Genomic DNA, 922,746 nt, shown 5'->3' with positions numbered 1-922,746 from the left:
ATTATGCTAGAGAAATAGAAGTGGACGGGCGTACGCTCCTTATGGAAGGCCCGATTTCCGGAACCAAAATTCATGATTATGATTTTCATGAAGGATTGGTCGCCTTCCGTACTCCTGAAGAACAAAAGAAAGCTTTAATTGGTATTGCTGATCTCCCTGAAGGACGAATCAATGCTGTAATTGATGAAGAAACGATTGTCGGTTATGTTACTTTCGTTTATCCTGATCCATTAGAACGTTGGTCCGAAGCAAACATGGACAAGCTTCTAGAGCTTGGTGCTATCGAAATTGCAGAAGAATACCGAAGCGCTAAAATTGGGACGCGTCTTCTCGAGTTTTCGATGCTTGATGATGCTATGGAAGATTATATCATCATAACAACAGAATATTACTGGCATTGGGATTTAAAAGGAAGTAATTTATCGATTTGGGATTACAGGAAGGTTATGGAAAAAATGATGAATGCAGGAGGGCTAGAATGGATGGCAACCGACGACCCTGAGATTTGTTCTCACCCAGCTAACTGTTTAATGGTTCGAATCGGCAGTCGTATAGGTAACGATGCTGTCCAACAATTTGACACTGTACGGTTCTCTAATCGATTTATGTATTAAGAAAAGTACCAACGCCTTATTAATGATAAAAGAGGTGACGTTAATGCTTGTAGAAGAAATTATGCAATCCAACCCCATTCACATTTCTGATGGTACCACCATCGAAACGGCAATGGACTTGATTCACCAGCATAAAATACGACACATTCCCGTCGTTGATTCCAGTCACATTCTTAAAGGAATTGTATCAGACCGTGATATTCGAGATGCCAGTCCTTCTATCTTTCATGTGAACGAATTCAAAGAAGATATGAAAAGACCGGTTTCCACTATTATGAAATATCCTGTTATAACAGCACACCCGCTTGATTTTATTGAAGAGGCCGCCGTTATATTATATGAAAATGACATTAGCGCTCTACCTGTAGTTGAAGACGATGATAAACTTAAAGGAATATTAACAGAAACAGAGGTCCTTCATACCCTTGTCCGCTTAACCGGTGCGCACCAGCCTTCTTCCCGTATCGAGGTGAAGGTGTCGAATGTCCCCGGTCAATTAGCCGCCATTTCTTCTATTTTTAAAGAAGCCCAAGTCAACGTCACAAGTGTTTTGGTTTATCCCGGCACAATACCCAATACAAAATTTCTTACATTCCGAGTACAAACGATGGACCCAAGGCAGCTTATTCACAACATTGAAAAGTTAGGCTATGAAACAAAATGGCCGCGTGTTCCGGGGTTGAACGAATGAAACATCACGCCTCCTTCGTCTACTCGGAAGAACAATTATCTTATAAATTCAGTGAAGATCATCCATTTAACCATTTACGGTTAACATTAACCTACGATTTATTGAAGCGTTTAGGAACGATTGATACCAGTGACATTCATCCTCCACGAATGGCTACAGATGAAGAGATTGCCCTCTTTCACGATAAGCCGTACATAGATGCTATTAAAGCAGCAGGAGAAGGTAATTTGAGCCGGGGAATTGCTAATAATTACGGTATCGGGACAGAGGACACTCCAATATTTTCAAACATGCATGAGGCCGCGGCTCTTTTAGTTGGCGGGACATTAACAGCTGTTGACCTTGTCATGGAAGGAAAAAGTAAACATGCTCTTAACATGGGAGGGGGTCTGCATCACGGCTTTCGAGGAAAAGCTTCAGGATTCTGTATATACAACGACAGTTCGATAGCGATTGAATATATTCGGCGTCACTACGGAGCAAAAGTATTGTATGTTGATACAGATGCCCACCACGGAGATGGAGTTCAATGGGCTTTTTATGATGATCCAGATGTATGTACGTTGTCTATTCACGAAACAGGCCGATACCTTTTCCCAGGTACCGGAGATGTTACCGAGAAAGGAAGCGGACAAGGATATGGCTTTTCCATTAACATTCCAGTTGATGCTTTCACAGAAGATGAATCATTCCTTGAAAATTATGAAAAGTCTTTTCGGGAAATAATTGATTTTTTTAAACCAGATGTTCTCATCACCCAAAACGGAGCCGATGCCCATTACTATGACCCTCTCACCCATTTATCAACATCTATCAATGTGTATCACCATATTCCAAGACTTGCTCATAAACTGGCACATGAATATTGTGATGGTAAATGGATAGCTGTCGGAGGGGGCGGTTATGATATGTGGAGAGTTGTGCCTAGGGCCTGGGCGATGATATGGCTCGAGATGACAGAACAAACTCATTTACTAGAACAGCCTCTTCCGCAAAGCTGGCATAGCGCTTGGGAATTAAAAGCTCCCGTGCACTTACCGCAAACATGGCTTGATCCAGAAAATATGTATCCGGCTATACCACGGCGTTCTGAAATAACAGACAAAAACCGCAAAACTCTGGAAAAAGCGTTATATCACATACGTAATGAACAAAGAAAGAAACCAAATTAATACAGAGTTCTGCTTTTACGTAGCGTTGACACTTTCAGCAGAACCGCTCTTGAAAAAGGCTTTGACTCATACTATTCCCATAGAAAACGCGTCCTCTGCTCCTGCTGAAGATTAGCCATACCGTACATTTATTCCTATCTGATGAAAAAACGGAGGTCGATTTATTTCGACACTCCGTTTTTTATGTAGTATTCCTTTTATAATTCCCCGGCTGACTCTTTCAGTTCTTCTTCATACTCTGGATCAGAAATGACAATGACAACACGACGGTTTTCCCGCAAGTTTTCTTCTGTATCATTTGGAGCAACGGGTCTTGTTTCACCATATCCAGTTGCCAAAAATCGATTAGGAACAAGAGAATGATTATCTGTTAAGTATCGTATTACACTGCTTGCACGTGCAGTTGAAAGTTCCCAGTTGGAAGGATATCTAAAAGTAGTAATAGGACGATTGTCTGTATGTCCTTCTACCTTCACTACATTCGGCAACGTTTGAAGAAGGGATCCCACTTTATTTAGAAACGGTTCAGCGTCGCTAAGAATTTGGGCTTCTGCCGTCTCAAATAACAGTTGCTCCTGCAAAACTAGAACAACGCCACGATCATCTCTCGTCGCTGAAATCTGATCGTTCAACTCATTTTCATCCAAATATTCTTCCACTTCTTGAAGTAGTCTATCCAATTCCGCATCTTCAGCCGATTGTTCCTGCTCTTGTTCATCTTCTTCCATTTCGGAAGCTTCACTATCCTCATTCGAAGTTTGACTTCCGGTCTCCATTTCGATCATGGACGGAAGCTCTTCTAAAATCTGTCTTTCATTGAATGATTCAGCAATGGCTTCAAATTTCTTAGCATCAATGACAGACATAGAAAACAACATAACAAAAAACACTAAAACGAGCAAAACGATGTCAGAAAACGTAGTCATCCATTTCGGCGATCCTTTTTCCGGATCTTTCCCTCTACGCTTCATTGGCTAGTTCCTCCTGTTCCTCCGCTTCTTTCTCTTTACCGTTTTCCTGCACAAATGCACTCAATTTCTCCTGCAGAATCTTCGGATTTTGTCCGGATTGAACACCAATGACACCTTCTATCACGATTTGTCTAACGAATACTTCATCATCCGTTTTCTGTTCTAACTTACTGGCCATCGGGATAAATAGCATATTTGCAAGGACTGTTCCATAAAGTGTAGTAATAAGAGCCAAAGCCATGTTTGGACCTAGCGTGGCAGGGTCGTCGAGTTCTTGTAACATTAGTACAAGTCCGACCAGTGTACCGACCATTCCCCAAGCTGGAGAATAGTCGCCTGCTTTTTCAAAGATGCGGCGTCCTTTCTTATGCCGTTCTTCCATTGCAACTACTTCAGCCATCATAATATCTTTAATAATATCCGGTTCTATACCATCGACAGCTAGCAGCACCCCTTTTTTTATAAAAGGATCATCTACTTCATCCAGACTCGCTTCTAAAGCAAGCAGACCTTCACGTCTAGCTTTCGTTGAAAGATCCGAGAACGTGTCAATTAATTCATTAAGGTCATGATCTTGTTCTTTAAACGCTTCCCGTGTAATTTTTGGGATTAACTTCAACTCTTGTTTAGAGAAGCCTATTAGTAAAGCAGCTATTAATCCACCAACTACGATGGATAAGGAAGCAACTTGTATAAAAAAAACGACAGAACCTAAGCCCGCATTGGTAAATACTGCAAACAGCAAGGTTATAATTCCTAGTACCAATCCAATAGGCGTCATAATATCAAATTTCTTCATAATTATCCCCTGACTCCCTATAACCTAATTTTGCCGGGTGCACAAGCGGGCACGAGTCAACAGTACAAACTACTAAAATGTTGTGGAATCCCGGTATTCCATAAGATGTGGTAGTGCAACTACCTCATCTTCCACATCTTCTTTGTTCATGTACTTTGTCAACAGCCTCATAGATACAGCTCCAATGTCATACATCGGTTGGACAACTGTAGTTAACGTAGGCCGTACCATTTGTGCAAGACGCGTGTTATCAAAACCGATAACTTGTACATCTTCTGGAACTTTTAACCCAATATCTTGTAAACCATGAATTACTCCAAGAGCCATTTCATCTGTTGCTGCAAAAATAGCCGTTGGAGAATCATCCAAACCAACCAGTTTTTGTGCTCCCTCTAAACCTGAGTGATATGTGTAGTCACCAACAGCAACAAGGTTTTCATCAAAACCCTGTCCTTTTTCTTCGCACGCTTTTTTATAGCCGCTGAATTTTTGATATCCGTTTACCGGATCTTCCAGTGGGCCAGTTACCATCCCCACCCGTTTCACACCAGCATTAATTAAATCAGATACAGCATCAAAAGCAGCTTGTTGATAATTAATATTCACTGACGGCATTTCTTTATCTGCATCAAGTGTTGCTGCCAATACAATTGGTACAGGAGAGCGTTTAAAAGTCTCCGCATGCTCTTCTGTAATTTCTCCTCCCATGAATAAGATACCATCCACCTGTTTTTCTAGCATGGTATTAATGAGATGAATTTCTTTTTCCTTATTCTGATCAGAGTTACACAGAATAATATTGTACTTATACATTGTAGCTATATCTTCAATTCCACGCGCCAATTCAGCGAAAAAGATGCTCGAAATGTCTGGAATAATAACTCCAACGGTTGTTGTTTTTTTGCTGGCAAGTCCTCGTGCCACTGCGTTTGGTCTATATCCTAAACCTTCAATGGCATCTAATACTTTCTTTCTTGTAGCTGGTTTTACATTTGGGTTGCCGTTTACTACTCGTGAAACAGTAGCCATAGAAACGCCTGCTTCTCGTGCCACGTCATAAATTGTTGTATTCACTGGAATGCCTCCTCTTTTTTCCTTTCATTCTACTTTCATACGTACTGTAATCATATTATAACTTAAGGAGGTTCCGCAATTCCTTTCCCTAGTTATATCGGTATAATCGCCAAAATTTACACTATTTTATACAAAAATCCGCGGATTTTCATTGAAAAGTAGATAAAAGTTGTCGTGTTGCACTTTCTAAAAACACGTTTCCATAGAAACACGATATAAGAAACGTGTATAATAAAAAGCGTCTTCCTCATAACAGGAAGACGCTCTAAACATTATTTAAAGTTTGTACAACCCAGATTCGCGCAGTGATTCAAGAAACGCTTGGAATTGCGGAATATCCATTTGTTGTGCGGAATCTGACAGCGCAACTGCAGGATCTGGATGTACTTCTGCCATCACTCCGTCTGCACCAATGGCAAGAGCCGCTTTCGCTGTTGGTTCTAGGAGGTCACGACGTCCAGTTGAATGCGTAACATCTACAAGAATCGGCAGGTGGGTTTCTTGTTTCAAAATGGGAACGGCAGAAATATCAAGTGTATTTCTTGTTGCTTTTTCGTACGTACGAATACCACGCTCACAAAGAATAATATTTTCATTGCCGTTAGCTATAATATATTCAGCCGCTTTAACAAACTCATCAATCGTTGCAGAAAGACCACGTTTGAGAAGAACCGGTGTATTGTGAGAACCGACTTCCTTCAGCAAATCGAAGTTCTGCATGTTTCTAGCTCCGATCTGAATGACGTCCACGTATTTCGTTGCCATTTCAACATCTTGTGGGTTCATCACTTCACTGATTACGGTCATATCAAGTTCATCTGCCACGCGTTTTAAGATTTCCAGACCTTCTTTACCAAGTCCTTGGAAATCATATGGAGAAGAACGAGGCTTGAACGCACCTCCGCGAAGCAATGTTAATCCTTCTTTTTTCATAGCTGAAGCCACTTCATATACCTGTTCATAACTTTCAACTGAGCAAGGCCCCATGATTAAGCGCTGCTGACCATCACCGACTTTTTCACCTTTCAAGTCTACAACCGTATTTTCTGCTTTCTTCTTTCTTGAAACGAGTAATGCTTTACGATTGTCATCCTCTTGTAATTCTAGGCTTGCCTGAAAAATTTGTTTGAATAAATGCTGTAATGTGCTTGTTTCAAACGGCCCTTTATTGTTTTCAGCAATCATATCGAGCATATTTCTTTCGCGGACAGGGTCAAAACGTTTTTGACCTGCTGTACTTTTCACCTGTCCTATTTCTTGAGCTATACGCGCACGCTCATTAATTAAATCCAATAATTGCATATTTACGTCATCTAATTGTTCTCTTAGTGCATCCAATTGTTCATTGCTCATTCTCTTCTCCACTCCTTATATGAATTTCCATTTTCGTTTAATCTGTGTTACATTTTTTAATGATTAAGGACTATTATATAAGATGATTCAGTAATTGTCACCCTCTTTTTCTTTATTAATTAAACGCTTTTAAGTGCTAAAGTTAATAATGCTTTGATAACGGTGTTTACGGAAATTTGCATCAGAATATTTTTTTGAGGTGTTATGAATCTATGAAAGATAATGAGGAAACTTTATTCGCTTTAGATATAGGTACCCGTTCCGTTACAGGATTAATACTAAAGCGTACAAATGATGAATTTGAACTAATGGATGTGGAAACAAGAGAACATAAGGAACGCTCGATGATGGATGGACAAATTCATAATATTGTAGCAGTAGCTGAACTGCTTGAAGAAATTAAGATGACCTTAGAAGAAAGACATGGCAAACTTGAAAAAGTCTGCGTCGCTGCTGCCGGTCGTTCTTTAAAAACGGAACGAGGGGCGATGGAACTTGATATTTCTTCCCAGTCGTCTGTATACCAACAAGACGTGACGCCATTAGAACTTGGGGCTGTCCAATCAGCACAACACAAACTGGCTTTTGAAACGGAAGAAAAAGAAGATAAAAGCTTTCGATACCATTGTGTTGGTTATTCTGTAATAGCTTATTACTTGGATGGAGAAGAGATGGGAAGTTTAATTGATCAATCCGGACAGACGGCTTCGGTTGAAGTAATTGCTACATTTCTTCCAAAAGTCGTTGTTGAATCATTAATCAGCGCCTTACAAAGAGCCAATCTAGTTCTTGAAGCATTGACTCTCGAACCCATTGCTGCCATTAACGTATTAATCCCACCATCGATGAGGCGATTAAACGTAGCATTAGTTGACATCGGTGCAGGTACATCCGATATTGCAATTACTGATCTAAGTACTGTTACTGCTTATGGTATGGTACCAATAGCAGGCGATGAAGTCACAGAGGCACTAAGCGATCAATTTTTGCTCGACTTTCCAGATGCAGAACGAGTGAAACGGCAGTTAGCGTCAAAGGAAGACGTGTCGATCACGGATATTCTCGGAATCGAAACGATGTATCCTCCTGAAGAAGTTCTTCAGCCGATTCGCCCTGTTATCCAACAGTTAGCAGCAGAAATCAGCTCCGAAATCATGACATTAAACCGAAAAGTTCCAAAAGCGGTCATGTTGGTAGGTGGCGGAAGTATGACGCCAGAAATCGGAATACAGCTTAGTGAAGCTCTTGGTCTCCCTGAAAACAGAGTAGCTATCCGTGATATTGACGCAATCAAAAACCTTTCTTATTCTGATATCCAGCCAGGACCTGAATTGGTTACTCCAGTTGGTATCGCTATAGCAGCTAAAGAACATCCCGTAGAATACATGCCTGTCACGGTAAATGGTGACTCACTACGCTTATTCGATGTTAAAAGCTTGACCGTAGGCGATGCCGTTTTGGCTTCCGGATTATCAATACCTAAACTATATGGGAAGCCGGGAGCAGCTATTGTCGTTACTTTAAATGAACGAGTTGTGTCGATTCCAGGCTCAAGAGGAGATGCTCCAAGCATCCAAAAAAATGGAGAACCTTCCGATTTAAAAGACACAATAGCAGCTAAAGACAATATAACCATTACCGAAGGCAGGCATGGGGAACCAGCTGAGGCAACATTTCAAGACTTATTAGACAAACCACCAGAACTTCAGATAACAGTAAATGATAAACATATTGTAGTACCTCCGCTATATGTGAAAAACGGAGAACCAACAACACAACACGTAGAGCTGCAGGATAGGGATCGTTTAGAATGCCGGCTTCCTTCTAGTATTTCAGAAATCTGGGCTGCTATGAATTGGGAAAAACCACAATCTAACGAAGCAATTATTTATCTTGATAATAAAGCTGTCAGTCCCGCCAACTTAAAAAATGAATGCACAATTAACGGGAAACCAGCTAATATGAACCACACTGTTAAATCAGGAGATTCTATTAGGTTCAAACAATCTTCTACAACGAACATTACTATTCGGGAATTGCTCGAGCAAGAAGGAATACATCCAGACATAACGAAGCACATACGGTTCAATCAAGAGGAAATAACAATGAAAAAAAACATGCTCGACATTGAAAAAAACAATACGGAAGCATCTTTAGAAGATAGTGTCAGCCACGAGGATTACGTGAAAACAACAAAAAATGTTTCCGGTTCTACTTTTATCGTACAAGATGTCTTTCACTATGTAACTGTTGATTTAAGCGGATCGGCTAACAAAAAATGGGACCTTACTCAAAATGGTATGCCTGCTGCATTTACTGATGAAATAAAAGAAGGCGATCACATCGAACTCATTCTCACTGACAAAAATCAGGCAGATACAGAAAAACGCTCCGCAGATTGATAAGCTGCGAAGCGTTTTTTCGTTATTACTATTTATCCGATTCTTCTGACGCTGATGCGTGTAAGTCTCTCACATCGTCATTGACTCTTTCTTCTTCGGATTCCAAATCCTCTGAGAGCTCATTTGCCAATTCATCTGCAGTTTTTTCCGCATTTGAATTCGATGCAGAACCGGCAACACCTTTTACCCGATCATAAATTTGATAGGATTGGTCCGTTACATTTTTAGCAAGTTCTGACGATTTGTCTTTTGCGCGGTTGGCCCACTCTGAACCTTTTTCATAAGCTTCATTTGTAAATTCACTCGTTTTAATTTTTGCTGATTGAGCACCTTCCGACAAATCTTCTCGTAGTTCTTTACCGGCTTTTGGAGCTAATAAAAGAGCTGAGCAGGCTCCTACAATACTTCCTATTAATGTACCAATAACAAAATCTTTCGTGTTCATTTGTGACATTGCGCATCATCCCCCTGTAGTATAAGATTGTTCTGTTTGATTTACTTCTGTTTTCTTTTTTCTTTCCTGCCATTTGGCATACATGTCAATCGCCGCATTTCCCCACTGTACAGCTTGTGCTACTTGATTTGACTGTTGTTTTGAATGGCGGCTGATCGAATCAGACATGTTTTGAAAAGAACTGTTCACTGTTTCTAAGGAATCTCCTACATTTCTCAGAGATGCAAATAAACCGTTCAATGATTCGGTTTTATGTTGTACATCATCCGCAATGAGGTTCGTTTTTTGAACCAATTGCTCAGATTCTTTGGATATTCCCTCCATTTGCTTTTCAAAACGTTCAACTGTGTTAGATACCCGTTCCATCGTACTCGTTGCTGCTTTTAATGTTTTAACAATATAGATAACTAATGCCGCAATAGAAAGTGCTACAATGAGTGCACTTATGTAAACTAATTCCATTGAACGATTACACCTCCCTATTGTTCAGTTTACCACGAATAGATCTTCTTAAAACATGAATATGTTATGATTTTTAACCAATTTTAGTCTATAGTATATTATTCGCTGTGTTGGCACCTTACACCTTCTTTATAAAATTTTAACATTTAGATAAATAAAAAGTCTTCTTTCGTTTATTAGAAAGAAGACTTTTTATTTATCCATTTAAAGAGTTTTCATAAGCCTGCTGAAATTTTTGAATATCTCCTGCTCCCATGAATAACAAGATACCTTCTTCATGTGATTTTAACTGGTCAACTTCTTCTTCTGTAATTATCTTAGAATCAGGAATCCTTTCTTGTAAATCTTCAATAGAAAGGGCTCCGTCTTCTTCTCTTGCTGAACCAAAAATATCACAAAGGTAAACGCGGTCAGCTGCTCTTAAACTGTCAGCGAAGTCCTCCAAGAAAGCTTTTGTTCTTGAGAACGTATGCGGTTGAAAAACGGCAATAACATCGCGGCCCGGATATTTCTGCTGAGCCGATTCTAGAGTGGCTCTTATTTCGGTAGGATGGTGTGCATAATCATCAATCAGTACTTGGTTGTCGACTTCTTTTTCAGTAAATCTCCGTTTCACTCCTGGGAAAGAAGCAAGCTGTTCTTTCATGACGCTGGCGGGAACTTCCTCATAATGACAAATTGCTATAACACCAAGCGCATTTAATACATTATGTCTTCCGTAGCTTGGGATAATAAACGTGCCATATCGGTCTCCACGTATTTTCACATCAAATGTTGTTCCTTGTTCATCCGTCTGAATATTGTCAGCATTAAAATCGTATTTCCCATCTATCCCATAGTACATTATAGGAACAGGTGCATTTAAAGTTTGTAAATATTCGTCATCTCCACATGCAACAATGCCTTTTTTTACATTTTTCGCCATTTCATCAAAAGCAGAAACAACATCGTCTACATCTTTAAAATAATCTGGATGATCAAAATCAATGTTTGTCATGATTGCATAATCCGGTTTGTATTGAAGAAAATGCCGTCTGTATTCACACGCTTCGAAGACAAAAAAATTACTATCTTCTTCCCCTTTGCCAGAGCCATCTCCAATTAAAAAAGAAGTCGGTTTGTATTCACCAATAACATGGGCCAATAAACCAGTTGTCGATGTTTTCCCATGAGAACCTGTCACAGCAATGGAAGTGAATTGTTCGAGAAATTCTCCCAGAAATGTTGGATAGCGATGTACTGGTATGTCTAATTCTTTCGCTTCTTTAATTTCCTGATTATCTTCTCCATAAGCAGGAGAAGCAATCAGTGTCTGTCCTTTTTTTATATTTTCCTTTTGAAAAGGGAGAATCGGAATTCCTTTTGTTTCCAAAGGTTTTTGTGTAAAAAAACGTTTTTCCACATCTGATCCTTGCACGTTACATTTCATATCATGAAGAATTTGAGCTAGTGCGCTCATTCCTGATCCTTTAATACCTATAAAATGATAGGTCGTCATAATTATGGCCCTCCATCTTATCCTACTGCCCGTCTGTTAAACATTCGGGTTAGAAACACTTGTTGTTTCATTCTAGGTTTGTTAAGTAATTGTTTAAACACCTACATAATTATATCAGAAACGGGTTCCCCCTCCAATAAAAGAAAAGATATGGCAATAAGACATTAAAATGATGATCGAGTTGCAGCAAAAGTTAGCCAACTTGCTCCATGTTCTTTCATAAAACGGAGCCGCTGATTTTCAGCCTCTTTTTCTTTTGACACAGACTTCCACTTGTCAATGATATCATGTTGTTCGGGTAAAACAAGTGGAACCATCGGACTAAATGCTCTGTCTTCAAATCCGCAGTGAACGGTCCGCGCCAAAATGTGAGAAGTCTCGGAACTTGTCGCATCTAACTCATAAACCGAGGTTAATCTCTTTTCATCATCTCCTAGTAGTGGAGTTGCCAGTATTGTATTGTTGTTTCGGTCGATAATCTGAAAAGGTTCAAGTACTGCCGTCAAAATAAGACCGCTTAGCTGTATTTTCGAAGGAGACAGATTTTTAGCGTTTTCTTTTACAAACATGTCAAATAAACGTGTCCCTATGATGGTGATGTAGTCAAAGGCAAACCAATCTTCAAAGTATTGTTTCCATGGCTGTTCTTCTAAATCTTCCACTGTTTGATCTGCCAATTCTGCGAATAAATGTTTCGCTCTAACTTTCTCACGTAAATTCGTGTTACGTTTTAACCAGCTGTTGTAGCACTCTAATAACTCTATAAAATCTTGATCTGCTTGTTGTTGTTTTTCTTGACGATATTTTTTTAAATCCGGCACATTTGAAGCCATCTATGGCCAGACCCCTTTCTCATTTTCATTGCCTTATGCTTTTTCCAGACGTGGATTCGGACGGTAGTAGCGCCCTGCTTTCGCTTCATCTTTATTGTTGATTTTTACATTATCCCCTGTAAAACCAATATGAATGTTTAATAAACTACTGCCGACGCCATAAATATCAACAGGTACTCCCATCGATTCATATTCACTTATTTTTTCTGCAGTAAACCCGCCGCTGGCAAGAATTTTCACATGGTGGTATCCTTCAGCATCTAAAGCGTTTCTTAATGCAAAAACGAGTTCTGAGTTAACGCCGCGGGGATCAAATGCTCCCATAACCTCTGGATGTCTGCAGAAATGTTGGTCCACCATGTTATTGGAAGTATCAATTCGAACCCCTTTCAAGTCTTCTCCAAATTCTCGAGCCACTTTCAATGAATCCGTAATGACATCATTATTATAATCAACCAACGTCATTAAATCATCTTCTGGATACGTTTCTTGATAGGCTTTCGATGCAGCTACAACGTCTCCTTCAAATAGTTGAATTAACGCGTGCGGCATTGTACCCATACCTTTTTTTCCCCACCATTCACTCATAGCATGGGTTGCTTGGGCTTTAGAGCCGCCGATATATGCAGAATAGCCATCTCCCGCCTGTTGAGTAAAGTGGTCGTCACGATCCCCCATAAATATTACCGGTTTTTGGGTTCCAGATATTCTCGCAGCTTTTACAACATTATATACATTCGTTGCAACAGATGTGCGGCGAGCGAATATCCCATCAATTAATCCTTCTAAATGTCCGAAATATTGATAAGGACCAGTAATCATTAATACTGTTTCATAAGGCTCTATTTTATCTCCGTCTTCCAACGAATATATTTCTAATTCTTCAGGGTTTTTAGCGAAGGTTTTGATTAAAGCAATGACTTCATCTGTGCCACATAAAACACTATGTTTTTTTTGAAAAAATTGCATAGTTACGATATCGTTAGATTTATATTTTTCAGCAATTTCTCTCGTCTTTAAGAAATAAACAGCGGAAAACCAACCTTCGCCTACTCTTTCGTCAAATTTAAACGTTTTGTTCGTAAGCCGTTTAATATCACCTTGCATTTTAAGTTCGATTTCTTTCATTGATTTACTCCTTGCTTTCTCTAGTAATCTTCTAGAAAAATATTAGAAAAAGCTGTTCCAAAGGGAAAAAGCTGAGCAGGCAATAAATCTGTTGGAAGATTTACCGTTGTTCACACCTTTATACCTTTTGAAACAGCCTTATTCAAGCAACCTCTTTTCTGCTTGAAGTTCATTCCCTTCAAACAACATCCATTAATGAACAATAGAATCTTGTCCGCGTTCCATAATCACAGCCTCCATAATCTCTTGCACATCCGCTTCGCTTACATCACGCAAACCATCCTGCAGTACAATCGGCACCGTCTTTTCCTCTGTTTTCAACAGGTCAAGTGCTTGCGGATAAAGGAATTCTAACAATACATCCAGCTGAATCTGTTCCATAAGAGGTCCTCCTTTGTTTGAAGAAGTCTGCTTACGTTACATTCAGCCTAAGCTGTTTTCTTTGCTGCGTCTTGATTGCAATGATTTGAATTGACCTCAGGCTGTATATTGGTGCTATAGTTCTAGCTTACTCTCTATCATATATAACCTTGCAGTGAAAGACAAGGTATGAAACCTATAATCATTACGTATTTTTGATAAAACTACATCAATTGTTGTTCTTCTATTTCATTTTGGCTCATCAGAACCTGTCTTGGTTTACTTCCTCTTGGCCCTGAAATGATTCCTTTTTTCTCCATCATGTCGATTAATTTTGCAGCTCGATTATACCCTATAGAGAAATGGCGCTGCAACAAGGAGGACGAAGCACTACCTTGTTCTGTTACAAAATGACAAGCTTCAGGAAATAATGCATCACCACTTTCCTGTTGATCTACTTTTTTAGCAAGCTCTTCACGTTGAAACATATAGGCAGGTGCTTTTTGACTTTTTACAAACTCAGTGACAGCATCAATTTCTTCATCGCTTACAAAGGTTCCTTGCACTCTTAACGGCTTCGGCGAGGTATTTTCATGAAAAAGCATGTCGCCTTTACCAATTAGTCTTTCTGCTCCGCCCATATCAAGAATAGTACGTGAATCAACTTGTGATGACACAGCAAAAGCAGTCCGACTTGGAATATTTGCTTTAATTAAACCAGTAATAACATCCACCGACGGACGCTGTGTTGCGAGTAACAGATGAATACCGCATGCTCTTGCTTTTTGAGCAATTCTGCACACCGCATCTTCCACGTCCTGTGGAGACACCATCATTAAATCAGCCAGCTCATCAATAATAATGACAATATATGGCATTTTCTTTTCCGGAGTGCCTTTTTGCTGTACACGCTCATTGTATTTTGTTATATCGCGCACTCCCTCGTGGGCCAACCTTTCATACCGCTCTTCCATTTCAGCAACAGCCCATTTCAAGCCGGCCGTCGCTTCTTTAGCGTCATTTATAACCGGTGTGACAAGATGGGGAATTTCCTTGTAAGATGCAAGTTCAACCATTTTGGGATCTATAAGCATCAGTTTTACTTCTTCAGGATTCGACTTATAAAGAATACTCAACAAAATGGAATTAATACATACACTTTTCCCTGAACCTGTGGCTCCAGCAATGAGACCATGAGGCATTTTTTGAAGGTCTGCAACAATAGGGCTTCCTGAAATATCAAGCCCCATCGCCACTGTTAAAGGAGAATCACTCCGAGTAAATACATCTCGTCGTAAAATTTCTCGTAAAAAAACTGGTTTGCTGACGGGGTTCGGGACTTCAATACCAATCGCATTTTTACCAGGAATAGGCGCTTCCATTCTAAGATCTTTTGCGGCAAGAGCCAGCTTCATATCATCAGTTAAATTAGTGATTTTATTCACTTTAACGCCTGCAGCCGGCTGTACTTCATACCTTGTGACAGAAGGTCCTTTTGTCACATCGATAACTTTTGCATCAACGTTAAAGTTGTGAAGCGTATTTTCAAGCTGTTGTTTTTGTTGTTGCAGTTCTTCCGAATCATTTTCTTCTGCTTTAGGCGGTACATTTAATAAGTGTATTCCCGGAAATTCATATGTAGTAGATGCACTCTTTTTGCCTCTTTTTGTTTGTGAATGATGTGCATTTTCATACATTAACACGTTAAAAGGGACAGTTGACTGGGAACTTTTCTGAGAGGACTCTTGAGTCTTCTCTTCGTTCTTCTCGCGTGATTCTCTTCGCTGTCTGCGGCGTTCTTGACGTGAAAGACGTTGCGACTCTGCTTTTGCTTCAGTATCAACTGACTCTGTTTCTTTGTTCACTGTTTCTACTTGTGTTTGGTCAACAACTTCCGAATTTGAGGAATACGGCTGACTAGTATCCCCTGCTGCAGAAGGAATTGATATATCGACTGTCTGTTCACTATAAAAGGTCGACTCCATCCTGTCGTCTATTTCATTTTCCGTAGACTGAGGTGGTTCTTGCTTTTCTAACTCTGACTCCAATCTTATTTCTTCTGACGCAGTGCTTTCTTCCTCTTCGGACTCCATTTCCCGACTTTCTGTGACAGGTAATACCGTATGATTCCTTTTCTTTAAGAAATCTGGGTGGAGTGGTACTCTTTCAAACCCGAAAACAGGCGAAGGAATTTCCTCAGATGAAAAATCATTTCCCTGGAAATAATTTTGTCTTTCTACTGAAGAAACCGAATTTTGTTCTTTTCTTTCTGTTGTACTTTGTCGTTCTGTCTTCTTATCTGCTTGTTCGTTATTAGTAAACGAGGAGTCATAAAACGTGGTTTCTCTCGGTTTCTCTTCCGTTTTCTGCACTGGTTGATGCGCCGGTTCTTTAGATTCCCCTACATCAAGCGGAAATCTGAAATTTCCTTTTTTTGGATAATAATGGACGACTTTGGCATTTGATTCTGTGTCCTTATAAATTTGTGCATGCTGCCGAGACTTTTTTTGATGTTGAGGAGAAGGAGCAGCAGTTGAATTGCTTTCTTTATCTGTTTCTTCTCCTCCTAACAATAAGTCCTGCATTTTTTGTTTTAATCGCTGAAAGGAACCGCCCATGGTACCATCCCCTTTTTATGGTTGCTGTAAACTGATTGCATCACTAGTGGATTTACAAAAAACCACTAGCCCTTCCCAGTGGTTTTTTCGGTAGAAAGTGTACCTACATCGTCACCCTATTAGTATGATGATGGTTCTCTTAGTTATGGTATTGAGAAAGAAATTCACGGCCTGTCTCGTACGAATCGTTTAGCACAAGAATTCCCTTTTCATTTGGAGCATCCGCTAATACTAGTTCTTTAGCTGAACAAATCATTCCGTTTGATGACACTCCGCGCAGTTTTGATTTTTTGATTTTCATTCCGCCGGGCATGAAAGCTCCTGGCATTGCAATAACTACTTTTTGACCTTTATCTACATTAGGTGCTCCACACACAATCTGGTATGTTTCTTCTCCGACATCCACTTGGCAGACACTTAGTTTGTCAGCATCCGGGTGTTTCTTTCTTTCCTTCACAAAACCGACAACAAACGACGGAGTTTCTGGAAATGTGATCTTTTCGGTCCAGCCATTTTGGTTCAAGGCGCTTTCGATAAGATTCTTCACATCTGTTGAGAGTGAAATCATTCCCGTTTGATCAATATTTCCATAGTTCGACGCATGAAAAATTGTATAGCCTGTCGTCTCGCCAGTATTTTCGTGATACAACCGTGCTACGTCACCTTTTCGTTCAACAGCACGTTTTTGTTTTTCAATTTCTTTAAGGGACACAATCAATGTGTCTCCCATTCCATTATTGTTATAAAAGACATTCATTATTATAGTAACTCCTTCATTCGAACATTTCCTCATTCATTGTATCATAAAAATAACAGTGCTCCCCGTTATTTTTGTGGTTTTTTACGAGCTAGAATAAAAATCGGTTCCAGTGACCCATTTTCATATAAAAATGGTAAGGCGGTGATTGGTATTCTTCCATTATTAAAGAACCGGAAAGTCATTTGTCCTAACACATCATAACCTTGGTCATTGTGAATATCTGCAATAATCAACACATCTTGGTGCGGGACCGCAACAGCCATGTCACCTTCGATAAAATGACTTATTTCTTCTGTGAATGCTTCGTTCAACAGACGGCTTGCATCATATCCATCGTTTGTATTGATGAAATAAAAAGTGTTACCAGCCACTTCATCTGTCTTATACGTATTTTCAAGTGAACGTACATTAAATAAAGCTAATTCTTTCAACTGTTCTGCAGTGAAACCTTCCTTATCAGCTGTCTCTTGCTCGAGCATAGTATATGCTTCCCCTAAATCAAGAGCGTAATAAATACGAGTTTCTGCCGTGTGTTCAGAGAAAATTAATGTTTTCCCATCCCTTGTTTCGGTTGGAAAAGAAGTCGAACGTAATACAGGATAAATGTTTTTTTCTTTTCCTTTTAACGTCACATTTCGTTCCATTGCCTCAAACGAAGCATTAATAAAATCGGCAGCTTCTTTTAACGCCTGTTCATGGTCCTTATCGTTTTTTGCCAACAATTTGTTTAAATCTAAATCGACGCCTTTATTTAAACCAGTATGATCCACTCTTAATGAACTATGCTCTTCATCGAACACAAAACGACGATTGTCTTTTTCCAATCGTTTCTCTAATTTTTGTTTAAATTCTAATATATCCATACAGGAATCTCTCCTTTTTTCTTACAACTCACGTATTGTGCTATTGCTTCACTTAGTTTAACACGATTAATACATAGCATAAATGAGTTTGCCTTTTCATTTTAGTTCTAAAGTTTTATTTTTTATGTTTTAATTTATTATCCATTTCTCTCTTGAATAACTACAAAAAACTTTTCTGGAGAAGAAACAATAGCATCTTCCACCAACACTTTACAAACAAAGGTTTCTTCGATATCAAAATCAGCTTAAACGAGGAATTTTTTCAAGTAAACAAAAAAGCAGCTGTGATGAATAACTCATTACAGCTGCTTTTTTATACTACACGAAGACAAAGATGGGGTAGACAATCCACCTCTGCTTATTCTAGACATCCTTCGTCGTTAATGTTTCTCTACTATCAAGAACTGATTTTTTGATTCGCTTCATCTAAAAAGGCTTGTACTTGTTCTGGCGTTTTTCTATCTTTATCTACATAACGATGGATTTCTTCACCATTTTCAAACACTAGAAAACTTGGGATGCCGAAAATGTCATAATCCTGACAAACATCTATTAATTGATCGCGATCTGCGTGATAAAAGGAAAAGCTTTTATTCTCCTCCTCTAATTCGGGAAGCGCCGGTTCAATCACTCGACAATCCGGGCACCAATCCGCCGAAAACATAACTACAGCCTTTTCATTAGAAATAACCTTATCAAATTGAGCTCTTTCTGTAATATCCTGCATATTCCATACCTCCTAGTTTATCCTTGGTCTATCTCCATATCTCCAAGTTTAATCCATTCTTTCTTTCTCATCCACTCAGACAAACTGAGACTTACAATAGCAGGCCCTGCAACGTGAATCAAAAGCATAATGAATAATAGTGGAAGATGAAACCCCATTACTGAAAACGTCATTATTTGACCGACAAATCCACTGGTCCCCATCCCTGCTCCAGATGGATTATTTTCCATAAAAAATACCATGGTAGACAGGGGGGCAAACACAGCACCTGCTATCGTTGGCGGTAAAAGTATAAGTGGATTTTTTACCACATTTGGAACTTGGAGCATCGATGTGCCAATTCCTAGTGCAGCAAGACCCGATATACCGTTTTCCCGGTAACTGCTCACCGCAAAACCTACCATTTGCGCCGCACATCCAACCGTTGCAGCTCCTGCGGCAATCCCCTCAAGTTCAATCATAATTGCAATTGCTGCACTCGATATAGGAGCCGTCAAAGCAAGTCCCATTAACACAGCGACAATTATTCCCATTATGAAAGGTTGCTGTTCCGTTGCCCACATGATAGTATTTCCTATATTTATTAAAGCAACATCAATAATCGGTCCTAGAAAATAAGCGACAGTATAACCAACAGCAATCGTCACAAAAGGAGTAACGATAATATCCAGTTTCGTTTCTTTTGAAACAAGCTTTCCTATTTCCACCGATAAGAGTGCTGCTGCAAATGCTCCTGCCGGTCCACCTAAATCCGCCCCTGCAGCACCAGTTATGACCGCAGAAAAAACAATAAGAGGTGGTGCTTTTAAACCATACGCAACTGCCGCTCCTATCGCAGGACCCATTAAATCCATCGCCAACTGTCCCATGTCGACAAAAAAGCCCCATTCTAGTTGTTCTCCTATCGTACGAATAATGAGTCCAATAATTAATGATGCAAATAAACCGAGAGCCATATAACTCAATGACGTTATCGCATATGTCTTTACAGATAAGTTTACACCCTTACGCAAAAAAAATTGCTTCATTTCTCTCCCCCATTATCGACAATCTATGATTTCTTTCAGTTGTTATCATCTTACCTTCATTTCTTATGAATTGACAAGAAAAAGAATACATTTGATGATATTTATAGAGAAACAATACAAGGAAAGGGGATTTATGATGGAGTTACACGTATACTTAGCAGGACAAATTCACGACAATTGGCGGGATGACATTCGCGAGCAAGCCCAATCTATGAATTTACCAATTGAATTTTCAGGACCTATGGAAAACCATGACCGTTCTGATAATATCGGGGAAGAAATCTTAGGCAAACAACCAGATCCCGTTTTTAAGGACGAAGCAGCTTCAAGCTTAAACAATTTGCGTACAGAAGTTCTCATGCAAAAAGCAGACGTTGTGATTGCTTTATTCGGCGAAAAGTACAAGCAATGGAATTCGGCAATGGATGCAGGCGCGGCCATTGCTATGGGAAAACCTTTCATTTTAATTCGCCCTCGTGAACTTCACCATCCGACAAAAGAACTGGCCAACAAGGCTCAAGTGGTTGTCGAAACAAAACAACAAGCATTACAAGCCTTATCCTACATTTTTGAAAAGAATTAAAGCAAAAAAACGGAGCAGGTTTTTCCTGCTCCGTTTTTCTTATCTTCATGATAAATAAAAGCACCGTTGTCCATAAAGTAATCGAACCGTATGAATAAACATGTCAGTTCTTGAAATCACTCCGTTTGTGAAAATACCAACAGCTCCCTCTTCGTGGCTTATTCCATGACGATTTGTATACAAATCCATCACCGTCTTCAATTCTTCTCCGCGATGAAGGCCGCTGGCTATTTCTTCGGGAAGTAGAATTTTCGCTCCCGCTGCCGTGAATACATGATTCTGCTTATCAGCAATAGCGCCCCAATTGCAAAGGTACAATCCATCGTTCATTTGCATGACACCACCTTCAAGCCCAATCCCGATTTCCACGTCTTTTTCTAGAACCGCTTTTGCTCTACTTATAGCCCCTGCTTTTGTTTCTTCATCGGAAAACGGCTGTGCCGAAACCGTACTATCGACATCAAAACCTTGCACGTCATAGTCAACTTCAGCGAAAACAGAAGCTACAGCCTGGAGTTTCGCTTGATTTTTTGACCCTACTCCACATCGTTTCATTTTCCTTATACACCTTTTCGAATGTATTCTACCGCATTATTGTCTGTTGTTTCTACCAATTTTGTAATGAGCTCTTTGGCGGCAGCGTAGTCATCTACGTGAAGCATCGAAGCGGCCGTATGAATATAACGGGAACAGACGCCAACGACTGCGGACGGCACCCCTTCATTTGACATGTGTACACGTCCTGCATCTGTTCCCCCTTGGGAAACAAAATATTGATATGGAATGTCATTACTTTCCGCTGTATCCAACACAAAATCACGTATGCCTCGATGAGTCACCATTGTCTGATCAAAAATGCGCAAAAGCGCCCCTTTACCAAGATGACCAAACGCATCATCGCCACCAGTGGCATCATTAGCAGGACTTGCATCTAAAGCATAAAATACATCTGGTTGAATCATCTGAGAAGATGTCGCTGCACCTCGTAAGCCTACCTCTTCCTGTACGGTAGCCCCGGAATAAACAATGTTAGGGTGATTTTTATGCTGTAGCTCTTTCAACAGTTCTATTGCTAATCCTACGCCATAACGGTTATCCCATGATTTAGCGAGTATCTTTTTTTCATTTGCCATAGGAGTGAATGGGCAAATCGGCAAAATCGGCTGCCCTGGTTTGATACCAATTGTTTCGGCATCTTCCTTATCATCGGCTCCTACATCTATGTACATCTTATTCATCGGCATCGGCTTTTGGCGTTGAGATTCTTCGAGCAAATGAGGGGGTGTTGAACCAATGACACCAGTAATCGGCCCGTTATCTGTGATAACCTGCACACGTTGGGCGAGCAAAACTTGACTCCACCACCCACCAAGAGGTTCAAACTGAATCATCCCCTTTTTGTTAATAGCTTTTACCATAAACCCAACTTCATCCATATGACCTGCTACCATAACCCTTGGTCCATTCTGGCTGCTGGATTTCACCCCAAACACACTACCTAACTTGTCTTGTACAATGTTTTCGCTGTATTTTTCAAGTTCATTTTTAACGTAAGCTCTAACGTCATGTTCAAAGCCAGGAGCTCCCGGCAATTCTGTTAATGTCTTAAACATATCCATCGTTTCTTGCTTCATAGTATACTTCCTTTCGTCACTTTATCTCCTTTACATTTTACCGAAAGCGCTTATTTTTTTCTACCTACAGCTTGATTATATTTGGAATCTCGTTTATTTTAGGCTATACTTGTAGAAAATCCATTAGAGAAAGGCAGGGTAAATATGAAAGCAAGAGATATACTTATTGGAGCTGGCATCGGTTTTTTAGCAGGGTATGTGTTGAAGGAATACGCAGGAGGGGAACATATTACTCCTGAAAAAGCACTTAAAACGGTGAAAGAGAACATTCAGGATCATATTCCTGTCAATGGCTCTTGGATTCATATGACTGCGGAGAATTATAAAAAAGACGATCTTGAATACAAAGTATACAGAGGCGGCATTTCAAGTACGAAAGAAGGCGAAACGACGCAAATGGATTTCATTGTCGACGCCAAAACCGGAACAATCCTTGAACTTAGTTCTTAATGAAAACCTTTTAAAAGATAGAACAGAAACCTTATTCTCAACGTCTGCTCCTTTCTAGAGACGTTGAGAATAGGTTTCTTTGTTTTTATACCTTCCTCCGTTTCCCATAGACCTATGCAGATTATGTATTATGAAAGATTTTGTTCATCAGAATAACTCGGATGCAGCTTCAAATAAGTATGCGCATAAAGGTCCTAGTACCGTAAATCCTATAAACAATGCAATAATTTTCACGGGAGTAGACAAACCTTGGTTTTTATTACTCATTTCATCGAGTTTGGCATTTAATTCATGTAATATCTGTTTTTCCTGTTCATCAGACATTATTATCTCCCTCCTTTTTGCGATAAACGAAATCCATGGACTTAAAATGAGTACAAATCAACGTCCCTGCTACAGTAACAACCGACCACTTATTTTAACATGTATATCCAAATGTTGTAATAATCTTGTGTATCGATGCTTCTTTTCGTATCCGCTGCAAACGGGACAAGGGCATGGTCTCTTCGAAGGCGGTTCGTCCCTTTCTTACCTTTTTAAAGAGGGGCTGTATCAAAAGTCTACTACTAGCCAAAAAATGCTTCACTAACATTTAGGGCATGCGCTGCAGGCGGACGCTTTCCGCGGGCAGCGCCTCAGCTTCTGCCCATGGTTGAATTCTCTTTGTTATAGAAAGGAGCTGTACCTTTTGATACAGCTCCTCTCATCCATTTTTTCTATATTATTTTACGGGACGTTTCAACAATCCGACGAGAATCGCTGTCACGGCCGTTCCGATTAAAATCGCAAGGACATAAAGTAGAGGGGCTCCTTGTACTGTTGGAATAACAAAGGCTCCTCCGTGTGGTGCAGGAAGGCCGATTCCAAATAACATCGCAAACGCACCAGCTGTTGCCGAACCAGCTATGAACGCTGGAATGATACGAGCGGGATCCGCTGCTGCAAAAGGTATTGCACCTTCTGTAATAAAGAACGCTCCAAGGAAATAACTGGATAGTCCAGCATCTCGTTCTTCCTTTGTAAATTTATTTCTAAATATCGTTGTCGCAACCGCAATACCGAGCGGTGGCACCATACCACCTGCCATAATCGCTGCGTGTGGTGCAAAATTACCTGCGTCAATCATTGCAATACCGAATGTGAAGGCCGCCTTATTGACAGGACCTCCCATATCAACCGCCATCATTCCACCGAGAACAATTCCGAGAATGACAATATTACCCGTTCCCATGCCATTAAGCCAATTTTCTAGAATCGTATTAAATTGACTTACAGGCGGAGTAATAACAAAATGCATTAAAATACCGACAATAAAAATACTTAATACAGGATAAAAAAGAATCGTTTTAATGCCGTCTAATACCTTAGGCAGGCCTGCTAATGCTTTTTTCAATAGAATGACAATATAACCTGCGAGAAAGCCGGCGATTAAACCGCCAAGAAAACCAGCGCCACCTGTCGTCGCCATGAGACCGCCAATCATACCGGGAGCAAAGCCAGGGCGGTCAGCGATACTCATCGCAATAAACCCGGCAAGAACAGCTACCATCAAATGAAAAGCATGGTCCCCACCAATAGAATAGAGAGCTGCTGCAAATTCATTATAACTTTCATGATCGGGGTCAGCTGAATTAATACCGAAGAAAAAGGAGACAGCCATTAGTACCCCGCCTCCGACAACAAACGGAAGCATGTTGGATACACCATTCATTAAATGTTTATAAAAGCCGGAACGTCCTTTACTGTCACTCGATGCTCCACTGCTTCCTTCCGCAGCCTTATACAAAGGAGCTTCTCCATTTTGCACTTGATCAATGAGCTCTTTTGGACGTTTCATACCGTCCGTAACTCCTTTAATAAGAACGGGCTTACCATCGAAACGATCCATCTCCACTTTTGTATCTGAAGCTAAGATGATTCCTTCCGCGTTTGCAATTTCATCAGCTGTTAGACGATTACCAATTCCATCAGAACCATTGGTTTCCACTTTAATGGAAATTCCCATTTCTTTCGCTTGTTCTTTTAATGCATCTGCTGCCATAAACGTATGTGCAATTCCTGTTGGACAACCCGTTACAGCAAGAATTTGCGGACCAGATGATTCCTCTGCCTGCGCAGCATTATCGTCTTCTTCTGTTCCAAGCTTTTCTTTTTCTTTGTCGTCAATAAGTTTCATTACTTCATTTTCTGTGTCTGCGCTTAATAAGTCTGAGCGAAATCCTTCATCCATCAAGAGTGTCGATAATCTCGATAACGTCTGTAAGTGATCTTGGTTTGCCCCTTCACTAGCAGCAATCATAAAAATTAAATGTGCCGGCTGACCATCCAACGATTCATAGTCAGTGCCTTCTGTCGAACGACCAAAGGCGATAGCTGGTGTTTTCACCGCATCGGTTTTGGCATGTGGAATCGCTATCCCTTCGCCAATGCCGGTTGAACTTTCACCTTCTCGGGTATGAATTGCTTCTTTAAATTTTGCCGGATTTTGAAGTCTTCCTGCTTTGTCCAGCTTCTGAACCAGCTCATCAATGACGCCATTTTTCGAATCTGCTTGAAGATCGAGAATCACGGTGTCCGTTTTCAACAAATCAGTAATTTTCACTTCCCTCACCCCTTCTTTAAAATTCCCTTTGGCTTTTGTTTTTCTCTTTCAATGGCTTTGTCTCCACTTGTCTGTAAACGGCTTCTACTTCTTCCAACGTGCAAAACGTTTCGGAAAAAGCAGTCGCACTTCCTGTTGCAACAGCATAAGTTAATACTTCTTGTGAATTGTCTGAGGCAAGATGTTTAGCTATAAACCCTGCAACTAGAGAGTCTCCTGCACCTACTGAATTAACAGCCGGACGTTCTGGGGGTACTGCTTGGTACGCACCTTGTTCATTCAAATAAATAGCACCTTCACCAGCCATCGATATAACAGCATGATCAATTTCGTATTCTTCCATCATTTTTTCTCCATACTCGATTGCATCCTCCACCGAAGAAATCGTTGTTTGATACAAATCTGCTAACTCATGATGATTTGGTTTAACGAAATATGGTTTGGCCTGCAATGCAGCCTTCAACGGCTTTCCACTAGTATCAAGGTAGACGTTAACCTTTTTTTCTTTTAATCCTGACATTAACGTTTGATACAAATCTTCGGGTAGCATAGACGGAAGACTTCCTGCGATAACGAGATGATCATTTTCTTCCAATTTGTCTAGTTTGGTAAGCAATTCGTCAATGTTTTCTTTAGAAATATCTGGAGAAGTTCCGTTGATTTCTGTTTCTTCTTCTCCTCTTATTTTCACATTGATTCTCGTATCCCCGTCGACATCAATAAATTCCGTTGTGATATTCTCTTGATTTAATACTTGTTTAATATAGTCACCGGTGAATCCTCCTGAAAACCCAAGTGCTGTACTGGAGACACCGAGTCTATCGAGGACGCGGGATACGTTAATACCTTTACCACCTGGGTACTTTAAGTCTTCTTTTGAACGGTTAATGGTCCCTGTTTGAAAATCGGGCGTCTCGATGACATAATCAAGAGCCGGATTTAGGGTTAATGTGTAAATCATTTTTTCACGACCTTTACTTCTGTTCGTTGTCTCAACTTTTCTAATTGCTCTAATTCTATTTGTTCGGAAGTAATAATAATTGCCTCTTCCAGCGAAGCAACACTGGCAAAAGCGACTTCTGCTGTTTTCGAATGATCTGCAAGTACATATGGTCTTGTCGATAGAGTAAGTGCTGTTTTCTTAACATGAGCTTCTTCTGGGTCTGGTGTTGTAAAGCCACTTTCGACATCCATTCCGTTGATACCGAGAAAACATGCATCAAATCGAAACTCTTTTAGGGAAGATGCAGCTTTTTCCCCTGTCAATGCAGATGTTCCTGGTTTTGCTTTCCCTCCTGTAACATACGTTTGAATACCGTGTTCTAACAAAAGCGGCACATGTGGAATCCCGTTCGTTACAACGACTACTTCTTTTTGAGCTAAAAAAGGTATCATTTCTACTGTGGTTGTTCCAGCATCCATAAACAAACAATCTTTATCATTCACTAGAGAAGCCGCCCACTCAGCAATACCGCGTTTCTCTGTTTGATGAATACTTTGTTTTTCAGCAACAGAAGGTTCTTCTAATTTCCTTTTAGAAAGGGACGCCCCTCCATGTAAACGCTTTATAAACTGTTCTGACTCCAATTCGGTCAAATCTCGTCTGATGGTGGATTCGGACGCTCCTGTAGCCGTAACAAGATCTTGAACAGATGCCACTTCTTGAGATTTCAAAACGTTTAAGATAGCTTCTCTTCTTTCAACGTGAAGCATGGGTACCTCCTCTCTTATCAGCAAGGAAACGCTTACTTACAAATTCTGATTACAGTATATAATCATTTTCATTCAAAATCAAGCATTAACAATCATATTTTGCATTAATTTTTGATTGTATTCAATCAATACGCATACAAAAACTGCCTCATTGAGAGATTCACTCATGAGACAGCTTCAAATCAGACTATATTTCATTTTTTTTAGCAAGGGACGATTGGATTAATCCAGCACTATCCAACTGTATCGCCCGATATTTGTAATCATGATAAAACGTGAACCAGGCTTCATTGTTACAACCAATATCCATAAACTTTTGTTTCATTGCGATAGAATCAATCGGATAATCATCATACGCCATCACCCACAATACAGGTTGATGAGCATGTGTTCCCATATTATCAGCCATATGAATAAGCATGTCATCATTTTGTTCTATTGTTATGATACACATGCCTTTACTATGGCCTCCTGTTTTTTGTTGAACAATTCCTGGAGCTGCTGTCCGCTCTTCCTGAAAAGTTTTGACCATATGTTCAACCGGCTTCCAATTCTGCTTCCAATATGTATTTGCGGAGCGGATGTTAGGGTTTTTCGTTTCTTCCCATTCTGTTTCTGACAAGTAAATCACCGCATTTTCAAAGGCGGGCACTTCTTTACTATCCTCCCACTTAACTAAACCTGCGGCATGATCATAATGCATATGAGTCATCAGCACTTCATCTATGTCAGCTGATGTCAGTCCTAGAGCATGAAGATCTTCATCGACAAAAGACTCTTCGGTAATGCCGAAATTCCGCTTTTGTTTTTCAGTAAATCTATCAATGCCAAGACCTGCTTCTATCAATATATTTTTACCGTTTCCTTGAATAAGAATCGGATCAGAGCGAAGTTCAATTTGATTTTTATCATTCACAGGATATTTTTTTGACCAAAGCGGCTTTGGTACTACTCCGAACATGGCACCGCCGTCTAAATGAGTGACACCTCCGCGAAGCCACGTCAAAGTATAGTTTCCTATCGTTAATTGTTCCATAAAAGACCTCCTGTGCATGCGTTTTCACAACCTTAGTATACATATTATATATTAAAAAAACTACCCGAATTTGATTTTCGAGTAGGTTATGAAGGGTAGGGAGAGGAAAAATAAGACTCGAGTCGAAAAATACGTTGACCTTTTTGAGAAAATTTCTCCTCATATTCTGTCATAATATTATCTTCCTTTTCACTGTTATGAAGATCGAGTGAAATATTTTTTAACGTCATGCCATAACGAGACATGCTCTCCAGCGAGTATTCAAACAGCCCTTGGTTGTCCGTTTTCATATGAATTTCAGCGTTGTCGCTCATAATTTGCTCATAAAGCGATAAAAAAGATTTATACGTCAGTCTTCTTTTCTCATGTCTTTTTTTCGGCCATGGATCGGTAAAATTAATAAACAGCCGATCTACTTCTCCCGGTTGAAAAAAATCAAGCAAATCAAGAACATCTCCATTAATAAAGCGGACATTGCTTTTATGATCTTTTAATAAACGTTGTAATCCCATCACTAAAACACTTTCGGACTTCTCTATCCCAATAAAGTTAATATTCGGATATTCTTGGCTCATGTTATCGAGAAATTTTCCTTTTCCAGTACCCACTTCCACATAAATAGGATTATCATTTCCAAACAGCTCTTTCCAACTTGTCTTGGTTTTTGAAGAAGAGGTCATCACGTATTCCGGATGTTCTTCAATGAATTGTTTCGCCCACGGTTTATGACGGAGTCTCATACCGCCCCTCCTTTTTCTGTTTTCCTACCAGTTAAAAAGGTCCGGCTTTCACACCGGGCCTTGCTTCTATCGACTATTCTATCTTTCCATCATACAATAATTGGTGGAGATATTCTGTCCAGCTTAACGTTTGTTTCTCGTTTCCTTTGTGGATGTAGTAAAGGGCATGATCCAAAGCATGAGAAACAACGTACCAATGCATACGGTGTTTTAAATTAGTCGTCAATGGAAACCCGTAATGATGGAGCCAGGCTTCCCACTTGTCAGTTGGTATATATTCATATAACAGCAAACCAAGATCAAAGGCTGGATCGGCAACCGTTGCCCCGTCCCAATCAATCAAGTAAAGCTCGTTATGGGAATTAATCATCCAATTGTTATGATTAATATCACAATGACAGACGACCATACTCGGTGCCTTCACTTCTTGATAATTTGAAACCAAATATTGAATAGCTTCATGAAATAAAGAATATGACGTTCCCGTTGCAAGCATCCGGGTATTCAAATTCTCAATCATTGTCGAGGGCGTCAGCGGTTCGTTGCCTATCCGTTTGAACATATCAAGCAATTCACTCGATGAATGTATCTTGCTTAATAAACGAGCAACATCAGAGCGTTCCATGTCTGAAGCACTTAGCTCTCGACCATGAACCCATCTCTGAGCTGTAATCACGTCTCCATTTTCCAATCGCTTGGTCCATAATAACTTAGGAACAATTCCTTCGGCAGAAAGTACTGCTAAAAATGGAGAAGAATTGCGCTTTAAGAACAGCTTTTGCTCTCCTGTCCAGGCAATATATGCTTCACCAGTAGTTCCTCCAGCGGGTTCAACTGTCCAGTCTTCTCCTAATAGAAGTTCCAATACCTTCACCCTCGTTTTCACTCATTTTTATCTTGATTAGTCATTGCTTTTCTAAAGCTACTGCTTTTGCAGTCATGCAGCACTCTTTTCCATTTTATATTAAACATAAATAGCATAAGGAAGCAGAGTCTAAAGACAGTGACTCTGCTTTATCAAATACGAAATTATGGTATGGATTGAACATTCACTAATATAAGAGTGAATCGTTTTTAATAGTATCAAAGAAATGGATTCAACGTCAACGACAATATATTACTCTCGTCGTCTAAAATACGGATATGTTGCACTTTAACATCGGTTCTGTTTACAAACGTCCCCCTTGAACAACAACATTCAAGTCTTGATGTCTTATCGATCTTCTTTTTTTTCAGTAAAAGGAGTGATATAGTAAACTCGAAGTGAATCACAAAAAATAAATTAATGTAGCAAATGGAGGAAAATCTCGATGCACCAATCAAACACATCGAATCGGGCACGCCTGCTCATATCCTGTTCAGACCAACCTGGAATTGTGGCGTCCGTTTCTAAATACTTACACGATAATAAAGCAAATATAGTGCAATCCGACCAATACAGTACTGATCCAGAAGGCGGCATGTTTTTTATGAGAATTGAATTCGACCTTCCTTCTTTCCAAGAAACGTATGACACTATTCTTGCGCAATTCCCAGCGATAGCGGAACAATTTAATATGAGTTGGCGGCTTGAGCAGGAACGTAAGACGAAAAAGATGGCTATTTTCGTTTCAAAGGAAGACCATTGTTTGCTTGAATTGTTATGGAAATGGAGATCAGGAGAATTAGAGGTTGACATTCCCGTAGTTATAAGCAATCATGCTGACTTAAAAGATATCGTTGAAAGTTATGGAATTACATTTCACCATATTCCAGTGACAAAAGAAACAAAGCCCGAAGCTGAACATGAAGCAAAGCAAGTGCTTAATTATTATAACGTTGATTTCATTGTGCTTGCTCGTTATATGCAGATTCTATCTTCTAATTTTGTTCAAGCGTATCGACATAAGGTGATTAACATTCACCATTCTTTTCTACCAGCCTTTATTGGTGCTAATCCATATAAAAAAGCATTCGAACGAGGTGTTAAATTAATCGGGGCAACGGCTCATTATATTACAGATGATTTAGATGAAGGACCGATTATCGAGCAAGAGATTCTTCGTGTTAACCACCGCTATTCCGCAGAAGATTTAAAAATCGCGGGACGTAATGTGGAAAAAATAGCGCTAGCAAGAGCTGTGGAGTGGCACATCAACGATAAAATACTTGTGCACGAAAATAAGACATTAGTATTTAATTAATAATACGAGGAGAAAAGGCAGGGACAAAACATTATAAAAACAAAAAATCCGAACGATTCATATCAAATGAATCGTTCGGATTTTTGAATTGTTTTATCGCTACGTCAAAATAGGTCGTTTTTTATCCAGCGGTATCTTCGGCTCGTGCTGTTCGAGGCCGCTGAAAAAGTACGCATGTCAAATATTTTATTCATAATAAAACGATTCCCTTTATATCAGAACAGAAAGCAAGACAGCACAGAGATTAACTTCCTTTTTATTCAAAAATAAGTATAAATAGACAGTGCCTCCACCTCTTTTAGCAGACTACTTTGTTTTGTCCCTGGCTCTTTTTTCATCAGATTAATGGGAGCACCTGTGATTTATAAATACTCTTCATTCTCTTTGACATCATAGTTTTCGACCAAATCCCGACGCCTGAATGAATTCGTTAATGCATGTTGTAATAACACGTCAACCGCATATAGTTGATTCTTTTTTATAGGCGAAGGATTTCTTTTTCTTTTTTCAAACCATTCATCTATATTTCTCTTATCTACGATTTCTATTTTCGTGCCAGCTGACCTATTATCAATAATAGATTCAGGGGATAATACGATACGACGCAGTTGCATATCAAGAGAAGTGTCTTGTAAAAATGAGCGCAACACACTGCTCATGCGATTCAACGAAATAACAGGGTTCACCCGCCGTCTTCTTTCTTTATGAACATACTCGTTCCAATATCGCCCTGACGATGACTCAAAAACACTATTCACATCACCATTCAAAACAGACACACAATATATCGAGGTGGGACTTAATAAAATAATATCCATTTCAAGCGGAGTTTTCCCAATGGAAAAGACGGGATAATAAAACACCATATAATTATCAGGAAGTTGTCTTAAAAAATAACGAAGAGTTTGGTCGTACCTATATTTAGGATTGAGACTTGACTCATCGAGCAAAGAAGCACTGGCCCAACGTAACTGCGCTTGAAATAAGTTTTCATAAAAAGTTTCTTTCACTTCTTCTAAAGATTTTCCTTTATAAAACTCTTCTTCCTTCTCTTCCTCTGTCTCTTCGTTTACGTCCCGGTTTCTACCAGATAAACTTTTTAACCGGTTAAGGGTCGCTGTAAAAAAACCTCTATCTGCTCCTTCAAGCCAATCATCAAGGGTTTCTTCATCGGTTTCTTCTGCAGCGGAGCGATTTGCCTTTATCCATTCCCGCTTCATACTTTCCCAGCGTTCTTTTTTTAAACGGGAAAACTGGCCAAGATAGCGTTGAATATCATGTTGATATCTAGACGTATAATCTTCTATTTTTATTAAATGAGCCACTTGTGTACCTCCATTACTCTTTAAAATAATATTATAACTAATGAGGGAACAATGACAGATACTAGCAATGCACTTAAAGTCATTGCTACCGAACTTGCCGCTCCTTCTCTTTCACTATTTCCCAACGCTTTTGCCGTGCCTATTGCATGAGAAGCTGTTCCAGAAGCAATTCCACGGGCCAAATCATTAGCTATCCCGCACCATTTAAATAGATACGGTGCCGTCACTACTCCTCCAATGCCAGCTACCATAACAAAAATTGCTGCCAGAGACGGATTTCCCCCTATGGAATCAGACACATCCATCGCTACTGGAGTCGTCACAGATTTAGGAAGAACAGAAGCGATGAGCATGTCATCTATTTGCAGCCAACGGACCGGAAAATATCCAGAAAGCAATCCAACTGATGATCCAACGGCAACAGCAGTAGTCAACGGAAAAAAGTACTTTTTTAACATATCTCGTTGTTTATATAAAGGCATGGCTAGAGCAACAACAGCAGGTCCCAGCAAATGCTCAATCCATTGTCCCCCTATCATATATGTAGGGTATGATACATTCGTAAACACTAAAAAAAGAACAATAACTAACGTCCCCGTCACAATAGGTAGAGTAAACGGTTGCGGATAACGACTGTAAAAATAACGTCCTGACACATATACAAGGATTGTTCCTGCAACGGCCATAATTGCAATCAGCCAATCATTCATTGGATCCCCTCCTATTCACAATAAATTGAGCAGTCCAGCCTGACACAATCATTACTATAAGGGTGCTGACAAAAGCAATGAATACCAACCATAATCCTGAACCTGTGAATATATGAAAATAAGTAATTACTCCTGCTGTTACAGGTAAAAATAATAAAGGCATGTGCGACAATAAAAGGTTTACTCCCTTTTCCACATATTTTGTTCGGAAGATTTTTAAGTAAAAACAGCAAAGCAGCAACAACATTCCTATAATACTTCCGGGAATCATCATATTAAATGTGTTCTCAATCCATACTCCTGCATAATAAAAAAGATAAAGAACCCCTATATGAACAACCACTCGAATATGTTCCAACGTTATTTCTCCTCTAACCACAGCCAAGTCAGGCTATCGTTCCACTTAGTAATTCTTTAACATATCTTGAACGGTCGATGAACACCCGTTATCCCCCAAGTGAAAAACGTTCCAACACCTCATACTTTGGTTCTTGATTTAAATGAGTTTTATACAAGACAAAATGATCAATTTCCCAGTCAAAATCGTATAGTTCAGGAACGTTTTCCACTTGTTTTTGAAAAGAGTTATCTCCCGTCCATTTTCGAGCTATCGTAATATGAGGACGATATTGCCGTTTCTCTTCGTTAAAACCAAGTTCTACGCATTTCGCTGATATCTTTGCTTGAATCTCCGCTAACCTTGAATTAAGTCGGGAACCCACCCAACAAACTTTAGGGGTATCAGGAGGACCAAAATATCCTATTCCTCCTCCGGAAATAATAAAAGGAGATGCTACCGCAGCCATATCCGACATCGCGTCAGATATCTTTTTTACTTGATGAGAATTCATCGAGCCTAAGAAAAAAAGAGTAATGTGGTAATCCTTTTCGTGAACCCATTTCTTAAAGGAAAGATACGGTTTCGCCTCCTCTTTCCAACGTGTAATCCGCCGTTTTTCTTCTACAGGAAGAGGAAGGGCTAGGAAATAATGAGAATCCACAACATTTCTCCTTTCATCGGTTACCTATATTAACCCCATTATACCGAATACAAAAACATTTGGCCAAGAAAAGTAAAACCTTATGAAACAGACTTGTCAAGTAGATTGACTGATCTCACATAGCTTTAGACTAGATCAATTAATGTCATCATACACGGGAGAAGAATCACGTAATGGGAATAAAGAAACAGGTTATGTTAAGATATATGCTAAAGATTTTTTCGTAAGAAATGAAAAAATGCACAAAATACGCCGAGAAACTTGGTTTCTATCGTAAAGATTTTCGAAACTCGAGTAGGATGCGCTACATTTTATATTTAAAAAAAGGAAGTGACTAGTCTCATGCGTGTGGTCGACAATATGAGTAATCTAGTGGGACAAACCCCATTAGTAAAATTAAATAATCTACCAGATGCCGATGGAGCTCAAGTTTATTTGAAATTAGAGTTCCAAAACCCGAGTGGAAGCGTCAAAGACCGGGCTGCTAAAAATATGATTGTTCAAGCAGAAAATAAAGGCCTTCTCCACTCTGATTCGGTTATTATTGAGCCAACATCAGGAAATACCGGTATCGGACTTGCTATGAATGCTTCAGCTAGAGGATACCGCTCCATTTTAGTTATGCCGGATACGATGTCACAAGAACGAATTAATTTACTAAAAGCATATGGGGCAGAAGTTGAGCTCACTACCGGTAGTAAAAAAATGCCGGGAGCGATAGAAAGAGCACATGAATTAACAGAAGAAATCCCTAACAGCTTCATGCCGATGCAATTTGAAAACGAAGACAACCCATCAGCCCACAGAACAGGTACAGCAGAGGAAATAAAAGAAGCAATGGATGAAATCGGAAAACCTTTAGGGGCATTTGTAGCAGCATCTGGAACCGGCGGTACTATAACAGGCACAGGAGAAACATTAAAACAGTATTATCCAGGACTTACCATCCATGTTGTTGAACCTTATGGATCCCCTGTATTATCAGGCGGAAAACCTGGTCCGCATAAACTTGTTGGAACGAGTCCAGGATTTATCCCGCCTGTATTAAACCAAGACATTTATAGTCACATTTATAAAATTTCAGATGAAGACGCTTATCGGGTGACACGTGGTCTTGCAGAAAAAGAAGGCATCCTCGTCGGTCCTTCTTCTGGTGCAGCTTGTTTTGCCGGTATGGAAACAGCTAAGCAGTTGGACCCTGACGAAATTGTCATTGTGATTGCTTGTGACACTGGAGAACGCTACCTCTCCACAGACCTTTTTGATTTTGAAAACGCAACAGACGCTTAAATATAATAAACTTTCTAGTCTTACAACGTTTAACATGCTTAGATGGGGCTGTATCAAAAGGTACAGCTCCTTTTCTGTGATAAAGAAAATTTAACCATGGGCAGGAGCGGAAGGCGGCGACTTCAGCGGGAAGAGCAGCAGCCGAAGATCCCTTCATACGGACAATAGTCCGTATGAAGAAGCTGAGGCGCTGCCCGCGGCAAAGAAGACACGGTGATCCGCAGGGAGCCGATGTCGCTCTTGTGCTATGGAGTGAAAGCGTCCGCCTGCAGCGCATGCCCAAAATGCTAGCAAAGTACTTTTTGGCTATTAGTAGACTTTTGATACAACCCCCTTTTGTATAATAAGAATACTAAACGACTGGTAACGGGATACATTCTCCGCTAACAGCTCTCTTTTGGATAGTAACAAATCTTATCGTTTAAAAAATATTACTTTTCTATATTTTTTATTAAGTCTTGCAAACACGCCTTTTATATGCTTTGCGCATGAATATAATTTATTGTATAATAAAAGTACAAAATAAGGGGCCGTTGATAGGATTAATTAATTAAATTATTATACTTGCTTTTACTTTGGTTAACACTTACAAACACGACGAACTATATCATCTCTCTTACTAATGAATGGAATGTTGCATCATTTTCCTGTCAATGCGGAACATACACCATGAAATGATAACGCCCCTGAAGTTCAGACCAATCTGTACTTCGCTATCCATTAAAGTTAAGGAGTGGTTTTTTGAGGCCATCAACCGATCGTATGATTACCCGCGTAAAGTCGATTTATCTTTATATTAAAGAGAAAGGAACAGTGACAACGAGGGAACTGGTTGACGAATTCGGAATCACCCAGCGAACGATTCAGAGGGATCTGAATGTGCTGGAATATAATCATTTGGTGCATAGTCCGTCAAGAGGAAAGTGGGCAGCCACTAGTAAGAAGGTAAAAGTATCATAATGAATGAAAACAAATAAAGACGGAGCCGCTTTATGAAGGAGCGGTTCCGTCTTTTGTGTGTCTGTAAGCTTCTTCAAGCAATTGCGTGACTTCCTCTTCCTCCATATCTCTATACTCTCCGCTTCCAAGCGTCTCATCAAGTGGAATGCTTCCAATCTGGATGCGCTTCAAATCAAGGACACGCTTTCCTACTGATTCAAACATTCTTTTAACTTGATGGTATTTTCCTTCGCGGATCGTTATCGTTACGGTTTCTGGATATTCCTCGTTAAGATACAATTCTGCCGGTTTCGTTTCATACCCATCATCAAGGGTCACTCCTTTTGAAAATGCCGTGGCATCTTCTGTTGTCACCGCTTGATCAATCGTTGCTGTATATGTTTTAGGCACACCTTTTTTAGGGGAAGTCAACGCATGAGAAAACTTTCCGTCATTCGTTAAAAGTAGCAGCCCATCTGTATCTTTATCTAATCGCCCGATCGGAAAAGGTTTTCGTACTATGTCTTCAAACTCTAAAATATCTATTACTGTTTCGTGCAAATCGTCTTCCGTTGCACAAATGACATCTTTCGGTTTATTCATCATCAAATATATATACTCCCGATATACAAGCGGTTCACCTTTTACTTCTACGTCTTGTGTATCTGGGTCTATTTGTTCGGAAGCTTGTGTCACTTTTTGTCCGTCTACAGTGACAGCACCTTGTTTCAAGAGTTTTTTCACCTCTTTACGTGTCCCAAATCCAGTATTCGCCAGTAGCTTATCTGCTCTCATTATCCTTTATCTCCTTTATTCATCTCGAGCTGTTTCAATACTTTTTTCGCAAATGCCCCGTGCGTCCCTTCCAAGTGAGCACGTATGACGCCAGCGGGGATTTGCGCTAACACAACATCTTGTACAGCAGGAGACACTTTTGCGTCACTTAACCGATTTTCTAGCGCAACAATTAGTTTCATCGTTTCTTCCACCGCTACTCGGTTCGCCGTTTCTACCATTTCTTCCGTTCCGTCTACCACGTTAAAAACTGGTCCAAGCCACTTCTTTAACATATCTCGTTCCTCTTCAAATGATGTTGGAACGACAAACATACCCGGTTGTTTATCTCTTTTCGCCTGTTGGGCATGTCCAGCAAATTTTGAAGGTACGATATGGTGATCCGGAGCTTCCCTTTTTAATTCATCCGTGGACAGGCTTGTTGCGGGAAGAAAAAATACAGAACCTTTTGGAAACAATGATGCATATTGTTTTATAAAAGAAACACATGCCTCTGACGGTAACGCAAGAAACACGTAACGGAACTTTGAAAAAGATTCTGGATTGCAATATTGAATGCGTTTATCAAAAGAAGCTGCTTTTTTTACTTTATCTGCTGTTCGATTATAAATATAGAACGTTTTTTGCTCTTGGTTTAGAGAAAGAATCATCTGTGCCAATTTTCCGTATCCAACAAGCAGCAACAAACACACTCCTTTCCGTGGTTCCAACCATCTAAGCGGCTTGTGTTGCCTCTTTTTCTCGTTTCGACCTTTTCCCATCTTTAGAAATGCTCGCCAGTATGCCAATCCCTATTAATGATACGAGTAATGACGAACCGCCGTAACTTAAAAACGGAAACGGCAGACCGGTAATCGGCAAAAGACCAGTTGCTGCCCCTGCATTAATGACAGCTTGACTAACAAGCTGAAAAACCAGTCCAAACGCAAGTAACGTTCCAAACGTATTATCGCAACGAATTCCAGCTAATATACCACGCCAGGCAATCGTAAGAAGACAAATCAAAACAAAACCAATCCCAAAAATACCAAGCTCTTCTGCAATGACAGCTAAAATGAAGTCCGTGTGCGGGTCCGGTAAAAAATGCATCTTTTGTACACTTTTCCCCAGTCCAGCACCGGTCAAACCACCGTGAGCCATTGCAATATACGCTTGAATTAATTGATAAGCACCGCCACTGGCTCGTTCTGCTGTTTCAAAAGGGTCTTGAAAGGCAGCCAAGCGTTCAATTCTATACGATTCGCTCAGTGCAAAATAAGTAACGACTCCCCCAGATAGAATACCAAGTACCGTCAAATGGCGTATTTTTGCTCCTGACAAAAATACAATAATACCAGCTGTCATCAGAATAGCAGCTGCTGTACCCAGATCAGGCTGTAGCATAATTAACAAAAAGATAAATACGACAACGACAAGCGGTGGGATAACACCGCTTATAAATTTATTAATATACGCTTGTTTCTGCGAATAAACCTGTGCCAAATAAATAATAATTGCAAGCTTCACAAATTCTGCAGGTTGAACACTAAACGGCCCAATCGATATCCAACTTACCGCACCTCTTGTATTTGTACCTAAAATTAAAACGGCAACCAAAGACAAGATAGATACTATAATCAATAACGGCGATAAATTTTTTAATACAGCATAACGAAAATGCATAAAGAAAAACAACAGTATCGAACCAATAGCTAACCAAATGAGCTGTCTGTTAAAAAAATAAGAAGGATCGTCATATATGTCGATTGCAAGCGGAAAGCTTGCACTGTATATCATGATGGCCCCGAAAACGCTAATCAATAACGTCGCTATAATTAACCACCAATCATAATCTTTATAACGTTTTAATTTCATTGTTCCTCCAAGGATGTAAGAATGGAATCTCTTCTGTATGAAACAAAGTCTGTTTCAATGAATTTTCGAGTGTTGTTATATTATACCACTGGGCTATCCCGGAAAAAAGGGACATTCGCCTGTATTTCATACGGGGATGACCTACACTCACTACGTATTATTATTTTTTTTCAATATCGAAAAACGATCTCCAAGAACGATACCGGCTAGTCCCGTTTTTACAGTTAAAATAAAATATAGCCCTGCTCCAGTAATGACACTAAACAATTCAATTAAAAGTGCATTCATCCATGAATCGAGCGGAAACAACGCTGTTGCTCCTTCTTTAACAATAATGACAGCGACTGCCATACCGAGTGTAAGCATGACTATTAAAATCGTTCGTTTTATAATTATTGCGTAGTCAAATGCTGCAAACTTACCAATTGCCCAAATATTGATAATAAGCGCTGTGCTATAACCTGCAAGTGTACTGAAGCTTCCTCCAATCGGCCCCATCATATATAAAAAACCATAAGCTGATGTTGCTTTTACGATAAGACCTGCCAGCAAGGACATAACGGCAATTTTTTGACAATTAATACCTTGCAAAACTGCTGCTGTCACAGAAAATAACGAAAACATAATCGCAGCTGGTGCATAATATCGTAAAATCGTGCCGCCTAATTCCACGTCTCCAAGGCCAAATAGAATCGCAAACGTCGGATAAGATAAAACCATCAACCCAGCCGCTGCCGGAATCGCAAGAAATAATATGACTTGATAAGTTTGTGTGATTTGTCGCTGCAGCAACGCCCTATCACCATTAGTAAAAGAATTCGTAATGGTTGGAATAAGTGTCACGGACATTGCTGTTGCAATAGCTACAGGAATTAATATGAGTTTATGAGCAGAACCAGAAAAAACGCCATACGCTGTTTCTGCCTCCCCTTGAGTAAATGCCTCCGTCGCTGTTAACGCATTATTAAATGTAAATAAGTCAATTAGTTGAAATAGCGGAATAGCTAGTCCGACAAACGATAGCGGCAAAGCATAAGCAATAAGTTCCTTATACATTGACTTTAACGGAACTTGATAATCCACCGGGCTTTGGTCAACTTCTGTTTGCATATCATGCTTTCGTTTTTTCCAATAATACAACAATACACCAAGTGCACCTAAACCACCGACAAAAGCGCCAAATGTTGCGAAACCGATGGCTGTAGCTCGTTCTCCATTAAAGATGTTTAAGATGGCGAACGTCATCGCCAATATAAATCCTATTCGGATAATTTGTTCAATAATTTGAGAAACAGCCGTCGGCCCCATCGATTGATGTCCTTGAAAGTAGCCGCGAAACACAGACATCGCCGGAATTAATAGAAGGGCCACACTTACCATCCGTATCGTAAAGACGACAGAAGATAAATCGTTCCCACCTATTTCATCGGGGTTTTGTATAATCCAATCCGCAATCGTCGGGGCCATCAAAAATAACAGCACAAACGCAACAAAGCCGGTTAATGTCATCACTATTAATCCAGATTGAAACAACCTTTGTCCTGTCCTGTAGTCACCGAGTGCATTATATTTTGATACAAACTTTGACACAGCCATTGGCACGCCAAGTGTTGCCAGACTCAATAGAATCGTATAAGGCTGATAGCCATATTGATAAAGTGCCATCCCCTGCTGTTCTACCATAGCGACAAAAGGGAACACATAAATCATTCCAAGAAACTTTGAAAGAAACTGGGATAAAGATAAAATCATTGTACCCCGTAAAAATTTATTTGAATCGGACATTCCTTCCACTCCAATAACGCTCAAGCTAAAGTGATACATCACTCCTTTGAAATTTTACCATACTCGACGTATATATTCCCCTATCGATTATTTCGAATCTGTCATTCCTTTCAAATACATGGTGCGCTTGCGTGGTCCATCGAACTCACAAAAATAAATGCCTTGCCACGTGCCAAGAATCAAACTTCCATGATCAACAATAATAGATTGCTGCGTTCCGACAGTACTTGCCTTTAGATGAGAGGCAGAATTCCCTTCCCCGTGTCTGTACTTTGAATGATTCCACGGATACACTTCATCAAGTCTCATCAACATATCTCGTTGTACATCCGGATCCGCATTTTCGTTCACTGTGATGCCAGCTGTTGTATGCGGACAATAAACAATGACTATACCGTTTTCCATTCCTTGTCTACTAATAAAACGTTTGACCTCGTTTGTCATATCTACCATTTCATCGTGGTCATTTGTTTCCACCGTTAATTTTTCCAACATGCTGTGTGTCCTCCTTTTTTGACAACTTGTTTATGTTTGTAATAATGGATTATGATAGTTATAGCTTATCACATCACCGAGAAATTAAATAAGGTAGGGAAGTATATGAAATATAATGTCGTTATTATCGGCGGGGGGCCAGCCGGCTTAATGGCTGCTGTATCAGCCGCCACCCATGGAGCAAGTGTCGTCATCGTCGACAAAGGTAAAAAGTTAGGTAGAAAACTAGCCATTTCCGGCGGGGGACGCTGTAATGTCACCAACAGAATGGAACAAAAAGAACTGATTGATCATATTCCAGGGAACGGGAAATTCATGCATAGTCCTTTTTCTGTTTTTAACAACGAAGATATTATCGCTTTTTTCGAAAACCTTGGCATCGAATTGAAAGAAGAGGATATGGGACGAATGTTTCCCGTAAACGATAAAGCGATGACAGTCGTTCAAACATTGCTGGACAAAATCGCAAAATTGGGTGTTGATACTCGATTGCAAACGAAAGTGGACTCTCTCCTACTAGAAGAAGAAAAGACAACTGGTGTTATGTTAGAAGGGGGAGAGCAGCTGCACGCAGATGCTGTTATTATTGCAACCGGCGGTAAATCCGTCCCTAATACTGGAAGTACAGGAGACGGATATCCATGGGCAAAAGCCGCCGGACATACCATCACAGAACTATACCCAACCGAAGTACCAATCACATCTGATGAATCCTTTATCAAAGACAAGACACTACAAGGCATTTCGCTCTCAAATGCCGCCTTAACGGTGTACAATCCGAAAGGAAAAAAAATCAAAACCCACCGCGGAGATATGATTTTTACCCATTTTGGAATATCGGGCCCGATTGTGCTTCGTTGCAGTCAATTTGTCGTGAAAGCTCTGAAAAAACATCAAACAAAAACGATTCCAATGGGAATTTCCATCTATCCTGATACAAATACAGAAGACATGTTTCAAAAGCTTCTGGAACGAAAGAAGCAAGAAGGAGCCAAAGCTTCGAAAAACGCGTTAAAAAATATCGCTGCCGAACGATTGTTATCCTTTTTTCTAAAAAAAGCCGACATTGTAGAAACGAAAGCATTGCAAGATATCCCTAATGATTCCTTGCGAACGCTTGCCGGTTTATTAACCGATTTTCGCTTTGAGGTAAATGGCACCTTGTCGATTGAAGATGCCTTTGTGACAGGAGGTGGAGTTTCCATTAAAGAAATATACCCGAAACGAATGGAATCTAAATACAAAAGCGGCTTATACTTCTGCGGTGAAATTCTCGATATTCATGCCTACACAGGCGGCTTCAATATTACATGCGCTTTTTCCACTGGTTATACAGCAGGGAAAGCAGCCGCTGAATCCATTGCAGAAGCCAACACGTTTTCCCCATAATGTGGACAAATGTATGTTGATAAACTGTGGAAAATTAACACCCGTCACGACACCTTTTTTCTAATAATGAATCGGTTACAGTCACTATTCATCCATCCATTTATTCATAGTTATCCACAAAAACAAAAGTTATCCACAAATTTATACACAAGGGCTTTCGCTCCCTATCTAATAACTAAAAATGCTGATGGAAAAGTCCACCAGCATTTTTTCATTCATTAGGTTGCCACAATGTTCACAAGTTTGCCTGGGACAGCAATGACTTTGCGTATTGTTTTGCCTTCGATTTCTTCTTTTATTTTTTCGTCTTCTTTTGCCAACTCTTCTAATTGATCTTTATCGGCATCTTTTGGAACGATTGCCTTAGAGCGAACTTTGCCATTGATTTGCAAGACGATTTCTACTTCATCTTCTATCAACATGTTCTCATCATACGTTGGCCACGGTTCATAAGCGATAGTGCCTCCATGACCTAAAAGCTCCCAGATTTCTTCTGAAATGTGTGGAGCAACAGGAGACAACAGCTTCATAAAGCCTTCTGCGAATTCGCGCGGCAACGTATCTTGCTTATAAGCTTCATTTACAAACACCATTAACTGACTAATGCCTGTGTTAAAACGTAGATGTTCGAATTCTTCGGTTACCTTTTGCACCGTTTTATGATACGTCCGCGTGAATTCTTCGTCTTCCACATTATCTGTGATGGCTTCAGTCAGCCCTTGTTTATCATTAGTGAATAAGCGCCAAACGCGATCTAGAAAACGACGTGCTCCATCCAGACCATTTTCAGACCATGCGACAGAAGCATCAAGCGGTCCCATAAACATTTCGTATAAACGCAATGTATCCGCACCATGCGTTTTAATGATATCATCAGGGTTCACAACATTTCCTTTGGACTTACTCATCTTTTCATTATTTTCACCGAGAATCATGCCTTGGTTATAAAGTCGTTGAAACGGTTCTTTCGTTGGTACAATTCCTATATCATATAAGACTTTATGCCAAAAGCGTGCATATAACAGGTGAAGCACCGCATGTTCAGCACCGCCTACATAAATATCAACCGGCAGCCAACGCTTTAATTTTTCCTCATCGGCGAGCTTTTCATCGTTATCCGGATCAATGAAACGTAAATAATACCAGCAGCTTCCTGCCCATTGTGGCATTGTATTCGTTTCACGACGGCCTTTCATTCCCGTTTCTGGATCAATGACCTCAAGCCATTCCGTCGCGTTAGCAAGTGGGGATTCACCATTACCCGACGGCTTAAACTCTCCTAATTGCGGCAGTTCAAGCGGCAATTCATTTTCAGAAACGGGGGATAAAGACCCATCTTCCCAGTGAATCATCGGAATCGGTTCGCCCCAATAACGCTGACGGCTAAATAACCAATCGCGCAAACGATACGTTACTTGCTTCTTACCTTTGCCGTCTGTTTCCAAGCGTTCTATCATTTTTGGAATTGCCTCAGAAGTATGAAGACCATTCAAAAACTCTGAATTCACGTGTGCGCCATCTCCATCATACGCTTCTTCATTCAGATTGCCGCCTTCTACCACTTCTACAATCGGAAGTTCGAATTTCTGAGCAAATTCATAGTCACGCTGATCGTGGCCTGGCACAGCCATAATCGCACCACTTCCATAGCTGACAAGAACATAGTCTGCAATCCAAATTGGAAGCTTTTCCCCGCTTACTGGATTCAATGCGTAAGCCCCTGTAAAAACGCCGGTTTTATCTTTTTGAAGTTCGGTCCGTTCCAAATCACTTTTCGTACCTACTTCTTTTTTGTACGCTTCTACAGCTTGTTTTTGCTCTTCTGTCGTTATTTTATCAATTAACTCATGTTCTGGCGCGAACACGCAGTAGGTAGCCCCAAACAATGTATCAGGGCGGGTGGTAAACGCAGTAAAGTTTTCATCTAGACCATCAACATTAAAATAAACTTCCGCCCCTTCCGAGCGGCCAATCCAGTTACGTTGCATATCTTTGACACTTTCCGGCCAATCGAGTTCATCCAAATCTTCAAGCAAGCGGTCAGCGTAATCTGTGATTTTCAACATCCATTGCTTCATTGGACGACGTTCAACCGGGTGATCGCCTCTTTCACTCTTGCCATCAATCACTTCTTCATTCGCAAGAACCGTACCAAGAGCCGGACACCAGTTCACTGCAACTTCATCGATGTAAGCAAGACCTTTTTTATACAGCTGAATAAAAATCCATTGTGTCCACTTATAGTAATTCGGATCCGTCGTATTGATTTCACGGTCCCAATCATAAGAAAATCCTAGTGCTTTGATTTGGCGTTTAAACGTTTCGATATTCGCTTGTGTGAATTCACGCGGATTTTTGCCGGTATCCAGCGCAAATTGCTCAGCCGGAAGTCCAAATGCGTCCCATCCCATTGGGTGCAGAACATTATATCCTTGCATCCGTCTCATTCGTGAAAGGATGTCCGTTGCTGTATAGCCTTCCGGATGACCAACGTGAAGTCCGGAACCAGATGGATACGGAAACATGTCCAACGCATAAAAGTCCGGCCCTTCTCCCGGTTGATCCGACGTTTTAAATACTTTATTATTTTCCCAATACTGCTGCCATTTTTTCTCTATGTCTTGATGGGAAAAAGCCATCGTATGTCACCCTCCTTTGCTTTCTTCAAACATGCTCATATACGTATGTTTTTTACCATATAGAAAAAACCTCCCGCCCCCTAACACGTCATAGGGACGAGAGGTTGTCGTGCTTATAACCATTCCCGCGGTACCACCCTGGTTGACATGGCAAATGCATGCCCGCTCTTGTTATCCATAACGCGGATGAACGGCAGAAAATACTTCAGCCTTCTTCCCTGCAACTCAAAGGGGAGTTCACAGCTGCCTTCGTCCAACTTTCACCACCCGTCGACTCTCTGTAACCAGGCCAAACTATTACTATTCCTTATCAACGTATTCTTCTTATATTGCCTGCACGCATGCGCATAAAAATAGACCATACGCAACCTCTTAATACTTGACATTTTATGAATTCATTATGCATCTGTCAAGAATTGGCGGGGTTTGCTCGTTATTATAAAACAAATATGTACATATCTAAAATCTATACTACCATATTAACTAACGTTATTGAAGCAAAAGAACGGTCTCTTCATTTGGGATTATCACAATAAACATGCTAAAATACAGAAGAATAGCGTTTTTTGAAGGAGAGATTAAATAATGACTGCAGCAAGTCGAGATCCCGTTCCTCTAAAATGGGGAGAAAAACGGTATCATACATGGAATTATCATTTACGTGATCATTTTGGCGAAAAAATCTTTAAGATTCCATTGGACGCAGGTTTTACGTGCCCCAACCGTGATGGACAAGCCGCTTCAGGCGGATGTACCTTTTGTTCTGCTCGTGGGTCGGGAGATTTTGCTGGAGACCGCAAAGACGACTTAGTCACCCAATTTCACGAAATCAAAGATAAAATGCACAAAAAATGGAAAAACGGAAAATATATCGGTTATTTTCAAGCTTTTAGTAATACGTATGCACCTGTCGAAGAACTTAGAGAACTATTTGAAGTCATTTTAGAACAAGATGGCGTTGTCGGTCTTGCGATTGCTACAAGACCAGACTGTCTTCCAGATGACGTAGTTGAATACTTGGCTGAGCTTAATGAACGAACGTATCTATGGGTAGAACTTGGCTTACAAACGGTTCATGAGAGTACAGCTGACATCATCAATCGTGCGCATGATTACGAATGTTACAAGGAAGGCGTCAACAAGCTTCGTAAGCATGGCATCCGCGTTTGTTCCCATATTATAGACGGTCTTCCACTTGAAACGCATGATATGATGAAAGAAACAGCAGCCGAAGTGGCGAAATTAGATGTGCAAGGCATCAAAATTCATCTACTACACCTTTTGAAACACACACCGATGGTAAGGCAATATGAAAAAGGTATGCTCGAGTTTATGGAGATGGACGAGTATGTAAATCTCGTCGTCGATCAGATAGAATTGCTGCCTCCGGACATGGTGATTCATCGCTTAACAGGGGACGGACCTCCTGACATCATGATCGGCCCGATGTGGAGTTTGAACAAATGGGAAGTGTTAAACGCCATCGACAGCGAACTAGAACGGCGGGACAGCTGGCAGGGAAAGTTTTACGAACCTGAACCAGCGCTTTCAACATGACGCTTCCTACCGTACTGGAATTTTCAAAAGAACTATTGAACCGTTCCATTCACGCAGGGGATATAGCCATTGATGCAACCGCAGGTAAGGGGAACGACACCCTTTTCCTTGCCAATTGCGTTGGAGAAGCGGGGAAAGTATATAGTTTCGATGTTCAAAAGCAAGCTATAGATCAAACAAAACAGTTGCTTTGCGATCATCAATTGGATCACCGGGTTACGTTGCTCCAGCAAGGACATGAACAAGCAAACAACCTTATTCCTAGTGACGAGCGGGGGCGCTTAAAGGCGGTTGTATTTAATCTCGGCTACCTTCCCGGTGGAAACAAAGACATCACTACCCAAACAAATACGACTATTCAAGCTATTACCGATTTTCTGGATATGCTTCCAAACGGCGGGCTTGTTGCTGTTATCGTCTATCACGGTCATGAAGAAGGAAAAAAAGAAAAAGACGCACTTGAAATGTTTGCAAATACGCTTCCTCAACAAAACGTGCAAGTACTGCGATACGAATTCGTCAATCAAGTCAATCGTCCTCCGTTTTTATTAACTTTCGAAAAAAGATAGGGAGAGATTTCTAATGTCAGTAATGGATTCCATTCTTTCTTTTAATGAAAAATTTGTAGAAAATAAACAGTATGAAGCCTTTGAAACATCGAAATTCCCAGATAAGAAAATCGTTATTTTAACGTGCATGGATACTCGTTTAATTGAATTGCTGCCTCAAGCCATGAACTTAAAAAATGGGGATGCCAAAATTTTAAAAAATGCCGGTGCCATGATTTCTCATCCGTATGGAAGTATCATGCGAAGTATTATTGTAGCACTATATGAACTTCAAGCAGATGAGGTGGCTGTTGTTGGTCACTATGGCTGTGGCATGACCGGTTTACAGTCAGATTCTATTTTGGAAAAGGCAAAGGAAAACGGCGTTGACTTGTCCCGCATTGATGATGCCGCTTATGCCGGTATAGATGTAGAAGGCTGGTTGAAAGGATTTAATGATGTGGAAGAAAACGTTAGCAATAGCGTAGATATTATCCGTCGTCATCCGCTTCTACCAAAGAATACTCCGGTTCACGGACTTGCTATTTCGCCAGAAACCGGAAAACTTCACGTTATCGAGAAACCATAGTATTAATATCTAATAAGAACGCAGCTTCCTAATAAAAGGAGCTGCATTCTTATTATTCAGCTGACCCTAATATTTCTTTTGATTTCCTCCGATAAATCCATGTATTTAAATAAAAAAAGGCAGTTGGCAGGCCGCCAAAACGAATAAATTGGTTGGCTGTTTTCTTCATCGCAGGATTAGTTTGAACTTTTTCATCTGCCAGATAAATCGCGATAAGTCCTTTAATGATCATCGAATGGAATTTAGCGTCTGGAAGAACGCTGACACTTTTCTCTGCCTGCTGTTTAAAGTAGCGAATCCGTTCTGCCATTTTTTCCTCATCTGGATATTGCGCACAAAAGTTCAATTCATCGTCTTCGATATCTTCCTCTCGATCAATAAAATAGTCCAATAAGATATGAATCCCCTGTACGTAAGGAAAATAAGCCGATTTAATCGAGTCTGCCTGTATTTTGGCCAGATGACTTCTTGCAGCATGACCGGCCATAGCAAAAATACCAAGCGTTGAACCCGTACAGGCATTAAATTCGTACCACGTCATCTCAGGCAGATGTGCCCGGTTTCGCTCAAACCAAGTTGTTAAACGAGGTTCCCGGTCTTTTTTCACGACATGTTTATGTACTTGCAGTCCTCTATAGTAAGCGGAAAGCTCCTCCATATTCTCCTGCACATTGGAAAAACCGGGAAAAGTGACTAAACTAGACTGACATGTCTCTACTAGTTCTTTTAAGTACCCGTTATCGTCCTGATCTTTTCTATATTTATAATAATTGTCGGTTGGGGTTCCTGGCGCTAGTGCGTGTTTCAGTGATTCATGCAGCATCTCGAAATCATCAGGGTCTTGTGAATCACTCCAATCACAAAGATTGTCTAAGTAATCACAAATGGTTTGATATGCAATAATAAACCGCAGCAAATCTTTCCGTTTATTTTTCGCCAATAGGCTGTATGCCGCGCCGCCCTCACAGTGAAAAGCTTTCGTTTCCATACTTACTAACGCTTGCCGGCGCAACTCGTCATTTGGAATTTGTGCAGCGCGCGCTCTCCATTCTCCCATGATACGGTGAACATCCGGGACGGTTTCCTTATAAATGGTATACATTAACGTCCAGGGTTTTGTCGGTGTATTCAAGCATAATCCTCCTTTGACATTTACAAACGTTGGTGAATGAAGTTCATCATAAAACGAAATACTTCTTCTTTTTCTGGTTCATTTAAAAGTTCATGATAAAGGCCATCCCATTCTTTTAACGCACGATCTCCTATTTCTAAACGGTTAAACCAGCGGTGCGTCACGTGTTGATCCACGACATAATCTTCGCCCGCCTGCATCACAAGCGTTGGAACATTAGGATAACGTTCCGTATGCAGCATACTGGTCTTCATTGCTTTTAACATTTCTTGATACCAGCGGGCCGTCACGGTTGTAATGTTAAGTTCATCTTGTTGATAAGCTGCCCGCACTTCTGGGTCTCTTGTAATATATTCAGCTTTTAATCCTGATTGTGAGCTGAGTGTTGGAGTCAGCCGGTGCATCATTCGCGTCGCCATTTCCTGCATACGGCTTGGATATTCATATAATCCTAAACAAGGAGAGGACAAAATGACCCCGTGAACAGGCATATATTTTTCCATCAGAGCCCGAATCGCTATCAGCCCTCCCATGCTGTGACCATAAAGAAAAACAGGCACCTCATAAGAAGCAGCTTCTTTATACCATGCATAAATTGTGTCTATATATTGATCAAACCGATCGATATGTCCACGTTTTCCTCTCGTTCTGCCGTGACCAGGTAAATCTCCACTTACGACATGGAATCCCTGGTGGTTCAATCGATCGATAATCCATTCATATCGGCCATGATGTTCCCCCGCTCCATGAACAATAATAACGGTTCCACGGGCGCGTTCACTTATCCAGTTTTTCATCATCTTGTTTACCCGCCTTTCCTCACACATCGCCTTGTCTGTCTTTCACGTCTGAATTTTATACTATTCATTTTACTACTTTTTTTGCTAAACTTACATTAGTTAGGAAAATTTATTGAGCCGTGGGAGGTTTTGCAATGATTTATTCCTATAAAGGAAAGTATCCGGAAATAGCTGATTCTGTTTATATCGCTGATTATGTAACGATAACCGGTGATGTGAAAATCGGTGAGGAATCCAGTGTGTGGTTTAATACAGTTATTCGCGGCGATGTCGCTCCAACTGTCATTGGCAGCCGCGTCAACATTCAGGACAATTCCGTTTTGCATCAAAGTCCAAAGAATCCGCTCATTCTTGAAGATGATGTCACAATCGGCCACATGGTAATTTTACATAGTGCCATCGTTCGTAAAAATGCTCTTATCGGAATGGGGTCAAAAATACTGGACGGAGCAGAAATTGGAGAAGAAGCCTTTATCGGTGCGGGAAGCCTTGTTCCCCCAGGAAAAGTCATCCCACCGCGTACTCTTGCTTTGGGAAGCCCGGCGAAAGTCGTCCGTGATTTGACCGAAGACGATATAGCCGAAATGCAACGCATTCAACAATCTTACGTAGAAAAGGCAAAATATTATAAAGAAAACTAGGCGACTGACAAGCCGAAGGCGCTGACAGAGCCTTCGGCGTTTTTGGAGATGGATGCGGAGGACTTGACCCCAACGGAACCTTAAACACTACAAAAAAAGTGAGGTTTTTCTGCAATAAAACTACTACTAAAACCTTCTGAAGAAATTATTCTCCTGATACTATATCAAAAGATTTCGACTCCCCATTTTTCATACTTTTAATCACATCATACTCCTTATCCCTATAAATCTTGTACAATCGTTGCTGTTTCTGCGCTTCGTTTTCATCTGACGTATCAAGTTTTTCCTCATCATAGTCAATTGTCACAATATCTCCATCCGATTTCACATCAAAATCATTAAACCAGACAGCTTCTTCACCTTCTGGAGGGTTTTTCCCATTTAGAAACACATAGAAAGCTGTGTCCGCTTGATATAGATATAATCCCTTATCCTGTTCCACACTTTCTAAAAAAGACTGAACCTCTTTTTTTACTTTCCCCGCTTTCATTTCAGAAAAAGACAGCTCCGAGTGACAGCCTGTTACCAAAAAAACGAGAACACAAACAAATAACAGTTTTTTCATCTTTTACACCTCTATGAATCATATATCATCTAATAACAAGACGTCTCCATTTCCCGCATGTACTCCGTATGACGAGTCGATTTTTCCACATAAAATATATTTCTGTTGTTCGACGTCATACACATAAACCGGGGAAATTATAATTTCAGTTTTTATTTTCTCAAAAGCTTCCTCTTTATCAATGGTCCGTGTATCCGGTTTAGCAAAATTCTGATACATTTCTATTAAAAAGGCATTATCCATATAATTCAATACAATCCATTGCTCCCTATCAAGAACAACTTTCAGTTTTCGCTGAAACACCAGATGACTTGGACTATTATGTTTTATTGTAGCTATAATATATGAATGATCCCGATGTAATGTCTTGAGAATCCAATTCCCTGTTTCATCTGGGAACTCCTGACGCATAAACGTTTCGACTGCTGTTATGCATTGTGATTGCTCCCTAGTTGTAATTGGAAATGAATCTGGATGCGGTTCACCCGACAAAGCCTCCTCTTCTGTCACTTCCTCATTGAAATCAAGTTTTGACCTTTCAAATGGGTTTTCCATCGACGTGTCCCAATTCATTATTTTATTGATTGATACATGAGAGATTTCTTCTAAAAGAGTTCCAAACGGAATCGTAAACAGGCCATCATTGCTGACATAGATTTCTTCGATTCCATATACGGGAATAAGTCGTTCTAGTTCATGCGAAGGAAATTCAATAAGTTTCAACTGCTGTTTTGCCAACGACTTTACGGCATCAAATGTTAACAAAAAAGGTTCTTCCTCGACTTCCTCTTTCGTTGGAAAGTAGCCATCAACAGAATAGAAAGTCAAATTCCCTTCATCATCAAAACGAATTTCAATAAATCCATCAGGAGCCACTTCTATCCCATGAATCGACGCTGCAAACCGATACCCCCGTTCTTCCTCTTTAACAAGATGAAACTGTTCTTCGTACGTAATCCCGATTTCCTTTTCCAACCACTGTATCACGTCTTGATTATTCCTTTGCGCAAACCGAATTCCATTTTTTGCAAATGACTGACCACCAACAAAAACGATACTCTTAAACTGACCGTTGCTTATATCTATGTCAATTGCTGCGGTACCTTTCGGGTTCAGACCATCTTCCTCCCGCCCAGTAACATGTGTTGGAAACCATTCCATGCTTAAGATATACACCGTTTCATTAATAAGATTCACAGACTTGTGAAGGTGGTAAGTATATAAATAATAATTCCCTAGTCCAATAGAGGAATGCGTGAAATCAATCCATTCTCTTAATCTTTTATTCAAAAAACCACTCCTATGTATTGAAAACATCTAACAATTCAGGCAAACTTAAACAATATATCACTGAGTATTATAACATTTCTGGAGTGAATTTTAATGATAGCCTCTATGTACGAGCGTAGAATGAAAGCTGCCAATCGTATTGCTGTGGTAATTTTTCTCATCGGAATCGTTGTTCTTCTTATCGATTGGCCCGACTCTTCCGATGATTGGTTTAATCTTATTTCTATTGGCATCTTAGGTTTGTTGATGATAAGTATCGCATCTAGCAGTCGAAAAAAATACTTAGACGTGAAAGATATTCATATTCCAGACTCCAACGTTCCTTTAAATGAATTAGACCATCTCGTTTTAAAAAAAGAAGTTAGTCTATTCCCACGGTTACTTTTATTTGAAAAAAGTGGTTTTTTTGTAGGAGTAGTAAAGCCGATTCGGGTTATCTCACTGCTTTATCCTCTCAGCCTGCTGCTTCGAGATTCTCTCATTTTGATGATCCCTATCTCCTACGGTGTCTTTAACAATGAAAACAACTTATTGTTCACCTTCAAAAAATCAGGTATTAAACAATCAACAGTTATTATAAAAAATGAAAAGGGAAAACATATCGGTACATATGAACAGGACAATTTTAAAAAAATAATGAATATAACAGGGCGTCTTAAAAACGCGGAGGGTGATATTATTCTACCTGTGGAAACGCAAGGACTTGCGGGTGATTTCACGTTATTCGACAAGCAAGGGAGACAATGGGCACATTTTTATCATGGTTATTTTCCCTATGAATATACAGACTTGTTTAGTGATACGGAGAATAACATTGTATATTTATCAGACGACCTCGACAAACCTTCAAAAAGATTATTGATAGGATTAATTAGTTATATGTTCCTCACACGAAACAGCAGGTAAACCCCTGCTGTTTCTCCTCTTTTCTAGAACCATAAAATTAATCAAATCGAAGTCCAATGACGACAACTCGATTTTCCTGTTCGATAATTTTCGACAGCTCTTCTTTTTCAAACCAATGACTAGACAACGAATTCCCTGAATGCATTAAAATGAGTGGGGACATTTCATTTGATTTAGGTTTAATCTGTTGAACCTGTGTACTTGCCTTCTGGTCAAAGGAAAACGGCAACTCTATCGGTACAGTCATTGTTTGAGAATTTATAGTATCTGCTTGTTCTGGTTCAGATGTTGTCCCAGTAAAAAAATCGATTTGATCCTCATCATCTGAACGTAACCCATATACAATGTCATCTGTTTCTGCGAAGTCACCCTCTTGAAGTCCATTTGGGCCTGATTTTTCTTCTATTTTTTCACCTTTTTCATAAAAATTAACCACGAAGCTAAACGTGTCAAATTCATCGTCAAATGATTCCACATCTAAAATACCAGCTTGATCTAGGCCAAAACCGAGATAATATTGTTCTTCGTCCGTTAATTCTTTCGATTGAATCATATTACCGTCATCAGCTTGACTACATGCAGATAAGAAAAGGGTGAAAACGCCTATTGGTAATAAACGTTTCATACATAAACCTCCATGCTTCTATCTCTGTTGATAATTATTCTGAACTAGGTGGTTCCGTGATTTCAATTTTTTGATAAATTGTTTTAGTAACTCCATCATTTACCAGGTCTCCTTCAAGGTGTTCTCCTTCTTCTCCGTATACGTCTTGGATATGCTCTATTTCTCCCGCCGGTCTCATTTTCACTCTCACAAATGGATCAGCATCATAATCAATAGAGTCCTCACTCGGAAGCGGTACCCTTAATTGAAACGATCCGTCTGGATGAACATCATCATCATTGTTATATCCTGAAATTATGTATTGATCGGCATCCACTGTCCCGAGTATTCTTGAACCTTCCAATATATTACTTTCTCCTTCTATGTACATAAAGCCATTTTCTACCTTCGATTCGATATCCATCCATACGTTCGTGTCTCCATAGTCTTCAGGCCTTTGATAATTAGGAGCTTCAATCTTTTGCGTTTCTCTTTCTTCATCTACATCAAAGGTGTAATCCAAATAGCCCATGTAAACGGGATCACCGTTTTCCTGCACTTCATCAGGATCAACTCTTATGAATGGTCCTTCCAACTTTTCACCATATTCACCATAGACTTCTTGCACATCTTCTTCTTGATCATTTGGTGCAAACGTAAACATCAATTCAACTGGCTCATCATAATTCGGAAAATCAATCTCGTCCGAAAAAGATCCATCTTCTTCTACGCGCAATGTAGTACCATATCCTATTAACATCTTATTAACAACGTCAAAATGAACAGAAATAGTTGAACCTGGTACCAAATTCGTTGTTCCTTCTACGCGAATCTTATCATCATCATCAATAAAAGAGATGTCACCATCGATATCTATGTTGGTATCACCTTGATTTTCCTTGGGTTCTTCTGATTTTTTCTCTTCAGACGCGGATTTATTTGTTTCCTCAGATTGCGCATCATCCGAAGTTTTTTCTGCAGAGGATTCTGAAGGTTCGGTTTCATCTACAGAACATCCTGCTCCCACAGCTAGCAAAGTAAACAGACCTATCAAAAACAGTTTTCTTTTAAACATTACTTATTTTCCTTTCTTTCCCCATTGCAGACGGTGTAACTTCGTTTTAAAATCCTATCATTCCTCGAGTTCCTCAGACTGAATAATAATTTCTACACGACGATTCTTTTCACGATTTTCTTCTGAATCATTAGATACGATTGGTTCGCTCTCTCCAAATCCCTCCGTCGTGTAGTCAAAACTACTAATATTGTCTTGCTCTAGAAAATAGTCCTTTACTGCTTCCGCACGTTCTTCTGACAAGGTTTGATTATAAGAAGCATCCCCTTGATCGTCTGTATGTCCGTTAACAGCAACATCTGCATCTTCGTACTCTTCTAGTTCTCCACTTATTTCTTCCAATAAACTTTCGGCATCATCCCGAAGAGTGGATTCATCAAAATCAAATAATAAGTGATCCGGTACTTCCATTTTCACTTCTTCCTTTTCATTATTCCAATTTACCGTTACATCTGGCACACTTATTTCTGGCACTGTTATATCATATGAAAAATCGTAGTTAGAAAAAGAAAAATCATAGTTAGAAAAGGAAAAGTCATAACCTGAACTACCTTCTTCCTCATTTTCTTCTTCTTTCTCCTCTTCTTCCTCATCGTTTTCTTCATCATCTTGATTTTCTTCCTGTGACGACTCATCTTGGTCATTCGTAGCTTCTGTTTCTGATTCTTCTGCTGCATTGGATTCAGATTCCATTTCTTCTGGATCAGACGATTCATTCTGATTCGAACAAGCAACCAACCCAATTAATATAAAAATCCATAGAAACCCGTGTTTTATAGACATAATAATTCCTCCTCGTTTTATCCAAACCATGTACTTAATAACGGCCAACCATCTTTCCAGTCAAAAAATAAAAAACCTAACACGTTAAGTACAAAAGCCTTCTTCACATGGTCTAGTTTTAATTCTTTATCCTTATATTTCAAACGCATCACGTTAGACATTATCCCTAAACTTAATATTGCTACAAGTATATTAGACGTAACAAAGATCCATGTTATTCCAAATACTTTTTCAAACGGCGATGAATCAATCGATACCCACACCATTAATGAAGTTCCTAATACAAAAAATGAAATTGAAATTATATTTAAGAGTTTGACTAACATACTTTATCCCTTTCTTGCTCCAAACAATTAAACGGCTAGGGGGCTCTCTATCCTTAAATAGATTTCATTCTCTTTTATCCAAACCACACGCTAATTACCGGCCATCCGTTCTTCCAATCAACAAACAGAAAACCAAATACGTTAATTATAACAGCATTCTTTACATGTATTAGTTTTATTTCTTTATCCTTACTATGTATACGTAGAAGGTTAGACACCATTCCCGTGCCCAATACCCAGGTAAGTACCTGTAATGTAACAGAAATCCATGTTACTTCAGATATTTTTTCAAACAGCGATATATCAATTCCTGCCCATATGAACAATGTAAAAGTTATTACTGGAAAAAATACTGAAATTATATTTAGGAGCTTCACTAATATACTATTACTCCTTCCTATCCTTAATTATTAAAGGTTAGGGAAAGGAATCTCCATCATCCTTAATTGGCTTTCCTCCTCGTTTTATCCAAACCACACACTAGTTACCGGCCATCCATTTTTCCATTCGAAAAGCAGTAAACCAAATACGTTAATTATGACAGCATTCTTCACATGTATTAGTTTTATTTCTTTATCCTTACTATACATACGCAAAAGGTTAGACATCATCCCATAAACAATACCCCGAAAAGTACGAATAATAAAGTCGTTTAAAACGCAACATCGTCGGTATGTTCATCTAATAATTCGTCCATTACTCCCACTCCTTTATGTGTCGCATTTTCCGTCATGCTAATGATCGTCGATGTAAGTATCAATCACTATTTCGGAGATAAGTTTTCTACATTTGGATGGTTGCTTAACGGCTCCGTATATAGCAACATGTTGATTCCCATACCCACTGTAAATTCTACATAAGCCCCACTACTAGCGTCTTTCCCGTAGTACCTATCGCAATCCCCACCACTTCTATAAACTCCGTCAGTTCCAGGCGCAGGTGTTACAAGATTTCCATCAACATCTTCATATATTCTATAATCAGGGGTTAGAGATGTACACATAGAAACCGGAGGACCGTCTAATGCATAATAACCAATCATTTTTCCGTCAGAGTTTTGCAAGTACACATACGCTAATTGCCCTTCTTTGTCCCATGTCTCTGTCCAAAAATTAATTGTTTCTCTAGTTTTTGGATTATTCATTTCTTTTGCCGGTTCTAACTCTGTTAATCTATCATAGGTGTCTTGTTGTGCTTCAGTTTCTTTGTCCTGTGATGTTTCTTCCCCTTGGCACGCTGTTAAAAATACCGCCGTCATCGTTACTAAAAACATTAAAATTGTTGTTTTACCTATTGCACCGTGCATACCGTTTCCTCCTTGTTTTTATTAATTTCATACGGAAGGTCTGACGCTCTAAATTTTCCTCTTGTAGATTCCTTCCGAGCATCTGCATTGTACGAGTCTATTAATTCCACTCTTTTATTCTCAGAGGCTGTTATTGACGTATTTAAAACTGTTTTCCGTTGCTGGCTATCCGTTGTCTCCAATTCGTCTTCCATGTTCTCAATTTTGCTTTCTAAAGATTGAATACCAGCGCAAGTATCGTAAAAACGGTCATATGAAGCTATCCGATAGTCACTATCAGCCTCTGTTTGTTCAATCTGACCTGTTTCTCCACGGAAATCTGCCGTACTTCTTTGTAAAAATCCAAACCCATAAACGGCTACCAGAAACAATACTGCAACCGCTAATAGTGAACCAATCAATATTATAATAATTTTTTTCATGTTTCCTCTCCCTTTCTTTCGTTAAGTTTTAAGCGCATATTCCGTCTAGTATTTATTGTTCTAATTTTTTTATAGCGCCATTCAGAGCTAAACCGAGTGATTTTCCATGGCCTATCTGTGATGTAACAGAAATCCATGTCATTCCAAATATTTTTTCAAACGGCGATATTTGTTTTGGACGAAACAATAGGATTTAGTAATAATGACTACCTTTTCAAAATGGACCTACCTTGTTTAATAAAAAAAGCAAAAACCAACACTGATCAGCTTCAAAGGGATATTGAGGACAAAAACAAAAGCAAATCCCCTTCCCCTTAATGTTTATATAGAGGGAAGGGATAAAGTATGCTAGTGAAACTCCTAAATATAATTTCAGTGTTTACACCGGTAATAGCAGTTACACTGTTCATATGGGCAGGAATTGATAAGCATTGTCATCATCCTATTCTAAAAATTTATCTATTAATATCTATCATGTGTATTTAGATACACTATTTTTATCATAGGGAATACTTTCCATCAAATTCTTTCAGAGGAAAATACTGTTCTTATTGTTTAGCAAAGGACCTTTGGCTTAAATAGAATGGACTAGTGGTATTAAAAATGAATTGGGACTTAATAATCTAGTGTTTTACAAAAAACCTTCTTTTTCTCTTTTGATAACTTATTTTATACTATAAATGAACACGTATATATCTGAATATTATGTAATCTCAACGCATTATTTTGTTATATTAGGACGATTGATTTATTTTATAATCGAGACTATTGCACTTCCTGATTTTAGACAAGAAAACCAAAAATCGTAAATATTTTTGGTTTTCTCTTTAACTGGGGGAAGAGTGTACTTGGCTAGTATATTAGAGGTTGTTTTTTCGGCTTGATACTTTTTGATACATATATGATATGCCTAGTAATACTAAACCAAAGCAGAAATATGCGATGATTTTGCTTCCTTCTGTTAAGAAAGCTAGATCAACGAAACATAGCTTTGCCGTTGAAAACAACGATAATCCTAGTCCAATACGGCGGACAGCAACGTAATTCTTTTTAAATCCATATAAGATATAGGCGACCGCTGTAACCAAGAAAATCAAGCTAATCACAAATCCGACATCGCTCAGCTGAAACTGAACGTTTAGAAATGCTGCTAACACAGCAATAAAATAAACAGAAAGAATGGTCGGATACAGCTCCATGTTTTTATATTGCCCGCGTATATAAGCCACTAACAAATCACGGCCTGTCGCATAAATCAATATGTTAAATCCAATCAAAACCACAAGTGCTGTATAATCAGTGAACGCATTCTGCTCTCCACTTAGTGCAGGCATCGTTGCCGTTACAATCCACCCAACGAAACTTCCAATTCCGTATAGAAACAGACAAAAATACTTGACGGTTCGATCATACAATAGCGGTATTTTTTTCAATCCGTATCCTAATCCAACGGATAAGAAAGAAAATACTAGGAACTGATAAAACCAATAGTGTTCAAAATCACTTGCAACATTTTGACTGAACAAATATGCCCCTTCATAAACGACATAGATCCACACATTCACAAGTGTGAAGTACTTTAATCCAAGGATAAATCCAGCAAATCCTCCAAATAGATTGGTCCGAGTTGTCCTTGTCTGATCATATACGTAATACAGCATGACTAACACTAATCCAGCGATAATCGCAAAATATTTAAAATGAAAGAAATCCGGATTGAAACCATTGATGTATCGATAAACGTCTAACGAAAATGTCGCGACAGTTAATCCAAATATGCTCCAACCAGCTTTTTCTAGCAAGGATAGTTTGTAACGATTCGCATATAGCATAATGACAACACTTTCAACTAGCCAGCCAAGAGCGAGCCATTCTACCCCGAATTGGAAAGGAATAATCAACACAGCAAACGCAATCGACGTTCCGTAAAAAAGAACCATTGTTTGCTTTTCGAGAGGCATTCTTCTCTCAACAAACCGTCCTAATGCAAAATAAACAAGACCGAATGTAACAGCCAGTAATCCTCTATAGTCATTCCAATCCAACGTATGGAAAAGGAAATAAATAACAGAACAGCTAATGCCAGTATTAAATGCTAACAGAACGATATCAGCCCACTTCATCGATACTTTATACGTTAGTGGATATCCGATTGTCAGCATTAAATAAAGCAGGAACGTTACTATTGTATACGTCAGACTAACTCCACTGCTTGGCGATAGAAAAACGAGAATAAAGAAAGATGGAATGTTCAAGAAATAACTAATGTAGTGAATGATAATCCACTGTTTTTGAAACGTTATCCACAAAATAGAGCCGCTCAAAATAAGTAAGTACGCCATCGCGGCATATACCGCGTTATCCTCAAGACCAAATGAAAACAAATACGAGTAAAACGGAATGTATCCCCCTACTAAACCAAACGTGCACACAGTTTTCGATTGATAGCGTAAAGACAGTACCACTGCAGTGACGGTAACCAATACAGACAGAAGCAAAGCAGCATTTAGTCCTATAATTTCTAATAAAAAATAACTGAAGAAAATCGATCCATATAACACAGCAATTCCGCCGCCAATTAACCCAAGTGCAAATGTTTGTCTGCCTTTCCGATACAGCCATTCACCACCAAAAAGCATAAGGATACCAAACAGCGAAAACATGCCGCCTTTCAGGTAATCATTAAACCAAGATGTGTAAGAATACCGAAACGCAGCCGCCACACCTAAAATGATTAAAAGCATTCCTAATTTATTAATCCAATGCAAACCGATTTTCATTTCAATCTGATTTTGTTTGGCACGCTTTTGAATAACGTCTTCGGTCACTTCTTCTTGACCTAACTGTTCATATTGACTAGAAAATGAATGTAATAAATCCTGCTCTTCCTTTGCTAGAAGATTACGTTCTTTTCTGATTGTTTCATCAACTTCTGCCGCTAAATCCTCTAATTTCGTTGTGATTTCCTGTTTATCCTCGCGAATCGAGTGGTTCACACGTTCTTTCAGCTTCAAAATTTCTGCTTTAGAAGATGTCTCAAGTTCAGTTAATTGGTCTCTTTTTGTTTCCAATTCCGTGCTAAAATATGTATTCAATTTCTGCTTGGATAATTTAAGAATATTAGTTTTTTCATCTATAATCTGCTCATGAAGGGCATAGCGCAATTTTTGATTTTCATGCTCCATCTGACTGTATTTCTCCCCTAAATCATGAAGCCTTTCGAGATAATCCTGATTAGTTTTCCTAAGAGTTTCATTCTCCTGCAGAACATTACTTGATTCGTATTCCATAACAACAGCATTAAATTCTTCCATAAGCCTTTTCTGCTCATATTTCATTTGAGTTAATTTTTCTTTCATTCTATCCACTTTATCCCTCCTCTTCTTTGTTTTCCTCAACCAATATCTCCCATTTTACTAAAAAGACATACAAATAAAAGCGTTTTTTACCATTTCACACCATATTCCATAATTTCGAGACATTACGGATGAATAATAGAATACGGGTAGACACACAATACACTAAAAAGGAGACTCAATATGGACACGAAACGAGCAAAAGATATTCTAGCATCGGAACATTTGATTAACGTTACTTATCAAGGAGATCCCATCTACATTCAAGACGTTGATGAGCAAAATAATGCGGCAAAAGTGTATGAGCTTGAAAATCCTCAGCAAAAACATCACGTCTCTGTTCATGAGTTACAAGAAAAATAAGGCATATTAAAACGACCCGATTTTCTTCTAAAGCAAAACAGGTCGTTTTTATATGTAATTGTCGGAAGACGTCGCATCTTCTACTTCGTGCGCTTGCAATTTTTGTTAGATTTACAGTTGTTTTGAAAACATCTGTAGAATCTGCAAATTTTCACCAAAAATGCTTCACTTTTCTTTATAATTATTCTAAAATATTCTTTGTGCGTTTTTAGATTACTATTCTCATCCTTCAGGAGGTACGTGATGAAAATCCAAAAAGTAGAAGTAAATAAACTGGAAGATAAAATAAAAGGACTACGTATTCGCATGGTTTACAATGGACAATCCAAAGGACTGACCCACCCCGATACCATTAAATACAGCCAAGAACTTGATGTATACTTAAATAAAATTCAATCATTATAAGCACCGCGAGCCTGTATACAAGGAGACAATATGATATTCTTTGATATCGATGGTACGCTACTAGATCACAATAGGGCGGAAGAGGAGGGTTTTCTAGAGTTTTTACGGGCTCATCGTCACAATTTTCCTTTTTCTGAAAACGAATCTATTCATTTATGGAAAAAGCTATCAAAAACCTATTTTGAAACATTTTTGTCGAATCAATTAACATTCCATGAGCAGAAAATATTACGAATGATCTCTTTTTTTCACGCCGCTAACATTGATATAAGTAACCAAGCCGCTGAACAAAAATTTAATTTATATCTTTCATTTTATAAGAAAAATTGGAGACCTTTTCAAGATGTTACTCCAACGTTGCATCGGCTAAAAGCAAAGGGACATACTTTGGGAATAATTAGTAATGGTGATTATGACCAACAAGTCGAAAAATTGCAAGATATGAAGATAATCCAATATTTCGATTCTATTACCACATCTGGTGAATGCGGTATATCTAAACCAGATAAGACTATTTTTAAAAAAGCTTGCGCTAACACTGATACACCATGTCGTGATTGTTACTATGTAGGGGACAGGTTAGATACCGATGCACTTGGGAGTATAAATGCTGGTATGAAGGGAATTTGGCTTAATCGTGGTACCTTCAATATAACGCATCAAGATGTCATCGTTATCCATAGCCTCAACGAGCTAAGTGACATACGTGTATAAACTTCTAATAGCAAGTAAATAGGATAAAGTTGACAGTAACACTACCATTTTGGCTAGTAAATAGTTAGTTTTGGACAGTAAATGTAAGTTTAGCTAATAAATATACTGATTTGGGCAAGTAATCATGGTTCTTTGGCTATATTTTATCTTTTTAAAAAAAACGGAATCTGGTAACCAGAGATTCCATCCTTTGTGCAGCCTCAATTTTTTAAGAGTGTGCTTCTTTCCACATCCGCTGCAGACGGACCTTCTTTGAAGGAGGATAAGCTATGGGCTGCATGTCCTGCGCCAACGCCATAGATAGAGGAGGTTCGGTTAAAAGCCACCTCATGACGGACATTTTCGGACGTTTTCAACATTGATTTGTCCTGAGAAAAATGCAAGCGCGCCTGCTTCCCGAAGTCACTTTCACAAGAGGTGATGACTTCAACGTCCGAGAACAGGACGTTCGACGAAGAACGTCCTGTCCGGAGGCAACACCGAACGAACCTGCATCCTACAGGTCCTCGTGTCGGCCTCCGAACGGCTGGGCGCTGAAGCTGGATTCCAAAAACGCCAATATTTTCTTATCCTTTTAAAAAGAGCGAATCCTTATATAACATAAGAATTCGCTCTTTTTTTTACTTCGTTTGGGCTGCTGCTTCTTTCAACGTATCGGCTTTGTCTGTTTTTTCCCACGGCAGTTCCACATCTGTTCGGCCAAAGTGACCGTATGCAGCCGTTTGACTGTAGATCGGACGTCGTAAATCCAGCATTTTAATAATCCCGGCCGGACGCAAGTCGAAATTTTCTCTTACCAGTTCAGCCAACGTATCCTCAGATACATGAGCTGTTCCAAATGTTTCGACCGAAACCGATACAGGCTGTGCTACACCGATAGCATAGGCGAGCTGCACTTCACATTTTTTGGCAAGACCTGCAGCAACGATATTTTTAGCTGCATAGCGGGCTGCGTATGAAGCGGAACGATCGACTTTAGTCGCATCTTTTCCAGAAAACGCACCTCCCCCATGACGGGCGAATCCACCATATGTGTCCACAATGATTTTTCTGCCTGTCAATCCAGCATCGCCTTGAGGGCCGCCTATAACAAAACGTCCTGTCGGATTGATGAAATACTTCGTTTCTTCGGTTAATAAGTGTTCCGGCACAACAGGTTTAATAACGTGCTCTTTCAAATCTTTTTCAATTTGTTCTAATGTTATGTCCGCATGATGTTGTGTAGAAATGACAATCGTTTCTGCCCGAAGCGGCGTGCCATCTTCTCCGTATTCCACCGTTACCTGCGTTTTCCCATCTGGACGCAAATAAGGAATAGTACCGTCTTTACGTACCGTTGCTAATCGACGGGCCAATTTATGAGACAAGGAAATCGGCAGTGGCATAAGTTCAGGAGTTTCGTTATCCGCATACCCAAACATTAAGCCTTGATCCCCCGCCCCAATCGCTTCTAATTCGTCTTCCGTCATTTGTCCTTCTCTTGACTCGAGAGCCTCATCTACCCCTTGAGCTATATCAGCAGATTGTTCATCGATGGAAGTAAGTACCGAACACGTTTCATAGTCAAACCCATACTTCGCACGTGTGTAACCTATATTTTTCAGCGTATCTCTTGCTATTTTTGGAATATCTACATACGTAGATGTCGTAATTTCTCCTGCAACGAGAACAAGCCCTGTATTCACAATCGTCTCACAAGCAACACGTGCGTTCGGGTCTTTCGATATAATTTCATCTAAAATGGCATCGGATATTTGATCACAAATTTTGTCGGGATGCCCCTCAGTAACTGATTCTGATGTAAATAATCTTCGTCCAACCGTTGACATATATACTGCCTCCCTAACTAAGATTCTTGTGGATGCTCCACGCAATGGTGGATTCCTCAAAACGTTTTTTACTAAAAGACGAGAAGGAAAAACAGTTTATTTAAGTATAAAAAAACATAAATACCCCTTTTCCATGGCGAGGAAAAGGGGTTTGTCCGTTCACCTTTTTCGCCTCTTATCTTCCAAGACGATATCCGTCTCTCCAGGTTAGCACCTTTGCCTCTTTTTCTAAATGAGGATGGTTGCTGGGCTTCAAAGGGCCTGTCCCTCCACCAACTCGGGATAAGAGTATCCGTTCGGAAATATAATAACGCAGTTAAACACTCCTGTCAACTAATTACTCTCCTATATTGCAGGCTCCTGTTTCACAGCGGTGACGTATAAACTTGTGTCTATTTCTCGCTACCAATTTGTACATCTTGTCTCCCGCCCAGTCGGCTCCAGGTAAATAAAGCAGCGGCGCCACCCATTTTCCGGCTGGGATGAGTTGTATGATTCGTTTCACCGCTGCATATCCAGTGTATAGATACGTGTTTTTTTCTAAAAGGTGCATCGCCTGCTGTACATTTCTTTCTTTTAAAAAAGGATACTCGTTTAAAATGTCAGGATCTTGAATGGAACGCCAAGTTATTAATTGGTGGTGGTCCCATTTTTCGATTTCATGCTTTGACTGCTGACATAACCCGCATGATTCATCATAAAAAACAACAAGTGTCTTTGTCTTGTCTTCCATTCATGATCCCTTCTTTCATCATTAATATCTATCATTATTTTAACACGTTCTTCCAATTAATAATATAATATCAAAATCACCAATTTAGTATAGACTATTTAAATAAATGTGTTATACTAATTCGTAATAAAAATATTAATGTAACTCAGAAAGGATGTACCGAGATGATGACAACCCGTTTTTCAAACAAACTATCTAATCTTCTTCATGGAGAAAATGTTGAGATGAACCTTTCCATCTCCACTCTTATTGAAAAATCATTATTTCGCGGGGAAGGGCAATTGACATCAAATGGCGCATTAAGTGTATCAACCGGAAAATACACAGGAAGGTCTCCAAAAGACAAATATATTGTCGAAGAGGATTCGGTGAAAGACAAAGTAGATTGGGGAAACGTGAATCAGCCTATTACTCGTGAACGTTTTTCTTCGCTATATGAAAAGGTTTTGAAACACTTAACTCATAAAGATGAATTATTTGTTACTCAAGGGTATGCGGGTGCGGATCCGGCCTATCAACTTCCGATTCAAGTCATCAATGAATATGCTTGGCATAATGTATTTGCTCGTCAGCTTTTCATTCGTTCGGATAACGCCTGCCGACAAACAGACGATACCACTTTCACAATCATTAGTGCGCCTCATTTCAAAGCGGATCCAGAGCGGGATGGGACAAAATCTGAAACGTTTATTATCATTTCGTTTGAAGAACGGGTCGTATTAATCGGCGGAACAGAATATGCCGGAGAAATAAAAAAATCTATCTTTTCGGTTATGAATTTTCTTTTACCAGAACAAGACGTCCTTTCTATGCATTGCTCAGCTAATGTGGGAGAAGAAGGAGATGCCGCTTTATTTTTCGGTCTATCGGGCACAGGAAAAACGACGCTTTCTGCTGATCCGAATCGGTATTTAATCGGGGACGATGAACACGGCTGGTCCGATAATGGCGTTTTTAATATCGAAGGGGGTTGTTATGCGAAATGCGTTCATTTATCTTACAAAAAAGAACCAGAAATTTGGAATGCCATCCGGTTTGGGAGCGTGCTTGAAAATGTAGCCGTGGACCCACAGTCAGGTGTTCCGGACTATGACGATACAGCTGTAACCGAAAACACGCGGGCCGCTTACCCATTAGATAATATTCCAAATGCTTTAGAGAACAGCATGGCAGGTCATCCTTCCACTATTATATTTTTGACAGCGGATGCCTTTGGCGTACTGCCTCCCATCAGTAAATTAACAAAAGAACAAGCTATGTATCATTTTTTAAGTGGGTACACTAGTAAATTAGGAGGAACAGAACGAGGTATCACCGAACCTCAAGCAACGTTTTCTACTTGTTTCGGCTCTCCTTTTCTGCCACTAGAAGCGTCGCACTATGCCGAAATGCTGGGAGAAAAAATTCAGCAGCATGATGTTGATGTTTTTCTCGTTAATACAGGCTGGTCGGGAGGTCCTTATGGCGTTGGTAAACGAATGGATTTGTCGTACACGAGAGCTATGATTCAAGCCGCATTAGAGGGCGAATTGCAGACATCAGAAACAAGTCAAGATTCTATTTTCGGACTCCATGTTCCACTGCAGTGCCCTGGGGTTCCAGATAAACTTTTACAACCGGCTCACACTTGGGATAACAAAGAAGCTTACATCGAGAAAGCGAACGAACTCGCCCGTCAATTCCAAAATAATTTCGAGAAATTCTCAAATATGCCAGAACACGTGAAAGCAGCTGGACCAAAAGCAAACATTCCAGCCACAGCGAAATATTAACGAAGTCTAAACGAAGGGATAAACCTCCCTTCGTTTTTTTGTGAAAAAGGGGAAGATAGTAGATTCCGCCGTCCGATTCAGACATATCTTTTTCCTTGCAGGGAATTTTTGTCCCGTATTCCACCCTTTCCAGACTTCCTCCCCTTTTCTCCTTCCATCTGTCCTGTACTCCATCTTTGCCAAACTCTTCTCTACATAAATTTTAATACGGACACGGGGGCCATGCCTTCTTCATATCATGTATTACAAGCTGATATGGAGAGGGGAAGATAAAATGAAAAAGCTAGTGGTATCTGCGTTGTGTAGTATTGTCCTATTAACGGGGGCTTTAGCTGGATGCAATGCATTTCAAAAAGAGGAAAACACAACCGTTGAGCTTGCTGAAGTTACACGATCTATATTCTATGCGCCTCTCTATGTTGCTATGGAGCAAGGTTTCTTTGAAGAAGAAAATCTCAACATAGAACTAACAACAACCTGGGGTGGAGATAAAACAATGACGTCCCTTTTATCCGATGGAGCTGACGTCGCCCTCGTTGGTGCAGAAACATCGATCTATGTAAATGCTCAAGAACCGGCAGAACCGATTATTAATTTTGCCATGCTTACTCAAACAGACGGTACGTTTCTAATGGCTAAAGAAGAAACAGATTCTTTTTCCTGGGAGGACTTAGAAGGAACTACTTTCTTAGGACAGCGTAAAGGCGGCATGCCCCAAATGACAGGAGAGTATGTATTAAAACAACATGATATTGATCCCGCTGCAGACCTTAATTTAATTCAAAATATCGATTTTGCCAACATAGCAAATGCCTACGCTTCGGGCACAGGAGAGTATGTACAATTATTTGAGCCGCAGGCTACCTTGTTTGAGCAGGAAGGACTGGGGCAAATCGTCGCTTCATTCGGTGAAGAATCAGGTGCACTGCCATATACAGTATTTATGGCAAAAGAAGGATTTATTAATGGAGATGAAGACACGGCCCTACGATTTACCCGTGCGATTTATAAAGCACAGCAATGGATCTATGACGCATCACCTGAAGATATCGCATCAACCATTTCACCTTATTTTGATGACACACCGGAAGAAGTCATCGCTGACTCCGCCGTACGCTACCGCGATCAAGAGTCGTACGCACAAACCCCTGTTTTACCGGAAGAAGCGTGGGATAACCTGCAGAACATCATGGAAGAAGCTGGTGAACTGCCTGAACCTTCCGACTATGATGAATTCGTTAATACAGAGTTAGCAGAGAAAGTGATGGAGGATTAAAGGAGGAGCGTTCGATGCTTTCTTTACACAATGTTGAAAAGGTGTACTTCACGGAGGAAAACGCAGTGCAAGCTGTCACCGGGATTGATTTGAACGTATCCGATGGAGAATTCATCTCCTTTATCGGTCCCAGCGGCTGTGGAAAAACTACCGTATTATCCATGATTGCCGGTTTATTTCCACCAACATCAGGCCGAATTATCATGCGTGACAAAGAAATGAAAGGATATTCCAAAGAAACTGGATACATGCTGCAAGAAGATTACTTGTTCCCATGGCTAACGATACGCAAGAATATCGAACTAGGGTTAATCATTACTGGAATGCATAACAAAAATACAATCAACGAAACCCTTTCTCTTTTAAAACAGCTTGGTCTGGAAGATAAAGCGGATGCGTTTCCTTCAGAATTATCCGGGGGGATGAGACAGCGGGCTGCCTTAGTCCGTATGCTTGCCCCGCATCCATCCTTGTTATTACTTGACGAACCGTTTTCTGCCCTGGACTATCAAACCAAATTAAAGCTTGAAGATCTCGTATACACCACTTTAAAAGAACAACAGAAAACCGCTATTCTCGTTACGCATGATCTTAGCGAAGCAATCGCCATGTCAGATCGAATCTATTTATTCCAGTCTAATCCTGGTCGGATCCACAACGTATTTGACGTTCCGGAAACTTTTAAATATAAACGACCGCTCGAGGCAAGAAATAATCCGGATTTTCATCCGTTCTTCCAAAGAGTATGGAAGGAGTTGGAGAATGTTGAAGTACCAAATACAAACACTTCATAAACATTATCTTCACAAAATAAAAAAAGAAAAACGCCGCATCATTGGCACACAGCTTCTGCTTTTATGCGTTTTCTTTCTAACTTGGGAAGTATTAAGCAGATTACAATGGATCGACCCGCTTATTTTCAGTATGCCAAGCCGGGTTTGGGAGCTTGCTATCGAAAATATAGCGGATGGCTCGTTGCTTATCCATTCATCCGTCACCTTAACAGAAACCATTATCGGTTTTACACTAGGAACGATAGGCGGCACATGTATTGCCCTTATTTTATGGTGGTCTCCCTTTCTTTCCAAAGTTCTTGATCCCTATCTCGTTGTACTGAATTCGATGCCAAAAGTAGCTCTTGGGCCTATTATTATTGTCGCATTCGGACCAGGTATTCCTTCTGTTATAGCCATGGCTTGTCTGCTCTCCATTGTCATCACAACCCTTGTCGTTTATAATGCCTTCCAGCAGGTTGATGAAAATTATAAAAAAGTTTTACTCACATTCGGCGCAACCAAAAAACAGCTGTTTCGCCATGCGGTTTTGCCAGCTTGTTATCCAACTATTATTTCAACAATGAAAGTAAATGTGGGATTATCATGGGTCGGGGTCATTGTCGGAGAATTCCTTGTCGCAAAACAAGGATTGGGATATTTGATTATATATGGCTTTCAAGTCTTTCAATTTCAACAAGTGATGATGAGTTTACTTGTTATTGCCATACTAGCCTCTCTTATGTATAAAAGCATTGAAGGGTTAGAAAAATATCTCATGAAGCGAAAAAAACGAATGTAATAAATATCATTCCCTCGCCTACTTTTTCTTAGAGCGAGGGTTAGTTATGATGCAACATCTTTTTTGTCCGCAAGTGTTGTAACGTCCGCGGCAAAACCTCATCTCTCATAATAAAACTATACGAGTCATTCAAATGTTCCGGCAGTCGATCAAACAAAACCGGTCCTTTCGTTTCCATATAATTATCTTTTTCCACTAATTGATTAATATCAGCAAAGTAAACATTTTTCACAACCGTTTCTGCTTTTCCTTGAACCATATACTGACCAACTTGGACAATATGATTCACTTCCCCTCCGGTTTCTTCCCATATCTCTCTTATTGCCGCTTCTTTCGGAGTTTCAGCTCGTTCAATCTTACCACCTGGAAATTCAAATCCTCTCCGCGGATGGTGTGTTAACAGCCATTTTTGCTGAAATCGACAAACAATCCACACATGGCCCGGATTGTTGGAAAATGGACTGTCTTCAAAAGCAAGTTGTACTTCATTTTGGTAATAGTCGAGAAAAGTAAATTTTTTCATTCATGATCGTCCTCTTTAACAATAGTTGCTGCTTATTTTCTTATTCTTTCGTGTATTTAAACGGTTGACTCCTGATAAATTCGTTCTGCCAGCTTTTTTGACCAGCGTACTTGATCTTCTTTTCGTTCCGAGAACTCTTTTAATAAGGCATCTCCTGTGTATCCATCTTCGATCAAGCCCTCTAATATAAGATTTGATATATCGTCTTTATTAGCCGCCATCTTTGCATCAATCATAACACTAACGGATTCATTTAACATAACTACATTTCGTATGGTCCCTGTCATTAACGCTGGATCATTATGCCTATCCGTAATAATCACTTCTAGTACAAGCATTTGCTCACGTTGTTGTTTGTCTTGAAAAAAAGTCTCTTGATTTTTAGGGACGACTGCTTCTATTAACCAAGACTTATCATTCTCTTCCCGATTAATAATTAATCCCTGCTCTAATGGCACATCATGAGTAATAATTTGCTCGTCCTGCATTAACAGTAATTGAACGGTCACTAATCGGAACGTTTTCATACGTATCCTCCTTTTGAGCCATACCAGTTCCTAATTGTAAAAAAGCTGTCCTCAAAAAGGTACAACTTTTGTGACAGCTTTTTTAGTATAATGGAACTGTTTATTCATTAACTTTCTGCTTCGAGTACCTCCGACTGTGCGTCTTCATCCTTCGCCTGACGCTCAGCTATCCATTGAATAAGTGCTCTTTCATCTGCGGTTAACAAGCGACCAAGCTTTTTTTCAAAATCCCTCTGAAGCTCTTCCGCAAAATGTTTCTGCTTCATAAAAACTAGGCTCCTTTTCGTACGTACAGAATGTTAAATAAACCGACAAGTTCTTCAGGGAATTCCCTGAACACATCTTGTACTATACTAAGGATTCTATTCGATACTTGGATAAATCATTCCTGCCAAAACAAAAAAGTTATCAAAAACTATGCATTTTCATAGGCCTTTTTCAGTCTTTTTAACCCTTCTTCCAGAGTAGTCTTTGGGCAGGCTGCATTAATGCGAACAAAACCAGAACCTTCCTCACCAAATATATGCCCTTCACTGAGAGCAAGTTTCGCATTCTTTCGAAGCCAATGTTCCAATTCTTTGTCACTCTTATTCAAGCCGCGCATATCAATCCAAATAAGGTATGTTCCTTCTGGTTCAATCACTTTCATTCCCGGTATATTCGTTTCAATGTATTCTTTAACATAACGTACATTGTTCCGTACATATTCTAATAAACTTTCCAGCCATTCTTCCCCGTGACGGTACGCAGCTTCTGCCGCAACGGTAGCAAATGGGTTGTCAATTCCTACAAATTCGCGCTGCAAATGAGCTTCATATGCTTTTTGTGAACGACTGTTTTCAAATACAACATAAGACAACTGCAAGGAGGCCAAGTTAAACGTCTTACTTGGAGCAAGACATGTCATGGTTTCTACTTCTCTGTCAGCAGCAACTTTTGCAAACGGAGTATGTTTGCCTTCTAAAATGAGATCGGCATGAATTTCATCAGAAACAACGAACACATTGTACGTTTCTGCGAGCTTTGCTATTTCAGTCAGCTCTTGTTCACTCCATACTCTTCCAATCGGATTGTGCGGGCTGCAAAGTAATAGCATTTTCGCACCAGCCTGCATTTTTTTCTCCAAGTCTTCCAAATCTACCGTAAATCCTTCTTCCGCTTCTTTTAACGGGTTGCGCACAAGCGTCCGTTTATTATTTTGGACGAGAGCATAAAAAGGATAATACACAGGCGGTTGAATGATAACACCGTCGCCTTCTTCCGTGAACGTTTGAATGAGATGACTAATTGCTGGAACAACACCGGGTGTAAACACAATTTGGTTGTTGTCTACATCCCAGTCAAACCGTTTTTTTAACCATTCTGTCGTTGCGTCAAACAGTGAAGATGGTCGTCTATGATATCCAAAGATTCCGTGATTCACGACTTCCTGCATAGCATCCAATACAGGTTGCGGGGTTTGAAAATCCATATCTGCGACCCACATTGGCCATAAATCGTCGGCACCATAACGGTCCGGATAAAAATCCCATTTCATCGAATTCGTTTTATTTCTATCAATTACTTTTTCAAAATCCATTATGATTTCCTCCTTATCGGACTATTCAGCGTCCTTAATTACAAGAAAAGCGCAAGGCAACAAAGCTGCAATACGTTTTGGACCGGCCGTTGCGGCTATCTCCGGGCAACTTGACGCTTCCACTAAACATGGAAGACCCAAAAGTATGTAGTTTCCTGTCTTATTTAAATAATAGAATACAAATATTAGTGTGCCTCTTTTTACTACATTTTTCAAGACTTCCACAAGATGTGGTGACTTCAATGCCCACGAACAGGACGTCGCGGTCTTCGCCTGCCAATAAAAAACGACTCCTAGAAGAGAAGTCGTTTTTCACCGTTTATGCGGCTGCATTTGCCGTTCTTTTTTGCTTACGTTTCGGTTTCATTTTTTGTTGTACATAAGGCTGCAAGTAATAGTCTCCCCCGAATCTTCCAGCATTATGTCCAGCGGCTAGCACGAAAAATCCGAGCAATAACATGAGTGGGTTCGTCGACACCGTGCCTGCAAATAGAAACGCAAAGTTCATCGATAATCCAAAGAACGAAGCGTACACGGTTAGAATTCCAAAAATGAGACCCAATCCGACGAATACCTCCCCATATGCGACCATAAAACTGAATATATTACCGAGTGGCAGAGCTACAGCCTCTAGAAACGCTACATACCACGGAAACGCAGCATCACCCGCTTGATTGGTAACAGGATTAGCAATCGCGCCTTGGATAAACCCGCTGGCATCAAACTCACTAGTTACTTTCCCCCATCCTGAAGTCAACCAGTTCCAGCCAAGATATACTCTTATTACTAATAACAAAGCTGCCATAACAACACTGTTTCTTAATGCATTCATCATCATACCATCCACTCCCTTTTTAAGGAACATAACATTGTGAAATATTTCACAATTAAATTATAACCTATTTTACTCCGACACACCACATTTGTCACTGTTTCGTAAACTGTTTTTGATTAAAAAGTATATTGATTATTTTTTATTTTATAAGCAAACTGATTCTTTTTACGATATACTGAATATAGCGAAAAACAGCCATAACAAGGGCTGAAATGGAATTTATAGCGAGGTTATGAAAATGTTAACAAATTGGATCACCAATATAGAAGATGGTCAATATTTAGACATGATTTTTAATAATATTTCTGACATGGTATTTTTGCTGTCCATGAATGACGACGGTTCCTTTCAATATGTCACGGCGAATCAAACAGCGGTAGAAACCCTTCATTTCCCTAAAAATTTTAGAGGAAAACAGGTAAGTAGTCTTATGCCTCCTGCGTCAGCCCAAGTAATTACAGAAAAATACCGAGAAGCAATCACCAAACAGACGACGATAACGTATCAGACAAAAATTGAATTTCCTACGAGTCGCGGTGCTGAATCAACACGCTTCAACTATGTAGAATCAAAAGTAACACCTATTCTTAATAATCAAGGAAAATACGAACATATTATAGCCGTAACTCGGGATGTCACCGATTGGGTTGAACAAGAAAGACAATTAAAACAAGTAAATAAACAAGTAGAACTGATGTTTAACCATGCCGCAGATGCCGTATTTATGTTTGATCATAAGGCAGATTATACGAAAGTTAATCAAGGATTCACTAATCTGTTCGGGTGGACAGAAAAGGAGTTAGTACGTGGCAAAAACATTAGTATCCTACCTCCCACAGACAACGATTTCCCAAACATTTTCGAGCAATTACAAACAGGAAATGTAATTCAAAATCACCATTCCAAACGAGTGACAAAAGAAGGACAGACTGTTGATGTATTAGCATCCTACTCTCCAATCATCGAAGAAGACAGATTGGTTGGCGGCGTTGCGCTGTATAAGGATATTACGGATATGAAGCGTATGCAGGATCGTGTTAGGGAAAGTGAAGAGCGTTACCGCGCGATAGCAAATCACACGAATGATTTAATTCGCACGTTGGATAGAGACGGCATTATTCAATATGCCTCCCCTTCCCATGAGCGTGTGTTAGGCATGCCAGCGGATTTTTACGTTGGCAAGTCGGTCTTATCATTCGCTCACCCAGACGACATGGGAGTACTTCAAAACATGGTCGAACACATCGTTCAAACGGGAGAATCTGCGGAGACGGAATATCGACGCTTCCACAAAAATAGAGACATTATATGGGTAGAGGCAAAGGGAACGCCAGTAATGGACTCAAAAGAATACGTCGAGCAAATTATTATCGTGGCAAGAGACATTTCCAAACGCAAAGACTGGGAAGAAGAGTTAATGACATTAGCTTTACATGACGAATTAACACAACTTCCTAACCGTAGATTGTTCCAACAAGAACTAAAACATTCGATAGAAGATGTGAAACGTAATAACAGCGAACTCGCAATATTAACGATGGATTGTGACGATTTTAAATCTATTAATGATCAGTATGGGCACGATGTTGGTGATGAAGTTATTAAAGGACTCGCCCAGAGAATCAACCAAAGTTTGCGCAGTACTGATATGGTTAGTCGAATGGGAGGCGATGAATTTCACGCTTTACTGACAGACATTTATACAAGCAAAGAAGGAGAACTTGTTGCAGAACGGATTCTGCACGAAATGGCAAAACCTTTTCACATTTGGAATCATACTTTGTATTTGACGATAAGTATTGGTATTACATTTTATCATGGCCATCAAACGGTAGAACAATTATTTAAAGAATCCGATAAAGCTTTATATAACGCTAAAATGACAGGAAAAAATATGTATTGTATTTACGATTCCTAGCCTGGACAGATACTCCCGGATGAAAAAGAAATTTCATTCGGGAGTATACTTATATGCTATTCCTCTTCTTTTGCTTCATCTATATATTCCATTAAATCTCCAGGCTGACAATCAAGGGCTTCGCACAACGCATCAAGTGTTGTGAAGCGAATCGCTTTTCCTTTTTCATTTTTTAGTATCGATAAATTGGCTGGTGTGATGTCGACTAGTTCAGATAATTTATTTAACGACATTTTACGCTCTGCCATCATCACATCTAATTTTATTCGTATCATTTGTCCCTCGCCTACTTCATCCTTTAAATTGTTTTTTTATTTTCTTCCACAGCATTCACTGCTATCTTCAAGGCTGATGCAATAATCATAAGTATCCCCCCGCCGATAACTGTATCGACATAAGAAATATTTGAAAATGTGACCTCCCCATTAGAAACATCTAATGCCGTTAACGCTTTTGATAAAAGAAGACCATCCGTATAAGTGAAGGCAGAACCTAAAACCATAATTGATATCCCTAATTTTAGTATAATAGATACGTTTTCATACATAAAAAGGCTATCTTTATAGATATTTTTTAACAATTTACGCATGTACCATAAAAACAAGAGCATAAGTAACAACGCCGTTATCGAGGAAATAAATGAAATAACAACGATGGACTGTTCAGTATATATATCCGGTTGTTGATCAAAAATGATATCAATATACGCAATGGTTGGGGCAAACGAACCAAATGATTCAGCAAGCGCGCTACCAGGCATCCATAATCTCGAACCATATTCTAATAATATAAAGACAGCCAGTAAAAGAATGAGGTAAAAAAGGACAGAACAAATGATTGATCCTATTTTAAAGAAAATCTTCGGTTTCATGATAAACTCCTTTATATTTTCCGATTGTACATTCTTCTCCTATATGCAAGTGTGGACAGGAGATGCAGTGGCTTTATTGGCCCGCTACATCTCTTTTCGAAAAGAAACTCCAGCTTAACAAAAGGAAAATAACATAATAAACAGCAAGGACCGTGATTGAAAACCCTAAAGTCATATTTTCTACTAAAGGTGTTCCGTTTCCATATTGCTGCAAGTCGGTATTAGCAAACAATATGTATTTGGACCAACTATACTTGCTTAGGAAAGCAATAATCCCATTCCCTGCAAACATAAGAAAAATTGATACCCCAATGGCTAGAGAACTTTGCCTGAAAATCGTTGAAATGGCAAAGGCAAGCGTCGCCATCATAAGAAGAGTAACAAGCTGGAATCCATACCCTTCAATAATCTTATCCATAACCGAAACATATTCCAAATTCCCCATCGTAGAAATAACTATATGACTATCTATCGGGTTCACACCAAAAAGTAAAGCGCCAACGATCCATGAAAAAGCTAACACATATAAAAGGGTAAATAGCGCAAACAGAAGGACAGATACGTATTTAGATAGAAGAATTTTTAACCTTGAAATCGGACGTATCAGCAGCAACTTAATCGTCCCCCATCGAAACTCGTTAGCTACTATTCCTGCTGCCACAATAATAGTGAATAAACTGACCAAAGACAGCGTAAATTCGTTATCCATTACAAGTTGCCACGCATCATAAGAAGCAGGCTGAATGTCATTTTCAAGATAGTAATTATTTCTCTCTATATTACTAGTATAAGCCCCTTCGAATACTTCTTCATTTTCCATTTCCGCTGTCATCTCAGCATTTTCATCCTGCAGCGTTTGCTTCCACTCATCATTCTGATATTGTTCATTCGTAATATCGGAAAAACTAAACATCAACGCCATACCGATAATGATTAAAGATGCTATGATATACATTGCCCATGTCGATTTACGTACATATATTTTGTATTGTTCATTTTTTACTAACTGAAAAAAATTAGCCAATTGTATTCTCTCCAATCAAATCAAAGAATTTATCTTCTAAGGTTGTTTTTGTGATTTCAACTTGATAAACAAGCACATCATGTTGAACCAACGTTTGAATGATTGTTGGAATGTTATTCCGCTCTGTGCGAATCATTAACTTGTTATCTCCTACTTCAGCTTCTATATTGTGATTGGACTGAAGAACAGCCTGTGCATTTTCTAGCGGACTTACTTCCATTTGTACTTGCATGACATTTTCTTGATTCGTCAACGCATCTCCTACTTCTTGTACAGCAACTAGTTCCCCGTTTTTAATAAGTCCGATACGATCACACATCTGTTCAATTTCCAATAGCAAATGACTGGAAATAATGACAGCTACATTTTCTTCGGTCGCTATGGATCGTATGTATTGACGAATTTCTCGAATGCCTGCGGGATCCAGACCATTAGTCGGCTCGTCAAAAATGAGAACAGACGGCTTATGTAGTAATGCTTGCGCAATCCCTAACCGTTGTCTCATCCCCAACGAATATTTTTTCACTTTTTCCTTTATCGGCTTCTCAAGCCCAACTAGTTGAACAACTTCATGGACTCGCTCTTTCGTTACTCCTGGTATCATGCGCGCATAGTGTAATAGATTTTGCCATCCGCTCATAAATGGGTACATCTCAGGATTCTCTACAATCGCTCCAACCTCACGAACAGCATCTTTAAAATCTGTTTTGACACTATTCCCTAAAATACGTATATCTCCCTCACTAATGTTCATCAATCCGACCATCATCCGGATAGTGGTAGTCTTTCCTGCCCCATTCGGCCCGATAAAGCCAAAAACTTCTCCTTTATCAATCGTAAAAGACAGACCTTTAATTACCTCTTTTCTGCCGATTGTTTTTTTAACATCGGTTAACTCCATAGCTGGTTCCGTCATAAGTTCGGTACCTCCGTTTGCTATTAAAATTTTTTAAATCATTGGCACAATAACTTCCTTTTTCTTCAAGTAATACATTACCATAGTTTATTAAATAAAGATATAGTTTTATCGAAAAACAATAAAAACAGGTTGAATTAATAAATAGCAAGTGCTATATTATGGTAGCAAGAAATAACTGGATGCGGAGGAATAATCATGGTGAATCATAAACATAGATTGGATTTTATTGATGCTTTAAGGGGGTGGGCATTATTTGGAATCCTTATTGCTAATTTGTTAATTTTCCAATATGGAATTTGGGGAAAAGACAATATTTCGTATTTTCCTCTTTCTTCCAATGATATGTACTCTTATTATTTTGTGAAAATATTTGTAGAATTCTCGTTTATGCCTATTTTCACATTTATCTTCGGTTATGGATTAATTTTAATGAAGAACAGTCTACAACGTAACGAGTTAAGAGTAAAATCGCATATGTTTCGGCGATTCATCGTCCTCATTGTGTTTGGTCTTTTACACAGCATCTTTTTGTGGGAAGGAGATATTTTATTTGTTTATGGATGTATGGGACTTTTTCTATTAATATTTGTTCATCGTAAACCTAAAACACTACTTATATGGGGATTATCATTATTTATAATTTTTGCGGCAGTGAGTGTCTTTGGGGCCGGTGATGATAGTAATGTAATAAGTGAATCTGAAACGACGAGTTATCTTGATGAGACATTGAAAGTATATAGCACAGGGACTTATAGTGATATTAAATATCACCGAAATAACGTAGATCCCCTTGATCTTCATCCAGGAGAAGCTGTTTTTACGTTATTACTTACACCATTTTTTATAAGCCCGATGTTTTTATTTGGAATGTATGCCGCACATAAAAAGTGGCTGCATCACCCATTTTATATGAAAAAACAATTCAAAGCCGGAGTTCTAACACTTATTCCAATTGGATTGTTATTAAAGTCGTTACCCTATTTATTTCATTCTATGAATTCCATAGATACGAGCATGGTGGGAGGAAACGTTCTATCTTTTGGTTACATATGTCTATTTGCTTTAATGTATATTACGTTTCATGCCAATTACTGGTTTCATCCTTTTAAGAATATCGGAAAACTATCATTAACCAATTATATTGCGCAAACGATTATTTGCACGTCTATTTTTTATGGTTATGGATTAGGGATGTTCGGACAAATCAGCGTAACTGCCTCCATATTGTTAGGAATGATCATTTTCTCTTTACAGGCTGTTGGAAGTACAATCTATTTGAAGTACTTTAACCAAGGTCCACTTGAAAAACTAACGAAGATTTGTGTATATATGAAACGCCATTCATTTAGAAAAAAGAATACTATGAAAGCAAGTTGAAAGATGGGGAGTGATTGTAGTGCCTGAACAACGACTATCAAAAGAAGCGGTCAAAATATGGATAATGAAAGGTGCAATAATGGAATTACTCGGTTTTTCCACACTTGGCATACTATTTTACTTGGATTACCTATTTGGATGGAAAGACTGGATTGGCTGGATTTTAATTGGTATAACTTTCATATCTGTTGTGATGGCGGTGTGGGCGCTTTTCATTGAACCTTTTTTGCTTTATAAAAACTGGCGTTATGAAGTGAGTGAACAGTTCTTACAATTGAAATTCGGAGCAATAAACGAAGCACACCATCTTGTTCCAATGACTAAGATACAATCGGTTGCCACCAATCAAGGACCATTCCTGCGAAAATACGGCCTTTCTTCCTTAACAATACAAACGATGGGTTCTTCCCACTCCATTCCTGCACTACCGGAAGAAACAGCGCAACAGCTTAGAAACAATATTGCTCAGTTTGCCCAAATAAAGGAGGTGGACGAATGAATGAAGCAAAAAGGTATCATCCGCTTATTATTGTTTATCGTATATTCAAATTACTAAGAAACTCCTTTGTCTTTGCCTTTTATTTATTCGTAATTAAATGGGGAGCAGAATCAACGTTTCTTACATACGGGAGACTTCTGTTCATTCTCCTCTTTGGATTTTCCATTGTATCTATCGTTTATAACTGGTTCACCAATACGTATAAACTAGATAATGCTTCCTTTCATATCTATAAAGGACTTTTTACAAAGACGAAGCGTACGATTCCTTTTTCAAAAATTCAAAACGTCAGCCGCCATAGTTCTACTTTTCATCTAACTTTTAATGTAACATCAATAACATTCGAAACCAGTATGGCAGATAAAGATGCTTCGGTCTCCTTCCCGGTTATTTCTCGAGAAGAAGCAGATCGAATCGATGACCATATAGCAAACCCAAAATCGTTCGATTCAAACGACGTCAATACAGCACAAACGGACCATTCAAGAACGATTCATTTTACACCAACGAAAAAAGATATAATAAGAGCTTCCTTTACATCGTTAAGTTTTCTAGCTGTTATCCCTATCATGATATCCTTGTATTCCAAAATCAATCGGATGATGGATGCAGATCGTACATCAGAAGTACTTATATCCAGTATGAAGGATTCTTGGTTGGTCGTTTCCATCCTTACTGTAGTTACTATCGCTGCTTTTGTCTTGTTTGGGATTGTTAGAACAATAGTGAAATACGGCAAATATGAAATTTCATCAGATGGTGAACGTATTCACATCGTCAAAGGGCTTATAAATAAAACTTCCTTTTCCATTTTAAAAAGTAAAGTCCAGGCGATTGAAATCAAACAGTCACCAATAAAACGGTTGGCCGGCACTGCCGAGGTGAAATTGACTAGCGCTGGCAGTTTGGATATCGACGAAGATACACTTGAGGTGAACTCCCTTTATCCATTTCTACCCGTTCAACGTGCTTATGATATGATTTCAGAGATTTTGCCGTCTTATGAAGTGACCTCAGACATGAATCGTCTTCCGAAAAAGTCCTTTTGGGTACGGATGTTAAAACCGAGCTGGTTGTGGATCATATCAACAACCGTTCTATTTTATTTTAAACCGTCTGTTTTAAATGTAGAACAAGCTTGGTGGATTATCTCTATTTCCTTATGTATAATCATCGGCGCGGCGAGATGGCTTGATTATTTCCATACACAGTACACGTTGAATAACCAGTTTATACAACTGAAAACAGGTAGTCTAACGACAACATTATTCGTCTCTAAAAGAGACAAAATTATTGAAGTAGCAACCACCCAAAACGTATATCAAAAACGGATAGGTCTTTCGTCTGTTAAAACAATCAACCGTGCTAAACCAGTGAAACATAAAGGTGTACATGATGTTCCCATCGAACTGGCGGACTCTTTTTATTCATGGTACATGAGACGTTATCAAGAGACTAAAGTAGAGTAACGATTATTCTAAAATTCCTTGAACTTTTTTCTTATGGTATTAGATTCTTTAACAATATCTGCAATGATGTCTCTAGCTGATTTGGTTTGACTTAAACGGGGAGCCTGCCCTGCCCACAACGACATAAATTCTGGGCGATTTTGCAGAGCTGCTTCTTTTCGTATATCTTTGGTCAGATTATTTAGAATGGGATAGCCAGGCAGTGTATCGGCATGTTCTTGCATGTCACGGATAAATTGATTTTGAATGCCGCGTGCCGGTTTTCCGCTAAAGACAGAGGTCAATATGGAATCCGCTTCGCTGCTGTTGCTGATTGCTCGTTTGTGCTGAACTTTAGCACCACTTTCTTCACTTGTCACAAAGGCTGTTCCCATTTGAACGCCCTCTGCACCTAGTGCTAAAGCAGCCGTCATCCCTCTGCCATCCATAATACCTCCCGCCGCAATGACAGGAATTCGGATATTATCGACGATTTGCGGAACGAGCGCCATTGTTCCAACCATGGCGTTCTCATAGGAGGCTGAAAACGTTCCTCTATGACCTCCTGCTTCACTGCCTTGTGCTACGACAATATCGATTCCCTGTTCTTCATTTATCATTGCTTCCTCCACTGTCGTAGCTGTTCCTATCGTGACAATACCTGCTTTTTGTAAGTCCTGTATCAATTCTTGAGACGGCACTCCAAATGTAAAACTGCACACCGGAACTCTTTTATCAAAAATAACGTTCACCTGTTCTTCAAATAAGGTCTTCGAATAGTCAGGGGATGGTGTAGGTCTTATTTGTAATTTCTCTCTGTAGGGTTCCAGAAATTGGTTTGCCTCTTCTATTTCGTCCCTTTTTATCAAAGGATATTCTGGAATAAAAAGATTCACTCCGAAGGATTGAGTTGTGCGTTTTTGAATCTGATTAATACTATCTTCCATTGCTTCGGCACTCATATACCCCGCTCCAAGGGTACCTAATGCGCCGGCATTAGAAACAGCTGCCACTAAATGGGGCGTGGTCACTCCACCTGCCATACCTGCTTGTATAAGTGGAAGGTCAACGTGTAATATATCCGTCATCCGATTACGACTCACGGGCTCATCTCTCCTTTGTCTTTACATCGAAATCCATTAGTCCTTTCATTCTGACATACTACTTCCTTATTTCAAGTACTACTGTTCACTTATATGAAAAAAGCTCCTGCATATATAGATGCAAGAGCTTCTATCATTATTCGGCTTCGTTCTCTACAGGTTCATTTGACTCAGAATTATTTTCCGTTTCATTTTCTATGTCAAACTGTTCTACTCCACCAAACTCATCTTCAATCGTAACGTTTGTATAGTCGATTACGTTTAATACATTCTCCTCTGTATCAACCACATCAGCTTCGATTTCATCTCCTTCACGTAGAAAGACTACGTCTGATATATTGGTCACATCGAATTCAAGTACCCTACTCTCTCCAGAAATTAGAACTTGAATCACCTGATCATTTATATTACTAACACGATACACCGTGCCTTCCACCGTTTCTTCTTCCAAAATATCAGTAGGAGTATAATCGTCTGTGTCCAGCTCATTTGCAAGGGTTTGTCGATAACTGCTAAAGGCCTCTTCCCGAGTAGAACCATGTGCGATTGTCCCAGTATCTGCGTGAACCATCGCAATCTCTCTCATTAACCCGTTCTGGTCAACGACAGGCACTACCCACGTATAACTGTCATAAACAGAATACAACACAGGCTGGGTTCCACTCCATTGCTCACGTTGGAACGATTTATTAACGACTTCCCGTGCACCGCCAGCATTCAACAAACCAGATGAACCAGTATAATAAGTCGCTTCACCTGTTTGTGCGTTCACCATCGTAAATCCGACCATCGTGTTTGAATCTTGGTTGGGACGCATATGGTCTATCATCCAGTACATATCGTTATCAGGGCCGAGGACACCGATCATTTCTTCGTCACTTGTCGGTTCATGCACCCCTTCTTTTGCAAAAATTGAATTCAACAACCCGTTGCTGTATTTTCCGAACCAACTCGCATAATCTAGAGCCATTCGATAATCTATTGCATTATCAACAAATTCGGGCTGTTCCCCTAAATCATACTTTTCCATTTCACCGGTTTCGGCATCTACAAGAATTACACCATCAGCGTCAGGTCCGGCGCGGTAATGATCATAGTATGCATAAGAATAAGCGTAATAAGGCTTACCATCATCATTTGGTTCAAATGATGCTCCCATCAAAATAACGTCTTCGTACTTCTGTCTTACATGTCGTTCTAAATTTTCATTCAAAAACGCACTAGGAACGTATTTCATTTCATAATCATCAACAAGCTGTGCTTCTGCATTTGGATTTTCTGCACTCACCTTGATGTATCCTGGCACACTGTCTGCCCGCCACCATCTCCAAACACTAGCATATTCAATTGGAGTAACCCAGAACAATTCATCATCGATTTTCTGAATACTTGATTCTCCTAATTCATAGAAGGAGTAATTATCGATATTTCCAAATACTATTTCTGATTTATACCGTGCATACGTATGAGGCACCGAACGAACGGCTTCTTCTGTCACGGATTCAATTGGTTCTGTACTCGTTTCTATCTCACCCATTTCTGCTAAATCTTTTGTTACCGTAAATGGATAGACAAGATTTAAAAACAGCAGCACGATTAGAAATAAAAATCCAATTCCACTCTGAAGCGGAACTCTTTTCGTCTTTTTCTTTTTCTTTAACTGCTCTTCTTTTGAATCTGTTCGATTGGCAGGATGAAATAAGCCCGATATCATAAGGTTTATTGCAATAATAAATCCAAACGTATTCATCAATCCTGTAATCGAAATATCAATCAACAGAAAATAAATAATTATAAAACTCAACAGTAGCCCGATGACGTACCGCCCCAACTGGACGATAAAAAATCTCCGTCCCCGCTTCATCCCCTTTACCCACACTTGGGGATTTAATTCTATACAACTCAACGCCATAATAAAAATCCAACTAAACATAATCCTGTCTCCCCTTGTTGTTATCAACTAATATCTATAATATATGTACGAAGCAGCTAGAATAATGTTTCAAAACGGCCACTCTTTATTTCAAGCTGAAAATAGAAAAAACCATCCTTACAGAGTTCAACTCAAGATAGGATGGCTTTAACTATATAGGATAAGGGATATAAACCTTTCCCTTCATTTTTGCTATTCCAACGCTTCTTCTGCTTCTCCTTTTCGAATAATTTCCCGGTGATAAGGGAAGTCATCCTCTGGTTCATCCAAAAAAGGATAATTATTATATTCAATGCAAATACTGCGCTCGTATTCATTAATCACACTGCATGCTTTTCCTTTGTAAGAAATCTGCTGACCAATTGTAAACAATTTCTTACCTACATCCAGCTCCTCTTTCTTTTCTTCTTCCTCGTCCTTCTCTTCTTCATCTTTCTCTTCTTCCTCTTCTGGTTCGAGCTCTTCTTCGTTTTCTTCTTCATTTTCTTCTTCTAGTTTTGAGTATTCTTGATTTTCATTACGTTCCTGCTCTGCCACATTGATCACCTCTCTACAATACTACCATCGCTATTTTAGTACGAAAGCGACAACTTCTTCATCACATAAGATTGTATATCTATTTAAGTTTACTTTCCCCATTATGTCTGGATTGTACTCGTTATTTCAATCTCTTTTAACGCTTGAGATGCTAGTTTGTCCGCTTCCTGATTCCCTTTACGTGAAACAAGTTCAAAATTTGGATAAATTCCTGATTGTCTTAGTCGTCGTTCAATCCAGTCTATCCATTTTGCTAATTCTTCTTCTAAACACGGCCATTCACCTTTTAACTGATTGATGACAACCTGGGAATCACCGATAAATGTAACAGGTAAATCGCGAACATGCAACTGTTCTAATTCTTGTATGGCTAAATAAAGGGCAGCATATTCTGCTTCATTGTTCGTTTGAAGCTCCTTCAATAAAGCATTTTTTCGAACCCGAAAAGATTTATTATTTTGTTTATAATAAATCGTACAACCTAACCCCGATGTTTTTGTTTTTCTGTCAAAACCTCCATCAAAATATACCACTATATGATGGGGTTCCGTTTGAATTTCAGCCCTATATTTTTTTAATTCCTTCAGCGTCCAGCTTGTTTCAAAGCTATCGATAAACCTAATATTCTTTACACGACCTGTGCGTTCAAAATCTTCAACAAGACTCATCGCCTCATCAGCAGACATTTCACTTGAATAGAAATCACTTTCTATTCCTTTTGGAGTTTTGTATGTTAACTCAATCCGGACATTCACTATTTAGGACCTCCTTTCCCGAAGGTATACAATAATTCATTCATTTTTTAGCATATCCACTGCCCGTGTTTTTAACTGAATCATTTTAAAGATCGAGCAAAACACATCGGCGACGTCTTTTACTTTTTGTGATTTAACTTTGTAATCAATCCTTTATATAACCATATTCCCGCAAATTTCTTTCTAAAACACCATCTATAACGACAATACGCAGTCTTTTATTTTTCCCGATTGCATAAATTATATTTAAGGTCTTTTTTAAACCTTAGAATACCACATATTATAAAATCCCTTATCATATAGTACACACAGGAAAACAAGCATTTTTTTTAACCAAGGAGGGGAGGGAAGGCGAAATGTCTTTCCTGCATGGGCATGGGTGGGCGTTATTTATTCTTTCTGAGGGATTAACGTGGGTGGCTGCACTGATGTTTTTAGTCAGCCGTTATGGTTTCCAGTTAAAACGCCTAAGTCAGTGGTTCTTAACTTGTATCATCTTATTCACTATATTTCAGGGAGCTTTAGCCGGAATTGATTACTATATCACTGGAAAAGTATCTGCCTTTCAAGTTTTTATTATCCTTTTTATTGTTTATACAAGTACATTAGGAAGCTCTGATTTTGAACGTATCGATTTATATATAAAACAAAAAATAGACAAGCACCACAGAACATATAACAATGACCGATCCCCTGTTCAAACAGATTCGTATGTAAAACATAAGCAATTATTATTTATTGTACACACCATAAGTTTTTTCGGGGTACACCTTTTCTTGTATGTCATCGATTCAAACGCCATTGTGTTTTTTTATGTAAACGAGTGGCTTCACCATCCTCATAAAGGGCTGTTCCATCATCCCTTCATCAACATCATTAGCTATGGATGGAGTATTATCTATCTGATTGATCTTTATTTTTACTTGATAAATAAAATACTTTGGTGGCTAAAAAACGTATATGGACGTTTTTGAAAAAGATCTAGGATTAACTAGCGAGAATCAATTATCAAGTAATACTGACATTCTTTGTCACTAAGATTAAGAAACCGGTGATTCTTGTCTGCTTCAAAATACATGGAATCCCCTTGTTCTAAAATATAGTCCTTCTTCCCGTTTTCTAACTCAACCTGCAATGACCCTTCTGCCACAAAGATGTATTCATCGACTCCTTGTTTATGAGATGGAAAAACCCCAGATTCCTGATGAGGCGGAACAATATTCAATATAAATTCTAACCCCTTTACGGAAACAGACGGGGATAAAAGATGTCTTTCAAAACCAGAATCCGGATCTTTATACATCAGCCTCTGATGTTTACGAATGATTACCACTTCTTCTTGTTTTTGCTCCCCTAATAATTGCGAAATCGTAACGCCCATCCCTTCAGCGATTTGAGCTGCTATTTGTATCGTTGGATTTTTTTCTTCGCGTTCTATCTTAGATAGCATCGAGCGGCTGACCTGCGTTCGTTCGGACAATTCTTCCAGCGTTATTCCCATTCGTTTTCGCTCCGACTTAACTTTTTCTCCAAACTCCATTTTTATCCCCCTATCCTATCTACTATAGTAGAAATGTTTCTTGACTTTTCATACCCAGACACTTACTATACATTATAGAATTAATTCTACTATAGTACACAAAAAGACACAATGAAGTCACTTTTCATTCATTTTACTGGAGGAATAAAAGCATGAATTTTGTTGCTGCATTACTTCCCATCATCGGAATCTTCTTTTTGCTATTTGTATGGAAACAATCATCACTCAAAGCTGGTTTAGCGGCTTATGCTGTAACTGTTGTTATTACCCTGTCCCATTCATCGTTTGCGCTGGAAATCCAAGAAATAGTAAACGCTTCTATTAAAGGATTGTTAACTTCCTTTATCGTTGCATATGTCTTACTATTCGGGATTTTTCTTTTTCATTTAATGAATAAAGCTGGTGCCATAGACGATATAGCTGCTTTCATCTCGCAATCAACAGACGATCAAATCACACAAACGATTATTCTGGTTACTGGATTTTCCCCATTGATTGAGTCAACAAGTGGATTTGGTACAGCTTTTTTTATCGTAACACCGATTTTTATTGCCTTAGGGTTCCATCGTTTTAAAGCAGTATTGCTCGGCCTTATCAGCCTGCTTGCTGTGCCTTGGGGAGCTTTAGCTACCGGTACAATGATAGGATCTGACTTGGGAAATATCCCCATTTCAAACTTGGGGATTGGCAGCGCTATAATAAGTATTCCCATTTTTGTTTACTTTGTCACCATCGTCGTTTATGTAGCAGGAGGATGGCGTGCTCTTCGAGAAAAGCGGAGAGCTATATTGTTGTATTCTCTCACTTTCGGGATATCCCTGTTATTTTTTAATACATACATCAGTGTAGAACTATCTGGAGTCTTAGCATCTTTTGTTACAGTAGGGATAGGGCTAACTGTAATAAAAAAACAAAGAAAACGTCGAAACACAACAACAAAAGAAACCATTCCAAAACGTCTTTCGATTATTAAACTAGCCAGCCCTTATCTATTGCTAACGATTTGCATCTTTATATCCCGGCTCGTTCCACCTATAAAACATTTTTTCCACTCTCATATCGTAATTGATTTACCAGCCTACTCATTCTCCTTGGCATTATTGTATTCTCCTGGTTTTTGGTTATGTGTAACGTGTCTTTTTACAATCATCATCTTTCAAATACAGCGTGATGTTATATGGAATGCTTGGAAAGCTTCGTTAAAACAATGGATTCCCTTTGTTATAGCCACTACCGGGTTTGTATCAATGTCTGAAGTCATGGCTGATGCTGGAATGATTGCACAGATTGCAACGACTACAACTACCGTATTTGGTTCAAGTTTTATTTTTCTTTCTCCTTTCATTGGGGGTTTAGGTGGCTTTCTTACAGGAAGCAATACAGGGGCAAACGCAATGTTCATGAAGTTGCAAGTTCAGACAGCCCATCAACTTGACATCCCTCCCGATATACTTGCTTTCAGCCAGAATACAAGTGCCTCGCATGTGACTATGGCCTCCCCTTCCCGAGTGATGGTTGGTGCAGCGCTATGTGATATGAAGTCACAAGAGAACCGTTTGTTAAAAAGCATCTCCCTCATAGCAGGTGGAGCATTACTACTCATCGTATCGATAACGTTTGGCTGGATTTGGTTTGTTTCTTAAACAATACTACCTTCCTCTGTTCAAAGTAATAAAAAACAGAAATAGACCGCTTATTGCGATCTATTTCTGTTCTATTGTCAAACAAAAAGTAAGTGGACTACGATTTATTTTCATCCTTCGAATCTTCTTCCGTCTCTTCTTGAATAACGTCTTCTTGTATTTTTTTCTCACTTTGTAAATCTTCTAAAGCAGCATAGATACGTTGCCTTTCAACCGGCAATGATCCATCACGCAACTCATTATATAATGCCCGAAGCAAGCAGTATACCATTAACAGCATAATTATCATGAACGGAAAACCGCCGACAAATGAAGCGGTCTGGAGTGCTTCTAATCCTCCAACTAATAGCAGTACAATCGCAAATAACCCTTCAATCGTCCCCCATGTTATACGTACTCCAAGTGGAGGGTTAGGATTCCCTTTAGAAGTTAACATACCGATAACATACGTACCGGAATCCGATGAGGTAACAAAGAATACCGCGACAGAAACCATCGCTACCGCAATTAGTAAGCCTGATAAAGGAAATTGGGATAACAAAGCAAAGAAACCTTGTGCTTCATCTTCCAATACCGGAGTAAGCAAATCAACATCCGTGAAATGCTGGCTGTAAAGGGCTGCACCACCAAACACAGCAAACCAAACCATACTGACCGCTGTTGGAACAAGTAGCACCCCGATAGCGAAGCTACGAATTGTCCGTCCTCTTGAAACACGAGCAATAAAGGAACCTACAAATGGTGCCCAAGCAATCCACCAAGCCCAATAGAAGATAGTCCATGCATCATACCAGCCTTCTGGACCTTCTCCGGCAGCATCAAGGCCAAACGACATTTGTAGAAGGTTTTGTAGATAACCACCTGTTGTATGAGTGAACGCTTCTAATATAAACAGTGTCGGTCCAATTATTAACACAATCAGCATAAGAAGACCAGCAACACTCAGATTAATTTGACTTAACCACTTAATCCCTTTGTCAATACCAGTTGTAGTAGAAATGATTGCCAGAACAGTGACAACTGCTACAATAGCAACCCACAATGCTTGGTTGTTAGGTATACCAAATAAAGTCTCCAAACCACCGCCGATCTGCATCACACCAAGACCAAGGGATGTCGAGATACCAAGCAATGTTGCCAGCACCCCTATAATATTAACAACGTTTCCCCAAGCTCCATGTATATTGTCTCGACCTAAAATCGGCTCTAGCGTCGAACTAAGCAGCATAGGAAGGCCCTTGCGATAAGAAAAATATGCAAGAGCGCAAGCTACGACTGCATAGATTGCCCACGGGTGAAATCCCCAGTGGAAAAACGTATATTGCAAAGCAGTATGTATCGTTGATTCCGTACCTGCCTCACCTAGTGGTGGCCAATCATAGTGGTTAATTGGTTCTGACACACCCCAGAATAGAAGTCCAATCCCCATACCAGCACTAAATAACATAGAAAACCATGCTGGTGTAGAATATTCTGGTTTTTCATCGTCTCTCCCCAATTTAATTTCACCGAGCGGGCTGAAAATAAGATAAATAGTTATTACCAAAAATACACTGGCTCCAATAATAAAAGCCCAACCGAGGTGAGTTGTTACCCAGTCGAATGTAGCCGTCGTATAATTACCAAATCCCGGTAAAAACATACCGCAAAGGACAAAGACAGCAGCTAAAATAAATGAAATAATAAATACGGGAGTTTTTAATGTCTCTTTAAAAGAGTGTAGACCCCTGTTTCCACTTTCCATAATTCGCCTCCTTGTTTTAATGAGTCACGCTATACAGGTTAGGAAAAAAGATAATAGTAAACAAACACTGAAAATAGCCAAAAAGCCAACTTTTTTGACTAAAATTCGCATTTATCGACAAATATCTCATAGTATTGCACGAATACGATACATTAGAATATTATCTCCAAAACACCAATTTTTATTACTATGTTATACGTGACTTGATACCGGGTAAAATACGTTGAGTTCAAACAGCCTCACTAAAGAAGGGAAAAATAATATATGCCTCCATTAACGAAACAAGTCGTTTTAATCACAGGTGCCAATCGAGGACAGGGAAAGGTTATTGCTGAACATCTTGCATCCATAGGTGCTATAGTGGTCATCGCTGCCCGAAAATATGATAATGCTCAAGATGTGGCAGCATCTATCGGAAGAGAACACGCCTATCCAGTGCAATTGGATGTCACAAAAGAATCCGAGTGGAAAACAGCCGTCGATGAAGTTGTCGATACATTCGGTAAAATCGATGTACTGGTGAACAACGCTGGTTCCCTAATACGAAAACCATTTAAAGACATTACCATAGACGATTACCAAGAACTCATCAATGTAAACCAGCTCGGTGTATTTATGGGAATGCAGACAGTCACACCGCATATGGAACACCAAAAGAAAGGTTCCATCATAAACAATGTGTCCATCTCTGCATTTGCTCCAATCGGTCATGCTTCCGCTTATGCTGCGACCAAAGCATCTGTTGTTGCAATGTCTAAAGCGACAGCGATTGAACTAGGTCCAAAAGGCATTCGAGTAAACATGATACATCCTGGCGGTATAGAAACAGAAATGGCTGCCAAAGACAACGGAACACCAGATTCTTATAATTCTGTTCCTCTTGGACGTATTGGACAACCAATCGACATTGCCCATGCAGTAGCCTTTCTTGCTTCCGATGAAAGTTCGTATTGCACAGGTACAGAAATCGTTGTTGACGGTGGACTGACGTTAGGAACCTAACGGAATATTTTGCTTGCTTTGGACAGTAAGACCTACTTTTTGTCTAGTAAATGTTTGCGCATTAACTTTTTTGTGATCCTTACCAAAAAGGAGTATGTAATATGACCGATAAAAAAGTAATTGCTTTTGACGTGTACGGAACCTTATTTGATGTACATTCCATTACAACGACATGTGAAAAATATTTTCCGGGCTACGGAGATGCGATCAGTAAATTATGGCGGGAAAAACAGATTCAATACACCTTTTTACGCCAAGCGATGGGAAAATATGAACCTTTTTCCACTATTACAAAAGATGCGCTCCAATTTGCTGCTGCTTCTTTTGACATTTCATTAACGCCTTCTATTGAAGACAATTTGTTTGAGGCTTATAAAGCTCTTGATCTTTATCCCGAAAGTAAGGAAGTTTTACAAACGTTAAAGGATAATCAATACACTCTTATTGTATTCAGCAATGGGTCAAAGGACATGCTTGAACCTCTATTAAAGCAAGCTGGAATAGATGAATACATCGACCATGCACTAAGTGTGGACGACGTCAAACAATATAAACCATCCCCTGCTTCTTACCATTTTATTCTAGATAAAATCGAATGTCGGCGCGAAGACGTGACTTTTTTATCAAGTAATGGGTGGGATATTAGCGGTGCCAAAGCATTTGGATTTACAACAGCTTGGATTAATCGGAGCATGCAGCCCGAAGAACGGCTTCAGCTAACACCGGATTATACTTACAAATCTTTATCGCCCATCATAAATTGGTAACCAACTCACATTATTTTAGCGTGTTTACACAGGCATTTGACCATTTCTGCAACCTATGAGAAATAGTTCACACTTTCTTGGACAATTCGATATATGATGTAAGGAAAACGATATGAAGGAGTGTAAAACATGGGTAACAGAAATCGTAGAATGCAAGAAGACGTTTCTTCTGAAGATAATACGGAGCATCACGATACTAGAAGGCGCTGTGCAGTCGGAAGCTGCGTATGTGACACCGTTGCTGCTATTAAAAGAGCGCAAGACGAAGCAGAAGACAACGATAGTCGTAATTGTAGAAATCGCTGTTTTGACAGCTTATTAAGTCCAACCAGCAACAACAACGGTTTGGATACGATTCCATTTATTCTTCAAGACAAAAAAGGAAACTATTTTTCCGCCACGGGTGGTATTGGCACAAACGACTGTTTTCAAACTATCTTCTTCCGTGTACAAAGTATAGATAAAGATAGCTGTTGCGCTACATTGTCTATGCTTCTCCCAGATTGTGACTTGGATTTTGACAAATGCTGTGTTGATCCAACTTCATTGTGCGACATTGAGGAACTTGAACGTACAAGACATTGCATCGAGGTAGATCTTGATTGCTTCTGCTCTATTCAGTGTCTAGATCCGAACCTTGTCGGCGATATTAATAATCACCATCGTCATCATTAAAACAAAAGGACTGTTCTATCGTGAATCTTCACGTTTAGAACAGTCCTTTTTGTAAGTTATTGGTCTTCTTCAGGTCTTTGCTTTACAGATTCCCCGTTTTTCCCTTCAAAACGTAACCCCCAGCTAGTAAGAGCTGCGATTAACATAATAATAGTTAGGAACCACCCTTGGAATACGAATGGAAATACTTCTGTTGGGCCAACTGAAGGGAGCCAGGAATACGTATCCTGCATCGTCTGGATAGTGGACCACCCTAGCAATACGGGAGCCCCCCACGGAAAGATATAGCCTAAAGCTGATGTTACGGCATCAAGCATATTGGCTCTTCTATACCGATGAATCCGGTACTTTTCACCAATCGCCCTCACAAATGGAGCGGCAGCAATTTCAGCAGCAGTGTTTATCGTTATCGCACTATTTAAAAGGGCAACAATCGTCCACATTGCTGTTTCTGCCCGGCGCATCGACGAACGAATCCATTTCATTGCGGCGTTTGTAATAGTTTCCATCGTTCCACCAAGACGCAAAAGATGCGCAGCGGCTACAATCAATATAATAAGGATAGCCATATTGACATAACCCGTAATGCCGTCAATTAACGCTCCTTGTATGACAGCATCCGTCGAAGCATCAAAATGAATAATATCACTAAAGCTTCCTAAGTTTAAAAGAATAATTAAAGGAATGGATGAAATAATGCCCCATGTTAAAGATGTTAATAAGTGATGACCCATTAAAGCCAAAATCAATACTAATACAAAAGGAATCAACATCACTAATCCAATCGGATCTGTAGAGCTTGCAATGTTTGTAAGTGCTTCTTGATTCCCGTTTGAAGCATCTCCACCACCAAAAATGGCAAATAAAATAACAGAAGGAATCGCAGCTGCAATGGAATATTTGAAACGACTGCGCACAACACCAGGCACGTCTGCGTCCTGGGTTGTAGCTGATACGATAGTAGTATCAGAAACCGGCGCCAAGTTATCTCCAAACACAGCACCTGCCAAAATGGCAGCAAATAGCATAACCGGATCGGCACCTGTCACAATACCTGCCGGAAACATTAATGTACAAAAAGCTACTGTCGTGCCATAACCAGTGCCGACAGCCGTTGAAAAAACTGCCGCTAAAATAAACGTAAGTGCAACAAAAAGACCACCTGTCACTCCTGTAGCCAGTCCAATCCAAACAAGACCTTCCACTAATCCGCCTAACTGCAGGACTTGTGAGAACATTCCTGCGTAAAACCAGGCTACGATTGCTATAACACCGATGGGTTGAGCCAAGCCATCGAATAATCCTTGTGCGTAGTTTTCCCATTTGCTTTTACAAAGCAGTAGACCAAGGGTTAACCCGATAATAGCCCCCATTACTAAATTAATTTCCGATGAAATCTGCAGCACACTTGTTGTTACCGCCCATGCCACAAAAAATATAAGCGGAATGGCAGCACCAAATGCTCCAAAACGAAAATTCAAAGATGTTACTTTATTGTTTTCTTCCATCTGTTCCGAATCATCTGTCATATGTTTTCACCTTCTCTTCTAAATAGTTTGAAAAACTAGACTATTTCTTATAGTATAGTTTTCTAGCATCATATCATGACGGTTATTACAATAAAATTAGCAAAATACAACTATATATTATGAATGACAATCCTTCGCAAAATCAATAGATAATTTCTACCTGAGTGATGACATATTTATATACAGGTTACTCCCACGTATTGTAATAAGAGCCTTCGGCATTGTGAACATGTTTAAAATCGTGTTGTTCCGCTAACTTCCTGCTTTCTTCCTTCTCCTTAAAAGAAACAGTAAACACCTCAGTTCCGTAATCATCACGTACTTGTTTCAAGCTTTCCATTCTGTCCTCCGACCAAGCATCATTGTTTACCGTAGAGTACGAAAAATCTTCCCACATTATAAAATCTACATAAGGAGCAGTATGTTCCACAAGAGTGTCTATCCCCCAATTCTGCGAAATGGATAATCGTGGAAATTTTTCTTCGATCCGCTGCATAAATGTCGCCATCGCTTCACGCTGTTCTTTTAAAACAACAGGATCACCTTCAAATTGTGAATCAATATTACCAACGGTATCTAAAAACACACCATCTAAACCTTTATCCGCTACTTCCGCTTCCACTTCATCCAACAACACATCTTGATAATGCTTAGATGTCATGTCCATTAAATAAGAATCCCACTCTGAGAAATACACTTTCTTTCCATTTTCTACAAAAAAATCATCTTCATTAAATTGCTCGTAAAGGTCTTCTTTCCACTTGTCAGCTTCCATCGAGTTAATATAACCATAAACTAAAGTCCCGCTATTTTGCGCTGCTTGAATGTACGCTTCATCCATAACAACTGGTTCTACAATGACGACATCTTGTTTTTTCATTTTATCTTCAATAGAAGAATTACCTTCATCTAAATAATATTTAAAAGAAGATACATTGTTCAGTTCACCTTCCTCTACTCTATCTTGAGTGCTGGAATCTTGGTTTAACAGTAACGGAAGTCCAAATACAATGGTAAAAGTCAGTATTGTTATAGTATATTGTTTTTTCACAACCGCCTTCCTCCTCCACTTGCTTATGCTTCTATTGATAGGTGACGAAGAAAAAAGTTTTCTCGGATCCCTGTCATTAAAAGGCTTTGTTTACTTAAACCATCCTTTTTCTTCAACCCGGGAAATTGCTTCAATGCGATTACTCACTTCGAGCTTATCCAGTATAACAGACACATAATTACGAACAGTGCCCGTTTTAATATAGAGCTGGTTAGATATTTCCTTCGTCGTTTTGCCATCGGCGATTAACCTAATAATTTGGCTTTCCCGCTCCGTTAATGGATTGTTATTCTCATAGGCCATATCGACAAGTTCTGGCGCATACACTCTTCTCCCATCCATAATCGTACGAATTGAGCTTGCCAAGTCTTCACTCGGACTATCTTTCAGCAAATACCCATTCACATCCGCTTTACGCGCCCTTTCAAAATAACCTGTCCGTGCAAAAGTAGTCAGAACAATGACTTTACAAGAATGATCCTTCAATTCTAAAGCTGCCTCTAACCCACTTTTATTCGGCATTTCAATATCCATAATACAAATATCAGGCTCGTATTTCGTTACTAACGTCACCGCTTCTTCTCCATTTTTTGCCTTTCCTATAACTTCCATATCTTTTTCTAAATCAAGTAAAGAAGCAAGTGCTCCAAGGAGCATTTGCTGGTCTTCTGCAATCACAATTCGAATCACACGGAACCCCTCCTGCTTCGATTATTGAACTATGTGCGGTACTTGTATCGTTAGTTTCAAGCCATTCAATGATTCATAACGTAGATTCCCATTAACAAATTCCAAACGTTCTTTCATTCCTTGAAGTCCACTTTCTTTGAAAAAAGTACCGTCTAAAGAAGAGATTCCAATTCCATCATCATGTACCGTCATCACCAATTCAGATGACGCTTGCCTAAAAGAAACTTGGCAAACAGAAGCCTGACTATGCTTCACCACGTTCGTTACCGCTTCTTTTAAACACATACTCAGGACATTTTCACTTAATAAAGGAAGCGTGAGATTTTCAGGAGAATCCCCTTTGAGTCGAAACTCTATATCGGACGTTCTTAAAATTTCCTCCACGTGGGTAACTTCATCTTTTACTTTTATCCTTTTCATATCAGAAACGATCTCACGTACTTCTTTTAAAGCAGTTCTTGCTGTTTGATGAATATCATCAATTTCTAATTTTGCTGAATCAGAATCAACATCCATTAACTTTTTAGCTAAATCACTTTTAAATCCAATAAGAGACAACTTTTGGCCCAATGTATCATGTAAGTCGCGCGCAATACGCTGGCGTTCCTCCACCACCATAAGTTGTGAAATTCTTTCATTTGCGTCTTCAAGTTCATTTTCTAATTGTTCTCGTTTGTTTCGATTATAAATACTAATCGGCAACAATATAACACCAATAACACTAATAACAATAAACGGAATCTGCATCATAAACACTTGATTTTGTATAAAAAAGCCGATACTAATCGCGGAAATAGTCGTGGTCAAATGAACTACATACAATGTGATAAAACCGGCTTTCTGTTGTATATTCCCGATGAAAAAGGCAAGAAACAGGGCAAAATATACATAACCAAAATACATTGTCATTCCGACGTTTATAACCATTTCGATGCCAATAGAGACGTAAACCGTCCATCCCTTTTTTATAAAAGACAACCGATATGTTGTAAAAAAAAGGATAATAACTACAATACCAATAAAAATTTCAATAGGACCAGAAGAGCTGATTACAAAATAAAAAGGAAGAAGACAAAATATAATCCAAGCATACAAGCTTAGCCCTGTGTTTTTTGGGAAAATGTGAAACCAGTTCTGCACACCGCACCTCTTTTCTACTATCGTTTTCAATTAAGTATAACAAAAACAGAAGAAGGAGCCTCCTGTGGAAAGGCTCCCTCCATTTTACACTTTTATTTTCAACAATTATTGATACACACGGTTTTCTTTTTTCAATAGAGCTTTCATTTCTTTAAAGTTTACAAAGGATTTATTTTTTTCATCATACAAACGAAATCGTATCGATTGCAAACTTGATGCAAGCGTGATTGTAGTCGCTTGTTGGAGCGGCGTTACATTTTCGTGTGTTTTTTCCAAGTTGTAATTGGGGACTCTCGGGCTGAGATGATGCACGTGATGGAAGCCAATGTTTCCTGTCATCCATTGCATCACTTTAGGAAGCTTATAATAGGAACTACCATCAACAGCGGCTTTTACAAAGCTCCAGTCTTCTTCATTTTCAAAATAAGAGTCTTCAAACTGATGTTGAACATAAAACAGCCAAATGCCAAGGGATCCTGATACAAATAGAATTGGAACTTGTACTATCAGAAATGCCTGCCAGCCTATAGCCCAAATCAATAACGCATATATAGTGACAATAGAAGCATTGATGATATACGTGTTCAGCTTTTCTTTTCGTTTTGCCTGCTTTTTATTAAATCGATTTTCAATAAGAAACAAGAAAAACGGTCCTAGCCCAAACATAACAATTGGATTACGGTACAAACGATATTGCAGCCTCTTTCCAAAGGAAGCATTTCTGTATTCATCCACTGTCATCATCCATATATCGCCTGTACCTCGTTTATCTAAATTACTACTTGTCGCATGATGTATCGCGTGACTGTGTTTCCATTTCATGAAAGCAAAGTGGGTCATAATTCCGGTTAATGTTCCTACTATCCTATTCGCTTTTTTGCTTTTGAAAAAAGAATCATGGGCACAATCATGGAGTATAATAAAGGTTCGGACCGCAAAACCGGCTGCCACCACTGTTAGTGGAAGTGTTAACCAAATAGAGATAGATAAACTTTGGTACGCAAGAAACCAAACGATGAAGAATGGAAAAATTGTATTTATTATTTGAGAAATACTTGATTTTGTATTTGGTGCTGCAAAGGGTGCGACACTTTTCTTTAGCTCTGCTTGTTGTTGTTTACTCATCATTTCCCCCTACAATTATTTATATTATATCCAAAGATTAACGAAATATAATCTATACTTTATTGTAAAGGAAACGGTTGAATAAAATAAGACATAGATGTCAGGAGTGAAGTATGACAAGTGTCATATGGACAGGTTCCTGTCCCCATTGCTGTGCTTAATAATGAAACAACATGGCGATCGGTTTATACCCCTAAGAAAAAATCAAAAGTCGTATTCTGCTTCTTTTTCTTCCCTTATCTTTGTAAATGTTTCTGTTAATATCACTGTATCTTCTACCAAACGATCAATTCGGAATAAAACATCGTCATTCGTAATTTCTTTTCGATAAAAGCTTTCCTCTTCAATAAACACATACGTCTGAACAATTTGTGTTTTCATGTATCCTAAAATAGGTTTCAACTGTTGTTCCGGGATTAAATAATGCTTGGGTGAACCTGCTGTAACAAGCATACTGACTACTTTATCCCGCAAGGCATCTACCGGAAGCAGATCAAAGATATTCTTTAATGTAGCTGGTATCGATGCTTGAAAAATAGGAGTTCCTATTATAATAGCATCAGCTTCCATTATTGTCTGTGCAACATACCCCGTATCACCGTCATAGTCCAAATAATGACGTCCATCACTAAATTGAACATCATAATCAGCTAAATCCAATAAGGTTATTTCGGCATCCGGATAGTTTTTGGTAAGAGATTGAACCGTATAATCCATCGCTGTTTTTGTTTTAGACCCTACTTTTGAACCAGATAAACCGATAATTTTCATCGTTCTCTCCCCCTACTTTTGTGCCGTATATTTTTTTATCGCTGGTAAAATTTCTGTACCAATTATTTCGATGTTTTTCATTAATTTATCAAATGGCATGCCGCCAAAATCAATTTGAGCAATATAACGTTGGTGCCCAAACACTTCGTGCTGATAGAGAATTTTTTCAATGATTTCCTGTGGACTGCCAATATTCATGACACTTTCTTTATGTGCACCTTGCGCAAAAAGTTGTTTAGAGAATCCGCCACCGTTCGTGCGTTTCATCCCCTCGTTGATATGGGGATACATCTCTTTCAGCGCCTGCTGTGATGTTTTTGCGGTATAGAAAAATCCAGCCGTTGCAACAGGCAGTGCCGCTGGATCAAATCCACTGCTTTGCGCAGCTTCTCGGTATGCATCAACAGTTTTTTTAAAAGCTGTCGTTGGCCCACCCAAATGAGCCATAAACATTGGAACACCAGCATAACCTGCCTTCATCGCACTTTGCGGTGTTCCACCGACGGCGCGCCAAATCGGCATTTTCCCTTGCTGTGGACGCGGCAGAACTTTGGCATTATTTAGAGGCGCACGAAATTCTCCATTCCAGTTCACAACCTCTTCTTCGTTAATTTTTAACAGCAGATCAAACTTTTCTTCATATAATTCTTCATAATCACGAACATCGTACCCTAGTAAATCAAAAAGTCCTATTCGTGAAGCACGGCCTGCTACAATCTCCGCACGTCCTTTCGAAATCAAATCAATGGTTGCAAAATTTTCATAGACACGCACCGGATCTGATGTACTGATAATAGTTGAGGAGCTGGCAAGTTTAATATTCTCTGTAGCCTGTGCAATGCTTGAGAGCACTACAGCGTGCGCTTGAGTAGCAAAATAGTCTTGATGACTTTCCCCCACGCTGAAAAAATCAATGCCAGCTTGATCCGCAAGCTTCGCGTATTCAATAATTTCATGAATCCGGTCTTCTGCCGAGATTCTCTCTCCACTATGTGGATCAGGCAAATGATCGCCCAATGTATAAATCCCAAACTCTAATCCTTTGCTTTCATCGATACGATATTGTTCCATTTCATGTTCACCATTCTTTCTTTAAATAACAACAATGATGTTTTACCTTTTCAATGTTATTATAGATTATAATGCAATTTCGCATAAGTACGCACTTAAAAGTGGTATAGTATCATAAATGATACTGAGGAGGGATTAAGGTGGAGAAAATACCGGAACAATGCCGTGTTGAAGATGCTTTAAGCATTTTAGTTGGAAAATGGAAACCTATTATTTTATTACACTTGTTACAAGAAGGGACTAAACGTTTTAATGAATTGAAACGAAAAATGCCTGGTATTACGCAAAAAATGTTAACAAAACAATTGAGAGAGTTAGAAGAAGAGGACATTATCGAACGTACCGTATATCCACAAGTTCCACCCAAAGTGGAATACTCCATCACTGAATACGGCAGGGGATTAGAACCGATTTTGGAAGCCATGCATGAATGGGGTACGAAACACACTCTGCATAAAATGAATAAGCAAACAGAAAACAGTTCATAAAGCAGTAATATAGATTTCCTCCACTATCCAAATTTACCACAACACCCACCACAGTAGCAGAAGAAGGAGCTGCCTCTATGACAGCTCCTTCTTCTTCATTATTTGTCACCTACTATTTCTTTTAAAATCTCATATGAACGTTTTTGTTTATCGCGGTCATAAATGTAAGATACAGCCATAATTTCATCTACATCATACTTTTCTTGAAAACGTGTCAATTGTTCTCGTATCGAGTCTTTACTTCCTAGTAAGGTCATGCTGGACATAGATGTCGACATTTCTTTCTCGCGCGTACTCCAAAGCTCATCCATGTTTTCGACTGGAGGACTTAATGGCTGTCTGGAACCTCGGACCACATTTAAGAAAAATTGCTGCATCGTCGTTTGTTCCAACTTAGCCTCTTCATCACTTTCCGCCGCAATGACATTTAAACATACCATCATATAAGGAGAATCCAGATATTCCGATGGCTGGAACTGCTGGCGGTAAATCGAAATCGCTTCTTCCATATGCGTTGGTGCAAAATGAGAAGCAAATACATACGGCAAACCTAATTTCGCTGCCAAAACAGCCGAGTCCGTTGATGAACCAAGGATATAAAGCGGAATATTAGAATCAATACCTAAATCTGCTTTTACGTAACCTTGTTCTTCTTCTGACCCAAAGTAAGTAAGAAGAGATTTCACATCTTCTGGAAAAGAATAAACTGCCTGGTCACTCTGAGACCGCCTTAATGCACTGGCAGTCAACATATCTGTACCTGGAGCCCGGCCAAGACCCAAATCCAATCGATCTGGATAAAGGGTTGCCATCGTTCCAAATTGTTCCGCTACTACCAAAGGCGAATGGTTTGGCAGCATAATACCGCCTGACCCCACACGAATGTGTTCTGTGTGTTCTAACGTGTGCTTTATGAGGATAGAAGTCGCAGAGCTTACCAACGTTGATGTATTATGGTGCTCGGCAATCCAATATCTGCTGTACCCCATTTTTTCCGTCGCCTGCGCCAAATCAACCATGGAATCAATTGCATCTTTGGCGCTCTCTCCCTGTCGAATAGGAGCTAAATTTAAGACAGAAACGGGTATTTGTATTGTTGACATGTGAAATTTCTCCTTTGCTTGTTTAACTTTCGAATTCACGTATCATTATAACATCGAGCCCTGTGTTTTATTGTATTTTTGCTCAGTGGCCGGTTTATCATTCCATCTATTTCTATAGTAAATTCAATTGTTTGAAAAAGTATTCAGCAAGGTATATCATACATTACCACCGGAGATAACCGGTAACAAAAGAAAGGGTGAGACACATGCACACTGATTTTACAAAGCAATATATAAATGGATCATGGGTAACAGGATCCTCTAAAAAAACGATAGAAAATACAAACCCTTATAATGGAGAGTCTCTCGGGGTTATCGTTTCTGCCAATCAGGACGACTTAGATCTCGCTTACCAATCCGCAAACGATTATCAAAAAACATGGGATGCGCACTCCCCTGGAGAAAAACAATACTATCTCCGCCGTTTATACGAAGTCATGCAACAGAATAAAGACACCATTATCAATTGGCTTATTCAAGAGTCTGGTAGTAGTAAATTAAAAGCAGAAACCGAATTTAACACAGCGTCCAACATTGTCTTTGAATCTGCTTCATTCCCTAATCGGATTCACGGTTCTACCGCTCCGTCCAATACACCTGGGAAGGAAAATTATACGTATCGTTCCGCGAAAGGAGTCATAGGTATGATTGGCCCGTGGAATTTCCCATTCCACTTAGCTATGAGATCCATTGCGCCAGCCATTGCTACCGGAAACACCGTCGTCGTTAAACCGGCGTCAGATACACCTGTTACATCAGGATTTCTTATCGCAGCTCTGTTTGAAGAAGCTGGCTTTCCCGCCGGTGTACTTCACGTAACAGCCGGACGCGGTTCCGAAATCGGGGACGCTTTCGTTACGCATCCTGTACCGGCTTTATTATCATTCACCGGCTCGACAGAAGTAGGAACACACATTGCAGAACTTGCTGCGAAACATTTAAAAGAGACAGCATTAGAACTCGGCGGTAATAATGCAATGGTTGTTCTTCAAGATGCCGACGTGAAAAAAGCAGCAAAAGCAGCTGTGTTTGGATCATATCTCCACCAGGGACAAATATGCCTTGCCTTGAATCGGGTCATTATTCATGAAGACATTTACGATGAATTCGTTAAAGAATTTACAAACGTAGCGAAAACAATAAAATCCGGTAATCCAGAAGATGAAGAAGTAATGGTTGGTCCTATCATTAATCAAGAACAAGTCGATAATATTCACCAACTTGTTCAAGGTACAGTCGACGCTGGCGCTACCCTACAAACCGAATTTTCAATCAACGGCAACGTTATTCCCCCAGTTGTTTTATCTGACGTGACAAACGACATGCCAGCCGCAAAAAATGAAGTTTTTGGGCCCGTATCGACACTAATTAAAGTTTCGAGCGAAGAAGAAGCGATACGTACTGCTAATGATTCGCCATATGGCTTAAGCGGTTCTGTCTTTACTCAAGACCGTTACCACGGCATGCAGGTTGCTCGTCAATTGAACTCCGGCATGGTTCACGTTAACGATCAATCCGTTAATGACGAAGCTCATCTTCCGTTCGGAGGCGAAAAACAATCCGGTATCGGACGTTTTAATGGGGAATGGATACTAGAAGAATTCACTACTGTTCAATGGGTCAGTGTACAAGCAGAAGATCGTCCTTTTCCTTTGTAAAAAAATAAATAGAGTGTAGATCCCTCATTTCATTCGAGTGGATTTCTGACTAATAACCAAAAAAGATTCCGATTATCCAAAAACGATAACCGGAATCTTTTTTACTATTTCGGATGTTCCTTATCTGTATGGTCCAGATAAAAAATTATAGGTTGTTCGTAATGTCCGCATCCTCACGAAGGTCTTCGACAAGCGTTTGAGATGCTTCCGATTCTTTTTGAGTCTTTACTTGCTCTTTAAGATCTGGTTTCATTTCTTCAAACGATGGAATTTCTACTTCTTCTCCATCTTCACCACTCATCTGTTCTTGTTGGGCTGTTACCTGATCATAAGCTTCTTGTAATTCCTCTTCTGTTGGCTCGATATCACCAGCTTCTTCTGAAATAAGCTTTTCCATTTTTACCTGCAGTTCAACTTGGGACATGACATCTTCTTCACTCATCCCTTGCTGTTCCTCTAGAGTGGATAAAAACGCGTCTTTTGATTCAAGATTGTTTTGTTCTACCAAATCACTTACTGTATTGTCTATCTCTTCTTGTGATGCTTCAATATCTCGATTATTTGCTTCCTGTGTAAGAAGTTCCGTACTAATCAAGCTTTCTGCCACTTGTTGTTTTAATTGGTCTTGATCAAGTTCTTGTCCAGTCATTTGAGATTGCATCGCTGCTTGTTGAAATTGCCCTTCATAAGATGTTTCAAACTCATCTTTTGTTATTTCTTCTCCATTTACTTCAGCAACAACGTCAGGAGTACCTTCTAAATCAGGCTCTGGAGTTTCAGTACTTCCTCCGTCTTCAGAAGCTGCTTCGCCATCTTCAGATGTACCCTCACTTTCTCCATCTGTCTCTTCCTCTTGTGTATCTGATCCTTCACTGTTTTCTCCCTCTGATTCGTCTCCATTACCACATGCCGCTATAACCGATACAAATACGGCAAGAAACAAACTTAATAACCATTTTTTATTCAATGTTATTCTCCTTTCTAATCATCAATAGATGCAGGTGGAACGATATCATACCATTTCGTTTAATGAAACCCTATTTTCTATTTTCGATGTAAGATGTATTTAATCATCCATTCATCATGCCCCCATATAAATCTCAAATTGTAAGTCATCCTCCCTATCCATTTTCAACTTTATCAACCCCATATGTCAGCTATGTGTCAATGAGCTTCCGGTCTACTTTTTGACAAAGCAAAGCACTAATTTTATCATGCACATTTTTGCTAAATTTATTAATAAGTGGCAAACCTGGTTTCTATTTTAATGTTTTCTTAGGGAGGTCGTGGTATAATTTCCGAACCCATCCCTCAAAAAGGAAGTGCCTCTCATGCAACGATTTGAACAAGCTTTTAATGACTGGATTCAACAAAATATTTCTGAAGAAAAAAATCATAGAAGACGTGAAATACTGCTGAAAGGACTCGGACATGGAACGATTGAATTCCTGCGGCTGATTTGGTTTCCTACCGTTGGCCATTTCAATGATTTATACCCGGAGTGGGAAGTACGTGATTTTAACAACGGTTATCGTTACTTGGATTTGGCCTACATGCCCGGCAGTGCGAAAGGAGGCATAGAGATTCAAGAATACGGTCCTCATGCCAGAGATCTTGATGTTAGACGTTTCAAAGATTTGTGCTGGCGTCATTCCCTACTAGCCTTAGACGGCTGGACTTTCCTACCCATAGCTTATTTATCCATAAAGACGAGCCGAAACGATGTCAACAACTTATCCTTGCTTTTATTGGAAAATTCATTTCGGAAAAAGCGCCTTCTTCTTTAACATGGGTTGAAGCTGAAATTGTACGCTATTCCCGACGTTTGCTCCGTCCATTCACCCCACTTGAAGCGTTAGTTTAAGATAACGCTTCTGGTTTATTTGGATTGTTCTTTTTGCCTGCAAAATAATTCCAACTATAATAGACAACCCAAAAGACAATTATTACCAAAAATGAAAAGTACCTGTAATTATTAGGGAGAAAGGTAAATAGTAATAGTGCAATAATTAAAAATGGTGGCATAAGTATCCAATAACGCTTGTTTTTAAAATCTTTAAACACAATATCTCCCCCCATATTTTGAAGATTATTCTATTAAATTATATTTTTAACATAACTACTGCTAATGCTAGAAGATAGGGAGCAAATCCTTATTGATGATAAGCACCCGTTAGCTTAACAAATTTCCAAAAAATATAACGAAAGTTAAAAACACTGATAATCCCAATGTAAGAATGATAGTAGTTACACTTCTCGCCATCCCTTTCCAATCTTGAATGCCTGAAAAACTTAATACCCCTAAAACAAAAGTAATCAATGTAATATATAGGACCAGATTTAAAGGGTGAATACCCATTAGGGAATAATCAATTGGACCTGAAAAAGAAACAATAAAAAATAATAAAATACAAATTATTGATAAGATAAATGACCAAATGTTAATCTTTTTCATCATTTGAGACCTCATTTTAGTTTATCTTGAACTAAACTGCCTCGTTAGACATGGGAGGGAAAGCCTCCAGGGGCGGCGTGGAAAATGTGTGAAGTATATTGGAAATAAATGGAGTTATTATTACCTCCTCTATTCTCGCATGCCTTCATGTAGCCTTTATTAGCAATACTCATTCCGTTCATCCGTTATTGTTCTTACAAGTGGTTTGAAATCCTGCGAATAGGCGAGCGTTTAAGGGTAAATCGAATCTATCTGAGGGAGTTTAAGTATATTTCTTCACAATCTGGCCCGATTCTTGAATAGAGGAGGAGTTTTAAACAACTATTTTATCTTTTAAATGACTTTATTATTCGTGTTCAAGTGGCACATCATCTCCATATTAGTGATCGTCATGCGCGCTTCTAAATAGCGGAATAAATATCCACACAACCATTCGCCCCCACCAAATAAAAATAACGCCGGGCCGAGGGATATCCTCAAACCGGCGTATGTATGGCGCACCCTGATGCTTCAGCAACGATAGCCCCTTGCCAGCCAAACTGTTGTCATCTCTCTGTTCACCAAATTTATGAATGTTCTCTAATGATTTGTTGCATTAAAGGTTTTATTTTCTTTAAGTCAGTTGTTATAATCTCCCATACAATCTGCTCATCAATACCAAAGTATTCGTGTATTAGGATGTTTCTCAACCCTATTATATTTTTCCAAGGTATTAACGAATACTTTTGACGAATCTCTTGTGGAACATGTTTGGCCGCCTCCCCTATAACTTCGAGATTGCGAACCACTGCATCTATTAAAAGCTGGTTTTGGTCAAATTCTTCACTACTTATCCCTAAAGTGTATTTTTCAATTTTATTAATACAAGCTAGCATATCTTCTAGATATAAGGTCGGCTTGCGGGTCATTGGTAAATGACCTCTTTCAATACGGCTTCCTTCAGTTGTGGTTTCAATGCTTTTACGGTGACGAGATCCACTTTTAGATTCAGTTCTTGTTCTAGATACTCCTTAAGGGAAATAAATTCAAGCCCAATCGGTTTTGAAAACTCAACCAATATATCGATATCGCTTTCCTTTGTCTGTTCCTCCCGTGCATAGGATCCAAAATAGCCAATTTTACTAACATGGTATTTTTCCTGCAGAACAGGTTTAATGAGTTTCAGACGCTGATCAATGTTTTCTTGCATAGCCATATAATCATCACGCCTTTCATATAAATTTCGACTTCTTACTACTATTGTACATTATCAATCAGAAAAAATCATATTATGCACATCGAACCAAGATATCTTCCACATTTTGTATATTGCATCCTGATGTTCGTCTGCGCTGATGTTTCATCATACAACCACCTATTGGTAGAGAATCAAATTATTTAGGGCAACGGACATTTAGTCCGTTATTGACTGAAAATACATTGATTGTTATATGAATCTTTCTAAATGGCGGAATAAATATCCGATTGAACCCTCATTTCAGGCATTCAGGAAGAAATAAAAGAATAAATGCCCACACAACCATTTGTCCCCACCAAATAAAAATAACGCCGGGCCGAGGGATATCCTCAAACCGGCGTCATTGGCCTAATTATGTATGGTGCACCAAAGGCGCTTCCAGAGAAGGCGCTCATTGTTTATATGGTGGAGCATATCGGGCTCGAACCGATGACCTCTTGGCTGCCAGCCAAGCGCTCTCCCAGCTGAGCTAATGCCCCATATGAAACGACAATTACGATTATAATGAGATTTACTCAAACTGTCAACACTAAAATAGAAGTTCAATTACTGTCCATCCGATAGCGCCACAGACTCCGGCAAGAAATGATTCAACGACCTTCTCTTTTCTCCACTTCTTTTCTCGAGAGTAGTCAAATAAAATCCAACCAATAAATACAGCTAAGCCAAAACTTACCGCTTCTAAAATTACCAAGTCAAGCCCTCCCCACCCTATTCTACTCATTACACAATATCAAATGACGAATGAAACGACAATGGTCTGGCTATATTGGTAAAAGAGGAATTGCGTCAATCTGGTTTTCACTTTTGTGCGCCGTAACAAATAGATAAAAGGAGAGGGTGCCTGTTGATTCATTATACGATTCGTTTGTATGATCGCATTCCAGTTTTAGTTCGGTTATCTTTTATTATTACCTTGATTCTTTTTTTCTTTGCTTTTTTGCTTCATCATCTAGAGCCCGAGACGTTCCCTACTTTTTTTGAAGCGGTGTGGTGGGCGATTGTGACGTCTACTACAGTCGGTTATGGAGACTTTGTTCCGACATCTACATTGGGCCGATTGGCGGGGATGGTGTTAATTTTATTTGGCATTGGATTTGTTCTGTTTTTTGTACAAAATCTTGCTTCTGCTACTGTAGATGAGAAACGGCACTGGCAGAAAGGGACTATTTCTTCTAGTTTTAACAACCACTATATTATTGTGAACTGGAATGAGCGGTCACGCCAGTTTATTGAACAAATACAACGTGCTTATCCTGAACGCTCAACTGTCTTGATTGATAATACATTATCTGACAGTCCTTTTTACAATAGCAATTCCTTACAATTCATAAAAGGGAATCCTAGTTTTCAAGATACATTGAAGAAAGCAAATATTAGAAAGGCGCGGGCACTTATTATTACAGCGGGGTTAGAGGAAACAGAACAAAGTGCAGATGCACAATCAATTCTGACGCTGTTAACAGCAAAACATTATTGCGATGACATTTACATAACCGTTGAAATTTTGACGTCAGAGCAGCTTCCGAACGCTCGTCATGCAGGTGCCGATGAGATTATTGCATCGAACATCATTTCAAGTCTTCTTATGACCGAAAGTTTAGAACAACAGGGAATTGCCGAGACAATCGCATTATTGTTGGATGTCGAAGCCACCCCCTTTTTACGTTCGATTCCTTGTCCGGAGGAATGGATAGGAAATACGTTTCAAGAAATCAGCACGCAAGCACAAGAGGATGCGAAGCTGCTACTTGGCATCAGCAAAAATGGGCAGACGACATTAAATCCGGAAGGATCTACCGTCATTCATGAAGATGATTCTATCTTTTTACTCGATTCTTCACGTTAACAATACATCCTCCAATTCTTTTTTCAATCGTTCTCCTTGTTCAATAAAAGCCGTTGGAACGTCCGCATCTTGATTCGTCGGCTCCTGGAATTGATTTAGGACAGAATTATAAGGTTCCTCTACATTATGGTCGATACCTTCTTGATATTGGTGCGTCAATACAAACGGTCTGCCAAGTTCAACTTTCACCCCTTTTTGATCTAATTCGCCGTCCACTGACTGAAATGGCAGACGAAAAAATTGGTATCCCCCTTCATCTGACATTTTATAATCAAAATAGCCGTGGTCGTATTCCCAACCTCCACCAATGTCATAGCCAAGTGGTTTTATCTTTTTTTCAAGGTCATTTAATACAAACTGATGTCCTTCTAATTTAGATTGTATTTCTAGCATTTGCAGCCGCCTCCTTCCTTTCTACTGTCCCCCTATTGTTTTTTGTTCATGCAAAAATCCCAGGAGAGTTCCTGGGATTCGTTCCTTTAATTATTTAATCTTTTTTGTAAAAGGGCTTGTTGTTCTTCAAATCCTGGTTTACCAAGGAGAGCAAACATATTTTTCTTGTAAGCTTCAACGCCTGGTTGATCGAATGGATTGACACCAAGCAAATATCCACTCATCGCGCATGCTTTTTCAAAGAAATAAACGAGATACCCGAAGTAATACTCATTCAGTTCCGGGACACGTACAATCAAGTTTGGTACATCACCGTCTGTGTGAGCAAGCAACGTTCCTTGAAACGCTTTTTCATTAACAAAATCCATCGACTTCCCAGCAAGATAATTAAGACCGTCTAAATCATCATCTGTTTTTTCAATCGTTATGTCTTTACCTGCATGTTCGACTTGCACAACCGTTTCAAACAAGTGACGACGGCCTTCTTGTACATATTGACCCATGGAGTGAAGGTCAGTGGAAAAATTAACCGAAGCTGGAAATAATCCTTTATTATCCTTTCCTTCACTTTCTCCGAATAATTGCTTCCACCATTCAGAAACATATTGAAGACTTGGCTCATAATTCACCAACAATTCAATCGCTTTTCCTTTTTGATAAAGGGCGTGACGCATCGCAGCGTATTGATAAGCTTCGTTGTTTTCTAAATGCGGATCTGCGTATGTTTTTCTTGCTTGGTTTGCTCCATCCATCATACTTGTAATATCAAGTCCAGCGGCAGCAATTGGTAAAAGCCCGACAGCAGTAAGGACAGAGTAACGTCCGCCTACGTCATCAGGAACGACGAATGTTTCGTAACCCTGCTCTGATGCCAATGTTTTCAAAGCACCTTTTTCTTTGTCCGTTGTGGCGTAAATACGGCGGGCAGCTTCTTCTTTTCCATATTTGTTTTCCAAATACTCACGGAAAATTCGAAACGCAATCGCTGGTTCTGTCGTTGTCCCCGATTTTGAAATCACGTTAATAGAAATATCTTTTCCTTCTATGACATCCATCAAGTCTCTGATATAGGATTGGCTGATATGGTGACCAGCAAAATAAATTTCTGTATTATTACCGATCTGGTTTCGGAACGCATGAGTTAAGCTTTCAATTGCAGCTTTTGCTCCTAAATAGGAGCCGCCAATACCTAAAACAAGCAGTACGTCCGAATCACTTTTTATTTTCTCTGCCGCTTTTTGAATACGGGAAAATTCTTCTTTGTCGTAATTCTCAGGGAGATCCACCCATCCTAAAAAGTCATGTCCTGCTCCCGTCTGCTCATGAATTGCTGTGTGCGCCTGTGTCACTTGGTCACTTAGTTGCTTAAGTTCGTTTTCGTTTACAAAAGATAATGCATTACTGTAATCAAAGTGGATTTCTTTTTTCATTATTTTTTCCTCCATTCTCTTTCTCTACCTCAAATGTATACAAGCTTTCAGATGAATTCAAGTCATTCTAATTATGTAATCGTATTCATTTTATATTCATTTGAAAACGATGTATAAACTTGCTACCTTTCATTCATCATAGAGAGTAAGCGTAGAAATTGGTGAAGGGGGGTGAACAGCTATGAGCGGATTACAACGTACTGCTCTTGTTCTTACCATAATTGGTGCTATTAACTGGGGATTGATTGGTTTTTTTGGATTTGATTTAATCGCCGCTATATTCGGAAGCCAGGCACAAGCAATGTCTCGAGTTATATATGCGCTCGTCGGGATTGCTGGACTTTATAGTATTTCCATTCTAATGAAGCCGGACGAAGAATTAGAAAGAAGCCCCGAGCCACAGCGTTAATACTAAAGTATATAAAAAAAGAAGGGGACATGTTCCTTCTCTTATCCCCTTCTTTCTTTTTTCATTTACTTACGAATGCGTTTATTCAAGTCTGCTTGAATCTCATTGGATTGCTTCAACCAATCCTTTAGCTTATCTTCTAGTGTATTGAAACCTTGGTTTTGGTTCTTTTGATTGTTAGTGTTATTATTGCGCGGGCCTGATTTAGAACCTCCACCACCACTATAACTGCTTTTCTTTTCTTCTCTTTCCGGTGCAGCCTGTGTGTCACGGATAGAAAGAGAAATCTTTCCTGAACTTTCATCAATGGACTTAACTTTCACTTGCACTTCGTCTCCAACTGTTAATGCTTCATTTATGTCTTTTACGTATCCGTGAGCCACTTCGGAAATGTGAACCAAGCCTTGTTTGTTTTCATCAAGCGCAACAAACGCACCAAATGGTTTAATTCCCGTAATTTTTCCTTCAACGATACTTCCAACCTCATATTGCTCTACCGACATTCGAACATCTCCTAACTATTTATTAGCCTATAAATTGTAACATAAAATCGGTATGTTCGGCAATTTTATCTTCACCGAAATATTGAATATTCATGAAAGATGATTGACAATAAACAGCAATATTCGATAATGTGTAGAGATGTTTGCATTTTTTAATGGAAGGAGAATTTTATGAGTGACGGAAGAGATCAATGGAAATCTAAAATTGGTTTTATCTTGGCCGCTGCCGGATCTGCGATTGGGTTAGGAGCAGTCTGGAAACTCCCCTATGTTGCCGGAACAAGTGGCGGAGGAGCCTTTTTTCTTATATTTCTCGTATTTACCTTATTATTAGGAACTTCCTTGCTTTTAGCAGAATTTATTGTCGGTCGAAAAACACAAAAGCCGCCGATACAAGCTTATAAGGAATTGGCGCCCGGCAGTGTTTGGCATTGGCTCGGGGTTCTTGGAATTATTTCATCGTGTTTGATTCTTTCTTTTTATTCTGTGGTCGGCGGGTGGATCATCACTTATTTTGTTCGCAGCTTGACAGGATCACTAACAGATCCGGCCACTGGAGATTATGGATCTTTGTTTGATTCCATCATTTCAAATCATTGGGAAGTCGGAATAGCCCACCTTATATTTATCATCATTACAATCTTGATTGTTCAAGGCGGCATTCAAAAAGGTATCGAACGCGCAAGCAGCATTATGATGCCAGCACTGTTCATTATTTTTATTGTTCTCGTGATTCGTTCCTTAACGCTCGATGGCGCTATGGAGGGCGTAACCTTTTTCTTACAACCCGATTTGAGTAATGTTGACGGCGAAACGATACTTTTTGCCCTCGGGCAGGCCTTCTTTTCTTTGAGTCTGGGTGTTTCGATTATGGTCACATACAGCTCTTATCTTGGAAAACAAGAAAACCTAATTCGTTCCGCTTCTTCCATTGTCAGTTTAAGTATTTTGATCGCTCTATTATCCGGACTAGCTATATTTCCAGGTGTTTTTGCCTTCGGACTTGAGCCAAATGATGGTCCTAGTTTAATTTTCACCGTATTACCAGCAGTATTTAGTGAAATGGCATTTGGATCTATCTTTTTGTCCTTATTCCTTTTATTATTATTGTTTGCAACGTTAACCTCTGCGTTTTCTTTGCTTGAAATCGTTGTGTCCTCGACCGCTAAAAATAACCCTAAACGGCGTCGAATAGCGGCTTGGATTGGCGGACTTAGCATTTTCATCATTGGAATACCATCAAATTTGTCCTACGGTTTATTATCGGAGTGGCACCTTTTTGGTGATATCTTTTTCAACCAAATAGACTTTTTGGTCAGTAATATTTTGCTTCCGGTTGGAGCATTTTTCATTTCTGTATTCGTTCCAATGAAAATCAGCCGTCAGGATTTGAAAGAAGAATTATTGCGTGGTTCTAAGCTTGGAACAGGTTTTTTTGAGACGTGGCTTGTAGTCATCCGTTATATCACCCCCCTTGCTATCCTCGCAGCTTTCTTAAATGTATTAGGGGTATGGTAAAAGGCTTCGGCTTTTGCTTTTTTTGATAAAATAACGTGAACGAAAAAAGGAGCTGTATCAAAAGGTACAGCTCCTTTCTATAACAAAGATAATTTAACCATGGGCAGAAGCGGAAGGCGGCGACTCCTGCGGGAAGAAGCTGAGGCGCTGCCCGCGGCAAAGGAGACACGGTGATCCGCAGGGAGCCGATGTCGCTCTTGTGCTCTGGAGTGAAAGCGTCCGCCTGCAGCGCATGCCCTAAATGTTAGTGAAGCATTTTTTGGCTAGTAGTAGACTTTTGATACAGCCCCTTTTTCATATTAAACCTTTTAAGATGAATGTTTTTTTATAAAACGGCCAATACGTTCAATTGCTGTTTCTAATGATTCCATTGATGTTGCATACGAACAGCGGATATGTCCTTCTCCACCTTCTCCAAAAACATTCCCTGGTACTACGGCTACACGTTCTTCATGTAGTAACCCTTCAGCAAATGCATTCGAATCCATACCGGTTTCTTCAATCGAGGGAAACGCATAAAAAGCTCCACCCGGAACATGGCAGGATAAACCAATTTCCGCAAACGACTTCACCATATAATTACGGCGTTGTTTATAGCTTGTTACCATCCGTTCTACATCGTCTTGGCCACTCCGCAACGCTTCTAACGCCCCATATTGTGCTGGAGTTGACGCACACATCATCGCATATTGATGTATTTTCAACATTGCTGCTGTGATATCTGCTGGAGCGCATACAAATCCGAGACGCCAACCTGTCATCGCAAATGCTTTAGAAAATCCGGAAATGAGAATAGTTCGCTCCTTCATTCCTGGAAGACGTGCAAAACTGTAATGTTTTTGATCATAACTCAACTCAGCATAAATTTCATCAGAAAGTACCAGCAGATCATTTTTCTCAATGATTTCCACAAGAGGATCAAGGTCCTCTTTTGTCATCACAGCGCCTGTGGGATTATTCGGAAAACAGAGCATAATTGCTTTTGTGTTCGAAGTAATCGCTGCTTCCAACTCTTCTTTTGTTACCTTGAACTCATTTTCTTTTTTTGTTCCTATCGATACTGGTTTTCCTCCTGCAAGAGATACAATCGGAGCATAGGAAACAAACCCCGGTTCAATAATAACAACTTCTTCACCCGGATTAACCGTGGAGCGGATAGCAATATCAATCGCTTCACTTGCCCCTACGGTGACAATGATTTCATTCTCTGGGTCATAAGGAGTAGAGAACTGGCGTGATAAGTACGAGGATATTTCTTCCCTTAATTCGATAATACCGGGGTTGGCCGTATATGCCGTATATCCTCTCTCCATCGAGTCAATACTCGCTTCTCTTACCTTCCAAGGGGTTACAAAGTCAGGTTCTCCGACACCTAGTGAAATGACGTTGTCCATCGTAGACGCCATATCAAAAAAACGGCGGATTCCTGATGGTTGGATGTTTTGAACGGCTTCAGACAATCTTCCTTTTTTTCTTACAGGTGTTGTCATGGTGACACCACAATTCTTTTATCATCATCTTCTCCGTCACCAAACATAATACCATCGTGTTTATATGTCTTTAGCCGGAAGTGCGTCGTTGTTGAAATAACCGAGTCCAACGCTGAAAGTTTTTCAGACACAAATCTCGCAATTTCAGACATCGTGTCTCCATCAATAACAACTAACAAATCATAAGCACCGGAAACTAAATACAAAGCCTCCACTTCGGGAAAACGGTAAATCCGCTCCGCTACTTCATCGAATCCTACGCCACGTTGAGGTGTAACTTTAACATCAATCATCGCTGTTACCCCTTCGCGTTCATTTACTTTGCTCCAATCGACTACTGCCGCGTAACTTAATATAATATTCTCTTTTTCTAATTTATTTAAAACCGTCTGGACTTCCTCTTCTGTTCGATCAACCATTTTCGCAATCGTTGCAATATCCAGACGTCCATTTTCTTCCACTAAACGTAAAATTTCAAGTTCATGCTCTTCCATCCTTACGTCTCCTTTCGCTTGCACTTGTCGGCATCTATCTTCATTACCGTCTATCTTATCATACTAACAAGCTGCAGCGTAATTGTATTTTTATATTTAGATGTTGGAACCAACAGTCGCTTTTGCGATAATAAACGTCGCATTAATGATATTTAAAATGATGGAATGACGGGAATGGTAAACGAGATAAGAAAAACGGAGGGATCAGTATGGCAGAGGAAAATCTCCCACACGTAGAAGAAAAAGCAACGACGGCTCTTATTATATTGGATATGGTCAATGACATGGAATTTGAAGATAGGGATTACCTTTTTCCGCATGCGCTAAAAGCAGCTAAGCAGATTGCTCGCCTAAAAGCAACAGTAAAAGATTATGGAATTCCGGTCATTTATGTGAATGATAATTATGGACGATGGCAAAGTGATTTTCAAGAATTAGTCGCCCACTGCAAGCGTGATGACGTTAAAGGAAAGCCGATTACCGAGAAAATTGAACCGGAAAGCGATGATTATTTTGTATTGAAACCCCAATTTTCCGGTTTTTTTGCTACACCGTTGGATTTACTACTTGAATACTTGGACGTGAAAACACTTATTATAACGGGAGTCGCTGGCAATATGTGCGTTCATTTTACAGCTAATGATGCCTATATGCGGCATTATCAATTATTTGTCCCTGCCGACTGTACCGCGTCCAATGACGAACACGATAATCAACTGGCTTTAGACTTAATGAGTCATGTATTAAACGCAGATATTACAAAGTCTTCTGATTATCAATTGGAACATATTATCACACAGGCAAAACAACACTATGACAAAAATATATAAGCAACGCTACCTTAACACTGTAAAAATAGGCGCAGTCAAATGGGCACCAAAGATAAAAAGAACGTTCAAGCGATATACTTGAGCGTTCTTTTTAGTCATCCTTAAAATACTTTTTGCAAATCCTGCTTATCTTGTCTGAGCCAGTACCTCATCCACTCTTTTGCATTTTCCAAATGATGAAGTTTAGCCTGCCCGCATTGCTCTTCATTCGCTGCTGGAACTTCGTCCAAGCCTAAAGAATACTCCATTGTCTTTTCAAGAATATCAATAAGTTCAGCAATTTCAGGTTCTCCGTTCATAATCAAATAAAACCCAGTCTGGCAACCCATCGGCGAAAGATCGATGACTTCAAAATGAGAGTAATCATCGGCGAAGCGACGAATATTTAAAGCCAGTAAATGTTCTAACGTATGAATAACGGGCGGAGTCATATTTTGCTTATTCGGTTGAGCAAAGCGGATATCGAATTTGTTCACAATACCGTCTGTTCCTACCCGCTGCACACCTGCATGTCGAACGTACGGGGCTTTTACTATCGTATGATCTAATTCAAAGCTTTCTACGCGTGCCATTCCATAACACTCCTTTATTTATCCATTGTCTCTATGATACAACGATAGTCTTCTATGAAGCAAACAAACAATTCTTTACTTTCTATGCATTAAGGCGATGCTTATGTTATCTGTAAAAATACCATCCACACCAAGTCTTACAAATTTTTTCATTTTCTCAGGGTGATTAACCGTCCACACATAGATGTCATAACCTTTTTTCTGCAGACGTTGAATAAATAATTTATTTGCAAGCCGGTAATGCGGACACACGATATCGGCTTTAGCTTTTCTCAATCTGTTTTCTGGAAAATAGTCACGCCAATGGGCTAATGTTTTCTGTTGTCCAGCAAATATGGATGTTCCAACAATCAGTCCTGTGCGAATATTGGAATCTATCTCTTTCACATTTGCTATCACAGATTCTTCAAAAGAGGTAATAATAACTCTCTCTTTAGAAAAAGAAGAAGGTATTGTCTCTAGTACTTGCCTTTCCAATCCCCTTTCTTTTATTTCAATGTTAAATTGGATTCCGTTATCAAGTAATGCAAATACTTCCGATAAAAGCGGTGGATACCATCCCTCTTGGGCGGTAATTTTAGTCTTTAACTCTTCATACGTCATTTCATTTATTTTTTTGTTTTTCCATTCCGCATTATGAGAACATATTAGTTTTCTGTCTTTTGTTGACCGTATGTCTGTCTCTATCATATCAGCTCCCTCTATTAAGGAGAGTCCAAAAGCTTCTATCGTATTTTCTTTAATAGATGGCGCCGTGGTGCCACGATGGGCAATGATCATTAAATGTGAATCCACTGAATAACTCATTTCAATCATTACCTCCAACATTTGATATATGATGCATCGTATTTTTCTACAAAGTAAATATAAAGTTATTTAATATTGTTTCCTTATCGTAAACCTTAAATTAAATTAAGTTGACACAAATTCTTAAATCCTTTAGTATTAGTTAAAACCGACTAGTTACACATCTTTAAACATGGTACATACAAACACGAAAGGAGAATAAATGTATGACATTTAAACCGATTGACATTGTTTCTGTTGCTTTATTTGCCGCCTTAATGGGAATAGGGGCGAATATTACTGCATTTCTTGTTATCGGGGGAGTACCCATCACCTTACAACCGATTATTGCCATTTTAGCAGGAGCGATTCTTGGCAGCCGTTTAGGAGCTTTCTCGATGATTATTTACATGTTCATCGGTCTCATCGGTATGCCGGTCTTCTCTGAATTTTCCGGAGGCATTCGTGCTTTAGTCAGCCCGACTTTTGGTTTTATCTTATCCTTCATTGTGATGGCATTCGTTACTGGTAAAATGATTGAACGTAAAAAAAGCCCGCAATTACGTCATTTTCTCATCGCTGCTTTTACAGGTCTTTTTATTAATTATATCATGGGAACGAATTATATGTATTATGCCTATCAGTGGATTGCTGACGCGCCGGAAGGATTCAGTTATGCTATGGTATGGGGGTGGATGGCCCTTCCACTAGTGAAAGATATCATCTTTACTATTTTAGCAGTTGCTGCGATCCCAAAAATCTATTATTTATTACAAAGACAAACGTCCTTAAACCCGTCCAAACGCGCAGCTTAATTATTCTTAGCATACACCTTTGTTTCATTCAAAAGGTGTATTTTTTTTGAACATATTCGTAAACAGTTTCTTGATTTCGACTGTCTACCGTTTTTTGCCCAAGCTCTGAGCTTTTTTGGTCAACTGTTTTCCTACATATAGGATTCTGTTTTATTAGCACGCTTTCAGCACGGCTACTATCAATTTCCTCTATCTCTGCTTCCGAAACGGGCTTCACTACATGGTTTTCCCGCAATTTTATAATTTTTTATCTCATAACAAAAGGGCTGTACCCACAAGTCATTTATCACTTGTGAGACAGCCCCTTTTTTCTCAAAAATTATTCGCCGGTAATCTCTTCAATTTCTGTTTCGAGTTTGTCTAAAATAGCTCCAGCTTCATCTCCAGCATTGTCTCGATAGAAATCACGCATTGGTGTAGCCAATTCACGGAATTCTTCACGCTGCTCCGAAGATAATTCTGTTACTTCTGTTGGAGTATCTTCATTGTCTTCAATATCTGACAATAAGCTACTGTTCAACTCATCTTGCATATCAAATCCTACATCACGCATTTCATCTACTGTTTCATCAATAAGACTTTGAACATTTTCTGGTAATCCATTATAAAAATCAGGATTCACCGTTGTCATAGCAACATAAGAATTGTGGTTAGAAATCGTCATGTAATCCTGAACTTCGTGATAGGAAGAATCTGCGATAAAGAAGATTGGATTCTCTTGACCATCAACTGTTCCATTCTGAAGTGCTGTGTAAAGATCTCCGGCACTCATAACAGACGGATCTGCACCATATTCTTCATATGTCTGCTGAATTAATGGGGAGTCCTGTGTTCTCATTGTAAAGCCATCAAAATCAGCAGGTTCGGTGATTTCACTGCTTCCCGTCCACTGCATGAACCCTTCTGTAAAGAAAGACAGCGGTAATATATCTTCTTCTTCATATAACGCAGCAAGATCTTCATTCAATGCTTCACTTGTGTTTAACAGTTCATGGACTTGTTCCTGGTCTTCTGGGAGTAAGAACTGCAAAGCAAATACTTGCCCTTCTTCTACCATCGTACCAGTAAAACCTGGAGATACGATTGCAAACTCAACCGCTCCACTTTGAAGTTGTTCTACTTGGTCAACTTCTGTACCTAGTTGACCAAATTCAAATACATCCATCGTAATTTGACCACCTGATTTTTCATTCAAACGATCAGCTAATTCTTGTGCATATTCATATTGCATTTGACCTTCATTTTCTTCAGTTACGAAAGTCCAATTGTAAGATTCTTCAATTTCCGCAGTGTCTTCTGCTGTATCTTCGTCTTCTGATTCCTCTGCATTATCACCTTCACTGCCGCCTTCATCTTCACTGTCGCCACCACCTTCTTCTGTTTCCCCGCCGCCACAAGCAGCCAATACTAAAGAAGACATGAGTGCTGTACTTATTAGCCAACTAAATTTGTTTTTTCTCATATTTCTTTCCCCCTAAAATTGTTTTTAATTTATCTCGACTTCCGCATTAAAGCAGGAAGAGAGAAATCTCTGGAAATAAAATCAATAAGACACAAACAATAAGCATCATCACAATAAAAGGTGGTGTTCCTCTTATCGTATCAAGATAAGATCGATTAAAGACTGCACTCGCTGTAAATATATCGACACCAAACGGCGGTGTTGCAGATCCTAATGCAGCCTGGAAGGTGATGATAACCCCTAAATGTACAGGATCTATCCCTGCCTGCATCGCTGCCGGTTGCAGGATTGGTGTTAAAATCAAAATAACAACAATTGGATCAACAAACATGCAACCTACGAAAAAGAAAATAGATACAATAATTAATACTTCTATCGGTCCTGGATTTCCAGATAGAAACGTATCAGCAATCATCCCAGGAATACCAGCCATACCTAGTGTAAACGCAAAAGCTTGCCCCCCGGCAACTAATATAAACACCGCTGACGTTATCAATCCAGTTGAAAGTGCGACGCTCGGCACTTTTTTAATACTAAACGAACGATAAATCACTAGTTCGAGCAACAGAGCATATAGTACGGAAATACCGGCTGCCTCTGTCGGAGTAAAAAAACCACTGTAAATACCGCCAATGATAATGACTGGAAACATTAATGGAAATATTGCTTTCCACGTGAATTGAAATCGTTCTGTCCAGGTAGCTTTATCAGCGAGCGGTATTTTGTACAAATAAGCATGTATGTAAGCGTACAAAGCAAAAAATGAAAAAATAAGGAGTCCCGGACCGATACCAGCTATAAATAAATCCCCAACGGACGTACGGGAAATTAATCCATAAATAATCATACCGATACTAGGTGGAACTAATAAAGCAACATCACTAGCATTAATAATAAGAGCAATCGCAGTTGAATCTTTGTATCCCACTTTTAACAATCTTTGCCTCATTGGTGTTCCAATCGCGACAACCGTTCCTTGCGTAGAACCTGAAATAGAGCCGAACAATGTGCAAGCTGCTGCTGTCGTAATGGCGTAGCCACCACGAAGGTGACCAACAAATGAACCAACAAAATCAAGCAGACGATTTGAAGTCTTTCCCATAGACATAATATCTGCTGCAAAAATAAATAAAGGTACGGCAAGTAATATAGGTTCCGAAATCCCACTCAGCATCTGTTGAACCATTAAGAATGGTTCGACTTGCGGCATGAAAAACAATACAATGACGAGCGGCGCAAGAATGAGTGGTATCATCATTGGAAAACCTAGCATTAAGAAGACAAATAATATAATTAACAGTGTCGTTACCATCTGCTATTCCCCGCTATTCTGTATAGGTTTACGTTGAACTCTGGTTTTCTACCTCTTCTTCGGTCTTATAATCTTTACGCTCTTCTGCTAAATAAACTTCTTTATTTCTGACATTCACATAGAAATTACGTAAAAACTGTAGACCTCCTAACACAAATCCTATCGGCGCCCAAATATTCATCCAATAATAAGGAATACGCAAGGCAGATGTTACTCGCCCTGAGGTAGATTGTACATATTCATACGAAAAGTATGCTAATGTGAACAGGATAATTGCTGTAATCAAAGGGATAATAGTAGCTAACGTCTTTCTAAATGCAAACGGTACATTATCTATAACGGCAGACATTGTAATATGCCGACCTTTCCTTGCTACGTAACCAATTCCCATAAATGTCGCGACATATAAAGATAATTCACTCAATTCTTCCGCAAAAGCCCAGCTGTTATTAAAGAAATTACGGCTTAATGCATTACCTGCTACCATTACCGTAATCATCAGAATGGACGCACTTAAAATAAATTCCTCTAATTTGCTTAATCCGTAATCTAATGTTTTTAAAAGTTTCATAACAATACCAACATCCAATCTATCGTTCCATTCAATGCAGTAAGTAATGACTTATTTACAGCAATATGTTATTCATACTACTGACAGCATCCAATTTATTCAAACCCGATTTAAATTCATATTTGTTTAAAAATAGGGAATATTCTTGATAAGCATTAACTAAACCTTTATATCTGTAACATACCTGTAATGCATCACTTCCTTCTTTTTCTCATTTTACTATTTTTTCTTTTAAAATTGTGAAAGGTTGTCAGATAATAAAACAAAGAAACGCTTTGTCCCTATCCTATGATACAATTAGTGATGTAGAATATAGATAAACTTAATTCCTTCTTCCATACTATAAAGGAATTTTCTAAAATGTCTAAAAAATTATATTTATATAAGTGTAACAGTACTTCTTCCATTATAAAAGAATTACTTATATATCCTGGTACACTATTGGGAGCAGTTACATGTACAAATTATCGAAAGGACGTTCTTAGACTATGGAACTACTGGGTAACTTCCCCTTATGGATTGCGCTTTTTTCCATCTTATTCGCACAAGGTATTAAAATTCCACTATCTTATATCGCAACAAAAAAATGGGATTTTACATTAGTAACCAGTACAGGAGGGATGCCAAGCTCACACTCAGCTGCCGTAACTGCTGTCTCGGTTGCTATTGGTTTGGAAAACGGGTTCGATTCTAATTTATTTGCAATTTGTATTATTTTCGGAGTGATTGTAATGTTTGACGCAACAGGAGTACGTCGTCACGCAGGTTATCATGCTACCGTGTTAAATCAACTTCTCGTCGATTTTAATAAGTTTGTCACAGAAGCCAAGTCTTGGCAGAAAAAAGAAGACACAGAAAAAAGAGAAGAATTAAAAGAACTTCTTGGCCATCAACCGATTGAAGTTTTTTTCGGAGTGGTTGTCGGATTGCTTATTGCTCTGGCCGGGCATTATTATGTTGCCATTTAAAACAGACTCGATACGACAAGGGGCATGACTTTCATTCTGTTACACAAAAAATAAAACTTTTAAGTCCATCGCCAATTGAACTCAAAAGTTTGTGTGGCTGTTACTAGTTATAAAGAAGAAGGAGCTGGATTCCATACCGGTAAAGCCCCTTCTTTATTTATATCTTCCATTTCCTCTTCACTTAACGTTCCGTCACCTTTTTTCAACACATGAACTCTTATATCGCGCTTTCCCCATTCTTCATACACATCTTCGACTGAATGATAAAACAAATCCAGCTTCTTACCTTTAATTGCCGAGCCAGTATCGGCTACGATTCCATAACCGTAATCCGGAATATATAAAATGGTGCCTATTGGAAATAGTTCTGGATCAGCTGCTACAGTAGAAACTAAGTCCCTTCTTACTTTAACTCCAGAATACGTAATTCCATACGCAGGATCGTTTTTCGTTTTTCCAGTCGATTCATACCCTGCCGTATAACCGGTTGCCGTCACCATTTCTGTAAGACCCTCTTCCATTTCAAACAGTAACTCAGCTTCCGGGATATCTCCCTGTTTTTCTATCCAATCTGTCTTCTCTTCACTTGAAGGATGTCGTTTATAATGGTCTGAATCAGCTTTCATAGGTTGTGGTAAACTTGCTTTTTCGTCTGATTGATTTTGTTGAATGTAATCATAAAAATACCCCGGCAATTCAGCAGCTTTCACGTTTGTTACATAAGACACTGTCGTTATAACTGCTATGACAAAAAGTGCTGACATTAGTAATCTCCGGTATACAGTGCTGTTTAGCATAGTGAACACTCCTCTCACCAAAACAGCATCTCCAGAAATAACTAATATTATTCCAAATAGATAACACGTAAAGGTTATGTTGGAAACAGATTGCAGTAAAAAAACTGCTCTCACAGATACAACCAGCCTTCAAGACTGTACTGTAACTGCAACGAGCAGTTTGTTAGAACATTTGATATCCCCTGTTACGCAACATTCGAATAGCTATTCCCGCTAAAATCGACCCTATTAATCCGCTTATTAAAATGAGCGCATCGATAATTTGTAATCCTGCAATATCTCCGCCTAATGAACGGAAGGAGGAAACAGGTGAAAGTACATAATCAAAGAAACCAACGTTATCGATAATCAATATAACGATCACAGGATAACATATTGTCATAATCCATGTAGATCGCAATATCATATTAAGCAAAAATCCAATACCGAAAAACAAGAGCAAAAACAGCATAATTGATATAATCAGCTGTGGAACACTTCCAATACCAGTCAACGGCAGATTCACCTCCAAATACACATCAGTCTATAAAAGAAATACCTGTTAATGGTTCATGCTACATCATATATTTGACAAAGTCGTGAAATCAATAAAAAACATTGAAACATATCTAATTAAAATACCCCGCGAGATTTACATTCCCGCAGGGCTACCTTGCTTCTAAAATGGATTTTTCCCTCTTTTTAGAACAAGACCGGCTCCGCCTAAAATCCACAAATAGCGATTATCAATCATCTTCTTCATAAAGTTAGCGGATGTGCCGTATAATTTCTTATTGCCAACAATACCAATCGCTTCTTTACCGCCAAGAGAAGCAACGGTACCTTTAATATCCGGCTTGAATTCTTGCAGCGACTCGCCTTTGATAAGTGCTTTTAGGTTTACCGCTACCGTTTCAGCTTGCTGCATAGCAATTTGAGCTGTTGGCGGGAAAGGACGTTCCGTTTCTTCATTAATCATAAGAGAACAGTCTCCGATAACAAAAATGTTATCTTCACCTGGTGCGCGTAGATCTTTTTCAACTTTCACACGACCACGCATATTTTCAAATCCAGATTGTTCAATAACTGGATTGCCTCGCACGCCAGTCGCCCAAACAACGGTTTTTGATTTGATTTCTTCTCCGTCTTTCAGGATAACACCGTCAGCTGTTACTTCGCTGATTGGCTGATTAATTTTAAATTCAACCCCTCGATTTTCGAGCAAATTCATCGCATATTCCACTAGCTCCGGATCAAAACCAGGAAGTGCTGTTGGAGCAGCTTCAATAACATACATCTTTACTTTATTTTTTGGAATGTCGTATTCTTCACAGAGATGCGGAATACGTTCACTCAGTTCACCAATAAATTCCATACCAGTAAACCCTGCACCAGCGACGACAAACGTTAAATAGTCATCTCTTGGTTCTGGTTCATTATTATACTTAGCAAATAAATACTCGATATGGTCTTTCATTTCACGGGCACCATTCACTGTCCATTTACTGAAAGCATGTTCAAATACGCCGTCAACACCAAATGTTTCTGGAACAGACCCTAAAGCAGTAACTAGATAGTCATAATCAACTTGTCCTTTTTCTTTCAATGTTACTTTGTTTTCTTCCCTATGGATTTCCTGAACTTCATCTTGAATAAAATTAATTTTGCTTTCGTTAATAACGCTAGAAATCGGCATCCGCGTACGATCTGCGTGCATAGTACCTGCAGCCGGTTCATGCAGCCAAGTTGTTTGGTAATGATAATTGTGTTTACTTACAAGCGTCACGTTTGCATCGTTTTGACCTAGTTGTTTTGCAATCTTAGTGGCTGTCACCATACCGCCGTAACCGCCGCCTAAGATAAGAATAGTTGGTTTTGTAGCCAATGTTATCACTTCCATTTTCTTAAAATATTAAGTCTTCCTATGTTACCCAATTCAAACAATAAAACCAGCATGTGATTTATTTCACGTATGCAGGTTTAGAAAAAACGTCCTTCTTTTAAAAGACGATGGTCATGAAAAAGAGAGCTTTGTTTTCCGTAAAATAATAAATAAATAATAGCAATCGAAAATTTGTCACAAATCACATCCTTTATGATATTTCTTTTTTTTACGTTTTTCAACCATTTTCTTAAAAACTCTTGACATGTGATGTCATGCTTTTGTCAAATTCCTAATTTGGCAGACCTTTTCCCTTTCAAAATTATTATCAATATGATTATAATAAAAGAAGTATTTTACGAGAAAAATTAGGAGGTGGAGGTTTTGATTCCAGAACAGGATCTATATGATATTACTATTATCGGCGGCGGTCCGACCGGACTTTTTACCGCTTTTTACGGCGGTATGAGGCAAGCTAAAGTGAAATTAATTGAAAGTATGCCTCAGCTTGGTGGGCAGCTGTCTGCACTATATCCGGAAAAATACATTTATGATGTGGCTGGTTTTCCAAAAGTAAGAGCACAGGACTTAATAGATAATCTTGTGGAACAAATGCAAACATTCGAAAATGACGTCGTATTAGAACAATCCGTACAAAATGTCATCAAAAACGATGACGGTGTTTTCGAACTTCACACAGAGAAAGAGATTCATTATTCCAAAACCATTATTATTACAGCTGGAATCGGTGCATTTCAACCACGCAGGCTCAATATTGAGGGGGCAGAGCCATACGAAAACAAAAACCTTCATTACTTCGTCGATGACTTACAAAAATTTGCTGGTCAGCGCGTGTTCATTTGCGGGGGTGGGGATTCTGCTGTCGATTGGGCCAATATGCTTGACTCGATTGCCTCTGATGTGACACTTATGCACCGTCGCGACAAGTTTCGTGCGCATGAGCACAGTGTAGAGCAGCTTGAACAATCCGGTGTCAACATCATTACTCCGTATCAAGTAAAAGATATTATCGGTGAAAATGATTATATAAACCAAGTTGTCATCGAAGAAGTAAAAGGAGAAAACGTGAAAACGATAAATGTAGATGCGGTAATTGTGAATTACGGCTTTATCTCGTCATTGGGCCCTATTAAGGAATGGGGAATAAATATTGAAAAAAATTCAATCCCTGTCAATTCCAAAATGGAAACAAATATTGAAGGAATTTACGCAGCAGGTGATATTTCCACTTATGAAGGAAAAGTTAAGCTTATAGCCACAGGATTCGGTGAAGCACCAACTGCGGTCAACAATGCTAAGTCCTATATCGATCCAAAAGCTCGACTTCAACCAGGACACAGTTCTCACATGTTTTAAAGCAACCGATAAAATCAACGCCCCTTCCTCCATTTTATTATACGAGGAAGGGATTGTTTTATGTCATCCATATGCACAGGCATTTCACGAAAAAATCCCCTGCAACGAATTCGCCGCAAGGGATTTTTTTACTTTTACTTTAACAATCTTCCGGTGTACCAGCTCTTGTTGCTGTTTTAAATGAGCTTCCACAGCCGCAATTTGCGATAGCGTTCGGATTATCGATGGTGAAGCCTCCGCCCATCATATTTTGCTTATAATCAATGACAACACCTTCAAGTACATCAGCACTTTCTTTATCAACAAGAACACTCAAACCGTTTTGTTCAATAACATTATCGGTCTCTTCCACTTCTGTATCAAAGCCCATACCGTAGGATAAGCCGGAACAACCTCCACCTTTGACCCCTACGCGAAGCTTAAGGTTCTCATCCTCTTCTTCTTTCATCATCTCCTGCACTTGCGCTGCAGCAGCATCTGTGATTGTAATCATGGAAAAACCTCCTCTTCCAATAGTAATAGTCGGCACCACAATGCTAATAAAAGTATATCGTTTTTATTAACACGTATCAAACAATCTGCCAATTTTTCCGAGTTGGATATATTTTTGAAGGGAAAAGATCCTTTGGAGCATGTAAACCAAGCATTCTATTGTGTTCCTGATCAATTCGCTGACTGTAGTGATGGACTAAAGGATGATGAAATCCGTGAATTTCCGCTTCTTCCATCATCTTTTTACGGAGTAATTCTATGTGCTCTTTCTGAAAATAACGATGAACATTATCCTCCACTTTCTCTCCCCTCCCTCTTTGATTCAAGCAACACAAACACTGACTATTATTTCTATTCTACCTTTTTTTCCATAAAAAAACAATTATTGTGTACGGTAAAATTTTCCACAGAAAGACGTTTCTTATTATTAAATACCAACCGTCACTCTTTTATTCCCTAAAATCTAGTAGTATAATATTCATTGAACAAATAGTGTTAAAAGGAGGCGCTTTTATAAAAACCACGTCTACACAAATGTCGGACATTATTGAAAAAATTCATGGTGCAGAAAGACTTTCTTTTGAAGATGGCGCTTTTTTAATGAAATCCAATAACTTACTACAACTTGGTTTATTGGCTGACCAAGTAAAAGAACGACTTCATGGAAATAATGTTTATTTTATTCAAAACACTCACCTTAATTACACCAATGTCTGTTATCTTCAATGCAAACTTTGTGCATTTGGGGTAAAACCAAATCATCCTAGTTCTTATTCCCTTTCCTTGGACGATTTAAAACAAAAGTTCATTGAAATGAAAGGAAAAGGTTACAAAGAATTGCATATTGTTGGCGGGGTTAATCCAAAGCTGCCTTTTAGCTACTACGAAGATATGATGACCATATCTAAACAACATAATCCAGACATCCACATCCAAGCTTTCACGGCTGTAGAAATAGATTATCTCGCCAAGGTTGCTAAAATACCCGTCGAAAAAGCACTGGAAAGATTGCGTAAAGCAGGACTTGATTCCATACTTGGAGGAGGAGCTGAAATATTCGATCCTGTCATTCGGAAGACTATTTCAGGTCATAAAACCAATGCTAGCCGCTGGTTTGACATTCACCGTAAAACCCATGAAATAGGAATGAAATCCAACGCATCTATTCTCTACGGCCATATTGAAAAACCGGAGCATGTCATTGACCACTTGATACGCTTACGTGATTTACAAGATGAAACACATGGATTTAATGCTTTCTTTGGTTTTGCTTTCCAGCCAGAAAACACAGACCTGGCGAAGGAATTCCAGATTGAAAACGAAACGACAGGCTGGTATGACTTAAAAATACTAGCTGTGGCGAGACTGATGCTTGATAATTTCCCCCACATTCGTGCGTTTTGGATGTTGATTGGAAAAAAACTGGCTCAGGTCGCTCTTCAGTTCGGAGCAGATGACTTGGATGGAACCGTGATGGAGGAGCAAATTGTACATGCCGCCGGGAACAGTGCAGCCCAAATGATACCTAAACAGTGGTTCATTGACATGATAAAAGAAACTGGAAAAAAGCCGGTAGAGCGTGATACGCTGTACAATGTTATCCAAACATATCATTGAACCGCTCCAGGAAAGGAAGGATACAATGGCAGTTACGTTAATGAAAGATACCAAAATGGAGGAAATTGCCGACAAAGTACAAAAAGGAGTTCGTCTATCGATAGAAGACGGTCTTTATTTGTACGAAACGAGCGACCTATTGACCATTGCACAACTGGCAGATCAAGTAAATCGCAACAAAAACGGAGACAATGTATATTTTATAGAAAATATGTACATCAATCCTACAAATGTGTGTGAAGCAAGCTGCAGTTTCTGCGGTTTCAAACGTAAACCGGGAGAAGAAGGCGCGTACACTATGCATGAAGAAGAACTACTGGATTACGTCGAAAAACGTTGGAATGACAACATTAAAGAATTCCATATCGTCGGCGGTCATAACGTAGATGTTGGTTTTGACTATTACTTAAATACAGTCCGAACGCTTAAAAAGCATTATCCTCAAGCTTCAATTAAAGCATACACTGCAGCTGAAATTGAATTTTTCGCGAGGATTTCCGGTCTTTCTATGAAAGAAGTATTAGAGGAATTGATGAAAGCTGGTTTGGATACTCTTCCTGGCGGCGGTGCTGAAATACTCACAGAGCGCTACCGGGCAAAAATGAGCCCCGACAAAGCTTCCACTTACGAGTGGCTCGAAGCACACGAGACAGCACACAACCTTGGGATGAAAACCCATGCAACAATGCTATACGGTTCCATTGATACGTTTGAAGAACGGCTTATTCATATGGACCGCTTACGCCAACTGCAAGACAAGACCAGTGGATTTATGGTTTTTATTCCGCTTGCTATGCAGCCCCGCAAAGTAAACGCCGGCTGGCATCAACGTACATCTCCGTATGATGATATGCGTACGGTTGCGATTTCTCGTTTAATGCTCGATAATTTTGATCACATTAAAGCGTATTGGATTAATATCGGTGCACAATTAACACAAATGGCGCTTACATTCGGTTCTGATGACATACATGGCACTTTAATTGAAGAGCGGATTTCTCATTCTGTTGGAGCTCTTACCACTCAAGGTCTCACAAGAAAAGAACTGATTCACCTCATTAAAGGCGCCAATAAACAACCAATTGAACGAGATACTTTCTACAATACGATAAAAGCATATTAAAAAAGCATGGAGAGTAGGGGGTTTCCCCCTACTTCCATGCTTTTATTTTCTGTTATATATGCCTGTACAGATTGTTTCTGCCGGTCCGTTCATCCATACCGTTCCATTCATATCCCATGTCACGCACAAGTCTCCGCCAAGCAAATGAACGATTATTTCTTTCCCTTTACTGGCACGTCCCGTCAGTACTGCTGCAACAACCGCTGCACATGCCCCTGTTCCACATGCCTGTGTAATTCCAGAACCTCTTTCCCATACACGAAAATGCATTTCTTGTTCAGACACCATTTCTACAAATTCTATATTCGCCCATTCCGGAAACATCTTGTGTTTTTCCAAATAGGGACCAATCAATGAAACCGGAGCATATTGAATATCCTTTTCAAAAAAAACGGCATGGGGATTTCCCATCGATACTGCAGTCATTCGTAACGTTTCCCCGTTTACTTGAATCGGTTCTTCAATCGTTTGTTGTTCTGGTTCACCATTGGTGAGTGGTAGTTGTTGTTTCTGCAGTCTTGGCTTTCCCATATCCACTGTTACACGTTCCACCTCATCCGATGAAGAATCAATTTCAAGTATTGCTTTCACTCTTCCTCCAAGGGTTTCGACCGTTATTTCTGTATTTGGGATTATGCCCTTCTCATAAGCAAGTTTAACTGCACAACGTATCCCATTTCCGCAGTTTCTTGCTTCCGAACCATCAGCATTAAATACTCTCATTCGTATATCTTCTGTTTCGGACGGTCCAATCAAAATCAATCCATCCGAACCAATCCCCGTATTTTTGTCAGCAACAGCCTCTGCTAAAGAGGAAAGTTCTTGTTCTTCGAGTGACTCTTCAAATAAGTCCACATAAATATAACTATTACCTAATCCATGCATTTTTGTGAAATTCATTATTTCTTCCCTTCTATCGTAACCGCTCCGTTGTCCAAAAGTAATCATCATCCGCATCTGCAACAATCATAGTTGCATGACAGCATGGCATAACAACGCGAGTTTTAATGCCGTCTTTCGCTTGTTGTAAATGTTCTTCTTTCATATAGGTTAAGACATTCGTTTCTTTGCAATAAGGACATTCTTCAATGTAAATATCTTCTCCCATTTTTTCATAAGGCCATGTATTCTCAAACGGAATTAATTTCATTTTGACACCGACCCTTCATTTATTGTTATGTATAAAAGAGACTGCTTTCAGAACAGACGACCTGTCTTAAAAAAGCAGCCTCCTTCTATTAAAACATTGGATTTTCCTCCAAATGTTGATAAATGTTGGAAACCAAATCTTCCGGGTCATCCCCATCTACGACTTCACCATTTACTAATGCATACATGCTTATCGCACATTGAGCACAGTTTCCTAAACAGCCGTATTCGATGATATCAAGGTTAGGATCTTTTTCTAATTCTTCCATTGCCTCTTGCGACCCGCTTGCCAAATTACTTAGGCAAAATTCTATAATAGGCCTCATTTGTTTCACCTTCTTTACGAGTCTCTCAATAATCCTATCGTTGCTTAAATAATTAGTCAACACGTCTGCTTATATCCATTGTCATAGAATGGTGATGGATTGTTGTAAATCTGTCATAAAATCGTTATAATCTAAAGTGACCGAGGTCATTTTTTGCAATACAGTTGTTCTTTTTGTTTCTCCGCACTATCTTACGTGAGCATCATAAGACGGAGTCAAACAGCGTAACATCCGGAGTTGATAAAAAATATGAATCGTTCTGAAAAAAAACAGCAAACACAAGAAAGAATATTACATGCAGCGGTTGAACTTTTTCGCCACAAAGGATTTGAAGCGACAACCGTGCAAGAAATTACAGAAACAGCCGAAGTTGCAAAAGGAACTTTTTTTAATTATTTCCCGACAAAAGAATCCCTCATGCATACGTTAGCTAAAGATAGGCTGTATAAAGTCGATCACTATATAAAAACATATGGCTTGAAACGTTTACCTTTTCTTTCAAAATTACGTGCTCACTTCAGCTACTTTCTTGGAGAATTTCATTTAAATCAAGATTTAACCCGCCTCACCTGGCAGCACTTGATTGAAAAGGATTCCCTGCTTTTAAAAAAATGGGAGGAAGTTCTTTCAGCAGGAAAAAATGAAGAGGAAATAGAAAGTAACGCTAATCTCTCCTTATGGGCAAACATTATAAACAGTCACTTTTATTACATGCTATCCACTTGTACTGAGGAAACGAGAGATGGTTTTCTTGATCAATTAATGTTACTTCTACATACGAGCCTTAATGGTATTTTAACAAAAAGGGGACATCGCGCTATGAAAAAATTAGTTGTTTTAGGCGGGGGCTACGGTGGTATGAGAATTTTGCAGAAAATGCTTCCAAATGACCTTCCGGATGACGTTGAACTTATACTTGTAGATAAATTGCCTTATCACTGTTTAAAAACAGAATATTATGCTCTTGCTGCCGGAACAGAGTCTGATCAGGACGTCAGAGTTCCATTTCCAAAAGAAGAAAGACTTACACTTCATTTTGGCACTGTAGACCGTATTGATAAAGATGAGAACCTCATTCATTTACGGGGAGAAGATCCGATTTCCTACGATTATTTAATTATCGGTCTTGGCTGTGAAGACAAATATCATGGTGTACCGGGAGCAGATAAACATACGTACAGTATTCAAAGCATGGAAAAAACACGGAGGACCTATGAAACGCTTAATAACCTTCCTGCTAACTCTACTGTTTCCGTTGTAGGAGCTGGTTTAAGCGGGGTTGAGCTTTCCAGTGAACTTCGTGAAAGTCGAGATGACCTTCATATTCAACTATTTGATCGCGGCGAAACGATTCTGCCGATGTTCCCTAAAAGGCTTAGTAACTACGTACAAAATTGGTTTGAAAAACATCAAGTTGACGTTATAAGTAATTCAGATATTACGCAGGTCGATGAAAACGGGCTGTATAATCACGATGAATTCATTGAATCGAAAGCAATTATTTGGACAGCTGGCATTCAACCTAACAAAGTCGTTCGAGATTTGGATGTGGAAAAAGATGAAAAGGGGCGTATCATTCTCACTAATCATCACCATCTTCCTGACAATGAAAATATTTTCGTCGTTGGCGACTGTGCCAGTCTTCCTCATGCTCCTAGTGCTCAACTGGCGGAAGGTCAAGCGGAACAAATTGCGATGGTTCTAAAAAAGCGTTGGAAAGGGGAAGAAATACCGAAACGGTTACCTGCTATAAAATTAAAAGGTGTTCTTGGATCTCTCGGTAAAAAACATGGATTTGGTGTTATGGGAGACACTGCTTTAACTGGACGTGTGGCCCGCTTACTAAAAAGTGGTGTGCTTTGGATGTATAAACACCATTCCGGCGTATAACACCTAATCCATATATTGATTATACTCATTTATAGAAGTGCTTCGGTTGTCATCTACGTGCGTTTCATAGTAGAATATGGATTAAGCCCTTATGATTGTGGAATTTCTCCAAAATGGGTAGTATAATGAAAGAAAAGAAAGGAGAGATCAAATCATGCCACAAACGACGGATATGCACGCTCAAGTTACAGAAGTTCTTGAAAAATTGCGCCCCTTCTTGCTTCGTGATGGTGGGGACGTTGAATTGGTTGATGTGGAAGACGGTATTGTAAAAGTTCGTCTTATGGGAGCTTGCGGCTCTTGCCCATCTTCAACCATTACATTAAAAGCCGGAATCGAGCGCGCTCTGCTAGAAGAGGTTCCTGGCGTAGTAGAACTTGAACAAGTATTTTAAAATATACTCACATGTTTAAAGATGCCCTTATGAAAAATAAGGGTATCTTTTTTGTATTGTTGAAAAGAGAAGAAATAAGGACAAGTTTAGTCAAAAGATTCTTATCTTACGAAAAAAACGTCCTCTTTAAAAAGGAGGACGCTTCCCTATTACATAGACATGCCGCTATTTTCTTTCATCTTCATATATTGGACCACAGCACCGAATGCTGCTGGCTCCGCTGTTTGTACATGAAAATCAGGATAATCAGCTTGAAGCTTGTTTCTAACATATTCTCCACTTCCACGTGGTGCTAAACACATGACAGTAGGACCAGCTCCACTCAACGCAGCCCCATATGCACCATAATCTTGAATGTTATCCATTATACTTAGTAGGCCTGGCACTAGTTTTGCTCGGTATGGGTGATGAAACACATCGCGTCCCATCATTTTACCTGCCAGTTCCCAGTCTTCTTTCAAGAGTGCTGCCACTAAAACATTGCTGACAGAACTACCACGAATCGAATGATGGTACTCCAACTGCTCAGGCAAAATACCACGCGCTTTTTTTGTCATTAACTCGGAATCCGGAACGGCCATTACTAAATCAACGTCTGGCACACCACAATGAACCATGTTTGTATCTTCATCTGTATGCGTCCCGACAATTAATCCTCCGTAAAGACAAGGTCCGACGTTATCCGGGTGTCCTTCCCACAAACTCGCAAACCTCATTTTTTCTTCTTTTGTTAAAGAGGCACCTGTCAGCTGATCTGTTAGTTCAATCGCAGCTATAATCGCTGCTGCACTGCTGCCTAATCCGCGCGCAAGTGGAATATCACTGGTCATCTTGACTTCACATGGTGGAAGATCCATTCCAAGCTGTCTAGCCAGTTCTTCTGCCACTTGATAAACAAGATTATCTTTTCCTTCAGCAATTCCATCTAATTCGGAAGAAGTGGAAGAAAAACTCCATTCTGCTGCTTTTTCTGCCTCTAAAGTCAAAAATCGGTTAACCGCCAGACCGATAGAATCAAAGCCTGGCCCTAGATTAGCAGAACTAGCCGGAACAGTGATGACCATTTTTTCACCTTCCACCTGCAACACCACCTTTTAATTTTTCAAGAAAGGCTTCCTCACTATTCGGCAGAACTGTTGGTTTTACCGTTACTGTATCAATCGCAGTACTTGGATCTTTTAATCCATTTCCAGTTAAAACACAAACGACTTTTGACCCTTTAGCAATAGTACCGTTTTCTAATTGTTTCTTTAGTCCAGCCATGGATGCACACGAGGCAGGTTCAGCAAACACTCCTTCTTTTTGGGCAAGAAGTTGATAAGCTTCCAAAATTTCATCATCAGTCACGTAGCTGATTTCGCCGTTCGATTCGGTTGCCGCATCAACAGCTTTACTCCAGCTTGCAGGGTTTCCGATACGAATTGCTGTAGCAACCGTTTCTGGTTCTTCAATGACTTTATCTTGTACTATCGCAGCAGCACCTTCCGCTTCAAAACCGCGCATTTGTGGAAGACCGGTATTTTTTTGCTCGTGATACTCTTTGAATCCTTTCCAATACGCGGTGATATTCCCGGCGTTTCCAACTGGTATCGCTAAAATATCAGGGGCTTCTCCCAATGCGTCACATACTTCAAACGCCGATGTTTTTTGCCCTTCAATGCGGTAAGGGTTAACGGAGTTGACAAGCGTTATATTTTCTTTCTCACTGATTGAACGTACAATCTCGAGAGCGTTATCGAAGTTACCTTGAATTTCAAATACTTCCGCTCCGTACATAACAGCTTGGGCTAGTTTTCCAAGTGCTATTTTCCCTTCAGGTATTACAACGATGCAACGAAGACCAGCTCTTGCAGCATAAGCAGCAGCGGAGGCAGAAGTATTACCTGTAGATGCACAAATAATCGCCTTACTGCCTTCCTCTTTCGCTTTGGCAACAGCCATCACCATTCCCCGATCTTTAAAAGAACCAGTGGGGTTAATCCCTTCGGTTTTTACGTAAATGTCTGCCCCCCACTCGTCCGATAATTGTTCCAAACGTACCAATGGGGTGTTTCCTTCGTTTAATGTAAGTGATGGTGTTTCTTCATTCACCGGTAAATAATCTTTATAGGCATCAATTAAGCCATTCCAGCTGCTCATGATACTTGTCCTCCCTCTACGCGATAACTGCTTTTAACATCCAGTACAACGTCCATATTTTCAAGTTCTTGATAAATTCTCTCATAAGCGGCTCGATTCGTCATATGAGTAATAATAACCACTTCAGACATAGTATTGTCTTCTTCTTCTAAAGGCCATTGTAATAGCTTATCAAAACCAACATCCTCTTTTGCAAACAAAGAAGTTAAGTCATCAAACGTTCCTGTCTCGTCTTTCACTTGCAAGCGTAAAAAGTATTTAGAAAGGACTTCTTCATTTGCTTGAATAGCTTTCGTGTGAAGTGGTCTGGAAGCAAAACCACTGCCAGCACCTAATTTTAAATTTTTAATAGTTGCTACAAGATCTGATACTATTGCCGTCGCCGTTGGCAAAGATCCCGCTCCCGGTCCATAAAACATCGTTTCTCCTACTGCTTCGCCATGAACATATACAGCATTGTACTCGTTTTGGACAGAAGCGAGCGGGTGATCATTAGGGAGTAACATTGGCTGCACGGTCAACTCTACTCGTTCTTCGGTCCGCTTTGCCAAACCGATTAATTTCAATGTGTATCCTAATTGGTTACAATAATCCATATCATCGGTCGTTACTGTCGTAATACCTTTCAATTCTACGTCATCCAACTCGACATTCATAGAAAAGCCAAGTCGCGCCAATATGGCTATTTTTCGTGCTGCGTCTAATCCTTCAACGTCCGAAGTAGGATCGCTTTCAGCAAATCCTAATTCTTGGGCTTCCGCTAACACTTCTTCATAATCTCTTTCTTCTTGCGCCATTTTTGTTAAGATATAGTTCGTTGTACCATTAACAATTCCCATCATTTGAGTAATTCTGTCAGACGCCAATCCTTCAGTGATACCTCTAATAACAGGTATACCACCTGCAACGCTTGCTTCATAAAACAAGCAGCACTCATTTTCCTCAGCCTTTGTCAGTAATTCTGTGCCGTGCAGTGCCATTAAGTCTTTATTAGCAGTTACCACATGTTTTTTGTTTTGTATTGCTTGAAGGATGTAATCACGGGCCTCTGTTATTCCACCCATAACTTCAATTACAACGTCTATTTCCGGATCCTCTATTACATCAGCCGCTTTTTCGGTTAAAATCAAATGGCTTGTGTCCAGATTACGTTCTTTTGTTTTGTTATTTACGAGAACTTTGCTCACTGACACCGCACTTCCCGTTTGGTGTTGCAATTCCTGTTGGTGTTCATCAATAATCTGAATGACTCCACTTCCCACTGTTCCCAGACCTAATAGACCGATATTTATTTGTTCCATTCTCTCTCACCTCTCGCTGACTGCTGCATTTCTTTTTATATTATGATTTATTTCATCTTGTGTTTGCTAGGGAAACAAATGTCTTTATATAATGGACATTATATAAGGTTATTCATTATTTTACAAGGGAAACGATAAGAATTATAAGAAAGATACATCTCTGCCTAAAAGCCAATCCGGCAATTTTTGAAAATGATATGGAAAGATTTCTTTCAGTGAGGAAATATGTTCCAGCCGAGTTCCTTCTTTTTCCCATGATTGTTCTAAATGATACAAAGTTTCTTCCATTGCTCCTATGTTCTCTCGTAAATACGTTTGTTCCATTTGTTCGAGATAATAATAAGGAAATAACAAACGACCTATTATTAAATCCCAACCAAACGATGTTACTTGGTTATACCGTTCATAATTTTGTACAAAGCTTTCGATTTGTGTGTGTGAATAGCCTTGTTCCATCGCATGCCTCATCCATTCTGCTATATCCCGGGTCGGGTGATCATACAACCAATCTGATGGTAATTTAATTGGTCGTGTATTTGGGGCTATCGTCACCCATGCTGCAGGAGTGTAACAAAAGTGACTAATACAACCAGCTTCTTCTGTTCTTTCATGAACCGGAATTGCTTTTAACCACTGTATTGCATTTTCTGTCATCCCTAAATAATAAGGGAATGTTTTGATAAACCAACGGTCCATGAGCGAAAATGCGGGTTTTGTTTTTACGCTTTGATACCAGTTTTCCAACTGGTCCAGCCTTTTCTCCCACCACTCACTCCAACGCTGCACAAACAACTCGGAAGAGACAGGTGGAAACATGACCATTCCTCGATTGTGAAATTTCGCCAATTCTCTGCCATTATATTCTTCTGTACCGTCGTCTCTTGTTTTTTCGACATACAGTTGGAATAATAGTTGTTTTTCTCCATCTAGTGTTATCGAACGGTTTTTTTGTATGGAAGGAATAAACAGCGCAACCGTTTCATCCCCCTGCCTCATCATTTGGGCCCATTGTAACTTTTCTTCCCACACTGACGTGTTTTCTTGGCTTTCAGGTACGAAAAGATAATTAGCATCTTTTGTAGCAAATCCAGTATAACGACCGACCTGAAACTGTTCCTCCATATACAAACCGTAATAATCGTACACCATTCTCTGCATCATAAATATTCCCTCCTGTCATACTGTTATTTGATTGTATGACAGAGAGAAGTTTGATACCCCTGTAGCTGCTTTGAAAAATGATAAAAAGTAATAATGGATGACAAGCCTGTTGATTAACCAAATATATACAACGTTTTCGTTTGGCTCCGCCCTTTCCTGCTCGCTTTCCGCGGGCGTCGCCTCAGCTACCGGGAAAACCACCCGATTATCTTCGGCTGACGCTTCTCCCGCTGGAGTCGAGCAGACGGCACTGCCAAACGAAAAACAGGGATTAAGAGCGCTTTGATCGCTGTTTTTGAGGACAATAAAGCCTTTTTATAGGGCGGAAAATGGTAAATCAACAGGCGTAAATGGATGGACGAATTACATATCCCATTCACACAGAGAAGAAATTGCATAAGTCGGCGCAGTTGGCTTTTCGTCAAGCTCTTCAGTTAAAGTAACGCCTGTCCCAACATGAATCGTGTCTAAACCGGCATTAATTCCTGCTTTTATATCTGTATCGTAATTATCGCCAACGACAACTGTTTCTTCCGGTTTCAGCCCTAGTATTTCCACTGCTTGTTCAATCATAATTGTCTCAGGTTTACCTATAAATACAGGTTCTGTGCCAGTAGATATGGAAATAACGGACGTCAACGCTCCATTTCCAGGCAAAAACCCTCTTTCAGAAGGCAGAGCAACGTCTGCATTCGTACTGACAAAGTGAGCCCCATTTCTAACAGCGAGACAAGCATTTGCTAATTTTTGATATGTTACGCTGCGGTCCATGCCAATTACGACAAAACCCGGATTTTCTTCTTCTTCCACGATACCAACCTCTTCTATCGCTTTTCTTAGACCATTTTCTCCAATCACATAAGCACTTTGTTTGACTGCACGATTGGACAAATAAGTAGCTGCCGATAAACTGGTTGTCAGCACATGAGATTCTTCACACGGAACGTCCATGCTTTGCAGTTTTTTGGCCACATCCGCCGGTGTTGCAGAAGAATTATTAGTTACAAATAAATAAGGTATCCCTTTTGATTCGAGTTTTCTGACAAACGAACCCGCTTCAGGAATCGGTTCTGTCCCACGGTACATCGTACCATCTAAATCAATTAAGTAGCCTTTATATGATTTCAACCTTTTAGTCCTCCTCTGACGTTTTGTTGTCATTCGGCAAAAAAGCAGATACAGGGCCCAATTCGTTTTCTAAATAATAACGAACGTGCGCCGGAAACTGCTCAACAGACTTACTGTGTGTCGTTAAAACATCCTGAAGCACTCCATAATCAATATTATAATACTCTTGCACTAATTTTTTACGAAGTCTTATGACCTGTTTTAAACCTTCTACGTCTTGTTCAGGTACCACTTTTTCATCATGAAGGATATCTATAATATCTTCATATCCTCCAGGGTCTCTCATAATGAAGCCATCAATCACTTGATTGCCTGTATCTGTTATAGCTTCAATCCAGCCTTGCGTGATTCGTTCTAGTGCCAATTGTTCCTTCTTTGTTTTGGCCTCCGTTACTTCCGGAAATACGGAAGCAAGTTCTTCTATATATGTAAGAATATGTTCAATTTTTTTTCGATCGACAAAATACAAATGTAAAGCCCCCTATTCGCTAAAATATCCTGTCCTCTAGTATATCATATGAATGGAACATACTCTTTTTTAAAAGTTGTTATCCAAAATATCTTTTCTTATGGTAGGATAAATGACGGAATTGTTTTTTCATTTTTACGGATTTTATTTTCTTTTAGGAGGATATAACGTTGGATAGAGAATTAGCTCTAGAAATTGTACGCGTAACAGAAGCTGCTGCTATCGCTTCTGCCCAATGGCTTGGCCGGGGAGAAAAAATCGAAGCCGATGATGCTGCCACTACCGCCATGAGAACGATGTTTGACTCCGTAAGTTGTCAAGGAACGGTTGTAATAGGTGAAGGAGAAAAAGATGAAGCACCGATGCTCTACATTGGCGAAGAAGTCGGCAGTGATAACGGACCAGAAGTGGATATTGCCGTCGATCCATTAGAAGGCACAAATATTGTTGCAAGTGGGCGTTCTAATGCAATGGCTGTTATTGCAGTAGCAGACCGAGGAACCTTACTACATGCGCCAGACATGTACATGGAAAAACTTGTCGTTGGCCCAAAAGCCGCTGGTCTTGTTCGAATTGATGATCCAATCGAAAAAACAATAGATATTGTCGCAAAGATGACTAATAAACGAGTACGTGATTTAACGATTATTATTCAAGACCGAGACCGTCATCAAGATATTGTCGATCGCGTACGTGCAAAAGGCGCAAGAGTTAAATTATTTGGGGATGGAGATGTTGGAGCTTCCATAGCAACAGCCCTTCCACACACTGGGATTGACTTATTTGTAGGTATCGGTGGAGCGCCTGAAGGAGTTATTTCAGCAGCTGCCATCAAAGCATTAGGTGGTGACATGCAGGGCCGCCTTGCCCCACGCAATGAACATGAAGAAGAGCGCTGCCGGGAAATGGGATTGGAAAATACATCTAATGTCTTAACCCTAGATGACCTTGTCAAAGGCGACGATGCCATTTTTGCCGCTTCGGGAGTTTCGTCAGGAGAACTGCTCGAAGGTGTTCGTTTTCTTGGAGGAGACTTGACAGAAACAGATTCGATTGTCATGCGTGCGAAAACTCGAACTGTCCGCTACATTAAAGCACACCATCACCTTGATCACAAGCCGCATCTTGTCATGGAAGAAGACGATTAACGATGTTTTGGAAAATGATACATGCTATATATTTAAAAAAGAAGTGGGGAATATAGAACAGAGGAGGGATAAGGGTGAAAGGGAGATATAAAAAATATCGTGAAGCCCATGAATCAGCCACTTATGAAGACTTTGCCAACGTAGAAGTGAGTCGTGAATATGTGCTGCCGGAAACGTTTCCAGAAGGTCCCTATGGTTCTCCCATTGAAAGAGAACCCGGCAAAAGCACACCCTGGAAAGAAGGACAGCGATCTTACAGTGCCTTTAATTACGAAAACAAAGACCTTCATAATGATAACCCGAGACATTATCCAAATGCTCATCCTGTTCATTCCTATGCTCAAAAAAAATAAACTAATTATAAAAACTCTCCCATCTGCCAAAAGCAGCGGGAGAGTTTTTATTCTTCTTCTCTTATTTTTCTCAAAACAAAATAAGCGCATCCAAAATTGCAGTATTCCAATAAATAATCCTGCAGTGTACTGATTTTTGAATCAAACGATACTTTCTTACGGGAATCATCAAAAAAACCACGTAGCCTTAGTTGACTATGACCCCAATCGCCAACAATATAATCATATTTATTAAGTACTTCACTATAACGTTCTGTAAAAACATCCTCATCCCAACCGTCACGGTTTTCTTCCACTAATTCAAATTGTTGATCTTGAATTTCAATCACGGTAAACACCTCACCTTATCTATCCCATTGTAGCATATGACGTTTTTTTCATCGATATTTCCGCGAATTCCCACCTTAATTTACTACAGAATGAGACATACTACGACTAGTACGAAAGAAGAAAAGGAGGCAAATATCTTGAAGAATACTGCTTTTATTTTAGTCTTCATTCTCTTGCTCCAAGGATGTGCAGGCATTACAAATACAGAAAAAGAAGATTTAAGTGCGGAATACGGACCGGAAAATGCTCTTGATTATATCTCTAATGATAAAGACGGAGAAATAAAGCCGGAGGATGGAAATCGGTTTGGGTACGGCCGAAGTGTTTTTAATGATAATGATTTAGACGAAGACATGTCGATGCATGATTTAATTGATCGTCAACGTATTGCCGAAGGTCTCAGTAACATAATTGCTCGGTCCCCAGAAGTGGAAGAAGCCGGGGTTTTAGTAACTAACGAATATGCCCTTGCCGCATTTAAAACCGATAGAGATGACACGCAAGAAGTCGCAAAACACGTTAAAATGATGGTAGAAGCGGCCGTTCCTTATTTTTTCATTACTGTTGTAACAGACAATGAAAACATGATTGAAGATATTGAATCCTACAAAGGGATGCGTGCTCGTTCCGTCGAAGGACGCCAGTCTATAGAAAAAGTCGTTGAAAGCATGCGCAATATGACGGAGCAGCCTGTCACACCAAAGGAAAAGGCCGAATCCTACACGATGTAGGAAAATCGGCCTTTTTTCTACTGGGAGATTGGGGTGTCTTGCTAAGTCACTCCAGGCTGCAGGCAACCCCTACATCCTTTCAGGGCGCTTGTGCTTTTCTTATTAAGCGTACTTATTAGCTTCTTCATGTACTTGTGCTTCATTCACCTGCTCATCAGCGTGATACGAAGAACGGACAAGTGGACCAGATTCACAATGACTGAATCCTTTTTGCATCGCAATTTCTTTTAATTCAGCAAACTCATCTGGGGTATAATACTTTTGTACTTTTAGATGTTTTTTGGTTGGCTGAAGATATTGGCCAATAGTCATTATATTAACATTGTGGGCACGCAAATCATCCATCGTTTCTATAATTTCTTCCTTGGTCTCTCCCAATCCTACCATTAGGCTGGACTTCGTTGGAATGTCAGGATGCAATTCCTTTGACTGTTTAAGGAAATTCAATGTTCTTTCGTATGTAGCTCTGGCTCGTACTTTAGGTGTTAATCGACGCACCGTTTCGATGTTGTGATTTAATATATTCGGGCGTGCTTCCATTAATATTTCAAGGTTTTCATCCCGTCCCATCATATCCGATGGAAGTACTTCAATCGTGCACATAGGGTTGCGGCGTCTGATAGCACGCACGGTTTCGGCAAATACTGCTGAACCACCATCTTTCAGGTCGTCTCTTGCAACAGCTGTAATAACGACGTGTTTAAGACCCATTTGCTCTACAGACTCGGCAACACGCTCTGGCTCTCCCCAATCCAATTCGTTTGGTAACCCTGTTTTCACAGCACAAAAGCGGCAACCTCTTGTACATATATCACCTAGAATCATAAAAGTCGCCGTTTTTCGTTCTCCCCAACATTCGTGGATGTTTGGGCACCTCGCTTCTTCACAAACGGTATGCAGGTTTTTTTCCCGCATCATTTTTTTCAACCCTTTATATGACTCATTCGTGTTTAATTTAATTTTTAACCAATCCGGCTTACGGAGATATTCTTCTGTTTTGGCCAACCTTTATCACTCCTATTTTTCTAATCTATAAGGGGAATTCCCTGTAGGTAACTATTTCTATATTCCTCTATACTTTAACATGTCTTGTACCGGACCGCCAACTGTCTAGTTTATTTCCAGTGATTGTCATAGTAAAAAAACAAGAGGAAGACATACTACAATTAGAATATAAAAAAGGACCGGTTGTACATGAAAAAACAATTAATAATAATGCTTCTATTACTATTATTTATCGCTCTCCCCCATGCTTCTGCCGCCGCTGATAAATCGGCAGAAGACATATACGCAGAACGAATGTCATTGTATAAAAAAATGGAAACCATGACGCAAATTCCTTGGTATTGGCTTGCTGGTGTCGATGCGTATGAAAAAGGGCTTCGTCGTGCCAGAAACGATCGAGAAGAAGCAAAAGGAGTCATAAATATTTACTATTCCCCTAAGGAATGGTCTGGCCCGCTGAACCCTAATATGGAGGAAGATAACCCGACTGCTATTTCTATGTTTGACGGTGTTGGTCTCGACGGGAATGAGAATGGGAAAGCTTCTCTAAAAGAGGATGCAGACGTATTATATACATTTGCCAATTATCTTGCGGAATACGGTTTTGACGATAACAATATCCAACTTGGCCTGTGGGAATATTACAAACGAGACCAAGCGATAAACATTATTACAGGACATGCCCGGATTTATCGAAAATACGGTACACTGGATTTGGACGATCATGCTTTTCCTGTGCCATTGAATTATAATTACAGTTACCGCAGTACGTGGGGAGATACAAGAGGATGGGGTGGACGTCGCATTCATGAAGGAACCGATATTTTTGCAGGGTATCGTACACCTGCGCGGGCGACATCTTATGGAGTAGTCGAATTAAAAGGTTGGAACAAATACGGAGGCTGGCGTCTCGGCATTCGGGATCTTACAAATACGTATCATTACTATGGTCATTTAACTAGTTACGAAGAAGGTTTAGAAAAAGGTGATATTGTAGCCCCCGGTGATACGATAGGCTACGTCGGAAGTACCGGTTACGGAAAACCCGGTACTGAAGGGAAATTCCCACCCCACTTGCACTACGGGATGTATCGAGATAATGGTTACAGTGAGTGGTCGTTTGATCCTTATCCTTCCTTAAAATCGTGGGAAAAGGGAGAACGTAACAACGAATAGATTCTGTTCCAGGATTGGATAACGACAAATGAGTGAAAAAGGAGCTGTATCAAAAGGTACAGCTCCTTTCTATAACAAAGAGAATTTAACCATGGGCAGAAGCGGAAGGCGGCTCTGCCCGCGGCAAAGGAGACACGGTGATCCGCAGGGAGCCGATGTCGCTCTTATGCTCTGGAGTGAAAGCGTCCACCTGCAGCGCATGCCCTAAATGTTAAAAGCATTTTTTGGCTAGTAGTAGACTTTTGATACAGCCCCTTCCTTTAGTGGTCTGCGCTTCATACAAGACGCTTTCCACTGACATGGTCTTAGCCTTACTTCCACAAAACTCCACATTTTATAAAAAAGGAGACATCTCATTTTTGAGACATCTCCTTTTCATACATTATTTTTTTTGCTTGGCCACCTTGCGCGCATAAACAACGCTTGCGGTGAGGCCACCCCAAATAATGAGCATACCGAGTATCATCATAAAAATTGCACTACCTGTCATAATTAACTCGCCTCCTCATCGGTTTCGGGCTTATTCTTCCAACGGATAAACATGAAGATAACACCTATAATCAAGGCTAACGCTGCCACAAGCCATCCGTTTAACAAGATAAACATATCCGGATAACCTTCATAGTTTCCATTGTCCGTCTCAAATAGCTTCAGTAAGTTTTGACGGAATAGATCAAACATCATATAACCGAGTACTAGTGGTGTGATGATGCCAAGACATATTTTCCACCAAACACCCACACGAATATCCGAAACAGAGTTTGCGTGCTGTTGAAAATCGTTAAGTTTACGCATGAACCAAGCAATAGTTACAACTTCCACAAGACCGAGTAATGCTACACCAAATTGATTGATAAAATAATCGGCCGCATCTAAGAAGTTAATACCACCTCTTGTTGCATAAACTAGAGAAATCACAGCAGCCAGTCCACCGCCGAAAGTAACAGCTTTTGCCCTTGATATGCCTAGTTTTTCTGAAATACCTTTTACATACGTTTCTGTAATAGAAATAAGCGAAGACAATCCGGCTAACACGAGCGAAGCGAAGAATAAGAAACCGAACAGACCGCTTAGTGCTGGAAATTCATTAATGATTTGCGGCAGTACAATAAACGCAAGACCAATACCGCCATCTACAACTTCATCAACAGACGTTCCTGCTTGAGTTGCCATAAATCCAAGGGCACCAAAAATACCAATTCCGGCAAGCAACTCAAAACTAGAGTTACTGAACCCTGTGATAAAGGCATTATTTGTAATATCCGATTTTTTCGGAAGATAACTCGAATACGTAATCATAATTGCAAACGCAATCGATAAACTGAAGAAAATTTGACCATATGCAGCTACCCACACGCCTCCTGAAGTGATCGCATTAAAATCAGGTTCGAAAAAGGCTTGAAGACCTGCTGCAGCCCCAGGTAAAGTAACGGCGCGAATAACAATAATGATAAATATAACAACAAGTGTCGGAATAAAAATCCGATTCGCCATTTCAATACCCTTTTTCACACCTCGGAAAAGTACGCCAAGTGTAACCAGCCATACGATAATAAGCGGGATAAGTACGCCCGGTACGAGGCCTCCAAATTGACCAGGATCTGTTGCCTGTAAATAATCCCCTGTTAAAAATCCTGCCGTATCTGAGCCCCATTCCAAGTTAAAGGAAAAGATACTGTAGGACATAGCCCACGCAATAATAACGGAATAATAGGTGGATATGATAAACGAAACGACCACCATCCACCAGCCAATCCATTCTGATTTCTTACCCATTTTTGCATAACTTAACGGCGCTGATCCGCGGTATTTATGACCTATCGTAAATTCCAAAATCAAAAGCGGAATCCCAGCCGTAAGCAATGCAAATAGGTACGGGATAAAAAACGCGCCGCCGCCGTTTTCAAATGCTGTCGCCGGAAAACGCCATATATTACCCAATCCGACAGCGGAACCAACGGCTGCTAGTATAAAACCGGCACGTGTTCCCCATTGCTCTCTCATACTCATGGGTCACTGAACTCCTTTCTTGTGTACGACATATCCAATATTGAATATTCAGAATAATGCCCTCTAATTATTTATACTTCACGAAAAACGTAAAGAAAAGCCCTGTCCCTCCTCTCTTGCAACTTTTGTCTGATAATTCATTGTTTTATTGTAATTTTTAAACTTACATTTGTCAAAAAATATATGTCACTCATTTTCATTTTCTTGTAAAATATTTTCTTCCGGATTTTCTTCTTGCTGAGGGGCTTCCGGATCTTCCACTTCCGCATCCGCTTCCTCGTCTAGCACGTTGTCAAAATCTTCTTCTTGAATCACCGCTGGAGATGGCATATCACCGTCCCCCGAGTTATAAAACTCCGGCACTTCGCCAGATATAAATACCATACCTACAGGAATGGAAGTCGAAACCACTTGCGTATCTGTCGCAAATGGAATGACAACCCGGACATCCACTTCAATATCAACAGAAACACGCATATAAGTGTTATTAATTCCTGATTCGTATATCGACTCGCTTAAATTTGCTTTTACATCCCCAATCGCAGTAAAACGGACAGGGACTCTAGGTCCCAGTTGAGCTAATAACGCATTATTTGTAGCCTGACCGAGTGGAATAACATGAATAATCCCTTCTTCTGTAAAATTTTCCGTTTCTAATTCCTGCTCTATTTCTTTAGGCATACCCAATTCTTCTATATTTCCTTGTTCCACCATGTGTAAATATCTTTGCACTCGCAAGACGGCTTCGGACTGGACTAAATTATACATTTCCGAATTAAAGTTCACCGACGTCACGTTTCCTTCGCTATCCGTTTCCATATCAATCATGTCTTCAATATCAATGTACTCGACAATTTTATTAGAAACCGCATCATTAATAGCCTGTGTCGCAATTTTTTGGGTTTCTGTATGCGCAATAGCCATCAAGGTTGGGCGTATGCCTTTCTCAACCAGAACGAGTCCTTGAACGGTAAATAAAATAAATATTAGAAAGGATATAAAAAAAACATACCGGAAAGGGAGCGGTCCTCTTGCCCGTCGTGGAGTATTAAATAATCGTTTTTGTTTCATAAGAACCCCGTCCTCCTTTGCCTGTTTCATTTATATGCAAAGAAGTACGGGTTCAATCATTATTTATGCTTTTCTTTCCAACGTTAGAAATGTGTGGGGATGGTTATTTTTTTCGTCCATCGTCCCTTCGACTTCCTCTAGTTTTTTCCACTCCTCCTCATTCCAAGCTGGAAAATAGGTGTCTCCTGAAAACGTGTCATGAATAATGGTTAAATACATTTTAGAAGCAAGAGCAAACGTTTGTTCAAATATAGTGGCCCCGCCTATTACAAAAATTTCTTCTTCCGAGGGCTCCGTCTGCAGCGATTGAATGTCTTCCACAGAATGCAATACCTCACAACCCTGTGCCTTATAATCTACGTCACTCGTTATAATAATATTGCGCCGGCCGGGAAGCGGTTTTCCAATCGACTCAAAAGTTTTTCTTCCCATAACAATAGGATTGCCGTGAGTTACTTTTTTAAAATGTTTGAGATCATTCGGCAGATACCACGGCATTTTATTGTCAGCACCTATGACTCTTTTCTCGTCCATAGCAGCAACAAAGCTGATAATCATACCGACACCTCTCCTTTAATATGAGGATGTGGGTCATATCCATCGAGCTCAAAATCGTCTATCGTGAATTCAAAAATAGATTCGACATCAGGATTTATCCACATCGTTGGTAGCGGACGTGGGTCTCTTGTTAACTGCTTTTTCACTTGCTCTACGTGATTCAGATAAATATGCGCATCTCCAAATGTATGTATAAATTCAGATGCTTTCAAGCCGCACACCTGTGCAATCATTTTAGTCAAAAGAGCGTAGGAGGCGATATTAAACGGTACTCCTAGGAACATATCCGCACTTCGTTGATAGAGCTGACAGGAAAGCTTACCGTCGTGTACATAAAATTGAAAGAGGCAATGACAGGGGGCAAGAGCCATATCTTCTATTTCAGCCACATTCCATGCGCTTACAATCATTCGGCGGGAATCCGGATTATTTTTTATTTGATCAATCACTTGAGAAATCTGGTCTACTATCTTTCCGTCCGCCCCTTCCCAAGAACGCCACTGCTTGCCGTAAATAGGACCTAAATCACCGTTTTCATCCGCCCACTCGTTCCATATCTTTACGTTTCTTTCTTGTAAATATTTGTTGTTCGTATCACCTTTCAAAAACCATAATAGTTCGTGGATGATAGCACGGAGTGGCAGTTTTTTCGTCGTAATAACAGGAAATCCTTCTTCTAAATTAAAACGCATCTGCCAGCCAAACGTACTAATTGTTCCGGTGCCTGTCCTATCTTTTTTTTCGATTCCGTTATCAAGTATATGTTTACACAAGTGTAAGTATTGTTCCATACTATCGCTGCCTTTCTTCCGATATGGTTATTCTATATCTTCGTATGTTTCACTACCGGTAATCGTAATATTTGTTTTGAGTAATAAATCAATGTCATAAGGTTCGGATACAGTCTCCCCATTTTCCTCCATCACTCTGACAACCGGCCGATGTGGCAAGTTTTTATTTTGTTTCACAACAACTCCCTTAGAACCATCACTAAGATCGATTTTCATGCCAGACGGATATAAGGCTACCACTTTCTGAAATGCTGCAACCTTTTCATAATCGAATAATGTTCCCGCTCCGCTGTATAAAATCTCTAACCCTTGTGAAGGTAACATAGCGCTTCTATACACTCGATGAGAAGTGACAGCGTCAAATACATCCGCAACCGATATCACTTTCGCGTAGTCGTGCATTTCTTTGTCGGTTAGTCCAGACGGGTAGCCGCTTCCATCCAAACGTTCATGGTGTTGCAACGCACAATGAGCTGCCAGAAGCGGAACATTCGGCATATCTTTCAAAATGTAATAACCATTTTCAGGATGTTTTTTTATCTCCTTAAACTCATCTTCTGTAAGTTTTCCACGTTTATTCAATATTTCTTCCGGCAATTTCATTTTGCCGACATCGTGTAAAATCGCTCCGAGTCCAATTTCTCTTAACTGTTTATCAGAGTAACCAAGCTCCATGGCAAGTCGAAGAGAGTAGATGGTCACCTGTAGAGAATGAGAAAAGACGTAAGAATCAAATAGCATGACATCAGATAACAAAGAGACAGCTTCACTATGACCTTTGACATCATTCAAAACCATATCGACAACATTAGTGAAGTTCTCACTAACTTTTTCTGCCCTCAAGGATGTAGCTAACTTTTCATCTTTTCCAATAACAGTAAATTCCTCTTTCATTGTTTGTAAAGCCTTAACCCTAGTTTCATCACTTAGGGGCTGTTCGACGACTATATCATCAGTCTCACTGTCCTCAATGTATACATATTTAATATGATTTTCATTTAACCGTTTAATCAACCGCGGCGACAGCCCTACCCCTTTATTAAGTAATACTTTCCCATCGTCATTTAATAATGCTTTACCAAGTTTATCGTTCGATTCTAAAGCATCGACTCTTTTCAGTTTCATCTCTCTCCACTCCCTTACTGGCACCTATCAACAATGTTATACGTTCTATTGCCATACATAACTAATTCATCACTGAAAATCTTTTTTTAATTTATCAGCCAATACATCTCGCATCATTTCCGGCATGAAGTATTTTTTAGAGGTACTATGAGAAAGTCCAGGATATAATGGACCAAATGTGAACATATCGGCTGTGCCTAACTTATATATTCCATCAGGATCTAAAGGCATGCCGCGCACGGTAATGTCTTTTACGTGCAACTCTTCTTCTATTTCTTCTACTTCGACTTCCATCCCTGAAAACGCCATACGTCCTAATATTTCACCGCGAAATCCGAGACCCTTCAGGGGAAGGTGTATCATTTTATTCGTAAAAGCTGCAGCTATGGTTTCTTTTAATACAGCTCCCTTCACTTCTATTAAACAAGGATTAATTGGATGGGGACATAAACGATGAAGGTCTTTCAACGTTACACTGCCGGGCTGAAGAGACTCCAGTAACAACCCTGAATTCAGCATCGCAATATCAGCTTCACACCAGTCTCGAATAGCTTCCGCCAACAAATCAGCAAATAACGACGGCTCGGTCCACGAAACAGGAATATGATAAGGAAGATCTACGATTGGTGAATTTAACACTTTAGCTGCCTCATCATTTAATTGTTTCAGCAAAGCTTTTGTTTGCGGATGATAGTCTTCCTTACTCACATCCACAGCAGCCCCTTCTTTCTTCATCACTCGCTTCGTTTCTCGGTCTATCAATAGCTTAATCTGTCCAACGTAATAGCTGTTCTTCCCACATTGGGCAATAAGTGTGTTATTTAACAGTACCGACGTTTTTAATAAGTGGTGAGTATGCGCACCAATAATGACATCTATATCAAACTGACGCGCAATTTCTTCATCCTGTGGATAGCCAAGGTGAGAGAGCAGTACCACAACATCAGATTGTGCTCTAACTTCTTCAAGTAATGCTGGCAACATTTCGACCGGATCTCTTATATCCCAGCCTAGTTCACTGTAGAACGGGTAAAAAGGTATCGTTAGCCCGATTAAGCCTACTCTGATTCCTTCCTTTGTCTCTAAAACATCAAAAGGTATTGCCCATCTAGGTCGTTCTCCTTTTTCATTAAAAAGATTGGCAAGCAATACCTTAAATTCAGCATTATCATAAAGACTTTCCAATTCTTCTTTAGAAAGGGTAATTCCTTCATTATTGCCAATTGTGGCATGATGAATGCCGGCTTGATTTATAAGTGTAACGTTACCTTTTCCTCGCGTCGCTTCTGTCATGGGATGTGCACGATCCGCGTGATCACCAATATCCAAAAAAAAGGCGGATTCTTTTTTCTGTTCATGAAAATGGCGGCGTTTTTCCATGAAGGATACAGCAGCCGGCCATTGTTCTAAATGACTATGTAAATCGTTGGTATGGTAAAAATGTAAAGGTATGATTGAAGACAATGCTTGCACCGCCTTTTCCTGCGTGTCATATATGATTATAAACTAGTGAATCCTTGCCACATTAATCTGATTCCAATAATAATAAGAAACACTCGTAGTATCATTACTAAAGTATTACTCTTCAACCGACGATTAATTTCTGCTCCGAGTTTAGCGCCAAACCAAGCTCCCGGGATTAAAGCGAGGGCAAATAACCATTCTACGTTTCCAAGAGCGATATGGGACACAGAGCTGATCAAAGCAGAAAGTAAAACCATAAACATAGATGTGGCTACAGCCAAGTGAGGTGGAAATCCAAACAATAATATCATAACCGGAACCATTAATGAACCTCCGCCAATACCGAATAAACCCGAAAGCATCCCTACCACAAAAGCAATTACAATCGCTACGACAGGTTGAAATCCGTACTCGACTTCTTGCCCGTCTGTGTTAATATATGTTCGTCTGACTCCCTTTCCTTTTATTTTAAGTGGGCTTAATTTATGCCGGACTAACAGAATAAAAGATACGACCACCATAAATAGTCCAAAGAAAATAAGAAAAGGAGCAGCTTCAATATCTTTATTTAACCAAACTCCAAATAATGCGCCTGGGCCACCGCCTATTATGAATACCGCTCCAGCTATGTAATCAACTTTTTTTTGTTTCATATAAGCCAAGGTGGAAGACAAACCTGTAAATATCATAATCAAAAGAGACGTTCCCACCGCAGTCTGTGGCGTAATATCAGCAAAAAAAGCGCTAAATCCACTAAGAATCATTAAAGCAGGCACAACAATGATTCCTCCGCCAAGACCCATCAAACTTCCAAGCGTTCCGGCGAGTAGTCCAGTTGCAACTAACACTACCCATTCCATAGTTTCCCTCTTTTCGTTTTACCAAAGCTATTTTAATAATTTTTACCGTTTATGTTTTGCTTATCCTATTATTTTACTATGATTCCATGTCATCAAACAATGAAATTTGTTGAGGAGCAAGTCCTTCATATGAAATATCGGCAATATCCAGAAAAGTTTTTGCATTCGCAGCAGCGTGTCTGCCCGAATTATTGTTAAAAATAAAATAAATGTGGTTCGTTTGCTGTTCTAATTTTTGCAGGTCTTTGTACCATTCTTCCAACTCATTTCTTGAATAATTATATAAGTACCGTACACTACGCCATCTTTCTCCTTGAACGGGGCTCTTCCAAGCCTCTTTATTTCTGCCGTGTAAACGTACTAACGTTTTATCCTCATGTGTCGGACGTAAAATGGTGGGGACAGAACCAGTCCCTGCTTGTGGTTCGTCGCATATACTATGAATCCATTCCTCTTCTTTCATGAATTCTAATGTTTTCTCTTTATAATCAGAAGAAAACCAAGATTGATGCCGGAATTCTAAGGCACAAGAAAAATCTCCTAATTTTTCTCTAACATAACGTAAATAGGCAACGTTTTCTTTATTGCACTCAAACCACGGGGGAAACTGACATAAAACCATGTCCAATTTCCCTGCTTCCTGTAACGGTTTTAAAGACTCCGTGTAAGCCAAAAACATTTCTTTTTTCGTATCAAACGGAATATCCCCACGCTCATGGCCCGTAATACCTTGATACGCCTTCACAATAAAGGAAAAACGATCTGGAGTTTCCCGAATCCATTTGTTATAGTTTTTTGCTGGTTGAACAGCATAAAATGCCGTATCTAATTCTACAACCGGAAAATGAGAACTATAGGCTTGTAATTTCTCTGTTTGCTTCGTTCCAGGCGGATATATTAGATCATGATCGCCCCATCCCGTTAAACCAACATGAATCATATACCGTTCCTCCTTTTTACAGTGCGTCAAAGAAAAAGCGAACCCTCTACTGGGTTCGCTTTTATCGTGCTTAAACGTAGTATCAAAAATTAACCGATAGAGCCTTCCATTTCGAAACGGATTAAACGGTTCATTTCTACCGCATATTCCATCGGTAATTCTTTAGTAAATGGCTCAATAAAGCCCATTACAATCATCTCTACTGCTTCTTCTTCTGAAACACCGCGACTCATCAAGTAGAAGAGTTGTTCTTCTGACACTTTTGAAACTGTTGCTTCGTGTTCCAGCGCGATATTGTTATTCAAAATCTCATTGTAAGGAATAGTATCGGAAGTTGATTCATTGTCCATAATCAACGTGTCACACTCTACTTTAGACTTAGAGCCTTCCGCTTTGCGTCCAAAGTGTGCGATACCGCGATACGTAACTTTTCCACCATGTTTGGAAATGGATTTAGAAACAATCGTAGAAGAGCAGTTTGGTGCCAAGTGCATCACCTTAGCGCCTGCATCTTGGTGTTGATTCTTCCCTGCGATAGCAATGGAAAGAATAGTACCTTTTGCTCCTTCGCCACGCATCAAAACAGATGGGTATTTCATCGTAAGTTTTGAACCAATATTACCATCTACCCACTCCATTGTTGCGCCTTCGTCAGCAACCGCACGTTTTGTCACAAGGTTATAAACGTTAGGAGCCCAGTTTTGGATTGTCGTGTAACGGCAATATGCATTCTTCTTCACGATAATTTCAACGACTGCGCTGTGCAGAGAGTCTGTGGAGTAAACAGGTGCTGTGCAACCTTCCACATAGTGAACGGAACTATCTTCGTCTGCAATAATTAGCGTACGTTCAAATTGTCCCATATTTTCGGAGTTAATACGGAAATAAGCCTGAAGCGGCGTTTCCGTTTTTACGCCTTTTGGAACATAGATGAATGATCCACCGGACCAAACAGCTGAGTTCAACGCCGAGAATTTATTATCTGATGCCGGGATAACCGTAGCAAAGTGTTGTCTGAACAACTCTTCATTTTCTTTCAGTGCAGTATCTGTATCTTTAAACACAATACCTTGTTCTTCTAGGTCTTCCTGCAAGTTATGATAAACAACTTCAGACTCATATTGAGCTGATACACCAGCTAAATATTTTTGTTCTGCTTCCGGAATACCAAGTTTATCAAATGTGTTTTTAATTTCTTCCGGCACTTCATCCCATGAATTCTCAGAGCGCTCGGAAGGTTTTACATAATAAGTGATGTCATCAAAATGTAAACCTGACAAGTCACCACCCCATTGAGGAGTAGGCATTTTATAAAATTGTTCAAGAGATTTCAAACGGAAATTAAGCATCCATTCCGGTTCCTCTTTGATACTTGAAATTTCACGGACAATATCTTCAGTCAATCCTCGTTCAGACCTGAAAATAGAGACGTCTTTATCATGGAAGCCGTACTGATATTCTTCCATTTCTGGCATTTGCTTAGCCATATTGAATGACCTCCTTTTAGGAAATATTGTTCCTTTGACCTTTGCAACTATTTGAGAAACAACTTCCTTCTTTCATTATAGGGGCTATCCCTTGAAAAAAGAAAGGTATATAATCATTTTTCTTACAATTTACTTGTCTTCTTCTTCATTGAGCCCTTTTTCCATTGCTTTCCATGCAAGTGTAGCACATTTTATTCGTGCCGGAAATTTTGTCACTCCTTGAAGAGCTTCAATATCGCCAAGCTCAAACTTTTCATCATCATAATCCTGACCTTGCATCATTTTTGAGAATATATCGGACATTTCAAGCGCATCTTCTAACGTCTGACCTTTTACTGCTTCCGTCATCATAGATGCAGAAGATAAGCTGATTGAACATCCTTCCCCTACAAACTTAGCGTCGGATATTTTATTGTCATCCACTTTCAGCTGTAGTTGAATACGATCCCCGCAAGTAGGGTTGTTCATATTGATATGAAGAGCGTCGCCTTCTATATCCCCACGGTTTCTCGGGTTCTTATAATGATCCATAATTACTTGGCGGTAAAGAGTATCGAGATTACTATGCAAAGACATCACCAAAATACTCCTTTGTTTTTATTAAACCTTCTTTAAGGGTATCAATATCTTCTTTTGTATTGTACACATAGAAACTAGCGCGGGCCGTTGCGACCACATCAAGCCATTTCATTAAAGGCTGTGCACAATGGTGACCTGCCCGTACCGCAATTCCTTCTGAGTCAAGTACCGTCGCAGCATCATGGGGGTGCACACTGTCTATATTAAACGTAACCAACGCCGCACGTTTATCAGGACCATAGATATGAAGTCCATCTACGTCTTTTAATTGATCCAGTGCATATTGTGCCAGTTCCGTTTCATGGGCTTCGATATTATCCATTCCTATATCTTCAAGAAAATCGATAGCTGCACCTAAACCAATAGCACCAGCAATAATCGGAGTACCACCTTCAAATTTCCACGGTAGCTCTTTCCATGTCGAATCATATAAGTCGACGAAATCAATCATTTCCCCGCCAAACTCTACTGGTTCCATGTTCTCAAGCAGCCGTTTCTTTCCGTACAATACCCCAATACCTGTAGGACCACCCATTTTGTGCCCCGAAAAAGCAAAAAAGTCACAATCAAGTTCCTGTACGTTCACTTTCATATGAGGGACACTTTGGGCACCGTCCACTAGAATAACCGCACCATTGTCATGAGCTATCTGTGCAATTTCCCGAATTGGATTTAACGTACCGAGGACATTAGATACGTGTGTTACAGCCACAATTTTCGTGTTGGATGTAATGGTTGCTTTTACATCCTCAAGCGATAGCGTACCATCAGCCTGCATCGGTATATACTTTAACGTCGCTCCAGTCGCCTTAGCTGTTTGCTGCCATGGAATGATATTACTGTGGTGTTCCATCGGCGTCAGAACGATTTCATCTCCTTCTTGAAGGTTCGTACGTCCATAGCTATAGGCAACGGTATTAATAGCTGTCGTCGTGCCACGTGTGAAAACAATCTCTTGCGTGCTGGCAGCATGAATAAAGGAGCGGACTTTTTCACGTGCACCCTCATAACCGTCTGTCGCGAGACTCCCCAATGTGTGAACGCCTCGGTGAACGTTAGAGTTATAACGTCTATAATAATCTTCCACCGCTTCAATCACCTTATACGGCTTCTGGGAAGTAGCCGCGCTGTCTAAATAGACGAGCGGGCTGTCGTTTACTTCTTGATGCAAAATAGGAAACTGTTTTCTGATTTCCTTTACATCCATTAATACACTTTCCTTTCGATAACTTCAGTCAAGCGATCTTTAACCGCTTGAATTGGAAGTTCGTTTACCACTGGAGCAAGGAATCCGTGGATAATCAAGCGTTCTGCTTCCGTTCTGGAAACACCTCTGCTCATCATATAGAACATTTGCATTGGGTCGACACGTCCAACAGATGCCGCGTGACCAGCTGTTACATCATCCTCATCAATAAGCAAAATAGGGTTAGCATCTCCGCGTGCTTTTTCACTAAGCATTAATACGCGTTCTGTCTGCTGTCCATCTGCTTTTGTACCACCTTTTTCAATCTTTGTGACACCATTAAAGATAGAAGAAGCTTTATCTTTCATAACACCGTGAGTGAGGATGTGCCCGGTTGAGTGTTTTCCGTAATGCACAATATTGGTCCAGAAGTTTTGGCTTTGGTCATCACGTCCAATTGATACAGCTTTTGTATCGGCATGAGACCCGTCACCTAGAAGGTAGGTAGTGTTGTCTGAAACCGTGTTTCCTTCGTTCATTTGACCTAATGCCCACTCCAAGTAGCCATCTTTATCAACATGACCGCGACGATTCACATATGTCGTAACCCCTTTTTCAAAGTGATCGACACCGCCGTAAGAAACGCTTGAACCTGCGCCGGCATAAACTTCTGCAATAATATTAGCTACAGCGTTCTGTTCTTTATTAAAGGAAACATAGTTCTCAAGATAAGTCACTTCACTATTATCTTCTGCCACTACAACAACATGGTTGAAAAGCCCGACTTCCGGGTCTTCCTGCCAATAAATTGTTTGAAGAGGAGCCTCTACTTTTACATTTTTAGGAACATAAATAAATGTACCACCGTTTAGTAGAGCTACATGGAGTGCGGTAAGACGATGTTCATCAACATCAACTGCTTTACCCATGAAGTATTTCTTGAGAAGGTCGCTGTGGTCTTTCGCCGCTGTCTCTATATCTAGAAACAGTACACCCTGTTCTTTTAAATGATCGCTTGCTTTCTTGTAAATCGGCTTTCCATCGCGAAAGACAATGAGATTCTGTTCTTCACTGCTGCGATCAATAAGCTTCTGTACATCATCGTGAAGATCATCGACAGAATCAACTGTTGCTACTTCACCCGAATCGTGCTTGAATTCTGTGAAATTCCATGTTTTTATATTCGTTTTTTCTGGCTTAGGAAGCTCCAGCTCATCCACAAGACGGATAGCAGCAAGGCGCTCTTCTGTAAGCCATTCTGGTTCACCACGATTTTGAGAATACTCTCTTACGTAATTTTCATCAAACGTCCATTTTGTATCCACTGACATCATATAACCTCCCTGCTATTACGCCTCTTCGCCGACTTTTTCGTCTTCTATTCCAAGTTCTGCTTTAATCCAGTCGTACCCTTCATTCTCTAATCGTTCAGCCAACTCAGCACCGCCAGATTTCACAACACGTCCTTGCATCATAACGTGAACTTTATCTGGTGTGATGTAGTTCAACAGACGCTGATAGTGTGTAATAATTAAGCAGCCAAACTCAGGCCCTTTCACGCTGTTTATCCCCTTAGAAACAACTTTAAGGGCATCGATATCAAGACCGGAGTCAATTTCGTCAAGAATAGCCAATCTTGGTTCAAGCATTAGAAGTTGAAGAATTTCGTTACGTTTCTTCTCCCCGCCAGAGAACCCTTCGTTTAAGTAACGCTGAGCGAAAGATTGATCTATTTCCAGTTCATCCATCTTGTTATCCATTTTTCTAATGAACTTCATCAATGAAATCTCGTCGCCTTCCTCACGATTAGCATTAATTGCAGAACGCATGAAGTCTGAGTTTGTCACTCCGCTGATTTCACTTGGATATTGCATGGCAAGGAACATTCCTGCATGCGCACGCTCGTCCACTTCCATTTCAAGGACGTCTTTACCATCAAGATAAACGCTACCTTTAGTAATGTCATATCTTGGGTGACCCATGATTGCGGAAGCAAGTGTAGACTTACCCGTTCCGTTAGGTCCCATAATTGCGTGAATTTCTCCACCGTTAATTTCTAAATCCAACCCTTTAATAATTTCTGAACCGTCAATCTCGACATGAAGATTTTCGATTTTAAGTGTTGATCCTGCCATATGAAATACCTCCATCGTATCAATTTTAAAGGAATTTTTACGCTTCCTTATAATTCTCAATTTATTCTCATTATTATTTTATAACAAATCCAAATAGACTTCAAGAAAAGAGAAACTCCCCCGATCTCTTGTCTTTCTGTCATTTAAAAAGGGAGCCGCCATGATTAGGCTCAGCCCCCCCTTCTTCATTGAATTCACTTTTTATAGTATAACAAAGATACTTTCTCCGAGAAAGTAAAATACTTACTTAAAGCTTATGAAACTCTGCTGCAAGTTGGCAACTTGCTTTATAATCCCGTTCTCTCGACGCTTCTACTTTCAATCGTTTTTCTAAACTTCGATTGTACTCTGCGTAACCGAAACCGTGTGATTGATGCATAGCTTTTTCCATTTCATTCGTAATTGTATGGATAATAAATCCATCCTTTCTTTTGTTATAACACGGTTTTAACTATATCATTCAGGTTTTATCACAACAAAACGGAATAATTGTTAAATTATCTTACAATTCAATCTTAGAAAGGATGGTTCTGAATATTTTTAAATATAGTTACAATTGCGCTGAGTTTCTTCCCTATACTACTGTGTTAGTGAACGTTATTGCCCGTTTGTAACTCGTCTATTGATTCTTGAACCAGTGTCACTGCTTGGCTCATTGCGGCTCCCCCTCCGAATGCTGCGGTGACTCCTATCGTTTCAAGAATTTCTTTTTCAGAGCAACCTTCATCTAAACAACCTTTCGTGTGATAAATGATACAATATTCATCTTGTGCAAAAACACTAATTCCTAATGCAATTCTTTGTTTTTCTTTTTGAGATAACGCTCCTTTGGCAAAGCAAGCTTCTGTGAAGGCATTATATCTTCTTGCTATATGTGGTATCTTTTCATTAAATTGACTCAATCCCTCTTTGTACTCTTGCAACGCTTGTTGAACCATTGATTGTTGTTGGTTTTCTTGTTCCGGCATCTGGAATCCCCCTATTTTTTCCTTTAGCCTTAGTATGCTTCAAACGCTTACTCTCATTCTTATGTTTCAACATTTGCAATTTTTCCTGTAACGGGGCCTGTAAATCGATGTTCATATCTCCATTGCATGATCTCCTTACCAATGAAAAAAGCCCGGGAATACCGGGCTTTTTGTACGATTATATTATTCATTTGCTGGAACAACGGCTCCACCGTATTCATCATTAATGAACTCCGTCACCTCATCAGATTGAAGAACTTCAACTAATGTTTGAATGTCCTCATTGTCTTCATCTTCACTCCGAGCTGCGATTATATTTACGTATGGATTCTCGTCCGTATTTTCAAATGCAATCGCATCTTCCGCTGGATCTAAATCAGCATCAAGTGCATAGTTCGAGTTAATAAGGACAGCGTCTCCTTCTCCATTTTTATAAGCCTGAGGAAGTGTAGCCGGTTCTATATCAGCACGAAACTCAAAATTGTTCGGATTCTCTTCAATATCCTCAATTGTTGCATCCACACCTGCGTCATCCGGTAATGTAATGAGACCTTCCTTTTGTAACATTAACAAAATGCGGCCGTGATCGGTAACTGAACTACCCATAATGATTTCAGCATTTTCCGGCAAGTCCTCTAATGAATCATATTCCTGGGAGTAAAGACCAATTGGCTCAATATGAATGCCTCCCATGTTAATGAAGTCAAAGTTTTCATTTTCTTCGAGTTGATTTTCAAAATAAGGAACGTGTTGAAAATAGTTCGCATCAATTTCTTCTTGAGCAAGAGCCTTATTCGGAAGAACATAATCATTGAACGTTTCAATTTCAAGATCAATGCCCTCTTCTGCTAATTGATCAGACGCAAATTCTAAAATTTCAGCGTGAGGTACATTTGACGCTCCTACTGTTAACGTTGTGTTTTCTTCTGATGCTTGGTCTTCCCCATCGCCTGATTCTTGTTCCTCATTTTCTCCTGTGCCGCAAGCAGCTAGTAGTAATACAAGCGCAAACACGGCAAACAATTGCCATACATTTTTCATAATAAAATCCCCCTCTTATCTTTTATCTGTTTTGTACGTTATCCAATCGCCTATCGTTTGAAAGATAAACACGATGATAAGAACGATAACCGTTGCCGCAAACGTAACATCCGGTTGAGTCCGCTGGAATCCTTCTCTGTAAGCAAGATCTCCTAGACCACCTGCTCCAATTGCTCCTGCCATCGCCGTATAACTCACAAGAGTGATACCGGTAACGGTGATTCCAGAAATGAGTGCAGGCATTGATTCTGGCAACAGCACTTTCATAATAATGCTCCATTGACCAGCACCCATAGACTGTGCTGCTTCAATTACACCTTTATCCACTTCCCGGAGTCCAATTTCAACAAGTCTAGCATAAAATGGAGCAGCACCTACAATCAAGGCCGGTAATGCAGCACTTGGTCCGAGCATCGTTCCAATCAATAGGTTTGTAAATGGGATAAGCAATATTAGTAATATAATAAACGGAACCGAACGGAATATATTCACAACTGTCGCGGTAATGGCATGAATCGTTTTGTTTTCCCAAAAGTTTCCTTTATCTGTTAAATATAAAAGCAATCCTAAGATAATTCCCAATACAAAGGTGATTGCCACCGCAACAATACTCATATATACCGTTTCGAGCGACGCTTCCCACATACTTTCCCAATTCACATTCGGCAACAAATTATTAATCATTCTTTAACACCTCCGCTTCTACACGGTGGTCTTCAAGGAACTGTAACGCTTTATCCAAGTTTTCTTGTTCTCCCTGAAGTTCGACAAACAACGTTCCATAACTACCTTCTCTTGTTTTAGACACCTTGCCTTGCAATATGTTCACAGCAACACCGCAGTGGCGTATCAACTCGGTCATTACAGGCTGCTCGGCGTCTTCTCCTAAAAACATAAGCTTGATAATAGGACCTTGATTTTTGTCATGGAGCCAGTCAGAGATAGATTCCATCGTTTCCTCCGGCTCTGTCACTTGTTTCACAAATTCTTTTGTCATTTCTTCTTTAGGCTGACGGAATACATCAAGTACCGGACCTTGCTCGACAATACGTCCTTCTTCCATAACAGCAACACGATGACAGATTTTACGAATGACATGCATTTCATGAGTAATCAGAACAATCGTTAGACCAAGTTTTTTATTTATATCAGTCAGTAAATCTAAAATCGAATCTGTCGTTTTGGGATCAAGCGCTGATGTAGCCTCATCACACAACAACACTTTAGGGTTATTAGCTAAAGCTCTTGCAATACCGACCCGTTGTTTTTGTCCACCACTTAGCTGGGAAGGATATGCGTCTTCACGGCCTTTTAACCCAACCAAATCGATTAACTCATGGACTCGGCTGTTCCTGTCTTCTTTAGCAACACCGGCAATTTCTAATGGAAAAGCTATGTTTTCTTTCACCGTTCTCGACCAAAGTAGGTTAAAATGTTGAAAAATCATACTGATTTCTTGTCTGGCCTCACGCAGCGAACGGCCGCTTAACGATGACATATCCTTATCCGCTACCGTTACATTTCCACTAGTCGGGCGTTCGAGCATATTAAGGATACGAATTAATGTACTCTTTCCCGCACCGCTATAACCGATGATTCCAAAAATTTCTCCCTCGTCAACCGATAAATCAACGGAATCAACAGCTGTAATCGTAGAGGCGGATGTCTTAAATATTTTGGATAATTGTTTTAATGATATCATGATTCATCCCTCGTCTACTTAATCCTGATTAATCTTATCAGAAAACTTATTAAAAAACCTTAGAAAAATCCGGCTTTTCAGCTCGGAGTGTAGGAACAACGTTGTTCCTTTCTATATTATGCATGTCATTTCTTCGTATTGTCTATCAAATTGCACACTAGAGAAGTGTTTCAGCCTTTCAGACAAAATGAATACTAGCATGACTATCCTTTCATGTCAACACGGAAAGCATGATGTGATATTCGCTAGTAAAAGAGTCTGTTTCGCTAGAAAATGCTCTAAAATAAAAATGCGGGCATTTTACTGAGGTATCCTTCTCCATAAAATGCCCGCTTGTTCATCCTGCTTCCAATACATTAAATTGTGCGCATACTAAACGGTAATATTCTCCGTTATGACGCATAAGTTCATCATGATTGCCTTGTTCTAACACACGCCCTTGTTCTAGCACCATGATTTTATCGGCCTCTCTAATAGTTGAGAGTCTATGTGCAATCATAATAGCTGTTCTTCCCTTTAATAAGGTTTTCAAAGCGTGTTGAATAATTTGTTCGGTTTCGGTATCAATGGATGCTGTTGCTTCATCAAGAATTAAAATACGCGGATCCGCAAGCAAAGCTCTCGCAAACGAAATAAGCTGCCGTTCACCGACTGACAACACATTTCCCCGTTCTTCCACTTCCGTATCGTAGCCATTTTTTAATTCACGAATAAATTGATCAGCACCTACTTGGTAAGCAGCCTCCATCACTTCTTCGTCTGTAGCATTCGGTTCTCCAAAGCGGATATTTTCCATTATTGTGCCTGAAAAAATAAAGGTATCCTGCAATACGACACTGACTTGAGAACGGATACTGTCAATAGTGACATCTCGCAAGTCTTTCCCATCAATCATGACTCTTCCTTTCGTCGGATCATAAAATCGGCTGATAAGATTAACAATCGTTGTCTTCCCAGAACCTGTATGACCAACAAGTGCAAAAGTTTCTCCTGGTTTCATGTGAATATCCATTTCATGTAATGCAACGCGTGTTTCGTCATAGCTGAACTCCACTTTGTCAAAACGAACATCACCTTCTATATCTCCAAGTGACGTTGCATTCTTTTTTTCCGGTACAGATGGTCTTTCGTCCATATATTCAAATATGCGCTCGGAAGAAGCCATTGCCATAAGTAATTGATTGTAAATTTGACCAAGACGAGATATAGGCTCCCAAAACATTCCTAAGAACGTCGCAAAGGTTACAAAATTACCGATTGAAAAAGCCGTTGTATCAATCAAGTAAATACCATACCAAATTAGTATAGCTGTGCCTACCGCATTGGATAATTCCACAAGCGGCCGGAATTTAGCACTTTTTCTCGTCGCTTGATCCCACGCATCAAACGTATCTTTATTAAGATCTGAAAAGTAATCCATATTTTCGTACTCTTGGGTATAGGCTTGCGTCACGCGAATACCTTGAATGCTTTCATTTAAATGAGAGTTCATCGTCGATTGCTTCAATCTAACAACTTGCCAGGAGCGACGAATCTTTTTTCGTAAATTCGTAGAAATGTAAAACATAATCGGCAGTACAACCATGATCGCAATCGTCAGCTCTGGACTAATTACAAACAGAATCGTGATGATCCCCAAAAGCATAACCGTATCCATCATCAAATTAATGACACCATTCGTGAACAACTCTTGCAAAGAATGAACGTCATTCGTTACCCTGACCAGAATAGAACCCGCCGAACGCTGATCAAAAAAACGATGGGATAATCGTTGAATATGATTGAATAAGTCACGCCGCAAATCAAAAATCACATATTGCCCGACTTGATTAATCCATTTTATACGAAAAAAGTTGGCAATCCATTGAATAGCATACATGCCTGCTAAAATTATTGTAATCCACATGAGCAACGTCCAGTTTCCGGGACGGATTGCTTCATCTATCGTATTACCAATTAGAACAGGGGCAATTAACCGTATGATTGTACCTATCAGCATTGCGGCCACTGCAAGCGGCAGCAGCCGTTTTGAATAAGGTTTCATATAACGCAATAAACGTTTTAATTGATCCCAGTTGAACGCCTTATCAATCACATTATCCTGCGAGTAATGAAAACGTCCTTGTGACGCTCTATCTTGAACAGTGATTTTACCCTTTTTCAACCTTTTCCCTCCTTGTTCTTAAGCGTGGCGTTTCAAAACGGCATCCCGATCTTGAAATTGAATGTCATAAATTTTTCTATACACGCTCTTATTTTCTAACAATTCCTCATGCACACCGTGTTCAATAACTTTTCCGTGTTCTAATACCATAATTTGATCTGCATGTTTTAATGAAGAAATTCTGTGAGCAATAATAAACGTCGTCCTTCCTTTCATTACTTCCTGAAAAGCTGCTTGAATCCGCTGTTCCGTTTCCATATCAACAGCGCTCGTTGCGTCATCCAGAACGAGGATAGCAGGATTGACTAATATAGCCCGGGCAATAGCAATTCGCTGCTTCTGGCCACCGGACAATCCCATGCCTCTTTCACCGAGCACCGTGTCATATCCGTGTTCCATATCTATAATAAAATCATGCGCCTGTGCCCTTTTCGCGGCATCTACTATATCGTTCATATTTGCGTATGGGTTTCCATAAGAGATATTGTCCCGAATAGTGGAAGAAAACAAAAACGATTCCTGCAGTACAAAACCAATATTTTTACGCAAGTCAGCTAATCTATAATGAGACATTGGTTTTCCATCAATGAAAATGTCTCCCTTTTTCGGTTCATAAAATCCGGAAATTAATTGCGTTATCGTCGTTTTCCCGGCTCCTGTTGCACCAATTAAACCTATCGTTTCACCTGGAGAGGCATGAAAAGAAATATTATTTAAGGCTTGTTGATCTTCACCTTCATACGTATGACTAATATTTGCAAAGGTTACATCTCCTTGCAGCTGATCAACGGCCACTGCATTTGTCCTATGATCTACCTCTCCTTCATCTAACACCTCAAGCAGTCTCTCCCCGGATGCTTTCGATTGAGAAAAGGTATTAATGATAAAACCAAGATTCATCAAAGGTCCAATAATGTACCAAATTAAGCTAAAAGAAGCGGCAAGCTGACCAATTTGGAGTTGTCCTTGCATGACAAGAAAACCACCGTATCCAAGTAATACAACAACACAAATGTTCCCTATAAGCTCCATCACCGGAAAGAATTTAGCCCATAAACCAGCGGTATATAACGATTTATTTTTATAATCATCATTTCTGTGTTCGAACCGTCCGATTTCAAAATCTTCTTTGGACAATGATTTCACCGTGCTCATTCCACTCACATTTTCCTGGACTTTAGTCGTAAGTGAGGCAAACGATTCTCTAATTCGCTTAAATCCAGGGTGCACTTTACGATCGAAACGATACACAACAATAGCTAAAAACGGCATCGAAACTAGTGTCATTAGTGCTAACTGCGGGCTGTAAAACATCATGACTCCAAAGCTGAAAGAAACGATTAATACTAAATTAATGACTTGGGCAAAACCAAACGAAAGAAAAAAACGAAAGGCTTCCACGTCAGCGGTCAACCTCGACATGAGATCGCCCGTTTTTGCATTATCATAAAAGGTAAAGGGAAGGAACTGTAATTTTTTATATAAGCGATCACGCAGCCGATACACAGAACGAATTCCAAACATATCCCCACAGTATTGATGAATATATGTCGCAATCGCTTTCAACACAGTAATAAGTACAAACCCCACCGCCAGATACGGCAGCAATCCCCAATTCGACCCTATGACCACTTCATCAATTGCATACTGAAGTACAATTGGATAAGCCATCGTTAAACTTGTCATTACGATTAAAAAACATATGGATATAACGAAAAGTCGCTTATCCGGCCAATAAAAGTCTTTTAATCTTTTAAAGATGTACATCGTATCCCTCCTAATTGGAACCCTTTTTACAGCAGTATTATTACTATATCGACTTTCGAAATAGTTATCGAGAAGCAGGACGACCCGTGAAGTGTAAAGAATTTAAGAAAAGTGAAGAAAAAAGGGTTTAATTCATGACTATCGTTTGATTTGAAAAATTTTGAAAGTTAAAGGAGGAACCGCTTTCATTTTTGTTTGTAAATATAAATTATTTTAATAAATTCCGGAACACCAGCTTCGATTATGGTAGCCATTGTTTTTAGAATTTACTTGCTCTTCTGGCGTGAAATTTATATTTTAAGTTGCGCGTTTACATTTATGTATTCCCTGTGGATATAAATCTTTATTTCATTTTCACAAGTCATTCTTAATGTTTATACTATGCCATAAAAAAACACCCCAAGAAGAAAGATCTTTTGGGGTGAATGTTTTTGTTTATTCTTCTAACACTGGTTCCTCTTTTGTAATACCAATTTCATTCAAATATACTTCGGTCCCGTCACCAATGGATATATTGGTGACTCTCTTATTGGCTGCAGACATAACTGACCGATATAAAGTCGGAAAAACTGGTACTTCTTCTGTCATCAATTGCTGCCATTCATTGTAAACCTCTGAACGATAATCTAAATCAAAAGCTTCGTCGGAGAGACCGTCATTAATTAATTCATCATTTTTTTCACTCGTATACCGTGAATAATTAGATGGGCTTGTGCGTCCATACAATGAACCAGGATCCACATCAATACCAACACCCCATGCAGCTTGAAACACATCAATATCCTCATCATCATTTTCAACTCGATCATAAAAGGCATTAAACTCTTGCAAACGCCCATCTAATAGTTCAACATTCAAACCAACTTGTTCCCATGCCTGTATATAATACTTAGCAATTGGCTCAGCCGTGTCGCCGCCTTCCATTGAAGCAAATTGAATGGTAATCTCCTCTCCATCAGGGTCCTCACGAAAACCATCATCATTAACGTCCATATACCCTGCCTCATCCAAGATATCGTTCGCCATTTCTTGATCATATTGTAATCCTTCATTATTTTCATCATGATAATTCGGGTGCGAAGGCGGAATTAACGTTGTTCCTGCCCAACGAAGACCGTCATAAAAGTTATCAGCTACGGCTTGATTGTCAACAGCGTGAGCCATTGCTTTTCTCAAGTTAACATCTGCCATCTTAGCATCGGGATTCATTACATTTTCACCAGCAGCTGCATCCCATTCTCCAAGTTTAAATCCGATATAGGTGTAGGCTCTATCCGTCGTTGCTATATAATCTAGATTCGAAACATCTTTGTTATCTGTATACTGGTCTGTCGGAAATTCAGGAGCATAATCTATCTCACCGCTTCGCAAAGCTTCAGCAACAACGTTTGGTCCAACCACTTGTAATACGACTTCGTCTAAATTCGGTTCACCACGCCAATAGTCTTTGTTTTTTTCTAGTGTTACCGACTCACCTGGAACAATATTTTCTACTTTAAAAGGCCCAAAACCAATAGGATTTTCTCTTACCGCACCAGAAGACTCCATCTCCTCTATTGGAATATCTTCGAAAATGTGTTTTGCCAACGGATAATTCCACAGCCCGCCAGTTACTATAGATGGGGTTGCTTCAGTAAATGTAACTTCTATTGTTTTTTCATCGATAATCTCTATTCCGGAAATACTATCAGCTTCTCCCTCGTGATACTCGGGCATTCCTTCCACGTTTGCAATATCTTCACCATAGCGCATCCCTGTATAATCCGGATGTCCAATCACTTCATAAGCATAAGCAAGATCTTCCGCCTTTACCGGCTCACCATCATGCCAGTTAACATCATCACGAATTTCGATGGTATATGTCCGATTATCATCAGAGACCTCATAGGTTGCCGCTCCATTATTATTATAAACATAATCCTCACCCCACTCCAGCAGCGCTTCATCAAACCATTGTAAAATCTGGGCATCGTGTGTCCCGAAATAAAAACTCCAGTTCAACGTTCCTTCAAAAGCAGAATCGCTTGTCAACGCTACGTTCATGGATCCACCATCGATTATGTCGTCGCTGCCGCTGTTTTTCAGATTGCTAAAATCATCTATTGACACCAGATCCTTGCTTTCAGGTGATTCTCCGTCCGACTTTTCATCGTTTAATTCCTCTTCCACGTCTATTTTTGTTTCATCATTTGAACAGGCTGTTATCCCGACCAGTAAAACAAGTATTACAAGGTACCAACATCTACTTGACTTTACCTTTTTCATATTTTCTTTCCCCTTTCTTATACCCTTCTTTGTCTAGCATCTGTTGCCCGTTTAATCGCTTGACCTACATTGTTCACACACAACATCAAAATCAGTATTAAAAGGGAGGCGGGTAGCCAAATCCACCACCGACTTTCTAAAGTTGCTGGATTGGTAGCATAGCTGACTAATGTTCCAAGAGAGGGTGTACTTTCCGGAAGGCCGAACCCTAAAAAAGATAGTCCGGATTCAATACCAATATTCATTGCAAGCTGCAAAGTCATTGTGACAATAATAATCGAGCTTAGATTAGGCATCACCTCCCGAAACATCACACGCAAATTTGAAGATCCTAGCGTCTTTGAAGCTTCAACATACTGGAGTTCTCTTTGCTGCAGGGCCTTTGAACGTAACATTCTTGCAATTGGCATCCATTGAAAAATCGTCATAATGAGGGCAAATGTTATCACCGAATAATCAGGAACAATAGCTACAAATACAATAATGATTAATAGATTTGGTAAAAACATAAAAAAATCTACAATTCTCATTAGTACGTTATCAACAAATCCACCATAATACCCGGAAGCTAAACCAAATATTATTCCAACTACTCCACTTAATAGTGTTACTAATATACCTATTGACAAGGAGTTTCTCGTACCAATGATTAGTTGCCCGAATATATCTCTTCCTCCATAGTCGGTACCCAGCCAAAATTCAGAAGAAGGAGGTGCGTGAATGGAAAATAAATCTACCCTAACAATTTCATCCTGCTCAAGCACAATAGTCCCCCCATACACAACAATCATTATACAAACAACGAGTATAAGGGAAATTAATGAAACTTTATCGTAGAGAATTTCTCTCCATACCACTTTCCAACCAGGAGTACTTTCACTCGTAATTGCTTGATCGTCTAAATTTTTGTGTTGGACATTCACCACCAGTCCCTCCCTATTTACTTTATTCGAATTCTTGGATCTACTATGCTCATTATTACGTCTGACAATAAAGCACCAAGTATTGTTGCTGCCCCAAAGAGCAAGACTAATGCAGTGACCACACTAAAGTCTCTCAGCTGAATAGAATCTAAAAATAGTTGTCCCATTCCTGGATAACTAAAAATAGTCTCTACAAAAATGGAGCCGACGATTAAACCAGTAATTTCATATCCGAAAAACGCTGCAATAGGTAACAATGAATTACGAAGTATATGACGGGAATAAACGTTGGATTCACCAATCCCCTTAGAACGAGCTGTCAAAATAAATTCTTTATGCTTTGTATCTATAATTTCACTTCTTAAATATTGTACTGTTGATACAGTAGCTATAAGTGCCATAGACAGCGCCGGCAGTATTAAGTGATAAATCTTACTCAGAACATATTCAAAAAAGTTTCCCGTGTTAGGTGCAACACTTCCCCCCCGTCGGAAACCACCCTAATTGAAATCCGAAAATAAACAGCATAATTAGTGCAAAAATAAAGAGCGGCGCGGCAAAGCCGATGTATGTATAACCTGTAATCATTCGGTCAACTAAAGAATCGTTCCAACGCCCACTAATGATTCCTAAAGGAATAGAAATAATATAAACAAACACCACAGCAGTAAGGGACAACCAAAATGTATTTACCAGACGTTGTGCAACGATTTCCGAAACCGGTATTTTATGGGTATACGAAACCCCGAAATCACCAGTAAGTGCATGACCCGCCCATTCCATATATTGGACATACCACGGGTTATTGAGGCCCATTTCCTCTCTCATTTCTGCTATTGTCTCTCGGTCTATCCCCGGATCATTAATCGCGCCTGTTAATGCATCTCCCGGCATTGCTTTTGCCAATAAGAAAACAATCAAACTTAACAAAAAAAGCTGGGGAATCATTAAAAGAATTCTTCTTGTAATAAACTTCCACACCGAGCTTCACCCCTTCCGTTGCAATGCCGCTGAATGGGTTTTTGAAATGGATATCATATCCATCACTTCCCCCTCGTCATCAAAATAATCTTTATACGTTTGCTCATACTCTTCTCGTATTTTCTTACGGTGTTTCGAGTGTTTTTCTCTGTTTTCTGGATTAATGTCCGGTACGGCAGCAATGAGTCGTTTAGTATAGATGTGTTGAGGGTTATGATAAATATCATTACTCGATCCTTCCTCAACCAATCGACCTTTGTACATAACCCCAATTCTGTCGCACATATGTCTTACCACGCCTATATCATGACTGATAAACAAAAGGGTTAAATGCAGATTGGTTTGAATCTCCTTTAAAAAATTCAATACTTGTGCCTGCACGGACACATCTAATGCAGATACTGGTTCATCGGCTATTATTAATTTGGGATGAAGGGCAAGTGCGCGGGCAACTCCGATTCTTTGACGCTGTCCACCTGAAAATTCGTGCGGATACTTATAGATACTTTCTGGGGTCAGTCCTATTTGATCCATTAATACTTCGACTTTATGTTTCTCCGTCCATTTCGTATTTTTTTCATAGTTTCTAAGTGGTTCGGCGACTATATCTAACACCCTTTTTTTAGGGTTTAGAGAGGAGTAAGGGTCTTGGAAGATCATTTGAATATCACGCAAGTCTTTTTTTGATCTCTTTCTCTTATTTTTTAGTTCCACCCCTTTAAATAAAATGCTCCCGGACGTTTTATCCGTAAGTCCTATAATCGATCGTCCCATTGTCGTTTTACCAGACCCCGACTCTCCTACTAACCCATATGTTTGACCTTCTTTAATATCGATACTTATCCCATCCACCGCTTTCATCGTATCAACGGTTCGCCTGAGTAGTCCTCCTTTGACAGGAAAATGAACTTTCAGATTACGTACTTGAAGTATAGACATTTGGTTTTTCCTCCCGTGGTGTTACATTTTGAAAATAAAAATCTTTATAACATGTACATCTCACGTAGTGATTTCTCGCTACTTCATGAAGTTCAGGATGGGATTCGTGTGCTTCATCTCTTATCCAAGGAATTCTTTCTTTAAAACGGCATCCTTTTCTTGGCAAATGTTGAATGGGTGGAACTTTTCCTTGAATAACGTGGAGTTGAGATTGTAAATCTGAAACGGAAGGAACAGAATTTAATAAGGATCGGGTATATGGGTGTTGAGGGGTCTTGAAGAGAGTTTTAACATCTGCTATTTCTACGAGTTCACCTGCATACATAACAGCTACTCTGTCAGCAATTTCTGCAACCACTCCTAAATCATGTGTAATAAGCAGCACTCCCGCATCTTTGGATAATTTTAAATTCTCTAGTAGTTCAATAATTTGACCTTGAATAGTAGCGTCAAGGGCTGTTGTCGGTTCATCTGCAATTAATAAAGAAGGAGCACATGCGATCGCAATAGCAATAATTACCCTTTGCCTCATTCCACCAGAGAGTTCATGCGGATATTGTTGGTAAACCGTATCAGGTGATGGAATTCCAACTTCATCTAATAGAGAAATTACTTTTTTATATCTCTGATTTTTTGTCATATTCGTATGAAGGATTAGCACTTCTTCAATTTGATGCCCTGCCTTCATTAAGGGATTAAGAGCAGCTAAAGGATCTTGAAAAATCATGCCTATCTCTTTTCCTCGAATTTTATTTAAACTCGATTCCGTTAAATCATTAATATTTTGCCCTTTAAATAGAAGATCCCCTTCTACCATTGTTTTTGATCGTTCGTGTAAACCCATAATCGAGTAGGCTAAAGCACTTTTGCCACACCCCGATTCTCCTACTATCGCTAACACTTCATTTTCATAAACATTTATACTCACCCCGTCCACCGCTTCATAAAAACCACCTTCTATTTTAAAAGATGTCTTTATATTGTTAATTTTCAAAATAATTTTGTTGTTAGTCATTTATTAACAACTCGCTTTTGATTTTATAATTATATTTTATTATAAAAAAACCACCTTCCAATTGCAACAATAATTTGAAAATTTTATCATTTTTATGTGTTATTTTCTTACAACTCTTTATTCCACTGCTAGAGATAGGTTTAGGCAAAATAAGAACATCAACTCTTTGGAAAAGCACCCATGAGTTTAGCGCCTGTACATTTATTAGAATATTACTGTTAGATAGTGTTGCTTTGGCGTTCGAAATCAGAAACATATTAAAAAGAGCCCACTCTGTCGGGAGCGGACTCTTATGTATTAATCTTCGCCAATCATTTCTTCATATTCCTCTGCGGACATTAATTTTTCTACTTCCTTTGGATCCGTTGGTTCAACGACAATCATCCATGCTTTATCATACGGCGATTCGTTAACATATTCAGGAGCATCCTCAAGTTCTTCATTAATTTCTACAACTTTTCCGCTAACGGGGGCGTATAGTTCCGACACCGTCTTCACCGATTCTACACTGCCAAACGGCTCATCCGTTTTCACTTCGTCTCCCACTTCCGGAAGCTCGGCAAACACAATATCTCCTAATTCAGATTGAGCAAAATCCGTAATACCAACACGAATTTTCCCATCTTCTTCTTTCACCCATTCATGTTCTTGTGAATACTTTAGTTCCTTTGGTACACTCATATCTCATTACCTCCATTTCAAAGTTTACTGCTTCCATACTTCCTCGAATTGGTCTTCTTTAAACCCAACAGTTACCTGTTTCCCATCGGTAACGATTGGGCGTTTCATCAACATACCATCGGAAGCAAGAAGATCAAGCAGCTCGCTTTCATCTGCTGTCTTCATTTTATCTTTTATTCCTAATTCACGATACTTTTTTCCACTTGTATTAAAAAATTTCTTCAACGGCATTCCGCTTTTACGATAAAAGTCCTCGATTTCTTCCCGAGTTGGAGGCGCTTGTACAATATCATGCTCCTCGTATGCTAGACCGTTATCATCCAACCATTTTTTCGCATTTCGGCATGTTCCACATTTAGAATAACCGTAATAAGTAAGTGCCATTAATATCCTTCTCCTTTTCCTAGGTCGATTCCTTCTCTATTATATACAAATCGTCCGCTTTTCTCATCTCATAAGAAAAAGTCCCATTCATACGGGACTTTTTCATAAGAGAGGAGATCACCTTTCCAACGAAAGGGGATATATTATTTTAGGACGAACGAAACGCCCTAAATTGAATAACAGTTATACAACAAAACGCTCTTCCTTCAGCACTACCGCAGCTGCTTCGCGTTTAAGTGCCACCACATTTACAGGGGTATGTCGAGTTAGCTTCCGGAGCATCGAGAGCATGGTACGAAGAGTATCTCCTTCTTCCATGTGTATAAGCGATTCTCTCGCATTCGCTTCTAATCGATTTACCGCCTCCTGACAGAAAATTTGTGTCAATCGCAGCTTTCGTTCTTCTTTATCTGCTCCATTGGCTTGAATGGCTTTTTCCGTTCGCAAAATCGCAGATTCCATCGAATAAATGTCGCTTATAATGTCTGCCGTATTTATTAATAACTCTTGTTCTCTTTCTAGACCTTCACCATATTTCTGTGCCCCATTACCAGATACCATCAACAACACTTTTTTCATATTCTTTAAAAGATACTTTTCCTGATCAAGCGGGGCTTCTCCTGGTTCTTCTGGAATCATTGCCATGAGCTCTTCCTGCAATTTCTCAGCCTTCGACAAAAGCGGAAGTTCCCCTTTCACCGCCTTTCTCATAATTGTTCCGGGAACGAGCAGGCGGTTTATTTCGTTTGTTCCTTCAAAAATTCGGTTAATGCGGGAATCCCGGTAAATCGTTTCTACTTCGTATTCTGACATAAAACCATAACCACCGTGGATTTGTACTGCCTCATCAGCGACAAAATCCAGTGTTTCGGAGGCGGCAAATTTGTTCAGTGAGCATTCAACCGCATACTCTGCAATAGATGACGCTACTTTACTTCCATCTTCTTGTTCTTCCTCCGTCAATTTTCCAAGCTTTTCTTCAAACAGCCCGCCGGTACGATAAATCGCACTTTCTGCTGCATACGTTTCAGATACCATCGTACCGAGCTTTTCTTGAATGGAAGTAAATTGGGAGATCGGTGTGCCAAATTGTTTTCGTTCATTCGCATAAGCGGCTGACAATTGAATCGCCCGTTTCGATGCACCAATACAACCTACTCCCAGTTTGTAACGACCTACGTTTAAAATATTAAAAGCAATCACATGACCGCGCCCAGCCTCTCCGAGTAGATTTTCTTTTGGCACCTTCACATCATCTAAAATCAACGTTCGTGTCGATGATCCTTTTATTCCCATTTTCTTTTCTTCCGGACCTGTCGACACACCTTCATATTCACGTTCAATAATAAATGCCGAAAACTGTTTACCATTTATCTTTGCATAAACGACAAAAATGTCAGCAAACGCAGAATTCGTAATCCACTGTTTTTCCCCATTCAAAACGTAATGGGTTCCTTCGTCGTTTAACACAGCAGTTGTTTTTGCACTAAGGGCGTCTGACCCTGAACTAGGCTCTGTCAACGCATATGCCGCCACCTTTTCCCCGGTTGCCAGTCCTGGAAGGTAATTTTTCTTTTGTGTTTCGTTTCCAAAAAACACGATTGGTAAAGTACCAATACCCACGTGAGCACCGTGACTTAAGGAAAAAGCACCGGCGCGGGAAAATTTCTCGGTTATTAAGGTAGAACTGATTTTATCCAACCCAAGTCCTCCGTATTTTTCTGACACATCCGCACCTAACAAACCGAGATCACCAGCTTTTTCAAGGAGACGCCGTGAGATATCAAACTGATGGTTTTCTATTTTTTCTACTTCTGGCACAACCTCACCCACCACAAAATCTTCAGTCGTTTTTGCAATCATTTTGTGCTCTTCGGTGAAATCTTCCGGTGTAAAAATTTGATCAGGCCTCGCATCATCTACTAAAAAACCCGCACCTTTGACAGCTATTTCAATCGTACTACTCATTTGTTTATACCTCCCTGTTTATCATCCGTTTTAAAGTAGTTCAAATACACCTGCGGCCCCCATCCCGCCACCTATGCACATCGTGACAACACCGAATTGTTTATGAGTACGTTTCATTTCATTCATTAAGGTTAAGGTTAACTTCGTACCTGTGCAGCCTAATGGATGACCTAGCGCTATAGCCCCGCCATTCACATTAACTTTGTCATGATTAAGATTAAGTTCACGTATAACTTGCAAGGCTTGAGAAGCAAAAGCTTCATTTAATTCAAACAAATCAATATCGGAAAGTTCGAGCCCTGCCATTTTCACCGCTTTTGGAATTGCTTCCACCGGACCAATTCCCATAATGTCAGGTCTAACTCCGGCAACTGCAAAAGCATGGTACTTCACTATAGGAGTTAAGCCTTCTGCTTGTGCTTCCTCTCGTTCCATTAACAATACAGAAGCTGCACCATCACTCATTTGTGAAGCATTACCAGCTGTAACAGAGCCTTGAGAATGAAAAGCAGGCCTTAATGAAGCAAGTGTTTCTAACGACGTATCCGCCCGGATCCCTTCATCTTGGCGAAGTGTCACTTGTTGCTCTTTTCTCTTATTATCTTCACCGACTGAACGCAAGGTGATATCAACGGGGACTATTTCCTCGTCAAACTTCCCGGCTTCCACTGCTGAAGCAGCTCTCCGATGACTTTCCACAGCAAAAGCATCTTGGTCTTCTCTAGAAACTCCGAACTCATTTGCCACCTGTTCTGCCGTATAACCCATTCCCATATAATATTCCGGTGCTTCATCTACTAGAGTTGGGTTCGGTGCAATCACATGTCCTCCCATCGGTATAAGACTCATCGATTCCGCGCCACCTGCAATAATCGAACGAGACTGCCCGAGCATTATCCGTTCCGCTCCATAAGCGATACTCTGCAGCCCTGAAGAACAATACCGGTTAACCGTGATTGCAGGTACAGTATGCGGGAGACCGGCAAGTACAGAAATATTTCGAGCCATATTCATTCCTTGCTCTGCTTCCGGCATGGCACATCCGATAATAACGTCTTCTATACGGGCAGGATTAAAGTCATTCGCGCGTTTCAATGTTTCTTTCACCGTCAATGCTCCATAATCATCAGGGCGGGTACTCGCCAGCGTCCCTTTATTTGCTTTTCCTACCGGTGTTCTTGCACCGGACACAATAACCGCTTCTTTCAACTGCTTTCCCTCCTAATCTTTGAAAAAATTAATTGCGCAACGGTTTTCCTTTTGAAAGCATATATTGCATGCGCTGCTGTGTTTTCGGTTCACCGACTAAACTGAGAAAAGCTTCACGTTCCAGGTCCAATAAATAACTTTCGTCCACTAGTGTTCCTTTAGGGATGTTTCCACCAGCGAGAACAAAAGCAAGTTTTTCCGCTATTTTGACATCATGATTAGATGCTTTTCCTCCCATTTGTAGCGTTTTAGCCCCTAGTTTCATCGCTGCATAGCCTGTTTCTCCTACGACCGGAATTTTAGTCGGACGTGGTGGCACGTACCCTTTGTCAAATAAATGAAGCACTTGCTGTTTTGCTTTATAAATAATGTGATCTGCATTAAAAGTGACATGATCCCGTTCACTTAAAAACCCATGCTCACGGGCTTCATCGGCCGACATTGATACGGTGGCTAATGCTATTTTTTCAAAGATATTGTTTGCAATCGGAAGCAAGTCAACGTTACTGCCTTGTGGAAGATTTTCAATATGGCGCAAGTACAATTCTTTGTTTCCGCCGCCACCAGGGATGAGTCCAACCCCTGTTTCAACAAGCCCCATATATGTTTCCGATGACGCCTGAATGCTCGCAGAAGGCAGACATATTTCCGTACCACCACCCAGTGTCATTTGATGAGGTGCTGTAACTACGGGCCGCTTGGCATAACGAATTTTTGTTGTCATTGCTTGAAATTTACGCACCACCATATCGATTTCAAAGAAATTATCATCTTGTGCTTCCATTAAAATCATCATCAAGTTAGCGCCAACACAGAAATTTTTCCCTTGATTGCCGATAACAAGACCTTTATAATTTTTTTCCACTTCGTCAATTGACTGACTAATCATCTGCAGTACATCGAGACCGATAGAGTTATTTGGAGAATGAAACTCTAGACCAGCTACCCCCTCCCCAAGATCAATTAAGCTTGCACCAGCATTTTTCATAATGACTTTGTTGTCACCTTTTAACGATTTCAAGTTTATTTCTTTTTCATTCAATGCTTTTTTTTCATAGTTTCCACGCTGATAATACAAATTCTCCGATTTATAAAACGTGGTATCCCCTTGGCCCAGCATCTCCTTCACCCATGCCGGAACGGTTTCACCTTCTGCTTCCATCCGCTGAACCGATTTTTCTACGCCTATCGCATCCCACGTCTCAAATGGGCCTAGCTGCCAACCGAATCCCCATTTAATAGCATCATCAATCGCTGTAATATTATTTGCTATTTCCCCGCACTTTTCGGCGGAATACAACAATACTGGTTTCAACACGTTCCATACGAACGTTCCAGCTTCATCTTCAGCATATACAAGCGCTTTCATTTTATCGGATATGTTTTTGGCCTGTTTTGCTTCGTCTGTGGATGACGTTTTTACTTTTTTTGTTGGCTGATAATCAAACGTTTCCGGATTCAATTCAAGGATTTCGCTTCCATTTTCATTTTTTATTTTCTTATAAAATCCTTGACCTGCTTTGCTGCCAATCCAGCCTTTTGCAGCCATATCTTTCATAAAATCCGGAGGATCAAATAACTCTTTTTCTTCTCCTTCCACTTGGTCATACACATTTTTTGCCACGTGAAGAAACGTATCCAGTCCGACCACATCAAGCGTCCGAAATGTTGCACTCTTAGGACGTCCAATCGCAGGTCCTGTCACAGAATCAATTTCTCCAACAGACCATCCACCCTTCACCATTTCTTGCACTGTCACTAATAGACCGTATGTCCCAATTCGGTTGCCAATGAAATTAGGTGTATCTTTCGCTTCTACTACCCCTTTTCCGAGCGTATTTTCAGCAAAATTTTTCATAAATGTTAGAACATTTTCATCGGTTTTTTCGTTTGGAATGATTTCAAGCAATTTTAAATAACGAGGTGGATTAAAAAAGTGAGTGCCCAGAAAATGCGATTGAAACTCTTCAGATCGTCCTTCTGCCATCGCAGTGATCGATATTCCCGATGTATTAGAGCTTACAATTGATCCCTCTCTACGATGCGCTTCAACTTTTTCGAATACTTGCTTTTTTGCGTCCAGGTTCTCTACGACAACTTCAATAATCCAATCTGCTTCCCTTATACGAGACATGTCATCTTCAAAATTACCAACTTCAATGAGAGACAAATTTTTTTTTGTCGTTAGCGGAGCAGGCTTTTGCTTTTGTAATTGTTTAAGCGCCCCTTCACTCAAACGATTACGAACAGCCTTATTTTCTAACGTTAGTCCTTTAGCTTTTTCATTTTCCGTTAGCTTGTTTGGCACCATATCAAGTAAAAGAACAGGAATTCCAACATTAGCAAGATGAGCTGCAATGCCAGACCCCATTACACCAGATCCGAGAACAACCGCCTTTTCCACGCTGTCCTTCATCGTCTACCTCCTTCATATTTTTTGAATGAATAATCATTCATTTTTTACCCAAAAAATAAAAACCTATTTCGTTATTCTTCTTTAACTATAAACGATGAAAGTTGGAATGACAATAGAAGTGACAGAAAATTTTCATGTCTTTTTTGAATAAATACCTTCTCCTACCCACATACTACGCAGGAAAAAATAATCGAGAATAAGAAAGGAGAATTTCTATGGATCCACAACAACAGGCGCCAGATCAGCAAAACGTTATGCCTCAACCCCCACAGACGATTACCGTAAAAGATCATTTATATTTGTCAGATATGCTTAGCTGGAATTTGAATGCCGCGAAAAAATCAGCCTTTTTTGCGAAACAATGCACAGATATGGATGTAAAAACAGAGCTCGAAAAAACAGCACATATGCATGAACGTCACTATCAACAGCTGCTTCCCCATCTTCAATCAGGGACACAGCCTATTCAACCAAATGCAAACTAGGAGGTCTTTCTATTGTCTGATTCAACAAAAATTCAAAATCCAGAAACACAGGTTCCAAAAACTCCGGAAATGAATGATCGTGATTTTCTTAATGATATGGTCACGACGGAGAAATACATGACGGATGCATATAGTACGGCCATGAATGAAGCAAGTCACGAAGATTTATACGATGAAGTATCCATGATCTGCAGCGAATCTCAAAACATGCAGCGCAATTTATTTAACTTAATGTTTGAAAAAGGCTGGTACAGCTTTGAAGGTGCCTCCTCTTCGACACTTGATCAAACGTATCAACAATTCACAGAATATACTAACCAGCTTCCCTCCTCTGGAATGATTCAATAAATCATTGTACACCGTCTTACCCTTGGACTCCTGTAAGGCGGTGTATTTCATTACACTCAATATTGATTTTTGTATAACATCCGCTTTTCTTAATATCCACAGCTATGGTTACTTTCTTTATACCTTCCTTTTTTACACTTCAAACCAAAAATTTTATAAATTTTTTTAAATCGTGAAACTGTTGTCTTATCTGGTTTACAGAAGTGCCTATTATTTTTTCGCACGTTTTTTTCCATTTGTGGTGTTTATTTAAAAATTTACTTGGGTATCAGTCTCAACGACTCGCCATTTTCAATAAAATTTGAATGTGGAAAAGGAGTGATGGTGTAATGGCAGTCGATAAATATCCTTCTAGAAACGGGCAACAAGCTCAGATTATGGAACGGAAAGACCCAGTAGTTCACCGTAATCCTGCATTTTCGGAAGGACCTTTGCGAAAGGATGAGGTTGACTCTTTCGAAAAGAATGGGTATCTAATGTTTGAAAAACTGTTTAATGACGATGAGGTTTCCATTATGAAAAACGAGTTGCAACGTACGATGGACCGAAATCGTGAACGAGAAGCAGACGATGTCATTAAGGAACCAGGAAGCAATGAAATGCGCTCTGTTTTTGAAATTCATAAAGACAGCGGTTTCTTTCAAGCGTTAGCTAAAAATGAACGGATCGTCAAAGCGGCAGAGCAATTATTAGGAAGCCAGGTCTACATCACGCAGTCCCGAATAAATTTCAAACCAGGCTTTAAAGGTAAGGAGTTCTACTGGCATTCGGACTTTGAAACGTGGCACACCGAAGACGGCATGCCTGATATGCGCGCTCTTAGTTGCTCTATTGTACTTACCGACAACTACGAATACAATGGTCCGCTTATGCTCATTCCTGGATCTCAGAAATGGTATGTCTCTTGCCCTGGTGTAACACCGGATGCTAATTACAAATCATCTTTGAAAAAACAGGAAACCGGCATTCCCGATAACGACAGCATGAGCTGGCTCGTTGACCAAGCAGGTGGACGAATTGATCGTGCAACCGGCCCTGCTGGATCTGTGTTATTCTTTGATTGCAATACTATGCACGGATCGGCCGGTAACATTTCTCCATACCCACGCAGTAATGTTTTCTTTGTTTTCAATTCAATTGAAAACAAACTACAAGATCCATTTTCCGGTCAAACACCGCGTCCCGAATTTCTTGCCAATCGTGAAAACATCGAGCCTATCACACCAAACAAAGATCGTCTGCAAAACTTTTCAAATCGTATAAAAAGACAATAAGCAAAAAAGGGACTGCTCCAATAACTATAGAAGAGCAGTCCCTTTTTATGTTATGTGATATTTCTTATATTGATACTAGTTTTCTTGCTTGTTTCGTTCTCCATCACCAGCGTTTTCTGTTGTCAATAAACCGTACAACAACGAAAAGATCATACCCGAGAAACCAATAATCTGAAACAATGAGCTTTTCATCCCTTGAAAAGAAACAGCCGCTACAAAGAACATAATGACAAAAACAGATAACATAAGAAACACCCATACCATTGGCAGTTTCATCCATGCAGCCTCCTTTATCCCTATGTTTCAATGTATGCAACCCGTTATTTCTTATTAATAACGATTGATTTACGTTTGCATCACCGGATATTTATATCTCCACTTACCGTTTCAATGATTAAATCATCCGAACCTGAACCTTTCACTCCGCTTAAATGACGTTGCGTCTGTTCCACAGAGTCTAGAGTCAATTCGTTACTTATATCGCCACTGACTACCGAACAATCCAACCGGATATCTGCATCCCCTACTGAAACATCGACATCGCCTGACGTCACCTCAATCGTTGATTCTTCAAATTTTTCAAACGTAACATCTATCCCGCCTGACGTTAATGTCGCTGTTAGCGGTCCTTTAAACTGATCGATTTCCATGTCTCCAGAAATTGTTTCAACGGAAGATTGATTCGAAGAAACATTGGTAATCGAAAAATCCCCTGATTTTGCCGATAACTCTAAATCATCTACTGCCATATGGCGGATATCAACGTCACCAGATGCCACAGTCATTTGCAGTGAACGTATCGTTTCATTTCCATTATCTACATTAATATCACTTGATCCACCATTTGCTTTCAAATCACCGGAAAAGGAAGCGGGAATTTTCACTTCCCACTCTGAGCCCGTTTCAAAAAACAAAAGCGACAGCCAACTAGTCTTATCCTGACGTATCACTACGTTGTCGTTAGTAGTAGAAACATCGATATTATCCTGTCCGCTCGATTGTATATCTACTGTATCTTTGTCGTGCCTTGTTATCGTTATATCTTGAGAGTTTACATCGAATTCAATCGTTTCCGCTTCTTCATATGCGATCGATTGTTGCTGAGCTTTGCTCTCTATAGGATTGATCCAGCCTAAAACGTTAAACCCCGCAGAAACAGCAAAAACAAAAATCCCCATCATAACAAGGAATAAACCAGCTAATTTTTTCATTACATTCCCCCTCTTCCCTTTTATATTAAGGGCAATCAGCCATTATCCTTATCTTTATATAATTTCAACAGAGAGTAACCAGTTCCTATAATAATAATGATGGCAAGAAACGTTGGAAGCCACCCTGTCAAGACGAGAGACCCAAGAACAAGCATCGCAATTCCTGTTACAATCATGAAGGAAGACGATTGTTTTTGCAGCAGCTTAGCTCCAGTGTAAAAAAGCAAAACAGCCATTAATATAGTAAAAACTCTAAACAGATTATTACCAAGCAACGCTATCAGTCCTATGACAGCAAGGATACCTACTATTAATTTATACCATTTCCCATTTATCATGATGAACAACGAACCCCATTTCTCACATATATGTCATCTATTTATTTTACGAGAAAACATAACAATTTTCACCATGGTACAGGAGGATTTTCTCTCCTCCTTCAGATGGAGTAAAAATATTTTGTCTAGTTCGAATAATGTATTTGATAGTCCAGCTATCTCCTAGTATCATATAGTTAGGTTTATTATATTAACTCACCCTGCAATTAATCCTAGAGAGGGATGAAGAAAATGACAGAGAACAAAAAAGATTTACGCATTAGAAGTAAGGTTATTAGCGAAAGTGCTAATCGTGTTCCAAACCGTGCTATGTTGCGCGCTGTCGGTTTTGAGGATGAAGATTTTAAAAAACCGATGATTGGAGTAGCCAGCACATGGAGTGAAGTTACACCATGTAACATACATATTGACCGTCTGGCTCGAGAAGCCAAAACCGGCGCGTCTGAAAACGGCGGCGCTCCGATGATTTTTAATACAATCACTGTTTCTGATGGGATTGCAATGGGGCATGAAGGAATGAATTATTCTCTCCCAAGCCGTGAAATTATTGCTGACTCCATCGAGACCGTAACAGGCGCGGAACGTTTTGATGGATATGTTGCCATCGGCGGCTGTGATAAGACGACACCTGGCTGTTTAATCTCTATGGGACGATTGAACCTCCCTTCCGTTTACATTTATGGCGGAACCATTCAACCTGGAAAGTTAAATGGACAAGATGTCGATATTGTGTCTGCTTTTGAAGCAGTAGGTCAACATCAGCAAGGTATGATAAACGATGAAGACCTCCACAAAGTCGAATGTAGCGTATGTCCAGGAGCCGGTGCGTGCGGTGGCATGTATACAGCTAACACAATGGCTGCTGCCGTTGAAGCGCTGGGCATGAGTATTCCAGGATCTTCGTCTACTCCAGCTATTTACGACTATAAAGAACAAGAATGTAAACAGGCTGGTGCCATGGTCGTTGATTTATTGGAAAAAGAAATCTATCCTCGCGACATTATGACAAAGGCCGCTTTCGAAAATGCGATTACGGTTGTTATGGCCCTGGGCGGATCAACAAATGCCTTTTTACATTTGTTAGCTATCGCTCAATCAGCAGGGGTTGACCTAACGTACGATGATTTTGAAAGAGTGCGTAAAAATGTTCCTCATATTGCTGATTTAAAACCGAGTGGAAAATACGTGATGCAGGATCTGTTCGCTATCGGCGGAGTTCCCGGCGTCATGAAACTGCTTCTTGACAAAGGACTTCTTCACGGAGATTGCATAACTGTGACCGGAAAAACATTAGCGGAAAATCTGGCAGAAGCTCCGGATTTAGAAGAAGGACAAGACATCATCAAACCAATTGATGAGCCGATTAAACCAAATGGTCCGCTTGTTGTATTGAAAGGTAACCTTGCTCCAGAAGGTGCTGTTGCAAAAATGTCCGGTCAAAAAATCAGTCGATTCGAAGGACCGGCTAAAGTTTATGACAGTGAAGCAACAGCCACAAAGGCGATTGAAGCTGGGGAAATCAAGGAAGGCGATGTTCTCGTCATCCGTAATGTCGGTCCAAAAGGCGGACCAGGCATGCCGGAAATGCTTTCTGTTACAGCCATGATTGTCGGACAAGGTCTGGGCGGAAAAGTGGCTCTATTAACAGATGGCAGATTTTCGGGCGGATCACACGGCTTTGTTATCGGTCATTTGGCCCCTGAAGCTGCTGCCGGTGGACCGATCTCCTTATTACAAGAAGGAGACACCGTTACCATTGACAGCGACACACAAGAAATTAACTTTGAAGTGTCCGATGAAGAGCTAGACAAACGCGCTCGCGAGCACAAACCATTTGAACCAAGATACAAGACCGGCGCACTCGCAAAATACGCAAAACTCGTTTCATCCAGCGCAAAGGGCGCCATTACCGACGCCAACCTTTACTAGAAAATAATTTAAAGAGAGCTGCCCACACGGTGACATTTTCACCAAAGGGGCAGCTCTTTTTTATGTATCCATGCTGGTGTGGCACTATATTTTTCGGAAAACTCGTTATTATAGCTGAAACAGGCATGAAGCCATTCAACTTTCCTTGAACCTTTTAATCTGTTCAAAATACTAGGGATAACACTTCTGAAGTGATAGAATGGATGTGCTAATAAAAACAGTTAGTATTTCATGTAATGAAGGTGGAAAAAACGTGACCAATATTCTCCCAATGATCAGTACATTATGTATAATTATCAGTGCCATTTTCGTTGCTCTCGGCTTGTATTTTATTAAACAAGGGAAGCGTTTATCCCATCAAAGAACGATGATAATGGGAGCCGTTTTTGCCATACTATTTCTGGCTATCTATATTTCCAGAACTATCCTTATTGGAAATACCTCTTTTGGCGGTCCGACTGCTGTAGAACCTTACTATACAGCATTTCTCGTCTTTCATATTTGTCTCGCTGTAACGGGACTTGTGTTCGGCGGGATAACGATGAGATTGGCTTTTAAAGGAAGATTTATGAAACATAAAAAAGCAGGTCCTTGGGCAGCTATTATCTGGTTTTTTTCGGCGGCAACCGGCGTTGTCGTATATCTAACCCTTTATATCTTTTGGGAACCCGGTCCCACTACTAACTTGTTGCGGGCTATTTTTGGATAAAACATTGATAGAAATTAGATGAAACGTAACTCACAGTGTATATTCGACTTCACCCCATCCATAGCTTGTGAGCTCCCGCATCCATTATTGACGTGGGGCAAACAACATTACGGTAACGCCAATCACACAGATGCCCGCTCCTATGAAATCATAAAAATCAGGCCACACCGTCATTTCGTTATGTGGCGTCTAATCCATAGTATCGCAAGTATCGTGCTTACGATGGTTAACAGGAGAGACGGTTTAAAAAACGGAGGAGTGTATGTTAATTGAATAGTATTGATACCTTCTGTAATTGGAAACCCTAGAAATGCATAATTCACTTTCTTCAACGGCTGTCTGACATTATTGACATGAACTTCCCAACCTCTTTCATACGGAATCGGCAGCATCATATAGCGGTCCTTTTTCTCGTTGTTGTGAGTTATTGTTAATTTGTCACCGCCCCATTTGATATACTCTGTATTCGAAGGTTCTTCCTTCACTGTTTCTAGGGTTTGATAATTTTCTCTAAACAAGCCTAAATCTTTTAAAATGTAATTTCCTTTTGGGATACGAATTGATATTTTATCTGCTTTTGGTACTCGAATGATAAGGTCATCGACATAAGTTTTGTAGACCGATTGATTGTGCTTTCGTTTTGTTTTGTAGTCATTTACTTTTAACGTAAAGCCTTGACTTTCTGCTTGATTTTCAAGATGAAAACGTACAAAATAATCCTCCGTATTCACATCGGGATTATCGATAAGAAGATCAATGCCTCCTTTTTTTTCAGTCACAGAAAGCTTATCGTTTTCAAAGGAGGCACCGACCGTTTCGATAGATGTTTGATTGATCATATTCGGCACAGGACGTATTTCTGTCGTTGTCGTAGGTCCATCTGCCACAATCGCCCCTTCTAACATAGCATGTTCCCTTTCGAGGACATTCGCTTTTTCCATGCTTTCTTCCGAAAAAATTTGATCCGTTGTCCGCACAAATGGGAGGATATTTGTATTTTCATAGACGTTATAATGTTTAGAGCTTAGCATTTTCTCGAAACCATACGGAATATTAGCGGTATTGCTCTTTTTTCTTATCATATATTTCCCTTGAAATAAGCTATAGAGATTCGTGCGATGACCAAGTGTTGCATAACGACTCACGCTTTCCCGGCCCATATCAACGTTTAGGTCATATAAATAAAAATAGAGCAGGTGCTGATTAAGAATGCTTGAATAGGCACTTATGCCGTTAAAATCTTGAACAATGGGAGTATTGTTTAAGGAACGAACTTTCCAGTCGATTCGATAAAACGATCCAGATTCTCGCTCCTTTATTTTCTCTAGCAGTTCGCGTTGTTCCTCTCCATTGTATTCATCACTATTCAAATAACGATCAGACACTTGATTCACTCCGCCGTATTCTGATATGGCATATTGGGCAATGTTGACAATTCCAATGCAAATGAATAAGGTTCCAGCATGCAAGCAAACATACCACGCCATATTTCGCTTCCAAGTGAAACCCATGGCTAACGTCAAGATAAGCAGCATAAACAGAAACATACCTATACTAGGAAACGAATAAAAGGAAAGATCCTGATCTTTGTAAAAAAAGAGAAGATATATAGCAAGCACCATAAGACATGCTGTAAGAATGTTCTTTTTTCCTACTATGGTTATATACTGCAAGCCTGTGGATACCGCTCCTCCCATAACAAAGGACAACAAGTATTCAAACCGGTATTTAGGGGCAGAAAAACCGTTAAAGACACTTGCGACAACCGGACTGAAATGAAATATGATAAACAAAATACTTAGCAAAACAAATAATCGGAATGTCATTATTTTATACAGTGAAAAAGTAAAAACGAAAAGTACATAAAGGACAGGTAAGATAACAACTCGGCTGGTGAATAAAATATTATCCGAGAAATCGAAGGTTTCTATGGGGAGAGAATAAGACGGCCGGTGATTATGTAAAAAACCGTAGACAGCTGGAATGAACGAGACCGCACTAATACCCAATCCGACCAGCCCACTAATGACAAATAACGGAACACGTTTGCCCCCGGATATTTCATTAGCATCCAGACGGACAACAAAGCGGAATATAACATAAATCACAATAAAAAGAAGATTAATATAGGCAAAATAGAAATTATCAAATAACGTTAGGGCAAAAGCAACAATGAACCATCCACATCGCCCTTCCCGTATCATCTTTTCTGCTCCCAATACGAGCAGCGGCAGCCAAATCATCGCATCCGCAAAAAATTCCCAATATATTACGTGACGGTAATACATAATCGACAATCCATACACAGCAGCCCCTGTAAATGCAGGCATCCAATTCAATTTCATGTATCGAAATACGTACGTTGTTATAAATAAAATAAGCGTTAGTCGGCATATGCTAATGAAAACCGCAGCCTTTGCCCAAAAGATGACATCCGTCGTTTCAATAAAATGAACGAATTCTAACACAAAAACAACAACGGTCGTGATCAGGAAAACGAGCGATGTCGAAAAGTAAAAGGCTAACTGGCTGTATGTTCCTCCGCCCAAGCCAAATTGATAAGAATAAAAAAAATTTCCGTCTGTATATTGCTCATAAAGGAGTTTCTTAAATGTCACCATTTGCTGCAATCCATCATTAGATCCAAGCATGTACTGCCCTTCCGTCCATTCTTTTAAAAAGAATAGATGCGCCAGAACGGCAAGAACAAAGCTACACACAAATAGAATAAAAAGGGTTCGCTTTCTTTTCATTTAAAATCCCCGTTACTTTGTTAGAATTTTTCCTGTTACGATAAACGTGAGCGGAACCGTAATGAAAACTGATAAAATCGGCGCCACCGTACTATCGATATGAAAATGTTCCACAAGGATATACACAAATATAGAAGAAACGGTAATATTAAAAACTTGAGTTAACGGAAATTGCAAAAACTTGGCTAACGTAGGTTTTACCCGAAACGTAATATAAACATTTAAAAAAAAGGAAAGGAATAAGCTCAGCAAAAACCCAATGACATGGGCTGTCATATAATGAATCTCCAGCATTTCGTGTAATATCAAATAACTGATGTAATAGTGAGTGGTATTAATCACCCCCACTACGATAAACCTTATGAATTCCTGACTCGTTCTCTTCATCATTTTCTCCACTATTTATATTCGTTTCTTGTATTAGATAATGGGGGCGTTTTTTTGTTTCGTAATAAATTCTCCCGATATATTCACCTATAACACCTAGACTGAGCAATTGAATGCCTCCTAACAACAGAATAGCAGAAATAGTCGTGAAATACCCATGTTCTACAATCCCATAGTTCATAATCATAAGTAAGTGAACGATGATATAGACAAGCGACAATAACAAAATAAAACTTCCCGTATAAAAACATATTCGAAGGGGCCGATTATTAAAAGAAATCGCACCGTCAATACCATAATTCAGTAACTTGGAAAACTTCCATTTGGAGGATCCATTTTTTCGTTCAACATTATCATAATCTATAATTTTTTGGCTGAGTCCAATCCAGGAAAACAGTCCTTTTGAAAAACGGCTTCCTTCATTCAACTTTAATAGCCCATCCACTGCTTTACGGCTTAAAAGTCTAAAGTCACCTACACCATCTCTTAATTCTACATCAACGAACTTGTTGATCAGGCAGTAATAAAAAGAAGACAGGCATGACCGCACCCACCCATCTCCTTTTCGATTACGACGGCCAACCACTTGATGGTACCCTTCTTCATACCCTTCAATAAAAGGTTTAATTAGGGAACAAGGATGTTGTAAATCGGCATCCATCACAATAACGGCTTCCCCTTTCACGTGTTGAAACCCCGCCAGGAGCGCTACTTCTTTTCCAAAATTTCTAGTGAACGAAATATATTTCACTTTGTTATTCGTTAATACCAGCTTTTTTATACGAGCCAACGTATCATCCGTGCTTCCATCATTAATAAAAAGAATTTCATAATCATAAGTAAGATCTTCAAATTCCTTATCTAACGCTTTATAAATATGTTCGATATTACTAGCTTCATTAAAAGAAGGTATAATAAACGAAAGGAGACGAGCTGTCATGATAAGCACCTCCTTTTATGTGGATAAAGCAATGAAAGGTTCCTTTTCTTATGCTCCCCGAAAGAGCAAATATTATGCAATGTAAAAACAGACCGTCTACTCTATAAAAAAGACACTTTCCTTTATGAAAGTGCCCTCAAATATTAAGCATTGCTATCCTTTATATGTTTATATTTCTTGGTTCATTCGATCCACCCAACGTTTTAGGAGGCGATAATATTTTTCTATATTAGCTTGAATTTTCTCAGCGATTTCCTCATTATACGTGTGAACGGTAAGATTACGATCGTTCACCATGTTTAAAGCTGTAACAGTCTCTTCCTCATTGAATAGATTCACTTCTCGGCTGCTTCGAATAACACCTTTCGGAGACCCGATATCCAGGCCTTCGATATCATATAAATACTGTTTAGCTAATTTCCAACAAGCCTCAAAGGAAAACTCAAACCGTTGAATAGCAGCATCACGTTCAACATCAGACAGATTTTCGAGCATGGCAAGCTGTCGCAATGAAACTAACGCTTTCTCGGCAGATTCTAATCGGTGACGCAATCTTTCCATACTATTCCCTCCTCTTTGACTTTTCGTACAAGATTGGAACTTGCCTTTCGTAAATCTACGACATCTACGTTATACGGAATGGTGGACTCTTCTATTTTCTCTACAAGATCGTTCCATGTTAATGGATCCAACGGGCGCTCGGTTTCAATAGCAATGTCAATATCTGAGCTTTGCTTTTCTTCTTGCGTTGCCCAAGATCCAAACAAATAGATACGAACCTTCTCAGAGGATAATTGACCAATAACCAGCTCCTTTAGTTCCTGAAGGATCTTGTCTCGAATAGCTGCATGATCCTGCATGAAATATCTCCCTTTTTGATTTTTATTCATTGTATCATAGGCACGATAGTAAGGAATTGGTTTCATTTAAAACCGCTCTATTAACCAAGGGAAGCCTCCTTAATTTTGAAACAGACGGATTAGAAATCCATCTTCCTCTACATTGGGAATAAAATACTCTGTCCCATAAACGGAAGCAACAGTAATAATCACTGTCCATAGTAATAAGCTGACAAGCATCCAAATGACTACCATACTTCTCCCCGACCCAAAACTCATTCCCATAAAAGCAGAAACGTGGGAGCCGACAAAGAAGGGACCAATGATTGCTAAACCAGGTAAACCGTATTTATCAAACAGAAATCTGGCTCGTTTTCCCTTTTTTGAGTGTTCCGCTTCTTCATTATTCGATGACGTCTTCTCCGTATCATCTTGTTGTCTATCCTTCCTTTTCTTTAACCATTTCTTCACCTTATCAACAAAAACAACTAACAAAAAGACGGTCAGCGCATTTCCTAGAAAAGCCAGAATAGCTGCCGGTACTGGATGTAACCCGCCAATAACAGCAAGTGGAATAACAGCAGCAAGTTCGACTAACGGAATAGAAGCTAATACAAATACCAGTACATAAGATAAAAACATAGGATGGATGCCTCTCTCTCCCTGACGATTAATCATGTAATTTTTTATTTCTCACAAAAAAATCAAATCGATATAGCTTATCATTGATTGATTCATTTGCCATCACTTTTTTAAAGGCAGTCTATAAGATGAATCCTAATTAGATGCCTCTGAGCGAATAACATACAATTTTGAAACAAAATGTATGATGTGGTATAGTTACCATATAATAAAAAAGGTAGGGACTATCCCCTACCAAAAAACGAAGCAATCGAATACCCTGTTAAGGGAACAGCTAATGTTGAGGTTTTGAATAAAAACCATCCTTTTAGAGCCGGTCACTCTTTAAGGATGGTTTTTATCGTTCACTGCCAGACATAACCAGCACCATGATAATCGTTAATACGATCATTAGCAGCTCATAGTCTGACATAAGCATCACCCCCTTTCTTCGGGGGATCAGCTGTTCATCCTTAAAGAGTTATTCGATTACAACGTCTTTCTATTATAACATAACATTTTCGTTCTTTTGTTCATCACTTCCCTTCGTTAGTACTTTTCCTTTCGTAAATATGATAATCAATTGTTAAAAATGGCAGGTGAAACATCGTCATGCGGTGATATGCCTGTAATGTTCCTTTTCCCCCTTCTTTGACATGAAAACGTTCATCGATTGGCAATTTAAACAAATGATTTTTCACAGCTAAATAAATACCCGGACCCGATATTCTTTGTTGGCTCTCACTGGTTAGAATTAATTCGTTTCCCGATTGGTTAAGTTCTAAAATCCCCGTCATTGCAGAAAAAGGAAGCGGCAGGGAAATATTCATATATGTTCGGCCTTCTTCTTGATGAGAAGAATATAAAGCGACAAATGTCACGTCTTCCTTTATTTTACGAACCCATGCTCTTGTATGGTACCTTCCATCTAACGCATCCTTCACGGAGAATATATCGCCAGTCATTTCTACCTGCTTTCGTGACAGGGGGAGATTTATTTGTTTGACATACCGACTAATCAAACGATACACGCCAGCAAAAGGTTTAAACCATGTGTGCCACTTCACTTCAGCAAATAACTTGTAATCATTTGTATTTTCATAGAAATCGATAATCATAGAAGACAGTGTTTGGGTATCAATACTTGGCTCAAAATGTCTCATATCATCTACTAATCCATTATAAAGAATTCCATCCATTTTTCCCGTTAACACTTTCTCACCAACGGCTCCACTTCCTCTTATTTTGCTCATAGGAAACGAAGGAATCTTTGAATTAGCAGATGGTACGTTCATGGACCAGCCTACCAGTCCCATTAATGCGAATAATATGGTATTCATCACACCATGAGAATACAGCATAAAATCTATTGTCACCTCAAACGCCTGGGCCCAGTGACTTACCGTATATAACAAAGAGAATAGAATGGTTAATCCTAGAGAACAAAACGACGCCCGAATGAGAAACTTTTGCATGATATGTTGAAAAGTTATTTTAAATGATAAAACGATGAAACCGTAAATCCCAATAATATATACCAACACAGACAGTAATTCAAGCACAGGCGAATAAGAAATGCCTGCTGCTACTAAGATCGGTGCAATAATTACCATCCAACTGATGAATATATAGAATGATGATTTATGTAACCTTCCCAGAAGACCTACAAATAGTAAGAGTAAAAAAGAAGCGTAGTGAAAATGAATACTAGTTAACCAAGTTAGGGTAGTGGAAAACCCCGTGTCTATGTTAGCTTCATAAGCTAAAAACCATGCCCCGCCGACCACGATGTAAAAAAACCCCGCATCTATGACAAACTCTTCAAAGTTGACAAAGCCTCTCTTTAAGAAACGAATTATCCCATAAAGAGCAATAAGAATAGTAAACATAAAATAGAGTGTTGCAAGCAGTGTATCCCAAGCCGTTTGATCTGTTATGTGTAAAAATAGAACTGCCAAAAATGCAGGAACGGAAAGAGACGGCAAATATGTTGCAACCCAGCCCTTATCCTTTTTCATGATGACATGCAGCATAAAGGGAACATATAGAAGCTGGGCTGCTGTTAACATCAAGAAATACGGAGGATGAGCAGAAAATATGATGATAACAAGAAATAATAATACATTAAGGCATCCAACTGTGCGGAATGTCATCACTTGTAAACTCTCCTTCATATGAAAAAAGCCTGCCAATTAAAAGGTTTTTAACGACGACTTTTATTTCAAACACTTGATGTTCTTCATTAAATGTCTCAGATACGGTGGCTAAGCCTTGAAAAAGTTTTGGAATAGGAATTTCCATTTTTCCGAGTATCAACCGCTGCTTCTCTGATGTAATATGTAGACCACCATCTCGTGAGGTAGAAAAGGATAAATCGGAATAGACAATCGGGGGATCTCCCAAGTAATCCTTTATCCTATTTCTTTGCTTATCAAGGCTCATGATAGCATTAAAGAATCTTTTCTTTTTTCCAAAATAAAAGATTCTTTCCCAATAGATTTCCTCCTGTCCGTCCTCTCTTGTTCTACGGGTATTCCTCATCGTAAAAGGAATATTTTCACCGCGTTCGGGAAACAAAAATTTCCATCTGGCTCCCAGTGCAAACAAGGGAAGTAACAACTTTGGACCTCCCTCCACTGTTCTCATCACGCCTTCCCCTTCAAAGCGGCTTCCGTCTATTAACTCATATCTTCTCTGCAGCGCTGGATGTAATCGATGAAATTCGTCTCCTAGTACCTGTTTGTAAATCGTCATCAAAATCTCCTTATTTCTTTCTTTTACAGTTCGTTGCTGTTGGCAGACCTGTACTGATGAAATACCCAATTATCGATAGAACAAATAACGCCAGATTAAAGGTTAAAGGGTTAAAAGGATCAACGAGATAACGTGGGTCAGCTAGCACCGCAGAAAGGGTGAGCAAAGGTAAAAGAATCATTTGGAGAAAAAATAAATGCCGTTTCTTTCTATAACACAGCCACATCAATCCAAACAAGGCTTCACCTATTCCTATGATCAGCACCACCCATAATGCTGCCGTATTCGAAAGCGGAATGGAAGCCTGCACCATCCCGATTTCATCCGGGTGTCTATAAATCAGCTTAGGAATAAGACCATGATACATCCATATAAAAAAGAAAAAGAATGTCAGGATCCAGTGACTAAAAAACCTTACATATTGAGAAACCGGCGTCTCTCCTTTTTCCAACCACTTTTTTAAAACATCAAAACTAAGGGCGGTTCCCCACCCCATCAATGGTCGAAAAATAAAATGATCTACCCAATTACCAATTTGGCCAAATCGAGGAGTATAATCATATTGTGTTAAAAAAGTAATCGTATCATCATGTTTCGGTTGGTACTTCCAATATCCTCTTCCTTCACGAATCGGGGAAATCGTTTGATCCGTTCCAAAATGCAAAGACGATGTGCGTGAGCCGTCTTCCCCATGAAAGCTTCCGACACTTTTCCCCCATCCTTCTACTTCTATACCAAAACCAATCCTTGTTTTATATGAAAATAACTGAGGTTCCGATTCATTTTTTGGTAAATAAGTAATAGAGGAAAATCTAAGATCCCATTGCGTATGCAAATCTGGATTTTGACTGGCCTCCCATAACGCATCCATGTTCGTATGTATAGGTATCTCAACATAAATAGGGTTGTTCTTCATGTCCTTTTCACATCCAATACGGTAACCTAGCTTAATTTTAGCACACGTTTTAGCCTGTCCGTTGATTGTTTGAAGATATAAACAAAGAGTTTCAAGTCCTTATTAAACAATCTTGCTCCATTGATTACTACTAAATTATTTCAAAGTGGGAAGTGTAAATCCATACTTATTTGCGCCCATTTACTTTAATTCGAATAAAGTATGCATTGATGACATCCCTTGAATTTATTTATCCTCTTTTCTTAATTTCCGAAAAACGTATAAGCTGCATTGCATTATTAACCCTATCGATCCAATAACTAGCCCAATGAATAAAATAACTTGATACATAAATACAGTGGAAGAGGTCGTTACATTAATGATATGAATGACAACGATAATGAGTAAACCGATTTTCATTATAATTTCACTTACTTTTTCCATTTGCGTTCCCCTCTCCCTTGTTTATTAATTCCAATTATTTCAAAAAGAAAAGGGTAACTCAATACTTATTACGTAAAAAAATGCTGGTTCATCCTACGGATCGCCTTTGAAATATTCGAGGGTGGTAGAAGTTGACAGAAAGAACTAGGACGAGGACTCATTTTCCTGAATAATCAATAAAGCCAGGGCATCTGCCCTGGCTTTATTTCCTATTACTCCGCGATGACGGATTCTGCTTCATTTGCCATTTCCGAAACGGATTGGAGACCACCGCCGGAAAGGTACCAATAGTTTGGATTGAGGTAAACTATATTATCATTTTCGTAAGCTGTCGTTGTTTCTGTGAGTTCATTCTCGATAACTTCTTGCGCAGAAGAATCCCCACCTACAACGGCACCGCGATCAATCACAAATAAGTAATCAGGATCTTCTTCCGTGACATATTCAAAAGAAACGCTTTGACCGTGCGTCGATGCTTCAATCTCTTCATCCGCTTCAGCAAAACCAAATTCATCGTGAATAATGCCAAACCGTGAACCTGATCCATAGGCACTCAACTGACCGTCATTTGCTAGTACAATCAGTGCTTCCTTATCGAGAGAAGATGCTTCTTCACTCAACGCTTCCACATCTTCTTTAATAGATGCTAGTTCTTCTTCTGCTTGATCTTCTTTATCAAAAATACTGGCTAACGTATTTACATTATCCTCAAAAGAGTTCCAGTAATCTTCGTTGTCTACTGCTGTATAAATTGTCGGTGCAATCTCACTGAACTCTTCATATGCATCAGATTGTCTTCCAGAAATAATAATTAAACCAGGTTCCATCGCAGCTATTTTTTCGAAATCTGGTTCTTTTAAACCACCGACATTTTCATAATCAGAACTTTCATATTGTTCAAGATAAGTCGGGATATTAGCTTGCGGAACCCCACCAACATCAACACCTAGTGTATCTAGTGTATCAAGGCTGCCGAAATCAAATACTACTACATTTTCCGGATTTTTTTCTACCGTTGTTTCTCCAAGTTCATGATCAATGGTCACTTCTTCTGTTTCTTCGTCATTGCTTTCTTCTTCTGTTTCCTCACCGGAAGTGTTTTCTTCGGTGGATTCGTCTGCCTCTTCTCCGGAAGCTTCCTCTGAATCATCCGATCCGCAAGCAGCAATCACCAAAATAACTAATAATAATGCAGACAACATACTAAGTTTTTTCATTTTTATGTTTCCTCCTTAAGTAGAATAAAAAATTTCAGATTGGTGCTTTTTTCTGCCCCCCTTTTGTATTTAAAAGTAAACACAGATTTTTTGTTGATTAATATGCTGGATCGTCATATCCAGTTCATAGATATCCCGTAATACCTCGCGATTAATAATTTCTTCGGTTGGACCTTCTTTTACAATCTTTCCATGTTTCATCGCGACGATATAATCGGAATAACAGGAAGCAAAATTAATATCATGAATCACAAGTACGACCGTTTTCCCAAGATCGTCAACCAGTTGACGCAACACTTTCATAATTTGCACCGAATGTTTCATATCAAGGTTGTTCAATGGTTCATCAAGCAATATATAATCTGTATCTTGTGCGATAACCATGGCAATAAATGCTCTTTGTTTTTGACCGCCACTCAACTCATCGATAAATTTTTCCTGCATGGTTTCTAGTTCCATATATTCAATAGCATCATTAACATGGTTCCAATCTTCTTTATTCAATCTTCCTTGAGAATAGGGAAAGCGGCCGAAACAAACTAATTCCTTTACCGTAAGTCTCACATTCATATAATTAGATTGTTTTAATATAGAAATCTTTTTTGCTAGTTCCTGGCTTGATGTTTTCGATACATCTTGATTGTCAACGAGAACTTCCCCACTGTCTCTTGCTATAAGACGACTCACCATCGACATAAGCGTACTTTTTCCGGCTCCATTTGGTCCGATAAATGTCGTAATTTTCCCAGGCTCAATCTCTGCCGATACATCTTTTACTACGTTTTGATTACCATACTTTTTAAACACATTTTTCACATTTACCATGATTTATTCTCCTTTAATAAAAGATATATGAAGTAAACACCGCCTACAAAATTGACAATGACGCTGAGCGTTGTCGAAAACGTGAAGACTCGTTCCACGATGAGCTGCCCGCCTACGAGCGCAATAATACTAATTAAAATAGAACCTGTGATAAGAGGCTTATGGCGGAATGTTTTCATAAATTCGTGCGCCACGTTGGCCACCAACAACCCTAAAAATGTAATTGGACCAACCAGTGCCGTTGAAATCGAAATTAACACAACCACGACAAGAAGCAGTCTTTTCACAACATAATTGTAAGAAACACCTAGATTGACCGCGTGTTCTTTACCCAGTGCTAAGACATCTAGATACTTCGCAAAACGTAGAAAGTAGAGAACCGTTACTCCCATTCCTATCATAGATATCGTCAGCAAATCGGTCTGAATGTTATTAAAACTAGCGAACATCCGGTCCTGTACAATCAAGAATTCGTTGGGATCAATTAACATTTGCATAAAAGATGAGATGCTTCCAAAAAATGTCCCAAAAACCAAACCGATTAACAATAGGAAGTAAATGTTTCGTCCTTCACCGCGAAATAGAAACTGGTATAACAAAATTGCAAATAACATCATGATGCTGACCGATAACATAAAGTTCACATTTTTATTAGTGATAGATAACGTATCAGATCCGTAAAGAAAAATAATAAGCGTCTGGGTTAACATGTACAACGAATCAAGCCCGATAATACTGGGTGTTAAAATCCTGTTATTGGTCAAGGTCTGAAAAATGATGGTTGCAAATGCAATGGCCCCTCCGGTTACCACAATAGCTAATATTTTTTTGCCCCGGCTTGGCAGAACATAACCCCAATTCCCTTCGACACCTTGAAACATGAATATAGCAGTACATACGAGTGCGATGGCTGTTAGAATAAGTAGTTTCATCTTATGACTCATAGGATTTTCTCCTCAACAACAAGTAAATAAAAATGCCGCTTCCAATTACACCGACTGTTAACCCAATTGATATTTCATACGGAAATATAATCAGCCGTCCGAGAATATCGCAAAAGAGAACAAACACAGCGCCGAGCAATGCTGTTTGAGGTAAACTTTTTTTCAAGTTATCCCCGCGGAATATGGTGACGATGTTGGGAACGACTAGACCTAAAAACGGAATCATCCCTGCTGTCAGGACAACAACTGACGTTACCATCGCTACAATAATCAGTCCAATATTCACTACTTTTCGATAATTCAACCCAAGATTTACCGAGAAATCTTCTCCCATCCCGGCAACCGTAAACTTGTTGGCAAATAAATAAGCAAGAACAAGTACCGGGAGACTTATGTACATCAACTCGTATTGGCCTCTTATAATCATTGAAAAGTCTCCGTGTAGCCAAGAAGACATGTTTTGAATTAAATCGTTTTTGTAAGCAAAGAACGTTGTAATAGAGCTAACAATGCTTCCAAACATAAGACCGACGAGCGGTATAAATACGGTATCTTTGAATTTAATTTTCTCTAATATTTTCATAAATATAAAAGTTCCGAGTAAGGCAAAAGCAAAGGAAATAGCTGCCTTCACTAACGGAGGCGCGCTTGTAAAAATCATAAGAGAAACGAGAATACCAAGCCTTGCCGAATCCATTGTTCCTGCTGTTGTCGGTGACACAAATTTGTTTCGAGTTAATTGCTGCATAATCATTCCACAAATACTCATACTTATTCCAGCAATTAAGATACTGATAAGTCTTGGCACTCTGCTTGCTGCGAGTGTATGGGCCTGCTCTTCCGTCAAATCGAATATATCGAAAGGAGAAATCGGCGTAACCCCAATGAAAATGGAAGCAATCGATAGAATAATCAACGCTGTTACTAAGTATCTCTTTTTCATAAGGCCTCTTACTTTCTACTTCTATTTGATTCTTTACTTTCTTCTCTACATTGAATAACACGCGTGCAATCTCTAATAATGAAAATCATTATCAATTGATTGATAACAATTCTCATTCTAACACTGAAATATGAATTGTCAATATATTCTTTTAAGGTTGTTTTCACATTCCTAGTTGTTACAACCATAGTTAAAACACACCCCGCTTTCCCATGGCAAAACGTTTGACAGCACATAAGACACGGAGTAATATAAAAGAAAAGTTTACCTTAGGCAACAAAATGTTATATAGTCAAAATAGGAGATGTAACTATGGAAAGTTTTATAAGTTTACACCCTGTCATGCAGGCGTTTCTGTGGACAATGTTTACATGGGGAATGACAGCTTTCGGGGCATCGGCAGTCTTTTTTGCTAAAGGGACGAATCATAAGCTCATGGATGGAATGCTTGCTTTTGCAGGTGGAGTGATGATTGCAGCCAGTTTTTGGTCCTTGCTTTCCCCTGCGATAGATATGGCCGAAGACAGTAATGTCCCTGGTTATATACCAGCGGTTGTTGGATTTTTATTAGGTGGTGCGTTACTATTACTTGTGGATAAATTGCTGCCTATTTTCAACCAGGATCGTTATTTCACTGAAATAAAAGACGTTAAAGCTAAACACCGCACAGCTTTACTCGTATTTTCTGTCACCCTTCATAATATTCCGGAAGGGCTGGCGATTGGGGTTGCATTTGGTGCTTTAGCTGCGGAACTTTCGAGTGCCTCTTTAGGAGGAGCCATAGCGTTAGCTCTCGGTATTGGTATTCAGAATTTTCCCGAGGGCATGGCGGTCTCTATGCCATTAAGACGTGAAGGCATGTCGAAAATGAAAAGTTTTATGTATGGTCAATTTTCAGGAATGGTTGAGCCTATTGCTGCTGTAATAGGCGCTTTTGCCATTATTTTAATTGATCCTCTGCTCCCTTATGCATTAAGCTTTGCTGCGGGTGCGATGATATTTGTCGTTGCTAAAGAAATTATTCCCGGTTCCCAAGAAAGAGGATACGTTCAATTGTCTTCCATTTGTTTAATGATTGGTTTTGCTGTCATGATGGTCCTCGATGTCGCCCTCGGGTAAGATCAAGGATTCTGTGTCCACTTATCCTAGTCATTATTCACTCGCCATAGTATCCGTTCTTTCCCTATCATTTCGGGCATTATGAAGCTTTTATAAAACTCGAAGATAAAGTTCTATAAAAAAAGAGGGAAATCCCGGAGAAGGATTTCCCTCTTTTTTTATCAATAAGGGTCTGATACGTGGCCCCATTTTTCTGCGTCTTTCACACCTTCTTCACTATCATCTGTTCCGATAGGGCCGTGGCTTCCTGTTCCCATTTCCATTTTCAAACCATCGGCAACGCGCGCACCATAATCTTTGTCACATTCTGATAGCAGGGAAACCATTTGCTCCTGAATGTCCTTATGACAGGTTTTCAGTGTATCGACCAAATTAGATATTAAATCGCTGCGTTCCCACTTGCTAAGACGGCGGTACGTTTCACCAGCCTGCCCAAAGTTATTCGTCCGCTCAATCGACTCCCGTTTTAAATGTCCTGATACATACGGTTCATGCTCCACACCTGGATTTTTCTGTTCTTTTAATCCCTCAATAAGAGACGGTTCGTAATTAACATGTTTATTCCGATGTTCCGAATAATCGGTTCTATAATCCATCTGTCCTTTTTGCTGGTTCGTTACTGTTTCTTTTTTCGGTTTATTGATGGGAAGCTGCAAGTAATTGCTGCCAACCCGGTAACGCTGTGTATCCGAATAAGAAAACGTTCGTCCTTGCAACAATTTATCATCTGAAAAGTCGAGCCCATCAACCAATACCCCCGTTCCAAAGGATGCTTGTTCCACTTCGGCAAAATAATTATCAGGGTTTTTGTTCAACACCATTTTTCCAACCGGAAGCCACGGATATTCATCCTTATACCATAGTTTCGTTGGGTCCAAAGGGTCAAAATCCAGTTCTGGATGTTCTCCATCTTCCATGATTTGAACATACAGTTCCCATTCTGGATAATTTCCATCTTCTATGGCCTCAAATAAATCCTGTGTCGCATGGTTGAAGTTTTTTCCTTGAATCTCATCTGCTTCCCCTTGACTTAAGTTTTTAATTCCTTCCAACGGTTCCCAATGATATTTCACAAGCACAGATTTTCCATCTTTATTTACCCACTTGTACGTATTTACGCCAGACCCTTGCATGTGGCGGTAATTCGCTGGAATCCCCCACGGTGAAAACAAAAACGTAATCATGTGCAGTGCTTCCGGAGATTGGGACACAAAATCAAAAATACGCTCACCGTCTTGAATATTTGTAACTGGATCTGGTTGAAATGCGTGAACAAAATCAGGAAATTTAATCGGATCACGGATAAAGAATATTTTTAAATTGTTACCAACTAAATCCCAATTTCCATCTTCTGTGTAAAATTTAACGGCAAAACCTCGCGGATCCCGCAATGTCTCAGGAGAATGTTTCCCATGATTGACGGTTGAAAATCGCGTAAATACAGGAGTTCGTTTTCCTTTTTCCTGAAAAACTTTCGCCCTTGTGTACTTAGATATTGGTTCATTTCCAACCATTCCATACGACTCAAAATAACCGTGTGCTCCCGCCCCGCGAGCATGTACAATCCGCTCTGGAATTTTCTCGCGGTCAAAGTGACTGATTTTTTCTAAAAAATCATAGTTCTCTAGCAGCGCTGGGCCACGATTCCCGATGGTTCTCGTGTTTTGATTGTCTGTGACCGGATGACCTTGACGATTAGTGAGCATTTCATCATTTTCATGTTGGTGCTTTTTCTTATTATTCATAACTAAACCGTCTCCTTTCCTCTTATCATTGTTTCCAAGAAAACTTTATTTATAAAAAGTTTTTCTTTTTCATTCTTGCTTTTTTTACTTGTCATATTCCTGTTATATTTTTTTAATTTGACATAATTCTGACACGTAGGACGTTTATAGTCATTCTTGTATCTCATCCAAATGATAAATTCTACCAGAAAGGAAAGGATAATATGAACAACAAGCTGAAGTATCGTCATGAAGTGAAATATTATGTGCCTTATCCACAATATTTCGTAATCAAGCAGCGCTTAAAAAATGTGATGACACCCGATTTTCATGCTGGTCCAAACGGAGATTATCAGGTGCGGAGCCTTTATTTTGACGACGTTAATAATAAGGCACTGTTTGACAAACAGGCAGGGATTAAAGATCGAGTCAAATATCGAATTAGACTCTATAACATGAGAGATGACGTGATTCATTTTGAAAAGAAAATAAAGACCAATGATTACATCGCAAAAGTGAAAGAGAGTATTGACCGAGAAACGGCTGAAGGTTTTTCAAACGGGAATTACCATCACATCGATTCGGCGGATATGAAAAAAAATCTAATCGCCGAAGTATTCCATGAAATGAAAAATAAACTGTTGCGGCCTAAAGTAATTGTCGACTATACAAGAGAAGCATATACCGCTGACACTGGTAATGTCCGCATCACCTTTGATAAAAATTTGCAAACAGGGTTGGAGCAAGTCAATCTATTTGGTGAAGATGTGCAAACAATCAATGCTATCGACGAAAATTTCATCATCATGGAAGTAAAATACGATGAGTTTATTCCGGACTACATTAAGACGGCTCTACAAACGAGAGGAATACAACGACAAGCGGCTTCAAAATATGTCATTTGCCGCAAATTTATAAAATCAAATGCTTGGGAGGATCAATAATGACAAACAACATAAGCAATTTTTCCGATTTATTTAATCAAAACTTTTTAGAAAATTTTCAGTCCGATATTTCATTGACACAAACACTGCTATCACTAAGTATTTCTTTTTGCTTAGGGTTATTCATTTATTTTCTTTATAAACGAATTTTCAGCGGTGTCCTTTATTCGAAAAGCTTTAATACAGCTCTTGTAGGAATGGCTCTTATTACTTCTCTAATTATTATTGCGATTAATTCAAACTTAGTGTTGTCTTTAGGGATGGTAGGTGCTTTAAGTATTGTACGTTTTCGTACCCCTATTAAAGATGCAACTGATCTCGTTTTCTTATTCTGGTCTGTTGCTGTCGGCATTGTAACTGGCGCTGGTTTTTATTCTCTTGCGATTATGGGTTCTGTTGTCATCGGTCTTGTTTTATTTTTCTTCATGAAAAAAACGACGATGGATACACCTTACTTGTTTGTCGTTCATTGCGATGGAGCAGAAAGTGAACAGGCGGTATACACAGAAATGAACAAATTTGTGAAGCGTTTTAATGTAAAGCAGAAAAACGTCACGTCGGATGAAACGGAACTTACGTTAGAACTTCGTTTGAAAAAAGATGAACCAACGTTTGTTCACAACATTACTAATATTGCCGGGGTTAAAAATTCTGTATTGCTCAGTTACGACGGCGACTACACCTCGTAAGGTTAGGACGTGTATACAATGATAAAAAAAATATTTCCAATTGCTTTAATTATGTTTTGCTTCGCCACTATTCAAGCTGAAGCAGCTTCTTCAGACGAACAAGAGCAGCTCGAAGAAGAGATTTTCCCAGAAAACGAAGTAATTGATGTGGAAATTGAGATTGAAGAATCTGAATGGGAAGACATTCTAGAAAATCCAATGGAAGAAGAATATCACCCTGCCAGTGTGAACTATAATGGTTATCAATTAGACAATATCGGACTGCGCACAAAAGGAAATTCGAGTTTGTCGAGCGTGGCGAATCAGGATTCTGATCGATATAGTTTAAAGTTGAGCTTGGATGAATACATTAACGTACAAGATATTGCCGGCTTAAACAAAATCAACTTAAATAATAATTTTCAAGACCCGAGCTATATGAGAGAATATTTAACTTATGATTTAATGGAAGAAATGGGATTACCCACTCCTAACATTTCCTTTGTTAATGTGTATATTAACGGAGAACTTTGGGGGTTATATACGGCAGTTGAACAAATTGATGAATCGTTTCTTGAGCGTAATTTTGATAATAACTACGGGGCCTTATACAAGCCTGACGGAGAAGGAAGCGATCTTATTTGGCAAGATGATGATATAGACAGTTATAGTGGATTAAATCTAAAATCGGAGTCTTCCAATGATAATATTATTCTCGACATGATGGATGAGTTGAATAATGGCAGTAATTATGAAGACTATCTTAATGTTGATGAAATTCTTAAGTTTTTTGCTGTAAATACAGCGCTTGTCAATTTGGACAGCTATCAAGGAAGTACGGCACACAATTACTATTTGTATGAAAAAAATGGTATTTTCAATGTCGTTCCTTGGGATTACAATATGTCTTTTGGCGGGTTTGGAATGGGAATGGAAAGCAGTGATCAAACCGACCTTCTAATAGATGAACCGACACAAACTAGTTTAGAAGAAAGACCGTTACTCGCCAATTTACTTGAAAATGAGGAATACAAAGAAACCTATCATGAATATATAGATGAAATTGTCACAGGATATTTAGACGAAGATAGTTTTCAAAGCACCGTCCAGGAGGTTTCTAATCTCATTTCTGATGAGGTAGAAAATGACCCTACTGCTTTTTACAGCTATGACGAACACATTCAGTCCCTCGAGGAAGATGTTGACCAAGTACCGGGGCTCACATCATTTGTGAATGATCGCGTAGAAAATGTGACACAACAGCTTGATGGCACGATTCCTTCTTATGATGATGGAGAAGGAAGTGGTGGCAATCAAGGGGGCCCTGAAGGAGCAGGAGAAAATGGAAACGTTCAGAACGGAGAAATGCCAGAAGGCTTCGAAGACAGGGAACAAGGCGGTCCTCCAAATATGAACGGTGGAAATGAAGAAGAAATCAATGTGGATTACACTTCTGAAATGATCAATACTGGCATTTCTTTAGGAATACTTACTCTTTCCCTTCTATTTGTTGCACTCTTCCGAAGAAAAAGGATTTAAAAATATGGATTGTTTTTTCTACATGTGAAAACAGCCAAAAATTAATGAAAGCATCTCTGATGGACAATTCCAAACAGGGGTGCTTCTTTTCTATTCCGCTACCCCTTCTTTTTTTTAAAGATAAATGAGAAAATACAAAGGGAAATAATGTAATAAAAGGTTGTGAATTGGTATGGAGGAGGAAAAGAAAGAATATTATTTTTACTTTACTCTCGGTTATATCGGAATACTATTAATCCTCTTAGCCGCGTTAAGAGTTACTATCATTCTTGATGATGACTTAGGCGGAATCCTCGTCTTTTTAGGAATTGGTTTATTGATTAATTATGTTAATTATTTAGAAAGACAAACAGGGACAGACAAAAAAGCAAGATCTTATGCGAGAACTATTTCAGCCGTCATCCTTACTGGTATTAGTATTTTTGCTTTTTTCTAATTTTTCATTAGAAAATCTAGCTCTTCACCTTTTATGATATGATAAGCATAAGAGATTTGTACGACAAAGGAGGGGAGATTTTGAAGAGAAAACCAGAGAAAATTTTAATTATTTGCGGTATTGGCTTGTTTATAATCGGTGCTTTTTTTGTATTTGTATTTGGTAATGTTATAACAAATACGGATTTTGAAACCTTTATTAACGAGTCCGTTGAACAGGAATCCGAACAAGACATTCCTGTTGAAGAGTTTGAAGGCTTTTTTGAGCAGGTTCAATCGATTAATTATAATCTTCATGGTGTATTAATGGTGCTTATCGCCGCTATCGGTGCGGTAGCATTATTTACAAAACATAGTCGTTTGCTTTCTGGTATTTTTTCATTGATTGGAGCAGGTATGACAGTCATCATATTCTGGTGGATGATTCTTCCATTGGTTCCTGCCATATTGTACTTCATTGCCGGGTTTATGTTTCTTCTGAGAAAACCTCAGTCGAAATAAAGACACGCTTTGGCAAGTAAATCGTACCGTTTACCAGTAAAGGGTATAGTTTTGCCAGTAACCAGGCTATTTTGGATAGTACTACTGTTGAATTACAAATAAGTTTAATTTGCAATAAGGTGTTTAAAAACTTTTCTATTCAAAGCGCCCGTTTGTGGAAAATCATAAGACAGTATCGTTTAACACACGCTTTATCCAATTATTCATAGTTTCACGGAGCTGGCAACCTTCTAAACTTTCAGTTGCATTATTCTTAAGTTCTTGGTTGCAAAATACACGTTATTCAAATCAATTTCAAACAACTATATTGGAGCAAACCGCCTGATCAACGAGCAGTTAGAAGGAAAGACTTTTAAATAATCTCAAACAGCCGCCGAAGGATTCTGCTTCGACGGCTGTTTTCTCATCTCGAGCTGGGAATGGATTCAGTCTCCGCATTCAATGGCTCTATTGTCCGAAAACAGTAAATTGTGGTGCAGTTTGATCATAAGTCTTTTGAGATTATAATATATTTTTTAATTTAATTCCAAAAGTTAATACACCCAATATTCCGGCTGTAGCTAATATAGTCCAAACTATATATTCTGTAGATGACGAAGCATTTATAATGCCCGTGATGAAACCAAATGTAACTATACATAAAAGAATTATTTTCAACATCCTACTAACACCCTCTTATTAGTTTATTTCACAGTTATTTTCTTCACAGTGGCCTGTGGTACAATTAAGTCTTTATTTTTAGTAATTAATCTAGGATAGATTGGCTGCATATAAGGCGCTCTACCATTTAAAGAATGATATCCCCAAGATATTCTTTGATTTGCTATTTGATAACTAGTAGCTGGATTAGCAATAGACGCATCTTTATATTCAGGAACAATTTCATCTCCGGGTCGGTTGAAAATACTACACGATTATTTCGCCAGTAAAAATGACGAAGAGTATAGTCTTATTGTATCACAACACGAAGGAAAACATGAAAAAAATAGTAAATTATGTTTTAATTGTAATCGTTCAAAAAACGTGGTACATTACATCAAGCATACCATATACTCTTACCATTCAACCAATAATTCGTCATAATATTATGAATTTTAATTGAAGTGAATCTCAGGAGGCGGTGGAAATACTTTGAATAAAATTTTATTAAGAATCGAGGGGCTGGTGGTTCTAGGATTAAGTATTTATTTTTACTTCTACCTTCAATTTAGCTGGCTGATTTTTATCATTTTATTGCTTACGCCAGATTTGTCAGCACTCGGGTACTTAAGAAATAACAAAGTTGGATCGATATTGTATAATTTATTTCATACATACAGCATTCCAGCAGTAATATTAATGAGTGGTTTATTGGTACATAACAGTATTTCTTTAATGATTAGCTTAATTTGGGTTGCCCATATCGGGATGGATAGAATGATGGGCTATGGATTAAAATATCCGTCAAAATTTCAAGACACTCATTTTGATCGTATCTGATACAGCTAGTAAATCATAAATACATCGTGACTGTATAAAAAAAGAGAGTTGGCATCATTCCTTGTCGCCAACTCTCTTTCTTATTATTCGGTAGGTTCGCTTACTTTCACCAGTTGTTTTCCTAGATTTTCACCAGAAAACAGTCCTAGAAATGCTTTAGGTATATTCTCAAAACCTTCCACAATAGTTTCTTCATACTTTAGTTTCCCCTCAGAAAGCCAAGTTGCAAGTTTTTCGCTTCCCTCTTGGAATCTAGGGGCATAATCGCCGACGATAAATCCTTGTATAAGAGCGCGGCTTTTCACTAACGTAGGTTGTACGCGCTGCCCTACATCTTCCTCGGTTTTATTGTAGGAAGATATCGCACCGCAGACCGGAATTCGCGCAAAGTCATTTAATTGTGTCATAACCGCATCTGAAACGGGACCTCCCACGTTGTCAAAGTATACATCGACACCTTCCGGGCACGCTTGTTTGACGGATTTTACCAAATCATCTGTCGTGTTATAATTAATCGTTTCATTAAAACGAAGCTCTGATTTCAAATACTCCGTTTTTTTATCGGTTCCAGCAATTCCAACCACGCGTGCCCCTCTTAATTTGGCAATTTGTCCGGCTACCATACCAACTGCTCCGGCTGCACCAGACACAACGACGGTTTCACCTTCCGCTGGACGTCCAATATCTAATAACCCGAAATAAGCAGTGAGCCCTGTTAAGCCAAGAATACCTAAGTAAGTAGACAGCGGTGCAGCAGAGCCATCTATTTTTCGCACTGATGCATCTCCTACTGTATTGTAACGGCGCCAGCCCAACATTCCAATCACTTTGTCCCCTGTTTCAAACAGGCTTGACTTCGACTGTACAACTTCACCAACGACGTTTCCGTGAATTACTTCATTCACTTCAAACGGAGCAACATACGACTTAGCGCTGCTCATTCTTCCTCTCATATATGGATCTACAGAAAGATAAATCGTTTTAACGAGTATTTCTCCATCTTGTGGTTCGACTATGGATGTTTCTTGGTATTCAAAATTCTCATTACCCGGCATACCTTCCGGGCGGCTTGCAAGTACGATCTGTTGATTTTTTTCAGTCATATTATCACTTCTCCTTATCAGTGAATCAACTACTTCCATATCATCTCTCATATTACTCTTCTTGTAAAATAGTTTGATTTCCTGTTTTTCACTTTATCTTATTACGACAAGCCTCTCGCAACCCAGGACCATGGGATAGGTAATTGCGCTAAATATGAAAAACGCATGGTGGGTTATCTTTTGAACTTCCATGCGTTTTGTTATTGAAAAGTGTGTGTAGCTTACACCTTTCGGACATCTATTAATTTCCCTTTATTCATCGTGTTGAAACCAAAACTTTTAATAAATCTTCGTACGTGTTACATGTCAGCATTTGTTGCACAATCGATATATCATCGACTATATTTCCTAAACTTTTATATAGCATTTGCAAATCGGCACTGCTATTTTTTTCGACACTTAACAGACAAACAAATTGCACCCGTTTATCATCCCACATAATAGGCTTTTGCAGCGTGCAGATTGATAAAAATGTGTCTTCCGTTTGTGGTGTGATCGGGTGAGGAATAGCAACTAAATTGCCAAAGCTCGTCGGTGCCGCTTCCTCTCTTTCCTCCATTTTTCTTAAAAAATCATCCCCGACATAATTTTGTTGAAGCAGCTCCTGATGGAAAAATCGAAGCACCTCATCTTTTGAAGAAAGGTCTTTCTGTAAAAAAACAATGTCTTCGTTTATATACTCAAACATATTTTCCCTTTGCTCATCTGCCACAAAGCTTTCTACTTTTTGTAAGTCTCCTTCCCCCAATATCGTATTTACTTGAATAACAGGAACCGGCAACTCATCCGATATGGGGATAGTACTTACAATGAAATCGAGTCTATCAAACGATATTTGATTCAGCTTGTAATACTCTGTCGTCCCCGTGACTTCCAGTTTCGAACCAAATTGTGATTGAAGCTTGTAATATATTAATTGGGCACTGCCCGCCCCAGAAGCACAAATAACCATACACCGTTTGGGGCCTGTTGCTAATTTTTTTCGTTCCATGGCCGCTCCAATGTGTAACGCAATGTATCCAATTTCGCTTTCTTCTATCTTGACTTCTGTTTCTTCTTCCAACACCATTCCAGCAACAATAGCCGCTTCAAATGCAACCGGATAATTGGCTTTAATATCATGAAGAAGAGGATTCCTTATATTCATTCCATATCGATACCTGTTAACAGCAGGCTTCAAATGCAAACTTAAACCTACAATCAATTCGCGGTCGTGCCGGATTCCTAAATCAAGCTTATTTTCTATTCTTTCCAATATAGTAGATGTTAGGTGATAGACTTTCTCGTCCAAGACTTGTTCGATCCGTTCTTCAGTTAAATTCGTCTGAGAAATCATCTTTGTACCTAATAAGTGAATAGCTATATAAGCAATTTCGACTTCAGGAAAGGTTACATCAAGCGCGGTCTCCACTTTTTTTACGATAGTCTCAGCCACTTTATATTCTTTTTTGTCCATAATTTCGTTAAATTCTTTTGGATATAAAGAAACGTGATGACCAGATTGAACACGCTTATACGTAATCGCGATATGAATAAATAAATTATTAATAGCTATATCCGAAAGTGTTATGTCATGCGTTCTGATTTGATCTATAATAATATCCCATATGTCATTAAGATTTTCTTTAATAAGCCAAGGAAGCTGACTATTAAAAATGTCAATGTCACTTTTTTCACTGCGATCAAAAATATATTCCGACATACAAAAACGCAACTTCAGTTCGCTTCCGGTTATTTTCAAACCATAATTAGGTCGTTTTTCCAATGTAATATCATACGTTTGTAAAATGTCTTTTACCGTTCGAATATCGTTTTGAATCGTTGATCTACTGATTAGTAACTCGTCTGCCAGATCATCTAATTTAACATATCCGTTTGCGAGCAGCAGCCGTTTAATTAAATATGGAGTCCGCTCCTCTGGTAAATCTGGTATGTTATTATGTTTTGTTGGTTTTGTTGAACCACCTTGAAAAATCTCTTCCAAAAACGTTCGAAACAACTGGTCATCTTTTATTTCAAACTCATATCCTTTAGCACGAAGAGACGTAATCACCGCCCCGTTTTTAGAAAGAATAGTGTTGAGGTGTTTTATATCATTTCTCGTCGTCCGCGTCGTCACTTGATTGACATGTGCCAGATGCTGGCTCGTTAACGGTGCATCTGCTGCCATTAACTCTCGAAGCAGCGCAACAAGTCTTGTATTCATGGCTTCCCTCCTTTCTATTCCTTTACAAAAAGGCTCTGATTCATCATTCAGAGCCTTTCCTCCATTAACTTAAAAACCATTATTCTCTGATACTTCTTTTATCCACTCCGCACTTTTTTTAGCTGTTCTTTCTTTGGTTTCCACATCCACGGAGAAGAAACCGTATCTATTTTTATAAGCATTCATCCAGGACCAATTGTCCATAAACGACCATAAATGGTATCCTTTAGCATTACATCCTTCTTCTATTGCTTTATGCAGCCATTTCAAATGCTCTCTTATAAAGTCTATGCGATAGTCATCCTGAATTTGCCCATTTTCTATAAAACGTTCTTCATTTTGTACACCCATGCCATTCTCAGAAATGAACGATTCTATATTACCATAGTTTTCTTTCAGGTTCACCATAATGTCATAGACACCTTTTTCGTAAATTTCCCATCCACGATATGGATTCATTTTTCGACCTGGCATCTCGTAATTATCAAAAAACCAGTCCATCATAAACGGTCCGTACGGGTTAGGAAGGTGTTCTTTGGCCTTTACACGCCTTGGTTGATAGTAATTAACACCTAAAATATCCGCAGTATTTTGTTTCATCAATTCGAAATCGCCTTCTTCTGTTTTAGGAAGCTGACCATGCTCTTTTAATATGTCCACTAACTCTTTTGGAAACTCGCCTTTAACAGAAGGATCCAAAAAACTTCGATTGAAAAATAAATCTGCTATTCTCGAAGCCCGCAAATCTGCTGGGTTCTCACTTCTCGGATAAGATGGAGTGAGATTAAGAATAATACCAATCTGCTCATCTTGTACAGAAAATGTACGAAATGCTTCTACAGCCTTCGCATGCGCAATGATGGTGTTGTAGGAAACCTGGACCGCCCGCTTAAAATCTACGACATTTGGATAATGAAAATCATATAAGTATCCACCTTCTACCGGAACAATCGGCTCATTAAATGTAAACCACTTGGAGACACGATCACCGAAATGCTTAAAGCACTCTTTCGCAAATGCTGTGTACGCATCTACTACTCTCCTGCTCTCCCATCCCCCGATATTTTGCATTTCAAGAGGCATATCAAAGTGAAAGAGATTGACAAATGGTTCGATATTTTGGGCTAGCAGTTCATCTATAACATTGTTGTAAAAAGTGACCGCTTCTTCGTTAACGTCCCCTTCTCCGCCAGGAATTAGCCTGGACCAGGAGATCGATAAACGAAATGTATTATGTCCGATATCTTTCATCCGCTGAATATCCTCTTTATATCTATGATAAAAATCAGATGTTGTTTCTGGCCCTACTCCTTCAAAAAAACGATTAGGCTCTTTTGTATACCAATAGTCCCATATGTTCCAGCCTTTGCCGCCTTCAAAAGCGGCTCCTTCTATTTGCGTCGCCGACGTTGCACTGCCCCACCAAAACCCTTCCGGAAACTTATACTCGACAGCCATCATTAAAACCTCCTGCTACTTATTTCTGTAGATTTCGATAATTTCCACTGCTAGATCTCGTACAGTCATTGATGTCATCAAGTGGTCCTGTGAATGGATTAACATCACATTCACAGGAGCTTCCTCACCACTTGCTTCTTGTTGCAACAGTTTCGTTTGGTACTCGTGTGCTTTCCCTAATTCCTCTCCTGCTTCTACAATCATTTCATCTGCTTTTTCAAAGTTAGAACTTTTTGCTTCTTGAATGGCTTCCATAGCACTTGATTTACCATTTCCAGCATATAAAATAATTTGAAACGCTATTTCCGTTATTTTTTCCATGATTGCCATCACCTCTTGAAGTACATCTTATTTTTAATCTTTTGCAGCTGCAGCTTCTTCTTGTTTTTCTGTTTCATAGTATTGTTTATCCATAATTTTCAAGAATGGCCACCATATTAAAAATACAATGAACATACTAACCAACTGGACGGCTGCTCCTTGCCAGGCACTACCCGTTGCCAGGAAGCCACTCAAGAGAGGCGGTGTCGTCCATGGAACGATAATACCTGCAGGTTTTGGAACCATTCCCGTTAACATAGAGAAGTATACGACAACAGCAACAACAACAGGAGCAAGCAGCCATGGTACAAGCACTAGCGGATTCAATATTATTGGCAGACCGAAAATAATAGGTTCGTTTACATTAAAAATACCCGCTGGAGCCGATACTCGCCCAACTTCTTTCATTTGACGACTTCGTCCGATAAGAAAAATACCTACGATGACAGCAAGCGTCATACCAGAACCGCCAATCCCAACAATAAATGTATCAATAAATTGCTTTGTTACGATGTTAGGAAGTTCTTCCCCAGCTTGAAAGGCATCGAGGTTTTGGTTATTTAATGTGTACCAGATTGGATCAAGCACCGAGTTTACTAGAATTTGTCCATGCAGTCCGAAGAACCAGAATAATTGGATGAGCAATACCGCAACTATTGTTGCTGGCAATCCACCACCTAAAGCCGTTAACGGTTCTTGTAACACGGTATAAATGAAATTTTGAACCGTATCAAATGGTGTGAAACTAAATAGAATACGAATAATTAGGAAAACGGCAAGCGACATAGTAACCGGGATGAGTGCACTGAAAGACCTTGATACAGCCCCTGGTACGCCAGCAGGCATTTTTATCGTCCAGTCTTTTTTCACAAAATATCGATATAGTTCTGCTGCAAGAAAAGCAGTTAAAATACCGACAAATAACCCTTCCGCCCCGATAGCTGCAACAGGAATACCTCCTGAAACATCTTCAACAACTTGCGGCGTGAGAATGAGAAAAGCTGCAAGTGCCACAACACCGCCATAAACGCCTTCTCCTCCGGATTGCTCTACTAATTTATACCCTATTCCGATAATGACAAACAAACCCATGATACTTAACGTTGCGGCGGATGCCGGATTTAACGCTTCTTGGTAAGCAGCGTATGCTTCTTCGCTTATCATTTGGTCTAAGAATGGAAAATTGGCAATAACTACAAAGATAGATCCAAAAATAATCAATGGCAACGCTACCAAAAAACCATCTCTTAACGCAGTTAAATAACGGTTGTTATTTAACTTTTCTGCGATTGGCATTAAGATTCGTTCTAACAAATCCATAAATTTACTGTTATTCATTTGTTCTTCCCCCTCCGTGCGTGATTTCTATTTCTTTTCTCCCATTAACTCAAGTGCTTTATTTAATACAGCTTCACCATCCACCCTTCCGTAAGCGACAGGATCAATAACGTCTAATGGAATTCCTACTGTTTCTGCTGTTTTAGAATATTTTTTCTTCATAAACCGCATTTGTGGTCCTATAAGAAGAACGTCGGCATTTTCCATTTCAGATTCCGCTTTATCTTGAGCAACTGCCCATATTTTCACGTCTAATCCTTTGGCTTTTGCTGCTTCCTCCATTTTCGTAACCAACATGCTTGTCGACATTCCGGCAGAACAAGCTAATAAAATATTTTTCATGATGATGAGTCCTCCTTTTGTTTTCTTTTGAATAGGTTATCTTAAGTATAAAAGCGCCGTCCGTATATGAAAACGCATACTTTTTCCGTTAAGAAGCGGAAATCTATTATTTGAGATATAGATGAGGTACATCATGCAGCTACTTGCTTGCAATATTAGAGGGAGTGGCCGATTTACTAGCCAACGAGAGGGAAATACTAGCCAAACTCTATGATTTACTTGCCATAATCAGATATTACTTGCTAAATTATAGTTTACTGTCCGAGCTCACACTTTTACTTGTCGAACAACAAGATTTACTGTCCAAACTCGTCATTTTACTATCCTAATTTTTATCTAGATCAGATAAATGAAGAGAATACACACGATTTTTATAGGATCCAGTAGAAGGAAGTTGAGAACGTTTCAACAACTTGGAGGCGACAGACACAGAGGAAAGGTGAAGAAAATCACGGAGTTTTGCGTTCGTGATTGTATCGTCGATGAGCAAAAGATAATCGATGAGAGACGGAAATGGACGTTTCTGTAACTTTTACAACAGTGGTTGCAAAACCAGTCGCCACGTTTTCGTATAATGGGTAGGGTAAAACAAGTGGGACAATGCACCCCTGTATGGATATCACTAGATTTTACGTGATATGAGAAGTCTGGTATGAGTGGTATATCTTGTTTTATCAAAGGTTCGTGATATTTTATTTATATTCTTTTTTGGCATGATAACACTGGAATACTTTTGTTGAAGGGAAGCTATTTTGGAAGGCAGAACGGGAGGTCGAATCACTGTAGACGATAAGTTTTTATAAGAAGGAGAAGCTTTAATAACAGTTGAGGAGTTGCTGATGATGACTACGCCTTCTACAGGAGCCAGCGGAAATTTAAATTTTTGCAGCCATATTTCTAATTGGCATTGTTGTCGATTTAATTGTACGACAGGGTCAGAAAATGCTTCTTCCTTTTCATGTATCGTTCGCAGCAACTGATTAAATTCCTGGTCAAAATACAATGTCCCAGCAATATTCTTCACTTCAAGAATGAGAAAGAAATGAGGAGTTAGCAGCAGAGTGTCTATTTGGAAAAACGTATTCTATTCTCCGGGGAGTCTAAGGTCATGCAAAATATAATAGTCATCATCAGGCAGAAAAGACAAATGATAATTCATCGACTCTTCGCCCCGGTATCCAGCATAACTCATTGCAAGTTGTTCCTGGATTTTGGGACGTTCTGGATGCGTTGGAGAAGTCCGTCTTAACAATGCTTCCAGTTTCCTTATTTTCAGCGGGACTTTTCGTGCTTTTTTTATCAGATTCATCACCTCTATCAAATGTAGTAAAAGAATACTTCTCTTTTCACTAGGGAAAGTCCCCTTTTTCTATGAAAATATCTGTACGCATTAGATTTACTAGCCAAACTTCACAGTTTACTTGCCAAAACCAGCGCTTTACTTGCCTAGTTCTAGTTTTCTGTCCAAAGGAACATGTTTACTAGCCCAATCCTAGACCTTACTGTCCATGTAACTTCATTTACTGGCTAAACCCTTTGCCAAGATAAGTCGACGCTTATTAACAGATTATTTAGCGTTTTTACCTCCTTCCCCTTGAAGATAATTAACATTTGGAGTCATATCATATACATGGTAGTCATTGACCTTCAAGGATTTTATTTGATTTACGTTATCTTTCTTAAAATGATCGATGAAGTCAAACGGGAAATCATGCTTTCTTTTTAAAGCAATGGTGGTATAATAACAAGTAAAGGAAAATGGAAGTGTAGATGGTTTTACATAGCAGACCGTTGCTTTGCGGTCTATTTTATTTGCGCAGGATGTTTAGAAAAAATAAAATAACAAAAATATTTAAAATAATTCTCACTACAGATTTGACAGTTAAGTTAAGATAACTAAAAACTTGAGAATGGAGGATTTTATGGAACAACCGTCTGCTGAATCAAAAATTAACCATGCCGAAAAAGAAGTCATTAGTGCTATTGCCGAAACGATGGATCTGTACGGTATAACCCCGTCCATTGGCAGACTATATGCTACAATGTATTTTAAACAACATCCGATGACCCTAGATGAAATGACAGACGATCTTGCCATGACTAAAGCTAGTATGAGTACAGCGGTCCGCAACTTACAGGAAATCCACATTGTCCGAAAAACATGGCAAAAAGGTTCCAGGAAGGACCATTTCATGGCTGAAAAAGACTTTTTTAATTATTTCGGTCGATTTTTCGGAGGTAAATGGAAAAGAGAAGCCGAGTTAAACCTTTCCGCCATTAAACAAGCGGAATATCAACTTCAAGAAGTCATTGAAGATGAAACTATTGAAGAAAATTTAATGGAAAGAGCCAAACAGGACCTTGAACAATTACAAGAATATAAGAAATACTGTCACTGGCTTCAAAAACTTGTGCGTTCCATTGACTCCGGTGAAATTTTTGACTTTTTACCTGTAGATGATTCAAATTCAAATACATGATTTTGAAAATAGTGTTTGTAAAAGGTCTGTTGAACTACCTTCATTAATAAAGCTTTATAACCAGTAATAATCTTCAGGCTTTGAATGGTCTGAAGGTTATTGCGTTATACATATGGCTCTTAATTTGGATTTTCCATGGCAGTGTACAACCTTAGGGTAACTCGAAGTAAAGAATTTGACTCGAAAAAAATGGGGAAACCCAGGATTTGGTAATCCCTTTCAAACAGTAAATGTAGATTTATGCTTACAGAGGGATTCATATAAGAGTGTACATTTTACTCCTATGAAGGATTTTATTGAAATTCTAGTTGGAGAAACTTTCACCACCTAGCCGCTGGTGTGTACTGACAATAAAGTTGTTTAATTATGCCGATAATACACATTACACCGTCCTCAAATCAGGACAGTGTAAAAAAATAAAGTTGTTTAATTTTTGGTGCAATTAACGAATAACACTTCATAGATGTAACAATAAAGTCGTTCAAATTGATGGTTGTTCAACAATCGGACCATTATATAAGCGCCCGATTGCAGAAGATTTATAAGCACCATTCCTTTAAACTAACGCACCCATTAGTTATACGTAAAGACCTACACAATTATTGCATATTATATAAATGAAGTGACAATAAGTAATTATTTCTTACCTTTTAGTTCTAAAAGTATAGGTGCTATATTTAGTGAGATAGAAACAATTGTCAAAAACCATAATGCCCTTTCCATACCAGGTACTACATCCGATAAAGCTGCCCAATCTTCCACTTTTACCCACCGAGATACAAGACTGTATTCTGCACAAAGTGTTAATGCTGTAAATGATAATCCCATCGCCATAGCAAGCTTATAATCCTTTCCTGCTTTATACATATAAAGATTTATAAAAGTTGCTACTATAGCAATAACCCCTAATATTACCCACATAACTATACCTCCATATATTTTTATTTATGTCGTGTAATAATACTAATGTGCTTCATCTCAATTTTTTGCATTATTTTTTATTAGACATTAATACGTCAAATCTTATTTTATAGTAAATGCTCTTCCTTTTGTGATTTCTTATTGAACAAACCTGCTGCGTTAGTTTAAGTATATCCATTCACAAAATTCCATTCATTTTAACATCTAAGTACAGAGTTACCTATAAAGAGTTATTCCAGAATCCGGCCCCATTCTGGAATAGAGGAGGAAGTTTTTTTAATAACTTTATTATATTTTAAACAACTTTATTATTCGTTCTCAGCTGGGATCGCTAAAAACTACTTTCATGCGTTTGAAAGTAACGTTACATTTGTTATATTTAAGTATAATTTTGCGTAACACGCAACGTTATGGTTTAATTCACAAATTTACTAGCCAATACGAAGCGAATACTAGCCAAACATTGTGATTTACTTGCCAAAGCCTAGACTTTACTTGCCAAGTTCTAGTTTACTGTCCAAACTCGACCGTTTACTTGCCAACCAACGACATTTACTGTCCAAGCAGCTTCCTTTACTATCCAAGCCATCCACTCCCAACGTACAGCACCTCCTTCGAGCGAGAAGGAGAAACCCTCATAAAAAAAGACCAACCTTATAAAGGTTAGCCGCAACTCTTCCACGCATACATATGTATTGGTGGAGACGGTGGGAATCGAACCCACGTCCAGAGATATCGTTGCCTAAGCTTCTACGAGCGTAGTCACTATTTTAGAATTCGCCGTTGCTTTGGCCTAGTGACGGGCCGCTGCAAGGCTAGTCTGATTAGTCTCTTCTGTCGACCTCAGACGGTGGCCGAACAGCGTAGCCCACTATTAGTGAGACCCCAAATCACTCCACATGGGCGATGGAGAGCGGGATCCGCAGAAGACTACTTACGCAGCTACTGCGAGGTTTTCGTTTGATTTGCCAGTTATTATTGGCGTAGGCCTTTTACGAGACTGCCTAGCTCGACTCGCCACTTAGGCTCGACCTATCCCTGTCGAAGCCATGTCGTCCCCAATTGTAAAAAGGGGATAGCTATATCCCCTATGGACAATTCATTATAACACACTCACACACATACGCAAGGTCTGACTATTCACCTTTCATTTGCCGACGCACCGCGCGATCCATTTCTCGTTTGGCATCTTTTTCTTTTAATGCCTGGCGTTTATCATACTTTTTCTTCCCTCGCGCAAGACCGATGAGAACTTTTGCCACCCCGCGTTTAATGTACACCTTTAACGGTATAATAGAATATCCGGCTTGCTGGCTTTTTCCAATCAATTGATTAATTTCGCGGCGGTGCAACAGTAATTTACGCGTTCGCAAAGGATCATGGTTAAATTGATTGCCCTGTTCATAATGGCTGATGTGCGCATTATGTAATTGCATTTCCCCGTTATCCACTTTGGCAAAGCTGTCTTTAATATTAATTTTCCCTGCCCGAATCGCTTTTATTTCGGTTCCTTTTAAAACAAGGCCCGCTTCAAACGTTTCTTCAATAAGAAAATCATGGCGGGCTTTTCTATTTTGCGCTAAGACTCTTCCCTCAGTTTTCGTCGCCATCTCCCGTACACCTTTCTTTCCTCTTTCATTGCTTTTATACTAGCAAAACAGGTAAAAAAGCGTCAACTCAATAAAAGCTTCCAATAGGAAGAATAGACACTGTCACAGTTGTCCCAGTGTCATTTCTTCCAGCTTACTTTTTCTTTTTTTTGCCTTGCTTTTTTGGTGCATTTTGATAAAACGTTTTGTTTCCATTACCACCATTTTTTCCTTTTTGACGGCCTTTTTTCGCTTTTGGATTTCCATTTTCCTTATTATTATTTGTACGGTTTCCGCCTTCAATGACTGTCGGGCTGTCTTTACGTTTCCGCTTTTTCGGTGGCTTCATCCCGACAATTTCAAAATCAATATCAGATTCCTCCAGATTGACCTGCAGCACCCGGACTTCAACCTCGTCCCCGATGCGGAAGACATTACCGGTTCGTTCGCCAATCAAGGCGTATTGTTTTTCATCATAATGGTAATAGTCGTCGGTTAAATAACTGATGTGGACCATACCTTCAATCGTGTTCTCTAACTCGACAAACAAACCAAAGTTCGCAGCTCCGCTAATAAAGCCGGTAAATTCTTCGCCTACTTTGTCTTTCATATACTGCGCTTTTTTCAAGTCATCCACTTCACGTTCGGCATCAACAGCGCGTCTTTCCATATCGGAAGAATGCTGAGCGATTTCTGGTAACTTGTCATTCCATTCACTACGTGTTTGTCCATCAAGATTTTTGTTAATCAAATACTCGCGAATCAGGCGGTGAACAATTAAGTCAGGATAACGACGAATTGGTGATGTGAAATGGGTATAGAAATCAGACGCAAGTCCGAAGTGACCGACATTTTCTGAGTCATATTTTGCCTGTTGCATCGAGCGCAGCAACACCGTATTAATGACTGCCTCTTCCGGTTCTCCCTTCACTTCATCGAGTACTTTCTGCATTGCACTTGGGTGAATCGTATTTGCCGTTCCTTTTACGACATATCCGAAATTCGTCACAAACTCGAGAAACCTCTCTAGTTTTTCCGAATCTGGATCATCGTGAATCCGGTAAATAAACGGCATCTTCATCCAATGAAAATGTTCTGCTACCGTTTCGTTTGCTGCCAGCATAAATTCTTCGATTAACCGCTCTGCAACCGAGCGTTCCACCAACACAACATCTTCTGGATTACCTTCTTCGTCCACTTTCACTTCTGCTTCTTTAAAATCAAAATCAATCGCACCACGCGCAAACCGTTTGCGGCGTAAAGTAGCGGCCAATTCTTCCATATCTTCGAAAAACGGTACGAGTCCGCTGAATTTTTCACGCGTTTCTTCGTCTTTTTCTTGTAAAATTAAACGAACATCACTGTATGTCATTCGTTCATTTGTGCGAATGACACTTTCAAAAATGTCATGATCCACGACTTCGCCTTTTTCATTAATTTCCATTTCACAAGATAAGGTGAGCCTGTCTACTTTTGGATTCAGACTACATATTCCATTGGAAAGACGGTGTGGAATCATAGGAATAACACGGTCTACTAGATATGCACTCGTTCCTCGTTCATAAGCCTCTTCATCAATAGGAGAACCTTCTTGTACGTAATAACTGACATCAGCAATATGAACACCCAGCATATAGTTACCGTTTTCCAATTTTTTCACTTGGACCGCATCATCTAAGTCTTTGGCGTCCGCCCCGTCAATTGTTACAATCGTTTCTTCGCGAAGGTCACGGCGCTGTGCGATTTCGTCTTCCTTTATCTCATCAGGCACATTATTTGCCTGTTCAAAGGATGCTTCCGGGAATTCACCAGGAAGTCCGTGCTTATGGATAATCGTTAAAATATCCACACCCGGGTCGTTTTTGTGTCCAATAATATTAACGACTTTTCCTTCTGCACTAAAGCGGCCTTCTGGGTATTTCGTTATTTCAACTACCACTTTGTGGCCGTCTACCGCTCCGTTTTCCGCGTCTTGCGGAATAAATATATCGTTGTTGATGTGCTTGTCATCCACTTCGACAAAACCATAATTGCGGTTGTCAATATACGTACCAACCACTTTCGTCGTGCCTCTTTCTAAAATGCGGACAATCGCACCCTCGGGCTTTGAACCTGAGGATTTATGCTGTACCCTCACGAGCACAGTATCTTTATTCATCGCGCCATTCAGTTCATTTGCCGGTACAAATACATCGTCTTCCTCTTTGTTTTCCGGCAGTATGAATGCAAAACCACGTTGATGACTTTGGACTCGTCCTTTTAATAAATTCATTTTCTCTGGAATACCGTAGCGATTGCTGCGAGTTCGAACAACATCGCCAGCATCTTCCATTTCATTCAAAGCCTTCATTAGCTCTTTCGTTTGTTCCGCATCTCCCATGTCAAAAGCTTCTTGAATTTCTTCAACAGACATAGGTTTCACGGCTTCATTTTTCATATATTGCAGTAATTCCTGCTTTTCTTCTTGATCCAACTATTTCATCTCCTTTCGTAATAATTTCTTCGTCAGATCATAACTCTATTTCTATTTGTCTGTTTCCCAGTCAAGCTGTTCTAAAAACTGGTAAATATCTTCGTGGAGTTGTTCTTTTTCTGGTCCATGAGTAATAACGTGTGGCGAATCTTTATACCATTTTAATGTTTTATCGGTAGTAGCAATTTCATCATGAATGATTTGAGCACTTTTGGTTTCTACCATTTCATCGTTTACCGCTTGGACGATAAAGGTCGGTGCATATATCATATCCAATGAATCCTTTACGTCTTTTATCGTTTCATTCACCGATTGAAGCGTGTCTAAAGGCAGTTCTTTAAATGCTTCCATTTCTTTTTCAATTTGGGCTTCCTCTTTTTTCTCCAACTGCTTGAATTCTTTTGTATAGCGCAGGACACCTTGATATAATCTCTCTTTATTTTCGGATATTGTCATTGGTGCACACATAGGTATAATTCCCTTCACATTAAACATGTATGCTGCTTTTAATGTCATTAAACCGCCAAGGGAAAGACCGGCTACGGCAATTTCATCATATCCTTCATTTTTAAGGTGCTGCCACGCTTTTTCTACGTCCTGCCACCAATCAAACGCATTTGATTCCATCAATTCTTCCGGGGGAACTCCATGACCCGACAAAATCGGTGCGTGACACGTATATCCTTTTTTCTGTAAAAATCTCCCCAACATCCGGACATCTGCTGAATTGCCGGTAAAAGCATGCAGCAATAAGACAGCCCGATTGCCTCCTTCAAACGTAAATGGTTTTGGTGGTACTACTTTCATGATGAATTCCCCTTTCTCTCTTTATTCTGCCTATCCATTTCATCTCTATCATATACATTTATTCCAATTCTTCCAGTTACTTCTTCTGTTTATTATATAAAAAAAGCAGCCAGGTGATGGTCCCGCTGCTTTCACTTATTCCCGTTTCTATTCTGTCTAATCATTACGCAAGATATTACAGAAAATAACCGAGCAATAATGTAAGTACAAAAAATAGCACCGCTAATACAACAGTAGCTCGAGTGAGGAAAGCTTCAATTCCACGCGCTTTTTGCTTTCCAATCATCTGCTCGGCGCCACCCGATATAGCTCCTGACAATCCAGCACTCCGGCCTGCTTGAAGAAGTACTACGGTTATTAAAGCTAACGAAACAATAATTAAAAGTACGTATAGCAACGTTTCCAATCATGACACCTCCACGTCCAAATCACACTATTCATAATGTAACACAACGACTTGTACTTGGCAATCATACCATTTATTTAAAAACGCCGCAGTTTGCCAGCGAGAAGCAAACTGCGGCGTTACGTATTATTTATTCAAGTTATAAAACGCGTTTTTCCCAGGATAAATGGACGTGCTACCAAGTTCATCTGTAATACGGATGAGCTGGTTGTATTTTGCAACACGATCGGTACGTGATGGTGCACCGGTCTTAATTTGTCCTGCGTTTACTGCTACGGCAATGTCAGCAATCGTTGCGTCTTCTGTTTCACCGGAACGATGGGATACAACAGCTGTGTAACCAGCACGTTTAGCCATTTCCATCGCGTCAAACGTTTCTGTAAGTGTTCCAATTTGGTTAACTTTGACAAGAATAGAGTTTCCAACTCCTTCTTCAATACCGCGGGATAACTTATTGGTGTTAGTCACAAACAAATCGTCCCCAACGAGCTGTACTTTATCGCCAATCGCTTCGGTTAGCTTCTTCCAGCCGTCCCAATCGTTTTCATCAAGACCATCTTCAATCGAAACAATTGGATATTTCTCTGTAAGGTCTTTATAGAAAGCAATCATTTCGTCCGCTGTTTTTACAACGCCTTCGCCTTTAAGGTTATATTTGCCGTCTTCATAAATTTCAGAAGAAGCAGCGTCCATAGCTAATTGCACTTGTTCACCTGGCTTATAGCCTGCTTTTTCAATCGCTTCAACAATGGTTTGCAACGCTTCTTCGTTCGATCCTAAGTTAGGAGCAAATCCACCTTCATCGCCAACAGCTGTGTTGTAGCCTTTATCTTTTAAAACCTTTTTCAAGTTATGAAAGATTTCAGCGCCCATGCGGATCGCTTGTGGAAAATCTTCCGCCCCTACTGGCATAATCATAAATTCTTGAATATCTACATTGTTATCTGCATGCTCTCCTCCGTTCAAGATGTTCATCATTGGAACCGGAAGGGTTTTCGCATTGAAACCACCCAAGTATTCATATAGTGGAATACCAAGGTCATGCGCAGATGCATGAGCAATCGCCATAGAAACACCTAGAATCGCATTAGCACCTAGTTTTTCTTTGTTATCTGTTCCATCTAATTCAAGCATAAGTTGATCAATACCTGTTTGATCGGTTACTTCCATTCCAATCACTTCTGGTGCGATATCTTCGTTCACGTGATCGACCGCTTGAATAACACCTTTACCCATAAAGCGATCGCCGCCATCACGCAATTCTACAGCTTCATATTCGCCTGTAGATGCACCACTAGGTACGAGCGCACGGCCAAATCCGCCTGTTTCTGTAAATACTTCAACTTCTACTGTTGGATTTCCGCGGGAGTCAAGGACTTCGCGACCATAAACATCTGTAATCATACTCATTGTTTCATTTCTCCTTTATTATCTAATTAACGATTGACCTGTCATTTCTTCTGGTTTTTCTATTTTCAAAAGATCTACTGCCGTTGGACAAAGGTCAGCTAATACACCATTCTCCTTCAAATCGATGCCATTCTTTGTCACGATAACAGGAACTTGGTTTGTCGTGTGAGCTGTCATCGGCTCATCTTCCAAAGTAACAACTTCATCTGCATTACCGTGATCGGCTGTAATGATCGCATTACCGCCTTTTTCTGTAATAAGGTCAACAATTTTACCAAGACATTCATCTACCGTCTCCACCGCTTTAATGGTAGCATCTAATTTCCCAGAATGACCAACCATATCTGGATTAGCAAAATTCAATACGATAAAATCATGATTTTCCGCCTTGATTTCGTCTAATAATGCGTCGGTTACTTTATATGCGCTCATTTCCGGCTGCAAATCATAAGTAGCCACTTTCGGAGAATCGATTAATATACGCTTTTCCCCATCAAACTCTTTTTCCTGTCCTCCGCTGAAAAAGAATGTGACGTGCGGATATTTCTCTGTTTCGGCAATTCGCAATTGCTTTTTCCCAGCTTTTGCGACCGTTTCACCCATAGTGTTTTCCAAGTTTTGCGGTGGATAAGCAACTTCTGCCTGAATCGCATCACTATAGGAAGTCATCGTAACGTAATGAAGGTTTTTAGGTGCCTTATCTCCTTTATCAAATCCACTAAAATCATCATTCGTAAACACTTCAGAAAGCTGAATCGCACGATCAGGACGGAAGTTAAAGAACACAACAGCATCATTATCCTGAATTGTTGCTACAGGTTGTCCGTCTTGTTCTGTCAGTATAGAAGGAACAAAAAACTCATCCCATACTTCTTCATCGTATGAAGTCTCAATCGCTTCTTCTGGTGAGTTATACGCTTGACCTTCCCCATATACTAAAGCTCGATAAGATTTTTCTAAACGTTCCCAACGCTTATCACGGTCCATTGAATAATAACGGCCGTGTAAGCTGGCAAGTTGACCAACACCAATTTCTTTCATTTTTGTTTCTAATTCTTCCACATACGTCTTTGCCGTTGTCTGTCCAACATCACGTCCGTCTAAAAAGGCATGAACATACACGTTTTTAATCCCTTTATCTTTCGCCATTTCAAGCAATCCAAAAAGATGCTTTATGTGGCTATGAACGCCGCCGTCAGACAATAGGCCATACAGATGAAGGCTGCTTCCGTGTTTTCTTACATGTTCCGTTGCACCAACTAACGCTTGGTTCTTTTGAAACGATCCTTCTTCAATCGCTTTGTTAATTCTTGTGAGACTTTGATAGACAACTCTTCCGGCGCCAATGTTCAAATGACCAACTTCAGAGTTTCCCATCTGTCCGTCCGGCAATCCAACAGCTGTACCGCATGCTTCTAAGTTTGTATGGGGATACGTTTCCCAGTACCGATCAAAATTAGGGGTGTTAGCTTGCGCAACAGCATTTCCTTTTTCTTCATCTCGAAGGGCGTAGCCGTCGAGAATAATAAGTGCTACAGGAGACTTACTCATGTTTGCCAGCCTCCACCAACTGTAGGAATGCATCAGACTTCAAGCTAGCACCGCCAACAAGAGCTCCATCAATATGTTCTTTTTCCATGTAACCTGCTATATTTTCAGGTTTCACACTTCCGCCGTATTGAATACGTACAGCTTCTGCGGTGTCTTGGTCATACAATTCAGCAATAACCTTACGAACAGTACCGCATGTTTCATTGGCATCTTCAGCGGTTGATGATTTGCCGGTTCCGATAGCCCAAATAGGTTCGTATGCTACAACAACCTGTTTTACTTGTTCTGCGCTTAGACCTTCGAATCCTTTTTCTACCTGTTCTTTCACAACTGCTTCTGTTTTGTTACTGTCACGTTCTTCCAACGTTTCTCCGCAGCACATAATCGGAGTAATTCCATGTTGGAAAGCGGCATGAAGTTTTTGATTAACGCTCTCGTCTGTTTCATTGAACATTTCACGGCGCTCGGAGTGGCCGATAATGGAGTAGTTAATACCCAAATCTTTCAATGCTGCCGGACTGATTTCTCCCGTGAACGCACCGTTTTCTTCAAAGTGCATCGTTTGTGCGCCAATTTCAACATCACTACCTGCTGCTTTATCGTTCATTTCTTTTAAAAATAAGGCTGGTGCACAAACTACCGTTTCAACCTCATTTGCAGAAGGGACATTGCCCTTGATTTCTTCAATAAACGTAACAGCTTCTCCATGAGTCTTGTTCATTTTCCAGTTTCCAGCAAGAATTGGTTTTCTCATATTAGAATGCTCCCTTCTTTCTAATTATTTCTATCGTTTGAGTTATTGTTTATTTATCACTTAGTGCTGCGACACCTGGAAGTACTTTTCCTTCCATGAATTCAAGGGAAGCGCCGCCTCCGGTTGATATGTGACTCATTTTGTCTGCCATACCAAATTTCTCTACGGCAGCTGCAGAATCGCCCCCGCCAATGACGGAATACGTTTCGGATGCTTCTGCTAGTGCTTCACCGATAGCTCTTGTGCCTTTTGAAAATGGTTTAAATTCAAATACACCCATTGGTCCGTTCCACAACACCAGCTTGGAATCTTGAATGACATCTTTATAAGCTTCCATCGTTTTAGGGCCAATGTCAAGTGCTTCCCAGTCAGATGGGATATTTTCGATATTTACCACTTTTGTATTAGCGTCTTCACTTAGATCATCAGCAACGGTTACATCAAGCGGCATGTAGAAGTTTACACCATTATCTTTTGCTTTTTGCATATATTCGTTCGCCAAGTCAATCTTTTCTTCATCTAAGAGGGATTTTCCGATTTCGTAGCCTTTTGCTTTAACGAATGTGTAAGCAAGTCCTCCACCGATGATTAAATTGTCTACTTTATCGAGCAGGTAATCAATCACACCGATTTTGTCTTTCACCTTTGCACCGCCGACGATAGCTGTGAATGGGCGTTCTGGTGTTGTTAATGCTTGTCCGAGTACTTCTAGTTCTTTTTCCATCAACAAGCCAGATACTGCCGGAATGTGACGTGCAACGCCTTCCGTTGAAGCATGAGCACGGTGTGCGGCACCAAACGCGTCATTTACATAAACATCCGCTAAGGAAGCAAGGTTTTTAGACAACGTTTCATCATTTTTCTCTTCGCCTGGTTCAAAACGAAGGTTTTCAAGCAACAATACTTCGCCTTCTACTAAGTTTTCAGCTGCCTGCTTCGCTTCATCTCCATAAACCTCATCCACTTTTTTTACATCTTTATGAAGAAGATTTCCAAGACGAACGGCAACCGGACCTAAACGAAGTTCATCAGAAGCCTCTCCTTTTGGACGGCCAAGATGGCTTCCAAGAATAATTTTCGCTCCTTGATCAATCAGATGTTGAATCGTTGGCAATGCTGCACGGATACGAGTATCATCCGTCACTTCGTCTTTATTCATCGGTACGTTAAAATCGACCCGGCAAAAGACAGTTTGTCCTTTTAAATCTATATCGCGTATTGATTTTTTGTTCATGAAAGAACCTCCTCGATTGTTAATCACATTTCCCTATCATTGTACCCATTAATAACACTTCATTCATAAGAAAAGGGAGTAAGAAATATTACTTCCTTCTCCCTTCTGTATCATTCCCAGGTTGCCTTGTTTCTTATTGTTGTTTTGCCATATATGCTACAAGATCAACCACACGGCTGGAATAGCCAAATTCGTTGTCGTACCAAGAAATAACTTTAACCATATTATCTTCCATTACCATTGTAGAAAGAGCGTCGATAGTGGAGGAGCTTGATTTACTGTTGTAGTCACTGGAAACAAGTGGTTCTTCACTGTAACCAAGAACACCTTTCAATTCTCCTTCGGAAGCTTCTTTCAATGCGTTATTTACATCTTCTGCGGAAACATTTTCATCAAGTTCAGCTACAAGATCGACAAGGGAAACGTTTGGAGTAGGTACACGCATTGCGCCACCATTCAATTTTCCTTCAAGTTCAGGAAGAACAAGAGCAACTGCTTTTGCTGCACCAGTAGAAGTTGGAATGATGTTTTGGCCGGCAGCACGTGCACGACGATAGTCTTTATGCGGAAGGTCAAGAATTTGCTGATCGTTTGTGTAAGAGTGAACAGTTGTCATAAGACCGCGCTTAAGACCAAACTTATCATTTAGTACTTTTGCAACGGGAGCGAGGCAGTTAGTAGTACAAGATGCGTTAGAAACAACGTCATGCTTAGCAGGATCATACGTGTCTTCATTAACGCCCATTACGAATGTAGCATCTGTCTCTTTACCTGGTGCAGAAATGATAACTTTCTTCGCGCCTGCTTCAAGGTGCTTCGCTGCATCGTCACGATTTACAAACAATCCAGTAGATTCTACAACGAGCTCAACGCCAGCTGCGCTCCAGTTGATTTCCGCTGGATTTTTTTGTGCAGTAACGCGAATTTCTTTGCCACCAACAACAAGGTTGTCACCATTAACGGATACCTCTTGATCTAGGCTTCCATGAACAGAGTCATACTTCAATAGATGAGCCAGCATGTCAGCGTCTGTAAGGTCATTGATTGCTACAACTTCCACGTCATCATTACTCAATGCTGCGCGAAATACAACGCGTCCAATTCTTCCAAAACCGTTAATACCAATTTTTGTTGCCATAAATAAATCCTCCTTAAGATTAGTGAAACTTTTTATATTAACCCAGAAAGCAGTGTAGTCAAAGCTTTCTGCGGGTTGATCCATCCGGGACTTTCTATATTAATCCTAAAATAGCTTGGGATGCCCCTTCATCTGTAATCAGTACATCACTTGGGCGGTATTTCATATATGCTGTAATAGCTTCTGCTTTAGAAGCACCGCCAGCCACTGTAACGACAGTCTGATTTTCTTGTAAATCATCAAGCTGGAGTCCAATCGTTTTTTCCTTATGAACAATGTGGCCGGATTTGTCAAAGTAATAACCAAACGCTTCCGCCACCGCTTGTTTTTGCTCCAAGGTGTCCAGTGTCTCTTCTTTTGTTTCGCGCCTTTCAGCCATAGTAGAAGCGGCACCGACACCATGAACAACCATTTTAGCCTGACGGATAGAGCGAAGTAACTCTTTAATGCCGGGTTCAAGCACTAATGATTCTCTCGTTTCTTTACTCAATTGGTCCGGCACGTGAAGCAACCTGTACTTACCATTAGCTTTTGTTGCCATCGTGGAACTGATTGTATTTGCTTGAATTTCTACTTTTTCTCCCAAACCACCGCGAGCTGGAACAAAGGTGACATTATTAAAATTAGAGTCAGGACTCATCATTTCCGCAACATCAGCCAAGGTTGTTCCGCCTGCTACAGCAACAATGTCATCGGGTACAAGCATTTCTTTCATTTGCTGTACACACGCTCTACCCAATTCTTTTTTCACCCATGAATAACGGTCGCTATTCTCAGGAACAATAATGACTCTTTGCACCTGCAATGTATCAGCTACTCGCTTCTCCATGTCTGCAAGTCCTGTCACAGACTTCATTGTTTCTTCCAGACCAGCAAGAAGATTTTCTCCTTCATCGGTCAAAGTCATACCGGATGCTCCAATATAGACAAGACCTTGGTCTTTTAAAAACAGGACTTCACCCCGCAACACGCGCTCTGATACTTCTAAACTTCCCGCAAGCGTTCGCCTGCCAACAGGTTGCATTAATCTGAGGTATTGCAAAATTCTATAACGTTTTTCCATCACATCCAGTACATCTGGCTGTAATTTTTTCTGAAATTCTATGAAATTTCTCATATGTACCCATCACCAGACTCTCACGGGACGTGAATGGTCCCGCTAAGACATTTTTAGTCCCGCTTACGGCATAAAAAAGGTTTTCTTCTTTATGCATGTTTATTTTATCAAGAATCAACGCCACAAGCAACTACAAGTTTCGCCATAGTAAAAATGGAGAAGAAAACTTTTCAATACTTATCTTCCCCATTTTATTCTTTTTCAAACGTAACGTTTTCGTTTCGAAGAGGAAGGAATATTTAATTCATCTCTGTACTTAGCAACCGCTCGTCTTGATATAGATATACCTTTGTCGGATTCTATCTGGGTCGAAATTTTTTGATCGGACAAAGGGGCTTGTTTTTCCTCTTGATTTACTAAATCATGAATCATTTTCTTAATAGCTAACGTTGATGTTTGTTCACCATCCAAACTGTTCACACCAGTTGAGAAAAAGTGTTTCAATTCAAATAATCCGTGGGGCGTTTGGACATATTTATTGGTTGTTGTACGTGAGACCGTTGATTCATGTACGTCTGCCTTGTCTGCTACGTCTTTTAAAGTTAAAGGCTTCATTTCGTTAGAACCATCTTTAAAAAAGTCATACTGAAATTCAACAATCGCCTCCGTTACATTTTTAATCGTTTGTTGACGCTGATTGATGCTGTTCAATATCCATGTCAGTTGCTTATATTTTTTCTGCGCATATTCGGTTGCTTCTCCTTCTTCTTTGCTCTCCAACAGATGACGATATTGGTCGTTCAACCTTATTTTTGGAAGGCTGTCATCATGCAGGCGGACACAAAACTCGGAGCCATCTTTTTCAATATAAACGTCTGGTACTAACCATGCCGGTTCCTCACTATCAAACGGAGACCCAGGATACGGATTTAACTGTTGAATATCATCGTGTACTCTCTGAATATCTTTCAATGAGACGTTTAACTCTGTTGCGAGCTTCTTCCAATTATAGGTCCCTAATTCCTCCAAACCAGCCGCTGCTACTTTTTCGGCAAGCTCATTTCTTGGAGACATACGCTTAAGTTGAAGCATTAAACATTCCTGCAGAGAACGTGCGGCTACACCAGCCGGCTCTAAGGTTTGTAAGGTAACTACAAGCTCTTCATATTGCTTAGGCGAAATGGAAAATACTTTCGCTGCTTCTTTATAGCTCCCTTCCAAATAACCATTGTCTCCAACATTTCCGGCTAAATACATCAATTGTTTCATTTCTAGTTCATTTAAAGGCATCAGACGTATTTGTTCAATTAAGTAATCCGAGATTCCTATATTATCGTCTCTTACCTGATCAAACATTGAAAAATCACGATGGTCTTCTTTTTCTTGCATTTCAGGAGGTTCATCATGCCACATCACCGGCATCTTGTACGCTTCATGTATAGTATGCATCGTAAGTTCTTGACGTTCTATTTCCATTAACGGATTCTCTAATGCTGCTTCTTCAATATAATTAGTCAGCTCATGCGTAGATAATTGTAATAAGGAAATGGCCTGGCGTAGCTCTTGTGTCATAACGAGCTTCATAGACTGTTGTTGATATAACCCTATGTCCAGGTTCATGTTGTTCCCTCCTTCTCCCTTGTAAACGTTTTCCTTATTTATTATATCATATGAATCGGCGCTCGTACTTTATCCCGTCTTAATATGTTTTTCTAATAGAAGTTTGAATCAGCAAAGAAACGGTTATTATACAGAAAGATTCTCTTGTTTCAGAAAACAGAAAATTGTTAGCACCCATTTTCATTAAAACGTTAGAGTTAACGGTGTTTTTATTGTACAATGGTCTATGGTTAAGCGGATTTTTATTTTATCCGCCTTTTTATTTGACCATCATTGACCATAAGAGTATGATGGAATCAACAGCTAAACACAGGGCTGAAAGCATGAAATGAAGAGGAGGATGTATAAACATGAATTTAATTCCAACAGTTATTGAACAAACAAATCGCGGGGAACGTGCGTATGACATTTATTCCCGCCTACTGAAAGACCGCATTATTATGCTTGGATCTGGGATTGATGACAATATCGCTAATTCGGTTGTGGCTCAACTACTTTTCTTAGCCGCAGATGATCCGGAGAAAGATATTTCGCTATACATTAATAGTCCAGGTGGCTCGATTACAGCAGGAATGGCCATCTATGACACCATGCAGCATATTAAACCGGAAGTTTCCACTATTTGTGTCGGAATGGCTGCTTCTATGGGATCTTTCCTTTTGACTGCAGGACAAGAAGGAAAGCGTTATGCTCTTCCAAATAGTGAAGTCATGATTCACCAACCGCTCGGTGGGACACAAGGTCAGGCCACTGATATTGATATTCACGCTCGCCGTATCTTGGACATCCGGGAAAAGCTGAACAACATTCTATCCGAGCGTACAGGTCAACCACTTGAAGTTATTCAACGTGACACAGATCGTGATAACTTCATGACCGCAGAAGACGCAAAACAATATGGATTGATTGACGACGTTCTTTATAAGTAAACATTGTCTCTTCCATCGAGGCTGCCGAAACAGTGATATTCACTGCGCAGGCAGCCTTTTTCTACAGCAGAACCCTTAGGCTCCTAAGTAAAAAACAGCGCTTTCCTCTCTTTTCAGGAAAAAGCGCTGTTTTTCTTTATCATTCTTCTTTTTCTACAAATTGAACAAGTGCATTGATGGCTTCATCCTCGTCATTACCATCTACGGTTACCTTTATAACTTCTCCTGTTCTTGCTGCCAAACTCATAATGCCCATTATACTTTTGGCGTTGACCTTTTTACTATCTTTTTCAATAAACACATCTGATTGAAAACGGTTCGCTTCTTGCACAAATAAGGCGGCAGGGCGTGCTTGCAAACCTGTTTTCAATTTAACCTCTGTGGTTTTTTCGACCAATCGTATCTACCTCCCTCCATTAATCTACATGTACGTTGTTTTCGAGCTGAACATTCTCTCCATTTCGAATTTTTTCGGCCAATTGATTAATTTTTCGGAGACGGTGATTCACTCCTGATTTACTAACGGGACCACTTGGAACCATTTCACCAAGCTCTTTTAATGTGACATCTTGATGTTTCACCCGAAGTTCTGCCATTTCCCGAACTTTATCAGGCAGCTGTTCCAGTCCTATCTCATTATCAACTATTTGAATGTTTTCGACCTGTCGTAAAGCGGCTCCCACCGTTTTATTTAAATTAGCCGTTTCGCAATTAACTAGACGATTCACAGAATTTCTCATATCTTTCATAATACGAACGTCTTCGAAATAGAGGAGAGCCTGATGGGCCCCGATAACGTTTAGAAATTCTGTTATTTTCTCACTTTCTTTAATATATAGGATAAATCCTTTTTTTCGTTCCAAACTTTTTGAAGAAAGGTCAAATTCATGAAGAAGCTCACGAAGGGCTTTATTATGTTCCTCATATAAGGAGAATATTTCAAGGTGATACGAGGATGTTTCGGGATGGTTTACCGAGCCGCCAGCTAAAAAAGCCCCACGGAGATAAGCCCGTTTGCAACAATTGTCTTCTAAAATATCTGTGGAAATCGAACGAATGAAACGAAATCCATCTTTCATAATACTTAAGTCACTTAACAGCTCACGAGCTTCTTGTGTGATGCGTACGATGTATACGTTATTTTTTTTCAAACGCATTTTTTTTCGAACCATGAGTTCTACAACAATATCTTTATATACCCGTTTTATTAACTTATAAATTCTTCGTGCAATGGCTGCATTTTCTGTCGATACATCTAAAAGTAGTTGACCATTGCTGAAAGAAATTGATCCATTCATACGTATTAATGCGGCAAGTTCTGCCTTTGCGCAACATTCATCCGATTCGAATTGAGTTAATTCCTTTTTTGTCATAGCCGCAAAGGACGACATATTTCGTTCACCGCCTTTTTACATTGTAGAGCTTGATAGAAATGTCTTCCGCTCTACTAAAGTTCTTTTAATAAAGATTGGGATACTTTAACCGCATCATGTCGAAAAAGGTCACCATGATAATGCATAAATGCATCCTTTACGACAGAGTATCCTAAGTCCTCCAATCGTTGTTCATCAAAGTGTACCGGAAATGCGGACTCTTTCGCATATTTATCTAATACTTCAGCCGGAATCTCACTATTGTTCACAAGTACCGTATCTATCACATTGCAGCCAGTGTGAGAACGTATCGCTTCTACATGATCGGCTACTGAAAAATGATCCGTTTCCCCAGATTGTGTCATTCCATTGCATATATACACTTTACGTGCGGAAGCTTCTTGTATAGCCTTAGCAATTCCAGGAACGAGTAAATTGGGGATAACACTTGTGTACAAACTCCCCGGGCCAAGTACAATAAGATCAGCCTGTTTTATAGCTTCAAGGCTTTCCGGCAGCGGCTGAACGCCCTTCGGTGATAAACGGACCTTTTTAATCTGTTTACCTGAATGAGGAATATTTGATTCTCCTGTAACAATAGAACCATCCGTCATTTCAGCTTTTAATTCAATACTTTGATTAGCAGCCGGAAACACATTTCCCCTTACATTAAGGACCGTACTTAATTCACTAATTCCTCTTGAAAAATCTCCAGTAATTGAAGTCATACCTGCCAACAGCAAGTTTCCTAACGAGTGACCGGACAGACCATTTCCATTTTCAAACCGATGTTGAAACATCTGTTCAATCATCGGTTCTACTTCCGCAAGTGCTACGAGAACATTACGGACATCCCCTGGAGGTGGAATATTTAATTCTTTTCGAAGTATTCCTGAGCTGCCGCCGTCATCAGCAACGGTTACAATCGCCGTGATATCTACAGGAAAAGTTTTCAATCCCCGTAACAGTACAGACAATCCCGTTCCACCGCCGATGACGACGATTTTTGGTTTATTCACGATGACTATACCTTCCCTTTCTCTATATCCCGATGGCTCTTATGCGTGGCATATTCTCCTGCAAAATAATCAGCCACATACTCCGCCAGCGTGACAGAGCGGTGTTCCCCCCCGGTACAGCCAATCGCGATAATAAGCTGACTCTTACCTTCCCGTTTGTACTGAGGAAGCATATATTTCAACATATCTAGTAATTTTTCAACGAACTCCTTCGTTTCTGCCCACTTCAACACATAGGACGAAACTTCTTCTTCCAGACCCGTTTTAGGTTTAAGTGACTCGATATAATGAGGATTTGGCAGAAACCGAACATCAAACACTAAATCGGCATCAATGGGGAGACCATATTTATACCCAAACGACATAATATTGACAGAAAACGCATCCTTTTCCGGTCCAGAAAAAAATTGGATGATCCTCTCGCGCAGCTGTTTCGGCTGTAACTCACTTGTATCAATAATTTGACGTGCTCTTCCTTTTAAATCTTCTAAAATTTCTCTCTCCTGATTAATGCCTTCAAGCGGTGTTTCTTCTGCGGCAAGCGGATGCGACCGACGTGTTTCTTTATACCGCTGCACAAGCACATCATCTTTGGCATCCAAAAATAATATGTGAGTACTTAAATTTGATTTTAAACGTAGGTGATCAACCGCTTCAAACAAATGATCGAAGAATTCACGACCTCTTAAATCAATAACGAGAGCAACTTTGTTCATTTTTCCACCTGAGTTTTCGATTAACTCAATAAATGTCGGAATGAGTGCTGGTGGTAAGTTATCGACACAATAAAACCCTAAGTCTTCGAAACTCTGCACCGCTACCGTTTTACCGGCTCCGGACATTCCTGTAATGATAACTACATGAATGTCTTCTGTCAGTTCTCCCATCACTTGACCCTTCCCTTCTTCATTCCATCCTTTTGCTTTTAATGATGGAATACGTTCAGCTCCGCTGTAATGGATGACATATCTAACAGCTCGATTCTCTCTTTTCAGTATACTATGTAAAAGGGGTTTTGCTCAATTTTTTCCGTTTATTATACCCGGACCATTTTATCCCAGCTCTTTAAAATAAAAATCCGCTGCGGACGGGACGCTTTTCGCAAGCATGTATCTTCAAAAAAAAAAGAACACAGGCATCTTTTTGCCTGTGTTTCTCTAGCTTATATATAAAAAGGGGGTCAATTACTGATTTCATCATAACACGTTTATTGTTTCACCTTTGTTACAAACGAGTTAAAATCGATTTAAAATTGTTTAGGTTTTTTGTAGCATCCCTTTTTCATTTATGCGTTTACTGTGTTGTTTAGTTCTTCTACATACTGCTGTGCCGTTTGAGCGGCAACAGATCCATCCCCGGTTGCCGTTACAATTTGACGAAGAGATTTTTCACGCAAGTCTCCAGCGGCAAATATTCCAGGAATCTTTGTTTCCATTTCTTCATTTGTTTCTACATATCCCTCTTCGTTGATGATGCCCAATCCTTTCACAGCATCATTCAAAGGAAGCATACCGATGTAAATAAACGCTCCTTGTGTTTCAAATTCATAATCTTCGCCGGATTTTAAGTCGGTCAACGTAACGCTACCTACTTTTCCGTCTTTACCGTTAATCTCTTTAACAACGTGACTCCACTTAAATTCAATTTTTTCATTTTCAAAAGCACGTTGCTGCAATATTTTTTGTGCTCTAAGTTCATCGCGGCGGTGAATGACGGTTACTTTTGATGCAAAACGAGTAAGATATACCGCTTCTTCAACTGCAGAATCCCCGCCTCCAACAACGACGATTTCTTTATCACGGAAAAAGGCTCCGTCACAAACAGCACAGTAAGAAACCCCGCGACCGCCGAGTTCTTGTTCTCCCGGAACACCAATCTGCTTATAAACAGCGCCGGTGGATACAATAATCGAGCGTGTTTTATATTCTTTATTGCCGGCTCTTACTGTTTTATATTCTTTGCCATCTTCAATTTCTTTCACATCGCCATATGCATATTCTGCGCCAAATTTTTTCGCATGAGTAAACATTTTATTTGAAAGATCTGGACCTAAAATATGGTCAAACCCTGGATAGTTTTCTACATCTTCCGTATTTGCCACTTGGCCCCCTGGAATACCGCGTTCCAACATAAGCGTGGACATTTCTGCACGAGACGTGTACACAGCTGCAGTCATTCCGGCAGGACCGGCTCCTGCAATAATAACATCATAAATCTTTTCTTCTGACATGTTCATTCACTCCTCATTCATCCATAATATCCCCTTGATAATCATAGCCGATGCGTCAATCATTCCCTTTTTTCTTTGCAAGCCTATCGTAAGAAATTCTATAGAATAAGTCCAATAATGTGCTTGACATCTTTACATTAGTTCCATGACAAATACCTGAACCTTTTAAAAGAGCTTTTATTACATTCGATGATACATCCATGATTCATAACTCACATCGCTCGAGAATAACAGATTATGCTCCAGTTTTTCTAGTAAAACACTTGCTCCGTTATGTTGCATACTTCTAGCACGCTGCCATTGACTTTTTGCCTCCTGAATTCTTCCGGTTTCATAAGCTGCCACACCATACTGAAAGAAAAAATTTCCCTCTTCTGGTCGGAACCGAGCTTTAAATATTTTAAAAAACCGATAGGCATCCTCATATTCTTCTAACAGGCACAATGTAGAAGCTAATTGAAAAAGATGATCTTTATTCATCGGAACAACTTGTTTTAAAACGTCCGCTGTATCTTGCGCTTCTGCTTCACGATTTGCTTCTTTATAAAAAACAGCTAGCTGACAAACAGCAGGTAAATAATGATTTTCTCGTAACAAATCTTTCGTATAAGCTAGGGCTTCTTCTGTATGCCCTTTTAAATAAAGCACCCGGGAAAGCTGGGTTTGTGCCGGCCAATACATAGGATAGTCTGTCACGATATTTTCAAGAAGCATTTCTGCTTCATAATAATTTTCTTCCTTTATCATACGAAGTGCTTTTTCATACGTTATAATGAGTTCATCTTCTGTATCTGATGTTTCAGAGTCCGCTTGTTCTTCTTGATCCATTTCCAGCATTTCTAACAAGTCCTTCGTATCTTTTGCAAAGTCACCTTCTGGATCCATTTGCAAATACAATGTAGCTGTTTCGGCTGCTTTATCAAACAACCCTTGATAGGCATAATTGTTGGCCAAGAAAAAATAGCACTCATACATCGTTTCATCCACGTCATCGAGCACATGCAAAAGCATATCTATCGATTGATTATATTCGCCCATATCTGAATAAATAGCGGCTAACTGGCATTGGAACACACCTTGATTAGGGTTCAGTTCTACCGCGCGGCGCAAATATTTAACGGCGCGTTGCAGCTCTTTTTTCTGATAAGCATGGACGCCCCGTTTAAAAAAGTATTCGCCATTTTGTATAAAAGGGATTACTTGTCCCTGTGAGTGTTCCGTTTTCATCATATCCCCTCCATCGGAGAACTCATACATTTTTCATTATATCACCCGAAAGATGTGAAAAAAAGCTGTTTATAAAATCAGAGAATAGTCTGACTTGACAAAACTATTTTAGAAGTACAGTAGATAAGAAAACCATCAAGCTCCGTCCTTTATCGAGCCGCCATTTCGTTACGTCCTGAGCGAGCCTTTTATGTTTGGATAGTAAAAGTGGTCTTTTGGACAATATTTCAGTCTTTTTGGACAGTAATCCATTACCTTTAGACAGTAACGAATGGTTTGGCTAGAAAACATAGATATTTGGCCAGTAAATCTCCCAACTTGGCTAGTATTTCTTCCTCTTCCGCTAGTAAAACTTCTCCTATAAATTAAAGTCCACATAATGGTGTGAAAACAATCGGTCATCCATCTTTATTTGTTCTCCGGACCTTCGTCCTGCAGGCCCGCAACAGATTATGCGACGTACAGGAGGTGCTAGTGCCGCGTATAAAAAGGGGCTGGGACTAAACCTTTATAAGAATGAAAAATGCCGAACGATTTTACAAAATCGTTCGGCATTTTTCGTTCCTAAGACAAATCGCTGCGCCAAAATACTTCGCTTTCCGCGGGCACGGCTCGAAAAGAGAAAGATCGGCTAAAAGCAGCACGTCCTGTGCCAACGCCGATCTGACCCGCATCCTGCGGGCCCTCGGCAGAAAACCCCTGCCTGCGGGGTCTCACTTCCGCAGGATGCGGTGGCTTCTACGTTGCGCACAGGACGTGCGCGACTTTAGTAGAAGATCCTTCGTGCTTTTCCCGCAGGAGACGAAGCATTTTGGCTCCGCTAATATGCAGATCTTGACCAGCGCCACAAGACATTCGTGTTTACTACCACATATTTTTCTTTTGTCCCAGCCTCACTTTCCGTGCCGTTCTTCCAACACGTTTAACACGTCATCCAACGATAATTTTTGCTCTTGCAGCAGCACAAACAAGTGATATAGCAAGTCAGCAGTTTCCATACTCAATTCTTTTGGATCACGATTTTTAGAAGCGATAATGACTTCACTTGATTCTTCTCCGACTTTTTTCAAAATTTTATCGACGCCTTCTGAGAATAAGTACGTCGTATAAGCACCTTCTGGCATTTCTTTTTCACGTGCTGCGATTGTTTCTTCAAGTTCATTCAGTATGGCAAAACGATCTGCTTTCGCTTCTTTCTTATCACCTAATAAAGACTGGGTAAAACAACTGTATGTTCCTTCGTGACAGGCAGGTCCATTCGGGATAACGAGTACAACGATAGCGTCTTGATCGCAGTCATAACGTATATCTGTTACGTTTTGCGTGTTACCCGATGTTTCTCCTTTATGCCAAAGCTCTTGCCGGGAACGGCTATAAAACCAAGTTTCTTTCGTATCTATCGTTTTTTGCAGTGACTCTTTGTTCATATAAGCAAGAGTCAACACCTCTTTACTAATGGCATCCTGCACAATCGCTGGTATCAAACCTTGATCGTCAAATGTAAGATCGTTACTATTCATCGCACCCGCACTCCTTTTTCCCGTAAATACTTTTTCACTTCTTCAACCGATGTTTCTTTATAATGAAAAATAGAAGCTGCCAGTGCAGCATCCGCTCTCGTTTTTTCAAATACATCGACAAAATCTTCTTTCGCTCCGGCCCCGCCTGACGCGATAACTGGAACAGAAACAGCGTTATTAACGGTTTCGGTAAGCCCCATATCAAATCCATTTTTCGCACCGTCTTGGTCCATGCTTGTTAATAAAATTTCGCCAGCTCCACGACGGACAACTTCTTTTGCCCAGTCCGTTACTTCCCAATCTGTCGGCGTTCGTCCCCCGTGTGTATAAATCCGCCAGGAACCAAGCTCCTCATCGTATTTAGCATCTATCGCAACAACCATGCACTGTACACCGAAATAATCGGCACCTTCCCGAATAAGTTCCGGACGTTTAACTGCCGCTGTATTAAGCGAAACTTTATCTGCACCCGCGCGAAGAATCGTCCTCATATCGTCCACAGAATGAATACCGCCCCCGACCGTGAACGGAATCGCAAGGGTCCCTGCTACTTCTTTTACTACTTCAACCATTGTTTTCCGGCCTTCATGAGATGCAGAAATATCAAGGAATACAAGCTCATCTGCACCTTGCTCATCATAAAATGTAGACAATTCCACTGGATCACCAGCGTCACGTAACCCAACGAATTGTACGCCTTTGACGACACGTCCTTCTTTTACATCAAGACAAGGGATAATTCTTTTTGTAATCATGAGTTTTTCACCTCTTGCAACGCGGCTTCGAGATTAAGTTTCCCTGTATAAACCGCTTTTCCTGTAATTGCTCCGGCTACCCCTTTATCGTAATACTGCACCAGTTCCTTCACATCGTCCATTTTACTAACGCCACCTGACGCGATAACATCTACACCCGTTTGTTCAGCCAAATTGGCAATAGCTTCTACATTTGGGCCTTCCATCATGCCGTCTTTAGCGATATCCGTGAAAATGAATGTTTTCGCACCATATTCTACCATTTTCTTCCCTAATGCAACCGCCGTTACTTTTGATGTTTCAAGCCAGCCGTTGACCGCAACGTAGCCATCACGGGCATCAAGTCCTATCGCTATTTTCTCTTTATATTTAGCAAGCATTTCTTTCGCAAAATCGGGATGCTGCACGGCAACACTTCCTAATATGACACGGTCCACTCCTTGATCTAAGTAATACGCAACATCTTCTGCGGTTCGGATACCGCCACCGACTTGAACCTTCACATCAAGCGAACGCGCTGTTTTTACAATCGCTGCATCATTAATTGGTTTCTTTTCTTTCGCTCCATCTAAGTCAACCATATGTATCCAGGTTGCGCCCGCATCCTTAAAACGAGCCGCCATATCATAGGGAGAATCACCATAGACGGTTTCTTTATCATAATCGCCTTGCAATAAGCGCACGCATTTTCCCCCGCGAATATCAATCGCCGGGTACAAATCAAATTTACTCATTGATGTTTCTCCCTTCTGCTACCATTTTTCCGAAGTTCTCTAAAAGCTGCATTCCAATTCTACTGCTTTTTTCCGGATGAAATTGTGTACCAATCACGTTCTTTTTACCAACTATAGCTGGTACTTCCCCGAAGTAATCAGCAGTTGCAAGCAAAATATCTTTTGCATCTGTTCTCATCACGTATGAATGAACAAAATAAACATGACCTTCTTCTATGTTTGTCAGCATAGCATGGTCCGGCTGCTTAAATTGAAGCTTATTCCATCCCATATGAGGCACTTTATAAGAAACATCCTTTTCACTTTTTCCTGGAAAAAGACGAGCATACCCCGGTAAAAAACCGAGACCTTCTGTGTCCCCGTTTTCTTCACTGCCGTCAAAAAGAAGCTGCATGCCAAGACAAATACCAAGAAGCGGCTTTCCGTCTGCGACCCATTGTTTAATGAAGTCCACCTGTTTTTTTTCCTTCAATATATTCATCGCATCATGAAAAGATCCAACCCCCGGCAAAATCAATCCGTCCGCTTTTGCCAATTCCTCCGTATCTTCTGTTAAAACATATGATAAGTCAAGGCGCTCTAATGCTTTACTGACACTGTGCAAGTTTCCCATGCCATAATCAATAATGCCAATCATCCGCTATCCAACCCTTCTTCAAAACTTGGCTTGTACCTATCACGTGAACGTTATAACATTCCTTTGGTCGATGGTATGCCTTTCACCCGCGCGTCCTGTTGCGTTGCTTCATCAAGCGCACGTGCCATTGCTTTAAAAATCGCTTCAATAATGTGATGCGTATTATGTCCGTAATGTACAATGACGTGAAGATTGATTCTTGCTTCTACTGCAAATTTCCACAAAAATTCATGAACCAATTCAGTATCAAATGTCCCTACCTTATCGTTTGGAATGTCAGCACGATATTCTAAGTGAGGACGATTGCTTAAGTCCACGACAACTTGTGCTAGCGCGTCGTCCATTGGAATCGTTACATTCCCATAACGGTGAATCCCTTTTTTATCGCCAACCGCTTCATTAAAAACCTGCCCAAGGCAAATACCAATATCTTCGGTAGTATGATGATCATCTACCTCCGTATCCCCATTAGCATTAATTGTTACATCAAAGTGACCATGTTTAGTAAACAGATCAAGCATATGGCTCATGAAAGGAACACCGGTTGAGATATTACTGTTTCCTTCCCCATCAATGTCCATTTCCAGTAGTATTTGCGTTTCCTTTGTGTGACGCTCGATTGAACTTGATCGTTTTGCCATTATTTTTCTCCTTTCCCGCGAATTTCAACAGCTCGTGCGTGTGCTTCTAGTCCTTCCATTCTAGCAATTGCGGCAATATCGTCCGCCTCTTGAAGAAAAGCTTGCTCGCTGTATGAAATGATACTTGATTTTTTCGTAAAATCGTCCACACTCAAAGGACTTGAAAAACGGGCTGTTCCGTTGGTAGGAAGTACATGGTTCGGTCCGGCCATATAATCACCAACAGGTTCGGAACTGTTTGAACCGAGAAAAATAGCACCAGCGTGGCGGATTTTCCCTAGCAATGCATGCGGGTCCTGTATTAATAATTCCAAATGTTCCGGGGCTAGTTCATTAACAGCTTCTACCGCCTCATCTAAAGAGTCTGCCACATAAATCGCACCATAATTTTTGATGGAAGCCTCTGCTATTTCTTTGCGGGGAAGATCGGCCAGCTGTTTTTCTACTTCCGCTTTAGTTTTTTCGGCTATGGTACGAGATGTCGTTACCATCACCGCAGACGACATCTCATCGTGTTCAGCTTGAGAAAGAAGATCTGCTGCTGCATAGTCCGGGCGTGTAGAGTCATCGGCCAGCACAACGATTTCGCTAGGGCCGGCAATCATATCAATATCCACCTGCCCAAACACCGCTCGTTTAGCAAGAGCGACATAAATGTTGCCGGGGCCGGTGATTTTATCGACACGCGGTACAGATTCCGTTCCATAAGCTAGTGCTGCAACAGCTTGCGCACCACCTGCCTTCAAAATATGAGTGACACCTAGTTCCGCTGCTGTCACTAAAACCGCTGGTGTCAATTTGCCGTCTTGATTCGGCGGAGATGTCATAATAATATTTCTCACCCCTGCCGTCTGGGCAGGAATGACATTCATCATAATCGTTGAAGGATAGGCCGCTTTTCCACCGGGAACATAGACGCCTGCATAATCAAGAGGGGTAATTTTCTGGCCAAGCATTGTCCCATCTTCCTCCGTTGTCATCCATGACTGACGAATTTGTTTTTTATGAAAAGAACGAATATTTTCAATCGCCCTTTGTAATGCGGCTAAAGAGCGGTCATCAAAATCTTTATAAGCTTCTTCATATTCTTCTTCGCTGACAAATAATTCATCAAGTTGGACCCCATCATACATTTCCGTAAGATCTTTCAGCCCTTGATCTCCTTTTTCCCGCACTTTACGGATAATAGCCTGGACCGAGTCCTGCTGTTTTTCCGTGCCGGACTCCAAATCACGGGTGAGACTGACATTTTCATCAAGTTGAATGATGTTCATGCGTCATCCTCCTCTACCACACGGGCAAGACGTTCAACCATGTCATCAATACGGGTGTCCTTCATCCGGTAACTGACCGGGTTAACTATCAAACGGGACGTAATAGACACCATTTTTTCTAATTCGACGAGACCGTTCTCTTTCAACGTTTGACCGCTCGATACAATATCGACAATCCGATCCGCCAAACCAACGAGCGGAGCAATTTCAATCGAACCATTTAATTTAATAATTTCTACTTGTTCCCCTTGCTCTTTAAAATATTGAGTCGCTAAATTAGGATATTTCGAAGCAACTTTTGGGTTTATGTCTGTTTTTTCATAGCCAGGAAGACCAGCAACTGCCATGTAACACTCACTTATGTTTAAATCCAACACTTCATAAACGTCACGTTCTTCTTCAATCATCGTGTCTTTACCAGCAACACCAATATCGGCAACCCCGTGTTCCACGTAAGTCGGCACATCCATCGGTTTTGCTAGAATAAATCGCATATTCGCATCTGGTGCCTCTATGATTAACTTTCGGGAGTCGTCAAACTCAGACGGAAGCGCAAAGTCCGCTTGACGTAAAAGTTCTATAGCTTCTTCGAAAATTCGTCCTTTTGGCATGGCCACCTTTAATGGTTCGCTCATTCGTTGCTGTCCCCTTTCTTGTTATCGATAAATGAAATCACTTCGGAAAACGCTTCGCTCCATTCATCGACATTTCCTACTCCTTGTAAATCCTGAAGCACAACCCTTTTTCCTTGCTCACGCTGTTGTTTCGCTTCTTCTATCGCTTCTTTTCTTCGTTCCTTACTAAAAAGAATACACGTTTGTTGGGGCTGTTGTTTTGTTTGTCCGAGAGCTTCGACAAGCAAATCAAGACGGATTCCAAATCCAGTTGCCTGAGCTGGTCGATTAAATTTTTGTAAAAGTTCGTCATAACGACCACCGCTCGATAATGGGAAACCAAGCCGACTCCCATATCCTTCAAAAACAACGCCGGTATAATAACTCATATGCATGACTAAGTTAAAGTCAAGCTTAATATGGTCTGTTACACCATACCCTTCCAGTACATCCCACAACTGACGTAGATTGTCCAATGCTTTCGCAGCGTCGCCATTATATACTAACTCTTCTGCTTCATTGAGTTTTTCTGAGCCACCGCGTAATTTTAGAAGTCCAAGCAAACGTTTTTCATCAATGGAAGAAAGATTCAAGCTTTCTACATGGTGTTTAAATCCGACATAGTTTTTTTCGTATAAAAAGCGGCGCAATGTACCTGCTCGTTCTTCATTTCCTACAACATCAAGCAGGAGGGCGTTCACATAACCGATATGTCCGACCGCAATTTGAAAATCTTTTAGTCCTGCTGCTTTCAATGCATCAATCATAAGTGCAATCATTTCTCCGTCTGCACTTGCGGTGTCATCTCCGACCAATTCTACACCCATTTGCTCGAATTCGGCTGGTCTTCCACCTTCACGCTGCTGTGCACGAAATACATTCGTGTGATAGGAGAGACGAAGCGGAAACGTGTGATCTTTCAGACTCGATGCTGCCACTCTGGCAATCGGTGCTGTCATATCTGGACGCAAGACGAGCGTATTTCCTTGTTGATCTAATAATTTAAACAACTGCTGATCCAATATTGCAGATGCATGACCAACCGTATCGTAATATTCCAAAGCTGGAGTTTCGATTGGCAAGTAACCCCAGCTTCCTATTTCTTCTTCCATTTGGTCCCGGACACTGCGCTTGGTTTGATAATAAGCGGGCAGCGTATCACGCATACCTATAGGTTTTTCAAACATAAAAGGCTGACTCATAACGATAATCCTACCTTTCTTTTTTATGTATAATTGTATGTACTTTAGTTTGCTAATGTAATAGAGAGATAAAGTGTATACCGTGTAGTTTACACTCGATTCTAAAAAGCGTCAATCTAAAAAAATCCCTTCCTAGAGGGACGCTCTATTCAGGGAGTGAATCATCTTTATTTTCATTCGAACGAATCCGTTGCAATGGATTGCCACCTACGATGGAACCTGCTTCTACATCTTTATGAACAACCGAACCAGCTGCAACCACCGCACCATCTCCAATATGCACCCCTGGAAGAATAGTAGTGTTTGCACCAATCATCACATGATCACCGATGTCCACCTTTCCTAAACGGTACTCTTTAATTAAGTATTCATGTGCCAAAATCGTTGTGTTGTAACCAATAACGCTATTGGAGCCAATACTTATCTTTTCCGGAAACATGACATCCGGCATCATCATCAATGCAAATGCCGTCTTTTCCCCCACTTTCATTCGTAAAAAGGTTCGATACATCCAATTTTTCAGAGGTAAGAAAGGGATAATACGTGCTACTTGAATGACGACGAAATTTTTAACGACTTTCCAAAAGGGGACTGTTTTGTATATATGCCAGAGGGAATTGGCAGATTCCACAGGATATCGTTCGGTCCTTCTCATGTTCGTTTCACGCCAAGGTAATTCAGCAAGTCCGGCATTTTTTGGAGCATGACATCCGGCTCAAACGAGGCAAGATAATCCTCCCCTTTTATCGTCCAAGCCACACCGGCTGTCTTCACCCCGGCATTCTTCCCTCCGAGAATATCATACTGACTGTCACCAACCATCATGGTCTCTTCCGGCTTTGCTCCTAATTCTTTCATTGCCTTATCAAGCGGTTCTGAGTGAGGCTTCACTTCTTCTACATCATCAAGTGTAATAACAGAAGAAAAATGAGGAAGCAGTCCCATCAATTCCAAACCTTTGTAAGCGGTTTGTTTACGTTTTGTCGTAACGATAGCTAGTTTATACCCTTGTTGGTCTAAAGCTGCTATTGTCTCTGCTACCCCTTCATATTCTTCAATTAATTCATCATGGTGCTCCAAATTGTGTTGTTGATATAGCTTAATCATTTCTTCTGCCCGGTCTGGGTCCATTTCTCGGAAATTTTCAGGAAGAGACAAGCCAATAAAGCCGATAATATCTTCTCTTCCATATTTTTCGGGAAAATATGTATCTAACACACGTTCATAAGACTTAATAATGAGTTCATTTGTATTAACAAGTGTTCCATCAAAATCGAACAAAATGTTATGAATAGTCATAGGTGGCCTCCTTGCGGATATATTCTTTCTTTTCGACCTTTTTCCATACATAGGCAACGATGACTGTTAAAATAACAGCCGTAACAAAACGAATAAGCAGTAATGGCAATACAGGAATGCCAAGCGGTATAAAAATCAGGGTATCTTCGATAACAGCATGGCAAGCGACAAGAAATATCAATACAAGATATACATCTTTTTTCTTTACATTGTCGTCTTTTATGGCCTGAATCATAACCCCAGCACCAAAAGCAAGCCCAAAAAATATTCCAGATGCCAGCGTGGTCGATGTATTTTTATTAATCCCTAGCATCTTCGTAAAAGGAGACATCCATGTTGAAAACTTTTGCAGCCAATTCAAATCTTTCATCATTTGAATAAAAATCATAATCGGAATGACGACGGCGGCTAACTGAACGACACCGAAAAAAGCACTAGATATCCCTTCCCAAATAATTCCTTCCCAGCCACTAACAGTACTTTGGCTATCATTAGAAACAAAACCATAGCTTGCCATCTCAGACCCACCTCTCCAAAAAACATGGATAAGAAAGGCGGACAAGACAGCAAGCCCTAGTCGAACTGCCAGCACGACCGACATCCGGACGCCTGCTTTGACTGCTACTGCTGATTCAATGAATAAATTATGAGAAAAAGAAAGCATGACTGCTAATATGAACACTTCTTTTACAGCCAAGTCCATTGATAAAATAGCTCCAATGGCAGCATATAAATTTAGGACATTACCGAGTACGAGTGGAATCGCAGCTTCACCAGGAAGACCAATCCAACCCATTAACGGCGCCAGTAAACCAGCAATCCAGGTGAGAACCGGCGTATATCCAAGCATCGTAATAATGAGAGTTATAGGAAATATGATTTTCCCAAGCGTCCACGTTGTTTGAAGTCCGGCGATGCAACCTTGTTTTAATGTTTTCATAGGTTTCACCTTTTTCACTTTTTATTCTTTTTTGAGCCACCAGATTTACGTTTAGATTTAGGTTTAGGAATACCAGATCCATCATCATCGAGATAATGGGCAGCGGAAAGCCCCGTTCTTCTTCGGTACACCCACAACGCTATGGCGCCAATAATCAGCATCACCGAAATAACTTGTGCTGCACGCAATACGTCTCCTATCATAAGACTATCTGTACGCATTCCCTCAATGAAAAATCGTCCAAACGAATACCAAATAACATAGCTTAAGAATATTTCACCGCGCCGCAAATTCACTCGGCGAAGTAATAATAACAGCGCAAAACCAAGCAGACTCCAAAGCGATTCATACAAAAATGTCGGGTGATAGTATGTACCATCAATAAACATTTGATTAACAATAAACTCTGGCAGTTGCAGGCTTTCTAAATAATCACGTGTAACAGGGCCGCCGTGTGCTTCTTGGTTCATAAAATTTCCCCAGCGTCCAATCGCCTGCGCTAAAATAATGCTTGGTGCTGCTATATCTGCGATTTTCCAAAACGATATTTTTCGCTTTCTCGTAAAAACAATCGCTGTTAATACGGCACCGATAAGGCCGCCGTGAATCGCTAAACCACCTTCCCAAACAGCTAATATATGTCCTGGGTTCTGTGAATAATAGCCCCATCGAAACGCAACATAATATAATCTCGCACACAATATCGCAATTGGAATCGCAAAAATAAGCAAATCTGCAAAAACATCTTTTGGCAAACCACGCTTTTTTGATTCTTTATTTGCTATAACATATCCGATAAGAGCACCTAACCCAATAATGATTCCATACCAATATACCGTTAGTTGCCCCAGTTCAAAGGCTACACGGCCAATTGGTTCAATCGAATACAACATCTGACTTCTCTCCTATCCATAAAAATCATCACGGTCGCCTTCTTCAATCACATCTGTAAGACGATCGGAAAACTGCTTCGCTGTATTGATCCCCATCCGTTTTAAACGGAAGTTCATCGCAGCGACTTCCACGATAACAGCAAGATTTCGTCCCGGGCGCACCGGAATCGTATATTTTGGAATTTCTGTATCGATAATCTGCAATTTCGCTTCTTCCAAACCTAAACGGTCATATGCCTTATTTTCATCCCAAAGTTCAAGGTGAATCGTCAAGCCTATCCGTTTAAACGGACGGACTGCGCCGGCGCCAAATAATGTCATGACATCAATGATGCCAAGACCTCTTATTTCTAAAAGGTGTCGTATGAGTTCCGGCGAACTACCAACTAATGTATCCCCATGCTGCTGAAAGATTTCAACAGAATCATCAGCTACTAAACGATGTCCACGACGAACAAGATCAAGTGCAGTTTCACTTTTACCAACACCGCTTGCTCCTGTTAATAGTACACCAATGCCGTAAATATCCACAAGTACACCGTGCACAGCGGTTGATTTTGCCAAACGCGCTTCTAAAAAGTTCGTTAATTGACTGCTAAGCCGAGTCGTTGTGACATCTGCCCGCATGACCGGAACAGCCATATTTTCCGCACTTTCTACCAATTCCGGCGGCGCAATCAATCCTCGTGAAATGATAATGCCAGGGGTGTCATATGTACAAAGCTTTGACATTCGTTCCTTTTTTTCGTCCGGGGACAACTGTTGAAAAAACGAAAGTTCAGTGCGTCCGATAAGTTGCAATCGTTTCGCCGGATAATACGTGAAAAAACCAGCCATTTCAATTCCCGGCCGTGAAATATCACTTGTTGTAATTGCACGGTAAACGCCTTCCTCCCCGGCCAACACTTCTAAATTAAATTGACTCGCTAAATCATTCGCGGTTACTTTTGGCATCTATATCCCTCTAATCTTCACAAATTCAATCGGAAAGCTCGTTTAAAATCATCAGAATTTTTCCACTTACACTCTTTTCATTGTAGCATGATTCCTAATGATTGTGGAAATAGCAAATCACTATTTACGCTGTTTATACATTCTTATACCTTACGAAAAAAGCTGCCCATCGTAGGACAGCTTGACACTTATTTCTTTTTCCGCAAAGGATCAACGATGAAATGGTTAATAAGCACATTCAAGATGGCAATAATAATAGCTGCTAGTAACGCCATACCAAAGTTCGATATAGTGAAGGCATCACCCATTAAACCAGCAGTCAACATTAATAAAGCTGCGTTAATAATAAAAATGAACAACCCAAGAGAGAGAACAGTGATAGGAAGCGTAAACAGAACGAGGAGCGGCCGAATAAAAAGATTGATAACCGATAAAATAATGCTCGCGATAACAGCAGCAGCAATCCCATCAAGTTCAAAACCGTTGAAAAAACCAGCCACGACCATGAGCGTAACTGTATTAACAAGGAACGGTACAAGACAACCCATTATTCTACAGAATCTCCCTCATTCGGCATAATAACAGCTAAGATAATATAGGCGACCGGGATGGGGAATACAGCTGTAACAAAAAATAGGATGACGGTAATGATACGAACCAGCGTAGCATCTACATTAAAATAGTGAGCAATGCCCCCGCATACTCCAGCAAGCATTCGATTATGCCGGCTTCGTTCTAGTTTTTTCATGGTGCTTCCCTCCTCAAGCATGTTCTGGTTTTACAGAAATGGAACCAGTTTTCGTACTGGCATTCAATCGCAATCGCGGGGATCCCGTATGATTGGATGTGAACTGTAATGACTTTTGAATAAAATCCTTCTTTTCTTCATGAATCTCCATGTCATCCAAAGAATAATTATAATTTCCCACATTTGTTCGCAACTGTCCTTCTGTCCGGATATTGTCCGGCAACGTGACAAAAATACTCCCCGTAGTCGCAGATAAATTCGCTCGTGCGTCTTGGTTGATTTTCATCAAACTATCAATCGTTCCATTCACAGATTCCGCTTCAACATCTCTTATTTCAGAATGAAGTTCAATCGTTCCATTCATGGTTTTAATATCCCCAATATCTAAATTTCCACCCGAAACTTTTATCGGGCCATTCACAGTCTCTGCGTGAAATTTCATCGCATCCGGGTTTTGAACGGCTAAACTCCCATTAACCGCTTTAGCGGAAAAACTATTTACTTTTACATCTTCCCCCTTCAAATGCCCATTAAACGTATATAGCTGCACACGTTCATATGTCTTGCGGGGGACATACATTACCGCATTAACTTTCATTGCTTTCGTACGAGTGTAAAACAACAGATGCGTGCCGTCCACTTCAAATACCGTTTCCTTTAAAAACTCACGACGGGCGTCATCCAACGTTTTTCCTTTATAAACTTTCACATCGCATTCAATCTTTACATCAGGTTCATCCCACGGCTTCCATTCTAAGGAACCGTTCTCCAATGAAATGTCAATGACAGATTGGTCCATTCCCTTATGTTGAAAGATATGATGAACCTCTTGATAAGGACCAAAGTTAAAATCTAAATCCAACTCTTTAATTTTTTGGATAGCACTGTCAATAAAATCAGTGAATCCTGTGGCGGGATCCGTTTTTTTCTGCTGTTCTGTTTCTTCTTCCGTGCGCCCTCTTCTATCATGTTCCCAATTTACTTTTGTTGACAAGTCTGTGCCTGTCGTTGCTTCTGACACATCTTCCGCCTTTTCTTTCGAAGACGCTTTTGCTGAATAAGAATGGTGTGAATCCTTTGGACCACTAACCGAAGATGCAGATTCCTCTGTCTCTGACTCTTCCGGCTTGTCTTCCTTGTCCGAATGAAGCGCTTTTAATAACTTCGTTCCATCTTCTGCTGTTATTTTTCCATCGTCTATCATTTTTAAGATAATCTTGCGTTCTTCTTCCATGATTGATCCCTTCCTTTTTTAAATAATCGGAGACCAGACACACTTTTTTCGTTCACACCGTTTCCTATTTTCTCATCTACGTTTAAGATACCGTATTCGTTTCAGCATTTCTTCGGTCTGAAGTCGGAATGCCTCTCCCCCTGCTGTCCGTTTTTGCATGTGGGGTGCAAAAAAATAGCGTCCCACCTGCACATACAATGGTTTTGAATTCGATGACTAATAGGTCTATCATCCATTTTCTGCAGACGGGACGGCTATACATTACGAAGTTGAATGTTCTGCTACTTTTTCAGCGGCAGCCATTCGTTCTTCCATTCTTTTTCGTTCTCTTTCTAAAATCGGCTTAAGATAATAACCGGTATACGATTCTTTATTTTCGGCCACTTTTTCCGGTGTTCCGGTGGCAACGATTTTGCCTCCTTTGTCACCGCCTTCTGGACCAAGATCAATAATGTGATCAGCTGATTTAATAACATCTAAGTTATGCTCGATAATAAGAACACTGTCGCCATTTTCTACTAAACGCTGAAGTACGGTTAAAAGTCGGTCGATATCGTCAATATGAAGTCCTGTCGTAGGTTCGTCCAGTATATAGAGGGACTTGCCATTGGAGCGTCGTTGCAGCTGACTAGCTAATTTCACACGTTGTGCTTCACCACCCGATAATGTCGTAGCTTGCTGGCCGAGTGTAATATACCCCAAACCTACGTCATAAAGCGTTTGGATTTTGCGCTTTATTTTCGGGATATTTTCAAAGAAATCTAACGCTTCTTCTACTGTCATCGCTAGAACATCTGCAATACTTTTCCCTTTGTATCGTATGTCGAGCGTATCACGGTTATACCTTGAGCCTCCACATTCTTCACAAGGAACATACACATCGGGGAGAAAATGCATCTCAATCTTTATAATCCCGTCCCCTTTACAAGCCTCACAACGTCCGCCTTTAACGTTGAAACTGAACCTTCCTTTGTTGTAGCCGCGTATTTTGGCTTCATTTGTCATAGCAAATACATCCCGGATATTATCAAACACACCCGTGTACGTAGCCGGATTGGAACGAGGGGTCCGTCCGATCGGCGATTGATCGATATCGACGACTTTTTCTAATTGGTCGATTCCTTCTACTTTTTTATGTGCTCCCGGTTTTCCTTTGCCTCGGTGGAGCTTTTGCGACAATGACTTGTACAAAATATCATTAATCAACGTACTTTTTCCGGAACCGGATACACCTGTAACTGCTGTTAGCAAGCCTAACGGGATATCAACATTTGTAGTCTGAAGGTTATTTTCTTTCGCTCCTTTTATTTTTAATTGACGCTTCTCTGGTTTTCTTCTCGACATCGGAAGTGGGATGAATTTCTTACCTGACAAGTATTGTCCCGTCATTGAACGATCGTCTTCTTTAACTTCTTCCGGAGTTCCTTCGGAGACAACGTAGCCCCCATGTACCCCTGCACCTGGACCAATATCGACAATATGGTCAGCCGCAAGCATAGTATCTTCATCGTGTTCAACGACAATCAACGTATTACCTAGGTCTCTCATCCGTTCGAGTGTCTTAATAAGGCGGTTATTATCACGTTGATGTAACCCAATCGATGGTTCATCTAAAATATAGAGAACCCCCATTAATGAAGAACCGATTTGGGTTGCAAGCCGGATCCGCTGCGCTTCTCCGCCAGATAAAGTGCCGGCTGAACGACTCATCGTTAAATAATCAAGGCCGACATTAATTAAAAATCCAAGTCTTTCATCAATCTCTCTTAAAATAAGGCGGGCAATCATTAAATCTTTTTCAGAGAGTTCCAGACGTTCAAAAAAGTCTTTCGCATCTTTAATAGATAATGTCGTTATTTCTCCAATATGATTGCCGGCTATTTTGACCGCGAGACTTTCTTTACGAAGTCTGTTCCCTTTACATGTTTGGCAAGCATTGTTCGCCATATATTGTTCCATTTGTTCTCGAATAAAATCTGACGCTGTTTCATGATAACGACGGGACACATTATTTAATACACCTTCAAAGTAAATGTCGCGCTCGGTGATACTACCACGGTCATTTTCATAGCGAAATGTCATTTTTTCTTTCCGGTTGCCATGCAAAAGAATATCGAGCTTTTCCTTCGGCAGTTCTTTGACTGCAACATCCATATCAATATTAAAATGACGGCACACCGACTGAAGCAGCTGCGGATAATATTGTGAACTCGTAGGTTCCCACGCTGCGATTGCGTTATCATTTAATGTGCGGTCCCAATCTGGAATAACTAGCTCTTCATCTACTTCTAGTTTACTTCCCAACCCGTCACATGTCGGGCAGGCGCCAAAGGGACTGTTAAATGAAAACAACCGCGGTTCTAATTCGCCGATAGAAAAACCGCAATGAGGGCAGGCGTGATGTTGGTTAAAAAGAAGTTCTTCTCCATCAATAACATCAGCCATCGCCTTACCACCGCTTAAATCAAGCGCTGTTTCTAAAGAGTCGGCAAGCCGTGTTTCCACCCCTTCTTTTATAACAATTCGGTCTACAACAACTTCGATATCATGTTTTTTATTCTTTTCGAGATTAAATTCTTCACTCACTTCACGCATTTCACCATCGACACGAACGCGGACAAACCCTTTTTTCTGCAAATCTTCTAATACTTTGACGTGCTCGCCTTTACGACCTGAAATAAGTGGCGCAAGAATCTGCATTTTTGTCCTTTCGGGATATTCCATCATCAAATCAACCATTTGCTGCACAGTTTGCGAAGAAATTTCGACGTTATGAACAGGACATATCGGACGCCCCACTCTTGCAAAAAGTAGTCTCAGGTAGTCATATATTTCTGTCACGGTTCCTACAGTAGAACGAGGATTGCGGCTTGTCGTTTTTTGATCAATGGAAATAGCAGGCGAAAGTCCTTCAATTGAATCAACATCAGGTTTATCCATCTGTCCTAAAAACTGACGAGCATAAGCAGATAATGATTCTACATAACGGCGCTGTCCTTCTGCATAGATCGTATCAAACGCCAAAGAAGACTTCCCTGAACCGGATAAGCCTGTAAAAACAATCAGTTTGTCACGGGGAATCGTCACATCGATATCTTTGAGATTGTGAGAACGAGCCCCTTTAATTTGTAAATTTTCGATTGACATAACGGTCACCCTTCCGCTTTTAGTTCAAGTAGCATATCACGCAGTTCTGCCGCTCGCTCAAATTGGAGGTCTTTGGCAGCTGTTTTCATTTCTGATTCCATCTGTTCGATGACTTTTTCACGCTCTTTTTTACTCATTTTGTCCAAGGCAGGCTTATCAAGGTCGCTACTGTCATCTGAGGTGATAGTTGCCTGAATGAGCTCTGGAATTTCTTTTTGAATGGTCGTTGGGGTTATATCATGCTTTTCATTAAATTCTTTTTGAATGGTACGACGTCGATTCGTTTCTTCTATAGCAACATTCATAGAATTCGTGATCTTGTCAGCATACATGATAACGTGTCCATTCGCATTTCTTGCAGCACGTCCCATCGTTTGAATGAGAGAGCGTTCTGCCCGTAAGAATCCTTCTTTGTCTGCATCAAGAATCGTGACAAGAGATACTTCTGGTATATCCAGACCTTCACGCAATAAGTTTATTCCAACTAGTACATCGAATTCCCCGAGACGAAGTTGACGGATAATATCAATACGCTCTAACGTTTTCACTTCTGAGTGCAAATATTTCACTTTAATACCAACCTCTTTTAAATAAGAGGTTAAATCCTCTGCCATTTTCTTTGTTAGGGTCGTGACGAGGACTCTTTCTTTTCGTTGTTTCCGTTCGTTAATTTGTCCTATTAAATCATCAATTTGACCTTCAATCGGTTTGATATCAATGGTTGGGTCTAACAAACCGGTAGGGCGAATGATTTGTTCAATCACTCCAGGAGACTTTTCTAGTTCATAAGGTCCCGGTGTCGCTGAAATATAGACCACTTGTTTAAAGCGTTGTTCCAATTCTTCGAATTGCAACGGTCTGTTATCCATCGCAGACGGTAGCCGAAAGCCATGTTCCACCAAGACTCCTTTTCGTGCCCGGTCTCCTTTATACATTCCACGAGCCTGCGGTAGGGTAACATGAGACTCATCTACAATTAACAAGAAGTCATCCGGAAAAAAGTCCATCAAAGTGTATGGAGATTCTCCGGGTTTTCGAAAGGTAAGATGGCGGGAATAGTTTTCAATCCCCGAACAAAAGCCCATTTCTTTCATCATTTCTAAATCATAGTTCGTACGTTGCTCCAGCCGTTGTGCCTCAAGCTCTCTACCATTATCACGAAAAGTCTGAAGCTGCTCTTCCAGTTCTTTTTCGATATTTTCAATCGCACGAGTCATCTTCTCTTCTCTTGTCACAAAGTGAGAAGCAGGGAAGATGGCAACGTGGCCACGCTCCCCTAGTATTTCACCAGTTAAAGCATCTACTTCTGTAATACGGTCAATCTCATCACCGAAAAATTCTACACGTATACAATGCTCGTCTCTCGATGCAGGAAAAATCTCTACTACATCTCCACGTACTCGAAATGTTCCGCGTACAAAATTAATATCATTTCTTTCATATTGAATATCGACTAACTCACGCAATAACGCATTTCTCTCTTTTTCCATATCTTTTCTAAGGGATAAAACGAGATCTCGATACTCTTCTGGAGAACCAAGTCCATAAATACAAGAAACACTGGCTACAATAATGACATCGTTTCGTTCAAATAAAGCACTTGTAGCTGAGTGCCGTAACTTATCAATCTCATCATTAATACTTGCATCTTTTTCTATAAACATATCGGTTGAAGGAACATAGGCTTCTGGCTGATAGTAATCATAATAGCTGACAAAATACTCTACAGCATTATTTGGAAACAGTTCTTTAAATTCATTATAAAGTTGGCCAGCTAATGTTTTGTTATGTGCCATCACTAAGGTGGGCTTATTCACTTCTTGAATGACGTTTGAGACGGTAAATGTCTTTCCAGTTCCCGTAGCGCCAAGCAATGTTTGATGTTTTTCCCCATTATTTATGCCCTCAGTAAGAGCTTGGATAGCTGCCGGTTGATCTCCTTGAGGGTCATATTTAGAAACCAACTCAAACGTTTCGTTCATGACTGAATCCCCCACTTTATATATTAAAACTTTCATTCTTCATTTATATATCCGCTTATACATTATACCACAGATATTAGCAATTTAAACGACTTTTTCGAATATATGTTCGTTTTATGACATTTTCAATTTAAAAAAATCTGTACCTTTTAAACGTTCCGTCAAACAAATCATACAAAAAAGCAGCCGTAATGATTTAGTCATCACAACTGCTTTTACTTTTGTTGGAATATGGAATAATTCCTTTGCTTTATGTTATGCCTCTTTTGCGGACGGATCGAATGTGTTTTTTTCTTTTACTAATAAGACACCTATTTCATGATGTTCGTTGTCATACACCGCTGATTGGACGTGCCTCAATTCTCCTTGTAAATCAGTGACCTCTATTTTACAGTAAGCGGAATTCTTTTGTAACGCATAATAAAATTCCTTTTCTGAATTCACTTGCTGTCCATTCACTTTCATAATCGTCTCGCCCGGCGCCAACCCCATTTTAGCAGCCGGTGAACTTGGCAGAATACCTAGAACTCCTACCCCTCGTGATCTTGGCATAAAAAAGGCGGGTCTTGTCCGTTCTTCTCTGTTCAACCAAACCGTTAATGCTTCTCGAATCAGTATTGCAGCGGCAGCTGTATATAATGCGGCCTCTGGGAAATAAAAGACCGTGGCAGCCCCTCCTCCAGTCAACAAGCTTAATAGAATAATCCGCTGTCCCGCCCTTTTTACAGCAGGAGCTGGAAGCGTATGAAATATCGTATAGTTTGTCCCCATTGCAAATGGGATCAGAAATAAAGCAAAATCATTTCCTCCGACTGGCAACAACGGCCACCAAGAGATTGATTCAATCATCCCATCTGGAACAAGCATAATAGAGGGTATAAACCAAATTCGTTGCAGCCGGTGAGCCCCCATCCTTTTCCCGCGTGTACTTTTCACAACGACAGGAGACGTGTGTTTGTTTCCGTTTTTCCATATTAATATACCTTCTATCATGATTAAAACGGCAAGCCATATGATTACGAGTCTAAAATCGGTGCCTGCCAATGCTTGCAACCAATTATCTATAAACGCATTGCCACTGTTCCATTCGGGTAGAAACAAAGCCAAAATTACTGCTGTACTAACGGTAAAAGCAGGTGATAACCAATTTGTCCGCCCTGTCATTAAAACAAGCAGCAAAATAATCGACACTAAACCGATAAATGCAAAAGGAACAGCAATACCGCTTACAATCACGATAATTGACAACACTAAACCTGCCAGAAAGCCAGGGAGTAAAGGTGCCGTCAAATCAAAGGCCATTTGAAAGATACGAGTATGAAACGTCAAACGTTCCCGTTTCACTCGAAAATATCCGAGCAGCAACATCGCAATCGGAATGACATAAGTAAGCGGATGAGCAAAAAATCGTCCAATAGCTTGTACGAATTCCCAGCCTATTTCTTCCATGACAACACCTCCATCCATTATGAGAAAAGCGCAGCATCATAAACTGCGCTTTAAGCATGTTCTCTATTTTCTTTATTATTTAGAAGTTTTTTCACCAATCAGTTCAAGCGCTCTATTTAACTGGTTATCATTTGCGGGATCTTGAATGAGTTCGAGCAAATCCTGATTCATCCTGGTCGTCGTTTTCTCATTAATCACACCAGTTACCTGAAGGTCATCCACAGATTCTTGGTACGAACGAACCGCGTTTGCTGTGTCCTCATCAAAGTAGCCATCCATTCGTTCTGGGTCATATCCGAGACCTTTTAACATTTGCTGAGCGATTTCGACTTGCTCTCCACTGGCTTCCTGTTCAAGATCTTCTTCCGGTGAAAGGACGGCGGAATAAAAATATTCGGGTTGTTCTACTTCTACCGTCGGCTCGACACCCTCTTCATTAATCCAATTGCCATCGGAGGTAAGCCATTTGTACATCGATAGCTTAAGTTGACTGCCATCTCCTAAACTCGTGGACTGCTGTACAGTTCCTTTCCCATAGGTTGTTTGACCGACTAAATCGTACTCACCTGCTTCTTTTAACGCACCGGCCAGTATTTCTGAAGCAGACACACTTCCTTCATCAATCAGACCAACAATTGGATACTCTTTCTTTTCATCAAGGGACGAAATCGAACGGGTTGTGTTACCGTTTGGCGGTTCAATTTGAACAATCGGTTCATCTCCCGGAATAATCAAGTCTCCAATATCTTCAACGCTTTCTAAATATCCGCCGGGATTTCCTCGAACATCAATTACCAACCCATCAATACCCTCTTCTTCCAAGTTGGTTAAATGCTCTTCAAATTCCTCAGCAGTATTTTCTGAAAACGAGGTCAATTCTATTATACCAATGGATTGACCGTTTTGATCTTTCACTTCAGAATTTACCGTTTCAACGGGGATTTCATCTCGTTCTACATCTACTTCAAAAGGATCCGATGAACCTTGACGTTGCACGGTTAACGTTACGGTGGATCCTTTTTCACCGCGAATTTTTAAGACCGTCTCATTCAACGTATCCCCTTCTGTACTTTCCCCATCCACTTCTAAAATCTGGTCATTGGGCTGCAATCCTGCTTCTTCGGCAGGGGAGCCTCCAAAGGGGGAAACAATGGTAACAGTGTCATCAACCATACTAACTTCTGCACCGATTCCTTCAAACGAAGAGTCCAATGATTGACTAAATTGAGAAGCCGTATCTTCATCCATATAGGCAGAATGAGGATCATCGAGTTCATCGACCATTCCATTCAATGCGCCTTCAAACAATTTTTCCGTATCTACATCACCCACGTAATCCTCATCAATCGTTTTATAAACACGTTCTAATTTTTTCAGTTCCTCTTCCACCGAATCCGACGTATCATCTTCGGTTTCTGATTGTAACTGTTGGGCCATATTCGAAACGGATTGAGTCGTATCGTCCTTTTCTTCACCATTTATGTTCATTCCGGCATACACTCCGCCGGCTCCAGAAATTAATACCGCTCCCGTTATCGCTGAAGCTAATTTTGTTTTCCATTCCATTATGCTTTCCACCCCAGCTCTTCTATATAATAACCTTGTCATCGAGTATCATCATCTTATTATATTCTAGCATGAAAATGGGATTCAAAAAATATTATTTAACAAACATTAAGAAAAACTTGGGATTTGTTGCAACGTTTGATTATAGCGCATAGCTTCCTTTATTTTATCAACCAATAAATATACCACAGACGATTCCAATAATAACCACTTGCCAAGCAGAAATTTTCCAGAAATACAGCAATGCAAACAGCCCAACTGCAAGTGCAAAATCTACCTGACTGCCTATTGCACTTGTAAATATCGGATCATAAAATGCAGCAGCCAAAATTCCTACGACGGCGGCATTCACGCCATACAACGCTGCATTAATTTTAGCGTGTTGGCGTAGTTTATCCCAAAACGGAATACTTCCTATAATGAGTAAAAAAGCAGGTAAGAATATGGCAATCGTTGCTAGCAATGCTGTGGACCAACCACCCATCACAGCTCCAAGATAAGAAGCGAACGTAAAAAGAGGTCCAGGCACAGCTTGAGCTGCTCCGTATCCTGCCAAGAATTCTTCTGCATTTACCCAACCATGTGAAACAACTTCTTGTTCTAACAACGGAAGTACGACATGTCCGCCTCCAAATACTAATGCTCCCGCTCGATAAAAACTATCAAACACATCCAATGCTTCAATGGAAAACACAGAGCGCGCTATCGGAAGCAGCACTAGTAAACTAAGAAATATTCCTAAACATATGGCGCCCGTTTTGGCGTGAATCGGAACAGCCATCGATTGAGATTTTGGATCTTTCTTTTCTTTATATATGTAAAGACCGACAAAGCCAGCTGCTATAATAAGCAGCACTTGACTATAAACAGTCTGCCAAAGCAATAGTAGAATCATAGTCACAACTGCGATAGAAGTACGCTCACGGTCCGGAGTTAATTTTTTTCCCATTCCTAATATGGCATGTGCAACGACTGCGACCGCCACTACTTTCAGTCCATTTATCCAACTAGCATCTGCTAAATCATAGTTTTGCAACAATACTGCAAAAATGACTAATACCATAACAGACGGTAGTGTAAATCCTAGAAAAGAAACAAAAGCTCCAGGAATGCCCGCTCGTACCATTCCGATTCCCATCCCAACTTGACTGCTGGCAGGACCAGGCAAAAATTGCGCTAATGCTACCAAGTCGGCATAATTTTTTTCATCCAACCATTGACGGCGGCGAACGTACTCTTCATGAAAATATCCAAGATGGGCAACCGGTCCCCCGAATGAAGTAAGTCCAAGCCGTAAAGATATTAGTAACAGTTCTAATAAACTTCCACCGTTTCTCATATACACCTTCCTCCAATAAATTCATAACTTGTCTCATCATACCGAAACTTTGCAACATAAGGTAGATATTTTCTCTTGTCTTTACAAAATTTTTACCTTACAGTTTTCAGTATCAACAAGATATAGATTGGAGGTCCAGGATGAAACGAATTTATATGGATTACAATGCCAGCACACCGATTGCGCCTGAAGTCCAACAAATAATCATCGAAACGCTCGAAGGAGCATACGGAAATCCTTCCGCTTCTCATTGGGCTGGCATACCTGCCAAAAAAGCTGTAGAAAAGGCCCGTGCACAAATTGCATCCCTAATTGGAGCTGCTCCAGAGGAAATTATTTTCACCAGCGGAGGAACCGAAGCAAACAATCACGTATTAAAAGGGACAATCGATGCCTGTCCACATAAAGGTCATATTATTACAACAAAGGTTGAACACCCTGCCGTACTAGAACCTTGTCGTCATCTTGAAAAATATGGTACAGAGGTGACATATTTAGAAACCGATACATATGGGCAAGTCCATCCAGCGGATATTAAAGCAGCCATTAAAGAAAACACCGTGCTTATTTCTGTAATGCATGCGAATAATGAAGTCGGTACGGTGAACCCGATTCATCAAATAGCAGACATCGCTCGTCGTCATCATATTCCATTGCACTCCGATGCTGCGCAGTCACTTGGAAAAATTCCTGTAGATGTGAATGAACTGGGAGTGGATTATCTTTCAATTGCCGGACACAAATTATATGCTCCAAAAGGTATCGGTGCCTTGTATATTCGAAAAGGACAAACTCCTGAGTCTTTTATGCACGGAGCGGGACATGAACAAGGAAGACGAGCCGGAACGGAAAACGTAGTACTTGCCGCCGGTTTAGGAAAGGCTTGCGAATTGATTGAATACGATAACCACCAGACAGATATACAAGAGCTTCGGGATGACTTTTGGCAGCAACTACAAAACGAATTTGGCAGCCGAATTATTCTGAACGGCCACCCGGTAGAACGACTGCCAAACACCTTACATGTCAGCTTTAAAGGATATATAGGACAAGATATTCTCAACGACATTCCCGACGTATGTGCATCCACCGGTGCCGCCTGCCATTCTGGATCCGTGAATCTCTCCCCCGTATTAAAAGCAATCGGAAAAGATACCGAATCCGGGAAAGGGGCCATTCGTTTTAGTCTAGGTCGATACACGAAAAAAAGCGATATCCAGATAGTGGTGGAAAGTCTCAAGAAAATCATTTCCAAATAAAAAGCTAACCACCTACCGCAGATCCTTATCGTTAGAGAGCGGATGTCCATTATTTTCTATTTCAGTAAAAATAGTGGACTCCGCCTGTTTTTGTTGTTGGGGCGAAATCATTCCCGCCATCATTTCTTTAAACTGGCCTACCGTTATCGGTTTCGCATCCTCTTTCAACTCGTATCCCAATTGTCCGTTCGGTTCAAGAGTCGCTTTTTTCACATCCGTTATGTTGGAAACACCTTGTTGACGAAGCCTCATTTCCAGTGTATCAATCGTAAACCTCATCTTCTTCAGGGTCTCGTATTGCGGTACTCCTTCATTGATAACAAGTTTCGACTTACCTGTAATAATTTTTTCCAGTGCATTAAACTTTAACTGTAAATACTCAATCAATACAAGCATTCCAATAAAAATGGCAGATGCTACGATCGTTTTCCATAGACTATTTTCGATAATTGGTTGTATAATAATCGATCCAATGGAAATCATAACAACCGTTTGCGCAAGCGACATTTGCGAAATCGATTTACGTCCCGCTATGCGAAGCAATAAAATACCAGCAAGCACTAAAACGGCTGATTCCCAGATGAAATGTAAGTCCATAATCGACCCTCCGTGTATGTCCATTGTGCATGTCCCTTAGTGTGAGATAATAGAAACTGTTTATACTACGAACACGTAAAAAATCTCTGTATTTTCATATAACGGAGTATCGTTCTAGCATGTCGGCCTTCTAGAGTGTTGGGATTTTGAAGTAACATTAATTGTTTGATGAACGCTTGATCACAACCGCAATAGTTTCCAAATTTCCGGTAACATTCGTCATGTGCTTTACATGCAGCATCGACTGCATTGATTGGCGGTCTCGGACCACTACATCCCGGACCACACCAATTATATCCAGGAAATATACAAAGTCTCGGACGGTTCAGCCTTCGATTGTTATAGTTGTAGGCCATCGTTCCTCCCTCTCAAAACATTTTTCGTTATGATATGAAACATATAAATTTTTTGCTTGGACGACAGCCTTGTTTCACAGCCTATTTTCATAGAATTGGTGCTGATTGGAGACTAGGCTGTTGTCCATGGAGACCGGTTGTTCTTTAAAAGTGGAGAAGAGGTGGATTGTCCGATCGGCGCTCTTTTGTTTGTAACGACTGTTTTTTAAATCTATCGGTTTAAATTAATTAATACGTCTAAAGATAGCAAAAAATTGGCGCAGAAACATAAAGAAAGAACCCTACATAGAAAAAAACGCCTTATCTCTAAGACGCCCCTACCCTTAAACGACAACATTTCTAGTATCCTATTTCATAATGTCCCAACCCATCTAAATCTCAGTGAGGCTATCCTGAGCAGTCCTGTATGTTGGAATGCCAGTATGTATACTCACTCTCAGATACGGCACATAAAAAATTATTGTCGATAAGTGTTCCCTTCTATTTTGTCGACTACTTTAACTAAATTACTAAGAAATGTAGTCATTGATTTTCTATTTATGTTAGAATTTTACATTAATATAAACATACAGTTGTTTTACTTTCAAACTATTCAAAACAACTTATGTTAATATTCAAAATTTAAAAAGAGGTGAATTTACAAATGAGAAAATTCATGCTGTCGTAATAAATAATGACAGACCAGATAGATCTACACATTATCCTGACTATTCCAGAGGTGGACTACAGTGAGTAACATTGAAAGAAAGCAGCTTTTTGTTGAACATGAAACAAAAAGGTTCACACAAGATGAAGATAATTTAAAAACTGTGTTACAAGGTTTATTTTACTCTGAAAGAATTTATGAGAATGACCAAATTTTTATTCAACAGGTTATTACTTTAGAGTGGGATTCTCAAGGCAGGTCTAGTAAACATCTCATTATTCTAAATTTAGAAAGAGACTTAGACAATCCAGGGGATGAATTTATTCCTTGATAATTTAACAGTTACCAAAAGGCAACCAAATTGGTTCATATACCATTTGGTTGCCTTTATTAGAGTTCTGTAATTAGCAACGATAATTTTATAATCAAACGCGGTAGATGTTGATGGTACATTTCTTTTATCTTACGCCATGGTCAATTCGTCCATCCACATGCCGGTACTGAGCAGGACATACAGCATCGTATAAATAAAACGGTCCTTCTTTTGAAAAATGATCCTACAGAAATTGGACTCCTCGTCGCGAAAGTCCCGGTTCACTAGTTCCTTTTTCGGCGTGGCGAACCTCCCATCTGTTTCTTTCAGAAGAACGGGTAAAAGAATAGATACAATAGGCAAGGATTTGCAATAGTATTTGGTCGCGGGTCCTTGCCTGTTTTTGAGATACCGTTTCGTTTTTTGTCTCACATACCTTCATGTACTTCAAAATGAAGACGTGCCCCTCGTTTTCCAAATGGAATCACCATCGGCGTCCCGTGCAATGGGTCAGGCGTGATGTGACAGTTTAATTCAAAGACATGATTCACCGTATCAACTGTCATAATATCTGCCGGACGTCCTTGGGCATAAACGGTTTTATCCTTTATCGCCACAAGATTATGAGCATAACGACAGGCCATATTCATGTCATGAAGTACCATAACAATCGTCCTGCCTTCTGTTTCATTTAATTCATATAATAAATCGAGCACTTCTACTTGATGAGCCATATCCAAGTATGTTGTCGGTTCATCTAAAAGCAGCGTTTCTGTTCCTTGTGCAAGACTCATTGCAATCCACGCACGCTGACGCTGGCCGCCGGAGAGCATGTCAACTGATTGATGAGCCCAGTCTTCCATATTGGTTGCTGCCAGCGCTTGATGCACCATATTCTCATCTTCGGTTGACCACTGTTTTAACCAGCTTTGATGAGGATATCTGCCTTGTTGAACGAGTTGTTCGACGGTTAATCCTTCCGGAGCTGTCGGGCCTTGCGGAAGAATGGACATTTTTTTTGCTACTTCTTTCGTTTTAAGACGAGAAATATTTTCCCCGTCAAGCAATACTGTTCCTGTTTCCGGCTGGAGTAAACGAGCGATGGTTCGCAGCAATGTTGACTTTCCGCATCCGTTCCCACCGATAAAAACCGTTATTTCTCCTTCTGGAATACTAATAGACAAGTCTTTCAAAATCGGCTCCTTATCATAAGAAAAGCTCAGATCTGTCACTTGCAAATTTTTCATGAATGGAAGCCTCCCTTGTTAAAGTTGATTTCGATTTCTATACAATAGATAAAGAAAAAATGGAGCCCCTACACCTGCTGTAAACACCCCTGCCGGTACATCGATAGGGTAAAATATCGTACGGGCGGTTACGTCTGCCGCAAATAATAATAGAGCACCTACGAGTGCTGATGCCGTAATCAATCCACCAAATGTACGTCCGACCAGAACGCGGGCGATATGTGGAGCAATTAAACCGACAAACCCGATAGCTCCAACTACTGCTACTGCAGTCCCCGCTAAAACAACACTAATAAATAATAAAGTAAAGCGGTCTCTCTGCATCCGGACACCTAGACCTTCTGCTGTATCGTCTCCGAACTGCTGAGCATTCAAACTTTTTGAAAAAACGAGAGCAAAAGGCGTAAGTAAAAAAACAACAGGGAACATGATATATATATCTTCCCACGAAGCCCCGTAAATACTTCCCGTCAACCATAAATATGCTTGCCCTGCAGCGACTGATGAACTAGCTACAATCATAAAGGTTGTTCCCGCACTCATAATAGCAGCAATACCAATTCCGATTAAAACAAGCCTGATGGGCGTTACTCCTTTTTTCCAAGCCAATACATATAGGAGTATTGACATGAGTAGCGCTCCTGTAATGGCTGCAACAGGAAGCCATTTAATCCCAACACTGCTTCCAGCGGCATACGTTAAAAACGCTATAGCTGCGACAGAAGCTCCCCCAGTTATACCAATAATATCTGGTGCAGCCAGAGGATTTCTAACCACTCCCTGCAATATCACACCGGAAACACCGAGAGCCGCACCAACTAGAAGAGAAACCAGTGTACGAGGAAGACGGGAATTATTAATGATGAAATAGTCCCCGCCTGTCCCCGTGCCAAACATTATTTGGATGACTTCGATGGGATGAATTATTTTGTTCCCCAAAGAAGGCCCGAGAACGCAGGCACACAATACAGCTGCCAGAAGCAGCGCCAGTCTCCAAACCATTCGTTTTTCCATTTTAAATGAAGCCGTCTTCCCGCGAAATGTTAAAACTGGTTTCATCTGCTGGACACTCCTTTCCTAGCAATATACACGAAAAAAGGACCGCCAACGATTGCTGTCATTACACCAATTGGAACTTCCTGGGGCATGATGATGAGACGAGCCAGCACGTCTGCTGAAACGAGCAGAACAGCCCCAATCAAAGCTGAAAATGGAAGAAGCAAGCGGTAGTCACTGCCTGCAAAAAAACGAGCAATATGTGGAACAACCAGTCCAATGAACCCGACAGCCCCAACAACCGCTACCGCACTTCCAGCAAGGATTACGACTATTATTCCCATCGTTCCTTTCAATTCGGCTACATGCTGTCCCATTCCTTTTGCAACGTCATCCCCTGTCACCAGTAGATTTATAGCTTTTCCCATACACAACGCTATAATGATAGCTGCACCCATAAATGGAAGAACCGGAAGTAGCATCTCAAATGTACGCCCGCTAACAGAACCAGCAAGCCAGAACAGAACGTCCTGCAACCCCGCTTCATCCAAGACTAGAATTCCCTGCGTATAGGATTGAAATAAAGCACTAATGGCTGCACCAGCCAACACCATTTTGACCGGTGTCAGTCCATCTCTTCCGATAGACCCAAGAAAATATACAACCATAGCGGCAACAGCAGCGCCCAAAAATGCGAGCCCCATTAAGGAAACCAAAGACGAAACCGAAAGAAAGACAACACCAATGACGACAAAAAATATTGCTCCCTGATTAATGCCGAATATGCTTGGAGAAGCCAATGGATTTCTTGTTAAAGCTTGCATAAACGCTCCCGCCACTGCCAAACTGGCTCCTACAATCGTAGCGATAACCGCACGTGGCAGACGGTTGGATTGGATGACGATGTGCTCTGTCGACGTCTCATCATAAGAATGAAAAGAAGACAAAGCCTGTTCCAGCGTTATAGATGTTTGTCCGAAAACGATGCTTGCTGCAAAAGACAGCAAAAAGAGTATAAAAATCAGACAAAAACGAATCCTTTTTTTCATTAAAACTGCTTTCATCTATCTCCCTCTTCCTTATTCACCCTTTCTATGATCTGATTATTCTTCTACGCCAAACATATCGTACAAATCGTCTACCATAAGATTAGCAGCCAATACACCACCGCCAGCATTCCATGTTTCCTCTTCCACCATGTAGACTTCATCGTTTTGTACAGCTTCGAGTTCTTGCCAGAGCGGATGAGACGTCCACTCTTCATATGTCTCTTCAATCTGCTCGGTTTCCGTTCCCGAATTAAAATTAAAAATAACTTCTGCATCAGCTTCAGGAATGCTTTCTTTTGATGATAGTTTAATACCCCATTCATCCGGATTATCGTGCCCTTCTGGTCTTTCAAATCCGGCATCTTTTAAAATTTGACCTGCAAATCCCATATAAAAAATCCGAGCGTGGTCGGCACGAAAATTCGTTATTGCCGCTTCGATTGGAAGGTCATCCCCCATTTTTTCTTTAAAAGTATCGACGCGATTTTCATAATCTTCCAATAACTGATTGGCTTCTTCTTCTTTATTCAGGGCTTCCCCGGTAATTCTGAGAGTATCTTTCCATTTGTACACTTCTTCTCCTACGACGGTTGGTGCAATGGCAGACAAGTCATCATATATCTCCTCATGTCGTGTTTTAGAAGCAATAATGACATCAGGATCCATTTCTGCAATCGCCTCAAGATTAGGTTGTGTTTCTTGTCCGATAATTTCTGTCCCTTCAAGATCATCACGTAAGTATTCATAAATCGGCTGTTGGGTCCATGACTCCACCATTCCGATTGGTTCTATGTCAAGCGCCGCTGCCGTATCATTCGCTCCTTGATACAGTGTCACTACTTTATCAGGGGTTCCCTCTATTTCTGTCTCTCCCATCGCATGTTCTACTATTCTAGTTTCACTGCTCTCTCCTGATTCGTTATCTGAATCTGCACTACTACTGTTTCCAGACCCTTCTTCTGTACCGCAAGCAGCTAAAAGAGCAATAATGAATAAAAAAGGTATAAGTTTTCTTGTGTCGAACATAGTAATTCTCCTCCTATTAATAATTGATAATGATTTTCATTGTTAACTATAGAGTTATTTTATACTATCGTCAACACTTTTCAAAAAAAAGTATTATTTGTCGAATAGAAGGGAGATTCTCCAAATGTATTTTGATCCGGAAACGAGCCAAATAACGAATTAAATATCCGCCAGCTTCTCTACTCTTCGTATCTGCTAACGAATCGTCGTGCGCCATTCAAACCACTGCTCTGTTTCACTTCCTCCACTTCATGTGTTTCCCTTGATCACTTATCAATAGGTGTTACCTCAGGATTTCTCAATGGACCCCCGCACATTTACTAGTAGAACCAAAAAAAGGCCCACAACATTAACTAGTTGTGAGCCTTTCTTCCAGTATATTTTCACTACTATGGCAAATAGTTTCTTGGATTCACAGAGTTCGATTTAGCTCCGTTCCACGGGCCTTCGTGTACTTCAAAATGGAGGTGTGCTCCTTGAGAAGCACCGGTATTTCCCATCACTCCAATTTGTTGTCCTCTCGATACGCTGTCACCAGATGAGACTTGGGTAGAGGACATATGTGCATAAAGAGTTGTCACTTGTTGCCCATCAATCCGGTGCGAAAGCATAACGGTATTACCGTATCCATTCATGTAACCTGCTTTTACAACCGTACCACTCTCCGCCGCAACAATAGGAACATTCGAACGACCTCCGGATCCTATATCAATACCAGCGTGCAATCTGCCCCAACGCTGGCCATACTCCGAAGTGTATGTACCAGTAGCAGGTTTCATCATAGAACCGCCATTGTCTGCGGGGGCACTGCCCGAAGGTCCACTGCCAGAACCGCCAGTAGATTCTTCCTGAGCCTGTTGACGCTGACGTTCCTCATAAGCTTCAAGTTCTTGTTCCGCCGCTTTCTCTTGTTTTTCGAGAAGTTCTTCTTCATCTTGAAGAGATAATAACGCATCTTCCAATACATTTTCTTCTTCTTCTAAGTTACCTAGAATATCACGTTTTTCTTCACGCTGGGATTCTTGTTCTTCCTTCAAATCCTCTAAGTCCGCCATTTCCTCCTCTAGGGATTGGCGTTCCTTTTCTACTTCTTCTTTCGCATCCTCAAGTTCTTTCTGGTCCTTAATGTGGTCCTCCAAGATTTTTTTATCCTGATCTGCAATTGTATTTAGAGCAGATACCCGGTCCAGAAAATCGCCAAAGCTTTTCGCACCCATTAACACGTCAAGATAATCAACCGAACCGCCGTTTTGATACATAGCTTTCGCTCTATCTTTTAAAAGCTCGTCCCGTTCTGCGATTCTTTCTTCCAATTCCTTGATGCGTCCATCCAATTCTTCAATACGCTCTTCTGTATCAGCAATCTCTTCTTTTTTTTCCGTTATCTTTTCATTGGTTTCGGTCATCTTTTGATCAAGATTTTTTATTTCTTCATTTACCTCTTGAATATCATCTTCAAGTGCTTGCATTTCTTCCTTTGTTTCTTCAGATTCTGACTCTTTATTCTCTTGTTTTTCCTGCAAATCATTTAATTTTTGGCGAAGTTCTTCATTAGCTTCAGCGGTGTTTTCAGAAAAACCGTATGTAAAACCGGATGATACAACAAATACCGCAGCCATGACTTTGATTAATCCTTTTCTCATCCCCATGGTTCCTCCTCTAGTCTAAACTTTCAAGAACTTACGAACGGACGTAATACTTCCCCATATTCCAACCAGTATGCCTATCCCAAGTAAAACAAGGGATACTTGCAGGGTTAGCGGGAAAACCGGCAGCATTTCGGCAAAATTTAGGCTGAGCCTGTCCGCATAGGCATCATATAAGTAATGATATCCTCCTGTCATGACGGCAATCGGTATGACAGATCCTGCCACTCCGAGCAACAACCCTTCTATGAAGAAAGGCCAACGTATAAATCCATTTGCCGCGCCGACAAGCTTCATGATTTGAATTTCTTTTTGCCGTGCTACAATCGTCAATTTAATAGTGTTAGAAATTAAGAACATAGCGGTAAACATGAGTCCTAATACAAGAACAACCCCAATAATCCGCAAAATATTCGTTACATTAAAGAGTTGTTCTACTACTTGCTCTCCAAAGTCAACTCTTTCAATATTAGGAAGTTCCTGTGCTTGTTCTGCCACATTTTCGGTCAATTGCGGCGATGTCGCTTGAAGAATAAACGCATCATTCAAAGGATTTTCATCCCGCAGTGACTCAAATGCTTCACTGTTATCTCCTAAACTATTAATCAGTTGATCGAGTCCTTCATCTTTACTCAAATATGTAACACTATCTACATTTTCTAATTGTTTTAATTCCTCTTCCAGTTCTTCTTGTTCCTGGTCAGATGCAGTCACATCAATATAAACCCTAACTTCTACATCCTCTTCGACCGATGACATGAAATGGTTCATATTCATAATCAAGAGAAGAAACACACCAACAACTAGGAGCATAATCGTAACGGCACTAATAGAAGCAAAACTCATCCAACCGTTACGACCAATATTTTTCATGCCTTCTTTTCCGTGACGCACTAAGGTTCTACTTTTCATAGCCGTAGGTCCCCCTTGTTTCATCACGAACAATTCGACCTGCTTCAATCGCAATAACGCGTTTCTTTATCGCGTTTACAATCTCTCGATTATGGGTAGCCATAAGAATAGTCGTGCCATTTCTATTGATGTTTTCTAGTATCTCCATAATCTCCCATGATGTATCTGGATCTAGATTTCCGGTAGGCTCGTCCGCAATCACAACACGCGGGTAGTTGACTATGGCACGAGCAATAGATACGCGTTGTTGTTCTCCACCTGATAGTTCATCCGGGAGGAAGCGCGCCTTATTTTTTAATTTAACAATATCAAGAACTTCCATTACACGTTTGCGAATGACATCACGTGATTCTTCAATCACTTCGAGTGCAAATGCCACATTTTCAAAAACAGACAATCTCGGAAGAAGTTTAAAGTCTTGAAAGACGACGCCGATTTTTCTGCGTAAATGCGGTACGTGTTTTTCTTTCAATGTTGTAAGGTCTGTTCCGTGTATGGTGATTGATCCATCCGATGGCTTTTCTTCTCTATAAATCATTTTGATAAACGTTGATTTACCAGCGCCGCTTGGTCCAACCACATAGACAAACTCACCTTTTTCAATCAAAATATCGATGTTATTAAGGGCATTAACCCCGTTTTTATAGGTCTTTGTTACATTGTTCATTTCTATCATACAAATCACTTCCTGAAGCAAACATATTCTGTGTTGTTCTTCTTGTTCGTTGCCCGCTCAAGCACCTTTACATGAAAAGATACTTGGACGTACCCAAGCACATTCAATCTTTTTTCTAGATGTCATTGTTTAGCTTCTTTTGTTGAAAAAACGAAAGAATGCAATATTTCTGTCGTTGTCCATTACATATTGTATCATTTTTTTATCATGAAAAATGCTAAAAAAGTATTACATTTTTATTTCAATCATTGTAAAAATTTAACCAAATACATATGTTACATTGATTCACCAGTTATTTCCGGGCTTTTCGTATTAATAAACATAGGTATATATACCTATGTTTATTTTGTTTTACATGTTTTCTGCAAAAGAAACGCAAGACGTCCGTAAAGCTGCGATACAGACGGGCGCTTTCAGAAGTTACTCTCGAAGCGGCTCTGCATCATCCTCCCTGGATTCGCCCGCCTATCGTTTCTGCCCAGAACCTTATAAAAACAAAAAGACCCTGTTGGAAAGCATTGTTTCCTAACAGAGTCTTTCTATTTCTTATTGATCAGCAATCCAGGCTGCTACATTTTCTGCTTCTTCACCTTCAATGATGTTAGCCTGCATACCGTTACCACCATTTTGGATCATCGATAGTACTTCGTCTTTTGACAAGTCATTGCCGGATAATTCCGGTCCTACTTGACCCTCAAGGTTTTCACCATGACATTGCAGACAGTTACTGTCATAGCTTTCTTGTGCGGCTTCGGCGTCGTATGACTTCCCGCCGCCATTTCCACCGCCGTTGTCAGCGCCAGAATCTCCAGCTTCATCTTCTCCGCCGCCACCACAGGCGCCAAGGATTAACATAGCACTTCCAGCAAATGCCAACATCGCTTTCTTCATGTTGATACCCTCCCTTTGTAAAAAAAACTGCAAAATATTACATATTTTATTGTAACCCACATTTTACATTTTAAAACCCTTTCCTAATACTTCCGTAGCGTTCGTAACAATGACAAATGCTTCTTCATCAGTGGTTTGTACGAGTTGTTTCAATTTAGTGACTTCGTTTTGCTGAACGACACACATAAGAACAGGTCGCGGATCTTGTGTGTAGCCGCCTTCCCCGGATAACCTTGTCACACCGCGGTCCACCTGGTGCAATATAGCATCCTGTACATCTTTTTCTTGGCGTGTAATAATCAGCGCAACTTTAGCATATCCCACACCGGTTTGAACAACATCTATAGTCTTCCCCGTAACAAACAAAGCTATTAATGCATATAACGCATATTCCAAACTAAATACAAAAGCAGATGTCAAAACGATTAAACCATCCATTATAAAGACGCACGCTCCAAGCGAAACGCCCGTATATTTATGTATAATTTGTGCGATTAAATCGGTGCCACCTGTTGATGCATAAGCCCGAAAGACAAGCCCTAATCCTATGCCTACCCCGATTCCTCCAAATAAAGAAGCAAGCAGCGGATCACTCACAGCCGGATCGATATTTCTCGTAAGGTAAATAACTAAAGGGACAAACAGGGTTCCCGCTAATGTTTTCCCCCCATATTTCCATCCACCTAACAACAGAATGCCGGCGATAAATACTGGAATATTCAAACTCCATAACGTAATAGCTGGTTCGATTCCCGTCACTTCATAGACAATCGTCGCAAAGCCGCTTAGACCACCGGAAGCAATTCGATTCGGAAGTAAAAAAAGATTATAAGAGACAGCTAAAATGCTTGATCCCGCCAAGATTAGAATGGTGTTTAGCGTACGTTCCAGATTTTTCGGCATTGGTTCTCGTCGTTTCTTCCAATTCATATCAATATCCTCCTTTCCTTCAAGGTTTCTAAAAGATCTCCAAGAAAAAAAGGCCTGGCCACCGATAGAGCCAGACCTCCATTACGATTACGTTTCCATACTATGACGCAAATATTCGTCAATAAATGGGTCAATATTGCCATCCATCACAGAAGATGTATTGCCAATTTCTCGATTCGTGCGGTGATCTTTGACCATATTGTATGGATGAAACACATACGAACGAATTTGGCTTCCCCAGCCGATTTCTTTTTGTTCCCCGCGAATATCATCCAATTCTTTTTGTTGTTCTTCAATTTTTAGTTGATACAGTTTCGCGCGCAGCATTTTCATGGCTGTTTCTCTGTTTTTCAGCTGAGATCTCTCATTTTGACAAGTAACAATGGTATTTGTCGGGTGGTGCGTAATTCGGACCGCTGAATCCGTCGTGTTGACGTGCTGACCACCAGCCCCGCTGGAACGATACGTATCAATTCTTAAATCTTCATTATTTACTTCAACTTCTACATCATCTTCCATCTCCGGCATCACATCACAAGAGGCAAAAGACGTATGCCGCCGTCCAGATGAATCAAAAGGAGAAATTCGAACCAACCGATGAACTCCTTTCTCCGCCTTCAAAAATCCATAGGCGTTGTGGCCTTTAATGTAGATGGTTGCACTTTTTAGACCTGCTTCGTCTCCAGCAAGATAGTCCAATGTTTCGACAGAGAATCCTTTACTTTCTGCCCAACGCACGTACATGCGTAAAAGCATCGAAGCCCAGTCCTGCGATTCTGTGCCACCAGCCCCTGGGTGCAATTCAAGGATAGCGTTATTTTTATCATACGGTTCATTTAATAACATGTACAATTCAAAGTCATTTAATCTTTTGTTCAATGATTGTACGCCTTTTTCTAGTTCTTCCTTTAAATCCTCATCGTCTTCTTCTTTCACGAGTTCATAGGAAAGTTCCAAATCATCGTAAGCGTCGGCAAGCTCTTTATACCCATTCACTTTTTCTTTTAACGCATTGGATTCATCGATTACTTTTTTGGATTCTTCTGGGCGGTCCCAAAAGCCTGGTTCTGTCATTTTTTGCTCTAATTCCGTTATTCGCTCCTCTTTTTCAGAGAGGTCAAAGAGACCCCCTAAAGTCCGCTAAACGCTTAGCCATATTCGTAAGTTCATGATTTATTTCGGCCATATCCATATCGAATCACCTCTACTGAAATATTTTCTAGCTGGTTCGGGGTGTCGGTCCGATGCTTCTCTTTTCGAGACAGTCCTTCCCCCGAAATGTCTCGTATGATAAAGATTCAAGACATTTCACACCGATTTTCGTTACGTTTTGTCCTGGATTTGTCGTATTAGGGACAAAACGTTCTTCATCCATCTTTCATTTGTCCTCCAAATTTTCAACATTGATTTGTCTAGAAAAATGGAATCTGGTAACTAGAGATTCCACCCTTTGTGGGGGCTAACTTTTTTTAAAATGTGCTTATTTGTGCAGCCGCTCCAGACAGGACGGTTTCCGCGGGTATGGCCCGATTCGGTTCAAACCTCCTCGTTCTGAGACAACACCGAACTGACGCGTTGAAGCTGGTTCCCACACTCCTATCTACCAAGAAAAGAGGAGAAGGACACCGCCTCCCCCTCTCACCTCCTATTGCGCTTGTTCTTCACGGCCGTGGCAGTGCTTGTACTTTTTCCCGCTTCCACAAGGACACGGGTCATTACGACGCGTTGTCTCTGTTTTGCGGACGGGACGGCGTTTTTGGTTATCGCGTTCAGTGTTATCACCATGAACTGCTTTTCCTTCTGCCACTTCTTCGCGTTCAAGATTGCTGCGAACTTGCGCTTTAATGACGTAAGTTGCGACTTCTTCTTCAATAGAATGAACCATGTCTTCAAACATATTAAAGCCTTCGAATTTATATTCTCGCAACGGATCATTTTGACCATAGGCCCGCAAATGTATGCCTTGGCGGAGCTGATCCATCTGATCAATATGGTTCATCCACTTGCGGTCAACAGCGCGCAACATGACTACACGTTCAAATTCGCGCATCGTTTCTTCTGTTAGTTGATCTTCTTTTTCCTCATAATGAGCATTCACTTTTTCCATAACAAGCTCAGTGATTTCTTCCGGTTCCATGCCGCTGACTTCTTTTTCTGTTAAATCTCCTTCAAACAAGACGGTGCCTTGTAGATAGTTGACAAGCGCTTCGAGATCCCATTCTTCCGGAACCATATTTTCTGGTGTGTACACAGCAACAGCCCGTTCGACAACAGACTTTATCATGTTTTTCACGATGCTGCTAAGGTCTTCTGACTCAAGTACTTCCATCCGCTGGGCATAAATGATATCACGTTGCTCGCGCATCACATCATCATATTGAAGGACTTGCTTACGAGCGTCAAAGTTATGACCTTCCACCCGTTTTTGTGCTTGTTCGACCGCACGGCTAACGAGTCTGCTTTCAATCGGCTGATCATCTTCCATGCCCAATTTTTCCATCATATTGCGCATATTATCTGTACCAAACCGGCGCATTAATTCATCTTCCATGGAAAGATAAAATTGAGAAGCACCCGGATCTCCCTGACGTCCTGAACGTCCACGTAGCTGGTTATCTATACGACGGCTTTCGTGGCGTTCGGTTCCCAAGACAAACAAACCACCGCGTTCGGTGACACCGTCTCCTAGTTTAATATCAGTTCCACGTCCAGCCATGTTGGTTGCTATCGTGACAGCCCCTTTTTGGCCTGCGTTTTCAATAATACTTGCTTCGTTTTCGTGGTGTTTCGCGTTCAATACGTTATGAGGGACTTTTTTCTTTTTGAGCATGTTCGAAACGAGCTCCGATATCTCCACACTGACTGTACCGACAAGAACCGGCTGTTCGTTTTGATAAAGCTCTTCAATCTTATCCGCAATCGCACGAAACTTACCTTCTCGTGATTTATAAATCATATCTGGTTTATCATCGCGAACAATCGGCTTATTCGTTGGTATGGATGTCACGTTCATGCCATATATATTACGGAACTCTTCTTCTTCTGTCTTGGCAGTCCCTGTCATTCCGGCAAGTTTTTTATACATCCGGAAATAGTTTTGAAATGTGATAGAGGCAAGTGTCATGCTTTCTTTCTGTACTTCGAGTCCTTCTTTTGCCTCAATTGCCTGGTGCAACCCATCACTATAACGACGTCCAGCCATGAGCCGGCCTGTAAACTGATCGACAATGACAACTTGTCCGTCTTCCACGACATAATCTGTATCTTTATACATCGTGATGTGTGCTTTTAAGGCTTGGTTAATATGATGTATTAATTGAACATGTTTTTGGTCAAAAAGGTTATCAATACCAAATGCTTGCTCTGCTTTGTTAACCCCTTCTTCCGTCAATTGAACGTTCTTCGTTTTTTCGTCAAAAGTGTAGTCTTCTTCTGCTTTTAATCGACGAACAAATGCGTCTCCTGCCATATACATTTTCGTCGACTGCTGGACCGAACCTGAGATGATAAGCGGCGTCCGAGCTTCGTCCACTAAAATCGAGTCCACTTCATCGACAACAGCAAAATGAAGCGGGCGCTGCACCATTTTTTCCTTATAAAGAACCATGTTGTCACGCAAGTAGTCAAAGCCGAATTCGTTATTCGTTCCGTACGTTATATCTGCAAGATACGCTTCTCTTTTTTCTTCTTTTGACATCCCTTTTTGATTTAACCCGACCGTTAATCCAAGAAAGCGGTACAATTCACCCATGTCTTCACTGTCTCGTCCGGCTAAATAATCGTTTACTGTTACAACATGAACGCCTTTGCCTGCAATAGCATTAAGGTATACAGGCATGGTTGCAACTAAGGTTTTCCCTTCCCCTGTCTTCATTTCAGCAATATCACCTTGATGAAGGACAATTGCCCCCATCAATTGCACGCGGAAAGGGGTTAAACCGAGCACTCTTGTGGCTGCTTCCCGGCTGACAGCAAATGCTTCTGGGAGAAGTTGCTCCAACGTTTCTCCGTTCTCATATCGTTCTTTAAATTCTGATGTTTTTTCTCTCAAACCATCATTAGAAAGCTTCTTCATTTCGTCTGCGTAGCTTTCGATTTCATCGGTTGTTTTTTCCAGTTTTTTGACACTTCGCTGGTTTGTGTCGCCTATTACTTTTTTTAATAAGCCGATCATGACGCAATCATCGTCCTCTCTTTTTATATCAAGGAAACTTTTCCATTACACAGTTATTACTATTTTATCAGTTTGCTGCCAGGCTTACAACGTGAACCCATTATTACCTCTATTGGCAGGGAGTATGTGCCAGGCATATCGATTTATGGGACATGATGTGATCGTTTCGGGACACTTTTTGCATTTTTCGAGACACCTAGACGTGGTTCCGGACACTTTTCGCTTTTTTCGGGACAACTGTTTAATTACAACAAAGTTGTTTCATTTACAATAAAGTCATTTAAAAAACTTAAATTAAGATAATAATTTATAGGATAGTTAGTCCATTATGGAGACTGATTATCCTTTTTTATCTCCATATTATACTCAAGATATAAATATTGAAAATATGGATATGTTTTAGAAAGTATAATATGTAAATATAGAAAAGAACAATTGTTTGAGTTTAGGGGGGCGTAGCCTCGATTCGAGATAGCACTCCGCAGAACGAAGTTCGAGGACCATAGAACCATTAGTAGCAAAACACTTCGCAATTAGAAGTCCTATTGTGAATAACAAACTGATTGGAGGTGTGCTCATGAGGATAGAACAAATTTTTGTTTGTAGCAGAAAGGTATATCTCCTCATTGATAAAGATGGTTTACCCGTTGAGCCCGTTGCAAAGTATATGAAATACCTACACAACAGAGAGCTTAGCAGCAACACTTTGCAGACTTATTGTACGGCTTTGAAATTCTATTTTATGTATTTAGAGCAAATAGAAACTGATTATCAGCAAGTAAGCTTTGAAAAGTTATCCAACTTCGTCGCATGGCTTAGAAATCCATATGAAAGTGATAAAGTTGTCGCTCATTAAAAAAAGGTAGTATGATTTTCTTATTCAAGTAACGGCCCTTTAGTTGAATAAGGTAATAAAATTGGATCAAACATATTATATATGTCTAATATGTTTGGTTCTTTAAACGTCAACGGTTTCACTTTCCTAACCTAAATATAAAAAAACAATAAAGTTGTTAAAAAACTTCTTCTTCTATTCCAGAATAGGGGCCAGATTATTGTGTAAGAAATTTTCTCTTCTAATTGGATATTTATGTTAACATTGAAGGGGATTGTGAAGAAATATACTTAAATTAACGGAGCATTTAGTGCAAGAGCAATGATTAAACTGATATTCAACAAATGGTCCAAATTGCTTAATAAGCATAATTTATAGAAAGGGGGTAGTGTAATGGGGTTTTGGTACTTACTATTGCTTTTGATAGGTATTGTCTTTATTATTGTCGGTCTTACGAAAAAGGGTGTGCCTGCGGCTGTTAAAGTTGTTATATTGCTATTTGTTTTTGGAGTTCTATTTATCGTTATTTCAGTGTTTATGTTTCTTCCTGGTAGTGATGAGATTGTTGCAGAACTGCTGAAATTAGATTGGTGATTTCTTATTAAATATGCCTATTTAAAGCAATCGGACGCTTATTTAATGGTCCGATTGTTGAACAACCATCAATTTAAACGACTTTATTGTTACATCTATGAAGTGTTATTCGTTAATTGCACCAAAAATTAAACAACTTTATTTTACACCGTCCTCATTTGAGGACGGTGTAATGCGTATTATCGGTTTCATAATTAAACAACTTTATTGTCAGTACACAACAACGCGACATCACACACATCACGCAAAAAAGCTGCCTCTTAACAGAGACAGCCTTTGCAACATGTATATTATTCTGGTTCAATCAATCCATATTTTCCATCTCTTCGACGGTACACGACATTGGTATCGCCATTTACCGCATTCGAAAATACGAAAAACGCGTGTCCGAGCATGTCCATCTGTAAAATAGCTTCTTCTGTATCCATCGGTTTTAAATTAAACCGCTTTTTACGTACAATTTCATATTCATCTACTTCTTCTTCAGGGAATTCCTCATTGCCGAGCTCCCCCGTTGCAATCTCTTCATTTAAATCTTCAATATTATCTTTAAACATGTACTTTACGCTGCCCTCTTGGCGAAACTTGCGGTTCACTTTTGTCTTATGTTTTCTAATCTGCCGTTCAAGTTTCTCCACTACTAAATCAATGGCTGCGTACATGTCTGCGTGTTTTTCTTCGGCACGCAGTACTAGTTGAGGCATCGGAATCGTTACCTCTATACTACTTTCACTATTGTGGACCTGCATCTTGACGTGAACGTCCGCAACGGGCGTTGTATCAAAATATCTTTCCATTTTACTTACTTTCTTTTCCACATAACTCTTAAGTGCCGGAGTCACCTCTAGGTTTTCACCGCGAATATTATAATTCATCAAGTAAACTCCTCCTTTCGATACTACTACTATTCTATATTCACTTTACAAATACCTTCTAAAACTAAAAATTCGTCAAAATTTTTAACAATTTCTTTAACTTATCGACCTCTCTCCTTTTTTAGACTTAAAGTCCCATCGAAATATATTTTGTTTCTAAGAAAGGTTCGATTCCCTGATGACCGCCTTCACGTCCCATTCCACTCTGTTTCCAACCGCCAAATGGCGCCTGAGCCGCAGACGGCGATCCGTCATTCCAGCCAACAATGCCAAATTCCAGCCCTTCCGCTACTTTCATACCACGGCTCATGTTTTCTGTGAAAAAGTAAGCCGCCAATCCAAACGGAGAATCGTTAGCTAGACGAATTCCTTCTTCCAGACTTGAAATTTTTTGGACAGGGGCGATGGGGCCAAATGTCTCTTCTTCCATAATGACCATGTCACTGTCTATATTTTTTAAGATAGTCGGCTGATAAAAATATGCGCCATTTTCTTCATAGCCTTCTCCACCAGCAACTAGTTCCGCCCCTTTATCTATAGCATCCTTCACGTGACGATCCACTTTTTCAAATCCCTGTTCATTAATGAGCGGACCGACTGTTACACCTGCTTGAAAACCATCTCCCACTTTTAACCTGTCCACTTTTTCTTTTAATTTCTCGATAAATGTGTCGTACACGCTGTCATGGACATATATCCGATTACCGCAGACGCACGTTTGGCCTGCATTTCTAAATTTAGAGGCGACGGTTCCGTTAACCGCTTTTTCAATATCGGCATCATCGAGCACAAGAATAGGAGCGTGTCCGCCTAATTCCAGCGACAACTTTTTAATGTGGTCCGCTCCTTGTTCCATCAGTATTCTTCCTACTTCCGTCGAACCGGTGAATGTCACTTTACGTACGGTTTTGTTCTTCATAATCTCGCCGCCGATTTCTGAAGCTGATTTCCCGGTAACAAGGTTAAACACACCTTCCGGCAGCCCCGCTTCTTCACATATTTCCGCAAATTTAACCGCGGACAACGGTGTATCTTCCGCCGGTTTTAATACGACTGGACATCCTGCCGCTAAAGCAGGAGCCACTTTTCTTGTCACCATCGCCTGCGGAAAATTCCAAGGAGTAATCGCACCAACGACACCAATGGGCTGACGAATAACCATCAACCGTTTGTCCGAAGAATTCCCTGGAATTGTTTCGCCATAGACCCGTTTGGCTTCTTCGGCATACCATTCTAGAAATGAGGCTGCATAAGCTACTTCTCCTTTCGCTTCATGATATGGCTTTCCCATTTCAAAAGTAATCATTTCCGCCAGTTCTGTCTGCTTATCCATCATCAAGCGGTGGATTTCTTTCAAATAAGCTGATCGTTCAGGTGCTGGCAACCCTGCCCAGGTAGGAAAAGCACTCTCAGCAGCTTTTATCGCTTCTTGCGTTTCCTTTTCTCCACCATCAGCTGCCGTTCCGATAGAATCGTTATTTGCCGGATTATATACAACAAATGGTTCTTTTCCTGCCGTTTTCCATTCTCCATTTATATATAATTGACCATCCATGTTAAAACGCTCCTTCTAAACTATTTGTGATTTTATTCATTTATACCCGAAATTGAAGTTTACTAAGCTCGTATTTCACATACTGTGCTCCGTATTTGCGATACTGACGAACATAAGGGATTTTAGATACATTGCGTACACATTTTTTCCGTGTAAAATGACTAGCATAACGAACAGGACACATGACACCTTAGAAGACATCCCCAAGTCAAACTCCTCCATACTTAGCTTACAGGTAGAATGCCCCCCCCCGCTTTTCTACCACAACAACAAGCAAGAATCTGTCCCTATTCCCCGACAGAACTTGCTTTTTTCTTTTTTCTAAATTTTTACTTACTCTATCCAATTCGATGTTCATGTGATACTATTTTAATGATAACCCTCAGCCAGGAGGAGGAAACAACATGGAGAAATTCCGTGTAGGCATGCTCATCCTACTATTAACAACATTTTCCACGGGATGCATGTCAGAAGCAGAAACAGAGAACGAAGAAAATGGGGAAACAGAAGTCCCATCTGAAACCGAAGAAGAGCCGGATGAATCGGAAGAAAACGATGAAGAAGAAAAAACGGTGCAGGCTGACGACGTGTTGCAACAGTCTATTAACGAAATGGAAGACATCAAGAGTTACACGATAGATACGAATATGAATCAACACATACAATTGAATAAAGAGGCGTCCCTTGAGAATATATACCGTTCCAGTACGGAGGTGAATTTGGACCCTGTCCGTTACCACGAATCGTCCACTATCGAAAAGACAGAGACTGATCCAATGGAGACGAATTCTAGTTTAGTAGGGTTGGAACGTTATTTCACAGATGAAGGCTTTTATATTTTTGATTCTACGGAAGGTCATTGGACACAATTCCCTAATCAATTTACGCAGGATTTCCAGTCTTACGATAATTCGTTTGAAAATCCAGAACACATATTAGAAATGATAGAAACATATAATAACGAGATTGAGGTTAAAGAAGGGAATCGCCATTATCAATTAATTTTCCATGGTGACAATGACCAGAGCCAACAGATTGCCCTGCAAATGATAGGGATGGTCAACACAGATTTTTCTGAAACGATGGAAGATATGATGTACATGACAGAAATTGCCGACCTAGAATATGAATTACAGATTGATAAAGAAACCTTTTACGCGAAAAAACTCAAAATGAATTTAACGATGAACATGAATAGCGATGATGGGGAAAGCTATGAATCGAATCACGTTATCGTTTCCCATTACTCCGATGTTGCAGAAACCGATGAAGTCACAGTGCCATCCCATATTCTCGACCAAGCAGAAGAAATGGAGCTCGATGAATTCAGTGGGTTTGATGATATGGAAGAATTCGATTCGATTGAAGGAATAGAAATGGATGAACTTTATGACGATAGCGAGAGCGAATCAAGGGAAGACTCTATTTTAGATTTTGATTTGAACGAATATTTGAATGGGGAGAGCGAAGACGAATTAGAGGAAGACGACTCGTCGTCTGATTCGACCAATGCCGAGGACCCAAAATAAACAGAGGACAACCAGATCCTTTCTTGGATTCAGGTTGTCCTTATTTATTAGACAGGAAAATTATCGGGAGCGTAGTTCAGCAACCTTCTAGAATCACCTTTTTATTCTGCCACATTGTCAACCAGTATTTTCCACCGTTGAAAGGCTGGCATAAATTCTGAGGTCAGTTGCTCCATTTTTTCTTCAATCGATGAGAGCTCCTCTACTTTTTTGGCTTTTTCTACTTTTTCATGAAAGACTTGCATTTCTGATCCAAGCTCTTTCTTTTGAGAAAACAAATACAACATCGTCATATTGTCCGACGAGATTGGATCAAACCCTTCCATCATTTGTGTAAACAAACGATCACCGTTTCCCTCAAATCCTTCTCTGTAAAAATAAGCAACCGAACCTATTCCTTCTTCTACTGTTTGCAAAAATTCTTTATAGTTCTGCAAAAACTGTTGTTCTGCTTTTTCTAACCGCTCCGCCACGCCTACACTCCCTTTATCAAATGCTGATATGTCGAGGATAACATAAAAACAAGTATTATCCGTAAACCAGGCGGCTCACACGAAGAATCGGCTGTTTTGCATGCGATATCGGCGATATCGGCAGAAGAATCGGCGGAAATTGCTAAACAATCGGCGATAATGCTGAAAGCAAAAAAAGCAGCCGCGCCAGGCTGCTTTTTTCAGGTCTTTTTTATCGAACACCGTCGGACCGCTGGCTCGATTGCTTCTTGTTCTTTAGTTCCTGCATCCCAAGCCGCAGTTCTCCGCGGGATATTTCCAAATAACGCTGAATTTCTTCATTCATTTTCAATATTTCCTCGCCCATTGATTTTTCCGAGTCACTATAATTCATCGTTGTTTCCAACTGGGAGAGCAAGGAAGCGCGTTTACTTAAATACTCTTCTAATGTCTCGACATACTGCGCACGGGCATCCGTGTTTTTTGGTATCTGTTGAGAAACATGCTCGTACAATGCTTTGGTAACCGTCAACAGGTCTTCTACCAAAGCCATTTACGCTTGTCCTCCTTCACCAAACCGTTCCTGGCGATCTAACTTAATGATTTCCTTCCACGTGTCCCGAAATTCTACAACAAAGCGACGTGCTTCATGTAACGCTTCTTTGTCGTTTTTAATGTTTGCATCGACCAAGCGGCTGTGAATGAAATCATATAAGCTGTACATATCCTGCCCGACATCTGAATCCGTTTTAAGTGTTACCATCAATTCACGGATGATATCCTGCGCTCGTTTTAGAAAGTTATTTCTTTCCGCTATCTTCTTATCATCCATGGCATATTCTGCCTTATCGATGAACTTAATGCACCCATTATATAATAGTAATGTAAGTTCACCACTCGACGCTGTTTCCATTGCTGTCTGCTGATACGGGTTTGTGTTTTTCGATTGCGCCTGCGGATGAATGCTTCCTATATTTGTCCCACCTTCCGACGGTGGGGCCGAAGCTGTCGGAAATGTTTGTTTTCCTGTTTTCCCTGTATTCTTTTTATACGTCTCTGCTTGTTTCATTGTTTGTTGATAGGCTGATTGTGCGTTTTGAAAGGACATATTGTCGTTCCCCCAGTTTTTCTCTTAAATCTATATGATTATTTGCTTAATATTCTGCTATAACTTATATCGGTACGAATGAGGGAATATGAAGGGACAAAATAAGTTTTTTGAAGGCTGTTTTCGTATAGATTGTTGTTATCCTCTATTGGTTTAACTTTCTTCAACAGAGCAAGAAAATGGCGATCAAAGAACGAGTAAACCAAATGCTTTTAAGTGCGTGTCAGAAATCCAATTTGATTACGGTCAAATTTTTGGGTGAGGTCTAAAAAAACAGCCACTCCCAAAAGGAAGCGACTGTACTCATTATTCAACTAACGCACCCGTTAGTTGAAAACGGATTCATTAGTCAGAAATAATGATTACATTTTCTGCAACTTGCCTCTGGTCAGTAGAACTTGGGTTTTCAACCAATTCAAAGGATACTTTTTGACCTTGCTTTAGAAACCTGAACCCATCAGAAAACCTTGAAGTATCAGGTAAAATCGAACTAAAATGAACAAAAACGTGGTTTTCATCCTCACCGTCAAGCATAATACGACCATAACCCTTATCTTCTTTATACCATTTAACGATTCCTTGTCTTTTCATATTTACTCGACCACCCATTCATCGTTTCTTAACAAAACTGCGTCGTTACTTCAATAATTGAAGGAGCTGCCGCAATGACAACTCCTTGTTATGCTAGTTTTCCGATTTTTCAATCAGGTAATCTTGATGTTTTGTATCACAACCTTTTAAAAGTATTAATATTAGTTATTTTTAAACTTTTTAGTTGTATAATCAATAAACTGAATCAATGCACCTACAATAACAATTCCTGTTATTACCCATAAAAAGTTGGGAGAAAAATCATCAGGTGTGCCTTGAGCCAAAAAAATTATTTGATGAATGATTAACAAAACTAAGCCGGTTTTTACTATGATAGTACCTAATAATCCCATATCAAACCATCCAATCTAGTAACTGACCGTTAGTTAAAAAGAATAAGCATTACCGTTTTTCCAGTAATGCCCCCCCCTTTACTTGAAGACTCGATATCGAGGTAGTTAAACATTTTTTAATAAAGACCATACATTTTTCGCTTAGTATAGCAAAATGCATGATCATAACCTATGACAATGATTTCAAAAGAAACCACTATTTGAAGACCAAATCTTTACGCCAAACATTCCCCAATTAGGTATCCAACAAAGCGGTGAGGTCGGTGTTTTTCTAATTAAAGGAAATCCTCCTAGGCGTAGTTTTTCAATTAAGAGTTCAAAGTCAAGGAGGGAATTTACTTCAAAATTCCCGTTAAATGAATTGAAAATTGATTTTTGAGCTTGTATTAAATATTTGATTTTATTCAGTATAGACTTCTTACAAAAGCAAATGATAAAAGAAAATAAAAAGGGGAAAAGGATAAATGCAGGAATTTATAGAAAGTTTAGACCTGGGAGCAAAGGGGTTATGGTTTCCTGTTACTGTATGTGCTTTATTTGCTTTAACAGTCATTATTATTCCTAAAAAAAATATATCATGGCGGGAAATATATATTACATTTGGGGTTGTAGCGTTCTCTACTTGGTTTAGCGACAGTATACTCGCCAGAGGATTCGACCTTTTTGATTTAGGGGACGCCAAAAAATCTGGGTTAGGGGACATTCTTAGTTATACCTTTATACCTTCGTCACTTGCAATCCTTTATTTAAATTACCTTACCCAAAACAATAAATGGAAATTGACAACCATTTTTACTTTAATATCACTTATTATAACTTTTGGAATGGTCTATTTTGGGTATATGAAGTGGAAAGAATGGAATTGGTTTATTTCAATTATCGTTTTTCTTTTTGCTTTCGGATTTGCATTACCCACTCATATTAAGTTCATTAGAAATAAGTAACTATTGTCTCAAAGCCACGTGAGTATTTTTTATGATCGAGAGGAGCCAAACTCTCTTCTCTCCTAAACCCTAAGTATCGAGCCCCTACCACATGATTGTTTTCAATATCTCCACACCTACCATTAGTGTTTGGGAAGTTTATTATTCCACTTATATAACCTCATATTATAAGATAACTTTCCCTTTTACTGTCTCAAGACAATTTCATGTTACCAATAGGACTACTATAATATAACGGGAAAACTTGTTTCTCACATTTAAGCTTTAAGCACATTATATAAGGATTATTGAGATAGAATTTCTTTATTAGCATACCAATTTAAATTATAGACATCGGAAAAAACATTCAACTTTGAATGGAGGCAGAGAAACAGAGCCTTAAGTATAGATAAACTCTTTCCTTTTTTCCAAATTATTCAAATTACTCTTTCCACCAAATTAATATATCTCGAAATCAAGTCTTCAAGAATCCTGCTCCGTTAGCCCAATAAGCAATAGGAGCTACGACATCAACAGTTCCTTGTTCCACTAAAGCACCCGTTACTTTAAGTACAATCTTTCACAAAGATTGATTCTATTTATACCACTTCGGTTTTAATCTGCTGAAGTAATCATGATCTTCTAAATACATATACACTTTATCTAACATCTCATTAATGTCGTTTGGAATAGTTTTTAAAGTCCATACTACAGTAGAGAAAACGCACATTGCCAGGTAAAGTGAATATAACCTCCAAAAATCTTCATCAGGTCCTTTATTATTAAAATAACCTTTGATTTGTCCTATTGAAAAAGGAATGCTAATTCCTCGGCTAAAAATTCCTATCTTTAGAAACTCATGAAATGGATCTCCCCAATCATACCTGTTAAAATCTATAGCACCAGCGAACTTTTTATTATTCACAATGATGTTTCCAAGGTGAAAATCATCATGTTGAAATAAGTTCGGACGGTGTTTCATGAATTGTATATTCTCATCAATAAAATTCATTATTTTGTGATCATTATTAACCTTTACCTCACATTCTAAGTAAGCATCAATATATTTCCTATGCTTTTCAATTTTCCTTGAATACCATGAAGAGATATGGTTTGGAGCAGTTAATTGATGCATTTTTCTTAATTCTTTTCCTGCCTCAATACCAACATTAAATTGTTCTTCCTCTGAGTATTTTGAGATTTCATCCCCAGCATCCTTACCCTCTATGTATGATGTGATCATATACCCCCGATTTCCTACTTCACCAATTAAGATCGGTTGTGAACAAGTAACTTGATAATCCTGCATCCTTTCTAAAATAGAGTATTCTGCCTTCTTTAATTCCAACTCTTCTAAATTAAACATCCGAAGTAGTAGCTTATTGTTACCATCTTGCATATGTATTAAATATTTTTCATCTGAGGAAACCCCCTTTTTAATTTCAATAACTTCTTTACAATTACTTATTAAAGGTATCTGTTTTATTAGTTTTTTACTCACACCTTCACCCCTGTTTTTAAATTTTGAGGATTAATTCAATAATCGCAAACTCGTTTATTTCTATGAAAAAACTATATTTCCTTCTTTCACTAAACTGCTTCATTAGTGAAACATGGTTGCATTCGCCTTATTATAAGTACCCGTTAGTTATACATAAGACCTACACAATAATTGCATATTATATAAATGAAGTGACAATAAGTAATTATTTCTTACTTTTTAGTTCTAAAAGTATAGGTGCTATATTTAGTAAGATAGAAACCATTGTCAAAAACCATAATGCCCTTTCCATACCAGGTACTACATCCGATAAAGCTGCCCAATCTTCCACTGTTACCCACCGAGATACAAGACTGTATTCTGCACAAAGTGTTAATGCTGTAAATGATAATCCCATCGCCATAGCAAGCTTATAATCCTTTCCTGCTTTATACATATAAAGATTTATAAAAGTTGCTACTATAGCAATAACCCCTAATATTACCCACATAACTATACCTCCATATATTTTTATTTATGTCCTGTAATAATACTAATGTGCTTCATCTCAATTTTTTGCATTATTTTTTTATTAGACGTTAATACGTCTAATCTTATTTCACAGTAAATGCTCATTCCTTTTGTGATTTCTTATTGAACAAATCTGCCTCGATAGTAAATAAGCGTTTCTCCTTGTTCTAGAAACGCACCCTAGTTAGTTAAACATCCAACTGCTGATAACTTGAAAAATGATGAGAACAACCGCAATTGAAGGACCTACAATAAAAACTCCTATTAACAACGACTTTATAATATCCCATATAATAATAGGTGGTTTACCATCACTATCAATATCGTTGATTTTTTTGTCCATATTATGTAATGATTTATTTATATTCTTTAATTCATCCAAGATTTTACTTTCCGTATCTTTTTCCATAATTATAGCCCCCATTGTTTTAATAATACAGTTCTTATTTAAGTATCCTGCGTTAGCTTAATAACACATAAATACTTTAACATTAAGTTCCATCTATTTAATTGGATTATCCGAATTATTCAAAAAATTATTTTATTCCGTCATTTGGAAATGCTTTATTATATACCTAATTTGGGAGTGACTTTGAATGTTATTGTCCGAAGCTGCAAAATCTTATGAAGCAAATAAGAGAATTGAGGGCTTTTCACCACAAACTTTAAACGCTTATAGACTTCAAGCAAAATTATTGGTTAACTATTTTGGTAACACCAAAATAAATGACTTTACGCTTCATCAACTAAAGCAATATTTGGCTGAATCAAGCAATGATATATGAAACCTTCCAGCTTGTCTCATCGAATAAGGTTTATCCAATCATTATTCCGCTGGTCGCACGAAGAAGGAATCATTGATAGTAATCCTGCAAGCAAAATAAAAAAACCAAAGGTTGGCAAACGCATCCCAAAATTCTTGACCGAAAGGGAGATTGAGCATTTACGAGATGCTTGTTTTACTCCAATAGAAAGCTTTATTTGAATTTATGTTTTCAACAGGGTGTCGCATTGGAGAAATTGTTACACTTGACCGAAATAGTATTAATTGGGGAAGTCAATCCGTAATTGTCCGAGGAAAGGGTGATAAGGAAAGGGGGGTATATTTCAATATTCGTTGTGATATCTGGCTAAAGAAGTATCTTAATTGCAGGGACGATAAGGATCCAGCAATATTTGTTACCGAGCGTAGTCCGCATAGAATGAGTAAGCTCAAATGAGATACATAATAAAACGTATTTCAAATCGGGCTGGAATAACTAAAACAATCCATCCTCATCAATTTAGACACAGTTATGCTACTCATCTATTGAATAATGGTGCTCCACTTGAAGTTATACAAAGTTTACTGGGACACGAAAAAAGCGAAACAACACGAATTTATGCTCAGTTGAGCGGGAGATTGCAGCAGGAATTTTATAGGAAATATTTTTAAAATCTAAAGAGCAGCGTAATAATTTTCACGCTGCTCTTTTCAACTTTTGCTGTCCCGTTAGCACAATAGTGTTGTTCGTTTTTGAGTCTCACACTATAAAACCTCATCGCTTTTGGAACACCTTCTATTTCAAATATGCCATTCACAATTAAATGTCTTACTCTATACTCGAAAAACTGGTCGCCAATATATTGGTCTAAATATCCCATTACTTCGCCGATAAGACGAGCAGATTTTATAAATTCCATATTCTTTCTCTCTATATGTATTTTTCTTAATGTGTCGATTAGATAATCATCGTAATGAAATTCATTGACACTATGTATCATCTTATTTTTCCATATCCTTAAAACTTCTTTTTTTGTAGATAACTGTTCCCATTCATTCTCAAAATTCTTCCGTTCTTTTTGCGTTAATGTGTTATTTTTTCTATTTTTTTTATAGATTACCCTTAATTTATCAGGAGAAATTTCCCCAGTATGTAATGGAAAAATTTCAGTTTCAGGAACATCGAATTGATTTTTATAGTTTGCCGTTGTCTCCATTATCAAAATGTCGTTTGTTTTTTCTTTTAATATATATAGAACATATCTTAAAGCAGTTTGCTCATGAGCATTTTCTCCAAACCAAATGATTATTGGGGTATCATTTGGAATTTCGTTAATCTCTGATATTGTATTATTGAATTCGTCTTGATAGTTGTCTAAAATTTCATCATCCATATTTATATGATTTTTTAACCATTCATATCTGTTGCTAAGTCCCACCTTTTCATGTAATTGCCAAATTGGCCCAACAGAAAATATATCTGAAAAAGAAATAATCTTTTCTTCATCTTGCAATTCCATTTCTTTTAATGCACTTTTTAAACAACCCGATGCTGAATCACCAAAGATAATATGGACAACCTTATAGTTATTATTATTTTTTATATCAGTTTGTTTTCTTTTATAGTTCAGAAAATTATTATATGTTTTTTTTAAGTCAGCTACAAACTGTTCCTCTTTATATTGGTCAGTTTCTTCAAGCATATTGATTCGCAAAAGAATTTGAAATAAAAGTGATTTCACTTCATCTTCAGCAGAATTTTTAAGGATTCTTTTTAATTCATAAATCAATTTATTGCCCCCTTTACAGATAATATTACCAGCACATCTTATTAAACATAACTGCTTCGTTACTTCAATAAGCAATAGGAGCTGCCAAATCGACAACTCCTTGTTTCACTCTAGATCCCGTTAGTTGAATAACAAACACCTTATATTCTAATTTGTTTGAGTTGAGTTTTTACTCTGTCCATTCGTTTTTTTAATTCGTTTCTGTTATCAGGAATTAGTTGTATATCAGACAAAGAAGCAATCCTTTCTACTACAGATTCAATCGTCATAGTGGTGGTATCTATGTGTTGGTGAAATATATTATCCTGCAACCCTTGCATACATCTATCAATTTGTCTTACTGCCCATGAATTTTTTCGTTCTCCCCTTCTTCGTAATCTCTTTTCTAATGTCTCTTTTGAAGCCCATAAGACGAAGTGCTTAACTGTGATATTGTCTTCTCTCAATTGACCCACAATCTCTTTAAAATAATCACGATTTACAATAGTCATTGGAACAATGATTACTCCACCGTATTCAGAATTTATGTGTTTTAACATTGAGTAATTTGTTTCACGCCAATTTGGATAATCTTGAAAGTCGGCTTTCTTAATTTCTTTAGGAATATTTTTTTGTATAAAAAAACCAACGTTTTCTGGGTCATATACAAAAGAATTAGGAATTCTTCTATGTAATTCATATGATGTTTGTGTCTTCCCTGAACCAAATGCCCCATTAACTCAAATAATCAATATGAACACCTACCTCTTAAATTTAATTATTATCATCAACTCTTCTGCTCCGTTAGTAAATTGAATCTAACTGAGGGAGTTTAATAAGAAATCTACATCTAATGATACCATAAAATAGTAAATAAATTCCTTTTATCGGTGATTAGCAACAATCCTTACGAAAACAGCCTTTTTAAAAGAAAAAATCGGTTTCTACTGTTTCTCCATCTGCTGTTCTGCCAGCAGCGGTAGTACATTATCAAAGATATGTGTGTCATGGTCGTAAATCGAATAACCACCAAAATATTTGCTGTACCGGCGGGTTACAAGAAATTGTTTCATTTGTGTTCGAATGTCTTCTGCTAATGAAACATCTCCTATTTCAAGGCAATACATGATAAGGAGGGCATAAATAGCAGGAGACTCATATTCAACAAGCGGCTGCTTCGTCTTTCGGTCATATATTCCATGCACGAGGCCGCGCTGCTCCATTTCAGAACGAATAAATTGTAAAAAGTCTTTTGATCCTATTCCAATCTCAGATTGATGGAGAGCAACAAGAGCTTGATCGACCATATTTATTTTTTCATCATATACGTAATGATTCTCTTCTACATTGTACGTTTTTGGATAAAATCCTTGCTTCATCGGCGCTTGTTTCAACACTTCAATGGTCGATTCGGATACTTGCGGGGCTAAAGTTCCTTTGCTCCCTAAATATTGGAGCGTTTGCCCATCAATATAGGATAACGTAATAAATTCACTCGCATAGTTATCCTCTCGTTCATAAAAATCCGTAAGAATTTCTTGATTTTCATTATTTTGTGCAACATAAGCAGTTATTCTACTGGCAGTCTCGATATACTTCCGTTTGTTCCAGCTTTCTCCTGCTTTATACAACGCTCCGGCAATACGAATATCATCAATGAGAGCATTGGCGGATACATCCGTTTCTCCGCTTTCTTTCAATTTCCAAAACACAAACCCACTATCATCTAGAAAATAGCGGCGCAGCAACTGATAGCTTTTTTCAAACAGGGCTTTATCCTGCTTTTTGAGCGCATATGTCATCCACAACCCAAGCGTTTCTGACAACGCTTCTCTGCCTTTCACCTCATCTTCATCTTCTACGTCTCCATCCAGAATGTATGTTGCTAATGTACCATTATCATTTGTCAGCCATCGTTGGATAAATGCTTCCGTCATTTCGTCCGTTTCTTTATTTTCCACAAAAAACCAATAAAAACCTGCTCCAACTAGTACCACAACAATGATTAACATCTTCTTCACCCCTTATTGCACCACTCCTAACGATATATAACTTCGTCCGTTTTCCTTTGATAAATCACACGTGTCTCTTCTAACAAAGATTGGATAGTATGAACGATTTGTTTAGCGGAATAACCGTCTCCAAATGGATTAGGAGCATTAGCCATTTCATTATAAGCTGCTTCATCACGAAGAAGTTGCTCACACAGTGCGACGATTTTTTCCTCAGATGTTCCTACTACCTTCAAGGTTCCCGCTTCTATTCCTTCCGGGCGTTCTGTCGTGTCCCGCGCGACTAACACAGGTTTACCGAGGGCCGGTGCTTCTTCTTGAATGCCACCGGAATCTGTAATCACCATATAACAATGCTTCAAAACGTGCAGGAACTCTTCATAATCCAGAGGTTCAATTAAATGAATCTGTTTCATATTTGCAAATTCACGCATCACCTTCTGACGAATAAGCGGATTTTTATGAACAGGAAAAACAACTTGCACATCTTCATGTTGCTTGACAACGCGCTGTATTGCCCGGTACACATGTTTTAATTCATCTATGTTTTCTCTTCGATGCGTCGTCATTAAAATAGTTTTTTTCGTTGAATGAATAATCGATGCCAGCTCTCCTTCAAACTGATAATGTCTGCTCGTGATTTCAAGCAGCGCATCAATCACCGTGTTTCCGACGACCGCAATATTTTTTTCTGCTACATTTTCTTTTAATAGATTTTTTTTATTCGCTTCTGTCACAGCAAAATGATACGTTGCCAACCTCCCGACTAACTGACGATTAAGCTCTTCTGGAAAGGGAGAATACATGTGATTGGTTCGCAGTCCTGATTCTATGTGACCTACCGGGATCTGTTGTAAAAACGCAGCATACGCCCCAACAAAAGTTGTCGTTGTATCTCCGTGAACAAGCACCATATCAGGTTTCTCTTTTTCTAAAATCGGTGTAATTCCTTGAAATAAACGCATCGTTAATTCTTCTAAACGCTGTTTTGGCCTCATCACATTTAAATCATATTCAGGAACAAGCTGAAATAAATCAAGGACTTGGTCAAGCATTTCCCGATGCTGCGCCGTATTGACAAAAACACTGATCAGATTGTCCGTTCTCTCTATCTCTTTTACGACAGGAGCCATTTTAATCCCTTCTGGCCTCGTCCCCAACAATGTCATTATTTTCGCCGTCATAACGTATCCCCTTCTTTTTCACTATGATTTCTGATCAAACCGCTGTGTTTTATACCATTTCACTTCTTGCTTTAACAGGACGCGTTTCAATTCTAAGAACGTCGCGTTCATGACAAGCGCAATCCATAACTGCGAGTACGTGAAATACATAAACACGGCAGCGAACACATTTTTGACTGTCAATTGCCGTTTTTCGAGACTAAGCGCAAGCATCACTTCTATCACAAATAAAAGAAATCCAGTAATAAGCAACACGTAAGAGACCATGCCGATTGTTAAATCTAAATTGACAAACAGATTTATGACGAAAATAGCGTGTGACAACAGAATACCTGTAAAAAATAATAGATACGTGAACAAAAAGTAAAATAAGTCGAGAACAATTTTTTTATTTTTCAATTTGGCAAATCCGAATAAATATTTTGCGATTACATATTCATTTCCACGCGCCCATCTCATTCGCTGCTTCCACCATACTTTAAGGGTTTCCGGTTCCTGTTCCCACGTTATGGCAGCCGGGAAAAAGCGGATATAGTAACCAAGATTGTAAACCCGGAAGCTGAGCTCGGTATCTTCGGATAATGCTTTTTCGTCCCAACCCCCAAGCTCCTCCAATATCGAACGTCTAATCGCAAAGTTCGTGCCGGGAATCGTCGTCATTTTAAACCAGTACCATCGCCCTGCTTGCGCGAGCCACTGAAAGGTCAACGTTTCGAGATTAATGAGTCGAGTGAGAATATTTTTGTTAGCGTTTATGACGCGAAACTTCCCAATGACTGCACCCGCTTTCTCATCTTTATTTAAACTAAGGGCTAAGTAGTAAATCGCATCGGGCTCTGGTGTATTATCCGCATCATACACCGCCACCACACTTCCGCTCGAATGTTTCAGCCCTAGATTTAACGCTCCGGATTTCCCTTTTCCAGCATGCGGGGGTTTCGTATGAACCGCTTTGATAAAGGAATAACGATCTGCGTATTCGTCTATGATGGCACCTGTTCGATCTTTGGAATAATCGTTAACCACTATAATTTCGAGCTTTTCTTTCGGATAACGAAGATTTATCATCGCTTTCAGCGTATTTTCTATAACCATTTCCTCATTATGTGCGGGGATTAATATACTGAACGTCGGCATCTCTCCCGGATTCTGTTCCCACAACCGCTTTGTTTTTATATGCTTGGAGTAATGAAAATAACCGCCCTGCATGAGAAATATGTGATAAAACAACATAAGCCAAATGATGAACAAGGAAAGGTATAACACAAGGTCAGCCACCAGAGACTTCCCCCTCCAACCGTTTGCGACGGACCCGCTGAGTAATCACGTAACCTATAAAAAAGGAGACGGACAATAGCCCAATACCGGCTACACCCCACATCATTTTTTGGATAAATACTTTCACGTGATAGATTGGAAAATCGATGGATGACAGCATCAAGCCAGTTCGATCAATATCTGTAAAAATCGTGCCGCTGCCGCTTGTAATCACAACATTATCCGTCTCTACTTTATTGTCGTAGTCTTTTAAATCAATCCAATCAATATTTGGTACTTTTTCCATCTCACCAATGATTTCTTTCAACCCATCGACGCCTAAATACGGATGATAAAATCCTCCTACTATCCCTCCATCCATCACTTCATAGTTGTTCGCTTTTTTCATCATTCTATCAACAGCCTTACTATCCTCGGGCCGGATGTATCCAATGGTTTCAGGAAGTACTTCCATCCCGTTCAGGAAACTCGGTGTAGAGGCAGCTGGCGTTGTCTCCATCGTTTTCCAATCCTTATCGCTTAATTGAATTTGACCGACATACGTGGAGAAATAATTGCTAACAACATCATATCCATTTTGGGACATGGTATAGTGCGGTGCTTCAAACGCAAGCGGGTGCAGACCAAAGTTAGTCAGTTCTTCTATTCCTCTCGTTAACCGTTTTTCAATATATTCTCGTTCATATGCTTTATTTTCTTCCACATACGCCGCGTATTCTTCTTCCGAATCAAAATCTCTTTCTGTCTTTTTCACGACTTCCTCGTCCTGCCCATGATAAATCGGCATTTCATGTTCAACATCCCAAAATTCAAAACCTTCCCCTGTTTCACTGTCTCTGAACTGGTGAGTATATCCATGCAGGACGACACTGCCCCCATTTTCCTGCATATACCTCACTGCTTTTAATACTTCAGGGGAATCATTAAAGTGATATTCTTCTCCCGTCTCTGGATGGGTATAAACTGGGATAACAGCCATCAAATAAGGAATCTCTTTTTCTTTTAAAAATTCCGCCACTTCCATCAATTGATCCGGATCTGCTAACGGGTGAATATCTTCAAGACGAATATAACCGGGCGTTTTTTCTGACGGGTCTGTATCAAAGACGTCATGCAGCGCCTGACTGAAATAGACCGAATACGGAGGAACAAGCGAATCCAAAGCGGAATAATAGGTGTTATCTTGTTTTACAAACACTGGAATATCTTTTGATTTATGTTCTCCCGCTACTAAAACATCTGTCTCTTCTTCTGTGATCACACCTGTTACAGATTGTGATTGTATATTCGTTTTTTTCGTTTCATCTCCTACCATCTTTAATGTTGTTATCGTCTCGCATTCATCAAGAGAAACATAATCATATTTTTCGTCCAGCTGCTCTATATTTTTTCCTATCACGACCGTCGTTCCTGAAAAAGAAGTTATTTGTTTAACCGTATTAGAAGGAAGCGTTTCTGATTTATTTCCATAGTAAAATAGATGAGTGATGTCTTCTGTGTCTTCTGCTTCGACTTCTGCCGCATGTTTAAATGTGATATCGTTACTGAACGCACCGATTGCCATATCAAGTAAACGTTGATCAGAGTCAACGTTTCCATGCTTAGATGAATAGAGAACCAGTACTTTGGCTTCCTTTTCTATTTCCGTCGCTGCACTTGCCGCACCGACAGGAAGAAAAAAACTAAGCAACATCAATCCAATGACTTTCCATACCACAATTGTTTGCAGCGACTTTTTCAAGACTGTCACTCCTCCCCCTTATCTTCTCTTTTGTTCTTAATAAAGAACATAACACCCTTATATAAAGAATTCAATTAGTGTTTATCTTGAAAAATGCATGTTATACGTGTATAAGAACATAATTTATTCTTATTTCTCCCTTAAGCTTTCCATTACACTTTTTTCCTATTTTCCTTTTATTATTATGTTCTTAATAAAGAATAATTAGGTGGACAAATAGATTATAGGGCTACTCACCTATGCCTGCGTTGCGAGGGGAGGATTATTCATTAAAAAAATCTTCTGGTTGTCATAACCAGAAGACGGAGGATATTATTTACCGCTTGATACGAAGGAAGACAAGCAGTGCTGTTATGATTATAAATGCTGCAAAGGCGAGAAATGGAATCGTTATAAATCCTAACGCATTCACGTATTGTACCTGACATGGCACACCATCTGCGCATGGCTCGATTGGTGCAAATCCAGGAACTTTCTGCATAAGATAGTGATAAATAGATACGAGACCGCCTATAATAGAAAGGGGTAAAACATAGCCTACTATTTTCGTATCGTTATAAAATGCCGCGATTCCTAACAAAATCACAAGCGGATACATCGCAATCCGCTGATACCAGCAAAATTCACATGGAACATATCCAAGCACTTCGCTGAAGTATAGACTCCCAAACGTAGCCACAACTGAAACGAGCCAGGCGGCATAGAGAGCATAAGGTCGTAGAGAAGCCGTCATTATGAATCTTCCTCCAATGCTTCTTCGATTTCGGCGCTTAATTCCTCCCAGTCAAACGGATCTTCGAGTAATGTACCATTCACCATGATGCTGGGCGTCAATTCTATGTCATACTCCTGCACCAAATTCTGATCCGTCTCTACTTCTTCGGCAAAAGTCCCGTTTTCGACATCTTCCACAACCTGTTCTGCATCCGGACCATTTTCCAAACTACCCGCCATGTCACCCAATGATTCCGACGTTATCCAACGCTCATCATGGTTTTGTTGATCGGGCTGATTGTCGAAAATAGTCTTGTGAAAAGTCCAGAACGAATCCGGATTCTCTTCCCATACCGATTCACTCGCAAGCGCGGCAAGTTCCGATTCTTCCCCGTGAAACAACGTATTGATATACGTAAATGACACATCATCACTAGAGTTGAGGTAAGTCTCTTCTAGTAACGGAAACACCGTCTCTCCCCAAGACTTACACGCAGGACATTTATAATCGCCAAACTCAACTACAGAAACCGGCGCGGTCTCGTCCCCTAGTGTCGGCTGGTCTTCAATAGACGGACGGTCATCAAATGTTGTGCTCGTATCATTTCCCCAAATCACAAACACACCCATTCCTATAAAAACAACCGCCGTAACCAATACAAGTATTTTAGACTTCATCCTATACGCCTCCAAAACAATCCCTTTATCTATTATTTTACATGATTTGAAAGAAAAATGCTCGTGGGGGACTGACCCCCAGTGCGGTGCAGTGTTAAAGTGTTTCTGAATAAATTAAAATAAATGGCAAAAAAAGAAGGGGATTGTCACAGGATGGCGAATCTATTAAAAACCTCTTTAGAAAGGAATGAATACGTTTGGCACGAAAACCTCGTATTTGGTTTCCTGGGGCGACGTTTCATATTACAAGCCGTGGGAACCGGCGTGCGTCCATTTTTTACGATGACGACGATTGCTTTATGTATTTAACTCTCCTTGAAGAAACCCGCATGCATTTCCCCTTCCTCCTACATGCCTACTGTTTAATGAGTAACCATATCCATCTCCTCCTTGAAACGCAAGATCACTCCATTTCCATCATTATGAAAGATCTACACGCAAAGTACGTGATTTATTTTAATAAACGACATCAATTTTCTGGACACTTATTCCAAGGACGGTATGGAGGTCACTTAATTAACGACAACGATTATTTTCTTCAAGTCAGCCGTTATATTCATTTGAATCCTGTGAAAGCTGGACTCGTTCGCGATCCTATTCGCTACCCCTGGAGCAGTTACCACGCTTTCATTACCCCATCATCAAACATCCATATTACTTCAGCACGAACGCTTTCTTCCTTTTCTCCCCCATCAACTTTTCATTATCAACAATTTATCAAACAAAAGATAAAGGACATTCTTTGAAGGACAACAGTAGCAACTAGTATAGGGATACAAGGAAAGCCTGAACCATAGCTGAACTTACAAGCCAGTTCTCTTATTCGCGCGGAACACTTAAACGAAGCTTTAACGCATCATGCAAAAAAACGACCATCACATCGGGAATCCCTAACCAGATAACACCTATTCACACAAAAAGCCCCGCCAAACCGGCGAGGCTTTTTCTTTCCTTCTATCCTTTACCACTTGTACCGCGATGGGGGGCAGGAACTTTAACCCATCATACCTCCGCCCATGCCGCCCATGGCAGATTGCATTTGCTGCATTTGAGAATTATTACGTTGAATAGCTGTTTCCATTCTAGTAAATTCAGCATAATATCTTTGTTCCTTATCAGCAAGGCGCTCTTCAAAGGACTCGATACGATCACTGATACGTTCAATTTCTTTCCCCATTGTGTGCGATTGGTCTGTAATACTATTTTCGTTTCCTGCACGTCTTGACATACTGTCGACGGCATCACCAACCGTATCACGCAGACGTCTCGCTATTCCTTGTTCCGCATGTGTTCCTCCATCAGCGTTAAACATTTCATAAACAGCATCAGCATCCTTCTCCAGTGCTTTATCAAGTTTAGCCTCATCTACTTCAATTAATCCTTGTGTTCGCCAATCTCCCGTTTCTAGACCAATATCCGTCATATCCGTCATATCGCTATCCTGATTAGTGCTGTCTACATTTTCGGAAAAATCTTGACGCATCTGCGTTAAAGCGTTGCTGACACTTCTTTCATTTCTTAATGTTCCGCTTCTAGCCATTTCTTCCCACTGCTCTATTTCTTTCTCGCTCATTTCATCTTTTTGTGTATCGGTTAATGGTTCATAATCTCGGTTTCTTGTCTCCATTGTTTTCTCGTTGGCATCAGCAATTAGTTCATTATAGTCGTCGACAAAATTCATAATAGCTTCTTTCGCTGTTGCTTTATCCTGACCTACTTCGATATTTACTGGATTAGCAGACGTACTTTTCAAGTTAATATCTAAACCATTGACTTCAAACGAATTAGACGCTTTTTCCATTGCCATTCCATTTAGTTCAAATTGAGCATTTTGAACATCCTCAGCACCTAGATTTAATGATCCAATGAATCCAGCATTATCCGTTTCGATGCTTATTTCATCTGAACCATCATTTCTAAGTTCTCCTGTTTCTGAACGCATCATTGAAAACTGTCGTGTTTCTTCATCATAAAAAGCATTTAAACCAAGTTCAGAATTATTTACTTTATCAACCACATCTTGCATAGAATCTGAACTATTCATTGTAAATTCCTTCGAACCATCAGCCGTTGAAATTTCAAAAGTAAAATCAGTATTTTCTGCTATATCAAAGTCCCTAATATTATGCAATTCAGCATCACTAGCTAAATCATCAGCAATATCTCCTGTACTACCTTTTGAAGCAGCTGTAGCTAACTGGGAAATATTAGATATAGTATAGGTCCCTTCATTCGCATCACTACTGGCACTTGCTGTTGCGACATCTTCATTATCACTCGTCGCCACACTACCAGTAAATGTGGATTTACTGAAAATAGCGTCTGTTGAACTAGGTCTAAAACTTTGAAATTGTGAATTCATTGAACGCAAATCTTCTCGTTGCCATTCTACCCAAGTTTTATCTTGTTCCATGCGATCTACTTTAATACGTTCCGCATTCATCATTTGCGTTACCATAGAATCAATATCCATGCCTGAAGCTAGCCCGGTCATGCGCATACCACTATCCATATTATCATCCTTTCTCGTTTACCTTTTATTTCCGTATAAGACTTCTATTCTTATATCGTCAATCAGCAAAAAAGATTGATAAGAAAAAGGTACTATCATTTTTTCTTATCAAAAAAAACCCCATCTAATGTCCGTCTTTCATAGGGCATTTCATATTTACGGCCATGTTGTCTTTTTTTTCGGGTATCTGTCATTTGTTTTTTTAAGTCAACGAGTGAACCTTCGAGCCGCTGTTGAATAACTTGATTCATTGTCATCATTTCTTCAAATAATTTTTTTCCGCTTCATTGCGTGGTGGAGTGATTTGTTCAATCAAATCTTTCCTTTGTTCCAGCAATTCTTCTACTTTTTCTAAAAACGATTCGCGTTCATCATCTTTAGGGGGGACATCGGTATAATCATATAAATGTTTCGTCACAACAAAAAGATCCTTTAAGACAGCCATATCATTTGCCCACCTGCACGTATTATTTGTATCACCATCTGTCCCCCTATACTTTCATTACATAATATACATCTGCTTGGACTTAAACTTCTTCGTCTACAATAACACCGCTTATTTTTAATAGCGCAGCTTTCATGTCAAGCAATTTTTCAGGTGGAATTTCTCGGATGACTTCATCTGTATCTCGATTCAACACCTGAACGAAAATCTGATCTAACGTGTCGTGAACATTAAATTTCAACTTATGAAAATCAACATCTAACGCTTTATTCGTTTCTTCTCCCTGTTGTTGTAATGCTTCACGCTTGCCTTGAGCTTCTCGGCCTTTTTCTGTATGCTTTTGAGCAGATTCTGTAACCGTCCGTTCAGAATTATGTGAAGTCTTGGATGTCTGGAATTCCTGAATGGCACCTCGTTGTACAGGCCATTGCCCCTCAGTAGACGTTTGTATCACGTCGAGTCCCTCCCCTTGTATTCCAGCTAATCTCTTCATTATATCGGCAATAGTGAAAAAATGTTAAATAAAAAAAGACCCGGCAAAAACCGAGTCTTTAAGAATAGCATGATTTACAGCTTGGTATCAATATTTCCACCCAAATGAGGTTGTGCCGCACGCTGCGCTTCCCCAGCTTCATTCATCATTTTTGAAACAAAATCACCTTGCTGCTGCGCAACATCCTTCGCTTTACTCATCAATTCCACACTGGCTTCACTCTTCGCTGTATTCGTACTAAGGGCAATCGAAGTCGCACCAACATCCATAAAGTTCACCTCCTGACAATTCTATTATTTATATCGACAATTGTTCTGTCGATTTCAATTTGAAAAATGACGTTGCAGATTCTGATCGTAAAAGTCCGCGTACTCCTGGAATTCTGGTAATACGTATTCTCTTAAAAATCCTATGTATTTAGTTTCAATAATTTTTTTCAAACACGAGGGAGTTTCACATCGAAAAAATCTTCTCTGGGTTTAGACATGCCGAGCAATCGATACATCTCATCAACCTGTTCAGCCGCGGCATATTCAACAAATCTACGATGAACCCATTTTCCACTATTGCCATAATTACTTACGATTTGGTTCTTTTCTTGCATGTTAGTGTAGTCTTTGGAATCACACAATGTATTTAATAACACGCTCGATATCTTATTAGTTTTTGAAAGTAAAAAAGTCCTTTTCAAATCCAGAGAAGTATTAATAGCGTGATTTATGGTCACTTCAGGATGTGGTACTTGAAACCTTTCCGCAATCGCACCCCAAAAGAGGGACTCATCTGTCTTTAAAAGTTCATAAGGAATAATCAGTACATTATTAAAATACCTTTTATAGCAATGTACGATATGTTCAGGATCCAACAAATGCCTAAGAAATCCATATTGATTCTTTATAAACTCCTGAGCACTTCCACTTGATCCTTGTTTAATAGATTGAATATAAATAAATTTTATCCATAAAATCGGATCTCTTATTACCAGTAATACATTTGGCGTTGAGCCGGATAATCTACCAAACTACGACTTGCATAATCGATAAACTGATGCATCCTTTGTTGAAAGGCAGCATCATTTAAATAAGCTGTTGAAAAACCTTCGTTGCTTATAACAAGCTTTTGTCCTTCTTGGTAAGGGATATCTACATTTATAGTATTTAAGCTGGGCTCTTCCTGCAAACTATCCTTTTTCACAGAGTCTCTCAATGTATGAAGAAAAGGAATGTTCCCTTTCCAGGATAAACAGTAAGAATTATCGTTCAACCATATTTTGCATATATGTAGTAGCAGTCTTCATCATACCTATATGGATAAAAGCTATGTCCATTTCATTCCACTCCTGACGTTATTTATACTTCATTTAAAACTTTGGTTACTGCCAGGACTACATCATGAACATCATTATCGGTCATTTTAGGAAATAAAGGCAAAGTAAGCACTTCTTCATACCATTTTTCAGCTATCGGACATTCTCCTTTTTCATAACCAAGCTCTTGATAATATGGATGATAATACACCGGAATATAATGTACATGAACTCCAATATTTTCTGCTCGCAACGCATCAAAAATAAAACGTCTATCTTTTTTAAGGTTATTGAGATTCAACCTTAAAATGTAAAGGTGCCAGCCAGATTTCGTACTCTTTAATTGATATGGAATCTTTACGTTTTTTAGTCTCGAGAAAGCTTCATTATATGCTTGAGCTATCTTTTGTCTACGTTCTATAAAATCCGGCAATTTTTTCAACTGGCTCGTTCCAAGAGCTGCTTGAATATCTGTCATTCGATAATTCATACCAAGGTCTTTCATTTCGTAATACCAAGGCTCTTTAGTTGAAATGTTCTCTTTTGTTATCCCGTGAGATCGAAACAAGCGTAATCGTTCAGCATAAACAGAATTATTCGTGACTATGACCCCTCCTTCCCCGGTTGTGACTGGTTTGACCGGGTGAAAACTAAACATTGTCATATCTGCCTGCGATCCGACAGGTTCATCTTTATAGGAAGCACCAAGAGAATGGGCACCATCGCTTATATAAACAAGGTTATGGTTATCAGCAAGCTCACGGAACCCATCATAATCAGCCGGTTGTCCAGTAAAATCAACAGAAACAATAGCTTTTGTGGATTTCGTTATTTTATGTGACACCTCTGAAACATCTAAATTATAAGTTCTATCATCAATATCAGCAAATATAGGAGTAGCTCCAACATATAATCCAGCATTAGCTGTTGCCGCAAAAGTTATTGGAGTTGTTATAAAGTCATCTCCAGCACTGAGCTCAGCTGCATAAAAGGCAGCATGCAACGCTGCCGTCCCACTAGAGAACGCCACAGCATGAGCGGTTTTCGTAAGATCCGCTATGTGTTCTTCAAATTTAGGAACTTGATTCCCCTGAGTAATCATAGAACTATTTAATATGTTCCAAACCTCGGTTTTATCCTCATCATTTAACCACTGCTTTCCATATGGAAGCAAGTTTTGTCGCACCGGTGTTCCATTATGCAAAGCCAACATAGGGTAACCCCCGTAATAATTTATTAAATTTCTTTGTCACTGAATTCAGCCTATAAATCACCAATTTATTTTACATTTTTTTGTGTTATATGAGCGTTAATATTAGCTACTTCACTATTTTCTATTAAATAATTTACGACATTTTTTGAGGAGACAAATATATCTTGATAAAAATGCTTAGCTAAGTTTGTACATAATACATAATCTTCTTCTGTATCAAGTGTTATTCTTAAACTCGGCTCTTCTAATTCGCTTGGCACTCTATAAAAATCGATATCAAATTCACTAGGATATTCCTTAGAGTAATATGTTACATGTTCCTTTTGGTGTGATTCAGTCCCGTATCGATACATGTATTCCAAACTTTCAAAGGAGAATATTTCAACTGTCAATCCTCTTGGTAGTTCTCCCGTCATTCTCAAAATGTCTGTTTTTTCTATTTTCATCTTGCTAATACACTCATCGGCTAACTCATAATCTACAAAAGGGCAATCAGCTGTCACCCTTACAACGATATCTGCATCAAAATATTTAGCACACTGATAATAGCGGGCAAGAACATCTAACTCTGAACCTCGAAAATACTCTACATTGTTACGACTACACCACTCCACAATTGCATAATCTCTGTCATGAGTAGAAGTTGCAACAACAACCTTAGCAGCATTAGTTATTCTATTGCATCTTTTAACTACATAATCTAAAACTACGCTATCACCTAAGGGTTTTAACACTTTGCCGGGCAAACGAGAAGAACCCATCCTCGCTTGTACGATAATAACTGTGTTCACAGTTCATCTCTCCTTACCGTTTCCTCACTCACAACATAATCCCACGTTAACGGGGTGCCTAAGGTTGCGCTTTTAGTAATCTTCTTCCCTAACAATATATCGTAATATTTAGGAGGAAGTCCTAGTCCAGGACGAATTGATCTCATATTAAATTCCGACAATACATCACCTTTCTTCATGTCTTTTGATATGTATAAAGATCTTCTTCGAGTCTGTGCTTTCTTTTCTTTTGATACAGGACCATATTGTATTTGCCCTAAAGCGCTATTTGCTCGATCCACTTCTTTCACTAATTGTCTCATTTCTTCTGGCTCCATAGAAAAAGCAGCATCCACACCACCATCTTCCCGTGAAATAGTAAAATGCTTTTCAATAACCGATGCCCCTAATGCAACGCTAGCCACCGATACTCCAACACCTAGTGTGTGATCTGACAAACCGACTTTACATTTAAAAAGTTCTTTCATATGCGGTATTGTAATCAAGTTACTATCTTCTGGTGATGCAGGATATGTACTTGTACATTTCAATAATGTTAAATCCTTACATCCCGCTTGACGCACTGTCTCTACCGCTTCTTCTATTTCTGATAATGAAGCCATGCCTGTCGACATAATAACTGGTTTCCCTGTTTCCCCAACTTTTTTTATAAGCGGAATGTCGACAATTTCAAATGAAGCTATTTTGTAAGCCGGGACTTCCAATGATTCTAAAAAATCTACCGCTGATTCATCAAAAGGAGAGCTAAATGCCGTAAGTCCCAATTCCATGCACCTATCAAAAATGGGTTTATGCCATTCCCATGGCGTGTACGCTTCCCCAAATAAATCGTATAAATTTCTTCCATACCAAATACTGTCTTTATTATCAATCATAAATTCACTCTTATTTACATCAAGAGTCATTGTATCTGGAGTGTAAGTTTGAAGCTTAACTGCATCTACTCCAGCATTGGCTGCTTCATCCACTAATTGAAGAGCCCGTTGTAAAGACTGGTTATGGTTTCCTGATAACTCAGCAATTAATTTCATCTGTTCACCTCGCTTGATTTATCCACTACGAAGGAGATTTTATTTTGACTTTCTTTATTGCCCTCTATTACTTGATTTATATTGTCACCTGCTGTAATTACATAAAAAAAACGGTCCGAAGCAGTATTTAAAGGACGAATTTCTAATCCCTCGTTAGGATTCACGAAATAATTAGCTTCTATAACATTTGGAATATTTCTTGCTTCTTCTATCCCTTCTGCCTTCAAAACTTTTCCAGTATCTAAAATCCCTGGTTTTGCTGTTAAAAAATCTATAAATACAGATTTGTAAACTTTGAATTGATTTATCTTTTCTAAATCAATTTCTTCATTTAGGGATAATTTTAGCTGAAGTTCAACCAAATCATACCCAGTTGCAAGTTTAAACACTTCCTTCATTTTTCCACCAGGAATTCTTTCTCCTACTTCAATTACGTATAAACAATTATCTTTTAATAAAATTTGAGGATATACAATACCATTAGAGATATTTAATGACTTTATTATTTTTTCACATAAACTACGTATTTCATGATAAAGAGTATCAGAATAATATTTTGAGGGAAATCTATGGCTTAATGCTACTCCAAATGATTTTGTTGGATGACGTTCTCTATCAGAAATAGTTAGCAACTCTATTCTGTTATTTTGCACAAAAATAACTATGTTCAATTCCTGTCCTTCTAAGTACTCTTCAATCACTACTTCTTTCTTTGAGGAATGTTTAAAGGCTTTTTCCATTGCTATTGACAGTTGACTTGGCTCGTAAACTCTATTTAATCCTATTTGTCCTGCCTTATCAGAAGGTTTTATAACAAGAGGGAAAGTCAATTTATCATAATCAATAGAATCTTGTTCACTAATTAATTGAAAATTGGGTCCTGGCACTTCAGATATTTCAAACATTCTTCTCATCTCATTCTTATTCTGACTGGCTTTTACACTTTCTTCAGACGGACCAGGTAAATTTAGACTCTTTGATATATATAAAACACTTTCCATGGGTGTTTCTGTTATCATGTAAGATACAGCATCAATTTGCTTTTCTGATGCCAACTTTAATAATTCTTCTTTATTTGTAGTACTAATGATATGGCTTTCACTTGCATACTCAAAACCCGGAGCCAGCGGATCAGCATCTGCTACTATTACGTAGTGCCCCATATCAAAGGCTTTAGAAATCATATCAATTTGTTCATATCCGGCTCCTACTATTAATATTTTTTTCATTTTCTACTCCTTTTTTGTATGTCCATAAAACTTATATCACTGTTTAAAGTGTCTGACCTTAACCCCATTCTCAAAGTAACTAAGGGAATTAAGTCGTTAAACGCTATATTCGACAGATTCACTTCATTATTTATTGAAGTTATAAAATAGGTTTGTAAATTCTTATTTGGAGCTTCAAAAATCAAGTTATTTATTTCAATATTTGATTCTATCAACGTTTGAACAGTGTCCTTTTTAACTTCTCCATTATCACTACAAATCCCACTGTTTCCACTTTCTCTAGCTTCAACAATCACTTTAGAAGCCCCCATGTCAAAATCTTGATTAATGTACTCCAACCATTTATTATTCGAAAGAGAATCAGATTTCCATGAGTCTTTATATCCCACTTCACTATAAACTATGAATTCACTGCTGAAATCTTTTATATATTTCCCTTTTTCTTCATTTGATAGGTTTATAGTTCCATTCGAAATTTCAACAATTGGGCATTCATTATCTTCACACAACTTGTGGAAATCGCTAACTTTATCGTCTATTACTGCTTTTTCAAATAGTGTTCCTCCAAAAAAAAATGCAATATTATACTCTATAAGTGTTGAAATTTTAATTTGCAAATCATTAGTTACTACCGCAGTTCCCCAGCCAAACTTCACATTATCAATATAATTATAATGGCTTTCCACATAATCAATAAATAGCCTAGTAGGTAAGCCATTATCTAGTAATATATTCATATTATTATTCATATCAATGTTAACTGTCATATAAATTTATCCTTTCAATAAAAGGAACATTTGCAGAAATATTTACCAACATGACAAATTCTTCACCATTTATTTCATTTGTGCAAATCTCCAAATCTTTGTAGTCAAATTGTTCTTTCGAAGTATCAAGAAATTTTTGCGCTGCATCTGATTTTAAAATCCTTTGCACTACTTGCACAGCATTGATTTTATTTTCATTCATTAACGCAGATTTTATATATTCCGCTACAGCATAGTCCTCATCACTAGAGGGGTGAGAAGCTATAATATTAACTTTAGCATTTTCATTGTAGCTTATTAAGTGATTTTTTATATACTTAATTGTGTTTGAAACATTAGTAAGACCTGTTGTAATAACCTTATCTGCATTTAATGAGTTTAGTGCTGCATTTACTCCATTTGTTGTTTTCTGGACCAGGATTTTATTTTGAAAGTTTTCATTTATAATGGAGGCTGGAGAGTTTCCGTAATCAAAACCTTTTATTCTTATACCTTGTTCTTCGCCTGCAAGAACCAAATTTTTATACTTTTTTCTAATTACAAAACAATCACTTTTATTTGACGACAATATGATTTTTTTTGCGTTTCTCAAGAATGCAATATGAGCAAATGTAAATGCTCTGATTACATCTATAACAACATTTATATCAGATTGCGGCAATTTAAGTTTATTGCCTTGATATATTTTTATATCCATATGTTTATAATCCTCTACACGTTTAAATTCTAACAATGTCTCTGAATTCACGATATTTTATTAGTTTCATTCCATTATCACTCATTAATCTTCTAGCTTCTCTATTTTTGAGTAGTTTTGATGTATAATTACTCAAAATGTAATGTGACATATTTGATATTTCACCTACGTACCATGTGGCATTATATACTTCATCATAAAGAGGTAGGGCTCTTTGGTTGGGTGCTGTTTTAATTGATATACTAGGGACACCCATAAACAATAATTCATTCATAGTAGTACCGCCTGCCGTTATTGCCATATCCGCCCAATTCATTACTACTGACACATCTTTTTGATCTTTAATAATCTCTATTTCGTGGTGACTACACACTGATTTTTGCTTAACAGTATTTAAATGAGGATTATCACTACCTATTAATATTTTGATGTTTAACCGTAATTCTTTAATCACATTCAAAGAATCAACAACTAAGGAAGTTGCATTTTGTGGATCAGCTCCTCCAAATGTCACCATAATGTTTCGGGGATTTTCACTTATTTTTTTCTTTAAATCAGAGTATTTTTTAAATTCTCTTCTTAAAAAAGTATATTCTGGTCCTAACAACAATTGAGTTTTCGGCAACTTGTTGGAATAATCATAATCTAATGCCTTCAAACTTCTGTTTATTACGATATCAGCATAATAGAATGACGAATGAACAAAGTCATCTAACACTATAAATGTAGACTCTAGCTTTGTAAGTTCTTTCTGAAACTCCTCACCAAAGTGATAACCATCTATTATAACAGTATCAGCATTCAATTCTTCAGATAGTAATCTCAAACACTTACCATCTTGAACTGATCCTATCTCGATATCTGACTCTGACATCATATAAACGTTGAAACCTTCTGTTATTAATCTTTTTCTTAATTTTTGAGAAATTACTTTGAAGCAAAAGGTTACTTCCCCTCCGGTGAATATCCAAGATTGTGCAATAGCTATACATCTCATAATATGTCCTGAGCCAATTACTTCAGAAGAATCAGCTCTAATTAATAACCTGTTTTTTTTCAAAATTTTTAACTACCTCTCCCTACATTAATAAAAGAAAAAACCAGTTATATTTCTTCCTATTCCCATTTCAGACAGAGTTTCATATATTTTATTTAAACCATCTGAATCGATAGAATGTAATAAATTTTCAATTTCAACCCTAGTGTGATGGCACTCCTTCCCTACTGTCTCTTCTTCAATATAATTTGTTTTTGAATTGAATAAATTTAAATCTATGGGAAAATCAGATATAATATTTTTTGTTTGAAAGCCATAGTGTTCCATTAAATTTTTTAAACCTTCTTTGTTAAAATAGGATAAATGATCAGGAACTTTTATCCAGTAGGGAGAAGAAATATAGTTGTTTTCTAATAAATGTTCTTGAATTACAGAAAAATCATTTGGTACTTCAATTACAACCACTCCGTTTGGGTTGAGACAATTCTTTAATAAGTAAATTAGATAATCCGGCTTCAAAACATGCTCTAATACATTATCAGCCCACACAATGTCAAATTTCATATTTTCATTATTAAGTTGACTGATGCACTCAAATAAATCACCTTGAATCACTCTGTCAACCAAATGTGGATTATGCCTGTTGATTCCATCAATACTATAATCAATACCGGTTACACTAAAACCTTTATTATTAAAATAATCTAGTGCCCAACCCTCCCCACATCCAATATCTATAAACGATTTATAATTAGTATTATATTTTTTTATAATAGAATGTTTTCTTTCCAATGTATTCTTTTTATTTATAATCTCATTCTTCAAATAGTGTTTTTCGTAGTTAGCTTGATTATTTTGATAGTACATCCTATTATAGTAGTCTTTTAAATAACCTTCAGAGAAAGTTTCTTCTAGTTGATAAAAACCAAATTTATTTTCCGTTACTTTCATGTAATCCCCCCCTTATTAATCGATAATATTTAATAATTCCTGTTTTTCAATCCACTTATTGTTTACGTCACTACTATAATGGAAATTGTCAGGGACACGTTCGCCTTCACTTTCCTCCTTTTTCTTCCACCAAAAATGGTCAGGTTCTATAGCATAATAATCATTGTATTCAAAAGTATTTCTTGCATCATCTTGAGTAATCATTACCTCATGAAGTTTTTCACCCGGACGAATTCCTGTAAACTCCTTCTCACACTCTGGAGCAATAGCTTCAGCTAAGTCCACTATCTTCATGCTAGGTATTTTAGGGATAAATATTTCTCCTCCATGCATCCTTTGTAAGTTATCTAAAACAAACTGTACACCTTGATCCAAAGTGATCCAAAATCTTGTCATTCTTTCATCTGTAATAGGTATGACCCCTGTCTCTCTTCTTTTTTTGAAAAAGGGGATAACACTTCCTCTACTACCAACAACATTTCCATATCTTACTACTGAGAACCTAGTGTCCTTTTCCCCTACATATGAATTAGCCGCTACAAATAACTTATCAGAACATAACTTCGTTGCACCGTATAAATTAATTGGATTTGCTGCTTTATCCGTACTTAAGGCTATTATTCGCTGGACTCCTTTATCAATCGCCGCATCAATTATGTTTTGAGCTCCAATAATGTTTGTTTGCACCGCTTCAAAAGGATTGTACTCACATGCTGGCACATGCTTTAACGCCGCAGCGTGTACCACTACATCTACGCCATCAAACGCTCTATATAATCGATTCCGATCTCTTACATCACCTATAAAAAAACGTACTCTTTCATCTCTAAATTCCTGTGCCATTTCATATTGTTTAAGTTCGTCTCTACTTAGTATAATAATCTTTTTCACTTGTTCTTCTAAAATTTTTTCAATGAATTTTTTACCAAATGACCCTGTTCCACCAGTTATTAATACAGTTTTATTTTTTAAATCCATAAAATTATTACACCTGCTTTGTTTCTTGTTGTATTTGGTCTTCCATTTCATCAATATAAGGAGACAAAATTTCGTCTGTCTCCAAACACCTTTCAATAAAAGGTTTGATTGTGTCAGTTAACGCATCTGCTTTTTTTTGATAATCTTGTTCTTCTGTCAATTTGTATTCATTTCTTAAAACATTTTGAAACTCTACTCTTAAATAGGGCTTAATAAAGTAAAGATAATAATCATTTTGTTGAAGCTTTTTCATGTATTTATCGAATTTCCCAAAACCTTTGTACATCTTTTGATAAAGTCGATGTTCTTTATTAGTAGAAATTTGAGTAATTGTTTTAATAATCTCTAGTAAAAGGGAATAACATTCTTCTTTCTTGCGCAGTAGTCTTCTTCTTTTATCTTCCACTAATTCAATGCTATATTTGTTCTCATAGTCAGGTATGTCAATCCACTCTTTGTCTACTACAGGTTCTTTTAGCCCATTTGTCATAACACTGTTCAAATCTTGAAAAACAGTGTAACTAATATTTGCTCCACCCTTGGTAGTATTTATAACTGTTCTACCTTGTTCCTGAAAGTGAAACAACATTTGTTCTATAGCATGTCGCATACGATCAAAGGAATCGTTTGTTTGAATCATTTCTCCTTCTACACTTTCTACTAGAATTTCATCCCGTTTATCACGTTCTTGTACTTCGCTCCCTCTTTTCTCATACTTAACACCACTAGAATAGAATTCATTATTTCTAAAAGCCAAGTTTTGTCCTACAAGAATCACAGGATCACACTGAAGATAGTACAAAACTTGAAGTGTAATAAGAGCAATAGTAGGAGAATCATTTACTATACCATACTCTTTTGTTTGATTTTTCATAAAGTAAGCTGATACAGTATCGGCACTTGTTATCATGTGTAATTTTTGACCTGGAAACTTTTGAACTGTTTCATGGCCAACACTAGACCCAAAAATCAAGGGTACTTCCTTTATGTTTTCAGTAATAATTTCTTCGTAAACCTTGTGATTATGTGCTTGGGGGTCATAGCTTAAGACAGCGTCCGGTAAAATGTTATGTTTAATCAAAGTTCGATTGGCTGACCCTACAGCAAAGATGTAAGCTGTTTCATCTTTTTTTATTTTTATTAATTGATCTAATTCATCATTCAATGAAGGTCCAGCCGCAACTAAAATTACTGGTTTATCTTTAAACTTTTGTTTATATTTATTTGTTAAAATATTCGGGGTTTTCAGGAGTTCACAATAGTTTTTTATACTATTTATAAGCCATCTATTTTCAAATTTTTTATTTGTAATAAATTCATTCTTAACATTTCTCAATGCCTTTTTAAAAGACTGAGAGAATAATTCAACAGATTCTGGTAGTGCTTGTTTATACGAAGGTAAGATAATTAGCAAAGTTTTTTTACTTGATTCTTTTAAAAATCTATTCAACCATAATTGTAGTGAATTATTGTCTGTATCAATAACTAATCTGTCTAAAGATAAATAGGTTAAAGACCTTGCTTCCATATGAGAAATAAAGACTTTCATGTCAGGCTCATAAGTCGAGTAAGACAGCGAAGGGTGCTCTTTCAAAAACTTTTCGACGTGATACCCTAAACCAAGTCCGTAAAAAAAGATTTGATCATATTCTTTAATTTGATCAGCAAATTCATTATAAAGAGCTTCGGCCTCTCTTATTGGATCATATTTACTATGTATTAATAGATTTTTATCACCAGCAGGAACTTTGATAGTCTTATAACCATTTTTTGTTTCGATACTCTTATAAGGTTCTAGACCGTTTTCTACTGCAGTTATGTATTTTTTATATAAGATTTCGTTTTGCCTTTTTAACAACTCTTCATTATTCATATATCAGCACCTCTATTTAATGCTCTCTGTTGTTTTTTATCACTGTGAGCCATTCTTCGAATACAGCTGCTATTTCATATTCTAGTAAGTCTGCTATCATAATATGGTCTTGGTTTTCCAAAGCCTCTTCCAGTTCCCCTAATGGTTCTGTTATAGCTGCAAGGGGAATTCCTGTCAGTGAATTATTTTTTTGCAAGCCTTCTATTGCACTTAAACACCATTGTATCGCCTCTAGTAACTTAGAAAGAACAGAAGTATCTAGCGATTCACCTTTCCTCAAGTTTTCTGCAAGATTTCTTGAGGCTGAAATTACATTTGGAATGAATTCATCTAGAGTCTGTATCGTCTCTTCAATAATTGTCATCTTTCTCACATCCTTATTCATTTATTATATCGGAATATATTAATACTTTTAAATAGAAAATAAAAAAAGCCTTGGCATTTGCCAAGACTTTTTCAATGAACCTATTATTGAAGCAACTGAAGTACAGATTGTGGTTGTTGGTTTGCTTGCGCCAACATCGATTGAGAAGCCTGAGAAAGAATATTGTTCTTCGTAAAGTCCATCATTTCTTCCGCCATATCTGTATCACGGATTCTAGATTCAGCAGCTTGCAAGTTTTCTGCTGCGTTATCAACATTACTAATTGTGTGCTCTAAACGATTCTGATAAGCACCAAGCTTAGATCTTTCATTAGATACATCTTGTATAGCGTTATCTATTGTCGTAATAGCAGATTCTGCTCCCGAAACGCTTGTGATGCCGCTACCAGCTAAGCCGCTAATGCCTACTCCAGAAGCGCTCATGCTATTAATCTCAAGATCGATACTTTCGCCTTCATTTGCACCAATCTGGAAGTTCAAAGCACCGCTTCCTGTTGCATCACCGTTAATCAGGTTTTTCCCGTTAAATTGAGTGTCATCAGAGATTCTATCTACTTCTTCAATTAACTGGTCCATTTCATTTTGAAGAGCTTCGCGGTCTTCTGTGCTGTTTGTATCGTTGGCAGACTGTACAGAAATTTCTCTCATCCGTTGTAGAATGGAATGCGTTTCACTCATAGCACCTTCAGCTGTTTGAATAAGAGAAACGTCATCTTGTGCGTTACGGCTTGCTTGATCCAAACCGTTGATTTGTCCGCGCATTTTCTCGGAAATGGAAAGACCTGCTGCGTCATCCCCAGCTTTGTTGATTCTCATACCAGAAGATAGTTTTTCCATGTTGCTTTGTTGCGCGTTTTGGTTGATTCCCATTTGGCGATTTGCGTTCATCGCCGTGATATTATTGTTAATAATCACGATAAATTCCTCCTTGAATGTGTGTTGGCACGTCCTTGTGCCATATTTTTTTGAAGCCTATGTACATATGTCGTACGCCATATGATGGTTCAGCCTCTTTCACACATAATATCGGCATAGGTTGATTTATGTTTAGTTCTTTTTTCTATTTTCATTAGATTTTTTTATACATTTGTTTGATTTTATAGTGAACTGACCATCCTAATCGCACACGATTGGTAAAAGCAAGGAAAGTGCTGGTTATTTTTCCCTAGTTGTGCTTATATAATATATAGATGTGGATTGCCGATTCGACAGCATATGGGTAATTATGAGGAGGAACGTTGTCGTGAATAGAAATTTATTAGAAGATATTCGGGATCGGTATGAGGTGATAAACAAAACGTTGGCATTACTTCCTGTGTTTGATTTAGACATTAAATCGATGATATACGAAACCAATCGGAAAATCATTTTCTCGCGGCAAACACCACTTGAGATTATGGAAGAAGCGTGTCTTGAAGGAGGCTCTTCCATTAGTGGTAGAGTTGCATTTGTACGTGAGGTTGTTGGAATTCATCGACGCCGACCTGTTCCTGTTAACGTTGCAGAGGACATTTATGCTTTTCCTACGTTTTCTCACAGAAACCCAAATAATTGTTGGATTTTTTATTCCCACGTCCGTAAAGGAATTGCTGATGAAAACACTGGAGAAGGGATAGTTATCTTTTTTGACGGGCAGCAGTTACCCGTCCATGTGTCATACCCTCGACTAGACAAGCAAATTCTTCGGACAAGTCGTTGTAAATCAATATGTGACCATTACCGGCACTACTAATCTCCTATACTTATGTATTATCATGAAGGCGCTTCCTTGTTTAACTCATAATATGTGAACCCAGCCTTCTTCAATCGCCCGTTTTATCGTATGGGTGCGGTCATTTGCTCCCATCTTTCTCGTTAAATGGCTGACATGGTTGTTGACCGTTGCTACAGCTAGAAAGCATTCTTCGGCAATTTTTCGGTTGCTTTTTCCTTCTAGAATTTTTTCAAAAACACGTACTTCTGCATCCGATAATGTTAGTCGTGCTTTTTCTTCATTTAATTTTAATTCCTGCTCCGGATCATCTTCGGAATCGTCATGAATCGATTGATACCTTTCAATCAAGCGCGGTTGAAACCATGGGTCCACGTAAACGAGAAACTCCTGCGAACGCTGGAAATGGCTGCACCATTCAGACTCTACTCGATCAGACGCTAGAATGATGGACACTTCCCGTCGAAATAACTGTTCGAGTAGTTCTGACTCATACGAAGGTAGATTTATACCCAATCGGAAATACGTTTGCATCGATTGGAGTTGATTTATTTTTTCGTAAATGGTTTCACTATCGCAGGCCGAATAGTAAATTGTATCTTTCTTTAGCCCTTTTTCAAAAAGAGTCAGCAATTGACTGTTCTCTTCTTCCACTACTTTTTTGCCAATGGATTCACCAGCATCCTTTACTCGATTGGTTCCATCCAAATCCAAGAACAAGGTTGGTAATCGGCTTCCTTGGTCATTATTATGGTGATAGATTGCGGGCATTATGTATCCCTCCTGGAGAGAAAGTGTCAGTATGTTCTTCCCACACTCCCTGTTCTATGTACCGTTCAGAATGCTCTAGTTATTTTTCTTCTTTCGTAAATCATATCTGCCAAACTACATCGACACAAGGAACGAGAGTACCTATATTACTCATTTTATCTATTTGTCACACTACATTTCTCCAACTTCTGTACCGGTACCGTTTTAACTAGAAGACTATACCAAAGGAGATAGTATCCATTTAGTTTTTTTTGATTTGTTGCGCTAGGGCTTCTAGAATGGAAAGGTTATCTTTTCCAACCGCTTGGTTATTTTCTTCTTGTATATCTAAGTAAATTTCTTTTCTATGAATATCAATATGTTGCGGAGCATCGATTCCTATTTTCACTTGATCGCCATCTACTGCTACAATCTTCACTTCAATATCATCGCCAATTTGAATCGATTGGTTGGTTTTGCGCGTCAATACTAACATTAGCGCGCCCCCTTTTGCTGTGCATCATCGCTGTTATTCTGCGGGAAGATATGGTGTTTTGTTTGATAAGGTGAATCACTTAACACCACTTGTTTGCCAGCTTTTTCTGCCATATTAATAATAATTGGTGCTTGTAGATTAGCTGTCGTGCTGGAAAAAGGATCTTGAAGTGTTAATATCGTGTATAATGCGACATCTTCTTGGGTTTCAATGTTCAGCTGTTCGATCACGCTATCGGACACTTCCACCTGGTAGTCCTCGAAAAATTGGAAAGGGTCCGTCATAACAAACGCAAGCTCAGGAGTGTGAACGGACTGTAAAATAAAAAATACCTCATCGCTGCTGAAAGGAAGTAACACAAAGGCTGTTTCCTCTTCAAAAGCGGGGAGGCCGTATTCGAAGGTTAATATTTGTTCCTTTTCTATTTCCATGACGCCAAGGTGTTTCGTTTGTAATTCCACAGTTGTTGCCCACCTTTATATAAATTATAATGCGCGGTCCACTTGACCTCCAACGACGTTGAATTCAATACTTGGTTTTTGTCTCATGTAGTGTTGTACTTCCCAGCGCGGTACTTGAAACTCTGGTTCATGTGGTTGAACATCCATATTGAACTGCGCTTTCTCAACATCAAATGTTATGCTTCCAGGATCAACATCAAACTTTACTTTATCTGCGCTTTCCGGGATGGTTGTCATTTCTGTTTCTAATTCAATCAGACGTGTGTTTTCTTTCGCAATCGAAGCAATGACTTTTCCTCCGCCTCCATTTTCGTCAATCGATTTCATTTGTTCGCCTTCTCGCGCTGTTTTAGCTACAAATTCGGAGGCTGTCTGTTCTGCTTTGCTTGCAAACTGTTTGGTGCGTTCTAAAGGCGGTATTAATCCGGCATCCGCAAACGCTTCGGATTGGTCAATATTCACCTCAACTGCTTCTGTGGAGATATTGACTGTATCCATGAATTTTTGTTCCATGCTAATGTCGGCTTCGCGTTGATTAATCTGTATGGGCGGGCGGGAACTAGTCATTCCCAGTTTTGCTTTTGTCGTATTCACTTCAACCATGGGGAAATCCATAGAACCGCCTCCCTTCTATCATGTCATATTTAGCGCAAGAAATCCATTAGTGTTGGCTGGATAATACGAGCGCCTGATGATAAAGCTGCCTGGTGAACATTTTCTTGGCTCATCAATTCCGTAATGACTTTCTCCATATCCGCATCTTCATTGTCAGACATAATCCGTTCTGCGGTAACCTCTTGTTGGTTGAGACGACTTTCAATCATCTCGACCCGATTCAACCGGGCCCCTACTTCCGCTCTTTCATTAACAATACTGTCAATATGCCCATCGATTGTTTCAATTTCAGCACTTAACTCTTCCCCTGTAGTATCAGGATCTCTTAAATCCTCTTCCAAACCTTCTAAGTCATCAAATAGGTCTTGACTAAATGTTTCTGTAGGGTTTGAGTTGACCGGAATATTTACCCCGTCTAAAAGTTCAATGGCTACTTCTCCCTCATTATCTGAAGCATCTATATTTGTTTTGTCATCAATTGGCGCATTGGTTGTATCAGTGCCATTAAAGATATATTTCCCGTTCATTTTTGTATTTGCCATATCCGCAATGTGATCTTTTAATTCCGCTACTTCTTCAGCAATATTTTCCCGCTGCCCTTCTTCATAGGTATCATTGGCAGCCTGCGTTGTTAATTCTCTGATACGCTGCATTGCGTCTGTCGTCTTACCAAGTGCTGAGTCTGTGGAATCCATCCAGTTATAAACTTCACCGGAGTTCCGCTGAAATTGTTCTACTTGCCCTGCTTCCGTACGATATCGAATTCCACTCATCGCAACAACAGGGTCTTGCGAGGCGCGGGTGATTTTCTTTCCCGTCGATAATTGGTCTTGAAGATTCCCCATTTTTTCGAAGCTTTGATTCAAATGACGAAGCGAATTTTGTGACAGCATCGATTGTGTGACGCGCATAAGGTTCACCTTCCTATCTGTTTATTTTTACCTTCCAACGAGACCCATATTATTTATAATCCGGTCTAGCATTTCATCCACATTTGTAATGTTTCTTGCTGCAGCATTATACGCATGCTGGAATTGAATCATGTTCGTCATTTCTTCGTCTAAAGATACACTGCTTACTTCTTGGCGTCTGCTATTTACATTATCACGGATTGTGGCGGTATTATCCATCTGTTGTTGTACTTCTGACGTTTCCACGGCTAGATCACCAATCATAGATTGATAGTCCCCGTCAAAATGATCGTCTTTCACATTCGATAAGTCGATGGCGTTTGAACCATCACCAGCATCGCCGTTTTGCGATGCAGCAATGTTGCCTGGATCGTTGCTGATGACGCTATCAACTTGAATACTTCCAGCAGCGTTGTCCCCATCAAAATCAAAGAAATTATTATTGTCATTCGTACCGTTTTCTATTTCATTTAACCCCTGTCCAGCTTGATGGACACTATTAAATTCATCAGCAAAGTTACTCACTAGGTCATTTAATTGCTGCATAACTTCTGGATACGTGCCTTCTTGACTATCACTTCTTCCATAGTCTTCTATCATCGCACTGAAAGAGCCTGGTGAATTTTTTAAATCAACGTTGACGGGGTCTCCACCACTTGCCAAGTTAAATGTTGACTGTGGATTATTGCTGAATTCATCGTTATTATCAAATGCGATATCAAGCTGTCTATAGTCTAATTCTTCCCCGTTTATCAGTTTTATATCGTCTCCACCGCTTGTCATGCGGTTTCCTTCTTCATTAAGCAAATAGACATTCACTTTTCCTTCGGCTGCATCTTCAGCCAGGCCTTCAGGTTCCAGATTTTCCACTTCTATATTCACTTTTTCAGACAGGTCATCCAGTAATCGGTCTCGCTCATCGTAATGGTCATTCGGCATTTGCCCGTTCGGTTCGACCCTTCCGATTTGCTCGTTCACATTATTAATATTTTTCAAAATCGAATTGATTTCTTCTTCGTTCGTTGTGATTTGGTTTTGTAAGTCTTGGCGATTCGCTTTCAACGTATCATCCATATAATTGAACGTATCTGCTAATGACACCCCTTGTTCTTTGACAACAGAGCGTGCGCCTGAATCTTCCGGGTTTGCCGATAAATCTTGGAGAGCATTATAAAATTCGTCCATTTGGCTTGATAGTCCTTCATCAGACGGTTCATTCATAAGGTCTTCAATTCTTTCTAAACTAGAATGTCTTGTTTCGTAGTAGCTCGCTTGGGAACTTTCCCCGCGATACTGCTGATCAAGATAACCGGAGCGAATACGTTGAACAAAATCCGCTTCCACACCAGTACCAATTTGCCCTGGCATTTGCGGAGCATTTCTTGCTGCTCCATTTGGGTAAGGCTCTGTTTGTGCAAAATTTACTCGTTGGCGCGAGTATCCATCTGTATTTGCGTTGGAAATGTTATGCCCGGTCGTATGTAAGGCCGCTTGTTGGGTGGCCATGCCGCGCCGTGCCGTTTCTAATCCATGAAAGGTTGAAGTCATCTTCTTTCCTCCTGATTTATCAAATAGTCTTATGCCTTTGAGTCAAAAATAGAATACCCTTCGCGTTTGTCCGTACCATCTGCTTCTGGGTGAGTATAATGAATGGCTTCTGGATCAGGTTGAATCATATCCAGTGTCATCTGTACGAATTGCAGAGAATCCTCCACTAACGTTCGATTCAATGCTTCTTTTTTCCGCAAGCTTGTCATTTCCTGCAATAAAGCATCTTGAAGTTTCAACAGCGGGTCATGATAGTCTTCGGGAATATGCTTAAGCAGTACACTTACTGTCCCGTCTGATTGTGTCTCTTCTTTATCATGTAAATAAGCAGTTGTTGCTTCCTGTCTTTTTTTTTCTGTCTGTTCCATCCTGCGGATATGTTTACTTTCATCCTTCAGCAGTGCAGATAGTTCTTTCGTCTGATTCTGTTTAATCAGTTCTGTTTTCTGGGCAGAGATGGTATTCAATTCTTTATGCTGCTGAACGAGCAGGGCCATGGACTCGAATATGGCTTTTATCGACATAAATTTCCCCGCTTTCTGTTCTTATCTTCCGCAGAATTAGGCTGTTTCCTTTGTGAACGTTAGAAACAGCCTTATATCTGGATTATTTGCCCATCCAAAAATCAGTGAATTTCTGTGCTGTTTCCTGAGCATCCATTTTATATTCGCCGGATTCGACTTTGGCTTTTAACGCATCAATCTTTTCCTGGCGGGATTGCTCAATATCATTATCCTGCTGCATTTGTTTGGCTTGGTTGGATATTTCTACTTTGTCTTGTTCTTGTTGGGGTGTTTCAGACTTTGCGTGACGTTGTGATTCAGCCTGCTTTTGGTACGGATTATTGACCTGTCCGATTGGGTTGATATTCACAGCGTTCACCTCCTATTTTAAAAACTTTTATCTATTATTGTGTATTTTCATTAGCTGTAACACCCATTATATCGGATAAACTCAATGATGTTTAACCGGTACAAATGTCTCATTTCAAGCGATTGTTCATGGAATGGTACGTTTGATAACGGCTTTTTTCTTCTTCTTTTACACGTTCCGCCCGTTCTTGTTCCCGTGCTTCCGATTGAAGTCCGCCTTCGATATTATCTTTACAATTTCCGCAAATGCGTCCTTCTCGTATTCCTTTTCCGCATGATTCACACGGGTATTCTAGATTCGGGAATTGGCGCAGATGAATGCGCCCTTCTTTAATAAAATGGGTGATATCCTCGTAAGACACACCGGTTCCTTCTATGACTTCCGACATAGTCGCTTGACGATTTTCTCTTTTTTTAATAAATGAATAGACTGTTTGGAATTTATCTTCTACCTCTTTATGGCATTTATTACAAACAGCGCGTAATGATTTTACAAATAAGTCTCCGCAACGTGGGCAATTTTCTAAGTTTTGCATGATGATTCCAACTACCTTTCTTTACCCTCTTATTAGAGTGATTGAACATATTTTCTTAGCACCGTGTTTTTTTAGTATGTCGGCCGCTTTTCTTAACGTCGTTCCCGTAGTGTAAATATCGTCTAATAATACAATATTTTTACCTTTTATTGAAGATTTTTTATTGAATTGAAATGGTTGAATGACGGAATGTATTCGTTCTTGCCGGGACTTTTTGCTTTGTTTATCTTCATGTATCGACCTGATAAGAGCATGTTCTATCGAAGGGGACGGCGGTCTTGCTCGTTGAAGAAACGACGCCAGCATTTCTGATTGATTAAATCCACGTTCTTCGGCGCGTTCTTTGCTGAGCGGAATCGGCACCGGAACATACCCGTTAAAATACTTGTTATAAACGGAAACAACTGGTTGATGAAAGCCATATCCTATTACCGCATCGCCGCGATATTTCCAACGAGCTATAACGTCTTTCATTTTTTCATTATACATATACAAAGAATAATTTTGTTCAAGTAAGCCGCTCCACTGACTGCTATTTTCCCAGCGCAAGCAGTCTTCGCAAACGGTTGCGGACGTTTGAGGACGACTACATGTCGGGCAAACATTTCCTGTAATACGTTCTAGTGACGCAACACATTCAGAACAAAGAGACGGGGAGGATGGTAAAAATAAAGACGTCCAGCTCGTCAAAGGGGTTGTATTTTCTCCACAATATAGACAGTAAGACATACGTCTGCTCATCCTTTTTGATTAGATTCTCTGTTCATTGTTGTAATATGGCGCTTGGCGGCTACCATTCCATTCGTTTTTCCAAAATGAAAGTAAACGACATCTGCCCCTGGTTGTTCCTTACTGCGCCCAGCTCTGCCTGCTATTTGGACTAACGCGCTTTCCGTAAAAATAGCCGATTCTGCTCCGAGTACAGCGACATCCACTCCTGGGATTGTCACTCCGCGTTCTAATATCGTCGTCGTTACAAGCAGCGGTATACTGCCTTTTCGGAACTGATTTACTTTTTGCAGCCGCTCCTGATCTCCACTATGGACCCCTTCTACTGCAGGCCATTGTTCTTTCAACAGATCTGTTACTTTTTCTAAAACGGCAACAGACGGCACGAACAAAAAGGCTGGTATGTTCTGTTCGATATGTTCCTGACTCCACTTGTTACAACTTGCAGGCAAGCTTCTGTTTTCTATTCGTGTTTGCCATGACCCTATCCATTGAAATCGCGGAACAGGTAAGGGGAAACCGTGGTAACGCTGGGGGATTCGAACACAGGGAAGTCTATTTGCATTGACACGTTTTTTTAGAAGTGGAGTAGGAGTGGCGGTAAGGTGGATGGTTGCCGCTTGTTGCTTCTTGGCTTTTGTCACGGCTTGCGTGAGAGAATGATCAGCTGTATAAGGAAAGGCGTCTACTTCATCGATAATGACCGTATCAAAAGTGGAGGTGAAACGCATCGTTTGGTGGGTTGTAGCAATAATTAGTTGAGCGGGGTTGTGTTTTTCTTCGCTATCACCGTATAAACCGGCAATGCTTGTAGTTGGCAGTACTTTTCTCAAACGGGGCAGTAATTCGAGAACAACATCGGTTCGAGGGGTCGTTATTAAGACTCGTTGACCGATTCGGAGCGCTTGTTCGAGTCCAGAAAAAAGTATTTCTGTTTTTCCCGCCCCGCAAACCGCCCAGACTAAAATATCAGCTTGTTCAAGTATCGTTTCTATGATTTTTGAGGCTGCCTTTTGTTGGCCGTTCGAAAATGTTCCATCCCATTTCAGGAGGATATCGTTGTAATGATACTTCGGCGCTGGCCCATTCCACCGTAATAGCACAGAGCACGTACTAATTCGCCCCATCATAATGCAATGACGACAGTACACGCACTTTTTGTGGCAGCGAAAACAGTCGAAACAACCGAAACTCTTCTTTGATGTTGTATGACAACGTTGACAACAGAATCCTTTTTTGTAAGGAAGCAACCCTGATTTTAATGTAATGAGACCTGTTTCAAGAAAAGGCTTTAATATTCCCCAAGAATATTCCATTTCTTCATATAACAATTCTTTACCGAATAGTGTTGCTTGTACATCATCGTAAAAAGGGATAGATACGGAGGGGATAACGTGAGAAGGAGTAGGTAATGCGGGCAATCGACTAATGACATCTGGTCCAGCCAGTATGTCTGCATCGTTTTCGACAAGCGCTTCTGGAAGACATCGTACGTCAGACTTTAATCGGACATGACAGTAATTCACTCCATCGCTCCTCATTATGTTGTTTTCTGTTTATTTATACTGATTTTATTTTCGAATAAATAGGACACGGTGGTCCCTGCGCGGGCTCGCTTTCCGCAGGCATGGCCTCAGCCTCCTCGAAAGCGCCTATCGGCTCTTTCTCCGGGGTCTTCAACTCATGCTTTCCCGCAGGAGTCTCGCCAGCTCCGGTCTCACCTCCCGTCATGATATAGGAAGAACCGTCTTATTATGCATGAAACAATTGAAATTCAGACTTTTTCATTAGCCCTAATAGCGCGAGATTAGATTCCACAGGATGTGGGTCAGATCGACGTTGATACAGGGTGCCGCTCTTCGTTGATCTGATCCGCTAACAAGAGTGATATTTTGACGGAGTCCGGATAACAATCAAAAATCAAAAAATCCAAATGGATTCAAGAGAATCGTTCGAAATTTCCTTATGAATAAAACACTTTTGTCCCAGCCTAAAACTTGCACCAGCCAATACCAAGGCCTCCTTCACCTAAATGTGTCCCGATGACCGGTCCAAAATAACCGATATCAATGTCGGCATTGGGATATGTATCAGCCAGCTTATTTCTTATATTCTCCGCCTGTTCGGGGCGATTCGCATGAATGACGGTAGCTCGAATCGAAGCACCTGTTCCGGCATCTTCTTCAAATAATTCAAATACGCGATTCCATGCTTTCTTACTCGTCCGGACTTTCTCAAATGGGACAATTAATTTGTCTTCAAAGTGAAGAATCGGCTTTATTTGCAAAAGACTCCCGACAAGAGCCTGTGCCCCATTCAAACGCCCGCCACGATGCAGATGATTAAGATCATCTACAATAAAGTAGGCGCGAGTATGACGTTTCATCTCTTCTAGCCGATTTAAAATAGTGTCGACCGTTTCGCCTTCATGAGCCATTTTGGCGGCTTCTAACGCATAGTATCCTTGCGGGGCACAGCTTATTTCTGAATCAAACGCATACACTTGAACGCCATCCACTTCTTTCCCTGCAGTTATTGCTGTTTGGTATGTTCCGCTTATACCGCTTGAAAGATGGATAGTAATAATCGATTCATATTTTTGACTAAGTTCTTCAAACACTTCCATAAAACGTCCGATAGATGGCTGAGAGGTCGTAGGAAAATCATTTACCTCTTTCAGCTTTTCATAAAAAGAAGCGGTAGACATATCAATTTCTTCTTGATAGGACGTATCACCGAAACTAACAGTTAGCGGCACAACGGTAATACCAGACTGCTCTATTTGATCAGACGGCAAATAGGCTGTACTGTCGGTAACAATCGCAATATTCGACATAGACGTAACCTCTTTTCAACACCATTTGTCGTTTGACTCTATTTTACGAACTTGTCTATATTACCGCAAGGAAAAGATGAGATGTTTCATCTCACTTTAACCCAGCCTTTTTTGATTGATTCGACAACAGCTTGAGTGCGGTCATTTACATTCATTTTTTGCAAAATATTGCTGACGTGGTTTTTTACCGTCTTTTCACTAATATACAAATATTCCCCAATCATGCGGTTACTGTAGCCATCCGTCATCAATTGCAGGACTTCGCACTCACGGCGTGTCAGGATATGAAGCGGCTTTCTGTATTCTACTTCTTTATAGCCAATCTCTCCATCAGATGAATCAACCATGCCTTCATCTCCATCCGCTAACCGGCGGTATTCATTAATTAAATTGTGAGTGACTTTCGGGTGAATATAAGCCCCACCTCGCCCTACTACTTTCACAGCTTCGATTAGCGCATCCGCATCCATTTCTTTTAATAAATATCCTGCAGCTCCCGTTTTCAAAACGTGCGTGACATAGGATTCATCGTCGTGGATAGAAAGAATAAGCACTTTCACATCCGGATGTTTTGCTATTAAATCTCTTGTCGCCTCTACCCCATTAGTCCCAGGCATATTAACATCCATTAATACGACATCAGGATCATTTTCTTCGACAAGCGTAATCGCTTCATCCCCGTCGTCTCCTTCTGCCACTACTTCAAAATTCGCTTCCATATCAAGAATACGTTTGACACCTTCTCTAAACAGCTGATGATCATCTATGAGAAGTAGGCTTATCGTTTCGTTCATTTGTTCTTGCATGTCGTTCATCCTTTCGATTACGTTTTCTTATAAATTTTTCACTCATACGTTCATCATTGAATCATTTTTTATTCGGCGGGTTCATCGATAGCTACTTGAATCATGACCACTGTTCCTTTTTGTGGAGCAGAGTCAATCGTTAACTCTCCTTCTAATGCGTTGATCCTTTCTCTCATTCCCATTAAACCAAAGGAATCTTCCTTGGTTTCTGTTGTATCGAACCCTTTTCCATCATCCTTTATGACGATAGAAACATGAGAACGTTTCATCTCGATTTTCACTTGAACCTCGGTAGGATCCGCGTGTTTATAAGCATTTTGTACTGCTTCTTGAACAAGTCGAAAAAGTCCGACCTCTAAGTTCGCCGGTAAACGAAGATCTTTTCCCATATGAGTGAATCTAATCACCATATTTGTCTGTTCTTCGACGTTTTTCAAATACTTGTTCAAGGTTGGAATGAGACCGAGATCATCGAGTGCCATTGGTCTTAAATCATAAATAATACGTCTGACTTCCGCTAAACTATCACGGATCATCGTTCGTAAGTCTTGAATTTCTTCGAGGGCCTTGTCCATTCCTTTTTCGTTGTGAACTCGTTCTACAAGTTCTGAACGAAGCATCACATTCGCTATCATTTGTGCGGGTCCGTCATGAATTTCACGCGCCACCCGTTTTCTTTCTTTTTCTTGTGCTTCTATTATTTTTAAGCCAAATTGTTGTTTTTCTCTGGCTTCTTCCATCATTTCTCCAACTTGTTTTAAATCGCCGGCTAAGAAATTGTACACGACCGATACTTGGCTGACAAGTGCTTCAGCCCGTTCAATCGTTCCTTCTAACTGTAGCAGTCGCCTTTCCACATTATCTCTGCGTTCGCGGAGCTGTTTCTCTTCTTGTTGGAGAACTGCAAGCTCTACTTGTAATTCATTCGCGTGTTCATATGCCTTTTTCACTTCTTCATCACTGTAATTGTGAAAATGACGGCTTACTTCTGCAAGACGATTTCTAGCAAACCTTGCCTGCATATCCATATTTTCTGATTTATCAATGATTGTCGCTACTTTTTCACGAATATCTTCTAATTCTTGTTGTAAGGATTCATATTCTCGCCTTGATCGTTCGCTGATGTCAAAAATTTGTTCTTTGCTATCTCCTACGGTACTCAACATTGTGTTAATTATTTCGTCTAAGGAGTGCTTTGTTGACAAGTGTGTCACCACGCTTTTTCTGAATCGTTTATTTGACAGACTGCCTCGATTCGTTATGATTATTTTAGCACACTCTTAAGGACCTATTGATAAAACCATTAAAAAATCAAACAATTACATATTTCACGAAAATATGTAGGTTTTAAACTTCCTACTACAGGATATCATGTCTAGCCCTTTTCAAGTTTTACAATATTATTATACTATAATTACATCATCAGGAGGAGTTACATCGTCATGCTTTCTTCATATTACACCGTAAAATCCACTGGAACAAACGAAATAACCATCAATAAGTCCCGTTTCATTGCACATGTCAAACGTGTTACAACCGAGAATGAAGCACAAGAATTTATTCAAGCTGTAAAAAAAGAGCATTCGAGCGCGACTCACAATTGTTCAGCTTACATGATTGGTGAACAAGATAACATCCAAAAAGCGAACGATGACGGGGAACCTTCAAGAACAGCCGGCGTACCTATGCTCGAAGTGTTAAAAAAAAGGCATTTAAAAGATACTTGTGTTGTAGTCACCCGTTATTTCGGAGGTATAAAACTCGGAGCCGGTGGATTAATTCGCGCTTACGGATCTTCTGTGACAGAAGGAATCAACGCGGTAGGTGTCGTAAACCGTCAGCTCATGAATGTCATTGGCATCACTTTAGATTATACGTGGCTTGGTAAAATGGAAAATGAAATTAGACAGTCGTCCTATTTATTAAAGGATGTCCTGTACGAAGAGTCCGTTTGTTTTTTAGTATATGTTCCGATTGATAACGTGACGTCTTTTACCGATTGGGTAACTAATATTACAAATGGTCAAGGAATCATAGAAGAAAAAGAAGAAGTATATCTTGAAGAAGACGTCACAGAAAAATAATCCCTCTCGCAAAAATTGTAGAACTAGACGGGTTTTATACAATATTTCCGGGGAAATATTTATTTCTTCGGGAATGTTGTATTTTTTTGTAACGTTCTGAAAGCTATGCACGTCTAAGAGAATGGGACAATAATGTCACAGCTTTGTTAGGTTTCTATGATAAAATACATTTACGTATGCCTTCTGCTTATGTAAAATGATTGAGAATGAATAAGCAGCTTAATTTTATGAAACAAGGAGAATATTATGGCTGATAATGCACCTCGCACAAGAATACGACGCCGAAAAACGAGAACTCGTCGTGTCTTAAAGATATTTATGATATTAGGATTGATTTCCTTTGTCGTTTTAGGCACATTGGTCGGGTATTTTTTCTGGAAATTCACAACAGTAGCAGCTGATACACAAGATTCTCTCGATCGCGGCGAAAAATCAGAAAAACGAGAAGCCGCCGTTGATCCACAGCAAGACAATATTTCTGTTTTATTTTTGGGAGTCGATGATCGCGATGGCGAACTCGAAGGTCGTACGGATGCTATGATTCTCGCCACTTTTAATAAAGAAGATTCATCGGTGAAAATGACGAGTATTCCAAGGGACTCTTTAGTTAGCATCCCTGGTCACGGTGAAGACAAAATCACACACGCTCACGCATTTGGCGGAACGGATTTAGCAGTTCAAACGGTAGAAAATATGCTGGATGTTCCGGTGGATTATTACGTGAAATTGAATTTTGAAGCCTTTATTGAAATTATAAACGCTCTTAACGGCATTGAAGTCGAGGTTCCTTTCTCCTTCACCGAACAAGACAGCGAAGGAAATGACAATGCAATTGCTCTTGAAGAGGGAACACAAATGCTCGACGGGGAAGAAGCTTTGGCTTATGCTAGAATGAGAAAACAGGATCCTCGCGGCGATATCGGCCGCGGTGACCGTCAGGAAGAGATTGTTTCTGCTCTTATTGAACGCGGAGCTTCGATTTCTTCGGTTCATAATTATGATGATGTGTTAGACAGTGTCGGTGATCATATGTCCATGAATTTAACGGTCGGTAATCTTGTTTCATTCCATAACTATATCGGCTCCGTTGACAACATTGATCAATTACAGTTACAAGGATCTGATGTCTATTATGATGATATTTATTATTACCAACTTGATCCTGCTGTAACCGATGAGGTGTCACAAGAGTTACGTAATCACTTAGAATTAGACGATAATGAAACTGCAGAATCTCCGTAAAAGGGGGTTCTGCTTTTTTTGAATGGGCGTGTGCTGGTTTCGGGACAGTGGGTGTGGTTTTCGGGACCGTTTGATTAAGTTTCGCTCCCATTTTGTCTAATTACGGGACACACCACCCCGTTTCGATCCCTATTTCCTCTCAATCGGGACAATCGCTAACAACGATGACAAATCATAAGTTCTGCCCTTATGCTTGTGATTATGCTTAAGTTGGAGAGATCGCAAAATCCTTGTCCCTGTCTTTCTCGAAGGAAGGCCGAGAAAATGGCAGCTTTGTTCATTGGTTATTGTAGTTTGAAATAATAGCGCACAATCAATAAGTGCTTTAATGTGGGTATTTTTGGAGCGATGACCGCAGACAGCACACTTCCACCCGGTGCTATACTTCATTGGGATTTCATCACATGCCTCACATTGAACACCACTTTTGATTGCTCCGGGATCTATTTCAAAATGTTGCACCATATTCGTATCGAGCGGACGGTGATGGCGTTTTAAACGGGAAGCAATCTGCTCCATCGATTTTGGCGATATAGTGAGGTTAGGGTGTTGCATTTCTAATTCGAGGATGTCATAAGGAAGTTGGGCGGCATGAATAACTTTTTCGAGGGAAGAAGACGGGGCTTCAATGATTGTAGTGGGAAAGCTGATGACTACGACTTTATAAATGGGAGGGATTGGTATTTGTTGCTGTTCCAGCCATTTTTCAAACTGTAGATGATGACGTTTGACTTGAAGTCTCGGATCAGAAAAGCCTTCCACTGTTCCATTAACCTTGCGGACCATCTGATAACGATGCGGATCAAACGACAGCGTTCCTGCTATATTTTTCACTTCAATGATAAGAAAAAAAGATGAAGTTAGAATCAGGGTGTCGATTTGAAAATAACCTAATGAATTGCGAAGACGGAGATCATGAAAAATCATGTGAGCGGGGTTTAGAAAGGTTAAATGATAATCGATGGATTGTTCCCCGCGATATCCCGCAGCATAATTGGATAGTGCTTTCTCGATTTGCTGTTGCTTCGGGTGTGATGCGTGGAGTCTTTTGTATAAAGATTCAAGTTGTCTTAATTTTAGAGGTTTGTTGCGTTGTTTTTTGATCATGGCATCGTCTCCTTGATTCTTTATTCGACTAAAAAGTGATATTTCCTTTTTGATGGGGAAGCTTTTTCTCATTTTTGGGACAATGTTCTCTCATTTCGGGACACTCTCGCTAATTATCGGGACAACATAGCGCCTTTCCGGACAATTTTCTCCACTTTCGGGACAACGAGACAACGACACCAAGTAAAAAAGCTCCCCACCTAAGTGGAGAGCTTAATTTATGGTCGTTTTGGAGAATTAAATTTGTTCATTAGTCGCTTCATCGGGCGGTAACTTTGATGGACCAGACCTACTTGTTCTGCCATCAGTTCAATACCGATAAGAAGAATCATCATAATCACCAGAGACACCCACAACGTTGAAATCGTAAAAACAACGGCGGATAGTCCAAAAAAGAGACTAAGCGCATAAATGATCAACACCGTTTGTTTATGGGAATACCCGAGACGCAGCAAACAGTGATGCAAGTGAGATTTGTCAGGCGCAGACAATGGCTGCTTGTTGACAACACGGCGTATAATCGCGAAAAACGTGTCCGAAATCGGTACCGCGAGTATAATGACCGGCACGACGAGAGAAAATATCGTTACGTTTTTAAAACCGAGTAGCGATATAACCCCTATCATAAACCCAAGGAACAGAGCACCACTGTCTCCCATGAAAATTTTTGCCGGATTGAAATTGTGAACGAGAAATCCAAGTGTACCACCTAAAAGGGCAATGCCAAGCGCTACAATGAATATATCTCCTTGAATAATCGACAGCACCGAAACGGTTGCAAGTACAATTGAAGACACCCCTGAAGCTAAACCGTCGAGTCCATCAATTAAGTTGATTGCGTTCGTTATTCCAATAATCCATATTAATGTTAGTGGAATGCTCAACAACCCTAAATGAAGACGACCGTCAAAGGGGAGGTTAATAAATTCAATTTGCACTCCGCCCATAATGACAATAACAGCGGCCGCTATTTGACCGAGAAGCTTCCATTTTGCCGACAATTCAATTAAATCGTCCAGAAAGCCGGTCATAAAAACAATCGTTCCTGCTGCTAAAATATATGGTAAATAACTGTTTTCAGGCTGTAATATTAATAACCCGACTAAAAATGAGACGTATATGGAAAGACCACCAAGTCTTGCCATGGCTCCTTTATGAACTTTTCGAGAATTTGGCTGGTCTGTTGCTCCGATTCGAAAGGCAAGCTTCTTCACAAGCGGAGTCAAGAACAGAGACAGTAAAAAACATGTGGTCAGTGCCAGTCCAGTGATCATTTTGAACCTCCTCCATTACCGTTACCCAATCTTTGTTATTTTATTACTTTTTATTTTCTAGTATTCTACTGGTTTTTAACCGCATTCCATCGAATTATATCATAATTTGCACAACGCAGTACCCTTTCATAGAAATTTTATGATATTTTTCTTCGTTAGACGTCCTTGACACTAGAACGTTACAATCTTTTTACGTTTATAAGAAATCTTTCCCTCTATGAAAATAGCTGATATAATGCATCTAGTCATAGATTTTTCGTTTCATACATTTTCACCTTTCTCTATGAAAGGATTAATAAAAAAGGAGGCATATTTTATTATGAAAAGATGGTTTTTTGCCGGAGCAGCAAGTTCAATTTTGGCTGTAGGTGTTCTCGTTACAACGCCTGCTATTGCTAAATCTGAACCAGTGCTTGCAAGTGTTGATTGGGTCGTCTCTCAAATTGAACCTTTAGAGGAGCGCATCAATGAATTGGAAGAAAGAGTGGATGAACTCGAAGGCGATGTAGAAGATTTGCAGGAAGAACAAAACAATTAATCCCTCCAATATATATACATAGAAAGAAGGATTCTGTATTATGTATAAAAAATTAACAGCAGCACTTCTGTCGGTTCCTCTGCTCGCCTTTGCTGCTTCTCAAGCACATGCAGAAGAACCGGAGGATTTATATCAAGACCCGATGACTATTAAACTAGTTCCGTCATCTAATTTTACCGTTTCGATTCACGGGTCCTATGAACTCATTGATCTTGAGAACGGAGAAACTGTTGAGATAGAGGATGAGATTAAGTTTCGACACGGTGAAGAAGATGTAACTCTAAGAATTCCTGGTGGTGAGGAAGAGGAAGAATACACTTCTTCTGAAGGGTACACATTGAAAGAAGACGGCGTATCAAGCGATAACTATGTTTCCATTACTTCTGTATTACGGGCCGGCACTTCTTTTCAAACGACCGATTACCGCGGTTCTCTTGTTATTGAACCCGAAGAAGACCGTAATCCAGATGGGGCTGATGATGTAGAAGAACAAGATCCAGAAAGTGATCCGGAAGAGGAAACGGTAGGTCGTCTTCAATTGTTCAACGTGCTTGATATGGAAGATTATTTAAAAGGTGTTGTTCCACGTGAGATGTCAGCTTCGTGGCCAATCGAGGCACTAAAAGCACAGGCAGTTGCTGCACGGAACTATGCTCAAATGAACATGGCATCGAATGAATTTTTGTATGACACTACCTCCCATCAAGTATATCACGGTCTTTCTGGAGAAGGAGCTCGAAGTAATCAAGCCGTGGAGGATACAAGAGGAGTAATTGCGACTCATAATGGCTCTCCGATATACGCTTATTTCCACGCGAGCTCAGGCGGCCACACGGATAACAGCGAAAATGTGTGGGCAAATGAAGTACCTTATATTCGTGGCGTGGAAGATTCCTATGATACACACGGTTCAAACCCTAATAACAATTGGACGACAACCCTGTCACAAGATGACGCGACAGAAGCGATTTTTCCGGATGGCAATCACGAACTGGTTGATTTAGAGATTATGGAAAAAAGTGACGCAGGCAGAGTTTTAGAAATGAAAGCTACTGGTATTAATGAAGATACTGGAGAAACAGAAGAAAAAGTACTACCCGATGGTTCATCCCCCGATTCTCTCCGTTGGAATCTAGGAACGACATTGAAGAGCACTATGTTTGACCTTTCTTCAGAAAGTAGCGGCAATGATGGCGTTACTATCAAAACGGCCGATGGCTCTGAAGAATCTTTTGATTCCGCAATAGGTATGGAAATGCGCCAGGAGGACGGATCAGATGAAGCTATTACTTATGAAAACCTGGCTGTACGAACAACCAGCGGTGTAGAATATGTAGACAATATTTCTGCTTCTTCGTTTGAATTTGAAGGCAGTGGCTGGGGACACGGTTTAGGCATGAGTCAATGGGGTGCTTATAACATGGCACAACAAGGCATGGATTATCGCGATATTCTCAACCACTATTACACAAATATCGACATTGTAGAACAATAAATAGACAAGCAAGCAGTTATAGCTGCTTGCTTTTTTATCGAAAAAAACAAATTAGGGTTCTCCCAATCAAATCTCGTTCATAAATAAAAATACCCCAAAGTTAGTTTTTTACTCTAACGTTGGGGTGCAATGCCAAATCGGACGTTTTTCATATTATTCTTCGTTGATAAAATAACTATCCATTGCGCGTGCCATAAATAAGGAGAACTGGGCACGGCTTGTCGTTTCATTCGGGCGGAACGCTTCACCTGCTTCTGATGTAATGTTTTGATCGGCAATCACATTAATTTGTTCAAAGTTCGGATAATCTTCTCCGATATCGGTGAAAGAATAAGTCGTGTCGGCTTCTGGTAAATCATAGGCTGCCACTAATAGGCTTGCCATTTGCGAACGTTTCAATCCTGCTCCTGGCATCATTCTACCATCGTTTCCTGTCATAATACCATGATATTCCAATGCCGCTAACTCATCATACGCATGATAATCAGCACTTACGTCTGTTGCTTTTATTTCATAATCTTCCGGTGCTTCTAAATCAAGTGCGGATGTCAGCATTTTCGCTGTTTGAGAGCGGGTAATTGTATCTCCTGGTTCAAAATTCCCACTAGGATAACCGTTAATAACACTTTGGTCAGCAAGATACTGGATTTCACCAAACGCATGGTAATCCGTACTTACATCTGCGAACATAGGATCTTCCGGAATCGAAGGCTCCCCTGCCCCCATTTCTCGGATATCACTTTCGAGTTCGTCCACTCGCTCTTCGGTTTCTTCTATGTTGTTCTCTGTCTCGGCCGTCTGTTCTTCTGTCCAATCAACACTTGCCGCTTCTTCTGACTCATCGGCTCCAGCTTCTGATGAACAACCTGCTAGCACCAAAGCACCAAGTATTCCTCCGCTAAGTACTGTGTTCTTCCATATGTTTCCCATACGTTCCTCTCCCTTCGAAAAAACAGTATTATTTACGCCCGATGCCGTGATAAATAATTCCATCTGCTTTCAATGATTTTACATCCAATGCATTTCTTCCATCAATGACGACTGGGCGTTTCAAATGATCTTTGAACTGGGTTGATGTCAGAGCTTTGCATTCATCCCATTCTGTCACCAGAAAAGCAGCATCTGCTCCATTTATAGCATCTACAGCAGTTTCTGTATAGGTAATATCAGCAGTTATCATTTGTTTTGCGTTTTCTGTAGCGACAGGATCAAATGCTCGGATATGAACACCACGATCAGCTAGTTCCTGTATAATTTTCAATGCCGGTGCTTCTCTTATGTCATCCGTGTTCGGTTTAAAGGCAAGGCCGAGAATCGCAACCGTCAACCCTTGCACCTCTTCGTCAAAAATCCGCAAAAGATGATCGACCATTTTACGGTTTTGCTGTTCATTCACATCATTCACAGCTTGTAACAGATTTGGATGATATTCTTTTTCTTCGGCTAAATACTTCAATGCTTTGACGTCTTTTGGAAAACAAGATCCTCCGTAACCAATGCCCGCATTCAAAAATTTCGGGCCAATTCGATGGTCAAGTCCCATTCCTTCAGCTACTGCATTCACGTCTGCATCATAAATATCACAAATATTGGCGATTTCGTTGATAAAGGATATTTTTGTAGCCAAAAACGCATTCGATGCATATTTTGTCATTTCTGAACTTCGCGTATCCGTCACAACTAGTTTATCGGTCAATGGTTGGTGAAGCTTTGTAAGAATTTCCGTCGCTTTTTGGGAAGAACCTCCGATGACGACACGATCTGGATGGAATGTATCTTTAACCGCAGATCCTTCGCGTAGAAACTCCGGCACGGAACAAACGTCAACACTTGCTGACGGCTGTCGTTTTTGAATAATACGTTCCACAGCTTCTGCTGTACCGACTGGAACTGTAGATTTATTGACTATGACTTTATATGTTTCGTCAAGCTCTGCGCCAATTTCTTCGGCGACCGCATAAACATAAGACAAATCGGCCGCACCCGTTTCAGTTTCCGGTGTCCCGACCGCAATCAAAATAACATCCGATTGGCGTACAGCTTGACCAATATCTGTCGTAAAACAGAGGTGACCAGCTTCCTTATTTTTTCTTACCAACTCTTTTAAACCTGGTTCATAAATTGGAATCTCACTACGATTCAGCCGTTCCACTTTTTCTTCGAGATTATCAACACAAACGACTTGATTACCCATTTCCGCAAAACAAGTTCCAGATACAAGTCCCACATATCCTGTTCCCACTACAGCTAAGTTCATCTTGATCTCACTACTTTCTTTTTAACATAGTTCATCATGTCATCTATTTCCCTGAATCGTAATACTTTCATTAAAAATACTAATAAAACTCCAGCGATGATGGCACCTGTTATTAGTGATATATATGGTCCATCCATTTGGAACAACCTATTCCAACCATACAACAAAGCGCCAAATGCAAGCAGCAATGTGACAAGTTTCAACACATCTGCTCCCCATTTCACTTCAGACTTCTTCTGCAATTTTAACACATATTTACTACCAATTAAGAGAAGACCAAAGTTACAAATCGACGCAATCGAAGTCCCCCATGCCAATCCGGCTGCCCCCATTGTGTCTATTAGTAAAAAATTAATACCGACATTGATTCCAAGTACCGACAATAAACTTACAACGACTGGGTAAATCGAATGTTCATAAGCATAAAAAAACCGTGTGACGTAAAGGTTAGCCGCATGAAAAAACATACCAATCACTAAAATTTTCAAAAGCGGTGCTGACATCGCTGTCGATTGCCCTGAAAAGTTACCGTATTGAAAAATCGCTTGAACGATATCTTCAGCATAAAATACGACAAATACCGCCACTGGTAAAATCGTCATTCCCATTAAGCGCAACCCTTTTAGATATAAATCGCTTATGCCGTCCTTTTCCGCAGCTGCCACTTTTCTTGACAACAACGGATAGACAACTGTCGTTACAGCCATCATGAGAACACTTTGTGGCAACTGTACTATTTTTGACATGTAATTTAAAGCGGCGATGTAACCTTCATCAAGGTACGAACCAAACATTCGGTGAATCAGGAAATAAAGTTGCAAAGTAGCACCGCCGAGCAATATCGGAATAGCTAATTTCATCGTCCGCCATGTTTCCGGGCTTCGGTTAAAACGAAACCCAAAGTGAAAGAACTTTCCACGCCGGATCAAAATGACGAGAAACACGCACATAAGTACCGCACTCACAACCGCACCCCAAGCATGAGCATATGCTCCTAACCATGGGAAAAACACAACCGCAATCCCGAGGAAAGAACCATTTAACAGTAATGTAGCCGTTGCTGCCCAGGAAAATCGGTCATTTACGTTCAAAATCCCAGTTAACCACATCGAAATCATTAAGAAAAAAGTTGCCGGTGCCATAATCCGAAACAAATCGGCCGTCAAACGAAAGTTTTCTTCGGACAGACCTGAAAAAAGAATGCCGATAATTTGTTCTGAAAAAAACATTAAGCCTGCACTGAAAACAATCAGGGCCATCGTCATCCACGCAAATACTCTTTCTAAGTACTCCCGCTGTCCAAGGGGACCTTCTATTTTTGTATAGACCGAAATGAAAGCTGTTGTAATAGCACCACCAACAACTACATAGAAAAAGTTCGGAAGTGTATAGGCAAGAGCAACACTATCTGCTTCATAACTTGTCCCAAACTGATAGCCGACGACAATTTCCCGGAATATACCTAAAAAACGCGATAATAAATTAATAATCGCGACAATTCCGATGGCTTGTAATAATCTTTTGCCTTTCATTTCACATACGATCCTTTCGGAGCGCCCTGACCTTCTTTACACTCGATCAATAAAATCTTCCAGCATGCCTATGATCTGTTCTTTACCGCTCACAAATGGAACAGGTTCAAAGCCGGCTGCCTTATGGAGCGCCTCTTTCAACTCCGCCGGCTGTTCTATACCGATAATGTGGCCGGCCGAGTCGAATTGTTCTACAATTTCTGTCTGATGATCATCATTATGCTCTCCATGTTCTGCAAGCCGTGGCACCGCAATGACAGGTTTACTTTTCTTTACGCCAGTAATGATCGACCCTGTTCCGCCGTGCGCCACAATGACACGAGCTTCGTCATATTTTTGATTCATCTCTTCAAAGCTTATAAATGGAAGGAGCGTCATTTGCTCCGATTCATATTTTGTATGGCCGGATTGAACAATAACTTCTTCTGTAATCGTTCCGTCATCTATTAAGTTTTCCGTTTCTTGCAATAGTCTGTGGAAGGGGAGCTCATGTGTGCCAAGTACGACTAAAATCAATAGATTGACCCCCCATGGACTGCTTTAGGATAATGCTCTAACATCGTTTCCCATTGTACGACAAACAAATCTGCAATCGGATAAACCAATTTACCGGATAATGTTGGTGATGATGTTTTTGCAAAACTTTCTATGAAAACAACTTTTTTTCTAAATAGCTTCGCAATGTAACACATCGGTACTGATGTATGTACCCCCGTTGTCACGACGACATCCGGTCTTTTTTTCAAAAAAATCCCCAACGATTTCAAGACGTTATAGGAAAATTTAAATAGATAACTTAACGGATAATTGCGAGCACCGTAAACAAGAAAGGACATCGGGTGCTCTTTTGCCATATCTTTCGTGACAATCGTTTTCTCCGTTACAAGATAATAATCATATTTTTCAAAGAGCGGCTTCAATTGCATTAACTGTGTAAGATGGCCGCCTACTGAGGATATAAATAACACTTTTTTCTGTTTATCTGCCATGCTATTTCCCATTCCTTTATTGTGCGTCTTCATAAATAGCAAGCACTTTGTCTGTCATTTTATCAGCGTCGTTCTCATCGACTTTTTCTTGCGCTTTTTCAACCAGTTGCTTGCGTTCATCGTCGTGGTTAAGTACATATACAATGTTGTCGGCAAGCGAGTCTGGCTGCTGCGGCTCCGTTAAAACTCCAGCGCCGTCATCCAATAAGTGGGCCAAACCACCTGTTTTCGTTCCAACAACTGCAGTGTGACAAGCCATCGCTTCCAAAGCAACAAGTCCGAATCCTTCTATGTGTGACGGTAAAATAAACACATCCGCTGCCGCCATCCATTCTGCTACTTCGTTTTGGGATTTTGGACCATGAAAATCAACTTGTTCTGAAAGACCTAATGTTTGAAGTCGTTCTTTCAACGTTTCAAGGTATGATTCTTGTTTTGCCGGACCTACCACATGCAAACGCATCGTCGGAAAGCGTTGCTTTACTTTCGGCAACGCTTCGATGAGATCTCCAATCCCTTTTTCTTCAATTATATTACCAACAAACAACAAATGCTTCTCGTAAGGGGATATGTCCCATTTTTTATGTATATCGGTCATCGGTCTTGGATAAAACACCTTCCGATCAACTCCCATACTGAAAACGGACACCTTATCGGACGGAATTTGAAAATCATCCATAACCTGCTTTTCCAAATCATGACCGACTACAATAACGTGTGCGGCGTCTTTAAGAATTTTTTTCGTTTGGTTATGAAAAAACCGTCCTTTTTTCGCCATTTTATTCAAGTCACCGCCATGGCAAGTAACAATATAGGGCGTACCAAATCGCTTGTGAAACCAGCGTGCTAACAATCCAGATGGAAAGGCATAATGCGCATGAACAACGTCATAGGATTTACCTGCAGAAACAAGGCGCCGAAATGTACTATAAATCCAGGAACTATACTTCTTGGCGACATTTTTCTTTCCCATGTTTGGATTGGTAATCGCGGCAACGTCCACCTGGTTTCCCTTATTCATCAGCGCCTCCACTTGATTTTTCACAAAAATACCAAACGTAGGTGCTTGATTGGAAGGATACATGTTACTAATCACTAGAATACGCATTGTCTATTCCTCCGTCGTTTTATCACGTTTATACCAATTAACGGCAATTCCAAGAAAGAGCCAGAAAAACAAAGCAATCTGATGGTTTTCCCAAGCGGTCGAAAGAGTTCCCATCAATAACCATGCCACCGTAAATGTAATAATAAACAAGCCGACCCAACGCCGTTTGGGATCATTGAATGAGATTAGTTTTGCCATTGTTTTAAAAATCGCAACGAAAATGAAGGCGAGCAGTATAACGCCAACCACACCGTACTCTACTAAAACATACAGCGCATTGTTATCCACCGTCTGCATCGTTGTTGGCAAGTCTTCATGCATGAACTGATGCATTTTCGAGTCAAAGAAAAACGCCGCATTGCTTCCAAACATACCCGGTCCGACACCAAATACCGGACTAAACGTAAACACAAGCAATCCACTTAAGACGATTAAATAACGATAGTTACTCGATAAATCAAACGTATTCGCATTGCGTTGGGCAAACCCTTCTAACGTCAATAAAGCAATTCCATATCCCACGATAAATACAACAAGTAAGCCGATTGCTCCGTAAAGCATTATTCGGAACGCTTTAGTTTTTCTAAAGATTAAACCTACTAATCCAAAACAACCTATCATTGCAAGAAATGCCTGACGTGAGAACGTTAACCCAAGTCCCGTTAATAGAACCAGTCCGATAAGTCCATAGATTAGCATCTGTTTTTTGCTTAATTGGGAACGATAAACAAATATATAAATCGCAAGCAACAATAAGATAGCTACTAAGTAGCCGCCAAGTGTATTACTTGAGTCCATCAGACCAAACGCCCGTATTTCTTCACCGATAGCAAGACTTCTACGCTCTTCTGCGTCACGAAGCGGGAGCGGTACCTTGAATAGAACTTCGAACATACCGACGACCACCTGTAACACACCAAGTCCTAAAATGATGTGAAAAAGCCGTTTCACCCACTGTTCGGGTATCTCAATCGTTAATAATATGAAAAACAAAATGAGGAATTGAAACAACGCACGGACACCGAAAACTCCTTGCGCAAACGGAACGTTATTCACAAATAAACTGAATAAAGCAAACACGAAAAAAACAAGCAAGCTCGTATTCAATGGATTTTTTAAACGTTTGAATAATTTTTCACGACCGATTTCGGGATGGAAAATCACCACCGCTGTCATTAAAATTAATAAGCCTTCACTGGCATACCCTAGTAAAGTGGGAACGATAGGCATCCAATTCGACCAAATCCTCGTAAATAATAATTCAAATGACGTCCATACTACCAATAGAGCAGTTGCCATTAATAATAAGTTGTTCGTTCTATCTACTGGCAGATACCGATTAAACATGTCTTTCACACCATTCATCCTAGTATTGTCCTTTCAGCTAAAAGCAGATTCATTCCTTCTGCAGCGCTTTGCTTTAATGAAACTGACACCGATTCTGTTTCTTCCTGAAGATTTCCCCATTCTTCCACTGCCTTTTCAAAGACAGCCGGGATATCGGTTACGTTATCAATCGCTACAGAATAGGATTCTTTATTTATTTCACTCATAAAGTCTTTCACTTTTTGATGGTACTCTACCCCTATCACTGGCGTCTGGGCATTAACAGACAAAATAAGCGAGTGAAGCCGTGTGCCAATCACCAAATCCTGCGCCGCAGCCACTTCTATAATGTCCTCCGGAGCTAGATTCTCTTCTAAAATATGGAGGCGCTCGTGATACTTCATCGAAGTCGCGATATCCTTTGTTACTTGCACGTCTTCTGGATATTTTGTCGAAAAAAAAGTGACATTCACATTATGTGTCTCGATAAGTTCGTCAAGAGATTGCGCCATTCCCTGAAGATACGCTTCATATTTGGCAGGGTTCGGCTCCGGCCAATAGTAATTACTGAAATACGGAACCGCCGTTACTCCAACGTTACGAATTTGCTCACTCCGTTGATGAGGTTGTTGAACCGGCACAGAGAACGCTGGATCATATATGACATTGATGTCCTTTTGGACGCCAATGCTTTGCAAAAGTTTCTTTGATTTTTCATCTCGCACCGCAACAGAGGACGAAGCACGAATTAACTGTTTAATAAAAAACGTGCCTGTTTTTGTTGTAATAGGGCCTGCTCCAACGCCATGTACTGCAACGCGGCAGCCGCTAAACTTCCCTGTTAAACCGAGAACACTATAGAGCGGAGCATCCCGTTTATACATATCCATCAAAAGACCGCCTCCGCCCACGATGAGGACATCAAGATGTTTCATTATTTTGCGGCTCTCTCGGATGGTTTTCCAACCTGATTTTAGAACAGTTCCCTCTTTATAAAGGAGTGGATAGGAAGATACTCCATGACGATCCTTTGTATTGGAGGGATTGTTGCTGAATACTACAATATTTTCCTTCTCCACCTTACCAACTGTTATCAATTGATGAATCAAACCGGCAAGGATGGCTTCATCCCCATTATTATTATGTCCATAATTACCTATAATGCCAACCTTCATATATGTAAGTACCTGACCTTTTCTTTATGTTTAGCAAGACAATGCTGCGCGCTAAACGATAAAGCCACGCAGCATTCTTCTATTATTACCATACCTCTTATTATACACCCGATTCACGTGAAAGCCTAGTTTCGATTTTTTTACAGTTCATAAGAAAAACGGAGCCTCACTTTTTAGAATGTGCTTCTTTCCCCATCCACTCCAGACGGGACACTTTCCACGGATATGCCCTCCTTAAAGGGTAAAAAACGTAAAGGTTCTGTTTTTTATAGAGGTCATTGAATAAAAGGACGGTGATCCCTGCGCGGGTTCGCTTTCCGTGGGCATGGCCTCAGCCTCCTCGAAAGCGCCTGGCGGCTCTTTCTCCGGGGTCTTCAACTCATGCTTTCCCCACAGGAGTCTCACCTGCTCCGGTCTCACCTCCCATCTTGATATAAAGGAAACCGTTTTATTATGCATAGAACATGTAACATGTAGACTTCTTCAGCAAAATATAAATTGAGCAGATTCTATTCTTTCTCGCCAATAGCTCCACATTTTATATACATTTTTATCTATTAAGAAAAACGGAATCTGGTAACCAGAAATTCCATCCTTTTTTAGACCTCACTTTTTTAAGTGATATGCTTCTTTCCGCATCCACTCCAGACGGCGTTTTCCACGGGCGTGGAAATACACTTATTTCAAAAAAATTGCAACATTAATAAATCCGCGGTCTTTTGTACATGAAACGACCGCGGATAAAAATTATTTAGGAGTATAGAAGTTTTGTGTATAGTACGGTTGTTTGCGAATTTCATCGAAAGCAACACCGACACCAAGACGATGATAATCACCCAGTAGAGCTTCGCGATGTCCGGTAGTGGAATTCATCCAGCTTTGGTGCACATACAACGGACTCACTTGACCATAAGCAATATTTTCGGCGGCATCACTATAATGAATACCATCATCCAACATTCGATCAAACGGGTCTTCTCCATCTAAATTTTGGTGTTCAAAGAAATGATTTCTCGCCATATCTACACTATGAGAAAATGCCGTTTCAGAAATGGCATCATCCCATTCTAAAATACGCTTTCCATACCTTTTTCGTTGTGCGTTAGCTAAATGAAACACTTGGCTCTCAAAGCTTTCTTTCAACGTTTCGTCCGGTTCCGCGTAATATTGGCGGAAATCTTCTTCTATCTCATCGTCAATAATGAAGACTGCTGTTATAAGATTGCTACGATGTGTATCATAGAAAAATGTTGTATATTGACCGTTTGATTTAAAGACGCTGCTAGAATCTTCTGTTTCAACACTAAATTGGGAACCACCCTTTTGAATATATTTAAGTGGTTCTCCATAAGCATCGAGAACATCGGACTTTCTATCGTTTAAGTCTAAATCATGTTCTCCCTGCCATGTGTTTTGATTCGAATAAGCCGCAACGACTTCCCCATCTTCTACACCAATCTGAACATAATCATTATAATTGTTATGGTATAAATACCATTCGAATCCATAACGACTTTGTTCCGTTTCTTTCGGTTCGCCTAGGGCAGCTTTCAAAGAAGTTTCTGAATCTCCAAGACCCACCCCACGAAAATGCCATGCTTTTTCATCGCTTCCTACATCAGAGGGAGGGGTATTGACACTTTCCACTCGAAAATCGTCTTCCATTGCTCTTGCTAGAAACACAGAGAATTGAGCTCTAGTGGTATTTTCTCCCGGTCCAAAACTTCCATCGGCATGTCCACTCGTTATTCTGTTCGCCGCCAAACGTTGAATCGCATCCAGTGCCCAATAGTCTTCCGGCACATCAGTGAATGAACCATCGTCTGATTTGTCAAAACCAAAAGCATTCGATAACACAACAGACATTTGCGCGCGCGACAGCTCTTCACTCATATCAAACGTTTCTCCGTCTCCCGTCATAATTCCCTCATTAGCTACCGCTGCGATATAAGGGTAGTAGTGGGAATCTTTGTCGACATCACTAAACTCGGGATCAGTTGGGTTATCAATATTTAAATCCAGTGCGTTCGCAAGCATTTTTGCTGTTTGTGCACGGCTCACATTTTCCTTCGGCCGAAACGTATCATCCTCATAACCGCTCACAATATCCTGCTCTGTTATATACTGAATTTCATCTACTGCCCAATGATCACCTCCTACATCAGGAAATACAGTTTCCGCTTCTGTCATCAAAGGAGTAATAACAAGCACTCCCGTTAACAATAACAGCAAGGTTCGTTTTTTAGGCATAATGGTGACCTCCGTTTGTTGTGTAACTTGCGTTAACAAACTTCTTTAATATGTAACTTTGACTCTATTTTATCACGAATTGCTTTTTAATGGTTGTTAATTCCAAATACTTCTTATATTTTCTTATTGATGTTGACAATTTATATAATTTGTTTAAAATAAATTATATAAATTAAAAATATTATTATATAATTACATAGGTGGTGAATCTTTAATGAGTACCGAATGGGATAAATTAGAAGAAGCCCGAGATGTCATGGAAAGCGCAATCGCCCAATCTATGGTTATCTATGGAGTCACACCTTCTGTTGGAAGAATTTACGGGATTCTTTATTTCGCAAACGAACCATTATCCATTGATGACATTACCGTTCAGGTAGCAATGAGCAAAGCAAGTGTCAGCAACGGACTCCGTGAATTAATTGAAACAGAGATGGTCACAAAAGTGTGGAAAAAGGGTGAACGTAAAGATCATTTCATTGCTGAAAAGGATTTTTTGCGTAACTTCCTTCATTATTTCGTAAAAAAAATACGACAAGAAAGAAATCTACTGATGAAAGCTGCTGAACAAACAAAACCTACTATCCAAGAAATTGCTCAACACACTACAGATGAACATATCGAAAATACAGCAAAACAAGATTTAGCTTTGATTAAAGAAGCCCAGAACTACTTAGACTGGACCACCCGCTTAGCTAACGCACTCGAATCAAAAGAAATACTAGATTACGTTCCTCCTAAGAATGAGGAGTAAAGGAGAAACTGCAATGAATATCAAACAATCCGCTTTAGTACTAATTGACCTTCAAAAAGAAAGTAACTTTGGTCTTCTTCAAATGGAAGATACTGTTTCTAACTGTAAACAACTAATTAAAGCTTGCCGTAACGCTGGTATCCCTATCATTTATACAAGGCAAATAAATAGAAAAGACGGAATCGCTTTATCTAAAGGAGAACCATTGAATGAAGATGGATCCCCTTTTTTCTACGCAGCCCACACAGAAAGTATTGAAATTCTTGACGGTATCCAACCTCATGAAAATGATATCGTCATTGACAAATACCGCTGGAGTGCCTTTTTTGAAACAAACCTTGACCTCACTTTAAAAAGTCTGGGTGTTAAAGATCTTATTATAGGAGGTGTTGTCACAGATGGATGTTTAATGACCTCCGTTTTTGACGCTTATTTTCGAGATTATGATATCCATCTCATTCAAGACATCTGTTCGTCCTCCAATGAAGGGTCTCATATGGCATCTTTACTGATTATGGCTAATTGGATTTACACGTTACAAATGTATGATACCCCTAATTTCATTCAGCGTTTAAACGGTAAATCTTTCAATCACTGGGAATCTCCTAAACCAGATTCCCTGCCTTTTTCACCAGAAACGATGCGCGAAACGTATCATCAATTACATCCAAGTAAGGAAGATTGAAAACGAAAAGTGGCAGCATCTGATAAACGCTTAGACATATTCGTAAGTTCATGATTTATTCGGCCATATCCATATTGAATCACTTCTGCTAGCTGGTTTGGGGTTGTAGGTCCGGTGCTTCCCTTTTCGAGATAGTTTTTCCCATGAAATGTTTCGCATTGTAAAGATTCGGGACATTTCACACCGATTTTCGTTACGTTTTATCCTGGATTGGTCGTATTAGGGACAAAACGTTTTTCATCTACTTTTTATTTGTCTCCAAAACTCCATTACGAGATTTTCAACATTGATTTGTCCTAAAAAGAGATGGACCCACATTCATTCAGAGTCCATCTCTTTCTATTTAGAATTTCCTTGCGGTGAAGAAGGACTTCTTTCCTTTGTTCAATCTTTCTCCTGTTTATACAAAAAAAATCCCACTTGGAGGTTTTATGACCATTCCAAGCGGGAAACGTATACTATTACCATTCATAATAGTCTTTTATTCCATTTACAACAGCTTGAGCTGCTTTACTTTCATAACCTGATTGTTTCATACGATTCGCATCTCCTGAATTTGTGACAAAACCTAGTTCAATTAGTGTGCTTGGCATTGTCGTATTGCGAATCACATAGAAACCAGTATCTGCAACGCGGCGATAGTTCATTCCTGTTTCACTGACTAACCGATCTTGAATGGATTCAGCTAATTCGCGGCTTTCTCTTGCTTTGTGGCCACTGTCATAAAAAGTCTCCGCACCTTCAGCAGCAGCGGAAGCCGCATTGGCATGAATACTTACAAAAGAATCTGCGTCCACGCGTTCAGCAATGTTGACTCTTCCACTCAAGGAAACAAATGTGTCATCGTCTCTTGTCATGACTACATTAACGCCTTCTTCTTCTAGTAACGACTCTACTCGAAGTCCTACAGAAAGAACGATATTTTTCTCTATCAATCCATTACCTTGTGCACCTGGATCGTGATCACCATGACCTGGATCGATAACAATTGTTTTGCCGCTGAGCGCGCTTTCTCCAGCAGGCTTCACATCCATATAACCGCTGTGAGTATAAGCCCATTCGCCATTAAACTTAATGAGAACCCAACTGCCATTCGTTTCTTCATAAATCTTAACCGTATCCCCTTCGCTTAAACGTCCTACCGTATCGTGGCTTGCACTAGGACCAGAACGGACATTTAAATTCGAAGCAGTCACTTTTCCATCAGAAATAGGGTCAGCCGGCTTGTCGTTGTTATCTTCTTGATCAGAACCGACGTCATCAGCTTTTTTTACGTAATTCTGGTGAACGTATCCGTCATTCCCATTAACCTGAACCTTCAGCCAATTCCCTTCCATGTCGTATACATCAACAGTTTCACCATCATTTAACGTCTGAATGACACTGTTTTCTACACCTGGGCCAGTCCGAACGTTAAGCGGTGTACTTGCATCGACAATTCCTTCGTACAGAATCTCACTGCCGACACCTTGATCAGGTTGTTCATCATTCTCATCTTCAGATTCGCCCAAGTCTTGATCCATGGCTCGTGCGACATAAACGGAAAACTCCGCTCGTGTGGCCGCGCTGTTTGGATCAAAATTGCCACCATCTTCTATTATATCGTTGTCAACAAGAGTAGTTATGTACCCTTCTGCCCAAAAGTCGTCTGAAATATCGTCAAAATCCACAGAATTGTTGTTACTCTCAGATTCTTCTCCAAAAAACGAACGTGCTACTACCGCTGCTATTTGTGCTTTTTTTATAGAATTTCCTGGTCTGAATTCCCCTTCATCCCCTTGGAAAATCCCCATTTGTGCGGCTCTTTCAATACGATTATACGACCAATAGTCTTTATCTACATCGTCAAATGTTGGTGCCGCCCGATCTAAACCATCCTCACCAAGAGCATTTGTAATTATTACAGAAGCTTGTGCCCTTGTTAGAGATTCATTCGGCCTGAAATTACCAGATTCGTCCCCTGTCGCAACGCCTTGTTCCGCCAAGTAATCAATTTCTTCCGATGCCCAGAAACTATCGCTGACATCAGAATACCTATCACTCGCTTCTGCTGTGTCCTTTCCTACGTTCGGAACGATGGAAAGCAGCAAGACAACAGCCATTAGCACATATGAAATTTTTATTTTCAAAGACTTGTTCCTCCTCTCTGTTGTTTTCCCTTTTTCTTGTCTCTTTAGGGAGAGTGTCTTTGGCACTTGGAAGTCATCGTATGTATGGCAGACAAAGGTGAAGTCTGTCAACATTCGCCATTCCTTCCTTCTGTTCTTAAGAATATCATGTGATAGAAAGATAAACTAGTTTTTTATGAGAAAAGATAGAAAATGGTAAAATATTATCAAAATAGGTTACATGTATGTTACATATGATATTTTTCTGTAATTATTAACAATGAGCACTTCTTTCTTTTCTTCCTTATTTCATATAAAATGAATAGGGTTCCCTTATATACAACGCATATTAAAGAATAGGTGATGAATAGATGAATAAAAGCATGGTCATTGGGCTTGTTACTATTTTACTTACAACATCAGGATGTTCCACCATTGGCATGAATCGCCACTTGGAACAAGAACAGACAGTCAATACGGATAAATATGCTTATGACGACGAAAATTTCGTGTACAACAATGAAACACTCCAGGAACTCGCCGACCGTTTTCGACTCGAGGACCTCTCCACTACTAATATTAACAGCATCATGGAAGAAGAAATAGAAAACGGTCGTTATAATGAAATTATTATTTATTTAAGAGAATTACGAGCAGAAGAACCGGAAGAGGCTGCTTCCTTTTCCAATCGCTATACGGAAGCCCTTCAAGCTCATGTTGAAAACACGGATGAACCTGCTCAGCCACTCGTTCAAGACGCAGCTGATATTTTACAAGACCAATATGAGAGTCAGCCGGACAATGAGGAAAATATTATTAACTACGCTACACTGCTAATGGAGTCTGAACATGATGTGGACAAAGGTACTTCTTTATTGTTTGATTTGGAAGAAGAGCTGCAAGAGAATGGAGAAGAGCCGGGACGAGATTTGCTGTTGGCATTAGCTCAAGCTTACTCTAGTACCGGTAACTATGAACAAAGTTTGGAACGTTTTGACACGCTTACCACCTTGGATGCTGAAGACCCTACCCATTTTTACCGGATGAGTGAGGTTTATGCAAAAATGGATGACCAACAAGGGGAAAGAGAAGCATTGACGCAGGCTTTTGAACCAACGTCCGATTTTCTCGAAAACTACGGAGATGACTCTTATACTTTGTATAAAGATTATTTGCGTGATTCCATTGAAAATGAATAATAATAAAAAGGCTGCCCGCAAATGTCGTGCTTGATTACTTTTGCGGGCAGCCTTATTTTATTTCGTCATGGCACGTTCTAAAAATCTAGCAAACTGAGAACGTGTTACATCGCCTCCAGGACGAAATGGATCTTCTGTCGTCAATTCGTGCTGATACAACTTATCAATGGCCTCATAATTCCAGAAATCTTGAGTCACATCTTCAAACTTATGCGGTTCCTCTGTAGCCGGCAGTTTTTCATCGTAGGCCGCTACTAAAACAGATGCCATTTGAGCTCTTGTCATCGTTTCATTTGGTCGAATGTTTTGATCGCTTCCTGTCATCAACCCGTGATATTCCACTGCTTTCATATCGGAGTAATAAGGACTGTCTTCTTCTACATCCGTTGCTTGTAATTCATAATCATCTGGGACATCAAGATCGAGCGCTTCTACAAGCATCGATGCCGCATGCTTTCTTGGAATCGATTTATTAGGAGCAAAGGTGCCATCAGGGTAACCGTTGATAATATCACGAGCCTCCAGATAACCAATCACTTCTGTTAATTTTTGATTACGCACATCTGAGAAGTTCGTAATTTCCCCTTCTCTTACATAAGCACTAGCCATGTAACCGTGAATATCCGCATAGTAAAAAGGATAGTAACCAAAATGATGGTCTCGATTATCGTCATGCTCTAAAGATCCTTCTACTTCAAGGGGCATATACAAAGGGACTTCTGATAATAATCGAGAAGTATTTGCCGATTCTTCCCGAAAATTAATGGTTGTTTCCGATTCACTTCGAAAAGTGTAGACATCTTCTCCATTTTCAAACATTTGAGTCGATAGTGTTTGTCTATCTGTCGTTACATTCTCTCCCTCTTCAAAACGAATCCGATTCTCACCGTCCTTGTACATTCCTTCCCATTCAGGTGTATCTATAGAAACGTCTTCTAAGAAACTCTTGTCCTCGATGGTACTATATATATCACTCTGATAGGTATCTCCATTATTGGTTGGATCGTTCCGTTGATCCAAACCATTATACGCCAGTATTGCGTAATACCAGTTTTCAAGAATATGTCTATTCCCATCGTTCACACTCGGAATAATATCTCCTGACCATTCCCACTTTTCATTCAACAATTCTGCACCTATTTCAATGTTGTACGCTGTATCATTTTCTAGTCTATCTTGATCGACATTTCTGTTTTCAAAATCATCTTCGTTTAGCGTTACTTGCATGATTCCAATCCCGCCGTCTTCGTTTTCATTTAAAACAGGATCCCCATTTTCATCAAACTGACGCATCCCTGTCTCTTCAAAAGCAATAGCTTTCAATATTTCAGGCGGAATATCTTTCTCAAGCGCTTCTTCTGTCAATAAATCCTTTTTTTGCTTATATGACAGCTCTTCATTACTTGGGGTGCCTATATCTTCGTCCGCCCCTAAAGCAGCATTTCCAAACATGCTAACTCCTACAACTAGCGTTGATACCGCTAACCATTTCTTCATTCTATTCCTCCTCTATGAATCTAATACTTATTATAGTAGCAAATCTGATATCTTCCAATCTTTTTTCAAATATACTTAAGTAATGAAACAAACAGGGAAAAAATGATATACTAGTTTAGTGAGTCTATAAGAATACAGGAACGGATAAGGAGAGAGCGTTGCATGATTGCTTCCTTAAAGAAAATCATTGGCGACGAACAACAACGTCGGTTAAAAAAATATAATAAAACGGTTGATAGAATCAATAAGTTAGAAGCGGAAATGGAAAGTCTTTCAGACGAAGAGTTACAGGCTAAAACACCAGCCTTTAAAGAACGCCTACAAAATGGCGAAAACTTATCTTCCGTCCGGGATGAAGCGTTTGCTGTTATCCGCGAAGCATCCAAACGCGTGATAGGTTTGCGTCACTTTGATGTGCAACTTCTCGGGGGATTAGCATTGAACGACGGGGATATTGCTGAAATGCCTACCGGTGAGGGAAAAACGATTGTTGCTTCTCTACCTAGTTACTTAAAAGCTTTAGAAGGTAAAGGAGTCCATGTCATCACGGTGAACGAATACCTCGCTCGACGCGACCGTGACTTTATCGGACAAGTTCATGAGTTTCTCGGACTAACGGTTGGACTTAACGTCCCAAAAATTGCAAAAGATGAAAAACGCAAAGCATACCAGGCCGACATAACATATGGGGTTAGTAATGAATTTGGATTTGACTTTTTAAGAGACAATATGGTTCAAAACAACATGGAAAAGGTTCAACGGCCTTTTCATTTTGCTATTATTGATGAAATTGACAGTGTTCTTGTCGATGAAGCTAAAACACCACTTATCATTGCAGGGAAAACGGAAGTGAACCCGAGTCTTTATCAAATTTGCGCAAAAATGGCACGTAGTTTTGACGCAGAAAAGGATTATTTATTCGACCCTATTACAAGGTCTGTCAGTTTGACAGAAGCAGGAATTACTAAGGTGGAACGCGCCTTTGGAATCGATAACCTATATGACTTGGAGCACCATACTCTTTATCATTTCGTCCTTCAAGGATTGCGGGCAAGAGTTATGTTCAAGCGCGATGTTGATTACATTGTCAAAGATGGTGAGGTCAAACTTATCGATATGTACACCGGTCGCATCATGGATGGCAGAACCTTCAGTGACGGGCTTCATCAAGCGTTAGAAGCGAAAGAAGGTCTAGAAATAACGGAAGAAAACAAAACGCAAGCTCAAATTACCATTCAAAACTATTTCAGAATGTATCCTAATCTGAGTGGTATGACAGGAACAGCCAAGACGGAGGAACAAGAATTCCGCAACTTATACGGGATGGACGTCATTCAAATTCCGACAAACAAACCGAGAATTCGTGAAGATCGAAAGGACATCATTTTTGCCACCGCCGAGGATAAATACCGGGCTGTTGCAAATGAAGTTTCCCAGCGTTATGAGAAAGGACAGCCTGTTTTGATTGGAACGACATCTATCATTCAATCAGAAACAATGGCGCGTTATTTAGATGAACAAAAAGTACCGTATGAACTGTTGAACGCCAAAAGCGTTGACAAAGAAGTACAACTTATTTCTCTTGCCGGCCAAAAGGGACAGATCACGATTGCAACAAACATGGCAGGGCGCGGAACAGATATTATGCTTGGAGAAGGTGTCGCTGAAACAGGCGGTTTATTTGTGCTGGGTACCGAACGCCACGAAAACCGCCGTATTGACAATCAATTAAAAGGCCGTTCCGGACGTCAAGGAGACCCCGGCGAAACGCAAATGTTTGTTTCACTTGAAGATGAAATGCTGCTTCGATTTGGAGAAGAAGATATCGAAAAGCTAAAAGAGAACCTAAAAACCGATGAGAACGGTATCGTCTTAAACGATGGAGCGCAAACGATAGTAGATCGCGCCCAAGAAATGTGCGAAAACGCGAATGCTTCGTTCCGTGAATACACTCTTAAACTCGATGACATCGCAAACGAGCAGCGCAACGTCATTTACACATTGCGCAATCAAATTCTTGACAGTGAAGATCCACTTCAAATATGGATGGACATGGTTCAATCGAGTACGAGTAAACTTGTTGAAACGTACTGTGGCGATGAATATGTTCCAGAAGAATGGAATATTACCGATCTGGAGACACGTTTGAACCAAATCATTCTTGAGCCGCAAGTACGTCTCCCTAAAAAGGTCGAGAATAAAAAGGAAATCTCTGAACTCACAGAAGAGCGGACGAAAGAATTCTTAGCAAAAGTCGAACCTTACCACGGAAAAAGCGGTGTCCAGAATCAAGCACGCAAAGTTCTGTTAACTAATATTGACCGTCATTGGCTCAGTCACTTAGAAGAAATGGCACGCTTGAAAGAAGGTATTGGCCTTCGGAGCTATGGACAAGAAGATCCAATGAGAGTATTTACAAGGGAAGGTTTCGAACTATTTTCACGGATGTATGACTCCATCGAACATGATGCTTCGATGCATTTGTCCAAACTACTCCGCTCCTTACTCCAACCAGAAGAGGTGAAAAAATAATGATCCCATTTTTCCGTAAGAAAGGAAATGGCAAGCCAAAAATGGAAGGGAATGAGTCGACCGTTTCTTCCGAAGATTTGTTGAATGAATCGGCTGATACAGCGTCTTCAGAAAAACAAATAGATACCGATCTTTCGGTCCATCCGGAATGGACAATATCAAAAGAAGATCAGTATTCCTTTCAATTTTTGAACATGGAATGCCCGCCGTTAAAGCCAAACCAAATTTCATTGTCAGGTATCAGTCTTCAACATGAAGAAGCCGGACAATATCAAATTACTGCCTTTATCCGCAGTAGTTTAAACAAAACGATTAAACTCCATGAAACGACACTTGTCCTGCTCGACAGCTCAGACAACGTCATTGGAAGAAAAACAATGGATCTTGAAGAAGCCGGCGACATTCCACCGCGGAGCAGTCGTCCCTGGAACTTCCATTTTACAGATCAAGATTTGTTTACAAAGGATATACCGGAAGAAGGATGGAAACTTGCCTTCCAACTCAAGCCATCTTCTCGTAAACACAGTTTAGATCTTCAAAACAGTTGGGAACAATCACTTGCTGAAAAAGACAAAAATCAACTTCAAGAAATGGTAGAAAAATTAGACCCGCCAAAGTCTGGCGAAGTGAACTTCATGGGATTAAAAGCTGTTCATAAAGAAGAAGGCGACCTTCACGTAACACTACTTGTACGAAATGGCAGTGCGAAAAGCATTAACCTTGAACAAATTCCACTTCAAGTGGAAGATGCGAATGGTGAAGTAATTGCTAAAGGCGGCTTCACATTAAAAGACTTCGGAGTCAAAGCCAATACAAGTAAGCCGTGGACGTTTATATTCCCTAAAGAGATGGTAACAGACGGAGACCTAGATTTGAGCAGCTGGAAAGCATATCCCGTTCAAAAAAATGCGGCACATTAAATAATAGAAGCTTCCCCCCTATTACGTTGGTGGGAAGCTTCTATTTTGTGAGCTTGCTTTTTTCGATGGTGTTTGGCAGTTTGGCTAGTAACTTTGGCGATTTGGATAGTATATAGACTTCGTTGGACAGTATTAGTATTTTATGCCTTCGATAGTAAATGTAGCGTTTTGGACAGTATATTAACTCCCTTGGCTAGTAAACTCGCAAATGACTACGGGTCTCGTCGTCATTTTCTTTATTTGCGCACAAGCATCAAACATAAAACCGCCTGCTGACACTCAATTTCCAGCAGGCGGTTTGTTTTTCATACATCTTTGTTACAAATCTTCTAACGCTCGTTCCATAAAGGTTGCAAATTGAGCTCTTGTCACTGGGTCTCCAGGATTAAATTCTCCATCGCTCCCCCGTCCAATATCATTGGCTGCTAGGGTCTCGATTGCTTCATATGCCCAAAAATCTGACTCTACATCTTCAAAAGTATTCCCAGTATTGACTTCTTCTAAATCAAATGCGCGTACAAGAATGACAGCCATTTGAGCGCGAGTTAAATCGTCGTTCGGACGGAAGCTTGAACCATCTCCATTGATTATATCTTCATCTGCTACCGTCGCTATCTCATCATAAGCATGAAATTCATTGTCGACATCCTGAAACCCTGGATTTGGCCGATTATCATTCGGTAAGTCAAAAGCTCTCACCATCATACTCGCCGCTTGCGAACGTTTCAGTTGCACACTAGGACGATAGGTGCCATCGTCATAGCCATTAATAATATCTTTCTCTGCTAAATATTCAATCGCATCAGACGCCCAATAATCATTCGACACATCACTAAACGTAGCTGGAGTATTTACTTGAACAGGAATTTCTGTCTCGTTCCCGGCAAGTTCAGCTGTAATCGTGCCCGTTCCTTTTTCACTAGCAGCACTGAAATTACCATCATTGTCGATAGTACCAATATCTCCACTAACACTCCAATTGATGCTGGAGGAGTTATATAATAAATTTTCCCCATTTGCAAGTTCTGGGTTCGCAGAAAGTTTGATACTTTCTCCTGTGCCGATATTCACTTCTGAATGAGATAAGTTCCATGAATCAAACGTATTTGTCACTTTAACGGAAGTAGAACCTACCTGATTACCATTAAAGTTCGCTTGAATACGTCCTTCACCGGTTTCTTCCGCTGTAAATGTCGATCCGTTCATCGAACCTACAGTGTTACTTACATCCCAAGCTAATTGATTTTCATCAACATCAACTGGATTATAATACTGATCCATCCCAAGACCTGTCGACATGTCTAAAGTACTTCCAACCAATACCGTTCCGTCTTCACGGGACAAAATCAATCGGGCAAGATCAGAAACTGGTGCTGTACTTACAGCCTGAAGCGTGGAGGAAACCGCACGTTCACTGCCGGCAGAAAGATTGTTCATAATACTCGCATACTCATCTCCATGTTTACGTGCAACGAGTGTGGTCGATCCGCCTCCATCAAAATTCAACGCACGATCGGCACCAATATCTCGCATGTATTTGGCCACATCCCGGATATTAGCGTTGTCCATCGTCACCATATAGACATTGTCTCCGGATTCATCTACCCCAACTGCTGTACGGGACGTCTTGGACGTATAACGCCAGCTGTTTGAATCCATCGAAATGGCAACTTCTCCATTACGAACTAACTGTGGACCACTTCCTAGTATGAAAGAAGCGTTTTTCCATTTATCATTAATCGAAGCATTCACCGTCACATTATCTCCGACCTTGACATTTTTGAACTGCTCATATTTATCACCAATAGCAGATATGACAAATCCATCATCCGGAATTGGCCCATTACCTGCTTCATTGTAAGAGCGGACAGCGGTCACTTGGCCACTGATTTCATCTCCAAAGGAGAAACTTCCTGGACTTCCACTTGCACCCTCTACAATAATTTCTACCCCATATTCGTTTGTTCCGGTACGTTCACTTATGTATGAAGGAGTAAATAATACCGCTTCATCATTTCGGCGTGTATTATTTATGTTATCAACAGCAATTGTATTCCCGTTAACATTTGCTGTTGCATTAGCATCGTATTGGCCAATGGCAGCTTTTCCATTGCTTGTTTCTCCAAAAACAATCGGTTCACTTCGATAATGTTCTCTTCCTTCAGAAACTCTGCCAAAGCTAATAATTTCGTTATCTTTTGTAATAATACTGAATGGAAGCTGTGTAGAACCCGATCCCATATCAAAAAAAGATGCGTTTACTGCGCCAACCACATGATGTTCATCTCTAGTCGCATTGATAGCCTGCTGAGAAGTTGTACGTAGTTGATTTAACGGATCTGGTACACCAATATCTAATTGGCTATATTCTTCCGTTAAATCGACTTGAAGTATGTTAGCTCCTGCACTCGAATCACTTTCATATGTAACACCCGGACCGACTTGAAAAGATGCTGCTCCAACCCCTTGAGCCACTGTGAAAAACAATGACAACGATAAGGCAGAGGCGATTCCCCGACGCATAACTTTTTTTACTTTCATTGTTAAGTATCCTCTCCTACTCATTCTATGAAACTTTGAAAAATATAGTCTCTATTTAACATTATTCCAATTGTCGGAAGCTGTCAATTGAAATTGAAAAAGTTAGGAGGAAAGTTAGAGCACAAGCAAAATATACAAATTTATATCAACAAATCGTCGCAATTCATTTAAGAACCAACACTGCAGCCAGATGTTTTCAGCAAGGGCGTTCTTAAGAGGGTTCGTTTCTCGCTAAAATCACACCTCTCGCTTTCCAATAAGAAAAACGGAGCTTGGAAAACCACTAGGGAGGCTATTTTTGTATAAACCTCATTTTGTTTTATTAACGGACTAAATGTCCGCGCGGCTTCTCTGCTAACGAACATCCGTGCGCTATTCAAACCACTGCCCTGTTTCACCTCATGCGTTTCCTTTGTTCGCGTCCCTCCAAATCCTGAGGAGACGAAACAGGAGGTGGTAGTGCCACGCAAAAACTAAAGAAGACCGGAGCTTATACTCCGATCTTCCCTTTTATTATTCTTGCAATACTTCAAAACTATCGATATGAACACGGTTGTTGTTTGATTTCTCTTGTTTTTCTCCTGTTACTGTGATTGTCATGGTATGCTGTCCCTCTTCTAAACCGTCAACAGAGAATAGTTCTCTATTAAACGAAGACTCTTCAGCAAAGGTATCGACTTCTTCCACCGCTTCTCCGTCTATCTCTATATCAGCTATCCCCTGGGTAGGACCTTTAAATCCAAACCAGCGAATTCCAGTACCTTCAAACGTAATCTCTATTTGATCTCCTGCAGTTTCACTGAATACAGCACTTCCTTTGTGATGGGAATCATTCTCGCTTTCTCCCCACATTCCTTCATATTGCGCAGCAGGATGTCCTTCATTATACACACGTGCTTCTTCGGCAGGATCGACAATTTGTATACGGGTCATTGCGATTACTTTATCGTCCTCATTATGAACGGTTAACAGTTCATCACCGGCAGCTTCTGCGGTAAATGTGTCATTCTTCACTGCACCAAGTCCAGCGTTGTTTATTGACGCATACGCACCATCTGTTTCTAATTCCTCCTGCCAGTTCCACTCTTCACCGACTTCTAACGTAATGTTCTCTTTTTCCACTTTTTCACCTGTTATTTGGATAACCCCTGCGGATTCTCCATTACTATCGGTTATCTCCACTTCTGTGTCAGCAGCCACCGATGGAATGATTCTCCCCTGTTCATCTATTTCTACGGCATCATCATTTGTCGACAACTCCGCCGGTTCTCCGTCCACCGTGATTTCCAGCGGTGTATCTGCTGCGTAGGTTCCCGACCATTCTCCATTCTCCAATGGAACCTCTTCGCCATAGACTTCTACAGCATGATTGCCTTCCATATGAAACGTAAGATCCGCATAACCGTCTAAGTCAAAATAATCGATTAAATGAGCATAGGAATAATCTGCCCGAACTTGCCCAAACTCCCTCATCACATCAACATTGTCGCGCCATTGTTCCATGCTGTCTGGTTCGCCCCAACGTTCTATATTTTTCTCCATTTCCGGCTCATACATCGCTTCAAATTCATCCAATTTGCTTACCACTTTTTCTTCATTAAACGTCGTATTTAAATAATGAGAAAAGGTTCCAATAAATTGAGATTGAAACTCTTTATTCTCCAGAAGCGTGCGAAGCATCATTGTCGACCAATCTGTGTTCGGCCAACTGTCATTGCCTGCTTCTGTTGCAAAATCAAGCGTGTGATGAGTATAAGACGATTCACCGCCTATGGCGCCGAAACCAAAGTCCGTATCAAAAACAGTCCATCTCCATTTTCCATTAGGTTTCTCTCGCCAATATCGATTGTTATTGGAAGGCCAGTCTGTATTTCTTGCATAAATTTCTGCAATATTATAATCAATGAAATTATTAACATCCAACTGCTCCGTTATCCGTTGATACACATTTGGATCTCTCACATCATTATCTTCCATATAAGAAATCATGTTTTTATAATGAGTATTCTCCCCTATTCTTACTTCCCCGTCACCTTCCAAGTAATCTATATTGTCTTCTAAAATTCCATACTTAAATTCAAAGTAATCATCATCAATCCGTTCACGCAAATTATAAATACCCCAATACTCCCCATTAACATACAGTAAGGCCGGTTCATACGCTTGTTTTTCCACATCAAAACCTTCTATCAATTCTTGAATAAAAGCATCTCGAAAACTTGTTTTATCCCAATCATTTCCTGAATTTCTCAACATCAGACGGTTATATTCCTGATCGTCTTCGCTTTCGAAAAGTGGATATCCAAACGTATTTTCTGAACTATAATCCGACCGCGCATAGAGACGAAATGATTTTTTCGGATAATACCGGCTTTTATTACCATGAAGTCTTACACCTGCTTGTTGGTGAATCATTTCAGTTCCATCCGAATCATATATTTCTACCGTACCTTCTCTTTCCCATAAATCTCCACTTTGAGAGTAATTTGCTGTTTCTTCCGGGACCGGGGCGTCCTCATCAAAATTCGCCCCTTCTGCATAAATTCCAGTTGCTTCACCGAAGAAGTTCTCGGGATTGCTAGAAATAGAAACAATCGGAAACTCACTCTCTTCTCCTATCACGTATGTGTTAGAAACCATTTCTCCTTCGTTACCGTATTGGTCGTAAAATTTCGCCTTCACCACTGTTGTTTCGTCTATTTCAAGTGGGGCTGTATACTCCTTCACTTCTTCATTTTCTACAGTCGGTTCACTCCCATCTAACGTGTAGCGGATTGTTCCTTCCTCTCCCATTAACTGGCTTAACTCAATCATTTGAGAATCCTTATAAGACCCACCGTTCTTGTTAAAAACAAGGGCTCTTTCCGGTTCATCGATGTCCATATTTTCTACTTGATCATATAAAGAAACAAAATCTTTCATCTTCAATCCCGGATTTCCCGATACAAATAAGCGTTTTGTCAAACGAGGCAGTTCAAATACCGGTGAAAAATCTTCAATTCTGTTATTACGCAGATTAATGTCTTCTAAATAAGTCAGTTCCGTCAGTACAGTTATATCTTTAATATGGTTATTACGAACATTTAATTGACGAAGTTCTGCCATATTTTTTATAGGTTCTAATGACGTAATATCATTTCCGCGAACATTTAAATCTGTTAATGCTGTCATCGTTGAAATGGGACTTAAATCCTCTATACCTGTGTCCCGCACATCAAGGGTTACCATTCTTTCCATTCCTTCAAGTGCGGAAAGATCTTCAATATGATTCCCCCGTAAATTAAGATCTTCCAGATAAATCAATTCTTCCAAAGCTTGTATATTTTCAATACGATTCCCCTGTAAATCTAGATCGCGTACAGTGATTACATTTTCTAATCCTTCTATTGATTCGATACCACTATTACTTAAATCAAGCGTATCCACACTTTCTAAATCTTCTTGCTTTATTGGTCCTTCGGGTTTACGTAATTCTTCCCTTATTGCTGTCTCCAAGTTCTCATCTTCAAAATCGACATCCGAACTTCCGGCAAACACAAACACCGCTGCTCCGGTTAATAGAGCAAGAGGAAGTAACAATAGTGCGATTCCTTTTATCTTTTTATTATTCAAGGTCGTCCCTGCCTTTCATGTACCATCCACACTTTTTCCATTAAACCGTATCTATTATAGCAAACTAGATTCACTCGCCATAGAGGACTTTTACACAACCTTACAAGTAATTTGTTCGTTTATACGTAAAAAAAATACGTAACAAGTATCATGACAACTTGGAACCAAAAATGTATAATTCAATATTGTAAAGCTTTTGTTAACATATTGTAAATATAACATGAAGGTATATAGCAACGAGGAACTTAGGTGGTGAAAAAAATGCTTTCCCAAGAAATATTTCAACGATACGAGCTCAAGTACCTCTTACCCTATAACAAATATCAGCAATTAGTGAATGTTCTTTCGTCTAATCATAAAATGCGGTACGATAAATACGGTGATGACGTTGGTCGTTACAATATCGTCAGCTTATACTTTGATTCCGATGACGACAAAATTTATTATGAAACTCGAAACAAACTGAATTTTAGGCAAAAGCTTCGTCTTCGTATTTATGATCAAGTAACAATAGACAGCCCTGCTTTTTTTGAAATCAAACAGAAGTTTAATAATGTCGTCAACAAACGGCGAACATCATTACAGTTGAGTAGCGCTTATGATTATTTGAAAAACGTTCCTAGCGAAGATATCAAAAACTACCATACTTCCAATCCACAAACCATGTCAGAAGTTGAATCTTTTCGCTCTCTGTATGGTTTAAAGCCGCGGGTTATTGTCAGCTATGACCGCCAAGCTTTTCATGGTATCGAAGATTCAGATTTACGTATAACATTTGATTACAATTTAATGGCAAGAGACCATAACCTTCGGATTGAAGATGGACCAGAGGGTACTCATTTTGTTGATTCTGATTTAGTCGTGATGGAAGTTAAAGTATCTCAAAGCGTACCATTTTGGCTTGCTAGACTGTTAAGCGATTTTGAATGTTCACGAGGAAGTCTTTCCAAATTTTGCACAAGCATAGACCTTATGGAAGATATGAAAAGAAATCCCAGAACACGCACACCTTCGATGATTATTTAAAGCTTTTGTTGCGAAACATCTTGTTATTAATATAGTTACCTGTGATTGAGGAGAAATTGTTAATGAGTCAATTTATGGATGAAATACGGAATTTTTCAGATTTAACGACACGGGCAGCGGTACTAGAAGGGATAGCAGCAATTGTCCTTAGTTTCCTGCTCAGTTTAATCATTACTTTTTTATACAAAAAAACACATAAAAGTGGAAGATATTCGCAATCGTTTGTGCATACGATTATTATCATGTCTTCGGTTGTTTCGATTATTATGATTGTCATTGGCAATAACATTGCGACTGCTTTTGGATTGGTCGGGGCTTTTTCCATCATTCGTTTTCGAAGTGCTATGAGTGATCCTAAAGATATTGCTTTTATCTTTTTTGGAATGGCAGCAGGAATTTCATGCGGTCTTGGATTTTACGCGTTGGCTGTCATGTTCACCATTATTTTATCGATCTTGATTTACCTTTTATTCGCGTTTGACTACGGCGGTATCAAAGGTTCTTACAAATCATTAAAAGTAACCATTCCAGAAAACATGCATTACGAAAATGTGTTTGATGATATTTTCGACGAATATTTGGAGTACCATCAGCTGAATATGGTGGAAACCACAAATCTCGGTACCATGTATCAGCTAACCTACTTAATCGCAAAAAAAGAAGACGTCAGCGATAAAGACGTCATGGATGCTATCCGTGAGCGAAATTCGAACTTGAAAGTTGCCATCGGTATGGTGGATTAACTATTATTTGACTAACCCGTCATGATTTTCTTTCATGACGGGTTTTTTATATGTTGTTTCACCGGTTCCTTAGGTTTACTGTTACTTCCTCTCGTCACCCCAACGCGTAAAAAAAGAGAGGCTCCACACCTCTCTTTTTCCTACTTATCTCCGCGTTCTGCTAACGTTTGTTGCAAATAGGCTTCGAGCGGTTCTTTTAAATCTTCCCGGCCCAAAGCAAAATCAAGTGTTGCTTTCACAAAACCGAATTTATCTCCAACATCATAGCGAACACCACCGAACTGATACGCAAGCACGGACTGAGATTGATTCAATTGCCTAATCGCATCCGTCAATTGAATTTCATTTCCAGACCCAGGTGCTAATCCATGTAAAATATCAAAGATTTCAGGACGCAACACGTAACGCCCCATGATCGCGTAATTAGAAGGGGCCTCTTCCAGCGACGGCTTTTCCTTCAGATCATTCAAATGTAAAACGCCAGACTCCATTTCTTCTCCTTTTGGAGAAACAATGCCGTATTTTGAAACATCGTTATCAGGAACCTGCTGTACACCAATGACAGAAGATTCATAGGTGTCATAGGTCTCAATTAACTGCTTCAAACAAGGCTTTTCTGACTTTACAATGTCATCGCCAAGCAGTACAGCAAATGGTTCATCTCCGACAAATCGGCTCGCACAGGCAATCGCATGACCAAGTCCTTTTGGTTCCTTTTGACGGATATAATGAATATTTGCCATGTTGGAGATTGTTTGGACTTCTTCTAATTGTGACCATTTTTCCTTTTGGGCTAAGGTTTCTTCTAATTCATACGATTTATCAAAATGATCCTCAATCGCCCGTTTCCCACGGCCACTGACGATAATGATATCTTCAATGCCAGACTCAATCGCTTCTTCGACGATATATTGAATGGTCGGCTTATCCACGATAGGAAGCATTTCTTTAGGTTGTGCTTTGGTCGCCGGCAAAAACCTTGTCCCAAGGCCAGCTGCCGGAATAATTGCCTTTCTTACTTTCACACGCGTCACTCTCCGTTCTATTTACTATTCCTGTTCGTCCCATAAAATAAATATATCACTAAGACGAGGAGTCACTTCCGTTGTTCCTAATACTTGTTCCTCCCCTGTTTCATCAGCAGTTATTAAGGCGTCCAATATTTCATCTGAGCTGTGCGGAGCACCAAGATTATGTGCTGCATCTGCCGCAAGTTCAAAGTTATCTTTAGACGTACGAGATATTACAAATTCTCTGCGTTCACCTTGATACGCCTGAAATAAATGATAATATTCTTGGTTCGCTGTTGCAAAACTATTACTGTCTTGCGCATACAATGTAACACCCGCTTCTTCATATAAAGAACGGACAGCTTCGGTATGTTCGTTCGAGCCTTCTGGTGTCATATCTAATAACGTGCTTGCCTCCCAGACCGATAATCCGTTATCATGCAGCCGTTTAAAGAACACCGCCGCTTGGGCTCGTGTCAACTTTCCATTTACATCATAGCGTTCCGTTTGTGTCTCTCCTTCTTGCCGTCCTGTAGTTAGACCTTCCTCAAACATCCAGGCAACAGATGGTTCTAAATCTGATTCCTGCGCTTGTGAATGAGCAAGAGCTCGTCCAATCACTGCCCGCGTAACAGAGCGATTTTTTACGCTGTTTTCACGCAATCCCGGCATGCGCAAGCTGTTATCTGACAAGGCAATGTAAGCAGGTTGAGACCAATGCTGGTTCTCCCTTTGTTCTGATGTTTCCATATTAAAATATCTCGTTAGCATCGTTACAAATTGAGCTTCGGTCATTTCATTTCCCGGGTCAAATGTTCCATCCTCATATCCTGTAATAATGCCTTCTTGATTGGCCCAATCAATTTCTTCAGAGGCCCAATAATCGTCGTCCACATCGGTGAAATCAGCCGCATCTGCTTCTGCGATAGAACTTATGTACAGAAAGAAAAATACACCTATCATAGCCGCGACAATTTTCCAATGAGATGTTACATAGAATTCTAGTTTTTTATCATTCATGATATGAAAGATCTAAGGGGAAGATCTTTATCCCACCTCCCGATTTCTAATTGTGCATCTCCCGTTATTATATCGTTTCTTCCAACACTCAAGCAAGAAGCTAAAGCATCAGGACCTCCAAATCAACTACTTACGATTTAGACATTTTTGCTTTTAGTACATACAAAGCAGGAATAACGACAAGCGTTAATATCGTAGAGAAGACCAATCCAGATACAATCGCAATTCCAAGAGGTTGAAATAAAGGATTATTTCCAAGGGCAATCGGAAGCAGTCCTGCAATAGAGGTCAAGCTCGTTAAAATAATTGGACGGAATCTTTCTTGACCAACCATCCTAACCGCTTCTTCCAACACCATCCCTTCCTTACGCCGTTGTTCCATAAATTCAATCATAACAATCCCGTTCCGAACGACGATTCCTGCTAAACTAACCGCACCCATCATCGACATAAATCCAAGTCCCGTTTGTGTAATAAATAGCCCGAGCACTGCGCCCGCTACAGCTAAATATACGGCACTTAGAATCAAAAACGGCATAATTAAAGAATAAAATTGAATAGCAATGACGATTAGAATAAGAAACACAACAACGATAAAAATCTGTCCAATATCAATGAAGACATCTGTCCGTTCGGATGTTTCTCCACCTACCGTGATAGTATAATCCGAAGATTCTTCGCTAATTGCATCCAGTTCTTCTTCCGTTTCTGCCAATATACTGTCTGCATCTTGATCTCCAGGAAACGCGCGCACAGTCACCGTTCTTTCTGTATTTTTATGCGGAATAGCTTGCACAGACGATGTTTCATTTCTCGTGACAAGGTCTGCAAGGGATACTCTTTGTGCCCCATTCGTTTGTTGCGTCAGTTCCACTCGCTCTATATCATCTTCTGTTACTGTTCCCTCTGTATCATAAACCATGCGCATGTCTATTATCTCATTGTTCACTTGCCATTCGCCTACCGGAACACCTTCTCCAAGCAATCGTAATTCTTGAGTAATTGCTTCACTTGTTACCCCTGTGTCTTCCAATGTTTCACGGTCTGGACTAAATTGATAAGCTGATAAATCATTGCCGGCGTTCACATCTGTGCTGGTCACACCTTCCGCTCCGGCAAATAATGATTCAATGTCATCTGTCACTTCCAGTATACCTTCCATGTCATCTCCGCTCACTTCGACTGCTATCGGTGCTCCAACAGGTGGTCCTGATTCAACAATCGAACCTCTGGCGTCTACCTCTGAAAATTGATCGTGCAGCGTTACATTCCATTCATTCATCGCATCTCGTGCTGTTGTTTTTTCATTATCAATATAGACGAGAAAGTTCACGTCATTACTATCCGGAGTTCCACCCCCGTCGTTTGAACCAAAAATCTTTGGAATCGTCGTCCCAACGTAAGTTGAAACGGATTCTACTTCTTCCTTGTCATAAAACCATTCTTCTATATTTCGAGCCTTTTCTTCTGTATCTTCAAGTTGCGTGCCTTCAGGCAAAGACGCTTCTATAAATACTTCTTCCCGATCCGTATCAGGGAAAAATTCCAACGGAGTAAATGGAATGAATCCATAAGCCGCTGTTCCTAACATTAACCCACTTAAGGAAATGAGTAGCGGGCGCTTCACAACTTTACCCAAAATACGGCGGCTGTAGAATGATGCCGTTTTATCAATCGTGTGCCCGAACCAGCCTGGCGATGTCGTTTTGGACGTTTTTGATTCTCTCGGCGGAAAAGACGATTTCGTTGAAAATGAAAGGGAATCAGATCGATTGGTTTTCTTTCGTTCTTCCCTCATCGTCCTATATATCGGAATAAGGACAAGAGCTACGACTGTAGACGCAATAATAGCTGCGATGAGCACTGCTGGAAGAGGTCGTATGAACGCACCTGCCGAACCTGGCAGCAGTAATAACGGTAAAAAGGTGAAAACAACCGTAAGTGTTGACGTGATAACAGATGCAGCTACCTGCCGGACTCCTTTTACCGAAGCATGATACGGTGATTCTCCCAATCTCAGTCTGCGATCAATATTTTCATTCACGACAATTCCGTCATCGACCAAAATGCCAAGGGAAATGATAAAAGCAATCAGAGATATTTGATTCTGCCCTACGCCAGCAAAAGGCAAAACAATCATAGCAATAGCAAGGGAAACAGGTATAGCTGTCGCAACCGATAAGGCAGTCGAAAAACGCAGTCCTATCGAACAAACAAGAAGCACGGACAAAAAGGCAATCACAAACGCCAGAAATAATTCGGAAAATAACTCTGACACAAGATCCGCTTGGGTGTACAGCTGTTCCAGTTCCGCTCCCTCAGGCAACTCTTTTTCAAAATCCGTAATAACTGGATCTAGCGCCTCTTGTATAGCCGGAACACTTGCTTCATCACTTAAAAAAAACGTCAGAGACAGCGCCGGCTCTCCTTCAAAAGCTACCGTGTTTTCAACCGATTGATATGTACGTTCAACACCGGCCACCTCTCCAAGACGAATCACATCTCCCTCTTCTGCGCTTCCAACCGGAAGGGTCTCCCATTTGGAAACTTCATCAAAAGAGTCATACGTTACCCTTTGTTTTTCGTCTGTCTCCCATTCACCCGGAGGCGTCGTATTATTTTCTCCGTTCAGTGCAGCGATTATTTGGTTCGAGGAGATATTGTTCTCACTCATCGCATCTGCATCCATCACAAAACGAAGTTCAGGTTCAAGAGCCCCTTGTACACCAATATCAGAAATCCCCGAAAGGCTGACAAATTCACTACGCCACTGCGTTAGCAACTCGTCAACTTGCGGCACCAGCTCTTCATTTTCAAGAGTGATCTGGTAAATCGAAAGCCCCTGCACACTGAGATCATTATCCAGAACAGGACTTTCTGCATTATCAGGAAACGAATTGGAAGTATTAGTGATTATTTGTGAAATATCATTCCAAACGGCCTCCGTATCAGGAAGATCTTCTTCCAATTCTACCGTCACTGAAGAAAATCCCGGACTCGACACAGACGATAATGTGTTACTATTTTCCACTTCAAGCAATGATTCTTCCAACGGGTCTGTTATCGCCGCTTCGACTTGTTCAGAAGATGCCCCTGGGTAAACTGTTGTTATTTGTCCAACTGGTGGATCAATGGCCGGCACTTCTTTTTGTGGCAGTTGAAGAAAAGACAAACCTCCTACTAATACAACCATCACAAAAAACAAAAGTGTAATTTTACGTTTTTTCACAAACCAATCTATCATTTTCTGATCCCCTTTTTGTCAGCTGTTGGTGTGCTTTCATATTTTTGAACCATACAACGCTATTTTAAGAAAATGACGGCAGTTTAAAAAAATTGTCGAAAAATTTATGTAGATAAATTTCAATAATCTGGTATATTAAAATTAACGCTCTACAGAAAGGAGGACCGTGTCGAAAAATGTTTCATCACCAAATGTAAGCCTCCCCTTGCTTACACGTTTCACCACTATTATTTTTCTACTCCCGTATTACCCCACTTTACTTCCGAAATAAAGGAGGTGATATTCCGTCCATGGCCTGCCAACCCAAAACTTCCACTTACCATATCATGATACGCGGTGCTAGACATTCTAACCTGTTTTACAGCCGAACAGACTATTCCCACTTTTTACACCTTCTAACCACATTGAAGTACCATTTTTCGATTGATGTACATGCTTATTCATTCGTTCCAAACCAAATCCATTTACTAATTGAAACCTTTCAACCTAAGATTTCTACTATCATATGTCAGATACAAACAAAATACGCCGCTTATTTTAACCAATCATATCGATTGAATGGGCTCATTTTTCAAGGTCAGTGTATTTCTCAGCGGATGAAAGATGACACTCATTTTTATCAGACGAGTCGATTCATTCACCTTCTCCCTCTTATGCAAAAGGTGACGTCGAATATATACCACTACCGGTGGTCGAGTGCTAGAGACTTTCTCGCCCCGCAGGCAGAAGATGCAACTATGCACCCCCTCCTCACCATAAATAGAACCTTGGAAATATTCCCCCATCCTAGGCATGAATCCTTTCATGACTTTCTCTATTCATCTATACAAATGAAAATGAATCTATAAACAAAAAAGGAGCTGCTCTATGTTTAATCAAGTCACGCTTGTCGGTCGTTTCACACGTGACCCTGAATTGATGCATACAAAAGACGGTACTGCTGTGTGTAATTTTACGTTAGCAGTACAACGGTCCTTTCGTAACATACAAGGTGATTTTGACGCCGACTTCGTTCCTATTACAGTATGGAGAAAACAAGCCGAGAATACTGCCTTATATTGTCATAAAGGAGCATTGGTTGGCGTGAATGGAAGAGTAAATACTCGAATATATGAAAACAAAGACCAAAAGAAAGTACAAGTTGTAGAAGTCAACGCTGATCAAATTCGATTTCTAAAGATCAACAATAATAACATAGCTGCTCCTCCAACAAAAACAGAAGAAAAACCGCTGCAACCCATCCAACCGAATCAGGTTGCAACAATAAACGAACCGAATAACGCATAATTATCCCCTCTGAAAACAAGGACTCCTTCGATTAGATCCCCCTCTATTAACCTCCTCTATATTGTTTCTTCCAATTATAAAACCCTTCCGCAACATTACCGCCGATTTCCCTTGTGATCGGCGGTATTTTGCTGGTATATCATCCTAAACATTTACTGTTGTGGAGTTTGTAACCGTTCCTATGACTATTAGTGTATTATATCATATGAACAGTAAAAATATGGTTCCTTTTATGGTTAGTTTATTCAGGATTTCCTACTAATTCTTTCTTATGAGCCTATATTCCATGATAGGAACAGTTATTCCCAGACTATGTTCTCTAATTATTCATGAGTCTTTTGTGGCATATGACATCACGTTTTACTCTATAATCTACTTTCATTAAAATTAATATTGTTTAAAATAAATTTAATATTTTTACATTATTAAATGACAGAGGAGGTTTAGTAAGTACTTCATTTCCAAAATAAGTGTATAACAAGGGGGAAAAATAATGACAAAGCATTGGGTGAAAGGAATTAGTGTACTTATTCTTTTCGTATTTCTAATCGCATGTAGCAATGATGAAACATCTGACGTGACAGAAGACAACGATGAAAATAGTGGGGACGAGACCGTTTCAGAAGATAACACTAATGATGAAAATTCTGAACAAACGGAATCATCCGACATCCAGGAGCAAGATGTGATGAATATTGCTCACCGGGGGGCAAGCGGCAATGCACCAGAAGCAACAACGTTTGCATTTGACCAAGCAGCACAAACAGATCATGCCTGGCTTGAAATGGATATTCAAAAAACCAAAGACGATGAATTGGTCGTTATTCACGATGATGATATCAAGCGGACAACCAATGGTGAAGGGGAAGTTGGAGATTTCACGCTCGAAGAATTGAAAGAACTAGATGCAGGTACTTGGTTTAACGAAGCAAACCCTGATAAAGCCGATGAATCCTATGAAAATGCTGAATTGTTAACGCTAGAAGAAGTTTTTGAACGTTATGGAAAAGACGAAAACTATTACATAGAAACCAAATCTCCACAGTTAAATGAAGATATGGAAGAGCCTTTGGTGGATATGATAGAAGAACATGATCTTGTTGATAATGTCATTATTCAATCGTTTGAACCAAGCAGTTTACACGCCGTTCATGAGTTGAATGAAGATATCCCGCTTATCCAACTGCTTTGGTGGGAAGAAAATGAAGAAACTGGAGAACTTGAAGAGTGGCTCGATGTTACATCTGCTCCCGAAGCTATGGATGAAGAAGATTTTGCTGAGATTCGAGAGTATGCCGTTGGAATCGCTCCTCACTTGGAAGACTATGACGGAAATGAAGTGATAGATGAAGCTTTCGTCCAAAAAACGTTAGAGAATGATTTACTCATTCACGTTTATACAGTGGATACGAAAGAGAACATGGAACGATTGATAGACTGGGGCGTTACCGGTATTTTCACGAACTATACCGAACGTCTTAATGAAGTATTAAATGAAAAAGAGGATTCATAAAAGAATTGAACAAACCCTACTATAAAAACAGCATAAGATTCTAGTGTTTTAGAGCTGTCCCAAGAAAATCAACTCACGTGCTTATGGGACAGCTCCCTTCTCTTTTTACACCCATACTAACCAAGTAATGCTTATCGTCATAACCATCACAATAAGGCTGACCGGAATACCAACCTTCATAAAATCGACAAATCGATATCCACCTTGTCCGTAAACAAATAGATTAGTTTGATACCCGATAGGCGTCATAAAACTTGCTGATGCCGCAATAGCTACAATAATAGCAAACGGGGTGATACTTACACCCAGCAAGCTCGCCGTCTCAATCGACACAGGCAGCATGATAATAGCAGCGGCATTATTAGTAATCATCTCGGTAAAAATATTCGTCAATATATACATTAATATAAGCATACCTATTAATCCAAACGGCTCCATCCAATAGATCAATGTCTCTGCAATGTAGGTCGCTGCTCCTGTCTTCAACATCGCTTCTCCAATACCTAAAGCAGCAGCAATAACAATTAATACTTGAAAAGGAATATAATTTTTTGCTTCACGAAGCGGCATAATGTTCAAACCCAATACAAACACAACTGCCAGCAAAGCAGCGGTGAAAATCGAAATGATTTCAGCAGCAGCTAAAAACACCATGACCACCAGCAGCAAAATTGGCAGAAATCCTTTCCAAGACGGCAATGCTTGAAAAGGATTATCTCTTCCGTGTAATACCGTAAATTCATTACGGGAACTCGTTCGTTTTTCAAAATCAGGACCAGCCAACAGTAATAACGTATCCCCCGGTTTAATGGTAATATCTTTCATTCTTTCTTCTAAAGGTTCCTGATAACGATGAACCCCAAGTATGGCCGCATCAAATTGTTGCGGAAACAAAATATCTTTTATCTTTTTAAATAAAATCGAAGAATAGTGGGTCACCACCACTTCCAACAGACGATTTTCCCCTTCCCTTAATCCTTCCACCTGGTAAGAAGCGCCTGTTACTAAATGCAATCCTTTTTTTCTTTCCATCGCCGCAATGTCTTGCAGTCGACCCCTTAAAAGCAACCGATCTCCTTCTTGCAAAACATAATAAGGAGAACATTCGGTTTGGACCTTTTTATTTCGTATTACACCAATCAAACGAAGTCCGTTTTCCTGATGAAGTCCTACTTGCTTTAGCGTTTGGCCTTCAAAACCTCCATCTTTTTTCACAACCATCTCGGCTGAAAACTGTTTCTGCTCAGTTTCCCCGCTATAATAAGGCATAACCGGCTTCCGATTGGGTAACATTTTCATCCCTATGAATAACATAAACACAATTAATACAATCGTGATTGGTAGACCGATAATAGCCAGTTGAAAAAAAGAAAATCCTTCATAGCCACGTTCCACAAGCATTCCATGAACTACTAGATTTGTAGAGGTTCCAATCAGCGTCATCGTTCCTCCGACAATCGTAGCGTACGATATGGGCAGTAAAAATTTCGACGGAGCCACATCATGCTTTTCACACCACTGCCGGACAATCGGAGTGAAAGCTGCAACAATCGGAGTGTTATTCAATACCCCAGAAAAAACCGACGATGGCACTAAAATGCGCAATAAAGATTCACGTGGTGTTTTCCCTTTATTAAGAACGTAGTCAATGAACCGTTCTGTCATACCGCTTCGTTGTACGGCACCAGCTATAATACACAACAATCCAATCGTCAGCATACCTTGATTGAAAAACCCTTTCACCGCCTCTTGCGGTTGAAGAATGCCAGTCACCAACAACGCCATTAGTGCACCAAGTAAGACATATTCCGGTCTTGTTACTTCTTTCATTAACGTTACCATCATTGCAATGATGACAAAAACGGTCACTATCATTTCCCACGTCACAGCTTTCACCCCCTTTCTTCAGTATATGTTTTTAATCCTAAGTAATTTCATAGGTTTTATCAACTTATAATAACATTATATCTTTCATGTCGGAATTGTAAAGATTATTTGTTAGAATAGAGAAGAGAGATTAAATTTATTTGAACATTTATGGGAATTTAATCTCCCTGATCATAGGATCCCGCCCTGTGAAAAAGACTTCTTTGTTATAAATGACGGTTTGAAGTAAAATCGATTAGGTTATATAATGGCAAAAATAGAGATACTATTTTGCATGCCTACTGGCAATTATCCTGAAGTCTTTAACACATGGGCCACTTAATAAGGAGGTGGAACGTATGGCTTTTGTTATCACATCACCTTGTATGGACGAGAAAGCTGGCGACTGCGTCGACGTTTGTCCGGTAGACTGTATTGAAGAAGGAAAAGATCAATACTACATCGATCCTGACGTATGCATTGACTGCGGTGCTTGTATCGTTGTATGTCCGGTGGAAGCCATTGTGGAAGATACAGAACTCACGCCCGAGACAGAACCATTTCTCGAAAAGGCAAAAGAGTTTTATGGCACCACATAAAATACAATATTCAAAAAAGGAGTGTCCTAACGTGCTTTAGGACACTCCTTTTTTATAGAATAGAACATTTTAAACGTTGACCTTTTTGTGCTGCATCACTACTCCCTAGCCTTGAACTATTTTCTTCCCTAAGATTCGTTTCACTTATATTCCCTCGATTTTTGTTATATTTTCTTACATCATTTTTCGACTTTCTGTGCTTTCCATCACTTCTTCCTTTCTCCAGACATGTTAAAATGGTTAAAACACAAATGAGAATCACTTTTACTATTTTCCCTTTGAGGAGAGATATAGCATGAAACAAGTAAAGGACACATTCTATCGACCGTTAAGGGATCTGCGTATATCAGTCATTGACCGTTGTAATTTTCGATGCACATACTGTATGCCAGCTGAGATATTTGGTGATGACTATCCATTTATGCCAGAAAGTGAGCTTTTGTCCTTTGATGAGATTTTCTCTTTAGCTGAATCATTTACGGCACTCGGTGTGGAAAAAATTCGTATCACGGGCGGAGAACCGTTATTACGTAAAAACCTTTCCCATCTCATTAGTAGACTATCGTCACTAGATGGTATTCATGATATTGGGCTTACGACAAATGGTGTTTTCCTTGTGAAGCAAGCAAACGAGTTAAAAAGGTCCGGCCTGCACAGAGTTAATGTCAGTTTGGATGCCATAAATGAAGATATTTTTAAACAAATGAATGGACGGAATATGCAACCAAACGCCGTATTAAACGGTATTGATGCCGCCATAGACGCAGGCTTACAAGTGAAAGTGAATATGGTAGTGAAACGCGGTGTGAATGATTGCGAAATCCGTCCAATGGCAGAATACTGTAAGAATAAAGGAGTCACCTTGCGTTTTATTGAATATATGGACGTTGGACAGACGAATGGCTGGAATTTTTCCGAAGTGGTAACAAAAAAAGAGATTTATGACCAATTAACCGAAATTGCACCGTTAATCCCTGTTGAAAAAGCTTACTTCGGTGAAGTTGCCAACCGCTATAGATACAGTGGTTCCGACGTAGAAACCGGTTTTATTTCTTCCGTGTCGGATACATTTTGTTCGAGCTGTACACGCGCTAGAATATCCGCCGACGGCAAATTATACACTTGTCTTTTTGCCGAAAAAGGACATGATCTGCGCTCTCTTCTTCGTGATGGCTACTCTAAAGGCAGTGTGGAGAAATATCTTACATCGATATGGAAACAGCGCAGCGATAGATATTCAGAGGAACGAACCGAAGAAACCGTACGAAACCGTAAAAAAATCGAAATGTCTTATATAGGTGGTTAGGGGGATAATAGATGGAAAATCGTTATGCAAAACAAGAACTATTCTCTCCTATCGGAAGAGAAGGCCAGAATCTTCTCCAAACCAAACACATCCTTATTATGGGGGCAGGGGCTCTTGGCAGTGCAAATGCGGAGATGCTAGTGCGAGCTGGTATCGGAAAAGTGACAATCATCGATCGCGATATTGTAGAATCAAGCAACCTCCACCGGCAGCAGCTGTATACGGAAAAAGAGGCAGAGAAGCACACACCAAAAGCAATTGCCGCTAAAGAACGGTTACAGCAAATAAACCAAGACACAAAAATTGATGCATTTGTACTGGATGCCGATGCTGCTAACTTGGAGAAGCTAATTAGAAACGTCAACCTTATTATCGACGGAACGGATAACTTTGATATCCGATTTATTTTGAATGACCTTTCTCAAAAACATCAGATTCCGTGGATATTTGGCGCTAGTGCCGGCAGTTTCGGGATGACTTACACGTTTATCCCGGGAAAAACCCCGTGTCTCCATTGCCTTTTTCCGAGCATTCCAGGAATAGGGATGAGTTGTGACTCTTCTGGCATCATTGGCCCCGCTATCCAAATGACTGCTTCTTATCAAACGACGGAGGCAATGAAATGGCTGACGGAAAATGAAGAAGCACTTCGGACATCATTATTATTTTTTGATATATGGCACGGACAGCAACAAACGATCGGAATGAATAAAGGTAAAAACAAGGAATGTCTATCTTGTGGAAATAATCGCGCGTATCCCTATCTGAATCAATCAGAAACGGCTCATATCGACGTTTTATGTGGACGGGATACGGTTCAAATTCGCCCATCATCTAAAAAAAAGTATGACTTTTCTCACATTGCCAAACACCTCCAATCACATGGGAACGTCAAAAGCAACAACTATGTTTTAACTTGCTTGTACCGTGACTATCGGATCGCCGTCTTTCACGATGGCCGCGTCCTCATACATGGTACAAAGAAAAAAGACGAAGCGAAATCTATTTATCATGAGTTTTTTGCTGAAACAAACCTAAATCTTGTCACAAAGGAGTAGAAGATTATGGTGGAAAAAAGAACCCCAGTACCGGTTGCCGAAGCAGTAAACAGAGTAATGGAGCACCGCACCTCTAAAGATATAGAATGGGTGCCAATTGAAGAAGCAGGCGAGCGTTTTTTAGGAGAAGATATTGTAGCAGATCATGATGTGCCGCCGTTTGATAAGTCTCCATACGACGGGTTTGCTATTATCGCTGATGACACAATGAAAGCCAGCCGAGAATCCCCCGTTACATTAGAGGTAATCAGCGAAATCGGTGCTGGCTCTGTTTTTAATGAAAAGGTCTATAACGGCCAGGCCGTACGGATTATGACCGGAGCAAAGATTCCCAATGATTGTGACGCTGTTGTGATGCTTGAACTTGCTCAAACATACACGGAGAATGGGCTGGATTTTATCGACATTAAACGGCCGTTTTATCCGCATGATAATATTTCTTTTCAAGGAGAAGACACTCAAAAAGGAACCTCCCTTGTTTCTAAAGGTACTTACATCCATCCTGGTATTACTGCTCTACTTGCGACTTTTGGATATGCGCAAGTTCCCGTTGCAAAAAAGCCAGTTGTCGGAGTGATCGCCACTGGCAGTGAACTGCTTGATATAAAAGAACCGCTGCAGCCCGGAAAGATCCGTAACAGTAACACCTATATGATTCTCGCACAAGTTCAAAAAGCAGGAGGAGAAGCCAAATATTTCGGCACTCTCGCTGATGATTTCGAGAAATGTTTGAAAGCTGTCAAAGATGCTCTCTCAGAAGTTGACATCCTCCTTACAACCGGCGGGGTATCCGTTGGTGACTACGACTACATACCAGCTATATTAGAAAAGCTTGAAGCAAAAGTTCTGTTTAATAAAGTTGCCATGCGGCCCGGCAGTGTTACAACCGTTGCTTCCCTCGGCGATCAAATGATTTATGGGCTTTCCGGGAACCCGTCTGCTTGTTACGTCGGGTTTGAATTATTTGTCCGCCCTATCATTCGAAATGCGTTGTTTACAATTGCTCCTCACCTGCGTAAATCCAAAGCAAGGTTAGGTGCTGATTTCCCCAAACCGAATCCATTTATGCGGTTTGTACGAGCAAAACTCGTTGATGATGACGGCCATTATACCGCTGTGCCGGCAGGACTTGATAAGTCAGGGTCTGTCACTTCTTTATCAGAAGCTAATGCCTTTATCGTATTACCGGGTGGCACCAGAGGATATCAAACAGACATGACGGTAGATGTGCTTTTATTGAACGAGGAAGAAGGTAGTGAATGGCCATGGGAAAACATTGTCCCGTCTTACAAATAGTCGGCTATAAAGGGAGCGGGAAAACCACGTTAATGGAAAAATTAATCCACGCTGCTTCACAAAAAGGATTACGAGTTGCTTCGATTAAACACCATGGTCACGGAGGGCCGCCAGAACCATTTCATACAGACAGCGATCGACATGCCCATGCCGGTTCAGTCGTTGCAGCAGTTGAGGGGAATGGAGTGTTGCAATTACAAGCAAAACAGACAGAGAATTGGAACCTCGTTGATTTGATAGACTTCTATCAGTTTTTTCAACCGGATATCATTTTTGTCGAAGGATACAAACATACCAATTATCCGAAGGTTGTCTTGTTACGGACAGAAGAAGACAAAACTCTTTTCCAAATGTGTAAAACTATCATTTGTTCTATTTCCGAAAATAATTTGGAAACCGTCACCCAGAATGTTCCTCATTTTTCAAAAGCACAAGAACCCGAATACTTAACTTATTTGCTTAAAAAGGTAGGAGAATATTATGACCAGCAACTATTTTGAATTAACCGATCAACCAATCGTAACAGAAGCTGTCATCGAAAAGGTAAAACGTAGAGAAGCTGGTGCTGTCACTACTTTTATCGGCACTGTCCGAGAGTTTACAAACGACAAGCGCACGTTAAAATTAGAATACCAAGCCTACCAAAGCATGGCTGAAAAGAAGCTGGCTGACATTGGTGACGAAGTGTATGAAATATGGCCGGATGCAGTTGCTGCTATTACTCATCGTATCGGCATGTTGGACATTTCTGATGCAGCTGTTGTTATCGCTGTTTCCTCCCCTCATCGTAAAACGGCTTATGAAGCGAATGAATATATTATTAATAGAATCAAAGAAGTGGTTCCCATTTGGAAAAAAGAATTCTGGGAAGACGGAACCAGTTGGGTTGGGGACCAATTAGAGAAAACACATTATCCAACGGGAGAACCGTGGAAAGGAGAAGGTCATGATTAAAGTATTATTCTTTGCGCGTCTGCAAGAGGAGCTTGGAAAAGATAATATGGAACTGGATACAGCTGGATGGACGATTGATGAGTTGAAAAACTGGTTGGAAGCGGAATATAACCTCGATGGGGTTACACAGACAATGACAGCGGTAAATGAGGAGTTCACAGATGGCAGTCATATTCTAGCAAGCGGTGATACCGTTGCTTTCATTCCACCCGTGAGTGGAGGGTAGTTTTAGTTTACCCTGTCATTGTTATCGGGACACTTCTCTTTGGTTTCGGGACAGTATCGTTCAGTTTCGGGACAATTAATGTTTGATTCGGGACATCATCCCCTAGTTCGGGACAATTAATATTCGTTGCGGGACAGAAATCACAAAAAAGGACCATCCTAATGGACGGTCCTTTTTTCTATAACGTATTATTCAGCAGGCTGAAGATCTTCAATGGAATCAACATCCATATATTCAGGAACAACTAGACCAATTTTAGCGCCTTCTAGGTTCGCTCCAAGATCTACAACATCATCTTTGTATTCTTCATACAAATCTTCGTGAGTTGCTGGCAACCAAGCAGCTACCATACCATCAGCATCGCCACCGGCTACAGATTCCCACATAACAGCGTTATCGATAGGCGTTGGCGTAACATCAAAGCCTAAGTTAGATAGAACTTCTGAAACAACGTGTGTGGAAGCAACTTCTGTAGCCCACTCTACGTATACAAGTTCAATCTCTTTACCGTCTACTTCTTCTGCACCTTCTGTCCAAGAATCAACCAAGTCTTGATTCTCTTCTACAAAGTCTGCAGCAGCTTCATCTGGAGAAGCTCCTTCATTAATATCTAACATTACACTGTTCATTTGTGATTCATCCCACTCAAACTGGTCAAGAACAGTATATGCATTTGGCATGTCTTCTTCTAGGCCTTGACGAACCATTGTTTTAATTTCTTCTGCTTCGCCAAAAGAACCATTTGGATCTTCAAGATATTTCAAGTCATACGCTTCGAACTTCCAGTGTGGACTCCAACCAGTAACAACAATAGGTTCTTCATTTTCAATAGCTTCGCCTAGTGCCGTTGCCATCGCACCACCTGAAGAAGTTTCTACAGTCCAGCCATTAAGACTATCATATTCTTCTACAGCTGTTTCTGCTGATCCAACTACCCCAGCACCTGGTTCGATACCAGTGATTGTGTAGTCCATTTCTTCACTATAGTTAGCAGATCCTTCATCTTCACTGCCTTCTTCATCTGAACCTTCTTCTGTTGTTTCTTCACCGCTGTCGCCTTCTGTATCGTCTGAGCCTTCCTCGTCAGCGCCACAACCAGCAGCAACAAGTGTTAGTGAAAGTCCAGCAGTAATCCCTAGACGTTTCCAATTAAATTTCAACATAACTGATGTTTCCCCCTTAAAATATTTTATATATGGTAACTTTTCTATTTAAGAAAAGTATCCACCTTTGTCATGGATTCTAAGCTTTTGATTTGTTGAGGCTTTGTGTAAAACGATCAATGATAATCGCTAAGATAACAATACCAATACCTGCAACAAAACCAGTGCCTGCTTCAGCACGTTGTAAGGCTGATAGCACATCTCTTCCAAGACCTGGTGCACCAATCATCGATGCGATAACAACCATTGAAAGGGACAGCATTACAGTCTGGTTAATTCCAGCCATAATGGTGCTTTTAGCCATTGGAATTTCTACTTTCCATAGCTTTTGAGAACCTGTACTTCCAAATGCCTCAGATGCTTCAATAAGTTCTGTTGAAACTTGTCTAATACCCAAGTTTGTGAAACGCACGGTTGGCGGTGTCGCAAATACTAATGAAGCGAAAACACCTGGAACCATTCCGATACTAAAAAAGGCAACCGCCGGAATCAAGTACACAAATGCCGGCATCGTCTGCATGAAGTCCAGTATCGGTGTAATGATAGCCTCTGCGATTCTGCTCTTGGACATTAATATCCCAACAGGTACGCCTATTATCACAGATAAAATACTAGCTATAAGTACAAGTGTTAAGGTAAACATAAGTTGTTCCCATAACCCTTGATTATAAATAAGAAGCAGTCCTATAATACTGAATGCAACCAGTCCAAATTTTTTACCACTGGCGAAAAACGCCAAAATAGCAATAATTAGTATGACAATAACCGGAGGAATCGAAGCTAATTGATCCGCCGTATTATCCATAAAGTCGCCAAATTGGTTTTGAATGGGCTCGAATATAAAAGAAAAGGTCTCCGTAATCCTATCTATTAACCAATTGGTCCCTTCTGCTAAAGGAATCTCAGGGACATTTTCCATAAAATTAAGCATCGTTTGTCGTCACCTCGCTGTCTCCCGCAAGCGCGCCTATAACAGCACCACGTACAATAACCCCTAATAACTTTTCATCTTCGACAACTGCTATTGGAACAGGAGAATCATAAATTTGATTAAAAATTTCATTTAACGGTGTTTCTTTGGAAACAGTTGGAACATCCGTATTTAAAATAGCATTAATATCACGAGTATCTTCCTGTCTCGCTGTTGACGCGTCATCAGCTGTGACATACCCCTTCAAATTACGTTTACGGTCGGTTACATAAATACTTGAAAGTCCTTCTTCTCTCATTCTTTCAAGGGCAACTCTTGGACCGTGTTTTTCAACGTCAATCGTTTCTGGTCTCTTCATAATATTTTCCGCTGTGAGAACCTTAGAGCGGTCCACGTCTTCCACGAATTTCTCCACGTAATCGTTAGCAGGGTTTACCAAAATATCTTCTGGTGTGCCAATTTGTACGATAGAACCATCTTTCATAAGAGCGATTCTGTCCCCAATACGCAAAGCTTCGTCGAGATCGTGTGTAATAAATATAATCGTCTTCTTCATTGTTTCCTGCAAATCAAGAAGCTCGTCCTGCATTTCTTTTCTAATCAATGGGTCAAGCGCAGAAAACGCTTCGTCCATCAAAAGAACTTGCGGATCATTTGTAAGAGCGCGAGCAAGTCCAACACGTTGTTGCATACCACCAGACAATTGTCCAGGAGCTTGATTCATATAACCGCCCAACCCTACTAGTTCAAGCGATTTTTCAGCTTTTTCCTTACGTTCTGCTTTATCGACTCCTTGAATTTCGAGACCAAATTCAGCATTCGACAGAACAGTTCGGTGAGGGAATAAGGCAAAACGTTGAAACACCATGCTCATTTTTTCACGTCTAATTTTGCGTAGAGCCTCTTTATTCATCGTAGCAAGGTTATCATCATCGATATAGACATTGCCTTCTGTTGGTTCAATCAATCTGTTCAATAAACGAACTAATGTTGATTTCCCACTCCCGGATAATCCCATAATAACAAATACTTCGCCTTCTTCGACTTCAAAGGAAGCGCGGTTAACACCCACGGTATTACCCGTTTGTTCTAAGATTTCTTCTTTAGACTTATGCTCATCTAATAGCTTCAGTGCTCGTTCTGGATTACGTCCGAACACTTTCGATAAGTCTTCCACTTTAATGACCGGCACTTGTTTCCACCTCTTTACTTTTTAACCTAGTTTAGTAGCACTTGTTTCTCTATTAAATTCCACTATCATCGTGATTACCAGCATAGTGAAAATAATGTACAAGTTTCATTTCGTTACCGAAATCACTTTTCTAACTATACGCTAGTGTGAAAAAAGTAGCAAATAGCGTTTGTCGTTAATACAGTTTGTTTAAATCGTAAAGTACAAACTGTACGGAATTTATTTGCGCATATCTACAAATGTCTCTTTATATCGACAAGTTTCCTCTTCGTTTCTACATTTTGCCTTTTCTCTAAGGTCTGTTAAGATTTTCTGTAACGTCTTTTCATGATAATAGTTACCTATGCCTCGAGATATATCTTTATATCTCTTTTAGGAAGTATAGATGTAATAAACGGTACATAGGTTTTTGTTTACCATCAGAAAGGAGAACCATAATGGAAAAACAGCAAGGCAGGATATCAAAAGACTGGTCAGATCTCCACGATACGAGACACCGCTTTATATCCGTCATGGCTCAGAACATGGGTTTATATGATATTTCTGAAACAAATGGAAGGTTATACGGAACCGTCTTGTTCTCCGACGAACCTATGACATTAGATAGCATGAGTAAGGCACTTGAAATGAGCAAGACCAGTATGAGTACTGGGGTTCGTTTGCTCACGGAAGCGTCTATGCTTACAAGAGTCTGGGAAAAAGGAGTAAGAAAAGACTTATATGAGGTAGAAGAAGATTGGTATAAATCTTTCACTTCTGTGTTTGTTAACCGCTGGCGTGAAGCAACGGACAATAATCATAAAGCTGCGCTGACAGCCAATGAACAACTCGAAGATTTATACGAAAAAACGACGGACCCTGCGTTGAAACAGCAAGTTGAAAAAGATTTTGAAAAACTAGATTACGCTCTTCGTTATTACAGCTGGGTTGACGAAGTTATTTCAATGTTTGAAAACGGGGAAATTTTTGAAATCGTACCCAAAAAGTAAGTTCATTGCATTCTGTCTTATCTATAGAACAGTTTCGTACTCTGCTTAATTATGTATGTTAAATGCATAATATGGTAGAATATTGTTACCGATGATTTCCTATTAGAAAGGGCGGAATAAAATGAATGTAAAAACCATTATTCAAAACCGAAGAGAAATAACATCATATGAAGACAAAGCAATACCTGATGATGTTATAGGTGAATTAGTGGACGCAGCTACCTTAGCCCCATCCGGAAACAACCTGCCCTCCCGTGAATTTATTGTCATCCGGAATAAAGAAACGTTGAACCAATTAGCTGATACGCCCGCGACTGTATCTTGGTTAAAAGGAGTGAGCGCAGCTATAGTTATTACCGGCAGGCCTGACGTGAGTAAATACTGGTTGCAAGACTCTTCCATAGCGGCCGGATTTATTTGGTTAACCGCAGTTGATCAAGGGTTAGGCGCCGCTTTCGGTGCGATTTATCATGCCCAGGACCCGGAAGAATCAGAAAAACGAGAACATTACGTGAGAGAATCATTATCTATCCCAAATGACCGGCGCATTACTGCTATCCTTGGACTTGGATATCCTGCTGAACATCCTGGAGCAAAAACTCCTCCGGAAAATAGTGATCTCGTTCACTATGAAACGTTCAATGATTAACAAAGACTAGTGCTTGTAGTGATGGATTGGCAAGTAAATGATGTAATTTGGACAGTAATTATCGCTATTTAGCTAGTAAACTACCTTTTTTCGCTAGTAAAGACGACCATTGTAAAAAAAACCGGCTCTGATACATACCAGAACCGGTTTTTTTCATCTATTCATCTAACCTTTCACTGAACCTGCCAACAGGCCGCGCACAAAATATTTCCCTAAAATAATATAGACAAGAAGTGTCGGTAGGGCCGCAAGCAGAGCTCCTGCCATTTGCACATTCCATTGCACAATCTGACTTCCCGATAAATTTTGCAAAGCTACCATGACAGGCTGACTATCAGAGTTTGTAATCGTCACCGCAAACAAGAACTCATTCCATATATTTGTGAATTGCCAAATCGCTACAACGACAAAGCCTGTAATGGAGAGTGGAATCATAATTCTCCGAAAAATACCGAGAAAACTCGCTCCATCTATTTTCGCCGCCTCAATCATTGTATCTGGAATATTCGCATAAAAATTCCGGAACATCAGTGTCGTAATCGGCAGCCCATAAACAACGTGAGTTAAAATTAACCCCGCTATCGAATTATATAAATCAATACTGCGCAAAAACTGAATGAGTGGAATAAGGATACTTTGATACGGGATAAACATACCAAACAGCATCACTGTGAACAAAATTTCTGAACCTCGGAATTTCCACTTCGATAGCACATACCCATTCATAGCACCTAACAAGGCGGATAAGAAGGTGGCTGGAATAACGAGATAAAAACTGTTCATGACATTAGGTCCAAGTTCCTCAAAAGCTTGACTGTAACTGCTGAAGTCAATAGACGTCGGCAGTGCCCACATTGTACTTAACGATACTTCATCCAACGGCTTCAAACTAGTAACGAATATGACATACACAGGGGATAGAAAAATAATAGCCAGCGTAATTAATAGGATATATTTTAAGAATGTACTTATTTTGTTAGCTGCCATTAGTTATCCCCCTTTCGGTTGTACCATAAATACGGAACGATAAAGATAGCGACCAACAGCAGCATAATAATAGCAATCGCTGCCCCTTGGGCGTAGTAATTTCCACGGAATGTCGTTTCAAACATGTAAACACCAGGAACATCTGTCACAAAATTAGCACCAGAGCCAGTCATCGCATAAACGAGATCAAAGATTTTCAAGGAAATATGGGCCATAATAATGACAACACTCACGGTAATGGGCATCATCATGGGGATGACAACTTTTCGATAAACCTGCCGTTCCGATGCTCCATCCACTCGAGCTGCTTCCCTCAATTCATCCGGAATCCCCCGCAAACCAGCGAGATACATAGCAAGCGAAAATCCCGTCATTTGCCAGACAGCAGCTATAACTACTGCGATGATCGCAACAGGAACCCCGAATTCAATCGCGCCCCATTGGAAGCCGGCGAGAATATTCGTATCGGTGTACCACAGCGGCTGGATCCCAAACCATTTTAAAAAGTGATTAAATCCGGTTGATGGATTTAGCAGCCATTGCCAAACAACACCGGTAACGACAAAAGATAACGCCATCGGAAACAAAAAGATATTACGAAACAACGATTCTCCTTTTAGATTTTTCTCTATTAAAATTGCAATACCCAACCCTAGAATAATGACGGCCCCGATAAAAAACAGGGTAAAAAATAGCGTATTCCGTAAGTCAGCCTGAAATCTGAAATCACTGAACAAATAGAGATAATTGGATAATCCGGCAAATGAGAAATCCGGGGTCAACGTGTTCCAATTACTAAAAGACACGTATCCTGTCCATCCAATAAATCCATAAACAAAAACCGCAATTAACAAAATCGATGGCGCTAGAAAAGCAAGCGCTACCCATTGATCACTTGAAATTCGTTTTTTTCTTTTTATATTTTCTGCCATAAGGATCCTCTCCTACATCATACAAAGCAATCACTTTCAATTTACTGAGAAAAATAGGTCTGGCCCGAACAAGAAGGAACCAGACCTAGTCGTTTCTCTATTCTTCTGCCATTGCCGTTTCCAATGATTCGAGCAAGCGCTCCACATCTCCTTGAGTGACAAAAATATTTACTGCCTGATTTGCTTTTGTCAAATAGCCCTCGGAAGCCGCAGAACCATGTGCCAGACTTGGGGCGAGGGTTGCTTCACGAAAATCTTCAATCGTATCCACCCCATATTCATCGTACTTGCTTTCATCTGCATCCACTCGTGCAGGGATAGATCCTTTTAAGGGGTTAAATGTATCTTGCCCTTCCACCGATCCTAGCACCGACAAAAATTCTTTTACTTCTTCTTCATTTTCCACACCACTTGGAAGACCGAATGTATCAGAAATAACCATGAATTCGTCCGTTGTTTCAGGGAAGGCAAAATAGCCAAAGTCTTCATTAACTTCCATGTCAAGATCATTGCTAAAATATCCTTTTGCCCAATCTCCCATATTTATCATGGCGGCTTCTCCTTCACTGACTAGCTGTGCGGAATCTTGCCAGTTTCGTGACGCATGATCTTCGTTCACATATCCCAACATTTGTTTAAATGTTTCAGCTGCCTCTACAACCCGTTCATCATCAAAACTTATATCGCCATTCCACAACGCTTGATAATCTTCAGGTCCAAGGGAACCAAGTAAAACGTTTTCAAAAATTTGCGTCGCAGTCCACGCCTCTTTATCTCCAAGAGCAAGCGGTGTAACCCCTGCTTCATCAAGCTTTTCTGCTACATCCAAAAACTCATCAAACGTTGTCGGAGGTTCTAGGCCGTTCTCTTCAAACACACTCATGTTATAAAAAATGACGTTACCGCGATGAATGTTAACCGGTACAGAATAGATATCACCGTCTTGGCTGACCATATCTATTAACTCTTCCGGGAATTTATCCATTAGCTCTTCTTCTTCGTAAAAATCATTTAACGGCTCCATTTTATCTGCTGCCACCCAGCTCTGATTCAGTTCTTCCCCCGCATGGACTTGAAAAGTAGAAGGCGGGTCATTCCCTTGCATTCTTGTGGCAAGAACAGCTTTCGCGTTTGTACCAGCACCGCCTGCAACCGCTGCATTCTCAACAGCTATATCAGGGTGCTGTTCTTCAAACAGTTCAATTAAGGCATTCAACCCATCTTCTTCCCCAGCTCCTGTCCACCAACTGAAAATTTCAAGGTCTCCTCCTTCTCCCCCTTCAGCAGCAGCCTCTTCGGTTTCTTGTGAGTCATCTGTTTCTTCGCCACTGTCATTCCCATCAAACTGTTCTTCATCTGAATCATCCGCTCCACAAGCAACCATAGCCAAAACGAAAATCAGCATAACAATAAATCCAAAAAACTTCCTCATTAATATCCCCCTTTATTATTTATTGATAACGCTTTCAATAACTATTATAGCTATCGGACTAGCTATACAAGAAGAGAAATCATCTGTATTCTTTTATGAATTTCTTCATTTTTTTAATGTTGCTTTTTGGAACTGTTTCGGTGACAGATTATAATACTTTTTAAATACTCTGCTGAAATAATTAGGATCTTTGTACCCAATGAAAGAACTAATTTCTTTCAAACTATATTTTTGCTCTTTCAATAACACCACTGCCTTTTGCAGCCGATGCCTCGTAATATAATCAGTAACGTTCTCGCCTGTTGTCGCTTTAAATAAGTTAGAAAAATAGGCCGGACTGAGACTTGCTTTCTCCGCGATATCTTCTAACGAAAATGATTCATGGATGTGCTTATCGATCCATTGCTTGGCTCGTTCGATACTATTAAGAGACTGGTAATGTTGAATGACTCTTTGACAACTACTTTGAATAAACTCATACCATTGTTGGTCCGTGTTTATGTGGTGGACTGTCATCTCCGGTCGATGCACCTGTTGTTTGTCCAACACCTGTTTAACTAGATAAAATAATTCCTCTTTCAGCGCTTGATTGGCAGGGCGTTCCATTAGCAATAACGTGTTCGTTAAGGCTATTTGCACCTCTCCTTCTTGTACCGCATCTCTAATTCGCACTAGTATGTTCTGGTCGTTCCGCTCCGTTTCGACCGTTCCTCTTTTTTGTTTTTGCACATCTAACAGAGCTTCATAATACGAGCGCGATAACATTTCTACGGTATGTACGAGATTTCCGCTGCCTATGATCCACGATGTTCCGCATTCAAGTCTGATTCTTTTTTTTAATCGCGCCACCTCCTGCACGTCACGATGCCTTTCACTCATGCATTGCACAATCACTTGTTTTCCCCGCTCCTGATTGACAATGACATCGTCTCGCGTCCATTGTTTTATTTGTTGCGCTGTTATCGATACGACCGTGTTGTCCTGCCCTTCAAGAATAAGAAAAAATCCAGATGTCATGAAAGGATACAACTCTTGCTGTAATTCTTCTAATCCTTCTTCCTCATGAATAATTTTTGATAAAAATAATTGTTTCGCTAATTCTACCGTGTGATCATATTCCTTTTTACCTTTATTCACCTGCTCTATTTGCTTTTTTACACGTTCAATCGCTTCAATGGTTTCGTTTTTTTTGCCCGGTTTTAAAATATATTCTTTCACCCCAAGCTTTATCGCTTGTTTTGCGTAGTCAAAAGAATCATAAGCCGTCACCATAATAAATTGTACATCCGGTAAATATGCTTGAATGGTTTCGATTGCTTTCATCCCATTTATCCCAGGCATTTTAATATCCATTAAAATAATGTCCGGATTGGTGTCGAGTGCCAATTCAATCGCTGTCCGTCCATTAACCGCTTCTCCCACAATCGTTATATCTTTAAAATGGAATTCGAGAAATTTACGCATAGCTTTACGTTCTAAAATTTCATCCTCTGCTATAATTATATTCATTTTAAATCCCCCTTTCCGAATGTGAACATTCCGGTAAAAACAGCCGTATAACGGTTCCGCCATCTGGTTCTGATTCGATTTCTACAACATCCTCCAATTGATAAAATAATTGTAAACGCCGAATAACATTGGTTAATCCTAATCCCGTCGAGTGTCCAACATGTCCATCTGAAGCAATAATGTTCGGCGACAGAACGCTCTGTAATTGCTCCCTTTCCATCCCGATTCCATTATCTTCAACTTCCGCAATCGTATATTTTTCTTGTTGATAGACGCGCAATGAAATGGTCCCGCCTTCTTCTAAGCACTCCACTCCATGTATAAAGGCATTTTCGACTAATGGCTGTAGTATGAGACGGGGAACTCGTCTATTTAATTCGGTTTCCTCAAGCTCCACAGAGAAATGAATCCGCCCTTGGAAACGAGTCTGTTGAATATGAAAGTAACTTTGCACCACTTCTATTTCATCTTTTAAAGTGACCGATTTTTCAAGATCGCCAAGATTATATCGTAGTAAAGCGGACACCGAATCTATTAAATGAGAGGTGTCATCAGCGTCTTCCAAATAAGCCATTTTCGATACGGTGTTCAACGTATTAAAGAGAAAATGAGGATTTATTTGATTTTGTAAATGTTTTAACTCTAATTCTTTCATTAGACGATCCATTTCTGCCTTACCCTTCATTTCTTCTACGTATTCCGTTATATCTGTCCGCATTTGATCAAACGTATCTCCTAACAATTTCATCTCATCGTTTGACTGAATACTTACGGGCTCCCCTTTAAAATCCCCTCTAGACACTTCTTTTGCAGCGGCTGATAAAGACTGGAGGGGGCGATTAATTCCCGCTGAAAACCAAAATGCGAAAAAAACAGCAATCATAACAGTTGTTATAAATAAAAATATAATAAAAACCCGGAATGCTTCATTTCTATTTTGCAAATCAGCATATAGTTTTTGATATTCTGTCAATTCCAAGTCAATTAAACTCAATGTGTTCTCTTGAATGTAGGAAGCACTATTTTGTGTCTCTTGTAAGTAAGACGTGTAACGCTCAATGTCGTCCCGAAGTACAAATCCTACCGTTACTTCGCTATTACGAATGAGAGACTCTATTAAATTTAAATAATTGGATAATTCTATATTTTCAGATTCCTTCATGTTAGCTTCCAAACGGTTCTCCTCGTCTCTTAATTGAAGACGACTTCTATAGTAAGACGTTAAATTTTCTTCAGACGGATCTCGCACATACGCGTTTGTATCTTCATATAAATCATTTGCTTGTTGGGAAATAGAATTGAAAATTAAAAACCGTTCAAAACTCGTATTATATTCATTCGTTAGACGACTAGAACTAAAATATATAGAAACAGAGACAATATTAAATAACAAAATAAAGACAAAAAAACAAAACAATAATTTACCACGGATGGAGGAAAGCAGCTTCATAACGAATCCCCCAATTGGTCTGGTTCTCGAATAACTTCTGTTTTGGTATGTTGCAAAGGTTCCACATAGTCTTTATGTTGTAAATCGATCATTGTTTGAACGGCTTTCGTCCCCATTTTGTCCGGATATTGTGCAATAACAGCGTCAAGTTTCCCTTCTTCTAACAAATGTATTGTTTCTGGAAGAATGTCAAAGGCAATCATGTACGGACGCTCCCATACTGTAATTTCCTCTACTCCTTGGACCATACCAACGCCATCAAGCGCACTGGTCCCAAACAATGCATTAATGTCAGAATGCTGTTTCATCATGGAGTACGTCACCTGTGCGGCTCCCACTTCTGTAATGTTGGATTCTCTAATATCTACCACTTGTATTCGGTCCACATTTTTTATCGCCTCTTCAAACCCTTCCATTCGCTGTTGTTGATTAAGCGATTCCACATTTCCTGTTATAATGCCGACGACCTGTTCCCCCGTTGTCTCACGAATTAATTCTTCTCCTGCAAGATAGCCTGAATCAAAATTATCAGTCCCTATATAAGCGGTTCGTTCACTTTCCGGCATATCACTGTCCACTGTAACAACTGGAATATTATGTTCGTTTGCTTTATGGACAAGATCAAGAAAACGCGGTCCCGGAAGCCCTTGTGTGATAATTCCGTCGACTTTTGCTGCAATCATTTGATCCATCGTCCGCAGCACTTCATCCGGATTGGCTTTTCTCGGTCCTGTACTTTCTAAATAAATATTATGCTCTGCGGCCGTTGCTTTCGCACTTTGTTCAATTTCCTGCCAATAGGCATTTCCTGTTTCTTCTGTAATCAAAGCAAAATGATAGTCATACGTTTTTGCCGTCGATTCTGTCCCCTCTACATAAAACGTTTCTTTCCCAAAATAAAGCATGAACAAAAAAGAAATGCCGAACAATAACCCAGCTCCTGTATATAAAACGACTTTCTTTTTATGTTCCATCCTTATCCCTCCTTCCATCACATGTAAGAAACGATTCGACAAATGCTGTATACTTTCCTGCCTTCTTTAACCAATGGAAAGATTGCACTAATTTATATTAGTTAATGTATATAATTAATAGGAATTTAATTCCAACTACAAATTATATGTTACACTTAATACTACATATAGATTGTTCGCTTGGAGGGAGTATTACTCGATACAGAATAATGCTAGTCTATCCAGAAGATTGTTTGGTCTGGTTATGTAATTGGAAAACGTATCTGTCAGATTAAAATGAAAAGGATGATGATAATGAGGTTAAACTTTCAAACACTTTTTTAAGGAAAGTGGTGGTTTTCAAATAATCGGTTTCCTCACTTTTATATGATTGCGTTTAGAGATGGAATTCTTGATGTTGAAATACACAACAATGAACGTTAATAGAAACACGGAAGAGGAGTAGGATAAAATGTCAGCTCCATTTTTAATAAATGGATTACACGGAGATTCAGCACACGTAGACCCTGTTCACGTTTTTGAAGGGTTGGATTGGAGAAAGGCTGGGGAACAAATAAACGGGTGCCCTCACACTGTGTGGGAGATTCTTTTTCATATGACGTATTGGCAAGAGCATTTAATTCAGCTACTGTCTAAAGAATACCCAGAATATCCTAAACACAATCATTACACCTTTCCAAAAACGTCAGTTCCTAACAACGAACAAGAATGGCACGATACCTTACAACAATTTCGAAAAGGTATTAAGATAGCTGAAGCGGAAACAACAAAAGATTTAACAGAACAAGGGTTTGATGATAAAAATGCAACAAGAGGCGATTTACTTATCGACCTCATCACACATAATAGTTATCATGCTGCTCAATCGGCACAAATCCGTCGCATGACCGGATCATGGCCCCCTCCATCCGGCGGGCAAACTTGGTAATTGACGTCAAAAAGGATCTGGATAATGTATTGTCCAGATCCTTTTTAATGATTTAGCTTGTATGGTGTTGTTGTACCACTTCTTTATTCGGTTTCCAAATAGTTTCGATTTCTTCTAACGATTTATTTTTCGTTTCCGGCACAATCGTCATCACGAATGTAAAGCAAATGACGTTAATAACAGCGAACATCCAGAACGTAAACGTCCCTCCCATACCGTTAATTAACATTGGTGTGAATTGACCGATTGCCCAGTTCGCTCCCCACAAAAAGATGGTAGCTATACCTACTGCGCGGGCCCGTAAATGGTTCGGAAAAATTTCTGGAATCATCACCCAAGGAATCGGTCCCATCGAAATACAAAACGCCGCCGTAAACCCAGCAATAAAGATAAGCATCCATATCGCACTCGGAACATCAAGATAGAAAGCGCTCCCAATGAGGACCATAAAAAATGCCATTAAAATGGAACCAACTGCCATCAAGTTTTTACGACCTGCTTTATCAATCAATATAATCGCTAATATAGTGAATAAAACTTGAACACTACCGATTATACTTGTCGCTAAAAATTCCGTATTATTTTCAAATCCGGCCAACCTAAAAATTTCAGGACCATAATAAGTAACCGCATTCATACCTATTACTTGATTAAAGAGAGCAAGGAAAATTCCTACTGCCATCGCTTTTCGCCAACCTGGTTTCAGTAATTCCCTCATCGATGTATTGGTCTCCATTTCAATCGACGCCTGAATAGCTTCTTTTTCTTTCGTTGCAGTCTCTGTATCATTAATACGCTGCAGTACACGAAATGCTTCTTTCTCTCTTCCTTTTTGCAATAAGTATCTTGGACTTTCTGGTATGAATATTAAAAGGATAAAAAAGACAACACCTGGAATAACTCCGTACCCAAGCATCCAGCGCCAGCCCAGCTCTATCCCCCAACTGTGCGAGCCGGAATTCGCCACACCCCAATTAATATAAAACGTAGCTGAAATCCCTATAATTGTAAATAGTTGATACAACGAGCCTAATCTACCACGTATTGCCGGAGGGGCACATTCTGCAATGTAAGTAACTGATAAGGCTGAGGCAAAACCAATTCCTAGTCCACCAAGCACTCTAGCTAGAATTAAAATAGTAACATTTGTCGCGAGCGCGGAAGCAAGTGCTGATATAGCAAAAAAGATAGCCGCTACCATTAAGATTTTTCTTCTCCCATAACGATCACTTAAAAATCCTGATAGCGCAACACCGACTACACCACCAATCATAACACTTGAAATGACGAAGCCTTCCATTGCCGGGCTTAAGTCATATAGTTCTTGAAGAAATCCAATTGCCCCTGATATGACAGCGGTATCAAATCCGTATAAAAAACCTGCCATACCTGCAGCTGATGCAATAATAATGACGTACCAAACAGAATGGTTACTTTTCATCGTATTCACTCTCCACTCTTCTTGTTGTGTGTAAACCTTTTTCTACGTACAACTAGTTTTACAGTTAATGACATGCTTTTTTTCTGTCTTAATGACAGATGATGTATGCACAAGTTGAGCTAAAAAATGACATGCCATCTGCCTGTTTTGCCTTTTCTAAAAATTTAAGTATCTCCAGACTTCTATGATAACGTTCACATAAAACTATAAAACACGTACGTATAAATGTCAATTAAATATATTATAATTTAATAATGTACGTACAAGTTTAAAGAAATAATCACTCAACCCTTTATTGCTGAATTAGATCTAAAAAAAAGCACGGGCAAATTACCCGCGCCGTTCTACATTTTTTTATTTTTTGCCACTCCTGCAAGCACATACAACACGATGTTTGATGCCAAATGAGCAGAGAACTGATTTACATCCGTCTCAGGATACACTTCTACAAAATCCATTCCAACTAAGCCCTTTTTCCCAAACTCATGAATTAACGTCAACAACTCATAAGATGACAATCCATTTGCATCAGGCGGGCCACCTGGATTAAAAGCAAAATCAAGAATGTCGCTGCAAATAGAAAGATAGACAACATCTACATCTTGGCTTGCTTTTTCATAAATGTCATCCGCCATTTTATAAATATTACCGCATTCGCGAATGTCTCTCGATGTAATGGTCACCGCTCCTGCATCATTGGCGAATTTGCCGCTTTCCGGTTTATTCCGCGGACCATGAATTCCTGTATGAATCAAGCTCTCATTTCGAACTCCTTCTAGTTCATAGAGCCGCGCAAACGGAGTATTCCTTGCGTATTGGTCATTACCGTGAGACGGCATGTTATCGTAATGTGCATCCAAGTGGATAATTCCGACTTTCTTACCTTGTTGTTCAACTAGTCCTTTAATAATCGGATACGTAATACTATGATCACCGCCTAGACCAATAGGAAAAACATCGTTGCTCCAAAGATGATTTTTTGTAAAATCAGTAATCCGTTCCATTGTTTCCTCCGGATCATTCCAATTAATCGTCACATCACCTAAATCACCGAGCGTGAGATGTTCAAATACGTCTATTGCATCCAACTCTGGTAAAAAACCTGAATAACGCCCAGAGGCAAGACGCATCGATTTCGGCCCAAGTTCACAACTTGTATAATCTCCCCACGTCACGCCTCCTTCCCACGGAACACCATACACGACAGCATCCACATGCTCATGATTAGTATCATTGATTTTTTTACTATGTAAGAAACAAGGTGTATTGCCATACACATATTCTGTCATTGTCTCATGCACCCTTCCCTTCTAAGGTTTTGCCGACAATTATAACATTATCAACGGTAATTTTCTCTGACGACTGCATTATCTCGTCATTTACTACTTTTCCGCAAAACAAGTGTCGTGGCAATATCAACTCTTTTACTTACTTTTCGGTCTTCATTCACTTGTTCCATCAATAAATCGACGGCCGTTTCTCCCATCACTTCGGTATACACCTTCACCGTGCTAAGGGCAGGATACATATATTTTGAAATACTAATATCATTTACACTTATTAAGCTGATTTCATCCGGTACTTGAATCCCGTATTCATGCAAGGCCCTTAAGCAGCCGACAGCCATTGTATCATTTGCAACAAACACAGCCGTGGGGAGCTTATCACGGTATGCTTCAATCAACTCTTCCATCAAACGCTGTCCAGCTTGAACCGTGAAGGAGCCTGTAAATACAAGATTTCCATCATAATATCCATGTTTTGTCATAAAAGACTGAAATGTTCGCTCTCTAGGGTCATCTATTTCTTGCGAATCAAGCCGATACCTTTCTCTTCCCCCTATATAAGCAATCTGTTGATGTCCGCCTTCTATAAAATGCCGTAACACTTTTTCAGCAGCTCGTTCAAAATTTGCAACAACCGCATCAAATTGCTCACTATCAGGGGATGAATCAACAAACACGACATGGGGAGAAAATTCTACGATAGATGCTGCCTGTTCATAGCTGAATTTCCCGACGGCTATAATCCCATCAACATTACCCGGTTCAAGCTGGATAAAATCATCATAGACATACTTCACAAACTTGATAGCTTTAGACTGACAGCGTTGTTCTACCCCAAGTCGTATCGACATATAATAAAGATCTTCTAACTCCTCTTTTTCTGTATACCAGTGCACAATGGCTATAGAAGAAGCAACGGTGTTTTTTCGTTTACCTTTTTTATAGGCAAGCGCTTCTGCTGCTTCAAATACTCTCTTTTTCGTTGCTTCTGTCGCGGACAAAGACTCGTCATAGTTTAACACTCTAGAAACGGTTGCAAGCGAAACACCTGCTTTCTCCGCTATATCTTTAATTGTAGCCATTTTAGAGCTCCTTTATTTTTTTGTGCCAAATGTAAAGGTTGTTGCTGCTTTATATGGTTTGCCTGCTTCCAAGTGACAAGTCGGGCGGTCCAATTCGCGAAAATCTTCAGGCAGGCGTTCTGTTTCCACACATATTCCAGCAAAAACGTGGCCATTTCCTTCTTTAAAAGTTAAACTATCTTTCACTTTATTACCCGTATAGATAACAGCCCCGGGTTCTGTCGTTGCTGCTTCTAACGTGCGCCCGTTTTTTTCCTCATAAACGCTGATTTTTTTTTCTGCTTCTTTTTCAAATACGAAAAAATGATCAAATCCACCATTAGCTACAGATAATTGTGGATGACTCTCAGAAAAAACATCTTTTAATTTTCGCCCTTCTCTTATATCAAATGGAGTTCCGTCTATTTTAACAAGGTCTCCTGTCGGTATTAAATAATCATCAAGCTCGAATATGCATTCGGCAGGAGCCTGTACGACGTGATTGCCAATATCTCGTTTTTGATTACCACTTAGATTAAAATACGTGTGATTTGTTAAGCTTACCCAGGTCGTTTTATCTGACATTGCTTCATACTCTATCGAAAATTTTCCATTTTCCTCAAGAACATAAATCACCTTTATATCAACCGTTCCAGGATAACCTTCCTCTCCATCTACACTTTGCAGAGAAAAAACAATACGGTCTTCACCATCAGCTTCTTCCATGTCATAATACCAAAACCGGTGGCTGAATCCTGTCGTTCCTCCATGCAAATGATGAGAACCTTCATTTAAAGACAAATGATGTACGTCATTTGTTAACTCTAAACGGCCATATGGTATACGACCAGCTACTCGGCCAACCACTGCTCCAAGATAAATACTGTCGGTCTTGTAGTCTTTCACATCTTTATAAGCAAGTACTATATTTTCTACATTCCCTTTTTCATCTGGAACGTATAGACCATTAATACGGCAGCCAAAATTGAGCGCTTCCACTTTCATGCCTTGATTATTTTCCATTGTAAATTGAACAACCGGTTCTCCGTCCCAATGATCGATGATTTCTTTTTTTATCATATCTATTTCCTCCTATTATGATCCTTCATTTAAGGTTTTTATAAACGCTTCTAATCCTTTTTGACCATTCACATCACGTTTGAACACACCAGCATCTTCTAGCACTCGTAAAAACTTTTTCCCCACTTCCATTTTAACAATGGCATCAGCCCGTTCTTCATCTGTTTGTTCTCCGTATTTCTTCTTTAACTCTTTCGCCCACGGTAGATGAGCAGGCTCTACCTTCTGATTGTCTTTGAGTAAATAACGTTCGACTTCTTTAAGTTCTTCTGCTAAACGTTTTGGTAAAACCGCCAGTCCCATCACTTCAATTAAGCCAATATTCTCTTTTTTTATATGATGAACGTCAGCATGAGGATGAAATATACCTTCGGGGTGCTCATCATTTGTTCGATTATTGCGCAATACTAGGTCTAGTTCATATTCATCACCACGACAGCGCGCTATCGGAGTAATCGTGTTATGAGCAGTACCTTTTGTGTAAGCTTGAATGTCACGAGCAGGATCATTGTAATCTTTCCACTTTTTTAAAATCATGTCCGCTGCATTCACAAGATTCTCCTGATTTCCCGAACGAAGACGGAGTACAGTCATCGGCCATTTCACGATTGATCCCTGTACATCCGGATAAGCGGTCAATGAAAAGGAATAATCAGCAGGAGCTTTAGCCAGTGTAAATTCATAGCGTCCCCCTTGATAATGATCATGACTTAAAATAGAACCGCCTACAATCGGAATATCAGCGTTTGATCCCATAAAATAGTGTGGGTATTTTTCTACAAAGACAAGCAGCCGTTTAAAAGTGGATGCTTGAATTTTCATGTCGCGGTGCTCTTCTGCCAGCAAGATGCAATGTTCGTTGTAATAAACGTACGGCGAATATTGCAAGTACCAGCGTTCCCCTTCGAGCGGAACACGAATTAAGCGGTGGTTCGATCGTGCCGGATGACCAATTCTCCCGCCGTATCCTTCGTTTTCCATGCACAATAAACACAGCGGGTACGACGCATCCATTTTCCTCTGTTTTTCTTTTTCAATTTCTTTAGGATCCTTTTCCGGCTTCGATAAATTAATAGTAATATCAAGGCTTCCATATTCAGATTCCACTTGATAGTAAATATTTTTAGCAATGCGTTTCGTTTGAATATAATTGGAATTTTGACTTAGCTCATAAAAATAATTGGTTGCTTCCACTGGGTCTTTTTCGTATTTTTCATAGAATCGATGATTTACAACAGATGGCTGTGGGATAAACACATTCATCAAGGAGGAGGTCAACTGCTCTCTTTCTTCCAGCAAATTCTCTATTTGTTTTTGTTCCACAGCGTAGTCTGCAAGTTTCTCAAGAATATCCGGGATGCTAGCAGGAACTTTCTCTGCCCTATCTGGAACAAAATCGTGAATACCTAGCTGTTTTAACACTTGATTTCGACTGTAGACCTTATCTTCAGACGCCATCATACCAAGATTCCCAGCCTGCTGGACAAGTTCTTCTACTACCGTACATACATATTCTACTCTCATATCGAACGTCCTCCATAACCTTGAGGATTTTTTTGATGCCAGTTCCATGCATCTTTTACAATCGTCTGAACATCCGTACGTTTCGGTTCCCAATTCAGCACCTGTCTAGCTTTATCTGATGATGCTATTAATCTTGCAGGGTCCCCCGCTCTGCGTGCTCCCATTTGCTGAGGAATATCTTTTCCGGTTACTTGACGAGCTGCCTCTACCATTTCTTTGACGGAAAACCCTTCACTGCTGCCAAGGTTGAAAATGTTACTGTCGCCACCTTCTTTCAAATAGTGGAGCGCTTTTATATGTGCCGCTATTAAATCTTCAACATGAACGTAATCACGAATGCATGTGCCGTCTGGCGTAGAATAATCAGAGCCAAAAATGGTGATGGCATCTCTTTTTCCAAGTGCCACTTCAAGGATAATTGGTACAAGATGTGTCTCGGGCCGGTGATCTTCTCCAACCTTTCCTCCTGCGCGTGCTCCCGCTACATTAAAATAACGCAAGGATACATAACGGAGACCGTGAGCTTTTTCACACCACTTCATCATTTTTTCCATCGCCAGCTTTGTTTCACCATATGGATTCTCTGGTTTTGTCGGCGCTTCTTCTGTAATCGGTACTTTTTCCGGTTCTCCGTAAACGGCTGCTGTTGATGAAAAGACGATTTCACGTACGCCCGCTTCTATCATCGTTTCTAGTAAAACTTGTGTTCCATACACATTGTTATCAAAATACTCCAATGGTTTTTCCATCGATTCTCCAACAAGCGAGTGGGCCGCAAACATCATAACTTGTGTAATTCTTTTTCGCTTAAATACATTTCTCATAAACTCGCGGTCCCGTATGTCCCCTTCGTAGAATACCGCGCCACGCGGAATCGCTTCTTTATGGCCTGTTTGTAAATTATCGACGATGACTGGTTGTTTACCTTTATCCAGCAGTTGGTGAACAGCATGTGAACCTATATATCCGGCACCGCCCACGATTAAAACGCTCATTGTATCACTTCCTCTTCTGTTAATTCTTTCGCACCATCGCCCACGTTCGCTTCATAAATCGACGGTTTGTACCCAATAACAGATTGATAGTGTGCTTTTACTTTTGTTAGAAACATTTCTGTCTTCTCTTTTTCAACAATAGCAATAGCACACCCGCCAAAGCCTGCCCCAGTCATCCGTGCTCCAATCACACCATCTTGATCCCATGCCGCCTCCACTAACGTGTCCAATTCTTTTCCAGTCACTTCATAATCATCTCGGAGGGATACGTGAGATTCATTCATCAGCTCCCCGAATCCTTGTAAATTTCCTTCTTTTAATTTTTTCAGGGACGTTTTTGTTCTTTGATTTTCATAAACGGCATGTTTTGCCCGATACACAGCGGTCGGATTATTAATATAGGGCTTTAATTCTTCAAATTCTTTCGGCGACAATTCTCCAAGTGCGTGAATGTCTTCGTACAGTTGTAAATCGTTTAATGCCGATTCGCATTCTTCACGCCGTTCGTTGTATTTCGATGATGCCAACGTCCGCTCTTTGTTCGTATTCATTATGAGTAGTGTGTAATTTTCTAAATGCAAAGGCGCATATTCATAAAGTAACGTCTGACAATCCAGCAGTATACCGTAATCCTTTTTCCCCATACCAATCGCAAATTGATCCATAATGCCGCTGTTTACACCAATAAATTCATTCTCCACCTTTTGACCGGTTTTCACTAAATCCATTCGTTCCACCGATAATTGAAACAATGATTCTACTAAAACACCTGTAACTAGTTCAATAGAAGCCGAAGAAGAAAGACCTGCACCATTCGGTATGTTTCCATAAAAAAGAACATCCACCCCATAAGGGATATCAAAACCCGCCTCCATTAGTTTTAATATCATTCCTTTCGGATAATTTGCCCAATTATGGTCTTCCTGAAAAGACATATCATCCAAGTAAAATGTCATAACACCTTTATCGCTAAAATTTTCCGAATACATGCGGATTTTCCGGTCTTCCCGTTTTGCCGCTACCGCGTATGTTCCTTTTGTTATCGCACATGGAAATACATAACCGCCGTTATAATCTGTGTGTTCTCCTATTAAATTAATTCTCCCGGGAGCAAAAAATACTCGAAAATCACGCTCGCCATATAGTTCCATAAACTTGTTTTTTAAATCGCTTACAACCATTTCATTCCCGTCCTTCCTGCCTTTTATGTCTGTATCTTTATCATACGAAACAACAAGGTAAAATTTCAAGTAAAATTTACATTTATTTTTACTAAAAAGCATGTGAAGCAGTTTTTTTGCTATTTTAATGACATGCGATTCATAATATTACATAAGAGAACGTCGGATTATATTGAAAGGAGATGCCCGTTTTGAAATTAAGTATTCTCGATCAATCCCCTATTTCTAAGGGATCAACCCCTCAACAGGCACTAAAACAAACAAAAGAACTGGCACAATATGCCGAGTCTTTTGGTTACACCCGTTTTTGGGTTGCAGAACATCACAGTACGAGCGGTCTTGCTTCTAGTTCACCGGAAGTTTTGATTTCACATGTAGCATCCAACACAGAACAGATTCGAATTGGCTCTGGCGGCGTATTATTACCACAATACAGTCCCTACAAGGTAGCGGAAAATTTCAAACTGCTAGAAGCTTTGTTTCCCGGACGAATTGATCTCGGCGTCGGTCGTTCCCCAGGCGGTGGACAGACGATTCGACTTGCGCTTACAGATGGAGTGAAAAAGAACTTAATCGAGTTTCCGCGTCAACTTTCTGACTTACAAGGATTTTTAGACGGAACGTTGCCAAAAGATCATCCATACTCGTCAATCAAAACCGCTCCTCTCATTCATTCCCTGCCGCAAACATGGGTGCTCGGTTTATCCGCCCGAGGCGCAAAACATGCAGCTACAAACAGTGCAGGTTTTACTTACGGGCATTTTATTAATCCAAATCATGGAGAAGAGGCTGTAGAAAAATACGTATCTCATTTTCAACCGTCTGAACGAATGCCCTATCCTCATATAACGGCTTGTGTTTTTGTCGTTTGTGCTGAAATCGAGGAAGAAGCAGAAGAGCTCGCACTGAGCCAAGATTTATGGTTACTTGCTGTAGAAAAAGGCCGCAGCACAAAAATCCCCTCTGTCGAAGAAGCGAAACAGACGGTATTGTCAGAGGAAGAAAAACAACGCGTCAGAGAAAATCGCAAACGCGCAATTATTGGTACCCCGAATCAAGTGAAACAAGAACTTCAGCGATTAAGCGAGCGTTATCAAACAGATGAAATCATGGTCATTACTAATATTTATGACTTTAAGAAAAAAGTAGATTCCTACAAACTGCTAGCATCTGCGTTTGAACTTATTTAAGTAATATGTATGCATGTCCCCTTTTTGAGACACATTTTCTCGGTTACGGGACAGGTTTGCTGCTTTACGGGACAGCACTCCCTTTTTCGGGACATCCAACACCAAATAAAAAGAACCATTTTCCCAAAAAAAGAAGAAAATGGTTCAATGAATTCTTACACTAATCGAGCTCTTATTTTACCAGAGATAGCATCAATCAAAGTGACCATCACGATAATACCAAGTAAAATTATACCTACTCGACCCCAGTCCCTGACACTTAAGGCAAAAATCAGTGGAGTTCCGATACCTCCAGCTCCAATCACTCCTAAAATGGTTGCCGCTCTTAAATTAACTTCGAACCGATACAAGACAAAGGAAAAAAAGTTCGGCAATACTTGAGGAACAATCGCAAACATAAATGTTTTTACTGGATTACCTCCTGTGGCAATTAAAGCTTCTCTTGCGCTTAAATCAATACCTTCTACACTTTCAGAAATAAGTTTTCCCAGCATACCGACCGCACCGATGCCGAGTGCTAAGACACCTGCAAAGGCACCAGGTCCTACCGCTTTAATAAACAATAAAGCTAGAACGATATCGGGAAAAACACGAATAAAGCTTAAAACAAACTTGCTGGACCCTACCATCGTTTTTGTTTTTGCAATGTTTTTGGATGCCATAAACGAAAAAGGAATACACAGGACAGAAGCAATGAAGGTTCCTAGTAATGCAATAGCCAATGTGTCCAAAAGTCCTCGTAGTAAGTCTTCTCCTCCAGGATCGTAAACATAACCCCAATCCGGCTGAAAGAGTCCTGAAAAAATGGCGGAGACAATTTCTCCTGATGTTTCCTTCAATTCTAACAGCGGTAACCCTGCAAAGGCCCATATGTAAACCAATAACACTGCTGCAACAACAATGATTCGCCGTGTATAAATAAATGTTTTTCCATGTTGTTTCATTGTAATTTCTCCCTTACCTTCGTACTAAGGTTGTCTATAAGCAGCACCACGATTAATGTATAGACGATAATCGATGATACTTTTCCATATTCAAAAAAGCCGAGGTTTTGTTCATAATACAGCCCAATACCCCCAGCTCCAACTAACCCTAAAACAGCGGCTGCTCTTATATTAATTTCAAATGCATAAAGGAAAAAAGACATAAACGAAGCGGTGACTTGTGGGACTACTCCAAAAATAATCCACTTTATTTTATTGGCACCTACTGCTGTCATAGCTTCCATTGGACCAGAATCAATAGCTTCTACAGATTCATAGAATAATTTTGCTATAATCCCTAAGGAGAACAACATTAAAGCAAGTACACCTGGAATAGGACCGATCCCAAAAATTGCCACAAACAATGCGGCGAGTAAAAGCTCTGGTAACGTTCGGATTAAATTTAAAAGATATCTTGCTGGAACCGTAATCCAGGACGTATGAAAAACATTCCTGGCAGCCAACATCGACAGTGGAAATGCCAGTAATCCCCCAAAAGTCGTGCCAACCACAGCCATACGTATGGTTTCCAATATCGGAGAAGTAATCTCAGAGAAATACGCCCAATCAGGCGGAACTAGTTGAACCACTAAATCCCACATATTAGGCAATCCTTCGGTCAATTCAGATATGGAAAAACCTATCTGCCAGCCACTCCCTGCTACCAGTAAGAGTACGATTAATATGGTCAGAAAAGGCTTCATTTTTGAAGGAGGGACAGGAACATTAGAATGCTGTTGCGTTACCTCTGTTTCTTTTTTCATCATGCTTCCCCCATCAATTCATCTTCATTTACTGGTCTACCATAGATTTCACTGAACACATCATCTGTTGCTTCTTCTACAGGACCATCAAACACTACTTCTCCTTCTTTTAAACCAATAATCCTAGTGGCATATTTTCTAGCGACATCAATAAAGTGTAAATTGACAATCATCGTCATGTTCAATTCCTTATTAATTCGAGCTAAGTCATCCATGACTTGTTTTGTCGTCATAGGATCTAGAGAAGCGACGGGTTCATCCGCCAAAATTTGTGTTGCTTCTTGAGCTAAGGCACGCGCAATCGACACGCGCTGCTGTTGTCCACCGGATAGCTCATCGGCCCTCATGTATGCTTTTTCCGGCATATTCACCCGTTCTAAAGCTCGCATTGCGAGTTCTTTATCTTCTTTTGGAAATAAACCAAAAATCATCCGTAATGTAGAGTGATAGCCAACCCGTCCGGACAACACATTTCTCATTACCGAAGAACGTCGAACAAGATTAAAATTTTGGAAGATCATACCTATATCGCGACGAATGCGATACAATTCACTCCCGCCTGCTTTCGTGATCGATTCTCCATTAATTAAAATTTCCCCTTCTGTTATTTCATGAAGACGGTTAATCGATCGTAAAAATGTAGATTTTCCTGCGCCAGATAATCCGACAACTACGACAAATTCCCCATCATCCACACGTAAATCGACATTATTTAAGCCACGAGTTCCATTCGGATATACTTTTGAAACGTTTTTGAATTCTATCACGACATACCCTACTTTCATCTTGGTAGTAAAAGAAGGCCGACCGGAATATACCTCCGGCAGCCCGTGTTTAATCGTTTTACTTTATACATTCGTTTTACTTATTGAACTTCTTGACTTACGGTTTCTTCATATTCTCTTACAGTATCAAAATTGCTGTCTTCTGATTCTACATAACCTTCATGAGAATAAATGTCTTGAATAATTTCACGACCCTCATCATCTTTTCCAATAGCAATGAAAGCATCCGTTACCTCATCTTTCATTCCTTCACTCACTTCTGGACGAATGGTAACTGTGTCATTTGGAATATCTTCTGTAAATTCAATTATTCGTGTTTCCTCAAATACATCTTCATAGTCACCTACAACCGTGTTACGTGCGTCTTGGAACGTAACTGCTGCATCCACATCTCCATTTAATAGTGAAATAACTGCCTGATCGTGTCCTTTTAACGTTACAGGCTCTACATCTTCCAACGGATCAAGTCCCGCATCCATCAACGTTGCTGCAGGCCAAACAAAACCAGCTGAAGATGTTACGTTTTGATAACCAATAGATTTACCTTCTAAATCTTCAATAGATTCAATATCAGAATCGTCTCTGACAATGAAGATAGATTTATAGAAATCAACCAGCTCTTCGGTTGGTGATCCATCATCATTCACACCATAACGCTGTGATTGCAGTATAACTTCAGCTGCTCCTTGTTCTTCCGCCAATACGTATGCTGTTGGAGGTAAAAATCCAACATCTACTTGGTCGGAATCCATTGCTTCTACAATTGTATTGTAATCAGTTGATACACTAACTGTTACCGGAATCCCTAATTCGTCACTGAGTAAATCTTCTAGTGGTTTAGCTTTTGCTTCCAGAGTGTCAGCGTTTTGAGAAGGAACAAATTGTACAGATAGCTCATCCAATTCTTCCCCCTCTGCTTCTTCGGAGCTGTCTGTTTCTTCTGTTGTTTCTTCGTCAGTATCACCGTTATCCCCTGACGTATCCTCGGTATTTTCATCTCCCTCACCACAAGCAGCAAGGATACCTAACGACAGAAGAAGTGTAAGTCCCATGTGTGTAAATTTTTTCATTTTTTTACCCCCTATAGATTATTTTTATATGTCTATTACAATCTATCATTGCATTGTAAAAGATATATTTTTCTACATTATTTTTACTATTAAGTTTATTAATTTTCTGTTAATTTTTTAGGGTATGTCCAATATGAAAGGTATTCCTCTTCTACTTTTTTCCCCGACTGAGCTTCTAGTTGATGTAAAAGAGCATTCCATTTCCCACTCCTCGAAGGCTCATTTTTTGCCTTCTGAACATTTTCTGCTTTCTTCACCAACCTATCGACAACTTTCTCATCATGAATATATCCATTTTCTTCACCCAATTCGACTAGTTCATCCAATTGATTAATTCCCAGTACTCCTTCTATCTCAAAAGATCGTTCTGTTGTATGACCAGCTTCATCTTTAGCACGAACAGTAACTGCATACGTTCCAGGCTTGAACTGAAGAGGAGAAATATTTATCGTTTCATCCCAAGTTTCACCATTCATCTCTGCTGTAATAGTTGTGACGTCACTATCTTCATCCTTAACGATTAGTGGAACATCGTATTTTTTTGTAATCTCAAATTCCGACATAGAAATGTCTTGAATAACAGGAGGGGATGTATTTAACTCAACATCTTCAAGATCAAGCAGCATCAATTGATGGTTTCCTTGATATATAGAAGCTATTCCTGAGACAGATACTGAATCTCCTTCGTTAAATGAAGAATTGAAGTCTTCTAATGATATATTTGTTCGGTGATCAACTCGTACTTTAGTCGTTTGGCTATTTTTACGGATGTCAAACTCAAACGCATTATAGAAACTCTCCATATTTTCAATTGTTCCACCTGTAATGGTTACCCGCTCTCCTTGATTTTCCCCGTCCAAAAATTCTACTGTTTTATAGGGAGGAAGATTGCTCGTTCTCTGGATTTCTATAGATTTAATATTAACAAGTTCTTTTTCACTATTATAAGTGTCAAGAGAACCTGTAATTCTCACTTTGTCTCCCTTTTGAATCGAGTTGTCATCTTGAAAAATATAAATACCTGCTGATTCGTCTTGTATATAAAATCCTTGAGCCCCAAACATTCCAGGTGTTGAGGTAATCACACCTTCCACTTCAACTTCCGTTCCCTCCGTCTGTGTACGCGCTTCTTGTATACTCATGAATTCCGGCTCCCTTTCACCGTCATCAGGGGCTTCTGGATCTCCAGTACCCTCACCGATGGATACGGAAGTGGTATATAAGTTACTTCCACCTTGTCTGAGCCGCAGATTAGCTTCTCCTTGAGTTCCTTCTTGCACTCGAACGGTTAACTCTTTCACGGCAGTCCCATCTTCATCAGCAGTCACAGAAAAGTCTTCGCTATATCCATATTGAGAAGGCCAACTTCCATCGTCGTTTTGCACTTGGGCCACTTGTTGTCCTCCTTCAAGATACATTCCTATATTATAACTTGATATCGTTTGATTAGGATTCAAACCATCTATAACAAGCTCCAATGTAAATGATCCATCATTGGGAAGGGTGTCTTGGTGGTTAAATTTAAATGTCGGATTTTCCACCGGATCTTCACTGGACCCATAAGATCCATCAGCAAAGGTAGATGGATCATACCAATCATAACCAGTAGATGGCTGGGACCAAGGCTCCGGTTCTGGTTGACTGGTGTTTTCCGGTATTTCTTTGTTTAATAGTGGAGAAGTATCATCAAGCGGTATGTCTGTTTCCGAAAAGCTATCATACTCTTCCTCTTCGGCGAGCCAATCTATCATATTCAACAATAGTTCAGCATCATCTGCTTCTTGAAAACCGTCATATGTTGTTTTTGTTTGACCAGATTGTTCATTACGATATTTCGGTGTAGCATCTTCTACAGGAGAAGAGTCTCCGATAAAAGCCGCTTTTCCGTCTTTATGTTTGGCAATCGCTGCATAAGGTCCTTCGTCTTCTCCCCCTCCGTGATAGATTCCTTCATCTACAGCAGGATCCCATTTGTCGCTTTGATCGAGGTTATCCGGTAAGTATACAATTCCCTTTGCAACATCCGGATCTGTAATAGCCAGTGTAGATCCAGCGTGCATCGCCACCTCATTTACTCCTTCTGTAATACCAAATGAGTGAGCCGGATCTACAATTTGATCCGCTGTTACTGTACCAGGTGCATTAAATCGAAAACGAATACCGAAGTTATCAGACAACCAGTCAGAACTCTCTACATTTTGCATAGCCTCCGAATCTATTTCATCTTGATCCATCCCTTTCACAGGATCATCATACGCACCGCGCCGGTACCCATTCATTATTTCCGACGAATCCCAACGATTTAAGTTACGGTCCGCATTATAATGATCAGAAATGAAAAAGATACTTCCGCCGTTTTCTGTGTATTCAATCATTGCTTCTTGTTCTTCTTTCTTAAACGGAATATTCGCTTCCGGTATAACAAAGACATCATAAGGTTCTAAATCATCTACATCAATCGGGGTTGTTTGGCGAAGTTCATTAACGTGATATCCATTATCAGCAATCCCTTCTGCAAAATCAGAAAACGCTCCATCAATCACCCAATCGGCTTGTCCGGCGGTTTGTGCATGTGTATTATCAAACAATACACTTTTCCCATTGGAATCATCAGGAATGATTTCAGGGGCTGGATCATCCGGTCCTTCTGCTTGAATGAACCCTGGAACACCTATTATTCCTACACCTAATAACAAAGCAACTACTTTTTTCGCTCCTATTTTCATTCAACTCCCACCCTTTCATGTCATCTTATACCCCCATTGTAAAAATCTTTTATATAGCTAGTATTAATTTGAAATAAAGATTAATCGTAAATGCTAGATTTGAACACTAGGATGAGGTAAAGTAATACAAACAGAAAAAAAGTATATATTTACAAACTTGTTATTCTATGCTCTTTTAATTATATCACTTTTTTGAAAATTAGTAACATTAAATGTTACATTTTTTTACTAATTTCTGATTTCTTTAGGAGGCGATATACATTGACTATACCGTGGAACAAGATAGATGCAGCTATTTTTGACTTGGACGGCACTCTTTATGAAGATACTCATCATTTCGATTATTACGCGAAACAATTGGAAGAAAAATTACCGGAACATAAACGCTCTTCCTTTCGGAAAGACTATAATAAGATGATGAGGGGCGAACATCCCGTTGTGATTGGGCGGATATATGACACAACACGGGATCGAATTTTGGAAGTTCATCCTGAAACATATCAAGTGATGAAAACGTGGAACTGGGAGGGAGATGTTGTTTCAGAGGGAGAAGATTATAAAGTGCCGGTCAAATTTGATTTTGACACGATGATTGCTATTGGTGACGGCTGGTGGCCTCCCGTTGCTGCAGCCAAACATTACGGTGTCGGCAGTACATTTGACGCATACAAAGCGACAAAATTATATATGCAAACAGAAGCTTTTCAATTTGCCAAGCATCCCGAACGACGAGAATCTCTTCTACGGCTGCAACAATATATGACACTAGTACTACTTACTAATTCACAAGCAGATGATGTCGAACAGTTATTAACAACATTAGATTTACAGGGAGTATTTCATGATGTTATTCCTAATGCCAAAAAACCTGCTCAAACGGGCAACCAATTTACCACTGTAATGAAAAAATATAATCTGTCTCCAGACCAAGTTGTATCTATTGGTGATAATTACTTAAATGACATTATTCCAGCTGAAAACCTAGGGATGTATTCTGTGCTTATTGATCCACAAGGACGCACCCAAACACGTTCGAATACCGTACGTATCCGTTCTTTATCCGATTTATTCCCGTTAATAAATTTGTAATAGACAAACGAAATCCCGATGGATGTACCTTCAACTCCACCGGGATTCTTATATTTCTCTTGACAGGTAACTTATTTCTTTAAAATGTCGTGATCGACATAACGTTCTCCATTCATTTCTGATAAAACATTTACCGCCACTTTGGCGCCATCTCCAGCTGTTATGATAGTGTGTACACTTACTCCTGCCACGGTTCCAGCTGCCCACACGCCTTCGAGATTCGTCTTACCAGCCTCGTCTATGTCTATTATAGTCTTAATACGCGGCTCCTTGCCTTCCGTGGTTTTTATTCCTGAAGATTCAGCGAGTTTCGTACTGCCGCCGACTGTTATAATTACATGTTCTGCTTCGTACTCTCCATTATCCGTCTCTACTTTCACTCGCTGATTATCTGTTTTTGAAACAGATTCCACTTGTTTAGTAACAAATTCTGCTCCAAATTTCCCAGCTTGTTCTCGGCCCGTTTTCAAAAGTTCTGGTCCTTCTATTTCCGGTGCCCCGTAATGATTTTCTACCCAGGCCGCTTTTGTCATACTTTGATCGTTATCAAGGACGAGTGTCTTTTCACCAGCCTTAGCCGTAAATAAAGCAGCACTTGCGCCAGCAGGCCCTGCTCCTACAATAATAACATCATACATCGTATCTCCTCCTATTCAAAACTATCAAATTTTTCTAACAATACTAGTTTATGTTTCCCTTTTCAAGGAAGTCAACGATGAAGCTTTTTCCTTTGCTGCATCTCTTTTCGCTTTTGGACATGCTTTCTTAAGTGAAAATCGTGAATGAGGCGTATTGTCGGACGAATCAAAAGCTGTAAACTCCCCAATACGAAGAGCCATGTCCCAATATCTTGTAGTGCTTTAGAGAAAAAGAAAAAACTCCCTATAAAAAACCACACACCGATAAGAAAATCATTTACTGTATTTAATACTGTATACTTCTTTTGAAAGAAAAACTCATATCTTCCTAAAGAAATATCGACATAATCGTCTTGATTGCTTTTTGTTGCCACCAGCTCCATCTCCTCTTCCTTCATTCTATTTTTACTTTTCCACGAGAGAAAATGAAGTAAACACAAGCTAGTTAGTTCTCTGCCAAATAAAATATAGTGGAGACATGCTTTTTTAAGCATAAATAAATCCCCGATCGCTGCTATCGGGGATTCAAAATAAATAAGAAGACGTACATTTTGCTTCATGGCGAAAACATCAGCTGACCTCTGCCTAATCAGCCTATTTAAAAGGAGGAATTATCATGTTCACCGCCAGAAGAAGGGTTTTTGTACACAATGCGTCTCCTTATATGAAGGGGGACAGGATAGTGTTTTTATTATGTTTGCTATCCTTACATTTCATATAGTACACCGTTAATATGTCAGCGCGATGTCAGCCTCAATATTTTTCACTTTTTATACGACTTCATGATAGACTCCTATGTAGGAGGGATATAATGATTTCAGCTGAAAATATCTATGAAAAATTAGGACAGGGCATAAGTCAACGCGACTTTCTCGAAAGTATGAACCATCGTTACCGGGCAACCTTAAATCAATGGTATGAATTATTCACCTGGGAGGATCATCACCGAGAAGCTCTCCTACCATTAAAAGAACGCGATGATCTTCGTTGTGCGATTCTTGCCGGAGATTGGTGTGGAGACGTTCATCGGAACCTCGGTCCAGCAATAGAGGTAATGAATGAAGCCAACATACCCGTTGAAATTTTTATTATGGAAAAGCATGACGATCTCATGGATCAATTTCTAACAATGGGCGGGCGTTCTGTTCCTAAAGTTATTGTTACAAATCTTAATGGTGATGTGTTATTCAGCTGGGGCCCTCGACCAGCTTATATTCAAGAGCCAATGGCTGCCTTTAAACGAAAAAATCTTCATCCGGAAGATGCGTCAATCGATGAAGAGAAAAAGGCTGCTTATGCAGGAATCAAAGCAAGATACGGGGAAAATGGAGACTACCAAAAACTCGTCGTCTATGAATTAACCAACCAATTGCTGCAACTTTAATACATGACAATAACACGAGGCCGGATGCTGATTATGTGACAGTTTTCCGGCCCTTGCCATAAAAATCTAAAAGGAGAACTTCATTATGGATAAAAAGACAGCTCCGATTCCTGTTTTTGATACCTCTGCGGCAGAAAAAGCACGTGCTTATATCGATACCCTCACAAAACCACCAGGCAGCCTCGGGCGTTTGGAAGAAATCGCAATAGAACTTGCCGGCATGACAGGTCATCCTTTTCCTGACGTGAGTCCTCCCGGTATATTAGTCTTCGCAGCAGACCACGGCATCGTTGAAGAAGGAGTTTCCGCTTTCCCACAAGATATTACTGGTCAAATGGCTCAGAATTTTCTTCACGGGGGCGCTGCTATCAATGTGTTTGCTCAAGAAATCAAAGCACCGTTCCAACTCATTGATATTGGGATGGTTCAAGATATACAAGATTCCTCCCTTGTTTCTCGGAAAATAAAAAAAGGAACGGCTAATTTTCTCACTCAAGATGCGATGACACGTGAAGAAACGATAGAAGCTATCCATGCTGGATTTGAGGAAGCTTCTGCTTTTATTAAAGAAAACAAAATAAAAAGTTTAATTCTCGGTGAAATGGGGATTGGCAACACTACCGCAAGTAGTGCGGTCATAGCTGCACTAGCAAACATAGACATTGAATCAGTAACAGGAATAGGTACTGGATTGACCGATCATCAAATACAACATAAGCAGGACATTCTTAATCAAGCCCTTAAAAACCGTGACTTGACCACTGAGGACCCCATCGATGTTTTATCAAAAGTTGGTGGGTTAGAAATCGCCGGTATGACAGGAGCGATGCTTTCAGCTGCAAGCAGGCGCATTCCAATAATCATCGATGGATTTATTAGTTCAACAGCTGCCGTTGTAGCAGCAAAGATGAAGCCAGCCATTACTGATTTTATGATTGTCGGACATCTATCAGCAGAACCCGGGCACCACGTTTCCACGAAATTGCTCCAGAAAAAGCCTATACTAGACTTAGATATGAGACTGGGCGAAGGAAGCGGTGCCTCTCTTGCTTATCCGATTTTGCAATCAGCTTGTGCCATTGTTCATAAAATGGCGACTTTCACTGATCTTGAAAAATATTAATCTTACTTCTTCACTCTTCGATCTTGAGAATAGGCAATTCGAGAGTGAAGATTGTTTTTCCTGGACGACTTTCTTTTAATACCAAGTCTCCATCCATACTGCGTGCAATCATTTTGCTGAACGGCAGTCCCAAACCAAGACCATGAGTATCATACTTTTTATTTTCCCCTCTAAAGAAACGTTCAAATATCAATGTTTTTTCCTCTTCTGCTATGCCATCGCCATTGTCTTCTACATCTATCCCTAATATATAGCTATCTTTTTTATATAAAGAAACCGTAATCGTACCGTTTCCTTTCAGAGCCTGCTTCGCATTGTTTAATAGGTTGACCAACACCTGCTGCATCCTCATCGCATCAACTTCTGCGTCTACCTCTTCCTCAAGCAGATATGATTCTAATATTAATTCTTCTTCATCATTGGCAACTTCCCATTGATGAATAATTTCTTTTAAAAGCGTGTTCATATTATGATGGTCTTTAGAAACAGGAATCGAATAAGCTACAAATGAATTAAACTCTAATAGGTCCGCTACCATCGTCTTCATCCGATTCGCTTCACTTAATGACACATCAAGGAATTCCTTTGCTTCCTCTCCGCTTACAACATCATCCCTCACTGCTTGAATCAATCCAGTCATTGAGGTCACTGGTGTTTTCAACTCATGCGTCACTCCCGCTAAAAGCTCAGACCGAAGTCTCTCTAGTTCTTGAAGACGTCCAGACATCTCTTTAAACGAATGGACCAGTTCATGCACTTCTTTCTCCTTTATATTGGCAGGGAGAGAAAAATCATAGTCCTGTTCTTGCACATGCCTTGCTGCTGTTGCCACGTCTTGAATGGGTCTTGACAACCTCCGTGTCAGTACATAAATCGTCGCCCATCCAATAAGAGCCAGAGACACTAATAACGTCGCAAGCAGTCTGAATTCCTGATTCATCTGCGTAAGTTGATTAGCCGATTGAATGACAACTACCCAACCTGCTGTAACCCCTTCAGTTTGGATCGGTGTTTTTACTATATATGATTCTTCTCCCGTTTCAAGCTTAACTCGCTGAACATCATTTTCATTTTCAAGAATACCGACCGGAAAAACCCCTGACGTAAAAGGGTCTCTTTCAAAAGGATTCGACAGCACTCTTCCGTTACTATCCACGATATAAATAATTGGATCAAGTTCTGTGTCTAAAATATTCTGCCGTTCCCTTATATATTCTAAAACTCCTTCACGAGGAACCGTTTCCCCTGATTGTTCTTCCACAAAACGGTCAGCTATTTCTTGCGCCAAATATTTTGTTACATTTAAACGGTTTTCTAAATTTGTCTGTCTAATCCATAATACAGATATAACAGCAACAACGACCAAACCTATAACGAGTGTAATAAGATAACGCGTCGTCCAATAGCGCAGTAGCGAGACTTTTTTATCCTTTTTATTCATGAACACAAAACTGATACCCCAATCCTCGAAGTGTTTTTATCTCTCCCTCTGACTCCGGCCAATTTTGAAGCGACTTTCTAATACGTTTAATGGACAAATCTACCGCTCTGTCGCTTCCCTCGTAATCAATTCCCCACACCCGTTCAATTAACTGTTCGCGGTCAAAGGTTTGATTCGGATGGCGGGCTAAAAAAAGGAGCAGCGATAAATCTCTTGGAGTTAATGGAACATCCACCCCATTCAATTTCACAGTATGGGCTTTTTGGTTCACCGTTAAGCTTCCGTAATGATTCACCTCTTCTTCCTGCAAAATTGTCCCCGATCTTCGCAATACTGCTTTGGCACGAGCCACTACTTCACTCGAATCAAACGGCTTACTTATATAATCATCTGCTCCGCCGTTCAATCCTTTCAACCTATAATCGACATCGCCAAGCGCTGTCAGCATAATCACAGGTACAGCTGATTCTTCCCGAATACCACCTAATATCTCCCAACCATCCTGGCCCGGGAGCATAACATCAACAATAGCAAGGTCCGGGTGCATATCTCGAAATACAGGCATCGCTTCATCGCCGTGAAATACTGCTTTCACTTCAAATCCTTCTTTGTGAAAATATGCTTGAAGTACTTTACTAATCGCAACTTCATCTTCAATAATAAGTATTTTCTGCATCAAATGTCACTCCTTCCTCTCATTATATAAGAAAACTGTATTCACGAAAAATATTACTACGAATTATTAGCTTATTTTGCTTATAGATTGTTCAAAAAGTCCGGGAGAAATTGCTGTGAATTTCTTCGCCCGCTTGCTTTTCCATTTATATCACTTCAAATTTTTAACGAGCACACGACATGGATGCGACGTTTGAATTCTTTTTAAACATGCACTTATACAAAAGGAAATCCCCGATATAGCATCAGGGATTTCCATATATTAAAAAGGGGGGTAATGAAAAAAAGTTAGCTGTTATTCGCTGTGTTTTGTTCTACTGCTTGTGGCAACTAGATGGTGAGGCAAAATGCATGGTGAGGGGGGACACCTGCATTTTAATTTTTCTATTTTTATTCTCTATATCCATGCATGTAGGGGTCGACATCATGGTTTGGTGATGGGAAGAAATCCATGTCTTTCACTTCTTCCGCATGCTCATTGACAATTTCATTCGTTATTTCACGTGTGCTTTTTCCAGCGGTTTCAATTCCTAATTGTTCTGCTGTTAAAAAGGTTTGTTCCTCTTTTACTTCCATCATCAATTGGGCAATATCTTTTCCATCAGGGTCGATACCTAAATCAACGGCTTCAGCTTTTAATTCTGCTTCACTTATTGCTTTCACTAATTCATTGGTATCTTTATTCTCTATCTCGATGCCAAGCTCAGAAGCTCTCTCTTCCAAAACAGCTTCTCTCACCTCTTCCGTTAACGTACGAAGGTTTTTACCCTCTGTTGTTATACCGAGTTCGGAAGCTCTCTGCTTTGTTGCTACTTCTTTCACTTCTTGAGAGATTTCATAAATGTTTTTGTTTTCTGTCTCAATCCCTAGTTCTTCTGCGTAATTTTCCACGTCATCTGTTTTCATCGCTCGACCGTTATTAACATCGATTTGTTGATTAGCCCTGTTTTGAGAAAAGGTCGTATCGTCAGACGGAGCTTCCTCTTGAGCAGCAGTGTCGGTTGCATTGCTATTTGCAAACGCTACTCCTGGTACAGCTCCTATCACTCCAATCGACAAGACGGATGCAAGTAAATAGTTACCTTTACGATTCCATAGCACCTCGCTTCCCTCCTGAACGTTGTCATAGGATTGTGGATCAGCCTGTGCCGATCACATTTCTTACTTTAAAGAGATTGTATGTCAGCATGATGTCAACTTGAAATTTCTTTTAAAAAATTTTTTAGACGATATTATCTAAAGTTACTGCTGCGCTATTTGAATAAGATTGCCACATGTGTCATCGAAGACAGCCACTGTGACTTCGCCCATTTCTGTTGGCTCCATCATAAAGCTCACACCGCGTTCCATTAATCGTTTGTACTCTTTGCGAACATCCTCAACACCAAACATTGTTGCTGGGATGCCATCAGCAAATATCTTCTCTTGATACTCTTTGGCGGCCGGATGGTTATTCGGTTCGAGTAACAGCTCAGTACCGTCTGAATCATCGGGAGAAACAAACGTTAGCCACCTAAATTCTCCAGCGGGAACATCATGCTTTTTCACAAAACCTAGTTTTTCTGTATAAAACTCCAGTGCCCGGTTTTGATCTTGTACGAAAACACTGGTAACAATGATTTTCATATTATTTTCACCTTCCTTTGCTATGAGTTATGGTCATTTGCTAACCATACTCGTTTTATAAAAAGGGACATAACGCAACACTCTTATATATTCTTGACCATCCTTCCTTTCTTAAATATTACGATCTGCTCATCAAAGGGTTGTTTTATTTTAGGTTATCTTGACTCTCATTTATAAAGTAACCTTTTATAAAAAAATGACCCACCGTGGTCCGCATCGTTGAGAGGCGTGATGGGTTCTGTTAAGAATTAATACCTTAACGCAATCAGTAATTCAAAAGCACAATTAATGATAGCAACCTGACAACGTGTAACGTATTGGTTAGATAAAAGAGACCGATGCTATGAAATCGGCCTCTTTATTTCTAATATTATTGAAACTGTGATGGAATACTTTGGAGATCAATTCCCCATATAGCTGGCAAGTAAAGATTTACCGCCAACACTATTACAATAATGGCTAAAATATTGAGCCAGAAACCGTTTTTAACCATTTGAATGATTTTCAACTTCCCTGTTCCAAAAATAATCGCGTTCGGCGGAGTTCCCACCGGAAGCATGAACGCACAGTTGGCTGCCATTGCACAAGGTACCATCAAGGCGTATGGATGGATATTTAGTGCAATTGCCAAAGACGCAACAACCGGCAATATCATCGTTCCTGTCGCTGTGTTTGAAGTAATTTCGGTTAAGAACAGAACCAACGCCGTTGCAATCGCAACAATTAAGACAAAATTCATTCCTTCTAAGACAGTCAACTGCTCTGCCATCCAGTTAGATAATCCCGTACTTTCAAAACCAGACGCAATCGCAAGACCTCCACCAAACAATAGGAGAATCCCCCATGGAATTTCTTGCGAGTCCTTCCATTCCAAAATTTTCGTTTCTCCCTTTTGAGAAGCAGGGATGAGAAATAGCAAGAGTGTCGCTGCGATCGCAATCATTCCATCATTGATTTCTGGGAGCTCGACTATATCTTCCCAAATAAAGGTTCTTGTTATCCACATCACAGCAGCAAAAAGAAAGACGACAAGGACGGCTACTTCTTCTTGGCCAATTTTACCAAGAGCTGTTTTTTCTTGTTTAATCAATTCACGTCCGCCTGGAAGTTGTTTCATACCAATAGGATAAACGATTTTTGTAAGATAAATCCAAGCACAAGTGAGCAGAATTGCAACTAATGGAACCGCAAAAGTCATCCAGCCTGCGAATGAAATTTCTACATTGTATAACTCCTCCACTGTTCCTGCCAGCAAACTGTTAGGAGGAGTCCCGATTAACGTTCCAAGACCACCTATTGTACCTGCATATCCAATCCCAAAAATAATTGCTTTTTCAAATTTTCTTAGATCAGTCTCCTTGCCTTCGCCTTTAATAGCTTCTGACACTTGAGAGACAATGGCCAAACCAATTGGAATCATCATCATTGTAGATGCCGTATTGGATACCCACATAGACAAAAAACTAGTAGCAATCATAAAACCTAATATAATTTTATTAGTGCTTGTTCCTATTAAATCAATAATGTTCAATGCAATTCGTTTGTGTAAATTCCACTTTTCCATTGCGGTTGCGATGAAAAAGCCGCCTAAGAATAAGAATATAATATCATTACCATAAGAAGATACGACAGTGTCTCCATCTACCGCTCCAAATAACGGCAGTAACACAATAGGAAGTAACGATGTCGCTGGAATAGGAATGGCTTCTGTAATCCACCAGGTCGCTATCCACAATGTTGCAGCAAGTACTGTTCGGGCTTCGTGGCTTAAATCCTCAGGATTAAAAAATAACATCGCAAGTAAGAATAAAACCGGACCTAAAATAAGCCCGACAAGCTGCGCTCTTGTATAGGAAGGTTTGTCTTCTCCGTCTCCAGATCCTCCACCAGATCTATTGTTGCCTCCAGGGCCTCCGGGACCACTGCCGACAGCGGAATTCTCTTTCTTACTTTGAGACGAAGCACTTGCCGCTTCTCTAATTTGCGAAAAAGTCAATAATTTTTTGGTTTTAGAGTGAGAAGACCAGAGGCTTTTCCATATGGATGAAATCGCTTCTTTTGCCAACGTAAGTTCCTCCTTCCATGGTGTAAACGCTTTCTATATTGTATTATTAAATATATAATTTTCTGACAAGAATGTACACCTTTGATAACTAAGGTAACACTTTTTTAATTAAAAAAAGCAAACGTGGTTATTGTTCTTCAGCCACTTGTAAAGATTGAATAAATTCTGCTTTTTCAGGGTTCAATCTGTATTGGTGCAACGGTCTTCCTGTTGACTGGTAGATAACATCCGTTTCAAGTACATCACTATCGACAAGATAATGAAGATATTTTCGTACTGACACTTGTGAAATCCCTGTCTTATCTGCAATATCAGCCGCTGAAAACGCTTCTTGCTTCTTCTTTAAAATCTGCTTTGCAATATGAGAAAACGTTAAGGTCGTTAACCCTTTTGGCAATTCAACGCTTGATGATACTCTTTGGCTCTGCAATAAAAAAGGATCTAGGTCTGCCTGTGTAACAGACTCCCCTTTTTCGATTATTTCTTGTTTGTGACGGTAACGCAGCAAGGACTCTTTAAACCGGTCAAAATGAAACGGTTTGATAAGATAATCAACAGCCCCGTATCGAAGGGCTGTCTGTATTGATTGGTTGTCATTGGCTGCTGTGATAACAATAGCATCCACCGGACTTCCTGTTTTACGCATCTCCATCAACATTTCAAGACCGGTTGTGTTCTTCATATAAACATCCAGCAAAATAAGATCTACTGTATTCTCCTTTAAAAAATCCCATGCCTGCTTCACATCCGTAATTGTGCCGACCGGTTCAAATCCTTCCACCTTTTCTACATACACCCGATTAAACTTTGCGACCATCGGATCATCTTCTACTATTAACGTCTTTATCATGTGTCTTCACCTACATATGGAATTGTTATCTCAACCACTGTGCCTTCCCCTTTCTGGGAGGAAACTTTTATTGTTCCGTCCAATTCTTTCAGCGCTTTTTTTGTAAGCCACATACCATATCCTCTATTTTCTCCTTTTGTTGACAAACCATAGTCCAGCATATTTTCTTTTTCTACCTCACTCATACCGGGACCGTTATCATGCACTGAGAAATATAACACTTGGTCTTTATGGTTAATCGTCATTTGTATATATTTATATTCTTGATATTGAATCGCTTCCCACGCATTATCCGTTACATTACCTATAATGGTGATTATACCGTCTATACGTTCTGTGTCCTTTAATAATGGAAGAGGATAGTCACCTTTCAGTTCAACAACAACACCATTTTCTTTTAAATTATTAAATTTTCGCAGGAGATATCCGGCTAACACAGGGTCTTTCACGACACGTGATACCGTCCCTATGTCCCGGTGATAATTTGTAGAGATTTGTTCTATATAATCGTTTAATTCCTCATATGATTCGGTGTGTACCATCGCTGACATCACATGTAATTTATTCATGAATTCATGAGTCTGCGCCCGCAGCTTTTCCGCATAATGTCTCGCTCCCGTTAATTGTTCGACAAGGGAGGTTAGTTCTGTTTTTTCTCGAAATGTTGCAATGGCTCCAACCACTTCACCTTGCGTAATGACCGGGATTCGATTCACGACAAGGTCCAAACCATTCAGTGACTGCTCTTGGTCATATTCTGCTTCTTGATGGTAAAGAATTTCTTTTAATCTCGAACTGTTAAAAAAAGAATCAACGGAGTAGCCTATCGGTTTTTTCATGCATCCTGCCCGTTCAAAAATATTGGCGGCTGCATTATTAACTACAACAATAGTACCCTCATCATTTATGGCGATAATGCCTTCTCGAACAGATGCAAGCATCGCCTCTCGTTCTTGTAAATGCTGTGAAATCTCACGGGGTTCCAAGCCATGAAGCGTTTTTTTCACGCGCCGGGCTAAAAACAGAGCTCCAATTGCTCCAACCAACATACCCGCTACTGATCCTAAAAACACCATTTGCTGCCTATCCAGCATAACACTTTCCACATTATCCAATAAAATCCCTACAGAAACGACGCCGATTTGATTGCCATCCGCATCTTCAATCGGTGCAAATGATCGTAACGATTCGCCTAATGTGCCCTCTGCTACAGACGTGTATGTATTTCCACGAAAAGCTCTATTTTCGTCATCTCCAACAAAATATTGTCCTATTCTCTCTTCGACCGGATGGGACTGGCGAATATGATTCATATTCATCACAACAATATAAGCGACGTTAGTCTCTGTTTGAATACGCCGTGTATAATCCTGAATGTCTTCTGATTGTTCCTCTTCTATTAAACCGCTCTTAACAATTTCAGAATAACGAACAGTATTGGCAATATCCATTGTTTTCTCCGCCTGATTTTCTCTCGCATTCATAGCTGCATCTCGTCCAATTAAAAAACCAGTAACCGATAATGCCACCACAAGAACAAAGCATACTAATAATGTTATCCACGTAAGAAGACGGATTGGTTTTCTTTTCTGGTTAAAAATCTTCATGACATTCTCCCTGTTTAAAATACTTCACATATAATGTGCTACGCCATCCTACCGAAAATACGAAAGAAAAAACACCTTCATATGTGTGTTAGAACACAAGGTGTTTTCGATATTTTGTATAAAGTTTTAATCCATTTCTTTTCTTATTCTATTTTTTTCTTTTTGTTTTAACTCCAAATACTCCTTGAACTCCTCTTTTGTCGTGTTGGAAGACATCGCCTTTTGAACGACCTCCATCCACTCCTCATCTAAATCAGAAGCTTTTTCTTCACTCGATCGGGGTCCTAAAAGGTTTTGAACTGGGATATCCAACGCCTTGGCTATTCGTTCCACATACTGAACGGAAGGATACATCCAAATATTCTGCTCCATATCATTTAAATATTTTACAGAGATGCTTGTTCTTGCGGCTAGCTCATGAATAGACATATTTTCCTGCATACGATAATGGACAATCCGCTCCCCAATCATACGGAAACCCCCTTTAATACTACTCTAGCATGAAAACGAAAAACCTAACATAATCTATATATTATTGACTTTATCCGTCGAAATAAGTAGATAAAATGGTATAATAAAAGTTTTTATTACAATAATCACAACTTTTCTATTATTTATTACAACTATGTTACATGATAATATGTAAATCAAATGGAGATTTGAACCATAACATGGTCAGATCTGGTACTAAAAGGAGGAGTCATATTGAACGAAGACAAACCATACGTAGAACTGCTCATGTCATCCCCCAACCCACATTCTAGCTTTTTATCGTTATCGCAAACGATATTAAATCAAGACGATGTAAACACTCATTCGAAAAAGAATGCGTTACAAAAAGTCGTCGATGCCTATGAAGAAATCTGCTATCATCAACACCTCTGACAAAAAAATATCTTATAAACGAAATTATTCAATATATTACATTAAAAATAAAAATGGCAAAGTGTTTGCTGAAAAGCTTTCTGTCATAAACATGGCTTAAGCGAGCTCCATTCGTATCTTTTCAACAAAACCCAACCTTTTTCTAAGGTTGGGTTTATTATAGCACAATTAATCGTTATTTCGAACGAATATTTTATTTTTTATATTGATTTAATTTGGATGCACCGATAAAGCTTGGCCTATATGATTCTTTTTTTCTAGTTTCACAATACTTCACCATTACGTCCTAAGCAAGTTGTTTCGGGCAGCGTCCAACAGTTATTTATATTGTCTGGCATCGGAAAACACTTGTCATTAATCAACATATCCAAACAAATGGGGTTCCTTTAGATACACTGTACAAAATTATAAAGATACTGCCACCGGTTTCTTATTGCGGAAGAAATACCATTCGCGATAACCTAGTGATTTTAAAAACGCGCCCACCTCGTCAAAGTCGTCCCCCATCCGTTCCGGAACGTGGCTGTCTGAACCTAACGTAATCGGTATATTATAAAACTTTGCTCGTTCTAAAATGTCATCAGACGGATACCAGCCGCCGCAGTCTTTATTTTTACCGGATGTATTCACTTCAATCGCTACCCCACTTTCAGCGATCACTTTTAACGTCTGGTCTACAGCGTTGGTTGGAACATCAGATATGGAAGGAAAATAACCTTTTATTGCATCAATATGGCCCAACACTTGAAACATCCCGCTTTTCGCAGATTCTGCGATTAAGCGATAATACTCCTCTTTCACATCAAGTATCTGTTTTTCCCCAAGACCATCCCAACGACGTTTATCAAAAATATTAACACCATGTACAAAGTGAACGGAACCTATAATATAATCCATCGGATAGTTATCATAGACCTGCTTATAGGCTTTGGCAGCGTTCGGGAAAAAATCCGATTCTACTCCAAGTAAAACTTCTATTTTATCTTGATAGATTTCTTTTAGACGGCGCACTTCTCGAACATAGTTACTAAACTCACTTTTCGCCATCGTAAGTCCAGGATACGGATGATCTGCGTCCTCTCCAAAGTAAGGAGAGTGATCCGAAATACCAATGACGTGTAATCCTTTATCAATCGCAGACTGAATATAATCCTCGATTTCTCCGGTTGCGTGACCACAGCGCTTATGATGAGTATGTAAATCAAACTTCATGGCAAACCAGCTCCTTTTCCTACTCTTTTCTATTTGAATACCGATATAAAAAATCGGGGGACTGCAGCCGAAAAAAGTACGGCTGCGTCCCCCATAAGTGTCACGTATCTAAAACGAAATATTCACCGTTTGTTGTTCCCTTAAGGACTGATACGCACGTTCCACAAGTAGATTCACATCTTCCGAGTCGGCCATCGTATATTTCAGAGATCTATTATCTCGAATAGACGCTTGAATGTGTTCTATTTCATTCACATACGCATCATCTTTAATATCTGCAGCAGAAATGATGGTTCCGCCTTGATTCTTAACAGTAATTTTTCCACAGCCATTAGCTGATGCATCTGGTCTGTAAGCATGTTCTAGTAAAATAGAGCCTTTTTCGCAAATAATTTCATACTGATTGACCGGCGGCAGGTCAAAACTAGCCACAATCTCAGCAAACCTTCCTTTCTCATCTTCAAAAAGGGAGGTGGAAAGAACATCCACTTCATCATGGAGTTTGCCCCGGGTTGTCACTTTTTCTGGTTTCCATTCTAACAATTGATTCATTGTATGGATTCCGTAACAACCAACGTCATACAAAGCCCCGCCGCCTAATTGCTTGTTCAACCGAATATTCTTTTGGTTCGTTAGTTGAAAAGAAAACTGTGCTTTGAAGTATTTCCATTCACCTAATTTATTAGTTTGTAGAAGCTTTTTCACCACATCATGCTGTTTGTGAAACTGATGCATAAATGCTTCCATCACTACTACTTGATTTTTCTCCGCTGCTTTTTTCATGTCGGTAACTTCCTGAACAGAGACTCCGGCTGGTTTTTCAAGAAGCACATGTTTTCCTTTTTCCATAGCTTTTAACGCCCATTCAGCATGCAAAGCATTCGGGAGAGCGATATAAACTACATCAATCGAACGGTCTTCCAACAGTTCTTCATAAGACGAATAAAAGATAGGGATATCCTGATATTCGTCAGCACTTCGGGTTTTACTAGCTATCGCTCTCATTTCGCCTTTTTCTGACTTATGTAGCGCAGGCAAGAATTCCTCTTGTGCTATTCGTGCTCCACCTATAATGCCCCAGTTCAATGTTTCTTCCATGAAAACAGCTCCTTTGTATTTTTATACGTTTACCGTTTTGCTAGAAACCAAGGATTTTTTAGATTTTCTTTATTATACGATAAAAATTCATCTGAATCTGCAACTGTCACTGTTCCACCAGATGCCTCGACAATGGCTTGACCGGCGCCTGTATCCCATTCCATTGTTGGGGCATAGCGGGGATAATAATCTGCTGCCCCTTCGGCAACCAAACATAGTTTCAAAGAACTTCCTGTCGATAAGGTTTGCACTGTTTTGTATTCTTTCTCTATTTGTTGAATAAAAGCTTTCGTTTCCTCTGACATATGGGATCGGCTTGCTACAATATTCGCTGTATCATTATCTGATGTAACATTAGGCAAGGATACTCCTTGCTTAAACCAACCTTTGTCATCCGAAATACCTTCAAAATGAAGAGCTTGTTCCACTTTCACAGCTCCGAGTGCCGTATCTCCGATGTACAAAATATCCAATGCCGGCGCATAAATCACACCGAAACATGGTGCACCATGACTTACAAGCGCAATATTTACTGTGAACTCTCCATTTTTCTTGATAAACTCTTTTGTGCCATCAAGTGGATCAACGAGAAAAAATTCGTCCCACGATGACCTTTCTTTATACGACCACTGATTTCCTTCTTCACTTAACACAGGAGTATCCGGAAATGCTTTATGCAGAGCATTTGTAATAACTTCATTCGCCGTTTGATCCGCAATCGTAAGCGGTGACTCATCTTCTTTGTACTCTACATCAAAATCTTTTTCATAAATCTCCATGATTTTTTTTCCGGCATCCAGCGCCGCCTCAATTACTTTTAACATGGTATATACCCCTATTCTTGTCTCTAAAAATAAATATCCGGTAAGTCTACATTATATTCTTCCTGCAAATTCCGGTTACTTTCTATATATTGCGCTTTTAAATAGTTCGAGAGTTCCTTCGGTAAATGGTAACGCTTATAGTGAACCTTAAAGCTCCATTTACTTTGTAAAACTTTCCTAGGAGAAAATTTCCCTTTTATCGGAGAGGGGTTTACCGGTATAAGACCTTTGGGATGTAAACGTGTTTTAAACAGATAGTTTACTCTTCTCCCAATCATCATCTGCATGGTTCCATAGCTTCTATTCACTTGTTCATTCTCATACTCTGGAATTTTATTTTCTCCCATAAAGCTTAATAAATTAAACAATTGCTGTTCTGTCTGTTGTTTAAACAACTCATAGATAATTAAATAATAGTGATTCTTTCCGAATAATTCTTCTACTTTGTGCAGGTAATGATCATAGTGATAATGATCAAGAATACCTTGTTCTTCTAAGTTAGCCAGGTGTTCTTCTGCTTTTTTTACACCACCCTGGTGCACGTATTGAACATACAGGGAAGTGAGCAAATTCACCTGTTCCCTGATACCGACGATAATATGGACATCAAACTCTTCCTCCGGGAATACTCGACGTATATCCTCTAGGACTTTAATATTTGATTTAGATCGCTTTTGGGAAAAAGGACTTCCAGACAATCCTTCGTACGATATCAGAATCGGCTTTTTCTTGTAGAATGTTAGAATTTTTTCACGGATTTGTTGAATCTCTTCGTCTTCGAGTGTTTTCAAACGAAGATTATACAGTTGCTTTTTCAGAGCGCCATATTTAATATAGCGAACACTTTTCATCTTCGGGTAAATACATCTTTGCAAAAAAGAAGTGGCTGTCTTATGAAAACCAATATGTACATAAACTTTTTTCTTCATCACTTAACTCCAATTATTTATTCTTTCCTTTATCATACAATATTCTACCCTCCCTTCGCTACATTATGAAAAAAGTAAACCTTCATTAACAAGTATATATCCTATACAAGCGGCAACACTAGATTCAAAGATTACGGAACATCAGGGAGGCTATAATGAAATACCCGATTTATCAACACATTTTATTTGAGGAAAAAAGGGAAACATACGCCCGTAAATTTCACGCTTTAGCTGAAGTGTTAAAAAAGCACGACGTCGATGTTTCTTTACTACACGATGTTATTGATGCGTCTCATGATGTCGAAGATTTGGCTGCAGATATTGCATTTATGACAGGATACAAAAAAGGCTGGCATAACGGACAAGCCAATCGTCATTATGAAACGTTCCGCGAACATTTGAACAAGGAGAAACGAGTTGTTCAATAACAAAAAATTTACCTTATAAAGAAATTGGGGCACCACTCGAACAAGAAAAGCGCAAACAGCGTTCTATTTCTCGCTTCGTATTATCGACTAGGAGCTGAATGTTTATTGTGTTAACACTTTGCATGACAATCAGGGAAAAACTCGATAAGATGGAGTCAAACGTGAAATAGGGGTGGAAGAATGAAAAAATATATCGCATTTGATGTCGGTGGTTCCTTTATAAAAAATGGAATTATTAAAGAGGATTCTACGATTGTTAATCATGATAAAATAAAAACACCAAAAAGTTTAGAAGAAATGCTAACTATCATTTCTGACATCGCTATAGCTAACGACGATTGCGAAGGGATTGCTATCAGTGCTCCGGGTGCTGTTTCTGATGAAGGCATTATCTATGGAACAAGCGCCCTCCCCTATCTTCACGGACCTAATATCAAACAGCTTGTCTCTGAAAAAACGAAAATGCCGGTATACATGGAAAATGACGCGAATTGTGCCGGCTACGCTGAAGTCTGGAATGGGGCTGCCAAAGGAAAACAAGATGTGCTCGCTGTTGTTATCGGTACCGGTATCGGCGGTGCCATTATTAAAAACGGACAATTACATAAAGGAACTAACTTGCACGGCGGTGAGTTCGGTTATATGTTGTTGAACAGTGGGGATATTGGTAATCACGGAGTGTGGAGCAGTCTTGCTTCAACCCAAGCCTTAGTACAAAAAACAGCCGAAAAAAAAGGCATAGATAAAAACAGTCTCACAGGAGAAAAAGTTTTTGAATGGGCCGACGCCGGTGATGAAGCATGCATCGAGACAATAGAAGAATTTTATCACTTATTAGCGGTAGGGATTTATAATTTGCAGTATATCTATGATCCTGACATCATTCTTATTGGCGGCGGTATAAGCGCACGCGAAGATTTGATTGACAAAATCAATGAAAAAATAGATAACATTATCTCCTCGGTCCATATTGCTAAAATGACACCAAAGATTACCGCGTGCCAATTCCGCCAAAATGCAAATTTATTAGGGGCCGTATATGGATTCAAACAACATGTATAGAAAGCAAATAAAGCAGTATAAGAAGGGGCTGTATCAAAAGTCTGTTAACAGTCAAAAGGGGCTTGGTGAACAAGGATAAATAAAAATGTAATCGTTCAACCCTCTTTAACTTTGCTATAATAAGCGCACGACAAATTACACAATGATTCAATAACACAACAATAATACTAAAATGTGGGTAAGGGGGCATTCTGCATGAATGAAAACGATAAAAAGTTAGATGAAAAATATGAAAACATGACTGAAATAGAAAGAGAAGAACGAATGGAAGAGTTACTAAAGATTAACGCAAAACAACAAGAGATAATGAAGAAGCAAAAACAGGGGTATCCTAAACTTGAAATGAAAGATGGAAAAATCGTGGTTGATATAAATGATCCCAAGCAGCGTAAAATATGGGACGAATAATACTTTATATGACGAAAAAAACGGTTTAGAAACAAGAGATATTATATTAGTTGATGTAGGCACATTTTGTTCTGCTATCGTCTCTTTTGATTGAATGGCATTCTCAGAAAGTATAGAATCATCGTTTTCTATAATATGACCTTTGTTTAAAGCTACCACTGCATCCCCTAAATAAATAGGTAGAGTTGCATATTTGCTTCTCGTACCATAATCAAGTTCATCTATTTTACCTTTCTTTACAACTAGAAAAGTGTAATCATCCCCTTTGGTTGTTGTAAATTCACCATAACCTGCAATTGTATTATGAAGGGACAACGTAGCTGTAGGTTTCACAACCAAGAAACCTTCGTTTGCATGATTCATTTCATATACACTGTACTGGTGATTTCCTGAGCGTACAACAATTATTTCGTCATCGTCGGTCGTTTCAATGTTTCCACATCGCTTCTAGGATTTTCATTAAGGAAGTTGTTTATGGCTTCTTCTTTGGTAGGAAAGGTTTTATCTGTGACAGAATTAGTAGGTTCATCCTTACTGCATCCAGTTAATATTGCGATAAACAAAAAATTTATAAGTATAAGATACTTCCAATTCAATTTACCATCCCCTTTTAAGTCAAGCCAACCCTTCTTCCACTCTTCTGCTGCGTTAGTTTAAGCATTTTATTGCATTATTGTACTTTTACTATTTCTTCAAACTTTTTATACAAATATATTGCCAAAATAATTTATCGCTTCAAGGTATTGCTACCTGACAGTTTTGAAAAACTGGAATAAACTACTACCACCAATAAGTACACCTAATATTAGATACATTGTTGCTCTCTCCATCTCTCCGTATCCTGAGATTGAAGATATAATAATCCCTAATGCAAATAGAGTTATAAAGATATGAAATCCCATTTTAAATTTTTTTGTATCCTTTTGTTCACTCATGAATACTACCCTCCCATTCAAATAGTACTGTTTAATTTTACCATATAACCAATTTAGGAGTACAGTCCCGAAAATGCGAATTTACAACGTTAAAGAATTTCTTTCACAAAAATCCGAACGATTCATTAAGGAATCGTTCGGATTTTTTGTCTTTGGTATTGTTTTGTCCCAGACTCTAACTCACTTTAAAAATCAGAACAAAGGAATGGATACGATCCTTTGATATTTGGCTACCTTGTTGCTTTCTGTTCCGTGTTTGTCGTTTCAGGCGTACCATATCGTTCGTCTTGAATCTCTTCAAGGGACTTTCCACGTGTCTCCGGAGCAAGTGTCAAGCCTACCGCCATGTGAATCACAAGGAAACCAATCATGACAGCTCCTGCTGTTTGAAACCCTAATGTTGTAATCATAGCCGGAATAATAAGAGAAATTAAACCAACTAATACTCGTGCCGTACAAAAAAGAAATCCTTGTGCCGCTGCACGATATTTCGTATGGAACAACTCTGCCGACCAAAGACCGTAAAAGGCCTGTGCACCGAAACCAGCAGCCAGCCCCCACAATATAACAAAAGCCAGCAGTTCCACTGTTCCCATTCCACCAAATGATAAAATCACCCATGCGACGATTCCCATCACCGCACTAACACAAAAAATCAGTTTGCGATTCACTCTGTCTCCAAACTTGATGAAAACAAAATAGGTTGAAATAACGGTCAAAACCCATAAAAACGCTTGCAAAAGATTGGCATGAGCAGACGAGAGATTACCAACGGTTTCATAAATGTAAGGCATAAAATAACCCATAACACCTGCAACCATATTCCAAAAGGCATAAACACCTACAAGCAACGTAATAGCATGCAGATTAGCCTTATTTGTAAACAACTCTTTCAAATTCTCTTTATTAAAGATTCCACCTTGATTGGTAGTTTTTTCTTGTTTCTTTTGCTCTTCCCAAATGGATGACTCATCAATTTTACGTTGGAACAACCAAGTAAAGAAAGCGATTAAAAATAGCTGGAAAAAAATAATTCTACTACCTAACAAGCCTAAAGGAGCTAATGCAACAGAGAGCAATAATACGACAGCCGGCCCCATCGACCAGGCAAATTGTCCCCATCCTACACGAGCAGCCCGTTCCTTTTCCGGAGCTTCTTCGGCAATATATGTCCAAGAAGGAGGAATACCGGCTCCAACTGAAACACCAGTAATAACATAACCAATTAACAGCATTGGAAAGCTAAAGGAAAACACAATAAGTAATATTCCCAACATATAAACGAGTAGATTATATTTGTAAATAAATTTTCGGCCATACCGATCAACAAGAAATCCACTAATTAGTGCCCCAACGGCAGCCCCAAATCCATTAGCGCTTAGTGCACCTAGAAGTCCAACAGTTGTGTCAGTCAATCCAAGATACTCCACCCATAAAGTTAAACCGGCAGCACCGGCTACAATAGAACCCGCTTCTAAATAATTCGACATAGATACAGATAATGTAGCAGCTAAACTTCCCTTTTCTACTTTTTTCATCCGTTTTTCACCCTTTCCATAAAGTATTTAGAAATATTTGCTTTCCTTCTTTCATCACATTATTTTATTTTTATTTACTTTTGTTTATTTTGTATTTATTTTATTGTAAAGGCTTACAAAATAAAAATCAATACAAATATAAAAAATATAAAACACCTTAAAACGTGCTGGGAACATTATATGTTTTTCATTCACAAAAAATGGCTCCATCTCTATTTTTTATACACCTGTCTCTAGCTAATGGTATGAGACACGCTTCCCCCTTCTGAATTCTTTTGTGATAAGATGGAGTAAAAGAAAGCCGAGTGGAGTGATTCAAATGAAAGCATTGACACATGAAAATAAAGAAGGGATGGATGGGCTTTCCTATCGTGATGTAGAACCAGCGACTCCGCAATCCGGAGAAGTTCGGGTTCGCATCAAAGCAGCGGGATTAAACCACCGGGATTTATCGGTGTTGAAACGGCATCAGCCGACGGATCCCCCTTTTATTGTAGGTTCTGATGGCGCAGGAGTAGTGGAAGCCATTGGTGCTGATGTAAATACTGTTTCTGTAGGTGATGAAGTCATTGTTAACCCAGGGCTTGGCTGGCAGAAAAATAGTGATGCTCCGCCGAATGGTTTTGAAATTCTTGGTTTTCCTGATGATGGCACGTTTGCCGAGAACATTGTCATTGCTGCAGAAAATGTGGAACCAAAACCGGCCCATCTGACGTGGGAAGAATCCGGTGTACTAGCACTGCCCGCCCTCACAGCTTATCGCGTATTGTTCACAAGAGCCCGCATCGAACCTAATATGAAAATACTCATTCCCGGTATCGGAGGCGGAGTCGCAACGTTCCTACTGCAATTCGCCAAGGCGATAGGAGCAACCGTTTATGTAACGTCCCGTTCTGAGGAAAAACGAAACAAAGCGTTGGAACTTGGAGCCGATGCTGCGATCGACAGCCACGAAGATTGGGCTGATGCCCTCCATGGTGAAAAAATGGATGTCGTGATTGAATCCATAGGTGCAACCACCTTTAATGAGTCCCTTGATCAATTGCGTCGCGGCGGTACGATGGTTACATTTGGTTCTTCTACAGATGATCAGGTTCAACTTAATATACGTAAATTTTTCTACGGTCAATTCAATTTGCTTGGTTCAACGATGGGGAGTCAAGAAGAACTTCAAGCCATGCTTGATTTTATTAAAAAACATAATATCAAACCTATTATGGATCAAACCTTTCCGCTAAAAGATTACGAAAAAGGTTTCCAACGAATGGCTGAGGCTGCTCAGTTAGGGAAGATTGGATTCACTCTATAGCATTTAGATCGGGAGTGAAGACTGACGATTGGTCATTCTTTCAATAAGAAGAAGGGATTGGGAATGTAATGAAAAAAGTGAATAGTTATATCGATTCCGTGTTCAACAGCCAAGATGCTCTTTTGGAGGAGGTCATTTCTGCCATAAAAGAAAACGGGATGCCCTCCATATCTGTGTCCCCCTCGTCTGGAAAACTTCTCACCATGCTCATAACCATTTCAGGAGCTAAAAATATCTTAGAAATCGGGGCTCTTGGAGGATATAGTGGAATTTGCCTAGCTAGGGGATTCGGTGCAAAAGGCACATTAACCTCCTTGGAGCTAGAAGAGAACTACGCCCAGTTAGCCCATAGCCATTTAACAAAAGCTGGATTTGGAAATCAAGTATCTTACATGACTGGTGAAGCTTTGCAAAACCTTGAAACGTTGGTGAAGGATAAAAAACGATTTGATTTTTTCTTTATCGATGCTGACAAGCAAAATTATGAAAACTACTTAGAATATTGCGTTAAACTAGCAGAACCGGGTGCCATAATCGTTACTGACAATGTGCTTGCGGGAGGTAGTTTAATAGATCCTGAGGTTAAACCTAAAGGTTACACAGAATTAATGAGAAAATTTAATAAAACGGTAGCGAATCATCCTCAATTAGAATCTCTGCTCATGCCCATAGGGGATGGGATGACTGTTTCAAAAATAAAAGAATAAAAGGTTTGCCAAATGTAAAGAGGCCGTTCCCAAACAGGGACAGCCTCTTCTCTCTTTTTCATCATTTTATATAAGGGAGCAATGAGCACATAAGTTTTTAACAGATTTTTTCTGCAACACCTTTCAATGATTCAGGACTTTCACCAAGAATCATTTTACAAATGTTTTCATATCCAATACTTTTATACATCGAGAATAACTGCTCTACTTCTTGCTTCTCAGTGGGATGTTTCAGATTTTGCACTTCTTTTTGATATAAATCGAGAAGAGATGTTCGGATATGTTGATTGACAAACCGGGTTGAATCTTCTTCCATTATTAAACTTCCCAAATACTCATATCTTAGTTGCATTTGCTTTGTTAAGGTCACTACATGTACTAGTTTATCAAATAGATTTGGTGCAGACAGGTTCAACTGCTCTATTTTATTTTTAGCAGCTTGTAATTCTTCTATACTCGATAATGCTATCATCATTTGGCCGCCTTTCTATCAATCATTTTCCCATGGTTTGCTCAAACTGATAGAACCCGCGAGATCTTTACTTTTTTTCCGCTTCATTTTCCGAATTTCTTCCCGCTCCGGTCCTGTTTCGTATAACTTGATTTCCTCTTCTGTCACTGGTTCTACTTCTGGAACTTGGATTGGATTTTTATTCTCATCCAATGCTACAAACGTTAAAAACGCAGTCGTTGCGATTCGGCGTTCTCCGCTCATCATATCCTCCGCTATCACTTTACAAAAAATTTCCATGGAGCTCGATCCTGTATAAGATACAAAGGATTCCACACATACCGAATCCGTTTGATAAATCGGACTGAGAAAATCAATCGAGTCGGTTGAAGCTGTCACACATTCTTTCGCTCTCGAATGACGTCGCGCTGACAATACGGCACATCCATCTAACCGTTTCATCAACGCCCCGCCAAATAACGTATTATAATTATTTAAATCACTGCAAAGTACTTGATCAGTGTTTACAATCTTACTGTCTTTCGGCTGTTTTTTTTCCATTTTATATGCACCTTCCATGACTCTTTAATCACTCTGTTTATGATAACCATGAAAATACGATGCGTAAAATGGAATTAGTTCATACAATCTAATAACTTTTGTCTATGATATCGGATACAAAATAGTTGTTTTCTTAACAGCAGCTTTCTTTAGTAGCTGATATTCAAATTTTCTTTTGCAAAGCGAAGCCATTCGTTTGCAGCATGAGACAAATAGCTATCTTTTCGCCAAATAACAGCCAGCTTCCAATACATTTCAGGGTGGTCAATAGAAAGGATTTTCAAATCCCCTTTCAGCTCCTTGCATATACTTTCCGGCAGAAGTGTCACACCTAATTTCGAGGCTGCCATTTTTCCGAGTAAATCCCACTGTGAACTCTCAAATACGATAAACGGCTCGAATCCCTCATGATTGCACGCTGACATAATTCGGTTCCGTAAGGCAAAATCACTGTTCAATACCATAAAGTGTTCTTCTTTCAAGTCCTCTAGCGTGATACGCTTTTTTTCTAGCAAAGAATGATCCGCATGAACGACCAATTTGATATCTTCTGTGACGAAAGAAAAATAATCAAACATTTCTTCATTTGTCGGTAATACGACAACACCAATATCCAGCGTTCCGTCTTCCACATCTTCTGCGATTTTGTTGGAGCCGTTTTCCATTAATTCAATCGTAATTGCTGGATATTGTTCGCGAAAATGACCAATAATCATCGGAAAAAAACTTGATCCAACCATGGGAGGCAGACCTATTCGGATATGTCCTTGATTTAATTCAGATAAATCCTCTAACTGTAATTCTAAATCTTTAAACGCTTTATGGATAATTTGGGCTTGTTCCAAAATAATTTTACCCGCATCGGTTAATACGACTTGCTTTTTGGAGCGGTCAAATAAGCTTACATTGAACTCCTTTTCCATATTTTTAATCATCTTACTGATGGTTGGCTGGGTTATAAATAAATGCTCAGCAGCTCGGCTGAAACTTTTTAACCGATTAATTTCAATAAAATATTGAAGTTGCTTTATATCCACGATTTCCACCTGCTCTTATGTTTTGGTCGCTTCATTTCTTGACTTTTGTAGACTGATGAAGCCGCCTTTCAGTAGTCTTATGTCTGTTCTTCTTCTACAACACGCTTCACGCGTTCTACAAAGGCGATAACTGCTTTATCACTAGCAAACAGTAAAAACGGTTTCACTCGCCACTTCAACGGCTTATTCGTAGTAGAATAAATAAATCTTGTTTTATTATCATTCAGTTTCAATAACTCATAAGCTGTCGTAATCTCAAATAACTCGGACATGGTAAATACAATTTTTAACCGCTTCTTGTCATCGGTATCCACATACTCTAACGTTTCTACATCATATTCTGCTGTTTGGCTACCTTCTTGATACGTCTGCCGATACACACTTCCTACCACTTCTTCTGTCGTTTTAACTGGTTCATGCCCAATTACTTTCGGCATGATTTTTTGCATATTTTCAAGGGATTGATCAAATAAGCACCAGACTTCATCAATGGGTGCATCAATATCTATTTCTTTTTTCCATCGTTTCAACTACAACAACACCTTCTTTTGGATAAGAATAAGAATTCTCTGTCACGGTTATTATAAGCATTACTTTCATTATAAAGGAGAATCAAAGTATGGACGAGAAGAAAGAACCTCATAAAACGATGACGGATAAAAGCAATGGACTCAGCAGCACCCAGGAAGTCATATATAATGATGAATTCGTGGAAGCGGATGAAGCGTTTAAAGAGGAAAAATCAGAGAAAAACAAAGATCGTTCTTAAGAAAATCGGGATCTGGTAACCACAGATCCCGTCCTTTTGGACCCGGAAGCGAGTCAAATAACGGACTAAATGTCCGCGCATCTTCTTTACTCTTCGTTTCTGCTAGCGAAAATCGTCGTTAACCACTCCCTGCTTCATTTCCTCCACCTCATGCGTTTTCTTTGTTCGCTTATACCTCCAGATTTCTCAACGGACCCCCTCCCATTTACTACTCGCAAAATTCCCCCATCTTATAATGATTTCTCTGGCTTATTCTGCTTTAAAAGCTTCTTCCACAACTTTCACCCATTCTTTCGCGGCATGAGACTGATAACTTTGCTTTCGCCAAATCAGTGCCAGATTCCAATGAATCAGAGGCTCGGTTATGGATAAAACAGACACGTCAGAAAGATCTGCTTTCTCCAACACCGTTTCTGGTAAAAAGGCAATACCCATATTTTCTTTCGCCATTGTTAGAAGAAAATCCCATTGCGTGCTTTCGTTTCCAACGTGCGGTTCAAATCCTGCCTGAATGCAAGCTTCCCGCACCCTGTCATATAAGGAAAATCCCTGCCGGAACATGAGAAACGTTTCACCATGCAGCTCCTTCATTTTCACAGAATCATTATACGCCAGCGGATGCCGGGCTGAAACGACCAGAAGTAGTTCTTTTTCTATAATCGGCCGCACTTCAAAAGCATCATCATCCACTGGCAAAATTGCAACTCCCACATCAATGTTTCCTTCCAATAAAGACTCTTCCATAATTTTAGCGCCTTCTTCGACAATCTGCATATCCGTATCAGGATAATGTTTTCGAAAGAAAGCAATAATACTCGGAAAAAAACTGGACCCTATTACAGGTGGTAAACCGAACTTAAAACTTCCCTTTTTCCGTACTCTGATTTCATCTGCAGCTTTTTCCAAATCCTCTATATCCCGTAGCACTTTTTGAGCGTGGACACGCAATATTTCGCCTTCTTCCGATATTTTCAAATGTCGCGTGGACCGGTCAAACAGACGCATATCTAACTCCTCTTCCAACTGATGAATCACCTTACTAAGGGCCGGCTGTGAAGTATGCAACTTCTCACTTGCTTTTGAAAAACTCCCTTCCCGATGCACCTCTAAAAAATAACGTAACTGTTTTATTTCCATCGCTGTCTCCTTTTATTCTTTTAATGAATAAATATATAATATTTATCTATTTTACTTATGTAAGCGCTTTTAGTAAAGTGAAAGGTACATTAAAGATTTTATAAAAAGGAGTCTGAAAGCATGACAAAAATTTCAACATCCTTTAACGATATTGTCCGTATTATTCAAGACGGAGATACCGTCATTGTAGGGGGATTTGGATTATCAGGTATTCCTGAAAAAGCAATAATGGCGTTGGCCGAACAAGGAACCAAAGACCTTACGATTGTCAGCAACAATTGCGGTGTCGATGACTGGGGGCTTGGGCTTTTACTTCAAAACAAGCAAATCAAAAAAATCCTCGCTTCCTACGTTGGAGAAAATAAAGTATTTGAAGAGCAATATTTAAATGGCGAACTTGACGTAGAGTTAGTACCACAGGGAACACTTGCCGAGCGAATTCGCGCAGGCGGTGCCGGAATAAGCGGGTTCTACACTCCTACCGGTGTCGGCACACCAATTGCAGAAGGCAAAGAACACAAAAAATTTAACGGAAGAACGTGTATTTTGGAAACAGGAATTGTCGGGGACATTGCGCTCGTTAAAGCGTGGAAAGGTGATTCTTACGGCAATCTGCTTTACCGCAAAACATCCCGTAATTTCAACCCACTAGCGGCTGCAGCTGGAAATAAAACAATAGCTGAAGTTGAGGAACTTGTGGAAATTGGAGACTTAGATCCAAATTTCATTCACACACCTGGCCTTTACGTCCAGCACATCCTTAAGGGGGAGAATTATGAAAAACGAATCGAAAAACGCACGGTCCGCGCTTAAAACCCAACAAGGAGGTCACATATCATGAGTACTTCTCGCGAAAAAATTATCAACCGGGCTGTCCACGAAATACAAGATGGAATGACAGTAAATCTCGGAATTGGTATGCCGACGATGTTAGCAAATTTTATCCCAGCATCAATGAATGTCTATTTACACTCTGAAAATGGTTTGCTCGGGATTGGCCCCTATCCCCATGAAAATGTGGTCGATCCGGATTTGATAAATGCCGGTAAAGAAACGGTAACCGTGAAGGAAGGTGGATCTTTTTTTGACAACGCCGAGTCGTTTGCAATGATTCGCGGAGGACACATTGACCTCGCTGTTCTTGGCGGCATGGAAGTGTCTGAGAAAGGAGACCTTGCCAACTGGATGATTCCCGGGAAAATGGTCAAAGGGATGGGCGGTGCAATGGATATCGTCCAGGGCGCACGTAAGGTGGTTATTATAATGAATCACGTCAATAAATACGGAGAATCCAAAATCCGCGCCTCTTGTGAACTCCCTCTGACCGGGTCTCAAGTGGTCAGCCGTCTCATTACAGACATAGCCGTCTTTGATTTCACCGATAAAGGCATGGTTTTAAAAGAGATTTTAGAAGGAGCGAATCTTGATATGATCCGTAACAAGACAGAAGCTGACTTTAGTGTAGATAAAAATATCACACAGAAAGAGGGATCTTCGTGAGCAATAAAGATGTCGTTCTCGTCGGGGCAGTGCGAACTCCCATTGGTGGGTTTCGCGGTGCCTTAAAAGACGTCAAGGCAGTTGATCTCGGGGGTATTGTTCTTAAACGAGCGCTCGAACGCTCCGGTATCGAAGCTAACCAGGTTGATGAAGTTATAATGGGAAACGTTCTACAGGCGGGACTTGGCCAAAATCCCGCACGAATTGCCGCCATGAACGCCGAACTGCCAGAGTTCATTCCGGCTATGACCATTAATAAAGTGTGCGGATCCGGCCTTAAAGCTATTCATCTCGCTACACAGGCCATCCAAACAGGCGATGCTGAAATTATAGTTGCCGGCGGCATGGAAAATATGAGCCAGGCGCCTTATGTAAGCATGAATGCCAGAGATGGTTTTGGTATCGGCAATCAAACATTTATCGACAGCATCATTCATGATGGTCTCACTTGTGCGATGGAGAACTACCACATGGGTGTTACCGCTGAAAATATTAATGACCAGTACGGTTTCTCCCGGGAAGAGCAGGATGAATTCGCAGCCTGGAGCCAGCAAAAAGCAGCTGTGGCGCGGGATAATGGACGTTTCGATGAAGAAATCGTTCCTGTTAACGTTCCGCAGCGTAAAGGCGAGCCTATCGAAGTTCGAGAAGACGAACACATTCGCGAAGGGACCACCGCTGATAAACTGAGTAAACTGCGTCCTGCGTTTAAAAAAGAGGGAAGCGTCACCGCCGGCAATGCGTCCGGTATTAACGACGGGGCTTCCGCTATGGTTGTCATGAGCGAATCCCGAGCTAAAGAACTCAACATTATACCACTCGCCCGTATCCGCAGTAACGCAAGTGCAGCCGTCGATCCCAGAATCATGGGAACCGGCCCCGTTCCTGCAACCCAACGTGCGTTAAAAAAAGCTGACATGACCGTTTGCGACCTCGATTTGATTGAAGCAAATGAAGCTTTTTCCGCTCAGTCCCTCGCCGTTCAGCGTGATCTACAACTTCCCTCTGATCGTTTAAATGTTAACGGAGGCGCCATTGCACTTGGCCACCCTATCGGCGCAAGCGGCGCACGTATCCTTGTCACGCTGCTTTATGAAATGAAACGCCGCGACAGTATGTCTGGTCTTGCCACCTTATGTATCGGAGGAGGTCAAGGCGTTGCTACTATCGTCGAACGATGGCGCCAGTAAAAAGTTCTATTTGCCAGTAAAGACTCGAGTTCGGCAAGTATAAATGTTAATCTAGTCAGTATTCAACTAACTTCGGACAGTAAACTTCCAAGTTCAGCTAGTAAAATTCCATTTATTAAACCTGCTTTACACAGTCACATAAGTAGAAATCCCATTATCGAGTTGCTTCATTTCTTTTGCGACAAGTTGAGCAATCGTATATGCTCCTTTTTCCGTAAAATGGGTACAATCGGTACCGTTCATAGAAATCATAAATAGTTCCGCCGTCTTTTCATAGCCGATTGAAGAATAATAGGCAATGCTTTTCGCCATTAGATCGATTAACTCCACCTTTTCTTCTTCGGCTACTTCTTTCATGGCGTTACAGTAATCACCAAAATCAGCAAGGAACTCCTTTCTCACATAGTGAAGCCTTCCCACCGGTGTTATCAAAATCGGGGTCGCTTTATTACGACGCGCCTGTTCAATATACTGCCTGATGTACTGTTTGTAATCCGTATAAGGATCCGTATATCGTTCCGGTTTATTTTTCGTCGAATCGTTATGCCCCATTTGAATAAGCAAGTAATCCGTTTCTTTCATTTCACTTGATATAGTTTCCAGGCGACCTTCTGTAATAAACGTTTTTGAACTTCTACCTCCAATCGCGTGATTCGAAATTGATACAGCCTCATCAACATGACGATCTAAATACTGCCCCCATCCTGCCTGAGGCTTTTCGTTTGTACCATATGTCTGTACCGTTGAATCTCCTGCCAGATAAATAGTAATAGAGCTGTTCATATAGGTTATCTCCTTTTCTATGCATGCTCTGTATAAAAGAATCGCTGCCGGTCTTCAATTTTCACAAAGGTTCGATATGTTATCCACATTAAAATAAAACCAGTTAAGCTTGCTCCGAAAAATAATAGTAATATAGGTAAGGTATAAAACAAATGGTAGAGTGTAAAACAGGCTGCTATGAGATAAACAGTACGGAGTGGTTGAAAAACGGCAATTAACACCGCATTCTTGAAATAGCGAAAAAAGTTCGTTTCATAATGAGCCATTACCGGAAAAATATACAAAAGCATTGCGCCGTACAAAAGAGCGACACCTATAATGACATAGCGAAAGATGAGATGCAGCCATTCGCTTGGTAAAGTGAAATAGTTTAAATTCGTATATATCATCAGTCCAAAAACGAATAAAAGCCAGGCTAACACATTGGCCTTTACAAAATCTGCTCGAAACGCTTGCCAAAATGTAGTAAAAACGCGGACATCCGACGCTCCCATCGCCCATCTCCTAAATACCGTGAACATAGCTAAAGTACTGGGACCTAAACCAAAAATAATCAATCCGAGAAATGAAAACAATATCCATAATACGTTTACATAGACTAAAAATAAAACCGTTTCTCCGGCCCTGTAAAACCCTCCTACAACACCACTATTATCAAACACTTGACGACCTCCCCTCGGCTTCCTTTATAGAAACAGCCCGGTGGACTGTAAAATTAGAATACGCCGCTTCCATCGGAGCCATCTGCCTTATTCCTATTTTTCCACCTTTATATACGGGGCCGAATGTTTGACCGTCATCTTCCCACTCTAAAATCGGCAACTCATTTATAGAAAACTGAACGATTTCATCGTATTTTACTACTTTCATATGGTAGGGCTCTATGACATCCGTTACCGGAGGGAGTGGATCAGCGCCGTGTGCCACAAGATGAAAACCAAAACTTTTGCGTAAGTTACAAGTCCGAAAAGCCCTCTCTTCTGCTTGCTTGTGACGAAAATAAGAAAGGTGCAATGCATTTATAGCACCGGAGTGATATTGAGGATATACCCCCGTCCTATTCGGTAAAGATTGGTCAAAAATATCCTCCCCCTTACGGCCAGTCGCAGCGAAAAACATCATACACAACCCTGGTTCAGCAATTGGACAAAACTCCCATTGAATCATGACGTTATCCGGAAAATCAACCGGACACCAGAACACCCAATGCGACTTATCACCGTGGATATCAGGGTCTAATTTATTTTTCAAAAAAAGCGTATTTTTTTTAAAACGAGCAAACATTTCTCCTTCTACCTTCCAATCATCTATATCTTCTGGGGTTGATAGATTGTTTTTGTACAGCAGCTCTCCTTCAGCAAACTGGTGATATCCCACAGCTATTGTTCTTCCTTTCTATTAAAATCGACTAAAGAGTTTACTTTCACTGCCTGCCCCGTTTGTAAAGACTTGTTTCCAGCTATACCTGTTAAAATAGACATCGCTCCATCAATATGGGAGGCGGCCCGGTTCCATTCATCGTGAATGTCAGGATTGAAAAGGTTATTTAATAAAGCAGGGTCTCCTCCGCCATGACCACCTTCAACCTCGTCTACCTCGACCTGGTAAGACGTCCCAAACATCGGTAATATAGTGATAGACTTTTCTTCAATACGGCCCTCTTCCTGTTTTTCGCCGCCTGCGTTAACATACGATTGTTCTCGAACACGCACTTCCATTCTCCCTTTACTACCATTAAACGTAACGATATAACCTTCCCACGGTAAATACGCATGTAAAGAATAATTTAAAAGAGCTTTATTTTTGTAGGTGACTAAAACCCCAAGCGTATCTTCAATGCTGATTCCATCTCCGAACACACTTTGGTCACGTTGATACCCATCTTCTTTTTCCGCATCGAGATACATGGATTTTAAATGGGGGTTGTCTTCCAAATGAAGGGCAAAAGGATCCTCTTTCGCATACTCACTTCCATACGCCCGTTGATAAAATGAAGTAATTCCTCTGGATTCTGCATTTTCTTTCCCATAAAACCGCAATCCTCCCGCAGCATAAACAGTGTCTGGATGGGTTCCAAGCCAAAAGTTGACTAAATCAAAATGATGGGTCGATTTATGGACAAGCAATCCTCCACTATTTCTTTTATCTCTATGCCACCTGCGAAAATAGTCCGCGCCATGCTGCGTATCGAGCGCCCATTCAAAATTTACAGAGTACACTTTACCGAGCACTCCATTTGCAATTAGTTCTCTTATTTTTGTGTTATGTGGAGCATAACGATAATTAAATGCAACGCGTACCTTATTTCCTGTTTTGTCAATCGTATCTAAAATATCTTGGCATTTCTCTTCATCTATCGTCATCGGTTTTTCGGTAATAACGTCACACCCCAGCTCCAAAGCCCGTATAATGTAGAGATGATGTGTGCGATCTATCGAGGTGACAATAATAACATCTGGTTTTTCTGTATCAACCATCTCCTCAAACGCATTAGCCATATATGTCCTCACCGGAAAATGGTCATACGTTTCTTCTAAAAGATGATTGGCGTAATCCATTCTAGTTTGGTTCGTATCACAAAAAGCTACAAGCTCGCACATATCTTTGAATTCCTTTGCTATTGCTCCGTAAAAAAACTCAGCCCGTCCGCCTGTGCCGACCAATGCATATGCCTTTTTCATATATCTCACTCCTATGAACTAGATTTTAATTTTCTGTACTGTCCCGGTGTTACACCGACATGTTTTTTAAAGATACGATTAAAATAACTGTGACGGTATCCAACCTTTTCCGATACTTCATTGACTTTCATATTCGTATTTAACAGTAACTCTTTTGCTTTATCCATTCGTACTGTTGTAACGTAATCGATAAAGTTTACGCCCAGCACTCTTTTAAACGCCTTGCTTAACGTATAAGGATTGGTTCCAACGATATCAGCGTAACTTTCTAACGAGATATCCTTCATATAATCACTTTGAATTTCTTCTACCACTTGTTCTACTATGCGTTTCGTTTCAAAATCCATTCTTCCTTGCAATATATTCACATATGGAGAAATAACTTCTTCTACAATCCACTCCACCATCCACTCTGATTCACGAATTTGTGTTAACTCTGCAAACATATTTCTTCCTTTAAACAAGTCATTTGGCTGAATACCTGAATGAAGAATCTCTTTTTGAATCGTCCCAAACAACTGCATCATGCCCGATTGAATGTTAATCTCCTTCATCCCTAAAAACGTTAATTCCTCTAAAAATTCCCGGGTTAACTGTTTCGCTTCGTTTATTTGACCACGGCGGACAGCTTGAACAATTTCTTTTTCGATTTCAAAAGGATAATATACGTTTACATGATTTGATTCTTTCTTGTGTTCCTGTAAGTCTATGAGTTGATTTTGATTTTCAAAATTCCTGTATCGCTTGCCTTGACTCACTTCTTCAAACAAATAAGGAATTCGTTTCACTTGATCAGCTGATTGACTTAATGTCACGGTTACTTGTAATTTGAGAATATCGTTTACTGCGTTCGTTATATTTTCAGCACATAGATAAAGGTCGTCTTTTACATTGTTCGATGAAGGAGTTATGATCAACATACCTACTGACAGATCGTGATAATTAATTGTCGTGAACTGTTCAAAATAATTCCTCGCTGATTCTTCCATTATATTTGCCATTGCGAACGTCACTAGACTTTCATCGTTTTCTAATATAATTTCTGATTCATAGATCCCTGTTAGCTGAATATCCATGATTAGAAACTTATGGTCCTCTATATTCCAATCATAATTTTCCATACGACTTCTCAATTCAGCTTCGGAGTATTCATATAAGTAACCTTTTGTCAATTGCAACAAAAAACTTTGTTTCAACTGAGGAATCTGAGCTGACAACTTCTGTTGCAATGATTCACTTTCATTAGAAAGCTTTATCCACTTTTCTTTTATCATTTCAAACTCATCTTGTTTATGTTTAGAGTCTCCCTCTTCACCTCCCAACACTTGCAGTAATTTCCTTACCGGACTATAAATTCTATTGGAGGCAAACCAAGCCATAATAAATGCGATGACTAATAAACTGAGACTAATAATTATTATTAAATTAGAAATAAAAACAATCGGAGATGTTATGGAAGAAATCGGGGCTGCCGATACATACAGCCATTCTGAATCAATTCTGTCCATATGTCCTGATGAAACAGAGTAAGTTTCTCCTTCCCACTCCATCGTAAAGGACTCGTTTGCACCCGCCTTTTGTTCTTGCACCTTCTCTTTTAAAGCGTTTTCAAAATTGGAGTGATTTGTACTGTTCGAGGATACCAACGTTTGCTCGTTTTCGTTCATCATAAGCGTAACCCCCGCATCATACGGGGTTAATGTTTTCAATAGCTGCGTCATCTTATACTCATCCATCGTGACAATAATTGTTCCGAATGGAGTCCTGCTATTTCCGGGAATATTATGCGTAAGTGCTACCGATGAACCTCCGAAATCATACAACGAAGTCCAATGAACATGTTGTCTTTCTGTTAATACAGAATGGTATTTATCATATTTCTCCTGCTCGTTTATAACTCCATAATGCGGACTAAACAAAATAGGATCTTCTGCATCCACAAACAGTCTTACCTGTTTTATTAACGGATGACTCCCTTTTAGAATCAAAAGTTTTTGGACGATATCACGTGTTTCCTGAAAATTTTCCACGTAATCAAGTTCCAGCAATGTTTCATTAAACCTCGGTTCAAATGCCCAGTGCGACAAAGACACTTCTAAATAATCAAATTGATCGTCAATATTGGCAGCACGTTGATTAATTTGATTTTCATGAATGTCTCTAAGTTCTTCTTCTACTTGTACGACACCAAACCCATAAAATCCAACACCAAATACAATTCCCGGAATAGAAGTAATGAACAAAATTAAAATAAAACTCTTGCGGAAATATCGACTTTTCCAGTCCAATCTCATTTCTTCTTTTGCTGTTTTACCTAGTTTAAACAACGTTATCCCCATCCTAACGTTACATCGAAGCTCATCCCTTTCTTTATTCTATATTATATTTTCATAATATTCATCCTATTTCTAAAATTATCCTTTTACCGAACCTAACATGACACCCTTGGCAAAATGCTTTTGTAAAAATGGGTAAAATACGAGTATTGGTAAGGTAGCTACTACAATGACGGCTAATTTAAGTGATTCTTCAGGAGGTTCAGCTAAAAGTGCATCCATGTCACCAAAATCAACATTAGCCACCATCATCAGTTGTTGCAGTAATAATTGGACAGGCCATTTGGAGCTATCACTAATATATAGTAGCGCATTAAAAAAGTCGTTCCAGTAAAACACCGCATAGAATAATGTAAATGTTGCAATCACCGGCTTAGACAATGGCAAAACAATTCTCCAAAAAACACCTATTTCCGTACAACCATCGATTTTCGCCGCTTCTTCCAATTCTACAGGAAGATTTTGAAAAAACGTTTTTACAATGATTAAATAAAAGGGATTAATAGCCATCGGTAAAATTAAAGCCCACAAGGAATCAAGCAATCCTAAGCTCCTCACAACGATATATGTCGGAACCATCCCTCCGCTAAATACCATCGAAAAAATAATAAGATTCAGAAGCAAGTTTCTCCCTACTAAATTTTTTCTTGATAAAGGGTAAGCCATCGTCATCGTTAAAGCTAAACTAACTAGTGTTCCAACCACGGTAACAAACACAGACACACCGATACTTCGTACAAATGTTGATGTTGAAAAAATATACCGGTACGCTTCCAAACTAAACGTTTCCGGGAAAATAAAAAAGGATCTTCTCGCTATTTCTGCTTCTGTTGCAAACGACCCCGCCATTACATAAACAAATGGCAAAAAGGTCACCAGCCCCAAAACGATTAATAATAAATGGTTACATACATCAAATATTCTGCCGGGCGTTGTATTATGCATTTTATTTATATTACTCATGAGCTTTTGCCTCCTGTATTAAAATAACCCTTCCTGACCCATTTTTTTAGCAAACCAGTTGGCTCCATAAATTAAGATAATCCCAACGACAGCCTTAAATAAACCAACTGCTGTGCTATAACTGAATGCCCCTTGCGTAATACCCATAAAGTAGACATACGTATCAAAGACATCAGCAACTTCCCGGTTCAAGGAGTTTGTCATCAGATAGATTTGTTGGAACCCTTGATCTAGAAAATTTCCTAATCGAAGAATAAGTAAGATAACGATCGTGCTTCGTAATGCTGGCAGCGTTACGTGCCAAACTCTTCGAAATCTGCCGGCCCCGTCCACAATCGCAGCTTCATATTGTTCTGAACTTACATTTGCAAGTGCAGCTAGAAAGATAACCGTACCCCAGCCGACTTCTTTCCAAATCACCTGTCCAATAATCATTGGCCGAAACCAGTCAGGATGGGACAAAAAAGAAACCGTTTCGCCTGTAAAGTGTGCGATAATGTCATTTATAATACCGCCACTTGTCGTTAGAAAGACGTAAGAAATACTGGCAATAATAACCCAAGACATAAAATGCGGTATATATACCAACGTTTGCACCGTCCGTTTAAACAGAGCCATCCGTACTTCATTAATTAATAGAGATAGAATAATAGGGACGGGAAAAAAGAAAATAATATCGTAGACAGCTAAAATTAAGGTATTTCTTAACAGCCTGAAAAAGTCAGGATTGCTGAAAAAGTTTTGAAAATGGGTGAACCCCACCCAATCACTTGCCCAAAATCCTAAAAAAGGAGAATAATCCTGAAAAGCCATCAAAATGCCCCACATAGGTAAATACTTAAAAAGGGCAAAATAAATAATCCCCGGAATTAAGAGCAAGTACAACCATTTATCTCTGCGTAATTTTTGTTTAAATGTTAATTTCTTCTTTTCTACTGGAAACGTAAGTTCTTGCTCAAACTCAATATTTGCCATGCAGATTCCTCACTTTCCTGTAAACACCAGCTTGTTTTAAAAGATAGGTGGGTTTAACGCCACCTATCTTTTATGCTGAATTTTCTAGTTTTGATTCTCTTCATACAACGTATTGATTTCTTCTATATAGTCATCACCACCAGATTGTTTCCATAGCGCTTCTGCTTCATCTAAACCTTCTTCATCAATTTGACCGACAATATACTTAATTCGAGCATCGTTCACAATATCATCAAGTTGCTGGCCGTGTTGGGCATACACTTCTGAGACAAGTGGTTCAGCCGGATTAGAGACGACGATATCCTCATTTTTAATTTTTAGCTCATTCCATTGCTCTGTCAGCTCTGATTCTTCCTCAACATGATAGCGTTCTGTAGGAAGTGCCGGCAGTATTTGATTCAGATCCTCATATTCATATACCAAGTTTTGGTCTGACTCTGGTACATATTCTCCATCTTCGATTTCGTAATGACGCCCTTCCACACCATTAAAAACAAGATTCTGACCTTCTTCTGTATTGATTTTATCTAAAAATTCTAATACTTCATGAAGCTCTTCTTCCGTTTTCACCGATGTTTTTGAAATAGCCAACATACTTGAATAGCCCAATGTAGGAAGATTATACAGGCCATCTGGACCTTCTACTGCACCGAAAAGACCGACAGACCCTTCTAAAGATGAATCGTCTTTAACCATATCTTTATGATTTCTATTAGCCGCATCCCCTACATCGACGATGACGCCGGCTTCCCCGTTCACAAAGGCATCATGCCATTTGGCGGGATCCATAACAGCAAAGTCTTCATTTACTAATCCTTCTTCATAGATTTTGTTGAAAAAATCCAAAGCTTCTCGGTACTCATCAGTCATAAAGTCCGGCACCAGCTCTCCATTCTCATCTTCTCCCCATTCATTCGGAACCCCAAACCATGTCTGCATAATGTCCCATGGACCTTCGTATTCCGACACCACCATACCTGTCGTATTATCTTCTCCATCACCATCAGGGTCTTCTTCTGTGAAAGCCTTTAGTACTTCATAAAATTCATCAATCGTTTCTGGTTTATCCAACCCTACATTTTCTAACCAATCTTCTCTAATTGTTACCGCATTTCTACCTAGCGGCCGAGAACGTGGAATAGAATATATTTCCCCTTCGATAGAAATATTATTTTTTACGATATCGTTCATTTGGCTGAGGTTCTCATATTCATCCAAATGATCTGTCAGATTCCAAAACGCTCCATCCTGTACCGCATTAATAAAACTTGGTGTTTTATCTGCTAACATGATGGAAGGAAGATCACCAGAAGCTAACGTGACATTAAACCGTTCGTCCCAATTGCTACTTGGAACATAGGTAATGTCTAAATTCGTGTTTGTATATTCCTCTAGTGCCTGCCAGGCTGGACTGCTTTCATCCGGTGGTTCTGGTGTATATGCTGTAGTTAAAATGGAAATATCGGTTGTTTCCCCGTCTGTGTTATCTTCATCAGAGGTATCTGCTTCCTCATTGCTGCAACCAAATAAAAGCACGAAGCATAATGAAAAGAACAATGGGTACGTTATGATGCTTTTTCTAAAAAAAATCTTCACTATATATATTCCTCCTTAAAAAAATGTGCAGCCTGCCTATTTTTTCTCATATATAAAAATGACTGCCACTCATAATATAAAGCGCTTACATTTTTCCGGCAATTATCCTTTTTTGTCTCTCTTCGATAACATCCTTCCAAAAAGCCATCTCAGATAGGAACAAGCGATTATTTGGTAGTACTTTTTTGATGAATAATACTTTTTTGCAAATCAGCTTCTGGTGCGATATCGCCGATTAATTCAAGAGCTACAATGACATTAAGACACCACTGTGAAATAGTGTTTGTCGTTACCCACGGAATTTCATCTAATGTTTTCCACGTTTTTATCGTTTCCTTTTCTATCGGCAGAGGAATGTGGCTGTATTCTGATTTTAATAATAATTGCCACACTTTTTGGGCAAGGTTGTCATCTTGTTTCCGGGAGGCTGCATAAGCTGCCATCCCTGCGGCAAACATCGGCCAGTCAAACATGTTATCGTTTATCTTGCCATTGCTTCTTTTCCTTTTCTCTTCATCCGTTAGTAAATAAAATTCTCCAAAGTCCGCTAGCATTTCTTTCCACTCATCGTCCTCTAAAAGTTCTGCCGTTTCCATCCACACTTGTGGAGCCCCAAAAGCGATAACCATATGATATCCCCCTGGTGTTCCGTCCCCAATATGATATAAGTTGGATGATCGTGCATCGTATTCAAAAACAGGACCAGACAATAGCCGGTTAGGGGTGTTCTTTAGATTATCAATGCCGGTTTCTATTTTTTCTTTGTAGGTTGTATTTTCCGTTCGTTCCCATTCCGACAGCCAATTCGAACAAAAGGCACTCCAATCTGGACCAACTCTCGTATGAGTAAGACCTGTTTTCGGTGGGTAAAACTCTCTCATCGGATCTAATTCCATCGTTGCATAATCTACATCACGTACATCTGTTAATAAGTCTCTTGTTCTTTCATCTGTTGTAAGAAAATAGTAATACCTATGAAGGCTCGCCATACTAATCCTTGCTTCCTTACAACCACATCCCCAATGAATAACATTATGTCTCGACCCTAATCCGGCATACTTCCCGATATGATATCGATCAACTTCACTTGTATGCCGCGTCATCGCTTCTGCCATCTCAAATATATCCTTACGCCCTGTTCTCAAAAATGCGTACCATAACCAAATATTCGGGACTAGTTCGGTATTTTGCCAAGCGAACCCTCCTTCATCATAAAGCCATTGATGACGAGTAGCATCATACGTATGCATGACATCGCCATAATTCCAATACCCGTACCAGCTTCGTTGTTCGACTTCTTGTTTGTAAAAAGAAAAAGCAGCTTCCAGCTGTGTTTCTAAAGCCGCTTTAAATGGATCCTCATCATCCGGCAAACTCCAGGTACCTAAAGCATAAGTACTATGATAATACTTCGACTCACATAGGAATAGGGCCGGATTTTGCCAGGTCTCACCGAGTCGAAGCAACTCTTCATTTACAGGTACTTTTGAAAACCCCCTCAGATTCACTTCACTTGTGTTTGCAACTCCATGAGGAGTAGAACGCATCTCATCAAATCCTTCATAAGCACTGCGAACGTGCGTATCGTTACTGTAATGACGCAAATCCATCGATTCTCCTTCAGGAGACCAGAACCAGACCATCATCGTTGGCATTTCTTTTGTAAACTGGGTTATTTCCAATTCGCTTGGGTTCTTCTTCCAAAAGTTTTTTAATCCTACTGCTATACCTCCATTGCTTCCACCCGCGTACATGAGTCCTTTAGCTTTAGAACCATGCACAGCATCCAGCCAGGAACAATTTTCTTCCGTTCTCTTTCTCACTTTATAGTGAAAACTCGAGTCTTGGACGATTTTAAAATCATTCCAGACTGCGTTCCCCTGCACATGGTCTTTTAAGGTAGGATGCTCCGTTATATTCACAGGCTCACCGGAAATTTGTTTTTCATACAACCCCTCTGCTTTTCCGTATGTTCTTGTCCATACTAGTTGACCGGGTTCAGAATAGATTCCTTCTTCACACAAAAAACGGACATTTCGGTTCCAAGGTTCACCTTGAACATTTGTTTGAAACTCTATCCCCAATCCTTTAACAAAATCATAATGAGGGTCCCCGTCGTAAATAAACGTATGAACCATTTTTATTTCAGGCGACGCTTGATAGAAATACATTCTAAGAACAAAGGGAAGCCATTCCTTCGTCTCATTCACATGAACTCCGGTTATTTTAATAACGGCTCTTATTGGACCTGTCTGTTCTATTTCAACAGCGTTGATTTTTCCTTCCAACCGTTCATGACGATATATTGTCCCTTCTTCACTGCGCTCGTTACGTTCCTCTCGAATACTGATTAGTTTTCCTTTGGTCCCAAGCACGTTTTCATTCACAACAAGATTATTGAGAATAGAGTGACCGTTTTTATTAATATTACACTGTAATGGACCTGTGTTCACTTCTATTTTTTCATCGGACTCCTGCACACAGAGAGGATGCTCAACTCGTTTATTATCGTCTATGTTCAACGTGTAAGCACCTTTACTATATTCTTGCATCACCGTCGCATGTCCTGTCCACTTCACACTACCGTCTGGCCAATAAGCCAACGGCCACGATTGCAAACTGATTTTTTCACCAGAAGGACCAACTAAAGCAAGCGGATCTTCCCGATTCAATACACCTTTCTTCCAAGGAACTCCCCATGAAACACCAGCAGCTGGCGCCGGTGTCTTGTCTAACCAGTGTAATTTCAAATCCTTCACACCCTTTCTTGTTTTCGTAGTATGGTGTAAAACATACAAGGTTGATTTATTTCCATCAACTGTACTTTTTTGCTTTTACATATAAGAAAAACGGAGCTTGGAAAACGACCAAGCTCCGTGCCGCGCGACATTCAAACCACTTCCTTCCTCCATCTCATACGCTTCCTTTGTTCGCGTACTCCCAACAGCCCCCTCACATTCCCTACTACAACCTTAAGAAAAACGGTGACACGCTTTTTCCGCTGGATTCGCCCGTCTTCCGCTCCTGCTGAAGGTTCGTTCCAAAAATAGTTCGGAGTTGTCGGTCCGATGCTTCCCTTTTCGAGAAAGTTCTCTTCCTGGAATGTCTCGCATGATAAAGATTCAGGACATTTCACACCAATTTTCGTTACGTATTGTCCTGAATTGGTTATATTAGGGACAAAACGTTCTTCATCTACCTTTTATTTGTCCTCCAAAATCTTATTATGGACATTTTCAATATTGATTTGTCCAAAAAAGGCTGCCAAATGGAGATGGCAGCCGGATTTCTAAATGATGTTACTGTTATCATTCTATTGTTTTGTAGATAGTTTTTGCTGTCTCCTTTTTTTATCTGCGAGACTAGATGTGTAGTTTGTAAGAACAAGCAGTCCATTCCCTTCCATACTCCTACTGTTTCCTAAAGATTCTGTTCGTTTAACGACTTGTGAATACATTTGCGGTTCGGTTAACTCTCGATCAAAATCATCTTCACACTGATTAATAATAATCGCTGCGGCGCCGGAAACATGCGGGGTAGCCATTGAAGTGCCTGACAGTCTTGCATATTTATGGTCTAGATACGTAGAAAGAATATTTACCCCAGGCGCAACCAGATCTATTTCGTCATTAAAATTAGTAAAAGAGGCAAGCTCCCCTTCAAAATCAACTGCCCCCACTTGCATGACCTCTTTATAGTAACCTGGATAAGCGATTTCTTCAGTATCTTCGTCCTCGTCTCCTTCATTTCCGGCAGCACAAACGACTAAAATGTTATGTTCCACCGCCCGTTTAATTGCTTCATGCATTTCCGGAATATCGTTGGGACCTCCAAGTGACATCGAAATGACACGAACCCTTTTTCCATCGTCTCCCCGCCAATCAATAGCATAATGAATAGAATCAATAATCCCCTGATATGATCCATATCCTTCTCCAGAAAGAGCTTTTAAAATAAGCAAATCTACTTCAGGTGCTACACCAACAATTCCTTTACCGTCTAATGCTGATCCAATCGTTCCTGCCACATGCGTTCCGTGGCCTTGATTATCCGTGAAGTTTTCTGTATCACTATTGTAATCGTCTGTGAAATTTCTTCCTCCAATAATTCGGCTTTTTAAGTCAGGATGATCCCTCTGACAACCTGTGTCTATCACTGCAACGACATTTCCTTTCCCTTGATAACCTTCTTCCCAAAGTTCCGGAGCTTGTACCATTGTAATACCTTGCGGAGTCTTTTCTTCTGATTCATTCAGTACTTCTTCCACGCGATAAGGAATTAACCGAACTTCTTTCTTCACAAAAAAACCTCCTTGTCTGAATATTACAATTTTTATTTTACTAGAATTTCCGTTTTTTTACACTCCGTCTTTCTTCGTGTTCTTTCTTTTTTATAAATTAAAAAAGAGAAGTTGGATATAATAAAGAAAAACTATTTTGGAAGTCGAGGATTATAAAAATGAAGCAAATCATACAAGAAAAAGAAGCAATCGGTATTCTATTAATTGATTCCACTATTCCATTTCTCCCAGGAGATATGGGGAATCCAGAAACCTTTTCGTTTCCTGTAAAATATAAAAAAGTAGAAGGATTAACGTTAGCAAAGATGTATGAGGATAAAATGGCTATTCTTCCGCAGCTTGTTATAGCAGGACAACAATTAATGGAGCAGGGAAATGTAAGAGCAATAACCGGGAATTGCGGATATCTCATGCTTTATCAACAAGAACTAGTAAAACAACTCCGCGTTCCTGTTTTTACATCTAGCTTACTAATGTTACCCTTACTTGAAAAAATGATTGATCCCTCCCAACAAACCATCGGCATTATAACGGCAGAATCGTTTCGGTTGGAGACATCTCTCTTACACGCTGTAAATACTACTCTGGACGTTGTACATATAAAAGGCTTAGAGCATAAAAAACATTTCTCAGAAGCTGCCATAAAAGAAACAGGAATGCTCGATTCCCAACGCTTGGAGCAGGAAGTACTCGAAGCGGCCGATGAACTTATACAGGAGCAACCTAATATTTCGGTGTTATTATTAGAGTGCAGCCTGCTTTCGCCTTACTCCAAAGCGTTACAAGAAAAAACAAAACGTCCAGTCTTCGATTATGTAAGCCTAATACATTTTGTCCACGATGGTTTTGTAAAAAAACAGTTCCCCCGTTTTTAGGGGCTTCATCATGTAACATTACCCGGTAAAAAACATATGATATCGCAGCAAAGAGGTGATATCTGCTATGAAAAATACACAATCCCAAGGTCCATTAGATCCGGACTCTGATATACATGATTTGTTTCAAAGAAGAGATCTCGAATACGTTGTTGCCGCACTATTGTTGTTGGACAAATTAAATGTCGATTCTGTTTCATTATATCGCGGATCTCCGGTGGTCGAATTAACACTACTAGGAAGATATAAAACACTCCATGATGATAAAATAAATGACCTTGTTGATTTCTTAGATAAAAATGGAGATATGACCATCGATGATTTTTTTACGGCACTTAACAAAAAAATTAAAAGAGGCAGGAGGTAAGTCAGGATGAACAACTTTGATGGAGAACGTTTTATGAAAGGAGTATTATTGTTCGTTTTAATAACTCTTCTCCTTTTTGGCTCTACTAATATTGAAGATTTACAAAACTATGTCAGTTAAATATCTCTCTGAGATGACCCGCTTTCTATTAGTGGCAAACGGATATAGAAACTGGTACCTTCGTACGGGACACTCGCTACGTTCAAACTCCCGTTCATCGTTTCAATAATTTTAAAAGCTGCCATCATACCAAGTCCCGTTCCTTCTCTCCCTTTGGTAGTAAAATAGGGTTCTCCTACACGGGATAACTCTTCTTTTGTCATCCCATTTCCATTATCAGAAATAGTAAGAATTAAATTTGATTCTTCTTTGCTTGTTTCTATGCGAAGCTTCCCGCTATCAGGCATCGCTTCAATACAGTTCTTTTTAATATTGATTAGACATTGTTGAAGATTATGTTCATCGCCCCGAGTTTTATAGTTATTGATATACGTTTCTATTTGAACCGCGTTCATGTTAGCAAGCGGTGTGATAATTTGAAGGGTCTTATGTATTTGTTTTTCTATATTAAGAACTTGTGTATGTTCAGGAGACGGTCGGGCAAAAGTTAAATAGTTTCCGAGTATCACATCGGCTCTATCAATCTCCTCCATCGAAAGTCTCATAAATTTCTTTCGTTTTTCGTCAGGGATACCTTCCTGCTCTATCATTTGCAAAAACCCTCGGACGACCGTCAATGGATTTCGAACTTCATGGGAAACAGAAGCGGCTAAATGACTCACCATCTCCATTTTTTCTGCTTTAATCACTCTTTTATTAATTAATAAATACTCATGAAAAACTTCGTATAAATAAATGATCAATACGGTTATCCCCCATGTTAGTACGAGATACATCGTAACAAATCGCCAATCCAAAGTAGCTCCAAAAATGAAAACACTGTTTAATAACGCTATTACAGCAGCAGACAATGCAATAGAACTGCCTATGATTAATTTATTTTTTCGCAAAGAACGATGGAACCATGCTGTTGTAAGTGCCAATAAAATGAGAAGCATGGTAACTTCTATTATAGTAGCAGAAGCGCCGACACCACCTATAAAAAATCGAAAACCAATCGTTACTCCTGATAATACACTCGTTAAGATGCCTCCATACAACCCTGCAATGGTGAGAGCAGCCAGACGTAAATCAAATATGTAACCTTCCATTATAGGAATAGGAAATAAAATACAACTAATAATTCCAATGGACGATGATGTATTAATAATCCACCTTTTTTGGTAATAGGAAAATCGATGCTTGCTTAGCTCTAAAAAAAGTGGCACTAATTGTAGAAACACAATAATAAACAAAACATTTAATAATAACGATTCCAAGCCATAGATAAAAATCCCCCCTCCCCTATGAACACTACTTCAAAACGCGCTCGTGCGTATCGTAATGTGTGCGATAATCCCACCGCATCATACCATATCTAGTGGCTATTTTCCTATCTCATCGTAAAAGTAGTCTAACACTTCCAGCGTAGAGGTTTGAAAAAAACAAAAATTACTATAAACAAAAACGGGACCGAAAAAGTTCAAGTTTCACTTCCCCGGTCCTTTATATTGGTTTAATATTTCGATACTAATCATAGGCATTTTGAAATAAAAAAGTTTTAATAAGGGTTTGACTTTCTACGTCATAAACAACCATAAGCGTTGGATATATCAATAGAATACCTTTATTTTTCCGACAGGCTTTCCTCTGTGAAATATTTCATATTTTCTTGTCCCCAATGGTACATGCTTTGAATAATCGGCATTAAGCTTTCTCCAAGTTCTGTTAAGGAATATTCTACCCGCGGCGGAACTTCCGGGTAGACTTCTCGGTGTATGAGTCTATCTTCCTCTAATTCGCGCAGCTGGGAGGTCAATACTTTATGTGTAATCTTTGGGAAGAGTCGCTTGATTTCATTGAAACGCATCGTTCCATCTTGACCGAGGTGATAAATGGTTGTGATTTTCCATTTTCCGTTGATAAGTGAAAGGGTCAATTCTTTTTCACAGTTAAAAGCGCCGTGCTTCACTTTTTTTCGTACTTCTTTCCGTAAGTCTTCCATAATCAGCCCGCCACCCTTTAAAAGTATCCTTAAAGTTACTCCCTAACAAAAAAGTGCGTTCTTTTCTTTCATTAGTTCGCTCGATAGACTGTACGTAAGGAGATTAACTCAGATAATTCAGAATTTCCTTTTTATTTCACTCCTTCTTACAGTTTAATGCAATGATTTCCAAACATCAAATACGGACAGGAGGTCTTTTTTATGGCAGGAAACCGTGCCGTTGCCTACGCAGGGGCTGGAAACGTAGAAGTGAAAGACATCGATTACCCTGAGCTGGTTTTACGAGACGGCCCCGGGGTTCATCCCTTGAATGTCGGCAGAAAATGTGAACATGGTGTTATCGTAAAAGTGATTACAACCAACATCTGCGGAAGTGATCAGCACATGGTTCGCGGGCGTACCACAGCGCCGGAAGGCCTTATTCTTGGTCACGAAATAACAGGTGAAGTGATAGAAACCGGCCGTGACGTCGAATTTATCAAAAAAGGCGACATGGTATCTGTTCCTTTCAACATTGCCTGCGGCCGTTGTCAGTCCTGCAAGGAACAAAATACCCACGTCTGCCTAAACGTCAATCCGGAGCGTCCCGGATCAGCGTATGGATACGTTGATATGGGAGGCTGGGTTGGCGGTCAGTCGGAGTATGTTATGGTTCCCTACGCCGATTTTCAGCTGCTTACTTTCCCGGACAAAGAGCAGGCGATGGACAAGATTCTTGATTTAACCATGCTGTCCGACATATTCCCAACGGGCTTTCACGGGGCATACAGTGCCGGGGTGAAACCCGGCTCTTCCGTCTACGTCGCCGGTGCCGGCCCGGTTGGATTAGCAGCCGCCCACTCCGCCCAGCTATTAGGAGCCTCTGTTGTTATCGTTGGTGATTTAATCCCCGAACGGCTCGAACAAGCCAGAAGCTTCGGGTGCGAAACTATCAACTTACGAGACCACGATAACCTAGGAGAACAAATCGAACAGATTCTCGGTGTTCCCGAGGTGGATAGCGCGATTGATGCGGTTGGCTTCGAAGCATCCGGGCACGGCCAAGACGCCAAAGAAGCTCCAGCCACCGTCCTAAACTCCATTATGGACGTGACGCGGGCCGCCGGACAACTTGGTATCCCAGGGCTTTACGTCACCGAAGATCCAGGAGCAGCAGACGAAGCAGCCAGGCAAGGGTCTCTCAGCATACGGTTTGGGCTCGGCTGGGCGAAGGGACACACGTTTGTAACCGGACAAACGCCCGTGATGCAGTACCACCGCTCCCTTTTAAACTCTATCCTGCACGGGAAAGCCAATATCGCAAAAGCCGTCAACGCCACCCTTATTTCGCTCGACGAAGCACCGCAGGGATACAACGAATTTGACAGCGGGGTCGCCAAAAAGTTCGTCATCGACCCTCACAACATGTTCACCAAATAATTTTTAACTGGAGGAGATATAATGGATAAATTAACATTAGACACAGCTACAAAAGTCATCGCAGGTGCGGAACAAGAAGCCAAAAATATCGGGGTATCCATGGTTATCAGCGTCGTTGATGATGGCGGCAACTTAATCGCTAAACATCGAATGGATGACGCCTGGATCGCCAGCATCGATATCGCCGAAGACAAAGCCTGGACCTCCGTTGCCCTAAAAATGCCGACATCCAATTTAGCCGAAGCTACCGTTCCAAACGCCGAGCTCTACGGCTTAAACACCACCAACAACGGACGCATCGTCGTATTCGGCGGAGGCATCCCTCTCCTGCAGGACGGCAAAGTTGTAGGAGCCATCGGAGTAAGCGGAAGCGCTGTCCCTGACGATGTCAAAGTCGCAGAAGCCGGCGTCCAAGCCTTCGAAAACATTAAGTAAGTCGCAGCACGCCTAAGAAGACAATGGACATAGCAACAGAAAAGGCATTGAATTTTATTTCAATGTCTTTTCTCCTTGTTTCACTCTGCGTTACGTTCCTTTAAGTAATTATCATACGCCTCTTGGACCTTATCTTTATGGGGGGATATCGTTGACAATCTTTTATGTATATCAGTCAGCAAATACATTCCTCTACCTAGGCAGCCAACCACAATACCAAAAGCAATCATTCCACCTACTAATGGCCCCATCATTAATAAAATCCAACCTAACATGGAACTCAATACAATAGATAAAAGCAAATACATAGTAACTCTCCATTTCTTACTTTCTAAGTCGTTTCAAATGTTTTAAATTCAACTTTCGCACCTAGAAATTCATTGTGAGCCTACGGTTTCTCTGCTAGCAGCATCCGCTGCAGACGTAACTTCAAGTAAAACTTGCAATTCCGCATCATTCTTTTTAGCTGACAATACATCGACTTTTGATGGATCAATGTTTTCAATAGAAGAGATGTCAACGTTCTCACCGGAAACCTCTTTTACTGGGAAACGGACTTCCCAGTTTCCTTTTGTATTGAAGAGTTGAGGAAACGTTAAAGTCAGCTCTCCTTTTGGTGGAAGTGCTTTACGAAAGTTTATTGTGGCATATCCAACATATTTTCCATCTGACACTTCTTTATCCCAGAAACTCCCGTTGGAATTCATCCATTCCCTGTCAAATTCTGTTTTAAAAGACCCTAGAACACTTCGGTGTTCCCAAACATCTGAGTTTACGTCTTTTTCTGTTTCAAGGGTGTAGGAATACGTGAATTGATTGCCGAAGTAATAAATATCATGGATGGTAAGGGTTATGTTTTGATCTGTAGAGGTTTGATTAATGGTCGAAAATAATTCATTTTTAATGATTGGAGATATTCGCTGATACGCGTCATCCAAGTTTCGTAATTCCAGAACATATTCCAGGTGAGACTGGTATTCATTTGGGAATTCCTCCGTTGTGCTATTTTTAGCAGCAACGACTTGTTCACTGTTCAAAACAACAAGAATACTTACAACCAAAACGGTTAAAGTCAATCGGAATCTAAGATGCATATAAGTCCCCTTACATGTATTAGTGACTGTTACTGCTTATCTTATTTGAGCTTGGCGACTTTATGCTTTTCAAAGTAAATAACTATGAACCATAAGATATAACTCATCGCCCCCGATAGCTCATCATTTTGCCTGCATATCTCTTCGTATGTCTCTAGCTTTATGTTCATCTTCTGTTTTTACGGAAATATTGGTCACATTTCTTGTTGAATAGGACATGTCACCTGAGCCGCCAATATCTTTTTCATACCAAATATCTCTTTCCCTTAAACGCTTGTTCAACCCTAAATGCTTCACCTGGATATATCGTATGAATAATAACTATAGTCCTTTTCAAGCTTAAACTCTTTCATCTCACAAGTCTTTAATGGAGCCCATGATTTAATAGTTGATACCTCATCGTTTCATTGCCGAGTGTAAACCATAGCAACAACAACCATACAATAATACCCATCAATAAACTAAACCAAGCAAAGTACATATTTTGCTTATGTATAAGCGGGAATAAAGCGATTAATAAAGCTCCTAATCCCAAAGTTACTACCACAGATAGTTGTCCTGTTAACGTTTCAAACACCAATTACTTATCCCTCCCCACCAATTAATTTCTTATTTTATTTCGCCCAATTGCGGAAGATGTATTTTACAACCAAGAATTTAAGAATAAGGCAGCCAAAAGTTTAGAAGGCTGCCAGCTCCTGGTGAAACTATGGATAAAAGAGGAAGAGATTTTCCCTTGTTATTTCGGACTATCCTTCGTCAGAATCAAGCCGAACTTCTTGAAGTAACGCCATAGATGAAATTCACAAGATAAACAAAACCAAAAAAAAAACAGTGTTGAAGTTCAACTTCTCTACTGTCTGCTTACTCTCTCTATTTCAGATTCAACTTTGTAAACTCTTTTATTCAATACTTCGGTTTTGTCATCAACATGTTCAGTAATTTTCTCTGTATAAGTTCCAAGACTTTCGATTAAGTTTTGCTGTAAGTTCTGTTGTCCGACTTCAAGTCTTGCTTGTCCCGTTTTTAAGTCACCTATATCTGCCTTAATTTCTTTCAGTTCACTTAAAATTTGTTTTAATATATCTTCCGCAGCACTTCCCTCCGCTTCAAGATACTCTTTTTCTAATTATACCACCTACAGCATAGAATGTCATAATAACAACTGCCGCTCCCACATATAAAGCCGGGATGGTTGAACTACTCCACCTTAATGTCTAGCGACATTTGAAGATGGAGATTCCTGAGAACACCGGCGTACCCGCCAGTTGCTTTATCAGGCTAACTCCGCAGCCCCTGCGGTTAGAAGCCTTACGGCTTCGGTTTTGATGTTTTTCGAAGCGTTTTTATCTCTATCATGGCAGCTGCCACACGAAGGGCAATCCCACGCACGAACAGACATTTCTTTCACATCTTTATGCTGGCACGTTGGTTCCCCTTGTCAAAAAGGTTAATCCCATTTCTTTATTACCATTTTTTTGAATATATACCAACCCTCTATGCTTATTTTCCATGCACCTTTCCAGCGTGATACCACACTTTACTTTAAATGATAAAATTCACAAGATAAAAAATCCATCAAAAACCTTAATATATTTGAAACACAAAATTTCCTAACCTATATTTTAAGTGAAAACTTTACAATGCTATGTTGCTTTTTAGCTTATTATTTCATTTCCACTTCCCTTCTTTTTTATAAGCATTGAACAATTCATCACCATGTTCATCAACCTTTTTAGTCCATGACTCCAGATTTTTTTCGGTTGGCTCCCCAAATTTTTCATTAAAATATTTATCCCAATATAAACCTCGAGTATAATTAATTTCCTCCCAAGTCTCGTAGTATTCTTCCGGGGATACTCCCAATAAAGATGCTTGTTCCCTATAAAAATCTTTATTTCCATATGCTTCAAACCTTCGGGTTAGATCAGCACCGGGGAATTCTTCTTGTACTCTTTCTTCTACCTCTTTTTCTGAAACCGTTATTTCCATATTTTTTGCTTCCTTAATAACAACCTCTTGTTTTAAGTACGATTTAATAATATCTTCTGGTTCTTTTTCTAAAGAAGATTGCCAAAGAACATCTTCTGCTGTGATTTCTTCTCCCTCTAATACCGCTATTGTTTCTTCTTTTTCATATTCAGGACCAGTACAGCCTACTAATAAGATTATAAAAATCAATAAAAATTTCACCCTAGTCCCCTAGTCCCCCTACATATTTCTAGAAGTTACGGTACTTCTGCGCTATTACAGGCACATACCTATTCCTTTAACTGAAAACGACTTCACATAGAAAACCTTTATTTATCTCATTCATTTTTGAACCTTTCGGAAATTGAAATCGCTTAATTTGACAGAAAAAACAAATGTATTACTTTCAAATTCATATGTATAACTTACTACATTTTCCCATTCAAAGAAAAAATCTGATATCTCTTGTGATATACCAGGCTCATTATCATTCTACATTTATTGCCCGCGATAGTTCCAATAATTTTTCTTTATCCATAGTTGCTTTCCCCTCTCGTAAGTTTATTTAAAAATTTGATTCTAATAGAGAAATAGGAATTTTTTTAATACCAAAATTTCAGGATCTTGGTAAGGTTTCTTATCTAAATCTAGATAGTCATCAAGATGCATTCTGCTCTCCCAATATTTTTTCATAAGTTCTTCTTTAGCAGGAAATCCCGGCTCAATAACCCCCCTGCCATCCATTTCCTCTACGTATTCATTCTCAATGTAGCCAAATAAATCCGTTGTAATCTCTTTGTCAAAGACATAGATTTGTTTTGTGAAAATTGGAAAACGCACATACTTTTTAAAATTATAAGGAGACTCTATGTTTTTGGGTTGTGGAGGCGGAGGAGGGTTATTCCTTCTATACCGTATCTTTCATGAAATTCCACAAGTTTATTTTCTATGTAGTTTTCAATTCCACTGATTTCGTTTTACGTCATTAGTGAAACAAGGTTGCAGCATTCGCCTTATAATAGTAAAGCACCCGTTACTTCAATAAGTCGTATACCTTATTTTCATCTTCTAAATATTCTTGTGATAGTTTTCTTAGTTCATCTTCACTAGAATACTCACTTAATTCTTTACCATACCAACCTTGTAGATTTTCTATGGTTAATTGGTATTCCTGATGTTTAAAATTAAATGTAACCCATTCTGCATTTTGAACTAAAGCAAATATAAATGTAGCATTGTAAATTGCCGTTTCTTTATACCTTTTTTCTATTTCCTCTGCTTCTATGCCTTCATAATTTAAAATCATTCCATAAGGTTCTTCTTTGGTCTTAAGTTCAAACCCTTTAAAATGTTCACCATTTGGTAATTGCTTAACAATGCTTTCTACCGCACTGTTATCTCCAATGTACGAACCTTTAAACTCAAATTTATCTACATTAGCATTATTTGTATTACAACCATTCAAGAAAAATAGTATCAATAATGAAAAGAAGAAAAATCTAATTGTTTTTGCCACTCTTTATTCCCCCTAATAATTAACTATCTACTTGATAAACACTATCATAAAATATAAATCCCGTGTTGAACTATTCTGCCTCATTAGTGAAACAAGGTTGCATTCTCCTTATTATAGTAAAACACCCGTTTGTTAAATAAATAACTACTAAGATTTATTCTTTTTCAACAACAACTTCACTCGCTGTCCTATTGTCAATTTCATTATTCTCCCCTTTATCAATTACCCATAGTTTTACAATTGGATGTTCTGTTTCACTTACGAACTCATTTAAGTTTTCAAATTTTTCAACTTCTCCATTGAACTCTGTTTTATCATCAATAAGAATTTCATATGTCGGATATGATGCTTCAGGGTCAATATCGTCTTCTCCTACCATGATACTATTTTCTTTTATTTCAAGTATTGTACCCTCATAATGTGCATCACTTTCATTACTACAACCCATAACAGAGAGAAGAATTACCGTAGCCGCAATTGCTAATTGTTTCTTCATAATTAACCCACCCTTCTTTGTAGATATGACGAACAAAATTAACAAAAAGTTTCAAATCCTTATTCGAATATCCTGCTTCGTTAGCATTCCTGTAGTGCGTTAATTTCGACTTTGAAAAAATAGAGCCCCTCAGTAAAATAAGAGTATAGACACCACTCTAACACTCAAAATCTAAGGAGGAGCTCTTATATGAAGTTTAAAATGCAAGATAAACAAAATCAACTCATGTAGCCTTTCTTGGCAAAACTCATTCCATTCATCCGTTATTGTTCTTACAAGTGGTTTGAAACCCTGCGAATAAGCGAGCATTTACGAGCAAATTGAATCTAACTGAAGGAGTTTAAGAAAGGGAGCCGGGGCGGGACCGCGGGCAATCAGTCCTAAAGCCCCGAAACGAGACGGCTGCACCAACCCTTGATTAAAATAAAGAAAGGAAAACCTAAAGTATCAGGCTTCCCTTTTTCCATCACACCTCCTGAACACTCATCGACAACACACGATTTGTATTCGGATTATAGGTAACACTTCCCCGCACCGTCATCGTTTCCTGTGGCGACTGCAGCGTAAACTCATACGTTTCCCGCATCCGCTCCGCATTCATCTGCGTCGTCTCCACCGATTGATAATCCGTCACATTATAATTAGGATAAGCCCGTTGAACCACTTCCACTAAATATTTCCCCCATTGTGTTTCCTCCACATCCGGAGACGGCGTGATTTCAATATCCATCACACCAACATTTGGATTGCTCCCAAGCGCTTCAAACGCCCGCCTGTGCAAGTTCAATCTATTATTAGGATAACCCGCGACTTCATCAACTACCGTCACAATCATCTCTCGGCCCGTGTTTAAATTTCTCACTTTCAACGCCTGACCACACTTATAAGGAGAATTTTCCCCAACAGCGGTTGTCATATATTGATTATCCGACCAAGCCATGTTGCATTTGGTCACCGGTCCGCCTTCGGTCCACGTCGCCTGTCCCCGCACCGTCTGCTGGCGCTCTGCATGCACCGGATACTCTCTATTGAAGGACGGCTGCGGCGGAGCATAAGGCACTTGATAAGGATTCACATACGGCTGAACATGTGGCACATAAGCATAATAATGGTTATAATACATATTTCTCCTCCTGTCATCGTCATAAACTCTTTGATACTTTATGTTTCAAAAAGCCTGACCCGTGACAGGAATCCAAAAATCTTTTTACACATATAAAAAATACACAATAGAAACGGTGGTTATCATACAAATCATTGTTAACGGAAACCCAATGCGGGCGTAATCACCAAACGAATAGCCGCCCGGCCCAAACACAATCAAGTTCGTTTGATAACCAATCGGTGACAAAAAGCTGGCGGATGCTGCAATGGCAACTAATACAGCCATTCCAATCGGATCAATGCCCATATCTAATGCAATCTCATACCCAATTGGAAACATAATGACTGCAGCTGCATTATTCGTAATAAACTCCGTAAATACATTTGTTAACAAATAAATCGTCACAAGGACGGCCACAACACCTAACGGAGCCAATCCATCAATCAGACCATGAGCCACCCAATCGGCTGTCCCCGTCTGCCTTATCACATTCCCAATACCCAGCGCACTAGCTATAAGAAGCAGCACTTGAAATTGTACCGAATCTTTCGCCTGATTCGGGGTAACAATTTTTGCAACTAGGAGCACGCCAACCGTAATCACCATTGCTTTAAAAATCGATAACCATCCGAACATAACCATCAAAATCATGCCAAGCAAGAGCCACAAAGTGAACCAGCCCTTCGATTCATCTTCATAAAATTTCCGCTCATCTGTTGGGGATGTAATATAAAAATCTTTGCGCTCCTGAATCCTTTCATTAAAGTCCGGACCAGTTACGAGCAATAATAAGTCTCCCGCTTTTGGAACTATATCTCCAACTTTTCCTTCCACCCGTTCATCATTACGATGAACAGCAACAACGGCTGCGTCGTAGATTTCTCGGAATCTACTTTGTTTAATCGTTTGTTGAGTTAAGAAAGATTGGTGGGAAATAACGACCTCCACTAGTCTACTGTCACCGTTTCGAATATTTTCCATAGAAAGGTCCGTCCCCGTGTTCACTTCTAGACCTTTTCGTTTTTGTAAGTCCGCAATCGTTGAAATCATTCCCGTGAAAACAAGTCTATCCCCTGCCTGCACTAACGTCCGGCTGCTGACAGGAGAAATTCTTTCCCGACCGCGTATAATTTCTATTAAATAAACCCCTTTTAAATTACGTAACTGCGCTTCTTCGACCGAATGATTGACATAGGCAAATTCATCAGTCACCATCATTTCACTTAAATAATCTTTTGTATTATCGCTCACACGCTGAATCATACTACGGTGATCAGGTAAAAGGACCGGGCCGCATGTAAAAATATAAATAAGTCCAATTATTGTTAAAGGGATACCAACCCAGGCCAATTGAAAAAATGAAAAACCTGCCTCTCCAGCATCAATGAGCAGTCCGTGAATCACAAGATTAGTCGATGTACCAATTAAAGTAATCGTGCCTCCTAAAATAGAGGCATATGAAAGTGGCAATAAATAACGAGATGGGGAAATATCATGTTTCGATGTCCAGCGCCGCACTACAGGGGTTAGAGCTGCGACGATGGGGGTATTATTAAAAAACGCAGAGAACGCAGACACTGGAAAAAGCAACTTTAAAAGTGCGCTACGTCCCGATTTTGTGTTAGTTAAAAACGATGTCACCAACCGTTCAATTAAACCGCTTTTCTCAAAAACTCCAGCCACCACAAACAACAAGGCCACCGTCATCATTCCTTGATTTGAAAAACCGGCAAGCGCTTCGTCTGGGGACACAAAACCAAACATGAGAAACATAAATAATGTAAAAAACACCATTAAATCAGGCCGGGCTATTTCAAAAAACAACCCAGCCATCATTATGCTGATACTAATAAGTACAATTATAATTTCAACCGTCATCAGAAACCTTCCTTCATTGCATTGCCTGCCTCATAGTATAGAAGACTAGAACTATCGTATCAAGCAGAACAGTCTAAGAACGAAAAAGGACTATTACTATACACACACGCCGATGCAAATTCCACGGAATAAACCGTATTTGCACCGGCGTATCCTACTCCATAAATGAACAAGAACCTCTTTGAAGGTTTACATGTAAGTCACGTCACAGTCATTCTATTTCATCTATCCTATATTAATGATATAAGATGTGTAAATCCCTTATATGACATCCATCTTCTTGCAGCCGGACTTATTTATTTTTCACTCATCCGATGTTGGCAGGGCAAAACGTTCATTCAAAGTAGCATAGTCTCCGGCAAGCCGAGCTAATGGCTTCCAACTGTCGATGTCGGTTTTATAATCACCTAAGTATGCCGATTGATCGACATGTGCACGTTGAACCTGACCTAGTACTACATGATCAGTTCCCACTGGAATGATTTTATCCAACTTGCATTCAAATGCGATGGGTGATTCTTTAATCGTCGGGACACTGATTGTATCGGAAAATTGTGGTGTCAGCGATCCTTTTTTAAATTCATCAATCTCCGGCGGGTAATTTTTCGCTGATTCATACATATGGTTAGAAAGCTCGTATGGCACAATATTAATGACATATTCTTCAAGTTCACGAATATTTGTTAGTGTATCTTTCACAGTGCCCTCGCGCTCTTTCACTCCTGGCCCGATGGATACTGCTAACGTCGGAGGCTGACGTGATGCGACGGTGAAAAAGCTGAATGGCGCGAGGTTCAATGTGCCTTTTTTATCCTTAGATGAAATCCAGGCAATCGGCCTCGGCACGACTGATCCAATCATTATTTTGTACATATCTTGAGTGTTCATTTGTTGTGGATCAAATGTCTGTGCATGTTTATTCGGCATACGCGCACACTCCTTCATTCATTTATTTTGGGTCATTCAACCCATCTTCCCCTTTTTCTGCTCAAAACTCGTTTTGATCTAACCCTTATTTATGGATTCACTTCTTTAAACGTTTTCCTCCAAATTGGTTCCGACATGGACTTGTTCGAATAGTTTATCTGAAAACTCTTCTAATGTGTAGCCTTTACACAAATAAAACGGGCATGGTTGAATTCTCTTTGTTATAGAGAAGGAGCTGTACCTTTTAATACAGCTCCGCTTGAATTATTTAGATTTATACACCGGAGTAAGCCATAAATCCGCCATCAACGGGGACGGTGACTCCTGTTACAAATCCAGACATTTTATGATCGCTCAGCCATACCAATGTACCTAATAAGTCCTCCGGCTTTCCTAGTCTCTCCATTGGCGTTTGACCTACGATTTTGGTAGATCGTTCAGTCAACTCCCCATTTTCGTCAAGGAGCAAATTACGATTTTGCGCAGTTAGGAAAAACCCTGGCGCAATAGCGTTACAGCGAATATTTTCTTTCGCCATATGCACTGCGAGCCATTGTGTGAAGTTATCAATTCCTGCTTTTGCTGAGCTGTACGACAGTACCTTTGTCATCGGGCTCGGCGCACTCATTGAGGAAATATTGATCACAATAGGATTTTCTCTATGAAGCATACTTTTCATAAATACTTGGGTGGAAAGAACGGTTCCAATATAATTCAAATGGAAGACGTGTTTCAATCCTTCTTCAGTAAGGTCAAAAAATGTTTTGATTTCATCATTGTCGAGGCTTTCGCTATGGAAATGTTCCTCGCTTGTTGCAGCGTCTGGGTGATTACCGCCCGCACCGTTAATTAAGATATCATAACCATCATAGTGTTCGCGTATTTGCCGATCGGCTTCTTCAATACTTTCCTTACTCAAAACGTCACAAGCCACGGCTATCGCTTCGCCGCCTTGTTCAACGATTTCATCCGCAACGCCTTGAGCGTTTTCCTGTTTTCTGCTTAGCACGGCTACTTTCACGCCATGTTGCGCTAGTTCACGAGCCATTTCCCCGCACAATACGCCACCACCACCTGTAACAACCGCAACTTTTCCTTTTAAATTTTCATTAAAACTTAGCATTTATAATGCCTCCTTTTCACAAAGATCCCACGTTCCTAACATGTACATAATTCCCAATGCTCGGTCATAAAGTCCGTAACCGGGACGGCACTCTTCTCCCCAAAGGTGACGACCGTGATCTGGCCGGATATATCCTTTATATTCGATATCATGATAGGCCTTAATAATCGCCGTGATATCGACCGAGCCATCTTGCGAGCGATGTGAGGTCTCTATGAAATCACCATTTTCATAACGTCGTACATTGCGCACATGAGCGAAGTGGATACGGTCTTGAAACTCATGAATCATCGTTGGAATGTCATTGTCGGGATGCGCACCTAATGCACCACTGCAAAGTGTCAGACCGTTATACTCGCTGTCTACTAATGTAACTAGTTTCTGTAAATCCTCATGAGTCGAAACGATGCGTGGCAAATCAAACACAGACCACGGTGGGTCATCCGGGTGAATCGCCATCCGCACATCACATTCCTTGCACACCGGTATGATCTTTTCCAGAAAATAACGCAGATTATCACGCAAATCTTCCTCTGTCACGCCTCGGTATTGCTCGATTAAATGCTGAATCTGACTTAATCGTTCCGGTTCCCATCCCGGCATCGTGAACTCAGGATTTTCGGTTACTTTTTGAATCAATTCTTCCGGTGTAATATTATTGATCTTATCGCTTTCATAAAATAAAGCCGTCGATCCGTCTTCCATTTCTTTGTCTAAATCCGTCCGGATCCAATCGAACACAGGCATGAAGTTATAACAAATCACCTTCACCCCAGCCTCCGCTAAATTCCGAATCGTTTCTTTATAATTTTCGATATATTGATCTCTGCTCGTTATACCGAGTTTAATGTCTTCATGAATATTCACGCTTTCTACTACGTCAATATTCAATCCATGGGATTCTATATGTTTTTTTTCTTCTAAAATTTCGGGCAGTTCCCATACTTCCCCTGGCTGCTTATGGTGAAAAGCCCATACGGCGCCATCCACGCCTGGAATCTGTTTGATATGGTTCAACGACACACTGTCATTGTTTTTCCCATACCAACGAAAAACCATTTGCATATCATGTCCCTCCCCCTACTAATCTATCTTAATCATCACTTTTCTCACGTTTTCCGGGTCATCCTCCATTATTTTAAATGCTTGATCTGCGTCTTTTAGCTCAAACTCATGACTGACCAAATCTTTCACATTAAAAGAAAGAGTATTGAACAATTCAATCACTTTCGGAAAACGGTATGTCTGAAGTCTGGAACCGCAAATCGTAAGTTCTTTTTTAGTGATCGCCACTTGAGAAATCGATGATGGTTCGGGATGAAAACCAAGCAGCACCACTCGTCCGGCGGCGGATGCAATAGTAACCGATTGTTCAAATGTTTTCGGCAGGCCGACTGCATCCATAACAACGTTTGCCCCCATACCTCGTGTCCATTCTTGTATGGAATCACTGATGTCTTCTTTTTCCGGGTGTAGAAGCAGATCAGCCCCCCATTTTTCAGCGAAGTCCAACCGTTTTTCATTAAAATCGGAAATAGCGACTTTAGCTCCAGCTTCTTTCGCCATTTTCAAACAACATAACCCTATGGGTCCGGCGCCGATTATAAACACAACGTCATCCTTTTGAACTTGGCCCCGGTATACCGCCTGGGCTCCTATGGTAAAGGGTTCAACTAAAGCGATCTCAGACCAGTCCAATTTAGGGTTCACTTTATGGACAACGTTGGCATCCATCGTGATATATTCCTGACTTCCACCTTCAAGATGCACTCCATACACTTGAATCGACTCGCAAACATTGGGTCTGCCATTTTTGCAGGCATAGCACTCTCCGCAATATTTGATGGGTTCCATAACTGCTTTATCTCCCGGGGCAACCGTTGTTACGTCCCGGCCTACTTCTACCACTTCCCCTGCCACTTCATGTCCTATGATGCGCGGGTATGTTGCGAAAGGATTTTCTCCATGCAAAATGTGCATATCAGAACCGCAAATCCCCATCCGTTTCATTTTCAATTTAACTTCGTTTGCGGCAGGTTGTTTCGGCTCTTCTTTCTCAATAACCTGTAAACCCCCGGGTTCTGCAACTTGTAGTGCTTTCATATATTACTCTCCCCTTTTCTATGAGTCTAGTAAGTTAGGCAAAAACAACGTTATTTCTGGAATAAAGCTCACTAGTAATAGTACAACCAAACTAACGGCTAAAAACGGAATTAAAGCTATCGAAGATCGAACCAACGAAACTTTGCCAATATTAGATGCAACGAATAAACATACCCCAACTGGAGGCGTTGATAGACCAATCATTAAATTAAGAACCATCATCACACCGAATTGAACAGGATCCATACCAATCTCAGTTGCAACAGGCAGTAAAACCGGGAACAAAATGACGAGTGCTGCGATGGTTTCCATAAATGTCCCGATAAATAAAAGTAATAGATTCAACAATAGAATCACAATAATAGCGTTAGGAGAAATAGATAGGATTCCATCTGCTACGAGCTGCGGGATTTGTTCGCTTACTAATATCCAGCCGTAAAGGTTTGCGAATCCAACTAGTACTAGAATTCCTGCTGTTGTAATCATCGAATCAATCATGATTTTTGGAACGTCCTTTATCTTTAATTCACGATAAATGAACAATCCCACAATTAACGCATAAATGACAGCTACAATAGCGGCTTCTGTCGGTGTAAAAATACCGCTTAGGATACCGACAAGAATAACGACGGTCATCATCAACGCCCAGAATGCACCTGGAAACGCCTTTACAATGACTGATAGTTTTTCACGTTCTCCTTTGGGATATCCCTTTTTAACAGAAATGGCATAGGTTACAATCATTAAGCTGATTCCCAGTAAAACGCCCGGTACGGCACCGGCCAAAAATAAATCCCCAATGGAGACTGTTGCCAGCGTCCCCACGATAATCATCGGAAGGGAAGGCGGAATAATCGGACCAACCGTTGAAGATGATGAGGTTACCGCTACAGCAAACGGACCACTATAGCCTTCTTTTTTCATAGCTGGAATCATTACCGCCCCGATACTGGCAGTGTCAGCAAGCGCTGTTCCGGAAATACCTGCAAATCCCATCGAAGATCCCACATTAGCTAAGCCTAAACCGCCGCGGATATGTCCAATGATTTTCTTAGCAAAATCAATGATTCTAGGTGTAATGCCCCCTGCATTCATCAGATTCCCTGCCAGAACAAATCCAGGAATACATAAGAGGACAAACGAGTTGATCCCCTCGAACATTTTCTGCACCATGACATTCATCGGGATTTCCATGAGAAAAACATAAAGTAAAGAGGATAGACCCAAACTAAATGCTATGGGTACACCCAAAAAGATAAGTACAATAAAGGATACAAATAACAATACAGCCATTATTCTTCTGCCCCTCCTTCCTCTGATGCTGGTTCCGTTATAACTAAATACACATTCAGAAAACTATAAATCCCTAACAAAACAAACGCTGCAATCATGCTTGCATTGATATACGACATACTGATGGATAACGTGGCGGATGTACGATTTGTTCCAATCATTGTGAATTCGTAAGCATAATAAATCAGAAACGTCGAAAAAGCGCCGAGCACCAAATAAATGACAGCGTCATAATATCTTCTAATGCGCGCAGGCAGTAACCCGACCAGGACATCAACTCTGACAAAGTCGCGTTTTTCCATCGCTAAAGGGGCACCAAACGCTATCGAAAATATGAATAAGAAGCGTGACATCTCTTCGGTCCATATAAAGCCGAATGGCATAAATCTCGATAGGATTTGAAGCACCACGACAATAATCAAAGCAGAAAAGGACAATAATGTTACCAATTGAATCGCTCGACTTAACCAATGAAAAACTCGCATCGTCATCTCCTCTTTCTCTAAGGCCTTTAATATATAGGACTTTTCATGATGTCCCTATCACACGTTTATGGGGCATCCTGAAAAATCAATATAAGCACCTTTTTTTAGGGAAGAGAGCGCGGGCTTATGCCACACTCTCTTGTTTCCATTTTTTATTCGCCTGCTTCTACAATTCTTTCATAAAGATCTAATTGTTCTTCACTAAGACTTTCTTCAATTGCTGGTCTCATTGCTTCAGAAAAGGCATCTTTGTCGACATCTTCATTGAACTTCATGCCTTCATCTTTTAACATCTGTGTATATTCTTCTGTATCTTCTTCATATAATTCTTGGCTGAGACCTTGAACTTCTTCGCTTGCTTCCATAACAGCTTCCTGCATATCTTCATCTAATGCGTTGAATTGCTCATTACCAACAACCACATATACCCAGCCATATACATGCTCTGTAACGTTTACATAGTCTTGCACTTCATAAAATCCTGCACTGTGAATAAGATCAACCGGATTCTCCTGCCCATCAATCACGCCTTGCTGTAGTCCTGTAAATACCTCATTGAAAGCGATTGTTTGTGGACTTGCTCCTACTTCATTCCAGGAGTCCATATATAATGGAACATTTGGTACACGCATTTTGAACCCTTCCGCATCTGCCGGTGTATTAATCGGTTCGTTGGAAGTTAAATTACGTGGTGCTCTCATATGATAGTAAAGAGGTGTCAGACCAACGTCGTCTTTAATGGTTTGCTCTAATTCTTCACCAATCTCACCTTCTACTACTGTTTTCAAATGTTCTTCACTATTGATGGCATAAGGCGCACCAAGCATTGCCGTTTCAGGGGCCCAATTTGCCATCGATTCACCCGTAATAGTCATATCAGCTGTTCCAGCACTAATTCCATCTATGACATCGGTTTCGCTTCCGAGCTCTTCGTTAGGATAAATTTCAATTTGCAATTGACCATCTGTCTTTTCATCTACTAATTCAGCAAAACGTTCTGCCGTTTTGTGCCAAGAGTGATCTTCATTGGATAAATGACCTAATTTCCAAGTAATTGTTTCACCCGATTCTTCACCTTCTCCTCCAGCAGTTTCCTCATTATTAGAAGAGTCTTCTCCACAAGCACTAATGATAAATAAAAGCGCTGTCAAAATAGATAACCCCAATACTTTTTTCATGACACCTTCTCCCCTTTTTCATTATTATTTTATAAACGGTTTTATAGAAAACCGTTTATAACGCTACGAAATCAAGTAATCATAGACTGATTGAGAAATTGGAATACCATTTTTCGAATAGTTCTCTTGTTTCAATTGTTCTGGTTCACCTGGCACTAACACTTGATCAAATCCTTCTGCAGGAACCACGTTGTGCAATTCTTCAATCATCTTATCAACACTCGTCAAAAATTCATCTTTATCAACGAAAAGCCCCGCATCTATTGTAATAATCGTATGACCGAGCTTTCGATATTGGTCATAGTCCCCATACATCGTAACGATGGAGGAACCAAACGAAGAACCAGTCATAATACCAGATAATACATCTACAACTAATGCAAGACCGTACCCTTTAGCTCCACCTACCGGAAGAAGACTTTTAACAACCGAGGGATCCGTAACTGTATTTCCATCTTTATCTACGCCCCAGTTATCTGGAATCGGTTGACTATTTTCACGAGCGTTAATTATTTTTCCAAAAGCCACATTACTTGTTGCCATATCTAAAATAATGGGACGTTCATTTTTAGACGGAAAACCAAAAGCTATAGGATTCGTTCCAAAATATGAATCTGCTCCACCAAAAGGAACAACCGCACTATCTGTTTGAGTTACAACCATACTCACCATATCTTCATTCGCTGCTTGTTCAGCAAAATAAGAAAGAGCACCACAATGACTGGAATTTGTAACTCCAACAATACCTATCCCGTTTTCTTTTGATAACTTAATAGAATAATCCATTGCTTCTTTTGCAATGACATGCCCCATGCCATTATCACCATTGAACAATGCACCGGACTTTCCTTTATTTTCAACACTCGTTAAACTATTCGAATTAATCCCCCCTTCTGATAATCTCCTTACATAGTGTTCCGTTCTCAAAACACCATGTGAATGAACCCCCCTTAAATCTGCGTGAACCAACACATCTGCTACCGTTAGTGCATGGGCTTCCCGTAATCCAGCAGATATTAATTTATCTACAACTAATTTTCTTAGACGGTCTTCTTTAATGTTAACTTCGGACACCATAAACACCTCTGTTTCATCGTCCGCTGTAGAAAGCGGTTACATAAATGCTAATAGGCTTATAAATCCTTACTTAAAATACCCTGGAAACCTCTCTTTGAGTTCCTCTCGATCTACAGTTACGAGCTGTAAATGTTTCCTTACTACATTTTCCGCTGTCTCTTTATCATTGTTTTGGATAGCCTCTAAAATCTGCTCATGTTGAGAAATAATCGTGTCAGTGTTTAAATTTTCAGATAAGCTTAACAAGCGAACGCGGTTGAAATTCTTACTCATCATATCCTGAAGAACCGTCAAAATCCTCTGTTTATTACAACCTTCAAAAATAATAGCGTGAAATCTATCGTCTAAAGTGTAAAAGTGTCTTAAATCTTTCTTTTTCGCACTATTTTTTTGTTGTTCTACTATATCCTGAAGTTGTGCTATATTTTTTCTGAAAAAATGTCACATGCTAATTTTGTCACAGCCACTTCTAAATGCTCTCTCATAAACCTTGTTTCTTCTAAGTGGTCTAAGTCGATAAGAGAAACAATTGATGTTTTTTGAGGATACACTGTTATAAGATCATCTTGAGATAATCGTAAAAAAGCTTCCCTTACCGGCGTTCTACTTACTTCTAAGCGCTTGGAAATTTCATTTTCGCTTATCGAACGTCCCGGTTCTAATTGCAAAGCCATAATTTCTTGACGTAAGGAAGCATAAACTTCACTTCTCATAGATTTTGTATCTTTATTGGTTAAGTGATTTATATTCATGAATCCGCCTCCAAAAAATTGTCTAATACATCACTTTCGTTTAACTTGTATACAAGTATAAAAGAATACTAGAATGTTAACAAGACCGAATTTAAAATTTTTTGTTTTTTTACGAAATTATTGCTTTATCTCTTGTCGCCTCCTAAAAAAATACCCGAAACTTCGTTGGTCTCAAAGGTAGAAAGTCTTATTAAAAAGCCTTTCAGAGTATGTATTCCAAAAGGCTTTCACTGTTTATCCTAGAGTATCACTCGTTATAATGTTGTTTCGTTCTAGCTTAGGATAGATTCTTTTCACACATCGGACGTTTTGTTTTACAAACTTTCTTAAGTCGAAAGAAGTCCGATGCGATCAGCTGCTTCACGTAGACGCTCGGGAGTATCAAGGAGTCCAATGCGTATGTATCCTTCCCCGTATTCCCCAAAACCATTTCCCGGAGCTGTTGCGACATGAGCTTTTTCAAGTAATTTGTCTGAAAATTCTTCTGACGTATAGCCTTCAGGAACAGGGAGCCAGACAAAAAAGGTGCCTTTTGGAGATGCTGCCTCCCACCCATACTCTCGAAGTCGCCCCAAAAATGCGTTGCGACGAGCTTCGTATGTGGCAGCCAATTGCCGGACAGGTTCTTGATTGGCTGTTAAAGCGTAAGCAGCAGCTTCTTGAATTGCTCCAAATATGCTGACATACAGATGATCTTGAATAAGATTAATACTTTCAATGACGGAAGGATTTCCTACAGCAAAAGCTACACGCCATCCCGCCATATTATACGTTTTGGATAAGGTGTATATTTCAATCCCAATATCTTTCGCACCCTCTGACTGCATAAAACTTTGTGGCTTGTCTCCATCGAACCCAAGCGCACCATATGCAAAGTCATGCACGACACAAATATTGTGCGCTTTTGCCATTTCAATGGTTTTATCAAAAAATGTTTTATTGGCAGTAGCTGCAGTTGGATTATTAGGATAGTTTAAAAACATAAGCTTCGCCTTCTCCAAAACTTCCATTTGCAATGCGCTATAATCCGGTAAAAAATGGTTTCTTTCTAAAAGCGGCATTAGTTCTACATTCGCGTTAGCTAACGCCGTTCCTGATAAATAATCGGGGTATCCTGGATCCGGAAGCAATGCCGTATCTTCAGCATTAAGAAGACACTGACTAATCTCCACAAGTCCTGTTTTTGCACCAAATAAAATAGCCACTTCTGTTTCTGGTTGGATGTCTACATTATATTCCCTTTTATAAAAATCTGCAGCTGCTTGTTTCAATTCCCTGCGTCCACGAAAGGGAGAATATTTGTGATTTTCGTTTTTTTCGGCTGCTTGCTTTAATTCTTCAACAATTGGCGGTGGCGTAGGTAAATCAGGATTTCCTTGCCCGAGGTTAATGACATCGTATCCTTGTTTATACAAATGCTGCACTTTTTGCACCAAACCTGCGAAAAATTGTTCCGGCAGCCTTTTTAACGTATTTGATTGTTCAAAATGTCTCACATTTCTCTCTCCTCTATTAAATCATTTGGTGTCATATTATCATAATCTGTTGATTAGCTATATTTTTCATTATATTGTAAGTTATTTCCCGGGAAATTTCTTGTTTATTCTTGCCATTCATCTTGCACACAACAACGTTCTGACAAACATTCACATGCAAAAAACAAATCTTGTCAGGACTTCGAAAACATCCCTATAAAAAAGAACTGTCCCATCAGTCTTAAAAAGACTTTTGAGCACAGCTCTTACTGGTCTTCTATCTACGGTCCTTTACGGAAAGACAGGAAGCCTTTGATTAAACATTATAAGTATACGATTTTTTGTTCGAAAATATTGTTTAAGACATGTTCCACCTCAAACGCATCTGCTGTAACGTAGCGGCTACGTTGTGAGGTGCTCGTTTTCTCCAAGACTCCCAACCTATAAGCAAACCGAAATAAGAGTGTAATAAATTGGCGAAGCGTAGAGTTTTGATAATTAGACATCTCATGTAACTGATTAAAAAATTGGTCATAATAAGTTTTAGAAGAAAAAGACTCCTGCCCTTTCCACGTATGTAAATTCTCAAGAAACGTACGAAAAAAATCTATACTGACGGTGTACGTTTGCGGAGATTTTTTGAACTTTAAAAGAGAATCTTCTTCCATATAATAGAGCTCTAACGTATCCTTATTTGCAGAAGAAGTAGAATTATTTTCCTTCCTACTTTTTATACTACTAGGACTAGGGACAACCGTATCCCTTAAGCCCGTATTCTGTTCGTCATTGTTTTGTCTGTGTACAGATTGTTCGTTGTACCGACGAGGCTCTTCTTCAGAGATAAAAGCTTCTATTTCAGCTAATTGTCTCAAATGAGTAACCGCATCCTCCGCTCTCTCAAATTTATGTTTATCAATGGATGAGTGCAGGATATTCTGCAATTTTTGTTTTATTTGGTCTGACATAAATGGCACTCCTTTCGCTGTTCCTTTTTATATTTTACACAAAAGACAACTATATGGCTATAAAAAGTAAAACGTTTTCTTAAAACTGTAATACCTATGTTACTATTTCTCCCCTACTTAACCAGTTAAAGAATTGTATTATCGTAACAATTTACACGTTCCTGGTAACTTTTATTTTTCACTTTTACTAAATTCTGCACATACGCCGCATCATGTGGATGCAGTGGCGGCTGATTCTTGGTTCGTGTATTTCGTGGTTAAAGCGGAAAAAACAGGTGACCCATATAAATAAATATTTTCAACTTCAATATTACCCCCAACACAACCTTCAAAACATTAGATCAAACGCTAGAAATTGGTATAGACAACTATATTGAATGATGCTACAATAACTTCAACATTTATCACATAAATATTTAATGTTTATCGTTTATTTATTCCGAAAATAATGAAAGGACTGATTTTTTTATGTTGAATTTTTTGCAGCGAATTGGAAAGGCTTTAATGCTTCCCATTGCAACGCTCCCAGCTGCTGCGCTGTTACAGAGATTAGGTCAGGATGATTTATTCAACGTCCCCTTCATGGCCTCCGCTGGTTCTGCTCTCTTTGACAACCTTCCATTAATCTTTGCGATTGGTGTAGCGATTGGGTTATCAAAAGATGGCAACGGTGCGGCCGGCCTTGCCGGAGCCATTGGTTTTTTAGTGCTACAAGAAGGAACTGCTGCAATCAATGAGAACATAGATATGGCCTTTCTTGGAGGTATAATTTCTGGGGTTATTGCCGGTCTATTATACAATCGATTCCATAATATTAAACTCCCTAATTGGCTGGGTTTTTTTGGAGGAAGACGCTTCGTTCCGATTGTGACAGCTGCGACAATGGTTCTACTCGCAGGCATGTTCGGGTATGTTTGGCCGCCCGTACAAGGGGTCATTGATTCTATCGGCCAATGGATTATTGAGGCAGGTGCTCTCGGAGCCGGTGTGTATGGCTTCTTGAATCGTTTGTTGATTCCTATTGGGCTCCATCATGTCTTAAATTCGTTAATATGGTTTGAATTTGGTTCTTTTGAAGGAGCTTCCGGTGATCTCGATCGCTTCTTCGCGGGAGATCCGACCGCCGGTATATTCATGGCCGGGATGTTTCCAATAATGATGTTCGGTTTACCCGCTGCTTGTTTAGCTATGATTATTGCGGCTAAACCAGAAAAACGTGCTCAAGTGAGTGGTCTTTTAGCCGGCCTTGCGTTAACATCTTTTCTCACGGGTATTACTGAACCTATTGAATTCTCGTTTATGTTCATTTCGCCATTGTTATATGTTACTCATGCCCTCTTAACCGCTATATCCTTGGTTGTTACAAATATAGTTGGGACATTGCATGGTTTTGGTTTTTCAGCCGGTGCTATTGACTACTTTTTAAACTTTAATTTGGCGACAAGACCATTATTATTAGCAGGAATCGGTCTTATATTCGCCTGCATTTATTTCATTGTCTTTTATGCAATGATTAAAGGACTCGACTTAAAAACTCCCGGGCGGGAAGATGATGAGGACGATACCACTATTTATGAAGGGGATGATAAGTATCATGCGATGGCAAAAGAATTTGTAGCTGCTATCGGTGGTTATAAAAACATTCAAGCTATCGATAACTGTGTCACTCGTTTACGTTTACAAATGGATGATATGAATCAGATTGACGAGGATCGTTTAAAACGACATGGAGCTAAAGGTGTCATGAAAGTAGATAATAAAAACTTGCAAATTATTGTCGGCACCGACGTCGAGTTCGTTGCTGATGCGATGAGAAACCAACAATATACTGGTTTTAGCAGTGGGGATAAAAGGAAACAAACGACATTGATGAGTCCGTTAAAAGGAACTATTATTCCATTACAGCAAGTAAATGACGCTGCTTTTTCCTCCGAAGCACTTGGAAAGGGGATTGCCATTATCCCGACAGATGGCAGACTTTATGCACCTACTGCTGGAACGGTGAACACCGTATTTCCGACAAAGCATGCATATGGTATTACGACGACAGAAGGAGTAGAAATCTTATTGCACATTGGACTAAATACTGTCGAGTTATATGGAAAATATTTCACTTCTCACGTTGAGCAGGGCGAGAAGGTGCAAGAAGGACAGCTTGTCGCATCATTTGATATAGAAAGTATTCAAGCTGCCGGATTCGATATATCCACTCCCGTGATTATTACTAACGTTGAAGCTAATCAAGAAATCAGTAGCAATTCCGATGGAGATATAACACCTAAAGATTCAATAATAAAAATTAACTCCTAAAAATATGAACGTGGATTACCTGGCAGCGTGACTTTCTGCAAGACGGTCCCTTATTATAGTCGTAATAACGGTATCCTGTCTTCATATTTTTCTATTAATTTCTTATTATGTGCATCCGCTCCATCCATATTCCCTGACAAAAAAATAGGTGGTGTACTGTTTTTATCTATCAAATGCTCAATAACTCCGGCAAATAAGGTTTGTAAAATAACGGCTCCTATAACAGTGGAACTAGCACCATATGATTCTGTAATACTAGGATGGCTTAAAAGCACATCCCCTTTTTTACTTAAATTATCTAACACAAGATCTACACAATCATAAAGCCGCCATCCATTCTCATGTCGAGATGGCTGACTTTTAGAATACTCCATCGACGTTATGCCTATAACATAAAGTCCCATCTTTTTCCCATATTCCGCAACGTCAATCGGGACTGGATTCCGTCCGGATGTGGAAATGACAATCAAGACGTCTTGTTTTCGGAAAGAAATGTGTTCTAAAAATTCTTCTATGTACCTCTCTTTTCTTTCATTGATGGATGCCTGTAACGCTCCATTATGAAGCATAAGTGATTCTTCAAAAAGGGGATTTATCGGTGCTAACCCCCCGGCTCTAAAGAAAACCTCTTCACTCAAAATGTGAGAATGCCCCGCTCCAAAAATATGTATAATACCATCATTTGTAATCGACTCAGATACTTTACTAACGGCTTTTTCAATTGGAATCTGCTGATTAGTTTTTAATGAATGCAGCAATTCTTGAATCTGCTCTATATAATGAAACGCCATCCAGAGTTCTCCCTTCCGTGACTTGTGACTTCCCTGCGTAGGTAAAAAGCCGCTTTTCATAAACCTTTAGAAGACAGAAAACGGACCATTCGTGTTGGTCCGTTTTTATTCTAAGTCTTCCCTGCCGACTTCCAGGTGCTTGTACTTTTCCTATTTATCTTGGCATTTTAATGGTGAACTTATAGCGATCACCTCGATATACCGATTTTACATATTCAAATAATGTTCCGTCCTCTAAGTAAGTCATTCGTTTGATTAACAACACAGGATCTCCTACTTGTATGTCAAGATAATCCGCTTCTTCTTGTCGTGCCAAGGAGGATTCAAATGTTTGTTCACCGTTTCCAAGCTTTAATCCTTTTTCTGCTTCTAATATATAATATAACGAATGATTCTCAATATCTTCAGGGAGCTCTCCGACAAGCTCCTTATTCATATACGTCGTTTCCAAAGCCATAGGCACCTCATCTGCCAACCGGAGCCGTTTTATTTCGTATAATTGTTGATCACCTTGCATTTGCAACATCTCTGCGAATTTCAACGAAGGATTGTCTAAATTGTATTTCACTAACTTACTGCCCGGCTTCAATCCACGCTTTCTCATATCTTCCGTAAAGCTGGTCAATCCTTGCAGCGTCTGCTCAATTTTCGGTTCCAAAACAAAGGTCCCTTTTCCTTTTTCGCGACGCAGTAATCCTTCGTTAACAAGTTCCGTTACAGCCTGACGCACCGTCATACGACTAACATCATAACTTTCGGCGAAAATCCGTTCGGATGGGAGCATATCACCAGGCTCCCATTCATTAGAATCTATTTTTCCTCGAATCATTTCTTGAATTTGATAATAAATAGGGAGAGGTGAGGTTTTGTCGATCATCCGATTTCTCACTCCTTTTTTGTTACCATCATAATGGTTTCGCTTCGTCTTTTTCACTTGGTTCATCCGTTTTAGAAACAACGGCTAACGCATGTTCATCTGCAATAATTGTAACATATGGATGGTTTTTTAAGGAGGATGCTGGAAAGTCTTCTCTCGTATTTTCGTCTTCTAATAATCTTTTAACAGCTTCTTTTTTTCTTTCTCCAGAGGCGAGCAAAAGGATACTACGGCTATCCAATATGGATGATATCCCCATCGTGATGGCATGTTCAGGTACGTCTTCTTTGTTTTCAAAATAACGGGCGTTTGCTTCGCGAGTCGTTGGGTTCAGTTTTTCAATATGCGTTCGGGATGTGAATGAAGTACCTGGTTCATTAAAACCGATGTGGCCATTCTCGCCGATTCCAAGCAATTGTAAATCAATTCCTCCAACTTCCTTTATCATGCGTTCATAACGTTCAGCTTCCTTTTCTAAATGTGGAGCATTTCCTCTAGGAAGGTTGGTTTGCGAAGGTTGCAGCGCAAGTGGTTGAAACAAATGATTTTTCATATACAAATGATAGCTCTTAGGATGCTGCGGAGAAAGACCTACATACTCGTCGAGATTGAATGTCGTCAGCTCGGATAAAGATAAATTTTCTTGAAGTGCTTTTTGAACAAAAGCTTTATATGTTCCTTCTGGCGTCCCTCCAGTAGCCAGTCCAAGTACACTGTCTGATTTGCTTTTCACTTGGGCGGCGAGCATGTCCGCTGCTTTTTCACTCATTTCATTGTAATTTTTCACTCGAATAACCTGCATAGTAATCCCCCTTCCTATTTTTCATAAGCTATCTGACCACGGCACCACGTCCGAATGACCTCTTGGTTTTCATCAAGTAAAACAAAATCTGCATCCATCCCTGGTGCAATGGCACCTTTATGCTCAAGTCCTAGTTTTGCTGCTGCATTTGCAGACGTCATCGCTACCGCTTCTTTTAGACTGCAGTCTGTGTAGCTCATCATATTTTTCATCGCTTCATTCATCTTTAACATGCTTCCTGCTATTGTTCCATCTTCTAAATATGGACGATTCCCTTCTACGGTTACGGTTTGTCCACCTAGATCATAGTGTCCGTTCGGCAAACATTTCGCACGGATGGAGTCTGTTATAAGGAAAATATCCGTTGTTCCTTTCATTTGATGCGCCATTTTCACCATGGAAGGGTGCACATGAATACCGTCGGCTATTATTTCATTGGTTACTTTATGGTGTAACAAGGCTGCTGATGCAAGCCCGGGTTCCCGATGATGCAATCCGCTCATTCCGTTAAAAAGATGAGTCACATGCGACAACCCAGCGACTATCGACTGTTCCACTTCCTCAAGATTTGCATTTGAATGAGCAGCTGATGCAATTACACCGGTCTTTTTTAAATGACGAATTAATTGATAGTCCAAATCACATTCTGGAGCGAGTGAGACCCATTTTATTAACCCTTCTGCTGCTTCCTGCCATTCTTGAAACAACGATACATCTGCATCTAACAAAAAATTTTTTGGCTGGGCCCCCGCTTTCATTGGTGTGAAAAAAGGACCTTCCAAATGAACTCCGAGCATCTCCGCCTGTTGTGGAGCTTGATATTTACTAAAGACAGCAGCATTTTGCAGTGCTCTTGTAATAGCATCCTGGCTTTGCGTGATAGTGGTAGCAAGAAATGAGGTTGTTCCTTCAGCGGGAAGGGTTTGTGTCATAGTCGTCAATGCATCGAATGTGCCATCCATCACGTCTGCATTATTTACTCCATGAATATGTACATCAATCATACCTGGCACCAGTAACGTCCCCGACTCTACGGTATATTCTTTTAGCTTCCAGCGATCCATGTCCGGTATTTCTATCTCCATCCTGTCGTTCTCTCCGACAGCGGTGATTTTTCCGTTCTTCACGGTGATATAAGCATGTTCTATTTCTTCATTTGCATTATAAATGTGCACGTCACGAAGTACGAAGTTTTCCATCGTTCGCACCCTTTCTATGATTGGCGATTTTCTTTATCTTAACAAAATATAATTATAGTTGTCTATACCAATTCACTTTTGTATTACTTCGTTTCTCTTCTTTGAAAATGATTATATTATAAACACATATTAACACATTTATCCGGGCAACCTTTAGTAAGATGCAGTTTATTATTGGAGGTAAGCAGCTATGAACAAAAATATTATCGATTGGCCGACATTCATCGGCGCGTTGTTATTGTTAATAATTATAGCAGGACCTCTCATTATTGTACCTGAATTCGGAGAGAAGGTTGTGACTGCATCCAACACGTTTGTATCAAAAAATTTAGGCGTTATTTACTTATTAATTGGGATGCTTTTATTCGTGTTTTTGCTTTACATTGCTTTTAGCCAGTACGGTCGAATTGTGCTTGGCAGCCGTGGTGTGAAGCCCGAATTTAACACATTGACATGGGCAGCAATGCTTTTTGCTGCCGGAATCGGTTCTAGTGTCCTTTATTGGGGGACGATTGAATGGGCGTATTATTACACCGGACCGCCCTTTGGAATCGAAGCAGGCTCTGATGAAGCAATTGAATGGGCAGCAACGTATGGGATTTTTCACTGGGGGCCCATTGCTTGGGCGATATATTGTCTTCCCGCTCTCCCCATTTCTTATTTTTTCTATATTAGAAAACGACCAGTTTTAAAAATAAGCGAAGCCTGTCGACCGGTCTTGAAAAAATATTCTGATGGGCCTATAGGGGTTATTGTAGATATTCTTTTTATGTTCGGTCTACTTGGCGGGGCCGGTACAACTATGGCTCTTGCTACTCCTTTAATTTCCGAAGGTGTTCGCTATTTTACAGGAATTGAACCTAATATGGCCGTTAATACGGTCGTCCTTATTGTCGTTACGCTTATTTTTGCCATAAGCTCCTATTCCGGGCTGCGTAAAGGAATTCGTGTGCTTAGTGACATAAATTTATGGCTATCTTTTATTTTACTCGGTTTTGTTTTTATTGTTGGCCCTACTGTTTTTCTCGGAAATACGATGTTTAACAGCATCGGTATGTTAGCCGATAATTTTTTCAGAATGAGTATGTGGACTGAACCATTTGCCGGAGTCGGTGGTTTTGAAGAAACTGATTTTCCCGAAAGCTGGACCGTGTTTTATTGGGCGTGGTGGCTTGTTTATGCTCCATTTGTAGGATTGTTTGTCGCCCGGATATCACGGGGACGCACGATTCGAGAAATGATTGTCGGTACTCTTGTTTACGGAAGCATCGGTTGTGTCTTGTATTTTGGCATACTGGGAAATTTCGGACTGTATCTGGAGCTGACCGAACAGTATTCGGTGGTGGATGTGTTGAATAACGATGGTGCGCCAGCTGCTATTATTGGAACTATCAATCAACTACCCGGAAGTATATTGTTTGTTGGGATTTTTGTGGTACTGGCGACCGTTTTCTTAGCAACGACCTTTGATTCGGGCTCTTACATCTTAGCTTCGGTCACACAAAAAGAAATTGATGATGAACCTTTGCGCTGGAATCGTTTATTCTGGGCATTCGTTCTTGCTGCCCCGTCCCTTGTGTTGATGTATCTTGGTGGACTTGAAACACTTCAAACGGCGAGTATTGTCGCTGGATTTCCTTTAATATTTATTATGATTATGTTAATTATCTCTTTTACCAAGGCAGTCAAAGAAGATATGCCCAAAACGTTCGGCAGCAAATACTACATTTACCGTGATGAAAAGGAATAGGTTTTTTGAAAATAAAATTTATTCTTTTTCGCTATGATGATGGTGAAAGGAAGTGAGCTATCATTATAAAATCCCGCTACGAATCCGGCGAACTCCATAATTTTTCAATTCAATCTTCCCTCATTTTTGTTAACCAAGCATTCACACTATATGCACGCTTCCCCCAATCTTCCCATTATATTTCCGACCCAACAGGATCGTTTTATGGAAAAATGGAACCATACGAAACCCTTTCCTCTCACGCAAAAACACCGACAACTCGCTGAAACATTGACATCGATGCATGTGGAAGAATCCCCTCATACCCGGCTGCCATCATATCACTATAACCAATTGAAAAAAGGAATATTATGTCCTCTCAAGCGAGGTGTTAAACCCCGTATCCAAGCTTTTGGGACAACTGTTTGCCTGCTTCTTTTAACTGATTCACATAATGACGCATATCGTCGTCCGTTGTTCTCATGGTAAAAGTTGAAATACTTAGAGCGGCGGCAATATTGCCCGTGTGGTCACGTACCGGAATAGCGACGCAACGCACACCTGGTTCGTTTTCTTCGAGATCCTCAGCGTATCCCTTCTCACGCACCCGCTTAATCTCTTCCCAAAACCCTTCTCTTGTCGTAATCGTATGCTCCGTACGTCTGACAAACTCATAGTCATCAAGTACAAAAGAAATGGCTTGATCGGACTGGAATGCTATAAGCGCTTTTCCAACACCGCTGCAATGCAGAGGAATTCGGCGGCCGATTCGGGAATACAACACCGTTGCCGAGGCACTCTCTACTTTGTCGATGTACACGCCTTCTTTTCCATCTTGAATAACAAGATGCACCGTTTGTCCGGTATCTTTTGAAAGGGTATAGAGAAAATCTTTAGCTACACCCCGAATATCACGGCTCCGGATGACCGAATGGCCACGTTCAAACAATTTCATTCCCAACCGATACTTCCCGGATTGTTCATCTTGTTCTACATATTGGTGTTTTTCTAATGTTTTTAAAAGTGAGTGAACCGTGCTTTTATGAAGCATCATTTTTTCACTAATATCCGTTATTTTTAATTCAGATTCGGATTCATCAAATAAATCTAGTATGCTCAATGCACGATCAACCGATTGAATAATGGGCATAATTTCTCCTCCCTTCATTTATATGTATTGTAAAAGTAGCTCTAAGATAGTTCCACCCGTGCTAAACGGAAACGCAAAACCTATATTCGCTAGAGACACACGATATGGATTCTGATGTAACAGCATCCCCGTCAGAGAAACGGAAATGTTAAATGGTCATATAATACGGGAAATCAACAACTTGAATACCTTCAACAATCGTCAATACAAAAGCAATGCATAAAAAAATAGCCGCCGGCACTTGATAAAGCCGCTTCGCTTTCGTATATGAAAAAGCAGGGTGTGACTCCCCCTGCTCCTTTTCTTACTGAACAGCTTTTTGATAGGCTTCGGTAAATGCACGGGCGCGTTTTGTGAGCGCTGCTTTTTCCTCATTGTTCCACGGATTGTTCGTGTTAACAAGTGCACTTCCAACGCCTACTGCAACAGCTCCGTGATCAATATATTCATGAAGGTTTTCAACAGTAATGCCTCCGGTAGGCATTAGTGGAATTTGCGGAAGCGGTCCTTTTATATCCTTTAAATAACGTGGTCCGAATAAATTAGCCGGAAATACTTTAATCACGTCCGCTCCGCTCTCATAAGCGGTTAACATTTCTGTCGGTGTCATCGCACCCGGTATACTTATCACTCCATAACGTTTTGCGATTTGTATCGTTTCCGTATTTACCGTTGGAGCAAAAATAAATTGAGCGCCTGCCATGATCGCCGATCGCGCGGTTTCAGGATCAAGCACCGTCCCTGCACCGACAATCAATTCATCTTTATATGTTTTGCGCAATTTTTCAATCGCAGCCAGAACGTTAGGTGTTTCCATCGTTATCTCAAGCGTTTTGACGCCACCTTCCAAAAGCGCCTCTGCCATATCTTCAATCGATTCTGGATCCGCTCCACGGATAATTGCCACTATTCCATTGTTTTTAATATCTTGTATTGTTGTCATTGTCCTGCCCCTTTCTCGTTATCTTTGAACATCTTCACTATTATTATCATCGTTCACTAGTTGTTGTACATCCTCCATTTCTGGAAGACCTTCAACATCGCCTTCAGCCTGGGTTACAAGTGCACCGACCGCATTGCCGCGCTCGATTGCTTTTTCCGCTGATAACCCGTCAATAAGTCCTGACAAGTAACCTGCTGCAAAACCATCTCCGGCACCAACCGGATCTACTACTGTGTCTACTTTAAATGCGGGTACAAACTGTGACGAATCATGGTTATAGTAGTATGTACCTTGATCGCCCGCTTTCAATACCACTTCTTTCGATCCTTGCTTCAGAAATAAACGGCCCAGTTCATCTGGATCTTTTGTATCGAATAAAAATTCTCCTTCCGCTATTCCTGGCAAAATAATATCCACTTTAGATGCAATATCAAGCAATGTGTTCCGAGCCTCTTCTTCACTCCATAACGAGCGTCTAAGGTTCGGGTCAAACACAACCGTCACATCATTTTTTTTCGCTGTATTCACTGCTTCCATCAGCATTTCTTTGCACGATGCACTTAGAGCAGGTGTGATACCGCTAATATGTAAATAAGATGCCTGCTTAATGTAGTCTTCATCCACATCTTCTTTACTCATCCGGCTGGCTGCAGAACCTTTTCGATAGTATTGCACCCGAATATCACCAGCCTTCCTGAACTCCTTAAAATACAGCCCCGTCGGAGAATCTGGATCTATGGTTACTTTATCCACATTTACGCCTTCTCCACGGATGACGTGGAGCATGGCTTTACCCAGCTCATCATCACCAACACGGCTGACCCAGCCCGCTTGATGACCAAGTCTCGCTAACCCTATCGCCATATTTGATTCGGCCCCGCCGATTTTACGAGAATACGAGACGGCATATCTCATTAATCCGCTTTGATTGGGTGTAAACAGCGCCATTGTTTCTCCCATTGTTACAACATCCATATCGAACACCCTTTCATCGTTTTATATTATAAAACTGCGTTTTGTTATTTATACTTATATCGTATAACAACATAAAGGTATCGTCAATTTATAAATGAAGCGCTTTCTCAATAAATATTGACTTATAAAAAAAGAGCCTTACTTTTTTGTAAGTGCTCTCTAGTCTACGGCATGAGGTGGGTACCATTCCCATCCCAATTTCAGCAGGCTGACAATTTCTTCAGCTACTTCATCTTCATTCATAGAGTCCGTTTTTACTTGAAAACTATTATAACCATATGCGCCTTGTCTTTTTTGAAACAAATCTTCAATTTCTTCCATTGACTTATTTTGTAAAACGGGGCGGTTGTCGATAATCAAGTTCAAACGATCTTTCCATGAATCCCACGTCAAATCAAGCGAGATGACAATGCAGTATTTCATGCAAGCTTCGCGAATATCCGGTTGAGCATAAGCCCCTCCGCCAAGTGATAAAATCTTCAACCTTTCGTTTTTACACAAATGAATCGATGTTTCTTTTTCGATTTTGCGAAATTCCGTTTCGCCTTTTTCTTGAAAAATTTCTGGAATCTTCATGCCGTACTTCTCTTCAATTGCTTTATCGACATCTATAAAATCACGATATAACTTTTTTGAGACAAGTTCTCCGATGGTCGTTTTCCCTACCCCCATAAAACCGATAAGGGCAATATTTCTTTCTCTGAGCGACGGTACGTTTTCCATAGTACACACTCTTTCTCTGCCTAGAATTAGTATCTCTCATTCTACCCAAATTCTAAATTCAACGCAATATCAAGGTGATTCCGTAAGCCATCACTATATTCCACATCATAAATAAAAACGCAAATCCTATATTTTTCAAGCTTACTTTATATGGGTTCATATTGATATACATTCCCAATACAGCCGGAGTGACATTAAATGGTCCTATCATCAATGTACAAATGGCAGAACTTAGAATTGTTAAACTCAAACCGAATGTTAGCTCTTGTATAAACGGGTCTATAAACGGTACTAACAGAGCAATCGTTACAAGAGGATGAAACCCAGCAAAAGCCAGCACAAAAATAAACATCCCTATCACTAAAAACAACAAGAAATATAGGTTAGAAGTATATATTTGTTGAATGATTGTATTAATATATTCGAATGGACGGGTATATGGCATCAGTTCTACAAAAAATCCTGCCGATAAGAACAGAAAGAACAACCCATGCAGCTTAGACGTATTTTGTTTTGCCATATGATATCCAAGCGTAGAGAACATTTTGCCTTTTTTTATAGCTAATGCCCACACTAATGAAAACGGGATAATCGCTATCGTAACGACTAAAAGAAATCCTAGATGGAGGGCTTCGCTTCCAATTAATACAAGAACGACAAATATTAGAATCGCAGCTCCCATCTCCAGCCCTTTCTTTTTCATGCGACCATTATCTGTAGAGAAAGTATTGTGGCTGGCATCATGCAATTCCATACTCCCCCACTTTCGTTTGTGCCATGCCCAATCTATTCCTAAAAACAACAAACTATTCAACCATAAAACCGGCAGCAATAATAAATAATTTTGACCTGTTGTATCAAGGGTTAGAGCTAGTAAAATTTCCGTCGGACTCCAAAATAAAACAAGAGCATAAGGCCGCAATATACTATGGGTAAAAAAAGATTGCGAGAAAGCTGTTCCAAAATTCCTGATCTTATTACGAACAGCGCTTACGATCACAGGAACAGTCGCTACATTTAAAAAAATAGTCAATACATAAGTCGCAAATGATGTCTTTTTGTACAATGCCCCAACGTCGCTCGTATTCATTCCAATCATCCGGCTCAATGTTTTATCATAAAGACCTATTCGAATCACAGCATTCATAAAAGGTAAAATAAAAAATAATGCCAATAGTCCCATTAAGGAGTTGAAATACGTCAGTAACTGCATAGAAAATAAATCCTCGGTCCACACAACAATCAGCCCGAGTAACAGAAATACCAGCCCTACCGAACGGTATAACGGTGGAGCTTTTTTTACGGTACGAACTATAACAACAACAGCCAAAGCACCCAAAATATAACTAAGAAGTGCTAGATCCCATAATTCATGAATCAAATAAAGAATAATAAGAATAGCATATGTAAAGAAAATCGTCTCTCACCTGCTTTCTCTGGATGGAAATAAATACATCGGTATGGGCAGCCCACACCGATGTATTTTTAAATAACGCCTCTTTCTTTTAGGTCAGAAATTTCTTCCTCTGTATATCCTAACATGGAGGATAACACTTCATTATTATTTTCTCCAAGGTCTGGTGAGATATTTCTGACGCTGCCTGGTGTTTTTTCAAACTTAGGGACAATACCTGGTGTTTTAATTTTCCCTAAGCGAGGATGTTCCAATTCAATAATATTGTCTCGTGCTTGATATTGCGGGTTATTAAAGATATCCTGTATATTGAGGATCGGGCTTACGGGAACTCCGTGGTCGCCTAATAAATCCATGAGTTCATCCCGGTCCTTGGTTTTCATCCAATCCTCCACTATTTGCTTCATTTGCGCGTCATGCTGCAACCTTACCGAGTTGGTGTAGTATCTATCGTCCTCTAATAAGTCTTCCCTATCCATTGCTTTTGCGAGTCTATTAAATGTTGTATCTGTGCTTGTTACTAGTACAACCCAATGGCCGTCTTTTGTCATAAATGTACCTGCAGGACTGGAGTGACCGCTCAAACCTGGCGCCCTTTCTCTTACTTTTCCATGCTGATCAAATTCTGCTACGAGAAATTCCATCATTCGAAATACCGTCTCATAGAGAGCAATATCTATCATCTGTCCTGATCCTTTTTCGCTCATATCCCGATGATACAATCCAGTAACTGCTGCAAAAGCAACGTATACTCCAGTGATATAATCGGTTAATGAAAACGACGGACTCACCGGATGACGGTCTGAAAACCCTTGTAAATACGTAAAACCGCTGAATGCTGTGGCCGGTGTTCCAAATCCAGCTTTATCTTTGTAAGGACCTGTTTGTCCATATCCTGATACACGAATCATTAACAGTTCTGGGTTTATCCGTTTCAATTCATCATATCCTGCGCCCCATTTTTCCAACGTACCGGGGCGAAAATTCTCAATTAAAATATCGACTTCGGACGCCAATTTTTTTAATATATCTACCCCTTCTTTTGTGTGTAAATCCAAGGTCAATGATTTTTTATTTCGTGACAGACCGGGCCAGCGTAGAGGTTCATCTTCTTTAAATGGTCCGACGTGCCGAAGAGTATCGCCTTTTCCCGGCATTTCTACTTTAATAATTTCTGCCCCAAAATCTCCTAATAAAACCGATCCGTATGGCGCAGCTATCATGGTTGATACGTCTAAAACCTTTACTCCTTCAAGTGGTGTTCCTGCCATCAATCTCACCTCCAGTTAATACTTTTACGTCTTTACTTGCCTATTCAAATAATCTTTAGCTGTCTGTAAGCAACGACGCGCTAGCTCTTCATACCCTAAATCTTGAGCTTTTTTAACGTTTGGCAGTTCAATCGAATATGGAATGTCAGGCAATCGTTCTACGATACTCGCTACATCTATACCGCCTTCTCCAACATACGATCGTTCCTCTCGTAGAATTCGCGTCATCTCTTCTGTCGATGATGGAATGTCAACCGGAGCGTCACAAAGATGAAGATAGTTGAACCATTCTCGAGGGACATCCATTAAATCATCCGGCTTGTGCCCTGCACGGTGAAAATGATGCACATCAATCATTAAACCTGAGTTTTCCTGTTTTGCTGTACGCAGAACTTCCATTGCTCCTGTAAGATCTACCACACTCGCAATCGGAACAAATTCTAAATCGACTGTTAATCCATAAGGTTTAGCCAATTCGCAAATTTCAGAAAAACGTTCGATTCCGTAATTACGATCATCCGTCCAAATACTACTTAGTACGTGATTTCCACCGAGTTCCGCTGCTACTTCAAAGGCTGGTTCATAATTTTTAGGATCAACACCGTCATAAATTTTCGCCAATTCGATGTCAAGGAGCTTCATTCCGGTATTCTTCATCGCCATCTTTGTATCTCGAAACATCCTTTTATTCCGTGCAAGATCATAGTTTGATTCTCCAGGAAGCCCCATATAAATGGGTCGAAAACTGACAAAATCATAACCTGCTCGAGCAGCAATATAAGTCATTTCAGGAGGTGGTGAGTCAATGACTGTTAAATGCGCAAGCGAAAATTGATGTTTCATTGTTATAAATCTCCTCCTTCTCTGCATTATTATTACCCTTTATTTAACAGAAGAATGGGTTATATCTTTACCCGGTGAATAAATGTCCATAATGTTCCAATGTCCGTCTGTTGGCACAGGTTCATTTAACATACTGACGTCTAATAAAAACGGTTTATTGCTTTGAATGGCTCTTTCTAAGGCCGGTTTGAAGTCCGCTGCTTTTTCAATTTTCACACTGTCTACCCCATAGCCTTTTGCAATTAACGCAAAGTCAGGGGAATAAGATTCTCCATCTCTTTGAAAAACCGTCCCGTATGTCGTATCAAAATGACTTTTTTCCAGACCTGCAATCGTTCCATAAGAACTATTGTTCATCACGATCCAAATGACTGGAATGTTTTCTGATACTGCTGTTGCCATAACCGACGGATTCTGACCGAAACCACCGTCACCAATCATCGACACAACAACCTTGTCCGGATCGGCTAATTTGGCGCCAAGTGCCGCAGATGAACCAAATCCCATCGTAGCGTAACCTCCCGGGGTTAAGATGGTTCCAGCTTTATACGCCGGGAATTGCTGTCCGACTCCGTTTTTATTCCAGCCCACATCTGTCGTAATATAAGCATCTTTTGGTAAAGCAGCTCGGACATCACCCAAGATTCGTTCCGGACGTAGCGGGAATGCATCGCTTTTTTGATGTTCTTTTACTCTTCCGAAAAATTCTTCACGGTACGCAGCGATTGCTTCTTCCGCTTTATTATTTTTACGCCCTTCTGGAACGATTTCCTTTGCAACCCGGTTTAGTTCGATTAATGCCTCTTTGATATCTGCAACAATCCCCAAATCTACCGGATAATTTCTACCAAGTTCTTTGGAATCAATATCAATATGAATTAACTTCGTTTTCGGAATATCAAACGTATATTCTGGATACCACGAGCTTGAATCCGCTTCCGAAAAACGAGTACCTAAGGCCAAAATCAAATCTGCATCCCGGCAAGTGTCATTTATAAACTTCGTTCCCCAGAATCCTGTCATACCAAGCGTCAATGGATGGTCATCTGACACAGCTCCTTTGCCCATTAACGAATAAGCTACCGGAATCCCGAGATGGTCGACCAGTTCGCGTAATTCATCTGCAGCATCGGCTAACATGATACCGCCACCGACGTATAAAACCGGGTCACTTGCCTCTAGCAGTCTTTCAACAACTTCGCGTGCCTTCGAATCACTTACAGACGGCTTCGTCAAATCTTTATTGTTCTGCTTCACCCGCTCAAATAACTCGGTATCCATTTCGGCTGAAAAAATATCCATCGGAACCGATACGAGAACGGGGCCAGGACGACCGCTTTGTGCGAGAGAAAAGGCTTTATCAATAATTTCTGGAAACAAATCTGGTCGATCAACTCTCCAGGCTCTTTTCACAAACGGTCGATAGATTTCATATTGAGAAGCATCGGCATGCAGATTTACTTCTTGATGGGGATGCTTCCCATAATAATGGGATGGAACGTCTCCTGCGATAACGACCATAGGGATCGAATCAAGTGCCGCATTAGCGACACCTGTTGCTGCATTAGTTAGACCAGGTCCAAGATGCGATAATACAACCGATGTTTCTTTTTTGGCACGAGCATATCCATCTGCCGCATGAGCCGCAATTTGCTCATGTCGTACGTCGATAAAATCCACCGAACTATTTTCAAGTGCCGCCAGTACAGCAATATTCGTGTGCCCGCAAAGACCAAAAATATGCTCGACATTATTGTGTTCCAAATAATCTACTAGCTGTTCGGAAACATAATTTTTTGTCATGTCTATTCCTCCTCGTTAAAATCTAGTAATACTTTTCCAACCCTGCCAGAAAGAGCGGTCTCGAATGCTGCTTCATAGTCAGAAAAAGGATATATCTTTGAAATAATTGGAGTGAACATGTCAGGATAGTTTTTAAGAAAATCAAACGCTCTTTGAAAATCTTTCGGAAAATCATAAATAATAGAACCAAATACAGTCGCGTCACTTCGGACTATTTTTCTAGCAGGAAAGTGAACGTCTCCGTCCGTTATACCGATAATTACGACATTCCCTCCTGGTTTCACTATGTCAAAAGCTTGTTCCACAGATGGCGGGGTTCCCGCTGCTTCAATGACGTGATCATACTCTTCTTCTAATATACTAGGAGAACCAGAGTGGATATCTTGAAATCGTTTCATCATATCCAATTTCTCTTGATTGATATCCACCGCATTTACTTCACCACCCAACAGATTAGCAAGGATAGAGGATAGCATGCCTTCTGTACCGCACCCTATGACGGCTACGCTTTCTCCCTCTTCTATCGATATTTTCCGAAAAGCGTGGACAACCACAGCTAATGGTTCTGCTAAAACTGCTAGTTTTCCATCCATGTCATCCGGTACTACCAACAAGTTAGTGACAGGTACATCGACATAGTTGGAAAAGCCTCCGTTATCTGTAACACCAAGACTTACTTTATGACGGCATATATTCTTTTTTCCTTTCCGGCATAAATCGCATTCTCCGCAGGCAATGTTTGGCTGTACGACGACTTTCTGCCCTTTTGTAAATAAGTGATGTTTATCTGCTTCTGCCACCTCCCCATAAAGTTCATGGCCCATTACTACAGGATAACGAGCATGAGATATAACGCCTTTATAGACACTTAAATCACTGCCGCAAATACCGCCGAATTCTACTTTCACTCTGGCATTATTCTCTTTTACTTCCGGGTGAATCGGGACTGACTCTTTATTAAACGATTGGGGGGATTTTATAACAAGTGCCTGGTTATTTGTTGTCATATCCCAAATATCCCTCCAATTGACGTACCACTTCGATAGGAATTTGACCCGGGGCAGAACTTTTACTTCCTACTGCAAAAGTCATGGCAGATCCGAATTTCCAGCCTATCAATCGCGTCAGCCCTCCATCTGCTCCCATTGACATTGTAATAATTGGTATTTCCAATTCTTCACTGGCCGTCTGGGTCACTTGAAGGACAGCCAATACATCAGACATCGTCTCCGGCATCACCGCTATTTTCCCTAAATCTGCTTCATACGCTGCTGCCTGTTGTAATTTCTTCATCATTTCCTCTTCAGAAGGTGTCTTGGTGAAATGGTGAAAAGATAGGACAAGTTTCACATTATACTGCTGGGCAGCTTTTTGTATTTTCTTAATATCTTGTTCATTATTTCCTGTCTCATAATCGATAAGATCAATATGTCCCGATTCACAAACCTTTGTCATCAGTTCCACTTTTGCAGATTCATCCATACCAATGCGTTGTCCACCTTCTTTTTCTGAACGAATCGTGAAAAGAATAGGAATGTCGCCAAGTTTGTTACGTAACGTAGCAGCGGCATTTATAACAGCATCTGTGTTTGCAATTGCTTCAAAAAAATCAACGCGCCATTCTATGACGTCCGGCTTTTTCTCAAAAATGGCCTGCGCTTCTTCTAACAGCTCCGCTTCATTTTTTCCGGTTAATGGAGAACATATGGATGGTGTTCCGCCTTCTAAAGTTACATTTCGAACCTTCACACTTTTAGAACTCATACTATTACTCCTCTCCACTTTCTAAATGTACTATCATTTTCATCTCCGTCATTTCTTCGACTGCATACCGCGGCCCTTCTCTCCCGATACCGCTATTTTTTACACCGCCATAAGGCCAATGATCCAACCGGAAATTAGATGTTCCATTTACAACAACACCGCCAACATCCAACACGCGCGACGCTTTTTGAATGACTGACAAGTTGTTTGAAAAAATGCCGGCTTGAAGCCCCGTATCAGAATCATTAACTTCTGCCAACGCTTCATCCAAATATTCATAAGGAATGATACTTATGACTGGTCCAAAAACTTCCTCACATACCACTTTTGCTTCTTTAGGAGGATTAAATAGGACAGTTGGTTCTAACGACGCCTTATTTAAACCACCACCTGTTAGTATATCGGCACCTTTTTCTACAGCTTCTTCAATCCAAGATTTCACTCTCGCTGCAGCATTTTCGTCGACGAGTGTACCAACATCTGTATCTGGATCAACTGGGTCCCCAATTTTTAATGCTTCCACTTTTGTTTTCACTTTATCTTTGAAGCTTTCTAAAACAGACGCGTGCACATATATTCTTTGGACCGAAATACAACTTTGACCGGAATTGCTAAAACCTGTTTGGGCACAAAGAGTTGATGCTCGCTCGATATCAGCATCTTTGTGAACGATTGTTCCAGCGTTTCCGCCTAGTTCGAGCAGCACTTTTTTCATGCCGGCACGTTTGGAAATGTCACTGCCTCCTTTAATACCTCCAGTAAAGGAGATAAGATTTGTACGAGAATCTTCGACGATTTTCTGCCCTACTTCCACACCACCGTATACGACTTGAAGAGCATGTTTAGGATATCCTGCTTCAAGCAATAGTTCAACAAATGCGTGTGCAATAAGCGGGGTTTGTGGAGCCGGTTTTAAGATAACGACATTTCCTCCTGCAAACGCCGGCCCGATTTTATGAACCATCAAGTTCAGTGGTGCATTGAAAGGAGTAATGGCAGCAACAACACCCACCGGAACTTTATATGTCGATGCATGTGCTTTTTCTCCTCGTGAAGACACATCTCCTGGAAGGGTTTCCCCCATTAAACGCTTCGCTTCATCCGCTGAAAGTTGCAACGTTTCTAACGAACGCTCCACTTCGCCTCTTGTATTCTTTAAAGTTTTCCCTAGTTCACTGGATAACAGGTTCGCGAATTCTTCTTTTCGTTCTTTTAACAAGAAAGCAGCTTTATGAAGAATGTCAGCCCGTGTATGTGCCGGAATACTTTTCGTTTCTTGTTTTGCTTCGACTGCTGCCTTTAGAGCACGTTCAGTGTCTGATTCAGTTGCCATCACTTGCTCTCCTACAACTTCCCCATTATATGGGTTAAACACAGATGCTTTTTCACGATTTTCGGTCACCCATTCTCCATTAATAAGTAATGTTGCTGTTTTCATAGTCATGGTGATTCACCTCCTGTTAAAGTTCGAGCTTGTGGGCCGTTATATTTCACTAACTCTTCTTCATTAGGACATGGACCTTTCACTAGGACACCTGTTTTCATTTCTTCATAAGCATGGGCTGCAATTCCCATCCCGCGTGACAGTGAGAATATTCCTTTAGCTGCTTCAGCAGGAAGTCCTATTTCACATTGAATGGCTGCTGCGACACCATCAATGTTCATTGTTATGATACGATTCTTTTTTGCAGCCAATTGGCTTCGGTATTCCTCCATAATCTGCAAGTAAACACCAGATATCGTACCTTCCTCCACCATCGGTTCTGCTAAGTTATAAAGCCTGTGAACGCGTGGATCATCATCGTGCAGCTGATGGCCAACACCGGGTAGTTTCTCCTTATTAGCAAGCATATTGTCAAGCCGTGCTCCTACCACGTCTTGAATACGTTGATCATTCTGTTCTGCTTCTTTCCATGTTTTGTAGAGTAGCTCCATTCCTTTTTCTGTTGCTCCCCCATGAGAATCTCCTAGTACGTTGATCCCTGTAGCAACTGCAGAATTAAAGGAAATACCACATGTCGCAGCCATCCGTCCCGCTGCAATAGAAGGAGCTCGAGGTCCATGATCCGCTCCTGCTACTAAAACGCTTTCAAATAATGCAGCCTTTTTTTCATCTAAAATGTCTCCGCATAAGAGCAAATACAGCATTTGTGGGTATGAAATATTTCCAATTAACTCTTCCATTTTGTAACCGCGTATATTTACTTCGTTCTTTTTGATTTGACTGATTTCCGTTTGCCACCAGCCGTCTCCTTGGTTGTATGACTCGAGTGCGCTTCTGCCCGACATATTTTGACCTCCTTACTCTTATTCGGATTTACTAAAATGATATGGATATCCTAGATTGTTTGAAATTTCTACAGCGGCTGCCGTCAATGATGTTTTAAGTTCTGGAAGTTCTTTTGGTTTGAATCTACTTGATGGACCAGATACTGACAAAGCAGCTGTAATATTACCATCTATATCAAACACAGGAGATGATGCTGCTGACGTACCCATCTCTCTTTCATCTACACTCACTGCAAATTTTTCTTCAACAATAGTGTTTAGTTCATTTTTCAGATCTACTTTGCTGTGAAATATTGGTTGTTCAGCTATAACTTCGTCTATAAAGTCCTTGTCTTGATGGGCAAGCAGCATTTTACCACCGGCTCCTACAGTTAAAGGAAGCTTTTGCCCAATACTAACCATGTGCTTAACAGATTGTGTACTTTCATATTGTTGAACACAGGCTCGATAGTTTCCATCAAGAACATAAAGGTTAACGGTTTCCTTTGTTTGATTACGAAGACGTTTCATTGTCGGCTCTGCTACCGGTCTAAGTTCAATCGACTGACCCGCCAGATGCCCAATAAAGTAAAGCTGTCTTCCTAACCTGTACTTTGAAGTAATCGGATTTTTTTCCACAAAATGATTGGATTCAAGCGTTGATAACAATCTTGTTGTTGTCGATTTAGCTAACTCAATTTTTTGTGATATCTCCGTCAATGTCAGCTCTCTATCTTCTTCCTGGAAACAATGCAGAATATCAATCGCTCGCTGTAATGTCCTTATTCCTTTAGGAGATTCATTATTTTCCATATTATCCCTCCTCTCGAATGTTCTATCTGGTGGAATTTGATTTCGTTTAATGGAACTTTTATTTTATTCTAATAAACGTTTATATTATTTTCAAGTTTTTTTTGAATTTAAAATTTTTTTATATTTTTTGGTGACAGATACAAAACTGTCTGATAGAATTTCTATAAATAAAGTTCCACTTAACAATATTGAATTCCACTGAATGAAACTTTAAGTGAAAAGAGATTACAAATTATTGTAACCGATTTCATTTAAACCTTTTAAGCATTCAGGGAAAATAGAAACGGAAAGGAGGAACGTACAAAGCACTTATATACTTGAATTTTTCAATCTTTAATGAAATTTTTATTTTTTCAGTTAAAATAAAGGAGGAATATTTATGAAACTAAAAAAGTTTGGGTACACGTTATGTGTACTAACCCCTCTATTACTAACAGCTTGTGGAGGAGGAGACAGCTCCGGATCAGATAACACGTCAGGAGAAGAAGATTACTCTAATTATCCTGAACAAGATATCAATGGAGTTATACAATGGGGCGAAGGTGGAGCAACAGACAATATTTCGAGAACCGTCGCTCCATTAGTAGAAGATGAACTCGGCGGATCGCTCGTTATGGAAAATCGCGAAGGTGCTTCAGGCGCCACAGGTGCGCAATATGTATATGATCAACCTGCCGACGGATATACATTGCTTTTCGGAGCAGAAAACCCTAACCTTTATCAAGTACTTGGGATATCAGAACGTGATTACTTGAGCGATTTCAAACCAGTATCTATTATTGGGCAAAGTTACGCTGGAATCGTTGTGAGTGCTGATTCTGAATATGATAGTTTAGAAGATTTAATTAACTATTCAAGCGAAAATCCCGGTGAGCTTACAATGGGAACATCCGGTGAAGGCGGTCTCCCTCACGTAGCAAGTTCGATGCTGCAGGCTGAGCTTGACACTGAATTCAACCAAGTTCCTTATAATGGAGACGGTCCTTTAGCGACAGCATTGCTTGGAGGCGAAATTGATGCTACTGTTCTTGCTGTATCAGCAGCACAAGAATATGTAGAATCAGGTGACTTTAAAATGCTTGCTGTCATTAACGATGAATCATTAGACGCTGTCCCAGAAGCACCACCTATAACAGAACCTTATCCTGAATTTGAAAAGTATTTACCATGGGGACCGTTCCAAGGAGTTTTTGCTCATAAAGATACACCTGAACCAATTATGGATAAACTGACAACTTCTTTTGAAGCAGCACAAGAGGATGAAGAGTTTCAAGAAACGCTCGACAATCTTGGAGTGGAACCTATGAATATTCACGGAGAAGAAGCAATTGAATTTCTCGAACAAAACCAATCTACTTCAACTTGGATGCTACATGATACAGGGGAAACAGAAGTATCTCCTGAGGAATTTGATATTCCTAGAGTAGAAGAAGAGGAGTAGGTAAAGAGAGGTTTTTAAGCTATGAATATATGGAAATCGTCAAAATCAGGTATTTTGATGACTGCCTTCAGCCTTCTTATCTTAATTCAAGCAATAATGATGGAGGATCAGACTATTATCGATCCTTCTAGCGGAAGTTTTTTCCCCGCTCTCATAAGTATATGTATGTTTGCAGCCGGGGTTTTTACAATATTTCAAGAGCGCCTATCCTGGCGCTCTTCTTCCCAAAACAATTCTGCTGAAGGTGACGATGCAGATGATCTTAATACGAACAGCGAGACAACGAAAACGTCCAATGCCTTCACGAAAAAAGATTATACATTAATTCTGCTTTACTTCGGTATGGTTATTGTCTTTGTTCTCTTGCTTCCTGTAATCTCTTTTTTTCCAGCCGCTTTCTTATTTCTGATTACCAGCATGTTTTATCTAAGAGGGATTTCTCTTGTGTTAAACATAACCATATCTATACTCACCATCATCGTCATTTATTTCTTATTTTCGGAACTATTTAATATTGTGTTTCCATAAGGAGAATTCATCATGGACATCCTTCAACAACTGCTCATTCCATTTACAGACCTAAACTTGCTATTTCTTGTAGCTGCAGGGACGCTTGCCGGCATATTTATTGGGGCTATCCCTGGTTTATCCGTAACTATGGCGGTTGCTCTCTTACTTTCCTTGACTTACTCTTGGGAAATGCTCCCTGCTCTTGCATTAATGTTAGGTGTCTATTATGGCGGGGTTTTCGGAGGCTCACGTGCTGCTATTTTAGTAAACATGCCTGGGTCCCCATCATCTGTGGCTACTTCCTTTGATGGGTTTCCCCTTTCGCAAAAAGGTGAAGCCGGCCTAGCTTTAACGTTAACTACTATTTTCTCCTTTGTTGGAGGAATTATAGGTGTTGCCGTCCTTGCAACCGCGGCTCCCATTGTCGCAAGCTTTGCAATTGAATTTACACAAAGGGATTACTTTTTACTAGCGATGCTTGGATTATTATTAATAGGAAGTCTGAGTCAAGGCTCTATGGCAAAGGGGATTTTCGCAGCTGGTGCTGGTATTATATTAGGCCTTGTAGGCATGGATTCCATTGGCGGCGGCAGTCGTTTTACATTTGGCTCCTTGCAATTAATGAATGGTATTGATTTTATTACCGCTATTTTAGGTCTTTTTGGAATGTCTGAAATTTTGTATCAATTGAAATCGCTTAATGAAAAAGGAGAAAGAACCAGTCTGAAAAAAATGGCCATTCCGCCATTACGATTTATTTTCAAATTTCTTCCTCTTTCTCTTCGTGTATCTATTATGGGTGTATTAATAGGGGCACTCCCTGGTGCCGGAGGAGAAATCGCATCGTTAATAGCTTATGATCATGCCAAAAGAACGACAAAAAAGCCTGATAGACCATTTGGTGAAGGAGCTTATGAGGGGGTTATCGCTCCAGAAGCCGGTAATAACTCTGCCATTGGGGGAGCTCTTATTCCCTTGCTGACACTAGGCATACCGGGGGATGCCGTTACGGCAATTTTCATCGGTGCATTATTTATTCACGGATTGCAGCCAGGACCCATGCTTATGGAACAAAGCGGTGATTTATTTTGGATGATGGTTGGTTCTTCGGTTCTTGCTAATGTATTCTTGTTAATATTCGGTTTGCTCGTTGTAACGATTTTCATGCGTGTCGTTACTATCCCGAAACAAATCTTACTGCCAATTATTGCAGTGATTACCGTCATCGGGGCATATGCGCTTAATAACAGTATGACAGATGTTTATTGGATGCTCGGCTTTGGTATTGTCGGTTTCTTTATGAAAGTACACCATTTCTCTGTGGCACCTCTAGTACTCGGAATGATTCTAGGACCATTAATTGATACGTCCTTCAGACGTGCCTATATGACAGCAAATGATCCTGGTGTATTTCTTGCTGGTTTCATTAACTCTCCAATCAGCCTTATTTTAACGTTAGCGTTTGTTTTCACGCTTTTCTCTCAGACAAAAACTTACCAACATCTAAAAAACAACATCACTAAAAAAGTGAAAAAACAATGACTAACAGATTATTAGAGCCCTTTTTTTCGAAAATAAAAAAGGGCTCTTTCATAATGTTCCGCGTTTTATTAATCTTTTTTTGTAAAACTATTTTGACTAGTTATAAAATGGATGATACACTTACAGACAATTACATAAATTAGTCCACTAGGGGCGCTTTTTTAGCTGAGATAAGGAAGAAATTCCTTGGTCCCTTTGAACCTGATCTGGTTAGTACCAGCGAAGGGAAGTGGAGTCGGTTTGTCTGTTCATGGTAGGAGAGGTAGCACCACTCCTTCACATCCAACATATTCCTATGACAGAGCCGCTCCATTTCCGGAGTGGCTCTTTTTTATGTAAAACATAACATAGGGAGGATTTTATATGAAATTTTCTGAAATGCTGCGAAAGCAGGCAGACGACATCTTCAAAGCTTGTTACGATCATCCGTTTATCCAAGGACTGGGAAATGGAAAACTAGAGGAAGAACAGCTGATTCATTACGTAAAACAAGATTACGAGTATTTAAACGCGATGATTCAAGCAAAAGGGATTGGTCTTGCGAAGTCCAAAACCCGTGAAGATATGGAAATGTTTAATAAAAGTATCGGTTTCGTGTTAAACAGCGAGATTCACCCTCACCATAATTTATGCGACCAGGCCGGGGTTGGCTATGAAGAGTTACAAGGGTACCCACTTGCTCCTGTTGCTCAACACTACGCTAAACATATGCTGCACACGGCGTATGAAGGGAACTTAGGAGACATTATTGCTGTGACGCTTCCTTGCCCGTGGATTTATCTTTATGTTGGGCAACGCCTCGTTGAAGAATTTTCACCAGACGAATCACATCCGTTTTATGATTGGATTTCTTTTTACGGCAATCAAGAAGAACCACGAATGACTGACTATTTGAATAAACTCGATCAGCTTGCTGAAACGGCGTCAGAAGAAGATAAAAAACGGTGGCAGGATCATTTTATCGATGGGTGTCAACTTGAATATATGTTTTTTGACATGGCGTATAAAGCGGCGGACTGGCCATTTGTTGATCAAAAACAACCGGAGCATTCTTCCAAATGATAACCTCCCGTACTTTAAACTTAAGAGAGATCGTAGTGATGGCGTTTATTTCTGCCGTGTTTGGCGTCCTTTATTTACTCTGGGTGTTTTTAAATCAAGTTATTACTGGAGTATTGGGCCCCGTCGGCGGGGGTATATTGGCAGGATCATGGATTATGGCGCCGATTGTTTGTGCGCTGATTATTCAAAAACCGGGGGTAGCACTGATTGCTGAATTAATTGCAGCCGGTACAGAAGTGATGGTCGGCTCTGTGAATGCAGGGTCCGTCCTCATTCTTGGGTTCACCCAAGGTCTTGGTGCAGAAATTATTTTTGCGGTATTTCGATACCGCAGTTATAAACTTCCCGTTTTAATGCTTGCTGGTATGGCCGGCACGTTTGCCAGTTTTCTCACAATGTATGCCATGTATGGATACAGTCAGTATTCTTCCGTCGTCATTTGGGCGATGCTTGGCGTGATGCTGTTAAGCGGTATTATTTTAGGGGGATGGGGAAGTCATTATCTTACACACTCCCTCGTCCGCACCGGTGTACTCCATAATTTTGCTCTTGGCAAGGCGGAGTATCAGAAAAGAACGGAGGATTCCGCATAATGATAGACATCCAAACCACCGATGTATCTGTGCGTTACCCAATGCAAAACAATCCGTCCCTCCCACCTGTTAGCTTAGAAATAAATCAAGGCGAAAAAATCTTACTGCTCGGGGCAAGCGGGTCTGGCAAAAGTACGCTGGCCCTTGCCCTGCAGGGGTTAATCCCAAGAACGATAGATGCCGAAAAAACAGGATCGGTTGCGGTTAAAGGCATGGCTCCAGAATCTTGGTCGATAACGGACGCATGCCAGCATGTAGGCATTCTTTTTCAAGATCCAGACACCCAATTTTGTATGGTCACTGTTGAAGAAGAAATTATTTTCGGCCTTGAAAACATTGGCATTTCTGTAGACGAAATCGAGACTCGATTGGAAAATAGTCTTGCTATGACAGGCTTGACCAAACGTCGTCATGATTCTATAAATAACCTTTCTGGAGGGCTAAAACAAAAAACAGCGATTGCCTGCCTACTTGCAATTGATCCAGAAACGATGGTGCTTGATGAACCAACTGCCAACTTGGACCCACAAAGCACCGAAGACATTTTGCAATTGTGGATGGATATTGCTGAAAACAAAAATAAGACCCTCCTTTTTATCGAACACAATATTGGAAACCTTCTCCCTGACATAGACCGCGTCATTGTTTTGAGTAAAAACGGCGGGGTTATCACAGAAGGTTCTCCCCGTGAAGTGTTTCGGCATTCTTTTTCTGCACTCGAAGAAGAAGGAGTATGGATTCCAACGATTTGCCGGGAAGCTTTAAAACTAGAAGCTGAAGGAAAAATGAACTGGTCTCAACTACCACTCAGTTTGGAAGAATGGGAAACAGAATGTACAAGAATCGGTATGGAGAAATCAGACATAGACAGCACTACCGCTGAAAAATATCAAATCAGGGACGAAAAGCCTCTTATGGAAGTGAAAAATGTTTCTTTTTCCTACCGAGATCACCAAGCATTAACTAACATTCAATTTAACCTGTATGCTGGTGAATTTGTCGCTCTAGCAGGAGCTAACGGTGCTGGTAAAAGCACATTGGCAAAGCTTTTGGCTGGTATTCACGTCCCCACTACAGGATCCATTATCCGAAACGGGACACCTTCTGAAAACATGCGAACGGATGACATCATGAAACAAACCGGTTTTGTTTTTCAGAATCCAGAACATCAATTCATATGCGATACCGTAGAAGATGAACTGACATACGGATGGCGGATAGCAGGAGTAGCACAAAAAGAGTGGCAAAAAGATGTAGAAGACATGCTGGCAATGTTCCACTTAACAGATAAACGTCGCGAAAACCCATTTTCTCTCAGTCAGGGACAAAAACGTCGTTTGTCCGTGGCTACAATGTTAACGAGCAAACAGGACCTTCTTATTCTCGATGAACCGACATTCGGGCAGGATGAAGCGAACACCTCCGCCTTAATGAATATCTTGCAGAACTTACATCGAAACGGAAAAACCATACTCATGATTACTCACGACATGGAACTCATCGAACAATATGCTGAAAAGGTATTGCTGGTGGATGAAGGCGCAATAAAGTATGACGGTGCCGTCGATACTTTTTTCGAAAAAAAAGAATTATTGCATCAAGCATCCGTACAAGTACCTGTATCAAGAGAATTGAAACGTTGGCGTGAGACATTTCTAAGGCAGGAAATACTATGTTAGATGCTTTTCAAAAAAAGAATTGCTTTCTGCAAAAAGTTAACCCCGCTTTAAAGCTCGGGTCTGTGCTAGTTATTATTGCCGTCATGATCCCGATTTTTGATCCTTGGACTCCGCTTTTGTTGTTCGGAGTAACATTGGCAATGATTGTAGGATTAGGTGGGGTTTCGATTCGATTTCTGTCTCTGCTTCTGCTTCCTTTTCTGCTATTTGGTTTCAGTTTTATATGGATTCAAGTTGTATTTCCAGATGAGCGCGGAGAAACGATACTGTTCACCATTGCTAGCATGCCGGTTGCACTAGAAAATGTGTTCACCGGGGTTTCTCTTGGCATGCGTGCTCTTGTTTTCGCAAGTTGGTCACTATTATTTGTACTGACAACTGAACCGACACGTTTTATGCTGAGCTTGGTGCAGCAGTGTAAGCTTCCTCCTCGTTTCGGTTATGGCATGATGGCAGCCTACCGCTTTTTGCCTGCGTTTCAGCAAGAACTGCAACAAATCCGCACTGCCCACCGTATTCGCGGCCTTGGGGAAAAGCGTAAGCTGAAACAGTTTAAACGTTATTTTATTCCGTTGATGGCAGGGGCGATACGCAAAGCAGAGCGCACCGCGATTGCGATGGAATCGAAAGGATTTGACGGTAAACGCAGCCGTACCTTTTACCAGCGTATCCAATGGAACCGCTCGGACGCTGTATTTGCAGGAATGTTTGTTGCTTTGTTGGTCGTCCTGTTCTATGTGCGAATGGAATGGTTCATCTAAAAAAAGGATGGCGATTTTACTTGCCATCCTTTTCTGCTTTCCGAACACTTTATCTGGTTTTCAAGCCTGTGCTCGGTGTTTTTGCGCCCTTTTTTACGATTTTCGGGACAACACCATTTATTCTCGATTTGTGGAATCCGACTCATTCATGCTCACAATAGCTGGAATGAATAATGGTAAAATGACAAGGCCAAACAGCATAAGGCCTGTCACGACAACCGTTCCAACCTGCATTAGCGTGAGTACTCCGGATGGAATCATAGCGCCGAATGTACCGGACAATATAATAGCTGCGGTTATAATGACACTTCCCATTTTAACCATCGATTTCATCAAGCCTTCTCTGACACCGAGTTTCGATTCTTCCCGATACCGATCAAACAAGAAAATCGAGTAATCCACACCGAGCGCTACTAACATAACAAACGCGAAGAACGGCACCGGCCACATTATTCCCGGATAACCAAAGCCTTGCACGAAAATAAGTTCAGCCACTCCCATAGATGTGAAATAGGTCAACAGCAGACCTCCTAAAATAAATAGAGGTTGGAACAATGACCGTAACAAAATCACGAGAATGACAAACAGACCGATTAAAATAATAATGATACTGTTTATAAAATCATCGGACGAAATTTCTTTCAAATCATTGTTTGTCCCAGGAACTCCACTATACGTTATCGTATCATCTTCTAGAGACGTGCCCTCAACTTCTTGATCAACCATTTGCTCAATCCGCTCGGTCGCCTCCGTAGCTTCAATTGAATATGGATCTTCGGTTAAGCTGACCTCAATCGTCATCCCCGTCTCATCGTCAAAGGCATATTGATCGATACCATCTTGAAAATCGTCTTCCTCCAGCAACTCATCTGCTATAAACACGCCCGTTCCACGTGTATAAGAAGCCGCAGATACGGATTCTGTAAATTCTTCCGCATCTTGAAGTCCTTCTTCAATCTCCGTTAATCCATCCATTGCCTCTTGAATACCGTTCGCTAGTTCATCTAAGTTTCCTGATAGACCACTAACTTGCGATTGCTGGGCATTTATTTGTTGATTTCCTTGTTCTAAGCCTGATTGTACCTCATTCAATCCTTGCTGTACCCCAGCAAGTTGCTGGACCGCGGTTTGGATGTCTCCTGATTGCTGCAACTGCTGGGATATTCCCGCAACTTGGCTGTTAATGTCTTCTACGCCAGTTATTGCTTCATTTAAAGAACCGCCGCCTCCTGAACCTTGAACTTGGCTACTCATATCTTGTAAGCCATTTTGAACTTCTGTTAATCCGTCTTGGACGTCAGTCAATCCCTCTCTTGCGTCTGCAATTCCTGTGGACACGTCTTCCATTTGTGTATCCACATACATTTCATCAATGACAGAGCCAGTCGGACGTGTAATGCTCCGTACTTCTTCCACATCGCTCGAACGTTCGAGTTGTTCCGATAACGATTCAACGGCAGCTATTTTTTCTTTCGTTATCATGTCATCGTCTGAATCCATCACGATTTCAAGGGGGAGTGCATCTCCCATGCCAAAAGCATCTTCAATCACACGAAGCCCTTCCACTGATTTAGCCCCGGCACTAATTTCATCCGTATTGTTATACGACACATCATTATCGTACGTTAATATGAAAGGTAGCGTAATGATAGCTACAATGACAATCGAAAGAATCGGCCGATACACAGACAATCGCCCCATTGCTCCCCACAATTTATTATCACGATGAGAGGAACTTTTTTTGGACGGCCAAAACAGTTTTTCCTTTAATGTTGCCATGAAAAACGGGACAAGTGTATACAATACAATCAATAGTACGAAAATACCGACAGCCACCCCAACGGCAGACTGAAAAATCGCAAAATCGGCAAATCCGATGGCGGAAAAGCCAATAAATACTGCCAGACCGCTGTAAAATAACGTTTTTCCTGCTGTCTTATACGTGTTTATAATTGCATCTTTTAATTCATGGCCCTCCGATAACTCTTCTTTGTAACGGCTCAACAGCAAAATGCAATAATCGGTTCCAATGCCAAACAGCACAGCAACAAGGAAAATTTGCGTGTAGGTCGAAATAGGAAACCCAAACCATTCTGCTAATAAAGCGATAATTGATTGACTGAGTAAATAAGTAACTGCAACAGAAATCAATGGTACAAACGGTGTTACAATCGCCCGGAATACAACAAGCAATAAGGCGAATATGAGGACGACCGTAATACCTTCTGTCCGTTCGAGCCCCTCTTGGGTGGTTTCGTCAACGTCAGCAGTTATCATCGCGTCGCCGGTCACGTAGCGTTTCATCCCATCCGGTGCAGTTAATGTTTCCATTTTTTCTCCGACTTCTACCGCATCATCTGCGGAACCATCGATAGACACTGGCACCAGAACAACGTCTTCCTCTTCTGACACGAGTTGGTCCCTTATTTCTTCTCTCTCAAATGGGGACGTGACATCTTGAACAGCAGTCATATCATCAGATGACTCTACGTTTTCTATAAAATCCGTAATGCCCTGTTCCGTTGAATCTGTTAGCGGATCATCCAGTTCAAAAACAAGACTGATCGTTTCCGTCCCTTCTCCCGCATCTTCCATAATCTTGCTCGCTTGCTGTGAAGTCATTTCCTCGGGCAGTTGGAAACTTTCTTCCTCCTCAGCAAGCTCCGACAAGTCCGGCGACCACATAAACAACCCGACCGTTACTGCTAGCAACACAACTGCAATCGCCCAACGAAAACGCAATATCGTACGCATGGTTTCTCTCCCCCATTTTCTACTGTTGTTGTCTCAATAAATCTTTTACTTTTTGAAAAATAAAGATGAATTGATCGACTTCTTCGTCCTTAATTCCTTCCAAAACAGAGCTTAAGTATTCATTTACTTGATGGTTCGCTTCGCGGTAAGCCGCTCCCCCTTTATCAGTGAGAGCGATGTACTTTACACGCCTATCTTCTGCATCAGGCGTCACCTCTACATATTCTTTGTCTACTAATTTTTTTAAACGACTGGAGGTCGCACTCTTATGCCCTCCCTGAAATTCCGTCAATTGCTTGGAAGTGAGCGGACCGTGACGTTCTAGTAAATTAAGCATCTTAATCTGCTCCATCGAAAATTCTTTATGAAGCTCATCCTCTACTTTTCTAAACACTTCATTCTGTCCAACAACCATCACATCCGTAAATAAACGAATGGCTTCTTCCAACTTCTCATCTCTCATAAAAGTTTACCCCCTAAACCATAAAACAGTTTAACTCCTAAACTAGTTATTTGTCAAATCAAATAAACTTTTTAAAAAACTTTAGTGAATGAATTTCGTCATTCATTTTTCCGGTAGTAAAAATGAGCACTTAATGGATTCAAGTTATAAAGACAATAAATATCGATAATGTAAAAACAGAAATAATAGTAGAAAGAACAATCATTTTAGGAACTCGATCGACCAGCGTATGATATTTATCTGCCATCACATTTACAATGGCCCCCGTCGGTAATGCGGATAGAAGCATGGCAGTCATTGCCCACAAATCATTTAATTCAAAAACAAACGTGACAAGCCACCAAGTAATAATTGGTTGAATAGCTAGTTTGATACTCATAAACGTCGTATATTCTTTTATGCCGCTTATTCCGTTTTGATGCCCCGTATTACTCCAAGACAAACCTAAACCTAACGCAAATAACGCTGTTGGTCCTGCTGCCGCTCCTAATGTATCGGTGAAGACATTTATAGCTGTTGGAACCGGAATCTGCAAAACAGCAACGCTACATCCAGCAAGCAAGGACGCATTAATTGGATTCAAAAGAACTGCTTCCATAACCGGCTTCACTAACGATGCTTTTTCGTTTTTTTTGAAAAGACGATTGAGTTCAAACGACACGACTACAATAGTGATAAGAATTAAATCATATGTGAAATTTATAATAGCTGCAGGTACAGCTGCCTCTTGCCCAAAAGCTGCAATAACTAGTGGAATCCCCAGAAAACCAGTGTTTCCATAAGATGATGCCATTGCGTAAATCAAACCTTCGGAGAACGATTTTTTAAACAAAACAAGAAACACGATGATTGCTAAAACAAAACAAAGTATGAGACTCAAAACATTGACCATAATAAACGAAATAGACGTGATTTCCTGTTTTGTCGCCCCTGCCAAAGAGAAAAACAGTAATGCAGGTAGAGCAAAATAATACACATAAAAATTTAAAGCTTTTACCCCTGACTCTCGAATTAGCTCAAATTTCCCAGCTATTAAGCCACATAATATAATAGAAAATATTGGAATAATAACATCAATTATTGTCTGCATCGGCTTCATCCCCCATTCTCTCTCTATTCACAACATAATTTAACAAAATTTACTGTCTTATGTTGAACCTTGGTTACAATTTTAGTGGATAATACGTACGATGGGAGTGATAGCGGGAAGGACTAAAGGGAAAGTTTTTTCCAGATGATTAAAGTCAAGAATGTCCTCCACATATCTTCGAGAACATTTCTACTGAAAAAAGAGAGCGAAATATCTTAACCCGCCTCCACTTAAAATAAAAAGCCCCAGTCACAGGGACTGAAGCTGTTTTTCTAATGCATTTATTTTTGTATCGTGCTGACCCATTTTTCCACTTAAATACTCCATATCAATATGAGTATTTTTTAATTTATCGGCTACCACATTAAATGTTTCTCTATGGTCATCCAATTTTTTCTCTATACGCTTGAAATGACTTCTTGTTTCCGAAGCAAAATGGTCCAACTTTTCATCTATTTGATCAAATTTCGTTTCAAAGCGCTCTTGACGTTCATCTAACTGTGTTAGCTTTGTTTCAAAGCGATCCAATTTCATTTCAAATCGGTCTTGGCCTTGTTTTAATGCTTCTAAGGAGTCAAAAATAGCATTTAACTGTTTTTCCATGCTTTTTACCTCCGACTATATTTTCTTTCATTATAACATAGCTTATCCGAAGTTCGACGATATTCTCGGTAGCAAAACAAAAAGATTATTTCCAATCTCAGCCAAATCGATCTGACGGGGTTCCCTTTATATCGAGATCAATCGCAAACAAGCCACCAGCATGAGGTTCTCTTTGTAAAGCCTCAACACTTAAATTATTTCGAGCTGTTGTGATATATAATGTTTTCAAATCCGCACCGCCAAATACGCAAGAGGTGACTTGACTTGCCGGAACTTTAATTTCATCTATACATTCCCCGTTATCAGGGTTCCAACGACTGACTTTCCAGCCTCGATAGTGCGCAATCCAAATCATACCTTCACTATCTATCGTCATTCCGTCAGGACTTCCCGCATCTTCAGAAAACGTAATGATCGTGCGTCGGTTCGAAATAGCGCCACTTGTTAAATCGTAATCAAAAGCACTCACTTGACGGGTAGGTGTATCAATATAATACATCGTGTTTTTGTCGAGGTCCCAAGCTAATCCATTAGAAATCCCGATGTTATCAAGCTTCATTGAGAGCGTATAATCACTTTCCAGACAATAGAGGAACGCTTGATCTCTTTGTTTATCATAAGCCATAGTTCCAGCCCAGAAACGTCCGGCTGGATCACACTTGCCATCATTAAAGCGATTGTTTGGTATATTTTCTTCCGGATCGACAATAGCCTTCCATGTTCCCTGCTCAAAGTCAACAAAGTAAAAACCGTGTTGCATAGCAGCGATTAATTCGTTGGATTGGTGCACGACGACAGCTCCCGGGTGCTGTCCTACTGCTATGGTTTGATTTTTTTGACTTTCGGGGTGATAACAATGGATGTTTTCTCCCATAATATCTACCCAGTATAGAACATTTTTTCGATCGTCCCAGCTCGGCCCTTCTCCCAATAACGCTTTTTCATCAACGACTAAAGATGCTTCTTTGCTCATTGTTCAGCCTCCCTGAATAATATGTTCCGGTTTTTTCCCAAGAACTCCATTTATACATTGTTTCGCCGCGTCCATATACATAGCGTGTCTAGTTTCATGGGTAGCAGTTCCTATATGAGGCAGCGTTACGACATTATCCATAGACAATAGCGGATTTTTTGAATCTACTGGTTCTTTTTCAAACACGTCAAGTCCTGCTGCAGCAATATCTCCCTGACGCAAGGCTTCTATTAAATCATCTTCCACCACTACAGCACCACGTCCGCCATTCAGGAAAACAGCAGACTGTTTCATTTTACGAAACGCTCCGGCATCTATCATGTGGTACGTTGATTCTGTTAAAGGTGTCATTACCATGACGAAATCAGATGTTTCCAGCAATTCGTCGATTTCTTCAACAAAAGATGCTCCTGTTACAGCCTCTGCTTCAGGCTTTCGTGTACGATTGTAGTACACAACATCCATGTGAAAAGCGACACTAGCTCGGCGGGCGATTTCTTCGCCGATTCGCCCCATTCCAATGATACCCAGCGTTTTATGATGAACGTTTGTACCAAAAAAGGCTGGAGTCATAGGTTTGTTCCATTGTCCTTCTTTCACTAATCTATTCAACTCTGGCATTCGTCTGGCAGTAGCAATCATTAGACCTATCATCGTATCTGCCATCGTATCAATTAGTACAGTCGGTGTATGAGTAGCTATTATACCGCGCTTTGTTATCGCTTCCATATCAAGGTTATCATATCCCACCGACACATTACTGATAATTTTCAAATGAGGAGCGTGACGCAGTAATTCTTCATCTACTTTTAAACCCGCTCCATATAAACCATCTGCCTCTTTTAAGTAACGGTAAAACATATCTTTTTGTTTTTTTGGACGAGCCATCCAAACTTCACTATGTTCTTTCATTAAGTCTAATACATCGTTTGGAGGCTCTACATAAGATAGTATAATAGAAATAGCGGATTCCCCTTCCTCCATACTGTTCTTAAATTTTACCATAGATCAGACGGGTTGTTAGGCATAAACCGCCCTATTTTTTCCGGACGTTTTCGCTTTATACATTGCTTCATCCGCCATTTTCAGTATCTCTTTAGGGGATTGTTCGTAATCATAGCAACTCGCCACTCCAATAGAAGCTGTAATATTAAGCTTCTCACTCGTCGTAGTTACAATATAATCGTCTTTAATCCGTTGTCGTATCGATTCTGCCAACAACGGCACAGACAACCGATTGTCATTTTCTAAAATAACAACAAATTCTTCTCCACCATATCGGTAAACCGAACCTTGTTCCCGGATAGATTCTTTCATTCGACCGGCCGCTTCCACAAGTATTTCATCCCCGGTTTGATGACCTTTTTCATCATTAAATGTTTTAAAATTATCGATATCAATCAACATTAATGTGAACGGATGACGTTTAAACGCTAAGTATTCCAAGTGTTGATCCAGTTCACGTCGGTTATAAACTCCTGTCAATCCATCGATACGAGCCCGTTCTTCATATAATTTATTCATTAGATGATATTGTTGAACTAAGTGCACCATATAATGAAACAGAAATGCTGTTGCGAGAGAAGCAATACTATAAAAAATCCCTTCACTCCACACCCATCCCCCGTCTAACAGGAAATAAATAATAACGACATTTTGAAGAGTATAAATCGTCGTCACTGTCATAAAAGAAGCAAATGTCTTTCGAATCATAATGGATGCACCTATTATCAAAGTAACCATGACAAGTATATCGAGAGTTCCGACAAGAGAGCTCATATAAGGACTATAAAAAAGAAGCCTCCCAGCAGCTGCAACCATTGCAGCAGGCAGGCTCACCCAGGGCGAATAATATAGAGCAACATAAGTGAGAGGAATATGAAAAAAGGAAATCAGAAATTGTTCCGAGAGTTCATAAGCGTTTATCATCAGTAATATACAAGTTGCTCCCACCATGATTCCTAACAGAACCCGGCGTGTTTTATACAAGGACTGCTGGTGCAAAATAGATATATTCAAAACATATGTAATGACCACCGAAAACGTAAATAAAAGACTAAAGTTTACAATAAAGCTATTAACCATCTATATCCCTACTTCATTGACTATTATCATGTTGACATTGAATCATGTAGGAATGATAATACACATCTTTACACCTGTAAATATTTCAGCTTTGGAAAATATCCTTTTTACGGGGAAAACAGAATAACATAAGAAAAGCGCAAGCGCCCTGGGTAGTGGAAGTCACCACGTCCTGAAGCAATGCCGCACTGTTGTCGGTCCGATGCTTCCCTTTTCGAGACAGTTCTTCCCCTGAAATGTCACGAAAGATAAGGAATCAAGACATATCATTCCGATTTTCGTTACGTTTTGTCCTAGATTGGTCGTATTCGGGACACAACGTTCTTCATCTACCTTTTAAAATCTCATTACGGACATTTTCGGATATTCTCAACATTCATTTGTCCTAAGAAAACGGAATCTGGTAACCATAGATTCCGTCCTTTGTGGAGTCAGCCGTCTTCCACTCCGCGCAAAATATATACATTGAAAAAACCTGCGCGGTATAAGGCGCAAGTTTTTATAAAGTCGTCAAACCGTTTATAAACGCAATCGTCTCGATTGCTATCATTTCCTTATCGTTATCAAGCGGTGCTACATGGTAACTATCATGCATTCGAATTAGTCTTTTATTTTCCGACGCCAGATGATTATAAATATATTCACTGTTAGAAGGGGGGACAACGTGGTCTACATCTGACACAAAAATACGTGTCGGTACGTGAATAGTAGGAAGCTTTTCTCGTTGCTCTTTCATTAATTTTTGTATTTGCGAAAGAGATTGTACAGGTGTTTTTTCATAGGTGATTTCGTATACATCTTCCTGTTTTATATCCGGGATTTCCGTCTCCACAAACTGAACATCCGGTACCGCATCTGGATGCATAGCTGGAACATCTATCGCAGCGTTAATTAAAATAATTCCTTTAACGGAAGGAAATTGTTCCGCTACATGTAGTGTCAATGTCCCCCCCATAGAGAAGCCTACAATATAAATATTACGACACGTTTCCTTTAAAAAGTGATACCCTTCTTCTACCGTATTGCACCATTCCATATAGGAGGTCTGTTCTAAATCTTCATAATGGGTTCCATGTCCAGCAAGGCGCGGACCAAATACAGTGAATCCCGCCTGATGAAAAGTCTCTCCCAAAGGGCGCATACTTTGAGGAGTTCCCGTAAAACCGTGGATAACCAAGACTCCCGTCTCATTCCCTTCAAAATAGAAAGATTCTGCCCCTTCTATTACCGGGTAATTCTCCTCCATCTTTACTCCCTCCCATAACTGGTATAATACTACTTTCCCCACAGGATAGCGCAAAACCTTCCTTTTGTCATGAAAAAACTACTAATTCTTTCACCAGATATGGAATATAGACATATGTTGGACTACATTTATTAATCCGAGAAAGAAGAGGGAATAAAAATTAAGAACGAGCATTATCTTCTATTTCTTTCACCCTTTCAACTGGAATATGCCAGCCGTGGTCTTCTTTCACAGAACGTACCAGCATCGCGCCAAATGTAATAGCGGCACCGATTCCAATAACAATAATAGGAGGAATCCATGGATTTTCCATCACTAGCATTATCATTCCAAAGCCCCACCAGAAGAGACCAAACCCAATCAGAAACGGTAAAATGGAAGGACTTGGCATATGAATGTCATCAAGTGTTGTAGCAGGTTTCATTTTCCCTTCGCCATGAACTTTTTCATAAAACCAAGGATCAAGCGCACGAACTTGCGGAACTTGAGCAAAGTTGTATTCCGGTACGGGTGACGGAATCGACCACTCCAGTGTACGGGCATCCCACGGGTCACCGGTTGTTATTCGTTCTCCTTTAAAAGCAGAGTAGACTATATTTACGACGAGAACAATAATTGCTATCGTCATTAAAAAAGTTCCCATCGTCGAGATAAAGTTATAATTTTCGATGGCTCCGCCTTCCATGTAAGTAAAATGGCGTCGAGGCATACCAATGATACCTAAAATGTGCTGGACAAAGAACGTTAAATGAAAACCGATATACATTAACCAGAACATCCATATTCCCAACGTTTCATTCAACTTATGTCCAAACATTTTTGGATACCAGTAATACAACGCTGCAAGAAGTCCTAAAACAATACCGCCGATGATTATATAGTGAAAATGTGCCACAACAAAATAAGTGTCATGATATAACGTATCAACCGGGGCCATAGCCACCATAACCCCTGTTACACCACCAAGTACAAATGTCGGGACAAAGGAAGAGGCACAAAGCATTGCCGTACTGAATGTGATTTTCCCACCCCACATCGTAAACAGCCAATTAAAAATTTTAATTCCTGTCGGTATCGCAATCGCCATCGATGATAGGGCAAAAACAGAGTTTGAAATCGGACCTAGTCCTACGGTAAACATATGATGGGCCCAAACCATAAACCCTAGAAACGCGATAACCAAGGTTGCAAACACCATGGCAGTATAGCCAAATAATCGTTTTTTCGAAAAAGCAGGAATCACTTCAGAAATGAACCCGAATGCCGGTAAAACGAGAATATAAACTTCCGGGTGACCAAAAACCCAAAAAATATGCTGCCAAATGATTGGATTTCCGCCAGAATCCGGAATAAAAAATTGTCCACCAAATAAACGATCCAACATCAATAACGCTAACCCTGCCGCAAGAGGGGTGAACGCAAATACAATCAGGACAGAGGTGATAAGCGTCGTCCAACAAAATAATGTCATTCGCATCATTGTCATGCCCGGAGCGCGCATATTGATAATCGTAACAATAAAGTTGATTCCTGATACAAGCGTTCCTATTCCGCTCACTTGCAACCCAAGCACATAAAAATCCATGCCCATCGGTCCATATTCTGCAGTCGATAGGGGAGCATATGCCGTCCATCCGCTATCTGGTCCTCCACCAAAAAACCAACTGATACTAACAAGGAGGCCCCCAAAAAAGAATATCCAAAAAGCAAGGGCATTTAAGAAAGGAAAAGCTACATCCCGTGCCCCTATTTGGAGTGGTATGATGTAATTCATAAAAGCAAAAAGCAGGGGCGTAATCGCTAGAAAAAGCATAATAGTCCCGTGCATCGTCAAAAGCTCATTGTAAGTCTGACCCGTTAGAAAGGTGTTATCAGGATACATGAGTTGAATCCGCATGAAAAGCGCCATGACCCCTGCTTTAATAAAAAATATAGTTCCTGCTATTAAGTACAGTATCGCAATTTTCTTATGATCGACTGTCGTCAGCCAATCCCATAATACACTTTTTTCCTGTTTCGGTTTTGGTTCCATTGCTATTTCTGCCATCTTTTTCAACCTCCCGCCCTCATTGTTTCCAGAGTCCAATGAAGTTATACGAAAAGGTGACATGATGTGACAAATATCTCTCATTGAATTACAACAACGCAGTTTGCGCTAGCAGTGACTAAATTTGGCAGATAATAAACACTAACTACATCTTAAGAAAAACAGAAGGTAACTTGGAATCAGGTGGCTTTTCTTATAAAAAAAGCGGGTTGCATCGGACGCAACCCACTCTCCTCATCATTATGTTTCTTTTATCGTTAGAAGTTTCACAGAATGCGGAAACAATTCTTCTTTTATTTTATCGTAAAACCTTTGTGCTTGGTTTTTACATTCAAACATGATTTCGGGCGAGTTCGAATACTTCGTATAAGATTCAAGTCCAATTTCATTGCCTTCCTGGTCAACTGCCACAATCATATATTTTTCATTTTCATCATTCATAAAAAGCACTACCTTTACTCATTACTTGTATCACAATTAATATATTGGTTAATAAACGTTTCAATCTCAGAACTTTCGGTCGAACCTTCGTATTTATCTTTCAATTCTTGTCCTTCCATCACATAAAGAGAAGGATATCCTGTAACATCTAAATAATCAACCATGTCCTTTTTTCCAGATGAAACAATTTTAATATCTATATCATCATTACTGCAATTATTACTTTTCTTCAATAATGCTCTATAGTAAGGCTTTTCCTCAGAAATATTGTCCTCATCGGAAAATAAAAGCATCGATGTCTCTGCATCAAGGTCCTGTATCATAGCAGGTGTTCCTTGTGTAGTGCAGGCAGTAAGCGGAAGCATGAGAAAAAACGTCATTGCTGTGTTCCGCACTGTTGTATATGCCATGTTCAGTTCTCCTTTTCTATTAACCCTGTTCTTATCTACCCGCAAAGTATAGCTAATATGATTATACCTGTTATTCTCCTATATAAAACTTCATTATGTTATAAAACAAAATTTGAATCTTTCGGCCTGTTTTTATTACATTATCGTTTATAAGACATTACAAGAGGGAAATAGAATCATGATACTTTCCTATATTTTTTGAAAAGGAGGATTCCAATGAACTATACCATTTCACGTCATTCCGCTTACTGCAATACAGTGAACCGGTATATTAATTATGAATTCTCAATATATGTAGCCAATGGAAACATTGAATTCTCTGCTACTTGCACTGGGATTGATAATAAGTGTATGGGATGTCCAGTCTTAACGTACAATGAAAAATACCCTCCGCAATCAAAAGATCGGTTACCTGCGCGTTGAGGCCAACCGATCTTTTATTATTATAATAAGCATATATTTAGGGGCTTCCCTGTTTCACACAAACACACAGCCCTCAAGGATTCTTCTCGAAATTTCACGGCATGTAAGGCGCTTTTTGTACCTCTTATTCATGTGTTGTTAAACTGCAATCATCAGAGGAAAATTCAGTTTCTATTGTAATATGTTCGAGAGGATAACGCTGCAAAGCTTCTTTAATAGCCGTTTTCACCTTCATTATTTCTTCTTTACTAATATCTTCACATAACACCACATGTGTAGAAAGTACGTGCTGTTCACCATCAAGCGACCAAATATGAGTATGATGTGTTTCTTCCACGTTCTCAATCTGTTGAATGCTTTGTTCTACTTTCATAGCATCCATTTCTTCGGGCACACCGTCAAGAAAGATAAATAACGTCTTTTTTAAGTTTTTCAGTACATTAAACAAAATATAGACGGTAATTAATACAGAAAGTAGTGGATCTAGAATTGCAAAATCCCAAAACACCATAACAACACTGACGATAAATACAGCAACCCAACCTAAAACATCCTCCAATAAATGCCAAGATACTACTTTTTCATTCATGGTTTTGCCCGATTTTAATTTCAAAACAGCTGCGCCGTTCACGGCTATCCCCAACAACGACATCGCAAGCATCCCGCCGGCATGAGGAGATTCGGGATTCCAAAGTCTTGGTACAGCTTCTGATAATACAAACAGCGATCCTGCAATTAACACAAGGCTATTGATTAGGGCACCAAGTAAAGAAAATCGCTTGTAACCAAAAGTAAACGTGTCATTACTTTTTTGCTCCGACTTTTTTTGTAAAAACCAAGACGTACCAAGCGACAGCGAGTCTCCAAGGTCATGAATCGCATCTGAAATAATAGCTACACTATTTGTTAGAATACCACCGATTAATTCAATGATTGTAAAACCGAAATTTAAGAAAAAAGCTGTCTTAATATTTCCATGACTGTGATGATGATGGTGGTGATCGTGACTCATCGTTTGTCTTCCTCCAATGGCCTAATTTGTATTGTCCCGCACCGTTAACTCATGTTGGTGATCACTCGCTAATGTCACAATATCCTTAATATGACTATCATCGAGCGAATAATACACCAACTTTCCTTCCTTCCGATACTTAGCGAGACCCAATTTACGGAGATAGCGCAGGTGGTGAGAGGTGGAAGCAATGGACGCTCCAAGAATATTAGATGTGTCACAAACGCAAAGTTCTCCTTCTGTTGCAAGAGCCAGCATAATCTTCATCCGGTTTTTATCGGCCAATCCTTTAAACATAGTGGCCATACGGTCCACTTCTCGATCATCTATCGTTTCTTGCAATCGTCTAACTTTTTCTTCATCGACACAGGTGACTTCACAAACGTCTCCTATTAGGTCTTTGGGCTCTGCCAACGTAACCCCTCCTTTACATCTACCTTTATTATACTATATTCAAGTGATCTTTTGAATGTTTGTTCCGGAAAAAATGGTTAACGTTGTGCCATCGCTTCATTTAATTTTTTCATTTCGAAATAAAAATATAGATAGAAACTGATCCAAATGACTAGGTACAATATGAGAAAAAGCCCTATTTCAATGAAAAATCCAAGAATAGTAAAGGGAATCCAGCCTATGACAAAAGAAAGCATGAAATAAAGAAATGTGACAGTAAAAAAGTGAATGACCGTTCGTTTCACTAAACTCCATTGTTCTTTTACAAAAATCAGTCCACTCACGCTAAAAAACCAACCGCAAAACATGTATGCCACACCATTTTTGACAAAAATATCACTATCAAGCGTCTCTGCTCCTCCCAAGCCTATTATTCCAAAACAAGTCATCACCATAACAAATGCACCAAAACAAATACCGACAAAGCTGTGAAATAAAAATGATTTCATTATTTATTTTCTTCCTTTCCATTGGATTTTTTCTTTAATCGCACGAACGTAATGCCTCGAAACATACTCTTTCTCTCCTGTTCGAAAATACACACAGAGCGATCCGCTAAAGGAAGCTTCAAACTGTTTTAATTCATCGAGATTTGCAATAGAAGATTTGGACAATCGAACAAATCGATCAGCTGGCAGCTCTTCTTCCAGTTCGTATAACCTTTCTTTCATCTGAAACGTTCCCTGCTTAGTTTTTGCCATCACGGTCTTATTTTCAGCATAAAAATAAATCAATTCATCCGCCCGAAAAATGTGGCGTTCTTCTCCTTTGGTCCCCACAAAATAAGAACGTTCCCGTTCTTTCAAGCGATCCAGTATCTGATACACCTCGTCGTCCCAAGCTTTTGAACGAATGAGTACCTCCAACTTTTCAATCTCCTCATCAATCTCTACATTTATTTTCATCCGCGCCCCCTCCTTATCGTTGTTATGATTAAGTATAAATAATAAAATCCTTGGCAGGCTAGGTTTTTCTGACAAGTGGTACAAAAACACCGATGAAATGGTTCAATTTTTCTCCAAAATGATTAATAAGGCTTCGTTACCGGGTAAAGACTAAAAATATCAGGAAAATGGAGGGATAAATAATGAAAGAAGTTCAAGAAGATAAACATAGCGATTATGTCTTACGGTATCTTGTGAGACTTGCGGATAATGGGGCAGAAATGAATATTATGTTAAATGTCGGAGGCGCCACCATGAAAGGAGTGTTAATAGGGAATGTCACCTATTTACAAGAACTTGAGCATACACTGCATCGAGGTAACAGCGATTTAGAAGGGAAAATGACGACTTTTTTTGATAAAATGAAGGACAAATTTCAAAAAGAAACGGATCAAGATGAATATGAAAGTGGCTATATTCATTTAAGAGGTGCAAAATTAGTGGATTCCCAAGGAAAAATACCAATCGGCGGAAGTTTGTGGAGAGGAAAAATTTCTGACGTAAATGGGTTCAGCTTTGATTCCATTCAAGAATCCATTGATGCAGATGCACCAAAAGATTAAGAAAAGCGCAAGCGCCCTGGATAATGGAAGTTCGGCTAAGAACGTCACGTCTCGTGACAACGCCGAACTGACCTGCGTCCCGCAGGCCCGCGGCAAGTTTTGCGACGTGACGGTTTCATTATCCGCGCTAATACTCGCGATCGGCGGACGGATTCATTCCGTTATCTTGATTAAAAAAGGAATAATGAAGGGCTGCGTGGACATCTATTCCGCTATTAACGGTTTCCTTGGGTAGATTGCTAAGTTTTTTGGCTAATGGAAGAATAGATGTCCGATACTTGATCAAAAATAAGGAAAACTGGTCGAATAGCGGATTCAATGTCCGACCAGCTTCTCTACTCTTCGTTTCTGCTAGCGAAAAATCGCCGTGCCCCATACAAACTACTGCTTCATTTCTCATTCGCTGCACCATTCACTTCTGTAATTTCTTAGACATCCAATCATAAGAGTATTTTCCACTGACTTCGTGAACTCCGTCAAAAATATGACTATCCAACTGGTTCCCTGCATGTTCGTTTTCGTAAATTTCCGTTAAACGGAGAAGTGCTGATTCCGTTCCTTTCACAGGAAAAGTTGAATCCCTGCTTCCTGATTCAATAAAGAGCGGGCGTGGCGCAATTAATCCAATATAATCTGGAAGTTCCGCTACTTCTATGGCACCTGGAACATAATTATCAATACAGTGGTTTCTTGTTAATATGCTCTGTTTGTAAGTATTTGTAAACCCGCAAAGAACAGTAGCTCGAATACGTTCATCTAGAGCTGCCGTATGAGCAGCAATTAGTCCTCCCCCGGAAAATCCCATTACTCCAAGTCTCGTTTTACAAACATCCGAAAAAGTGTCTATTGTATCAAGGACACGTCTTGCTTCAAACACACGCAACCCGGCCAACGTTTTTCCTGCCATTAATAAATGATACGCCATCCTATAACAAGAAGAAGCATTTTCGTTTTCTATGTCTTCGGTCAAGCGTCTGTCACCAAATCCAATCACTTCTGGCGCAAACACTTTCATTCCTCGTTTAACGAGTTGTACCGCAAAATGTTGATGAATTCCGATAGCTGTATTATCTTCTTCCCCCGTGTCAGTCAATCCGACAATTTCTCTGCTCCCGTATCCATGACCATGCAGTGCCAATACCGCCGGATGCTCATTCCGGTCGTTTTTGGGTGTTAATACATATACAGGGGCAGACAGGTCAGCCGTAAAATGAAAAAGCCAACGTTCACGATGAAAGGATGAGAACTCCTTCGTTTCCATTAAAGTAGGGGTTTTTTCGACCAAAGTCTGGTCATCAAAACACCCAAGCATCGTTTTTAATTTGCTTCTTATCTCGATTTTGTCTTTCACATGGCTGGAAACAGCAGATTCATATAATTTTTGAAAAAAAACATCTATGGAACTCATTATAATTGCTCCTGTAAAAGCTCATAAAGAACGTTTGCACCTTCAAAAAATTGTTCGGGACTATCGTTTAAATATCGGGTAGTTTCTGTCGCCATCAAATGACTCATATGCTTCCTCCATCCCACTTCACCTTGTCTTTTGTCTAAAAGTACGAATCTTTATTTTTATTTTATTTGAAACCCCCTCTTCTTTCTTCTTATTTTCGGAACCATTCTCATATTATGCTACTATGTAACGTTTAAAAAAATAATTGGACATTTTAAAAGGAAGATTCCAATAAAATGCCCACAAAAGCTATACCACTATTCATGCTTATATTATTGCTGAAGCATCCGTTCTAATGCAGTCCACGCATCTCGTTTCGTTTGAGTTTCTACTTTAATAACATGGTGAGGATCCGGCGTCATAATACTTTCAAGTGACCACAACAAATGGGGTAAATCGATGCGATTCATCGTTAGACACGGACACATATTAGAATTCAATGAAAATACTGTCTTGTCTGTTTCCACTTGTGTCAGTCGATTCACGAGATTCATCTCCGTTCCAACCGCCCACTTACTTCCTGATGGTGCTTTGTGAATCGTATTAATGATTTTATTTGTTGATCCTGCATCATCCGCCGCTTGCACAACGTCAAATGTGCACTCTGGATGTACGATAATGTTAGCATCTGGATGCTCTCGGCGAGTGCTACGGACGTTTTCCATCGTAAACTTTTCATGAACCGAACAATGACCCTTCCATAGAATCATCCGCAGCTTAGCAGGGTCACCATCATATTCGAGCACCTGCTGAATCGGATCCCATACTGCCATTTCTTCTAATCGTATTCCCATGTCAAAAGCTGTATTCCGTCCAAGATGCTGATCCGGCAAAAATAGAATCCGTTCTTTTTGTGAAAAAGCCCACTCCAACATTTTTTTCGCGTTAGATGACGTTAACGTTGCACCTTCGTGACTTCCACAAAATGCTTTAATTGCTGCTGTACTATTAACATAAGTCAATGGTGTTATCGTGTCACCAAGATCAGCCTGCAGCTTCTCCCAAGCTTTTTCTAGTTGGTTAATATTCGCCATATCTGCCATCGAACAGCCTGCTCTTAAATCAGGCAGAAGCACCGTCTGATTTTCTTCTGATAAAATATCCGCCGTCTCTGCCATAAAGTGAACGCCGCAAAACACGATAAATTCCGCTTCCTTGTTAGCAGCTCCTGTTTTAGCCAACTGGAGAGAGTCTCCTGTTTCATCAGCGAATTGAATGACCTCATCTTTCTGATAATAATGACCGGGCATAAATAAACGCGAACCTAACTCCTTTTTTATATTCCATATTCTGTTTTCCATTTCTTGTTCGGTCATTGTTTTAATATAATCGGGCAGTACAGGTACCTGAAAACTTTCCAATACACTCATATGCTAACCTCCTTATCTCCTTTGAACCATTTTTTCCCCAAAGACTCATGTTGTAGAAACTAAAAAACTTATATCAAGCGCCGAAACGGAGTGTGTCAATGCACCGACCGACAAATAGTCTACCCCGCACCCGTGGTAATCCCCAATATTCTCTAAACCTATATTGCCGGACACTTCCGTCACGATCATATCCGGCACCAGCGGTACAAATTTTTTCACCTGGCCCGGCTTGGCATTATCAAACATAATTACATCCGCACGAGCCTCCACTGCTTCCAATACTTCCGCTTCCGTCGTTGTCTCCACTTCGATCTTCACCATATGACCTGCGCGTTGTCGTACCGATTCCACCGCTTCCGCGATGCCACCTGCAGCCGTAATGTGGTTATCCTTGATCATCGCCGCGTCGTCCAAACCAAACCGGTGATTCCAGCCGCCCCCAAGGCGTACTGCATATTTATCAAACAGGCGCAGCCCCGGCATCGTCTTTCTCGTATCACACACCCGAATCGAGGAATCACCCAACGCTGACACCACACGTCTGGTCATCGTCGCAATCCCGCACATCCGCTGTACTAGATTCAATAACACCCGCTCTCCACTCAGCAAAATAGACGTGCGGCCTTTTACTGTCACCAATGCATCGCCCTTTTTAACCCATTCACCATCCTTCACATGAACCGTCACCTCAACTGCCTCATCCAGTACTTTCCATCCTTCTGTAAACACAACGGATCCACAAAAAACTCCTTCTTCTTTAGAAAATACAGTGCCCTCTGATAGGTCATACGGCGAAAATATAGCATCGGTTGTTACATCGTGTGTCCCTATATCCTCTTTATAAAAAGCAAGGATTTTCTCTCTAACTAATAGCTGGTTCATGCCCACTCCCCCTCTCTTGATTTAGTCTGATTACGGGCTCGGTTTTTTCGTTCTCCCAACAAACGGCATAACGCACCCATTCTGGTTCTTCATCCGAATAATCAGTGCGAATATGCGCTCCTCTTGACTCTGTACGAACTAGCGCCCCATTTGTTATCAGCCATGCTGTTGTCATCATATTTTTCAGTGTCATATCTTTTTTTATTAAAACGGAAGAGCCTTTTGAAAAAATAAAATGATTATATGACTTCAGCCACTCCCGCATTTTCAAAAGATTTGTTTCCTCTTTTACAACCCCAACCCACTGATCCATATTTTCTTGCAACGATCGAATCTCAGGGGAGTTTCCTATATCACACGCTTCTTCCTGCTCCTCCCAAAGTGTCACTTGTTCCTGCCATGGTAAATGCTGTGCTAGCAACAAAGCTCCGGCCGCTGCTTCCAAGAGAGAATTACTTGCTAGACGATTAGCACCGTGCATACCTGTACAAGCTGCCTCACCTATGGCGTAAACTCCATTTTTATTCGTCCGTCCCCATTCATTTGTTTCAATACCACCCATCATAAAATGAGCCCCTGGCCGCACCGGAAGAAACCCTTTGGTTACATCTATCCCGTGAGCAAGAGCATTATCTGCAACCGTCGGAAATTTCTTCGTAAATTCAGATACTTTTTGGGTAGAAAGGTAGATTTCTTTTCCTGCTTGCAAGTGTTCAAATACTGTATTAGAGACAACAGAACGCGGAGCCAAATCTTCCAAAGGATGTCTATTTTTCATAATCGCGTTCCCGGCTTCATCTACAAGAATTCCACCTTCCCCTCGTACTGCTTCTGATACTAATCCCGCGCCTCTTCCATTTGAAAAAAGCATCGTAGGGTGAAACTGCATAAATTCCATATCCTTCAATCTCACTCCGGCCCGAAAAGCCATTGCCATCCCATCACTTGTCGCTTCTTCGGCATTAGATGTGACTGGATACAGCTGACCACAGCCGCCACTTGCAATAACTGTTGCCCCAGCATAAATTTTGCATAGTTGGTTTTCCTTATTTTTTCCCATGACTCCAATGCAACGATCTTTTGCCATCAACAAATCGTACGCCATAAAGTGTTCCAGTACTTGAATGTTGTCTGCGACATGCTTCTTTAATTGTTTCATCATATAAAAACCCGTAGCATCGCCGCCTGCGTGAAAAATCCGGCGGCGACTGTGCGCCCCTTCTTTAGCAAGCTGAAAAACTCCCTTATCATCACGGTCAAATGGAGTATTCCAGTCAAAAAACGCACTCATGACAGGAGCAGCCTGTTCTATTAACTTTTTTGCCACTTGTTCATTGTTGTGTCCATAACCTGCTGCTAGTGTATCTTGTATATGATCATAGAAACTGTCGTTTGCAGAAATTGCTGCTGCAATACCGCCTTGTGCTTTTTCCGAATTCCCAGCACCAATCGATGTCTTTGTCACCATTGTTACTTTCCTTGTTTGCGACAACTGTAAAGCAGCCATCAACCCCGCCATACCGCTTCCAATTATAACTACATCTGTCGTCATCCTCAGATTCTCCATGCTGCAACCCCTCATTCCCGTTTCAATCGAACCTTTGTTGGACTCTTCTTCCCCTTTTCTCTCTCTATCTGTCTCGTTTCGAACTTTTAGATTCACCATGTTGTAATCTTATACATAACATTACATGTGTCTTGACACTTATATTTACATATAATTATACTAAACACAACAGTTTTTGTGAAATTTTGAACAATCGAAAAGAGGGGAACCTATGATTTATTTAGATTATTGTGCAACAACGCCTATGAGCGCAAAAGCGCTGGACACTTATACAAAAACGGCCCAGTTTTTTTACGGAAACGAACAAAGTCTGCATGATGACGGAGAAGCAGCTTCGCAATTGTTACAACATTGCCGGGAAAAACTAACGACAATCATTCATGGCGAATCGGAAGGTATATATTTTACAAGCGGCGGATCTGACAGCAATATCACGGCTTTGCTGAGTTTGGCATATGGTAATGAGGATTACGGAAAACATATTATCACTTCCCCCCTTGAACATCCTTCTGTCTATCAAGCATTGGACCGATTAAAGCAGGAAGGTTTTTCTGTCAGTGAAGTAAAGGTGAAATCGAACGGGGAAGTCTGTCTTGATTCGCTACAACAGCTGTTGCGAGACGATACCATACTCGTTTCCATTACTCATGCGAGCAGTGAAACAGGAGTCATTCAGCCGCTTAAAGATATAGGACGTATTCTGGAGGGGAAAAATGTAGTTTTTCATAGCGATACAGTGCAGACGTTTGCGAAAATTCCAATCGATATCACCTCGTACCAACTAGACGCGATCTCGATTTCTGCGCATAAATTGAACGGTCCGAAAAACTGTGGAGCCTGTTACATTGCACCCGGAACAAATTGGAAAGGCTTATACTCAGGTGTTACACATCAACAGGGGTGGAAACCGGGCACTATAGATATCCCAGGCGTAACCGCGTTTACAGAAGCGGCTTTAGCTTTTCACGAACATCACGCGGAAACAGCGGCTAATTGGAAAGGGATGCAGCAATGGATGTTGACAAATCTCTCCGATGACGTATTTTCTCTATTTGGTGATATCGATAATCGCCTGCCTCATCACTTAGCCCTACGTGCAAAGGGGAAAGAAGGACAATGGATAATGCTCGAGTGTAACCGCAACGGCATTGCTATTTCCTCAGGCAGTGCATGTAAATCCAGTGATTCCAGCCCACCAAAGAGTCTGGTTGCAATGGGGCACACTGCAGAAGCTGCCCACGGGCTATTCCGCATCAGCTTCGGCAAAGACACAACCTACCGGGAATTGGAGAAAACAGTCGAAGTGCTCCACCGCATTACCGCTTGAAACATCGATAATCCGCCTTCATAATCCCCCTGATCATAATTTCCAAATAAAAAAAGAACGCATAAAGATTGTTATACAAGTTCCACTCATCCCTAATCGGGAAAAGGAAGGGATAAATAGTCCCCATGATCTTGGATTTTATAAATTTCCTCATCCATAATTACTGAAAAATATGCTTATTTAGAGTAAACTGGTAGGTAGATGTAACTTATTTTCGAGAATAAAGAGAGGGATAATCGATGGAATATGATTTAACAATTCAACAAACACCAACAAGAAAAGAAAAACCAGATTACAACGATTTAAGTTTTGGCAAACACTTTACTGATCATATGTTTGTGATGGATTACAATGAAGAAAACGGTTGGTTTGATGCAAGAATCATTCCGTATGAACCTCTTCTTATGGATCCGTCCTCCCTCGTCTTTCACTACGGCCAGGCTGTTTTTGAAGGAATGAAGGCTTACAACTCAAACGATGAGGTGCTCTTGTTTCGACCGGAGAAAAACTTCAATCGATTAAATATTTCAAATGAACGAATGAACATCCCAGCAATTGATCCAGACTTTTTAGTAGAATCTTTAAAGAAATTGATACATATCGACCGGGATTGGATTCCGACAAGTGAAGGCCAGTCGCTATACATCCGCCCATTTATTATCGCAACCGAACCCGCATTAAGTGTGAAACCTTCTGCAAACTACAAGTTAATGATTATTCTATCGCCGGTTGGAGCGTATTACTCCAACTCAGATCAAATGAGCCCGGTAAGTATCTACGTGGAAGACGAGTATGTACGCTCGGTTAAAGGCGGTGTCGGTTTCACAAAGACAGCCGGAAACTATGCCGCTAGTCTGAAAGCACAAACAAAAGCAAGTGAACTTGGATATGATCAAGTGCTTTGGCTTGATGCGATAGAGAAAAAATATATCGAAGAAGTCGGCAGTATGAATATCTTTTTCAAAGTCAACGGAGAAATCATTACACCTGCTTTGAATGGCAGTATTTTAGATGGAATTACGCGCGATTCTGTCATTGAGTTGTTACGATATTGGGGATATAATGTTCAAGAACGGCGAGTTTCAATGGATGAAATCGAGCAAGCTTATCGGGACGGGACTCTTGAAGAAGTATTTGGCACCGGTACGGCAGCTGTCATTTCTCCAGTTGGTACCTTGCAGTGGAAAGACGAAAAGCTTGTCGTCAATCATAATGAAACCGGAGACCTGTCTCTTGCCCTTTACGAAACCATTTCCGGTATTCAAACAGGCGAAAAAGAAGACAACCTTGGCTGGACCGTCCCCTTAGAAATGAAACAATCCTAGGATGAAAAACGATATAATGGTAAGATAGTTGTGATTGTTTCCAATCGTTTCATCTGATTCCTATTACTGTAAATTTATAAGAAAGGAGGGGTCCCATGTCAACGCAACCTCAGAAAAACTCTGGTCTCGCTGCAGTATTAAGCGCGATCTGGTGTGGACTTGGTCAAATTTACAATGGCCAAATCGGTAAAGGGATTACATTTATGGTCATCCAATTTATCAATTCGCTCTTATTTTTTGTATTTATTGGCTTTATTACATATCCAATCTTTTGGATTTACGGCATGATTAATGCTTACAAACAAGCAGAAAGACACAACGAAAGTCAGAAGATGTAACCGTTTTTCTATAAACATCATTTTGTTTGATTACAATAATGGTTTATGAACCAAAATAAAGAATCCGATGTCCTCTTCACCTAAAGCTGGACATCGGATTCTTGTTTTATTCAAAACATTATTTTTTCGTTCAATAAATTTGGCGGACGTTTGTCAGAAAGTACTGCATCAAGGTTTTCCGCCGCCAACAGTGACATTTCGTCTTCCGTTGCTCCTGTAGCAGAGCCGATATGAGGAAGGGTAACCACTTGATTCATGTTCAGTAAAGGATGGTTTGAAGACACGGGTTCTTCCTGAAAAACATCCAAGCCGGCGCTACGGATTTCTCCATTTTGGAGCGCCTCGACCAGTGCTGTTTCATCTACAGTGTCTCCTCTAGAACCATTGATGAAAATAGCACTTTTTTTCATCCGGGCAAATTGTTCATGTCCCATTAAACGTCTTGTTTCCGGGGTTAAAGGTGTCATTAAGCAGACAAAGTCGGATTCTGCCAACAAGTCATTTAACTCACGATATTCAGCAGCATATTCAGCTTCAAGCTCAGGCTTACGGGAACGATTATGATATAAAATTTCCATATCAAATCCAAAATGACCCCGTTTTGCTATCGCCTCTCCAATTCGTCCCATACCAATAATTCCTAGTTTTCGGTGATGAACATCGTAGCCGAATTTAGATTCAGGAAGCCCTGCGGTCCAATCGCCCTGCTTTACATAGCGGTCCAATTCCGGTATTCTTCTCGCTGTCGCAAGAAGCAGTCCGAAAATGGCGTCTGCTGTCGTATCATTCAAGACACCAGGTGTGTTCGTCCCCGCTATCCCTCGTTTTGTCATTTCATCCAGGTTGAGGTTGTCATAACCGACAGAAACATTGCTAATTACTTTAAGATGCGGCGCGTGATTTAAAAAAGTTTCATCAACTTGAATCCCAAGGCCAATAATACCTTCTGCCTCCCTCAGCGCCTGTTTGAACGTTTCATCTGTAAGATCTTCCTCACCTGAAAAATACTGAAGATCATATGCCTTACGCAGTTTTTCTTGTGCTTTCTCCCTCACTCGTCCATAAGCAATCACTTTTTTCTTCATAAGAAACTCCCATCCTTGTTCCTTTTCTTGTCTATTCTTCTAGCAGTTCTAACGCTTTTTCTGCCCCGACAACCGGCTGGTGACAGGCAAAATTCCGACATACATACACCGTCGTTTTCCCATCTATTTTGTGATGCAAAGCGGCAAACGGTGCCGCTTCCGCTAATTTATCAGGAGTAGAGTGGATAAGATACGTTATTTCCGGGTAAAATTGCTGCTGCAACTGTTGGGTTATTCGTTGTGCATCCTCTTCTGCTTCATTTGTTAAAACAATCACTTCCTTCATATCACTAAAAAGCAGTAAATAGCTTTGGATAAAGTGCATATGACCGTGCGGATATTGTTTTAACTCGCGTGCAAACGCGTCTTGCGCTTTTCTTGTTTTTTCTTCGTATTGTAAGTCTCCTGTAAAACGCGATAGACGCAATAATTGTATCGCAGCAACACTATTCCCCGAAGGCATGGCACCATCAAATGACTCTTTTGGACGAGCTAACAGCTGCTCTCCATCTTTTCCGTAAAAGAAAAACCCACCGTTCTCATCATCCCAAAACAGCTCTATCATCTGATCTGCGTAAACCTTTGCTTTTTCCAAATATGATACATCAAGGCTGCTTTCGTATAATTCAAGCGTCGCCCACAGTACATTTGCATAATCCTCGATAAACCCTTTGTGCTTCACATCCCCTTCACGGTAACGTACCATCAGGCGACCGTCTTGAACGAGATCAGATTCGATGAACGAAAACGCACGAGTTGCCTCTTCCAAATAATCCGGCACCTCAAACACACGAGCCGCCTTTGCAAGGGCTGCTACCATCAGTGCATTCCAGGACGTCAACACTTTATCGTCTTTGTGAGGATGAATGCGCTCTTCCCGATGTTCAAACAACAACTCTTTTGCTTGTTCCAAACGATCTTTCACTTGTACCGGGTCGAGTTCACGACTTACCGCAAATTGTTCGGGAGATTGGCGGATGAGATTTGGAATATTTTTTCCTTCAAAATTACCTTCTTCGGTAATATCGTACATTTCACAAAACAAGGAGCCATTTTCTTCTCCCAGAATCTCTTTTATTTCCTCAGGGTCCCAAATATAAAACTTTCCTTCTACTCCTTCTGAATCCGCATCTTCCCCCGAATAAAAACCGCCTTTTTCGTCCTGCATGTCACGTAAAATATACGTAAACACTTCTTCCGCTGTTTGGCGGTATTGATTATAACCAGTCACCTGATACGCTTCCGTGTAAGCCATCGCAAGCAACGCATTATCATACAGCATTTTTTCAAAGTGAGGGACCAGCCATTTTTCATCCACCGAATATCTCGAAAACCCGTATCCAATATGATCATATATACCGCCGGCCGCCATCCCGTCAAGAGTTTTCAACGCCATCTGCAACGCTGTTTCATTGCCCGAATATCTATAATACCGAAAAAGGAACATTAAGACATGCGGCTGCGGAAACTTTGGGGCATTGCCAAAACCACCGTGTGTAATATGAAACGTCTGCCGCATATAATCGAAGCCTTTTTGCAGTACTTCTTCGGATAGTTCTGTTTCCCCTTCTACGGTTTGCGGTTGAATAACATTTTCCATTTGATCACTGACTTCTTTTATTTTCTCAGGGTCTTCTATATATTTATCATACAATTGTGTGACAACATCCATCATGCCCGGCATTCCACGCATGCTTTGTTTTGGAAAATACGTCCCGGCATAAAATGGCTTTTGTTCCGGAGTGACGAACACATTCAACGGCCATCCACCGTGCCCTGTCATCGCCTGACAAGCAAGCATATAGATGGAATCAATATCAGGGCGCTCTTCACGGTCCACTTTAACCGCTACAAACCGCTCGTTCAAAAGCCTTGCCACTTCTTCATCTTCAAAACTTTCCCTTTCCATGACATGACACCAATGACAAGTGCTATACCCTATACTCACCATAACTGGTTTGTTTTCTCTTTTGGCTTTTTCAAACGCTTCTTCGCCCCACGGATACCAATCCACCGGGTTGTGAGCGTGTTGCAGTAAATAAGGTGATTTTTCATGAATTAAACGGTTTGCCATGCGAACACCTTCCTTTTTATAAATAGCTCTTTTCAAAGTGTACCCGATTTGAAATAAAGAAAAAACAGAACCCGTCCATCGGATTTTTTTCGGATAGGGATAGTGAAATGAATTGCTAAGATTAGTATAGGTAACATTCTTTATTGCTTAACCGCTCCAGCAACACCTTCAATAAAGTACCGCTGCATTAAAATAAACACTATAATGACCGGAAGCAGAGAAATGGTAGCTCCAGCAGCCATTCCAGACCAATCAGTTGAATGAGTCCCGACAAAATTTTGCATCCCTACGGCTAGTGTTCTTAGTTCTGGTTTAGAAATGGTGAGCACTGTTGGAATTAAGAATGAACTCCACGTCCAAATAAATTGCATAATAACGGTTGTCGCGACAATCGGTTTTGCCATCGGAAGCATCACCCTATAAAAGGTCCGGACAAATCCACACCCATCCATAATCGCTGCTTCTTCTAATTCTTTTGGCATTGTAGCAAAATACGAAGTAAATAATAGGATGAATAGGGTATGGGCCCCGGAAGCTTCTGCTATAATGACCCCAAATAAAGAATTCGTAAGACCCAATTGCTCTACCAGTTGGTATAATGGAATGATAGTATATCCTTTAGGAATAAACATCACGCCAACTACAAATATAATAACAGCTCTTCTTCCGGGGAAGTTAACTCGTCCTAGTGCATAACCAGTTAACGCTGATAAAACAACAACGATCAATACCGTAGCAAGAGTCATAATAACAGTATTCATAAAATAGCCGCTGAAATGGGCGTCCACCCATGCTCTTGTATAATTATCCCAATGAAAAGTTTCTGGAAAAGGACTAGTCGACAGAATAAATTCATTATTAGACTTTAAGGAAGCTAATATCATCCAAATAAAAGGATATATCCAAATGAAACCAGCGACTAGTAATAAAGCATGAATGAGATATTTTACCGTTTTACTTGAAATAATCACTTCTTATCACTCCCCTTTTTTCGTTTTATTCTTTTTTTGAGTAAAGAAACTAAATCCTCCAAAAATAGCGCTGATGATTAACGTAAATAAGCCCAGCATGACCCCCGCTGCTGATGCATACCCCATTCGTGACGTACCGCCGCCCATTCCTCCGCCAAATGCATAGTTGAATACATAAAGATCCAGCGTTTCTGTAGAGTTATAGGGATCGCCATTCGTTAATGTTTTTACTAAATCAAAAGCATGCATCCCGTTTACAATCGACAACAGCAAAATGACAGCCAATATAGGTTTCAGTAACGGTAATGTAATATGAACCAACGTTCTCCAAAAACCGGCCCCATCTAATTGCGCTGATTCATACATTTCAGACGGAATGGATTGTAAACCGGATAACCAGTAAATCATGTTCATTCCAAGGCTTTTCCAGGCTCCGATTACAACTAAAAGTATCATTGCTAAGGTGGACGAACCTAACCAGGGGATAGGTTGTTGTATGAAGTTAATCGATTGAAGTGTCTGGTTGACCAGTCCATTCACCCCAAAAATATTGTTCATAATAACTCCAATAATGGCTGTTGTCGTAACAACCGGTAGAAAATAAATCGTTCGATAAAATGCCTTTCCCGTAAATTGCTGTGTATTTAAAATGATAGCTAGAATCAAAGAGGCCCCTACCCCAATGACAGTAGTACCTAGAACATAGTAAATGGTATGTAAAAACGACCCCCAAAATCGAGTAGTTTGAAAAAGTTCAACATAGTTAGCAAAACCTACAAAATCATTAAGAGGGCTGGCACCATCCCACGCAAAAAAAGAGTAAACATAACTCATAATGATGGGGTATAACGATAAGCCTAAAAATACAATAGCCTGAGGGAGAAGAAATACATAAGCCCATCTATTTCTTGATTTAGTCAATGGAGTAGTTTTTTGCTTACCAATGGTTCTTGTTTTCTTAGCTATCTTTTCCATTTCAAGTTTTCTCCTTTCGCTTAAAAATAGGGCGAGCGTTTATTCCTTCTTCCCAACACTCGCCCCTCGTCTATTTATTCTAGTTCCTCATAATCTGCTTCTGTATATGGTTCAAAAGGAACCCAATTATCAAATATAAAATCCTTTCTATCTACAACATCGCTTTTATTAAGAGCACTTTCAAACGATTTCTTCCCTTCCTCTGTCGCTTCCTCAAGTTCGGCTTCCAGGTCATCAATTTCTCCTTGTAAATAACCACGTAATATCTCACCGGCGCTGTAGGAAAGCGATCCATGATAATCTTGTATTACACCACTTGTGTTAATATTTCTTTTATAGATGTCTGGAACTTGCATACTGTGCTCACTCATAATATTTGTTATGTCATTATATTGCTCAAAAGGCGCCTCTTCTTCGCTGACCTCCGTTGCCAATGCCGTTTCATGAGCACCAGACGCTGCTACAACTTCCGTATATCCGTACTCTATAAAATAATTCAAAAATGTTTGAACCTCTTCCCAATGTTCCGTATATTCTGAAACCATTAAACCTTCTGTTGTTAAAGAATCACTATAATAAGGGTCTCCATTTTTCGTTGGCATAGGGGCAACACCCCAGTTTTCAAATCCTGCCCCTGTTTCTTCATTTACTAAATTGGCTCCGGTCCAATTTCCTCCAAAGAAAAAAGCAGCTCTCCCGGCAGCAAAGTTGGCAAGTGCTGTAGGCTCATCATTTTCAACACTTTGCGGATCTAAAACATTTTCATCCTGCAAGTCATTAATAAATTCAATGGTTTCTATAGTACCGTCCGTCGCAAAGTCAACTTCTCCATTTTGATAATTAATCTGTTTCCCTACATCGATAGACGTGTGCATACTAGGGGTAATAGATGTTCCCATCTGAGAAATAAACATATCAGATAACCAGCCTGCTTCAGCTCCAAGGGTCAAGCCATAAATACTTCCATTGGATTGTTCATTAATGTTTTTCCCGACTTCCATCATTTCTTCCCACGTTTTTGGAATCTGTTCTTCCGTCATACCTACAGTATCTAGAACATCTTTGTTATAGAACATCATCACACTGGAATTACCGGAGTATAGCGGTAACTGATAAACGTCGTCATCAAGAACAGTAAAATTCTCCGACCACGTGCCATCTCGAAAATTGTCCCTAATCTCGTCTGTAAAAATTTCATTCAAATTTTTTAGTTGATTTTGTTCTACTAGTTGCCTAACAGGCATGACATTCGCCCTCACAAAAATGTCCGGTAACTCATCGTTATTAATAGCTGTTTGAAACTGTTGGTTCCCTGAGGCCCCCAGATTTTCCATATTGATCGCTATATCCGGGTGTTCTTCTTCAAATTCTTCAATGAAAGATTGGAAGTGCGATTCTAATTCCGGCAGCCTGTTCCAAAAAGTTAAAGTAGTCTCCGCGTCGTTACTATCCTCTTCATTCTCGTCTTCTCCTGCTCCCTGAGCACATCCTGCCAATAAAATAAATACAAATGAAAAAACAAGTACCCATTTTTGGTTCATCAACATTTCCTCCTCTTAACTTAGTTTATCCTTTATTCAAACAAAGACCACAGCATTAAAATTTAATTCGTTCTAATATTCGGAATTTTTATCGTCGATTACTTCTTTATTTCATCCTATGATAAATTTATATCAATAAGACCGTAGCACTTTTATCGATTAAATCCGTAATTCTAAGCTTTTAACTTTGTTCCAAACGAAAGAACTTTTTCATTCTTGAGTCCAATAATCTTCCACTCAACATGCTGCATACGTTGACCCTACAGAAAATCACATAACCTAATTTTCATAATCTTTATTTACTATATAAACTAAGTATAGGTACTTATGAAAGCGGTGTCAATGTTTTGTTGTCTATATAATAAGGATCTGGCATGAAAGGTATTCATAAGCGAATAAAGAGGATACAGACATGTCTAGTGGGAAAAGAATTAAGACGTTTTCTTAGACATTACGAGGAGAGTCTCAGACGTGTTCTTAACCGTTTTCATTATGGCTGGGAAAAATTTTTTATGAATGATAAAATTGTAATAGTTCCCCTATAATGCGAAGACGGAGGGTTTTTATGATGGGTATTAAAGTTGAAAAATCGGAGGACAATCTCATTATTAAATGGCAGCTATCCAAGACCGAAATACCGATTTCCGATATCACGGATGTGACATTAGACGACACTTACGGCGGGCAGGACAAAGAAGCCATTAGAATAGGAACTCCTTATGCCACCACCGATAGAATTGCTATTACAACGGGAAGTGGCAGTTATATTTTGTGTACGACAAACGTCGATTCTCTTTTAAAGAAAATAAATAAATATGTGAATGAAGCATCTTAATTTGTTTACGGAAGTCGATTGATAACGTCTGTTATGTCTTGATTTAATGTTTCTTCGTCTATGTCTGACGGTGCTTCATTTTCAAGATTATATTCATCTTTCAGACGTAAAATCCGTTCTACACTTTCATCCAGTGTATCTTCAGAGATTTCTTCGTTTTCCACAGCCTCTAAAATCGCTGCTTTCACTTCGCCGTAATTTCCATTCATTGCATCATACATCATGAACATATCCGTACCAGCTTGAATGGATAATACGGCTGCTTCTGCCATTCCGTAGTTTTCGGTAATGGCTCCCATCGTCATATCGTCCGTAATCACGACACCATCAAAATTTAATTCTTCTCGAAGCATATCTGATATAACTTCATCAGACAGGGATGACGGGTACTCCTCATCAATTTCAGAATATAAAATATGTGCCACCATTACCATGTCCGCTCCTTCATCTATTGCGTCTCGGAACGGAACGAGCTCAAATTCTTTCAGTGTTTCCATCGATTTATTTACTTCTGGTAGATTAATATGTGAATCAACCGACGTGTCCCCGTGTCCTGGAAAATGTTTCACCACAGGTACGACCTGCTCTGCTTTGATGCCTTCCATTGTCGCTGTTCCTAAATCAGAAACAACGGCGGGGTTTGCCCCAAATGACCGGTCGCCAATAACGGGATTATTCGGGTTATTATTAACATCCAATACCGGTGCAAAGTCCATATTGAAGCCATATGCTTTCACCTTTTCAGCAAGCAGTTGGCCGATATCCTCCGACAATTCCGTGCTATTGGCCTCACCGATAACACGGTTGGTTGGAAAATTCTGTACTGGTTCAGGAATACGGCTCACTCGGCCTCCTTCTTCATCAATCCCCATAAATAAAGGAACATCATTCGTCTGATCAGCCTCTATAATATCTGTTGTATACTGTCGGAGTTGCGGACTGCTTTCTATATTTTCTTCTAATAAAAAAAGGCCTCCGAACTGTTCTTTTTCTATCGTGTCACGTTGTTGTTCACTTAATGACGTTCCTTGTACTCCCACATACATCATTTGGGATATCTTTTCTTCCAATGTCATTGATTCAACCTGCTCTGCAACAGCATCTTTATTGTTCTCTTCTTTCCTATCTGATTCGATAGGTTGCTGATTCATATTTTGAGGCTCCTCTGTATTGCTGTCCCTGTCCTGCGATGAATCATTGTCCGTACAGGCGGACAACATCATTATCCCTATCAAGCATGGTATAACGATACTTTTATTTTTAAACATGTAGATCTCCTTTGACCATTAACGTGTGCTTTTCAGTATAACGCATTCCAGATAATGACTCTAGGAGTAATTTGGACAGTATTCTTGCTTCTTTGGCAAGTAAATTCCGCTGTTTGGCTGGTATCAGTCTTCGTTTGTCTAGTAAACTAGTCCATAAAGTCAGATTTTATTTGGTCGTTGCCACTTGGGGGTCAAATAATTCAACTAACAGAAGCGAAACAGCTCCTAACGAGGTTGCGCGTTCCCCCAAATCGGAAATTACCACTTGGGTTTGCTTCGCTTTTTTCGTCAGTGCTTTTTCGGCAATCGTCGTCTTAATAGGTGATAATATAAACTTTTCCGCTTTCGCAACGCCGCCCCCTATGACAATTTTACCTGGATTCATGACGTGAATGAGATTTGTTAAACCAACACCGATATACACACCCGTTTCCTCAAGGATTGTCCGACACACATAATCATTCTCTAGTGCGGCTTGATAAACCAGCTCCCCATTGATACGGGAAATGTCATCATCTGCCATGTCTGTTATAATGCTTTTCTCTCCCGATTCGACGGATTCTTTTACTTTTTCCGCAATAGCCGGTCCTGACGCCACGGTTTGAAGGCAGCCATGGTTACCACACTGGCACTTCTTTCCGTGAATATCGAGGGTCATATGTCCAATTTCTCCAGCTGTATCGTACTCCCCATGATATAATTTTCCATCAATCACCATACCGGCCCCAATACCGCGCCCCATATTAACAGCCATCATACTTTTAGATGTTTCGCTATCTCCGAACCATGCTTCTCCAAGAGCCATGGCCCGCGCATCATTTTCAACCTTCACTACATAGGAAAACGTGTCTTCTAGCTCTTGTTTGATAGGAATATTGCGTAAATTCATGTTCGGTGCAAACAAAGAGGTTCCAGATTCAACATCAATCACCCCGTGCATCGCAACCCCGATACCGATCACTTTCTTTTGTAAATGTGCATATGTTTCCAGAAATTCTTCAATCCCTTTTTTAAGCATATTCATAAATTCTACTTCAGAAATAGAGGTCGTAATCGGGTAAGACGTTTCATAAATGATTTGCCCCGATAAGTCGGAAAGAATCATCTCCATTTCCTTAGGACCCGCATCAATTCCAATAATATAAAATTCTTTACTGTTGATAACCAACATCGTTGGTTTACGGCCGCCTTGGGATGTTCCGAGATTACTCTCTTTCACTAACCCTTGTTCGATCAACTCCTTCACAATACTGCTCACCGTTGGAGGAGTTAATTTTGTATCTTTTGCGATTTGTGCTCTAGATATCGGACCACTAGTCCGTATTTGGTTTAAAATAATAGATTTATTCAATGATTTCATCCATTGAAAACTTCCTGTTTGTATCATAATCATTTCCCCCAACCGAGAATTTTCCCCATCATACCATAAATAAATTAAATTAATTAACACACATCTATTATTGCTCATTTTATGTTATAATTTACATGGTTAATCGATACAAAGGAGACTATTATTACTTATGGAATCAGGTCTATATAAAATAAGTCATTGGATTATGCGTCTAGCTCACTTGAATCTCTTATGGATTTTATTTACTTTCGTTGGTCTTGTCGCTGCTGGTATCTTCCCCTCTACCACCGCTATGTTTACAATCGTTCGCGACTGGGTGAGAGGAGAGCATGATAAACCTATATTCTCAACATTTTGGTCGGCATACAAGAAGGAATTTTCTCGTTCCAATTTACTCGGATCGATTGTTTTAATCATTGGTATTATCTTATATGTCGATTACTTTTATTTCCTTAATATGCAAGGAGCTATTGGTACCGCCATGTCTATTTTATTTATCACTACTGCCGTATTGTACCTCATGCTGGTGTCTTTTTTATTTCCTGTTTTGGCCCATTATGATTTCAAGACTATCGATTATATCAAATACTCGTTTATTGTAGGAGCCTCTTATCCCCTGCATACCTTTTATATTGTATTAAGCGTTGGAGTCGTTTGGTACGCAACAGTGGTATTCCCCGTTATTCTAGTATTCTTTTCCGGAAGCTTTCTAAGTCTATTAATAATGAGATTTGCTTATACTGCTTTTGAAAAGATCGATAAAAAGATAACAGCAAATTAATTACAAAGCGCATAGAAATATTGGTAGAAATCAGGCAACATCTCGACCGTTGCCTGATTTTTTTATTACATCAATGGTTCAAAGCGCATCATAAATTCATACGAAGTCGTCTTTAATTTATACATATCGAGAACGTCCGGCCCGCAACTTGCCGAACCTAACCCATGATGCTTGTGGTCAAGGGTTAATGTTACTCGTTCATGTTCAGGTAAATCATACGTATGCTGCGCACGTTCTAAATCTTGTGTATCATAGTAATGAGCGCTAAAGTCAAACGTTGTATCGCCAGTCACCTTTATTCCTGTTTCCTGTTGACTATATAGTTTCACCCACGATACGTCATGACGATTGCCATTTTCTTGAGGAAAAACATATGGAGTGGATAGATTACGTATTTCCTTTTTCCACTTCCCGTACCTCACACCTTCTTTACTATCTATATAAGCTTCTCCAGGTCCCTTCCCAAACCATTCTGCCTTTTTTAAGTGATTGGACAGTTCAAGCTGCATACCGACACGAGGCAATGTTTCTGGATAATCCCCCTTCGGAACAATCCAACTTCTGCACTCTATGGCACCATCTGCATACACTTCATACGTTTGGCGTACTTGAAAATTCCAGTCAAGACTAGGAGGCGCCAATGATTTTTCAATTAAAATCACAATTTTCTCTTCTTTTTCCTCCAGCTGCACATTGTTCACTCGGCTCTGTAATGCTTGAAGTTTCGCGTCCTTCCACTCTTGAAAAGAAGGTTTTGATTTCCATTTCGGTTGTGCCCATATATCATTATCAATCGGAGCCCGCCAAAAATGTAGAGAAGGTCCCCGTTCTAGCAACTGTTCTCCATGATATTCCCATGTCTCTAACTGACCATTTTTTGTAAACAAAACACGGAAGTCTTCACCGGTTATCATGTAATACTCGTTTGTTTCTTGCGTTTCAAGAAAAGTGTGTATTCCACGGACTCTGTCAACTTGGTTGTAGGTAGGAAGCTTACATTGTTCCCATGCTATTTCAAATCCTGCGTCCGCCCAACGCGTAGCTTGAGCTAATGTAAACTGAAACGTTACATAAGAATCTTCTTCCCATTGATTGTCACTCCATGGGACAATAATTTCTGTAGTGGATTGGGGGGATATGCTCGACAAAGGCAATGTTCCGCTCTCTATCGTCTTTCCACCCTGTTCCACTGTCCATGAGGCATGAAGATGACCACTATCTATGAAATCATATACATTTGCAACCTGAAAACGACCTTGTTTTACATCAAGAGCTTCCACTTTTAAAGGTTGAATCACTTTTTTGTATTCTAGTAATGCTGGAGATGGAGTTCGATCGGGCATAACCAAACCGTCAATGACAAAATTGGAATCATGCGGATACTCTCCAAAGTCACCGCCATACGCGTAGTATGCTTCCCCGTCATCTGTGTAACGTAAAATACCATGATCTAACCATTCCCATACAAAACCGCCCTGCAGTCTATCATATCGGTAAAAGGTGTCCCAATACTCTTTTAGGTTTCCCGGCCCATTCCCCATGGCATGGGCATATTCACAAAGAATATGTGGTTTTTGTAAGTCTGTTCTTGTACCGAGATGCTCCATCGTATCAATCGATGTATACATCGTCGTGTGGACATCGGATGCTTCAGGATCCCTTGGAGGACTATTTTCATGTCCTTTTTCCCCCATTAGTAAGCGGGCTTCTCCTTCATAGTGTACTAATCTACCAGGATCACGGTTCTTCACCCAGTTCGCCATCGCCGTATGGTTTTCGCCAAATCCGGATTCATTTCCAAGAGACCACATAATAATCGATGGGTGATTTTTATCCCGTTCCACCATCCGTTCCATTCGATCTAAATAAGCTTCTTTCCAGTCAGGATTTTGGCTGAGTTGATCCCAATCATCGATAACAGTAAATCCATGACATTCAAGGTCTGCTTCATCTATGACATAGAGTCCGTATTTATCACAAAGATCATAAAATCGCGGATCATTTGGGTAATGAGCGGTCCGGACAGCATTAATATTATGTTGTTTCATTAACTTTACATCAGCTTCCATCCACTCCAAAGGAACAGCTCTTCCCAATTCTGGATGGTGGTCGTGTCGATTCACGCCTTTTAATTTTATCGGCTTTCCATTTAGAAGAAACAAACCATTTTTTAATTCAACCGAACGAAATCCTACGTTTTGGGAAATCCATTCTGTCGTCTCCCCGAATTCATCTGTATGTTCGAGTAAAAGAGTATACAAATACGGATACTCCGCAGACCATTTCGACGGATTATGAACAGGAATGGATAGTGTTTCGTTGCTTGAGAAGGATTCTTGCGCCACCGTTTTTCCATCCGCATCCAACAACGTTGCTTCTAAATGATTAGCATTCTTTCCTTCTATGTCTGTTTCCACCATCAACATAGCGTCTCTATAATGTTCATCTAACGTTGTTTTCACAAATACGTCGCGAATATGTGTTTTCGGTTTTGCCATGAGAAAAACATCACGGAAAATACCGCTTAACCACCACATATCCTGGTCTTCAATATAACTTCCATCTGACCACTGATACACTTGGACTGCTATTTGATTTTTTTGTTGAACCAAATAGTTGGTAATATTGAACTCGCTCCCCACTCTGCTTCCCTGACTGTAGCCTACTTCTATCCCATTAATCCAGACACGAAACGCACTATCGACTCCTTCAAATCTAAGAATAACCGTTGACATTAGCCAATCATCAGAGATATAAAACGTTCTTCGATAACATCCCGTTGGATTTTCGGACGGTACATTAGGAGGATCAACAGGAAACGGGTATGGAACGTTTGTGTAATGCGGTCTTCCATATCCATGCATTTGCCAATTGGACGGAACTGGTATATCACTCCAATCTTCATCTTTAAACGAAATAGAAAAAAATTGTTCTGGAACTCGAAAAGGAGTAGACCCGTAATAAAACTTCCATCTGCCATTCAATGTTTTTATATTCGTACCCCTTCCATCAGCTAGTGCTTCTTCCTTTGATGAATAAGAAAAAAATGTTGAATGCTCCGGTAACCTGTTCTTTTGCAGTACTAGTGGATTTTCCCAATCATGTTTCATGTGATCCTCCTTTTTCAAATGAATAATGTCCTATCTCTGTTTTGTATTCGACGCTCGTTCGCTTATAAATAGTTTTTTCGACCAAGTAGTAAGGCGAACAAAACCCCAGCTGACGCCAGAGTTTTTGAAATCCAGTCCTAATGTTTTAGTATCGCTAGTTACCATACATTCGAAAGACATTCAAAGAAGGTAAAGCTCTTCCTTCAAAATCAAACATCGCCTGATTCTCCCAGGCGTTTCCTTCCCCACTTCTCCATCCAGCTCCTTCTACAGGAATCCATATCGGCTCCCAATAAAAGACACCTCTGCCTCTGTCATTCGGAACGTCTCGAACAGCCTTCATCACATCTCTAAAAGACTTCGCCTGTCCTTGTATGCTTATTGGATAGCCCGCAATCTCTGCTTCCTGCTTTGTGAAAATATTTTCCCATCCGTCTCCTTCACGATCTGTGTATCCATAAGACGTCTCCGCTACAGCAACATCTTTATCATATCTATTACTTATATCATTTAAATTATGTTTTAATTCCTCTATCGTACCGTGCCAATATGGATAATAGGAAAGGCCGATAACATCAAACGCCACGTTTCTATCTGTGATTTCATCAAAAAACCACTGGTACATGTCATTATCCCCGCCATCTGCTAAATGCAGCATAATTTCTGTATCATCATGAGACGCCCCATCATGAACTCCTTCAATGCCAGCTTTGAGCACATCTGCAAGTTGATCAAATCCTCCTGCATCTTCTCCTGACAACGCTCCGTCCGGCCAAAGAACTCCATTTTGAATCTCATTTCCAATTTGAACCATATCTGGAGCAACATTTTCTTCTTTCATCTTTTCAATGACTTCCTTAGAGTAGGTATATACTTCTTCCACTAATTCTTCGGACGATAAATCACTCCATGCTGCCGGCTTATCTTGTCGTCCTGGATCCGCCCAAAAGTCCGAATAGTGAAAATCTAGCAGCACCTTCATGTCTCTTTCCTTTGCTCGTTTTGCAAGCGAAATCGTATCTTCTACATCGTTGTAGCCATCCATCTCTTCAGGATTATTCCAAAGCCTTAACCGAATGTAGTTCGCTCCATGGTTATCCAAAACATCAACGGGATCTGTGAGTTTTCCGCTTCTATCATAAAATTGTCCGCCGTTATCTTCTACAGCAGCTAAACTAGAAATATCAGCACCTTTAATAAAACGATCAGCAGATGATTGACTTGCAGCAGCAACATTTCCTCCTGCATTCCACAAAACAGTACTTGAGAGTATGAATGTCATAAATATAAGACTTATCTTCTTCATTCGTTCTCCCCCTATCATTTATTTTGTTCAGCTCATTCCTTAGTTTTTCACTGCGCCTGCTACCCCTTCGATAAAATAACGCTGCATAATAATGAAAATAATCATTACAGGTAACAAAGAGATGGTTGCCGCTGCTGCCATACCTGCATAATCAGCCGTATACGTCCCAACAAAGTTCTGCATCCCAACAGCCAACGTTCTTAACTCCGGCCTATTCACCGTTAGTACTAATGGAATCAGGAACGAACTCCAGGTCCATATAAACTGCATAATTGCTGTAGTTGCAACGATTGGAGCACTTAACGGAAGCATAATACGGAAAAATGTTCTTAAAAATCCAGAACCATCAATTTCAGCCGCCTCTTCCAATTCTTTTGGTATATTTGCAAAGAAAGAAGCAAACATTAAAATAAATAAAACATGGGCCCCGGAGGCTTCGGCCACAATAACCCCTAACAGAGAGTTTGATAACCCTAAATCACTGACAATTTTATATAAAGGAATCACGGTGTATCCTTTCGGGATAAACATAATGGCGACAACGATAATCATTACTGCTTTTTTACCCGGGAACTGAATTCTGCCTAAAGCATACCCAGTTAAAGCACTTAAAATAATGACAATACATACAGTTGCCAGCGTAAAGATAACCGTATTTCCAAAATAACCAGCAAAGTTTGCATTTTCCCAAGCGTTGGTATAATTGCTCCATTGCGGATCCTCAGGAATCGGGTTGATTCCACTCGTCAAAAACTCTGTATTCGTTTTCAAAGAAGAGAGTACCATCCATACAAACGGATAAATCCAGATCAACCCGAATATAATTAAACAAAAATGTATAACTAGACGTGCACTTTTGCTCGATATCATGATTCTTCGCCCCGCTTTCGCTTACGGTTTTCCAGAAAGGTTTTTATTTCTTTACGGAAAGACAACATTCCATATATTAAACTTATGACGAAGGTGAAAATCCCTAAAAGAACACCTGTAGCAGAAGCATATCCCATTCTTGTATTTCCACCTGCATGTTCACTAGAAAAAGCATAGTTATAAATAAACAAGTCAAGTGTTTCTGTTTGGTAATATGGTCCACCGTTTGTTAATGTTTTTACTAAATCAAAAGCATTGATTCCGGTTACTAAGGAAAGCAACACAATAACCGCAAGCATTGGTTTTAAAAGGGGTAGCGTAATGTGCCGCAATGTCTGCCAAAAACCAGCCCCATCTAATTGTGCTGATTCATACAATTCGTTTGGAATAGATTGTAAACCAGCCAGCCAATATACCATATTTACCCCTAATCCCTTCCAAGCACCAACAATAATAAGTACTAAAAGGGCCAAAGCACCGTCAGTCAGCCATGGAATAGGAGCATTTGTAAGGTTAAATGTTGTAAGAATTTCATTAACCAGCCCGTTAATCCCGAAAATACTATTCATAATAATACCAACGATGGCTGTTGTCGTAACGACAGGTAAGAAATAAATCGTGCGGTAGATTCCTTTCCCTTTTAGTCTTGCATCATTTAAGACAATAGCAAGTATTAATGCAACCCCGACACCAATAGAGGTCGTTCCGATAATATAATAAACAGAATTCTCAAAAGCCTGCCAAAATCGAGGGTGACTTAGCAATTGTTTATAGTTCCCAAACCCGATGAAATCATTAAGCGGACCAATTCCAGACCAATTATAAAAGGAATAAACGTAACTCATTATAATCGGATAAGCAGATAAAACAAAAAAGAACACAACTTGGGGTAAAAGAAATATATATGCCCATATTGCTCTCTTTTTTGCCCGCCCACTCATTTTTACTTTAGATGCTTTTTTATCAGATATTTCTTTAAAGGCATCCGATTGTTTTGGATTTATAGACATTATTTCTTGACTCCTTCTCCAACATCATTTAATAGAAAGGGGCACAAATTCTATAGCGGCTGAATATTTCAAGCTATAGAATGTTGTGCCCCAGCGTATGGTTTTAATCTAATTCTTCATAATCATCCAGGGTATAAGGAGTGAATGGCTCCCAGTTAGGGAATTTATAATCATCGCTTGAAACATCCGGGTATTCTTCTAACGTTGTTTCAAATGTGCCTTGCGCTTGTTCGTCCAATTCTTCTATTTCAGCTTCAATATCGTCCACAGCCCCAGCCAAGTACCCGACAACCGGGTCACCAATTCCTGCAAATCCTAAGCTGTCATTATAGCTTCTTTCAAATTCAACAGTATTTAAGTTATCTTGTGCTGGTTTTGGAACCGGTATAGCCAGTTCTTCCATTAAAGCAACGATATCATTATATTGATCATAAGGAGGTTCTCCACCTACGTCCTTTTTCGCTGGAACACCAGTACCAGATTTTACATATAACTCTTCATGAAGATTATCTAAGGCATACTCCAAAAAGACTTTAACCTCTTCCCAATGTTCTGTGTTGTTACTTACTTGAAGACCATCGGCCTGTCTAGCAGCTGGATAATAATAAGGTTCACCATCTTTGGTAGGAAGTTCAGCTACTCCCCAATTTTCGAAGCCATGATCGTTGTATAATTGTGTCCCTGTCCAGTTCCCACTGAACCAAAATGCGTTATTTCCAGCGGCGAAATTTGCTTCCGCATCTATCGTACTAACCTCTGTACTTGTAGGATCCATAATATTCTCTTGTTGCAATTGTTTCAGGTATTCTGCCGATTCCACTTTACCTTCTGTCGAAATGCTCGGTTGCCCTTCTGTGTAATCAAATCTCCAAGGTGTGTTTGGTGAAATTGCAGTTCCCATCATATTCACAAGAGAGTCATTTGACCAAGCTTCATTATTCCAAGCTAATGGATAAATGGACTCGCCTGATTCTTCATAAATCGTGTTCCCGACTTCAATAAATTCTTCCCACGTTTGTGGAATGTCATCTTCAGATAAGCCATACTGTTCTAGGACATCTAAGTTATAATACATTACCATCGCGCCGCTTTTCGGAGAAACAAACGGAAATACATACGCTGTTCCATCTAACGTTGTACCATTTTCCCACCATGTACCTTCTACGAACTCACCTCTTACTTCATCGGTAAATACTTCATCTAAATCCTTCACTGCATCTACTTCAACAAGCTCCTGTAAATCCGCAGCTGTAGTAAATAAATCAGGCAGTGAATTATCAGATAACGCCGTTTGAAATTGTGCTTCGTGAGATTCCAACGGTAAATCCTGTTTATTAATCTTTATATCTGGATGTTCTTCTTCAAAACCTTCTATGAGTCTATCAAAAGGCGCTCTCAATTCAGGATAACGGTTCCATAAATCTAGTGTAACAACACCATCTTCCTCTGATGCTTCATCACCATCCACACTGCTATCGCCGCCATCCTCTGGATTAGCACAAGCAGAAATCACCAAGCCGAATGTAAGTATGATTGTCAACAACCACAACGTTTTTTTCAAAAATAACTCCCCCTAAATGTAAGTTTTATTTAATTAAATTAATTAACTATGAAATCGTTGTCATAATATTACTTATTTTTTCGAATTTTGTCAATGTTATTTTAGCTAATAAAATGTGATTATTCTTCTTCATCTAATGAAATAGTAGATTCATAGATAGGAACGACTTTTATAGAGTTTACAACAGCTATTGTGTTTTCGGCTGTTTCTAATCTGGCAGCCATTGGAGAGTCAGTTTTCACTGTCACTCCTTCTTTTAACGGGGATATATAGACATACATTCCCTTTTCTAATAACCTATCTTCGAATCGTTTTAACCCGATTTCCCACGTATCATTATTACAAAAGTTGTCGTGAATTAATTCTCCATCTATGAACGCGTAACCGACATCTCCCACATAATCAATCTTTAATAATAATTCTTTCGCATTCTTAAAAATACTCGGTGAAAAGTCAAGCACTGCTTTGTCCTCGTCGACTTTGCTCCAATTAACATGTACCTCAGACCGTTCCTTTTCTATCCAATACTTCTGAAACATATTCGATTCCGTTTTCACCGGTAATAATTTATCTCCATCAACATATATTTCTTGTTGAAACGCCGGAAATATCTCGAGTGAATGCAGTTCTTTCTTTTCATATTCAAGTCTTAGATTACTTTCGTTATCGACAAGAACCGTATCTTCTGTGCGAAGAATTCTATCTTTTCCTTTTATATGAACCTTCCATAAATGCAAGCTATCCTCTTCTGTCCATGTAGATATATATACACGTTCCCCGTTTTCTAACTGGAGGGTTATAAGGCTAGTTGCCTGATCCACGTATACAAATGATTTTGTATCATCGCCTGTTACCTTACCGTTATCTACTTCGACGGAATTTATTGAATTGCTATCAAAGCAATATTCCCCATGCATTCCTTTTGGGATGAAGAAAAAATAATAGTCTTCCCCATTGTGCTCCATCGTAGTGATTAACTGCGTGGTAGCATACCGAAGATGACACCCGCTAAATTCCATATGAAAAGGCAGAATACAATTTTCTTTTCTCTCCAACGTCAAGCTTCCTGTCTCTGGAATACGAACTGTCTCCTCGTCAAACTCCAATGAAAAGAAAAAATCATTTTGATCTTTATTCTCCACATGGTCTTGAAAATTATTAATAAAAACAAACCCTGAATGGTCTGTTATTCGAATCGCATATCTCAACGTATCCACATCATGCGGATCTAAATCATTCCTATTATCTGGCAGCATCGTTTTCGTTTTAGCAAACGTCTTCTCAACATCCTTATAAAAATAATGCTGACGTTTCAACCTTTTATAGGATTTCCTTATTTGTCCAAATTCACCAATAGGGGCTTGATAATCATAAGAAATCTTCGGTGTCGCTGTTTCATTTAAGAACGGTGTTTTTTTACCAGTAGGATTGGAACCCCCGTGGAACACATAATACCCGACAAAATTACAGCCACCTGCTACTTTTATAGCACTGAGTGCATCCACGCTTTCATGCGGCAGCGTGAAACGGTAATTGTAAAAAACCGTCATGCCTCCGCCCATTTCCGCACAAGCAAAAGGCAGACTTTCTGGTTGATAATTTGGCTCGAAATCAAACGTTTCTGGCACGTCATTATTATGGTAATCTCTGAAAATGAAACTTGGTGTAGCGGGATGCTCCTCTACATCGCCGTAAAAAATCCACGGCCAATACGCATACCCGCCCCATAACGGCAGAACAGAATCAGTTGGTGCAGCAGCCCCTCCCCAAGCTGTAGCAGTATAAATCGGCGTATCAATGCCTGTTTGTATAGCTAGATGTTTTAACTTTTTTATATGAGCATCACCATCACGGCCTCCTGGCATCCAGGAATTACTCGTTCCCGTCGTCATCTCCCAAGGTGCAGCGGCATGCTGAAATTCATTTTCGAGTTGCGTACCAATAATCGGTCCTCCATCTTTAAAACAGAGTCCTTGAATTTGCTTACCAATCTCCTGAAAGTACTTTGATACAAATGATAAATAGCTTTCGTCATTAGAACGGAGCTCAAACGGCCTGCCAAACAACCAATCCGGCATTCCCCCGTTTCGCGCTTCCCCGTGATTAAAAGGACCAATTCTAAGTATCACATACAATCCATGCTTGCCACACAACTCAACAAATTTAGTTAGATTTTTGTTCTGTTTCCATTCAAAAACACCTTCGATTTCTTCATGGTGATTCCAAAATATATAGGTTGGAATCACTGTAATACCGCCAAGTTTCATTTTTATAATTTCATCTTCCCAAAAGCGATGGTCGTATCTGCTGAAATGAAACTCGCCGCTTATTGTGAAGGAAGGATACCCGTTCTTTTCCATGTAATAATTACTGAAACTTAATTGATCTCCTTTAGGATTTGTTCCCCCAAGTGGTGTGTCAACAGGATAAATATGCTTCACTGTATCCATTAAACGTACGTGGTGCTCTCTCATATTGCTACCCTCGTTTCATAACAGTGACTCCATAAGCAGGAAGTGTAAGTTGATCAGATAGTGCTTCTTGATGAATGATATTTGTAAGTGTTTCATTAGAGAGGTCGACTTTCTTCTCTTCTGCGCTGAAATTGGAAAGAAAGACGTACTCGTTTTTTCCATCCCCTCTTAACTGGGCCGTTACACCGTGAGGAAGTTCTGATTCTATCACTCTTGCAACGCCCGCTTCTTTTGTTACACTTTTATAAAAATCAGTGTAAAAAGGTTCACGTGTTCTTGCTGCAATATAATAAGCTCTTCCTTCACCGAATTGGTTCACCGTCAGTGCCGGACGCCCCGCATAAAAATCTTCCGTATAAGACGCTAAAGCTTGTGCTCCTTCTAGATGGATAAGATCACATAATTCAATCACTTCATAATGAGACTGCATATCAATAACGTTGCTCTCTATGTTCATTCCGTTTGTTTCGTTCTCATATAGACCGTCTATTTCTTCTGACCAAATACCAAAAGTCTTGCGCAACGGTCCCGGAAATCCACCTAGAAAGCATAAATCGTTTTCATCAACGATTCCAGACCAATACGTAGCAACAAGCGTCCCTCCGCTTTTAACAAACTGCTCTAGTTTTTCCCCAACACCTGGCCTCACCATATAAAGCATAGGGGCAACGACGAGTTTATAGCTTGAAATATCTCTGTCCATATCAATGACATCCACTGGTATACCTTGTTCCCAAAAAGCTTTGTAATGAGATTTCACTGTTTCCTCATACTTCAATCCCATATTTCTAGGTCCTTGTGCATCCTTTACCGCCCAACGGTTTTCTGTATCAAAAATGACGGCAACCTCTGGGTCAACGGATGTTCCCGGAATTTCATGAAGTTTTTTCAACGTTTCTCCTAACTGCTTTACTTCTTGAAAAACACGAGTATTTTCATGTCCGGCATGATCAACGACGGCTCCGTGAAATTTTTCACTGGAACCACGACTTTTTCGCCATTGAAAATATTGAACAGAATCAGAGCCGTGGGCCACCGCTTGAATGGATGACAACTCATGAACTCCCGGTTTTTTCAGCTTACTCATTGGTTGCCAGTTAGTCGTGCTTGGCGTGCTTTCCATTAAGAAAAACGGTTTGCCGTTTTTCATTGAACGGAACCAATCATGATTCATTCCTACCCAGGCAGCTAAGTCACTATCATCGTTATATTCGTGCCATGTAGGATAGGAATCCCAACAAATAAAGTCGAGAACATCCGCAAATTTAGCGTAATTCAACCCTTCAAACGCTTCCATAAAATTAGTTGTTGCAGGCAATTTTGGATTTTTCTCTTTCAATGGCGCTATTTCATGTTTATAAAAATCTATCGTTTGATCGGTAACGAATCGTTTCCAATCTAAGTTCAAACCGTGAACCATCGATTCTCCGTGCGGGGCAGGAGATTCTACTTGCGACCAACTCGTCATCGTATGACTCCAAAATGTGGTCCACCAAGCATGATTAAGGTTCTCCAACGTTTGATATTTATTTTTCACCCACTTTCGAAAAGCTTCCTGACAATAATCGCAATGACATTCTCCACCATACTCATTAGAAATATGCCAGCCTATCACTGCCGGGTGATGAGCATATCGTTCTGCTAACTTCGTATTCATCGTTGTCACTTTTTCTCGATAAACGGGAGACGTGAAACAATGATTGTGACGCAAACCATGCAAATTGCGAACACGATTGGATTCTACCCTCAAAACTTCAGAATATTTTTCAGACATCCAAGCCGGCCTTGCCCCGCTTGGTGTAGCCAAAAATGCAAAAATTCCGTTTTCTGCAAACGTATCTAGCACATGATCGAGCCATTCGAATTGAAAAACACCTTCTTCTGGTTCAATCGCTGCCCAAGAAAAAATACCGATAGACATCACATTACAATTTGCTTCTTTCATTAGACGTATATCTTCTTTGAAAATATCAGGATATGTATGCCATTGTTCCGGGTTATAGTCTGCCCCGTGCAGCATTCGAGGAATTCGTTCACTTATCGGTTTAAACGTTTTACTCATCATAATCACCTTTCCCTATTTTTGTTTTAGTTAATAAATTTAATTAACTAATTAAATTGAAAGCGATTGCTTATGTTTTTATATTCTATCTTATTTTTACATATCCTGCATTAAAAAATAGAAAACCCTTTGAAAAAGTTTTCTATCTTTTAAAAGAAAATTATAATAGATGTTCAATCCAAATATCCCAATTATTGTTATCATCTAATTCAATAACTTCTATATTCTCTTCTCTTTCTAAATGTTTCTTTATTCATACGAATGACGTGTTTGTTCCTCTCCTTCTTTTGTATAAATAATGGCTTCTGTTCCTTTGTTCTCTGCTATTTCTTTTGCTCGTTGTATAGCTTTTGATTTGTCTTCAAACACCTCATCTGGCTTCTTTGCTCCACGTGCTTGAACGGCCCAGCCATCTTCATGAGAAACCACCAATTCAGCTCGATCCAACAATTCTGGGCGGCTGTCATATTGCTTTCCTTCTTCTGAGCGCTCTGTCGGGTCAATCTCTTTTAATAATTCTTCTATTTCTTCATCGGTTGCGGTATCATACCATTCTTTTGCCTGTTCTATCGCAATCGGAATCGCTTGTCCTTCTTCGTATCCTTCATCTAGCATTGCGTTTGCAATATCAATCGCTTTTTTCCGTATCGGTTTATCAAAATTTTTCAGGGAAGACGGGTAGTCATTCATCGTCCAAGGCATGAATGCTTCCTCCTTTCCATTCCATTTGCGTTTACTATCATTCTACCCACTTTAAGGCTCTATGAATCACAAATGAATCGAGTCTAGTCGTTCCCTTTTTCCCATTTTGAACAAACTGTCAAAATTATCTCTACCTGACTGTAACTAGTACAATAGAAAACTTCTTCAATCAAACGTTTGTTTAATTCATCCCCATGGCTTTAATGTTCTATCTTATTTTCATCTTGAGTTAATAGGCTTGCGATAATATATCCTATAAACGAAAGCAGGACGGGTAACGTTACCGTGTGCATACCAAACGGTTCCGGCCAGATATTATGAATGATACTGTAAGCTCCTACTCCTACCACGATAGAAGTAATGGCTCCGTATTTGTTCCCTTTGGACCAATACAAACCTAGCACAACCGGCCAGATAAACGCTGACTCCAGTCCTCCAAACGCAAATAGATTCAGCCAAATCAGCAGATCAGGCGGACTTAACGACATCGCAAAAACGGAAATTCCAAGAACTGCCGTAACCCCAAAACTGATGGTCTTCACTTTTTTCTTTGTTGCATCAGGATTCACATAATTCAAATAGACATCCTTTACAACGGTCGAACTAACTAATAACAGCAATGAATCCACTGTCGACATGATGGCTGCCATTGGCGCTGCTAGTACGATGCCGGCAAGCCAGGCTGGTAATACTTCCATTGCAATACTCGGCATTACTGTGTCCGCCACTTCGATGCCTGGTAGAATCGGACGCGCCATCACACCAACAAGATGCATCCCAAACATCATAAAGGCCACCACGATAGTGCCGATGATAAGAGCTCGATGCATTCCTTTTGCACTCTTATAGGACATCGCTCGCACCGCCACTTGCGGAAGTCCAATGACTCCAACACCGACTAAAATCCAAAAAGAGGACACATAACGCGGGGTTAAACTGCCATCATGCCCGAATGGACTAACGAGATTCGGGTTTTCATTCATCAGATCCGTCATAATGTTTTCCATTCCGCCGCCTGCGACAATGGTTCCAATTAAAATAATCAACGTCCCAAAAAACATAACAATCCCTTGCAGAGCATCCGTCACTGCTACAGCTCGGAATCCGCCGATAATAACATATACAATGACCGAAACAGCAAAAATAAAGAGTGCCGATGTGTACGACAATCCGGTTAGAGATTCTATTAAACGGGCACCCCCAACCCATTGCGCAGCCATCGCCGAAAATAAGAAGATAATAATACTAATCGCACTTAACAAAACGACGACTTTACTGTTATCGTATCTTCCCTTCAAATAATCGACGAGAGTAACTGCTTTGTATTGCCTTGCTTTTATCGCAAATTTTTTCCCTAAAATCATTAAAACAAAATAGCCTGTTGCTACTTGTGACATCGATAATAATACCCAACCTAGCCCTTGACTATAGGCTGCACCTGGGCCACCAACAAAACTACTTGCACTTCCATATGTAGCAACCATCGTCATCGCAAGAATCAAGCCACCCAGTTCACGACTTCCTAAAAAATATTCCTGCAGGAAATCATTTTTTGCTGCTATATGACGGGTGGCCCAAAACCCTATAATAAAAATAGATAATAGAAAGAACAGCAAGGGTATAACGACTTCCCAATTCATGAGGGGTTCTCCTCCTCTTCATCTTCTTCTAAGTCCACTTCTTTAAAAAACGTTTTTACAACAAAAATTACTAATCCTATCATGACAAATGATCCTACCGCACAGCTATAAAAAAACCATGCCGGCATGCCAAGTACATAACTGTATTCCTCTACGGGTTTAGAACCAAGACCATAGGCAAACCCGAACCACCATAAAAAATTAAATAATACCAATCCAACACCAATTCTCGCTTCTCTATGTGCTATTTTAAATCGAGGATCAAATTTTTCTTTATGTCCTGTCATGCAACCCCTCCTTCCTATGGTATGACAAATAAGTAAAGGTTCACTACCTTGTATTCCGCCAATGTTAAGTAAATATTTGAAACCAAGTGTATATGACCTTATCTTTTCTGTCCATATAAATGTAACCTATGTAAAATGACAATAAAGATGTTTTAATATTAATACCTTGAACACGTATAACCCCGTTCTACTTTGAGATCGGGGTTAAAATGAGTTGTTTCATTTTTGATACGAAAATTCTTCGTACTTATAAATATAACAATAAAGTCGTTTTAATCTAAGGGTTTACTCAACCAAAATTTCAGAATCTTGATGCGGTAAATAAGAATAGAGTATTCTAACATTTACAGTCCACACCACTACCCCCATTGGAAGATGAGGCTACTTCTGATAATCCTAACGTCGGGAAGTCGAGTGTTTTCCAAGCTGCCAACCCTCCGTATAGTTCCTTTGCATCAAATCCATTTTCAAGCAACAAGACAGCAGCTTTGGAAGCAAGGGTACACCAAGTGTCCCAACAATACAGAACAATGGTTTTCTCCTTGGGAAGTTCCGGCATTCTGTCTTGCAATTCGTTTAAAGGTATAACCGTCGCACCTTCTAATACCTCTTTCCTGACTGTAACAGGCCCTACTCTGACATCAACCAGCACATAATTCTCGGGATGTTCTTTTTTAGCCTTGCGGTATTCCATCGGACTCATATTTGCTTCCAACCTTGCTTTAAAATAATCAAGTCGATTCATTCTTTTTCTCCCTTCTGTATGGTTGCCCACACTTTTAATAAAATGGACTTTAACTCTCTCTGCTCCTTATCTGTAAGACCTGCAAGGACAGCCAATTCAGTTTTTTCAAGATAGCTACGTCCAACTTTTAACTTTTCTCGACCTTGCTCTGTTGTTGTTAACCCAAAGAATCTCCTGTCCTTTGGATTCCTCAATCGTTGAACACACTGAATGTTTTCCAGATAATCAATTTGAGACACCATGGTTGTTCGATCAATGTGTAGCACTTCTCCTACTTGCTTTTGTGAGGAATTAGGATGTTCCTCAAGGTACTGAAGAATCCCAAATTGTCTGGCATTCAGTTTTAAAGGTGAAAGTTTCTCTATAAATCGTGATTCCATTTCTTCTTCTGCTTTTGCGAGTAAAAAACCATATGATTTTTGAAGGAACAAAATAGACACCATCTTTTAATCAGTTATTTATATAATCAGTTTAACTGATTATATAAATAAGTCAATAAAAAGGGGTGTATCAAAAGTATGTTAACAGCCAAAAGGGATTGGTGAACAAAGAGGGCATGCGCTGCAGGCGGACGCTTTCACTCCAGAGCACAAGAGCGACATCGGCTCCCTGTGCGGATCACCGTGTCTCCTTTGCCGCGGGCAGCGCCTCAGATTCTGCCCATGGTTGAATTCTCTTTGTTATAGAGAAGGAGCTGTACCTTTTGATACAGCTCCAATTATAGAGGAATCTTACCTCCATGCCTCAGTCGTATTTAGACTTTTTCTATAACCAAAGAAAGCATAACCACTCAAACTTAATTGAATAATGCTTAAAATCAGGAACTGTACAGTTGCTAGGTAAGTTTCACCTAAAATAATGACCTGACAAATCAAGCTGACAAAGAAGATTCCTCCCATAGTGGCAGATACAGCCCATGAACTATGACCTTTTTTAAAAGTAAAGATTGCTTACCTGTCATGATTTATTATTTGTTGCCCCGTTCTTTTGTGAACTTTCTGCTCCTCTTCTAATTACAATGGTATCAAAATTCTTCCTTTTGTACGTTAAGTTTATTTAGGAAACAGTCACTTTATTTTCTGAGAAGAAAGCTTCGACAGAGAAAGCCGCAGATCCGAGAGCACATGAATGAATACCAAAATGAGAAAACGAAATCGTTAACGAATTATAATAATACGAAAGCAATCTTTGCTCGAGCACATGTTGAATAGGATTTATTAACCATTTTTGCAGCTTAGATAAGCGATTACCGATAATAATCTGTTCTGGATTAAATGTATTTATAATGTTGGTTAATCCAATCCCAGCGTATTCTCCAATCCGATTAAACAGATTGATCACTTCCGTATTTCCTTTCTCCGCCTCTTCTATAAGAGATTCGAGAGTAATATCCATATCTTTTACAGAGGACAATGACTGAGCCTGCTCCAATAACGCACTTTCTGAACTATATAATTCCCAACAACCTTTATTGCCGCAGCGGCATTTTTTCCCATTTGCTTCAATCGTGAAGTGTCCCATCTCGCCGGATATGCCACTGACACCTTTGTATAATTTATCATTAATGATGATTCCCGCTCCTATCCCTATTCCCATACTAATGTAAATCAGGTCCGAGCTTTCCTTACCAGCCCCATAAATTTTCTCACCGTGCGCCCCTGCTTTTGCTTCGTTCTCAATGACGACAGGAATATTATATTCTTGTTCCAGAAAGCCTTTTAAGTCCACCTGTTCCCAATGTAAGTTTGGTGCGAACAGAATCATACCATCTTTATCCGTGATTCCAGGAACCCCTACTCCAATACCTACAACACCATATGTGCTTTCTTCTCCTTTTTCCATCAACGTATGAATGGCTTGTGTTAATTTAGAGAAAACAAAAGAAGTGCTCGTTTCCTCCAAATGCTCTTCAACTTTTTCCACTATATTTCCTTGCAAATCAGTCAATACAGCTAATATGTAATTAACCCCAAGATCAACGCCAATGGAATATCCAGCCGTTTGGTTAAAATACAGCATCACAGGCTTTCTGCCTCCACTGGATAAACCAGTTCCGATTTCTTGGACAAGGTTCTCTTCCATCAAGTCACTTACTAAAGCAGATACTGTTGCTTTATTTAATCCCGATTCTTTTGAAATTTGAGCTCTTGATATCGGACTACTTGATTGAATGGTTTGCAGCACAATTGATTTATTTATTTTCTTTACTAGTACGTGGTCACCCGTTTGCATTGAACATCCTCCACACTTTGTTTATTCAATAAACATAATACCATATTTCCGCATTTTCAAGAAGAGGAGTTTATCTTTATTTGCACAATATTCAAACTAATTGTTGACAGCGTTTTCAAAACAGATTTATACTTAGTTTAATCAATAAACAAATAACTATCTGTTATTTAGCCTTCTGGCTGAAAATATATTTTAAAGGGGTGTACTACATGAAAAAGCAGGTTACATGGACTTTAGGCTTCAGTTTAATCTTTTCTCTCACAGCATGCGGGGGAGGTGACGGTGAAGGCAGCGATGATGTAACACAAGAAGAGGGCACTACAAATGGGGAACCGGAAGAAGTACTGATATGGGACTATTTCACAGGTGTCGGTCAGGAAGTTTTCTACGAGCAGGTCGATGAGTTTAATAACTCACAAGATGACATCGTCGTTAAAACGGAATATGTTCCTTTTGATCAAATCAAACAACAGTTATCCGTAGGTTCAACCGGCGATGCACTTCCTGACATTGTAAACATCGATCACGTTGATAATGCCGCTTTGGCATCACAGGGAGTTTTAGCTGACATTACGGATAAAGTAGATGAATGGGGAGAAACAGAACATTTTCTGGAAGGACCGCTAAACTCCACTATGTATGAAGACAGTTATTATGGACTTCCTTATACGAGTAATACTTTAGGATTATTTTATAACGAAGATTTGTTAGAAGAAGCTGGTTTTTCTGAACCACCTGAAACGTGGGATGAGTTAGAAGAAGTAGCCGCTGCATTTTCAAACAGTGATGTAAACGGTTTTGGCATTGCAGGAGAACGCTCCGAAGAATCAACATTCCAGTTCTATCCTTTCCTGCGTTCTGCTGGGGCAGACTATGATAATCTGGATTCTCCACAGGCTGTTCGAGCTTTAGACTTTCTCGATGGTCTCCTAGAGAACGGTCACATGAGCTCTGATGTCATTAACACAGCTCAAGACGGTCTTACTAATCAATTTACTACCGAAGACTTAGCCATGATGGTTAACGGGTCTTGGAATATTGAACGCATTAAAGATGATAACCCAGACATGAATTGGCAAGTAACGGAAATTCCAAGAGACGAAGAGCATGCTTCCGTTATCGGTGGAGCAAATCTCTCTATCGTGGAGGGCGCAAATGAGGATCCTGCTTGGGAGTTCATGAAATGGTTAATGGATCCAGAGCAGTTAGAAAGTTATGCTGCTGATTCAGGGGTTTTCCCACCTCGTCAGGATATTCTCGATGAATCTGATTTCTGGGAAAACGATGAGTATCTCTCCAGTTTTGTTCCAATTATGGAATATGCGGATGCACGTGGACCGTCCCCTCATTGGCCCGATGTTTCTGAAGCTGTTCAATTGGCGATTCAAGAGTCATTCACTGATTCTAAATCTCCAGAGGATGCCATGAACGATGCCGCTGAAGAAGTCTCTCATGTTATCGACGATTAAATATAACGTTATATTTAATTTTCTGAGTAAACCAAGGGAAGGATCAGGTCCGTTTAATCTGATCCCTCCCCTTCATTCACAGCCATCAAGATGAATAAGGAGAATTCAATATGTTAAAAAAGTTGGCAAGTAAATGGGAAGGATATATGTTCGTTATTCCAGCTGTCATATATATGCTAGCTTTAATCGGCTATCCGCTCATTTATAATATTATTCTCAGTTTTCAAGATATTGATTTACAAGCGTTAAACACTGGTGATGGTAGTTTTCTAGGTTTTTCCAATTACATTGATTTAATACATGACAGTGTTTTTTGGATTTCGGTTAAAAATACACTGTTATATACCGTTGGAAGTGTTGTATTTCAATTCATTATCGGTTTTTTACTAGCTTTATTTTTTAGTATGAAATTCCGACTTGCTTCCTTTTTACGAGGAATTATGATGGTCAGTTGGTTAATTCCACTTACTATTTCCGCGTTGCTTTTTCGTTTTATGATGGGGTCAGAAGAAGGGATTTTTAATCAAATGCTGCTTTCCATTGGAATTATTAATGACCCTTTACCGTGGCTCACTAGTCCTGATATGGCGTTATGGAGTATCGTATTGGCAAACATATGGGTTGGTATTCCATTCAATATGCTATTACTTTCTACCGGGTTAAGCAATCTCCCGGAAGATATATATGAAAGTGCCAGTCTGGATGGAGCCAGTGTCATTCAGAAATTTTTTCACATTACCGTTCCCCTGCTTCGCCCTGTTATTTTAATCGTAATGATGCTTGGTTTCATTTATACATTTAAGGTTTTCGATTTAGTGTTTGTCATGACCGGCGGTGGACCTGTCAATTCTACAGAGGTCCTTTCTACACTTTCTTACCGATATTCTTTCGATGACTTTAATTTCAGTATGGGAGCTGCGACGGCAAATATACTATTTGTGATTTTGTTTGTTATCAGTCTCATTTATTTACGAATGATTAAGAAAGACGAGGTGATGTAGAGATGAAAAAAAGACAGAAAGAATGGCTATTGAACATTCTCGGAATCTTCATTGTCTTCGTCTTTTTGTTTCCTTTTTTCTGGATGATTGTTACGTCTTTCAAAACACAATCAGAAATATTTCAAATTCCTCCAACTTTTCTTCCAGTAGATTGGCAGTTCGAAAGCTATCAAGAAATCATGCAAAACAATATTGTACAGAACTTTTTTAATAGTCTCCTCATATCCAGTCTTACTACACTTGTCGTACTCTTGCTGTCCGTTCCTTCTGCGTACGGGTTAGCACGTTTTTCAATCAGAGGCAAAGAACTGTTTATATTATTGTTTTTAGTAACTCAAATGCTCCCTGCTACTGTTATTTTGACTCCATTATTTATTTTGTTTAATCAAATGGGAATATTGAATTCTTATGCGGGACCTATTCTTGCTTGTGCCACGCTTGGTATTCCGTTTTCTGTTCTTATACTACGAACCTTTTTTCTTGGGATTCCAAGAGAACTCGAGGATGCAGCAAAAATTGATGGATGTAATCCGCTTAGTGCTTTTGTCCGTATTGTAATGCCACTCGCAATGCCCAGCATTATTGTATGTGGCGCAGTCTCCTTCTTCTTCACTTGGGGTGACTTAATATTCAGTATAACCTTCAACAGAAGTCAAGAACTTTGGCCTTTAACGGCAGGAATATACAACGCTATCGGCCAATATGGTATCGAATGGAACTCTTTGATGGCCTTTGCAACCATTTCAGCTCTGCCAGTATTAATTATTTTCATATTGCTTCAAAAACGTTTAGTGAAAGGACTTGCTAGCGGAGCCGTAAAATAACGAAAAGAGGATGATTTATAAATGAAGTTTTCTGATGGGAATTGGCTAACACGCGTTGGATATGACATTCATACGCCCAAACTCGTTTATGACACGAAACAAGAGCAAAAATCCGTAACGTTTTATGCCCCATGTAAAGAAATCAACGATCGGGGGGCAACATTAGATGGACCCCTGCTAACAATAAAGCTTTCCTCCCCTGCCGAAAATATAATCCGAGTCCAAGCTTGGCATTTTAAAGGACAGGTAAAACGAGGCCCTTTCTTTTCATTAACAGAAAACGAGGCGGACATTTCTATCGACAATAAAAAGGAGAAAACTACTTTTGTAAGCGGCAACCTCAAAGCAACCATTAATAAACAGAATTGGGGCTTAGACTTTCACAATGAAAACGGAAAACTAACAAGCAGTCATCCGCAAAGTCTCGCATATATTGCATCTAGTAATGGACTTTCTTATATGAGAGAACAGCTTAATATCGGGGTAGGAGAAAACATCTATGGACTTGGTGAACGTTTTACACCGTTTGTGAAAAATGGTCAGGTCGTTGATATTTGGAATAAGGATGGCGGCACCAGCACTGAACAATCCTATAAAAATATTCCATTTTACTTTTCCAGCAAAGGGTATGGCGTATTTGTCAATCATCCAGAACATGTATCGTTTGAAGTGGGATCAGAAATCGTTTCAAAATCACAGTTTAGCGTGAAAGGTGAATGCTTAGATTACTTTATTATTAACGGCCCTTCCCCAAAAGACGTTATGAAAAATTACACGGATCTCACAGGAAAACCAGCCCTTCCCCCTGCTTGGTCTTTCGGTTTGTGGTTAACCACGTCATTTACAACAGATTACGACGAAGATACCGTCAACCATTTCGTCGACGGAATGGCTGAAAGAGATATACCGCTTAGTGTGTTTCACTTTGACTGCTTTTGGATGAAAGAATACGAGTGGTGCAATTTTAAATGGAATAAGCAATCCTTTCCGGATCCAGAGAACATGCTGAAACGTTTAAAAGACAAGGGGTTAAAAATATGTGTATGGATCAATCCTTATATTGCTCAAAAATCTAAACTATTCGACGAAGGAGCCGCGAATGATTACCTCATTAAACGGCCGAATGGTGATATATGGCAGTGGGATTTATGGCAAGCCGGACAGGCGATAGTAGATTTTACTAATCCTGATGCTAGAGACTGGTATCGTAAAAAACTCGAAGGATTAATAGACATGGGTGTAGATTGTTTCAAAACCGATTTTGGAGAACGGATTCCTACAGATGTCGTTTATCACGACGGGGCTGATCCACTAAAGATGCATAACTACTACACGTTCATGTTTAACCAGCTCGTTTTCAGTCTTTTACAAGACAAGTTAGGAAAAGAGGAAGCCGTTCTGTTTGCCCGTTCAGCAACTGCTGGAGGACAGCAATTCCCCGTACATTGGGGCGGCGACTGTTCTGCCGATTATGAGTCTATGGGAGAAAGCTTGCGCGGCGGACTTTCACTCACTTCATCCGGATTTGGATATTGGAGCCATGACATTGGAGGGTTTGAAAATACAGCCACTCCTGATTTATATAAACGCTGGACTGCATTTGGACTCCTATCCACACATAGTCGTTTGCATGGAAGCTCCTCCTACCGGGTTCCTTGGCTATTCGATGAAGAAGCGGTGAAAGTGACACGAAAGTTTGTTAAATTAAAGCATACTCTTATGCCCTACATTTATAAAGAAGCTTGCAAAACGTCGATGAGCGGTATCCCCTTCATGCGCTCTATGTCGATGGAATTCCCTGACGATCCAGCATGTCACCCGGTGGAAACACAATATATGCTTGGTGGTTCATTACTTGTTGCACCAGTATTCAACGAAGAGGGGACAGCAACTTTCTATCTACCCGACGGAACTTGGACACATTTGCTGACAAACCGTGAAGTAACGGGCAGCAGATGGAAAACAGAACACTATGACTATATGAATATACCGCTATTTGTTCGTCCTAACACATTGCTTCCCATCGGAAACAATGACCAGAAACCTGATTATCATTATGAGGAGAATGTTACCTTACATTTATTCTCCTTAGATGATGGAGAACAAGCAGACACTACTATCTTTGATACAGACGGGGAAAAAAAATTAAACGCAAAAGCTCTGCGTGAAGGAAATGTGATAACTATTTCGATGGACTCTGCTCAAGTAACAAAACCGTGGCATGTCATGTTACGAAATATCCATTCTATCAAAGAAGTTACAAACGGCAACTCACAAGAGACAGATCATGGTATTCACATTTCAGCTGTAAACCTTTCAGAAAAAATAGAAGTAACATTATCATCTTAATTCCACATTTCTTTTAGTACTTAGAGCCCTTTACTAATCAAAAGGAGGTGAATGAAAGTAATTTTCACTATTTATCTTGGGGAAGGGGTTTTATAGTAAAGATGAAAAAAAGAAAACATTTAAAATGCAAGTTCACTCGTTCTTTCCTTGCTTTTTCATTAAGTATTCCAATGATTATACCGTTTGGATCAGAAAACCTTAACGCGGAAGAAGAATACAATTATCCTTTTCAAAACCCTAATTTGTCCGTAGAAAAAAGAGTCGATGATTTAGTTTCGAGGCTGACAATCGACGAGAAAATATCGATGATGCATCAGTACCAACCTGAAATACCACGATTAGGAGTTGAAGCATTTAAAACAGGAACAGAAGCTTTACACGGGGTATCATGGCTCGGTGAAGCTACTGTATTTCCGCAGGCAGTTGGATTGGGCAGTACATGGAACACAGACTTGGTTAAACGGGTAGGAAATACGGTTGGTAAGGAAGTGAGAGGATATCACGCCGAAGACCCTTCTTTAAACGGACTTAATGTCTGGGCTCCTGTTGTCGATCCGTTACGCGATCCGCGCTGGGGAAGAAATGAAGAGGGGTACTCAGAAGACCCAACGGTTACTGGAGAAATATCTACTGCTTATGCTGCTGGGTTAAAGGGGGACGATCCGTTTTATATGCAAACGGTCCCTACCCTAAAACATTTTCTCGGATATAACAATGAAGAAAACAGAGGATTCAGTTCTTCAAGTATTGATCCTAGAAATATGCATGAGTACTATTTACCCCCATTCGAAACCGCTATCAAGAATGGGGCAGCCCACGGTATAATGCCTGCCTACAATGAAATTAACGGCAAACCTGCCATTTTAAGTCCGATGATCAATGATTTCGTAAAAAATAAATGGGCACCGGAAGAGTTTCTCGTGGTCAGCGACGCATTCGATCCATCAGCCATTGTAAATGACCATAACTATTATGATACTCATGCAGAGGCCCATGCCCATGCCATAAAGGCTGGTGTCGATAGTTTCACAGATCAAGGAACAGACCCTTCCCTTACAACAAATGCGATTAAAGGAGCCCTTCAACAAGAGCTGATTACTGAAAAGGATATTGATGAAGCCATCAGTAACACTTTTAGTATTAGATTCAGAACAGGAGAATTTGATCCGCCTGAAGATAATCCTTACTCCAATATTACTAAAGACGTTGTAAATGACGAAGAGCATCAAAAGCTTGCTCACGAAGCTGCTAAAGAATCCATGGTTCTATTAAAAAATGATCAGCAAACATTACCGCTTGATAGCGAGAGTGTAAATGATATATCTGTCATTGGCCCTATGGGTGATACGCTTTATGAAGACTGGTACAGTGGAACGATGCCTTATCAAGTTACAGCTTTGGATGGGCTAAAAAGAGAACTTGGAGAAGAACGAGTATCCTTTACAGAAGGAGTTCAATCCAATGCCTTCAAGTCTGTAGCAACTGGGAATTATATCACTGCTCAAGATAGCGTTAGTACTCCTCTATCCGCAGACGCGGATGACATTTCTGATAACGAAACGTTCGATCAAGAAGACTGGGGGAAAAATGTTATAACGCTTAGAGCCCAAGCAAATGGAAAATATGTGTCTATCGGGGATAACAATGATTTAGTCAACAGTGAGGACCAACCACACGATTGGGAAGTCCAAGAAACATTTGAAGAACAAGTTCAAGAGGATGGTACAGTTGCCCTTCAGCACATCGGCAGTAGTAGATATGTCAGTGTAACAGAAAATGATGAAATTACCCTTATTGATACGGATGAAATATCAGACGCTGAAAAATTTGAAGTGAACACCACCAATGATGGAGTAGAAGATGCCGTTACAAACGCAGAAAGCTCTGATGCTGCGATTGTTTTTGTTGGCAATAACCCTTATATTAACGGAAGAGAAACAGAAGACAGAGAAGATTTAAACTTACCGTCTAAACAACAAGAATTAATAGAGAAAGTTCACGAAGCAAACGCCAATACTATTGTCGTCGTAACAGGAAGTTATCCGTTTTCTATCAATTGGGCAGATGAAAATGTTCCGGCTATTCTCTATTCTGCTCACGGAGGGCAAGAATACGGAAACGCCGTCGCAGATGTCCTAAGTGGAAAATACAGTCCTGCAGGCAGACTTTCACAAACGTGGTATAAAGATGTTAACCAACTACCAGACAAAATGGATTATGATATTATTAAATCAGGCTGGACGTATCAATATTTTGACGAAAAACCACTATATCCCTTTGGACATGGGCTTACGTATACCGATTTTTCGTATGAAAATATGAACATTTCCAGCGAAAATGAACAAATTACTGTAACCGTTGATATTACTAACACCGGTTCCACAGCTAGTGATGAAGTCGTTCAACTATACTCTAAGGCTGCATTTGAATCGAAAATGGATAGACCGAACAAACAACTGCAAGATTTCAAAAGAATCCACGTTAAACCTAATCAATCAAAAGCAGTAGAATTTACCATTCCGAAGGAAAAACTTTCTATTTGGGACGTATCCGCTGAAGAAAACGTCGTAGAAACGGGTCCTTACGACTTTATGGTTGGAAAATCTTCAGAAGATATTCAAGTCCAAGAGACGTTGGAAATAGACGGAGAAGAACTTTCAAGTCGGGACCTCACAACATTCACAAAAGCGGAAAACTACAATTCGTATGAAGGTGTTGAAATAGTAGAAGAAGATCGCTATGAAACCTACGCCGTCGGAGAAATAGAAACAGGGGATTGGATAAGTTTTGAAGATAGTTTGTTTGAAGAAAAAACAAACAGATTCTCTGCAAGGGTAGCAACGGATACCGATAACGCAAAAATAGAAATTAAATCAGCTGACCCTGAAAAAGGAGAATTAATAAAAGAAATAAATGTACCGAATACAGGAGGTTCACAAAACTGGGATACCATTTCAACCGATATACATGAGATTTCTGGTAACCACGATATCTTTTTCCGATTCGAAGGAGAATTATCGATTGATTCTTTTCAGTTCTCCGATGGACTGGAAATCAGTCTATTGGAAAACAAGCTGAAAGAACACATTCATGCTGAAAATATCACCAACCCGTTAGAACGACAATTAATGAATCGTTTACGTCAAGCCAAGAGGCATTTGGAGGCGAAAAGATTCAGTAAATCAGCAGATAGCCTTCAAACATTCGATGACCAATTAAATAATGCCAGAATGCAAAAGCGTATCAACCAAGAAGCAAAAGACGATTTGAAAAAATCACTTTCTCCTGCAATAGAGGCGGTTCAAGCATTAAAATAATAGGAAAAAGAAAAGCCATGACAAGTGGATGAATATCTCCTCTGCTCGTCATGGCTCTTTTATAGTTTTCATGAATGATTCATTAGCTAGCCGCTTAACTCTTGTACTACCCTCTACTAATACTCCATTTACAATTCTGGGGCCCAGCCGTCCAAAACATTTTCTACTGTATATTCACTGGCTTCGTCCTCTGTGAGTTGTGGTCGAAACTCATTTTCTACAGCTCCGGGTCCTTCATTGTTATACTCATGAAACCGAGCATCTTCCGGTTGAAATCCTCCCATTTCCGTCCACGGATTTTCTTTGATGTGATCACCGAGATAGCTGTTTTTATATACAACACTGGCCACTGCATTAGTATTTCCACTTGGCTGCCAAGGGCGTCCGAGATAAACAGTGCCTGTAGCAGCGTCACTAGTCAATTCACTGTTTAAAAATAAAAAACCGTAAGGATGCTCAGTCAGAGTACTTGCTGCAGTAATATACCCATTGTTTGAATCAGAACCGCGATCTAATGAGTGGATAATTGAATTCTCAAAAACAGCACGAGCGCCACCAAAAATAAAATCCACATCTCCTTCGATATAGCTGTCATAGTAATACTGGGTCCCAGAATTCGCTAAAAGCGTATCCTGATGCCCGAGAAAACGAACATTATTAAATATCATCCGTTCTCCTCGAGCGTTGACAGCAACCGCCTGCTTTCCTTCCACGTCCCGGTTTCGATCAAATGAATTCTCAAAGGTGATGTTTTCCGCTTTAAAATCATTTGCATTTAAAAAGGCCGTTGCACTTGAACTAGTACCGATAGTTCCACCAACACCATTATCTTTTCCAGCATAGTTATCATAGGTAATTATGGTTTCTTCAGCACTTTCACCGGATAAAGTGATAAAAGGTTTATTTGCCGGAACATCTATAACCTCTTTATATTCCCCTTTTTTGACAGAGATGATTACTTCATGTGTATTATCATCTGGAACTGCATCAATAGCATCTTGAACACTCTCAAAGTCTCCGCTTCCATCTTGGTCAACCACTAACTCACCTTGAATATCTCCAATCTTTTCTGAATAGTCTTCTACCTTTTCAATTTGACCTTTTTTTAAATTCCGGTCCATTTCATCTTGAGAATTTGTGTTTTTCACTTGAACATACACCTTCCCTTCAAAATAGCCCGTTGTTTTAGCCGTTTCCAAGAGTTGTACAGCATAGCTTCCTGCCCATTGATATCCGTCTCTTCGTTCCTGCTCTATTTCGTTAATATCATACTTCACTACGCCATCACGTCCGGAGAATATCGCTTTATTCGTAGCAATTTCATAAAATCTGTACCATGTTACAGCATCCTCATCTTCCACAAAATATTCTCCATCTTCGTTCCCGCCGCTTACATACCGCATACCTTCGACTTTAGACTCTTCAAACCATTGTAACGCACCTTTAACCGCTTCTTTAATTTCTTTAGTTTGGTCTGGTCTTGACATAAGAAAACGAACAATACCGACCGATTCAGATCCTGAAATGGAAGGGTGCTCATACGTACGAGCCTGGACTGGTTCATAAGTGTGCGGGTCGTGTTGCGCACACCATGCAGTAAGTTTTCCATCTACTTCAATTTGTGCGTTTAAAATATAGTCAATTGCACTATCCATCGAACTTTCGAGTTTGTCATAGTACTCCTCATCTATGATGTCTGAGTCGTCAAACGGATATTTTTTATTTAAAATATCATCTATGACATCCAGCGTACGAATCATCGCTTCATCGTTAAAAGTCACATGATCCGAATAATTACCGCGTTCAGGATATACTTGAGCAAACCCTCCGGTATCGTATTGTAAGTCCATTAAAAAATCAATGCCAGCTTCCACGCTTTCTTTATAGCGTTCATCACCAGTTTCACTATAGACTTCAGCTAAATAACGGATTTCTTTAACGGTTGCATCATTATCAATCGTACCAAGTTCCACTCCATCGGATGTAACCCATTCTGAACGGGATTCCTCTCCGTCCCAGGCGTTGCTATAATCAATACCCTTAGACCAGCCACCATGTTCCATTTGCCATGTCAACATATTATCCGCTTGTTCAATAGCAGCTTCCAAATCTCCGGAAAACGTTGGCTCTTCCTCTTCTTCAATAAACTCAGCACCTTTATCTAGTTGATCCATGCTCTCAAGAATTAATACTGTATTCCCAAACATATCCGTCCCCTGAGCTGCTTTACTTATTCGTAAATCTCTATTTAACGCTGGCGTTAGACTCTCCCAAGTACCTGTTGGAACAGATACAGCAAGGTCATTGTAATCGAAATCTTCAAACGAACCATTTAATGTTACGGCAATCAGCCTATCCGTTAAGGTATCGACACGGGAAATATTTACATTGTCTGTGTCTTTGTCCGAGTGATCGGTTAACCCTTGTACCATTTCTTTAGCTTCAGACCAGGTCATATTTGATTTAATGCCATAATTATTATCACTGTTAGGATTCATCATACCCTGTTCAGCAAGTTTATCCATCATGCCCGGCCCTTCTTCATTTTCAGGAATCAAATCCATTAGATCACCGACAATCAGCGCTGCTTCCCTCTTAGTTAATTTCTTATCTAACTCCATCGATTCATTAAGGTGCTTAGGAATGTAGTGATGATTCTCAGCTATATCCATAACATAAGATCCCCACTGCTTATCAATCCCCTCCTTTGTATTACCTAGATGTTTAAACGTATCTTCTGCTTTTGCAAAACCAAAAGCGTTATTAATCAAAGCTATAAATTCAATGGTCGTCACTGGCTCATCGGCTTTTTCACTTATATCAGCCAATATGCCTATTTCTTCAAGCTTTTTCATCGTCACACCACTAACAATTTCAGACATTTCAACTTCTTCCGTTTCTACGGGCGTTTGGTCATTATCTTCATGAAGACTGTTATGAATCCGTAAATGATCGATATTTCCACCACCCTCCGGTCCTGTCGCCGTTAAACGGATGACATTTTCACCTTCTTGCAGTAGAAACTGGAGAGATTCTGATTCCCACTGCGCCCAATCCCCTGTAGGAGGAAATGGTAGTTCTTCAACAGTTTCATCATTTATCCTCACTTCTGCCGGTCTTTTACTACCTCCTGCATGAGCATAGCGGAAATCAAGAGTGTATTCCCCTGTGTGTGGTACATCAACTGTCCACTCAATATATCCACCAGGTACATTGGGCGCATAATCGGCAAAACCGTCACCAGTAAAACCATTATGCTTGTTATCTACAGTAATTCCTTCAAGTTCAGCATCTTCTGCTTCACTTGTTATATCTACACTCCTAAAAACATGTAAGTGGTCAATATTGGCTCCACCCTCACCAGCTGTGCCAGTTAATCGAACGGTATGCTGTCCTTCCGTCAATTCAGAGTTAGCGCTTACATATTTATAATCATCAAAATCACCTGTTTGCGGAAAATCTAATTGCTCTTCGATTATTTCACCATCAACTTGGAGCTCTGCGTGACGATTATCAGGTTTCCCATGTGCATAGCGGAAACCAAGTGTATACTCACCATCCTCCGGCACAGTAATGGTCCATTCAATATAACCACCAGGTTGATTGGGATCATAGTCAACAAAACCTTCTCCAGTAAAACCAATGTGCTTATTATCTGTTATAATACCTTCTCCATCCGCTTGTTCCGCTTCATATATGTTACTATTATCCCCTTCTTCTGCATGACTTTGACCTGTCAAAACAGATGTTAGGAGAAGGGCACACACAGCCATTGTTCCAGTGTAAAATACCTTCACTAACTTTTTTGATTTTTTCATCGTTTCATCTCTCCCCAAAAGTTTCTTTATCCTTCACTTCTTTTAGTAATCCCCCTTTCCTTATCATTTTCAAAGATAATGTTCGTGTGTTTTTATTATGAAAAACGTTTTTAATTCTGTATATAATCATCTTATTGTGTTTCCTGTTCTTTTAGTAAGATAAAAGGCCATTCAACACATTGCTAGTTTTATAAAATAAGAAAATGATTATAAATGTTATACGTTTTCTAACTATACCTTTCTTGCTTGTCTTCCACTTTTTTAAATACTTTATTTGAAAACCACATTAATAAATAACTAATTAGACTCGCTGCAAAAAACGGCACCAAACCTGGTATAAACATAAAAACTTCCTGCAAAACATACAAGCAAACAGCCATCATAAACGTATAATGAGGATAAGCCATTCCAAGAATAAGAGCTGTACGCAAATACAGTGGTGCTTTTAATTGAAAATGGACATAAACCGGAAAAATAAAAAGAACAGCAATTAGAAATAGGACACTAAAAAACAGAAGAACAACCCGCAACATTGATTCTAAAAGTTTAGGTTCTTGAATTAATTGAAAATTTGCATATAGTATCAATCCTAAAATTAGTAAAATACCACCTAATAGGTTTGATTTTATGAACTCTGATTTATAGTGGTTCCAAAATGTCCGAAACACCCGCACGTTTGTGATATTATTTGTCCATTTTCTCATGACAGCAAACATCGCCACTGTTGCCGGCATAAAACCAAACACACACAATCCAGCAAGGGTAAAAGTTATCCATAATATATTTACATACGCTAATTTTGATACCTTTACACTAATGTTATAAAAGGCTCCCATAAATCCATTTATTTCCATAAATCATTCGCCCTTTCTCCTATTCTTTATTTACTGAAATATTGGAGCAATTCTATGGAAATTTCTTTATGATCACTGTAATTTGGAACGATTGCGACGAGTGGTTCCTTTATTTCATTTTTGTATGGTTCAAACAATGAAGATTCTTCACTGATAGGAAAAGCAAATACTCGAACGGTACCGGTTTCAGGATCCATTTCTTTATAATCCTGCGGATATTCTTTGAATTTGTTTTCTTCAGTTACATCATCTAATGGATATAATCCTTTGGGATCCATTGCGGCTGACAACATTTGTTCCGGAATGAAAAAAACATCTCCATGATTTGCAGAAATTTCTACAATTAATTTTTCTAGTAAAGCTGGGTGAAACGTTAACTCGAAATGTTCTGGCTCTATGCTTTCCTGGCCATTTAAAATAATAGATTCCAAATCCTCCTCCATGGAATCTGGAATCTCCGAAAAAAACTTCCATTCGATTTGTGCTTTTTTGTCATCACAACCACATAGAAGGAGAATAAAAATAATGGGTAGAAGTAACCTTATACTTAAAATAGACTGTCACCTCGTTACATAACGTTTTTATCTACTTGTTTATTCGTTCGTGAGCTGCAACCAATGAAAATCTGTATAGCCAGAGCTCTTTCCCTCCCCTTTATGGACACAAAATATTCCAAGTTGAGCACCAATCCATCTCCCCGGGGTTGCTTGAAACAAATCCCCAACAGAGATAAATTGTTGACCATTTGTACTGAATGCAAATTGACAAACCGCTTGGCTTTTCACTTCAACTCTAAAATAACGCGGAATATCATCGGTTCGGTACACGATTTCCTCGTGTTCCCTTATTGCATCTTTCGTATGTTCCCCATCCACTATGACAATGTTCCACTCTGCTCCATATCTCTTAACAGTCACCCCCTTATATCGTTGACCGAGCACTATTAATCCTGCATAATCATTATCCATTTGGGGGTGGAAGGATAAAGACGTCGTAGCAGTGAAGGCAGGTGCAGAAAATTTCTGGGTTAAGATGTGCGGAATATTATAAAGTGTTTTGTCCTTTTTCATGGTGGAGATGGCATGCAATCGCAACTGATTTTCTTGTGCTATTACCTCCCACCAATCTCTCTTTTGATTACCCTGCCACTGCCACTGCAGCCCTAATGATTTTTTATCGAACGTATCACTTGTTTGAGGAACGATTATTTCATTCTTTATTGCTGAAGAGGAAATCTTTGGTTTTTTCCAACTTAAAACGGGTTCTCCCACGCCCTCTTTTCTTTCTTCTCCAATGACAGGCCAATCCTTTTTCCAATATAAAGGCTGGAGGTGGGTAATACGACCGTAAGCTCCTTTATCCTGAAAATGGATAAACCAAGATTCTCCTTCTTTTGTCTCCACCCAGCCGCCTTGATGAGGTCCGTTGATATCGGTGTCTCCCTGTTCTAACACCACTTTATCTTGATATGGGCCCGTAATGGATTCAGAGCGCAATACCGTTTGCCAGCCATCCGTCACTCCTCCTGCAGGTGCAAAAATATAATAATATCCATTCCGTTTATACATTTTTGGACCCTCAATGGTCGGATGATGATCCTTTCCGTTGAATATCATTTTACCTTCATCTAATAACCCAGTACCATCCTGCTTCATCTTACATATTTGCAACTGGCTTTTAATCCCGCTTCTGCTTTTAGCAAAGGCATGGACGAGATAAGCATTTCCATCGTCATCCCAAAATGGACAAGGATCAATCCACCCTTTAGCTTCTTTGACCAAATGCGGTTCCGACCATTTTCCAGAGGGATCGTTCGTTTTACACATGAAAACACCTTCATCCGGGGTCGCAAAAAATATCCAATACTCCCCATTGTGTTTACGAATACTTGGAGCCCATACTCCTTCCCCGTGTCGCGGTATGTCATATCGCGAGTAAGGTAGTTTCTCCATAACATGATTGATAAGTGTCCAGTTTACCAAGTCTTTCGAGTGCAGTATTGGTAAACAAGGAGACATGTGAAAACTAGATGCTACCATATAGAAGTCTTCCCCAACCCTTATTACATCCGGATCGGAATAATCAGCATAAAGAATCGGATTTTTATAATACCCATTTCCCAAGTCCGCTTTCCATAAAGCTCTTTCATCTCGAAACACATCAGTAATACCGTCATTTTTCATAAAAAATCTCCTCGATTCATGATTTTATATTTTTCTTATAGAGCCCGGTAATAGAATTTTCGAAACAAGGCTTTCCCTTCCCCAGTTACGTCCAATCCAATTCTTAGACTGAGAAAACCTCCAAATGTGTTATGGTGAAATCCCGAAGCGTCTATTACTTTATCGTATTTTATCCATTGTCTATCCTTGTCCTGATAATAAAATAACACAATATTATAATAATTTTTTAGAAGCAGGCGGACTTTATCTCCTTTATACGGAACCTGTTTGTACTTTTTGAAACTTCTAAAATGTTGAATCCCTTCTTCCGAAACTGAAATCCCAAAAAATGCAGTTTTATTATAGTACAGCATAAATTGTCCTTCTGCTTTTCCTTCTATGGACACCTCCACTTCAGCTTCATAGTAAGGATCTCCGGGCATGTAAAGAAGGGGCGAAGTGTTCTCATTGTTTCCTTCTACCACGTTCAAGGCTCCATTATTCTGGTAGAACCTCTTCCGTTGCGGTTCCCCCAACCATTGCCAGTGAAGTCCTAATGTATCTGTTGAAAAATCGTCTTTAACGGGAAAACCGTGGGATACTGCGAGTCCTTCTGGCTTTTTAATCGGCTGGCCTGCATGAATACCTGTTTGTACTTTCAACCACCCGTCATCCGTCCATTCTATAGGCAGCAACATCGTATGTCGTCCTAACGTATGAAGATTTTTTTCATAAGCATGATAGACCATCCAATACTCACCAGAAGGTGTATCAATGAGAGTGCCATGACCTTGAGACCACCAATACTCTTCTTTTGATTCCGTATGGATAATAGGATTGTAAGGAGAATGTTCCCAAGGTCCCCAAGGTGTTTCTGAACGCGAAGAAACAACCATGTGACTTGTGGGCGGCCCTGCTGTTCCTCCTATGGCTAAAATCATATAATAATAGTTGTTATGATAATACAATTTCGGCCCTTCCGGACTAAAGGCTTCTACTTCCCAGTCTTCAGGATAACACCAAGATTGGTAGACATGCCTCACCTCCCCAATAACTGACAATCCATCATCCGACAGTTGAACCATGTGCCCACCTGATAGATGTAAGTATCTTTTATTATCTGGCCCTACCACATGGCCAGGGTCAATGTAGTTTGTTTGAAGATCAATCGGCTTGCTCCAAGGACCTTTCGGGTCATTTGCGCTAACAACCCAATTTGTTCCATCGGCAGGGAAATATATATAATATACTCCTTTATGAAATACTAATTCCGGTGCCCACACATTACCATTTAAAGACTCAAGCGCCGTACCTATAGGCATCCAATTAACTAAATCACGAGATTGCCAAACAATTAAACCTGGAACATATTCATATGAGGTGTTTACCATGTAATAATTGTCCTTTACTCTCACAATGGAAGGATCAGCATAATTACCCCTTAGTACTGGGTTTAAAAATGTACCATCCCTTAAATCTCCATTACGTTTAATCGCCATTTTTATCAAACTCCCGTCCAATAAAGGTTTATTATGATGACCATCTTTATTTTTTGGTTTTATCCTTTTACAGAACCCAACAGTGCTCCTTTTGTAAAATGTTTTTGTAAAAAAGGATAAACTAATAAGACAGGTATGGTCGCTACAACAATTACAGCCATTTTAACCGATTGTTCTGGTGGTGGAACCTCTGTATAAACGGAACCATCGTAGTTCATCCCGCTCGCCAACACAACAATTTGCCTTAAGAGTACTTGAACGGGCCACTTAGAAGCATCGTCCAAATATAAAATAGCGTGCATATACGTGTTCCAATACGTGACGGCATAGAATAAGGAAATGGTTGCTATAGCTGGCATAGAGCACGGAATAACGATTCGAAATAAGATACCAAAGTCACTGCAACCATCTATTTTAGCTGATTCTTCTAAGCTCGGAGGAAGATTTTGAAAAAAGGTTTTTAGAATTATCATATTAAAGGCATTAATAGAAACTGGAACAATTAAAGCAAGTAACGAATCAAGTAGTCCTGTTTGCTGCACAACTAAAAAAGTAGGTATCATCCCCCCGTTAAATAGGAGAGTGAAAACGATAAAAAACATAATAATTCTTCTCCCAACCAAGTCCTTGCGTGAAAGTCCATAAGCTGTTAACGTCGATAGAAACATACTCCACAACGTTCCTCCTGTCGTTACAAATATAGACACCAGTAAAGCTCGAAAGATTGTATCTGTAGAAAACACATATTTGTAAGCCGACAAACTCCACTCTGTTGGAAAAATGACAAACTTTTTTTCTGCCAACTCTGCGCTCGTTGTAAAGGATCCAGCAACAACATGTAAAAATGGTAATACGCAAAGTAAGGCTACGATAATAAGTAGAGTAGCATTTGTTATATTAAAAAGACGACTGCTCAGTGTTTTATCTTCAACCATTACCGTTCCTCCTTCGTTTTTTTACTAGTAAACTCCTTCTTCACCTGCTTTCTTCGCCAGCCAATTAGCACCTATTACTAAAACAAGCCCTACAAGACCTTTAAAAAAGCCAACCGCAGTGCTGTAACTAAACTGCCCCTGTTTTAGCCCTGCCGTATACACGTAAGTATCAAAAATCTCTGCCACTTCCCGATTGGACGCATTTAAAAGTAGATACACATGCTCAAAACCCAATTCTAGGACATCTCCAATTTTTAAAATCAGCAAAATGATAATAACCCCTTTAATAGCCGGCAACGTTATATGCCACATTTGTCGAAAACGATTGGCTCCATCCATTCTTGCTGCCTCATACAACTGAACGTCAACGGCAGAAATAGCTGCTAAAAATATAATAGTTCCCCATCCAGCTTCTCTCCAGATCACTTGTAAAACGTACATCGGCCTGAACCAATCAGGGTTAAGCAAAAAGTTTACTTCTTGTTTTCCCATCGCCTCCAACGTTCCATTAACAATGCCATTGTCCATAGTCAATAACACGTAACTAATGGAAACGATAATAACCCATGACATGAAATGAGGGATGTATATCAAGGTCTGCACACTTCTTTTGAAATACATTTGCCTCACTTCATTCAGCATTAAAGACAATATGATAGGAATAGGAAAGAAAATGATAATTTGTAAGGCAAATAAAATAAGTGTATTTTTAAATATCATCCAAAAATCCGGATCTGAAAATAGACGTTTGAAATGTTCTAATCCTACCCATTCGCTACCCATTATTCCTTCATATGGCTTGTAATCCTGAAACGAAATAATCAACCCAAACATAGGCACATACTTATATATAAAAAAATATAAAATTCCGGGTAAAATCATTAAGTAAATCCATTTATTTTTTTTAATACTTTTTTTCAAAGCTATTCTTTTTTCCGTTTTCGTTAAAGCTGGTTTACCTTGCCTTTCTAAGTTAGAATTAGCATTCATTCCCTTCATCCTTTCTACTATTGTTTTCTGGATGGATGTCAGCCTTATATTATGTTTACAATCAATATTTTTGATAAAGGGACTGACTTCTAATTACTCAGTCCCTTCTAGTAGTCGCGCAGCTTATTCTTTGCTATTTTCGTAGGATTTGTTATATTCTGCGATAATATCTTCGCCACCGTTTTGTCTCCATGTTTCAACTGCTTGCTCAAATTCTTCTTTATCTATTTCTCCGAGAATGTAGTTATACGTCGCATCATTAATTCCTTCCTGCAATCGGTCACCAATTTCTATAGCTGATTCAGATTCAAGCGTGATACTTGGATCAGTAATCAAAAAGTTTTCATTGTCTTTGTTCAATTCTTCTGATTTTCTTTTAGGTTCATATGGATCATTAATTTCATACCTTCCATTTGTTTCAGGTTCACCAATTGGAAGAGACTGATATGGCTTAACCTCTCTTTCAAACTTTTGAGTGTTTTCATCCGGAACTGCCCCATCGTCCTCAACAGTGTAATGTTCTCCCTCCACTCCCCAATTTAATAGATTAGCATTTTCAGGTTTCATCAATTTATCGAAAAATTCTAATATTTTCCGTAACTCTTCTTCTGTTTCTACTGACGATTTCGGGAACAATTGCAACGATCCAAAACCAGGGATAGCCCAAATTCCATATTCCCCGTTCGGACCTTTCACTCGATTATGAACATCATACGTAGCATCAGGATTAATTTCTTTTGCATCGTTATAGATACTTCCAACGTCTCCCATAGAACCAACGTACAACCCAGCCGATCCATTTTTAAACATATTTTGTTGATCAGATTTACTAGTAACAGGGAAATCCTGATTGATATAACCATTCTCATGCATGTCTCTAAAAAAATCCATTGTCTCTATATATTCTGGGAACATGAACTCCGGCAAAAGCTCACCATCTTGCTTCCCCCAATAATTAGGTGTGCCAAACCAAGATGAAACTGTTTTAAACGCCCCATATATTAAGTCATCACGATCAGTCAATCCTATCGTGTCATCCTCACCATTTCCGTCTGGATCTTCCTCTGTAAAAGCTTTTGCCATTTCATAAAACTCATCTGTTGTTGTCGGAGCATCTAATCCCAAGTTATCTGCCCAATCTTTTCTATAAATAAGTCCTTGGCGCGATAGGGGTCTTCCTTGATAAAGTGAATACAGTTTGCCATCTACTAACGCATTATCCAATACGTCTTCTTTCAATTTACTTAAGTTCTCATATTCATCCATATAAGGTCCAATTTCCCAAAATTGATCGTCACGGACCGCATCTTTAAATTGATTAAATTGGTTAAATCCTAAATACACGACATCTGGCAAGGTACCAGTAGAAAAGGCTGTGTTTAATCGATCATCGTAGTTATTGTCTGGAACCCAGCTTATATCCAGTTCAACGTCCGTTTTTTCTTCGATTCTTTCTTCAATATTCGGTTCAGGTACTTCCGGAGTATGGAGCCTTGTCATAATTTCAATCTGGTTACCAGATTCCTCATCATTTGAAGCGCTTTCATCTTTGTTGTTAGAACATGCAACAAGTACAATAAGAACGGTAAACACAATTAAAACTTTATAACTCTGATTCCATCTCATTCAATGTCCCCCCGCATTTAATAGGTATATTACGATCAAATCAAATCGTCTTTTACTTTAATTCTTTAATACCTCCTTCATATAAAAGTGATTTCACTAACTCATTGACTTTTCAATGTTAATACTATTCTTAATTTTTTGTTAAGTATATAATCATTAGCTCATTTAAACCCTTATTAACAGGAGAGGTATAGTGTTTTTAAAATCAAGTGAAGAAATGATTATGGATAAAACGTCTAATTATTCCCTAATAAAACGAATCATTACTTCCATACTAAAATAGAAAATGACCCCAAAAGGAGCCACCTGTTCCCATCATGAAACGTCTCTATATTTTTGACGATAACGCCCCGGCGTCATATCTTCTTGTTTTTTAAATGATCTAATGAAATTCTGAGAATTTTTATATCTTAATTTTTCCGCTATCTCCTTAATTGTCATATCTGTTTCCAACAACCATTTTTTAGCTTGGGAAAATCGATACATCACAAGATACTCACTAAATGTATATTTTGTTTCCTGTTTAAAAACATTACTCAAATAATTAGCATTGTAATGCAGTTTTGAAGCACAGTCTTCTAAGCTCACGTCTGTCTCATAGTTCTTATGGATAATATCAATAATTTTTTCAGACAGGTTTTGAAACTGTGATTCCTTTCTCGCACGAAAAACCTTAATTAAAGGGTGAACTAATCTTTCCTTAAACCAATTTTCTACCTCATCTTTCGTTTGTAGTGTTAACACCTCTTCGTAAACCGATGCGTTGAACAAATCCATTTGTTGAAAACTGATACCATTCTCTTGTTTGACTATCAATAAATTGTTCAGCAGCCTCATCATAGATATTTGGTATTCGCGGGGGGATTGCGGATTTTTAAAAGCTTTTTCAACCCATTTTTGTAACAAGTCCATTGCTTTTACTTCTTCAGCCATCTTAATAGCATCAAACAATTCTTTTTCCGTACGTTCTGGATAGTTAAACATAATCGAATGTTTTTCCGAATGTATACTGTTATAATGTATAATGACTCCTTTGCCGAGTTTAATGCGATGTTTCAATACTTCTATACCTTCCAAATACCCTCTCGATGCCTTTTTTATTTCTGTAAAGGGCAGACTGATACCTATACTAATTGATACTTTCAATGTTTGTTGAATGTTATCCTGGATTGATTCTGTAATATTGTAAACTTCTTGCTGTAGGTTTTTCTTTTCAGAAAAACCTACTAATGTGACCAAAGTTTGATCTATCCAAACCGATGGCAATTTATTTTCTTTGGATATCGAGTCATTCAATATATTATGAACAGCAAAAAACAACAATTCTAAATCTCTAGGTTGGTTTTTTAACGTATCAATTTGTAGGGTTAATACCATCATTTGATCCCATTTTTCAATTAAATGACTTAAATTAAAGTATTCCAACTTATCATTAATTTCGCTCATTTTATAATTTCCTAAAAATAAACGATTAATAAATAATGACTGAAGCTGTTGGGTATGATCATGCAGCTTTTGTTCTAAACTGGATTGGGAAGAGTACATGTCTGTTATATGTTCTTCAATAAGTTGTAATTCATTTTTCTTTTTGGAGGATTGCTTAGGCCAGTTATCCTCAATAGAGGTTACCAACTTATTCACAGGAAAATATAGTTTACGACTAACAATAAATACACATGTCAAACACAGAATAATAATAAAAGAAATAATTAGAAAAGTAATCCAGCCAATACTTTTGGACTCCTCTGTCATTTTGTCAATGGAATGAAAAGATAAGTATGTCCAGTTATTAAATTCCGAAGTATGGTAGGTCACCGTATGTGGTTCTTCCATTGATCTAGTATTAAACTGACCATGTTCTCCTGAGAACCCATCAAGGTTTTCTACATGACCTGTTTCATCTAACGATTTACCAATCATAGATGGATTACTGTGTACCATTATGCGATACTCCTCATCTACTATCATTACTTCATCTGTCAAATCATCCATATTCGTCATTTCCGCAAGACTGCACGTTGGGATTTTTGCTAATGCTATACCATCTTTTGGACTCCTTTTAGCCGGAATTTTTTTTATTAAGCTGATACTGTTTTCACAGCCACTATAAGAAAGGGCTTCACTGAAGTTTTCTTGTTCTAATAACTCCCACGAGGAATCGTATTCTAAGTCAAGATAGGATAAATACTTTTCTTCATCCGGGTGATTACTTAGCCGATGAACTCCCTTGTTATTGATAATCCAGTCTTCGGTGAAATTTAAAACAATGATTTCTTCCACTTTGGTCTTATAAGAATGGAGTTTGCGAATGGATTCTGTAAACTCTCTATAAATGATAAAATCTCCACCAAGCATAGGACTACGAATCGCTTCATCCATTAAGGAATTGTCTATCGCATTATCCATGCTATGATCTATCATCAATAATACTTGTTCAACGTTGGCATTAATCTGCCGGGTCATCTGCATTTTTTCGTTGTTAACCTTTTCTTGCATTTGCTTGGAGGATTGAACATAAGAGAAAATACCAACAAAAAGCACTGGAACGATACTAATGATACACCCAAATATAATTAACTTAGTTAATAAGCTTCTACCTCTCACAATATCCCCCCTCTTAGGTTATACACTTAAAATAAGGGTAAATCGGTTTATGATTTATGAAAAGGCTTACATAATTAAGTATAACAGTGGATAGTAAAGAAGCAATAAACGATAATTATTACTTACATGGCAGTACACTTAATTCCTTTATAAGTGAATAAAAAAATAAGAAAGCACTCTATCATTAATACGTATTAAATAAGCATTACGTCATGACAAAGGCTTTCTTATGAAAAAATGATGCTCGTTTCATTGATTACTATTTTATTTACTTTCGAAACGTCATTAAGCGTTGGTTCAAAGCAGCGGTATTTGCATACACATCTTGATAAATGCGAAATAATTGTTTATATGTTTCCACCCGTTCCGGATCTGGCTGAAATACTTTATCCTCTCTTATGAAACGATTCGCGCATGCTTGTAAACTAGTAAAAGCGCCGCTCCCAAACGCAGCAAGCATTGCAGCTCCCATTGCCGGCCCCTGCTCACTCTTTAATTTCACAACAGCGGCATTAAATATGTCTGCCTGCATTTGCAGCCAGGACTCGTTTTTTGCGCCGCCTCCTATGGAAACAATTGTATCAACTGTTTTTCCGCTCTTTCTAAATAATTCAATCGATTCACATAAAGAAAATGTAATTCCTTCTAGTACAGCCCTAGCAAAATCTTTTCGCTCATGAGAACTATCCATTCCAATAAAACTAGCTCGGATGGATGCATCCGCGTGAGGTGTTCGTTCTCCATCTAAAAAAGGGGTGAATAACAGACCCTTTGATCCCGGCGGTACCGTATCTATTTCTGCCAGCATGGTGTCAAAGTCTTCTCTTTCAGCGAAAACATCTTTGAACCAGCGCAGACTGTTGCCAGCGGAGAGAGTTACCCCCATGGTATAATACGCATCCGGTACTGCGTGGTTAAAATAATGAACGTTACCGCCCAATTCTTTGTCTCCGTCTTTTTCATAGGACAAAACAACGCCGGAAGTTCCAATACTACAAAAGGTTTTCCCTTCAGATAAAATGCCGGATCCAACAGCACCGCAAGCATTATCTGCTCCTCCGGCAATAACAGACGTCACTTTTGAAATGCCGGATTGCTCCGTTATTTCCCTCGTGACAGAACCAATATCTGTAGTAGACTCGACTAACGAAGGACACATGGAACGATCTATTCCAAATGTGTCACACATCTTTTCACTCCACTCCCGGTTTGACACATCTAAAACAAGTGTCCCCGCCGCATCTGAGTACTCCATGTGAATTTTTCCCGTCAGTCTGTACCTTACATAATCCTTAGGCAGCACAAATCTCCTAGCTTTTTCAAAAATAGCAGGTTCGTTTTCTTTCACCCACATTAATTTCGGAAGGGTGAAGCCTTCGAGTGCCGGATTTTTCGTCACTTCTAGAACCCGTTCTTCTCCCATCGTTTCGTATATCTGTTTGCATTGCTCGGTTGTTCTCGTATCATTCCAAAGAATAGCACGTCTTAATACTTCGTTATTCTCATCTAACAGTACAAGCCCGTGCATTTGACCGGAAAAGCTCATGCCTTTAATATCTTCTCGATTTCCTGTAAATGTCTGAACTAAGTCAGATAACCCTTCGATTGTTTGACGAACCCAATCTTCAGGGTTTTGTTCACTATACCCTGTTTTCTCCTGGATGAGAGGATATGATTTAGAGACTTCATTCACCACATCTCCATGTTCATTCACTAACAATAGTTTCACGGCACTCGTTCCTAAATCTATGCCAATAAAATAACTCATTGCATCACCTCTTTATTTAGCAAACGTCGTTACGACATACTGATTAATGACAGCTTTCATTTTTTCTAAGTGACCCGATTGATGTTGGATATCCGACGTGTTCAACGCGTGATTTTCTAACGCATGAAAGTCGGCTTTGTTCTGAATAATAGTCGAACCAATTCCTTTGCTATAACTGCTGTAACGATCGGTTACAATGTTTTCAAGAACCTGATCTTCCAACAATCGATTCGCTATTTTTAAACCGGCTGCATAGCTATCCATACCTGCGATATGTGCGTGAAATAAGTCTTCAGGTTCAAATGATCCTCTTCGTACTTTCGCGTCAAAATTTAATCCGCCTTTGCCAAGTCCGCCGTTTTTAAGAATTTCATACATCGCTAACGTCGTTGTATATAAATCTGTTGGAAATTCGTCCGTGTCCCATCCAAGTAAAAGATCTCCCTGGTTTGCGTCTACAGATCCCAACATATCGTTTATGCGCGCATAACGGAGTTCATGTTCGAACGTATGCCCGGCAAGGGTTGCGTGATTGGCTTCTATATTAAACTTAAAGTCATCTTGTAAATCATACTTTTGTAAAAACGCATAGCCTGTTGCAACATCAAAATCATATTGATGTTTCATCGGTTCTTTTGGCTTCGGCTCGATTAAAAACTGCGCATCAAACCCGATTTCTTTTGCATAATCAACAGCCATGTGAAAGAACCGTCCCAAGTTATCCATTTCTAGTTTCATATCTGTGTTCAAAAGCGTTTCATATCCTTCACGGCCGCCCCAGAACACATAATTTTCACCTCCTAATTCTTTTCCTATCTCTAACTGCTTTTTAACTTTTGCAGCTGCATACGCAAACGCATCAGCATTGTTTGACGTTGCAGCCCCATGAATAAACCGCGGATGTGTAAAATTATTCGCAGTATTCCAAAGCAGCTTGGTTCTACTATCTTTCATATAATCTTTCATCAAGCCGACGATGGTATCCAAGTTTTGATTGGTTTCTCTTAAACTACCTCCCTCTGGAGCAATATCAACATCATGAAAACAGAAATACGGAACATTCAGCTTTTCAAACAGTTCAAACGCAGCATCCAGACGTGCTTTTGCCAAATCCATGCCGGAATAACGATCCCAAGGTCGTTGCATCGTGCCAACCCCAAACGGATCGGACCCATCCTCAACAAAGGTGTGCCAATACGCAACACTGAAACGAAGATGTTCTTCCATCGTTTTTCCTGCTACGTTTTCCGTTGGATTATAAAATTTAAAGGCATACGGATTAGTGGATGTCGGGCCTTCGTATGGAATGTTTTCGATACTATTAAAATAAGACACCTATTATTCCTCCTAACTTTTTTGGGAAGCGCTTTCTTTTTTCTTTAAAAAAATTGCTCTTTCATTTTATTTCTACTGTAAGAATACCAAACCTAACTTAATTTGTATAGTAAATAAACTAAGTATACTAAGAAAAGCGTAAGACCCTTGCCGATACAAAAAGGATGAGAAGCAGATCACTCTCATCCCTTTTCTGTTATATGACAGTATTGCCTAAAGAATACCAAGTAACAGTGTAATTGTACCGACACTTAAGACAGTTGATACTAAGGTAACGCTTGAGACATAGCGGGGCTGGGTGTTGAACTGTACCGCGTACATGACAATCGTTGCCGCAGATGGCATCGCTGCGGATATAATGAGGACCTTACTAAGTAGCGGATCCATTGGCATAATCATCGTCAAACCTACAGCAATCAACGGCGAAACAAACAGCCGTACCACCGTTGCATACGACACTTTCCCCCAGGCAAACTGGCCCCATTCCATTTTTGCAAGCTGCATGCCTAGAATTATCATAACCGTTGGAATCGTTGCTTCTGCGATAATATTTACAGTCATCATGATGTTTTCAGGCATCGTCCAGCCAAACGATTGTACAATAACACCTAATACCACAGCATATGTTGCCGGCATCTTGAAGACACTGCGTATCGCAAATCCTACACCATAATGGCCTTTCGCTGCATAATAAACACCGAATAGATTCATAATAATGGCCTGCAGGACAAGAAAAGATACCGCATAAGCAAACCCTTCATCTCCATAGGCAAACAAAATAATCGGTGCCCCGTAATTACCAGAATTCATAAATGCAGTAGATAAAATAAATCCGCTTTCTGTTTCTTTTGATTGCTTTGCGATTTTAGCTACTATTTTATTCACTATAATTAATACAGCAAGTAGCGCAATCGAAAAAATGACCATGAATAAGTATTGTCGGTCTATATCGGCATCATAAAACGTTTCAAACACAAGACATGGGGTCATAATATAAATAGCAACAACCGATATCGGTCCTATATCTACTTTTTTCCATTTCTCCACAGCATATCCTATTCCAAATACTAATAGAACTGGCAGAACGACACTCACAAATATTGACACGTTAAGGACTCCTTTATGTTTCTCCCTTACAATAAGAATGAAACTGGCATGACAACCAGTTTCACCCATTTTCCTAACCTTTGTACATTGATTGGATTAAGTTAAAAATCCGATTACTTTTCGCGCTGCTTCTGCAGCATCAGATCCTACTGCACGAACCGTTACCTGGTCCCCGTTTTGGATATGCATGCTTACTAAACCAAGCAGACTTTTCACGTTTGCTTCTACGACGTGACCTTCAGAACGGTTAACTAAGTAGACTTCTGATTTAAAAGGTTGCAGCATTTGGCTTAACTCTACAATGGTCTGTTTTTCATCAATTTGGATAACAATATCTTCTTTAAATTCTTCCATTATTCTGCCTCCTTACATAACTTACTGCCATATTATCCCCGGAATGTAGGCAGATACATCGATAATTGCGGGATAAATATGATAATAAATAAAGTGATAATCATTGCTATAAAGAACGGTATAATAGCTTTAGTCAATTCTTCGAGCGACAATCCAGATATACCCGAACCGACAAACAAATTAACACCAAGAGGCGGTGTAATGAAACCAATCGCCAAATTCACAACCATAATAATCCCAAAATGAACCGGATCATATCCGATATCGACAGCAATTGGTAGTAAGAGTGGAGTTAAAATAATAATCGCTGCCAGCGTGTCCATGAAACAACCTACGATTAAAAGCAACACAGTAATTAATAGAATGAGAATAATAGGATTTTCAGAGATTGATAGCATCCAATTAGCTACTTGGCTAGGAATCTGTTCACGAGTTAACAGTTTTCCAAATGCCGTAGCCGATCCAACAATAATCAACACTGTTGCTGTCGTTAAAGCACCGGCTGAAATAACGCTCGGTAATTGTTTTAGGCTTAGTTCACGATGCAAAATTGTGCTGACAAACAATCCATAGACAACGGCAATAACCGCAGCTTCAGTTGGTGTGAATACGCCTCCGTAAATACCTCCTAATATAATGATAGGTATGAGCAATGCCCATTTTGCATGCCAACTTGTTTTCGCAAATTTTTTCAAAGAGAATGGTTCGTTAGAAGCTTTATATCCCATTTTTCTTGAATAATAATAGGCGTAGGCGATTAAACCACCCGCTACAATAAGTCCTGGCAATATACCAGCAATGAACAAGTCACCGATTGATGTAGATCCAACCACACCATAGATAACCATTGGAATACTTGGAGGAATAATAACACCAAGTGACCCTGCTGCCGCAACCGTTGCCGTTGCAAATCGTTTATCATAGCCCATGCGAACCATCGCAGGAATCATAATACCGCCGATAGCTGCAACTGTTGCCGGAGCTGACCCTGAAATTGCTGCGAAAAACATACACGTAATAATCGTCGCAATAGCAAACCCGCCTGTTTTATTGCCAACTAGGGCATTCGCAACACCAAACAGCCGATCCGTAATGCCACCTCTACCCATAATTTCTCCGGCAAGGATAAAGAAAGGTACAGCCATTAAAGGAAAGGAGTCTACTGATGTCACTAATTCCTGGGCTAAAAATTCAATGGGCATCGCACCTGAATACATAACCGTAATAAGCGTCGCCAGACCAAGCGCGATTCCTACTGGCACACTCAATAGCAAAAGAATAGCAAAACTTATAAATAATACCGCTGTTGTCATAAATCTCCCTCCTATCCTTTAGAGTTCGGCTGCTTTTGACTAGCACCGTCCACTACATCTTCTTGATCTTCAAAAGCTTTTTCATGTTCCAATCCAACATCAAATGAATCTTTTCCAATAAGAGCTTTGCATTGCTTAATAAGCTGTTGAATCAAACGAATAGCAGTCAGTCCCATACCAACCGGGGTCGCCAAATAAACAATTCCCATTGGAATATGAAGCGCTGGAGATTCTTGTCCAAGCTCCAATATACGTAAGGCAACACTTTGTCCGTAATAAATAACAACGACAGCAAAAATTAGAAAGATAATATTTGCAATCATGTTCATCACAATTTTTCCTTTTTGTTTAAACAAAATCAGCATCGCATCTACTTTAATATGGCGTTGTTTTTTTACTCCATAGCTAATACCGATATAGACGAGCCAAATAAAACAGAATCTCGCTAATTCCTCGGACCATGAAAGAGAATCTCCGACCACATAGCGCATAAATACTTGCATGGCAATAACAACAACCATGACAACCGAAAAAGCCACGAGCAGTACTTCTTCCACATGTTCATCCAGCCAACGAACAAGACGCATAACGTCCACCTGCCTTCATATTTCTACTTGATATTTTGTGTAATAATCATGCTGCTTAATAATTCTTTATAAGAAAAGCTAAGCAAAACAACCGACATCTTTGTATGATGATTCTTTTGCTTTTCTTTTCTATTAGGTGGGAAGGAACTGCGAAGCAGTTCCTTCCCTGCCATTTCTACTCTTCTACATTTTCTTCTGCTTCTTCAATTGCTTGATATACTTCATCGACGAAATCAGTACCAATCTCTTCTGCATATTCATCAATAACAGGTTGTACAATTTCTGCCATCTCAGCACGATCTTCGTCTGATACTTCTGTTATTTCCATCCCTTCTTCTTCAAGGTCTGCAAGTAGTTCTTCATTGGCTTCACGATTTTGTTCGCGTTGGAATTCGCCAGCTTCTACTGCTGCATCTTCTACGATTGTCTGATACTCATCTGGAAGACCATCATAGAATTGCTTACTCATAAGGAAAACAAATGGGCTGTACACGTGGTGTGTATCAGAGTAGTAATCTTGTACTTCGTAAAAACTTTCAAGGTAAATCGTTGCCAGCGGATTTTCCTGACCATCAACGGTACCTTGCTGCATCGCTGTAAACAACTCACCAAACGCCATTGGGGTTGGATTTGCTCCTAACTCAGAAAACGCATCAAGATGCAAATCATTTTCCATTGTACGAAGAGTTAGACCTTCAAAGTCTTCGGCTGATTCTACAGGACGTTTACTGTTAGTAAGGTCACGGAAACCGTTTTCCCAATAAGCAAGCCCCACCATTTCTTCCTCTTCTAACTTATCAAGTAGTTGATCGCCGATTTCACCATCGAGCACTTCGTCTGCTACTTGTTCATTTGGAAACAAAAATGGGAAATCAAATACTGTAAACTCTTCCACAAAGTTCGCAACTGGTGCCGTGGATGGAATCGTTACTTCTTGCGTGTTGAGTTGCAATGATTCCATCATTTCACGGTCATCACCCAACTGACTGCTGTGATACGTTTCAACGTGAATATCTCCGTCTGTTTCTGCCTCCACTATTTCCTTAAATTCAAGTAGTCCTTTATATTGCGGGTGTTCATTATTTAAACCTATCCCTGCTTCAATCGTATATGTTGCATCTGCTGCATCATTGCCTTCTGTCTCTTCTGTTTCTGCACCTTCCCCTTCTGAAGCGCTTCCATTTCCATCCGTTTCTTCTCCCCCACAAGCCGTCAATCCGGCAACCAATGCAAAAGAGAATGCACTAGTGAGTAATGTTTTTTTCATTTTTCTTCCCCCTAAAATAAATAATAATATCTATGGAAGAGTTGACGATATGTTAGTTCCGTCAACTCGGACCAACGTTACTTGGAATTTACGACCGAATGGCCGCCAAATTCATTACGAAGTGCTGCAACTACTTTTCCTGTAAAAGTATCATTCTCCTGCGAACGGTACCGCATCATTAAAGATAACGCAATAACCGGTGTAGCAACTTCATTTTCAAGTGCAGCTTCTACTGTCCACTTGCCTTCTCCGGAAGAATTCATAACGCCTCGTAATTGACTTAAGTCGGAATCCTTTGAAAAGGCTGACTGTGTCAATTCCATGAGCCAAGAACGAATCACAGAGCCGTTATTCCAGAGTCTCGCAACCGATTCATAGTCAAAATCGTAAGAGCTTTTTTCTAGTAGCTCAAACCCTTCTGCGATTGAATGCATCATGCCATATTCGATGCCGTTATGAATCATTTTTAAGTAGTGTCCGCTTCCAGGTTCACCAGTGTGCAGGTAGCCATCAGTGGTAGTAATTTCTTCAAAAAGACTTTCTACTTTTTGAATCGCCCATAACTCACCTCCAGCCATAATACATGCCCCGTGGCGCGCCCCATCTGTACCTCCGCTTGTTCCAGCATCAATAAGAGCTATTCCTTTTTCCTTCAACGCTTGTGCTCTTTGGACCGTGTCCTTGTAATTGGAATTCCCGGCATCAATGACAATATCACCGCTTGATAAGTGTTCGGACAAGCTTCGAATTGATTCATCGGTCGGATCTCCTTCTGGAACCATTACCCAAATGACCCGCGGGGCTTCCAGTGCTTGAACGAGCTCCGCGTATGTTTTAACCCCCGTTGCCCCTTCTTTTTCTGCTTCAGTAATAGCGCTTTCATTTACGTCATTAGCAACAATGGAATGTCCGTGATCCATGCAATTTAACGCAACATTGTATCCCATTTTGCCAAGACCCACTATTCCTAATTTCATAGTGGCAACTCCTCTCTTCTGACCAATCAAAATAAGATTATGTCGAAATTATTTTCGGTTAAATTCATTATACAATAAAATTTTTTTCAATCAACCCGTTTTTCGAAAAAAATTTTTTTGATATGTAAGAGCTCTTTCTGTAATATAAAGATAAGATCATTATTCAAGGAGGCAAAGCTATGAGCACAACCGTAGACAATCTGCAATGTATCCCGCGCATCCAAGCACTTTACAGTCAAATGAGCGAAAAAGAAAAACGAATTGCTGATTATATATTGGAAGATCCACAGCGTATTGTTCATTCCACCATTAATCAAATCTCAGATGATTTAGATATAGCGGATGCTACCGTATTTCGTTTTTGCAAAAGACTTGGGTTCAAAGGCTATCAAGCCATGAAAATAGCACTCGCTACGGAGAAAACTTCGAGTTTGAATGATATTCATGAAACAATTCAAGAGGAAGATGATAATCAAGCTGTTATTGAAAAAGTTTTTCATTCGAATATTCGTACCATTGAAGATACGTTGCAATTACTTGACCCGGCACAGCTTGAACAGGCCGTTAACGCTATGCTGAATGCACGACGAATTGAATTTTATGGGAATGGCGGGTCTGGTGTCATCGCATTCGATGCTCACCATAAATTCATGCGAACTGGTCTTGAAACAGTGGCATATCAAGATGCTCATTTTCAATTAATGGCCGCTTCCTTATTAACACCAGATGACGTTGTATTTTTAATTTCACACTCTGGCACAAACAAAGATATGCTTCTCGCTTTAGAAACAGCGAAAGAACAAGGGGCCACTACGATTTGCATCACCTCATTGCAAAAATCACCATTAAGTAAACAGGCCGATATTGCATTGCATACAGCGGCTCAGGAAACCGAATACCGTTCGGAAGCTCTGTCATCTCGACTCGCTCAACTGAGTATTTTCGATGCGTTATATGTCAGCGTTAGCATGCAACGCAAAGATCAAATGCAAAATACCTTGCAGAATATTCGCGAAGCCATCTCCAAAAAACGTATGTGATTGCACTTCGCAACAGAAAGGACGATTGAAATGAAAGCCGTCATTGGTATAGATATAGGAACGACTAGTGCAAAAGCGGTGGTGTTTCACTCCAATGGTTCCGTTATTACAGAAGCGGAAACACCATATCCTGTGCTTGAACCCTATCCTGGTCACATGGAACAAGATCCACATGAAATTGAACAAGCACTTATCAGTTCGTTACACGAGGTAGTGTCCACTTCCGATCTGTCTTCTACAGACTTTCAAGCTATCGGAATTTCTTCTGCTATGCACTCCCTCATTTGTGTTGACGATTCTATGAGACCGCTTACTAATGTGATTATTTGGTCCGACCGACGCAGCGTTCCTCAAGTAGAACGCCTTCGCCCGGACGAGAGAAAAGCATTATATGAAAACACAGGTACACCCATTCATCCTATGTCACCGCTTCTTAAACTGCGTTGGATGTATGAAGAAAACTACTATCCGTATAAAACTGCCGCAAGCTATATTTCTATGAAGGAATATATTTTGCGCAAATGGTTCAACCAAGCTGTCGTGGATTATGCAACCGCCTCTGCTTCAGGTCTGTTTAACATTCATCATTTGGAATGGGATTCTTATGCTCTTGAGTACGCTGGGATTTCTGCAGAACAGCTGTCCACACCTGTACCACCGACTCATATCGTCACTGGTTTGGACAAAAAAATCTCCCTTCAAACTGGGTTGCAGCAAGATATACCTGTTGCTGTCGGTGCAAGTGACGGACCTTTAGCTAACATCGGTGTCGGTGCTGTGGACAACAGCAAAACCGTCATTACGGTAGGAACAAGTGGAGCGGTGCGGCAATTTGTGAATAAACCTTTGCTTGATCCACAAATGCGCGTTTTTTGTTATGCGGTAAACGAAAACCAATATGTCATGGGCGGTCCTACGAACAATGGAGGAAACGTGTTGGATTGGCTCCGCAAAACTGTGCAATCGCCGGAGCAGCAGTCGGAAAAGTCTGAAGTGGAGTCTTACTTAGAAATGGCAGGAAACATTAAAGCCGGCAGTAACGGTCTCTTGTTTTTACCGTTTTTAAACGGGGAACGTGCCCCACATTGGGATGCTACGTTAAAGGGTAGCTTCTTTGGGCTGAGCCATTCTCATACAAATGCTCATATGGCTCGTGCGGGTCTAGAAGGCGTCATCTATGCACTTTACAGCATTCAGGAAGCGATGGATACCCTCGGACATTCATCAGATACTATTTATGCAAACGGTGGATTCGCCCGGTCGGAGCTATGGCTGCAAATTCTTGCAGATGTCTTCGGGCGCACCGTAAAAGTACCCGTTAGTCACCAAAGTTCCGCTTGGGGCGCTGCCTGCACTGCCTTAATTGCAATTGGAACACTGTCTTCCTATGAAGAAGGAACCCAAGACATCGAATTTCAAACAACGATTCCTTATCAACAAGAAAACAATAGAACATATCACGAGCTCTACCAGTTATTCAAACGCTTAACGGAACAAACAAGCTCCATTGCCCACTGGCTTCACCAAATCAATATTGCACAAGAAGAGGTTAACCATGAGTAAATTCAAAGTATTAGTAACGGATTACACCTATGACACGCTATCCCCTGAAACAGAGGTTTTAGAGACGGTGGATGCCGAACTTATCACCGCACAGTGCCGCACAGAAGAAGACGTAATTGAAGCGGCTCAAGGTGTAGATGGAATAATTAGTCAGTATGCTCCTATCTCTGAAAAGGTTATTCAAAGCTTAGATAACTGTAAAGTCATTGCAAGATATGGTGTCGGTTTTGACACCATCGACGTCAAAGCGGCTACCGAGAAAGGAATAATGATAAGCAACGTTACCGATTATTGCGCTGAGGAAGTATCCAATCACGCTTTTGCCTTACTGCTTGCCTCTGCGAGAAAGATTGTTCAACTTCATGAATCTGTCCAAAATGGAAAATGGGATGCAAAAATCATGAAACCCGTCTATCGATTAAGTGAACAAACGCTTGGTCTAGTCGGTTTTGGGAATATTCCACAAATGCTGGCGAAAAAAGCACAAGCCTTTGGATTAGATATCATCACCTATGATCCTTTCGCTTCTGCCGACGTAGCGGCATCTATGGGAGTACGTATCGTTGAACTCGACGAGCTTTGTTATGAATCCGATTTCATCTCTGTCCATCCCCCACTTAACAAACATACACAAGGAATGTTAAGCAATGACCAGTTTAAAAAGATGAAAAAAGAAGCCTTTGTCATTAACACTGCCCGCGGTCCCGTTATAGACGAAGCGGCATTAATAAGAGCATTACAAGCAGGGGAAATAGCTGGCGCGGGACTGGATGTTATAGAAACAGAACCAATTTCACGTGATAATCCATTATTGGAGATGGACAATGTCATCCTTAACCCTCATGCTGCGTTCTACTCAGCCGAATCAGAAACGGAGTTAAAACAAAAAACAGCTCAAAACGTAGCCGATGTTTTACAAGGCAATTTTCCAACCTATCTAGTAAACCAAGAATTAAAACAGGACTAACAGCGGAGGGAATAAGAAATGGTTGAAAAAAACAATTATAACGAGCTAACAACACAAAGTGATTATGATAAAAAGGCAGCCGCTGAAAAATCAGTTGACTTCATAAAGAATGGTATGATTATCGGATTAGGTTCGGGCTCTACAGTATACTGGATGATGAAAGAGCTTAGTCAAAAAGTCGAGCAAGGGTTACAAGTTAAAGGAATTCCGTCCTCGAAAAGAACAGAAAACTGGGCAATAGAGTTACAAATACCTCTTACCGATTTTCATGAAAATCTAACACTGGACCTCGCCATTGACGGAGCGGATGAGATTGACCCCGATTTTAATCTTCTAAAAGGCGGGGGCGGTTCGCTGGTGAGAGAAAAAATAGTTAACAACGCTTCGAAAGAAGTAGTAATTATTGGTGACAAACCCAAACTCGTTTCACAATTGGGGAAGATCCCTCTTCCTATTGAAATCGTTCCGTTCGGTTGGGAGGTAACTGCCAATCACATCCTCTCACAGCTGGATTGTGAGCCTGTGTTAAGACGAAAAGATGGGGATATTTTTATTTCTGACAACGGGAACTATATCGTAGATTGTAGCTTCGAACATATTCCAAACCCGAAAGCACTGCACGACCAATTAAAAAACCTCGTCGGCGTCGTAGAAACAGGGTTATACGTTAATCTCGCGGATACTGTGGTGATTAGTGAAAAGGAACATGTCAATGTACTTATGGCAAGGAAGGACTAAAAACAACACTCAAGGGATTTGAAAAAAATGCAGATAAAGTGTCTTCCAACCAGATTTGGAGGACATTTTTATGATTAGGAATAGGAAAAAATCATTAGATAACGAAAATAATCCAATCATTCTCCATTTTAAACAGGATAAATTAAACAAACGTTTGATGAATAAATTACTATATAATCAATTCCATAAAACCAGGACTAAGTTATATTTCTGATATTTTCGACAAATTTTTCATAGTTATTAAAACAAAAATATGGTATAAAGGTATTATATTAAAACTATATGCACAGGAAGGACTAAAGGCTTATGAACATTTTTAAATGGAATAATATAAAAATCGGTCAGAAATTTGGCATTGCTTTAACCGTCGTCATTCTCTTATTTATTATTTCGACTATTATCGTTTCTATCCAACTTGATAACGTGGAAGAAAATATTGATGCGATGGATCGTCGAGCCGAACGATCTGTAAACATCACGGAAATGACTTCCCTTTTCAGTTCGAAAGACTCCCGGATTGGCGACTATCTTATTTCAGAGGAACCAGCCATGATAGATGAATACGAAACGATACTAAGTGAGTTTAAAAAGTTACAAGACACGATAGAACCCAAAATGGAGACAGAGGAGCAGAAGTCCCTTTTTAATCAAATTCAAGAAAAAAACCAAGAAATGACTGATATATTTTTAAATGAAATCGTGCCCGCAGTAGAAGATGGGAATATAGAAGAAGCCGAAGCACTTGGATATCAAACGACACAATTACGTGCAGAAAGTAATGAATTACTCAATAACCTTAGAACTATTGTTGACGAAGAACGCTTAGCCAGCGTAAACGAAGCCAAGTCAATAACCAACATGTCCTTCTGGACGCTTATAGGAGCCGTTGTTGCCTCTACGGTATTAGGAAGTGTCATTGTCATTATCATAAGTAAACTAGTAAGCCGAAATTTACAAGAAGTTGTTCAAATAAGTGAAAAAGTTAGCAACGGAGAGCTAAACGTAGACAAAATTTCGTATCAAGGAAAAGACGAAATCGGTCAAATCTCCAATGGCATCAACGAAATGATAGACAGCTTGAAAAATATGATCTATCAAATTCAGAATATTTCAGAGCAAGTAAGCAGTCGAAGTGAAGAGTTAACACAGTCTTCATATGAAGTGAGTTCTGGTGCTGAACAAATTTCATCAACCATGCAAGAACTATCCCATGGATCGGAAGAACAAGCGAGTTCCTCTACAGAAATTTCATCTATTATCGGAGAACTCAATGAACAAATACGCATATCTAATGATGAAAGCAAAGTTTTAGAGCAAAACTCTGAAGATGTTAGTAACATGTCTCAAGAAGGCAAAGATCAAATGGAACATTCCGTAAGTCAAATGAATAATATTACATCTCTTGTAAAAGACACATCGGATAAAGTCAAAGGATTAGAGCAGAGATCCGAAGAAATATCTAAACTGATTGAGGTTATTGAAAATATTGCAGAACAAACGAACTTACTTGCATTAAATGCTGCGATTGAAGCAGCGCGTGCTGGAGAATCAGGAAAAGGGTTTGCTGTTGTCGCAGATGAGGTGCGAAAGTTAGCGGAACAAGTAGCCAATTCCGTCTCTGATATCACAGGTATTATTCACGGCATTCAAACCGATACTAAAACGGTCGTACAATCACTTGAAGAAGGCCACACTACGGTAGAAAAAGGCAGTCAGCAAGTGCACAACAGCCGCGATTACTTTGAAACTATCAATCAATCTATATCGACAATCAAAGAACGTATTCAAAACGTATCAGCGAATCTGTCCAATATCTCATCAAATAGTAAAAAAGTCAGCGAGTCAGGACAAGAAATCGCAGCAACTTCAGAGGAAACTTCAGCGGGGATTGAACAAGTATCATCCACCGCTCAACAACAAACGTCCTCGATGCAGGAGGTCTCTGGAAGTGCAGAATCCCTTTCTCAAATGGCAGAAGAATTGAACGAATTAGCAAATAAATTCAAATTATAGCTGTCTTGGGGGCTGTCCGTAAAAGTAGGTCAAACTACTTTTACGGACAGCCTCTTTTTCGTAAACGGGGTTTCGTTCCTTTATTTCAGTTAAAACGAGTGGCAGATGCACGGACTTTAGTGTCGGGGCAGTATTATTCCCAATAATTAAACCCTTATTTCGCTATTTTCTTTTTATTATGAAAACGATATCAATAATTTTTTGAAAAAAAGGCACTGAAGTTCACTGAACTTCACTGAACTTCACTGAACGTTCTAACCTAATGTAGCAGCCAGTCAGAAACTTTGGTGGAAAATCAGCACTGTGATAGGATTTATCCCAGTTGATAAATTTATATTACATGATTTTAATAATTGCACAAATCTCTGTATGAGACAAAGGAGGAGTCACAATGATTGATACGGATATTCACGAAAGAGTGATGTATGAGGAATTGCTGCCTTATTTGGAGCAGCCATGGAGACGTTATATCGAGGATTGTCATTGGATTCAGGAAAAACATATGCCTTATACCCAGCCGGCTGTTGCAGGTGTAGACCGAGCTGACGCAAAAGTTCCGGACGGACGCCCTGCCGGAACAGATTTAGCCTTTATGCAGGAACAACTACTAGACCAAAACGGTCATGAAAAAGGAATTCTAACAGGGGCGCTCGACCCATCCCCTTCTTCCATGCACGGATGGTACGAAATGGCAACTGCTCTTGCTACAGCTTATAACGATTGGCAAATTGATAAATGGCTCGATCATGATGACCGTCTATACGGGTCGATTCATATTGCAGCTCAAGATCCACAAGGCGCAGTGAAAGAAATCGAACGACTTGGTTCTCACCCTAAGATGGTCCAGGTTCTCCTTCCAATTGATGATATTTTATGGGGAGATGCCTACTATCACCCGATTTTCGAAGCAGCTGAAAAGCATGATCTTGCTATTGGTATGCACCATAACGAACCACCGCTATATTATGGCAAATGGCCGAAATACTTTATCGAATGGCACACGTTGATCCCACTTTCCCATATGAACGTTATTACGAACATGATATTCAACGGTGTATTCGAAAAATTCCCTAAACTCAAACTAATTATGATTGAAGGCGGGTTTACGTACGTTCCATTTCTCATGAAAAAAATGGATCAACAATATAAAGACTTACGCCACGAAGTACCTTGGGTGAAACGGATGCCAAGTGATATCATTCGCGAGCATATGTGTTTTACCACCCAGCCATTAGAAGAAATGAAGAAAAAAGAACTTATGCAAATCATCGATCAAATCGGTTCAGACGAAGTGATTTCCTTTTCTACCGACTACCCGCACTGGGACTATGACTCCCCTGCGGAAGCTTTGCCGCCAAATCTCGATGACGATTTGAAGAAGAAATTATTCTCCGAAAATGCGAGAAATTTTTACCCAAAATTCCGTAAGTAATAGGAGGTCATAAGGATGGAACAAACGGTTTGTCACAAAGAAGATTTGCAACCGGGAGAAATGATGGAAAGTACGCTTGGCAAGCATTCAATCGTTGTATGCCGAGCTTCAGATGGCCATTATTATGCCTTTTTGAATAGATGTATTCACCAAGGTGCCCCCTTGTCAAAAGGAAAATTGTGCGGGGCACCCGCTCCAACCGAACATGTCGGCGAATATGCCTTTGAAAAAGACGGAGACATTTTGCGCTGTCCTTGGCACAGCCGTGAATTTGATATAAAAAATGAGGGCCGCATGCTTGTAAACGAAAAATTTAAAATTAAAAATTTTAATGTAACCGTCGAAAACGATGAAGTTATTGTATACAATGGTTAGTGGGTGATATCTATGATAAGTGAAGAAGAACTTTTTGATATAACAATAATCGGCGGTGGTCCAACTGGACTATTTGCTGCGTTTTATGCAGGAATGAGAGGAATGAGCGTAAAAATTATTGACAGTCTGCCTCAATTAGGCGGACAGCTCTCCACCCTCTATCCGGAAAAATATATTTACGATGTCGCTGGTTTTCCTGGTGTACGTGCGCAAAAGCTGGTTGATGACTTGGTGGAACAAGCTAATACGTTTGATCCGGAAATCGTGTTGGAGGAAACCGTGCAAGAAATCGACAAAGACGAGGACGGTAACTTCGAAATATCAACAAATGAAAAAACACATTATTCGAAAACTATCATCGTCACTGCCGGAATCGGTGCTTTTGAACCACGACGGCTGAAATTGGAAGAAGCAAGACAATATGAAGGCAAAAATCTTCATTATTTCGTGAATGACCTGCAGACGTTCTCCGGGCAGGAAGTCTTGATTTCAGGCGGCGGGGACTCTGCTCTTGATTGGGCACTAATGCTTGAACCTATTGCTAAAAACGTCACCGTTGTTCACCGCCGGGAAAAATTCCGTGCTCATGAACACAGTGTCGAACAACTCTTTGAGTCCGGCATGACGGTGAAAACACCGACAGAAATAAAAGAGTTTCACAGTGAAAATGGAAATATTACAAAAGCCGTCCTACAAAACATCAACAGCTCTGAAGAAGAGAGTCTCGATGTCGATTCAGTCATTGTGAACCACGGGTTCGTGTCATCCATTGGCCCTATTAAAGAATGGGGACTTGATTTACAAAAGAATTCCATCGTTGTGAACTCGAGAATGGAAACCAACGTTGATGGATTATACGCTGCAGGCGATATTGCAACGTACGAAGGCAAGGTAAAGTTAATTGCAACCGGCTTTGGCGAAGCCCCTATTGCGGTAAACAATGCGAAAGCCTATATTGATCCAAAAGCTAAAGTACAACCTCAACACAGTACTAGCTTGTTTTCCTAATAAAGAGGTTGGGACAAAAGAAAAATATGCGGTAGTAAACACGAATGTCTTGCGCTGGTCAAGAGCTGCATATTAGCGGAGCCAAAATGCTTCGACTCCTGCGGGAAAAGCACGTGTCTCGAGACCCCGCAGGCAGGGGTTTTCTGCCGAGGAGGCTCGAGCCGTGCCCGCGGAAAGCGAAGTATTTTGGCGCAGCGATTTGTCTTAGGAACGAAAAATGCCGAACGATTTTGTAAAATCGTTCGGCATTTTTCTATCTTATATAGGTTTAGTCCCAGCCCCTTTTGTAATAAACCAGTATTGGGCAAAACTCGGGCTGACTTTTGTTCCGCTAATCGTCGTTAGGAAGGAACAAGTTCCAAGATTCTAAGTAAATAGCGTATCCAATGTCCGTGAACAACTTATAAACGAGAAAAAAGCAAAAATAAGAGATCTCCTGTCCATCAAAACAAAGAGGCACACCCTCTCCCCAAGTTAGCGTGCGCGATCAAATTCTTGCTTGATTTCCTCCTCCGGTTCAGAACTCAAGAAGCTGAAAATAACTACAGCCAGTCCACCGAAAATAAAACCTGGCACAAGTTCATACAAATCAAAAATACCACCTTCAGGCAGAGCCCATAGAATAACCGTCACACCGCCGACGACCATTCCAGCAAGCGCTCCCCATTTTGTCGTACGCCTCCAAAACAGCGCCAGTAAAAGTACTGGACCAAACACAGCACCAAAGCCAGCCCACGCGTACTCGACAAGTTCCAGTACGGTACTTTCTGGATTATATGCCAAAAACGTTGCAATTAAAGCAATCAAAAGTACGCCAACACGCCCGACCCAAACAAGTTCTTTATCACTTGCATTCGGCTTTAGCATCCCTTTATAAAAATCCTCAGCCAGCGCACTCGATGATACAAGCAACTGAGAATCAATGGTGCTCATAATTGCAGCCAAGATTGCGGCCAGTAAAAAGCCTGCCACCCACGGATTAAACAACACTTGGGTAAACACAATGAAGACTGTTTCATGCGCCCCTTCTGCCAGCGGATCAGCCCCAGCACCACCCGAAAAATAGGCGATACCGACAAAACCAGTGAAAATAGCTCCGAATAACGATAAGACCATCCACGTCATACCGACCAATCTCGCTTTTGGTATTTCTGACTCGGATCGGATGGCCATAAAACGAGAAATGATATGAGGCTGTCCAAAATAACCAAGCCCCCAAGCAAGCAGCGAAATAATACCGATTGCTGATGTTCCCGCAAACGCATCTAAATGAGAAGGATCTATGTCTCCAGTCACTCGAATCATTTCATTCCAACCGCCGATTTCCTGAATCGCAACAATCGGCACGATAATAAGCGCAAGAAACATAAGAATTCCTTGAAAAAAGTCTGTCCAGCTGACTGCGAGAAACCCCCCCAAAAAGGTATATAAAATAATAACCGAAACACCAATCCAAAGCGCGGTTGTATACTCCCATCCAAAGGATTCTTGAAACAGTGTGGCTCCTCCAACCAACCCAGATGACGTATAAAAAGCGAAAAACAATAATATAAATACAGCCGACACCATGCGGAGAATCTTAGACTTATCACGAAACCGATTTTCGAGAAAATCAGGAATTGTAATCGAATCATTAGCGATTTTCGTATATCGAAGTAAGCGTAAAGCTAAAAACTGCCAGTTCAAGTAAGCACCTACTGCTAAACCGATAGGCAACCAGATTTCACTCATACCGCCAACATACATAGCACCCGGTAGCCCAAGGATAAGCCAGCTGCTCATATCTGAGGCGCCTGCACTTAACGCAGCAATACTTCCCCCTAATTTCCGGCCACCCAACACATAATCAGATAAATTATTAGTCAATCTGTAAAAAATAATACCTATCGTAAACATACCAACTAGGTATATGACAAAGGTTAAAATGGTTGCTCCATCCATCTTCGCCTCCCCTTTCTATTTTCTTTTTTGATTGGCGTAAGAAACAATCGACAGGACAATCAATAATGGCATAGGAACAAGTAACCAGAACCAAGTGGCTCCCGTCAATGCATACTCCATGTCTTTAACCTCCTTTTTCCGTCTGACACCTTTATACAATAGCAAGAACATTTCATATACTTACACAAAGGACACCTTACAATTCTATTTAGTATATGTTGAATTTTCAATCCTTTTCATCCACAATTTCGAAATAATACGAATGAAGGTGCTCTAACAATGTCAGAACACCTTCATCATTCTAAAGAATCGGCGATTTCAGCCCATGAATCAGCGATTTATTTGCATAAATCGGCGAAAACAGCACTGGTATCGGCGATATCTATCCTGTTATCGGCGAAACTTTCTATTTCACTTGTTTCACGAACTCACGCATGATAGCTGGAAGGTCAGGCCATGCGTGACCTGATACGAGATTACCGTCCACGTAGTCCATTTCATCTATATATTCCGCTCCAATACTTTCCACTTCCGGTTTACAAGCTGAATACGCGGTCAATTTCCGTCCCTTCACCTTTTCTGCAATAGGTGTTAATACTAGACTACCGTGACACATGATGGCAATTGGTTTGTTTTCATCAAAAAAATGAACCACAATATCGAGTAAGTCCTGGTCCATCCGAATGTGTTCTGGAGCCCGTCCGCCAGGAATAATGAGTGCATCGTACTCTTCTGCCTCTACGTCAGCAAACGCTTTGTTCGCATCAATCCCATAGCCCCGTTTCTCCGTGTACGTGTCCCAATCTTCAAAATCATGAATGACCGTATTTAACTTTTTTTGATTCGGAGCCGCAATATCTGTGTCAAAACCTTCCTCCAGGCAACGAAAATAAGGATAATAGACTTCCAATGCCTCTACCGCATCACCCGTCACAATAAGAACTTTTTTAGTTGACATAGAAATTCCTCCTCTTTTTTTCTATATTATACCAGTTTTCCGCTTGATCTATCTATGGAATAAAAAACACTTCAACCAATCTTAATATTAGCAAAAAGCCTGTCACCTATTGCATGCAACAAGTGACAGGCTCTCGTTTATTGCTGTAGCTCCTCGGCAATTTCTATCAAAGTCTCTGCTTCTGATTCAGATAGTGTTTTTCCAGATTGGACTTCTACCAGATTCATATAAGCATCGAGCTGATTATCTCGTGCTTTCATATTCCCCTTTTCGTCCAACTTCTCCGCTATTTTTACTTTCGTCTGCATTCCATTGCCGATACCTTCACTGCCAATATACTCTTCAGTTAGTGAAGATAAATTGTCAAAACTTACTTCTGGATCTGGTTCTGGCTCTGGATCGGTTATTTCATCTCCGGTCGTGATAGCTGGGGCATCAGGCGTTTCCATGTCATGACCAAGGAAAAATCCTGTATGTGGCGGCTGATTATACGCTACATTCTGCCAAGCAACACCGAGTCTGTACGTCGGATCATGCATCAGAGTGAAAATACGTTCATCAGTCGTATCCGTTGTTGTATAAATCCGCATCTCTTCACTGTCCGAAGAAGGCCAAGCCACTTCTTCTCTCCAGTCTCCATACAAATCAGCCTGCAAGGAAGGATTACCTTTTGTATAATTGTTCGAACGCGTTCCTTCTGGAATCAATACATTTTCCAACTTTTCCTCTTCCCAATTCCATTTGTCAATTCGACCTACACCGTGCGGTTCATTTCCCGCATCAAAATCGTGATCCAGTAGTTCACGTTGTAAGTCTCCGGTCCACCACACAGCATGGTTAATCGATGCCGGGGACTCGTCTGTGATTCGTTCTCCTTCAGCGGTAAATACACCACTACCGCCGCCGCTTCCATCCCAGCTAGCAGAAGCCCACATTTCGGCGCCATCGTGCGTAGGATCGATGTCAGCAGCCAATCCACGACCTACATCTGTTCCAGTTTCTACACCCCACAATTTCTCTCCCGTCTCTGCATCACGGAGACCGTATCCTACAGGAGAACCAGCATCTTCATGAGGTTGAAAAATTTCTAAACCTGAACGATTTGGGTCCAAATCACTAACATGCTGCGCATCGCCATGACCCCAACCAGTCGAATACAGGCCTGTTCCATCGTGGTCAATGACGGCTGCACCGTATACAATTTCATCAGACCCATCTCCATCTACATCATTAATGGAAAGGCTGTGATTTCCTTGTCCCGCATACTCTTCATTTCCTTCATCATCACTGTCAAAAATCCATCTTTCTTTCAATTCTCCATCCTCAAAATCATACGTTGCAAGAACTGCTCTTGTGTAGTAACCACGAGCCATAACAAGACTCGGTGTCTCCCCATCAAGATAAGCAACACCACCAAGGAAACGGTCTACACGATTTCCATATCCGTCTCCCCAATCGTTAACGTCACCTCTTGGTGGATAGTAATCAATCGTATCAAGAGCTGCCCCTGTTTCTCCATCAAAAATGGTTAAAAACTCATCGCCTTCCAAAATATAACCTTCATCATTTCTATGATCCGCATCAGCGTCTCCAATCACATTACCCTCTCCGTCAACAGTACCGTCGGCTGTTTTAAAAGCAACTTCCGACTTTCCATTTCCATCAAAATCATACACGAGAAATTGGGTATAGTGCGCTCCGGCGCGAATGTTCTTCCCGCCATCAATTCTCCAAAGCTTCTCTCCATCCAGAGTGTACGCGTCAATATAAACATTTCCCGTATACCCCGTTTGGGAATTATCTTTGGAATTCGTTGGATCCCATTTTACAATCATTTCATAGTTTCCGTCTCCAGTAACATCACCGACACTTGCATCATTGGCAGTGTACTCATACTCCTCACCATCTTCGGTAACGCCGCCTTCCGGTTTATCAAGCGGAATACTGGCATACTGTTCATTCCATACGTCAACAGATTCCGTTTCCTCTTCTCCACTTCCATTATTCACGTGAACTTGATACGTGGCATCTGCTGTGCCGTTTTCATCTAAAAAGTTCGTACTGTCTGCAATTGGCGATTCATTAATTTTTTCGCCATCCCGGTAAAGGTCGAACGTCACTTCTTCGGGATCCGTTCCGAGCATTTTCCAACCGACATACACACCATCATCGGTATCCACCGCAACCGGTGCCCGGTTCAACTGCTCCATTTGGCGAAGTTGTTCATTCACAATAGGGGATTCTAATGAATCAGACGGTTCAGATACTCCTCCTTCATTCACCGCTCGCACTTGGTAGTAATAGTGGCGGGACGTTGAAACAGAATCGTCTGTATACTGAGATTTGTCCGTCTCACCGATTTGCACGTATCCGTCCTCTTCAAAACGGGACCGGTACACATAATACTTTTCCGTATCATTTGCTTCTTCCCAGGAAAATTCCACACCATCATCTGTAGCATCATCGATTTCAAGATTTCCCGGGGCTTCCGGCACCGTTACCGCTTCATCAAACACATCTACTTGCACTTCATTGCTTTTCGGCGATTCTATCCCCTGGTTATTTCTGAGACTGACAGCGTACGTATAAGAAGAACCTAGTTGTACGGAATCATCTGTGTATTGATTCGTATCACTGTTTCCTATTCTCAAAAATTCATCATCATCTTCCTCTTGCCGATAAATTTCATAGCTCGTTGCAGCGTCATTATTATCCCACGTTAACGTGACCGATGATTCCGGTGTTAACGTCCGATCACTAACCTCTACATTCGTAACCTCTGACACAGGCATAATTTCCAGCCCATTGATACGGCCATTCTCGCTTATCTCCACATTCAACTGCCCGTCCGTCACTTCTACCGTTTTAGTAAGCTCTGTGTACTCCCCTGAATTCGATGTGATAGTCTCTTCCTCTTCACCTTCTACTGCAAAACTTGTCCGGTTAAAAGCAATATCATCTCCAGCAATGATTCTCACAAAATATTCTCCGTTAGAGATATCAGTCTTAAATTCATAATCATCATCCAAAATGAAATCTCTTCTCAAGTCATCCGGTGCTTCCCTGTCTCTATTTGCTATCTCTTTATCAATGCCGTATCCTCTATCACTGTCGTACAGCATTGTATTTGTCACTTGCGTATACCCACTTTCCACCGGGCTTGAGTCTGAACCAAAATCAAAACTCTGTCCATTATTCTCATTACCATCCGCTGCTATTGCACCAGTACTTGGAAACAACGAACTTACCAAAACACAAACCATGCATGCGGAAAACTTTCTACCCATGAAACCCCTCCATAAAAAATTTTCACTCGTGGTTTATTTCACACACCTCCTATATAAAATTAGAGGAAGCGCTTTCAATAAAAGCGAAAAATATATGCGCTTCTTTTTTTCTGAATATATAGCAAATTAAGATAACTATTTTTAGTTTATAACTTGATTCCGTAAAGTCCTATATCAAAAATGTTAAAAAACTATTAAAAATCAACAAAAATAAATAAAAGTTATTTATTCCTACTTCTTTGGCATTATAAAACTCTACCTTTTGACATTTGACATAACCAAAAGATTTACTAGCCGACGAGGTGTCTTTACTTACCAAAACATATGATTTACTGGCTAAATCCATATCATTACTAGCCAAATAAACTTTTACTGGCCAAATTCGCATCATTACTTGCGGAAATAGATGATTTACTGTCCAAAACGACAACTTTACTTGCCAAATTCATATCCAAAAAAAGCAGCTCCTTTATCAAAAAGGGAACTGCTTCATCTATCATCCTGCTATTTTTCGGTGGAGCCGGTAAAATGCGGAAAACGACAAAAAGGCGAGTAGCGAACCGGTAAATAAAGGAATGAGCAATGGGAAAATGTACAGGCTGATATACAGAATCACCCCGGAACAGAGAGCAACCGCAAGAAATACTAATGGACTCCCAATCGTCAACACAAAAGCATGTTTCAACCGCGCCAAAAACGTCATATTATAATGAACAACGACAGAGAAAAAGTTCATCGTGCATACAAATAAAAGGATGCCCATGATCATAAATAGACTCATCAGCCCTTCATGACGGCTCGAAAAATAATAAATATCAGCAATTAATACGATCCATAACGCTACAAACACAAGTCCAGCAAGGAAACTCGTTTTATAATTTTCTTTATAATAGCTGAAAAAAAAGCGGGGGTGACGCGTGTCTACTTCTTCTCTCACCCATTCACGCGCTTTTGCGAACAAGGCCGTAGTCGCCGGAAAAAACAACACAGGCAGAAGGACGACAATAGGAACTACTAAATAGATCACTCCGGCACTATCTTCTAAGTATAATAAACTAAGAAGGAGAAGTCCGATTGGTAGATTGAATAATACCCATAATAAATTAGTAATAGAAAAGCGCATCACCCATTCACTAATAGCATAAAATCCACCCATGAAACCAATACTTTTATTCATGACCAACCCCTCCTCCTTCACAACATCGTTTAGGCCCACCACATATCAACCGGTGCTTCTTCTATGTTGACTGCTTTCAAATTTTTCACTGCCTGGCCGAATCCTTCATCTACCGACATGATAGGATCCTCATGTTCAATACTAATGACATGATCGTAACCATATGTGCGAAGCGCACTTACGATATTCGACCACTCTTGACTACCGTGTCCGTATCCAACCGAACGAAACGTCCAAGCCCTAGTTTTCACTTCTGAATACGGCTGCATATCTGTCAGGCCGTACATATTAACATTTTCCTGGTCTATATATGTGTCTTTGGCGTGAAAATGATAAATAGCCCCGGCATTGCCAAGTATTTTAATAGCAGCAACCGGATCAATACCCTGCCACCATAAATGGCTTGGGTCCAAGTTCGCACCAATCGCATCACTCGTCGCTTCCCGTAATTTTAACATTGTATGCGGCGTGTGCACGAGAAAACCAGCGTGCAGTTCAAGTCCAATTTTCACTCCATGTTCTTCTGCGAACTGCCCTTGTTCTTTCCAATAAGGAATCAATTTCTCCTGCCACTGCCACTCTAACACATCAGAATACTCCGCCGGCCACGGGGTAACAGGCCAATTCGGCATCGTGTCAGCCTCTGATCCACCCGGCGTTCCTGAAAAAGTGTTAACAACCGGAACCCCCAGCTGCGACGCTAACTTCACCGTCTTCACGAATGCATCGTGAGATTCTGCGGCAAAGGTTTTATCCGGAGAAATTGGATTGCCATGACAACTAAAAGCACTAATCGTTAATCCACGCGCCTTGACCCTCTCCATAAATGCGGTACGCTTTTCCTCGCTCTCCAGCAATTCATCAACGTTACAATGAGCACCGCCAGGATAACCGCCTGTACCTATCTCGATCGCTTTCAACCCAGATTCTTTCACATGGTCGAGCATATCTTCGAATGATTTATCGGCGAAAAGTACGGTGAATACGCCCAATTTCATAAAACTCCACTCCCTTTTTGGCTAATCTAGTCTGAGGCTCGAACCCGTTTCGCTGCTTTTATAAATAGCTTCCATTAACTGAGTCACTCTCAATGCCTGCTCTGCCGTAACAACGGGATCTGCTTTTCCTAAGCAGCTGTCGGCAAAATTTTTCGCCTGAGAAAGTTCTGGACTTACCTCCTCTTCCGGCAGCCGAACTTTTGTATCCCACAATGCGCCGTATTTAGCCTGATAGAGTTCAAACGGATACACATCCATTCCGCCATCCACACCGGAAATACTTAAGGTCGTATGATCTTCTTTAATATTCGCTGCCCAGGAACATTCGAACTGCATGGATAAACCGTTCTCGAATGTTATGTAACTGGTAACATGATCGTCCACATTAAACGTTTTCGCATCAATCTCGCCCCAATCATTCACAAGTCCCGGTGTTTTGCTTAAACGATTGTATGTTTTTCCCATAACTTCAACGGGCTTCGGATCGTCCAGTAGCCATAACGCTAAATCAAGCAAGTGACAACCAAAATCGATCATACTGCCGCCGCCTTGCAAGTCTTTATTTGTAAACACGCCCCATCCTGGAACTTTGCGACGACGCATCGCTTGCACGCGCGTCACTAACGGATCTCCAATTTCACCTTGTATCATCAATCCCTTCGCCACTTTCGCCTCTGGCGTATAGCGATAGTGATATCCAATCGATAAATGACGGTCATTACGGTTCGCTGATTCAATCATTGCTTCGCATTCATTCGTTGTTATCGCCATCGGTTTTTCACACAAAACGTGAACACCTGCTTCTAACGCTGCAACGGCGATTTCAGAGTGAAATTTATTCGGCGTGCAAATCGTTACCGCATCCACCACTTTGAATAACTCATTATACTCTTCAAAAACATACGGAATGTTAAATAATGCTGCAACGGAGTGAGCGCGCTCATTGTTTAAATCCTGGACTGCGGTCAGTTCTACTTCATCTATTTCTGCAAAAGAAGGAAGATGACGCCCTTGAGCAATGTCTCCCACACCGATAAAACCCATTTTTAACTGGCTCATCGTGTACTCTCTCCTTTATTTCGAAATCTTTCCTGTTTCTTCTGATTCTAATGCTTTTAAAATCACTTCGAGCGACCGCTTTCCTTCGTATCCATCAATCAAAGGCTGTTTATCGTTCACGACAGACTCGACAAAATGATCAATCACATGCGTGTTCGTCTGACCACCTGCATCATTAGACTGAATTTGACCGAGCTCGTATTTCACAACCTCTCCGCTGGCGTACTGCAGCACAAGGGAGTGAACGGGATCATCTTCCAAACGCAGTGTTGCTTTTTCTGCATATATAACCGTTGAATTATCCTCTTCCGGCACGTAGGCCCAGCTTGCTGCCATCGTTCCAATGATGCCGGACTCCGTGCGCAGAATACATACTGCATTATCATCAACAGTTATATTTTCCTTAGCGTTATTTTCAATAAATCCAGCGACGTTCACGAATTCCTCACCGAGTAAATAACGAAGCAAATCGGCTTTATGTACACCGAGATCCCCCATTGCACCAATAAAAGCTTTGTCCTTCTCAAAAAACCAACTATTCTTCCCATCCGCACTCCAGCCTTCCGGACCACCGTGGCCAAAGGTTGTGCGAAAGCTGTAAATATTACCGATTTCCCCTGATTGAATCAGGCTACGGGCTCTTTCATGTGAAGATACAAAGCGCTGATTGTGCCCAATCATTAATTTCCTGCCGTTACGTTCCGCTGCATTAATCATGTCTTGCGCTTCTTGGCTAGATGTTGCCATCGGCTTTTCACATAATACATGCGCTCCCGCCTCAAGGGCTGCAATCGATACTGGTGCGTGTAATGCATTCGGCAGACACACACTCACGACATCTACCTTTTCGTTCTGCAAAAGTTTCTTGTAATCTGTATAAGCCGCAGCGTCATAGACTTCTGCTGTCTCCGTCAAACGGATTTCCACAACATCACAGACTGCCGTAATCTCCACTTGTTCATTTGCTTCATATTCAAGCAAATGACGATTTTTTGCGATGCTTCCGCACCCAATAACTGCCGCTTTCAATACTGCCATGCTGCATTCCTCCTATTTTTCAGATATGTTCTCTATCGGATCCGCATTGCCATAAATGTGTGTTGGCGTTCCAATGTTTTGTGCCCATTTCGCACCATTTTGAATAACCTGCTGAACTTCTTTGTTATAATACGTCGGGTATGTTTCGTGACCAGGACGGAAATAGAAAATTTTCCCGCGTCCGCGCTTAAACGTGGCACCACTTCGGAATACTTCACCACCTTCAAACCAACTGATGAAAATCAATTCTTCTGGAGTTGGGATATCAAAATGTTCGCCATACATCTCTTCTTTATCAATTTCAAGATACTGACCAATTCCTTCTGTAATTGGATGCGCCGGATCCACGACCCACATCCGCTCCCGGTCGTCTGCTTCTCGCCACTTCAAATCACACGTCGTTCCCATCAGTTTTCGGAACACTTTCGAAAAGTGAGCAGAATGCAACACGACCAGTCCCATTCCTTCCAACACACGATGTTTCACCGCTTCTGCAATATCTTCATCGACCTCGTCATGTGCTTTATGGCCCCACCACACAAGTACATCTGTATTGGCAAGCACCTCTTCGGTCAAGCCATGCTGTTCCTCGTCAAGCGTCGCCGTTCGAACCATATGACCGGCTTCTTCCAAAAATCCGGCAATCGTGTGGTGAATGCCATTCGGATAGATATCAGCAACGACTGGGTTTTCTTTTTCATGTCGATATTCATTCCATACTGTAATATTCATTGCTATCCCCTTCTTACACTATTATTTGACGGCTCCTTCTGAAACTCCCTTGATAATTTGTCTTTGGGCGAAGAAGTAACCGATAATCACAGGAATAATCGCGATGGTTAATCCTGCAAGTGCTAAATGCCACTGTTTTGTATATTGACCGAAAAAGTAGAACATCTTTAACGGAATCGTTGCGTTAGATTCACTCAATACAAGTGATGGCAGCAAGTAGTCATTCCAAATCCAAATGACGTTCAAGATCCCTACTGTGACACTAATTGGCTTGAGTAGCGGAAAAATAATGTACCAGAATAATTGCAGCCGATTCGCACCATCAATGATGGCCGCCTCGTCCATCGTCCTGCTGACACCCGTCATAGCTCCATGATACAAGAAAATCGATAAACTACAGCCAAAACCGAGATACATGAAAATCAAACCACCGGCGTTCAGCATATCTACCATACCAAACAGGGAAACGAGCGGAATCATAACAGATTGAAACGGAATTAACATCGCTGCGACGAAAATGAAAAACATAATCCCACTTAACTTACTTTTATTTCGAGCAAGGGCATATCCTGCCATAGAGGAAAAAATGATAATAAAAAAGATGCTCAAACCGGTAATTAACACAGAATTAAACAACGATTTCAAAAACTCTAAATCAATAAACGCCTGCACAAAGTTTTGAAATTGAAAGGTTTCAGGAATCCCTAATACTCCTTCAAAAATATCACGTTTCGATTTAAATGCATTGACAATCATGAGATAAAACGGAGAGATCCAGAGTAAACCGAGCACAATACCAAGCACTTCTATGGATATTAAATTGCGTTTCTCTTTATTCTTTTTCATTACATTTCCACCTCCCGTTTCTTGTTGTAGTAAACTTGCGTTAATGCGATAACCGCAACGATAAGGAAGAAAATAACCGCTTTTGACTGTGCATAAGCCATTTGATTGTCAGAGAAAGCTGTTCGCACAATTTCCATCGCAACCATTTGTGTTGAATTAAACGGTCCCCCATTAGTTAATGACAAATTTTGATCGTAAATTTTAAACGCCATCGACAAGGTTAAAAACATACTAACGGTAAAAGCAGGTGCTACAAGTGGAAATGTTACGTTTTTAAAACGTTGAAGACCATTTGCTCCATCAATCTTGGCTGCTTCAATCAAGTCTTTTGGAATATTTTCCAAGTAAGCAATGTAAATGATCATAATATAACCAGCCATCTGCCAAGCTGTTAAAATAACAAGACCCCAGAAACCAGTGTTCGTTGTGGATAGCCACCCCTGCATTCCTTCGATACCGAACATATTCCCAATGTCTCCAAAAACACTGACAAAAATAAACTGCCAGATAAATCCTAAAATCAGTCCACCAATTAAGTTAGGCATGAAAAATACTGTTCTTAAAAGATTATTCGTTTTTATATTACGAGTAACAATCAAGGCAAGGCCTAAACCGAATATATTCAATAGAATAACGGTAACCACCGCAAATTGAACCGTAAATACGATAGAATTCATAAACTCATCTTCTTGAAAAAGATTAATATAGTTTTGGAATCCTAAAAACTCTGTGGCCACAAGCCCGTTCCAATTCGTAAATGAGAAAATAAAACCATAAACAAATGGAATTACAACGACGATGCCTAGACCTAAAATGACAGGAGTAAGAAATAGCCAAAACCAGAGACTGCGATTCTGCATATACGTTTCCTCCAATGCTGTGTATTGCATGCGGCATAACGGTTAATGGTAGCTGACAAGAGTCATATCTAGCTCTTGTCAGCCTTTAGCTTCGTTTATTGACGAGATTCCTCCCAGGCTGATGTTGCTTTTTCTTCCACTTCATCCCATGTAATGTCACCCGCAATATACTCTTGCATCGCCACACCTAGAGCATCTTCGGTCCAAGCTGTCGGTGCTCCAAGAAATACCCAGCCTTGCGTATTTCCTTCACTCGCATAGTTGTAGATTTCTTGAGAAATAGGATCAGCAATTTCTAAGTCTTCGTATCCCTCGTAAGCAGGAACAAATTTGAATTCATCCGTCACAAACTGTTTGCCTGTCTCTGATGTGTACATCCAATCCAAGAAATTTTTACTAGCTTCAACCACTTCATCCTCCGACTGTTTATTGACAACCCAGTAGTTCGGTACACCGACAGGAATCGTACCCTCATATCCTTCTACTGGAATCGGAAGCAACCCTACATTTTCTTCCGCAAATTCAGGATCCATCGACTCGATTGTGTTATAAACCCAGTTCCCTTGTTGAATCATCGCTACATTTCCAAGTGAAAAATGCTCCTCGACTTGTTGCGAATAATCCAGATTCAACGTTGGCTGAATCGAATATTCATTTTGCAGATCAAGGAAACGTTTCATTTGATCGCCCATTTCAAATTGAACTGTGTCCGATTCATACGTTTCCATTACATCGTGATTAAACTCATCAGCTAGAAAAGTGTTTGCTAGATGGTTCCCCATCACCCATTTTTCTTTAGCCGGAAATGCAAACGGTGCTTCTATACCTAATTCCTCTTTTTGGTTGTCTAATGTTTGTACAGCTTCTTCAAGATCTTCGTGTGTTTCTATATCATCAGCATTAATTCCGGCATCTTCAAACACCTGCTTATTGTAAAGCAGACCATACCCTTCCTGGTTGAACGGAAGACCAAGCGTTTCATCATTTCTTGTTACACTCGAAAGTGTTCCGTCCAATGCAGCATCCGCGGCTTCTGTATCAGATACATCCGCCAAATATTTTTCATACTCATCAACATCCGTTGGCCCACCAATATTGAATATATCCGGCTCTTCCCCTGAAGACATGGAAGATTTCAATGAAGCACCGTAGTCATTACCTCCGCCCACTGTTTTTACGTTAATTTCAACATCTGGATTTTCTTCTTCATACATAGATACCAACTCTTCAAATTGATCTTTAAATTCTACTTTGAATTGAAAAACATCAACAGTCACTTTATCGCCACCGCCTGAAGACTCGTTATCACCATCTCCTGAAGTCTCATTCTCACCAGACGAAAAAGAACACCCCGTCAATGCAATGCTAGATGCAAGTAACACTGTCCCGATACTAGAATAAAACGTTTTCCCCTTCATATAACCCTCTCCTCTTTATGTGTTTTAATCACTGAACAAAATGAATGCGCTTCCAAACATTATTAAATAATATTCAGGGTTTCTTTCCCCTGAAATCACCTCTACTTCGCATCATATCAAGGATTACTCATATTTGTAATCGATTACTTTACATTCAATATTTAAGAAGACGATAAACAAATCCACCATTCATCAAATCATCCCTAATCGATAAAACCAACCCCTTTTCCAACCAAATAATGAAAACTAGCGTCGATTATCTAATAAGTTTTAAGATTTCTATAAGAAAACGATTACAACTACAATTAAAATCTTATAGTGCTTCTCGATAATTGTCAATCTTTTTTTCAGAATATTGTTCCTATAAAATGAGCTTCTGTTATCTTACATTTCTCGATTTATTGACAGGACAATAGAAATAAAATAAGATAAAAATAAACAAAGAGTAATCGTTTACATTAATCAAAGAAATGCGGGGATTGTATCTATGCCGACAATCAAAGATGTGGCCAAACAAGCGAACGTCTCGGTAGCAACCGTTTCGAGGGTATTAAGTAAAGCAGACACTGTTTCTGAGAAAAACACACAAAGTGTGCTAGAAGCCGTAGAGAAACTAAACTATAAACCGAATGCATTAGGACGTTATTTAAGAACAGCACATACCAAAACAATTTTGGTCGTCGTGCCTGACATTACCAATCCTTTTTTCTCCAATGTGATGAAAGGTATTCAAACGCTTGCCAATGAAAGAGAATACGATGTACTCGTTATGGACGCGGAGCACGCACATTTTGATACGATGAAATGCTTTGACATGTTAGAACAAAAGCAAGTGGATGGTCTTATTATGCTCACGTCCAGATTTGATCAACAAACACTGATAGACCTCAGTGCAGAGCATTCCATTGTACTTGCTTGTGAATATTTAGAAGGTACAACGATTCCCACCGTTTCTATTGATAATGTTAGCGCCGCCCGGAAGATGACAGAATATCTCATAGACCTTGCTTACACTAACATCGCTCATATTACCGGTCCGATGGAAACCGTATTAGGCATCGATAGACTTCGCGGATTTAAACAGGCGTTGCAAGCAAGAACCATCCCTGTGAAAACATCATATATCCAGGAAGGTGATTTCAGCGTTGACTCTGGGTACAACGTCATGTTCAAACTTTTAGCAATGGAAGACCGGCCGGATGCCGTATTTGCTGCAAACGATGAAATGGCAATGGGAGCCATCAACGCCGCCAAAGCCTTTGATCTAAAAGTTCCAGAAGACATTGCCATTGTAGGCTTTGATGATATAAGAATGGCATCCATGTTTACACCGCAATTAACGACGGTGTCCCAACCGACTTTTGACATCGGACAAAAATCAATGAGTCTCTTATTAGATTTATTAAACAAAGAACCATTAACGCAATCCCAATTTGTCTTAGAAAATACGTTAATGGTCCGTGATTCATGCGGTCATCATTTGAAAACAAAACACGACAAAGAAAGCCCGGTCTAACATTAATCAACCACAATGAAAATAGCGCATATTATCTCACCATATAACCATCTGCATCATGCAAAATGTTCCTAGCATCAAACTGACGAATCCTTTTAAAAGAAGAGTTCAATACGGAAATGGCTCCAACATATTCTTTATCCGGGCATAAATCTTTTATGACAGTATATTTCACGTCATACGAATAATTTTGAAAAAAAAGTAATTTTGGTGGTTGATCAGGTTTTGAAACGGTTACATGTGAAGGAGGGATGGAAAGTCCCTCGCCTGTAGCTTTCAAAACTGCCTCCTTTCTAGTCCAATATTTCAAAAATCCTTTTACCTTTGCCTCTACAGGCAATGCTCTAATCCGAAACAACTCTTTTTCTGTCAATATATCCCTAGCGATTTGATCTACTTTTACAGTAGGATCAACATGCTCCACATCCACCCCCACCGGTTCATATTTTGAAAACGCGACCGCAATTCTACTTCCCGAATGTGATATAGAAATGTGTGGTACACCAGAGGTCAACCGTGGCGGCCCATGTGGCTTATTACAAAATGGGCATGTACGAATAAGTGGCACACTCCAAGGTTCTGTCTGAAGAAACTTAGCCAGTATTAATCTAGTGATTACACAACCGATGATGAATCTAGACTGATCTTCTTCATGATAATATGACTTGACCCTCTTACGTTCTGTGTCATTAAGTATTAGGTTGTGCCACGGTCGGAAGTCAGTGGTTCGAGCCCACCATACTTGGCATGTGTGGCTGTTTAAATCAGGCACAGAACTAGGATACTCTTTGCTTTCACCTTCCATGTACTATCTTCCTTCCCTATTGTACCTAGACATACAAATATAGTTCGCTGTATAACCCACAATATAAACAAATTCCACACTGCAGATATTTTTTATTCACTAATCATTTCACTTGTTTCATCCTCGCCTAAATCATCCTGATTAGATTGATTCCCTTTTGCTGATACTGTATTTAAATCCTTAAACCGTAACACGAAATAGAAGGCTATAAGCAGAAACCCTGCCGTACTAAGCAAAGCCGCTCTATATGCTAAAAGATTGGTGGATTGCGCAGCTGTTACGTCTACCGAGTTGGTACTAAGTACAGCAAGAAGACTAGACAATAAAGCTACCCCCAATGCGGATCCCATCCGATTCTGAATATTAAATAATGTAGTTGCCTGCCCCATAGATGCCTGTATCGTGGTATTAAATATCGTAGCCTGAACAACACTGACCGTATTTCCAAGAAAAAAACCTGCAAAAAATAATAACAATCTAATGAACCAAGTACTTGTCTCTTGTCCTACCAGGCTCATCAACACAAATGTTACAGCAGCACATGGCAGCGCAGTTATCATTATTAATCGAGGGCCTGCTTTTGATAAGAACCAGGGTACGATCTGAGAGGCGACCATCAGTCCAACTGCTTCTGGAAAAGTTACCAGCCCTGACTCTAACGCAGAAGCATTCAATGCGTCCTGATACATTAACGGGAACACATAAAGCATCCCCAATAACCCCGCTGCGATGAAAAATGATGTCAAACTCATATTGCGGAACAAACGGTCTTTAAACAATCGCAATTCAAGCATCGGTTGGCTTATCCTTAATTCAACATAAATAAAGGAAATAATTAATAATATGCCACAAAGTCCAGTTATTACAATTTCCGGTGCACTCCATCCTTTTACTGAACTTTGATTTAAAGCATACATCAGCATAGAAAAACCAAACACGGACAAAAGAAATCCTTTCAAATCAAAACGTTTATTAGCAGATGCTTTATATTCCTTAAGACATATCCAGCCAAACAATAAAGCTAAACCTCCCACAGGAACGTTTATATAAAATATCCAACGCCAAGAAAGATATTCCACAAAAAAGCCACCAACAACGGGACCTAACATGGGGGCTAATGCAATGGGAATGACTAGCAGCCTCGATATCTTTGGGCGTTCTTCGGCTGTAAACGTTCGAAACAGCATCGCCATTCCCACAGGGGTAAGAAGTCCTCCACCTATTCCCTGAATCATGCGGGATAAATTTAAAGAAACAATGTGATTAGCCATTCCACTTATTGCAGATGCCCCTGTAAACAATACTAACGCAATCAAGAGGATTCTTTTTGTTCCAAAACGATCACCAAGCCATCCCGAAACAGGAAGAAACATCGCCAGACTAACTAGATAACCAACATTGACAGTTCCGGTAGCCGAAGGAGGAATTTGTAACTCCGCACTAATTGACTTCAGCGCAACGTTAACAATAGTTGCATCCATGGCAACCATAAACATAGCCGTCACATACACGATACTGACAACAATTTTTTGATTTCCTAATCTTCTCATGGATATTCCCTATCCTTACTATTAATTTTTAGTTCTTAATACGATTCGGTCTCATATCGCTCCAATTTGATTCAACAAAAGCAATACACGCTTTTCTACTGTTTTGTTCGTATACCACTTCCCATCCCGGTGGTACCTCAAGAAAAGCCGGCCAAAGAGAATATTGGCCTTGATCGTTTAGTAGTACAACGTAAAGGATATCCTCTTTTTCAAATGGATGTGTCATTGTTTATCTCCTCCCATTTATGAAGATGTGAAATTTGATATCGTCTTTAATTTTTCAGCTAATATACCTCCGATTTCTCTAATTGGTTCCGGCTGACATAAATCTTTATGCCTGCAATGAATATCATGTTGTTCAATTTCTCCGTCTACGTAAGAAGACCAGGTTTTTGGATTAATCGGATTGAACCAATCAGGAATAATCGTAGACCTAAAAAATAGCAGGTCTCCATGAAACGGTTTAGGAGTATTTTCACTTAATATGCGTACAGAATTGACATATGTCTCCTTTAAGTTTAAAACGGTGGACTCATCTAAACTTGCAAGAGCACTCCCGTCTTCCCGTAATAACTTCATAACATCTACAAGTGTCATTTGTTGACCATCCAAACTTTCCGGATCATACCCTCCCAAAGCAAGAAGAGCTACGAGAGCTTCTTCGTCATCTGGAGCTTTTTTAATAGGAAGAAAGTGACTTGGGTATGCATCTAGCATCACTAGAAGCGGAACATCGTCTCTTTGTTCTTGCAACTTAGTCGCCATCGCTTGAGCAATATTACCTCCGAGCGACCAACCTAATATATGGTAAGGTCCAGAAGGCTGAATTTTCTTAATCTGATCGACATAATCTGCGGCCATATCATCTAGATTTTTCGGAAGTGTTTCCTGTTGAGCAATACCACGCGCTTGTAATCCATAAATCGGGTATTCCTTACCAAGTGCCGTCATCAGTCCTGCATAGCACCAACTGAGCCCGCCAGCTGGATGTACACAAAAAAGAGGAACTTCAGTACCACTCGTCCTGAGTGGAAGTAATACATCCAACGCTCCTTGACCGCTTCCTCCTTCGAGTTTTTCTACAAGTCCGGAGACAGTAGGAGCTTCAAAGAGGTGACCAACGCCTAATTCCACACCTAACGCATCTCGAATGAGACTCATAAGACGAGCTGCCAGTAAAGAGTGCCCACCAAGATCAAAAAATCCCTCATCAATTCCTACATCCGATAAGCTGAGTACCTCCGCAAATAGATTGCACAGCAATTCTTCTTTCGGTGTCCTCGGTCCCCGACCCGACATTTCTTGTACTATATCTGGAGCAGGCAGGGAATTCGAGTCCAACTTCCCATTAGGTGTAAGCGGTAGTTCGTCTATGACCATATAATTTGGTGGAACCATATAACTCGGTAGGCTGTCACCAACAAAACGTCGAAGTTCAGAAGATGTGGGATGTGTATCAGATGCCAGTACAATATAAGCCATCAAACGTTTATCACCCGGCTGATTTTCATGTACAACAACAGCCACCTGTGCAATATCAGGATACCGTGCTAGGACTGTTTCAATCTCTCCCAATTCAATCCGAAACCCTCGAATCTTCACCTGATGATCAGCACGACCCAGGTGTTCCAGGGATCCATCCTTACGCCATCGAGCAAGATCTCCTGTTCGATACATACGATCCCCAGGAAATCCATGCGGATTGGCCACAAAACGCTCGGCTGTCAAGTCAGGGCGATTAAAATAGCCAATCCCCAGCCCTGCTCCAGCAACATATAGTTCTCCTTCTACTCCCAATGGAGTCGGCTGCAATACTTCATCAAGTACATATACCCGCAAATCAGGTATACCGCACCCAACCAAGCTTTTATTCTCACCAATGACAAGATCTCTATCAAGAGCAATATAACTGACATGCACCGTTGTCTCCGTAATACCGTACATATTGATAAGCTGGGGGGCATCATCTGAGTGACGTTCGTACCAGTCTTCTAACCGATTAAATTCCAGTGCTTCCCCACCAAATATGACGTAGCGTAAAGTAAGTTGTTGACCTAGCTCTGAATGTTCACGGTCAGCCTGCATTAATTGATAAAAAGCAGAAGGTGTCTGGTTAAGTACTGTCACTCCCTCTGTCACCAGTAAAGATAAAAATTCTTTTGGCGAACGGCTTATCTCGTAGGGGACCATAATAAGTTTTCCGCCATGTAGAAGTGCTCCCCAAATCTCCCATACTGAGAAATCAAAAGCATATGAATGAAACATTGTCCAAACATCATCTGTATTGAAATGAAACCATTGTTTAGTTGAATCAAAAAGCCTGACAACATTGTGATGCGGGATAACCACACCCTTCGGATTCCCCGTCGAACCAGATGTATAGATGATATAAGCAGGATGGAACGGGTTTAAAGGTTTACTTCGATCCACATCGCCGGGATTCATATTTGGGTAGCTTTCCAAAGCAACAACCACGTCAGGATCATCGATGACAACAAGCGGGCTTTCTTGGTAAAAAAACTCTGATGACAGTTGAGAATTAGTAATAATACATACAGGATTTGCATCATTTATCATGTAAGAAATCCGTTCTCGCGGATAATTCGGATCAAGCGGCAAATAGGCAGCACCGGACTTCAGAATAGCCAGCATTCCAACAATCATTTCTACCGACCTGGGCAAAGCTAATGCCACAAAATCTTCCGGCCCAACACCACGTTTAATCAGAAAATGAGCCAATTGATTGGCTTGTTCATTCAATTCAATGTAACTCAATAAATCACCATTACAAACAACAGCGCATTTATTGTTTTGTTCCTCAACCTGTTTTTCGAACAAAGTAGGAAGATCATCCTTTGGAGACATCTCCATGCTTCCGTTCCACTCTACCAGTAGCTTGTTCCGCTCCTTGAATCCCATAATGTCTAACATCATAATTGACTGATCAGGATAAACTGCTACTTCCTCCAACAAGCGGCACATATGGTCTATCATCCTCTGAACAGTATCACGTTCAAATATATCAGTACTATATTCAACAAATCCGTTAATGCCATTAGGTGAACCGTCTTCTTTTCTTTGTTCAATAAGCTCAAACGTAAGATCAAACTTAGCTGATCCGACACTTTTTATTTGCAGATTTGAATCAAGACCCGGCACATGAAATTTCGCTTCAGGTGTATTTTGAAAAGCTAACATTACCTGAAACAGAGGATTTCTTGAACGGGATCGATTCGGGTTCAATATTTCAACAAGCCGCTCAAAAGGTATGTCCTGATTATCATAGGCTTCTAAATTTACTTCACGAACCCTTTCCAGCAAATTACGGAAACTAGGATTACCAGAGGTATCCATACGCAACACCAACGTATTAACGAATAGACCTATAAGGTCATCTACCTCATTATGATGACGTCCAGCAACTGGACTTCCAATTGGAATATCCGTACCAGCTCCAAATCTCGTCAGCAACACTGCCAATCCTGACTGTAGAACCATGAACATACTCGACTTCTGGTTACGAGCCAAATTAAGCAGAGAGCGATGAGTTTCCATATCAATATTAAAATCAATGGTATCGCCTTGATGCGTTGATTTAGTTGGACGTGGCTTATCCATAGGTAATGCCAACTCTTCAGGTAGATTTTCAAGTTTTTTCTTCCAGAAAGTAATTTGTTTTGCAAACAGACTTTCAGGATCATCCTCATCACTAAGTAACTGTTGCTGCCATAATGCATAGTCAGCATATTGAATCGGGAGATCTTCCCAGCCCGCTTTAGCATTTTGCATTTGTGCTGTGTAAGCTGCCGAGATGTCGCGCGTTAACGGAGCTAAAGACCATCCATCTCCTGCGATATGATGCAACAACAATAGTAATACATACTCGTTTAATCCGGTTTCAAAAAGCTGTGCCCGAAAGGCCGGTTCTGAATTCAAATCGAAACTATATTGAACAGCTGAAGCGATTTCCTTAGAAATTTTGTTTCCATCAGTGTGAATAATGTTTAGCTCAGGCTTTGCTTCGGTAGCATCTAACACAAGCTGCTGAGACGAGCCTTGTTCCTCAGGAAAAATGGTTCGCAAGATTTCATGGCGTTCAACTACATCAGCGAGTGCATTCCGGAGTGCATTTTTATCAACTTCACCAGACAAATGGGCTACGAGAGGAATATTATAGGTAGGACTTGGCCCCTCCAAGCAATACAGGAACCATAGTCGGCGCTGGGCATAAGAAAGTGGAATTTGCTCCGGCTTCTCTATCTTTTGTAATGTAGGACGAACCTGCTGTTTTTGATCGAGCAGGGAAGCCAGCCCAGCAACAGTAGATTTTTCAAAAAGGTCAGCGATACCTAATTCTACACCTAATGAATCACGAACAAGACTTATAAGCCGTGCTGCCAACAAGGAATGGCCGCCTATTTCAAAAAAATCATCGTCCATTCCTACTTCCTGCAACCCAAGCACTTCCGCAAATAGATTGCACAACACCACTTCCTGTGGCGTTTGAGCTTGATTGGTTATCTTTTGCGTCAATTTAGGAGCCGGCAAAGCTTTTCGGTCCAACTTACCATTTGGAGTTAATGGCAATCTATCCAAAACCACATAAGCTTGTGGCACCATGTAATCTGGAAGACTATTTCCTGCAAATTGTCGAAGTTCAGACGACGTTGGATACGTTGTAGATTTCGGTACGACATATGCGATTAATTGTTTATCACCGACCTGAGATTCACGTACAATGGCAGTAACCTGCGCGATATCGGAATGTCGTGCTAGAACAGCTTCTACTTCACCTAATTCTATTCGAAAACCACGAATCTTCACCTGGTAATCAGCACGGCCAATATACTCTAGAGAACCATTCTTGCTCCATCGAACAAGATCTCCTGTTCGATACATACGGGTTGAAACGCCATATGGATTGGCTATAAAATGTTCAGCCGTTAAACCAGGCCGCTTAAAATAGCCTCGAGCCACTCCCTCTCCAGCAATGTACAATTCTCCTATAAAGCCTCGGGGAAGAGGTTGCAAAACACTGTCCAGTACGTAGACTCGTGTATTCCAGATTGGTGTACCAATAGGGGGCATTCCTATCATTTCGCTGTTTAGTTGAGCTGCGGTTGACCAAATGGTTGTTTCGGTTGGTCCATAGAGGTTCGTTACCTCGCATTCAAGCATTTGGAGTGAACTCATTAGACTTTCAGGAAGCATTTCACCACCAACAAGTATTTTAAGCCCCCTTAATTTTTGAGGATTTACCATAACAAGAGAGTGCCATAACGCGGGAGTGGCTTGCATGACGGTAGTCTCTGTATCTCTAATTAGCTTGGATAACGCTGACGGATCCTGTTTTGCTTCCTCATGAGCAAGAACAATTCCCGCCCCACTTAATAATGGAAGAAATATCTCCAAGTTTGAAATATCAAATGCAATGGTCGTCACGGCCATAAGACGATCATGTTTCTGCAGATTAAACTGATCACGCATAGACAGCAGAAAATTGTTTAAATTTTGATGTGACACTACGATTCCCTTTGGTTTTCCGGTGGAGCCTGAGGTATATATTACATAGGCAGGATGCAAGGGGTGTAATTCCCCATTGCGCTCTGCATCAGTTAAATTAGTAGCGGCATAATTTTTCAACGTATTCACTGTATCTGGGTTATCAAGAACTATAGAAGACACAAAAGAATCACGCAATACAAAGTTTTTTTCCTGAGTGGTCAATATATATGCTGGTTTAGCGTGATTAAGCATGTAAGTGATGCGCTCTTCCGGGTATTCAGGATCAAGCGGCAAGTATGCTGCCCCGCATTTAAGTACACCAAGCATAGCAACAACCATCTCTACCGATCGGGGCAATGCCAATGCAACTAATTGCTCCCTACCGAGACCTCTCTCTATTAATAGATGAGCAAGCTGATTCGCTCGTTCGTTTAATTCACGGTAACTAACTGATGCATTCTCACATATAAGAGCCGTTGCATTGGGTGTACTAACTACCTGCTTCTCTATTAAAGTAACTACATTACTCATTGGTAAATCTGTTTCAGTTTCATTCCATTCGCTCAGCACAGCATGACGTTCATCAGGGGAAAGAAAATTAATTTGACCAACTGGCAAGTTGCGGTCCTGTAATACAGTAATATTTCTCAAAAACCGTAGCAATCGATCTAGATGAGCCTCCACTTCCTCCTCACTGAAAACCTGAGGGTTGGCATCCATATCAATCTTCAAACCATTACCGTCAAGTCCACCATGAACATTAATCGAAAGATCATCAACTGGACCCGCACATAGGTTATGAGGAAAACCCCTCACTTCAGAAAAGTTTAAATCATAATCAAACGGCATAAAGTTGACAATTGGTCCAAATAATCTTTGATACTCTCCGACTAGTTTAAGGTCACGACGCAACTCCTCATGCCGATAGTATTGATGTATTTGTACCTGCCTTACTTCTTGCTCCACTTGTCTTAGAAGTTCAGAAATACTCATATTTTGATGAATGGACAAACGCACTGGCACCAAATTCATTATCATGCCTGGTACTTTTAACAAATCCGAACCAAATCGCCCCATCATGGGCAAACCGAGAATAATATCCTCTACCCCAGTCAGACGTGACATGTAGGCTGCTGTTGATGCAATAATTACTTCATACCAGCCTGTCCCCGAGGCATCCTTTAAATTCCTCGCATCAGCAGGCGATAAATACGCTGTTTTCCGCAGAAATGTATGGGAAGTCCTCGATTTTTTTTGTCCTAAGTTGATAATTTCAGGTTTATCCGCGAAACGTTCCATCCAAAATTGACGATCTTTTTTATACTGCTTGGATTCTCTATAGACCTTTTCTTCCTCTAAGACGGATTGAAAGGAGGAAAATTTTCGCTCATTATCAGGTAAATCATGAGTGATTGCCGTATAAATATTAGCCACCCGTTGAGCAATGAGCATAAATCCAAAACCGTCGATAGCAATATGATGTATACGTTGATACCAAAAATAACGATCTGACGCTACCTTAAAAAGCACTTCTGTAAAAAGAATATCCTTTTTCAGATCAACCGCCTTAGAAAGGTCCTTCTTCATCCACGATAGTGCACTCTCTTCCGGGTCAAGTTCCATGCTGACATCAATGACAGGCATCTCCCATTCTCTCTGCGTTTCAATGACTTGCCAGGGACCGTCTTTATTTTCACCGAAGCGAACATGCAATGATTCTGCTTCATTTACAGCCTTGCGCAATGCCCGCTCAAAACGTGAAACATCAATTGGACCCTGGATGTCTATATATTCACCAGTATTATAAATTGGATTATCTGGATCAAGTTGTTGAGCATACCAAATACCAGACTGAGCACCAGACAAAGGCCTACGAACACCTGTAACATTCCCCATCTATAATAACCTCCTTAACTCCTCTTAATAGAGGCAGTTTCTTCTATTCGATTAGCCAGTAACCTCCACCAAGCAGAAATTGTAGGGCTTTCTGCTAACTCAATGAAGCTGACATTTGCACCAATTTTCCGCCATTTTTCCACAAGGCTCATCATTCTTATGGAGTCGAGTCCCTTTTCAATCAGATTCTCTTCTAGTCCCATCTCTAAAGCCGGTACTTGAAGAAGTTGAGCGACTTGTTCACGAACGTATTGTTCTGTCAAACCTTTCTCTTCTGGTTCTGTCTCTGTCCTCGTTCTCAGCTGTTGTAGTAGATTTTGAGTTGAAGTCGTCATTGCACAACGGTTAGCTGCATAATTCAGAGCCATTTGATGATATTCTGAAGAAAAATCAGCCAACGCATCGCCAACAAGAAATGGTTGAATATCCTTCATAAATGCATCCGTTGCTGTTAATAAGCATCCTATATGGGCATAAACACCGCAAATAATGATCTGGTCACGTCCATATTGCTGTAAAGTTTCAAAGAGATTAGTTTTTTGAAATGCACTGTATCGCCATTTCGTAAGGATAGTATCATTGTTAGAGGGGGTTAATTCTTGAATAATGTCTTGATCTTCATCTCGTTCGATTCCCACTCCCCAAAAATCTTGAAGCAGTCCTCGTTGTTCAGCTGTTTGTTCGTTTGGCTGTGCGGAAAAAATTATTGGTATTCTCATTGCAGTGCAATAAGATTTTAAACTCTGAATGTTATTTAGTAGTTCTTTTAAAGGGGAGGCTCCAGATGTAAAAGGATCTATAAAATACTGTTGCATATCATGAATGAGCAAAACGCAACGATATGGATCAGGTTCCCATAACACTTTGTTTTCTGGGTACTCTTCTACCAATGGCATTCGATACGGTGCAATAGTTGGAATAGCCATAAAATGAATTCACATCCTTTATATTTGTAATAATGCTTTTACATCTCCAATACTCCTTCATAGTCTAAAATTTTATTAGTTTTTGTAATTCCTTCTTGCTCACTTTCCCTAATCTAGTTTTAGGAAATGAATCAATAAATTCGATTTGATCCGGGATTTTATATGCTGCCATTCCACGCTCGTGTAGTAATAACTTTAGTTCTTCTGTTGTAAGAGACATTTCACGTTTGATGATAAAAGCACAAGCCTTCTCTCCAAGAAATTCATCAAACATAGGGACCACAGATGCATCGTGAACAGATGGATGAGCCAGAAGATGATTTTCTACTTCTTCAGCAGAGATCTTTTCTCCACCACGGTTGATTTGATCTTTAGCCCTTCCTTCTACAATCAGATTGCCTGAAGAAGTCATTCTCACCATGTCACCTGTACGATAGAACCCTTCCGATGTGAACGCCTTTTCGTTTTGCACTTCGTCTTTATAATACCCCCTTATTGTATAAGGTCCGCGCGCTAACAAATGGCCGATCTCCCCCATTTGCACTTCATTATCACTATCATCTACTATACAAATTTCGTCATACTCAGACATTGGCCTCCCTTGTGTGTGAATGATGACATCCTCTGTATCATCAAGTCTGGTGTAGTTAACTAGTCCCTCTGCCATTCCAAACACCTGCTGTAACACGCAATCAAATACAGGCTTAACCCGGCTTGCAACTTCCGGATTAAATTTTGCCCCACCTACTTGTAATACTTGTAGGCTGCTTAAATCTGCGTTACGAGCGGCAGCAGCTTCAAGCCATACCAGAGCAAGAGGTGGCACAAGTCCAGTTATTGTAACCCGTTGTTTTGCAATTAAAGGAAACGCTTCGTCTGGACTAGATCCTGTTGCAAGAACTACTTTGCCGCCTGCGTATAACGTACCTAGTACACCAGGTGAACTCAGCGGATAATTGTGTGCAATTGGGAGCGCAGCAAGATACACACTATCCTTATTAAGTCTGCATACTTCTACACTGGCTTTCAGGCTGTATATATAATCATCGTGAGTACGAGGAATGAGCTTGGGTAATCCCGTACTTCCTCCGGACAATTGAAAAAAAGCGACATCATATGCCTTCACCTCAGGTAAAGAAACCGGGGTCTGATATAGATCGGCCAGACCGATAAACGGTCCAGGATTTCCCGCGACAATAACATGTTTCAACGACGGTACTTTTGTTTTTACTTGTTCGGCCAGCTTTCTGTAATCGAAACCTGCGTGTGTTTCAGCTATAACATAAGCGTCTGCCTCCACATATTCACATATATAAGTGATTTCACTACTTCGATGAGAAGGCAGAGTAAAGACAGGAAGAGCGCCTATCCGAAATAGCGCAAAACACACTTCAAAAAAAGGAGTGATATTTGGTAGTTGAATCACAACCTTGTCCCCTTGCTTCACACCCAGATTTCTCCATCCAGCCGCTAATTGATCTGCCTTTGTATCTAGTTCTCTGTAACTCATGTAATATTCGCCATCAACAATAGCTGTTTTTTCCCCATATTTCACAGCCCATTGACGCAACAAATCCCCGAACGTATCTCCTTTCCAGCATCCTGTTTCCCTGTAATAATTTGCAACCTTCGATGGCCATTCTGAACATCCAAATAGCATTTTTAATACTCCTCATCATTTTTTGCTTTATTAAATATTTCCTAATCCTAAAGCATGAAGCATCGTTTTAAATTTGGCTGACGTTTCTGCCAGTTCATCTTCCGCTCTTGAATCTTCGACAATGCCAGCACCTGCATAAAGATGTAATAAACGATCACTGACTTTTGCACAACGAATGGTGACCACCCACTCACCATCTCCGTAATCATTGCACCAACCTACCATTCCTGTGTAAAATTGACGATCAAACGGTTCAATTTCGGCAATAGTTTTACGCGCTAGCTCAGTTGGAGAACCGCAAACTGCTGGAGTGGGATGTAATGCAGTTGCTAGATCCACTGATGAGATGGTAGGGTCGGCAATCTCCCCTTTTATCTCCGTAGAAAGATGCCACATCGTCGATGTTTTCAACAAAGACGGTTTATCCGGAACATCTATGCTCTTACAAAATGGCCCGAGAGCGTCCTTAACGGCAGAAACAACAACAGCATGCTCATGTCGGTCCTTTGCAGAGGACAGCAAGTCCTCTCCTCTCTTTTGATCCTCTATTGAATTTTCACATCTAGCTGCAGATCCTGCTAACGGATTCGCCACTACTTGTAATCCTGACTTTGAAACTAGCAATTCAGGAGTAGCGCCGATTAGCGTTGTTCGCTGGGAATCAGGTTTTTCGTATACCGATTCAAATGGGGGAAGGTCTACCGCGAAGGTGTATCCGTCTGTATTATTTGCGGCTAAGTGCCGAAGCAAATGATGAATATTGACCTTAGCTTTCGTAGTGAGTTCCAGCGATCTTGATAAAACGACTTTGCACAAATTATTATCCGATTTGAATTGATTAAGTGCCCTCTCCACTCCTCGTTTAAACTCGGTGGACTTCGGAACTTCACGAATATCAAATGAGTAATCAGGGGTTTGCTGTAGCGGCTCAGAAGCAAATGACAAGGGACCTGACCAACGAACCGTCTCGGGCACAATTAGGTGGGGAGATCGAGCAGGATGAAACGGAACAGCACCCACTACCACCGGACTACTATAGCCAGAATTTTTCGCATTCGTTAAAACAGTTTCCACCCGCTGAGGCAATGCTTCCATCTGATCGACATCTTCATTTACCGGAACCTTAGCAAACACGCCTTCGGCAAGAAGGGTGTGCTTAGGAGAAGTCAGAAAAAACGATTTACCGTAAAGATATTCATCGAGTAGCTTCGTGTCAGGCTTGACGGCTATGGCATAACGTTCCATTTTGTTACCTCCTTAAATCTTTTAAACTCCAAGAGTCGCGCCTCCATCAACACATAGATCCTGCATAGTCATATGGCGTGATTGATCTGAGATTAGAAAAAGAATAGCATCTGCAATATCTGAGGGGTTTGCTATCCTCTTAAGTGGAATTCCTAACCGAAATGACTCCTGTGATCCTGTAATAGTAGATTGCTCTCCATATTCATCTGACCATAATGAATGTTGCATAGGGGTCTCTGTAGAACCTGGCGACACAACATTGCATCGAATATTGAAATCAGCTAGTTCAAGTCCAAGACATTTAGTAAATTGCGTTGCCGCAGCTTTTGATGCAGCATAAGCAGCCATATACATCCTTGGTACAAATGCTGCATTTGAACTCACTGTCACAATTGATCCCGATTGACGTGGTACCATTTGCTTTGCAACAGCCCGAGACACGTTAAAAACTCCTGTGCTATTAACCGCAAAGATAGCTTCCCAATCCTCTTCACACAAAGTGTTAACCGATCCTGTCCGCAATACGCCTGCGCAATTTACCAATACATGAAGCGGACCCAAGTCACGTTCGATTTGATTTACCATCCTTTGCACTTCTTCACTATCACTAACGTCCACAGAGAAACCAGAAACACGACCTCCGTGTTTTTCTAGATCAAAAATAAACTCATGGAGCGCATCGGTATTTATATCCACTGCAGCAACAATGACACCCTTCTCCACCAACTTCTTTACAACAGTTTTCCCTATACCTTGTGCCGCCCCCGTTACAAGAGCAACTCTTCCCTTCATTTCTGTCATTTCGATATACTCCCTCCACTAAATACAAATAATAATGATAATCATTATCATTAATAAGTTATACTTATCCCCTCCTTTTATCTACCCCCGACTATTTAATTTGGATATTTTGGATATAACGCGAATCTCATTGCCCTGTTAATTAACACTGTCAGAACTGAAATATGGCCTTCTTCCTCAAACTCCTGAAAACGGACACTTACCCCTGATTTTTCAAGGGAAGACAACCGCTCTGATAGTTCTCTTGCGTTATCATTCATACGACTTTTATGATTTTTTTCCCATTCACCTACTGTCAGAAGGACATCGACATTCAGATTCTTTTGAGACAATTGCGAAGTAAATTGTTTTTCCTCTGCAAGAATACGTTGCTCGTTCCAGTGAATCGACGGACTCCCTGCCACATACGTTTGAAAAGCAGAAGGTCTTGTAAAAAGCATATGAAGTACAAACAGTCCACCGAGAGAATGGCCAAAAATCGTTTGTCTGTCAGCATCTATGTCGTATTTACGTTCCAATTCAGGCTTCAGATCATTTTCAATAAAAGCAGCAAAATCTTCTGCCCCTCCTTGATTCCCTCGTACATCCTTGCCATGGTGCTGTTGATGCGTTTCTATCTCAGGTACGGACAGCGTATAATCAAAAAATCGCGCTTGATCAAAAGGAGAATCCGTATCATATCCTATCCCGACAATAATCGCAGGGATAACCCCTGTCTTTTCTGGACGACGAGACTGCATTCGCAGTGTTTCCACCATCGTACCGAATACCGCATTGGCGTCTAGTACATAAATAATTGGATATCCCGATGAAGGGGGTTCCTCATTTGGTTTCCACATAAATATTCGATATTTACGATGTTGGCCACTGGAATGCATGATTCGTTGTTGTGCTCCGGGTAAGGAAAATGGTTGATATGACGGTTCTTCTACTTTGGATTTTTCTTTTCCCATTTTCTTTCCACCTTTTTATAACAATCTTGTCAATATGTCGCTTTGAATAATAAATATAAAAAATAAGGTACCCCTATAATTGAAATGACAATACCAACAGGCAATTCGACCGGGGAAAAAACTGTTTTAGCTATAAAATCAGACAAGACGACCAAGAACATGCCGACAACTCCACAGACAGGGAGGATGTGCTTATGATACATTCCCACCAACCGCCTTGAAATATGGGCGGATATCAGTCCGACAAACCCGATACTGCCTGATACAGAGACACATGCGCATACAATACCAATGCTGCTTATGAGCAAAATACTTTTTTCCTTTTCAACAGATACACCGAGACTTTTTGCCTTTGTTTCTCCTAATTGAAACAAATCCAGCACATGTGACTTGGTTAAAATAATTGGGATGAAAATAATCAGCCATGGCAATATAGAGACAATAAATTGCCAATTTGCGTTCCAAATGCTCCCTAAAAACCAAACAGTTGCCATTTCATAGTCTTGAGGATTCATTTTCAAAGAAACATACAATGAAAGAGCACCAAAGCCTGATCCAATGGCAATCCCAACTAGAATTAAACGTTGGGCATCCAGTGTTCCATTATTCCACGAAAACGCATAAATAAGTATTGCTGCCATCAAACCGCCTACCATCCCGAACAAGGGCATTGTCATAACAGACATCCACCCGTTTCCGCTCACTTGTCCCTGAAAAATAAGCATGAATATAACAACAGCAGCTCCTGCGCCTGCATTAATACCTAGAATTCCCGGGTCTGCTAACCCGTTTCTAGTGATTCCTTGTAATACAGCTCCCACAATACCAAGTCCTAAACCGACGAGAGCAGCAATTACAATACGAGGGAGTCTAAACTCAAATATAAGCACGTCGTATTCCCTTACAGGGTTCGTTCTAAAAAGGGTTTGCAGTACTTCTACTATCGTTATATCAAACGTACCGTTCGTCAGACTGATATAGATAACTGCCAAGACTCCTATAAGACTTGTTAGCAGTACCATCCAAAACCGTTTTGATAAAGCGTTAGGCATGGCTTCCTCCCCCTTTATTACGAATTAAGTAGAGGAAGAAAGGCACTCCGATTAGTGCGGTTACAACCCCAATCGGTGTTTCAAATGGGTGATTCAAAAATCTGCTCATCACATCAGCCAAACCAAGAAATACCGCTCCAATCATCCCTGCACAAGGAATAATCCAACGATAGTCCATACCTACCAAGAATCTAGTCATATGAGGGACAATTAAACCAACAAAGCCAATTGTTCCGACTAAAGATACTGAAATTCCTGTTAGAATGACAACAGTTACAGCTGCCGTTCCTTTTACTAGGTTTGTTTTGATTCCTAAACCCACAGCTACTTCCTTCCCTAGGGATAGAATTGTTATCTTTCTTGATATTACAAGAGCCAGGACTATACCCAGTACAGCAAATGGAATCGTCCATTTAATTAATTGAGGGTCCAATTGGTGTAAACGAGCATTATACCAAAAGCTTATGTCCTGGGAAATTTGAAAATAAGAGGCCATAGCTGCTGAAATACTGCTTAAAAAGGTTCCAATAACTGTCCCAATAATCGCCATTTGAACCGGTGCCATTCCATTGGGTACAAGCGAAGCAAAACCGAATACAATTCCAACAGCAACCGCTGAACCAATAAGAGAATACAGAATCATATCCATAGAGGACGCATGCGGAACAAAAATCATGCAGCATGTAATCGCAAAAGCTGACCCATCAGATACTCCCATAATAGACGGAGATGCTAAATAGTTTCGTGTCACCCCTTGCATAATTGCCCCTGATATTGCCAAAAAAGCTCCTATCAACAATGCCCCGATAGCTCTTGGTAATCGTGAATACCTTACAATTTGATGGTCCACATTATTAGGATCAAATGAAAAAAAAGCGTGTACAATCGTATTCCATTCGATTTCCTTTGCACCATATAACACAGACAACAAAAGCGTGAGAACAATGAAAATCGGAGAAAACCATAATATAAGTAATGGTACGTTGACTATTTTTCTCATGATTATAGCCTACTGATTAGACAGCTTCTCCTCGGCAGCCTCCAAAAATTTCATTTTACTCCAAGCTGTCCCCCCCTGTGCCACAGGGTCAACTACATTAACAAATACTCTGTCATGTTGCACCGCATTCATACTGTTCCAGATTGGATTGTCTTCTAAATCATCTAATGCTTCAGGCTGATCTGCATTCTCCGTCTCAGCAAACTGAACAAAGATATAATCCGGATTCATTTCACTGAACTTTTCCAAAGATATCACTTCCTGGGTCTCCGCATTTTTAATTTGTTCCGGCACCTTTAATCCTAAATCACTATAAAGGGAAGAATTAAAAAAGATATCTTCGGGATAAACCATAATATCTCCACCTCTGATCCGCGCTGTAACAACCGTTTGATTTTCTAGTGAATCACTGATTTCGTCCTTGACCTTGGCAACACCTTCTTCATAATCCTCTAGTATCTTGTCCGCTTCATCTTGTTTTCCCGTCAATGAAGCCAACAACTGCAAATTCTCCTTCCAATCCGCAGATATGTGAGATATAGGAATAGTCGTTGTTATTTTATTTAAATTGTCTTGAACCTCTTCTGGAAATTTAGTTGAGCTTAATATAACATCCGGTTCTAGCTCTAAGAGTCCCTCCATATCCGGCTGTTGCTTCTCTCCGCTAGAAACTGTGGAACCCGTAATGTCAGAGAACATTTCCGGAAATGTTCCACCTGTCGTAATTCCCGCAGCCGGTTCTACACCAAGTACAAGTGCGTCTTCCATCGATTCCATACTGCCTGTGATTGCAATATCCTCAACCTCTGCTGGAACGGTATATTCTTCCCCGAGGTACTGAACAGACTCCTTTTGCTCTTCCGTTTGTCCGGTTGCCTCCGTCGTCTCTGTACTCTCCTCGTTCTCATTGCTGCTTTCTCCATCGACTTCCTCTTGATTAGAACCGCAAGCTGCCAAAGAAAAAATCAATATAATGAATAAAAATATTCCTGCATATTTATTTTTTTGCATAAAAACTCCCCTTTCCTTTCTTATATATGATAATGATAATCGTTTTCAATTATAAGTCTGCTCAAGAAAAACGTACATGGATAATTTCCAGAATTTATTTTGTACTATTTCCAGATTGAAGGTTTATTAACTCATCTACTATACGCCAGTGTGCATAAGGGGAGTATTCCAGCCACGGATCTGAAGGAATAAGATGTGCTTTATTCTTTTGAACTGCCTTCAATTCATTCCACTCTATAGAATGTTGTAAGATTTCCCAATAAGCTAAAGTTTCTTCTTCCTGGCAAACCATGATAAGAAGATGATCAGCATCTATTCTTGCTAACTGCTCCAGTGTGATTTTCTCATTGTAAACGAGATACTTGTTCTTGTAGGCCGGAGTCAACTTCAAATCTTGGAACATTATTTCAGCCATACTACGATTACTCATAGCATAAATAGATTTCTTTAAAATTCTTATAACAAGAAATCTATCAGATTGCCAATCTTGTTTGATTCGATTTTCAGCAGCCTTCACGTGCCTTTCATACCTTTGTAACCAATATTTTGCCTCTTTTTGTTCTCCTAAAAAATCTGCCGTTAACTGTAGTTGCTCCTTCCAATGTTTCTCCGAGGGTACATAAAAAACGGGAGCTACTTTTTCCAGTTTTTCCTTCTCTACTACGTCCAAATTATCCATACTGATGATAGTTTCTGGACGAGTCTCAAAAAGAGTTTCAATATTGGATTGCCAATACTGATTTCTTCGATAGGCACTAAGATGTACAGGAATGTCCGAACGATACGTCCGGTAATAATACGGAGCCCATTTGGGATGAAGCGGAGCAGCATAAGGCATTACTTTGATTGCGAGCAGTTGGCCAATGTTGGCAGTTGTGTAAGAAGCTATCTTGCGGCGGCGGCTTTTAATATAGACCGTAGGCGTCATACTCACTTCTTTTTTGAATTTCCGGCTAAAATAAAATTCATCATTGAATCCAACTTGATAGGCGATATCTCGTAATTTTTTATTAGAACGAATCATCATGTTTTTCGCCTGATTGATTCGTACTTCGGTTAAGTAATCCATAGTACTGATTCCATACGTTTTTTTAAATAAATCCACAAAATATTTAGGACTGATATCAACCATTCGGGCCAGTTGTTCAATAGTTAAACTCTCATCATAATGACAATCAATATAATCTTTTACAGTCTCAAGCGATGGTTGAGACTGTTCATTTTCAGCAAACGGATAACGATTTTTTAATATTTGAAATATGCACTCTTGAAATTGAAGCTGACAACGAAATCGTTCTAACTTATCATTGCTTTGCCAGAGACGATATACCGATTCGCACAATATCTTTAGTTGTTCAATAAAATACAGCGGTATTTCCCTTTCTCTCATAGATAGATGCTGCTTTTTCACGCACGCCCCTTCTCTATGTAAATCATCTGTATCACAAAACAAAGCAAAACGAAAAAGATACATTTCCAACGCATGTTTAGAATACGATTCAGCTCCTAATGTCTCTCCTGGATGACAGACATACACGGTGTGCGGGCGAAGTCTGTAATCCTTACTAGCCATTGTTAGATTCCCTTCCCCGCTCACCATCACTAATAGAATATATGAATCGGTGTACTGCTGTTCCATTTTCCAATCTGATTTACTAGTAATACATTCCACGCCCCGAAGTCTAAACACCAAATTTTCCAACAGTGAACTGTCATCCCCCTGTTCCACCGGTTTGTTATTATCTATCATCCTTGCTTCACTCCCTGACATCATGAAAAAGTTATCACTTTATTGATATTGATAATCAATTTCAATAGTTGTTGTTTTAAATGATACCACTCTTATTTTTTTATTCAACTACTTGATAAAACAATAGGACAATGCAAGACGCAGAATGACAGATGCACTGCTTATGTGATACATTGTTCAGAAAGTTGGGACTAAATGAAGCACACATAGGAGGAGTGGATACGAATGGAGCAAAACCAACGAGCGACAGCAGATAAATTAAATGATGTGTATGAGGAATTGTCGAAAGTCGTAATCGGACGAAAGAAAGAGTGCAAGCTTTTTTTGATGGCGCTTCTTTCCAAAGGTCACGTATTATTAGAAGATATGCCAGGCATGGGGAAAACCTCGCTAGTCAAAGCCTTTTCCACTATACTAGATTGTGAGTACAAACGGGTACAGTGCACCCCCGATCTGCTCCCCTCAGATGTCACCGGAGTCTCTGTGTATAATCCAAAAACGTCAGAGTTTTCTTTTCGAAAAGGGCCGGTATTCACACAAATTCTATTAGTGGACGAAATAAACCGTGCCTTACCAAGAACCCAGTCGAGCCTATTAGAAAGCATGGAGGAACGGCAGATTTCTGTAGAAGGCAGAACGTATGAACTTGCTGAACCCTTTATGGTACTTGCCACCCAAAATCCGGTAGAAACAGAGGGAACGTTTCCGCTCCCCGAAGCACAGCTCGATCGTTTTTTAATTAAACTTCGCATGGGGTACTTGTCTCCATCAGAAGAGGAGAACATGCTTGAAAATCTCGGGCACGACCTTCCGTTTGATGACCTCTCCGCAGTTCTTGATGCTTCAACGATTGCAGCTTTTCAAGAGAAATCCAAAAATGTATATGTTCATCCCAATATTCGCACCTACATTGTTCAACTTGCTCACCAAACAAGGAGTCATCCTCTCATAGAAATGGGGATTAGTCCAAGAGCAACAAAAGCTATGTATCAGGCCGCACAAGCATGGGCGTTTCTCAATGGACGTGACTATGTTCAACCGGACGACGTAAAAGACATCCTTCCGTATGTGTGGTGCCACCGACTTATCCTAACATCGGAAGCGAGCTTTAATCAGTGGAACGCAGAAAATCTTCTTCAAGAAGAAATCGTGAAAAAAGTGGAGCTTCCTGAAGAAAATGTGGAGCGGGTAACATGAATCCATCCGAACACGATAGTTTAACAAATGAGGAAGAGAACCAATCGCGGGGAGAAAGCATCCTTTTTTCCCACTATATGATTTGGCCATTTGCTGCTCTCTTAGGCGTTTCTCTATGGTTTAACATGATTCCTTTCATCCTTATCAGCACGTTTTTGCTCGTCATAAGCCTCACTATTTCAATCTGGAAAAAACGAATGTGGAACCATATTCACCCTGTTCTTCATTTATCACAGACACGACTGTTCAACGGGCAATCCTTTTCCATCGAAGCCTCTCTTTCGAATGAAAAATGGCTTCCACTCGTATGGCTAGAATGGGAGCATCCTAGGCAGCCTGGCATCTTGTGGGGAGAAGAACAAAAACACCACTATATCATTCGACTACTATGGCTATTGAAATATCAGAAGATCAGTTGGGACATTACCGGGCAGGCAATGCAGCGTGGGGTTTATAAAATCGGAGACATCACGTTACGTTCTGGTGATCCTTTTCGACTGACAGAACAAGAAAAGAAATGGCCCCTTGCCAAAACACTATATGTTTACCCGGAATTACGTTCGGTCACAGTGCCGTTATTGTCCGCTTCGATGCCGTGGGAAATGCGTGGGAAAAAGGGCGGTATCGTGGAAGATCCTTTACTTATACAAGGAGTGCGCGACTATGAATCAGGAGACGATTGGCGCAATATTGACTGGCGTGCTACCGCTAAAACCGGCGAATTACAAACACGGATGTATGAACCAATCATGACGAAACAATTGATCATTTGCCTTGATGTAAAAAATTTTTATACATATCATACAGACCAACAAGAACAGCACGATTTATTTGAACGACTTTTATCCATTATGGCATCCATTGCGGTTCGTCATCACAAGCGAAACGTTCAAGTTGGCTACGTCACGAACGCTTTAGATAAATATAGAAACGTTATAGCCCCAAGTGCACCGCAGCAAAACCTTACTCCCTTGCTTGACTGTTTAGCTGGAATTACCGATTATCCAGCCTTCGATTCCATTCGTTTACTAGATCAACTTTTGAAAAAAGGAAAACAGTCGATACCGGTGTACATGTTTTGCGGAGCAGTGACTGAAACCCATTATCAATGGTTTTTAATGCATAAAAAGCAAGTCCCTTCTCTCACCTTTTATTATGTTAGAGAAACCGAATACGCTAAAAAGATGGGACAAGCGGCTCAACCGGCAGAAATCTTTTTGTCCAAAGTCGAGTCGAAAGGAGTGGAATCATGAACCTATGGCAGCGTTTGTCACAACCAGGCATCTTACTGTTTTGCGACGCGGTCTGGATGTATTTTGGCCTCCAGTTACTTTCGTCTATCATTTGGGGACAATCTCTCACCCCCCATCCCCTTATATGGACTGGCGTTCCTTTTCTCGGATTCATCGTTGGCTTATCGACAACCGGACGACGCGAAGGCTGGATTTTCTTTATCCATTGCATTGTTTTAGCTGTTATATTGCTCCCTCATTGGACGTTGTTTTATGTTAATATACTGTCCTACAGCCTGGTAGTAAGTGTTGCGCTTGCTTATTTATACATTCGTAGCAGTATTCATGTTTCTCATAAACCAACACGTCTTGATATGATGCTGCGCTTTGAAGGAACGGTCGTTTTTTATTGTATTTTCGTCTTAGTCAATCAGAATCAGCAACTATATACAGCATCATTTCATATTACATTTTTCTTCACCCTCATCATTAGTTTACTCGGCATGATGCTAACACTCTATGAAAAGGGCGATGAGTCTGAAAACGATGGGATAGAAACAAAAACGGCAGGCCGCTCGACATCCCTTCCGGTTATTATCGGAGGGCTTTTGGGAACGGTAACCGTTGTTTGTTTATTTCTATTTATTCCTACGGTCCAGACGACTTTTGTCACGGTTGTAAACGCTGCTAAAAACGGGGCGATTTGGGTGAGCACACAACTGTATGCAGCGTTTGTCTGGTTTGTAAACCTGTTCCCTAGCTCAAATGTAGATGATACGAATCTGACACCTCCTGACAATCCAGGAAATCCAGAACCTCCATCTTCCAGCACGAGTGGGGGAGAACTTCCGCTCATGTGGATTATCATTCCACTACTCATTCTCGGGGTTCTTGCTGCACTGTGGGTTTCAAGCCGACTGATTCGGCAATGGCGCCCATCAGCGAAAGGAACGATACGAAAAACAACACTAGAAAAAGAGCCTTTCTGGAAAACGCTCTGGCATCGTGTATATACCATGGTAAACAAATGGAGAAAAGCATGGCGCAAGCGCTCGCCCCACTTTTATGAATATAACATTTACTGGCATTTTCATTTATTAACCAACTGGGCTAAAAAACAAGGAATATCCCGCCAGTCTCATGAGACAGCTCAAGACTTCACGCAACAAATCACCCAACAACTCGATATGGAAGAAGATACGAAAGAAAAAGTTCTCAAGCTGGGGGAAGCATACTCCGCCGTGCATTACAGCAAAGGCACCGTTGAACCGGAATACGACGCAGAATCGCTCACTGCATTGCGGCGCATAAGGGCGGGGAAGAGACGTAGATAGGGCCTTCTACCTGTTCGCGGACATCAGATCCCTTATTTGCCTATAATTATTGAATAGTTACCTTTTACAGTGCAAATCACGAATTCGATCTCCACGCTCCCGCTCCTCCTCTCCATTTGCGCCAAAATAACGAAACGTTTGTCCTTCTCGCACGCAAGAATTACTCTTTGCACTTAAAAAAAGGGTTGCCCGCAAAAGGCAACCCAAATTTATACTACACATTCCCCATACTGCCAAGTAGAATCACTATAACCCAAAATAGAATTTTCAGCCCAATCGTAATAATACCTAAAATTAACCCCGCTTTAGATACACCTTGTTTCACAGGTTGCTTCATTCCAACAATACCAAAAATAATTGCTAGGACACCAAGCACATATGGAAGGAATGGAATCCAATTTAATACAACTCCGATAATTCCTAAAACCATCCCCGCTACCGCCATACCATTCCCTTCAGGTTTCTCTATGACGACTCTATTTTCCGACATCGTTTCATCCCCCTTTTCCTTTCTCTACATATAAACATATAAATAAGACCTAATCATTTTATCGTAATTTTTAATGTAAAGTAAAGCATCCCGATCTCTTAATCACGATTGGTATGCTTAGGGAGAAAGCCAAAAAAATCATATGGCTTGAATGAGCATGAACAGCCGGAAATATATAAAATAGACTATTTGGAGCATAGCCACAAGAGTTTCCCTGGAGAGTAACTTCATTTGAATGAACCGATCCACATTCTGTATCAAACTCCCTTGACACTGTGATTGAACCATCTGTAAAACAGGATCTTCTCCCATCAATTTCCGCAAGGAGATCCACCCTGGTCTTTTTATGTACAGCAAATGACAGACCATTAAAACAAACTAAACTGTTGTATCATTTCTCTCAAAATACTTTCACCTATCAAATTAGTAATGATAATGATAGCAACAAACGTAATAAGTGAAGCGTGAAAAGGATCCATGCCTTTGTTCGATTGATTTAATTGATAATAACTATAAATAATCCCTGCAAATAATGAAAACGTACTAAGCAAGATTAAAAACAGGGATAGACTTAAAATATTCACTAGAGTTAAAAGAAACGCAACGATCATCAATCCTGCTGATATGGTGTTAATACTTCCAAACAAAGCAATAAGTTTTTGAAAAGATATCTCGGTTCCCATCGCTTTTAACAATCCAAACATTATGACTAACAAAACCCCGAATAATAGTGCTAGTAAGATAACAGGTTGAACGAATCCTTCCATAAAGGAAACTTGTAGGAAACCCATAGAAACTCGGCTTATGTACGTAAAAAATGTAAGTGGTAAAAACAACACAAATAGAATGAGTGAGATGAGTCCAAATAACCACTCATTTTTTGAAACGGATACTCCCGTATCTGTCGGGGTTAAGACAGCATTCTTAGCAAAATCTAAGTAACTTGTCACCACGTTTAAAGCGTTATTGGCAGACGCCGACGAAGCAGTTGCAGTTGCCGCTACCTCTTCTTCTGTTTTGACAGCATTGTTGGCAGGGGATTCGCCTGATGTGTTCTTTGCTCCGCAATGAACACAAAACTTAGCACCCTCTTCCAATTCTTTTCCACACTCTTGACAATTCATTTGTTATCCTCCTTTATATGATACTTCACGCTTATTTTATGTCGGCATTTCAACCGTATGTTTGAACACTTTATTAAAGATCTGCCATTATTCGACATAAAAAAAGCGAGGAGGTGCACGGACCTCTGTTCCGTTATCTCTCTAAGTTACTTTTTCCTTGATCTCATCCAATGAAGGAATCAAATGTCCGAAACATAGTGTATATTTACACACCCGCCCCGTGCAAAAAACCACAAAAATTAGGTGTAATAGTCGAATTGATAAAAATAGTAAACTATTATAAAATTATTAAAGAATTGTAGCCAACATACGGTTACAATTTTATTTTCGCTTCATTTATCTTGCTCTTATCTATACCTGCCTAAGGTCCGCAGGTTTTTTGAATGATGCAAGAAGCAACTATACTAGCATAGATTTCTCTCATGTCGGCATTTCCGATTAGCTGAAATCCTTGCAATGGAGATGTATACAGATGGCCGATTTGCAAGTACCTGAAAAAAGGTTCCGCCCCGAAATAGAAGGGGTAAGAGCAGTTGCGGCTTTTCTCGTCGCAATCTATCACATTTGGTTAGGATCCGTTTCCGGCGGAGTAGACGTCTTTTTTATCGTTTCCGGCTATTTAATTACAACGACTTTACTAACAAGAATGGAACGAGAAGGACGGATTAACCTTTTTGAAAATGTGTTAGGACTGGCACGAAGACTATTTCCGATAGCCTTTATTGTTCTTTTATTTACAGCTATTTTTTCTATACTACTCTTGCCGCAATCGCAGTGGGAACAGACCATTGGCGAAATCTTTTCCTCTGCGTTTTATTATCAGAATTGGCAGCTGGCCAATAGTGCGATTGATTATTTGGCGCAGAACAATAACGCCAGTCCATTGCAGCACTTCTGGGCTCTATCAATTCAAGGCCAATTTTATATCACATGGCCTTTTGTCATTTTGTTATCCTTTTTCCTCGCAAAAAAGGTATTTAAAACGCCTGTGCGTAAAACTCTTTTAGGCTTATTAATCACCTTTTTTGTCGTTTCTATTGGATATTCGATTTACATTACCGCTGTTAATCAACCATGGGCATATTTTGATACATTTGCCCGTGTGTGGGAATTCAGTTTAGGCGGAATCTTAGCCTTATTACTTCCATATCTAAAATTTAATAAAGCGGTAAGCGCCGTGATCGGTTGGATTGGATTAGCCGTCATTGCTTTCACTGGGATGGTGTTGCCCGTATCCAGTCTCTTTCCAGGGTATGTCGCATTACTTCCGACAACCGGTGTTATATTCGTTATTCTCGCAGCAGAGAACGGCAGCCGATTTGGGGTCGAAAATTTATTAGGATCCAAACCGTTTTTATACTTTGGAAGCATTTCTTACGCATTTTATCTGTGGCACTGGCCGCTTTTAATTTTCTATTACTCCTACTGGGACACCGACACCGTTTCTATTCCGGGTGGCGTCGGCATTATAGCAACTGCTTTTGTATTGTCGGTTCTATCGAGTAAGATACTTGAAACTCCGGTACGAACCATTAGTGTAAAATCGAAAATCAAGCTGCCCGCCATTCTAGTCACATTTATGCTTCCTGCATTACTTGTCACTTATTTCTGGGGCAATTACGTCGACCAAAGTCAAGATGCACTGTATGAAGACTATGACGTTGAAAACTATCCAGGTGCGCTATCGATTTCTGACAATATTAAAGCAAATCCAGATAAAGAACCGCTTCCTACCGCCGTTCAAGCAGAAGACGATTTACCAGAGTTTTACGGTGATAACTGTTACACGGGACTGGAAGGATCAGAGGTAACCTCATGCTCCTATGGGGTAACAGATAATCCGGATTATACGGTTGCTCTTGTCGGTGGATCTCACTCCGGCCACTGGTTCCCTGCCTTGAAGGAATTATCGAAGGATTTGAACTTACAAATTGATGTTTACAATAAAGATGGATGTCGTTTTTCCGATGAAAATTTTGAAGGAGCATTGTCCGAATCGTGTATGGACTGGAATGAAAAAGTGGTAGATACTCTAAAATCAGACCCACCGGATTTAGTATTCTCGCCAGCTAACGTCAATGACGGGGCTACGATACCAGAAGGTTATATCCATCAATGGGAAAAGCTAGAGGGAGTGACAAAAGCACTGGCTGTTCGCGATACCCCAAGGATGGCAGAAGATATCCCGTTATGTTTAGAAGAAAATTCTCCGGATGAATGTGCGATACCAACAGAGGCTGCAATGTCAGAGAACCCTCCTTGGGAAAACACGGACGCCGAGGACATACCGGATAACGTCACCTTTGCCGATCTCACAACGGATTATTTCTGTAACGATGAAACGTGCGAGCCCGTTATTGGAAATGTGGTCGTATATCGTGACTACAACCACATCAGCACCTTATACTCCAAAACGCTAGCTCCAGCCTTAAAAGAACCTCTTGTCACCGCCTTAGAAAAAACAGAATAAAAAACGAAACCAGCCGTATCGTGTAACGGCTGGTTTTTAACGCCACTAGATACTGGGATTAAGACTTAATCAAACGTTTGTTTACCTATTACCCTTCTTGGTTACAAATAATCGATTTCCTCTATGGATTTAAGAATCACCAGAACATCCTAACATCAAAAAAAAGCCGCCCACATAGGACGGCTTCCATAGAATAGACTATTTATGCTTCTTCTGCATCCACAACGAAGGTTTCTCCGCCGTAGATTTCTTTTAAGGTGATGACAGCTTGACCATCATTAGAAGAGAAGTCTACATTATCAATCATGTAATCTTGTAAATCAGCATCGGATGAGGAAAGTTGATTAACATCCCATCCTCCATCGTTCTGAATCTCAAGAGCTTCTACACCTTCTGCGAGTTCAAGGTTTTCTATTTGAGAAATAGTATTTTCTACTTCAACCTCTACTTGAGCAAGCGTTGTCGTGAAGTCTCCTTCTACATGCTCGAGATATACTGTTGCTGTGCCTTCGGATTCACCGTTAACTTCAAAGTTCAAGGCTTCTGCTGCAGAAACATCAGTTTCTTCTCCATCAGCGACCGTTGCAATATCCTCATCACTAGTTCTAACTTGAAGTTGACCTGATTCATTTAAGCTTGTAAGCGCTTCTTCTACTTCGTCTTCACTTAGATCAGCACCGTCAAACATAGCATCAGATGTTACGGAAATCTCCAAGTCCTCGTGATTTTCATAGAAATCACCATTGCTGTCATCATGAGCATCTGCTAAGTCAACAGACTCTGGTTCAGCTGACAAGTTGAACTCATCTACTTCTGTTACATCAAGTTCAACAAATTCCAACGTCGTAGAAGCAATGTCTTCATCGTTGTACGTGAAGTTAAGCTCATATTCTCCTTCAAGGTTGTCAGGATAATCGATGTTAACTGTTCCATCGTTAATTGTTGCAGAATCTTCCTGAACAACCTCTCCTTCTTCATCTGTAATAGTGTAATCTATCGATTCAGGATTTTCTTCATCTTCCTCCCACTGCTCACCATATTGATCAACAACGGTAAAGGTATCGTTTTCTGCATTGGTTGTGTAACGCTGGGTTGTATTATTTTCTTCCACGCTACTAATTTCTTGATCTTCTACAACTTCAAGATCCATCTCAACTGGATCTTCAATTCCTTTAAACTTAACGGAAAGGGTAACTTCGCCTTCTCCGTTCACCTGAAGACCATCATTATAATAAGCAACCGCTACATCACTTGACGTGACACTTTCAATTTCTTCGTCAGCTTCTACTTCTTCACCAAATGAATTAAGTCCAGTAACAGCTTCAATCGTGTTTCCTTCATTTGCCGTTGTAACATAGTCGTTTTCATAGCGGTCGTCGCCATCAAACAAACCAACTTCTGTTACTTCTGTTACATCACTATCAGCGTTCACATCAACAGATACTTCCTCTGACGTTACTTCATTACCATCTTCATCCGTGATGGAAACGGCATAACGGAAGCTAGAATCTGTTTCTTCACCATTGATGATTCCTTCGTCCTGCGCTTCATCTGAGTCAAACGGAGCTTCATTTGAACTATAAAGGAATTCTACGTCATAGCCAGCATCCTCAAGTTGTTCAACAGAGAGGTCGCGAATACCATTTACTGTAAATTCAAGTTGCTGCTCTTCATTTTCCCTGATTTGTTCCGTTGTTCCCTCTACAGATTCAACTTCAATGTCTTCATAATCAAAATCAGATTCAAATCCGTTAACATGAAGCGTGCCTGCTGTACCTTCTAAATCATTATCAGCGTGTTCTACTGTGATAGACTCTCTATCTTCACTGATTGTTAGATTTGTAATATCTACATTTGTTTCTTCATCATCATTATTTGTAACGGAAACATCAAGAAGCTCTTCCACTTCTGACTCATCCAAATCTTCATCAAGTGTTTCGTCTAAGTTGACCTCAAAGCTTGATGTGGAAAGAACAGAAACATCGTCTACCATTACACCAGCGTTAACGCCAGTAACGGTTTGACCTGTGGCTTCTCCTTTATAAGAAAGAGAATAGCTTTCCTCTGCTTCTTGTTCTTCTGTTGTCAAACGTACAACCGTTCCTTCTGCACTTTCGCTTGCTTCCGATTCTTCAGGAGAAATAGTTTCTACTTCTGTAACAGCTATTTCAGGATCAAATGTGAAATCTTCTGCACTCACATCTTCTTCAAGATTACTGTTGAAGCTAACTTCTACCGTTGAACGATTAACAGCTTCTGCGTTTGCTACGTCTGTCGATTCCTCACCTTGGCTCACTTCCATTGCACGCTCTAGAAATACAGCGAATTGCGCACGGTTCACGGTTTCACTTGGACGGAAGCTACCGTCTGATGTGTTAGTAATATCATATTGCGCCAAGATTTTTACGTTTTCTTTATGGCTTTCATTAACGTCATCAATATCTGCCACATTTGCTTCAGCGCCTTCTTTTGGCTCCAATTCAAAAGCACGTACTAGAATAGTTGCTAGTTGTTGACGAGAAAGATCCATGCCAGCTGCAAAGTGTGTATTATCTTGACGTCCTTTGATGTAACCCGCCTCAGCTACAGCTTCTGCGAACGGAGTAGAGTAGCTATCATCGTTAAGATCTTCAAAGGAAGATTCTGCATTTTGATCCACTTCGAGGTCAAATGCATTTACGAGCAATTCAGCTACTTGGCCACGAGAAATCTCTTCTCCCGGACCGTATGTACCATCGGAGTATCCGTTAATGATACCTTCCTCAGCTAAACGCTGGATCGATCCGGAAGCCCAATAGTCACTAGATACGTCACTGAAAGACTCCGCAGCATCTGCTTGTTGTACGTCCGCCGGTGCTACCGCTGCAAACGTAGAAGCCACCATGGCTGCAGAAACGGATCCTGCGAGAAACTTACGATATGATTTTGGTTGATATGACAAAATGATTCCTCCTTGAGAATATATTAAGATAGTTGTCATCGGGTTACATATGTGTATTTACCATATTTCCATGATATTTAAACATAACCCTCCACTAATTAATAATAGAAATGCGAGTTGATATCGCGATATCTTTTTTCAATAGTAGAGCATAGTGGGGTATATTGAAAATCACCCATCCGTACCAATTCATTCTCTCCAATGAAAGACATTATCCTTACGTAATGGTCTCTTCTTCCTTTATAATTACCATTTTAAAAAAAATATGCCATGATAGACTATGATTATCCTTTTATTTCCATCTTGTATTTTACAAAAATATGAAAAGAAGCTGCCTTTGTTTTCAGCAGCTTCTTTTCTTTAAATAATTTATTCTAAAGTAATTTGCTCTAACATTTCTCCATCTTGAGCAAAAATAACATCAACCGTTTGATCTGGATATGCTTCTTGAATGATTTCGGAATAAGTTGTCTTTAAATCTTCCGACCATTCTTGATCAGCAGAAATATCGATGTCAATATTCACAAGTTGCCCGTCTTCTTCATCAACTAGCTGCACCATGGCTTCCTCTACAGCATCTTCTGATTCCAACTGTTGGGTTAATTCTTCATCCGTGCTTAATTCCGCACTAGGTTCTTCCTGATCTTCTTGTTCTTCTTGTTGCTCGTCTGCTTCTTGTTCTGAGTCTGTTGTATCAGCGTCGGAATCCTCTCCAGAAGAACATCCTATTAGTGAAATCATACCTATAACCAATAGCATTAACACTAACCAATTTCGTTTTGAAACCATCGCTGCATCTCTCTCCTTTTTGTCTGTTGACATATCGTATTGTAACTGAATCACTCGATAATGTACAGAGATGTATTACCTATTTTAACCAGTAACTTCTATCATAAAAGCTTATTTCTATTACTGTCAAAGGGAGACGAATTATTGTTGTGATTGTTGTTGTTCAACAAGACCTGATCGAAGGGATTCTATTTGTTTACATAGTAAAAAGTAGTTTTGTTCGGCAACTTTATGGTTCAGTTCTGCCTCTGTCACCTGTAATTGTGATAACTCATACTCTGACTCAGGTGCCACTCCAATATCAACCTGTGTTTTTAAATTTGCATAATCTGTTTTAGCATAGTTCAATTCATCCTCGGTGCTAATAACATTTTGATATTGAGTATCTGCTTCTGTAAACAATGATTCAATGGATGTTGTTAAATTCTCCCGTAATTGAACAATCTCTTCTTCTGCTATTTGCACATCAATATCCGCCTGTTCCTCTTCATGAGAGGTAGCATCTTCATCTTCATACACTTGTTCTTGATTGTATTCTGCAAGCTCTAATTCTTTTTTTGCACTCTTCATACTATAAGAGTTCTCAATTAATTCTTCTGTCTCTGTTTCTTGTTGCAATGGCTCCAACTCACCAATCTCAGGTTCTTCAAGACTCAAATCGGAATGGTATGTAATACCAATATCCAAAGCAAACTCGGCCATATCTCGTTCTAGTTCCAATTTTGATTGAGAAATCTCAGACTCCAAGCGTGTTACTTCCCGTTTAGCCGTATCCAATTCATCACGGGAAACCAAGCCAAGATCGTGGCGTTTTTGCGTGTTTGCTACGGTCTGTTCTTCTGTTTCCAACGACGCATGAAGCAAATCCAACTGGTCCTTTGCCATTACTAATTGAGTAAAAGTCGAAATCGCACTGAGCTCCATACTTTCTTTTGTAGCTTGTTTGTCAATTTCAGATGTTGTCGTATTCGTGTCTAATTCCTGAATCGAATCTTCTAGCTCATCTAGATTATCCTCTAACGTTTCCATTTGATTCTGAAGTTCGAGACGAGATTGGAACGTTCTTTCTCCCGTTTCTCTTTGTACATCTCTTAAGTTATCCATTTGATCTTCCAAATCGTCCAAATCATCATTTAAATCCTCATGGTCGTCTTCCAAACCATTCAGCTGACTTTTCATATTCTCTAATTGATAGTTTAATAGTAATAGGGACGTGTCGTCATTCAATGCGTGGTCCACAGCTTCTTCCATTGTCAATGTTTGAACAAGTTCCTCTTCATTCTCCTCGGCTTGCTGCTCATCCGCACTCGAGTCATTGTCTTCGTCTGCCAAAGCGGATGGAACGATATTTGCTGCCACTAAAACAGCACTCAACCCCGCGACAATACTTTTTTTCATAGGACGCTCCCCCTCTGTTTATTTAAAATTAGACATTTCTGTATGTTAATGTATAGATATTCCTTTAATACCTTTTTATTTTATCACAATATAATATTTATTGGTAATAAAACGTAAAAAACGTGTATAACATTTTCATTAAACAGAAACCTTACTGTGCAGGCAATTTTTACTTTTCACCGAAGGATTATCGTTTTCTCATGACAGACTCGTCAATAAATGTTCAAATGTGGGAGTCCTGTTGTTATACCGCTACTTATGATGTTAACGTGCATGAGCTCTGCTTTTAATCGCAAAGCTCTTTTTTTAGAAGGAATTTTTGTTTACTGCATTTTTTTCAAATAGATTGAAATCATAAAGATGAGTAGGTTACGACAGTGTGAGGGATTATAGGCAGCGATTCTTTTCTGCGCGCAGGGTAGCCTGTTTTCCGGAGTCACTTCCACAGGACGTGGTGACTTCGAACACGACGTTCGACGAAGAGCGTTGCACCCTGAGGCCAGCCCTTATGTGTTTGGAAAGTAAAAGTGGTCTTTTGGACAGTATTTCGGTCTTTTTGGCCAGTAATCCATCACCTTTAGACAGTAACGAATCGTTTGGCTAGAAAACATAGATATTTGGCTAGTAAATCTCCTGACTTGGCCAGTATTTCTTCCTCTTTCGCTAGTAAAACTTCTCCTATGAATTAAAAGTCCACATAATAGTGTAAATTTTGTTCTCCAAAATCGCCCTACGGACTTTTTTTACATTGATTTGTCTAAGAAAAGCAGCAATGCCGAACGAACCTGCATCCGACAGGCTTCCTGTGGACCTCCGAACGGCTGAGCTCTGCTGAATCCCGAAAACGCTAAAATTGTATACATTCCTATCTTTTAAGAATAGGCTGTATTAAAAGTCTGTGCACAACTATAAAGAGCTTGGTGACCAAAGAGAGCATGCGCTGGTAGCAGACGCTTTCACTCTAGAGCACAAAAGCGACATCGGCTCCCTCCGGATCGCCGTGTCTCCTTTGCCTCGGACAGCGCTCAGCTTCTTCAACGAACAGGATGTTCTAATGCCAGTGTTGGTCACAGGACGTGACCGTGTTTAGCCGGCGATCAACGAAATGTCGTCGTCTTCCGCTCCTGCCCATGGTCGCCTGCTTATTGTCATAGACAAGAAGCTGTACCTTTTGATACAGCTCTTTTGTTATCCACGTCGGTTGTCTGACACGGCACTAACAAGCAGCAATATCGCGGTAATTGTATGCAGTAACCAGCCTATAACTGGAATTCCAGCTATTAACGACGTAATAATACCAAAAACACTAGGCGTCTTCGCAGTCCGGTACACATACGCTATAATGAACGTAATGATATGAAGGGTCAAAGCAATTCCTAGTGCGGAATATCCGCTAAATAAAACGATACTCCCTCCGATTAAAGGGATTGCTAATAAAGCTTCATACCCTCCTGAAATAAATTTTGCAAGGGCGGACAATTTCATGATTCCCTCCTTTTGATTCCCATTCGTTCCTACTGTTCCCAATAACCAGCTTCGTCACGCATCGACATGGTATCACAATGATTAAGTCAAAGGAAAACAAAATAAATTTACGAGCGGATTTCACCCGATTTTTCAGTGTATTCTTCCGGTGCAGGTTCAGGAACGGCGGATAGGGGAGAAACAGCGATGCACGGTTATTTTCCCCATCTCCCCTATTTTCCACCTTTCTCCGGACATCTATTCCTTTATTTCCTCCAAACCTCGTCTTTCTCACCTTCTCTACTGCCGTTAGCGGAACAAATGACCGTCTCCCCCTCTAGAGACTAGAACATAACTAGCCAACTTAAAAAGATTCCGATCATCAACTTTTTGATGATCGGAACCTTTTTATTTTGAAGTATACCCTTCATTCATACCTCGATTTGCGTTCGAGGCAGTGTAACCACCATGAACGCAAAGCCTCATTCATTTTTCACATCCACCGTAACAAACGAGTGAAAAATCACCAGCATCAGCACCAATCAAGCAGCCAATCCTTTTTTATTCCTCAAGACTAGCACCATTGGAACGAATGACATTTTTATACCAATCAAAACTCTTCTTCTTTATCCTTTTCAAACTCCCATTTCCATCGTTATCTCTATCTACATAAATGTAGCCGTAGCGTTTCCTCATTTCTCCAGTGCTAGCGCTGACTAAGTCAATAGGACCCCAGCTTGTATAACCAATGATATCTACTCCATCCTCCATCGCTTCCGCCATTTCTAAAAAGTGCTGATTCAAGTAGTCTATTCGATAGTCATCATCTACCATGTCACCTTCTGGTATATTGTCCACTGCTCCTAATCCATTTTCGACGATAAACAAAGGCTTTTGGTAGCGGTCATACAGTTGGTTCGCAGTGATACGCAACCCTTTCGGATCAATTGTCCAACCCCACTCAGATGTTTTCAAATATGGATTTTTTACCGATCCAAACACATTTCCACCCGTTTTTTGTAAAATATCTTCATCCGTACTGGCACATCTGCTCGAATAGTAGCTAAAACCAATATAATCAACAGTATTGTTTTTTAAAATTTCTTCATCTTCTTTTTCCATCTCAATGTAAATATTGTTATCTTTGAAAAAACGTTTGGCGTAGTGCGGGTATTCACCGTGAGACTGCACATCAATAAAGAAGAAAGATTCCCGATCCTTCTCCATTGCCTTCCATACATCATCGGGATGACTCCTATAAGGATACACGGCCCCCGCCGCCAACATGCATCCAATGTTCGCACCTGGAATAATTTCATGGCATGCTTTTACAGCTAAAGCGCTGGCCACCAGTTGGTGATGAGCGGCCTGATACAATACTTGGTTCTTATCTTCTCCTGGTTGGAACACAAGACCTGCTCCAACAAATGGAAGATGTAATAACATATTAATTTCGTTAAACGTCATCCAATACTTCACTTTATCTTTGTATCGTTCAAAAATCGTTCGGACATAGCGTTCATAAAATGTAACCAACTCGCGACTTTTCCAACTGCCATACTTTTTCACCAAGTTAACGGGTACATCAAAATGAGCAGTAGTTACGACAGGTTCAATATTGTGTTTTAATAATTCATCAAACACATCATCATAAAATTGCAAACCAGCTTCATTAGGAACCGCATCATCTCCATTCGGAAAAATTCGGGCCCAAGCAATCGACAATCGGAAACTTTTAAAGCCCATTTCTGCAAACAACGCAATATCTTCTTTATAAGTGTGATAAAAATCAATAGCTTCATGTGAAGGATAATACGTTTCCGGTTGCGGCTCAAGATGATCAACTTGGCCAGTCATGATCTTTAATCGATCTTCTCCTGTGGGAAGAAGGTCTACCGTAGTCAGACCTTTCCCATCTTCTAAATACGCGCCTTCCACTTGATTAGCCGCTACAGCTCCGCCCCATAAAAAATCGGCTGGAAATTTTGATGTTTTCACCATATGATCACCTCTGTTTATAATTTGTTTATTCAACGGTTCACTCCAAATCGCTTTGTTCTGTAATCAAGCACTTTTATCTACACTTGATTGCGTTTCTTCTTTATATGCTTTCTTATCTATGATCCTAAAAAACGGATAATATATCAGCGTTGTTACAACAAACAGAATTGCTTGTAGAACAATTAACATGAGGCCTCCCTGCATAAAAGCGTTAAATATAACAGGGGCCCCTAACGGTAAGCCAACACTATTAACCCGCGGAAATATTTCTAGTGCCATTAATACATAAGGAACGATCGCTGCCGTTAATGGAGACAGAATAAATGGTACAGCCAAATACGGATTTAAAATAATAGGCGTACCAAAAATAATTGGTTCATTGATGCCAAACAGCGATGGCGCTACCGTTAACTTACCTAATGTTCTATAGCGCTTACTTTTTGCCATAAATGCCATTAAAAACGATAGACCTAATGTTGCCCCAGAACCTCCCAATAAAATGAAAGTCATTAATAAATCAGGAGTAACAATATTAGGAAGAGGCTCGCCTGAATTAAGGGCATTTAAGTTTTCTACACCTAATGGCAGCCACACACTCATCACCATAGGCATTACTACCAGCATGCCATGAACCCCAAACAGCCAAAGGATATGAATAACTAAAACGACAGCAACCATGGACCAAAAACTGCCACCGAGATTATTTAAAGGAGCCTGCACAAAAGTATAAATAAACTCATGTATACTTCCCATTGGGGTTAACGTAAATAATCCCATAACTATCGTCCAGAACACTACAATGAGAAATCCCGGAACTAAACTGGCAAATGATTTCGAAATAGTAGGCGGAACACCGTCAGGTAATTTTATCATCCACCCCTTGCCTTCAATAACAGAATATAGTTTAGCCGATATAAGCCCTACAATGATGGCTACGAATAATCCTTGAGCTCCTAAAAACTCAAAGGGTATAAGATTTCCTTCTTCCGCCAGGGTAATAGGGGTCAACACCATAAAACTGACTAATGCTGCCAGTCCCGCTCCCCCACGATCCGCATCAAAAGATGCAGCCAATCGATAAGCTATAAAAAACACAGCATAAATCGATAATATATTAATCGTCATTTCATAAGGCTTACTAATAATTGACCCTAGTCCTGTTGACTCTAGAAAGTCCTGATACTGATTAATCGGTAAACTTGCAATTAATGTAGAGAGCGCTCCAACAATCAATGCAGGAATCGTAGATACTAAACCGTCCGACACTGCTTTTAAGTATTTATTATTACTTATTGCTCCGGCAACCGTTTGCAATTTTGACTGTATTGCTGCTGTACGTGAATTTATTTTAAAAACCCCCTTTATATAAACATTTAGTTCATTACTTGCCTTCTATTAGCTCAAGTGCGTGATTTAATACTTTTTCTCCATCCATCATGCCGTAATCCACACTATTAATCACTTCCACAGGTACTCCTTGTGATTCGTATTCTTTTTCGTACTTACTTTTTAAGTAGCCGACTTGTGGCCCTAATAATAAAACATCCATGTCACTCGCATATTTTTCCAAATCAGAACCCGAACTTGCATTGATAGTGATATCTTCTTCCTTGCTTTGAGCAGCCTCATTCATTTTACTCACCATTAAACTTGTAGACATTCCCGCCGCGCAAACTAGTAAAATATTTTTCATTATAGTACCCTCCATTTTTTTATTTGTTTATTTCACAAGATTTTTATGAAGTTTTTCATGCAAGTCAATCATCTCTTCTGCTAAGTCTTTCAGCGTCATGGCATTCATCAAATGATCTTGAGCGTGCACCATTAACAATGTGACATCGTGTTTTGTTCCTCCCGCTTCTTGTTGAATAAGATCCGTTTGAACCTTGTGCGCTTCTCCCAACTCATCACTTGCCTGTTGAAGCGTTTCTTTCGCTTTAACAAATTCTTCGTTTTTGGCAAATTGAATCGATTCCATTGCCTTACTTCGTGCATTTCCAGAATTTACAATTAATCCAATAACCGTCTTTTCGTAATCCATTATTCTGTCACCTCTCCTTTTTATTTTTTACCTCACCCTTATATAATGCAAGAACCATGCCAACACAGAAATGAAATCATATAAAAAACGTTAACCCCTGTAATAATAGGAATTAACGTTTTTCAGTTTCCGGTGTTTTTATAAAAAAATTCGTGATATAACACACTTCATCTTGTGGTATTTTTACATTGTACTTTAATTCAATCTGTGTCAATGCATCATGAACCGTCTCATATACTTGCTCATTCTCAGCGATAAATGTATCTTTATCCGGAAAACGGGTGACATCACTGCCAATAATCAACCGGTCTATCATACAACTAATGTGGAATACAATACCAATCAATGTATGTGTGTTGATAGAAACAGCAAGTGTGTTGGTTATGGTTGAATGAAATGCTTTAATATCTGCTAATATTTCTTTTCCATTCACATATTCTAAGTGCTCATCCAACGTAATATCCATTTTCTTATATGTTGTCTCTACTTCAATGATTGATTGAATAGCTGGAATAGCTTCTCCATTAAGCATCTGTGATAAATCAAATTGTGGTACAGTCGATTCGAACGATAACGTGCTTACAACTGCAATAATCGAGTAACGTTGCTTCAACTCATCTAATTGTTTATAAATACTGTTCTTCCCAACCAAATTCACATTAATAATGTGAATAAGCGTAGAATCGAATTGAAGATGCTTCTCCAACATTCTTTTCATTGTTACAGCAGTACCTTCTCCTGTTAAACAAACAGTTGCAATTGCTAACGGAGCGTCAACTGAGTCTATCGGTTTATTTGCCGTTTCTACTGACTTTAACGGGGATTGCACACGCAACGTGTCGCGATATACTTCTTCTATTGAATAACCCATCGTCGCTTTTCTGGTCGCTTCAATAACATGCAGCGTACTGACCAATGGAATCGTTTTACTGCGTATCGGTAGTTCTTTCTCTACTTCTTCTCCGAAAGTAGTAAGAGAGCCCATATCAACAAGAAATAATATGTCGGACGTGCCTTGAAATTCTTTCAACACTTCACGCAAACGGTCCATGACATCTTGGGGCTTTTCATCCAAAGGAGCGTTAATCCCAACCGTGTGCTGAATGCCTAATAATCGATTCGCTGTTTCTGCCATTGATGTGGCCGTTGTACTACCATGCGCAATGACGATGATCTTCACCTCATCATTGGAATGAGTAATCTTTTCTTCGTCGTATACGAAAAACAGTGTCAAAAAAGCGGCTTCATCAATGGGCATCGACACGTCAAAGGTTTCTTCGATATACGTTAAACATTCCAAAGCCACTTGAAAAGCCTTAGGATGCTCAACACGGATAGTATGTAATTTTGGATTAACAATTTTTTGATTTTCTCTAATACGGTCTATCGAGTTCATAATATGAACCGCCATACCGTACTTTATCTTTTGGGTGAAGGAGTAAGACAACGTTCGTTCACTGTGAGCTATAATCTTATCCACGACCGCCAACACATTCGCTGGGACAATCATATCAAGTGCCGTCGTTCCTTCAGCAGAATCGACATCTTGAATATAACGAGCAAAATAATGTTCGATGTCTTTGTCCATTTCCTCTTCTATTTCATATCCACTCATATCGGAATGTTGCATTTCTTCCAATCGACTGTCTATGAGATTATATATCGTTTCGTGCTTATCCCAAGTATTGAACAATGAACGCTCTTCCCCTTGTCCAAACAGAAAATAACGTTCATTCACATTACGTAAACGGTTCCAAACTTTACGATGTTCTACTTGATTAAATAGACCATGAATAATATGTTCTGGTAAATCAATGCTATTTATTTGAATGGATGACTTCTTATTCGTCACAAAATCAGCATAAGCCTTTGCGCACGCCAACTGTATATCTGTTTTTAATTGACCGATATTATTTGGACAATGATAGCTAAGTATCGATCGCATCGAATTTACGGAAACTTTTATCACATGCCCTAATCTAGCAGATTCCTCGTTCAAAAAGTAATGAATCAAGTGAGAACGTTCCTCTAATGACCTCTCTTCTAAGGAAGGAATCTTCATCACCATTGGAATTCTTCTAGAAAATACTTTAAGCAGGGAAACGTCTGGATTTGTCGTTGTCGCACAAATTAATAAGACATCAGCTTTTCGAACATCATCTGTTTCTCCAAGCTTACGGTATGTGCCTTTGTCCATAAAAGTCACCAGCATTTCCTGCCCTTCTGGCGGAAGATGGTGTACTTCATCCAAAAATAATATACCTGTATCTGCTTTATCTACTAACCCTGGTTTATCTTCAGACGCTCCAGTAAAGGCTCCCTTTTTTGTACCAAATAATTGACTGAGTAATAACTGAGGATTATTCGAATAATCTGCACAGTTAAACATAATGAACGGGGCGTCTTTTGTTTTCTCCCCTGTCTCTATAGTATATTCATAGATTAACTCGGCAAACATAGACTTCCCTACCCCTGTCTCCCCTAAAATAAGCATATCCATGCCATTAGGTGGATATAAAACAGCAGTCACTGCTTTATCAACAATCGGAGCCAATGTCGTATTCTGATCAGCGAATTGTTCCAATCCAGTTTTGTCCGTCCAGTCTTCATTTACATCAAATAGTACGGGCTTCCCTTTTCCTTTCACCAGCTTTTCCTCTTTTACCAGCTGATTCAAATCTCGACTGACGTTCGAGCGATCCAGTTCCAAAATCTCTGAGATTTCCTCCGCCGACACACTCCGCCCAAGTTCTTTTATTTTTTCATAAATTCGTTCTACTCTCTTCATAAGAATCTCTCTCCTACACGTAGTCCTATGACAAAAATGCGCTTACATACTATTATACACGTTTTACAATATCTATACATCTAAAAGAATCGTATAGTGGTGATACAGAGTTGCGCGACCTCCTTTCATTATTCCTGTTTCACCCCGGGTAACGGAACATATGTCCACCTCTCCCTCCACCAATAAAACAAAAGAGCCAGAACAAGTCTGGCCCTTCGTCTCATTATCTTTCTTCATCCTCAGAGTCATCAGATGTTTCTTCTTCATGTTTGATCGTTTGCCCGTTTTCGAATTCAATCTTAATCTCCAACTCGCTGATTTCTTCAGCATCATCCAACGATTCGGTAATAGCGGAGACTGCTTGATCTGTCGTCATTTCCGATTCTAGGGCCCAAGCATCTAAATAGGCTTGAACCTCAGACAAAGCTTCATCTCCGCTTCGTTCTTTTTCTTCATCCTCTCGTTCTTCTTGGTCTTCGTTCTTTTCATATTTCAATTCAAAATCGCTATCATTGTTATACTCTGCTTCAACCTTCACGCTTTTCAATCCGGATGTCTCTTCTGATTCATCTGGCTCTTCGGTTTCTTCCGTTTCTTCTGTTTCTTCAGTAATCACGCTTGCATCTTCTATTTCGTTATCAAGAATGTCAAGGGATAACGCATCCCCCTCTTGTAACTGATTTGGTTCAATATAACGCCCTTCAAAAGAAACAACAAAATCCTCCCCATAGGAATATTCCGTTTGTTCTTCATCGGTTTGGAGAGTTAGAAGACGTTCTTGTGCATCATGACTTACTAATTCACCTTGTACAGAAAGAGCTCCTTCCTCCTCTAACCAATTATCATATGTTCTATCCAACACCGTAGCCATCTGTGCTCTTGTGATTGGTTTATTAGGTTGGAACAGGTTTTCCTTTGTTCCATTAACAATATCATGCTCATCCGCAATGTTTACATAACCGGTGGCTCCAGCTGGTATTGCTTCTGCATCATTAAAGTCAGGTGTCTCCGTCATCGCGTCTAATGCTTCTTCTTCCAGTCCCAGCGCACGAACTAATGTACTTGCCACCCAGACTCGCTTTGCCGGTTCATTCGCATCCAAGGTTGTTTCATTTGTATCGAACAATCCTTGTTCTAAAGCCACGAGAACATATCCTTTAGCCCAATCGTTCCGTTCCCCTTTAAAATATTGATCAGCATCTGTGAAAGAAACGGAAGTATCCACATCTTTTGCTTCTGCTTCCTCTTCTAATCCTAACAGCCGAACTGCCGTCACAATGGTTTGCATACGAGTTACAGGGTTACTTGGTCGAAAGGTTCCATCGTCATACCCTTGAAAAATATCTTTTGTCTGCATTTTTTCTACGGAATCTTCGGCCCAATATCCTTCATCCGTATCAGAAAATCCAGCCTGTGCCGGTACTCTTTCTGCTACATGCTCAGGTACATTTTCCCGGGCTTGCTCTGGTAACTTGTCCAAATGGTTGTTTGCCAACATCGTACCCGGGACACTAGCTAGAAGTACTGCAGCGAATATAGACATCCCTAGTTTTTTCATTTTCAAATTCCTCCTCAACGTTTGTAAAAAATTCATCTTCCAATGTTCATATCGGTTTTATTATAAAACCATTTATAGGATGAAGTGCTCAATAATAAAGCGTATTGACAAATAACTGTTGAATATAGGTGTTGACATGCGTAACAATTCAGTGGTAGAGTCAAGGGCATACAACAAATGAATGTAATTTGTTTGAGAATGTTACTGGTTACGCAGGCTAAACTCAAATGAGTATTCAAGCGGGAGACCCCTGTCTTTGAAACTTGTTTGAGTTTTTTTATGTCCTCTAGTCAGTAGATGCTTAGCGCGTGAGCAAAAATATTTGGCCAAATTTGTGAAAATGCACTTGTACTCCTTCAAAGGCATTTTAATGTTACCTTAGATGAGAAAGGTTTAGCTAACCTTATCTCGATTCGGGCATAGCTCAGGTACATTTCACCCCGACAAGAGAATAAGCTGGAAAGGAGGCGGCTTCGCATGAAGATTAAACAAGTTTTTAATAATAATGCCATCAGCGCGCTTGATCAACAGCAAAATGAACTTGTCATTATGGGGAAAGGACTTGGTTTTATGAAAAAACCAGGGGATGCTGTGGAAGAACAGCATATTGAGAAAGTATTCACCATTGACAATCAAGAAACTTCCAATTGGTTAACTAATCTATTAAATGAACTTCCCGAGCAGATGATTGATATATCCGATGAAATTATTAAGAACGCTAAGTTAACGCTTGGAAAGAACTTAAATGATATTATTTACGTCTCATTAACCGATCATATTTACTACGCATTACAGCGACATGAAAAAGGAATGGATATTCAAAATGCTCTCCTTTGGGAAATTAGTCGTTTATATCCCGAGGAATACAAAATGGGGCAAGAAGCTTTAAATATAATTGAACATTACACATCGGTACGTTTACCGGAAGATGAAGCTGGTTTTATCGCGCATCATATTGTAAATGCCGAACTGAATGAAGAAATGACCAACGTCGTGAACATTACACGATTAACGCAACAAGTATTAGATATCGTGAAGTACCAATATCATATAGATATTAATGCCAATACGTTATCGCATCACCGCTTTGTCACGCACTTAAAATTTTTTGCACAGCGTCTCTTCAGCGGTGTACAGCACGGTTCTAAAGATGAATTTTTATTTAACGTAGTGAAAGAGAAACATGAAGATGCATTTCGGTGTGTAAAAAAAATCAGTAAGTTTATAGAAGAAACATACGGTTATACGCTATCAAAAGATGACCAATTGTATTTAACCATTCATATTCATCGTGTCACTTCAAACGAACAAGTCACTAAAAATTCATAGTCTTTTATTTCATGCTGGGAATGTTACTGGTTATGCAGGCTAAACCCGAACGAATCTATGTCACGTCATGTTAGGACATAGCTTCGTTTGGGTTTTTTTATTACACAAAGAAAGGCGGCAAAACAATGGAAGAAAAACAACTAGCAGAAGAAATACTGAAAAATGTAGGTGGAAAAGAAAACGTCAATAGTCTTGTTCATTGTGCTACGAGATTACGTTTTAAACTGAATGACCTTAGCCAAGCCGATAAAGAAAGCTTACGTCAAAATGAAAAAATTCTAAGTGTTGTGGAAAGCGGAGGGCAATTTCAAGTTGTTATAGGAAGTTCCGTCGATAAAGTATATGAGGAAATAAAAAAGCACGGCGTTTCCACCGAGTCATCCGCTTCGTCTTCTTCAGAAACCACTTTAGTATCGCGAATATTTGAAATTATTTCAGGAAGTTTTTCACCTTTGATTCCAGCTCTTGCAGGGTCAGGAATGATTAAGGCTCTTCTTACTATATTAACGTTAACTGGTACATTGTCTGAAGAAAGTGGGACATATGCTCTTCTTTCTGCAGCAAGTAATGCCATCTTTTACTTTCTTCCTATCTTTTTAGGAATAACCATCTCTATTCAGTTTCGAGCGAACGCCTACGTTGGTGGTGTCATTGGAGCGGCATTATTTGAACCAGCTTATACAAGCTTAATGGAAAGCAGCGAACAAACAGGGTTCTTAGGGATACCAGTTATACTGGCTGATTATTCCACCTCTGTATTCCCAATTTTTATTGCTATAGCAATGTATGCCATCGTTGAAAAATTATTAAAACGTGTCATTATGAAAGATTTACAGTTATTCCTCGTTCCTATGCTGGCATTGATGATAATGCTGCCATTAACAGTCATCCTATTTGGCCCGTTTGGTACATATGTCGGTGGAGGTATTTCATCTGGAGCATGGTGGCTTATTGAAACAAGCGGATTTGTAGCCGGCATTCTTCTAGGCGGTCTACAAGCATTTCTTGTTGTTTTCGGATTACATTGGGGAATCACTCCAATTACTCTAGACAATCTTGCGACGCGCGGAGGCGACCCAATCGAAGCATTATTCGCTTGTTCCGTGTTTGCTCAAATGGGAATTGCTGCCGGAGTATTTATACGGGCAAAAAAGAGAAAAGAATTACGTGCGCTTGCAGGCTCTACTTCATTAACTGGCTTGTTATCCGGTGTGACAGAACCGATCTTGTACGGAATCATCCTTCGATATAAACGGGTTATTCCTCTACTAATTATTGCCGGCGGTGCAGGTGGTATCATAAACGGAACATCTGGTACGCAGATGACAGCTTACGTGTTTCACAATATATTCTCGATTCCAGCGTACTCCCCTATGTTCACCCATATTCTCAGTGTGACCGTTTCGTTCGCCACTGCTGCTATTCTTGTCGTGGTTTTTGGGTTTGAAAGCAAAAAAAAGATAGAAAAAGAGGAACAAGATAAAGAGACGATAGCGGATTCTTCATCTGCTTCCATCAAACAAGAACAGGTGCTCACTCCAGTCTCAGGAACCGTTATGGAGATTAGCGATGTGGAAGATACGGTTTTTGCTTCTGGAACCATGGGGCCGGGACTCGCCGTTGTTCCAAGTGAAAATGAATTAATTGCTCCTTTTGACGGTACAGTCAGTGCTGTGTTTCCAACAAAACATGCCATAGGTATCACAAGCTCAAAAGGAACGGAAATTTTAATGCATATTGGTTTAAATACGGTCCAGTTAAATGGAGAACATTTTACGTCCTTTTTCAAGGAAGGAGATGTTGTCCGTCAGGGAGATACTCTTCTCTCTTTCGACAGAGATGCAATCCAAGCCAAGGGTTATCAAATCACTACACCGATAATCGTCACTAACGGAGACGAAGAGCAAGAGATTTACGAGACAACGCAAATGGAAGTAAAAGCAGGTGAACCATTTTTCGCTATTGTCCGTTAATCCGTTTTGAAATAGCCGCTGTACATCAGCGGCTATTTCTATATCTTCACAAGGGAGGGGATTGGGCCGCGGACATTTATTCCTTTATTTTGCTCTTTTTCCTCGTTTTCGACCTTCCCCGGACGTCTGCTTTACCCACCGATTTGCACTTCACTCAACAAGACTGTAACACATATGCCCTGGGTGAATATCATGTATTTTGAAAGGAGAGGATAGCATGCATCCAGACAGCTATGCGTTGCACATGAGAAACCTACATGATCAGACTAGACAATACATGTACCATGATGTTGTTTTAACGATGAATGACGGCAGTACCTACAATGGAATCATTGAGGATGTTGGTACAGATCGGATGAGTGTATTAGTTGCAGAAGATGTGATGGAGCGTGAAGATGAGTTCGACGGGGACGCCCGGCAGTTTTTTGGTGGTGGAGGCTATGGTCGGCCGCGACGAAGGTTTCGTCGGTACAGACGAAGAAATTTCCCACTCGCATCCCTGGCAGCGTTAGCCCTATTGCCTTACGTCTCCCCGTATCCGTATTATCCCTATTATCCGTATTACTAAGCAGACCTGACCCCTGTCCCATTAAAGGTTAACATGGCGGGGGTCTTCTCTATCCCGCAAACCTCACCGTTGCACGAGAGACATCCCCTCAAAGTCGTTGACCGCCTCCCTGCATCATAAAGATTCCAAGTCCGTTAGAAGCTCACTGGCTGTTTGATACCCATGTTTTTCATCGAGAGCGGTTCCTTTTTTAATGATAGCTTTAACTTTTCCATGACCGATCCTAGGAGAATTCATTAGTAAATGAAGAAAAATCTGAATGACACCATCCAGGTCTTTCCGTTTTGTTCTATTGGTTTGAACAGCATTTCCAAAATCAATAATCTTCAAATCATTTGTGCCGTGCAGCATAATATTCCTCAACGTTATATCATTGTGCTTCATTCCTACCTTGTGCATCGACACGAGAGCTTTCGTAATAGTGATGACTATGCTCACAGCTTCTGTTTCACTAATCTTCTTTGTTTTCTTATACTTGTCTAACGTAAGCCCTTTAATACATTCCATCACAATATGGTATTTCTCATTCTCTGTAAAAAAATGATACATTTCAGGAATATAAGGACTGTTCCCGCAACGTTTCATCACCTTACGCTCGATGTTAGCTTTTTTCTTAGATGATATCGATTTAATAGCAACCAGCCTATCGTGCATCGGATCATGTCCCACATAAACAACCGCATTTCTACCTTTACCAATCGGATGAGGATTAATGTTATACCGGTTCAACTTTTTCATCGACGACCTCCCTTTTGAATACAATATTCATCAAAAGAGAATCGGAATAGATGATTGCCGCCGATATCACAATAGCAGTATCTTTTTTTAAAACACTTCATTGAATGTAAAGAACAACGAACCGCCTTATTGAAATAAATGATGCAATAACCGATCCTTGTCTTCAAAAAACTGCTTCATTATGTGGAAGTGATTTGTTTTCTCTAAAGATGTCTCGTGCATTCCTTCTTCACTAAGCTGAATAATTTTGGAGTTAGGATAAGCCATAATTATTGGGGAATGAGTAGATATAATAAACTGGGAACCTTCATTAACAAGTTCATGGATTCGAGAGAGCATAGACATTTGTCTTAATGGGGATAAGGCTGCTTCTGGTTCATCTAAAATGTATAAACCATTCCCTTGAAAACGATTGGTAAATGCTGCAAAAAAAGATTCTCCATGAGATTGTTTATGCAATGATTCCCCACCAAATGAGTCTATAATCTTAGGTCCAGAAGATGAAGCTTGATCTAATTCCTCAATATTTGTAGCTAAATTGTAGAAAGTCTCAGCTCTAAAGAAAAAGTTATCTTTTGCCTTATAAACACCTTTAGACAAACGTAAATATTGATTTAAGATGGAATGAGAATCATAATTAGAAAAATTAAAATTCAGAGTGCCTCCCTCAGGGGTGAATCCAAACTTGATGGCAATACCTTCTAGCAACGTGGATTTCCCCATACCGTTCTCTCCGACAATATAAGTCACATTAGGATGAAAAAATAGCTCCGTAAAATTCTTGATCACGGGTAAATGAAAAGGAAAAGACTCATATGAAAGTATATTTTCTGATTTTAAATTGAGACGTTTGATATACTGAGTATCTTTATTTAATATCACTTCACAACCCTACCTCTTCCAATTTTTTAATAGAGGAAAACAATTAATAACGGAAGATTAACTCTTTGAAACCGGTGTTGTATAAAAATATTAAGTTTATTATACCTTGAGCACTTTTGTATTAACAGTTTCTACTTTGCCAATCTATTTACAATGTTCAATATGCAAAAAGCGCCCAATCCATTCGTTAGATTTCTTTTTCATCCTTTTTCCATTTTATATAATTATAAACGATGTCTAGTAAGACAAGAGAATAGAAAATAATTGCAATGATTTGATATTCATTTAAAGTTAAATCTCCAAGCCAATATATAACAAGATATAATAGGGATGCATATGGAATTCCCCACAGTCCGCGTATCATCCTTCTTCTATAAGTTAATTTATGATAATTTAGTACAAAACCTTTATCGACCTTCTCAACGTCTCTATACAAAACGGAAAAAACTTATGCAAAATGAAAGTCACTACCAATGGACCAATAAAATACAGTGAGTTCATAAATATCCCCATGTACAAAATAATAGTCTTGAAAAACATTTCAATAACTTTTCCTAATTACTTCATACCAATCATTTCAAATACTCGTAATCCTCGCAATGAATTATCCAACATATGGATCAATTATTGTCTAGTAAGGAAAAATCAGCTAGCACCTTCTGCCTGCCAAACGTAAAAAAAGCGCAGTCTAGAAGAACGACTACGCTTTCTTTTAATAATTTAACGTTTCGGGGGCTTTTCCTCTTATATACTGTTGAGGGGAAACGCCAACGGTTCGTTTAAACATGCGGCTAAAATAATAACTGTCCTCATACCCAACTTCATGGGCAACATCGGCTATTTTCATCGAAGTCGAAGCGAGTAATTTTTTCGCTTCTGTTATTTTTGTATTCGTAATATATTGAAGTGGGGTGAAGCCTGTGTAATGTTTGAATTTTCTATAGAACAGGGACGTGTTCATTCCCGAAAACTGGACTAGCTTATGAATGGGTATGGCTTCATCATAATGCTCGTCTATATAATTTTTAATCGCAGCAATGTCATCTTCTGTCTCCATGATAGTTGAAACATTGGCTTTAACTACTGTTTCCATCACCTTTTTGAAATGTTTCTGAACGGTTTGTTTTTGGTTTCTCTTCCAGGTCTTATATAATTGCTCCAAGTAGTAGCCCGTCAAGGCATGAGAAACCTTCATCCCGTTATTTTGTAGAACATCTTTTTCCACTTGCTCTATATACCAGCAATCGTTCACACGAAAAGCACGAGCGCAAGTAAACATAACCGTGAATATCTCCAGCGGAACGCGAGCTGTCAAAACCTCTTGTTCTTTGCTTTGGGAAGAAAGAGCGAAAACGTCTCCTTTTTTAACCGACCTTCTCCGTGATTCGCCCTTCCATTCACCATATCCATCCATGACATAGACCATCATGGATTCACATGCATTCATTTTGACATAAGGATTCCATTGCTGATAAACCGTTTGTACATTAATTTTTCCGATATCGTATATAGTATGCGTTGTAGTCATGTTATGTTTGTCCCCCGCCTTCACAACATTGACCTTCTACAGCGTTTCCGTCTATTATTACATTATAATCGATAATGATTATCAGTGTCAATTATAACCAGAATCAACGGAAAGACACGACTTCAATGTTATTATCCGTATCGAAATATAAAGTGACGTCTCCTTTAAGATTTTCTGCAATGTCCTGATCAAAGGCTTCTACATCACCTTTACTATCTACAAAATAACCATCATATTCATAATTTTCTCCGTTCACATCTATGGATCGTTTAAAAACTCTCTCCACTTCTCCCTCAACAGTATCGTTGTAAACCTCTGCCACTTCCTCCTCATCATTAAAGAAAAGCATATCCCCAGCTTGAACATCTTCCGGCTGAATCCTTTCATGGTCTTTGACGAGTACGAATTCTTCAAGCACCACTTCTTGATTCATCCCTGAAGCTATACCATTATCTATGCTATGAATGAAAATACGATCATCTAAATCATATTGCCCTACAAATGCATTTTTTCTTTTCACTTTTTCCTCTTCCGACATGGTTTCGTATGCAACCATTTCATCTTCTCCATTAAATTCCACCATCATCTCCTTATTAAAAATAGAAATAAGGTCAACATCTATTGTCTCTGGAACGTTTATCGTCTTGTCCCCTTCTTCCTCTTCCTCTATCGTAATTCTTCGTTCTCTAATATCTTCAGCATCTAAACTCGTAATTTTTCCTTCTTCAATAAATTGAGTTCGATGGATAGAATAAGTAGTCTCTTCTTGATCAATCGTCATCTTCATAACGTAATCTTCCAGACGTTCTAATTCGGCTGATCGATAAAGAGTAAGAATTGCTTTATTACCACTATCCTGCATCTCTACCTCTTGTACACCATGTCTTTGATTAGACTTTTCATTAAAAATCTTCACTTGAAATCTGTCTAACGCTTGTACCGGTGAATTGAATGTAACTTCCAACAAGCGCCCATCCTCACTTAAAGGAACCACATTTATAATGTCTGTTTCTTCTTCCTCACCTACATCTTGTTCCGCAGCAGTTATTTCCCCTGGTTGAGAAAGAAATAGAAGAATAATACCAACAAGAGCAAAAAATAAAACCTTTTGATAAAAATAATAACTCTGAGTCAAAAGTAACCCCTCCTTTTTGAAATTGAAAATCATTATCAATTAAATTTTAAAAAAAATAATCCTTTTACAAAATGGATTATCTTATCTTTCTTTTAGACATTTTTAGCGGATGCATCAACAACGATGTCAAAGAAGATCAAAAAGTGTCAAAACGTGCCTTCTGGTCTTCGTACTTCAACTATAGACGCTACTATTTAAGTTACAGATGCGGCGGTAGCGCCATTTTGTGCTTGTGCATCTTTTTCTTCTCCCTATTATGATAAAGCTACCATGGAAAACCAAGACGGCGCGCCAGTCGATAGGAAATGAAAAATGAATAAACAATTAGGTACACCATTTGAAGAAATAGCAGCAGATTTCACACCACTTGTAACAGGTATGATGAAACGTTTACGCATTTATAAAAATAAAGAAGAATTTATACAGGTCGGATTCATTGCGTTGTGGAAAGCCTATGAAAAATACGAAGCCGATAAAGGGGCGTTCTCCTCATATGCCTATATGTGTGTAAAAGGAGAGATGTTGGCTCATTTGAACAAGGAAGCCACCTATGACGAACGAAACCAACTCCATTCTTTCGAGGACCACCACGAACCACCTGCGCCGGAGACCTTAACGGTGCAACAGGAAATCGACAGCATTACCCCTTATCTCAAACACCTCAGCAAACGAGAACAAGAATGGGTGTTAGAATACAGCGTAAACGGCCGAGGCATTACAGAAATCTCAAAGAAATATAACGTCTCTGTTACCACCGTGAAATCATGGCGCAAGTCCGCTCTCAAAAAACTTCGTCAGTTAGGAATCTGCTCCGATACCCTATAAAACAATGCCCTGCATAGGTTTCCTTTGCAGGGCATTGCCATGTAGAAGACCAAGACGTTTAACCTTCTTTCGTTCGTAACGTCTCCTAGGATTTCAGTCGTTTGGAGACAGTGGATCCGCTGGGATGTTTACCTCCCCATCCAACCGCCATCTACAGATAATAAGTGGCCATTCACATAGTTAGACGCCTGGGATGCTAAAAAGACAACGGCTCCTTTGAAGTCTTCCGGGTCTCCCCATCGATCCGCCGGAATTCTTTCAAGGATCTGTCTATTCCGTGCTTCATCATTAATGAGGGCCGTGTTCATATCGGTTGCGATATAACCGGGGACAATCGCATTCACATTCACATTTTCTTTCGCCCATTCGTTGGCCAACGCTTTCGTTACTTGTGCCACACCTCCTTTGGCTGCAGCATAAGCCGGAACCGTTAATCCGCCTTGATAGGAAAGGAGGGATCCCATATTGATAATTTTTCCGGATTTCTGCTCTACCATATACCGTCCGGCTTGCTGGGACAACATCCAGACGGTTTTTAGATTAATATCGATGACCTCGTCCCAATCCTCTTCCGAAAAATCGACAGCTGGTGAACGGCGCTGGATGCCTGCGTTATTGACCAGAATATCGATTTTCCCAAAAGCCGTAACCACCTTAGGAATGGCCTCTTTGACCTGTGTTTTATGTTCCAAGTCGCACGGAATAACTTCGCACCGGACGCCCCGTTTTACTATGTCTTCTTTGACATCCATTTGTTCTGGATTACGCTGCAGCAACGCCACATCCGCACCTGCTTCCGCTAATGCCACGGCCATCGCATAGCCGATCCCCCTTGAAGCTCCACTGATAGCTGCTGTTTTCCCCGTTAAATCAAATAAACTGGCTGTCATTTATTGGACTCCTCTCTTTCGCTCCGTTTCATACTTGTGTTCTTGTCGACAACTTTAACCAAACCACCATCGTTTTACAAAAGGGATTGAATGGAACGGTACGTGTCTTCATAGTGCTCGTTTAACGTTGTTTCCACTTGTTCTTTTTCCCCGGATTGAATGCTGTGGACGATTTCCTGATGTTTTGCAATCATTCCGGTCATATCTTCCTTCCTCTCGAACCGCTTTGCCGTTGTGATTAGTAATACCGCAAAGATAATGTGCTTCATGCCGTCCCACACATATTGAATTCTGTTGTGATGAATGCTTAAAATAATAGATTCATGAAACGCATAGTCAAGATACGCAAATTCTTCATCATTTCCATAACGATGCGCTACCTGCATTTTGTCGAGAGTGATTTCCAGTTGCTTCACTAAATGCGTCGTGTCCATGGAGACGAGCCTTTTTAAGGCAAACGACTCAATCAGATTCCTCACTTCATACAGTTCTTCCACCTCTGTAGCGTTCAGGCCTATGACCACGGCACCCATTCGTTCTAAACGAATCAATCCTTCCTGAGCCAAGGTTTTCAGGGCTTCTCTCACCGGAGACCGGCTCGTGCCGAATTGGTCGGAGATTTGATTTTCAGAAAGCCTTTCTCCAGGAGGAATATCACCGCTAATAATGTTCAGCCGCAATTCAAAGGAAATCTGACGTCCAAGAGAATCATGATATTGTCGAGAGAGTTTCATCATATAAACACCTTCATATCTAATTTCTAAAAAAATACCTGCACCAACAATCCGGTATACTTGTCGACAAGTTGTTTCGAAAATAAAGAAAATTCCTACACAAATCATACCGCTGGTTTCCTTATGTGTCAAAAAAATATCCCGAAACTTGCAAAGGTGTGAGCGGAAATTCATCCCGTTACTCCGAGCGAAACGCGCGCAGAATGTCCTCGCCTCACACCGTCCTACCAAATACAGCAGCAAGAGATGGCAAGGGGCGGAACGGTCGTGCTTCCCGTAGACTTTTTCTTTAACGCTTCACCGTGTTGGGGGTCAGACCCCCGTGACGATAATGGAAAACTCTGGTACCATAGGTATAGATTTAATAATATGGGAGGGAATTAGATGAATTCTAGGAGAATAGGAATAGTTTCATTGTCTACGGCCTTAGCAATAAGTTTCTCTGCTAGTGATGTGTCCGCAGAAGAAGCAGTTACAGAACAAGCCGAGACGGGGGAAAAGCAGGTAGTGGAAATAAGCGCTGCAGACGTCAATTTTACAAAAGAAGATTTGATTGATCGTTTCTATGAACTATTTCCTTCTGGGTTTGATTTTCTGGAGGAAAGCGACTTCCACATGAATCATTTCCGCGGAGTCGGGAGTGATGATGACATCATTCAGCATCACTTAAGTTTCCAGAAAGAAACAGCAGATGGAGAACCAGTTCGTGGAAGTGTTCAGTTTGTCGGGGAAGAGCTGGAACTGCAGTATTTTGACTATCAGCCTAAAAATGTTCAGGATGCCCTGTACCCGGCTGACGTGACACAAGAAGAAGCAGAGGCCTCTGCTAAGGAATTTATAGAGAATACCGCTTCCGGGGAATATGAATTAAGTGACCAACAGCGTCCGAATGTGTCCGTAGGCAATCAAACGCTGACGGAGCCTGTAGAATATGACCTCTACTTTCAACGTATGGAAAATGACATCCCGGTACAAAACCAGAATATCCAAGTAACGGTATTAGGAAACGGGGAAATATCCAGCTATAGAAATACTACATATCAAGAAGAGTCCGCTTCCTACGAAGAGCCGGAAGATGTCGTGGAAAAAGAGGAAGCAAAAGCATCTATTGCAGACAGCCTGGACCTTCGTCTACAGTATAACGTCCAGCATGATTTTGAATCGGACGAAGAAAATGTCAGCCTTGTCTATGCCCCATCTCCCGGATTCCAGGGCATTCAAGCAAAAACTGGAGATTGGGACGTGAATAACTCCTTTGTTTCAGAGCTGCCGGAAGAGAATGAGATTAAACGGCTCCGCGAAGAACCTGTAGAAACAGAGGCAGATCCTGTATCCCGCGAGGATGCGGAAGAAATGGCAAAGGATTTAATAACCGTTTCGGATGATGCTGAATTAAATATTGAATCTATCGAAGAGACAGAAAGAAACGGAACAGAGGTCTTTTCTGTTCAATTTATGATACATCGCGGCAATTCCGGGACCGGTACTAGTTTTGATATTGAAAAAGACACCGGTGATATTGTTCAGTTCCGAAACATCGATTATGATCAGCAATCGCAGGAGGTAAACTTAAGCGAAGAAGAAGCGTTGAAAGCTGCAGTGGAAGCTGCAGAAACCTACGGTGGTTCCTCCATTCACGAGTACGCGTATCCTATTAATGGTGGGATCGCTAACCTTAACAATCGTGGCGTTTACAACTTTTCTTTTCCACAGGTGAAAAACGGCCTGCCCGTACAAGGGAGAGCACTGAACATTGGAATTTCTGCGGAAGACGGGGAACTCGTTTCGTTTAGCAACATGCGTCAGGGAGAGATTGAGAACTGGCCCGAACCTGAAAGTGCAGTAGACAAAGAAAAAGCCTTGGAAGACTATAAGAATGACCTGGACGTAGACTTGTCTTATGTTTCCCACGACCAATCGGGGGATACTACAGATACGTACCATCTCGTCTATCAGCCTGCATATCATGCGAACGGTCTTTATTATGACGCGGCCGACGGAGACTGGGTGGAACCGCAGTCTAGTGATTCGTCCGCCGAAGAGGTCATTACCGATCATTGGGCAGCAGACGAAATTAATTATATGGTTCAATCCGGCATTCTCTCCGTGGATGAGGGAGAAGAGCTGAAACCAAATGAAGCCGTGTCCAAAGGCACCGCTCTGGAAATGCTGATGAAATCGATGGAAAGTTTCTATCCGAGCAATCCAACAGAAGACCAAACGGCAACTTTTGAAAATATCCAATCGGATCATCCCTCTTTTCAGGTAGTAGAGCGTGCGGTCCGTTCAGGCATTATTGATGCAGAAGAAGACACTTTCCCGGTCAACGACACGCTGACCCGTGAAGAGCTGGCCGTTTGGATTGTCCGATCGATGGAATTGGAAGAAGCGGCAAAACACGCAGACATTTATGGCCTTCCGTTTGAGGATGCGGACGATATTACGGAGGAACATGCTGGGTATGTAGGCCTTGCCTATGCCAAGGATATCCTGCAGGGAAGCGACAACCACTTCAACCCGGATGATGAAGTGACCTTGGCTCATTTAGCGGTAACCTGCTTCCGCCTAGCTGAAAAACAAGCTAACTAATATGCAAAAGCTGTCTCTGGAAAAATCCAGAGACAGCTTTTTTAAGTATTAGCAGGATAACACAACTTCTTCTTTAACGCTTCACCGTACCGGGGGTCAGGCACCTTAACAATTTGGCAAAACATGGAGACGTCTAGGAAAGGCGACATTAATTTGATCACCTTTTTGTAGAAGATTGGTGTGGAAAGGATTATTATCATCTAAGAACAAAGATTCTCCGTCCATTGAAAAATAATACCTGACATAATTGCCGTGATATACCGTTTTATCTACCGTTCCTTGGTAAGGACTAGCCGAATCCCGGTTCATCATTTCAGGTCGTAAGAGAATTGTTCCACTTTCAGATACCGGTCCTTCTACTTCAACAGGAAAGCGCAACCCATTCCCTTTCGTTTGAAAATATGTTTCCTCGCCTTCTACCGTGAATGTACCTTCTAATAGATTGGCATGTCCGACGAATTTAGCGACAAATTCATTCGCCGGACGTTGGTAAACGATAGAAGGCGTTTCTAATTGCTGCACAATCCCGTCTTTTAGAACAAGAATCCGATCCGATATACTCAATGCTTCCTCTTGATCGTGTGTAACAAAAACAATTGTGAGGTTTAACTCTTCTTTTAAACGTCTAATCTCATCACGCATCACTACACGCAAATTCGCATCGAGATTAGAAAGAGGTTCATCCAGGAGAAGGACTTTGGGCTTTAGAACCAGACAACGCGCAATCGCTACACGCTGTTGCTGCCCCCCACTCAGCTCACTTGGCTTACGGTTTTCATATCCGTCGAGCTGGACTTGTTGCAACGCATCTTTAATACGTTGATTTCTTTCCACTTTCCCAACGGTCTGAATTTTCAATCCGTATTCCACATTTTCATATACAGTCATGTGGGGAAACAGCGCATAGTTTTGAAAGACCATGCCCGTTGAGCGTTTTTCCGGAGGCAGAACATCAATCGTTTGTCCCCCGAGTAAAACCGTTCCGCCTGTCTGTTGGTGAAAACCACCCACCACTCGAAGCAACGTCGTCTTTCCACTGCCACTCGGTCCAATAAAGGTAACGAGTTCCCCTTCCTGAACATCGAGCGTTATGTTTCGAAGAACCGTCGTCTCTCCAAATGACTTTTCTATTTTTTTAAGTTGCAAAATTGGTTGCTCACTCATACCTATTTCCTCCTAAACATTCGATCCACTGCGTTTTTCAATTACTTTTAAAATCCCCATACAGGCAAGCACGATAACAATTAAAATAAAGGACATCGCAGAAGCCCGTCCAACAGCTGCTTGGTCGGCTAAGTTTAAAATATACGGCGCGGCCAAGTTCATTCCCGGTGCGATTAAGAAAATAACCGAGCTGACAGACACCATCGCGGTCATAAAAGTATAAACGAAACCGGCCATAAAAGCAGGGGTCAACAGCGGTGCAACCACTCGTCTGAACGTTTGATAAGGACCAGAACCAAGATCTGCAGAGGCCTCTTCTAGTGATACGTCCAACTGCTGCATTTGGCTGATACCGGACTCAAGCCCCACTCCGATTTTACGAAACGCCATATTCATCACGAGTAAAAAGATCGTTCCCGTCAAAAAGAAAGGTGGGCCATTGAATATTAATACATAACCAATACCCATAACAGTACCAGGGATTGCGAGTCCAAAGAGCGCTGTGAATTCCATCAGTTTTTTCATAGGAATATTTTTACGCGCCGTCATATACCCTTGTAGAATCCCAAGTCCAGCTGCTAAGAGCGCTGCAAAGAAGGACACAATGACACTGTTTCTTAGAAAATCCCAACCGGAAGTGTCCGAGAAGTGCTCAAGCGTAAATTCATTATTAATTCCAATAATTTGGACGAATGCACTCAATACAACCATTACAAACATGACAATGATGAAAAAAGCCATGAGGGTGCTGATTCCAAACATCGTCGCTTTCACTTTCGGATGAAGTGGATTGTTTTCTCCCCCCGTCGTTGTAGCAACCTCGTGATCTTTCAAAAGATAGGTCTGAAATAAAAACACAGCCAAGCTTGGCAAAATTAAAAAAACACCTAAAACAGCAGCCATTTCAAGATTTTGCTGACCCGTCACAAGTAAAAAGGCGTCTGAAGCGAGAAAGTTTTCGCCGCCTCCGATAACAAGAGGGTTAGAAAAGTCAGCAAGTGCCATAACAAACACAATCAGTCCGGCTTTTAAAATCGCCGTTCCAGCGAGAGGCAGTGTCACTTTTCGAATCGTCCGGCCTTGTCCTGCACCTAAATCCTGTGATGCCTGCTCTAAGCTTGGATTCATATTCCGCATTGAACTCTCAATCATCATATACGCCACTGGAAAATACCCTAGAATTTGTGCAATAACTACGCCCCAGAAACCATATATACTTACTTCTAAGCCAGTGAAATCAGCAATCCACTGAGACACGACACCTCTTCGACCGAATAAAATAATCAAAGCCAAAGAAAAAATAAACGGCGGTGCCACAAGCGGCAAAAGCCCAATACCTCGATAAACGGTAGAAAGCATTGTTTTCGAACGCGTCACATATAACGCAAAAGGAATAGCTATCATTAATATGACAAGAGTTGAAATAACTCCAGCTGCCATGCTATTAAATAAAGCCTGAAAATAGGATGAATTGGAAAAAAAACGCTTGTAGTTCTCAAGCGTAAAACCTCCATTTCCTATTCCAAAACTCTGCACAAATACAGCAAGTACCGGCGCCAAAATAAAAACAAAGAGAAGGACGGCAATACCCCAGGCAGCCGCCAAATATCCCTTCTCGACTTTCGTTTTTCTCTTATAGAAAACCGACGTTTGTTCTGTACTTACCTCATTCATCAATGTCGTCCTCCGTTACGTTCTTAGTCAAACTTTTTTTGCCATTCTTGCATGATGCGTTCACGGTTTTCAGCTGCCCAAACAGCGTCATAATCTATCAAGTTAGGTTCAAAATCAATCGTACCTTCTACTCCAGGTTTCGTTACCATCGAACGAGATTCGGCTGCAAGCTCCATCCCTTCATCGGTACCAATGTAATCAATCACTTTTTTTGCTGCTTCTTGATTCTCAGCGTCTTTGAAAATCCAGGCAACGTCTAAGTCATAACCTACGCCTTCTTCTGGAATGACAATATCAACTGGGTATCCTTCGTCCATCCGGTCAAAGATGGCTTGATCCCATGTAATGCCAATCGCATACTCTCCTTGGGCTGCCAATTGAGCTGGCTGTGAACCAGACTGTGAATACTGGCCGACGTTTTCATCCAGTTCTTCAAGATAGTCCCATGCTTCTTCTTCTCCCATAATCTGCATCAACGATGACACAAACAGGAAAGCTGTCCCAGATGTACCCGGGTCTGGGAGTACAATTTCCCCTTCATATTGAGGGTCCAATAAATCTTCCCAAGACTCTGGTTTATCAAGACCTTCTTCTTCTAATATTTCTTCATTAATAGCTAGTGCGTTAAACCAATACGACCAACCGTACCACTGGCCATCCGGATCTTTAAATTCATCAGGTACATCTTCCCATGTTTCCGATTCATACGACTCGAGCATGCCCTCCTCTTCTGCAACGAGGGCAAAACTATGAAGCATCCCCCACATCATATCAGCGTTAACGTCTGGATATTCTGAATCAATTCGGCTCCAAGCTTCTTCACTCGACATACGAAGAAGATCAACATTCACGTCGGTTTCTTCTTCCACGCCGGCAACAAATTCCTGCATCTCTTCTTCATCGTTGTGTGTGTACATCGTAACGGTGTCATCCCCCCCGCCACACGCACTTAATACGAATAAACTTCCTACTGCAACTATCCATTTTTTCACAATAAAAACCCCTTTTTTAAAACTGAATATCATCATAATGATTAATTATTTCATCTGCATCTATCAAATGATCTTTATGTGTGGTATAGCTCACCAACCCGATACTTGCTTTCGTTCCTGCCGCTCGTCCCGTTCTCATGTCAGAATTCGTATCCCCCAGCATCAGACACCGGGATGGCTCAACATCAAGTGAGTGACAAGCCCTATGTAACATATCCGGATAAGGCTTACTTTTTTCTACTTGGTCTGAGCCAATCACAGCTTCGAAATAAGAACGAATGCCTAGTGCTTTTAAGTGTTTCTCAGCAACAGCCGTTTCATCTGCAGTTACTACGGCTTTCTTTATATTTTTACGCTCAAGCCGGTGGAGAAAACCCTTCAGACCAGGAAGCAATTGGAGATCCTCCATATAGTGTTCCTTTACCTCTATCTCTTCGATGCTTTTATTCACCCTCTGCTTAGCAACATCCCAACTCCAGCCTGCTTCATAAAGACAACCAGCAAGCACCGTTTTTACGTCAATCACACTTCCAATCGCAAGCGGCCCATTGGGATCAACCACACCATCCTGAATTGAAATACCAAGCGCACGCTCTGTGCTCCTCAACGTTTCCCCACTAGAAACATCAGCAAGAACACCTTTGAGCCAATTGACCCAAAGAGAAGGAAAATCTACAATCGTTCCGTCCTTATCAAATAAAATGGCATCAATATCCCAGGAAGACTCATGAATAGATAAAGCAGAACTCATACAAACCTCCTTTCATTCAATTAATTAAGAATGTTATATTAATTTAATAATTATTTAACAAATTAAATATTAATGCAATGTTACAAAAAAGTAAAACGCCCTCAACACCGGAACGACACGGTATTTCAGCAAAATAGTACATCGTTCGAAACATTCCCGGTATATATTCCGATATCTCATATATATTCATCATAACGATATAATCCGTGCTGGAATAAAAACCCTTTGATAAACCTACACCTTTTCTAGCACCTTGAGATTTTTTAAAAAAAGAACCCCACCGCCCACGACAAGGACACCCATACACTTAAGTCCATTTATGCTTCACAGAAGGTTCCGCCCTGATCGTCAACTGCCATGTCTCGTTCAGAAATCTCAACCAAATACAACGTCGCCCCACTACCGTTAAAAACTGGCGCAAATTCGCCATCAAAAACTCTGTCAATTAGGCATAACCATGTAAAAAACATCCTGCAGAAATTCGTCTTTTTTGCAGGACACATAAGGTATAAAAGATTGAATATTCTGATAATATATGGCGGTAAAGACACCTTTAATCACCTTAGGCATCCCTCCTTCATATGCTTTACTGGATGGATTCATCCAAGGGATACCTAAAGAAATGACATTTCGTTTCATCTTAATGGTTAGAACATACACTATGAATTTCAGAAAGGAAGAGGCACACTAGTCTTGCTAGCTTCCTCCCAATCGTTAACCTCGTTGTGAAAGAAGTAAAATTTTATAAGGAAACGAATGATGAGAAATCGCCCGTCCCCATAAGTCTGGAAATGAAATCAATCCTGTCCTAGGGATTTAACCTCTTCTAACGTTAATCCTGTGACATCCACAATGACATTCGTTTCTATCCCTTTTTGTAGCATGTTGATCGCAATATTCCGTTTTTCTTCTCTTTTTCCTTGATCTTTTCCTTGTATGATTCCTTGTTCTCTGCCTTGTTCCTTCCCTTTTTCTAACCCCCGGCGTTCATAGGACACCATCACTTCCATGATCTGCTCTCCTTCCTTTTTATCCATTTGCTCCACCTCTTCTATCAATTGATTCTCTTCTTTCACGGAAAGCGGCAAATACGTTTCAAAAAATCTCGTCAATAAGGTTTGACGCGCGGCATCTATATTCATCCGTACTATCATACGCAAAAATTCTTTTTTCACTTCAACGCGTTCGTCTTCAGTATACCCCATCTTCGAAAGCAATGCAGCAGCAACAGGGTTCTCGGTACGGATAAAGCTTCGCCAGTTCTGTTTTTTCAATTCTAATTTTAAAAAATGAAAGGAAAGGATATCGGCAAATGGAAAGTGTATTTCGAAGGTGTCTGGTTCATCGCGAATCTTATCGTAGCTGAAAATAGCTATCGGAAGGATTTTACAGCGGTGGGTTTCATATAAACGACTAAAGTAGATAAACATACGTTCCTGAAAATACCTTTGTTCGTAGCTTTGTGGTTCAACGTGAACAATGATAAATGCGTCTTCCCCTTTTAACTTGGTCTCGGCCAGAACATCTACCCTATATTTCTCACCTTCAACAATGTCGGTAAATAATTCTTCGGACAAAAAGTGGAAGTCGTTAAAATCAATGGATTGGTGGACTTCCGGGAAAAAGAGTTTCATAAACTCCTCAAAATAGTGCGTGAGAAGCTCCTTGAACAAGCGGTCATGATCAATCGCCATGGAAGAATCCCCATTCTATAAAGTATTTATTCTTACTGAACCAAAAGGGGAACATTAGTTCGTTTCATAAACTCATCATATACGAATGTGATTATAAATTCAACCATTTTATCCAAGATATATACGATGGAAACAGTATCACCAGAAGTAGCCAGACGATATTAGACAGCTTTTCCGTCTAAAAATCTCTTTTGCTCATTCTATCCCAACGTATAGTCACCAATGGTTCAGCTGGGGAGAGGAATCCAAAGGGACTCGTAATTTCATTCGTATGATTATTATCATAATGGAAGCTCTAAAAAATAATCGCGTTCTTTGCATTGATGAGCTTGAAATCAGCCTGCATCCTCATCTACTTCACTATATAGTGGAGCAATTTCACGATTCTTCCATAAATACAGCGAACAGCCAATTGCTGTTCACGACTCATAATACAAGTCTGCAACATAAAAATCTGTTTCGTCGTGACCAAATATGGATCACAGAAAAAAAAGAAGAAACGATGGAATCTGTACTGTATTCACTGTCAGAGTTAAAGATTAGAAACGATGAAAACTTCGAAATCGGATATTTAACAGGGCGTTATGGCGGCACCACTTTCGACGTAGAGACATCAACTTGCTCATTGAACCAGTTAAATCGAAAACCAGGCTATGACTTTATATTAGTGGACTGAGACGTTTTATATGCTTGTTTCTTATGGATTGGAACATTTGTATCGCAGTTCTAATTTGTTCATTTCCACCTCCAAGAATCAGCTTTTCACCTTTTCTACATTCTTTTGATGCTCGTAACAATACGTTTTTCCTTCGAACTTCTTTGGGTTTGCTAAACAATAGGCTTTTACTTTTTCTGAGATAGATTTCTGGCAAACATAACAAGTAGCTTGTTCCTTTGAATCTTGTGCCGCGGTACTTTCTTTCCCGTTTTTCATTAACTCGATATGTTTTTTTCGTAATAAGGGGTCTTCAATATTGGCTTGTTTTAACTGGTTATATATAATCTGAATATCCTCTTGATTATATAAAGGCGCTTCGTTATATAGTTTTTCTACATTCATCTTTCTATGTATGAATTCTGATAGCTCCGTATCATAAACAATTAGCTGGTCTGATTTAATATCCCTTAGCTCTAAATCTACCTTAAACGTACAACGTCTTGTAAAGGAAACCATAGAAATTAATTTCTTATCTTTATTTAGATCCAAGGTTGATTTCACCGCTTCCAAATGACCATAGTTCTGCAAGAATGGATTCATCATTTGGAACCTATTATTTACATTCCATTTCTTTTCCTGCTTCTTGCCTTTAATCACTCCAACATAGTTCTTTGTCTCTATAACAACGAGGGCATAGGGAGTAATAATAACATGATCAATTTGCGAGTATCCTGTTCGAGATTTTGGATTTTCAATCATAACATCACTTAGGTACTTGTATTCTTTCGGGAGCTGATCTAGTTGAATATTAATCTTGAACTCTCCCAGCTCACCCTTTCTCACAGATTTCTGGTTACTAGTCTTCGTAGATTTTTGATTATTCCCTTTTGAAGGAGGCTGATTTTTGGACTGTTTTTCTTTCTCTTTATCTCCAAACAATTTTTTCAAAAATGATAACATAAAAGGACCTCCCTATCCTGTTTTCTTCTTCCAATGATGAAGCATATCGCGAACATAAGCTCCATTCATAAGGCGTATGTTTAAACGTTCTGCTGCCTCTATTGCAGACTTCGTGAAGTGACTCGTGGTGATAATCCATACCGGGGAAGCAGGCACGTACCAGCCAGAAAAACTGCCGCGCGGACACTGATTTCTCACGTTTGTACATATAAATTATTGTTACCATTATCTAATGTTCCATCAATAATAAATGGCGTTTCTATTGCTTTAGATATTTTTAGTAATGTCTCTACTTTGGGGCTAGTTGACCCCGCTTCTATTCTACCGATTGTAGATTTAGGAATACCAGCTAAATCAGCCAACTCTTGCTGAGTCATGTTTAATTTTTGTCGTTTCGTCTTGATTTGCGCAGCTATTCGCCCCTCTAGTTGAAGGCTTTCCACGTAGTCAACACCCCGGATGTCGGAATATCTTTTAAAAAAATCACTCATATTTTATATCTCCTTTTCCCTTCATAAAGATTGGGATCATCCATGCAGTAATCTTCATAACTCCACTCAGCTGGTATTAAATCATTACGTTTTATTAATCCGTTGTAACGTTTATCAAAATGGTAAAGCAGAATAACCTTGTGAAAGTTATGCATAGCATAAATGATACGATGATTCCCTGTTCTACCACCATTTATCCCCCACCTAAAGAAGTTACTATACAACGTATTCTTATCTATTTTCTTTATAGAAGGCGGTGTTTCATCATCTGTTGCTTTTTCTTTAGAAGTTATCCCCGGGTAAGGGTTGATACTTATGATAGTAAGTTGTCGAGCATATTCTGACACCATAATCCCGGCTTACCTATCCTTACTTCTTGATAAGAATTATTTAAAATTTGTTCTTCAAACGCTTCTACGTTTCCTTTATATACTACTTTAAATTTTTTTGACTCAGACATTTAATTATCCTTTTCGATATTATATTATTACCATCATGATAGCATTTATGCTATCATGATCCAATCAATATTTATTGAATAATTGTGACTTTTTTGGAGAAAAAACAACATCTCACACGACAGAGATTTTTCAGGTAATTCAGGAAAGAAAAATAACTATGTGGATACTAAGGTCTATCCTACTTCACGATATTGGTATGATGAAAGTCAAAATAGACACCCAAATGTACTGCTAGGATTTGGCGGTATGACTGAAGAGGAGATTGAACAAGGTATTAAACAACTAAGCAAAGTTTGGAGTAAGTGATAGTATGCAATCTTGATAAACATATTTGACTATATAATACATTTAACAAAAGTAAACGAATTCATATATCAAGTTATAATGAATCAAGACACAAAAATGGTTATATTGATAAAGATAATGAAGGAAACGGAACTGGAAAAAGAATAAAGAAAAAAGCTTTGAATGGTATAAAAATGTAATTAAATCTAATGGCAACATCATCCTAGTGCTAAGAAGTCTTCTTCTGATAGAATCACCAAATCATAACCTTCTGCAATGATGCTTACTAAAACTCTATCACTAAAATTTTACAATGAATAGATTCCCTGTCTCATTTTTCTAAAAATTTCCACTTTAATCGTTAAAATCGCACTTCCCTTGAAGAAAGGAAAACTGCGCCACACGACACGGAATCCAGTATATGCAAGTTCAATATCTTTCATGCCCAACCGCCACAGAAAGCCATTCCATGTGCCAAGAAGTCAAAAGTATTTCCCCTTACCTCGATAACAGGATTGGATGGTAGAATACACAATACAACATATACGGCCGCGGCATTACAGAAATTGCAAAGAAATACAACATCCTGGCGCAAATCCGCCATAAAAAAACTTCGACACTTACATATAGATCTTCTATGACCAAAAAGGAAGCTGCCCGTGACGGCAGCTTCTCTTATTTATACCAGGGTGCATCCCTATAGCACTGTACCACACCGGGGGTCAGGTACCGACTTCCCCACCCCCTCAAGATTAACCTTGAGAGGGGGAGAAGGGTCGTTAGTCTTAATCATATTCTCTTGCTACAGGCCAGCCGTCCTCGGTCCATGCTAGTTCACGGATTTGAAGACGGGGCGTACCATCGTCGTTCCCATCATAGTAGTGGTGTGCCAAATAGTACGTATCGCTATTTTCATCGTGATAGACATCTTGCCCGCCAGGACCGATTTGGTTATCTTCGGTGTCTAAAATAATCGTTCCACCGTTTTGAATATCGCCCTCTCCTTTAAGGGGGGTCCCGTCCCTATCTACGTAAGGTCCAGTAATGGAATCTGAACGTCCTACTGCAATTTTGTACGTGCTATCTGTTCCTGCACAACACGTATCCCATGACGTAAAGAGATAGTAGAAACCGTCCCGTTCTACAATATTTGGTGCTTCTACGGCGTTGACTTCATAATTACGATCTTGCAGCCAATGCATCTCGCCTTCTACTTCTGTCATATTATCATTGAGTGCCTGTAACTTGACGCCTTCCCAATAGGAGCCAAAAGTTAACCACCATTGACCATCAGCATATACAGGGGAACCATCAATGGCATTATAGTCATCACCTTCCTCCGACTCAACGACTGGGCCATGATCCTCCCAGCTTTCTAAACTACTTGGATCATCTGTACTGGCTACCCCGATAGCAGATTGATTTGTACCAAATTGAGAAGCCGCGTAATACAAGTAAACCGTGCCATCTTTTTCTGTGACAGCAGGTGCCCAAAGGTGAGTCGGGGTTCCTTCACTTTCTAACCAGTCATAGTTCATCACCCAATCAGGAACTTCTATTTCCCCCATCGATTCCCATTCGCCGCCGGGATTTTCTTCAGATTTTCGAACATAAATCCCACCTGGATCTTCTTCACTGCGTGAAATACCAGTAGAAAATACATAGTACGTCCCATCATGTTCAATCAAGGCTGGATCATGGGTTGGATCATCAATATCTTCCGAAGGATTAAACTCTCCCACATCCCCTGTCATATTAAGCTTTGTTCCTGAAACGCTCTCCTCTGTTTCTTCGGTACTAACACTAGCACCTTCTATTTCATTATCGATAAGCTGTAGTGATAGAATATCGCCTTCTTCTAATTGGTCTGGTCCAATATAGCTACCTTCAAAAGACACAGAGAAATCTTCTCCGTATGAATAATCCGTTTCCCCTTCTTCTGAGTTCAACGTAAGAAGACGTTCTTCTTCATCATGATTCACCAGTTCACCTTGAACAGTCTGAGCTTCTTCTTCTAACCAAATGTCATAAGTTCGATCCAAGACAGTCGCCATCTGTGCCCTTGTGATCGGTTTATTAGGTTGAAACAAGTCATCTTTTGTTCCGCCGATGATATCATATTCATCCGCAATGTTAGCATAACCTACCGCTCCATCAGGAATGGCATTCGCATCCTTAAAGTCAGGCGTTTCTGTCATTGCTTCTAACGCTTCTTCTTCCAATCCTAATGCACGCACTAATGTACTTGCGACCCAGACACGTTTCGCTGGCTCGTTCGCATCCAATGTTGTTTCATTCGTATCGAGTAATCCTTGTTCTAAAGCAACGAGAACGTATCCTTTCGCCCATTCATTTCGTCCATTTTTAAAATAGTTATCATCATCTAAGGAAACCGAGGCTTCAACATCCTTTTCTTGTGCCTCTTCTTCTAATCCTAGTAACCGGACCGCAGTAATAATTGTCTGCATGCGCGTTACGTGGTTACCTGGACGGAATGTACCATCGTCATATCCTTGAAAAATATCTTTCGTTTGCATCTTCCCTATAGATTCACTCGCCCAATAATCATCATCCGTATCTGAAAAACCAGCTTGTGCCGGCACTTTTTCCGCAACATGATCAGGTACTTGATCCGAGTGATTATTCGCCCCCACTGCAGCCGGTAAACTCCACAATAATACCGCAGCGAATACAGTTATTCCTAGTTTTTTCATTTTTCCAATTCCTCCTCCTAAACTTGAGAAAAGCTCGTCTTACACCCTGTTTGTAAGGGCTTTCAAACGAACTTTTACCACATACAGCAATCTGTCCATTTCATACTCTATTGACATTATACTATTCTATTAGAAAATTTTAAATAGTTTTTACAATACTTTCAATATTTTTTTCAATAACATAACATCAGCCATGGGACTTTTTGCATATCGATTGTTTTTACTTTTTCTAAAGGGACTACACCAACACGTCGCGCTTCGCGTAGACTACATTCCTGAATACTTCTTTAACACTTCACCGTAGCAGGGGTCAGGCTCCTTAATTATTGTGTCATAAAAATGCTCCCCTTCACGGTGAAACAGATTTTATATTTCATCTGTCCACCTTTTGGGGAGCGTTTTCTCTGTATTAGTTACTGAACTCTATAAACGTCAGGTATTCATCCAACATTTCAGCCATTTGAGCCCGTGTCGCACCTGATTTGGGATCAAATATGGAGCCGTCTTCGCGACCAGTGATGACTCCAGCTTGAAGGAGACGATTTACGTCATCTTGTGCCCATGTGCCAATACTTTCCCTGTCGTCGAAAGAATGGATGGTTTTTTGTGTGTTTAACTTTTCTTCCTCAAACCCGGTGACTTCCATGGCCCGTGACAGCATGGAGGCAGCCTGTTGACGGGTGACGGTTTCGTTTGGTGCAAACGTACCGTCTGTCCGTCCCTGGATGATGCCGTGTTCAATGGCTGGTTGAAGCTCTTCCGCAAACCAATCATCATTGTCTACATCTGTAAACGTTCCTTCATATTCCTTTGAAGAAGTAAGACCTAGGGCACGAGTGATTAATACTGTAAACTGGGATCTTCGCATTTTTTCGCCCGGGGCGACGGTTCCATCTTCCCGACCCTGAAAAATGTGGCGGGAACCGAGCTTTTCAAACGAATCGCCCGCCCAGTAGTCATCTGGAATGTCTGTAAATGACACTTCATTTTCAAGCACCGTGTATTTACTAAGAGACTGACTTTGGAATGTCGCTGTATTTCCATCAATGATGGTTGGAACGGAAGTAAAGCTGTTATTGTCTTCATTCAGTTTCACAACAACAGAATGTTTTTCATCCAAGTTTGTTTCACTGTTCAAGTCACGTTCAATATACTGATCAAAATGTGTTAGTTCTTTTTCGTTGTTACCCATACTAGCGGTGATTTGATAATCCACGACGGATGTCACAGCCGATAAATTGTTATTTTCTATGGTTTCGTCAGCTTCCGATTTATTAACGGAAACACTAATTTCTACACTTTCCGCTTCTTCTTCTGTGACCTCAAGTTGGGAACGAAGTGATTGTTCATCTAATTCTGAAACAGGCACCCGGATGGTTCCTTCAGCGGACTTAATCTCCAAGACAGAATCTTGGTTGTAGTCACGGACTGTATCGAGAACATCTTTAGAAAGTAAAACCTCGCCTCTTACATTTTCAGCCGTTTCCATATCAAAAGTAATAGTGTCAGTGTTTTTTTGTTCCTGTAAACGGTTGGCTAATTCATCTGCATTCACACGGCGGGATATCTGTTCTGTTCCATTCTCATCGGTGGTACGGTCTTCTTCATAAAAATCATCGGTCTCTGGTTTGTCCTCTTCACTGTCATCACTACCTTCGTTGGATGGAGAGCTTCCGCTACTGCTGCCACCGTCATTGTTGTTATCATCAGAAGGGGGTTCTTCCATATCTTCTTCGTTTCCTTTCTCAAACGTCCAGATGTTTGAAAAGCGTTCGCCGGAATATTGATCGGTAGCTTTTGCATACCAGGAGTACGTTTCCCCTTCTTCTAATCCTTCCCAAGTCATTTCGGCTGTGCTGCCGCTTGCTACATTTTCAACCGTGCCAATTTCGTTGTCACTGTAGACATTGATTTCAAAATGATCAGTGGCAATACGTTTTTCTTTGGCAGTAAGATCAAGATCAACAGTGAATTCATCTTTTTCGGGGTACTCGTCTGGATCGTAATAGTTGTAATCATCAAGATAGGGGGAGTAAGTGTTTACGATCATCTTGTTATTTTCCGTATCAAAATGAAGTAAACGAATGTAACCTTGTCCGCCTTCCGGACCTGCCTGATAGTCAGCAAGCATTTGATACACTTTACGATCTGTTTCCCCGTCTCCGTTGTCATCTAATTCATCCACCAGCGTCTGGCTTTCATGGTAGTGACCAGACAGCACAGCGAAGACATTTTCATTTGGAACAACGAGTTTCTCATACAATTCTTCACCTTCCGGATGACGGCTTCCGGTCGCAAGCAGGTATTCATGGAAGCTGAGAATTGCTTTTCTATTCGGGTGTTCCTCCAGTACCTCATTTACCCATTCTATCCCTTCTTCTTCGATGCCCCAGCCGAGATAGACCATGATGTAATCATTTCCATCAACGGACATCAAATCATAGTGGCCGCGATTGTTTTTGTAGGAACCACCATAGTAAGATTTGTCTTCAAAACGGTCTTTGCCAAAATACTTGTAGTACTCGGTGTAATCGTTGGTTTTTTGGGACACATCGTGATTTCCTGCAAGCACCCCATACGGCATGTCTGCGTCATCCAGCGTCTGCATGTACTCATCAGCCCGGTCCCACTGCTGCGGTTTGTTCGCTTGATTAACTAAATCCCCTGTATGGAACGTATAAGCAATCTTCATGTTTTCCTTATTGTCGGCAATCCACTGGGTCTGCTGGTCGAATATGTGCGGATAGCTTTCAGATAAATATTGAGTGTCGGATGTCCAGGCAAACGTATAATCGTAATCGTCGGAGGCAGGAATTTCATCTTGTACGATAACGTTAACTTTATGATCACTTACAAAATCGTTTACCGAAACCGTTCCTTTTAGTTGAAAATCCTCTTCCCCTGCAATGTTCTCATCGATTTCTTCCCAATCCGATGAAGTGTGACTCCAGGCATACATTGTGACTTTTCGACCTTCAAGGGAATTTCCGTTCCAAACTAACTCCACCGTATCGTTTTGATCTATGGATTCGTCAACGGTCACTTCAAAACGGTGGTACGGAAATTCGGTAGTGGAGTCCGTAACCATATACTCGTTGTCTTTCTCCTTTATTTTAGAAATACTTTCATCGGAGAACGGTTCTTCGTCCTTTGGTGCAGATTGTTGCGGAGGTTCCGTTTCAGATGTATGGTGATAGGATTTTACACGATCTACATGTCCAGGATTGTAATGAAATCCTTGATAAAAACCAACATTTAATTCGTCATTCGTCGGGTCCGAGACGTTTACTTTCAAAATCGGATCACCATCTGACGTTTCACCCATTTGTGGTGCAATATTTTCTGGCTGGGTCGGGTGTTCGTCCGCTGTAGAAAAAGGAATGTTTTCTGTTGTCTTGTTTCCTGCTGCATCTTCAGCTGTGATCGTCAGCTCATGTTCTCCGGCAGCAAGTTCACCGGAAGATGTCTCGTAAGGCAGCGAAATTACTTCATCATCCAGCATAACAGTGGAGGTTTCTACTCCAGCAATACTGTCGGTTATGGATGGATTAATAGTAAATTCACCCTTGTATTCTTTCCCTCTTTCTATATTTGTTGAGATGGTTGGGGCTGTGTTGTCAACACGTACGCTTGTTTCTATTTCATTGGTACCGTCCTGGATAGTGACGGAATGTTCTCCATCTGTTACCTCCGTTGTATCCCAGTTTAACCCTTTGGAATGAGCCTGTTCATCGCTGACGGTGAAAGTGAAGTCTTCCGCAATGCGATCTGTGCCGTTGTCTCCCATATCGAGAACTTCATTCGGGTCATTATAATTGGGATCCTGCAGTGTGGTTCCGTCTGCCATGATAAGACGAACATCTTTCATGTCGAAGTCATCTCTATTTTCTCCAGGGTTTCCTTCAAAAGGAGTAGCCTTATTTCCTGCCCGGAGCGTAAAAGTGTTATCCCCCGTACTCAAAAGTTCGGGGTCCACCGGAACCGTGATGGTCGTCCATTGCGCCATCCAGTCATCAAAGATTTGAATGACTTCCCCGTCCATGGTGACAGCGTTTTGGAAGTAGGTGTTAATGCCGCTCACATCAAATGCTAGATAGGCTGTATCCTCGACGGCCCGAAACGTATCACCGTTCCATTCCTGGTCATCTATTAAGAAACTCAAGTTTTCCGGTCCATCTTGTTCAGACGTTCCTTTTAAGACATTTGTTCCTGAAAGGATGTCGTTGTCGTTTATATTAAAGCGCAATTCAGATTCATCCAGTTCGTTATTGATCTTAATGGTGTGTGTTTCACTTTCTGTTTGATTCGTGCCGTCGGATGCTCTGAAATAATACTCCAGTGTGTCGTTTGCAATTAACTCAGGAGCATAAATGGTCCCGTGGTAAAGTCCGTCATCCGGATTTACCTGCACAGACATCGATTGGTAATCTTCCTCGTCATTGGTGCGGTAGAATAATTCGGCAGTACGGACTTGGGCATTGTCGTTGATGTCGGCTGCCAGGTCAATATTTTCGGATTGATGAACTTCCGTGACTTCGGTACGGTTATCAATGACGGGAGCTTCCGTGTCGTCTGGTACTTGAACAGGGTTTTCAGGAACTTGAAAATCTTCCACGACACCTGGTTTGGCATCCTTCTCCCCGGCACTCACCTTATCCATCACGTTGGATCCATCGGTTGGGAACTTGTACACAATGCCTTTATCCGGAAGGGTATCATCTGCATCTTCGGACTCTTCATTATAGTGGGCAATGGCCAGTTCGTGATCTGTATTTGTGGTTACAAGGAGACTTCTTATCCCGCCATTGGACAAGCCGGGGGTATAAATTTTGGCAATGTTGTCTTCTTGTACATTAGAACCATAGTTTCGGTTGAAATCCGCAATAGTTTCATCATTGTTGTCGCCGTTTATAATCCAGAATACCATGGTTTCCTGTGGTCCGACCTCCATATCGTCAGGGTCAGACGGCCAGTGCGTATCTCTGTCGGGGAGATTATTGTAACGGTATTGAATTTGATAGTCAGAAAAATCAATAGGTTGATTGGTGTTATTGTAAATCTCGATAAATTCATAGCCATCCGAGCCGCCAACATTCGTGGTGTCCGGGACTACTTCCGTTATAAGAATCGGGGGAACGTTCTCAGGGTCTTCCCCCGCAGCCACCTCAATGATAGATTCATCCGAACTAGTTGTATTTGTTCCGTCAGTGGCTTCCACGTAATACGTAAGGTTCGAATCCACAGCTGTTCCTGGTATTTCCGCCGAAAAGGTTGATAGGTCACCTGCATCCGGACGCATCATTACTTCTTCAAAATCATCTTTATTTTCATTTTTGTAATAAAGCGTGACGGAAGGCATTTTCAAATTATCTTCAACGGCTGCCTGGATTTCCACAGAAGAAAACGGATCCGCAGACTCTACCGGGGTATGGTCGATGACCGGCGCCTCTGTATCCTCCGGTAAGTCTGAGACATCAACTGCTGCGTCAGGAACCTGTGTGTTATCCACCGTTCCCGGTGTTGGATCTGCTAATGTTTCGTGTTTGATCATCTTCGTTCCATCTACTGGATATTGATAGTGAATGTCTTTTCCATCATTATTGTTGTCTTCTCCCAGATAATCAGCATAAATGACTTCCGCGTTATCCTTATCCGATAACATAAGGGCACGATCACCACCGTTAGCAAAACCGGGCAGACCTGTGGTATCTGTGACTTCTACCAATTGATCGGAGGTAAGTTCAGTATTAAATTTTTCGTTAAAGTCCTGCAATTCTTTGCCGGCATTGTTGTACCAAAAGACAAGCGTTTCCTGAGGTTCCATTTTGGTATGAGGAACCTGGAAAACACGCTCTTCTCCAGAATCGGTATAAACGTATTTAAACGCATATTGATGTAAATCAAGCGGCTGCTGAGTGTTGTTGTACAGCTCGAAGAATTCATATTCTTCCGCACCTGCAGTGTTAGGGGCAAATTCTGTGATAAGAACGTGCGGATTCTCCTGGCTGTTATTTTCTTCATGTGCTATCGTCACTTTGGCTGTGTCTGTCTGCACGCGGTTATATCGATCAGCAGCTGTAATATAGTAATCTAATGTTCCAGACCGCAAATCTGCTCCTGGAATGACTGCCTCATAATCATTATTATCTGATTTATTCATTTTGATAGATTCATAAATTTCTCCGGAGTCCGTTCGATAAAATAGACTTGTCTTCACATGGTCGGAGTCCTCATCTTCAATAACTGCTTCCATTCTCAAGTCTTCGCCGGCATTAATGTTTGTCAGCGTTTCGTGATGAATAGACGGTTTTTCGTTGGAAGAAAGAGATACTCTCTCTCCGGGGATTTGTGCCTCGTCTATGTGACCGGGAGATGCTTCTGCTTTTTGTTTATGTAATGACATTGCTGTTCCCGATTCAGGGTACGAAAACATCACACTCTGCCCTGAGCCGATATCATCTTCTACATAGCCTGCCTGAATAGTTTCTTCCCCGGCAGGAGTTTCAATGACGACCGCCCGGTTTCCACCGTTATTAAAGTTGGAACCACTGTATTCTACAACCTCTCCTTTAGACAAATCGACGTCATATTGACTGTTAAAATTGTCTAAGGACGCGCCTGAGTTATTACGCCAAAAAACCTTCGTTTCACCTGGATTGATTTCAGCAGCGGGGAACGCTATCGTTTTATCATCACTGGAGTCGTCCGTATAACGGTAGATAAAAGAATAGTAATTCAAGTTTAATGTTTTATCAGAATTATTGTACACTTCGAAATACTCGTAATCATCGGCGCCTGAGTCATCCGGCATTATTTCTGTAACTAATAATTCTGGCAGCTCATCAACATTCACATCCGCTGTTTCCTGTTGACGCTGCAATGGCTCTTCACCATCACCGCTCTCTTCTTCTTCAGAAATTTTTTCTTCTTCCACTGTTTCTTTTTCTTTCGATTCATTCTCTACCGGTTCGTCTTCATCCGATTCATTTGTACCAGATTCAACATCTGTAGTATTTTGTTCCGTACTGTCTTCCCTGATTTCTTCTTCACTGCCGGAAGTAGATCCCCCCTTATCAGAGTTAACCTGTTCTTCCGTAATATCATTGTCGGTTTCTTTGGATGTGTCGCTTTCTTCCGTTTCCTCTGATGTTTCGTCTTCAGCGGCTCCTGCTTTCTTCAACGGAAAGGCAGAAGACATGTTCATTAGCAGCATGGACAAAATGAGCATTATTGACAAAAACCTTCGACATCGTTTCCCCACTTTCATGATATTCCTCCTTCATTTCTCTACACCCTAACCCTAAGTTTTCAACATTAAGGTCTTATTAATTGGGTGTTAAAATGATGTTAAAGTGGAAACTATTATGTAATTAAGTGTAGAAATACCCAACACCTTTTCGGTGCTGCATCAAAAAGGTCATTTTTTCATAACCTTTTGATACAGCACCCTCTTTTCATCTAGGATGAAGGAAGCTTCAAAGTAAGGGTTGAGCTTAGATGTTTTAGATGATTCTCATCAGCCCATAAAATAAAGTAGTGATATGTTGTTCCTTCTATTTGAATGGGGATTGGATAACGGACAAGGAGGGCCGCTTGCCTTCTCATTTCTACCGGTTGGTCAGCGGACGGAAAAATAAAACAGGCCTCTTGGTTTTCTATGAGCGTGCTGAAGATGCGAGGATTAGAACCATATGGGAATAATGGGTGGAATGCTTCATTGCGGCAAACGAAGTGTAATGGTTCGTCTGTCGCAATCGCTGAAATTTGAAAGAAGCCATCTCGCCCTTCATATCTGCGATCCGCTACTTCCTCCCAATGGGCTGGATATTCGAATTGAACCTGATAAACAACATCGGTATACGTCCGCATCGAAAACGGAGCTGTCCCTGGCGACCATTGCAACGACGTTATCAATGCCCCACTTGTTACTTTAACTGGTACAGGGTGCCCTACATCAATGACCCACATTTCACTGGCTGTTCCATTTTCACAACCGGAGAGATAGGCCACTTTCCTGCTATCCGGGGACCATGTCACAGGAGTAGAAAAACAATTCGACATCGCCCTTGTTCGATCCCCCTCCGCTTGTCTCCCTGTTGTTCTAATCAATGAAAAATAGCCAACACCATTTTCAAAAGTATTGGCACTGTAGGCAATCGTTGATGAATCAGGAGACCATGCGGGATTATAATTTCTTCCAAGCGGCCCTCCCATCACCTCAAATACGCTGCCCATTGTAAGATCGATGGTAAAAATAATCGAAATGCTGACACCAGGTGTCGTATACAATACAAACGTACCATCCGGAGATAGACGGACATTATTCAGTCTGCCTTCGGTATTTTGAGTGATTTGCTGTCTAGCCGCTCCATCCGTCTGCATACCGAATAGTTGACTAATTCCATCTGAATCAGGCGCTTGAAAAAGTAATGCCGTCCCGCTTGGAAACCACTGAACATCCGTTGCAGCAGGCTCGTTTATTCTCTGCACTTGATGGGTGATGACGTTGTACAACATAATGTCATCCTGTTTTATATACGCAAGTTGTTGGCTGTCCGGTGACCAACTCAAAAAGACACCCAACCCCTCCGCAAACTGATCTATCCTGGCAACAGCACCTTCAACGAGCTGAATGACAAAAAGAATATTATTTCTTCCTACAAAAGCGATTTTCCTACTGTCTGGTGACCAAAAAGGAATGGAAAAAGATTCTCCGATACCGCTTGTAACCTGTGTGTCTATCCCCTGAGTTAGATGATATAACCATATATCATAACTTCCTCCGCGGTTAGATGTATAAGCTATCCATTCTTCCTCTTTGGGGCGGATGTCATAAAAATGTTGCATGATTTACCTCTCCCCCTTTTTTCAACAATACTATACCTTATCGCAGGAGAAAGGAAAAAATGCACAATCATCCACCATATTTCATTTTAATTATTCCCTTCATTTTCTATTTACAAATAAACCCTTGAGCATATACTTTCATGTTTCACCGTAACGGGGACAGACACCAATTGTGCAGGGACCTCTCCACTCGTGGCTCGGGCACACCCGCAAAACACCTTGCATCTACTTTTAATAGATCTTTAAGAGGCTTTGATAGACTTTGAGGTTCTAATGTTATCCATCTAAAGGAGTATATCATGGTCAAGACTCTTCCTAGAATTCATTCAGCATAGATTGTTTGGATATGTAATACATCCCATAAGAAAAACACCTCCATTAGTCGATAGTTGTTACATACGACATTGGAGGTGTTTTTTCCTGTGCCTCATTCAGTTAGGTCCCTCTACATTCATTTAGAGCCGCTGCAGATCAATTCTGCAGCGGCTTCTATGAGCCATCCTATTAGTTAACATTCTGCTGCTGTGCAGCGTTCTGTTTCTTGGCCAGTCCCATTTGAATCAGTTTAACATCACTGCGTTTCAATTCATGGTAAATCCCTTTGGAATTCGTAAAGCTGATCAGATCGCCATCCTCCTGGATTTTCTTCACCGCTTCTTCCTGACTCTCCGCTTCGATCAACCGGTTTATCTTAAAGTCCTGTTCCAAATAGTAAATCACGACAAATGTTTTCATGTTTTATCACTCCCTATGTATGTAACAGGGGAATTATACCAGACATATCGTATAGAAAAAAGCCTATCTTCAGCGTTGAGCATTCATATATCGGATGATTCAGGTGCTCATCGGGACTTGAGTGATGCATAACCAGAGTCTGTCATGCCAACAAGGGAACTTCAAAGCACTTATACTTGTTGCACAATCTGTGGCGATCTCTTTATTAGTACCTATTTACTATAGCAAGCGTCGAATCACCTGAATTACCCGTTCTTGATCTTCTATAGTCATGTTCGATCCTGAAGGGAGACAAAGACCATATTCGAATAATTCGTCCGAGAAACTGTAGTTCTCCTGCAAAGGATAATACGTCGCTCCTTCAAACAGTGGCTGCAGATGCAACGGCTTCCAGACGGGGCGGGCTTCAATATTTTCTTCTGCAAGGGCTTCAATCATCGTCGTACGCTCCACCCCCGTTCTTGCTGGATCAACCATAAGTGCGGTGAGCCAGCGGTTAGAACGGGCACCTTTCAACTCCGGCATAAAGGAGAATCCTTCTATGTCCTGAAATGCTTCTTGATAACGCGCAAAAACATCGCGACGTTGTTGGACACGTAAATCTATCGCTTCTAACTGCGCTCGTCCGATGCCGGCAACAATGTTACTCATCCGATAATTGTAGCCAATTTCACTATGCTGATAGTGAAGAGCAGGGTCCCGAGCCTGTGTGGATAAAAAGCGGGCTTTCTTTATCATAGCTTCATCATTACTCGTCAGCATTCCACCACCGGACGTCGTAATAATCTTGTTACCATTAAATGAAAAAACGCCAAAATACCCAAAAGAACCACTCTTCCGTTCCACGTAGTCTGCCCCAAGTGACTCCGCCGCATCTTCAATTAATGCAACATCATACGCATCACATAAGTCTGCTAACTCTTTCATTTTTGCGCTTTGTCCATATAAGTTTACGACAATGACAGCCTTCGGAAGATTATTTTCCGTCTTTGCATCACGCAAGGCCCGTTCTAGGGCAGCTGGTGACATATTCCACGTCTCCGGCTCAGAATCTATTAGAACAGGGGTGGCTTTTTCATATAAAATCGGATTCGCACTAGCCACAAACGTGAGCGAAGAACAAAAGACAGCATCCCCTTGTTCCACTTCCAACAAGCGGAGAGCCAAATGGATAGCTGCCGTTCCAGAACTAACTGCTGCCGCATGATTCACACCAACGTATTCCGCTAGTTCCTTTTCAAACCCATCGACATTATTCCCAAGCGGAGCAATCCAGTTTAAATCAAACGCTTCGTTTATGTAAGACTGTTCCTTCCCCGTCATATGTGGCGCTGATAAAAAAATTCGTTTGTTTGAACTCAAGTTCAATCACCTTCTTTCTCCATTACATCTTTATTAACCTTTCAAATAAAGGCGAACAGAAATTTATGTTGTAATACTATACATGCTAAACCACAAATTGCTTCAAGACTTTATCTAAGCTTGTTCGAGTAGAACTCCTGTCTTTTATGCTTCTATTATTTTAAATAAGATTACGTTGTTTTAAATAAGAAATAATTGTATCAACAGAATCTTTTAAAGTGTGTTGGTCTGTTCCCACTACAATTTCTGGTGCATCTGGTTCTTCATACGGTGCATCAACTCCTGTAAATCCTTTTATATCACCCTTCCTCGCCTTTTCATACAAACCTTTTGGATCACGCTCTTCACAGGTTTCCAAAGAACATTTAGTATACACTTCAATAAATTCACCGTCACCTAACAGTTCCCGTGCTTTCTGCCGGTCTTCCCTGTACGGAGAAATGAAAGCTGTTAACGTTAAAATACCGGCATCGTTCATTAATTTTGCAACTTCCCCAATGCGTCTAATATTTTCCACTCTATCTTCCGGACTAAAACCGAGGTTATTATTTAACCCTTGCCGAACATTATCTCCGTCCAATCGATACGTATGAATTTCCTTCTCATGCAGTGCTTTCTCCAATTCTACAGAAAGTGTAGATTTACCTGATCCAGACAAACCTGTAAACCAAATAACTGGACTTTTGTGACTTTTTAACGTTTGTCTATCTTGCTTTGTTATTTTGGACTCATGCCATGTAACATTGGTTGATTTCAATGATATGCTCCTCCTCATTTATAAATAGAAAGAAGACCGGGAAACCCGGTCTTTAAAAAAGGGACTTACACTTGTTTCATCCCTTTAATCAATACATCTGCCACTTCGGGGCGTGAAAATTCTTTAGGCGGGCGATAACCGTTACGAAGTAACTCCCGAACCTTGGTACCACTTAAGTGCACGTGGTGCGAAGAATCATGCGGACATGTTTTGGCAGTGGCCATATTTTCGCACGTGGAACAATAAAAGGCATGTTCAAAAGTGAAAATTTTAATACCTAGCTCCTCTTCATACTGGGTAATTAACTCTTGCGCATCGTAAGTACCATAATAATCACCGACACCGGCATGATCTCGTCCGACAATAAAATGGGTACAACCATAGTTTCTACGAACAATAGCATGCAAAATCGCCTCACGCGGACCTGCATACCGCATTGCAGCTGGGTATATTACAAGCCGTGTGCGATTTTTTGGATAATAGTTTTGGAGAATCGTTTGATAGCTCTCCATTCGTACATCCGCTGGAATATCTCCAGATTTCGTCTCTCCCACAAGCGGGTTTAACAGCAGTCCGTCGACAACTTCTAAAGCTGATTTCTGAATATATTCATGTGCGCGATGTACTGGATTTCTCGTCTGAAAACCAACAACAGTCTTCCAACCAAGATCTGCAAACATTTGGCGAGTCTCGGACGGATCCAAATAATATTCCTTAAACTCTCCGTGATTCGGACGGTTCAAGAGTGTAACCGGCCCTCCTAAATAAACGTTTCCTTTATCATAAACCTTCTGTACCCCGGGATGATTGGTATCTGTTGTACCATAAACAAGCCGTGCTTCTTTTTCTTTATCATAAGTGAATTTCTCTTTCACTTCTATTGTTCCATAAATAACGCCATCTTCTCCTATAAGAGCAACCTCTTCTCCAATATCAAGCGTGGTGGCTATTTCTTCACGGACCGGCAATGTGATCGGAATACTCCAGATGGTGCCATCTTGTAGACGCATATCATCGACTACACGTTCATAATCATCTTGTCCCATAAACCCTTCAAGCGGACTAAAACCACCAATCCCGATAAGTTCGAGATCAGAGACGATCCAGGAATTCACTTCTACTGATTTGTTACCTTTCATTTCTTCTAGCTTTTTCTTCGATTCTTCTTTATTTAACTCTTTGTTTACCAATGCCTTGTTCGATTCACTTATCATCAAAGTACATCCTCTCTATAAGACTAAGTCAATGTTTTCATAATGTAATATAAATCTTTAATAAACGAATAATTAGTTATGTATTCCTTGTTTATTTGTACTTTATGGGGATAGATAACTTTTGCATTATATTGCTCTGGATTATCTTGAGCAGCTAATAGTTCCTCTTCATTTTTATAGTGAATAGTGGCTGGACCTGTAATGCCTGGACGGATATTTAGGATAATGCGGTCTTCCCCCTCTAATTGGTCCGCATAACCAGGAACGTCTGGGCGAGGACCTACAAAACTCATATCACCTTTCAATACATTCCATAGCTGAGGCAATTCATCTAACTTCCATTTTCTAAACACTTTACCTGACTTTGTGATGCGCATGTCGTGGCTTGTAGTAACTGTGGTGTTCTCCGTTTTTCGCTGTTTCATCGTTTTAACTTTAATAACCTTAAATATAAATCCGTTTTTTCCAACTCGGTGTTGTGCAAAGAAGCCGTTGCTTTTTGTTTCAATCGCAGCAACGAGAAAACAAAGAATAATAACCCAAGAGGTTAACACTAAACCAACAAATGAAAAAAAGATATCGAAGCTTCGTTTCATGCTTCGTTCCAATAAAGACAGATCACATTTCATATTGATGACGCTCCATAGCCGGCTTTAAAATAGTATTTACTCGTTCTAATAGATTTTTATCACTTAACGTCCTCACGCCCTTGCCTACACTTTTACTACTAACGTCTTGAGTGAGTCGTTCTATTTCTTCTGGTGTTATTTCAATATTTAGAAAAGCACATATTTGTTTCATATTTTTAACGGGGTGTTCCACAAAATCTTCATAATAAATAGTGTGATATTGAGAAGAAGGGATAAAGTTTTTAAAAGCATTTGTTGCTTTTTCTACGCTTGCTTTCCATTGATAAGCACAAACTTCTTCTAAGGACACTTTTTTTAATTGTTCTGTCATTCCAGTGAATTGCGGCCCCCATGAAGCCAATCTATTTTCTCGTGAAGTTATTTTATATAATCTGTTTAAAAAATACTTAAATCCGTAATAAGGCAAGTCACTTTTGGGCACAAACCTCATCTTTTCGCCGATATATTCCGTATCCAATGGTGCTTCCCATCGCTTTTTCGCCGACTCCACAACATCTCTTCCATCTCTAACAATATGAAGATATTTCGCTTCTGGTACGACATTCTGAACAAACTCCACTCTAAGAGAATTGGCACATGTTTTTTCTACTAAGTATTTGGCATTTGTCTCTTCCGCCATTTCATCAAACTTTTGGCGTATGTATTTTTTAGCTTTAGAGGTTGCCATGTCTGAGGTGAACTCATCTGTTTTATGTGTTACGTTATGATGACGCCAGATATAATTTATTTCGTCACAAGGCCATGTTTCCACTCCTGCAATTTGTGTCAACGTATCTCGTAACATGTTTGTGCCCGATCGACCGGCGCCGATAATAACAACAGGTTTATAATTAATCATTTAGGCCTCTCCTTTAATGGTGCAGAATACATTGGGTTAATCATGCTTACTATATTCCTTTTGAAAGGTAAGAAGAATATTCATAGCAACGTAATATAATGATCTCATTTTTGACATACCAATAGTTTTTCTAAATAATTTGTATCTATAAATTATACCTTCGATTTTTTTACTAGATAGAGATTCATTACCAACCCTATACTTCATTAATGTATCTTTAATTCCATATATCATTTTCGATTCTTTTATTAATCGCAACCATAATTCGTAGTCTTCTGCTCTTTTTAAATCTTTAAATTCTATCATCTCACCAAAAAATTCTTTGTTAATCATTACTGAAGATGTACCTAAATAATTTTTTCTCAATAGCATTTTCTCATTAATTTTTAGTCTGGCATGAACTGTTCTAATTAAATCATTATGATCAAATTTCACGTATGAAGTATAGGAAAACTTAATTTCATTTGATTCCATAAAGTTAACTTGAATTTCTAATTTTGATTTTTCCCATAAATCATCACTGTCAAGGAATGCAATATATTTTCCTCTAGAGAAATTCACCCCTTTATTCCTTGATAACGATGGACCGATATTCTCTTCATTAACCAGTAATTTTATTCTTTTGTCACTATTAAGAAAATGGTTTATCACTTTTAAACTATTATCTGTTGAGTTATCGTCTATAATAATTAATTCAAAATTTGTAAATGATTGATTCAAAACTGACCTTATAGATTTTTCCAGATTTGCATCGCCGTTGTAATTAGGCATTATTATAGACACCATTGGCATTATAGAGCGCCTCCACTTATTTATTTTAAACTATGAATATAAAAAACTTTTAGTTCTTTATAGATGACCCTGCTTAGAAACATGTGTGTGCGAAAATTGACTAAATATATTTGAATACTTTTACTTTAAACAGTCTAGAAACTATAAAATATCCAGTTATATTTATAAGAACAATAGAAACCATACTTGCAAATGCAGCACCATTGATTCCATAAATAGGTATAAGAATAAAATTTAATGATATATTAACAATACACACAAATATATTTGCATATAATTGGAATTTCGTTTTCCCTGTCATGGAAAGCATTAACCATACACCGCCGACAGCAATATTTATAAACTGTCCTATACTTCGAAAATTCAGGGCCGTTACACCTTCAACTATATCTTCACCGAAAACTGATAGAATAAATTCGCTATTCATAATTATAATCACTGTGATTATCAAAGCAACTATAGCAAGTCCTCTAGTGGATACGACATACAATTTCTGTAATACTTCTATTTGACCACTATGATATAGATTTGCAATTTTTGGTGCGAACACAGTATTAAAAATAATTAGAAGACTTGCAACTGAATTTGAGACTAAAAACGTAATTTCATATATTCCCACATAACTTTCATTAGTCATATTACCAATCATTATTATGTCAATTCTATTAATAATAGTAGACATCATAGTTGCAAAAACCAAAGGAATAGAATACTTTAAATATTCTTTATCAACATTTACTTCACCAAAGTTTTTCTTATTTTTTATATAGTACACTACATTTGAGAAAATAAACGAAATATAAACTCCTAGCGCAACGCTATATTCATTTTCACCTGTTACGTAGTATAAACCAACTATTGAACCTATTCTTATAATCATTGATAAAAAACCATTAATAAAGTAATATTCCTTAATTTTTCCTTGAGAACGATATATTCCAAAAAAAAGTCTTTCTGCTGAAACTAACCATATTAATGGCAACATCCATCTAATGTATATATCTTGAATAAATACATATAATAGCACTACTATAACTATAGACAATAGAATATTTACAATAAAGCTAAAACTGATGTGTTTGTTATTATTTTTAGGTATTGAATACATTAAACCGTTGTCTAGTCCTGCTTTAGCAATTATCATAAATAAAGATACAAGTGAAAAAGCATAAGTATATTTCCCGAATATTTCTGGTCCGTATAACCTAGTGCATATTAGAGCGAACAATAAAGTAAAAACCATGAAAGACATTTTTCCGAAAAATGACTCTATTAATTTTAAAATAAATTCATTACTATTCTTTTTCAATGCATTCAATAGAAACAACTATATCCGACCTTAATGATTTCATTTATTGTACCTTTTATTTATAATATATCCCATCTGTAACCCTGCTAATCCCCAAAAACTTATTGCAGGTCTTGTCACTTGTAAGGCCTCTATTGTAATTGATTTCAGTGAAAAAACTATTACTATAGTCAATATAAATGCCTTATATTTTGAGTTCTTCCATAACACTGATATGGTAGTAATTAACAGCAATAAATGTAGGAAACTTCCCATTACTCCCATCTCAATAAAAGATCTTAAGTATTGACTATCAACTCCCAACGTGGAGTCTTGTTTAATTTGCTCAGGTATGCCTTTTCCCTTACCAAATAAATAATCCTCAATATTATCAAAACTATATAATTCGTATTCGTTAGCCCATTTATCAGACCTGTTTTCTACAGCATTATCAAGTTTATATATTCTTTCGGACAACACTTCAGCGTATTGTGTTTGAGTAAAACTTAAGAAAAGTATAATAATTAATACAAACATTGATAAGTTAATAATGGCGTTTTTTTTCTTTATACTAAACCCATTATTATAAAGCTTAGTAATAACTATGATAAAGATTATAAATATAAGTGAAACAATATTTATTCTTGACACTGTTGCAATTACGGGGAAAGAACAGATTATTATAAAGAAGAATACAGGTTTTATTTTATTTAATTCTAGGAAAGCCAAAACAAACACAATCATTAAATAAATTGACGCACTTGGCTCTGGAGAACCTGTGACTAGTGCACCAATTCCATAGAACGAAATTCCGCCCTTAACCATTTCGATATATGCATATAACACATTAATTACTACCAAAACAAAAAGTAGATTTAAAGAATATTTCTTTATGTAATAATAAGAATTGACTAGTAGAAAAAATAGAAGAAAGTATTCCATTTCTTTTATTATATAAAAAAATGACATTATCTCTATCTTATTAATAATAAATAAATATGTATTATATACAAACAAACTTAAGAAATATAACGTTCCTGCAATTTTTATAGGTATAAATATTCTCTTATTTGTTATTGGTCTTCTTATTGTTAGTATATACAACACATAAAACAATATGCCAACATCAAAAAGAGTAATGTTTGGTAGTATAGTAGAAATAATAAATTGATCTAATAATACAAACGAAATAGCAAGGTAAAGAAATATTCTCATTTTTATTACTCCAGCCAGTGATTTAAATCTTTCTCAATTAGTACAGAAAGTTTTTTTATATCGGTCTCATATACTGATTTTAAATACTCTTTGTCACTAACACTTAGTTCAGTTTTAGCTAAATTTTTTTCTAGGATTTTAAAATAATAATCTTTCAACTTATTAGCCATAGGGGTTGGCAAATATTTTTTCGCAAGAGACTTTGCTTTTAATGGACTTGCAATAACTTTAGTAATTTTATTTTTAGGTGTCCCTGACACATTGTACTTTTTTTCGGTGTTGTTAATTGTTACTGGGTCAACTTCAAGAAATTTATAAATATTTTTTAACGTTCCTTCTAAATCATCTTTTATCTCATCAAATAGTACTATATGTACATTTTCACGACCAAAAACTTCTAAATAATCTTTAACTTTTTGATAATACAAACCTTGCGCAATGTAATACCAGCCAACTTCATAATTATTTAACATACGATGATTTTCATTTTGAATCGCTTCTCTGAAACTCTCGCTCTCTCTTCCCCTTGAAACATAGTAAGTATATGCTGAATAAGCTCTTTCAATTGGATTTCTTAAAGAGATAATTATTTTAGCATCAGGACTTTCTTCTTTTAATTTATATGCAAGTCCATTAAAGTATAAATAATGCACAGAACTTTCAGCAATATACTTCTGTCCACTATAATTTGAAAACAACTTATAATATTCTTCAGCACTTCCAATTACATTTTTATCATATCTCTTATCATAGGGCCCATTATGTGGAAATGTATCAAAGAACGTTGTGAAATAATTTGGCTCTTTTTCAGATGAAAAGAATATATTTGGATGTTCTTTTAAATAGTTATAGAGTGAAGTCGTTGCACTTTTTTGAGCTCCAACTATAAATAAGTTAGGTGTATTTTTATTCATTCCCAATTCCATCCTTTGATTTATTTTAGTACTATATAGAGTTATGTCTACTAATTGTATTAAAAATTACATTTGTGATACTTTTTGTTCTTGTCTATTAGCAATTTCTATTAAATTAACCTTCAACTCTTCTTTTGATAAACCACTCAATCCATTTATTACAGTATTGAAAAATAGATTAATATTATACGTTTGACCTATATATATTTTTGGATAAATTTGTTCTGGATAGACTTCATCGTCCTTCAAGAGTTCTTCATACATTTTTTCTCCCGGGCGCATGCCGGAGTATTCGATTCCGATATCTTCTATGTTGTAGCCTGATAACTTAATTAAGTTTTTCGCGAGGTCGACAATCTTTACCGGTTCTCCCATGTCCAACACAAATACTTCTCCGCCTTTGGCAAGAGCGCCTGCTTGGATAACGAGCCTTGACGCTTCGGAAATCGTCATAAAATATCGTACCATATCGGGGTGGGTGACGGTGACCGGGCCTCCGTTTTGGATTTGCTTTTTGAATAATGGAATGACGCTGCCACGACTTCCGAGAACGTTGCCGAAACGAACCGATACAAACTTTGTTTCGCTTGTTGTATCCATGTGCTGGACGACCATTTCTGCAATTCGTTTGGTGGCGCCCATGACACTTGTTGGATTCACTGCTTTGTCCGTTGAAATCATAACGAATGTTTCGCTTCCGTATTCATTTGCCGCTTCTGCTAGATTCTTCGTTCCCTGGACATTGTTTTTGACAGCTTCTTCTGGATTTTTTTCCATTAATGGCACGTGTTTGTGTGCCGCTGCATGGAAAACAACATCAGGTCGATAAGACTCGAATATCGTGTCCATTTTTTCTTTATCTTTTACATCCGAAACTTCGGTAATCAGTTCACTGTATAATTCTTTCTGTTGCAGTTCCATCTCTACGTCGTATACACCATTTTCATAATGGTCCAGCAAAATCATTTTTTGTGGTTGGAATCCGCTAATTTGCCGGCATATTTCTGAACCAATGGAACCTGCTGCTCCTGTAACAAGGATGGTTTTATTCGTTATCGACTCGGAAATACCTTCAATATCAAGTTCGACGGGGTCTCGTCCCAATAAATCTTCGACTTCTACATCCCGGAACTCATTGACAGATACTTTTCCGCTCAAGAGATCCTCTATCATTGGCAGTATTTGTGTGCGAATGTTCGTTTTTTGACATTCATCGTAAATACGCTGTAATTCTTGTCTGGTTAAGGAAGGAATCGCGATGACGATGTGTTCGATATCAAGTTCGTTTGCAATGTTTTCTATGTTATGAACGGGACCTTCTACGGGCACACCCATAATCTCAAGCTTTTTCTTCGTCATATCATCATCAACAAAAGCAACAGGGGTTAATTCACTCTCGCCGCCCTGCATCATTTGGCGGGCCACCATCGTGCCTGCACTGCCTGAACCAACGATTAATGTCCGTTTTTTGTTTTTATGAGATTTTAAGAATGTATCACGATACATTCTCCAGGCAAAGCGAGATCCACCAATGAGCAATATGTGCAACATCCAAGTAATAACCAATGTACGTTTATGAATGATATCAAAAAATAGCTGTTGCATGATGACAGTCGCAATGATAGATAACGTCACTGCTTTAAATATTTCTTTTAGCTCATTAATGCTCGCATACTGCCATACCCGTTTGTATAACTTGAATTGGTACGCAAAAAAATGATGGAATACAACTAACGACAGCGAGCTGGCAATGATAATCGGAGAATCGATATATTCCGTATTATAAATCAGGTACCCGCCAATAAATACAGCGATCATTACAATAAGTGTGTCTATTCCCATCAATAATATCAAGCGTTTTCCGTATGTCATATCATCCCTCCTCTCTTCTTCATGTGATTCTTAGAATTCTAGGAGTGCTTACGACGAATCGGATTATTTTTGAAGAATTCTAACACAAACGCTAGTCCAACAGATACCATAGCTCCTATTACAAAGGCGATTGCCGTGTTCAACATAGGGTTTGGAGAATCTGGCGAGCGCGGCATGGTTGCCTGCTCGAACACTTCGGGTCCGTGAAGATCTTTCAATTCTAACTGTTGATCTTGTAATTGTTGATCAAGCTCATTCAACTGAGTCTCGTCCATTTCAACATAGTCAATCAAACGACTTCTGGATAAATCACGTTCTGTTTCACTTAGTTCTTCATTTTCCTCAATATCAGTTAGAGCTTCTTTGTTACGGGCTAAACTGGCTGACGTTTGTTCATAGTTTTCAAACGTTGATTCATATAACTGTTCGACAATTGCTTGCCTATCTTCATACGCCGGCTCTGCCCGATCTAAGTATTGTGTGATAACACCGCTCGCAATGTCCTGGGCACGTTCTGGTTTTTCATGGGTTGCTGTTATTTCTAACATGCTGGATTCCGATAAACTTTCTATCGATACGGAACCTCTTAAATCACGGGGCAAATCATGGCTTAACTCTAGATTTTCTATGACATCTTCTAACAAATCATTACTCATAATCACTTCTTCGGCACTGTCCGCTGACGTATACATCTCATTTCCAAAGTTTCCTAGGTATACTTTAGCCGTCGAACTATAGCTTGGCGTTAGAAACTGTGACACCCCAAAAGCAACCAAGGCTAGTGCAATCGGTAAGATAATAATTAAAAGTTTGTAATGCCAAATAATTGCTATTATTTCAGTCAGACTAATTTCGTCTGACTGTTGATCCATCTGCTGGTTTGGGTCATTTTCTGACATTCTCTTCCTCCTGTTTCCTGCGGTGTATATTTTTCTATTTTATCATACATTTTTCGACATATCGACACAGTATTACTTAAAAAAGGGGGTATAAGCTTCATAATAAGAAGTTGCTTTGTCATTTTGGTTTTTAAGTTGATTATATTTTTTCTTCGATTGTTCGTCTTTCCCTTGCTTTTCGAGAGCATGAATAACAAGTGCCTGCGCACGTAGATATATGTCTTCTTCCGCCTTCCCAATCGTATTCAGTACTTCTATACCAGAATCATATTCTTCATTTATCATATAGGCCTGTCCAGCCAGAAACCTTGATGATTTGTTTAAATCTAAATCTTTATAATTAGATTCAGGATTTTGCCGAAACTCCAACGTCGTGTTGGTATATTGTTCATACGTTTCGGTTGCTTGATCGGCAACGTTGGAGGCCTCTTCGTCCTTCCCATTTTGCTTCAAGCTAGCCGCCTCTCCAGACGTTAAACGTATCATCCGTTCATAAATACCTGTATTAAACGGGTCATATTCGAGTGCCTGCTTATATCTCTTTACTGCTTCGTCTATATAGCCAAAAGAGGCGTAACTGTTTCCGCTCTGCATCCAAGCCGTTCCACTCAATGGCTGAACATTAGTGAATTGATTACTCAATTCAAGTGTTAAATCTTCATTCCGTAGCTCCACCGCTGTACTTGCCTGATTAACAACATAATCAAGCCTGTACGGATTCAAGTCTCTTGCCTCACTCAATCCCTCCAACACTTCCTCCTTATTTGATGATTGCGTATTCGCTTGCGCCGTTCGCTGCGCTGCTTCAAACCGGAACGCATAAATCGATGAAATAATGACCAACACCGTAGCCAAGACGGACGCGCCAATTGCTGCAGGACGCTTATATTTTTCCATCGAAAAGGTTGGAAATTCTGGCTGCCCCGGCACAACCATTGCAAAAATCAGAAAGAACAAAAGCCATATCGACGCAAATGAAAAGTCAAAATCAATCGCGCCATGCCCTAACAACATCATAAGGGCAATAAGACCCGCCGGCACTATCCCATCAGCACTTTGCTTAAAGGCCTTTATACTTACAACTACAAACAGAACGAGCACACCTATCCAAACGACAAAACCTAGTAAACCGATATTTAACAACTGCTCCAACAGCACACTATGAACTTCATTACTAACATAAGGTTCGGTTTGATAGTCATGGTAAAGAATACTCCAGCCATCACCGCCCCAACCTATAATTGGAGCATTTTTAAACATATCCAGCGCATCGAAGAAAAACGTTAATCGTCCATCTTCAAATATCGTCTCATAGCCGATATTGTTTATACGATTTTGAACATTTTCCGGAAGGAGGTTGTAGATGACGCCTTTATAAACAAAATCAAGTACAAGCGCAACACCACCAACAAAGCTTGCGATTGGAAAGATGTATCGTAGTTTTTTATTCGACAATGTTAGATTAGCTTTCACATTCAACCCTTGATGTATGACAAACACAAGAGCAGTACTTAGTAAACTAACAAGCAAAAGGGCAATGATTTGACCTGTCGTCTCAAACGTCCCCCACTCATTGGAGAAGAACATAAAGAACACAAAACCACCGACAAAAGCAATCATTGTATATAGTATATATTTCACCTGCCCCACGAAAGAAAGACAGCATAAACCGACAAACCAAATAATCGGTAATAGAATCATAGCTCCTCTTGATAGAGATAAAAACAAGGTAGAAGCATATAACACAACTGGTAAACTAAATAAAATAATCGATAATGCCGAATGTCGTTTGATGGACATATACATTATATTGAACAGCAAGAGTGCCATCGTCACCGCAGCATACGTATTCGGGTATTGAAATACACTAGAAAAACGACGGCTAAGAATAGCGTCATTATACTCTAACCACTCCCACGATGTTAGAAACGGTAGAAACGCAATAAATAAGCCAAATAGCTGCAATAAAACCAGCATTCCTGTTTGAATAGACGGCATATTTTTCTTCAAACTAACTAAAACAAAGAAAAACATTGCAAATAGCATCCACTGAATAAACTGATCAAATGCCCCCTGCATCGTCACCGCATTCGTGAACGACAACAAATAACAGAGAGGAATCAGAAACACGATAAGATATAGATACGGTATTGTTTCTTTTTTCTTGAAAAATAAGTATAAAACGTAGCCTAAAAACAGAATCGACATTCCCACTTGCCATACATATATATGTTGATCATAAAAAAGTCCTTGATTATAAGAAGAAACAAAAAAGGATACACCAATGATAAGAAACACAATCCAATGCACCATGTCACAGCCTCCAAGCTAATATTTATTTCAAGGGGCATTATACCATTTTCAACCTTCGTAACGAACAGTTTTCCGGGATTTATTTCTATTATCTCCACATAGATGCCAGCAATGATGATAAAAACAGTTGAATTTCATATTATCCTTGTTCCAAAAATCCAAGAAAGAGAAAAATTCTACTACTCTTAGTCTCTATCCGTAATTAAAAAAAGGAAGCGGGATCCTTTATGAATCCCCGCTTCGTAAAGAGTAACTTCTGCTGATTGACATAGCATGCTAATTCAACATCCTGAACACCTTTGCGCTATCTGCTGTCGCTTTCAGCAATGCGAATATCAGAGCTATCTAGGGTTTCACGATACGGTCTAGTTAATTCAACAGAAAGAACGTGACCGTCATCGGTAAGAGCACAAAAACAATCTAATTTTTATATATAAACGAAAAATAGATAGACTTCTATATCAAGGCATTTATGTGAAACAGCTCTCTTTCCTACTACGAAAAGAGAGCTGTAAATGATATATCTAATTTTAGAAATGATTCATTCATGAAAAGAAGTAAAAGTTTACATTAAATTTTACTTTATTCCACCACAAAATCACCTTTTATCGTATCTTCCCCTAAATCAATTTCCAATTGATACGCTCCCGGTCCAAGTTGTTCAAAAATGCCGGCATTCAAGCCATTCATGACCTGAGTAGCATCTGGATTCACCTGCATCGTATTACTTGACACCTGTTCCCATTCATCGTCCGGATTCAATATATTTAATTGAACATTCAGTTGTTCCTGCCCAATAGAGGATTCAGTCTCTATCAAGAAATTAACTTTTTCGCCAACCTGAAAAACATTACCAGCCTGAATTTCATTTTCTCCTGTCACTTCTCCAAATACAATCCCGGGACCAGAGGAGTCACTCTCATTCGAACAGGCTCCCATAATTAAAACCACAAGAATAGAAGCGGCGAGAAATAAAGCGAACCGTTTCATTTTCATTCTCCTTACTAGAAAAAAAGAGTGAGCGCGAGGCCCACTCTTCAGGAATAACTAAGTTATTATTACTCAGTTACTTCATTTTGATTATAAACATCAACTGTTACAGTTGAATCTGTAAAGTTAACGGAATCATTAAAGAAGTTATTAGCACTGAAGTCTATATCCAGTGGATTTCCGTCTTCTGATTCGTTATATCCGTAAACATAAACACTCACGGTAGAACCAGTGTAAGCATAGCTACCAGTAGTAGAATCTGTAGCGTCTTCATACGTTCCTTCTGTCACACTGATGTCATCTCCACTATCATTTGTAACAGTGAAAGAATCACCATCTACATCAGCTTCTTCAGAAAACGAAAGCTTAATTTCACTCACACCAGTTTCAGAAGTCGCTGTAACTTCTTCAAAACTTAGATTTGCAGTAACGCCTTCAGGTTCATTCGAAAGAGCGATAACGTCAGCGAATCTGCTTCCTTCGTCAACTAGGGCTGCTCTTACATAGTCGCCTTCTTCAAGATCGCGCAGGCTTTCTACGGAGTAGTCGTCCGCGTCAGCATCAGTGGAATCATAAACTCCTCCATTGCTTTCAAGCTCAACGACCGTTCCGTCTTCGAATTCAACCGTATCATCGGAAACACTTACGCCATCGGTAGCAATTGTACCCGACACAATCTCACCGTCAACGTCAGCATCACTCAGCTGCTGAATTTCAGTGACTTCGTCGTTATTGTCATTGACAACAAGATTCACAATGTCACCTTCTGCTGCAGCGTCCTCGTCCAACGAATCAACGTCATACGTGACTTCTTCACCATCAACAAGTGCTACAAGACGATCGATTTCATTATCTGTGTTAACATCGAGACGCTTAATCAACGCTGTTTCATCTGATGTTTCACCAGCTTCAAAGTCTTCTACAAAGAGATGCGTGGCGTTATCTTCATCATCGTAATAAACGGATGCGTCATCGAGGTCTGTTCCATCTTCCTGAATCTGCTCCCAATTTTGGAAGGATACATCTTCAGCGTCAGGATACTCACCATCTGCAAGAGTTTCTTCAAGACCTACAACGGTTGTGGAATTGCCAAGACTCTTGCCGGCAGCATAGCTGTCGTCATACTCTACATCCACACCATTTTCGTCTGTTTCAAAGAATTTAAGACCTTGAAGTTCGTTGTCTTCATTTGTTGAAAGACCTACGAGCATATCGTTGTCACGAACTTCATAAATCACTTCTTCAAACTCATCTCCGTCGTCGTTTTCACCGACGGCTACAACGTCAAAAGAAGATGTCGGGAAGTCTGTGCCGTCAGCGGCGCGTACTTCAAAGCTGTCGATTTCAAAGTCTCCGCTCGGAGCGTCGTCTCCATCTTCGAATTCGAGGTCGTCACCGTTTTGCTGGACGACAAATTCATCGAGATCGTCAACGCCGATGTCATAAAGCTCTTCGCCATCTTTAGTAGCAACTTCAATTTCCATGCGGTCGTTGTTCAGGTTATCTTGATAAGCTTCGATGGACGCTGTAGTGTATGCAGCAGTGTACTCATCTTCTACAGTTCCTTCTGTTCCTTTAACAAGGATAATTTCGCCGCGGGCGTTGAAGTACGCTTCTACTTCGCCGCCTTCCTGAAGACTTTCAGCGCCGTCTTCATTGAGGGTTTCTTTATTATTGTCCTCATCAAGATACTGTGCGCCATCTACATAATCGTAGTTTTCGCCTTCAAGGTCGAAGGAATCTTTATAAACACTATCGATTTCACCAGTTACTGTGTCATTGTAAACGACTGCCAAGCCGTCTTCATGAGCATCTTCATTAAACATGATGAAGTCATCCTGCTCGATGTCATCTATGGAAATACCTTGACCGTCTTTAACAATAGTGTAGTCTTCAAGATCTACTTCTTCGCCGCCATAACCGATAGCGACATTTCCATCAACTTCTTCTACAGCAAAAGAATCTTCAGGAGCCATGGTGTAAGCGTAAACGCGTGCTACATCACCATTGTCATCCAGAATAACTTTTGCGTAGTCGTATTCATTACCGTCGTAGTTTGCTTCAATGTCCTCTGCACCAACTTTATCATCTTCATCATCAGTGCCGTATTCTTCGATGAACTCTGTATCTTCTGTCAGTTCATAACTTTCAGTATCGCCGTTTTCATTGATAGTGGAAATTTCGTCTCCGTCAACTTCAACAGCATCGGTGACTGCTTCAGATACAATTTCAATGTCTTCTACAACATCGTCACCATCGAACCATACGTTAACCTGCTGTCCAAGCGCTGCCTGGAAGTTGAAGTCCATGTCTTCCGGCACTTCCAATGTTTTATCGAGTACTTCAATTTCACGGTTCTCTTTGTCTACGGATTCAACATGGGCGCCATCGTCATCGTAATTCCAGTACTGTGGGCGAGCAAATGTTGTTTCAAGGTCTCCAATTTGAAGATCATAGTTAGTCAAACGCTCAATTTCAGCTGGAGCATCTTCACTTGTGTTGTCATAAAGAGTGATTTCAGCAGATTGACGGTCGGATGAAAGTTCTACATCCTCAACACCTTTGCGCTCTCCACTGTCTGCCTCAGAAATACGCACATCAGAGCTGTCAATGTCTTCAGTGTACGGTCTGTTGAAATTAACTTCCAATACGTGACCGTCATCAGTAAGAGCATTCACTTCAGAAATTGCAAGAGGCTCTTGAACATCAAGGGCACGATCCAAGAAAGTAGCGAATTGAGCACGGTTTACTGTTTCTTTTGGACGGAAGTTTCCATCTTCAGTCTCAGTAATTCCATGCTGAGAAAGAATCTCGATGTTTTCTTTGTGGCTTTCGTGTGCATTATCAAGATCGTTCACGTTTGCTTCAGTGTCTTCTACTGGTTCAAGTTCAAACGCACGAACTAGAATAGTAGCCATTTGCTCACGAGTAAGATCTCTACTTGCAGCAAACTCTGTGTTATTTTCGCGGCCTTCGATGTATCCAGCTTCCGCCACTGCTTCAGCGAATGGTGTGGAATAACTGTCATCGTTAAGGTCTTCAAAAGAAGACTCTGCATTTTCATCTACTTCAAGATCAAATGCGTTTACAAGCAATTCTGCTACCTGTCCGCGAGAAATATCTTCTGTTGGACCGTATGTACCATCTGGGTACCCGTTGATGATACCTTCGTTAGCCAAACGCTGGATGGACTCAGAAGCCCAATGATCGTTAGATACATCACTGAATGACTCAGCTGCATCTGCTTGTTGTACGTCCGCAGGTACAACAGCACCAAATGTTGTTGCTACCATTGCGGCAGAAACAGATGTTGCTAGAAACTTGCGGTAAGACTTAGGTTGATAAGCCATATGCAATACTTCCTCCTTTTATTAAGTACTCTATCTCAGTTTTGATAGAATACTATTTTCTAACTTTCAGAGACGCTCACGTCATCTGGTTCCTCAACGATCATCTATCGGGTCATCGGAATCATCAATGAAAACGCATCCGTCCGTTAGTTTCTCATTTTTTTCTAAAAAACTGCATAAATTATTATACTTGCCAAATCATGGGCTGTCAATTCATGGTGAGTTTATTTATTGCAATTGTGGCACAAAATAGTTCGTATGATAGATTACATCATATTTTGACGCCATTTACAAGAATTCTACAACATTTTCCCTATAATTGCTACCATGATTTTCTTCTGTAATCTCTTCTTAATAGAATATACATGTTATTCCCACTATTCTTCGAGATTTTCAGAGTCTTATAGCCCTTGTCTAAAAATGTCATTGGTTCGTTAGATGGTTTTTCACTGGTAATGTTTGCCTCGCTTTTCATATTAAAACATAGAGTTTACAACTCTGTCACGAGATTTACACGGATTTAATAAGTATTACTAACAAGAAATGCACTTTGTTTCATTAAAAAGCCAGCCTTCGTATGGTTACGCAGGCTGGCTTCAAATTATGATACTTTCCTTCTATTGTTAGGAATTGTTTTCTTCTGATTCTTGTTCTTCCATTTGTTCCTGTTCAATTTCTTTTAATTTTTCTTCCATATAACTTTCAAGATTTCCATCGACGTCGTTATGGTCTTGATAGCGGACATTCGTGATTTCATCAAATGATTGTAATTCGCCGCCTATTTCTATTGTAAATCGAAAACGTGTATCGTAGCCGTTCAATCGTTTCGTTTCCTGGTCGATAAAGGCAGTCATTTCGATACCATCAAGTTGAAGCGAATCGAGTTGTTCATCTGTCAAACCGTCTGATGAAGAGGAAGTAACACCGAGATTTTTTAATTTCTTTTCTACTAAACTGTAGTGACGTTCATCTGTTCCTTTAAAAGAAACTTCATAATAATCATCGGTTTCTTCCATGTCTGTTACTTCCTTCATTAGAAATTCACTTTCAAATGGAAGGAAAAACGATAATTCTTCTTCCGGGCGCAGCATCGTGCTCATTTCTTCTGTGTTCGTATCATGAGGTTCCCACTCTTCTCCTTCGCGAATTTCTATATTATTACCGTCCACCCGCAAATCCATTTCAACCGGATCGCTAATGTCAATGACATTTAAATTCGTTTCCAGGTAGCCTTGCAGCGGATCGTCATACTGAAGCGCCCCTCGTGTAAATGTGCTGACTCCATCTTCTTCTGCATTTAGTGTGTTCGAGTAAGTGAAGTACACACTGTCGAGGTCCTCCATCGCCGTCATAGCATCTGCATATATCTCCTCAGGAAGCTCTCTGTCACCGCATGCACTCATCAATAAAGTGCTAGCTCCTGCCATCACAAGAGCTACTTTTTTCATTTTCTTCATATGTATAGTCTCCTAAATTCGTTTGGTTTGATGTATTGATATTCAATGCTATTTTACAACCGCCAGCTCGAAAAGGCAAAAAACGTTTTTTGTAAGACTTTGGTACTTTCCTATCAAAAAGTTACAAAAATCATGTGAAAAAATTATTTATGTTACAGAAAAATTACAAAACTATGCTACTTTTTAACATGCCTTTATGACAGTAGACAGAAACGACATGAAGCAATTTTTAAGACATTGTACAAGCGAATGTTGCTGGATATATAGGATATTTGTATCATTATGTCTTTATCTTGTTATTAAACTGTAAACTCATAAGGCCTTTTTACATGCTAGACTGATAATTGTGTTCAAATAGACATAGCAATCCAACAAACTTCGACATTAACAATAGAACATAGATTAAAAAGGTACAGAAAGGGGTGGCCAACGGTGGTCAAAAAGAGTTTAGCAGGATTACTCAGTCTCGTTATGCTATTGTCTGCATTTGCGTTGCAGCCTGGAACGGCAGATGCCTCAACTGCGGACAACATCGTAGCAGAAGCGAGGAAACATTTAGGAACACCTTACAGTTACGGAGGAACAACACCGAGCGGATTTGATTGTTCCGGATTCACGGGGTATGTATTTAGTAAAGAAGGGATTGATCTTCCGAGAACATCATCCCAACAATACAATGTAGGAACTTCTGTTTCGAAGTCCAACCTTCAAAAAGGCGATTTGGTTTTCTTTTCTCATAATGGCTCGTCAGTATCTCATAACGGCATTTACATAGGAAATCAACAGTTTATTCACTCCTCTTCTTCAAACGGAATAAGCATTTCAAGCATTAATGATCCGTACTACTGGGGAGATCGTTACTTAGGAGCAAAACGAGTGATTAGTGATTCTAATGAAGAGACGAAGGAAGCTAAAACAGCTGCTGTTAAGTCAGAAACGTTAGAAACTCTTCCTGACGGAGAATATCACGATGTAGATGAAGATTACTGGGCTTACGAAAGCATAACAACCCTTGGTGAAGATGGCATTATCAACGGTTATGACAACAGCACGTTCAAACCTTCTGATAATATTACAAGAGGACAAGCTGCTACGTTACTGATGAAAGCTTTGGACTTAGAACGGACAGGCAGTGAGACTGAATTCTCTGATGTAGACGCAGACCACACCCATGCAACAGCAATCAAAGCGGTGAACGAAGCTGGAATTATTACAGGAGACTCTGATGGAAACTTCATGCCTGATGAGCCGATGACTCGCCAGCACATGGCTGTTGTTTTCTACCGTGCTTTCGAACTTGAAGGCAGTGAGTACGATGGAGAATTCGCTGACGTTGAACAAGATCACACTTATTACAAACACATTCAAGCACTAGCAGGAAGCGGTATTACAACTGGAAATGAAGACGGAGAATTTGAACCAAACCGAGAAACAACACGTGCCCACTTCTCTGTTTTCCTTGATAGTGCATTGGAATTATAATGTAGCAATAAGGGGAGACTCGCCATTAGGCGGGTCTTTTTTTAGGTTTATGAAGATGGCAGGGGTGGCCATATAGGAATAAACCTTCCATAGCGTTTTCAAGTTTTATCAGAAAAGCGGGCACTTCCAAGGTGTAGCTTTTTTTCTGTCTATCTATTTTCTGTTATAGCCGATTCTGTTCTTTTTTAAACATGGGTTTATTATGATTTTTTCTATTTATTTTAAGGAGAATTCTACCAATCTATTGTTTATTCGTTTAGTATGGAAGAAGAGAAAATACAGAATGAGAAAGCGGGGATATTTATGAAGCATAGAATCATACAGACAGTGGCAGCCTCAGTTCTTCTTTTGTCCTATCCTTTGGGCGGAGCGGCACAAGAATCGACAGAATCAAACGAGAACATAGAAGATACATATATTGTTGGATTTTACGACTCATTAGATAGAGAATTAATGGAAGAAGTGGGAGGCGAAACGAAAGATGTATGGGAGAGCATTGAAGCAGCAGCCGTAACAATGACCGAAGAGGAAGCGGCATTGCTTTCGAATCACGCCGAGGTAGAGTATGTAGAGGTGGATGAGGAAATACAGGTGGATGCTGAAGAAGAGACAGAGCTCCGAAATGATGGACTTGATCAGGTGAAAGCAACGGACGCAGCTGAACACAACGTGACCGGTGAAGGAGTCGATGTTGCCGTTGTTGACACAGGAATCAGCACGTCCCACCCTTCCTTGGATGTAGAAGGAGGTTATTCTGCCGTATCTTACACGGACTCTTATGACGATGACAATGGGCACGGTTCTCATACAGCTGGAGTTATTGCCGCTAATCAACCGAGCGAAGGATTAGTCGGAGTGGCTCCTGATGTTGATTTATACGCTGTAAAAGTATTGGATGAGGCAGGTAGTGGTACCCTATCACAAATGTTAAACGGAATGGAATGGGCAGTCGAGCAGGACGTCGATGTCATTAATATGAGTTTTGGAATGATTCAACACTCAAACGCTATGGAATCCATCGTTGATGAGGCGTACGAGAATGACACCATCGTTGTAGCCGCTTCCGGTAACCGCGGAGAATCGTCTAGTTCAGGCAATCGAGTCGAATATCCGGCGCGATTTGACTCCGTCGTAGCCGTTGGTGCGGTTGATGAGAATAATGAGCGAGCCTATTTTTCAGCAGCTGGGGATGCCGTTGAATTAGCGGCACCTGGGGTTGATATTGTAAGCACCTATAAAGGAAGTTCATTTGGTCCGCTTAGTGGTACATCGATGGCTTCCCCTTTTGTTGTAGGCGGTTTTGCATTGTTGAAAGAAGCCTATCCTAATGCAGATGCTTCAACGTTACGGGAGATGCTTCATGACGAAGCACTTGATTTAGGGGAAGACGGACGAGATGATAAATACGGTTATGGCTTGCTGCAGATCCCCGATTTTTCTGATGTGGATATTGATAAAGAGAAAGATACAGAAGAAGGGGAAGATGAGGAGCAGCCGGTCGAAGAAGATATTGACGAGAACCCTATTAGCGACAATCCTATCGACGTTCCTGAGGAAGACTTAGAGACTCCTTCTAACGTCAATACCGACGTATCTTACAATCAAGACGGTTCCGCTAATATCTCGATTTCCTGGGATAGCGTGGATGAACAAATCAGCTACTCCATCTTTCGTGATGGGGAATTAATAGATACTGTGTCTGATGAGGCGTCTTATACAGATGAAAATGTCTCAGCTGGCACCTATCAGTACGAAGTGGCGGCGATAAACGAAAACGACGAAGAATCCGATAAAAGTGAAGCTGTCGAAGTGACGGTTGAAACGAACGATACGGCGGATGACGAAAACAGTTTTTCATGGCCGGACCGTGTCGAATCCACACCTGCGTTTGATGATGTGAATGCCGATTACTGGGCCGCCCATTCCATTGAGGAGCTGAGTGCGCGTGGCATCATTCAAGGTAGTGACGGAGAATTCCGTCCCAGTGAAACGGTGCGGCGTGGACAATCCTTGGCGATGATTGGTAGACTGTTGGAGTGGGATAATACTCCTGCAGACACTAATTTTTCTGATGTATCGGAAAGTTATTTCGGTTCTGGCTTTATTGAAATGGCGACAGACAAAGGGTATATTTCTGGATTTTCAGATGGCACGTTCCGTCCCAATGATGGAATTACTCGTGGACAGATGGCGGCGATTTTAGGAAATGTCTTTCACTTGCAACAGGACAGTACGGACACCGGATTTGAAGATGTCGACCCGGACACGACAGGCGCTGAGACTATCGCATATCTTGCGGAGCATGACATCGTGAATGGTTATGATGATAATACATTTCGCCCCAATGAAACCCTTACTCGAGCTCAGTTTGCCAGTATCTTTTATGAATTAGGCAGTCACTTGCAAGAATAAATAAAGTGCATTCACCAGAAAGGTTTTCCGTTTTTCAGTTAATCGTTTTTATCTTGAATGTTGAGGGAATACTATATATAAGATCGAATGAAAGAACAACAGAAGTACGAAGCGGAAAATATTCCTATTTCCACTGAATAAACCTTAGTTAGACAGAAAAAGGATGTCTTCCCTGTATAAAGGGAGACATCCTTTTTCGTGTCATATTAGGAAGCCATATCTTGGCAGACGTTGGCACAATGATGACAGATTTCAGCACAGCGCTGACAATGGTCGTGCTCGTGCTTGGCACATTCATCTCCGCACGCTTGACATACATGAGCACACACGTTACAAATTTCTTTTGCAAATCGGCTGTTGCGCTGCATTGCCTGGGCTGCGAATCCGCAAATGTCCGCGCACTCCCGGTCCAGCCGGATACATTCTGCCATCATTGCTACATCCTGCTCTTGTAAACACGCACTATAACAATGGTTGCAGGCTTCCATGCATTCTAAGCACGCTTGGATACATTCTTCATACGTCATATTATCGTCCTCCTTTACTGTACTATTAGTTTGTCTTATGGGACAGGTTTTATGTAAAACGGGGGTGATTGCTCCGCATTTTCGGGGTTTCGGGACACGTTTGACCGTTTTCGCGCCCGCTCCATTGGGTTTCGGGACACTTTTCCATTTTTTCAAGCCCGTGACCGCCTTTTCGAGCCCATTTTCATAAAAATAGGCCCCGCTGCCATTAGCGGGACCTCGATGTACCTTTTATCTACGAAAATCTTTTTCTAGGAAGTTCCAGAAATTTTCTTGGAACAGGGCTGCGACGTCTTTTTCAATATCTTCTTTAGTCACCGGCCAACCGGTAGAACGGACGTCTTCGTATTTTTCGGTTAAGACGTCTTTCAATACCGTCTTCGTGTGTTTCCATTTGTAGACGACTTGCTCTAGAACTCGAGCGTCGGAGTGCTGTGGGATGAAGCTTGTGTTTAGAAGTTCCATCCGCATCCGTGTTACTTCATTTACAATGACAGGGTTGTTCATGAACCACCAGCACCCAAATACCATAAGGTGACGGAATTTACGGGCCAACACTGCGAGTTCGTGCTGGTTCTCCCGGGAGAGCATCGTAACTAAAAATTTGTTTTCCTGATTTTCAGCCAATAAGTTTTCCAAAGCACTTATATCAGCTTTTCCGACAAAATCACCGGCATCTATTAAATCTGGATTCACCCGTTTTTTCACACCAATCATGAGGGCAAACGGGATGTTATGTTTTTTCGTTACAGGTAAGATGCAGTCACGGATGATACGGCCGCGGTCACTGTCTTCTGGATAGGCAAAACTCGGGGGTAGAGATACCGCCATATAAAGCGGGCTCATCATACCGATCCAATCTTCTAAAAATCGATTCACTTCTGCAATTGATTGCTCATTCCACTTTTCTTGAATGTCATATCCCCATGCACGAAGAGACTCTTTTGTATTTTCAAAATCATTCAACAGCGGATCGATTCTCAGAACGGCGTGAAAATTGTCTTGCGGTTTCATTCCATCCAGCCAAATAGCACGTTCCTGCTCATCAAACGGATCATTTGTCATGACAATGTTTGAAACATTGGCCTGCTCCATTACTGCTTGCACTTGTGCTTCTGCTGTTCGTCCGGCAAATTCTGCGCGATAGGTGTCCAGGTTCTTCGTTTTCGGGTCTATCCCCATTTCTTGGAGGGTTGTTAGTACACCGCGGGCGGCTTCACTGACGGGGGTACGTTCGATAAATAATTTTTGCCAAATAAGTTCAGCCTGTTCTTTTTTATTTAACCTCCAAAAAGAAGCGGCATCCATATCTGTCCAGCGCATGACTTCTGCGACAAGATAGTGGTAAGTGAGCAGTTCATCGATGTCCCACAACAAAATGTCTCCAAAGTTGGGGGAAAAGAGATGAGTATGGATATCAGTGATTGGTTGATTATCAATGGCTTCTTCTACTGTTTTGCGGATACCTTTTTCGGTTGTGATTGTCATTGCACTTCCTCCTTCATTTTCGCATTAAATTGCTGCACGGTTTTTTGGGCTCCTATTTCTAAAAAGTCTGATACATAATCAGCAATCCACTGCCGTTGTTCGTCATCAACAATAATTGGCTCCTGCCAGATGTCATCGTTATCCAAACATTGCGCTACCAATTCGAAAACGGTAATGTTCTCGAGGTGGTTTTGTTCCCAGCAGTCATACATAAACGTTATCGTCTGCTCGGATTCTCGTAACGGCATGACCCGGTTTAGCGCACGACCTTCGACTTTTTCTTGATTTTTTTCCGTTGGTTGGTAATAAACAAGAATACTTGCCAACGCGAGGGCAAAATAATGCCGCGCCACTCCGTCGTTTTCCCAGCGTTTCCAGAGCGGCAGGACGCGCGTTTCGAATTTTTGGATCGCATTTTGACCTAAATCGGTTAATAAATGGCGCTGATACGGGTTTTCGAAGCGTTCCAATACCCCGGCGGCAAAATGACTTTTCTCTTCTTTTTCATACGGGAGGACGGGTTTAATCGCCTGATCCATCGCTCCTTCTAAAAAGGCACGAATATCATGATTACGCATCGAGTCGTACACACTGTCTTTACCGTACAAATAGGCAAGCGCAAACACCATCGTGTGCGGTGCATTCAACAGCCGAATCTTCAACTCGGCGTAATCCTGAACGGGAGCATAGGCGACATTTAGTCCTGCATCTTGAAAAGGCAGCACAGATGAAGCGCGTTCTCCGCCTTCGATGACAAATAAGTGGTAAGGTTCCGCAACGGTCAGAAGCCGATCTTCATAACCGAGTCTTGTTTGAAATTCTTCAATGTTCGCGGGATAACCAGTAACAATGCGGTCCACCAATGTTTGACAAAATTCATTATGCTCGAGCACCCACGTTTTAAACGTTTCCCCGAGCGACCAGTCCTCGATTTTTTGTAATACAATATCTTTTAGTACATCGCCGTTTCGTTCCACTAATTCACACGGAAGAAAAATCAATCCTTTATCCGCTGCACCGTCAAATGCTTTGTACCTCTCATACAACAGCTGCGCTACTTTTCCTGGAAACGATAACGGAGAAGCATCAGGATTCCACTCCTCTTTTTGATACGTTAATCCTGCTTCTGTCGTGTTGGATGCGAATATCTCGAGCGTCGGTTCGCACGCGGTTGCGACAACTTTCTCCCATTCTTCATAAGGATTCATTGAATCAGAAATAGCGGTGATGATATCAGCGCGGTCGACGATTTGACCATCGAGTTGTCCGCGCAATAGTACGGTATAGGCGTTATCTTGTGCTTGTAAATCAGGTAGCTTTCTCCCATGCGGAGTTGGCTGCACGGCTACAATTCTTCCATTGAACAAACCTTGCCTATTCATATGGTCTATCATCCAGTCAAAAAAACCACGCATGAAGTTACCTTCGCCTACTTGCAATACTTTTACAGGAAGTTGTTCGCTGCCTTGGAGTTGATCGTTGAAGTCCTTTTTCATAAATTCATAGGATAACCTTTCCATCTTCACCCTCCTTTACAGAATAACGCCGTCCTTGAAAATCGCGATTTCTTTAAAGTTATACATTTCATTTCGCGTCTGTTTCGTACCAGAGGCCCAATCAACCATTTCATCCATAAATTCATCCGTCAGTGTCTCCAGTGACTTTCCTTCTACAAATTCACCAGCGTTAAAATCAATCCAGCGCTTCTTCTTTGTAGCAAGGGCCGTGTTTGTCGAAATTTTTACGGTTGGAACCGGTCCGCCAAACGGAGTACCGCGTCCGGTTGTAAATAAAACAATATGAGCACCACTTGCTGCAAGATTCGTCACCGAAACGAGATCATTGCCGGGGCCTTGTAATAGATTTAATCCTTTTGTTTTCACCCGGCCGGCGTACTCCAGCACATCGACCACGGTAGCATTTCCGCCTTTTTGTACACATCCGAGTGATTTTTCTTCCAAGGTTGTAATACCGCCATCTTTATTACCGGGCGACGGGTTTTCATAGACATTCTGGTCATGATCGAGAAAATACTGTTTAAAGTCGTTTACTAGTTTCACTGTATTTTCGAAAACTTGCTCGTTTTCGGCTCGGTTCATTAACAATTTCTCCGCTCCGAACATTTCCGGCACTTCCGTTAAAATTGTCGTACCCCCGTGGGAAATGAGACGGTTGGAAAAAGAACCGACGAGCGGATTGCCTGTTATACCAGACAAGCCATCCGATCCACCGCATTTCAAGCCCACTTTTAATTCGGAAATCGGGACTTCTTCTCTTTTGAAACCGTTTGCAAATTTGACCAAATCGTCTATTAAATTCAGCCCTTCCTCAATTTCATCTTCGACGTCTTGTGCGCCGAGATAGACAACCTTGCCATTCTCTTTTTCTCCAACCATTTCTTGAAAAGACTTAATTGTGTTATTTTCACAGCCCAGCCCCATCACGACGACACCTACTGCGTTCGGATGCTGAACCAAACTCGATAGTACACGCTGCGTGTTGGTCAGATCATCGCCGAGCTGCGAACAGCCAAATGGATGCGGAAAATGAAACACACCATCCACTTCATCCGTATCCTGCAGTTCCTTTGTTGCCATATCAGCCAACAGCTCTGCCGATTTATTAATACAGCCGACGGTATTAATAATCCATATTTCATTGCGGATACCAACTTCCCCATTTTTTCGACGATAACCTTGAAAGGTCAATGTTTCTCTAGGGTTCGTTTTTTCCGCGGATTGCTGAGGCTCATATTTGTAGTCTAATTTTCCACTTAAGTTCGTCTTCGTATTATGAGAATGAACCCACTCTCCCGCTTGAATATCTCTTGTCGCACACCCGATCGGATTTCCGTACTTCACGATATTACTCCCGTCTGCAATGGTCGCGAGTGCCACTTTATGACCAGCGGGAATATCGTCTTCAAGTGTCACCGTTACCTCCCCTGAGCTCAATCTTGTCCCTTTTTCTGCCTCATCAATAACAACAGCCACATTGTCCAATTCATTAATCTTAATAATTGGTTCCTTCATTCAAACACTTCCTTCCTATTCATAGAGTGTTTTCACAGATTCTCTTTCAAACAGTTTCGGAGCGAATCGATACACTTCGGGCTCTGACGCTGTGTCATTTATTTGATCAAATAACAGTTCGGCCGCTTTTTTTCCAATTTTAAAAGCCGGCTGTTCAATCGTTGTAATACCAGGATGATAGACATTAGCAAACGGGACGTCATCTATTCCGATAATACTAATATCATCCGGCAGTCTTATATCGCTCTTTTTGAAAAATTCCAACATTTCAACTAACGTTAAATCATTGTTTGCTAGAATTGCTGTTGGAGGATCCTCCATTGCAAACATATGCTGCAGCCGCTCTTGCAGAGAATCTAAGTTTTCAGAAATAAGATAGTCTTCCTTTACAGGCAAATTGTTTGTTTGCAGTGCTTTTTTAAACCCGGATAAACGTTCGAGTCGTGGTGTCATGTAAGGTTTCAATTCTGGTGTTGCTATCGCAAGCTTCTCATGACCATGTTTTGCAAAGTTTTCGACAGCCAGTTCTGACGCTCTCTCATTATCCATAAGCACCGTATCTATTTTTAAATCCGGCATAATGCGATCAATAAAGACGAGCGGTATCTTTTGTTCGAGCATTCGTTGATAGACTTTTGCGTTTTCTCCTGCTGGGAACACAATAAATCCATCGACTTGCTTTGCTTGCAGCATCTCCATATACTTCTGCTCTTTTTCCGGATCTTCATCTGTATTACAGACAATCGTATGAATATTTTCTTCATTACAGGCATCTTCAATAGCGCGGATTACCTTTGTCGAAAAACCGTGCAGAATATTAGCGACAATAATTCCGATCGTAAATGTCTTCTTCTGTTTCAAACTTCGAGCTAAATAGTTCGGGGAATAGCCTAATTCTATTATACTTTCATGAATGCGTTGTTTCGTCTGTGCCCCCATATATTCATATCTTTCATTTAAATATTGGGAAACCGTGCTTTTTGAAATGTTGGCGTGTTTTGCCACATCGGATATCGTTATTTTTTTCGTTGTAGTCAATGCTCTTCACCTGCACTTGTTTATCAGCATAAACCGATTTACTAAACCGGTTTATATCATAAGTGTAAACGCTTCATGATAAAAATTCAACTATCTTTTATTTGTGATCTTTATTTACTTCTTCATTTCGAAGTGTTTGTTTTATTTTTTCATGTAACTGTTTTGATTTTTCCCGATCTTGTTTTGATTGAAAAAAACGTCGTTGATCTTGAGATAACACTTTTAGTAAATGCTTTTTCTCTGATTCTGTTAAAAGCATAGCGACTTTTCCCCTGCCTTCATCGCATTTGTGTATATTTTATCATAAGCAATGGCACCGGACATTTAAAACGTCTTTATCTTTTTCTATAAAACAATGTTCTACAAAATAGAACATAATCCGCTATTCCTCTGTTCTATACAACATTTACCAGTTAAAATAACAAAAGGTGATACAGCAATGATTAAAAAAACACTTGGTCGTTATGTATATGAAATGCGTTTGAGAAATAACTTATCTTTGCGAGATTTGGCTAAAGAAACAGGGCTTAGTTATTCGTATATTCATTCCATTGAAAGTGATAAAGTACATCCATCTCGCAATGCAGTGATGGCACTGTCTAAAGGACTCGATGGGGCTTTGCCTGATGAGTTACTGCGTCTTGGTGGGTTTTTGCCTGAACGTTTTCCCAAAAACATACAAGGTAACATTCATCTCGAACTTTTCAGTGCTCGATTGAAAAAATGTTTAACGCAAAGTCATTGGACAGAAGACACCTTGGCAGTAAAAACGAATATTGATCGTTCTCTTCTATCCAATTGGTTGAACCATGATACGTATCGCACGTCGTCTTCTTACCAGACCCCAGATATTATCAGCGTCTACAAATTAGCTAGAACACTAGATGTTACCCCGGATTATTTATCAGGAAACGCCAATAAGCCAATGGAACGTGCTGTTTCGACACCTCGCCCGACAAATTTGCGTGACATTCTTGCCGTGGAGACTCTTGCTTTAGATCACATCCCTCTCGATGAAGAGAAGAAAGAAAAAATTATCGATATGATCTACGTGTTGTTCGACGAAGAGTAAGTAATACTGTTGTCAGCTGGGGTGTGTTATTTAATAAAACAGCATGTCGCGGTTTCGCAAACGTTGAAGGGATTTTCCCCAATCACTCGTATGTAAATAACCGTTTATCATAATTGTACCGGGGATAACGGACTCAATCAGAACGATAAGGTCTATAATAAGTGGCGTCGACACTTTTCCGTGTTCATTTGCGACTGCGAGCAGAATAAGGGTTTCATCCTGATTTAAATAGTCTGATAGATTCTGGTACAGCAATATCACATCCGTTGTAAACGATCGTTTAATTTGGACATGGATATGACAACTTCTTATGATCCGGTCTATCGTTGTTTTTTCAGGGTAAAGAACGATGTCTTCATCAGCAAGATTCTTTATATATTCCTTTATTCTGCTATAAACGATGTCCCAACCTTGTTGGCTTGTAATAGAAGGTTGCAAATAAACCTCCAAGCCCTCCAGTTCAATCGGCGATTGTCGCTGCATTTCATACCCCCCTGAAAGTCATTCTGCTGTCCTTTATTATATAACACCGTTTTGGAAAATGAACATTTTTTTGAAATTATTTCAATTATTTTCTTTTCTAAAAATAAAAAACCCCCACCCTGCTTATAACAGAGTCGGGGGCTCCTTTTACTGGTAACGTTTCGCTCCTAAATAGCGTTCGTCCCAATAGTTTGTATTCATATCACTAACCGTGACGCCGGTGGACGTGCCGGAATGAATAAATTGATTATTTCCTGTATAAATACCGGCGTGCGAAGGACCTTCTTTATATGTTTCAAAGAATACAATATCGCCAACACGCGGCTTTTCCACCTCGTCACCTGCGTCATAAATGCTAGACACAGATCTTGGCAAGTCTACACCATTTTCTTTAAACGTATACTGCAAAAATCCACTGCAGTCAAAGCCCGATTCGGAAGTGCCGCCCCACACATATGGTGTTCCGACATGTTCTGCTGCGTCTGCGACCAGATTTGTTGCGTTTACTTTCTGGTTGGATGACGTATCGGAGACTTCATCTGGTGTCTCTTGTCCTCTTTCTTCATCATTTAACGCATCATCCAATGCCTCAAGCGTTCGAGGACCCGCCACACCATCGCTAGATAGATTATAATCTTCTTGAAAAGCTCTTACGGCATTTTCCGTCACTTCTCCAAATACACCTGTTGCTTCCATTTTCATGTAATCAAGCTCACGCAGCTGTGACTGTAATTGCTCTACATCATCGCCACTTGATTGATAGCGGAGTTCACCCGTTTTGTTATTGGTCGTTTCTTTTTCAGAAGTGTGCTCCGTGGAAGCCTCTGCTTTTTCTGGGTTATTTTTTAGTTTGTTTAATGTTTTTGGTCCAGCAAGACCGTCTATATCCAGCTGATTTCGTTGCTGAAATTTACGGACCGCTTCTTCTGTCATTGGTCCAAAAACACCCGTTACATCCTTATTATAAAAGCCTAAGTCCTTTAGTTGACGTTGCAGTAAAGAAACCTCACTGCCCTTGTCTCCGCTCTCAATCACTTTGAACGTACTGTCGGATTTTGTATCAGAGGAATGTTCGCTGCCTGAAGTCTGGGCACTTTTCAGCGCTGCAAATGTTTGTGGACCGGCAATGCCATCCGTTACAATCTCAGCATCGGTTTGAAATTTCTTCACCGCTTCTTTTGTCTGCCGTCCGTAGTAGCCGTGTTTTTCTCCATTATAAAAGCCTAAAGACGTGAGCTGGCGTTGTAACTCTTCGATCTCAACACTCTCATCGCCCAATCTCATTATTGTCGAACTTCCAAGCGTTACTTTTTCCTTAGAATTCGACGATGTTCCCGCTACTTTTTCCGTCGGTTTAGGCGTCTCTGTTAGAAGAACACCGAACGTTTCCGGGCCGGCAATACCATCGACCATTAACTGGTGCTCTCTTTGAAAGGATTTCACCGCTTCTATCGTATGCTCATCGTAATGACCGGTTAAGCTATGATATGTAAAGTGTCCTTTGTCCTTTAAGAGACCCTGCAATTGTTCTACGTCTTCATTCTGCGTATCAGGGTACAACGTGTCGTCTCCGAGCGCTGCATCTGCGGCTGTTGGTCCCGCAAGAACAGCTCCAGTAACTGCTGTAGAGGTGACAACGACTTTCTTCATACTTGTTGTTGTATCAAACAATTCAATCCCTCCCCATCAATTTTTGTGGAAGTTATGTTTTCTTTATTACTGGTTCCATTCTACGGTGAGGGGTCGTGTAAGCAAAAAGCATTAATCCGAAAATCCTATTTCTTTTCATTGTACATTCTAATCACAATTTTCGCCATCATTTTTTCACTACATAGAACAAATTATATGATTAAATGATAGAAGGTAACGGGAATGAATAACAATAGTTTTACTAATGGAAAGGACTATACTTATGAGACAACAGAAATGGTACGTTCATCTTCGGGAAAAATTTTGGTTTATGCCGTCTATTTACGGCATTTTTTCTCTTATATCAATATCGATTTTATCTTATTTAATCAGCTTCGTTCCTTCCTCTTTTTACATTCAGGCTCCAGAAAAACTGCTGATTACATCATCTACTGCAAATTCCCTGTATAGTGGTCTAATTACTGCCCTTTTAACCATGACAAGTGTCAGCTTTTCGACGGTTATGGTCGTATTAACCACTTACGCGACACAATTTACACCGCGGGCCCTCCAGGATTTTATGCAAAGCCGAATCACACAGCATGTTTTAGGTATATTTACATTTGGCATTATTTTTACGTTCATGAACCTATTGTTCGTCTCTCCGTCTGATACGAATCATTTGTTTTTGCCAATTATAATGATTGCGGTTGCTATTGTTTGTTTAGGGGCGTTTATTTTATTTATTTACCATTCAACGAAGTACGTGCAAGTGAACCATTTGATTGGAAAAATTCGAAATGATGCGTCAGAGGCGATCGAAGAAGCATATCGATTGCCTCATTTGACCGCTTATGAGGAATGGAACCATTCGTTTCCAGAAGGAGAAGGGCAAGTGGTATATGCTCATCGCTCCGGCTATACCCAGCTGCTTGAACTAAGAAATATTGTGAACTGGGCAACCCAGCATAATCTAACTATAAAAAGTTTGATACAAGTGGGGGACTATGTTCATAAGAATGAGCCCATTTTTGAATATTGGCCTCAGGATGCGGAACCAAATATAGACGAATTGCGCTCGTTTTTACTAGTAGGAAATGAACGCAGTAACGCCCAGGACATTGAATTTTCTATGCAAAAACTAGTCGACATCGCGATTCGAGCGATTTCGCCGTCGATTAATGACCCGCACACTGCACTCAATTGTATTAACCGGTTGGCTGCGCTTTTAGCAGAAATTAGTATCCGCCATGAATCTCACACTTATTTTGTTGATAACAATGATAATTTGCGTTTTATTTTGTATCCAAAGCCGTTTGCTTCCTATTTACACCGGAGTTTTTTCCAAATACGGATGTACGGCAAAAATGATGTTTCCGTTATCGGGGGCTGTATTGATGCTTTAACTGTTGTAGCCCAAACGGGAAAGGATACCGTTCGGGATGATCTCCTATCGTTTGCGGAATATATGAAAGAAGCGATGGACGAGGAAAACTTGAGTTCGTGGGACCACGACTATTGGAAGGAACGTATCCATAAGTTTGATACCATTTTATCAGGCTCTTAAGTCAGTTCTTCCAGTTATTTCACCCTGACTGCATCGATTGTACGAAAAATGTCGAATCATATAGACGTCTATATCTTGGTTTGCTACTATATCAGAATGTAGTTAGTAAATGGAGGAGACATTGGATGAAATACTGGATTGTTGTGATTTTTTTAGGTGTGAGCATGTTGAGTGCTTGCGGTGGTGCTGGCGAATCTCCTTCTGGTGAGCCAGATGTACAGACAGATGAGAATCTTGAAATAGATAATGAAGAGAATACAGATAGGGAAATGATTGAGGAAGCACCCTGATATGGGGTGCTTTTTTGTATTGGATTGATCAGATTTCTGTTTCGCGACTGTCTTCGATGCGTTCGGGACACAATTGGACTGGTTCGCGACCATTTCTGTCATTTTCGGGACAAACTGAGTCGTTTCGCGACCATTTTTCTAATTTTCCGGACACTCGCAACGATTTAAGGTAAATAGCGGCTGGCGCTGTGATAGCTGTCCGCATAATCCGATTCATTAATCACGACTTTTTCCACCGTACTGCGCGAATTAGGTGAATGAATCATTTCCCCATTACCGACATACATTCCGACATGATGAACATCGCCGGTTCCACCATTACGGGCAAAAAATACTAAGTCACCCACTTGTAGATTCTCTCGTTCCACCTTTTCTCCTTCTTGCGCCTGAACACTGGAATCTCGAGGAATCGTAATACCATGCGCTTTATAAATCGTATGAGTGAAGCCGGAGCAGTCAAATCCAAATCCAGAAACTCCCGCCCATAAATACGGAAGGTCCATAAAAGATTCCGCCGTCTCGACCAGATCATTTGCAGAAGGGGTAGAAATGTCATCTATATCCTCGTACACAGACACATCTTCTTTGTCCACCCATTTACTACCGTCCGACGGCGTCGCAACCTCTACTTTCTCCGCTTGCTCAGAAATAACCGGAAGACGTGTGTTAAAACTAACCTCTATGCTTTCTGTCTCTAGTGCTTTGCCTTCATAGAGAGACGCTGTCGGAGACGTAATAGAAGCAATATCGTTGTCTTGTACCCTTTGAAATGGCGCGCTTTCTGTGATTTGGTCTTTAGGTACCCAGCCTGGATATCCTTCTTCATGCAAAGGAGTCGGCTGTCCGTCTACCGCAACTTTCGCCCAGTCCCCTTCTTCTTCCAATACTTCTACTTCCATCCCGTACAACGCCTGAGTATCCAGGTTTCCTACTAACCATAGCTTATCATCTAGTGTCATAGATTCTGTCCATTCCCACGGTTGTACCGGATTTGATAAAGCAGGTGCATCCAACTCTCTCGTTTGCGCAGGTTCCGCCCACACCGACATCACAGACACATCAACATATGTTTGTTTCTCATTTTGCATTTCCTTTTCTACTTCCCACATGATATCTTCCATTTTATCGTCAAAAACTGATGGCAACAGTAACCCCGATAACGTCAGTGAAAGAATTTTATGATTAATAATACGATTCGTCCTCCTTTGAAATAAAATCCCTGATCTTTCTTAAAATACTAAACGCTCAAGCAAGACAGCTCAATACTTTTTAAATAAATTTATGAATATATGAAACGATGATCTGGATATTTCGTACATAGTATGGAACGAAATGTCATTTAATGATGGAAAACCAACTCCATCCAATGTATACTAGTAAATGGCATAACATGTTCTAAATTTTTTAGGAGGGTAACTAGCATATGAAAAAAATTACTGGTGTAGCACTATCCACTTCATTGGCTGTCTCGCTGGCATTGCCTGCAGCAGCTGGTGCTCAAAGCTCCTTCTCTGATATCAGTGAAGACTTTTGGGCAAAAGATGCCATTAATCAATTGGAAGAATCTGATATTATTACTGGCTATGATAATGGAGAATTCCGTCCTAATTCGGACGTCACTCGGGGGCAGGCAGCGTTAATGCTATCTGAAGCCTTGGAATTGGATACTGAAGAAGTTGCGGATCCTGGCTTTTCTGATGTAGCTTCTGATGACGAAAAGTATGATGCTATTGCAGCCGTTGCAGCGGAAGGCATTATCTCAGGGTATGACGACGAATTTAAACCGAACGAACCATTAACACGTGCCCAAATGGCAAAAGTCTTGGCTGAAGCTTATGACTTATCAGGAAATGGTGAAAGTAACTTCACTGATATCTCCGAGGATTATTGGGCATATGACTACATTGATGCTCTCGCAGCAAACGACATAGCAACTGGCGATGAAGATAATGCTTATCGTCCAGGCGAAACAACAACTAGAGCTCAATTTGCTACATTCATCGACAATACTATGAATGATGATTCTTCAGAACAAGAAGAATCAGAAGAGCCAGAAATGGATGAAGAAATCGTTTCATTGCTGGAAGATGTAGTGACAGAGCAACAAAATGTTGAGACTTATACTGTTGACGGAACGGTTGGCATAAACATGGAACTTCCAATGTCCGAAGAAGATCTTTCTGAGGAAGAACAAGAGTTGCTAGAAGACTCTATGAATATGGAAATGGATGTACGCGGTGCTTACCAACAGGACCCAATGGTTACAGAAATGATTATTGAGCAAGAAATTCCTCAATTTGACGAAACGGTCGATTCTGTTAGTCTAACAACGGATGAAGCAAGCTATCAATACATCACAGATGCTGCGTTGAATGGTTATCCAGAAGAATGGCAAGATAAATATATCGAAATGAATTATGAAGACATTCTCGGAGAAGAAGCTGCCACTGATTTATTCGATATGGATGAACAGCAAGAGATAGTAGATGAAGTATATGACGTGCTTCTTGAAAGTTTCGGCACAGAATACTTTGAGCTTCAAGATAGTCACGAGGCTATTCCTGAAGATGTAGAGTATGAACAAGTGCTATCTTTTGAATTGTCGCAAGAAGACTTAAGCGAAGTAATGACTATCTTTGAAGAAGAAGTTCTTCCTAAGTTAGAACCAATTCTTGAAAACCCTGAAGCGGCACCAGCTATCAACGCGGTCACTTCTAACATCCAAAGTCTTGATGAAAATGGAGAAACGATTGAGGACGTTGGATCAGAAGAAGACATCGAAGAACTCTTGGAAAATCTGAATCTAGATAACTTTGAAATGCACCAAGCAATTAACGCAGATAACCAGATTGTCTATGACGCTGGGGACGTAACCGTTAGTTATAGTGATGAACAAGATGAAATGAGTTTTGGCTTTGATTACGGGCTTGCTTCAAGCAACTTCAATGAAGACATTTCCTTTGAGTATGGCCTTCCAGAAAGTGACGAAGAAATCGTGACGTACGATGAGCTTATGGAATGGCAAGAAGAACAAATGGAAGAAATTGAAGAATTCGAAGAAATTGAAGAAACAGAAGAAGTAGAAACAGAAGAATAATCCATGAAACACAAAGAAGGGGCTGTCCACTTATGCGGGCAGCCCCTTCTTTCTTAACCATCCATAGCGATCACTCAACTTATAACGCTAGGACTTCATGTACGTATGCAACACTCTATCACGCTGTCACTCTGGTTTTCCTTCCCATTTGATCAATCCTAGAAATATTAGACTGGTAATCACACTTCCTATCACAGGTTCGACAATATCATCAGACGTACCTAGCATCGATCCTATAAGTGTTACCAATAATAGAATACCTATTCCGATATAACATGATTTCATCGTCGTCATACCTCCTCTTTCTAGTCTGTCGGATCTTGAATGGCAAACATTAAATCTAATTCAGCTGCAACAGTGTCTCCTACTTTCGCAATTCCTTTGCCTTTCCCAATTTTGCCTCGTAATTTCACAATTTCCGTTTCTAACGTCAATTGGTCTCCGGGTTTTACTTGCGATTTAAATCGGCAATTCTCTACTCCTGCAAACAAAGCCAGCTTTCCTTTGTTTTCTTCCTTTTTCAAAATCGCGACAGCCCCTGTTTGTGCCAACGCTTCAATGATAAGCACCCCCGGCATCACAGGATAATCCGGAAAATGCCCGTTAAAAAATTCTTCATTAACTGATACATTTTTCAACCCGACAGCCCGTTTTCCTTCCTCAACCTCTGTGATTTGGTCAATGAGCAGAAACGGATAGCGATGCGGAATAATCTCCTTTATTTCATCCACTGACAACATATAATGATCCTCCTCTTTGTTTATGTTAAGAATATGAAACCCTATACATGTAAAAAAAAGGCTCCAAGTCAATAGAAGGAGCCTGCTTTCTAATTATTCACCATTTATAAATTCCAAAAATCTACTCCACGTTTCCCATTTCAATATTTGGAAAGTATCTCCCTCGCCAACTATACCATAACCCGTTATTAGTCCAGCTATAACGCTGAGAATAAGCAATACAAGAATTATGAGAAGTCTTGCCCATATCGGAATAAGGCGTTCTCGACCCTTTTTGCGGGTTTTCTTATTCTCCTCATGCGAGGAAGATGACTTTTCTTCTTTCTCTTTTCTTCTTTGTTCTCTAGTTAGCGTTTGAGACGCTTCATCGTTTTGAGCCATAATCATAATCTCCGTTTTTTAAAATACAGATACATGAGTAACTCTAGCCGCGAATGCTATTGACAAGACCCATCATCTGATCTCCCTGACTAATAGCCCGGGCATTAAAAGAATAATTTCGCTGCGTGTTTATCATATCAGTCATCGATTGACCCATATCAACATTGGATTTCTCCAATGATCCTTGAATCAGTTGACTCTCTTCACCCGCAACAAACTCTAACACATCTGCTTCTTCTAAATCAAGTTCATCAAGGTCTGGCAGTCGAAAGTTGTTTCCGTCTGTTCCTTCAAGCAATTGAGGTTTCGTAATGCGAGCCATACCCATCTCGCCTACTTCGACTTCTTCTCCGTCATCCAATGTAGCTTGAAGTGTACCGTCTTCCCCTAAGTTGAAGTTGCTGGCTCCTGCTGGAACATCCATACGCTCTCCATCAGCATCTAATACATAATCCCCTTGATTATTTACTAAAGTCCATGCATCTTCCTCTTCCGGGTTTTCAGAAAGATAAAAAGAGCCGTCTTTCGTGTATTGGGTTTCGGCTTCTCCATTTGTCATCGACTCTACTTGGAAGAAGTTATTTTTTTCGGTTATCGCAAAGTCCAACTCTCGTCCTGTTTCCTGCAATGCCCCTTGTTCAAGGCGTAAAGCAGTTTGTGCAATGGATGCGCCTGTGCCGACCCGCAAGCCATCCGGTGTCAAACGACCGGTTTGATCCCTTGGTTCAGAATGATTATCCACTTGTTGGAATAACATATCAGAAAACGTCGATTCTCTTCTTTTATAACCTGTCGTATCGCTGTTTGCTAAATTATTTGAAATACCATCCAGTTTTTGCTGCAATTGTCCCATTGTATTTGCCGATGCCAAAACGGAAGAATCCATTAGTGTCTGTCACCCCTTTGAATGTTTATCCTAATCGCCCAATTTCACTCACTGCACGCTGCATACTTTGATCATATGCTTGCAGCATCCGCTGATTTGATTCAAACGTGCGGTAAGAACTCATCAACTGCGTCATCGTTTGGTTCGGGTCTACGTTTGAACGTTCTATAGAACCTTGGTTCAGCTGATACGCTATCGCATCATTACCTATTGCACTCGGAAGTTCCTCCGGATCACCGTCTTCCCCTTCTAAGCTCAACAGTCCATTGCCTTCTTTTACCAAATCATTCGCATTTTCCGCGTAAGCTATGTCAATTTGTCCAACGTCTTCCCCGTCTTCATCCGTAACGAGTCCATTTTCTGTTACAGTAAAATTCGCATTCCCTACCTCAAGCGGATCTCCATCTTCACCAAGAACATAGCTTCCATTACTAGTTGTTAGAAACCCTTCTCCATCCACGGTGAAATTCCCGTTTCTCGTATAACGCTCTTCTCCGTCCGCATTTGTTACAGTGAAGAATAGTGCTCCTTGCTCGCCGTCTTCATTCTCTGGAAGATCATCTTGCCATAACGCAATATCGGTCTGATTGCCTGTCTCCTGCAAGTCCCCTTGGCTGAAATTCTGAGTGCGATCTTGCATGTAAACACCAGTCGCCAATTCTCCGATAGGGGTGGAACCTCCGCCGGGAACATTGTCATTATTTTGAGCATGAATAAGCATCTCTGGAAACGTACGGCTGGAACCTTGGTCCGCTTTGTAACCGGGAGTATTGATGTTCGAAATATTATCAGTAAGCATCTCCGTCCGTCGTTGTTGAGTAATCATTCCCGACGCCGCACCATAAAAACCTCTTAGCATGATAAATCCTCCTTTGATTTAGACTAGTCGAGCAATCCTATATTTTCACTTTTTTATTTGCCATTTTATCCAAGTTCTCTAATATGATGCCAGTTCCATTTGCTACACAGTTCATCGGTTCTTCTGCGATAATAACAGGTACCTTCAGCTCATCTCCAAGAAGTTCATCGATACCATTTAATAAAGCACCGCCGCCTGTGAGAATGACACCACGGTCAATAATATCTGCCGATAGTTCCGGCGGTGTTTGTTCAAGGACATTTTTAGCAGCTTGTACGATGTGATTCACCGATTCCGTCAACGCTTCATATATCTCCGAGGAATGAATCGTAATGGTTCGAGGCAGGCCGTTCACCATATCTCGTCCTCTTATTTCAAGTTCTCTTTCAGAGCCATTCGGGGCAACAGTTGCGACTTCCTTTTTCACCGTTTCTGCTGTACGGTCCCCAATTAATAGCTTATATTTCTTTTTAATATAATTTAGAATATCTAAGTCGAACTGATCACCTGCTGTTTTTATCGAGTCAGCTGTAACGACGGACCCCATTGAAAGGACGGCCACATCGGTTGTTCCGCCTCCGATATCCACGACCATGTTTCCGCTCGGTTGAAAAATATCCATTCCCGCTCCAACAGCAGCGACTTTCGGTTCTTCTTCAATAAAGACATTCTTGCTTCCGCTTTTTTCAGCTGCTTCGATAATAGCCTTTTGCTCCACAGATGTAATGTTGGTTGGGCAGCAAATCAAAATACGTGGTTTAGACATCATACTTTTAGCGTTAACTTTGGTAAGAAAATGATTAAGCATTGCTTCTGTGTGGTCAAAATCTGCAATAACTCCATCTTTCATAGGACGGATAGCAATAATATTACCAGGTGTCCGTCCAACCATTCGAAATGCTTCCACTCCTACTGCCATTACATTACCGCTTTGCTTATCAATAGCTACGACGGAAGGCTCATCTAGTACAATTCCTTGACCTTTTATATGTATGAGCACATTCGCTGTTCCCAAATCAATCCCGATATCCCTGCCAAACATGCCGTCATTCCTCCTATTTATTCCTTCGATCCTTGCCTATATATTAAAAGTTCTCATTATTATAGTATTACATAGTTAGACATCAATCATGCTTTTTATTTACGTCGTTAGTCTCTAATTGATTATTTTATCACAGAATTGCTGAAAGAGGAATATATTTCATATTATCTGTCGAATTTATGGTTTTTTTCAAAAGACTGTCCTAAAAGAAGGGGATATGTTTCTTTTGAGACAGCCTTCTAAGAAATGGGATTAAAGCGAAGGTTCCGTTTCAAAACTTTGTTTATCTTTTTCATATTTCACTTTCGTCGCTGCGCCTCCTCGAAGATGGCGGATGGATTTATGGTAGTCCAATACATGCTTGACCTGTTCAGAAAGTTCAGGGTTAATTTCCGGCAGTCTTTCGGTTAAATCTTTATGAACAGTACTTTTTGAAACCCCGAATTCTCTTGCTATCGTTCGAACTGTTTTGCGAGTTTCGACAACATACCTGCCCATCTTGATGGTTCGTTCTTTGATGTAATCATGCACACCACTCGCCTCCTACTGCAATCTTGGTGAATTAGTACAGTTTATTAAACCAAGACGGCAGATATACCAAAAAGTCTGATAGGACAAGGGTTAAACAGTGATTTATTTTTTGACGGACGACGAAAACGTTCAGATTTCAACTTTTAAGTATTTTCTTTTGGTCAAAATGAAAAAGAACTCTTAGGAAATTCCCAAGTTCCATCCTTTTTTGATCGTTGAGTGCTGCCAAACGACCTCCGCTGGCAGATGTATGATTTCCGCAGAGCATGGCCTCAGCAAGGAATATAAGATTAGATAAAGATACGGTTAAGAAAATGAAGATGGCCATTCGATATGAAAACGGAGGAAGAAACAGAAGAACAAGGGGCAGGATACTTTAAGAAGGTTATAGAAAGAAAAGGGAATGGAGTTAAAAGTAATAAAGAAAATGACATTGAGGGGGAATTAAGAAAATGAAACAAAATGTAGGTACCGAAGAAGCGATAAAAAGATGGGATTCCTTTGCAGATACATACTCAAAAAAACATACTGAACAAGGAGACCTTCATAAAGAGGTCTTCTTAAACCCCACTCTATTTTCACTTATGGGGAATATAAAAAACAAAAAAGTTTTAGATGCTGGATGTGGTGAAGGGTATTTAAGTAGGATGTTTACCAAGTCGGGTGCCAATGTGACAGCAGTTGATTATTCTCCAAGAATGATAGAAATTGCGAAAGAAAGAACTTCTCATGATTTATTGATTGATTATAAACAAGGTAACTGTGAGGAATTAAATACTTTAGAAGATAAAAGTTTTAATTTAATTGTGTCCAATATGGTTATTCAAGACCTTGCTAATTATGAAAAAGCATTTCAAGAAATGTATCGGTTATTAGCAGATGGAGGCAGTTTTATTTTTTCGATATTACATCCTTGCTTCGTTACTCCAGAGTGTGGTTGGGAGAGAACAGATAACGGTGAAAAGTTGCACTGGAACGTAGATAAATACTTTTATGAAGGTGCGTATGAACAAAGTTTAGGTGATAAAAAAATATATTGTTCTTCCATAGAACATTAACGAGTTATATAAATATTTTAATCAAAACGGGGTTTGTTATAGAAAATATTGTAGAACCTATGCCATCAAAAGATATGCTAAATAAATATCCTTCATTTGAAGAAGATTTTAGATGTGCTGACTTTATAGTGTTCAAATTAAAAAAATAATTGGATTATGAAATAAATTATGTTCAACTAAAGGGTGCTTTAGCACAACAAGGAGATAAGATTAAATTGTATACCTATAGTTCTTTTCATTCGATAACAATAGTCCCTAATCTCTAATAGAAGACGTGTGTAAGGAATTTAAAAACGTAAAAGATATGAACTAGGCTCGCACGCTCTAAACTTCCCAATCTTACAAAAAAAACTCCCACCTATTAGGCAGAAGTTCTCTGTTGATTTATTTTTCATCTGGTACTGGAACCCCAAAGTTCGGTGTGCCATCTGGATTCCAGTTGAAAACCTGAGCACGGGTATGACGGTTGGGGTCATAAAGGGGATCTCCTTCAATCTCCGTGTAATTACGGCCATGATACACAAGAATATCCTGTTGGCCATCTTCTGACACGGTAAAACTGTTGTGCCCCGGCCCGAATTGATTATGCTTTGGCTCGCTCTTAAATACCGGTTCCGGTGATTTATCCCATGATGCAGGATCTAATAAATCACTATTCTCATCGGCTGTCAGAAGACCCATGCAATAATTTTCATCCGTTGCGCTTCCGGAATAAGTGATGAATATCTTACCATTTCGTTTTAATACGGCTGCTCCTTCGTTGACGAGAAATCCTGTCGTTTCCCATGACAACTCTGGTTTAGTGAGCATGACTTGCTTTGTTTGCAACGTCCATGGATTTTCCATTCTGGCAATATAAAGATTCGAATTACCCGGTATATCATAATCACGCTGAGCCCATACCAAATACTGCTCTCCGTGATGCTCAAAGGAAGTTGCATCCAGTGCGAACGATTCCCAATCGGTTTTCACTTGTCCTTTTTCTATCCAGCTTCCTTCCAACGGATTTTCCGACTCATTCTCAAGTACGAACATACGGTGATTAAACGTTCCGTCCGTCACTTGATCTGTCGGGGCTGCAGCAAAGTAAATGTACCATTTGCCGTTTATATAATGAAGCTCCGGCGCCCAAATTAAGTTGCTAAGCGGACCACTCTCATGTTTGGTCCAAACAACGACAGGGTTTGCTTCCCCTAATCCTTGAATCGTTTTGGAACGCCGCAGTTCCAACCGATCATACTCCGGCACCGATGCTGTAAAGTAATAGTAGCCATCTGTATGTTTATACACCCATGGATCAGCTCTTTGCTCAATGATTGGATTTTTCAAATAATCAGACATCTCTATCGACTCCTTTGGTTAAGTTGTACGTTCATTATATCATATTAATTATAAATAAACGCATCTTGTACGGTCATTTGTCATTAAAAATTTTACGTGATTTACGTAGAATCCTAGTTTTTTCATTTAAATTGCATGCAGGCCTTAATGGAAAATTAACGAGGATATTCTTCGGTATTATCTTTTAACCAATCGGCAATGTCCGCTAACGTAACTGCTCCTTGAGAAACATACACCGTAAAATTCTCATTCCCTGTGTCATTTTTTTGATCTTATAACCGTTTTTCTTTAAAAATGTATCAACGGCTGCAAAAGGGGTTCGTTTATTGCCATTGTGAAAGCAATGATTCCTTGCTAACGATTCGAATAGTGCCGAATCCTTTTCAAATAACGTAGGGTATGGTTGTGGGCGTTGGTTATCTATCCTTCAAGTTTTCAAATACATCATGGTGGTCTTCGAAGGTTTCAGCAAGCATATCCGACATCTCTAGGTCCACTTTCGCTTTTTATTTAATACTAGTTTATTGTCATGAATATCGAATTCGAGTTCATCGCCACGTTTAATCTTTAAAGAATTGGTGATGGATTTTGGTAAGCCAACACTAAGACTGTTTCCTGTCTGACTGACTTTGTGACCTTCCTTAGCACTCATAGCAATCACACTCGTTTCTTGTGTATTTCTACTCATCATAGGTTCCTTCCAAAAATATATACATATCAAACTTTAATGTAATTACATTATAACTCACCCTTAAAGAATGGATAAATTCAGGTGCTATGCCAATGCGACTTATAACACACTAATTTAATAAAGGTATATAGTGAAAATTATTTCACAATTCCTCTATTCTAAGAATAGTGTCTTACGTACTCCTTTTACGTCCAATTAGGTTACTGTATAATTCTTTTTATAATTATACTTCTTTAGATACATATGTCATCTAACTTAAAGAAGATAAGGGGTTGTTCTAGTTGGATACCAAGATTCATATTTGGCACACTGGATCAGTTTATATTGATAAATCATTGGCATTTAATGAAAAATCGTGGCACCCGGTTCCATATACGGGCTGGTTTAGAGGTCAGAGTAAAAAAATATGGGTACCTGTTTCTACGTATTTGATTGAGCATCCGAAGGGAAAAGTGTTAATTGATACAGGATGGCATGAGGATATAAGGGTGAATCAAAAAAAACATTTAGGAAGATTTACTTATTCAATGTTCAAAGGAAAGCTGCCTAGGGGACAATCAATAAAAGAAAAAATTGATGCGTTAGGAATCGAAACTAAAGATTTAGATTATGTAGTACTCACACATTTACATTCGGATCATGTGAGCGGCCTGGAACATGTTTCCAATGCCAAAAATATATTAACCAGTGAATTAGAATGGCAAGCTGCACAAAAAGATTTAGGTTATATAAAAACAATGTGGAGGGATATACCTATTAATACCTTTCACCTAAATACCATTCCATTTGGTCCTTACAAAAAAGGTTATGATTTATTTGGCGATGAAACCATATACTTGGTTTTTACTCCGGGACATAGCAAAGGACAAATGTCTATTTTAGTTTCAACAACAAAGGGCTGGATATTACTAGCAAGTGATGTAGGTTATGCCGAAAGGTCTTGGAAAGAATATATACTGCCCGGTCTTATGGTTGATAAACAGGCGGCTCAAAAGTCTCTTAAATGGGTACAAGAATTTTCTCGAAGAAAAGACTGTTATAGGGTTATTGCAAATCATGATCCATCTATTAGAGAAGAGAATATTACGTAATATTAACGAGGGAGGGTTAAAAGTATGAATTCATCTAATGAGAAGGAAGCAGAAAGGCTTCGTTATTTAATATTAGCTGCACAAAGATAAGGATATCGAATGCTTAATCAGTTTCTGTCTTCCTCTGGTCTAACCTCTTCAACAGCTGAAGTGATTAGGGTATTAGAAGAACATGAACCAGTATCGTTGAAAGAACTAGGTAGCCTTCTTATATGTGAAACCGGAAGCCCTTCTCGACTTATAAAAGGGTTGATAAATGAAGGAATAGTTGAGCAAGTAGAGCAAGTAGCAAATCCAAAGGATTCAAGGTCGAAATTATTAATGTTAGCTAAAATCGGAGAAAGTAAAATGAAATTTATTAAGGATACTGAACAAAAAATTACGAACAGTTTTTTGAGGTTTTTACAATGGACGAACACCAGTATATAAGCCTATTCCGTACACGGGCGCAGTAACGAAAGAAGTATTACGTCCTTTTCAGGTTTATCGGACCTATTTGTTTCACAAAGTTCCAACCCTTTAAAAAAAAGGAGCTGCGTTTCCGTTTTTATTTCTCGTTATGTCAACTAGATCACCAAGAGTGAATCTCCCTCGATTGTTAATATGAGAAATTAACTCAATAAAAAGATGTGCGGTTGTTAAGGCGTCTCCGATTGCACTGTGGCGTTCATACATGTTTGCTCCAAATTGACGGGCGTAATGAGATAAATCGCGCATATCCCAAGAAGGATTTAAGTATCCAATAATGTCTAAGGTGTCTATATATAACGGTTCATCAAACGAATAGCTATGGCGCTGCAGTTCTTTTTTCAACACCATCACATCAAATGCGAGATAATGACCGACCCATCCGCCGCTTTTATGTTTTTCCACAAACTCATAAAACGATTCAATCGCCTCTAACGCCTTCGGTGCACCATAAACCTGCTCTTGTCGAATGCCAGTGAGATTAATTATTTCCCGGGGAATATTGCGTTCAGGATCGACATACGTATGAAATGTTTTATCCGTGACCTCCATCCCTTCTACTTGAACGGCCCCGATTTCTATCATGCGATCTTTGCTTCCTACTGCAAAACCAGTCGTTTCTGTGTCAAAAACAGTGAACGTCATATCATCTAAAGGAGTGTGAAGCGGCAGTTGGTTATTTAATTGATAATGAAGATTTTTCTTCTTCCAAAACATCATAGAATTCGACTCCTTTTCATTTCATTCCAAATGTCGTTAATACTTTATTTTGCAGAGATCGAATAGTCTTCAAGGCGATAATTAGTGCTTCTTTGTCCCGTGATTTCATTTGCGTAAAGACGATCTCACTAGTATTGCTTTCTTGACGTTTATACCTATTCCAAGACTGCTCTATTCTTATCTTCACGATTATTTCATAAGCAAACCGAAGCTCATCGACATAAGCAGCTTCCATGATCGACCGTTCCTGAAAGAGATCTATTATTTCCAATGGTGTTTCTCCGAATATACCGTGATGGGCAGCAAGAATCTGCAAGGAATGATGAAACGGAAAGAGAGCATGTTTCTTGATATCAATGTGCTGTTTTTGCACACGAAAGAGCGCTCGAATTGGATGATTTAGTGTAGGCACCGGATTGTGTTTTTCTTGTTCGGCTGCTCTATACAAAAAGATACGTGATCGTTCAAATTGTGTTCTCACCGTTGATTTAAAATATTGATGTAACGATTGATCACCGTGTAAAAATCGAAAGGCTAAAAAATTATGACCTAACAGAATATTTTCATTGGTCGCGCGCAGCCCCCATGTTCGCAAACGATGGCTCCAATCCTTCACTGTACCTCTCCAGCTGGCTTCGCTTGCCATCATATTTCCATCACATCGCTTGTATCCTGCTCGTTCCAACCAAATTACGATTTCGTTGCCTAACGCGCGAAAATACTGATCAACTTTTTCTTTTTCATGTGTCTCCTCCACTTCCTCATACACGAGAAAATGGTCTTGGTCCGTCAGCATAAACTGTTCTGCGCGCCCGCCGCTTCCCATGAGGTAGAAAGCAAAAGCTGTTGGTGGTTCCCCGTACTTCTCTTTTATATTTTTTTGTGCCATATCCACACAATGACGCACTAAGCGGTCATAAAGCTTTGTCACAATTTCTGTTGTGTGAAGTGCCGGGATGGCATCATGAATAAGATTTGCTAGCACATCATATATAGCAGCAGTAACATCAGACAAATTATCTTTCGTTGACGATTCAATCTCTTTTAATATATCGAATTTGCCTCGATTTTGTTTTTTTAATAAATCCGCCAGCGTAATGATACCAACAATACGATTCTTTTTATTCTCATCAGCGACCGGTAAATGCTTCACCCCGTTCATTAGAAAACTGGACATTGCCTCATAATAGTAAGACTGTGTTGTGATAATATAAGGATTTTCACTCATCACATCTGCAGCCTTTTCGTCCCCTGTCTTTCTAGAAGCAATCACTCGCTCCACTAAGTCTTTTTCTGTAATAATTCCCGCAAGATCCCCGTTCTTTTTTTCTACAATAATAGAACTGGCGTTATGGTTCACCATCTTATCCGCCACTTCATAAATAGGTGTATCTTCTGAAACGGCAGTAACAGGCGAACTCATCATATCCTGAACACGTTGAATAAACGGATCACTTTCTCCCCACTGATTCGCTAAGTGCACCTGTTCGGCAAGAGATGCATAAATATCTTGAAGGCGCACGGCTACTTGACGAAGAACATAGTCTCTCACTTCTTCTCGATGCCAGACCAATTGAAGGACATGACTCGGGATATACAGGCAAACAGCTTCCTCCACCGCTTGCACTTCCACGGTGTAGGAATGCTCTTGCACAGTTGGTTCTCCAAGAAAATCAGCTAGGCTGGAAAAACCTATAATTTCACCGGGTTCGAGCACTTCCAAAACTTCATTATCTTTATGCGTGTCACGAAGAGAAACATATATTTCTGTTGTACCGTCAAGCATAAGTAAAAATCCGTCTCGCGGGCTGTGTGAAAATAATATTTTTTCTGCTTTTTGATAGCTTTTCAATGTACAATCTTTTATTAAGTCACTAAATTCAGCGGCAGTTGCGCCGCTGAATAAAGGATGATTACTTATTTGTTTCGTATACGGATTATTTATCTGTTCCATCGTTCATCCAAACCTCACCATCTTTGTAAGTCATTTGTTCCGGATAACGAAGATCTATCACATCATCCTGCAAATGTTTGGCAGGAGGTGGTGTGTTTTTCGAAACAATGATACAAGCTAATAAGTTTATAGGAACACTAATTAATCCAGCTCCTGTATCTTGTATACCAAACAGCGTGATTCCGCTCATGGCAAGGAAAATGTATGTTAGTGTACTTAAAAGGCCTATCAACATACCAGCAATAGCGCCTTGCGTATTCATTCGTTTCCACCATACACCTAAGAACAACACAGGGAAGAATGTTCCACCAGCTAAGGCAAAAGCCCATGCAACAATTTGGGTGATAACCCCTGGCGGATCCAGTGCAACAAGTCCCGCGACAATGGTAGAGACAACAATAGCAATTCTTCCTGCCTTTAAACGTTTTGCATCCGTTGCTTGCGGATTCATTAGACGGTAATAAATATCATGGGCAAAGGAAGATGAGATTGTAATCAAAAGTCCGCCCGCTGTAGACAGTGCAGCGGCCATAGCACCTGCAGCAACAAGCCCGATAACAAACAAACCGAGATTTGCGATTTCTGGAGTAGCCATAACAACAATATCTTCCCCAACGGATAATTCCGTCCAATCTAACATTCCATTTCCGTTCGTATCTGCTGCCTGCAGCAAGCCTGTATTAATCCAGCTTTCCGTCCAAGCAGGAAGATCTTCTATTGGTTGATTCGCTACTTGCGTCATTAAAATAAAACGGGAGAATGCAGCATAGGCTGGGGCTGATAAGTACAGGATACCGATGAACATAAGAGCCCACGCCCCGCTCCAACGAGCCGCTTTCATCGTGCTTACTGTAAAAAAACGTACGATAACGTGCGGAAGTGCTGATGTGCCAACCATTAACGTAAACATTAATGCAATAAATTGACTTTTATCACTTTCCGCGAACGGTGCGAAATATTCCGATAACCCTAGCTCCCTATCAATCGCACCGATTTCATCTACTACATTTCCATATGTCAACCAAGGAAGCGGGTTATAGGTAACTTGTAAACTCATAAAGACAATCGGAATAATATAAGCGATGATTAATATGAGATATTGCGCAACTTGCGTCCAGGTAACCCCCTTCATACCACCCAATGTTGCGTAAATCGCGATAATAACGACACCAATCATCGTTCCGTACATAGCTGGGATGTTAAACAATCTGCCGATAACAACCCCAGATCCGGATAGTTGACCAATAATATAAGTAAAACTAATGATAACCGTTGCAATTGCTGCGATTAAGCGGGCCGGATTACTCTCAAAACGATCTCCTATAAATTCCGGAACAGTAAAACGTCCATACTTTCGAAGCTGAGGCGCAAGCAAGAATGTAAGGAGTAAGAAACCTCCCGTCCAACCCATAATATAAGCGAGCCCATCATAACCAAGCGCCATGACTGTACCAGCCATACCAATGAATGAGGCTGCACTCATCCAATCGCCGCCGATTGCCATCCCATTCCATAACGGAGGAATTCCACGGCTGGCCACATAGAAATCCGAGGTAGCTTTCGCCCTATTAAATATGGAAATTCCGATATATAAGGCGAACGTTGCTAAAATCAACCCTAAAGACACAAATAATTGCGGATCCATTCATTCATCTCCTCCCAAAACGTTTTATTTCGTTTAATCTGTATTTTTATTACTGCTTATCGTAGCGTTAGCTGAATCAGTAATTCCGTATTTTTTATCTATCTTGTCACTAAAGATTGCGTTCAAGAACAAACATAAAATAAAGACAATCACGGCACCTTGAGACCCCATGTAGTAGTGAAATTCCACACCCATAAACTTAAATTGAGAGAAAAATTCTGCAAACGCGACTACCCCGAATGAGACTAGAAAGCCTACACCTAAAAAAATAATAACTAACCTCGTTCTCGTCTTGAAGTATGCGTCTGCCACTTCCTTATCTACTTTTTTCATCTTTTATCACCTCCGTTAAAATTACCATCCATTTAAGTACATTCTGTTCTTCTTGTATCGCGACTTGCTTGTCGTCACCTCCTTTTAGTCATCATTATTGAAATCGCTTACAAAATACGTATTAAAAATTACCTTAGTCCAAAAATCATCTGAACCGTTTCCCAAAAAGGTAATGGAACCATAATCACTTGGACAAGCAGATACAACCCCATTGCAGCAAATGGTACAGTTAGTAACAGTGGTTTTTTCCATTTAATCATTCCAATAATACTGGCAATGGCCAATGCCCAAAATAAAATAAGAATAGGCACGTATAATTCCTCCCCCTTGTTGTCTGTTAAGGTGCAGGCTAATATTTGTTATAATACACATTATTTCAAATTTTCAGATATGAAGTCAACCGATTTTTAGAAAAAATAAAATTAATTTTGTAGATTTTTGAAAGAACTTGTGGACAGTGTGGATAAGTTTTTTCGACATTCTTACTACACAGGGTAGCCGGGTGTCTGAGTCATTCCCACAGGATGTGGTGACTTCAACGCCCGAGAACAGGACGTCCAACGAAGAGCGTCACGTCCTAAGGTCAGTCTTTTTGTCTTTGGATAGTAAAAGTCGTCTTTTGGACAGTAATTCACTCTTTTTGGCTAGTAATCATTCACATTTAGACAGTAACAAATCGTTTGGCCAGTAACTCCCCCAACTTGGCTAGTATTTCTTCTTCTTTCGCTAGTAAAATTTCTCCTTTCCCTAAAATGTCTCGCATGATAAAGATTCAGGACATTTCATACCTATTTTCATTACGTTTTGTCCTAGATTGGTCGTATTAGAGACAGAATGTTCTGCATCTACCTTTTACTTGTCCTCCAAAACATCATTTCGGACATGCTCTGACATTTTCAACATTGATTTGCCTTATCTTGAGAAAAACGGAACTTGAAAAACCGCCAAGCTCCGTCCTTTTAGAATATTCTTCTTTCCGCATCCGCTCCAGACGGGACGCTTTCCACGGCATGGCCTCAGCCTTATCTTCGCACCAAAAGAAAAAAAGCCGCCTGGATTAAAAAACGATCCAGACAGCTTTGATATTATTATTCTTCCGTTTCATCCTCATCAGGTTCTTCAGAATCTTCACCTTGCTGATCCTCTGATTCTTCCTCTTCTTCTTCATCGTCCCCATCAAAAATAGGAAATTCCTGAAGCGAGGAAGACTCTTCCTCATCCGGGTTCTCTTCATCACGAGCGGTCTCATCATCTTCCTTGTTTTCAGAAGTGTTTAACGCCTGAAGGGATTGGTGAAACGCTTCTGTCGGATTAACCGGTTCTCCATTTCGACGAATTTCAAAGTGGGCGTGAATGCCAGCATCGCTATTATACAAGTTTCTCGATGCCATTCCTAATACAGACCCTTGCGTTATCGTATCGCCTTCTACTACTTCAATATCTTCTAAACTGCTGTAGGACGTTACAATGTCATCACCATGTTTCACATCTACCACGTGACCTAGAATGTCATCTTCTTCTACATTCACCACTTCGCCTGTAGCCGCAGCCGTTACTTCAAACGCTTCACCATCCTGATCAGCGAGATCAATACCTTTGTTCTGGTAATACATGTTATTGTAGTAGACGAGAGCATCTTGTTGTTCTTCGGCTGCTGCATCATGATCGTAATAATACCCTATGATATCTACACTCTCTTCATCGCTTACTGGCATTTGCATCGTTTCATCTTCTGCAGCTGTTGGCGTGGAATCTTCATCTGTGCCGCGCTCGTTCTCTTCAGCATATTCTTCTTCCTCGCCAAAAGGATCTTCTTCATCAGATTGATCCGTTCCGACAGGATTTTGAATAAGAAAATAGGTTCCTAAAAGAATAGCGCAAGCACTTAAATAAGCTGCCGGCCAAAACCATTTGTTTTTTGACCACCGACGCAGTTTGCTTCCTGCTCCTCTTTTTTCGCGGGCAGCAGACTGCTGTTTTTCTTCATCTTTCATATTTATCACCTCAGCACCCATTCTGAACAGATGCGAGGAAAAATATACCTGACCTATAAAATTATTAGAAATTTTTGTAATGCTTTATAAACTTGATATAACAACGTCTTTAAAATAGTGTTGCAATATCTCTTGATAATCTTTTCCTTCTTTGGCCATTCCATCGGCTCCATACTGACTCATTCCTACACCATGACCCCAGCCCTTTGTCGTAAACACCATTTCTGTTCCCTCTCTCGTCATTTGAAAATCACTAGAATCAAGCTCTAGCTCTTCTCGAATGTGACGGCCATCAAACGTTTTTCCACCAAGTTTTACTTCATCTACCCGATTTCCATCTGTTCTGTTTAAAATTTCTCCTGTTTCTCCAGCTCCGATTGTAATATTTAATTTTTGTTCTACATCAGCAACGGTCATTCGTTTCACGTTTTCATAACGGGGGGACTCATTATCCCATGGGCTTTCTACGCTCTGCAAATAGGGCTCTGGATTTTCCCAATAATCTTCCGCGTTTTCGGTATACCCGTTACTTGTTGAAAAGAAAGCTGCTGTTATAGGCTCCCCTTCGTAGGTTAGTACCTGCCCTTGTGTCGCGAGCACCGCTTCTTTTACTTTATCCATTTTCCACTCATAATCGTCGCCCCACTCTTTTTTCAACTCCTCTTCACTTTTATACACTTGATGCATCTTCGTATCTGTAACAAGCGCTCCCTGCGGTAAATTAATATCAGAGGACGATGACATTTGTTTAGCGACATACGTGCGTGCTGTTAGGGCCTGCGCCTTTAATGCTTCTATATCAAATTCGACAGGCATTTCTGACGCTACGACTCCAGCCACATATGTTTCTAAATCCGTTTCTTCCACTGTTTCCGTCTCATTTCGAAAGACAGGCACGATTCTCTCCTCCGTTTCTTTATCCAACTGTTTCGTCAATGCCTGTCGCGACCCTCCCGTTGTTGCCTTTTCTGCGCTTTCTGACATCTTGTCCTCCTGATCTGGAACCATGACCAATAGGACTGGAATAAGAAAAAAAAGAGTAATCATTATTACAGAAAGGAAAACCCCTTTTTTCATGCATACGGCCTCCTGTTCTTTTCATATGTAGTTACGGTAAATACCTTCTACCATATGAAGGAAAAAAGACCATTATGCTATTGAAAAACAAATATATCCACACGGCTAGGTGCTTGTGCCTCATAAAATAAAAACCGATTCCCATCAAAACGGAATCGGTTTTCTCTCGGTTATTAATTATTAGCAGTACGAAGCACTTCAACATCAGCATTCGCTTCTTCTGCTTCTGTTAGGTCTACTCCGCTCACTCGTTCAATTTTTGCGCCAAGTCCTTGTAGTTTCTCGTGGAAGTCAACATAACCTCGGTCGAGATGGCGAAGCTCCGTTAGCGTTGTTTCTCCATCAGCAACAAGACCGGCAATGATTAACGCAGCCCCTGCACGCAAATCGGTTGCGGCGACTTCCGCTCCTTGTAAGCGAACAGGCCCTGTTACGATAGCAGTTCTGCCTTCAATCTTAATATCAGCGTCCATGCGCCGGAATTCTTCCACATGCATGAAGCGATTTTCGAAAACCGTTTCTGTAATAACTGCGGTTCCTTTCGCCTGAGTTAACAGCGCCATAAATTGAGCCTGCATATCTGTTGGAAATCCGGGATGCGGCATGGTTTTCAAGTCGACCGGACGAAGAATATCCGGACCTGTCACTTGCATTCCATTGTCATATTCTTCAATGACAACGCCCATTTCGCGAAGTTTGGCGACAAGCGGTCTAATATGCTCATGAATGGCCCCTTCGACAAACACGTCACCACCAGTAATAGCTGCAGCAATCATAAACGATCCTGCTTCAATCCGGTCTGGTATGATTGTATGGTCCGCCCCGTATAAATGCTTCACACCGTCAATACGTATCGTACCTGTGCCGGCTCCCCGAACGTTGGCTCCCATAGCATTCAAGTAATTGGCAAGGTCTACAATCTCTGGTTCTTCCGCTACATTTTCAAGAATTGTCGTTCCTTCTGCCAAGGTAGCAGCCATCATAATATTTTCTGTAGCACCTACACTCGGGAAATCTAGATAAATGCGGGCTCCTTGAAGACGATCCTGTACTTTCGCTTCAATATACCCATTCCCAATTTCTACAGTGGCTCCCATCGCTTCAAAACCCTTCAAATGCTGATCAATAGGCCGGGAACCTATAGCGCAGCCTCCGGGAAGTGCAATATGAGCGCACCCTTTTCTTGCTAGCAACGGTCCCATCACGAGAAAAGAAGCTCGCATCTTTCGAACATATTCAAACGGTGCTTCTGTAGTTAACGAACCACTTGCATTAGAAGTAAATACACCATTTTCAAAACTCACATCAGCGTCCATATAAGTCAGTACATTTTTCATTGTAAATACATCTGCTAAAGATGGGACATCATATATAGTGCTCGTTCCTTCTTCAGCAAGGAGAGAAGCGGCTATAACAGGCAGAACAGCATTTTTGGCACCTTCTGCTTTTACTGTTCCCTTCAGCCGCTTTCCTCCTCTCACTAAAATTTTATCCAACGTATTCCCCTCCGCGTCCGTTAATAATCCTATATTTTCTGTAAATGAAATGTGTGAATATCCTGCGTGTATCTCTTAACCGAAATCTGACATAATAACATACTACAATATGCGGCCTAACAGACAGGATATACCGCTTTAATTTATACATATTCATTAGTCCAACTAGGCGTGCCCTGTCCTACGATGAAACAAGTGCCCATTCTGTTCATCCATAAGTAAAGCTCTTTCAGGCAGCCATCCATTCTTTGCCTTAGTCGTCACTTTGTAGACAACGTTACAACAATTTTTTAGGTTATTGTCATGGCTAGTCGACTGATATTCCCGACTTTTTTTGTCTTTAATCATGCTTTTTCGACATCATTAAAGACAAAAAAATCCATTGACTCTTTAAAGTCTTCTTGTTATACATTTTCACCTATGTAAACCACAGCATACATGGTAGTTCAAGGAGAAATATGTCTATTGATGTCGTTTTACAACAAATACCTTAACATCAACGAACCATTTAAATATTCAATAAAGAAAGAACTAACTAGGTGGCTTATCGCAATCGTCACCAGAACCATAAGCAATTTTGCCTTCGGTCCTTCTGGATTCCGCATGAAAACATCAAAGCGAAATGTCTGTAAGCTCCACCATACAATTACCAGAAAAACGAGATTTACAGTAATATGTAATACTGCTTCTTGCCCTTCAGGGTTCATTATGAAAAACTCCTTAAAGTCCCTTTCTGACAGTCCGTAGAGTATGTTAGGCTATAACACACAAAAAAGAAAGAGCCAATTTTCCCATTACGTATAATTATTAACAATTATACGGTTTATAGGGCATCATAACTAGTTTTGCAAAAAAATCGACAAAATACAATTTTTTTAATATTTATACTATAACATAGGTCCTACTTTACTATTATAATAAAAATAGACAAAAATTGATACCATAAAAAATAAAATTTTAAATTTTTATTACAATGAGTGTGCATTTGTGTAACGTTTTTGTAATAGAGACGATAAGTTTTTAAAGGAGGGACGTAAATGGAACCTGTTCATAACGTAAACACAGCCTCATCCCTAGTCGAAAAAATATGGGCCGTTCATAAATATGATGTGATGAGTAAAGGGTACAACCATTATAGACACTGTTCCTCTCTTACAAAAGGCATAACGACCTTTCTTGATATAACACTCATGCTGCAAACCCTCCGAATACTAAAAGGAAAACCATACGACTACAAAGCTGTGATAAATACAATGGAACATATGTGGGGATACATAAAAAAAGAAGCTGCAGTAGAAGAAAAAAATATATTTTACTTTTTCTTAAAATGGAATTCACATATTCCGTATAGGCGTTTTTATCAATGGCCTGGTCATTTAAACAACGCCTACCGGTACTTTCTTTATTTATTAGATAAGTATCCTCAACCTTATCTTCAAAATAGTTCTATTATATTTCCCGAGAAATATAATGTTGAAATCAAGACGAACAAGGGAATATTTATCGTTAAATACGATATATTGTGGAAAAAAGGATAATTTCGGTACGGGGCGTTGTGTCAGCACACGATTACACTTGATTCATACGGGGCTTGAATAACAAGAGCGGTGATCCCTGTGCAGGCTCGCTTTCCCTGGGCATGTCCTCAGCCTCTTCGAAAGCGCTTGTCGGCTCTTTCTCCGGGTCTTTCGACTCATGCTTTTTCCACAGGAGTCTCGCCTGCTCCGGTCTCACCTACCGTCTTGATATAATGGAAGCCGTTCACACGTGGATTCTTTCAGCTGCCTTCATACTTTTTCCGCTGGAAACGCCTGCCTTCGCTTCTGTTGAAGGTTCGTCCAAAATGTAAATCACGCAAACTCTATACTTTCTTTGTTTCATAAAAAAAGCTGTTCTAAAACGAAACTCCGTTTAAGAACAGCTTTTTTGTGTTATTTTCCTGCTACTTTAAGTCTTGTGGTGGCACGTTGAAGAGCAAGTTGAGCCCTTTTAAAGTCGATCTCTTCCTGCTTGGCACGTTCGAGCCGGTCTTCTGCCCGTTCCTTCGCTTTTTGGGCCCGTTCCACGTCTATATGTGACGGGGTTTCTGCCGCTTCAGCGAGAATCGTAACGTTATCCGGACGGACCTCAATGAAGCCGCCGCTAACTGAAACAAGATTAACACTTGAGTCATTTTTGAGGCGGACGGCACCTACCGCAAGCGGTGCTACCAGCGGAATGTGGCCTGGCAGTATCCCTAGTTCCCCGCTTTGGGCCCGGGCACTGACCATTTCCACATCCCCTTCATAAATTGCGCCATCAGGAGTGACAACATTGACACTTACAGTCGACATGATAAATCCTCCTTAACAGCATTCCCGCTTAGGACATAGCCTTAGCTTTTTCAGTGACATCTTCAATTGGTCCGCAAAGGCGGAATGCATCTTCTGGAACATCGTCATGCTTACCGTCGAGAATTTCACGGAAACCACGGATTGTATCCTTAACTTGTACATAAGATCCTGGTTGTCCTGTAAACTGTTCGGCAACATGGAAGTTTTGCGATAAAAAGAATTGAATGCGGCGTGCGCGGTGAACGACTAACTTGTCGTCTTCTGACAATTCATCCATCCCTAGTATCGCAATAATATCTTGAAGTTCTTTATACTTTTGAAGCGTTTGTTGTACTTCTTGTGCTACTTCATAATGCTCATCTCCGACAAATTCTGGAGCAAGCGCTCGTGAAGTCGAATCAAGAGGATCCACAGCTGGATAAATACCCATTTCTGTCAGTCTACGTTCTAAGTTTGTCGTAGCGTCCAAGTGAGCAAAGGTTGTTGCTGGAGCCGGGTCTGTATAGTCATCGGCCGGTACATAAATAGCTTGGATGGATGTTACAGAACCTTTTTTCGTAGACGTAATTCGTTCTTGAAGCTGTCCCATTTCTGTAGCTAGTGTCGGCTGATAACCAACCGCAGACGGCATGCGTCCAAGCAATGCAGAAACTTCTGAACCAGCTTGTGTAAAACGATAAATATTGTCGACGAATAAAAGCACATCCGCACCATCTACATCACGGAAATGTTCTGCGAGTGTCAGTCCAGTTAGTGCCACACGCATACGAGCACCAGGTGGTTCGTTCATTTGTCCAAACACCATGGCTGCCTTATTAATAACACCGGAATCCTGCATTTCAAAGTACAAGTCGTTCCCTTCACGAGTACGTTCCCCTACTCCGGCAAATACAGAAATACCACCGTGTTCTTGGGCGATGTTGTTGATTAGTTCTTGAATTAATACCGTTTTACCAACACCTGCACCACCGAACAAACCAATCTTACCACCTTTTACGTAAGGGGCTAGTAAATCTACAACTTTAATTCCTGTTTCTAGAATCTCTGTTTGCGTAGATAATTCATCGAATTGTGGTGCTTCTCTATGAATCGGATCTCTTTTTACCTCTGGTCCGATTGGTTCCTGTTCGTCAATCGTTTCTCCTAGCACGTTAAATACGCGTCCAAGTGTTTGTTCTCCGACAGGCACTGAAATCGGACCACCTGTGTTAATCACTTCCGCTCCTCTTACAAGGCCATCCGTGGATCCCATGGACACTGTACGTACAGTATCGTTCCCAAGGTGCAGTGCAACTTCCAAAGATACTTCAACATCCGCGATATCTTCGGATTGACTTTTTTGGGAAACAGTTAGAGCGTTATTCAATTCTGGCAGTTGACCGCTCGGAAAGCTGACGTCCACTACCGGACCCATAATTTGGGTAACGCGTCCATTGCTCATAGTTTTCCCTCCTATCTAAATCTTATCTCAAGTATTATTTATTCAAGTGCAGCAGAGCCGGCAACAATTTCACTGATTTCCTGAGTAATGGCAGCTTGTCTGGCTCGGTTATAGGACAAGGTGAGATCATCTATAATTTCTCCTGCATTATCGCTTGCAGCACTCATAGCTGTCATCCTTGCACCAAACTCACTAGCTTTAGCATCAAGCAGCGACCCATAAATCAAGCTTTCCGCATATTGCGGCAAGAGTTGCTCAAGAATGGCTTCTTCTGAAGGTTCATATTCATAACTTGTCCCCGCTGTCTGTTCTTGCTGTGAACCAGTCAAGTCCGTTAACGGAAGCAGCTTTGTTTCCGTCACATCTTGTTGAAGCGGGCTGACGAAATGGTTATACCATAAGTAAATCTGGTCAAGCTCTTCTTCAGCAAACATGTTCACCGCAAGTCGTGTCACGTTTTTGATATCCTGAAAGGAAGGCTGATCAGGAAGACCAGTAATTTCGTCCAAAATAGGAATACCACGCTTTTTAAGCAAATCTCTGCCAACTCGCCCTAGCACAATAACAGCATACTCATCCGTTGATTTATGACGCTGTTTAATCGTGTCCATAAAGTTTCTCAGCAAATTCGCATTATATCCGCCGGCCAGACCACTGTCGGAAAAAATCATAATATATGCTGTTTTTTTCACCGGCCGTTCTTCGAGCATCGGGTGACTGGCATCAGAATTACTAGCTGCAATTCCCGTTACCACTTCGCGGATTTTTTGCGTATAGGGCTCATACGATTGAGCATTAGCTTGCGCCCGGTTTAACTTAGAGGCTGCAACCATCTCCATCGCTTTCGTTATTTGTTTCATCTTTTTGGTCGAGTTAATCCGCGTTTTAATTTCACGTAAAGAGGCCATCTTCTTTCACCACCTTTTTTACACTGGTGCAACTAGGCAACGGTCTCCTAATAAACAGTACCGCTTCAAATAGGGCAAGTCAGATAGGAGACCTATTTGTTTGTATTATTTTGATACATTAAATGATTGTTTAAAACCATCCAACGCTTGATTGAAATCGTCTTTTTCCGGAAGGTTTCCTGTTTCCCGAATACCATTTAACAAATCTTTGTGATTAGAATCGAGGTATACAAATAGCTCGGATTCAAACCGCTGAATGTCTTCCATTGGTACATCATCAAGATAACCGGTAGTCAAAGCGTACAAGATTGCAACTTGTTTTTCGACAGGTTGTGGCTTGTTCAAGCCCTGTTTCAAAACTTCCACTGTACGTTGTCCACGTGAAAGCTTTGCTTGTGTCGCTTCATCCAGGTCAGATCCAAATTGAGCAAATGCTTCCAGTTCACGGAATGATGCTAAATCAAGACGCAGCGTACCGGACACTTTTTTCATCGCTTTAATTTGGGCAGATCCACCGACACGGGATACAGAAATACCTGGGTTTACTGCCGGTCTTACACCAGAATGGAAAAGGTCGGATTGCAAGAAAATCTGACCATCTGTAATGGAGATAACGTTTGTTGGAATGTATGCCCCAACATCACCTGCTTGTGTTTCAATAAATGGAAGGGCAGTTAAAGAACCGGCACCTTTCTCATCACTAAGCTTAGCCGAACGCTCTAATAAACGGGAGTGCAAGTAGAACACATCACCCGGAAATGCTTCACGGCCTGGAGGACGGCGAAGTAAAAGTGAGAGTTCACGATATGCAGCCGCTTGCTTAGTAAGGTCATCATATACAACCAATACGTGCTTGCCGTTGTACATGAATTCTTCTCCCATGGAAACACCAGCATATGGAGCAAGATACAAGAGCGGTGCAGGATCAGATGCACCAGCGTTCACCACAATGGTATAATCAAGCGCTCCTTTTTGACGGAACGTTTCTACAACGCCGGATACGGTCGATTCCTTCTGACCGATTGCAACATAAATACATATAATATCTTCGTCTTTTTGGTTTAGAATCGTGTCAACCGCAATGGATGTCTTACCAATTTGACGGTCCCCGATAATCAACTCACGTTGTCCGCGTCCAATCGGAATCATAGAGTCAATCGCCTTGATTCCTGTCTGTAATGGCTCGTGAACCGATTTACGGTCCATAACACCAGGAGCTGGGCTTTCTATCGGACGTGTTTTCGTTGTTTCCGTTGCTCCTTGTCCGTCAATAGGCTGTCCAAGCGGATTTACCACTCGTCCCAGTAATTCTTCCCCTACTGGTACTTCCATGATACGGCCCGTCCGCTTCACTTCATCACCTTCGCGAATTTCACTATCAGGACCAAGGATAATAATACCAACATTGTTTTCTTCTAAGTTTTGCGCCATTCCAATGACCCCATTGGAGAATTCAAGCAGTTCCCCAGCCATTGCATTCGCGAGGCCATGAGCACGCGCGATGCCGTCACCGACCTGTATAACGGTGCCGACTTCATTTGCTTGCACATCAGACTGAAAGTTTTCAATCTGCTGTTTTATGAGAGAGCTAATTTCATCCGGTTTAATGCTCATTAACGTTCACCCCTATCTTCTATCGTTTCCCGGAAACCAGATTGCGTTCCAATCGGTTCAATTGACCTTTTACACTTCCATCAAAAATAATGTCACCAATATGAACTTTCATTCCGCCAATAAGTTCAGAATCAATTTCATTCTTAATATGAAGTGTATCTTTTCCGGTCTTCTCCGCAAAAGTTTGAGAAATCTTATCGTGCTCTGCTTCAGACAACGGCTTCACCGTATAAACGGTGGCGTGTCCGATTTTTTGTTCTTCATCTGCTAGTTCTTCAAATTTTTCTACTATTTGATAAACGGTGTCTATCCTTTTTTTCTCTAATAAAAGCAGCAAAGTATGCTGCACAATATCACTGAAAGCAGAAAAACTTTCTTGAATAAGGCTTTGTTTCTTTTCTTTAGAAACCATTGGGTGGCCTAGCAGCTCGTGAAATTCTTCATTGTCTGTGAATACTTGTTTCACTACTTCCAACTCTGAACGAGTCTGATCCAGCACACCTTTTTCCTTTGAAAGTTCAAACAGGGCTACGGCATAACGGTTCGCTGCTGCTCTACTCATAGCCGGTCGCCTGCCTCTTTCACATAGTCATCAATAAGCTGTTCTTGTTCTTTTTCATCCAATTCTTTCTCGATAATCTTGGATGCAATCATAACAGACAAGGACCCAACCTGTTCACGCAATTCAGCGACAGCTTGTTCTTTTTCCCGTGCAATATCAGCAAGCGCGTTTTCTTTCATGCGCTCTGCTTCTGCTCGTGATTGAGCGATAATATCTTCGCCCTGCTTTTCGCTTGTCTTTTTTGCATTGGCAATAATGGATTGTGCTTCATCACGCGCACGTTCCAATTCCTGCCGTTGTTCTTCTACATATTTCTCCGCATCTTGGCGGTTTTTTTCAGCTGTTTCTATCTCACTGGCAACGTGTTCTTCACGTTGTTTCATCATATTCATGATTGGTCCCCACGCAAACTTGCGCAAAGCCAGCATCAGAATAACAAATGTAACAATCGAAAATAGAACGTCACCCCAAATCATAGTTTCTGGCACGGATTTCACTCCTTTCGGCTGTTATACAAAAGGAATGGCGAAGTGTCGTGAAACGGACTTCGCCATTAACAACTAACGATTAGACGGCGCCGCTACATAACAATAAATGCGATAACGACTGCTATAATCGGCAAGGCTTCCACAAGACCAATACCCATAAACATAAGTGTTTGCAATGTATTCTTCAATTCAGGTTGACGTGAAACTCCTTCGATTGTACCTCTCACGATCAATGCGTTACCAATCCCCGCACCAAGTGCAGCAAGTCCTACAGCGATTCCGGCTGCTAAAGCTCCCATAAGTAAATCCTCCCTTAATGTAATTAACTAAATTGTGTTTTTCACTATCATTAAAATAGGTTGTGCTAAAGTTCAAAAGTCATTTCTTAATGTTCGTCCATTACTTTGTGCGATAAATACACCATGCTGAGTATTAAGAATATAAACGCTTGGAGGGAACCAATAAAAATACTAAAGGCCTGCCAAGCTATCATTGGTATGCCGGCTCCTACAGCTCCCAGAATAGTCGCTCCACCAACACCGGCAAGGAGCGTCAACAATATTTCCTTCGCATATAAGTTACCAAAAAGACGCATACCTAGCGTAATTGTATTGGCAAATTCCTCAACAATATTTAACGGCAAAAGTAATGGGAACGGTTTTACAAAACCTTTGAAATACTTTTTCGTTCCTTGCATTTTGATACCATAGTAATGTGTAAGCACAATAACCATAGCAGCAAAAGTCATCGTAATGATGGGGTCCGCAGTTGGTGATTTCCACCAAACTTCATGTGTCTCTTCATGTACCAACATGAACGGAATACCAAGCATATTCGAAACAAGGATAAACAGGAAAATGGTTATGCCCAGTCCGAAAAATCGTTCGCCGGTCTTCCAATCCATCGTGCTGTTAATAGCATTTTTGATAAAATCGATGACCCATTCAAACATATTTTGCATTCCAGTTGGCTTCATCTTCAAATGCTTGGCGCTGAAATAACCTATACAAAAGACAATTATTGCAGCTATCGTCAGCATTATGACATTTGACAAATTTATATGAAAGCCTGGAATACCAAAAAGATCATATACTATTGGTGCCTCATGATCCACGAGAAATTCACCCCTTTACTGTTAATCTGCAAGCTTACTTCTTCCTGTTGCCGCTTCTTCGCTCTTTGTTTCTCAATATTATTGCATACTATCCTTGCTGCTTGTCCCTTTTAACAAGGAGTGAAGAAGAATGATAATGTAAGGTGTCATTATCCCGGCAACAAGTCCTGCAATATGAAAATATTCAGGAAAACGGACGATCAGAATAGCAGCGAGAACCCCTGTCGCCATCCTTGGTAACATTCCGAACGTAAAAGCCTGCTTTTGTTTTTCAGCGGCGTCGCCAATTTTTTTCACATCACGGTACATACTCCACATGTTGTAAAGTCCTATAACCGCCCCAACCCCAAGACTGAAAAACAATTCGCTGTATGGAGTGAAACCCCATCCAAGCAAATAAAAAATAAATACATAGAACGTCAACTGGACATAGCGTTTAATATGTGCCCCAAAGCTTTTCATTCCTACTTTTCATCCCCTAAATAATGACCGAGCAGACGAACGAGACCATAGATTCCGCCTCCTAGTCCAACAAATAAACCAATAATCATAAAAAGAGGATCTGTTGCTAGTTTTTCATCTAACCATCTTCCCCCAAAAATTCCTGCTAAAATAGGACCAACAAGATAGGATAGAACAGCTGATGAAAGAACCATGGACTGAAACGGCTTCTGAGGTTTCCGCTTATCTGTCATACCAGCATCCGTCCGTTTTTATATTGGGTTTAAAGGGTGTCACACTACAAGGTTCACGACATTCATTCGACATCAAAACAAATCGTTTGTAAATGACCAACGGAAGTATTCAGAATAATCAAGCATGTCGTAATATGTAAACCCTCTCACATTCCCTTAGTCATCGTACAATAGCCCACTCCTAATGTCAATGCTTAAAAAAAGAAAAACACCTTTCATATCAGGCATTCTAAGCTTTTGGAGTTTGTGTCCATTAAGTGACAATTTAAACGATGTAAGCGGAAACATTATAACGTTAACAAGGAAGTTAGAACTCCTTACCGTTGATAGACACAAAATCCCGCGAATCATCTTTAACGCGCGGGATGCGGATTATTCATTCGTTTTGACTGAAGGGTGATGAACGTTTCGAATGTTTCTTCTTTGTCTCCCGTTTTGGCATACACGACGGCACGGTAAAGTCCTTCCGGTACAGAAATATCTTCTTGTTTTAAATAATGCTCGAACAATCCCGATTTTACATTTTTATGTTGGTCAAGAATGCCAAGAAATGCAAACGTATCCGGGTCATATAATGCAATCTCAAATTCTTCTGCTCCCCCCGGCATATACACTTCATAACGGAAACCAGACTCTCTTCCATTTGGCTGTAAGTCAAACGCCCCGATTCGAGGATATTCTGGTTCATTGATAAATAACAAATACGGAATGTTGATGTCTTCCTTCCCTCCTTTTACAATCACATTACCATGAAGCCTATTATAGTCCACTACGCTAGGATCCACTTGTACTTGTATCGTTGTTTCCTTTTTTTCTCCTGGTTTTAACGTTACGCTTTTTGGCATATGCCAGCGTACACCAAGAAATGGTTCCATGTCGGTTTGAAAAGAGTAAGAGCGTTCACGGTTGGAATGATTTTCTACCACCACGGTTTGCTTGTGAACAGTTTCTTTTTCACCCAACGGCCACACTCCAAATGATAACGTCCCCGGCTGCACGATTGTTTCTGCCGTCAACGCTTTTTTTACATCCACTCTTCCTGCTCCCTGCGCGAAGGGAGGGTATTCACTACCTGTTTCATCCGTAAGGGAGACAGCGGTATTCATCAATACAGCTTTAATCTGATCAGGTTTCCAGTTCGGATGAGCTTGTTTCACCAGTGCTGCGGCACCTGCAATGTGCGGGGCTGCCATGCTTGTGCCATTCAAAGCCATATATCCCTCAGGTACCGTACTATCAATATCTACACCTGGGGCTACAATGTCTGGCTTGATTTTCCAAGAACGGGTCACTGGACCACGCGAACTGAAAAACGCCATATGATCTGTTTCTTCTTGTAAAATTGTTCGTAAAACCGTTGGCTTTTCCTTTTCCTGTTGTTCTTCCAACGCTTGACGAAGTTGTTCGCCGTGATCTCTTGAGATCGTAATAGCAGGTAATGGCTGTACATCATTTGTTTTTGCTGAAAAAGAACCGGCGACATTATTATAAATAATTACCGCATCTGCTCCTGCTTTTCGCGCATTCACAATTTTACGTACTAAAGGAATACCGCCACGTTCAATTAATACAGCTTTACCTCTTACCGATTCCACATCTTCTTCTAAACCAAGACCTCCATCTACTAACTGTAAATCTCGTTTGAATTCCCACGGACTCGTTCCTTGTATGGGCTGTAAGTCAATCGAAAGTTCCGGTGTATGAAACAGTGTTAGTTTAGGCATATGAAGGGGGGGGATGGACGCCCCTACCGATATCGCTTTATCTGACGTTCCCGGCGAACCAACACTCCACATGGATGGTCCGCTGTTTCCACTTGACGTTACGGCAACAACTCCGTTCTCTGCTGCTTTATCCAACGCCTCACTTGTCGGCCAATCCGGACCATTGATTGGGCTTCCCAATGACAAATTCAGTACATCCATGTCATCGTTTATTGCTTTTTCAACAGCGGCTAGAATTTGTTCGGTCGAACCTTGCCCACCAGGTCCTAGGGCGCGATACATGTAAAGCTCTGCTTCGGGCGCTACCCCGCGCACTGACCCATTTGCAGCTATGATTCCTGCTACATGGGTTCCATGCATGGTTTTTGTTCCTCTATTATCTTTGCCTTCAAGAGGATCGTCATCTCTATCAACAAAGTCATAGCCCCCTTTAAAATTCCGAGCAAGATCAGGATGGTGATAATCAATTCCTGTATCAATAATTCCTACCTTTACTCCTTTTCCACTTAAACGAAACCCACGTTGATCCAAGTTGCCCCGAATCGATTCTGCCCCTATGAAGGGGACACTATCATTTATTTCAGCTTTATAAGAGACAGATTGATCTGCCCGTTTGACGCCTTTTATAGTAGAAAGCTGCTCTACCTCCGTTTTTTTCACTTCCACCGCTAGTCCGCGGAAGGCTTTTTCGTACGTGTCAAGAAAGGAGATAGTTGGAATGGTCTCTTTTAATCGGTGCCGGACGTTATGAATGGTTTCGTCATCCTGCACAGCAACAATAGCTGTCGTCGTTGTATCATCTTTTATTTCAGCATGGGAAACAGAGGAGATTCCAATAAACATTATAAAAATTGCACATATTATGGCATATATAATTCTTTGACATTCTGTTCCCATCGTCGTTCCTCCTGTCCTCTTCTTGTTCTTAGGTTGCGGCAGGAGATTAAAATTATGCAATCGGTTTAAACAATCGAGCAAACGCAACACATCTCCGTGAAGAAAAATATGGGCGCTGGAGTTAGATCCCAAAACCCCAACATTTAATTGTAGAGGCCTAAAAAAAATGCTTCAGCGCATGGCTGAAGCATAAATAAGTTTATTTTGTACCGAACAAACGATCACCAGCATCGCCAAGACCTGGCACGATGTAGCCTTTGTCATTTAACTTCTCATCAAGTGAAGCAAGATAAATATCAACATCGGTATGTGCCTTTTGAACCTCGTCCACTCCTTCAGGAGCAGCGATTAAACACATCAACTTAATGTTAGTTGCACCGCGTTTTTTCAAACTCGAAATCGCATCTACTGCAGATCCACCAGTAGCAAGCATCGGGTCAACGACAATAAACTCCCGCTCTTCCACGTCACTTGGAAGTTTCACATAATATTCGACCGGCTTTAACGTTTCTGGATCACGGTACAAGCCTACATGACCCACTTTGGCTGCCGGAATTAATTTTAAAATACCGTCAGACATACCAAGGCCCGCACGTAATATAGGAACAATCCCTAGTTTCTTCCCAGCAAGTGTATTAGACTGAGCCGGACCGACAGGGGTTTCAACCGTTACTTCCTGTAACTGCAGATGGCGTGTAATTTCAAAAGCCATCAATGTCGATACTTCATCCACGAGTTCACGAAATTCTTTTGTCCCTGTAGAAACGTCTCGTATAAATGTTAACTTATGTTGAATCAACGGATGATCTAATACATGTACTTTTCCCATAATGCTTGGCTCCTTTATACCGGGTCGTCCCGGGAGATAATAAATTGATGTATAGTAAAACGGACTAACGTCATCTTTTGAAATTCTACAGAAAAACAAAATTCCCTTCAAGACCTGACGAAAAGCAGAACGATTCTGATTATTTTTTCACATACAAAAACAGCATATAATTCGGAATCTGGTTACTAAAGTTTACCTTCTGCCCAACGCACGTCCTCCATGCGTAAAAGCATCGAAGTTCAGTCCTGCGACTGCGTACCGCCATCCCCAAGACGCTATTCAAGAATAGCGTTATTTTGACAATTCAAAGTCATTTCATCTTTTATCCAATGATTGTTCGCCTGTACCTCTAGTTCTTCCTTTACATCCCTTTTCAAGACAGTCCTTCCCCTGAAATGTCTCGCATGATAAAGATTCAGGACATTTCACACCGATTTTCGTTACGTTTTGTCTTGGATTGTATTCGGGACAAAACGTTTTTCATTTACCTTTTATTTGTCCTCCAAAATCTCACTACGGACATTTTCAACATTGATTTGTCCTAATAAAAACGGAATCTCGTAAGAATGTTTTCTTTCCGCATCCGCTTTAGATGGGGAGCTTTCAGTCCAGAACACAAGAACGACATCGGCTCCCTGCGAATCGCCATGTCTCCTTTGCCGCGGGCATCGCCTCTCTGAAGGAGGATGCGGTACATCCTGAGGCAAACCGAACGGACCAGCATCCTGCTTGAGTCCTCAAACTCATGCTTTTCCCTTACCCGCAGCATCATATAAAAAAGCTGTCCTCCAAAAATTAGAAGGACAGCAGTTATTGTTATTTATAGATTCGGATACATTGGAAACTTGTCTGTGAGAGCATCTACACGACGTGCAGCCTCTTTCAATGTTTCTTCGTCCTCATGATTTTTCAATGCAAGAGCCATCACTGCACCGATTTCATCCATTTCTTCTTCTCCAAAACCTCTAGATGTTACCGCAGCAGTTCCAATACGGATCCCACTTGTTACAAACGGACTTTCCGGGTCGAATGGAATCGCGTTTTTATTCGTTGTGAGACCAACTTCATCGAGTGCTTTTTCCGCAACTTTACCTGTAATACCTAAACTTTGCAGGTCTAACAGCAATAAATGATTGTCGGAGCCGCCTGACACAAGATCGATACCTGCATGTTGCAAAGCAGCACCTAAACGTTTTGAATTTTTCACAATGTTATTAGAATATTGTTTGAAATCATCGGTCAAAGCTTCCCCGAAGGAAACAGCTTTTGCTGCAATCACGTGCATAAGTGGACCGCCTTGTAATCCTGGGAAAATAGCTTTGTCTATTTTCTTAGCAAATTGTTCTTCACACATCACTAGTCCGCCACGCGGCCCGCGCAACGTCTTGTGTGTAGTAGTTGTTACAAAATGAGAATGTGGTACTGGATTTTGGTGAACTCCTGCAGCGACCAATCCAGCGATATGAGCCATATCCACCATTAGGTAGGCTCCCACTTCATCAGCGATTTCACGGAACTTTTTAAAGTCGATTTCGCGAGGATAAGCACTAGCTCCGGCTACAATCATTTTTGGCTGATGTTCTTTCGCAGCTTCCCGCACAGCTTCATAATCAATAACTTGGTCTTCTTTTGTCACCCCATAATCAACAAAATTGTACTGAACCCCACTGAAGTTAACAGGGCTTCCGTGGGTAAGGTGTCCACCGTGAGAAAGATTCATACCGAGAACCGTATCTCCCGGTTCAAGCGCGGTATAATACACAGCCATGTTGGCTTGGGCGCCAGAGTGAGCTTGAACGTTAACATGCTCTGCTCCAAACAATTCTTTTGCGCGGTCGCGGGCAAGGTCCTCTACGACATCAACATGTTCACACCCGCCATAGTAACGGCGTCCTGGATAACCTTCCGCATATTTATTGGTTAACACCGAACCTTGTGCCTCCATTACTGCTTGGCTGACAAAGTTTTCGGAAGCAATTAATTCGATTTTGTCCCGTTGACGTTGAAGCTCGTCCTGCATCGCTTCAAATACACTAGGGTCTTGATTTTTAATAGTTTCCATTTCTTGTTACTCCTTTCTCTCCAACTCTCTCGTTCGTTCTTTATATATTATTTTATCATCCAGAGGTTATTGTAACATGGATGGTTTAGTTAAACCCGTATTTTATTCAAAAAAATGAGGGAAATATTAAGTTTTTGTATGTTCATCTGTATATTTTGCTCTTGTGCCACCGATTAATTTCGGTCTTGTTTTTGCCATCGTAACATGTGCTTTCCCAATTGAATTTATTTCAGCTCGAATAGGCACCGCAACATGTTTTAAATGCATACCTATAAAAGTATCACCAATATCAATACCGGCGTCCGCTTTAAGGTGTTCTACTACAACCGGATCTGTAAAGGAAGCATAGGCATGAGTTGCCATCGCACCGCCTGCTTTTCGATGCGGAACAGCCGTCACTTCTTCAAGGTTAAAGGTCTCTGCTGTAACACGTTCAACTACGAGAGCACGGTTAATATGTTCGCAACCTTGAAATGCCAGGTGGACCCCCGTGTTTTGTTGAAACGAACGGATAATCTCATATAATGCTTTTGCTGCTTCGTCTGATCCGGCAGATCCAATGTCCTTTCCCACTACTTCGCTTGTACTGGCACCAACAACAAAAAGCTTCTTCTGGTTTAACGTCGTTTGCTGTTGTAGTGCGTTAAGACAGTTTTGTAATGACGCTTGCCATTGTTCCACTAGATGATTCATTTGTCATCACCTCTTTTATAAGATATCACAAAAGCAGGTGTGAAGGAAAAATCTTTCTGAGCTAAAAAAAAGAACGGAGGACCCGTTCCTTTATTCTTCCTCTATTGCCATCATTTTGTCTACTCGCGTCGCGTGGCGGCCGCCTTCGAATTCTGTTTCAAGCCAGGCTTTTACAATTTCACCAGCAAGGCCTGGTCCAAGAACCCGCTCTCCCATTGCCAAAATGTTGCTGTTATTATGCGCTCTTGACGCTTTTGCACTAAATACATCGTGAACGAGCGCACAACGAGCACCCTTCATTTTGTTTGCAGCAATAGATATGCCGATGCCTGTCCCACAAATCAAAATGCCTCTATCTACGTCACCGGATACAACATCTTTGGCAACAGGCAACGCATAATCCGGATAATCTACAGATTCTTCACAGTTACAACCGTGATCTTCCATCTCTATATCCATTTCTTCCAACACTTTTACAACTTCTACTTTCAACCTATGTCCTGCGTGATCGGAACCGATTGCTACTTTCATGACTGCTGCCTCCTTTATATATATATTCTCATGTTCTCGTTATGTTGTAAATTTTTCAATCGTTTTTTTCAATTGTTGTGCTTGTTTAGAAAGTTCATGGGTACTTCCACATCTTTTTCAAGATTCCCGTCTGCTGCTTGTCTAGCAGAATGCTCTAATCGTTTTAACTTCGTTGTAATGACCGGGGCGGACAGAAACGCCAGGATACCGCTCCACAACCATCCCAGTATCAACGTTACGATAATAAATACATCCTTGGAAATACCCAAGGATTCTGGAATCATATCGCCTAAGATAAAAATAAAAAACGCACTCGTTCCGTACGTCACAACGGACAAAGCACTAATTCCAAGTACTAATTTCTTACGGATACTAAAGCTGTACTTTTTTTCCTGTTGCATCACGCGCGACACCCTTCTTTCTACAATTGTTTAAGTTTATCGAGTACCGCGTCCATGATTCGGTCAAGCTCTTCTGCTGTTTTCCGATACGTCTCCATTGTCCCGCCAATCGGGTCGATAATATCCCCTGCTGCTTCATCAGAATCCGCGGCAAACTCTTTGATTGTAAATATCTTATCGGCGGCTTCTGGATGGTTTTGAACAGCAATTTCGTGATGACTTTTTGTCATTGTTAAAATAATATCGGCCCACTCGATGCGCTCTTTATTCAAAGGTCTGGAAGCATGTCGAAAAGGAATACCTCTCTCTTTTAACACTGCCTCTGTTTCTTTTGATGCGAGCATTCCTGGATGTGCGGCTACTCCTGCCGACTGCACTTCTATATTTTCATCCCCTTTTGCTCGGAGAAGTGCTTCTGCCAATGGGCTGCGACACGTATTTCCCGTACAGACAAACAGTACATGTTTCATGAGTCGTGATCCTTCCTTTTATCAACAGATTTTGAGTCTTTCTATATATTTTATCATAAAACGCTTATCTGCCCTTTTAAAGGATAAGTTTCAAACCAAAAATTAGTAAAATCATTCCTCCAAAAATTTCTCCGAATTGTCCGAAGGTATGTTGCAATCGACCTCCAACCGTTAATCCTATCCACGTTAAACCGGCGCTGAACATTCCAAACAATAGAAGAACTTTTATAAGTGATGTATTTAAAATGCCGAGAGTGATACCAATCGAAAAACTATCTAAACTTACGAGCAATGAAAAAAACAAGACACCGATGCCGCGCGGAATGATGGCAACATCGCTTTCTTCGGAATGCTTTGCCCCGGACCACATCATTTGTAATCCAACAATAAGAAGCAGACAGCCCCCTGTTATTAGCGCCAGCTTTTCAAACGAGGTCGCAATCCAGCGTCCTCCATATAATCCTAAACACGGCATCATCATATGAAAAAATCCAACAATAAAAGCTGTTGTTGCTTTGTTTATATATTTCGTCTTTTTCATTGCGACCGCTAAAGACATAGAAAAAGCATCCATGCTTAATGCCAGCGCCATACCACTTAACACGATCCATCCTTCCATTCGATGCTCTCCTTTCCGGACATGCTTATACACTTTATGCATGTCCGAACGAGAACATTCAGGAGCTTGAAGCTGCTTTTTCTAGTCTATTCATAATGGCTGAGCCGACCCCGCTTTTTGAAAAAGTTTCACAAAGAATGACATCTACTTTACTTTCATCCGCAAGCCGTAAATGATGATACAAATGAGCAGCGATATCGCTAAGGTTGTCCACAGAACCAAGCGGTATAAATAAATCGACCAGCGGCTCCCATTTTGTTTTATGTTCATCCACAGCAAGAACGCCTATTTTTTTGCCTGCCAGTCTTTCTTTCGCTATAACCTCTTCCATCTCGTTATCCACTAAAAATAACGGGGAGGACGGGGCATAATGCCTGTATTTCATTCCGGGTGCTTTTGGGGCTTCGGAATCACTAGTTTTCCCAGTTTCCAAGACGTTGATAGTTCCTAAGACGGTTTCTATTTGCTCTCTTGTGATGCCACCTGGACGAAGAATAACCGCCTTCTCACCAGTACAATCGACCACCGTTGATTCCAAACCAAAGCCGGCATCGCCTCCGTCTATAATCCCTGCAATTCTCCCATCCAAATCATAAAGGACATGTTCTGCTTTGGTAGGACTTGGTCTGCCGGAACGATTAGCGCTCGGAGCAGCAACCGGAACACCGGCAGCGTTTATCAGCGCTCTTGCTACCGCATGATCTGGCATACGTACAGCAACTGAGGAAAGCCCAGCTGTCACTTTTTCCGATACCGTTTGTTTTTTCGGAACAATTAAAGTTAAGGGTCCCGGCCAAAACGAATCTGCTAAAGTCTGAGCCATTTCTGGAATAACAGACGCTAAATCTCCCCACTGTTCCACGTTCCCAATGTGGACAATAAGGGGATTATCTCCCGGTCTTCCTTTTGCTTTAAAAATTTTATCCACAGCATTATCGTTAGTAGCGTCCGCCCCTAGTCCATAAACCGTTTCTGTCGGGAAGGCTACGGTCTCTCCTTCACTTATACACAAACCCGCTTCCGTAATAGCAGGAGAGGAAGTCTCTTCTGCTTCCAACTTATCCACATTCCAAAACTGTGTATGTTTATAACTCATGTTTATATTCCTTCCTTTCCATTGAACCATCCTTGATATTATAAGGATAAACGCTTTATTCTAGCAAATACAAAAAGTTACCCACAATACCTATAAATACTGTGGATAACTTTATTCAAGGTTGTTATATCAATATTTCATTTATCTTTCAATTGTCTGAACCAAACCATGTATTCCATTTTTCCACAATGAAGAACGTGTATTCTGATGATCCTTCCACATCCTCTTCGGACTTATCCACTGAATTATTGTTTTTTGTTGAATTATCCACAGAAACATCCTGTTTTTCCACAGATTCGTCGTTTTCTTCTGCCGGGATGAAACAAAGGGGCGGAAATAATACGCACCACCAGTTTTCTCCTTCCCCTTCTCCGATCGAAATAACAAGGGCCTCGTACGTCCCAGCAGGATACACGAGAGGACCATAAATTCTTGTTGGAAATTCAACTTCGGACTTTAGATTAATCGAAAACGTACGGGAACTCTTGTCATGAGCGTTTAATACATCTTGTACAATGCTCTCAAGTTCTGGTATCGACTGGTTTATCGTTTCCCTCGCTTCGTCTTTCTCATCCAATTCGTTTACGAGTGCCCTTATTTCTGCATTCACCGCATCTCGGACTTCCGTTTTCACCAGCTGTTCTCCCGGGGAATTGTCATGAGCAAGAATTCTAAGGCGTATCGCTTCTTCCGGTATTGCCTGAACCCCTGTATCGGAAGCCGTTGCATTTTGTTGCTGTTCCATTTGCAGCCAAGCTAAAAGTACAAGAAAAATAACATAAATAAGTGCTTTATTACGCATCGGCTCACACCGTCCTTTCATCAAACATTGTGGACGGAGCAGCCTTTATATAAACGAAGAATCGCTCGACAAATTATTGCAAGACTTATATGCCATCTCTTTCACAAAACACCATACGTGGCTTTCCATTCATATCATGCCGTACTTCAATATCAGCTAAAGGCAGTTCTGTTTGCAGAATCGTTGCAACAGCATCTCCCTGGTTTTCTCCAATTTCAAACGCAGCTAACCCATCCGTTCTCAACAATGTCGGTAAATAGGCTGCCATTTTGCGGTAACAAGCCAAACCATCGTTATCATTTGAATCGACCAAAGCATGTTTCGGCTCATGATCTCGGACAACGGTGTCTAGGTTTTTCCACTCCTCTAACGGAATATATGGAGGATTAGATACAATGACGTCGTACGTTTTTGCCCCTTGTAGTAAAGGGTCTACTAAGTTACCCTGCAAAAACGTCACATCCGCCCCGTAGAACGCTGCATTTTGTTTTGCAACGTCGAGTGCCTGTTCATCCAAGTCAACTGCTGTAACATCATTTCCTGGGGCTTCTAACGCTAATGAAATGGCTATTGCCCCACTCCCGGTTCCAATATCGGCCATTCGGAAGGAGCCGGTCTGTTTTCGTTTCAACCATTCAAGAACTCCATGCACTAATTCCTCTGTTTCGGTTCTAGGTATTAACACATGTTCATTGACCTTCAATCGTCTGTCGTAAAACTCTTCATAACCTGTAAGATGCTGAATCGGTATGCCTTCACTATGCCGTGTTACATCTTGCTGAAAAGCCTTCCATATACTTTTTGAAAGACTATCACGCCGGGATAGATGAAAATCGGTCCAATCTACGTTCAAGTGATGTTTCAATAATATATCGGCCGCACGATTTTCTTTATTGTTTTGTTCTAAAAAAGAAGAAGCCCAATTCAGGGCTTCATACACATAAGTCGGCTGCATTACGCTTCGCCTGCCTCTTCCATCATTTCTGCCTGTTCTTCGACAATAAGCGCTTCAATAATTTGTTCAAGTTCTCCTTGCAGAATCTGATCCAGCTTCTGCACAGTGAGACCAATGCGGTGATCGGTCACGCGGCTTTGTGGAAAGTTATACGTCCGAATCCGTTCCGAGCGGTCTCCGGTACCAACCGCAGATTTACGGTTATCCGCATATTCTTGTTCCGCTTCTTGTTTGTACATGTCATAAATCCTAGCACGCAACACTTTCATCGCCTTGTCTTTGTTTTTCAACTGCGACTTTTCATCCTGACAGGACACAACCACACCAGTTGGCTCATGTGTCAATCTGACGGCAGACATGGTCGTGTTAACACTTTGTCCTCCTGGTCCGCTTGCAGCAAAGGTGTCAACACGGATATCTTTATCGTGCAAATCTACTTCTACCTCTTCTGCTTCCGGCAGTACGGCAACAGTTGCTGTAGATGTATGAATACGCCCGCCTGATTCTGTGCTCGGAACACGCTGTACACGGTGAGCGCCGTTTTCATACTTCATTTTGGAAAACGCACCTTCCCCGTTGATCATGAAAATGATTTTACTGAAACCACCTAATTCTGTCGGGGTCGATTCAATAACCTCTGCTTTCCAATTGTTTTTCTCCGCAAAACGTGAATACATTTTATACAAATCCCCAGCGAACAAAGAAGCTTCATCCCCGCCTGCTGCACCACGGACTTCGACGATAACATTTTTATCATCGTTGGGGTCTTTCGGTAAAAGCAATACTCTTAAAGTCTCTTCCAGTTCCTCTTTCTTACTGGAGAGCTCGTCAATTTCTAGCTTTACCATGTCGTGCATTTCTTCGTCCAAACTATCCTGCAACATCGTTTTAGCGTCCTCGAGCTGCGTCATCGTATCACGATATTCACGATATTTTTCTACAATTCCAGCAATATCGGCTTGTTCTTTCGAATATTCTCTTAATTTTTTTGTATCATTAACGACGTCTGGATCGCTAAGCCACTCATTTAATTGCTCATAACGATCTTCTACGGCTTGTAAACGTTCTAACACAAGCTTTCACCTCTTTAATCGGTTACATAACATTATAATTATAGTATAATGCTTCCTTCCCGTCAAAAGTGGGTAGATTCATTTACGTCATCTTACGAGTTATAAGCGAAGGTGAGATGTTTTTATTTTCATGAGAAGGGAATATTGAAAAGAAGTACACAACAAAGAAAAGGAGTCTTTCGATGAGGTACGTCATTATAGGTGGAGTTGCGGCTGGAATGAGTGCTGCTATGCAAATTGTACGTAATAAAAAAGATCCCGAAATCATTACACTCGAAAGTGGTGGCTTCTATTCTTATGCCCAATGTGGACTGCCGTATATTATCGGAGGTGAGGTAGAGGACACAAACCACCTTATCGCCCGGGACGTCCAGACCTTTCGAGATAAATATGGAATAGACGCCAGAGTATATCACCATGTCACTGAGGTGGATACAAAACAGCAAATAGTAAAGGGAGAAGATCTTGAACGCAAACAATCGTTTGAAATCTCTTATGACAAGCTACTGGTTGCATCAGGCGGGTCTCCTGTTCTCCCCGATTGGCCGGGACATCATCTGCAAGGCGTTCACACGTTAAAAACGATACCTCACGTACAACATATCTTAAACGATTTAAATCATGCACAAGATATAACGATTGTCGGCGGTGGTTACATCGGGCTCGAACTGGCTGAAAACTTGATTGAATCCGGACACCGCGTCCGCCTGATTGAACGAAATAACCGTTTAGCTAAGATGTTCGATGAAAATATGACACCTCTCGTCCATGATGAGGCAACCAAACATGATGTCGAGCTTTGTGTAAATGAATCTGTCGTCGAAATAAGTGGAGACAAACGGGTCGAGTCCGTTACAACAGATAAAAATCACTATCAGACCGATATGGTAATCGCAGCGACCGGTATCAAACCGAACACAGACTTTTTAAAGCATACAGGAATTCATAAGTACGATAATGGCGCTATTATTGTTAATCCTTACATGGAAACAAACATAGAAAATGTATACGCCGCGGGGGATTGTGCCACACAATTTCATCGTATTAAACAAAAAGATGATTACGTTCCGCTTGGGACGCATGCGAACAAACAAGGACGCGTGGCCGGACAGAATTTGGCTGGCGAGGCAAAAGCCTTTCAGGGCATTGTAGGTACTTCTATCTTGCGTTTCTTTGATTTGACTTTGGCCAAAACCGGTTTGTCCGAAAAAGAAGCAGCGGCCTTGAATTTTCCTTATGAAACAGTCCTTCATCAAGGAAGCGACATTGCCGGATATTTCCATGATAAAAAACCGCTTCACATGAAAATGATTTATCGGACGGATACAAATATCGTAATTGGTGGACAAGTCATTGGAGAGTCCGGCGCTGATAAGCGCATCGATGTGCTCGCTACGGCCATTTTTCATCAGATGACCATCAGTGATTTCGAAGATCTCGATCTTTCTTATGCTCCTCCTTACAATGGTGTTTGGGATCCGCTCCAACAAACCGCACGCCGCGCCAAGTAAAGATTTATATATTTGATTCTACAAAAATCCGTCTTTCCCAAGAGAGTTTCCTCTGGCAAAGACGGATTTTTTTTAATCATTTAGCACATGCACGCGCACCTGATACTTTGGAAATTCTCGTTTATACTGTTGTTGTAGTTTCTCTGTCTTTTGTTTCTTCTCTTTTTTGCTCCATGAATCATTCGCATTTGCGTATATATACGCATGTCTCCCACCAAACGTGACATACAACGGTGAAAAGCCAGCGTCTTCTGCGACACTTTTCACTTTTGCATTGTCCGTGCCTTGATTTTGATTATTTGTTGTCATCGACTCATTACCTGGTCCTTGGTTGTAGTCAGATGGCGACCATCCGGTTTCTGTAGAATCTAATAATCGTGACTGGGACGCGTCAGCATCCGGTGAGCGATCCGGCTGGCACCCCGTGGTCAAACAAAGAATTGCACTAAAAAGAATAAAAAAAGAATGCGTCCTTTTTATAAGAAACCCCTCCCTGTTGTCGGTCGTGATGGAGAGTATCCACATTTTTAGGGTTTCCCATTTTTAAAAGAGCATTCAAGACATTTGCGCCCCTTTTTCGGACACTATATCTTGGTTTCGCGCCCGTTTATGGTTGTTTCGGGACACATTTTGCCTATTTCCGGACAGACTAACTCGTTATGGGACAAATTACATTAATAGTGCTCATATTCCAAAGAAATTTCTACATTTGGTTTACCCGGAACTTCGTGACAGTGCCGGCAGCGCGGTTCATATGATTCAGCGGCTCCAACCAAGATAATCTCATCATCATAATGAGCAGGTTCCCCTTCGATAAGTCGTTGGGTGCGAGAAGCCGGCGATCCACAACATGGGCAGACCGCTTGAAGTTTGATAACTTCTTCGGCTGCTGCCATCAATTCCTTCACTTGGCTGAATGGTTCTCCTCGAAAATCCTGATCCAATCCCGCCAAGACTACACGAATACCACTATTGGCTAGTTGTTGAGCAACAGGAATAATGTCTTCATCAAAAAACTGTGCTTCATCTACCGCCACCATCTGCACGCCTTCTTCCAGCTGTTTTGCAATATCTTGCGAATGATCAACAGCCTTCGCCCAAATTTTTGTACCATTATGAGAAACGACTTCTTCATCGTCATATCGATTGTCCAGGGAAGGTTTAAATACGACAACATTCAAGTTTCCATATGCTGCCCGGCGAATACGGCGGATAAGCTCCTCCGATTTTCCTGAAAACATGCTGCCGCATATGACCTCCATCCATCCTTCTTTTCTGACCATATACATAATTGAACCACCTTACCCAAAACCTAGGAGCAACACTTACTCTCGGTTCATTGTTATAATTTATTTTCCCCAAATTCCTGTATGTAAGCAGGCTTATTTTTTCATAAAAAAACAGGCAAGAGAGGCGTTCCCTTGCCTGTTCGAAGTGAAGATATAATAAAAATTAATCGAGGTTGTATTTCTTTTTAAATTTGTCGATACGTCCACCTGCATCAGCAAGCTTTTGCTTCCCTGTGTAGAATGGATGTGAATCGGAACTGATTTCTACTTTAAGAAGCGGATACGTATTGCCATCTTCCCACTCGATGGTTTCGTCCGAACCTTTTGTGGAACCACTCAAGAATTTAAAACCAGTGCTTGTATCCAAAAATACGACTTTTTTAAAATTCGGATGGATATCTTGTTTCATTGTTTTCACTCCTTTTGCTCTGCTTATTATAACGGCAGGGAAACCATTCCCGTCAACCGTTCCTTTACACACACATTGTAAAAATCAACGTGTTTAGTCAGAGTTTGTTTTCACACATAACGAGATTATATCAAGACATATCCTTTTTTTCAACAATCCTAAAGCAAAAAATAATCTCAAGTCTATTGCCGACGTCCTGATGTACGTCCTTTTGCTTTATCTTTTTCAATCTCCTCAAAAAATTCATCGTTGGTTTTGGTCTGTTTGACTTTTCGAATAAAATGATCTATGAATTCTGGAGAATCATTCATCGTCTTACGCATAGCCCATAAGTTTTCCAGATGTTCCTTGGAAAGAAGCAATTCTTCTTTTCTCGTACTCGACTTGCGTATATCGATGGAAGGGAAAATACGACGTTCCGCTAAGCGGCGGTCTAAGTGCAATTCCATATTACCTGTTCCTTTGAATTCCTCATAAATCACATCGTCCATACGAGAACCTGTTTCCACCAAGGCAGTGGCTAAAATGGTTAAACTACCGCCTTCTTCAATATTTCGGGCAGCCCCAAAGAACCGTTTCGGACGGTGGAAAGCCGCTGGATCAATACCACCGGACAATGTGCGGCCGCTTGGTGGGATGACGAGATTATAGGCTCGAGCCAGACGAGTAATGCTGTCCATTAAAATCACAACATCCTTCTTATGTTCAACAAGTCTCATAGCCCGCTCTAATACGAGTTCCGCTACTTTAATGTGATTCTCCGGAACTTCATCAAACGTGGAGCTGGCAATGTCTCCATCTACCGAACGCTCAATATCAGTCACTTCCTCCGGACGTTCGTCCACAAGAAGCATAATTAATTCTGTCTCTGGATGATTTTCTGTAATACTGTTGGCAACTTCTTTTAATAAAGACGTCTTCCCTGCTTTTGGCTGAGCAACAATAAGACCACGCTGCCCGAACCCAACCGGGGTAATCATATCCATAATACGGGAACTAGCTCGTCCAGGTTTATTTTCAAGGTTCATGCGCTGTTCCGGATACAATGGAGTAAGAGCAGGGAAATGCGGACGTTCTTTCGAAGAATCAGGATCTTCTCCATTGACTGCCTCTACCATCAACAAACCGTGATAACGCTCTGAATCTTTGGGCGGACGTACCTTCCCGGATACTTTATCGCCATTTCTCAAGTCGAACCGGCGGATTTGCGATGCGGAAATATAAATATCTTCCGAGCTCGGTAGATAATTAATTGGGCGCAAAAATCCATAGCCTTCTGTTTGAATAATCTCGAGGATACCTTCCATGAACATATACCCATCATTTTCTGCCTGGCTTTTCAAAATAGCGAAAATCAATTCCCGCTTGGTTAATTTGCTGTAGTAGGATACTTTATACTCTTTAGCAAGAGCATATAATTCCTTCAGCGTTTTATTTTCTAATGCCGCTAATTTTACACTCAAAAATCGTCACCACTTTTCTGCTTTTTCAACTATATCATGTTCTATTTCTTTTTGTTGTTGTGTGAATCACATACGGATAGGGATTGGTATAACCTGTTTCATACTACGTTTTCTTCATAGGAGTGGGAATGGTGGTCCAGGTTTGTGTATTCTTTCATCATACCGGACATTTTAAGAGGGGGATAACAATGAATCATCATCTTTATCTATTTCTATTTCCCGTCTATCACTTATTGTAAACACTTTTTTTGTTGGATAGCAATACTAAATTATACGGAAATGAGAAGAGAACATGCGTTTTCTTTTTAAATGTCGAAAAAGCTGCCTTTATCAGGGAAAAGCAGCTTTTTCGGCACTTTCCTTTTTCTAGGGCTTAATGACAAATTCCGGCTTCATTTTCACATTATGCTTACCATCCACAAAACGAACGGTTCCTGATTTGGCTCGCATGACTAATGATTGTGTCGTCGCATTTGCTCCTTTATAATGAACCCCTTGCAACAAATCTCCATCCGTTACACCTGTTGCAGCAAAGATGGCATCGTCTCCACCGACCATATCCTCCATGTATAAAACACGGGAAACGTCTGCTATACCCATTTTCTCACAACGAGCTTGTTCTTCAGCATCTTTTGGCAACAACTTCCCTTGTTGTTCTCCACCTAGACATTTTAAACCAACTGCTGATAATACGCCTTCCGGTGCCCCTCCGGAACCGAGCAGAATATCAATCCCTGTTTCATCAAAAGCTGTATTAATGGCGCCGGCAACATCGCCTTCTTGTATAAACTTGATTCGTGCTCCCGCCGCTCTTACTTCTTGTATAATGGTGGAGTGACGTTCTCGATTCAACATCGTAACGACAACATCCTCCACATCTTTCCCTTTTGCATTAGCAACAGCCTGCAGGTTTTCGATTACTGGGGCATTAATATCTATTTTACCTACAGCTTCAGGACCTACTGCAATTTTTTCCATATACATATCCGGTGCATTTAACAAATTACCTTGATCCGCAATGGCTATAACGGAAAGAGCATTCTCCATCCCATTGGCAACAATATTTGTTCCTTCTACTGGGTCAACGGCGACATCTACAACTGGACCGCCGTCTGTTCCTAGCTTCTCTCCTATGTAAAGCATCGGTGCTTCATCTTTTTCTCCTTCACCAATGACGACGGTTCCTGTCATCGGAATTGTATCAAACACATCTCTCATTGCAGTCGTCGCAGCATCATCCGCTTCTTCCTTTTTTCCGCGACCCATCCAACGCGCAGAAGATAGTGCAGCTGCCTCTGTCACACGAACCAGTTCCATGGATAAACTTCTTTCCATCATTCTTCCCCTCCCATACATTCATGCTTACGAACTTCTTACTTGTTCCACTTCTTCTATACTAAGATCTTCTCTCCAGACGTTTGCTCCTAAATCCAATAACTTTTCTTCAAGATCCTCATAACCTCGATCGATATGCTCCAACCCTGTAATTTCTGTCACTCCTTCTGCCATTAAAGAAGCAATAACAAGCGCAGCACCGGCTCGTAGGTCGCTTGCCTTCACTTTCGCACCTTGTAGAGAAGCTTTTCCATTTATTAAAGCGGAGCGACCTTCTACTTTAATGTCAGCACCCATTCGACGGAGCTCATCGACGTGTTTAAATCGCGCGTTATAAATCGTGTCAGTTACCATGCTCGTTCCTTGAGCACTTGTTAACAAGGCCGTAATCGGTTGTTGTAAATCAGTGGCAAATCCCGGGTAGACAAGCGTTTTGATATCAATACTTGTTAGCTCCGGAGAGGTTCCGATAATCATCTGCTCTCCTTTGGTCTCAATGTGAACTCCCATTTCTCTTAATTTAGCAATGAGAGATTCGACATGGTCTGGAATAATATGATCGATAAGCACTTCACGACCCATTGCCGCAGCTGCTATCATATACGTCCCTGCTTCGATTCTATCCGGGATAATGGAATGAGCGCAGCCACTCAATTCCTCTACGCCGTCAATTCGAATCACATTGGTACCAACACCTTTAATTTTTGCTCCCATGCTCGTAAGTAACGTAGCAACATCAATAATTTCAGGTTCCTTAGCTGCATTTTCTATCGTTGTACGACCTTCTGCTTTCACAGCTGCAAGCATAATATTAATAGTTGCTCCAACACTTACCACGTCAAGATAAATTCGAGCTCCTACCAGTTTCTCTGCTCTCAAATAGATAGCCCCATGCTCGTTTGTCACTTTCGCTCCAAGGGCTTCAAAACCTTTTATATGCTGATCGATAGGGCGAGGTCCAAGGTTGCATCCTCCCGGTAAACCGATGGCAGCGCGTTTAAATTTCCCAAGCATTGCCCCCATCATATAGTAAGAAGCTCTTAATGTTTTCACTCGGCCGTTAGGTAAAGGCATTGGAGTTACCCTTTCCGGGTTAATATGCATTTTTGTTCCATCATGAGAGACCGTTGCTCCTATATCTTCAAGCAGCGATGCGAGCGTTTCCACGTCTGAAATTTTCGGGAGATTTTCAATAGATACATTTGATTCTGCAAGGATGGCTGCAGGAATCAACGCGACAGCGCTGTTTTTCGCTCCGCTGATATGTATTTTCCCATTTAAAGGATGTCCTCCTTCAACCATCAACTTTTCCATGAGCGTTTCACTTCCTCGTCCTTTGTCTTTTGATGTTATACTGCTTCGTTATATGAAGGATCTCTTTCATTATAGACAACCTCCGTTTTAACTAGACATGACAAGATTGTTCATTCGAAAACAAGCAAGTATCAACAAAGAAGACTAGCGGTTTTCCCAATCACTAAGAAATTTTTCAATACCTTGATCCGTTAATGGGTGCTTAACAAGTTGATGAATGACCTTTAATGGAACCGTTGCAATATGCGCACCTCTTCTAGCAGACTCAGACACATGAAGCGGATGACGAACCGATGCGGCTATGATTTGTGTATCAAGTCCGTGTTCGTTGAAAATTTCTGATATTTCACTAATTAAGTCAAGTCCATTGTGGCCGATATCATCTAAACGGCCTAAAAACGGGGATACATAAGAAGCCCCAGCTCGAGCCGCTAGTAAAGCCTGAACAGATGAAAAGACGAGCGTTACATTTGTATCAATATTTTCCTCAGATAACGTCTTAACCGCTTTCAACCCTTCTAACGTCATCGGTACTTTAACCGTAATATTCGGAGCAATCTCAGCCAACTCACGCCCTTCGGTTATCATACCGGATGCTTCTGTCGAAATGACTTCCGCACTGACTGACCCTTTTACAAAACGAGTAATCTCTTTCAATCGTTCTTGAAAGTCAGCACCTTCTTTGGCTACTAAGCTTGGGTTTGTTGTCACACCAGACAATACTCCTAATTCATGCGCTTCATGTATCTGTTCAAGATTGGCCGAATCAATGAAAAATTTCATATTCTTAGTCCTCCCGAATGAACAAAATTTTTCCTTATAAAGGGAAGAGTTAACAGACGCAACAGAAAAAACTGGTGCGTTCTATTAACTCTTCTTTAGGATGATTTACTGCATTAAGCGCGGTTTGAAGAACCGAATTCTTGCATTTTTGCTTTTACTGTTTCTTTCACTGCATCGCGAGCCGGGCCAAGATACTTACGTGGATCATAAAGTTCCGGCTTTTCGTCCAATGTTTTACGGACAGCTGCTGCAGAAGAAATCTGACTTTCTGTGTTTACATTGATTTTTGCGTGACCATAACCGATTGCTTTTTGAACATCGTCAGCAGGGATTCCTGTTCCACCATGGAGAACAAGAGGAATTCCGGCAAAGCTATCGATTTCTTTCATACGATCAAATCCGAGATTCGGCTCTCCCTTATAAGGACCATGGACGGATCCAAGAGCCGGAGCAAAACAATCAACACCTGTTTGCTCAACTAATTCTTTACATTCAGATGGAATAGCGTAAGCCGCTTCTGCATCTTCAACGACAACGTCATCTTCTTGTCCACCAATTCTACCAAGTTCTGCTTCAACAGAAACGCCGACAGAATGCGCCACTTCTACTACACGTTTTGTTAAAGCAATATTTTCTTCAAGTGGATAGTGAGAACCATCAATCATAACAGAAGTGAATCCAGCACGGATTGCTTCAACACACTTCTCGAAACTAGAACCATGGTCGAGATGGATAGCTACAGGTACAGTAACATTATAAGCTTCCATAAATGATGTTACCATATCTACGACTGGTTTAAAGCCGCCCATGTAACGAGCTGCCCCTTCAGATACTCCGCAAATAAGCGGTGATTTTTCTTCTTCTGCCGCTTGCAGGATACCTTGAATGAATTCCATGTTATTCAAGTTATACTGCCCGATAGCATAGCCGTTCGCTTTTGCCTCGTCCAGCATTTCTTTCATTGATACCAATGGCATTAAAAAATCCTCCTTAAAATATATAATGACTTAATGGAATAATTCATTCAGCACCTCGAAAGACACCTGTTCGGTTTTCCGATTCTTTTGCGACGTTGAGGAAAGCGTCACTTATGTAACAAGGCACAAATAGTATTCTCCATTAGTTTCTTGATTCATTATAGCACATCATAAAATATTTTCACCTACACAGAACGGAAAAGTTAAAACATGCTCTATTTATTTCAATTTCTTTAATAAAGTGTGAAAAGTGTTAAGATAGCTGGTTCTCGATTTTATTTCTTACTTCATCTATATCAAACGGTTTAGATATATAGGTAGAAGCACCTAATTTTTGAGCTTCATTCATCATGTTCAACTCTCCATAAGCTGTCATTAACATAACCTTTGTATGAACAGACAACTGTTTATTTTCCCGTTCCTGCAAAATTTCAACGCCGTCCATTCCAGGTATTTTCATATCTAAGAGCATCAAGTCAGGCTCTTCTTTTTCTAATATATCTAAGGCTTGAATGCCATTAGAAGCTTCCATTATTTTATACCCATCTTTTTGCAGTATTTCTTTTAATAGCACTCTTATACCATATTGATCATCTACAATTAAAACTTTACGCACATACATCCCCCTCCCTTTTTCAAAAAGCCCTTCATTATCAAGTCGTCACCATCCCGCCTTAAATTCTTCCATATTTATCTTCTTTTTTCCTTCTAAAGTTTTGAAGTGATTTTTATTTTTTTCAAAAAATGTCGTATATCATCTATAATATGGGATAGATTGATTTTCTAGAAAGGGGTGACAACCTTGAAAGTATTTGCAACCCAATTACAAGGTGTTTTTAATAAAGTTTTGGAAGAAGAGGAAGCGGTTGAGGATGGAAGCCGTCTGTTAGCCCAAGGCCCCGGTGGAACAGGAACGTTATGGATCAGCGGGACAGCTTCCATGGAAGGAAACGCAATTACACTCGCCTCACATCCTGATGCCCCGGCCGGAACAAAAGTGCTCCAAAACAGTGGACCAACACTCCCTAACTCTAACGATAGAGTTCTCGTCCTAGCAGAAAAAGGAGAATCGTTGACTACGATCGTAACAGATTTAAAAGAAAAAGAAGTTCCCGTTGTCGTCATTGCCCCATATGCAGAGGGAGACGGTGAAGTAGAACTTGAACCGACCGATGTTTGGCTTCACACCCATGTTAGGGGCGGCATTGTCCCTGATGCAGATGGCAATCGTATGGGATCTCCATCCGCACTATGCACTCTATTTGCCGGTCAGCTTTTATTTATGAATATGAGGGAAATGTTAGAAGAACTTGATTGAGCGCAAGTGCCCTGAATAATGGAAGTTCGGCTAAGAACGCCACGTCCTGAGGCAACACCGAATGGACCTTCGTCCTGTAGGCGTTCGTGTGGATTTGAGCTGGCCCCGAAAACGTCGACATTTTATATTATCTAGTTAAAGAACTATTATTTTTCGAGGTGGAAGGACATTTGTTTCGTTATTTTGGTTGGAAAAGGAATAATGGTGAGAAACAAGTCAAATAACGGATTAAATGTCCGCCGCAGCTTCTCTACTCTTCGTTTCTGCTACGAAAATCGCCGCGCGCCGTTCAAACCACTGACCTGTTGATTTTCACATCCGACTTTTTTTACGAGGATGTCCTCAGCTTCACTTTCGCAAAAAACTCCACATTTTATACATAAAAAAAGAGCGGATGCGAGATCCGCTCTTTTTCCTGCTATTGGTGTTCAATTGATGCATTTATAAACTCTCGGAACAATGGCTGTGGTCTTGTCGGGCGAGAAACAAATTCCGGGTGAAACTGTGAAGCGACAAAATACGGATGATTTTCAAGCTCAATAATTTCAGCAAGCCTGCCATCCGGGCTTGTCCCACTGAAAATAAAACCTTGCGCTTCTAACGTATCTCGATAAGCATTATTGAATTCATAACGATGACGGTGTCGTTCATAGACCACTTCGTCTCCATAAGCAGCTCTTGCTTTCGTATTTTCCTTCAATTTACAAGGATACAATCCTAAACGCAGGGTTCCCCCCATATCCTCTACTTCTTTTTGTTCAGGAAGAAGGTCAATGACTGGGTCCTCTGTGTCAGGGTGCAATTCAGCTGAACCTGCTCCACTCAAGCCAACAACGTTACGAGCAAACTCAACAGATGCAAGCTGCATTCCAAGACAGATACCGAGAAAAGGAATATTATTTTCTCTAGCATACTTTATCGCTGCTATTTTTCCATCCATGCCTCTATCTCCAAATCCTCCAGGTACCAAGATACCATCAGCATCTTTTAATTTTTCAGCGATTGTATCTTCTGTTACTTCCTCGGAATTAACCCATTTAATATCAACGTATGAGTCATAGGTATATCCGGCGTGCTTCAAGGATTCTGCTACAGATAGATAAGCATCTGGAAGAGATACATATTTTCCAACGAGCGCAATCTTTACCCGTCCGGATAAATTCTGAACCTTTTCAACAAGCATTTTCCATTCTTCCATATCTGCTTCTTTTCCATTTAAACTCAAATAGTCACAGACAAACGTATCTAGCTTTTGATTCTGTAAATATATAGGAACTTGATAGAGGGTATCTGCATCAGGTAATTCAATAACTGCATCTTTATTTATATCACAGAATAAAGCAATCTTTTCTTTCATGTCCTGTGGTACATCACTTTCGGTACGAACAACAATCACGTTGGGCTGAATTCCTAAACTGCGAAGTTCTTTCACGCTGTGCTGTGTCGGTTTGGACTTAATTTCACCAGCCGCTGATAAATACGGGATAAGAGTGCAATGAATATACATGACATTTTCGACACCTACATCACTCTTAATCTGACGTATTGCTTCAAGGAATGGCAAGCTTTCAATATCCCCGACAGTACCGCCTATTTCTGTAATGACAACGTCCGCTCCTGTTTCACGACCAGCTCGGTACACACGTTCTTTAATTTCATTCGTAACATGAGGAATGACCTGAACCGTACCACCAAGATAATCTCCGCGGCGTTCTTTACGAATAACGGAAGAATACACTTTACCTGTTGTCACGTTGCTATTTTTACTAAGGTTAATATCAATAAACCGCTCATAGTGTCCAAGATCAAGGTCCGTTTCTGCTCCATCATCTGTAACGAATACTTCACCGTGCTGATAAGGGCTCATTGTGCCAGGATCCACATTAATATAAGGATCAAACTTTTGAATCGTGACGCTGAGCCCCCGATTTTTCAATAAACGTCCTAAAGCTGCGGCAGTAATCCCTTTCCCTAAAGATGATACAACCCCTCCGGTAACGAAGATATACTTACTTGCCATGTATTCATCTACTCCTTCTATTTTTAAAATCACTCAACAAAGCACTTGAAGTACTGGTATTTTCATAAAAAAAACAAAAGTGACACCACACCCTCGGAAGGGGGCGCACTTTCGTTTTACGTTTGTCTTATATATTATAAACATATATAAAATAGATATTTGTTTAAGCCCAAAAATGATTTTACCGAGGCTTTTTTTAAAAGTCAAGTACGAAAAAAGCTTAGTACGTGTCATCGTCCGATGTTTCTGGGACGTCTGAATCAAACCCGCCCAACGGTTTTGTTTTTTCTTCATCTTCTGCATTTTCTTCATGCGATAATTCGTCTAATTCATCTTCAATATCTTCAAAGTCATCATCAAAGTCTTCGTCACCAAAATCATCTAGGCCGTCATCCTGATTTTGTTTTTTCGCTGGAGCTTTCACTGTAGTACTTAAATCTTCATCCGTTTGATCCAATGGATACCAGTTACGGAGACCCCAATGGTTTTCACCTAGATGAACAAAGCGTCCGTCTAAATTAATGGCCGTAAAAAGCTTTGTCCGGCGGTTTCTTTTCTCATTTTGGTCCAATCCTTTGAGATCCGAAATACGATCAATCAAGCTTGAATAATCGTACGGCTTACTTTCGTCTTCCAGTAGAATATGGGCCAGTTCAATCGCTGACATTTCTTCGATTTGTTCTTCATTATAATCGGAGATGCTCACGGCTTCCACCCTTCCTTTCCATTACCTATACATATTAATTAGGATATACGGGTAAACTCTTCGTACATCCTTAATTATTGAAAAATCTAAACGCAAAAGTAACGTTTCAAAATCATACTTTTCATTATAAACATATTTGCGTTATTTATGCTAGCGTTTTTCAAAGGATTCAGAGTGTCGAATTCCGGCTTTCTCCTACATAAGATGTCGTTTTGTATCACAAGGCTCTGAACCAACCGTGCAGTCCGGACGGCTAGGTACTTGCGCTAAGCATGGAAGACGAAAAATATACTTTTCTTCCTATTTTAAAAAGTTTCTTGCCTACTAAAACAAGTGAAAATGCGGAAAAAAGAAGGTCATCTCCTTTCATTCCGCATTGTTTGCGCCTAAAGAAAACGCTTTCCTCATCCTCAAAAATACTTGATTCCACCCGAAAAATCAAACGTTTTTTAGATAAGACCATTTATCACAAGCTATCGTGTTGTCAGCACCGTTTTCTGATCAATAACGGAACGCTCCAATATTTCAGCAATGTCCATCGTCTTTACATCATCTTCCACTTCTTTCGCTTTCGTGCCATCTGACATCATCGTTAAACAATAGGGACAGGCACTTCCAATCATAGACGAATCCGTTTCCAACGCTTGTTCTGTACGGGCGACGTTTACCCGCTGGCCGGCTTCTTCTTCCATCCACATCATCCCGCCGCCTGCCCCGCAGCACATGCCGTCTTCACGATTTCGCTCCATCTCCACTACCGTTAAACCAGGAATTGATTCTAAAATATCACGCGGCGGATCATAGACTTGATTGTAACGACCAAGGTAACAGGAATCGTGATACGTGATTGTTTCCTTCACCTCATGACGCGGTGTAAGTTTACCAGAACGAACAAGCTCCGCTAACAGTTCTGTATGATGATAAACTTCTACCCCCTCAAGACCGAACTCGGGATATTCATTTTTAAATGTATTATAGGCATGAGGGTCAATGGTCACTATTTTATTGATACCGTTTTTCTCAAACTCACTAATATTGGCAGCGGCAAGCTCTTGAAATAGAAACTCATTGCCAATACGACGCGGGGTGTCTCCAGAATTCTTCTCTTTATTTCCTAATATTGCAAAGGTGACACCTGCCTCATTCATTAGTTTTGCAAAGGATTGGGCGATTTTTTGGCTTCGCTTATCATACGACCCCATCGAACCGACAAAGAACAGATATTCAAACGTGCCTTCTTGTTTCTTCACTTCTTTTACAGTAGGCGCACCGATATCTTCACGGGTATCCCGCCAATTTTCCCGTTCTTTTCGATTAATTCCCCATGGGTTCCCTTGGCGTTCAATGTTCGTCATGGCGCGCTGTGCCTCAGGATCCATTTTTCCTTCCGTTAATACCAAGTATCGCCGTAAATCAATTATTTTGTCCACGTGTTCATTCATAACAGGACATTGATCCTCACAATTCCGACAAGTCGTACAAGCCCAAATTTCTTCCTCCGTAATCACATCCCCAATTAAGCGAACATCATAACTAGCTGCTGCTTCTTTGGCCCCCATACCTTGCGCAGCCCATTGGTTTCCGTTCGTATTCCCAAATGCATACGCCGGCAACCATGGAGAACGAGATGTTACCGCTGCCCCTTTTTCTGTTAAGTGATCACGCATCCGCAGCAACAAATCCATTGGAGACAACATTTTTCCGGAACCGGTCGCCGGACACATATTGGTACAACGCCCGCATTCCACACAAGCGTATAAATCGAGTAATTGTTTTTGATTAAAATCTTCTACTTTACCGACTCCAAACTCTTCTTTGTCTTCCTCTTCAAAATCAATCGAATGCAACTGTCCAACTGGGTGTGTCCGACCTAGCCAAACATTAGCAGGTCCTGCAATCAGATGAGCATGCTTTGATTGAGGCACATAGACTAAAAAGCTGAGCAAGAACAATAAATGAGCCCACCAGAATACAAAGAATAATATCCCCGCCGTTTCTGTTCCAAATAAAGATGCTATCGCAGCAATGGTTGAAGTCATCGGTTCAAACCAAGAGAATCCTTTGTCGAGCCAGATCATTTCCATTCCTTTTGCAATTAACTTTGATGTCATCAATCCACCGATGAAAATAAGAACCAGCCCGGCTTTCCATCCCCGTTTCAGCCGTACTAATTTTTCCACATAACGTCGATAAAATGCCCATATGACTGCTGCTAAAATCATAAATACAACGATTTCCTGAAATAAGGTGAAAACTGGGTAAACTGGACCTAATGGCAGATGAGAACCAATCGCAAGACCCTTCCAAATAGTATCAACAGCGCTGAACTGAACGAGCAGAAATCCATAAAAGAACATGACATGAATGATTCCGCTCTTTTTATCTTTTAACAATTTTTTTTGACCAAATACGTTCGTTTTCACTGCTTCCCAACGTTCCTTTGCTGTTTGGTCAAACTCAGCTTTTTTCCCCAATCTAATGTAGGTATATCTCGTATAAACTAACCTTGCGAACAAAAAGACTGCGTAACCCGTAACCATTAGAAATGCTGCCCAATTTATCATAACGAATGTTTCCATGTCTAAACCCCTTTCTCGTTAAAATGGACAAATACACACAAAGAAACCGTTTACTTTTTAACTGACTATTTCAGCTAGTTTGTAAATGAATATGTCTTCAGTATATCAAAAAATGTAGTGAATGAACATTCAGTCATTATATTTTTTGTTTTCTTTTTAAATCATCTCTAGAATATCAGTTTCCCGGGCACTCTAACTTGTACATTATTTTTTACTTAGGAGGTTCTCCCAATATGGTGATAATTTTCAATATATTTCTTCTTCTGATTATTGTTTATTTTTGGCTTCGCCTGGACTTTTTATTGGGGGAAAAAAATCATATACTACAACAAGAAACGAGTCCTGTCATGTATCCAGATAGATGTTCTAATGTTGCATGGTTTGATACTGGAGAGGACTTCTATCAAGCATTTTTTGAAGACATCCAATCCGCGTCAGACAACGTGCATGTTTTATTTTATATATTCCGAAACGATAGTATTGGAAGTCAGCTGATTGACCTATTAATCGAAAAAGCCTCAGAGGGTGTAACCATTAGAGTGCTCATTGATCGAATCGGCGGAGGGATGAACCGTGAAGGAAGAAATAGATTAAAAAACGCCGGCATTCATTTTTCCTATTCTCAAAAAATAAAATTCCCATATTTATTTTATTCCCTAAATCGAAGAAATCACCGGAAAATCACCATTATAGACGGTAAAATTGGTTATATAGGCGGGTTTAATATTGGTGATGAATACTTGGGACGTGATTCTAAGTTGGGGTTTTGGCGCGATTTTCACTTGCGTTTTGATGGGGAAGGTGTTCAAGATTTACAAGCTCAGTTTTTACAAGACTGGTCCCGCGAACATAACCAGGACACATATCGGCAGGAACGCTACTATCCAAAGGCTGCCGAAGGAAAGCAACGAACCCATTTCGCTTCTACTGATGCCAAAGGATTAGAACAATCTTTTGCAGAAGCTATTCAACAGGCCAATCACTATATTTACATCGCCAGTCCTTATTTCATTCCTGGGTCAGTGATACAAGATACTTTACTCACGTCCCTTAAACGAGGTGTGGACATAACGATTCTTCTTCCAGAAAAACGCGATCATCCTCTTGTTAAAGAAGCCTCGTTCTCCTATCTTGAAGAATTGTTACATGCAGGAGCCAAAGTGTACCACTTTCAAGATGGATTTTATCATGCGAAAGCACTTCTGATTGATGATTCCTATTGTGATGTAGGTAGTGCAAACTTTGATCTTCGCAGTTTCCATTTGAATAACGAAATGAATACGTTAATATCCGACTCGACCTTATTCCATACCGTAAAAGATACAATCGAAGAGGACATGAAGCGTTCAACCCGTCTTACAATCAAAGACCTTAAAGACCGTCCTTTTTCGACACGTTTTCGGGAAAAAATCGCCTCATCCATCGAAAAATTGCTATAAGAAAAACGGAATCTGGTAACCAGAAATTCCGTCCTATGTGCAGCCGCAATTTTTTAAGAGTGTGCTTCTTTCCACATCCGCTGCAGATGGGACGCTTTCCGCAGGCATGGCCTCTTTGAAGAAAGTTCAGCTATGGACGGCATGTCCTGCGCCGACGCCATAGGTAGAGGAGGTTCGGTCAAAGCCACCCCTCAACATATTATGCCCCCCTATCTTATAAAGCAAAGTAAAAAACTGCTTCGAATAGTGAAATTGCCACTATATTCGAAGCAGTTTTTTTCGTGAGTCACATACCGGTATTATTGTTCAGGACAGCAGCAAAACGATGGACGATGGCATTGTATTCATTTGGCTGCAACGTTGGGACTTGGTGTCCGACTTTTTCAACCATGACAACATCTTTTGGGGCATGACTCGCGTATTTATAAAAAAGGTACTGGTAATAGTGAACATACCAATCCCTCATTCCATAAATGAGCAAAAGCGGCACTTGTAGTTGTGGCAGTCTGTGTGTACAAGTGTAATGAAGACCTGATTCGTATAAGGACTTAACGAGCGGGGCATGACTACGTTGAATCGTATCAGCAATAGCCTGACGATGACTGGTTGTATGAGCATTCGAATAGGACAGTATTTTAGCTAATACACCCATCCATTCTTTTTGAGCCAACCATATACCCGTATCAAATTCGCGCTCCAACAGGGTTGTACATACTTCTGGAAAACCACCAACCGTAACAACACCTGCCGTTCGTTCCGGCCAGTTCAAAGCAAACTCAAGTGCTACCGAACCGCCACTGGAATAGCCGCATAACACGACCTTTTTTACCCCCAGTTCATCCGCTAAATGATACAAATCAAGGGCCCACTCAGAAATCGACAACGTACCTTTGCCGTTATTGCTGAAACCATGCCCTCTGGCATCCATTAACACTACTTTGTAGTCACGAGAGAGCTTTTGTTGTTCTTGAAATGTCGCAGCTCCCATGGCTGGAGGATGAATAAAAAACAAAGGAAGTCCATGCCCCCATGTTTGATAATGCAATGTTGCTCCTTGCGATGTAAAAAACGGCACCAGCCATTCACCTCATTATTTATAACTTCATAAAACTATTGTTTAAGGCTCACAACCTTTATCCACTTCCTCCTTGAACCCAAAGGAGGATCCACTCATAAATTTTATAGCCAAGAAATATCCCCACAATGCCCATAACCCCGGCAAGTGCAGGCGGAGCAGGAATAGGCAGTCGTACTAAAGCAAACAAAATCCCCACACCAAGTCCCGTTAATAAAGATAATAATGCTTCTTGCATTTGTGTCACACCCTTCTTTCTACTATGTATCATCGTGAACATTTTATTCTTCATTGCTAAAAAAAGCGAAAGCGCCCTGGATAGCGGAAGTTCGACTGGACGCTGGATCCTAAAACGCCAACATTTTATTTTTCCCTATCTTATAAGAAAAACGGAGCTTTAAAATAAAACAAGAGAGTGTCCCCGCGGCGGGTAACAGCCCTCTTGTTTCGTTTTATCTACATTTTTTCCGGAGCTTGTACACCTATTAGCCTCATCCCATTTTGTAAAGTGGTCTGCACCGCTTTCACTAAAACAAGACGAGCTTGAGTTTTTGCTTGATTTTCCTGATCCACCACTCGTTCCGCATTATAGAAACTATGAAACGCAGAAGCCAACTCATGCAAGTAGTTAGTCATCCGGTGAGGAGTGTACTTGTCCGCTGCAAAAGCAATCGCTTCTGGAAACTCACCAACTTTTTTCAAAAGCTCAAATTCTTTTTCTGTCTCAATTAAGCTTATATCTGCATCTGGATCATAGCTATATCCCTTCTCTTTTGCCTGTTCAAAAATACTGCACAAACGCGCATGTGCGTATTGGACGTAATAAACCGGGTTTTCATTCGACTCGGATTTAGCCAGATCTAAATCAAAGTCAAGATGCGTGTCGGCACTTCTCATCGCAAAGAAATAACGAGTCGCATCAATGCCGACCTCTTCCATCAAGTCCTTTAACGTAACCGCTTTGCCGGTACGCTTACTCATCTTCACGCGTTCTCCTTTTTCATACAAATTCACCATTTGTATGACTTGCGTTTCCAACTGAGATTTATCAAACCCTAATGCCTGAACAGCCGCTTCCATTCTAGGAATATAACCGTGATGATCGGCACCCCATATGTTAATCACCTTTTCAAAGCCGCGTTCAAATTTATTTTTATGATAGGCTATATCAGGCATCAGATACGTATACGTGTTGTCATTTTTGACAAGTACACGATCTTTGTCGTCTCCGTAGTTACTTGACTTAAACCAAACCGCACTATCCTCTTCATAAACTTCTCCACTGTCTTGGAGAAGCTTTAGCGCTTCTTCAATTTTGCCGCTTTCATATAAGGATGTTTCCGAAAACCAAACGTCAAAGTCAACTTTAAAATCATGCAGATCTTGTTTTAACTTGTCCATTTCTCGTTTCAAACCATACTCCCGGAAAAAAGCTAGTCGTTCTGCTTGATCCATATCGACAAAGGTTTCTCCATGTTCAGCTGCTAGCTCTTCACCGAATGCTTTAACATCCGCACCTTGGTATCCTTCTTCGGGCATCGTGCTCTCTTTACCAAGCGCTTCCAAATAACGAGCTTCCACAGAGTACGCTAAGTTTGCTATTTGATTACCGGCATCATTAATGTAATATTCGCGAGTAACATCAAAGCCTGCCTTCTCTAGTATGTTACAAAGTGTATCGCCCACCGCGGCACCACGTGCGTGCCCCAGATGCAAATTCCCCGTCGGATTAGCAGATACATACTCCACCTGCACTTTTTTATTTTTGCCGAAATCCGTTTGCCCATATGATTCTCCTGCTTCTAACACAGCCGGAATGACATTTCTCAAATAACCGTTGTCCATGAAAAAATTAATAAACCCAGGTCCTGCGATGTCTAGTTTTTCAACAGAAGCCCTGGATGTATCAAAATGATTGCTTATGTCTTCGGCAATAAGACGCGGCGCCTTTTTTGCCACCTTTGCCAGTTGCATTGCCATATTGGTCGCGAAATCTCCGTGTTGTTTGTCCTTTGGCGTTTCAATAATCACTTCCGGGATATCTTCTTTGGAAGCAAGGCCGGCTTTTTCCACGGCAGCGGTGATTTCTTCTTTGATTTGTTCTTTGATTTGTTCAACGACGTTCATATGTTCATGTATCCTCCTCAATCGAAATAGTTACATCATATCTTCCAGCCACAGAACCCTGTAACGTCAGGTCATAGCCAAATTGAATGCGGCCTGTGCTTCCGCTGTCAGACCACATAACTGCCACTTGATCCGTTTCAGCTTCCGTTATTAATTTACCGTATGGTGTTTCATAGGTGCCTTCCGTCCGTTCTCCACTTAAATAGCGTTGGCGCATAGATACCGGACCGGAACGAATAACGGTAAGTTCCCTCTCCCCTATTTTCAGCACTGTCGATACTTGGCCAATATCGTCAAGGTCTTCCTTGAAATTGACATAAGTATAGTTACTTTTTTGATAGACGTCCCCTTTTGCCTGCAGATTGACCTGATCTTTTTCTCCCTGTTGTTGAATGTTTGTTGTCATTTTTACATCAACCGGCGTTTTTAACGTTTCTGTCATTTCTATCCGCTCCCCCTGCATAATTGGGTTTTCTCCGTATAAAAAGTGTAGCGATTCCGTCTGCCTTACGCAAGATGAAAACAGTCCTTCTTTGATAGAAATATATGTAGAAACCTATTTTCGTATTCTTAGAAAACATAGATTACGGAAAGTGACGGGTATATGAAGGAGTAAAACGGCTTCTTCTCTCTCTTCTGTTCCACACCTTACTTATACATGCTGTCACCACAAACCCAACCAGTAATCCTGCTAACACATCCATTGGATAGTGATGCCCGACAAACACGCGGGAAAATATAACAAAAAGGGCCAGCACAAAAGCTGTCACTCCTAGTTTTCTATGAACGAAAAACAATATAACAGAACATACTCCCATAATAACAGCTTGGTCACTCGGAAACGATGGCGAAGTACTACGTTCTATTAGGAGTGTTACATCGTGAGTGCTAAAAGGCTGCGGGCGGGAAACGGCAGTTTTCACTATATAATTTATGCCCAAGCTTACAAGCAACGATACGACACCGATGAATCCCCAGCTCCGCTTTTTAGTAAATAGTAGGCTTATTATGATAAGAATGACGATAATGTATCCGGCAGATGAAAGAAAACGCATCATCGCATCAAGCCAGTTCCAATTACCCGCCAGTTGGTTAATCTGCTCGAATAAAAATAAATCCATACATTCACCTTCTCTGTATGCTTTCTTCTATTATACAACAAAGATCTTTCTTCTGGATAATTATTTCTGAAAACACTCTAGAATATCGCGAACTCCTCCTCGATACCGCTCATAAATTCACGCAACTCGATTTGGAGAAAGATCCATGAACCTTACGGAAAAGGTACCGTATTGATTCGGACTGTCGGAGAGATCAAGCGGCAACAGCAGGGCTTCCCTCCACCCCATATTCGGCCGAACCGAGGGTAAAAAAAGAAGCCATCTCCACTTTGAGATGACTCCCATTCCATCATCATTATTATTCAAACAGTGTCCCTTTGCCAGCATCTCTCAAGCTATCGTAGGCATAAACTGCAATTGCCGTATCCTGCACCCCTGTTCCGGTGAGATCACAAAACGTGATTTGGTCCTCTGTCTTTCTCCCTTCTGCCCTACCAAGAGACAAAGCACCGAGTTCGGCTATTTGGCTGGTCTCTTTCACTACACCTGCGTCTTTTGCATGATGATATTCTCCAAGTCGGAATACCTGGTCCTTTGAATCACAAGCTAACACATCGACTGCTCCGAGCACACTTGGGTGTATTTCATTCTTTTCCTCAGCATCGGAACCCATCGCTGTAATGTGCAAACCAGGATGCAGCCATTCTTTTTGAATAATAGGTTCCTTTGCCGGCGTGGTTGTAATGACAACGTCACTGTTCCGCACGACATGTTCGGGATTTTCAGCAGCCGTCACTTTTACCCCAATGGTTTCTTCCATCTCTTTTATATAAGAATCTATCCGCTCTTTTTTGCGGCCATAAACGAGCACCTCTTCAATATCACGAACCATACTAAGAGCTCGAAGCTGATACCTTGCTTGTGTCCCTGTACCAATAATCCCTGCCGTTTTTATCTTTTTATTTGCTAAATGGTCAGCTGCCATTCCTCCAGCAACCGCTGTTCTCACATCTGTTAAATAGCCATTGTCTTGAAGAACGGCTTCCGTAAAACCTGTCTCTGTATTAAAAAGAAGCATCATTCCGCTCAAGCTCGGGAGCCCTTTATCCGCATTGTTAAAAAAACCGGAAGAAATTTTTAGCGCAAACATATCCAACCCTTTTACATAAGCCGTTTTTACATCAACTTCCCCATTATTTTCGGGAATATCTACACGCAAAATCGGCGGCATTGTCACTTCCCCTTGCTCGAGCTTTTGAAATCCTTTTTCGATTAACTCCAGTGCTGTTTTGTTCACATCTACAACTTGACGGATATCTTTTTCGGAGAAAATAAACATTTCCATTCACTCCTTTCTTTATTCATACTATCCCTTTTCCACCTATTATATTAAACCTAAATCATAGAATAATTGACTCGACTTATGTATAATCTGATGAAAACGCTATAATTTTATGAAAAAGGTTGGTGACTTAAATGCGATATCGACAATTAGGAAGCACCGATTTAAATGTAAGTGAAATTAGTTTTGGAACATGGGCCATTGGCGGAGCGTGGGGAGATACGAACGACAAAGAAGCATTAAATGGATTAGAGCGGGCTATGAACGAAGGCGTAAATTTTTTCGACACAGCTGACGTATACGGAGATGGCCACAGCGAAGAATTGCTTGCAAAAGCGACAAAAGGCAAAGAGGATAAAATATATGTGGCTAGTAAATTTTGCCGTGCCGGAGACATACATGATTCAACGACGTATTCTGAAGCTTCTGTAACTACTTACTTGGAGAATACCCTTCAACGTCTTGGGCGGGAGCGATTAGATTTATACCAAATTCACTGCCCTCCAATGGAAATTTTAAAAGACGGAAACGTTTTTCATGTCCTCGATAAACTCCAACAACAAGGCAAAATCCGTCATTACGGAGTCAGTGTTGAAACAGTTGAAGAAGGGCTACTTTGCCTGGAACATCCAAATGTACGAGCGTTGCAGGTCATTTTTAATATTTTTCGGCAAAAACCTGCTGAACAGCTTCTTCCAAAAGCAAAAGCACAGGGTGTCGGTATTCTGACGAGATTACCTCTTGCCAGCGGATTACTAACAGGGAAATTCACAAAAGCAAGTTCCTTCTCGGAGGATGATCACCGCAGCTTTAACCGCGAAGGAGAAAAATTTAATGTGGGTGAAACCTTCGCTGGACTTCCTTTCGAAAAAGGAGTGGAGTTAAGCGAAAACCTTAACTGGATTGCAGATGGACGGGGAAATATGACTCGTGCCGCTTTAAAATGGATTTTAGAACACGAAGAAGTAACTTGTGTCATCCCTGGATTTAAATCAGTAAGACAAGTCGAAGATAACTTACAGGCCCATCAAAGTGCTGGCTATTCTAAAGAAGAAATGAACCGACTACACAATTTTTATACTCAAAACGTTTTCCCTCATATTCGCGGTTCTTATTAAAACATAGACACGACAAAAGCTGACGAAAAGAACGCACGTCAGCTTTTAATATTGCCTTTATGTTCTTTATATTGCACAAAAACGTTCATTTTCGACGTAAAATTAAGTAAAAAAAAGATATACAAAGTATTATTGACATATTTGTTCGTTATAACGATTGAAAGTTATATTTAGAGTTTTGCATTTTCGAAATACAATTATATACTACATTTATTGATTCGTTATAAAGAACGATAAAACCCTAAAAAAAGAACGAAAAATGTAGTTATTGAAAAAAGGGGGGCTTGATTTGGAAAAAAGAAGCACTATCTTTAAACGACAACGAAAACAAAGAAGAGCTAAGCAAGTGACATTATGTCTTGCTTCTGGATTTTTTCTCTTAGGGACAAGCCCTCTTTATGTAGGAAATACATTTGGACAATTTCATAACCACGATAACACAAGAACAAACGTCACAGCATGTGAAGTATTTCCTAGTTACGTACAAGATTTATTAGACGAAGCCAATCACAATATTACGCAGATAGAAGAGCTTAAAAGTTCACTTCCTAATAAAAGCGTACAAATAAAACCATTGCGTGCATCTGGAAACGTAAGCTCAGCGAAACAATTACGTTCCTATGCCAATGACATTGATAAACATATTAATTCTCTGAAACAGACAAAGTCAGACAGAAAAGAAGATATTGAACACACGCAATCCATTGAAAATAAAATGATGGAAAAAGTAAAAGATCTCTATTCTGTCCTTTCCGAGTTAAATGAGATTACTCAGATTGATGAGCTTTATTGTCTCGAAAATGACGGAGAGTACAGCAAAATTAAAAAAACGAACAAGTCACTACATGATCTTAATCTCGGTCATCATGATATTACAGACTTGTTTGAATTTTTTCAAACGATTCATCCTGCCATCTCTAGGCCTGAGAATATCGACGAAACTCTTTTAACCTATTTTCAAGAACAAATAGAAGAAGAAATCTCGGAAACAGTTACTTCTGTAGAAAAAGATATTTCTGAAATCAATACAGAGATAAAAAACATGGAGCAAAAACAACAATCAGTCTTACGTTCTGCTAAGAAAAAAGAAAAAGAAGAACGAGAACGTCAAAAGCAATTAGAGGAGGAGAAAAAGAAAGAAAAACAAGAAGAGAAAGAAGAAAAAGAGAAAGAAGAAAATGCCTCTGACTCCGAAAATACTGATGACAAAGAGGAGAACGATAATAAAACAGAGGATAATTCTTCCGAAAGTGAAAAGAGCAAAGAGGAGGACAACGAGACTCCTGATAATCAAGATGAATCTTTGGACGGCGATGAAGCCAAGGACGAGGACAATTCTTCAGATGGTGATGATTCCATGGACGACGACAAGTCTTCTGACGACGATGACAATGAGTCCCCCAACCAAGACGAGGACAACCTTGAAGATGAGAACCTGGACAATTCTTCCGACGAGGATGACTCCATGGACGAAGATACGTCTTCTTCCGACGATGACAATGAGTCTTCCAACCAAGACGAGGACAACCTTGAAGACGAGAACCTGGACAATTCTTCAGATGGTGATGATTCCATGGACGACGATGACAATGAGTCCCCCAACCAAGACGAGGACAACCTTGAAGACGAGAACCTGGACAACTCTTCAGACGAGGATGAAGCCAAGGACGAAGATACGTCTTCTTCCGACGATGACAATGAGTCTTCCAACCAAGACAAGGACAACCTTGAAGACGAGAACCTGGACAACTCTTCAGACGAGGATGACTCCAAAGACGACGACAAGTCTTCTTCCGATAATGGCGAATCCTCTTCTGACCAAGACGAGGAGAGCCGTAAGGACGAGAACCAAGACAACTTTTCGGACGGTGATGAAGCCAAGGACGAATACAAGTCCTCCTCCAACCAGGACGAGAAAGAGGACAAAGATTCTGATAAAGATACTGACTCAGACAAAAATACAGACAATCACTCGTCGGATTCTAAGAACAACAAACAAGATAAAAAAACACCAGATCACAATGATACACCAGACAAAACTAAACAACATTCTAAAAAAGAAAAAAAGGACAAGCCTGAAAAGAAAACTAGTGACAGCAAAAAATCTAATAAACCTGACTCTTAAAATACTTTATTGTAAAGGAGGATTCAAATGAAAAAACTTCTTCGATTCATGAGTGGAACACTTACTGTGCTATTGTTTACCGCTTTAATATGTATGATTGTTGTCGTTATTTCTTCAAAAGCTTCCGGAGGAAACCCATCCATCATGGGATATGAAATAAAAAGTGTTTTATCTGGATCCATGGAGCCAACCTTTCAAACAGGCTCCGTCATCGCCATAGAACCGACAGAAGACGGAACCGGCTACGAAGAAGGAGATGTTATTACCTATCAGCAGGAACAAGACGTTCTTGTCACTCACCGGATAACCAATGTCAGTGAGAGCGGCGGAGATGTCATTTATGAAACAAAAGGCGACAATAATGACGCTGTTGATATGAATCCTGTATTAGCAGACAACGTCGTCGGCAAATATGTCGACTTCACTATTCCGTATCTTGGATATTTGGTTGACTTTGCTAACTCTCAAACCGGAGCTCTTCTGCTTCTAGTCGTTCCGGGAATTATCGTTTTCTTATACGGTATCTTCTCTGTTTGGCGAGAATTAACAAAACTAGAGAAAAAAACACAAAAAGATTCTACAAATGAATCATCTAATGTATAACCAATCGATTGATCTCCTTGTGTCCCGCAAGGATTCAATATATAAAATCATAATTTAAGAGGAGGAATTATTATGGGATTGAAAAAGAAATTAGGTTTAGGGGTTTCCACAGCTGCACTAGGACTATCTTTAATCGGGGGAGGAACATTTGCATACTTCAGTGACACTGCAGATGCCAATGGTACATTTTCTGCCGGTACCATCGATTTGACAGCTGAGCCGGAAACAGTCATTGATGTAGATAACTTAAAGCCAGGGGATTGGATGATTCGTTCGTTCGAATTAGAAAATAACGGCTCTCTTGACATCGGCTCCATCAAAATGGACACAGATTATTCCGTGGACGATGTAGAAGGAGATAACGCAGAAGATTTTGGTGAACATATCGAAGTAAGCTTCCTTTATAACGACGATAAGGACGACACTGTTATTTACAGCACGTCTTTAGCGGATCTACAATCACAAGATCCTGATGTGATTGAAGGCAACATCTTCAGCGGTTGGTTTGGTGAGATTGGCGGACTTCTAGAAGCCGGCACATCAGATGAACTACATGTTATGTTTGAATTTGTAGACAACGGTGAAGATCAAAACGAATTCCAAGGAGATGCTCTTGACCTTACTTGGGAATTCGAAGCAATGCAGACAGATGGAGAAGAAAAATAATTCAACTAAATATATAAATAGAAAAGGGGCGGGACATCCTTCCTGCCCCTTTTCACTTAACTACTAGGAGGAAACAACATGGGATTGAAAAAGAAACTAGGATTAGGCGTTTCAACAGCTGCACTTGGCCTTTCATTAATAGGTGGCGGAACATTTGCTTACTTTAGCGACAGCGCTGAAGCAAATGGAACATTTTCTGCCGGAACGTTAGATTTAGAAGCAAAACCAACAACAGTGATTGACCTTGAAAACATAAAACCCGGTGATACGTTTGAACGTCCTTATAAATTAAAAAACAACGGTTCTCTTGATATCGCCGAAATTATGATGACAACCGATTATAATGTTATCGACGCGGAAAATGATAACGGAAGCGAAAATTTTGCTGAACATATAGAAGTAACGTTTGTTTGGAATGATGATAAAGAACATACTTCCGTTTATAAAGAGACATTGGACGAGCTCAAAGGTATGGAGCCTGATGTTTTAGGAGATGAAGTCCTTAAAGCAGGCGATTATGATGAAATGTATGTAAAATTTGAATTCGTCGATAACGGCGAAGATCAAAACATCTTCCAAGGTGATGCTATCGAAGTGGAATGGACATTTGAAGGCATGCAAGGAGATGGAGAGGAAAAATAATTTGAAGCAGAAGAAAGGAATATCTATCTCCTTTCTTCTATTTTTAAATGATAAGGGGGGGATAAATCGCCATGCAGATTGTATTTAAAGGATTGTGTTTATATGGAATCATTGCTTTGTTCTTTCTTATTTTAAAACCATTTGGATCCACGGTCGCATTAGATGCAGCTCCCGTTGTTGATTTAACAACCTCACCTGAAAATCGTTTTATAGAAGTGGACAACTTAAAACCAGGAGATTATATGACACGCTCCATCACTGTAAATAATGAAGGAAATCAAGACGTGAACTACGTGATGACTTCACAAAAACAGTCAGGTTCGGACTTACTTTTTGAACAACTTGATCTTTCTGTTGCTGACGACAAGACAACCCTTTATCAGGGAAAAATGCATGAATTTGACGGATTCCGCACACAATCTCTTGACGTCAATGGCCACGATGAATTACAAGTGACCGTTGAATTCCCAGCGGAATCAGGCAATGAGTTTCAAAACTTAACGACTGATGTCCTATTTCAATTTTTAGCAGAAGAACAGACTGATACTACACCTTCAGATCCAGGCCAGCCCGACGAAGGACTCGGTAATCCCGGTGACGACACTATGCTGCCAAATGGACTCCCACAAACGGGAGAAGAACCTCAAACACTATTTTACATATTGGGCGGAATGATATTTGCTATCGGTATATCCATACTGGTCATAGCGAGACAAAAAGAACTATTAGGGAGGAGTATTGCGTGAAATGGATAGCACTCGTATTCATTGTTGCTGGAATTTCTATTGGCGGTTATCCGTTCGTCCAAGATTACCTTTCCTCTTCTCAACAAGAGCAAATGTTGCAGGCATTTAGTAATGAAAAAGGAGAAGCTTCCATGTCTCACAGAGCACAAACCTATGCAGCGGTTAACAATACCCTAGATAACGGCCAAACAACATCATCCACGGAGCCGGACTCTTCTATTGCCTCTGCTATTCTAGAAATACCTGCCATTGACTTAGAAGTTCCCGTTGTGGACGGGACATCTTCGTCTCACTTAGAAAATGCGGCCGGACGTATCCGTTCTACTGCTCTTCCTGGTGAAAAGGGAAATACAGCCATTGCTGCTCATCGCAGCTATACAGAAGGAAATTTATTCAATCGGTTAGATGAAGTGAAATCCGGAGACAAAATCCATGTAACAACAAAAAACAGTGTTTACGTTTATGAGGTAGAAGACTCGTTTTTAGTCCTCCCGGAAAACACCTCCGTCTTGAATCAACCAACAGACTCCTCCATTCTTACTTTGATTACGTGCCATCCTATGAAAGACCCCACCCATCGATTAATCGTTCAAGCTTCCCTGCAACCATAACCTCGTTTTTGTTTCATTTTGTTTGGACTAACAAAAAAGCATATAATGGAATAAAACGTAGTATAAGTATAAAGGAGCGATATGAGCTATGAACGATTCTTCAAAAACATTTTTATATGATTTACTCCAAACCCCCTCCCCTTCCGGCATGGAAGAAAACATTCAAAAGAAGTGGCTTCGTTACGTTAAACCTCATGCCGACCAATTACATACAGACGGCGCTGGTAATGCTCTGGCAACCATTCATCCAGATGCTCCCTTCCGCATTGCACTTGCCGGACATTCCGATGAAATTGGTTTCCTTATTAAATCCATTGATAACAACGGGTATATTTATATGGAAAAGCTGGGCGGTATCAGTCATAAACCTGCGATTGGAATGAAAGTTGACATTTTAGGAAAATACGGCCGGCTCACTGGTGTAATCGGTACGAAAGCAGAACATCATGGTGGCGCCAAAGATTCGTTTAGCTTTTCTGATTTATTTATTGATTGCGGAGCAACGTCTAAAGAAGAGGTCGAATCCTTTATTGCTGTCGGAGATACAGCCGTTTACAAACGCAGTCCTGAAACCTTGTTAAATCAACGTATCAGCGGTCGCGGTCTTGATAACCGTACTGGTTCTTTTATTGTTGCGGAAACGTTCCGACGTTTGGAAAATCAGGTGAATACCAATGTCGGGGTCCATGCCGTTAGTACAGTCAATGAAGAAACAAATATGGGCGGCGCTTATTTTGCCGGTGCGAGTCTCGCGCCTGACCTTGCGATTGCTGTCGACGTCACCTTCGCCACAGATTATCCAGGGGCGAATAACGATAAAACGGCAGAAGTGACGCTCGACGGTGGACCAGTTCTTGCCAAAGGAGCACCGATTAATCGCAAAGCCAATACACTTTTAGAAGAAGCAGCCGCATCCGTTGGATTACCTGTTCAATACGAGTTAACTCCACGACAAACCGGGACAGATGCCGACCAATTAAGAAAAACGGCCCAAGGCACTCCAATAGCTGTCGTGTCTTTACCGCTTCGATATATGCACGCTCCTGTAGAAACTGTCAGTTTGAACGATATCGAGCAAACCATCGAATTACTCGTCTCCTTCCTTTCACGTTTGAATGGAAACGAAGATATAAAACCCGTTTCTCTAGATTCGATTTAACAGAGAAAATACTTTATCTTCATGTAAAAATATACGAAACTAGTAACAATTATTTCTACTTTCATGTAAAATATGAAGCGTTCTTTAATACGTAAGAAAGGTGCTTGGTATACATATGGAACCTTCATCTGCTGCACCGCAACCGTTAACAAAGGCTCGTCGAATCTGGATGGCGATTCTTCTCGGATCATTAGCTGCTTTCGGTCCACTAACCATCGATATGTACTTACCGAGTTTCCCATCCATTGCAAATGATTTAGACACAAGTGCCTCCCTTGTTCAATTAAGTTTAACAGCTTGTTTGTTGGGGTTAGCTGGCGGTCAGCTTGTCATCGGCCCCGTCAGCGATATGAAAGGTCGAAAAGGACCGATGATGATCTCGTTATCTGCCTATGTCGCTGCGTCTATTCTATGTGTATTTGCTCCCTCGATATGGGTTCTCATTGCAGCACGATTCTTGCAAGGTTTCTCTGCTTCAGCTGGGATTGTCATTTCCCGTGCGGTCGTTCGTGACTTATATACGGGAAAAGAGCTGACAAAATTCTTCGCTTTATTAATGTTAGTAAACGGCCTCGCTCCTATCCTAGCTCCTGTTGCTGGAGGAATTATACTCGAGCTGACGACTTGGCACGGAGTGTTTGCGATTCTTAGTGTTATCGGTCTATTCATGCTGATAACCGTATTCACACTTCTTCCTGAAACATTAACTGATGAAAATCGTGCAACAACCGGTATCAAGAAAACAATCCTGACGTTCGGAGATTTAGTCAAAGATCGAACATTTACCGGCTACGCTCTCGCCCAAGGTCTAGTCATGGCCGGTATTTTCGCCTATGTTTCCGGAACTCCTTTCGTATATCAGGGAATATACGGGGTATCAGCTCAAGTATTTAGTTTTTTGTTTGCTATAAACGGCATCGGCCTCATTATCGGCAGTCAATTAACCGGACGGCTTGCCGGTATCATTGCAGAAACAAAAATATTGTTCACCGGATTACTTGTTACTACAAGCGCAAGCCTATTTTTAATGGCAATGATTATGATAGAAGCACCGCTCATTTTCATTGTTATTCCGATTTTTTTCATTGTATCTTGTGTCGGCATCGTTACAACCACCTGTTTTTCTCTTGCTATGGAATCACAAGGACACCGAGCCGGAAGTGCTTCGGCGCTACTAGGATTACTGCCATTTTTATTTGGAGCCACTTCCGCCCCTCTCACCGGTGTGGCCGGTGAACATACAGCAGTGCCTATGGGGCTTATCATTTTAATCGCCGACCTCAGCGCACTTTCCTGTTATTTACTGCTTGTTAGAAAAAAAACTGACAAATAAGGAGCTCGCCACTGGCGGAACTCCTTATTTAATGTTTTCCTTTCCTTAACAAATGAAACTTATACTATTTATTCTGGAAAGCATAACGTTTTCTTAACTGCTGCAGATTGTGTAGGTTATCCATGACCATTTCTTCTCTTTTTCTTCCAATTTCTACAATCAAACTTTCAATCAGCGCAACAGGTGCCACCATAGAATGAAATTCCCACATTTCTCCTCGTTCTGTATATAATACAACATCTGCCCTCGGTATAAATTCAAACACCCGTAAGTCAGTGATTAATATTGTTGAAATCCCTTTTTCTTCCGCGTAATCAAACAATGCCCTTGTTTCCGGAAGCGGTTTGGCAAAACCAAAAATTACGATAACATCCTCCTGTTGAAAATGAATCATATCTTCCACCAGCTTTTGGCCGCTTTCTGGCAAAACGTGAACGTGAACTCCAAAACGTTGCAGGCGAAACGAAAACAAAGATGTTAATGATGCTGCCGGACCGTAACCAAACATATGAACCGTCTGAGCGTGATTTAATAGTTTGACCGCATCCATGAATGTATCTTCTGTCATTTCTTTAGACGTTGTTTCTAAATAGGAACGACTTTGTTGAATCATAGATTGAACAACTTCTGATGATTCTGTCTTCGAAATAATTGTTTCCATTTTGTTGGCCGGGGTCTCCGCAAACCTAGACTTCACTTCCTCCTTAAATGCTTTGAAGCTTTCAAAGCCTACCTCTCGAAAAAAACGAGACACCGTCGCCATACTAACCCCCGATTCTCTAGCTATGTCTTCTTGCGTCAAATACGCTATTTTATTGTCTTGTTTGTATAAAAAATCAGCCACTTTTTGCTGATTAGGACTTAAAACCGAAGAATCAATTTGCAGCCACTCCATCCTATTCCCTCCTTTTGTTATCTCTATGTTAAATGATTTTTCATATTGAAAAAATACTTTCATTATTAAAAATAAGAAAAATTAATTTCATTTTTACCTTATCTTAACGTTTCCTTTATATATCCGTTTTACACTGAACTAGAAATCACATAAAGGAGGTTACTATTATGAATCAAAACTCATTACACCAGAAAAAAGAACTGAATCAATCTCAACAACTTATGATTTTCGTGCTATCGATGTCCCTTTTCGGTTTGGCCAACATCATTACTGAAATTGTGCCGGAATTTACGTTTGGACCAGTGGAACTATCCGTTTCCTATTTTGCATTCATCCCGCTTACAATGGTGTTTTTATTCAGTCCCCTGCCTGCAGCACTAGGCGCCCCGCTTGGAGAAATTATATTTGCAGATTTATTAATGGGAGACTTTGGAGGTATTGGAGAACTAGAAGGGTTTATTGAGTTTGGACTTGCCATGTATATTGCCGGTCTACTTGTGAGTGATCCTATGAATAAAAAACAAATCTCTATTGCTGTACTTGTCGGGGTTGGCATCGATCAAATGTTAAGTACTATCGTTGATATCGGGAAAGTTTGGATAGGTATAGAGGAATTAGAGGCTGTTCCTGGTGTGCCGGAAAGTATATTACTATTAGAAGGCATTAGTTTTGTCAACGAAATGCTGATTTCTGGTGTTTTATTCGGACTAATTCCTGCTTTATGGCTTGTGCCAAAACTATACGGAAAAATAGAACCTTTAATGGGTTTCGAGCCCCGTGGTGATAGGTCGTTCCGTTCTGCCACCGAAGTTGTAAGTGCTCGTTTTCTCATACTCGCTGTGTTTTTCTGCTTTGTCGCCATGATAGCTGAATTTATGGCAGAAATGGATGTGAATTTTGCCGTCTGGGAGCCGGAGTTTATTGAACAATTTGGACAACAGTTCTTATGGATCGGTGTATCAGCTGCTGTCATCGTACTGATTCTTGCAATCATGGGAATTTCTTATTTAAAGAAATCATCCACACCTGATACAAAATCTTCAAGAAAGGCTCAATAGTTATGAAAGATTCTATTATCCAATTAAATCATGTGAATTTTTCCTACCCCTTCGCTAAAGAAAATGTTCTTAACAATGTGACACTCTCTGTAGAACAAGGAGAATTTCTTGCTGTCATCGGCGGAAATGGAAGCGGAAAAACAACATTGTGCAAAACATTTAATGGTTTAATCCCCCATTATTATAATGGACAACTTTCTGGAGAGGTGAACATATATGGAGAAGACACGATAGAAACAAATGTCGCGATGCTTTCCAAACAAGTCGGCTATGTATACCAAGACTTTGAAAGTCAACTTGTTCGTCCACGTGTTATCGATGAGGTTCGATTTGCTCCGCTAAATTACGGATGGACCGATTACAAAAAACGGGGAGATGAAGCATTGGACATGCTAAACCTTACCCATTTAAAAAAAGAATTTATTTGGCAGTTAAGCGGCGGGCAGAAGCATCTTACCGCGTTAGCCAGTGTCTTATCCCTTCAACCTGAGATTATTATTGTGGATGAACCCGTTGCACAGCTTGACCCTGTTCATGCGCTCGAAATATATGAAACATTAAAACATTTAAATCAGGAATATGGAAAAACAATCATTGTCATCGAACATCATACTGAATTTATAGCGGAATACGCAGACTCCGTCTTGCTGATGGAAAACGGCACTACTAAGTGGAAGTACCCCACGTTTACAGCTATGCAGCGGACAAAAGAGCTGTTATCTCACAACATATTGCCGCCACCTGTCACTAGACTAGCGGAAGCATCAGATACATCTCATAAAGATGCAGCATTACCGGTTACATTTGACGAAGCCATTTCTTTCTTTAACGATAGGTCCTTTACAGCCAAAGGCCCTACGTTGAACTCTGTTCGTTCACCTGAACGAAAACCTAAGGAACTTGCTTCTTTTTACGGAGTAAAACAAGGATATAAAACCGTGGAAAAAAACTATAAATGGGTGTTTAGAAACCTGACATTGTCTTTGTATGAAGGAGAACGTATTGCATTAGTCGGGGGAAATGGTGCCGGAAAATCCAGTCTTATGAAAATGTTGACCGGAATTCTACGTCCCGCACTTGGAGACATAGTTGTTGATGGTATGCATGCATCTCAAACTTCACCAGAACGAATGGCAGAATCAGTAACTTACATTCACCAAAATCCAGAAGAGATGTTTATTGACGATAATATTCGAGCAGATATTGATTATTTTTCAAAAGCAAGAAACCTCGTAGATACAGAATCTTACGCTAAACAATTATGTCACATGTTTTCTTTACACCATCTTGAAGACAAAGATGGTCGTTTGTTAAGCGGTGGCCAACAACGACGAGCTTCTCTTGCCATTGGCCTTGGCACCAGACCTTCGTTGCTATTATTAGATGAACCTACAGCAAGCCTTGATATTAACAGCCGGGAAGAAATGACTCGTTTACTTCATGAATTAAAGGGACACGTCAAGACTACTGTTATCGCCACTCACGATATGGAGCTTGTTGCAGAATGGGCTACCCGTGTCATTGTGTTAAATGAAGGAGAAATCGAATATGACGGTGATCGGAGAGGATTATTTTCAAATCACGATTTAATGCGCCAATGCTCCCTTCATCCTCCACAAATCGTTCGATTGTCTGAAAAACTCGGTGTTTATCCTTCTGCCCTCTCCATTGCTGAGTTTTTAGAGTTAATGAAGAGAGGAGAAAGTGTCTATGAACCATATCAAACACCTGCTTTCGAAAATCAACGTTGAAACAATAAAGATTGAACTAATGAACACTGCGTATGGAGAGCGCTCTACCCTCATGGCAAAATTAGATCCAAGGGTGGCTATTATATGGTATTTAATGTTCGCCATTCTCCCTTGGTTTTTCTGGAACAATACTATTCTGATCGGCATGCTTCTATATATGATTGTATTAACCGCAGTTTCCCGTATCAGTCCACTCATTTTGTTTTTGTTATGCTTTGGAATTTTAACGGAGGCTGGTTATATTATCTTTGTTTCTATATTTTTCGGTGGTGATCTAACTGCCGCCTTAGCCCTGATGACTTTCACGATGAAATTAACTATTATTTCACTCGCCAGTATTGTCATTTTCACCAACATGGATCCAGAACGTTTTAGTGATGCGCTGTTACGTTTCAAAGTACCAGAAACTTTTTGCTTTGGTATTTCTTACGGGTATAGAATGCTGCCCATTCTCATTGACGAATACCAAAGTATCTTTCAATCGTTTCGACTGCGTGGAAAATATCCAGAGTCTAAAGGGGTGCTGGGCTGGCGCTATATTTATCATATATGTGTAACGACAGTGAAGGCATTCTACCCCATGATTTTAAACACTGCTAAGCGCACACGGACGACTGTGGAAGCTCTGGAGGTAAAGGGATTTACTTACGGCATGCATAATCCTAAAGCTAAAGAACTTAAACTTTCATACTTAAAAACAACCAAGAATGATGCATTGTTTTTAAGCATTACCTGCGTTGTACTTTTTCTAATCATTTACACCGGAAATACTTATCCAATAGAAAGGACGGTACACCAACTATGAATATAGATTTACACACACATGGGAAACTTACCAAAAAAACCGATTTTGATCTCGAATATTTTATGTCTATGGTCGAAGGAGCCAAAAAAAATGGACTCGATGCGTTTGCTTTAACTGAACACTTTAACACAAAACATTTCAGTGATGTCTACGAAACAATGAATCAACATTTCATTTATGAGAACAATTGCTACTACATTGATGGAATAAAAGTTTTTCCCGGGATGGAAGTGGACGTTAAAGAAGTGGGGCACATCCTTCTCATTGGCGACCGTGAAGACATACTAACTATGAACAACCAACTAGATCAGTATAAAGAGGATTTTCTCCCGTTTGAAAGACTATTACGTATGACTGACGATTATCAGTTGATTCGTATTGGTGCCCACCCTTTTCGTGAGTCCACCCCACTAACGGCCCATTCTTCCAGCTTATTAAAAGAGCTTGATAGCTTTGATCTGAATGGGAAGGATTTACACAGCTATGATAGCCAAGACATGAAAAGCCGTGTAGAAAAGTGGGCAGCGGAATTAAATATAAAAGTCACTGCCGGCAGTGACTCGCATCATCCTCTACAATTAGGAGCGGTGTGTAATAAATGCAGTGAAACGATTTCTACTATTACTGAGTTAAAACAAGCCATTTCAGAACAACCTAGCATTGATTTATCACCTTGTTTATCTACAAAAGTAGAAGCAGCTAAATATGTGAAAAAAACAATAAAAAACCACGTACTATCGATATAGTATTGCAGGGGATGTTCTAATATCGGCGTTGGGCACAGGACGTGATCGGTTTTAGCCGACGTTCCTTATAAGTCGCCGCATTCAGCTTCTGCCTCTGGTTTCATTCTCTATGTCAAAGGAAAGGAGCTGTACCTTTTGATACAGCTCCCTTTCGTTTATTCGGAAGTTTTCAGCCTCCGGGTCGTGACCTCTACTGCTTGTTTTACTTCTAGTAACGACTTCCCCAGTCCAGATTCAACAGTTGCGATATAAGCGCCTTCTACAAGGGGCGCATCAGCAGTTTCTACCAGGCCGCAAGAAAACATTTCTGCGGCAACCTCTGCATTCATCGATGCACTGCCCAAGTCATAAAACAATAAGACGCCCGCTTTTGAATAGGCTTGGTTTATAGCTTTTGTTATCTTCTCGACACTTGTGCCAATGTTTCCGTCATCCGTTCCACCTGCTGTAAAAATGTGAACATCAGGCTTTTTTACTTGGGATACAAGGTCAGCAATTCCATCTACTATCTTTTTACTGTGTGAAATGACAACGATATTTACTTTAGTCATGAGCGCCCTCCTCTATGTTTACGCTTTCATATAAAGCTTCAAACAACAGATAAGAAGAATAAGCTCCGGGGTCAATATGAGCCGTTGATGCTTCTCTGAAATAAGCAGCTCTTCCCTTTTTGGCTTGCATTCCGTTTGTGCTTTGCATTCCTTCTTTTGCTATTTCTTTTAATTCAATTGGCTGAACGTCATTTTTTTGAATATAATCCAAAACAGGCACCCACACATCTATTAATGTTTTCTCGCCACGATCTGCTTTTCCACGTGTTCTTAAACCTTCAACTGCCGCTTCCAATCCCTGTATTAACAATTCTTCTGTTATTGTTGGGCTGCCTTTCCATTCATCCGCAGCTTTTAAGAACGCTGTCCCATATAACGGCCCCGCAGCTCCTCCCACTTTTGATATAAGTGTCATCGCAACGTCTTTCATGAGAGCACCTATTTCTTGATAGTCTTCCCTCTCTATCTTTTTCACCACTTCTTCAAAACCTCTGCCTAAGTTGTGCCCATGATCCCCATCTCCTATCGGCTGATCAAGTTCGGATAAATATTCCTTATTCTCTTGTATCTTTTGATTGGAAACATGCATCCAGCGTTTTACGTCTTCCACCGATAAATTCATCCATCATCCCTCCATTTTGGATTACAACAAGTATGATTCCAACGTCTGATCCAAGCGTAATACCGTAATCGAACACCCTGCCATTTCAAGCGATGTCATATATTCACCAACCATAGAATGTTTCAAATGTATGTTCTTTTCTTCAAGTAATTGCGCTACTTTACGGTGCACGATATAAAGTTCCATCAGCGGCGTCGATCCCTGTCCATTTGTCATCACTGCAACGTCTTCACCGGCTGTGACGTCTAAATCATCCAACACGGTCTCTAGCAATTCTTCCGCTATACAGTTGGCTTCTTTTAAAGGTTTTCGTTCCATTCCCGGTTCCCCGTGGATACCCGTTCCAATCTCCATTTCATCTGCTTCTAGAGTAAATCCAGGTTTGCCCGAGGCAGGTACAATACTAGGTTTTAATGACACTCCCATAGATCTGACATTTCCTGCCGTATGTCGTGCTAATTCAACAGCTTCCTTTAAATTCAATCCTTCTTCTACAGCGGTTCCAACAATTTTATGAACAAAAATCGTACCTGCCACTCCACGCCGATCTTCTTCCTCTGCAACAGCTGTATCATCTTTTACGATGACCTGCTCCGTTTGAATTCCTTCTGCTTCTGCCATTTCTGCAGCCATGTCAAAATTCATCACGTCCCCGCTGTAATTTTTCACGATAAGAAGGACACCATTGCCGCTGTCGACTGCTTTTATCGCTTTAAATATTTGATCTGGTGTCGGTGATGTAAATACTTCACCAGCGACTGCAGCATCTAACATATTTTCTCCAACAAATCCGGCATGAGCTGGTTCATGGCCACTTCCTCCGCCACTTACCAGTCCTACTTTTCCAATGACAGGCGCCTCGTTACGCACCAGTACATTAGAATCAGGAAGTCGTTTTAACGTATGAGAATGGACTGCTTCTATTCCTTCCAACATTTCATCTACCACGTTCTCTGGATTGTTTACTATTTTTTTCATTAAGTTCCAATCCTCCCTTAATTGCCTCTTTACCCTTTATCGTTTTACTTTATTCTACATTCGTTTCTTATTATCCTTTAAAAGTTTTAAAGAAGCTTATTTCATGATAGGTAATAAAGCTCGCATCTCGCATCACCAGAATGAGACGATCAATGGAAAAAGTGCACTAGATATAGATGTCACAGATTTTTAATAATGAAAATTTGTAAGATGAAAAGTAGGTGGGGGTTATTATCTTGACAAGATTACCCGGAACAAGAAAAGCGTCTTTTTTATGAAATAAAAGATTGAGTTAATGGCCCTATTTTGAAATAATTGGCATTAGGTAATAGAGCAGTTTAGTTAAACAACTCATTGCAAAATCTAATTATACAGTGTGTAATAATGCAATAAAATACATATTTATTCGATTATTTCTAGGGGAGATTTGTTTGACAATTAATTATAGGGGTACAGTACCAAATAAAGAAGAATTTTATCAATTATATGAAACTACAGGATGGAATGCTAACGGAACCTTTACTAAGGAGGATCTGTTTAAAGCAATAAGTAATAGTTGGTATTTGATTTCAGTTTATAATGATGAAAAATTAATTGCTTTCGGTCGCATTATCTCAGATGGAGTGTACCAAACCTTTATCGGAGATATGATAGTTCATCCAGACTATCAAAATAGAGGTATTGGGAGTAAGATTTTAAACTTGCTTGTTGAGAAGTGTAAAGAGAGTGGTATTAAATGGGTTCAACTTTCCAGTGCAAGGGGAAAAATAGATTTTTACAAAAAACTCGGTTTCCAAGAAAGACCTATAGATGGACCCGGTATGCAAAAATTCATATAAGAGGTTATTCAAACTAAAGTACTTCTTGAATAAGTGCTCGCCCTAAGTTGGACCAGTTTGTTAAGTAAAACATATTAAACTAAAAGGGGCAGTGATAGATATGCAAAATTAAAATAGCAAACCAGAAGAAACGCAACATACGTAATGATGATATTAAGAGTTTTTACAATTCTAAAACCCACATTGAAAGGATGTATAAAATGGATTTAAAAAAGGAGCCGTCCTTCATACATATCAACCAGTAAGGAGTGGGGAAAATCCACAAAAAAGTGGGCAGGGTTGATAAATACGATGTCTTTCGATGCTCTGGGACAAAGTCGGTCCTCGAGCTGATCGATCAGTGCCGACGATATTGTTGTCTCAGCCCCTTCTTGTAAATAAAATTTATTACTCAGCCTGATTTTCATTTCCTTTTTTGTAACCTCTACTAATTCTGGATGTGTTTTGGATTATTTTTGGAGCCGAATTCAAAACTAAGGGGGTAAGAGATGAACAATCGTTGGAATGGTATGGTGTACAAAATTTGGTCCCCTCTATATGATAAATTATTTAATTCAGGTCATTTTCTCAACGCCCGAAAAATGATATTTCAAGGGAGTACATTAGATAGGACACAAAATATACTGTTCGTTGGTGTGGGAACTGGCGCTGACTTAGAACAAATTAACTACGGTGAATTAAGTATCACCGCAATAGACTACTCTCCAGAAATGCTTGAAAGGGCTAGGGAAAAATTCAAAGGTTCCTCCATACAGTTCAAAGAAATGGATGTACTGGATATGAGTTTTGACAATAATCAATTCGATTTAATAATAGGAAGTCTTATACTATCAGTGGTACCTGATCCAGATAAGTGTCTTAAGGAAATGACAAGGGTTTTAAAACAAGGCGGAGAAATTATTATCTTTGATAAATTTTCACCTAAAGGCAAAAGACTTTCTCCTTTGAAAAAAGTAATGAGACCCTTTATTAAGCTATTAGGCACTGACATAGGATTGAATTTTGAGTCCTTGTGTGAGAGGCATAAAGGAACTTTATCTGTAACAGAAGATACTCCACTAATGTTTAAAGGGATGTACAGAAAGATTGTGATTAGCAAAATTAACACATAATGCTGTTCAATTATAGGACGCTTATTCGGAACAAGAAAAGCGTCTTTTTTATGAAATAAAGGATTGAGTTAATGGCCTTATTTTGAAATAATTGGTATTAAGCAATAGGGTCGAATACTTTAAGACGTTTTTTCAATTCAATCTTTAAAGAAGGGGGAGTATAAGTGAGAGTAACTTTAGAATCATTTCGATTTGTTTTTATATTTTTCGTGCTCTTAACCGTTTTAAGCGTAATGAGTTACATGATTTATTATTCAATTATCGGTGACAATGCCGAACGTTATTATGGGTGGACTGCAGCGATTGGTACATTTGTTATAATGCTTTTTCTATATAGAAATAAGGGGTGGGGCAAGGGTTATATTAAAAAATCAATTCTTTGGCTTTCTCTTGTTTTAGTTGTTCTTTTGGCTATGTTTATTCCAGATTTATCTCCTACACATTTACACACTGATCGTTTTGTTTATTCTTATGGGTTTCCATTTAACTTCTTAACTGTCTATAGTGAAAGTGGATCAAAATTTCTTACTCCTAACCTACTTTCTAGCGGGGATGTTAACATGAGTATTGGAATTTTACTTAATTTCATTATTTTCTATTTTGTTGTACGCTTCATATTTGGAAAAAGAAAGCATTTTGATAAGACGAGTTAGAGTATCCTAAATCATCTTATATGGTGGACAAATTCGTTTTTTAGACTTCTCGATTTGTCTCGATCTTGACTCTTGCTCGACTCTTCTCCCTTTTTTCCTTCACGATTTGTCCCGATCCTGACTCTTCCGGGTACAGAAAAGCATCGTCATTCAACAAACAATATATAAGGCTGCTTCCATTTTAGAAACAGCCTCCACCTTTGTTTTTAATTTGTTTTCATGAGTAAGTAGATAAAGTATGGGGCTCCTAGTGCTGATACGACAAGACCAACTGGTATTTCAGACGGAGCCAAAATATTTTTTCCAATCGTATCGGCTGTCAACAATAATAACGCACCCATAATGGCTGAGGTGGGTATTAAAAAATGATGACTCGGACCGACCAGTCTACGGGCAAGATGCGGAGCAACCAAGCCTAAAAAGGCAATGCCACCTCCAACAGCGACACTTGCTCCAGCAAGAGCAACAGCTGCTATCAATAAAATACGTCTCTCTTTTTCCACTGATGCCCCAAGACCCGTTGCCACCTGATCTCCAAGGTTTAACACATCCAAGTGTTGTGCCTTCCATAATGTAAACGGGACAAGAATGACAATCCAAGGGAGAATCGATAACACAAAACCCCAGTTTGCTCCCCATATACTTCCAGAAAGCCAAATAGTCGCCTGCATAAAATCATTTGGTTCCATGCGAAGCTGAAAAATAATGAGTACAGCATTGAAACCTGCGTTGATTGCTATCCCTACCAAAATAAGCCGCACTGGTGTAATTCCTTGTTTCCAAGCCAATACGTAAATTAAAAAGGCCGCCAGTAATGCTCCTAGTAAAGCAAAAAAAGGCATAGCAAAAACAGACAGAAACCCCAGTGCTCCCGTGGATCCTTCAAAAAAAGAAATAAATAAAACAACTGCTAAACCTGCTCCAGCATTGATGCCGATAATACCAGGTTCGGCAAGCTCATTTTGAGAAATTCCTTGAAGGATGGCTCCTGATACCGCCAATCCTATTCCTATTAATAACGCAAGTACTATCCGAGGGAGACGAAAACTAAACAATACTAGCGATCCCTCTTCTGTCCCCGATCCGATAAGAGCTTTAAATGTATCTAATGGAGAAAGAGGGTATGTACCAAGGTTCATACTTATAAAAAAGGCTATGACAATAAGGATGAATAATACCATAGATACTAGGAGAAATCGCTGGAGTCTTTTTCGAGCCATATCCATTTACAACCCCCTCCCTTCTTGGCGTGCGAGATATAGGAAGAAAGGGATGCCAATAAGCGCTGTTATTGCACCGACCGGCGTTTCATACGGGGCGTTTACCATCCGTGCGCCTAAATCAGCCAAAACAAGTAACAAGGCTCCTAGTATTGCTGAACAAGGGATAATCCAACGATAGTCCACTCCTGTCAAAAACCTTGTAATGTGAGGGATGACTAAACCAATAAAACCAATCCGCCCCGCCACAGACACCGCTGCTCCAGTAAGCAGAAGAACAACAATAATGCCTGCCGTTTTCACGACAACTGTTTTTTGTCCGAGACCTTTGGAAACCTCTTCCCCTAAACTAAGAATCGTAATAGATCTGGATATTAATAGCGCCAATCCTAGTCCCACGATTGCCGCAATCACCAACAACTGTACGCTGATCCACTGCACACCAGCTAGACCGCCGGCAAACCAGAAACTCATATCTTGTGCCACACGAAAATGAATAGCAATAGCTGAGGAAAACGAACTTAACATTGCTCCAACCGCAACGCCAGCCAAAGCCAGCTTCACCGGGGTAACGCCTCCTTTAGCAAAAGCTCCAATCCCAAAAACGAGCATAGCCCCAAGGCCAGCTCCTGCAAAAGACCAGCCCATTAAACCGAGATACGACATACCTGGAAAAAAGGCAAAAGCAATGGCAATCGCAAATGCCGCTCCATCTGTCACCCCTAAAATAGCAGGAGACGCTAATGGGTTTCTCGTCATTCCTTGCATGATTGCCCCTGACACCGCTAGAAATGCGCCTATCAAAACAGAACCAAGGGCACGAGGCAGCCTTACTTCTTGTATAATTTGATGATCCGTGATATCCGCATCAAAAGCGAAAATGGCTTGCCATACCGTTGTTAAATCGATGGAAGCTGCACCAAAAGAAATCGAAAGCCCAAGCCCGAAAATAAGGGTAAGGGTTCCAAAAATAAGAATCATCATAGCTCCAAACGGACCTTTATTTTTTATTTTGTTTTCATTAGATAGATTATTGTCCGTGGAATGATTCATACATCCTAAACCTCTTCTTACATTTTATTCTTTTATTTTTTCTACAAGATCGTCTAACTGCCACTCCATTAATTTTGCATTAAAATCACTCCAATAATCATTATCGACAATATGCACCTTGTCATTTTGCACAGCTGGGAGATCTGCCCAAATTGACTTTTCACTCAACTCTTCATAATTTTCTTCTGCCGTAGTATCAGCAAACATAACAAAGATTCGATCGGCGCTGTATTCTGGAATAACTTCCTGTGACAAACTTTCTGAATCAGTAATATTTTTGGCTTCTTCTGTCGGCTCAAACTGTGCCGCATCATATATGGTAGGAAACGTTGATGTGGAATACATATAAATGTCTTTCTCATAAAATTGCATAACAACCGCTGTCTCTCCATCTTCCACATATGGATCAATCTCTTCTCGTGCCTCTTCTACGTCTGCTTCATACTCCTCTGTCCACTGTTCATGTTCTTCTTCTCTACCTGTCAGTTCAGCGACAGTTTCCAACTGTTCCAACGGTGGTTTTCCGAATTCTAAAGCTACTGTTGGAGCGATTTGCTCATAATTTTCAATCGCCTCTGCTTCCCGATAATCAGACACAACAATTAAATCGGGGTCTAACGTTAATATTTTTTCAGCATCTGCTTCTTCAGATCCTACACTTTCGATTCCTTCTGTTACTTCATCTTCATACTTGTCTAGATCATAATCTGTCGCCCCGACCGGTGTAATACCTAGTGCAGTTAATTCCCCAAAATAATTGATAGCAACAATATCTTGAGGCTCTTCAGGAATTTCTACTTCTCTATCAAGACTGTCTGTATATGTACGTGTCGACTGGGCATCTTCGTTTTCACTTCCCATTTCCTGATTTTCATCCCCATCGCCACAAGCTGTCAAGACGGTGACTAATGCTAAACTAATTATCGTGTATATCGTTTTTATTTTCAACTTCATAATCCCCCATTTTGCAATTGATAATGATTATTGATTTCATATTATCTGAGATGAACGAAGAAAGCAATGGATGCAAAAAAATATTCTAAGGAAAATATGTGTTTTTCACGGGGCCATATCCATTTTTCATATAACAAATATGACCTGTTCCTAGCACCTGTCTATTAATACAAGGAGTGTTTAGTCTTGCATAACTGGCCGATATATCTTTTATTCTAATACATGAGAAGAGACTGCCCGGTTGGGACAGCCTCCTTTCTATTTAGCTAATTTAATATTTTGCAGGCGCAGCGAGTTCAAGACGACGGACACAGAGCTGAATGCCATGGCTGCTCCAGCTACCCAAGGAGCCAGTAAACCAATCGCAGCAATAGGGATACCTAATGTGTTGTACACAAACGCAAAAAACAGGTTCTGTTTAATGTTTCTCATCGTTTTTCGGCTCATTAAGATGGCATCCGCCACGCTGTTCACATCGCCCCGCATGAGTGTAATATCAGCAGCTTCAATCGCAACATCCGTACCTGTTCCTATGGCCATACCTATATCAGCTGTGGCAAGTGCAGGGGCATCGTTCATGCCGTCTCCAACCATCGCTACTTTTTGACCTGCTTCTTGAAGCTTCTGAATTTCAGCACTTTTCTCTTCGGGGAGCACCCCGGCAATCACATGGTCAATCCCTACTTGCTCGGCTATTGCATCGGCTGTCCGCTGGTTGTCTCCCGTTAAAAGAACCACATCCAGTCCGGCTTCTCTTAAACGGTGGACCGCTTGTTTTGACGTGTTTTTCACCGTATCCGCAACAGCGACCATGCCGGCATACTTTCCATTTACCGCCACAAGCATTGCTGTTTTTCCTTCTGCTTCGAACGATTGCAGTCTTTCTTCTGTGTCTTCCTCGACTGTGACGGACGCTTCCGCCATCAGCTTCCGGGTTCCGACATGAACAATACTGCCATTAACCATTGCACGGATTCCCTGTCCGGGTATGGCTTCCATTCCTTCTACGTCCATCAAAGATACTGATGTAGAATGTGCCCCATCAACAATGGCCCGTGCCAAGGGGTGTTCAGAATCTTTTTCTGCAGATGCTGCGTATTGTACCACTTGATTGTTGGTCCAATTCCCAACGGCAATCACATTTGTTAATTCTGGCTCCCCTTTAGTTACTGTACCTGTTTTATCAAGCACAACCGTTTCCACACTACGGGTATTCTCTAAATATTCGCCGCCTTTAAAAAGAACACCAATTTCAGCAGCTCGTCCAGATCCTGCCATTATCGAAGTGGGCGTCGCGAGTCCAAGAGCACAAGGACAGGCGATAACAAGAATGGAAATCATCGGCATCAGGGCACTCCCAACATTCCCTGGATCAACGAGCGTAATCCAAATAAGAAAGGTTACAAACGCTATACCTATAACTGTTGGAACAAACACACCTGACACTCTATCCGCTAACCGCTGTACTTCTGCTTTAGAGCTTTGCGCTTCTTCCACTACTTTTACAATTTGAGATAGCGCCGTGTCCTTTCCTACTTTCGATGCTTTCATACGAAGCACACCATTTTTATTCATGGTTGCTCCGAAAACCGTATCGTCCGGCTGTTTATCCACCGGCATACTTTCTCCAGTCAACATCGATTCATCTATAGAAGAAGTCCCTTCCAGCACCTCACCATCTACTGGAATTTTTTCACCTGGTTTCACGACTACCGTGTCCCCGATTTGTACTTGCTCTACCGGAATTTCAACTTCGTTTCCATCACGATAGACAACAGCCGTTTTTGCGCGCATACCGAGTAGTTTTTTAATGGCTTGAGAGGTTCTTCCTTTAGCCCTGGCTTCAAACAATTTTCCTAACACAATTAACGTAATAATAATCCCGGAAGCTTCAAAATACAGTTCAGGCATCTCCGTTGCTCCGTTATTCAGCCACTGCCAGCCTAAAAAAATACTATAAAAGTAAGCAGCTGAGGTACCCATAGCAACGAGAACATCCATATTAGCACTTTTACTGCGAAGTGCTTTATACGCACCTTCATAGAACTGCCAGCCAATGATAAACTGTACAGGGGTTGCCAAAGCCAACTGTACCCACGGATTCATTAATATGTCGGGCATCCAAATAAACGAGGTCCATTCAAAATGTGTAACCATCGTCCATAAAAGCGGCAGAGACAACAGTGCAGAAATTGCAAATTTCATCGTCTGCTTGCGAATCGCCTTATCGCGGTGATCTTCGGTTGCTTCTTCATCCGCTTTCTCCTGCAATTCGTACCCGATTTTGTCAATCGCTTCTGTCATATCATTCGTCGAGACACTGTTCGGATTGTATTCCACCGCTGCGGTCTCCATCGCAAGATTCACACTTGCCTCTGACACACCAGAAAGCTTATTCAATTTCTTTTCCACCCGATTCGCACACGCCGCACACGTCATACCAATCACATTGAATTCCGCTTTATCATGCTCCACCTGATAACCTAGCTTCTCAATCTTTTCTTCAAATTCTTCTGGACTAGTCTGTTCCGGATTATACGTTACGTTTGAACGTTCCGTCGCCAAATTAACGTTGACATTCTCTACGCCTTCTATTTTATTCAACCCTTTTTCAATCCGGTTCGCACAAGCTGCACATGTCATACCCGAAATGTTTAAGGAGATTTCTTCTTGCTCACTCATATTCCCTCGCTCCTTTCTTTTAAGGGAAAAGGAATACCTATTGTTCTACATCATACCCTTGGTCATCGATAGATTCTACAATATCTGCATGAGACGTTACATCCTTGTCATATACAACATCCACAGTTCCCTGTTCTAAGTGAACCGTAACGTCCGATACCCCTTTCAATTCTCCGACACTGCCTTCTACCGCCTGCACACAATGCGCGCAAGACATTCCTTGTACTTTCAACGTTTCTGTAGTCATTTTTATTCCTCCTATATTATACTATACACCTGTAAGGTATATTTTAAACATTATTTTACCATCCGCTTCATTACTTCCATTAACTCCTCAATTGACTCTTCGCCCTCCCCATTTTTAATAGCATTCGCTACACAATGGTGGGTATGATCTTCCACAAGGGCAAGGGATACCTTATTTACTGCCGATTGGATAGCCGCAATTTGATTTAAAATATCCACACAATAGCGGTCATCTTCGACCATATTGTGTACACCTCGAACTTGTCCTTCTATTCTTTTCAATCGGTTCAACAACTGCTGTTTATTAGGCTGCACCGTATGTTTTTGATGATTACTCTCCTCCATGAAATCCCACCTATCCTTTATTATAAATACCCATACCCTGTATTTATAATGTACCATTTCCAAACCTATTATTCAACTTTTCAAAAAAAGTCTTATTCTAAGCTGAAAATCTTGATAAGGTAGTCCTTGTTTCCGTACAATGATGAAGTATACGTTTACGACATATTTCTACATATATTGTGGAAAAAAGGGGGTCATGAGTTTTGAAAGATAAATTAAAATTCTGGATGAAGGCAAGCCGGACTTTTGCGCTTCCTGTCATCATTACACCCGTTATATTAGGAACTGCCGGGGCTTTCAGCTGGAATGAAACGTTTGAGCCGTTGTGGTTTATCATCACTTTAATAGGAGCCATAGCTGCGCATTTATTTTCTAATATGATTAATGACTTGTGGGATTATCGGAACGGCGCAGACGATAAAGCAGAAGAGATAGAAGATGGGATTCCAACGAATTCTGGCATCTTGACAAGCGGTGCTCTGACAGATAAAACATTCGCTTCTGTTACTTGGGGCCTACTGGCTGTTGCTGTGATATGCGGGATCATTATCAGTGTGGCCAAAGGCTGGCCTGTCCTGCTTATTGGAGCCATCGGTGCACTTATTGCTTATTTTTACGTAGCTCCACCGCTTAAATTCGGTTATCGAGGAAAAGGGTATAGTGAGGTTGCCATTTTTACTGCCTTTGGTATCCTTCCCGTGATGGGTGCCTATTTTGTACAGACCGGAACCTTCGATATCCGTGCGCTATTCCTATCATTTCCGGTTGGAATATTGACGACACTCGTTTTATATAATCACCATTTTCTTCATCAACAAGCGGATGAGGCAGCGGGAAAACGAACATTAGTCGTTGTGTTGGGAGAAAGGAAAGGATTGATACTGTCAAAATGGATGACAATCGCTGCTTTTCTTACCGTTATCCTTTGTGTTCTTGTCCAAGCCCTTCCTTGGTACGGCCTGATTAGTCTGATTGGTTTTATTCCATTAATTCGAGTTCTCCGTTCTCTTGGTGAGACGAATCCACCCGAATCCTATCCTCCATTCATGGGAGCGGCGTTAAAAGCTTCTGTCCGTTGTGGAGGCTTGCAGATTATTGCTTTACTTATACAAGGATTGTAAGATTATCTAGTTTACTAAATGGAGTCTTAAATAAAAGTGTAATACAAGAAGACCATCAATTTGTATGCTCATTTGATGGTCTTTTTTTATGACTGTTAAATTTTTCATTCAAATAGTGTAACGTTTTCTTTGACACAGACACTTACATACTGAAGGGTTTCGAAAGATACATCTATATTTGAAAATGAAACTTCAAATAAAGAAACACCAGAGCATATTTATGAAAAAAAGAAGAAGCAATTTATGTGTTACATGCTATGAAGAAACTAAAACAACCACAACATTGCGTTTATATAACGAATTAAGGTTTAAAGAAATCGGAGCAATATTTAATCATTAAAAAACAGGTGTTGTATTTTATGACTCCATTCATACTTCTCAATAAAATTTCGGATAAAAATAACCTTCCTTGATTACTTAGAACGCACAATTATTCGATCAGCACGCCCTATAATGGAATACCAGTTTAAATTTCTCCTTTTATAAAAGGATAGGTAACGGCATAAATACATAAGACAAAAACAATCCAAAAAGTTAGGGAGGTAATACGTTCTTTTAGAAGATAATTTTTTTTAGGTAAAACGAAACTACGAAACAATGTATATAAGCAAAATAATAAGAAGGATAAACCGAACCATACATTCCCGACACTACCCATGTAAGCTATACCAACATTTTCATATATTCTGCTCAACACTGATTCAGCTAAAATGAAACCAATAGTTAAGAATATAATAATTTCAACAACCGTTATAGCATAAAGCTTCCAAGTAGCCAATGAGCTCCCCCCTAATTATTGAAGAATAGAAAGACAATTTTTCCTGTTAGATAATGCTGCCCGATTGCTTAATACCAATTATTTCAAAATAGGACCAATAACTCAATTCTTTTTTTCATAAAAAAGACACTTTCCTTGCTCCGGGTAAACGCCTCTTAGCTTAATAACTAAACTTTTAAAACCATCCGTACAGTCTTCAGGATATGACCATCGAAATTATCATCAAATGCTTCAACAGGCTGAGTTTAAAATATTTTTTTGTATTCCATCGGGAATTATTCCTTCATACACTACATTCCAGCTTTTTTTTGAACCTCCTCAGTATCTCCCTTTACACGGATTACAAAATTCACTTATACTATGCCTCCATTAAGAATACATTCCGTTTCCAATTTACAATATTTGTATAATATTTTGTTTCAGAATATGGATCTATTCTGAAGTGGTAGAAATTTACCTAGAAAGGGTGATAACCTAGATTCGTGGATAGGACACGTGTAGTCATTGTGCATGATGACAGGTGAAAATCTTTAATTGAAATAATGTCAGAAAGGAAGAAATGGATGACACGAAATAAAGCCTATTTTTTCGCTTTTGCGGGTGCGGCGTTATGGGGATTTATCGGTTTATTTGTACAAGCTTTATATAATGCCGGATTCACACCTTGGGAAACGGTCGCCATTCGAGCTATTTTTTCCGCTATTTTAATTGTCGGGTTTCTTTTGATCCGTCACCCCTCCTATTTAAAAATAAACATAAAAGATCTTCCCTTTTTTATCGGAACTGGTGTAGTAAGTATTGTCTTTTTTAATTGGTGTTATTTCACGGTCATGGAAGAAGCATCTTTATCGCTTGCGGTGGTGCTTTTATACACAGGTCCTTTATTTGTCACTATTCTTTCCCGCTTTCTATTCAAGGAATGGTTCACAAAACGCAAAATCCTCTCCCTATTTTTCACTATGGCAGGTTGTGCGTTCACGGTTGGTTTGCTTCCGGCATTTGATACGACGATTTCCTTTTACGTGATTATCATTGGACTTGGATCAGGATTTTTTTATGCGATGTACAGTATTTTCGGAAAATACGTCAGCCAGCGCTACTCTTCCCTTACCATTACAGCATATTCGTTTATATGTGCGAGCTTTTTGATGATACCTGCTGGGGGTTTGATCGGGAAACTAGACCTGCTCTTCGATGTGAACGTTATTTTGTTTGCGATTGGGCTTGCCTTCGTGCCTACTGTTTTAGGTTACATCCTTTATACTTACGGACTCACCTATATCGAATCGAGTCGTGCGTCTATCTTAACTACTATTGAGCCGGTTGTTGCTATTCTTATTGGTGTTACCGTTTTTGGTGATATTCTCGACGGTTGGCAGATTGTCGGAGTTCTCCTTGTTCTCACTTCTATCTTTGTCGTATCCGAACGTGAAAAAGATACAGAAACCCAAGCGTTGAAACAGACCTCATAACGCTGCCACTATGAATAAGAGCGGACATTTTTATTCTTAAAGATGTCCGCTCGGTATAAAATAACCCCAAATCACTTTATCCCTGTCTTTTTATTAGCTCACTGTATTATGATTTGACTTTATTAATCGCGTAATGCTAACTATTTCTTTTTCAAAGGTGACGGCACCCCTGCGATTAATTGTAATAACCCTAACAGAAGTATCGCAACTAGTGCTATTACAAGTAACCACTCATAGATGTTATCAAATGAAAAAGACAAACTTCCAAACAAAGCGAATGACAACCCAATAGTAGCGACAATAAGGCCATACATACCCATCATCCGGGTACGCAATTTCTCATTCATCATAACACCCCTTTCAATAGATACTATCTAACTAAATCGTATATTATTGTTTTAGAATTTCAACACCTAATCGTCACGAGTATAAATTTATTTAGGCTGACTGAAGGAGATTAATCCTCGATATTTCATACTCATTATGCTTTTGTTTTACCTCTCTCCACACATTTCCTTTTTCGTTCTTTTCTAGTGGAACCTTCTTATTGAATTTAATCCATTCCCTACTATTATTTTGCACTCCTCTCCCTTTTCTGTTTTAATATAAGAACAAACGTTCGATTTTAAGGTTGTTTTCAAATTCAAAATCTGTCTTTTGATAAGACAAGCAGATAAAGGAGGACCGTAAATATGAACATAGAAATACAATGGCTAATTGGGCACTGTCAACGGCTCGACACGTTTATTGAAAGTCAACCATCGTTATGGGAACAACCTATTATTCAGCAATTCATAAAAGACGAACAACACCGTAAACTTCTCGTCTTAGCCATATGTCAGCCAACACCACAAAATATAAGTCAGTTAAATCAAGCCTTCTACCTTTTCTATGGTGAAATGAAGCTTACTTCGTATATGATGAAAATCTTGCATTGGCGGGCTGTACGTTTTGATCAACAGCTCAAACAGAACAGAGCACGATATCCGCTGATCATGGATAAACCGCTTACCTCCGATAAAAGCATCACATTTGCTGATTCTTTGATTCACGTAAGCACGTTAAATTTAGAAGAAAAAAATCTTGCAGACTTATTTTCGGAAAAAACTTTATCCTTTGCTTTTCGACATTTAACGGCTCATCAAGAATTCGTATTGAATAAAAAGTATAAAGAGGGCTGGACGGATACGGACATTGCAAAAGCTCTTTCCATTAGTCAACAAGCCGTATTTAAAACAAGGCAAAAAGCACTGGATAAAATAAGAACGTACACACAAAGGTGGGGATGCGATTGATGAACGTTTTAAATGCGGCCGGCTTTGTTCAAATGCTTGCCAATTTTGGATTCCCGATTGTTATTACTTTTTATCTATTGTTTCGGTTTGAAAAAAGGATTGAACGGATAGAACATCTTTTACAGGAGTCCAAAGAATGCCCCGGCTCAACACCAAAAAAGGAGGGGAAGGATGAGTAATTTAATGGAGTTAGCGCTAAAAGCTAGAAATAACGATTCGGAGGCTATGTCTGACATTCTCGAACAATTCGAACCTTTTATCCAAAAATCGTTAAAACAAACATCGATGCAGGAGAGGGAGGACTTACAGCAGGATTTGCGGTTAGCCTGCTTTGAAAGTATTCATCACTTTCACATAAAAGGTATCCCCGGTTTCTTCGAGTTTTGCGAGAAGCAGACAGGGCTGTCTCAAAAGCTCTAATGCAAAACATTTGTGACAGAGCTTTTGGGCGGTTGCCCATTTTTCCTGAGTGTCTGTTTTCATGCTAATGCAACAAATTTCAGGGGTATTGAAACTTTTTCCTTTTTTCATTCGTCTATACAGTAGATACTTTATAAAACCAACGATGTATTAACAATTTTTCATATATATAACAAAGACATTAAAACTATATAACGGTTTAGTTGTTCGCTTTTTTCCGTGGTTGTAGTTGATTTATAATGAAGCGACAGAAACTGGAATGTCGCTATCCGCCTCGTTATTTTCCAAAAAGGTGTTGAAACACATATGACAAAAGCTACGTTTTTCAAATGGCTCACAGCCGCAGTACTTATCGGTGGTATTGCGATGAGTGTATATTTTTTTAGCACCCCTACATTCAGCCATGATTACAAACAATTGACCGAACGTGTTGAAGTAGGGCTAAAATACTCAAACCCTGATGATGAGACCATATACTTTCAACCATATATTGAAAATCCTAACTCTTCTTCGGATTTAACATTAACGCATGGACACAATTTTATTAAAATGTACGTTTTAGATGAACACGGAAATATCCTCGAAGATTCCGTGACAACAAACAAAAATGACAATACAACAGACGGAAAATTACAAACGACGCTTTCTCCTGGAGAACAGGAACAAAATACGGATTACTATAAGATTAACTTTCCCGACAATGCCGATCGTCTCCAAGTTACAATTGAGGGAGAAGTAGAAGATGAGTTCGGATTAGATGAGATTGAAGAAATTATTGAAGTGGATGTCGATTATTTTAGTAATATTTAGATGATGTCACTATTTTAATCATGAATAAAAACTGTATGCCCTTTTCCTTGTGTCCCCTGAAACCTTTCCCTCTCCTGCCTAATACCTGATATAATTAATAGTATAAAGAGGGCTAACTGATTGCGTTTCCACTGCTTTACATTTTTCATTCATCATAAACTATGATATCCTCTTAGAATCAATGAGGTGGACGTAGGATACCTCTTTTTGAGTTCAATGCAATTAATATTATTGGGTGTGATTCACATGAAGAAAAAAGCCCTTATTGCGCTCGGTTTTTTATTTTTATTAATGCTTCCGACAGGTGCTTGGTATATTACTAGCATGCCGGCAGATAGTTCAGATATGATACCATCCGCAGTTTCCGATTCACAAACAGAGCAGGAAGAACAGGACTCGTCCCAGCATTCTGATGAAAATATTCTTTCTTCCTCTACAGAAGAACCGCAAGAGGTTTTTGATCAAGATATTCAAGAAGCCGTGCAAGATGTTGTGCTTGAATCGCGGCAACTTTCCGTACAATCGGATTTAAATATGGTAGCAATTGGAGATTCTTTAACGCAGGGAGTTGGCGATTCCTCGGATAACGGGGGATACGTGGGCATTGTAGAGCAATCGTTACAAAACAATGCGGAAAATTCTTTTCATATAAAAAACTATGGAAAGCGCGGAAACCGGACCGAACAATTATTAGATCGATTAGAGAATCCGAATATATCAGAGTCACTTGAAAGTGCTGATACCATTTTGCTTACTATCGGGGCAAACGACATTATGAAAATTTTAAAGACCAATGTCACGGATCTCCACTATGAAGATTTTACAGCGGAATCCGACACGTACGAAAATAATTTAGAAGAGATTTTCCAAACAATACGAGAGAAAAATGAAGATGCTTTTATTTATCTCATCGGGATTTATAATCCTTTTAATATGTATTTTTCAAATATCCCTGAATTAAATCAAATTATTACCGATTGGAATACTATAGGAGAAGAGGTCGTCGAAGAAAATGACAATGCGGCGTTCATCCCTATATACGATTTGTTTCAACAGGTTGATGAAAGCTATTATTCTGATGATAATTTCCATCCAAGCAGACGGGGCTACGCTTCTATAGCCGACAGAGTCTTAGACTACATTGAACCTGGTATCGAATCCTATCAAGAAGATTCTACAGCAGATGAGGAGAACCAGAATGAATGATAAAATGAAAAAAATTAAAATATGGAAATGGTTGTTCCTCTCCCTGCTCACTATTAATTTAGGGGTCATCCTTTGGCTCGTTTTAGTATTTCGTGTACCGCCGACTGACCCCATTTCCCCTTCGAACAATCAGTCCGAAGAAGCGGATGTTGAATTTTCAATTGAATCGGATAAAGAAAATCTTAATCAATTAATTGAACAATACATTAATCAGCTTCCTCAAAATCAAAATGTTTCCTACTCTGTGGATTTAAACAACACAGTGGAATTAACAGGGGCTGTTCAAGCGTTCAGTCAACAAATACCAGCTACTGTAAAATTCGTCCCAGAAGTTCAAGAAAATGGAGATCTTATTCTTAAACAAGATTCTATCCGTCTCGGATTACTCGAATTACCGAATAGCCAAGTGTTAAAATACATTAAAAATAACTATGAAATGCCGGAGTGGATAGAGGTTAACCCAAGCCGCGAAAATATTTATGTTGCTATAACTGACATTAGTACAAATAACAACATTCGAGTCCGGGCGGAACAATTTGATTTAGAAAACGATGAGATTTCGTTCAGCGTCCACACGCCATACGAGAGTCTCCCTTTTAATCAAAATACAATTATGAATTATTTTCAATAAGAAAAACGGAAGTGCCCTAGATAGTGGAAGTTTGGCTAAGAACGCCACGTCCTGTGGCAACGCCGAACTGACCTGCGTCCTGCAGGCCTGCAACAGGTTCTAGACCGGACGTACAGGGCTTCCTTACAGGTTTTTCACTAAAAGGGGAGCCCGTTTTTTTCATAATCCGACGTTTGTACCGTCCGATCAATTCGTGAAGGAGTTCATTCTGGCTGAGGTTTATCTTCTATTTTTATATTCTGTTTCTCATCTGCTTCAATTACCCCGAGGGTGACATCGTCTATATCAGGATCGTCTAAAACCGCTTCACGAATCTGCCTCTTTACATCATCAGCTTTGTCCAAAGACAGTCCTTTTTTTAACTCAACATAGCCTTCGACGTGATAATCTTTTCCTTCTTGAAGAATCCGCATTGCTTTTATATCCTCTACATATTCCTGATCCATGACGATCTTAGTAATGCGTTCGTCCACCTTTTTCGGGGCTGCCACACCAATTAACCCGATAGTATTGTCATAACCGATTTTCAACACAATCCCGATCAGTAACAATCCGATTAACACTGAACCTACGCCGTCCAACATATACATTCCCGTTATATCCGATAAAACGACAAACACTAATGCAAGAAAGGCACCAAATGTTGCCACAATGTCTTCATAAAAAACAAGCCGTGTAGGAGGAGCAGCATAGCGAATATTTTTAAAAGCTTCAGGTAAGACTTGAAAACCAGAAGCACTGGAATGCGACTCTTTCACCACTTCATTCATCGCTTTTATTAAAACGGAGCCATCAATGGCAACCGATATAGTTAAAATGATAACATTCATCCAAAAATTAGTTGATGCTTCAGGATGTTGAATTCCTTCCCACCCCGTTATAATGGTTTCATATGCCATTACAGTAACGATAGCGACAGCTACCAGTACAAATAAGTTAATAACACGTCCAAAACCAGCTGGAAAGCGTTTTGTCGGTTCCTTTTCAGCTAGAGCACTACCAAAAAAGACAAACCCTTGGTTCGTGGCATCCGCTGCGGAATGCATGGTTGTCGCAAACATAGAACCACTTCCGCTTATCACCGCACCAATTCCTTTTATAACTGCCAAAGCGACGTTACCAAGAGCTGATATTCCGGATGATGTATTGCCCTGTTTAAAAAAATCGATAATAGACATTAGTTTTTCACCTTTCCAAAAGATGTTTTGCCTATTAATATAAGCGAATACACGAATTTTATGCTATTCATCACCTTGAGAATAAATGTAGCACCAATAAAAATGGTTCATCTCCATTGGTGCTACAGCCTTACGAGTATGTAACGGGTACTCCTGTTTTTTCAAACAATTCATAAAAGGTTGGACAAGTTTTAGACACACAGCCCGGGTCTTCCATTGAAATCCCTGGAACTTTTGTCCCTACTAAGGAAAGAGCCATCGCTACCCGATGATCATCGTAAGAGTGCAACTCTACACCAACCGGCTTACCAGGGTACACTTTTAATCCATCCGAAAACTCTTTTACTTGAATTCCCATTTTTCGAAGTTCTGTACATACTGCATGAATCCGATCCGACTCATGATGACGAATGTGCTCTACATCAGTTATTGTAATCGGGCCGTCCGCAAAAGGAGCAATAGCAGCAAGGGTCAGCGTCTGATCTGACATTTCTTTCATACTAATTTCAAAATCACCTTTTAGTTGCGGTGTCCCCTGCACTTCGATGTAATTTTTATCTCGAGTAACCGTACAGCCCATTTTCTCATAGACATCTACCATATAAATGTCCGGTTGGCTCGTTTGCATCGTTAAATTGTTGATCCGGACTCTGCCGTTATTGATTGCCGCAAGTGCCATGAAATAACTAGCAGTCGAGGCATCCGCTTCGAGCGCCATTTCTCTACCTATAAAGCCTCCAGACGGTACACTCATTTCTGTTAAATCATCATCAAATACTGCGTCCACACCGAATTCCTTCATCAAATCAAGTGTTATTTTTACATAAGCATGTTGAACAATATAATCTGGAATATTTATTTTTAATTGCTCTTTGGAATACGTTCCTGCGAGAAGCAGTCCACTAATAAATTGGCTCGACACTTTTCCGGAAATCGATACATTACCGCCCGTAAGTCCGTGAGCGTGAACACGAAGCGGATAAAATCCTTCTTTATCGAGATATTCTATTTCGGCACCCAGCGTCTGCAAAGCTTCTATCAATGGCTGTACCGGGCGCTCACTCATTCTTTTACTTGCCTCTACTGTAAACGTTCCATTGTCGGTAACTGCCAGCGCACCTGGGAGAAAACGCGCGACCGTTCCCGCTGCACCAATGTAAAGCTCGGCCTCTTTTACTGGCCACTCTCCAGCGCATCCTTCGATTTTAACAGTGTCACCTTCGACTTCAGCCTGTATCCCTAGTTTTTGCAGGGCATCAATACACCAATAGGAGTCATCACTACGCAAAATCCCGGACAGTTCGGATGTTCCTTTGGCCAATGCCGCCATAATTAGTGCTCGATTGGTAAAACTTTTACTACCCGGAATGGTAATATCTGTTTGCACAGTCCCTTCTTTCAACGGAGCTATTGCTACACTTTTTACATCATTTAACGAGGACCACGGAGACCGTGCTCTTAAATCAGGTTTACCCATCCTATCTATCGTCCTTTCTTTATGTAAAACATCTGTATTCCTTATATTACATCACCTTGGTGCCGATTAATCAAGTTCAATTTCATATGGAGATGGATTAACTTTTGGACAGTATAAATCCAAATTTGGACCGTAAAGCAGCAACTTTGGCAAGTAAACAACATCGTTTGGACAGTAACTACCGGTTTAGCTAGTAAAATAGCGGATTTGGCTAATAAATGACAGACTTTGGCTAGTAATAGCTGCAATTCGGCTAGTAAAATTATAGTATTGATGCTTTATTCACGACGACAAGACGATATACGCTAAAAATTGCGCCCAAGATCCACCGCCCTCGCTGATGACTAATGCTTTTCCGCTCCGGCTCCCTAGTGGAAGAGCATTAGTACCAGCTTATAAAGTAAGAGCATTAAAAACCTAATTCCAGCCCGCTTCTTCCATCAGCATGATCGCCTCTGAATGATTTTCCGACCGTTTTGCCAACGTTAAATCTTGTTCCTCCCATTCTCCCCATGATTGCAACATTTCCGCTGGCTCAACATCCGAATGCAACGGGTATTCGCCATTCTCCTGAGTCCATTTCTCTTGCGCCTGTTCACTAGTGAGAAAACGGATAAAATCTGAGGCAGCGTTCGGGTTAGAACTTGCCTCAAGAACTGCTGCACCACTCACATGCACATGAGTTCCACTCGTTTCTTGATTCGGAAAAAATACGCCGACTTGATCATCTGAGGGTTGCACGTATTGGGAATTGACAATAGCTACATCTCCATCACCAGCAACTACAGCTTCTACTTTATCGCGTTCGGAGTCCTTCCTTTCGCCGGAAAAATTCCCTACCATATCCTCCACCCAGGCATGAGTAGATTCCGTACCATTTATCGTAATAAGCGAAGCTACAAATGATTGGTTATAGACATTATCGAAAGTACCACCCACTACACGGCCTTCCCACTCTTCTTCACCAAGCGCTTCATACGTGGACAACGCTTCCTGTTCTACCGCCCCCGTGTTATAGACGATTACGCGAGGACTCTTGGTTAATCCAACCCACTCCATGTTTTCCGCACGAACACTTTCTGGAATATGGGCTGATATGACATCTGTTTCCATGGCTTGCAACGCATCTTCAGCTTGTGCCTGCTGAAGATATGTTGTGTCTTTTGACAAATAAACATCAGCTTCGGGGGCATTCCCCTTTTCAAGCTGACCTATAAGTTCATCATCACTACCGGACGTAACGTTTACCTCCACCCCCGTTTCTTCTGTGAACACGGAAAAAAGTTCTCTATCTACATCGTTGTCACGGCTCGTATAAATCGTTATTGCTTCCTCTTGCGAAGCTTCTTCTTGATTATTTTCCGCTGCATCGTCTTCCATGCTTCCGCAGGCCGACAGTCCAATCACCAACAACAATACGAGCAAAGAAAACGGAACCATCTGCTTTATCATGATTTGCCCCCCCTATATTTTAAGCTACAGTCTGTTTTCCTGAAGTAAAAGGGTTCTCATATGCTGAAATATTTCTCGATTATACCGATCCCATGGTTTCGTCGAAAGCTTATGCATCACTTGACGTGCGCTCTTCTTTTCGTGGACGGCTTGAATACGATGGAATTTCTCTGCTAACATTTCCGAAAAATTCTCGTAGTAGTAACCGTAATTTATATTGTTATAGTGTTGTTTTCGTTTTTTTAATTTTCTTTTTTGAATGGTTGCTTCTGAAGCTTGAAGATAAAAATACTGATCGGCAAATCCGATTTTTTCATCCATAAATGCGTATTGAAAAGGTTCTATCTGTTTATAGGTATTCTTATCATGCTCATGCTGCAAGGAAGCTAAATGAATAAGCGGAGAAAATACATCTCCATCGAGAACAACGACAGCAAACTTCTTTGATTTTTCCTCCGCCAGCTGCCAGCGTTCTATCTGCCGACCACACTGTTTCCAGATGTCTTCATTCTGATCAACTGGGAGATTCGATATAATATAAGCCCCATATACATCCTGCAATTCCAGACATACGGTTGTTTTCCCTACAGCCCGTGGCCCTTCAACACAAATGATAGGCATGATTACCATCCCCTGCTTTTCTATACATTACCATCGTTCTTCCTTTTCATATCTGTTATGATGCCTTTTCCCTAAGAGCGCTTACTATAATCATTTCCCTGCAGTTTAACCTTCGGAAGACTGCATTGATTCATCTCTAGACCCTATTCTTTCTCTATTGTCTTACATTCGCTATGAGGGTCGCTTTATCCTGCTTTAATCATTGGCTGTATTAGAGATTATTGTTGATTAGCAGCATTCGCTATAAATTATTTTCTGTACCTATAATAAAAAGACCAAACAATCTTCCAGTGCAGGAGTCATTGTTTGGTCTTTGTTATATTTAAGCGACGACAAGTCTGATGCGATTACCAGATGGATCATCGGCAACGATTGTATTATTGTCGCATTCATACGATGCGTTCACTTTTTCCAGTCGTTCTTCTGCTTGCTTCAATTCCTTTTGACTCGCGAGAATGAGCGTGTATTCCTTTAACCCAACTGCTTTTTCCGGTGGCGGCGGAGCATTTTTACCTGCCCATATATTTAGGCCGACATGGTGATGATAACCACCAGCTGCTACAAATAACGCATGATCTTCTATATAAACCGTCGGATCAAACCCGAGCCCTTGCACATAAAACGTTTCGGCTGCTTCCAATTGACCGACATGCAAATGAACGTGGCCGATAACAGTTCCGGCAGGCATTCCGTTCCATTGCCTACCTTCTGCCTCTTGTAATAAACCATCCGCATCCAACGGTACGGTCGGAGCATGAACGTATCCTTCTTTATCATATTTCCACACACTGCGATCGCGGTCTCTATATAATTCCACGCCATTTCCATCCGGATCTGATAAATAAACAGCTTCGCTGAAATCATGGTCGGCTGCTCCTTGTAAAGGATAGCCTATCTCTAACAACCTGCGCAGTGCAAGTGCTAAACTTGGACGGTCCGGCACTAAAACGGCAAAGTGATATAGTCCGGTTGTTCGTTGCGGTTTGGATACAGCTTGATCTATTTGTTCTAGGACAATAAGCGTCGTCTCACCATCCACTGACAAATAAGCTACATTTGACGTTTGTTTTATTACTTGAAACCCTAATTGATTTTGATAAAAATGCAAAGAGGTCGATAAGTCCGAAATATAAAGAGTCACCTGACCAATTTTTGTCGTTGAGTGTAAGGATGTCTCCACGATTCCTTAGCCCCTTTCTCGTTAAAATAGAAGGGCATCTAGTGAGTACAGCCCACCACCGGTAAAGACAAATCCAATACCGATAACAAGCAGCATCAAATTATACTCATATCCGCCTTCTGTTGCCCAAAATCCATTCTGTCCGTGCACTTTTACAATAGCACCAATCATCGTGATTGCAATTAATATTCCTGCAACAGGAGTGAACAACCCAAATGCAAACAACAGCCCCCCTGCAAATTCTGCCAATCCTGCCAATAGAGCCATCGTATAACCTGGTTTAATTCCTATCGAATCAAAAAATCCACCTGTTGCTTTCAAACCATGGCCTCCGAACCAGCCAAACAACTTTTGAGTTCCGTGAGCAGCAAAGCTCACCCCAATCACTACTCGAATGAATAATAATCCTATACTTGCTAATACAGACAATTCATTTTCCCCCTATTACTACTATACTTACTTTTATTTAAGTAACTAAAATATATCAAGTTACTTTTAGTAAGTCAATAAAAAAATGAACTTGGAAAAAATCACCCAAAAAACGTTCCTATTTGGCGACATTCCCTGCATTGCAATCAGACGACCAGGCAGAATTGTTGAATTGCTGTTATTTCGTATTTGAGTGAAATAGTGATGACTTTCATTCGATACACGGACATTGGTTCCTTTATCGGGAGTAAAAACGGGATAACGGGATGGGACACGGACATCTGTTCCGCTAATGCCAGTTGAAAGGATTAGATTGCTAAGAATTCAAGGAAATATAGGAACATATGTCCGGAAAAAGGGGAACAACGGGGGAAAAGAGCAAAATAACGGATTAAATGTCCACGGCATTTTTATTCTCTAAACAACAATGCGTCTTTCGGTTATTTTCTCTCCACCCATTCATCTGCCCATTTTTGAACCTCGGTCAGAGCCGGGGTAATAGCTTGCCCTTTTTCTGTTAACGTGTACGTAATTCGCACCGGTGTGGTTGGGGTAACATCGCGTTTCAGCATACCCTGCTCTTCTAAATCTTTCAGCCTCTCGGTCAACATCTTTTTACTTATATCAGGAATCTGCTCGGCAATTTCATTAAATCGCGTCGGTCCTGCTTCCAATACCCGGATGATAATACCGACCCAACGTTTGCCGAGCAATTGAAATGCTTCTTCGAATTTTGGGCATAAGTTAGTCATTGCCACCACCAACACCTCCGTTCTTTCCTTCTCTTTTTATTATAATATATTTTATCCGTTACAAATAGTCCGTTATTAAAACAGAAATACAATCACACTTAAGATCACCCCTCCTATCGAAAACCGTGAGAACCTGCAACTACAGAAGTCGATGTTGGTAGATGGCGACGGGGTATCCGTCATCTTATCGGGGAAAACAGGTACCTCTTTATTTTTGGTCGCATTTTATTTCGAACACAAAATAGCGACAAACCGGCTGCCCTATCAAAAGGCAGTCGGTTTTTTTAAAACAACACCCGATCACACCAAAAACTAAAGAACGTTATTCTTTTGAATACGATAACCTTTGCCTTGAAATTTGCTTTGAATGGCGTAATACCAAATATCCTGGTTAATCTTTACCATTACCTGTTTCCGTACATGGATGGTAATTTTTGTGTTAAAATGAACATAATGTTATTGGAAGGTGGTGGCGTGAGATGACCAAAAAACCATTTATTTTTATTGCTATGGTGATAATAATCGTTTTTATTTTTATTGGTTATAGTAAGTACAGCGAGTATCAAAATCGATTGGAAGCAAGTATCGGAAACAATTTACATAACCTTCTTGTTCGTTACGATGACATTGCAAGCCTTGAAGACATTTCAGAAGATAACTTGAATGATATAAAAAGTAAAATGGAATCCATAAGTGTAATTTCAAAAAATTTGGATGTCGCGTATGGAACACCAGTGCTTATTAATACTTCTGAACATTTTAACGAACTTATTGAGGCTGTCGATTCAAACTATACTAATAATCCGGAAATCAGCAAATCTTATTATCAACAATTAATTAAAAAAATTGATGAAATGGAAAATATCGTCTACGACAATTATTATGCGAACAAACATAGTGAAAGTGGCATACCGAATTTAAATGTGAACGTAGAAGAATTAAATAATTTCAATGAAGAACTGGATGAATACCTAGAAACTGAAAACATCTCAAACTAGCTTTTTAAGTTAATTGTAACTTCCTTATGGTGAAAGTGTTTATCTTATTAAAAAAAGCAACCGTCAGGATTACCCATAACGGTTGCTGATGTTACAGTTTAATAAAGAGGTTAAAATACATCTCGATTTTAAATGAAATAGTTTTTAAGCGCATTAACAATTTCATCGGACATTTCATCTTGCCAAGAAGAATTTTCAACTTGCCCTTGGGTAATTCTCGCCATTTCTAACAAAACCTTTGGACAGTCTTCATCAGTATCCCGTAGTATCGCAAAGTTACCGTCATGCGTTGGGATATGCCCCATTTCAACAGCTATATCATTTGCTAGTGCTTGTGACCCAGCAGTACCATAACTACTCTGGGTGAACGGCCCTACAATACCTCTATAGGTATTCAAATGCAAACTAATCAAGGCGTCGTAATTACTAAAATTGGCGTTAACATAATCCACACGATTATTGATATCCTCAGCATCATCGGAGCCACCAAAATCATCATCCCCGAAACGTGTTGAATAAACAAAAGCTCCTTCGCCTTTTAATTTATTACGCACTTTTGTGTGTACGTCTAGGGTGATATCTTTTTCTTGCCTTCCCCCTGAAGTTGTCCCGGGATAACTCCCACCGTGCCCTGCATCCACTACAATGTACTTGTTCCTAATACTCATTTTATATTCCTCCTTTTTAATGGGTTCAATATATAAAAAGAAGGAAATGATTAAAAATCAAAATTACAAAGAAAATCTTTATTAATCTTTTTTATCCTTGTGTTTTTCAATGTAATCAAAAAAGCCTGGGGCTTGTATATCTTTTAATAAATTTCTTTTCTCAAAAATCTTTAACTTTATTTCTTGTTCTAAATCTTCTCTTTCATAGGGAGGAGTATGGTGCAATACTCTTTTTATCTTCGGTTCAAAATTTTGAATCAACATGTCAATACATTGTTTATCCTCTTCTTCATAATGATCTGACATTTTTTTCACTCCCCTATATAGGCTTTTCTTAATCTCTCCAAACCTTTTTTATGATTGTAAGAAATGACTTGTTTTGATTCGTCTAAATATTCACTAATTTCATCGTTAGTAAATTGATACAAATATATTAAATTGAGTATGTGTCTTTGCTTAGGTTTCAATTTAAACCATTCTGAATATACATCTGAATTTATTAAAGTTTCTTGAATTGTTTTGTTGGTGACCTCATCTATCATTTGGTCATCATCTTTAATTGTCTCTTTCACCGTAATCGTCTCATCCCCCTTATCAATCGGAGCATCAAGCACCAATTGATATCTTGTTTTATATTTAGACACCCTTTTGTCAAAGTCTATTGAGTAAAAATAGATTAACTTATTCATATAGGAGATGATTACTTTTTTATGATGCTCCTTAATACTGCATTTAACTTTTTACGGTTTCGAATAGAAGGAGTAATGATATAATTATTTAAGCAAAACAACAACAGACCGTGACTGTCTAACACCCTGAACCGACCGTCTTTCTAAAAGGCTGTCGGTTCTTTTTTTTGGCTTTTTTGGTACAATCGACAGGGTATGTATCGTATCAGTCGCAAGGAGGTATTGGATGAGAGTAACCATCCCAACCAAAGACGAAAAAGAAACATATAACGGCACGGTTCAAGCTATTCATTCGATGGATGTAAAAACCCTTGTCCAATGGTTCTTTGATTGGAGAGAGGAGTACAAACATCCAGATCGGCATGTACATAAGTTAATAGTGGAAGGGTATGATAAAATAGAAGGCGCTGTATCGTTTGCCTATGACGAAGGCTTTATTTTGGTGGAATATTTAGAGAATGCATATTATCATTATCGAAAAGAGAAAAGCCCGCTATTGATTGCACCCCCGATCCTTGCTGCGCTGTGCCAACTCAGTGAAGACGCCGGATTTGAAGGGTATGTGTGTATCCAAACCAAACAACAAGATGATTTAAAGAATTACTATGCGGAATTTGCTTATGCTGTAGATATTGGAAACGCTCGTATGATTATTGACGATGTTGCGTCGCAACGCCTGATTAGCGTATACTTAAACAAAGGAGGGGATACTCATGGTCAAGATCAAGATTAATACCAGGTCCAAACGTGATCTCTCTCGGAAAGAATTAGCCGGTGTCATTGATAAAGAACATCACGGCATCTATGCTTATCCTCATCAATCAGAAGCCGAGCGCGAAGAAACCCGCCGGCTTGTTCGAAACTATAAAGAGCAAAAGAAAAAAGCAAAGCAAAAGTCCTGATAACCCCAATACCGGTGCGTCTTAAAAGGCGTATCGGTTCTTTTTTTTATATAACCAAACCCGCCCCGTATCTCTCCAAAGACCAGAAACAGACCAAGGAGGTTTCCCCGTGAATAAACCAGATGTTGCCAAGCACTTGAAGGACAAAGAATATCAAATACTGCTAACCGCCTACCAAAAACACAATGCTTCGATGGGGTTTGAAAAACGTCAGAAATATGATTTCTCGAACATCGTGAAAGTCGAAAGTCATCCTGAACAAAACTGTCTCCATGTTCACTACAAAGACGGTGAGTGGTGGCATTACACACCCCAGGGAACCTGGTATTAGTCTTATCATGCTGGACCGTTGTAAACGCTTATATGCTTACTCGCGAAAAAACCCGCCGACTTGTTCGAAACTATAAAGCGCAAAAGAAAAAAGCAAACATTTACTTAAATAAAAAAAGTGGCTCTTCCCTATTAATTGTGTAAAAATAACCAATGTTTGGTTAGTGTCTTTTCCATAAAATGGGGTTCATATTATACTACACATGTATGCTGATTAGAATCAAAAACGGTTTTCATTGTATGAGAATAACCAATGTATAGGGTTTGTATTATGCTATATGCAGGAAAATAAAGGTTTCAATTATTTATAAAGAAGGAGCGTTTAAATTGAAAGGAAAAATGTTTTTACTTATTACCTATTGGATTTTGATTATCATTGGATTAGCTTCCTATTATTACGCTTTTATTGAATATGGTTTTGGGGTTACTGTAATGATAACGTTTGTTAGTGGTCTAGGAGCTATTCTCATTGCAAATGCTATAAAAAATCGCTTTTTAATCATACTGGGTGTTTTTCTATTCGTAAGTTCATTTATTTTTATAGGAATTATAGCTTTGATAGAAATAATTTAACGGCGTGTTAAAGAACCTGGAAGATACATTCCCAGGACCTGCTATACATTACCGTTATCGCATATTGAGCAACTGTCGTTTTTTCGTATCATCTCCAAGTAGAAATGATGAAAAGTACGAATTCCTCCCCGTTTCCGTTTTCATAACCTTTATTAGGGATATAAGATTTTGTACGTTAAATAGAAAAAGGACTGACAAAAGGTTTTTTAACCTTTTAAATCAGCCCCTTTGTTTAAGCTAAAAGTTATCTTTATTAATCAAGAGCGCATGTGTTACGCACTTCATCCAAAAAAATACCAGTGGAGATATAAGTACTACCTATATCACTTGTGTTTGCCACACAATCTTGTAAATCTTGGTGACATTCACATCTACTTTTTCGGTTATAATAAAGACAATTGTCATGTGTTAGACAACATTCATCGGTGTCATTAATAGGTGTACCACCTCCAAGATCTCTTCCGACTCCGCATGCTTGTCCACAGTAATTATACACAGTATATTCAGGTTCAGGTTGACCAGGTCCGATTCCATCTGTCGCAAACCTACAACAGTTGTCAATACAATTCACATCGACTTGTAGATATACTTCTTCTTGAATTGGTTGGTTTTGATTATTTTTCATTTGTATTTCCTCCAAATTTATATTTTGTAAAACGTATTATTTAACAAATGTCGAACAATGAACAAGAGAAACATTTTCACCTTTTGCTTGTTTTTTAATAACTTGATTAATTTCGTCTGATGAGTAGATGTTTAATACCAAACTCAACACCCCCGATACATGGGCAGCAGCCATTGACGTTCCGGAAAGGTTTACATGTTTATTGTTCGGCGCTGTAGAAAGTACATGGACACCAGGCGCTAAGAAATTCAGTTTGTCGTTTTCATTAGAGAAAGGTGCTATTTTTCTATCCTCATCTATTGCTCCTACTTGAATAACTTCTGAAAAATAACTAGGATACAATACATTTTTTGTTGGAGAATCATTACGGCTTCCATAGTTTCCTGAAGCACCTACTATGAAAATGTTTTCTTCCTTCGCTCTTGCTAATGCTTTTTTTAACTCTGGGTTTTCACTAGTAGATCCTAAAGATAAATTAATAATATTGACTTTTTCGCCATTCTTCCCTTTCCAATTCATAGCGAAGTAAATGGCCTCTATCACGGCGGAAAAAGAATTAATTTTAACGGAATCGAATGCTTTTAGAATAAGCAATTTTGTAGAAGGGGCGACCCCGATAATTCCATTTGAATGATTGTTTGCAGCAATAATACCGGCTATATGAGTCCCATGTGATACGGTATCCTGGACAACATAAGGGTCGTTATTATCCGTGAAATTAAACCAATCAATAATATTTGAATGAAGGTCTCTATGATGGATATCGCATCCGGAATCAATGATTGCTACAACGGTACCTTCCCCGTGATACGAGCGATCCCATAAATCAGGAGCTCCAATGGTATTTACACCCCACGGGATGCTGTTCGTATTATTAGAAGGATGCATGTCTTGAATCATCTACTCGTTTTGCCACCTCCTTGAATTAATTTTGGAGGCGATGCCCGGATTCGAACCGGGGTTCAAGGTTTTGCAGACCTCCGCCTTGCCTCTTGGCTACATCGCCAGACCCTTTAATGATCTTTCACATATAAAAGAAAGAAAGTTACGTTAAATAACAACCTTTGATAAAAATAAATGTGCGAGCATGCCAAAGGTACCGGCCGCATCCAGAATGTGAACAACTATAGCGATCGCTTGAAAAGATGGTTTGAATGTTTCATTGAGGGAATACTTGTTGTTAGCCACATGTTCTCAATATAATTCTCATGTGTTAAGCTTTAATTAATAAAATTTTCCATTCGTTAATTGGTTCTTGTTTATGGGAAGAAGTTTTTAGCAGAGAAAGGTATATAATAGAGAGGAGGAATTGGAAGGAGTATGAATAGATATGGAATACTATCGTTATTGTTGGTCGTTATTAATGTTAGTTTTTATTTACTCGTAAGAGGACCCACCTACAATTTAAGTTTCTGGGTAGCTATTCATTGTACATTATCAACACTTGGAATTGTTTTTGCCATTTTTTCAAAGAAAAAGTTACCAATGAGTGCAGGAATTGCACTAAATGGTTCTGTATTTGCATTAACATATGTAATGGTGTGGGTAGATAGCCTAGATGATTGTTACTGTTAAAGCAGTCATAACATCAATACATTTAAATTTACTGCCAAAACCTGATTAAAAAGCATTTCACATAGAAAAAATTAGGGAGGGGGTTGGAAGATGAATAGATATGGCATCTTATCTTTATTAATGGTAGTTATTAATGTTAGTTTATTCTTCCTTTCAACAGGGCCTAATAACAATTTGAGCTTTTGGGCAGGTATATTTTGTACATTATCAACTTTAGGAGTTGTTTTTGCCGTTATCTCAAAGAAATGGGCACCATTGTTGGCAGGAATTATATTAAACGGTGCAACGTTTGCAATGACAATTTTGCTTATTTTAGCAAGTAGTCTTGGTGAGTGTTTCTGCTAGAATAAAGTTAACGTGTTCTGGAAGTAGAGCCTCTCCCCTGATGAAAAAGAACTTTTCATACAATAAATAAACAGCGAACGATGAAATTATCGAACGCTGATCATTTATATGCAAATACTAACAATGACGAGTCATTTGGATTTGAAATGCAATTATCATACGGCTACCTCCGGCCTCATCTGTGAGCCGAGCACAATCGATAAAATCTTGGTCACAAGAACAACGGAGTGGATAGCCAGGGGTTTCCTTATAGCAGCAATCATGTATCTTACAGCAAGCATCTAAAAAGTTTACTGTTTCAAGTAAATCTGTACACCCACCCCCGCAGTTTTCACCACACCAGTTGTAAGTGACAAGGGGGTTGTCTCTATCTCCGTTATAACGAAATTCACAACATGTTCCAGTGCCATCCCATTGAAAACAGTAAATATCTGTGTCTTGTGCAGATATATCACCTTCTTTATTTGAGACTTCTAAATAGTCCGGAATTACAAGTTCAGTATCCACTGGTTTATCAATAGATTTGGAAAACGCGACTACGCCGTCGTCAATAGAAGTTTTGTGCTTCACTGTTTTGGCATCTTTTTTTTCTAAAACTTCCGAATCAATAGTAAAAAAAGACTTGCTGTTTTCACTTTTTTTCCACACTAATTCTGTCAGCTTAATTAAAATGTTATCTGCATATTTTAGATAGAGAGTCGTTTCATGAGGAATTTCATCTTCCTTTTCTGCTTTGTCCTCATGAATAACTTCAAATCCTTTAGACTCATCATGAGCACGATCGTCTAATGGAGTCGTTTCTTCAATTTTTTCAACAGCCAGTTTAAAAGATTCTCTGTTGGTGAAGCTTGAAATAAGTGTAGATAGCTCGTCTCCAGTAATCACACGTTCATAAATACTCATATACATACTCCTCTTCAATTTCTCCATCTCTTTCTTCAATCTCCGTGAAAGGCGTTCTAGTCCCTTCTAATTGAAAAAATTCTTCTCGATTTTTTTGACCCTGAAACTTCTTTAGCTTCAAAACATCCCATAGATCGGGAGCCCTAATAGCTTCTATTCCCCAGGGTATATTTCTCATACTATTGGAAAAATAGATATATTAAATCATCTACTCTTTTTCTCACCTCCATAAATTAATTTGTGGAGGCGATGCCCGGATTCGAACCGGGGTTCAAGGTTTTGCAGACCTCCGCCTTGCCTCTTGGCTACATCGCCCTGTTCTTTCAAGGTTCACTCGGTAAAGAAAGAACAAGGCTGGAAATAACAACCCTCATTAAAAAAGAATGAGGTTTTCTAAGTGTTCACGTTGGAATCCTTGAATCTTCTCCTGATTTCCATTTTGATCTGTCACGATCGTATAGGGGGTTCCGCGTCCTCCTAGATTGATGAACTCCTCTTTGTTTTTTTCCCGAGACACATCTTTCTTTTCAAAATCAATATTGTTTTGATTCATCCATTCTAGCTGCCGGTGACAATGAACACATGTCTCCTGAATGTAAACCGTCACTTCTTTATTTTCACTCATTTTACCTCTCCTTTCATCGCTTCTATTTAACAAAGAAGAAAAAACAAACCAAAATACAACCTAAAAAATGAATTTTTAAGGGTTGTTGTTAAAATAATTTTTTTGTCTTTACTTGATAGATTGCTATTTGAAAAATTTAGGCAATTGTGTTACTTTTCCAATAGAACATGTGTTCGTAAAAAGGAGTGATTCTATGAAAACCTATTGTTCTCATCATTCAAAACTCCCTTTTGAATCTCACTGGACAACATTTATTAAGAAAGAGGAGTACGAGCATCTATTTCGGGAGTATATTCTTCATCCTACAACATTTAAAAAAGCCCTCTTACAGTCAAAATTTTATCAATTCGTACAGGAACAAAGACTGGTTGCTTATATGTCAAAATCGATTCATTACACAGCTGTTAACTTTGATAAAAAGGCACGTCTTTTTTCTGAAAGAAACCAGGTATGGCTGGATCAGCCTATGGAGGAAGGCGGTACACCTAAAGATTTGCTTTCTTCAGATGAAGAAAGCAATGGTTTATCACTAGAGAGCCATTTGTCTTCTCAAAATCTTTATAAAGCCTGGATGGCTCTGACGTCGAAACAACAGGATGTTTTATCGTTATCATTTGTTTACGGCTATACAGACGGAGAAATTGGCCATATATTTGAACAGTCTCAACAGTCTATTTCCAGGATCAAAAACAGAGCATTTGTTCAATTAAGGAGATATTATGATGAGTGATAGTAAATCTATAACAAATATGGTTGAGAATATTCAGAAATACGAACCTGAGCAAAGCGCAAGCGATATGGCATTAATGATCCAGCGTTTTGAACCTAAAATTAAAAAAGCCATCCTTCAAACCAATCCAGAAGAACGGGCGGATTTGGAACAGGAATTAAAAATAAAAGTGATTATACTTGCTCTGCAATATAAATGGGCGGAAATCCCTGATATATCAAACTATCTGCGTACGGACTAATAGAATTCGGAGTACAATACGTGAAGGGTGTGATTATTTGAATCAAGAAGTGTTTGACTGTCTATGCGATTGTCGATGTTTAAGTTCTACGATTTCGACTATGTTGGAAAATAACCAATTAACCACGGAAGAAAAAGCACTACTTTATGATACGCTATTACATGTACAACGAGCAGCGAATACGATTCAAGATTTTTGCACAAATCATAATGGGGACAAAAATGATGGAATATGTTGAGATCATAAATAGAGTAGGTTTTCCCATTGCTGTTACGGTGTATGTGTTATTTCGATTGGAGCGAAAAATTAATATGCTTATTTGTGTCATTCATGAAGAACCCCGAAATACAACGAATCATTGTGAAATGCACGTTTATGGGAAACAAAAACGAAAATAAAATATTCAAGGGAAAATCCTAAACCGATCAGCTTTTCTGAAGCTGGCGGTTTTTTTTATAAAACCAGACCCGCCCCGCACCCGGAACAAACCCGAATTTAGACGCCGCCGACATCAGCCATTTGATTCAAAAAGAAAGACAGGAGGCAAAAGAAAAGGTACAGCAGCTCACCGATATCCAGGAAGACAGCGAAGCTCTGGCTTACTGGCAGGGGCGCGTCGACGCCACCGAAAATATTTCAAAGCGCATCAGATGGGAGCGATATAACCGCAGCTGAAGGAACCTAGTATCAATCTTACACGAAAACGCCCCGTCGCTTACGCTCCGGGGCCGGTACATAAAACAAAGACAATAAAAACCAGGAGGGTTTCTCTATGAATTTCGAAGATATCAAACCAAACCAAAACCTCTACTTTCTTCACCGCGACGCCTATAACGTGAACGATCCTCAGCAGCTTATCATCGACATAGAGGTTGTCCAAAAAGGAAACGAGCTATGGGCCCGTAGTAAAAAAGGAGAATCTATCTCTCTCGAATTCGAACTGACGCCCGATACGCTGTCCGAAATGACCGAAGGGTTCTGCCCGTCCCTGTTCGAAACAAGAAGGGCGGCCCAGCAGTGTTATGATCACGACGTCAACGCCAAGGCCGAAAAAATCATGAACATGCCGACCGAAGACTTCGCCACGAAACTTTTTGTTGCCTGGTGCGGCGGCGACATACCAGATGAAGAAATCGCCGCCGCCATGAAAGACAGAATCAAAGACGTTACAGGCGTCGACCTGAAAAGCTAAGATCCGCACGCAGCGAAACCCGCTGCGTGTTTTTTTTTATAAAACCAGACCCACCCCGTATCTTCTGGAGTACCAGACTATTCTTGTCTGATGTTTTAAAACCCTAAACCCTTTGATGGAACAGCAAAGACGGGGCAGACCTCCGGGGCGTCTATCCGTCCGGTTTGGGAGGCTATGACTTCATGTCACATGGTTATGACCTCTAGTCACAAACGGTCACAAATCTATGTCCCCGTACCACAGCCATATGACATTAGGACACAAACGGACACCCTCATGTGACATTTTGTCACAGCTATAGAACCCCATATCATACCTCATACCGGGCCGCATCGTATAACTTTGCGGTAATGCGACCCATTCACTGGACCGCCTATCACACCAGGGCGGCGGGGTATGTCACGTACCTGTGTCTCCATGTCACAGCCCACGCCTTTCCCGAAACACCGGTCGTTTTATATCGCTATGCTAAATAAAAAAGGAGATGTTTTGATGAATTCAAAAAATAGCACACTAACGAATACAGAGTTGACCCAAATCAGAGAACGGACCGACAATGCCGCCCCGGGGCCCTGGGAGATCGGTAGAAAATCACCAAACGGCGCCAATAACATCGGAACACTAAACGGCATATTAACAGCACAGACAACAAAGGACGAAAACGCCGTTTTCATTGCAAACGCCAGAGCAGATGTTCCAAACCTCCTCTCTCATATCGCACAGCAGGAAAAAATCATACAGAAATACAAACACACCATCAAAAACATGGACGCCCTGGTGGACTACGTTAGATACAGTGAAAAAGACAAAGGGTTGGACACCCAATACATTACTAATGAAATAACCAGACTCATAGCCGATTTAGAACAAAGAACACATCTAATAACATAAGCAACCAGAGGGCGAATAAAATATTCGCATTTATATATGCGAATGCGGCTGTTAAACTTTGCTGAATTAAAAGGAAAGCTAGGAGAGATTGAAAAATGAGCTGGGAAGAAATATCTCGCAGAGAGTATCCATGTACCTGCGGTAAAAGTACCTATACAGAAATAAGGGAAATGGACGACTGGAATAGAAATAGAGAGCATATAATCATAAATTGCCCCACATGCGAAGAAAAGGAAAACATCGCTAAAGCTGAAAAAGAAAGAAAACAAGCTGAAAATAGAGAACACTTAAAAGAGCTTGTTTTAGAAATAAAACCATATTTTGAAGAACATTACATGCAGAAATGGCTTGATTACTTTGTTTCAGCAAAACATAAAAAAGCAGCTTGGATGTTAGCGAAGGAAATAAATATTGAACGTCAAAGCCTATCTTCGTTTTATCAATCACATAAAGGTTTAAGTGTGGATGATTATGTCAGAAGTCTTGCAAATCCTCATAATATGCTAAAAATCATCGAGGTTCTAAACATTAATGACAATTCATTTATAAAGAAGGTCGAGAAAGCAATTGACTTGAATAAATCAGTATATATGCTCAGGTTTTATTAGAGGTAAGGGGTAAAAGGTTCTTATTTTTGAATAAACAAAAAACCCCTATAAAATAACAAAAATGGTACAATATAGTTAGAAAACACGTCTTAAAAAACAAGGGAGGAGTTGCGGTGGAGTTTCTAAATCATATGGACGGTTCCACGATAACTCTCATCGTAGGAGGATTCATGCTTTTCGGAAGTTTCGCCACGATAAACAGCCGCAGCACGTCAAAATTCGATCACGATTTTGCTTTCCTTCTGCTAATCGCAGGCATTATTTGTATCGGCTTTGGATCGGGTATTATTAATAAATCACAACTCCAAAGCCTGTGGCCGGGTTAGCATGACGCCATCATCCTTGTGCCATGCAGATCAAGAAATAAAAAACCCACCCCTGACACAAAAACAAGGGTCAAAATATCATAAAAGTGCTGCCAGAGAATGAGTGGGTTTTTTCAAAAAATAATGTGATAAAATAAGAAAATAATACCAAAACAAGAAAGGATAAAAAAAATGAAAAAACATACAAAACTTATTATCGGAGGGGTGCTTGGAGTCGGTCTGGTCGCTGGAAACACAGCCAGCGCCGACAACGTAGAAAACTTCCAGGACATTGACACCGACTACTGGGCAGCGGACGCCATTGAATGGAGTCATGAATCGAATGTCATCAGTGGTTATGACGATAACACTTTTCGACCAAGTAACGCTCTCACCGAAGCTCAGTTCGCCAGTATCATTAAAAATTATTACAACGACAGTCTTGATGAAGGGGAAACATCAGAAAACCCGGACCACTGGGCAGATGATGTATATGACACATTAGAACCTTATGGTATACCGCTCAAAGGCTATAACGACAACAGCGCTCGGAACGAAGACGTTACAAGAGGGGTCATCGCGGAAACCATCGCCGCGCTGCATCAAAAAGACCCCGGTCTGGAAGTCGCGGTGGATTACCTGTTTGATGAGGGCCTGACAACCGGTAGCCGAGACGGCGATTCCAGAATGGATCGATACGCGCCCAGCCACAGCTTAACCCGTGCTCAATTTGTGGTCTTTCTGAACCGAATCGAAGAGGAACAGGGTCCTGTTATTAATACCCCTGAATCATCAGACGATGAAACCGGGGAAAACGATGAAGAAGAGAGCAAAGAAGACGACAGCGATGCTGATAACGAATCCGATGAAGGTAAAACAGTCGATGAACTCGAACAGGAAGTTATCAAATTAACAAACGAAGAACGAGAAGCCGAAGGCCTTGACCCGCTTAAACGTCATGAAAAACTCTCAGAGGCCGCACGGGACAAATCCGAAGACATGCGGGACAATATCTATTTGGAGCATGAAAGTCCAAAATACGGCAGTCCGTTTGACATGATGGAAGACTACGGCATTGACTACGGAAGAGCCGCTGAAAACATTGCCAGCACATCATCCCCCTCCCCAAAGAGAGTGGTAGACAGTTGGATGGCATCCGAGGGGCACCGGAAAAACATCATGAACTCTAATCTCACTCACATAGGAGTAGGATTAGCAGATGGCGACAAGGGGACAGGGCGCTGGACTCAAATGTTTATCAGCACTGTAGATTCTAACAGCCATCAAGAAACCAATGGAGTCAGCGAAGCTGAAGAAGCTGAAAGACTGGAAGAAGAAAACGCCCGACAGGAAAATGTCACCATCGAACTGACCGAATAAAAATATCTCCAACGACCTCTTAAAGAGAAGCAGAAACCCTGCTTCTCTTTTTTTTATGCCTTTTTTCGAGACAGTTTACTCTACCAACCCTTTTATAAAACATCTGAAAAAAAGGAGTGCTTTCCCATGCCAAGCCCTATCGACAGCATCAACCTTCATCAAAACAGGCCAAACGAAACACCCGAGGCGCTCGATCGCCGCGTGAAACTCACCACAGACGATAAGCAGGCCATCCGTGACACGTATTTTGCCACCCCCGAAAAACAACGTCCAACCATGACAGCCCTCGCCGCCAAACATAACGTAGACCGGCGGTTAATCCAATTTATCTTGTTTCCCGAACGCGAAACTCGGCACAAAAAATTAGCCCAGAACCGCCAAAAGAACGGTCGGTATTATAATCGGGAAAAAGGCCGGAAGAACATGCAAAATTACCGCGCCTATAAACGGGAATTAATACAAGAAAAAAAGCTAGACCCATCTTTATCCAATAAAACAAACAAAGCAGATACCTAAATCCGAACCGTCCGTAGTCCCGTCCGTCTATGCCATTAATTTAAGCCATGTATCCAAAACCCTTTTATTTTTTCCGATAATACTTCTGAACAGCAAAATAAACGATATAAAAGGAGCTTCATAAAATAAAAAAACAGGAGGGTTTCTCATGGCCAAAACAACCGTCGTCAACAAAAAACACGAAGCCTTTAATGTTTATATCGGCCGCGGCTCTAAATGGGGTAATCCATTCTCACACTTGGACCATACGAAGGCCGCGTATAAAATCGAAAGCAGAGAAGCATCGATTGAGGCATACAAAAACTGGTTGATGAACCAACCCGATCTTTTAGACAGCCTTCACGAACTGCAGGGCCAAACACTGGGATGTTTTTGCAAACCACACCCCTGCCACGGCGATATTTTGGCTGAACTAGCCGATGCAGGGGTGAAACCAAAAACTCCATCGACAACGCTGCACATTGGCTTTACCGGGCACTGGTCAACCAAACTGGGCGGGTATAATCTTCATCATCCAGGATACACAGCCCTGCAGCGTGATCTCGAAGCCTATATCGAACGAAATCTCAGGTCTGGCTATAACATCGTCGGTCACTCAGGCCTGGCTCTTGATGGGGACACAATCTGGTCGAAAGCTATTCTGGCCATGAAAACCAAACATTCTGATCGCGTACAGTTTCATGCTGAAATCCCAATGAACGAGCAGCCAAGCGCATGGGTAACCAAAACGATATCAATTTTTGGCACAAACAGGTTGAACAGGCCGACCAGACAACCCTCTACGGCTCTCTGGAAAACGTAAACCCAACCAATCGCCGTAAAGAGGCGGCCCGATTGTTAAACGAACGCAATCACGGTATGGTCGACCACTGCGATATGCAGAGAGCAAAAACATACCGACCTATATCGTCCACCCCGGTGTTTATTTCTGATACCGGATTTTTTTATGAGTATAAGAAATAAAAAAAACAGGTGGTGTTATCACACCGCCTGTTCCATCACGTCGCCGTGATTTTCTTAATAATCAGCTGCAGCGATTAATGATTGTTAAACGTGTTCACGCCTAATTCCCCTGTCACAGCAAACACCGCATCATCGTCCGTGTCCTTTTCACCCCATCCTTTAAACACCGATGCACCGTTCCAGTGAATCACCGTTAAACCATTTGTAAGCACAAGTTTCACATGCTGTTTGTCTGCGCCCATGTAAAACACCCGGCGCGTATCGCTTTTCGCGATCACAGCGCTGAACAACGGCTTCGCAAAACCATGGCCAAACGGCGCCAGTGTCTCGAAGAACCGCACCGCCTCCCAAAGTGCAATTGTGGTTATTTTTATTGTCATAATCTCCGATGAATGTCTATCCGTAATCAAAGCCCTCACGAAACCAAAAAGTGTAAAGTATAACAGTGCTAATCCGATAAAAATAAACAAATATGCGATTAATCGAAAATCAGAGATCACTTGGAAAACAGGAAGTGATACAAACACCGTCATTGATCCAATGATAAATAGTACAAACAACGCAAAACTAATTTTCCCTATGTATGAAATAAACGAACGTTGAAATATATTTTTTTCTTTTTGCAGTTCACAATAGCAGAAAAAGTGAAGCGCTAGAAAAACAATAGTGATGACACATATAAAATATCCCTGAGAAAGAACCTGCCCTCCAACTGTCTTAATAACAAATACATTTTCAAGAAGCAAATCTGATATCAGAACTGCCAAAATAAGCAAACATACAATACTTACTTGAGCGGTTGTCCATTTAGACATCTCATCCCCCACTCCCTGTCTTTTTTTCCTTATTGTATCACTCACGTTTATTGGAAAAAATTAAAGGTTTTAAAAGAACATTTGTTCCCATATAATAAAAACAGGAGGGATGACTAATGAAAGGAAATAAGTTGACACCAGGATCTAATATGCGCTGGGAATCTTCGCGCATGATTCTGCCGGAACATCGGGAACAATGGCTGAAACACCAAGAAAAACATAACAAAGCCAAAAAGCCCGAGCTCGATCCACAACGATGGGAAGAACTTGAATGGCTTCTAAGTGACGCAATGCGCAATAATGACTCACTTCGTTTCACATACTGGCAGGATGGATTATTCTTTGAAGTCATTGGGGTTTGTCACTACATTAACCACGCCCAACAACAATTTCATTTAATGACGCAAGACGGCGTCCATTACCTTTCCTTTCACAAACTCGTTAATGTTGACCTATACAAAGCACAATAACCTAGGATCGTTGCATGACATGCCTTTTTCCAAACAAAGAAATACCACTATGCCGATGTGTAAAATAACAAAAATCGGCAAGAATGGTTATTAAGTAAGGGGCCCACACCTAGGCGCCCCCTTTTTTATCATTCGATGGAGAGGCGATGCTTCGAATATGGCACATACATATAAACACATTTCCATTGTAATACCAGCATTTAACCCTGATTACAAACTGATAGACATGATAGAAGAACTTTCCGCAGAAGACTTCCAGGCAATTATTATTGTAAATGATGGGAGCGGTGAAGCGTACGATCCCATATTCGCCGTCGTCCGCAAATATCCTACCTGCACCGTATTAACGCATACGATAAATCAAGGAAAAGGCAAAGCTCTAAAAACAGCCTTTTCTTACTATAGTGAAAACTACCCGGACGGCACTGGTGTGATTACAGCGGATGCCGACGGACAACACACCCCAAGCGATATTAAAAAAGTAGCAGCGGAACTTGCTGAGCAACCTTCGAAGTTGATACTCGGGGTTCGCGATTTTTCAACGGAAGACATGCCGCTTCGCAGCCGTTTTGGAAACGTCTTGACCAAAGGTGTCGTAAAAGCAGCATCTGGTATGAAAATAACCGATACACAGACAGGATTACGCGGCATTTCTAAAGGATTTGCCGAACAGCTGTTGAACGTAAGTGGTGATAGATATGAATTCGAAATGAAGATGATTTTAGCTTGCAAAACGTATCATCGGGAGATTAAAGAAGTGACCATTGACACCATTTATATTGATAACAATGAGTCTTCTCATTTCAATCCTGTCATAGATTCCATCAAAATATATTATGTTTTTTTGAGGTTTTTATTTTCGTCTCTAGCGTCATTTGTAGTCGATGTAGGATTGTTCGCCTTATTTTCTACACTGCTTAAAGCTCTCATGCCGATGGGGTTTATTCTGCTTGCGACAGTCCTTGCAAGAGTCTTGTCTTCTTTGTTCAATTATTTTTTAAACAGAAATATCGTTTTTCGTTCTTATGCATACACCAAACACACACTGACTAAGTATTACACGTTAGCTGTTATACAAATGGGAGCGTCGGCAGGGGGAGTCTACATCCTTTATCACTCCATCGGTGCCCATGAAGTATGGATTAAAATCGGTGTGGATTCCTTCTTGTTTTTATTAAGCTTTTATATTCAACGTTCGTGGGTTTTCAAACAAGGCACAGCTTATGTTGTCAAAGAGGTGAAAGATCATTAATGTATTCGTAGCATTATCCCTTTTAGTTTTATCGTTTGCGGGGTTCGGTTTATTTTTGCGATTCAAATATCAATTCGCTCCCGCTATTATCCCTCTGTTTCTCTTTTCAAGTATTGCTGTCCTTTTATTCCTTGCCGGCCTGTTAAACATCCTTCAAGAAACAGCTTACAGCATTTTCATAGCCGGATTTTTATTTTTAATCTATGTCGTGGTGACCTATTCCCAAAAACGGTGGGCCCATATCTTATCGCCGGCTGCTATATTTTTTACGGCGGCCTGCGTTTGTTTTATCTTCTTATTGAAAGATTTTATTTTTATTCATTTCGATAATTTCAGCCATTGGGGAATTATTGTAAAAGAACTGTTTCAGTCCAACAGCCTGCCGGATGAATCGACCATTATTACCTACACCTCCTATCCTCCGGGCTCAGCTTTATTCATCTACTACATCGTGACTATTACAGGTTTTTCGGAAAGCATGGCATTAATCTCACAAGCTATTCTCATTGCTGGTGCCCTTTCTTCCATCTTTATCTTCTGTTCTTGGAAAAATCCATTCTATCTTGTGGGATTTCTATTCATTCCTGCCATATTACTGTTTGTAAACAGTAGAAGTTTCTACACATTGCTAGTAGATCCATTGTTGGCCTATTTATCCATAGCTATTATCGTTATTGCCTACTATTACCGGGATGACTGGAAACGAATGACGATTACCATTCTGCCGGTATTATCACTTTTGGTTTTAACAAAGGACAGCGGAAAAATATTTTTGACATTTTGTTTCCTTTGGATTATCGGTCTGTTCGTTCGTTTGATTAAAAAAAACTCATTATCTACACAACAAAAGCTTTATACCCTGGGATATACAGCAGGGTCTACGATACTCGTCCCCCTCTTCATCCATTTACTTTGGTCCCGGTATGTTGATAATGCTTATTCATCAGAGAATCAATTAAGCAAGTTTTCCATCACGAAAGATACGCTTATGGATATCAATAAATCCCAAGAAGTTATCGCAACACTGCTTCCTAACGTATGGGATGCTGCGTTCGATATCTCATCCAATATGTTTCAGGGTATGCTGATTGCCAATGCCATAGCTGTCAGCTCGATCGTCGTCATACTCTATTTATACAAAAAAACGCCCCAAACTCTAATGTTTGCGACCATTTTTGTAAATGTTTTTTATGTCTTGTATATTGCATTATTGTACTTGCTGTATTTGTATTTAATGCCTGAAGGGGAAGCCGAAAATTTAGCAGGATTCACCCGTTATCAATCGTCAGCTGCTATCTTTTTCATCGGGATTTTAATTACCTTTGTATTAAAAGAGTGGATGGATAAACAGAACTCATATTCTTATCTGTGGCTTCCAAAACTAGCAGTCGTGGTAATCTGTTTGTCCGTCATGACTCCGTTTTTAGATGACGGCCGCTCCTTTTTCACCCATGGCTATGCCAATACAGACTTACGGCCAACGGCTTCCAATCTCCTAACTGAGTTGCGACAACAAGAGAATATTTCTCCAAATACCCGTATCACACTCCTCAACGATATTGGCGAGTCTGACCACGGTTTTTTGCGGCACTTGATGCGATATGAACGTATGACAGCAAACACCTTTGTCCATACCATGTGTACGTCAGCAAAAGAAAAGGAAAGCTTAATCGAGGACATCCATAAATCCCGTTATCTCATGGTTATCAAGATTACTTCAGAAATGGAAATGTGCCTGACAGAAAACAGTAGTGTGGAAAACATCGAACCCGGGCTATATCATATAGAAGATGGTGTGATCGCATCAAAACCAATACATTATAAAAACCAGCCAAACCAATAGGATGGCTCAACTGGTCTTTACATTCTTAGACAGCATCACTATCTTCTTAAATACACATTAGAGAAATCAACGTCGTGGTCAAAATCGATAGGATTTCCTTCACTATCCGTCATTGAAAATCCATCAATCATGTCCTCTTCTCCTGTCTCGCTATCCGCGTCCCCAAACATACCTTCATAAAATTCAGAAGGGTTATAGGTATCTTGCGGGGTGTCGGAGGATCCATATGCTGCCGTTTGCTCCCACGTTTCTTCGGCATCAAATCGATCATTTTCAACGCCCTCCGTTGTCGTATTGGTGAACCCGCCTTTTCCAGGAATTAATCTGTCTTCTTCTACCGGGCGGTCGTCCCATCTCGGTTCATCATACGAATGACGAACGCATTCAAGAGCAGTTGGCTCTGCTTTCAATCGTTCAATCGGAATATCGGCGCCGCATTTTCTGCACGTCCCATACGTTCCTTCATCGATTGCCTCCAGTGCCTTTTGAATCCGAATTTCTTCCCGGTCTGTGTGCTGCTCGAGCGCTAAGTCTTTTTCCCGTTCATACAATCCCGTAGCTTGATCAGCTGGGTGATTATCATAATTGGATAACTCCCCGATGGACTCTTGTGCAAATTCTACATCCATTTCACCATGTTCGGTTTGTCTATGCTGTAATTCATGTAATCGATCATTTAATCGTTTTTTTATATCTTGAAAAAATGAATTAGTTTTCACCATTCTCTCCCCTTTATCTCCTTTTGAGAATTAGTATGCTCTTAAACCAATTCATTTTTTCGGGAATTTTTCTGGAAAAAAGCAAAAGAACGACTATGAATAAGAACACTGTGGAAAATTACTGAGAAGCTCACAGCCATTTGCGGTAACAACAAAACTTTCGCTTATTTCTACACCTAATTCTTCCAGCCAAATGCCGGGAATGAGATGAAATGTCATATTTGGTTTCAATATTGTTTTATCTGCGGGACGCAAAGAGGCTGTATGCTCTCCCCAATCAGGCGGGTAATTCACTCCAATGGAGTAGCCTATTCGCGAGTCTTTACAATATCCATGTCGGGCAATTGTGTCCTGCCATATTTGTTCAATGTCTTCACATTTTATCCCCGGTTTGACTTGATGTAACACAGCTTCTATACCTTCCATCACAGCTTCAGACAAATTTTTAAATACAGTATTAGGTTTGCCGGCGGTAATCGTTCGCGCTAGTGGTGCATGGTACCTTCCATAGCAACCTGCTAATTCTATAATAACCGGATCTCCTGATTTTATTTTTTCATCCGTCCATGTAATATGAGGAGCATACGTGAGGACTCCCGTTGGAAGTAGTGGAACAATCGCCGGATAATCTCCTCCGAATTCTGCCGTGCCACTAAGTTGAGCATGAGAAATAGCAGCCGCCACATCGCACACTCTTGCTCCTTCTTTCACGGCATCATAGCCCGCTTGCATGGCTACTTCTGCAATGTTTCCAGCTTTTTTCATATACGTTATTTCTTTGTCTGATTTAACCATACGAACTTCATTGACAAGCAGATGTGCGTCTTCGAACGTCATCTGGTGACAGCCTGATTCTAAACATTGCAGCGCCCGGGGCGAAAAATAATAAGCCTCCATTTCTACACCGGCTCGTTTTTCTTTCTTTTTATGCTGATTAATCCAAGCAGCGAGAACGTCCATCGGATGCTTCACTTTAGAATGAACATATTCATCTCCATAAGAAAGCAGATGACACGGAGAAAGCCATGATGTGGCACGAGCCCCGTTTACGTCTTGAGCGCGCCCAAACCAATACGGCTCTTCTTCTTCAAGAAAGACAACGACCATTTGCGGTACATAAAACGACCAGCCATCATAACCGGTCAAATAATTCATATTCGCAGGGTCACTGATAAATAGAACGTCAATCCCCTTTTGATTCATTTTTTTCTTCACATGTCGTAGCCGTTCCATATATTCTTTTTTTGAAAACATCATTAATGACCGCATGTCGTAACGCCCCCTCTGTTTTTCCTCAAAACAAACACCGTTACCCGACAAAATACGATAGACATTTGCTTATTATTCACTTTATTCTTAGAAGAGAGCGATTCATGACTATAAAAAATTTTTGTGGAGGGATTGCTATGAGAAAAGTGAGTGTTCGCGACATATGGCTGGCTAGAAAAAGAATACAGAACAGCTTACCACGTACCCCTCTCGTCTACTCTACTGCTCTAAGTAAACAAACCGGAGTACCCGTTTATTTAAAATTGGAACAACTGCTTGCAACCGGTGCGTTTAAATTACGAGGAGCGACAAATATGATTGCATCCCTTTCCTCAGACAACCAAAAACGAGGGGTGATTACATTTTCTACAGGAAATCACGGATTTGCCGTAGCCTATGCAGCGGCAAAACTCGGTATACGAGCTGTCGTTTGTGTATCAGAAACCGTACCTTCCGCTAAAATTAAAGCATTACGGGAAAGTGGGGCAGAACTTCATATCGAAGGAAAAAGTCAAGATGAAGCTGCACAAATCTGCTTGCGTCTTCAACAAGAAGAAGGATATGTCCTGATTCCTCCATTCGACCACCCGGACATTATTGCAGGGCAAGGAACCATTGGACTCGAAGTGCTAGAAGAATTACCGGAAGTCGATACGTTACTCACCGGTTTATCTGGAGGGGGGCTGCTCTCTGGAATCGGCCTTATGTTAAAAGAGACAGACCCTGCGATTAAGGTCATCGGAGTATCTGTTGAAAAAGGAGCGGTGATGGACGATAGTATTAAAGCTGGGAGACCGGTAGAAGCACCTGAACCTCCCAGCATTGCGGATAGTTTACTTGGAGGGATTGGTACGGAAAACCACTATACACTTCCTCTAATTACCCGCTGCGTTGATCAACGTCTGCAACTACCCGAAAAGTCCATTGCACGAGGAATGGCATTTTTATACGAAAACCATCGTCTTGTCGTGGAAGGTGCTGCTGCAGTAGGTGTCGGTGCCTTACTCGATGGTTCCGTGCAGCCAACAGGGCCCATTGTTGTAGTCGTGACAGGGAACAGTATTGATGTGCAAACCCATCACCACGTTGTTTCTCCTTATCTTTCATCCTAAATGCGTTCACCATACGTAACGGGCTTATCCTATCTGATAAAGCCCGTTTTCTCGTTACTTTATGACTTATTAAATTGCTTCATAAAGTTTTTATCCATTTGTGTTTTCCATTTCCATGCCCGTCTGCTGATGGAGTGCTTGTCTCCGTTAAGATACAAGCCCTGCTTCAACCCAAGATTCAGTACAGCACCATGTTTCTTTTTAGGCTGGAATCGTTTCAGTCTTTGTTTATTCTTCAATACACGAATTATGTTCTCTTCTAGTATTTCGCCTTGTCGAATGACATCATCTTTTCTCAATACAGGATATTCCTCTATTGTTACACAATCACCACTGCCAAAAATCGCCGGGTCCCCCAACGATTGGAGCGTAGAAGAGACGAGAAGATAGCCTTTTTCATCAACTGGTAAATTCGCATAATCAAACAGAAGAGTCGGCTCGTTCCCTTCTGCCCACAAGACTTCACCGTAAGAAATCATCTCGTTCCCGGCATGAATAATTTGTGCATCCAATGAATCAACCGGTGTATTCTCATAAATCAAGATTTTTCGTTCATCCAACAGATTCCGCACCTGCTCACGCACATCTTGTTTTTCATTTGGCAAAATCGATGTCGCACTAACTAACGTTACAGGTGTTTTCATATCGTGTTTTTGGCGCCAGACTTGTAAGGATAAAGCAAGTTCAACACCAGAAAACCCTCCCCCGACAATAACCGGATATTCGGTGCGCTGCAATTTATCTGCAGTTGTCGGAAACTCATTGTGCGGCTTTACAAACAGCGCATGTTCCCGTACTCCTTGCACACTGCCTCCTGCATGGCGTGAACCAATATCAGCGGACAGCAAATCATATTGAATCGATTTTCCGCTTTCTGTCAAAACGATATTCCTATTCTTATCAATCGCCGTTATTTTTTCTTCAATGAATCTTCCACCATGTTGCTGACAGAATGCTTTGATATCAATCCGTATGTCTTCGAGACTGTATTTTCCTTCGATATAACCGGAGAACATCTCAGAATAATAGTGGTATCTCGAAGGAGAAACAAGTGTCCATTCTACATGATTTGGTGCTCTTTTTTTCCAATTTTTTAAGACAGATAAGTTGGTTTGCCCCGCTCCAACAAATAAGACGTGTTGACTCAATGTAAATAGCCTCCTTTATTTCTAACGAAACCTTCTAATATGTATCTACGATTTCTTCTATAACTATTTCTTCCTCATTTTCTAAAGTGACAAACATCTTTTTATAGTCGTACATACAAAACATACAAATATCCTGATGGAACAGTCACATTTCCACCAGGATATAAGAATTGGGTTTTTACCAGCGAAGAGAGTTGAGAACATCAAAAGTCTCTTTTTCTTCCTTTTCGCTCCAACCCCATTTACTTATTTCATTTTTCAATGCTTCCATAGAACCGCGCCCTCGCACAAAACCGTTTAACCTTGCCACAACAGTCGCATCTCTTAGCTTTTTTTCGGTTGGGTACAAGGTATGCAACGCAGCGGTTACTTTTTTAAACCGTTTCAGGAAATACTTTTGATGATAATCTTCGGCAGGATAAAATGCTGCATCCGGAACAAATTCTGTTTGTATTTTCTTTCCTAGTGTTTCTTCCCACTTTCGTTTCGATGCTAAAGCCATCTGTTTCTGAGAATCATCATGATACATAAGAAGTGACATATATTGCCGATCGCGGAAAATAATTTTACTCGTAGGATTATGACTTTCCCAAAATATATCCAATAATTCTTCATAGGTGATTATTTCTGGATCAAAATCTATTTGAATCGTCTCGGTATGATCGCCCATGTTCCGATACGTTGGATTGCTTTTTTTACCGCCTGTGTAACCAACACGAGTACGCACAACGCCTTGTAACTGCCCAAACTGAGCATCTGGCCCCCAGAATCATCCTAAGCCAAAGGTTGCCGTCTCCGTGCCCATGTTCATCGAACCGATATTTCGTTCCATCTTTTACTCCTCCTCTTTAAAATCTTTCCTTCAGTGTAGAGTAGAACTAATTTTTTCGCAAAATTATTCAATTTTATTGACAGGACTATAGGCATGTGATAAAAATATAAATAACCGCTTACAAAAATAATTCTTAGGATTGTAACTGTTTAGCAGGCAAAACCTAAATTTTTTCATGATACCTGTATGGTTTTTATGAGGAAGTTTAGGTTTTTTTATTTTCCAGAATCTAAAAAGAGGACAAGGACGATTTTTATGGAGATTAAAAAGATATTTAATAACAATGTCATCTTAACGGAAAATGATCAGCAACAGGAAATGGTTGTCATGGGCAGAGGGCTTGCGTTTCAACAACGACCTGGGGATGTGGTTGATGATGCAAAAGTGGAAAAAACATTTATTCTGGAAAATCATGCCGTTTCTGAAAAGTTAGCTGAGTTACTAAAAGAAATTCCAGAACAATATCTTGTTATTTCTGAACGTATCATTTCCATGGCAAAACAAGAACTGGGTGTCAAGCTCGATGACTATCTTTATATCGCACTCACCGACCATTTAGGGTTTGCGCTTCATCGTCATAAGCAAGGCTTACAGTTACAAAATGCCCTATCCTGGGAGATTAAAAAGTATTACCGCAATGAATTTAACGTATCCTTGAAAGCGCTTGATATTATTTATGAAGAAACAGGCTATGCGTTGGAAGAAGATGAAGCGGCCTCCATCACCCTGCATCTTGTCAATAGTCAAATGTCTGGTGAGAAATTCGAATCCATTGTTCAAGTCGTTAACATTGTGAATGATCTTCTCAGCATTGTGAAGTACCATTTTCACATGGAGTTGGATGAGAATTCATTGAACTATGAGCGGTTTTTGACCCATCTCCGCTTCTTTGCCTGGCGTTTAATTAGAAACGAGTCGACAAGCTATGAAACAGGAGATGACTTTCTATTTAATCAAGTAAAAGAGCAATATCATGAAGCATATGTTTGTAGTCAAAAAATGGCGGCTTACGTAGAAAAAACGTATGATTGGACCATTTCTAAAGACGAAATGATATATCTTACTGTTCATATTCACCGGGTTGCGGCCCGGGCAATGGAATAATAGGTCAATCATTGGGATTGTAACTGGGTAGCAGGCAAAACCTGAGTTGAACTAGATGTGGAAAGAGGGATATCCCTTTTTCTGCACTAAGTCAGCTCAGGTTTTTTATATATAACAGCCTTAATATTATATCGAAAGGGGTAGGATAAAGATGAAAAAAGATTTTTCGAATCTCGCCAATGAGATAATCGAGCACGTTGGCGGAGAGGATAATGTACAATCTGTCGTCCACTGTGCAACGAGGCTCCGCTTCAAATTAAATGATCGAGATCAAGCGGACAAACAAGCTGTCGATGACCTTGATGGTGTCATTCAAGTCGTAGAAAGCGGAGGTCAGTTTCAAGTCGTTATCGGTAATGATGTCGCCGACGTCTACCGAGAAATCACAAAGTCAACCAGTTTAGGAGACGAAGATGGCGGTGAAAATAATGATAACGGCGGTGATAAAGGCAATTTATTTAACCGTGCGATTGATATCATTGCAGCAATTTTCACTCCATTACTAGGTGCTCTCGCCGGTGCTGGTATATTTAAAGGGCTTATCGCCGTATTTGAATCAACTGGATTGCTTGTACCTGAAAGTGGCACATATCAAATTTTAAATGCTGCTTCTGACAGTCTGTTTTACTTTTTACCTATATTGCTTGCCATCACATCAGCAAGGAAATTCGGTGCCGATCCTTATGTTGCAGTAGTTATAGCCGGGGCCCTCTTTTACCCTGATCTTGTAACGTTTGGTGAAGAGCAAGGAACAACCGACTTTTTTGGAATTCCAGTCATTTTGACGGATTATTCAACAACCGTTATTCCAATCATTCTGTCTGTTTATGTGATGTCGAAGTTTCAAGCTGGCTTAAATAATTGGCTACACTCCAGTATTAAAATGTTTTTCACCCCACTTATTTTGTTAGTGGTTATGGTTCCGTTAACTCTTATCGTGTTCGGTCCTGTTGGCACTGTAGTCAGTGGCTGGTTAGCAGATGGATATTCTTTCATCTATGACGGAAGTCCAATGATAGCCGGTATCTTTATGGGTGTATTTTGGCAACCATTAGTTATTTTTGGACTACATTGGGGATTCGTTCCAATTGGGATTAATAACCTTACTATACATGGTGTCGATACTTTTTCTGCTATTATTGCACCAGCTGTTTTTGCTCAAGCGGGATCTGCCCTTGGAGTTTGGTTAAAATCAAGACAAACAAAAGTGAAAGCTATCGCTGGCCCAGCAACTATTTCCGGTCTATTCGGGATAACAGAACCCGCCATTTACGGGGTGACCTTGCGTTATAAAAAACCATTTATATTAGGTGCAGTTGCCGGTGGTATCGGTGGTGCCATTGTAGGTCTATCAGGTGCTTCAGCACTAGCTGTCGCTCTTCCAGGACTAACAACATTACCGGTTTACTTTGGCGAAGGTTTTACATTATTCTGCATCGCTATTGCGATTTCTTTCTTCTTGGCAGCTATTTTAACGTTCCTATTTGGTTATAAGGACGAACAAGAAAACGAAACGTCATCTCCATCGGAACCAACTGCTAAATCAACAAATACGACTGTAACGGAAAGCCAACAAACGTTAACAAGCCCATTGCAAGGAGCTATCATTCCGTTGAGTGAAGTGAACGATGCAGCATTTGCTTCTGAAGCTTTGGGTAAAGGAGTTGCAATGATTCCAACAGAAGGTAAACTGTTTGCTCCTGCTGATGGAACCGTTAGTACCGTATTCCCTACTAAACATGCTATTGGAGTTACAACAGATGGTGAAGCCGAAATACTACTCCATATTGGCTTGAATACGGTACAATTGGATGGAAAGTTTTTCACCACATACGTGGACCAAGGAGATAAAGTCGAGAAAGGACAATTGCTGGTAGAATTTGATATAAAAGGGATTAAAGACGCTGGCTATGACATTTCAACACCTGTTGTTGTTACAAATACCGGAGACTATCTTGATATCCTTAGCAGCAATGACGGTAACGTACAAGTAGGCGATTCGATTATTTCTATTGTGCAATAATAATAAAGGAGAGTGAATGTTAATGACATTTCAAGCTAAATTCCCACAAGGATTTTTATGGGGAGGGGCTACTTCTGCCAACCAGGTAGAAGGAGCTTACAACCTGGGAGGAAAAGGACTTTCTACCGCAGATGTCGTAGAATTCGTAGAACCGGAAGATAGGACGAGCATGAAAATTCCTTTTCCGAGTATTGATGAGATTAACAATATATTAAAGACAGACGAAAACCGCGTATTTCCAAAACGTTTCGGGATTGACTTTTATCACAATTACAAGGAAGACATTGCGTTATTAAAAGAACTTGGATTTAAGACATTCCGGATTTCTATCGGTTGGGCTCGTATCTTTCCGAATGGTACAGAAACAGAACCAAATGAAGAAGGGCTTGCTTTTTACGATCGTGTCTTTGATGAAATGAAAAAACATGGAATCGAGCCGCTTGTAACTCTTTCTCACTATGAAATTCCATTGCATCTCTCTAAAGAATACGGCGGCTTTTACAGTCGTGAAGTAGTGGACTATTTTGCTCATTATGCCAAAACCGTTTTCCATCGGTATAAGGACAAAGTGAAATATTGGATTACATTTAATGAAATTAATTCTTTGCTCATGGCTCCTTACATTGGAACGGGTCTTGTTCAAGACTTCGTTCCAGAAGGAAAGTTACTCGAAGCTAAATATCAAACGGCACATCACCAGCTCGTTGCGAATGCGAAAGCTATTAAAGCTTGTCACGAAATCATTCCGGACGCACAAATTGGCTGCATGGTTATCGGTATGATTAACTATCCAATGAGTCCGCATCCCGAAGATGCATTCGCTGCACATCAGGATATGCATAAAACCTTTTTCTTTACAGATGTTTTCACCCGTGGAGCTTATCCATCCTACATGAAGCGTTTCTTTGCAGAAAATAATATTCACGTAAACATGGAAATTGGTGATGAAAAATTATTGCGGGATAACACTGTAGATTACATTCCTTTCAGCTATTACATGTCTGGGGTATCCGCACGGCCGGAACAAGGTGGAGAAAAAGCCGGCGGAAATCTATTGTCTAACTTAAAAAATCCTTATTTAGAAGCATCAGACTGGGGTTGGCAAATTGACCCTGTCGGCCTCCGTACGTTGCTTAATATGTTCCATGAACGTTATGAAAAACCATTATTTATTGTCGAGAACGGACTTGGCGCTTTTGATAAAGTCGAAGAAGATGGAAGTGTCCATGATCCATATCGTATGGATTATTTACGTAGCCACATTGAACAAATGAAAGAAGCAATTGGAGACGGCGTTGACTTATGGGGATACACTACATGGGGACCGATAGACCTTGTTAGCTTCTCCACTTCCGAAATGTCCAAACGCTATGGTTTTATCTACGTCGATCAAGACGATTATGGTAATGGCAGTTTAAAACGTTCAAAAAAAGACAGTTTCTACTGGTACCAAAAAGTGATTGCATCGAATGGAGAAGACTTAGCATAAAATGAGTGTTTATACTGTACATCTGTAACTTCAAGAGAACCGGTTCTTTCCGGTTCTCTTATTTTGTAGGCTGGAGAGAAAAGTCGTCACCCCCTTCAAAAGCAGAGATTGTGGAAGTGGAGAGAATCCACGCTGAGTGACCTGCAGCTCATACGATTAAAAATGTTTCACGTGAAACATTATAAAATGCAATAGAATTCCGTCTCAAGACGAAAGAATCAGTAACATATCCCCTCTCCCCCTTACTCTTTGTACCCTCATTATTTAAATATATTAAATATATTTTTCTTTTAACAAAGACCTCATCCGTGCTTGCACATACATACATTTTTGCTAAATATACACCCTAAAACAAAACTTATTTAGAAATAAATTAATTTTTTTAAATAGTTTAATATCCTTCCATAAGCGTTTTACAGCATTCTTTTACTTGTATTCACTCTTTACGGGTGTTGAAAAATTTAATGATTATTATTACTATGTAAACTATTGGTTTTACAAACTACATAAAACAAAACCAAAAAGAAAGGATGTTTATCTTTTAAAATCCCCCATTGAAACATATAGGGAAATATTGAACGTTAAGAAACTTCTGCATTATCTCAACTACGTTAGCACTTCGAGTGGCTATGCAAACGTTCGTATCTCCTATAATTCCGAAACGCGTTTTTGACCGGCGCTCAAAACGTGCACATATGCAATGAAAGTTAGGTTGACCCATAACCAATAAATTTCAAACAAAACATACAAAGCGCCATCATTTCTACATTTTTAGATAAAAACCAAAAGTAGTTTATTTTTAACAGAAGTAAAGAGGTGAAAATGTGAAAAATGTAACTTATGTATTTTGGATTTCTATCGCCATCTGTGCAGTCCTAGTCATATGGGGCGCTACATCTCCTGAACAATTAGAATCTACCACGAATTTTTTGACATCAACATTTTCTTCCACATTTGGGTGGTATTATTTAATTATCGTTGTTTTTATGCTAGTTTTTTGTGTTTATATGATTTTTTCTCCTTACGGTAATATTAAATTAGGAAAATCAGATGCACAGCCAGAATTTAGTCTGCCTACCTGGTTTGCGATGCTGTTTAGTGCCGGGATGGGGATGGGAATGGTTTTCTGGACAACGGCGGAACCCATCTCTCACGCGTTCAAAAGTAGTCCTGAAGCGGAACTTGGTTCAGATCAAGCAATTCAGGAATCTTTACAGTATTCTTTCTTTCACTGGGGTATTCACGCTTGGGCTGTTTACGCTGTAGTAGCCCTTGTTCTAGCTTATTTTAAATTTCATAGAGGCTATCCAGGGTTAATTAGTTCAACCCTTGTACCCTTATTCGGCGAAAAAAGTATGCGCGGTATTCCGGGAACTCTCATCGATTCTCTTGCTGTGTTTGCAACCGTCGTTGGGGTAGCATCAACACTTGGATTCGGTACCGCACAAATCAATGAAGGACTGGCCTTCCTTTTCAATACCCCAAATACCTTCGTCGTTCAAGTAATTATATTAGTCGTAGCGACGATATTGTTTATTATTTCTGCTTGGTCTGGTGTGAGTAAAGGGATTAAACATCTTAGTAATATTAACATGTGGTTGGCTTTTATTTTATTAATCACTTTATTAATTGTAGGTCCCACGATTTACATCTTGGACATGTTTACAAGCACAACCGGAAATTATATTTCTAACTTTTTCAATATGAGCTTCCGAAGTGCCCCTTTAGATAACGATAGCCGTACATGGATTAATGGTTGGACTATCTTTTATTGGGCTTGGTGGATTTCTTGGTCCCCATTTGTCGGAATCTTTATTGCCAGAATTTCAAAAGGGCGTACGATAAAAGAATTTATGCTTGGCGTTCTGTTTGTACCATCTGTCATCTGTTTTATTTTCTTTGCGGTATTTGGTGTATCTGCCCTCAATTTAGAACAGAACGGAATTGCAACAATATCAGATTATCCAATGGAAACGGCAACCTTCGCTGTTTTGCAAGAGTATCCGTTAGGATTCATCATGTCACTCATGACCATTGTCGTGATCGCTATCTTTTTCATCACTTCTGCCGACTCAGCGACCTTTGTTCTTGGCATGTTAACTACAGCTGGATCTATTAATCCTTCCGGTATCGTAAAAATCAGTTGGGGTGTAGCTCTTTCTCTTGTAGCAGCCGCCGTTATGTATTATGGCGGAACACAAGGCCTACAAAACACCTTGATTATAGCGGCATTACCATTCTCGATTGTTGTACTTCTAATGGGTGCCTCCTTCTTTAAAACGGTAAGAGACGAAAGAGCGCGAAATAAACGAAAATCAACATCTTAATAAAAAATGCTTCACGCTAAAACTAATAGGCGTGAAGCATTTTTTATTTTTTATGAACTTGTTTCAACGGTTGCATCTATCGTTTGAAATAGCACATCAGGACGATTAGTCGTTATAGGAAGTTCAGGATCAATATCATATATCCTTCTCACTCCAGCCGGTTTATCGACTGTCCATACACCTATAGAATAATTATTGTTTTGAATGAATTCTACAAGCTTCTTCGTTACCATTTCATGGTGCATCATGACGTGATTGGCCCCGGTATGAGATAATTGTTTAAGTAGCAAAGTCGGATGGCTCATAAATATCAGTCCTGTGTCTACAGATGGTTCTATTTGATTGATTTTTTTCACGGACGTATGATCAAACGAGCCAATCAGCACTTGATCTAACACATGGTATTCACGAAGCATACGAATAAGCTGTTCCTCTAATCCTTTATACATGTTTCTTCGTTGTTTTATCTCAATCGTTATTTGCTTATCGCTGCCTTGGACTTGTTGAAGCACCTCTTCTAAAAATGGTATTTTTTCACCTGCAAAGGAGTCATGATACCATGAACCTGCATCCAACTGTTTTAACTCTTCGGCCGTAAAATTTTTCACCGCACCCTGTCCATTAGTCGTCCGATCTACCGTATGGTCATGAATGACAATCGGTACGCCATCTTTTGAAAGATGAACATCCAACTCGATACCGTCTACTTTAGGTTCGTTCAAAGCTATTTCAAAAGCGGCCATCGTATTTTCTGGTGCTTTTCCAGACCAGCCTCGATGCGCTACACATTTCACCATAACCTTCCGCTCCTTTTGTTATAAGTCTACCTCTATATTATATGAAAGCTAAGGACTTATGCTATTTTATTATTTTACCCCAGTATACACGAAAGCGCGAATGATTTGCCGCTGCGCAAAAAAGAATACAATAAGTATCGGTATAACCAAAATCATATTACCTGCCATCAAAATGTTCCAAGCCACGCCGCCTTCTACTTCTCTTAACTTAGAAATTCCCAAAGGTAACGTTCGGGCAGAATCGGAAGTTGTCATGACCAGTGGCCAAAAGTAATCATTCCAATGAGTAATGAAGCTGAAAAGGGCAAAAGTAATTAGAACTGGCTTTGCCATGGGAATCATAATTTTAAGAATGATTTTCCCTTCACTGGCTTCATCCAGTCTGGCTGCTTCTAACAATTCTTCTGGAACTTGTTTAAATGATTGCCGCAACAAAAATATACCAAATGCACTGGAAGCAAACGGAAGAATAAGCGCCCACAGTGAATCAAGTAGTCCCCAGCTGCTCATCTGCAAGTAAACAGGCAGGAAAATAAGTTGGGGAGGTATCATTAATGTAATCATCGTTAATCCAAAAAAGAAACGATCTCCTTTGAATGTATACCTCGCAAAAGCATACGCAGCCGGAATAATTGTACAAAACTGTAAAACTAGAATACCGAAAGTGACCACGACACTGTTGAAAAAATAACGCAGAAATGGACCTGAATTCCATGCTTTTATAAAATTTTCCCAAAGAAATTGATCAGGAAACCAAACAGGAGGAAAGGTCATTGTTTCTCCAAGCGTCTTAAATGACGTGGAAACCATCCATACAAACGGCATGAGGAATAAGACTACAACAATTATCATTCCCGCCCCATTTATTATATTAATAGGAAGCCTGGACTTCATTTATACTTCTCCCTCCTAGCGATAATGAACTTTTACAGACAAAAGTCTAAAATAAAAGAATGTCATTACACTTACGACGATAAGTAATAGGACACCCGCTGCTGAAGCATAACCTATTTTGAAAAAGTTAAAACCATATTCATAAATGTAAAACACTAAGGTGTTCGTAGAATTAATAGGACCGCCTTGTGTCATAATCGCTATCGTTTCAAACACTTGAAAGGAACTGATTACATTTATAATAATAAGAAAAAACAAAGTAGGAGAAAGCATTGGCAATGTGATTTTCCAAAATGTTCGGAACCAGGTCGCATCATCCAACGACGCGGCTTCATACATATCACGAGGAATGCTTTGCAACCCTGCAATAAAGACAAGTGCATTAAATCCAATGCCTTTCCATACCGCTACAAGCACCAACGACAACAAAGATGTGCTTGGATCGGTTAACCAAGGCGATTCAGGCAACCCAAATAATCCTAAAAACCAATTTAACAACCCATAGTCCGGATCCATTAACCACATCCACAACATCGAAATGGATACTAACGATATAATATGCGGACTGAACATTGCTCCTTGAACAAATCGATAAACAATCCCCTGCTTGTTTAACCAAACAGCCAATCCTAGCGAAGTTCCTGTTGTTAACGTCACGGTCAACACCGTATAAACCAGAGAATTGCGCATCACTTCCAAAAATTCTTGTTCCGAAAACAGCGACGTAAAATTTGATAGACCGACAAAGTCTTTTACAGGACTAACGAAATTCCAATCGTGCAAACTCAAATAAATCATATAACCAATCGGATAAATAAAAAACAAACAAAACACAATCATGGATGGAGTGATCATCGCATAAGGAAATGCTTTTTTTCCTATCATATTACATCCCCTCAACCGTCAAAGAACTCGCTTGCTTCCAATGGTGATCACGATCTTGTTCTTTGTTTTCATCAAAAAAATACAGTTTTTCGTACGGAATCGATACAAAAACGTTTTTATTATTTTCCTCTAACGGTGGCAAAAAGCTTTTGACTGTAAAATTACCGGCTCTATGTTTGATTTGATAGATTGTTTCTGAACCTAACGTCTCCCTTGTCAGCAACTGCCCTTGCAATGTTATACAATGAGAGTCTTCATAGGGTTGAGTGGTTAAAATAGCCGCGTGCTCCGGGCGAAATCCCACATAATGAGCATCTTTATCTATATTAGATGTATAAGGCATTATTTTTTCCATCAAAAAAACGTTCATCGCTGGGGTTCCGATAAATTCAGCACTAAATACATTAACCGGATAATGATAAACGTTCATTGGGGAATCATTTTGCTGAATTTCTCCTTTATTAAGTAGTACAATCTCGTCTCCCATTGACATGGCTTCTACCTGATCATGGGTAACATAAATAAACGTCGTTCCTAGTCTTTGATGAAGCTGTATTAATTCTGTTCTCATTTGACTCCGTAATTTTGCATCGAGATTGGATAATGGTTCATCTAAGATAAAAACTTTAGGCTTTTTAACCATAGCCCTCGCCAGCGCCACCCGTTGACGCTGGCCTCCTGAAAGAGTTTGTGGTTTTTTATATAGATGATTCTCTAATCCCACAATGGATGCTATATCATTTATTAACGATTCCCTTTCCTTTTTCGGAACTTTTTTGTTCGTTAAGCCAAATTCAATATTACCTTTTACTGTCATCGTTGGGTATAACGCATAATTTTGAAAAACCATTGCCACATCACGTTTTCCCGGAGAAACATCGTTCACACACTCATCATCGACCCAAATTTCTCCTTCTGACACCTGTTCCAGTCCTGCGATCATTCGAAGAGTCGTTGATTTACCACAACCAGAAGGGCCAACCAACACCGTGAATGATCCATCTTTTACAGTCAGATTCATATTATTTACGACATACTCATCATCAAACCGCTTTGATACATTTTTTAACGTTATCTGAGCCATTGCTTCATCACCTCGAATCCTTTATTCAATGAAAAATGGATTGGCAAATGCACATAGTTTTCCTTCTGCGTCTCGTAATTGAATTCGTATCCAGTCTCCTTTTTTTACACGTACTTGAAGGACACTTTCATTTCCAAACGATACTTCTGTTTCCTCATATAACTCTGCGTTTTTCACGCATTGCAACACTTTCGATTCGTGGAAAGCAGTGCTCGTTTCGATGATCACGTTTTCCTCTTCTTCGTTTACAGGGACAATATCACCGACTTGAAAAGGTTTCTCTTCATAATAAAGAACACTCCCGACAAATGGACCTTTAGAAACAACGACGTGACGCTCTTTTAACGCCTTTAAAATATGATGTTCGGATAAGCCATCTGCCAATACATAAGTCGACGGGAATCCAGGACGATGTTCTCCTTTAAATCCATAATGAACAGAATCACTTCCCCCAATCCCCGTGTGTCTATATCCTTCATTAAGCAACTCATCCCACTTTTGTAAGGCTTCTTCTGTTGCCTGTTCATTGGCGGGATGGCCAGGATTATTCCAAATTTCTAAACAATCTACCAAGTCTAAATCCATGTTCCATTGTTTCCAGCTTAAATGAGAGGTGAACGGATGATTAATAGAAAATAACCCTTCTTGCTGCCTTGTTTCTTTTGCTACTTCATCAAACGTTCTATTCTCTCCATCTACCCGCCAGTCAATCATTGTCTTTATGCCAAATAAGTTGGCATGACCAAGCGGTGTTGTAATTTCAACTCCCCGCATGACCAAACATTCATCTTCATTTTGATTTAATCTAAATCCACTTATCGTATTATGATCTGTCAAAAATAAGAAATCCAACTCTGCACTTTTCGCTGTATGAATCAACCCATCTAAAGACAGTGCGCCGTCCGTATGATTGGTATGAGAATGCAAATCGCCTTTATACCAGCTGTAGTCAAACTCAGGATGTTGACAAACCCCAATGATTTCCATATCAAAAGAAGATGTATCTCTAACAGGAATACCAGACACATGTACCGTCCACTCACCAGCTACAATCGGCCCTTTTTCTAAACCTCTTTCCGCTTCGTTTTCATTTAACATTAACGTTATATCATTACTCCATTCTTGAGGAATCCACGGTACAAAGAATCCTCTATTACGAATAGGATCAAAAATCTGGAATGCAAGCCGGCTATTCCCTGCCCCTATCGCTATACGAAGCTGTAATTCACCAATGTATGGTGGTACTTGAAATGTCATTTCCCAAGTTGGTTGATTATGATCGATCTTGCCGCTATGCGTTGCAATCGTTACTTCATAATCAGTTGTTTTCATAGTATTCCTCCTTGAAATATTTTTTATTGTAGTAACGAGTTTGCTTTATCTGCAGCTCCATCCAATGCCTCTTGACTTGATAAATCTTCTTCCAAAATTGCTCTATTCAATTCATCACTTAACACATTAGAAATCTCAGGATAAGCTTCTTCCATTGGGCGTGGTCTGGCATATTCCAGTTGATCAACAGCGACTTTAAATTGAGGCTGTTTTTCATATAACGATTGGATTTTATCTGTCTCAATAGCTGACAAACGACTTGGCAGGTAGCCTGTAAATTCACTCGCATACGCGGTTTGCTCGGTTGAAGTCATCCATTTAATAAATTCCCAAGCGGCTTCTTGCTTTTCTTCTTCCAGTTCCGACGTCATAACTAAATTAGCCCCTCCGGTCGGAACACCATATGTGTCATTGGCAGGCATAAATGCCGTATCCAGTTCAAATCCTTGTTCATCTGCCATTTCCATGAAGTATGAAAGGTCTGCTGTGGAAGAAAAATGCATACCAGAATGTTGATTAATAAAATCCTGCTTCGCCACGTCCCCTGCTTCATCACCAGTTGGAATCTTTATGCTGCCAGTCTTATACAACCCCTGTAAAAAGTCTAGAGCTTCCACTCCAGCTTCTTCATTAAATGTTACCGATTCACCATCGTCTGCAACCATTTGACCGTTTCCTTGCGCCACAAAGCCTTCATACATCCAAATGTTTATCGGCATACTTGCTCCTACAGTTGCATCTTCTTCTGTGAGCTCTTCAGCATATTCCTCAAATTCATCCCACGTCTCTGGACCAGAAGGATCAAGTCCTTTTTCTTCCAACATTGTCGTATTTAAATAAAGAATCGGAGTGCTTCGTAAATATGGAAGTCCATACAATTTTTCATCAACATATGAATTTCCCATTAAACCAGGGTTAAAGTCGTCCATATTAATATCATCTTCTTCAACAAAAGGAGTTAAGTCCTCTGTCATTCCTGATTTAGCAAATACTCCTATAGAAGCAATTTCATTCTGAGTCACTTCCGGAGCATCACCAGCAGCAAAGGCAGCTTGCGTTTTTGCATGCAGTTCGTCATACGTCCCTTGGTATTCTGCTGTAACATGAATATCATCTTGTGATTCATTAAACATTTCTACCAAATTTTCGTTATTTTCTCCGATTTTATCGCCCCAGGCATACCAATAGGTCAGTTCCACCTTTTCATCGCTATTCTCTCCTTCTGATCCTTCTCCGCTTCCTGATCCACTTGCTGCATCTTCTTCTCCACATGCTGCCATTGCTGTCATCATGACAAACATGCCAGCCACTGATAAAAAATGTTTCACATGAAACCCTCCTTTTTTATTAAGAAAAGCGCAAACGCCCTGGGAAGCCGCGACAGGTTCTGGACCGGGCGTGCAGGGCAGCCTGCTGGCCGGAGTCGCACGGGAAGAAACCCCGAGCGGCTGGGTGCTGAAGCTGGATCCCGAAGACGCCAAAATTTTGCACTTCTCTATCTAACAACAAAAAACCGCAACAAACAGACGGGTATCCCCGTTATTTATTGCGGTCTCTCTGCGTCGACCATGACTGCTATTTACTTTTCTATTCATATAGTAAAGCAAAACTATTAAGATAATATTATTTCTATGTCAATCTTGTCTTAAGATATTATTTTCTTTCTTGTCTATTTGACTGGAATTTAATACTTCTTTCCACACACTTGGATTGGAAGTAGAAACAGCTTGAGCACCGTTTTCCAATGCTTGTAAAGCATGTTCTTTTTCTGAGAGAAGTCCGCCTGTGATGATAGGTATGCTTACTTGTTTGCTTATTTCTTTAATTAACGCCGGCAGACGTGATGGCATAATTTCAATATAATCGGGATAATTACTTTCCACTATCTCACACACATGATCATATACTTCCGAATCAATGAGAAATACGCGCTGAATCGTTAATAATCCCCTTTTTTTTGCTTTATTAAGTAGCTTAGGTTTCGTTGTGACTATGCCTAGGGGCCGAACATATCGAGCAACTAAATCCAACCCATCCTTGTCCAAACTCAATCCTCCTATTTTTTCAATATGAACAAATGACGGTAAACCATATTTTCTCAGCTCCTCTACATACTTTTTGATGGTAATGATATTTCCCGTCACGAGAAAAACAGCACTTATTCTATCTCTATACTCGATAACCTTTTCTATATCTTTCGGCTTTTTAATAGCTGCTATTTTTTTATGTTGGTGCAAGCGGTCTTTTAAGGATCCATATTCAGGAACTGTTCTCATTTTACGTACCCCTCCCCTCCTATTGCTGCTTTCATTATACTCAAGCATTGTTAATCAATTATTAAGGTATAGTGTTTCTTTCCCAAACATTATGGATAAAAGCTATTTCATATAACAGAGCAATTCTGCGTTTAAAAGGTGAAAAAATAACCCAAAATGGTAAAAGCATGTATGTCGTCAAACGCATTTCACTATAAAAGGAGGGGAAGGAATTGGATACAGCAATGCAGCGAAGCAGCCGACGAAAACGAAGGCCGGGATGGATACGACTATTCATTCGAGCCATCTTGTTAATCGGTATTCTTGGTATGAGCGGACTGCTGATTGCGATAACCGGTGCATTTTTACTAAAACCTCCTCCCATTCAAGTAGATCAATCGACCGTCTTTTACGGAGCGGACCAATCGGTCATTGGGGAACATCATAACGGACAGCAACGTTATTGGGCACCACTTGATGAGATATCGCCTGACGTTGTGGACGCAACAATCGCGGTGGAAGATCGTGAATTTTATGATCATAATGGATTTGATATCTCAAGAATCGCTTCTGCTGCCGCAACTAATATAAAAACATTATCAAAAGCCCAGGGTGCAAGCACTATTACACAGCAATATGCTAGAAATTTATTCTTATCACATGAAAAAACATGGTCACGAAAATTAGAAGAAGCCTACTATGCCCTTCGATTGGAAGCTCATTATGATAAAGAAACCATTTTGGAAGGATATTTAAATACTATTTATTTCGGTCATGGTGCCTATGGCATTGAAGCTGCATCGCGCCTTTATTTTGACAAATCAGCGAAAGCACTATCACTTGCGGAAGCTACTTTACTTGCTGGTGTGCCAAAGGGGCCTTCTTATTATTCCCCTTTTTCATATCCAGAACGGGCTCGAGAAAGACAAAGCATTGTTCTTCATTCCATGGAAGAGGCTGGAATGATTACGTCATCTAAAAAAACAGAAGTCGAGAATACCTCGATTTCATTGGAGCCCCCGGGGCAGTTGGCCGATGACAGAGTCGGACCATACTTTCAAGACCATATTGATAAGTTATTAGAGAGAGAACTCGACATTGATCCGCAACGAATCGAACAAGGAGGATTGAACATATATACGACACTAGATCCCACCCTTCAAGAAAAAGCAGAAAAATGGGTACGACTTGAAATTGCTAAAGACTCTGAACTCCAAGGGGCACTCGTTGCGATTGACCCTGAAAATGGAGCTGTTCGAGCACTTGTCGGTGGGAAAAGTTATGAAGAAAGTACATTCAATCGTGTTACAGAAGCATCACGACCACCTGGGTCTGCGTTCAAACCATTTTTGTATTACGCGGCACTCGAAGATGGATTCACTCCGCTCACTTCTTTTCGCAGCGAACCGACAGATTTTGAAATAAATGAAGATGGTGACACTTATTCACCTGGAAACTATGGAGAAAGATACGCTCATGATTTTATTCCCATGAACGAAGCGCTTGCTGTTTCTGATAACATCTTTGCTGTCAAAACTCATCTTTATCTTGGTCCTGATGCACTTGTTAAAACAGCAGAACAAGCGGGAATAGAAGCAGATTTTTCTCCTATCCCTTCCCTTGCTCTTGGGACACAAAATATAAAAGTGTTGGACTTAGCAGCTGGATATGGTCCATTTGCTAATGGTGGCGAAGCTATTGAACCCACATTTATTGAAAAAATTACAGATGCAGACGGAAATGTACTGATGGAGGCAGAACATCAAACCGATCAAGTCTTTGATCCTGATAAATCCTACGTCGTAACGGACATGATGCAAGGAACGTTTGATGAATCGATGGGCAGCTATACATCCGTCACAGGTCAGTCTGTTTCCCATTTAATAGACCGTCCGCTTGCCGGTAAAAGCGGTTCTACTGATTTTGACAGCTGGATGGTTGGCTTTTCTCCTCAGCTCATTACTTCCGTTTGGGTCGGTTATGATGACAATCGAGAAATGAATCATGCCGAAGAAGGACAAATATCTAAACGTATTTGGGCACAATTTATGGGAGAAGGGTTGGAAGATAAATTGAAGTTGGATTTCACTCCTCCACCGGGTGTCGTACAAGCAGACATTGACCCCGAAACAGGCTTGCTTGGATCAGAAGAGTGTGGAGCAGCCAAAACAATGGCTTTTGAAAAGGGGACGGAACCACAAAAATCTTGCACAGAAGAAATAGAAAACGAAGCAGAAGACACAGAAAACCAGGAAAATCAACGAGAAGATGACTTGCCGGAACAAGAGGATAAATTTTTTGATCGTTTAAAGAAATGGTTTCAATCCTAGCGGCAAACCAAAACGTGCAAGGAGCTGGATGGGCGCCCTTGCACGTTTTAGTGTCCTAGTTCTATGAATCGTGTGTGTATTTCTAGTGTATTGATATTTTACGGAAAGAACAATACATCTTAGAATTGTTCAAAAATCGTTCATAATTTCGTCAAATATTATATCTGGCTCTTATTCTTCCTTGACATCTAACGTTTGATGCAGCTCTTCACTTGAATTATTCCAAAAATCCTCATTAAATCCTTTTAGAAACGCTCCTAGTATATACTTCGAGTGGTCATCCATCTGTTCAAGAATGATACGGCCCTTTAATGACTTATCCATGTTATTTACGTGCTCCGGCAAACTTTTGTATCCTTTGCGAATGCGGTTGTCTGACTCTTCTACTAACATCTCACAAGCGGCAACACCGGAATAATGAGGTTTACCGTCTCTATGGTCCACTGTCACCCATACCATCCAATACAGTTTCGGGGAAGGCACTTCTTCTTTATCATTGGAAAACTTCACGCGCTTTTCCACAGCCGAACGAGCGTGAAGAGCTCCCATATCTATGAAGGCATTATCTTCACCTGGATCGACAATGATGGGGGTCATATTATCTAAGCTTAACGTACCAGCTCCATACCCACCATCACCACCGGTGGCATCACCACTTAAAATGTTAAAACCGCCGCCTTTTCTCTTCTTGTTCCCTTTGTTTTCATCTTTATCTTTATCAAAAAGATCCATGGAATCGTCTCCTTTTTAAAGTTCTCCTTCTATCATACCGTGTTTGAAACCTTTATTTCAAAGAATCAATAAACGTCCAAGCTTCTTCTATATCTACATCTTTATAGTTTTGGCTTTTCTTCAATGTAAATACTTTTTCTTTCACTTCATCCTTAGACAGTTCTTCAAAATACAACATGGTCGATACTAACTCTAAAAACTTAGCATTGTACTGATTTAAACGCTGTATAATTTCTTTCGCTTTTTGGTGCGGCCATTCTAAAGAAAATGTATCTAAAAATGTGTTCCCCGCTTCTGTCAGTTGATAACGATATTGATAATAGCCGGATTTGCTTTCTTTTGTTTCTGTTACAAATCCGAGGCTGCAAAGCTCTTCTGTACGAAGGGTCAATTCTTCCGAATACGGACCATACATATGAAAAGTATATTTTTCCTGCAAGGGCAGCTGCATTTTTTTACTTATGTACACCATCTTTTGCCACTTTTTTCTTCCCACAATTTCTCCGGCATCTTGTAATAAAGCCAATAATCTAGCATGATCAGGCAACATGACATGATCCTCCTTCAATAATCCATACCATTATATATCACAATAGGAACTATCCTTCTCGAAAATCCATTTCCTGATTATCTGGTTGAGAAAATAAAATATCTTTAATTTGTTGTTTTTCTTTTTCATGTCCTGGTGAATCAAGCCATTCGGCTGGGTAATATAATTTGTGATCTGTTCGTTTTTTCCCAGAAATAGCTTCTACTAAGTCGGATTCTCTCGATAATTCACGCAATCGTTTGTCCGGCATTAACAAATGAATTGGCATCCGTTCTTCCTCTTCTCCAGGACGATAAAAATCATACGGGAGATCAGACGAAGAATCAATAACCAAGTAATACTCCGGATCAATGTCGGCTCTAGTAAATAATTCCTGTAGCTTGGACCATTCATTTAATAATAGCTGCTGATCAAACTCAACGTATTTGAACAGGCGACGGTTCATAAAACGCTGGCATAAATCTTTTAAAACAGGGTCATCTTCTAACTGCCACATCTGAAAATAGTACAGTGTTACCGATTCATCCAATTGCAAATATTGCTCTAAATTAATTGTTCCATCAAAAAAACCGATAAAGTGATGTGGAGACTGCGAAAACGCATAGCCGTCTGCATATAACGTTTTAACTCGTTGTAAAATCTTACTTAAAATGACCTCGGCGCTACGTGTGACTGGATGAAAGTATACTTGCCAATACATTTGATAACGGCTCATAATATAATCTTCCACCGCGTGCATCCCCGTATATTTAATGACAGCTTGATCTTCGGTAGGTCTCATCACTCTCAAAATTCTTTCCATATCAAAATGACCATAGCTGACTCCGGTATAATACGCATCTCGTTGTAAATAATCCATCCGATCCGCATCAATTTGACTCGAAATCATGCTTACAACCAACTTATTTGGATACGTTTTTTCAATGACATCCGCTACTTTTTGAGGAAAGTCTTCCCCCATCCGGCGTAATATTTGATTAACTTCTGTATCTTCTACAATAATTTTTCGTGTCCACCATTCATGATCCGTTTGAAACATTTTTTCAAAAGAATGGGAGAATGGGCCATGTCCAATATCATGTAAAAGAGCAGCACTAAGGCATAGTAAGCGTTCACTTTCTTCCCAGTGCGGCCTTCCATCAAATACTTCAATTATCCGTCTCATAATCTCATAAACGCCCAGAGAATGGTTAAATCGTGTATGTTCTGCTCCATGGAATGTTAGAAATGTCGTGCCTAATTGACGAATGCGACGCAGGCGTTGAAACTCTCTTGTACCAATAAGGTCCCATATCAATTCATCACGAATGTGAATATACCGATGTACTGGATCTTTGAATACTTTTTCTTCCTGCAGCTTTCGATTACCTTCCATAGTCCAGGCCCACTCCCTTGTCATGCTTATGTCCGCAAAACTAGTATTTACTCTGTATTATACCAATCCTTCCGCAAAAGAAGCAAAAGAATACGAAAACCCAGGATTAGAGAACAACTCTATCCCGGGCTTCGTTTATACAGACTCTGGCGATTCTATATCATTTTCTTTTTCTTTCTTTTGTTCAGAACGATCGATAATATAAGCACATGCTGCATCCCCAGTAATATTCAGTGACGTACGAAGCATATCAAGTAATCGGTCGACACCAAGTACGATTGCAATGCCTTCAACTGGAAGTCCGACTTGCTGTAATACCATCGCAAGCATAATCAGTCCGACTCCGGGGACACCTGCTGTCCCAATACTAGCAAGCGTTGCGGTTAATACCACCATCACAAGTTGGGAAAAGGCAAGGTCTCCTCCATATACTTGAGCAATAAACACTGTTGCTACTGCTTGCATAATTGCCGTACCATCCATATTTATCGTTGCACCTAAAGGTTGTACGAAACTGCTGACCGGTTTGCTGATCCCTAATTTTTCTTGGGCGGTTCTCATCGACACCGGCAATGTTCCGCTTGAGCTTGAAGTACTAAAGGCGACCGCCATGGCAGGGAAAAAGTTTTTAAAAAATTGAACAGGACTTGCTTTTCCTATAGCTTTAATCGCTATTCCATACGTGATTGCAGCATGAAGAACAAGTCCCAGTGTAATGGTAATCATATACATCAACATTTGCTGCAAACCATTTACACCGGCTGCACCAACAGACGAAGCAATGAGGGCAAAGGCACCATATGGCGCTGTATACATGACAACATTTACTAGAAACATCATCACTTCATTCGCTTGTTCTAAAAGTTTATGAAGCCCTTCTGTTTTATCCCCAAGTTTCGCAAGAGCAATACCAAAAAATATCGCAACAGCAATGATTTGAAGCATATTTGCTTCTGCCATAGCATTCACCGGGTTGTCCGGAATAACGTTCAAAAGTGTGTCCATAATCGGAGGAGCTTCTTCTGCATTATATTCCTGATTTTGTGTGTCAAAAGCACCTTCTGCTCCGGGCTGTATGACATACGCAAGGCTAAGACCGATAACAAGCGCTATCGTTGTAGTAATAAGATAAAATGAAATCGTTTTTCCACCAATTCGTCCCAATTGAACAGGATCTTTTAGACTGGCTGTTCCAAGAGATATAGATATGAAGACAATCGGAACAACGAGCATCGTAATTAAGTTTAAAAAGATTTCACCAACGGGGTTTAGTACATAACTATCAATTCCGCCAAAAACATTTTCCGGCACGAAATTTAAAATAAGACCAGTTATCACACCAAATAATAAGGCGTATAGAATTTTCTTTGTTAGATTTTGATTCATGTCGTTCTAACTCCTCTCTTTGTTGTATTTAAAATTAAAATCCCCTCCCCTTTTGCAAAATATAGAAAATTCAACTACTATATTCTATGCAAACAAAAGATGAAATAACAGGGATATACAAGTCTCCTTTGTAACAATTAAGTATACCACAGCTAAAAGTGACAGATATATAGAAAATATGTAGTCATTTTTTCCCTTCTTATTTCATGCTATAATCAATGAGTTATCTATATCACACGAACGATCGGAGTTAATGCTAATGGATGTTAAAAACATGCTATGGAACCAAACGTGGCGCTGGGTCGATCATTCAAGTTCAGGCCTTCAATTTAATCCCCTGCAGTCATTTGCGCTCGATGATACATTTTGTGCGAGTGTTGGAGAAGGGGCGTCTGCTTCTATTATGCGGGCCTGGGTTCACCATCCAACTATTGTGTTAGGAATTCAAGACACTCGTCTTCCATATGCAGCTGCAGGTATACAATACCTTGAAGAAGAAGGATATCGTGTGATTGTCCGAAACTCCGGGGGATTAGCTGTTGTGTTAGATGAAGGAATTTTTAACTTATCCTTAATTTTTAAAGAAAATAAAAAATTCTCGATTCATAGCGGCTATGATGTCATGTGGGAATTAATCCGACTCATATTCCCAGATGCACCAGGAACGATTGAAGCGTATGAAGTGAAAGGATCTTATTGTCCTGGTGATTATGATTTGAGTATAGGCGGTAAAAAATTCGCTGGTATTTCACAACGACGAATTCGTGGGGGAGCTGCCGTTCAAATTTATTTAGCTGTTACAAAGAGCGGTGCAGAACGGGCAAAAGTGCTTCAACGTTTCTATCAGGAGGCTTCTAAAGGGGAAGCAACACGTTTCACCCCGCCTCAGATTGAACCTCAGGTGATGTCGTCCTTAACCGAACTATTTGGGAAAACCATGTCTATCAATGATATATTATATCGATTGCTCACAACGTTTCAAAAAGAAGGAGCAATAATCGAGTCTTCTTCTCTTCAACCACATGAGTTCACTCGCTTTGAAAATTTTTTCGATAGGGTTGTAGAACGTAATAATAAAGCTATCAAAAAAGGGACAAACCAATGTTAAAGTAAAAACGTGTCTGAGCGGTTTGGTGAGCCGTTTTGACAACGAATCGGAAGACTTCTCTGAACAACATGGGAGTGTTTTCAAAAAATGATGACCCGTAGCATCATGCGAACGGAAGAAGTTTTGGCTTGGGTTAACTAAGACATTTCCAACATTAATGCAAAAAAATCCTTTTAACCGAAAAAAAGAGAAGCGATTATATAACCAACAATTATGACAACAATTAGGATGCCCATCCCTTTCCAACCGAGACTGTTAACTAAATCCACAAGCCCACTGCTGTTTGCTTTACTAGAAGCATCTTTCATATTACCTGATGGATTTTTTCTTAATTCTTCTTGTCTTAATCTTTCTCTTCGTCTTTCAGGCGTTTCTTTATTTGCACTCATGTGAATACCTCCCCTTTAACCTATTGCTTATTACCCCTATCAAATAAGTCGATTGAATTTTCATCCTTTTCGTAAAATAGTATCTTTATCTTCACACTGCGTAAAGGGGATCTATTGAAGTACAGAGACAATTCTAATCTCCATGACAATTGAATAAATAACGGAAGATAACGAGTTATATCAACCAATCCCATATATCGTGTGAACTATTCGTAAGAATCAGAGCTATCTCTACAGCATATAAGCATGCCGGTATAGTTAATAGAAGAGATGTCATCCAAACCATATGACGTCCATGGTTCTGCTTGTAAAATCGGTAGAGAATCCAGAACCATAGAACCAGAATCACACTTGTTATAACAATAACTATCCAAGCTCCGCCTCCACTACCCGGCAGCATAACTATCGATGTTAATAAAAAACCATAGACCGTTACCATTCCAGCAACTATGACACTGACAATATTCCATATTCTCATAAAGCCCCCTGTTAAACAAAACTCTCTACTATCGGATACCCTCTCAAGAACCACAGACATAATGCTGTCAAGGTGAAAAATAAAAGAATCAAACGGCTTTTCCAACCAACACATACTAGGTGCAGCACATAAGCAATTGTCCATATACTTCCTAATATAAATATATGTCCTAAAGACACTATACCAATTCCCTCTACAAACCCTTGACCAAATAACGCAAAAGCACTTGCAGCCGTCATAACCGCAAAGAGAATAAAATATCCAATGTGTATAGCAAGCTTCAAACTATTCCCTCCCGCCACTGTATCTATTTCTTTTCCATTTTAATACTTTTTATGTAAACAACAAGAGAAGGAGCGGAAATTACATATTATTTTAAAAACCGCTCGATATTACATCGAGCGGTTGCATTTCATCTATTTAAACATTCGTTGTGTCTTTTTCCATAATCGCTTGTTTTGCAGTAATAAGTGCCAGTTTATATACATCTTCAACACTGCATCCGCGAGAAAGATCATTCACTGGTTTATTTAAGCCTTGCAGTATTGGTCCAATGGCATCATACCCACCTAGCCGCTGGGCAATCTTATAACCTAAGTTTCCGGATTCCAAGCTAGGGAAAATAAATACGTTGGCCTCTCCTTGCAATGGAGAATCCGGAGCTTTTGTATGGGCAACTGCTGGTACGAAAGCAGCATCAAATTGGAACTCACCATCAACAACAAGGTCCGGTCTATCGTTTTGTGCTTTTTCGGTTGCTTCTGACACTTTCTGAGTTTCCATCGAAGACGCAGAACCTTTGGTTGAGAAACTCAACATGGCTACTTTTGGATCTATGTCAAAAGTTTGAGCTGTTTCTGCTGTCGAAATCGCAATTTCAGCAAGCTCTTCGGCATTTGGGGAAATATTAATCGCGCAATCCGCAAACACAAATTTCTTCTCATCTTTCACCATAATAAAGACACCTGATGTTTTCTGAATACCTGGTTTTGTCTTGATAATTTGAAGGGCTGGTCTTACTGTGTCTCCTGTTGAATGAGCAGCCCCACTCACCAAACCATCTGCATAACCAAGATATACAAGCATTGTTCCAAAATAATTAGGATTTTGCAGTTTTTCACGGGCGCTTTCATCCGTCTCTTTACCTTTACGGCGCTCTACAAATGACTCCACTAACGTATCAAAGTTTTCATACGATGCAGGGTCATACACAGCTACATCTTTAAAGGACACCCCTAAAGATTCTGCCTTTTCCCGTACCTTCTTTTCATTTCCAACAATAATAGGCTTCAGCATCTGATCAGTAGAAAGCTTCGCCGCTGCCTCAATAATTCGATCATCATCACCTTCCGGAAATACAATGGAAGGATACTTTGTTTTAACCTGGCCTTTAACAACCTCAAATAGATCGCTCACAGCCATTCCTCCTTTTTTTCACACTTCCCATTTACACGATTCGTTCGATAGTCTGTGTTCTTGTCTATATATTTTACCTTAAAATTGGTTTTCATTAGCTCATTTATGAAAATGTGTCACTCTTTTTTCATACACAAGCATACTCTTCTCTTCACAAAAAATAAACCCACTTGCACAAAGTAATAAAAATAGAAATTTTCAAACCAGTATGCGTTTGCAAAGGTTGGCAAATCAAGCGTTTTCACCATTCACTTATAACTTGTTTCACGTGAAACATTCTCTTCCATTTTTATGCTATACTTTTTATAGACATATACTATTAATGGAGGTGTTTATCATGAGTCCAAAAGTTGGAATGGAACCATTACGTCGCCAGCAGATTATTCTTGCGGCAAAAGATTGCATGCTTCAGTATGGATTCGGACATTTTTCAATAAAGGATGTTGCAGAAAGCGCCACGTTAAGTACAGGTGTTATTTATCATTACTTTAAAAATAAACAAGATTTACTTGTTCAAGTGTTAAAGGAGTCCTTTTCTGATACAGAGGAGACTGTTCGAGAAGCAGTAGAAAAACACACTGCTTTTGAAGGAAAATTTAAATCCTACTTGGAAGCAGTTGCTGATGTGCCAAAACAAAACCCTGATTTTTATTTAATTCTGCTTAATTACATAGCTCAGTCCCCGTATAATGAAGAAGTTCAACCGCTGATAACGAAATTTTTTGATCATTTGCGAACATTTTTAGAGGAAATCTTAGAAGAAGGTGTCGAGCAAGACATACTACATCCCGAAACAAAACCGGTTCTATCCCACCTAGTTATGAGTCAGGCTATGGGACTAGCCTTTCAAGAACAATTACTACCTTTAGATAACGTAGAATACTTAAGAGAAGAATTTGTAAGACTATTTCAAAAATATATTGAATAAACCTATTTATTATGGATATAATTAACATAAATTTTTTTATAATGAATATTCGATATAAAAAGAGAACGGTTATTCTTCTTTATTTGTTTCATACTAATAACACTCATTATCTTTTAGCGATAAAAGAACAAGGAGGCGTTTGTTATGTCTTACGAGCATTTATTCTCTCCTATTACCTTACGAAATACTACGTTGAAAAACCGGGTTATGATGGGGTCTATGCATGTCGGTCTTGAAGGCGAAAATAACGGTATGGAAAAATTAATTGCCTTCTACGTTAGAAGAGCAAAGGAAAACGTGGGTTTGATTGTAACGGGCGGAGCTGCCGTATCACCTGAAGGGAGCGGCGGAGAAAACTTTATGTCTATAGCGGAAGAAGAAGACATTGAACGATGGACTCCTTTAACAAAAGCAGTCCATGATGCTGGTGGAAAAATAGCCCTTCAGCTTTTTCATGCTGGGAGATATGCGTATAAATCAATGAATGGCACCGACCCCATAGCCCCCTCCCCTATTAAATCACCGATAAATCCAGATGAGCCAAAGGAAATGAATGTTCATGACATTCACCGTACTATTCAAGCTTTCGCCGATAGTGCCGAACGTGCCAAGCGTGCCGGTTTCGACGCTGTAGAAATCATGGGATCCGAAGGCTATTTAATTAATCAGTTTATCTCCCCTGTTACAAATAAACGAACCGATCAATGGGGCGGCACGTTTGAGAACCGTATTCATTTTCCTCTTGCTATTTCAAGACTTGTTAGAGAATATGTCGGTCAGCACTTCCCTATTATTTTTCGCATGTCTGGGTTAGATCTCATCAAGGACAGCACAACAGAAGAAGAAACACTCTTTTTAGCACAACAGCTGGAATCATCCGGTATTGACTTATTAAACATAGGAATCGGCTGGCACGAGTCAAACGTTCCGACCATTTCTATGAAAGTCCCGCGTAATCATTTCACCGATATAGCGGCAAACATAAAAGATTATGTCTCCATTCCCGTCGTTGCCTCCAACAGAATTAACCAAACCGAAGATGCTGAGAAAATACTCTCTGAGGGAAAAGCTGATATGATTTCCATGGCACGCCCTTTTTTAGCCGACCCAGAAATTTTAACCAAAGCAAAAGAAGGACGAGAAGATGAAATAAATACGTGCATCGCCTGTAATCAAGCTTGCTTAGATCACGTTTTTGAAAGTAAGTCTGCTTCTTGTATTGTAAACCCGGAAGCAGGCAGAGAATTAATATTTACAATTGAAAAAGCTGAACAGAAGAAAAACATACTTGTTATCGGCGCAGGACCAGCAGGATTAGAAGCAGCAAGAGTCGCGGCTTTGCGAGGGCATCACGTAACCATTGCCGATAAACGTTCCCATATCGGTGGGCAATTTAACTATTCCCGCATCGTTCCAGGTAAATCAGAATTCAACGAAACCATTCGTTATTATAAGAAACAATTAGAAAAACTTAAGGTAGACATCGTTTGTAACACCTCTATAAACGTCGATCATCCGCTCGTGGAAGAGGCAGATGAAATAATAACGGCAACCGGTATTATTCCGAGAGAACCTGACATTCCAGGTTTGAAAGAAATCAATGTTCTAACCTATCAAGATGTTTTTGAAGAAACCGCAAGCGTAACCGGAACCATCGCAATTATAGGAGGCGGCGGCATTGCCTGTGACTTGGCTTCCTTTTTATATGAGAAAGGGCATTCAGAAATTACGTTATTTCAGCGAAGTAAAACTTTCGGCAGAGGGATTGGACGAACAACTCGTTGGGCAACATTATTAGATTTAAAAAAGAAGGGCATCCAAATGGTTGGTGGCGTTACCTACAAAAAAATAACGACAAAAGGACTTCATATCAGCTTAGACGATCAAGAAGAATGGATAGAAGCAGATACTATCATTACAGCTAGCGGACAGCTTCCCAATCCATCTCTATATAATGAGTTATCAGAAAAAGGGAAAGAGGTACACATGATTGGCGGTGCCAGCAAAGCATTAGGATTAAATGCAGAAGTTGCTATTTATGATGGAACGATGATTGGGCGGTCTATTTAGTCATATCAGACAGCCCTTTCCCTTCCCACCGCCGTATAATCCTTTCAAATTTTTAGCGGTACGATTGCTTACTTTTTAGGTTTTTCTTTCGTTATGGTATAGTAGAAATCAAAAGATAGGTTTTAATAAGGAGTGATACATAATGAGTGAACCATCCCAAACGCTTGATGGTTGGTTTTGCCTTCATGACTTGAGAAAAATAGATTGGGCTTCTTGGAGAAACGTTCCTAATGATGAAAAGCAAAGCATGATTCAAGAGTTCGTAACAATGGTAGAAGGTTGGCAGAAAATCGAAGAAGAAGAAAACGGAAGCTACGCCCTTTACACCGTCGTGGGCCATAAAGCCGACATTATCATGATGAACTTGCGCTCTTCTATGAATGACTTAGATTCGATTGAAAATGAATTTAACAAACTTCGCATTGCTGATTATACGATTCAGACATACTCTTATGTATCTGTCGTAGAGCAAGGCAACTACACCCCTCCAAAAGACGGAAGCGATCCATTGGACAACCCGAATATGCGTGCCAGAGTTTATCCTATCTTACCGAAGTGGGATCATATCTGCTTCTATCCAATGGATAAAAAACGGGAAGGTGACGATAACTGGTACTCCCTCCCTCTTGAAAAACGAGTTGAGCTTATGAAAGCACATGGAATGACAGGGCGCAAATACGCTGGAGAAATCAAACAGATTATCTCAGGCTCAACTGGTCTTGACGACTGGGAATGGGCTGTTACACTATTTGCCCACGATGCTCTTCAGTTTAAAAAATTGATTTATGAGATGCGTTTTGACGAAGTGTCTGCTCGCTACGGCGATTTTGGATCCTTCTATGTCGGAAATATTTTAAAACCTGAAAGCGTAGAATCTTTCTTTCATATTTAACTTTCATCACAACCGGCCTCACGTAGGTCGGTTTTTTGTATAAAGATTCACTCACCTTTTCCCTTCTTGTACAAAGCACAAAAAAGATCCAGTAAACATCTTGCTCTTTTCTAGTCATATCTCCTCTTCCCCTCACATAAATTACACTAGTATGAAGGTCAAAGGGGTGATCCCATCGCTATCATCAAGGCTCCAACGGAAGATCTCAAGATACTCGCTCGTTTAATGCGAGCCGAAGCTGAAGGAGAAGGCAATCTGGGAATGCTCTTGGCAGGGAATGTGATGGTAAATCGAGTATATGCTAATTGCATCGATTTTGAAAACATTCGCTCCATTCCACAAATGGTATACCAGTCACCTGGTGGATTTGAAGCTGTTCAAGAAAGCTATTTCTATCAAAGAGCACGCAGTCGGGAAATCAGACTTGCTCGCCGCCTCGTACAAGGAGAAAGGTTCAACCCAGCTGAAAACTCTTTATGGTTTTATCGTCCAGAAGGAGAATGTCCGGCTACTTGGTTTGGTCAGCCTAACGTGGGCCGTTTCAAAGCACACTGCTTTTTTTCACCATCTTACGAAGATTGTCCAGAAGTCTACCGGTAACACATTGCAGATCCACCGAGATCTGAGAAAACAGCGGTTACAATATTTTACACTTGAAGGAGGAGAAGCATTTGTACAATTATTATCCTTGGTACCCAATGCAAAATTATGGCGGGTTTTCTCCATATGGAGAAGAAATGGTCATGCGCCAACAAAATGGAATGAACAACGGCATGAATAACGGTATGGGAAATAATAATGGTAATGGTAATGGTAACGGCAACGGCATGCTTCCAGCAGAACAATCTTACATCGAAAACATCTTACGTCTAAATCAAGGTAAGCAAGCAACAGTCTATATGACGTTCGAAGGAAATCCCGACTGGCAGTCAATGATTTTCCAAGGAATCATTGACGAGGCTGGACGCGACCATATTATATTAAGAGATGAAGCTAATGGCAAATGGTATTTGCTACTTATGGTGTATTTGGACTACATCGTGTTTGATGAAGAAATTAATTATGACTATCCATTTGGAGAAGATTCAACTTTTATCAACCGATAACATGAGCATAATATGTTTAATATTTACTCATTCGTGATATTGTTACTATACTCTTGCTAAAAAGCAGCGCGCTTTTAAACATGCGCTGCTTTTTCAAGTTCATGAAAAAACAGATCTTGTCTTGGGAAAACCACCCAAATTCTATCCTTTTTTATTCTACATAGTGCTGGTGGCTTACGCTCGCAAAAAAATATATGCTTTTCTCTTGAAAGTCAAAAAAGGTCAAGATATAATATAGTTACAAGGTCAAAGATAGTCAAAGTCAAAGCAGATGATTTGATAAACAGAAAGCGTAAGAGTTATCATACTCTTACCCCATTAACAAAGACACAATAACTACTATTTTATATGAGATAAGTTTTTTTAAACGTAAAGGAGGTACACGTAAAATGAGAAGATGTGAACATTGCCAACAACGTCAAGCACGTATTGAATTAAATATGAATCTTAACGGTTATCAACAAAAAATGAATCTATGTGACATTTGCTATAACGAAGTACGAAACGAAATGAAACAGCCTTCTAACTTTGGAGGCGGCGGACAATCTCCATTTGATCAATTTTTTCATGACATGATGAACGGACAACAAATGAACGCCGCTCAAGAAGAAAACGGACAAGCCCAACAATCTGGTGGGGGTAAAGGCGGTGGATTGCTCGAAGATCTCGGAAAAAATCTATCTGATGCCGCACGCGCTGGAATGATTGATCCTGTTATCGGTCGTCATAATGAAGTCGAACGAGTAGTGGAAACATTAAATCGCCGTAATAAAAACAACCCTGTCCTCATTGGTGAACCTGGTGTCGGAAAAACAGCCATTGCAGAAGGACTTGCTCTTCGGATTACAGAAGGGGACGTTCCTAATAAGCTGAAAAATAAAGACATTTATCTACTCGATGTTTCTTCTCTTGTTGCAAACACCGGGGTTCGCGGTCAATTTGAGGAAAGAATGAAGCAACTCTTGAAAGAACTGCAAGAACGTAAAAACGTTATCGTCTTTATCGATGAAGTTCATCAAATTGTAGGTGCTGGTTCAGCAGAAGGTTCCTCTGATGCCGGTAACATTATGAAGCCCGCCCTTGCACGCGGTGAAGTTCAAGTCATTGGTGCTACAACGCTCGATGAATACCGTAAAATCGAAAAAGATGCGGCACTTGAACGCAGATTTCAGCCTGTTATGGTTAATGAGCCAACTCTTGAAGACTCCACTTCTATTCTAGAAGGATTGAAAGATAATTACGAAAAGTACCATCAAGTCACTTACACCGATGAAGCATTGCAGGCTTGTGTCCATCTTTCCAATCGTTATATTCAGGATCGTTTCCTTCCAGACAAAGCAATTGACTTAATGGATGAATCAGGTTCAAAAATCAACCTCATCCACAGCGAAGATGATGAACAAGAATTGAAAAGCCGTATCGAACAACTTGCAGCTGATAAAGAAAAAGCAACACAACAAGAAGATTATGAACGTGCCGCTAAACTTCGGGATGAAGAATCTAAGCTTCAAAAGCAGCTCGAAGAATCCCAAGAAAACGGTGATATTGCACACAAAGAAGCGGTCGTAGATGTAGAAACTATCCAACAAATTGTTGAGAATAAAACTGGAATTCCTGTACGCCGCCTGCAAAAAGACGAGCAGCAAAAGATGAAAGATCTTCCGGACCGTCTACGTGCAAGCGTCATTGGTCAAGACGAGGCGGTAAGCAAAGTAGCTCGTTCGATTCGCCGTAATCGCGCCGGCCTTCGTCGTGGTACTCGTCCAATTGGTTCCTTCTTATTCGTTGGACCAACAGGTGTCGGAAAAACCGAGCTATCCAAATCCCTTGCTAAAGAAATGTTTGGAGACAGCGAAGCGATGATTCGTCTTGATATGAGTGAATATATGGAAAAACACTCTGTCTCAAAACTAGTAGGATCCCCACCTGGATATGTAGGACATGATGAAGCAGGACAACTAACAGAAAAGGTTCGTCGTCAGCCATACAGTATTATTTTACTTGATGAAATTGAAAAGGCTCATCCTGATGTACAGCATATGTTCCTGCAAATCATGGAAGACGGACGTTTAACTGATAGTCAAGGACGCACGGTAAGCTTTAAAGATACTGTGATTATTATGACATCAAACGCTGGTTCCAACATGAAACGAGTAACAGTAGGTTTCGGAAATAAAGAAGACGTGGAACCAAAACTAACAGAGTCCTTGTCTGACTATTTCAAACCTGAATTCTTAAACCGTTTTGACAGCATTGTCTCTTTCCATGAACTTGAAAAAGAAGACCTTGTCACTATCGTTGACCTTATGCTCGCTGATATCTTTGCAGCAGCAGAAGAACAGAACATGAAGATTACCGTTTCTCAAGAAGCAAAAGAATTGATTGCAGAACTCGGCTATGACCCAGCATTTGGTGCTAGACCACTACGTCGTGTCATTGAAGAAAAAGTAGAAGACGGCATCGCCGATCTTATGCTAGAAGAAGAAAATCTTGAAAATATTAGTGTAACGGTTGAAGATCAAGATTTAAAAGTCGTCAAAGGGGAATAACTGCCAAGAACGGACCCTAATGGATACTATGTCCTTTTAGGGTCTGTTGTATAGTTAAATAAATCGTAAAAGAAGGGATGTCTCCAACAGAGATTATCCCTTCTTTCATTTAAAATAACGTCATAAAACGTCCATTGTAGTCTTGTTTTTTCCATGCTATGATTCTAATGTACAATCGATAAAATTTTCTTATTGGAGTGAATATAAATATGATGTCTTCCGCCATTGGCAGATTAAGAATAGCTGGTATGCTTGAAGGACTTTCCTTTATCGTGTTGCTATTTCTAGCAATGCCGCTTAAATACGGACTAGGGATGGACATGGCCGTTACAATTGTCGGAGCGCTACACGGCGGTTTGTTTGTTATATATATCGCCGCTGTTTTATTTGTATGGATACTACGTCGATGGGCTATACCTCGAGCCATGACGGCAATGATTGTTTCTGTTATTCCGTTTGGACCCTTTGTTTTTGATAAAAGTCTAAAGAAGGAAGAAGAAAACGGCATCGCACCAGATTCAGCAATTGGCTCATAACCCCTATGAAAAAGAGAAAGACCATCTCTTTTTCCATACATATACTCACGTCTGAAACATACAATCACTAAGACACTTGTACATAAAGGAGACCCGTCATGTTTGAATGGAAAAACATACTACGCGGTATAGCTATGGGGGCAAGCGACATTATCCCCGGGGTAAGCGGGGGGACCATTGCATTAGTGCTCGGTATTTATCATCGGCTGATTGCAGCGATTAATAACTTTTTTACTCGGCGTTGGAAGCAGCAGCTTGGTTTTTTTATTCCGCTTGGCCTTGGTATTCTCATCGCCATTTTCAGTCTAAGCAATCTTTTGGACTGGCTGCTAGAGTCATACCCGCAGCCGACTTTTTTCTTATTTATCGGTCTCATTTTAGGAACCATCCCTTTTCTATTAAACGAAGCTGATTACAAACGGAAATTCACCGGAAAACACTATTTTCTTTTAGTCATTGGGGCTGGACTTGTTATTTTTATCGGATTTTTTCAAGAAGAGTCCCCTATCATGGAATCGTTATCTATCGGTGATTATGTACTTTTATTTTTCTCCGGTTGGTTTGCAAGCACGGCTATGATTTTACCTGGAGTGAGCGGATCGTTTATTTTAGTCATTCTCGGTGTATTTACGACCGTTCTTGAGGCTGTCAGCACAGTGAATATACCTGTTTTATCTACAGTAGCTGTAGGCGTTGTTCTTGGTATTGTAATCATGAGTAAATTCATACAGTACCTGTTACACCATCATACAACGGGAACGTACGCTGTCATGACAGGTCTTCTCGTGGGATCTTTATTTGTGATATTTCCAGGACTTGACGCGAGTTTTCTCCAGCTCATTATCAGCATTATTACGTTACTGACAGGACTCTTCGTTGCTATCACTTTAGGAAAAATCGAACGAGCATAGCAAAGGCGGTCTCCGTAATTTCGGGACCGCCTTTGCTCATATATGATTAAACTTTCAAAACAGCTATAACAAGCATAATCCATCCTGCTATAAAGGCCGTTCCGCCTATAGGAGTTATCGCACCAAGCCAAGAAATGCCTGTGAACGCCATCGTATACAAACTGCCTGAGAAAACAATAATCCCTGTAAACAGCAGCCAACCTGCCCAAGATAAAGAAGCAGAACCTCCAACGTAAGCTGCCACTAATCCTATCGCCAAAAGCCCCAGTGCATGCATAATATGGTATTGAACGCCTGTTTGATAAACTTCCATTAAACGATCGCTCAGCTTTCCTTCGAGACCGTGCGCACCAAACGCTCCAAAACCTACAGCCACAGCAGCATTAATAGCACCTAATATCACAAATACTTTCCACATTGTTCTCACCTGCCCATGCTTTTAAAATTCGAGTAAATTGCCTTCCGTGGAAGGAATATCATTTCTTGTCTGGCCGGAAGAAACCACGGGGGATCCTGTTGAGATAGGAGCCGATGGCATTTTTTCAAAGGAAGACTGTGCTCGTTGAGTGGACATTGTTTTTTTTATGTCTTCTTTTTCTTCTCCGAGAATAATGTCACAATACGCCTTTATCACTCTCGCATGCTCCTTTACCGTTGTTTCTTCCTCTCTATCTAAACCGTCAGCAAGCTGCATAAATTCTTCTTCCATTTTATCTACTACCGTACGAGCAGAAATGTTCATATGATTCACCTAACCCTTAAAAAGTTCATCCTGCACGAATTATAACACAGCTCTTATATGTTTGAGAGCCATACCATTGCTTTTGCCACGAAATAGTCCATTTTCACAAATAAACTTCGGCTCACCGCCAATTCTGATGACGAGAAGCCGAAGCGAATGGATAGTATGGAACGGTTAGTTTTCCTTTGCCACAATCGTATATCCTAGTGCTTCAATTTTCGAATAGTTTTCTTCATCTATGACCCAGAAACTGCCTTCATTATCTTTGACAACCAAATCTTTTTCAGCGGCTGCTTTTTTCGCTTCTTCTTCTTTGTCATATTTACCTGCTGGAATTTGCATATCATCCACCATAATGAATGCCATGCGTAACACCTCCCATTCATAGGAGAAATTCCCGAGTACTGCAACAGTTAAACGGGAGAAGCGGCATTTGTCATATAATTGTAAAATTCTTTTACAAATCGAGCTCATTCAAATACATTCGCAGTCTAGTCATGTCTTTCTTTTTAACAACCGAATGTGTATTATTTTTGTTTGAACCAGGGTTTTTAGAAGCCAAAACCGTTTTCACTCCAGCAATGTTTAATCCTTGATCAATAAGTTCTTTTATTTCAGCACACTTATCTATATCTTCCAAGGAAAACAGGCGTTGATTCCCTTCATTTCTTTCTGGAAAAATCAAACCTTGTTGCTCATAATATCGAATCTGGCGAGCGCTTAACGATGTTAACTCCTGTACAACGCTTATGGGAAAGCAAGCGGTACGACGGGGGATATGATCTGTCACCTCGCCCCTCCTCCTTTATTAAGTGTTTAGAATGCATATGTCGTTATCATACAATGAATGAGAATTACCGAGATTGCCGGTTTAATTGAACATATACATCCTGAAGTGTTTCATACCCTTTTTGCATAGCCTCTTGAATAGTACACACCCAAAGTTCAGCTGCCATAATCGCGTCAGCTAGTGCATGGTGTCGGTTGTTGATCGGAATCTTGTAGTAATCACAACAAGCATCCAGTTCAACGGAAGATTGATCAGGAGCTGTTATTTTAAATAAAAAAGATGTATCCAACAACCGATGCTGAAATTGCATTCCACTTGATTGATAAGTAGCATGCTGCAGAAATTTCTTTTCGTGCTTGGCATGATGGGCAACTAAAATATCGGTATGAATATACTCATAAAACGACTGCAGAACTTCAGATACATTGGGAGACTGGTGCAATTCCTCTTTTGTGAGACCCGTTAATTCAGCTACTTCCGGCGATAGCGCATCAGGCTCAGAAATGGTGGAATAATAGGTTTCATCATAAACCACCTTTCCTTGTTTTACTTTCACTGCTCCAATAGATAAAATTTTATCACCACCATCTGGGTAAAACCCTGAAGTCTCCAAATCTAACACTGTAAACTCCAGTGTATCCAATGGCTCGAGTAAAGGTTGTTTCGCCTTAAGATCCTTTTGCAATTGACGCATAAAAGATTGATGTTGGGGGCTTGCTTGATCAATCGATTGTACCATCGGGGCTCCTAACTTTCCGGAAACTTGGCGAACCCACTGAAACATATTATTCATTACCATACTCACTCACCTGACTCCACAAGCTTTTTCGTTTGTTGAAAAAGGGTTTTTCCCTCTTTTATCGCCGATTTCAGCCGTTGCTTCTGCTTTTTTGTCAATTGGGCCACAGGAATATAATGAACATCCTCATACGTCTGTTGCTTATTGGAAAAATCCGTTCGAAGCTCTAAAAGATACTGAAAATGTTCTGCCTTATTTTTTACAAAAGCATACTTGTCTTCTACATGGCGTATACGTCTTATCGTTGACGTATCGTGTAGCCCTTCTTTTATAGCAAGTAATCTCGAAGCATGCACATAAGGAAAGAATCCTACGTCTTTCATGTGAATGGATCCAGCATAAGGACCTTTTTCATCAGGAAGCAGTTGTCCAAATGCATTTATTCCCTGATGAATATAAGAAATGTTCTCGGATAATCGTTTTAAAAGATTGGCATTTGATTCGATGTGAGAGAAGACATAATTTTTCACGTCAGCCAGCAGCTCTCGTTTGCCTACTAATGCTCTTGCATCAATGAACGTTAGTAAATGGCGCAATGTTTCCCATGTATCTTCATGAATCCATCGATCAATTTGATCTTCCCACCCGCTTTTTCCGTGACACCATCTCGAGTGAGAAGCCATTACTTTTCCTTCACATCGTGGATAACCAACAATCGCCATCCCTTCACGAATTTCTGCCCCTAGTGTTAAAAAGTATTCCTGGTGATCAGCTTCGTCTCCTTCAAAAACAATGCCATGATCTTGGTCACTGAATACTCCTTGTTCCTGCCTGCCTGCACTGCCCATCAAAAAAAACACAAAGTGAGCAGGGGCAGTCCCCCGCTCACTTTGTACATGTTTCACGGCAAGAGCTGTTGTTTCAAGCACCCACCTGTCATGGGCTTCATTCAGTTGCCATGAGTCGCTTGCTGCCACCTGAGTTTCTTTCACTCTCGCTTGCCTTATTTCCTCATAGTTATGAAAAGAGGGAAGAGGAATAGAATCCCCCTCCTTTTTAAAAAATGAAGATGTCATTTTATCACGCACCTGTGTTTGTAGAAGTAGATGATTGCGGATTTACGCTTTCTGGATAACCGTAACTTCCATGTTCACTCATATCGAGTCCCATAATCTCTTCTTCTTCGGATACGCGAAGTCCTCCTGTTAAAGATTTAGTGATTAATAATAGAATGTAAGAGGCAATGAAAGCAAATAACCCGCAAGCTACAACACTGATAAACTGTACGCCGAGTTGACTTAATCCACCGCCGTAAAATAGTCCAGCTTGCCCGCCATTCATTTCTGCAAGTTCTGGTGTTGCAAAAAATCCAGTTGATAACGTACCCCATACACCAGCTGCACCGTGTACAGATAAAGCAAATATCGGGTCATCAATTCCCTTTTTCTCAAAGAATTTCATACTGTAAAATACGATCAGTCCACCAATAACACCAATAAGTACCGCAGCCCAAGGAGCAACGAACGCGCAAGATGCTGTAATTGCAACAAGTCCGGCAAGTGCTCCATTCAACATCGTAGGTACATCCGCTTTACCTAGAGAAGCCCAACCGATTAAGAGAGCGGCTACTGCACCAGCAGCGGCGGCAAGTTGAGTGTTTAATGCGACAAATCCAAAGAACGCGTCTGCTACACCAAATGTACTACCTGCGTTAAATCCGAACCAGCCGACCCAAAGAAGCAATACCCCAAGAGCTGTAAATACCTGGTTATGACCTGCTAATTCATTAGGAGATCCGTCTTTGTTATACTTTCCGATACGAGGTTTCAATAAAAGAGTTGCGGCCAATGCACCCATCGCACCAGTTAAGTGAACAACGGTCGAACCAGCGAAGTCTTGTTTGCCAAGTTCACCAATCCAGCCTGCGCCCCAAACCCAGTGAGCAACGACTGGGTAAACAATTGCCGAGAATAACACAGCGAAAATAATATAAGCAGACAACTTTGCCCTTTCAGCAAAACCGCCAAAAGCAACCGTTAAAGCAATAGCAGCAAAAGCTAATTGGAAAATGAAGTCAACAGAACTAGATAGCCCTTCTCCTTCAAAAGCATAATCACCATAGAAAAAGTTAGATAAACCAATAAATCCCCCTGCACTATCTCCATAAATAAATCCATATCCTACTGCCCAAAACACAAGAGATGCAATTCCCAATGTGAAAATAGTTTTACCGGCAATGTGACCGGCGTTTTTCATACGGGTTGACCCCGCCTCTAAAAGAATAAAACCACCTTGCATTAAAATAACTAGAATAAATGCGATCATGATCCAAAGATTATCCATTAATATCATGGGATCCATGAACATTCTCCCCTTTCGTGTTCTAAATTAGATGTAAACTTAGTTAACATCTTTCGTTAATTCATATTTTACAGATAAATTTCTATGAATCTACTCTTGTGTTAGAAAACCTAACGTATTAATTAAAAACACGCTAAAAAATGATGTAGTTACGAATCAGGGGAATGAAGATCCACATTTTAAACATTCCTATCTCATAAAAAAAGCTGCTCAAGTGTATTAAAATAAACACTTGAGCAGCTTCTTCTTACATTTATATATTATACTTTATCATATGGAAATTCATCAGGATGATATCCATAACGCTTATTTTCATTCATCCCATCAATAGCCTGCAAGTCTTCTACATCTAAAGAGAAATCAAACACTTGCGCATTAGCTTTGATTCGTTCAGGTGTTACAGATTTTGGAATAGTTACAACCTTATTCTCTACAGACCAGCGAATTAGAACTTGTGCCGGGGTTTTGCCATGTTTTTGGGCTATACGTTCCACTACATCTTCTCCTAGAAGATCACCTTTTCCGAGTGGACGCCAAGCTTCTAATTGAATATCATGGTTTTGACAATATTCAAGTAGACCTTTCTGGAATAAACGTGGATGAAACTCAACTTGATTTACCATCGGATTTACTTTAGCGGTCTTCATCACATTTTCCAAGTGTTCTTCTGTAAAGTTACTTACCCCTATGGCGCGAACTTTTCCTTCTTCATAAAGTTTTTCGAGTGCTCCCCATGTTTCTTTATATTTTCCCGGAACCGGCCAATGAATTAAGTATAAATCAATAACATCCACTCCAAGTTTTTCACGGGAACGTTCAAAAGCTTCCAATGTTTCATTAAAACCTTGTTCATCGTTCCACACTTTCGTGGTTATGAAAATGTCTTCTACCGGGATATCACTTTCTTTAATTGCTTCTCCAACACTCTTTTCATTTCCATAAAATGATGCGGTATCAATGCTGCGATACCCCGCTTCGAGTGCTGATTTCACTGCCCGTTTCACTTCATTGCCGGCTTCCGCTTGGAATACACCTAGACCGACCCAAGGCATTTCTACCCCATTAGCTAGTTTTTGTACCGATGTTTGAATACTCATGTATTACTGCCTCCTTTTACTTAATTGGAAATACACCAGTTTATTTCCGGCCTTCCTGCCTCTTGTAAATATTGATTCGTGCGCGAGAAAGGCCGGCTTCCAAAGAATCCTTTATGTGCAGAAAAAGGACTTGGATGTGGTGACTTGATAACGTGGTGATGATCTGCGGTAATAAGCTGTTCTTTTGATTGAGCATGACGCCCCCAAAGTATAAATACCACAGGATCTGACTTTTTATTCACTTGATTTATCACTTCATTAGTGAAATGTTCCCATCCCATTCCCCGGTGCGAGTTAGCCTGCCCCGCTCTTACTGTCAATACAGTATTCAACAGTAAAACACCTTGTTCGGACCAACTTGTTAAGCAGCCGTGATTCGGTACAGAGCACCCCAAATCCTCGTATAGCTCTTTATATATATTTTGTAACGACGGGGGCATTTTAACCTCAGGCTGTACAGAAAAACTCAGTCCATGCGCCTGCTTAGGTCCATGATACGGATCTTGTCCAAGAATGACCGCTTTTGTTTCCTGATAAGATGTATGATGCAAAGCATTAAAAATATCATGCATATCCGGATACACATTGTGTTCCCTATATTCTGTTTTTAAAAACTCCCTTAATTGTAAATAATAATCTTTTTCAAATTCTTGTGCCAACCGTGAAGCCCAATCATTCTTTAAAATCGTCATTATTCCCCTCCTTTTTCTCCTCCATACGCATTATTTATCATAACTAATAGTAAATATGTTAAAATACATTGTTAGAAAGAGGTGATAACTTTGGAAAACGATCAACAACATAGCACGACGAACCCGACTGATTATGAAATGAGCGATTACCCAATTACTACGAATGGTAAAGCAATTACTTCCCTTGTTCTTGGTATTTTATCTGTGGTTAACGTACCTCTCTTGTTTATTTTAAGTCCAATATTCTCCATTTTAGGCTTCATTTTTGGTATGTTGGGACTCAAAGAAGTAAAACGCACAGGACAAAATGGGCGCGGCATGGCCATAGCAGGTAATATTTGTAGTATCGTTGGGTTTGTTCTTTCTGTTCTATTCATCATTTTTGCTATTATCGGTATTAGTGCATTCATGCAACAAAATCCCAATTCATTTTAGCAGCTTCTAACATGTTTCACGTGAAACATGTATATTAACGAATTATGAAGGCTTGTATTTTAGAATGTAGAAAAGAATTCGCAGCCATAACATACAAGCCCTTCTTCTCTTCTATCTTTAAGACCTCTCCTCCTGCTTCTTTTAAAATCAGGATTCCTGCTTCAACATCCCAGTCTTTTAATTTAATCTCCCAATAGCCATCTAACCTTCCACATGCTACCTGACATAGATCTAACGCAGCGCTACCCATACGTCTTAATCCACCAATTTGCGGAAGCAGCTTATTAACATGCGGTAAATTATTATCTTCAGTCATCCCTTTATCATAAGGAAAACCCGAAGCTATCACTGCTTTATCTAGTTGTGAAGTACTTGAACTATGTATCTGACGACCGTTTAAACTGGCACCTTCGCCTTTAATCGCTTCAAACGTTTCTCCAAGTTTTGGCGCATAAACCAAGCCAATGACTGTTTCTCCTTGATAACGAATACCAATAGAAATACAGTAAAAAGGCAAGCCTCTTGCATAATTGACCGTTCCATCAATCGGATCAATCACCCACTCGTAGTCAGATTCTCCATCGTAGTTTCCGCTTTCTTCTGTTTTCATGACATGACCAGGGTAATTGGCTTGAATTTTTTCTGTTAAAAAGTTTTCTGTCCAAACGTCCAATTCCGTAACAAAATCAATAGCTGATGATTTGCTATTCACTTCCATCGGTCCTTCTGCCCGTTCCAACTGTTTTTGTCCCGCTTCTTTCGCCCACTCTTTGGCATCTTCAAGCATTTGTTTCCACTGATTCATAAATAAAAGACATCCTTTCTCTAGCACCTATTTCTTTCATCATATCCAATATTATTTTTAAACACAAAAGCTTTGCAACAAAAGAAACAGCTATAGCTAACCCACAAACAAAAACTACCATAAATAATATGAGCAAACACTCACGTTTTCTCTTTATATATATGTTAAATTAAAGATACTCTCCGAATCTTACATACCATGAGGAGCTTACATATGCTTGCATTTCTACTAGACACTCTCGAACAATTAGGACTTGCCGGACTCTTTCTAGGAATAGCCGTAGAAGCAATATCATTCCCATTTCCTGCTGCTATTGTGCTATTAGTTTACGGTTATATTATAGATCCGACCGGTTGGGAATGGATACTACTCAGTATTTATGCCGCTCTCCTATACACTGCTGTTGCTTATATCCCATACTGGGTGTCTCTTCGCTATGACCATTTACTGAAAAACCGAGTGGATAAAGCCGGAACAAGACAAATGATGAAATTCATGGAGAACTATCGGGAATGGACCATTACGGCAGGAAGAGTACTTGGCATGGGATACATTGTTTACGTCGCAGCCTTTTACAAAATCAAACCAGTTCGTTATGGTTTTTTTACATTTATCGGTGTTTGGCCGGTTTCCCTCCTCATGCTTTATTTAGGGAGACTTGGAAACATAGAAATCGTATATACGTGGTTTCAGAACATCCAATACGCACTGATGGTACTACTTGGCGGAGCCGTAAGCTGGTACATTTATTATCGGATGAAACGTAGAAAAAGAACTTCGTCAAGAAAACAATAACCTTTCACATAAATGCTACCGTAATTGGCAGCATTTTTCTCTCACTTATGATACAGTTCTTCTCACTTTATTAGATGGCAAAGCATTTTCTGAAGAAAAACAGAAAATGCTTTTCTTTATTTCTTTTCCGTTCTCCTCTATCTTTATTTTCTTGGTATCAAATAATTGTCTCTAATGTTTCCTTATTAATAGTAATCTCAATATTCAATACTTATTTTAATAATTTTAATACATTGGGCAAAAATAAAATCGATGATGTTCATAAAAGGTTGAAATGAGGTGATTTGGTAAATGCAGTTAAAGTATAAAAACTTTTTTTCAATTCTTGGTCAGTGGATTTTCTTTGGAAGCATAATTGGTGTAGTTGTAGGTTCGACAACAAATTTTCTTTTAGAAACAAATGATTATCTAGGAGATGTTATACGAGCAAAAAGAGATTGGCTTATCTTCCTTCTCCCTTTTGGAGGAATTATCATAGGATACATATATATGAACTACGGAAAGGTCTTTTTAAATTATACTTTGAATGACACTGCTGAATTGAATAATCTCGTGATAGACTCCGTTCACGGAAAAAAAGAGGTTCCGCGGAGAATGGGGCCTATCGTCTATTTCGGGACTTTTATTACAGTCCTTTTTGGTGGTTCAACAGGAAGAGAAGGTGCCGCTGTCCAAATGGGAGGAAGTGTAGCTGCAGCGGTCAACAAATTTTTTAAGGTAAACAGACTCGACAAGAAAATTTTAATTATGAGCGGCATAAGTGCTGGTTTTGGTGCTGCCTTTGGAGCACCCATAACTGGTGCTGTTTTTGGTATGGAAATGGCTGCTTTAGGAAAGCTGAAATTTGAAGCACTTGTTCCTTGTCTTGTGGCTAGCTTTATTGGTCACTATATAATTACAGCAGCTTGGGGACATGAACACGAAGAATTTATTATACAGCACATACCGGAAATATCTATTATTACATTTCTAAAAGTTATTCTTATATCTGTCATTTTCAGCCTGATAAGTGTTTTATACTGTCAGTTGAGACACGAGATACAACATTACTCTGAGAAACTTTTCAAGAAAAACCATATGAAGAGAGCTTTTTTTGGAGGAATCATCATTGTAGTATTAACATTAATTGTTGATTCACAAGACTATAATGGCCGGGGATTAGAGATGTTAGAACAATCTTTTAAAGAGAAAGTCCCTCCCTTTGCTTTCCTTGCCAAGCTGGTATTTACAGCAGTAACTCTCGGGAGCGGGTTTGTTGGCGGTGAGGCTATCCCTCTATTTTTTATCGGGGCAACATTAGGTAATACCTTACACACATTTATTGATTTACCTATGTCATTTCTTGCTGCATTGGGATTAATCGCTGCTTTCTGTGGAGGTGCTAATACCCCTATAGCAGCTTTCCTGTTGGCAATGGAAATGTTTGATGGAAAAGGATTAGAGTACTTTTTTGTTGCTTGTTTAGTCAGCTATCTATTCTCAGGACATCATGGACTCTGGCCTTCTCAAAAAATATATGAACCTAAGAGCAGATTATATAATATTCCCCCAGCAGAAACTATTGAAAATGTTGAGAAAAAGAAAAAACTTTAGAAGTTCAGTCGTAAAAAAAGGCAATATGCTGCCGTTTTAGTTTCGCACTATTATAGTATAGTTCTAAAGGATATAATCCAAAAGAAAAACAGTGCAATTGATATCAAACATTTTGTATAGGGATTTTATTTATGGCTCTTTCCGTAAACTTTATTACTATAGACATTCGAATTTAAAAACATTAAACCTATTTAATAAACAGACAGGGTCAACCGCAAAGCAGCATTAATATATTGTTTGAAAAGAGGGGATGTTTTTGGATTTACACTTCATATGGAAAGCTATTGTCGTCGTCGTTGGAGGAGTACTTATTTTGCGGTTAGCTGGAAGAAAATCAATCTCACAGCTTACGGTTGCTCAGACTGTTATGATGATAGCTGTTGGGTCATTGATTATTCAACCTGTTGGCGACAGGAACATTTGGATTACAATGGTGATTACATTTCTAATGGTGATTACACTTCTTTTTATTGAGTATATCGTTTTGAAATCGGATGCTCTAGAGACTTTTATTTATGGAAAATCACTTATAGTAGTAGAAAACGGCCAAGTTAATGAAAGCAATTTGAAAAAGCTGCGGTTAACGGTTGATATGCTTGAAGTAAGAATGAGGCAACAAAACATCCAGCATTTCACTGATTTAGAGTGGGCTACAATAGAATCAAACGGTCAGTTAGGATATATGTTAAAGTCCGATAAACAATACGCTACTAAAGAGGATATTCAAATGCTGAAATCGCTGATTGAATCAAATCAACCTAATCCTCCGAATGGAACACCAACAACTCAAGCAAATGTGTCCGATAATATATTTACTGAGATTAAAAACAGAAAGCATAAAGAAAAACCTAAAGACAATCTTGATTAAGAGCAATACCATTGGACCAAGCGGATTTTACCATTCAAATCTTAAACGAATATTTTTCGAAGATTGCTACTTGGAGTATTTCCAAAGGTGGCTTTTATATATGGCTTAGGCTGGAGTCAGATATTTCAACTAAGAAATTATTTAATCTAGCACTCAGAGAACATATCTTATTCAATCCGGGAATGGTATATGATAAAAATGATTTTAACCATCTTCGGTTATCGTACTCTTTTGCCTCATTAGAGCAGTTAGAAGAAGGGTTAATTAGATTATCACAACTAATAAAAATTCTTTCATAAAAAAACAGTCCCGGACCATCAAAGAGAGATCCGGGTTTACTTTGGTTCCATTTAGAAAAAACATGTTCGTCTTAGAGCGTGAATTTATTCACCGTGCCATTCAATTCATCTGTAAGGGTCCGCAGTTCGCTCACCTTATCCACTACATTGCGGAAGGTCCCGAGCTGTTCCTGTGTCGATGATGAAATTTCTTCATTTTCTGCTGCCGTTTCTTCGACAACACTACTGATACTTTCCACGTTTTCAAGGACGTCACTTTGAAGCCCTTTTGAGTGTTCCACACTTTGCAGCAGTTCCTCGAGTTTATCTGTAATAGAGGCCACTTTTTGATGAATATCTTCAAAGGAGCTGTTCGTGGCTTCCATGGAAGTTTGTTCTTCTGCTGAAATCGCAACCCCTCGGTCCACCGCTGTGGTTACAGCTTCTATTCCTTCTTCAATCGATCCAACCATATCGGAAATCCTGGTCGTTTCTTTCGTGGTCTGTTCAGCCAGCTTCCTGACTTCCTCGGCAACGACGGCAAACCCTTTGCCAGCTTCACCGGCTCGTGACGCTTCGATGGCGGCATTCAGGGCCAATAAGTTTGTCTGACCGGCAATGTCGGAAACCGAATCCGCCATAGAGTGGATTTTTTTCGTCGACTCCACAAAGGATTTCGTCGCTTCTTTAATGCTTTCGGTCGTCTCTGTATTTTCCTGAACAAGTGTCCGCTGTCTCTCAAGTGCTTCCTTGCCGGATTGAACGGATTCAATCGCTTCTTCTCCGTATTGAACAGACTGCTTCGTATACTCGACATTCGACGTGAAGGCTTTATCCATGTCTTCCACTTTTGTGACTGAATCCTGCAGGTCGGAGGCAATCGTCTGTGTGCCCTGTGCCAGTTCATCAGTTGAGGTGGCCACCTGCTGATTGATTTCTGTCACGGTAGCATTATCATTTTCAATCTGACCGGCAAACCCTTCTACCTTCTCACTGACGGACCGAATGGACTGGAGTAATGTCCTAATCTGTTCAATCATCTGATAGAACGAATCATTCAACTGCCCCAGTTCATCGTTTTTTTGATAGGAAATCGGCTCAATGGAAAGATTTCCATTGGCTACTTTATTGGAGTTCTCCGCCAGCTGCCTCAATGTTTTTGTAATTGGGCTGGTGATCCGATTAGAAACCACAAGACTAATAATAATGAGTAGCAGAACACTTACGATACTGGTGATAATAATGAACTGTACCTGCTGATCCAGTGCCGCCTGTGCTTGTTCATAACTTGCTTCTGCAAACAGCTGAAGCATATAGACATCATTTTCGATACCTGCCAGACGGGACGCCTGCTGGTCTGCAGCATTACCATCTTCAGCATTCATGGCCTGCATTGTGGCTTCTGTCCATTCATTGAATTTATTGGTTATTCTTGTAATATATTCACTGCTTTGTTCGTTCACTGTGATGTCCTCGAGCTGGCCGAGAAGCTCTTCGGTTGCTTCAATGGATGATGTGGTTTCCTGAACCAATTCCTGACTCTGTGTCGTTGAAAAGCTGGATAAGTTCAGCTGGGCGGCGTTAGTCTGCGATTTGAATTCTTCAATGGTGACGAGCGTTTCCACTTGATCCTCACTGGAAGATTGAATCTGCATCATGTTGAAAATGATGAAGGCAATAATAGCTGCTGCCAGTACGACGATCGTCAACGTATTGATGAGTAATTTCTTTTTTATGGACATCTTTTCCTCCTATGATTCATCTGCCAGGTCTTCTTTGGCAGCATCTAGTTGTTGATTAAGATTGTCAGGAAAATCTGCCACACGTAATGGCGCTAATCCGACCCCTTCTTCGGCAATGCCAAACTCCAGATTCTCTCCTGACAGCGCTTCTCCGTCAGCCATACGCTCAATCACTTGATAGATGGCATTATCGATGTTTTTCATCACAGAAGTAATAACCGCTTCTTCCGCCTGAAAATACTGGTCTGTGTCTACACCTATTCCATATATCCCCTGGGCTTGCGCTTCCTGCAGTACACCAACTCCGGTAAAGCCGGCAGCTGCGAATATAATATCCGCATCGTTTTGAATCATTTCATCCGCCAGTTCCGCTCCCAGTTGGTCATCCTCGTATGTACCGGCATATTCCTTGTCGATCACAATATCGGGATTCACTGCCTTGGCCCCTTCTTCATAACCATCATAGAAGTTATTGATAATTTCTACATCCTGCCCGCCAACAAAACCGATATGATCGGTTTCTGTAGTCATAGCAGCTGTCATACCTGCTAGATGACTAGCCTGGCCTACCTTGAAGTTAACAGAAGTAATATTCTCCATATCCGACACAGCATCAATAATCATAAATTGCTGATCCGGATAGTCACCCGCAACGGTTTCAAGAGCTTCCTGCAGCTGGTATCCTATCCCAATAACAAGATCATTATCCTGTTCTGCTAACTCACGTATACCTTTTTCGTACGTGTCTGTTGTGGAAATCTCTCTGTAATCAAACACCACGTCCATATTATCTCTGGCCCGGACAAGCCCCTCAAATGCAAGGTCATTAAAGGACTGATCTCCCAGGCCGGTATCAGACATCATGACGCCGGCTTTAACCTTTCCTTCCGTCGCATTTATTTCCTGTTCCTGACCACATGCTGCTAGTGACAACAAACTGAACAGCCCTATCACCATAATAAAAAGGTTTTTGATTTTCATGCTTTTCCCCCTAAACCTGTCTCCCCCTTTTAATCGTCAAATTTCCTATTGTTTGAAGGGTTTTACATTCATTTAACAAAAATTAAAGAGAAACGATCGCATGTCGATGTGCAAGACATTCTCCGCCAGCTTCATGCTTAATCTTCATACAGCACTCTTTCACAAGAGACGGGGACAAAACAGAAAAGCCCGAACAGTGTAAACCATCGTCCGGGTTTTTCGTGCTGCATAGACTCTTTGTGAAACAACTGTACGAAAAGTATATACAGCTGAACCATCACTGCAAGGATAAACAGTCGCAACGAAAGTACCAAGCTTACATGGTATATAAAGAATAAGGAAAAACCCTATTAATGGTGACCAACCTACAAACATTATTCCCAATTGGAATGTTGTTCTGCTTAACAAAGTCGGTGTTTCAGTTACTTTTATCGAATAAATATATGAACGGGGAGTAACACTACACATAAAGCCAATATGGGGTGTTAATGACATGAAACAGATTATTCTCTGGTCCCTCTTGATATTGCCTTATGCGTCCTTGTTTTTATTGAAAATGAATACTGTACGCCGGTACATGCCGGTCGCTCTATTTATGGCCGTTATTCATACCTTGGCATATCAAGCGGCTTACCAATACGGATGGTGGAAAGAGACAGGTTCCAGTCTGTTCGGGTGGGATAAAGTCGTCCCGGTTCCTTGGGTGTATGGAGCATATTTAGTTATAGTAATTTGGGTATTCCGCTTTACTTTCCGGAAATTTTGGTTGTATTTGACTGTCAATATACTTTTGGACGGGGTATTTATGTATATCGTTTACCCGATATGGCAACGGATGGGGCTTGTTTCGAGTGAATCGACTTTGCCTACAATAGCTGTTGTTGCTATGATGGTCGGTTTTGCATTGATCATCTATCTGTATCAACTGTGGCAGGACGAAGTGTTCAAACAACCCCAAGCGAAATAACCGAAAACATGAAGATTTCCGAGCCGAAGACTTGTCCACGTTGACTTTACAATAGAAATTACATTGCTCGACAGACTGCACGAAGCAGTAGAATTCCGCACATTCTTCAGTGGTTTGGCCTGCACCTTGCTAAGCTTTTTTTGCGAAGATGGCCGCAGCTGTGATAATCATTGATTTACCACAAGGATTCTCCTCTGAATCAAATGATACTCCTTGTGCCTCTATTTATGATACGGTTTTGCTTCCTTCATTTATTGGTAAAGAAAATTAAGCGCAATATCTTCTGTTTTTAGAAGACATTGCTTCATCTTTGAACCGTGTGGAATAATTCAAGTTGGTTAAGATTGTATTAAACTTTGTTCAATAACTTCACTACTTACAGATTTCGTATATCTCGATCCTTCCTCAACCATCTTATCCTAAGCATTACTGTTTTGTTGTGTAATATCCATTTTTAATATTCCTCCTGTTAAACTTTATTTTTTATAAACCAATTTAAACCTTTCACAAACAACTGGCATTTTGTAATCAAAATCTTGGTTTATAGTTTCAAATTCTTTTTTGAAAAAGGGTTCATGAACGTCGCGCCAATAACTTAATGTACCGTCACCTTCACCCTCCAAATATGCGTGTTCTGCTGTAACTTCATCGAAGGGAACGATTTCTACTGAGGTAGTCTCTGCTATTGCTACAGCATTTCCCTCCCCATCGAGAATAATATTGAGGAGACCAGCATATGGTAATTCCTCTTTTTCCAATTCATATAACTTATAATTTGATGCTGTCGCTGTTTTCGTTCCTTCTAACACTAATTTTGCAAGCTCATCAGCCATTTCTTTTGAATCGCCAAATGCCCATGCATCATAAACTTTTGGAGCATTTGGATTTATTTTTTGGTAGTCCTCCCACATTTGAATAATGGAATCTTTTTTCATATTATATCAACCTACTTTCCCATTTAAATGTCTAATCCACAAAACCAAGTGAAAACTGTATTTCTTTTCTATCCCATTCCGTCAAAACTTCAAAAGGATTATCATTTCTGCCCTGTTTCAATTCTAGGGTTTTTAGAGTCCATAATATTCTAGCCTTTCTGTCTTATCACTATTTATGATACGGTTCGTTTTTTTGGATTTTAAAGGTTCGATAAATTTGCTCCATCAAAATCAACTTCATCAGCTGATGAGGGAAAGTCATTTTCGAAAAGGAGAGCTTTTGATTGGCGCGTTTTAATACATCGTCGCTTAAACCGTTAGATCCACCAATAATAAAAGTTACTTGGCTGTTTCCATAAATACTAAGTTTCTCCATCTCACCGGCTAATTTTTCCGAAGACCAATTTTCCCCTTTTATATCCAACGCAAATACATATTGCGTGGCTTTTATCTTATTTAAAATTCGTTCTCCTTCCTTTTGCTTTACCTGTGCCATCTCTTTCTCGCTCATCTGCTCAGGCGCCTGCTCATCATTCACTTCCTCCATGGATAGTTTGCAATATGGGCGCAAACGTTTCTCAAACTCAGCGATTCCTTGATTTATGTACTTTTCTTTAATTTTACCAACACTAATGATCTGAATTTGCATATATAATATCCCTCTTTCCCAAAAAAGTTATACACAAAAATATCCACATGTGCATAACTGTTGTATCAGTATTCACTTTATTTTATACACAGCTTGCTTTTTGCAATATGAACAGCTTGTGGATTTATTAGAATTGTCATTGATTTCCTCCATATTCGGCGGCTCTCCTGTCTTTTCTAATGCATCATCCAACGCACGATCACTATGTTCTATACAAGTAAATATCAATAGTATTCCTCTCCTTTTTCCTTTCTTCCACTATACCATTATCCAATATATTCATGCACTTATCCACATATAAAAATAACCTTCGAGAGGGAACATCCTTCGAAGGTTATTTTCGCATCTTTAGAAACTCTGTTGCGCATTTAATGTCAGTTCGGTTGTTTGTTGTTCTCCTTCTCGGAAATAAGTGACTTCAATCGTGTCTCCTATTTCTGATTCGTTATATAAATACCGTCGCAAGTCATGACCGTCCATAATTTCTGTGCCATCAACGGCAGTAATGACATCATACTCTTGTAGTCCCGCTTCTGCCGCTGGAGTTCTTGGAGCTACACTGGTTACGAAAATACCGCTTTCTACCTCCGGCGGAAGTTGCAGCGTTTCTTGCCAATGGTAGCTCGGAATTTCGGAAATAGCTCTTAACGTAATACCCATTTGCGGCCGTTCGACTTCTCCTTTTTCTTCAAGATCCTCTATTACCGGGATTGCAACAGAAGAAGGAATCGCAAACCCTATACCTTCTACGGTTGATTGCGCAATTTTCATCGAGTTGATTCCGATTAACTGCCCATTAATATTGACTAATGCCCCTCCACTGTTCCCTGGATTTATGGCGGCATCGGTTTGCAGCACTTCTGCGTTCCAATCCGGCTGCGAATTCCCAGTTAAATCGACCGGGATACTTCGTTCAGTAGCACTTATGATGCCTTGTGTTACAGTACGCGAAAGATTTGTTCCTAGAGGATTTCCAATCGCAATCGCAGGTTCCCCCACATTTATATTGTCTGAATTTCCAAACTCGGCAACCGTATCAACATCCGTCGAATCAATCCGCAGAACAGCCAAATCTGTCAGTAAATCAGAGCCAACGATTTCCGCTTCCACTCTATTCTCATCCGATAAACTGATTTCTACCTGACTGGCTCCTTCTATGACGTGGTGGTTCGTCACAACGAAAGCAGATTCTCCTTCCGTTTTATAAATAACACCTGAACCCGTTCCTTGATTCGCACCAGATCCATCCTGATTTTCTTCCCAAAACTCGGATTGCTGAAGATTAAAGACGCCAACGACAGCTCCTGTTACCTTGTTTACAGCTTCTGTGGTATCCGAGTTGACAGATAAATTAACGTTTTTTTGTTCTTCTTCAAAAGCAATATCTTCCATCGACTCATTAGTGTCGGAAATGGTCTGTGGTTCTTCTCCGCCTGCTCCTTCTGCACCGGGATAAAGGCAAGATTCGTATAAAAAAGGAATAGAAAAAATAACAAGCAATGCTCCAATAATTGCACCTATAAAACCAGCTAAGCCCGTTTTGCGTCGGTGTTTCTTATACCGTTTGTTCTCTTCTTCATTATGATCATTATAATAACCCATTCATTTTGTCACCTTTCTGTACTTATAATGATAAAAAGAAAAGATGCTGCCTTTTATGCCGGATATCCACTAAAAATATGTGTTAGATAGTCTGTATCCTATATCATCTCCCGCCAGACCATTTTTAAACATGTATTCCTATTATAGTGTTACAAGAGGACTGGCCTCATAAGGGTCTGTGTCATAGAGATGAAAGGTATGTCCAACACCACACTCTTCTTCTTTTAATATTTGTTTCACCGACATTCTAGCAAGATCTTTCATGTTATTATCTTGGCTCAAATGGGCTAAATAAATACGTGATGTGTTATCACCTACAACTTCTGACAATGCAAACGCCGCATCCTCGTTTGAAACATGCCCTGTATCGCCTAAAATTCTACGTTTTACATTCCATGGGTAACGGCCCATCCGAAGCATGTTCATGTCATGGTTTGCCTCAAAAATGTACATGTCTGAGTTTTGAATGAGTCCTTTCGTCTGCTCGGTGACATATCCCATATCAGTGGCAAGTGTTAACTTCTTATTATTATGATGAAAGACAAAAAACATAGGGTCCGCGGCATCATGAGAAACGGGGAACGGTTCTATATCCAAATCGGCAAACGTTTGGACCGCTCCCTGTTCCATAATAAATTTCTGTTCCGTTTGTAACGAGCCCAGACTATCTTCCATGGCTTTCCACGTTTTTGCATTCGCATAAATCGGCAGATGATATTTTCTGGCTAAAATCCCTACCCCTTTAATATGGTCACTATGCTCATGAGTGACGAGGATACCATCTAAATCACGGGGACTCCTAGAAATCTGTTCAAACAAGGCCTCCATTTTTTTACCACTTAATCCTGCATCGATTAACAATCGCTTTTGATCTGTTTCTATATAAATTGCATTGCCTGTACTGCCACTAGCAAGGACACTGAATGATAATGCCATCGGTCTTCACTCCAATTATTCATCTTCCTCTTCTTCGGTTTCTTCGTCCGTTTGATTGTCTTCTATATCATCGGTTTCTTCTTCTACTTCTTGTAATGTTCGAATCGACCCGTCAATGGCATTAACGAGATATTCGTCTTCTTCATTTACTTCAATTCGATACATTGGAGCTAACACCTGTGCCATTCCCTCGGGTGGGAACAAGCTGTAATACCCAATCTCCATCTCATTAATCTCATCATTATAAGAGAGAATACTGTCGTCCAATAACTTTTCTATCGCTCGATATGGAGCCAACATGTCTTTCTTTTTCCCTTCCTCTTCAAAGGTAAGATAACTTTGGATATAACTTTCGACTTCACTATCGTCATTTAAAAATAAAACAAGCTGATCTTCCTCATATGTCACGACTGTGTTTTCGTTGTACGTTTGGTTAAAATACATTTGGTTATCGGAACTATCCCACTCATCGTATTCGTACTCTTCTGCGTTCCAAATATGCTGGTCAAAAAAATTAGATACATCCTCTTGATTGGAAACAGCATAGGGATCTTCCAATGTTACTTCCACAAATCTATTATCCAATGTATTTACATTTTCTTCTCCTGCTTGATTTATGATATCTTCCTCGATGTCAGCAGACTCTCCGACAATATGGCTTATTTCATCTTGCTCTTCTGGTAATTCATCGGTCACTGTTATATTCATATCATTTAATCGTACTTCAAGTGTATTCTGTGCTTTTATATTTACATCACTATCATTTCTTTTATCCGCAATCTGGTAAATCAAAAACGTATTTAAAAGGAGGAATGCAATAACAAAAATTGTTTTCGTTCTACTCCAATCCATTCTTTATCCCTCCTCTGTTTCTTCCGCTTCTTTCGGATTTACCGGATACCAAGCTCCATCGTACTTGACGTACCAATTTGGCTCAAAACGAACAACAAGGCTGTCTTGTTTTTCCATTTGGTAACCTACTTGAAAATCTTCCAGCTGTGACGGTTCAAATTGATCTTCTGCATAGTCAATGACTTCTTGTCCCGATACTAATTCCATCGATCCTCTAGAATCAATAGGCGTATCATCCAAGCTGAAGAGAGGACGTGAATACTCAGACACCTGTCCAGCGGACCTCGAAACATTAATAGACGTTAGATCCGGACCACTTGAAGTGAAAATAGGAAGGCCGGCTACGACCATTCGATAGGTTGACGTATCTTCCTGGCTTTGCTCTTCCCAATCGTATAAACGATAATGGTCGTTCCATCCGCCTCTGGAGTTAATAAATTGAAACGTCGTATTAATAACATGATTTTGTGAATCGGTATTATTTTCACTATAGACTGGATTTACATACGTTAAATAACTGCCATTTTCCTCAACGCTCATCATGCGGTTCCCGTCCGTGAAAGAAGCCTCCTGATTATCTTGACGATATTGTTCAACATAATCAGACTCACTGAATAATAAACCGACAAAGTTGTTATAATCAATCTCGGTAGACGTATCAGACAGTGTATTGTACGTAACAGAATCTTCCGGAAGGTATATAGTCTCCGTTACAGCAGCGTCGTTCTCGAGTTCATATCCAAACACTGAAGTGTAATCGTTCATCTGTAATATATACTGTTCTCTGAATTCAGATAAACTGAAGTTCGTTTCTCCTTCTAGAACAAAAGATTCTTCATGTGAAACAAACTGTACCTGTAAACTTTCTGTGTCTCCGCCCCCATCTTGAACAATGATTCGATCTATCGTGTCCAAAGACAAGTTAGGGGTGTCCTCGTCAAAATTGAGTATTTGCTCCATCACTTCACTAGGTATCGGTGTGGGATAAATAACTTCAACCGCACGCGGCGAGTCATATAATTCCTCTTCTTCGAAATTTTGATCAAGGGTTAAATTATCGATACGCGATTCTAATAAATCATCATAAAAACTTGAAAATAGATCATCGGTTGCGTTAAGCGCAGCATGTCTTTCTCCATTATGAATAACGAGTTGATCTGGTTCTACCACATCCTGCAGGCTGCGCTCTTCTCCCAATTCCTCATTCGGGGCATACGTAGACTCTTCGCTTAACGAATCATATTCAGGTTCGTACGTCCACAGTTGCCATGTCAAAAATGCACTTAATGCGACAAGTACGGTTAATACCCACGACTTTATTCGTTCTTTCATTCACTAACACCCGCTTTTTCATGAACCGAGTAAGGCAGCGTTACGGAAACCGTCGTTCCTTTTTGCCATTCACTATCTATAGAAATGTATCCATCATGAGACTCTACCAATTCTTTTGCAATAGACAAACCTAAACCGGTTCCTCCCAGATTACGCGCTCTTGCTTTATCAACCCGATAAAACCGATCAAATACTTTAGGTTGACTATCTTTTGGAATTCCGACGCCTTCATCGGATATCTCAATGTCTATCGCCTTCGCTCTTGTAATCACCTGAATGGTAATAGTCCCGCCATCTGGCGAATATTTGACACCATTAGAAACAATGTTATCAAAGACTTGCATCATCTTGTCTTTGTCCATATCAACATAAATAGGATGTATCGGAATATCTTTTGAAAAGCGAATATTTTTATCCTTCGTTATCATTTCAAAACGCTCCGATATTTGATGAAGTAATGCCCCCAAATCAACCGTTTCAAAGGTGATTTTCAAGTCATCACTATCCATTTTTGAAAGCTGTAGTAAATCATTAACAAGACGTATCATACGTTCTGTTTCATTCTGTGTAACTTGTAAGAAGCGTGGACCTAGGTTCTCATCTTCCATCGCTCCGTCTTCTAATGCTTCTAAATAACTCCGCATTGTTGTCAGTGGTGTCCTTAACTCGTGAGATACGTTAGCCACAAACTCCCGTCTCTCTCGTTCTATCGTTTCTTTTTCTGTTACATCATGCAACACTGTAATCAAGCCATTGACAGGTCCTTCTTCATTTCGGATGACCGAGAAGTTAGCCTCCAACAAAAATGCCTTGTGTTCATCACTAAAGTCCAGCAAAATTGAATCCGAGTAATCATATAAGTCACTAGGTGCAACAGTTTCTGACAAATCCAGCATTTCTGGAAGTGAAGCGCCCATGATTTGGTTACTCTGCACGTTTAACAACTGTTCTGCTCTTTTATTCATTAAAATGATACGTCCTAATTCATCTGTTGCAATGACTCCGTCCGTCATATGTGTTAAAACAGAACTGAGTTTTTTCCTTTCTCCTTCAGTCATAGCATTAGCCTCTTTTAAATTCATCGTTAATGAGTTAAAAGACTCGGCCAGTTGACCAATTTCATCTTGTCCATAAACACGAACCCGGCGTGAAAAGTCTCCCTCTCGCATCACTTTGGCCTGCTTTCTCATATCAACGATTGGTTTCGTAATCGTTTGAGATAACAATATGCCTATTACCGCTGTAATAGCCAATGCAATAAGAGCACCTTTGAAAAAGATAGAATTAATTTCGTTCATTTCTGAGTATATGCTTCCCATACTGGCTTCTATATAAATCGCACCTAGTATGTCCCCATTGTCTTCAATCGATTGTGTTACAACCAGCATACGATTTCCTGTACGGTCCTTTACGATTTTATCATCTGAAGACCCTAACAATGCCCGTTCTACCCGGACGCTTGTGCTTTGTTGTCCGACAATATCCTGTTCATTCCAATCTGATGTTCCAAGGACCTGCTGATTTGGACCAATCACCTGTGCTTCTGAATTATCAATCGAAAAAAATTCCTGCAATAAATCAGCAATATCATCTTCTAATGGTTCTTCCTCTTCATCCCGGTCTCGCGTCAGTTCTTGCCTTACATTGTATTCCAATAGATCAGCACGCTCTATAATCATATCTTTATGGTTCTCTTCAAGCTGCGATTCTAATTCCCCTGTAAAATATACGCCAATGACTTGTAGCGCAATAACGATGAGCAGCATAAAGATGGTGATCATTTTAAAATGAATCGATTTAAAAAAAGCCGCGATCTTCATCATTACTTCTCCTGTTCAGGATGTTTTAAATAATACCCTACACCACGTCTTGTCACAATCCACATTGGATAACTTGGATTATCCTCCACTTTTTCACGCAAACGACGAACAGTCACATCGACCGTTCGGACATCCCCAAAGTAATCGTATCCCCATACTGCTTGAAGCAGGTGCTCTCTTGTCATAACTTGTCCAATATGACGGGCTAAATAATGCACCAGTTCAAACTCACGATGTGTTAAATCAACAGGGTCTCCTCTTTTGGAAACAAGATATGCGTCTGGATCAACGGTGAGATCCCCAATTTCAATCTGTTTTTGTTTGGATGGACTCTCTTCGGGCACTGCTTGCAACCGTCTTAAATTGGCTTTCACTCTTGCTAGCAATTCCCTGTTACTAAAAGGTTTAGTTACGTAGTCATCGGCTCCAAGCTCTAATCCTAGTACTTTATCAATTTCCGCGTCTTTGGCGGTGAGCATAATAATCGGCATGTCAAAGTATTTGCGTATTTCTCTGCATACTTCCATTCCATCTTTATAGGGGAGCATGATGTCGAGAAGAACCAAATCGGGTACGAATTCATGTACTTTTTCTAAAGCCTCATTGCCATCGTACGCTACTTCGACTGTAAATCCTTCTTTTTTCAAGTTAAAGTCCAAAATATCTGCAATTGGCTGTTCGTCATCGACGACTAGTATTTTTTCATCCATTTTCAACCGCTCCATTTCTTCAGTAATTACGACTGCATCGATTATTCTTATTTAAACTATACCAACCAACTCTACTATATTGGCTGCCAGTATATTTTTAGAATTCCCACTTCCACAATAATAGTCTTACTCCATTGTAACATAGGGAAGGGGTCTCGTTCGTTTGGTTTCCTGGTACTAACGTCATTATTTCTATTGTATCCAATCTATCATTTTTGGGTTTTATTTCTATTTTTGATATCAAAAAACGCCTGGAAAGGTTCCAGACGCTGTTTATTGTTTGGTTAAAGTGGTGGCTCGAGACGGAATCGAACCGCCGACACGAGGATTTTCAGTCCACTGCTCTACCGACTGAGCTATCGAGCCATTTATTATTATGCATTTGTCTTTTGTTTGTCTGCCTTGCATCGTCCACTGTCTCTTCCTCTGCTTGCCTATTCTTAGATGTGCATGCGTCGAGACAACTTGTCGATTATTCGGGGGATGCTTTGCTCGTTGCTCTACCGACTGAGCTATCGAGCCATTTACTATTGTTTATCATGTGTCTGCTGTTTGTTCTAGAGCTCGTCCGTTTCTCGGGACGAAAACGTGTCGAGATATTATATAAAATGGCGGGCCTGACGGGAATCGAACCCGCGATCTCCTGCGTGACAGGCAGGCATGTTAACCGCTACACCACAGGCCCTTTTTGGAAAGAATAAGCTGCGAATCTCTTCGTCTACTGCTCTCTGTCAGTCAAGTCGCGTACCAGTGTACGCTCCTTTCTTCCTTCGTTTGTTTCCTCGACCTTCTTGCTTCTTCTTTCCAAAAAAAAGCAGTGAAGTTCGTTTGCGAATCTTTTCCGTCTACTGCTCTCTGTCAGTCAAGTCACGTACTGTTGTACGCTCCTTTCTTTCCTTCGTTTGTTTCCTCGACCTTCTTGCTTCTTCTTTCCAAAAAAAGCAGTGAAGTTCGTTTGCGAATCTTTTCCGTCTACTGCTCTCTGTCAGTCAAGTCGCGTACCGGTGTACGCTCCTTTCTTCCTTCGTTTGTTTTCTCAATCTTCTTGCTTCTTCTTTCCAAAAAAAGCAGTGAAGTTCGTTTGCCCATCTCTTCAGCTTCTGCTCTCTGGCAAACAAGTCACTACCGGTGTATGTTCTTTTCAAAAAAGCACTAAAATATAAGTATAATGGTGACCCGTAGGGGATTCGAACCCCTGATACCGCCGTGAAAGGGCGATGTCTTAACCACTTGACCAACGGGCCTTTTGTATAATATATGCTATTATGTCTTAAATAGTGAGTAATAAAAATGGTAGGATATGAAGAATTCCATATACACCTTTTTTCAAATGGTGAGCCATGGAGGATTCGAACCTCCGACCCTCTGATTAAAAGTCAGATGCTCTACCAACTGAGCTAATGGCTCACGTTACGCCAAAGTTTTGACAGCGACAAAACTAATAGTACCATGTCGATTTTTGTTTTTCAAGCGTTTTTTTCAAAAAAATAGTCCTGTCTTCTTGACCTCCTTAACCGAGAAGAGAAGACAGGATAAGGTTAACATTTAGACTCCCCACACTCCTCTTACCATATTCGTTTGGTTTCGATCCGGGCCTACCGAAAAGATACTAAGAGGAATATTAGTAAGTTGGGACAGACGCTCTAAGTAATGCCGCGCATTTTCTGGCAATTCATCTAATGATTTTACTTCGGTTATGTTTTCCGTCCAACCGGGCATTTCTTCGTAAATTGGTTCACATTCAGCTAACACCTTTAAGTTTGCCGGAAATTCTTCCATTACTTCCCCTCTGTACTTATACGCTGTACAAATCTTTACTTTATCTATGCCGGTTAAAACATCCAAGGAATTTAATGATAAATCCGTTATACCGCTCACTCTGCGGGCATGGCGTACAACAACACTGTCAAACCAACCCACACGGCGAGGACGCCCCGTTGTTGTTCCATACTCGTTTCCTACTTCCCGAATCTTTTCACCAGTTTCTCCCGTCAATTCTGTAGGGAAGGGGCCATCTCCTACTCGCGTTGTGTAAGCTTTGGATACGCCTACAACGTGGTGGATTTTTGAAGGGCCTATCCCAGAACCAATTGTGACACCGCCAGCTATCGGATTAGAGGATGTTACAAACGGATAGGTTCCTTGGTCAATATCAAGCATGACGCCTTGGGCTCCTTCAAACAAAACCCGACGTCCATCATCTACAGCATCATTTAAGACAACGGATGTATCACAAACATAGTCTGCGAATATTTGACCGTATTCAAAATACTCATCTAAAATATCGCTTTTTTGGAATCCTTCTGTTTCATATATTTTCTCTAGCAGACGATTTTTTTCATTTAAATTTCTCTCTAGTTTCTCTTCAAACTCTTCTTTATCGAGTAAATCTGAGATACGGATACCTGTTCTAGCCGCTTTATCCATGTAAGCTGGTCCTATACCTTTTCTCGTCGTACCAATTTTATTAGTTCCTTTGCTCTCTTCTTCCATCGCATCCAATTTCACATGATACGGCAATATTACATGAGCCCGATTGCTAATACGAAGGTTACTGGTATCTATACCTCTGTCATGCAAATACTTAAGTTCCTCTACTAAAGCTTTAGGATCAATGACCATACCGTTACCAATAACGCATGTCTTATCGTCATAAAAAATACCGGACGGGATAATGTGAAGTTTGTATGTCTTTCCATTAAAAACGATAGTATGCCCGGCGTTATTTCCACCTTGATAACGTGCTACTACTTCTGCATTTTCAGAAAGATAATCTGTAATTTTCCCTTTACCTTCATCTCCCCATTGTGTCCCTACAATCACAATTGACGACAAATCGTCCACCTCCGACACCTGTTTTTTTACGGGCTGGTTTATTTTTCTCTATATGTATTACTCACAGAATCAAACCCTTACATAGTGTATCAATTCCATAAGAAGAAGTCAACAAAACACGAACATTTGAGCAAAATAATATTCATACGTTCGTGATTGTTCGTTTTTACCTAGATTTGTATAACATATTATTTCCCAATCATTCATAAAAATATTAATCATATACTCTTATGCGAATATGCGCAAACAACCTAGTATACCTTTTTCTTTGCCTTTTAATTACACAGAATATTATTTAATAAAATCGAATCTGTTGTAATACATTTATTAATGGACGGGGTAAGCGTATGTCATATAGCGTTCTGGTGCAAAGCCAACATAATCAAAAGGGTAACAGGTGCTGACTATCAGTACTTCTTCGGAGCTTTTTCCTATAATAGAAGTGTCTCCCGCCGGTACAATCTCTTCTTTTTTTATCTCATACTCAAAGGTACCGTATGGCATTTCGATAATATAACGATCACCCGTTTCCAGTTTCCCAAAGTCGCGGAATACCGTATCCCTGTGACCGGATAAAACAATCTGGTTCCCTTGCCCAGGGAATCTCGTCTGCGCTACATGTCCCACTCCGCTTTTCAACGATTCTTCATCCGCTCCTTCTACAATGGGTATGGTCCTATCCAATTTCGGTATTTCCAGTGTTCCAAAAGCCTGTTTATCATCCGCCTGATATTTTTTTATGCGTTCCGCCTGTTGTTCTTTATCTTCCCCCATGTCGGCCTCCGTAGTTCCATTCTGTATCTGCTCTTCCGCCTGAATCATAGCTTGCTGCTGAGCGTGGTGATGGTTCCAGTATTGATAAGCGAAAATACCGATTAATGCGATTCCCAAAATAATAAGAAGATTGCCGATTTTTTTCATATTATCCCTCCTGGCTTATGGGGTTTTCACAGAAAATAGCAGAATAGGCCGCCGAGAGTAACAGACGTACTTGGCAGCCTATACTGGTTTTCACACTTATGCTTTTCTTCTTCTGCGGACAATTAGTCCCGCAATCAGGGCGATAGCACCCGCAAGACCATAATTGAAGATTGAACTCGATGTATTAGGCAGTGTCTGCCCTTCACCGTTGTTTTCTTCCTCTCGGCCATCAGCAGCGTCATCGTATCCGGAATTGAATGGTGATTCCTGATCCGGTCCGGTTGAATCCTCATCCGATGCCTGGGCATTCTCTACCGTTACTTCCACCGCTTCCGTCTGACCTTCTTCAATGTGGAAGGAGGTGGTTGGATCTTCCTCCCGCTCATAGCCGTCTGGAGCATTTGTTTCGATAAACTGGTAGCTGCCGGGGTCCAGGCCATTCACGAAGATTTTGCCGGAGTCATTGGTGGTCAGGCCTTCCTTGATAGTCGTACCGTCTTCAGCCTGCAGGGTAAACTCCGCTCCTTCCAGCAATTCATCGGTGTCGGCTTCATTCACCTTCGTCAGGGCCACCGATCCTTCTGCATCCGAAGGCAGCGTGGTTTCACCTGGTATTTTCTCATTTTCCATTGTCACTACTACGATACCGATCTGTCCGGCTTCTATATCAAACGAAACAGGCTCTATCGTCCGCTCATAGCCTTCCGGCGCCTTGGTCTCGACAAATTGATAACTGCCGGGCTCCAGATTGGTTACCGTCACCGTTCCATCTGCTCCAGTCCTCAATCCTTCCTGCAGAACGGAACCGTCGCTGTTTTCAAGATTAAAGACCGCACCTTCCAACACCTGCTCCGTATCTCCGGCTGCTGTCTTGATTAACTGAACTGCTCCCGGTTTAACTTCGTTTTCTGGGGTCAGCGTTACAGTTTCTTCCTGTTCTTCTTCAATGGTAAATTCCAATGGCCTCTCGTTCAGCTGATAACCATCTGGTGCTTCAGTCTCAACAAACTGGTAATCACCAGCGCTCAGATCCGTGATCGCAATCTCTCCGTTGTCATCGGTGGACAAGTTTTCTTCCACCACATTTCCGTCACTTGTTTCCAGGTCAAACACCGCTCCGCTTAATAGGTGGTCCTCGTTTCCTGCACTAACCTTGGTTAATACTACTGACCCCTGAATCGGGGCATTTTCAGCTGTAAGAGAAACCGTTTCCTCCTGAGATTCTCCAATCTCAAAGCCAATCGGTTCTGCATTCAGCTGGTATCCTTCTGGAGCTTCCGTTTCAACAAACTGATAAGCACCAGGCTCCAGTCCGACAACCGTGATTTCTCCACTTTCGTCCGTGGCAAGGTTTTCCTCAACGATATCGCCATCCACTTCTTCCAGATCAAAGACAGCTCTCTGCAATTGATTATTCTGGTCATTGGAATGGACTTTGGTCAACGTGACGGATCCTATGACTTTTTCATTTTCCACCGTTACAGTGGTTTCTTCATCTTCTTCGATTTCAAAAGGGACTGGATCTTCTTCCAGCAAGTAATCGTCCGGAGCTTCTGTTTCAACAAACTGGTAATCGCCCCGCTCCAGATCGGTTACTTCAATTTCTCCATCTTCATTGGTAGTCAAACCTTCTTCAACTAAATCTCCATCCATTTCTTTTAAATCAAACACTGCACCTTCAAGCACCTTTTCTGCATCTCCAGCTGCTGTTTTTGTCAGAATAACCGATCCTTCTTCTGGTGGATTATATCCCCCTCCGGACGAAATTTCATCATTTTCGACGGTTAACGTAACAGCTTCTTCCTGACTGCGTTCAACCTGGAAGGAAACTGGATCATTGTCCAGCTGGTATCCATTTGGTGCTTCTGTCTCCACGAATTGATAGGTTCCGGGACGGAGGTCACCGATTACGATTCGACCTTCCCCATTTGTTGTTAGCCCTTCTTCAAGAACAGTCCCGTTACTGTCTTGAAGCTCAAACACTGCTCCTTCAAGAGACTGGTCCGGGTTATCTTCAGCCACTTTTGTTAACGCAACAGACCCTGGAATTAACTCATTATCATCTGTTAACGTCTTTGTTTCTTCCTGACCTTTAGGAATAGAAAAAGTAATCGGTTCAGGGTCGTCTGGCATCTGGTAATGTTCCGGTGCTTTTGTCTCGACTAATTGGTAATCGCCCGGATACAAGTCCTCTACTACAATTTTTCCATTTTCATCGGTAGTCAGATTTTCCTTAATAACATCTCCTTCACCGTCCTGAAGTTCATAGACGGCTCCTTCCAACCTAGTCCCTGGCTCATTTTGATCTACTTTTGTTAACTCGACAGTACCGAGAATTAATTTATTTTCCACTTCAACTGTAACCTGTTCAACATCTGCTTCTTTGGCGCTTTTTTCAATGGTGAAAGGTACCGGACTTTGATACCTCTGATAGTGTTCCGGTGCTTTTGTTTCTATAAATTCATAGTCTCCAGGCTGCAGTTCATCCACGGTAATTTCTCCATTTTCGGTCGTTGTCAGGTTTTCCTGAATAGGCTCTCCAGAATCGGTCTGCAACTTAAACTCAGCACCCTGTAAAGTCTTTTCCGGATTATCCTCGTCTATTTTCGTCAATACCACAGAACCCGGAATCAACTGATTGTCAGCTGTCACAGCAACTCGTTCAACATCTTCCTCTTTGGCGCTTCTTTCGATGGTGAATTCTACTGGCGTATCATCCAACTGATAATTTTCCGCAGCCTGCGTTTCAATAAATTGATAATCGCCAGGTCTTAAATCCTGAACTGTTATTTTCCCTTCTGCATTCGTCTCCAGCCCTGTCTCTACTTCATTCTCTCCTTGCCACAGTTCATAGACAGTGCCTTCCAGGGGATTACCCGTGTTTTCATCAACTTTCGTTAATGTTACGCTGCCTTCAATCAAGTTGTTTGGGATTTCCTCTACGGTGTCTCCAGTGATTTCAATCTCGATTGACTCATCATTCAATTGATAATTTTCCGGAGCCTCTTTTTCCTTTAGAATATAGTCCCCGTTCATCAAATCCTCAAACACAACCTGTCCGTTATCATCTGTTTCTTTTTCGTCAACGACTATACCGCTGCTAGCATCCTTCAGCGTAAACACAGCGCCAGGTAACAATGTTTCATCATCAAGCGCATCCACTTTATCAACCGTCAAACTGCTCAGTTCCCCCGAACCGGAGCCGATACCCTGGGTTCTTTCCACCGTGACCGTCGATTCCGAGCTCCACGTCTCTTCCTCTATATTTTCACCTGCAAAAGAAATGTCATTATTGATCTCATCCCCTACAGCTGCCTGGATGAATGATTGATATTCCAGAATATACGGTTCATTGATTTCATTGTTGAACTGAAGTTCGAACTGTGTTGGATCTTCCCGAAATTCAATTGCATAGGCATCGTCAGACAGTTCTTCTCCTTTTGCTACGCTTCCATCATTCTGGACATCTGTTTTATAAACATGGAAGCTGTCCTCCAGAAGCATTTGATTACTGCTCGGCGTATCTATCACCGTTGCATTAGCCACCTGAGACTGGGCAAAGTTGATATCCACCTGCCAGTCTATGATTTTTCCATCCTGAACGCCTGATTTATCTGAATAGGCGCCCCCATGCGGTATAGATACTTCGGCGAAAAGTTCAAATTCTTCTGTGGCCCCATCATAGATGGTTGCTACATTATCATACTGACCCTGAACGAGATCCAAGTTGTCCAGACTCGTCTTATAACTGATTTTGTATGGATTGGTAATCGGTTCGTTGAATGCAATATCAAAACTCTCAGGATTTCCGTCACTGTCTCTATTAATCGTAAGCTCGTATTCATCTTCCTGAAGTTCTGCTTTCTCTTCCGCTCCATTTGCGCCACCGGTCAGTTCCATTTCATGAATAACGATCGAATCTTCCAGCAGCTGCTGATTATCCGTGATTTCATCTTCTACTGTGGCATCAGTCAATTCTTCCAGATTGTAGTTCACCCCGACATCCCAGGTAATTTCTTTTGTTACCGCATTATAGGATCCGCTTTTGAAACCATTAGACAGGGTGTAGTCATCCGGAGTGAACCGAGAACTTACCGTTTTTTCCTGGCTTGTGCCGGAACTGTCTCCCCACTTCAAAACGGCCTGGTTTTCTAAATAATTCAAACTATGATCCGAACGTTCTTCGTAATCAAAATCTGTTTGAAATGTCACGGTATGCTCGGAATCAAT

Annotated in this window: 873 protein-coding genes, 7 tRNA genes, 1 other RNA gene, 11 pseudogenes, 2 riboswitches and 1 other annotated feature (2 of these 895 running past the window's edge); of the genes and pseudogenes, 239 read left to right on the top strand and 653 right to left on the bottom strand. The window is 40.1% G+C overall.

Translation table 11 applies throughout. The features are described from left to right. The 3 genes in view from J2S78_RS04725 to J2S78_RS04715 are tightly spaced (at most 43 nt apart) and all read left to right on the top strand, a layout consistent with a single transcriptional unit that may run on beyond the window. A protein-coding gene (locus tag J2S78_RS04725; protein WP_306896747.1) for a GNAT family N-acetyltransferase crosses the window boundary here: on the top strand, nt 1-614 show its 3' portion. It extends 19 nt beyond the left edge of the window; the window shows 614 of its 633 coding nt (coding positions 20-633); the start codon falls outside the window, past its left edge; it ends in the stop codon at nt 612-614. A gap of 43 nt (nt 615-657) precedes the next feature. Beyond that, entirely contained in the window at nt 658-1,305 is a 648-nt protein-coding gene (locus J2S78_RS04720; RefSeq protein ID WP_306896745.1) for an acetoin utilization AcuB family protein, read from the top strand. Further along, nucleotides 1,302-2,477: an acetoin utilization protein AcuC gene (locus J2S78_RS04715; RefSeq protein ID WP_306896744.1), complete on the top strand. Its 1,176-nt coding sequence runs from the start codon at nt 1,302-1,304 to the stop codon at nt 2,475-2,477. The genes J2S78_RS04720 and J2S78_RS04715 overlap by 4 nt, the downstream gene beginning before the upstream one ends. A 197-nt stretch (nt 2,478-2,674) precedes the next feature. Here the strand turns inward: J2S78_RS04715 and motS are convergent, their stop codons facing one another. From motS to J2S78_RS04695, 4 genes are all read right to left on the bottom strand, one after another. Then, on the bottom strand, nt 2,675-3,448 hold the full coding sequence (gene motS / locus J2S78_RS04710) for a flagellar motor protein MotS (protein ID WP_306896741.1): 774 nt from the start codon (nt 3,446-3,448) through the stop codon (nt 2,675-2,677). Continuing rightward, the gene (motP, locus tag J2S78_RS04705) at nt 3,438-4,247 is read right to left on the bottom strand and encodes a flagellar motor protein MotP (RefSeq protein ID WP_306896739.1); all 810 of its coding nucleotides are present in this window, start codon (nt 4,245-4,247) and stop codon (nt 3,438-3,440) included. The genes motS and motP overlap by 11 nt, the downstream gene beginning before the upstream one ends. A 72-nt stretch (nt 4,248-4,319) precedes the next feature. Continuing rightward, nucleotides 4,320-5,321, bottom strand: a complete 1,002-nt coding sequence (ccpA, locus tag J2S78_RS04700; RefSeq protein ID WP_306896737.1) for a catabolite control protein A — start codon at nt 5,319-5,321, stop codon at nt 4,320-4,322. A gap of 276 nt (nt 5,322-5,597) precedes the next feature. Continuing rightward, nucleotides 5,598-6,674 carry a bifunctional 3-deoxy-7-phosphoheptulonate synthase/chorismate mutase gene (locus tag J2S78_RS04695; RefSeq protein WP_125555072.1) on the bottom strand — a complete coding sequence of 359 codons (1,077 nt, stop codon included), beginning with the start codon at nt 6,672-6,674 and terminating at the stop codon, nt 5,598-5,600. A gap of 212 nt (nt 6,675-6,886) precedes the next feature. Between J2S78_RS04695 and J2S78_RS04690 the strand changes: the two genes are divergently transcribed. Further along, entirely contained in the window at nt 6,887-9,076 is a 2,190-nt protein-coding gene (locus tag J2S78_RS04690) for a cell division protein FtsA (protein ID WP_306896733.1), read from the top strand. A gap of 28 nt (nt 9,077-9,104) precedes the next feature. Here J2S78_RS04690 and J2S78_RS04685 read toward each other — a convergent pair whose 3' ends face one another. From J2S78_RS04685 to J2S78_RS04635, 11 genes are all read right to left on the bottom strand, one after another. Next, nucleotides 9,105-9,530: a YtxH domain-containing protein gene (locus J2S78_RS04685; protein ID WP_306896731.1), complete on the bottom strand. Its 426-nt coding sequence runs from the start codon at nt 9,528-9,530 to the stop codon at nt 9,105-9,107. Between the two features lie 6 nt (nt 9,531-9,536). After that, complete coding sequence (locus tag J2S78_RS04680; protein ID WP_306896729.1) at nt 9,537-9,992, bottom strand: DUF948 domain-containing protein; 456 nt, start codon at nt 9,990-9,992, stop codon at nt 9,537-9,539. Nucleotides 9,993-10,188: 196 nt separating this feature from the next. Beyond that, nucleotides 10,189-11,490 carry a UDP-N-acetylmuramate--L-alanine ligase gene (murC, locus tag J2S78_RS04675; protein ID WP_306896727.1) on the bottom strand — a complete coding sequence of 434 codons (1,302 nt, stop codon included), beginning with the start codon at nt 11,488-11,490 and terminating at the stop codon, nt 10,189-10,191. 164 nt (nt 11,491-11,654) lie between these two features. Beyond that, nucleotides 11,655-12,323 carry a hypothetical protein gene (locus tag J2S78_RS04670; RefSeq protein WP_306896725.1) on the bottom strand — a complete coding sequence of 223 codons (669 nt, stop codon included), beginning with the start codon at nt 12,321-12,323 and terminating at the stop codon, nt 11,655-11,657. 33 nt (nt 12,324-12,356) lie between these two features. Beyond that, nucleotides 12,357-13,451 (bottom strand): nicotinate phosphoribosyltransferase, encoded by a 1,095-nt coding sequence (locus tag J2S78_RS04665; protein WP_306896723.1) that lies wholly within the window; start codon nt 13,449-13,451, stop codon nt 12,357-12,359. Nucleotides 13,452-13,643: 192 nt separating this feature from the next. After that, on the bottom strand, nt 13,644-13,832 hold the full coding sequence (locus J2S78_RS04660; RefSeq protein ID WP_125555065.1) for a hypothetical protein: 189 nt from the start codon (nt 13,830-13,832) through the stop codon (nt 13,644-13,646). Between the two features lie 203 nt (nt 13,833-14,035). Then, nucleotides 14,036-16,429 carry a DNA translocase FtsK gene (locus J2S78_RS04655; RefSeq protein WP_306896721.1) on the bottom strand — a complete coding sequence of 798 codons (2,394 nt, stop codon included), beginning with the start codon at nt 16,427-16,429 and terminating at the stop codon, nt 14,036-14,038. Between the two features lie 139 nt (nt 16,430-16,568). Then, nucleotides 16,569-17,186 carry a YtpR family tRNA-binding protein gene (ytpR, locus tag J2S78_RS04650; RefSeq protein WP_306896719.1) on the bottom strand — a complete coding sequence of 206 codons (618 nt, stop codon included), beginning with the start codon at nt 17,184-17,186 and terminating at the stop codon, nt 16,569-16,571. A 68-nt stretch (nt 17,187-17,254) separates the two neighbouring features. Next, nucleotides 17,255-18,052, bottom strand: coding sequence for a DUF1444 family protein (locus J2S78_RS04645; protein ID WP_306896717.1), 798 nt, complete (start codon nt 18,050-18,052; stop codon nt 17,255-17,257). Nucleotides 18,053-18,449: 397 nt separating this feature from the next. Further along, nucleotides 18,450-18,779 carry a thioredoxin family protein gene (locus J2S78_RS04640; protein WP_125555062.1) on the bottom strand — a complete coding sequence of 110 codons (330 nt, stop codon included), beginning with the start codon at nt 18,777-18,779 and terminating at the stop codon, nt 18,450-18,452. Between the two features lie 17 nt (nt 18,780-18,796). Further along, nucleotides 18,797-19,807 (bottom strand): PTS sugar transporter subunit IIC, encoded by a 1,011-nt coding sequence (locus J2S78_RS04635; protein WP_306896715.1) that lies wholly within the window; start codon nt 19,805-19,807, stop codon nt 18,797-18,799. A gap of 136 nt (nt 19,808-19,943) precedes the next feature. Between J2S78_RS04635 and J2S78_RS04630 the strand changes: the two genes are divergently transcribed. Next, nucleotides 19,944-20,390, top strand: coding sequence for a YtoQ family protein (locus J2S78_RS04630; RefSeq protein ID WP_306896994.1), 447 nt, complete (start codon nt 19,944-19,946; stop codon nt 20,388-20,390). Nucleotides 20,391-20,435: 45 nt separating this feature from the next. Here the strand turns inward: J2S78_RS04630 and J2S78_RS04625 are convergent, their stop codons facing one another. Then, on the bottom strand, nt 20,436-20,945 hold the full coding sequence (locus J2S78_RS04625) for a DUF84 family protein (RefSeq protein WP_306896713.1): 510 nt from the start codon (nt 20,943-20,945) through the stop codon (nt 20,436-20,438). Between the two features lie 5 nt (nt 20,946-20,950). After that, nucleotides 20,951-22,024, bottom strand: coding sequence for a M42 family metallopeptidase (locus tag J2S78_RS04620; RefSeq protein WP_306896711.1), 1,074 nt, complete (start codon nt 22,022-22,024; stop codon nt 20,951-20,953). Between the two features lie 144 nt (nt 22,025-22,168). On the opposite strand from J2S78_RS04620, the gene J2S78_RS04615 reads away from it, so the two are divergent. Beyond that, entirely contained in the window at nt 22,169-22,474 is a 306-nt protein-coding gene (locus J2S78_RS04615; protein ID WP_125555059.1) for a PepSY domain-containing protein, read from the top strand. A 147-nt stretch (nt 22,475-22,621) separates the two neighbouring features. On the opposite strand, the gene J2S78_RS04610 is transcribed toward J2S78_RS04615, so the two are convergent. The 7 genes from J2S78_RS04610 to J2S78_RS04580 all read right to left on the bottom strand — a co-directional run bounded on the left by J2S78_RS04610 (nt 22,622) and on the right by J2S78_RS04580 (nt 29,430). Continuing rightward, nucleotides 22,622-22,798, bottom strand: a complete 177-nt coding sequence (locus J2S78_RS04610) for a hypothetical protein (protein ID WP_306896708.1) — start codon at nt 22,796-22,798, stop codon at nt 22,622-22,624. A 397-nt stretch (nt 22,799-23,195) separates the two neighbouring features. Then, a complete protein-coding gene (locus J2S78_RS04605) occupies nt 23,196-25,076 on the bottom strand; it encodes a PTS fructose transporter subunit IIABC (RefSeq protein WP_306896706.1) in 1,881 nt (626 codons plus the stop codon). Between the two features lie 16 nt (nt 25,077-25,092). Further along, nucleotides 25,093-26,037: a 1-phosphofructokinase gene (pfkB, locus tag J2S78_RS04600; RefSeq protein WP_306896703.1), complete on the bottom strand. Its 945-nt coding sequence runs from the start codon at nt 26,035-26,037 to the stop codon at nt 25,093-25,095. Further along, a complete protein-coding gene (locus J2S78_RS04595; protein ID WP_306896701.1) occupies nt 26,034-26,789 on the bottom strand; it encodes a DeoR/GlpR family DNA-binding transcription regulator in 756 nt (251 codons plus the stop codon). The genes pfkB and J2S78_RS04595 overlap by 4 nt, the downstream gene beginning before the upstream one ends. A 187-nt stretch (nt 26,790-26,976) precedes the next feature. Further along, the gene (locus J2S78_RS04590) at nt 26,977-27,825 is read right to left on the bottom strand and encodes a YtnP family quorum-quenching lactonase (RefSeq protein WP_306896699.1); all 849 of its coding nucleotides are present in this window, start codon (nt 27,823-27,825) and stop codon (nt 26,977-26,979) included. An 86-nt stretch (nt 27,826-27,911) separates the two neighbouring features. Continuing rightward, the gene (trmB, locus tag J2S78_RS04585; protein WP_306896696.1) at nt 27,912-28,565 is read right to left on the bottom strand and encodes a tRNA (guanosine(46)-N7)-methyltransferase TrmB; all 654 of its coding nucleotides are present in this window, start codon (nt 28,563-28,565) and stop codon (nt 27,912-27,914) included. A 73-nt stretch (nt 28,566-28,638) separates the two neighbouring features. Further along, nucleotides 28,639-29,430: a phosphotransferase family protein gene (locus J2S78_RS04580; protein ID WP_306896694.1), complete on the bottom strand. Its 792-nt coding sequence runs from the start codon at nt 29,428-29,430 to the stop codon at nt 28,639-28,641. Between the two features lie 445 nt (nt 29,431-29,875). Between J2S78_RS04580 and purU the strand changes: the two genes are divergently transcribed. Continuing rightward, on the top strand, nt 29,876-30,748 hold the full coding sequence (gene purU / locus J2S78_RS04575; protein WP_306896693.1) for a formyltetrahydrofolate deformylase: 873 nt from the start codon (nt 29,876-29,878) through the stop codon (nt 30,746-30,748). Between the two features lie 362 nt (nt 30,749-31,110). Here the strand turns inward: purU and J2S78_RS04570 are convergent, their stop codons facing one another. The 4 genes from J2S78_RS04570 to thpR all read right to left on the bottom strand — a co-directional run bounded on the left by J2S78_RS04570 (nt 31,111) and on the right by thpR (nt 33,784). Beyond that, entirely contained in the window at nt 31,111-32,073 is a 963-nt protein-coding gene (locus tag J2S78_RS04570) for a nuclease-related domain-containing protein (RefSeq protein WP_306896689.1), read from the bottom strand. 20 nt (nt 32,074-32,093) lie between these two features. Then, nucleotides 32,094-32,783 carry an LrgB family protein gene (locus tag J2S78_RS04565; RefSeq protein ID WP_306896687.1) on the bottom strand — a complete coding sequence of 230 codons (690 nt, stop codon included), beginning with the start codon at nt 32,781-32,783 and terminating at the stop codon, nt 32,094-32,096. Continuing rightward, complete coding sequence (locus tag J2S78_RS04560; RefSeq protein WP_306896685.1) at nt 32,776-33,141, bottom strand: CidA/LrgA family protein; 366 nt, start codon at nt 33,139-33,141, stop codon at nt 32,776-32,778. Before J2S78_RS04560 ends, J2S78_RS04565 begins: the two co-directional genes overlap by 8 nt. Before the next feature lie 88 nt (nt 33,142-33,229). Further along, the gene (thpR, locus tag J2S78_RS04555; protein ID WP_306896683.1) at nt 33,230-33,784 is read right to left on the bottom strand and encodes an RNA 2',3'-cyclic phosphodiesterase; all 555 of its coding nucleotides are present in this window, start codon (nt 33,782-33,784) and stop codon (nt 33,230-33,232) included. 342 nt (nt 33,785-34,126) lie between these two features. Between thpR and cysK the strand changes: the two genes are divergently transcribed. Both cysK and J2S78_RS04545 read left to right on the top strand, forming a co-directional pair. After that, nucleotides 34,127-35,074, top strand: a complete 948-nt coding sequence (gene cysK / locus J2S78_RS04550) for a cysteine synthase A (protein WP_306896681.1) — start codon at nt 34,127-34,129, stop codon at nt 35,072-35,074. 741 nt (nt 35,075-35,815) lie between these two features. After that, nucleotides 35,816-36,034 carry a DeoR family transcriptional regulator gene (locus J2S78_RS04545; protein ID WP_125555048.1) on the top strand — a complete coding sequence of 73 codons (219 nt, stop codon included), beginning with the start codon at nt 35,816-35,818 and terminating at the stop codon, nt 36,032-36,034. Nucleotides 36,035-36,064: 30 nt separating this feature from the next. Here the strand turns inward: J2S78_RS04545 and J2S78_RS04540 are convergent, their stop codons facing one another. The 5 genes from J2S78_RS04540 to J2S78_RS04520 all read right to left on the bottom strand — a co-directional run bounded on the left by J2S78_RS04540 (nt 36,065) and on the right by J2S78_RS04520 (nt 40,942). After that, nucleotides 36,065-36,808: a pseudouridine synthase gene (locus tag J2S78_RS04540; protein WP_306896679.1), complete on the bottom strand. Its 744-nt coding sequence runs from the start codon at nt 36,806-36,808 to the stop codon at nt 36,065-36,067. Next, nucleotides 36,808-37,491: a hypothetical protein gene (locus tag J2S78_RS04535; protein ID WP_306896677.1), complete on the bottom strand. Its 684-nt coding sequence runs from the start codon at nt 37,489-37,491 to the stop codon at nt 36,808-36,810. The genes J2S78_RS04540 and J2S78_RS04535 overlap by 1 nt, the downstream gene beginning before the upstream one ends. Nucleotides 37,492-37,522: 31 nt before the next feature. Beyond that, entirely contained in the window at nt 37,523-38,662 is a 1,140-nt protein-coding gene (ftsW, locus tag J2S78_RS04530) for a putative lipid II flippase FtsW (RefSeq protein WP_306896675.1), read from the bottom strand. 150 nt (nt 38,663-38,812) lie between these two features. After that, nucleotides 38,813-40,447, bottom strand: a complete 1,635-nt coding sequence (locus tag J2S78_RS04525) for a putative polysaccharide biosynthesis protein (RefSeq protein WP_306896673.1) — start codon at nt 40,445-40,447, stop codon at nt 38,813-38,815. Nucleotides 40,448-40,534: 87 nt separating this feature from the next. After that, nucleotides 40,535-40,942, bottom strand: a complete 408-nt coding sequence (locus tag J2S78_RS04520; protein WP_306896671.1) for a secondary thiamine-phosphate synthase enzyme YjbQ — start codon at nt 40,940-40,942, stop codon at nt 40,535-40,537. A gap of 105 nt (nt 40,943-41,047) precedes the next feature. Here J2S78_RS04520 and J2S78_RS04515 point away from each other — a divergent pair, with 105 nt between their 5' ends. Next, nucleotides 41,048-42,331 (top strand): BaiN/RdsA family NAD(P)/FAD-dependent oxidoreductase, encoded by a 1,284-nt coding sequence (locus J2S78_RS04515; protein ID WP_306896669.1) that lies wholly within the window; start codon nt 41,048-41,050, stop codon nt 42,329-42,331. A 218-nt stretch (nt 42,332-42,549) separates the two neighbouring features. Here J2S78_RS04515 and leuS read toward each other — a convergent pair whose 3' ends face one another. Beyond that, nucleotides 42,550-44,970, bottom strand: a complete 2,421-nt coding sequence (leuS, locus tag J2S78_RS04510; RefSeq protein WP_306896667.1) for a leucine--tRNA ligase — start codon at nt 44,968-44,970, stop codon at nt 42,550-42,552. Between the two features lie 89 nt (nt 44,971-45,059). Next, nucleotides 45,060-45,293 (bottom strand) — a binding site (T-box leader). Nucleotides 45,294-45,555: 262 nt separating this feature from the next. On the opposite strand from leuS, the gene mnmL reads away from it, so the two are divergent. From mnmL to J2S78_RS04495, 3 genes are read left to right on the top strand one after another with little or no spacing between them, the layout of a single operon-like run. Then, nucleotides 45,556-46,527, top strand: a complete 972-nt coding sequence (gene mnmL / locus J2S78_RS04505; RefSeq protein ID WP_125555040.1) for a tRNA modification radical SAM protein MnmL/YtqA — start codon at nt 45,556-45,558, stop codon at nt 46,525-46,527. Then, nucleotides 46,524-47,096 (top strand): tRNA 5-(aminomethyl)-2-thiouridylate-methyltransferase MnmM, encoded by a 573-nt coding sequence (gene mnmM, locus J2S78_RS04500; protein WP_306896664.1) that lies wholly within the window; start codon nt 46,524-46,526, stop codon nt 47,094-47,096. The genes mnmL and mnmM overlap by 4 nt, the downstream gene beginning before the upstream one ends. 13 nt (nt 47,097-47,109) lie before the next feature. Then, complete coding sequence (locus J2S78_RS04495; RefSeq protein WP_125555039.1) at nt 47,110-47,664, top strand: beta-class carbonic anhydrase; 555 nt, start codon at nt 47,110-47,112, stop codon at nt 47,662-47,664. 52 nt (nt 47,665-47,716) lie between these two features. Here J2S78_RS04495 and J2S78_RS04490 read toward each other — a convergent pair whose 3' ends face one another. Both J2S78_RS04490 and J2S78_RS04485 read right to left on the bottom strand, forming a co-directional pair. Continuing rightward, nucleotides 47,717-48,796 (bottom strand): tetraprenyl-beta-curcumene synthase family protein, encoded by a 1,080-nt coding sequence (locus J2S78_RS04490; protein WP_306896660.1) that lies wholly within the window; start codon nt 48,794-48,796, stop codon nt 47,717-47,719. Between the two features lie 20 nt (nt 48,797-48,816). After that, complete coding sequence (locus J2S78_RS04485) at nt 48,817-49,596, bottom strand: alpha/beta hydrolase (RefSeq protein WP_306896658.1); 780 nt, start codon at nt 49,594-49,596, stop codon at nt 48,817-48,819. A 134-nt stretch (nt 49,597-49,730) separates the two neighbouring features. Here J2S78_RS04485 and J2S78_RS04480 point away from each other — a divergent pair, with 134 nt between their 5' ends. Further along, the gene (locus J2S78_RS04480; protein WP_306896656.1) at nt 49,731-50,237 is read left to right on the top strand and encodes a gamma carbonic anhydrase; all 507 of its coding nucleotides are present in this window, start codon (nt 49,731-49,733) and stop codon (nt 50,235-50,237) included. Nucleotides 50,238-50,382: 145 nt separating this feature from the next. On the opposite strand, the gene J2S78_RS04475 is transcribed toward J2S78_RS04480, so the two are convergent. Together J2S78_RS04475 and J2S78_RS04470 are read right to left on the bottom strand one after the other, a co-directional pair. Next, entirely contained in the window at nt 50,383-50,802 is a 420-nt protein-coding gene (locus J2S78_RS04475; RefSeq protein ID WP_306896654.1) for a hypothetical protein, read from the bottom strand. Nucleotides 50,803-50,820: 18 nt separating this feature from the next. Continuing rightward, complete coding sequence (locus J2S78_RS04470) at nt 50,821-52,092, bottom strand: hypothetical protein (protein ID WP_306896652.1); 1,272 nt, start codon at nt 52,090-52,092, stop codon at nt 50,821-50,823. A gap of 93 nt (nt 52,093-52,185) precedes the next feature. Here J2S78_RS04470 and J2S78_RS04465 point away from each other — a divergent pair, with 93 nt between their 5' ends. Continuing rightward, the gene (locus J2S78_RS04465) at nt 52,186-52,998 is read left to right on the top strand and encodes a hypothetical protein (RefSeq protein ID WP_306896650.1); all 813 of its coding nucleotides are present in this window, start codon (nt 52,186-52,188) and stop codon (nt 52,996-52,998) included. Nucleotides 52,999-53,035: 37 nt separating this feature from the next. Here the strand turns inward: J2S78_RS04465 and J2S78_RS04460 are convergent, their stop codons facing one another. From J2S78_RS04460 to J2S78_RS04430, 7 genes are all read right to left on the bottom strand, one after another. Continuing rightward, the gene (locus tag J2S78_RS04460) at nt 53,036-53,623 is read right to left on the bottom strand and encodes a hypothetical protein (RefSeq protein WP_306896648.1); all 588 of its coding nucleotides are present in this window, start codon (nt 53,621-53,623) and stop codon (nt 53,036-53,038) included. 34 nt (nt 53,624-53,657) lie between these two features. Next, entirely contained in the window at nt 53,658-54,677 is a 1,020-nt protein-coding gene (locus tag J2S78_RS04455; protein WP_306896646.1) for a hypothetical protein, read from the bottom strand. 57 nt (nt 54,678-54,734) lie between these two features. Beyond that, nucleotides 54,735-55,460, bottom strand: coding sequence for an OmpA family protein (locus tag J2S78_RS04450; protein WP_306896643.1), 726 nt, complete (start codon nt 55,458-55,460; stop codon nt 54,735-54,737). Nucleotides 55,461-55,477: 17 nt separating this feature from the next. Continuing rightward, nucleotides 55,478-55,726 carry a hypothetical protein gene (locus J2S78_RS04445; protein ID WP_306896641.1) on the bottom strand — a complete coding sequence of 83 codons (249 nt, stop codon included), beginning with the start codon at nt 55,724-55,726 and terminating at the stop codon, nt 55,478-55,480. An 823-nt stretch (nt 55,727-56,549) separates the two neighbouring features. Next, complete coding sequence (locus J2S78_RS04440) at nt 56,550-57,092, bottom strand: hypothetical protein (RefSeq protein WP_306896639.1); 543 nt, start codon at nt 57,090-57,092, stop codon at nt 56,550-56,552. Further along, complete coding sequence (locus tag J2S78_RS04435; protein WP_306896637.1) at nt 57,077-57,514, bottom strand: hypothetical protein; 438 nt, start codon at nt 57,512-57,514, stop codon at nt 57,077-57,079. The genes J2S78_RS04440 and J2S78_RS04435 overlap by 16 nt, the downstream gene beginning before the upstream one ends. A gap of 860 nt (nt 57,515-58,374) precedes the next feature. Continuing rightward, nucleotides 58,375-60,873, bottom strand: a complete 2,499-nt coding sequence (locus J2S78_RS04430) for a DUF2339 domain-containing protein (RefSeq protein WP_306896993.1) — start codon at nt 60,871-60,873, stop codon at nt 58,375-58,377. Nucleotides 60,874-61,053: 180 nt separating this feature from the next. On the opposite strand from J2S78_RS04430, the gene J2S78_RS04425 reads away from it, so the two are divergent. From J2S78_RS04425 to J2S78_RS04415, 3 genes are all read left to right on the top strand, one after another. Continuing rightward, the gene (locus tag J2S78_RS04425; RefSeq protein ID WP_125555028.1) at nt 61,054-61,233 is read left to right on the top strand and encodes an H-type small acid-soluble spore protein; all 180 of its coding nucleotides are present in this window, start codon (nt 61,054-61,056) and stop codon (nt 61,231-61,233) included. A 243-nt stretch (nt 61,234-61,476) separates the two neighbouring features. Beyond that, nucleotides 61,477-61,638: an aspartyl-phosphate phosphatase Spo0E family protein gene (locus J2S78_RS04420; RefSeq protein WP_306896634.1), complete on the top strand. Its 162-nt coding sequence runs from the start codon at nt 61,477-61,479 to the stop codon at nt 61,636-61,638. A 30-nt stretch (nt 61,639-61,668) separates the two neighbouring features. After that, nucleotides 61,669-62,352 (top strand): HAD family hydrolase, encoded by a 684-nt coding sequence (locus J2S78_RS04415; protein WP_306896632.1) that lies wholly within the window; start codon nt 61,669-61,671, stop codon nt 62,350-62,352. Between the two features lie 620 nt (nt 62,353-62,972). On the opposite strand, the gene metK is transcribed toward J2S78_RS04415, so the two are convergent. Next, nucleotides 62,973-64,181 carry a methionine adenosyltransferase gene (gene metK / locus J2S78_RS04410; RefSeq protein WP_306896630.1) on the bottom strand — a complete coding sequence of 403 codons (1,209 nt, stop codon included), beginning with the start codon at nt 64,179-64,181 and terminating at the stop codon, nt 62,973-62,975. Nucleotides 64,182-64,353: 172 nt separating this feature from the next. After that, a riboswitch (SAM riboswitch) is annotated at nt 64,354-64,470 on the bottom strand. Between the two features lie 48 nt (nt 64,471-64,518). After that, nucleotides 64,519-64,914, bottom strand: a complete 396-nt coding sequence (locus J2S78_RS04405) for a thiol-disulfide oxidoreductase DCC family protein (protein WP_306896629.1) — start codon at nt 64,912-64,914, stop codon at nt 64,519-64,521. Between the two features lie 164 nt (nt 64,915-65,078). Here J2S78_RS04405 and pckA point away from each other — a divergent pair, with 164 nt between their 5' ends. From pckA to J2S78_RS04385, 4 genes are all read left to right on the top strand, one after another. Beyond that, a complete protein-coding gene (gene pckA, locus J2S78_RS04400) occupies nt 65,079-66,686 on the top strand; it encodes a phosphoenolpyruvate carboxykinase (ATP) (protein WP_306896628.1) in 1,608 nt (535 codons plus the stop codon). Between the two features lie 274 nt (nt 66,687-66,960). Then, on the top strand, nt 66,961-67,962 hold the full coding sequence (locus tag J2S78_RS04395) for an ABC transporter substrate-binding protein (RefSeq protein ID WP_306896626.1): 1,002 nt from the start codon (nt 66,961-66,963) through the stop codon (nt 67,960-67,962). 14 nt (nt 67,963-67,976) lie between these two features. Then, nucleotides 67,977-68,756 (top strand): ABC transporter ATP-binding protein, encoded by a 780-nt coding sequence (locus J2S78_RS04390; protein WP_306896625.1) that lies wholly within the window; start codon nt 67,977-67,979, stop codon nt 68,754-68,756. Continuing rightward, complete coding sequence (locus J2S78_RS04385) at nt 68,725-69,537, top strand: ABC transporter permease (RefSeq protein WP_306896623.1); 813 nt, start codon at nt 68,725-68,727, stop codon at nt 69,535-69,537. The genes J2S78_RS04390 and J2S78_RS04385 overlap by 32 nt, the downstream gene beginning before the upstream one ends. 40 nt (nt 69,538-69,577) lie before the next feature. Here J2S78_RS04385 and ytkD read toward each other — a convergent pair whose 3' ends face one another. From ytkD to J2S78_RS04360, 5 genes are all read right to left on the bottom strand, one after another. Beyond that, the gene (ytkD, locus tag J2S78_RS04380; RefSeq protein WP_306896621.1) at nt 69,578-70,060 is read right to left on the bottom strand and encodes an RNA deprotection pyrophosphohydrolase; all 483 of its coding nucleotides are present in this window, start codon (nt 70,058-70,060) and stop codon (nt 69,578-69,580) included. Between the two features lie 56 nt (nt 70,061-70,116). Then, a complete protein-coding gene (locus tag J2S78_RS04375) occupies nt 70,117-70,587 on the bottom strand; it encodes a YwpF family protein (protein ID WP_306896619.1) in 471 nt (156 codons plus the stop codon). Nucleotides 70,588-70,694: 107 nt separating this feature from the next. Continuing rightward, entirely contained in the window at nt 70,695-70,853 is a 159-nt protein-coding gene (locus J2S78_RS04370; RefSeq protein WP_306896617.1) for a hypothetical protein, read from the bottom strand. A 149-nt stretch (nt 70,854-71,002) separates the two neighbouring features. Next, nucleotides 71,003-72,166 carry a MalY/PatB family protein gene (locus J2S78_RS04365; RefSeq protein ID WP_306896616.1) on the bottom strand — a complete coding sequence of 388 codons (1,164 nt, stop codon included), beginning with the start codon at nt 72,164-72,166 and terminating at the stop codon, nt 71,003-71,005. A gap of 319 nt (nt 72,167-72,485) precedes the next feature. Beyond that, a complete protein-coding gene (locus J2S78_RS04360; RefSeq protein ID WP_306896613.1) occupies nt 72,486-73,004 on the bottom strand; it encodes a DoxX family protein in 519 nt (172 codons plus the stop codon). Between the two features lie 235 nt (nt 73,005-73,239). Between J2S78_RS04360 and J2S78_RS04355 the strand changes: the two genes are divergently transcribed. Then, nucleotides 73,240-74,919, top strand: a complete 1,680-nt coding sequence (locus tag J2S78_RS04355; RefSeq protein WP_306896612.1) for a sensor domain-containing protein — start codon at nt 73,240-73,242, stop codon at nt 74,917-74,919. 56 nt (nt 74,920-74,975) lie between these two features. Here J2S78_RS04355 and J2S78_RS04350 read toward each other — a convergent pair whose 3' ends face one another. The 4 genes from J2S78_RS04350 to J2S78_RS04335 all read right to left on the bottom strand — a co-directional run bounded on the left by J2S78_RS04350 (nt 74,976) and on the right by J2S78_RS04335 (nt 77,730). Next, entirely contained in the window at nt 74,976-75,194 is a 219-nt protein-coding gene (locus J2S78_RS04350) for a helix-turn-helix domain-containing protein (RefSeq protein ID WP_306896609.1), read from the bottom strand. Between the two features lie 23 nt (nt 75,195-75,217). Beyond that, nucleotides 75,218-75,790, bottom strand: coding sequence for a DUF2975 domain-containing protein (locus tag J2S78_RS04345; RefSeq protein WP_306896607.1), 573 nt, complete (start codon nt 75,788-75,790; stop codon nt 75,218-75,220). Nucleotides 75,791-75,863: 73 nt separating this feature from the next. Then, nucleotides 75,864-76,814 carry an ABC transporter permease gene (locus J2S78_RS04340; protein WP_306896606.1) on the bottom strand — a complete coding sequence of 317 codons (951 nt, stop codon included), beginning with the start codon at nt 76,812-76,814 and terminating at the stop codon, nt 75,864-75,866. Then, on the bottom strand, nt 76,807-77,730 hold the full coding sequence (locus J2S78_RS04335; protein ID WP_306896604.1) for an ABC transporter ATP-binding protein: 924 nt from the start codon (nt 77,728-77,730) through the stop codon (nt 76,807-76,809). The genes J2S78_RS04340 and J2S78_RS04335 overlap by 8 nt, the downstream gene beginning before the upstream one ends. Before the next feature lie 198 nt (nt 77,731-77,928). Between J2S78_RS04335 and J2S78_RS04330 the strand changes: the two genes are divergently transcribed. The 3 genes from J2S78_RS04330 to J2S78_RS04320 are packed head-to-tail and all read left to right on the top strand — an operon-like array spanning nt 77,929 to nt 81,078. After that, nucleotides 77,929-79,110, top strand: a complete 1,182-nt coding sequence (locus tag J2S78_RS04330) for a DUF418 domain-containing protein (RefSeq protein ID WP_306896602.1) — start codon at nt 77,929-77,931, stop codon at nt 79,108-79,110. A 19-nt stretch (nt 79,111-79,129) separates the two neighbouring features. Continuing rightward, nucleotides 79,130-79,609 (top strand): PH domain-containing protein, encoded by a 480-nt coding sequence (locus J2S78_RS04325; protein ID WP_370871504.1) that lies wholly within the window; start codon nt 79,130-79,132, stop codon nt 79,607-79,609. Further along, nucleotides 79,606-81,078: a PH domain-containing protein gene (locus J2S78_RS04320; RefSeq protein WP_306896600.1), complete on the top strand. Its 1,473-nt coding sequence runs from the start codon at nt 79,606-79,608 to the stop codon at nt 81,076-81,078. The genes J2S78_RS04325 and J2S78_RS04320 overlap by 4 nt, the downstream gene beginning before the upstream one ends. Before the next feature lie 8 nt (nt 81,079-81,086). Here J2S78_RS04320 and J2S78_RS04315 read toward each other — a convergent pair whose 3' ends face one another. The 4 genes from J2S78_RS04315 to J2S78_RS04300 form a co-directional block, all read right to left on the bottom strand. Then, nucleotides 81,087-82,160 (bottom strand): NAD(P)H-dependent flavin oxidoreductase, encoded by a 1,074-nt coding sequence (locus tag J2S78_RS04315; RefSeq protein WP_306896599.1) that lies wholly within the window; start codon nt 82,158-82,160, stop codon nt 81,087-81,089. A 136-nt stretch (nt 82,161-82,296) separates the two neighbouring features. Next, nucleotides 82,297-84,093: a polysaccharide biosynthesis protein gene (locus J2S78_RS04310; protein ID WP_306896597.1), complete on the bottom strand. Its 1,797-nt coding sequence runs from the start codon at nt 84,091-84,093 to the stop codon at nt 82,297-82,299. A 192-nt stretch (nt 84,094-84,285) separates the two neighbouring features. Beyond that, entirely contained in the window at nt 84,286-84,630 is a 345-nt protein-coding gene (locus J2S78_RS04305; RefSeq protein ID WP_306896595.1) for a hypothetical protein, read from the bottom strand. Between the two features lie 101 nt (nt 84,631-84,731). Continuing rightward, nucleotides 84,732-85,385 carry a reverse transcriptase-like protein gene (locus tag J2S78_RS04300; protein WP_306896593.1) on the bottom strand — a complete coding sequence of 218 codons (654 nt, stop codon included), beginning with the start codon at nt 85,383-85,385 and terminating at the stop codon, nt 84,732-84,734. 356 nt (nt 85,386-85,741) lie between these two features. Between J2S78_RS04300 and J2S78_RS04295 the strand changes: the two genes are divergently transcribed. After that, nucleotides 85,742-86,359 (top strand): hypothetical protein, encoded by a 618-nt coding sequence (locus J2S78_RS04295; RefSeq protein WP_306896592.1) that lies wholly within the window; start codon nt 85,742-85,744, stop codon nt 86,357-86,359. Between the two features lie 17 nt (nt 86,360-86,376). Here J2S78_RS04295 and J2S78_RS04290 read toward each other — a convergent pair whose 3' ends face one another. Continuing rightward, nucleotides 86,377-86,925 (bottom strand): helix-turn-helix domain-containing protein, encoded by a 549-nt coding sequence (locus tag J2S78_RS04290; protein WP_306896590.1) that lies wholly within the window; start codon nt 86,923-86,925, stop codon nt 86,377-86,379. Nucleotides 86,926-87,077: 152 nt separating this feature from the next. Between J2S78_RS04290 and J2S78_RS04285 the strand changes: the two genes are divergently transcribed. Next, nucleotides 87,078-88,568 (top strand): L-lactate permease, encoded by a 1,491-nt coding sequence (locus tag J2S78_RS04285; RefSeq protein ID WP_306896588.1) that lies wholly within the window; start codon nt 87,078-87,080, stop codon nt 88,566-88,568. A 97-nt stretch (nt 88,569-88,665) separates the two neighbouring features. Here the strand turns inward: J2S78_RS04285 and J2S78_RS04280 are convergent, their stop codons facing one another. Further along, a complete protein-coding gene (locus tag J2S78_RS04280) occupies nt 88,666-90,312 on the bottom strand; it encodes a BCCT family transporter (protein WP_306896586.1) in 1,647 nt (548 codons plus the stop codon). A gap of 264 nt (nt 90,313-90,576) precedes the next feature. On the opposite strand from J2S78_RS04280, the gene J2S78_RS04275 reads away from it, so the two are divergent. From J2S78_RS04275 to J2S78_RS04265, 3 genes are all read left to right on the top strand, one after another. Then, nucleotides 90,577-91,314, top strand: coding sequence for an SDR family NAD(P)-dependent oxidoreductase (locus tag J2S78_RS04275; RefSeq protein ID WP_306896584.1), 738 nt, complete (start codon nt 90,577-90,579; stop codon nt 91,312-91,314). Between the two features lie 101 nt (nt 91,315-91,415). Then, on the top strand, nt 91,416-92,081 hold the full coding sequence (locus J2S78_RS04270) for a haloacid dehalogenase type II (RefSeq protein ID WP_306896582.1): 666 nt from the start codon (nt 91,416-91,418) through the stop codon (nt 92,079-92,081). 129 nt (nt 92,082-92,210) lie between these two features. Next, nucleotides 92,211-92,756, top strand: a complete 546-nt coding sequence (locus J2S78_RS04265; protein ID WP_306896580.1) for a CotY/CotZ family spore coat protein — start codon at nt 92,211-92,213, stop codon at nt 92,754-92,756. Nucleotides 92,757-92,812: 56 nt separating this feature from the next. Here the strand turns inward: J2S78_RS04265 and J2S78_RS04260 are convergent, their stop codons facing one another. From J2S78_RS04260 to J2S78_RS04230, 7 genes are all read right to left on the bottom strand, one after another. Beyond that, complete coding sequence (locus J2S78_RS04260; protein WP_306896575.1) at nt 92,813-94,285, bottom strand: Na+/H+ antiporter NhaC family protein; 1,473 nt, start codon at nt 94,283-94,285, stop codon at nt 92,813-92,815. A 187-nt stretch (nt 94,286-94,472) separates the two neighbouring features. Continuing rightward, nucleotides 94,473-95,336, bottom strand: coding sequence for an endo alpha-1,4 polygalactosaminidase (locus J2S78_RS04255; protein WP_306896573.1), 864 nt, complete (start codon nt 95,334-95,336; stop codon nt 94,473-94,475). 90 nt (nt 95,337-95,426) lie between these two features. Next, complete coding sequence (locus J2S78_RS04250) at nt 95,427-96,026, bottom strand: response regulator transcription factor (RefSeq protein ID WP_306896571.1); 600 nt, start codon at nt 96,024-96,026, stop codon at nt 95,427-95,429. Between the two features lie 21 nt (nt 96,027-96,047). Beyond that, nucleotides 96,048-97,166: a sensor histidine kinase gene (locus J2S78_RS04245; protein ID WP_306896568.1), complete on the bottom strand. Its 1,119-nt coding sequence runs from the start codon at nt 97,164-97,166 to the stop codon at nt 96,048-96,050. 105 nt (nt 97,167-97,271) lie between these two features. Beyond that, nucleotides 97,272-98,291, bottom strand: a complete 1,020-nt coding sequence (desA, locus tag J2S78_RS04240) for a Delta(5) desaturase DesA (protein WP_306896566.1) — start codon at nt 98,289-98,291, stop codon at nt 97,272-97,274. 204 nt (nt 98,292-98,495) lie between these two features. Further along, the gene (locus J2S78_RS04235) at nt 98,496-99,062 is read right to left on the bottom strand and encodes an NADPH-dependent FMN reductase (protein WP_306896564.1); all 567 of its coding nucleotides are present in this window, start codon (nt 99,060-99,062) and stop codon (nt 98,496-98,498) included. A 12-nt stretch (nt 99,063-99,074) separates the two neighbouring features. After that, entirely contained in the window at nt 99,075-100,133 is a 1,059-nt protein-coding gene (locus tag J2S78_RS04230; RefSeq protein WP_306896562.1) for an LLM class flavin-dependent oxidoreductase, read from the bottom strand. 140 nt (nt 100,134-100,273) lie between these two features. Here J2S78_RS04230 and J2S78_RS04225 point away from each other — a divergent pair, with 140 nt between their 5' ends. Continuing rightward, on the top strand, nt 100,274-100,621 hold the full coding sequence (locus J2S78_RS04225; RefSeq protein ID WP_125554993.1) for a winged helix-turn-helix transcriptional regulator: 348 nt from the start codon (nt 100,274-100,276) through the stop codon (nt 100,619-100,621). Nucleotides 100,622-100,719: 98 nt separating this feature from the next. Here the strand turns inward: J2S78_RS04225 and J2S78_RS04220 are convergent, their stop codons facing one another. Next, nucleotides 100,720-101,724 (bottom strand): LLM class flavin-dependent oxidoreductase, encoded by a 1,005-nt coding sequence (locus tag J2S78_RS04220; protein ID WP_306896559.1) that lies wholly within the window; start codon nt 101,722-101,724, stop codon nt 100,720-100,722. Nucleotides 101,725-101,930: 206 nt separating this feature from the next. Between J2S78_RS04220 and J2S78_RS04215 the strand changes: the two genes are divergently transcribed. Continuing rightward, nucleotides 101,931-103,382, top strand: a complete 1,452-nt coding sequence (locus J2S78_RS04215) for an aldehyde dehydrogenase family protein (RefSeq protein WP_306896556.1) — start codon at nt 101,931-101,933, stop codon at nt 103,380-103,382. 145 nt (nt 103,383-103,527) lie between these two features. Here J2S78_RS04215 and J2S78_RS04210 read toward each other — a convergent pair whose 3' ends face one another. Further along, a complete protein-coding gene (locus J2S78_RS04210) occupies nt 103,528-104,349 on the bottom strand; it encodes a SurA N-terminal domain-containing protein (RefSeq protein ID WP_306896554.1) in 822 nt (273 codons plus the stop codon). Between the two features lie 364 nt (nt 104,350-104,713). Here J2S78_RS04210 and J2S78_RS04205 point away from each other — a divergent pair. After that, nucleotides 104,714-105,234 (top strand): annotated as a pseudogene (locus tag J2S78_RS04205) (transcriptional regulator); the annotation flags it as partial. Between the two features lie 1,169 nt (nt 105,235-106,403). On the opposite strand, the gene J2S78_RS04200 reads toward J2S78_RS04205, so the two are convergent. The 4 genes from J2S78_RS04200 to J2S78_RS04185 all read right to left on the bottom strand — a co-directional run bounded on the left by J2S78_RS04200 (nt 106,404) and on the right by J2S78_RS04185 (nt 107,768). Continuing rightward, on the bottom strand, nt 106,404-106,745 hold the full coding sequence (locus tag J2S78_RS04200; protein WP_306896552.1) for a HepT-like ribonuclease domain-containing protein: 342 nt from the start codon (nt 106,743-106,745) through the stop codon (nt 106,404-106,406). Then, on the bottom strand, nt 106,742-107,032 hold the full coding sequence (locus tag J2S78_RS04195; protein WP_306896551.1) for a nucleotidyltransferase family protein: 291 nt from the start codon (nt 107,030-107,032) through the stop codon (nt 106,742-106,744). The genes J2S78_RS04200 and J2S78_RS04195 overlap by 4 nt, the downstream gene beginning before the upstream one ends. A 445-nt stretch (nt 107,033-107,477) precedes the next feature. Then, a tRNA-Ala gene (locus tag J2S78_RS04190) sits at nt 107,478-107,553 on the bottom strand. A gap of 50 nt (nt 107,554-107,603) precedes the next feature. Continuing rightward, on the bottom strand, nt 107,604-107,768 hold the full coding sequence (locus J2S78_RS04185; protein ID WP_306896549.1) for a hypothetical protein: 165 nt from the start codon (nt 107,766-107,768) through the stop codon (nt 107,604-107,606). Nucleotides 107,769-107,921: 153 nt separating this feature from the next. Between J2S78_RS04185 and J2S78_RS04180 the strand changes: the two genes are divergently transcribed. Beyond that, entirely contained in the window at nt 107,922-108,923 is a 1,002-nt protein-coding gene (locus J2S78_RS04180; RefSeq protein ID WP_306896547.1) for a potassium channel family protein, read from the top strand. On the opposite strand, the gene J2S78_RS04175 is transcribed toward J2S78_RS04180, so the two are convergent. Together J2S78_RS04175 and J2S78_RS04170 are read right to left on the bottom strand one after the other, a co-directional pair. After that, on the bottom strand, nt 108,915-109,316 hold the full coding sequence (locus J2S78_RS04175) for a YugN-like family protein (RefSeq protein ID WP_306896543.1): 402 nt from the start codon (nt 109,314-109,316) through the stop codon (nt 108,915-108,917). The genes J2S78_RS04180 and J2S78_RS04175 overlap by 9 nt on opposite strands. Nucleotides 109,317-109,402: 86 nt before the next feature. Then, a complete protein-coding gene (locus J2S78_RS04170) occupies nt 109,403-110,746 on the bottom strand; it encodes a glucose-6-phosphate isomerase (RefSeq protein WP_306896542.1) in 1,344 nt (447 codons plus the stop codon). Between the two features lie 181 nt (nt 110,747-110,927). Here J2S78_RS04170 and J2S78_RS04165 point away from each other — a divergent pair, with 181 nt between their 5' ends. Then, nucleotides 110,928-111,155: a DUF378 domain-containing protein gene (locus tag J2S78_RS04165; RefSeq protein ID WP_125557615.1), complete on the top strand. Its 228-nt coding sequence runs from the start codon at nt 110,928-110,930 to the stop codon at nt 111,153-111,155. 65 nt (nt 111,156-111,220) lie between these two features. On the opposite strand, the gene yugI is transcribed toward J2S78_RS04165, so the two are convergent. Further along, nucleotides 111,221-111,658 (bottom strand): S1 domain-containing post-transcriptional regulator GSP13, encoded by a 438-nt coding sequence (gene yugI, locus J2S78_RS04160; protein ID WP_306896538.1) that lies wholly within the window; start codon nt 111,656-111,658, stop codon nt 111,221-111,223. A gap of 171 nt (nt 111,659-111,829) precedes the next feature. On the opposite strand from yugI, the gene J2S78_RS04155 reads away from it, so the two are divergent. Then, on the top strand, nt 111,830-113,176 hold the full coding sequence (locus J2S78_RS04155) for a sodium-dependent transporter (RefSeq protein ID WP_306896535.1): 1,347 nt from the start codon (nt 111,830-111,832) through the stop codon (nt 113,174-113,176). A gap of 308 nt (nt 113,177-113,484) precedes the next feature. Here J2S78_RS04155 and J2S78_RS04150 read toward each other — a convergent pair whose 3' ends face one another. Both J2S78_RS04150 and J2S78_RS04145 read right to left on the bottom strand, forming a co-directional pair. Further along, on the bottom strand, nt 113,485-114,666 hold the full coding sequence (locus tag J2S78_RS04150) for an aminotransferase (protein ID WP_306896533.1): 1,182 nt from the start codon (nt 114,664-114,666) through the stop codon (nt 113,485-113,487). After that, nucleotides 114,663-115,160, bottom strand: a complete 498-nt coding sequence (locus J2S78_RS04145) for an Lrp/AsnC family transcriptional regulator (protein ID WP_306896531.1) — start codon at nt 115,158-115,160, stop codon at nt 114,663-114,665. The genes J2S78_RS04150 and J2S78_RS04145 overlap by 4 nt, the downstream gene beginning before the upstream one ends. A gap of 209 nt (nt 115,161-115,369) precedes the next feature. Between J2S78_RS04145 and J2S78_RS04140 the strand changes: the two genes are divergently transcribed. Then, the gene (locus J2S78_RS04140) at nt 115,370-115,990 is read left to right on the top strand and encodes a cysteine hydrolase family protein (protein WP_306896529.1); all 621 of its coding nucleotides are present in this window, start codon (nt 115,370-115,372) and stop codon (nt 115,988-115,990) included. 101 nt (nt 115,991-116,091) lie between these two features. Here J2S78_RS04140 and J2S78_RS04135 read toward each other — a convergent pair whose 3' ends face one another. Together J2S78_RS04135 and J2S78_RS04130 are read right to left on the bottom strand one after the other, a co-directional pair. Then, the gene (locus J2S78_RS04135) at nt 116,092-116,562 is read right to left on the bottom strand and encodes an S-ribosylhomocysteine lyase (protein ID WP_306896527.1); all 471 of its coding nucleotides are present in this window, start codon (nt 116,560-116,562) and stop codon (nt 116,092-116,094) included. A 75-nt stretch (nt 116,563-116,637) separates the two neighbouring features. Further along, the gene (locus J2S78_RS04130; protein ID WP_306896525.1) at nt 116,638-117,369 is read right to left on the bottom strand and encodes a glycerophosphodiester phosphodiesterase; all 732 of its coding nucleotides are present in this window, start codon (nt 117,367-117,369) and stop codon (nt 116,638-116,640) included. 206 nt (nt 117,370-117,575) lie between these two features. On the opposite strand from J2S78_RS04130, the gene J2S78_RS04125 reads away from it, so the two are divergent. Continuing rightward, the gene (locus tag J2S78_RS04125; protein ID WP_306896523.1) at nt 117,576-118,163 is read left to right on the top strand and encodes a biotin transporter BioY; all 588 of its coding nucleotides are present in this window, start codon (nt 117,576-117,578) and stop codon (nt 118,161-118,163) included. A 319-nt stretch (nt 118,164-118,482) separates the two neighbouring features. Here J2S78_RS04125 and dctP read toward each other — a convergent pair whose 3' ends face one another. Genes dctP through J2S78_RS04110 form a run of 3 tightly spaced genes read right to left on the bottom strand, consistent with a single transcriptional unit; the run spans nt 118,483 to nt 121,508 of the window. Beyond that, nucleotides 118,483-119,625, bottom strand: coding sequence for a TRAP transporter substrate-binding protein DctP (gene dctP, locus J2S78_RS04120; RefSeq protein ID WP_306896521.1), 1,143 nt, complete (start codon nt 119,623-119,625; stop codon nt 118,483-118,485). Between the two features lie 46 nt (nt 119,626-119,671). Then, the gene (locus tag J2S78_RS04115) at nt 119,672-120,937 is read right to left on the bottom strand and encodes a TRAP transporter large permease (RefSeq protein WP_306896520.1); all 1,266 of its coding nucleotides are present in this window, start codon (nt 120,935-120,937) and stop codon (nt 119,672-119,674) included. A gap of 28 nt (nt 120,938-120,965) precedes the next feature. Then, a complete protein-coding gene (locus tag J2S78_RS04110; protein ID WP_306896518.1) occupies nt 120,966-121,508 on the bottom strand; it encodes a TRAP transporter small permease in 543 nt (180 codons plus the stop codon). 488 nt (nt 121,509-121,996) lie between these two features. On the opposite strand from J2S78_RS04110, the gene J2S78_RS04105 reads away from it, so the two are divergent. Next, a complete protein-coding gene (locus J2S78_RS04105) occupies nt 121,997-122,476 on the top strand; it encodes a divergent PAP2 family protein (protein ID WP_125554975.1) in 480 nt (159 codons plus the stop codon). A gap of 107 nt (nt 122,477-122,583) precedes the next feature. Here the strand turns inward: J2S78_RS04105 and J2S78_RS04100 are convergent, their stop codons facing one another. From J2S78_RS04100 to J2S78_RS04090, 3 genes are all read right to left on the bottom strand, one after another. Continuing rightward, entirely contained in the window at nt 122,584-123,273 is a 690-nt protein-coding gene (locus J2S78_RS04100; protein WP_306896512.1) for a 3D domain-containing protein, read from the bottom strand. Nucleotides 123,274-123,436: 163 nt separating this feature from the next. After that, nucleotides 123,437-123,766, bottom strand: a complete 330-nt coding sequence (locus J2S78_RS04095) for a YuiB family protein (protein WP_370871501.1) — start codon at nt 123,764-123,766, stop codon at nt 123,437-123,439. Nucleotides 123,767-123,931: 165 nt separating this feature from the next. Further along, nucleotides 123,932-125,152: an NAD(P)/FAD-dependent oxidoreductase gene (locus J2S78_RS04090; protein WP_306896510.1), complete on the bottom strand. Its 1,221-nt coding sequence runs from the start codon at nt 125,150-125,152 to the stop codon at nt 123,932-123,934. 366 nt (nt 125,153-125,518) lie between these two features. On the opposite strand from J2S78_RS04090, the gene J2S78_RS04085 reads away from it, so the two are divergent. Beyond that, the gene (locus J2S78_RS04085; RefSeq protein WP_306896507.1) at nt 125,519-126,511 is read left to right on the top strand and encodes an NAD(P)/FAD-dependent oxidoreductase; all 993 of its coding nucleotides are present in this window, start codon (nt 125,519-125,521) and stop codon (nt 126,509-126,511) included. Nucleotides 126,512-126,650: 139 nt separating this feature from the next. Here J2S78_RS04085 and erpA read toward each other — a convergent pair whose 3' ends face one another. Further along, the gene (erpA, locus tag J2S78_RS04080) at nt 126,651-127,004 is read right to left on the bottom strand and encodes an iron-sulfur cluster insertion protein ErpA (RefSeq protein ID WP_306896505.1); all 354 of its coding nucleotides are present in this window, start codon (nt 127,002-127,004) and stop codon (nt 126,651-126,653) included. Nucleotides 127,005-127,080: 76 nt separating this feature from the next. Next, nucleotides 127,081-127,302, bottom strand: a complete 222-nt coding sequence (locus J2S78_RS04075) for an aspartyl-phosphate phosphatase Spo0E family protein (RefSeq protein ID WP_246031553.1) — start codon at nt 127,300-127,302, stop codon at nt 127,081-127,083. Between the two features lie 235 nt (nt 127,303-127,537). Here J2S78_RS04075 and mqnE (J2S78_RS04070) point away from each other — a divergent pair, with 235 nt between their 5' ends. Together mqnE (J2S78_RS04070) and mqnE (J2S78_RS04065) are read left to right on the top strand one after the other, a co-directional pair. Continuing rightward, nucleotides 127,538-128,620, top strand: coding sequence for an aminofutalosine synthase MqnE (gene mqnE, locus J2S78_RS04070; protein WP_306896502.1), 1,083 nt, complete (start codon nt 127,538-127,540; stop codon nt 128,618-128,620). A gap of 25 nt (nt 128,621-128,645) precedes the next feature. Further along, on the top strand, nt 128,646-129,743 hold the full coding sequence (gene mqnE / locus J2S78_RS04065; RefSeq protein WP_306896500.1) for an aminofutalosine synthase MqnE: 1,098 nt from the start codon (nt 128,646-128,648) through the stop codon (nt 129,741-129,743). 42 nt (nt 129,744-129,785) lie between these two features. Here mqnE (J2S78_RS04065) and dapF read toward each other — a convergent pair whose 3' ends face one another. The 3 genes from dapF to J2S78_RS04050 form a co-directional block, all read right to left on the bottom strand. After that, nucleotides 129,786-130,643 carry a diaminopimelate epimerase gene (gene dapF, locus J2S78_RS04060; protein ID WP_306896498.1) on the bottom strand — a complete coding sequence of 286 codons (858 nt, stop codon included), beginning with the start codon at nt 130,641-130,643 and terminating at the stop codon, nt 129,786-129,788. A 13-nt stretch (nt 130,644-130,656) separates the two neighbouring features. After that, on the bottom strand, nt 130,657-130,893 hold the full coding sequence (locus tag J2S78_RS04055; RefSeq protein WP_306896497.1) for a hypothetical protein: 237 nt from the start codon (nt 130,891-130,893) through the stop codon (nt 130,657-130,659). A gap of 88 nt (nt 130,894-130,981) precedes the next feature. After that, complete coding sequence (locus J2S78_RS04050; RefSeq protein ID WP_125554966.1) at nt 130,982-131,218, bottom strand: YuzB family protein; 237 nt, start codon at nt 131,216-131,218, stop codon at nt 130,982-130,984. Between the two features lie 249 nt (nt 131,219-131,467). On the opposite strand from J2S78_RS04050, the pseudogene J2S78_RS17070 reads away from it, so the two are divergent. The 3 genes and pseudogenes from J2S78_RS17070 to J2S78_RS04040 form a co-directional block, all read left to right on the top strand. Then, nucleotides 131,468-131,629, top strand: a pseudogene (locus J2S78_RS17070) (TetR/AcrR family transcriptional regulator); the annotation flags it as partial. Nucleotides 131,630-132,037: 408 nt separating this feature from the next. Next, the gene (locus J2S78_RS04045; RefSeq protein ID WP_370871520.1) at nt 132,038-133,108 is read left to right on the top strand and encodes an NAD(P)/FAD-dependent oxidoreductase; all 1,071 of its coding nucleotides are present in this window, start codon (nt 132,038-132,040) and stop codon (nt 133,106-133,108) included. Nucleotides 133,109-133,262: 154 nt separating this feature from the next. Beyond that, nucleotides 133,263-133,502 carry a NifU family protein gene (locus tag J2S78_RS04040; protein ID WP_125554964.1) on the top strand — a complete coding sequence of 80 codons (240 nt, stop codon included), beginning with the start codon at nt 133,263-133,265 and terminating at the stop codon, nt 133,500-133,502. A gap of 149 nt (nt 133,503-133,651) precedes the next feature. On the opposite strand, the gene thrB is transcribed toward J2S78_RS04040, so the two are convergent. From thrB to J2S78_RS04010, 6 genes are all read right to left on the bottom strand, one after another. Continuing rightward, on the bottom strand, nt 133,652-134,581 hold the full coding sequence (thrB, locus tag J2S78_RS04035) for a homoserine kinase (protein WP_306896492.1): 930 nt from the start codon (nt 134,579-134,581) through the stop codon (nt 133,652-133,654). Continuing rightward, nucleotides 134,571-135,641, bottom strand: coding sequence for a threonine synthase (gene thrC / locus J2S78_RS04030; RefSeq protein WP_306896491.1), 1,071 nt, complete (start codon nt 135,639-135,641; stop codon nt 134,571-134,573). The genes thrB and thrC overlap by 11 nt, the downstream gene beginning before the upstream one ends. Next, nucleotides 135,638-136,942: a homoserine dehydrogenase gene (locus J2S78_RS04025; protein ID WP_306896489.1), complete on the bottom strand. Its 1,305-nt coding sequence runs from the start codon at nt 136,940-136,942 to the stop codon at nt 135,638-135,640. The genes thrC and J2S78_RS04025 overlap by 4 nt, the downstream gene beginning before the upstream one ends. A gap of 141 nt (nt 136,943-137,083) precedes the next feature. After that, on the bottom strand, nt 137,084-138,103 hold the full coding sequence (gene yutH, locus J2S78_RS04020) for a spore coat putative kinase YutH (RefSeq protein WP_306896486.1): 1,020 nt from the start codon (nt 138,101-138,103) through the stop codon (nt 137,084-137,086). A gap of 363 nt (nt 138,104-138,466) precedes the next feature. Then, nucleotides 138,467-139,231, bottom strand: a complete 765-nt coding sequence (locus tag J2S78_RS04015) for a TIGR01457 family HAD-type hydrolase (RefSeq protein WP_306896484.1) — start codon at nt 139,229-139,231, stop codon at nt 138,467-138,469. 4 nt (nt 139,232-139,235) lie between these two features. Beyond that, the gene (locus tag J2S78_RS04010; RefSeq protein WP_306896481.1) at nt 139,236-139,700 is read right to left on the bottom strand and encodes a DUF86 domain-containing protein; all 465 of its coding nucleotides are present in this window, start codon (nt 139,698-139,700) and stop codon (nt 139,236-139,238) included. A gap of 170 nt (nt 139,701-139,870) precedes the next feature. Between J2S78_RS04010 and glpX (J2S78_RS04005) the strand changes: the two genes are divergently transcribed. Together glpX (J2S78_RS04005) and J2S78_RS04000 are read left to right on the top strand one after the other, a co-directional pair. Further along, the gene (gene glpX / locus J2S78_RS04005) at nt 139,871-140,848 is read left to right on the top strand and encodes a class II fructose-bisphosphatase (protein ID WP_306896479.1); all 978 of its coding nucleotides are present in this window, start codon (nt 139,871-139,873) and stop codon (nt 140,846-140,848) included. A gap of 74 nt (nt 140,849-140,922) precedes the next feature. Then, complete coding sequence (locus tag J2S78_RS04000; protein ID WP_306896477.1) at nt 140,923-141,201, top strand: hypothetical protein; 279 nt, start codon at nt 140,923-140,925, stop codon at nt 141,199-141,201. A 47-nt stretch (nt 141,202-141,248) separates the two neighbouring features. Here J2S78_RS04000 and J2S78_RS03995 read toward each other — a convergent pair whose 3' ends face one another. Beyond that, a complete protein-coding gene (locus J2S78_RS03995; RefSeq protein ID WP_370871500.1) occupies nt 141,249-141,530 on the bottom strand; it encodes a YutD family protein in 282 nt (93 codons plus the stop codon). Between the two features lie 138 nt (nt 141,531-141,668). On the opposite strand from J2S78_RS03995, the gene J2S78_RS03990 reads away from it, so the two are divergent. After that, entirely contained in the window at nt 141,669-142,262 is a 594-nt protein-coding gene (locus J2S78_RS03990; protein ID WP_306896473.1) for a YhcN/YlaJ family sporulation lipoprotein, read from the top strand. Between the two features lie 102 nt (nt 142,263-142,364). On the opposite strand, the gene lipA is transcribed toward J2S78_RS03990, so the two are convergent. Beyond that, nucleotides 142,365-143,267, bottom strand: coding sequence for a lipoyl synthase (lipA, locus tag J2S78_RS03985; protein ID WP_125554954.1), 903 nt, complete (start codon nt 143,265-143,267; stop codon nt 142,365-142,367). 189 nt (nt 143,268-143,456) lie between these two features. On the opposite strand from lipA, the gene J2S78_RS03980 reads away from it, so the two are divergent. Further along, entirely contained in the window at nt 143,457-144,443 is a 987-nt protein-coding gene (locus J2S78_RS03980) for a M23 family metallopeptidase (protein ID WP_306896470.1), read from the top strand. A 382-nt stretch (nt 144,444-144,825) separates the two neighbouring features. Here J2S78_RS03980 and J2S78_RS03975 read toward each other — a convergent pair whose 3' ends face one another. The 31 genes and pseudogenes from J2S78_RS03975 to J2S78_RS03825 all read right to left on the bottom strand — a co-directional run bounded on the left by J2S78_RS03975 (nt 144,826) and on the right by J2S78_RS03825 (nt 179,072). Further along, the gene (locus J2S78_RS03975; RefSeq protein WP_125554952.1) at nt 144,826-144,933 is read right to left on the bottom strand and encodes a methionine/alanine import family NSS transporter small subunit; all 108 of its coding nucleotides are present in this window, start codon (nt 144,931-144,933) and stop codon (nt 144,826-144,828) included. 2 nt (nt 144,934-144,935) lie between these two features. Then, entirely contained in the window at nt 144,936-146,453 is a 1,518-nt protein-coding gene (locus J2S78_RS03970) for a sodium-dependent transporter (RefSeq protein ID WP_306896467.1), read from the bottom strand. 186 nt (nt 146,454-146,639) lie between these two features. Continuing rightward, nucleotides 146,640-147,524, bottom strand: coding sequence for a sporulation protein YunB (gene yunB, locus J2S78_RS03965; protein WP_306896464.1), 885 nt, complete (start codon nt 147,522-147,524; stop codon nt 146,640-146,642). A gap of 63 nt (nt 147,525-147,587) precedes the next feature. Further along, a complete protein-coding gene (locus J2S78_RS03960; RefSeq protein WP_306896462.1) occupies nt 147,588-148,082 on the bottom strand; it encodes a dihydrofolate reductase in 495 nt (164 codons plus the stop codon). Continuing rightward, nucleotides 148,079-148,873, bottom strand: a complete 795-nt coding sequence (locus J2S78_RS03955; RefSeq protein WP_306896460.1) for a thymidylate synthase — start codon at nt 148,871-148,873, stop codon at nt 148,079-148,081. Before J2S78_RS03955 ends, J2S78_RS03960 begins: the two co-directional genes overlap by 4 nt. Before the next feature lie 27 nt (nt 148,874-148,900). After that, nucleotides 148,901-149,998 carry an HD-GYP domain-containing protein gene (locus J2S78_RS03950; RefSeq protein WP_306896458.1) on the bottom strand — a complete coding sequence of 366 codons (1,098 nt, stop codon included), beginning with the start codon at nt 149,996-149,998 and terminating at the stop codon, nt 148,901-148,903. 69 nt (nt 149,999-150,067) lie between these two features. Continuing rightward, nucleotides 150,068-151,462, bottom strand: a complete 1,395-nt coding sequence (locus J2S78_RS03945; RefSeq protein ID WP_306896456.1) for a bifunctional metallophosphatase/5'-nucleotidase — start codon at nt 151,460-151,462, stop codon at nt 150,068-150,070. Nucleotides 151,463-151,497: 35 nt separating this feature from the next. After that, nucleotides 151,498-152,322 carry a sulfite exporter TauE/SafE family protein gene (locus J2S78_RS03940; RefSeq protein ID WP_306896454.1) on the bottom strand — a complete coding sequence of 275 codons (825 nt, stop codon included), beginning with the start codon at nt 152,320-152,322 and terminating at the stop codon, nt 151,498-151,500. Nucleotides 152,323-152,398: 76 nt separating this feature from the next. Further along, entirely contained in the window at nt 152,399-153,262 is an 864-nt protein-coding gene (locus J2S78_RS03935) for a DUF72 domain-containing protein (protein ID WP_306896452.1), read from the bottom strand. A gap of 89 nt (nt 153,263-153,351) precedes the next feature. Further along, a complete protein-coding gene (sufB, locus tag J2S78_RS03930) occupies nt 153,352-154,749 on the bottom strand; it encodes a Fe-S cluster assembly protein SufB (RefSeq protein ID WP_306896450.1) in 1,398 nt (465 codons plus the stop codon). A gap of 129 nt (nt 154,750-154,878) precedes the next feature. Beyond that, nucleotides 154,879-155,325, bottom strand: coding sequence for a Fe-S cluster assembly sulfur transfer protein SufU (gene sufU / locus J2S78_RS03925; RefSeq protein WP_306896991.1), 447 nt, complete (start codon nt 155,323-155,325; stop codon nt 154,879-154,881). Beyond that, nucleotides 155,312-156,535: a cysteine desulfurase gene (locus J2S78_RS03920; protein ID WP_306896448.1), complete on the bottom strand. Its 1,224-nt coding sequence runs from the start codon at nt 156,533-156,535 to the stop codon at nt 155,312-155,314. Before J2S78_RS03920 ends, sufU begins: the two co-directional genes overlap by 14 nt. Next, nucleotides 156,535-157,845 (bottom strand): Fe-S cluster assembly protein SufD, encoded by a 1,311-nt coding sequence (gene sufD, locus J2S78_RS03915; protein ID WP_306896446.1) that lies wholly within the window; start codon nt 157,843-157,845, stop codon nt 156,535-156,537. Before sufD ends, J2S78_RS03920 begins: the two co-directional genes overlap by 1 nt. A gap of 18 nt (nt 157,846-157,863) precedes the next feature. Further along, nucleotides 157,864-158,649 (bottom strand): Fe-S cluster assembly ATPase SufC, encoded by a 786-nt coding sequence (gene sufC, locus J2S78_RS03910; RefSeq protein ID WP_125554941.1) that lies wholly within the window; start codon nt 158,647-158,649, stop codon nt 157,864-157,866. A gap of 247 nt (nt 158,650-158,896) precedes the next feature. Then, nucleotides 158,897-159,028: a YuzK family famiily protein gene (locus tag J2S78_RS03905; RefSeq protein ID WP_306896444.1), complete on the bottom strand. Its 132-nt coding sequence runs from the start codon at nt 159,026-159,028 to the stop codon at nt 158,897-158,899. A gap of 208 nt (nt 159,029-159,236) precedes the next feature. Next, nucleotides 159,237-159,617 carry a carboxymuconolactone decarboxylase family protein gene (locus J2S78_RS03900; RefSeq protein ID WP_306896442.1) on the bottom strand — a complete coding sequence of 127 codons (381 nt, stop codon included), beginning with the start codon at nt 159,615-159,617 and terminating at the stop codon, nt 159,237-159,239. 183 nt (nt 159,618-159,800) lie between these two features. Beyond that, nucleotides 159,801-160,658, bottom strand: a complete 858-nt coding sequence (locus tag J2S78_RS03895) for a MetQ/NlpA family ABC transporter substrate-binding protein (protein WP_306896440.1) — start codon at nt 160,656-160,658, stop codon at nt 159,801-159,803. Nucleotides 160,659-160,673: 15 nt separating this feature from the next. Next, nucleotides 160,674-161,342: a methionine ABC transporter permease gene (locus J2S78_RS03890; RefSeq protein ID WP_306896439.1), complete on the bottom strand. Its 669-nt coding sequence runs from the start codon at nt 161,340-161,342 to the stop codon at nt 160,674-160,676. Then, nucleotides 161,335-162,360, bottom strand: a complete 1,026-nt coding sequence (locus tag J2S78_RS03885; protein WP_306896437.1) for a methionine ABC transporter ATP-binding protein — start codon at nt 162,358-162,360, stop codon at nt 161,335-161,337. Before J2S78_RS03885 ends, J2S78_RS03890 begins: the two co-directional genes overlap by 8 nt. A gap of 337 nt (nt 162,361-162,697) precedes the next feature. After that, the gene (locus J2S78_RS03880; protein WP_306896435.1) at nt 162,698-164,524 is read right to left on the bottom strand and encodes an ABC transporter ATP-binding protein; all 1,827 of its coding nucleotides are present in this window, start codon (nt 164,522-164,524) and stop codon (nt 162,698-162,700) included. Between the two features lie 18 nt (nt 164,525-164,542). After that, nucleotides 164,543-166,291 carry an ABC transporter ATP-binding protein gene (locus J2S78_RS03875; protein ID WP_306896433.1) on the bottom strand — a complete coding sequence of 583 codons (1,749 nt, stop codon included), beginning with the start codon at nt 166,289-166,291 and terminating at the stop codon, nt 164,543-164,545. Between the two features lie 435 nt (nt 166,292-166,726). Next, nucleotides 166,727-168,556 carry an oligopeptide ABC transporter substrate-binding protein gene (gene opp4A, locus J2S78_RS03870; protein WP_306896431.1) on the bottom strand — a complete coding sequence of 610 codons (1,830 nt, stop codon included), beginning with the start codon at nt 168,554-168,556 and terminating at the stop codon, nt 166,727-166,729. 17 nt (nt 168,557-168,573) lie between these two features. Continuing rightward, nucleotides 168,574-169,479 (bottom strand): ABC transporter permease, encoded by a 906-nt coding sequence (locus J2S78_RS03865; RefSeq protein WP_370871499.1) that lies wholly within the window; start codon nt 169,477-169,479, stop codon nt 168,574-168,576. Nucleotides 169,480-169,496: 17 nt separating this feature from the next. Beyond that, nucleotides 169,497-170,460, bottom strand: a pseudogene (gene opp4B / locus J2S78_RS03860) (oligopeptide ABC transporter permease). A 6-nt stretch (nt 170,461-170,466) separates the two neighbouring features. Then, nucleotides 170,467-171,399 carry an ABC transporter ATP-binding protein gene (locus J2S78_RS03855; protein ID WP_306896429.1) on the bottom strand — a complete coding sequence of 311 codons (933 nt, stop codon included), beginning with the start codon at nt 171,397-171,399 and terminating at the stop codon, nt 170,467-170,469. After that, entirely contained in the window at nt 171,377-172,414 is a 1,038-nt protein-coding gene (locus J2S78_RS03850; protein WP_306896427.1) for an ABC transporter ATP-binding protein, read from the bottom strand. The genes J2S78_RS03855 and J2S78_RS03850 overlap by 23 nt, the downstream gene beginning before the upstream one ends. A gap of 297 nt (nt 172,415-172,711) precedes the next feature. After that, on the bottom strand, nt 172,712-173,095 hold the full coding sequence (gene gcvH, locus J2S78_RS03845; protein ID WP_306896425.1) for a glycine cleavage system protein GcvH: 384 nt from the start codon (nt 173,093-173,095) through the stop codon (nt 172,712-172,714). A gap of 24 nt (nt 173,096-173,119) precedes the next feature. Continuing rightward, nucleotides 173,120-173,479, bottom strand: a complete 360-nt coding sequence (locus J2S78_RS03840; RefSeq protein ID WP_306896423.1) for an arsenate reductase family protein — start codon at nt 173,477-173,479, stop codon at nt 173,120-173,122. Between the two features lie 183 nt (nt 173,480-173,662). Further along, nucleotides 173,663-175,447: an acyl-CoA dehydrogenase FadE gene (locus J2S78_RS03835; RefSeq protein ID WP_306896421.1), complete on the bottom strand. Its 1,785-nt coding sequence runs from the start codon at nt 175,445-175,447 to the stop codon at nt 173,663-173,665. A gap of 30 nt (nt 175,448-175,477) precedes the next feature. After that, nucleotides 175,478-176,656 carry an acetyl-CoA C-acetyltransferase gene (locus tag J2S78_RS03830; RefSeq protein ID WP_306896420.1) on the bottom strand — a complete coding sequence of 393 codons (1,179 nt, stop codon included), beginning with the start codon at nt 176,654-176,656 and terminating at the stop codon, nt 175,478-175,480. Between the two features lie 28 nt (nt 176,657-176,684). Next, nucleotides 176,685-179,072 carry a 3-hydroxyacyl-CoA dehydrogenase/enoyl-CoA hydratase family protein gene (locus tag J2S78_RS03825; protein WP_306896418.1) on the bottom strand — a complete coding sequence of 796 codons (2,388 nt, stop codon included), beginning with the start codon at nt 179,070-179,072 and terminating at the stop codon, nt 176,685-176,687. A 215-nt stretch (nt 179,073-179,287) separates the two neighbouring features. Between J2S78_RS03825 and J2S78_RS03820 the strand changes: the two genes are divergently transcribed. The 3 genes from J2S78_RS03820 (at nt 179,288) to thpD (ending at nt 181,179) form a co-directional block, all read left to right on the top strand. Beyond that, nucleotides 179,288-179,557, top strand: a complete 270-nt coding sequence (locus tag J2S78_RS03820) for a hypothetical protein (RefSeq protein WP_125554926.1) — start codon at nt 179,288-179,290, stop codon at nt 179,555-179,557. A 69-nt stretch (nt 179,558-179,626) separates the two neighbouring features. Then, nucleotides 179,627-179,905 carry a spore coat protein gene (locus tag J2S78_RS03815; protein WP_306896989.1) on the top strand — a complete coding sequence of 93 codons (279 nt, stop codon included), beginning with the start codon at nt 179,627-179,629 and terminating at the stop codon, nt 179,903-179,905. Between the two features lie 329 nt (nt 179,906-180,234). Beyond that, nucleotides 180,235-181,179, top strand: coding sequence for an ectoine hydroxylase (gene thpD / locus J2S78_RS03810; protein WP_306896414.1), 945 nt, complete (start codon nt 180,235-180,237; stop codon nt 181,177-181,179). 75 nt (nt 181,180-181,254) lie between these two features. Here the strand turns inward: thpD and J2S78_RS03805 are convergent, their stop codons facing one another. The 3 genes from J2S78_RS03805 to J2S78_RS03795 form a co-directional block, all read right to left on the bottom strand. Further along, complete coding sequence (locus J2S78_RS03805) at nt 181,255-181,455, bottom strand: hypothetical protein (RefSeq protein ID WP_306896412.1); 201 nt, start codon at nt 181,453-181,455, stop codon at nt 181,255-181,257. Between the two features lie 80 nt (nt 181,456-181,535). Then, on the bottom strand, nt 181,536-182,390 hold the full coding sequence (locus J2S78_RS03800) for a DUF4097 family beta strand repeat-containing protein (protein WP_306896411.1): 855 nt from the start codon (nt 182,388-182,390) through the stop codon (nt 181,536-181,538). A gap of 35 nt (nt 182,391-182,425) precedes the next feature. Further along, nucleotides 182,426-182,728, bottom strand: coding sequence for a hypothetical protein (locus J2S78_RS03795; RefSeq protein WP_306896409.1), 303 nt, complete (start codon nt 182,726-182,728; stop codon nt 182,426-182,428). Between the two features lie 231 nt (nt 182,729-182,959). Between J2S78_RS03795 and ilvD the strand changes: the two genes are divergently transcribed. Beyond that, nucleotides 182,960-184,657 carry a dihydroxy-acid dehydratase gene (gene ilvD, locus J2S78_RS03790; protein WP_306896407.1) on the top strand — a complete coding sequence of 566 codons (1,698 nt, stop codon included), beginning with the start codon at nt 182,960-182,962 and terminating at the stop codon, nt 184,655-184,657. A 253-nt stretch (nt 184,658-184,910) separates the two neighbouring features. Further along, nucleotides 184,911-185,366 carry a DUF420 domain-containing protein gene (locus J2S78_RS03785; RefSeq protein ID WP_306896405.1) on the top strand — a complete coding sequence of 152 codons (456 nt, stop codon included), beginning with the start codon at nt 184,911-184,913 and terminating at the stop codon, nt 185,364-185,366. 84 nt (nt 185,367-185,450) lie between these two features. Here J2S78_RS03785 and J2S78_RS03780 read toward each other — a convergent pair whose 3' ends face one another. The 15 genes from J2S78_RS03780 to J2S78_RS03710 all read right to left on the bottom strand — a co-directional run bounded on the left by J2S78_RS03780 (nt 185,451) and on the right by J2S78_RS03710 (nt 198,928). Beyond that, nucleotides 185,451-185,540, bottom strand: coding sequence for a YnfA family protein (locus J2S78_RS03780; protein ID WP_306896403.1), 90 nt, complete (start codon nt 185,538-185,540; stop codon nt 185,451-185,453). Further along, the gene (locus J2S78_RS03775) at nt 185,537-188,119 is read right to left on the bottom strand and encodes a YfhO family protein (RefSeq protein ID WP_306896401.1); all 2,583 of its coding nucleotides are present in this window, start codon (nt 188,117-188,119) and stop codon (nt 185,537-185,539) included. The genes J2S78_RS03780 and J2S78_RS03775 overlap by 4 nt, the downstream gene beginning before the upstream one ends. A gap of 12 nt (nt 188,120-188,131) precedes the next feature. After that, entirely contained in the window at nt 188,132-188,506 is a 375-nt protein-coding gene (locus J2S78_RS03770) for a GtrA family protein (protein WP_306896988.1), read from the bottom strand. After that, the gene (locus J2S78_RS03765) at nt 188,454-189,446 is read right to left on the bottom strand and encodes a glycosyltransferase family 2 protein (RefSeq protein ID WP_306896399.1); all 993 of its coding nucleotides are present in this window, start codon (nt 189,444-189,446) and stop codon (nt 188,454-188,456) included. Before J2S78_RS03765 ends, J2S78_RS03770 begins: the two co-directional genes overlap by 53 nt. Nucleotides 189,447-189,614: 168 nt before the next feature. Then, the gene (locus J2S78_RS03760; protein ID WP_306896397.1) at nt 189,615-190,007 is read right to left on the bottom strand and encodes an HI0074 family nucleotidyltransferase substrate-binding subunit; all 393 of its coding nucleotides are present in this window, start codon (nt 190,005-190,007) and stop codon (nt 189,615-189,617) included. After that, complete coding sequence (locus tag J2S78_RS03755; RefSeq protein WP_306896396.1) at nt 189,983-190,372, bottom strand: nucleotidyltransferase family protein; 390 nt, start codon at nt 190,370-190,372, stop codon at nt 189,983-189,985. Before J2S78_RS03755 ends, J2S78_RS03760 begins: the two co-directional genes overlap by 25 nt. A gap of 33 nt (nt 190,373-190,405) precedes the next feature. Continuing rightward, nucleotides 190,406-190,927, bottom strand: a complete 522-nt coding sequence (locus J2S78_RS03750) for a small multi-drug export protein (RefSeq protein WP_306896395.1) — start codon at nt 190,925-190,927, stop codon at nt 190,406-190,408. Nucleotides 190,928-191,442: 515 nt separating this feature from the next. Continuing rightward, nucleotides 191,443-193,059 (bottom strand): YndJ family protein, encoded by a 1,617-nt coding sequence (locus tag J2S78_RS03745; RefSeq protein ID WP_306896987.1) that lies wholly within the window; start codon nt 193,057-193,059, stop codon nt 191,443-191,445. Continuing rightward, entirely contained in the window at nt 193,031-193,660 is a 630-nt protein-coding gene (locus J2S78_RS03740; RefSeq protein ID WP_306896393.1) for a DUF4166 domain-containing protein, read from the bottom strand. The genes J2S78_RS03745 and J2S78_RS03740 overlap by 29 nt, the downstream gene beginning before the upstream one ends. 10 nt (nt 193,661-193,670) lie before the next feature. Further along, nucleotides 193,671-194,576, bottom strand: coding sequence for a DoxX-like family protein (locus tag J2S78_RS03735; RefSeq protein ID WP_306896391.1), 906 nt, complete (start codon nt 194,574-194,576; stop codon nt 193,671-193,673). A gap of 225 nt (nt 194,577-194,801) precedes the next feature. After that, nucleotides 194,802-194,999 carry a hypothetical protein gene (locus J2S78_RS03730; RefSeq protein ID WP_306896389.1) on the bottom strand — a complete coding sequence of 66 codons (198 nt, stop codon included), beginning with the start codon at nt 194,997-194,999 and terminating at the stop codon, nt 194,802-194,804. 212 nt (nt 195,000-195,211) lie between these two features. Continuing rightward, nucleotides 195,212-196,216 (bottom strand): siderophore ABC transporter substrate-binding protein, encoded by a 1,005-nt coding sequence (locus tag J2S78_RS03725; protein ID WP_306896387.1) that lies wholly within the window; start codon nt 196,214-196,216, stop codon nt 195,212-195,214. Nucleotides 196,217-196,285: 69 nt separating this feature from the next. Then, the gene (locus J2S78_RS03720) at nt 196,286-197,041 is read right to left on the bottom strand and encodes an iron ABC transporter ATP-binding protein (RefSeq protein WP_306896386.1); all 756 of its coding nucleotides are present in this window, start codon (nt 197,039-197,041) and stop codon (nt 196,286-196,288) included. Further along, nucleotides 197,035-197,985, bottom strand: a complete 951-nt coding sequence (locus tag J2S78_RS03715) for an iron chelate uptake ABC transporter family permease subunit (protein ID WP_306896384.1) — start codon at nt 197,983-197,985, stop codon at nt 197,035-197,037. The genes J2S78_RS03720 and J2S78_RS03715 overlap by 7 nt, the downstream gene beginning before the upstream one ends. After that, a complete protein-coding gene (locus tag J2S78_RS03710; RefSeq protein WP_125553255.1) occupies nt 197,975-198,928 on the bottom strand; it encodes an ABC transporter permease in 954 nt (317 codons plus the stop codon). Before J2S78_RS03710 ends, J2S78_RS03715 begins: the two co-directional genes overlap by 11 nt. 312 nt (nt 198,929-199,240) lie before the next feature. Between J2S78_RS03710 and J2S78_RS03705 the strand changes: the two genes are divergently transcribed. Continuing rightward, a complete protein-coding gene (locus J2S78_RS03705; protein ID WP_306896380.1) occupies nt 199,241-200,047 on the top strand; it encodes a ZIP family metal transporter in 807 nt (268 codons plus the stop codon). 161 nt (nt 200,048-200,208) lie between these two features. On the opposite strand, the gene J2S78_RS03700 is transcribed toward J2S78_RS03705, so the two are convergent. Beyond that, nucleotides 200,209-201,792 (bottom strand): catalase, encoded by a 1,584-nt coding sequence (locus tag J2S78_RS03700; protein ID WP_306896376.1) that lies wholly within the window; start codon nt 201,790-201,792, stop codon nt 200,209-200,211. 203 nt (nt 201,793-201,995) lie between these two features. Between J2S78_RS03700 and J2S78_RS03695 the strand changes: the two genes are divergently transcribed. The 6 genes from J2S78_RS03695 (at nt 201,996) to J2S78_RS03670 (ending at nt 207,337) form a co-directional block, all read left to right on the top strand. Then, complete coding sequence (locus J2S78_RS03695; protein WP_306896375.1) at nt 201,996-202,715, top strand: polyphosphate polymerase domain-containing protein; 720 nt, start codon at nt 201,996-201,998, stop codon at nt 202,713-202,715. Continuing rightward, a complete protein-coding gene (locus tag J2S78_RS03690; protein WP_306896373.1) occupies nt 202,715-203,404 on the top strand; it encodes a DUF4956 domain-containing protein in 690 nt (229 codons plus the stop codon). Before J2S78_RS03695 ends, J2S78_RS03690 begins: the two co-directional genes overlap by 1 nt. Nucleotides 203,405-203,422: 18 nt before the next feature. Further along, the gene (locus tag J2S78_RS03685; RefSeq protein WP_306896371.1) at nt 203,423-204,922 is read left to right on the top strand and encodes a CotH kinase family protein; all 1,500 of its coding nucleotides are present in this window, start codon (nt 203,423-203,425) and stop codon (nt 204,920-204,922) included. Between the two features lie 172 nt (nt 204,923-205,094). Beyond that, complete coding sequence (locus tag J2S78_RS03680) at nt 205,095-205,358, top strand: hypothetical protein (protein WP_306896369.1); 264 nt, start codon at nt 205,095-205,097, stop codon at nt 205,356-205,358. A gap of 80 nt (nt 205,359-205,438) precedes the next feature. Further along, a complete protein-coding gene (locus J2S78_RS03675) occupies nt 205,439-205,858 on the top strand; it encodes a DUF4064 domain-containing protein (RefSeq protein ID WP_185819450.1) in 420 nt (139 codons plus the stop codon). A 1,131-nt stretch (nt 205,859-206,989) separates the two neighbouring features. Beyond that, entirely contained in the window at nt 206,990-207,337 is a 348-nt protein-coding gene (locus J2S78_RS03670) for a DUF4260 domain-containing protein (protein ID WP_306896365.1), read from the top strand. 83 nt (nt 207,338-207,420) lie between these two features. Here J2S78_RS03670 and J2S78_RS03665 read toward each other — a convergent pair whose 3' ends face one another. The 8 genes from J2S78_RS03665 to J2S78_RS03630 all read right to left on the bottom strand — a co-directional run bounded on the left by J2S78_RS03665 (nt 207,421) and on the right by J2S78_RS03630 (nt 215,357). Then, nucleotides 207,421-208,440, bottom strand: coding sequence for an NADP-dependent oxidoreductase (locus J2S78_RS03665; RefSeq protein ID WP_306896363.1), 1,020 nt, complete (start codon nt 208,438-208,440; stop codon nt 207,421-207,423). Between the two features lie 256 nt (nt 208,441-208,696). Continuing rightward, complete coding sequence (locus J2S78_RS03660) at nt 208,697-210,646, bottom strand: BglG family transcription antiterminator (protein ID WP_306896362.1); 1,950 nt, start codon at nt 210,644-210,646, stop codon at nt 208,697-208,699. Between the two features lie 69 nt (nt 210,647-210,715). Beyond that, nucleotides 210,716-212,104 carry a 6-phospho-beta-glucosidase GmuD gene (gene gmuD, locus J2S78_RS03655; RefSeq protein WP_306896986.1) on the bottom strand — a complete coding sequence of 463 codons (1,389 nt, stop codon included), beginning with the start codon at nt 212,102-212,104 and terminating at the stop codon, nt 210,716-210,718. A gap of 15 nt (nt 212,105-212,119) precedes the next feature. Continuing rightward, a complete protein-coding gene (locus J2S78_RS03650; protein ID WP_306896360.1) occupies nt 212,120-212,425 on the bottom strand; it encodes a PTS lactose/cellobiose transporter subunit IIA in 306 nt (101 codons plus the stop codon). Between the two features lie 33 nt (nt 212,426-212,458). Beyond that, nucleotides 212,459-213,763: a PTS cellobiose transporter subunit IIC gene (celB, locus tag J2S78_RS03645; protein WP_306896358.1), complete on the bottom strand. Its 1,305-nt coding sequence runs from the start codon at nt 213,761-213,763 to the stop codon at nt 212,459-212,461. A 27-nt stretch (nt 213,764-213,790) separates the two neighbouring features. Further along, the gene (locus tag J2S78_RS03640; RefSeq protein WP_306896356.1) at nt 213,791-214,105 is read right to left on the bottom strand and encodes a PTS sugar transporter subunit IIB; all 315 of its coding nucleotides are present in this window, start codon (nt 214,103-214,105) and stop codon (nt 213,791-213,793) included. Between the two features lie 622 nt (nt 214,106-214,727). Continuing rightward, on the bottom strand, nt 214,728-215,174 hold the full coding sequence (locus J2S78_RS03635; protein WP_370871519.1) for a nuclease-related domain-containing protein: 447 nt from the start codon (nt 215,172-215,174) through the stop codon (nt 214,728-214,730). A gap of 15 nt (nt 215,175-215,189) precedes the next feature. Continuing rightward, the gene (locus tag J2S78_RS03630; protein WP_306896354.1) at nt 215,190-215,357 is read right to left on the bottom strand and encodes a nuclease-related domain-containing protein; all 168 of its coding nucleotides are present in this window, start codon (nt 215,355-215,357) and stop codon (nt 215,190-215,192) included. Between the two features lie 670 nt (nt 215,358-216,027). Here J2S78_RS03630 and cudC point away from each other — a divergent pair. Beyond that, nucleotides 216,028-216,585, top strand: coding sequence for a choline uptake/conversion transcriptional regulator CudC (gene cudC, locus J2S78_RS03625; protein WP_306896352.1), 558 nt, complete (start codon nt 216,028-216,030; stop codon nt 216,583-216,585). 636 nt (nt 216,586-217,221) lie between these two features. Here the strand turns inward: cudC and J2S78_RS03620 are convergent. The 13 genes from J2S78_RS03620 to rpoN all read right to left on the bottom strand — a co-directional run bounded on the left by J2S78_RS03620 (nt 217,222) and on the right by rpoN (nt 231,545). Further along, nucleotides 217,222-217,506: a hypothetical protein gene (locus tag J2S78_RS03620; protein WP_306896350.1), complete on the bottom strand. Its 285-nt coding sequence runs from the start codon at nt 217,504-217,506 to the stop codon at nt 217,222-217,224. 696 nt (nt 217,507-218,202) lie between these two features. After that, nucleotides 218,203-218,566: a transfer-messenger RNA gene (ssrA, locus tag J2S78_RS03615) on the bottom strand. A gap of 76 nt (nt 218,567-218,642) precedes the next feature. After that, entirely contained in the window at nt 218,643-219,116 is a 474-nt protein-coding gene (smpB, locus tag J2S78_RS03610; RefSeq protein WP_306896348.1) for an SsrA-binding protein SmpB, read from the bottom strand. A gap of 133 nt (nt 219,117-219,249) precedes the next feature. Continuing rightward, nucleotides 219,250-221,568, bottom strand: coding sequence for a ribonuclease R (rnr, locus tag J2S78_RS03605; protein ID WP_306896347.1), 2,319 nt, complete (start codon nt 221,566-221,568; stop codon nt 219,250-219,252). Between the two features lie 51 nt (nt 221,569-221,619). Next, complete coding sequence (locus J2S78_RS03600; protein ID WP_306896984.1) at nt 221,620-222,378, bottom strand: alpha/beta hydrolase; 759 nt, start codon at nt 222,376-222,378, stop codon at nt 221,620-221,622. 172 nt (nt 222,379-222,550) lie between these two features. Continuing rightward, nucleotides 222,551-222,781 (bottom strand): preprotein translocase subunit SecG, encoded by a 231-nt coding sequence (secG, locus tag J2S78_RS03595; RefSeq protein WP_125553301.1) that lies wholly within the window; start codon nt 222,779-222,781, stop codon nt 222,551-222,553. 126 nt (nt 222,782-222,907) lie between these two features. Continuing rightward, entirely contained in the window at nt 222,908-224,191 is a 1,284-nt protein-coding gene (eno, locus tag J2S78_RS03590; protein WP_306896344.1) for a phosphopyruvate hydratase, read from the bottom strand. An 18-nt stretch (nt 224,192-224,209) separates the two neighbouring features. Then, on the bottom strand, nt 224,210-225,742 hold the full coding sequence (gene gpmI / locus J2S78_RS03585; protein WP_306896342.1) for a 2,3-bisphosphoglycerate-independent phosphoglycerate mutase: 1,533 nt from the start codon (nt 225,740-225,742) through the stop codon (nt 224,210-224,212). Then, nucleotides 225,735-226,496, bottom strand: a complete 762-nt coding sequence (gene tpiA / locus J2S78_RS03580) for a triose-phosphate isomerase (RefSeq protein ID WP_306896339.1) — start codon at nt 226,494-226,496, stop codon at nt 225,735-225,737. The genes gpmI and tpiA overlap by 8 nt, the downstream gene beginning before the upstream one ends. Nucleotides 226,497-226,545: 49 nt before the next feature. Beyond that, a complete protein-coding gene (locus J2S78_RS03575) occupies nt 226,546-227,730 on the bottom strand; it encodes a phosphoglycerate kinase (RefSeq protein ID WP_306896337.1) in 1,185 nt (394 codons plus the stop codon). A gap of 133 nt (nt 227,731-227,863) precedes the next feature. Continuing rightward, the gene (gap, locus tag J2S78_RS03570) at nt 227,864-228,868 is read right to left on the bottom strand and encodes a type I glyceraldehyde-3-phosphate dehydrogenase (RefSeq protein ID WP_125553310.1); all 1,005 of its coding nucleotides are present in this window, start codon (nt 228,866-228,868) and stop codon (nt 227,864-227,866) included. A gap of 94 nt (nt 228,869-228,962) precedes the next feature. Then, complete coding sequence (locus J2S78_RS03565) at nt 228,963-229,985, bottom strand: sugar-binding transcriptional regulator (RefSeq protein WP_306896333.1); 1,023 nt, start codon at nt 229,983-229,985, stop codon at nt 228,963-228,965. 201 nt (nt 229,986-230,186) lie between these two features. Beyond that, the gene (gene rpoN / locus J2S78_RS03560; protein WP_306896331.1) at nt 230,187-231,545 is read right to left on the bottom strand and encodes an RNA polymerase factor sigma-54; all 1,359 of its coding nucleotides are present in this window, start codon (nt 231,543-231,545) and stop codon (nt 230,187-230,189) included. 350 nt (nt 231,546-231,895) lie between these two features. Between rpoN and clpP the strand changes: the two genes are divergently transcribed. Next, nucleotides 231,896-232,474, top strand: a complete 579-nt coding sequence (gene clpP, locus J2S78_RS03555) for an ATP-dependent Clp endopeptidase proteolytic subunit ClpP (protein WP_125559955.1) — start codon at nt 231,896-231,898, stop codon at nt 232,472-232,474. A 139-nt stretch (nt 232,475-232,613) separates the two neighbouring features. Here the strand turns inward: clpP and J2S78_RS03550 are convergent, their stop codons facing one another. The 27 genes from J2S78_RS03550 to J2S78_RS03420 all read right to left on the bottom strand — a co-directional run bounded on the left by J2S78_RS03550 (nt 232,614) and on the right by J2S78_RS03420 (nt 261,251). Next, nucleotides 232,614-232,871 (bottom strand): HPr family phosphocarrier protein, encoded by a 258-nt coding sequence (locus tag J2S78_RS03550; RefSeq protein ID WP_306896327.1) that lies wholly within the window; start codon nt 232,869-232,871, stop codon nt 232,614-232,616. A 19-nt stretch (nt 232,872-232,890) separates the two neighbouring features. Beyond that, entirely contained in the window at nt 232,891-233,865 is a 975-nt protein-coding gene (gene whiA / locus J2S78_RS03545; RefSeq protein ID WP_306896325.1) for a DNA-binding protein WhiA, read from the bottom strand. Nucleotides 233,866-233,921: 56 nt separating this feature from the next. Beyond that, nucleotides 233,922-234,866 carry a gluconeogenesis morphogenetic factor MgfK gene (gene mgfK, locus J2S78_RS03540; RefSeq protein ID WP_306896323.1) on the bottom strand — a complete coding sequence of 315 codons (945 nt, stop codon included), beginning with the start codon at nt 234,864-234,866 and terminating at the stop codon, nt 233,922-233,924. A gap of 5 nt (nt 234,867-234,871) precedes the next feature. Then, nucleotides 234,872-235,753: an RNase adapter RapZ gene (gene rapZ / locus J2S78_RS03535; RefSeq protein WP_306896321.1), complete on the bottom strand. Its 882-nt coding sequence runs from the start codon at nt 235,751-235,753 to the stop codon at nt 234,872-234,874. A 398-nt stretch (nt 235,754-236,151) separates the two neighbouring features. Beyond that, entirely contained in the window at nt 236,152-237,096 is a 945-nt protein-coding gene (gene trxB / locus J2S78_RS03530) for a thioredoxin-disulfide reductase (protein WP_306896319.1), read from the bottom strand. Nucleotides 237,097-237,276: 180 nt separating this feature from the next. Continuing rightward, the gene (locus tag J2S78_RS03525; protein ID WP_306896318.1) at nt 237,277-238,323 is read right to left on the bottom strand and encodes a tetratricopeptide repeat protein; all 1,047 of its coding nucleotides are present in this window, start codon (nt 238,321-238,323) and stop codon (nt 237,277-237,279) included. A gap of 893 nt (nt 238,324-239,216) precedes the next feature. Further along, on the bottom strand, nt 239,217-239,843 hold the full coding sequence (gene hisIE, locus J2S78_RS03520) for a bifunctional phosphoribosyl-AMP cyclohydrolase/phosphoribosyl-ATP diphosphatase HisIE (RefSeq protein WP_306896316.1): 627 nt from the start codon (nt 239,841-239,843) through the stop codon (nt 239,217-239,219). Next, nucleotides 239,840-240,598, bottom strand: coding sequence for an imidazole glycerol phosphate synthase subunit HisF (hisF, locus tag J2S78_RS03515; protein ID WP_306896314.1), 759 nt, complete (start codon nt 240,596-240,598; stop codon nt 239,840-239,842). Before hisF ends, hisIE begins: the two co-directional genes overlap by 4 nt. After that, the gene (gene hisA / locus J2S78_RS03510) at nt 240,595-241,332 is read right to left on the bottom strand and encodes a 1-(5-phosphoribosyl)-5-[(5-phosphoribosylamino)methylideneamino]imidazole-4-carboxamide isomerase (protein ID WP_306896312.1); all 738 of its coding nucleotides are present in this window, start codon (nt 241,330-241,332) and stop codon (nt 240,595-240,597) included. The genes hisF and hisA overlap by 4 nt, the downstream gene beginning before the upstream one ends. Beyond that, nucleotides 241,325-241,969: an imidazole glycerol phosphate synthase subunit HisH gene (hisH, locus tag J2S78_RS03505; RefSeq protein WP_306896310.1), complete on the bottom strand. Its 645-nt coding sequence runs from the start codon at nt 241,967-241,969 to the stop codon at nt 241,325-241,327. Before hisH ends, hisA begins: the two co-directional genes overlap by 8 nt. A 50-nt stretch (nt 241,970-242,019) precedes the next feature. Continuing rightward, nucleotides 242,020-242,610 carry an imidazoleglycerol-phosphate dehydratase HisB gene (gene hisB, locus J2S78_RS03500; RefSeq protein ID WP_306896307.1) on the bottom strand — a complete coding sequence of 197 codons (591 nt, stop codon included), beginning with the start codon at nt 242,608-242,610 and terminating at the stop codon, nt 242,020-242,022. Next, entirely contained in the window at nt 242,610-243,884 is a 1,275-nt protein-coding gene (hisD, locus tag J2S78_RS03495; protein WP_306896305.1) for a histidinol dehydrogenase, read from the bottom strand. Before hisD ends, hisB begins: the two co-directional genes overlap by 1 nt. Further along, complete coding sequence (gene hisG / locus J2S78_RS03490) at nt 243,881-244,519, bottom strand: ATP phosphoribosyltransferase (protein ID WP_306896303.1); 639 nt, start codon at nt 244,517-244,519, stop codon at nt 243,881-243,883. The genes hisD and hisG overlap by 4 nt, the downstream gene beginning before the upstream one ends. Beyond that, nucleotides 244,516-245,700 (bottom strand): ATP phosphoribosyltransferase regulatory subunit, encoded by a 1,185-nt coding sequence (locus tag J2S78_RS03485; RefSeq protein ID WP_306896301.1) that lies wholly within the window; start codon nt 245,698-245,700, stop codon nt 244,516-244,518. The genes hisG and J2S78_RS03485 overlap by 4 nt, the downstream gene beginning before the upstream one ends. Before the next feature lie 145 nt (nt 245,701-245,845). Further along, complete coding sequence (locus J2S78_RS03480) at nt 245,846-246,355, bottom strand: acyltransferase (protein ID WP_306896299.1); 510 nt, start codon at nt 246,353-246,355, stop codon at nt 245,846-245,848. Continuing rightward, entirely contained in the window at nt 246,352-246,999 is a 648-nt protein-coding gene (gene ppaX / locus J2S78_RS03475; protein WP_306896298.1) for a pyrophosphatase PpaX, read from the bottom strand. The genes J2S78_RS03480 and ppaX overlap by 4 nt, the downstream gene beginning before the upstream one ends. After that, on the bottom strand, nt 246,986-247,939 hold the full coding sequence (locus J2S78_RS03470; RefSeq protein ID WP_306896296.1) for a nucleoside recognition domain-containing protein: 954 nt from the start codon (nt 247,937-247,939) through the stop codon (nt 246,986-246,988). The genes ppaX and J2S78_RS03470 overlap by 14 nt, the downstream gene beginning before the upstream one ends. 14 nt (nt 247,940-247,953) lie before the next feature. Beyond that, a complete protein-coding gene (gene lgt / locus J2S78_RS03465) occupies nt 247,954-248,832 on the bottom strand; it encodes a prolipoprotein diacylglyceryl transferase (protein WP_306896294.1) in 879 nt (292 codons plus the stop codon). A 12-nt stretch (nt 248,833-248,844) separates the two neighbouring features. After that, nucleotides 248,845-249,786, bottom strand: a complete 942-nt coding sequence (gene hprK / locus J2S78_RS03460; protein WP_125553348.1) for an HPr(Ser) kinase/phosphatase — start codon at nt 249,784-249,786, stop codon at nt 248,845-248,847. 188 nt (nt 249,787-249,974) lie between these two features. Then, nucleotides 249,975-250,334: a phage holin family protein gene (locus J2S78_RS03455; protein ID WP_306896290.1), complete on the bottom strand. Its 360-nt coding sequence runs from the start codon at nt 250,332-250,334 to the stop codon at nt 249,975-249,977. Further along, nucleotides 250,334-250,534, bottom strand: coding sequence for a PspC domain-containing protein (locus J2S78_RS03450; RefSeq protein WP_306896289.1), 201 nt, complete (start codon nt 250,532-250,534; stop codon nt 250,334-250,336). The genes J2S78_RS03455 and J2S78_RS03450 overlap by 1 nt, the downstream gene beginning before the upstream one ends. A 13-nt stretch (nt 250,535-250,547) precedes the next feature. Then, complete coding sequence (locus J2S78_RS03445; protein WP_306896287.1) at nt 250,548-251,768, bottom strand: DUF4097 family beta strand repeat-containing protein; 1,221 nt, start codon at nt 251,766-251,768, stop codon at nt 250,548-250,550. A gap of 261 nt (nt 251,769-252,029) precedes the next feature. Continuing rightward, nucleotides 252,030-254,915 carry an excinuclease ABC subunit UvrA gene (gene uvrA / locus J2S78_RS03440; RefSeq protein ID WP_306896286.1) on the bottom strand — a complete coding sequence of 962 codons (2,886 nt, stop codon included), beginning with the start codon at nt 254,913-254,915 and terminating at the stop codon, nt 252,030-252,032. Nucleotides 254,916-254,920: 5 nt separating this feature from the next. Further along, nucleotides 254,921-256,897 carry an excinuclease ABC subunit UvrB gene (gene uvrB, locus J2S78_RS03435; RefSeq protein WP_306896284.1) on the bottom strand — a complete coding sequence of 659 codons (1,977 nt, stop codon included), beginning with the start codon at nt 256,895-256,897 and terminating at the stop codon, nt 254,921-254,923. A 255-nt stretch (nt 256,898-257,152) separates the two neighbouring features. Next, nucleotides 257,153-258,346 carry a PDZ domain-containing protein gene (locus J2S78_RS03430; RefSeq protein ID WP_306896282.1) on the bottom strand — a complete coding sequence of 398 codons (1,194 nt, stop codon included), beginning with the start codon at nt 258,344-258,346 and terminating at the stop codon, nt 257,153-257,155. Between the two features lie 75 nt (nt 258,347-258,421). Further along, nucleotides 258,422-259,912, bottom strand: coding sequence for a S41 family peptidase (locus tag J2S78_RS03425; protein ID WP_306896280.1), 1,491 nt, complete (start codon nt 259,910-259,912; stop codon nt 258,422-258,424). A gap of 169 nt (nt 259,913-260,081) precedes the next feature. Then, nucleotides 260,082-261,251, bottom strand: a complete 1,170-nt coding sequence (locus J2S78_RS03420; RefSeq protein WP_306896278.1) for a chromate transporter — start codon at nt 261,249-261,251, stop codon at nt 260,082-260,084. Nucleotides 261,252-261,391: 140 nt separating this feature from the next. On the opposite strand from J2S78_RS03420, the gene J2S78_RS03415 reads away from it, so the two are divergent. Beyond that, complete coding sequence (locus J2S78_RS03415) at nt 261,392-262,510, top strand: cysteine desulfurase family protein (protein ID WP_306896276.1); 1,119 nt, start codon at nt 261,392-261,394, stop codon at nt 262,508-262,510. Nucleotides 262,511-262,522: 12 nt separating this feature from the next. Here J2S78_RS03415 and J2S78_RS03410 read toward each other — a convergent pair whose 3' ends face one another. After that, on the bottom strand, nt 262,523-263,107 hold the full coding sequence (locus J2S78_RS03410) for a DUF421 domain-containing protein (RefSeq protein ID WP_306896274.1): 585 nt from the start codon (nt 263,105-263,107) through the stop codon (nt 262,523-262,525). Nucleotides 263,108-263,172: 65 nt separating this feature from the next. Further along, nucleotides 263,173-263,463, bottom strand: a complete 291-nt coding sequence (locus J2S78_RS03405; protein WP_306896271.1) for a phospholipase — start codon at nt 263,461-263,463, stop codon at nt 263,173-263,175. Nucleotides 263,464-264,191: 728 nt separating this feature from the next. Between J2S78_RS03405 and J2S78_RS03400 the strand changes: the two genes are divergently transcribed. Next, nucleotides 264,192-264,440: a hypothetical protein gene (locus J2S78_RS03400; protein WP_306896269.1), complete on the top strand. Its 249-nt coding sequence runs from the start codon at nt 264,192-264,194 to the stop codon at nt 264,438-264,440. Nucleotides 264,441-264,850: 410 nt separating this feature from the next. On the opposite strand, the gene J2S78_RS03395 is transcribed toward J2S78_RS03400, so the two are convergent. The 11 genes from J2S78_RS03395 to secA all read right to left on the bottom strand — a co-directional run bounded on the left by J2S78_RS03395 (nt 264,851) and on the right by secA (nt 277,969). Further along, nucleotides 264,851-265,669 carry an ABC transporter ATP-binding protein gene (locus J2S78_RS03395; RefSeq protein ID WP_306896267.1) on the bottom strand — a complete coding sequence of 273 codons (819 nt, stop codon included), beginning with the start codon at nt 265,667-265,669 and terminating at the stop codon, nt 264,851-264,853. 18 nt (nt 265,670-265,687) lie between these two features. Next, a complete protein-coding gene (locus J2S78_RS03390) occupies nt 265,688-266,728 on the bottom strand; it encodes a FecCD family ABC transporter permease (protein ID WP_306896265.1) in 1,041 nt (346 codons plus the stop codon). Next, nucleotides 266,725-267,729 carry a FecCD family ABC transporter permease gene (locus J2S78_RS03385; RefSeq protein WP_306896264.1) on the bottom strand — a complete coding sequence of 335 codons (1,005 nt, stop codon included), beginning with the start codon at nt 267,727-267,729 and terminating at the stop codon, nt 266,725-266,727. Before J2S78_RS03385 ends, J2S78_RS03390 begins: the two co-directional genes overlap by 4 nt. 39 nt (nt 267,730-267,768) lie before the next feature. Then, on the bottom strand, nt 267,769-268,740 hold the full coding sequence (locus J2S78_RS03380; RefSeq protein WP_306896263.1) for an ABC transporter substrate-binding protein: 972 nt from the start codon (nt 268,738-268,740) through the stop codon (nt 267,769-267,771). Nucleotides 268,741-269,129: 389 nt separating this feature from the next. Then, entirely contained in the window at nt 269,130-270,383 is a 1,254-nt protein-coding gene (locus J2S78_RS03375; protein WP_306896262.1) for a murein hydrolase activator EnvC family protein, read from the bottom strand. Nucleotides 270,384-270,404: 21 nt separating this feature from the next. Next, entirely contained in the window at nt 270,405-271,298 is an 894-nt protein-coding gene (ftsX, locus tag J2S78_RS03370; RefSeq protein WP_306896260.1) for a permease-like cell division protein FtsX, read from the bottom strand. Then, entirely contained in the window at nt 271,288-271,974 is a 687-nt protein-coding gene (ftsE, locus tag J2S78_RS03365; RefSeq protein ID WP_306896258.1) for a cell division ATP-binding protein FtsE, read from the bottom strand. The genes ftsX and ftsE overlap by 11 nt, the downstream gene beginning before the upstream one ends. Nucleotides 271,975-272,520: 546 nt before the next feature. After that, nucleotides 272,521-272,865 (bottom strand): c-type cytochrome, encoded by a 345-nt coding sequence (locus J2S78_RS03360; protein WP_306896254.1) that lies wholly within the window; start codon nt 272,863-272,865, stop codon nt 272,521-272,523. 63 nt (nt 272,866-272,928) lie between these two features. Then, nucleotides 272,929-273,795, bottom strand: coding sequence for a YitT family protein (locus J2S78_RS03355; RefSeq protein ID WP_306896253.1), 867 nt, complete (start codon nt 273,793-273,795; stop codon nt 272,929-272,931). 87 nt (nt 273,796-273,882) lie between these two features. Continuing rightward, nucleotides 273,883-274,987 (bottom strand): peptide chain release factor 2 gene (gene prfB, locus J2S78_RS03350; protein WP_306896252.1). Its coding sequence is split into 2 segments (ribosomal slippage): nt 273,883-274,914 and nt 274,916-274,987, totalling 1,104 coding nucleotides; the frame shifts between segments, so codons are not numbered across the junction. A gap of 453 nt (nt 274,988-275,440) precedes the next feature. Continuing rightward, entirely contained in the window at nt 275,441-277,969 is a 2,529-nt protein-coding gene (gene secA / locus J2S78_RS03345; protein ID WP_306896250.1) for a preprotein translocase subunit SecA, read from the bottom strand. Nucleotides 277,970-278,546: 577 nt separating this feature from the next. Here secA and J2S78_RS03340 point away from each other — a divergent pair. Next, nucleotides 278,547-278,825 carry a site-specific integrase gene (locus tag J2S78_RS03340; protein ID WP_306896248.1) on the top strand — a complete coding sequence of 93 codons (279 nt, stop codon included), beginning with the start codon at nt 278,547-278,549 and terminating at the stop codon, nt 278,823-278,825. 372 nt (nt 278,826-279,197) lie between these two features. After that, complete coding sequence (locus tag J2S78_RS03335; RefSeq protein ID WP_306896246.1) at nt 279,198-279,398, top strand: hypothetical protein; 201 nt, start codon at nt 279,198-279,200, stop codon at nt 279,396-279,398. A gap of 290 nt (nt 279,399-279,688) precedes the next feature. On the opposite strand, the gene hpf is transcribed toward J2S78_RS03335, so the two are convergent. Together hpf and J2S78_RS03325 are read right to left on the bottom strand one after the other, a co-directional pair. Next, on the bottom strand, nt 279,689-280,273 hold the full coding sequence (gene hpf / locus J2S78_RS03330; RefSeq protein WP_306896983.1) for a ribosome hibernation-promoting factor, HPF/YfiA family: 585 nt from the start codon (nt 280,271-280,273) through the stop codon (nt 279,689-279,691). A 127-nt stretch (nt 280,274-280,400) separates the two neighbouring features. Continuing rightward, nucleotides 280,401-281,828: an NAD-dependent succinate-semialdehyde dehydrogenase gene (locus J2S78_RS03325; protein WP_306896244.1), complete on the bottom strand. Its 1,428-nt coding sequence runs from the start codon at nt 281,826-281,828 to the stop codon at nt 280,401-280,403. Nucleotides 281,829-282,232: 404 nt separating this feature from the next. On the opposite strand from J2S78_RS03325, the gene J2S78_RS03320 reads away from it, so the two are divergent. Further along, entirely contained in the window at nt 282,233-283,357 is a 1,125-nt protein-coding gene (locus tag J2S78_RS03320; protein ID WP_306896242.1) for a DUF6612 family protein, read from the top strand. A gap of 101 nt (nt 283,358-283,458) precedes the next feature. Here J2S78_RS03320 and J2S78_RS03315 read toward each other — a convergent pair whose 3' ends face one another. From J2S78_RS03315 to fliS, 3 genes are all read right to left on the bottom strand, one after another. Then, complete coding sequence (locus tag J2S78_RS03315) at nt 283,459-283,830, bottom strand: DUF8042 domain-containing protein (protein ID WP_306896240.1); 372 nt, start codon at nt 283,828-283,830, stop codon at nt 283,459-283,461. Between the two features lie 211 nt (nt 283,831-284,041). After that, nucleotides 284,042-284,362 (bottom strand): flagellar protein FliT, encoded by a 321-nt coding sequence (gene fliT, locus J2S78_RS03310; RefSeq protein WP_306896238.1) that lies wholly within the window; start codon nt 284,360-284,362, stop codon nt 284,042-284,044. Continuing rightward, nucleotides 284,363-284,917, bottom strand: a complete 555-nt coding sequence (gene fliS / locus J2S78_RS03305; protein ID WP_306896237.1) for a flagellar export chaperone FliS — start codon at nt 284,915-284,917, stop codon at nt 284,363-284,365. Between the two features lie 143 nt (nt 284,918-285,060). Here fliS and J2S78_RS03300 point away from each other — a divergent pair. Beyond that, nucleotides 285,061-285,186, top strand: a pseudogene (locus J2S78_RS03300) (IS1595 family transposase); the annotation flags it as partial. Nucleotides 285,187-285,262: 76 nt separating this feature from the next. Here the strand turns inward: J2S78_RS03300 and J2S78_RS03295 are convergent. Beyond that, a complete protein-coding gene (locus tag J2S78_RS03295; protein ID WP_306896235.1) occupies nt 285,263-285,508 on the bottom strand; it encodes a cold-shock protein in 246 nt (81 codons plus the stop codon). 161 nt (nt 285,509-285,669) lie between these two features. Next, the gene (locus tag J2S78_RS03290; RefSeq protein ID WP_306896233.1) at nt 285,670-285,861 is read right to left on the bottom strand and encodes a hypothetical protein; all 192 of its coding nucleotides are present in this window, start codon (nt 285,859-285,861) and stop codon (nt 285,670-285,672) included. Between the two features lie 464 nt (nt 285,862-286,325). Between J2S78_RS03290 and J2S78_RS03285 the strand changes: the two genes are divergently transcribed. Continuing rightward, nucleotides 286,326-286,805: a hypothetical protein gene (locus J2S78_RS03285; protein WP_306896231.1), complete on the top strand. Its 480-nt coding sequence runs from the start codon at nt 286,326-286,328 to the stop codon at nt 286,803-286,805. A gap of 574 nt (nt 286,806-287,379) precedes the next feature. On the opposite strand, the gene J2S78_RS03280 is transcribed toward J2S78_RS03285, so the two are convergent. The 3 genes from J2S78_RS03280 to J2S78_RS03270 all read right to left on the bottom strand — a co-directional run bounded on the left by J2S78_RS03280 (nt 287,380) and on the right by J2S78_RS03270 (nt 289,204). Beyond that, complete coding sequence (locus J2S78_RS03280; RefSeq protein ID WP_306896229.1) at nt 287,380-288,285, bottom strand: aminoglycoside phosphotransferase family protein; 906 nt, start codon at nt 288,283-288,285, stop codon at nt 287,380-287,382. A 205-nt stretch (nt 288,286-288,490) separates the two neighbouring features. Continuing rightward, a complete protein-coding gene (locus J2S78_RS03275) occupies nt 288,491-288,775 on the bottom strand; it encodes a hypothetical protein (RefSeq protein ID WP_306896227.1) in 285 nt (94 codons plus the stop codon). 204 nt (nt 288,776-288,979) lie between these two features. Continuing rightward, nucleotides 288,980-289,204: a hypothetical protein gene (locus tag J2S78_RS03270; protein ID WP_306896224.1), complete on the bottom strand. Its 225-nt coding sequence runs from the start codon at nt 289,202-289,204 to the stop codon at nt 288,980-288,982. A gap of 187 nt (nt 289,205-289,391) precedes the next feature. On the opposite strand from J2S78_RS03270, the gene J2S78_RS03265 reads away from it, so the two are divergent. The 3 genes from J2S78_RS03265 to J2S78_RS03255 all read left to right on the top strand — a co-directional run bounded on the left by J2S78_RS03265 (nt 289,392) and on the right by J2S78_RS03255 (nt 290,230). Beyond that, nucleotides 289,392-289,580, top strand: a complete 189-nt coding sequence (locus J2S78_RS03265; RefSeq protein WP_306896222.1) for a tyrosine-type recombinase/integrase — start codon at nt 289,392-289,394, stop codon at nt 289,578-289,580. Nucleotides 289,581-289,784: 204 nt separating this feature from the next. Further along, nucleotides 289,785-290,015 (top strand): tyrosine-type recombinase/integrase, encoded by a 231-nt coding sequence (locus J2S78_RS03260; protein ID WP_306896220.1) that lies wholly within the window; start codon nt 289,785-289,787, stop codon nt 290,013-290,015. Continuing rightward, complete coding sequence (locus tag J2S78_RS03255; RefSeq protein ID WP_306896217.1) at nt 290,012-290,230, top strand: tyrosine-type recombinase/integrase; 219 nt, start codon at nt 290,012-290,014, stop codon at nt 290,228-290,230. Before J2S78_RS03260 ends, J2S78_RS03255 begins: the two co-directional genes overlap by 4 nt. On the opposite strand, the gene J2S78_RS03250 is transcribed toward J2S78_RS03255, so the two are convergent. The 8 genes and pseudogenes from J2S78_RS03250 to J2S78_RS03215 form a co-directional block, all read right to left on the bottom strand. Further along, nucleotides 290,227-291,348: a DUF1835 domain-containing protein gene (locus J2S78_RS03250; RefSeq protein ID WP_306896215.1), complete on the bottom strand. Its 1,122-nt coding sequence runs from the start codon at nt 291,346-291,348 to the stop codon at nt 290,227-290,229. The genes J2S78_RS03255 and J2S78_RS03250 overlap by 4 nt on opposite strands. A gap of 140 nt (nt 291,349-291,488) precedes the next feature. After that, nucleotides 291,489-292,067 (bottom strand): annotated as a pseudogene (locus tag J2S78_RS03245) (AAA family ATPase); the annotation flags it as partial. A gap of 204 nt (nt 292,068-292,271) precedes the next feature. Next, on the bottom strand, nt 292,272-293,339 hold the full coding sequence (locus J2S78_RS03240) for a glycosyl hydrolase family 8 (RefSeq protein WP_306896212.1): 1,068 nt from the start codon (nt 293,337-293,339) through the stop codon (nt 292,272-292,274). Nucleotides 293,340-293,365: 26 nt separating this feature from the next. Beyond that, on the bottom strand, nt 293,366-294,523 hold the full coding sequence (gene wecB, locus J2S78_RS03235) for a non-hydrolyzing UDP-N-acetylglucosamine 2-epimerase (RefSeq protein ID WP_306896210.1): 1,158 nt from the start codon (nt 294,521-294,523) through the stop codon (nt 293,366-293,368). Between the two features lie 21 nt (nt 294,524-294,544). Beyond that, entirely contained in the window at nt 294,545-295,801 is a 1,257-nt protein-coding gene (locus J2S78_RS03230; protein ID WP_306896208.1) for a glycosyltransferase family 2 protein, read from the bottom strand. After that, a complete protein-coding gene (locus J2S78_RS03225; RefSeq protein WP_306896206.1) occupies nt 295,794-297,542 on the bottom strand; it encodes a DUF2334 domain-containing protein in 1,749 nt (582 codons plus the stop codon). The genes J2S78_RS03230 and J2S78_RS03225 overlap by 8 nt, the downstream gene beginning before the upstream one ends. 316 nt (nt 297,543-297,858) lie before the next feature. Next, the gene (locus J2S78_RS03220) at nt 297,859-298,275 is read right to left on the bottom strand and encodes a disulfide oxidoreductase (RefSeq protein WP_306896205.1); all 417 of its coding nucleotides are present in this window, start codon (nt 298,273-298,275) and stop codon (nt 297,859-297,861) included. Beyond that, nucleotides 298,275-298,934: a DsbA family protein gene (locus J2S78_RS03215; protein ID WP_306896203.1), complete on the bottom strand. Its 660-nt coding sequence runs from the start codon at nt 298,932-298,934 to the stop codon at nt 298,275-298,277. Before J2S78_RS03215 ends, J2S78_RS03220 begins: the two co-directional genes overlap by 1 nt. A 197-nt stretch (nt 298,935-299,131) precedes the next feature. Here J2S78_RS03215 and J2S78_RS03210 point away from each other — a divergent pair, with 197 nt between their 5' ends. Next, nucleotides 299,132-299,680, top strand: coding sequence for an REP-associated tyrosine transposase (locus J2S78_RS03210; RefSeq protein WP_306896201.1), 549 nt, complete (start codon nt 299,132-299,134; stop codon nt 299,678-299,680). A 248-nt stretch (nt 299,681-299,928) separates the two neighbouring features. On the opposite strand, the gene fliD is transcribed toward J2S78_RS03210, so the two are convergent. The 19 genes from fliD to J2S78_RS03115 form a co-directional block, all read right to left on the bottom strand. Next, entirely contained in the window at nt 299,929-301,446 is a 1,518-nt protein-coding gene (gene fliD, locus J2S78_RS03205; RefSeq protein WP_306896199.1) for a flagellar filament capping protein FliD, read from the bottom strand. Nucleotides 301,447-301,541: 95 nt separating this feature from the next. Beyond that, the gene (locus tag J2S78_RS03200) at nt 301,542-301,697 is read right to left on the bottom strand and encodes a hypothetical protein (RefSeq protein ID WP_306896197.1); all 156 of its coding nucleotides are present in this window, start codon (nt 301,695-301,697) and stop codon (nt 301,542-301,544) included. 5 nt (nt 301,698-301,702) lie between these two features. Then, nucleotides 301,703-301,891 carry a hypothetical protein gene (locus J2S78_RS03195; RefSeq protein WP_306896195.1) on the bottom strand — a complete coding sequence of 63 codons (189 nt, stop codon included), beginning with the start codon at nt 301,889-301,891 and terminating at the stop codon, nt 301,703-301,705. A gap of 82 nt (nt 301,892-301,973) precedes the next feature. Continuing rightward, nucleotides 301,974-302,345, bottom strand: a complete 372-nt coding sequence (locus tag J2S78_RS03190; RefSeq protein ID WP_306896193.1) for a flagellar protein FlaG — start codon at nt 302,343-302,345, stop codon at nt 301,974-301,976. A gap of 113 nt (nt 302,346-302,458) precedes the next feature. Continuing rightward, the gene (locus J2S78_RS03185) at nt 302,459-302,653 is read right to left on the bottom strand and encodes a YjfB family protein (protein WP_306896191.1); all 195 of its coding nucleotides are present in this window, start codon (nt 302,651-302,653) and stop codon (nt 302,459-302,461) included. A gap of 167 nt (nt 302,654-302,820) precedes the next feature. Then, nucleotides 302,821-303,252, bottom strand: a complete 432-nt coding sequence (locus tag J2S78_RS03180; protein ID WP_306896189.1) for a hypothetical protein — start codon at nt 303,250-303,252, stop codon at nt 302,821-302,823. Nucleotides 303,253-303,362: 110 nt separating this feature from the next. Beyond that, nucleotides 303,363-303,578: a hypothetical protein gene (locus J2S78_RS03175; protein ID WP_306896186.1), complete on the bottom strand. Its 216-nt coding sequence runs from the start codon at nt 303,576-303,578 to the stop codon at nt 303,363-303,365. Between the two features lie 155 nt (nt 303,579-303,733). Next, nucleotides 303,734-304,903 (bottom strand): UDP-4-amino-4,6-dideoxy-N-acetyl-beta-L-altrosamine transaminase, encoded by a 1,170-nt coding sequence (gene pseC / locus J2S78_RS03170; protein ID WP_306896184.1) that lies wholly within the window; start codon nt 304,901-304,903, stop codon nt 303,734-303,736. 65 nt (nt 304,904-304,968) lie between these two features. Continuing rightward, nucleotides 304,969-305,694 carry a cytidylyltransferase domain-containing protein gene (locus tag J2S78_RS03165; protein WP_306896182.1) on the bottom strand — a complete coding sequence of 242 codons (726 nt, stop codon included), beginning with the start codon at nt 305,692-305,694 and terminating at the stop codon, nt 304,969-304,971. Beyond that, nucleotides 305,691-306,725, bottom strand: coding sequence for a pseudaminic acid synthase (gene pseI, locus J2S78_RS03160; RefSeq protein ID WP_306896180.1), 1,035 nt, complete (start codon nt 306,723-306,725; stop codon nt 305,691-305,693). The genes J2S78_RS03165 and pseI overlap by 4 nt, the downstream gene beginning before the upstream one ends. After that, nucleotides 306,722-307,954: an ATP-grasp domain-containing protein gene (locus J2S78_RS03155; RefSeq protein ID WP_306896178.1), complete on the bottom strand. Its 1,233-nt coding sequence runs from the start codon at nt 307,952-307,954 to the stop codon at nt 306,722-306,724. The genes pseI and J2S78_RS03155 overlap by 4 nt, the downstream gene beginning before the upstream one ends. Next, entirely contained in the window at nt 307,951-308,721 is a 771-nt protein-coding gene (locus J2S78_RS03150) for a phosphosulfolactate synthase (protein ID WP_306896176.1), read from the bottom strand. The genes J2S78_RS03155 and J2S78_RS03150 overlap by 4 nt, the downstream gene beginning before the upstream one ends. Next, on the bottom strand, nt 308,711-309,418 hold the full coding sequence (locus J2S78_RS03145) for a 2-phosphosulfolactate phosphatase (RefSeq protein WP_306896174.1): 708 nt from the start codon (nt 309,416-309,418) through the stop codon (nt 308,711-308,713). Before J2S78_RS03145 ends, J2S78_RS03150 begins: the two co-directional genes overlap by 11 nt. 22 nt (nt 309,419-309,440) lie before the next feature. Next, complete coding sequence (pseG, locus tag J2S78_RS03140) at nt 309,441-310,478, bottom strand: UDP-2,4-diacetamido-2,4,6-trideoxy-beta-L-altropyranose hydrolase (protein ID WP_306896172.1); 1,038 nt, start codon at nt 310,476-310,478, stop codon at nt 309,441-309,443. A gap of 24 nt (nt 310,479-310,502) precedes the next feature. After that, nucleotides 310,503-311,366, bottom strand: coding sequence for a class I SAM-dependent methyltransferase (locus J2S78_RS03135; RefSeq protein ID WP_306896170.1), 864 nt, complete (start codon nt 311,364-311,366; stop codon nt 310,503-310,505). A gap of 15 nt (nt 311,367-311,381) precedes the next feature. Continuing rightward, nucleotides 311,382-312,344 carry a UDP-N-acetylglucosamine 4,6-dehydratase (inverting) gene (gene pseB / locus J2S78_RS03130; RefSeq protein ID WP_306896168.1) on the bottom strand — a complete coding sequence of 321 codons (963 nt, stop codon included), beginning with the start codon at nt 312,342-312,344 and terminating at the stop codon, nt 311,382-311,384. 7 nt (nt 312,345-312,351) lie between these two features. Next, nucleotides 312,352-314,217, bottom strand: coding sequence for a motility associated factor glycosyltransferase family protein (locus tag J2S78_RS03125; RefSeq protein ID WP_306896166.1), 1,866 nt, complete (start codon nt 314,215-314,217; stop codon nt 312,352-312,354). A 16-nt stretch (nt 314,218-314,233) separates the two neighbouring features. Then, nucleotides 314,234-314,581: a DUF8042 domain-containing protein gene (locus J2S78_RS03120; protein ID WP_306896163.1), complete on the bottom strand. Its 348-nt coding sequence runs from the start codon at nt 314,579-314,581 to the stop codon at nt 314,234-314,236. 104 nt (nt 314,582-314,685) lie between these two features. Then, nucleotides 314,686-315,516 (bottom strand): flagellin N-terminal helical domain-containing protein, encoded by an 831-nt coding sequence (locus J2S78_RS03115; protein WP_306896161.1) that lies wholly within the window; start codon nt 315,514-315,516, stop codon nt 314,686-314,688. A gap of 328 nt (nt 315,517-315,844) precedes the next feature. Here J2S78_RS03115 and J2S78_RS03110 point away from each other — a divergent pair, with 328 nt between their 5' ends. After that, a complete protein-coding gene (locus tag J2S78_RS03110; protein WP_306896159.1) occupies nt 315,845-316,333 on the top strand; it encodes a competence protein ComK in 489 nt (162 codons plus the stop codon). Nucleotides 316,334-316,378: 45 nt separating this feature from the next. Here J2S78_RS03110 and J2S78_RS03105 read toward each other — a convergent pair whose 3' ends face one another. The 14 genes from J2S78_RS03105 to J2S78_RS03040 form a co-directional block, all read right to left on the bottom strand. Then, nucleotides 316,379-317,083 carry a response regulator transcription factor gene (locus J2S78_RS03105; protein ID WP_306896157.1) on the bottom strand — a complete coding sequence of 235 codons (705 nt, stop codon included), beginning with the start codon at nt 317,081-317,083 and terminating at the stop codon, nt 316,379-316,381. Between the two features lie 241 nt (nt 317,084-317,324). Then, nucleotides 317,325-317,558: a carbon storage regulator CsrA gene (gene csrA / locus J2S78_RS03100; protein WP_125553449.1), complete on the bottom strand. Its 234-nt coding sequence runs from the start codon at nt 317,556-317,558 to the stop codon at nt 317,325-317,327. Then, nucleotides 317,558-318,019 carry a flagellar assembly protein FliW gene (fliW, locus tag J2S78_RS03095; protein ID WP_306896154.1) on the bottom strand — a complete coding sequence of 154 codons (462 nt, stop codon included), beginning with the start codon at nt 318,017-318,019 and terminating at the stop codon, nt 317,558-317,560. The genes csrA and fliW overlap by 1 nt, the downstream gene beginning before the upstream one ends. A 24-nt stretch (nt 318,020-318,043) precedes the next feature. Continuing rightward, on the bottom strand, nt 318,044-318,634 hold the full coding sequence (locus J2S78_RS03090) for a DUF6470 family protein (RefSeq protein ID WP_306896152.1): 591 nt from the start codon (nt 318,632-318,634) through the stop codon (nt 318,044-318,046). 29 nt (nt 318,635-318,663) lie between these two features. Next, nucleotides 318,664-319,545, bottom strand: coding sequence for a flagellar hook-associated protein FlgL (gene flgL / locus J2S78_RS03085; RefSeq protein ID WP_306896150.1), 882 nt, complete (start codon nt 319,543-319,545; stop codon nt 318,664-318,666). Nucleotides 319,546-319,572: 27 nt separating this feature from the next. After that, nucleotides 319,573-321,093 carry a flagellar hook-associated protein FlgK gene (gene flgK, locus J2S78_RS03080; RefSeq protein ID WP_306896148.1) on the bottom strand — a complete coding sequence of 507 codons (1,521 nt, stop codon included), beginning with the start codon at nt 321,091-321,093 and terminating at the stop codon, nt 319,573-319,575. A 29-nt stretch (nt 321,094-321,122) separates the two neighbouring features. Continuing rightward, nucleotides 321,123-321,617, bottom strand: coding sequence for a flagellar protein FlgN (locus tag J2S78_RS03075; RefSeq protein ID WP_306896146.1), 495 nt, complete (start codon nt 321,615-321,617; stop codon nt 321,123-321,125). Between the two features lie 82 nt (nt 321,618-321,699). Then, nucleotides 321,700-321,966, bottom strand: a complete 267-nt coding sequence (flgM, locus tag J2S78_RS03070; RefSeq protein ID WP_306896144.1) for a flagellar biosynthesis anti-sigma factor FlgM — start codon at nt 321,964-321,966, stop codon at nt 321,700-321,702. 109 nt (nt 321,967-322,075) lie between these two features. Continuing rightward, nucleotides 322,076-322,501: a TIGR03826 family flagellar region protein gene (locus tag J2S78_RS03065; protein WP_306896142.1), complete on the bottom strand. Its 426-nt coding sequence runs from the start codon at nt 322,499-322,501 to the stop codon at nt 322,076-322,078. 21 nt (nt 322,502-322,522) lie between these two features. Then, entirely contained in the window at nt 322,523-323,230 is a 708-nt protein-coding gene (locus J2S78_RS03060) for a ComFC family protein (protein WP_306896140.1), read from the bottom strand. A gap of 8 nt (nt 323,231-323,238) precedes the next feature. After that, entirely contained in the window at nt 323,239-324,756 is a 1,518-nt protein-coding gene (locus J2S78_RS03055; protein WP_306896139.1) for an ATP-dependent helicase ComFA, read from the bottom strand. Between the two features lie 464 nt (nt 324,757-325,220). Next, on the bottom strand, nt 325,221-326,066 hold the full coding sequence (locus J2S78_RS03050; protein WP_306896137.1) for a DegV family protein: 846 nt from the start codon (nt 326,064-326,066) through the stop codon (nt 325,221-325,223). A gap of 86 nt (nt 326,067-326,152) precedes the next feature. After that, on the bottom strand, nt 326,153-326,872 hold the full coding sequence (locus J2S78_RS03045) for a response regulator (RefSeq protein ID WP_306896135.1): 720 nt from the start codon (nt 326,870-326,872) through the stop codon (nt 326,153-326,155). A 68-nt stretch (nt 326,873-326,940) separates the two neighbouring features. Beyond that, nucleotides 326,941-328,077, bottom strand: coding sequence for a sensor histidine kinase (locus J2S78_RS03040; RefSeq protein WP_306896133.1), 1,137 nt, complete (start codon nt 328,075-328,077; stop codon nt 326,941-326,943). Between the two features lie 237 nt (nt 328,078-328,314). Here J2S78_RS03040 and J2S78_RS03035 point away from each other — a divergent pair, with 237 nt between their 5' ends. Together J2S78_RS03035 and J2S78_RS03030 are read left to right on the top strand one after the other, a co-directional pair. After that, nucleotides 328,315-328,956, top strand: coding sequence for a YigZ family protein (locus tag J2S78_RS03035; protein WP_306896130.1), 642 nt, complete (start codon nt 328,315-328,317; stop codon nt 328,954-328,956). A gap of 246 nt (nt 328,957-329,202) precedes the next feature. Beyond that, nucleotides 329,203-330,198, top strand: a complete 996-nt coding sequence (locus J2S78_RS03030) for an LCP family protein (RefSeq protein ID WP_306896128.1) — start codon at nt 329,203-329,205, stop codon at nt 330,196-330,198. 129 nt (nt 330,199-330,327) lie between these two features. Here the strand turns inward: J2S78_RS03030 and J2S78_RS03025 are convergent, their stop codons facing one another. Next, nucleotides 330,328-331,305, bottom strand: coding sequence for a nuclease-related domain-containing protein (locus J2S78_RS03025; RefSeq protein WP_306896125.1), 978 nt, complete (start codon nt 331,303-331,305; stop codon nt 330,328-330,330). Nucleotides 331,306-331,523: 218 nt separating this feature from the next. Next, entirely contained in the window at nt 331,524-332,576 is a 1,053-nt protein-coding gene (locus tag J2S78_RS03020) for a glycosyltransferase family 4 protein (RefSeq protein WP_370871518.1), read from the bottom strand. A gap of 322 nt (nt 332,577-332,898) precedes the next feature. Between J2S78_RS03020 and J2S78_RS03015 the strand changes: the two genes are divergently transcribed. Next, nucleotides 332,899-333,117, top strand: coding sequence for a hypothetical protein (locus J2S78_RS03015; protein ID WP_306896121.1), 219 nt, complete (start codon nt 332,899-332,901; stop codon nt 333,115-333,117). Between the two features lie 40 nt (nt 333,118-333,157). After that, nucleotides 333,158-334,612 carry a SpoIID/LytB domain-containing protein gene (locus J2S78_RS03010; RefSeq protein ID WP_306896119.1) on the top strand — a complete coding sequence of 485 codons (1,455 nt, stop codon included), beginning with the start codon at nt 333,158-333,160 and terminating at the stop codon, nt 334,610-334,612. A 153-nt stretch (nt 334,613-334,765) separates the two neighbouring features. Here J2S78_RS03010 and J2S78_RS03005 read toward each other — a convergent pair whose 3' ends face one another. The 9 genes from J2S78_RS03005 to J2S78_RS02965 form a co-directional block, all read right to left on the bottom strand. Continuing rightward, a complete protein-coding gene (locus tag J2S78_RS03005) occupies nt 334,766-335,542 on the bottom strand; it encodes an S-layer homology domain-containing protein (RefSeq protein ID WP_306896117.1) in 777 nt (258 codons plus the stop codon). 28 nt (nt 335,543-335,570) lie between these two features. Continuing rightward, nucleotides 335,571-336,869, bottom strand: coding sequence for a UDP-glucose dehydrogenase family protein (locus J2S78_RS03000; protein WP_306896115.1), 1,299 nt, complete (start codon nt 336,867-336,869; stop codon nt 335,571-335,573). Further along, the gene (gene murJ, locus J2S78_RS02995; RefSeq protein WP_306896113.1) at nt 336,866-338,401 is read right to left on the bottom strand and encodes a murein biosynthesis integral membrane protein MurJ; all 1,536 of its coding nucleotides are present in this window, start codon (nt 338,399-338,401) and stop codon (nt 336,866-336,868) included. Before murJ ends, J2S78_RS03000 begins: the two co-directional genes overlap by 4 nt. Nucleotides 338,402-338,437: 36 nt before the next feature. Next, nucleotides 338,438-338,917 carry a PssE/Cps14G family polysaccharide biosynthesis glycosyltransferase gene (gene pssE / locus J2S78_RS02990; protein WP_306896111.1) on the bottom strand — a complete coding sequence of 160 codons (480 nt, stop codon included), beginning with the start codon at nt 338,915-338,917 and terminating at the stop codon, nt 338,438-338,440. Then, entirely contained in the window at nt 338,914-339,390 is a 477-nt protein-coding gene (pssD, locus tag J2S78_RS02985; RefSeq protein WP_306896108.1) for a PssD/Cps14F family polysaccharide biosynthesis glycosyltransferase, read from the bottom strand. The genes pssE and pssD overlap by 4 nt, the downstream gene beginning before the upstream one ends. Before the next feature lie 16 nt (nt 339,391-339,406). Next, entirely contained in the window at nt 339,407-340,498 is a 1,092-nt protein-coding gene (locus J2S78_RS02980) for a glycosyltransferase (RefSeq protein ID WP_306896107.1), read from the bottom strand. A gap of 3 nt (nt 340,499-340,501) precedes the next feature. Continuing rightward, nucleotides 340,502-341,863, bottom strand: a complete 1,362-nt coding sequence (locus tag J2S78_RS02975) for an O-antigen ligase family protein (RefSeq protein WP_306896105.1) — start codon at nt 341,861-341,863, stop codon at nt 340,502-340,504. After that, nucleotides 341,860-342,999: a polysaccharide pyruvyl transferase family protein gene (locus J2S78_RS02970; protein ID WP_306896103.1), complete on the bottom strand. Its 1,140-nt coding sequence runs from the start codon at nt 342,997-342,999 to the stop codon at nt 341,860-341,862. Before J2S78_RS02970 ends, J2S78_RS02975 begins: the two co-directional genes overlap by 4 nt. A 747-nt stretch (nt 343,000-343,746) precedes the next feature. Next, nucleotides 343,747-345,249: a CAP-associated domain-containing protein gene (locus tag J2S78_RS02965; RefSeq protein ID WP_306896101.1), complete on the bottom strand. Its 1,503-nt coding sequence runs from the start codon at nt 345,247-345,249 to the stop codon at nt 343,747-343,749. 214 nt (nt 345,250-345,463) lie between these two features. Between J2S78_RS02965 and J2S78_RS02960 the strand changes: the two genes are divergently transcribed. Together J2S78_RS02960 and J2S78_RS02955 are read left to right on the top strand one after the other, a co-directional pair. Beyond that, nucleotides 345,464-346,003 (top strand): GbsR/MarR family transcriptional regulator, encoded by a 540-nt coding sequence (locus J2S78_RS02960; protein ID WP_306896099.1) that lies wholly within the window; start codon nt 345,464-345,466, stop codon nt 346,001-346,003. Nucleotides 346,004-346,016: 13 nt separating this feature from the next. Further along, a complete protein-coding gene (locus tag J2S78_RS02955; protein ID WP_306896098.1) occupies nt 346,017-346,688 on the top strand; it encodes a cysteine hydrolase family protein in 672 nt (223 codons plus the stop codon). Nucleotides 346,689-347,149: 461 nt separating this feature from the next. Here the strand turns inward: J2S78_RS02955 and J2S78_RS02950 are convergent, their stop codons facing one another. Beyond that, nucleotides 347,150-348,817 (bottom strand): N-acetylmuramoyl-L-alanine amidase, encoded by a 1,668-nt coding sequence (locus tag J2S78_RS02950; RefSeq protein WP_306896096.1) that lies wholly within the window; start codon nt 348,815-348,817, stop codon nt 347,150-347,152. Nucleotides 348,818-349,167: 350 nt separating this feature from the next. Here J2S78_RS02950 and J2S78_RS02945 point away from each other — a divergent pair, with 350 nt between their 5' ends. After that, a complete protein-coding gene (locus J2S78_RS02945) occupies nt 349,168-349,995 on the top strand; it encodes a tetratricopeptide repeat protein (protein WP_306896094.1) in 828 nt (275 codons plus the stop codon). Nucleotides 349,996-350,052: 57 nt separating this feature from the next. Here J2S78_RS02945 and J2S78_RS02940 read toward each other — a convergent pair whose 3' ends face one another. Continuing rightward, nucleotides 350,053-351,492: an S-layer homology domain-containing protein gene (locus tag J2S78_RS02940; protein ID WP_306896092.1), complete on the bottom strand. Its 1,440-nt coding sequence runs from the start codon at nt 351,490-351,492 to the stop codon at nt 350,053-350,055. Between the two features lie 162 nt (nt 351,493-351,654). Between J2S78_RS02940 and secA2 the strand changes: the two genes are divergently transcribed. Both secA2 and J2S78_RS02930 read left to right on the top strand, forming a co-directional pair. Further along, the gene (gene secA2 / locus J2S78_RS02935; protein ID WP_306896090.1) at nt 351,655-354,024 is read left to right on the top strand and encodes an accessory Sec system translocase SecA2; all 2,370 of its coding nucleotides are present in this window, start codon (nt 351,655-351,657) and stop codon (nt 354,022-354,024) included. Continuing rightward, complete coding sequence (locus J2S78_RS02930) at nt 354,024-354,944, top strand: accessory Sec system S-layer assembly protein (protein ID WP_306896087.1); 921 nt, start codon at nt 354,024-354,026, stop codon at nt 354,942-354,944. The genes secA2 and J2S78_RS02930 overlap by 1 nt, the downstream gene beginning before the upstream one ends. Nucleotides 354,945-355,262: 318 nt before the next feature. Here the strand turns inward: J2S78_RS02930 and J2S78_RS02925 are convergent, their stop codons facing one another. Together J2S78_RS02925 and J2S78_RS02920 are read right to left on the bottom strand one after the other, a co-directional pair. Beyond that, a complete protein-coding gene (locus tag J2S78_RS02925) occupies nt 355,263-357,485 on the bottom strand; it encodes an S-layer homology domain-containing protein (RefSeq protein WP_306896085.1) in 2,223 nt (740 codons plus the stop codon). Nucleotides 357,486-357,998: 513 nt separating this feature from the next. Next, complete coding sequence (locus J2S78_RS02920) at nt 357,999-361,097, bottom strand: CotH kinase family protein (RefSeq protein ID WP_306896083.1); 3,099 nt, start codon at nt 361,095-361,097, stop codon at nt 357,999-358,001. Nucleotides 361,098-361,346: 249 nt separating this feature from the next. Here J2S78_RS02920 and J2S78_RS02915 point away from each other — a divergent pair, with 249 nt between their 5' ends. Further along, nucleotides 361,347-362,123, top strand: coding sequence for a polyphosphate polymerase domain-containing protein (locus tag J2S78_RS02915; RefSeq protein WP_306896081.1), 777 nt, complete (start codon nt 361,347-361,349; stop codon nt 362,121-362,123). Nucleotides 362,124-362,185: 62 nt separating this feature from the next. Next, nucleotides 362,186-362,866, top strand: coding sequence for a DUF4956 domain-containing protein (locus tag J2S78_RS02910; protein ID WP_306896079.1), 681 nt, complete (start codon nt 362,186-362,188; stop codon nt 362,864-362,866). 140 nt (nt 362,867-363,006) lie between these two features. Here the strand turns inward: J2S78_RS02910 and galU are convergent, their stop codons facing one another. From galU to J2S78_RS02890, 4 genes are all read right to left on the bottom strand, one after another. Then, nucleotides 363,007-363,891: a UTP--glucose-1-phosphate uridylyltransferase GalU gene (gene galU / locus J2S78_RS02905; protein ID WP_306896077.1), complete on the bottom strand. Its 885-nt coding sequence runs from the start codon at nt 363,889-363,891 to the stop codon at nt 363,007-363,009. Nucleotides 363,892-363,915: 24 nt separating this feature from the next. Further along, complete coding sequence (locus tag J2S78_RS02900) at nt 363,916-364,896, bottom strand: S-layer homology domain-containing protein (protein WP_306896075.1); 981 nt, start codon at nt 364,894-364,896, stop codon at nt 363,916-363,918. Between the two features lie 130 nt (nt 364,897-365,026). Then, entirely contained in the window at nt 365,027-368,140 is a 3,114-nt protein-coding gene (locus tag J2S78_RS02895; protein ID WP_306896073.1) for an efflux RND transporter permease subunit, read from the bottom strand. Between the two features lie 227 nt (nt 368,141-368,367). Next, nucleotides 368,368-368,523, bottom strand: a complete 156-nt coding sequence (locus tag J2S78_RS02890) for a hypothetical protein (RefSeq protein WP_306896071.1) — start codon at nt 368,521-368,523, stop codon at nt 368,368-368,370. On the opposite strand from J2S78_RS02890, the gene J2S78_RS17065 reads away from it, so the two are divergent. From J2S78_RS17065 to J2S78_RS02880, 3 genes are all read left to right on the top strand, one after another. Continuing rightward, complete coding sequence (locus J2S78_RS17065) at nt 368,467-368,988, top strand: hypothetical protein (protein WP_370871517.1); 522 nt, start codon at nt 368,467-368,469, stop codon at nt 368,986-368,988. The two genes, J2S78_RS02890 and J2S78_RS17065, sit on opposite strands and share 57 nt — an antisense overlap. Before the next feature lie 19 nt (nt 368,989-369,007). Then, nucleotides 369,008-369,427 carry a single-stranded DNA-binding protein gene (locus tag J2S78_RS02885; protein WP_306896069.1) on the top strand — a complete coding sequence of 140 codons (420 nt, stop codon included), beginning with the start codon at nt 369,008-369,010 and terminating at the stop codon, nt 369,425-369,427. A gap of 493 nt (nt 369,428-369,920) precedes the next feature. Further along, complete coding sequence (locus J2S78_RS02880; RefSeq protein WP_306896067.1) at nt 369,921-370,940, top strand: glycerophosphodiester phosphodiesterase family protein; 1,020 nt, start codon at nt 369,921-369,923, stop codon at nt 370,938-370,940. 105 nt (nt 370,941-371,045) lie between these two features. On the opposite strand, the gene J2S78_RS02875 is transcribed toward J2S78_RS02880, so the two are convergent. Continuing rightward, nucleotides 371,046-372,827, bottom strand: a complete 1,782-nt coding sequence (locus J2S78_RS02875; RefSeq protein WP_306896065.1) for an SLC13 family permease — start codon at nt 372,825-372,827, stop codon at nt 371,046-371,048. A 338-nt stretch (nt 372,828-373,165) separates the two neighbouring features. On the opposite strand from J2S78_RS02875, the gene J2S78_RS02870 reads away from it, so the two are divergent. From J2S78_RS02870 to moaD, 7 genes are all read left to right on the top strand, one after another. Further along, the gene (locus J2S78_RS02870; protein WP_125553534.1) at nt 373,166-373,405 is read left to right on the top strand and encodes a DUF362 domain-containing protein; all 240 of its coding nucleotides are present in this window, start codon (nt 373,166-373,168) and stop codon (nt 373,403-373,405) included. Nucleotides 373,406-373,700: 295 nt separating this feature from the next. Beyond that, nucleotides 373,701-374,711, top strand: coding sequence for a GTP 3',8-cyclase MoaA (moaA, locus tag J2S78_RS02865; protein WP_306896061.1), 1,011 nt, complete (start codon nt 373,701-373,703; stop codon nt 374,709-374,711). 11 nt (nt 374,712-374,722) lie between these two features. Further along, a complete protein-coding gene (locus tag J2S78_RS02860) occupies nt 374,723-375,769 on the top strand; it encodes a ThiF family adenylyltransferase (RefSeq protein WP_306896058.1) in 1,047 nt (348 codons plus the stop codon). Between the two features lie 9 nt (nt 375,770-375,778). Beyond that, nucleotides 375,779-377,065: a molybdopterin molybdotransferase MoeA gene (locus J2S78_RS02855; RefSeq protein WP_306896982.1), complete on the top strand. Its 1,287-nt coding sequence runs from the start codon at nt 375,779-375,781 to the stop codon at nt 377,063-377,065. Next, entirely contained in the window at nt 377,029-377,565 is a 537-nt protein-coding gene (gene mobB / locus J2S78_RS02850) for a molybdopterin-guanine dinucleotide biosynthesis protein B (protein ID WP_306896055.1), read from the top strand. The genes J2S78_RS02855 and mobB overlap by 37 nt, the downstream gene beginning before the upstream one ends. Continuing rightward, nucleotides 377,546-378,019, top strand: coding sequence for a molybdenum cofactor biosynthesis protein MoaE (locus tag J2S78_RS02845; RefSeq protein WP_306896053.1), 474 nt, complete (start codon nt 377,546-377,548; stop codon nt 378,017-378,019). The genes mobB and J2S78_RS02845 overlap by 20 nt, the downstream gene beginning before the upstream one ends. Beyond that, nucleotides 378,012-378,245 carry a molybdopterin converting factor subunit 1 gene (moaD, locus tag J2S78_RS02840; protein WP_306896051.1) on the top strand — a complete coding sequence of 78 codons (234 nt, stop codon included), beginning with the start codon at nt 378,012-378,014 and terminating at the stop codon, nt 378,243-378,245. Before J2S78_RS02845 ends, moaD begins: the two co-directional genes overlap by 8 nt. Before the next feature lie 188 nt (nt 378,246-378,433). Here moaD and J2S78_RS02835 read toward each other — a convergent pair whose 3' ends face one another. The 3 genes from J2S78_RS02835 to J2S78_RS02825 all read right to left on the bottom strand — a co-directional run bounded on the left by J2S78_RS02835 (nt 378,434) and on the right by J2S78_RS02825 (nt 381,531). Next, nucleotides 378,434-379,408, bottom strand: a complete 975-nt coding sequence (locus J2S78_RS02835; protein WP_306896049.1) for a glycine betaine ABC transporter substrate-binding protein — start codon at nt 379,406-379,408, stop codon at nt 378,434-378,436. A 79-nt stretch (nt 379,409-379,487) separates the two neighbouring features. Beyond that, on the bottom strand, nt 379,488-380,339 hold the full coding sequence (locus tag J2S78_RS02830) for an ABC transporter permease (RefSeq protein ID WP_306896047.1): 852 nt from the start codon (nt 380,337-380,339) through the stop codon (nt 379,488-379,490). Beyond that, entirely contained in the window at nt 380,332-381,531 is a 1,200-nt protein-coding gene (locus tag J2S78_RS02825; RefSeq protein ID WP_306896045.1) for a quaternary amine ABC transporter ATP-binding protein, read from the bottom strand. The genes J2S78_RS02830 and J2S78_RS02825 overlap by 8 nt, the downstream gene beginning before the upstream one ends. Nucleotides 381,532-381,968: 437 nt before the next feature. Here J2S78_RS02825 and J2S78_RS02820 point away from each other — a divergent pair, with 437 nt between their 5' ends. After that, a complete protein-coding gene (locus J2S78_RS02820; protein ID WP_306896043.1) occupies nt 381,969-382,520 on the top strand; it encodes a GbsR/MarR family transcriptional regulator in 552 nt (183 codons plus the stop codon). Nucleotides 382,521-382,641: 121 nt separating this feature from the next. Then, nucleotides 382,642-383,169, top strand: coding sequence for a nitroreductase family protein (locus J2S78_RS02815; RefSeq protein ID WP_306896041.1), 528 nt, complete (start codon nt 382,642-382,644; stop codon nt 383,167-383,169). Between the two features lie 165 nt (nt 383,170-383,334). Here J2S78_RS02815 and J2S78_RS02810 read toward each other — a convergent pair whose 3' ends face one another. The 6 genes from J2S78_RS02810 to J2S78_RS02785 all read right to left on the bottom strand — a co-directional run bounded on the left by J2S78_RS02810 (nt 383,335) and on the right by J2S78_RS02785 (nt 390,453). Next, nucleotides 383,335-384,156, bottom strand: coding sequence for a carbohydrate ABC transporter permease (locus tag J2S78_RS02810; protein WP_306896039.1), 822 nt, complete (start codon nt 384,154-384,156; stop codon nt 383,335-383,337). Continuing rightward, entirely contained in the window at nt 384,156-385,088 is a 933-nt protein-coding gene (locus J2S78_RS02805; protein WP_306896037.1) for a carbohydrate ABC transporter permease, read from the bottom strand. The genes J2S78_RS02810 and J2S78_RS02805 overlap by 1 nt, the downstream gene beginning before the upstream one ends. Before the next feature lie 97 nt (nt 385,089-385,185). Then, nucleotides 385,186-386,520, bottom strand: a complete 1,335-nt coding sequence (locus J2S78_RS02800; RefSeq protein ID WP_306896035.1) for an ABC transporter substrate-binding protein — start codon at nt 386,518-386,520, stop codon at nt 385,186-385,188. Nucleotides 386,521-386,625: 105 nt separating this feature from the next. Then, nucleotides 386,626-388,029, bottom strand: a complete 1,404-nt coding sequence (locus tag J2S78_RS02795) for a response regulator transcription factor (RefSeq protein WP_306896033.1) — start codon at nt 388,027-388,029, stop codon at nt 386,626-386,628. A gap of 1 nt (nt 388,030) precedes the next feature. Further along, nucleotides 388,031-389,479, bottom strand: a complete 1,449-nt coding sequence (locus J2S78_RS02790; RefSeq protein WP_306896031.1) for a sensor histidine kinase — start codon at nt 389,477-389,479, stop codon at nt 388,031-388,033. Then, nucleotides 389,476-390,453: a sugar-binding protein gene (locus J2S78_RS02785; protein ID WP_306896029.1), complete on the bottom strand. Its 978-nt coding sequence runs from the start codon at nt 390,451-390,453 to the stop codon at nt 389,476-389,478. Before J2S78_RS02785 ends, J2S78_RS02790 begins: the two co-directional genes overlap by 4 nt. Before the next feature lie 451 nt (nt 390,454-390,904). Between J2S78_RS02785 and J2S78_RS02780 the strand changes: the two genes are divergently transcribed. Then, entirely contained in the window at nt 390,905-391,381 is a 477-nt protein-coding gene (locus J2S78_RS02780) for a DinB family protein (RefSeq protein WP_306896027.1), read from the top strand. Nucleotides 391,382-391,433: 52 nt separating this feature from the next. Here J2S78_RS02780 and J2S78_RS02775 read toward each other — a convergent pair. The 7 genes and pseudogenes from J2S78_RS02775 to J2S78_RS02745 all read right to left on the bottom strand — a co-directional run. Beyond that, a pseudogene (locus tag J2S78_RS02775) lies at nt 391,434-392,840 on the bottom strand (sugar porter family MFS transporter); the annotation flags it as partial. A 326-nt stretch (nt 392,841-393,166) separates the two neighbouring features. Then, complete coding sequence (locus J2S78_RS02770; RefSeq protein ID WP_306896023.1) at nt 393,167-394,111, bottom strand: agmatinase family protein; 945 nt, start codon at nt 394,109-394,111, stop codon at nt 393,167-393,169. A gap of 86 nt (nt 394,112-394,197) precedes the next feature. Continuing rightward, nucleotides 394,198-395,190, bottom strand: coding sequence for a LacI family DNA-binding transcriptional regulator (locus tag J2S78_RS02765; protein ID WP_306896021.1), 993 nt, complete (start codon nt 395,188-395,190; stop codon nt 394,198-394,200). Nucleotides 395,191-395,202: 12 nt separating this feature from the next. Further along, nucleotides 395,203-396,249, bottom strand: a complete 1,047-nt coding sequence (locus J2S78_RS02760) for an aldose epimerase family protein (protein WP_306896019.1) — start codon at nt 396,247-396,249, stop codon at nt 395,203-395,205. 15 nt (nt 396,250-396,264) lie between these two features. Then, nucleotides 396,265-397,773 (bottom strand): UDP-glucose--hexose-1-phosphate uridylyltransferase, encoded by a 1,509-nt coding sequence (galT, locus tag J2S78_RS02755; RefSeq protein ID WP_306896017.1) that lies wholly within the window; start codon nt 397,771-397,773, stop codon nt 396,265-396,267. Further along, nucleotides 397,770-398,768: a UDP-glucose 4-epimerase GalE gene (gene galE / locus J2S78_RS02750; protein WP_306896015.1), complete on the bottom strand. Its 999-nt coding sequence runs from the start codon at nt 398,766-398,768 to the stop codon at nt 397,770-397,772. Before galE ends, galT begins: the two co-directional genes overlap by 4 nt. Continuing rightward, nucleotides 398,765-399,949 carry a galactokinase gene (locus J2S78_RS02745; protein ID WP_306896013.1) on the bottom strand — a complete coding sequence of 395 codons (1,185 nt, stop codon included), beginning with the start codon at nt 399,947-399,949 and terminating at the stop codon, nt 398,765-398,767. The genes galE and J2S78_RS02745 overlap by 4 nt, the downstream gene beginning before the upstream one ends. 182 nt (nt 399,950-400,131) lie before the next feature. Between J2S78_RS02745 and J2S78_RS02740 the strand changes: the two genes are divergently transcribed. Then, on the top strand, nt 400,132-401,139 hold the full coding sequence (locus J2S78_RS02740; RefSeq protein ID WP_306896009.1) for an LLM class flavin-dependent oxidoreductase: 1,008 nt from the start codon (nt 400,132-400,134) through the stop codon (nt 401,137-401,139). Between the two features lie 155 nt (nt 401,140-401,294). Here J2S78_RS02740 and phnE (J2S78_RS02735) read toward each other — a convergent pair whose 3' ends face one another. The 5 genes from phnE (J2S78_RS02735) to J2S78_RS02715 all read right to left on the bottom strand — a co-directional run bounded on the left by phnE (J2S78_RS02735) (nt 401,295) and on the right by J2S78_RS02715 (nt 407,467). Beyond that, nucleotides 401,295-402,083 carry a phosphonate ABC transporter, permease protein PhnE gene (gene phnE, locus J2S78_RS02735; protein ID WP_306896007.1) on the bottom strand — a complete coding sequence of 263 codons (789 nt, stop codon included), beginning with the start codon at nt 402,081-402,083 and terminating at the stop codon, nt 401,295-401,297. Next, nucleotides 402,080-402,886 carry a phosphonate ABC transporter, permease protein PhnE gene (phnE, locus tag J2S78_RS02730; RefSeq protein WP_306896981.1) on the bottom strand — a complete coding sequence of 269 codons (807 nt, stop codon included), beginning with the start codon at nt 402,884-402,886 and terminating at the stop codon, nt 402,080-402,082. Before phnE (J2S78_RS02730) ends, phnE (J2S78_RS02735) begins: the two co-directional genes overlap by 4 nt. After that, nucleotides 402,886-403,653 (bottom strand): phosphonate ABC transporter ATP-binding protein, encoded by a 768-nt coding sequence (gene phnC / locus J2S78_RS02725; RefSeq protein WP_125553587.1) that lies wholly within the window; start codon nt 403,651-403,653, stop codon nt 402,886-402,888. Before phnC ends, phnE (J2S78_RS02730) begins: the two co-directional genes overlap by 1 nt. 98 nt (nt 403,654-403,751) lie before the next feature. After that, nucleotides 403,752-404,741 carry a phosphate/phosphite/phosphonate ABC transporter substrate-binding protein gene (locus tag J2S78_RS02720; protein ID WP_306896004.1) on the bottom strand — a complete coding sequence of 330 codons (990 nt, stop codon included), beginning with the start codon at nt 404,739-404,741 and terminating at the stop codon, nt 403,752-403,754. A 98-nt stretch (nt 404,742-404,839) separates the two neighbouring features. Then, nucleotides 404,840-407,467 (bottom strand): single stranded DNA-binding domain-containing protein, encoded by a 2,628-nt coding sequence (locus J2S78_RS02715; protein ID WP_306896002.1) that lies wholly within the window; start codon nt 407,465-407,467, stop codon nt 404,840-404,842. Nucleotides 407,468-407,728: 261 nt separating this feature from the next. Here J2S78_RS02715 and J2S78_RS02710 point away from each other — a divergent pair, with 261 nt between their 5' ends. Beyond that, a complete protein-coding gene (locus tag J2S78_RS02710; protein ID WP_306896000.1) occupies nt 407,729-408,556 on the top strand; it encodes an HAD family hydrolase in 828 nt (275 codons plus the stop codon). A gap of 71 nt (nt 408,557-408,627) precedes the next feature. Here the strand turns inward: J2S78_RS02710 and J2S78_RS02705 are convergent, their stop codons facing one another. After that, complete coding sequence (locus tag J2S78_RS02705) at nt 408,628-409,194, bottom strand: FAD-dependent oxidoreductase (protein WP_306895998.1); 567 nt, start codon at nt 409,192-409,194, stop codon at nt 408,628-408,630. Nucleotides 409,195-409,265: 71 nt separating this feature from the next. Next, nucleotides 409,266-409,577 (bottom strand): YrhK family protein, encoded by a 312-nt coding sequence (locus J2S78_RS02700; RefSeq protein WP_306896980.1) that lies wholly within the window; start codon nt 409,575-409,577, stop codon nt 409,266-409,268. Between the two features lie 428 nt (nt 409,578-410,005). Here J2S78_RS02700 and J2S78_RS02695 point away from each other — a divergent pair, with 428 nt between their 5' ends. Then, the gene (locus tag J2S78_RS02695) at nt 410,006-410,578 is read left to right on the top strand and encodes a thioredoxin family protein (RefSeq protein ID WP_306895996.1); all 573 of its coding nucleotides are present in this window, start codon (nt 410,006-410,008) and stop codon (nt 410,576-410,578) included. A gap of 85 nt (nt 410,579-410,663) precedes the next feature. Then, complete coding sequence (gene cobT / locus J2S78_RS02690) at nt 410,664-411,701, top strand: nicotinate-nucleotide--dimethylbenzimidazole phosphoribosyltransferase (RefSeq protein ID WP_306895994.1); 1,038 nt, start codon at nt 410,664-410,666, stop codon at nt 411,699-411,701. Nucleotides 411,702-411,711: 10 nt separating this feature from the next. Here cobT and J2S78_RS02685 read toward each other — a convergent pair whose 3' ends face one another. From J2S78_RS02685 to J2S78_RS02650, 8 genes are all read right to left on the bottom strand, one after another. Next, nucleotides 411,712-413,142, bottom strand: a complete 1,431-nt coding sequence (locus tag J2S78_RS02685) for a sensor histidine kinase (RefSeq protein ID WP_306896979.1) — start codon at nt 413,140-413,142, stop codon at nt 411,712-411,714. Beyond that, the gene (locus J2S78_RS02680; protein WP_306895992.1) at nt 413,135-413,818 is read right to left on the bottom strand and encodes a response regulator; all 684 of its coding nucleotides are present in this window, start codon (nt 413,816-413,818) and stop codon (nt 413,135-413,137) included. The genes J2S78_RS02685 and J2S78_RS02680 overlap by 8 nt, the downstream gene beginning before the upstream one ends. Nucleotides 413,819-414,207: 389 nt before the next feature. After that, the gene (locus J2S78_RS02675; RefSeq protein ID WP_306895990.1) at nt 414,208-414,918 is read right to left on the bottom strand and encodes a hypothetical protein; all 711 of its coding nucleotides are present in this window, start codon (nt 414,916-414,918) and stop codon (nt 414,208-414,210) included. A gap of 141 nt (nt 414,919-415,059) precedes the next feature. Further along, on the bottom strand, nt 415,060-415,443 hold the full coding sequence (gene glxB / locus J2S78_RS02670) for a methylglyoxalase (protein WP_306895988.1): 384 nt from the start codon (nt 415,441-415,443) through the stop codon (nt 415,060-415,062). Nucleotides 415,444-415,813: 370 nt separating this feature from the next. Then, nucleotides 415,814-417,508: a DASS family sodium-coupled anion symporter gene (locus J2S78_RS02665; RefSeq protein WP_306895986.1), complete on the bottom strand. Its 1,695-nt coding sequence runs from the start codon at nt 417,506-417,508 to the stop codon at nt 415,814-415,816. Between the two features lie 127 nt (nt 417,509-417,635). Further along, entirely contained in the window at nt 417,636-418,358 is a 723-nt protein-coding gene (locus tag J2S78_RS02660; RefSeq protein ID WP_306895984.1) for a response regulator, read from the bottom strand. Further along, nucleotides 418,355-419,965 carry a DcuS/MalK family sensor histidine kinase gene (gene dcuS / locus J2S78_RS02655; RefSeq protein WP_306895982.1) on the bottom strand — a complete coding sequence of 537 codons (1,611 nt, stop codon included), beginning with the start codon at nt 419,963-419,965 and terminating at the stop codon, nt 418,355-418,357. Before dcuS ends, J2S78_RS02660 begins: the two co-directional genes overlap by 4 nt. Before the next feature lie 126 nt (nt 419,966-420,091). Then, nucleotides 420,092-420,436, bottom strand: a complete 345-nt coding sequence (locus J2S78_RS02650) for a helix-turn-helix domain-containing protein (RefSeq protein ID WP_306895980.1) — start codon at nt 420,434-420,436, stop codon at nt 420,092-420,094. A gap of 234 nt (nt 420,437-420,670) precedes the next feature. On the opposite strand from J2S78_RS02650, the gene J2S78_RS02645 reads away from it, so the two are divergent. Then, the gene (locus tag J2S78_RS02645; protein ID WP_306895977.1) at nt 420,671-420,850 is read left to right on the top strand and encodes a hypothetical protein; all 180 of its coding nucleotides are present in this window, start codon (nt 420,671-420,673) and stop codon (nt 420,848-420,850) included. Nucleotides 420,851-421,255: 405 nt separating this feature from the next. Here J2S78_RS02645 and J2S78_RS02640 read toward each other — a convergent pair whose 3' ends face one another. From J2S78_RS02640 to J2S78_RS02625, 4 genes are all read right to left on the bottom strand, one after another. Then, nucleotides 421,256-422,062 (bottom strand): histidinol-phosphatase, encoded by an 807-nt coding sequence (locus tag J2S78_RS02640; protein ID WP_306895975.1) that lies wholly within the window; start codon nt 422,060-422,062, stop codon nt 421,256-421,258. A gap of 108 nt (nt 422,063-422,170) precedes the next feature. Continuing rightward, a complete protein-coding gene (locus J2S78_RS02635; protein ID WP_306895973.1) occupies nt 422,171-423,160 on the bottom strand; it encodes a Gfo/Idh/MocA family protein in 990 nt (329 codons plus the stop codon). Nucleotides 423,161-423,189: 29 nt separating this feature from the next. Then, nucleotides 423,190-423,984 carry a 3'(2'),5'-bisphosphate nucleotidase CysQ gene (gene cysQ / locus J2S78_RS02630; protein WP_306895972.1) on the bottom strand — a complete coding sequence of 265 codons (795 nt, stop codon included), beginning with the start codon at nt 423,982-423,984 and terminating at the stop codon, nt 423,190-423,192. 23 nt (nt 423,985-424,007) lie between these two features. Beyond that, complete coding sequence (locus tag J2S78_RS02625) at nt 424,008-424,913, bottom strand: protein kinase family protein (RefSeq protein WP_306895970.1); 906 nt, start codon at nt 424,911-424,913, stop codon at nt 424,008-424,010. A 155-nt stretch (nt 424,914-425,068) separates the two neighbouring features. On the opposite strand from J2S78_RS02625, the gene J2S78_RS02620 reads away from it, so the two are divergent. From J2S78_RS02620 to J2S78_RS02610, 3 genes are all read left to right on the top strand, one after another. Next, entirely contained in the window at nt 425,069-425,341 is a 273-nt protein-coding gene (locus J2S78_RS02620) for a hypothetical protein (protein WP_125553626.1), read from the top strand. A gap of 180 nt (nt 425,342-425,521) precedes the next feature. Beyond that, on the top strand, nt 425,522-426,403 hold the full coding sequence (locus tag J2S78_RS02615) for an ROK family protein (protein ID WP_306895966.1): 882 nt from the start codon (nt 425,522-425,524) through the stop codon (nt 426,401-426,403). A 195-nt stretch (nt 426,404-426,598) separates the two neighbouring features. Continuing rightward, nucleotides 426,599-426,811 (top strand): hypothetical protein, encoded by a 213-nt coding sequence (locus tag J2S78_RS02610; RefSeq protein WP_306895964.1) that lies wholly within the window; start codon nt 426,599-426,601, stop codon nt 426,809-426,811. Nucleotides 426,812-427,215: 404 nt separating this feature from the next. On the opposite strand, the gene J2S78_RS02605 is transcribed toward J2S78_RS02610, so the two are convergent. From J2S78_RS02605 to J2S78_RS02595, 3 genes are all read right to left on the bottom strand, one after another. Continuing rightward, nucleotides 427,216-427,407, bottom strand: a complete 192-nt coding sequence (locus J2S78_RS02605) for a hypothetical protein (RefSeq protein ID WP_306895962.1) — start codon at nt 427,405-427,407, stop codon at nt 427,216-427,218. A gap of 150 nt (nt 427,408-427,557) precedes the next feature. Next, nucleotides 427,558-427,746: a hypothetical protein gene (locus J2S78_RS02600; protein ID WP_306895961.1), complete on the bottom strand. Its 189-nt coding sequence runs from the start codon at nt 427,744-427,746 to the stop codon at nt 427,558-427,560. A gap of 230 nt (nt 427,747-427,976) precedes the next feature. Continuing rightward, on the bottom strand, nt 427,977-429,284 hold the full coding sequence (locus J2S78_RS02595) for an MFS transporter (RefSeq protein ID WP_306895959.1): 1,308 nt from the start codon (nt 429,282-429,284) through the stop codon (nt 427,977-427,979). 319 nt (nt 429,285-429,603) lie between these two features. Here J2S78_RS02595 and J2S78_RS02590 point away from each other — a divergent pair, with 319 nt between their 5' ends. Both J2S78_RS02590 and J2S78_RS02585 read left to right on the top strand, forming a co-directional pair. Beyond that, entirely contained in the window at nt 429,604-430,593 is a 990-nt protein-coding gene (locus tag J2S78_RS02590; RefSeq protein ID WP_306895958.1) for a zinc-binding dehydrogenase, read from the top strand. Nucleotides 430,594-430,661: 68 nt separating this feature from the next. Next, on the top strand, nt 430,662-431,300 hold the full coding sequence (locus J2S78_RS02585) for an O-methyltransferase (protein WP_306895956.1): 639 nt from the start codon (nt 430,662-430,664) through the stop codon (nt 431,298-431,300). 97 nt (nt 431,301-431,397) lie between these two features. Here J2S78_RS02585 and J2S78_RS02580 read toward each other — a convergent pair whose 3' ends face one another. The 4 genes from J2S78_RS02580 to J2S78_RS02565 all read right to left on the bottom strand — a co-directional run bounded on the left by J2S78_RS02580 (nt 431,398) and on the right by J2S78_RS02565 (nt 433,879). Continuing rightward, nucleotides 431,398-431,775 carry a hypothetical protein gene (locus tag J2S78_RS02580; RefSeq protein WP_306895954.1) on the bottom strand — a complete coding sequence of 126 codons (378 nt, stop codon included), beginning with the start codon at nt 431,773-431,775 and terminating at the stop codon, nt 431,398-431,400. A gap of 15 nt (nt 431,776-431,790) precedes the next feature. Further along, nucleotides 431,791-432,312, bottom strand: a complete 522-nt coding sequence (locus J2S78_RS02575) for an acyl-CoA thioesterase (protein ID WP_306895951.1) — start codon at nt 432,310-432,312, stop codon at nt 431,791-431,793. A gap of 149 nt (nt 432,313-432,461) precedes the next feature. Then, the gene (locus tag J2S78_RS02570; protein WP_306895949.1) at nt 432,462-433,349 is read right to left on the bottom strand and encodes a LysR family transcriptional regulator; all 888 of its coding nucleotides are present in this window, start codon (nt 433,347-433,349) and stop codon (nt 432,462-432,464) included. 77 nt (nt 433,350-433,426) lie between these two features. After that, on the bottom strand, nt 433,427-433,879 hold the full coding sequence (locus J2S78_RS02565; protein WP_306895947.1) for an SRPBCC family protein: 453 nt from the start codon (nt 433,877-433,879) through the stop codon (nt 433,427-433,429). A gap of 89 nt (nt 433,880-433,968) precedes the next feature. Between J2S78_RS02565 and J2S78_RS02560 the strand changes: the two genes are divergently transcribed. Beyond that, nucleotides 433,969-434,118, top strand: a complete 150-nt coding sequence (locus tag J2S78_RS02560; RefSeq protein ID WP_125553646.1) for a YfhE family protein — start codon at nt 433,969-433,971, stop codon at nt 434,116-434,118. Between the two features lie 249 nt (nt 434,119-434,367). Here J2S78_RS02560 and J2S78_RS02555 read toward each other — a convergent pair whose 3' ends face one another. Continuing rightward, a complete protein-coding gene (locus J2S78_RS02555; RefSeq protein ID WP_306895945.1) occupies nt 434,368-435,255 on the bottom strand; it encodes a LysR family transcriptional regulator in 888 nt (295 codons plus the stop codon). Between the two features lie 120 nt (nt 435,256-435,375). Between J2S78_RS02555 and J2S78_RS02550 the strand changes: the two genes are divergently transcribed. From J2S78_RS02550 to J2S78_RS02540, 3 genes are read left to right on the top strand one after another with little or no spacing between them, the layout of a single operon-like run. Continuing rightward, on the top strand, nt 435,376-436,068 hold the full coding sequence (locus J2S78_RS02550; protein WP_306895943.1) for a CoA transferase subunit A: 693 nt from the start codon (nt 435,376-435,378) through the stop codon (nt 436,066-436,068). 24 nt (nt 436,069-436,092) lie between these two features. Then, nucleotides 436,093-436,755: a 3-oxoacid CoA-transferase subunit B gene (locus tag J2S78_RS02545; RefSeq protein WP_306895940.1), complete on the top strand. Its 663-nt coding sequence runs from the start codon at nt 436,093-436,095 to the stop codon at nt 436,753-436,755. After that, on the top strand, nt 436,752-437,945 hold the full coding sequence (locus tag J2S78_RS02540) for an acetyl-CoA C-acetyltransferase (protein ID WP_306895938.1): 1,194 nt from the start codon (nt 436,752-436,754) through the stop codon (nt 437,943-437,945). The genes J2S78_RS02545 and J2S78_RS02540 overlap by 4 nt, the downstream gene beginning before the upstream one ends. Nucleotides 437,946-438,071: 126 nt before the next feature. On the opposite strand, the gene J2S78_RS02535 is transcribed toward J2S78_RS02540, so the two are convergent. The 10 genes from J2S78_RS02535 to J2S78_RS02490 all read right to left on the bottom strand — a co-directional run bounded on the left by J2S78_RS02535 (nt 438,072) and on the right by J2S78_RS02490 (nt 451,579). After that, on the bottom strand, nt 438,072-438,728 hold the full coding sequence (locus J2S78_RS02535; protein WP_306895936.1) for a rhamnogalacturonan acetylesterase: 657 nt from the start codon (nt 438,726-438,728) through the stop codon (nt 438,072-438,074). Nucleotides 438,729-438,745: 17 nt separating this feature from the next. Next, complete coding sequence (locus J2S78_RS02530) at nt 438,746-439,390, bottom strand: YesL family protein (RefSeq protein WP_306895934.1); 645 nt, start codon at nt 439,388-439,390, stop codon at nt 438,746-438,748. After that, the gene (locus tag J2S78_RS02525) at nt 439,383-440,105 is read right to left on the bottom strand and encodes a DUF1961 family protein (RefSeq protein ID WP_306895932.1); all 723 of its coding nucleotides are present in this window, start codon (nt 440,103-440,105) and stop codon (nt 439,383-439,385) included. Before J2S78_RS02525 ends, J2S78_RS02530 begins: the two co-directional genes overlap by 8 nt. A gap of 2 nt (nt 440,106-440,107) precedes the next feature. Further along, nucleotides 440,108-441,409 carry a Gfo/Idh/MocA family oxidoreductase gene (locus J2S78_RS02520; RefSeq protein WP_306895931.1) on the bottom strand — a complete coding sequence of 434 codons (1,302 nt, stop codon included), beginning with the start codon at nt 441,407-441,409 and terminating at the stop codon, nt 440,108-440,110. An 11-nt stretch (nt 441,410-441,420) separates the two neighbouring features. After that, entirely contained in the window at nt 441,421-443,736 is a 2,316-nt protein-coding gene (locus tag J2S78_RS02515; protein ID WP_306895930.1) for an AraC family transcriptional regulator, read from the bottom strand. An 87-nt stretch (nt 443,737-443,823) separates the two neighbouring features. Then, nucleotides 443,824-444,708, bottom strand: coding sequence for a carbohydrate ABC transporter permease (locus tag J2S78_RS02510; protein ID WP_185819466.1), 885 nt, complete (start codon nt 444,706-444,708; stop codon nt 443,824-443,826). 18 nt (nt 444,709-444,726) lie between these two features. Continuing rightward, a complete protein-coding gene (locus J2S78_RS02505) occupies nt 444,727-445,683 on the bottom strand; it encodes an ABC transporter permease (RefSeq protein ID WP_306895926.1) in 957 nt (318 codons plus the stop codon). Between the two features lie 84 nt (nt 445,684-445,767). Continuing rightward, nucleotides 445,768-447,279 carry an extracellular solute-binding protein gene (locus J2S78_RS02500; RefSeq protein ID WP_306895924.1) on the bottom strand — a complete coding sequence of 504 codons (1,512 nt, stop codon included), beginning with the start codon at nt 447,277-447,279 and terminating at the stop codon, nt 445,768-445,770. Between the two features lie 167 nt (nt 447,280-447,446). After that, nucleotides 447,447-450,038 (bottom strand): exo-rhamnogalacturonan lyase family protein, encoded by a 2,592-nt coding sequence (locus tag J2S78_RS02495; RefSeq protein WP_306895922.1) that lies wholly within the window; start codon nt 450,036-450,038, stop codon nt 447,447-447,449. A gap of 554 nt (nt 450,039-450,592) precedes the next feature. Continuing rightward, nucleotides 450,593-451,579, bottom strand: coding sequence for a S8 family peptidase (locus tag J2S78_RS02490; protein WP_306895920.1), 987 nt, complete (start codon nt 451,577-451,579; stop codon nt 450,593-450,595). 158 nt (nt 451,580-451,737) lie between these two features. Here J2S78_RS02490 and J2S78_RS02485 point away from each other — a divergent pair, with 158 nt between their 5' ends. After that, entirely contained in the window at nt 451,738-452,454 is a 717-nt protein-coding gene (locus J2S78_RS02485; protein ID WP_306895918.1) for an aspartate/glutamate racemase family protein, read from the top strand. 67 nt (nt 452,455-452,521) lie between these two features. Beyond that, nucleotides 452,522-452,821, top strand: coding sequence for a hypothetical protein (locus tag J2S78_RS02480; RefSeq protein ID WP_306895915.1), 300 nt, complete (start codon nt 452,522-452,524; stop codon nt 452,819-452,821). Between the two features lie 116 nt (nt 452,822-452,937). Here the strand turns inward: J2S78_RS02480 and J2S78_RS02475 are convergent, their stop codons facing one another. Further along, nucleotides 452,938-454,200 carry an ATP-binding protein gene (locus J2S78_RS02475; RefSeq protein WP_306895913.1) on the bottom strand — a complete coding sequence of 421 codons (1,263 nt, stop codon included), beginning with the start codon at nt 454,198-454,200 and terminating at the stop codon, nt 452,938-452,940. Nucleotides 454,201-454,547: 347 nt separating this feature from the next. Then, a complete protein-coding gene (locus J2S78_RS02470) occupies nt 454,548-454,925 on the bottom strand; it encodes a winged helix-turn-helix transcriptional regulator (RefSeq protein WP_306895910.1) in 378 nt (125 codons plus the stop codon). A 201-nt stretch (nt 454,926-455,126) separates the two neighbouring features. On the opposite strand from J2S78_RS02470, the gene fdhA reads away from it, so the two are divergent. Both fdhA and J2S78_RS02460 read left to right on the top strand, forming a co-directional pair. Beyond that, nucleotides 455,127-456,344 carry a formaldehyde dehydrogenase, glutathione-independent gene (gene fdhA / locus J2S78_RS02465; RefSeq protein ID WP_306895908.1) on the top strand — a complete coding sequence of 406 codons (1,218 nt, stop codon included), beginning with the start codon at nt 455,127-455,129 and terminating at the stop codon, nt 456,342-456,344. Nucleotides 456,345-456,365: 21 nt separating this feature from the next. Further along, the gene (locus tag J2S78_RS02460) at nt 456,366-456,779 is read left to right on the top strand and encodes a GlcG/HbpS family heme-binding protein (RefSeq protein WP_306895906.1); all 414 of its coding nucleotides are present in this window, start codon (nt 456,366-456,368) and stop codon (nt 456,777-456,779) included. An 80-nt stretch (nt 456,780-456,859) separates the two neighbouring features. Here J2S78_RS02460 and J2S78_RS02455 read toward each other — a convergent pair whose 3' ends face one another. From J2S78_RS02455 to J2S78_RS02350, 23 genes and pseudogenes are all read right to left on the bottom strand, one after another. Beyond that, nucleotides 456,860-457,087: a hypothetical protein gene (locus tag J2S78_RS02455; RefSeq protein ID WP_306895904.1), complete on the bottom strand. Its 228-nt coding sequence runs from the start codon at nt 457,085-457,087 to the stop codon at nt 456,860-456,862. Nucleotides 457,088-457,156: 69 nt separating this feature from the next. Then, nucleotides 457,157-457,873 (bottom strand): DUF4179 domain-containing protein, encoded by a 717-nt coding sequence (locus J2S78_RS02450; protein WP_306895902.1) that lies wholly within the window; start codon nt 457,871-457,873, stop codon nt 457,157-457,159. A gap of 123 nt (nt 457,874-457,996) precedes the next feature. Further along, a complete protein-coding gene (locus J2S78_RS02445) occupies nt 457,997-458,155 on the bottom strand; it encodes a hypothetical protein (protein ID WP_306895900.1) in 159 nt (52 codons plus the stop codon). Between the two features lie 82 nt (nt 458,156-458,237). Continuing rightward, nucleotides 458,238-458,453: a hypothetical protein gene (locus tag J2S78_RS02440; protein ID WP_306895898.1), complete on the bottom strand. Its 216-nt coding sequence runs from the start codon at nt 458,451-458,453 to the stop codon at nt 458,238-458,240. A gap of 696 nt (nt 458,454-459,149) precedes the next feature. Continuing rightward, nucleotides 459,150-459,293, bottom strand: a pseudogene (locus J2S78_RS02435) (zinc ribbon domain-containing protein); the annotation flags it as partial. Between the two features lie 251 nt (nt 459,294-459,544). Then, nucleotides 459,545-460,066 (bottom strand): SurA N-terminal domain-containing protein, encoded by a 522-nt coding sequence (locus tag J2S78_RS02430; protein WP_306895896.1) that lies wholly within the window; start codon nt 460,064-460,066, stop codon nt 459,545-459,547. Nucleotides 460,067-460,423: 357 nt separating this feature from the next. Further along, nucleotides 460,424-460,684: a hypothetical protein gene (locus tag J2S78_RS02425; protein ID WP_306895894.1), complete on the bottom strand. Its 261-nt coding sequence runs from the start codon at nt 460,682-460,684 to the stop codon at nt 460,424-460,426. Between the two features lie 193 nt (nt 460,685-460,877). Next, on the bottom strand, nt 460,878-461,360 hold the full coding sequence (locus J2S78_RS02420; protein WP_306895893.1) for a DUF4825 domain-containing protein: 483 nt from the start codon (nt 461,358-461,360) through the stop codon (nt 460,878-460,880). A 154-nt stretch (nt 461,361-461,514) separates the two neighbouring features. Continuing rightward, nucleotides 461,515-461,856 carry a hypothetical protein gene (locus J2S78_RS02415; protein WP_306895891.1) on the bottom strand — a complete coding sequence of 114 codons (342 nt, stop codon included), beginning with the start codon at nt 461,854-461,856 and terminating at the stop codon, nt 461,515-461,517. A 466-nt stretch (nt 461,857-462,322) separates the two neighbouring features. Continuing rightward, on the bottom strand, nt 462,323-462,979 hold the full coding sequence (locus tag J2S78_RS02410) for a DUF3889 domain-containing protein (protein ID WP_306895888.1): 657 nt from the start codon (nt 462,977-462,979) through the stop codon (nt 462,323-462,325). Between the two features lie 84 nt (nt 462,980-463,063). After that, complete coding sequence (locus tag J2S78_RS02405; protein ID WP_306895887.1) at nt 463,064-464,839, bottom strand: SLC13 family permease; 1,776 nt, start codon at nt 464,837-464,839, stop codon at nt 463,064-463,066. A 303-nt stretch (nt 464,840-465,142) separates the two neighbouring features. Next, a complete protein-coding gene (locus J2S78_RS02400) occupies nt 465,143-465,766 on the bottom strand; it encodes a flavin reductase family protein (protein WP_306895886.1) in 624 nt (207 codons plus the stop codon). Between the two features lie 274 nt (nt 465,767-466,040). Beyond that, the gene (locus tag J2S78_RS02395) at nt 466,041-466,889 is read right to left on the bottom strand and encodes an SDR family oxidoreductase (protein ID WP_306895884.1); all 849 of its coding nucleotides are present in this window, start codon (nt 466,887-466,889) and stop codon (nt 466,041-466,043) included. Then, on the bottom strand, nt 466,890-467,954 hold the full coding sequence (gene uxuA / locus J2S78_RS02390; protein WP_306895882.1) for a mannonate dehydratase: 1,065 nt from the start codon (nt 467,952-467,954) through the stop codon (nt 466,890-466,892). A gap of 18 nt (nt 467,955-467,972) precedes the next feature. Further along, nucleotides 467,973-468,992, bottom strand: coding sequence for a zinc-binding alcohol dehydrogenase family protein (locus tag J2S78_RS02385; protein ID WP_306895881.1), 1,020 nt, complete (start codon nt 468,990-468,992; stop codon nt 467,973-467,975). 18 nt (nt 468,993-469,010) lie between these two features. Further along, on the bottom strand, nt 469,011-470,288 hold the full coding sequence (locus J2S78_RS02380; RefSeq protein WP_306896978.1) for a TRAP transporter large permease: 1,278 nt from the start codon (nt 470,286-470,288) through the stop codon (nt 469,011-469,013). After that, on the bottom strand, nt 470,285-470,770 hold the full coding sequence (locus J2S78_RS02375; protein WP_306895879.1) for a TRAP transporter small permease: 486 nt from the start codon (nt 470,768-470,770) through the stop codon (nt 470,285-470,287). Before J2S78_RS02375 ends, J2S78_RS02380 begins: the two co-directional genes overlap by 4 nt. 152 nt (nt 470,771-470,922) lie before the next feature. After that, a complete protein-coding gene (locus tag J2S78_RS02370) occupies nt 470,923-471,948 on the bottom strand; it encodes a TRAP transporter substrate-binding protein (RefSeq protein WP_306895875.1) in 1,026 nt (341 codons plus the stop codon). A gap of 63 nt (nt 471,949-472,011) precedes the next feature. Beyond that, nucleotides 472,012-473,022, bottom strand: coding sequence for an ureidoglycolate dehydrogenase (gene allD, locus J2S78_RS02365; RefSeq protein ID WP_370871515.1), 1,011 nt, complete (start codon nt 473,020-473,022; stop codon nt 472,012-472,014). Nucleotides 473,023-473,091: 69 nt separating this feature from the next. Further along, a complete protein-coding gene (locus J2S78_RS17060; RefSeq protein WP_370871514.1) occupies nt 473,092-473,430 on the bottom strand; it encodes an FCD domain-containing protein in 339 nt (112 codons plus the stop codon). A 14-nt stretch (nt 473,431-473,444) separates the two neighbouring features. Further along, nucleotides 473,445-473,777 (bottom strand): GntR family transcriptional regulator, encoded by a 333-nt coding sequence (locus J2S78_RS02360; protein WP_306895871.1) that lies wholly within the window; start codon nt 473,775-473,777, stop codon nt 473,445-473,447. 326 nt (nt 473,778-474,103) lie between these two features. Continuing rightward, nucleotides 474,104-475,273, bottom strand: coding sequence for a pyridoxal phosphate-dependent aminotransferase (locus J2S78_RS02355; protein WP_306895869.1), 1,170 nt, complete (start codon nt 475,271-475,273; stop codon nt 474,104-474,106). 302 nt (nt 475,274-475,575) lie between these two features. After that, nucleotides 475,576-476,217, bottom strand: a complete 642-nt coding sequence (locus J2S78_RS02350; protein WP_306895867.1) for a hypothetical protein — start codon at nt 476,215-476,217, stop codon at nt 475,576-475,578. 468 nt (nt 476,218-476,685) lie between these two features. On the opposite strand from J2S78_RS02350, the gene nagE reads away from it, so the two are divergent. Then, the gene (nagE, locus tag J2S78_RS02345) at nt 476,686-478,527 is read left to right on the top strand and encodes an N-acetylglucosamine-specific PTS transporter subunit IIBC (protein WP_306895865.1); all 1,842 of its coding nucleotides are present in this window, start codon (nt 476,686-476,688) and stop codon (nt 478,525-478,527) included. A 53-nt stretch (nt 478,528-478,580) separates the two neighbouring features. Here nagE and J2S78_RS02340 read toward each other — a convergent pair whose 3' ends face one another. The 4 genes from J2S78_RS02340 to nagA all read right to left on the bottom strand — a co-directional run bounded on the left by J2S78_RS02340 (nt 478,581) and on the right by nagA (nt 482,196). Next, nucleotides 478,581-479,318 (bottom strand): SIS domain-containing protein, encoded by a 738-nt coding sequence (locus J2S78_RS02340; RefSeq protein WP_306895863.1) that lies wholly within the window; start codon nt 479,316-479,318, stop codon nt 478,581-478,583. 154 nt (nt 479,319-479,472) lie between these two features. Then, nucleotides 479,473-480,195 carry a GntR family transcriptional regulator gene (locus tag J2S78_RS02335; protein ID WP_306895860.1) on the bottom strand — a complete coding sequence of 241 codons (723 nt, stop codon included), beginning with the start codon at nt 480,193-480,195 and terminating at the stop codon, nt 479,473-479,475. A gap of 28 nt (nt 480,196-480,223) precedes the next feature. Further along, complete coding sequence (nagB, locus tag J2S78_RS02330) at nt 480,224-480,997, bottom strand: glucosamine-6-phosphate deaminase (protein ID WP_306895859.1); 774 nt, start codon at nt 480,995-480,997, stop codon at nt 480,224-480,226. A gap of 14 nt (nt 480,998-481,011) precedes the next feature. Then, on the bottom strand, nt 481,012-482,196 hold the full coding sequence (gene nagA, locus J2S78_RS02325; RefSeq protein ID WP_306895856.1) for an N-acetylglucosamine-6-phosphate deacetylase: 1,185 nt from the start codon (nt 482,194-482,196) through the stop codon (nt 481,012-481,014). Nucleotides 482,197-482,386: 190 nt separating this feature from the next. On the opposite strand from nagA, the gene J2S78_RS02320 reads away from it, so the two are divergent. After that, nucleotides 482,387-483,946 (top strand): BCCT family transporter, encoded by a 1,560-nt coding sequence (locus J2S78_RS02320; RefSeq protein WP_306895854.1) that lies wholly within the window; start codon nt 482,387-482,389, stop codon nt 483,944-483,946. Between the two features lie 370 nt (nt 483,947-484,316). Here the strand turns inward: J2S78_RS02320 and J2S78_RS02315 are convergent, their stop codons facing one another. The 13 genes from J2S78_RS02315 to J2S78_RS02255 all read right to left on the bottom strand — a co-directional run bounded on the left by J2S78_RS02315 (nt 484,317) and on the right by J2S78_RS02255 (nt 497,892). Continuing rightward, on the bottom strand, nt 484,317-485,075 hold the full coding sequence (locus tag J2S78_RS02315) for an IclR family transcriptional regulator (protein ID WP_125553718.1): 759 nt from the start codon (nt 485,073-485,075) through the stop codon (nt 484,317-484,319). Between the two features lie 304 nt (nt 485,076-485,379). Continuing rightward, the gene (locus tag J2S78_RS02310; protein WP_306895850.1) at nt 485,380-486,018 is read right to left on the bottom strand and encodes a bifunctional 4-hydroxy-2-oxoglutarate aldolase/2-dehydro-3-deoxy-phosphogluconate aldolase; all 639 of its coding nucleotides are present in this window, start codon (nt 486,016-486,018) and stop codon (nt 485,380-485,382) included. Nucleotides 486,019-486,036: 18 nt separating this feature from the next. Continuing rightward, nucleotides 486,037-486,993, bottom strand: a complete 957-nt coding sequence (locus J2S78_RS02305; RefSeq protein ID WP_306895848.1) for a sugar kinase — start codon at nt 486,991-486,993, stop codon at nt 486,037-486,039. 159 nt (nt 486,994-487,152) lie between these two features. Next, nucleotides 487,153-487,716 (bottom strand): shikimate kinase, encoded by a 564-nt coding sequence (locus J2S78_RS02300; protein WP_306895846.1) that lies wholly within the window; start codon nt 487,714-487,716, stop codon nt 487,153-487,155. 58 nt (nt 487,717-487,774) lie between these two features. Beyond that, nucleotides 487,775-489,046 carry a hypothetical protein gene (locus J2S78_RS02295; protein WP_306895845.1) on the bottom strand — a complete coding sequence of 424 codons (1,272 nt, stop codon included), beginning with the start codon at nt 489,044-489,046 and terminating at the stop codon, nt 487,775-487,777. A gap of 155 nt (nt 489,047-489,201) precedes the next feature. Beyond that, entirely contained in the window at nt 489,202-490,401 is a 1,200-nt protein-coding gene (locus J2S78_RS02290) for a CaiB/BaiF CoA transferase family protein (RefSeq protein WP_306895843.1), read from the bottom strand. A gap of 24 nt (nt 490,402-490,425) precedes the next feature. Beyond that, on the bottom strand, nt 490,426-491,244 hold the full coding sequence (locus J2S78_RS02285) for a sugar phosphate isomerase/epimerase family protein (RefSeq protein WP_306895841.1): 819 nt from the start codon (nt 491,242-491,244) through the stop codon (nt 490,426-490,428). Between the two features lie 39 nt (nt 491,245-491,283). Beyond that, nucleotides 491,284-493,047, bottom strand: a complete 1,764-nt coding sequence (locus tag J2S78_RS02280; protein WP_306895839.1) for a thiamine pyrophosphate-binding protein — start codon at nt 493,045-493,047, stop codon at nt 491,284-491,286. A gap of 2 nt (nt 493,048-493,049) precedes the next feature. Continuing rightward, nucleotides 493,050-494,054, bottom strand: coding sequence for a zinc-dependent alcohol dehydrogenase (locus J2S78_RS02275; protein ID WP_306895837.1), 1,005 nt, complete (start codon nt 494,052-494,054; stop codon nt 493,050-493,052). Continuing rightward, nucleotides 494,041-494,811 (bottom strand): type I 3-dehydroquinate dehydratase, encoded by a 771-nt coding sequence (gene aroD / locus J2S78_RS02270; RefSeq protein ID WP_306895835.1) that lies wholly within the window; start codon nt 494,809-494,811, stop codon nt 494,041-494,043. Before aroD ends, J2S78_RS02275 begins: the two co-directional genes overlap by 14 nt. Nucleotides 494,812-494,815: 4 nt before the next feature. Continuing rightward, nucleotides 494,816-496,255 carry an aldehyde dehydrogenase family protein gene (locus J2S78_RS02265; RefSeq protein WP_370871497.1) on the bottom strand — a complete coding sequence of 480 codons (1,440 nt, stop codon included), beginning with the start codon at nt 496,253-496,255 and terminating at the stop codon, nt 494,816-494,818. Further along, nucleotides 496,252-497,100: a citryl-CoA lyase gene (locus J2S78_RS02260; RefSeq protein WP_306895832.1), complete on the bottom strand. Its 849-nt coding sequence runs from the start codon at nt 497,098-497,100 to the stop codon at nt 496,252-496,254. Before J2S78_RS02260 ends, J2S78_RS02265 begins: the two co-directional genes overlap by 4 nt. An 18-nt stretch (nt 497,101-497,118) precedes the next feature. Continuing rightward, nucleotides 497,119-497,892, bottom strand: coding sequence for an IclR family transcriptional regulator (locus tag J2S78_RS02255; RefSeq protein ID WP_306895830.1), 774 nt, complete (start codon nt 497,890-497,892; stop codon nt 497,119-497,121). Between the two features lie 379 nt (nt 497,893-498,271). Here J2S78_RS02255 and J2S78_RS02250 point away from each other — a divergent pair, with 379 nt between their 5' ends. The 7 genes from J2S78_RS02250 to J2S78_RS02220 all read left to right on the top strand — a co-directional run bounded on the left by J2S78_RS02250 (nt 498,272) and on the right by J2S78_RS02220 (nt 505,480). Beyond that, nucleotides 498,272-499,333 (top strand): tripartite tricarboxylate transporter substrate binding protein, encoded by a 1,062-nt coding sequence (locus tag J2S78_RS02250; RefSeq protein WP_306895828.1) that lies wholly within the window; start codon nt 498,272-498,274, stop codon nt 499,331-499,333. Nucleotides 499,334-499,354: 21 nt separating this feature from the next. Continuing rightward, nucleotides 499,355-499,861 (top strand): tripartite tricarboxylate transporter TctB family protein, encoded by a 507-nt coding sequence (locus J2S78_RS02245; RefSeq protein WP_306895826.1) that lies wholly within the window; start codon nt 499,355-499,357, stop codon nt 499,859-499,861. Nucleotides 499,862-499,873: 12 nt separating this feature from the next. After that, on the top strand, nt 499,874-501,385 hold the full coding sequence (locus J2S78_RS02240; RefSeq protein WP_306895824.1) for a tripartite tricarboxylate transporter permease: 1,512 nt from the start codon (nt 499,874-499,876) through the stop codon (nt 501,383-501,385). A gap of 139 nt (nt 501,386-501,524) precedes the next feature. Beyond that, nucleotides 501,525-501,630, top strand: a riboswitch (TPP riboswitch). 118 nt (nt 501,631-501,748) lie between these two features. Next, nucleotides 501,749-502,447 (top strand): thiaminase II, encoded by a 699-nt coding sequence (gene tenA / locus J2S78_RS02235; RefSeq protein ID WP_306895822.1) that lies wholly within the window; start codon nt 501,749-501,751, stop codon nt 502,445-502,447. Next, nucleotides 502,444-503,040, top strand: a complete 597-nt coding sequence (locus J2S78_RS02230; protein WP_306895820.1) for an ECF transporter S component — start codon at nt 502,444-502,446, stop codon at nt 503,038-503,040. The genes tenA and J2S78_RS02230 overlap by 4 nt, the downstream gene beginning before the upstream one ends. Further along, nucleotides 503,040-504,719: an ABC transporter ATP-binding protein gene (locus tag J2S78_RS02225; RefSeq protein WP_306895818.1), complete on the top strand. Its 1,680-nt coding sequence runs from the start codon at nt 503,040-503,042 to the stop codon at nt 504,717-504,719. The genes J2S78_RS02230 and J2S78_RS02225 overlap by 1 nt, the downstream gene beginning before the upstream one ends. Next, the gene (locus J2S78_RS02220) at nt 504,713-505,480 is read left to right on the top strand and encodes an energy-coupling factor transporter transmembrane component T family protein (protein WP_306895816.1); all 768 of its coding nucleotides are present in this window, start codon (nt 504,713-504,715) and stop codon (nt 505,478-505,480) included. Before J2S78_RS02225 ends, J2S78_RS02220 begins: the two co-directional genes overlap by 7 nt. A 117-nt stretch (nt 505,481-505,597) precedes the next feature. Here J2S78_RS02220 and J2S78_RS02215 read toward each other — a convergent pair whose 3' ends face one another. The 11 genes from J2S78_RS02215 to J2S78_RS02165 all read right to left on the bottom strand — a co-directional run bounded on the left by J2S78_RS02215 (nt 505,598) and on the right by J2S78_RS02165 (nt 517,592). Next, nucleotides 505,598-508,234 (bottom strand): MMPL family transporter, encoded by a 2,637-nt coding sequence (locus tag J2S78_RS02215; RefSeq protein WP_306895814.1) that lies wholly within the window; start codon nt 508,232-508,234, stop codon nt 505,598-505,600. Nucleotides 508,235-508,253: 19 nt separating this feature from the next. After that, nucleotides 508,254-508,697 (bottom strand): MarR family winged helix-turn-helix transcriptional regulator, encoded by a 444-nt coding sequence (locus J2S78_RS02210; RefSeq protein ID WP_125553739.1) that lies wholly within the window; start codon nt 508,695-508,697, stop codon nt 508,254-508,256. A gap of 139 nt (nt 508,698-508,836) precedes the next feature. After that, the gene (locus J2S78_RS02205) at nt 508,837-509,787 is read right to left on the bottom strand and encodes an AEC family transporter (protein WP_306895808.1); all 951 of its coding nucleotides are present in this window, start codon (nt 509,785-509,787) and stop codon (nt 508,837-508,839) included. Nucleotides 509,788-510,036: 249 nt separating this feature from the next. Next, a complete protein-coding gene (locus J2S78_RS02200) occupies nt 510,037-510,390 on the bottom strand; it encodes a hypothetical protein (RefSeq protein WP_306895806.1) in 354 nt (117 codons plus the stop codon). Nucleotides 510,391-510,487: 97 nt separating this feature from the next. Continuing rightward, the gene (locus J2S78_RS02195; RefSeq protein ID WP_306895804.1) at nt 510,488-511,363 is read right to left on the bottom strand and encodes an SMP-30/gluconolactonase/LRE family protein; all 876 of its coding nucleotides are present in this window, start codon (nt 511,361-511,363) and stop codon (nt 510,488-510,490) included. Between the two features lie 3 nt (nt 511,364-511,366). Beyond that, nucleotides 511,367-512,368, bottom strand: coding sequence for a 2-hydroxyacid dehydrogenase (locus J2S78_RS02190; RefSeq protein ID WP_306895802.1), 1,002 nt, complete (start codon nt 512,366-512,368; stop codon nt 511,367-511,369). A 15-nt stretch (nt 512,369-512,383) separates the two neighbouring features. Next, complete coding sequence (locus J2S78_RS02185) at nt 512,384-513,448, bottom strand: GGDEF domain-containing protein (RefSeq protein ID WP_306895800.1); 1,065 nt, start codon at nt 513,446-513,448, stop codon at nt 512,384-512,386. 499 nt (nt 513,449-513,947) lie between these two features. Beyond that, nucleotides 513,948-514,694: an alpha/beta hydrolase gene (locus tag J2S78_RS02180; RefSeq protein WP_306895798.1), complete on the bottom strand. Its 747-nt coding sequence runs from the start codon at nt 514,692-514,694 to the stop codon at nt 513,948-513,950. Nucleotides 514,695-514,854: 160 nt separating this feature from the next. Beyond that, nucleotides 514,855-516,741, bottom strand: coding sequence for a cytochrome c oxidase subunit I (gene ctaD, locus J2S78_RS02175; protein ID WP_306895796.1), 1,887 nt, complete (start codon nt 516,739-516,741; stop codon nt 514,855-514,857). Between the two features lie 240 nt (nt 516,742-516,981). Further along, the gene (locus J2S78_RS02170; RefSeq protein WP_306895794.1) at nt 516,982-517,182 is read right to left on the bottom strand and encodes a hypothetical protein; all 201 of its coding nucleotides are present in this window, start codon (nt 517,180-517,182) and stop codon (nt 516,982-516,984) included. Between the two features lie 14 nt (nt 517,183-517,196). Continuing rightward, nucleotides 517,197-517,592, bottom strand: coding sequence for a hypothetical protein (locus tag J2S78_RS02165; protein WP_306895792.1), 396 nt, complete (start codon nt 517,590-517,592; stop codon nt 517,197-517,199). A gap of 216 nt (nt 517,593-517,808) precedes the next feature. On the opposite strand from J2S78_RS02165, the gene J2S78_RS02160 reads away from it, so the two are divergent. After that, complete coding sequence (locus J2S78_RS02160; RefSeq protein ID WP_306895790.1) at nt 517,809-518,015, top strand: hypothetical protein; 207 nt, start codon at nt 517,809-517,811, stop codon at nt 518,013-518,015. A 124-nt stretch (nt 518,016-518,139) separates the two neighbouring features. Here the strand turns inward: J2S78_RS02160 and J2S78_RS02155 are convergent, their stop codons facing one another. From J2S78_RS02155 to J2S78_RS02140, 4 genes are all read right to left on the bottom strand, one after another. Continuing rightward, on the bottom strand, nt 518,140-519,027 hold the full coding sequence (locus J2S78_RS02155) for a cation diffusion facilitator family transporter (RefSeq protein WP_306895787.1): 888 nt from the start codon (nt 519,025-519,027) through the stop codon (nt 518,140-518,142). Nucleotides 519,028-519,048: 21 nt separating this feature from the next. Further along, nucleotides 519,049-519,441, bottom strand: coding sequence for an ArsR/SmtB family transcription factor (locus J2S78_RS02150; RefSeq protein WP_306895785.1), 393 nt, complete (start codon nt 519,439-519,441; stop codon nt 519,049-519,051). Between the two features lie 77 nt (nt 519,442-519,518). Next, nucleotides 519,519-519,929, bottom strand: a complete 411-nt coding sequence (locus tag J2S78_RS02145) for a DUF3021 domain-containing protein (RefSeq protein WP_306895783.1) — start codon at nt 519,927-519,929, stop codon at nt 519,519-519,521. Nucleotides 519,930-519,932: 3 nt separating this feature from the next. Continuing rightward, nucleotides 519,933-520,385: a LytTR family DNA-binding domain-containing protein gene (locus J2S78_RS02140; protein ID WP_306895780.1), complete on the bottom strand. Its 453-nt coding sequence runs from the start codon at nt 520,383-520,385 to the stop codon at nt 519,933-519,935. Between the two features lie 182 nt (nt 520,386-520,567). Between J2S78_RS02140 and J2S78_RS02135 the strand changes: the two genes are divergently transcribed. Next, nucleotides 520,568-520,987, top strand: a complete 420-nt coding sequence (locus J2S78_RS02135) for a GvpU-like protein (protein WP_306895778.1) — start codon at nt 520,568-520,570, stop codon at nt 520,985-520,987. A 127-nt stretch (nt 520,988-521,114) separates the two neighbouring features. On the opposite strand, the gene J2S78_RS02130 is transcribed toward J2S78_RS02135, so the two are convergent. From J2S78_RS02130 to nadB, 5 genes are all read right to left on the bottom strand, one after another. Continuing rightward, nucleotides 521,115-521,387 carry a hypothetical protein gene (locus tag J2S78_RS02130; RefSeq protein WP_306895777.1) on the bottom strand — a complete coding sequence of 91 codons (273 nt, stop codon included), beginning with the start codon at nt 521,385-521,387 and terminating at the stop codon, nt 521,115-521,117. A gap of 12 nt (nt 521,388-521,399) precedes the next feature. Further along, the gene (locus tag J2S78_RS02125; protein ID WP_306895774.1) at nt 521,400-522,395 is read right to left on the bottom strand and encodes a dienelactone hydrolase family protein; all 996 of its coding nucleotides are present in this window, start codon (nt 522,393-522,395) and stop codon (nt 521,400-521,402) included. 317 nt (nt 522,396-522,712) lie between these two features. Further along, the gene (gene nadA / locus J2S78_RS02120) at nt 522,713-523,810 is read right to left on the bottom strand and encodes a quinolinate synthase NadA (protein WP_306895772.1); all 1,098 of its coding nucleotides are present in this window, start codon (nt 523,808-523,810) and stop codon (nt 522,713-522,715) included. 45 nt (nt 523,811-523,855) lie between these two features. After that, a complete protein-coding gene (nadC, locus tag J2S78_RS02115) occupies nt 523,856-524,692 on the bottom strand; it encodes a carboxylating nicotinate-nucleotide diphosphorylase (protein WP_306895770.1) in 837 nt (278 codons plus the stop codon). Continuing rightward, a complete protein-coding gene (nadB, locus tag J2S78_RS02110; protein WP_306895768.1) occupies nt 524,673-526,358 on the bottom strand; it encodes an L-aspartate oxidase in 1,686 nt (561 codons plus the stop codon). Before nadB ends, nadC begins: the two co-directional genes overlap by 20 nt. Before the next feature lie 112 nt (nt 526,359-526,470). Here nadB and J2S78_RS02105 point away from each other — a divergent pair, with 112 nt between their 5' ends. The 3 genes from J2S78_RS02105 (at nt 526,471) to J2S78_RS02095 (ending at nt 529,249) form a co-directional block, all read left to right on the top strand. Continuing rightward, nucleotides 526,471-527,586 (top strand): IscS subfamily cysteine desulfurase, encoded by a 1,116-nt coding sequence (locus J2S78_RS02105; RefSeq protein WP_306895766.1) that lies wholly within the window; start codon nt 526,471-526,473, stop codon nt 527,584-527,586. A gap of 239 nt (nt 527,587-527,825) precedes the next feature. Then, nucleotides 527,826-528,911 carry a branched-chain amino acid aminotransferase gene (locus tag J2S78_RS02100; protein ID WP_306895764.1) on the top strand — a complete coding sequence of 362 codons (1,086 nt, stop codon included), beginning with the start codon at nt 527,826-527,828 and terminating at the stop codon, nt 528,909-528,911. 95 nt (nt 528,912-529,006) lie between these two features. Then, the gene (locus tag J2S78_RS02095) at nt 529,007-529,249 is read left to right on the top strand and encodes a hypothetical protein (RefSeq protein ID WP_306895762.1); all 243 of its coding nucleotides are present in this window, start codon (nt 529,007-529,009) and stop codon (nt 529,247-529,249) included. A 110-nt stretch (nt 529,250-529,359) separates the two neighbouring features. On the opposite strand, the gene J2S78_RS02090 is transcribed toward J2S78_RS02095, so the two are convergent. The 5 genes from J2S78_RS02090 to J2S78_RS02070 form a co-directional block, all read right to left on the bottom strand. After that, on the bottom strand, nt 529,360-530,334 hold the full coding sequence (locus J2S78_RS02090) for a 2-hydroxyacid dehydrogenase (RefSeq protein ID WP_306895759.1): 975 nt from the start codon (nt 530,332-530,334) through the stop codon (nt 529,360-529,362). A 31-nt stretch (nt 530,335-530,365) separates the two neighbouring features. Next, nucleotides 530,366-532,408, bottom strand: coding sequence for a thioredoxin domain-containing protein (locus tag J2S78_RS02085; RefSeq protein ID WP_306895757.1), 2,043 nt, complete (start codon nt 532,406-532,408; stop codon nt 530,366-530,368). A 140-nt stretch (nt 532,409-532,548) separates the two neighbouring features. Beyond that, a complete protein-coding gene (locus J2S78_RS02080; protein WP_306895755.1) occupies nt 532,549-533,379 on the bottom strand; it encodes a carbohydrate ABC transporter permease in 831 nt (276 codons plus the stop codon). A gap of 6 nt (nt 533,380-533,385) precedes the next feature. Beyond that, the gene (locus J2S78_RS02075; protein ID WP_306895753.1) at nt 533,386-534,354 is read right to left on the bottom strand and encodes a carbohydrate ABC transporter permease; all 969 of its coding nucleotides are present in this window, start codon (nt 534,352-534,354) and stop codon (nt 533,386-533,388) included. Between the two features lie 74 nt (nt 534,355-534,428). Further along, nucleotides 534,429-535,895, bottom strand: a complete 1,467-nt coding sequence (locus tag J2S78_RS02070) for an ABC transporter substrate-binding protein (RefSeq protein ID WP_306895752.1) — start codon at nt 535,893-535,895, stop codon at nt 534,429-534,431. A gap of 565 nt (nt 535,896-536,460) precedes the next feature. On the opposite strand from J2S78_RS02070, the gene J2S78_RS02065 reads away from it, so the two are divergent. Beyond that, entirely contained in the window at nt 536,461-536,730 is a 270-nt protein-coding gene (locus tag J2S78_RS02065; RefSeq protein ID WP_306895750.1) for a SunI/YnzG family protein, read from the top strand. A 5-nt stretch (nt 536,731-536,735) separates the two neighbouring features. Here J2S78_RS02065 and nagZ read toward each other — a convergent pair whose 3' ends face one another. After that, nucleotides 536,736-537,881: a beta-N-acetylhexosaminidase gene (nagZ, locus tag J2S78_RS02060; RefSeq protein WP_306895749.1), complete on the bottom strand. Its 1,146-nt coding sequence runs from the start codon at nt 537,879-537,881 to the stop codon at nt 536,736-536,738. 283 nt (nt 537,882-538,164) lie between these two features. Further along, complete coding sequence (locus J2S78_RS02055) at nt 538,165-539,382, bottom strand: ROK family transcriptional regulator (protein WP_306896976.1); 1,218 nt, start codon at nt 539,380-539,382, stop codon at nt 538,165-538,167. Nucleotides 539,383-539,518: 136 nt separating this feature from the next. On the opposite strand from J2S78_RS02055, the gene J2S78_RS02050 reads away from it, so the two are divergent. Next, the gene (locus J2S78_RS02050) at nt 539,519-540,130 is read left to right on the top strand and encodes a YesL family protein (protein ID WP_306895747.1); all 612 of its coding nucleotides are present in this window, start codon (nt 539,519-539,521) and stop codon (nt 540,128-540,130) included. Between the two features lie 65 nt (nt 540,131-540,195). Here J2S78_RS02050 and lacZ read toward each other — a convergent pair whose 3' ends face one another. From lacZ to J2S78_RS01985, 13 genes are all read right to left on the bottom strand, one after another. Next, nucleotides 540,196-543,240, bottom strand: a complete 3,045-nt coding sequence (gene lacZ, locus J2S78_RS02045; RefSeq protein WP_306895744.1) for a beta-galactosidase, LacZ type — start codon at nt 543,238-543,240, stop codon at nt 540,196-540,198. 154 nt (nt 543,241-543,394) lie between these two features. Then, a complete protein-coding gene (locus tag J2S78_RS02040; RefSeq protein ID WP_306895743.1) occupies nt 543,395-544,546 on the bottom strand; it encodes a glycoside hydrolase family 53 protein in 1,152 nt (383 codons plus the stop codon). 39 nt (nt 544,547-544,585) lie between these two features. Beyond that, nucleotides 544,586-545,416 carry a carbohydrate ABC transporter permease gene (locus J2S78_RS02035; protein WP_306895742.1) on the bottom strand — a complete coding sequence of 277 codons (831 nt, stop codon included), beginning with the start codon at nt 545,414-545,416 and terminating at the stop codon, nt 544,586-544,588. Further along, nucleotides 545,413-546,426 (bottom strand): carbohydrate ABC transporter permease, encoded by a 1,014-nt coding sequence (locus J2S78_RS02030; RefSeq protein WP_306895741.1) that lies wholly within the window; start codon nt 546,424-546,426, stop codon nt 545,413-545,415. The genes J2S78_RS02035 and J2S78_RS02030 overlap by 4 nt, the downstream gene beginning before the upstream one ends. Before the next feature lie 103 nt (nt 546,427-546,529). Then, a complete protein-coding gene (locus J2S78_RS02025) occupies nt 546,530-547,987 on the bottom strand; it encodes an ABC transporter substrate-binding protein (RefSeq protein WP_306895740.1) in 1,458 nt (485 codons plus the stop codon). Between the two features lie 119 nt (nt 547,988-548,106). Beyond that, nucleotides 548,107-550,461 carry a beta-galactosidase gene (locus J2S78_RS02020; protein ID WP_306895739.1) on the bottom strand — a complete coding sequence of 785 codons (2,355 nt, stop codon included), beginning with the start codon at nt 550,459-550,461 and terminating at the stop codon, nt 548,107-548,109. Nucleotides 550,462-550,465: 4 nt separating this feature from the next. Then, nucleotides 550,466-552,523 carry a beta-galactosidase gene (locus J2S78_RS02015; RefSeq protein ID WP_306896975.1) on the bottom strand — a complete coding sequence of 686 codons (2,058 nt, stop codon included), beginning with the start codon at nt 552,521-552,523 and terminating at the stop codon, nt 550,466-550,468. Between the two features lie 249 nt (nt 552,524-552,772). Next, nucleotides 552,773-553,225, bottom strand: coding sequence for a DUF2188 domain-containing protein (locus J2S78_RS02010; protein WP_306895738.1), 453 nt, complete (start codon nt 553,223-553,225; stop codon nt 552,773-552,775). A 200-nt stretch (nt 553,226-553,425) separates the two neighbouring features. After that, a complete protein-coding gene (gene panF, locus J2S78_RS02005; RefSeq protein ID WP_306895737.1) occupies nt 553,426-554,865 on the bottom strand; it encodes a sodium/pantothenate symporter in 1,440 nt (479 codons plus the stop codon). After that, nucleotides 554,862-555,152, bottom strand: coding sequence for a YhdT family protein (locus J2S78_RS02000; RefSeq protein WP_306895736.1), 291 nt, complete (start codon nt 555,150-555,152; stop codon nt 554,862-554,864). The genes panF and J2S78_RS02000 overlap by 4 nt, the downstream gene beginning before the upstream one ends. Nucleotides 555,153-555,489: 337 nt before the next feature. After that, nucleotides 555,490-555,897, bottom strand: a complete 408-nt coding sequence (locus J2S78_RS01995) for a rhodanese-like domain-containing protein (RefSeq protein WP_306895735.1) — start codon at nt 555,895-555,897, stop codon at nt 555,490-555,492. Next, complete coding sequence (locus J2S78_RS01990) at nt 555,894-556,328, bottom strand: MarR family winged helix-turn-helix transcriptional regulator (RefSeq protein ID WP_306895734.1); 435 nt, start codon at nt 556,326-556,328, stop codon at nt 555,894-555,896. The genes J2S78_RS01995 and J2S78_RS01990 overlap by 4 nt, the downstream gene beginning before the upstream one ends. Nucleotides 556,329-556,953: 625 nt before the next feature. Then, nucleotides 556,954-558,129, bottom strand: coding sequence for an ROK family transcriptional regulator (locus tag J2S78_RS01985; RefSeq protein WP_306895733.1), 1,176 nt, complete (start codon nt 558,127-558,129; stop codon nt 556,954-556,956). 209 nt (nt 558,130-558,338) lie between these two features. Here J2S78_RS01985 and J2S78_RS01980 point away from each other — a divergent pair, with 209 nt between their 5' ends. From J2S78_RS01980 to J2S78_RS01960, 5 genes are all read left to right on the top strand, one after another. After that, on the top strand, nt 558,339-559,598 hold the full coding sequence (locus tag J2S78_RS01980) for an ABC transporter substrate-binding protein (protein ID WP_306895732.1): 1,260 nt from the start codon (nt 558,339-558,341) through the stop codon (nt 559,596-559,598). 110 nt (nt 559,599-559,708) lie between these two features. Next, nucleotides 559,709-560,599, top strand: a complete 891-nt coding sequence (locus J2S78_RS01975; RefSeq protein WP_306895731.1) for a carbohydrate ABC transporter permease — start codon at nt 559,709-559,711, stop codon at nt 560,597-560,599. 2 nt (nt 560,600-560,601) lie between these two features. Continuing rightward, nucleotides 560,602-561,423: a carbohydrate ABC transporter permease gene (locus J2S78_RS01970; RefSeq protein WP_125553845.1), complete on the top strand. Its 822-nt coding sequence runs from the start codon at nt 560,602-560,604 to the stop codon at nt 561,421-561,423. Nucleotides 561,424-561,444: 21 nt separating this feature from the next. Continuing rightward, nucleotides 561,445-563,772, top strand: a complete 2,328-nt coding sequence (gene yicI, locus J2S78_RS01965; protein WP_306895730.1) for an alpha-xylosidase — start codon at nt 561,445-561,447, stop codon at nt 563,770-563,772. 101 nt (nt 563,773-563,873) lie between these two features. Beyond that, the gene (locus tag J2S78_RS01960) at nt 563,874-567,089 is read left to right on the top strand and encodes a glycoside hydrolase family 3 protein (protein WP_306895729.1); all 3,216 of its coding nucleotides are present in this window, start codon (nt 563,874-563,876) and stop codon (nt 567,087-567,089) included. Nucleotides 567,090-567,217: 128 nt separating this feature from the next. Here the strand turns inward: J2S78_RS01960 and pelA are convergent, their stop codons facing one another. The 17 genes from pelA to gnd all read right to left on the bottom strand — a co-directional run bounded on the left by pelA (nt 567,218) and on the right by gnd (nt 590,285). Continuing rightward, nucleotides 567,218-570,907, bottom strand: a complete 3,690-nt coding sequence (gene pelA / locus J2S78_RS01955; RefSeq protein WP_306895728.1) for a pectate lyase — start codon at nt 570,905-570,907, stop codon at nt 567,218-567,220. Between the two features lie 227 nt (nt 570,908-571,134). Beyond that, nucleotides 571,135-571,761 carry a YesL family protein gene (locus J2S78_RS01950; RefSeq protein ID WP_306895727.1) on the bottom strand — a complete coding sequence of 209 codons (627 nt, stop codon included), beginning with the start codon at nt 571,759-571,761 and terminating at the stop codon, nt 571,135-571,137. Between the two features lie 26 nt (nt 571,762-571,787). Continuing rightward, nucleotides 571,788-572,192 (bottom strand): hypothetical protein, encoded by a 405-nt coding sequence (locus J2S78_RS01945; RefSeq protein WP_306895726.1) that lies wholly within the window; start codon nt 572,190-572,192, stop codon nt 571,788-571,790. 162 nt (nt 572,193-572,354) lie between these two features. After that, entirely contained in the window at nt 572,355-573,944 is a 1,590-nt protein-coding gene (locus tag J2S78_RS01940) for a glycoside hydrolase family 43 protein (protein ID WP_306895725.1), read from the bottom strand. Between the two features lie 35 nt (nt 573,945-573,979). Then, nucleotides 573,980-575,422: a family 43 glycosylhydrolase gene (locus J2S78_RS01935; RefSeq protein WP_306895724.1), complete on the bottom strand. Its 1,443-nt coding sequence runs from the start codon at nt 575,420-575,422 to the stop codon at nt 573,980-573,982. 59 nt (nt 575,423-575,481) lie between these two features. Then, nucleotides 575,482-576,357: a carbohydrate ABC transporter permease gene (locus J2S78_RS01930; protein WP_306895723.1), complete on the bottom strand. Its 876-nt coding sequence runs from the start codon at nt 576,355-576,357 to the stop codon at nt 575,482-575,484. Between the two features lie 24 nt (nt 576,358-576,381). Further along, nucleotides 576,382-577,347: an ABC transporter permease gene (locus J2S78_RS01925; protein WP_306895722.1), complete on the bottom strand. Its 966-nt coding sequence runs from the start codon at nt 577,345-577,347 to the stop codon at nt 576,382-576,384. Between the two features lie 123 nt (nt 577,348-577,470). Beyond that, nucleotides 577,471-578,973, bottom strand: a complete 1,503-nt coding sequence (locus tag J2S78_RS01920; RefSeq protein WP_306895721.1) for an extracellular solute-binding protein — start codon at nt 578,971-578,973, stop codon at nt 577,471-577,473. A 315-nt stretch (nt 578,974-579,288) separates the two neighbouring features. Beyond that, nucleotides 579,289-581,577, bottom strand: coding sequence for an AraC family transcriptional regulator (locus J2S78_RS01915; RefSeq protein WP_306895720.1), 2,289 nt, complete (start codon nt 581,575-581,577; stop codon nt 579,289-579,291). A gap of 268 nt (nt 581,578-581,845) precedes the next feature. Further along, nucleotides 581,846-583,345, bottom strand: coding sequence for a xylulokinase (gene xylB, locus J2S78_RS01910; protein ID WP_306895719.1), 1,500 nt, complete (start codon nt 583,343-583,345; stop codon nt 581,846-581,848). Between the two features lie 12 nt (nt 583,346-583,357). Continuing rightward, nucleotides 583,358-584,680, bottom strand: coding sequence for a xylose isomerase (gene xylA, locus J2S78_RS01905; RefSeq protein ID WP_306895718.1), 1,323 nt, complete (start codon nt 584,678-584,680; stop codon nt 583,358-583,360). 213 nt (nt 584,681-584,893) lie between these two features. After that, nucleotides 584,894-585,787 carry an AEC family transporter gene (locus tag J2S78_RS01900; protein WP_306895717.1) on the bottom strand — a complete coding sequence of 298 codons (894 nt, stop codon included), beginning with the start codon at nt 585,785-585,787 and terminating at the stop codon, nt 584,894-584,896. Nucleotides 585,788-585,883: 96 nt separating this feature from the next. Beyond that, nucleotides 585,884-586,141, bottom strand: a complete 258-nt coding sequence (locus J2S78_RS01895; RefSeq protein WP_306895716.1) for an HPr family phosphocarrier protein — start codon at nt 586,139-586,141, stop codon at nt 585,884-585,886. Nucleotides 586,142-586,173: 32 nt separating this feature from the next. Continuing rightward, complete coding sequence (locus tag J2S78_RS01890) at nt 586,174-587,454, bottom strand: TRAP transporter large permease (protein WP_306895715.1); 1,281 nt, start codon at nt 587,452-587,454, stop codon at nt 586,174-586,176. An 11-nt stretch (nt 587,455-587,465) separates the two neighbouring features. Then, on the bottom strand, nt 587,466-588,041 hold the full coding sequence (locus tag J2S78_RS01885; protein ID WP_306895714.1) for a TRAP transporter small permease: 576 nt from the start codon (nt 588,039-588,041) through the stop codon (nt 587,466-587,468). 175 nt (nt 588,042-588,216) lie between these two features. Then, nucleotides 588,217-589,308 carry a TRAP transporter substrate-binding protein gene (locus J2S78_RS01880; protein ID WP_306895713.1) on the bottom strand — a complete coding sequence of 364 codons (1,092 nt, stop codon included), beginning with the start codon at nt 589,306-589,308 and terminating at the stop codon, nt 588,217-588,219. 77 nt (nt 589,309-589,385) lie between these two features. Beyond that, nucleotides 589,386-590,285 carry a phosphogluconate dehydrogenase (NAD(+)-dependent, decarboxylating) gene (gene gnd, locus J2S78_RS01875; RefSeq protein ID WP_306895712.1) on the bottom strand — a complete coding sequence of 300 codons (900 nt, stop codon included), beginning with the start codon at nt 590,283-590,285 and terminating at the stop codon, nt 589,386-589,388. A 179-nt stretch (nt 590,286-590,464) separates the two neighbouring features. Between gnd and J2S78_RS01870 the strand changes: the two genes are divergently transcribed. The 8 genes from J2S78_RS01870 to J2S78_RS01835 all read left to right on the top strand — a co-directional run bounded on the left by J2S78_RS01870 (nt 590,465) and on the right by J2S78_RS01835 (nt 599,421). Next, a complete protein-coding gene (locus J2S78_RS01870) occupies nt 590,465-591,325 on the top strand; it encodes a MurR/RpiR family transcriptional regulator (protein ID WP_125553889.1) in 861 nt (286 codons plus the stop codon). Nucleotides 591,326-591,355: 30 nt separating this feature from the next. Next, complete coding sequence (locus J2S78_RS01865; protein WP_306895711.1) at nt 591,356-592,888, top strand: gluconokinase; 1,533 nt, start codon at nt 591,356-591,358, stop codon at nt 592,886-592,888. After that, nucleotides 592,881-593,855 (top strand): C-terminal binding protein, encoded by a 975-nt coding sequence (locus tag J2S78_RS01860; protein ID WP_306895710.1) that lies wholly within the window; start codon nt 592,881-592,883, stop codon nt 593,853-593,855. The genes J2S78_RS01865 and J2S78_RS01860 overlap by 8 nt, the downstream gene beginning before the upstream one ends. 18 nt (nt 593,856-593,873) lie before the next feature. Further along, nucleotides 593,874-594,593 (top strand): ribose-5-phosphate isomerase RpiA, encoded by a 720-nt coding sequence (gene rpiA / locus J2S78_RS01855; RefSeq protein WP_306895709.1) that lies wholly within the window; start codon nt 593,874-593,876, stop codon nt 594,591-594,593. A 306-nt stretch (nt 594,594-594,899) separates the two neighbouring features. Next, nucleotides 594,900-596,606, top strand: coding sequence for a methyl-accepting chemotaxis protein (locus J2S78_RS01850; protein WP_306895708.1), 1,707 nt, complete (start codon nt 594,900-594,902; stop codon nt 596,604-596,606). Nucleotides 596,607-596,997: 391 nt separating this feature from the next. After that, the gene (locus J2S78_RS01845) at nt 596,998-598,038 is read left to right on the top strand and encodes an amidohydrolase family protein (protein WP_306895707.1); all 1,041 of its coding nucleotides are present in this window, start codon (nt 596,998-597,000) and stop codon (nt 598,036-598,038) included. Nucleotides 598,039-598,053: 15 nt separating this feature from the next. Then, entirely contained in the window at nt 598,054-598,413 is a 360-nt protein-coding gene (locus J2S78_RS01840; protein WP_306895706.1) for a Rieske (2Fe-2S) protein, read from the top strand. A gap of 12 nt (nt 598,414-598,425) precedes the next feature. After that, on the top strand, nt 598,426-599,421 hold the full coding sequence (locus tag J2S78_RS01835) for an NAD(P)/FAD-dependent oxidoreductase (RefSeq protein WP_306895705.1): 996 nt from the start codon (nt 598,426-598,428) through the stop codon (nt 599,419-599,421). A gap of 474 nt (nt 599,422-599,895) precedes the next feature. Here the strand turns inward: J2S78_RS01835 and putP are convergent, their stop codons facing one another. The 11 genes from putP to J2S78_RS01780 form a co-directional block, all read right to left on the bottom strand. After that, on the bottom strand, nt 599,896-601,362 hold the full coding sequence (putP, locus tag J2S78_RS01830) for a sodium/proline symporter PutP (protein WP_306895704.1): 1,467 nt from the start codon (nt 601,360-601,362) through the stop codon (nt 599,896-599,898). Between the two features lie 406 nt (nt 601,363-601,768). Next, nucleotides 601,769-602,320, bottom strand: a complete 552-nt coding sequence (locus J2S78_RS01825) for a DJ-1/PfpI family protein (protein ID WP_306895703.1) — start codon at nt 602,318-602,320, stop codon at nt 601,769-601,771. A gap of 137 nt (nt 602,321-602,457) precedes the next feature. Next, complete coding sequence (locus J2S78_RS01820) at nt 602,458-605,607, bottom strand: rhamnogalacturonan lyase family protein (RefSeq protein WP_306895702.1); 3,150 nt, start codon at nt 605,605-605,607, stop codon at nt 602,458-602,460. A gap of 496 nt (nt 605,608-606,103) precedes the next feature. Beyond that, nucleotides 606,104-606,784, bottom strand: a complete 681-nt coding sequence (locus tag J2S78_RS01815) for a YesL family protein (protein ID WP_306895701.1) — start codon at nt 606,782-606,784, stop codon at nt 606,104-606,106. A 29-nt stretch (nt 606,785-606,813) separates the two neighbouring features. Continuing rightward, nucleotides 606,814-607,782, bottom strand: coding sequence for a sugar phosphate isomerase/epimerase family protein (locus J2S78_RS01810; protein ID WP_306895700.1), 969 nt, complete (start codon nt 607,780-607,782; stop codon nt 606,814-606,816). 21 nt (nt 607,783-607,803) lie between these two features. Beyond that, complete coding sequence (locus J2S78_RS01805) at nt 607,804-608,841, bottom strand: Gfo/Idh/MocA family protein (protein WP_306895699.1); 1,038 nt, start codon at nt 608,839-608,841, stop codon at nt 607,804-607,806. A gap of 15 nt (nt 608,842-608,856) precedes the next feature. Next, on the bottom strand, nt 608,857-609,879 hold the full coding sequence (locus tag J2S78_RS01800; protein WP_306895698.1) for a Gfo/Idh/MocA family protein: 1,023 nt from the start codon (nt 609,877-609,879) through the stop codon (nt 608,857-608,859). A 12-nt stretch (nt 609,880-609,891) separates the two neighbouring features. After that, nucleotides 609,892-610,611 carry a ThuA domain-containing protein gene (locus J2S78_RS01795; RefSeq protein WP_306895697.1) on the bottom strand — a complete coding sequence of 240 codons (720 nt, stop codon included), beginning with the start codon at nt 610,609-610,611 and terminating at the stop codon, nt 609,892-609,894. A 21-nt stretch (nt 610,612-610,632) separates the two neighbouring features. Continuing rightward, nucleotides 610,633-611,457, bottom strand: coding sequence for a carbohydrate ABC transporter permease (locus tag J2S78_RS01790; protein ID WP_306895696.1), 825 nt, complete (start codon nt 611,455-611,457; stop codon nt 610,633-610,635). After that, on the bottom strand, nt 611,457-612,317 hold the full coding sequence (locus tag J2S78_RS01785) for a carbohydrate ABC transporter permease (protein WP_306895695.1): 861 nt from the start codon (nt 612,315-612,317) through the stop codon (nt 611,457-611,459). The genes J2S78_RS01790 and J2S78_RS01785 overlap by 1 nt, the downstream gene beginning before the upstream one ends. A gap of 95 nt (nt 612,318-612,412) precedes the next feature. Further along, nucleotides 612,413-613,735: an ABC transporter substrate-binding protein gene (locus tag J2S78_RS01780; RefSeq protein ID WP_306895694.1), complete on the bottom strand. Its 1,323-nt coding sequence runs from the start codon at nt 613,733-613,735 to the stop codon at nt 612,413-612,415. Nucleotides 613,736-614,222: 487 nt separating this feature from the next. Here J2S78_RS01780 and J2S78_RS01775 point away from each other — a divergent pair, with 487 nt between their 5' ends. Continuing rightward, the gene (locus J2S78_RS01775) at nt 614,223-615,251 is read left to right on the top strand and encodes a LacI family DNA-binding transcriptional regulator (RefSeq protein WP_306895693.1); all 1,029 of its coding nucleotides are present in this window, start codon (nt 614,223-614,225) and stop codon (nt 615,249-615,251) included. Nucleotides 615,252-615,282: 31 nt separating this feature from the next. On the opposite strand, the gene J2S78_RS01770 is transcribed toward J2S78_RS01775, so the two are convergent. From J2S78_RS01770 to J2S78_RS01710, 13 genes are all read right to left on the bottom strand, one after another. After that, nucleotides 615,283-616,056 (bottom strand): 4'-phosphopantetheinyl transferase family protein, encoded by a 774-nt coding sequence (locus tag J2S78_RS01770; RefSeq protein ID WP_306895692.1) that lies wholly within the window; start codon nt 616,054-616,056, stop codon nt 615,283-615,285. A gap of 92 nt (nt 616,057-616,148) precedes the next feature. Further along, nucleotides 616,149-617,606, bottom strand: a complete 1,458-nt coding sequence (locus J2S78_RS01765; RefSeq protein WP_306895691.1) for a DHA2 family efflux MFS transporter permease subunit — start codon at nt 617,604-617,606, stop codon at nt 616,149-616,151. A gap of 28 nt (nt 617,607-617,634) precedes the next feature. Further along, a complete protein-coding gene (locus J2S78_RS01760) occupies nt 617,635-617,832 on the bottom strand; it encodes an MbtH family protein (protein ID WP_306895690.1) in 198 nt (65 codons plus the stop codon). A 17-nt stretch (nt 617,833-617,849) separates the two neighbouring features. Next, on the bottom strand, nt 617,850-625,007 hold the full coding sequence (locus J2S78_RS01755; RefSeq protein WP_306895689.1) for a non-ribosomal peptide synthetase: 7,158 nt from the start codon (nt 625,005-625,007) through the stop codon (nt 617,850-617,852). Nucleotides 625,008-625,021: 14 nt separating this feature from the next. After that, entirely contained in the window at nt 625,022-625,933 is a 912-nt protein-coding gene (locus J2S78_RS01750) for an isochorismatase family protein (RefSeq protein ID WP_306895688.1), read from the bottom strand. Between the two features lie 64 nt (nt 625,934-625,997). After that, nucleotides 625,998-627,593, bottom strand: coding sequence for a (2,3-dihydroxybenzoyl)adenylate synthase (locus J2S78_RS01745; protein ID WP_306895687.1), 1,596 nt, complete (start codon nt 627,591-627,593; stop codon nt 625,998-626,000). Between the two features lie 30 nt (nt 627,594-627,623). Continuing rightward, complete coding sequence (gene dhbC / locus J2S78_RS01740; RefSeq protein WP_306895686.1) at nt 627,624-628,838, bottom strand: isochorismate synthase DhbC; 1,215 nt, start codon at nt 628,836-628,838, stop codon at nt 627,624-627,626. A gap of 21 nt (nt 628,839-628,859) precedes the next feature. Further along, nucleotides 628,860-629,630: a 2,3-dihydro-2,3-dihydroxybenzoate dehydrogenase gene (locus J2S78_RS01735; RefSeq protein ID WP_306896974.1), complete on the bottom strand. Its 771-nt coding sequence runs from the start codon at nt 629,628-629,630 to the stop codon at nt 628,860-628,862. Between the two features lie 104 nt (nt 629,631-629,734). After that, nucleotides 629,735-630,592 carry an alpha/beta hydrolase gene (locus J2S78_RS01730; protein ID WP_306895685.1) on the bottom strand — a complete coding sequence of 286 codons (858 nt, stop codon included), beginning with the start codon at nt 630,590-630,592 and terminating at the stop codon, nt 629,735-629,737. Between the two features lie 29 nt (nt 630,593-630,621). Then, a complete protein-coding gene (locus J2S78_RS01725) occupies nt 630,622-631,644 on the bottom strand; it encodes a FecCD family ABC transporter permease (RefSeq protein ID WP_306895684.1) in 1,023 nt (340 codons plus the stop codon). Beyond that, a complete protein-coding gene (locus tag J2S78_RS01720) occupies nt 631,637-632,644 on the bottom strand; it encodes a FecCD family ABC transporter permease (RefSeq protein WP_306895683.1) in 1,008 nt (335 codons plus the stop codon). Before J2S78_RS01720 ends, J2S78_RS01725 begins: the two co-directional genes overlap by 8 nt. Nucleotides 632,645-632,653: 9 nt before the next feature. After that, the gene (locus J2S78_RS01715; protein ID WP_306895682.1) at nt 632,654-633,655 is read right to left on the bottom strand and encodes an ABC transporter substrate-binding protein; all 1,002 of its coding nucleotides are present in this window, start codon (nt 633,653-633,655) and stop codon (nt 632,654-632,656) included. A 94-nt stretch (nt 633,656-633,749) separates the two neighbouring features. Beyond that, a complete protein-coding gene (locus tag J2S78_RS01710; RefSeq protein WP_306895681.1) occupies nt 633,750-635,405 on the bottom strand; it encodes an AraC family transcriptional regulator in 1,656 nt (551 codons plus the stop codon). 225 nt (nt 635,406-635,630) lie between these two features. Here J2S78_RS01710 and J2S78_RS01705 point away from each other — a divergent pair, with 225 nt between their 5' ends. From J2S78_RS01705 to J2S78_RS01695, 3 genes are read left to right on the top strand one after another with little or no spacing between them, the layout of a single operon-like run. Next, the gene (locus J2S78_RS01705) at nt 635,631-636,602 is read left to right on the top strand and encodes an AAA family ATPase (protein ID WP_306895680.1); all 972 of its coding nucleotides are present in this window, start codon (nt 635,631-635,633) and stop codon (nt 636,600-636,602) included. Continuing rightward, nucleotides 636,599-637,855, top strand: coding sequence for a DUF58 domain-containing protein (locus J2S78_RS01700; protein WP_306895679.1), 1,257 nt, complete (start codon nt 636,599-636,601; stop codon nt 637,853-637,855). The genes J2S78_RS01705 and J2S78_RS01700 overlap by 4 nt, the downstream gene beginning before the upstream one ends. Next, nucleotides 637,852-639,168 carry a DUF4129 domain-containing protein gene (locus J2S78_RS01695; protein WP_306895677.1) on the top strand — a complete coding sequence of 439 codons (1,317 nt, stop codon included), beginning with the start codon at nt 637,852-637,854 and terminating at the stop codon, nt 639,166-639,168. The genes J2S78_RS01700 and J2S78_RS01695 overlap by 4 nt, the downstream gene beginning before the upstream one ends. 214 nt (nt 639,169-639,382) lie before the next feature. On the opposite strand, the gene J2S78_RS01690 is transcribed toward J2S78_RS01695, so the two are convergent. Both J2S78_RS01690 and J2S78_RS01685 read right to left on the bottom strand, forming a co-directional pair. Continuing rightward, complete coding sequence (locus tag J2S78_RS01690) at nt 639,383-639,658, bottom strand: DUF4190 domain-containing protein (RefSeq protein WP_306895675.1); 276 nt, start codon at nt 639,656-639,658, stop codon at nt 639,383-639,385. Between the two features lie 368 nt (nt 639,659-640,026). Beyond that, entirely contained in the window at nt 640,027-640,782 is a 756-nt protein-coding gene (locus J2S78_RS01685; RefSeq protein WP_306895673.1) for a zinc ribbon domain-containing protein, read from the bottom strand. 472 nt (nt 640,783-641,254) lie between these two features. On the opposite strand from J2S78_RS01685, the gene J2S78_RS01680 reads away from it, so the two are divergent. Further along, nucleotides 641,255-643,252 (top strand): acyltransferase family protein, encoded by a 1,998-nt coding sequence (locus tag J2S78_RS01680; protein WP_306895671.1) that lies wholly within the window; start codon nt 641,255-641,257, stop codon nt 643,250-643,252. A gap of 202 nt (nt 643,253-643,454) precedes the next feature. Here the strand turns inward: J2S78_RS01680 and J2S78_RS01675 are convergent, their stop codons facing one another. From J2S78_RS01675 to J2S78_RS01630, 10 genes are all read right to left on the bottom strand, one after another. Next, the gene (locus J2S78_RS01675) at nt 643,455-646,193 is read right to left on the bottom strand and encodes an S-layer homology domain-containing protein (protein ID WP_306895670.1); all 2,739 of its coding nucleotides are present in this window, start codon (nt 646,191-646,193) and stop codon (nt 643,455-643,457) included. A gap of 369 nt (nt 646,194-646,562) precedes the next feature. Beyond that, nucleotides 646,563-646,982, bottom strand: coding sequence for a hypothetical protein (locus J2S78_RS01670; protein WP_306895668.1), 420 nt, complete (start codon nt 646,980-646,982; stop codon nt 646,563-646,565). A 141-nt stretch (nt 646,983-647,123) separates the two neighbouring features. Beyond that, the gene (locus tag J2S78_RS01665) at nt 647,124-648,380 is read right to left on the bottom strand and encodes a TolC family protein (RefSeq protein WP_306895666.1); all 1,257 of its coding nucleotides are present in this window, start codon (nt 648,378-648,380) and stop codon (nt 647,124-647,126) included. Between the two features lie 1,188 nt (nt 648,381-649,568). Then, nucleotides 649,569-649,865: a hypothetical protein gene (locus J2S78_RS01660; RefSeq protein WP_306895664.1), complete on the bottom strand. Its 297-nt coding sequence runs from the start codon at nt 649,863-649,865 to the stop codon at nt 649,569-649,571. Nucleotides 649,866-650,405: 540 nt separating this feature from the next. Then, a complete protein-coding gene (locus tag J2S78_RS01655) occupies nt 650,406-651,845 on the bottom strand; it encodes a 6-phospho-beta-glucosidase (RefSeq protein WP_306896973.1) in 1,440 nt (479 codons plus the stop codon). 63 nt (nt 651,846-651,908) lie between these two features. Next, nucleotides 651,909-653,159, bottom strand: a complete 1,251-nt coding sequence (locus J2S78_RS01650; RefSeq protein ID WP_306895661.1) for a PTS sugar transporter subunit IIC — start codon at nt 653,157-653,159, stop codon at nt 651,909-651,911. A 67-nt stretch (nt 653,160-653,226) separates the two neighbouring features. Next, complete coding sequence (locus tag J2S78_RS01645; RefSeq protein WP_306895659.1) at nt 653,227-653,538, bottom strand: PTS sugar transporter subunit IIB; 312 nt, start codon at nt 653,536-653,538, stop codon at nt 653,227-653,229. A gap of 27 nt (nt 653,539-653,565) precedes the next feature. After that, nucleotides 653,566-653,886, bottom strand: a complete 321-nt coding sequence (locus tag J2S78_RS01640; protein ID WP_306895658.1) for a PTS lactose/cellobiose transporter subunit IIA — start codon at nt 653,884-653,886, stop codon at nt 653,566-653,568. A gap of 112 nt (nt 653,887-653,998) precedes the next feature. Next, nucleotides 653,999-656,674 carry a sigma-54-dependent transcriptional regulator gene (locus tag J2S78_RS01635; protein ID WP_306895656.1) on the bottom strand — a complete coding sequence of 892 codons (2,676 nt, stop codon included), beginning with the start codon at nt 656,672-656,674 and terminating at the stop codon, nt 653,999-654,001. Nucleotides 656,675-656,897: 223 nt separating this feature from the next. Continuing rightward, nucleotides 656,898-658,232: an S-layer homology domain-containing protein gene (locus J2S78_RS01630; RefSeq protein ID WP_306895654.1), complete on the bottom strand. Its 1,335-nt coding sequence runs from the start codon at nt 658,230-658,232 to the stop codon at nt 656,898-656,900. Between the two features lie 477 nt (nt 658,233-658,709). On the opposite strand from J2S78_RS01630, the gene licT (J2S78_RS01625) reads away from it, so the two are divergent. From licT (J2S78_RS01625) to J2S78_RS01615, 3 genes are all read left to right on the top strand, one after another. Further along, a complete protein-coding gene (gene licT / locus J2S78_RS01625) occupies nt 658,710-659,561 on the top strand; it encodes a BglG family transcription antiterminator LicT (RefSeq protein ID WP_306895652.1) in 852 nt (283 codons plus the stop codon). Between the two features lie 125 nt (nt 659,562-659,686). Beyond that, on the top strand, nt 659,687-661,534 hold the full coding sequence (locus J2S78_RS01620) for a beta-glucoside-specific PTS transporter subunit IIABC (protein WP_306895650.1): 1,848 nt from the start codon (nt 659,687-659,689) through the stop codon (nt 661,532-661,534). Nucleotides 661,535-661,751: 217 nt separating this feature from the next. After that, the gene (locus tag J2S78_RS01615) at nt 661,752-662,102 is read left to right on the top strand and encodes a small nuclear ribonucleoprotein (RefSeq protein WP_306895648.1); all 351 of its coding nucleotides are present in this window, start codon (nt 661,752-661,754) and stop codon (nt 662,100-662,102) included. Nucleotides 662,103-662,216: 114 nt separating this feature from the next. Here J2S78_RS01615 and J2S78_RS01610 read toward each other — a convergent pair whose 3' ends face one another. The 5 genes from J2S78_RS01610 to J2S78_RS01590 form a co-directional block, all read right to left on the bottom strand. Then, complete coding sequence (locus tag J2S78_RS01610; protein WP_306895647.1) at nt 662,217-662,840, bottom strand: protein kinase family protein; 624 nt, start codon at nt 662,838-662,840, stop codon at nt 662,217-662,219. A 126-nt stretch (nt 662,841-662,966) separates the two neighbouring features. Continuing rightward, nucleotides 662,967-663,722 carry an AAA family ATPase gene (locus J2S78_RS01605; RefSeq protein ID WP_306895646.1) on the bottom strand — a complete coding sequence of 252 codons (756 nt, stop codon included), beginning with the start codon at nt 663,720-663,722 and terminating at the stop codon, nt 662,967-662,969. 187 nt (nt 663,723-663,909) lie between these two features. After that, complete coding sequence (locus J2S78_RS01600) at nt 663,910-664,086, bottom strand: hypothetical protein (protein WP_306895645.1); 177 nt, start codon at nt 664,084-664,086, stop codon at nt 663,910-663,912. 348 nt (nt 664,087-664,434) lie between these two features. Beyond that, nucleotides 664,435-665,250, bottom strand: a complete 816-nt coding sequence (locus J2S78_RS01595; RefSeq protein ID WP_306895644.1) for a helix-turn-helix domain-containing protein — start codon at nt 665,248-665,250, stop codon at nt 664,435-664,437. Nucleotides 665,251-665,353: 103 nt separating this feature from the next. Then, nucleotides 665,354-666,385 carry a hypothetical protein gene (locus tag J2S78_RS01590; RefSeq protein ID WP_306895642.1) on the bottom strand — a complete coding sequence of 344 codons (1,032 nt, stop codon included), beginning with the start codon at nt 666,383-666,385 and terminating at the stop codon, nt 665,354-665,356. Nucleotides 666,386-666,697: 312 nt separating this feature from the next. On the opposite strand from J2S78_RS01590, the gene J2S78_RS01585 reads away from it, so the two are divergent. Further along, nucleotides 666,698-667,210 (top strand): sigma-70 family RNA polymerase sigma factor, encoded by a 513-nt coding sequence (locus tag J2S78_RS01585; protein WP_306895640.1) that lies wholly within the window; start codon nt 666,698-666,700, stop codon nt 667,208-667,210. Nucleotides 667,211-667,338: 128 nt separating this feature from the next. Here J2S78_RS01585 and J2S78_RS01580 read toward each other — a convergent pair whose 3' ends face one another. Together J2S78_RS01580 and J2S78_RS01575 are read right to left on the bottom strand one after the other, a co-directional pair. After that, a complete protein-coding gene (locus tag J2S78_RS01580) occupies nt 667,339-668,100 on the bottom strand; it encodes an SDR family oxidoreductase (protein WP_306895638.1) in 762 nt (253 codons plus the stop codon). Between the two features lie 74 nt (nt 668,101-668,174). After that, a complete protein-coding gene (locus J2S78_RS01575) occupies nt 668,175-668,942 on the bottom strand; it encodes a GntR family transcriptional regulator (RefSeq protein WP_306895635.1) in 768 nt (255 codons plus the stop codon). Nucleotides 668,943-669,218: 276 nt separating this feature from the next. Here J2S78_RS01575 and J2S78_RS01570 point away from each other — a divergent pair, with 276 nt between their 5' ends. Further along, complete coding sequence (locus J2S78_RS01570) at nt 669,219-671,423, top strand: YcdB/YcdC domain-containing protein (RefSeq protein ID WP_306895633.1); 2,205 nt, start codon at nt 669,219-669,221, stop codon at nt 671,421-671,423. Between the two features lie 105 nt (nt 671,424-671,528). On the opposite strand, the gene J2S78_RS01565 is transcribed toward J2S78_RS01570, so the two are convergent. The 5 genes from J2S78_RS01565 to J2S78_RS01545 all read right to left on the bottom strand — a co-directional run bounded on the left by J2S78_RS01565 (nt 671,529) and on the right by J2S78_RS01545 (nt 677,698). Next, on the bottom strand, nt 671,529-672,587 hold the full coding sequence (locus tag J2S78_RS01565; protein ID WP_306895631.1) for an ABC transporter ATP-binding protein: 1,059 nt from the start codon (nt 672,585-672,587) through the stop codon (nt 671,529-671,531). 12 nt (nt 672,588-672,599) lie between these two features. Beyond that, a complete protein-coding gene (locus J2S78_RS01560; RefSeq protein WP_306895630.1) occupies nt 672,600-674,261 on the bottom strand; it encodes an ABC transporter permease in 1,662 nt (553 codons plus the stop codon). A gap of 23 nt (nt 674,262-674,284) precedes the next feature. Further along, nucleotides 674,285-675,253 (bottom strand): ABC transporter substrate-binding protein, encoded by a 969-nt coding sequence (locus J2S78_RS01555; protein ID WP_306895628.1) that lies wholly within the window; start codon nt 675,251-675,253, stop codon nt 674,285-674,287. 16 nt (nt 675,254-675,269) lie between these two features. Then, nucleotides 675,270-676,004: an HAD family hydrolase gene (locus tag J2S78_RS01550; RefSeq protein ID WP_306895626.1), complete on the bottom strand. Its 735-nt coding sequence runs from the start codon at nt 676,002-676,004 to the stop codon at nt 675,270-675,272. A 797-nt stretch (nt 676,005-676,801) separates the two neighbouring features. Beyond that, nucleotides 676,802-677,698: an Rpn family recombination-promoting nuclease/putative transposase gene (locus J2S78_RS01545; RefSeq protein WP_306895624.1), complete on the bottom strand. Its 897-nt coding sequence runs from the start codon at nt 677,696-677,698 to the stop codon at nt 676,802-676,804. Between the two features lie 160 nt (nt 677,699-677,858). On the opposite strand from J2S78_RS01545, the gene J2S78_RS01540 reads away from it, so the two are divergent. Next, complete coding sequence (locus J2S78_RS01540; protein ID WP_306896972.1) at nt 677,859-678,374, top strand: AAA family ATPase; 516 nt, start codon at nt 677,859-677,861, stop codon at nt 678,372-678,374. 78 nt (nt 678,375-678,452) lie between these two features. Here the strand turns inward: J2S78_RS01540 and J2S78_RS01535 are convergent, their stop codons facing one another. Genes J2S78_RS01535 through J2S78_RS01515 form a run of 5 tightly spaced genes read right to left on the bottom strand, consistent with a single transcriptional unit; the run spans nt 678,453 to nt 680,267 of the window. Then, nucleotides 678,453-679,316, bottom strand: a complete 864-nt coding sequence (locus J2S78_RS01535; RefSeq protein WP_306895622.1) for a nuclease-related domain-containing protein — start codon at nt 679,314-679,316, stop codon at nt 678,453-678,455. 12 nt (nt 679,317-679,328) lie between these two features. Beyond that, nucleotides 679,329-679,472, bottom strand: a complete 144-nt coding sequence (locus tag J2S78_RS01530) for a restriction endonuclease (RefSeq protein WP_306896971.1) — start codon at nt 679,470-679,472, stop codon at nt 679,329-679,331. A 38-nt stretch (nt 679,473-679,510) separates the two neighbouring features. Then, complete coding sequence (locus J2S78_RS01525; RefSeq protein WP_306895620.1) at nt 679,511-679,807, bottom strand: helix-turn-helix domain-containing protein; 297 nt, start codon at nt 679,805-679,807, stop codon at nt 679,511-679,513. After that, entirely contained in the window at nt 679,804-680,157 is a 354-nt protein-coding gene (locus tag J2S78_RS01520; protein ID WP_306895618.1) for a hypothetical protein, read from the bottom strand. Before J2S78_RS01520 ends, J2S78_RS01525 begins: the two co-directional genes overlap by 4 nt. Further along, nucleotides 680,121-680,267, bottom strand: a complete 147-nt coding sequence (locus tag J2S78_RS01515; protein ID WP_306895615.1) for a hypothetical protein — start codon at nt 680,265-680,267, stop codon at nt 680,121-680,123. The genes J2S78_RS01520 and J2S78_RS01515 overlap by 37 nt, the downstream gene beginning before the upstream one ends. A 160-nt stretch (nt 680,268-680,427) precedes the next feature. Here J2S78_RS01515 and J2S78_RS01510 point away from each other — a divergent pair, with 160 nt between their 5' ends. Together J2S78_RS01510 and J2S78_RS17055 are read left to right on the top strand one after the other, a co-directional pair. Then, entirely contained in the window at nt 680,428-680,574 is a 147-nt protein-coding gene (locus J2S78_RS01510; RefSeq protein WP_306895614.1) for a hypothetical protein, read from the top strand. Between the two features lie 101 nt (nt 680,575-680,675). Continuing rightward, nucleotides 680,676-680,833: pseudogene (locus J2S78_RS17055) on the top strand (hypothetical protein); the annotation flags it as partial. Between the two features lie 28 nt (nt 680,834-680,861). On the opposite strand, the gene J2S78_RS01505 reads toward J2S78_RS17055, so the two are convergent. The 20 genes from J2S78_RS01505 to J2S78_RS01410 all read right to left on the bottom strand — a co-directional run bounded on the left by J2S78_RS01505 (nt 680,862) and on the right by J2S78_RS01410 (nt 712,760). Further along, complete coding sequence (locus tag J2S78_RS01505; protein ID WP_306895612.1) at nt 680,862-680,996, bottom strand: hypothetical protein; 135 nt, start codon at nt 680,994-680,996, stop codon at nt 680,862-680,864. Nucleotides 680,997-681,338: 342 nt separating this feature from the next. Beyond that, nucleotides 681,339-683,267, bottom strand: coding sequence for a family 43 glycosylhydrolase (locus J2S78_RS01500; RefSeq protein WP_306895610.1), 1,929 nt, complete (start codon nt 683,265-683,267; stop codon nt 681,339-681,341). Nucleotides 683,268-683,676: 409 nt separating this feature from the next. Then, the gene (locus J2S78_RS01495; protein ID WP_306895608.1) at nt 683,677-690,534 is read right to left on the bottom strand and encodes a lamin tail domain-containing protein; all 6,858 of its coding nucleotides are present in this window, start codon (nt 690,532-690,534) and stop codon (nt 683,677-683,679) included. 191 nt (nt 690,535-690,725) lie between these two features. Continuing rightward, nucleotides 690,726-692,114, bottom strand: coding sequence for a hypothetical protein (locus J2S78_RS01490; RefSeq protein ID WP_306895606.1), 1,389 nt, complete (start codon nt 692,112-692,114; stop codon nt 690,726-690,728). Between the two features lie 504 nt (nt 692,115-692,618). Beyond that, entirely contained in the window at nt 692,619-692,849 is a 231-nt protein-coding gene (locus J2S78_RS01485) for a hypothetical protein (RefSeq protein ID WP_125557913.1), read from the bottom strand. A gap of 219 nt (nt 692,850-693,068) precedes the next feature. After that, nucleotides 693,069-694,172, bottom strand: a complete 1,104-nt coding sequence (locus J2S78_RS01480) for a DegT/DnrJ/EryC1/StrS family aminotransferase (RefSeq protein ID WP_370871512.1) — start codon at nt 694,170-694,172, stop codon at nt 693,069-693,071. 199 nt (nt 694,173-694,371) lie between these two features. Next, entirely contained in the window at nt 694,372-694,986 is a 615-nt protein-coding gene (gene cysC, locus J2S78_RS01475; RefSeq protein ID WP_306895601.1) for an adenylyl-sulfate kinase, read from the bottom strand. 47 nt (nt 694,987-695,033) lie between these two features. After that, entirely contained in the window at nt 695,034-696,182 is a 1,149-nt protein-coding gene (gene sat / locus J2S78_RS01470; protein ID WP_306895599.1) for a sulfate adenylyltransferase, read from the bottom strand. A 23-nt stretch (nt 696,183-696,205) separates the two neighbouring features. Beyond that, a complete protein-coding gene (locus tag J2S78_RS01465; protein ID WP_306895597.1) occupies nt 696,206-696,811 on the bottom strand; it encodes a sugar transferase in 606 nt (201 codons plus the stop codon). Continuing rightward, a complete protein-coding gene (locus J2S78_RS01460; RefSeq protein ID WP_306895595.1) occupies nt 696,801-697,670 on the bottom strand; it encodes a sulfotransferase family protein in 870 nt (289 codons plus the stop codon). The genes J2S78_RS01465 and J2S78_RS01460 overlap by 11 nt, the downstream gene beginning before the upstream one ends. Before the next feature lie 36 nt (nt 697,671-697,706). After that, complete coding sequence (locus J2S78_RS01455; RefSeq protein ID WP_125557904.1) at nt 697,707-698,462, bottom strand: glycosyltransferase family 2 protein; 756 nt, start codon at nt 698,460-698,462, stop codon at nt 697,707-697,709. 100 nt (nt 698,463-698,562) lie between these two features. Beyond that, a complete protein-coding gene (locus tag J2S78_RS01450) occupies nt 698,563-699,789 on the bottom strand; it encodes an oligosaccharide flippase family protein (protein WP_125557902.1) in 1,227 nt (408 codons plus the stop codon). 21 nt (nt 699,790-699,810) lie between these two features. Beyond that, entirely contained in the window at nt 699,811-700,965 is a 1,155-nt protein-coding gene (locus J2S78_RS01445) for a hypothetical protein (protein ID WP_306895590.1), read from the bottom strand. Nucleotides 700,966-700,970: 5 nt separating this feature from the next. Then, on the bottom strand, nt 700,971-701,879 hold the full coding sequence (locus J2S78_RS01440; RefSeq protein ID WP_185819740.1) for a sulfotransferase family protein: 909 nt from the start codon (nt 701,877-701,879) through the stop codon (nt 700,971-700,973). A gap of 66 nt (nt 701,880-701,945) precedes the next feature. Continuing rightward, nucleotides 701,946-703,751 carry a polysaccharide biosynthesis protein gene (locus J2S78_RS01435; RefSeq protein WP_306895585.1) on the bottom strand — a complete coding sequence of 602 codons (1,806 nt, stop codon included), beginning with the start codon at nt 703,749-703,751 and terminating at the stop codon, nt 701,946-701,948. A 38-nt stretch (nt 703,752-703,789) separates the two neighbouring features. After that, complete coding sequence (locus tag J2S78_RS01430) at nt 703,790-704,650, bottom strand: YveK family protein (RefSeq protein WP_306895583.1); 861 nt, start codon at nt 704,648-704,650, stop codon at nt 703,790-703,792. A 72-nt stretch (nt 704,651-704,722) separates the two neighbouring features. Continuing rightward, nucleotides 704,723-706,963, bottom strand: a complete 2,241-nt coding sequence (locus J2S78_RS01425) for an O-antigen ligase family protein (RefSeq protein WP_306895581.1) — start codon at nt 706,961-706,963, stop codon at nt 704,723-704,725. 582 nt (nt 706,964-707,545) lie between these two features. Continuing rightward, a complete protein-coding gene (locus J2S78_RS01420; RefSeq protein ID WP_306895580.1) occupies nt 707,546-707,953 on the bottom strand; it encodes a hypothetical protein in 408 nt (135 codons plus the stop codon). 68 nt (nt 707,954-708,021) lie between these two features. Next, nucleotides 708,022-711,303: an S-layer homology domain-containing protein gene (locus J2S78_RS01415; protein WP_306895579.1), complete on the bottom strand. Its 3,282-nt coding sequence runs from the start codon at nt 711,301-711,303 to the stop codon at nt 708,022-708,024. A 623-nt stretch (nt 711,304-711,926) separates the two neighbouring features. After that, a complete protein-coding gene (locus J2S78_RS01410) occupies nt 711,927-712,760 on the bottom strand; it encodes a DUF6612 family protein (protein ID WP_306895578.1) in 834 nt (277 codons plus the stop codon). Between the two features lie 432 nt (nt 712,761-713,192). Here J2S78_RS01410 and J2S78_RS01405 point away from each other — a divergent pair, with 432 nt between their 5' ends. Continuing rightward, nucleotides 713,193-714,242 (top strand): C40 family peptidase, encoded by a 1,050-nt coding sequence (locus tag J2S78_RS01405; RefSeq protein ID WP_306895577.1) that lies wholly within the window; start codon nt 713,193-713,195, stop codon nt 714,240-714,242. 303 nt (nt 714,243-714,545) lie between these two features. Further along, nucleotides 714,546-716,654 carry a S8 family serine peptidase gene (locus J2S78_RS01400; protein ID WP_306895576.1) on the top strand — a complete coding sequence of 703 codons (2,109 nt, stop codon included), beginning with the start codon at nt 714,546-714,548 and terminating at the stop codon, nt 716,652-716,654. A 206-nt stretch (nt 716,655-716,860) separates the two neighbouring features. On the opposite strand, the gene J2S78_RS01395 is transcribed toward J2S78_RS01400, so the two are convergent. The 6 genes from J2S78_RS01395 to J2S78_RS01370 form a co-directional block, all read right to left on the bottom strand. Further along, on the bottom strand, nt 716,861-717,181 hold the full coding sequence (locus J2S78_RS01395) for a four-helix bundle copper-binding protein (RefSeq protein WP_306895575.1): 321 nt from the start codon (nt 717,179-717,181) through the stop codon (nt 716,861-716,863). A 231-nt stretch (nt 717,182-717,412) separates the two neighbouring features. Continuing rightward, the gene (locus J2S78_RS01390) at nt 717,413-718,669 is read right to left on the bottom strand and encodes a glucuronate isomerase (protein ID WP_306895574.1); all 1,257 of its coding nucleotides are present in this window, start codon (nt 718,667-718,669) and stop codon (nt 717,413-717,415) included. Next, on the bottom strand, nt 718,666-720,189 hold the full coding sequence (locus tag J2S78_RS01385) for a tagaturonate reductase (protein WP_306895573.1): 1,524 nt from the start codon (nt 720,187-720,189) through the stop codon (nt 718,666-718,668). The genes J2S78_RS01390 and J2S78_RS01385 overlap by 4 nt, the downstream gene beginning before the upstream one ends. A gap of 12 nt (nt 720,190-720,201) precedes the next feature. Next, entirely contained in the window at nt 720,202-721,701 is a 1,500-nt protein-coding gene (locus tag J2S78_RS01380; protein WP_306895572.1) for a UxaA family hydrolase, read from the bottom strand. Nucleotides 721,702-721,716: 15 nt separating this feature from the next. Further along, nucleotides 721,717-722,739 (bottom strand): LacI family DNA-binding transcriptional regulator, encoded by a 1,023-nt coding sequence (locus tag J2S78_RS01375; protein ID WP_306895571.1) that lies wholly within the window; start codon nt 722,737-722,739, stop codon nt 721,717-721,719. Between the two features lie 97 nt (nt 722,740-722,836). Next, nucleotides 722,837-722,998 (bottom strand): hypothetical protein, encoded by a 162-nt coding sequence (locus J2S78_RS01370; RefSeq protein ID WP_306895570.1) that lies wholly within the window; start codon nt 722,996-722,998, stop codon nt 722,837-722,839. Nucleotides 722,999-723,178: 180 nt separating this feature from the next. On the opposite strand from J2S78_RS01370, the gene J2S78_RS01365 reads away from it, so the two are divergent. Then, nucleotides 723,179-723,811 carry a helix-turn-helix domain-containing protein gene (locus J2S78_RS01365; protein ID WP_306895569.1) on the top strand — a complete coding sequence of 211 codons (633 nt, stop codon included), beginning with the start codon at nt 723,179-723,181 and terminating at the stop codon, nt 723,809-723,811. Between the two features lie 30 nt (nt 723,812-723,841). Here the strand turns inward: J2S78_RS01365 and J2S78_RS01360 are convergent, their stop codons facing one another. Together J2S78_RS01360 and J2S78_RS01355 are read right to left on the bottom strand one after the other, a co-directional pair. Further along, nucleotides 723,842-724,294, bottom strand: a complete 453-nt coding sequence (locus J2S78_RS01360) for a hypothetical protein (protein WP_306895568.1) — start codon at nt 724,292-724,294, stop codon at nt 723,842-723,844. 147 nt (nt 724,295-724,441) lie between these two features. Then, entirely contained in the window at nt 724,442-725,965 is a 1,524-nt protein-coding gene (locus tag J2S78_RS01355; protein WP_306895567.1) for a C40 family peptidase, read from the bottom strand. Between the two features lie 241 nt (nt 725,966-726,206). Between J2S78_RS01355 and J2S78_RS01350 the strand changes: the two genes are divergently transcribed. Together J2S78_RS01350 and J2S78_RS01345 are read left to right on the top strand one after the other, a co-directional pair. Beyond that, nucleotides 726,207-727,490 carry a DUF2254 domain-containing protein gene (locus J2S78_RS01350; protein ID WP_306895566.1) on the top strand — a complete coding sequence of 428 codons (1,284 nt, stop codon included), beginning with the start codon at nt 726,207-726,209 and terminating at the stop codon, nt 727,488-727,490. A gap of 125 nt (nt 727,491-727,615) precedes the next feature. Further along, entirely contained in the window at nt 727,616-727,780 is a 165-nt protein-coding gene (locus J2S78_RS01345) for a hypothetical protein (RefSeq protein WP_306895565.1), read from the top strand. A 164-nt stretch (nt 727,781-727,944) separates the two neighbouring features. Here the strand turns inward: J2S78_RS01345 and J2S78_RS01340 are convergent, their stop codons facing one another. Next, entirely contained in the window at nt 727,945-728,925 is a 981-nt protein-coding gene (locus J2S78_RS01340) for a C40 family peptidase (RefSeq protein ID WP_306895564.1), read from the bottom strand. Nucleotides 728,926-729,203: 278 nt separating this feature from the next. On the opposite strand from J2S78_RS01340, the gene J2S78_RS01335 reads away from it, so the two are divergent. After that, nucleotides 729,204-730,877, top strand: a complete 1,674-nt coding sequence (locus tag J2S78_RS01335; protein WP_306895563.1) for an S-layer homology domain-containing protein — start codon at nt 729,204-729,206, stop codon at nt 730,875-730,877. 126 nt (nt 730,878-731,003) lie between these two features. Here J2S78_RS01335 and J2S78_RS01330 read toward each other — a convergent pair whose 3' ends face one another. The 7 genes from J2S78_RS01330 to spoIIID form a co-directional block, all read right to left on the bottom strand. Further along, nucleotides 731,004-731,162, bottom strand: coding sequence for a hypothetical protein (locus J2S78_RS01330; RefSeq protein ID WP_306895562.1), 159 nt, complete (start codon nt 731,160-731,162; stop codon nt 731,004-731,006). Between the two features lie 20 nt (nt 731,163-731,182). Continuing rightward, nucleotides 731,183-731,617 carry a 3-hydroxyacyl-ACP dehydratase FabZ gene (gene fabZ / locus J2S78_RS01325; RefSeq protein ID WP_306895561.1) on the bottom strand — a complete coding sequence of 145 codons (435 nt, stop codon included), beginning with the start codon at nt 731,615-731,617 and terminating at the stop codon, nt 731,183-731,185. A 93-nt stretch (nt 731,618-731,710) separates the two neighbouring features. Continuing rightward, nucleotides 731,711-731,998: a DNA-directed RNA polymerase subunit beta gene (locus J2S78_RS01320; protein ID WP_306895560.1), complete on the bottom strand. Its 288-nt coding sequence runs from the start codon at nt 731,996-731,998 to the stop codon at nt 731,711-731,713. Between the two features lie 43 nt (nt 731,999-732,041). Beyond that, nucleotides 732,042-732,884 carry a flagellar hook-basal body protein gene (locus J2S78_RS01315; RefSeq protein WP_306895559.1) on the bottom strand — a complete coding sequence of 281 codons (843 nt, stop codon included), beginning with the start codon at nt 732,882-732,884 and terminating at the stop codon, nt 732,042-732,044. A 25-nt stretch (nt 732,885-732,909) separates the two neighbouring features. Continuing rightward, nucleotides 732,910-733,743, bottom strand: a complete 834-nt coding sequence (locus tag J2S78_RS01310) for a flagellar hook-basal body protein (protein ID WP_306895558.1) — start codon at nt 733,741-733,743, stop codon at nt 732,910-732,912. Between the two features lie 37 nt (nt 733,744-733,780). Further along, nucleotides 733,781-734,785 carry a rod shape-determining protein MreB gene (mreB, locus tag J2S78_RS01305; protein WP_306895557.1) on the bottom strand — a complete coding sequence of 335 codons (1,005 nt, stop codon included), beginning with the start codon at nt 734,783-734,785 and terminating at the stop codon, nt 733,781-733,783. A gap of 252 nt (nt 734,786-735,037) precedes the next feature. Continuing rightward, nucleotides 735,038-735,316, bottom strand: coding sequence for a sporulation transcriptional regulator SpoIIID (spoIIID, locus tag J2S78_RS01300; protein WP_125557850.1), 279 nt, complete (start codon nt 735,314-735,316; stop codon nt 735,038-735,040). 333 nt (nt 735,317-735,649) lie between these two features. Here spoIIID and J2S78_RS01295 point away from each other — a divergent pair, with 333 nt between their 5' ends. Further along, a complete protein-coding gene (locus J2S78_RS01295; RefSeq protein WP_306895556.1) occupies nt 735,650-735,772 on the top strand; it encodes a hypothetical protein in 123 nt (40 codons plus the stop codon). Further along, nucleotides 735,769-736,523: pseudogene (locus J2S78_RS01290) on the top strand (class I SAM-dependent methyltransferase). Before J2S78_RS01295 ends, J2S78_RS01290 begins: the two are co-directional and overlap by 4 nt. Nucleotides 736,524-736,758: 235 nt before the next feature. On the opposite strand, the gene J2S78_RS01285 reads toward J2S78_RS01290, so the two are convergent. The 3 genes from J2S78_RS01285 to J2S78_RS01275 all read right to left on the bottom strand — a co-directional run bounded on the left by J2S78_RS01285 (nt 736,759) and on the right by J2S78_RS01275 (nt 738,403). Next, complete coding sequence (locus tag J2S78_RS01285) at nt 736,759-737,715, bottom strand: glycoside hydrolase family 43 protein (RefSeq protein ID WP_306895555.1); 957 nt, start codon at nt 737,713-737,715, stop codon at nt 736,759-736,761. Nucleotides 737,716-737,920: 205 nt separating this feature from the next. Then, a complete protein-coding gene (locus tag J2S78_RS01280) occupies nt 737,921-738,139 on the bottom strand; it encodes a type II toxin-antitoxin system death-on-curing family toxin (RefSeq protein WP_306896970.1) in 219 nt (72 codons plus the stop codon). 63 nt (nt 738,140-738,202) lie between these two features. Then, nucleotides 738,203-738,403: an AbrB/MazE/SpoVT family DNA-binding domain-containing protein gene (locus J2S78_RS01275; protein WP_306895554.1), complete on the bottom strand. Its 201-nt coding sequence runs from the start codon at nt 738,401-738,403 to the stop codon at nt 738,203-738,205. A 284-nt stretch (nt 738,404-738,687) separates the two neighbouring features. Here J2S78_RS01275 and J2S78_RS01270 point away from each other — a divergent pair, with 284 nt between their 5' ends. Together J2S78_RS01270 and J2S78_RS01265 are read left to right on the top strand one after the other, a co-directional pair. Continuing rightward, entirely contained in the window at nt 738,688-739,497 is an 810-nt protein-coding gene (locus tag J2S78_RS01270; RefSeq protein WP_306895552.1) for an N-acyl homoserine lactonase family protein, read from the top strand. A 99-nt stretch (nt 739,498-739,596) separates the two neighbouring features. Further along, nucleotides 739,597-739,926, top strand: a complete 330-nt coding sequence (locus J2S78_RS01265; protein WP_306895550.1) for a winged helix DNA-binding protein — start codon at nt 739,597-739,599, stop codon at nt 739,924-739,926. 90 nt (nt 739,927-740,016) lie between these two features. Here the strand turns inward: J2S78_RS01265 and J2S78_RS01260 are convergent, their stop codons facing one another. The 9 genes from J2S78_RS01260 to J2S78_RS01220 all read right to left on the bottom strand — a co-directional run bounded on the left by J2S78_RS01260 (nt 740,017) and on the right by J2S78_RS01220 (nt 749,891). Next, a complete protein-coding gene (locus J2S78_RS01260) occupies nt 740,017-740,682 on the bottom strand; it encodes a 3'-5' exonuclease (RefSeq protein ID WP_370871511.1) in 666 nt (221 codons plus the stop codon). Nucleotides 740,683-740,701: 19 nt separating this feature from the next. After that, entirely contained in the window at nt 740,702-742,639 is a 1,938-nt protein-coding gene (locus J2S78_RS01255) for a DUF294 nucleotidyltransferase-like domain-containing protein (RefSeq protein WP_306895546.1), read from the bottom strand. Further along, on the bottom strand, nt 742,623-744,284 hold the full coding sequence (locus J2S78_RS01250) for a sodium:solute symporter family protein (RefSeq protein ID WP_306895545.1): 1,662 nt from the start codon (nt 744,282-744,284) through the stop codon (nt 742,623-742,625). Before J2S78_RS01250 ends, J2S78_RS01255 begins: the two co-directional genes overlap by 17 nt. Before the next feature lie 33 nt (nt 744,285-744,317). Beyond that, nucleotides 744,318-744,617 (bottom strand): DUF4212 domain-containing protein, encoded by a 300-nt coding sequence (locus tag J2S78_RS01245; RefSeq protein WP_306895543.1) that lies wholly within the window; start codon nt 744,615-744,617, stop codon nt 744,318-744,320. Between the two features lie 128 nt (nt 744,618-744,745). Then, on the bottom strand, nt 744,746-744,928 hold the full coding sequence (locus J2S78_RS01240; RefSeq protein WP_125557835.1) for a hypothetical protein: 183 nt from the start codon (nt 744,926-744,928) through the stop codon (nt 744,746-744,748). Nucleotides 744,929-745,705: 777 nt separating this feature from the next. Further along, complete coding sequence (locus J2S78_RS01235; protein ID WP_306895541.1) at nt 745,706-746,611, bottom strand: M23 family metallopeptidase; 906 nt, start codon at nt 746,609-746,611, stop codon at nt 745,706-745,708. Nucleotides 746,612-746,695: 84 nt separating this feature from the next. Further along, nucleotides 746,696-747,688 carry a stage II sporulation protein D gene (gene spoIID / locus J2S78_RS01230; protein ID WP_306895538.1) on the bottom strand — a complete coding sequence of 331 codons (993 nt, stop codon included), beginning with the start codon at nt 747,686-747,688 and terminating at the stop codon, nt 746,696-746,698. Nucleotides 747,689-747,861: 173 nt separating this feature from the next. Further along, nucleotides 747,862-749,184, bottom strand: a complete 1,323-nt coding sequence (murA, locus tag J2S78_RS01225; RefSeq protein ID WP_306895536.1) for a UDP-N-acetylglucosamine 1-carboxyvinyltransferase — start codon at nt 749,182-749,184, stop codon at nt 747,862-747,864. A gap of 476 nt (nt 749,185-749,660) precedes the next feature. Then, nucleotides 749,661-749,891, bottom strand: coding sequence for a DUF1146 family protein (locus tag J2S78_RS01220; RefSeq protein WP_306895534.1), 231 nt, complete (start codon nt 749,889-749,891; stop codon nt 749,661-749,663). Nucleotides 749,892-750,221: 330 nt separating this feature from the next. Here J2S78_RS01220 and J2S78_RS01215 point away from each other — a divergent pair, with 330 nt between their 5' ends. Continuing rightward, a complete protein-coding gene (locus J2S78_RS01215; protein ID WP_306895532.1) occupies nt 750,222-750,722 on the top strand; it encodes a DUF1722 domain-containing protein in 501 nt (166 codons plus the stop codon). A gap of 393 nt (nt 750,723-751,115) precedes the next feature. On the opposite strand, the gene J2S78_RS01210 is transcribed toward J2S78_RS01215, so the two are convergent. The 22 genes from J2S78_RS01210 to prfA form a co-directional block, all read right to left on the bottom strand. Next, nucleotides 751,116-751,517, bottom strand: coding sequence for a F0F1 ATP synthase subunit epsilon (locus J2S78_RS01210; protein WP_306895530.1), 402 nt, complete (start codon nt 751,515-751,517; stop codon nt 751,116-751,118). Nucleotides 751,518-751,545: 28 nt separating this feature from the next. Further along, nucleotides 751,546-752,958, bottom strand: a complete 1,413-nt coding sequence (atpD, locus tag J2S78_RS01205) for a F0F1 ATP synthase subunit beta (protein WP_306895529.1) — start codon at nt 752,956-752,958, stop codon at nt 751,546-751,548. Between the two features lie 38 nt (nt 752,959-752,996). Then, a complete protein-coding gene (atpG, locus tag J2S78_RS01200; protein WP_306895527.1) occupies nt 752,997-753,866 on the bottom strand; it encodes an ATP synthase F1 subunit gamma in 870 nt (289 codons plus the stop codon). A 105-nt stretch (nt 753,867-753,971) separates the two neighbouring features. Beyond that, nucleotides 753,972-755,480, bottom strand: a complete 1,509-nt coding sequence (atpA, locus tag J2S78_RS01195) for a F0F1 ATP synthase subunit alpha (protein ID WP_306895525.1) — start codon at nt 755,478-755,480, stop codon at nt 753,972-753,974. 19 nt (nt 755,481-755,499) lie between these two features. After that, nucleotides 755,500-756,042, bottom strand: a complete 543-nt coding sequence (locus J2S78_RS01190; RefSeq protein WP_306895523.1) for a F0F1 ATP synthase subunit delta — start codon at nt 756,040-756,042, stop codon at nt 755,500-755,502. After that, nucleotides 756,039-756,518: a F0F1 ATP synthase subunit B gene (gene atpF, locus J2S78_RS01185; protein WP_306896969.1), complete on the bottom strand. Its 480-nt coding sequence runs from the start codon at nt 756,516-756,518 to the stop codon at nt 756,039-756,041. Before atpF ends, J2S78_RS01190 begins: the two co-directional genes overlap by 4 nt. A gap of 104 nt (nt 756,519-756,622) precedes the next feature. Next, nucleotides 756,623-756,829 carry a F0F1 ATP synthase subunit C gene (gene atpE, locus J2S78_RS01180; protein ID WP_125557815.1) on the bottom strand — a complete coding sequence of 69 codons (207 nt, stop codon included), beginning with the start codon at nt 756,827-756,829 and terminating at the stop codon, nt 756,623-756,625. Between the two features lie 86 nt (nt 756,830-756,915). Continuing rightward, nucleotides 756,916-757,644, bottom strand: a complete 729-nt coding sequence (gene atpB / locus J2S78_RS01175) for a F0F1 ATP synthase subunit A (protein ID WP_370871496.1) — start codon at nt 757,642-757,644, stop codon at nt 756,916-756,918. Nucleotides 757,645-757,722: 78 nt separating this feature from the next. Next, entirely contained in the window at nt 757,723-758,106 is a 384-nt protein-coding gene (locus tag J2S78_RS01170) for an ATP synthase subunit I (protein WP_306895520.1), read from the bottom strand. Nucleotides 758,107-758,108: 2 nt separating this feature from the next. Continuing rightward, on the bottom strand, nt 758,109-758,339 hold the full coding sequence (locus J2S78_RS01165) for an AtpZ/AtpI family protein (protein ID WP_125557809.1): 231 nt from the start codon (nt 758,337-758,339) through the stop codon (nt 758,109-758,111). Between the two features lie 353 nt (nt 758,340-758,692). Beyond that, entirely contained in the window at nt 758,693-760,960 is a 2,268-nt protein-coding gene (locus J2S78_RS01160; protein ID WP_306895516.1) for a S8 family serine peptidase, read from the bottom strand. 199 nt (nt 760,961-761,159) lie between these two features. Further along, a complete protein-coding gene (upp, locus tag J2S78_RS01155) occupies nt 761,160-761,789 on the bottom strand; it encodes a uracil phosphoribosyltransferase (RefSeq protein WP_306895514.1) in 630 nt (209 codons plus the stop codon). Nucleotides 761,790-762,609: 820 nt separating this feature from the next. Further along, on the bottom strand, nt 762,610-763,851 hold the full coding sequence (gene glyA / locus J2S78_RS01150; protein ID WP_306895512.1) for a serine hydroxymethyltransferase: 1,242 nt from the start codon (nt 763,849-763,851) through the stop codon (nt 762,610-762,612). A 126-nt stretch (nt 763,852-763,977) separates the two neighbouring features. Further along, nucleotides 763,978-764,544, bottom strand: coding sequence for a TIGR01440 family protein (locus J2S78_RS01145; RefSeq protein WP_306895511.1), 567 nt, complete (start codon nt 764,542-764,544; stop codon nt 763,978-763,980). Between the two features lie 90 nt (nt 764,545-764,634). Then, nucleotides 764,635-765,075 carry a ribose 5-phosphate isomerase B gene (rpiB, locus tag J2S78_RS01140; protein WP_306895509.1) on the bottom strand — a complete coding sequence of 147 codons (441 nt, stop codon included), beginning with the start codon at nt 765,073-765,075 and terminating at the stop codon, nt 764,635-764,637. A gap of 68 nt (nt 765,076-765,143) precedes the next feature. Further along, nucleotides 765,144-765,476, bottom strand: coding sequence for a hypothetical protein (locus tag J2S78_RS01135; RefSeq protein WP_306895508.1), 333 nt, complete (start codon nt 765,474-765,476; stop codon nt 765,144-765,146). A gap of 20 nt (nt 765,477-765,496) precedes the next feature. Beyond that, nucleotides 765,497-765,946 carry a low molecular weight protein arginine phosphatase gene (locus tag J2S78_RS01130; protein ID WP_306895506.1) on the bottom strand — a complete coding sequence of 150 codons (450 nt, stop codon included), beginning with the start codon at nt 765,944-765,946 and terminating at the stop codon, nt 765,497-765,499. A gap of 76 nt (nt 765,947-766,022) precedes the next feature. Beyond that, nucleotides 766,023-766,565: a manganese efflux pump MntP gene (locus J2S78_RS01125; protein WP_306895504.1), complete on the bottom strand. Its 543-nt coding sequence runs from the start codon at nt 766,563-766,565 to the stop codon at nt 766,023-766,025. A gap of 58 nt (nt 766,566-766,623) precedes the next feature. After that, complete coding sequence (locus tag J2S78_RS01120; protein WP_306895502.1) at nt 766,624-767,661, bottom strand: L-threonylcarbamoyladenylate synthase; 1,038 nt, start codon at nt 767,659-767,661, stop codon at nt 766,624-766,626. Nucleotides 767,662-767,809: 148 nt separating this feature from the next. Beyond that, complete coding sequence (gene spoIIR / locus J2S78_RS01115) at nt 767,810-768,463, bottom strand: stage II sporulation protein R (RefSeq protein ID WP_306895499.1); 654 nt, start codon at nt 768,461-768,463, stop codon at nt 767,810-767,812. A gap of 85 nt (nt 768,464-768,548) precedes the next feature. Next, nucleotides 768,549-769,418, bottom strand: coding sequence for a peptide chain release factor N(5)-glutamine methyltransferase (gene prmC, locus J2S78_RS01110; RefSeq protein WP_306895496.1), 870 nt, complete (start codon nt 769,416-769,418; stop codon nt 768,549-768,551). Continuing rightward, nucleotides 769,418-770,491, bottom strand: coding sequence for a peptide chain release factor 1 (gene prfA / locus J2S78_RS01105; RefSeq protein WP_306895494.1), 1,074 nt, complete (start codon nt 770,489-770,491; stop codon nt 769,418-769,420). The genes prmC and prfA overlap by 1 nt, the downstream gene beginning before the upstream one ends. Nucleotides 770,492-770,673: 182 nt before the next feature. Between prfA and J2S78_RS01100 the strand changes: the two genes are divergently transcribed. After that, entirely contained in the window at nt 770,674-772,002 is a 1,329-nt protein-coding gene (locus J2S78_RS01100; protein WP_306895492.1) for an FAD-dependent oxidoreductase, read from the top strand. Nucleotides 772,003-772,074: 72 nt separating this feature from the next. Here J2S78_RS01100 and J2S78_RS01095 read toward each other — a convergent pair whose 3' ends face one another. The 9 genes from J2S78_RS01095 to J2S78_RS01055 form a co-directional block, all read right to left on the bottom strand. Continuing rightward, the gene (locus J2S78_RS01095) at nt 772,075-772,434 is read right to left on the bottom strand and encodes a hypothetical protein (protein WP_306895490.1); all 360 of its coding nucleotides are present in this window, start codon (nt 772,432-772,434) and stop codon (nt 772,075-772,077) included. A 242-nt stretch (nt 772,435-772,676) separates the two neighbouring features. Continuing rightward, nucleotides 772,677-773,291, bottom strand: coding sequence for a thymidine kinase (locus J2S78_RS01090; RefSeq protein WP_306895487.1), 615 nt, complete (start codon nt 773,289-773,291; stop codon nt 772,677-772,679). A gap of 163 nt (nt 773,292-773,454) precedes the next feature. Beyond that, the gene (locus J2S78_RS01085) at nt 773,455-773,700 is read right to left on the bottom strand and encodes a type B 50S ribosomal protein L31 (protein WP_306895485.1); all 246 of its coding nucleotides are present in this window, start codon (nt 773,698-773,700) and stop codon (nt 773,455-773,457) included. A 182-nt stretch (nt 773,701-773,882) separates the two neighbouring features. Continuing rightward, nucleotides 773,883-775,163, bottom strand: coding sequence for a transcription termination factor Rho (gene rho / locus J2S78_RS01080; RefSeq protein WP_306895483.1), 1,281 nt, complete (start codon nt 775,161-775,163; stop codon nt 773,883-773,885). Between the two features lie 366 nt (nt 775,164-775,529). Then, nucleotides 775,530-776,498 carry a class II fructose-bisphosphatase gene (gene glpX, locus J2S78_RS01075; RefSeq protein ID WP_306896967.1) on the bottom strand — a complete coding sequence of 323 codons (969 nt, stop codon included), beginning with the start codon at nt 776,496-776,498 and terminating at the stop codon, nt 775,530-775,532. Nucleotides 776,499-776,525: 27 nt separating this feature from the next. After that, nucleotides 776,526-777,812 carry a UDP-N-acetylglucosamine 1-carboxyvinyltransferase gene (gene murA / locus J2S78_RS01070; protein ID WP_306895481.1) on the bottom strand — a complete coding sequence of 429 codons (1,287 nt, stop codon included), beginning with the start codon at nt 777,810-777,812 and terminating at the stop codon, nt 776,526-776,528. A gap of 144 nt (nt 777,813-777,956) precedes the next feature. Then, the gene (gene fsa / locus J2S78_RS01065; protein ID WP_306895479.1) at nt 777,957-778,595 is read right to left on the bottom strand and encodes a fructose-6-phosphate aldolase; all 639 of its coding nucleotides are present in this window, start codon (nt 778,593-778,595) and stop codon (nt 777,957-777,959) included. A 113-nt stretch (nt 778,596-778,708) separates the two neighbouring features. Then, nucleotides 778,709-779,572 carry a class II fructose-1,6-bisphosphate aldolase gene (gene fba, locus J2S78_RS01060; protein WP_306895477.1) on the bottom strand — a complete coding sequence of 288 codons (864 nt, stop codon included), beginning with the start codon at nt 779,570-779,572 and terminating at the stop codon, nt 778,709-778,711. Nucleotides 779,573-779,825: 253 nt separating this feature from the next. Then, nucleotides 779,826-780,194 (bottom strand): response regulator, encoded by a 369-nt coding sequence (locus J2S78_RS01055; RefSeq protein ID WP_370871495.1) that lies wholly within the window; start codon nt 780,192-780,194, stop codon nt 779,826-779,828. A 180-nt stretch (nt 780,195-780,374) separates the two neighbouring features. Here J2S78_RS01055 and J2S78_RS01050 point away from each other — a divergent pair, with 180 nt between their 5' ends. Continuing rightward, nucleotides 780,375-780,890 carry a DUF2529 family protein gene (locus J2S78_RS01050; RefSeq protein ID WP_306895472.1) on the top strand — a complete coding sequence of 172 codons (516 nt, stop codon included), beginning with the start codon at nt 780,375-780,377 and terminating at the stop codon, nt 780,888-780,890. Between the two features lie 418 nt (nt 780,891-781,308). Here the strand turns inward: J2S78_RS01050 and pyrG are convergent, their stop codons facing one another. The 3 genes from pyrG to J2S78_RS01035 form a co-directional block, all read right to left on the bottom strand. Next, nucleotides 781,309-782,910: a CTP synthase gene (gene pyrG / locus J2S78_RS01045; protein WP_306895469.1), complete on the bottom strand. Its 1,602-nt coding sequence runs from the start codon at nt 782,908-782,910 to the stop codon at nt 781,309-781,311. Nucleotides 782,911-783,130: 220 nt separating this feature from the next. Further along, nucleotides 783,131-783,616: a DNA-directed RNA polymerase subunit delta gene (gene rpoE / locus J2S78_RS01040; RefSeq protein ID WP_306895466.1), complete on the bottom strand. Its 486-nt coding sequence runs from the start codon at nt 783,614-783,616 to the stop codon at nt 783,131-783,133. A gap of 473 nt (nt 783,617-784,089) precedes the next feature. Beyond that, the gene (locus J2S78_RS01035) at nt 784,090-786,195 is read right to left on the bottom strand and encodes a (Fe-S)-binding protein (RefSeq protein WP_306895463.1); all 2,106 of its coding nucleotides are present in this window, start codon (nt 786,193-786,195) and stop codon (nt 784,090-784,092) included. Between the two features lie 233 nt (nt 786,196-786,428). Between J2S78_RS01035 and cls the strand changes: the two genes are divergently transcribed. Next, a complete protein-coding gene (gene cls, locus J2S78_RS01030) occupies nt 786,429-787,634 on the top strand; it encodes a cardiolipin synthase (protein WP_306895462.1) in 1,206 nt (401 codons plus the stop codon). Between the two features lie 286 nt (nt 787,635-787,920). Here the strand turns inward: cls and J2S78_RS01025 are convergent, their stop codons facing one another. The 6 genes from J2S78_RS01025 to J2S78_RS01000 form a co-directional block, all read right to left on the bottom strand. Next, nucleotides 787,921-788,709, bottom strand: coding sequence for an alpha/beta fold hydrolase (locus J2S78_RS01025; protein ID WP_306895460.1), 789 nt, complete (start codon nt 788,707-788,709; stop codon nt 787,921-787,923). A 58-nt stretch (nt 788,710-788,767) separates the two neighbouring features. Continuing rightward, the gene (locus J2S78_RS01020) at nt 788,768-788,947 is read right to left on the bottom strand and encodes a XapX domain-containing protein (RefSeq protein ID WP_125560430.1); all 180 of its coding nucleotides are present in this window, start codon (nt 788,945-788,947) and stop codon (nt 788,768-788,770) included. Nucleotides 788,948-789,165: 218 nt separating this feature from the next. Continuing rightward, entirely contained in the window at nt 789,166-790,836 is a 1,671-nt protein-coding gene (gene argS, locus J2S78_RS01015; protein ID WP_306895457.1) for an arginine--tRNA ligase, read from the bottom strand. Between the two features lie 4 nt (nt 790,837-790,840). Continuing rightward, complete coding sequence (locus tag J2S78_RS01010) at nt 790,841-791,278, bottom strand: YwiB family protein (protein WP_306895455.1); 438 nt, start codon at nt 791,276-791,278, stop codon at nt 790,841-790,843. Between the two features lie 142 nt (nt 791,279-791,420). Next, the gene (locus J2S78_RS01005) at nt 791,421-791,957 is read right to left on the bottom strand and encodes a phosphatase PAP2 family protein (protein ID WP_306895453.1); all 537 of its coding nucleotides are present in this window, start codon (nt 791,955-791,957) and stop codon (nt 791,421-791,423) included. A 298-nt stretch (nt 791,958-792,255) separates the two neighbouring features. Continuing rightward, the gene (locus tag J2S78_RS01000; protein ID WP_306895451.1) at nt 792,256-793,236 is read right to left on the bottom strand and encodes a cyclodeaminase; all 981 of its coding nucleotides are present in this window, start codon (nt 793,234-793,236) and stop codon (nt 792,256-792,258) included. A 137-nt stretch (nt 793,237-793,373) separates the two neighbouring features. On the opposite strand from J2S78_RS01000, the gene J2S78_RS00995 reads away from it, so the two are divergent. The 9 genes from J2S78_RS00995 (at nt 793,374) to J2S78_RS00955 (ending at nt 802,242) form a co-directional block, all read left to right on the top strand. Then, nucleotides 793,374-794,357: an aldo/keto reductase gene (locus J2S78_RS00995; RefSeq protein ID WP_306895449.1), complete on the top strand. Its 984-nt coding sequence runs from the start codon at nt 793,374-793,376 to the stop codon at nt 794,355-794,357. A 289-nt stretch (nt 794,358-794,646) separates the two neighbouring features. Next, nucleotides 794,647-796,482 carry a hypothetical protein gene (locus J2S78_RS00990; RefSeq protein WP_306895447.1) on the top strand — a complete coding sequence of 612 codons (1,836 nt, stop codon included), beginning with the start codon at nt 794,647-794,649 and terminating at the stop codon, nt 796,480-796,482. A 27-nt stretch (nt 796,483-796,509) separates the two neighbouring features. After that, nucleotides 796,510-797,085 (top strand): signal peptidase I SipW, encoded by a 576-nt coding sequence (sipW, locus tag J2S78_RS00985; protein WP_306895445.1) that lies wholly within the window; start codon nt 796,510-796,512, stop codon nt 797,083-797,085. 72 nt (nt 797,086-797,157) lie between these two features. Next, nucleotides 797,158-797,751 carry a CalY family protein gene (locus tag J2S78_RS00980; protein WP_125560448.1) on the top strand — a complete coding sequence of 198 codons (594 nt, stop codon included), beginning with the start codon at nt 797,158-797,160 and terminating at the stop codon, nt 797,749-797,751. A gap of 78 nt (nt 797,752-797,829) precedes the next feature. Then, nucleotides 797,830-798,393: a TasA family protein gene (locus J2S78_RS00975; protein ID WP_306895442.1), complete on the top strand. Its 564-nt coding sequence runs from the start codon at nt 797,830-797,832 to the stop codon at nt 798,391-798,393. A gap of 71 nt (nt 798,394-798,464) precedes the next feature. After that, a complete protein-coding gene (locus tag J2S78_RS00970; protein ID WP_306895440.1) occupies nt 798,465-799,139 on the top strand; it encodes a TasA family protein in 675 nt (224 codons plus the stop codon). Further along, nucleotides 799,136-799,750 carry a class D sortase gene (locus tag J2S78_RS00965; protein WP_306895439.1) on the top strand — a complete coding sequence of 205 codons (615 nt, stop codon included), beginning with the start codon at nt 799,136-799,138 and terminating at the stop codon, nt 799,748-799,750. Before J2S78_RS00970 ends, J2S78_RS00965 begins: the two co-directional genes overlap by 4 nt. Before the next feature lie 88 nt (nt 799,751-799,838). Continuing rightward, nucleotides 799,839-800,909 carry a M20/M25/M40 family metallo-hydrolase gene (locus J2S78_RS00960; RefSeq protein WP_306895437.1) on the top strand — a complete coding sequence of 357 codons (1,071 nt, stop codon included), beginning with the start codon at nt 799,839-799,841 and terminating at the stop codon, nt 800,907-800,909. Between the two features lie 115 nt (nt 800,910-801,024). Beyond that, nucleotides 801,025-802,242, top strand: coding sequence for a multidrug effflux MFS transporter (locus tag J2S78_RS00955; RefSeq protein WP_306895435.1), 1,218 nt, complete (start codon nt 801,025-801,027; stop codon nt 802,240-802,242). Between the two features lie 64 nt (nt 802,243-802,306). On the opposite strand, the gene J2S78_RS00950 is transcribed toward J2S78_RS00955, so the two are convergent. Then, nucleotides 802,307-803,137, bottom strand: coding sequence for a MurR/RpiR family transcriptional regulator (locus J2S78_RS00950; protein ID WP_306895433.1), 831 nt, complete (start codon nt 803,135-803,137; stop codon nt 802,307-802,309). A gap of 167 nt (nt 803,138-803,304) precedes the next feature. Here J2S78_RS00950 and J2S78_RS00945 point away from each other — a divergent pair, with 167 nt between their 5' ends. Genes J2S78_RS00945 through J2S78_RS00930 form a run of 4 tightly spaced genes read left to right on the top strand, consistent with a single transcriptional unit; the run spans nt 803,305 to nt 807,497 of the window. Then, on the top strand, nt 803,305-804,195 hold the full coding sequence (locus J2S78_RS00945; protein WP_306895432.1) for a DUF8171 family membrane protein: 891 nt from the start codon (nt 803,305-803,307) through the stop codon (nt 804,193-804,195). A 2-nt stretch (nt 804,196-804,197) separates the two neighbouring features. Beyond that, nucleotides 804,198-805,946, top strand: coding sequence for an ABC transporter ATP-binding protein (locus J2S78_RS00940; RefSeq protein WP_306895430.1), 1,749 nt, complete (start codon nt 804,198-804,200; stop codon nt 805,944-805,946). Further along, complete coding sequence (locus tag J2S78_RS00935) at nt 805,906-806,751, top strand: energy-coupling factor transporter transmembrane component T family protein (RefSeq protein WP_306895428.1); 846 nt, start codon at nt 805,906-805,908, stop codon at nt 806,749-806,751. The genes J2S78_RS00940 and J2S78_RS00935 overlap by 41 nt, the downstream gene beginning before the upstream one ends. Next, the gene (locus tag J2S78_RS00930) at nt 806,748-807,497 is read left to right on the top strand and encodes a PHP domain-containing protein (protein WP_306895425.1); all 750 of its coding nucleotides are present in this window, start codon (nt 806,748-806,750) and stop codon (nt 807,495-807,497) included. Before J2S78_RS00935 ends, J2S78_RS00930 begins: the two co-directional genes overlap by 4 nt. Nucleotides 807,498-807,652: 155 nt before the next feature. Here the strand turns inward: J2S78_RS00930 and dhaM are convergent, their stop codons facing one another. From dhaM to dhaK, 3 genes are read right to left on the bottom strand one after another with little or no spacing between them, the layout of a single operon-like run. Next, nucleotides 807,653-808,048: a dihydroxyacetone kinase phosphoryl donor subunit DhaM gene (gene dhaM, locus J2S78_RS00925; protein WP_306895423.1), complete on the bottom strand. Its 396-nt coding sequence runs from the start codon at nt 808,046-808,048 to the stop codon at nt 807,653-807,655. Next, entirely contained in the window at nt 808,041-808,670 is a 630-nt protein-coding gene (gene dhaL, locus J2S78_RS00920) for a dihydroxyacetone kinase subunit DhaL (protein ID WP_306895420.1), read from the bottom strand. The genes dhaM and dhaL overlap by 8 nt, the downstream gene beginning before the upstream one ends. 21 nt (nt 808,671-808,691) lie before the next feature. Beyond that, the gene (dhaK, locus tag J2S78_RS00915) at nt 808,692-809,648 is read right to left on the bottom strand and encodes a dihydroxyacetone kinase subunit DhaK (protein ID WP_306895419.1); all 957 of its coding nucleotides are present in this window, start codon (nt 809,646-809,648) and stop codon (nt 808,692-808,694) included. A gap of 431 nt (nt 809,649-810,079) precedes the next feature. On the opposite strand from dhaK, the gene J2S78_RS00910 reads away from it, so the two are divergent. From J2S78_RS00910 to J2S78_RS00900, 3 genes are all read left to right on the top strand, one after another. Further along, entirely contained in the window at nt 810,080-810,487 is a 408-nt protein-coding gene (locus J2S78_RS00910) for a GNAT family N-acetyltransferase (RefSeq protein ID WP_306895417.1), read from the top strand. Between the two features lie 488 nt (nt 810,488-810,975). After that, entirely contained in the window at nt 810,976-811,599 is a 624-nt protein-coding gene (locus tag J2S78_RS00905; RefSeq protein WP_306895415.1) for a class I SAM-dependent methyltransferase, read from the top strand. Between the two features lie 164 nt (nt 811,600-811,763). Further along, nucleotides 811,764-812,252 (top strand): hypothetical protein, encoded by a 489-nt coding sequence (locus J2S78_RS00900; RefSeq protein WP_306895414.1) that lies wholly within the window; start codon nt 811,764-811,766, stop codon nt 812,250-812,252. A gap of 206 nt (nt 812,253-812,458) precedes the next feature. Here J2S78_RS00900 and J2S78_RS00895 read toward each other — a convergent pair whose 3' ends face one another. The 6 genes from J2S78_RS00895 to J2S78_RS00870 all read right to left on the bottom strand — a co-directional run bounded on the left by J2S78_RS00895 (nt 812,459) and on the right by J2S78_RS00870 (nt 818,752). Beyond that, on the bottom strand, nt 812,459-813,478 hold the full coding sequence (locus tag J2S78_RS00895; RefSeq protein WP_370871494.1) for a FecCD family ABC transporter permease: 1,020 nt from the start codon (nt 813,476-813,478) through the stop codon (nt 812,459-812,461). Next, nucleotides 813,479-814,456, bottom strand: a complete 978-nt coding sequence (locus J2S78_RS00890; RefSeq protein WP_370871510.1) for a FecCD family ABC transporter permease — start codon at nt 814,454-814,456, stop codon at nt 813,479-813,481. Between the two features lie 93 nt (nt 814,457-814,549). Further along, nucleotides 814,550-815,473: an ABC transporter substrate-binding protein gene (locus J2S78_RS00885; protein WP_306895411.1), complete on the bottom strand. Its 924-nt coding sequence runs from the start codon at nt 815,471-815,473 to the stop codon at nt 814,550-814,552. Between the two features lie 264 nt (nt 815,474-815,737). Continuing rightward, complete coding sequence (locus tag J2S78_RS00880) at nt 815,738-818,161, bottom strand: heavy metal translocating P-type ATPase (RefSeq protein WP_306895409.1); 2,424 nt, start codon at nt 818,159-818,161, stop codon at nt 815,738-815,740. A 37-nt stretch (nt 818,162-818,198) separates the two neighbouring features. Further along, nucleotides 818,199-818,408 carry a copper chaperone CopZ gene (gene copZ / locus J2S78_RS00875; protein ID WP_306895407.1) on the bottom strand — a complete coding sequence of 70 codons (210 nt, stop codon included), beginning with the start codon at nt 818,406-818,408 and terminating at the stop codon, nt 818,199-818,201. Between the two features lie 50 nt (nt 818,409-818,458). Next, a complete protein-coding gene (locus tag J2S78_RS00870) occupies nt 818,459-818,752 on the bottom strand; it encodes a metal-sensitive transcriptional regulator (protein ID WP_125560497.1) in 294 nt (97 codons plus the stop codon). A gap of 203 nt (nt 818,753-818,955) precedes the next feature. Between J2S78_RS00870 and J2S78_RS00865 the strand changes: the two genes are divergently transcribed. Further along, nucleotides 818,956-819,873 (top strand): prenyltransferase, encoded by a 918-nt coding sequence (locus tag J2S78_RS00865; RefSeq protein ID WP_306895404.1) that lies wholly within the window; start codon nt 818,956-818,958, stop codon nt 819,871-819,873. A 466-nt stretch (nt 819,874-820,339) separates the two neighbouring features. Here the strand turns inward: J2S78_RS00865 and J2S78_RS00860 are convergent, their stop codons facing one another. After that, a complete protein-coding gene (locus J2S78_RS00860) occupies nt 820,340-820,651 on the bottom strand; it encodes a hypothetical protein (protein ID WP_306895402.1) in 312 nt (103 codons plus the stop codon). 563 nt (nt 820,652-821,214) lie between these two features. Here J2S78_RS00860 and J2S78_RS00855 point away from each other — a divergent pair. Continuing rightward, the gene (locus J2S78_RS00855) at nt 821,215-822,123 is read left to right on the top strand and encodes a DMT family transporter (protein WP_306895399.1); all 909 of its coding nucleotides are present in this window, start codon (nt 821,215-821,217) and stop codon (nt 822,121-822,123) included. A gap of 140 nt (nt 822,124-822,263) precedes the next feature. On the opposite strand, the gene J2S78_RS00850 is transcribed toward J2S78_RS00855, so the two are convergent. After that, complete coding sequence (locus J2S78_RS00850) at nt 822,264-822,470, bottom strand: hypothetical protein (protein ID WP_143006038.1); 207 nt, start codon at nt 822,468-822,470, stop codon at nt 822,264-822,266. Between the two features lie 345 nt (nt 822,471-822,815). On the opposite strand from J2S78_RS00850, the gene J2S78_RS00845 reads away from it, so the two are divergent. The 6 genes from J2S78_RS00845 to J2S78_RS00820 all read left to right on the top strand — a co-directional run bounded on the left by J2S78_RS00845 (nt 822,816) and on the right by J2S78_RS00820 (nt 826,485). Further along, nucleotides 822,816-823,418, top strand: coding sequence for a sigma-70 RNA polymerase sigma factor region 4 domain-containing protein (locus tag J2S78_RS00845; protein ID WP_306895396.1), 603 nt, complete (start codon nt 822,816-822,818; stop codon nt 823,416-823,418). Next, complete coding sequence (locus J2S78_RS00840; RefSeq protein ID WP_306896965.1) at nt 823,418-823,597, top strand: YvrJ family protein; 180 nt, start codon at nt 823,418-823,420, stop codon at nt 823,595-823,597. The genes J2S78_RS00845 and J2S78_RS00840 overlap by 1 nt, the downstream gene beginning before the upstream one ends. Next, a complete protein-coding gene (locus tag J2S78_RS00835; RefSeq protein ID WP_306895394.1) occupies nt 823,590-823,838 on the top strand; it encodes a helix-turn-helix domain-containing protein in 249 nt (82 codons plus the stop codon). The genes J2S78_RS00840 and J2S78_RS00835 overlap by 8 nt, the downstream gene beginning before the upstream one ends. A gap of 306 nt (nt 823,839-824,144) precedes the next feature. Further along, complete coding sequence (locus J2S78_RS00830; RefSeq protein ID WP_306895393.1) at nt 824,145-824,648, top strand: hypothetical protein; 504 nt, start codon at nt 824,145-824,147, stop codon at nt 824,646-824,648. Nucleotides 824,649-824,864: 216 nt separating this feature from the next. Then, nucleotides 824,865-825,854, top strand: a complete 990-nt coding sequence (locus J2S78_RS00825; RefSeq protein WP_306896964.1) for an SGNH/GDSL hydrolase family protein — start codon at nt 824,865-824,867, stop codon at nt 825,852-825,854. Continuing rightward, a complete protein-coding gene (locus tag J2S78_RS00820) occupies nt 825,847-826,485 on the top strand; it encodes a YpmS family protein (protein ID WP_306895391.1) in 639 nt (212 codons plus the stop codon). The genes J2S78_RS00825 and J2S78_RS00820 overlap by 8 nt, the downstream gene beginning before the upstream one ends. Before the next feature lie 203 nt (nt 826,486-826,688). Here the strand turns inward: J2S78_RS00820 and J2S78_RS00815 are convergent, their stop codons facing one another. From J2S78_RS00815 to J2S78_RS00785, 7 genes are all read right to left on the bottom strand, one after another. Then, a complete protein-coding gene (locus J2S78_RS00815; protein ID WP_306895389.1) occupies nt 826,689-827,663 on the bottom strand; it encodes a cation diffusion facilitator family transporter in 975 nt (324 codons plus the stop codon). Nucleotides 827,664-827,793: 130 nt separating this feature from the next. Beyond that, nucleotides 827,794-829,140: a 3-phosphoshikimate 1-carboxyvinyltransferase gene (aroA, locus tag J2S78_RS00810; protein ID WP_306895387.1), complete on the bottom strand. Its 1,347-nt coding sequence runs from the start codon at nt 829,138-829,140 to the stop codon at nt 827,794-827,796. 417 nt (nt 829,141-829,557) lie between these two features. Continuing rightward, complete coding sequence (locus J2S78_RS00805; protein WP_306895386.1) at nt 829,558-830,592, bottom strand: extracellular solute-binding protein; 1,035 nt, start codon at nt 830,590-830,592, stop codon at nt 829,558-829,560. Between the two features lie 24 nt (nt 830,593-830,616). Then, the gene (locus J2S78_RS00800; RefSeq protein ID WP_306895384.1) at nt 830,617-831,213 is read right to left on the bottom strand and encodes a hypothetical protein; all 597 of its coding nucleotides are present in this window, start codon (nt 831,211-831,213) and stop codon (nt 830,617-830,619) included. A gap of 322 nt (nt 831,214-831,535) precedes the next feature. Next, a complete protein-coding gene (locus J2S78_RS00795) occupies nt 831,536-832,393 on the bottom strand; it encodes a VOC family protein (protein WP_306895382.1) in 858 nt (285 codons plus the stop codon). Between the two features lie 21 nt (nt 832,394-832,414). Further along, a complete protein-coding gene (locus tag J2S78_RS00790; RefSeq protein ID WP_125560210.1) occupies nt 832,415-832,822 on the bottom strand; it encodes a DoxX family protein in 408 nt (135 codons plus the stop codon). 440 nt (nt 832,823-833,262) lie between these two features. Next, nucleotides 833,263-833,574, bottom strand: a complete 312-nt coding sequence (locus tag J2S78_RS00785) for a winged helix-turn-helix transcriptional regulator (RefSeq protein ID WP_306896963.1) — start codon at nt 833,572-833,574, stop codon at nt 833,263-833,265. 479 nt (nt 833,575-834,053) lie between these two features. Here J2S78_RS00785 and J2S78_RS00780 point away from each other — a divergent pair, with 479 nt between their 5' ends. Then, nucleotides 834,054-834,572, top strand: a complete 519-nt coding sequence (locus J2S78_RS00780) for a hypothetical protein (RefSeq protein ID WP_306895377.1) — start codon at nt 834,054-834,056, stop codon at nt 834,570-834,572. Nucleotides 834,573-834,700: 128 nt separating this feature from the next. Here J2S78_RS00780 and J2S78_RS00775 read toward each other — a convergent pair whose 3' ends face one another. The 3 genes from J2S78_RS00775 to J2S78_RS00765 form a co-directional block, all read right to left on the bottom strand. After that, nucleotides 834,701-835,240 carry an N-acetylmuramoyl-L-alanine amidase family protein gene (locus tag J2S78_RS00775; protein WP_306895375.1) on the bottom strand — a complete coding sequence of 180 codons (540 nt, stop codon included), beginning with the start codon at nt 835,238-835,240 and terminating at the stop codon, nt 834,701-834,703. A gap of 81 nt (nt 835,241-835,321) precedes the next feature. Next, nucleotides 835,322-835,546: a hypothetical protein gene (locus J2S78_RS00770; RefSeq protein ID WP_306895373.1), complete on the bottom strand. Its 225-nt coding sequence runs from the start codon at nt 835,544-835,546 to the stop codon at nt 835,322-835,324. Between the two features lie 5 nt (nt 835,547-835,551). After that, the gene (locus J2S78_RS00765) at nt 835,552-835,854 is read right to left on the bottom strand and encodes a sigma factor-like helix-turn-helix DNA-binding protein (RefSeq protein WP_306895371.1); all 303 of its coding nucleotides are present in this window, start codon (nt 835,852-835,854) and stop codon (nt 835,552-835,554) included. A 301-nt stretch (nt 835,855-836,155) separates the two neighbouring features. Here J2S78_RS00765 and J2S78_RS00760 point away from each other — a divergent pair, with 301 nt between their 5' ends. From J2S78_RS00760 to J2S78_RS00745, 4 genes are all read left to right on the top strand, one after another. After that, the gene (locus tag J2S78_RS00760) at nt 836,156-836,662 is read left to right on the top strand and encodes a hypothetical protein (protein ID WP_306895369.1); all 507 of its coding nucleotides are present in this window, start codon (nt 836,156-836,158) and stop codon (nt 836,660-836,662) included. Then, the gene (locus J2S78_RS00755) at nt 836,643-836,831 is read left to right on the top strand and encodes a hypothetical protein (RefSeq protein ID WP_306895367.1); all 189 of its coding nucleotides are present in this window, start codon (nt 836,643-836,645) and stop codon (nt 836,829-836,831) included. Before J2S78_RS00760 ends, J2S78_RS00755 begins: the two co-directional genes overlap by 20 nt. Nucleotides 836,832-836,940: 109 nt before the next feature. Next, nucleotides 836,941-837,162: a hypothetical protein gene (locus J2S78_RS00750; protein WP_306895365.1), complete on the top strand. Its 222-nt coding sequence runs from the start codon at nt 836,941-836,943 to the stop codon at nt 837,160-837,162. 326 nt (nt 837,163-837,488) lie between these two features. Next, nucleotides 837,489-837,734: a hypothetical protein gene (locus tag J2S78_RS00745; protein ID WP_306895363.1), complete on the top strand. Its 246-nt coding sequence runs from the start codon at nt 837,489-837,491 to the stop codon at nt 837,732-837,734. A 253-nt stretch (nt 837,735-837,987) separates the two neighbouring features. Here J2S78_RS00745 and J2S78_RS00740 read toward each other — a convergent pair whose 3' ends face one another. From J2S78_RS00740 to J2S78_RS00730, 3 genes are all read right to left on the bottom strand, one after another. Beyond that, on the bottom strand, nt 837,988-838,359 hold the full coding sequence (locus J2S78_RS00740; protein ID WP_306895360.1) for a phospholipase A2 family protein: 372 nt from the start codon (nt 838,357-838,359) through the stop codon (nt 837,988-837,990). A gap of 36 nt (nt 838,360-838,395) precedes the next feature. Next, nucleotides 838,396-839,259 (bottom strand): S8 family peptidase, encoded by an 864-nt coding sequence (locus tag J2S78_RS00735; RefSeq protein ID WP_306895358.1) that lies wholly within the window; start codon nt 839,257-839,259, stop codon nt 838,396-838,398. A gap of 32 nt (nt 839,260-839,291) precedes the next feature. Beyond that, a tRNA-Cys gene (locus tag J2S78_RS00730) sits at nt 839,292-839,365 on the bottom strand. Between the two features lie 314 nt (nt 839,366-839,679). Here J2S78_RS00730 and J2S78_RS00725 point away from each other — a divergent pair. Both J2S78_RS00725 and J2S78_RS00720 read left to right on the top strand, forming a co-directional pair. Then, nucleotides 839,680-839,934, top strand: a complete 255-nt coding sequence (locus J2S78_RS00725; RefSeq protein ID WP_306895356.1) for a hypothetical protein — start codon at nt 839,680-839,682, stop codon at nt 839,932-839,934. Between the two features lie 90 nt (nt 839,935-840,024). Beyond that, complete coding sequence (locus tag J2S78_RS00720; RefSeq protein ID WP_306895354.1) at nt 840,025-840,279, top strand: hypothetical protein; 255 nt, start codon at nt 840,025-840,027, stop codon at nt 840,277-840,279. 117 nt (nt 840,280-840,396) lie between these two features. On the opposite strand, the gene J2S78_RS00715 is transcribed toward J2S78_RS00720, so the two are convergent. From J2S78_RS00715 to J2S78_RS00705, 3 genes are all read right to left on the bottom strand, one after another. Next, complete coding sequence (locus J2S78_RS00715; protein ID WP_306895352.1) at nt 840,397-841,182, bottom strand: phospholipase A2 family protein; 786 nt, start codon at nt 841,180-841,182, stop codon at nt 840,397-840,399. A 241-nt stretch (nt 841,183-841,423) separates the two neighbouring features. Further along, nucleotides 841,424-841,497, bottom strand: a tRNA-Cys gene (locus J2S78_RS00710). A gap of 58 nt (nt 841,498-841,555) precedes the next feature. Beyond that, complete coding sequence (locus J2S78_RS00705; protein ID WP_306895351.1) at nt 841,556-841,807, bottom strand: glutaredoxin family protein; 252 nt, start codon at nt 841,805-841,807, stop codon at nt 841,556-841,558. 193 nt (nt 841,808-842,000) lie between these two features. On the opposite strand from J2S78_RS00705, the gene J2S78_RS00700 reads away from it, so the two are divergent. The 10 genes from J2S78_RS00700 (at nt 842,001) to J2S78_RS00655 (ending at nt 848,472) form a co-directional block, all read left to right on the top strand. Beyond that, the gene (locus tag J2S78_RS00700; RefSeq protein WP_306895349.1) at nt 842,001-842,537 is read left to right on the top strand and encodes an RNA polymerase sigma factor; all 537 of its coding nucleotides are present in this window, start codon (nt 842,001-842,003) and stop codon (nt 842,535-842,537) included. Next, nucleotides 842,530-842,778 carry a hypothetical protein gene (locus J2S78_RS00695; protein WP_306895347.1) on the top strand — a complete coding sequence of 83 codons (249 nt, stop codon included), beginning with the start codon at nt 842,530-842,532 and terminating at the stop codon, nt 842,776-842,778. Before J2S78_RS00700 ends, J2S78_RS00695 begins: the two co-directional genes overlap by 8 nt. A gap of 221 nt (nt 842,779-842,999) precedes the next feature. Beyond that, on the top strand, nt 843,000-843,176 hold the full coding sequence (locus J2S78_RS00690) for a YvrJ family protein (protein ID WP_306895345.1): 177 nt from the start codon (nt 843,000-843,002) through the stop codon (nt 843,174-843,176). Nucleotides 843,177-843,550: 374 nt separating this feature from the next. Next, on the top strand, nt 843,551-843,970 hold the full coding sequence (locus tag J2S78_RS00685) for a hypothetical protein (protein ID WP_306895343.1): 420 nt from the start codon (nt 843,551-843,553) through the stop codon (nt 843,968-843,970). Nucleotides 843,971-844,462: 492 nt separating this feature from the next. After that, nucleotides 844,463-844,861, top strand: a complete 399-nt coding sequence (locus tag J2S78_RS00680; RefSeq protein ID WP_306895340.1) for a hypothetical protein — start codon at nt 844,463-844,465, stop codon at nt 844,859-844,861. Between the two features lie 95 nt (nt 844,862-844,956). Continuing rightward, complete coding sequence (locus J2S78_RS00675; protein WP_306895337.1) at nt 844,957-845,469, top strand: hypothetical protein; 513 nt, start codon at nt 844,957-844,959, stop codon at nt 845,467-845,469. A gap of 113 nt (nt 845,470-845,582) precedes the next feature. Next, nucleotides 845,583-845,795: a hypothetical protein gene (locus J2S78_RS00670; protein WP_306895335.1), complete on the top strand. Its 213-nt coding sequence runs from the start codon at nt 845,583-845,585 to the stop codon at nt 845,793-845,795. A gap of 171 nt (nt 845,796-845,966) precedes the next feature. Then, entirely contained in the window at nt 845,967-847,154 is a 1,188-nt protein-coding gene (locus J2S78_RS00665; RefSeq protein WP_306895333.1) for a CAP domain-containing protein, read from the top strand. Nucleotides 847,155-847,280: 126 nt separating this feature from the next. Beyond that, entirely contained in the window at nt 847,281-847,670 is a 390-nt protein-coding gene (locus J2S78_RS00660) for a hypothetical protein (protein ID WP_306895332.1), read from the top strand. Nucleotides 847,671-847,818: 148 nt separating this feature from the next. Next, the gene (locus tag J2S78_RS00655) at nt 847,819-848,472 is read left to right on the top strand and encodes a DUF4326 domain-containing protein (protein ID WP_306895330.1); all 654 of its coding nucleotides are present in this window, start codon (nt 847,819-847,821) and stop codon (nt 848,470-848,472) included. 235 nt (nt 848,473-848,707) lie between these two features. On the opposite strand, the gene J2S78_RS00650 is transcribed toward J2S78_RS00655, so the two are convergent. Next, the gene (locus J2S78_RS00650) at nt 848,708-849,448 is read right to left on the bottom strand and encodes a hypothetical protein (RefSeq protein ID WP_306895328.1); all 741 of its coding nucleotides are present in this window, start codon (nt 849,446-849,448) and stop codon (nt 848,708-848,710) included. Nucleotides 849,449-849,564: 116 nt separating this feature from the next. Between J2S78_RS00650 and J2S78_RS00645 the strand changes: the two genes are divergently transcribed. The 3 genes from J2S78_RS00645 to J2S78_RS00635 all read left to right on the top strand — a co-directional run bounded on the left by J2S78_RS00645 (nt 849,565) and on the right by J2S78_RS00635 (nt 853,013). Continuing rightward, a complete protein-coding gene (locus J2S78_RS00645; RefSeq protein WP_306895326.1) occupies nt 849,565-849,918 on the top strand; it encodes a YolD-like family protein in 354 nt (117 codons plus the stop codon). A 157-nt stretch (nt 849,919-850,075) separates the two neighbouring features. Further along, nucleotides 850,076-851,170: a bifunctional glycosyltransferase family 2/GtrA family protein gene (locus J2S78_RS00640; RefSeq protein WP_306895324.1), complete on the top strand. Its 1,095-nt coding sequence runs from the start codon at nt 850,076-850,078 to the stop codon at nt 851,168-851,170. A 55-nt stretch (nt 851,171-851,225) separates the two neighbouring features. Beyond that, nucleotides 851,226-853,013 carry a hypothetical protein gene (locus J2S78_RS00635; RefSeq protein ID WP_306895322.1) on the top strand — a complete coding sequence of 596 codons (1,788 nt, stop codon included), beginning with the start codon at nt 851,226-851,228 and terminating at the stop codon, nt 853,011-853,013. A gap of 38 nt (nt 853,014-853,051) precedes the next feature. On the opposite strand, the gene J2S78_RS00630 is transcribed toward J2S78_RS00635, so the two are convergent. Together J2S78_RS00630 and J2S78_RS00625 are read right to left on the bottom strand one after the other, a co-directional pair. Continuing rightward, entirely contained in the window at nt 853,052-853,735 is a 684-nt protein-coding gene (locus tag J2S78_RS00630) for a TraR/DksA C4-type zinc finger protein (RefSeq protein ID WP_306895320.1), read from the bottom strand. Between the two features lie 90 nt (nt 853,736-853,825). Next, the gene (locus J2S78_RS00625) at nt 853,826-854,989 is read right to left on the bottom strand and encodes a M24 family metallopeptidase (RefSeq protein ID WP_370871508.1); all 1,164 of its coding nucleotides are present in this window, start codon (nt 854,987-854,989) and stop codon (nt 853,826-853,828) included. 149 nt (nt 854,990-855,138) lie between these two features. Here J2S78_RS00625 and eutB point away from each other — a divergent pair, with 149 nt between their 5' ends. Beyond that, nucleotides 855,139-856,113, top strand: a complete 975-nt coding sequence (gene eutB / locus J2S78_RS00620) for a hydroxyectoine utilization dehydratase EutB (RefSeq protein WP_306895316.1) — start codon at nt 855,139-855,141, stop codon at nt 856,111-856,113. Nucleotides 856,114-856,172: 59 nt separating this feature from the next. Here eutB and J2S78_RS00615 read toward each other — a convergent pair whose 3' ends face one another. Continuing rightward, complete coding sequence (locus J2S78_RS00615; protein ID WP_306895314.1) at nt 856,173-857,261, bottom strand: NAD(P)/FAD-dependent oxidoreductase; 1,089 nt, start codon at nt 857,259-857,261, stop codon at nt 856,173-856,175. 178 nt (nt 857,262-857,439) lie between these two features. Further along, a pseudogene (msrA, locus tag J2S78_RS00610) lies at nt 857,440-858,018 on the bottom strand (peptide-methionine (S)-S-oxide reductase MsrA); the annotation flags it as partial. A 330-nt stretch (nt 858,019-858,348) separates the two neighbouring features. Here msrA and licT (J2S78_RS00605) point away from each other — a divergent pair. The 4 genes from licT (J2S78_RS00605) (at nt 858,349) to J2S78_RS00590 (ending at nt 865,036) form a co-directional block, all read left to right on the top strand. Next, complete coding sequence (licT, locus tag J2S78_RS00605) at nt 858,349-859,197, top strand: BglG family transcription antiterminator LicT (protein ID WP_125560232.1); 849 nt, start codon at nt 858,349-858,351, stop codon at nt 859,195-859,197. A gap of 151 nt (nt 859,198-859,348) precedes the next feature. Further along, nucleotides 859,349-861,220: a beta-glucoside-specific PTS transporter subunit IIABC gene (locus J2S78_RS00600; protein WP_306895311.1), complete on the top strand. Its 1,872-nt coding sequence runs from the start codon at nt 859,349-859,351 to the stop codon at nt 861,218-861,220. Between the two features lie 22 nt (nt 861,221-861,242). Next, a complete protein-coding gene (locus tag J2S78_RS00595; RefSeq protein WP_306895306.1) occupies nt 861,243-862,709 on the top strand; it encodes a glycoside hydrolase family 1 protein in 1,467 nt (488 codons plus the stop codon). Nucleotides 862,710-863,533: 824 nt separating this feature from the next. Beyond that, nucleotides 863,534-865,036 carry a BCCT family transporter gene (locus tag J2S78_RS00590; protein WP_306895304.1) on the top strand — a complete coding sequence of 501 codons (1,503 nt, stop codon included), beginning with the start codon at nt 863,534-863,536 and terminating at the stop codon, nt 865,034-865,036. Between the two features lie 50 nt (nt 865,037-865,086). Here J2S78_RS00590 and J2S78_RS00585 read toward each other — a convergent pair whose 3' ends face one another. The 7 genes from J2S78_RS00585 to J2S78_RS00555 form a co-directional block, all read right to left on the bottom strand. After that, complete coding sequence (locus J2S78_RS00585; RefSeq protein WP_306895302.1) at nt 865,087-865,833, bottom strand: glycerophosphodiester phosphodiesterase; 747 nt, start codon at nt 865,831-865,833, stop codon at nt 865,087-865,089. Between the two features lie 69 nt (nt 865,834-865,902). Next, the gene (locus tag J2S78_RS00580) at nt 865,903-866,727 is read right to left on the bottom strand and encodes a carbohydrate ABC transporter permease (protein WP_306895300.1); all 825 of its coding nucleotides are present in this window, start codon (nt 866,725-866,727) and stop codon (nt 865,903-865,905) included. A 15-nt stretch (nt 866,728-866,742) separates the two neighbouring features. Continuing rightward, on the bottom strand, nt 866,743-867,612 hold the full coding sequence (locus J2S78_RS00575; RefSeq protein WP_306895298.1) for a carbohydrate ABC transporter permease: 870 nt from the start codon (nt 867,610-867,612) through the stop codon (nt 866,743-866,745). Nucleotide 867,613: 1 nt separating this feature from the next. Next, nucleotides 867,614-868,696 (bottom strand): ABC transporter ATP-binding protein, encoded by a 1,083-nt coding sequence (locus J2S78_RS00570; RefSeq protein ID WP_306895296.1) that lies wholly within the window; start codon nt 868,694-868,696, stop codon nt 867,614-867,616. A gap of 21 nt (nt 868,697-868,717) precedes the next feature. Further along, complete coding sequence (locus J2S78_RS00565; RefSeq protein ID WP_306895294.1) at nt 868,718-870,028, bottom strand: CehA/McbA family metallohydrolase; 1,311 nt, start codon at nt 870,026-870,028, stop codon at nt 868,718-868,720. Nucleotides 870,029-870,051: 23 nt separating this feature from the next. Beyond that, nucleotides 870,052-871,356 carry an ABC transporter substrate-binding protein gene (locus tag J2S78_RS00560; RefSeq protein WP_306895291.1) on the bottom strand — a complete coding sequence of 435 codons (1,305 nt, stop codon included), beginning with the start codon at nt 871,354-871,356 and terminating at the stop codon, nt 870,052-870,054. Between the two features lie 306 nt (nt 871,357-871,662). Beyond that, nucleotides 871,663-872,304, bottom strand: coding sequence for a glycerol-3-phosphate responsive antiterminator (locus J2S78_RS00555; protein ID WP_306895289.1), 642 nt, complete (start codon nt 872,302-872,304; stop codon nt 871,663-871,665). A 212-nt stretch (nt 872,305-872,516) separates the two neighbouring features. Here J2S78_RS00555 and J2S78_RS00550 point away from each other — a divergent pair, with 212 nt between their 5' ends. Continuing rightward, the gene (locus J2S78_RS00550; RefSeq protein WP_306895287.1) at nt 872,517-874,613 is read left to right on the top strand and encodes a transglycosylase domain-containing protein; all 2,097 of its coding nucleotides are present in this window, start codon (nt 872,517-872,519) and stop codon (nt 874,611-874,613) included. Between the two features lie 171 nt (nt 874,614-874,784). On the opposite strand, the gene J2S78_RS00545 is transcribed toward J2S78_RS00550, so the two are convergent. The 4 genes from J2S78_RS00545 to J2S78_RS00530 form a co-directional block, all read right to left on the bottom strand. Beyond that, complete coding sequence (locus J2S78_RS00545; RefSeq protein WP_306895284.1) at nt 874,785-875,345, bottom strand: YwhD family protein; 561 nt, start codon at nt 875,343-875,345, stop codon at nt 874,785-874,787. Between the two features lie 52 nt (nt 875,346-875,397). Next, nucleotides 875,398-875,895, bottom strand: coding sequence for a YwgA family protein (locus J2S78_RS00540; protein ID WP_306895281.1), 498 nt, complete (start codon nt 875,893-875,895; stop codon nt 875,398-875,400). A gap of 49 nt (nt 875,896-875,944) precedes the next feature. Then, entirely contained in the window at nt 875,945-877,270 is a 1,326-nt protein-coding gene (locus J2S78_RS00535; RefSeq protein WP_306895278.1) for an HD domain-containing protein, read from the bottom strand. Nucleotides 877,271-877,405: 135 nt separating this feature from the next. Continuing rightward, the gene (locus J2S78_RS00530; RefSeq protein WP_306895276.1) at nt 877,406-878,656 is read right to left on the bottom strand and encodes a dicarboxylate/amino acid:cation symporter; all 1,251 of its coding nucleotides are present in this window, start codon (nt 878,654-878,656) and stop codon (nt 877,406-877,408) included. Between the two features lie 259 nt (nt 878,657-878,915). Between J2S78_RS00530 and J2S78_RS00525 the strand changes: the two genes are divergently transcribed. Next, a complete protein-coding gene (locus J2S78_RS00525; RefSeq protein ID WP_306895274.1) occupies nt 878,916-879,764 on the top strand; it encodes a lipoate--protein ligase family protein in 849 nt (282 codons plus the stop codon). Nucleotides 879,765-879,937: 173 nt separating this feature from the next. Here the strand turns inward: J2S78_RS00525 and J2S78_RS00520 are convergent, their stop codons facing one another. The 4 genes from J2S78_RS00520 to pta form a co-directional block, all read right to left on the bottom strand. Further along, a complete protein-coding gene (locus tag J2S78_RS00520; RefSeq protein WP_306895272.1) occupies nt 879,938-880,153 on the bottom strand; it encodes a DUF6366 family protein in 216 nt (71 codons plus the stop codon). Nucleotides 880,154-880,328: 175 nt separating this feature from the next. Then, entirely contained in the window at nt 880,329-880,631 is a 303-nt protein-coding gene (locus J2S78_RS00515; RefSeq protein WP_306895270.1) for a hypothetical protein, read from the bottom strand. Between the two features lie 11 nt (nt 880,632-880,642). Next, complete coding sequence (locus J2S78_RS00510; protein WP_306895268.1) at nt 880,643-880,915, bottom strand: hypothetical protein; 273 nt, start codon at nt 880,913-880,915, stop codon at nt 880,643-880,645. A 136-nt stretch (nt 880,916-881,051) separates the two neighbouring features. Then, nucleotides 881,052-882,047, bottom strand: coding sequence for a phosphate acetyltransferase (gene pta, locus J2S78_RS00505; protein ID WP_306895266.1), 996 nt, complete (start codon nt 882,045-882,047; stop codon nt 881,052-881,054). A 337-nt stretch (nt 882,048-882,384) separates the two neighbouring features. Between pta and J2S78_RS00500 the strand changes: the two genes are divergently transcribed. The 8 genes from J2S78_RS00500 to J2S78_RS00465 all read left to right on the top strand — a co-directional run bounded on the left by J2S78_RS00500 (nt 882,385) and on the right by J2S78_RS00465 (nt 891,039). Beyond that, a complete protein-coding gene (locus J2S78_RS00500; RefSeq protein ID WP_306895265.1) occupies nt 882,385-882,975 on the top strand; it encodes a TetR/AcrR family transcriptional regulator in 591 nt (196 codons plus the stop codon). Nucleotides 882,976-883,119: 144 nt separating this feature from the next. Further along, nucleotides 883,120-885,045, top strand: a complete 1,926-nt coding sequence (locus J2S78_RS00495) for an oxidoreductase (protein ID WP_306895262.1) — start codon at nt 883,120-883,122, stop codon at nt 885,043-885,045. 142 nt (nt 885,046-885,187) lie between these two features. Beyond that, a complete protein-coding gene (gene hemQ, locus J2S78_RS00490; protein WP_306895260.1) occupies nt 885,188-885,937 on the top strand; it encodes a hydrogen peroxide-dependent heme synthase in 750 nt (249 codons plus the stop codon). Nucleotides 885,938-886,111: 174 nt separating this feature from the next. After that, nucleotides 886,112-886,537 (top strand): cell wall hydrolase, encoded by a 426-nt coding sequence (locus tag J2S78_RS00485; RefSeq protein WP_306896962.1) that lies wholly within the window; start codon nt 886,112-886,114, stop codon nt 886,535-886,537. 71 nt (nt 886,538-886,608) lie between these two features. Then, entirely contained in the window at nt 886,609-887,043 is a 435-nt protein-coding gene (gerQ, locus tag J2S78_RS00480) for a spore coat protein GerQ (protein ID WP_306895258.1), read from the top strand. Between the two features lie 389 nt (nt 887,044-887,432). Beyond that, nucleotides 887,433-889,592 (top strand): ATP-dependent Clp protease ATP-binding subunit, encoded by a 2,160-nt coding sequence (locus J2S78_RS00475; protein WP_306895256.1) that lies wholly within the window; start codon nt 887,433-887,435, stop codon nt 889,590-889,592. Between the two features lie 209 nt (nt 889,593-889,801). Beyond that, nucleotides 889,802-890,128 (top strand): DUF3817 domain-containing protein, encoded by a 327-nt coding sequence (locus J2S78_RS00470; protein WP_306895254.1) that lies wholly within the window; start codon nt 889,802-889,804, stop codon nt 890,126-890,128. A gap of 98 nt (nt 890,129-890,226) precedes the next feature. Then, a complete protein-coding gene (locus J2S78_RS00465) occupies nt 890,227-891,039 on the top strand; it encodes a DUF368 domain-containing protein (protein WP_306895252.1) in 813 nt (270 codons plus the stop codon). A gap of 46 nt (nt 891,040-891,085) precedes the next feature. Here the strand turns inward: J2S78_RS00465 and J2S78_RS00460 are convergent, their stop codons facing one another. From J2S78_RS00460 to J2S78_RS00420, 9 genes are all read right to left on the bottom strand, one after another. Next, on the bottom strand, nt 891,086-891,457 hold the full coding sequence (locus J2S78_RS00460; protein WP_306895250.1) for a DUF423 domain-containing protein: 372 nt from the start codon (nt 891,455-891,457) through the stop codon (nt 891,086-891,088). Between the two features lie 21 nt (nt 891,458-891,478). Next, nucleotides 891,479-891,781, bottom strand: a complete 303-nt coding sequence (locus tag J2S78_RS00455; RefSeq protein ID WP_306895248.1) for a DUF5327 family protein — start codon at nt 891,779-891,781, stop codon at nt 891,479-891,481. 174 nt (nt 891,782-891,955) lie between these two features. After that, the gene (locus tag J2S78_RS00450) at nt 891,956-892,147 is read right to left on the bottom strand and encodes a hypothetical protein (RefSeq protein WP_306895246.1); all 192 of its coding nucleotides are present in this window, start codon (nt 892,145-892,147) and stop codon (nt 891,956-891,958) included. A 91-nt stretch (nt 892,148-892,238) separates the two neighbouring features. Then, nucleotides 892,239-892,571 carry a MerR family transcriptional regulator gene (locus tag J2S78_RS00445; RefSeq protein WP_306895244.1) on the bottom strand — a complete coding sequence of 111 codons (333 nt, stop codon included), beginning with the start codon at nt 892,569-892,571 and terminating at the stop codon, nt 892,239-892,241. A gap of 64 nt (nt 892,572-892,635) precedes the next feature. Continuing rightward, nucleotides 892,636-893,370, bottom strand: coding sequence for an exonuclease domain-containing protein (locus tag J2S78_RS00440; protein ID WP_125560304.1), 735 nt, complete (start codon nt 893,368-893,370; stop codon nt 892,636-892,638). Between the two features lie 2 nt (nt 893,371-893,372). Next, a complete protein-coding gene (locus tag J2S78_RS00435) occupies nt 893,373-894,386 on the bottom strand; it encodes a DUF294 nucleotidyltransferase-like domain-containing protein (protein ID WP_306895241.1) in 1,014 nt (337 codons plus the stop codon). A gap of 4 nt (nt 894,387-894,390) precedes the next feature. Then, nucleotides 894,391-895,671 carry an ammonium transporter gene (locus J2S78_RS00430; protein ID WP_306895239.1) on the bottom strand — a complete coding sequence of 427 codons (1,281 nt, stop codon included), beginning with the start codon at nt 895,669-895,671 and terminating at the stop codon, nt 894,391-894,393. A gap of 260 nt (nt 895,672-895,931) precedes the next feature. Continuing rightward, nucleotides 895,932-896,768, bottom strand: coding sequence for an aldo/keto reductase (locus J2S78_RS00425; RefSeq protein WP_306895237.1), 837 nt, complete (start codon nt 896,766-896,768; stop codon nt 895,932-895,934). Between the two features lie 20 nt (nt 896,769-896,788). After that, nucleotides 896,789-897,460: a uracil-DNA glycosylase gene (locus J2S78_RS00420; protein WP_306895235.1), complete on the bottom strand. Its 672-nt coding sequence runs from the start codon at nt 897,458-897,460 to the stop codon at nt 896,789-896,791. 90 nt (nt 897,461-897,550) lie between these two features. Between J2S78_RS00420 and J2S78_RS00415 the strand changes: the two genes are divergently transcribed. After that, complete coding sequence (locus J2S78_RS00415) at nt 897,551-897,895, top strand: DUF4190 domain-containing protein (protein WP_306895234.1); 345 nt, start codon at nt 897,551-897,553, stop codon at nt 897,893-897,895. 34 nt (nt 897,896-897,929) lie between these two features. On the opposite strand, the gene J2S78_RS00410 is transcribed toward J2S78_RS00415, so the two are convergent. Continuing rightward, a complete protein-coding gene (locus J2S78_RS00410) occupies nt 897,930-898,700 on the bottom strand; it encodes an inositol monophosphatase family protein (RefSeq protein ID WP_306895232.1) in 771 nt (256 codons plus the stop codon). A gap of 213 nt (nt 898,701-898,913) precedes the next feature. Here J2S78_RS00410 and J2S78_RS00405 point away from each other — a divergent pair, with 213 nt between their 5' ends. The 4 genes from J2S78_RS00405 to J2S78_RS00390 all read left to right on the top strand — a co-directional run bounded on the left by J2S78_RS00405 (nt 898,914) and on the right by J2S78_RS00390 (nt 902,255). Further along, entirely contained in the window at nt 898,914-899,495 is a 582-nt protein-coding gene (locus tag J2S78_RS00405) for a DedA family protein (RefSeq protein ID WP_306895231.1), read from the top strand. Nucleotides 899,496-899,786: 291 nt separating this feature from the next. Further along, nucleotides 899,787-901,088, top strand: coding sequence for a voltage-gated chloride channel family protein (locus J2S78_RS00400; protein WP_306895228.1), 1,302 nt, complete (start codon nt 899,787-899,789; stop codon nt 901,086-901,088). 256 nt (nt 901,089-901,344) lie between these two features. Further along, nucleotides 901,345-901,956, top strand: coding sequence for a DUF421 domain-containing protein (locus J2S78_RS00395; protein ID WP_306895226.1), 612 nt, complete (start codon nt 901,345-901,347; stop codon nt 901,954-901,956). Nucleotides 901,957-901,967: 11 nt separating this feature from the next. Next, on the top strand, nt 901,968-902,255 hold the full coding sequence (locus J2S78_RS00390; RefSeq protein WP_306895224.1) for a hypothetical protein: 288 nt from the start codon (nt 901,968-901,970) through the stop codon (nt 902,253-902,255). 71 nt (nt 902,256-902,326) lie between these two features. On the opposite strand, the gene J2S78_RS00385 is transcribed toward J2S78_RS00390, so the two are convergent. Both J2S78_RS00385 and J2S78_RS00380 read right to left on the bottom strand, forming a co-directional pair. Next, the gene (locus tag J2S78_RS00385; RefSeq protein ID WP_306895222.1) at nt 902,327-903,766 is read right to left on the bottom strand and encodes a methyl-accepting chemotaxis protein; all 1,440 of its coding nucleotides are present in this window, start codon (nt 903,764-903,766) and stop codon (nt 902,327-902,329) included. A gap of 219 nt (nt 903,767-903,985) precedes the next feature. Next, complete coding sequence (locus tag J2S78_RS00380) at nt 903,986-904,957, bottom strand: BMP family lipoprotein (RefSeq protein WP_306895220.1); 972 nt, start codon at nt 904,955-904,957, stop codon at nt 903,986-903,988. Between the two features lie 493 nt (nt 904,958-905,450). Between J2S78_RS00380 and J2S78_RS00375 the strand changes: the two genes are divergently transcribed. Further along, nucleotides 905,451-905,924 carry a hypothetical protein gene (locus J2S78_RS00375; protein WP_306895218.1) on the top strand — a complete coding sequence of 158 codons (474 nt, stop codon included), beginning with the start codon at nt 905,451-905,453 and terminating at the stop codon, nt 905,922-905,924. Nucleotides 905,925-906,277: 353 nt separating this feature from the next. Here J2S78_RS00375 and J2S78_RS00370 read toward each other — a convergent pair. The 17 genes and pseudogenes from J2S78_RS00370 to J2S78_RS00290 all read right to left on the bottom strand — a co-directional run. Beyond that, nucleotides 906,278-906,376, bottom strand: a pseudogene (locus J2S78_RS00370) (SAM-dependent methyltransferase); the annotation flags it as partial. A 24-nt stretch (nt 906,377-906,400) separates the two neighbouring features. Next, complete coding sequence (locus J2S78_RS00365; RefSeq protein ID WP_306895216.1) at nt 906,401-906,859, bottom strand: ASCH domain-containing protein; 459 nt, start codon at nt 906,857-906,859, stop codon at nt 906,401-906,403. Nucleotides 906,860-907,028: 169 nt separating this feature from the next. Then, complete coding sequence (gene rlmH / locus J2S78_RS00360; RefSeq protein ID WP_125562337.1) at nt 907,029-907,508, bottom strand: 23S rRNA (pseudouridine(1915)-N(3))-methyltransferase RlmH; 480 nt, start codon at nt 907,506-907,508, stop codon at nt 907,029-907,031. 72 nt (nt 907,509-907,580) lie between these two features. Beyond that, nucleotides 907,581-907,736: a CxxH/CxxC protein gene (locus J2S78_RS00355; RefSeq protein ID WP_306895215.1), complete on the bottom strand. Its 156-nt coding sequence runs from the start codon at nt 907,734-907,736 to the stop codon at nt 907,581-907,583. A 120-nt stretch (nt 907,737-907,856) separates the two neighbouring features. After that, a complete protein-coding gene (locus J2S78_RS00350; protein WP_306895214.1) occupies nt 907,857-909,110 on the bottom strand; it encodes a S1C family serine protease in 1,254 nt (417 codons plus the stop codon). Nucleotides 909,111-909,251: 141 nt separating this feature from the next. After that, nucleotides 909,252-910,046 carry an MBL fold metallo-hydrolase gene (locus J2S78_RS00345; RefSeq protein WP_306895212.1) on the bottom strand — a complete coding sequence of 265 codons (795 nt, stop codon included), beginning with the start codon at nt 910,044-910,046 and terminating at the stop codon, nt 909,252-909,254. A gap of 15 nt (nt 910,047-910,061) precedes the next feature. After that, a complete protein-coding gene (locus J2S78_RS00340) occupies nt 910,062-910,898 on the bottom strand; it encodes a two-component system regulatory protein YycI (RefSeq protein ID WP_306895209.1) in 837 nt (278 codons plus the stop codon). 3 nt (nt 910,899-910,901) lie between these two features. Continuing rightward, nucleotides 910,902-912,230, bottom strand: a complete 1,329-nt coding sequence (locus J2S78_RS00335) for a YycH family regulatory protein (RefSeq protein WP_306895207.1) — start codon at nt 912,228-912,230, stop codon at nt 910,902-910,904. After that, entirely contained in the window at nt 912,227-914,050 is a 1,824-nt protein-coding gene (gene walK / locus J2S78_RS00330; protein WP_306896961.1) for a cell wall metabolism sensor histidine kinase WalK, read from the bottom strand. Before walK ends, J2S78_RS00335 begins: the two co-directional genes overlap by 4 nt. 2 nt (nt 914,051-914,052) lie before the next feature. Beyond that, nucleotides 914,053-914,760, bottom strand: a complete 708-nt coding sequence (gene yycF, locus J2S78_RS00325) for a response regulator YycF (protein ID WP_125562364.1) — start codon at nt 914,758-914,760, stop codon at nt 914,053-914,055. Between the two features lie 290 nt (nt 914,761-915,050). Then, nucleotides 915,051-915,126, bottom strand: a tRNA-Phe gene (locus J2S78_RS00320). A 243-nt stretch (nt 915,127-915,369) separates the two neighbouring features. Beyond that, nucleotides 915,370-915,445, bottom strand: a tRNA-Asp gene (locus J2S78_RS00315). Between the two features lie 484 nt (nt 915,446-915,929). After that, nucleotides 915,930-916,004 (bottom strand) — tRNA-Glu (locus J2S78_RS00310). 87 nt (nt 916,005-916,091) lie between these two features. After that, nucleotides 916,092-916,167 (bottom strand) — tRNA-Lys (locus tag J2S78_RS00305). Nucleotides 916,168-916,305: 138 nt separating this feature from the next. Further along, a complete protein-coding gene (locus J2S78_RS00300; RefSeq protein ID WP_306895202.1) occupies nt 916,306-917,595 on the bottom strand; it encodes an adenylosuccinate synthase in 1,290 nt (429 codons plus the stop codon). Between the two features lie 327 nt (nt 917,596-917,922). Beyond that, the gene (gene srtD / locus J2S78_RS00295) at nt 917,923-918,516 is read right to left on the bottom strand and encodes a class D sortase, LPxTATN-specific (RefSeq protein ID WP_306895200.1); all 594 of its coding nucleotides are present in this window, start codon (nt 918,514-918,516) and stop codon (nt 917,923-917,925) included. 96 nt (nt 918,517-918,612) lie between these two features. Beyond that, nucleotides 918,613-922,746, bottom strand: partial view of a SpaA isopeptide-forming pilin-related protein gene (locus J2S78_RS00290; protein WP_306895199.1) — the 3' portion only. It continues 2,049 nt past the right edge of the window; only the last 4,134 of its 6,183 coding nucleotides appear in the window; its start codon lies beyond the right edge, outside the window — the gene reads right to left on this strand; it ends in the stop codon at nt 918,613-918,615.

Source organism: Salibacterium salarium, from assembly GCF_030813635.1.
Taxonomy (GTDB): Bacteria; Bacillota; Bacilli; order Bacillales; family Marinococcaceae; genus Salibacterium; species Salibacterium salarium.
Note: the sequence above shows the minus strand (reverse complement) of the source record. Positions and strands in the feature narration are given on the sequence as shown.

Bases quoted from the DNA above. Each gene is read 5' to 3' on its own strand.
- J2S78_RS04720 (WP_306896745.1), top strand. From the start codon at position 658: ATGCTTGTAGAAGAAATTATGCAATCCAACCCCATTCACATTTCTGAT.
- J2S78_RS04715 (WP_306896744.1), top strand. From the start codon at position 1,302: ATGAAACATCACGCCTCCTTCGTCTACTCGGAAGAACAATTATCTTAT.
- motS (WP_306896741.1), bottom strand. From the start codon at position 3,448: ATGAAGCGTAGAGGGAAAGATCCGGAAAAAGGATCGCCGAAATGGATG.
- motP (WP_306896739.1), bottom strand. From the start codon at position 4,247: ATGAAGAAATTTGATATTATGACGCCTATTGGATTGGTACTAGGAATT.
- J2S78_RS04695 (WP_125555072.1), bottom strand. From the start codon at position 6,674: ATGAGCAATGAACAATTGGATGCACTAAGAGAACAATTAGATGACGTA.
- J2S78_RS04690 (WP_306896733.1), top strand. From the start codon at position 6,887: ATGAAAGATAATGAGGAAACTTTATTCGCTTTAGATATAGGTACCCGT.
- J2S78_RS04685 (WP_306896731.1), bottom strand. From the start codon at position 9,530: ATGTCACAAATGAACACGAAAGATTTTGTTATTGGTACATTAATAGGA.
- J2S78_RS04680 (WP_306896729.1), bottom strand. From the start codon at position 9,992: ATGGAATTAGTTTACATAAGTGCACTCATTGTAGCACTTTCTATTGCG.
- murC (WP_306896727.1), bottom strand. From the start codon at position 11,490: ATGACGACCTATCATTTTATAGGTATTAAAGGATCAGGAATGAGCGCA.
- J2S78_RS04670 (WP_306896725.1), bottom strand. From the start codon at position 12,323: ATGGCTTCAAATGTGCCGGATTTAAAAAAATATCGTCAAGAAAAACAA.
- J2S78_RS04665 (WP_306896723.1), bottom strand. From the start codon at position 13,451: ATGAAAGAAATCGAACTTAAAATGCAAGGTGATATTAAACGGCTTACG.
- J2S78_RS04660 (WP_125555065.1), bottom strand. From the start codon at position 13,832: ATGGAACAGATTCAGCTGGATGTATTGTTAGAATTCCTTTATCCGCAA.
- J2S78_RS04655 (WP_306896721.1), bottom strand. From the start codon at position 16,429: ATGGGCGGTTCCTTTCAGCGATTAAAACAAAAAATGCAGGACTTATTG.
- ytpR (WP_306896719.1), bottom strand. From the start codon at position 17,186: ATGAATGTCTTTTATAACAATAATGGAATGGGAGACACATTGATTGTG.
- J2S78_RS04645 (WP_306896717.1), bottom strand. From the start codon at position 18,052: ATGGATATATTAGAATTTAAACAAAAATTAGAGAAACGATTGGAAAAA.
- J2S78_RS04640 (WP_125555062.1), bottom strand. From the start codon at position 18,779: ATGCAGGATATTACAGAAAGAGCTCAATTTGATAAGGTTATTTCTAAT.
- J2S78_RS04635 (WP_306896715.1), bottom strand. From the start codon at position 19,807: ATGAAGCAATTTTTTTTGCGTAAGGGTGTAAACTTATCTGTAAAGACA.
- J2S78_RS04630 (WP_306896994.1), top strand. From the start codon at position 19,944: ATGGAGTTACACGTATACTTAGCAGGACAAATTCACGACAATTGGCGG.
- J2S78_RS04625 (WP_306896713.1), bottom strand. From the start codon at position 20,945: ATGAAACGATGTGGAGTAGGGTCAAAAAATCAAGCGAAACTCCAGGCT.
- J2S78_RS04620 (WP_306896711.1), bottom strand. From the start codon at position 22,024: ATGAAGCAAGAAACGATGGATATGTTTAAGACATTAACAGAATTGCCG.
- J2S78_RS04615 (WP_125555059.1), top strand. From the start codon at position 22,169: ATGAAAGCAAGAGATATACTTATTGGAGCTGGCATCGGTTTTTTAGCA.
- J2S78_RS04610 (WP_306896708.1), bottom strand. From the start codon at position 22,798: ATGTCTGATGAACAGGAAAAACAGATATTACATGAATTAAATGCCAAA.
- pfkB (WP_306896703.1), bottom strand. From the start codon at position 26,037: ATGATTTACACATTAACCCTAAATCCGGCTCTTGATTATGTCATCGAG.
- J2S78_RS04595 (WP_306896701.1), bottom strand. From the start codon at position 26,789: ATGCTTCACGTTGAAAGAAGAGAAGCTATCTTAAACGTTTTGAAATCT.
- J2S78_RS04590 (WP_306896699.1), bottom strand. From the start codon at position 27,825: ATGGAACAATTAACGATAGGAAACTATACTTTGACGTGGCTTCGCGGA.
- trmB (WP_306896696.1), bottom strand. From the start codon at position 28,565: ATGAGACTCCGTCATAAACCGTGGGCGAAACAATTCATTGAAGAACAT.
- purU (WP_306896693.1), top strand. From the start codon at position 29,876: ATGCACCAATCAAACACATCGAATCGGGCACGCCTGCTCATATCCTGT.
- J2S78_RS04565 (WP_306896687.1), bottom strand. From the start codon at position 32,783: ATGAATGATTGGCTGATTGCAATTATGGCCGTTGCAGGAACAATCCTT.
- cysK (WP_306896681.1), top strand. From the start codon at position 34,127: ATGCGTGTGGTCGACAATATGAGTAATCTAGTGGGACAAACCCCATTA.
- J2S78_RS04540 (WP_306896679.1), bottom strand. From the start codon at position 36,808: ATGAGAGCAGATAAGCTACTGGCGAATACTGGATTTGGGACACGTAAA.
- ftsW (WP_306896675.1), bottom strand. From the start codon at position 38,662: ATGAAATTAAAACGTTATAAAGATTATGATTGGTGGTTAATTATAGCG.
- J2S78_RS04525 (WP_306896673.1), bottom strand. From the start codon at position 40,447: ATGTCCGATTCAAATAAATTTTTACGGGGTACAATGATTTTATCTTTA.
- J2S78_RS04520 (WP_306896671.1), bottom strand. From the start codon at position 40,942: ATGTTGGAAAAATTAACGGTGGAAACAAATGACCACGATGAAATGGTA.
- J2S78_RS04515 (WP_306896669.1), top strand. From the start codon at position 41,048: ATGAAATATAATGTCGTTATTATCGGCGGGGGGCCAGCCGGCTTAATG.
- leuS (WP_306896667.1), bottom strand. From the start codon at position 44,970: ATGGCTTTTTCCCATCAAGACATAGAGAAAAAATGGCAGCAGTATTGG.
- mnmL (WP_125555040.1), top strand. From the start codon at position 45,556: ATGACTGCAGCAAGTCGAGATCCCGTTCCTCTAAAATGGGGAGAAAAA.
- mnmM (WP_306896664.1), top strand. From the start codon at position 46,524: ATGACGCTTCCTACCGTACTGGAATTTTCAAAAGAACTATTGAACCGT.
- J2S78_RS04495 (WP_125555039.1), top strand. From the start codon at position 47,110: ATGTCAGTAATGGATTCCATTCTTTCTTTTAATGAAAAATTTGTAGAA.
- J2S78_RS04485 (WP_306896658.1), bottom strand. From the start codon at position 49,596: ATGATGAAAAACTGGATAAGTGAACGCGCCCGTGGAACCGTTATTATT.
- J2S78_RS04480 (WP_306896656.1), top strand. From the start codon at position 49,731: ATGATTTATTCCTATAAAGGAAAGTATCCGGAAATAGCTGATTCTGTT.
- J2S78_RS04475 (WP_306896654.1), bottom strand. From the start codon at position 50,802: ATGAAAAAACTGTTATTTGTTTGTGTTCTCGTTTTTTTGGTAACAGGC.
- J2S78_RS04465 (WP_306896650.1), top strand. From the start codon at position 52,186: ATGATAGCCTCTATGTACGAGCGTAGAATGAAAGCTGCCAATCGTATT.
- J2S78_RS04460 (WP_306896648.1), bottom strand. From the start codon at position 53,623: ATGAAACGTTTATTACCAATAGGCGTTTTCACCCTTTTCTTATCTGCA.
- J2S78_RS04455 (WP_306896646.1), bottom strand. From the start codon at position 54,677: ATGTTTAAAAGAAAACTGTTTTTGATAGGTCTGTTTACTTTGCTAGCT.
- J2S78_RS04450 (WP_306896643.1), bottom strand. From the start codon at position 55,460: ATGTCTATAAAACACGGGTTTCTATGGATTTTTATATTAATTGGGTTG.
- J2S78_RS04445 (WP_306896641.1), bottom strand. From the start codon at position 55,726: ATGGTGTGGGTATCGATTGATTCATCGCCGTTTGAAAAAGTATTTGGA.
- J2S78_RS04440 (WP_306896639.1), bottom strand. From the start codon at position 57,092: ATGCACGGTGCAATAGGTAAAACAACAATTTTAATGTTTTTAGTAACG.
- J2S78_RS04435 (WP_306896637.1), bottom strand. From the start codon at position 57,514: ATGAAAAAAATTATTATAATATTGATTGGTTCACTATTAGCGGTTGCA.
- J2S78_RS04430 (WP_306896993.1), bottom strand. From the start codon at position 60,873: ATGAAAGAAAAATTAACTCAAATGAAATATGAGCAGAAAAGGCTTATG.
- J2S78_RS04425 (WP_125555028.1), top strand. From the start codon at position 61,054: ATGGACACGAAACGAGCAAAAGATATTCTAGCATCGGAACATTTGATT.
- J2S78_RS04420 (WP_306896634.1), top strand. From the start codon at position 61,477: ATGAAAATCCAAAAAGTAGAAGTAAATAAACTGGAAGATAAAATAAAA.
- J2S78_RS04415 (WP_306896632.1), top strand. From the start codon at position 61,669: ATGATATTCTTTGATATCGATGGTACGCTACTAGATCACAATAGGGCG.
- metK (WP_306896630.1), bottom strand. From the start codon at position 64,181: ATGTCAACGGTTGGACGAAGATTATTTACATCAGAATCAGTTACTGAG.
- J2S78_RS04405 (WP_306896629.1), bottom strand. From the start codon at position 64,914: ATGGAAGACAAGACAAAGACACTTGTTGTTTTTTATGATGAATCATGC.
- pckA (WP_306896628.1), top strand. From the start codon at position 65,079: ATGATGACAACCCGTTTTTCAAACAAACTATCTAATCTTCTTCATGGA.
- J2S78_RS04395 (WP_306896626.1), top strand. From the start codon at position 66,961: ATGAAAAAGCTAGTGGTATCTGCGTTGTGTAGTATTGTCCTATTAACG.
- J2S78_RS04390 (WP_306896625.1), top strand. From the start codon at position 67,977: ATGCTTTCTTTACACAATGTTGAAAAGGTGTACTTCACGGAGGAAAAC.
- J2S78_RS04385 (WP_306896623.1), top strand. From the start codon at position 68,725: ATGTTGAAGTACCAAATACAAACACTTCATAAACATTATCTTCACAAA.
- ytkD (WP_306896621.1), bottom strand. From the start codon at position 70,060: ATGAAAAAATTTACTTTTCTCGACTATTACCAAAATGAAGTACAACTT.
- J2S78_RS04375 (WP_306896619.1), bottom strand. From the start codon at position 70,587: ATGAAAACGTTCCGATTAGTGACCGTTCAATTACTGTTAATGCAGGAC.
- J2S78_RS04370 (WP_306896617.1), bottom strand. From the start codon at position 70,853: ATGAAGCAGAAACATTTTGCGGAAGAGCTTCAGAGGGATTTTGAAAAA.
- J2S78_RS04365 (WP_306896616.1), bottom strand. From the start codon at position 72,166: ATGGATTTTGAAAAAGTAATTGATAGAAATAAAACGAATTCGATGAAA.
- J2S78_RS04360 (WP_306896613.1), bottom strand. From the start codon at position 73,004: ATGATGATGAATGCATTAAGAAACAGTGTTGTTATGGCAGCTTTGTTA.
- J2S78_RS04355 (WP_306896612.1), top strand. From the start codon at position 73,240: ATGTTAACAAATTGGATCACCAATATAGAAGATGGTCAATATTTAGAC.
- J2S78_RS04350 (WP_306896609.1), bottom strand. From the start codon at position 75,194: ATGATACGAATAAAATTAGATGTGATGATGGCAGAGCGTAAAATGTCG.
- J2S78_RS04345 (WP_306896607.1), bottom strand. From the start codon at position 75,790: ATGAAACCGAAGATTTTCTTTAAAATAGGATCAATCATTTGTTCTGTC.
- J2S78_RS04335 (WP_306896604.1), bottom strand. From the start codon at position 77,730: ATGACGGAACCAGCTATGGAGTTAACCGATGTTAAAAAAACAATCGGC.
- J2S78_RS04330 (WP_306896602.1), top strand. From the start codon at position 77,929: ATGGTGAATCATAAACATAGATTGGATTTTATTGATGCTTTAAGGGGG.
- J2S78_RS04320 (WP_306896600.1), top strand. From the start codon at position 79,606: ATGAATGAAGCAAAAAGGTATCATCCGCTTATTATTGTTTATCGTATA.
- J2S78_RS04310 (WP_306896597.1), bottom strand. From the start codon at position 84,093: ATGTTTAGTTGGATTTTTATTATGGCGTTGAGTTGTATAGAATTAAAT.
- J2S78_RS04295 (WP_306896592.1), top strand. From the start codon at position 85,742: ATGTCTTTCCTGCATGGGCATGGGTGGGCGTTATTTATTCTTTCTGAG.
- J2S78_RS04290 (WP_306896590.1), bottom strand. From the start codon at position 86,925: ATGGAGTTTGGAGAAAAAGTTAAGTCGGAGCGAAAACGAATGGGAATA.
- J2S78_RS04285 (WP_306896588.1), top strand. From the start codon at position 87,078: ATGAATTTTGTTGCTGCATTACTTCCCATCATCGGAATCTTCTTTTTG.
- J2S78_RS04280 (WP_306896586.1), bottom strand. From the start codon at position 90,312: ATGGAAAGTGGAAACAGGGGTCTACACTCTTTTAAAGAGACATTAAAA.
- J2S78_RS04275 (WP_306896584.1), top strand. From the start codon at position 90,577: ATGCCTCCATTAACGAAACAAGTCGTTTTAATCACAGGTGCCAATCGA.
- J2S78_RS04270 (WP_306896582.1), top strand. From the start codon at position 91,416: ATGACCGATAAAAAAGTAATTGCTTTTGACGTGTACGGAACCTTATTT.
- J2S78_RS04265 (WP_306896580.1), top strand. From the start codon at position 92,211: ATGGGTAACAGAAATCGTAGAATGCAAGAAGACGTTTCTTCTGAAGAT.
- J2S78_RS04260 (WP_306896575.1), bottom strand. From the start codon at position 94,285: ATGACAGATGATTCGGAACAGATGGAAGAAAACAATAAAGTAACATCT.
- desA (WP_306896566.1), bottom strand. From the start codon at position 98,291: ATGAGTAAACAACAACAAGCAGAGCTAAAGAAAAGTGTCGCACCCTTT.
- J2S78_RS04235 (WP_306896564.1), bottom strand. From the start codon at position 99,062: ATGAAAATTATCGGTTTATCTGGTTCAAAAGTAGGGTCTAAAACAAAA.
- J2S78_RS04230 (WP_306896562.1), bottom strand. From the start codon at position 100,133: ATGGAACAATATCGTATCGATGAAAGCAAAGGATTAGAGTTTGGGATT.
- J2S78_RS04220 (WP_306896559.1), bottom strand. From the start codon at position 101,724: ATGTCAACAATACAAATACCCGTTTCTGTCTTAAATTTAGCTCCTATT.
- J2S78_RS04215 (WP_306896556.1), top strand. From the start codon at position 101,931: ATGCACACTGATTTTACAAAGCAATATATAAATGGATCATGGGTAACA.
- J2S78_RS04200 (WP_306896552.1), bottom strand. From the start codon at position 106,745: ATGACCCGCAAGCCGACCTTATATCTAGAAGATATGCTAGCTTGTATT.
- J2S78_RS04195 (WP_306896551.1), bottom strand. From the start codon at position 107,032: ATGGCTATGCAAGAAAACATTGATCAGCGTCTGAAACTCATTAAACCT.
- J2S78_RS04175 (WP_306896543.1), bottom strand. From the start codon at position 109,316: ATGCTAGAAATACAATCTAAATTAGAAGGACATCAGTTTGTATTAAAT.
- J2S78_RS04170 (WP_306896542.1), bottom strand. From the start codon at position 110,746: ATGAAAAAAGAAATCCACTTTGATTACAGTAATGCATTATCTTTTGTA.
- J2S78_RS04165 (WP_125557615.1), top strand. From the start codon at position 110,928: ATGAGCGGATTACAACGTACTGCTCTTGTTCTTACCATAATTGGTGCT.
- yugI (WP_306896538.1), bottom strand. From the start codon at position 111,658: ATGTCGGTAGAGCAATATGAGGTTGGAAGTATCGTTGAAGGAAAAATT.
- J2S78_RS04155 (WP_306896535.1), top strand. From the start codon at position 111,830: ATGAGTGACGGAAGAGATCAATGGAAATCTAAAATTGGTTTTATCTTG.
- J2S78_RS04150 (WP_306896533.1), bottom strand. From the start codon at position 114,666: ATGACAACACCTGTAAGAAAAAAAGGAAGATTGTCTGAAGCCGTTCAA.
- J2S78_RS04145 (WP_306896531.1), bottom strand. From the start codon at position 115,160: ATGGAAGAGCATGAACTTGAAATTTTACGTTTAGTGGAAGAAAATGGA.
- J2S78_RS04140 (WP_306896529.1), top strand. From the start codon at position 115,370: ATGGCAGAGGAAAATCTCCCACACGTAGAAGAAAAAGCAACGACGGCT.
- J2S78_RS04135 (WP_306896527.1), bottom strand. From the start codon at position 116,562: ATGGCACGCGTAGAAAGCTTTGAATTAGATCATACGATAGTAAAAGCC.
- J2S78_RS04130 (WP_306896525.1), bottom strand. From the start codon at position 117,369: ATGAGTTATTCAGTGGATTCACATTTAATGATCATTGCCCATCGTGGC.
- J2S78_RS04125 (WP_306896523.1), top strand. From the start codon at position 117,576: ATGACATTTAAACCGATTGACATTGTTTCTGTTGCTTTATTTGCCGCC.
- dctP (WP_306896521.1), bottom strand. From the start codon at position 119,625: ATGAGAAAAAACAAATTTAGTTGGCTAATAAGTACAGCACTCATGTCT.
- J2S78_RS04115 (WP_306896520.1), bottom strand. From the start codon at position 120,937: ATGGTAACGACACTGTTAATTATATTATTTGTCTTCTTAATGCTAGGT.
- J2S78_RS04110 (WP_306896518.1), bottom strand. From the start codon at position 121,508: ATGAAACTTTTAAAAACATTAGATTACGGATTAAGCAAATTAGAGGAA.
- J2S78_RS04105 (WP_125554975.1), top strand. From the start codon at position 121,997: ATGGAACTACTGGGTAACTTCCCCTTATGGATTGCGCTTTTTTCCATC.
- J2S78_RS04100 (WP_306896512.1), bottom strand. From the start codon at position 123,273: ATGCTAAACAGCACTGTATACCGGAGATTACTAATGTCAGCACTTTTT.
- J2S78_RS04090 (WP_306896510.1), bottom strand. From the start codon at position 125,152: ATGGAAGTGATAACATTGGCTACAAAACCAACTATTCTTATCTTAGGC.
- erpA (WP_306896505.1), bottom strand. From the start codon at position 127,004: ATGATTACAATCACAGATGCTGCTGCAGCGCAAGTGCAGGAGATGATG.
- mqnE (WP_306896502.1), top strand. From the start codon at position 127,538: ATGTCGGACATTATTGAAAAAATTCATGGTGCAGAAAGACTTTCTTTT.
- mqnE (WP_306896500.1), top strand. From the start codon at position 128,646: ATGGCAGTTACGTTAATGAAAGATACCAAAATGGAGGAAATTGCCGAC.
- dapF (WP_306896498.1), bottom strand. From the start codon at position 130,643: ATGAATTTCACAAAAATGCATGGATTAGGTAATAGTTATATTTATGTG.
- J2S78_RS04055 (WP_306896497.1), bottom strand. From the start codon at position 130,893: ATGAAATTAATTCCGTTTGAGAATACATGGCCTTATGAAAAAATGGGA.
- J2S78_RS04050 (WP_125554966.1), bottom strand. From the start codon at position 131,218: ATGAGGCCTATTATAGAATTTTGCCTAAGTAATTTGGCAAGCGGGTCG.
- J2S78_RS04045 (WP_370871520.1), top strand. From the start codon at position 132,038: ATGAAAAAATTAGTTGTTTTAGGCGGGGGCTACGGTGGTATGAGAATT.
- J2S78_RS04040 (WP_125554964.1), top strand. From the start codon at position 133,263: ATGCCACAAACGACGGATATGCACGCTCAAGTTACAGAAGTTCTTGAA.
- thrC (WP_306896491.1), bottom strand. From the start codon at position 135,641: ATGAGCAGCTGGAATGGCTTAATTGATGCCTATAAAGATTATTTACCG.
- J2S78_RS04025 (WP_306896489.1), bottom strand. From the start codon at position 136,942: ATGGAACAAATAAATATCGGTCTATTAGGTCTGGGAACAGTGGGAAGT.
- yutH (WP_306896486.1), bottom strand. From the start codon at position 138,103: ATGATGCAGAGAATGGTGTACGATTATTACGGTTTGTATATGGAGGAA.
- J2S78_RS03980 (WP_306896470.1), top strand. From the start codon at position 143,457: ATGAAAAAACAATTAATAATAATGCTTCTATTACTATTATTTATCGCT.
- J2S78_RS03975 (WP_125554952.1), bottom strand. From the start codon at position 144,933: ATGACAGGTAGTGCAATTTTTATGATGATACTCGGTATGCTCATTATT.
- J2S78_RS03970 (WP_306896467.1), bottom strand. From the start codon at position 146,453: ATGAGTATGAGAGAGCAATGGGGAACACGTGCCGGTTTTATACTAGCA.
- yunB (WP_306896464.1), bottom strand. From the start codon at position 147,524: ATGAAACAAAAACGATTATTTAATACTCCACGACGGGCAAGAGGACCG.
- J2S78_RS03960 (WP_306896462.1), bottom strand. From the start codon at position 148,082: ATGATTATCAGCTTTGTTGCTGCTATGGACGAGAAAAGAGTCATAGGT.
- J2S78_RS03955 (WP_306896460.1), bottom strand. From the start codon at position 148,873: ATGGAACAATACTTACACTTGTGTAAACATATACTTGATAACGGAATC.
- J2S78_RS03950 (WP_306896458.1), bottom strand. From the start codon at position 149,998: ATGAAACTGAAAAGAGTCGATGCTTTAGAATCGAACGATAAACTTGGT.
- J2S78_RS03940 (WP_306896454.1), bottom strand. From the start codon at position 152,322: ATGGAATGGGTAGTGTTAGTTGCAACTGGACTACTCGCCGGAACGCTT.
- J2S78_RS03935 (WP_306896452.1), bottom strand. From the start codon at position 153,262: ATGATTCATGTTGGTTTAACGGGATGGGGCGATCATGATCTAATATAT.
- sufB (WP_306896450.1), bottom strand. From the start codon at position 154,749: ATGGCTAAGCAAATGCCAGAAATGGAAGAATATCAGTACGGCTTCCAT.
- sufU (WP_306896991.1), bottom strand. From the start codon at position 155,325: ATGTCTTTGCATAGTAATCTCGATACTCTTTACCGCCAAGTAATTATG.
- J2S78_RS03920 (WP_306896448.1), bottom strand. From the start codon at position 156,535: ATGGATGTAAAGGAAATCAGAAAACAGTTTCCTATTTTGCATCAAGAA.
- sufD (WP_306896446.1), bottom strand. From the start codon at position 157,845: ATGTCAGTGGATACAAAATGGACGTTTGATGAAAATTACGTAAGAGAG.
- sufC (WP_125554941.1), bottom strand. From the start codon at position 158,649: ATGGCAGGATCAACACTTAAAATCGAAAATCTTCATGTCGAGATTGAC.
- J2S78_RS03905 (WP_306896444.1), bottom strand. From the start codon at position 159,028: ATGCATCAATCACACGGTTTCGGTTACGCAGAGTACAATCGAAGTTTA.
- J2S78_RS03900 (WP_306896442.1), bottom strand. From the start codon at position 159,617: ATGCCGGAACAAGAAAACCAACAACAATCAATGGTTCAACAAGCGTTG.
- J2S78_RS03895 (WP_306896440.1), bottom strand. From the start codon at position 160,658: ATGAAAAATGTATGGCAATTGTTTGCCGTGTTTGCGCTTGTATTACTA.
- J2S78_RS03890 (WP_306896439.1), bottom strand. From the start codon at position 161,342: ATGATTAATAATTTGTTGCCGAATGTGAATTGGGAAAGTATGTGGGAA.
- J2S78_RS03885 (WP_306896437.1), bottom strand. From the start codon at position 162,360: ATGATATCATTAAAACAATTATCCAAAATATTTAAGACATCCGCCTCT.
- J2S78_RS03875 (WP_306896433.1), bottom strand. From the start codon at position 166,291: ATGTACATCTTTAAAAGATTAAAAGACTTTTATTGGCCGGATAAGCGA.
- opp4A (WP_306896431.1), bottom strand. From the start codon at position 168,556: ATGAAAAAGGTAAAGTCAAGTAGATGTTGGTACCTTGTAATACTTGTT.
- J2S78_RS03855 (WP_306896429.1), bottom strand. From the start codon at position 171,399: ATGTCTATACTTCAAGTACGTAATCTGAAAGTTCATTTTCCTGTCAAA.
- J2S78_RS03850 (WP_306896427.1), bottom strand. From the start codon at position 172,414: ATGACTAACAACAAAATTATTTTGAAAATTAACAATATAAAGACATCT.
- gcvH (WP_306896425.1), bottom strand. From the start codon at position 173,095: ATGAGTGTACCAAAGGAACTAAAGTATTCACAAGAACATGAATGGGTG.
- J2S78_RS03840 (WP_306896423.1), bottom strand. From the start codon at position 173,479: ATGGCACTTACTTATTACGGTTATTCTAAATGTGGAACATGCCGAAAT.
- J2S78_RS03835 (WP_306896421.1), bottom strand. From the start codon at position 175,447: ATGAGTAGTACGATTGAAATAGCTGTCAAAGGTGCGGGTTTTTTAGTA.
- J2S78_RS03825 (WP_306896418.1), bottom strand. From the start codon at position 179,072: ATGAAGGACAGCGTGGAAAAGGCGGTTGTTCTCGGATCTGGTGTAATG.
- J2S78_RS03820 (WP_125554926.1), top strand. From the start codon at position 179,288: ATGGATCCACAACAACAGGCGCCAGATCAGCAAAACGTTATGCCTCAA.
- J2S78_RS03815 (WP_306896989.1), top strand. From the start codon at position 179,627: ATGAATGATCGTGATTTTCTTAATGATATGGTCACGACGGAGAAATAC.
- thpD (WP_306896414.1), top strand. From the start codon at position 180,235: ATGGCAGTCGATAAATATCCTTCTAGAAACGGGCAACAAGCTCAGATT.
- J2S78_RS03805 (WP_306896412.1), bottom strand. From the start codon at position 181,455: ATGAAACTGCCAATGGTATGGGTGTTTCTTATGTTATCTGTTTTTGTC.
- J2S78_RS03800 (WP_306896411.1), bottom strand. From the start codon at position 182,390: ATGAAAAAATTAGCTGGTTTATTCCTTGTTATGATGGGGATTTTTGTT.
- J2S78_RS03795 (WP_306896409.1), bottom strand. From the start codon at position 182,728: ATGATAAATGGGAAATGGTATAAATTAATAGTAGGTATCCTTGCTGTC.
- ilvD (WP_306896407.1), top strand. From the start codon at position 182,960: ATGACAGAGAACAAAAAAGATTTACGCATTAGAAGTAAGGTTATTAGC.
- J2S78_RS03780 (WP_306896403.1), bottom strand. From the start codon at position 185,540: ATGACGGTGTGGCCTGATTTTTATGATTTCATAGGAGCGGGCATCTGT.
- J2S78_RS03775 (WP_306896401.1), bottom strand. From the start codon at position 188,119: ATGAAAAGAAAGCGAACCCTTTTTATTCTATTTGTGTGTAGCTTTGTT.
- J2S78_RS03770 (WP_306896988.1), bottom strand. From the start codon at position 188,506: ATGAAGAGAACGAGTCAGGAATTCATAAGGTTTATCGTAGTGGGGGTG.
- J2S78_RS03765 (WP_306896399.1), bottom strand. From the start codon at position 189,446: ATGACAGCTCGTCTCCTTTCGTTTATTATACCTTCTTTTAATGAAGCT.
- J2S78_RS03760 (WP_306896397.1), bottom strand. From the start codon at position 190,007: ATGGAAAGATTGCGTCACCGATTAGAATCTGCCGAGAAAGCGTTAGTT.
- J2S78_RS03755 (WP_306896396.1), bottom strand. From the start codon at position 190,372: ATGAAACCAATTCCTTACTATCGTGCCTATGATACAATGAATAAAAAT.
- J2S78_RS03750 (WP_306896395.1), bottom strand. From the start codon at position 190,927: ATGTTTTTATCTTATGTACTGGTATTTGTATTAGCTTCTATTCCGTTA.
- J2S78_RS03745 (WP_306896987.1), bottom strand. From the start codon at position 193,059: ATGACATTCCGCACAGTTGGATGCCTTAATGTATTATTATTTCTTGTT.
- J2S78_RS03740 (WP_306896393.1), bottom strand. From the start codon at position 193,660: ATGACGATTTACAAACAGGTACTAGGAGACGAATTTCATCGATTACAT.
- J2S78_RS03735 (WP_306896391.1), bottom strand. From the start codon at position 194,576: ATGAAGAACAACCCTATTTATGTTGAGATACCTATACATACGAACATG.
- J2S78_RS03730 (WP_306896389.1), bottom strand. From the start codon at position 194,999: ATGGAAAAAGTAAGTGAAATTATAATGAAAATCGGTTTACTCATTATC.
- J2S78_RS03725 (WP_306896387.1), bottom strand. From the start codon at position 196,216: ATGAAAAAACTTAGTATGTTGTCTGCATTATTATTAGTTATTTTGGTG.
- J2S78_RS03720 (WP_306896386.1), bottom strand. From the start codon at position 197,041: ATGGTAAATGTGAAAAATGTGTTTAAAAAGTATGGTAATCAAAACGTA.
- J2S78_RS03715 (WP_306896384.1), bottom strand. From the start codon at position 197,985: ATGAGTCATAAGATGAAACTACTTATTCTAACAGCCATCGCACTCGTA.
- J2S78_RS03710 (WP_125553255.1), bottom strand. From the start codon at position 198,928: ATGAAAAAGAGATACTTAGTAACAGCGTTGATTATTCTATCGATTGCT.
- J2S78_RS03705 (WP_306896380.1), top strand. From the start codon at position 199,241: ATGGAAAGTTTTATAAGTTTACACCCTGTCATGCAGGCGTTTCTGTGG.
- J2S78_RS03700 (WP_306896376.1), bottom strand. From the start codon at position 201,792: ATGAATAATAAGAAAAAGCACCAACATGAAAATGATGAAATGCTCACT.
- J2S78_RS03695 (WP_306896375.1), top strand. From the start codon at position 201,996: ATGAACAACAAGCTGAAGTATCGTCATGAAGTGAAATATTATGTGCCT.
- J2S78_RS03690 (WP_306896373.1), top strand. From the start codon at position 202,715: ATGACAAACAACATAAGCAATTTTTCCGATTTATTTAATCAAAACTTT.
- J2S78_RS03685 (WP_306896371.1), top strand. From the start codon at position 203,423: ATGATAAAAAAAATATTTCCAATTGCTTTAATTATGTTTTGCTTCGCC.
- J2S78_RS03680 (WP_306896369.1), top strand. From the start codon at position 205,095: ATGGAGGAGGAAAAGAAAGAATATTATTTTTACTTTACTCTCGGTTAT.
- J2S78_RS03665 (WP_306896363.1), bottom strand. From the start codon at position 208,440: ATGACTGAAAAAAATCAACAGATCGTACTTGCAAGCCGCCCGGAAGGT.
- J2S78_RS03660 (WP_306896362.1), bottom strand. From the start codon at position 210,646: ATGAATACAAGACTTGTTGCGCTGCTTCGAGAGTTAATGGCAGCAGAT.
- gmuD (WP_306896986.1), bottom strand. From the start codon at position 212,104: ATGGCTGTCGAGTATAAGTTTCCGGAAGGGTTTTGGTGGGGCAGTGCA.
- J2S78_RS03650 (WP_306896360.1), bottom strand. From the start codon at position 212,425: ATGGAAAAAATAACGGAAATAGCGTTTCAAATTATTTTATATGCTGGA.
- celB (WP_306896358.1), bottom strand. From the start codon at position 213,763: ATGAATAACAGTAAATTTATGGATTTGTTAGAACGAATCTTAATGCCA.
- J2S78_RS03640 (WP_306896356.1), bottom strand. From the start codon at position 214,105: ATGAAAAATATTTTATTAGCTTGTTCTGCCGGAATGTCGACAAGCATG.
- cudC (WP_306896352.1), top strand. From the start codon at position 216,028: ATGGAACAACCGTCTGCTGAATCAAAAATTAACCATGCCGAAAAAGAA.
- J2S78_RS03620 (WP_306896350.1), bottom strand. From the start codon at position 217,506: ATGTGGGTAATATTAGGGGTTATTGCTATAGTAGCAACTTTTATAAAT.
- smpB (WP_306896348.1), bottom strand. From the start codon at position 219,116: ATGGCGACGAAAACTGAGGGAAGAGTCTTAGCGCAAAATAGAAAAGCC.
- eno (WP_306896344.1), bottom strand. From the start codon at position 224,191: ATGAGTATGATTACAGATGTTTATGGTCGCGAAGTCCTTGACTCCCGC.
- gpmI (WP_306896342.1), bottom strand. From the start codon at position 225,742: ATGAGTAAGTCTCCTGTAGCACTTATTATTCTCGACGGCTACGCCCTT.
- tpiA (WP_306896339.1), bottom strand. From the start codon at position 226,496: ATGAGAAAACCAATTCTTGCTGGAAACTGGAAAATGAACAAGACTCAT.
- J2S78_RS03575 (WP_306896337.1), bottom strand. From the start codon at position 227,730: ATGAACAAAAAATCAATACGCGATATAGATTTAAAAGGACAAACTGTC.
- gap (WP_125553310.1), bottom strand. From the start codon at position 228,868: ATGGCAACAAAAATTGGTATTAACGGTTTTGGAAGAATTGGACGCGTT.
- J2S78_RS03565 (WP_306896333.1), bottom strand. From the start codon at position 229,985: ATGAGAAATTTCATAGAATTTCAGAAAAAATTACAGCCAGATGTACTG.
- rpoN (WP_306896331.1), bottom strand. From the start codon at position 231,545: ATGAACCTGGACATAGGGTTATATCAACAACAGTCTATGAAGCTCGTT.
- clpP (WP_125559955.1), top strand. From the start codon at position 231,896: ATGAATTTAATTCCAACAGTTATTGAACAAACAAATCGCGGGGAACGT.
- whiA (WP_306896325.1), bottom strand. From the start codon at position 233,865: ATGTCGTCCTTTGCGGCTATGACAAAAAAGGAATTAACTCAATTCGAA.
- rapZ (WP_306896321.1), bottom strand. From the start codon at position 235,753: ATGGGAGAACTGACAGAAGACATTCATGTAGTTATCATTACAGGAATG.
- trxB (WP_306896319.1), bottom strand. From the start codon at position 237,096: ATGTCAGAAGAAAAGATTTATGATGTTATTATTGCAGGAGCCGGTCCT.
- J2S78_RS03525 (WP_306896318.1), bottom strand. From the start codon at position 238,323: ATGAAAACGGAACACTCACAGGGACAAGTAATCCCTTTTATACAAAAT.
- hisIE (WP_306896316.1), bottom strand. From the start codon at position 239,843: ATGAATAGTAACGATCTTACATTTGACGATCAAGGTTTGATACCAGCG.
- hisF (WP_306896314.1), bottom strand. From the start codon at position 240,598: ATGATTACAAAAAGAATTATCCCTTGTCTTGATGTAAAAGAAGGACGT.
- hisA (WP_306896312.1), bottom strand. From the start codon at position 241,332: ATGAGTAAATTTGATTTGTACCCGGCGATTGATATTCGCGGGGGAAAA.
- hisH (WP_306896310.1), bottom strand. From the start codon at position 241,969: ATGATTGGCATTATTGATTATGGCATGGGAAACTTGCACAGTGTCAGT.
- hisB (WP_306896307.1), bottom strand. From the start codon at position 242,610: ATGGCAAAACGATCAAGTTCAATCGAGCGTCACACAAAGGAAACGCAA.
- hisD (WP_306896305.1), bottom strand. From the start codon at position 243,884: ATGAACATCATTCAACTTGATGAAAATGTCAGTCTCACCCGTGATTTG.
- hisG (WP_306896303.1), bottom strand. From the start codon at position 244,519: ATGAGCGAACCATTAAAGGTGGCCATGCCAAAAGGACGAATTTTCGAA.
- J2S78_RS03485 (WP_306896301.1), bottom strand. From the start codon at position 245,700: ATGAGTCAGCCTTTTATGTTTGAAAAACCTATAGGTATGCGTGATACG.
- J2S78_RS03480 (WP_306896299.1), bottom strand. From the start codon at position 246,355: ATGAGAAGGACCGAACGATATCCTGTGGAATCTGCCAATTCCCTCTGG.
- ppaX (WP_306896298.1), bottom strand. From the start codon at position 246,999: ATGACTATTCATAACATTTTGTTCGATTTTGATGGAACACTTGTTAAT.
- J2S78_RS03470 (WP_306896296.1), bottom strand. From the start codon at position 247,939: ATGAAAACATTAAAACAAGGTTGCATCGCCGGACTTCAAACAACGTGG.
- lgt (WP_306896294.1), bottom strand. From the start codon at position 248,832: ATGTTGTATTCGATTGAACCAATTGGCCGTGTAGCCTTTGAACTGGGG.
- hprK (WP_125553348.1), bottom strand. From the start codon at position 249,786: ATGCCAAAAGTAACCGCGAATGATTTAGCGAGTCAATTTAATTTAGAA.
- J2S78_RS03455 (WP_306896290.1), bottom strand. From the start codon at position 250,334: ATGGGTTGTCTTGTACCGTTCCTTGTTAATACAGTTACGCTCATGGTC.
- J2S78_RS03450 (WP_306896289.1), bottom strand. From the start codon at position 250,534: ATGAAAAAACTAGAACGAAGCCGGCATAATCGAATGCTTGCTGGAGTA.
- J2S78_RS03445 (WP_306896287.1), bottom strand. From the start codon at position 251,768: ATGGAAGAAGAACGCAAGATTATCTTAAAAATGATAGACGATGGAAAA.
- uvrA (WP_306896286.1), bottom strand. From the start codon at position 254,915: ATGTCAATCGAAAATTTACAAATTAAAGGGGCTCGTTCTCACAATCTC.
- uvrB (WP_306896284.1), bottom strand. From the start codon at position 256,897: ATGAACGAAACGTTTGAGTTGGTTTCTAAATATGACCCTCAAGGAGAT.
- J2S78_RS03430 (WP_306896282.1), bottom strand. From the start codon at position 258,346: ATGGAAGAAATAGGCTGGGAATTCGTACAAGCTATTGGACGATTTTTT.
- J2S78_RS03425 (WP_306896280.1), bottom strand. From the start codon at position 259,912: ATGGAATGGAAAACAAAATTAGCTTCAGCGATAACGGGAGCGGTATTA.
- J2S78_RS03420 (WP_306896278.1), bottom strand. From the start codon at position 261,251: ATGAGAAACGGTGGAAGTTTATTAGAACTGTTACTAATATCTTTACGG.
- J2S78_RS03415 (WP_306896276.1), top strand. From the start codon at position 261,392: ATGAAACGAATTTATATGGATTACAATGCCAGCACACCGATTGCGCCT.
- J2S78_RS03410 (WP_306896274.1), bottom strand. From the start codon at position 263,107: ATGGACTTACATTTCATCTGGGAATCAGCCGTTTTAGTGCTTGCTGGT.
- J2S78_RS03405 (WP_306896271.1), bottom strand. From the start codon at position 263,463: ATGGCCTACAACTATAACAATCGAAGGCTGAACCGTCCGAGACTTTGT.
- J2S78_RS03395 (WP_306896267.1), bottom strand. From the start codon at position 265,669: ATGAAAAATTTGCAAGTGACAGATCTGAGCTTTTCTTATGATAAGGAG.
- J2S78_RS03390 (WP_306896265.1), bottom strand. From the start codon at position 266,728: ATGAAACCAGTTTTAACATTTCGCGGGAAGACGGCTTCATTTAAAATG.
- J2S78_RS03385 (WP_306896264.1), bottom strand. From the start codon at position 267,729: ATGAAAGCAGTTTTAATGAAAAAAAGGATTCGTTTTTGTCTGATTTTT.
- J2S78_RS03380 (WP_306896263.1), bottom strand. From the start codon at position 268,740: ATGTTCGACACAAGAAAACTTATACCTTTTTTATTCATTATTGCTCTT.
- J2S78_RS03375 (WP_306896262.1), bottom strand. From the start codon at position 270,383: ATGAGAAAAGGATTAATCAAAGTCATGGCTGCGGTATTTGTTGTATCA.
- ftsX (WP_306896260.1), bottom strand. From the start codon at position 271,298: ATGAAAAGTAGAACCTTAGTGCGTCACGGAAAAGAAGGCATGAAAAAT.
- ftsE (WP_306896258.1), bottom strand. From the start codon at position 271,974: ATGATAGAAATGAACAATGTAACAAAGACCTATAAAAACGGGGTTAAT.
- J2S78_RS03360 (WP_306896254.1), bottom strand. From the start codon at position 272,865: ATGAAGAAAGCGATGTTGGCATTTGCTGGAAGTGCTATGTTAATCCTT.
- J2S78_RS03355 (WP_306896253.1), bottom strand. From the start codon at position 273,795: ATGAATTGGAAGAAACGACGAGAACCAATGCCGAAAAATCTGGAACGT.
- secA (WP_306896250.1), bottom strand. From the start codon at position 277,969: ATGATCGGCTTATTAAAAAAAGTAATAGGCGACACAAACCAGCGAAGT.
- J2S78_RS03340 (WP_306896248.1), top strand. From the start codon at position 278,547: ATGAGGATAGAACAAATTTTTGTTTGTAGCAGAAAGGTATATCTCCTC.
- J2S78_RS03335 (WP_306896246.1), top strand. From the start codon at position 279,198: ATGGGGTTTTGGTACTTACTATTGCTTTTGATAGGTATTGTCTTTATT.
- hpf (WP_306896983.1), bottom strand. From the start codon at position 280,273: ATGAATTATAATATTCGCGGTGAAAACCTAGAGGTGACTCCGGCACTT.
- J2S78_RS03325 (WP_306896244.1), bottom strand. From the start codon at position 281,828: ATGGATGGTCAATTATATATAAATGGAGAATGGAAAACGGCAGGAAAA.
- J2S78_RS03320 (WP_306896242.1), top strand. From the start codon at position 282,233: ATGGAGAAATTCCGTGTAGGCATGCTCATCCTACTATTAACAACATTT.
- fliT (WP_306896238.1), bottom strand. From the start codon at position 284,362: ATGGCTTTGGTAGAAGACCTGTTGACGGTTACCAAAGCATTGTACGAG.
- fliS (WP_306896237.1), bottom strand. From the start codon at position 284,917: ATGTCCTTTCAAAACGCACAATCAGCCTATCAACAAACAATGAAACAA.
- J2S78_RS03295 (WP_306896235.1), bottom strand. From the start codon at position 285,508: ATGAAAAGACAAGGAATCGTTAAATGGTATAAAGAAGATAAGGGTTAT.
- J2S78_RS03290 (WP_306896233.1), bottom strand. From the start codon at position 285,861: ATGGGATTATTAGGTACTATCATAGTAAAAACCGGCTTAGTTTTGTTA.
- J2S78_RS03285 (WP_306896231.1), top strand. From the start codon at position 286,326: ATGCAGGAATTTATAGAAAGTTTAGACCTGGGAGCAAAGGGGTTATGG.
- J2S78_RS03275 (WP_306896227.1), bottom strand. From the start codon at position 288,775: ATGTGGGTAATATTAGGGGTTATTGCTATAGTAGCAACTTTTATAAAT.
- J2S78_RS03270 (WP_306896224.1), bottom strand. From the start codon at position 289,204: ATGGAAAAAGATACGGAAAGTAAAATCTTGGATGAATTAAAGAATATA.
- J2S78_RS03265 (WP_306896222.1), top strand. From the start codon at position 289,392: ATGTTATTGTCCGAAGCTGCAAAATCTTATGAAGCAAATAAGAGAATT.
- J2S78_RS03260 (WP_306896220.1), top strand. From the start codon at position 289,785: ATGTTTTCAACAGGGTGTCGCATTGGAGAAATTGTTACACTTGACCGA.
- J2S78_RS03255 (WP_306896217.1), top strand. From the start codon at position 290,012: ATGAGATACATAATAAAACGTATTTCAAATCGGGCTGGAATAACTAAA.
- J2S78_RS03240 (WP_306896212.1), bottom strand. From the start codon at position 293,339: ATGTTAATCATTGTTGTGGTACTAGTTGGAGCAGGTTTTTATTGGTTT.
- wecB (WP_306896210.1), bottom strand. From the start codon at position 294,523: ATGACGGCGAAAATAATGACATTGTTGGGGACGAGGCCAGAAGGGATT.
- J2S78_RS03220 (WP_306896205.1), bottom strand. From the start codon at position 298,275: ATGACGGCTTCTCTACGACCTTATGCTCTCTATGCCGCCTGGCTCGTT.
- J2S78_RS03215 (WP_306896203.1), bottom strand. From the start codon at position 298,934: ATGAAGTCTAAAATACTTGTATTGGTTACGGCGGTTGTTTTTATAGGA.
- fliD (WP_306896199.1), bottom strand. From the start codon at position 301,446: ATGGATAGTGGTATGCGCATGACCGGGCTAGCTTCAGGCATGGATATT.
- J2S78_RS03200 (WP_306896197.1), bottom strand. From the start codon at position 301,697: ATGAATCAAGTTATTCAACAGCGGCTCGAAGGTTCACTCGTTGACTTA.
- J2S78_RS03195 (WP_306896195.1), bottom strand. From the start codon at position 301,891: ATGGCTGTCTTAAAGGATCTTTTTGTTGTGACGAAACATTTATATGAT.
- J2S78_RS03185 (WP_306896191.1), bottom strand. From the start codon at position 302,653: ATGGATGTTGGTGCGACTTCGATTGCCCTTAGTACGAATACAGCGAAG.
- pseC (WP_306896184.1), bottom strand. From the start codon at position 304,903: ATGTTGGCTTTGCATAATGGAACACCGGTGCGACAAAACTTGCTTCCA.
- pseI (WP_306896180.1), bottom strand. From the start codon at position 306,725: ATGAAATTAATTGCTGAGTTATCAGGAAACCATAACCAGTCTTTACAA.
- J2S78_RS03155 (WP_306896178.1), bottom strand. From the start codon at position 307,954: ATGAAAAAAATATTAATAGTAGGAGCCGGATATGAACAAATTGATATG.
- J2S78_RS03150 (WP_306896176.1), bottom strand. From the start codon at position 308,721: ATGACAGTTAACATTGATATGAATAATAATATGAATATATTACTAGAT.
- J2S78_RS03145 (WP_306896174.1), bottom strand. From the start codon at position 309,418: ATGGATATAAAAATATATCAAGGCAATAAACTTAAATTGCCGCAATCT.
- J2S78_RS03135 (WP_306896170.1), bottom strand. From the start codon at position 311,366: ATGAAAGTAACGGAAAATAAATTTGGTTTTTATCAACTAGAAGAAACT.
- pseB (WP_306896168.1), bottom strand. From the start codon at position 312,344: ATGGATTTAAAAAATAAAACTGTATTAATAACTGGTGGAACAGGGTCA.
- J2S78_RS03125 (WP_306896166.1), bottom strand. From the start codon at position 314,217: ATGAATAATGAAGAGTTGTTAAAAAGGCAAAACGAAATCTTATATAAA.
- J2S78_RS03120 (WP_306896163.1), bottom strand. From the start codon at position 314,581: ATGACAATTATTGAAGAGACGATACAGACTCTAGATGAATTCATTCCA.
- J2S78_RS03105 (WP_306896157.1), bottom strand. From the start codon at position 317,083: ATGCCCGCAATCTATCACCATAATAATGACCAAGGAAGCCGATTACCA.
- csrA (WP_125553449.1), bottom strand. From the start codon at position 317,558: ATGTTAGTATTGACGCGCAAAACCAACCAATCGATTCAAATTGGCGAT.
- J2S78_RS03090 (WP_306896152.1), bottom strand. From the start codon at position 318,634: ATGGATTTCCCCATGGTTGAAGTGAATACGACAAAAGCAAAACTGGGA.
- flgL (WP_306896150.1), bottom strand. From the start codon at position 319,545: ATGCGCGTCACACAATCGATGCTGTCACAAAATTCGCTTCGTCATTTG.
- flgK (WP_306896148.1), bottom strand. From the start codon at position 321,093: ATGACTTCAACCTTTCATGGATTAGAAACGGCACGGCGCGGCATGGCC.
- J2S78_RS03075 (WP_306896146.1), bottom strand. From the start codon at position 321,617: ATGTCGATAAAAGCCATATTCGAGTCCATGGCCCTGCTCGTTCAGCAG.
- J2S78_RS03065 (WP_306896142.1), bottom strand. From the start codon at position 322,501: ATGCAAAACTTAGAAAATTGCCCACGTTGCGGAGACTTATTTGTAAAA.
- J2S78_RS03060 (WP_306896140.1), bottom strand. From the start codon at position 323,230: ATGTCTTACTGTCTATATTGTGGAGAAAATACAACCCCTTTGACGAGC.
- J2S78_RS03050 (WP_306896137.1), bottom strand. From the start codon at position 326,066: ATGTCGAATATTGCGATTGTTACCGACAGTACAGCCTATTTGCCGTCT.
- J2S78_RS03045 (WP_306896135.1), bottom strand. From the start codon at position 326,872: ATGCAAGAACAAATGAACGAAACGATAAGCCTACTTCTCATAGATGAT.
- J2S78_RS03035 (WP_306896130.1), top strand. From the start codon at position 328,315: ATGCTTTCTTCATATTACACCGTAAAATCCACTGGAACAAACGAAATA.
- J2S78_RS03030 (WP_306896128.1), top strand. From the start codon at position 329,203: ATGGCTGATAATGCACCTCGCACAAGAATACGACGCCGAAAAACGAGA.
- J2S78_RS03025 (WP_306896125.1), bottom strand. From the start codon at position 331,305: ATGATCAAAAAACAACGCAACAAACCTCTAAAATTAAGACAACTTGAA.
- J2S78_RS03015 (WP_306896121.1), top strand. From the start codon at position 332,899: ATGAAAAGATGGTTTTTTGCCGGAGCAGCAAGTTCAATTTTGGCTGTA.
- J2S78_RS03010 (WP_306896119.1), top strand. From the start codon at position 333,158: ATGTATAAAAAATTAACAGCAGCACTTCTGTCGGTTCCTCTGCTCGCC.
- J2S78_RS03005 (WP_306896117.1), bottom strand. From the start codon at position 335,542: ATGGGAAACATATGGAAGAACACAGTACTTAGCGGAGGAATACTTGGT.
- J2S78_RS03000 (WP_306896115.1), bottom strand. From the start codon at position 336,869: ATGAACTTAGCTGTAGTGGGAACAGGATATGTGGGACTTGTATCTGGA.
- murJ (WP_306896113.1), bottom strand. From the start codon at position 338,401: ATGAAAGGCAAAAGATTATTACAAGCCATCGGAATTGTCGCGATTATT.
- pssD (WP_306896108.1), bottom strand. From the start codon at position 339,390: ATGGCAGATAAACAGAAAAAAGTGTTATTTATATCCTCAGTAGGCGGC.
- J2S78_RS02980 (WP_306896107.1), bottom strand. From the start codon at position 340,498: ATGCGTATTCTAGTGATTAGTAACATGTATCCTTCCAATCAAGCACCT.
- J2S78_RS02975 (WP_306896105.1), bottom strand. From the start codon at position 341,863: ATGAATGGTGTGAAAGACATGTTTAATCGGTATCTGCCAGTAGATAGA.
- J2S78_RS02970 (WP_306896103.1), bottom strand. From the start codon at position 342,999: ATGAAGGTTGGCATTATAGGTAATTATGGACATAATAATAATGGGGAT.
- J2S78_RS02965 (WP_306896101.1), bottom strand. From the start codon at position 345,249: ATGCCTAAAAAACGAACCTTGCTGTTATTGTTAACGGGAGTGCTTGTT.
- J2S78_RS02960 (WP_306896099.1), top strand. From the start codon at position 345,464: ATGAGTACCGAATGGGATAAATTAGAAGAAGCCCGAGATGTCATGGAA.
- J2S78_RS02955 (WP_306896098.1), top strand. From the start codon at position 346,017: ATGAATATCAAACAATCCGCTTTAGTACTAATTGACCTTCAAAAAGAA.
- J2S78_RS02945 (WP_306896094.1), top strand. From the start codon at position 349,168: ATGAATAAAAGCATGGTCATTGGGCTTGTTACTATTTTACTTACAACA.
- J2S78_RS02940 (WP_306896092.1), bottom strand. From the start codon at position 351,492: ATGAAGAAATGGTTAGCGGTATCAACGCTAGTTGTAGGAGTTAGCATG.
- secA2 (WP_306896090.1), top strand. From the start codon at position 351,655: ATGATTGCTTCCTTAAAGAAAATCATTGGCGACGAACAACAACGTCGG.
- J2S78_RS02930 (WP_306896087.1), top strand. From the start codon at position 354,024: ATGATCCCATTTTTCCGTAAGAAAGGAAATGGCAAGCCAAAAATGGAA.
- J2S78_RS02925 (WP_306896085.1), bottom strand. From the start codon at position 357,485: ATGAAAGTAAAAAAAGTTATGCGTCGGGGAATCGCCTCTGCCTTATCG.
- J2S78_RS02910 (WP_306896079.1), top strand. From the start codon at position 362,186: ATGAGTCAATTTATGGATGAAATACGGAATTTTTCAGATTTAACGACA.
- J2S78_RS02900 (WP_306896075.1), bottom strand. From the start codon at position 364,896: ATGAATGATAAAAAACTAGAATTCTATGTAACATCTCATTGGAAAATT.
- J2S78_RS02895 (WP_306896073.1), bottom strand. From the start codon at position 368,140: ATGATAGATTGGTTTGTGAAAAAACGTAAAATTACACTTTTGTTTTTT.
- J2S78_RS17065 (WP_370871517.1), top strand. From the start codon at position 368,467: ATGATACGCGGTGCTAGACATTCTAACCTGTTTTACAGCCGAACAGAC.
- J2S78_RS02885 (WP_306896069.1), top strand. From the start codon at position 369,008: ATGTTTAATCAAGTCACGCTTGTCGGTCGTTTCACACGTGACCCTGAA.
- J2S78_RS02880 (WP_306896067.1), top strand. From the start codon at position 369,921: ATGACAAAGCATTGGGTGAAAGGAATTAGTGTACTTATTCTTTTCGTA.
- J2S78_RS02870 (WP_125553534.1), top strand. From the start codon at position 373,166: ATGGCTTTTGTTATCACATCACCTTGTATGGACGAGAAAGCTGGCGAC.
- moaA (WP_306896061.1), top strand. From the start codon at position 373,701: ATGAAACAAGTAAAGGACACATTCTATCGACCGTTAAGGGATCTGCGT.
- J2S78_RS02860 (WP_306896058.1), top strand. From the start codon at position 374,723: ATGGAAAATCGTTATGCAAAACAAGAACTATTCTCTCCTATCGGAAGA.
- mobB (WP_306896055.1), top strand. From the start codon at position 377,029: ATGGCCATGGGAAAACATTGTCCCGTCTTACAAATAGTCGGCTATAAA.
- J2S78_RS02845 (WP_306896053.1), top strand. From the start codon at position 377,546: ATGACCAGCAACTATTTTGAATTAACCGATCAACCAATCGTAACAGAA.
- moaD (WP_306896051.1), top strand. From the start codon at position 378,012: ATGATTAAAGTATTATTCTTTGCGCGTCTGCAAGAGGAGCTTGGAAAA.
- J2S78_RS02835 (WP_306896049.1), bottom strand. From the start codon at position 379,408: ATGTTGAAATTTAATTGGAAACGTCTAGGGATTACTGCTGGACTTTCA.
- J2S78_RS02830 (WP_306896047.1), bottom strand. From the start codon at position 380,339: ATGCTTAATTTTATGGAAAATGTCCCTGAGATTCCTTTAGCAGAAGGG.
- J2S78_RS02820 (WP_306896043.1), top strand. From the start codon at position 381,969: ATGGAAAAACAGCAAGGCAGGATATCAAAAGACTGGTCAGATCTCCAC.
- J2S78_RS02815 (WP_306896041.1), top strand. From the start codon at position 382,642: ATGAATGTAAAAACCATTATTCAAAACCGAAGAGAAATAACATCATAT.
- J2S78_RS02810 (WP_306896039.1), bottom strand. From the start codon at position 384,156: ATGGCAGCTAACAAAATAAGTACATTCTTAAAATATATCCTATTAATT.
- J2S78_RS02805 (WP_306896037.1), bottom strand. From the start codon at position 385,088: ATGGCAGAAAATATAAAAAGAAAAAAACGAATTTCAAGTGATCAATGG.
- J2S78_RS02800 (WP_306896035.1), bottom strand. From the start codon at position 386,520: ATGAGGAAGTTTTTTGGATTTATTGTTATGCTGATTTTCGTTTTGGCT.
- J2S78_RS02795 (WP_306896033.1), bottom strand. From the start codon at position 388,029: ATGAATATAATTATAGCAGAGGATGAAATTTTAGAACGTAAAGCTATG.
- J2S78_RS02790 (WP_306896031.1), bottom strand. From the start codon at position 389,479: ATGAAGCTGCTTTCCTCCATCCGTGGTAAATTATTGTTTTGTTTTTTT.
- J2S78_RS02785 (WP_306896029.1), bottom strand. From the start codon at position 390,453: ATGGAACATAAAAAGAAAGTCGTTTTATATACAGGAGCTGGGTTATTG.
- J2S78_RS02780 (WP_306896027.1), top strand. From the start codon at position 390,905: ATGTCAGCTCCATTTTTAATAAATGGATTACACGGAGATTCAGCACAC.
- J2S78_RS02770 (WP_306896023.1), bottom strand. From the start codon at position 394,111: ATGACAGAATATGTGTATGGCAATACACCTTGTTTCTTACATAGTAAA.
- J2S78_RS02765 (WP_306896021.1), bottom strand. From the start codon at position 395,190: ATGGCTACAATTAAAGATATAGCGGAGAAAGCAGGTGTTTCGCTTGCA.
- J2S78_RS02760 (WP_306896019.1), bottom strand. From the start codon at position 396,249: ATGATAAAAAAAGAAATCATCGATCATTGGGACGGAGAACCGGTTGTT.
- galT (WP_306896017.1), bottom strand. From the start codon at position 397,773: ATGAGAGTAGAATATGTATGTACGGTAGTAGAAGAACTTGTCCAGCAG.
- galE (WP_306896015.1), bottom strand. From the start codon at position 398,768: ATGAGCGTTTTAATCGTGGGCGGTGCCGGATATATAGGTTCACATGCT.
- J2S78_RS02745 (WP_306896013.1), bottom strand. From the start codon at position 399,949: ATGGTTGTAAGCGATTTAAAAAACAAGTTTATGGAACTATATGGCGAG.
- J2S78_RS02740 (WP_306896009.1), top strand. From the start codon at position 400,132: ATGCCCGTTTTGAAATTAAGTATTCTCGATCAATCCCCTATTTCTAAG.
- phnE (WP_306896007.1), bottom strand. From the start codon at position 402,083: ATGAAACAACATGGAAAAACATTTATTTATACACGGCGAATCATTGTT.
- phnE (WP_306896981.1), bottom strand. From the start codon at position 402,886: ATGAAAAAAGAAACAGAGGTAACGCAACAGCATTCTAATGTTCCTGTC.
- J2S78_RS02720 (WP_306896004.1), bottom strand. From the start codon at position 404,741: ATGAAAAAATTTACACACATGGGACTTACACTTCTTCTGTCGTTAGGT.
- J2S78_RS02715 (WP_306896002.1), bottom strand. From the start codon at position 407,467: ATGAAAATAGGAGCGAAAAAAGTAGTTGCTTTGTTATTAGGTGTAGGA.
- J2S78_RS02705 (WP_306895998.1), bottom strand. From the start codon at position 409,194: ATGTATGATGTTATTATTGTAGGAGCAGGGCCTGCTGGCGCAAGTGCT.
- J2S78_RS02700 (WP_306896980.1), bottom strand. From the start codon at position 409,577: ATGGAGCTGGTGGCAACAAAAAGCAATCAAGACGATTATGTCGATATT.
- J2S78_RS02695 (WP_306895996.1), top strand. From the start codon at position 410,006: ATGATTTCAGCTGAAAATATCTATGAAAAATTAGGACAGGGCATAAGT.
- cobT (WP_306895994.1), top strand. From the start codon at position 410,664: ATGGATAAAAAGACAGCTCCGATTCCTGTTTTTGATACCTCTGCGGCA.
- J2S78_RS02685 (WP_306896979.1), bottom strand. From the start codon at position 413,142: ATGAATAAAAAGGATAAAAAAGTCTCGCTACTGCGCTATTGGACGACG.
- J2S78_RS02680 (WP_306895992.1), bottom strand. From the start codon at position 413,818: ATGCAGAAAATACTTATTATTGAAGATGAAGTTGCGATTAGTAAAGTA.
- glxB (WP_306895988.1), bottom strand. From the start codon at position 415,443: ATGAAAATCATTGTTACCAGTGTTTTCGTACAAGATCAAAACCGGGCA.
- J2S78_RS02660 (WP_306895984.1), bottom strand. From the start codon at position 418,358: ATGATAAAGACGTTAATAGTAGAAGATGATCCGATGGTCGCAAAGTTT.
- dcuS (WP_306895982.1), bottom strand. From the start codon at position 419,965: ATGAAGATTTTTAACCAGAAAAGAAAACCAATCCGTCTTCTTACGTGG.
- J2S78_RS02650 (WP_306895980.1), bottom strand. From the start codon at position 420,436: ATGATTGGGGAGCGGATTGTCCATTATCGTATGCAGGAAAATATGTCT.
- J2S78_RS02640 (WP_306895975.1), bottom strand. From the start codon at position 422,062: ATGAAGTTTGATTTACATACTCATCATAAGCGCTGTGGTCACGCAACC.
- J2S78_RS02635 (WP_306895973.1), bottom strand. From the start codon at position 423,160: ATGGAAGAAACATTGAACTGGGGCATTATAGGTGGAGCACGAATAGCA.
- cysQ (WP_306895972.1), bottom strand. From the start codon at position 423,984: ATGTTAAAAGTAATTGAGGCGGCGCTGGATGCCGGAAAAAAAATCATG.
- J2S78_RS02625 (WP_306895970.1), bottom strand. From the start codon at position 424,913: ATGAAGAAAAAAGTTTATGTACATATTGGTTTTCATAAGACAGCCACT.
- J2S78_RS02620 (WP_125553626.1), top strand. From the start codon at position 425,069: ATGAAATACCCGATTTATCAACACATTTTATTTGAGGAAAAAAGGGAA.
- J2S78_RS02615 (WP_306895966.1), top strand. From the start codon at position 425,522: ATGAAAAAATATATCGCATTTGATGTCGGTGGTTCCTTTATAAAAAAT.
- J2S78_RS02610 (WP_306895964.1), top strand. From the start codon at position 426,599: ATGAATGAAAACGATAAAAAGTTAGATGAAAAATATGAAAACATGACT.
- J2S78_RS02600 (WP_306895961.1), bottom strand. From the start codon at position 427,746: ATGAGTGAACAAAAGGATACAAAAAAATTTAAAATGGGATTTCATATC.
- J2S78_RS02595 (WP_306895959.1), bottom strand. From the start codon at position 429,284: ATGAAAAAAGTAGAAAAGGGAAGTTTAGCTGCTACATTATCTGTATCT.
- J2S78_RS02590 (WP_306895958.1), top strand. From the start codon at position 429,604: ATGAAAGCATTGACACATGAAAATAAAGAAGGGATGGATGGGCTTTCC.
- J2S78_RS02585 (WP_306895956.1), top strand. From the start codon at position 430,662: ATGAAAAAAGTGAATAGTTATATCGATTCCGTGTTCAACAGCCAAGAT.
- J2S78_RS02580 (WP_306895954.1), bottom strand. From the start codon at position 431,775: ATGATGATAGCATTATCGAGTATAGAAGAATTACAAGCTGCTAAAAAT.
- J2S78_RS02575 (WP_306895951.1), bottom strand. From the start codon at position 432,312: ATGGAAAAAAAACAGCCGAAAGACAGTAAGATTGTAAACACTGATCAA.
- J2S78_RS02560 (WP_125553646.1), top strand. From the start codon at position 433,969: ATGGACGAGAAGAAAGAACCTCATAAAACGATGACGGATAAAAGCAAT.
- J2S78_RS02555 (WP_306895945.1), bottom strand. From the start codon at position 435,255: ATGGAAATAAAACAGTTACGTTATTTTTTAGAGGTGCATCGGGAAGGG.
- J2S78_RS02550 (WP_306895943.1), top strand. From the start codon at position 435,376: ATGACAAAAATTTCAACATCCTTTAACGATATTGTCCGTATTATTCAA.
- J2S78_RS02545 (WP_306895940.1), top strand. From the start codon at position 436,093: ATGAGTACTTCTCGCGAAAAAATTATCAACCGGGCTGTCCACGAAATA.
- J2S78_RS02535 (WP_306895936.1), bottom strand. From the start codon at position 438,728: ATGAACAGCTCTATTACTATTTATCTGGCAGGAGATTCAACGGTACAG.
- J2S78_RS02520 (WP_306895931.1), bottom strand. From the start codon at position 441,409: ATGAAAAAGGCATATGCATTGGTCGGCACAGGCGGACGGGCTGAGTTT.
- J2S78_RS02510 (WP_185819466.1), bottom strand. From the start codon at position 444,708: ATGAGTAATATAAATAAAATGCATAATACAACGCCCGGCAGAATATTT.
- J2S78_RS02505 (WP_306895926.1), bottom strand. From the start codon at position 445,683: ATGGCAAATATTGAGTTTGAGCAAGAACTTACGTTTCCAGTAGAAAAG.
- J2S78_RS02485 (WP_306895918.1), top strand. From the start codon at position 451,738: ATGAAGCAAATCATACAAGAAAAAGAAGCAATCGGTATTCTATTAATT.
- J2S78_RS02480 (WP_306895915.1), top strand. From the start codon at position 452,522: ATGAAAAATACACAATCCCAAGGTCCATTAGATCCGGACTCTGATATA.
- J2S78_RS02470 (WP_306895910.1), bottom strand. From the start codon at position 454,925: ATGGAAGACTTACGGAAAGAAGTACGAAAAAAAGTGAAGCACGGCGCT.
- fdhA (WP_306895908.1), top strand. From the start codon at position 455,127: ATGGCAGGAAACCGTGCCGTTGCCTACGCAGGGGCTGGAAACGTAGAA.
- J2S78_RS02460 (WP_306895906.1), top strand. From the start codon at position 456,366: ATGGATAAATTAACATTAGACACAGCTACAAAAGTCATCGCAGGTGCG.
- J2S78_RS02455 (WP_306895904.1), bottom strand. From the start codon at position 457,087: ATGTATTTGCTTTTATCTATTGTATTGAGTTCCATGTTAGGTTGGATT.
- J2S78_RS02450 (WP_306895902.1), bottom strand. From the start codon at position 457,873: ATGCATCTTAGATTCCGATTGACTTTAACCGTTTTGGTTGTAAGTATT.
- J2S78_RS02415 (WP_306895891.1), bottom strand. From the start codon at position 461,856: ATGAAGAAACAATTAGCAATTGCGGCTACGGTAATTCTTCTCTCTGTT.
- J2S78_RS02410 (WP_306895888.1), bottom strand. From the start codon at position 462,979: ATGTATTATAACCATTATTATGCTTATGTGCCACATGTTCAGCCGTAT.
- J2S78_RS02405 (WP_306895887.1), bottom strand. From the start codon at position 464,839: ATGACGGTTGAAATTATAATTGTACTTATTAGTATCAGCATAATGATG.
- J2S78_RS02400 (WP_306895886.1), bottom strand. From the start codon at position 465,766: ATGCCGAATAAACATGCACAGACATTTGATCCACAACAAATGAACACT.
- J2S78_RS02395 (WP_306895884.1), bottom strand. From the start codon at position 466,889: ATGCTAAGTTTTAATGAAAATTTAAAAGGAAAAGTTGCGGTTGTTACA.
- uxuA (WP_306895882.1), bottom strand. From the start codon at position 467,954: ATGCAAATGGTTTTTCGTTGGTATGGGAAAAACAATGACAGTGTGTCG.
- J2S78_RS02385 (WP_306895881.1), bottom strand. From the start codon at position 468,992: ATGAAAGCACTACAAGTTGCAGAACCCGGGGGTTTACAGGTTATTGAG.
- J2S78_RS02375 (WP_306895879.1), bottom strand. From the start codon at position 470,770: ATGCGAGTTTTTCATTGGTTAAGTCGAGCGATTCAATTGGTAACATTA.
- J2S78_RS02370 (WP_306895875.1), bottom strand. From the start codon at position 471,948: ATGAAAAAAGTATTGGGGTTATCTATTTTGACAGCGCTTTTATTTATC.
- J2S78_RS02360 (WP_306895871.1), bottom strand. From the start codon at position 473,777: ATGAATATAAATCACTTAACCAATAAAGATACAAAATCTATGAGAAGT.
- J2S78_RS02350 (WP_306895867.1), bottom strand. From the start codon at position 476,217: ATGTCAGACCAAATAAAACAAAAATTGCAGAATATCCTGCACTCATCC.
- nagE (WP_306895865.1), top strand. From the start codon at position 476,686: ATGTTGAATTTTTTGCAGCGAATTGGAAAGGCTTTAATGCTTCCCATT.
- J2S78_RS02340 (WP_306895863.1), bottom strand. From the start codon at position 479,318: ATGGCGTTTCATTATATAGAGCAGATTCAAGAATTGCTGCATTCATTA.
- J2S78_RS02335 (WP_306895860.1), bottom strand. From the start codon at position 480,195: ATGATCGACAAAACCTCACCTCTCCCTATTTATTATCAAATTCAAGAA.
- nagB (WP_306895859.1), bottom strand. From the start codon at position 480,997: ATGCAGGTTATTCGAGTGAAAAATTACAATGAAATGAGTGAAAAAGCA.
- nagA (WP_306895856.1), bottom strand. From the start codon at position 482,196: ATGGAAAACTTCGTACTTCGTGACGTGCACATTTATAATGCAAATGAA.
- J2S78_RS02320 (WP_306895854.1), top strand. From the start codon at position 482,387: ATGAACAAAAATATTATCGATTGGCCGACATTCATCGGCGCGTTGTTA.
- J2S78_RS02315 (WP_125553718.1), bottom strand. From the start codon at position 485,075: ATGCCCATTATTCAATCGGTTGATCGTGCATTGAGCATACTAGATTTA.
- J2S78_RS02310 (WP_306895850.1), bottom strand. From the start codon at position 486,018: ATGACAACAATACAAGATATTAAAAACAATGGAATAGTGGCAATTATC.
- J2S78_RS02305 (WP_306895848.1), bottom strand. From the start codon at position 486,993: ATGGATGTTGTAACAATGGGAGAAACAATGGCGCTGTTTACACCCAAT.
- J2S78_RS02300 (WP_306895846.1), bottom strand. From the start codon at position 487,716: ATGGAAAACGTACCGTCGCTCAGAGAAAGAAATATTGCCCTTATCGGT.
- J2S78_RS02290 (WP_306895843.1), bottom strand. From the start codon at position 490,401: ATGGCAGGAACACCACTTGAAGGAGTAAAGGTTTTAGACGTATCAACC.
- J2S78_RS02285 (WP_306895841.1), bottom strand. From the start codon at position 491,244: ATGAAACATCAATTTTCGCTTGCGCATTTAACAGTCATTGACTCACCA.
- J2S78_RS02280 (WP_306895839.1), bottom strand. From the start codon at position 493,047: ATGACAAAAAATTATGTTTCCGAACAGCTAGTAGATTATTTGGAACAC.
- J2S78_RS02275 (WP_306895837.1), bottom strand. From the start codon at position 494,054: ATGACAACAAATAACCAGGCACTTGTTATAAAATCCCCCCAATCGTTT.
- aroD (WP_306895835.1), bottom strand. From the start codon at position 494,811: ATGAGTTCTAAAAGTGTGAAGGTTCGAAATGTAACTTTAGAAGGCGGA.
- J2S78_RS02265 (WP_370871497.1), bottom strand. From the start codon at position 496,255: ATGACTATGAAAACAGCAACATTACTTATTAATGGAGAATGGGTGACC.
- J2S78_RS02260 (WP_306895832.1), bottom strand. From the start codon at position 497,100: ATGTCGGGCAGAAGCGCACTCGAGTCATACAACCAAGGAGACGGCTGG.
- J2S78_RS02255 (WP_306895830.1), bottom strand. From the start codon at position 497,892: ATGGAAAATAATGAATCTCCTAAAGGAATAAGGACATTACAGCGAGCG.
- J2S78_RS02250 (WP_306895828.1), top strand. From the start codon at position 498,272: ATGAAACTAAAAAAGTTTGGGTACACGTTATGTGTACTAACCCCTCTA.
- J2S78_RS02245 (WP_306895826.1), top strand. From the start codon at position 499,355: ATGAATATATGGAAATCGTCAAAATCAGGTATTTTGATGACTGCCTTC.
- J2S78_RS02240 (WP_306895824.1), top strand. From the start codon at position 499,874: ATGGACATCCTTCAACAACTGCTCATTCCATTTACAGACCTAAACTTG.
- tenA (WP_306895822.1), top strand. From the start codon at position 501,749: ATGAAATTTTCTGAAATGCTGCGAAAGCAGGCAGACGACATCTTCAAA.
- J2S78_RS02230 (WP_306895820.1), top strand. From the start codon at position 502,444: ATGATAACCTCCCGTACTTTAAACTTAAGAGAGATCGTAGTGATGGCG.
- J2S78_RS02225 (WP_306895818.1), top strand. From the start codon at position 503,040: ATGATAGACATCCAAACCACCGATGTATCTGTGCGTTACCCAATGCAA.
- J2S78_RS02220 (WP_306895816.1), top strand. From the start codon at position 504,713: ATGTTAGATGCTTTTCAAAAAAAGAATTGCTTTCTGCAAAAAGTTAAC.
- J2S78_RS02215 (WP_306895814.1), bottom strand. From the start codon at position 508,234: ATGCGTACGATATTGCGTTTTCGTTGGGCGATTGCAGTTGTGTTGCTA.
- J2S78_RS02210 (WP_125553739.1), bottom strand. From the start codon at position 508,697: ATGAGAGATGAGAAGTTGGAAGAAGCCATTCGTTTATTTACGGATGTG.
- J2S78_RS02205 (WP_306895808.1), bottom strand. From the start codon at position 509,787: ATGCAGACAATAATTGATGTTATTATTCCAATATTTTCTATTATATTA.
- J2S78_RS02200 (WP_306895806.1), bottom strand. From the start codon at position 510,390: ATGGAAAAACAGTTAAATGCTATTTTTGACTCCTTAGAAGCATTAAAA.
- J2S78_RS02195 (WP_306895804.1), bottom strand. From the start codon at position 511,363: ATGAGCAAAGAAGCATCTTTAGTCGTTGATGAAAAAGCGTTATTGGGA.
- J2S78_RS02190 (WP_306895802.1), bottom strand. From the start codon at position 512,368: ATGGTAAAATTTAAGAACAGTATGGAGGAAGGGGAATCCGCTATTTCT.
- J2S78_RS02185 (WP_306895800.1), bottom strand. From the start codon at position 513,448: ATGGTTAATAGCTTTATTGTAAACTTTAGTCTTTTATTTACGTTTTCG.
- J2S78_RS02180 (WP_306895798.1), bottom strand. From the start codon at position 514,694: ATGGAGGAGAATTACCCGGTAATAGAAGGGGCAGAATCTTTCTATTTT.
- ctaD (WP_306895796.1), bottom strand. From the start codon at position 516,741: ATGGCAGAAATAGCAATGGAACCAAAACCGAAACAGGAAAAAAGTGTA.
- J2S78_RS02170 (WP_306895794.1), bottom strand. From the start codon at position 517,182: ATGAATGATGAAAATGAAAAATATATGATTGTGGCAGTTGACCAGGAA.
- J2S78_RS02165 (WP_306895792.1), bottom strand. From the start codon at position 517,592: ATGGCATATACAACAGTGCGGAACACAGCAATGACGTTTTTTCTCATG.
- J2S78_RS02160 (WP_306895790.1), top strand. From the start codon at position 517,809: ATGAACTATACCATTTCACGTCATTCCGCTTACTGCAATACAGTGAAC.
- J2S78_RS02155 (WP_306895787.1), bottom strand. From the start codon at position 519,027: ATGAGTCACGATCACCACCATCATCATCACAGTCATGGAAATATTAAG.
- J2S78_RS02145 (WP_306895783.1), bottom strand. From the start codon at position 519,929: ATGAAATCATTTTTATTTCACAGCTTTGTCGGTATTTGTTTTGGTGCA.
- J2S78_RS02140 (WP_306895780.1), bottom strand. From the start codon at position 520,385: ATGAAAATAAATGTAGAGATTGATGAGGAGATTGAAAAGTTGGAGGTA.
- J2S78_RS02135 (WP_306895778.1), top strand. From the start codon at position 520,568: ATGAAAGAAGTTCAAGAAGATAAACATAGCGATTATGTCTTACGGTAT.
- J2S78_RS02130 (WP_306895777.1), bottom strand. From the start codon at position 521,387: ATGAGAAATGAAGCAGTAGTTTGTATGGGGCACGGCGATTTTTCGCTA.
- J2S78_RS02125 (WP_306895774.1), bottom strand. From the start codon at position 522,395: ATGAGTTCCATAGATGTTTTTTTTCAAAAATTATATGAATCTGCTGTT.
- nadA (WP_306895772.1), bottom strand. From the start codon at position 523,810: ATGAGTGTATTGGAAAGTTTTCAGGTACCTGTACTGCCCGATTATATT.
- nadC (WP_306895770.1), bottom strand. From the start codon at position 524,692: ATGAACCAGCTATTAGTTAGAGAGAAAATCCTTGCTTTTTATAAAGAG.
- nadB (WP_306895768.1), bottom strand. From the start codon at position 526,358: ATGGTGAATCTAAAAGTTCGAAACGAGACAGATAGAGAGAGAAAAGGG.
- J2S78_RS02105 (WP_306895766.1), top strand. From the start codon at position 526,471: ATGATTTATTTAGATTATTGTGCAACAACGCCTATGAGCGCAAAAGCG.
- J2S78_RS02100 (WP_306895764.1), top strand. From the start codon at position 527,826: ATGGAATATGATTTAACAATTCAACAAACACCAACAAGAAAAGAAAAA.
- J2S78_RS02095 (WP_306895762.1), top strand. From the start codon at position 529,007: ATGTCAACGCAACCTCAGAAAAACTCTGGTCTCGCTGCAGTATTAAGC.
- J2S78_RS02090 (WP_306895759.1), bottom strand. From the start codon at position 530,334: ATGAAGAAAAAAGTGATTGCTTATGGACGAGTGAGGGAGAAAGCACAA.
- J2S78_RS02085 (WP_306895757.1), bottom strand. From the start codon at position 532,408: ATGGCAAACCGTTTAATTCATGAAAAATCACCTTATTTACTGCAACAC.
- J2S78_RS02075 (WP_306895753.1), bottom strand. From the start codon at position 534,354: ATGGAAAAGATAGCTAAGAAAACAAGAACCATTGGTAAGCAAAAAACT.
- J2S78_RS02070 (WP_306895752.1), bottom strand. From the start codon at position 535,895: ATGAACCAAAAATGGGTACTTGTTTTTTCATTTGTATTTATTTTATTG.
- J2S78_RS02065 (WP_306895750.1), top strand. From the start codon at position 536,461: ATGATGGGTATTAAAGTTGAAAAATCGGAGGACAATCTCATTATTAAA.
- nagZ (WP_306895749.1), bottom strand. From the start codon at position 537,881: ATGAATCAGCAACCTATCGAATCAGATAGGAAAGAAGAGAACAATAAA.
- J2S78_RS02050 (WP_306895747.1), top strand. From the start codon at position 539,519: ATGGAATCAGGTCTATATAAAATAAGTCATTGGATTATGCGTCTAGCT.
- lacZ (WP_306895744.1), bottom strand. From the start codon at position 543,240: ATGAAACATGATTGGGAAAATCCACTAGTACTGCAAAAGAACAGGTTA.
- J2S78_RS02040 (WP_306895743.1), bottom strand. From the start codon at position 544,546: ATGAAGAAGATAAGTCTTATATTTATGACATTCATACTCTCAAGTACT.
- J2S78_RS02035 (WP_306895742.1), bottom strand. From the start codon at position 545,416: ATGATATCGAGCAAAAGTGCACGTCTAGTTATACATTTTTGTTTAATT.
- J2S78_RS02030 (WP_306895741.1), bottom strand. From the start codon at position 546,426: ATGTCTATAAATCCAAAACAATCGGATGCCTTTAAAGAAATATCTGAT.
- J2S78_RS02020 (WP_306895739.1), bottom strand. From the start codon at position 550,461: ATGAGAGAGCACCACGTACGTTTAATGGATACAGTGAAGCATATTTAT.
- J2S78_RS02015 (WP_306896975.1), bottom strand. From the start codon at position 552,523: ATGAGTAAAACGTTTAAACCGATAAGTGAACGAATTCCTCGAATGCTG.
- J2S78_RS02010 (WP_306895738.1), bottom strand. From the start codon at position 553,225: ATGCCTTGGACGATGAATGACTACCCGTCTTCCCTGAAAAATTTTGAT.
- panF (WP_306895737.1), bottom strand. From the start codon at position 554,865: ATGAATTGGGAAGTCGTTATACCCTTGCTGTTCTTTCTATTATCTATT.
- J2S78_RS02000 (WP_306895736.1), bottom strand. From the start codon at position 555,152: ATGACAGGACATAAAGAAAAATTTGATCCTCGATTTAAAATAGCACAT.
- J2S78_RS01995 (WP_306895735.1), bottom strand. From the start codon at position 555,897: ATGAATCGACTTGATTATTTTAAAGCAAGGTTGGAAGCAAATATGAGT.
- J2S78_RS01985 (WP_306895733.1), bottom strand. From the start codon at position 558,129: ATGCAAACGGGTGACCACGTACTAGTAAAGAAAATAAATAAATCAATT.
- J2S78_RS01980 (WP_306895732.1), top strand. From the start codon at position 558,339: ATGAAAAAGCAGGTTACATGGACTTTAGGCTTCAGTTTAATCTTTTCT.
- J2S78_RS01975 (WP_306895731.1), top strand. From the start codon at position 559,709: ATGTTAAAAAAGTTGGCAAGTAAATGGGAAGGATATATGTTCGTTATT.
- J2S78_RS01970 (WP_125553845.1), top strand. From the start codon at position 560,602: ATGAAAAAAAGACAGAAAGAATGGCTATTGAACATTCTCGGAATCTTC.
- yicI (WP_306895730.1), top strand. From the start codon at position 561,445: ATGAAGTTTTCTGATGGGAATTGGCTAACACGCGTTGGATATGACATT.
- J2S78_RS01960 (WP_306895729.1), top strand. From the start codon at position 563,874: ATGAAAAAAAGAAAACATTTAAAATGCAAGTTCACTCGTTCTTTCCTT.
- pelA (WP_306895728.1), bottom strand. From the start codon at position 570,907: ATGAAAAAATCAAAAAAGTTAGTGAAGGTATTTTACACTGGAACAATG.
- J2S78_RS01950 (WP_306895727.1), bottom strand. From the start codon at position 571,761: ATGGAAATAAATGGATTTATGGGAGCCTTTTATAACATTAGTGTAAAG.
- J2S78_RS01940 (WP_306895725.1), bottom strand. From the start codon at position 573,944: ATGAAAAATGACGGTATTACTGATGTGTTTCGAGATGAAAGAGCTTTA.
- J2S78_RS01935 (WP_306895724.1), bottom strand. From the start codon at position 575,422: ATGGCGATTAAACGTAATGGAGATTTAAGGGATGGTACATTTTTAAAC.
- J2S78_RS01930 (WP_306895723.1), bottom strand. From the start codon at position 576,357: ATGGTTGAAGATAAAACACTGAGCAGTCGTCTTTTTAATATAACAAAT.
- J2S78_RS01925 (WP_306895722.1), bottom strand. From the start codon at position 577,347: ATGAATGCTAATTCTAACTTAGAAAGGCAAGGTAAACCAGCTTTAACG.
- J2S78_RS01920 (WP_306895721.1), bottom strand. From the start codon at position 578,973: ATGAGATGGAATCAGAGTTATAAAGTTTTAATTGTGTTTACCGTTCTT.
- xylB (WP_306895719.1), bottom strand. From the start codon at position 583,345: ATGAGTTATTTTATTGGCATAGATTTAGGAACGAGTGCCGTGAAACTA.
- J2S78_RS01895 (WP_306895716.1), bottom strand. From the start codon at position 586,141: ATGGAAGAATTTAAAGAAGATATTGTTATCCAAATTGATGAAAAACAG.
- J2S78_RS01890 (WP_306895715.1), bottom strand. From the start codon at position 587,454: ATGACAACAGCGGTATTATTTATAAGTTTTGCTATTCTTTTGCTATTG.
- J2S78_RS01885 (WP_306895714.1), bottom strand. From the start codon at position 588,041: ATGCGTCTTGTTCGTTGGCTGGATGAACATGTGGAAGAAGTACTGCTC.
- J2S78_RS01880 (WP_306895713.1), bottom strand. From the start codon at position 589,308: ATGAAAAAAACATTACTCACTAGTGCATTCTCTTTTGCATTGGTTGCC.
- gnd (WP_306895712.1), bottom strand. From the start codon at position 590,285: ATGAAATTAGGAATAGTGGGTCTTGGCAAAATGGGATACAATGTTGCG.
- J2S78_RS01870 (WP_125553889.1), top strand. From the start codon at position 590,465: ATGAGCACAACCGTAGACAATCTGCAATGTATCCCGCGCATCCAAGCA.
- J2S78_RS01865 (WP_306895711.1), top strand. From the start codon at position 591,356: ATGAAAGCCGTCATTGGTATAGATATAGGAACGACTAGTGCAAAAGCG.
- J2S78_RS01860 (WP_306895710.1), top strand. From the start codon at position 592,881: ATGAGTAAATTCAAAGTATTAGTAACGGATTACACCTATGACACGCTA.
- rpiA (WP_306895709.1), top strand. From the start codon at position 593,874: ATGGTTGAAAAAAACAATTATAACGAGCTAACAACACAAAGTGATTAT.
- J2S78_RS01850 (WP_306895708.1), top strand. From the start codon at position 594,900: ATGAACATTTTTAAATGGAATAATATAAAAATCGGTCAGAAATTTGGC.
- J2S78_RS01845 (WP_306895707.1), top strand. From the start codon at position 596,998: ATGATTGATACGGATATTCACGAAAGAGTGATGTATGAGGAATTGCTG.
- J2S78_RS01840 (WP_306895706.1), top strand. From the start codon at position 598,054: ATGGAACAAACGGTTTGTCACAAAGAAGATTTGCAACCGGGAGAAATG.
- J2S78_RS01835 (WP_306895705.1), top strand. From the start codon at position 598,426: ATGATAAGTGAAGAAGAACTTTTTGATATAACAATAATCGGCGGTGGT.
- putP (WP_306895704.1), bottom strand. From the start codon at position 601,362: ATGGATGGAGCAACCATTTTAACCTTTGTCATATACCTAGTTGGTATG.
- J2S78_RS01825 (WP_306895703.1), bottom strand. From the start codon at position 602,320: ATGTCAACTAAAAAAGTTCTTATTGTGACGGGTGATGCGGTAGAGGCA.
- J2S78_RS01820 (WP_306895702.1), bottom strand. From the start codon at position 605,607: ATGGGTAGAAAGTTTTCCGCATGCATGGTTTGTGTTTTGGTAAGTTCG.
- J2S78_RS01815 (WP_306895701.1), bottom strand. From the start codon at position 606,784: ATGAATAAAAGTATTGGTTTCATGGGTGGATTTTATGCTATTAGTGAA.
- J2S78_RS01810 (WP_306895700.1), bottom strand. From the start codon at position 607,782: ATGAAATTGGGCGTATTCACCGTACTTTTCGCCGATAAATCATTCGAA.
- J2S78_RS01805 (WP_306895699.1), bottom strand. From the start codon at position 608,841: ATGAGCCAGTTAAAAATGGGTTTTATCGGTGTGGGAGACATTGCTCAA.
- J2S78_RS01800 (WP_306895698.1), bottom strand. From the start codon at position 609,879: ATGGCAGTATTGAAAGCGGCAGTTATTGGGTGCGGAAGCATCGCAAAA.
- J2S78_RS01795 (WP_306895697.1), bottom strand. From the start codon at position 610,611: ATGAATATTACAGTATGGAATGAATATCGACATGAAAAAGAAAACCCA.
- J2S78_RS01790 (WP_306895696.1), bottom strand. From the start codon at position 611,457: ATGAAAAAGAATAAAGAGAAACGCAATTTAATATCCATAGAAGTGCTT.
- J2S78_RS01785 (WP_306895695.1), bottom strand. From the start codon at position 612,317: ATGCAGAATCGCAGTCTCTGGTTTTGGCTATTTCTTACTCCTGTCATT.
- J2S78_RS01780 (WP_306895694.1), bottom strand. From the start codon at position 613,735: ATGAAGGGGAAAACGTTTTATTCTAGTATCGGGACAGTGTTACTTGCA.
- J2S78_RS01775 (WP_306895693.1), top strand. From the start codon at position 614,223: ATGCCGACAATCAAAGATGTGGCCAAACAAGCGAACGTCTCGGTAGCA.
- J2S78_RS01770 (WP_306895692.1), bottom strand. From the start codon at position 616,056: ATGGAAGGTGAAAGCAAAGAGTATCCTAGTTCTGTGCCTGATTTAAAC.
- J2S78_RS01765 (WP_306895691.1), bottom strand. From the start codon at position 617,606: ATGAGAAGATTAGGAAATCAAAAAATTGTTGTCAGTATCGTGTATGTG.
- J2S78_RS01760 (WP_306895690.1), bottom strand. From the start codon at position 617,832: ATGACACATCCATTTGAAAAAGAGGATATCCTTTACGTTGTACTACTA.
- J2S78_RS01755 (WP_306895689.1), bottom strand. From the start codon at position 625,007: ATGGGGAATGTTACAGGTGTTCGTAGGCCTTTGTCTGGTGCTCAGTCT.
- J2S78_RS01750 (WP_306895688.1), bottom strand. From the start codon at position 625,933: ATGGCTATTCCAACTATTGCACCGTATCGAATGCCATTGGTAGAAGAG.
- J2S78_RS01745 (WP_306895687.1), bottom strand. From the start codon at position 627,593: ATGCTATTTGGATGTTCAGAATGGCCATCGAAGGTTGCAAATTATTAC.
- dhbC (WP_306895686.1), bottom strand. From the start codon at position 628,838: ATGGAACGTTATGCCATAGCCGTCAAGCCTGACACGAAGCTACTCGAT.
- J2S78_RS01735 (WP_306896974.1), bottom strand. From the start codon at position 629,630: ATGAAGGGAAGAGTTGCTCTTGTAACGGGGGCGGCACAAGGTATAGGG.
- J2S78_RS01730 (WP_306895685.1), bottom strand. From the start codon at position 630,592: ATGGGAAAAGAAAAATCCAAAGTAGAAGAACCGTCATATCAACCATTT.
- J2S78_RS01725 (WP_306895684.1), bottom strand. From the start codon at position 631,644: ATGCCTAACGCTTTATCAAAACGGTTTTGGATGGTACTGCTAACAAGT.
- J2S78_RS01720 (WP_306895683.1), bottom strand. From the start codon at position 632,644: ATGAGAAAAATAGTCAACGTACCATTACTTATATTATGGTTTTCTCCG.
- J2S78_RS01715 (WP_306895682.1), bottom strand. From the start codon at position 633,655: ATGCAAAAAAATAAATATGCAGGAATATTTTTATTCATTATATTGATT.
- J2S78_RS01710 (WP_306895681.1), bottom strand. From the start codon at position 635,405: ATGATAGATAATAACAAACCGGTGGAACAGGGGGATGACAGTTCACTG.
- J2S78_RS01705 (WP_306895680.1), top strand. From the start codon at position 635,631: ATGGAGCAAAACCAACGAGCGACAGCAGATAAATTAAATGATGTGTAT.
- J2S78_RS01700 (WP_306895679.1), top strand. From the start codon at position 636,599: ATGAATCCATCCGAACACGATAGTTTAACAAATGAGGAAGAGAACCAA.
- J2S78_RS01695 (WP_306895677.1), top strand. From the start codon at position 637,852: ATGAACCTATGGCAGCGTTTGTCACAACCAGGCATCTTACTGTTTTGC.
- J2S78_RS01690 (WP_306895675.1), bottom strand. From the start codon at position 639,658: ATGTCGGAAAATAGAGTCGTCATAGAGAAACCTGAAGGGAATGGTATG.
- J2S78_RS01685 (WP_306895673.1), bottom strand. From the start codon at position 640,782: ATGAATTGTCAAGAGTGTGGAAAAGAATTGGAAGAGGGTGCTAAGTTT.
- J2S78_RS01680 (WP_306895671.1), top strand. From the start codon at position 641,255: ATGGCCGATTTGCAAGTACCTGAAAAAAGGTTCCGCCCCGAAATAGAA.
- J2S78_RS01670 (WP_306895668.1), bottom strand. From the start codon at position 646,982: ATGGTTTCAAAACGAAATTGGTTAGTGTTAATGCTATTGGTTATAGGT.
- J2S78_RS01665 (WP_306895666.1), bottom strand. From the start codon at position 648,380: ATGAAAAAAAGTATTGTCGCGGGGTTGAGTGCTGTTTTAGTGGCAGCA.
- J2S78_RS01660 (WP_306895664.1), bottom strand. From the start codon at position 649,865: ATGAAATTGTCCGCCCTTGCAAAATTTATTTCAGGAGGGTATGAAGCT.
- J2S78_RS01655 (WP_306896973.1), bottom strand. From the start codon at position 651,845: ATGGTGAAAACATCAAAATTTCCAGCCGATTTTTTATGGGGCGGAGCT.
- J2S78_RS01645 (WP_306895659.1), bottom strand. From the start codon at position 653,538: ATGAAAAATATTTTACTAGTTTGCGCGGCGGGAATGTCTACAAGTTTA.
- J2S78_RS01640 (WP_306895658.1), bottom strand. From the start codon at position 653,886: ATGGATTACGAAAAGACGGTTATTGGATTAATTGTAAATTCTGGAAAT.
- J2S78_RS01635 (WP_306895656.1), bottom strand. From the start codon at position 656,674: ATGAAGAGAGTAGAACGAATTTATGAAAAAATAAAAGAACTTGGGCGG.
- J2S78_RS01630 (WP_306895654.1), bottom strand. From the start codon at position 658,232: ATGAAAAAACTAGGGATGTCTATATTCGCTGCAGTACTTCTAGCTAGT.
- licT (WP_306895652.1), top strand. From the start codon at position 658,710: ATGAAGATTAAACAAGTTTTTAATAATAATGCCATCAGCGCGCTTGAT.
- J2S78_RS01620 (WP_306895650.1), top strand. From the start codon at position 659,687: ATGGAAGAAAAACAACTAGCAGAAGAAATACTGAAAAATGTAGGTGGA.
- J2S78_RS01615 (WP_306895648.1), top strand. From the start codon at position 661,752: ATGCATCCAGACAGCTATGCGTTGCACATGAGAAACCTACATGATCAG.
- J2S78_RS01610 (WP_306895647.1), bottom strand. From the start codon at position 662,840: ATGAAAAAGTTGAACCGGTATAACATTAATCCTCATCCGATTGGTAAA.
- J2S78_RS01600 (WP_306895645.1), bottom strand. From the start codon at position 664,086: ATGATACGCGGACTGTGGGGAATTCCATATGCATCCCTATTATATCTT.
- J2S78_RS01595 (WP_306895644.1), bottom strand. From the start codon at position 665,250: ATGACTACAACGCATACTATATACGATATCGGAAAAATTAATGTACAA.
- J2S78_RS01585 (WP_306895640.1), top strand. From the start codon at position 666,698: ATGAATAAACAATTAGGTACACCATTTGAAGAAATAGCAGCAGATTTC.
- J2S78_RS01580 (WP_306895638.1), bottom strand. From the start codon at position 668,100: ATGACAGCCAGTTTATTTGATTTAACGGGGAAAACAGCAGCTATCAGT.
- J2S78_RS01575 (WP_306895635.1), bottom strand. From the start codon at position 668,942: ATGATTTGTGTAGGAATTTTCTTTATTTTCGAAACAACTTGTCGACAA.
- J2S78_RS01570 (WP_306895633.1), top strand. From the start codon at position 669,219: ATGAATTCTAGGAGAATAGGAATAGTTTCATTGTCTACGGCCTTAGCA.
- J2S78_RS01565 (WP_306895631.1), bottom strand. From the start codon at position 672,587: ATGAGTGAGCAACCAATTTTGCAACTTAAAAAAATAGAAAAGTCATTT.
- J2S78_RS01560 (WP_306895630.1), bottom strand. From the start codon at position 674,261: ATGAATGAGGTAAGTACAGAACAAACGTCGGTTTTCTATAAGAGAAAA.
- J2S78_RS01550 (WP_306895626.1), bottom strand. From the start codon at position 676,004: ATGAGTTCTGCTTTATCTATTCATGAGTCTTCCTGGGATATTGATGCC.
- J2S78_RS01545 (WP_306895624.1), bottom strand. From the start codon at position 677,698: ATGGCGATTGATCATGACCGCTTGTTCAAGGAGCTTCTCACGCACTAT.
- J2S78_RS01535 (WP_306895622.1), bottom strand. From the start codon at position 679,316: ATGTTATCATTTTTGAAAAAATTGTTTGGAGATAAAGAGAAAGAAAAA.
- J2S78_RS01525 (WP_306895620.1), bottom strand. From the start codon at position 679,807: ATGAGTGATTTTTTTAAAAGATATTCCGACATCCGGGGTGTTGACTAC.
- J2S78_RS01520 (WP_306895618.1), bottom strand. From the start codon at position 680,157: ATGGTGTCAGAATATGCTCGACAACTTACTATCATAAGTATCAACCCT.
- J2S78_RS01515 (WP_306895615.1), bottom strand. From the start codon at position 680,267: ATGTCTGAGTCAAAAAAATTTAAAGTAGTATATAAAGGAAACGTAGAA.
- J2S78_RS01505 (WP_306895612.1), bottom strand. From the start codon at position 680,996: ATGAAAGATATTGAACTTGCATATACTGGATTCCGTGTCGTGTGGCGC.
- J2S78_RS01500 (WP_306895610.1), bottom strand. From the start codon at position 683,267: ATGAAAAAACTAGGAATAACTGTATTCGCTGCGGTATTATTGTGGAGT.
- J2S78_RS01495 (WP_306895608.1), bottom strand. From the start codon at position 690,534: ATGAAAGTGGGGAAACGATGTCGAAGGTTTTTGTCAATAATGCTCATT.
- J2S78_RS01490 (WP_306895606.1), bottom strand. From the start codon at position 692,114: ATGCAACATTTTTATGACATCCGCCCCAAAGAGGAAGAATGGATAGCT.
- J2S78_RS01485 (WP_125557913.1), bottom strand. From the start codon at position 692,849: ATGAAAACATTTGTCGTGATTTACTATTTGGAACAGGACTTTAAGATA.
- J2S78_RS01480 (WP_370871512.1), bottom strand. From the start codon at position 694,172: ATGACGGGGAAGGAACAGTCTTACATAAACGAAGCGTTTGATTTAAAC.
- cysC (WP_306895601.1), bottom strand. From the start codon at position 694,986: ATGAGGAGGAGCATATCATTGAAATCAACCAATGTTACATGGCATGAG.
- sat (WP_306895599.1), bottom strand. From the start codon at position 696,182: ATGATAAGTGAATCGAACAAGGCATTGGTAAACAAAGAGTTAAATAAA.
- J2S78_RS01465 (WP_306895597.1), bottom strand. From the start codon at position 696,811: ATGAAATGTGATCTGTCTTTATTGGAACGAAGCATGAAACGAAGCTTC.
- J2S78_RS01460 (WP_306895595.1), bottom strand. From the start codon at position 697,670: ATGATTAATTATAAACCTGTTGTTATTATCGGCGCCGGTCGATCGGGC.
- J2S78_RS01455 (WP_125557904.1), bottom strand. From the start codon at position 698,462: ATGCCAATGGTGTCTATAATAATGCCTAATTACAACGGCGATGCAAAT.
- J2S78_RS01445 (WP_306895590.1), bottom strand. From the start codon at position 700,965: ATGAGAATATTTCTTTACCTTGCTATTTCGTTTGTATTATTAGATCAA.
- J2S78_RS01440 (WP_185819740.1), bottom strand. From the start codon at position 701,879: ATGAATAAAAATACACCTAACTTATTTATAGTTGGAGCTCAAAAAAGT.
- J2S78_RS01435 (WP_306895585.1), bottom strand. From the start codon at position 703,751: ATGACATACGGAAAACGCTTGATATTATTGATGGGAATAGACACACTT.
- J2S78_RS01430 (WP_306895583.1), bottom strand. From the start codon at position 704,650: ATGTCAGAAAATGACCCAAACCAGCAGATGGATCAACAGTCAGACGAA.
- J2S78_RS01425 (WP_306895581.1), bottom strand. From the start codon at position 706,963: ATGGTGCATTGGATTGTGTTTCTTATCATTGGTGTATCCTTTTTTGTT.
- J2S78_RS01420 (WP_306895580.1), bottom strand. From the start codon at position 707,953: ATGAAACGGTTCGCTTTATTTCTCGCCGCTTCTATTCTTGTGGTTTTA.
- J2S78_RS01415 (WP_306895579.1), bottom strand. From the start codon at position 711,303: ATGGCTTATCAACCTAAGTCTTACCGCAAGTTTCTAGCAACATCTGTT.
- J2S78_RS01410 (WP_306895578.1), bottom strand. From the start codon at position 712,760: ATGAAGAAAATGAAAAAAGTAGCTCTTGTGATGGCAGGAGCTAGCACT.
- J2S78_RS01400 (WP_306895576.1), top strand. From the start codon at position 714,546: ATGAAGCATAGAATCATACAGACAGTGGCAGCCTCAGTTCTTCTTTTG.
- J2S78_RS01395 (WP_306895575.1), bottom strand. From the start codon at position 717,181: ATGACGTATGAAGAATGTATCCAAGCGTGCTTAGAATGCATGGAAGCC.
- J2S78_RS01390 (WP_306895574.1), bottom strand. From the start codon at position 718,669: ATGACAATCACAACCGAAAAAGGTATCCGCAAAACAGTAGAAGAAGCC.
- J2S78_RS01385 (WP_306895573.1), bottom strand. From the start codon at position 720,189: ATGGAAAGGTTATCCTATGAATTTATGAAAAAGGACTTCAACGATCAA.
- J2S78_RS01380 (WP_306895572.1), bottom strand. From the start codon at position 721,701: ATGAAGGAACCAATTATTAAGATTAATGAATTGGACAATGTGGCTGTT.
- J2S78_RS01370 (WP_306895570.1), bottom strand. From the start codon at position 722,998: ATGCTTTTAACAGAATCAGAGAAAAAGCATTTACTAAAAGTGTTATCT.
- J2S78_RS01365 (WP_306895569.1), top strand. From the start codon at position 723,179: ATGATTAAAAAAACACTTGGTCGTTATGTATATGAAATGCGTTTGAGA.
- J2S78_RS01360 (WP_306895568.1), bottom strand. From the start codon at position 724,294: ATGCAGCGACAATCGCCGATTGAACTGGAGGGCTTGGAGGTTTATTTG.
- J2S78_RS01350 (WP_306895566.1), top strand. From the start codon at position 726,207: ATGAGACAACAGAAATGGTACGTTCATCTTCGGGAAAAATTTTGGTTT.
- J2S78_RS01345 (WP_306895565.1), top strand. From the start codon at position 727,616: ATGAAATACTGGATTGTTGTGATTTTTTTAGGTGTGAGCATGTTGAGT.
- J2S78_RS01335 (WP_306895563.1), top strand. From the start codon at position 729,204: ATGAAAAAAATTACTGGTGTAGCACTATCCACTTCATTGGCTGTCTCG.
- J2S78_RS01330 (WP_306895562.1), bottom strand. From the start codon at position 731,162: ATGAAATCATGTTATATCGGAATAGGTATTCTATTATTGGTAACACTT.
- fabZ (WP_306895561.1), bottom strand. From the start codon at position 731,617: ATGTTGTCAGTGGATGAAATAAAGGAGATTATTCCGCATCGCTATCCG.
- J2S78_RS01320 (WP_306895560.1), bottom strand. From the start codon at position 731,998: ATGGCTCAAAACGATGAAGCGTCTCAAACGCTAACTAGAGAACAAAGA.
- J2S78_RS01315 (WP_306895559.1), bottom strand. From the start codon at position 732,884: ATGGATTCTTCCGTTTTGGCATCGGCAAATACAATGGGACAATTGCAG.
- J2S78_RS01310 (WP_306895558.1), bottom strand. From the start codon at position 733,743: ATGCTAAGAGGTTTTTATGGTGCGGCGTCGGGAATGATTACTCAACAA.
- mreB (WP_306895557.1), bottom strand. From the start codon at position 734,785: ATGTTTGGCAGGGATATCGGGATTGATTTGGGAACAGCGAATGTGCTC.
- J2S78_RS01295 (WP_306895556.1), top strand. From the start codon at position 735,650: ATGAAAACGGAGGAAGAAACAGAAGAACAAGGGGCAGGATACTTTAAG.
- J2S78_RS01285 (WP_306895555.1), bottom strand. From the start codon at position 737,715: ATGTCTGATTATTTGAAAAATCCAATCATTGAGCAAAGAGCTGATCCA.
- J2S78_RS01275 (WP_306895554.1), bottom strand. From the start codon at position 738,403: ATGAGTAGAAATACACAAGAAACGAGTGTGATTGCTATGAGTGCTAAG.
- J2S78_RS01265 (WP_306895550.1), top strand. From the start codon at position 739,597: ATGCTTAATCAGTTTCTGTCTTCCTCTGGTCTAACCTCTTCAACAGCT.
- J2S78_RS01260 (WP_370871511.1), bottom strand. From the start codon at position 740,682: ATGTTTTGGAAGAAGAAAAATCTTCATTATCAATTAAATAACCAACTG.
- J2S78_RS01255 (WP_306895546.1), bottom strand. From the start codon at position 742,639: ATGGAACAGATAAATAATCCGTATACGAAACAAATAAGTAATCATCCT.
- J2S78_RS01250 (WP_306895545.1), bottom strand. From the start codon at position 744,284: ATGGATCCGCAATTATTTGTGTCTTTAGGGTTGATTTTAGCAACGTTC.
- J2S78_RS01245 (WP_306895543.1), bottom strand. From the start codon at position 744,617: ATGAAAAAAGTAGATAAGGAAGTGGCAGACGCATACTTCAAGACGAGA.
- J2S78_RS01235 (WP_306895541.1), bottom strand. From the start codon at position 746,611: ATGAAAGATGAAGAAAAACAGCAGTCTGCTGCCCGCGAAAAAAGAGGA.
- spoIID (WP_306895538.1), bottom strand. From the start codon at position 747,688: ATGAAAAAAGGGGTTTTCCTTTCTGTAATAATGATTACTCTTTTTTTT.
- J2S78_RS01220 (WP_306895534.1), bottom strand. From the start codon at position 749,891: ATGAACCCTGAAGGGCAAGAAGCAGTATTACATATTACTGTAAATCTC.
- J2S78_RS01215 (WP_306895532.1), top strand. From the start codon at position 750,222: ATGGAACCTGTTCATAACGTAAACACAGCCTCATCCCTAGTCGAAAAA.
- J2S78_RS01210 (WP_306895530.1), bottom strand. From the start codon at position 751,517: ATGTCGACTGTAAGTGTCAATGTTGTCACTCCTGATGGCGCAATTTAT.
- atpD (WP_306895529.1), bottom strand. From the start codon at position 752,958: ATGAGCAATGGACGCGTTACCCAAATTATGGGTCCGGTAGTGGACGTC.
- atpG (WP_306895527.1), bottom strand. From the start codon at position 753,866: ATGGCCTCTTTACGTGAAATTAAAACGCGGATTAACTCGACCAAAAAG.
- atpA (WP_306895525.1), bottom strand. From the start codon at position 755,480: ATGAGCATTAAACCGGATGAAATTAGCTCTCTCATAAAACAGCAGATT.
- J2S78_RS01190 (WP_306895523.1), bottom strand. From the start codon at position 756,042: ATGAGTAGAGCAGCAGCGAACCGTTATGCCGTAGCCCTGTTTGAACTT.
- atpF (WP_306896969.1), bottom strand. From the start codon at position 756,518: ATGATTTGGGGTGACGTTCTATTTTCGATTGTTACATTTGTTATTCTG.
- atpE (WP_125557815.1), bottom strand. From the start codon at position 756,829: ATGGGAGCTTTAGCAGCCGGAATCGCTGTAGGACTTGCTGCACTTGGT.
- J2S78_RS01170 (WP_306895520.1), bottom strand. From the start codon at position 758,106: ATGAAAAGCTTTGGGGCACATATTAAACGCTATGTCCAGTTGACGTTC.
- J2S78_RS01165 (WP_125557809.1), bottom strand. From the start codon at position 758,339: ATGACAGATAAGCGGAAACCTCAGAAGCCGTTTCAGTCCATGGTTCTT.
- J2S78_RS01160 (WP_306895516.1), bottom strand. From the start codon at position 760,960: ATGGGAACAGAATGTCAAAGAATTATATATGCCATAATATGTGCAATT.
- upp (WP_306895514.1), bottom strand. From the start codon at position 761,789: ATGGGAAAAGTACATGTATTAGATCATCCGTTGATTCAACATAAGTTA.
- glyA (WP_306895512.1), bottom strand. From the start codon at position 763,851: ATGGAAACTATTAAAAATCAAGACCCTAGTGTATTTGAAGCGATGCAG.
- J2S78_RS01145 (WP_306895511.1), bottom strand. From the start codon at position 764,544: ATGAATCATCTAGTGGAACAATGGCAAGCGTCATTACAAAACTGTCTT.
- rpiB (WP_306895509.1), bottom strand. From the start codon at position 765,075: ATGAAAGTAGCAATCGGTTCCGATCACGCAGGACATAGGTTGAAAGTA.
- J2S78_RS01135 (WP_306895508.1), bottom strand. From the start codon at position 765,476: ATGCAACAGGAAAAAAAGTACAGCTTTAGTATCCGTAAGAAATTAGTA.
- J2S78_RS01130 (WP_306895506.1), bottom strand. From the start codon at position 765,946: ATGAAACATGTACTGTTTGTCTGTACGGGAAATACGTGTCGCAGCCCA.
- J2S78_RS01125 (WP_306895504.1), bottom strand. From the start codon at position 766,565: ATGGAAGGATGGATCGTGTTAAGTGGTATGGCGCTGGCATTAAGCATG.
- J2S78_RS01120 (WP_306895502.1), bottom strand. From the start codon at position 767,661: ATGAGTTATAAACATACACAGTTTTGGAATGTGGATAAGTTGGAAGCA.
- spoIIR (WP_306895499.1), bottom strand. From the start codon at position 768,463: ATGCGTAATAAAGCACTTATTTATGTTATTTTTCTTGTACTTTTAGCT.
- prmC (WP_306895496.1), bottom strand. From the start codon at position 769,418: ATGCAGCCGACTTATGTGTATGAAGCCCTGAATTGGGCTTCTTCTTTT.
- J2S78_RS01100 (WP_306895492.1), top strand. From the start codon at position 770,674: ATGAGGTACGTCATTATAGGTGGAGTTGCGGCTGGAATGAGTGCTGCT.
- J2S78_RS01090 (WP_306895487.1), bottom strand. From the start codon at position 773,291: ATGTATATGGTCAGAAAAGAAGGATGGATGGAGGTCATATGCGGCAGC.
- J2S78_RS01085 (WP_306895485.1), bottom strand. From the start codon at position 773,700: ATGAAACAAGATATCCATCCGAATTTTAAAAAAGTCGTATTTTTGGAT.
- glpX (WP_306896967.1), bottom strand. From the start codon at position 776,498: ATGGAAAGAAGTTTATCCATGGAACTGGTTCGTGTGACAGAGGCAGCT.
- murA (WP_306895481.1), bottom strand. From the start codon at position 777,812: ATGGAAAAGTTGATGGTTGAAGGAGGACATCCTTTAAATGGGAAAATA.
- fsa (WP_306895479.1), bottom strand. From the start codon at position 778,595: ATGAAATTTTTCATTGATTCGGCCAATCTTGAACAGATACATGAAGCG.
- fba (WP_306895477.1), bottom strand. From the start codon at position 779,572: ATGCCATTGGTATCAATGAAAGAAATGCTGGACGAGGCAAAAGCGAAC.
- J2S78_RS01055 (WP_370871495.1), bottom strand. From the start codon at position 780,194: ATGTATGTGCGTAAAGTTTTAATTGTAGATGATCAATATGGTATAAGA.
- pyrG (WP_306895469.1), bottom strand. From the start codon at position 782,910: ATGGCAAGTAAGTATATCTTCGTTACCGGAGGGGTTGTATCATCTTTA.
- J2S78_RS01035 (WP_306895463.1), bottom strand. From the start codon at position 786,195: ATGGAAACATTCGTTATGATAAATTGGGCAGCATTTCTAATGGTTACG.
- cls (WP_306895462.1), top strand. From the start codon at position 786,429: ATGGTGATAATTTTCAATATATTTCTTCTTCTGATTATTGTTTATTTT.
- J2S78_RS01020 (WP_125560430.1), bottom strand. From the start codon at position 788,947: ATGCAAGAAGCATTATTATCTTTATTAACGGGACTTGGTGTGGGGATT.
- argS (WP_306895457.1), bottom strand. From the start codon at position 790,836: ATGAACGTCGTTGAACAAATCAAAGAACAAATCAAAGAAGAAATCACC.
- J2S78_RS01010 (WP_306895455.1), bottom strand. From the start codon at position 791,278: ATGACAGAAACGTTAAAAACGCCGGTTGATGTAAAAATGACAACAAAC.
- J2S78_RS01005 (WP_306895453.1), bottom strand. From the start codon at position 791,957: ATGGATTTATTTTTATTCGAGCAGATTAACCAACTGGCGGGTAATTGG.
- J2S78_RS01000 (WP_306895451.1), bottom strand. From the start codon at position 793,236: ATGTTTATTTTCTCCGAAAAAGATATCCGTCAAGTTGTAGATGTGAAC.
- J2S78_RS00995 (WP_306895449.1), top strand. From the start codon at position 793,374: ATGCGATATCGACAATTAGGAAGCACCGATTTAAATGTAAGTGAAATT.
- sipW (WP_306895445.1), top strand. From the start codon at position 796,510: ATGAAAAAACTTCTTCGATTCATGAGTGGAACACTTACTGTGCTATTG.
- J2S78_RS00980 (WP_125560448.1), top strand. From the start codon at position 797,158: ATGGGATTGAAAAAGAAATTAGGTTTAGGGGTTTCCACAGCTGCACTA.
- J2S78_RS00975 (WP_306895442.1), top strand. From the start codon at position 797,830: ATGGGATTGAAAAAGAAACTAGGATTAGGCGTTTCAACAGCTGCACTT.
- J2S78_RS00970 (WP_306895440.1), top strand. From the start codon at position 798,465: ATGCAGATTGTATTTAAAGGATTGTGTTTATATGGAATCATTGCTTTG.
- J2S78_RS00960 (WP_306895437.1), top strand. From the start codon at position 799,839: ATGAACGATTCTTCAAAAACATTTTTATATGATTTACTCCAAACCCCC.
- J2S78_RS00955 (WP_306895435.1), top strand. From the start codon at position 801,025: ATGGAACCTTCATCTGCTGCACCGCAACCGTTAACAAAGGCTCGTCGA.
- J2S78_RS00950 (WP_306895433.1), bottom strand. From the start codon at position 803,137: ATGGAGTGGCTGCAAATTGATTCTTCGGTTTTAAGTCCTAATCAGCAA.
- J2S78_RS00945 (WP_306895432.1), top strand. From the start codon at position 803,305: ATGAATCAAAACTCATTACACCAGAAAAAAGAACTGAATCAATCTCAA.
- J2S78_RS00940 (WP_306895430.1), top strand. From the start codon at position 804,198: ATGAAAGATTCTATTATCCAATTAAATCATGTGAATTTTTCCTACCCC.
- J2S78_RS00935 (WP_306895428.1), top strand. From the start codon at position 805,906: ATGAACCATATCAAACACCTGCTTTCGAAAATCAACGTTGAAACAATA.
- J2S78_RS00930 (WP_306895425.1), top strand. From the start codon at position 806,748: ATGAATATAGATTTACACACACATGGGAAACTTACCAAAAAAACCGAT.
- dhaM (WP_306895423.1), bottom strand. From the start codon at position 808,048: ATGACTAAAGTAAATATCGTTGTCATTTCACACAGTAAAAAGATAGTA.
- dhaL (WP_306895420.1), bottom strand. From the start codon at position 808,670: ATGAATTTATCGGTGGAAGACGTAAAACGCTGGATGCATGTTTCCAAT.
- dhaK (WP_306895419.1), bottom strand. From the start codon at position 809,648: ATGAAAAAAATAGTAAACAATCCAGAGAACGTGGTAGATGAAATGTTG.
- J2S78_RS00905 (WP_306895415.1), top strand. From the start codon at position 810,976: ATGAACAATCGTTGGAATGGTATGGTGTACAAAATTTGGTCCCCTCTA.
- J2S78_RS00895 (WP_370871494.1), bottom strand. From the start codon at position 813,478: ATGGATATGGCTCGAAAAAGACTCCAGCGATTTCTCCTAGTATCTATG.
- J2S78_RS00890 (WP_370871510.1), bottom strand. From the start codon at position 814,456: ATGATGATTCTTATTTTTGGAACCCTTACCCTTATTTTCGGGCTTGGG.
- J2S78_RS00880 (WP_306895409.1), bottom strand. From the start codon at position 818,161: ATGAGTGAGCAAGAAGAAATCTCCTTAAACATTTCGGGTATGACATGT.
- copZ (WP_306895407.1), bottom strand. From the start codon at position 818,408: ATGACTACAGAAACGTTGAAAGTACAAGGAATGTCTTGCGCGCATTGT.
- J2S78_RS00870 (WP_125560497.1), bottom strand. From the start codon at position 818,752: ATGGAGGAGAGTAATCATCAAAAACATACGGTGCAGCCTAATAAACAG.
- J2S78_RS00855 (WP_306895399.1), top strand. From the start codon at position 821,215: ATGACACGAAATAAAGCCTATTTTTTCGCTTTTGCGGGTGCGGCGTTA.
- J2S78_RS00850 (WP_143006038.1), bottom strand. From the start codon at position 822,470: ATGAATGAGAAATTGCGTACCCGGATGATGGGTATGTATGGCCTTATT.
- J2S78_RS00845 (WP_306895396.1), top strand. From the start codon at position 822,816: ATGAACATAGAAATACAATGGCTAATTGGGCACTGTCAACGGCTCGAC.
- J2S78_RS00840 (WP_306896965.1), top strand. From the start codon at position 823,418: ATGAACGTTTTAAATGCGGCCGGCTTTGTTCAAATGCTTGCCAATTTT.
- J2S78_RS00835 (WP_306895394.1), top strand. From the start codon at position 823,590: ATGAGTAATTTAATGGAGTTAGCGCTAAAAGCTAGAAATAACGATTCG.
- J2S78_RS00830 (WP_306895393.1), top strand. From the start codon at position 824,145: ATGACAAAAGCTACGTTTTTCAAATGGCTCACAGCCGCAGTACTTATC.
- J2S78_RS00825 (WP_306896964.1), top strand. From the start codon at position 824,865: ATGCAATTAATATTATTGGGTGTGATTCACATGAAGAAAAAAGCCCTT.
- J2S78_RS00820 (WP_306895391.1), top strand. From the start codon at position 825,847: ATGAATGATAAAATGAAAAAAATTAAAATATGGAAATGGTTGTTCCTC.
- J2S78_RS00815 (WP_306895389.1), bottom strand. From the start codon at position 827,663: ATGTCTATTATCGATTTTTTTAAACAGGGCAATACATCATCCGGAATA.
- aroA (WP_306895387.1), bottom strand. From the start codon at position 829,140: ATGGGTAAACCTGATTTAAGAGCACGGTCTCCGTGGTCCTCGTTAAAT.
- J2S78_RS00805 (WP_306895386.1), bottom strand. From the start codon at position 830,592: ATGATAAAGCAGATGGTTCCGTTTTCTTTGCTCGTATTGTTGTTGGTG.
- J2S78_RS00800 (WP_306895384.1), bottom strand. From the start codon at position 831,213: ATGCCTATCATTTGTGTTGAAGGGCCACGGGCTGTAGGGAAAACAACC.
- J2S78_RS00785 (WP_306896963.1), bottom strand. From the start codon at position 833,574: ATGACTAACTTATGCCCAAAATTCGAAGAAGCATTTCAATTGCTCGGC.
- J2S78_RS00780 (WP_306895377.1), top strand. From the start codon at position 834,054: ATGACCAAAAAACCATTTATTTTTATTGCTATGGTGATAATAATCGTT.
- J2S78_RS00775 (WP_306895375.1), bottom strand. From the start codon at position 835,240: ATGAGTATTAGGAACAAGTACATTGTAGTGGATGCAGGGCACGGTGGG.
- J2S78_RS00770 (WP_306895373.1), bottom strand. From the start codon at position 835,546: ATGTCAGATCATTATGAAGAAGAGGATAAACAATGTATTGACATGTTG.
- J2S78_RS00760 (WP_306895369.1), top strand. From the start codon at position 836,156: ATGAGAGTAACCATCCCAACCAAAGACGAAAAAGAAACATATAACGGC.
- J2S78_RS00755 (WP_306895367.1), top strand. From the start codon at position 836,643: ATGGTCAAGATCAAGATTAATACCAGGTCCAAACGTGATCTCTCTCGG.
- J2S78_RS00740 (WP_306895360.1), bottom strand. From the start codon at position 838,359: ATGAAAAATAATCAAAACCAACCAATTCAAGAAGAAGTATATCTACAA.
- J2S78_RS00735 (WP_306895358.1), bottom strand. From the start codon at position 839,259: ATGATTCAAGACATGCATCCTTCTAATAATACGAACAGCATCCCGTGG.
- J2S78_RS00725 (WP_306895356.1), top strand. From the start codon at position 839,680: ATGAATAGATATGGAATACTATCGTTATTGTTGGTCGTTATTAATGTT.
- J2S78_RS00720 (WP_306895354.1), top strand. From the start codon at position 840,025: ATGAATAGATATGGCATCTTATCTTTATTAATGGTAGTTATTAATGTT.
- J2S78_RS00715 (WP_306895352.1), bottom strand. From the start codon at position 841,182: ATGAGTATTTATGAACGTGTGATTACTGGAGACGAGCTATCTACACTT.
- J2S78_RS00705 (WP_306895351.1), bottom strand. From the start codon at position 841,807: ATGAGTGAAAATAAAGAAGTGACGGTTTACATTCAGGAGACATGTGTT.
- J2S78_RS00700 (WP_306895349.1), top strand. From the start codon at position 842,001: ATGAAAACCTATTGTTCTCATCATTCAAAACTCCCTTTTGAATCTCAC.
- J2S78_RS00695 (WP_306895347.1), top strand. From the start codon at position 842,530: ATGAGTGATAGTAAATCTATAACAAATATGGTTGAGAATATTCAGAAA.
- J2S78_RS00690 (WP_306895345.1), top strand. From the start codon at position 843,000: ATGATGGAATATGTTGAGATCATAAATAGAGTAGGTTTTCCCATTGCT.
- J2S78_RS00685 (WP_306895343.1), top strand. From the start codon at position 843,551: ATGAATTTCGAAGATATCAAACCAAACCAAAACCTCTACTTTCTTCAC.
- J2S78_RS00680 (WP_306895340.1), top strand. From the start codon at position 844,463: ATGAATTCAAAAAATAGCACACTAACGAATACAGAGTTGACCCAAATC.
- J2S78_RS00675 (WP_306895337.1), top strand. From the start codon at position 844,957: ATGAGCTGGGAAGAAATATCTCGCAGAGAGTATCCATGTACCTGCGGT.
- J2S78_RS00665 (WP_306895333.1), top strand. From the start codon at position 845,967: ATGAAAAAACATACAAAACTTATTATCGGAGGGGTGCTTGGAGTCGGT.
- J2S78_RS00660 (WP_306895332.1), top strand. From the start codon at position 847,281: ATGCCAAGCCCTATCGACAGCATCAACCTTCATCAAAACAGGCCAAAC.
- J2S78_RS00655 (WP_306895330.1), top strand. From the start codon at position 847,819: ATGGCCAAAACAACCGTCGTCAACAAAAAACACGAAGCCTTTAATGTT.
- J2S78_RS00650 (WP_306895328.1), bottom strand. From the start codon at position 849,448: ATGTCTAAATGGACAACCGCTCAAGTAAGTATTGTATGTTTGCTTATT.
- J2S78_RS00645 (WP_306895326.1), top strand. From the start codon at position 849,565: ATGAAAGGAAATAAGTTGACACCAGGATCTAATATGCGCTGGGAATCT.
- J2S78_RS00640 (WP_306895324.1), top strand. From the start codon at position 850,076: ATGGCACATACATATAAACACATTTCCATTGTAATACCAGCATTTAAC.
- J2S78_RS00630 (WP_306895320.1), bottom strand. From the start codon at position 853,735: ATGGTGAAAACTAATTCATTTTTTCAAGATATAAAAAAACGATTAAAT.
- J2S78_RS00625 (WP_370871508.1), bottom strand. From the start codon at position 854,989: ATGATGTTTTCAAAAAAAGAATATATGGAACGGCTACGACATGTGAAG.
- eutB (WP_306895316.1), top strand. From the start codon at position 855,139: ATGAGAAAAGTGAGTGTTCGCGACATATGGCTGGCTAGAAAAAGAATA.
- licT (WP_125560232.1), top strand. From the start codon at position 858,349: ATGGAGATTAAAAAGATATTTAATAACAATGTCATCTTAACGGAAAAT.
- J2S78_RS00600 (WP_306895311.1), top strand. From the start codon at position 859,349: ATGAAAAAAGATTTTTCGAATCTCGCCAATGAGATAATCGAGCACGTT.
- J2S78_RS00595 (WP_306895306.1), top strand. From the start codon at position 861,243: ATGACATTTCAAGCTAAATTCCCACAAGGATTTTTATGGGGAGGGGCT.
- J2S78_RS00585 (WP_306895302.1), bottom strand. From the start codon at position 865,833: ATGGTGAAATGTGTAGCGCATCGAGGCTGGTCTGGAAAAGCACCAGAA.
- J2S78_RS00580 (WP_306895300.1), bottom strand. From the start codon at position 866,727: ATGAAGTCCAGGCTTCCTATTAATATAATAAATGGGGCGGGAATGATA.
- J2S78_RS00575 (WP_306895298.1), bottom strand. From the start codon at position 867,612: ATGATAGGAAAAAAAGCATTTCCTTATGCGATGATCACTCCATCCATG.
- J2S78_RS00570 (WP_306895296.1), bottom strand. From the start codon at position 868,696: ATGGCTCAGATAACGTTAAAAAATGTATCAAAGCGGTTTGATGATGAG.
- J2S78_RS00565 (WP_306895294.1), bottom strand. From the start codon at position 870,028: ATGAAAACAACTGATTATGAAGTAACGATTGCAACGCATAGCGGCAAG.
- J2S78_RS00555 (WP_306895289.1), bottom strand. From the start codon at position 872,304: ATGAGAACAGTTCCTGAATATGGATCCTTAAAAGACCGCTTGCACCAA.
- J2S78_RS00545 (WP_306895284.1), bottom strand. From the start codon at position 875,345: ATGGATCTTTTTGATAAAGATAAAGATGAAAACAAAGGGAACAAGAAG.
- J2S78_RS00540 (WP_306895281.1), bottom strand. From the start codon at position 875,895: ATGTTGCCTGATCATGCTAGATTATTGGCTTTATTACAAGATGCCGGA.
- J2S78_RS00535 (WP_306895278.1), bottom strand. From the start codon at position 877,270: ATGGAAGGTAATCGAAAGCTGCAGGAAGAAAAAGTATTCAAAGATCCA.
- J2S78_RS00530 (WP_306895276.1), bottom strand. From the start codon at position 878,656: ATGAATCAAAATCTAACAAAGAAAATTCTATACGCCTTATTATTTGGT.
- J2S78_RS00525 (WP_306895274.1), top strand. From the start codon at position 878,916: ATGGATGTTAAAAACATGCTATGGAACCAAACGTGGCGCTGGGTCGAT.
- J2S78_RS00520 (WP_306895272.1), bottom strand. From the start codon at position 880,153: ATGAGTGCAAATAAAGAAACGCCTGAAAGACGAAGAGAAAGATTAAGA.
- J2S78_RS00515 (WP_306895270.1), bottom strand. From the start codon at position 880,631: ATGAGAATATGGAATATTGTCAGTGTCATAGTTGCTGGAATGGTAACG.
- J2S78_RS00500 (WP_306895265.1), top strand. From the start codon at position 882,385: ATGAGTCCAAAAGTTGGAATGGAACCATTACGTCGCCAGCAGATTATT.
- J2S78_RS00495 (WP_306895262.1), top strand. From the start codon at position 883,120: ATGTCTTACGAGCATTTATTCTCTCCTATTACCTTACGAAATACTACG.
- hemQ (WP_306895260.1), top strand. From the start codon at position 885,188: ATGAGTGAACCATCCCAAACGCTTGATGGTTGGTTTTGCCTTCATGAC.
- J2S78_RS00475 (WP_306895256.1), top strand. From the start codon at position 887,433: ATGAGAAGATGTGAACATTGCCAACAACGTCAAGCACGTATTGAATTA.
- J2S78_RS00470 (WP_306895254.1), top strand. From the start codon at position 889,802: ATGATGTCTTCCGCCATTGGCAGATTAAGAATAGCTGGTATGCTTGAA.
- J2S78_RS00465 (WP_306895252.1), top strand. From the start codon at position 890,227: ATGTTTGAATGGAAAAACATACTACGCGGTATAGCTATGGGGGCAAGC.
- J2S78_RS00460 (WP_306895250.1), bottom strand. From the start codon at position 891,457: ATGTGGAAAGTATTTGTGATATTAGGTGCTATTAATGCTGCTGTGGCT.
- J2S78_RS00455 (WP_306895248.1), bottom strand. From the start codon at position 891,781: ATGAACATTTCTGCTCGTACGGTAGTAGATAAAATGGAAGAAGAATTT.
- J2S78_RS00450 (WP_306895246.1), bottom strand. From the start codon at position 892,147: ATGGCATTCATTATGGTGGATGATATGCAAATTCCAGCAGGTAAATAT.
- J2S78_RS00440 (WP_125560304.1), bottom strand. From the start codon at position 893,370: ATGGTAATGAATAATATGTTTCAGTGGGTTCGCCAAGTTTCCGGAAAG.
- J2S78_RS00435 (WP_306895241.1), bottom strand. From the start codon at position 894,386: ATGACATCTTCATTTTTTAAAAAGGAGGGGGATTCTATTCCTCTTCCC.
- J2S78_RS00430 (WP_306895239.1), bottom strand. From the start codon at position 895,671: ATGGATCCCATGATATTAATGGATAATCTTTGGATCATGATCGCATTT.
- J2S78_RS00425 (WP_306895237.1), bottom strand. From the start codon at position 896,768: ATGAGTATTCAAACATCGGTACAAAAACTAGCTAATGGGGTAGAAATG.
- J2S78_RS00420 (WP_306895235.1), bottom strand. From the start codon at position 897,460: ATGACGATTTTAAAGAATGATTGGGCTTCACGGTTGGCACAAGAATTT.
- J2S78_RS00410 (WP_306895232.1), bottom strand. From the start codon at position 898,700: ATGAATCAGTGGAAACAAATGCTTGAAGATGCCAAAGAGTGGGCGAAA.
- J2S78_RS00405 (WP_306895231.1), top strand. From the start codon at position 898,914: ATGCTTGCATTTCTACTAGACACTCTCGAACAATTAGGACTTGCCGGA.
- J2S78_RS00400 (WP_306895228.1), top strand. From the start codon at position 899,787: ATGCAGTTAAAGTATAAAAACTTTTTTTCAATTCTTGGTCAGTGGATT.
- J2S78_RS00380 (WP_306895220.1), bottom strand. From the start codon at position 904,957: ATGAAAATCAAAAACCTTTTTATTATGGTGATAGGGCTGTTCAGTTTG.
- J2S78_RS00375 (WP_306895218.1), top strand. From the start codon at position 905,451: ATGAAACAGATTATTCTCTGGTCCCTCTTGATATTGCCTTATGCGTCC.
- J2S78_RS00365 (WP_306895216.1), bottom strand. From the start codon at position 906,859: ATGAAAAAAGATTCCATTATTCAAATGTGGGAGGACTACCAAAAAATA.
- rlmH (WP_125562337.1), bottom strand. From the start codon at position 907,508: ATGCAAATTCAGATCATTAGTGTTGGTAAAATTAAAGAAAAGTACATA.
- J2S78_RS00350 (WP_306895214.1), bottom strand. From the start codon at position 909,110: ATGGGTTATTATAATGATCATAATGAAGAAGAGAACAAACGGTATAAG.
- J2S78_RS00345 (WP_306895212.1), bottom strand. From the start codon at position 910,046: ATGGCATTATCATTCAGTGTCCTTGCTAGTGGCAGTACAGGCAATGCA.
- J2S78_RS00340 (WP_306895209.1), bottom strand. From the start codon at position 910,898: ATGGATTGGAGTAGAACGAAAACAATTTTTGTTATTGCATTCCTCCTT.
- J2S78_RS00335 (WP_306895207.1), bottom strand. From the start codon at position 912,230: ATGAAAGAACGAATAAAGTCGTGGGTATTAACCGTACTTGTCGCATTA.
- walK (WP_306896961.1), bottom strand. From the start codon at position 914,050: ATGAAGATCGCGGCTTTTTTTAAATCGATTCATTTTAAAATGATCACC.
- yycF (WP_125562364.1), bottom strand. From the start codon at position 914,760: ATGGATGAAAAAATACTAGTCGTCGATGACGAACAGCCAATTGCAGAT.
- srtD (WP_306895200.1), bottom strand. From the start codon at position 918,516: ATGAAAAAAATCGGCAATCTTCTTATTATTTTGGGAATCGCATTAATC.